At 68.9% G+C, this 903,758-nt stretch carries 858 protein-coding genes, 14 tRNA genes, 3 rRNA genes, 1 other RNA gene, 5 pseudogenes and 1 riboswitch (2 of these 882 cut by a window edge); of the genes and pseudogenes, 526 read left to right on the top strand and 355 right to left on the bottom strand.

Annotated features, from left to right (window positions below; translation table 11 throughout):
• The 4 genes from nrdE to CSX12_RS13450 all read left to right on the top strand — a co-directional run.
• Window positions 1-1,386: the 3' portion of a class 1b ribonucleoside-diphosphate reductase subunit alpha gene (gene nrdE, locus CSX12_RS13465; protein ID WP_124896138.1), read on the top strand. The gene continues 759 nt to the left of window position 1, outside the view; the window shows 1,386 of its 2,145 coding nt (coding positions 760-2,145); its start codon lies beyond the left edge, outside the window; it ends in the stop codon at window positions 1,384-1,386.
• 27 nt (window positions 1,387-1,413) lie between these two features.
• Window positions 1,414-2,394 carry a class 1b ribonucleoside-diphosphate reductase subunit beta gene (nrdF, locus tag CSX12_RS13460; protein WP_017202653.1) on the top strand — a complete coding sequence of 327 codons (981 nt, stop codon included), beginning with the start codon at window positions 1,414-1,416 and terminating at the stop codon, window positions 2,392-2,394.
• A 366-nt stretch (window positions 2,395-2,760) separates the two neighbouring features.
• A complete protein-coding gene (locus CSX12_RS13455) occupies window positions 2,761-4,047 on the top strand; it encodes a site-specific integrase (RefSeq protein ID WP_124896137.1) in 1,287 nt (428 codons plus the stop codon).
• Between the two features lie 19 nt (window positions 4,048-4,066).
• Window positions 4,067-4,321 (top strand): helix-turn-helix domain-containing protein, encoded by a 255-nt coding sequence (locus CSX12_RS13450; RefSeq protein ID WP_241160466.1) that lies wholly within the window; start codon window positions 4,067-4,069, stop codon window positions 4,319-4,321.
• Window positions 4,322-4,386: 65 nt separating this feature from the next.
• On the opposite strand, the gene CSX12_RS13445 is transcribed toward CSX12_RS13450, so the two are convergent.
• The 16 genes from CSX12_RS13445 to CSX12_RS13370 all read right to left on the bottom strand — a co-directional run bounded on the left by CSX12_RS13445 (window position 4,387) and on the right by CSX12_RS13370 (window position 20,652).
• On the bottom strand, window positions 4,387-5,040 hold the full coding sequence (locus CSX12_RS13445; protein ID WP_124896136.1) for a hypothetical protein: 654 nt from the start codon (window positions 5,038-5,040) through the stop codon (window positions 4,387-4,389).
• A 21-nt stretch (window positions 5,041-5,061) separates the two neighbouring features.
• A complete protein-coding gene (locus CSX12_RS13440; protein WP_124896135.1) occupies window positions 5,062-5,571 on the bottom strand; it encodes a single-stranded DNA-binding protein in 510 nt (169 codons plus the stop codon).
• A gap of 111 nt (window positions 5,572-5,682) precedes the next feature.
• Window positions 5,683-7,434, bottom strand: coding sequence for a TraM recognition domain-containing protein (locus tag CSX12_RS13435; RefSeq protein ID WP_124896134.1), 1,752 nt, complete (start codon window positions 7,432-7,434; stop codon window positions 5,683-5,685).
• On the bottom strand, window positions 7,431-7,907 hold the full coding sequence (locus CSX12_RS13430; protein WP_124896133.1) for a hypothetical protein: 477 nt from the start codon (window positions 7,905-7,907) through the stop codon (window positions 7,431-7,433). The genes CSX12_RS13435 and CSX12_RS13430 overlap by 4 nt, the downstream gene beginning before the upstream one ends.
• Window positions 7,908-7,978: 71 nt before the next feature.
• Window positions 7,979-9,469, bottom strand: coding sequence for an ATP-binding protein (locus tag CSX12_RS13425; RefSeq protein WP_124896132.1), 1,491 nt, complete (start codon window positions 9,467-9,469; stop codon window positions 7,979-7,981).
• Window positions 9,470-9,541: 72 nt separating this feature from the next.
• Window positions 9,542-11,011 carry an SCO6880 family protein gene (locus CSX12_RS13420; protein ID WP_124896131.1) on the bottom strand — a complete coding sequence of 490 codons (1,470 nt, stop codon included), beginning with the start codon at window positions 11,009-11,011 and terminating at the stop codon, window positions 9,542-9,544.
• Between the two features lie 3 nt (window positions 11,012-11,014).
• A complete protein-coding gene (locus CSX12_RS13415) occupies window positions 11,015-12,478 on the bottom strand; it encodes a type IV secretion system protein (protein WP_124896130.1) in 1,464 nt (487 codons plus the stop codon).
• A 48-nt stretch (window positions 12,479-12,526) separates the two neighbouring features.
• The gene (locus CSX12_RS13410; protein ID WP_074041176.1) at window positions 12,527-12,799 is read right to left on the bottom strand and encodes a DUF6112 family protein; all 273 of its coding nucleotides are present in this window, start codon (window positions 12,797-12,799) and stop codon (window positions 12,527-12,529) included.
• Between the two features lie 212 nt (window positions 12,800-13,011).
• On the bottom strand, window positions 13,012-13,317 hold the full coding sequence (locus tag CSX12_RS13405) for a DUF6112 family protein (protein ID WP_124896129.1): 306 nt from the start codon (window positions 13,315-13,317) through the stop codon (window positions 13,012-13,014).
• A 6-nt stretch (window positions 13,318-13,323) separates the two neighbouring features.
• Window positions 13,324-14,943, bottom strand: a complete 1,620-nt coding sequence (locus tag CSX12_RS13400; RefSeq protein ID WP_241160465.1) for a M23 family metallopeptidase — start codon at window positions 14,941-14,943, stop codon at window positions 13,324-13,326.
• A gap of 13 nt (window positions 14,944-14,956) precedes the next feature.
• On the bottom strand, window positions 14,957-15,646 hold the full coding sequence (locus tag CSX12_RS13395; RefSeq protein WP_124896128.1) for a hypothetical protein: 690 nt from the start codon (window positions 15,644-15,646) through the stop codon (window positions 14,957-14,959).
• An 84-nt stretch (window positions 15,647-15,730) separates the two neighbouring features.
• Window positions 15,731-16,903: a ParB N-terminal domain-containing protein gene (locus CSX12_RS13390; RefSeq protein ID WP_124896127.1), complete on the bottom strand. Its 1,173-nt coding sequence runs from the start codon at window positions 16,901-16,903 to the stop codon at window positions 15,731-15,733.
• Complete coding sequence (locus tag CSX12_RS13385) at window positions 16,900-17,703, bottom strand: hypothetical protein (protein WP_124896126.1); 804 nt, start codon at window positions 17,701-17,703, stop codon at window positions 16,900-16,902. Before CSX12_RS13385 ends, CSX12_RS13390 begins: the two co-directional genes overlap by 4 nt.
• 587 nt (window positions 17,704-18,290) lie before the next feature.
• Complete coding sequence (locus tag CSX12_RS13380) at window positions 18,291-19,310, bottom strand: AraC family transcriptional regulator (RefSeq protein ID WP_124896125.1); 1,020 nt, start codon at window positions 19,308-19,310, stop codon at window positions 18,291-18,293.
• A 7-nt stretch (window positions 19,311-19,317) separates the two neighbouring features.
• Window positions 19,318-19,569, bottom strand: coding sequence for a serine hydrolase (locus tag CSX12_RS13375; protein WP_124896124.1), 252 nt, complete (start codon window positions 19,567-19,569; stop codon window positions 19,318-19,320).
• Between the two features lie 435 nt (window positions 19,570-20,004).
• A complete protein-coding gene (locus tag CSX12_RS13370) occupies window positions 20,005-20,652 on the bottom strand; it encodes a M23 family metallopeptidase (RefSeq protein ID WP_124896915.1) in 648 nt (215 codons plus the stop codon).
• A 461-nt stretch (window positions 20,653-21,113) separates the two neighbouring features.
• On the opposite strand from CSX12_RS13370, the gene CSX12_RS13365 reads away from it, so the two are divergent.
• From CSX12_RS13365 to CSX12_RS13300, 14 genes are all read left to right on the top strand, one after another.
• Window positions 21,114-21,569 carry a hypothetical protein gene (locus CSX12_RS13365; protein WP_124896123.1) on the top strand — a complete coding sequence of 152 codons (456 nt, stop codon included), beginning with the start codon at window positions 21,114-21,116 and terminating at the stop codon, window positions 21,567-21,569.
• A gap of 93 nt (window positions 21,570-21,662) precedes the next feature.
• Complete coding sequence (locus tag CSX12_RS13360; protein ID WP_206427095.1) at window positions 21,663-22,370, top strand: thioredoxin domain-containing protein; 708 nt, start codon at window positions 21,663-21,665, stop codon at window positions 22,368-22,370.
• Window positions 22,370-23,374, top strand: coding sequence for an NAD(P)/FAD-dependent oxidoreductase (locus CSX12_RS13355; protein ID WP_124896122.1), 1,005 nt, complete (start codon window positions 22,370-22,372; stop codon window positions 23,372-23,374). Before CSX12_RS13360 ends, CSX12_RS13355 begins: the two co-directional genes overlap by 1 nt.
• A 95-nt stretch (window positions 23,375-23,469) precedes the next feature.
• A complete protein-coding gene (locus tag CSX12_RS13350) occupies window positions 23,470-24,111 on the top strand; it encodes a copper resistance CopC family protein (protein ID WP_164479588.1) in 642 nt (213 codons plus the stop codon).
• Window positions 24,101-24,619: a signal peptidase II gene (gene lspA, locus CSX12_RS13345; protein WP_124896120.1), complete on the top strand. Its 519-nt coding sequence runs from the start codon at window positions 24,101-24,103 to the stop codon at window positions 24,617-24,619. The genes CSX12_RS13350 and lspA (CSX12_RS13345) overlap by 11 nt, the downstream gene beginning before the upstream one ends.
• Window positions 24,616-24,951 (top strand): DUF6804 family protein, encoded by a 336-nt coding sequence (locus CSX12_RS13340; protein WP_124896119.1) that lies wholly within the window; start codon window positions 24,616-24,618, stop codon window positions 24,949-24,951. The genes lspA (CSX12_RS13345) and CSX12_RS13340 overlap by 4 nt, the downstream gene beginning before the upstream one ends.
• 8 nt (window positions 24,952-24,959) lie before the next feature.
• Complete coding sequence (locus tag CSX12_RS13335) at window positions 24,960-25,547, top strand: TlpA disulfide reductase family protein (RefSeq protein WP_241160463.1); 588 nt, start codon at window positions 24,960-24,962, stop codon at window positions 25,545-25,547.
• Window positions 25,544-26,308, top strand: coding sequence for a cytochrome c biogenesis protein CcdA (locus CSX12_RS13330; protein WP_124896117.1), 765 nt, complete (start codon window positions 25,544-25,546; stop codon window positions 26,306-26,308). Before CSX12_RS13335 ends, CSX12_RS13330 begins: the two co-directional genes overlap by 4 nt.
• Window positions 26,289-27,995 carry a cytochrome c biogenesis protein ResB gene (locus CSX12_RS13325; protein ID WP_124896116.1) on the top strand — a complete coding sequence of 569 codons (1,707 nt, stop codon included), beginning with the start codon at window positions 26,289-26,291 and terminating at the stop codon, window positions 27,993-27,995. The genes CSX12_RS13330 and CSX12_RS13325 overlap by 20 nt, the downstream gene beginning before the upstream one ends.
• Window positions 27,979-28,218: a zf-TFIIB domain-containing protein gene (locus CSX12_RS13320; RefSeq protein WP_124896115.1), complete on the top strand. Its 240-nt coding sequence runs from the start codon at window positions 27,979-27,981 to the stop codon at window positions 28,216-28,218. The genes CSX12_RS13325 and CSX12_RS13320 overlap by 17 nt, the downstream gene beginning before the upstream one ends.
• A 23-nt stretch (window positions 28,219-28,241) precedes the next feature.
• On the top strand, window positions 28,242-29,180 hold the full coding sequence (locus CSX12_RS13315) for a cytochrome c oxidase assembly protein (protein ID WP_124896114.1): 939 nt from the start codon (window positions 28,242-28,244) through the stop codon (window positions 29,178-29,180).
• 3 nt (window positions 29,181-29,183) lie between these two features.
• On the top strand, window positions 29,184-30,761 hold the full coding sequence (gene lnt / locus CSX12_RS13310) for an apolipoprotein N-acyltransferase (RefSeq protein WP_124896113.1): 1,578 nt from the start codon (window positions 29,184-29,186) through the stop codon (window positions 30,759-30,761).
• 11 nt (window positions 30,762-30,772) lie between these two features.
• Window positions 30,773-31,798 carry a c-type cytochrome biogenesis protein CcsB gene (gene ccsB, locus CSX12_RS13305; RefSeq protein ID WP_124896112.1) on the top strand — a complete coding sequence of 342 codons (1,026 nt, stop codon included), beginning with the start codon at window positions 30,773-30,775 and terminating at the stop codon, window positions 31,796-31,798.
• 75 nt (window positions 31,799-31,873) lie between these two features.
• Window positions 31,874-32,776 carry a cytochrome c oxidase assembly protein gene (locus CSX12_RS13300; RefSeq protein WP_124896111.1) on the top strand — a complete coding sequence of 301 codons (903 nt, stop codon included), beginning with the start codon at window positions 31,874-31,876 and terminating at the stop codon, window positions 32,774-32,776.
• 226 nt (window positions 32,777-33,002) lie between these two features.
• Here the strand turns inward: CSX12_RS13300 and CSX12_RS13295 are convergent, their stop codons facing one another.
• From CSX12_RS13295 to CSX12_RS13285, 3 genes are read right to left on the bottom strand one after another with little or no spacing between them, the layout of a single operon-like run.
• On the bottom strand, window positions 33,003-33,494 hold the full coding sequence (locus tag CSX12_RS13295; RefSeq protein ID WP_124896110.1) for a hypothetical protein: 492 nt from the start codon (window positions 33,492-33,494) through the stop codon (window positions 33,003-33,005).
• On the bottom strand, window positions 33,476-35,167 hold the full coding sequence (locus tag CSX12_RS13290) for a SulP family inorganic anion transporter (RefSeq protein ID WP_124896913.1): 1,692 nt from the start codon (window positions 35,165-35,167) through the stop codon (window positions 33,476-33,478). Before CSX12_RS13290 ends, CSX12_RS13295 begins: the two co-directional genes overlap by 19 nt.
• A gap of 17 nt (window positions 35,168-35,184) precedes the next feature.
• Entirely contained in the window at window positions 35,185-35,559 is a 375-nt protein-coding gene (locus CSX12_RS13285) for a metalloregulator ArsR/SmtB family transcription factor (protein WP_124896109.1), read from the bottom strand.
• Between the two features lie 82 nt (window positions 35,560-35,641).
• Between CSX12_RS13285 and CSX12_RS13280 the strand changes: the two genes are divergently transcribed.
• Window positions 35,642-35,821: a hypothetical protein gene (locus CSX12_RS13280; RefSeq protein WP_124896108.1), complete on the top strand. Its 180-nt coding sequence runs from the start codon at window positions 35,642-35,644 to the stop codon at window positions 35,819-35,821.
• A gap of 621 nt (window positions 35,822-36,442) precedes the next feature.
• Here CSX12_RS13280 and CSX12_RS13275 read toward each other — a convergent pair.
• The 5 genes from CSX12_RS13275 to CSX12_RS13255 all read right to left on the bottom strand — a co-directional run bounded on the left by CSX12_RS13275 (window position 36,443) and on the right by CSX12_RS13255 (window position 42,275).
• On the bottom strand, window positions 36,443-38,719 hold the full coding sequence (locus tag CSX12_RS13275) for a heavy metal translocating P-type ATPase (protein WP_124896107.1): 2,277 nt from the start codon (window positions 38,717-38,719) through the stop codon (window positions 36,443-36,445).
• Window positions 38,716-40,578: a cytochrome c oxidase assembly protein gene (locus tag CSX12_RS13270; protein ID WP_206427094.1), complete on the bottom strand. Its 1,863-nt coding sequence runs from the start codon at window positions 40,576-40,578 to the stop codon at window positions 38,716-38,718. The genes CSX12_RS13275 and CSX12_RS13270 overlap by 4 nt, the downstream gene beginning before the upstream one ends.
• A gap of 199 nt (window positions 40,579-40,777) precedes the next feature.
• Window positions 40,778-41,005, bottom strand: coding sequence for a heavy-metal-associated domain-containing protein (locus tag CSX12_RS13265; protein WP_124896105.1), 228 nt, complete (start codon window positions 41,003-41,005; stop codon window positions 40,778-40,780).
• Between the two features lie 75 nt (window positions 41,006-41,080).
• Window positions 41,081-41,887 (bottom strand): M56 family metallopeptidase, encoded by an 807-nt coding sequence (locus CSX12_RS13260; protein ID WP_124896104.1) that lies wholly within the window; start codon window positions 41,885-41,887, stop codon window positions 41,081-41,083.
• 4 nt (window positions 41,888-41,891) lie between these two features.
• Window positions 41,892-42,275, bottom strand: coding sequence for a BlaI/MecI/CopY family transcriptional regulator (locus tag CSX12_RS13255; protein ID WP_124896103.1), 384 nt, complete (start codon window positions 42,273-42,275; stop codon window positions 41,892-41,894).
• Window positions 42,276-42,504: 229 nt separating this feature from the next.
• Here CSX12_RS13255 and CSX12_RS13250 point away from each other — a divergent pair, with 229 nt between their 5' ends.
• The gene (locus CSX12_RS13250) at window positions 42,505-43,413 is read left to right on the top strand and encodes a PDR/VanB family oxidoreductase (protein WP_124896102.1); all 909 of its coding nucleotides are present in this window, start codon (window positions 42,505-42,507) and stop codon (window positions 43,411-43,413) included.
• Window positions 43,414-43,437: 24 nt separating this feature from the next.
• On the opposite strand, the gene CSX12_RS13245 is transcribed toward CSX12_RS13250, so the two are convergent.
• A complete protein-coding gene (locus CSX12_RS13245) occupies window positions 43,438-44,049 on the bottom strand; it encodes a DUF5134 domain-containing protein (RefSeq protein WP_124896101.1) in 612 nt (203 codons plus the stop codon).
• A gap of 62 nt (window positions 44,050-44,111) precedes the next feature.
• Here CSX12_RS13245 and CSX12_RS13240 point away from each other — a divergent pair, with 62 nt between their 5' ends.
• Entirely contained in the window at window positions 44,112-45,548 is a 1,437-nt protein-coding gene (locus CSX12_RS13240; RefSeq protein ID WP_164479587.1) for a PepSY domain-containing protein, read from the top strand.
• Window positions 45,549-46,077: 529 nt separating this feature from the next.
• Here the strand turns inward: CSX12_RS13240 and CSX12_RS13235 are convergent.
• Complete coding sequence (locus CSX12_RS13235; RefSeq protein WP_206427093.1) at window positions 46,078-48,108, bottom strand: heavy metal translocating P-type ATPase; 2,031 nt, start codon at window positions 48,106-48,108, stop codon at window positions 46,078-46,080.
• 79 nt (window positions 48,109-48,187) lie between these two features.
• Here CSX12_RS13235 and CSX12_RS13230 point away from each other — a divergent pair, with 79 nt between their 5' ends.
• Entirely contained in the window at window positions 48,188-48,517 is a 330-nt protein-coding gene (locus tag CSX12_RS13230) for a metalloregulator ArsR/SmtB family transcription factor (RefSeq protein ID WP_124896099.1), read from the top strand.
• Window positions 48,518-48,615: 98 nt separating this feature from the next.
• Here the strand turns inward: CSX12_RS13230 and CSX12_RS13225 are convergent, their stop codons facing one another.
• From CSX12_RS13225 to CSX12_RS13210, 4 genes are all read right to left on the bottom strand, one after another.
• A complete protein-coding gene (locus CSX12_RS13225; protein WP_164479586.1) occupies window positions 48,616-49,110 on the bottom strand; it encodes a zinc-binding dehydrogenase in 495 nt (164 codons plus the stop codon).
• A gap of 75 nt (window positions 49,111-49,185) precedes the next feature.
• Window positions 49,186-49,620: a hypothetical protein gene (locus tag CSX12_RS13220; protein ID WP_124896097.1), complete on the bottom strand. Its 435-nt coding sequence runs from the start codon at window positions 49,618-49,620 to the stop codon at window positions 49,186-49,188.
• The gene (locus CSX12_RS13215; RefSeq protein ID WP_124896096.1) at window positions 49,617-50,345 is read right to left on the bottom strand and encodes a DUF2637 domain-containing protein; all 729 of its coding nucleotides are present in this window, start codon (window positions 50,343-50,345) and stop codon (window positions 49,617-49,619) included. The genes CSX12_RS13220 and CSX12_RS13215 overlap by 4 nt, the downstream gene beginning before the upstream one ends.
• Window positions 50,346-50,365: 20 nt before the next feature.
• Window positions 50,366-51,454 (bottom strand): ArdC-like ssDNA-binding domain-containing protein, encoded by a 1,089-nt coding sequence (locus CSX12_RS13210; protein WP_124896911.1) that lies wholly within the window; start codon window positions 51,452-51,454, stop codon window positions 50,366-50,368.
• Between the two features lie 566 nt (window positions 51,455-52,020).
• Between CSX12_RS13210 and CSX12_RS13205 the strand changes: the two genes are divergently transcribed.
• On the top strand, window positions 52,021-53,610 hold the full coding sequence (locus CSX12_RS13205) for a ParB N-terminal domain-containing protein (protein WP_124896095.1): 1,590 nt from the start codon (window positions 52,021-52,023) through the stop codon (window positions 53,608-53,610).
• 94 nt (window positions 53,611-53,704) lie between these two features.
• On the top strand, window positions 53,705-54,589 hold the full coding sequence (locus CSX12_RS13200) for a DNA-processing protein DprA (protein ID WP_124896094.1): 885 nt from the start codon (window positions 53,705-53,707) through the stop codon (window positions 54,587-54,589).
• A gap of 305 nt (window positions 54,590-54,894) precedes the next feature.
• Here CSX12_RS13200 and CSX12_RS13195 read toward each other — a convergent pair whose 3' ends face one another.
• Entirely contained in the window at window positions 54,895-55,281 is a 387-nt protein-coding gene (locus CSX12_RS13195) for a hypothetical protein (RefSeq protein WP_206427091.1), read from the bottom strand.
• A gap of 248 nt (window positions 55,282-55,529) precedes the next feature.
• Here CSX12_RS13195 and CSX12_RS18510 point away from each other — a divergent pair, with 248 nt between their 5' ends.
• Window positions 55,530-55,970, top strand: coding sequence for a hypothetical protein (locus CSX12_RS18510; RefSeq protein WP_164479504.1), 441 nt, complete (start codon window positions 55,530-55,532; stop codon window positions 55,968-55,970).
• A gap of 60 nt (window positions 55,971-56,030) precedes the next feature.
• On the opposite strand, the pseudogene CSX12_RS13190 reads toward CSX12_RS18510, so the two are convergent.
• The 5 genes and pseudogenes from CSX12_RS13190 to CSX12_RS13170 all read right to left on the bottom strand — a co-directional run.
• Window positions 56,031-57,252, bottom strand: a pseudogene (locus tag CSX12_RS13190) (IS256 family transposase); the annotation flags it as partial.
• 149 nt (window positions 57,253-57,401) lie between these two features.
• Window positions 57,402-58,244 (bottom strand): carbohydrate ABC transporter permease, encoded by an 843-nt coding sequence (locus CSX12_RS13185; RefSeq protein WP_124896093.1) that lies wholly within the window; start codon window positions 58,242-58,244, stop codon window positions 57,402-57,404.
• Complete coding sequence (locus CSX12_RS13180) at window positions 58,237-59,175, bottom strand: sugar ABC transporter permease (protein WP_206427090.1); 939 nt, start codon at window positions 59,173-59,175, stop codon at window positions 58,237-58,239. Before CSX12_RS13180 ends, CSX12_RS13185 begins: the two co-directional genes overlap by 8 nt.
• Window positions 59,172-60,422, bottom strand: coding sequence for a sugar ABC transporter substrate-binding protein (locus CSX12_RS13175; protein ID WP_124896092.1), 1,251 nt, complete (start codon window positions 60,420-60,422; stop codon window positions 59,172-59,174). Before CSX12_RS13175 ends, CSX12_RS13180 begins: the two co-directional genes overlap by 4 nt.
• Before the next feature lie 65 nt (window positions 60,423-60,487).
• Complete coding sequence (locus CSX12_RS13170) at window positions 60,488-61,687, bottom strand: hypothetical protein (protein WP_124896091.1); 1,200 nt, start codon at window positions 61,685-61,687, stop codon at window positions 60,488-60,490.
• A gap of 124 nt (window positions 61,688-61,811) precedes the next feature.
• On the opposite strand from CSX12_RS13170, the gene CSX12_RS13165 reads away from it, so the two are divergent.
• Window positions 61,812-62,819, top strand: coding sequence for a LacI family DNA-binding transcriptional regulator (locus CSX12_RS13165; RefSeq protein ID WP_124896090.1), 1,008 nt, complete (start codon window positions 61,812-61,814; stop codon window positions 62,817-62,819).
• A gap of 14 nt (window positions 62,820-62,833) precedes the next feature.
• Here the strand turns inward: CSX12_RS13165 and CSX12_RS13160 are convergent, their stop codons facing one another.
• Entirely contained in the window at window positions 62,834-63,850 is a 1,017-nt protein-coding gene (locus CSX12_RS13160) for a LacI family DNA-binding transcriptional regulator (protein WP_124896089.1), read from the bottom strand.
• A gap of 99 nt (window positions 63,851-63,949) precedes the next feature.
• On the opposite strand from CSX12_RS13160, the gene CSX12_RS13155 reads away from it, so the two are divergent.
• From CSX12_RS13155 to CSX12_RS13130, 6 genes are all read left to right on the top strand, one after another.
• Window positions 63,950-65,866: an MBL fold metallo-hydrolase gene (locus tag CSX12_RS13155; RefSeq protein ID WP_124896088.1), complete on the top strand. Its 1,917-nt coding sequence runs from the start codon at window positions 63,950-63,952 to the stop codon at window positions 65,864-65,866.
• Window positions 65,867-65,891: 25 nt separating this feature from the next.
• Window positions 65,892-67,238 carry an extracellular solute-binding protein gene (locus CSX12_RS13150; protein ID WP_124896087.1) on the top strand — a complete coding sequence of 449 codons (1,347 nt, stop codon included), beginning with the start codon at window positions 65,892-65,894 and terminating at the stop codon, window positions 67,236-67,238.
• A gap of 129 nt (window positions 67,239-67,367) precedes the next feature.
• On the top strand, window positions 67,368-68,168 hold the full coding sequence (locus CSX12_RS13145; protein WP_241160462.1) for a sugar ABC transporter permease: 801 nt from the start codon (window positions 67,368-67,370) through the stop codon (window positions 68,166-68,168).
• The gene (locus tag CSX12_RS13140) at window positions 68,165-68,986 is read left to right on the top strand and encodes a carbohydrate ABC transporter permease (RefSeq protein WP_124896085.1); all 822 of its coding nucleotides are present in this window, start codon (window positions 68,165-68,167) and stop codon (window positions 68,984-68,986) included. The genes CSX12_RS13145 and CSX12_RS13140 overlap by 4 nt, the downstream gene beginning before the upstream one ends.
• Window positions 68,983-70,689, top strand: coding sequence for a glycoside hydrolase family 13 protein (locus CSX12_RS13135; protein ID WP_124896084.1), 1,707 nt, complete (start codon window positions 68,983-68,985; stop codon window positions 70,687-70,689). The genes CSX12_RS13140 and CSX12_RS13135 overlap by 4 nt, the downstream gene beginning before the upstream one ends.
• Window positions 70,686-71,684 (top strand): NAD(P)-dependent alcohol dehydrogenase, encoded by a 999-nt coding sequence (locus CSX12_RS13130; protein WP_124896083.1) that lies wholly within the window; start codon window positions 70,686-70,688, stop codon window positions 71,682-71,684. The genes CSX12_RS13135 and CSX12_RS13130 overlap by 4 nt, the downstream gene beginning before the upstream one ends.
• Here CSX12_RS13130 and CSX12_RS13125 read toward each other — a convergent pair.
• A complete protein-coding gene (locus CSX12_RS13125) occupies window positions 71,671-71,970 on the bottom strand; it encodes a substrate-binding domain-containing protein (RefSeq protein WP_124896082.1) in 300 nt (99 codons plus the stop codon). The two genes, CSX12_RS13130 and CSX12_RS13125, sit on opposite strands and share 14 nt — an antisense overlap.
• Complete coding sequence (locus CSX12_RS18730; protein ID WP_124896081.1) at window positions 71,967-72,680, bottom strand: LacI family DNA-binding transcriptional regulator; 714 nt, start codon at window positions 72,678-72,680, stop codon at window positions 71,967-71,969. Before CSX12_RS18730 ends, CSX12_RS13125 begins: the two co-directional genes overlap by 4 nt.
• 196 nt (window positions 72,681-72,876) lie before the next feature.
• On the opposite strand from CSX12_RS18730, the gene CSX12_RS13115 reads away from it, so the two are divergent.
• The 5 genes from CSX12_RS13115 (at window position 72,877) to mobF (CSX12_RS13095) (ending at window position 80,678) form a co-directional block, all read left to right on the top strand.
• Window positions 72,877-74,094: an extracellular solute-binding protein gene (locus CSX12_RS13115; protein WP_206427089.1), complete on the top strand. Its 1,218-nt coding sequence runs from the start codon at window positions 72,877-72,879 to the stop codon at window positions 74,092-74,094.
• 157 nt (window positions 74,095-74,251) lie between these two features.
• The gene (locus tag CSX12_RS13110) at window positions 74,252-75,082 is read left to right on the top strand and encodes a sugar ABC transporter permease (RefSeq protein WP_124896079.1); all 831 of its coding nucleotides are present in this window, start codon (window positions 74,252-74,254) and stop codon (window positions 75,080-75,082) included.
• The gene (locus tag CSX12_RS13105; RefSeq protein ID WP_124896078.1) at window positions 75,079-75,927 is read left to right on the top strand and encodes a carbohydrate ABC transporter permease; all 849 of its coding nucleotides are present in this window, start codon (window positions 75,079-75,081) and stop codon (window positions 75,925-75,927) included. The genes CSX12_RS13110 and CSX12_RS13105 overlap by 4 nt, the downstream gene beginning before the upstream one ends.
• A 53-nt stretch (window positions 75,928-75,980) precedes the next feature.
• Window positions 75,981-76,772, top strand: coding sequence for a carbon-nitrogen hydrolase family protein (locus CSX12_RS13100; RefSeq protein ID WP_164479584.1), 792 nt, complete (start codon window positions 75,981-75,983; stop codon window positions 76,770-76,772).
• A 396-nt stretch (window positions 76,773-77,168) separates the two neighbouring features.
• Window positions 77,169-80,678: a MobF family relaxase gene (gene mobF / locus CSX12_RS13095; protein WP_124896908.1), complete on the top strand. Its 3,510-nt coding sequence runs from the start codon at window positions 77,169-77,171 to the stop codon at window positions 80,676-80,678.
• Between the two features lie 10 nt (window positions 80,679-80,688).
• Here the strand turns inward: mobF (CSX12_RS13095) and CSX12_RS13090 are convergent, their stop codons facing one another.
• The gene (locus CSX12_RS13090) at window positions 80,689-80,874 is read right to left on the bottom strand and encodes a histone-like nucleoid-structuring protein Lsr2 (RefSeq protein WP_277425098.1); all 186 of its coding nucleotides are present in this window, start codon (window positions 80,872-80,874) and stop codon (window positions 80,689-80,691) included.
• A 69-nt stretch (window positions 80,875-80,943) separates the two neighbouring features.
• Complete coding sequence (locus CSX12_RS13085; protein ID WP_124896075.1) at window positions 80,944-81,711, bottom strand: hypothetical protein; 768 nt, start codon at window positions 81,709-81,711, stop codon at window positions 80,944-80,946.
• Between the two features lie 127 nt (window positions 81,712-81,838).
• Here CSX12_RS13085 and CSX12_RS13080 point away from each other — a divergent pair, with 127 nt between their 5' ends.
• From CSX12_RS13080 to CSX12_RS13070, 3 genes are read left to right on the top strand one after another with little or no spacing between them, the layout of a single operon-like run.
• Window positions 81,839-82,072, top strand: coding sequence for an addiction module protein (locus CSX12_RS13080; protein WP_124896074.1), 234 nt, complete (start codon window positions 81,839-81,841; stop codon window positions 82,070-82,072).
• Complete coding sequence (locus tag CSX12_RS13075) at window positions 82,069-82,380, top strand: type II toxin-antitoxin system RelE/ParE family toxin (RefSeq protein ID WP_124896073.1); 312 nt, start codon at window positions 82,069-82,071, stop codon at window positions 82,378-82,380. The genes CSX12_RS13080 and CSX12_RS13075 overlap by 4 nt, the downstream gene beginning before the upstream one ends.
• Window positions 82,381-82,413: 33 nt before the next feature.
• Window positions 82,414-82,911: a hypothetical protein gene (locus CSX12_RS13070; protein WP_124896072.1), complete on the top strand. Its 498-nt coding sequence runs from the start codon at window positions 82,414-82,416 to the stop codon at window positions 82,909-82,911.
• A gap of 286 nt (window positions 82,912-83,197) precedes the next feature.
• Here the strand turns inward: CSX12_RS13070 and CSX12_RS13065 are convergent, their stop codons facing one another.
• The 6 genes from CSX12_RS13065 to CSX12_RS13040 all read right to left on the bottom strand — a co-directional run bounded on the left by CSX12_RS13065 (window position 83,198) and on the right by CSX12_RS13040 (window position 89,372).
• Window positions 83,198-83,560, bottom strand: a complete 363-nt coding sequence (locus CSX12_RS13065) for a hypothetical protein (RefSeq protein ID WP_017202652.1) — start codon at window positions 83,558-83,560, stop codon at window positions 83,198-83,200.
• Window positions 83,561-83,573: 13 nt separating this feature from the next.
• Complete coding sequence (locus tag CSX12_RS13060; RefSeq protein WP_124896071.1) at window positions 83,574-84,125, bottom strand: hypothetical protein; 552 nt, start codon at window positions 84,123-84,125, stop codon at window positions 83,574-83,576.
• Window positions 84,126-84,322: 197 nt separating this feature from the next.
• The gene (locus tag CSX12_RS13055) at window positions 84,323-86,185 is read right to left on the bottom strand and encodes a beta-L-arabinofuranosidase domain-containing protein (RefSeq protein ID WP_241160461.1); all 1,863 of its coding nucleotides are present in this window, start codon (window positions 86,183-86,185) and stop codon (window positions 84,323-84,325) included.
• Window positions 86,186-86,187: 2 nt separating this feature from the next.
• Window positions 86,188-87,078, bottom strand: a complete 891-nt coding sequence (locus CSX12_RS13050; RefSeq protein WP_124896069.1) for a carbohydrate ABC transporter permease — start codon at window positions 87,076-87,078, stop codon at window positions 86,188-86,190.
• Between the two features lie 3 nt (window positions 87,079-87,081).
• Window positions 87,082-87,987 (bottom strand): sugar ABC transporter permease, encoded by a 906-nt coding sequence (locus CSX12_RS13045; RefSeq protein ID WP_124896068.1) that lies wholly within the window; start codon window positions 87,985-87,987, stop codon window positions 87,082-87,084.
• 86 nt (window positions 87,988-88,073) lie between these two features.
• The gene (locus CSX12_RS13040; protein ID WP_124896067.1) at window positions 88,074-89,372 is read right to left on the bottom strand and encodes a sugar ABC transporter substrate-binding protein; all 1,299 of its coding nucleotides are present in this window, start codon (window positions 89,370-89,372) and stop codon (window positions 88,074-88,076) included.
• A 174-nt stretch (window positions 89,373-89,546) separates the two neighbouring features.
• On the opposite strand from CSX12_RS13040, the gene CSX12_RS13035 reads away from it, so the two are divergent.
• From CSX12_RS13035 to CSX12_RS13010, 6 genes are all read left to right on the top strand, one after another.
• Window positions 89,547-90,569 (top strand): LacI family DNA-binding transcriptional regulator, encoded by a 1,023-nt coding sequence (locus CSX12_RS13035; RefSeq protein WP_124896066.1) that lies wholly within the window; start codon window positions 89,547-89,549, stop codon window positions 90,567-90,569.
• A 187-nt stretch (window positions 90,570-90,756) separates the two neighbouring features.
• Window positions 90,757-95,256 carry a discoidin domain-containing protein gene (locus tag CSX12_RS13030; protein WP_164479583.1) on the top strand — a complete coding sequence of 1,500 codons (4,500 nt, stop codon included), beginning with the start codon at window positions 90,757-90,759 and terminating at the stop codon, window positions 95,254-95,256.
• Window positions 95,249-98,341 (top strand): glycoside hydrolase N-terminal domain-containing protein, encoded by a 3,093-nt coding sequence (locus CSX12_RS13025; RefSeq protein ID WP_206427088.1) that lies wholly within the window; start codon window positions 95,249-95,251, stop codon window positions 98,339-98,341. The genes CSX12_RS13030 and CSX12_RS13025 overlap by 8 nt, the downstream gene beginning before the upstream one ends.
• A gap of 27 nt (window positions 98,342-98,368) precedes the next feature.
• Entirely contained in the window at window positions 98,369-99,022 is a 654-nt protein-coding gene (locus CSX12_RS13020; RefSeq protein WP_124896064.1) for a hypothetical protein, read from the top strand.
• Complete coding sequence (locus CSX12_RS13015; RefSeq protein ID WP_206427087.1) at window positions 99,019-100,068, top strand: hypothetical protein; 1,050 nt, start codon at window positions 99,019-99,021, stop codon at window positions 100,066-100,068. The genes CSX12_RS13020 and CSX12_RS13015 overlap by 4 nt, the downstream gene beginning before the upstream one ends.
• Window positions 100,069-100,109: 41 nt before the next feature.
• Window positions 100,110-100,631 (top strand): GNAT family N-acetyltransferase, encoded by a 522-nt coding sequence (locus CSX12_RS13010; RefSeq protein WP_124896063.1) that lies wholly within the window; start codon window positions 100,110-100,112, stop codon window positions 100,629-100,631.
• Here the strand turns inward: CSX12_RS13010 and CSX12_RS13005 are convergent.
• Window positions 100,600-101,214 (bottom strand): NAD(P)H-dependent oxidoreductase, encoded by a 615-nt coding sequence (locus tag CSX12_RS13005; RefSeq protein ID WP_017202645.1) that lies wholly within the window; start codon window positions 101,212-101,214, stop codon window positions 100,600-100,602. The genes CSX12_RS13010 and CSX12_RS13005 overlap by 32 nt on opposite strands.
• 90 nt (window positions 101,215-101,304) lie before the next feature.
• Between CSX12_RS13005 and CSX12_RS13000 the strand changes: the two genes are divergently transcribed.
• Window positions 101,305-101,508, top strand: a complete 204-nt coding sequence (locus tag CSX12_RS13000; RefSeq protein ID WP_017202644.1) for a hypothetical protein — start codon at window positions 101,305-101,307, stop codon at window positions 101,506-101,508.
• Window positions 101,509-101,520: 12 nt separating this feature from the next.
• Here CSX12_RS13000 and CSX12_RS12995 read toward each other — a convergent pair whose 3' ends face one another.
• The 3 genes from CSX12_RS12995 to CSX12_RS12985 are packed head-to-tail and all read right to left on the bottom strand — an operon-like array spanning window position 101,521 to window position 102,960.
• On the bottom strand, window positions 101,521-102,123 hold the full coding sequence (locus tag CSX12_RS12995; protein ID WP_124896062.1) for a GNAT family protein: 603 nt from the start codon (window positions 102,121-102,123) through the stop codon (window positions 101,521-101,523).
• A gap of 18 nt (window positions 102,124-102,141) precedes the next feature.
• Window positions 102,142-102,537, bottom strand: coding sequence for an ImmA/IrrE family metallo-endopeptidase (locus CSX12_RS12990; RefSeq protein ID WP_017202642.1), 396 nt, complete (start codon window positions 102,535-102,537; stop codon window positions 102,142-102,144).
• A gap of 48 nt (window positions 102,538-102,585) precedes the next feature.
• Complete coding sequence (locus CSX12_RS12985; protein ID WP_225855759.1) at window positions 102,586-102,960, bottom strand: helix-turn-helix transcriptional regulator; 375 nt, start codon at window positions 102,958-102,960, stop codon at window positions 102,586-102,588.
• Between the two features lie 94 nt (window positions 102,961-103,054).
• On the opposite strand from CSX12_RS12985, the gene CSX12_RS12980 reads away from it, so the two are divergent.
• The 3 genes from CSX12_RS12980 to CSX12_RS12970 are packed head-to-tail and all read left to right on the top strand — an operon-like array spanning window position 103,055 to window position 104,668.
• Window positions 103,055-103,285 (top strand): helix-turn-helix transcriptional regulator, encoded by a 231-nt coding sequence (locus CSX12_RS12980; protein WP_241160460.1) that lies wholly within the window; start codon window positions 103,055-103,057, stop codon window positions 103,283-103,285.
• 31 nt (window positions 103,286-103,316) lie between these two features.
• Window positions 103,317-104,246, top strand: coding sequence for an aldo/keto reductase (locus CSX12_RS12975; RefSeq protein WP_124896060.1), 930 nt, complete (start codon window positions 103,317-103,319; stop codon window positions 104,244-104,246).
• A gap of 32 nt (window positions 104,247-104,278) precedes the next feature.
• Window positions 104,279-104,668, top strand: coding sequence for a PLD nuclease N-terminal domain-containing protein (locus tag CSX12_RS12970; protein WP_124896059.1), 390 nt, complete (start codon window positions 104,279-104,281; stop codon window positions 104,666-104,668).
• Between the two features lie 3 nt (window positions 104,669-104,671).
• Here CSX12_RS12970 and CSX12_RS12965 read toward each other — a convergent pair whose 3' ends face one another.
• Genes CSX12_RS12965 through CSX12_RS12955 form a run of 3 tightly spaced genes read right to left on the bottom strand, consistent with a single transcriptional unit; the run spans window position 104,672 to window position 106,927 of the window.
• Window positions 104,672-105,640, bottom strand: coding sequence for a DUF1731 domain-containing protein (locus CSX12_RS12965; RefSeq protein ID WP_124896058.1), 969 nt, complete (start codon window positions 105,638-105,640; stop codon window positions 104,672-104,674).
• Window positions 105,637-106,272 carry a DUF4166 domain-containing protein gene (locus CSX12_RS12960; RefSeq protein ID WP_124896057.1) on the bottom strand — a complete coding sequence of 212 codons (636 nt, stop codon included), beginning with the start codon at window positions 106,270-106,272 and terminating at the stop codon, window positions 105,637-105,639. Before CSX12_RS12960 ends, CSX12_RS12965 begins: the two co-directional genes overlap by 4 nt.
• Window positions 106,273-106,309: 37 nt before the next feature.
• The gene (locus CSX12_RS12955; RefSeq protein ID WP_017202635.1) at window positions 106,310-106,927 is read right to left on the bottom strand and encodes a TetR/AcrR family transcriptional regulator; all 618 of its coding nucleotides are present in this window, start codon (window positions 106,925-106,927) and stop codon (window positions 106,310-106,312) included.
• 108 nt (window positions 106,928-107,035) lie between these two features.
• On the opposite strand from CSX12_RS12955, the gene CSX12_RS12950 reads away from it, so the two are divergent.
• Both CSX12_RS12950 and CSX12_RS12945 read left to right on the top strand, forming a co-directional pair.
• Window positions 107,036-107,842 carry a sugar phosphate isomerase/epimerase gene (locus tag CSX12_RS12950; protein ID WP_124896056.1) on the top strand — a complete coding sequence of 269 codons (807 nt, stop codon included), beginning with the start codon at window positions 107,036-107,038 and terminating at the stop codon, window positions 107,840-107,842.
• Entirely contained in the window at window positions 107,842-108,981 is a 1,140-nt protein-coding gene (locus tag CSX12_RS12945) for a Gfo/Idh/MocA family oxidoreductase (protein ID WP_017202633.1), read from the top strand. Before CSX12_RS12950 ends, CSX12_RS12945 begins: the two co-directional genes overlap by 1 nt.
• Before the next feature lie 28 nt (window positions 108,982-109,009).
• Here the strand turns inward: CSX12_RS12945 and CSX12_RS12940 are convergent, their stop codons facing one another.
• Window positions 109,010-110,203: an ROK family protein gene (locus tag CSX12_RS12940; protein WP_124896055.1), complete on the bottom strand. Its 1,194-nt coding sequence runs from the start codon at window positions 110,201-110,203 to the stop codon at window positions 109,010-109,012.
• 114 nt (window positions 110,204-110,317) lie between these two features.
• On the opposite strand from CSX12_RS12940, the gene CSX12_RS12935 reads away from it, so the two are divergent.
• The 7 genes from CSX12_RS12935 to CSX12_RS12905 all read left to right on the top strand — a co-directional run bounded on the left by CSX12_RS12935 (window position 110,318) and on the right by CSX12_RS12905 (window position 118,260).
• Window positions 110,318-111,427: a Gfo/Idh/MocA family oxidoreductase gene (locus tag CSX12_RS12935; RefSeq protein WP_124896054.1), complete on the top strand. Its 1,110-nt coding sequence runs from the start codon at window positions 110,318-110,320 to the stop codon at window positions 111,425-111,427.
• Window positions 111,424-112,947, top strand: a complete 1,524-nt coding sequence (locus CSX12_RS12930; protein WP_124896053.1) for a sugar ABC transporter ATP-binding protein — start codon at window positions 111,424-111,426, stop codon at window positions 112,945-112,947. Before CSX12_RS12935 ends, CSX12_RS12930 begins: the two co-directional genes overlap by 4 nt.
• On the top strand, window positions 112,944-114,038 hold the full coding sequence (locus tag CSX12_RS12925; RefSeq protein ID WP_124896052.1) for an ABC transporter permease: 1,095 nt from the start codon (window positions 112,944-112,946) through the stop codon (window positions 114,036-114,038). The genes CSX12_RS12930 and CSX12_RS12925 overlap by 4 nt, the downstream gene beginning before the upstream one ends.
• Window positions 114,035-115,084: an ABC transporter permease gene (locus tag CSX12_RS12920; protein ID WP_124896051.1), complete on the top strand. Its 1,050-nt coding sequence runs from the start codon at window positions 114,035-114,037 to the stop codon at window positions 115,082-115,084. The genes CSX12_RS12925 and CSX12_RS12920 overlap by 4 nt, the downstream gene beginning before the upstream one ends.
• A gap of 2 nt (window positions 115,085-115,086) precedes the next feature.
• Window positions 115,087-116,295, top strand: a complete 1,209-nt coding sequence (locus tag CSX12_RS12915; RefSeq protein ID WP_124896050.1) for a substrate-binding domain-containing protein — start codon at window positions 115,087-115,089, stop codon at window positions 116,293-116,295.
• 78 nt (window positions 116,296-116,373) lie between these two features.
• Window positions 116,374-117,225: a sugar phosphate isomerase/epimerase family protein gene (locus CSX12_RS12910; protein WP_124896049.1), complete on the top strand. Its 852-nt coding sequence runs from the start codon at window positions 116,374-116,376 to the stop codon at window positions 117,223-117,225.
• 27 nt (window positions 117,226-117,252) lie between these two features.
• Window positions 117,253-118,260 (top strand): sugar phosphate isomerase/epimerase family protein, encoded by a 1,008-nt coding sequence (locus CSX12_RS12905; protein WP_017202624.1) that lies wholly within the window; start codon window positions 117,253-117,255, stop codon window positions 118,258-118,260.
• Window positions 118,261-118,287: 27 nt separating this feature from the next.
• Here CSX12_RS12905 and CSX12_RS12900 read toward each other — a convergent pair whose 3' ends face one another.
• Together CSX12_RS12900 and CSX12_RS12895 are read right to left on the bottom strand one after the other, a co-directional pair.
• Entirely contained in the window at window positions 118,288-119,262 is a 975-nt protein-coding gene (locus CSX12_RS12900) for an NYN domain-containing protein (protein ID WP_017202623.1), read from the bottom strand.
• Window positions 119,263-119,264: 2 nt separating this feature from the next.
• Window positions 119,265-120,251, bottom strand: a complete 987-nt coding sequence (locus tag CSX12_RS12895) for a Gfo/Idh/MocA family oxidoreductase (protein WP_124896048.1) — start codon at window positions 120,249-120,251, stop codon at window positions 119,265-119,267.
• Window positions 120,252-120,355: 104 nt separating this feature from the next.
• Here CSX12_RS12895 and CSX12_RS12890 point away from each other — a divergent pair, with 104 nt between their 5' ends.
• The 8 genes from CSX12_RS12890 (at window position 120,356) to CSX12_RS12855 (ending at window position 129,186) form a co-directional block, all read left to right on the top strand.
• The gene (locus CSX12_RS12890; RefSeq protein WP_124896047.1) at window positions 120,356-121,738 is read left to right on the top strand and encodes an NtaA/DmoA family FMN-dependent monooxygenase; all 1,383 of its coding nucleotides are present in this window, start codon (window positions 120,356-120,358) and stop codon (window positions 121,736-121,738) included.
• Between the two features lie 87 nt (window positions 121,739-121,825).
• Window positions 121,826-123,460, top strand: a complete 1,635-nt coding sequence (locus CSX12_RS12885) for a TIGR04028 family ABC transporter substrate-binding protein (protein WP_017202620.1) — start codon at window positions 121,826-121,828, stop codon at window positions 123,458-123,460.
• A gap of 16 nt (window positions 123,461-123,476) precedes the next feature.
• Entirely contained in the window at window positions 123,477-124,445 is a 969-nt protein-coding gene (locus CSX12_RS12880; RefSeq protein ID WP_124896046.1) for an ABC transporter permease, read from the top strand.
• Window positions 124,442-125,338 carry an ABC transporter permease gene (locus tag CSX12_RS12875; protein WP_124896045.1) on the top strand — a complete coding sequence of 299 codons (897 nt, stop codon included), beginning with the start codon at window positions 124,442-124,444 and terminating at the stop codon, window positions 125,336-125,338. Before CSX12_RS12880 ends, CSX12_RS12875 begins: the two co-directional genes overlap by 4 nt.
• Complete coding sequence (locus CSX12_RS12870; protein WP_124896044.1) at window positions 125,335-126,951, top strand: ABC transporter ATP-binding protein; 1,617 nt, start codon at window positions 125,335-125,337, stop codon at window positions 126,949-126,951. The genes CSX12_RS12875 and CSX12_RS12870 overlap by 4 nt, the downstream gene beginning before the upstream one ends.
• Window positions 126,948-128,006, top strand: coding sequence for a putative FMN-dependent luciferase-like monooxygenase (locus tag CSX12_RS12865; RefSeq protein WP_124896043.1), 1,059 nt, complete (start codon window positions 126,948-126,950; stop codon window positions 128,004-128,006). Before CSX12_RS12870 ends, CSX12_RS12865 begins: the two co-directional genes overlap by 4 nt.
• A complete protein-coding gene (locus tag CSX12_RS12860) occupies window positions 128,003-128,581 on the top strand; it encodes a CMD domain protein (protein ID WP_124896042.1) in 579 nt (192 codons plus the stop codon). Before CSX12_RS12865 ends, CSX12_RS12860 begins: the two co-directional genes overlap by 4 nt.
• Complete coding sequence (locus CSX12_RS12855; protein WP_017202612.1) at window positions 128,578-129,186, top strand: alkylhydroperoxidase domain protein; 609 nt, start codon at window positions 128,578-128,580, stop codon at window positions 129,184-129,186. The genes CSX12_RS12860 and CSX12_RS12855 overlap by 4 nt, the downstream gene beginning before the upstream one ends.
• 16 nt (window positions 129,187-129,202) lie before the next feature.
• On the opposite strand, the gene CSX12_RS12850 is transcribed toward CSX12_RS12855, so the two are convergent.
• Together CSX12_RS12850 and hrpA are read right to left on the bottom strand one after the other, a co-directional pair.
• Window positions 129,203-130,147: an NADP-dependent oxidoreductase gene (locus CSX12_RS12850; protein ID WP_017202611.1), complete on the bottom strand. Its 945-nt coding sequence runs from the start codon at window positions 130,145-130,147 to the stop codon at window positions 129,203-129,205.
• A gap of 38 nt (window positions 130,148-130,185) precedes the next feature.
• Window positions 130,186-134,103: an ATP-dependent RNA helicase HrpA gene (gene hrpA, locus CSX12_RS12845; protein WP_124896041.1), complete on the bottom strand. Its 3,918-nt coding sequence runs from the start codon at window positions 134,101-134,103 to the stop codon at window positions 130,186-130,188.
• A gap of 43 nt (window positions 134,104-134,146) precedes the next feature.
• Between hrpA and CSX12_RS12840 the strand changes: the two genes are divergently transcribed.
• Window positions 134,147-135,310, top strand: coding sequence for a heparan-alpha-glucosaminide N-acetyltransferase domain-containing protein (locus CSX12_RS12840; RefSeq protein WP_124896040.1), 1,164 nt, complete (start codon window positions 134,147-134,149; stop codon window positions 135,308-135,310).
• A 19-nt stretch (window positions 135,311-135,329) separates the two neighbouring features.
• Here the strand turns inward: CSX12_RS12840 and CSX12_RS12835 are convergent, their stop codons facing one another.
• Complete coding sequence (locus CSX12_RS12835; protein WP_124896039.1) at window positions 135,330-136,115, bottom strand: SDR family oxidoreductase; 786 nt, start codon at window positions 136,113-136,115, stop codon at window positions 135,330-135,332.
• 127 nt (window positions 136,116-136,242) lie between these two features.
• On the opposite strand from CSX12_RS12835, the gene CSX12_RS12830 reads away from it, so the two are divergent.
• From CSX12_RS12830 to CSX12_RS12800, 7 genes are all read left to right on the top strand, one after another.
• Window positions 136,243-136,830, top strand: coding sequence for a TetR/AcrR family transcriptional regulator (locus CSX12_RS12830; protein ID WP_017202607.1), 588 nt, complete (start codon window positions 136,243-136,245; stop codon window positions 136,828-136,830).
• Window positions 136,831-136,885: 55 nt separating this feature from the next.
• A complete protein-coding gene (locus CSX12_RS12825) occupies window positions 136,886-137,722 on the top strand; it encodes an aldo/keto reductase (RefSeq protein WP_124896038.1) in 837 nt (278 codons plus the stop codon).
• A gap of 76 nt (window positions 137,723-137,798) precedes the next feature.
• Window positions 137,799-138,368 carry an FMN reductase gene (gene msuE, locus CSX12_RS12820; protein ID WP_124896037.1) on the top strand — a complete coding sequence of 190 codons (570 nt, stop codon included), beginning with the start codon at window positions 137,799-137,801 and terminating at the stop codon, window positions 138,366-138,368.
• A 32-nt stretch (window positions 138,369-138,400) separates the two neighbouring features.
• A complete protein-coding gene (locus CSX12_RS12815; RefSeq protein ID WP_124896036.1) occupies window positions 138,401-140,203 on the top strand; it encodes a DUF255 domain-containing protein in 1,803 nt (600 codons plus the stop codon).
• 173 nt (window positions 140,204-140,376) lie between these two features.
• The gene (gene hisC, locus CSX12_RS12810; protein WP_124896035.1) at window positions 140,377-141,444 is read left to right on the top strand and encodes a histidinol-phosphate transaminase; all 1,068 of its coding nucleotides are present in this window, start codon (window positions 140,377-140,379) and stop codon (window positions 141,442-141,444) included.
• Complete coding sequence (locus tag CSX12_RS12805; protein ID WP_241160459.1) at window positions 141,441-142,859, top strand: amino acid permease; 1,419 nt, start codon at window positions 141,441-141,443, stop codon at window positions 142,857-142,859. The genes hisC and CSX12_RS12805 overlap by 4 nt, the downstream gene beginning before the upstream one ends.
• Before the next feature lie 2 nt (window positions 142,860-142,861).
• Window positions 142,862-143,341 carry an Lrp/AsnC family transcriptional regulator gene (locus tag CSX12_RS12800; protein WP_124896034.1) on the top strand — a complete coding sequence of 160 codons (480 nt, stop codon included), beginning with the start codon at window positions 142,862-142,864 and terminating at the stop codon, window positions 143,339-143,341.
• A gap of 5 nt (window positions 143,342-143,346) precedes the next feature.
• Here CSX12_RS12800 and CSX12_RS12795 read toward each other — a convergent pair whose 3' ends face one another.
• Window positions 143,347-144,900 carry a phospholipid carrier-dependent glycosyltransferase gene (locus CSX12_RS12795; RefSeq protein ID WP_124896033.1) on the bottom strand — a complete coding sequence of 518 codons (1,554 nt, stop codon included), beginning with the start codon at window positions 144,898-144,900 and terminating at the stop codon, window positions 143,347-143,349.
• Between the two features lie 62 nt (window positions 144,901-144,962).
• Here CSX12_RS12795 and rsmI point away from each other — a divergent pair, with 62 nt between their 5' ends.
• From rsmI to CSX12_RS12750, 9 genes are all read left to right on the top strand, one after another.
• Complete coding sequence (gene rsmI, locus CSX12_RS12790) at window positions 144,963-145,790, top strand: 16S rRNA (cytidine(1402)-2'-O)-methyltransferase (protein WP_124896032.1); 828 nt, start codon at window positions 144,963-144,965, stop codon at window positions 145,788-145,790.
• Between the two features lie 2 nt (window positions 145,791-145,792).
• The gene (locus tag CSX12_RS12785; RefSeq protein ID WP_241160458.1) at window positions 145,793-146,890 is read left to right on the top strand and encodes a LacI family DNA-binding transcriptional regulator; all 1,098 of its coding nucleotides are present in this window, start codon (window positions 145,793-145,795) and stop codon (window positions 146,888-146,890) included.
• A gap of 140 nt (window positions 146,891-147,030) precedes the next feature.
• The gene (locus tag CSX12_RS12780; protein ID WP_124896030.1) at window positions 147,031-148,695 is read left to right on the top strand and encodes an ABC transporter substrate-binding protein; all 1,665 of its coding nucleotides are present in this window, start codon (window positions 147,031-147,033) and stop codon (window positions 148,693-148,695) included.
• Window positions 148,692-149,672, top strand: a complete 981-nt coding sequence (locus CSX12_RS12775) for an ABC transporter permease (RefSeq protein ID WP_017202594.1) — start codon at window positions 148,692-148,694, stop codon at window positions 149,670-149,672. The genes CSX12_RS12780 and CSX12_RS12775 overlap by 4 nt, the downstream gene beginning before the upstream one ends.
• Complete coding sequence (locus CSX12_RS12770; RefSeq protein ID WP_124896029.1) at window positions 149,669-150,583, top strand: ABC transporter permease; 915 nt, start codon at window positions 149,669-149,671, stop codon at window positions 150,581-150,583. The genes CSX12_RS12775 and CSX12_RS12770 overlap by 4 nt, the downstream gene beginning before the upstream one ends.
• A complete protein-coding gene (locus CSX12_RS12765; protein WP_100248749.1) occupies window positions 150,580-152,289 on the top strand; it encodes an ABC transporter ATP-binding protein in 1,710 nt (569 codons plus the stop codon). The genes CSX12_RS12770 and CSX12_RS12765 overlap by 4 nt, the downstream gene beginning before the upstream one ends.
• A 20-nt stretch (window positions 152,290-152,309) precedes the next feature.
• Complete coding sequence (locus CSX12_RS12760; RefSeq protein ID WP_124896028.1) at window positions 152,310-153,479, top strand: family 1 glycosylhydrolase; 1,170 nt, start codon at window positions 152,310-152,312, stop codon at window positions 153,477-153,479.
• A 49-nt stretch (window positions 153,480-153,528) separates the two neighbouring features.
• Window positions 153,529-155,106 carry a methionine--tRNA ligase gene (gene metG / locus CSX12_RS12755; RefSeq protein ID WP_124896027.1) on the top strand — a complete coding sequence of 526 codons (1,578 nt, stop codon included), beginning with the start codon at window positions 153,529-153,531 and terminating at the stop codon, window positions 155,104-155,106.
• Between the two features lie 3 nt (window positions 155,107-155,109).
• Window positions 155,110-155,985 (top strand): TatD family hydrolase, encoded by an 876-nt coding sequence (locus CSX12_RS12750; RefSeq protein ID WP_124896026.1) that lies wholly within the window; start codon window positions 155,110-155,112, stop codon window positions 155,983-155,985.
• Here the strand turns inward: CSX12_RS12750 and CSX12_RS12745 are convergent.
• Complete coding sequence (locus tag CSX12_RS12745; protein ID WP_241160457.1) at window positions 155,967-157,235, bottom strand: MFS transporter; 1,269 nt, start codon at window positions 157,233-157,235, stop codon at window positions 155,967-155,969. The genes CSX12_RS12750 and CSX12_RS12745 overlap by 19 nt on opposite strands.
• 63 nt (window positions 157,236-157,298) lie before the next feature.
• Between CSX12_RS12745 and rsmA the strand changes: the two genes are divergently transcribed.
• The 7 genes from rsmA to CSX12_RS12710 all read left to right on the top strand — a co-directional run bounded on the left by rsmA (window position 157,299) and on the right by CSX12_RS12710 (window position 165,547).
• Complete coding sequence (rsmA, locus tag CSX12_RS12740; RefSeq protein WP_017202587.1) at window positions 157,299-158,168, top strand: 16S rRNA (adenine(1518)-N(6)/adenine(1519)-N(6))-dimethyltransferase RsmA; 870 nt, start codon at window positions 157,299-157,301, stop codon at window positions 158,166-158,168.
• A gap of 9 nt (window positions 158,169-158,177) precedes the next feature.
• Window positions 158,178-159,245, top strand: coding sequence for an L-glyceraldehyde 3-phosphate reductase (gene mgrA / locus CSX12_RS12735; protein ID WP_124896025.1), 1,068 nt, complete (start codon window positions 158,178-158,180; stop codon window positions 159,243-159,245).
• A gap of 7 nt (window positions 159,246-159,252) precedes the next feature.
• Window positions 159,253-160,185 carry a 4-(cytidine 5'-diphospho)-2-C-methyl-D-erythritol kinase gene (locus tag CSX12_RS12730; protein WP_017202585.1) on the top strand — a complete coding sequence of 311 codons (933 nt, stop codon included), beginning with the start codon at window positions 159,253-159,255 and terminating at the stop codon, window positions 160,183-160,185.
• Window positions 160,186-160,296: 111 nt separating this feature from the next.
• A complete protein-coding gene (locus tag CSX12_RS12725) occupies window positions 160,297-161,310 on the top strand; it encodes a LacI family DNA-binding transcriptional regulator (protein WP_241160456.1) in 1,014 nt (337 codons plus the stop codon).
• A gap of 175 nt (window positions 161,311-161,485) precedes the next feature.
• The gene (gene mmsA, locus CSX12_RS12720; RefSeq protein ID WP_270366338.1) at window positions 161,486-163,006 is read left to right on the top strand and encodes a multiple monosaccharide ABC transporter ATP-binding protein; all 1,521 of its coding nucleotides are present in this window, start codon (window positions 161,486-161,488) and stop codon (window positions 163,004-163,006) included.
• Window positions 163,003-164,373, top strand: a complete 1,371-nt coding sequence (gene mmsB, locus CSX12_RS12715) for a multiple monosaccharide ABC transporter permease (RefSeq protein WP_017202582.1) — start codon at window positions 163,003-163,005, stop codon at window positions 164,371-164,373. The genes mmsA and mmsB overlap by 4 nt, the downstream gene beginning before the upstream one ends.
• 58 nt (window positions 164,374-164,431) lie before the next feature.
• A complete protein-coding gene (locus CSX12_RS12710; protein WP_124896023.1) occupies window positions 164,432-165,547 on the top strand; it encodes a sugar-binding protein in 1,116 nt (371 codons plus the stop codon).
• 75 nt (window positions 165,548-165,622) lie between these two features.
• On the opposite strand, the gene CSX12_RS12705 is transcribed toward CSX12_RS12710, so the two are convergent.
• Complete coding sequence (locus CSX12_RS12705) at window positions 165,623-166,786, bottom strand: Cmx/CmrA family chloramphenicol efflux MFS transporter (protein WP_124896022.1); 1,164 nt, start codon at window positions 166,784-166,786, stop codon at window positions 165,623-165,625.
• Window positions 166,787-167,014: 228 nt separating this feature from the next.
• Window positions 167,015-168,337, bottom strand: a complete 1,323-nt coding sequence (locus CSX12_RS12700; RefSeq protein ID WP_124896021.1) for an HNH endonuclease signature motif containing protein — start codon at window positions 168,335-168,337, stop codon at window positions 167,015-167,017.
• A gap of 102 nt (window positions 168,338-168,439) precedes the next feature.
• Here CSX12_RS12700 and CSX12_RS12695 point away from each other — a divergent pair, with 102 nt between their 5' ends.
• The 6 genes from CSX12_RS12695 (at window position 168,440) to CSX12_RS12670 (ending at window position 175,731) form a co-directional block, all read left to right on the top strand.
• Window positions 168,440-169,207 carry an alpha/beta fold hydrolase gene (locus CSX12_RS12695; RefSeq protein ID WP_124896020.1) on the top strand — a complete coding sequence of 256 codons (768 nt, stop codon included), beginning with the start codon at window positions 168,440-168,442 and terminating at the stop codon, window positions 169,205-169,207.
• Between the two features lie 45 nt (window positions 169,208-169,252).
• On the top strand, window positions 169,253-171,121 hold the full coding sequence (locus tag CSX12_RS12690; RefSeq protein WP_124896019.1) for an ABC-F family ATP-binding cassette domain-containing protein: 1,869 nt from the start codon (window positions 169,253-169,255) through the stop codon (window positions 171,119-171,121).
• Window positions 171,122-171,161: 40 nt separating this feature from the next.
• Window positions 171,162-172,916: a Na+/H+ antiporter gene (locus CSX12_RS12685; protein ID WP_124896018.1), complete on the top strand. Its 1,755-nt coding sequence runs from the start codon at window positions 171,162-171,164 to the stop codon at window positions 172,914-172,916.
• Between the two features lie 101 nt (window positions 172,917-173,017).
• On the top strand, window positions 173,018-173,923 hold the full coding sequence (locus tag CSX12_RS12680) for a MetQ/NlpA family ABC transporter substrate-binding protein (protein ID WP_017202573.1): 906 nt from the start codon (window positions 173,018-173,020) through the stop codon (window positions 173,921-173,923).
• Between the two features lie 105 nt (window positions 173,924-174,028).
• Window positions 174,029-175,072 carry a methionine ABC transporter ATP-binding protein gene (locus CSX12_RS12675; RefSeq protein WP_124896017.1) on the top strand — a complete coding sequence of 348 codons (1,044 nt, stop codon included), beginning with the start codon at window positions 174,029-174,031 and terminating at the stop codon, window positions 175,070-175,072.
• A complete protein-coding gene (locus tag CSX12_RS12670) occupies window positions 175,072-175,731 on the top strand; it encodes a methionine ABC transporter permease (protein WP_017202571.1) in 660 nt (219 codons plus the stop codon). Before CSX12_RS12675 ends, CSX12_RS12670 begins: the two co-directional genes overlap by 1 nt.
• Here CSX12_RS12670 and CSX12_RS12665 read toward each other — a convergent pair.
• Together CSX12_RS12665 and CSX12_RS12660 are read right to left on the bottom strand one after the other, a co-directional pair.
• Window positions 175,718-176,656, bottom strand: a complete 939-nt coding sequence (locus CSX12_RS12665) for a pseudouridine synthase (RefSeq protein WP_206427165.1) — start codon at window positions 176,654-176,656, stop codon at window positions 175,718-175,720. The genes CSX12_RS12670 and CSX12_RS12665 overlap by 14 nt on opposite strands.
• A gap of 102 nt (window positions 176,657-176,758) precedes the next feature.
• Window positions 176,759-177,508 (bottom strand): NAD(P)H-binding protein, encoded by a 750-nt coding sequence (locus CSX12_RS12660; RefSeq protein ID WP_124896015.1) that lies wholly within the window; start codon window positions 177,506-177,508, stop codon window positions 176,759-176,761.
• 62 nt (window positions 177,509-177,570) lie between these two features.
• On the opposite strand from CSX12_RS12660, the gene CSX12_RS12655 reads away from it, so the two are divergent.
• The gene (locus CSX12_RS12655; RefSeq protein ID WP_124896014.1) at window positions 177,571-178,047 is read left to right on the top strand and encodes an Rrf2 family transcriptional regulator; all 477 of its coding nucleotides are present in this window, start codon (window positions 177,571-177,573) and stop codon (window positions 178,045-178,047) included.
• A gap of 12 nt (window positions 178,048-178,059) precedes the next feature.
• On the opposite strand, the gene CSX12_RS12650 is transcribed toward CSX12_RS12655, so the two are convergent.
• On the bottom strand, window positions 178,060-178,554 hold the full coding sequence (locus tag CSX12_RS12650) for a MarR family transcriptional regulator (protein ID WP_017202567.1): 495 nt from the start codon (window positions 178,552-178,554) through the stop codon (window positions 178,060-178,062).
• A 7-nt stretch (window positions 178,555-178,561) separates the two neighbouring features.
• Complete coding sequence (locus tag CSX12_RS12645; RefSeq protein WP_124896013.1) at window positions 178,562-179,056, bottom strand: GNAT family N-acetyltransferase; 495 nt, start codon at window positions 179,054-179,056, stop codon at window positions 178,562-178,564.
• A 113-nt stretch (window positions 179,057-179,169) separates the two neighbouring features.
• On the opposite strand from CSX12_RS12645, the gene CSX12_RS12640 reads away from it, so the two are divergent.
• The 7 genes from CSX12_RS12640 to CSX12_RS12610 all read left to right on the top strand — a co-directional run bounded on the left by CSX12_RS12640 (window position 179,170) and on the right by CSX12_RS12610 (window position 185,837).
• A tRNA-Gln gene (locus CSX12_RS12640) sits at window positions 179,170-179,241 on the top strand.
• A gap of 1 nt (window position 179,242) precedes the next feature.
• Window positions 179,243-180,673, top strand: a complete 1,431-nt coding sequence (glmU, locus tag CSX12_RS12635; RefSeq protein ID WP_124896012.1) for a bifunctional UDP-N-acetylglucosamine diphosphorylase/glucosamine-1-phosphate N-acetyltransferase GlmU — start codon at window positions 179,243-179,245, stop codon at window positions 180,671-180,673.
• Between the two features lie 7 nt (window positions 180,674-180,680).
• Complete coding sequence (locus CSX12_RS12630) at window positions 180,681-181,715, top strand: ribose-phosphate diphosphokinase (protein ID WP_017202564.1); 1,035 nt, start codon at window positions 180,681-180,683, stop codon at window positions 181,713-181,715.
• 93 nt (window positions 181,716-181,808) lie between these two features.
• Window positions 181,809-182,285 carry an FMN-binding protein gene (locus CSX12_RS12625; protein ID WP_124896011.1) on the top strand — a complete coding sequence of 159 codons (477 nt, stop codon included), beginning with the start codon at window positions 181,809-181,811 and terminating at the stop codon, window positions 182,283-182,285.
• A 14-nt stretch (window positions 182,286-182,299) separates the two neighbouring features.
• Window positions 182,300-183,178 (top strand): FAD:protein FMN transferase, encoded by an 879-nt coding sequence (locus CSX12_RS12620; RefSeq protein ID WP_124896010.1) that lies wholly within the window; start codon window positions 182,300-182,302, stop codon window positions 183,176-183,178.
• Between the two features lie 15 nt (window positions 183,179-183,193).
• Complete coding sequence (locus CSX12_RS12615) at window positions 183,194-184,768, top strand: flavodoxin reductase (RefSeq protein ID WP_124896009.1); 1,575 nt, start codon at window positions 183,194-183,196, stop codon at window positions 184,766-184,768.
• Between the two features lie 235 nt (window positions 184,769-185,003).
• Entirely contained in the window at window positions 185,004-185,837 is an 834-nt protein-coding gene (locus CSX12_RS12610) for a DUF559 domain-containing protein (RefSeq protein ID WP_017202560.1), read from the top strand.
• 375 nt (window positions 185,838-186,212) lie between these two features.
• Here the strand turns inward: CSX12_RS12610 and CSX12_RS12605 are convergent, their stop codons facing one another.
• Both CSX12_RS12605 and CSX12_RS12600 read right to left on the bottom strand, forming a co-directional pair.
• Entirely contained in the window at window positions 186,213-187,703 is a 1,491-nt protein-coding gene (locus CSX12_RS12605; RefSeq protein ID WP_124896008.1) for an ATP-binding protein, read from the bottom strand.
• A 26-nt stretch (window positions 187,704-187,729) separates the two neighbouring features.
• Entirely contained in the window at window positions 187,730-188,458 is a 729-nt protein-coding gene (locus CSX12_RS12600) for a response regulator transcription factor (RefSeq protein ID WP_124896007.1), read from the bottom strand.
• A 162-nt stretch (window positions 188,459-188,620) separates the two neighbouring features.
• Here CSX12_RS12600 and CSX12_RS12595 point away from each other — a divergent pair, with 162 nt between their 5' ends.
• From CSX12_RS12595 to CSX12_RS12585, 3 genes are all read left to right on the top strand, one after another.
• On the top strand, window positions 188,621-190,087 hold the full coding sequence (locus CSX12_RS12595) for an ABC transporter permease (RefSeq protein ID WP_124896006.1): 1,467 nt from the start codon (window positions 188,621-188,623) through the stop codon (window positions 190,085-190,087).
• A 44-nt stretch (window positions 190,088-190,131) separates the two neighbouring features.
• Window positions 190,132-190,857, top strand: a complete 726-nt coding sequence (locus tag CSX12_RS12590; protein ID WP_206427086.1) for an ABC transporter ATP-binding protein — start codon at window positions 190,132-190,134, stop codon at window positions 190,855-190,857.
• Between the two features lie 70 nt (window positions 190,858-190,927).
• Window positions 190,928-192,178 (top strand): FAD-binding protein, encoded by a 1,251-nt coding sequence (locus CSX12_RS12585; protein WP_124896005.1) that lies wholly within the window; start codon window positions 190,928-190,930, stop codon window positions 192,176-192,178.
• A 70-nt stretch (window positions 192,179-192,248) separates the two neighbouring features.
• Here CSX12_RS12585 and gndA read toward each other — a convergent pair whose 3' ends face one another.
• Together gndA and CSX12_RS12575 are read right to left on the bottom strand one after the other, a co-directional pair.
• A complete protein-coding gene (gene gndA, locus CSX12_RS12580) occupies window positions 192,249-193,703 on the bottom strand; it encodes an NADP-dependent phosphogluconate dehydrogenase (RefSeq protein ID WP_124896004.1) in 1,455 nt (484 codons plus the stop codon).
• Between the two features lie 55 nt (window positions 193,704-193,758).
• On the bottom strand, window positions 193,759-194,649 hold the full coding sequence (locus CSX12_RS12575) for an NAD(P)-dependent oxidoreductase (RefSeq protein ID WP_017202552.1): 891 nt from the start codon (window positions 194,647-194,649) through the stop codon (window positions 193,759-193,761).
• 95 nt (window positions 194,650-194,744) lie between these two features.
• Here CSX12_RS12575 and CSX12_RS12570 point away from each other — a divergent pair, with 95 nt between their 5' ends.
• The 5 genes from CSX12_RS12570 (at window position 194,745) to CSX12_RS12550 (ending at window position 199,504) form a co-directional block, all read left to right on the top strand.
• Window positions 194,745-195,803 carry a D-2-hydroxyacid dehydrogenase gene (locus CSX12_RS12570; protein ID WP_124896003.1) on the top strand — a complete coding sequence of 353 codons (1,059 nt, stop codon included), beginning with the start codon at window positions 194,745-194,747 and terminating at the stop codon, window positions 195,801-195,803.
• Between the two features lie 52 nt (window positions 195,804-195,855).
• Window positions 195,856-196,644, top strand: coding sequence for an IclR family transcriptional regulator C-terminal domain-containing protein (locus CSX12_RS12565; RefSeq protein WP_124896002.1), 789 nt, complete (start codon window positions 195,856-195,858; stop codon window positions 196,642-196,644).
• A 139-nt stretch (window positions 196,645-196,783) separates the two neighbouring features.
• Complete coding sequence (locus CSX12_RS12560) at window positions 196,784-198,202, top strand: MFS transporter (RefSeq protein ID WP_017202549.1); 1,419 nt, start codon at window positions 196,784-196,786, stop codon at window positions 198,200-198,202.
• A complete protein-coding gene (locus CSX12_RS12555; RefSeq protein ID WP_124896001.1) occupies window positions 198,199-198,945 on the top strand; it encodes a fumarylacetoacetate hydrolase family protein in 747 nt (248 codons plus the stop codon). Before CSX12_RS12560 ends, CSX12_RS12555 begins: the two co-directional genes overlap by 4 nt.
• Window positions 198,946-199,006: 61 nt before the next feature.
• Window positions 199,007-199,504 (top strand): gluconokinase, encoded by a 498-nt coding sequence (locus CSX12_RS12550; protein ID WP_017202547.1) that lies wholly within the window; start codon window positions 199,007-199,009, stop codon window positions 199,502-199,504.
• Between the two features lie 10 nt (window positions 199,505-199,514).
• Here the strand turns inward: CSX12_RS12550 and CSX12_RS18850 are convergent, their stop codons facing one another.
• Window positions 199,515-199,640, bottom strand: coding sequence for a hypothetical protein (locus CSX12_RS18850; RefSeq protein ID WP_017202546.1), 126 nt, complete (start codon window positions 199,638-199,640; stop codon window positions 199,515-199,517).
• A gap of 224 nt (window positions 199,641-199,864) precedes the next feature.
• Here CSX12_RS18850 and CSX12_RS12545 point away from each other — a divergent pair, with 224 nt between their 5' ends.
• Entirely contained in the window at window positions 199,865-200,488 is a 624-nt protein-coding gene (locus tag CSX12_RS12545; protein ID WP_017202545.1) for a 50S ribosomal protein L25/general stress protein Ctc, read from the top strand.
• A 95-nt stretch (window positions 200,489-200,583) separates the two neighbouring features.
• Window positions 200,584-201,165 carry an aminoacyl-tRNA hydrolase gene (gene pth, locus CSX12_RS12540; RefSeq protein WP_124896000.1) on the top strand — a complete coding sequence of 194 codons (582 nt, stop codon included), beginning with the start codon at window positions 200,584-200,586 and terminating at the stop codon, window positions 201,163-201,165.
• Window positions 201,166-201,169: 4 nt separating this feature from the next.
• On the opposite strand, the gene CSX12_RS12535 is transcribed toward pth, so the two are convergent.
• Window positions 201,170-201,745, bottom strand: coding sequence for a hypothetical protein (locus CSX12_RS12535; protein ID WP_241160455.1), 576 nt, complete (start codon window positions 201,743-201,745; stop codon window positions 201,170-201,172).
• Between the two features lie 13 nt (window positions 201,746-201,758).
• Entirely contained in the window at window positions 201,759-202,763 is a 1,005-nt protein-coding gene (gene trpS / locus CSX12_RS12530; protein ID WP_124895998.1) for a tryptophan--tRNA ligase, read from the bottom strand.
• A gap of 63 nt (window positions 202,764-202,826) precedes the next feature.
• On the opposite strand from trpS, the gene CSX12_RS12525 reads away from it, so the two are divergent.
• Window positions 202,827-203,492: a DUF4166 domain-containing protein gene (locus CSX12_RS12525; protein ID WP_241160454.1), complete on the top strand. Its 666-nt coding sequence runs from the start codon at window positions 202,827-202,829 to the stop codon at window positions 203,490-203,492.
• Here CSX12_RS12525 and CSX12_RS12520 read toward each other — a convergent pair.
• The 6 genes from CSX12_RS12520 to sdhC form a co-directional block, all read right to left on the bottom strand.
• Window positions 203,486-204,325 carry an exodeoxyribonuclease III gene (locus CSX12_RS12520; protein ID WP_124895996.1) on the bottom strand — a complete coding sequence of 280 codons (840 nt, stop codon included), beginning with the start codon at window positions 204,323-204,325 and terminating at the stop codon, window positions 203,486-203,488. The two genes, CSX12_RS12525 and CSX12_RS12520, sit on opposite strands and share 7 nt — an antisense overlap.
• Window positions 204,326-204,335: 10 nt before the next feature.
• Window positions 204,336-205,544 (bottom strand): YihY/virulence factor BrkB family protein, encoded by a 1,209-nt coding sequence (locus CSX12_RS12515; protein ID WP_124895995.1) that lies wholly within the window; start codon window positions 205,542-205,544, stop codon window positions 204,336-204,338.
• 110 nt (window positions 205,545-205,654) lie between these two features.
• A complete protein-coding gene (locus CSX12_RS12510; protein ID WP_017202537.1) occupies window positions 205,655-206,422 on the bottom strand; it encodes a succinate dehydrogenase iron-sulfur subunit in 768 nt (255 codons plus the stop codon).
• 2 nt (window positions 206,423-206,424) lie between these two features.
• Window positions 206,425-208,251 (bottom strand): succinate dehydrogenase flavoprotein subunit, encoded by a 1,827-nt coding sequence (gene sdhA, locus CSX12_RS12505; protein ID WP_017202536.1) that lies wholly within the window; start codon window positions 208,249-208,251, stop codon window positions 206,425-206,427.
• Between the two features lie 18 nt (window positions 208,252-208,269).
• Complete coding sequence (locus CSX12_RS12500) at window positions 208,270-208,719, bottom strand: succinate dehydrogenase hydrophobic membrane anchor subunit (RefSeq protein ID WP_017202535.1); 450 nt, start codon at window positions 208,717-208,719, stop codon at window positions 208,270-208,272.
• Entirely contained in the window at window positions 208,719-209,153 is a 435-nt protein-coding gene (gene sdhC / locus CSX12_RS12495) for a succinate dehydrogenase, cytochrome b556 subunit (protein ID WP_074731658.1), read from the bottom strand. The genes CSX12_RS12500 and sdhC overlap by 1 nt, the downstream gene beginning before the upstream one ends.
• Window positions 209,154-209,304: 151 nt before the next feature.
• Between sdhC and CSX12_RS12490 the strand changes: the two genes are divergently transcribed.
• From CSX12_RS12490 to CSX12_RS12445, 10 genes are all read left to right on the top strand, one after another.
• Window positions 209,305-210,420, top strand: coding sequence for a mannose-1-phosphate guanylyltransferase (locus CSX12_RS12490; protein ID WP_124895994.1), 1,116 nt, complete (start codon window positions 209,305-209,307; stop codon window positions 210,418-210,420).
• Between the two features lie 156 nt (window positions 210,421-210,576).
• Window positions 210,577-211,689, top strand: coding sequence for a BMP family ABC transporter substrate-binding protein (locus CSX12_RS12485; RefSeq protein WP_017202532.1), 1,113 nt, complete (start codon window positions 210,577-210,579; stop codon window positions 211,687-211,689).
• 107 nt (window positions 211,690-211,796) lie between these two features.
• Window positions 211,797-213,311, top strand: a complete 1,515-nt coding sequence (locus tag CSX12_RS12480; RefSeq protein ID WP_124895993.1) for an ABC transporter ATP-binding protein — start codon at window positions 211,797-211,799, stop codon at window positions 213,309-213,311.
• On the top strand, window positions 213,308-214,627 hold the full coding sequence (locus CSX12_RS12475) for an ABC transporter permease (protein ID WP_124895992.1): 1,320 nt from the start codon (window positions 213,308-213,310) through the stop codon (window positions 214,625-214,627). The genes CSX12_RS12480 and CSX12_RS12475 overlap by 4 nt, the downstream gene beginning before the upstream one ends.
• Complete coding sequence (locus CSX12_RS12470; RefSeq protein ID WP_026049771.1) at window positions 214,627-215,910, top strand: ABC transporter permease; 1,284 nt, start codon at window positions 214,627-214,629, stop codon at window positions 215,908-215,910. The genes CSX12_RS12475 and CSX12_RS12470 overlap by 1 nt, the downstream gene beginning before the upstream one ends.
• 27 nt (window positions 215,911-215,937) lie before the next feature.
• Window positions 215,938-216,357 carry a cytidine deaminase gene (locus CSX12_RS12465; RefSeq protein ID WP_017202528.1) on the top strand — a complete coding sequence of 140 codons (420 nt, stop codon included), beginning with the start codon at window positions 215,938-215,940 and terminating at the stop codon, window positions 216,355-216,357.
• A complete protein-coding gene (locus CSX12_RS12460) occupies window positions 216,354-217,649 on the top strand; it encodes a thymidine phosphorylase (protein WP_124895991.1) in 1,296 nt (431 codons plus the stop codon). The genes CSX12_RS12465 and CSX12_RS12460 overlap by 4 nt, the downstream gene beginning before the upstream one ends.
• A 50-nt stretch (window positions 217,650-217,699) precedes the next feature.
• Entirely contained in the window at window positions 217,700-218,815 is a 1,116-nt protein-coding gene (locus CSX12_RS12455) for an adenosine deaminase (protein WP_124895990.1), read from the top strand.
• A gap of 2 nt (window positions 218,816-218,817) precedes the next feature.
• Window positions 218,818-219,927 carry a polysaccharide deacetylase family protein gene (locus CSX12_RS12450; RefSeq protein WP_124895989.1) on the top strand — a complete coding sequence of 370 codons (1,110 nt, stop codon included), beginning with the start codon at window positions 218,818-218,820 and terminating at the stop codon, window positions 219,925-219,927.
• 28 nt (window positions 219,928-219,955) lie between these two features.
• Entirely contained in the window at window positions 219,956-220,822 is an 867-nt protein-coding gene (locus CSX12_RS12445) for a PfkB family carbohydrate kinase (protein ID WP_124895988.1), read from the top strand.
• 20 nt (window positions 220,823-220,842) lie between these two features.
• Here CSX12_RS12445 and CSX12_RS12440 read toward each other — a convergent pair whose 3' ends face one another.
• The 8 genes from CSX12_RS12440 to CSX12_RS12405 form a co-directional block, all read right to left on the bottom strand.
• Window positions 220,843-221,589, bottom strand: a complete 747-nt coding sequence (locus CSX12_RS12440) for an alpha/beta hydrolase (RefSeq protein ID WP_164479581.1) — start codon at window positions 221,587-221,589, stop codon at window positions 220,843-220,845.
• A 9-nt stretch (window positions 221,590-221,598) separates the two neighbouring features.
• On the bottom strand, window positions 221,599-222,882 hold the full coding sequence (locus CSX12_RS12435; protein WP_124895987.1) for an NAD(P)/FAD-dependent oxidoreductase: 1,284 nt from the start codon (window positions 222,880-222,882) through the stop codon (window positions 221,599-221,601).
• An 84-nt stretch (window positions 222,883-222,966) separates the two neighbouring features.
• Entirely contained in the window at window positions 222,967-224,124 is a 1,158-nt protein-coding gene (locus CSX12_RS12430) for a mannitol-1-phosphate 5-dehydrogenase (RefSeq protein WP_124895986.1), read from the bottom strand.
• The gene (locus CSX12_RS12425; protein ID WP_017202520.1) at window positions 224,121-224,555 is read right to left on the bottom strand and encodes a PTS sugar transporter subunit IIA; all 435 of its coding nucleotides are present in this window, start codon (window positions 224,553-224,555) and stop codon (window positions 224,121-224,123) included. The genes CSX12_RS12430 and CSX12_RS12425 overlap by 4 nt, the downstream gene beginning before the upstream one ends.
• The gene (locus CSX12_RS12420; protein WP_124895985.1) at window positions 224,552-226,186 is read right to left on the bottom strand and encodes a PTS mannitol transporter subunit IICB; all 1,635 of its coding nucleotides are present in this window, start codon (window positions 226,184-226,186) and stop codon (window positions 224,552-224,554) included. Before CSX12_RS12420 ends, CSX12_RS12425 begins: the two co-directional genes overlap by 4 nt.
• Window positions 226,183-227,868, bottom strand: a complete 1,686-nt coding sequence (gene ptsP, locus CSX12_RS12415) for a phosphoenolpyruvate--protein phosphotransferase (RefSeq protein WP_124895984.1) — start codon at window positions 227,866-227,868, stop codon at window positions 226,183-226,185. The genes CSX12_RS12420 and ptsP overlap by 4 nt, the downstream gene beginning before the upstream one ends.
• Window positions 227,868-228,146, bottom strand: a complete 279-nt coding sequence (locus tag CSX12_RS12410; protein ID WP_017202517.1) for an HPr family phosphocarrier protein — start codon at window positions 228,144-228,146, stop codon at window positions 227,868-227,870. The genes ptsP and CSX12_RS12410 overlap by 1 nt, the downstream gene beginning before the upstream one ends.
• A complete protein-coding gene (locus tag CSX12_RS12405; protein ID WP_124895983.1) occupies window positions 228,143-228,460 on the bottom strand; it encodes a hypothetical protein in 318 nt (105 codons plus the stop codon). The genes CSX12_RS12410 and CSX12_RS12405 overlap by 4 nt, the downstream gene beginning before the upstream one ends.
• A 168-nt stretch (window positions 228,461-228,628) precedes the next feature.
• Between CSX12_RS12405 and CSX12_RS12400 the strand changes: the two genes are divergently transcribed.
• A complete protein-coding gene (locus tag CSX12_RS12400) occupies window positions 228,629-230,551 on the top strand; it encodes a PRD domain-containing protein (RefSeq protein WP_124895982.1) in 1,923 nt (640 codons plus the stop codon).
• A 9-nt stretch (window positions 230,552-230,560) separates the two neighbouring features.
• On the opposite strand, the gene CSX12_RS12395 is transcribed toward CSX12_RS12400, so the two are convergent.
• From CSX12_RS12395 to CSX12_RS12385, 3 genes are read right to left on the bottom strand one after another with little or no spacing between them, the layout of a single operon-like run.
• Window positions 230,561-230,824 (bottom strand): HPr family phosphocarrier protein, encoded by a 264-nt coding sequence (locus CSX12_RS12395; RefSeq protein WP_026049768.1) that lies wholly within the window; start codon window positions 230,822-230,824, stop codon window positions 230,561-230,563.
• 2 nt (window positions 230,825-230,826) lie between these two features.
• Window positions 230,827-232,497, bottom strand: a complete 1,671-nt coding sequence (locus CSX12_RS12390; protein ID WP_124895981.1) for a phospho-sugar mutase — start codon at window positions 232,495-232,497, stop codon at window positions 230,827-230,829.
• Window positions 232,494-233,327 (bottom strand): purine-nucleoside phosphorylase, encoded by an 834-nt coding sequence (locus tag CSX12_RS12385; protein WP_017202514.1) that lies wholly within the window; start codon window positions 233,325-233,327, stop codon window positions 232,494-232,496. The genes CSX12_RS12390 and CSX12_RS12385 overlap by 4 nt, the downstream gene beginning before the upstream one ends.
• Window positions 233,328-233,375: 48 nt before the next feature.
• Between CSX12_RS12385 and CSX12_RS12380 the strand changes: the two genes are divergently transcribed.
• The gene (locus tag CSX12_RS12380; RefSeq protein WP_192576701.1) at window positions 233,376-234,824 is read left to right on the top strand and encodes an NAD(P)H-quinone dehydrogenase; all 1,449 of its coding nucleotides are present in this window, start codon (window positions 233,376-233,378) and stop codon (window positions 234,822-234,824) included.
• Between the two features lie 84 nt (window positions 234,825-234,908).
• On the opposite strand, the gene CSX12_RS12375 is transcribed toward CSX12_RS12380, so the two are convergent.
• Together CSX12_RS12375 and CSX12_RS12370 are read right to left on the bottom strand one after the other, a co-directional pair.
• On the bottom strand, window positions 234,909-236,675 hold the full coding sequence (locus CSX12_RS12375) for a biotin carboxylase N-terminal domain-containing protein (RefSeq protein ID WP_124895979.1): 1,767 nt from the start codon (window positions 236,673-236,675) through the stop codon (window positions 234,909-234,911).
• 78 nt (window positions 236,676-236,753) lie between these two features.
• A complete protein-coding gene (locus CSX12_RS12370) occupies window positions 236,754-237,392 on the bottom strand; it encodes a Maf family nucleotide pyrophosphatase (RefSeq protein WP_124896899.1) in 639 nt (212 codons plus the stop codon).
• Between the two features lie 23 nt (window positions 237,393-237,415).
• Here CSX12_RS12370 and CSX12_RS12365 point away from each other — a divergent pair, with 23 nt between their 5' ends.
• From CSX12_RS12365 to CSX12_RS12345, 5 genes are all read left to right on the top strand, one after another.
• Window positions 237,416-238,663, top strand: coding sequence for a TRAM domain-containing protein (locus CSX12_RS12365; protein ID WP_124895978.1), 1,248 nt, complete (start codon window positions 237,416-237,418; stop codon window positions 238,661-238,663).
• Between the two features lie 41 nt (window positions 238,664-238,704).
• On the top strand, window positions 238,705-239,364 hold the full coding sequence (locus CSX12_RS12360; RefSeq protein WP_124895977.1) for a response regulator transcription factor: 660 nt from the start codon (window positions 238,705-238,707) through the stop codon (window positions 239,362-239,364).
• Window positions 239,354-240,589 (top strand): ATP-binding protein, encoded by a 1,236-nt coding sequence (locus CSX12_RS12355; RefSeq protein ID WP_124895976.1) that lies wholly within the window; start codon window positions 239,354-239,356, stop codon window positions 240,587-240,589. Before CSX12_RS12360 ends, CSX12_RS12355 begins: the two co-directional genes overlap by 11 nt.
• Window positions 240,586-241,593, top strand: coding sequence for a hypothetical protein (locus tag CSX12_RS12350; protein WP_017202508.1), 1,008 nt, complete (start codon window positions 240,586-240,588; stop codon window positions 241,591-241,593). The genes CSX12_RS12355 and CSX12_RS12350 overlap by 4 nt, the downstream gene beginning before the upstream one ends.
• A gap of 212 nt (window positions 241,594-241,805) precedes the next feature.
• On the top strand, window positions 241,806-243,038 hold the full coding sequence (locus CSX12_RS12345) for an ROK family transcriptional regulator (protein WP_241160453.1): 1,233 nt from the start codon (window positions 241,806-241,808) through the stop codon (window positions 243,036-243,038).
• Between the two features lie 13 nt (window positions 243,039-243,051).
• On the opposite strand, the gene CSX12_RS12340 is transcribed toward CSX12_RS12345, so the two are convergent.
• The 4 genes from CSX12_RS12340 to CSX12_RS12325 form a co-directional block, all read right to left on the bottom strand.
• Window positions 243,052-243,294 carry an acyl-CoA carboxylase subunit epsilon gene (locus CSX12_RS12340; RefSeq protein ID WP_206427085.1) on the bottom strand — a complete coding sequence of 81 codons (243 nt, stop codon included), beginning with the start codon at window positions 243,292-243,294 and terminating at the stop codon, window positions 243,052-243,054.
• Complete coding sequence (locus CSX12_RS12335) at window positions 243,291-244,889, bottom strand: acyl-CoA carboxylase subunit beta (protein WP_017202505.1); 1,599 nt, start codon at window positions 244,887-244,889, stop codon at window positions 243,291-243,293. The genes CSX12_RS12340 and CSX12_RS12335 overlap by 4 nt, the downstream gene beginning before the upstream one ends.
• An 81-nt stretch (window positions 244,890-244,970) precedes the next feature.
• Window positions 244,971-245,966, bottom strand: coding sequence for a hypothetical protein (locus tag CSX12_RS12330; RefSeq protein WP_124895975.1), 996 nt, complete (start codon window positions 245,964-245,966; stop codon window positions 244,971-244,973).
• A 79-nt stretch (window positions 245,967-246,045) separates the two neighbouring features.
• Complete coding sequence (locus CSX12_RS12325; protein ID WP_017202503.1) at window positions 246,046-246,738, bottom strand: NTP transferase domain-containing protein; 693 nt, start codon at window positions 246,736-246,738, stop codon at window positions 246,046-246,048.
• Between the two features lie 248 nt (window positions 246,739-246,986).
• On the opposite strand from CSX12_RS12325, the gene CSX12_RS18915 reads away from it, so the two are divergent.
• The 3 genes from CSX12_RS18915 to CSX12_RS12310 are packed head-to-tail and all read left to right on the top strand — an operon-like array spanning window position 246,987 to window position 250,721.
• Window positions 246,987-248,873, top strand: a complete 1,887-nt coding sequence (locus CSX12_RS18915; protein WP_346773341.1) for an ABC transporter ATP-binding protein — start codon at window positions 246,987-246,989, stop codon at window positions 248,871-248,873.
• On the top strand, window positions 248,849-250,414 hold the full coding sequence (locus CSX12_RS12315; RefSeq protein WP_124895974.1) for a hypothetical protein: 1,566 nt from the start codon (window positions 248,849-248,851) through the stop codon (window positions 250,412-250,414). Before CSX12_RS18915 ends, CSX12_RS12315 begins: the two co-directional genes overlap by 25 nt.
• A gap of 40 nt (window positions 250,415-250,454) precedes the next feature.
• The gene (locus tag CSX12_RS12310) at window positions 250,455-250,721 is read left to right on the top strand and encodes a DUF3039 domain-containing protein (protein WP_026049764.1); all 267 of its coding nucleotides are present in this window, start codon (window positions 250,455-250,457) and stop codon (window positions 250,719-250,721) included.
• A 2-nt stretch (window positions 250,722-250,723) separates the two neighbouring features.
• Here the strand turns inward: CSX12_RS12310 and CSX12_RS12305 are convergent, their stop codons facing one another.
• On the bottom strand, window positions 250,724-252,049 hold the full coding sequence (locus CSX12_RS12305) for a nicotinate phosphoribosyltransferase (RefSeq protein WP_124895973.1): 1,326 nt from the start codon (window positions 252,047-252,049) through the stop codon (window positions 250,724-250,726).
• Between the two features lie 63 nt (window positions 252,050-252,112).
• Between CSX12_RS12305 and murI the strand changes: the two genes are divergently transcribed.
• From murI to CSX12_RS12285, 4 genes are all read left to right on the top strand, one after another.
• Window positions 252,113-252,943: a glutamate racemase gene (murI, locus tag CSX12_RS12300; RefSeq protein WP_026049763.1), complete on the top strand. Its 831-nt coding sequence runs from the start codon at window positions 252,113-252,115 to the stop codon at window positions 252,941-252,943.
• A 52-nt stretch (window positions 252,944-252,995) separates the two neighbouring features.
• A complete protein-coding gene (rph, locus tag CSX12_RS12295) occupies window positions 252,996-253,733 on the top strand; it encodes a ribonuclease PH (protein WP_017202497.1) in 738 nt (245 codons plus the stop codon).
• A gap of 2 nt (window positions 253,734-253,735) precedes the next feature.
• Window positions 253,736-254,329, top strand: a complete 594-nt coding sequence (gene rdgB, locus CSX12_RS12290) for an RdgB/HAM1 family non-canonical purine NTP pyrophosphatase (protein WP_124895972.1) — start codon at window positions 253,736-253,738, stop codon at window positions 254,327-254,329.
• A 102-nt stretch (window positions 254,330-254,431) separates the two neighbouring features.
• Entirely contained in the window at window positions 254,432-255,352 is a 921-nt protein-coding gene (locus CSX12_RS12285) for a cation diffusion facilitator family transporter (RefSeq protein ID WP_017202495.1), read from the top strand.
• Between the two features lie 21 nt (window positions 255,353-255,373).
• Here CSX12_RS12285 and ligD read toward each other — a convergent pair whose 3' ends face one another.
• Entirely contained in the window at window positions 255,374-257,347 is a 1,974-nt protein-coding gene (gene ligD / locus CSX12_RS12280; RefSeq protein WP_124895971.1) for a non-homologous end-joining DNA ligase, read from the bottom strand.
• A gap of 58 nt (window positions 257,348-257,405) precedes the next feature.
• Between ligD and CSX12_RS12275 the strand changes: the two genes are divergently transcribed.
• Entirely contained in the window at window positions 257,406-258,215 is an 810-nt protein-coding gene (locus tag CSX12_RS12275) for a Ku protein (protein ID WP_017202493.1), read from the top strand.
• Window positions 258,216-258,246: 31 nt separating this feature from the next.
• Here the strand turns inward: CSX12_RS12275 and CSX12_RS12270 are convergent, their stop codons facing one another.
• From CSX12_RS12270 to CSX12_RS12260, 3 genes are all read right to left on the bottom strand, one after another.
• Window positions 258,247-259,026 (bottom strand): VTT domain-containing protein, encoded by a 780-nt coding sequence (locus CSX12_RS12270; RefSeq protein ID WP_040568421.1) that lies wholly within the window; start codon window positions 259,024-259,026, stop codon window positions 258,247-258,249.
• A 96-nt stretch (window positions 259,027-259,122) separates the two neighbouring features.
• Window positions 259,123-259,204, bottom strand: a tRNA-Leu gene (locus CSX12_RS12265).
• Window positions 259,205-259,285: 81 nt separating this feature from the next.
• Window positions 259,286-259,477 (bottom strand): hypothetical protein, encoded by a 192-nt coding sequence (locus CSX12_RS12260; protein WP_017202491.1) that lies wholly within the window; start codon window positions 259,475-259,477, stop codon window positions 259,286-259,288.
• Window positions 259,478-259,637: 160 nt separating this feature from the next.
• Here CSX12_RS12260 and CSX12_RS12255 point away from each other — a divergent pair, with 160 nt between their 5' ends.
• Genes CSX12_RS12255 through CSX12_RS12245 form a run of 3 tightly spaced genes read left to right on the top strand, consistent with a single transcriptional unit; the run spans window position 259,638 to window position 262,575 of the window.
• Window positions 259,638-260,831, top strand: a complete 1,194-nt coding sequence (locus CSX12_RS12255) for an ATPase, T2SS/T4P/T4SS family (RefSeq protein WP_241160452.1) — start codon at window positions 259,638-259,640, stop codon at window positions 260,829-260,831.
• Entirely contained in the window at window positions 260,828-261,685 is an 858-nt protein-coding gene (locus tag CSX12_RS12250; RefSeq protein ID WP_124895970.1) for a type II secretion system F family protein, read from the top strand. The genes CSX12_RS12255 and CSX12_RS12250 overlap by 4 nt, the downstream gene beginning before the upstream one ends.
• The gene (locus tag CSX12_RS12245) at window positions 261,682-262,575 is read left to right on the top strand and encodes a type II secretion system F family protein (protein WP_124895969.1); all 894 of its coding nucleotides are present in this window, start codon (window positions 261,682-261,684) and stop codon (window positions 262,573-262,575) included. Before CSX12_RS12250 ends, CSX12_RS12245 begins: the two co-directional genes overlap by 4 nt.
• A 28-nt stretch (window positions 262,576-262,603) precedes the next feature.
• On the opposite strand, the gene CSX12_RS12240 is transcribed toward CSX12_RS12245, so the two are convergent.
• The 3 genes from CSX12_RS12240 to CSX12_RS12230 all read right to left on the bottom strand — a co-directional run bounded on the left by CSX12_RS12240 (window position 262,604) and on the right by CSX12_RS12230 (window position 265,527).
• Window positions 262,604-264,013: a hypothetical protein gene (locus tag CSX12_RS12240; RefSeq protein WP_124895968.1), complete on the bottom strand. Its 1,410-nt coding sequence runs from the start codon at window positions 264,011-264,013 to the stop codon at window positions 262,604-262,606.
• A complete protein-coding gene (locus tag CSX12_RS12235) occupies window positions 264,010-264,582 on the bottom strand; it encodes a hypothetical protein (protein WP_124895967.1) in 573 nt (190 codons plus the stop codon). Before CSX12_RS12235 ends, CSX12_RS12240 begins: the two co-directional genes overlap by 4 nt.
• Window positions 264,583-264,936: 354 nt before the next feature.
• Window positions 264,937-265,527, bottom strand: coding sequence for a hypothetical protein (locus tag CSX12_RS12230; protein WP_124895966.1), 591 nt, complete (start codon window positions 265,525-265,527; stop codon window positions 264,937-264,939).
• 249 nt (window positions 265,528-265,776) lie between these two features.
• On the opposite strand from CSX12_RS12230, the gene CSX12_RS12225 reads away from it, so the two are divergent.
• Window positions 265,777-266,430 carry a hypothetical protein gene (locus CSX12_RS12225; protein ID WP_124895965.1) on the top strand — a complete coding sequence of 218 codons (654 nt, stop codon included), beginning with the start codon at window positions 265,777-265,779 and terminating at the stop codon, window positions 266,428-266,430.
• A 63-nt stretch (window positions 266,431-266,493) separates the two neighbouring features.
• Here CSX12_RS12225 and CSX12_RS12220 read toward each other — a convergent pair whose 3' ends face one another.
• Complete coding sequence (locus CSX12_RS12220; RefSeq protein ID WP_124895964.1) at window positions 266,494-266,859, bottom strand: hypothetical protein; 366 nt, start codon at window positions 266,857-266,859, stop codon at window positions 266,494-266,496.
• Window positions 266,860-267,240: 381 nt separating this feature from the next.
• Between CSX12_RS12220 and CSX12_RS18910 the strand changes: the two genes are divergently transcribed.
• Window positions 267,241-267,453: a helix-turn-helix transcriptional regulator gene (locus tag CSX12_RS18910; RefSeq protein WP_124895963.1), complete on the top strand. Its 213-nt coding sequence runs from the start codon at window positions 267,241-267,243 to the stop codon at window positions 267,451-267,453.
• Window positions 267,454-267,611: 158 nt separating this feature from the next.
• Here CSX12_RS18910 and CSX12_RS12210 read toward each other — a convergent pair whose 3' ends face one another.
• The 12 genes from CSX12_RS12210 to CSX12_RS12150 form a co-directional block, all read right to left on the bottom strand.
• Complete coding sequence (locus tag CSX12_RS12210) at window positions 267,612-268,841, bottom strand: hypothetical protein (protein ID WP_124895962.1); 1,230 nt, start codon at window positions 268,839-268,841, stop codon at window positions 267,612-267,614.
• A gap of 181 nt (window positions 268,842-269,022) precedes the next feature.
• Window positions 269,023-269,556 (bottom strand): hypothetical protein, encoded by a 534-nt coding sequence (locus CSX12_RS12205; protein WP_124895961.1) that lies wholly within the window; start codon window positions 269,554-269,556, stop codon window positions 269,023-269,025.
• Window positions 269,557-269,592: 36 nt separating this feature from the next.
• The gene (locus CSX12_RS12200; RefSeq protein ID WP_204974091.1) at window positions 269,593-270,243 is read right to left on the bottom strand and encodes a recombinase family protein; all 651 of its coding nucleotides are present in this window, start codon (window positions 270,241-270,243) and stop codon (window positions 269,593-269,595) included.
• Window positions 270,244-270,478: 235 nt separating this feature from the next.
• The gene (locus CSX12_RS12195; protein WP_124895960.1) at window positions 270,479-271,051 is read right to left on the bottom strand and encodes a hypothetical protein; all 573 of its coding nucleotides are present in this window, start codon (window positions 271,049-271,051) and stop codon (window positions 270,479-270,481) included.
• A gap of 406 nt (window positions 271,052-271,457) precedes the next feature.
• Window positions 271,458-271,775 (bottom strand): hypothetical protein, encoded by a 318-nt coding sequence (locus CSX12_RS12185; RefSeq protein ID WP_124895958.1) that lies wholly within the window; start codon window positions 271,773-271,775, stop codon window positions 271,458-271,460.
• A gap of 329 nt (window positions 271,776-272,104) precedes the next feature.
• Window positions 272,105-273,322 (bottom strand): AAA family ATPase, encoded by a 1,218-nt coding sequence (locus tag CSX12_RS12180; RefSeq protein ID WP_124895957.1) that lies wholly within the window; start codon window positions 273,320-273,322, stop codon window positions 272,105-272,107.
• Window positions 273,319-274,047 carry a bifunctional DNA primase/polymerase gene (locus CSX12_RS12175; protein WP_124895956.1) on the bottom strand — a complete coding sequence of 243 codons (729 nt, stop codon included), beginning with the start codon at window positions 274,045-274,047 and terminating at the stop codon, window positions 273,319-273,321. Before CSX12_RS12175 ends, CSX12_RS12180 begins: the two co-directional genes overlap by 4 nt.
• A complete protein-coding gene (locus CSX12_RS12170) occupies window positions 274,044-274,340 on the bottom strand; it encodes a hypothetical protein (protein ID WP_124895955.1) in 297 nt (98 codons plus the stop codon). Before CSX12_RS12170 ends, CSX12_RS12175 begins: the two co-directional genes overlap by 4 nt.
• Entirely contained in the window at window positions 274,337-274,756 is a 420-nt protein-coding gene (locus CSX12_RS12165; protein WP_124895954.1) for a hypothetical protein, read from the bottom strand. Before CSX12_RS12165 ends, CSX12_RS12170 begins: the two co-directional genes overlap by 4 nt.
• Window positions 274,753-274,965, bottom strand: coding sequence for a hypothetical protein (locus CSX12_RS12160; RefSeq protein ID WP_124895953.1), 213 nt, complete (start codon window positions 274,963-274,965; stop codon window positions 274,753-274,755). Before CSX12_RS12160 ends, CSX12_RS12165 begins: the two co-directional genes overlap by 4 nt.
• Before the next feature lie 181 nt (window positions 274,966-275,146).
• Window positions 275,147-275,443 carry a hypothetical protein gene (locus CSX12_RS12155; protein ID WP_204974088.1) on the bottom strand — a complete coding sequence of 99 codons (297 nt, stop codon included), beginning with the start codon at window positions 275,441-275,443 and terminating at the stop codon, window positions 275,147-275,149.
• A 211-nt stretch (window positions 275,444-275,654) separates the two neighbouring features.
• Entirely contained in the window at window positions 275,655-277,070 is a 1,416-nt protein-coding gene (locus CSX12_RS12150) for a recombinase family protein (RefSeq protein WP_124895951.1), read from the bottom strand.
• 131 nt (window positions 277,071-277,201) lie between these two features.
• Here CSX12_RS12150 and CSX12_RS12145 point away from each other — a divergent pair, with 131 nt between their 5' ends.
• Genes CSX12_RS12145 through CSX12_RS12130 form a run of 4 tightly spaced genes read left to right on the top strand, consistent with a single transcriptional unit; the run spans window position 277,202 to window position 278,666 of the window.
• Complete coding sequence (locus CSX12_RS12145; protein ID WP_124895950.1) at window positions 277,202-277,411, top strand: hypothetical protein; 210 nt, start codon at window positions 277,202-277,204, stop codon at window positions 277,409-277,411.
• A 1-nt stretch (window position 277,412) separates the two neighbouring features.
• Window positions 277,413-277,814, top strand: a complete 402-nt coding sequence (locus CSX12_RS12140) for a TadE/TadG family type IV pilus assembly protein (RefSeq protein ID WP_017202461.1) — start codon at window positions 277,413-277,415, stop codon at window positions 277,812-277,814.
• The gene (locus CSX12_RS12135; protein ID WP_124895949.1) at window positions 277,783-278,241 is read left to right on the top strand and encodes a TadE family protein; all 459 of its coding nucleotides are present in this window, start codon (window positions 277,783-277,785) and stop codon (window positions 278,239-278,241) included. The genes CSX12_RS12140 and CSX12_RS12135 overlap by 32 nt, the downstream gene beginning before the upstream one ends.
• A gap of 44 nt (window positions 278,242-278,285) precedes the next feature.
• A complete protein-coding gene (locus CSX12_RS12130; RefSeq protein WP_206427164.1) occupies window positions 278,286-278,666 on the top strand; it encodes a hypothetical protein in 381 nt (126 codons plus the stop codon).
• 19 nt (window positions 278,667-278,685) lie between these two features.
• On the opposite strand, the gene CSX12_RS12125 is transcribed toward CSX12_RS12130, so the two are convergent.
• The 6 genes from CSX12_RS12125 to CSX12_RS12100 form a co-directional block, all read right to left on the bottom strand.
• Window positions 278,686-279,060 (bottom strand): hypothetical protein, encoded by a 375-nt coding sequence (locus CSX12_RS12125; RefSeq protein WP_206427084.1) that lies wholly within the window; start codon window positions 279,058-279,060, stop codon window positions 278,686-278,688.
• Window positions 279,060-279,590, bottom strand: a complete 531-nt coding sequence (locus tag CSX12_RS12120; RefSeq protein ID WP_124895946.1) for a hypothetical protein — start codon at window positions 279,588-279,590, stop codon at window positions 279,060-279,062. The genes CSX12_RS12125 and CSX12_RS12120 overlap by 1 nt, the downstream gene beginning before the upstream one ends.
• Window positions 279,591-279,690: 100 nt before the next feature.
• Window positions 279,691-280,269: a hypothetical protein gene (locus CSX12_RS12115; protein WP_124895945.1), complete on the bottom strand. Its 579-nt coding sequence runs from the start codon at window positions 280,267-280,269 to the stop codon at window positions 279,691-279,693.
• A complete protein-coding gene (locus CSX12_RS12110; RefSeq protein WP_206427083.1) occupies window positions 280,266-281,111 on the bottom strand; it encodes an endonuclease/exonuclease/phosphatase family protein in 846 nt (281 codons plus the stop codon). The genes CSX12_RS12115 and CSX12_RS12110 overlap by 4 nt, the downstream gene beginning before the upstream one ends.
• The gene (locus CSX12_RS12105) at window positions 281,108-281,902 is read right to left on the bottom strand and encodes a glycosyltransferase family 2 protein (RefSeq protein WP_124895944.1); all 795 of its coding nucleotides are present in this window, start codon (window positions 281,900-281,902) and stop codon (window positions 281,108-281,110) included. The genes CSX12_RS12110 and CSX12_RS12105 overlap by 4 nt, the downstream gene beginning before the upstream one ends.
• Before the next feature lie 127 nt (window positions 281,903-282,029).
• Entirely contained in the window at window positions 282,030-283,280 is a 1,251-nt protein-coding gene (locus CSX12_RS12100) for an MFS transporter (protein ID WP_124896894.1), read from the bottom strand.
• Between the two features lie 120 nt (window positions 283,281-283,400).
• Here CSX12_RS12100 and prfB point away from each other — a divergent pair, with 120 nt between their 5' ends.
• Window positions 283,401-284,513: a peptide chain release factor 2 gene (gene prfB / locus CSX12_RS12095; RefSeq protein WP_017202446.1), complete on the top strand. Its 1,113-nt coding sequence runs from the start codon at window positions 283,401-283,403 to the stop codon at window positions 284,511-284,513.
• 65 nt (window positions 284,514-284,578) lie between these two features.
• Here prfB and CSX12_RS12090 read toward each other — a convergent pair whose 3' ends face one another.
• Window positions 284,579-285,658, bottom strand: coding sequence for a DUF2510 domain-containing protein (locus CSX12_RS12090; protein ID WP_164479580.1), 1,080 nt, complete (start codon window positions 285,656-285,658; stop codon window positions 284,579-284,581).
• A gap of 58 nt (window positions 285,659-285,716) precedes the next feature.
• Entirely contained in the window at window positions 285,717-286,598 is an 882-nt protein-coding gene (locus CSX12_RS12085) for a DUF2510 domain-containing protein (protein WP_124895942.1), read from the bottom strand.
• A gap of 183 nt (window positions 286,599-286,781) precedes the next feature.
• Between CSX12_RS12085 and ftsE the strand changes: the two genes are divergently transcribed.
• The 3 genes from ftsE to smpB all read left to right on the top strand — a co-directional run bounded on the left by ftsE (window position 286,782) and on the right by smpB (window position 289,373).
• The gene (ftsE, locus tag CSX12_RS12080; protein ID WP_124895941.1) at window positions 286,782-287,921 is read left to right on the top strand and encodes a cell division ATP-binding protein FtsE; all 1,140 of its coding nucleotides are present in this window, start codon (window positions 286,782-286,784) and stop codon (window positions 287,919-287,921) included.
• Window positions 287,918-288,832: a permease-like cell division protein FtsX gene (gene ftsX, locus CSX12_RS12075; RefSeq protein WP_124895940.1), complete on the top strand. Its 915-nt coding sequence runs from the start codon at window positions 287,918-287,920 to the stop codon at window positions 288,830-288,832. The genes ftsE and ftsX overlap by 4 nt, the downstream gene beginning before the upstream one ends.
• Before the next feature lie 64 nt (window positions 288,833-288,896).
• On the top strand, window positions 288,897-289,373 hold the full coding sequence (smpB, locus tag CSX12_RS12070) for an SsrA-binding protein SmpB (RefSeq protein ID WP_017202440.1): 477 nt from the start codon (window positions 288,897-288,899) through the stop codon (window positions 289,371-289,373).
• A gap of 9 nt (window positions 289,374-289,382) precedes the next feature.
• On the opposite strand, the gene CSX12_RS12065 is transcribed toward smpB, so the two are convergent.
• Window positions 289,383-291,248 (bottom strand): prolyl oligopeptidase family serine peptidase, encoded by a 1,866-nt coding sequence (locus CSX12_RS12065; RefSeq protein WP_124895939.1) that lies wholly within the window; start codon window positions 291,246-291,248, stop codon window positions 289,383-289,385.
• 51 nt (window positions 291,249-291,299) lie between these two features.
• Window positions 291,300-291,986, bottom strand: a complete 687-nt coding sequence (gene lexA, locus CSX12_RS12060; protein WP_017202438.1) for a transcriptional repressor LexA — start codon at window positions 291,984-291,986, stop codon at window positions 291,300-291,302.
• A gap of 289 nt (window positions 291,987-292,275) precedes the next feature.
• On the opposite strand from lexA, the gene CSX12_RS12055 reads away from it, so the two are divergent.
• From CSX12_RS12055 to CSX12_RS12030, 6 genes are all read left to right on the top strand, one after another.
• On the top strand, window positions 292,276-292,644 hold the full coding sequence (locus CSX12_RS12055; protein WP_017202437.1) for a LysM peptidoglycan-binding domain-containing protein: 369 nt from the start codon (window positions 292,276-292,278) through the stop codon (window positions 292,642-292,644).
• 63 nt (window positions 292,645-292,707) lie between these two features.
• Window positions 292,708-293,793 carry a histidinol-phosphate transaminase gene (locus CSX12_RS12050; protein WP_124895938.1) on the top strand — a complete coding sequence of 362 codons (1,086 nt, stop codon included), beginning with the start codon at window positions 292,708-292,710 and terminating at the stop codon, window positions 293,791-293,793.
• A complete protein-coding gene (hisB, locus tag CSX12_RS12045) occupies window positions 293,790-294,407 on the top strand; it encodes an imidazoleglycerol-phosphate dehydratase HisB (protein ID WP_017202435.1) in 618 nt (205 codons plus the stop codon). The genes CSX12_RS12050 and hisB overlap by 4 nt, the downstream gene beginning before the upstream one ends.
• A complete protein-coding gene (hisH, locus tag CSX12_RS12040) occupies window positions 294,404-295,039 on the top strand; it encodes an imidazole glycerol phosphate synthase subunit HisH (RefSeq protein ID WP_124895937.1) in 636 nt (211 codons plus the stop codon). Before hisB ends, hisH begins: the two co-directional genes overlap by 4 nt.
• Window positions 295,040-295,140: 101 nt before the next feature.
• Window positions 295,141-295,887: a bifunctional 1-(5-phosphoribosyl)-5-((5-phosphoribosylamino)methylideneamino)imidazole-4-carboxamide isomerase/phosphoribosylanthranilate isomerase PriA gene (gene priA / locus CSX12_RS12035; RefSeq protein ID WP_017202433.1), complete on the top strand. Its 747-nt coding sequence runs from the start codon at window positions 295,141-295,143 to the stop codon at window positions 295,885-295,887.
• Entirely contained in the window at window positions 295,871-296,668 is a 798-nt protein-coding gene (locus CSX12_RS12030; protein ID WP_124895936.1) for an SseB family protein, read from the top strand. Before priA ends, CSX12_RS12030 begins: the two co-directional genes overlap by 17 nt.
• Window positions 296,669-296,804: 136 nt before the next feature.
• On the opposite strand, the gene CSX12_RS12025 is transcribed toward CSX12_RS12030, so the two are convergent.
• The gene (locus CSX12_RS12025) at window positions 296,805-297,203 is read right to left on the bottom strand and encodes a DUF1844 domain-containing protein (protein WP_017202431.1); all 399 of its coding nucleotides are present in this window, start codon (window positions 297,201-297,203) and stop codon (window positions 296,805-296,807) included.
• Between the two features lie 222 nt (window positions 297,204-297,425).
• On the opposite strand from CSX12_RS12025, the gene infC reads away from it, so the two are divergent.
• From infC to argH, 22 genes are all read left to right on the top strand, one after another.
• Entirely contained in the window at window positions 297,426-298,076 is a 651-nt protein-coding gene (gene infC / locus CSX12_RS12020) for a translation initiation factor IF-3 (protein ID WP_017202430.1), read from the top strand.
• A gap of 73 nt (window positions 298,077-298,149) precedes the next feature.
• Entirely contained in the window at window positions 298,150-298,344 is a 195-nt protein-coding gene (gene rpmI, locus CSX12_RS12015) for a 50S ribosomal protein L35 (RefSeq protein WP_017202429.1), read from the top strand.
• A 33-nt stretch (window positions 298,345-298,377) separates the two neighbouring features.
• The gene (rplT, locus tag CSX12_RS12010; RefSeq protein WP_017202428.1) at window positions 298,378-298,764 is read left to right on the top strand and encodes a 50S ribosomal protein L20; all 387 of its coding nucleotides are present in this window, start codon (window positions 298,378-298,380) and stop codon (window positions 298,762-298,764) included.
• A gap of 84 nt (window positions 298,765-298,848) precedes the next feature.
• Entirely contained in the window at window positions 298,849-299,661 is an 813-nt protein-coding gene (locus CSX12_RS12005; RefSeq protein WP_026049755.1) for an RNA methyltransferase, read from the top strand.
• Between the two features lie 52 nt (window positions 299,662-299,713).
• Window positions 299,714-300,385 (top strand): response regulator transcription factor, encoded by a 672-nt coding sequence (locus tag CSX12_RS12000; protein WP_017202426.1) that lies wholly within the window; start codon window positions 299,714-299,716, stop codon window positions 300,383-300,385.
• A gap of 3 nt (window positions 300,386-300,388) precedes the next feature.
• The gene (locus CSX12_RS11995; protein WP_164479579.1) at window positions 300,389-301,765 is read left to right on the top strand and encodes a sensor histidine kinase; all 1,377 of its coding nucleotides are present in this window, start codon (window positions 300,389-300,391) and stop codon (window positions 301,763-301,765) included.
• Entirely contained in the window at window positions 301,762-302,724 is a 963-nt protein-coding gene (locus tag CSX12_RS11990) for a TAXI family TRAP transporter solute-binding subunit (protein WP_124895935.1), read from the top strand. The genes CSX12_RS11995 and CSX12_RS11990 overlap by 4 nt, the downstream gene beginning before the upstream one ends.
• A gap of 258 nt (window positions 302,725-302,982) precedes the next feature.
• Window positions 302,983-303,729 (top strand): amino acid ABC transporter ATP-binding protein, encoded by a 747-nt coding sequence (locus CSX12_RS11985; protein WP_124896892.1) that lies wholly within the window; start codon window positions 302,983-302,985, stop codon window positions 303,727-303,729.
• Between the two features lie 55 nt (window positions 303,730-303,784).
• Window positions 303,785-304,699, top strand: a complete 915-nt coding sequence (locus CSX12_RS11980; RefSeq protein WP_017202422.1) for a glutamate ABC transporter substrate-binding protein — start codon at window positions 303,785-303,787, stop codon at window positions 304,697-304,699.
• A gap of 77 nt (window positions 304,700-304,776) precedes the next feature.
• On the top strand, window positions 304,777-305,424 hold the full coding sequence (locus CSX12_RS11975) for an amino acid ABC transporter permease (protein WP_124895934.1): 648 nt from the start codon (window positions 304,777-304,779) through the stop codon (window positions 305,422-305,424).
• Window positions 305,421-306,323 carry an amino acid ABC transporter permease gene (locus CSX12_RS11970; protein ID WP_017202420.1) on the top strand — a complete coding sequence of 301 codons (903 nt, stop codon included), beginning with the start codon at window positions 305,421-305,423 and terminating at the stop codon, window positions 306,321-306,323. Before CSX12_RS11975 ends, CSX12_RS11970 begins: the two co-directional genes overlap by 4 nt.
• Before the next feature lie 57 nt (window positions 306,324-306,380).
• On the top strand, window positions 306,381-307,421 hold the full coding sequence (gene pheS, locus CSX12_RS11965; RefSeq protein ID WP_017202419.1) for a phenylalanine--tRNA ligase subunit alpha: 1,041 nt from the start codon (window positions 306,381-306,383) through the stop codon (window positions 307,419-307,421).
• Window positions 307,421-310,009 (top strand): phenylalanine--tRNA ligase subunit beta, encoded by a 2,589-nt coding sequence (locus CSX12_RS11960; protein WP_124895933.1) that lies wholly within the window; start codon window positions 307,421-307,423, stop codon window positions 310,007-310,009. The genes pheS and CSX12_RS11960 overlap by 1 nt, the downstream gene beginning before the upstream one ends.
• A 77-nt stretch (window positions 310,010-310,086) precedes the next feature.
• On the top strand, window positions 310,087-311,058 hold the full coding sequence (locus CSX12_RS11955; RefSeq protein WP_124895932.1) for an NAD-dependent epimerase/dehydratase family protein: 972 nt from the start codon (window positions 310,087-310,089) through the stop codon (window positions 311,056-311,058).
• A gap of 7 nt (window positions 311,059-311,065) precedes the next feature.
• Window positions 311,066-311,159: riboswitch (TPP riboswitch) on the top strand.
• The gene (gene thiM / locus CSX12_RS11950) at window positions 311,150-311,998 is read left to right on the top strand and encodes a hydroxyethylthiazole kinase (RefSeq protein WP_124895931.1); all 849 of its coding nucleotides are present in this window, start codon (window positions 311,150-311,152) and stop codon (window positions 311,996-311,998) included. (Overlaps the previous riboswitch by 10 nt.)
• Window positions 311,995-314,142: a bifunctional hydroxymethylpyrimidine kinase/phosphomethylpyrimidine kinase gene (locus CSX12_RS11945; RefSeq protein ID WP_124895930.1), complete on the top strand. Its 2,148-nt coding sequence runs from the start codon at window positions 311,995-311,997 to the stop codon at window positions 314,140-314,142. The genes thiM and CSX12_RS11945 overlap by 4 nt, the downstream gene beginning before the upstream one ends.
• 240 nt (window positions 314,143-314,382) lie before the next feature.
• Entirely contained in the window at window positions 314,383-315,492 is a 1,110-nt protein-coding gene (locus tag CSX12_RS11940; protein WP_124895929.1) for an NAGSA dehydrogenase family protein, read from the top strand.
• Entirely contained in the window at window positions 315,489-316,646 is a 1,158-nt protein-coding gene (gene argJ / locus CSX12_RS11935; protein WP_124895928.1) for a bifunctional glutamate N-acetyltransferase/amino-acid acetyltransferase ArgJ, read from the top strand. Before CSX12_RS11940 ends, argJ begins: the two co-directional genes overlap by 4 nt.
• Window positions 316,643-317,560: an acetylglutamate kinase gene (argB, locus tag CSX12_RS11930; protein ID WP_124895927.1), complete on the top strand. Its 918-nt coding sequence runs from the start codon at window positions 316,643-316,645 to the stop codon at window positions 317,558-317,560. The genes argJ and argB overlap by 4 nt, the downstream gene beginning before the upstream one ends.
• The gene (locus CSX12_RS11925) at window positions 317,557-318,762 is read left to right on the top strand and encodes an acetylornithine transaminase (protein ID WP_017202413.1); all 1,206 of its coding nucleotides are present in this window, start codon (window positions 317,557-317,559) and stop codon (window positions 318,760-318,762) included. The genes argB and CSX12_RS11925 overlap by 4 nt, the downstream gene beginning before the upstream one ends.
• On the top strand, window positions 318,759-319,688 hold the full coding sequence (gene argF / locus CSX12_RS11920) for an ornithine carbamoyltransferase (protein WP_124895926.1): 930 nt from the start codon (window positions 318,759-318,761) through the stop codon (window positions 319,686-319,688). Before CSX12_RS11925 ends, argF begins: the two co-directional genes overlap by 4 nt.
• Window positions 319,688-321,118: an argininosuccinate lyase gene (gene argH, locus CSX12_RS11915; RefSeq protein ID WP_124895925.1), complete on the top strand. Its 1,431-nt coding sequence runs from the start codon at window positions 319,688-319,690 to the stop codon at window positions 321,116-321,118. The genes argF and argH overlap by 1 nt, the downstream gene beginning before the upstream one ends.
• An 89-nt stretch (window positions 321,119-321,207) precedes the next feature.
• Here argH and CSX12_RS11910 read toward each other — a convergent pair whose 3' ends face one another.
• Window positions 321,208-322,047 carry a DUF559 domain-containing protein gene (locus CSX12_RS11910; RefSeq protein ID WP_124895924.1) on the bottom strand — a complete coding sequence of 280 codons (840 nt, stop codon included), beginning with the start codon at window positions 322,045-322,047 and terminating at the stop codon, window positions 321,208-321,210.
• A 208-nt stretch (window positions 322,048-322,255) separates the two neighbouring features.
• Window positions 322,256-322,825 (bottom strand): DUF1349 domain-containing protein, encoded by a 570-nt coding sequence (locus CSX12_RS11905; RefSeq protein WP_241160451.1) that lies wholly within the window; start codon window positions 322,823-322,825, stop codon window positions 322,256-322,258.
• 74 nt (window positions 322,826-322,899) lie between these two features.
• On the opposite strand from CSX12_RS11905, the gene CSX12_RS11900 reads away from it, so the two are divergent.
• Together CSX12_RS11900 and CSX12_RS11895 are read left to right on the top strand one after the other, a co-directional pair.
• Window positions 322,900-323,544 (top strand): SatD family protein, encoded by a 645-nt coding sequence (locus CSX12_RS11900; RefSeq protein WP_124895922.1) that lies wholly within the window; start codon window positions 322,900-322,902, stop codon window positions 323,542-323,544.
• Window positions 323,541-324,344, top strand: coding sequence for a hypothetical protein (locus tag CSX12_RS11895; RefSeq protein WP_124895921.1), 804 nt, complete (start codon window positions 323,541-323,543; stop codon window positions 324,342-324,344). The genes CSX12_RS11900 and CSX12_RS11895 overlap by 4 nt, the downstream gene beginning before the upstream one ends.
• A gap of 1 nt (window position 324,345) precedes the next feature.
• Here CSX12_RS11895 and CSX12_RS11890 read toward each other — a convergent pair whose 3' ends face one another.
• Entirely contained in the window at window positions 324,346-324,705 is a 360-nt protein-coding gene (locus CSX12_RS11890) for a MerR family transcriptional regulator (protein ID WP_017202406.1), read from the bottom strand.
• A gap of 54 nt (window positions 324,706-324,759) precedes the next feature.
• On the opposite strand from CSX12_RS11890, the gene CSX12_RS11885 reads away from it, so the two are divergent.
• From CSX12_RS11885 to CSX12_RS11875, 3 genes are read left to right on the top strand one after another with little or no spacing between them, the layout of a single operon-like run.
• On the top strand, window positions 324,760-325,713 hold the full coding sequence (locus tag CSX12_RS11885) for an aldo/keto reductase (protein WP_124895920.1): 954 nt from the start codon (window positions 324,760-324,762) through the stop codon (window positions 325,711-325,713).
• A gap of 38 nt (window positions 325,714-325,751) precedes the next feature.
• Window positions 325,752-327,053 (top strand): tyrosine--tRNA ligase, encoded by a 1,302-nt coding sequence (gene tyrS, locus CSX12_RS11880; protein WP_017202404.1) that lies wholly within the window; start codon window positions 325,752-325,754, stop codon window positions 327,051-327,053.
• Between the two features lie 10 nt (window positions 327,054-327,063).
• Window positions 327,064-327,858 carry a DUF4184 family protein gene (locus tag CSX12_RS11875; RefSeq protein WP_124895919.1) on the top strand — a complete coding sequence of 265 codons (795 nt, stop codon included), beginning with the start codon at window positions 327,064-327,066 and terminating at the stop codon, window positions 327,856-327,858.
• Here the strand turns inward: CSX12_RS11875 and CSX12_RS11870 are convergent.
• A complete protein-coding gene (locus CSX12_RS11870) occupies window positions 327,843-329,078 on the bottom strand; it encodes a CoA transferase (protein ID WP_241160450.1) in 1,236 nt (411 codons plus the stop codon). The genes CSX12_RS11875 and CSX12_RS11870 overlap by 16 nt on opposite strands.
• Window positions 329,079-329,773: 695 nt before the next feature.
• On the opposite strand from CSX12_RS11870, the gene CSX12_RS11865 reads away from it, so the two are divergent.
• The 25 genes from CSX12_RS11865 to CSX12_RS11745 all read left to right on the top strand — a co-directional run bounded on the left by CSX12_RS11865 (window position 329,774) and on the right by CSX12_RS11745 (window position 356,925).
• A 16S ribosomal RNA gene (locus CSX12_RS11865) occupies window positions 329,774-331,297 on the top strand.
• A gap of 422 nt (window positions 331,298-331,719) precedes the next feature.
• A 23S ribosomal RNA gene (locus CSX12_RS11860) occupies window positions 331,720-334,824 on the top strand.
• Between the two features lie 108 nt (window positions 334,825-334,932).
• A 5S ribosomal RNA gene (rrf, locus tag CSX12_RS11855) occupies window positions 334,933-335,049 on the top strand.
• Together the 16S, 23S and 5S rRNA genes form the textbook arrangement of a ribosomal RNA operon.
• Window positions 335,050-335,258: 209 nt before the next feature.
• On the top strand, window positions 335,259-336,182 hold the full coding sequence (locus CSX12_RS11850) for a hypothetical protein (protein ID WP_124895918.1): 924 nt from the start codon (window positions 335,259-335,261) through the stop codon (window positions 336,180-336,182).
• Between the two features lie 20 nt (window positions 336,183-336,202).
• Complete coding sequence (locus CSX12_RS11845; protein ID WP_241160449.1) at window positions 336,203-336,967, top strand: hypothetical protein; 765 nt, start codon at window positions 336,203-336,205, stop codon at window positions 336,965-336,967.
• A complete protein-coding gene (locus tag CSX12_RS11840) occupies window positions 336,967-338,004 on the top strand; it encodes an HAD-IIA family hydrolase (RefSeq protein ID WP_124895917.1) in 1,038 nt (345 codons plus the stop codon). Before CSX12_RS11845 ends, CSX12_RS11840 begins: the two co-directional genes overlap by 1 nt.
• A gap of 47 nt (window positions 338,005-338,051) precedes the next feature.
• A complete protein-coding gene (locus tag CSX12_RS11835; RefSeq protein WP_017202918.1) occupies window positions 338,052-338,228 on the top strand; it encodes a hypothetical protein in 177 nt (58 codons plus the stop codon).
• A complete protein-coding gene (locus CSX12_RS11830) occupies window positions 338,225-339,022 on the top strand; it encodes a TlyA family RNA methyltransferase (RefSeq protein ID WP_124895916.1) in 798 nt (265 codons plus the stop codon). The genes CSX12_RS11835 and CSX12_RS11830 overlap by 4 nt, the downstream gene beginning before the upstream one ends.
• Window positions 339,019-339,939 (top strand): NAD kinase, encoded by a 921-nt coding sequence (locus tag CSX12_RS11825; protein WP_017202916.1) that lies wholly within the window; start codon window positions 339,019-339,021, stop codon window positions 339,937-339,939. The genes CSX12_RS11830 and CSX12_RS11825 overlap by 4 nt, the downstream gene beginning before the upstream one ends.
• Window positions 339,936-341,627 carry a DNA repair protein RecN gene (recN, locus tag CSX12_RS11820; protein WP_124895915.1) on the top strand — a complete coding sequence of 564 codons (1,692 nt, stop codon included), beginning with the start codon at window positions 339,936-339,938 and terminating at the stop codon, window positions 341,625-341,627. Before CSX12_RS11825 ends, recN begins: the two co-directional genes overlap by 4 nt.
• A gap of 17 nt (window positions 341,628-341,644) precedes the next feature.
• Window positions 341,645-343,339, top strand: coding sequence for a CTP synthase (locus tag CSX12_RS11815; protein WP_124895914.1), 1,695 nt, complete (start codon window positions 341,645-341,647; stop codon window positions 343,337-343,339).
• Window positions 343,332-343,913, top strand: a complete 582-nt coding sequence (locus CSX12_RS11810; RefSeq protein WP_017202913.1) for an NUDIX hydrolase — start codon at window positions 343,332-343,334, stop codon at window positions 343,911-343,913. Before CSX12_RS11815 ends, CSX12_RS11810 begins: the two co-directional genes overlap by 8 nt.
• Window positions 343,914-343,915: 2 nt before the next feature.
• A complete protein-coding gene (gene xerD / locus CSX12_RS11805) occupies window positions 343,916-344,818 on the top strand; it encodes a site-specific tyrosine recombinase XerD (protein WP_124895913.1) in 903 nt (300 codons plus the stop codon).
• A gap of 98 nt (window positions 344,819-344,916) precedes the next feature.
• On the top strand, window positions 344,917-345,957 hold the full coding sequence (locus CSX12_RS11800; RefSeq protein WP_124895912.1) for a hypothetical protein: 1,041 nt from the start codon (window positions 344,917-344,919) through the stop codon (window positions 345,955-345,957).
• A 71-nt stretch (window positions 345,958-346,028) separates the two neighbouring features.
• Complete coding sequence (locus CSX12_RS11795; RefSeq protein ID WP_241160448.1) at window positions 346,029-347,450, top strand: hypothetical protein; 1,422 nt, start codon at window positions 346,029-346,031, stop codon at window positions 347,448-347,450.
• Complete coding sequence (locus CSX12_RS11790; protein WP_124895910.1) at window positions 347,447-348,127, top strand: ABC transporter ATP-binding protein; 681 nt, start codon at window positions 347,447-347,449, stop codon at window positions 348,125-348,127. Before CSX12_RS11795 ends, CSX12_RS11790 begins: the two co-directional genes overlap by 4 nt.
• Complete coding sequence (locus CSX12_RS11785; protein WP_124895909.1) at window positions 348,127-349,410, top strand: ABC transporter permease; 1,284 nt, start codon at window positions 348,127-348,129, stop codon at window positions 349,408-349,410. Before CSX12_RS11790 ends, CSX12_RS11785 begins: the two co-directional genes overlap by 1 nt.
• A gap of 108 nt (window positions 349,411-349,518) precedes the next feature.
• Entirely contained in the window at window positions 349,519-350,352 is an 834-nt protein-coding gene (locus CSX12_RS11780) for a ParA family protein (protein ID WP_192576782.1), read from the top strand.
• Window positions 350,336-351,193: a ScpA family protein gene (locus CSX12_RS11775; protein WP_017202906.1), complete on the top strand. Its 858-nt coding sequence runs from the start codon at window positions 350,336-350,338 to the stop codon at window positions 351,191-351,193. Before CSX12_RS11780 ends, CSX12_RS11775 begins: the two co-directional genes overlap by 17 nt.
• Window positions 351,183-351,791, top strand: coding sequence for an SMC-Scp complex subunit ScpB (scpB, locus tag CSX12_RS11770; protein ID WP_017202905.1), 609 nt, complete (start codon window positions 351,183-351,185; stop codon window positions 351,789-351,791). Before CSX12_RS11775 ends, scpB begins: the two co-directional genes overlap by 11 nt.
• The gene (locus tag CSX12_RS11765) at window positions 351,788-352,594 is read left to right on the top strand and encodes a pseudouridine synthase (protein WP_124895908.1); all 807 of its coding nucleotides are present in this window, start codon (window positions 351,788-351,790) and stop codon (window positions 352,592-352,594) included. The genes scpB and CSX12_RS11765 overlap by 4 nt, the downstream gene beginning before the upstream one ends.
• Window positions 352,591-353,730: a prephenate dehydrogenase gene (locus tag CSX12_RS11760; protein ID WP_124895907.1), complete on the top strand. Its 1,140-nt coding sequence runs from the start codon at window positions 352,591-352,593 to the stop codon at window positions 353,728-353,730. Before CSX12_RS11765 ends, CSX12_RS11760 begins: the two co-directional genes overlap by 4 nt.
• Window positions 353,723-354,445: a (d)CMP kinase gene (gene cmk, locus CSX12_RS11755; protein ID WP_124895906.1), complete on the top strand. Its 723-nt coding sequence runs from the start codon at window positions 353,723-353,725 to the stop codon at window positions 354,443-354,445. Before CSX12_RS11760 ends, cmk begins: the two co-directional genes overlap by 8 nt.
• A 40-nt stretch (window positions 354,446-354,485) precedes the next feature.
• On the top strand, window positions 354,486-355,958 hold the full coding sequence (der, locus tag CSX12_RS11750; protein WP_225855847.1) for a ribosome biogenesis GTPase Der: 1,473 nt from the start codon (window positions 354,486-354,488) through the stop codon (window positions 355,956-355,958).
• A 61-nt stretch (window positions 355,959-356,019) separates the two neighbouring features.
• Complete coding sequence (locus CSX12_RS11745; RefSeq protein WP_124895905.1) at window positions 356,020-356,925, top strand: NUDIX domain-containing protein; 906 nt, start codon at window positions 356,020-356,022, stop codon at window positions 356,923-356,925.
• Between the two features lie 20 nt (window positions 356,926-356,945).
• Here the strand turns inward: CSX12_RS11745 and CSX12_RS11740 are convergent, their stop codons facing one another.
• The 5 genes from CSX12_RS11740 to CSX12_RS11720 form a co-directional block, all read right to left on the bottom strand.
• The gene (locus CSX12_RS11740; RefSeq protein WP_124895904.1) at window positions 356,946-358,358 is read right to left on the bottom strand and encodes an HNH endonuclease signature motif containing protein; all 1,413 of its coding nucleotides are present in this window, start codon (window positions 358,356-358,358) and stop codon (window positions 356,946-356,948) included.
• A 63-nt stretch (window positions 358,359-358,421) separates the two neighbouring features.
• Window positions 358,422-358,793 carry an RNA-binding S4 domain-containing protein gene (locus CSX12_RS11735; RefSeq protein WP_206427081.1) on the bottom strand — a complete coding sequence of 124 codons (372 nt, stop codon included), beginning with the start codon at window positions 358,791-358,793 and terminating at the stop codon, window positions 358,422-358,424.
• A complete protein-coding gene (locus CSX12_RS11730) occupies window positions 358,793-359,386 on the bottom strand; it encodes a lysoplasmalogenase family protein (RefSeq protein ID WP_241160447.1) in 594 nt (197 codons plus the stop codon). The genes CSX12_RS11735 and CSX12_RS11730 overlap by 1 nt, the downstream gene beginning before the upstream one ends.
• A 129-nt stretch (window positions 359,387-359,515) precedes the next feature.
• On the bottom strand, window positions 359,516-359,971 hold the full coding sequence (locus CSX12_RS11725; protein ID WP_124895902.1) for a hypothetical protein: 456 nt from the start codon (window positions 359,969-359,971) through the stop codon (window positions 359,516-359,518).
• A 9-nt stretch (window positions 359,972-359,980) separates the two neighbouring features.
• Window positions 359,981-360,571, bottom strand: coding sequence for a GNAT family N-acetyltransferase (locus CSX12_RS11720; RefSeq protein WP_124895901.1), 591 nt, complete (start codon window positions 360,569-360,571; stop codon window positions 359,981-359,983).
• A 106-nt stretch (window positions 360,572-360,677) separates the two neighbouring features.
• On the opposite strand from CSX12_RS11720, the gene CSX12_RS11715 reads away from it, so the two are divergent.
• Together CSX12_RS11715 and CSX12_RS11710 are read left to right on the top strand one after the other, a co-directional pair.
• Window positions 360,678-360,747 (top strand) — tRNA-Pro (locus CSX12_RS11715).
• Window positions 360,748-360,768: 21 nt separating this feature from the next.
• A tRNA-Pro gene (locus tag CSX12_RS11710) sits at window positions 360,769-360,842 on the top strand.
• Between the two features lie 209 nt (window positions 360,843-361,051).
• Here the strand turns inward: CSX12_RS11710 and CSX12_RS11705 are convergent.
• The 9 genes from CSX12_RS11705 to CSX12_RS11665 all read right to left on the bottom strand — a co-directional run bounded on the left by CSX12_RS11705 (window position 361,052) and on the right by CSX12_RS11665 (window position 367,488).
• The gene (locus CSX12_RS11705; RefSeq protein WP_124895900.1) at window positions 361,052-362,278 is read right to left on the bottom strand and encodes a site-specific integrase; all 1,227 of its coding nucleotides are present in this window, start codon (window positions 362,276-362,278) and stop codon (window positions 361,052-361,054) included.
• Window positions 362,262-362,477, bottom strand: a complete 216-nt coding sequence (locus CSX12_RS11700) for a helix-turn-helix domain-containing protein (RefSeq protein WP_124895899.1) — start codon at window positions 362,475-362,477, stop codon at window positions 362,262-362,264. The genes CSX12_RS11705 and CSX12_RS11700 overlap by 17 nt, the downstream gene beginning before the upstream one ends.
• Window positions 362,474-363,043, bottom strand: coding sequence for a hypothetical protein (locus CSX12_RS11695; RefSeq protein ID WP_124895898.1), 570 nt, complete (start codon window positions 363,041-363,043; stop codon window positions 362,474-362,476). Before CSX12_RS11695 ends, CSX12_RS11700 begins: the two co-directional genes overlap by 4 nt.
• Before the next feature lie 15 nt (window positions 363,044-363,058).
• Entirely contained in the window at window positions 363,059-363,511 is a 453-nt protein-coding gene (locus CSX12_RS11690) for a single-stranded DNA-binding protein (protein WP_124895897.1), read from the bottom strand.
• A 53-nt stretch (window positions 363,512-363,564) separates the two neighbouring features.
• A complete protein-coding gene (locus tag CSX12_RS11685; RefSeq protein WP_124895896.1) occupies window positions 363,565-365,361 on the bottom strand; it encodes a type IV secretory system conjugative DNA transfer family protein in 1,797 nt (598 codons plus the stop codon).
• Window positions 365,358-365,915: a hypothetical protein gene (locus CSX12_RS11680; RefSeq protein ID WP_124895895.1), complete on the bottom strand. Its 558-nt coding sequence runs from the start codon at window positions 365,913-365,915 to the stop codon at window positions 365,358-365,360. Before CSX12_RS11680 ends, CSX12_RS11685 begins: the two co-directional genes overlap by 4 nt.
• A gap of 240 nt (window positions 365,916-366,155) precedes the next feature.
• On the bottom strand, window positions 366,156-366,464 hold the full coding sequence (locus CSX12_RS11675) for a hypothetical protein (protein WP_124895894.1): 309 nt from the start codon (window positions 366,462-366,464) through the stop codon (window positions 366,156-366,158).
• The gene (locus CSX12_RS11670) at window positions 366,461-367,129 is read right to left on the bottom strand and encodes a cation transporter (protein WP_124895893.1); all 669 of its coding nucleotides are present in this window, start codon (window positions 367,127-367,129) and stop codon (window positions 366,461-366,463) included. The genes CSX12_RS11675 and CSX12_RS11670 overlap by 4 nt, the downstream gene beginning before the upstream one ends.
• The gene (locus CSX12_RS11665) at window positions 367,129-367,488 is read right to left on the bottom strand and encodes a metalloregulator ArsR/SmtB family transcription factor (protein ID WP_124895892.1); all 360 of its coding nucleotides are present in this window, start codon (window positions 367,486-367,488) and stop codon (window positions 367,129-367,131) included. Before CSX12_RS11665 ends, CSX12_RS11670 begins: the two co-directional genes overlap by 1 nt.
• A gap of 54 nt (window positions 367,489-367,542) precedes the next feature.
• Here CSX12_RS11665 and CSX12_RS11660 point away from each other — a divergent pair, with 54 nt between their 5' ends.
• Window positions 367,543-368,538 (top strand): bile acid:sodium symporter, encoded by a 996-nt coding sequence (locus CSX12_RS11660; protein WP_124895891.1) that lies wholly within the window; start codon window positions 367,543-367,545, stop codon window positions 368,536-368,538.
• A gap of 28 nt (window positions 368,539-368,566) precedes the next feature.
• Here the strand turns inward: CSX12_RS11660 and CSX12_RS11655 are convergent, their stop codons facing one another.
• From CSX12_RS11655 to CSX12_RS11635, 5 genes are read right to left on the bottom strand one after another with little or no spacing between them, the layout of a single operon-like run.
• On the bottom strand, window positions 368,567-370,084 hold the full coding sequence (locus CSX12_RS11655) for an ATP-binding protein (RefSeq protein ID WP_124895890.1): 1,518 nt from the start codon (window positions 370,082-370,084) through the stop codon (window positions 368,567-368,569).
• On the bottom strand, window positions 370,081-370,917 hold the full coding sequence (locus tag CSX12_RS11650) for a hypothetical protein (RefSeq protein ID WP_241160446.1): 837 nt from the start codon (window positions 370,915-370,917) through the stop codon (window positions 370,081-370,083). Before CSX12_RS11650 ends, CSX12_RS11655 begins: the two co-directional genes overlap by 4 nt.
• A 52-nt stretch (window positions 370,918-370,969) precedes the next feature.
• Window positions 370,970-372,430 (bottom strand): SCO6880 family protein, encoded by a 1,461-nt coding sequence (locus CSX12_RS11645; protein WP_124895889.1) that lies wholly within the window; start codon window positions 372,428-372,430, stop codon window positions 370,970-370,972.
• A gap of 6 nt (window positions 372,431-372,436) precedes the next feature.
• Window positions 372,437-373,918, bottom strand: coding sequence for a type IV secretion system protein (locus tag CSX12_RS18505; RefSeq protein WP_164479577.1), 1,482 nt, complete (start codon window positions 373,916-373,918; stop codon window positions 372,437-372,439).
• 40 nt (window positions 373,919-373,958) lie between these two features.
• On the bottom strand, window positions 373,959-374,228 hold the full coding sequence (locus CSX12_RS11635; protein WP_022883069.1) for a DUF6112 family protein: 270 nt from the start codon (window positions 374,226-374,228) through the stop codon (window positions 373,959-373,961).
• A gap of 169 nt (window positions 374,229-374,397) precedes the next feature.
• Between CSX12_RS11635 and CSX12_RS18500 the strand changes: the two genes are divergently transcribed.
• The 4 genes from CSX12_RS18500 (at window position 374,398) to trxA (ending at window position 376,340) form a co-directional block, all read left to right on the top strand.
• The gene (locus CSX12_RS18500; protein ID WP_164479576.1) at window positions 374,398-374,895 is read left to right on the top strand and encodes an Hsp20/alpha crystallin family protein; all 498 of its coding nucleotides are present in this window, start codon (window positions 374,398-374,400) and stop codon (window positions 374,893-374,895) included.
• 97 nt (window positions 374,896-374,992) lie between these two features.
• A complete protein-coding gene (locus CSX12_RS11625) occupies window positions 374,993-375,616 on the top strand; it encodes a redoxin domain-containing protein (protein WP_206427080.1) in 624 nt (207 codons plus the stop codon).
• Window positions 375,616-375,921, top strand: a complete 306-nt coding sequence (locus tag CSX12_RS11620; protein WP_124895887.1) for a glutaredoxin domain-containing protein — start codon at window positions 375,616-375,618, stop codon at window positions 375,919-375,921. Before CSX12_RS11625 ends, CSX12_RS11620 begins: the two co-directional genes overlap by 1 nt.
• A complete protein-coding gene (trxA, locus tag CSX12_RS11615) occupies window positions 375,918-376,340 on the top strand; it encodes a thioredoxin (protein ID WP_124895886.1) in 423 nt (140 codons plus the stop codon). Before CSX12_RS11620 ends, trxA begins: the two co-directional genes overlap by 4 nt.
• A gap of 45 nt (window positions 376,341-376,385) precedes the next feature.
• Here trxA and CSX12_RS11610 read toward each other — a convergent pair whose 3' ends face one another.
• The 11 genes from CSX12_RS11610 to CSX12_RS11560 all read right to left on the bottom strand — a co-directional run bounded on the left by CSX12_RS11610 (window position 376,386) and on the right by CSX12_RS11560 (window position 386,443).
• Window positions 376,386-376,652: a DUF6112 family protein gene (locus CSX12_RS11610; protein ID WP_124895885.1), complete on the bottom strand. Its 267-nt coding sequence runs from the start codon at window positions 376,650-376,652 to the stop codon at window positions 376,386-376,388.
• Entirely contained in the window at window positions 376,652-377,827 is a 1,176-nt protein-coding gene (locus CSX12_RS11605; protein ID WP_124895884.1) for a M23 family metallopeptidase, read from the bottom strand. The genes CSX12_RS11610 and CSX12_RS11605 overlap by 1 nt, the downstream gene beginning before the upstream one ends.
• Before the next feature lie 15 nt (window positions 377,828-377,842).
• On the bottom strand, window positions 377,843-378,547 hold the full coding sequence (locus CSX12_RS11600; protein ID WP_124895883.1) for a hypothetical protein: 705 nt from the start codon (window positions 378,545-378,547) through the stop codon (window positions 377,843-377,845).
• 76 nt (window positions 378,548-378,623) lie between these two features.
• On the bottom strand, window positions 378,624-379,697 hold the full coding sequence (locus CSX12_RS11595; protein ID WP_124895882.1) for a ParB/RepB/Spo0J family partition protein: 1,074 nt from the start codon (window positions 379,695-379,697) through the stop codon (window positions 378,624-378,626).
• Window positions 379,694-380,548, bottom strand: coding sequence for a hypothetical protein (locus tag CSX12_RS11590; protein ID WP_124895881.1), 855 nt, complete (start codon window positions 380,546-380,548; stop codon window positions 379,694-379,696). Before CSX12_RS11590 ends, CSX12_RS11595 begins: the two co-directional genes overlap by 4 nt.
• 80 nt (window positions 380,549-380,628) lie before the next feature.
• Entirely contained in the window at window positions 380,629-381,060 is a 432-nt protein-coding gene (locus CSX12_RS11585) for a hypothetical protein (protein WP_124895880.1), read from the bottom strand.
• Window positions 381,057-381,713, bottom strand: coding sequence for a DUF2637 domain-containing protein (locus CSX12_RS11580; protein WP_124895879.1), 657 nt, complete (start codon window positions 381,711-381,713; stop codon window positions 381,057-381,059). The genes CSX12_RS11585 and CSX12_RS11580 overlap by 4 nt, the downstream gene beginning before the upstream one ends.
• Window positions 381,710-382,624, bottom strand: coding sequence for a bifunctional DNA primase/polymerase (locus CSX12_RS11575; protein ID WP_124895878.1), 915 nt, complete (start codon window positions 382,622-382,624; stop codon window positions 381,710-381,712). Before CSX12_RS11575 ends, CSX12_RS11580 begins: the two co-directional genes overlap by 4 nt.
• Window positions 382,624-383,712, bottom strand: a complete 1,089-nt coding sequence (locus CSX12_RS11570; RefSeq protein WP_124895877.1) for an ImmA/IrrE family metallo-endopeptidase — start codon at window positions 383,710-383,712, stop codon at window positions 382,624-382,626. Before CSX12_RS11570 ends, CSX12_RS11575 begins: the two co-directional genes overlap by 1 nt.
• Window positions 383,713-383,927: 215 nt before the next feature.
• Window positions 383,928-384,842, bottom strand: coding sequence for a helix-turn-helix transcriptional regulator (locus CSX12_RS11565; RefSeq protein WP_124895876.1), 915 nt, complete (start codon window positions 384,840-384,842; stop codon window positions 383,928-383,930).
• A gap of 140 nt (window positions 384,843-384,982) precedes the next feature.
• A complete protein-coding gene (locus CSX12_RS11560; RefSeq protein ID WP_124895875.1) occupies window positions 384,983-386,443 on the bottom strand; it encodes an MFS transporter in 1,461 nt (486 codons plus the stop codon).
• 101 nt (window positions 386,444-386,544) lie between these two features.
• Here CSX12_RS11560 and CSX12_RS11555 point away from each other — a divergent pair, with 101 nt between their 5' ends.
• Together CSX12_RS11555 and CSX12_RS11545 are read left to right on the top strand one after the other, a co-directional pair.
• Complete coding sequence (locus CSX12_RS11555) at window positions 386,545-387,453, top strand: helix-turn-helix transcriptional regulator (RefSeq protein WP_206427078.1); 909 nt, start codon at window positions 386,545-386,547, stop codon at window positions 387,451-387,453.
• Between the two features lie 505 nt (window positions 387,454-387,958).
• Window positions 387,959-388,393: pseudogene (locus CSX12_RS11545) on the top strand (ATP-binding protein); the annotation flags it as partial.
• A 22-nt stretch (window positions 388,394-388,415) separates the two neighbouring features.
• Here CSX12_RS11545 and CSX12_RS11540 read toward each other — a convergent pair.
• The 3 genes from CSX12_RS11540 to CSX12_RS11530 all read right to left on the bottom strand — a co-directional run bounded on the left by CSX12_RS11540 (window position 388,416) and on the right by CSX12_RS11530 (window position 389,377).
• Window positions 388,416-388,772: a zinc ribbon domain-containing protein YjdM gene (locus tag CSX12_RS11540; RefSeq protein ID WP_124895873.1), complete on the bottom strand. Its 357-nt coding sequence runs from the start codon at window positions 388,770-388,772 to the stop codon at window positions 388,416-388,418.
• A gap of 66 nt (window positions 388,773-388,838) precedes the next feature.
• The gene (locus CSX12_RS11535) at window positions 388,839-389,174 is read right to left on the bottom strand and encodes a hypothetical protein (RefSeq protein ID WP_241160444.1); all 336 of its coding nucleotides are present in this window, start codon (window positions 389,172-389,174) and stop codon (window positions 388,839-388,841) included.
• A 23-nt stretch (window positions 389,175-389,197) separates the two neighbouring features.
• Window positions 389,198-389,377, bottom strand: a complete 180-nt coding sequence (locus CSX12_RS11530) for a hypothetical protein (RefSeq protein ID WP_124895872.1) — start codon at window positions 389,375-389,377, stop codon at window positions 389,198-389,200.
• An 84-nt stretch (window positions 389,378-389,461) separates the two neighbouring features.
• Here CSX12_RS11530 and CSX12_RS11525 point away from each other — a divergent pair, with 84 nt between their 5' ends.
• From CSX12_RS11525 to CSX12_RS11515, 3 genes are read left to right on the top strand one after another with little or no spacing between them, the layout of a single operon-like run.
• Complete coding sequence (locus CSX12_RS11525; protein ID WP_124895871.1) at window positions 389,462-389,836, top strand: metalloregulator ArsR/SmtB family transcription factor; 375 nt, start codon at window positions 389,462-389,464, stop codon at window positions 389,834-389,836.
• Window positions 389,837-389,855: 19 nt separating this feature from the next.
• Window positions 389,856-391,532 (top strand): SulP family inorganic anion transporter, encoded by a 1,677-nt coding sequence (locus tag CSX12_RS11520; RefSeq protein ID WP_124895870.1) that lies wholly within the window; start codon window positions 389,856-389,858, stop codon window positions 391,530-391,532.
• Window positions 391,533-391,543: 11 nt separating this feature from the next.
• Window positions 391,544-392,044, top strand: coding sequence for a hypothetical protein (locus tag CSX12_RS11515; RefSeq protein ID WP_124895869.1), 501 nt, complete (start codon window positions 391,544-391,546; stop codon window positions 392,042-392,044).
• Between the two features lie 56 nt (window positions 392,045-392,100).
• Here CSX12_RS11515 and CSX12_RS18845 read toward each other — a convergent pair whose 3' ends face one another.
• The 4 genes from CSX12_RS18845 to CSX12_RS11495 form a co-directional block, all read right to left on the bottom strand.
• Complete coding sequence (locus CSX12_RS18845; protein WP_124896886.1) at window positions 392,101-392,568, bottom strand: GNAT family N-acetyltransferase; 468 nt, start codon at window positions 392,566-392,568, stop codon at window positions 392,101-392,103.
• 38 nt (window positions 392,569-392,606) lie between these two features.
• On the bottom strand, window positions 392,607-393,389 hold the full coding sequence (locus CSX12_RS18610) for an NAD(P)H-dependent oxidoreductase (RefSeq protein WP_206427076.1): 783 nt from the start codon (window positions 393,387-393,389) through the stop codon (window positions 392,607-392,609).
• A 318-nt stretch (window positions 393,390-393,707) separates the two neighbouring features.
• On the bottom strand, window positions 393,708-395,147 hold the full coding sequence (locus CSX12_RS11500) for an APC family permease (RefSeq protein ID WP_124895868.1): 1,440 nt from the start codon (window positions 395,145-395,147) through the stop codon (window positions 393,708-393,710).
• Window positions 395,144-396,052, bottom strand: coding sequence for a proline iminopeptidase-family hydrolase (locus CSX12_RS11495; RefSeq protein ID WP_124895867.1), 909 nt, complete (start codon window positions 396,050-396,052; stop codon window positions 395,144-395,146). The genes CSX12_RS11500 and CSX12_RS11495 overlap by 4 nt, the downstream gene beginning before the upstream one ends.
• A gap of 497 nt (window positions 396,053-396,549) precedes the next feature.
• On the opposite strand from CSX12_RS11495, the gene CSX12_RS11490 reads away from it, so the two are divergent.
• The 6 genes from CSX12_RS11490 to CSX12_RS11465 are packed head-to-tail and all read left to right on the top strand — an operon-like array spanning window position 396,550 to window position 403,172.
• Entirely contained in the window at window positions 396,550-398,034 is a 1,485-nt protein-coding gene (locus CSX12_RS11490; RefSeq protein WP_124895866.1) for an APC family permease, read from the top strand.
• 28 nt (window positions 398,035-398,062) lie between these two features.
• Entirely contained in the window at window positions 398,063-398,833 is a 771-nt protein-coding gene (locus CSX12_RS11485) for a gamma-glutamyl-gamma-aminobutyrate hydrolase family protein (RefSeq protein ID WP_124895865.1), read from the top strand.
• Between the two features lie 23 nt (window positions 398,834-398,856).
• Complete coding sequence (locus tag CSX12_RS11480) at window positions 398,857-399,621, top strand: glucose 1-dehydrogenase (protein WP_105710490.1); 765 nt, start codon at window positions 398,857-398,859, stop codon at window positions 399,619-399,621.
• Window positions 399,618-400,991, top strand: coding sequence for a glutamine synthetase family protein (locus CSX12_RS11475; protein ID WP_164479574.1), 1,374 nt, complete (start codon window positions 399,618-399,620; stop codon window positions 400,989-400,991). Before CSX12_RS11480 ends, CSX12_RS11475 begins: the two co-directional genes overlap by 4 nt.
• A gap of 1 nt (window position 400,992) precedes the next feature.
• The gene (locus CSX12_RS11470; RefSeq protein ID WP_124895863.1) at window positions 400,993-402,435 is read left to right on the top strand and encodes an aldehyde dehydrogenase family protein; all 1,443 of its coding nucleotides are present in this window, start codon (window positions 400,993-400,995) and stop codon (window positions 402,433-402,435) included.
• 14 nt (window positions 402,436-402,449) lie between these two features.
• On the top strand, window positions 402,450-403,172 hold the full coding sequence (locus CSX12_RS11465; RefSeq protein WP_124895862.1) for an FCD domain-containing protein: 723 nt from the start codon (window positions 402,450-402,452) through the stop codon (window positions 403,170-403,172).
• A gap of 514 nt (window positions 403,173-403,686) precedes the next feature.
• On the opposite strand, the gene CSX12_RS11460 is transcribed toward CSX12_RS11465, so the two are convergent.
• Both CSX12_RS11460 and CSX12_RS11455 read right to left on the bottom strand, forming a co-directional pair.
• Window positions 403,687-404,232, bottom strand: a complete 546-nt coding sequence (locus CSX12_RS11460; RefSeq protein WP_124895861.1) for an LURP-one-related family protein — start codon at window positions 404,230-404,232, stop codon at window positions 403,687-403,689.
• A gap of 108 nt (window positions 404,233-404,340) precedes the next feature.
• Window positions 404,341-404,841: a MarR family transcriptional regulator gene (locus CSX12_RS11455; RefSeq protein WP_164479573.1), complete on the bottom strand. Its 501-nt coding sequence runs from the start codon at window positions 404,839-404,841 to the stop codon at window positions 404,341-404,343.
• A gap of 95 nt (window positions 404,842-404,936) precedes the next feature.
• Between CSX12_RS11455 and CSX12_RS11450 the strand changes: the two genes are divergently transcribed.
• On the top strand, window positions 404,937-405,335 hold the full coding sequence (locus CSX12_RS11450) for a VOC family protein (RefSeq protein ID WP_124895859.1): 399 nt from the start codon (window positions 404,937-404,939) through the stop codon (window positions 405,333-405,335).
• 224 nt (window positions 405,336-405,559) lie between these two features.
• On the opposite strand, the gene CSX12_RS11445 is transcribed toward CSX12_RS11450, so the two are convergent.
• Window positions 405,560-406,285, bottom strand: coding sequence for a MerR family transcriptional regulator (locus CSX12_RS11445; protein ID WP_124895858.1), 726 nt, complete (start codon window positions 406,283-406,285; stop codon window positions 405,560-405,562).
• Window positions 406,286-406,393: 108 nt separating this feature from the next.
• Here CSX12_RS11445 and CSX12_RS11440 point away from each other — a divergent pair, with 108 nt between their 5' ends.
• The gene (locus tag CSX12_RS11440; protein ID WP_124895857.1) at window positions 406,394-407,527 is read left to right on the top strand and encodes a PrsW family intramembrane metalloprotease; all 1,134 of its coding nucleotides are present in this window, start codon (window positions 406,394-406,396) and stop codon (window positions 407,525-407,527) included.
• Window positions 407,528-408,287: 760 nt separating this feature from the next.
• On the opposite strand, the gene CSX12_RS11435 is transcribed toward CSX12_RS11440, so the two are convergent.
• Window positions 408,288-409,085, bottom strand: a complete 798-nt coding sequence (locus tag CSX12_RS11435) for an IclR family transcriptional regulator C-terminal domain-containing protein (RefSeq protein WP_124895856.1) — start codon at window positions 409,083-409,085, stop codon at window positions 408,288-408,290.
• A 213-nt stretch (window positions 409,086-409,298) separates the two neighbouring features.
• On the opposite strand from CSX12_RS11435, the gene CSX12_RS11430 reads away from it, so the two are divergent.
• Genes CSX12_RS11430 through CSX12_RS11405 form a run of 6 tightly spaced genes read left to right on the top strand, consistent with a single transcriptional unit; the run spans window position 409,299 to window position 416,116 of the window.
• Window positions 409,299-410,240: an ABC transporter permease gene (locus tag CSX12_RS11430; RefSeq protein ID WP_124895855.1), complete on the top strand. Its 942-nt coding sequence runs from the start codon at window positions 409,299-409,301 to the stop codon at window positions 410,238-410,240.
• Window positions 410,237-412,024 (top strand): dipeptide/oligopeptide/nickel ABC transporter permease/ATP-binding protein, encoded by a 1,788-nt coding sequence (locus CSX12_RS11425; RefSeq protein WP_124895854.1) that lies wholly within the window; start codon window positions 410,237-410,239, stop codon window positions 412,022-412,024. The genes CSX12_RS11430 and CSX12_RS11425 overlap by 4 nt, the downstream gene beginning before the upstream one ends.
• Window positions 412,021-412,893, top strand: coding sequence for an ATP-binding cassette domain-containing protein (locus tag CSX12_RS11420; protein WP_124895853.1), 873 nt, complete (start codon window positions 412,021-412,023; stop codon window positions 412,891-412,893). Before CSX12_RS11425 ends, CSX12_RS11420 begins: the two co-directional genes overlap by 4 nt.
• A complete protein-coding gene (locus tag CSX12_RS11415; protein WP_124895852.1) occupies window positions 412,890-413,894 on the top strand; it encodes an aldo/keto reductase in 1,005 nt (334 codons plus the stop codon). The genes CSX12_RS11420 and CSX12_RS11415 overlap by 4 nt, the downstream gene beginning before the upstream one ends.
• Window positions 413,884-414,759, top strand: coding sequence for a sugar phosphate isomerase/epimerase (locus CSX12_RS11410; RefSeq protein ID WP_124895851.1), 876 nt, complete (start codon window positions 413,884-413,886; stop codon window positions 414,757-414,759). The genes CSX12_RS11415 and CSX12_RS11410 overlap by 11 nt, the downstream gene beginning before the upstream one ends.
• 22 nt (window positions 414,760-414,781) lie before the next feature.
• Window positions 414,782-416,116 carry a chorismate-binding protein gene (locus tag CSX12_RS11405; RefSeq protein ID WP_164479572.1) on the top strand — a complete coding sequence of 445 codons (1,335 nt, stop codon included), beginning with the start codon at window positions 414,782-414,784 and terminating at the stop codon, window positions 416,114-416,116.
• A gap of 15 nt (window positions 416,117-416,131) precedes the next feature.
• On the opposite strand, the gene CSX12_RS11400 is transcribed toward CSX12_RS11405, so the two are convergent.
• Window positions 416,132-417,310 (bottom strand): serine hydrolase domain-containing protein, encoded by a 1,179-nt coding sequence (locus tag CSX12_RS11400; RefSeq protein ID WP_124895849.1) that lies wholly within the window; start codon window positions 417,308-417,310, stop codon window positions 416,132-416,134.
• Window positions 417,311-417,448: 138 nt separating this feature from the next.
• On the opposite strand from CSX12_RS11400, the gene CSX12_RS11395 reads away from it, so the two are divergent.
• Window positions 417,449-419,023, top strand: a complete 1,575-nt coding sequence (locus tag CSX12_RS11395) for an ABC transporter substrate-binding protein (RefSeq protein WP_164479571.1) — start codon at window positions 417,449-417,451, stop codon at window positions 419,021-419,023.
• 1 nt (window position 419,024) lies between these two features.
• Window positions 419,025-419,738 carry a hypothetical protein gene (locus CSX12_RS11390; RefSeq protein WP_241160443.1) on the top strand — a complete coding sequence of 238 codons (714 nt, stop codon included), beginning with the start codon at window positions 419,025-419,027 and terminating at the stop codon, window positions 419,736-419,738.
• Here the strand turns inward: CSX12_RS11390 and CSX12_RS11385 are convergent.
• On the bottom strand, window positions 419,735-420,643 hold the full coding sequence (locus CSX12_RS11385; protein WP_124895847.1) for a LysR family transcriptional regulator: 909 nt from the start codon (window positions 420,641-420,643) through the stop codon (window positions 419,735-419,737). The two genes, CSX12_RS11390 and CSX12_RS11385, sit on opposite strands and share 4 nt — an antisense overlap.
• 107 nt (window positions 420,644-420,750) lie before the next feature.
• Here CSX12_RS11385 and CSX12_RS11380 point away from each other — a divergent pair, with 107 nt between their 5' ends.
• The 8 genes from CSX12_RS11380 (at window position 420,751) to CSX12_RS18605 (ending at window position 427,703) form a co-directional block, all read left to right on the top strand.
• Complete coding sequence (locus tag CSX12_RS11380) at window positions 420,751-421,782, top strand: amidohydrolase family protein (RefSeq protein ID WP_124895846.1); 1,032 nt, start codon at window positions 420,751-420,753, stop codon at window positions 421,780-421,782.
• Between the two features lie 15 nt (window positions 421,783-421,797).
• Entirely contained in the window at window positions 421,798-422,490 is a 693-nt protein-coding gene (gene ligK, locus CSX12_RS11375) for a 4-carboxy-4-hydroxy-2-oxoadipate aldolase/oxaloacetate decarboxylase (protein ID WP_124895845.1), read from the top strand.
• A 1-nt stretch (window position 422,491) separates the two neighbouring features.
• A complete protein-coding gene (locus CSX12_RS11370; protein WP_124895844.1) occupies window positions 422,492-423,442 on the top strand; it encodes an amidohydrolase family protein in 951 nt (316 codons plus the stop codon).
• A gap of 2 nt (window positions 423,443-423,444) precedes the next feature.
• Complete coding sequence (locus CSX12_RS11365) at window positions 423,445-424,821, top strand: protocatechuate 4,5-dioxygenase subunit alpha/beta (RefSeq protein ID WP_241160442.1); 1,377 nt, start codon at window positions 423,445-423,447, stop codon at window positions 424,819-424,821.
• Between the two features lie 22 nt (window positions 424,822-424,843).
• Window positions 424,844-425,797, top strand: a complete 954-nt coding sequence (locus tag CSX12_RS11360) for a Gfo/Idh/MocA family oxidoreductase (protein WP_124895843.1) — start codon at window positions 424,844-424,846, stop codon at window positions 425,795-425,797.
• Complete coding sequence (locus CSX12_RS11355) at window positions 425,797-426,768, top strand: aldo/keto reductase (RefSeq protein WP_241160612.1); 972 nt, start codon at window positions 425,797-425,799, stop codon at window positions 426,766-426,768. Before CSX12_RS11360 ends, CSX12_RS11355 begins: the two co-directional genes overlap by 1 nt.
• Window positions 426,765-427,466, top strand: coding sequence for a substrate-binding domain-containing protein (locus tag CSX12_RS11350; RefSeq protein ID WP_124895842.1), 702 nt, complete (start codon window positions 426,765-426,767; stop codon window positions 427,464-427,466). The genes CSX12_RS11355 and CSX12_RS11350 overlap by 4 nt, the downstream gene beginning before the upstream one ends.
• 84 nt (window positions 427,467-427,550) lie before the next feature.
• On the top strand, window positions 427,551-427,703 hold the full coding sequence (locus tag CSX12_RS18605) for a hypothetical protein (protein ID WP_206427075.1): 153 nt from the start codon (window positions 427,551-427,553) through the stop codon (window positions 427,701-427,703).
• Window positions 427,704-428,373: 670 nt separating this feature from the next.
• Here the strand turns inward: CSX12_RS18605 and CSX12_RS11345 are convergent.
• Window positions 428,374-428,982, bottom strand: a complete 609-nt coding sequence (locus CSX12_RS11345; RefSeq protein ID WP_124895841.1) for a TetR/AcrR family transcriptional regulator — start codon at window positions 428,980-428,982, stop codon at window positions 428,374-428,376.
• Window positions 428,983-429,055: 73 nt separating this feature from the next.
• On the opposite strand from CSX12_RS11345, the gene CSX12_RS11340 reads away from it, so the two are divergent.
• The 4 genes from CSX12_RS11340 to mobF (CSX12_RS11325) all read left to right on the top strand — a co-directional run bounded on the left by CSX12_RS11340 (window position 429,056) and on the right by mobF (CSX12_RS11325) (window position 436,541).
• The gene (locus CSX12_RS11340) at window positions 429,056-430,801 is read left to right on the top strand and encodes a CocE/NonD family hydrolase (protein WP_206427074.1); all 1,746 of its coding nucleotides are present in this window, start codon (window positions 429,056-429,058) and stop codon (window positions 430,799-430,801) included.
• The gene (locus CSX12_RS11335) at window positions 430,798-431,592 is read left to right on the top strand and encodes a cyclase family protein (protein WP_124895840.1); all 795 of its coding nucleotides are present in this window, start codon (window positions 430,798-430,800) and stop codon (window positions 431,590-431,592) included. The genes CSX12_RS11340 and CSX12_RS11335 overlap by 4 nt, the downstream gene beginning before the upstream one ends.
• Entirely contained in the window at window positions 431,589-432,398 is an 810-nt protein-coding gene (locus CSX12_RS11330; protein WP_124895839.1) for a 3-keto-5-aminohexanoate cleavage protein, read from the top strand. The genes CSX12_RS11335 and CSX12_RS11330 overlap by 4 nt, the downstream gene beginning before the upstream one ends.
• Window positions 432,399-432,998: 600 nt before the next feature.
• Window positions 432,999-436,541, top strand: a complete 3,543-nt coding sequence (gene mobF, locus CSX12_RS11325) for a MobF family relaxase (protein WP_124896882.1) — start codon at window positions 432,999-433,001, stop codon at window positions 436,539-436,541.
• Between the two features lie 8 nt (window positions 436,542-436,549).
• On the opposite strand, the gene CSX12_RS11320 is transcribed toward mobF (CSX12_RS11325), so the two are convergent.
• Both CSX12_RS11320 and CSX12_RS11315 read right to left on the bottom strand, forming a co-directional pair.
• A complete protein-coding gene (locus CSX12_RS11320) occupies window positions 436,550-437,797 on the bottom strand; it encodes an ATP-binding protein (protein WP_164479570.1) in 1,248 nt (415 codons plus the stop codon).
• Window positions 437,798-437,853: 56 nt separating this feature from the next.
• Window positions 437,854-438,849: a DNA-processing protein DprA gene (locus CSX12_RS11315; RefSeq protein ID WP_124895838.1), complete on the bottom strand. Its 996-nt coding sequence runs from the start codon at window positions 438,847-438,849 to the stop codon at window positions 437,854-437,856.
• A gap of 200 nt (window positions 438,850-439,049) precedes the next feature.
• On the opposite strand from CSX12_RS11315, the gene CSX12_RS11310 reads away from it, so the two are divergent.
• The 5 genes from CSX12_RS11310 to CSX12_RS11290 all read left to right on the top strand — a co-directional run bounded on the left by CSX12_RS11310 (window position 439,050) and on the right by CSX12_RS11290 (window position 444,203).
• On the top strand, window positions 439,050-439,499 hold the full coding sequence (locus tag CSX12_RS11310; RefSeq protein WP_346773339.1) for a sulfate permease: 450 nt from the start codon (window positions 439,050-439,052) through the stop codon (window positions 439,497-439,499).
• Window positions 439,500-439,549: 50 nt separating this feature from the next.
• Entirely contained in the window at window positions 439,550-441,304 is a 1,755-nt protein-coding gene (locus CSX12_RS11305; RefSeq protein ID WP_124895837.1) for a P-loop NTPase fold protein, read from the top strand.
• A gap of 430 nt (window positions 441,305-441,734) precedes the next feature.
• Window positions 441,735-442,166, top strand: coding sequence for a hypothetical protein (locus CSX12_RS11300; RefSeq protein ID WP_124895836.1), 432 nt, complete (start codon window positions 441,735-441,737; stop codon window positions 442,164-442,166).
• A 109-nt stretch (window positions 442,167-442,275) separates the two neighbouring features.
• Window positions 442,276-443,451, top strand: coding sequence for a queuosine biosynthesis protein queC (locus CSX12_RS11295; protein ID WP_124895835.1), 1,176 nt, complete (start codon window positions 442,276-442,278; stop codon window positions 443,449-443,451).
• Entirely contained in the window at window positions 443,448-444,203 is a 756-nt protein-coding gene (locus tag CSX12_RS11290; RefSeq protein ID WP_164479569.1) for a TatD family hydrolase, read from the top strand. Before CSX12_RS11295 ends, CSX12_RS11290 begins: the two co-directional genes overlap by 4 nt.
• Before the next feature lie 25 nt (window positions 444,204-444,228).
• On the opposite strand, the gene CSX12_RS18725 is transcribed toward CSX12_RS11290, so the two are convergent.
• Window positions 444,229-445,635 (bottom strand): zinc ribbon domain-containing protein, encoded by a 1,407-nt coding sequence (locus CSX12_RS18725; protein ID WP_241160441.1) that lies wholly within the window; start codon window positions 445,633-445,635, stop codon window positions 444,229-444,231.
• A gap of 123 nt (window positions 445,636-445,758) precedes the next feature.
• Between CSX12_RS18725 and CSX12_RS11275 the strand changes: the two genes are divergently transcribed.
• The 6 genes and pseudogenes from CSX12_RS11275 to CSX12_RS11250 all read left to right on the top strand — a co-directional run bounded on the left by CSX12_RS11275 (window position 445,759) and on the right by CSX12_RS11250 (window position 453,235).
• A complete protein-coding gene (locus tag CSX12_RS11275) occupies window positions 445,759-448,425 on the top strand; it encodes an excinuclease ABC subunit UvrA (protein ID WP_124895833.1) in 2,667 nt (888 codons plus the stop codon).
• A 141-nt stretch (window positions 448,426-448,566) separates the two neighbouring features.
• Window positions 448,567-449,675: pseudogene (locus CSX12_RS11270) on the top strand (ISL3 family transposase).
• A 140-nt stretch (window positions 449,676-449,815) separates the two neighbouring features.
• Window positions 449,816-451,093 carry a glutathione-independent formaldehyde dehydrogenase gene (locus tag CSX12_RS11265; RefSeq protein WP_241160440.1) on the top strand — a complete coding sequence of 426 codons (1,278 nt, stop codon included), beginning with the start codon at window positions 449,816-449,818 and terminating at the stop codon, window positions 451,091-451,093.
• A 1-nt stretch (window position 451,094) separates the two neighbouring features.
• On the top strand, window positions 451,095-451,664 hold the full coding sequence (locus tag CSX12_RS11260; RefSeq protein ID WP_124895832.1) for a type 1 glutamine amidotransferase domain-containing protein: 570 nt from the start codon (window positions 451,095-451,097) through the stop codon (window positions 451,662-451,664).
• The gene (locus CSX12_RS11255; protein WP_124895831.1) at window positions 451,661-451,963 is read left to right on the top strand and encodes an antibiotic biosynthesis monooxygenase; all 303 of its coding nucleotides are present in this window, start codon (window positions 451,661-451,663) and stop codon (window positions 451,961-451,963) included. Before CSX12_RS11260 ends, CSX12_RS11255 begins: the two co-directional genes overlap by 4 nt.
• Window positions 451,964-452,104: 141 nt before the next feature.
• Window positions 452,105-453,235 carry an FAD-dependent oxidoreductase gene (locus CSX12_RS11250; protein ID WP_206427073.1) on the top strand — a complete coding sequence of 377 codons (1,131 nt, stop codon included), beginning with the start codon at window positions 452,105-452,107 and terminating at the stop codon, window positions 453,233-453,235.
• Window positions 453,236-453,358: 123 nt separating this feature from the next.
• On the opposite strand, the pseudogene CSX12_RS11245 reads toward CSX12_RS11250, so the two are convergent.
• Both CSX12_RS11245 and CSX12_RS11240 read right to left on the bottom strand, forming a co-directional pair.
• Window positions 453,359-453,625, bottom strand: a pseudogene (locus CSX12_RS11245) (ISL3 family transposase); the annotation flags it as partial.
• A 392-nt stretch (window positions 453,626-454,017) separates the two neighbouring features.
• Window positions 454,018-455,255, bottom strand: a protein-coding gene (locus tag CSX12_RS11240; RefSeq protein ID WP_124895830.1) for an IS3 family transposase whose coding sequence is annotated in 2 segments (ribosomal slippage) — window positions 454,018-454,970 and window positions 454,970-455,255 — 1,239 coding nt in all. Because the reading frame shifts where the segments join, the coding sequence is not laid out codon by codon here.
• A 134-nt stretch (window positions 455,256-455,389) separates the two neighbouring features.
• Here CSX12_RS11240 and CSX12_RS11235 point away from each other — a divergent pair.
• From CSX12_RS11235 to CSX12_RS18715, 5 genes are all read left to right on the top strand, one after another.
• Complete coding sequence (locus CSX12_RS11235; protein WP_124895829.1) at window positions 455,390-455,644, top strand: hypothetical protein; 255 nt, start codon at window positions 455,390-455,392, stop codon at window positions 455,642-455,644.
• Between the two features lie 791 nt (window positions 455,645-456,435).
• Window positions 456,436-456,975 carry a hypothetical protein gene (locus CSX12_RS11230; protein ID WP_124895828.1) on the top strand — a complete coding sequence of 180 codons (540 nt, stop codon included), beginning with the start codon at window positions 456,436-456,438 and terminating at the stop codon, window positions 456,973-456,975.
• A gap of 33 nt (window positions 456,976-457,008) precedes the next feature.
• The gene (locus tag CSX12_RS11225; protein ID WP_124895827.1) at window positions 457,009-458,109 is read left to right on the top strand and encodes an acyl-CoA desaturase; all 1,101 of its coding nucleotides are present in this window, start codon (window positions 457,009-457,011) and stop codon (window positions 458,107-458,109) included.
• Entirely contained in the window at window positions 458,106-458,756 is a 651-nt protein-coding gene (locus CSX12_RS18720) for a diacylglycerol kinase family protein (protein WP_241160439.1), read from the top strand. The genes CSX12_RS11225 and CSX12_RS18720 overlap by 4 nt, the downstream gene beginning before the upstream one ends.
• A complete protein-coding gene (locus CSX12_RS18715; protein ID WP_241160438.1) occupies window positions 458,747-459,118 on the top strand; it encodes a hypothetical protein in 372 nt (123 codons plus the stop codon). The genes CSX12_RS18720 and CSX12_RS18715 overlap by 10 nt, the downstream gene beginning before the upstream one ends.
• Before the next feature lie 59 nt (window positions 459,119-459,177).
• On the opposite strand, the gene CSX12_RS18495 is transcribed toward CSX12_RS18715, so the two are convergent.
• Complete coding sequence (locus tag CSX12_RS18495) at window positions 459,178-459,342, bottom strand: hypothetical protein (RefSeq protein ID WP_164479568.1); 165 nt, start codon at window positions 459,340-459,342, stop codon at window positions 459,178-459,180.
• A 169-nt stretch (window positions 459,343-459,511) separates the two neighbouring features.
• Between CSX12_RS18495 and CSX12_RS11215 the strand changes: the two genes are divergently transcribed.
• Together CSX12_RS11215 and CSX12_RS11210 are read left to right on the top strand one after the other, a co-directional pair.
• On the top strand, window positions 459,512-459,928 hold the full coding sequence (locus tag CSX12_RS11215; RefSeq protein ID WP_124895826.1) for a hypothetical protein: 417 nt from the start codon (window positions 459,512-459,514) through the stop codon (window positions 459,926-459,928).
• Window positions 459,929-460,269: 341 nt separating this feature from the next.
• Window positions 460,270-460,343 (top strand) — tRNA-Pro (locus CSX12_RS11210).
• Window positions 460,344-460,551: 208 nt separating this feature from the next.
• On the opposite strand, the gene CSX12_RS11205 is transcribed toward CSX12_RS11210, so the two are convergent.
• From CSX12_RS11205 to CSX12_RS11095, 23 genes are all read right to left on the bottom strand, one after another.
• The gene (locus CSX12_RS11205) at window positions 460,552-461,781 is read right to left on the bottom strand and encodes a site-specific integrase (protein WP_124895825.1); all 1,230 of its coding nucleotides are present in this window, start codon (window positions 461,779-461,781) and stop codon (window positions 460,552-460,554) included.
• The gene (locus tag CSX12_RS11200) at window positions 461,765-461,977 is read right to left on the bottom strand and encodes a helix-turn-helix domain-containing protein (protein ID WP_124895824.1); all 213 of its coding nucleotides are present in this window, start codon (window positions 461,975-461,977) and stop codon (window positions 461,765-461,767) included. Before CSX12_RS11200 ends, CSX12_RS11205 begins: the two co-directional genes overlap by 17 nt.
• The gene (locus CSX12_RS11195) at window positions 461,974-462,498 is read right to left on the bottom strand and encodes a hypothetical protein (protein ID WP_241160610.1); all 525 of its coding nucleotides are present in this window, start codon (window positions 462,496-462,498) and stop codon (window positions 461,974-461,976) included. Before CSX12_RS11195 ends, CSX12_RS11200 begins: the two co-directional genes overlap by 4 nt.
• A gap of 142 nt (window positions 462,499-462,640) precedes the next feature.
• Complete coding sequence (locus CSX12_RS11190; RefSeq protein ID WP_124896878.1) at window positions 462,641-464,362, bottom strand: TraM recognition domain-containing protein; 1,722 nt, start codon at window positions 464,360-464,362, stop codon at window positions 462,641-462,643.
• Between the two features lie 53 nt (window positions 464,363-464,415).
• Window positions 464,416-464,928 carry a hypothetical protein gene (locus CSX12_RS11185; protein WP_124895822.1) on the bottom strand — a complete coding sequence of 171 codons (513 nt, stop codon included), beginning with the start codon at window positions 464,926-464,928 and terminating at the stop codon, window positions 464,416-464,418.
• A gap of 53 nt (window positions 464,929-464,981) precedes the next feature.
• On the bottom strand, window positions 464,982-466,484 hold the full coding sequence (locus tag CSX12_RS11180) for an ATP-binding protein (protein WP_124895821.1): 1,503 nt from the start codon (window positions 466,482-466,484) through the stop codon (window positions 464,982-464,984).
• Window positions 466,481-466,948, bottom strand: coding sequence for a hypothetical protein (locus tag CSX12_RS11175; protein ID WP_124895820.1), 468 nt, complete (start codon window positions 466,946-466,948; stop codon window positions 466,481-466,483). Before CSX12_RS11175 ends, CSX12_RS11180 begins: the two co-directional genes overlap by 4 nt.
• A 41-nt stretch (window positions 466,949-466,989) precedes the next feature.
• Entirely contained in the window at window positions 466,990-467,781 is a 792-nt protein-coding gene (locus tag CSX12_RS11170) for a hypothetical protein (RefSeq protein ID WP_124895819.1), read from the bottom strand.
• A gap of 50 nt (window positions 467,782-467,831) precedes the next feature.
• A complete protein-coding gene (locus tag CSX12_RS11165) occupies window positions 467,832-469,298 on the bottom strand; it encodes an SCO6880 family protein (RefSeq protein WP_124895818.1) in 1,467 nt (488 codons plus the stop codon).
• Between the two features lie 6 nt (window positions 469,299-469,304).
• The gene (locus CSX12_RS11160; RefSeq protein WP_124895817.1) at window positions 469,305-470,657 is read right to left on the bottom strand and encodes a conjugal transfer protein TrbL; all 1,353 of its coding nucleotides are present in this window, start codon (window positions 470,655-470,657) and stop codon (window positions 469,305-469,307) included.
• 28 nt (window positions 470,658-470,685) lie between these two features.
• Window positions 470,686-470,955: a DUF6112 family protein gene (locus tag CSX12_RS11155; protein WP_124895816.1), complete on the bottom strand. Its 270-nt coding sequence runs from the start codon at window positions 470,953-470,955 to the stop codon at window positions 470,686-470,688.
• Between the two features lie 127 nt (window positions 470,956-471,082).
• The gene (locus tag CSX12_RS11150) at window positions 471,083-471,349 is read right to left on the bottom strand and encodes a DUF6112 family protein (RefSeq protein WP_124895815.1); all 267 of its coding nucleotides are present in this window, start codon (window positions 471,347-471,349) and stop codon (window positions 471,083-471,085) included.
• A complete protein-coding gene (locus CSX12_RS11145; protein ID WP_124895814.1) occupies window positions 471,349-472,986 on the bottom strand; it encodes a M23 family metallopeptidase in 1,638 nt (545 codons plus the stop codon). The genes CSX12_RS11150 and CSX12_RS11145 overlap by 1 nt, the downstream gene beginning before the upstream one ends.
• Window positions 472,987-472,999: 13 nt before the next feature.
• Window positions 473,000-473,689, bottom strand: coding sequence for a hypothetical protein (locus CSX12_RS11140; RefSeq protein ID WP_124895813.1), 690 nt, complete (start codon window positions 473,687-473,689; stop codon window positions 473,000-473,002).
• Between the two features lie 52 nt (window positions 473,690-473,741).
• Window positions 473,742-474,758, bottom strand: a complete 1,017-nt coding sequence (locus CSX12_RS11135; RefSeq protein WP_124895812.1) for a ParB N-terminal domain-containing protein — start codon at window positions 474,756-474,758, stop codon at window positions 473,742-473,744.
• Window positions 474,755-475,666, bottom strand: a complete 912-nt coding sequence (locus CSX12_RS11130; protein WP_124895811.1) for a hypothetical protein — start codon at window positions 475,664-475,666, stop codon at window positions 474,755-474,757. Before CSX12_RS11130 ends, CSX12_RS11135 begins: the two co-directional genes overlap by 4 nt.
• A 92-nt stretch (window positions 475,667-475,758) precedes the next feature.
• Window positions 475,759-476,160: a hypothetical protein gene (locus CSX12_RS11125; RefSeq protein WP_124895810.1), complete on the bottom strand. Its 402-nt coding sequence runs from the start codon at window positions 476,158-476,160 to the stop codon at window positions 475,759-475,761.
• Window positions 476,157-476,873: a helix-turn-helix domain-containing protein gene (locus CSX12_RS11120; RefSeq protein WP_124895809.1), complete on the bottom strand. Its 717-nt coding sequence runs from the start codon at window positions 476,871-476,873 to the stop codon at window positions 476,157-476,159. The genes CSX12_RS11125 and CSX12_RS11120 overlap by 4 nt, the downstream gene beginning before the upstream one ends.
• Window positions 476,870-477,784, bottom strand: a complete 915-nt coding sequence (locus tag CSX12_RS11115; RefSeq protein WP_124895808.1) for a bifunctional DNA primase/polymerase — start codon at window positions 477,782-477,784, stop codon at window positions 476,870-476,872. Before CSX12_RS11115 ends, CSX12_RS11120 begins: the two co-directional genes overlap by 4 nt.
• Window positions 477,784-478,869, bottom strand: coding sequence for an ImmA/IrrE family metallo-endopeptidase (locus tag CSX12_RS11110; RefSeq protein WP_124895807.1), 1,086 nt, complete (start codon window positions 478,867-478,869; stop codon window positions 477,784-477,786). Before CSX12_RS11110 ends, CSX12_RS11115 begins: the two co-directional genes overlap by 1 nt.
• Before the next feature lie 218 nt (window positions 478,870-479,087).
• Window positions 479,088-479,978, bottom strand: coding sequence for an AraC family transcriptional regulator (locus tag CSX12_RS11105; RefSeq protein WP_124895806.1), 891 nt, complete (start codon window positions 479,976-479,978; stop codon window positions 479,088-479,090).
• A 115-nt stretch (window positions 479,979-480,093) separates the two neighbouring features.
• Window positions 480,094-480,651, bottom strand: coding sequence for an AAA family ATPase (locus CSX12_RS11100; protein WP_124895805.1), 558 nt, complete (start codon window positions 480,649-480,651; stop codon window positions 480,094-480,096).
• 441 nt (window positions 480,652-481,092) lie between these two features.
• Window positions 481,093-482,202, bottom strand: coding sequence for a DNA cytosine methyltransferase (locus tag CSX12_RS11095; protein ID WP_124895804.1), 1,110 nt, complete (start codon window positions 482,200-482,202; stop codon window positions 481,093-481,095).
• Between the two features lie 304 nt (window positions 482,203-482,506).
• Between CSX12_RS11095 and CSX12_RS11090 the strand changes: the two genes are divergently transcribed.
• A complete protein-coding gene (locus CSX12_RS11090) occupies window positions 482,507-483,502 on the top strand; it encodes a PIN domain-containing protein (protein WP_124895803.1) in 996 nt (331 codons plus the stop codon).
• 1 nt (window position 483,503) lies between these two features.
• On the opposite strand, the gene CSX12_RS11085 is transcribed toward CSX12_RS11090, so the two are convergent.
• A complete protein-coding gene (locus tag CSX12_RS11085; RefSeq protein WP_241160437.1) occupies window positions 483,504-484,676 on the bottom strand; it encodes a restriction endonuclease in 1,173 nt (390 codons plus the stop codon).
• A gap of 85 nt (window positions 484,677-484,761) precedes the next feature.
• Between CSX12_RS11085 and mobF (CSX12_RS11080) the strand changes: the two genes are divergently transcribed.
• Entirely contained in the window at window positions 484,762-488,307 is a 3,546-nt protein-coding gene (gene mobF / locus CSX12_RS11080; RefSeq protein WP_241160436.1) for a MobF family relaxase, read from the top strand.
• Window positions 488,308-488,332: 25 nt separating this feature from the next.
• On the opposite strand, the gene dprA is transcribed toward mobF (CSX12_RS11080), so the two are convergent.
• Window positions 488,333-489,337, bottom strand: coding sequence for a DNA-processing protein DprA (dprA, locus tag CSX12_RS11075; protein WP_124895801.1), 1,005 nt, complete (start codon window positions 489,335-489,337; stop codon window positions 488,333-488,335).
• Window positions 489,338-489,547: 210 nt separating this feature from the next.
• On the opposite strand from dprA, the gene CSX12_RS11070 reads away from it, so the two are divergent.
• Both CSX12_RS11070 and CSX12_RS18490 read left to right on the top strand, forming a co-directional pair.
• Complete coding sequence (locus CSX12_RS11070; protein WP_206427071.1) at window positions 489,548-489,937, top strand: sulfate permease; 390 nt, start codon at window positions 489,548-489,550, stop codon at window positions 489,935-489,937.
• Window positions 489,938-489,956: 19 nt separating this feature from the next.
• A complete protein-coding gene (locus CSX12_RS18490; RefSeq protein ID WP_164479567.1) occupies window positions 489,957-490,958 on the top strand; it encodes a nucleotide kinase domain-containing protein in 1,002 nt (333 codons plus the stop codon).
• A gap of 10 nt (window positions 490,959-490,968) precedes the next feature.
• Here CSX12_RS18490 and CSX12_RS11060 read toward each other — a convergent pair whose 3' ends face one another.
• Together CSX12_RS11060 and CSX12_RS11055 are read right to left on the bottom strand one after the other, a co-directional pair.
• Window positions 490,969-491,958: a thymidylate synthase gene (locus CSX12_RS11060; protein WP_124895800.1), complete on the bottom strand. Its 990-nt coding sequence runs from the start codon at window positions 491,956-491,958 to the stop codon at window positions 490,969-490,971.
• Between the two features lie 6 nt (window positions 491,959-491,964).
• A complete protein-coding gene (locus CSX12_RS11055; RefSeq protein ID WP_124895799.1) occupies window positions 491,965-492,588 on the bottom strand; it encodes a hypothetical protein in 624 nt (207 codons plus the stop codon).
• A 68-nt stretch (window positions 492,589-492,656) separates the two neighbouring features.
• Here CSX12_RS11055 and CSX12_RS11050 point away from each other — a divergent pair, with 68 nt between their 5' ends.
• The 7 genes from CSX12_RS11050 to CSX12_RS11020 all read left to right on the top strand — a co-directional run bounded on the left by CSX12_RS11050 (window position 492,657) and on the right by CSX12_RS11020 (window position 499,383).
• Window positions 492,657-493,463: a rubredoxin-like domain-containing protein gene (locus CSX12_RS11050; RefSeq protein ID WP_124895798.1), complete on the top strand. Its 807-nt coding sequence runs from the start codon at window positions 492,657-492,659 to the stop codon at window positions 493,461-493,463.
• Entirely contained in the window at window positions 493,460-493,921 is a 462-nt protein-coding gene (locus CSX12_RS11045; RefSeq protein WP_124895797.1) for a TIR domain-containing protein, read from the top strand. The genes CSX12_RS11050 and CSX12_RS11045 overlap by 4 nt, the downstream gene beginning before the upstream one ends.
• Before the next feature lie 189 nt (window positions 493,922-494,110).
• Window positions 494,111-495,925 (top strand): tetratricopeptide repeat-containing protein, encoded by a 1,815-nt coding sequence (locus CSX12_RS11040; RefSeq protein ID WP_124895796.1) that lies wholly within the window; start codon window positions 494,111-494,113, stop codon window positions 495,923-495,925.
• An 8-nt stretch (window positions 495,926-495,933) separates the two neighbouring features.
• Entirely contained in the window at window positions 495,934-496,569 is a 636-nt protein-coding gene (locus CSX12_RS11035; RefSeq protein WP_108717372.1) for a TIR domain-containing protein, read from the top strand.
• Between the two features lie 288 nt (window positions 496,570-496,857).
• The gene (locus tag CSX12_RS18905) at window positions 496,858-497,331 is read left to right on the top strand and encodes a helix-turn-helix domain-containing protein (RefSeq protein WP_346773338.1); all 474 of its coding nucleotides are present in this window, start codon (window positions 496,858-496,860) and stop codon (window positions 497,329-497,331) included.
• A 199-nt stretch (window positions 497,332-497,530) separates the two neighbouring features.
• Window positions 497,531-498,493, top strand: coding sequence for a hypothetical protein (locus CSX12_RS11025; protein ID WP_124895795.1), 963 nt, complete (start codon window positions 497,531-497,533; stop codon window positions 498,491-498,493).
• A gap of 188 nt (window positions 498,494-498,681) precedes the next feature.
• Window positions 498,682-499,383 (top strand): hypothetical protein, encoded by a 702-nt coding sequence (locus CSX12_RS11020; protein WP_124895794.1) that lies wholly within the window; start codon window positions 498,682-498,684, stop codon window positions 499,381-499,383.
• Window positions 499,384-499,890: 507 nt separating this feature from the next.
• On the opposite strand, the gene CSX12_RS18485 is transcribed toward CSX12_RS11020, so the two are convergent.
• On the bottom strand, window positions 499,891-500,031 hold the full coding sequence (locus CSX12_RS18485) for a hypothetical protein (protein ID WP_164479565.1): 141 nt from the start codon (window positions 500,029-500,031) through the stop codon (window positions 499,891-499,893).
• Between the two features lie 225 nt (window positions 500,032-500,256).
• A complete protein-coding gene (locus CSX12_RS11015; protein ID WP_124895793.1) occupies window positions 500,257-501,312 on the bottom strand; it encodes a hypothetical protein in 1,056 nt (351 codons plus the stop codon).
• Between the two features lie 205 nt (window positions 501,313-501,517).
• On the opposite strand from CSX12_RS11015, the gene CSX12_RS11010 reads away from it, so the two are divergent.
• Window positions 501,518-501,793 carry a hypothetical protein gene (locus CSX12_RS11010; RefSeq protein ID WP_124895792.1) on the top strand — a complete coding sequence of 92 codons (276 nt, stop codon included), beginning with the start codon at window positions 501,518-501,520 and terminating at the stop codon, window positions 501,791-501,793.
• A 398-nt stretch (window positions 501,794-502,191) separates the two neighbouring features.
• Entirely contained in the window at window positions 502,192-502,854 is a 663-nt protein-coding gene (locus tag CSX12_RS11005) for a hypothetical protein (RefSeq protein WP_124895791.1), read from the top strand.
• 67 nt (window positions 502,855-502,921) lie between these two features.
• Here the strand turns inward: CSX12_RS11005 and CSX12_RS11000 are convergent, their stop codons facing one another.
• Window positions 502,922-503,599 carry a hypothetical protein gene (locus CSX12_RS11000; RefSeq protein WP_124895790.1) on the bottom strand — a complete coding sequence of 226 codons (678 nt, stop codon included), beginning with the start codon at window positions 503,597-503,599 and terminating at the stop codon, window positions 502,922-502,924.
• Window positions 503,600-503,979: 380 nt separating this feature from the next.
• On the opposite strand from CSX12_RS11000, the gene CSX12_RS10995 reads away from it, so the two are divergent.
• Genes CSX12_RS10995 through CSX12_RS10985 form a run of 3 tightly spaced genes read left to right on the top strand, consistent with a single transcriptional unit; the run spans window position 503,980 to window position 507,945 of the window.
• Window positions 503,980-504,624 (top strand): hypothetical protein, encoded by a 645-nt coding sequence (locus CSX12_RS10995; protein ID WP_124895789.1) that lies wholly within the window; start codon window positions 503,980-503,982, stop codon window positions 504,622-504,624.
• A complete protein-coding gene (locus CSX12_RS10990) occupies window positions 504,621-507,485 on the top strand; it encodes a hypothetical protein (protein WP_124895788.1) in 2,865 nt (954 codons plus the stop codon). Before CSX12_RS10995 ends, CSX12_RS10990 begins: the two co-directional genes overlap by 4 nt.
• Before the next feature lies 1 nt (window position 507,486).
• Window positions 507,487-507,945, top strand: coding sequence for a hypothetical protein (locus tag CSX12_RS10985; protein ID WP_206427070.1), 459 nt, complete (start codon window positions 507,487-507,489; stop codon window positions 507,943-507,945).
• 24 nt (window positions 507,946-507,969) lie between these two features.
• Here the strand turns inward: CSX12_RS10985 and CSX12_RS10980 are convergent, their stop codons facing one another.
• The 7 genes from CSX12_RS10980 to CSX12_RS10950 form a co-directional block, all read right to left on the bottom strand.
• On the bottom strand, window positions 507,970-508,353 hold the full coding sequence (locus CSX12_RS10980; protein WP_124895786.1) for an MmcQ/YjbR family DNA-binding protein: 384 nt from the start codon (window positions 508,351-508,353) through the stop codon (window positions 507,970-507,972).
• Window positions 508,354-508,406: 53 nt separating this feature from the next.
• A complete protein-coding gene (locus CSX12_RS10975) occupies window positions 508,407-509,324 on the bottom strand; it encodes an oxidoreductase (RefSeq protein WP_124895785.1) in 918 nt (305 codons plus the stop codon).
• A 28-nt stretch (window positions 509,325-509,352) separates the two neighbouring features.
• A complete protein-coding gene (locus CSX12_RS10970; RefSeq protein WP_124895784.1) occupies window positions 509,353-510,306 on the bottom strand; it encodes a sugar kinase in 954 nt (317 codons plus the stop codon).
• A gap of 51 nt (window positions 510,307-510,357) precedes the next feature.
• Window positions 510,358-511,584, bottom strand: a complete 1,227-nt coding sequence (manD, locus tag CSX12_RS10965; protein ID WP_124895783.1) for a D-mannonate dehydratase ManD — start codon at window positions 511,582-511,584, stop codon at window positions 510,358-510,360.
• A 73-nt stretch (window positions 511,585-511,657) separates the two neighbouring features.
• Entirely contained in the window at window positions 511,658-513,058 is a 1,401-nt protein-coding gene (locus CSX12_RS10960) for an MFS transporter (protein WP_017202888.1), read from the bottom strand.
• A 52-nt stretch (window positions 513,059-513,110) separates the two neighbouring features.
• Complete coding sequence (locus CSX12_RS10955; RefSeq protein ID WP_017202887.1) at window positions 513,111-514,115, bottom strand: L-idonate 5-dehydrogenase; 1,005 nt, start codon at window positions 514,113-514,115, stop codon at window positions 513,111-513,113.
• The gene (locus CSX12_RS10950) at window positions 514,112-515,590 is read right to left on the bottom strand and encodes a mannitol dehydrogenase family protein (protein WP_124895782.1); all 1,479 of its coding nucleotides are present in this window, start codon (window positions 515,588-515,590) and stop codon (window positions 514,112-514,114) included. Before CSX12_RS10950 ends, CSX12_RS10955 begins: the two co-directional genes overlap by 4 nt.
• Before the next feature lie 93 nt (window positions 515,591-515,683).
• Here CSX12_RS10950 and CSX12_RS10945 point away from each other — a divergent pair, with 93 nt between their 5' ends.
• A complete protein-coding gene (locus CSX12_RS10945) occupies window positions 515,684-516,646 on the top strand; it encodes a LacI family DNA-binding transcriptional regulator (protein ID WP_124895781.1) in 963 nt (320 codons plus the stop codon).
• 13 nt (window positions 516,647-516,659) lie between these two features.
• Here the strand turns inward: CSX12_RS10945 and CSX12_RS10940 are convergent, their stop codons facing one another.
• Together CSX12_RS10940 and helR are read right to left on the bottom strand one after the other, a co-directional pair.
• Window positions 516,660-518,144 carry a DUF1524 domain-containing protein gene (locus CSX12_RS10940; protein ID WP_241160435.1) on the bottom strand — a complete coding sequence of 495 codons (1,485 nt, stop codon included), beginning with the start codon at window positions 518,142-518,144 and terminating at the stop codon, window positions 516,660-516,662.
• 117 nt (window positions 518,145-518,261) lie between these two features.
• On the bottom strand, window positions 518,262-520,394 hold the full coding sequence (gene helR / locus CSX12_RS10935; protein ID WP_124895780.1) for an RNA polymerase recycling motor ATPase HelR: 2,133 nt from the start codon (window positions 520,392-520,394) through the stop codon (window positions 518,262-518,264).
• A gap of 166 nt (window positions 520,395-520,560) precedes the next feature.
• On the opposite strand from helR, the gene CSX12_RS10930 reads away from it, so the two are divergent.
• Window positions 520,561-521,145 carry an NADPH-dependent FMN reductase gene (locus tag CSX12_RS10930; RefSeq protein ID WP_124895779.1) on the top strand — a complete coding sequence of 195 codons (585 nt, stop codon included), beginning with the start codon at window positions 520,561-520,563 and terminating at the stop codon, window positions 521,143-521,145.
• Between the two features lie 14 nt (window positions 521,146-521,159).
• Here the strand turns inward: CSX12_RS10930 and CSX12_RS10925 are convergent, their stop codons facing one another.
• A complete protein-coding gene (locus CSX12_RS10925) occupies window positions 521,160-522,020 on the bottom strand; it encodes a DUF72 domain-containing protein (protein ID WP_124895778.1) in 861 nt (286 codons plus the stop codon).
• Between the two features lie 409 nt (window positions 522,021-522,429).
• On the opposite strand from CSX12_RS10925, the gene CSX12_RS10920 reads away from it, so the two are divergent.
• The gene (locus CSX12_RS10920) at window positions 522,430-522,813 is read left to right on the top strand and encodes a hypothetical protein (protein ID WP_017202880.1); all 384 of its coding nucleotides are present in this window, start codon (window positions 522,430-522,432) and stop codon (window positions 522,811-522,813) included.
• Between the two features lie 13 nt (window positions 522,814-522,826).
• On the opposite strand, the gene CSX12_RS10915 is transcribed toward CSX12_RS10920, so the two are convergent.
• The 3 genes from CSX12_RS10915 to CSX12_RS10905 are packed head-to-tail and all read right to left on the bottom strand — an operon-like array spanning window position 522,827 to window position 528,581.
• Window positions 522,827-526,279, bottom strand: a complete 3,453-nt coding sequence (locus tag CSX12_RS10915; protein WP_124895777.1) for an error-prone DNA polymerase — start codon at window positions 526,277-526,279, stop codon at window positions 522,827-522,829.
• The gene (locus CSX12_RS10910) at window positions 526,279-527,814 is read right to left on the bottom strand and encodes a DNA polymerase Y family protein (protein WP_017202878.1); all 1,536 of its coding nucleotides are present in this window, start codon (window positions 527,812-527,814) and stop codon (window positions 526,279-526,281) included. Before CSX12_RS10910 ends, CSX12_RS10915 begins: the two co-directional genes overlap by 1 nt.
• Entirely contained in the window at window positions 527,811-528,581 is a 771-nt protein-coding gene (locus tag CSX12_RS10905) for a hypothetical protein (protein ID WP_124895776.1), read from the bottom strand. The genes CSX12_RS10910 and CSX12_RS10905 overlap by 4 nt, the downstream gene beginning before the upstream one ends.
• A 131-nt stretch (window positions 528,582-528,712) precedes the next feature.
• On the opposite strand from CSX12_RS10905, the gene CSX12_RS10900 reads away from it, so the two are divergent.
• From CSX12_RS10900 to CSX12_RS10875, 6 genes are all read left to right on the top strand, one after another.
• A complete protein-coding gene (locus tag CSX12_RS10900; protein ID WP_124895775.1) occupies window positions 528,713-529,183 on the top strand; it encodes an A24 family peptidase in 471 nt (156 codons plus the stop codon).
• A gap of 50 nt (window positions 529,184-529,233) precedes the next feature.
• Complete coding sequence (locus CSX12_RS10895; RefSeq protein WP_017202875.1) at window positions 529,234-529,446, top strand: hypothetical protein; 213 nt, start codon at window positions 529,234-529,236, stop codon at window positions 529,444-529,446.
• The gene (locus CSX12_RS10890; protein WP_017202874.1) at window positions 529,439-530,053 is read left to right on the top strand and encodes a CYTH domain-containing protein; all 615 of its coding nucleotides are present in this window, start codon (window positions 529,439-529,441) and stop codon (window positions 530,051-530,053) included. Before CSX12_RS10895 ends, CSX12_RS10890 begins: the two co-directional genes overlap by 8 nt.
• Window positions 530,054-530,115: 62 nt before the next feature.
• Window positions 530,116-531,273, top strand: coding sequence for a type III polyketide synthase (locus CSX12_RS10885; protein WP_124895774.1), 1,158 nt, complete (start codon window positions 530,116-530,118; stop codon window positions 531,271-531,273).
• Entirely contained in the window at window positions 531,270-531,989 is a 720-nt protein-coding gene (locus tag CSX12_RS10880; protein WP_124895773.1) for a methyltransferase domain-containing protein, read from the top strand. The genes CSX12_RS10885 and CSX12_RS10880 overlap by 4 nt, the downstream gene beginning before the upstream one ends.
• The gene (locus tag CSX12_RS10875) at window positions 531,976-533,097 is read left to right on the top strand and encodes an NAD(P)/FAD-dependent oxidoreductase (protein ID WP_124895772.1); all 1,122 of its coding nucleotides are present in this window, start codon (window positions 531,976-531,978) and stop codon (window positions 533,095-533,097) included. Before CSX12_RS10880 ends, CSX12_RS10875 begins: the two co-directional genes overlap by 14 nt.
• 56 nt (window positions 533,098-533,153) lie before the next feature.
• Here CSX12_RS10875 and lpdA (CSX12_RS10870) read toward each other — a convergent pair whose 3' ends face one another.
• On the bottom strand, window positions 533,154-534,551 hold the full coding sequence (gene lpdA, locus CSX12_RS10870) for a dihydrolipoyl dehydrogenase (RefSeq protein ID WP_124895771.1): 1,398 nt from the start codon (window positions 534,549-534,551) through the stop codon (window positions 533,154-533,156).
• 9 nt (window positions 534,552-534,560) lie between these two features.
• Entirely contained in the window at window positions 534,561-535,217 is a 657-nt protein-coding gene (locus tag CSX12_RS10865; protein ID WP_124895770.1) for a copper resistance CopC family protein, read from the bottom strand.
• 100 nt (window positions 535,218-535,317) lie between these two features.
• On the opposite strand from CSX12_RS10865, the gene CSX12_RS10860 reads away from it, so the two are divergent.
• The 3 genes from CSX12_RS10860 to CSX12_RS10850 all read left to right on the top strand — a co-directional run bounded on the left by CSX12_RS10860 (window position 535,318) and on the right by CSX12_RS10850 (window position 537,132).
• Complete coding sequence (locus CSX12_RS10860) at window positions 535,318-535,803, top strand: FHA domain-containing protein (protein ID WP_017202868.1); 486 nt, start codon at window positions 535,318-535,320, stop codon at window positions 535,801-535,803.
• A complete protein-coding gene (locus CSX12_RS10855; protein ID WP_017202867.1) occupies window positions 535,803-536,486 on the top strand; it encodes a MerR family transcriptional regulator in 684 nt (227 codons plus the stop codon). The genes CSX12_RS10860 and CSX12_RS10855 overlap by 1 nt, the downstream gene beginning before the upstream one ends.
• Window positions 536,487-536,586: 100 nt before the next feature.
• Entirely contained in the window at window positions 536,587-537,132 is a 546-nt protein-coding gene (locus CSX12_RS10850) for a MerR family transcriptional regulator (RefSeq protein WP_017202866.1), read from the top strand.
• Between the two features lie 73 nt (window positions 537,133-537,205).
• On the opposite strand, the gene CSX12_RS10845 is transcribed toward CSX12_RS10850, so the two are convergent.
• Window positions 537,206-538,018: a ParA family protein gene (locus CSX12_RS10845; RefSeq protein WP_026049812.1), complete on the bottom strand. Its 813-nt coding sequence runs from the start codon at window positions 538,016-538,018 to the stop codon at window positions 537,206-537,208.
• Between the two features lie 93 nt (window positions 538,019-538,111).
• Here CSX12_RS10845 and CSX12_RS10840 point away from each other — a divergent pair, with 93 nt between their 5' ends.
• From CSX12_RS10840 to def (CSX12_RS10830), 3 genes are all read left to right on the top strand, one after another.
• Window positions 538,112-541,519, top strand: coding sequence for a pyruvate carboxylase (locus tag CSX12_RS10840; RefSeq protein WP_124895769.1), 3,408 nt, complete (start codon window positions 538,112-538,114; stop codon window positions 541,517-541,519).
• 66 nt (window positions 541,520-541,585) lie between these two features.
• Window positions 541,586-543,265: an AAA family ATPase gene (locus CSX12_RS10835; RefSeq protein WP_124895768.1), complete on the top strand. Its 1,680-nt coding sequence runs from the start codon at window positions 541,586-541,588 to the stop codon at window positions 543,263-543,265.
• The gene (gene def / locus CSX12_RS10830) at window positions 543,265-543,756 is read left to right on the top strand and encodes a peptide deformylase (RefSeq protein WP_017202862.1); all 492 of its coding nucleotides are present in this window, start codon (window positions 543,265-543,267) and stop codon (window positions 543,754-543,756) included. The genes CSX12_RS10835 and def (CSX12_RS10830) overlap by 1 nt, the downstream gene beginning before the upstream one ends.
• Window positions 543,757-543,815: 59 nt before the next feature.
• Here the strand turns inward: def (CSX12_RS10830) and CSX12_RS10825 are convergent, their stop codons facing one another.
• Window positions 543,816-545,645, bottom strand: a complete 1,830-nt coding sequence (locus CSX12_RS10825; protein ID WP_124895767.1) for an AMP-dependent synthetase/ligase — start codon at window positions 545,643-545,645, stop codon at window positions 543,816-543,818.
• A gap of 151 nt (window positions 545,646-545,796) precedes the next feature.
• On the opposite strand from CSX12_RS10825, the gene CSX12_RS10820 reads away from it, so the two are divergent.
• Together CSX12_RS10820 and CSX12_RS10815 are read left to right on the top strand one after the other, a co-directional pair.
• Window positions 545,797-546,486: a lysophospholipid acyltransferase family protein gene (locus tag CSX12_RS10820; protein ID WP_017202860.1), complete on the top strand. Its 690-nt coding sequence runs from the start codon at window positions 545,797-545,799 to the stop codon at window positions 546,484-546,486.
• Between the two features lie 47 nt (window positions 546,487-546,533).
• Window positions 546,534-547,874, top strand: coding sequence for a 3-deoxy-7-phosphoheptulonate synthase class II (locus tag CSX12_RS10815; protein ID WP_124895766.1), 1,341 nt, complete (start codon window positions 546,534-546,536; stop codon window positions 547,872-547,874).
• Window positions 547,875-547,964: 90 nt separating this feature from the next.
• Here CSX12_RS10815 and pknB read toward each other — a convergent pair whose 3' ends face one another.
• Entirely contained in the window at window positions 547,965-549,911 is a 1,947-nt protein-coding gene (gene pknB, locus CSX12_RS10810; RefSeq protein WP_124895765.1) for a Stk1 family PASTA domain-containing Ser/Thr kinase, read from the bottom strand.
• A 76-nt stretch (window positions 549,912-549,987) separates the two neighbouring features.
• Window positions 549,988-551,202, bottom strand: coding sequence for a LysM peptidoglycan-binding domain-containing protein (locus CSX12_RS10805; RefSeq protein WP_241160434.1), 1,215 nt, complete (start codon window positions 551,200-551,202; stop codon window positions 549,988-549,990).
• Between the two features lie 131 nt (window positions 551,203-551,333).
• Here CSX12_RS10805 and CSX12_RS10800 point away from each other — a divergent pair, with 131 nt between their 5' ends.
• Complete coding sequence (locus CSX12_RS10800; RefSeq protein WP_026049811.1) at window positions 551,334-551,690, top strand: Rv2175c family DNA-binding protein; 357 nt, start codon at window positions 551,334-551,336, stop codon at window positions 551,688-551,690.
• Window positions 551,691-551,700: 10 nt separating this feature from the next.
• On the opposite strand, the gene CSX12_RS10795 is transcribed toward CSX12_RS10800, so the two are convergent.
• The gene (locus CSX12_RS10795) at window positions 551,701-552,789 is read right to left on the bottom strand and encodes a polyprenyl synthetase family protein (protein ID WP_206427069.1); all 1,089 of its coding nucleotides are present in this window, start codon (window positions 552,787-552,789) and stop codon (window positions 551,701-551,703) included.
• 97 nt (window positions 552,790-552,886) lie between these two features.
• Here CSX12_RS10795 and CSX12_RS10790 point away from each other — a divergent pair, with 97 nt between their 5' ends.
• The 27 genes from CSX12_RS10790 (at window position 552,887) to CSX12_RS10660 (ending at window position 581,420) form a co-directional block, all read left to right on the top strand.
• Window positions 552,887-553,261: a DUF3040 domain-containing protein gene (locus CSX12_RS10790; RefSeq protein ID WP_124895763.1), complete on the top strand. Its 375-nt coding sequence runs from the start codon at window positions 552,887-552,889 to the stop codon at window positions 553,259-553,261.
• A gap of 271 nt (window positions 553,262-553,532) precedes the next feature.
• The gene (mraZ, locus tag CSX12_RS10785) at window positions 553,533-553,964 is read left to right on the top strand and encodes a division/cell wall cluster transcriptional repressor MraZ (protein WP_017202852.1); all 432 of its coding nucleotides are present in this window, start codon (window positions 553,533-553,535) and stop codon (window positions 553,962-553,964) included.
• Window positions 553,965-554,066: 102 nt separating this feature from the next.
• On the top strand, window positions 554,067-555,005 hold the full coding sequence (rsmH, locus tag CSX12_RS10780) for a 16S rRNA (cytosine(1402)-N(4))-methyltransferase RsmH (protein ID WP_124895762.1): 939 nt from the start codon (window positions 554,067-554,069) through the stop codon (window positions 555,003-555,005).
• Window positions 555,002-555,562, top strand: a complete 561-nt coding sequence (locus CSX12_RS10775; protein WP_124895761.1) for a hypothetical protein — start codon at window positions 555,002-555,004, stop codon at window positions 555,560-555,562. Before rsmH ends, CSX12_RS10775 begins: the two co-directional genes overlap by 4 nt.
• Window positions 555,563-555,588: 26 nt before the next feature.
• Window positions 555,589-557,358 (top strand): penicillin-binding protein 2, encoded by a 1,770-nt coding sequence (locus CSX12_RS10770; protein ID WP_124895760.1) that lies wholly within the window; start codon window positions 555,589-555,591, stop codon window positions 557,356-557,358.
• Between the two features lie 27 nt (window positions 557,359-557,385).
• The gene (murF, locus tag CSX12_RS10765) at window positions 557,386-558,798 is read left to right on the top strand and encodes a UDP-N-acetylmuramoyl-tripeptide--D-alanyl-D-alanine ligase (RefSeq protein WP_124895759.1); all 1,413 of its coding nucleotides are present in this window, start codon (window positions 557,386-557,388) and stop codon (window positions 558,796-558,798) included.
• Window positions 558,795-559,901 carry a phospho-N-acetylmuramoyl-pentapeptide-transferase gene (mraY, locus tag CSX12_RS10760; RefSeq protein WP_124895758.1) on the top strand — a complete coding sequence of 369 codons (1,107 nt, stop codon included), beginning with the start codon at window positions 558,795-558,797 and terminating at the stop codon, window positions 559,899-559,901. The genes murF and mraY overlap by 4 nt, the downstream gene beginning before the upstream one ends.
• Window positions 559,891-561,426: a UDP-N-acetylmuramoyl-L-alanine--D-glutamate ligase gene (gene murD / locus CSX12_RS10755; RefSeq protein ID WP_124895757.1), complete on the top strand. Its 1,536-nt coding sequence runs from the start codon at window positions 559,891-559,893 to the stop codon at window positions 561,424-561,426. The genes mraY and murD overlap by 11 nt, the downstream gene beginning before the upstream one ends.
• Window positions 561,395-562,600 (top strand): putative lipid II flippase FtsW, encoded by a 1,206-nt coding sequence (ftsW, locus tag CSX12_RS10750; protein WP_124895756.1) that lies wholly within the window; start codon window positions 561,395-561,397, stop codon window positions 562,598-562,600. The genes murD and ftsW overlap by 32 nt, the downstream gene beginning before the upstream one ends.
• Window positions 562,597-563,673: a UDP-N-acetylglucosamine--N-acetylmuramyl-(pentapeptide) pyrophosphoryl-undecaprenol N-acetylglucosamine transferase gene (locus tag CSX12_RS10745; protein WP_017202844.1), complete on the top strand. Its 1,077-nt coding sequence runs from the start codon at window positions 562,597-562,599 to the stop codon at window positions 563,671-563,673. The genes ftsW and CSX12_RS10745 overlap by 4 nt, the downstream gene beginning before the upstream one ends.
• A gap of 41 nt (window positions 563,674-563,714) precedes the next feature.
• Entirely contained in the window at window positions 563,715-565,115 is a 1,401-nt protein-coding gene (murC, locus tag CSX12_RS10740) for a UDP-N-acetylmuramate--L-alanine ligase (protein ID WP_124895755.1), read from the top strand.
• A 3-nt stretch (window positions 565,116-565,118) separates the two neighbouring features.
• Entirely contained in the window at window positions 565,119-566,069 is a 951-nt protein-coding gene (locus CSX12_RS10735) for an FtsQ-type POTRA domain-containing protein (RefSeq protein WP_124895754.1), read from the top strand.
• 163 nt (window positions 566,070-566,232) lie between these two features.
• Window positions 566,233-567,384, top strand: coding sequence for a cell division protein FtsZ (gene ftsZ, locus CSX12_RS10730; protein ID WP_017202841.1), 1,152 nt, complete (start codon window positions 566,233-566,235; stop codon window positions 567,382-567,384).
• Entirely contained in the window at window positions 567,381-568,091 is a 711-nt protein-coding gene (locus tag CSX12_RS10725) for a YggS family pyridoxal phosphate-dependent enzyme (RefSeq protein ID WP_124895753.1), read from the top strand. The genes ftsZ and CSX12_RS10725 overlap by 4 nt, the downstream gene beginning before the upstream one ends.
• 43 nt (window positions 568,092-568,134) lie before the next feature.
• Complete coding sequence (sepF, locus tag CSX12_RS10720) at window positions 568,135-568,608, top strand: cell division protein SepF (protein ID WP_017202839.1); 474 nt, start codon at window positions 568,135-568,137, stop codon at window positions 568,606-568,608.
• A 3-nt stretch (window positions 568,609-568,611) separates the two neighbouring features.
• Window positions 568,612-568,911, top strand: a complete 300-nt coding sequence (locus CSX12_RS10715) for a YggT family protein (protein ID WP_017202838.1) — start codon at window positions 568,612-568,614, stop codon at window positions 568,909-568,911.
• A 169-nt stretch (window positions 568,912-569,080) separates the two neighbouring features.
• The gene (locus CSX12_RS10710; RefSeq protein ID WP_124895752.1) at window positions 569,081-569,677 is read left to right on the top strand and encodes a DivIVA domain-containing protein; all 597 of its coding nucleotides are present in this window, start codon (window positions 569,081-569,083) and stop codon (window positions 569,675-569,677) included.
• Window positions 569,678-569,686: 9 nt separating this feature from the next.
• Entirely contained in the window at window positions 569,687-570,364 is a 678-nt protein-coding gene (gene lspA / locus CSX12_RS10705; RefSeq protein WP_241160433.1) for a signal peptidase II, read from the top strand.
• Window positions 570,365-570,366: 2 nt separating this feature from the next.
• On the top strand, window positions 570,367-571,287 hold the full coding sequence (locus tag CSX12_RS10700; RefSeq protein WP_017202835.1) for an RluA family pseudouridine synthase: 921 nt from the start codon (window positions 570,367-570,369) through the stop codon (window positions 571,285-571,287).
• A 48-nt stretch (window positions 571,288-571,335) separates the two neighbouring features.
• Window positions 571,336-571,935 (top strand): GNAT family N-acetyltransferase, encoded by a 600-nt coding sequence (locus CSX12_RS10695; protein ID WP_124895751.1) that lies wholly within the window; start codon window positions 571,336-571,338, stop codon window positions 571,933-571,935.
• A 31-nt stretch (window positions 571,936-571,966) separates the two neighbouring features.
• Window positions 571,967-572,635 carry an RNA polymerase sigma factor gene (locus CSX12_RS10690; RefSeq protein ID WP_124895750.1) on the top strand — a complete coding sequence of 223 codons (669 nt, stop codon included), beginning with the start codon at window positions 571,967-571,969 and terminating at the stop codon, window positions 572,633-572,635.
• Entirely contained in the window at window positions 572,557-573,624 is a 1,068-nt protein-coding gene (locus tag CSX12_RS10685; protein WP_164479563.1) for a hypothetical protein, read from the top strand. The genes CSX12_RS10690 and CSX12_RS10685 overlap by 79 nt, the downstream gene beginning before the upstream one ends.
• 62 nt (window positions 573,625-573,686) lie before the next feature.
• Window positions 573,687-577,205 carry a DNA polymerase III subunit alpha gene (gene dnaE / locus CSX12_RS10680; protein ID WP_017202831.1) on the top strand — a complete coding sequence of 1,173 codons (3,519 nt, stop codon included), beginning with the start codon at window positions 573,687-573,689 and terminating at the stop codon, window positions 577,203-577,205.
• Window positions 577,206-577,277: 72 nt separating this feature from the next.
• Window positions 577,278-578,585: a hypothetical protein gene (locus tag CSX12_RS10675; RefSeq protein ID WP_124895748.1), complete on the top strand. Its 1,308-nt coding sequence runs from the start codon at window positions 577,278-577,280 to the stop codon at window positions 578,583-578,585.
• Window position 578,586: 1 nt separating this feature from the next.
• Complete coding sequence (gene hisD, locus CSX12_RS10670; RefSeq protein ID WP_124895747.1) at window positions 578,587-579,891, top strand: histidinol dehydrogenase; 1,305 nt, start codon at window positions 578,587-578,589, stop codon at window positions 579,889-579,891.
• A 10-nt stretch (window positions 579,892-579,901) separates the two neighbouring features.
• A complete protein-coding gene (gene nrdR / locus CSX12_RS10665) occupies window positions 579,902-580,372 on the top strand; it encodes a transcriptional regulator NrdR (RefSeq protein ID WP_017202828.1) in 471 nt (156 codons plus the stop codon).
• Window positions 580,373-580,382: 10 nt separating this feature from the next.
• Entirely contained in the window at window positions 580,383-581,420 is a 1,038-nt protein-coding gene (locus tag CSX12_RS10660; protein WP_124895746.1) for a quinone-dependent dihydroorotate dehydrogenase, read from the top strand.
• On the opposite strand, the gene CSX12_RS10655 is transcribed toward CSX12_RS10660, so the two are convergent.
• Window positions 581,395-581,967, bottom strand: coding sequence for a DUF3043 domain-containing protein (locus CSX12_RS10655; RefSeq protein ID WP_124895745.1), 573 nt, complete (start codon window positions 581,965-581,967; stop codon window positions 581,395-581,397). The two genes, CSX12_RS10660 and CSX12_RS10655, sit on opposite strands and share 26 nt — an antisense overlap.
• A 46-nt stretch (window positions 581,968-582,013) precedes the next feature.
• Here CSX12_RS10655 and CSX12_RS10650 point away from each other — a divergent pair, with 46 nt between their 5' ends.
• The 5 genes from CSX12_RS10650 to CSX12_RS10630 all read left to right on the top strand — a co-directional run bounded on the left by CSX12_RS10650 (window position 582,014) and on the right by CSX12_RS10630 (window position 587,069).
• A complete protein-coding gene (locus tag CSX12_RS10650; protein ID WP_124895744.1) occupies window positions 582,014-583,417 on the top strand; it encodes a dipeptidase in 1,404 nt (467 codons plus the stop codon).
• A gap of 70 nt (window positions 583,418-583,487) precedes the next feature.
• A complete protein-coding gene (gene erpA, locus CSX12_RS10645; protein WP_017202824.1) occupies window positions 583,488-583,850 on the top strand; it encodes an iron-sulfur cluster insertion protein ErpA in 363 nt (120 codons plus the stop codon).
• Window positions 583,851-583,991: 141 nt separating this feature from the next.
• A complete protein-coding gene (gene coxB, locus CSX12_RS10640) occupies window positions 583,992-584,894 on the top strand; it encodes a cytochrome c oxidase subunit II (protein ID WP_124895743.1) in 903 nt (300 codons plus the stop codon).
• A 3-nt stretch (window positions 584,895-584,897) separates the two neighbouring features.
• A complete protein-coding gene (gene ctaD / locus CSX12_RS10635; protein ID WP_017202822.1) occupies window positions 584,898-586,631 on the top strand; it encodes a cytochrome c oxidase subunit I in 1,734 nt (577 codons plus the stop codon).
• 3 nt (window positions 586,632-586,634) lie between these two features.
• A complete protein-coding gene (locus tag CSX12_RS10630) occupies window positions 586,635-587,069 on the top strand; it encodes a cytochrome c oxidase subunit 4 (protein WP_124895742.1) in 435 nt (144 codons plus the stop codon).
• Window positions 587,070-587,136: 67 nt separating this feature from the next.
• Here the strand turns inward: CSX12_RS10630 and CSX12_RS10625 are convergent, their stop codons facing one another.
• The 7 genes and pseudogenes from CSX12_RS10625 to CSX12_RS10595 all read right to left on the bottom strand — a co-directional run bounded on the left by CSX12_RS10625 (window position 587,137) and on the right by CSX12_RS10595 (window position 592,768).
• A complete protein-coding gene (locus tag CSX12_RS10625; RefSeq protein ID WP_017202820.1) occupies window positions 587,137-587,556 on the bottom strand; it encodes a rhodanese-like domain-containing protein in 420 nt (139 codons plus the stop codon).
• An 82-nt stretch (window positions 587,557-587,638) separates the two neighbouring features.
• Window positions 587,639-588,160 (bottom strand): GNAT family N-acetyltransferase, encoded by a 522-nt coding sequence (locus CSX12_RS10620; RefSeq protein WP_017202819.1) that lies wholly within the window; start codon window positions 588,158-588,160, stop codon window positions 587,639-587,641.
• A pseudogene (locus CSX12_RS10615) lies at window positions 588,157-588,312 on the bottom strand (RidA family protein); the annotation flags it as partial. The pseudogene CSX12_RS10615 and the gene CSX12_RS10620, both read right to left, overlap by 4 nt.
• A gap of 150 nt (window positions 588,313-588,462) precedes the next feature.
• Window positions 588,463-590,280: a cytochrome bc complex cytochrome b subunit gene (locus CSX12_RS10610; RefSeq protein WP_017202817.1), complete on the bottom strand. Its 1,818-nt coding sequence runs from the start codon at window positions 590,278-590,280 to the stop codon at window positions 588,463-588,465.
• Window positions 590,277-591,353, bottom strand: coding sequence for a Rieske (2Fe-2S) protein (locus CSX12_RS10605; RefSeq protein WP_017202816.1), 1,077 nt, complete (start codon window positions 591,351-591,353; stop codon window positions 590,277-590,279). The genes CSX12_RS10610 and CSX12_RS10605 overlap by 4 nt, the downstream gene beginning before the upstream one ends.
• Before the next feature lie 36 nt (window positions 591,354-591,389).
• Window positions 591,390-592,190 (bottom strand): cytochrome c, encoded by an 801-nt coding sequence (locus tag CSX12_RS10600; RefSeq protein WP_026049807.1) that lies wholly within the window; start codon window positions 592,188-592,190, stop codon window positions 591,390-591,392.
• Between the two features lie 20 nt (window positions 592,191-592,210).
• Entirely contained in the window at window positions 592,211-592,768 is a 558-nt protein-coding gene (locus tag CSX12_RS10595) for a heme-copper oxidase subunit III (RefSeq protein ID WP_017202814.1), read from the bottom strand.
• A 288-nt stretch (window positions 592,769-593,056) separates the two neighbouring features.
• On the opposite strand from CSX12_RS10595, the gene trpD reads away from it, so the two are divergent.
• Window positions 593,057-594,127 (top strand): anthranilate phosphoribosyltransferase, encoded by a 1,071-nt coding sequence (trpD, locus tag CSX12_RS10590; RefSeq protein ID WP_017202813.1) that lies wholly within the window; start codon window positions 593,057-593,059, stop codon window positions 594,125-594,127.
• Between the two features lie 2 nt (window positions 594,128-594,129).
• The gene (locus tag CSX12_RS10585; RefSeq protein WP_206427068.1) at window positions 594,130-595,116 is read left to right on the top strand and encodes a PHP domain-containing protein; all 987 of its coding nucleotides are present in this window, start codon (window positions 594,130-594,132) and stop codon (window positions 595,114-595,116) included.
• Between the two features lie 19 nt (window positions 595,117-595,135).
• Here the strand turns inward: CSX12_RS10585 and CSX12_RS10580 are convergent, their stop codons facing one another.
• The 3 genes from CSX12_RS10580 to CSX12_RS10570 form a co-directional block, all read right to left on the bottom strand.
• The gene (locus CSX12_RS10580) at window positions 595,136-596,074 is read right to left on the bottom strand and encodes a 5'-3' exonuclease (RefSeq protein WP_124895740.1); all 939 of its coding nucleotides are present in this window, start codon (window positions 596,072-596,074) and stop codon (window positions 595,136-595,138) included.
• 74 nt (window positions 596,075-596,148) lie between these two features.
• Entirely contained in the window at window positions 596,149-596,670 is a 522-nt protein-coding gene (locus tag CSX12_RS10575; protein WP_241160432.1) for a hypothetical protein, read from the bottom strand.
• 272 nt (window positions 596,671-596,942) lie between these two features.
• Complete coding sequence (locus tag CSX12_RS10570; RefSeq protein ID WP_124895739.1) at window positions 596,943-597,500, bottom strand: hypothetical protein; 558 nt, start codon at window positions 597,498-597,500, stop codon at window positions 596,943-596,945.
• A gap of 239 nt (window positions 597,501-597,739) precedes the next feature.
• Between CSX12_RS10570 and rpsA the strand changes: the two genes are divergently transcribed.
• The 10 genes from rpsA (at window position 597,740) to CSX12_RS10520 (ending at window position 609,065) form a co-directional block, all read left to right on the top strand.
• Window positions 597,740-599,194, top strand: coding sequence for a 30S ribosomal protein S1 (gene rpsA / locus CSX12_RS10565; RefSeq protein WP_017202809.1), 1,455 nt, complete (start codon window positions 597,740-597,742; stop codon window positions 599,192-599,194).
• A 144-nt stretch (window positions 599,195-599,338) separates the two neighbouring features.
• The gene (locus tag CSX12_RS10560) at window positions 599,339-600,181 is read left to right on the top strand and encodes an ABC transporter ATP-binding protein (protein ID WP_124895738.1); all 843 of its coding nucleotides are present in this window, start codon (window positions 599,339-599,341) and stop codon (window positions 600,179-600,181) included.
• On the top strand, window positions 600,178-601,218 hold the full coding sequence (locus CSX12_RS10555; protein WP_017202806.1) for an aliphatic sulfonate ABC transporter substrate-binding protein: 1,041 nt from the start codon (window positions 600,178-600,180) through the stop codon (window positions 601,216-601,218). Before CSX12_RS10560 ends, CSX12_RS10555 begins: the two co-directional genes overlap by 4 nt.
• On the top strand, window positions 601,215-602,072 hold the full coding sequence (locus CSX12_RS10550) for an ABC transporter permease (protein ID WP_017202805.1): 858 nt from the start codon (window positions 601,215-601,217) through the stop codon (window positions 602,070-602,072). Before CSX12_RS10555 ends, CSX12_RS10550 begins: the two co-directional genes overlap by 4 nt.
• On the top strand, window positions 602,063-604,072 hold the full coding sequence (gene acs / locus CSX12_RS10545) for an acetate--CoA ligase (RefSeq protein ID WP_017202804.1): 2,010 nt from the start codon (window positions 602,063-602,065) through the stop codon (window positions 604,070-604,072). Before CSX12_RS10550 ends, acs begins: the two co-directional genes overlap by 10 nt.
• Window positions 604,069-605,373 (top strand): O-acetylhomoserine aminocarboxypropyltransferase/cysteine synthase family protein, encoded by a 1,305-nt coding sequence (locus tag CSX12_RS10540; RefSeq protein WP_017202803.1) that lies wholly within the window; start codon window positions 604,069-604,071, stop codon window positions 605,371-605,373. The genes acs and CSX12_RS10540 overlap by 4 nt, the downstream gene beginning before the upstream one ends.
• Window positions 605,370-605,948 carry a CoA-binding protein gene (locus CSX12_RS10535; protein ID WP_124895737.1) on the top strand — a complete coding sequence of 193 codons (579 nt, stop codon included), beginning with the start codon at window positions 605,370-605,372 and terminating at the stop codon, window positions 605,946-605,948. The genes CSX12_RS10540 and CSX12_RS10535 overlap by 4 nt, the downstream gene beginning before the upstream one ends.
• Before the next feature lie 32 nt (window positions 605,949-605,980).
• Window positions 605,981-606,580 (top strand): dephospho-CoA kinase, encoded by a 600-nt coding sequence (coaE, locus tag CSX12_RS10530; RefSeq protein WP_124895736.1) that lies wholly within the window; start codon window positions 605,981-605,983, stop codon window positions 606,578-606,580.
• Between the two features lie 46 nt (window positions 606,581-606,626).
• On the top strand, window positions 606,627-608,699 hold the full coding sequence (gene uvrB / locus CSX12_RS10525; RefSeq protein ID WP_017202799.1) for an excinuclease ABC subunit UvrB: 2,073 nt from the start codon (window positions 606,627-606,629) through the stop codon (window positions 608,697-608,699).
• 15 nt (window positions 608,700-608,714) lie between these two features.
• The gene (locus tag CSX12_RS10520) at window positions 608,715-609,065 is read left to right on the top strand and encodes a TfoX/Sxy family protein (RefSeq protein WP_225855826.1); all 351 of its coding nucleotides are present in this window, start codon (window positions 608,715-608,717) and stop codon (window positions 609,063-609,065) included.
• A gap of 3 nt (window positions 609,066-609,068) precedes the next feature.
• On the opposite strand, the gene CSX12_RS10515 is transcribed toward CSX12_RS10520, so the two are convergent.
• Window positions 609,069-609,311 (bottom strand): hypothetical protein, encoded by a 243-nt coding sequence (locus CSX12_RS10515; RefSeq protein ID WP_017202797.1) that lies wholly within the window; start codon window positions 609,309-609,311, stop codon window positions 609,069-609,071.
• Window positions 609,312-609,355: 44 nt separating this feature from the next.
• Here CSX12_RS10515 and CSX12_RS10510 point away from each other — a divergent pair, with 44 nt between their 5' ends.
• The 16 genes from CSX12_RS10510 to CSX12_RS10435 all read left to right on the top strand — a co-directional run bounded on the left by CSX12_RS10510 (window position 609,356) and on the right by CSX12_RS10435 (window position 625,358).
• Window positions 609,356-609,799 carry a MarR family transcriptional regulator gene (locus CSX12_RS10510; RefSeq protein ID WP_124895735.1) on the top strand — a complete coding sequence of 148 codons (444 nt, stop codon included), beginning with the start codon at window positions 609,356-609,358 and terminating at the stop codon, window positions 609,797-609,799.
• Window positions 609,800-609,874: 75 nt separating this feature from the next.
• Entirely contained in the window at window positions 609,875-610,630 is a 756-nt protein-coding gene (locus tag CSX12_RS10505) for a DUF4129 domain-containing protein (RefSeq protein WP_124895734.1), read from the top strand.
• Window positions 610,627-611,100, top strand: a complete 474-nt coding sequence (locus CSX12_RS10500; protein WP_225855825.1) for a hypothetical protein — start codon at window positions 610,627-610,629, stop codon at window positions 611,098-611,100. Before CSX12_RS10505 ends, CSX12_RS10500 begins: the two co-directional genes overlap by 4 nt.
• Window positions 611,097-612,071 carry a MoxR family ATPase gene (locus CSX12_RS10495; protein WP_124895733.1) on the top strand — a complete coding sequence of 325 codons (975 nt, stop codon included), beginning with the start codon at window positions 611,097-611,099 and terminating at the stop codon, window positions 612,069-612,071. Before CSX12_RS10500 ends, CSX12_RS10495 begins: the two co-directional genes overlap by 4 nt.
• Window positions 612,068-613,381, top strand: coding sequence for a DUF58 domain-containing protein (locus CSX12_RS10490; protein ID WP_241160431.1), 1,314 nt, complete (start codon window positions 612,068-612,070; stop codon window positions 613,379-613,381). Before CSX12_RS10495 ends, CSX12_RS10490 begins: the two co-directional genes overlap by 4 nt.
• The gene (locus CSX12_RS10485; protein ID WP_124895732.1) at window positions 613,378-613,974 is read left to right on the top strand and encodes a hypothetical protein; all 597 of its coding nucleotides are present in this window, start codon (window positions 613,378-613,380) and stop codon (window positions 613,972-613,974) included. The genes CSX12_RS10490 and CSX12_RS10485 overlap by 4 nt, the downstream gene beginning before the upstream one ends.
• A 9-nt stretch (window positions 613,975-613,983) precedes the next feature.
• Window positions 613,984-616,872: an excinuclease ABC subunit UvrA gene (gene uvrA, locus CSX12_RS10480; protein ID WP_124895731.1), complete on the top strand. Its 2,889-nt coding sequence runs from the start codon at window positions 613,984-613,986 to the stop codon at window positions 616,870-616,872.
• Window positions 616,872-618,776: an excinuclease ABC subunit UvrC gene (uvrC, locus tag CSX12_RS10475; RefSeq protein ID WP_017202790.1), complete on the top strand. Its 1,905-nt coding sequence runs from the start codon at window positions 616,872-616,874 to the stop codon at window positions 618,774-618,776. Before uvrA ends, uvrC begins: the two co-directional genes overlap by 1 nt.
• 35 nt (window positions 618,777-618,811) lie before the next feature.
• A complete protein-coding gene (rapZ, locus tag CSX12_RS10470) occupies window positions 618,812-619,684 on the top strand; it encodes an RNase adapter RapZ (protein WP_017202789.1) in 873 nt (290 codons plus the stop codon).
• 67 nt (window positions 619,685-619,751) lie between these two features.
• A complete protein-coding gene (gene whiA / locus CSX12_RS10465; RefSeq protein WP_017202788.1) occupies window positions 619,752-620,729 on the top strand; it encodes a DNA-binding protein WhiA in 978 nt (325 codons plus the stop codon).
• A 187-nt stretch (window positions 620,730-620,916) separates the two neighbouring features.
• Window positions 620,917-621,543: a superoxide dismutase gene (locus CSX12_RS10460; RefSeq protein ID WP_017202787.1), complete on the top strand. Its 627-nt coding sequence runs from the start codon at window positions 620,917-620,919 to the stop codon at window positions 621,541-621,543.
• 114 nt (window positions 621,544-621,657) lie between these two features.
• Window positions 621,658-622,668 carry a type I glyceraldehyde-3-phosphate dehydrogenase gene (gap, locus tag CSX12_RS10455; protein ID WP_017202786.1) on the top strand — a complete coding sequence of 337 codons (1,011 nt, stop codon included), beginning with the start codon at window positions 621,658-621,660 and terminating at the stop codon, window positions 622,666-622,668.
• A gap of 10 nt (window positions 622,669-622,678) precedes the next feature.
• Window positions 622,679-623,893 carry a phosphoglycerate kinase gene (locus CSX12_RS10450; protein ID WP_124895730.1) on the top strand — a complete coding sequence of 405 codons (1,215 nt, stop codon included), beginning with the start codon at window positions 622,679-622,681 and terminating at the stop codon, window positions 623,891-623,893.
• Complete coding sequence (tpiA, locus tag CSX12_RS10445) at window positions 623,884-624,675, top strand: triose-phosphate isomerase (protein ID WP_017202784.1); 792 nt, start codon at window positions 623,884-623,886, stop codon at window positions 624,673-624,675. The genes CSX12_RS10450 and tpiA overlap by 10 nt, the downstream gene beginning before the upstream one ends.
• Window positions 624,676-624,756: 81 nt before the next feature.
• A complete protein-coding gene (gene secG / locus CSX12_RS10440) occupies window positions 624,757-625,005 on the top strand; it encodes a preprotein translocase subunit SecG (RefSeq protein ID WP_017202783.1) in 249 nt (82 codons plus the stop codon).
• On the top strand, window positions 625,005-625,358 hold the full coding sequence (locus CSX12_RS10435; RefSeq protein WP_017202782.1) for an RNA polymerase-binding protein RbpA: 354 nt from the start codon (window positions 625,005-625,007) through the stop codon (window positions 625,356-625,358). Before secG ends, CSX12_RS10435 begins: the two co-directional genes overlap by 1 nt.
• A 63-nt stretch (window positions 625,359-625,421) precedes the next feature.
• On the opposite strand, the gene CSX12_RS10430 is transcribed toward CSX12_RS10435, so the two are convergent.
• Complete coding sequence (locus CSX12_RS10430) at window positions 625,422-626,645, bottom strand: hypothetical protein (protein ID WP_124895729.1); 1,224 nt, start codon at window positions 626,643-626,645, stop codon at window positions 625,422-625,424.
• A 129-nt stretch (window positions 626,646-626,774) separates the two neighbouring features.
• Window positions 626,775-626,845 (bottom strand) — tRNA-Gly (locus tag CSX12_RS10425).
• Between the two features lie 123 nt (window positions 626,846-626,968).
• Here CSX12_RS10425 and CSX12_RS10420 point away from each other — a divergent pair.
• From CSX12_RS10420 to CSX12_RS10365, 12 genes are all read left to right on the top strand, one after another.
• Window positions 626,969-627,042 (top strand) — tRNA-Pro (locus tag CSX12_RS10420).
• A 63-nt stretch (window positions 627,043-627,105) separates the two neighbouring features.
• Complete coding sequence (gene tig, locus CSX12_RS10415; RefSeq protein WP_124895728.1) at window positions 627,106-628,584, top strand: trigger factor; 1,479 nt, start codon at window positions 627,106-627,108, stop codon at window positions 628,582-628,584.
• Window positions 628,585-628,652: 68 nt separating this feature from the next.
• The gene (locus CSX12_RS10410) at window positions 628,653-629,150 is read left to right on the top strand and encodes a tetratricopeptide repeat protein (protein ID WP_124895727.1); all 498 of its coding nucleotides are present in this window, start codon (window positions 628,653-628,655) and stop codon (window positions 629,148-629,150) included.
• Between the two features lie 81 nt (window positions 629,151-629,231).
• Window positions 629,232-629,828, top strand: coding sequence for an ATP-dependent Clp protease proteolytic subunit (locus tag CSX12_RS10405; protein WP_017830295.1), 597 nt, complete (start codon window positions 629,232-629,234; stop codon window positions 629,826-629,828).
• 20 nt (window positions 629,829-629,848) lie between these two features.
• Entirely contained in the window at window positions 629,849-630,490 is a 642-nt protein-coding gene (locus CSX12_RS10400) for an ATP-dependent Clp protease proteolytic subunit (protein ID WP_124895726.1), read from the top strand.
• 152 nt (window positions 630,491-630,642) lie between these two features.
• Window positions 630,643-631,578, top strand: a complete 936-nt coding sequence (locus CSX12_RS10395) for a sugar-binding domain-containing protein (RefSeq protein WP_124895725.1) — start codon at window positions 630,643-630,645, stop codon at window positions 631,576-631,578.
• On the top strand, window positions 631,575-632,576 hold the full coding sequence (gene deoC, locus CSX12_RS10390; RefSeq protein WP_124895724.1) for a deoxyribose-phosphate aldolase: 1,002 nt from the start codon (window positions 631,575-631,577) through the stop codon (window positions 632,574-632,576). The genes CSX12_RS10395 and deoC overlap by 4 nt, the downstream gene beginning before the upstream one ends.
• Before the next feature lie 34 nt (window positions 632,577-632,610).
• Window positions 632,611-634,053, top strand: a complete 1,443-nt coding sequence (locus CSX12_RS10385; protein ID WP_124895723.1) for an aldehyde dehydrogenase family protein — start codon at window positions 632,611-632,613, stop codon at window positions 634,051-634,053.
• On the top strand, window positions 634,050-634,901 hold the full coding sequence (locus CSX12_RS10380) for an aldehyde dehydrogenase family protein (RefSeq protein WP_124895722.1): 852 nt from the start codon (window positions 634,050-634,052) through the stop codon (window positions 634,899-634,901). Before CSX12_RS10385 ends, CSX12_RS10380 begins: the two co-directional genes overlap by 4 nt.
• A gap of 186 nt (window positions 634,902-635,087) precedes the next feature.
• On the top strand, window positions 635,088-636,356 hold the full coding sequence (clpX, locus tag CSX12_RS10375; protein ID WP_124895721.1) for an ATP-dependent Clp protease ATP-binding subunit ClpX: 1,269 nt from the start codon (window positions 635,088-635,090) through the stop codon (window positions 636,354-636,356).
• Complete coding sequence (locus tag CSX12_RS10370; RefSeq protein WP_124895720.1) at window positions 636,353-636,889, top strand: NUDIX hydrolase; 537 nt, start codon at window positions 636,353-636,355, stop codon at window positions 636,887-636,889. Before clpX ends, CSX12_RS10370 begins: the two co-directional genes overlap by 4 nt.
• Window positions 636,886-637,668: a hypothetical protein gene (locus CSX12_RS10365; protein WP_124895719.1), complete on the top strand. Its 783-nt coding sequence runs from the start codon at window positions 636,886-636,888 to the stop codon at window positions 637,666-637,668. The genes CSX12_RS10370 and CSX12_RS10365 overlap by 4 nt, the downstream gene beginning before the upstream one ends.
• Before the next feature lie 31 nt (window positions 637,669-637,699).
• Here the strand turns inward: CSX12_RS10365 and CSX12_RS10360 are convergent, their stop codons facing one another.
• The 3 genes from CSX12_RS10360 to CSX12_RS10350 are packed head-to-tail and all read right to left on the bottom strand — an operon-like array spanning window position 637,700 to window position 641,217.
• Window positions 637,700-638,197 carry a GyrI-like domain-containing protein gene (locus CSX12_RS10360; RefSeq protein ID WP_124895718.1) on the bottom strand — a complete coding sequence of 166 codons (498 nt, stop codon included), beginning with the start codon at window positions 638,195-638,197 and terminating at the stop codon, window positions 637,700-637,702.
• A gap of 19 nt (window positions 638,198-638,216) precedes the next feature.
• Complete coding sequence (locus CSX12_RS10355) at window positions 638,217-640,268, bottom strand: M3 family metallopeptidase (RefSeq protein WP_124895717.1); 2,052 nt, start codon at window positions 640,266-640,268, stop codon at window positions 638,217-638,219.
• A gap of 31 nt (window positions 640,269-640,299) precedes the next feature.
• The gene (locus CSX12_RS10350; RefSeq protein ID WP_124895716.1) at window positions 640,300-641,217 is read right to left on the bottom strand and encodes a LysR family transcriptional regulator; all 918 of its coding nucleotides are present in this window, start codon (window positions 641,215-641,217) and stop codon (window positions 640,300-640,302) included.
• 82 nt (window positions 641,218-641,299) lie between these two features.
• Between CSX12_RS10350 and tdh the strand changes: the two genes are divergently transcribed.
• The 4 genes from tdh to CSX12_RS10330 are packed head-to-tail and all read left to right on the top strand — an operon-like array spanning window position 641,300 to window position 644,415.
• The gene (gene tdh / locus CSX12_RS10345; RefSeq protein WP_124895715.1) at window positions 641,300-642,343 is read left to right on the top strand and encodes an L-threonine 3-dehydrogenase; all 1,044 of its coding nucleotides are present in this window, start codon (window positions 641,300-641,302) and stop codon (window positions 642,341-642,343) included.
• Window positions 642,343-643,521, top strand: coding sequence for a glycine C-acetyltransferase (locus tag CSX12_RS10340; protein ID WP_124895714.1), 1,179 nt, complete (start codon window positions 642,343-642,345; stop codon window positions 643,519-643,521). Before tdh ends, CSX12_RS10340 begins: the two co-directional genes overlap by 1 nt.
• Before the next feature lie 55 nt (window positions 643,522-643,576).
• Window positions 643,577-644,200 carry a helix-turn-helix domain-containing protein gene (locus CSX12_RS10335; RefSeq protein ID WP_124895713.1) on the top strand — a complete coding sequence of 208 codons (624 nt, stop codon included), beginning with the start codon at window positions 643,577-643,579 and terminating at the stop codon, window positions 644,198-644,200.
• Complete coding sequence (locus tag CSX12_RS10330; protein ID WP_124895712.1) at window positions 644,197-644,415, top strand: hypothetical protein; 219 nt, start codon at window positions 644,197-644,199, stop codon at window positions 644,413-644,415. Before CSX12_RS10335 ends, CSX12_RS10330 begins: the two co-directional genes overlap by 4 nt.
• A gap of 83 nt (window positions 644,416-644,498) precedes the next feature.
• Here CSX12_RS10330 and CSX12_RS10325 read toward each other — a convergent pair whose 3' ends face one another.
• Both CSX12_RS10325 and valS read right to left on the bottom strand, forming a co-directional pair.
• Complete coding sequence (locus CSX12_RS10325) at window positions 644,499-644,711, bottom strand: hypothetical protein (RefSeq protein WP_124895711.1); 213 nt, start codon at window positions 644,709-644,711, stop codon at window positions 644,499-644,501.
• Window positions 644,711-647,326 carry a valine--tRNA ligase gene (valS, locus tag CSX12_RS10320; RefSeq protein ID WP_124895710.1) on the bottom strand — a complete coding sequence of 872 codons (2,616 nt, stop codon included), beginning with the start codon at window positions 647,324-647,326 and terminating at the stop codon, window positions 644,711-644,713. The genes CSX12_RS10325 and valS overlap by 1 nt, the downstream gene beginning before the upstream one ends.
• A gap of 157 nt (window positions 647,327-647,483) precedes the next feature.
• Between valS and CSX12_RS10315 the strand changes: the two genes are divergently transcribed.
• On the top strand, window positions 647,484-648,527 hold the full coding sequence (locus CSX12_RS10315) for a P1 family peptidase (RefSeq protein WP_124895709.1): 1,044 nt from the start codon (window positions 647,484-647,486) through the stop codon (window positions 648,525-648,527).
• 12 nt (window positions 648,528-648,539) lie between these two features.
• Here CSX12_RS10315 and CSX12_RS10310 read toward each other — a convergent pair whose 3' ends face one another.
• The 8 genes from CSX12_RS10310 to CSX12_RS10275 form a co-directional block, all read right to left on the bottom strand.
• Entirely contained in the window at window positions 648,540-649,352 is an 813-nt protein-coding gene (locus CSX12_RS10310; RefSeq protein ID WP_124895708.1) for a serine hydrolase, read from the bottom strand.
• Entirely contained in the window at window positions 649,349-650,182 is an 834-nt protein-coding gene (locus CSX12_RS10305) for a serine hydrolase (protein WP_124895707.1), read from the bottom strand. Before CSX12_RS10305 ends, CSX12_RS10310 begins: the two co-directional genes overlap by 4 nt.
• Window positions 650,179-651,141: an LD-carboxypeptidase gene (locus CSX12_RS10300; protein WP_124895706.1), complete on the bottom strand. Its 963-nt coding sequence runs from the start codon at window positions 651,139-651,141 to the stop codon at window positions 650,179-650,181. Before CSX12_RS10300 ends, CSX12_RS10305 begins: the two co-directional genes overlap by 4 nt.
• Window positions 651,138-652,787, bottom strand: a complete 1,650-nt coding sequence (locus CSX12_RS10295; protein WP_124895705.1) for an ABC transporter ATP-binding protein — start codon at window positions 652,785-652,787, stop codon at window positions 651,138-651,140. The genes CSX12_RS10300 and CSX12_RS10295 overlap by 4 nt, the downstream gene beginning before the upstream one ends.
• A 1-nt stretch (window position 652,788) precedes the next feature.
• Window positions 652,789-653,703 carry an ABC transporter permease gene (locus CSX12_RS10290; protein ID WP_017202397.1) on the bottom strand — a complete coding sequence of 305 codons (915 nt, stop codon included), beginning with the start codon at window positions 653,701-653,703 and terminating at the stop codon, window positions 652,789-652,791.
• Window positions 653,700-654,743, bottom strand: a complete 1,044-nt coding sequence (locus CSX12_RS10285) for an ABC transporter permease (RefSeq protein WP_124895704.1) — start codon at window positions 654,741-654,743, stop codon at window positions 653,700-653,702. The genes CSX12_RS10290 and CSX12_RS10285 overlap by 4 nt, the downstream gene beginning before the upstream one ends.
• Window positions 654,744-654,815: 72 nt before the next feature.
• Window positions 654,816-656,543, bottom strand: coding sequence for an ABC transporter substrate-binding protein (locus CSX12_RS10280; RefSeq protein WP_241160430.1), 1,728 nt, complete (start codon window positions 656,541-656,543; stop codon window positions 654,816-654,818).
• A gap of 395 nt (window positions 656,544-656,938) precedes the next feature.
• Window positions 656,939-658,087, bottom strand: a complete 1,149-nt coding sequence (locus CSX12_RS10275) for a M20/M25/M40 family metallo-hydrolase (protein WP_124895702.1) — start codon at window positions 658,085-658,087, stop codon at window positions 656,939-656,941.
• Window positions 658,088-658,179: 92 nt separating this feature from the next.
• Here CSX12_RS10275 and CSX12_RS10270 point away from each other — a divergent pair, with 92 nt between their 5' ends.
• The 11 genes from CSX12_RS10270 (at window position 658,180) to CSX12_RS10220 (ending at window position 670,052) form a co-directional block, all read left to right on the top strand.
• Window positions 658,180-658,959: a GNAT family N-acetyltransferase gene (locus CSX12_RS10270; protein WP_206427067.1), complete on the top strand. Its 780-nt coding sequence runs from the start codon at window positions 658,180-658,182 to the stop codon at window positions 658,957-658,959.
• Window positions 658,956-659,645: an SIS domain-containing protein gene (locus CSX12_RS10265; RefSeq protein ID WP_017202392.1), complete on the top strand. Its 690-nt coding sequence runs from the start codon at window positions 658,956-658,958 to the stop codon at window positions 659,643-659,645. The genes CSX12_RS10270 and CSX12_RS10265 overlap by 4 nt, the downstream gene beginning before the upstream one ends.
• Window positions 659,642-660,790: an o-succinylbenzoate synthase gene (menC, locus tag CSX12_RS10260; RefSeq protein ID WP_124895701.1), complete on the top strand. Its 1,149-nt coding sequence runs from the start codon at window positions 659,642-659,644 to the stop codon at window positions 660,788-660,790. The genes CSX12_RS10265 and menC overlap by 4 nt, the downstream gene beginning before the upstream one ends.
• Before the next feature lie 25 nt (window positions 660,791-660,815).
• Window positions 660,816-661,706 (top strand): aminotransferase class IV, encoded by an 891-nt coding sequence (locus CSX12_RS10255; RefSeq protein WP_124895700.1) that lies wholly within the window; start codon window positions 660,816-660,818, stop codon window positions 661,704-661,706.
• Window positions 661,690-662,820, top strand: coding sequence for a dipeptidase (locus CSX12_RS10250; RefSeq protein WP_206427066.1), 1,131 nt, complete (start codon window positions 661,690-661,692; stop codon window positions 662,818-662,820). The genes CSX12_RS10255 and CSX12_RS10250 overlap by 17 nt, the downstream gene beginning before the upstream one ends.
• Complete coding sequence (locus CSX12_RS10245) at window positions 662,817-663,530, top strand: type 1 glutamine amidotransferase (RefSeq protein ID WP_124895699.1); 714 nt, start codon at window positions 662,817-662,819, stop codon at window positions 663,528-663,530. The genes CSX12_RS10250 and CSX12_RS10245 overlap by 4 nt, the downstream gene beginning before the upstream one ends.
• Window positions 663,527-665,053, top strand: a complete 1,527-nt coding sequence (locus CSX12_RS10240) for a serine hydrolase domain-containing protein (protein ID WP_124895698.1) — start codon at window positions 663,527-663,529, stop codon at window positions 665,051-665,053. Before CSX12_RS10245 ends, CSX12_RS10240 begins: the two co-directional genes overlap by 4 nt.
• A 92-nt stretch (window positions 665,054-665,145) precedes the next feature.
• A complete protein-coding gene (locus CSX12_RS10235) occupies window positions 665,146-666,765 on the top strand; it encodes an ABC transporter substrate-binding protein (protein WP_124895697.1) in 1,620 nt (539 codons plus the stop codon).
• 25 nt (window positions 666,766-666,790) lie between these two features.
• A complete protein-coding gene (locus CSX12_RS10230) occupies window positions 666,791-667,738 on the top strand; it encodes an ABC transporter permease (protein ID WP_124895696.1) in 948 nt (315 codons plus the stop codon).
• Entirely contained in the window at window positions 667,735-668,547 is an 813-nt protein-coding gene (locus CSX12_RS10225; RefSeq protein WP_164479561.1) for an ABC transporter permease, read from the top strand. Before CSX12_RS10230 ends, CSX12_RS10225 begins: the two co-directional genes overlap by 4 nt.
• Window positions 668,544-670,052: an ABC transporter ATP-binding protein gene (locus CSX12_RS10220; protein WP_124895695.1), complete on the top strand. Its 1,509-nt coding sequence runs from the start codon at window positions 668,544-668,546 to the stop codon at window positions 670,050-670,052. Before CSX12_RS10225 ends, CSX12_RS10220 begins: the two co-directional genes overlap by 4 nt.
• On the opposite strand, the gene CSX12_RS10215 is transcribed toward CSX12_RS10220, so the two are convergent.
• A complete protein-coding gene (locus CSX12_RS10215; RefSeq protein WP_017202381.1) occupies window positions 670,042-670,692 on the bottom strand; it encodes a hypothetical protein in 651 nt (216 codons plus the stop codon). The genes CSX12_RS10220 and CSX12_RS10215 overlap by 11 nt on opposite strands.
• Window positions 670,693-671,115: 423 nt before the next feature.
• Between CSX12_RS10215 and CSX12_RS10210 the strand changes: the two genes are divergently transcribed.
• The 5 genes from CSX12_RS10210 (at window position 671,116) to ndk (ending at window position 677,914) form a co-directional block, all read left to right on the top strand.
• Window positions 671,116-671,961 carry a type IV toxin-antitoxin system AbiEi family antitoxin domain-containing protein gene (locus tag CSX12_RS10210; RefSeq protein WP_124895694.1) on the top strand — a complete coding sequence of 282 codons (846 nt, stop codon included), beginning with the start codon at window positions 671,116-671,118 and terminating at the stop codon, window positions 671,959-671,961.
• Window positions 671,962-672,290: 329 nt separating this feature from the next.
• Window positions 672,291-675,737, top strand: a complete 3,447-nt coding sequence (ileS, locus tag CSX12_RS10200) for an isoleucine--tRNA ligase (RefSeq protein WP_124895693.1) — start codon at window positions 672,291-672,293, stop codon at window positions 675,735-675,737.
• A complete protein-coding gene (locus CSX12_RS10195; protein WP_124895692.1) occupies window positions 675,734-677,086 on the top strand; it encodes a folylpolyglutamate synthase/dihydrofolate synthase family protein in 1,353 nt (450 codons plus the stop codon). Before ileS ends, CSX12_RS10195 begins: the two co-directional genes overlap by 4 nt.
• Window positions 677,083-677,496 carry a DUF4233 domain-containing protein gene (locus tag CSX12_RS10190; protein ID WP_225855822.1) on the top strand — a complete coding sequence of 138 codons (414 nt, stop codon included), beginning with the start codon at window positions 677,083-677,085 and terminating at the stop codon, window positions 677,494-677,496. The genes CSX12_RS10195 and CSX12_RS10190 overlap by 4 nt, the downstream gene beginning before the upstream one ends.
• Before the next feature lies 1 nt (window position 677,497).
• Window positions 677,498-677,914, top strand: coding sequence for a nucleoside-diphosphate kinase (gene ndk, locus CSX12_RS10185; protein ID WP_017202376.1), 417 nt, complete (start codon window positions 677,498-677,500; stop codon window positions 677,912-677,914).
• 68 nt (window positions 677,915-677,982) lie between these two features.
• Here the strand turns inward: ndk and CSX12_RS10180 are convergent, their stop codons facing one another.
• Window positions 677,983-678,600: a vitamin K epoxide reductase family protein gene (locus tag CSX12_RS10180; RefSeq protein ID WP_124895691.1), complete on the bottom strand. Its 618-nt coding sequence runs from the start codon at window positions 678,598-678,600 to the stop codon at window positions 677,983-677,985.
• A 281-nt stretch (window positions 678,601-678,881) separates the two neighbouring features.
• On the opposite strand from CSX12_RS10180, the gene CSX12_RS10175 reads away from it, so the two are divergent.
• Window positions 678,882-681,578, top strand: a complete 2,697-nt coding sequence (locus CSX12_RS10175) for an Rne/Rng family ribonuclease (protein WP_206427065.1) — start codon at window positions 678,882-678,884, stop codon at window positions 681,576-681,578.
• Here the strand turns inward: CSX12_RS10175 and CSX12_RS10170 are convergent.
• Window positions 681,543-681,809 (bottom strand): DUF4031 domain-containing protein, encoded by a 267-nt coding sequence (locus CSX12_RS10170; RefSeq protein ID WP_017202372.1) that lies wholly within the window; start codon window positions 681,807-681,809, stop codon window positions 681,543-681,545. The two genes, CSX12_RS10175 and CSX12_RS10170, sit on opposite strands and share 36 nt — an antisense overlap.
• 236 nt (window positions 681,810-682,045) lie before the next feature.
• Between CSX12_RS10170 and rplU the strand changes: the two genes are divergently transcribed.
• The 11 genes from rplU (at window position 682,046) to CSX12_RS10115 (ending at window position 689,848) form a co-directional block, all read left to right on the top strand.
• Entirely contained in the window at window positions 682,046-682,354 is a 309-nt protein-coding gene (gene rplU, locus CSX12_RS10165; protein WP_164479560.1) for a 50S ribosomal protein L21, read from the top strand.
• Window positions 682,355-682,372: 18 nt separating this feature from the next.
• Window positions 682,373-682,630, top strand: a complete 258-nt coding sequence (gene rpmA, locus CSX12_RS10160) for a 50S ribosomal protein L27 (RefSeq protein WP_017202370.1) — start codon at window positions 682,373-682,375, stop codon at window positions 682,628-682,630.
• A gap of 109 nt (window positions 682,631-682,739) precedes the next feature.
• Window positions 682,740-684,239, top strand: a complete 1,500-nt coding sequence (gene obgE / locus CSX12_RS10155) for a GTPase ObgE (RefSeq protein ID WP_124895690.1) — start codon at window positions 682,740-682,742, stop codon at window positions 684,237-684,239.
• Window positions 684,236-685,021 (top strand): glutamate 5-kinase, encoded by a 786-nt coding sequence (gene proB, locus CSX12_RS10150; RefSeq protein ID WP_017202368.1) that lies wholly within the window; start codon window positions 684,236-684,238, stop codon window positions 685,019-685,021. Before obgE ends, proB begins: the two co-directional genes overlap by 4 nt.
• A gap of 9 nt (window positions 685,022-685,030) precedes the next feature.
• The gene (locus CSX12_RS10145; protein ID WP_124895689.1) at window positions 685,031-686,284 is read left to right on the top strand and encodes a glutamate-5-semialdehyde dehydrogenase; all 1,254 of its coding nucleotides are present in this window, start codon (window positions 685,031-685,033) and stop codon (window positions 686,282-686,284) included.
• Window positions 686,285-686,349: 65 nt separating this feature from the next.
• Window positions 686,350-686,574, top strand: coding sequence for a hypothetical protein (locus tag CSX12_RS10140; protein WP_017202366.1), 225 nt, complete (start codon window positions 686,350-686,352; stop codon window positions 686,572-686,574).
• 6 nt (window positions 686,575-686,580) lie between these two features.
• Entirely contained in the window at window positions 686,581-687,186 is a 606-nt protein-coding gene (gene nadD / locus CSX12_RS10135; protein ID WP_017202365.1) for a nicotinate-nucleotide adenylyltransferase, read from the top strand.
• Window positions 687,183-688,370, top strand: a complete 1,188-nt coding sequence (locus tag CSX12_RS10130; RefSeq protein WP_124895688.1) for a hypothetical protein — start codon at window positions 687,183-687,185, stop codon at window positions 688,368-688,370. Before nadD ends, CSX12_RS10130 begins: the two co-directional genes overlap by 4 nt.
• The gene (rsfS, locus tag CSX12_RS10125; RefSeq protein ID WP_026049748.1) at window positions 688,370-688,762 is read left to right on the top strand and encodes a ribosome silencing factor; all 393 of its coding nucleotides are present in this window, start codon (window positions 688,370-688,372) and stop codon (window positions 688,760-688,762) included. Before CSX12_RS10130 ends, rsfS begins: the two co-directional genes overlap by 1 nt.
• A gap of 1 nt (window position 688,763) precedes the next feature.
• A complete protein-coding gene (locus CSX12_RS10120) occupies window positions 688,764-689,453 on the top strand; it encodes an SDR family oxidoreductase (RefSeq protein ID WP_124895687.1) in 690 nt (229 codons plus the stop codon).
• 110 nt (window positions 689,454-689,563) lie between these two features.
• The gene (locus tag CSX12_RS10115) at window positions 689,564-689,848 is read left to right on the top strand and encodes a hypothetical protein (RefSeq protein WP_026049747.1); all 285 of its coding nucleotides are present in this window, start codon (window positions 689,564-689,566) and stop codon (window positions 689,846-689,848) included.
• A gap of 75 nt (window positions 689,849-689,923) precedes the next feature.
• Here the strand turns inward: CSX12_RS10115 and CSX12_RS10110 are convergent, their stop codons facing one another.
• Entirely contained in the window at window positions 689,924-690,106 is a 183-nt protein-coding gene (locus CSX12_RS10110) for a hypothetical protein (protein WP_124895686.1), read from the bottom strand.
• A gap of 358 nt (window positions 690,107-690,464) precedes the next feature.
• Window positions 690,465-690,537, bottom strand: a tRNA-Ala gene (locus CSX12_RS10105).
• A 134-nt stretch (window positions 690,538-690,671) separates the two neighbouring features.
• Here CSX12_RS10105 and CSX12_RS10100 point away from each other — a divergent pair.
• The gene (locus tag CSX12_RS10100) at window positions 690,672-691,742 is read left to right on the top strand and encodes an NAD(P)-binding domain-containing protein (RefSeq protein WP_017202357.1); all 1,071 of its coding nucleotides are present in this window, start codon (window positions 690,672-690,674) and stop codon (window positions 691,740-691,742) included.
• On the opposite strand, the gene CSX12_RS10095 is transcribed toward CSX12_RS10100, so the two are convergent.
• Entirely contained in the window at window positions 691,729-692,757 is a 1,029-nt protein-coding gene (locus tag CSX12_RS10095; RefSeq protein ID WP_124895685.1) for a DUF2804 domain-containing protein, read from the bottom strand. The two genes, CSX12_RS10100 and CSX12_RS10095, sit on opposite strands and share 14 nt — an antisense overlap.
• A gap of 96 nt (window positions 692,758-692,853) precedes the next feature.
• Here CSX12_RS10095 and CSX12_RS10090 point away from each other — a divergent pair, with 96 nt between their 5' ends.
• From CSX12_RS10090 to CSX12_RS10075, 4 genes are read left to right on the top strand one after another with little or no spacing between them, the layout of a single operon-like run.
• Window positions 692,854-693,645, top strand: coding sequence for a hypothetical protein (locus tag CSX12_RS10090; protein ID WP_124895684.1), 792 nt, complete (start codon window positions 692,854-692,856; stop codon window positions 693,643-693,645).
• On the top strand, window positions 693,642-694,169 hold the full coding sequence (locus CSX12_RS10085; RefSeq protein WP_124895683.1) for a hypothetical protein: 528 nt from the start codon (window positions 693,642-693,644) through the stop codon (window positions 694,167-694,169). The genes CSX12_RS10090 and CSX12_RS10085 overlap by 4 nt, the downstream gene beginning before the upstream one ends.
• A gap of 24 nt (window positions 694,170-694,193) precedes the next feature.
• Window positions 694,194-694,850 carry an SDR family oxidoreductase gene (locus tag CSX12_RS10080; protein WP_124895682.1) on the top strand — a complete coding sequence of 219 codons (657 nt, stop codon included), beginning with the start codon at window positions 694,194-694,196 and terminating at the stop codon, window positions 694,848-694,850.
• A 25-nt stretch (window positions 694,851-694,875) separates the two neighbouring features.
• Window positions 694,876-696,060 (top strand): glycoside hydrolase family 3 N-terminal domain-containing protein, encoded by a 1,185-nt coding sequence (locus CSX12_RS10075; RefSeq protein ID WP_124895681.1) that lies wholly within the window; start codon window positions 694,876-694,878, stop codon window positions 696,058-696,060.
• A 3-nt stretch (window positions 696,061-696,063) separates the two neighbouring features.
• Here the strand turns inward: CSX12_RS10075 and CSX12_RS10070 are convergent, their stop codons facing one another.
• Genes CSX12_RS10070 through CSX12_RS10060 form a run of 3 tightly spaced genes read right to left on the bottom strand, consistent with a single transcriptional unit; the run spans window position 696,064 to window position 698,630 of the window.
• Window positions 696,064-696,927 carry a 3-methyladenine DNA glycosylase gene (locus CSX12_RS10070; RefSeq protein ID WP_124895680.1) on the bottom strand — a complete coding sequence of 288 codons (864 nt, stop codon included), beginning with the start codon at window positions 696,925-696,927 and terminating at the stop codon, window positions 696,064-696,066.
• Between the two features lies 1 nt (window position 696,928).
• A complete protein-coding gene (locus CSX12_RS10065) occupies window positions 696,929-697,954 on the bottom strand; it encodes a phosphatase domain-containing protein (RefSeq protein ID WP_017202350.1) in 1,026 nt (341 codons plus the stop codon).
• Window positions 697,955-697,958: 4 nt separating this feature from the next.
• Window positions 697,959-698,630, bottom strand: coding sequence for a DedA family protein (locus CSX12_RS10060; protein ID WP_017202349.1), 672 nt, complete (start codon window positions 698,628-698,630; stop codon window positions 697,959-697,961).
• 41 nt (window positions 698,631-698,671) lie between these two features.
• Between CSX12_RS10060 and CSX12_RS10055 the strand changes: the two genes are divergently transcribed.
• The 5 genes from CSX12_RS10055 (at window position 698,672) to CSX12_RS10035 (ending at window position 706,911) form a co-directional block, all read left to right on the top strand.
• Window positions 698,672-699,991: an anthranilate synthase component I family protein gene (locus tag CSX12_RS10055; protein ID WP_124895679.1), complete on the top strand. Its 1,320-nt coding sequence runs from the start codon at window positions 698,672-698,674 to the stop codon at window positions 699,989-699,991.
• A gap of 24 nt (window positions 699,992-700,015) precedes the next feature.
• Window positions 700,016-702,601 (top strand): leucine--tRNA ligase, encoded by a 2,586-nt coding sequence (leuS, locus tag CSX12_RS10050; RefSeq protein ID WP_206427064.1) that lies wholly within the window; start codon window positions 700,016-700,018, stop codon window positions 702,599-702,601.
• A gap of 204 nt (window positions 702,602-702,805) precedes the next feature.
• Window positions 702,806-703,414 (top strand): ComEA family DNA-binding protein, encoded by a 609-nt coding sequence (locus CSX12_RS10045; RefSeq protein WP_124895678.1) that lies wholly within the window; start codon window positions 702,806-702,808, stop codon window positions 703,412-703,414.
• A gap of 563 nt (window positions 703,415-703,977) precedes the next feature.
• Window positions 703,978-706,095, top strand: a complete 2,118-nt coding sequence (locus tag CSX12_RS10040) for a ComEC/Rec2 family competence protein (RefSeq protein ID WP_124895677.1) — start codon at window positions 703,978-703,980, stop codon at window positions 706,093-706,095.
• A 99-nt stretch (window positions 706,096-706,194) separates the two neighbouring features.
• Window positions 706,195-706,911: a TetR/AcrR family transcriptional regulator C-terminal domain-containing protein gene (locus CSX12_RS10035; RefSeq protein WP_124895676.1), complete on the top strand. Its 717-nt coding sequence runs from the start codon at window positions 706,195-706,197 to the stop codon at window positions 706,909-706,911.
• 8 nt (window positions 706,912-706,919) lie between these two features.
• Here CSX12_RS10035 and CSX12_RS10030 read toward each other — a convergent pair whose 3' ends face one another.
• The 4 genes from CSX12_RS10030 to CSX12_RS10015 form a co-directional block, all read right to left on the bottom strand.
• Entirely contained in the window at window positions 706,920-707,999 is a 1,080-nt protein-coding gene (locus CSX12_RS10030; RefSeq protein WP_124895675.1) for a YihY/virulence factor BrkB family protein, read from the bottom strand.
• Between the two features lie 63 nt (window positions 708,000-708,062).
• Window positions 708,063-708,626, bottom strand: coding sequence for a DUF3618 domain-containing protein (locus tag CSX12_RS10025; RefSeq protein WP_017202342.1), 564 nt, complete (start codon window positions 708,624-708,626; stop codon window positions 708,063-708,065).
• Entirely contained in the window at window positions 708,623-709,036 is a 414-nt protein-coding gene (locus tag CSX12_RS10020; protein ID WP_017202341.1) for a phage holin family protein, read from the bottom strand. Before CSX12_RS10020 ends, CSX12_RS10025 begins: the two co-directional genes overlap by 4 nt.
• A complete protein-coding gene (locus CSX12_RS10015; RefSeq protein ID WP_017202340.1) occupies window positions 709,014-709,721 on the bottom strand; it encodes a hypothetical protein in 708 nt (235 codons plus the stop codon). The genes CSX12_RS10020 and CSX12_RS10015 overlap by 23 nt, the downstream gene beginning before the upstream one ends.
• Window positions 709,722-709,894: 173 nt before the next feature.
• On the opposite strand from CSX12_RS10015, the gene holA reads away from it, so the two are divergent.
• Window positions 709,895-710,932, top strand: a complete 1,038-nt coding sequence (holA, locus tag CSX12_RS10010) for a DNA polymerase III subunit delta (RefSeq protein ID WP_017202339.1) — start codon at window positions 709,895-709,897, stop codon at window positions 710,930-710,932.
• Window positions 710,933-711,011: 79 nt separating this feature from the next.
• On the opposite strand, the gene rpsT is transcribed toward holA, so the two are convergent.
• On the bottom strand, window positions 711,012-711,272 hold the full coding sequence (gene rpsT / locus CSX12_RS10005; RefSeq protein ID WP_017202338.1) for a 30S ribosomal protein S20: 261 nt from the start codon (window positions 711,270-711,272) through the stop codon (window positions 711,012-711,014).
• A 222-nt stretch (window positions 711,273-711,494) separates the two neighbouring features.
• On the opposite strand from rpsT, the gene CSX12_RS10000 reads away from it, so the two are divergent.
• Window positions 711,495-712,868: a GH1 family beta-glucosidase gene (locus tag CSX12_RS10000; RefSeq protein ID WP_124895674.1), complete on the top strand. Its 1,374-nt coding sequence runs from the start codon at window positions 711,495-711,497 to the stop codon at window positions 712,866-712,868.
• Entirely contained in the window at window positions 712,865-714,100 is a 1,236-nt protein-coding gene (locus CSX12_RS09995; protein WP_124895673.1) for an MFS transporter, read from the top strand. Before CSX12_RS10000 ends, CSX12_RS09995 begins: the two co-directional genes overlap by 4 nt.
• On the opposite strand, the gene CSX12_RS09990 is transcribed toward CSX12_RS09995, so the two are convergent.
• The 5 genes from CSX12_RS09990 to CSX12_RS09970 all read right to left on the bottom strand — a co-directional run bounded on the left by CSX12_RS09990 (window position 714,095) and on the right by CSX12_RS09970 (window position 720,571).
• The gene (locus CSX12_RS09990; protein ID WP_124895672.1) at window positions 714,095-714,826 is read right to left on the bottom strand and encodes an alpha/beta hydrolase; all 732 of its coding nucleotides are present in this window, start codon (window positions 714,824-714,826) and stop codon (window positions 714,095-714,097) included. The genes CSX12_RS09995 and CSX12_RS09990 overlap by 6 nt on opposite strands.
• Before the next feature lie 75 nt (window positions 714,827-714,901).
• Window positions 714,902-716,611, bottom strand: a complete 1,710-nt coding sequence (locus CSX12_RS09985) for an ABC transporter family substrate-binding protein (protein WP_124895671.1) — start codon at window positions 716,609-716,611, stop codon at window positions 714,902-714,904.
• Between the two features lie 117 nt (window positions 716,612-716,728).
• On the bottom strand, window positions 716,729-718,657 hold the full coding sequence (locus CSX12_RS09980; protein ID WP_017202333.1) for an ABC transporter ATP-binding protein: 1,929 nt from the start codon (window positions 718,655-718,657) through the stop codon (window positions 716,729-716,731).
• On the bottom strand, window positions 718,654-719,586 hold the full coding sequence (locus tag CSX12_RS09975) for an ABC transporter permease (RefSeq protein WP_026049745.1): 933 nt from the start codon (window positions 719,584-719,586) through the stop codon (window positions 718,654-718,656). Before CSX12_RS09975 ends, CSX12_RS09980 begins: the two co-directional genes overlap by 4 nt.
• Window position 719,587: 1 nt before the next feature.
• A complete protein-coding gene (locus CSX12_RS09970) occupies window positions 719,588-720,571 on the bottom strand; it encodes an ABC transporter permease (RefSeq protein ID WP_017202331.1) in 984 nt (327 codons plus the stop codon).
• A 242-nt stretch (window positions 720,572-720,813) separates the two neighbouring features.
• Here CSX12_RS09970 and lepA point away from each other — a divergent pair, with 242 nt between their 5' ends.
• Window positions 720,814-722,667 carry a translation elongation factor 4 gene (gene lepA / locus CSX12_RS09965; RefSeq protein WP_017202330.1) on the top strand — a complete coding sequence of 618 codons (1,854 nt, stop codon included), beginning with the start codon at window positions 720,814-720,816 and terminating at the stop codon, window positions 722,665-722,667.
• 3 nt (window positions 722,668-722,670) lie between these two features.
• A complete protein-coding gene (locus CSX12_RS09960) occupies window positions 722,671-723,174 on the top strand; it encodes a DUF1990 family protein (RefSeq protein WP_124895670.1) in 504 nt (167 codons plus the stop codon).
• A 98-nt stretch (window positions 723,175-723,272) separates the two neighbouring features.
• On the opposite strand, the gene CSX12_RS09955 is transcribed toward CSX12_RS09960, so the two are convergent.
• Window positions 723,273-723,650 (bottom strand): GIY-YIG nuclease family protein, encoded by a 378-nt coding sequence (locus CSX12_RS09955; RefSeq protein WP_241160429.1) that lies wholly within the window; start codon window positions 723,648-723,650, stop codon window positions 723,273-723,275.
• Between the two features lie 334 nt (window positions 723,651-723,984).
• Between CSX12_RS09955 and CSX12_RS09950 the strand changes: the two genes are divergently transcribed.
• The 14 genes from CSX12_RS09950 to CSX12_RS09885 all read left to right on the top strand — a co-directional run bounded on the left by CSX12_RS09950 (window position 723,985) and on the right by CSX12_RS09885 (window position 735,979).
• Complete coding sequence (locus tag CSX12_RS09950) at window positions 723,985-724,638, top strand: DUF1990 family protein (protein WP_124895669.1); 654 nt, start codon at window positions 723,985-723,987, stop codon at window positions 724,636-724,638.
• Window positions 724,638-725,855, top strand: a complete 1,218-nt coding sequence (gene hemW / locus CSX12_RS09945; protein ID WP_124895668.1) for a radical SAM family heme chaperone HemW — start codon at window positions 724,638-724,640, stop codon at window positions 725,853-725,855. Before CSX12_RS09950 ends, hemW begins: the two co-directional genes overlap by 1 nt.
• Window positions 725,856-725,924: 69 nt before the next feature.
• Entirely contained in the window at window positions 725,925-726,956 is a 1,032-nt protein-coding gene (gene hrcA / locus CSX12_RS09940; RefSeq protein WP_017202326.1) for a heat-inducible transcriptional repressor HrcA, read from the top strand.
• A gap of 37 nt (window positions 726,957-726,993) precedes the next feature.
• Window positions 726,994-728,109: a molecular chaperone DnaJ gene (gene dnaJ / locus CSX12_RS09935; protein WP_017202325.1), complete on the top strand. Its 1,116-nt coding sequence runs from the start codon at window positions 726,994-726,996 to the stop codon at window positions 728,107-728,109.
• Between the two features lie 2 nt (window positions 728,110-728,111).
• Complete coding sequence (locus tag CSX12_RS09930; RefSeq protein WP_124895667.1) at window positions 728,112-728,840, top strand: 16S rRNA (uracil(1498)-N(3))-methyltransferase; 729 nt, start codon at window positions 728,112-728,114, stop codon at window positions 728,838-728,840.
• A 49-nt stretch (window positions 728,841-728,889) separates the two neighbouring features.
• Window positions 728,890-729,240 carry an HIT domain-containing protein gene (locus CSX12_RS09925; RefSeq protein ID WP_017202323.1) on the top strand — a complete coding sequence of 117 codons (351 nt, stop codon included), beginning with the start codon at window positions 728,890-728,892 and terminating at the stop codon, window positions 729,238-729,240.
• Window positions 729,241-729,319: 79 nt separating this feature from the next.
• Window positions 729,320-730,345 carry a PhoH family protein gene (locus tag CSX12_RS09920; protein ID WP_225855843.1) on the top strand — a complete coding sequence of 342 codons (1,026 nt, stop codon included), beginning with the start codon at window positions 729,320-729,322 and terminating at the stop codon, window positions 730,343-730,345.
• Complete coding sequence (gene ybeY, locus CSX12_RS09915) at window positions 730,342-730,800, top strand: rRNA maturation RNase YbeY (protein ID WP_017202321.1); 459 nt, start codon at window positions 730,342-730,344, stop codon at window positions 730,798-730,800. The genes CSX12_RS09920 and ybeY overlap by 4 nt, the downstream gene beginning before the upstream one ends.
• A complete protein-coding gene (locus CSX12_RS09910) occupies window positions 730,797-732,092 on the top strand; it encodes a hemolysin family protein (protein ID WP_124895666.1) in 1,296 nt (431 codons plus the stop codon). Before ybeY ends, CSX12_RS09910 begins: the two co-directional genes overlap by 4 nt.
• Window positions 732,085-732,981: a GTPase Era gene (gene era, locus CSX12_RS09905; protein ID WP_164479558.1), complete on the top strand. Its 897-nt coding sequence runs from the start codon at window positions 732,085-732,087 to the stop codon at window positions 732,979-732,981. Before CSX12_RS09910 ends, era begins: the two co-directional genes overlap by 8 nt.
• A 54-nt stretch (window positions 732,982-733,035) precedes the next feature.
• Window positions 733,036-733,557, top strand: a complete 522-nt coding sequence (locus CSX12_RS09900; protein WP_017202318.1) for a sigma-70 family RNA polymerase sigma factor — start codon at window positions 733,036-733,038, stop codon at window positions 733,555-733,557.
• Window positions 733,554-734,537, top strand: a complete 984-nt coding sequence (locus CSX12_RS09895; protein ID WP_241160428.1) for a hypothetical protein — start codon at window positions 733,554-733,556, stop codon at window positions 734,535-734,537. Before CSX12_RS09900 ends, CSX12_RS09895 begins: the two co-directional genes overlap by 4 nt.
• A complete protein-coding gene (locus tag CSX12_RS09890) occupies window positions 734,534-735,007 on the top strand; it encodes a hypothetical protein (protein WP_017202316.1) in 474 nt (157 codons plus the stop codon). The genes CSX12_RS09895 and CSX12_RS09890 overlap by 4 nt, the downstream gene beginning before the upstream one ends.
• A 3-nt stretch (window positions 735,008-735,010) precedes the next feature.
• Window positions 735,011-735,979 (top strand): NADP-dependent oxidoreductase, encoded by a 969-nt coding sequence (locus CSX12_RS09885; protein ID WP_124895664.1) that lies wholly within the window; start codon window positions 735,011-735,013, stop codon window positions 735,977-735,979.
• Window positions 735,980-735,981: 2 nt separating this feature from the next.
• Here the strand turns inward: CSX12_RS09885 and CSX12_RS09880 are convergent, their stop codons facing one another.
• Window positions 735,982-736,626, bottom strand: coding sequence for a hypothetical protein (locus tag CSX12_RS09880; protein WP_124895663.1), 645 nt, complete (start codon window positions 736,624-736,626; stop codon window positions 735,982-735,984).
• Window positions 736,627-736,820: 194 nt separating this feature from the next.
• Here CSX12_RS09880 and leuA point away from each other — a divergent pair, with 194 nt between their 5' ends.
• Window positions 736,821-738,575, top strand: coding sequence for a 2-isopropylmalate synthase (leuA, locus tag CSX12_RS09875; RefSeq protein ID WP_124895662.1), 1,755 nt, complete (start codon window positions 736,821-736,823; stop codon window positions 738,573-738,575).
• Between the two features lie 67 nt (window positions 738,576-738,642).
• On the opposite strand, the gene CSX12_RS09870 is transcribed toward leuA, so the two are convergent.
• A complete protein-coding gene (locus CSX12_RS09870) occupies window positions 738,643-739,023 on the bottom strand; it encodes a VOC family protein (RefSeq protein WP_124895661.1) in 381 nt (126 codons plus the stop codon).
• A gap of 66 nt (window positions 739,024-739,089) precedes the next feature.
• On the opposite strand from CSX12_RS09870, the gene CSX12_RS09865 reads away from it, so the two are divergent.
• A complete protein-coding gene (locus tag CSX12_RS09865) occupies window positions 739,090-739,833 on the top strand; it encodes a TetR/AcrR family transcriptional regulator C-terminal domain-containing protein (protein ID WP_124895660.1) in 744 nt (247 codons plus the stop codon).
• A 6-nt stretch (window positions 739,834-739,839) separates the two neighbouring features.
• Here CSX12_RS09865 and CSX12_RS09860 read toward each other — a convergent pair whose 3' ends face one another.
• The gene (locus tag CSX12_RS09860) at window positions 739,840-740,532 is read right to left on the bottom strand and encodes a TRIC cation channel family protein (protein WP_017202310.1); all 693 of its coding nucleotides are present in this window, start codon (window positions 740,530-740,532) and stop codon (window positions 739,840-739,842) included.
• A 34-nt stretch (window positions 740,533-740,566) separates the two neighbouring features.
• Between CSX12_RS09860 and recO the strand changes: the two genes are divergently transcribed.
• A complete protein-coding gene (recO, locus tag CSX12_RS09855) occupies window positions 740,567-741,310 on the top strand; it encodes a DNA repair protein RecO (RefSeq protein WP_017202309.1) in 744 nt (247 codons plus the stop codon).
• A complete protein-coding gene (locus CSX12_RS09850; protein WP_124895659.1) occupies window positions 741,307-742,110 on the top strand; it encodes an isoprenyl transferase in 804 nt (267 codons plus the stop codon). The genes recO and CSX12_RS09850 overlap by 4 nt, the downstream gene beginning before the upstream one ends.
• Here CSX12_RS09850 and CSX12_RS09845 read toward each other — a convergent pair.
• Window positions 742,050-742,661 carry an AAA family ATPase gene (locus CSX12_RS09845; protein ID WP_124895658.1) on the bottom strand — a complete coding sequence of 204 codons (612 nt, stop codon included), beginning with the start codon at window positions 742,659-742,661 and terminating at the stop codon, window positions 742,050-742,052. The genes CSX12_RS09850 and CSX12_RS09845 overlap by 61 nt on opposite strands.
• Window positions 742,662-742,714: 53 nt before the next feature.
• Between CSX12_RS09845 and CSX12_RS09840 the strand changes: the two genes are divergently transcribed.
• Window positions 742,715-743,398, top strand: a complete 684-nt coding sequence (locus tag CSX12_RS09840; protein ID WP_017202306.1) for a DsbA family oxidoreductase — start codon at window positions 742,715-742,717, stop codon at window positions 743,396-743,398.
• A 68-nt stretch (window positions 743,399-743,466) separates the two neighbouring features.
• Here CSX12_RS09840 and CSX12_RS09835 read toward each other — a convergent pair whose 3' ends face one another.
• Entirely contained in the window at window positions 743,467-744,663 is a 1,197-nt protein-coding gene (locus CSX12_RS09835; RefSeq protein WP_164479557.1) for a metallophosphoesterase family protein, read from the bottom strand.
• A gap of 149 nt (window positions 744,664-744,812) precedes the next feature.
• Window positions 744,813-745,307 (bottom strand): glutathione peroxidase, encoded by a 495-nt coding sequence (locus CSX12_RS09830; RefSeq protein ID WP_124895657.1) that lies wholly within the window; start codon window positions 745,305-745,307, stop codon window positions 744,813-744,815.
• A gap of 59 nt (window positions 745,308-745,366) precedes the next feature.
• On the opposite strand from CSX12_RS09830, the gene dusB reads away from it, so the two are divergent.
• The 5 genes from dusB to CSX12_RS09805 all read left to right on the top strand — a co-directional run bounded on the left by dusB (window position 745,367) and on the right by CSX12_RS09805 (window position 750,738).
• Window positions 745,367-746,521: a tRNA dihydrouridine synthase DusB gene (dusB, locus tag CSX12_RS09825; protein ID WP_017202303.1), complete on the top strand. Its 1,155-nt coding sequence runs from the start codon at window positions 745,367-745,369 to the stop codon at window positions 746,519-746,521.
• A complete protein-coding gene (locus tag CSX12_RS09820; RefSeq protein ID WP_017202302.1) occupies window positions 746,511-747,896 on the top strand; it encodes a deoxyguanosinetriphosphate triphosphohydrolase in 1,386 nt (461 codons plus the stop codon). The genes dusB and CSX12_RS09820 overlap by 11 nt, the downstream gene beginning before the upstream one ends.
• Window positions 747,896-749,755 (top strand): DNA primase, encoded by a 1,860-nt coding sequence (gene dnaG, locus CSX12_RS09815; RefSeq protein ID WP_017202301.1) that lies wholly within the window; start codon window positions 747,896-747,898, stop codon window positions 749,753-749,755. The genes CSX12_RS09820 and dnaG overlap by 1 nt, the downstream gene beginning before the upstream one ends.
• 36 nt (window positions 749,756-749,791) lie before the next feature.
• On the top strand, window positions 749,792-750,565 hold the full coding sequence (locus CSX12_RS09810; protein ID WP_124895656.1) for an ATP-binding cassette domain-containing protein: 774 nt from the start codon (window positions 749,792-749,794) through the stop codon (window positions 750,563-750,565).
• 97 nt (window positions 750,566-750,662) lie between these two features.
• Window positions 750,663-750,738: transfer RNA gene (locus tag CSX12_RS09805), tRNA-Asn, on the top strand.
• Window positions 750,739-750,877: 139 nt separating this feature from the next.
• Here CSX12_RS09805 and CSX12_RS09800 read toward each other — a convergent pair.
• Both CSX12_RS09800 and CSX12_RS09795 read right to left on the bottom strand, forming a co-directional pair.
• Entirely contained in the window at window positions 750,878-752,314 is a 1,437-nt protein-coding gene (locus tag CSX12_RS09800; RefSeq protein ID WP_124895655.1) for an APC family permease, read from the bottom strand.
• A gap of 47 nt (window positions 752,315-752,361) precedes the next feature.
• Entirely contained in the window at window positions 752,362-753,459 is a 1,098-nt protein-coding gene (locus tag CSX12_RS09795; RefSeq protein ID WP_017202298.1) for a Zn-dependent alcohol dehydrogenase, read from the bottom strand.
• Window positions 753,460-753,575: 116 nt separating this feature from the next.
• Between CSX12_RS09795 and CSX12_RS09790 the strand changes: the two genes are divergently transcribed.
• On the top strand, window positions 753,576-754,994 hold the full coding sequence (locus tag CSX12_RS09790; protein ID WP_124895654.1) for a PucR family transcriptional regulator: 1,419 nt from the start codon (window positions 753,576-753,578) through the stop codon (window positions 754,992-754,994).
• Between the two features lie 69 nt (window positions 754,995-755,063).
• On the opposite strand, the gene CSX12_RS09785 is transcribed toward CSX12_RS09790, so the two are convergent.
• Window positions 755,064-755,573, bottom strand: coding sequence for a hypothetical protein (locus CSX12_RS09785; RefSeq protein WP_017202296.1), 510 nt, complete (start codon window positions 755,571-755,573; stop codon window positions 755,064-755,066).
• Between the two features lie 129 nt (window positions 755,574-755,702).
• Window positions 755,703-756,269, bottom strand: a complete 567-nt coding sequence (gene def, locus CSX12_RS09780; protein ID WP_124895653.1) for a peptide deformylase — start codon at window positions 756,267-756,269, stop codon at window positions 755,703-755,705.
• Window positions 756,270-756,330: 61 nt separating this feature from the next.
• Between def (CSX12_RS09780) and CSX12_RS09775 the strand changes: the two genes are divergently transcribed.
• A complete protein-coding gene (locus CSX12_RS09775; protein WP_124896861.1) occupies window positions 756,331-757,413 on the top strand; it encodes a DMT family transporter in 1,083 nt (360 codons plus the stop codon).
• A gap of 37 nt (window positions 757,414-757,450) precedes the next feature.
• Here CSX12_RS09775 and pgl read toward each other — a convergent pair whose 3' ends face one another.
• The 6 genes from pgl to tkt are packed head-to-tail and all read right to left on the bottom strand — an operon-like array spanning window position 757,451 to window position 765,549.
• Window positions 757,451-758,230 (bottom strand): 6-phosphogluconolactonase, encoded by a 780-nt coding sequence (gene pgl, locus CSX12_RS09770; protein ID WP_192576758.1) that lies wholly within the window; start codon window positions 758,228-758,230, stop codon window positions 757,451-757,453.
• Between the two features lie 5 nt (window positions 758,231-758,235).
• Window positions 758,236-759,171 carry a glucose-6-phosphate dehydrogenase assembly protein OpcA gene (locus CSX12_RS09765; RefSeq protein ID WP_017202292.1) on the bottom strand — a complete coding sequence of 312 codons (936 nt, stop codon included), beginning with the start codon at window positions 759,169-759,171 and terminating at the stop codon, window positions 758,236-758,238.
• A complete protein-coding gene (zwf, locus tag CSX12_RS09760; RefSeq protein ID WP_017202291.1) occupies window positions 759,168-760,718 on the bottom strand; it encodes a glucose-6-phosphate dehydrogenase in 1,551 nt (516 codons plus the stop codon). Before zwf ends, CSX12_RS09765 begins: the two co-directional genes overlap by 4 nt.
• A gap of 21 nt (window positions 760,719-760,739) precedes the next feature.
• Window positions 760,740-762,347: a glucose-6-phosphate isomerase gene (locus CSX12_RS09755; RefSeq protein ID WP_124895651.1), complete on the bottom strand. Its 1,608-nt coding sequence runs from the start codon at window positions 762,345-762,347 to the stop codon at window positions 760,740-760,742.
• The gene (tal, locus tag CSX12_RS09750) at window positions 762,344-763,456 is read right to left on the bottom strand and encodes a transaldolase (protein WP_124895650.1); all 1,113 of its coding nucleotides are present in this window, start codon (window positions 763,454-763,456) and stop codon (window positions 762,344-762,346) included. Before tal ends, CSX12_RS09755 begins: the two co-directional genes overlap by 4 nt.
• Complete coding sequence (gene tkt, locus CSX12_RS09745) at window positions 763,453-765,549, bottom strand: transketolase (protein WP_124896860.1); 2,097 nt, start codon at window positions 765,547-765,549, stop codon at window positions 763,453-763,455. The genes tal and tkt overlap by 4 nt, the downstream gene beginning before the upstream one ends.
• A 220-nt stretch (window positions 765,550-765,769) precedes the next feature.
• Here tkt and CSX12_RS09740 point away from each other — a divergent pair, with 220 nt between their 5' ends.
• A complete protein-coding gene (locus CSX12_RS09740; RefSeq protein WP_017202287.1) occupies window positions 765,770-766,675 on the top strand; it encodes a heme o synthase in 906 nt (301 codons plus the stop codon).
• Between the two features lie 54 nt (window positions 766,676-766,729).
• Here the strand turns inward: CSX12_RS09740 and CSX12_RS09735 are convergent, their stop codons facing one another.
• Together CSX12_RS09735 and CSX12_RS09730 are read right to left on the bottom strand one after the other, a co-directional pair.
• On the bottom strand, window positions 766,730-767,209 hold the full coding sequence (locus tag CSX12_RS09735; RefSeq protein ID WP_124895649.1) for a hypothetical protein: 480 nt from the start codon (window positions 767,207-767,209) through the stop codon (window positions 766,730-766,732).
• 66 nt (window positions 767,210-767,275) lie between these two features.
• On the bottom strand, window positions 767,276-768,382 hold the full coding sequence (locus CSX12_RS09730) for a COX15/CtaA family protein (protein WP_124895648.1): 1,107 nt from the start codon (window positions 768,380-768,382) through the stop codon (window positions 767,276-767,278).
• A gap of 233 nt (window positions 768,383-768,615) precedes the next feature.
• On the opposite strand from CSX12_RS09730, the gene sufB reads away from it, so the two are divergent.
• From sufB to CSX12_RS09695, 7 genes are all read left to right on the top strand, one after another.
• Window positions 768,616-770,034, top strand: a complete 1,419-nt coding sequence (gene sufB, locus CSX12_RS09725; RefSeq protein ID WP_124895647.1) for a Fe-S cluster assembly protein SufB — start codon at window positions 768,616-768,618, stop codon at window positions 770,032-770,034.
• On the top strand, window positions 770,035-771,240 hold the full coding sequence (gene sufD, locus CSX12_RS09720) for a Fe-S cluster assembly protein SufD (RefSeq protein ID WP_124895646.1): 1,206 nt from the start codon (window positions 770,035-770,037) through the stop codon (window positions 771,238-771,240).
• Window positions 771,237-771,563, top strand: a complete 327-nt coding sequence (locus tag CSX12_RS09715) for a non-heme iron oxygenase ferredoxin subunit (RefSeq protein WP_026049738.1) — start codon at window positions 771,237-771,239, stop codon at window positions 771,561-771,563. Before sufD ends, CSX12_RS09715 begins: the two co-directional genes overlap by 4 nt.
• Window positions 771,564-771,566: 3 nt before the next feature.
• Complete coding sequence (gene sufC / locus CSX12_RS09710; RefSeq protein WP_017202281.1) at window positions 771,567-772,337, top strand: Fe-S cluster assembly ATPase SufC; 771 nt, start codon at window positions 771,567-771,569, stop codon at window positions 772,335-772,337.
• Between the two features lie 9 nt (window positions 772,338-772,346).
• Window positions 772,347-772,676 carry a metal-sulfur cluster assembly factor gene (locus CSX12_RS09705; RefSeq protein ID WP_017202280.1) on the top strand — a complete coding sequence of 110 codons (330 nt, stop codon included), beginning with the start codon at window positions 772,347-772,349 and terminating at the stop codon, window positions 772,674-772,676.
• Between the two features lie 92 nt (window positions 772,677-772,768).
• Window positions 772,769-773,923: an aminotransferase class I/II-fold pyridoxal phosphate-dependent enzyme gene (locus CSX12_RS09700; RefSeq protein ID WP_124895645.1), complete on the top strand. Its 1,155-nt coding sequence runs from the start codon at window positions 772,769-772,771 to the stop codon at window positions 773,921-773,923.
• Window positions 773,920-775,290, top strand: a complete 1,371-nt coding sequence (locus tag CSX12_RS09695) for an MFS transporter (RefSeq protein WP_124895644.1) — start codon at window positions 773,920-773,922, stop codon at window positions 775,288-775,290. The genes CSX12_RS09700 and CSX12_RS09695 overlap by 4 nt, the downstream gene beginning before the upstream one ends.
• Here the strand turns inward: CSX12_RS09695 and CSX12_RS09690 are convergent.
• A complete protein-coding gene (locus tag CSX12_RS09690) occupies window positions 775,253-775,837 on the bottom strand; it encodes a TetR family transcriptional regulator (RefSeq protein WP_124895643.1) in 585 nt (194 codons plus the stop codon). The two genes, CSX12_RS09695 and CSX12_RS09690, sit on opposite strands and share 38 nt — an antisense overlap.
• 64 nt (window positions 775,838-775,901) lie before the next feature.
• Here CSX12_RS09690 and CSX12_RS09685 point away from each other — a divergent pair, with 64 nt between their 5' ends.
• Window positions 775,902-776,600, top strand: a complete 699-nt coding sequence (locus CSX12_RS09685; protein WP_124895642.1) for an ABC transporter ATP-binding protein — start codon at window positions 775,902-775,904, stop codon at window positions 776,598-776,600.
• Window positions 776,597-777,190: a CbiQ family ECF transporter T component gene (locus CSX12_RS09680; RefSeq protein WP_124895641.1), complete on the top strand. Its 594-nt coding sequence runs from the start codon at window positions 776,597-776,599 to the stop codon at window positions 777,188-777,190. Before CSX12_RS09685 ends, CSX12_RS09680 begins: the two co-directional genes overlap by 4 nt.
• Window positions 777,191-777,193: 3 nt before the next feature.
• On the opposite strand, the gene CSX12_RS09675 is transcribed toward CSX12_RS09680, so the two are convergent.
• The 4 genes from CSX12_RS09675 to CSX12_RS09660 all read right to left on the bottom strand — a co-directional run bounded on the left by CSX12_RS09675 (window position 777,194) and on the right by CSX12_RS09660 (window position 781,190).
• On the bottom strand, window positions 777,194-778,501 hold the full coding sequence (locus CSX12_RS09675; protein ID WP_124895640.1) for an acyltransferase: 1,308 nt from the start codon (window positions 778,499-778,501) through the stop codon (window positions 777,194-777,196).
• 96 nt (window positions 778,502-778,597) lie between these two features.
• Complete coding sequence (locus CSX12_RS09670; RefSeq protein ID WP_017202273.1) at window positions 778,598-779,269, bottom strand: response regulator transcription factor; 672 nt, start codon at window positions 779,267-779,269, stop codon at window positions 778,598-778,600.
• A complete protein-coding gene (locus tag CSX12_RS09665; RefSeq protein ID WP_124895639.1) occupies window positions 779,266-780,567 on the bottom strand; it encodes a sensor histidine kinase in 1,302 nt (433 codons plus the stop codon). Before CSX12_RS09665 ends, CSX12_RS09670 begins: the two co-directional genes overlap by 4 nt.
• Before the next feature lie 5 nt (window positions 780,568-780,572).
• Window positions 780,573-781,190 carry a VTT domain-containing protein gene (locus tag CSX12_RS09660; RefSeq protein ID WP_017202271.1) on the bottom strand — a complete coding sequence of 206 codons (618 nt, stop codon included), beginning with the start codon at window positions 781,188-781,190 and terminating at the stop codon, window positions 780,573-780,575.
• Window positions 781,191-781,353: 163 nt separating this feature from the next.
• Between CSX12_RS09660 and abc-f the strand changes: the two genes are divergently transcribed.
• From abc-f to CSX12_RS09645, 3 genes are all read left to right on the top strand, one after another.
• Entirely contained in the window at window positions 781,354-782,952 is a 1,599-nt protein-coding gene (abc-f, locus tag CSX12_RS09655) for a ribosomal protection-like ABC-F family protein (RefSeq protein ID WP_017202270.1), read from the top strand.
• Between the two features lie 46 nt (window positions 782,953-782,998).
• Window positions 782,999-783,604: a pyridoxamine 5'-phosphate oxidase family protein gene (locus CSX12_RS09650; RefSeq protein WP_124895638.1), complete on the top strand. Its 606-nt coding sequence runs from the start codon at window positions 782,999-783,001 to the stop codon at window positions 783,602-783,604.
• Between the two features lie 157 nt (window positions 783,605-783,761).
• On the top strand, window positions 783,762-786,872 hold the full coding sequence (locus CSX12_RS09645) for an InlB B-repeat-containing protein (protein WP_124895637.1): 3,111 nt from the start codon (window positions 783,762-783,764) through the stop codon (window positions 786,870-786,872).
• Window positions 786,873-786,883: 11 nt separating this feature from the next.
• Here CSX12_RS09645 and CSX12_RS09640 read toward each other — a convergent pair whose 3' ends face one another.
• The 4 genes from CSX12_RS09640 to CSX12_RS09625 are packed head-to-tail and all read right to left on the bottom strand — an operon-like array spanning window position 786,884 to window position 788,897.
• Window positions 786,884-787,696, bottom strand: coding sequence for an SURF1 family protein (locus CSX12_RS09640; protein ID WP_124895636.1), 813 nt, complete (start codon window positions 787,694-787,696; stop codon window positions 786,884-786,886).
• Window positions 787,693-787,887: a hypothetical protein gene (locus CSX12_RS09635; RefSeq protein ID WP_124895635.1), complete on the bottom strand. Its 195-nt coding sequence runs from the start codon at window positions 787,885-787,887 to the stop codon at window positions 787,693-787,695. Before CSX12_RS09635 ends, CSX12_RS09640 begins: the two co-directional genes overlap by 4 nt.
• Complete coding sequence (locus CSX12_RS09630) at window positions 787,884-788,231, bottom strand: DUF3099 domain-containing protein (protein ID WP_017202265.1); 348 nt, start codon at window positions 788,229-788,231, stop codon at window positions 787,884-787,886. Before CSX12_RS09630 ends, CSX12_RS09635 begins: the two co-directional genes overlap by 4 nt.
• A gap of 54 nt (window positions 788,232-788,285) precedes the next feature.
• Window positions 788,286-788,897, bottom strand: a complete 612-nt coding sequence (locus CSX12_RS09625; protein ID WP_241160427.1) for a DUF4190 domain-containing protein — start codon at window positions 788,895-788,897, stop codon at window positions 788,286-788,288.
• A gap of 138 nt (window positions 788,898-789,035) precedes the next feature.
• Between CSX12_RS09625 and CSX12_RS09620 the strand changes: the two genes are divergently transcribed.
• A complete protein-coding gene (locus CSX12_RS09620; protein ID WP_017202263.1) occupies window positions 789,036-789,746 on the top strand; it encodes a beta-ketoacyl-ACP reductase in 711 nt (236 codons plus the stop codon).
• 15 nt (window positions 789,747-789,761) lie between these two features.
• Here the strand turns inward: CSX12_RS09620 and CSX12_RS09615 are convergent, their stop codons facing one another.
• The 3 genes from CSX12_RS09615 to CSX12_RS09605 form a co-directional block, all read right to left on the bottom strand.
• Window positions 789,762-790,457, bottom strand: a complete 696-nt coding sequence (locus CSX12_RS09615; protein WP_124895634.1) for an alpha/beta hydrolase — start codon at window positions 790,455-790,457, stop codon at window positions 789,762-789,764.
• A gap of 286 nt (window positions 790,458-790,743) precedes the next feature.
• Window positions 790,744-791,379 carry a phosphoserine phosphatase SerB gene (serB, locus tag CSX12_RS09610; RefSeq protein ID WP_124895633.1) on the bottom strand — a complete coding sequence of 212 codons (636 nt, stop codon included), beginning with the start codon at window positions 791,377-791,379 and terminating at the stop codon, window positions 790,744-790,746.
• A gap of 42 nt (window positions 791,380-791,421) precedes the next feature.
• A complete protein-coding gene (locus CSX12_RS09605) occupies window positions 791,422-792,663 on the bottom strand; it encodes a glucose-1-phosphate adenylyltransferase (RefSeq protein ID WP_017202260.1) in 1,242 nt (413 codons plus the stop codon).
• 46 nt (window positions 792,664-792,709) lie between these two features.
• On the opposite strand from CSX12_RS09605, the gene glgA reads away from it, so the two are divergent.
• The 3 genes from glgA (at window position 792,710) to CSX12_RS09590 (ending at window position 795,086) form a co-directional block, all read left to right on the top strand.
• Window positions 792,710-793,894, top strand: a complete 1,185-nt coding sequence (gene glgA, locus CSX12_RS09600) for a glycogen synthase (RefSeq protein ID WP_124895632.1) — start codon at window positions 792,710-792,712, stop codon at window positions 793,892-793,894.
• A gap of 17 nt (window positions 793,895-793,911) precedes the next feature.
• Complete coding sequence (locus CSX12_RS09595; protein WP_124895631.1) at window positions 793,912-794,697, top strand: ABC transporter ATP-binding protein; 786 nt, start codon at window positions 793,912-793,914, stop codon at window positions 794,695-794,697.
• 131 nt (window positions 794,698-794,828) lie between these two features.
• Window positions 794,829-795,086 carry a type B 50S ribosomal protein L31 gene (locus CSX12_RS09590; RefSeq protein ID WP_017202258.1) on the top strand — a complete coding sequence of 86 codons (258 nt, stop codon included), beginning with the start codon at window positions 794,829-794,831 and terminating at the stop codon, window positions 795,084-795,086.
• A gap of 50 nt (window positions 795,087-795,136) precedes the next feature.
• On the opposite strand, the gene CSX12_RS09585 is transcribed toward CSX12_RS09590, so the two are convergent.
• From CSX12_RS09585 to CSX12_RS09575, 3 genes are read right to left on the bottom strand one after another with little or no spacing between them, the layout of a single operon-like run.
• On the bottom strand, window positions 795,137-795,427 hold the full coding sequence (locus CSX12_RS09585) for a hypothetical protein (protein ID WP_241160426.1): 291 nt from the start codon (window positions 795,425-795,427) through the stop codon (window positions 795,137-795,139).
• 55 nt (window positions 795,428-795,482) lie between these two features.
• Window positions 795,483-796,739: an alpha/beta fold hydrolase gene (locus CSX12_RS09580; RefSeq protein WP_124895629.1), complete on the bottom strand. Its 1,257-nt coding sequence runs from the start codon at window positions 796,737-796,739 to the stop codon at window positions 795,483-795,485.
• Window positions 796,736-798,739 (bottom strand): DUF262 domain-containing protein, encoded by a 2,004-nt coding sequence (locus CSX12_RS09575; protein WP_124895628.1) that lies wholly within the window; start codon window positions 798,737-798,739, stop codon window positions 796,736-796,738. Before CSX12_RS09575 ends, CSX12_RS09580 begins: the two co-directional genes overlap by 4 nt.
• A gap of 176 nt (window positions 798,740-798,915) precedes the next feature.
• Between CSX12_RS09575 and CSX12_RS09570 the strand changes: the two genes are divergently transcribed.
• Window positions 798,916-799,689: a hypothetical protein gene (locus tag CSX12_RS09570; RefSeq protein WP_017202254.1), complete on the top strand. Its 774-nt coding sequence runs from the start codon at window positions 798,916-798,918 to the stop codon at window positions 799,687-799,689.
• A 330-nt stretch (window positions 799,690-800,019) separates the two neighbouring features.
• Window positions 800,020-800,523: a DUF3145 domain-containing protein gene (locus CSX12_RS09565; RefSeq protein ID WP_026049737.1), complete on the top strand. Its 504-nt coding sequence runs from the start codon at window positions 800,020-800,022 to the stop codon at window positions 800,521-800,523.
• 140 nt (window positions 800,524-800,663) lie between these two features.
• Here the strand turns inward: CSX12_RS09565 and CSX12_RS09560 are convergent, their stop codons facing one another.
• Window positions 800,664-802,067, bottom strand: coding sequence for a PLP-dependent aminotransferase family protein (locus CSX12_RS09560; protein WP_124895627.1), 1,404 nt, complete (start codon window positions 802,065-802,067; stop codon window positions 800,664-800,666).
• Between the two features lie 94 nt (window positions 802,068-802,161).
• Here CSX12_RS09560 and CSX12_RS09555 point away from each other — a divergent pair, with 94 nt between their 5' ends.
• Entirely contained in the window at window positions 802,162-802,824 is a 663-nt protein-coding gene (locus CSX12_RS09555; protein ID WP_124895626.1) for a hypothetical protein, read from the top strand.
• 73 nt (window positions 802,825-802,897) lie between these two features.
• Here the strand turns inward: CSX12_RS09555 and CSX12_RS09550 are convergent, their stop codons facing one another.
• From CSX12_RS09550 to aceE, 6 genes are all read right to left on the bottom strand, one after another.
• Window positions 802,898-804,136, bottom strand: a complete 1,239-nt coding sequence (locus tag CSX12_RS09550) for a beta-ketoacyl-[acyl-carrier-protein] synthase family protein (protein WP_124895625.1) — start codon at window positions 804,134-804,136, stop codon at window positions 802,898-802,900.
• A 97-nt stretch (window positions 804,137-804,233) separates the two neighbouring features.
• Window positions 804,234-804,482: an acyl carrier protein gene (locus tag CSX12_RS09545; protein ID WP_017202249.1), complete on the bottom strand. Its 249-nt coding sequence runs from the start codon at window positions 804,480-804,482 to the stop codon at window positions 804,234-804,236.
• 68 nt (window positions 804,483-804,550) lie between these two features.
• A complete protein-coding gene (locus tag CSX12_RS09540; protein ID WP_124895624.1) occupies window positions 804,551-805,552 on the bottom strand; it encodes a beta-ketoacyl-ACP synthase III in 1,002 nt (333 codons plus the stop codon).
• Window positions 805,549-806,469 (bottom strand): ACP S-malonyltransferase, encoded by a 921-nt coding sequence (locus CSX12_RS09535; protein WP_124895623.1) that lies wholly within the window; start codon window positions 806,467-806,469, stop codon window positions 805,549-805,551. The genes CSX12_RS09540 and CSX12_RS09535 overlap by 4 nt, the downstream gene beginning before the upstream one ends.
• Before the next feature lie 94 nt (window positions 806,470-806,563).
• On the bottom strand, window positions 806,564-807,760 hold the full coding sequence (locus CSX12_RS09530) for a PucR family transcriptional regulator (RefSeq protein WP_017202246.1): 1,197 nt from the start codon (window positions 807,758-807,760) through the stop codon (window positions 806,564-806,566).
• A 28-nt stretch (window positions 807,761-807,788) separates the two neighbouring features.
• Entirely contained in the window at window positions 807,789-810,515 is a 2,727-nt protein-coding gene (aceE, locus tag CSX12_RS09525; RefSeq protein WP_124895622.1) for a pyruvate dehydrogenase (acetyl-transferring), homodimeric type, read from the bottom strand.
• 153 nt (window positions 810,516-810,668) lie between these two features.
• Between aceE and CSX12_RS09520 the strand changes: the two genes are divergently transcribed.
• From CSX12_RS09520 to CSX12_RS09510, 3 genes are all read left to right on the top strand, one after another.
• Window positions 810,669-810,741, top strand: a tRNA-Val gene (locus CSX12_RS09520).
• 90 nt (window positions 810,742-810,831) lie between these two features.
• The gene (locus CSX12_RS09515; protein WP_124895621.1) at window positions 810,832-811,719 is read left to right on the top strand and encodes a TIGR01777 family oxidoreductase; all 888 of its coding nucleotides are present in this window, start codon (window positions 810,832-810,834) and stop codon (window positions 811,717-811,719) included.
• A 53-nt stretch (window positions 811,720-811,772) separates the two neighbouring features.
• Entirely contained in the window at window positions 811,773-812,726 is a 954-nt protein-coding gene (locus CSX12_RS09510; protein ID WP_017202243.1) for an L-lactate dehydrogenase, read from the top strand.
• Between the two features lie 32 nt (window positions 812,727-812,758).
• Here CSX12_RS09510 and CSX12_RS09505 read toward each other — a convergent pair whose 3' ends face one another.
• Window positions 812,759-813,523, bottom strand: a complete 765-nt coding sequence (locus tag CSX12_RS09505; RefSeq protein WP_124895620.1) for an SDR family NAD(P)-dependent oxidoreductase — start codon at window positions 813,521-813,523, stop codon at window positions 812,759-812,761.
• Window positions 813,524-813,623: 100 nt separating this feature from the next.
• On the opposite strand from CSX12_RS09505, the gene CSX12_RS09500 reads away from it, so the two are divergent.
• Window positions 813,624-814,460, top strand: a complete 837-nt coding sequence (locus CSX12_RS09500) for a helix-turn-helix transcriptional regulator (protein ID WP_124895619.1) — start codon at window positions 813,624-813,626, stop codon at window positions 814,458-814,460.
• A gap of 7 nt (window positions 814,461-814,467) precedes the next feature.
• On the opposite strand, the gene CSX12_RS09495 is transcribed toward CSX12_RS09500, so the two are convergent.
• The gene (locus CSX12_RS09495; protein WP_206427063.1) at window positions 814,468-815,307 is read right to left on the bottom strand and encodes an aldo/keto reductase; all 840 of its coding nucleotides are present in this window, start codon (window positions 815,305-815,307) and stop codon (window positions 814,468-814,470) included.
• Between the two features lie 91 nt (window positions 815,308-815,398).
• Here CSX12_RS09495 and CSX12_RS09490 point away from each other — a divergent pair, with 91 nt between their 5' ends.
• The 5 genes from CSX12_RS09490 to CSX12_RS09470 all read left to right on the top strand — a co-directional run bounded on the left by CSX12_RS09490 (window position 815,399) and on the right by CSX12_RS09470 (window position 819,345).
• On the top strand, window positions 815,399-815,806 hold the full coding sequence (locus CSX12_RS09490; protein WP_241160425.1) for a YchJ family metal-binding protein: 408 nt from the start codon (window positions 815,399-815,401) through the stop codon (window positions 815,804-815,806).
• A gap of 36 nt (window positions 815,807-815,842) precedes the next feature.
• Window positions 815,843-816,577: a C4-type zinc ribbon domain-containing protein gene (locus tag CSX12_RS09485; RefSeq protein WP_124895616.1), complete on the top strand. Its 735-nt coding sequence runs from the start codon at window positions 815,843-815,845 to the stop codon at window positions 816,575-816,577.
• A gap of 22 nt (window positions 816,578-816,599) precedes the next feature.
• A complete protein-coding gene (locus tag CSX12_RS09480; protein WP_124895615.1) occupies window positions 816,600-818,300 on the top strand; it encodes a bifunctional 3'-5' exonuclease/DNA polymerase in 1,701 nt (566 codons plus the stop codon).
• A gap of 43 nt (window positions 818,301-818,343) precedes the next feature.
• Window positions 818,344-818,700, top strand: an RNA gene (gene rnpB / locus CSX12_RS09475) — RNase P RNA component class A.
• Window positions 818,701-818,784: 84 nt separating this feature from the next.
• Window positions 818,785-819,345: a hypothetical protein gene (locus CSX12_RS09470; RefSeq protein WP_124895614.1), complete on the top strand. Its 561-nt coding sequence runs from the start codon at window positions 818,785-818,787 to the stop codon at window positions 819,343-819,345.
• 158 nt (window positions 819,346-819,503) lie between these two features.
• Here CSX12_RS09470 and ppgK read toward each other — a convergent pair whose 3' ends face one another.
• Window positions 819,504-820,250: a polyphosphate--glucose phosphotransferase gene (gene ppgK / locus CSX12_RS09465; protein WP_017202234.1), complete on the bottom strand. Its 747-nt coding sequence runs from the start codon at window positions 820,248-820,250 to the stop codon at window positions 819,504-819,506.
• Between the two features lie 68 nt (window positions 820,251-820,318).
• On the opposite strand from ppgK, the gene CSX12_RS09460 reads away from it, so the two are divergent.
• From CSX12_RS09460 to CSX12_RS09445, 4 genes are read left to right on the top strand one after another with little or no spacing between them, the layout of a single operon-like run.
• Window positions 820,319-820,543: a hypothetical protein gene (locus CSX12_RS09460; protein WP_017202233.1), complete on the top strand. Its 225-nt coding sequence runs from the start codon at window positions 820,319-820,321 to the stop codon at window positions 820,541-820,543.
• Between the two features lie 2 nt (window positions 820,544-820,545).
• Window positions 820,546-821,883 (top strand): type I glutamate--ammonia ligase, encoded by a 1,338-nt coding sequence (gene glnA, locus CSX12_RS09455; RefSeq protein ID WP_124895613.1) that lies wholly within the window; start codon window positions 820,546-820,548, stop codon window positions 821,881-821,883.
• A 7-nt stretch (window positions 821,884-821,890) separates the two neighbouring features.
• Window positions 821,891-824,866: a bifunctional [glutamine synthetase] adenylyltransferase/[glutamine synthetase]-adenylyl-L-tyrosine phosphorylase gene (locus tag CSX12_RS09450; protein WP_124895612.1), complete on the top strand. Its 2,976-nt coding sequence runs from the start codon at window positions 821,891-821,893 to the stop codon at window positions 824,864-824,866.
• Between the two features lie 50 nt (window positions 824,867-824,916).
• Window positions 824,917-825,837: a diacylglycerol kinase family protein gene (locus CSX12_RS09445; RefSeq protein WP_124895611.1), complete on the top strand. Its 921-nt coding sequence runs from the start codon at window positions 824,917-824,919 to the stop codon at window positions 825,835-825,837.
• Window positions 825,838-825,876: 39 nt separating this feature from the next.
• Here the strand turns inward: CSX12_RS09445 and CSX12_RS09440 are convergent, their stop codons facing one another.
• The 3 genes from CSX12_RS09440 to glnA (CSX12_RS09430) all read right to left on the bottom strand — a co-directional run bounded on the left by CSX12_RS09440 (window position 825,877) and on the right by glnA (CSX12_RS09430) (window position 830,063).
• Window positions 825,877-827,022: an AI-2E family transporter gene (locus CSX12_RS09440; protein WP_017202228.1), complete on the bottom strand. Its 1,146-nt coding sequence runs from the start codon at window positions 827,020-827,022 to the stop codon at window positions 825,877-825,879.
• 110 nt (window positions 827,023-827,132) lie between these two features.
• Window positions 827,133-828,464, bottom strand: coding sequence for a serine/threonine-protein kinase (locus CSX12_RS09435; protein WP_124895610.1), 1,332 nt, complete (start codon window positions 828,462-828,464; stop codon window positions 827,133-827,135).
• Window positions 828,465-828,638: 174 nt separating this feature from the next.
• Window positions 828,639-830,063, bottom strand: coding sequence for a type I glutamate--ammonia ligase (glnA, locus tag CSX12_RS09430; protein ID WP_124895609.1), 1,425 nt, complete (start codon window positions 830,061-830,063; stop codon window positions 828,639-828,641).
• Window positions 830,064-830,209: 146 nt separating this feature from the next.
• Between glnA (CSX12_RS09430) and CSX12_RS09425 the strand changes: the two genes are divergently transcribed.
• A complete protein-coding gene (locus tag CSX12_RS09425; RefSeq protein ID WP_026049732.1) occupies window positions 830,210-830,638 on the top strand; it encodes an RDD family protein in 429 nt (142 codons plus the stop codon).
• 7 nt (window positions 830,639-830,645) lie between these two features.
• Here CSX12_RS09425 and CSX12_RS09420 read toward each other — a convergent pair whose 3' ends face one another.
• Window positions 830,646-831,134, bottom strand: a complete 489-nt coding sequence (locus tag CSX12_RS09420; RefSeq protein ID WP_124895608.1) for an ATP-dependent zinc protease — start codon at window positions 831,132-831,134, stop codon at window positions 830,646-830,648.
• Window positions 831,135-831,151: 17 nt separating this feature from the next.
• On the opposite strand from CSX12_RS09420, the gene CSX12_RS09415 reads away from it, so the two are divergent.
• Window positions 831,152-832,339, top strand: a complete 1,188-nt coding sequence (locus CSX12_RS09415) for a RimK family alpha-L-glutamate ligase (protein ID WP_017202222.1) — start codon at window positions 831,152-831,154, stop codon at window positions 832,337-832,339.
• A 57-nt stretch (window positions 832,340-832,396) separates the two neighbouring features.
• On the opposite strand, the gene CSX12_RS09410 is transcribed toward CSX12_RS09415, so the two are convergent.
• Window positions 832,397-833,107: a DUF4191 family protein gene (locus tag CSX12_RS09410; RefSeq protein WP_017202221.1), complete on the bottom strand. Its 711-nt coding sequence runs from the start codon at window positions 833,105-833,107 to the stop codon at window positions 832,397-832,399.
• 168 nt (window positions 833,108-833,275) lie between these two features.
• Between CSX12_RS09410 and CSX12_RS09405 the strand changes: the two genes are divergently transcribed.
• Window positions 833,276-834,727, top strand: coding sequence for a hypothetical protein (locus CSX12_RS09405; protein WP_124895607.1), 1,452 nt, complete (start codon window positions 833,276-833,278; stop codon window positions 834,725-834,727).
• Between the two features lie 14 nt (window positions 834,728-834,741).
• Here the strand turns inward: CSX12_RS09405 and sucB are convergent, their stop codons facing one another.
• From sucB to CSX12_RS09390, 3 genes are all read right to left on the bottom strand, one after another.
• Window positions 834,742-836,550, bottom strand: a complete 1,809-nt coding sequence (gene sucB, locus CSX12_RS09400; RefSeq protein WP_124895606.1) for a 2-oxoglutarate dehydrogenase, E2 component, dihydrolipoamide succinyltransferase — start codon at window positions 836,548-836,550, stop codon at window positions 834,742-834,744.
• A 66-nt stretch (window positions 836,551-836,616) separates the two neighbouring features.
• Window positions 836,617-837,990, bottom strand: a complete 1,374-nt coding sequence (gene lpdA / locus CSX12_RS09395) for a dihydrolipoyl dehydrogenase (protein ID WP_124895605.1) — start codon at window positions 837,988-837,990, stop codon at window positions 836,617-836,619.
• 3 nt (window positions 837,991-837,993) lie between these two features.
• Window positions 837,994-839,466 (bottom strand): leucyl aminopeptidase, encoded by a 1,473-nt coding sequence (locus CSX12_RS09390; protein WP_124895604.1) that lies wholly within the window; start codon window positions 839,464-839,466, stop codon window positions 837,994-837,996.
• Between the two features lie 113 nt (window positions 839,467-839,579).
• Between CSX12_RS09390 and CSX12_RS09385 the strand changes: the two genes are divergently transcribed.
• From CSX12_RS09385 to CSX12_RS09375, 3 genes are all read left to right on the top strand, one after another.
• The gene (locus CSX12_RS09385) at window positions 839,580-840,521 is read left to right on the top strand and encodes a PAC2 family protein (protein WP_124895603.1); all 942 of its coding nucleotides are present in this window, start codon (window positions 839,580-839,582) and stop codon (window positions 840,519-840,521) included.
• Window positions 840,522-840,688: 167 nt separating this feature from the next.
• Window positions 840,689-841,933 carry an RNA polymerase sigma factor gene (locus CSX12_RS09380; RefSeq protein WP_124895602.1) on the top strand — a complete coding sequence of 415 codons (1,245 nt, stop codon included), beginning with the start codon at window positions 840,689-840,691 and terminating at the stop codon, window positions 841,931-841,933.
• Window positions 841,933-842,625 (top strand): coenzyme F420-0:L-glutamate ligase, encoded by a 693-nt coding sequence (locus CSX12_RS09375; protein ID WP_192576757.1) that lies wholly within the window; start codon window positions 841,933-841,935, stop codon window positions 842,623-842,625. Before CSX12_RS09380 ends, CSX12_RS09375 begins: the two co-directional genes overlap by 1 nt.
• Before the next feature lie 309 nt (window positions 842,626-842,934).
• Here CSX12_RS09375 and CSX12_RS09370 read toward each other — a convergent pair whose 3' ends face one another.
• Window positions 842,935-843,951, bottom strand: a complete 1,017-nt coding sequence (locus tag CSX12_RS09370) for a sugar-transfer associated ATP-grasp domain-containing protein (protein WP_124895600.1) — start codon at window positions 843,949-843,951, stop codon at window positions 842,935-842,937.
• Window positions 843,952-844,031: 80 nt separating this feature from the next.
• Between CSX12_RS09370 and CSX12_RS09365 the strand changes: the two genes are divergently transcribed.
• Window positions 844,032-844,736, top strand: a complete 705-nt coding sequence (locus CSX12_RS09365; protein WP_241160424.1) for an alanine racemase C-terminal domain-containing protein — start codon at window positions 844,032-844,034, stop codon at window positions 844,734-844,736.
• Window positions 844,733-845,773, top strand: coding sequence for an alanine racemase (locus CSX12_RS09360; RefSeq protein ID WP_124895599.1), 1,041 nt, complete (start codon window positions 844,733-844,735; stop codon window positions 845,771-845,773). Before CSX12_RS09365 ends, CSX12_RS09360 begins: the two co-directional genes overlap by 4 nt.
• A 13-nt stretch (window positions 845,774-845,786) precedes the next feature.
• Here CSX12_RS09360 and CSX12_RS09355 read toward each other — a convergent pair whose 3' ends face one another.
• Entirely contained in the window at window positions 845,787-846,005 is a 219-nt protein-coding gene (locus CSX12_RS09355; RefSeq protein ID WP_017202209.1) for a hypothetical protein, read from the bottom strand.
• A gap of 178 nt (window positions 846,006-846,183) precedes the next feature.
• On the opposite strand from CSX12_RS09355, the gene CSX12_RS09350 reads away from it, so the two are divergent.
• Window positions 846,184-848,313 carry a DNA topoisomerase IV subunit B gene (locus tag CSX12_RS09350; RefSeq protein WP_040568352.1) on the top strand — a complete coding sequence of 710 codons (2,130 nt, stop codon included), beginning with the start codon at window positions 846,184-846,186 and terminating at the stop codon, window positions 848,311-848,313.
• Between the two features lie 72 nt (window positions 848,314-848,385).
• Here CSX12_RS09350 and CSX12_RS09345 read toward each other — a convergent pair whose 3' ends face one another.
• On the bottom strand, window positions 848,386-850,827 hold the full coding sequence (locus CSX12_RS09345) for a DNA topoisomerase IV subunit A (RefSeq protein ID WP_124895598.1): 2,442 nt from the start codon (window positions 850,825-850,827) through the stop codon (window positions 848,386-848,388).
• Window positions 850,828-850,871: 44 nt separating this feature from the next.
• Here CSX12_RS09345 and CSX12_RS09340 point away from each other — a divergent pair, with 44 nt between their 5' ends.
• Window positions 850,872-851,993: a nucleotide pyrophosphatase/phosphodiesterase family protein gene (locus CSX12_RS09340; RefSeq protein ID WP_164479555.1), complete on the top strand. Its 1,122-nt coding sequence runs from the start codon at window positions 850,872-850,874 to the stop codon at window positions 851,991-851,993.
• Window positions 851,994-852,023: 30 nt separating this feature from the next.
• On the opposite strand, the gene sepH is transcribed toward CSX12_RS09340, so the two are convergent.
• Window positions 852,024-853,073, bottom strand: coding sequence for a septation protein SepH (gene sepH / locus CSX12_RS09335; protein WP_124895597.1), 1,050 nt, complete (start codon window positions 853,071-853,073; stop codon window positions 852,024-852,026).
• A 198-nt stretch (window positions 853,074-853,271) separates the two neighbouring features.
• Between sepH and CSX12_RS09330 the strand changes: the two genes are divergently transcribed.
• Entirely contained in the window at window positions 853,272-853,565 is a 294-nt protein-coding gene (locus CSX12_RS09330; protein ID WP_026049728.1) for a DUF4193 domain-containing protein, read from the top strand.
• Window positions 853,566-853,644: 79 nt separating this feature from the next.
• Here CSX12_RS09330 and CSX12_RS09325 read toward each other — a convergent pair whose 3' ends face one another.
• Window positions 853,645-854,109, bottom strand: a complete 465-nt coding sequence (locus tag CSX12_RS09325; RefSeq protein WP_017202203.1) for a DUF3093 domain-containing protein — start codon at window positions 854,107-854,109, stop codon at window positions 853,645-853,647.
• A 12-nt stretch (window positions 854,110-854,121) separates the two neighbouring features.
• On the opposite strand from CSX12_RS09325, the gene dut reads away from it, so the two are divergent.
• The 5 genes from dut to dxs all read left to right on the top strand — a co-directional run bounded on the left by dut (window position 854,122) and on the right by dxs (window position 860,991).
• Entirely contained in the window at window positions 854,122-854,595 is a 474-nt protein-coding gene (dut, locus tag CSX12_RS09320; protein WP_026049727.1) for a dUTP diphosphatase, read from the top strand.
• Window positions 854,588-855,175, top strand: coding sequence for a DUF3710 domain-containing protein (locus CSX12_RS09315; RefSeq protein ID WP_124895596.1), 588 nt, complete (start codon window positions 854,588-854,590; stop codon window positions 855,173-855,175). Before dut ends, CSX12_RS09315 begins: the two co-directional genes overlap by 8 nt.
• On the top strand, window positions 855,172-855,906 hold the full coding sequence (locus CSX12_RS09310; RefSeq protein ID WP_017202201.1) for a DUF3159 domain-containing protein: 735 nt from the start codon (window positions 855,172-855,174) through the stop codon (window positions 855,904-855,906). Before CSX12_RS09315 ends, CSX12_RS09310 begins: the two co-directional genes overlap by 4 nt.
• A gap of 108 nt (window positions 855,907-856,014) precedes the next feature.
• Complete coding sequence (locus CSX12_RS09305; RefSeq protein ID WP_206427159.1) at window positions 856,015-858,894, top strand: aconitate hydratase; 2,880 nt, start codon at window positions 856,015-856,017, stop codon at window positions 858,892-858,894.
• Between the two features lie 156 nt (window positions 858,895-859,050).
• A complete protein-coding gene (gene dxs, locus CSX12_RS09300) occupies window positions 859,051-860,991 on the top strand; it encodes a 1-deoxy-D-xylulose-5-phosphate synthase (RefSeq protein ID WP_017202199.1) in 1,941 nt (646 codons plus the stop codon).
• A 31-nt stretch (window positions 860,992-861,022) separates the two neighbouring features.
• Here dxs and CSX12_RS09295 read toward each other — a convergent pair whose 3' ends face one another.
• The 3 genes from CSX12_RS09295 to CSX12_RS09285 all read right to left on the bottom strand — a co-directional run bounded on the left by CSX12_RS09295 (window position 861,023) and on the right by CSX12_RS09285 (window position 863,878).
• A complete protein-coding gene (locus CSX12_RS09295) occupies window positions 861,023-861,718 on the bottom strand; it encodes an SPFH domain-containing protein (RefSeq protein WP_124895594.1) in 696 nt (231 codons plus the stop codon).
• Window positions 861,719-861,854: 136 nt separating this feature from the next.
• Entirely contained in the window at window positions 861,855-863,303 is a 1,449-nt protein-coding gene (locus tag CSX12_RS09290) for a glycerol-3-phosphate dehydrogenase/oxidase (protein ID WP_124895593.1), read from the bottom strand.
• Window positions 863,300-863,878 (bottom strand): TetR/AcrR family transcriptional regulator, encoded by a 579-nt coding sequence (locus CSX12_RS09285; RefSeq protein WP_017202196.1) that lies wholly within the window; start codon window positions 863,876-863,878, stop codon window positions 863,300-863,302. Before CSX12_RS09285 ends, CSX12_RS09290 begins: the two co-directional genes overlap by 4 nt.
• 20 nt (window positions 863,879-863,898) lie before the next feature.
• Between CSX12_RS09285 and CSX12_RS09280 the strand changes: the two genes are divergently transcribed.
• The 3 genes from CSX12_RS09280 to CSX12_RS09270 are packed head-to-tail and all read left to right on the top strand — an operon-like array spanning window position 863,899 to window position 868,053.
• Window positions 863,899-865,521, top strand: a complete 1,623-nt coding sequence (locus tag CSX12_RS09280) for an FAD-binding oxidoreductase (protein WP_241160423.1) — start codon at window positions 863,899-863,901, stop codon at window positions 865,519-865,521.
• Between the two features lies 1 nt (window position 865,522).
• Entirely contained in the window at window positions 865,523-866,425 is a 903-nt protein-coding gene (locus tag CSX12_RS09275; protein ID WP_124895592.1) for a YegS/Rv2252/BmrU family lipid kinase, read from the top strand.
• Window positions 866,422-868,053: a GMC family oxidoreductase gene (locus tag CSX12_RS09270; protein ID WP_124895591.1), complete on the top strand. Its 1,632-nt coding sequence runs from the start codon at window positions 866,422-866,424 to the stop codon at window positions 868,051-868,053. The genes CSX12_RS09275 and CSX12_RS09270 overlap by 4 nt, the downstream gene beginning before the upstream one ends.
• A gap of 112 nt (window positions 868,054-868,165) precedes the next feature.
• Here the strand turns inward: CSX12_RS09270 and CSX12_RS09265 are convergent, their stop codons facing one another.
• From CSX12_RS09265 to CSX12_RS09250, 4 genes are all read right to left on the bottom strand, one after another.
• A complete protein-coding gene (locus CSX12_RS09265) occupies window positions 868,166-870,310 on the bottom strand; it encodes a 3-hydroxyacyl-CoA dehydrogenase NAD-binding domain-containing protein (RefSeq protein WP_124896855.1) in 2,145 nt (714 codons plus the stop codon).
• Between the two features lie 8 nt (window positions 870,311-870,318).
• Window positions 870,319-871,524, bottom strand: a complete 1,206-nt coding sequence (locus CSX12_RS09260; protein ID WP_124895590.1) for a thiolase family protein — start codon at window positions 871,522-871,524, stop codon at window positions 870,319-870,321.
• A gap of 72 nt (window positions 871,525-871,596) precedes the next feature.
• The gene (locus tag CSX12_RS09255; protein ID WP_124895589.1) at window positions 871,597-872,790 is read right to left on the bottom strand and encodes a ribonuclease D; all 1,194 of its coding nucleotides are present in this window, start codon (window positions 872,788-872,790) and stop codon (window positions 871,597-871,599) included.
• A complete protein-coding gene (locus CSX12_RS09250; protein WP_017202189.1) occupies window positions 872,783-873,364 on the bottom strand; it encodes a DUF3000 domain-containing protein in 582 nt (193 codons plus the stop codon). Before CSX12_RS09250 ends, CSX12_RS09255 begins: the two co-directional genes overlap by 8 nt.
• 25 nt (window positions 873,365-873,389) lie before the next feature.
• On the opposite strand from CSX12_RS09250, the gene CSX12_RS09245 reads away from it, so the two are divergent.
• The gene (locus tag CSX12_RS09245) at window positions 873,390-874,544 is read left to right on the top strand and encodes an alpha/beta fold hydrolase (protein WP_017202188.1); all 1,155 of its coding nucleotides are present in this window, start codon (window positions 873,390-873,392) and stop codon (window positions 874,542-874,544) included.
• On the opposite strand, the gene CSX12_RS09240 is transcribed toward CSX12_RS09245, so the two are convergent.
• Window positions 874,528-874,959 (bottom strand): SufE family protein, encoded by a 432-nt coding sequence (locus CSX12_RS09240; protein WP_017202187.1) that lies wholly within the window; start codon window positions 874,957-874,959, stop codon window positions 874,528-874,530. The two genes, CSX12_RS09245 and CSX12_RS09240, sit on opposite strands and share 17 nt — an antisense overlap.
• A gap of 18 nt (window positions 874,960-874,977) precedes the next feature.
• Complete coding sequence (locus CSX12_RS09235; protein ID WP_017202186.1) at window positions 874,978-875,871, bottom strand: sulfurtransferase; 894 nt, start codon at window positions 875,869-875,871, stop codon at window positions 874,978-874,980.
• Window positions 875,872-876,016: 145 nt separating this feature from the next.
• Here CSX12_RS09235 and zapE point away from each other — a divergent pair, with 145 nt between their 5' ends.
• The 4 genes from zapE (at window position 876,017) to CSX12_RS09215 (ending at window position 879,490) form a co-directional block, all read left to right on the top strand.
• Complete coding sequence (gene zapE / locus CSX12_RS09230; RefSeq protein WP_017202185.1) at window positions 876,017-877,054, top strand: cell division protein ZapE; 1,038 nt, start codon at window positions 876,017-876,019, stop codon at window positions 877,052-877,054.
• Window positions 877,055-877,188: 134 nt separating this feature from the next.
• Entirely contained in the window at window positions 877,189-878,427 is a 1,239-nt protein-coding gene (locus tag CSX12_RS09225) for an ammonium transporter (protein ID WP_124895588.1), read from the top strand.
• Between the two features lie 20 nt (window positions 878,428-878,447).
• Window positions 878,448-879,032 carry a type II toxin-antitoxin system PemK/MazF family toxin gene (locus tag CSX12_RS09220; protein WP_017202183.1) on the top strand — a complete coding sequence of 195 codons (585 nt, stop codon included), beginning with the start codon at window positions 878,448-878,450 and terminating at the stop codon, window positions 879,030-879,032.
• Window positions 879,033-879,103: 71 nt separating this feature from the next.
• Window positions 879,104-879,490: an SPW repeat protein gene (locus tag CSX12_RS09215; protein WP_124895587.1), complete on the top strand. Its 387-nt coding sequence runs from the start codon at window positions 879,104-879,106 to the stop codon at window positions 879,488-879,490.
• 58 nt (window positions 879,491-879,548) lie between these two features.
• On the opposite strand, the gene CSX12_RS09210 is transcribed toward CSX12_RS09215, so the two are convergent.
• Together CSX12_RS09210 and CSX12_RS09205 are read right to left on the bottom strand one after the other, a co-directional pair.
• Window positions 879,549-879,731 carry a hypothetical protein gene (locus CSX12_RS09210; RefSeq protein ID WP_124895586.1) on the bottom strand — a complete coding sequence of 61 codons (183 nt, stop codon included), beginning with the start codon at window positions 879,729-879,731 and terminating at the stop codon, window positions 879,549-879,551.
• A 114-nt stretch (window positions 879,732-879,845) separates the two neighbouring features.
• Window positions 879,846-880,271, bottom strand: coding sequence for a GIY-YIG nuclease family protein (locus CSX12_RS09205; RefSeq protein WP_124895585.1), 426 nt, complete (start codon window positions 880,269-880,271; stop codon window positions 879,846-879,848).
• A gap of 130 nt (window positions 880,272-880,401) precedes the next feature.
• Here CSX12_RS09205 and CSX12_RS09200 point away from each other — a divergent pair, with 130 nt between their 5' ends.
• The 3 genes from CSX12_RS09200 to CSX12_RS09190 are packed head-to-tail and all read left to right on the top strand — an operon-like array spanning window position 880,402 to window position 884,202.
• The gene (locus CSX12_RS09200) at window positions 880,402-881,607 is read left to right on the top strand and encodes a PQQ-dependent sugar dehydrogenase (protein WP_124895584.1); all 1,206 of its coding nucleotides are present in this window, start codon (window positions 880,402-880,404) and stop codon (window positions 881,605-881,607) included.
• Window positions 881,576-882,541 (top strand): TIGR03885 family FMN-dependent LLM class oxidoreductase, encoded by a 966-nt coding sequence (locus CSX12_RS09195; RefSeq protein ID WP_124895583.1) that lies wholly within the window; start codon window positions 881,576-881,578, stop codon window positions 882,539-882,541. Before CSX12_RS09200 ends, CSX12_RS09195 begins: the two co-directional genes overlap by 32 nt.
• On the top strand, window positions 882,538-884,202 hold the full coding sequence (locus CSX12_RS09190) for an alpha-amylase family protein (protein WP_124895582.1): 1,665 nt from the start codon (window positions 882,538-882,540) through the stop codon (window positions 884,200-884,202). The genes CSX12_RS09195 and CSX12_RS09190 overlap by 4 nt, the downstream gene beginning before the upstream one ends.
• Before the next feature lie 32 nt (window positions 884,203-884,234).
• On the opposite strand, the gene CSX12_RS09185 is transcribed toward CSX12_RS09190, so the two are convergent.
• Window positions 884,235-884,310 (bottom strand) — tRNA-Val (locus CSX12_RS09185).
• 151 nt (window positions 884,311-884,461) lie between these two features.
• Here CSX12_RS09185 and CSX12_RS09180 point away from each other — a divergent pair.
• From CSX12_RS09180 to CSX12_RS09170, 3 genes are all read left to right on the top strand, one after another.
• Window positions 884,462-884,534 (top strand) — tRNA-Gly (locus tag CSX12_RS09180).
• A 54-nt stretch (window positions 884,535-884,588) separates the two neighbouring features.
• Window positions 884,589-884,659 (top strand) — tRNA-Cys (locus tag CSX12_RS09175).
• 26 nt (window positions 884,660-884,685) lie between these two features.
• Window positions 884,686-884,757, top strand: a tRNA-Val gene (locus tag CSX12_RS09170).
• A gap of 209 nt (window positions 884,758-884,966) precedes the next feature.
• On the opposite strand, the gene CSX12_RS09165 is transcribed toward CSX12_RS09170, so the two are convergent.
• Both CSX12_RS09165 and CSX12_RS09160 read right to left on the bottom strand, forming a co-directional pair.
• The gene (locus CSX12_RS09165; RefSeq protein ID WP_124895581.1) at window positions 884,967-886,322 is read right to left on the bottom strand and encodes a deoxyribodipyrimidine photo-lyase; all 1,356 of its coding nucleotides are present in this window, start codon (window positions 886,320-886,322) and stop codon (window positions 884,967-884,969) included.
• Between the two features lie 85 nt (window positions 886,323-886,407).
• The gene (locus CSX12_RS09160) at window positions 886,408-886,812 is read right to left on the bottom strand and encodes a hypothetical protein (protein ID WP_017202176.1); all 405 of its coding nucleotides are present in this window, start codon (window positions 886,810-886,812) and stop codon (window positions 886,408-886,410) included.
• Between the two features lie 50 nt (window positions 886,813-886,862).
• Between CSX12_RS09160 and CSX12_RS09155 the strand changes: the two genes are divergently transcribed.
• The 3 genes from CSX12_RS09155 (at window position 886,863) to CSX12_RS09145 (ending at window position 889,854) form a co-directional block, all read left to right on the top strand.
• A complete protein-coding gene (locus CSX12_RS09155) occupies window positions 886,863-887,222 on the top strand; it encodes a YnfA family protein (protein WP_026049723.1) in 360 nt (119 codons plus the stop codon).
• Window positions 887,223-887,343: 121 nt separating this feature from the next.
• Entirely contained in the window at window positions 887,344-889,284 is a 1,941-nt protein-coding gene (gene thrS, locus CSX12_RS09150; protein WP_241160607.1) for a threonine--tRNA ligase, read from the top strand.
• A gap of 27 nt (window positions 889,285-889,311) precedes the next feature.
• Complete coding sequence (locus CSX12_RS09145; RefSeq protein WP_124895579.1) at window positions 889,312-889,854, top strand: HIT domain-containing protein; 543 nt, start codon at window positions 889,312-889,314, stop codon at window positions 889,852-889,854.
• Between the two features lie 315 nt (window positions 889,855-890,169).
• Here the strand turns inward: CSX12_RS09145 and pdxY are convergent, their stop codons facing one another.
• On the bottom strand, window positions 890,170-891,021 hold the full coding sequence (pdxY, locus tag CSX12_RS09140) for a pyridoxal kinase PdxY (protein WP_017202172.1): 852 nt from the start codon (window positions 891,019-891,021) through the stop codon (window positions 890,170-890,172).
• Between the two features lie 46 nt (window positions 891,022-891,067).
• Complete coding sequence (locus tag CSX12_RS09135; protein ID WP_164479554.1) at window positions 891,068-892,375, bottom strand: aminotransferase class I/II-fold pyridoxal phosphate-dependent enzyme; 1,308 nt, start codon at window positions 892,373-892,375, stop codon at window positions 891,068-891,070.
• An 89-nt stretch (window positions 892,376-892,464) separates the two neighbouring features.
• On the opposite strand from CSX12_RS09135, the gene pdxS reads away from it, so the two are divergent.
• Both pdxS and pdxT read left to right on the top strand, forming a co-directional pair.
• Window positions 892,465-893,355, top strand: coding sequence for a pyridoxal 5'-phosphate synthase lyase subunit PdxS (gene pdxS, locus CSX12_RS09130; RefSeq protein ID WP_017202170.1), 891 nt, complete (start codon window positions 892,465-892,467; stop codon window positions 893,353-893,355).
• Entirely contained in the window at window positions 893,345-893,956 is a 612-nt protein-coding gene (pdxT, locus tag CSX12_RS09125; protein WP_124895577.1) for a pyridoxal 5'-phosphate synthase glutaminase subunit PdxT, read from the top strand. Before pdxS ends, pdxT begins: the two co-directional genes overlap by 11 nt.
• 74 nt (window positions 893,957-894,030) lie before the next feature.
• On the opposite strand, the gene CSX12_RS09120 is transcribed toward pdxT, so the two are convergent.
• Both CSX12_RS09120 and CSX12_RS09115 read right to left on the bottom strand, forming a co-directional pair.
• Entirely contained in the window at window positions 894,031-894,915 is an 885-nt protein-coding gene (locus CSX12_RS09120) for an aminoglycoside phosphotransferase family protein (RefSeq protein ID WP_124895576.1), read from the bottom strand.
• Window positions 894,916-894,996: 81 nt separating this feature from the next.
• The gene (locus tag CSX12_RS09115) at window positions 894,997-896,361 is read right to left on the bottom strand and encodes an aminotransferase class V-fold PLP-dependent enzyme (RefSeq protein ID WP_124895575.1); all 1,365 of its coding nucleotides are present in this window, start codon (window positions 896,359-896,361) and stop codon (window positions 894,997-894,999) included.
• Between the two features lie 126 nt (window positions 896,362-896,487).
• Here CSX12_RS09115 and CSX12_RS09110 point away from each other — a divergent pair, with 126 nt between their 5' ends.
• The 8 genes from CSX12_RS09110 to CSX12_RS09075 form a co-directional block, all read left to right on the top strand.
• A complete protein-coding gene (locus CSX12_RS09110) occupies window positions 896,488-897,249 on the top strand; it encodes a YebC/PmpR family DNA-binding transcriptional regulator (RefSeq protein WP_017202166.1) in 762 nt (253 codons plus the stop codon).
• 45 nt (window positions 897,250-897,294) lie between these two features.
• Window positions 897,295-897,879 carry a crossover junction endodeoxyribonuclease RuvC gene (ruvC, locus tag CSX12_RS09105; RefSeq protein WP_124895574.1) on the top strand — a complete coding sequence of 195 codons (585 nt, stop codon included), beginning with the start codon at window positions 897,295-897,297 and terminating at the stop codon, window positions 897,877-897,879.
• A gap of 9 nt (window positions 897,880-897,888) precedes the next feature.
• Entirely contained in the window at window positions 897,889-898,509 is a 621-nt protein-coding gene (gene ruvA / locus CSX12_RS09100) for a Holliday junction branch migration protein RuvA (RefSeq protein WP_017202164.1), read from the top strand.
• Window positions 898,502-899,527 carry a Holliday junction branch migration DNA helicase RuvB gene (gene ruvB, locus CSX12_RS09095; RefSeq protein ID WP_017202163.1) on the top strand — a complete coding sequence of 342 codons (1,026 nt, stop codon included), beginning with the start codon at window positions 898,502-898,504 and terminating at the stop codon, window positions 899,525-899,527. Before ruvA ends, ruvB begins: the two co-directional genes overlap by 8 nt.
• Before the next feature lie 71 nt (window positions 899,528-899,598).
• A complete protein-coding gene (locus CSX12_RS09090) occupies window positions 899,599-900,000 on the top strand; it encodes a preprotein translocase subunit YajC (protein WP_241160422.1) in 402 nt (133 codons plus the stop codon).
• A 55-nt stretch (window positions 900,001-900,055) separates the two neighbouring features.
• Window positions 900,056-901,804 carry a protein translocase subunit SecD gene (gene secD / locus CSX12_RS09085; RefSeq protein ID WP_124895573.1) on the top strand — a complete coding sequence of 583 codons (1,749 nt, stop codon included), beginning with the start codon at window positions 900,056-900,058 and terminating at the stop codon, window positions 901,802-901,804.
• On the top strand, window positions 901,804-902,793 hold the full coding sequence (gene secF / locus CSX12_RS09080) for a protein translocase subunit SecF (protein WP_026049721.1): 990 nt from the start codon (window positions 901,804-901,806) through the stop codon (window positions 902,791-902,793). Before secD ends, secF begins: the two co-directional genes overlap by 1 nt.
• A gap of 68 nt (window positions 902,794-902,861) precedes the next feature.
• Window positions 902,862-903,758: the 5' portion of a bifunctional (p)ppGpp synthetase/guanosine-3',5'-bis(diphosphate) 3'-pyrophosphohydrolase gene (locus CSX12_RS09075; protein WP_124895572.1), read on the top strand. Its footprint extends 1,356 nt past the window's final position; only the first 897 of its 2,253 coding nucleotides appear in the window; the start codon lies at window positions 902,862-902,864; the stop codon falls past the right edge of the window.

Below are 903,758 nucleotides of genomic sequence, written 5' to 3'. Positions count from 1 at the left end.
CAGGGCGCTGGTGCGGTGTACCTCAACGCGCACCACCCCGACATCATGCGCTTCCTCGACACCAAGCGTGAGAACGCCGACGAGAAGATCCGCATCAAGACACTGTCGCTCGGCGTCGTCGTCCCGGACATCACTTTCGAGCTCGCCAAGAACGACGAGGACATGTACCTGTTCTCGCCGTACGACGTCGAGAAGGTCTACAGCGTGCCGTTCGGCGACATCTCGGTCACCGAGAAGTACCGCGAGATGGTCGACGACCCGCGCATCAAGAAGACGAAGATCAACGCGCGCGAGTTCTTCCAGACCGTCGCCGAGATCCAGTTCGAGTCCGGCTACCCGTACGTCATGTTCGAGGACACGGTGAACAAGGCCAACCCGATCAAGGGTCGGATCAACATGTCCAACCTCTGCAGCGAGATCCTGCAGGTGAACACGCCGACCACCTACAACGACGACCTGTCGTACAAGGAGATCGGCAAGGACATCTCCTGCAACCTCGGCTCGATGAACATCGCCCTGTCGATGGACGCCGACGACCTCGGCCAGACCGTCGAGACCGCGATCCGCGCGCTCACCGCGGTCAGCGACCAGAGCCACATCGGCTCCGTCCGCTCGATCGAGGACGGCAACGACCGCTCGCACGCGATCGGCCTCGGCCAGATGAACCTGCACGGGTACCTGGCGCGTGAGCACGTGTTCTACGGCTCCGAAGAGGGCATCGACTTCACGAACATCTACTTCTACACGGTGCTGTTCCACGCGCTGCGCGCATCGAACAACCTCGCGATCGAGCGCGGCACGGCGTTCGACGGCTTCGAGGACTCCACCTACGCGTCCGGCGAGTTCTTCGACAAGTACATCGACCGCGCCTGGGTGCCCGAGACCGAGAAGGTCAAGGAGCTGTTCGCGGGCAAGCACATCCCGACGCAGGAGGACTGGGTCCAGCTGAAGGCGTCGATCCAGAAGCACGGCATCTACAACCAGAACCTGCAGGCGGTTCCGCCGACCGGCTCGATCTCTTACATCAACAACTCGACGTCGTCGATCCACCCGATCGCGTCGAAGATCGAGATCCGCAAGGAAGGCAAGCTCGGCCGCGTCTACTACCCGGCGGCGTTCATGACGAACGACAACCTGGAGTACTACCAGGACGCGTACGAGATCGGCTACGAGAAGGTCATCGACACCTACGCCGCGGCCACGCAGCACGTCGACCAGGGCCTGTCGCTGACGCTGTTCTTCAAGGACACCGCCACCACGCGTGACATCAACAAGGCGCAGATCTACGCATGGCGCAAGGGCATCAAGACGATCTACTACATCCGTCTGCGTCAGCTGGCGCTCGAGGGCACCGACATGACCGAGTGCGTCTCGTGCATGCTCTGACCCTTCGACCCAGGAACTAGGACAAGAATGACTCCTCACTCCCCGCTCAAGCTGGTCGACAGCGTGCAGGCGATCAACTGGAACCGCATCCAGGACGACAAGGACCTCGAGGTCTGGAACCGTCTGGTGAACAACTTCTGGCTGCCCGAGAAGGTGCCGCTGTCGAACGACATCCAGTCGTGGAACACGCTCACCCCCGAAGAGCAGACCCTCACGATGCGCGTGTTCACGGGGCTCACGCTCCTCGACACGATCCAGGGCACCGTCGGCGCCGTCTCGCTCATCCCCGATGCGATCACCCCGCACGAGGAGGCCGTCTACACGAACATCGCGTTCATGGAGTCGGTGCACGCCAAGAGCTACTCCTCGATCTTCTCGACGCTGTGCTCGACGAAGGAGATCGACGAGGCGTTCCGCTGGTCGGTCGAGAACCCGAACCTGCAGAAGAAGGCGCAGATCGTCACGGACTACTACCGCGGCGACGACCCCCTCAAGCGCAAGGTCGCCTCGACCCTGCTCGAGAGCTTCCTGTTCTACTCGGGCTTCTACCTGCCGATGCACTGGTCGAGCCGGGCGAAGCTCACCAACACGGCCGACCTCATCCGCCTCATCATCCGTGACGAGGCCGTGCACGGCTACTACATCGGCTACAAGTTCCAGCGCGGACTCGAGACCCTCGACCAGGCGCGCAAGGACGAGCTGAAGGACTACACCTTCTCGCTGCTGTACGAGCTCTACGACAACGAGGTGCAGTACACGCAGGATCTCTACGACGGCGTCGGCCTGACCGAGGACGTCAAGAAGTTCCTGCACTACAACGCCAACAAGGCCCTGATGAACCTGGGCTACGAGGCGATGTTCCCCTCCAGTGTCACCAACGTGAACCCGGCGATCCTGTCGGCGCTCTCGCCGAACGCGGACGAGAACCACGACTTCTTCTCGGGGTCGGGATCCTCGTACGTCATCGGCAAGGCCGAGGCCACGGAAGACGACGACTGGGACTTCTAGAGTCCACGTTCTAGACAGACTCTGACAAGAGTCGACCGGGAGGCCCGGATCTGCAGGTTTCTGCAGATCCGGGCCTCTTTTCGTGCCTCCTTCCGAAGAACACAGGAGGACGGATATGAACGTCAGCAGTCGTTGGGTATGGCACGCGGGCGGCACGCCCGCACCTTCCAGGAGAGAGCGGGGTGGTCCGCCGACCGAAATTCGGTCCCGGCGTGCCACCGATCTCGTGCCACAGCGTGCCATAGGGCGCCTCGCAACCCGCGAGAAAACCCTGATAGGAAGCCACTTTTGGGAGGTCATGACCTCTAGTGGCACGCAGTGGCACGACGGTTCGCGTGAGTCCGCTCGAGACCAGCGGAGGACACGATGAGCGCCACCAAAACCCGGGAACCAGCAGCAGTCAGGCGCGAGAGCTGGGGGAGCCTTCGCAAGCTCCCCTCCGGCCGATGGCAGGCTCGCTACCCCGCGCCCGACGGCGAGATGTACACCGCCCGGACAGAGGACGACAAGCCGCTGACGTTCATGACGAAGACCGACGCCCGCGCGTGGCTCGCCGGCGTTCACACGACGATTGCCCGCCAGCAGTGGGAGCCGCCCTCGGTGATCGCCGCTCGACGCCGTGCCACAGCGGAGGCAGAGAAAGCCCGGTCCATCGGCTTCTCCGAGTACGCGGAACGCTGGGTGGCGTTCATCCGCGCGGAGCCGAACCGCAGTGGCAGGAAGCGTGCCATCGCGACCGTCCGCTCTTACAAGAGCAAGGTCGACGGGTATCTCGTCCCGGAGTTCGAAGACACCCCGATACGTCAGATCGACGAGGCACGCATCCGGCAGATGACCGATCGTCTCGACGCGATTCCCTCGCCGCTGAATCCGAAGTCGAAGTTCAACGGCATCACGCGACCGGTGCTGATCGTCCTCATGATGATCCTCCGCCAGGCAGCCCGAGAAGGAGTTATCCCCGCTGCGCCGAACATCTCGATCCCGAAGCAGGAGCCGGTGCGGCACGACGCCGACCACGACGAGGACGACGACGTCGCGAGCCCCGAACAGGTCGAGGCCTTGTACGAGGCAACACCGGGGCACTGGGCGATCATGGTGCTCTTCGCGGCGTGGTGCCAGCTGCGCCGTGGGGAATGCCTGGGCTTGCAGCGCAGGGACATCGAGTGGCACGACGACGGCACCGCGACCTTGCATGTGCGTCGGCAACTGAACGCGAACACCGGCGACTACTCGGAGAGGCTCAAGAGCGACGCCGGCAGACGGACTCTCAGCATCCCGAAGCTCATGATCGACCGCCTCAAGGATCACCTGCGGGACAACGTCGCGGCCGAGGCCAAGGCGCCGCTGATCCCCACGAACATCCGTGGCAGCGTCCCGCTGTCGAACACCCGATGGGGATACGTGTGGGCAGATGCTCGAGACGGTGTCGCTGACCTCCGGCCGCGATTCCGGTTCCATGACCTGCGTCACACCGGGCTGACGATCTTCGCCCAGGAGGGCGCGACTCTCGCAGAGCTGATGCGCCGTGGCGGCCACGCCGACATCCGTGTCGTCCTCCGCTACCAGCACGCCACGATGGCCCGCGATCGTGAGCTCGCGGACCGTATGAGCGATCGCGTCCAGGAGCGGATCAACGCGGCCAGGAACGTATGAGAGTCGCCGTGGGACAGCCATGGACACCTATCAGGAGAAAGAGCTCATCAACAAGGGAGGCACCACCATGGCCGTTCACGATCGTTCACAGTCCCCAGCGCTCAAGCTGATCTCACTGGCCGTCGCCGCCGACACCTACGGAGTGTCGATCAAGACGCTGCGCCGCCGGATCTCGGATGGCACCGTGCACGGCTACCGGGTCGGCCGGCTGATCCGCGTCGACCCGGACGAACTGCGAGAGAAGCTACTCATCGAGATCCCTTCAGCGAAATAAACGCAAGACCAAGAGTGGGGCGGGCCCGAAGAGGCCCGCCCCACTTGTTGCGGTTCACCGTCAGCTCAGACCGGCAACGGCTCGTCGCGCAGGAATGCAGCTTCCGCTTCCGCGCGGCGGGTGACGTCTTCGACGACGAAGTCCACGAAGTCCTCGTCGCGGTCTGTGATGGGAGTCTCCTCGCCTGCCGGGATGGGGTCTTCGCCGGGCCAGACGGTTTGCCGGGAGGGGCGGTCACGGTCGAGGCGTGTGCCGGCGATCTGCACCCATTCGCGTAGCCGGGTCCGGGCAGCGGCGAAGTCGGTCATGAATGAGATGGGGCCGGCGGCATCTTGTTCGGGGTCGTAGCAGCCCAGCCATCGGGTGTAGAGCGCGGACAACTCCCACACGAGTTCACGGTGGCGGTGCCACATCGGTGGCACGACCTGTGCGGGAAGCGCGAACTCGTGCCGCAGCCAGTTGACCCAGTCGTTGAGATCGAGCCATTCGTGCTCAGCGTCGTCCGAGGACAGGGTGCGCCAGTTGATCGGGCGAGGCACGGGCGGGAGATCATTGCTCCCGCCCGTGCCCGCCCGGCTGCCCTCCCGTCTCTCGCCCTCGTCGAGCTCGTCACCCTCGTCTTCGTCGAGCTCCTCGATGTCTGGTTCGTCAGACTCGGGCTCGAAGTCCACGTCCGGGTCGCCCGGTTCGGGGTTCTGGGTCGGGTCATTATCGGCCACGTCACTGTCCTCCGGCGGGGGTTATCGAGCAACGGCTTCCATCGCGGGCGCTTCAGCCTCCCGCGTCGTCGTGGGGGTGGGCGAGCCGAGCTGGGCTGCTCGGTCAGGCTCCTCACGCTCGGCCTCGCGTGTGACGTCACGGTCGGCTTCGCGCTCGGCCTGGCGTTCGGCAGCAAGCCGGCGGTCGATCGTGAAGTCGGTGATGTTCGGGTCGGGGGCGATGCGCTTGGCGACGAACTGCTCGTCGGTTCGCTCTTCGCCGTTGACGTCGCGCGTGTACTCGCGGGTGTAGCCCTGCGCGACGATGTCATCGCCCTTGACGTAACGGTCCGCGGACATCTCGGCGGACTTCCCGAACTGGATCAGGTCGTGGTAGGTCGGGTCGAGCTTGCGGAAGGACCCGTCCTGCTGGGGCTCGTAGTGGTTGATGCCGACGCGGGCGTAGAAGCGCGCCTGCCCGGATTCGGAGAAGGTGAGACGGGGATCGGCGGAGATGAAGCCGTTGATCGCCTGCGAGGTCTTGATAGTCATGAGAACTGAGGTCCTTCCTGATAACAATGAGCTGTCTGGTGCCCCCGCGGTTGAGCGGACGGCACCAGACAGGTGCGCGGGTCAGACCCCAGACGACGGGCAGAACCGGTTTCAGGACGTGCGCAGGAGCGCCTCGATCTCCTCCCGGTCCGTCTTCAGCTGCGCGGCGTCCTTGCGGGCAGGCCAGGCGCGCAGGTCCGTGATGATGGGGCGGGCGGTGCGGAGCATCACGACCCCGATCCCGAACGGCAGCGTGCGGATCACGTCCGGAGGCATGATCGCCACCCGGCGGATCGAGCGTTGCGCGGAGCGGTGTCCTTGCTCCCCGATGGTGACGGAATCGGTGATCTCGTCCCTTTCCCCGATCAGCGCCGACAGGTCCTGCAAGTCCCGCGAGTTCGATGCACCGCCGAGGATGACTTTCACGATCGATGCGTCCCACAGCGCGTTGGCATTGTTCTCGCCCCACTTCTCCCGCGCCTGCGCGAGGGACTGCAGCACCGGCAGGGTGGTGATCCCCGTGCCACCGCCTTCGGCCATCAGCGTCGGCAGCGACGGCAGCGGGGCGAGGTTGCCGATCTCGTCGAGGGCGAGGAGCATCGGCGGGTCCAGCCGGGTGCCTGGTGAGGTGGCGGCGATCTTCCGGGCAGTCTCCACGAGGTCTTCGATGAACGCGGCCACCAGCGCCGAGGACGCCCCCGCCCCCGCGCCGGTGGCGAGCAGGTAGAGGGTCCCGCGGTCCCGGATGAACGTCTCCGGATCGAACCGGTCCCGCGGCCCCGGCGTCACCGCAGCCAGCACCCGCGGGTCGGCGAACGCACTGAACGCGAGCGAGACACCCTGCCAGATCGAATCGCGCGTCTTGGGGTCCGATTGCAGCATCGCATCTAGAGAGTCCGCCCAGCCGGGCGCCGCGTGCGGGTTGGACTGCAGGACGCGCACCGCATCCGCGGCGGCGGCCGGGTTCAGCGCCCACTGGTACAAGGTGGCGGCGTCCCTCCCGTCCAGCGCTGCGGCGTGGAGGAGCCCTTGGATCGCGGCAGCGGTCTTCCCCTGCCAGAAGTCACCGCCGGACACGGACCCGAAGTTCGTGGCCGTGGCGAGCCCGGTGGCGCGGATCATCGCTGTCAGCGGGTCCTCGCAACCGCGGACCGGTGACCACTTCATGCCCGCGGGGAGTCCTTCAGCGAGATGCTGCGGATCGAACACCGCGACCGGCCCGACACGCTGTCGGGCCTTCAGCGTCGCGGTGAGGTTGTCGGGCCGAGTGGAGGTCGTGATGACGGCACCGGGGGCGTCGAGAATCGCGTTGATCACGACGTGCAACCCTTTGCCCGACCGGGGCGGCCCGATCAGCAACATGGAGTCCTCCACGGTCGCCCACACCTCCTGCCCTTTCGACCGACCGAGGAGATAGCCGACATCCGCGGGGGCCGGGTCCTCCAGCGAGGGCCGGAACGTGCCTGCCCGTTTCGTAAGCGCCTTCGTCCCTGCGGCCTTGGCGACATCGCGCGCAGTGGCGATGCCTTGGAGCAAGCGCGGGTCCTGCGCACGCGTCTCCTTCCCGCGCGCGATAACCCGCCACACCCACCACGCGATAACCCCGAGGATCACGACTGCGATGGCGAGCACCAGCCAGTACACGACCGAGCTCAGGCCCGGCGCGCCGATCGCCTCTCCCGGGGCCGCCGGGGCGAGCAACACACCGAGCCCCGTGGAGGGCCCGCCAGTGGGTTGCGGGAGGCCGGTCAGGAACGCGGCGGCACTTCCGGCGGCGCGGAGTAGCCCGGCCAGGACGGCGAAACCCGCCAGGGCCGCAAGGCCCAGGTTCGCGAGCACCTGGGAGGGCTGATGCGGGTTCATCCCAGGTCCCCGACGACGTGAGCGGTGCCGGAGATACGGCCGAACAGCAGCACCTCGCCGCCCGTTACGAGCTCGCGTTCTTCGATGAGGTGCCGCACATGCCCGTGCCCGTCGGCAGAGGAATGCCGGATGACGACAGCGAGGGCGACGTCCTCCCCGGGCACGTATCCGTCTCCGGTCGCCTCATACAGCACCGGCATCTCGCCCCTACGCGCTGATGCTTCGGTCTCCGGTGCGGCGGCGGGTGCGGCTATCGGTGCGGGCGGGGTGAGGACGTCGGTGTAGGTGGTGCCGTCGTGTTCGATGATCTCCACCCGAAGCGGTACTTTCCTGCGGCGCAGGACCTCTTCGATCAGCCCACCGAGGGCGTGCCTGCCGATCGGTTCCCCGGTGACGCGTGCGCCGTCGAGAGTGACGCTGATCTGATCGTTCGCGTCTACCCGGACGACGAGGTGTGGGAGTACGATCGGCACCACGAGATCCCCACCGGTTTCGCCCGTCGTTGCACGGTTGCGGCGGGCGCGGCGTGAGGGTGCAAGTTCGCTCATTTTTGCCGCCCGATCATCCGCGTGGTCGTATCGAACGTGGACAGCTCGTCCGGGTGCAGCTGGTGCTGCACGACGAAGGATCGTTCCTTGATCCGCCAGAGTCCCTGCCCGGTGCCCAGGCCCGGGAGAAGGGACTGTTCGGTGCCAGTGAGGCCGAGCGTGGTCGCGGTGGTGCCGAGCTGGTCGGCTTCCTGCCGGTAGATGATCCGCGTCTCTGCGTTTGCCAGCAGCGACGAGGCGAGGGCGCGCATTGCGGACCCGCTGTCGCCGACGTTGTCGAGGTCGGTCAGCTTGTGGAAGATCAACATGTTCGCGATTCCGTAATGCCTCGCCAACCTCCACTGCGCGTCCATCCGCTTGAGCAGAGCGGGATGCGACATGAGACGCCACGCTTCGTCGTAAACCACCCACCGCTGCCCGCCTTCGGGGTCCAGAAGTGCCGATTCCATCCACGCCGACGAGCACGTCATCAGTACCGAGATGAGGGTGGAGTTCTCCGCCACCCGGGACAGATCCAGCGAAATCATCGGCAGGGACGGGTCGAACACGACCGTAGAGGGACCGTCGAACAGCCCCTGCAGATCTCCGGCGACCAGGCGCCTCAGTGCGTGACCGACGAGCCGTCCGTCTTCGGCGAGCCGCTGGTCGACGTCACCAGCACGGTCCGGGGCCAGGATGCGGTCGACGACCATCGGGAGGATCGGGACGTCGTTGCTGGCGACGACCGCGGAGAGGGCGACATCGATCGACGTGTGCTCAAGCGGTGACAACGACCGCTCGAGGACGGTCTCGGCCAGCGCCCCGATGAGTTCCCGGCGGCGGGAGGCGACCTGCGTAGTCCATTCGATATCCGTCACACCTGACGGGCGGTGACCTTCGTCGAGCGGGTTCAGCCGGTTTCTCAGACCATGACCGAGGACGATCGCCTTGCCTCCGACGGCTTGGGCGACTGGCGTATGCTCACCTTTCGGGTCTCCGGGGACGTAGACGCGACGCCCAAACGGAATCGACCGCGTGTACAGCGACTTCGCCAGCGACGACTTCCCCGAGCCGACGATGCCGGCCAGAACGATGTTCGGCGCGGTGATGACACCGCGCTTGTACAGCTCCCACGGGTCGTACACGAACGACCCGCCGGAGTACATGTCCTGTCCGACGAAGACACCTTCGGGCCCGAGGCCACCTTCAGCGAGGAACGGGTACGCCCCAGCAAGAGCGGCGCTGGTGTCCTGATGGGACGGCAAGCGCAGCCCCCGATGGGTGCGCAACGCCGCGTGCCCGGGCTCACCCGAGGCAGGCAGATAGGTCGTGGCGCGGCGCTCGGCCTGTTCGGCATCGCGTCGCGCACGGGCTTCGACTTTGCGGGCAGCGATGTCCTTCGCGTGCACTGCGGCGGCGGCCTTGCGCCGGGCTCGGCGCTGCTTGCGGTGCTCGGACTCCGGCCCGATCAGCACCGTCGAGTACACGCGACGTTTCGGGGTGCTCACAGCACGACTCCTTCCTGCGCCCACCCGGGCGGGCGGACGCAGGAAGGAGGTGCGGGACCGGCGCCCCAGGAGTCAGACGGTGCGCGCCAGGGGCAGCGCAGCCGCGGTGAACGCTTGGGCTTGCTGGCCGACGAGCCGCCGCGTTTCGCAGGACGCTTGGATGGCGGCCTGCTCGATCTTCGACACCGCCGCTTCCAGCTCGTCCGGGGTCGGGGCGCTGACGGAGATCAGCCCGGTGTATCGGAGGATGCCGTGCCCGCTGGTGAGGTCGGCTTCCTGCTGCAGCACGTCCTGGTACTCGGCGGTCTGCTGGGCGTCCTCGACCTGCCCGATCTTCTGGCGTTGTGCGGCGTCGGAGATGTACTCGACCTTCTTCTTCCGGATGTCGCGGGCGGCCTGGTCAGACCGGATCGGCGTGCACAGCAGTGAAAACGATCGCCGCACCCCGGAGGCGAGGAGCACCGGGGACAGGAACCCCGGATACACCAACGATCGCGGCCACTCGCTCACCCACAGCACCGCATGGTGCGCGCTGTCCGAGCGCAGCCCCTCCCACGTCTCCTCCACGGCCACGGGACCTGCGGTGGCGAGGTCCTGTCCGAGGTTCCCCGAGCGCTCCAGCGTCGCCGCGATCGCAGGATCGTAGGCGGAGCGCAGGATCACCGCGAGCTGCCCTGGGGTGAGCCAATCCGTAGCCTTCAGGTCCGCGGAATGCAACGCCGCGGTGAGAGTGTTCATCTCCTGCCGCAGCACCGCCGCGGCGCCCTTCATCCCGCCGCCAGCGGTACGGATCGGGCGGGCGGCGGTCTTCATATCCAGAGCGACGGAGATCGTCGTCGCGTGCCGTTCACCGGCCGGGCCTGCGCGATTGATCAGCTCCGCGTAGGTGCGCGACGTCCATGACTCGTCCCCGGGGTTGCCGTGCTCAGCCCACCACTGCGCAAGACCCGTCCCGGAATCCGGGAGGGTGCGTTCGAGGATCTGGAGTCGGGCGATGCGTCCGGAGCGGCAGCAGGTCGCCAGCACGCGACCCCACCCGGAGACCCGGCGTTCCTGCTCGCCCGGGTCCAGCAGCACGAACGCAGGGTGGGTGACCTCGAGCAGCGCGGTCAGTGTCGCCGCGTGGGGATTGTGCACCATGACGGCCCCCGTGACGGGGTCTTCGTATTGACGCAGCGATGCCATGTCGCCTGGGAGGGCGAGGGTGCCGGCTGGACGGGGCTTGACGACCCGCATCCGGTAGATCGTCTGCGTCACGCTGACCCGCCACAGCCAATGCGCCCCGACCGGCAGCCACTCGACCGCCTTCCGGCCCGCGATCGGGACCCAGGTGATCGCCAGGCAGGTCACCCAGATCGGAGCCGTGTAGGCGAGGATCATCCCGCCGCCGGCGTACAGCGACCCGATGAACGCCAGCCCGGCAATCGCGAGCGCGATCACCTGGGACAGCGACAGGCCCAGGATCAGTCCCCGCCTGGTGAGACGGGAGAACTTCACCGGTGTGAGCGGGTAGTCGTCTTTCGTGCTCTGGTGTTTCGTCACGGGTCAGTCCTTCCCCTCGGGCGCCGTATTCGGCGGCGGCGGGTCCTTCGGTGGCGGCGCCGACGACGGACCAGACGATGCGGGCGGCGGGCTCGATGGCGGTGCCTGCGGCGCCGATGGATCCGAGGGCGGTGCCGCGTTCCCGGAAGGCGGCGGGGCGCTGTCCTGGCCAGCGGCAGCTGCCTGGGTCTCTGCGGCACCGCCGATCGCGCCGCCGAGTTTCGGGCCCGCCGTGGCGGCTTCCTTGACGGCCGCCGCCGCGATGACTGCGACCGCCGCGGGTCCGGCCGCTACCGCACCTCCTGCAGCAGCCCCGCCACCTGCAGCAGCACCGCCACCACCGGCGGCACCACCAGCTGCGCCGCCACTAGCCGCAGCACCGCCTCCGGCTCCGCCGGTACCAGCAGCAGTCGCCCCGCTCCCGCCGTCCGTGGGCGGGGGTGGCGTACCACCGCCCCCACCACTGTTGCCGGGCGGTGGCCCGTCGCCTTGACCTTTCCCGTCGAGGACTTTCTGCGGGCCGTCGCCGGCGGGCTTGGACGGAGTGGGCACGGGCCGGTTCATGGACTGCTTGGCCTCTTGCTCAGCGCTCATCGCGTGGTACATGTCGAATCCGATGAAGGAGATGAACTTGTAGACCATGTAGGGCGCGAAGGCGGCGACGAACATGAGCACGATCCCCGCGATGGGGTCGGCGATGGATGCCAGGTCGAAGTCGATCGGCTGGGACACCTGGGTGATCGCGACGAGGAACACGACGACGAGGACGAGCTTGGACAGGATCAGGGCGATCACGAACGACACCCATTTGCCGAACCAGCCGCGGGTGACGTCCCAGCTCGCGCCGCTGATCGCGATCGGCCCGAGCACGATCGCGACGAGCAGCAGTGCCTTGCGGATCAGGAGCGAGAACCACACGATCGCCGCGGCGGTGATCGCGAGCCCGGCGAAGAAGATGGTGATGATCGCGCCGACGCCGGGCGCGGTGAAGTTGATCGCGGTGAGTCCCGCGGCGAGCAGGGCGATCTTGTCGCCCATCGCTTCCATCGAGTTCCCGGTGGCTTGGATGATGCCGATGGTCAGCTGGTCGGTGATCTCCAGCAGCGTCGCGGTGAGCGTGATGATGAGGAATGACCCGAGCACGCTCTTGCCGAGTCCGAGCGCCGCCCGGGAAAGGGCGGTGGGGTCTCGGCGGATGAGGCCGGTGATCAGTTGCAGGCAGAAGAAGACGAGCATGATCAGTACGGCGACGCCGAAGAGGATGTTGTAGACGCCGACGTATTCCGGGGACTGGACGTCGACGAGGGTGGTGGTGTCGAAGACGTACCAGACGCCTTCGAACAGCCAGGCGGCGGCTTGTCCCATTGCTTGGGCGAGCCAGTCGAACGGGGCCGCGACGAGTGTTGCGGCCCCTTCTCCGACGGCGTCGCAGACGTTCGAGATGACCGGGACGTCGCACAGTGCCATGACGGGCCTCCTTCCGGGTCGGGGCGGGGCGGTGGTGGAGGGGGCCGTTCAGACCGCCTGGCCGACATTCCAGAAGAAGTTGATGAGGGTGACGCTCGCGCCGCAAATGATCGCGGCTCCGCAGGAGACGAGGACGCCGATCTTTCCCCGCCCGGCCAGATGCGGGTTGCTGCTGTTCGCGCCGAAGCCCCAGATGATCGCCGAGATGATCAATGCCAGGACGCTGAGGATCAGGCCGATCGTCATCACGGCGCCGACGATGGTGCGCAGCTGGGCGATGCCGGGCAGCCCGGAACTGTTGGGGTCGATGTCGACCTCCATCGGGGCCAGGGCGGCTACGTGGGGCAAGACGGTGGTGGTGAGATCGAGAACGGCGGACACGGGTGCTCCTTCATGAACCAGGCGGATGCCCGACCGGCATCGGCCGGGTATCGCACAGGTGCGCACACCGGACCCCGCACGGCAGAAAGCGGGGCGGTGGAGCCTCGTCTCCTCCACCGCCCCGCCCCTGAGTTATCGCCTCTCGACCCGGGTTAGAGCTGCTCGCCGATCGTGATGAGCCAGTTCATCCACGCCACCCCGGCTCCGGCAAGGGCGGCAGCACCGAGCGCCGTCCACACGCCGATGCGGGCTTTCGTGGCGACCTGGTGGTGGCCGTTCGCGGAGCCAGTCGCCCACATGATCGCGCACACGATCAGCATGAGGACGGCGAGGATCAACACGACGGTCAGCAGCGCACCGATGATGCTCTCGAGCTCGTTCGATCCGCCCACGGCTCCGAAATCGGGGAATACACTCCCGGACAGCAGGAGCTTGGTCGCGACGTGGGGATGCGGCATGAGTGCTCACCCGTCTTTCACGGAGATGTGGATGTGGTCGAAGTGGCCGCCGGTGACGTCGCCGGGGTCGTGCATGCCGCCGCCGGGATAGGGCCGCCACCCCTCATCTGCCTGCGCGGGCGACCAGATCGTGCCTTGCCAGATGAGGTAGGAGATCCCGAGGGACTCGGCGTTGGCTTGAAGCCATTCGGTGACCTGCCACCCGTAGACGACCTGCTCGCTGGCTGGGTAGTGGCCGATCTGATTGCCGACGGTGACATCGCACGCGCGCCCGAGAGGATGATCCGACTGTGCCCCTCGTCGTGGCGAGTAGCACGCCCACCCGGTGTCGGCGAACGCGTTGCGGGTCTGGACGACCATATGCGCGGTGCGGGCGGTGATCTGCCCGCTGGTACCGGTCGGGTCATCGACCATCTGGGCGCCGTCGCCGGTGAACTCTGCCGCCGGCGTAGCAGTGCCGGCGGCTGCGCAGCCGGGGCCGGGGGTGCTGGTGCCGTCCGGTTCGGCGGCGCCGTGGTCCATAAGCCACTGGTCGGCGTCGATCGATTCGGTGCCGGTGGAGCCGGGGCGGATCTCGAAGTGCAGGTGCGCGCCGGTGGAGCGGCCCGAGGAGCCGACGTCGCCGATGTGAGTGCCGGCGGTGACGGTCTGTCCTTCTTGGACGTGGATGCCGTGTTCCCACATATGCGCGTACACGGAGCGGACGGCTTCGCCTTGCACGGTGTGTTCGATGATGATGAGGCCGCCGTAGCCGCCGTTGAACTCGGCCCACACGACCCGCCCGTCGGCGGCCGCGTAGATCGGGGTGCCGTCGGCGGCGGCGTAGTCGGTGCCGGCGTGGTAGGTGGTCTCCCCGGTGAATGGGTCGGACCGATATCCCCAGTCGCTGGTCTTCGTCCACGTCCCCTCGGGCAGCGGGAACATTATGCGGGTGGTCTCCGGCACCGACTCCGTGCCGCCGCCGGTGCCGGAAGGGGCCGGCACGGTGAGGGCATCGAGGATCGCTTCGGCGACGGGCTGGTAGTTCTGATACCGCTCCGGGAACGCGCTGACCTCGACCGCCTGGGCGACCTCGCCCATGTCCATGCTCTGCCAGCCGGGAATGTCGAGCAGCCCCCGTGGCGAGGAGAAGTTCGGCCCGGACGGACCGCCGTAGAACGCTCTGGCCTGGTAGGTGGTGTCCATCAGCTCGGCGACGGTTCCCCACCCGGTCTGCGGGCGCATCTGGAACAAGCCGAGCGAGTCGTGGTCGGACCCGTTGCCGTCGTTGGGGTAGTTCCCCGACTCCGGGTAGGTGCCGGTGTTCGCCAGTTGCCGCAGCGTCGATTCGGTCAGCGCCGCCATGAGGGCGATCGTGGCCCCGCGGGCATCGACGCCGTCGGTCTGCCCGCCGACGGTGATGATCGTGGCGGCGTGAGTGAGTTGCTTCTTGTTCAGCGTGAATGTCTCCCCGTCCCGCGTGGTCACTTCCAGCGCGTCCGGGATCGGCCCCACAGTCATAGACGACCCGGGACCGCAGGTCGCGTTCGCGGCGGGATTCATCAGCACCCCGACCCCGACGAGCGCGGTCGCCGGTCCCACGCACAGGACGAGGACCGCCAGCGCGGCGAGGATCTTCTTCAGCACGACGGCGTCCCGATCAGCGCAGCGGGTTGTCGAGCTCGGACAGGCGCAGCGTGTGGCACGACTCGAACGCGGGCTCGCACGCGAGGAACACGGTGAACGACACCGGGTGTTCACTGGACACTTCCTGCCCGGAGACCGTGCCGGTGCGATACCGGGTGGCGTCGACGGTGACCGCGATCATTCCGTCCACGATCGTGCCCGACCGGTCCTGCGCGACTGCGTCAGCCCAGGCGTCGGGCACGACCGCAGTCTCGACGGTGAGGTGCTGGGTAGTGGCGTGCCCGGTGAGCTGCCGCCAGGCGTCGGACGCCGGGAAGTAGCCGGCGATGTCGGAGGCAAGACCGGGAGTCTCGGTTCCGGTGGGATCGGCGTCGGAGAGCACGACCTGCCCGTAGTCGGCAGGCCCGAGCCCGGATGCCGTGTCCCAGGTGAACAGCGCTACGGCGACGGCGCGTGCGTACCGGATCGGGTCGTTCGTCCGCGGCAGCGGCGTCAGGTCAGATGGTCCGGAGGGCGACGAGGCCGGTGGCCGCTGCTCTGAGGTCGTCGGGGCCAGGGCAGGCGTGTTCTCGTGCGGGCGGGCGATCAGTCCGTATACGCCCAGACCCACCAGGACGAGGAGGATGACCGTTCCGGAGATACCGGCGATCAACAGGGCGCGGCCCCGCTTGCGCGGGGCCGCATCGGCGACATCGGTCGACATAGCAGGGGACGTCCTTTCACAGCAGAACCATCAACGGTGTGTGCCATGCAGGTGCGGGCGTCTGACCCCACCCGGCTGGTCACCTCACGGCGCCAGGCCCGTCCCGGTGGTGGTGCGGCGTGCATCGGCGGCGGTGTCGAGGAACGCGGTCGCCTGGTCACGGTGGCTGGTGATCGCCTCCCACTGCTCGTCGGTGGCGTACTGGCCGATGAGGGCGGCGTCGTTGATCTCCCACCACCCCTCGGCTTTCTCGAAGATGTCGACCAGCCGGCGGGCGTGGTAGCGTCCCCGGACCCCGTCCGCGGACATCCCCTCATCCTCCGTACCCGACTCGCCGTCCTCCACGGTTGCCGCAGTGGAAGTTGGCGTGAGGGCGAGCTTGCGGACACGGGCGATGGCGGCCACGACCGCCCGGGATCGTTCCACCGGCCGGTCGATCTGCCGCACCGCGCGGAGCTCGTCGTCGGCGGCTTCCCGCACGGCGGCGGTCGCGGACTCGTTCACCGCGGTCTTCTCCAGCCAGCACACCCCGCGCAAGGCGAGGACCTCGTGGTAGCGGCTATGGACCTTCGCGTCGCCGTTGATCTCCACGACCGCTTCGGCGGCTGCTCGCCGGACTCGTTCGTCTTCGTCCTCGTTGGTTGCCAGCCGTTCCAGCGCGAGGACCTGCTCGAGCTGTTGGGAGGAGTCCCGGCCGGTCACCGCGGTCGCGGCCTGCACCCGGGACTTCCGTTTCGACGGTGGTTGTGAATCCCAACTGCCGCTGCTGCTGCCCTGATAGGTCGCGACGATCATCGCTTCCCTCTCATCCGGGTCGGTGTCGTCGCTCTCACCGTCATCCGAGCCCGGGAGGGCGGCGCCGAAGCGGGTCGCGGCCTGACGGCGGGCGTTCTCCTCGGTGAGGAGCGTCTTGTACTCCGCGTACAGGGCTGCCTTCTCCGTGGTGGTGAAGTGTTTGTGGAGAAGGTTGTCGTCCTGAATCGCCAACAGCGTACGCAGCTTGTCGGACACCTCAGACGCGATCCACACCGGGACGGTCGTGTGCCCGAGCTGCCGCATCACTTCCAGGCGGCGCCTGCCGGAGATGAGGACCCCGTCGGAGGTAATCACGATCGGGCACAGCAATCCGAGGGTTCGGATCGACGCGGTCAGGTCGGCCAGGTCACCCAGCTCACGCCGGAAGGAACGGCCCAGGACGATGTCGTCGATCGGGAACTGCGCCACCGGCTGCCCATCCGCGGGCACCCTGGCGTTCATGCGGCCCTCCCTCTCGTGAACTTGCGGGAGATGGCGGCGAGCTGGTCATCCGCGAGGAGGTCCTCGGTGCGGTCCCCGAGCAGCAGCCGCGCGAAGATCCCCAGCCGCGCCGGGTCGGCCCCCGTGGCTTCCTTCTTCGACCGCGGCCCGAGCAGCAAACGCAGCAACCCATTCCAGTCGCGGGCGGAGAACCCGAGCCGTTGCCGCATCGCGTCGTCTTTGCGCAACACGTCGATCCCGGACTGGGTGCTCGCGAGAGTCGTAAGACGATGGCAGATGTATTCCACCGCGGTCTCAATGGTGCGAGGATGCCAGCCCGTGGTCACCAGGAACACCGACGCGGACCGCACTACCCGTTCCACGGCGACGGTCGGTGAGGCCGGCGGGGTCCCAGCGGCGAGCACATGGTAGAAGAACGTCTCGTAGTGGCCGGCCCGCATCGGGTACTCGTCGGGGCGCTGATCAGGCCTGCGTGCCTTGTCTGTTGAGGTGAGGAGGCGTTCGGCATGCACCTCGGCTGCGATGCCAAGCTCCACAGCGCGGGTGATCGCCGCCCACGGGTCCGCGGCACGGCGGATCGCTGGCGTCCGCATCGCCATGAACGCCTCATACGCGGCATCGGCGGGGTCACGGTGCCAGGACCGTGCCAGCGGAAGGTACTTCTCCTGCGCATACAGCATCAACGCGCGGGCGGCGGGGTGCGTGCGCCAGAGATGCTCGGCGGTGAGCTGCTCCAGCAGGATGCGGAGTCCTTCGCCGGTGGTGAAGTCGGGAAGTGGTTCAGATGAAGGCTCTCTCATGAGGTCAACTCCTTAGGACGAGGTGACCAATAGGTGTGTGAACGCGACCCCAAACCTTCTTCGCGGCACGGAACCGATCCTTTGCACTCGGGCGATGGGTCTGCCATGAGTGTTGCTCTCCGCTCACGTTCGACCGTCACCGCCTCCGCCAGTGGACATGCCGCAGCGAACTCGCGGCCCCCAGCTTCGGCCGACCGCCGCTGGCGTAAGTTGGTCATGACCTTCGCGAACCCGTGGCAGGTCTTGCGAGCGTCGTCCCGTATCGCCTCTACAGCCATGCGCTACTCCTTCCCAGGGCTCCCGCAAGATGCGGACGGCCTTGCGACCATGAGGTGCGCCGGGGAGATCAGCGGAGCGAGGACGGATGGCGGACGGTGTGCCGACCGTCAGGCTCCACAACGAACCCGACGTGTCTGGTCCGGTCTACTGGCCTGCGGCGCATCCGTCGAGATGCACATGACGAACGTGGGCCAATCGTGGAGAGTCACGGTTCATGCGGCGAGTAGCGGTAGGAGAGGCCGAGGTGCCCCGTCGACAGCATTCTCCGCGAACCTGGTGGGAAAGTTCGTTGGGACAATGACGTCGAGTCACCGAGCTGAGTCGTTGACAGAGATAGCGTGGCTTTGTCGATCTTCAGGAACCGTGTGTGGTGTTCGTCGGTACTGTGTCGGCGTGATGCCGTAGCGGCGGCGGAACCAGTGGGATGCTACGCGCGGGTCACTCCACCCGACTTCGCTCGCGGCACGCATCACGGAAATGTCTGTTTCTTCTATGAGCCGCGCGAATTCGGTCAACCGGAGTTCAGTGAGTAGGCGCATTGGGGCGGCGCCGGCGTGCTGTATGAACATGCGGGTCAGGTGGGTCCGTGAAAGTGAGAGTTCTCGTGAGAGTGCTCCAACGGTCCACGGCTCTGCGATGCGCCCGCGAAGCAACTGGATCGCTCGACCGATATAGCCGATAGATCCGGTGTCGGTCAGTCGTCCATTGATGGGCGTCCACAGTGTTGTGGGGGTGTCCGATCCTTCATCAAGAAAAGTTGGCAGTAGCAGCCGCGTCCATCGTGCGAGAAGCTCGAGAGTGTGAGTCGCGACGACTTCGGGCGAATGGGTCCCGCTACGCAGGACGCTCATCTGTCGCCATAGCGGCTCGACCTGCCGCAGCGCAGCAATACCTGGTGCAAGGACGATCGCGCGGCCGTCCCACTCGAGGGGGTGCACTCCTGCGACCACTCGCTCTGCATCGGGGAGGAACCATGCCATCTGGGTGCGCCAGAACCGTTCGTCGGAGTATACGGCCCAGAAGCGTACTGTGGGCGATGGCCGAACTCGGCACCACTTGCCGGTGCCGAGTGCCAGCGACATGCCTGGGTGCAGGACGTGCCTGCTCTCAGCGGTTTCGAAGACGCAAGAGCCCTCAACGACGTTGATCACCTTCGCATGCCGGAAAACGGTACGGCTTGAGGGGATCGTGCGCACCATTTCGATGGCCGCGATGTCACCTGGTATCTGAATCGCTGGGTAGGAGAGCGTGACCCCGAGGGGCGGAGGGAGCGGCAGGTCGTGCTTGGCCTCGAATAGGTCCTCTCGCGTAGCCGCGAAGCTGCGCACGGCGCCATCAGCGGTCGGCGAGCACGAGCACTGCCAGGGCAGTGACGAGCTTGGTAGTCGGGAAGGCGTCCACGATAGTCTCACGAGTCCAGGGGGTGGCCCGCTCGGGATTGCGGTAGCCGCCCCAGAAACCGATAGCCCGCTGGCCGTCGATATCGAGCGCGATCGACGCGCCCAGCTCTTGGCTGCTGTTGAGCTTGCTCTCGAACAGTTTTCTGATGCCGACGACTGAGTCAGTCGCGGTACCTTCTCTAGTCATGGCGTGCTCACTTTCTATTGGGCGATGAAGAGTTGCCCGTTGGTATGTCCGCTCAGGTGGGGTGTGTTGGGTCAGTTCAGATAGGGGCGCAGCACGGTGAGGCAGTGGTCCCAGACCGTCTTCTCGTTCGCGGGGTCATCCCAGCCGAGAAAACATGAAGGCCACCACCTGAATTGCGGCACCATGGGGTTCCACATTCCCGATAGTGTCTCGCATCCTGCTGGACACTGCTCTGGTTCTGCGAGATGTTGGCTTCGAGCTTGCCGACATAGGCCACGCCGCGAGTGTACGAGATGGGGAGCGGCCCGGTAATGGGCTGCGGCCGCTGACGAGGGACGCCTCGGGCGGATCATCCTTCCTCCCTACGGGCGTCGGCGCGCTGTGCGGCCTCAGTAGGTCGATTGCTCAGTCCGCCTCCGGAGGGCCGAACTGATCTCACTCCAGGTTCTCCCTGAGCCACGGCATGGGATCGATGGGTCGGCCGTTGATGTGCACCTCGAAGTGCAGGCAGGATCCGAAGACGTAGCCGGTGGAGCCGACGTCGCCGAGATACTGGCCGGGAGCGACGCAGTCCCCGACTTCCACCGCGCGGGTCCCATTGTTCAGATGTGAGTAGAGGGTGCTGACCGTCTCTCCGTTGAGCAGGCTCTCGACCTGAATGCTCACGCCGTAGCCGCTGTTGCTCTCGGTTGAGAGCGAAACACAGCCTTCGACAGCCGCATAGATGGGCGTCCCGACCGACGCCGCGAGATCTTGACCCATGTGCGAGCGACCCGGACGCGAGGCGCCGAACCCGTCGCTGATCGAGTAGGTGCCGGATGCCAACGGCATGAGAACCTGTTGAGCTGTTGGCAGGTTCACAGCTGTCGAGAGGGGCCTGCCAGATGCGACGGCGGCTGTGATCGCCTGGGCACGAGACGCGGCGATCTCCTCCTCCGTCGTTGCGGAGAAGTTCCCGCGAGGGAGGACCTCGACACGGATGTCCTCTCCTGCGGTGTAGGACTGTGCGTCAACGGTGACCGCGGCCTCGACCTGCTCCGGTTCCGCGTCGGATGTTCCCGGAAGGGCAGCGCCGGTGATCATCACGCTAACGGCGAGGGCGGCTCCGAGCGCCTTCGCTCGTGCCCACGGGCTCCGGGCGTGTGGGCGGCGGGGAGGTATCGCAGACGCTACTGGTACATGGGCTTCAGGTCCGTGCCGCGGGATGACGGGGGCTTGGCGGGTCGCGGTGGCTTCTTGCGACCTCGGGCGGCCTTGGCGACGGAGATCGCGACGAAGGAGGGGGCGATCGAGGGAGCCAGGGTCCGTCGACGACGTCGACGCCTTTGCGGATGCGTGCTCGGGTAGCCCTGAAATGATGGTAATCCTTCCGGTAGAACAGAATGCTCATCTCGATCGCAGGCCCCGATCGTTACTGATTTGTAACGGTAGATAGTCCGATTCGCTCAGGTCAAATCGGGATGCGTCTTCACAGCATCTGCTTAGAGAGTAGGTTCCGCCGCCGTAGAGGAGACTCAAAAGGTCGGCGCGGTATCCTTGAAGAGATGATGTCCTCGGCTCAAGTGCAACCCTCAAAGGTGCTCAGCGAGCAACTTCTGATAACGAGGATCATTACGGCAGTCGGTTTGGCTCTCCTCCTGCTTCTGGGGGCAGCGGGTGCATCACATTCCGAGAGCGAGGGGGCTTCGTCTTCGCTGCTCATGGCGAGCACACTCCTCGATCCGCACGTTGCTCCGGGAGACTCCGGGACTTCCGTCGACGAGTATCTGACAGGCGCCGCCGATGCCGGCACAGCGGGGGTCCTTGTCGGGGCAGCTCTGTGCGCTCTCGGCGTGCTGTGCGGACTCGTCCTCGTGATCTTCGCCCGGATGCTCTCGCGCCGGCGGGGAGTCGTGTATCTCGCTCCTCGATGGGCGGCCCTCTCGCTCGTCCCGGTACGCATCATCGTTGCCCGGACCGGGGCACTGTCGTTGACACAGCTGGGTCTTTCCCGAACCTGACATTCGGCATGCCGTCTTGTGCGGACGGCACCTCGCACCCGGGTACCCGCCCGGGGCCTGTTCCATGCCGTTTGATCCTGTTTGGAGTACTTGATGAACCCTTCTGGAAAGTCGCGCGCCACTGGTCGCAGCGCGCGTCCGATCCTGATTACTGCAGTGCTCGTTGTCGTCCTCGTGCTGGGAGCGATCATCTATGTGATGATCAACAACCAAGGCTCGACGACTCCGTCACCTGAGGCGCCGGAGGGCAAGACGGCCGAGCTCTCGGCTGTCGTCGACGCGAGTTCGCACGTCCTCGACGACGGTGGGAAAGGTGCGGTCGAGGTCGTGGAGTTCCTCGATTTCGAGTGCGAGGCCTGCGGGATGTTCTACCCGATCGTGGAGGATCTTCGTGAGAAATACGCCGGGAAGATCACCTACGTGGTGCGTTACTTCCCTCTCCCGGGCCACTTCAACTCGACGAACGCGGCTCTCGCCGCGGAGGCCGCCGCCCAGCAGGATCGGCTGGAGGAGATGTACAACCGGCTGTTCGAGACGCAGGTGGAGTGGGGCGAGGCTCAGGAATCCCGCGCTGATCTCTTCCGTGGTTTCGCTGAGGAGATCGGCCTAGACATGGCCGCGTACGACGACGCAATCGCAGATTCGGCCACGCTCGAACGAGTCGAGTTCGACTTCAACGCGGGACAGGAACTCGGCATCAACAGCACGCCGACGTTCTTCCTCGAGGGCGAGCAGCTCCAGCTGCAGCAGCTGGACGATCTCGAGAACGCCATCGAAGCAGCGGTGAACGGTGAAGAGTGATGCGGGCAGGATTGTCGCATAGGCGAGCGATCGTCGTCGGCAGCGGGCAGGCGGGACTCGCGGTTGCTGCTGCTCTGATCGCGAGAGGGCTAAGGCCACAGCAAGACTTCGTTGTCATCGACGGGGCGTCTCCAGGTCTGCGCAGCTGGACTTCTCGGTGGCATTCGATGGTGCTTCTCAGCGACGCCCGTCACAGCGCTCTGCCGAACCTGCCCTTCCTGGGCGACCAACGACGTCGGCCGCGTGTCGACGAGATGATCGAATACCTCAGCTACGTCGAAGGCGATCTCGGCGTGAAGACCATCTGGGGTGTGCGCGCGACAGGCGTGGAGCGGCGCGGGTCCGGCTCGGTCCTGCACCTGTCGACAACGGAAGGCGAGGTGCAGACCCGGAACGTGGTGTGTGCGACCGGCGCATCCGCACATCCGCGCATCCCGACATGGGCAGCGGAACTTCAGGTGCCCGGAGTCGTGTTGCATAGCAGCGAGTACCTGTATCCGCGGCAGGTATCCACGAGCGATGTGCTGATCGTCGGCGGCGGAAACAGCGGTGTTCAGCTGGCCCGCGAACTCGCGCCCTCGCACGCGGTGACCCTGGCTGTCCGCACGCCTCGCCGGCACCAGCCAGCAGCGCGCTACCTGCGCAGGCAGTTCCTTGCTCGAGGTCCGCGACCGGAGCCGGTGTTCGAGGATAGCTACGAGCAGCTGCGGGACGCTGGCGTCACGATCTGCCCTGCAGTGGCAAAGGCCGGGAAGAGCACTGTCACCTTCGTCGACGGAACAGTGACGACGCCGAGCTCCGTGATCCTCGCCACCGGATTCCTTCCCGGAGACGACTGGCTACCGGACAACGCCCGGATCGATCCTCCCCAGCAGACCATGACAGGGCTACCGGGCTTGTTCGTCGCCGGGATCCCCCACTACGGCGGCAGGGGCTCCGACACCATCGCAGGGGTATGGCGGGATGCCACGACCATCGCCCGCCACATCATCGAACGCCCGTGAAGAAAGCAGGACCCATGAAATCCGTCCATCGTAGAAGGCTTTCGACCTCTCGAACGTCGAATCGGCGTGGCCGTGGCCTCGCCGCATCTGCTGGCATGTCTGCTCTGCTGATCATAGGCGGGACCGTTTTCGGCACAGCGACTCCCGCCGCTGCTCACGACGAACTGCTCTCCACCTACCCCGAAGCCTCCGCAACCACACCTGGTGTCCCAGCGGAGATCTCCCTCACTTTCACGGGTGAGTTGCAGGGGCTCGAGGGCGCCACGGTGATCGAGGTCCTCACGGAGGACGGCAGCAACCTCGCCGACGGCGCTCCCGAGGTCCTCGAGGCGACGGTCACACAGGACCTGTCCGACCGGTCGGTCGTCGGTGAGATCACCGTGAGGTGGCGGGTGGTGTCCAGCGACGGGCATCCGATCAGCGACGAGTACACGTTCGTGGTGGAGACGATGGGGACGCCGACGAACAGCCCCACCCCCACGATCAGTACCACGCCGACGAGTAGCCCTTCACCATCAGAGCAGAGCACGAATACCCCGACGCCGAGTGCCGCATCCGGGAACGGCGACATCCACAGCCAACCGAGCGCGGACCTCGCGGCTCTCCCCATCCTGGTCGTCACCGCGGGAGCGGCCCTCCTGGGTAGCGCAGCACTGCTGATGGTCATGGCTGGTCGCAACCGGCGCCGTCGGGATCGGGCGGCACAACAGAAGGAGGAGAACGCCGATGAGTCCTAACCGGGCACGATATCTCGCGGTAACTGCCATTGTGGCGGCGGGTATCGTGGTGATCGATCAGGCCACGAAGGCGGCCGCTCTCGCAACGCTGAGCGAGGAGGCGCGTATCCCGCTCCTGGGCGACCTCTTCGGACTCCAGCTCGCGTTCAACCCGGGTGCGATCTTCTCTCTGGGATCCGGGTTCACCGGCGTGATCACCCTGGTCGGAGCTGGAGCGGTGGTCTGGGTCTTTCTGGTCGCGAGCCGTGCACGCACGGCAGAGCTCGCGGTGGCGTTCGGGTTCATCCTGGGCGGTGCGCTGGGGAACCTGATCGACCGGCTGTTCTCACCACCCGGATTCGGCGTCGGGCACGTCACCGACTTCCTCGCCTACGGAACCCTGTTCATCGGGAACCTCGCCGACATCGCCCTCGGTATTGGTATCGTCCTCCTTCTCGGCGTCACATGGACCCGACGGCGCACCGTCGAGCCAGCTCTCTCGGCACGAGTGGAAAGAGGCGCCGCATGAGCGCGAAACAACGCACGCCGTCCACGTTTCAGCGCAATGCGCTCGCACCTGGGCTGTTGGCTGCGGCCGTGTTGTTCACGGCTCCGCTGTGGACGAACGGTGGCCTGTTCCTGGTGGTGTTGTTCGTCACCGCAATCCTCGCGGCGATCGTGGCCTGGTTCGCAGGGCAGGCCCGGCAATGGTGGTGGATCCCGGTGTTCATTGCGGTGCTCGTGCTGTGGAATCCGGTCATACCCTTCCCGTTCACGGGGCCGGTCTGGGCGGCGGCGCAGCCGGCCGCAGCCATCGTCTTCCTAGTCGCGGGGGCACTGATCAAGGTGCGTCGCACATGATCCGCCGCATGATCGCCACTGTTGCCGCGGTGCTCCTGGGCGTCATCGCCCTGACGGGGTGCTCCGCGAACGACTCCCTGGCGCAGCAGTATCAGGAGGGGAACGAGAAGGGGTACATCTCCGGAGATTTCCGCGTGGTGGAGATCGAGGCGGGGGACCGGGGCGACCCGGTGGTCTTCGAGGGCGTCACCGAGACCGGGGAGACGGTCTCCAGCGACGACTATGGGGGCGAGGTGCTGGTGGTGAACTTCTGGTACGCCGCCTGCGGACCGTGCATCGTCGAGGCGCCGTTGCTCGAGGAGGTGTGGCAGGAATACCAGGATGAGGCCGTGTCGTTCCTCGGGGTGAACACCTATGATCAGCCCGCCACGGCGCTCTCCTTCGCTCGGGACAACAACGTCACCTACCCCAGCGTGATCGACGTCAACGACGGCAAGGTCAAGCTGGCATTCGCGCAGGTCACCCCGATCCAGGCGACTCCAACGACGCTCGTGGTCGACCGAGAGGGGCGGGTCGCCGCGCGCATCATCGGGCAGTTGCAGAGCGCATCCATCCTGTCGACCCTCGTCCGCGACGCTCTCGGAGAATCGTCATGAACCCCGGCGATCTCGTCGCCGGCGGGGCTCTGTGGGTCGCGATCCCGATTGCGATCCTTGCAGGTCTGATCTCCTTCGTCTCTCCGTGCGTGCTGCCGCTGGTGCCCGGATACCTCGGATACCTGGGCGGCGCCTCGGCCGCCACCGCGGTCGAGGGAACCTCGACCCGCACGGCGACGGCGGAGCGCACACGGCTGCTGCTGGGGGTGACGCTGTTCATCGCCGGGTTCACGGTCGTGTTCGTCACCGTGACGATCCTGGGCGGGACATTCGGGCTTCTACTTCTGCAGTATGTGAATGTCCTGACCCGTGTGTTCGGCGTCGTGGTGATCATCCTCGGCCTGGTCTTCATCGGGTTCTTCGGCGTCGCACAGCGCACCTTCCGCCCACGCGTGCAGTCCCGTGCGGGGCTGCTGGGTGCGCCGCTGCTCGGGTTCGCGCTCGGCGTGGGGTGGACACCGTGCATCGGCCCGACGCTCGCGGCGATCCTGTCGGTGTCCTGGAACCTCGGCGACCCGGCCCGTGCGGGCCTGCTGGGCCTGGCCTACTCGCTCGGGCTCGGCCTTCCTTTCCTCGTGCTCGCCCTCGGTTGGGGGTGGGCGTCCCGGTCGGTCGCGTTCCTGCGCCACCACATCCGCAGCCTGAATATCGTCGGCGGGGGAGTGCTCGTGCTCCTCGGCATCCTGATGGTGACCGGTCTGTGGACCGCGCTGATGTCCGCCCTCCAGCAGGTGGTGATCAATGTCCCCCTCCCGCTCTGACATCACCACGGATGCGCCCGTCGACCCCCTGCGGCCCGACGACCACGCCGACGGCGACGGTTCCGCCATCGCCCAGCCGGCGCTGGGGATCGTGGGATGGGCGAGATGGGCGTGGCGTCAGCTGACCAGCATGCGCACCGCTCTGGTGCTCCTGCTCCTGCTGGCAGTCGCCGCCGTACCCGGATCGCTGTTCCCGCAGCGCACCGCCGACCCCAACGGGGTCATCCAGTGGGAGCGGGAGAATCCCGAGGCCTATCCGATCGTGGATGCCGTCGGGCTGTTCGACGTGTACCTGTCGCCGTGGTTCTCGGCGATCTACCTGCTGCTGTTCGCCTCGCTGATCGGATGCGTCACCCCGCGCACGAAACACCACTACAAGGCCCTGCGATCCCAGCCGCCCCGCACGCCGGTGCGACTCTCTCGTCTCGCGGACTACGAGGAGCGCACAGTCCCGGCTGCCGACCCCGCGAGCCGGGCGCGAGAGGCCGTCGACGTCGCCGAGCGGCAGCTGCGCCGCGCCGGCTACCGGGTGCACCGCTACGACGGCCGTGGATGGCTCTCCGTGTCCGCCGAACGCGGATACCTGCGCGAGACCGGGAACCTCGTCTTCCACACGGCGTTGATCGGCGTGCTCGTCTCGGTGGGCCTGGGAGGAGGATTCTCCTACACGGGCCAACGCGTCGTCGTCGAGGGCACTACCTTCGTCAACGCACTCAGCGACTACTCCTCGTTCGACGCCGGACGGTTCATTGACGGGACCGGTCTCGCCCCCTATTCGCTCACCCTCGACGAATTCCAGGTCACCTATCAGCGGCCCGGCACGCCGGGAGCCGGGCAGGCAGGGGACTTCTCTGCCGACGTCACCGTCCGCATCCCCGGTGAGGAGGACCGGACCGAGAGCGTGATCGTGAACTACCCCATTTCCGTCGCCGGCGACCGCATCCACTTGCTCGGCAACGGCTATGCTCCCACGATCACCGTGCGCGATGCGGCCGGTGATCTCGTGTACACCGAGTCGCAGCCGTTCCTCCCGCAGGACTCGAACATGACCTCCCTCGGGATCATCAAGATCCCCGACGGCCTGCCCGAGCAGGTCGGTCTGACGGGATTCTTCTATCCCACCGCGGGCGTGCTGGACTCCGGCGCGTACACCTCCATCTACGGCGATGTCATCAACCCGCTGCTCACGTTCAACGTGTACAGCGGCGACCTCGGTATTGACGACGGCACCCCGCGATCGGTATACACCCTCGAGACCGGCGGCCTCACCCAGCTCACCGGAGGGAAGACCGGAGTGGACTCCATCGAGCTGACGCCGGGGGAGACCGCGGAGCTGCCGAACGGGTGGGGCACGGTCACCTGGGAGATCGCGTCGCCCGAAGATCCGGTCAAGCGATTCGCGTCGCTGCAGATCCAGCGCGACCCGACCGCCGGATGGGTGCTGGCCTTCTCGATCCTCGCGATGCTCGGCCTCTTCGCCGGGCTCTTCGTGCCCCGTCGCCGCGTCTGGGTCAAAGCCCACCCGACCGACGACGGCGTCCGCCTCGAGTACGCGGGATTGGCTCGCGGCGAAGACCCCACCCTCCGAAAAGCCGTCGTCGACATCGCCGACGCCCACACGGAGGCGCTCACCGGCGTCTCCGATCCATCTCCAGAGAAGGAGAGAACCGATGAACTGCCCCGTTGACGGCACGACGCTCCTGGCCGCCGACCGTTCCGGCGTCGAGATCGACTACTGCCCGCAATGCCGCGGCGTGTGGCTGGACCGCGGTGAGCTCGACAAGATCATCGACCGCTCATCCGGTTGCCAGGCCCCGGACTACCGCGAAGACGCGCACCGCCGCACCCGGCACGACCGCGGCGGCAAGAGACGACGCGAGGGCCTCCTCGGCGATCTCTTCGACTTCTGACCCCCGCCGACCGATGACACGTCATGAACGACTGGATTCCCGACACGCCGCCGACGCTGGAGGCGTTCCTTACGCCGATCCTGCCGCCGGTTCCGGTGCTGCCGGTGATCGGTCTGCTCATGGCCGTGCTGTACCTGGCCGGCGCCATCCGACTCTGGCATCAGAGACGGGGGTGGCCGGTCGCCCGCACGGTGTGCTTCCTCCTCGGATGCATCGCCCTGGTCGCCGTGACCGGCCTGGCAGTCGAGGAATACGGGTACCTGCTGTTCTCCGTGTTCATGTTCCAACAGCTCACCCTGATGATGGCCATCCCGCCGCTGCTCGTGCTCGGCTCCCCAGGCACACTGCTGCTGCGCGTCATCCCGCATCGCGGCCTCGGGCGAGTGATCCTCCGCCTCGCTCTAGTCGGGCTGCGCAGCCGCATCGCACGATGGGCACTGAGCCCCTGGATCGCGATGCCGCTGTTCCTGATGTCGTTCTACGGCCTCTACCTCGGAGGTCTCGCCAACCCGATCCTGCAGGCCCCTGGCGGGCATCCGCTGCTCGAGATCGCTTTCCTGGCGGCCGGCGTTCTGTTCACCATCCCGATCCTGTCCAACGACCCGCTCCCGGTGCGGATGACGTACCCGGGCCGGGCGATGGACCTGTTCGCCGAGGCAGCCCTGCACGCGTTCTTCGGCGTGTTCCTGATGATGAGCCCGACGCTGATGATCGATTCCTTCGCCGGCCCCACGATAGCGCTGGGCATCGATCCGCTCGACGATCAATGGCTCGCCGGCGGTCTGGCCTGGTCCTACGGGGAAGGGCCCACCGTGGTGATGCTCGTCTACGTCATGCACCGGTGGTTCCGTGAAGACACCGCCCGTGCCGCCAAAGCCGACAAGTACGCCGACGCCCATGGCGATCCCGAACTCGACGCCTACAACACCTACCTCGATGCCCTCCGCAAGAAGGACACCTGACCGATGCACCCGACCTTGACACCAGCCGCGGCCGTCGCCCTGCCCGCCGGCGGGGCGTCCTCCCCGCCGAGCGGGCTTCCGCTGTGGGCAGCGGTCCCCGCCGCGATCATCGGAGGACTCGCCCTGAGCCTCGCCTCGCCACCGGCCGGATGGTGGCCGCTGGCGCTGCTCAGCGTGACCCTGGCGCTGATCACCCTCGTCGGCCGGAGCATCGGCGGGGCACTGCTGGTCGGCGCCGCCTTCGGGGGAGTGTTCTTCTTCACGCATCTGATCTGGGTGGGGGAGTTCCTCGGCCCCCTCCCGTGGATCGCCCTCGCCGGCCTCGAGACGATCCTGTTCAGCATCGGCGCCGTCCTGATCACGCTCGCCTACCGGTGGACGGCACGCCTCCCGCACCAGGGCGCGGCGCAGCTGGTCGCGGTTCCCCTCCTGGTGGCCGGCCTCTGGGCGAGCCGGGAGCTCATTCTCGCCTCGTGGCCGTACTCGGGGTTCCCCTGGGCGCGAATTGGGATGACGCTCGTCGAGAGCCCGCTGTCCGAGGTCGCATCCTGGACGGGCGTGACGGGACTTTCCTTCCTCTTCGTGGCGATGTGCGCCGGCGTCGTGCAATGGGCGCGCGCCGGCGGGCCGCGGTTCCTGCGTGGAGGGTTCCCCGCCATGGCCGTGCTGGTCCTCCTGCTCCTCGTCCCGCAGTTCCCCACATCGCCCGCGGGCACGCTCGAGGTCGGGTGGGTGCAGGGCAACGGGCCGGCGGCATACTTCGACACCCGAGAACGCGGTGACGTGCTCGCCTCGCAGGCGGAGGCCACTGCTCCGCTGCTCGGTCAGCCGATGGATCTGTTGGCCTGGCCGGAAGGGGGAGTGGACTCCGATCCGCTCGCCGACCCCGCCACGGCCGCCGCGCTCGACGGCATCGTCCGCCAAGCCGACGCCCCGCTTCTGATGAACGCCGCGACAGCGCGGGCAGGAGACGTCTTCAACTCGTCCCTGCTCTGGACCGCGGAGTCCGGCGAGCGCCAGCGGCACGACAAGATCAATCCCGTCCCGTTTGGGGAGTACGTGCCGGATCGCTGGCTGTACGAGATGATCGTCCCCGACCTGGTCGGTCTGATCCAGCGCGAGTACACGCCCGGCACCCTCCCGCCCCTGGTCACTGTTGATGATGTCGGGGTTGGCCTGGCGATCTGCTTCGACGTGATCTACGACCAGGTCATCTGGGACGGCGCCCGCGAGGGCGCGCAGCTGTACGTCTTCCAGACCAACAACGCCGATTTCCGCGGTACCGCCGAGAACCTGCAGCAGCTCGCCTTCGCCCGCATGCGTGCGATCGAGACCGGCCGCGCCGTCGTCAACGTCTCCACGACCGGAACCAGCCAGGTGATCGCCCCCGACGGCTCGACCATCGCCAGCATCCCCGTCGACACCGCCGCTGCGGCTATCACCACCGTCCCGCTGCGCACCGGTCTCACGCCCGCCACGATCCTCGGCCCCTGGATCAGCGCGCTGGTCCCGCTCGGGGCCTTCGGAGCCTTGACGGTGCTCGGGATCCTCCACCGTGTCCGCAACCGCTCGTCCGTATGAAGGAATTCACCATGCCCGGAACAGAAACGCTCTCCCTCGATGGCCTCTCACTGCTGCTGGTGTGGACGGCCATCGCCACCTACGCGCTGGCGTTCGTCGCGTACACCATCGATCTCGCACAGCGTTCCGTGCGCCCCGGCCCGACTCGGGAGCAGCAGCGCGCATCGGTCCTCGTCGGCGCCGTCGACCAGGCGTCTCCGATCGCTCCCGCCTCACGCGACCAGGCGCAGCCGGACGACATCCATGCTCCGCCCTCGCAGCGTCCTCGGCTGCTGTGGGCGAGGATCGGCACCGCGCTCACGCTACTCGCCTTCCTCTTCCAGCTCGGCGGAACCGTCGCCCGCGGCATCGCCGCAGAACGCGTCCCCTGGGCGAACATGTATGAGTTCGCTCTCACGGGGACGGTCCTGATCGTCGGGGTCTATCTTGTCGCCCTCCGCTGGTACGACCTTCGCTTCCTCGGTGCGTTCTTGGTGGGCATGATCGTTCTGCTGCTGGGGGGCGCCACGCTCAGCTTCTATGTCGAGGTCGTCCCGCTGATGGACCCGCTCAAGAGCGTCTGGCTCGTCATCCACGTCTTCGTCGCCTCCCTCGCCACCGCCCTGTTCGCCCTCGCCTGTGGCCTTTCCGTCACTCAGCTGCTGCAATCCCGCCGTGAACGCCGCACCAGCATCTCACCGGATTCCGCAGTGTGCCGCGGCGGGTTCCTGCGTACGCTGCCCTCCGGCGAAGTCCTCGAGACGCTCGCTTACCGGTTCGTGATCGTCGGCTTCATGTTCTGGACGTTCACCCTGATCGCCGGCGCGATCTGGGCCAACGACTCCTGGGGACGCTACTGGGGCTTCGACACCAAGGAGGTCTGGACCTTCGTGATCTGGGTGCTGTACGCCGGCTACATCCACGCCCGCGCCACCCGCGGTTGGCGCGGCAACCGCTCGGCCTGGCTGTGCATCATCGGATTCGCTGCCGTGCTGTTCAACTTCACGGTCGTCAACGTGTACTTCCCTGGCCTGCACTCCTATTCCGGCCTCACCTGACCCCGCGTTCCGGCCGCGTCACCTCCGCGGCCGGAGCCGCCGACGCATGATCGCCTCGATGAAGGGAATTCCGCCATGCCGCCGATCGACCAGTGGGTCGTGTTCGAGCCTCTCACGGGCTCGCCCGTCGCCATCGCCGCACTGCTACTCGCGGCGCTGTACCTGCGAGGAGCGATCTGGATGTGGCGGCACGGCCGCCGCTGGGCAATTGCCCGCACGGCATCGTTTCTGATCGGGTGCGCCCTGATCTTCGCCGTCGCGACCTTCGGAGTGAACCGCCTCGCGATGGAGTCCATCACAGCTCTCGTGTTCCAGCAGATCACCCTGCTCACCGTCGTCCCGCCCCTCCTGATCGCCGGGTCACCAGGGCGGCTGCTCCTGCGCAGCACACCGCACGCCGGCCTCGGACGCCTCGTGCTCCGCGCCGCACACGCCGGACTCCGCTCGCCGTTCTGGAGCGCCGCGCTTCACCCCTTGGTCGCCATCGTAACCGCGATACTGCTGTACCCAGCCCTTTATCTCACCGATGCCATCAGTGTCGTGATGCGCATCCCCTTCGGCCACGACGCCCTGCTCTTCGTCATCCTCGTTCTCGGTGTCGTCTCGGCGACGCCGCTCTGGTCATCCGACCCGCTACCGCGGGTGCCCTCCTTCGCCGCACGATTCGTCGACATCGCCGTCGAGATCCAGATCCACGCCGTGTTCGGCCTGATCCTGCTCCGCACCAGTACTCCGTTGTTCGGCGCATACGCAGCCCCTACCGGTACCCATGACCCCGTCATCGACCAGGCGATCGCCGGGACGCTCGTATGGACCTACGCGGAGCTGCCGATGTTCGTGGTGCTCATCGTCTGCCTCTCCCGCTGGCGTGCCCGGGACGTGCGTACTTCGCGACAACGGCAGAGTGCAGAGGACGCCGAGCTCGACTCCTACAACGAATACCTCGCCAGCCTCTCCCGAAGACGGAATGAGAGCTAGAACGTGTCTCGTTTCCGGGCACCGCTTGTCCGAGCGAGGTGAATATGTAGGGGGCCTGGTCGCAGCGGGACAGAATTCAGGCGCGCGGAACGGGTTGTGGCGGAGAGGCTGGTCTGGGCGTTCCCTGCGGGTGCCCCGACCGGCGGGATGCGGTCCTTGATGTTAGTAGTTCTCGTCGACTTGGTCCGGGGAGCCGCATGCCCGCGGCTCGTGCGGAGCCGGGTCTTCAGGTGTGGGCGGTGATCCATCCGGCGGTGAGCGTGTCGGCGAGGGCGACGTCCGTGAGGGGGCTGATGTTCCAGGTGTGTTCGTTGACGTTGAGGTCCGTTCCGGTGAGGAGGAGGACGCGGCCGGACCTGGCGATGAGGCGGCGGAGGGCGAAGGTGTCTGGGTCGTGGGGGTCTGTAGCGCGGTGGACGTGGATAGTCCGTGTGGCGTCGGCGACGGTCGCGTGGAGCACGGCCCCGTAATCGGTGGTGAGGTCGATCCGCGCGACCATCGCCGGGATCGCGGGGGCGGTGCGTGCAATGTCGGCGATGTTCGTGGTGGTGACGGGGGCGAAGCCGGCTTCGAGCATGGCCGTGTTCCACGGGTTGTGCTGTTCACTAGTCTTGGCGGGGAGGAGGGCGAGTATCGCCGCATGCACAGAGCGGGCGTGCTCGTCGGTGTAGGCGAGGACTCTCCAGGAGTGCAGGTTGCTCATCTGAGCGGGGGCCATGTGTCCGATGCTCCGTTCTGATGCCCGTTCGTCAGGTTCGCGTCTGACGTCGTCGCCCTGTGGATGTGGCTGCGGGCGTGGGCGATCGCGGGGTCCAAGTCGGTGTAGAGGTGGTTGTGGTGGCGGAGGGACGCGATCACGCCGACTCGGGTGGCGAGTTGCAGGTGTTCGGGGGGGATACCTTTGATGAGGACGGTGATGCCGCGGCGTTCGAGGGTATGGACGAGTTCGGTGAGGACTTGCGCGCCGGTGGCGTCGAGGATCTGCAGGCCGGATAGACGCAGGATTACGACGGTCACGTTCTGGATGGTGCCAATGCGGTCGACGATGCGTTCGGCCGCACCGAAGAACAGGGCCCCGTCGAGGCGGAACAGGGCAATACTTTCATCTCCGGGCTCGGCTGGCGGGGGGAGCTCTTCGCGGTGCACACCTGCGGAGTTCGCAAGGCGACGCAGGGCGAAGAATGCGGCGACGAGGATACCGATCCCAACGGCGTAGATGAGGTCCACGCTCACGGTGATCACTGCGGTGACCACGAATACGATCGCGTCGGAGCGAGTGGAGCGGAGGATTGTGCGGACCGTGGTGAGGGAGATCATCCGGGTCGCGGTGACCATCAGCACCCCGGACAACGCAGCCAGCGGGATAGTAGAGACGATAGTGCTCGCGGCGTAGACGACGAGCAGCAGGATCAGAGAGTGGACGATGGCCGCGACGCGGGTGCGGCCACCGGAGCGGATGTTCACCGCCGTGCGCGCGATCGCCCCGGTTGCAGGCATACCCCCGAACAGCCCGGACCCGATAGACGCGAGGCCCTGCCCGACGAGTTCCCGGTCCGCATCGTAGGGACCGGTGTCGGCGATCGATGCGGCGACCCGAGCGGACAGGAGCGATTCGATCGCCGCGAGAGCCGCGATCGTACACGCCGGCCCCACCAGCGCCAGCAATGTCGTAGGGTCCCCGGCCGGGAGGACCGGGGCAGGCAGCGATGCCGGGAGCTTCCCGATCGATGGCACCGGAACCTGGAACACCACGACCAGCGCGGTGACCACGATGATCGCAATGATGGAGCCGGGAAGTGCCCGGTGCAGTTTCGGAGCCAGCAACATGATGGCCGCGACCATACCGGCGACGACGAGCGACCACCACATTGTGGTCAGATCCACCGTGCCCGCGGCTTCGACAGCGGCGACGGCGGCGTTGCTGCTGGGACCTGCGGGGACGCCGAGAGCGGCGGGGACCTGCTGCAAAAAGATGATGACCGCGATCCCCAACGTGAATCCCTCGATGACAGGCCACGGGATGAACGTCACCGCGTTTCCCAGGCGCAATATGCCCGCGAGGAGCACGATAGCCCCGGCCATCACACACACCACAGGCAGGACGGTGAGCCCGTGGGCAGCGATCACTGGGCCGAGGACGACGACCATCGCACCTGTGGGACCGGAGACCTGCACGTTCGATCCACCGAAGACAGCCGCGATCACTCCGGCGATGATCGCTGTCACCAACCCGGAAGCGGCACCGGCGCCCGAGGATACTCCGAACGCCAACGCTAGGGGCAATGCCACGACCCCGACGGTCACCCCGGCGAGTAGGTCCCGCCGCCACGAGCGCGGGACCTCCCGGTAGTCTGCCCGCCGCGGCCACAACCCGGTCAGCCCTCGCGCCATCAGCAGGCCCGGACGTCTCACGCCACACCAGGGCGTGAGATATCGGGAAGGGACGCAGCGGACACGAGCTGCTGTTGCGCCGTGTGCAGCACCTCGGTCAGCAAGGCCCGAGCTGCGCTGAGAAGATCCACGACCTGCGGGTGCGCCACCCGGTAGAACACCAGGCTTCCCCGGCGTTCGGCAGCAACGAGATGGTGTTTGCGGAGCACAGACAGGTGCTGCGACAGGTGCGACGCTTCTAACCCCGTGTCCGCCAGCAACTCCGACACCGATGTCTCCGGCTGTGAGCACAGAACCTCCAGCACGCGCACTCGCACCGGATGTGATAGCCCCTTGAACAGGTTCGCCTTTACCTCATACAACGGACGCTGCGCATCCCACGTGTCTGCCACAACCACACCTCCCGATTGATGAATCCATCATATTATGAATATTCATATCCCTACTTAATCCGCTGCACCGATTGGACCTGCGATGAAGACCGCCTTCACCTTCGCCCTCACCACGGGGTTGCTGCTGTTCGGAATCTGGCTCCTCGGTGCCGCATTCTCCGCACCCACCGGACAAGCGCTCGTCTTCATCGGCGGGCTACTGTGCATCACCCTGGCCTGGATGATCCCCCTGCTCTTCCTACCGTCCCGAGAACGACGCTAACCCCCGCAGCCCTGCACCGAGAGCTCCCGCCCGTGCGCCGCGCCACTCTGACCCGCATATGCCAGACGCCGACAGGAAACCTAACTCCGCCGCGGAGACCACGTCCATGTCGGCTCCGCCCCGGGGTTCGAGTTCGTCACGTCGTAGACCCAGAGTCGGCGTGGAACGTCAGCGATGAACCTGCGGTCGGTGAGGTCCGCAAGCAGTTCCGCGGTCTTGTCGGAGCGTGTCGTGAACCCGCTTGGACCTGCCGACCCCGCGCGCCCCGGCAAGACACATGAGTCGTTCGGTCTTCTGCCGCCCGTAGACGCCGTATTTCTCCGCATGCAGCCTGGACGGTCTCCGGCACTAGCAGCTCGACACGCAGCCGACCTCGCGGTGGCGACGCCATACCCGCAGCAGCTCCGGGCTCATACCGAGCAGGCCAGCGACGTAATGGGTCGCGGTCATGTGGTTCGGATGCTGCGGCTTGGCCTCATCGAGCATTCTCAGCGTCTGCGCACGAACCTCGACAGAGTACTTCCGATCCGTCGTTTTCCGTTCTTACTTGAACAACGGAACGGAAGTCAGGCCGATACACGTTTGGCCCACATCGGTCAGGCCGATCCAGAAACAACGAAATCAGACAGTCCCGACAGACCCAGTCTTTGTGCTGCGGACGCGTTGGATGCGGAGGCTGTTGTAGACGACGAGTACGGAGGACAGTGACATCGCGGCTGCGGCGATGAGGGGGTTGAGAAGGCCGGCTGCGGCGATGGGGATCGCGGCGATGTTGTACCCGAAGGCCCATCCGAGATTCGTGCGGATGGTGCGGAGAGTCTTCCGAGAGATCGTGATCGCGTCGGGGATGACGTGGAGGTCGTCGCGGACGAGGATGATGTCGGCGGCCTTGAGAGCGATGTCGGTGCCCGAGACGAGCGCGAGCCCGAGGTCAGCGGTCGCGAGGGCGACAGCGTCATTGATGCCATCCCCGACCATCGCGACCCTCTCCTCTGCCGCCTGGAGCTCGCGGACGACGTCGGCCTTCTGCGCGGGGGCAACGCCGGCGTGAACGCGCTCGATGCCGAGCGCGGCGGCGATGCGGGCGCCTGCGGCGGGGCTGTCCCCGGTGAGGAGAACGGTGGTGAGGTGCTGCGCGTGGAGAGCACTGATGGCGTCGGCCGCGCCGGGTTTGATGGTGTCGGCCAGGGCGAGCAGCCCGATCAGGTTCCCATCGCGGGCGACGAGAGCGACGGTGTGCCCCTTCTCGTAGGCGTCCGCGAGCGCGGCAGCCGCGGGGGTGAGGTCGATACCGTGCTCGCGCAGGAGGTCGGCGTTGCCGACGAGGAGGGTGCTGCCGGCGATGCGAGCGGTGGCACCGAGACCGGGGAGCGCGGTGAAGTCTTCCAAGGAGTGCAGGTCAGTGATGTGGGCGCGGGCGGCGTCCTGAATGGCGCGCGCGATCGCATGCTCGGAGCCCTGTTCGACGGAGGCGGCGAGGCGCCAGAGCTCGTGCTCGGGGATTCCGAAGGCGGTCGCGGTCTCGACGGTCATGCGGCCGGTGGTGAGGGTGCCGGTCTTGTCGAGGACGACGGTGGTGATGGCGCCGGAGGCTTCGAGGGCGTCGTGGCCTTTGATGAGGATGCCGAGGGTCGCAGCCCTCCCGATGCCGACCATGAGCGCGGTGGGGGTCGCGAGCCCGAGTGCGCAGGGACAGGCGATGATGAGGACGCTGATCCCGATGCCGAATGCCTGCGCGAACGGGGTTCCGGTGAGCGTCCAGACGATGGTGACGATCACGGCGAGGGTGATGACGGCGGGCACGAACCAGGTGACGATGCGGTCGACGAGGTTCTGCACGCGGGCCTTGCGGGCTTGCGCCTGTTCGGTGAGGGCCGCCATCTGCGCCAGTTGCGTGTTCGCGCCGACCGAGGTCGTGGTCACTTCCAGGCGCCCGTCGGTGCTGATCGTGCCCCCGGTCACTGAGACTCCCGGGCTGACGGGGGCGGGGACCGGTTCTCCGGTCATCATGCTCGCGTCGACAGCGGCCGTGCCCGTTCGGACGGTTCCGTCGGCGGGGATGGTCTCCCCGGGGAGAACGACGAAAGTGTCGCCGATCCGCAGTGCCGTGGCGGGCTCGATCGTCTCGACGCCATCGCGCAGGATCCGGACGTGGGTGGCGGCGAGGGCGTTGAGGGCCCCGAGCACGTCGCCGGCTTTACGGCGGGAACGGGTTTCGAAGTAGCGGCCGGCGAGCTGGAAGGTCGTCATACCGGCGGCGACGTCGAGATAGATGGAGTCGGCGCCTGCGGGTGTCACGCCGAAGCCGAGCCAGTAGCCGGCGGCTTCGGTGGTGCCGAACCCGAGCAGTAGGGTCAGGATCGCCCACCCGAACGAGGCGGCGATTCCGAGGGAGACGAGGGTGTCCATGCTGACCGCGCCGTGGCGGAGGTTGCGGAGCGTGGCCCGGTGGAACGGCCACGCCGCCCAGGTCACGATCGGGAGCGCCATCAGCACGCACACCCACTCCCAGCCGGGGAAACGCCACCCGGGGACGAGGGCGAGAACGATGGTGATGTCCATGAGAGGGACCGTGAGAAGTGCGGAGACCGCCAGGCGGCGGCGCAGGGAGGAGATCCGCACCTCGGTGGCGCGCGCAGACCAGGCGTCGTCGCTGCCGTCGCGCAGGTGCGCACCGTATCCTGCGTTCTCGACCTGACGGATCGCCGTGTCCACCTCAGCATCGGAGAGGCCGCTGACGATGGCGCGTTCGGTGGCGTAGTTGACGCTCGCTGTCACCCCGTCGAGCTTGTTCAACGCTCGTTCGACGCGTCCTGCACAGGCGGCGCAGGTCATCCCAGAGATGTCGAGCTCCACCGGGGTGAGAGTTGCCGGTGTGGTGGTGTCCGTGGTCGTCATGAGTGGGTGTCCTCTTGGACGGTAGGTCGGGGGCCGGGGCGGGTCGCGTCGCGGTCGGCGAGGCGTTGGAGCATCTGGTTGTAGGCGTCGTATTCGTCGTCGCGGCCGGTGTCGATGTGCCGGTCCTTGCGCCGCGCATCCCGGGCATCTTGTCTGCTCCATTGGATGCCCAGTGCGACGATGACGATCATCAGCGGGATCTCCCCGCCCGCCCATGCGACGCCGCCGCCGAGGTACTGCTGGGCCTGTAGGTCCGCCCAGGGTAGGGCGAGGCGCAAGTAGAAGTCCTCGGCGATGATGCTGGGGCTGGTCATTAGGATCACCCCGAAGAACGCGTGGAACGGCATCGCCGCCAGCACGTAGCCAAGCTTGCCGATGTGCGGCAGGGGCCGCGGCGGACGATCGACGCCGATGATCAGGCTGTAGTACAGGTAGCCGACGATGAGGAAGTGCACGTTCATCAGCTGATGCGCCCAGTGGAACCGCATATAGTCACCGAAGATGCCGGTCAGGTACAGGCCGTAGTAGGAGCCGATGAAGACAATGAAGACGATCAGCGGGTTGTAGAGGAACTGCAGCACCCGCCAGTGCAGCACCCACGTGATCCAGTCGTGCAGGCCCGCGGGCTTGTTCCGGTCCGAACGGGTCGCGCGCAACAGCAGCGTGACGACGCCGCCGAGGACGAGGAGACCGGGGGCGAGCATGTTCAGCGACATGTGCACGATCATGTGCACCCCGAAATCCGGGGCCGAGTACTTCCCGAACCCGGAACTGGTGGCGACGACCACCACCGTCCACCCGCCGATCCACGCGGCCGTCCGACCGAGAGGCCACCGGTCTCCCCGGCGGTGCAGCGCGCGTACGGCGACCAGGTAGACGGTGATCGCTGCTGCGGCGATGCCGAGGAACAGGAGGTTCGGACGCCACTGCCCGAACAGCACCGTGAGTGTCGGCGCGTCAGGGACCTCGAAGCCCATGAAGACCTGCTCGATGCTCGTCGGTACGAAGTATTGCGGCGGTGGCTGCCGTGTCATCGCCACTCCGACCCCGGTCCATCCCGCTACCGTCACAGCGCCCAGGGAAAGCAGTATGGACAGGTGTCTCGCGCGCAGCCGTCCTCGCTGGGCAAGAACCGCGGCGGCAACGAATGTCACTGCGAGGACGATCAGGCAGGCGAAGCCGGCGAGGATCAGCCACCCGGTCAGCGAGGCGGTGATGGGGCCGCCGGCGAGCTTGAACACCGCGATGATGATGTCTGTGCCCACGATGACGGGGAGTGCGATGGCCCCGATCTGGAACAGTCGCCGTAGGGTTGCGGGTGGGACAAGCCGGCCGGAAAGGACACGCAAGACGGCGACCACGATCGCTCCGAAGAAGGTGTTCACGGCGATGGTTTGGAAGATGGCGGCGTCGCTGCCGAAGTCATGATCGGGCCCGACGAGCACTTGCCCGGTGACGACGGGAGCGAGCACAGCGATCGCAGTTGCCCACAACGGGATGAGGAGCCCGGTCCACCGGTCTGCGAAGAAGGAGGCGAAGAAGACGATCAAAGCCGCCAGGAAACTGATCGTCCAGGCCTTCGGCGCATCGCTCGCTTCCCACAAGAACGGCAATGCCCGAGCGACGGTCAGCCGCACGAGCGGGGTGCCGTTGGCGTCGAGAGCCTCGAAGACGATCAGCGCGCCGGCGCACACAGACCATGCACCGGAGGCGACACGCAACACCGAGATCTCGAATCCTTCTGGGAGATATCGCGCCCTGCGGGCCGGGGCATCGCGCAAGAACAACAGATGCACGAGCGCGCCGCTGGTGATCAGCGTGGCGAGCTGGGCGACGGAGAGCAGGATCGTGGTGATCACAGCCACATCGACGCCGGGATACCCGACGAAGATCCGCTCATACGGTTCCTGCCCGAGAGCGACCGCCACGAGGACCGGGAAGAAGATCAGTACGACGACGGCCGCGCTGATCAGGAGCGCGGCCACCGCGATCAAAGGTCTGCGGGCGCGGGGGTCCGCAGCGGTCGCGGGTGCTGCGGCGGGAGCGGCGGTGTCGGTGTCAGGCATTCGTCGCTTGGGGCCAGGACCGCACCGTGTAGCCGGCGTCCTCGACGGCCGACTCCACCGCATCCAGATCAAGGGTTGTCTCGTGGCCCAGACGGACACGGCCCGAGGCGGCGTCGACCTGGACATCGACGATGCCGGGGAGCGCGGAGAGCTCAGCGGTGACCGCGCGCTCGCAGTGCTCGCAGGTCATCCCGTTCACCCAGAACTCGAACTCGGACATGACCACTCCTCTTGACGCCGGACCACTCCCTTAACTCTACATCGTGTCGTAGATGAGAGCGGCTGGGAGGACGGGTCAGGCGCGCGCGACAGCTGTGCCGCGTCTGCGGCGTGGCGTCTTCCAGCGCCGGAGGGTGAGCCGGTCCGCGCGAAGCTCGAGCCCGGGATCGCCTGTGGTGCGCCCCATCGTCGCCAGGGCGTTCGCGAGATGGACGGCACCGGCGCGACGGGCGGCGGCATCGTCTGCGATGAGCTCGATCAGCAGCAGCGTGGCCCGCTTCAAGGCGCGCCCGGCCGGGAACCGGCGAGGGAGGCAGAGCGCGTTGATCTCAGCGATCCGCACCGCCCACCCGTGATGCTGACGCAGATGGGCGCGCTCGTGTTCGATCACCGCCCGAAGCTGCGGGCCGCTGAGCAGATCCTTGAGGGCAGTGGAGAGGAAGATCTCCGGTTCCCCGGACGGAACGGCACATGCGACCGGCTCCTCGGACTCGAACCACACGAGGGTGACCCCATTCGAGTTCTCGCGGGATACGGCGACCGGCGCGAAGCGTCCGACGGCTTCCCGCCATGAGTCGGCGAGGGGTTCCGCGGTCGCGGAGACGAAGGCGATGACGGCGGCGAGCACTCCCAGGCTCAACCAGCCCGCGATCGTCAAGAGCAGGCCCTCCGCAGGCGCATGTGTCTCTCCGACCTCGACGCAGCACATCAGCGCTGTCGTGGCGGAGGCTACCGCGCACCCGATTCCGGCGAAGAGGGCACTGAACCACAGGGACAGTGCGGTGCGCGGGTAGCGCACCTGCCAGTGTCCGGCGGTCAGCACGAGGGGCGCGAGCAGGAGGATCAGCGCTGCTGCGGTGAGGAAGGAGCCGGTGGCGATCAATGGATCACCTGCGCTTGCGGGAGGGCTTGCCGGTGATCGCGCTGCGAAGCAGGTCGAGGTCGTCCTCGGCGAGGTTGCCGGCGAACTGCAACAGCGCAGCCTGCCGGTCGCCGGCGCCGTCCAGGGCGGTCATCATCGACCGGCCGACATGCTCGTCGCCGCTGCGCGCCGCGTGGAAGCGGACTTTCCGTGGGGAGTCTCCGGAGCGGACGACATCGCCCTTCTTCTGCAGTCGTTCGAGAGCGGTCATCAACGTCGTGTAGGCCGGGACGTGACCGGTGAACACTGTCTGGATATCGCGGGCACTCAACGGCTCGGATGCCTCCCAGAGGATGCGCATGACCTCGCCCTCGAGTTCCCCGCGCTCCCGCGTCCGCTCACCCGCCATCTCGCACCTCCGACGCCCAGTCTACCTGCGAGTAAATCTACATGATGTCGTAGAATCGCGGTGTTCTGTTCCGCATCGACAGTGAGGACCTTTGTGCGTGGCCCTATCTCTCTTCCGGTCTCGTCGCTCCGAGGCAAAGTAGCCCGCCACGTCTTCGCCATCGGTATCCGCGTCGTTGCCGCGGCGCCGTGTCCGAGTGGTAGGGAGGGAGCCCGTCTCCGACCGTGCTGTGCTGCTGGAGTTGCGGGATGCCGAGGGTGCCGTTCTGGAGCTGTTCGAGGCGGGTGCCCATATCGATCTGCACATCGCTCCCGGGCTCATCCGGCAGTATTCGCTCGTCGACGTCGGTCGAAACGATGGTGCCTATATGATCTGCGTGCAGCGGGAGGATGGCGGGCGTGGCGGTTCCATCGCGGTCCATGATCGCGTCCGCGAGGGCGACACCCTGACGATCTCCTCCCCGCGCAACACGTTTCCGCTCAGGCAGCCGGATGGTGGCGTCCTTCTCTTGTCGGCGGGTGTGGGCGTGACTCCGCTGGTGTCGATGGCCGCTCGCCTTCACCGGACTGGCGCCGCTTTCGAGTTCCACGCTTACACGCGCTCCCCGAATGCCCTTCCCCTGCGCGAGCACCTCGAATCCGGGGCCTACCGGGACCGCGTGTTCGTGCACGACAGCAGCCGGGGTGACTCGTTCCGCACCTCTGCTCCCAGGCTCCTCCACCAGCCCGTTGAAGGCGGGGCGGTGTATGCCTGCGGGCCGGAGGCTTTCGTGGCGCTCGCGCGCGAGCGTGCGAGCGATGCGGGCTGGGGGCCGGAGCAGTTTCACAGCGAGCGCTTCGCGCCCATGGCACCACCCGAGCCGGAGGGCTCCGCACCATTCACGGTCATCGCTGCATCTACGGGCCAGGAGATGAGCGTCGCGCCCGATGAGTCGATTGCGGACGTCCTGGAGCGGCACGGGTACGAGACCTATCGCTCGTGCGGACAGGGCTACTGTGGCTCCTGCGTGACCCGTGTCATCTCCGGCATCCCGGACCATCGCGACGATACGCAGAGCCCCGAGGAGCACGCCCGCAACTCCCACATCAACGTGTGCTGCTCCCGGTCACTCAGCGCCGTGCTCGAACTGGACGTGTGACGACGAGGATCATGCGGCGAGGGGTCAGAGGTTCATCAGCCAGAGCATCGCCGCCATGCCGGCCGCCATCAGGGCATGGCACAGGGCGTGCATCCGATGACCCCGCGCCACGGCCGCACGGTACAGCCACCACGCAGCCCCCAGGGCACAGGCGACGATGAATGCCGCGTTGACGACGTCAGCCCAGACGGGCGTCGCCATCAGCCCCATCTCGTCACCGCCGCCGTGGTGCCCCGCGTGCGCGGACCCTCCGTCGCCGCCCGAGGCCGTACCGGCCATCAGAAGCGGCATCGCGGCGAGCATCCAGATCATCGCCGCGTTCAGCACGACATGCCCGACCAGCTCCACCCGATGCGGGAACCCATGGGCGCGGGCGAGCGCGGGCGGGAGCGCGAGGGCGAAGATCGAGAACAAGGCGATCTGCGCCCACGTCACCGCGTCGAGCACCGTCACCCAGGTCATCAGGATCATCGCCGCGCTCATCACCGCATGGTTGATATCGATCAGCTCTTCATCCGCCAAGCCCTCAGCATCCGCGGGACGCCCGATACGCCGCGCGATGAGGTCACCGAGGCAGATGAGGCCGGTGGCGAGGAAGACGACGGTGAGGATGAGGTCCCAGGGCGATGCAATCACACCACCATGTTACTACTACAATATGTAGAGCTAATTCGCTTGCTGTCCCGAGAGGCCTCCCGATGACCGCTGTCCAGACCGACACCGCCGGCACGTCGCCCCATGCTGCGCCGGCACCGCGACGACGCAAGACGAACTGGTACGGCGCGTTCTGGCGCTGGCACTTCTACGGCTCCCTGATCGTCATCCCGGTTCTGTTCGTCCTCGCAGTGACCGGCATGACCTACATGTTCCGCGCCGAAGTCGACGCCTTCACCCACCCAGGCGTCCTCACAGTGACGGCTCCCGAGGGAGCAGAGAGACAGGAGCTGTCCGCGCAGGAAAACGCCGTCCGCGACGCGTTCCCCGACAGGCCCATCCTCTCCGTTATCGACCAGACCGGCGACCGGGCGACGGTGTTCGTTACCCAACGCGCGGACGGGGTCAACGCGAACGTCTACGTCGACCCGTACACGGCGACGGTGACCGGGGAACTCACCGCGGATCAGTTGATCTCCGACTGGGCGGAGCGTATCCACGGCGACCTGTTGATCGGTGAGGAGGGCATCGGCGATCGCATCGTCGAGCTCGGCGGCAGCTGGGCGATCGTGCTCACCATCACGGGCTTCATCATCTTCTTCCTGGGCCGCCGACCTCGCAAAGCCGCGCAGGCGAAAGGTGCCAAGGGTGCGCGGCTGCGCGGATGGCACGCGATCGTCGGACTGCCCGTAGGCCTGGGTATTCTGATGCTCGTCGTCTCCGGCCTGCCCTGGACCGGCGTGTGGGGCTCGGTCGCGCAGCAGGTCGCGTCCGGCAACGGCGTCTCACTCTGGGGAGAAGACCCCGGGGCGGAGTCCACGATCGACGAGCTCATCGAGGACACCAGCGGCACCAACGCCGAAGCGGGCTGGGCCATCGGCAACGGCCCGACCGGCACCAGCACGAGCACCGGCACGACACCGATCTCCATCGACGACGCCGTCGCCGCGGCACAGGCCGAGGGAGCCCCCGAGCCTTACTCGATCATCTACCCCGACGGCGACACCGGCGTGTTCAGCGTCATGTCCAGCCAGTGGAACGACAACGGCAACCCCGCCGAATCCGAGGTCAGCCTCGAACGCACCATCCACATCGACCAGTACAGCGGAGAGATCGTCGGCACCTACGGGTACGACGACTACAGCATCACCGCCCAGGTCGTCTCACAGGGCATCGCCGTCCACGAGGGACGCCGCCTCGGCCTGGTCAACACGATCCTGTCCACCCTGTTCTGCCTCGCCGTGATGTTCATGTGCATCTCCGCACCCATCATGTGGTGGACCCGGCGCGGCACCGCATCCGGCATGGCCGCACCCCGCGCGAAACTGCCCGTCTGGGGAAACTGGCTCCTCGTGATCGTCATGATCGGCCTCGGCATCTTCCTGCCCCTGTTCGGCCTGTCCCTCATCGTCATCCTCGCACTCGACCAGCTGCTCATCCGCCGCGTGCCACGGATGAAGAAGTTCTTCGGCAGCGTCTGAGCCGCGGAGACCCGTCCGCGGATACTTGCGAGACGTCCCCACAGCGCTGAGGTCCCCACAGCGCTGAGATAGATGCGTCGCGCCGGAGTGAGGGCCTCACCGGTGCCCACGATGAGCAGCCCGGGGCAGTTCTCTGCTGCCGCGCAGCGGCGGGGGAGCGAGATTGCGTGATGTCAATACGGACAGTGCGTTTTCCGTTGAGTAGACCTGCTGCGGCGGTGAGAGGGCGAGCGCGTAGCTCTTGACCGGTTGCGAGTAACGCAAGTGGTCTACTTAGAGTTTCCTCGCCAGCGGCTACGCACCCACGCGCCGATCTTTCGAAATCGGTATGTCGCGTCCTCCCATTCCTCGGCGAGAGAAGGTGATTGTTCCTCCTCCGGCCGTTGGGGAGCTCCTATTGCGATGAGAAAGATGATTACCAGGAGAGCAGTGGGCAACGCCAGTGCGCCCATCCACCATCCGATCTCCATGAGCATTCTGTCAGCTACTCGACCCGGCATCGATCACGTCATGACTCGTTCCATGAGGATCAACGCGAGGGGCGGTCTTCGTGATCGATGCCGGCGTGCTCCTTACCACGCTCGAAGCCGAGGAGTCGAAGCGCGTTGGCCACGACGATGAGTGTCGAGCCCTCATGGATGAGCACGACCGCGCCGATGTTCAGCCCGATGAAGGTGGCGATCACCAGGAGAACGACGATCGCGAGACTCGCGATGAGGTTCTGACGGATGATCCGGCTGGTCGCACGGCTCAGACGCACGGCGAACGGGACGCGTCCCAGGTCGTCGCTCATGAGAGCGATGTCACAGGTCTCCAGTGCGACGGTGGACCCGGCAGCTCCCATCGCGATGCCGATGTCTGCGCGGGCCATCGCGGGCGCGTCGTTCACGCCGTCGCCGACCATCGCGATGGGGCGATGTGTTTCGGCGAGGCGCGTGATGTGCGCCACCTTGTCCTCCGGCAGCAGCTCACCGATGGCGGTGTCGACGCCGACCTCGCGGCCGACGGCATCCGCGACGCGCTGGTTGTCGCCGGAGATCATCACGAGCTGGCCGACGTTCGCGCTTCGCAACACGCGGAGTACCTGCGCGGACTCGGCGCGAGAGGTGTCCATCACGCCGACGACCCCCAGGAACCGATCACCGCGCCGGACGATCATCAACGTCTGGCCGGAGTCGCGCGCCTCCGTGTAAGCGCTCTCGACTGACGAGGGAAGGGCGAGGCCCCGCTCGTCGAACATCCGCAGGTTGCCGACCTCGACGATCTCTCCGTCGACCGTGGCGCGTACACCGCGGCCGACGACGGCGTTGAGGTCCGACGCCTCAACACGCTCCGCCTCGGACACCTGATCCGCGAGGTCACGGACGATCGCTGCTGCGAGCGGGTGATCGCTGAGAGACTCCACGGCGACCAGGGTGGGGACGAGGAGGCTCCCGTCCACGCCGTCCACGGGAGTGACCGACGTCACCTGCGGGTTGCCCCAGGTGAGGGTGCCGGTCTTGTCGAAGGCCATCGCCCTGACGCGCCCCAGGGTCTCCAGCGGAGCGCCGCCCTTGACCAGCACGCCGGCGCGCGCCGCTCGGGCGACTCCCGCGAGAACGGCCGCCGGCGTCGCGATGGCCAGGGCGCACGGGCTCGCGGCCACGAGGACGGTCATCGCGAGGTAGAAGGCATCCGTGAACGGCTGCGAGAACACGGACATCGCGACCATCAGGGTGGCGGCCACGCCCAGGATCACCGCGGGCACGTACCACCGCTGGAAGCGGTTGATGAACTGCTGCGTCGGTGACGCAGCCTGGTCGGCCGTGCGGACCAGCTCGACGACCTTGCTCAGCGTCGAGTCCGCGGCCGTCGCCGACACCACGACCTCGAGCACCCCGGAGCCGTTCACCGTGCCGGCGAACACGCGATTCGAGGCCGGAAGGGTATCGACGGTGCGCATCGCCCGCTCGCAATCCGCGACCGGCTCCTTCTCGATGGGCATCGACTCACCGGTGACCGCAGACTGATCGACCGCCGAGATCCCGGCGATCACGAACCCGTCCGACGGGATCCTCGAGTTCGGGCGCACCACCACGACATCACCCACCACGATCTGCTCCACGGGAACCTCGACGGGATCGTCGTCTCCGCGGCGTATCAAGGCAGTCCGTGGCGCGAGCGCAGCCAGCGCTTCGATCGACTTGCTGGCGCGGCTCATCGCGTATTCCTCGAGAGCGTGGCCGAGGCTGAAGAGGAACAGCAGCACCGCGCCCTCCGCCCACTTCCCGATCAGCGCGGCGCCGATTGCGGCGACGATCATGAGGAAGTCGACCTCGAACTTGCCCCGCAGCGTCGACGAGACCGCCGTACGCACGGTGAAGAAACCTCCGAAGAAGTAGGTGGCGATGAACAGGACCAAGGGCAGACCCATGAGCGGCAAGCCGACCGCATACTCTGCGATCATCCCCGCGGCGTAGGTGATGCCCGCCACGATGGCGAACCACAGCTCCCATCGAGCGGAGCCGTGCGCGTGCTCCTCTATGACGGCGGTAGATTTCGGGGCAGACGAGGTAGCCATACCTCGACAATACATCACAAGAACATGATATTGTGATGTATGTGAATGATAATCGTGCTCATGAGAGAGGAACCCACCTATGAGCAGTTCGGTGGAACCAGCGTCCGCTCCGCTGTCAGCGGGCGATGCCGAGCGGCTAGCTGAGATCATGCGGGCGCTGGCATCACCAGTCCGGCTCCGCATCCTGACCGTGCTGCGCATCCACCCCAGCACGGTGACCGACCTCGGCATGCAGCTCGGCATCGGACAGACGACGCTCTCCAACCACCTACGGCTTCTCCGGAATCTCAGCGTGGTCCGCGGCGATCGTGACGGACGGCGCATTCACTATGCGCTGTTCGACGACCATGTCGCAGACCTCCTCGACGAAGCCATCGGACACCTCCGCCACCTTCCCGGCGACCGTTGACCGCTTGACATTAGCCGAACACGGCGCCCGGGCCATTGGGTGGGTGTGACTAATCCTCATTAGTCGGTCGCCATTGCTCGTCTTTTGAGGAATGGATCTCAGCCGAGTCCGCCTGTGATCACCACGCGGGTGACCGCGGGGTCGTGCAGCGCGTCGCAACCGGCGTCGATTTCATCCACAGCGACTTCCTTCGAGATCAGCTCGTCGAGTCGGAAGCGGCCCTGCAGGTACAGGTTTGCGTGAAGCGGGATGTCATGCTTGGGCGTTGTAGAGCCCATGTCGACGTCCCGGAAGCACTTTCCTGCGCCGATGAGGATCGGCACTGTAGCGGTGGGGTCCAGGATGCCGGTACAGCATAGGCCTTCACCCGGGCGAGCTATGTCCACGACCTCCTGGGTGACGGCGGGGATTCCGACGAGATCGAACGCGCCAACCGCACCGCGTCCAGTGATCCGCTGCACCTCGGCGACCGGATCGGTGATGGTCGAATTGATGGTGTGCGTGGCCCAGAATAGCTTGGCCTTCTCGAGCTTGTTGTCGGCCACATCGACGGCGATGAGCGTGGCTGCGCCGGCGACCACGGCTCCATCCATCGCGTTTAAGCGCACACTACCGACCGGCTCTTCGCTACCCAGCGCACAAGACATAGGTCTCCGACGCGGTGCCGCTCAGATGCCCTGACGAGTCACCACAGCTTCGCTCTGCTGCGGTCGCCCGATGACGGGGCGGGGCGCGCCCAGCCCTCGTACCCGCTCGCCGACGGCCTGCGCCACCTTCCTTGTACCGGCCACCGTGGCGTCCCGCACAACCCGGTGCAGTCTCTCCTGCCCGCGACTGAGCGCGTCCGCGACACGTTGGCTGCTGTGTCGCATCAGTTCCGATGCGGGCATCCACGTCAGCCGCGAACGATCCTTCACCTGAGCGGCGATGCGCTCCCGACGCGCCGCCAACGCCGGGTCCGACAAGCGAGCCAGCGCGTCCGAATCCATTTGCGCCGTCTCCACATGCTCCGGCCCCGCCGTTCGTTCCGACGCCACAGTCACTACCGAATCCCTGCCATCCTGCTTCAGCGGGATGTACCGCTCGTCGTCACCCGTGTTCATGATTCCTTCTCTTTCTCCACTGTGGTTTCGGGCCGCTTCGCGACTGATTTCAGCCACCGTCCGACGGTCGTCGGATGGACACCGAGCTCGAGCGCGATCTGTCGGTTCGACAGACCCCGCTTGCTCAATCGGATCGCCTCTTCAAGCCCGCCCGTATCCGCGGGCGCCCGGCTCGGCGTAGATGATGCCGTGTGCGTGTCTTCAGCTGTGACTGCTGTGCTCACTGTTCCGGACGCCAACGCACGAACCGGCGTACGCTCCAACCTCCCTTCCGGCACCAGGGTCGTGGCCGGGACGACATCGGCATCCTCACCGACGGTCGGCACGGCGCGGCGGTAGCGGCCCAGCTCCACGGTCAAGTGCGTTGCCGCAAGCAGTACGATCGGTGGCACCGATGCCACGAGTGCCGCCACTATGCCGGGCACGGTGTCGTCGGCGGCGACCAGCGCGTGCGTGATGTTCGCCGTGATCGACACCAGCGCCGCCCCGGCCAACAGCAGCCATGGATACCGGGTCGCCGCCCGCCCATACGGTGACAAGGCGACCACCGACATCGTCGCGATGACGATTACCCCGTCCACGATCAACGGCCATACCCACGCGAGCCCCACCGCGGTGCCCGCGCGGGACGCGAGGTCCGCGAGCGCGGTGAACGATAGCCAGAACGCGCCGACTCCCAGCAGCACCGTGCCGACGATCGACGCACCGACGACCCAGGCACCCATCCGACGCTGCGGCATACCCGTCACAGCGCCGGCACGGAGACGTCGACCGTCGCCGTCGTGCGCACCGGAGTCGCCGTACCCAACTCCACCGCCCGGGCCCGCGACGTCTCCCGTTCAGCGTCGGGGCCGGTGCGGTCAAGCCCAGGCGGGTACCCATCGCCGATGCCCGCATCCGGCAGCTTGTCGAGGATGTCCAGTGCCACGCGACGCACCCGCTCGCCGGTCTCGCGCACCACGTCTACCGGTTCCTTGTCCGCCACCGACTGCGCCCACGTCGCGACGTAGGGGATCGTGTAGTCGCTGGTGTCCATGCCGTGCGCCGCGCCGATCATCATCGCCACCGACTCCGCTTCCACCTCTCGGATGCCTCGATGATGGGTGACGGCCTCAGCCGGGTCGTGCATGCGGACGTGCCCGAGCTCGTGCGCCAGCGTCTTCACCCGCGCTGCATCGTCCATGTCCGCGCGAACTGCGACAACCTTCGTGTCGTAAATCGTCACGCCATTCGCTCCCCAGATGGAAATCGCATCCACCGCGTCCTGCAACTCGAATCCCTCCGTCGCGACCTGGGCGGCGAGCCCCGCCCACAGCCCGGCCGGCGCCTCTCTCTCCAGCAGCCGCGGCATCGGCCGCTCCGGGATCTCCGACCCGCTGGTCTGCGTCACATCCCACACGTACGCAGGCTTCACGTTGACGATCTTCGAACGCACCACCTCGCCCGAGGCCGGCTTCTCCCGAGCTTGCAGTCTGCGCCACGACATCGGATCGGAGGGATCTTTTGACGCGAATCGCCCCATCACCGGGGCGTAGACCATGTACCCGGACTGGCCCTTGTCCACCGACCGGTCAAGTTGTTTCCACTGGTTGAACCCCGCCACGTACGTCGGCACCGGCGTCGACACTCGCCCCTGCTCGTATGCGTCAGCATGCTGAGCGTAGATCAGCAGCGTGTTCCGAAAACTCCGAGATCTGAACCGAGCAGCGAACTCGATCGCCCTCTTCCAATCCTCACCCGTCGTCAGCCCCGCAACCGCCGTCTCGAGCTTCTCCGCCATCTCGTCGAGCTTGGCTTCACGCGCCGCCTGCACCTCGGCCGGCGAACGTCTCATTCGGGCCACCCAGACCACCGCCTTCACGTCCACACCGACCACGCTTGGATCGGCTATTCGTGAGGACAGGTGCGCGCGTCACACCCCACAAGTCCGTACTGGTGGTGACCTCGGGAACCTGCTACTGTCCCGCGAGCAACCATCCCGGGTGCCCGCCACTCCCGAGCCGCCAGCCCCCTCCTGCTACTCTGCGTCGCTCATCCTGTTCGCCGTCGCGTGTCCAGATTCCTCCCGAGTTGCGGGCTGACGCTGCCGCCGCTTCTGCGCGGAAAGTCAGGCGGTCACCGCTGACGCGGTGGCAGCACTGGTTGGGCAATCCTGCGGATTGCCTTTCGGCTGCTTGATTGTGCGGGACCATTCCCTTCTGCGCAAGGCACGCAAAAATTCTCCCCGATAGTCGATCTCCTTCCCCTGGTGTGGGGGGAGGAGATTTTTTGACTCTTCGGCCTTGCGCATTCATTCCTGGCCCCTTTTCTCGGCATGTGCCGAAAGGCAATGGCAGGGAGGGAACAGCCACACCACCCGGTGTGACGGCCCTCCGGGATTCAGGAAAGGAACCGAAAGCCATGACCATCATCGACACCACCCCGACCCACGCCGCAGACCTCACCCCCGCCGAGGAGGCCATGCAGGGGCCGGAGGTTCGCCGGATCAGCCCGCACACCCTCGTCGTGGAGGACAACATCCGTTCACAGGTCGACCTCGACCGGGCGTTCGTCAACTCGATCAAGCTCCACGGCGTGATCGTGCCCATCCTCGCCCACCCCGACCAGAACGGGAACATCATCGTCCGCGACGGCCAGCGCCGCACCCTCGCCGCCCGCGAAGCCGACGCCGAGGACGTGCCCGTCTACGTCGTGGACGCCTCCGACGAGAAGCGCATCCGCATCATCCAGCAGTACATCACCAATGAACACCGCGCAGGACTCACCGACACCGACCGGGCCGAGGCCTGGCGGCAGTTGGCGCTGGACGGGATGAGCGTCACCGCGATCGCCAAGCAGACCGGCACCAAGCGCACCATCGTCAAGACCGGCCTCGCCGTCGCCGAAAGCGACATCGCCAAGACCGCCGTCACCCAGCACGCCCTCACCCTCGACCAGGCACTCATCCTCACCGAGTTCGAGGACGACCCCGAGACGCTGGCCGAACTCACCAGCATCGCCGCACACGACCCGGAATCGTTCGACCACTACGCCCAGCGACACCTGGACGACAAGGCCACCAAGGAGGAAATCGCGGCCCTGCGCGCCCAGTACGAAGCAGACGGATACACCGTCGTGGACTACCCGGCATGGGGCGACCAGGACGTGGCGTTCTTCCACGACCTCCTCACCGCCGACGGCGAGCGCGTCACCGAGGAAAACTACGCGGGCAAGGACGGGCACGCCGTCGCTATCGGGGAGCGGTGGGGGAGCATCGACATCGCGCACGTCGTCGTCAACTGGCGTGAGCACGGCCTCACCTCCATCCGGCACAACCAGCCCCCCACCCGATCCGGGGCGATGACCGAGGAGGAGAAGGCCGAACGCCGCCGCGTCGTCGCGAACAACAAGGCATGGGTCAGCGCGGAGAAGGTGCGCCGCGCATGGGTGACCAAGCTGCTCGGACGCAAGCGCCTGCCCTCCCAGGCACTCGCATTCGCGGCAACCGTGATCGCAGACAACCGTTACGAGGTGGCCCGCGCCGCAAACGACGGGCACGACATGGCCGCGACCCTCCTCAACCTCGACGGCCAGCGCCGCTACGGACAGCCGCACCCCATCGCCGCGATGACCCAGGCCACCCCGACCAAGGCCGGACACGCACTGCTCGCCGTCGCACTCGGCGCTCTGGAAGCGGCAACCGACAAGAACAGCTGGCGCAACCCCAACGAGTCCACCCGCCAGTACATCGACCAGCTCGCCGCATGGGGATACACCCTCTCCGACGTCGAAACCCTCATCACCGACCCCGACAGCGCCACCCGCGCCGAGGACACCCCCGACGACGAGACCCCCGTCGAGGAAACGGATGCCGAGGAGACGAGCGACGAGGAGCCGGAGGCCGACACCGGCGAGGAGAACGGCACGGACGACGTCGACGCCCCCGAGGCAAGCGACACGGACGAGGACGCCTCGACCGACGCCGGGGCCGAGGTCGCGGACGCGGCCTGACCTGCCGTCAACAACCACAGGGGCCGGTCATCGCATCGCCGGTGACCGGCCCCACCCCCTCTTTCCGTTTCACGACCTCACACGAGCAGACATCATGAGCACCAAGATTCTCGACCGCATCACCGCCGACCCCGACCAGCAGGAACGCTACGCACGCATCGCGCTGGCCTGCCTGACTACCCCCGGCGAACCGAACACGCCCGCCGTTCACCTCACCGGCACCAACGGCCCCGCCGTGGTCCAGCACACCCTCGACACCCTCCCGCCCGCCATCGCTGAGCGGACCGTCATCGACGCCCTCGACAGCGCCGCAGACGGCACACACCGGGTACTCATCCCCACCGACCCGGAATGGCCGGCAGGGCTCGACGACCTCGGCCCGGAACGACCCGTCGCCCTCTGGACATCCGGAGACCTCGACCTCCTCACCGACACCCCCGCTCGTGCCGTGACGATCACCGGAGCCAGAGCCGCCACGAGCTACGGCGACCACATCGCCGCCGAACTCGCCCACGACCTCACCCGAACCGGGCACAGCATCGTCACCGGAGGCGCGTACGGGATCGACGCCGCCGCCACGCGCGCAACCCTCGCCGCATCCGGGCACCCCATCGTCGTCCTCGCATCCGGCATCGACCGCCCCTACCCGGCAGGCAACACCGGCCTGCTACATCAGGTCACCGAGCACGGCCTCGTGCTCACCGAGACCCCGCCGAGTCTTGCACCGACCCGCTCCCGGTTCGTTGCACGCACCCGCATCCTCGCAGCGCTCGCCGCTGCAACCGTGATCGTAGAGGCCGGAGCACGCTCGGGCGCACCCCAGGTCGCGCACACCGCGCACCGCCTCGCGCGCACGGTGGGAGCAGTGCCCGGCCCGATCACGAGCACCACCAGCACAGGATGCCACCTCCTCATCCAAGCGGGCATCGCCCGCCTCATCACCAGCGCCGACGACCTCGCCCCCACCGTGGACGAATAACCGCCAGCACCCCGGACGGTGCCGACCCCCCACCATGAGCTACGGTCGGCACCGCCCGAACCCTTCTCACGCCGCGCTCCCGCCCCCGATCCTCGCCTCCAGCATCATGTCCAGTCCACACGCCCAGCCACCGGCACCTGTTCCGCCGCTTCTCTACCCGAAACCGGCTCCGCGGACCTCCTCCACCACGCCGCGCACCTGTCCTTCTCACAGTCGGATACACGTCTTGCATTTCCACGGCGGATACCCCTCCGGGGTATCCGCACCGGATGCGAGCCGAGGTGGCGGTCGCAGTCGATGGTGTGTCAGACCAGGCCAGCGACCCAGGCCGCCAGATCCTCACCGACGACATCGAAACGACCGGGGTCCAGGTCGCCCAAGTCGCTCGCATACACCGGGGAGTCGGGCGTCGCGGCATGGAGCAGGAACCCGCGCCCACCGGAATCATCACCGAACACCACGAACCCCGGCGCATACTCGGCCACCTCGAACGTCACGTTCCGCTCCACGATGTCCGCCGCCTCGTAGACGGTGATCCCGGCGTCGGTGAGGAAACCGTCGCACGCCTCGTACAACCAGGCGAGCTGCGCGTTCAGCCCGCCCGGCAACGCCGCGTGCGCCTGCAACACCACCTCCGGCCGCGAGGCAGCACGCAACCCCGGCAGCGTGCGCGGGATCGGAAAGCCAGGCATCCCCTGACGCTACCCCCGGTCGCGATGCAACACCTGGACGCAACATCGCCCTCGGACGCGCGGTCGCCGGTAGCGCGGTGCGTGCAACTCCGCACTGGCCGATGTCCCCAGACCCCGGTAGAATGGGAACTACCCGGCGGGCGAACACGCATCAACTTTCAGGAACGCTCCACCCTGGTGGAGCAATCGGGGCCCAGCCACCAACGATCGCCGAGCACATCGCGCTCTCGTCCTGGTGGAGGCCCGACATGTTCCTCATCCTTCTCTTCATGCGCCCCGCAGCCGCGGTGTACGGCTGGTGTCAGCAGTGGCTGCCCAGCAACCGCATCGTCTGGCACCTCCACACCCGCCGCGGGCTCCGCTGGGGCATCCCCACCATCCTCCTCGGCGGCACCTACGCCGTCGCCGGCATCGGCTGCTACGGAGCCGTCCTCCTCGGCCACACCGGATGGTGGTATCTCGGCATGGTCGTCTGCTGGTGGACCGCGCTCAAGCTCATCGGCCACGGCCTCTACGCCACCATCGCCCTGCCCATCGCCCGCGCACACGAGAACCTCGCCGTCCGCCGCGCCATCCGCGACGAGCGCCGCGCCCACGCAACCCAGGACGACACGCCTGCACGGCGCTGGACCGCGCAAGAGCGTAGGCAGATCACCCGAGAGGTGCGTCGCGAGATGCTCGCCGGGTAAGCCGTGGCGACAGACGTGGGTCTGTCCGATGAACGGTGTGTGGGGCCCGGCGGTTTTCAGTGCAAAGGTGATCGCGAACGCGTTTAGCGCGGGCTTCCCCCTCATCACCCAGCGTGCCCTTCCGCCGCCAGTCGGGTCAAGCGACCGCGTGACGAGATACAGGCACTTGATCGCGGCGGCCTCGTTCGGGAAGTGCCCGCGCGCCCGGACGGCCCGCCTGTACCGGGCGTTGATTGACTCGATCGCGTTGGTGGTGCAGATCACGCGGCGGATCTCGACGTCGTATTCGAGGAACGGCACGAACTCCGCCCAGGAGCTGCGCCAGAGATGCACGATCGCCGGGTACCTCTCGCCCCACTCGGCGGCGAACTCCTCGATCCTGTCCTTCGCTGCCTGCTCCGACGGGGCCGTGTAGACGGGCTTGAGGGAACGGACGATCGCGTCGCGGTGTTGCCGCCCGGCGTAGGAAGCTGTTGCGGATCAGGTGGACGATGCACTGCTGGACGACCGTTTGCTCCCAGGTGGTGTTGATCGCCTCCGGGAGACCCTTCAGCCCGTCGCAGACCGCGATGAGCACGTCCTCGACGCCCCGGTTCTTCAGCTCGGTGAACACCTGCAGCCAGAACCTCGCGCCTTCCTGACCGTCACCGGCCCAGATGCCGAGGATATCGCGTTCCCCGTTCACGGTGACGCCCATCACGACATAGAACGGGGTGTTCCTCACCTGCCCGTCACGGACCTTCACGACGATCGCGTCGACGAAGATCACCGGGTAGAGCGGATCCAGCGGCCTGCTCGACCATTCGGTGAGTTCCCCGGTGACCTTCTCGGTGATCCGGCTGATCGTGTCCTTGGAGACCTTCGCCCCATAGACCTCGTCGAAGTGCGCGGCGATCTCACCCGTGGTCAGCCCCCGCGCGGTAAACGAGAGCACGATCTGATCGACCCCGTCCAGCCGGCGCTTCCTCTTCGGGACGATCACCGGTTCGAACGAGCCGTCACGGTCTCTGGTCACCTCGATCTCGACGGGCCCGATCTCGGTGAGCACCGTCTTGACCCGCGTCCCGTTACGCATGTTCTCGCCGATTGGGGTCCCGCCGTGTTCGTGGCCGAGGTGCTCGGTCAACTCGGCATTCAGCGCGGTCTCGAGGACGTTCTTCGTGAGCTGGCTGAGCAGACCGCCGGGCCCCGTCAAGCTCACGCCCTGCTCCTTCGCCTGCGCGAGCAAGCGTTCTGCGAGTTCTTTCTGATCGATGATCTCCCCGGTCACGGGATCAATCATCTCGTCGTCAACAACGACAGTGGTCGTGTCAGCCACGGCCATCTCCTTACGGATCAGGCCGGACCCCTCACACACCATTATTCAGACAGTCCCGGCTGACCTGCTTCATTGTTACTCAGACAGCCCCCCGCGAAGAGCCGGATTGCCTTCTACTTTCCTCCGGTGAAGGCGATGCCGTTGATGAACTGCTTCTGTAGTAGTAGGAAAAGCAGCACCATCGGCACTTGCGCCATCAGGGCTCCTGCCATCAGTACGGGGTAGTTGGTGCTGTACTGCCCGACGAGGAAGGACAGCCCCGCGGAGAGGTTGAGAGTGCTCGGGTCGTTATTGACGATGAGGGGCCACAGGAGCTCGTTCCACGAATAGAGCGCTGTGAAGATCGTCAGCGTGATGAGCCCGGGTTTCGCCAGTGGGAGCATGATCACCCAGAAGGTGCGGAAGTGGCCGGCCCCGTCGATCTTTGCTGCTTCCTCGAGCTCTCGTGGCAGGCTCATGAAGAACTGGCGCATGAGGAAGGTGCCGAAGGCGCTGAAGATTCCGGGGATGATGAGCGCGGGCAGGGAGTTGAGGATGCCCCATGCCGACATGATCTCGTATTGGGGCAGGAGGTAGAGCTGTGATGGCACCATCAGGATCGCCAGGATCGCGAGGAAGAGGATGTTCTTTCCTGGGAACATGAGGCGCGCGAAGGCGTAGCCGGCAAGGGCGCAGAAGAGTGCTTGCCCCACGGAGCGCACTCCCACTGATGCGATGGAGGTCATCAGTTGCGCACCGAATGGGATCGAGGACAGCGCTGTCGTGAAGTTGGTGAGGCTCCACTGGTCGGGTAGGAGGGTCGGGGGCACGCGCAGTGCCTCGGCGGGGGTCTTGAATGCCGTGAGAATCTGCCACGCGAAGGGCGCGATCATGATGGCGGCGCCGGCGCTCAGCAGTAGATAGGTCGCGGCGTCTGCGAGGCGGCGTGGGCTGCCGGGGAGCGTGTGGTTAGGCATAGTGAACCCACTTGCGTTGGAGCCGGAATTGGATGGCGGTCAGCGCCAGGACGACGATCATGAGGGCGCAGGCGATTGTCGCCGCGTAGGCGCGATCATGGACGAGGAAGCCCGCCTTGAAGAAGTAGTAGACGACTGTCTGCGAGGCCGAGATGGCCGGGTTGTCGGCACCGACCATGATGTAGATCAGGTCGAATGCCTGCATCGAGTTGATGAGCGTGATGACGGTCACGAAGAACAGCGTCGGGGTGACGAGGGGAACCGTGATGCTGCGGAACTCCCGGATAGGTCCCGCGCCGTCGAGCCATGCCGCCTCCCGGTACTCGCGAGGGATTCCCTGCAGGCCCGCGAGCAGGATCACGATGTTCTGGCCGAGCGTCGCCCACACTCCCACCAGGGCGACCGCGACGAGCGCCGTGCGACGGTCGGCGAGCCACGGCATCCCCTCGATCCCGATCGTCCTGAGCAACTGGTTGAGCAGTCCGAAGTCGCCGTTGAGCAGAAGCGACCACATCATGCCGACGGCGACGGGCAGAGTCACCACCGGTAGGAAGTAGAGCACCCGGAAAGCACCCTTGAATCTCAGCCCGTTTCGATTGAGCAGCACCGCGATAACGAGGGCCAGGGGGATCCCGATGATGCTGATGGCGGCGTATATGCCGCTGTTGCCCAGTGAGCGCCAGAACTCCTCGTCCGCCCAGAGCCGCTGATACTGGGTGAGACCGGACCAGCTCTCCCCGCGGAACGCCCCGGTCTCCATGAACGACAGGAGCAGGGTGCGCAGGATCGGGTAGAAGTAGAAGATCGTCGTCCCGACCAGGAGGGGAAGAAGCATCAGATAGGCCGCGGTGCTCTCCCGGCGTGCGGCGCGCCGGGAGACCACCGCGCGCTGCCGGGTTCGCTCGCCCGGCCGAGCGGTGTTCGTGCTCATTCGTCGTCGAGGGCCGCTTGCACTGCCTCGTGGAGTGCAAGCGCTCCGTCGTGAACGGTCTCGGACAGTTCCCACACGGGGGTGAGCTCGTTGATTTGTGCGTCCATCCACACCTGGGAGTGCACGGAGCGTGGGAAGGCGATCCCGGTCGCGGCGGCTTCGCTGAACGGTGTGAGATCGAACGCGTCGGCATACGTCGCGATGAGGGCTTCGTTCGCCGTGTCGTCCACGGTGAAGCCGACCCCGTTCTCCGCGTAGACCTCCGCGGCCTCTTGGGATGCGAGGAAGGCGACCAGCTTGTTGGCCGCATCGGCGTGCTCGGTCGTGGCGGAGATGACGTTGCCCAGACCGTGGATGACGGCGGCGTTGCTCTCTGGCCCGTAGGGCAGGGAGGCGACGCCGATCGAGCCGGTTGCCCCGAGCTCCGACTCCGAGAAGCTCAACGAGTTCCACGACCCGCCCCACAGCATGGCGAGCTTGCCCGACGTGAACAGGTCGACGACGTCCGTGTCCGCCATCTGGGCGAGTGTGGGCGAGGAGCCATCCTCCAGCAGGTCGACCCAGAACTGCAGTCCGTTTTCGGTCTCGGGAAGGTCGTAGCCGCTCGTTGTGCCGTCTGCGCCGACGGCGAAGCCGCCTGCTTGGTAGATCGTGTTGTAGAAGGCCGTGTGCTCGCTCAGCTGGGCCGCCGTGCCCCAGATCCCCGCCGCGGTGTTGGTGAGCTCCGCGGCGATCCTGCGGTAGTCCTCCCACGTCCACTCCGGGGTCGGGTAGTCGATGTCGGCGGCGTCGAAGATGGCTTTGTTGTACCACACGGCGATCGTGTCGAAGTTGCTGGGCAGGGTGTAGAGCTCGCTGTCCCATGTGTAGAGCTCGATGAGTCCTTCGGGAGCCGAGGAGTCCGCCGCAGTCTGGTCGGTGAGCGGCTGGATGACCTGCTCGGAGGCATAGAGGGGGAAGTTCGCCCCGTTCATCCAGAAGACGTCCGCGACCTCGCCTCCTGATGCGGCTGTCTGCAGCTTCGTCCAGTAGTTGTCCCACGGCGTGAGCTCGATCTTCACTTCGATGTCCGGGTTCTCCTGCGTGAACAGGTCGAACATCTTCTCGTAGGTTGGTCGTTGGGATTCGTCCCACATCGCAAAGGTGAGCGTCGTGCCGTCACCATCCGCTGGGGATGCCGAGCAGCCTGGGGCGAGAGCGGCAACCACGGCCATGGCCGCGATGCCGAGTACAGACTTCCTGTTCATTGCGCTTTCCTAACTGTGTTTGCTCTGGGTATGGAAACGCCGGAGCGAGTGCTTGCTCGGGTGGGTCAGGCGAGCCTTCCGGCGAGGCTCGCGAACGACCGTCCGGCGTCGGCGTAGGACGGCGGTTGCTCGTCGAGGGCGTGGAGGAGACGATCCTTGATCATGAACGCGTATGTCGTGTTGCCCAACGGCGAGTAGTGGCCGTTGTAGAGACGCCCTACATACTCCCGGGGCGACAGCGCGTAGGCCGCGTAGTCATTCGCATGGAGTTCCAGGGCGTCGATGACGGGGAGCCCCAGTTCCGCGAGGTCTTGCAGAACGGGGGTGTCCGGCCGCCGCCCAGTCCGCAGGAACGCCGCGACCTCCTCTGACGGATAGGTCAGCAAGACCACGAGAGTCTTGTTACTCGCTCGCATCTGCTGGGCGAGGTCGGCGAGGATGGACTTGGTCGCCCGGTACGCCGACCGCGTCCACAGCTGTTCTGCTCGATGGCGCGCGGGCAGGTCGTGATCGATACCCAACGTTTCGGTGAGATCGGCGTAGTCGTCGGCGAATGAGTAGTCGCCGGTGATATCGGCGGCGATCTTGCGTACGATCAGGTCCTCACCGAAGGTCTCCACGAGGAAGTCGAGGTCGGTGAGCTGGTAGAGCGACTCCGGAGTCGGGCAGGCGTTGGGGCGGGTGACCAACTCCGAGGAGGAGGCGTCGATACGCACGTGCTCCCAGGGATTGGCGTGGAACATGCTCGTCTTCAGCCCGCGATCGTACTCGCTGAGCCAGCTACCGACGCGGATGCGGCGGTAAGAGTCAAGGCTGCGGAAGTGGTCGTCGAGGTAGATGTTCAGCAGGACGACGGATGCGCCGTCGTCGGAGAACTCGAGACGCTTGAGGCGTTGGACTGCGTGATACACGCCGAACCCGCCCACGCCGAAGTTCAATATCGGCTCCCCGAAGTGTGCCGCCAGCGCCTCCTGCCAGGTCTCGCCATCACTGACCTGGTGGCACTGTGTGAAACTGTCCCCGTATGTGTGGATGCGCGACGTCGCCTCGGGGTAATTAACGACGCGTCGCTCTCCTCGCCGTCCATACCGGTAATAGCTCAGCGCCCCGTCGATGTTGTCCGGTACGTCGGAGGGATGCGGCAAGTAGCCGAGCTGTGCGTCGAAGCGTGCCCATTTCGGCGCATTCGGATCGAGGAACCGATCGACTTCGACGCGGGTCACCAGCGTCCTCTCCAGCAGGTCTCGTACACCAGCGTCCAACATCGGGCTCCTTCTTGAGTCTGTGTTCCGGCGACGCTATCGACTCTCTCGGATTTACGCAAGCAATTTGCGCATAATCCCGAAAGATCCGCAATGTGACTTGCGGTGTGCCGCGTACAGTTGATGGATGCGTGTGACCTTGGCCGATATCGCCGAAGCAACGGGTGTGAGCGAGTCCACCGTGAGCCGGGTGCTCAACGGCAAGCCGGGGGTATCTGAGGCGACTCGTCGGCGGGTGCGGGAGGCTCTCCGGCGGACGGAGTATCTGGACGAGCGGGAGCTGCCGTCCTCCCAGGTCGTCGGGGTGCTGTTGCCCGAACTGCACAACCCGATCTTCGGTTTGTTCGGCCGGCAGCTCGATATGCAGCTGTCGTTGCAGGGGGTGCGCGCGATCGTGGCTCAGGGGCGGACAGTGGAGGATGAGGACGACTTCGCCGAGTTTCTCTTGCGCAACTCTGCGTTAGGGCTCGTCATCGTGGCGGGCTCTACGAGCAATGGGACCCGCAGGCCGGAGAGTTTGCGATCTCTCGTCGAGCGAGGGCTCCAGGTTGTTTCCATCAACGGTCCCTCCGGTGTGAGCGAGGCGCCGACGCTGTCGACCGACTTCTCCGCCGGTGTGGAGCGGGCGATCCGCCATCTGCGGAATCTGGGGCATGAGCGCATCGGGCTCGCCACCGGCCCGCCTGCGGTGTACTCGGCGCAGTTGCAGATCGCCGGCTTCGCGCGAGAGGCCGGCGCGGCCGAGCGTGGGCTCGTGGTCTCCGGGCTTTACAGCATCGAAGGAGGGGACATGTCCACGACGGAGTTGCTGCAGAAGGGTGCGACGGCAATCGTCTACGGCAGCGACATCATGGCGCTCGGCGGGCTGCGGGCGGCGGCGCGCAACGGACTTTCCGTCCCCGGCGACCTCTCCATCGTGGGTCTGGACGATTCGGCCTTCATGCTCTTCACCGATCCATCGCTGACAACGATCAGGCAACCTATCGAGAGCATCGCGGAGGAGGCCGCGCTTTTCCTCGTCCGCCGGCTTGTGGAGACATCCGGGGCTCCCTCTATGGTTCTCTTCCAGCCGGAGCTCGTGGTGCGTTCGTCCACGGGCGCGGCGACCGCCGTCGAGTCGGGCGTGGACGGGTAGTGCCACGTCCTCGGCTACGAGCCGTGGCTGACGACGTGAGCGGTGTGTCGAACGATGAGCGAGCAGGGTTGGAAGGTGAAGTCGTGTGGGGATGCGGGGCCGGACAGCGTCTCGAGCAGTAGCCGGGTTGCGTGTTCGGCTTGTGTGGCGGGGTCTTGACGGATTGTCGTGAGCTCGAGGAGCTCTGCGATGGGGCTGTCGTCGAAGCCGATGACGGAGAGGTCGTCGGGGACGGAGAGTCCCATTCTCCGCGCGGCTTGGATGGCCCCGGCGGCGAGGAGGTCGGACTCCGCGATCACGGCGGTGGGCGAGTCTGGTCGCGCTAATAGGGCGGCCAGCGCGGATGCGCCGGACTCCGCATCGTCGCCGGCGGCGCGGATGACCAGTGCGGGATCGAAGTGTTCGCCCATGGCTCGGTGGAATCCGTTGCCGCGTTCCTGCGCGACGTAGTTGACGCCGTTCGCGGGCGTGGAGCCCTGGATCAGCCCGATGCGGGTGTGTTGCAGTTCGAGCAGATACCGGACGCCGGTCGCGATCTCCGCCTCGTTGTCGACGGTGACGAACGAGAACCGGTCCAGCACCGTGCCTACTCCGATCGCGGGGATGTCTGACTCGCTGAGGGCCTTCTCCTCGTGGGGGAGGAGGGAGGTGGACACGACCAGGGCGCCGTCCGCCCTGCCTGCGAGCCCCGGGCCGCTGAGCAGACGGGAACGGACATCCTCTGCGCTGATGTTGAAGAGTGCGATGTCGTGGCCCGATGCGTGCAGGATCGCGCTGGCCCGTGCGATCGCCGCGGACTGATACCACTGTTCGGGCGCGGTGACGATGAGCGCCACGGTGTTGGTGCGCCCCTTTGCCAGGCGGGAAGCTGAGGGGGACACCGTGTAGCCGACCTCTCGCGCCAGCTGTGTGACTCGGCGGCGCGTGCGATCGGATACACCCGGCTTTCCGCTCAATGCCCGGGAGACCGTGGATACCGACACGCCGAGCATCTCCGCAAGCTGTGCCATGTCAGGCCGGAGCGACGCCATGAGGAGACTCTAAACAACGCAAGCGCTTGCGTCAATTTCCTCTCCCTGTCGTACCGGAAGCGAATATACTCTGAACGGACCGCTGAGCAATGAGGTGAGGTGGGCAGCGCATCAGCGCAAGCGTTTGCGAAGGAGAGCATCCTGAACACTCCGTGGGAGCGAGTTCGAGACGACGTGATCGTTGTGTACGACACGTGCCGCTGTTATGTCGTGCGCACGGGCCCCCGCACCGCGATCGCGATCGATTTCGGGTCGGGGGCGGTGCTGGACCACCTCGCCGAGGCGGGCCTCGGCGAGCTCACAGATGTCTTCATCACCCATGTCCATCGCGACCAGGTGCAGGGACTTGACCGTCTCTCTGCCGACGTGCGCGTGTGGGTCCCCGCCGGAGAGCACGATGTCATCGCGCATGCCGAGGAACACTGGGCCCGCCAGTCCCCGCTGAACGACTACGTTCTGCGGGAGCAGCGGTTCACCCCACTGCGCTCCACCCCTCACGCCGTGCCCCTCGACGATCACGAGGAGAGGACGATCGGTGATATCCGTCTCGTAGCGCTGCCGACCCCCGGGCACACTGTCGGGTCGGTGTCGTATCTCGTCACGACGCGCACCGGTACGTTGCTCTTCACGGGCGATGCGATCGCGGCGCCGGGCAAGGTCCACTCGCTCGCGGCGCTGCAGTGGAACTATGTTGGGGTCGAGGGGGCCGAGTCAGCGATCCTCAGCGCGCTGGAGCTCGGCCGCCACCATGCCGACGTGCTTCTGCCGTCGCACGGAGAGCCGATCACGGACCCGGGCGAAGCCCTCCGCCTGCTGGCGGACAACCTGCAGGACTACGTGGATCTCCACGAGTACCACCCGAAGCCGCCGGTGAATCGTCGCCCGATCCGGACGTGGGCGGCCGCGCCTTACGTCGAGGTGGCACCACATCTGCTGATGAACGTCGCATCGCACGGCCGCAGTTATGTGCTGCTGTCCGAGGGCGGGCAGGCGTTGCTGTTCGACTTCGGCTACGACCTGACACCCGGGATGCCCGCAGGCACAGAGCGGGCCGCCCGCCGCCCGTCGCTCGGGTCGATTCCGGCGCTGAAGTCGCAGTTCGGCGTGAGCACGATCGAAGTCGTCGCCCCGACCCATTACCACGACGATCATGTCGCGGGGATCAACCTCCTCCGTGCTGTCGAAGGCACCCAGGTCTGGTGTCCCCGGCGATTCTCCGAGATCCTCGCGCATCCGGGGCTGATGGACTTGCCGTGCCAATGGTTCGACCCGATCGTCGCCGACCGCGAGCTCGCCTCGGGGGAGAGCTTCCGCTGGCGCGAGTACGAGATCGTCGTCCACGACCTTCCCGGGCACACGCAGTATGCCGTTGCCTACGAGGTGAGGGTGGATGGACGCACCTATCTCGTCACGGGCGATCAGCAGGATGGTCTAGGCGCCCCCGGTTCTCCCGACGACTTGAACTATCAGTACCGGAACATCTTCCAGCCGGGCGATTACCTCCGAAGCGCCGAGCTGTTCGCGCGCGTACGGCCGGACGTGATGCTGTCGGGGCATTGGAACCCGCGCGAGGTGGACGACGAGTACATCGCGATGATCCGGGCGCAGGGGGAGCAGCTCGTGGAGATCCACGATCGGCTGCTCGTCGACTTCGACGAGCAGAACCCGACGACGGGCTTCCTCGCGCGCATCTCCCCGTACCTGCCGACCTTCGATCCTGACGGTGGCGCGACGGTGCAGGTGCATGTCACGAACACCGCTCCCGGGCCGGTCTCGGCCGAGGTCCGGCTCGTGCTCCCCGAGGCGGCCGTCGCACACCCACAGCACGTGACGGTGACCATCGAGGGTCGCGCGGAGGGCGTCGCGACCTTCCGCGTCCAGTTACTTCGTCCCGTCGCCGTCCAGACGCCGCTCGCCGCGGACATCGTGCTGGACGGCCGGCACATCGGCCAGCACGCCGAGGCGCTCATCATCCCTTCCCGCACAGCACCACCGACGCAATCCCCGCACGACTGACATCACACCGAAAGGAGCACCACCCATGCCTATCGCAACGTCCTATCCCAGGCGCGGTCTCGCCGTCGCGGCCGCTGTCGCCGTCACTGTCGCCGGTCTCACCGCGTGCGCGCCCGGCGCGGCACAGCAGGCCAGCACGTCCACTCCCATCAGTACCGAGGCGCCGACCGAGGACACGACGCTGGATGTCGCGGTTCCCCCGAACGCGACGTTCACGGCACTGTTCGAGGAGTTCGAGCGTCAGTACCCTTCGGTCACGATCAACGCGCAGGAGACCGACTTCAGCACGCTGCAGCAGAATCTGCCCCGTCTCATGGCGAGCGACGACGCGCCCGACCTCGTACGCCTGGCCAGTGTCGGCAACAACGCCAAGAACGGTCTGCTGACCAATCTGGATGCGTACCGTGACGCCTACGGCTGGGACGAGTACCCGGCCGAGATCATGAACATGATGTCCGTCGCTGACGACGGGCTCACCCGAGGCACCGGAAGCCTGTATCTCATGATGGGCGTCGGCTGGAACATTGTCGGCGTCTACTACAACAAGACCGTCGCGGAGAGCCTGGGCATCACGGAGGCGCCGTCGACACTGGACGAGTTCGTCTCCATGCTGGAGACGGCGAAGGCCGCGGGGGTGACACCGATCGGCCAGCCCAGCTCGGCCCTGAACTACGTCTACGACACCCTCACCTTCAACTACGCCGCCGATGCGGGGACGCTCGACGCCGTGAAGGACTGGGAGTACCGCGTCGAAGGGGCGACGTTCGACCAGCCTGCGATGAACCAGGCCGCCCAGACCGTGCAGGACTGGCAGAAGGCCGGGTACTTCCCTGAGGACTACCTCAGCCTCACGGAGGAGGACGCGGCGGTGCGCCTCAAGGACGGCGACTCGCTGTTCTACGTCACGGGCGACTGGAACTCGGGCGCCTTCGACACATCGATGAGCGACAACGCCGGGTTCTTCCTGCTTCCGCCCGTCACGGCGGGCGGCGACTACGGCACCGACGCATCGGCGCAGACATGGGGCGTGCCCAGCAAGGGCGACAACCCCAACCTCGCGGCCTTCTTCCTGAACTGGGTCAACACCGACCCCACCGCTCGTGAGATCACCGTCACCCTCGCGGGGAACGCGCCCGGCGGCGCGGCGGACGGGGAGATCCCGGAGGCGGGACCGGTGACATCGCAGACTCTCGCTGCCGGTGTCGCCGCGACGGAGGATGACGCGCTGGTCGACTTCTTCGCCAACACCACGGCCGGCATCCAGGCCTCCACGTTCGCGCCGCAGCTGGAGCTGCTCGCGTCGGGGCAGATCACCCCCGCCGAGTTCGTCGCGAAGGTCCAGGCGGACTACGAATCCGAACTGGGCCGCTAATCGATGACGGGCCTTGCCTCCACGCCGCGCCGAGGGCCGCGTCGCAACACACCGCGACGCGGCCCCCGGACCGGCCGTGTAACGCCGTGGCTGTTCCTCGTGCCGGCGGTGCTCATCTACGCCATTTTCATGCTGTTCCCGCTGGGCACCGCCGCCCAGTACTCGCTGTATGACTGGGACGGTATCGGTCAGGCCGAGTTCATCGGCCTGTCGAACTATGCCGCCGTCTTCACCGATCCGGAACTGTACGGGAGCATCCTGCACTCGCTGGCGTTGATCGTGTTCTTCACGGTGCTGCCCATCCTGATCGCGGTCGCTGCGGCGAGCGTCGCCCGGCGCGTCTCCGGGCGGTTCGGCGCCGTGGGCCGCGTCGTCCTGTTCATCCCGCAGGTGCTCCCGCTGGCTGCGTCTGCGCTTGCGTGGAACTGGGTGTACTCCTCGAACGGGGTCATCAATCAGATCCTTGAGGCGGTGGGCCTGGGTGCATTGGCGCGTCCGTGGCTCGGCGACTTCGACACGGCCCTGCCCGCGCTCGGGCTCGTCGGCACCTGGGTGGGTGTGGGCTTCTGTCTCGTCCTGCTGCTGACGGGGATGGCCAAGATCGATCCGAGTCTCTTCGAGGCCGCCGCGCTGGACGGTGCCGGTTTCTTCCGTGAGCTGCGTTCCGTGACGATCCCCGGGATCCGACGGGAGATCGGCGTATGCGTCACGGTGACCGTCATCTCCGCGCTGCAGACCTTCGACCTGGTCTACATGACCACGCGCGGCGGCCCCGGCGTGTCGACGATGGTCCCGGGGCTGCAGATCTACCAGCTCGCTTTCACGAAGTTCCAGGTCGGGCAGAGCTCGGCGCTGGGCATCGTGCTGATGGTGATCGTCGTCGCGATCGCCGCGACGCTCCAGGCGATCTTGAGGGAGCGCGACGAATGAGAATCTCCCGATCGGAAGCGTGGATCGGTCGCGGTGTCCTGCTGATCGCCATGATCGTCACGCTCGTGCCGCTGCTGAGCATGTTCACCTCCGCGATCACACCCTCGGGAACCGTCGGGCAGGGCCTGGGCTGGCCCGAGGAGCCCCGCTTCGACAACTTCGTGACCGCGTTCGCCTCGTCCGACATGCTCATGCTGCTCAGCTCCACGGCACAGATCGTGGTCGTGGTGGTGCCTGTCACGCTTCTGGCCGCGTCGCTCGCCGGTTACGGCCTGGCGGTGCTCGCACCCCGGGGGAGCGGGATCGTCCTGATCGTGTTCGTCTTGGGGCTGGCGATACCCGTCGAGTCCCTCATCGTGCCGCTGTACTACCAGTTCAAGGCGATGGGACTTCTCAACACCCGATGGGCGGTGTGCATCGCCATGATCGCGACGCTTCTTCCCTTCGCTGTGTTCTGGATGCGCACGCACTTCGTCAGCGTGCCGCGGGAACTCACCGAGGCGGCGCTCGTGGACGGTGCATCGAGCACACGCTTGTTCTCATCGATCCACCTGCCGCTCGCGGCGAACTCGCTCGCCTCGCTCGCCCTGCTGCTGTCGCTGTGGACGATGAACGGGTTCCTCATCCCGGTCGCTCTCGTGGACGACCCCACACAGCGCACCCTCGCGGGCGCTCTCGGCGCGTTCCAAGGGCAATATCTCACGGACGTGCCGCTTCTGAACGCTGCGGCGTTGCTGATCTCCGTGCCCGCCCTCGTCCTCTTCCTCGTCTTTCAGCGCAAGATCATCGCCGGTCTCATTCAGGGAGCAGTCAAATGACATCGACATCCGGGAACAACCAGAACCCGTCAGCAGAACCTCACCTCCTCCCCGCCGCGGACTGGTGGCGCCGGGCGGTGATCTACCAGATCTATCCGCGTTCCTTCGGAGACGCCAGCGGGGACGGTATCGGAGACCTGCCGGGGATCACCGAACGGCTCGACCACCTGGAACGACTCGGCGTGGACGCCGTCTGGCTGTCGCCCTTCTACCCCTCGCCGCAGAACGATGCCGGCTACGACGTCAGCGACTTCTGCGGGGTCGACCCGCTCTTCGGGACGATCGAGGACTTCCGTGAGCTGCTGGAGCGGGCGCATGCACAGGGGATCAGGGTCATCATCGATCTGGTTCCCAACCACTCCTCCAACGAGCACCCGTGGTTCCGCGCCGCACTGGCCGCCGCCCCGCACAGCCCCGAGCGCAACCGCTACATCTTCCGCACCGGGCGCGGAGCGTCGGGAGATGTGGCACCCAACAACTGGGAGAGTGTCTTCGCCGGCCCGGCATGGACCCGTGTCGGCGACAGTGACCAGTGGTACCTGCACCTCTTCGACTCCAGCCAGCCTGACTTCAACTGGAGCAACGCTGACGTGCGGGACCTGTTCGACGGGGTTCTGCGGTTCTGGCTCGACCTGGGGGTGGACGGTTTCCGCGTCGACGTCGCCCGCGGTCTGGTGAAGGCGGCGGATTTCCCTGACTATCCCGTCGAGTATCAGCACGCGCACGGGTTCGCCCCGGACGGCACGCGGTCGCCGATGTGGGACAACGACGGGGTACACGAGATCTTCCGCCGATGGCGGAGCATCGTCGACGAGTACGACGGCGAACGCATCCTCGTCGCGGAGGCGTACGTCGAGCCGGTCAGCCGTCTGGCGCGCTACGTGCGACCCGACGAGATGCATCAGGCGTTCAACTTCGCCTTTCTCGCGGCAGTAGGTGCGGCGGAGATCCGCGACGTCATCGACGAGTCCCTGCGCGAGTACGGTCACGTCGGAGCACCGAGCACATGGGTGCTCAACAACCACGACAACGTCCGTCACGTTTCCCGACTCGGTTCCGCGAACCCGCGGATCCCGAACGGGGTGGGCATCGGTCCCCGCGACCTGCAGCCTGATCATGAGGTGGGCCTGCGGCGGGCACGCGCCGTGAGCGCTCTCATGCTCGCACTGCCGGGAAGCGTCTACATCTATCAGGGGGAGGAGCTCGGACTTCCCGAGCACACGACGCTCGAGGACCGTCACCGGCAGGACCCCACCTGGTACCGCTCGGCCGGTACGATCGCGGGCCGCGACGGTTCGCGTGTGCCGCTCCCGTGGATCGCCGACGCACCCGCCTTCGGGTTCTCCCCGACGGGAGCATCGTGGCTGCCGCAACCGAGCACATGGCGGGAGATCGCCGCCGACGTGCAGCGGCACGATCCGGACAGCACCCTCAGCCTGTACCAGTCGGCCATCGAGATCCGCCACCGGCAGGAGCTCGGTGACGCCTCGTTGCGCTGGCTCGACTCCGAGGGCGATGTGCTGCGCTTCGCGGTCGGTCCCATCGAGGTCCTCGCCAATCTGGGCGAGGAACCCTGCCCCCTGCCTGCCGGGCATATCGTGCTCGCCAGCGCCGACATCGCAGATGCGCAGATCCCCGCGCAGACCACAGTCTGGCTGCTGCGCGACGCCTCCGCTGTCGAGCGAGAAGAGGAGAAGAAATGAGAAACCCCAGCGCCGTCCTCTACGCGGCTGAGGATCTGCGAATCGAAGATCGGTCTGTCCCCGCCCCCGGTCCGGGCGACGTGCTCGTGCGCGTGCGGGCCGTGGGCGTGTGCGGCTCGGACATCCACTACTACGAGCAGGGCAGGATCGGTGACTACGTCGTGGCATCGCCGATGGTGCTCGGGCACGAGGCGGCGGGGGAGATCGTCGAAGTCGGTGCCGATGTCGACCCGTCGCGGGTCGGCCAAACGGTGGCGTTGGAGCCGGGGGTCCCGTGCCGCACGTGTCAGCAGTGCCGGTCGGGACGTTACAACCTGTGTCCGGACATCGTGTTCTTCGCCACCCCGCCGGTCGACGGGGCGCTGGCGCGATACGTCACGATCGACGCCGCGTTCGCTCACCCCGCCCCGGAAGGCATGACGTTCGAGCACGCGGCGATGGCCGAGCCCGTCTCGGTCGGGGTATGGGCGGCACGCAAAGCCGGCGTGGGGATCGGTGACCGCGTGCTGGTCACCGGTGCCGGGCCCGTGGGCCTCTACGCGGCGCAGGTCGCCCGCGCCGCCGGTGCGGAGCACGTCGCGCTCACCGACCTGAACGAGCGCCGTATCGCAGCCGCCGCCCGGTTGGGCTTCGAGGCACGCCGCCCTGACGAGGAACTCCCCGGCAGATTCGATGTGCTGCTGGAGTGCTCGGGAGCACCGGCCGCCCTGGCCGGCGGGATGGCGCGGCTAGCCCCCGCGGCCCGCGTCGTCCTGGTCGGCATGGGCGCCGACACGGTCTCACTGGAGCTTCCTTCCTTCCAAGGGAGGGAGGTGACGCTGGCCGGTGTCTTCCGATACGCCAACACCTACCCCGCAGCGCTCGCGCTGATCGCGACGGGCCAGGTGGACGTCGACTCCACCATTACGCATCGGTTCCCGCTGGAGCAGACGGTGGACGCGATGACGGTCCTTCGCCGGGATCCGGGTTCGTTGAAGTCCGTCATCCTTCCCTGACACGCGCGACCGCCGTGCTTGCCCGCACGACAAGCTCGCCCTCGTAGCGCAGCTCCGACGCCGACGGGGAACCGGCGGCGAGGGCGAGCAGGGCGGTCACGGCGCCTTGGGCGATCTCGGCGACGGGCTGGCGGATGGTCGTGAGCGCAGGCGCGACGAACGACATCGTGGGGGAGTCGTCGAAACCGATGACCGAGACGTCCCCGGGCACGTCGTACCCGGCATGCCCGAGGCTGCGGATGGCGCCGAGCGCCATCAGGTCGCTCGCGCAGATGATCGCCGTCACGGAACGCTCGACGAAATGCCGCGCGGCGACCGCTCCCCCTCGACGGAGTAAGGGGTGACGAACAGTTCGCCGTGCACTCCTGTGGTGTCGGCGAGGCGGGTGAACGCGCCGATCTGCAGCGCCGACGACGAGGATTCCGCGGGACCTGCGGCAAAGCCGATAGCGGTGTGTCCGAGCGTGCGCAGGTGGCTGAACGCCAGTCCGAGGGCGTGCTCGAAGTCGGTCGTGAGGCTGGGGGCGGGCACGCCGTTGGCGGGGCCGTTGACGAGCACGATACGCAGACCGCGTTGCTGGAGATCGAGAAGATCCGACCGTTCGTGGAGCGCGAAGTTGTTCGTCCCCGCGATGATGATCACTCCCTCCGCGTTCTCCCGCAGCAGCATCTCCGCGAACTCCGTCTCGTCTCCGCTGGTACGGATGCAGCTGAGCACCGCGTTGTAGCCATGCACCGCCAGCTGGGCCTCGATCGCGTCCGCGAACAAGCCGAAGATGGGGTTCGTGAGATCGGGCACGACCACTCCAACCAGCGGCGCCGCGTTCGAGTCGCTGCCGCGGACGTAGCCGTTCTCGGTGAGGATGCTCTGCACGCGGCGTCGCAACGCGGCCGCGACGCCGGGTTTCCCGTTGAGCACACGGCTGACCGTGGCCACGCTCACTCCTGCTTCAGAGGAGATCTCGGCGAGGGTGGGACGTTGCGGGGACCGGGCCACGAGTCCCTCCTTTCGTGCGTGCTCGACAGCCTACCCACCCTCATTGAAAGCCGTTACAGAAAATTTACGTCTTGGACTTGCAGGTCTGATCGCGAAGTCCATAGCATCGGGGAATCACGCAACAACACGAGGAAACGAGGCAACTATGAGAATGCGCAGATCACTGAGGCCGCTGGTTGCCCTGAGCAGCGCGGCAGTGTTGGCGGGAGCGTTGGCGGGGTGCTCATCAGGTGACGACGATTCGACGACGATCACGTTCCTGAACACCAAGTCCGAGGCGACCGACTTCTTCGCGCAGGCCGTCGCCGACTTCGAGGCCGACCACCCCGACATCGATGTCGTGCTCGATCAAGCCGCCGACGCCGACGACGGCTTCACGCGGCTGCGGTCTCTGATCTCCAAAGGCGACGCCCCCGAGCTCGTCGCCGGGCTGGGCAGCACTGATATGGCCGAGTTGAGCCAGCAGGGCGTCTTCGCCGATCTGTCGGGCTTCGACGTCATCGACGACATCGACCCTGCCGCTTTGGAGCTCGTCAACGAACTGGGCCGAAAGGACACCGAGCAGAACACGATTCCGTTCTCGATCTCCACGACGGGCATCCTCTACAACGCCGAGGTGTTCGACAAGTTGGGTGTGGAAGTGCCTCAGACGTGGGATGAGCTCATCGCGGCCGCTGACGTCTTCCAGGCCGCCGGCATCACGCCGGTCGTGGGCACCTTCGCCGACGGGTGGACGCTGCAGTTCGCCTTCAACGCCTTGTCCGGTCAGCTCCAGCCCGAGGACTTCTTCGCAAGCATCGCCGACGGTGTCGCGGCGGATGGCGGGCAGCCCTCCTTCACGGCGGACTACGAGGAGGTCGCCGATAAGTTCGTCCAGCTGTTCTCGTACGCGCAGGGCTCGGCCGTCAACACCGACTACAACTCCGGGAACGCCATGATCGCGAACGGAGAGGCGGCGATGCTGGTGCAGGGGCCGTGGGCTGTCGCACCGATCCGCGAGGTGAACCCGGATGTCGATCTCGGCTCCTTCCCTTTCCCGGGCACGGACGACCCGGATCGGAACGGGCTGGTCGCCAGCTCCGATCTGTCACTCGCGCTCTCCGCGGACGCCGCTGAGAACGCCGCCGCGACAGAGTTCCTGGATTACCTGATGTCGCCCGAGGTCGTCAACGGCTACAACGAGGACGCCGGCTACTACTCCCCGCGCATCGACGCCCCCGTGAGTGAGGACCCCGCCCTGTCGGGACTTCACGAGGCGTATGCGGCGGGCAACTATTTCACACAGACGATCAGCCTGATCCCCTCCGCGATCGAGATCTCGAACTATCTGCAGTCGCTGGCCGTGGACAAGGACACCTCCGCGTTCCTCACCACTCTCGACGAGCAGTGGAACCTGGTGGCGGACCGTTCGTGACCGCCTCGGTGCGGCCACCCGGTGACATCATCGGTGGCCGCACCGACCGGCATCCCGCCCGCAGCCGCTCGATCACGAACTGAGAACGCATATGAGACATACCAAGAGACCGCGCACTTCCCGGCTCCGTGCACGCGTCGAGCCCATCTATTACGTCATGGTCCTGCCGGCGCTCGTGCTCTTCGTCGCCTTCCTCGTCGTCCCGCTCGTCGCGGGAGTCAGCGCGAGCTTCACCGACTACGCCGGTTATGGTGACGCGGACTTCGTCGGCCTGGACAACTACATCGCGTTGTTCAAGGACCCGCAGGTGGCACAGGCCTACCTGTTCACGATCGGGATGGCGCTCGTGTGCACCGTGCTCGTCAACGTCGTCTCGTTGTTCCTGGCGATCCTGCTCAACGTGCACACCCCCGCGCGCGGCTTCTTCCGTGCGTTGTTCTTCGTTCCCAAGGTGCTGCCGATGATCGTCATCGCCTTCGTGTTCAACTTCATCTTCAGCAAGGCTGCGACGGGTCTCCTCGAGCAGGTCACGGGCGAATCCGCTTCTTCGATTCTCAGCGACCCCAATCTCGCATGGATCGCGATCGTCGTCGTCACCATCTGGCAGGCATCCGCATTCACGACCGTCATCTATCTCGCGGGCCTCCAGACAATCCCCGAGGAGATCTACGAGGCCGCTCAGATCGACGGCGCCGGCGCGTGGCGGCGCTTCCGGTCGATGACGTTACCTCTGATCGGGCCGTTCCTCACGATCAACATCGTGCTGAGCATCAAAGACTTCCTTCAGATCTTCGACCAGATCGTCGGCCTCACCGACGGTGGGCCGGGGACCTCGACGCAGTCCGTCGCCATGCTCATCTACCGCGGCGGCATCGGCGGCAGCGAGTACGGGTACCAGATGGCGAACGCCGTCATCTACCTGCTGGTCATTCTCCTCTTCTCCGGCGCGTATTTGCGCTTCTCGTCCAGAAAGGCGGCCACCCTGTGACTTCGCTTGCTGTCAGGGGGCGTCGGCGTCGGTCATCATCGACGCGGAACATCGTCGTGCTCGCCGTGTGCGCACTGACCATCCTGATCCCGCTCTATATCGCCGTCGTCACGGCGCTGAAGTCGCCCGGGGAGATCATCGCGGGCACGGGGATCGAACTGCCCGGGAGCCTCTACTGGCAGAACTTCGCCGACGCCTGGACGTCGACGAACTTCCCCCGAGCCCTGCTGAACACGGCGACCGTTGCCGCGGGCACGGTGCTGCTGGTCCTGGTGGCGACCTCAGCGTTCGCGTACGCGATGGCCAGAAACCTTCACCGCTGGGAGTTCCGTGTCGCCCACGTGTTCGTGCTGGCGGCGCTGTTCGTCCCGTTCCCTATCGTCATGCTGCCGCTGGTGCAGCAGACCGCGGCGTGGGGGATCGACAACCTCTTCGGGCTGATCCTGCTGTACTTCGTCTTCAACCTGCCGCTGAACACTCTCCTGTACACGAGCTTCATCCGCACGCTGCCGATCGAGATCGAGCAAGCCGCGCAACTCGATGGCGCCAGCACCGGACGCGTTTTCTGGCGCATCGTCTTCCCGTTGCTCGCGCCGATGAACGCGACGGTCGGCATCCTGATGTTCCTGCATTCCTGGAACGACTTCCTCCTGCCGCTCGTGTTGCTCACAGACCCCGACCTGCGGACCCTGCCGCTGGCGCAGAGCGTCTTCTCCTCCACGACCAACGTCTCGTACGGGCCCGCGTTCGCCTCGTATCTCATGTCGGTGCTGCCGGTGCTCGTGGTGTACCTCATCAGCCAGCGGTGGGTGCTCTCCGGGGTCATGCGCGGCGCAATCCAATGATGCTTCGCAACGGCGCAGATACTCCCCACGTACTTCACAGGAAAGGTACACAGATGGAAACGATCCGAGTCGCGATGGCGCAGATGCGCGTCGACCCGGGCCAGCCGGAAGCGAACATCACCCGGGCGGTCGAGATGATCGGGCGGGCGGGAGAAGAGGGCGCCGATGCCGTCGTGCTGCCCGAATGCCTGGACCTCGGCTGGACCTCCGCGTCGGCCCGCGAGCTGGCCTTGCCGCTGCCCGGCCGTGCCGGAAGCCTCGCCGACGCCGCGCGAGAGGCCGGCGTGATCGTCGCCGCGGGACTCGTCGAGCGGGCAGGAGAAGCCCTCTACAACGCCGCGGTGCTCATCTCCGAGAACGGCGAGATACTGCAGCGCTACCGCAAGATCAACGAGGTCCCCTTCGCCCGCGAGGTCTACGAGACAGGCGACGAGATCCGTTCCGTTCCGACACGCCTCGGCCGGGTCGGAATGAACATCTGCGCCGACAACAACTACCAGTCGTTGTACCTCGGCCGCTCGATCGCGGCGCTGGGCGCACGCGTGCTCTTCTCGCCCTCCGCATGGGCGGTCTCACCAGAATTCCTCGCAGACGACCGACGCTACGGCGACGAATGGATACTGGCATACAGCGCGATCGCCCGGGAGACCGGCATGCCAGTGATCGGAGTCAGCAACGTCGGCCCCGTGATCGGCGGTGAATGGGACGGCTGGTCCTGCATCGGCGCCTCCCTCGCCGTGGGTCCGGACGGCACGGTGCTCGCGCAACTGCCGTTCGGACCCGACGCCGAACACCTCACGGTCGTGGACGTCCCACTGCGCGAACCGACCGCTACGCGCGGGTAGGCCGCGACGCCCCATCGCGCTGCACCGCACGGGCTCACACGACTCGAGAACGCCGCTGCCGGTCGGAGGCGGCCGGCACGCTCGCGAAACTCCCTTAGCCACGGGTCCATGGACCAGATGCCCTGCCGCAGCGCGATGATCGCCGGAGAGCCCCGTGGTGCGCTCCGCGACGAGGCTTACACTCCCCGAGATGGACAGCGAGATTCCGCACCCAGCGTCGCCGTCCGCTGCATGCTCGCGGCCTCGACAGCCTCCGTGTCGAGGCCGCGAGGTGTCTCCGCGGGTGCCCGCGCATCAGCGGGCAACCAGCATCGCATCGAAACCGATGGTCGTCGACACACAAGCCCCCGCGGCAGAGGGTGTAAGGGTGCGCACCTGTGCTGTGTGACGGTGTCGATGCGAGTGCTCAGCGCGGGAGAGGGCTACAAGTACCTGCTCAAGAGCATCGCGGCCTCGGACGGAGACCGGGACCTCGCTGTGTCTCTGACCCGGTACTACGCGGAGGCGGGCACGCCTCCCGGATTCTGGCTCGGGAGCGGATTGCCGGGACTGGGGGACGGGAGCCTTGAGGCGCAGGCGGTGGTGGCGGAGGAGCAGTTGCGGCGTCTGCTCGGGGCCGGGCAGGACCCGGTCACGGGTGAGCCGTTGGGGCGGTCCTACTTCGCCTTCCGTCCGCTGGCGGAGCGGATCCGGACACGGTTGATGGCGCTCCCGGAGGGGCTTCCGGTCGATGAGCGTAAGGCGCGGGTCGAGGCGATCCGGTTGGAGGAGCGGGCACGGAAGACACCAAGAGTGGTCGCGGGGTTCGATTACACGTTCTCGGTGCCGAAGTCGGTGTCAGTGCTGTGGGCGGTCGCCGACGGCGGCACGCAGGCGCTCATCGCGCAGGCCCATCACGCGGCGATCGGTGAGGTGCTGGAGCTGATCGAGCGTGACGTCGCCGCGACACGGACCGGCACGAATGGTGTCGCGCAGGTCGAGGTGCGCGGGGTGGTGGCGACGGCGTTCGACCACTTCGACTCCCGTGCGGGGGACCCGCAGTTGCATACGCATGTGGTGATCGCGAACCGGGTGCAGGCCGCGGACGGGAAGTGGCGCACCCTGGACGGCCGCCCGATGCACGCTGCGGTCGTCGCCTTGTCGGAGCATTACAACGCGATCCTCGCCGACCGCCTCACCCGCGCCCTGGGCGTCGGCTGGGACGAACGAGACCGGGGGAAGAACCGGAACCCGGCGTGGGAGATCACCGGCGTCACCGAACGCCTGGTGGAGGAGTTCTCGTCCCGGGCGGCGGCGATCGAGGCCGAGAAGGACCGGCTGATTGCTGAGTATGTGGCGAAGTATGGCCGTCAGCCGTCGGATACGATGGTGATCCGGTTGCGGCAGCAGGCCACCTTGAGCACCCGCCCGGGCAAGGAGGTGCGGTCGCTGGCGGACCTGACGGCGCAGTGGCGAGAGCGCGCGTCGCGGACGTTGGGTGAGGACGCGACGACCTGGGCGACCCATCTGATCCGCGCCGGGCACGGTCAGGTGGTGCTGCGCGCCGACGATCTGCCGTTTCAGCAGATCGCGGTGATCGGGCAGGCGGTGGTGGAGCAGGTCGGGGTGAGACGGTCGACGTGGCGGCGGTGGAACCTGCATGCCGAGGCGTCCCGGCAGACGATGGGGCTGCGGTTCGCGTCCACCACCGACCGTGAGGCGGTGATCGGGATGATCGTCGATGCCGCCCAGCACGCCTCCCTCACCCTGACCCCACCCGAGCTCGTCACATCCCCGGCCGAGTTCACCAGGGCCGACGGGTCGAGCGTGTTCCGGCCCAGGCACCACGAGGTGTTCTCCTCGACCCGCATCCTCGACGCAGAAGAGAGGTTGCTCGCCCTGTGCCGGGCGGGCACTGCTCCGGCGGTGCCGTTGCGGGTCGTCGGCGGTGTCGTCGCCCGGCCGGGTCGGCGTGGGGTGCGGTTGTCGGTCGAGCAGCAGACCGCGGTGGAGAAGATCGCCGTCTCCGGCCGCACCGTCGATGTGCTGGTCGGGCCGGCCGGGACCGGGAAGACCACCACACTCGGGGCCCTGCGGCGGGCGTGGGAGAAGACCCACGGACCGGGCAGCGTGATCGGGTTGGCGCCCTCGGCCGCTGCCGCCGAGGTGCTTTCGGAGGATCTCGGGATCGACACGGACAACACCGCGAAGTGGCTGCACGAGCACGACCGCGGCCGGTGGAACCTCACCGCCGGGCAACTGGTCCTCGTCGACGAAGCCTCCCTCGCCGGCACACTCGGCCTCGAACGCCTCGCCACGCACGCTGCCGACGCGGGCGCGAAAGTCGTGCTGGTCGGCGACTGGGCCCAGCTCACCGCCGTGGACGCGGGCGGCGCGTTCGGGCTCCTGGTCCGCGACCGCGGCGACGCCCCCGAGCTGGTGGATGTGCGCCGCTTCCACGCCGACTGGGAGAAAACCGCATCCCTCCGGCTGCGCCTCGGGAACACGGAGGTGATCGACACCTACGACGACCACGACCGCATCATCGGCGGCGACCACGACGACATCCTCGACTCCGCCTACCAAGCCTGGGTCGCGGATGTCGCGGCGGGCAAGAACAGTTTGCTGATCGCCGAGACCACCGAGACCGTCGCCGAGCTGAACACCCGCGCCCGCACCGACCGCGTCCTGGACGGACATGTCACCGCCGACGGGGTGCGGCTGGCCGACGGCACCCTCGCCGGCACCGGAGACGTGATCATCACCCGCAAGAACGACCGCCGGTTGAGCACCCGGGGCGGGTCGTGGGTCAAGAACGGCGACCGCTGGCACATCACCACCCATCACGACGACGGAGCCCTCACCGTGCGCCGCGCGGACTCCCGCAGCCGCGCCACCATCCTCCTGCCCGCCGCATATGTGGCCGAGCATGTCGATCTCGGCTACGCGGTCACCGCCCACCGAGCCCAGGGCGCAACCGTGGACACCGCGCACGCGATCGTGCACTCCTCATCAATGACGCGGGAGAACCTCTATGTCGCGATGACCCGCGGCAGGGCCTCGAACACCGCCTACGTCGCCACTGACCAAGCCCACCTGGAAGAACACCAGCTCCCCGACACCGAGCCCACCGCCCGCTCGATCCTCTACGGAGTGCTGCAGCATGAGGGCGCGGAGAAATCCGCGCACGAGACCATCGAAGCCGAGCAGCAAGCGTGGGCATCGATCGCGCACCTCGCCGATCAGTACGAGACCATCGCGCAAGAAGCGCAGACCGAGCACATCACGGAACTCCTTGTTCGTGCGGGCCTTGACCAGAACCTCGTCGATGAGCTGACGGAGTCGGAGACGTTCGGGTCCATCGTCGCCACCCTGCGTCGCGCGGAGGCTATCGGGCACCAGCCAGACCGGCTGATAGACCGGGCACTCAAAGCCGGACCACTCACCGATGCCGACGATCCTGCGAGCCTGCTGCGCCACCGCGTGCAACAGCTCGTCATGCGCACCAGCCCTGGACGCGGACGAGGAACACGGCGCCGATTCATCGCCGGTTTCATCCCCGAAGCAGTCGGCGCCATGCCCGAGGACATGACCCGCGCGCTGACCGAACTACGAGCACTCATTGAGCAGCGCGCCCAAGCCCTCGCGGACGACGCCCTCACCGAGAAGCCTCCCTGGATCAAGACCCTCGGCCCCCAGCCTCGTCCCGGTTCAGCAGCGAGAGAGCCGTGGGACATGGTGGTGCGCATGGTCGTCGCCTACCGGGACCGCTACGGCATCACCGACCGGATCCCGCTCGGGGCGAAACCAGATGCAACCCAGCAGCGCCTCGATCACGAACGCATCGATGGCTTCCTCACCAGCCTCCGCCAGCCTGGTGCGCCTTCGGCCACTCCCGAGGTCACGCGAGAGGGGATCGGACGGTGAGCGTTCCCGGTCAGGGCGCGGCGTCGTACGTGGCGAGGATCGCCGCCGAGACACGTCCCCGGTCGCTCACCGTGTACCCGTGAGCCTGCGCCCGCTCCCGGATCGTGCTGAGATTGCGGCCCTGGCCGGCAGAAGACACCGGCCGCCCGGCTGGCTGAACCGCCGTTCTGCGTGCCATGCGTTGATCGTGACGCACCAGAGGGGCGCCGCATTTCTGCGACGCCCCCTGGCACCTCAGCCTCAGTATGTCCCTATCCGTACGCGGTCATCTGCTCAGTGGCTCCGCGCGGGCGGCGATGTTGCGACCGGTGACCCCGGTCGCAACAGTCGGCGACGCCGGCCCGAGCTGCCGGACACGCTCCGACGGCGCCGCCGCCTCGGCCGCGTGAGCGATACTGCGGGTCAGGCCCACGTGTCCCAGCGAATGATTCCACGCCAGGTGATACGGGCCGCTGCGGAATTCTCTATCCCATGTCCCGGCCGGCGGCGTGGCGTAGACGTGACCGTTTGCGGCGGCCGCCTGCTCGGTCTCGTCTCCGAAGTCCCACTGCGCCAGATGCGCGATCGCTGCCTCCGGGCCCCGCTCCTCCAGAATCGAGAGCGCGGCGTCCGCGTCTTCGCCCTGCAGGAACACCACCGACGCCCACGGCCCTTCCTCCTCACCGGACCGCCCGGTGAACACCTCCGGTTCTTCGAGCTCGAACGACGCCATCGCCAGCTCGTCCTCGTTCAGATACGCCTGCTCATACACCCACTCCGGGTAGGCGTCATCGGGCGGGCACATTCCCGACCGGTATCTCTCGCCGGCATCAGAGAGGAACCCCGCCAGTACCCCGACCATCCGCGACGCCGGCACATCCATCCCGCCCGCATACAGATCGGCGCCCCGGTAGACCCGGTCGCCGGCTCGCACCTCATATGAGAACTGCATCCGGGCCCCGCTTGCCTCATCGGGTGTCGCGCCTGCCTTCTCGACCCGCAGCGACATGCCGCCGGCCACCGTCGATGCCTTGCGATCCAACTCCGAAGCCATGACCACTCCTCGCATCTATCGATCCAGAGGTACGAGACGACCACCCCAGGCGGCGCCGAGGACTCCTCCCATCCTCATGACCGGGTAGACCTCGCTGATCTGGACGGCGCCACGGTAGAATCGGGGCATGACGGTGACTGAGGTGATCCAGGCTGCGATGGCGCTCACGCCCGAGGAGCGCTCGCGGGTCGCCGACGTGCTCTACGACGTCGATGCCCCCGACCAGGCGGTCATCGATGAAGCTTGGGCAACCGTCGCCACACGAAGGGCCGATGAGCTGGAGAACGGGACGGTCGCGGTGCTATCCCGTGAGGAGGCCAACGCCTACCTCGACGCCCGTGCGGCCGAGAGAAGCGCTTGACGCTTCGTGTCGGGTTCCACCCTGATGCCGTTCGTGAACTGGACGATGCGATCCAGTGGTACGACCAGGGTGGCCTGCACCGCGGCGCGAGGTTCCGCACCGACGTCGACCGGGTCATCGACCGTCTCCTTGAATGGCCGGAGTCGGCCGAGATCATCCCGGCCGCACCGGCCGGCCGTGTCTTCCGTCACGCCAAGGTGCCTCGCTCGCACTACCGCATCGTCTACTACGTCACCGACGAAGCCTTGAAGATTGTCGCGATCGCCCACGAACGGCGCATGCCGCTGTACTGGAGCGGAAGATACTGACACCGCCACGGCGACCGCAACTACCCTGAAGGCATGGCGACGATCTTCCTCAGCGTGCGGGTCGCGCTCGATGACGTGGATGAGATGCTCGATGTTGCGAGCGGCCTCGGATACGAGGCACGTCCGATCGGCGGCAGGCGCGGCAGCACTCTCGTGCTGTTCGAGACGATGACCGTCGACGAAGCAACGGGCGAAGGCGCCGCCGAACAGCAGGTGCGTGAACGTGTCGCTGCGGCGTTGGCAGAACACGACATCGAACACGAGGTGATCGGCAGTGGGGCGGATGCATCGAGCATCACGAAGTCGCTCTTCACGATCAGGCCCATCGGGGCCACCGACGAGACCAACACGCTCGAGATCCGCGCTGACAACCGAGCCGAGTTCGAACAGCGCCTGGCCGCCGTGCGTTCGCTGTTCAGCCGGGAACCGTGGCCGAGCCAGGACCTCGTCGGATACGAGGTCACCGTCGAAGGCCTCGCCGCCGGAGATCCCGACGTGCAGCGCCCGCCCTTCCTCCCGAAGCGGCGATAGATCCACGACAGACTCGTGCAGATGCCAGCTGGGACGAGTACAATTTGTCCTGTGTCACGGCTCGTTTCGGCGGGTGCAACAGCCTTTTCGGTATGAGTGGCACGCAGGTGGCACGGACGGTCTGCGGAGACGCAGAGACCGCAAGATTACGTCCTTCCCGACGAGAACTGGGACTTCTGACAACACGGCCGCGGCCCTAGGCTGCGGCGGCGTCGAACGATTCAAGCCCCCGTCTGCACTCGACATCGAGAGCGCAGGCGGGGGCTTGGTCACATTCTGCCCTCGATCACTCCTCGGACCTCTCCATCGTGATCCACCTCACACCGTCCGTGCCGGGCGAGATCCGGCCCACGGCGTCCGTCTCCAGTTCTTCCATGAGGGGCACGAGGAACGTCCACAGCGCCCAGTGTGCCGGCGTGGTCTCGCCATCCTGCCCTCTCCCGTCGCGCGTGGCGGGTGGAGGAAGCGTCACGCGCGCACCGAACCGCGTTCCGGCGGCGTCGATGATCTCCGCCGTCAGGACGCCCCGATCGGCATCGAGGCGCGACAGCTCGAACCCGGCCGGAACGACGAGCGTCCCGCGCCCTTCGTCCCACGCCTCACGGACCGCCGCTCGGTAGCGCTGCCCATCCGACTTCTGCGTTGTCATGTGCAAACCCCAATCATCCGGCCACATTGACGACCCACTGCGGGCAGACCGTCACGCCCATGCAGTAGGCGGTGATGAGGCCCTTCTGCTTGTTGTCGCTCATCCGGGTGTTCTCGACGACCACTTTTACCGCCATCTTCTGGATCATGTTGAGATTGACGTGGTGCTTGTTCTGAACCTTTGTCAGACCCCACGTCGTCCCGTTGCCCGCCCGAGCGACCGTCGATTTCGCGATGTTGTCCGTCCAGGTTGAAACGATGCGGTATGCCGCGTTCGATGCGGCCCTGATTGAACTGTCCTGGGGCGTGGCATCCGACATCTCGCCGGAGTTGCGGCGTGTGGCCGCAGGCTCGCCTGCGGCCTCATAGGATTCCACCTCCGTTCGTTGCGCCTCGACGTCAGCCAGTTTGGCTGCGCCGGCACTATCGGTAGGGACAAAGCCGAACGTCGTGATCGTGGATGCCTCCGCGGCCTCTGCGGCCTGCGCGGCCGCAGGGGTGAGCGCAACACCCACCAATAAGACCACCGCGCTCAGTGCGAGACGAGTTCGCGTTCTACGGATCATCGAAACTTCTTTGCGTCGATTTCTGGAGCTGTCCGTGCGGATAGGCTCCCTTCGAACATGCGACTGCAAGGTGTATCAAGTGATTACGGCATCCCCTCGGATGTCTGTCTCGTCCTGAGAGCGTCAGTGCACGCACAGCTGTGTTCTTTGGATCCTTCGAGCTCGGCGGAGGGAGACCTTCCCTCGTCGGTTCTGCGCTAGACGGTCGGGATCCACACCCGCATGGTCGAGGGTCCGCGTCGTGCCCAGTCGTGGTACGCCACGAGCGGCGCCTCGACGACCTCACCGGTCGACCGACTGCGGACCGGCAGAACGACCGCGCCGTCCCGGTCGATCGGGTCGCCGGCGGCGACGGCCTCACCGACATCCGCCCCCAGATCGATGGATTCCAGCGCCAGCACCTCGGGTCCGCGCTCGATCGCGACGCTGCCGCGGACGGCATCCACCATCGGATGAGGTGAAGTGACGCGGGGGACGATCGGCAGCGCGAGTTCCACGACGTCCCCGGCTCGGTACCACCGCCGCACGGACACCGCCCCAGGGCGCGCGGGCTCGGAGGATTCCCCGTCGCCCGACAGGACCCGCACCAGCGCACCTTCGGCCCAGCCGGGTACGCGGAGGGTCAGCGTGAACCGCGCATCCTCCTGCACCGTGATCCGCACCCGCCCGTCCGCGGGGTAGCCGGTCGAGACGTCGAGCGCGACGACGGTGCCGTCTGCCAGCCGGGTCCGCACGGACGACGGCGCATATTGGTGCAGCTGCACGCCTTCGTCGTCTGCCGTCGCGACATAGGCGGCGAGGCTCGCGAAGGTTCGTGCCACGTTCGGCGGGCAGCACGACACCTCGAACCACGGCGCGCGCAGCGACGACGACGCGCGCGGCGATGTCGCGTCCGGATCCGCAGGAGTGCCGGGCGTGCGCTGGTGCAGCGTGTTGGCGTAGAAGAACGAGCGGCCGTCGTCGCCCGGCGAGGTGGCCACGACGTTGAACAGGGTCCGCTCGATCAGGTCGGCGTATCGCCCCTCGCCGGTCGCGAGCAGAAGACGCCAGGAGAACATGATCGACCCGATCCCGGCGCAGGTCTCGGAGTAGGCGCGGTCGGGCGGAAGCTCCCAGTCCTCACCGAACGCCTCGTCCTGATGGTGCGAGCCCTGCCCTCCGGTCACGTACGTGCGTCGTTCGACGGTCCGGTCCCACTGTCGACGCAGGGCCTCGAGCAGCGCGGAGTCGTCGAGGTCCGTGGCCACGTCCGCCGCCGCCGCCGACAGATAGTTCGCCCGCACGGCGTGACCGCGCAGCGCCTCGGCGTCGCGGACGGGGACGTCGTCCTGGAAGTACGCGCGGCCCCACTCGATCTCGCCGAGGGATCCGCGGCCGTGCCGCTCGACGAACAGCGCCGCCTGATCGACGTATCGCTGCTCACCCAGCGCACGACCGAGCTCCAGGAGACCCGCCTCGACCTCGGCGTGACCGCAGATCGCGTCGCGCCCGTCCGCGCCGAACTCGTCGCACACGAGGTCGGCGGCGCGGCGCGCGATGTCGATGAGGCCGTCGTCTGCGTCGGGCCGCGTGCGCACGCGGGCGACGGCGGCCTGGAACAAGTGTCCGAGGCAGTAGAGCTCGTGTCCCCACTGCAGCTGCGTCCACCGCGCCTCCTGCCCGGGGCGTCCGAACATCGTGTTCAGGTAGCCATCGGGCTCCTGTGCGGCGGCGACGCGGGCGACCACCGCACGGAACCGTCGCTCGAGTTCGTGGTCCGCCGCCGCGTCCGTGCGTCCGATCTCCCACGCCAGGGCCTCGAGGAACTTGTAGACCTCGGAGTCGGAGAACTCGCGGCCGCGGCGTCCGTCTGGGAGGGCGCCGACGACCGCGAGATCGAAGTTGGGCAGCCAGCCCTCGGATTCGAGGCGCGACTCGATGTGGGCGAGCGTCGCCGAGCCGTTGACGGCTTGACGGTCCGCCCAGAAACCTCCCGTGATGCGCACCTCGTCGAGGCCGAGGGGGCGCAGACGCCCGCGGAGAGGGACCACCGGAGAAGCCGGCGCAGTGGTGTCGTACATGGTCATCCCTTGAAGGCGCCGGACATGAAGCCGCGCACGTAGTGTCGTTGCAGGATCAGGAAGAGCAGGATGCAGGGGAGCGCAAGGACGACGACCCCCGCCTCGGTCGCGCCGTAGTCGACGACGCCCTGCACTTGGCCGCGGAGGTTCGCGACCGCGAGGGGCAGCGTCATGCGGTTGGTGTCGTTGATGAGGATCAGCGGGGCCATGAAGTCGTTCCATGCGGTGAGGAACGCGAACAGCCCGACCGTGACGAGCCCCGGCTTCACGGCGGGCAGCAGCACCCGCCACAGCGCGCCCCAGCTGGAGCATCCGTCCACCATCGCGGCCTCATCCATCTCCTTCGGAATCGACTCGAACGAGATCCGCATCATGAACATCGAGAACGGGAGTTGGAACATCGTGATCACGAGGGCGACGCCGACGAGTGAGTTCTGCAGCCCGACCGCGTTCAGGATCACGTAGAGCGGGATCAGCAGCGTCGCGTAGGGCACCATGAGGATCGCGAGGGTCAGCAGGAACAGGGCGTTCTTGCCGGGGAATGAGAAGCGTGCGAAGGCGTAGCCGCCGAGCAGCGAGATGAACAGGGTGAGCACGACCGTGAGCACCGAGACGAACAGCGAATTCCCGAGGTACACCCAGATGCCCGCCTGATATTCGCCGAGAGCGGCGTAATTGCCGAATCCCCAGCCGTCGGTCTGGCTGGTGCCCGCCATCGGGCTGACGGAGGAGACGCCCGTCCAGATGAGCGGATAGAGGAAGATGACCGCGAGCGCGGTCGTGAACACCCAGTAGGGGACGCCGAGGACGACACGTCTCGCCTTCGAGCGATAGCGCGGAGCGGTGGGCTGATGATTCGGCGCCACGATCGTGCGCGTGAGGGTCTGAGTCATGGTTCAGCTCTCGTCGGTGCGGCGGAACGCGCGCAGTTGGAAGACGTTGATGACGATGAGCGCGAGCAGCACGATCACCGAGAGGGCGCCGGCGATGCCGAGACTGTTCTGACCCTGGAAGGCGACGTTGTAGATGAGCTGCACGACGGTCATGGTGCTGTTGTCCGGCCCGCCCTTGGTGAGGATGTAGAACTGCTCGAAGGCCAGCAGGGAACCCGTCACGCACATCACCGTCGTCAGGGCGAAGGTCGGCTTGAGCAGCGGAACCGTGATCGAGCGGAACGTCTGCCAGCGGCTCGCCCCGTCGATGCGGGCGGCTTCGTAGACATCATCCGGGATGCCCTGCAGGCCGACGAGCATGAGCAGCATGTAGAACCCCGCGAAGCGCCAGACGATCAGGAAGATCGTCGACCACAGGGCGCCCTCGGGGGTGCCGAGGAAGGTGATGCCCCAGGACTTCATGAGTTCGGCGAAGGGGCCGGCGATCGGCGAATACAGCACGTAGAAGAGCAGCGACGCGGAGGCCAGGCCCAGCGCACTCGGGATGAGGAACGCCGTGCGCAGGAAGCCCTTCCAGCGCGTGGACTCCTGAACGAGGAGCGCGAGTCCCAGCCCGAGGCCGATCAGGATCACGGTCGTGATGACGGTGTAGAGCAGAGTGAACCGGATGGAGTCCCAGAAGAGCCGGTGGTTCACGGCATCCGCGTAGTTCTCGGGGAAGTTGATGCCGCGGTTGCCGCTCAGCAACGGCCAGTCGGATGCCGACATCTGGAAGACCAGGACCAGCGGGACGAGGAACAGCAGAGTGACGAAGATCGCCGTCGGGGCGGCGTAGAGCCATCCCTGGAGGGGACCGCCGAAGCCGGTGCGCGGACGCCGGCGGCGCACCGGGGGAGCGGTGGAAGTCATCTCGTCCTCTTTCGATCGTTTCGTGCGGGAGCGCGCGGGCCCGGGCGCGGGAGTCGTCCCGCGCCCGGGTCTCACGAGAGGCGTGGTCACTGCGACAGGACCGCCGTGATCTCATCGTTGTCGGCAGGCACGGAGTCCTCACCGTTCAGCACCGCGTTGCGCACGAGCGTCAGCCACGGGCTTCCGGGCGCGTTGAACGCCTGCTGGAAGTTGAGCGCGACCGGAGTGTCGCCCTGAGCGGCGACCTCGTTGATGGTGACCAGGCGCGGGTCCGCGGCGGCATACTCGTTGTCGGCGAGATCGCCGCGGGAGACCGCGTTTCCGTCTTTCGCGAGCACCTCGACCTGCGCGTCTTCGGACATCATCCAGTTCAGGAAGTTCCATGCCTGGGCGGACTTCTTCGAGTCCTTCGAGATCCCGATGCCGTCGCCGCCGACGAAGGTCGAGGCGCCGCCGTCGACACCGGGGATACCGGCGACACCCGCGTCGAACTCGAGCGACGGCAGCAGCGTCGCGGGGAACGGCATGACCCCGACCTTGCCCTCGCTGAAGGCCGCGGTCCAGGTCGGGCCGGCCTCGTCCGTCGAGCTCGGGAGCACGGCACCCGCCTCTTCCAGGCCGGCCCAGGTGTCGTAGACCGCCTGCGCCGAGTCGCTGTCGAGCAGCGACTCCGTGCCGTCCTCGTTCATGACCTCGTCGCCGGACGCCCAGATCGACGGGAACCATGTGAACACCAGGCATCCGCCGCAGTTGAGGCCGGTCGCCGTGCCGTAGGTGTCCGGCTTGTCCAGGGCCTGCACAGCCATCGCCGCTTCGGCGAACTCCTCGAGCGTCGCGGGGGCCTTCTCGGGATCGAGCCCTGCCTCGGCGAACAGCTCCTTGTTCCAGAACAGCATCGACAGGTCGAGGGCGAAGGGGAGCACATACTCGGCGCCGTCGACCGTCCCGGCGGCGAGGTGGCCGGGGTTGATCTCGTCCTTGAAGTCGAGACCGTCGATCTGTTCGGACATGTCCTGGAAGAGCCCCTGCTCGGCCCAGTTCGGGACGTAGACGATGTCCGCCGCGAACAGGTCGGGAAGACCTCCCGAGCCCGCCGCCGCGCCTACCTTCGCGACGTAGTCGTCGTTGGGGACGACGGTCAGCTCGACCTGGTTCTCGTGGCTGGCGTTGTACGCATCGACGAGCAGCTTGGCCTGGCGCTCGATGGGTGCCCGTGTCCACAGCGTCAGCGTCGTGCCGTCGTCCGTCCCTTCGGCGGGGATCGGCGCGTCGGATTCGCTGTCGCCGGCCGAGGGGGCGCAGGCGGCCAGGCCGCCGACGAGCAGGCCGGCCGCGATCATCGCGGCCCCGGCTCGCCGTGCGCGGCGGATTCGGGTGGTGTTCATGGTGATGGCTCCTCTGGGCTCGACGTCGAGCTTGTGCGATGGCTCTGCAACGGTGCAGGGTGGAGAACGATCCGGCGTTCCGAAATTGTCGAAAAGCCTTTCGGAAAGGTATAGCGTGGCTTCGACGAGGTCGTCAACCCCGGTTCCGATAACCTTTCAGCAACGAGGAGTGCGATGAGCGACACGAGCGGATCACGAGCGGCGACGCTGGGCGATGTCGCCGCGCGCGCAGGCGTGTCGATCTCGACGGCGTCGAAAGCGCTCAACGACCGCGGAGACGTGTCGGCGAAGACCCGGGCGAGGGTGCAGGCGGTCGCCCAGGAGCTCTCGTTCACCCCCAACGCGATGGCCCGCGGCCTGCTCGCCGGTCGGACCGGCACGGTGGGCCTTCTCACGAGCGACCTCGAGGGTCGCTTCATGATCCCGATCCTCATGGGCGCTGAAGATGCGTTCGGCGCCGGCCGCATCAACGTGTTCCTGTGTGACGCGCGCGGCGATGCGATCCGGGAGCAGCATCACCTGCGGGAGCTGCTGAGTCGTCGCGTCGACGGCATCATCGTCGTGGGTCGCCAGACGGACCCGCGTCCCTCGCTGGGACAGGACATCCCGGTGCCCGTCGTCTATGCGTACGCCCCGTCGGACGATGACCGCGATCTCTCTCTCACGCCCGACAACTACGCGGGCGGGCGTCTCGCCATCGAGCATCTGCTCGCGTGCGGCAGGCGTCGGATCGCACACATCTCGGGTGATCCCACGTACGCGGCCGCGCAGGACCGGCTCGCCGGTGCGAGGGCGGCGCTCGGCGAGGCAGGGCTCGAGCTGGTCGGCGAGCCGATGTTCGCGGAGTGGTCGGAGCACTGGGGGAGGGACGCGGCGGCGATGCTGCTGCAGCGGCATCCCGACATCGACGCGATCTTCTGCGGGTCTGATCAGATCGCGCGGGGAGTCCTCGATTCGGCCCGAGACCTGGGGCGCGGCGTGCCCGATGATCTGGCCGTGATCGGCTACGACAACTGGGAGGTCCTGGCCACCAACGCGCGGCCGGAGCTCACCAGCATCGACGCCAATCTGCAACAGCTCGGACGTCAGGCGGCGCTGCGCGTGTTCGATGCGATCGACGGCATCGACGTCGGCGAGGGCGCGCATCACCTTCCGGTGCGGCTCGTCATCCGCGGATCGACGATCCCGCGGCGCTGAGCGCCCTCACGTCTTCGTCCACCAGGATTCGCTCGACGACGACGCCGTCTCGAGGGGCATCCATCGCGTCAGCACGTCGGGTTAATCGCGCGATATTCCAGTGATATCGGCTATTGTCAGCGCAAACATCGCCGTGCTAGCGTGCAGACCTCGGATGTATGACCTCACTGACGGAGGTAGGAAATCGATGTCCCTTCCCGCTGCTCGCACCGAATCCTCACGATCCCGATCCGCCCTTGCGGCCGGCGTGCTCCTCGCCCTGGTGGCCGCGTCGTTCACCGTCGCCGGTCCCGCCGATGCGGCGACCGAAGCACCGTCGGGGACACCCATCGCGAACTCCCACTACGTCCTGCTCGACGTCGACTCGGAATCGCCGCCCTACCCCGCGCCCCCGTCCCTCGACGGCACGGCCGCCGGAGCGTTCGACGGGGACTACGCCACGCAATGGGCGTCGAAGTACAACGGCGGAAGCCCCGATCCGATGCCGCACTTCCTCACGTTCGACGTCGGAGCGACCCACGCTCTGACCGGAGTCGGGTACTCGGTGAAGGTGCAGGGCAACGGTCCTGCGGCGAACGTGAAGGTGTTCACCACGAATGACGCGGACGTGGCGAAGGACGGCACGTCCTCCGCCTGGGCGCCGGCGGGAGCGGCGACCTTCCACCAGCCGACGAGCAACACGGAGGTCCAGTTCGTCACCTTCGACGAGCCGGTCTCCGCCCGCTACGTGCAGTTCCGCGTCGTCGATGCCGTGAACGGTTCGAACAACGCCTCCGCGTCGGAGATCGTCGTCTACACGACCGACGAGGACACGACCCCGCCGGAGCCGGCATCGCCGTTCTCGGTGAAGGTCGATTCGGTCAACACGACGGACTGGAAGTACCCGGACGACACCTCGGCGAGCACGTTCATCGACAGAGACGGCACCTTCCGCTTCCAGCAGGCGCACGCCCTGTACGGCAAGACGTCCTCGCGGGCATGGAGCTTCTTCACCGGCACCCACCTGGACGACGCCGTCCGCGACGCGACGATCAGCGATACCGGCACCAACCCCGACACCACCGCGTTCTGCGACGGAAGCCCGACCGGGGTCGAGGCGACGGTGGCGCAGGGATCGACCTCCTACAGCCAGGCGAACTACTGCGATCTCACCCAGATGTGGGTCGATCCCGACACCGGGGACTGGTACGGCCTCGTGCACAACGAGTTCACCCCCCAGCCGTTCGGCGACGGCCTGCACTACGACTCGATCGACTTCGCCGTCTCGACCGATCAGGGGAAGACCTGGTCCATCCCCGGGCACGCGATCACGTCGCCCTACAGCACGGCGCGCGGTGACACCGCGGCATTCCCGCAGCAGACGTACTACTACGGGGACGGCGATCCCCGACTGTACGTCGACTACGCCTCGGGATACTTCTACGCGTTCTACGGGTCCCGAGTCGTGAACAAGGGCGGCAGCTGGGTCGCGTTCCACCAGCACGTCGCCCGTGCTCCGATCGCGGAGAAGATGGCCACGGGCTCGTGGCAGAAATGGTACGACGGCGCCTGGACGCAGCCGGGCATCGGCGGCAAGGAGAGCAACATGACTCCGGTCACGGACTCCAGTCCGACCGGATACACCGCCCCCGACGACGAGTACGACCCGAACACCCCGGGTACGGCGCAGCAGCAGGTGAGCACCGGGCAGATGCCGCCCACCTCGCCGCTGTTCGTGATGGACGTCACGTACAACGCGCACCTCGGGCTGTACATCGGCGAGCCCCAGCACCCCGATCAGTCCGGCAAGGCGCCGCAGGAGTTCTACGCGACCGACAACCTCGCCACCCAGAAGTGGTTCAAGCTCGGCGACACCGGAGCGGACTACACCTCGGCGTCGTGGTACCGCTGGTTCGTCGACCCGGCGAACAAGTGGAGCTCGGCCATCGTCGGCAAGTCCTTCCGCTCCTACTGTTCGTTCGGGTGCATGGACGGCTCCTCGGCTCAGTACGTCAACGTGACGATCGACGCCGACGAGCCGGCCGCCGTCCTCGACACCTCCAAGACCTACTCCATCGGCAGCGGCGACCAGAGGCTCACCGTCGCGGACGGGGGAGGGATGGCGAGCAGCGCGACCGAGGCGGACGCGGCGTCCGGCGCCTGGACGTTCGCCGCGACCGGGGACGGCGCTTACACGATCGCCAGTCAGGCCGGAACGCTCCTCGGCGTGGACGGTACCCGCACCGCCGACCGCGCCTGGCGCACGCCCCTCACCCTCACCGACCCCGCTGAGGCGGGCGTCGGCCAGCAGTGGTTCGTCATTCCGAGCAGGTCGGCGTCGACCGGAGAGAAGACCGACACGGTGCGTCTCGTGAACAGGTTCAGCGGCCTCGTGCTCGGCCTGGGCGCAGGAAAGGCCGAGACGGTCCCCGCTCGGAGCTGGGATCAGCAAGGCGACACGACGGGCGGTCTCGCCTCGACCAGAGCGCAGACACTGACCCTGGCCGAGTTCACCGACAGCACCGGATCGACTCTGGCTCTCACGCCGCCGATGGGCTGGAACAGATGGAACGTCTTCGGCTGCTCGATCGACGAGAGCATCGTCCGCAGCATCGTCGACGCGATCGCATCGAACGGCATGAAGGCGGCCGGGTACGAGTACATCACCGTGGACGACTGCTGGATGGCCCCCACCCGCGCCGCAGACGGCAGCCTCCAGGCGGACCCCACCCGCTTCCCCAGCGGTATGAAGGCGCTCGGGGACTACGTGCACTCGAAGGGCCTCAAGTTCGGCGTCTACGAATCGCCGACGGAGGGCACATGCCAGAAGCGACCGGGAAGCTACGGGCATGAAGCGCAGGACGCGCAGACTTTCGCGTCGTGGGGCGTCGACTATCTCAAATACGACTGGTGCCAGACGAGCACGACGGAATCTCCGAAGATGTGGGCGGAGAACCCGGGGCTGACGGAGAAGCAGCTCGCGCAGAAGCTCTTCACCCGGATGTCGGAGGCGCTCGAAGCGACCGGCAGGCCGATCGTGTACAGCCTGTCGGCCTGCTGCTCCGCTCTGGACTTCCCCCAGTGGGCCGGTTCCGTCGGCCACCTCTGGCGGACGTCCACCGACATCTCCAACTCCTGGAACAGCGTGCTGTTCAACTACGGGAAGACGGTCGGACACGCGGCGGCCGCAGGCCCAGGGCACTGGAACGATCCCGACATGCTCGAGGTCGGGAACACGTCGGGCACCGGCCTGTCTCCCGACGAGACGAAAGCGCATCTGGGGCTCTGGGCGCTGATGGCCGCACCCCTCGTCGCCGGGAACGACGTGCGCAGCGCGTCGGCCGAGGTGACCGCTCTGCTGACGAACCCGCGCGTGCTCGCCATCGACCAGGACCCGCTCGGATCCGCCGCTGTGCGGGTGCGGGACTCCGCCGGGATCCAGGTGCTGACGAGGCCGCTCGTGGACGGTTCGCGAGCGGTGGGCATCCTGAACACCGGCAGCGCGCCCGCGTCGGTCACGGTTCCCCTGAGCGAGGCGGGCTTCGATGCGGGGACGGTGGATCTGACCGAGGTGTTCAGCGGGGAGGAGTCCCGAGCGGAGTCGGCGATCACGGTGGAGGTGCCGGCGCACGGGCTGGCGCTGTACCGAGGGATGGTCGACAGCCCCGCGGCGCTGGGCATCACCGGGCCCGCGACGGTGGCGGCCGGTGCCACAGCCGAGATGGTCATCACGGCGCACAGGGCCACCGAAGCCACCGACATCGCCGTCACAGCGCCGGACGGCTGGACGGTCACCCCGGCCACCACCAGCATCCCGCGGGGGCAGTCGAAGACGCGGGTGACCGTGCAGGCACCGGCGGGGGCGTTCGGGCCCGCCGAGATCGCCGTGACGGGGAGTGTCGTTGACGCCCTCGGCGGAGACACCCACACGGTGTCGGCGAAGACGACCGTCACTGCGACCTGCGGAGCGCAGCCGCAGGCTCCCACCGCTGTCGTCTCGGTCGACAGCGCCGAGAGCAGGCTGGAGAACACACCGGGGGCGAACGCGATCGACGGGAACCCGTCCACCTTCTGGGGGACGGACTGGTCGCAGACCAACGCTCCGCTCCCGCACGAGATCGTGGTCGATCTGGGTGCCTCCCAGATGGTCTGCTCGCTCTCCTACACCCCGCGTCAGGACAACCAGAACGGTCGGATCAAGGACTACGAGGTGTTCGTGAGCGATTCCCCTGCCGCTCCCGGCGCCGGCGCGACGCCGGTGCTGAAGGGCCAGGCGGCCGCGGGAACCGCGACCCAGACCCTCGCCTTCGCGCACCCGGTGAAGGGTCGGTATCTCACGCTGCGGGCGCTGAGCGAGCAGGCGGGCAACCGGTGGACGGCGGTCGCGGAGCTCGCGGTCGACGTCCGGCCGGCGCCCGCGCTCGACGCCACCGTCAGCGCGGTCGGCAGGTGCGTGGCCGGCAAGGCGTACCTCGCGGTGACGGTCCGGAACGGGGAGGACGTGCCGGTGAAGGTCGAGATGACGACGGACTACGGAGCGAAGTCGTTCGCGGCGGTCCGACCGGGCGCGAGCGCCTTCCACAGCTTCGCCGTCCGCGCGAAGACGCTGCCTGCCGGTACCGCCGGTGCTCGCGTCACAGCCGTGGTCGACGGGCACGAGGTGACCGCCGATCTCCGCACCCCGTTCGAGGAGATGCGCTGTGGCTGAGCCGATCGGCAGCGGACACGGCCACCGGGCCATCACCCGACGCACGGTGCTGCAGCTCGGAGGGATGGCGGCCGTCGTCCCCTTCCTTCCCGGGATGATCGCGCCGTCGCCGGCAGCAGCCGCCGTCATGGGCGCCGGAAGCGAGGCACTCACCGCCGCAGGACCGGGGGATGCGCTTCCCGCCGGATCGCTCCGCTACACGGCGCCGGCCACCGCCTGGGAATCGCAGGCGCTGCCCATCGGCAACGGCCGCCTGGGGGCGATGATGTTCGCCGGAACCACGGAAGAGCTCATCCAGTTCAACGAGAACAGCCTCTGGGGCGGCCTCAACGACTACGACAACGCGCTCGCCGGTCAGCCGGACAGCGCGTACGACACGAGCATCACCGGGTTCGGCTCGTATCGCGATTTCGGTGCGGTGCGGGTCGCCCTCGGAGCGGTCACCAGGGTCACCGCTCCGGGAGGGCCTTATCAGGACTCGAGTTCCGGCGAGACCGTCGCACAGACGTACGACGGCAGGACCACGACCAAGTGGTGCATCATCGGACCGCCATCGCACGTCATCTGGCAGGCGGAACTGGCGACGCCCCAGGCGACCGCGTCGTACAGTCTCACCAGCGCGAACGATGTGCCAGAGCGCGACCCGCAGCAGTGGACGCTGTCGGGATCGAACGACGGCGCGGCGTGGACTCCTCTCGACGCGCGCACGAGTGCGCCGTTCGAGCAGCGGGGCATGACCAAGACGTACACCTTCGCGAACACCACCGCCTACCTCTTCTACCGTCTCGATTTCGTCCCCAAGGCCGGGGTGAGTCACTTCCAGATCGCCGAGATCGCCCTCGCCGGGATCTCGCTCGCCGCGGCCGCGCCGGTCGCGGACTACCGTCGGTCGCTCGATCCCCGGACCGGCGTTCACGAGAGCCGTCACTCCACGACCGGCGGAACCATGACACGCGAGGCGCTGGCCGTCCGTGACCCCGATGTGCTGGCTTTCCGTTACGAGACGGACGATCCGGACGGGTTCACCGCGGTCGTCTCGCTGACCTCGGCGCAGGGGGCGGTGACGACAGCGGATGCCGCGGCCGCTCGCCTCGGATTCGCGGGGGAGATGGCGAACCGGCTCGGCTACGCGGCCACCCTGCGGATCGCCGACACCGACGGCACCGTCACCGCGAGCGGAGCGGCGCTGCGCGTCGCCCGTGCCAGCCGGATGACGCTGCTGCTCGACGCGCGCACGGACTACCGGCTCAGCGCGGCGGACGGCTGGCGCGGCGAGGATCCCCAGCGCGGCATCGACGCGAGCCTGACCGCCGCGGCCGCCGTGCCCTACGCCGACATTCGCGCCGCCCATATCGAGCGATTCGCGGAGGTCATGGACCGCGCCTCGATCACCTGGGGAGAGTCCGAGCCCGCCGTGCTCGAGCTGCCGGTCGACCAGCGTCTCACGCGATACGCCGGCGGGGGCGACGACCCGAGCCTGGAGCAGGCGCTCGTCGGATACGGCCGATACCTGCTGGCCAGCTCCTCGAGGCCCGGAGGCCTCCCGGCCAATCTGCAGGGGCTCTGGAACGACAGCAACACGCCGGCCTGGGCGTCCGACTACCACACGAACATCAACGTCCAGATGAACTACTGGGGCGCCGAGACCATGAACCTCTCCGAGACGCATGAAGCCCTCGCCGAGTTCATCCGGCAGGTCGCCGTCCCCAGCCGCGTGGCGACGCGCAACGCGTTCGGGCAGAACGTCCGAGGATGGACGGCGCGCACGTCGCAGAGCATCTTCGGCGGCAACGCCTGGGAGTGGAACACCGTCTCGAGCGCGTGGTACGCCCAGCACCTCTACGAGCACTGGGCCTTCACGCAGGACCTGTCCTATCTTCGCGATCTCGCGTATCCCCTCATCAAGGAGATCTGCGAGTTCTGGCAGGACCGGCTGAAGGCACTGCCCGATGGGACCCTTGTCTCGCCGCTGGGCTGGTCACCGGAACACGGGCCGCGTGAGGACGGCGTGATGCACGATCAGCAGATCGTGTGGGACCTGTTCCAGAACTACCTCGACTGCGCCGAGGCCCTCGGTGTCGATGCCGACGAGCGTGCCACGGTCGCGGATCTGCAAGCGCGGCTGGCACCGAACAGGATCGGCAGCTGGGGGCAGCTGCAGGAATGGCAGACCGACCGGGATGATCCCGCGGACACCCATCGGCACACCTCGCATCTCTTCGGCGTGTACCCGGGTCGGCAGATCACGTCGGCGACCCCGGAGCTCCAGGCCGCCGCGCTCGTGTCGCTGAAGGCACGCTGCAACGAGCAACCGGGCGTGCCGTTCACCGAGTCGAGCGTCATCGGCGACAGCCGCCGTTCCTGGACCTGGCCGTGGCGGGCTGCGCTGTTCGCGCGGCTCGGCGACGGTGATCGCGCGCGCTCGATGCTCCGCGGCCTGTTGCGGTACAACACCCTGTCCAACCTGTACGCCACGCATCCGCCGTTCCAGATCGACGGCAACCTCGGCATCGTGGGCGCCGTGGCGGAGTTCGTGCTGCAGAGCCACGAGGGATTCATCCACCTGCTGCCGGCGCTGCCGACCGCGTGGCCGGCCGGGGCGTTCGCCGGCCTGCGAGCCCGCGGCGGGTACGAGGTCAGCGCGGAGTGGGCGGACGGGAAGGTCACCTCCTTCCAGGTCGTGGCCGATCGCGCTCCGGATTCCCGGCCGATCCGCGTGCGGGTGAACGGGCAGGACCGCATCGTGCGGCCTGCGCTCGCCGCGTCAGGCACGACGCAGGACCTCGGCGACTGGCAGGCGCCGGCGGTGACGACGTCCGTCGACGTGCGGTGCACCGGTCCGCGTGCGGTGCTCGCCGTCACCGCCACCAACCTGGAGGCCGTGCCGACCGACATCACGATCACCACGGCGTACGGTGCCAGGACCTTCACCGCGGTGAAACCGGGAGGCAACGTCTTCCACGCTTTCACGACGCGCGCGCGGACGATCCCCGCCGGTTCCGTCGCCGTCACGCGCACGGCGACCATCGACGGCGTCGCCACGACGAATCGCAGCGAGGTCGCCTACTCGCAGAGCACCTGCTGACCCGCCCCTGGAAGAAGGAGAACGAAGATGCACACATACTCGTCCCCGCGCCGATCGGCGCCGCTCCGGATCGCGGCGGCGGTGCTGGGCGCCGCCGTGCTCGCCGTCGGTGGCGGAGCGCTCACCGCGACCGCCGCGGAGGAACAGGGAGAAGGCGACGTCTACGTCACCGTCGACATCGCGCCGGTCGAGCAGCCGGGCGTCCTGGCGATGAGCATCGCCGGCACCACGGCGGCGCTCACGGAGTCGGGCTCCACAGCCCTGACCAGACAGTTCGTGGGGAGTCTTCCCCGCGTCACGGTCACGGACACGCGGACGTCGGCCGAGATCCCGGATGGCGCGTACTGGTACGTGCTCGGCACGGCCAGCGACTTCGTCGGCAGCGCCGGGCAGCCCGGCATCACCGCCGGACACCTCGGGTGGCGTCCGTCGCTGGTCGACGGCGGTGCCTCTGGACTGGTCGCGGTCGGAGACGAGGTGATGACCGAGCTCGACGAAGAGACCCTGCCCGGCAATGACGTCGGACTCATCGACGAGGAGCTGCTGGCCATGACAGCCGACTCCGCGGAGGTCGCCACGGAAGGCCGGTGGACGGCCGAAGCGGAACTGTTCCTCAAGACGGATGCCGCGGTGTCTCCGGGAGAGTACACCTCCGTCCTCACTCTCTCGCTGTTCGAGTGATCCTCCGCCGCGCGGCCCTCGCCCTGATCGCCGTCGCGTTCAGCCTGACCACCGTCGACGCCGCCCTCTCCACGCTGCCGGCCCACGCGGAGGGATCGGAGCCGACCGTCTCCTGGGCGGCCGTCCCCGCCGACGAGGAGGGGCCGGACGGCCGGCGGTGGGTCGAGAACGTGCTCGACCCCGGAGCCTCGAAGACGGAGCATCTCGCCGTGACCAACCTCGGCAGCGACCCGGTGACGTTCGCGCTCAAGGCGGCCGACGGCTATTTCACCGACACCGGCCGCTTCACCATGCTGCCGTCCTCATCGACGTCCGTCGACGCCGGCACCTGGATCGCCGTGCAGGACACCGTGGACGTGCAGCCAGGGGAGACCGAGGTCGTGGCCTTCACGATCAGCGTGCCGGAGGGCGCGGCGCCCGGAGACCACCCCGCGGGCATCGCCGCCACCGTCCTGGCGAGGCCCGCCGCGGGAGACCCGCAGGGGGTCGGCGTCGAGGGGAGAGTCGGCTTCCGCGTGCTGACCCGGGTGACGGGCGATCTGACACCGGCGCTGGCCGTCGACGACGTCATCGTGAGGTACGAGTACTCGTGGAACCCGTTCGCGCCGGGGCAGGTGTCGGTGGAGTACACGCTCCGGAACGAGGGCAACGTGGCGCTCGGTGTCAAGGATCGGGTGGTCTCGGTGTCGCCGGGCGGCGACGATCCCGGAGAGACCGGTTCCCCGGAACTCACCGAGATGTTCGCGGGCGACGAGCGCACCATCCGCAGCGAGGTGCAGGACGTCTGGCCGCTCGGCCCGCTCACCGCGCGGGTCGCGGTGCATCCGACGGCGCTGCAGGGCGGGGAGCCGGTGCTCGAGCCGGCCACTGCGGAGGTCACCGCGTGGGTGTTCCCGTGGCCGCAGTCGGCCGTCGTCCTGATCGTCGCGGTCACCGTCGTCCTGGTGCGGCTGGACATGCGCCGCCGCCGCCGGGTGTGGGCGGAGCGCATCGCCGAGGCGAGGGCTCTCGGGCGCGCCGAGTCGGACGCCGGGACAGCGGGGTGAGCAGGGGCGACGGTGTCGGCGGCCCGTGTCATCATGCGAGCATGGACACCCTCCGCCTTCGGCTCTGGTCCGAGAACGACCTCGAGCTGCTTCACGCCGCGAACACTCCGGCGATGACGGCGCATCTCAACGGTCCGGAGAGCGCGGAGGAGATCGTAGAGCGCCATGCGCGCTACCTGCGCCTCCGGGATTCCGGCGAAGCCCGCCCTTTCGTCATCGAGGACGAGGCCGGCGAGTCCGTCGGATCGATCGCCTTCTGGCACATGGACTGGCGAGGAGAGCCGGCCCTGGAGACGGGGTGGTTCGTCCGTCCGGAGGCGCAGGGTCGAGGGGTCGCGTCCTCCGCGCTCGCCCTCCTCGTCCAGGACGCCCGCATGCATCGAGACGGCAGGCGATATCTGACGGCGTTCCCCGCCGTGGACAACGCCGCCTCGAACGGGGTGTGCCGGCACAACGGCTTCGCGCTCGTCGGCAGTCTGACCGAGCGGTTCCGCGGGGCGGAGCTGACCGTCAACGAGTGGGCGCTCGACCTCACGACGGCGTCGGATACACCTGCCCCTTGAGCAGCCGCGCGAGGTGCGCGGCGTTGGCCGTGGAGGTGCGGATGGCTGAGGCCACCTTCTCGGGCGTCTCGTCGAGGTCCTTGTAGTCGGTCGTGTGCATCGCTTCGCCGTTCCAGTACACCGAACCCTGGGCGGGGACCGTGAAGCCGACGTCGTTCAGGGCCTGGAACAGGATCGCCGCGATGTGATGGGCGCCGTCCTCGTTGCCGACGATGCCGGCCACGGCCACCTTGTCGAACAGGGTCGGCCGGCCGCGGGCGTCGGTCTCGCTGAGTTCGGCGTCGAGGCGCTCGAGGACCCGCTGCGCGACGCTCGAGTGCTGCCCCATCCACGTGGGCGTCGCGAACACGAGGATGTCGGCGTCCAGCACGCGGCGCCGGATGCTCGGCCACTGGTCGTCGCCGCCCATGTCCTTCTGCACGCCGGGGCTGAGCTGGAGGTCGACGGCGCGCACGAGGCTGCCGGTGACCCCGTGCCCGGCGAGCGCGTCGAGCATCTGGGTCGCGAGGAGATCGGAGCTGGAGGCCGCGGGCGAGGGCTTGAGGGTGCAGGAGATCGCGACGGCCGTGAGGGGAGCGTTCATGCTCTCAGGACACCAGGCGATCGTCCGGACGCACAGGGGCTTTCCGCAACCGGGCTATCCTGGTAGACGGCACCGACGACAGGAGATCCCGTGATCCTCAGCTTCCTCTTCTTCATGATCCTCTTCCTCGGGGGCTTCTGGCTGTTGGGCATCGCGCACGAGCTGCCGGACTTCCAGGCGCTCACCTTCTGCGGCGGCCTCCTGCTCGTCACGCTCGCCCTCGCTTTCGTGCTGCGCGAGCGCGGCTCGGCCACGCGCCGTTCCAAGAACTGGTCCGGCAACCCCACCGAGTGATCTCGGCCGGCGTCACCGACGACGTGCGAGCCGCGCTTCGAGGTTCGCCCTGACCGCCGGCCACTCCGGCTCGATGATCGAGTATTCGACGCTGTCGCGCAGTGCGCCGTTGCGGTAGCGGCTCATCGCGCGCATCACGCCGTCCTGCTTGGCGCCGAGTCGTTCGATCGCCGCGCGCGACTGGAAGTTCACCCACTGGGTGGTCAGGCCGACCCGGAACACCCCGAGCGTCTCGAAGGCGTGCCGCAGCAGGAGCAGCTTGGACTCCGCGTTGGTGCCGCTGCCGTGCGCGGACGGTCGGTTCCACGTATAGCCGATGTGCAGCCGCGGCACGTCGGCGACCAGGTCGTAGTACGAGGTGAGTCCGAGCACGCGACCGGTGGCATCGAAGGCGGTGAACGGGACCATCTCGCCCTTGTCGACGAGCGAGATTCGGCGGTCGACCTCCGCGGCGACGCCGTCGGGCGCCGGCACCGACGTGTACCACGCCGTCTGCCACAGGTCGCCCTCCTGGACCGCCTCGATCAGCCCGTCGACGTGCGAGCGATCGAGGGGGCGGAGCTCCACGAGCTCTCCGGTGAGGGTGACGGGGGACGGGGCGACGAGGAAGGCCATGACGACATTCTCGTGGACTCACGCGGCAGCGACGGGCACCGCGCCCTGGCGCAGAAGCCGCTGGTAGGCGAGCACCAGTTCGATCGTGACGTCGAGCTCGAACGCCAGGCTCGCCAGGTGCGGGCCCCGGAGCAGCTCGGCCTCGGCGTATGCCCGCGGACTGATGAGCCGTGACGCCGCCCACTCGTCGGCCTGCCTCTCCTGCTGCGCGCGGATCGCCGAGGTCGTCGCGGGACCGTGCCCGAGGTGTGCGTGGCCGAGCTCATGAGCGAGCACGCTGCGCGCGGTCCGCACGCGCATGCCGGGACTGAGGCGGATGGTGCTCGTCGCCGGGTCGAATCCGCCGAGAGTGGGGCCGCTGCGCTCGACCACGCGCAGGCGCTGATCCTCGGCGAGACGGAGCAGGTGCTGCATGGTTCGCCCCCTCGTGCGGTTGCTCTCCGGGGTGCGGCACGCCCCGGTCTATTGGTAGAGGTCGTCCGTGTCGGCGTCGTGTCGGACGCGGGATTCGAAAGCGGCCTCGGGGGTATCTTGTCGCGGGCCTGCGACATCGAGGGGGCGGCGGATCGGCGTGACCCGTCCCGCCGCATCGCCGTCGGCCCGGAGCCGCTCCTCCGCACGGGCGAGCAGCATGTGCGGCTCGAGATGCAGGGTCGCACAGACCGCGTACACGACGGGGACCGGGATCGCGCGCTTGCCCGTCACGTAGTTGTCGAGCGCGCTGCGGGCGATCCCGATGCTGCGCGCCATCGCCGCGATGCTGCTGCGCTCCGCCGCGATCTCCGCACGCATCTGACGACCGACCGCTTCGTTGTATTCCTCGGCAGATGTCTTCACCCGGCTCACCATAGCAGCGCCCCGACGCCAGAATGCCGACATACTGGCTCATTCGAGAGTCATGCGTGTCCGATCGGGGTGTTACTGTCGGCGCATGGGGACACAACTGCGTCGTTTGTTGGCAACCGAGGTCGAGAGGGCGCGGCTGCACGCCGGGGTCTCCTTCTCGCAGCTGTCGGACCGTTCGGGCATCGCTCCCGGTGCCCTCGCCGACCTCCTCGGAGGGCGAGAGGACTTCACGGTCGTGGATCTGGTCCGCATCGCCGGCGTACTCCGGGTGCCGGTCACCGCGCTGCTGCCCGGCGCGGCGGGCGACGGCTCCTGACGCGGTCCGCTCCGGGCTGTAGCGTGGGCGCATGAAGACCGTTCCCTTCGGATCCACCACCGCCCCCGCCGTCGTCGCCGGGATGATGCGCATCGACGACAAGGATGACGCTCATATCCGGTCGCTGTACGAAGCCGCGCGCGCGTCCGGAATCGACTTCTTCGATCACGCCGACATCTACGGCGGGAGCATGCACCACTGCGAGGAGCGCTTTGCGGATGCGCTGCAGCTCAGCGCGTCCGAGCGCGACGAGATCGTGCTGCAGACCAAGTGCGGCATCGTGCCGGCACAGGGCATGTTCGACTTCTCCTACGACCACATCGTCGGTCAGGTCGAAGGCTCGCTGCGCGCCCTCCGCACCGATCGCCTCGATGTGCTGCTGCTGCATCGCCCCGACATCCTCGTCGAGCCGCAGGAGGTGGCCCGCGCCTTCGACGATCTCGAGGCCGCGGGAAAGGTCAGGGCGTTCGGCGTCTCGAACCACACGCCGCGTCAGATCGACCTGCTGCGCACGACCGTGCGGCAGCCGCTCGTCGCCAACCAGCTGCAGCTCTCCCTGACCCACGCGCCGATCCTCGCGCAGCCGGTTGCGGCCAACATGGCCGCCCACGAGCAGAGCGTGGTGCGGGACGGCGGCGGCATCGTGGAGTACTGCCGCATCAACGGGATCACGATCCAGGCCTGGTCTCCCTTCCAGGACGGCTTCTCGCACGGGGTCTTCCTCGGCAACCCGGCCTACGCCGAGCTCAACGAGGTGATCGATCGGCTCGCTGCAGCCCACGACGTCACGCCGCTCGCGATCGCGACCGCCTGGATCACCCGGCACCCCGCCGGAATGCAGGTGGTTCTCGGCACGACGACCCCGCAGCGGGTGCGGGATGCCGCCGCCGGAGCCGACCTCGAGCTCAGCCGTCCCGAATGGTACGAGCTGTTCCGGGTGGCCGGTCACCTGCTGCCGTAGGCGGTCACCGCCGCGTCGTCTACCCTGAACTCATGCCGTTCCTGTTCTCGCTCCTCGTCATCGCGTTGATGATCGGCGCGCTGATCGACATCATCACCCGGGACAACGTGCTGGTGAAGCACCTGCCGAAGATGGTGTGGATCATCATCGTGATCCTGCTGCCGTTGGTCGGCAGCCTGCTGTGGTTCGCGATCGGTCGGGAGTACGGTGAGGCGGGCATCCCGATCCCGCGAATGCGGAGGTCCGAGCGGCCGCCCGCGCGGACCGACGTGCGACCGGCGCCGCCCACGGACACGCGGACGACGGAGCAGCAGATCGCGGACCTCGACCGCGAGATCGAGGAGTGGCGACTGCGCCAGGAGATCGAGAAGCGCCGGCACGACGGCGAGGCGCCGACCGGGTCCGCCGAAGCGGGCGCCTAGCGCCTAGGCGGCCGGGGCGAGATCGAAGGATTCGCGGATCGCGTCCTCGAGCTCCGGGTAGCGGAACGTGAACCCCGCCGCGGTCAGCTTCTCCGGCAGCACCCAGCGGCTCTTGAGGATCAGCTCGGTCTCGGTGCGGATGCCGATCGCGCCGAGCTCCAGCATCCAGCGCGGCAGGGGAGGACCGACCCGCACGCCGAGCACGCGACGGACGGTCGCCATGAACTCCCGGTTGTCGACGGGGTGCGGTGACGCCACGTTCACCGGACCGGTCAACGACGGGGTCTGCTCCAGGAAGTCGATGATGCGGGCGACGTCCTCGATGTGCACCCAGCTGAACTTCTGACGGCCCCGACGGGCTCCGGGGAGATGGCCGGTTCCTGCGGCGCGGCGCGCACGGCTCACCGGCCAGCGGCCGTCGTACTGGGGGCCGCCGAGGCCCAGCCGCGCGAGATTCCGCAGCGGCTCGAGCACACCGCCGTGCCCCAGCACGATGGCGCTGCGCAGGGCGACGCGTCGTGTGCCGGGCAGGTCGCCGGCGAACAGCGCCCGCTCCCACGCCTTCGCGACCTCGACGGAGAACCCGGAGCCGATCTCGCCGGTCGCCTCCGTCATGGGCCGGTCCTCCGCGTGGCGGTAGATGGTGGCCGTCGAGGAGTTCACCCAGAGCTCGGGCGGGGCGGAAGCCCGGGAGATCGCGGTGCTCAGCGAGCTCGTGGTGTCCAGTCGCGATCGGAAGATCTCGGCGCGGTTCTCCGCGGTGTAGCGGCAGTTGACGCTCTTGCCCGCGAGCCCGATCACCAGGGTCGCCCCGTCGACCGCGCGGTCGATCGCGGCCTGGTCGCCCCACCGGATGTCCGCGCCGGAGCGCGAGATCGTCACGACCTCGCGTCCATCCGTCCGGAGTCGGGAGGCGAGGAAGCGCCCCATGAATCCGGTGGCTCCGCCGATGACGACCCGACCTGTGCTCATGGGTGCTGCTCCCTGTCCTCGAGATGCTGGATGCGATAGGTGAAGTCGCCCCGATACTCGTAGACCCGCCCGAGCACGGGTGCGTCGATCGTCAGGTCAACGCGTTGACGGTCGAGAGCGTCGTCGAAGCGCTCGGTGAGCCGGACGACGGGGGCGAACGCCCGGGGGAGGCGCAGACGGAGCCTGCCGAGCCGGAGCCCCACAGCCCTGCTGGTCAGGTGGAGGGCGCCGTCGGCGACGTCGACGTCGAAGCAGGCGGCGACGAGGCCCGGTTCGCCGAGCTCGTCCACGACGCGTCCGTGTCGCGTGAGCGCGACCGCGTCCCGCATGACCCACGGGCCGCGCGCGAAGTGGAAGGTGCGCTCGCCGATGCTCCGGGAGGCGATCGTCCGGTTCTCGATGCCGAACGGCACATCGTGCTCCCACGCGGCGGCGACGACGCCCCGACGCTCCAGGATGCGCAGCACCGGCCAGATCCACCGCCGGGGCGTGCCGACGGACTGGAACACGCCGTCGCCGATGCCGACCGCGCCATCCGGGACGGCCTCGAAATACGCCCGCAGCCGCGGATGCAGGTCGTCGATGCGCTCGCCCAGCGCCCTCGCGTACGGGGACTGCGGCACGGGCGTCACGGTTCGAGCCTAGCCGGGGCGAGAGCCTCGGGACGGCTCAGCTGCCCGGTCGCAGCAGTCGGTCGAGCAGTGCGAGCGCCTCGTGCTGCGGCGCGGTGTCATCCAGCAGCCATTGGGTCTGGAGGCCGTCTGAGGCGGCGACGACCAGGGCGGCGACCGCATCCGGGTCGACATCGCCGCGCATGCGGCCCTGCTCCTGCTGCTGCCGCACGGTGTCGGCGAGGCTGTCCCGCAGGCGCGAGAACCGGTCGGTGGCGAAGGCGCGCGCCGCCGGATGCCCCTCTTCGAGGGCGGACGCGACCAGCGTCGAGTAGAGCTGCACGAGCCCGGGGACCGCGCGGTTGGTGCGAGCGGACTCGATCATCATCTCCACCGGCGTCGCGTCCGGCGCCGGGGGCGCGGACTGTCGTCCCGGAGCGTAGCTCTCCTGGTACACCGCGACGAGGAGCTCCTCGAGCGAGCCGAAGTAGTGCGTGAGAGCGGCGTGGGTGACGCCGACCTCGCGCGCGATGGCCCGCAGGCTGGTGCGATCGGAGCCGCGCTCGGCGAAGACCTCGATGGCGCGGTCGAGGATCTCCTGTCGTCGGGCGATTCCCTTGGCGTAGGCGCCACGCCGCCGCGCGGGATCGGCGTGCTCTGCGGACTCGACGGGCATGGGGGGAGTCTAGCGAATCAAAACTTCCGGTTGGAGGTATTTGGTGATAGCGTCCTTTCCGCAGGGCGCACGCCCTGCCCGTCACCGATGACCGAAGGAGCACGACCGATGACGATCCGGACTTCCCTGCAGCTGTTCACGATCAAGGACGAGCTGGAGGCCGACCTCGAAGGGTCCCTCGCCGCCGTCGCCGCCTGCGGCTTCACGGCCGTCGAGCCCTACGACTTCGTCCGTCGCGCGGAACCGCTCGCCGCCGCGCTCTCCGCCGCCGGTCTCGTCGCGCCGTCCGGGCACGCCTTCCTCGCATCCGAGTCCTTCGTCAACCCGGACGGCAGCGGCACGACGCTTCCGGTGCCGTCGCCGACCGAGGTCTTCGCCGCGGCCAAGGTGCTCGGCATGGACACCGTGATCGACCCGTACACGGAGCCGGCCCGCTGGGAGTCCGTCGCGCAGATCGAGGAGACCGCGCGTCTGCTCAACGAGGCGGCCGCGATCGGCGCGACCGTGGGGGTGCGGGTCGGCTACCACAACCACGCGCACGAGCTGGAGGCGGAGTTCGACGGCGTCACCGGGCTCGAGGTGCTCGCCGGCCTCCTCGACGAGCGCGTCGTCCTGGAGGTCGACCTGTACTGGGTCGCCCGCGGCGGCGTCGACCCGGTCGCCCTGCTGGAGCGTCTCGGCGACCGTGTGATCGCCGTGCATGCCAAGGACGGCACGCTCGACGCGGCGCTCGCCGGCGCCTACCCGCCCGCCGACCAGGTGCCCGCGGGTGAAGGCTCCGTGCCCCTCGTCGAAGCCGTCGCCGCCGCTCCCGCTCTCGAGCTGGCGATCGTCGAGTTCGACCACTACGAGGGAGACCTGTTCGACGCCATCGAGCGCAGTCGGGTCTACCTCGACGAGAAGGTCGCCGGCTGATGGCGATCGGCAGCGGCCCCGTCGGCGTCGGCATCATCGGCGCCGGCAACATCAGCGACCAGTACCTGTCGAACCTCACGACCTTCCCCGACGTCCGCGTCCTCGCGATCGGCGACCTGCTGGAGGAGCGCGCGAAGGCGCAGGCCGAGAAGTACGGCGTCCCGCGGGCAGGTGGAGTCGCCACCGTGCTCGAGGACCCCGAGATCGACGTCGTCGTGAACCTCACGATCCCGGCGGTGCACGTCGAGGTCTCGGAGGCGATCCTCGCGGCGGGCAAGCACGTCTGGACCGAGAAGCCTATCGGCGTGAGTCGCGAGGAATCCCGCCGACTCCTGGGGAAGGCAGAGGAAGCCGGGCTCCGCATCGGGGTGGCACCCGACACCGTCCTCGGACCGGGCGTGCAGACCGCGAAGCGGGCGATCGCGCGGGGCGACATCGGTCGTCCGCTGTTCGCCCAGACCACCTTCCAGTGGTCGGGGCCGGAGATCTTCCACCCGAACCCCGCGTTCCTGTACGCCAAGGGCGGGGGGCCGCTGCTCGACATGGGGCCCTACTACGTGTCGGCGCTCGTGCACGTCTTCGGCCCGGTCGCCTCGGTCGCCGCTCTCGGGCTGCAGGGCACACCCACCCGCCGCGTGCAGGTCGGCGAGCTCGCCGGACAGGAGTTCCCGGTCGAGATCCCCTCCACACTCAGTGTCCTGATGGACTTCGAAGGCGGCGGTCAGGCGCAGAGCCTTTACAGCACGGACTCGCCCATCATCCGCCAGGGGATCGTGGAGATCACCGGCACCGAGGGCACGATCGCGATCCCCGACCCCAACACCTTCGGCGGCGCGATCACCATCACCCGACCCCTCACCCGTCTGTTCGTCCCGCCGGAGCCGATCGAGCAGGAGGTCGTCGACGTCGTGCAGGAGGGCGTGCTCTCCGGCCGCGGCGTGGGCCTGCTGGACATGGTGCGCTCGATCGCCGCCGACCGCCCCCACGTCGCGACGGGGGAGTTCGGCTACCACGTGCTCGACACGCTGCTCTCGATCGAGGAGGCCGCGGAGGCGCGCCGCTTCATCGAGGTGGACAGCACCCTGGATCAGGTGGGTTCGATCGCCGCGGACTTCGATCCGTTCGAGGCCACGCTCTGAGCCCCGCGCGTGACGGCGGGGGCGCGGTTCAGCGCGCCTTCGCCGCCACGTAGCCGTCGACGCTCGCGGGAGAGAGCACCTCGCGGGCGACCATGATGGCCGCACCCAGCACCGCCGCGCGATCGCCCGCCTGGGACTGGACGATCGCGAGGTGCTGGGTGGCGAGCGGGATCGACCGGCGGTACACGACCTCGCGGACCCCGGCGAGGAGATGCTCGCCGGCGCGGGCGATGCTACCTCCCAGCACGATGATCGACGGGTTGAGCAGGTTCACGACGGTGGCGAGCACCTCGCCCACGTCGCGTCCGGCCTGACGCGTCGCCTCGATGGCTGTCGGGTTCCCGGCGCGTACCAGGTCGACGACGTCCGAGGCGCCTCGCACGTCGAGGCCCTCCGCGCGCAGGGCGATGGCGAGGGCGGATCCGCTGGCGAGGGCCTCCAGGTCGCGTTCGTCGCCGGGCGGCCTGGTGGATCCGGCACCGGCGGGGACCTGCACGTGGCCCATGTCGCCCGCCGACCCCTGGGCGCCGCGCTGCAGCTGCCCGCCGGCGATGATCCCGGCGCCGATGCCTGTCGACACCTTCACGAAGATCAGGTCGTCCACCTGCGGCCAGCTCGTCGCCTGCTCGCCGAGCGCCAGGATGTTGACGTCGTTGTCGACGAGCACCGGCACGTCGAAGGTCCGCTGCACGTACGCCGGGATGTCGAACCGATCCCAGCCCGGCATGATCGGCGGGTTGGTCGGACGGCCCGTCGAGTGCTCGACGGGCCCGGGAACCCCGATGCCGACGCCCACCAGTGGCAGCCCGTCGGCGGCCGTCGCGAGCAGCTCCGCGGCATCGGCGAGGATCGTGTCGAGCAGCAGCTCAGGGCCGTCCGCGATGTCGATCGCGCGGGTCCGCGCATCGAGGATCATCCCGGCGAGGTCGGCGACGGCGACGGTCGCATGCGTCGCCCCGAGGTCGACGGCGAGCACCAGCCCGGCGCGGGGGTTGAAGGCGACGCGGGCGGGCGGTCGTCCCCCTGTGGACGCGGCCTCACCGGCGGGGCGGAGGAGGTCGGCGGCGAGCAGCGCGTCCACGCGCAGGGCGACGGTCGAGCGGGCGAGACCGGTGAGGGCGGCGAGTTCGGCCTTGGTTCTGGCGGTGCCGTCGCGGAGGATCTGGAAGATCTCTCCGGCGCCGGGGGAGGGCGCCGGCGTCGGCCTGAGCACATCAACCATTTCGTCAGTAAACCACAGCACTTCGGCGCACCGGCGCTCGACTTCGAATTTGTGTCAGCAGACTTTTGACGAATTGCTAGCAAAAGTCGGAAGGTCTGTGTCAGAATCAGCCGCATGACAACGGATGTCACTGACACCGGTCTCGGAACGATCCGAGCCGGCATCCTCGGCGGAGGATTCATGGCGCGCGTGCACCGCGCAGCGGCGCGGGATGCCGGAGCCGAGCTGCGGGCCGTGGCCACCCGCTCGGCGGCGGGGAGCCGGGACGCCGCACAGGCGCTGGGGGCCGAGCGGGCGGAGGTCGACGCCGCGGCGCTCCTCGACGCCGCGGACATCGACGTCGTGCACATCTGCACCCCGAACACCACGCATGCGGATCTCGCGCTCCGGGCTCTGAACGCCGGCAAGCACGTCATCTGCGAGAAGCCGCTCGCCACGACCGCCGAAGACGCTCGGATGCTCGCCGAGACCGCGGAGGCTCGCGGAAGCGTGGCCGCCGTCCCATTCATCTACCGCTACCACCCGATGGTGCGCGAGGCGAGGGCTCGGATCGCCCAGGGCGAAGCCGGCGAGCTCCTCACCCTCGACTGCTCCTACCTGCAGGACTGGATGCTGCTGCCCAGCGACGACGACTGGCGGGTGCGGTCCGAGTCCGCCGGGGCCTCCCGGGCGTTCGCCGACATCGGCTCGCACCTGTGCGACCTCATCGAGTTCGTGATCGGCGAGCGGATCCGCACGCTGAGCGCGCGCACACGTCGGGTCTTCCCCGAGCGCTCGGGTCGCGTGGTCGATACGGAGGACATCGTCGCAGTGCTCGTCGAGACCGAGTCGGGGGCACTGGGGACACTGCTCATCTCGCAGATGGCCGCCGGTCGCAAGAACGCCCTGACGCTCGAGCTGCACGGTGCGCGGCAGAGCCTCCGGTTCGAGCAGGAGCGCCCGGAGGAGCTCTGGATCGGCATGCGCGAGGAGTCGCGGCTGCTGCTGCGCGACCCCGCGGTCTCCGCCCCGGATGCGGCACGACTGCAGCGGGTGCCTGCGGGGCATGCGATGGGCTACCAGGACGCGTTCAACGGATTCGTATCCGACGTGTACGCCGCGATCGCGGGCGCGCAGCCGGAGGGCCTGCCGACGTTCGCCGACGGATACCGCTCGGCCGTCCTCACCGAAGCCGTGCTCGACTCGGCGGCCGACGGCGGGCGCTGGGTGGAGGTGGCGGCATGAGCGCGACGACGACGCAGCCGGTGCTGCAGGTGTCCGGCATCCGGAAGTCCTTCTTCGGCGTCGAGGTGCTGAAGGGGATCAATTTCGACGTCCGGCCCGGCGAGGTGCACGGTCTCGTCGGCGAGAACGGCGCGGGCAAGTCGACCCTCATGAAGATCATCGCGGGTGTGCAGCCCGCGGACGAGGGGGTGATCGCGTATCGCGGCGACGAGGTGCGGCACACGCAGCCGAGGCAGGCGATGGACGCCGGCATCGTGACGGTCTTCCAGGAGTTCACCCTGCTGCCGGAGCGGACGGTCGCGCAGAACGTGTACCTCGGGCGCGAGCCCCGGCGGGGCGGGTTCGTCGACCAGCGGGCGATGAACAGCAGGACGGCGGAGCTCCTCACCGACCTCGGGGTGTCGTTCATCGAGCCTCAGGCGCGTGTCGGATCGCTCACGGTCGCCGAACAGCAGATCGTCGAGATCGTCAAGGCCCTCTCGTTCGACGCGCAGGTCATCTCGATGGATGAGCCGACGGCCGCGCTGAGCGACCGGGAGGTCGAGCTGCTGTACGCGATCGTCCGGCGTCTCACCTCGCGCGGGGTCGCCATCATCTACGTCTCGCACCGGCTGAAGGAGATCTTCGACCTGTGCGACCGCATCACGATCCTCAAGGACGGCGCGCTGGTGTCCACCGACGACGCCGCCGCTCTCACCACCGATGAGCTCGTGCGGCGGATGGTCGGCCGCTCCATCCAGTCGTACTTCCCCGACGCGCTCGAGGGGACCACGGTGGGCGGACCGCGGCTCGAGCTCGATGGGTGCGGCAACGCCTACGTCGACGGGGTCTCCCTCACACTGCGTGCGGGGGAGATCGTCGGCGTCGCGGGGCTGCAGGGGTCCGGACGCACAGAGCTCGTGGAGGGGGTGTTCGGCATCCAGGCGTTCAACCGCGGCACGATGCGCATCGACGGGACTCCGGTGCGCATCACGAGCGCACGGTCCGCCGTGCGCGCGGGCCTCGCTCTCGTCTCCGAGGATCGCAAGGCGCAGGGTCTCGCGCTCGGGCAGTCGGTCCTCGACAACGCTCTTCTGGTGGTGCGCGGCGTCTTCGCCGGGCGCACCGCCGCCTCGCGACGCGAGGTCCCCGGCGTCCTCTCCGCGCTCGAGGTCAGCTCGCGCGGTGTCGATCAGGAGGTCCGCTTCCTCTCCGGCGGCAACCAGCAGAAAGTGGTGCTCGCCAAGTGGCTGCTCACCCGGCCGCAGATCGTGCTGTTCGACGAGCCCACCCGCGGCATCGACGTCGGCGCCAAGTACGCGGTCTACCAGCTGATGCGCGAGCTCGCCGCACAGGGGAAGGCCGTGCTGATGGTGTCGAGCGAGCTGCCGGAGGTGATCGGCATGAGCGATCGCATCCTCGTCATGCACGATGGTGAGCTGGTCGCCGAGCTCCCGGCCGGCTCGGCAGAGCACGAGATCCTGGGAGCTGCGACCGGCGCGCACACACCGGGGACCACGGCGGCAGGGGGCGCGCGATGAAGCGCCTCCGGATCGATTCCACCCTGATCGTGCTCGCGATCCTCCTGCTCGTGATCGTGGTCGGCGCGATCCTGGTCGGCACGGTCGGACGCAACTTCCTGAGCGCGGGCAACATCCGCGACATCCTCACCGGGATGAGCGTGCTCGGCCTCGTGGCGATCGGCCAGACGCTCGTGGTGCTGGGAGCCTCGCTCGACCTCTCCGTCACCTATGTGATCAGCCTTTCGAGCCTGCTGGCCGCCACGATCATGAACGGCAACGCCGGCAACATCCCGCTCGCGGTGGTCGTCACGCTGCTCGTGTGCGCAGGGATCGGCCTGCTGAACGGGCTCATCGTGACCGTGCTCAAGGTGAACGGCTTCATCGCGACGCTCGGCGTCGGCCTCATCCTGCAGGGCATCCTCAACACGAACTTCGAGGGCGCGGCGGGCAGCGTGCCGTGGGCGTTCCAGCTCATCGGTGCGACCGGCGTCGGGCCGATCCCGGTCTCCACGCTCATCATGATCGTGCTCGCGGTCGTCGTCTGGCTGCTGCTGAACCGCACGCGGACGGGCGCTCACCTGTACGCGGTGGGAGGCGACCCCGAGATCGCCCGGCTGTCCGGCGTCCGCATCCGGATGCCGCTGATCTGGGCGCACGTGCTGTGCTCGGTGTTCGCGGGGCTCGCGGGCCTGCTGCTCGCCAGCCGTCTCGGCGTCGGCAGTCCGACCGTCGGGCAGCAGGGCGGATATGCGCTGCTGTCGATCGCGGCGGTCGTGCTGGGCGGGACGCTGCTGCTGGGCGGCCGCGGATCGATCTGGGGCACGATCGGCGGTGTCGCGATCCTCGCGGTGGTCGACAACGTGATGAGCGTCATGCAGATCAACCCCTTCCTCAAGGACGTCGTCCGCGGGGTGGTGATCGTCGCCGCGGTGGCCGTGTACAGCCGCCGGTCGATCGTCCGCCGCCGGCCGCGCTTCGGCCCCGGGGGAACGCGCACCGGTGGCGACGACGCGGCGAAGGCCGCCGAGCCGGAGATGGCGGCGGCCGCGGCCGAACTGGCCGACGCGACGCCCGATACCACCCCCGCCGCGGAAGGAGGGCGCGCATGAACGCGCTGCGCACGCTCGTGAGCCCGCGGGGAGCGGTGTTCCTGCTCCTCGTGCTCCTGCTGGTCGCCGTGACCGTCCTCAACCCGAGCTTCGCCGAACCAGGGCAGTTCATGCGCTTCCTCCAGCGCGTGGCCCCCATCGCGATCGTCGCGATCGGGCAGTACTTCGTGATCATCGCCGGGGAGTTCGATCTGTCGCAGGGATCGCTCATCACCGCACAGGTCATCATCGCCGGGAACCTGGTCGGGCAGGACGACGCACGCACGGTCCCCGTGCTGCTGCTCATGGTCGTGTTCGCCGTCGCGGTCGGCCTGGTCAACGGTCTGCTCACCACGCTGCTGAAGGTGCCGTCGTTCATCGTCACGCTGGGGATGATGCTCGCGCTGCTCGGCGGGGTGATGTGGTGGACCGGGGGAGCGGCGACCGGGAACCCCGCGGACAGCTTCCGGGAGATCGGCCGCGGCGGCATCCGCGAGGTGCCCCTTCTCGACTTCCTGCCGTGGGCGGTGCTGCTCCTGATCGTCTGGCTCGCCCTCGGCATCTGGATCACCAAGCGCCCCCTGGGCAAGACGCTCATCGCGGTCGGCGACAACCCCCGGGCCGTGGACTACGCCGGGGCGCGTCGTGCGTGGGTCACGACCCGAGCGTTCGTCATCTCCGCCCTGTCGGCGACCCTCTCCGCCGTCCTGCTGGTCGGCTACGCCGGCGTGCACCCCTCGGTGGGTCGCGGCTACGAGTTCACCGCCATCACCGCGGTCGTCCTCGGCGGCGTCGTGCTGGGCGGCGGCCGGGGCTGGATCGTCGGTGCCGTCGCCGGCGCCTTCGCCCTCGAGGCCCTGTTCATGCTCCTGAACATCGCGGGCGTCCCGTCGACCCTGCGCGATGCCGTCCAGGGCGTCATCATCATCGCCGCCGTCGCCTATTCCGCCGTGGCCTTCCGTGCCCGACGTCGACGGGGCCCGCAGTCCTCGGAGACGGTCACGGACGACCCCGTGACCGCTCCCGCACCGACCCGCACCATCCACACAGAAATCAGAGGAGATTAGCAATGCGACGATCGATGAAGATCGCCACCGCAGGGGTGGCTCTCTTCGGCCTCATCGCGCTCGCCGGGTGCACCACCGACCCGTCCGTGGCGCCGGCGGAGTCGGAGAACCCCGAAGAGGCGGCGGAGACGACCGAGTGGTTCGACCAGGAGCTGTTCGACAAGCAGGACGAGGAGCGCGGCGTGGAGCCGCAGGGACCGGCGGACGAGCCGTATCTGCAGCACATCAACGCCGAGATGGTCGACACGGCGGAGTTCGCGAGCGACGGCGCCAAGAAGGCCTGCTTCGCGAACGCCTCGATCTCCAACCCGTGGCGTCAGACGGGCTGGATCACGATGAACGAGCAGTTGAAGGTGCTCCAGGACGCCGGCGCGATCAGCGAGATGGAGACCCGTGACGCGAAGGACTCCGACGACACGCAGATCGCCGACATCGACTACTTCATCGCGGAGGGCGGGTGCGACGTCTTCCTGATCTCGCCCAACAGCACCGCGGCGATGACACCGGCCGTCGAACGCGCCTGCGAGACGGGCAAGCCGGTCGTCGTGTTCGACCGCGGCGTCAACACGGACTGCCCTGTCACGTTCATCCACCCCATCGGCGGCTTCGCGTGGGGCATCGACACGGCCGAGTTCCTGATCGACAACCTCGAGGAAGGCGACAAGGTCGTGGCGCTGCGCATCCTCCCCGGCGTCGACGTGCTGGAGCACCGCTGGGCCGGTGCCGAGAAGCTGTTCGAGGAGGCGGGGATCGAGGCGGTGGACCACTTCACCGGCGCCGATCCCACGGAGATCAAGAGCATCATCAGCGACGAGCTCGCCAAGGGCGACGTCGACGGCATCTGGATGGACGCCGGAGACGGCGCCGTCGCCGCGATCGAGGCGTTCGAGGATGCCGGCGTCGACTACCCCGTCATGACCGGGGAGGACGAGATGAGCTTCCTCCGCAAGTGGAAGGACACCGGCCTCACGGGTCTCGCTCCCGTGTACTCCAACTTCCAGTGGCGGACCCCGCTGCTCGCGGCACAGATGATCTTTGCGGGTGAAGAGGTGCCGAAGGAGTGGGTGCTCCCGCAGAAGCCGATCACCGAGGCGGAGCTCGACGACTACCTCGCCGCCAACGAGGGCATGCCCGACGGCCACTACGCGAAGTTCGGCGGGGAGAACCTCCCCGGCTATCCGACGGTGTGGCAGGAGCGGCAGATCCCGTAACCGATGCGTGCTCCCGCCCTTCCGCTCCGCACCGCGGAGTGGGAGGGTGGGACCGCCGTCACGATCACAAGGACAACGATGCCCCGCACGATCGCCGTCAACACCTGGGTGTGGACGTCTCCGCTCACCGATGAGACCCTCGAGCCGCTCGCCCGCACGGCTGCCCGCCTCGGCTACGACGCCCTGGAGCTGCCCCTGGAGAGCATCGGCGACTGGGACCCGGTCCGGACGCGTTCCGTGCTGGACGGTCTCGGTCTGGGCGCGGTCGTGGTCGGCGCGATGGGTCCCGGCCGCTCGCTGCTGGCGCGCGCCGGTGACGTCGCGGCCACGCAGGACTACCTGCGCGCGTGCCTCGACGCCGCCGAGATCGTGCGCTCGCCCGTCGTCGCCGGCCCCTTCTACGCCCCGACGGGGGTCACCTGGCGCATGGACGACGGGGAGCGGGCTGGCGCGATCGGCGAACTCAGGGAGAACCTCGCTCCGCTCGCGCGGGAGGCCGCCGACCGGGGGCTGATCCTGGCGATCGAGCCCCTGAACCGCTACGAGACGAGCCTGCTCAACACCGTGGAGCAGAGCCTCGACGCGCTGGAGCCGCTGCTGGGCGCCGGGGTCGGGCTCGCCCTCGACACGTATCACCTCAACATCGAGGAGAAGAGGCCCGATGACGCGATCCGCGCGGCGGGCTCGGCGATCGCCCATGTGCAGGTGTGCGGCAGCGACCGCGGCGCGGTGGGCGACGACCACACCGACTGGCCGGGAATCCTCCGCGCTCTCGACGACGCCGGCTACCGAGGAGTGCTGGGGCTGGAGAGCTTCACCGGGGAGAACGCCACGATCGCCGTCGCGGCGTCCGTCTGGCGGCCGCTCGCTCCGAGCCAGGACGACCTCGCCGCCCGCAGCATCGCCCACCTCCGCGCCCTCGGCGCCTGACCCCTCCCGCGATACGAAGGAGTGTCCATGAGCAGTCACCCGGTCACGCTGTTCACCGGCCAGTGGGCCGATCTGCCGTTCGAGGAGGTGGCTCGTCTCGCGGCGGAGTGGGGGTACGACGGACTCGAGATCGCCGCGTCCGGCGATCACCTCGACCTGCGCCGAGCCGACGAGGATGACGCGTATGCCGCCTCCCGCCGCGAGATCCTCGACCGGCACGGCCTGCAGGTGTTCGCGATCTCCAACCACCTCGCCGGGCAGGCGGTGTGCGACGACCCGATCGACTTCCGGCACCAGGGCATCCTGCGCCCGTACGTCTGGGGCGACGGCGAGGCCGAGGGCGTGCGGCAGCGGGCGGCGGAGGACATGAAGCGGGCCGCCCGCGTGGCCGGGAAGCTCGGCGTCGACACCGTCGTGGGCTTCACCGGCTCGTCCATCTGGCCGTACGTGGCGATGTTCCCACCCGTGCCGGAGTCGGTGATCGAGCAGGGCTTCCAGGACTTCGCCGACCGCTGGAACCCGATCCTCGACGTCTTCGACGCCGAGGGAGTCCGCTTCGCCCACGAGGTGCATCCGGGGGAGATCGCCTACGACTACTGGTCGAGTGCGCGCGCCCTCGACGCGATCGACCACCGGGACGCGTTCGGCTTCAACTGGGACCCCTCGCACATGATGTGGCAGAACATCGATCCGGTCGGCTTCATCGTCGACTTCGCGGACCGGATCTATCACGTGGACTGCAAGGACACCCGGATGCGGCCGCGCAACGGAAGGGCCGGCGTTCTCGGCTCGCACCTGCCGTGGGGCGATCCTCGGCGCGGCTGGGACTTCGTCTCCACCGGCCACGGCGACGTGCCGTGGGAGGACGCCTTCCGCGCGCTGGACGCCATCGGCTACGACGGTCCGATCTCGATCGAGTGGGAGGACGCCGGGATGGATCGGCTGCACGGAGCCCCCGAGGCGCTCACCGTCGTGCGCTCGCTGCTGTGGCCGAAGCCGGAGGCCTCCTTCGACGCGGCGTTCCGCAACCAGTGATCACCGGAGACCAGCGCAGGCGCCGGGTCAGGGCTCGCGCAGGCGCACCAGCCGCTCGTGCCCGGTCTCCTCGAGCTCGGCGATGTCGTCTCGGGACTTCAGGAAGTCGGAGAACGAGCGGTACCCGAGTGCCTTCTCGCTGAACGACGGGTCCATGCGGCGCATGTGGGTCTTCACCGCGGAGCTGTGCAGCCACTCGTCGGCGTCGGCCTTGTCGTGGCCCAGGCGCAGGGCGCGCTCGAGCAGCTGCGTCGCGACCTCCTGGTCGTCGACCTTGTCCTCGACCCTGGGCTCCTCGGCCTTGATGACGGGCTTGGCCTTCGCGCGCTTGGGAGCGGTCTTCGGCTTCGTCGCGGTCTCGGCGACGGGGGCAGCCGGCTCGACCGACGGCGCTTCCGCCGGGGCGGCGACGGCAGCGGGTGCCGTCTTCACCGGGCGCACCACGCCGGGCAGCGAGTCGTAGGACTCGAACTCGTCGCACGCCGCGGCGAGCGACTTGGCCGTCGAGCCGGACACCCCGACCCCGATCACGTAGCGGCCGAGACGCTTGCAGCGCTGAGCCAGCGGCACGTAGTCGCTGTCGCCGGCGACGATCACGACGTGGGTGAGGTCGGGCAGGCGGAACATGTCCTCGACGGCGTCGACGGCGAGCCGGATGTCCGCGCCGTTCTTCGCGTAGGCGGCGGCGGGGAACAGCTGCACGAGGTCGACCGCGCGGGCGACGAGCTGCGAGCGGTACTCGGCGTTCACGGGGGAGGACCAGTCGGCGTAGGCCCTGGTGAGCACGAGCGTGCCGAAGGAGGCGGCGTAGTCGATGATGGCGCCGACCTCGATCATCGCGGCCCGCAGCCGATCGGTGACCTCCGGGTCGTTCGGGTTCTCGGAGATGCGCTGCCGGTCCTTGCCGTAGGCGTTGCGGCCATGGACGCGGTCGTACCAGGAGATGACGATGTTGTCGAAGTCCAGGTAGACGGCCACGCGGGCGTCGGGGGTCTCGGCCACGGTCAGACCTCCTCGCGCGGGTAGCGGACGCCGATCTGGGCCCTGATCTCGTCGAGGGTGCCCATGATCGCCACGCTCTCGGCGATCGGGAGGATGTCGCCCTCGAGGATGCCGTCGTGCACCAGGCGCTCGGCGGCCAGGGCCTGGTATTGCATGCCGCGCCCCTCGACCTCGGAGACGTACTCCTCCTGCACCGTGCCGTCCGGGAGGACGAGGCGGAACGTGGTCGGGCTGTACCAGACGGTGTCGATGTCGATGTGCGCCGCGGTGCCGACGATGCTCGCGACGTTGGGGCCCGCCGCGCGGGACGAAGACAGGCTGGTCGAGACCGCGCCCCCCTCGTGCGTCATGACGGTGGCGACCTCCGCGTCGGCGCCCGTCTCGATGAGCCGGCCGACCGCGCGGACGCTGGTCGGGGCGCCGAGGATGTCCCAGATGAAGGAGATCGGGTAGATCCCCAGGTCGAGCAGCGCGCCGCCGCCGAGTTCGAGGGCGTTCAGCCGATGGGCGGGGTCGGAGGGCAGCAGCTGGGTGTGATCGGCGCTCACGGCCCGGATCTCACCGAGAGCGCCGTCGGCGATGAGCTCGCGGATGCGGACCATGTGCGGCAGATACCGCGTCCACATGGCCTCCATGACCAGCAGCCCGCGTTCGGCGGCGAGGGACTGCAGGTCCTCCGCCTCGGCGCGGTTCAGGGTGAAGGCCTTCTCGACCAGCACGTGCTTGCCGTGTTCGAGGGCGAGCCGGGCGTTCTCGTGATGCATCGGGTGCGGGGTCGACACGTAGATGATGTCGACCTCGGGGTCGGACACCAGAGCCTCGTACGACGGGTGCGCTCTGCCGATGTCGAAGCGGGCGGCGAACGCATCGGCCGACTCCTGCGAGCGCGAACCGACGGCGACGAGATCGAGCCCTGCGGTGCGCAGATCGGACGCGAATGCGCCGGCGATGCCGCCGGTCGCGAGGATTCCCCAACGAAGACCTGTCATGGTCTCAGCGTAGGGGGTGCGGCGGGTGTGACCGACTGTTACATCCCGTGACGCCCGGCATCGACGCCGTGGCAGCGCGCCGGACGCGCTCCTAGCGTGACGGCATGACCGAACCCCTCATCATCGGCGCCATGGTGCGCACCCTGGGCGCGTATCCCTCGGGCTGGCGGCACCCCGGTGCGCATCGCGACCCCGCGACGGATGCCGGGATCCTGCGGCGCATCGCGCGGGAGGGGGAGGACGCCGGCCTGGACTATCTGTTCTTCGGCGACTGGCTGGCTACGGGGCCCGATCTGGAGTTCCGCGACCCGTATCTGCTGGCGCGCATCGACCCCGTGAGCGCCGTGCTGTTCCTCGCCGGAGTCACCTCGCGGATCGGTCTGATCGCGACGGTCAACACGACCTACGCCGACCCCTATGCGACGGCACGTTCGCTGGCCTCGCTCGACGTGCTGACGGGAGGTCGGGCCGGGGTCAATCTCGTCACCGGGGCCGAACCGCGCGCCGCGGGCAATCACGGGAGGGACGCGCACGCCGACAACGAGTCGCGCTACGACCGGGCCGAGGAGTTCGTCGAGGCGCTGCGGCGGCTGTGGGAATCGTGGAGCGAGGACGCCTGGATCGCGGATGCCGAGCGCGGCGTGCTGATCGATCCGGAGGGGCTCCGTCCGGCCGCCGTCGAGGGCGCGCACCTCCGGGTGGCCGGACCGCTGAACGTCGCCCGCCCACCGCAGGGGCGGATCCCGATCGTGCACGCGGGCACGTCGCCGCGGTCGCGGGCGCTCGCGGCCACCGAGGCCGACCTCGCGCTGATCGCCGCGCCGACGCTGGTCGAAGCGATCGCGACCCGACGGCTGCTGCGCGACATCGCGGCGGAGGCCGGACGCTCTCCGGACGAGCTCCGGGTCATCGCGCCCGTGCTCCCCGTCGTCGGCGACACCGACGCCGCCGCGAAGCGCATCGTGCAGACCCTCCTCGCCCTGGTGCCGCTCGCCGAGGGGCACCAGGCCGCCAGGGCCGCCTTCCCGCCGAACCGCACGATCGGTGCGCTCGCGGACGCCCTGGACGTCTCGCGGGAGGATCCGCTGCGGGAGGCGACGTTCGACGCCCGCGTCACGACGGCCGAAGCGGAGCGCCTGGGGGAGCGCGGTGCGGCGCTGATCGAACGGCTCGACCGCATCGCCGGTCTCGGTGTCCGCACCGGCGACCCGCTCACCTGGCGGCACCTGGTCGCCGCGCACGCCGTCCCCGCCGCCTTCGTCGTGGGGGACGCAGGCACGATCGCGGATCACTTCGAACTCTGGCGCGACGAGGGGGCCGCCGACGGATTCAACGTGCTGTCGGCCTTCCAGCCCGCGCAGTTCGAGGCTTTCACACGCATCGCGGCGCCGGAGCTGCGCCGTCGCGGACTGCTGCGGAGCGTCGCGGAGAGCCAGGGGTCGACCCTGCGCGACCGTCTGCGCATTTCCTCGTATGTCGACGCGTGACGTGTGGTGTCGACCGAGTCGCACCGTCGCACCCCCGATTCCTACCGTGAAGAAACCTCGTCCCACCCGAAGCCAGGAGACCTCCGCATGAACCGTCGTCTGATCCGCGCCGCCGCCGTGGCGCTCCCGCTCGTGCTCGCGGGGAGCCTCGCGGCCTGCGCGTCCACACCCGCCCCGGCGAACTCTCCCGCGGACGGAGGCGACCCCGTCACCGGAGGAACGCTCACGTACCTGGAGCACCAGGCGTACACGAACCTGTACCCGCCGCAGGCCGGCTTCTACCCCAACGGCGGCATCGTGAACAACATCGCCGCCCGGCTCACCTGGCAGAACCCGGAGACGCTCGAGATCGAGCCGTGGATCGCCTCCGACTGGACCGTGAACGACGACGCGACCGAGTACACGTTCGACCTGAACCCCGATGTCACGTTCTCGGACGGCACGCCGGTGGATGCGGCCGCCGTGGCGAAGAACTTCGACACCTACGGGCTGGGCGACGCGGAGCGGGGCCTCACGGTCTCGGAGGCGATCAACAACTACGCCAGCAGCGAGGTGGTCGACGAGGACACGGTGACGTTCCGCTTCTCGGCTCCGTCTCCCGGGTTCCTGCAGGCGACGTCGACCATCAACTCGGGACTGCTGTCGCCGGAGACGCTCGACGGCACGATCGAGGACTTCGGCGCAGGCAACGCCGAGGAGATCATCGGTTCCGGTCCGTTCACGGTCACGGGCGAGAAGCTCGGCACGGAGTACACGCTCACCGCCCGCGACGACTACGCCTGGGGACCCGACAGCGTCGACAACGACGGCCGCCCGTACCTCGACGCGGTGCACGTGCTGATCACGCCCGAGGACTCGGTGCGCATCGGCTCGCTGCTCGCGGGACAGGCCGACTACGTCCGCTATGTGCAGGCGTTCGACGAGGACCGCGTGGAGGGCGCCGGCTTCACGCTCTATGCCCCGCAGACGCGCGGCGTGAACAACTCGATCGCCCTGCGACCCGAGAACCCGCTGCTCGCCGACATCCGCGTACGTCAGGCACTCATCGCCGCGGTGAACGCGCAGGAGGTCGTGGACACCCTCTTCACCGAGAACTACCCGGTGGCGACGTCGGTGCTCTCCTCCCAAGCCCTCGGCTATAAGGACGAGTCGGAGCACTACGCCTACGACCCGAAGAAGGCCGAGAAGCTGCTCGACGAGGCCGGATGGGAGCCCGGTGCCGACGGCATCCGCGAGAAGGACGGGGAGCGCCTCTCGATCACGGTGTACGAGGCGAAGCCGCAGCCGCTGTCGAAGCAGACCCTCGAGCTCGTGGCGCAGCAGCTGGCGAAGGTCGGGGTCGAGCTCTCGGTCAAGCCCGGCGACGCCGGCAGCTACGCCGAGGACACGCGCGACCCGCTCAAGACCGGCTTCTACCACTCGATGGTCGGACGCGCGGATCTGGACGTCATCAAGAGCCAGTACTTCACGAAGAACCGCGACGTGCTGATATCCAAGGACGCGAAGCTCGACGAGCTGCTGCTCGCCGTGGCGTCCGAGCCGGACGCCGACAAGCGTGTCGCCGCATCGCAGGCCGTGCAGGACTACATCGCCGAACAGGCCTACGTGATCCCGCTGTTCGAGGAGCCGCAGGTGTACGGCACCGCGACCTACGTGCACGGCGTCGCGTTCGAGTCGGTGGGGCGTCCGACGTTCTCCGGCGTCTGGCTGGCCGAGCACTGATCGGGATGGTCCTCCGATGAGTTTCGTCCTCCGACGAGCCGGGCAGGCCGCGATCGTTCTGGTCGCGGCCTTCACGGCGACCTTCTTCCTGCTGCAGCTGCTGCCGGGCGACGCGATCCTGATCAAGTTCTCCGACCCCAGCCTCGGGCTGTCGCCGGATCAGCTCGACAGCATCCGCGCCACCTACGGCACGGACCTGCCCTGGTGGGAGCAGTACGTGCACGCGGGGCTCGGCTTCCTCGCCGGGGACTTCGGCTACTCCACGCAGTTCGGCACACCCGTGCTGACGATGCTCGCCGAGGCGCTCCCCGCGACGCTGCTGCTCGCATCCCTCGGGCTGGTCGTCGCTCTGGTCCTGGCCGTGCTCATCGCCGGACTCTCCTCGCTCGCCCCGTTCGCCTGGCTGCGCGACGGGCTTCGCCAGGTGCCCGGCCTCTTCGTGGCGGTGCCGGTCTTCTGGCTGGGCATCCTGCTCATCCAGGTGTTCTCGTTCGGGCTCGGCTGGGTGCCGATCGTCGGGGCCGACCCCGTCAGCGGACTCATCCTGCCCGTGCTGACGCTCGCCGTGCCGATCTCGGCGCCGCTGGCGCAGGTGCTGGTCCGCGCGATCGATCAGGTGCAGGCGCAGCCGTTCGTCACGGTGGTCCGGGCGAAGGGTGCCCCGCCGCTGTGGGTGCTCACGCGCTCCGTCGCCCGCAACGCCGCCGTGCCGACCCTGACGATCGCCGGCGTGCTGTTCGGGGAACTCGTCGGGGGAGCGGTCGTCACCGAGACGGTGTTCGGCCGCACCGGCATCGGCCGCCTCACCGAGCAGGCCGTCGCGAACCAGGACATCCCGGTGCTGCAGGGTGTCGTGCTGCTGTCGGCGCTCGGCTTCGTCGTCATCAGCTTCGCCGTCGACCTCGTCACACCGCTCATCGACCCCCGTCAGCGCACCGTCGCCCGGGCATCCACACGGCGCACACTCCAGGAGGTCACCGCATGACCGCTCCCGTGATCGCCGCGACGAGTGTCGAGCCGGGTCCCGGTCCGAGCCCGACGGCCACCGAGCCCCCGCAGGAGCGGAACCGCCGCGGTCGCCGGCACGGCCGCGCCTGGGGTCTGTACCTCGCGTTCGCCGTGGTCGCCGTCGCCGTGCTGTGGGCCGTGATCCCCGGCGTGTTCGCGCCCGGCGACCCGCTCACCGGCGTGCCTGCCGACAAGCTGCTGCCGCCGAGTGCTGCGCATTGGTTCGGCACCGACACCCTCGGCCGTGATCTGTTCGGCCGTGTCGTCCATGGAGCCGTGCACTCGCTCTCGGGCGCGCTGATCGCCGTCACGGTGGGACTCGCCCTCGGCACGGTGCTCGGCGCGATCGCCGGAGCCGTGGGCGGGGTGGTGGACGACGTGCTGATGCGCATCGTCGACGTGCTGCTCGCGATCCCCGGGTTGCTGCTGTCGCTGTCGGTGATCATCCTGCTCGGCTTCGGCACGGTCAACGCCGCCATAGCGGTGGGCCTCGGCAGCGTCGCCGCCTTCGCGCGTCTGATGCGCGCCGAGGTCGCCCGCGTGCGCCGCACCGAGTATGTCGAGGCTGCTTTCGGCAGCGGTGCCACGTTCTTCGCGGTGCTGCGTCGGCACGTGCTGCCCAACTCGCTCACCCCGATCGTCGCGCTCGCCGCCCTGCAGTTCGGCACGGCGATCCTCGCGATCTCGACGCTCGGGTTCCTCGGCTACGGCGCTCCGCCGCCCACTCCCGAGTGGGGACTGCTGATCGCCGAGGGCCGCAACTACGTCGGCACCGCCTGGTGGCTCACGGCACTGCCGGGTCTCATCGTCGTCGCGGTGGTGCTCAGCGCCAACCGCATCAGCCACCGCATCGGAAGGGGGACGCGATGAGCGTTCTGGCAGCGACCGATCTGCGCATCTCCTACGGCGACCGGGAAGTCGTGCACGGGGTCTCGTTCGAGATCGACGAGGGGGAGACCCTCGCGCTCGTCGGCGAATCGGGCTCGGGCAAGTCGACCACCGCGCACGCGCTCCTGGGTCTGCTCCCCGCTGGGGGCAGGGTCGACGGCGGGACGGTCGTCCTGGGCGACCTCGACATCTCCGGGTGGTCCGATCGCGCGCTGCGCGGCATCCGCGGTGCGGAGATCGGCCTCGTGCCGCAGGACCCCACGACCTCGCTCGACCCGGTGCGTCCGGTCGGCGCGCAGGTCGAGGAGATCCTGCGCCTGCACGGTCATCGGGATCGGCGCTCCCGTCGTGCACGGGCCATCGAGCTGCTCGATCGTGTCGGCATCGACGACCCCGACCTGCGGGCGCGCCAGTATCCGCACGAGCTCTCCGGCGGCATGCGGCAGCGCGTGCTGATCGCCACCGCGATCGCCCTGCGACCGCGCCTGCTGATCGCCGACGAGCCGACCAGCGCCCTCGATGCCACGGTGCAGCGCAAGGTGCTCGATCTGCTCGACGAGCTGCAGCGCGAGGAGGGCACCAGCATCCTGCTCGTGACGCACGACCTGGGCGTCGCCGCCGATCGCGCCGCACGTCTCGTCGTGCTCAAGGACGGCCGGATCGTGGAGCAGGGGCGGAGCGAGGAGGTGCTCGCTGCGCCGACGGACCCGTACACGCGGCAGCTGCTCGCCGATGCTCCCGCGTTCACGACCGGCTTCCGGCGCCCGGATGTCCCGCCGTTCCTGCGGGATGCCGCAGCCGTCTCGGCGGAGAATCCGTACGCGATCGTCGCCGACGGGCTCGTGAAGGAGTTCCGGGTCGCCGGGCGCGAGCGCTTCCGCGCGGTCGACGATGTCTCGTTCCGCGTGCGTCGCGGCACCACCCATGCGCTCGTGGGGGAGTCGGGGTCCGGCAAGACGACCACGGCACGGCTCGTCACCCGCTTCCACCAGCCCGACGCCGGGACCATCGACGTCGCCGGAGAGGATGTGACCCACGCGAAGCGCGAGCAGTTGCGGGAACTGCGTCGCCGGGTGCAGCTCGTCTACCAGAACCCGTTCGCCTCGCTGGATCCCCGCCAGCAGATCGCAGACATCGTGGCGGAACCGCTGCAGAACTTCCGCGTCGGCTCGCGTGCCGAGCGCCGGGAGCGCGCGATCGCTCTCCTCGACCGGGTCTCGCTCCCCGCCGACGTCGCGCGGCGCACCCCGCGCGAGCTCTCGGGCGGACAGCGGCAGCGCGTCGCGATCGCCAGAGCTCTCGCGATCGACCCCGAGGTGGTGGTGCTCGACGAGGCGGTGTCGGCGCTGGACGTGACCGTGCAGGCGCGCATCCTCGAGCTGCTCACCTCGCTGCAGGCCGAGCTCGGACTCACGTACCTGTTCATCTCGCACGACCTCGCCGTCGTGCGCAGGATCAGCCACACGGTCTCGGTGATGCGCCGCGGCCGGATCGTGGAGGAGGGGCAGACGGAAGACCTGTTCCGCGACCCGCAGCACGAGTACACCGGGGAGCTGCTCGCCGCGGTCCCCGGACGAACGGAGATCGTCGTATGACCACCGCACCCGCCACCTCGACCGGGCCCACCGTCGCCTTCTTCACACGTCTGCTCGACGACGCCTCGCCCGCCGAGAGGTATGCGCTCGCCACGGCGCAGATCCAGCAGGCGGAGCGCCACGGGATCGGGAGGACCTGGGTCGCACAGCATCACTTCCACGCGGCCGAAGGTGGGCTGCCGTCTCCGCTGGTGTTCCTCGCGCACGCGGCGGCCGTGACGCGGGACATCCGACTGGGGACCGGCGTGATCACCCTGCCGCTGGAGGACCCGGTCCGGGTGGCCGAGGATGCCGTGGTCGCCGATCTGCTCTCCGGGGGGCGAGTGGATCTGGGCCTCGGCAGCGGCGGCACCCCGTCGTCGTTCGTGCCGTTCGGGGAGGACGTGCGTGACAAGGCGGTGACCTACGACCGCAAGCTGCGCACGCTCCTCGACGGCCTGGCCGGTCGCGACGTCGGTGCGGGCAATACGCTCTACCCGGACGCGGGAGACCTCGCCGACCGTGTGTGGCAGGCCACGTTCTCCGCGCCCGGCGGTCACCGCGCCGGCATCCACGGGCACGGGCTCCTGCTCTCGCGCACCCAGCCGCGCCGCATCGATCGCCTGCACGCGCCGCTGTCGGAGTTGCAGGACCCGATCATCGACGCGTACCTCGAGGCGCTGCCGGCCGGGGTGGCTCCGCGGATCACCGCCTCGCGCACCGTGTTCGTGGCGGACGACCGCGCCGACGCGCTGCGGTTCGCCGAGGTCGGGCTGCGCCGGGCGGCCGAGGGCTTCCGTCGGCAGGGCCAGACCATCCCCGGAGACAGCATCGAGGAGCTGATCGCCGCTCTCGACACCCATCTGGGCACACCGGAGGAGGTGGCGGAGTCACTCGCGGCCGACACCACCCTCGCCCGCGCGACCGAGGTGGCCTTCCAGGTGCACTCGGTCGACGCCCCGCACGAGCACGTGCTGCGCTCGATCGCCCTCTTCGCCGACGAGGTCGCGCCCGCTCTCGGGTACGCCCTCACCCAGACCCCCGACCGGAACCCCACCCTCAAGGAGAACGCATGACCGACGACATCGTGGACCGTATCGCGGAGGTGACGCCGACGCTGGATGCGCTTCGTCGTCGCCGTCCGGTCACCAGGGATCAGCTGCAGGCGAGCTTCGACGCCCTCTTCCAGCCGGTGAGCCTCGAGCACGTCTCCCAGGCGGAGCGCGAGCTCGTCGCAGCCTTCGCGACCGGACTGGCGGGTGCGGACGACCCGACAGCGGTCTTCTACGCCGCACGCGCACGCGAGGCGGACCCGGAGCGGGCGGGCGTGGTGCTCGCCGAGGCGGAGACGGCATCGACCAGCGGTCCGTTCGGTGCCTACACCGAGCTCGGCCTGCAGCCCGAGAACACCGACGGCGTGCGGTACGTGCCGGCGGATGCCGTCACCGCCGTCCTCGGCGAGCGTCTCGCCGCAGCCCTCGTGCACACGCACCTGCTGGTGTTCCGCCCTCGCGAAGCCACGGGCGACGACCTCGGACGCCTGCTCGATGCCGGGTGGTCGACGGATGGGATCGTGACGCTGTCGCAGCTGGTGTCGTTCCTCGCCTTCCAGCAGCGGGTCGTCACCGGACTCCGGGTGCTCGCGGCATGACCGCCGTGCAGACCGTGCTCCGCCACGACGACGCCCCGCACCCGCACGCCTTCACCCGCGGGGAGGTGGGCTGGGTGCCGCATCTGGAGCCCCTCGCGGAGGACGAGCTGACCGAGCGCCACTACGACGGACTCGTCGACGCCGCGCGCGCGAAGAACGACTACTTCCGGCTGCTGGCCCGTGACCCCGAAGTGCTCAAGGCACGGACGCTCGTGGACAAGGACATCTTCTACAACGTCGCGGAGGGGCTGCCGCGCGCGGACCGGGAGCTCGCGGCGACCGCGGCGTCGCGGCGCAACGGCTGCGTGTTCTGCGCGTCGGTGCACTCCCGCTTCGCCGCGCACCACAGCAAGCGGGTCGACGATGTCGACCTGCTGCTCGATGAGGGGGTCGACGCCGATCTCGGCGAGCGCTGGAACGCGATCGTGGCCGCATCGGTCGCCCTCACCGACACTCCGAACGCGTTCGGCGAGCGCGAGATCGCAGGACTGCGCGCGGCGGGGCTCGACGACCTGGAGATCGCGGACGTCATCCACGGCGCCGCGTTCTTCAACTGGGCGAACAGACTGATGCTGTCGATCGGTCGGCCGGTCGCCCCGGCCTGAGCCGCACTGCCCGGTGCTACGGCACCAGGATGATCTTGCCCGAAGCGGCGCCGGATTCCATGAGCTCATGGGCCTGCGCCGCTTCGGTGAGCGGCAGCTGCGGTCCGAGCTCGATCGTGAAGTCGCCCGTGTCGAGGAGCTCGATCGTCTTCGGCAGCGCCTCGGCACGCCACGCGAGCTCCTGCTCCGTCAGCGGGACGGGGGAGCCGCCGGAGAAGGCGCGGATCCCGAAGGACGCGGCGTCCGGCCCGCGCACGATCGTCGCGATCCGGTTCCGGTCGGCGACGAGCGTGAGGGAGGTCTCGATGGCCTCGTCCGTGCCGGCGCCGTCGAGCACCACGGTGACGGGGGAGGGGGCGGCCTCCCGCACGCGCTCCAGCAGGCCGTCGCCATACGCCACGGGGATCGCGCCGAGCTCACGGAGCTGGTCGTGGCGCGCCGGGCTCGCGGTGGCGATGACGGTCGCCCCCCACGCGACAGCGAACTGCACCGCCGCCTGGCCGACGGATCCGGATCCGGCGTGCACCAGCAGCACGTCGCCGGCGGTCACGCCCAGCGAACGCAGCGCCTGGTACGCGGTGCCGGCGGGGATGCCGATCGCCGCTCCCTCGGCCATCGTGACGGAATCGGGGAGCTTGGCGAGCTTCTCGGCAGAGATCGCGATGGCGGATGCGTAGGTTCCGACTCCGTCGCGGATGGCCACCCGGTCGCCGACGGCGAGGTCGTCGACCCCTTCGCCGAGCAACTCGACGACACCGGCGCCGTCGAACCCGACAGGACGCGGCTCGGTGATGGGCGGAGAGGGGCGCTTGCCGCTGCGCAGCTTCGCATCGATCGGGTTGGCGCCTGCCGCCTCGATGCGCACGACGACCTCACCGCGTGCTGCGACGGGGTCGGGGATCTCCATCAGGTGCAGCACAGCGGGGGAGCCGATTTCGGTGTAGACGATCGCACGAGCCATGCGTTCAGGCTACCCGTGCCGAGGGCGGAGGCGACGGCTCAGCGCCCGGTGAGCGCCTTCATGATCCGCTGCGGCGACACCGGCTGCGCCGTGCCGAGCCGTTGGGCGAACACGCTGACGCGGTACTCCTCCAGCAGCCAGCGCACCTCGACGAGGGTGCGCGGCGCGTCGGGTGCGAGGGGGATGGTTCCCCCGGCATCCTCGAACGCCTTCGCCATCCGCTCGTACTCCGTCATGCGGGCGCGGTCCTTGCCCGGCTCGCTGGCGAGCGTCTTCAGCCGGTCCAGCATTCCCTCGAGATAGCGAGGGAAATGCGCGAGCCGATCCACGCCGGCCGCGGAGACGAAGCCCGGATGCAGCAGACCGCTCAGCTGGGTGCGGATGTCGTTGAGCGGGCCGAGCAGGGCGAGCGAGTTCTGCGATTTGATGCCGCGTTCCACGTCGCGGGACTTCGTCAGGATGCGGGCGACCAGCGAGACGCAGGCGAAGAGCCGGTCGACGAGCACGGTCGACACCGCGTCGCGCACACGCGTGAACTCCGCCTCGCTGCGGACGATCCCGGTCGGCGCTATGTCCTCGATCACGGCGCGCGCGACGGCCCTGCGACAGTCCTCGATCAGCGCGGCGGCGGACGCGTAGGGGGAGGCCGCGAGAGCGAGCTTCTCCTGGCTCGTGAGATGCTCCTGCACGTACGACGAGGGCGAGGGCACGCCCAGCAGCACGAGCCGCAGCACGCCGTCGCGGGTGGCGGCTGCGGCGGCATCGGGGGTGGATTCGACCCGTACCGAGACGCTCTTGCCCTGGTCGACGATGGCCGGATAGCCGCGCACGACGCCCCCGGCGACGCGGGTGTCGAGGACTTCGGGCAACTCCCCGAACGTCCAGCTCGTCAGACCGGTCTGCTCGACCGGCGCGGCGGCGACACGTTCCGCGCCCTGCTTCGTCCCCGGGGTGGCGGCGCGCGGAGGGGCGGCGATCGAGCGGGCGACACTGCTGCGGGCGCGGTCGGAGAGCTGCGTCTGGAGCGCGCGCAGGTCGCGTCCGGAGCCGACGATCCTGCCGCGCTCGTCCACGGCACGGAAGTTCGTGCGCAGGTGCGCCGGCACCCGCTCGTCGTCGAAGTCGGCGGCCGAGACCAGCTGATTGGCGAGCGGCTGGATACGACGGGCGAGGGCTTCCTTGAGCGTGCGCGGCGGCAGCCCACCGTGCGATTCCGGTCCCTCCTCGGCGAGCTCGGCCCCGAACTTCTCGGCCCAGTCGGCGGCGGGCACCACATGACGACGGATCGCCTTGGGGAGCGCACGCAGCAGTCCGGTGACCAGCTCGGCGCGGAGACCGGGAACCTGCCAGTCGAAGCCGCGGTCCTCGAGCTGGGCGAGCAGCGGCAGCGGCACGACCACGCTGACGCCGTCGTCCGCGGCTCCGGGCTCGAACCGGTAGGCGAGGCCGAGCACCTGGTCGCCCTGCGTCCACCGTGTCGGGAACTCGCGCTGATCCGCGCGCTCCTCGTCGTCGATCAGGTCGCTCTCGCGCATCACGAGCAGCTTCGGCGTCGCGGCCATGGCCTCGCGCCACCAGGCCTCGAACGAGCGCACGTCGAAGACCTCGGCGGGGATGCGCTCGTCGTAGAAGCGGAACACGGCTTCGTCGCCCGCGAGGATGTCGCGACGGCGTTCGCGCTCCTCCAGCTTCTCCAGGCGTCTGCGCAGCTCGGCGTTGCTGCGCCAGAACGAGCTCACCCGCTTGTCGATCCGCGTCGGATCCCACTCGCCCTCGACGAGCGCGTGCCGCACGAAGAGCTCACGCGAGGCCGCCCTGTCGATACGGGCGAACTGCACGCGCCGACGCGGGATGATCTCCAGACCGAACAGCGTCACCTTCTCGAACGCGACAGCGGCCCCGGCGTCCTTCGACCAGTGCGGCTCGGTCACCTGGCGCTTGGCCAGGTCTCCGGCGAGGGGTTCGGCCCAGGCCGGATCGATCGCAGCCACCGTGCGGGCGAACGTGCGGGAGGTCTCGACGATCTCGGCGGCGATCACCGCACGGGGGCTCTTCTTGCGCAGCCCGGAGCCCGGGAAGATCGAGAAGCGGATGCCGCGCGCTCCGCGGTACTCGGCGATGTGCCGCGTCTTGCCGGCGGCGGCGGTGCGCTCGTCGAGGATGCCGATCTGCGAGAGCAGGCCGGAGAGCAGGGCGCGGTGGATCGCATCGGGGTCGCTGGCGCCCCCGCCATCCCCGCCACGGTCGCTCGTCTTCACGAGCGTGCGCAGCTGACGGTGCACGTCGAACCACTCGCGCACCCGCACGTAGTTCAGATGCTCGGAGCGGCACAGTCGACGGAACGCGCTCGAACCGAGCTCGCGCTGCTGCTCGCGCAGGTGGTTCCACAGGTTCAGCAGGGTCAGGAAGTCGCTGGTCGGGTCGACGAACCGCGCGTGCAGGCGATCCGCCTCCTCCCGGCGCTCCTCCGGTCGCTCCCGCACATCCTGGATGGTCATCCCTGACACGATCGCGAGCACGTCGCGTGTCACCGACGAGTGGGTCCCTGAGCCTGTCGAAGGGCGTCCCGCCTCGATCAGCATGCGCGCGAACCGCGGATCGATCGGCATGCGCGAGATCTCGCGGCCGATGCGGGTCAGGTGTGGGGAACCCTGACCTGGTCCCTGAGCCGGCCGAAGGGTGACGGCACCCAGCTCGGTGAGCAGATCGAACGCGGCCTTCACTCCCCGGGAGTCGGGCGGGGTGAGGAACGGGAACGCGGTGATGTCGCCGAAGCCGAGCGACAGCATCTGCAGGATGACCGAGGCCAGCGACGTGCGCAGGATCTCCGGCTCGGTGAACTCGGGCCGCGCCGCGTAGTCCTCCTCCGAGTAGAGGCGGATCGCGATGCCGTCGCTCGTGCGGCCCGCGCGACCGGAACGCTGGTTCGCGGACGCCTGCGAGATCGGCTCGATGGGGAGCCGCTGCACCTTGGAGCGGTTGCTGTACCGCGAGATGCGGGCGGTGCCGGTGTCGATCACGTACTTGATGCCGGGGACCGTGAGGCTCGTCTCGGCGACGTTGGTGGCGAGGATCACCCGACGGCGCACGCCGGCGACGCGGCTACGTTCGAACACGCGGTGCTGGTCCGCGGCGGAGAGGCGGCCGAACAGCGGCAGCACCTCCGTGGGGGAGCGGTCCTTCGCATAGGCGCCGCGCACGGCATCGGCCGCATCCCGGATCTCGGCCTCGCCGGGCAGGAAGACGAGCACGTCGCCGGGCGGCTCGCGGTCGAGCTCGCGCAGGGCGGAGACGATGGCGGAGACCTCGTCCTCCGGCTCGCCGCCGGACGCCGCGTCGTCGTCGGCGTCGTCGACCGGCCCGCGGTAGCGGATCTCCACCGGATAGGTGCGCCCGGAGACCTCGATGATCGGCGCCGGGGTGCCGTCCTGCGCGGCGAAGTGCTTCGCGAAGCTCTCCGGATCGATCGTCGCCGAGGTGATGATCACCTTCAGGTCGGGGCGCTCCGGGAGGATGCGGGCGAGGTAGCCGAGCAGGAAGTCGACGTTGAGGGAGCGCTCGTGCGCCTCGTCGATGATGATCGTGTCGTAGCGGGTGAGCAGCCGGTCGCGGTGGATCTCGTTCAGGAGGATGCCGTCGGTCATCAGGGCGATGCGGGTGGCGTCTGACACCTTGTCGGTGAAGCGCACCTTGTAGCCGACGAGCGTGCCGAGCTCGACCTGGAGCTCCTCGGCGACGCGCTCCGCGATCGTGCGGGCGGCGAGACGTCGGGGCTGCGTGTGCGCGATGCGCTCGCGTCCGAGTTCGAGCGCGATCTTGGGCAGCTGCGTGGTCTTGCCCGATCCGGTGGCGCCGGCGACGATCACGACCTGGTGGTCGCGGATGGCGTCGGCGATCTCGGCCCTGGCGGCACTGACCGGCAGCTCCGGGGGATAGGAGATCACGGGGGAAGACATAGCCCTCCATCGTATGCCGGGATCGAGCACATACGATCGTCGGATGACGAGAGCGCTGCGCTGGTTCCACGAGTTCGGGCGGCCGCCGCGCATCCTCGGCCTCGACGTCGCCAGAGGGCTCGCGATCCTCGGCATGGCGGGGGCGCACATCGGCGAGACCGAGCCGTTCGAGTGGCTCGACCCGTCGACGTGGACGGATCTGGTGCATGGGCGCTCCTCGATCCTGTTCGCGGTGCTCGCCGGGGTCTCGATCGCGCTCATGACCGGTCGCAGTGCGCTCCCGGAGCGGGAACGCATCCCCGGGATCCGGCTGAACCTGATCGGCCGCGGAGCCGTGATCTTCGTGATCGGTCTGGGGCTGGAGATGCTGAACACCCCGATCGCCGTGATCCTCACGCTGTACGGGCTGCTGTACGTGGCGGTGATCCCGGTGCTGCGCTGGCGACCGTGGCAGCTGCTGACCGGCGCCGCCGTGCTCGCGGTGGTCGGTCCCGCCCTGCTCGCCCTCCTGAGCGCCGTCGCGCTGAACCCCTACGGTTCGGGGATCGGATTCGTCCTGTACGGCTCCTATCCGCTGACCGTGTGGATGGCGTTCGTGCTGGGCGGCATGGCGCTCGGTCGACTCCGGGTCGATCAGGTGCGGACGGCGGTCGTCGCGCTCGCCGTGGGCGTCGTGCTCGCCGTCGTCGGGTACGGTCTGGGCGGCATCGGACAGGCGGCCGGGGTCGGCGGAGGGAGCGGGAGCAGCTCGATCATCGACGGCGACATCGAGGGCGACCTGATCTCGCCCTCGGGCTGGGAGGACTACCCGCAGGCGCTCGCCGCCGTCGATCCCCTCGGCGCGGTGCTGCGCGCCGTGTTCGCGGTGGAACCGCACAGCGGGGGCACGGCCGAGATCTTGGGCTCGGGAGGTTTCGCGCTGGCCGTGGTCGCGCTGTGTCTCCTGCTGAGCAGGCCGCTGCGGTGGCCGCTGCTGCCGCTCGGCGCCCTCGGGTCCATGCCGCTCACGGCATACAGCGCGCATGTCCTCTCGGTGGCGCTGGTGGGCGGTCCGGGCGGCTTCTTCTCGAACAACGGCTTCTGGGCGGCGACCGCGGTGGGGCTGCTGATCGCGACGACGCTGTGGTCGATGTTCTTCGGCCGCGGACCGCTGGAGCGCCTGGTCGGTCGGGGAGCGGCGGCGATGGCGGCGGTGCCGCGACGCTGACCGCCCCTCCCCGGCCCTTTCAGAAGTGGGTGCCGCCGTCGATGCGCACCTCGGTGCCGGTGATGAAGGCGCCGTCTTCGCTCGCGAGCATCGCCACCACGCCGGCGACCGATTCCGGTCCGGCGAAGCCCTGGCCGATGGCGGGGGAGAGCTTCATAAACAGGCTCATGTCGGCATCGGACGGCAGGCCGGGACCGTTGCTCTGACCGCTCCGGCCCGTGCCGTCGGTCATCCCGGAGGAGATCGAACCGGGCTGCACCGCGGTGAAGCGGATCCCGCTCTTGGCGTACTCGGCGGCGAGGGTATGGGTCATCGACTGCACGCCGCCCTTGCTGGCCGCGTAGGCCGCCATGTAGGGATGGGCGAATCCGGCGGAGGTCGAGCTGAAGTTGACCACGGCGGAGGACGTGCCCTCGAGCAGGGCGGGGATCGCCTCGCGGATCACGAGGAACGTGCCGATCAGGTTGATCCGGATGACCTGCTCGAACTGCTCGAGAGTCGTCTCCCGGGTGTGCGAAGAGCGCAGGATCCCTGCGGCGTTCACCAGCACGTCCAGCCCGCCGAGGATCGCGACGGCTTCGGCGACGCCCGCGGTGACGGAGGCCTCGTCCGCGATGTTCATCGTGACGGTCGTGAGGCGCTCGGCCAGCGGCCCCGCCTTGGCGACCGTGTCCTCGAGGCCTGTGGTGCTGACATCGGCGGCGACGACGGTGCCGCCCTCGCGCAGCATCCGCAGCACCGTGGCCTGGCCGATGCCCGATCCTCCTCCGGTCACGAGCGCCCTGCGTCCTTCGTAGCGGTTCATGGACTTCCCTTTCTCTGGTGATGTCGCGATATCGGCGACCCTGATGGGCAGACTATGCCTATATGGCAGATCGTGCCACCTGGGCTCAACCTGTCATCAACGTCGGGTATTCCCTTACGCTGAGTCCGTGGAGACCTCGAATCTGACCGAGCGCCGGAAGGCGGTGACCGAGCGCGAGATCGCCGCCGCGGCTGCGGGACTGTTCGCCGAGGTGGGTGTCGCCGGTGTCACCGCAGAGCAGATCGCCGCGCGCGCAGGAGTCTCGGTGCGCACGTTCTATCGCTACTTCGCACGCAAGGAGGATGCGATCGCCCCGATCCTCCGCGTCGGAGCCCGGAGATGGCAGGAGGCGTTCGCGGAGGTCGGCGAGCAGTCGCTGCGCGCGCAGATCCCCGCGGTGATCCGGTCGCAGCTCTCGGGAGGCGAGGGACAGGAGCTGGAGACGATGCGCGGAGTGCTCCGCGGACTCGACGACGACACGGCCATGCGCGACGTCTGGCTCCGCGTCAACGACGACTCCGAACGCCAGCTCCGGGAGATCCTCCAACAGCGTGGGCTCGGCGCGTGGCACGCACGCCTCCTCGCCGCCGTCGCGACGGACGCCATCCGCGTCGGCTTCGAGCAGTGGGCGGCCGACACGGCAGGACCTCGCCCGGCGGAGCGGGCGGTCGATGCCTTCCAGGCGATGTCGCGGGGGCTCGACGGTCTCGATTGACGTCTTTCGTCAAGGGGCTTGGCTGGCCTGTCATCACAGGTCATAGGCTGGGGCCATGACCATTCCTGCACTCGAATTGAACGACGGCCACTCCATCCCCCAGCTCGGCTACGGCGTCTTCAAGGTGCCGCCGGCAGAGACCGAGCGCGCCGTGAGCGAGGCCCTCGAGATCGGCTACCGCCACATCGACACCGCCGCGATCTACGGCAACGAGGAGGGCGTGGGCGCGGCCATCGCATCCTCGGGCATCCCGCGGGACGAGCTGTTCGTCACGACGAAGCTCTGGAACGACCGCCACCACGGCGAGGAGCCCCGCGCCGCGATCGGCGAGAGCCTCGACAAGCTCGGCCTCGAGCACGTCGACCTGTACCTCGTGCACTGGCCCACCCCGGCCAAGGACGACTACGTCCACGCGTTCGCGAAGCTGGTCGAGCTGCGCGAGGCCGGTCTGACGCGCAGCATCGGCGTCTCCAACTTCCTCGTCCCGCACCTGGAGCGCACCGTGAAGGAGACCGGCGTCGTGCCCGCCGTCAACCAGATCGAGCTGCACCCCGCGTACCAGCGCCGTGAGGAGGTCGCCTGGGCGGACGCGAACGACGTGCGCATCGAGGCGTGGGGCCCGCTCGGACAGGGCAAGTACGACCTGTTCGGCATCCCGGCCGTCGCGGATGCCGCTGCAGCTCACGGTGTCACCCCGGCGCAGGCGGTGCTCCGCTGGCACCTGCAGAAGGGCATCATCGTCTTCCCGAAGTCGGTGCGCCCCGAGCGTCTGCGCGAGAACCTCGACGTGTTCGGGTTCGAGCTGACCGATGCTGAAGTGGCCGCGATCGATGCACTCGACCCGCTCGACGGCTCCGGTCGCGTGGGGTCGCACCCGGACGAGGTCAACTGACCTCCGCTCTCCGCTCACATGACGCCCCGTGTCGCCGCGCGCGACACGGGGCGTCGTCGTGAGTACCGTCGAGGCCATGACAGCTCCGTTCCGCGTCGTCGCCGTGTCGGGATCCCTGCACGAGCCGAGCAAGACCACCGCCCTCGTCCGTGCGATCACGGCCGCGATCGGCGAGCGTGCCGAGGTCGACGCGCAGCTCATCGAACTGACGCAGATCGGTCCCGGCCTGGCCGGTGCGCTGCAGCGCGACCAGCTGGCCCCCGAGGTCGAGGCGCAGCTGCAGGCGATCGAGTCGGCCGATCTGCTCATCGTCGGCAGCCCGGTCTATCGTGCCTCGTTCACGGGGCTGTTCAAGCACCTGTTCGACTTCGTCGGCCAGTACGACCTGGTGGGCAAGCCGGTGCTGCTCGCGGCGACGGGCGGCGGCGAGAAGCACGCCCTGATCATCGAGCACCAGCTCCGCCCGCTGTTCGCCTTCTTCCAGGCGCTCACCCTCCCGGTCGGGGTGTACGCGAGCAACACCGACTTCGACGGCTACGAGATCGCGTCCGAGGTGCTGCGGGCCCGCATCGCCCTCGCCGCCGAGCGTGCCCTGCCGCTGGTCGGCTATGCGGCGTCGCGTCCGGTCGAGCTCCTGGTGGGCTGACTCCCCACCCCACGCGGCGTAGCGTTGGCCACATGACCAACCGGCTCGCCGAGACCCTCAGCCCGTACCTGCGCGCGCACGCCGACAATCCCGTCGACTGGTACCCGTGGGGAGAGGAGGCGTTCGCCGAGGCGCAGCGGCGCGACGTGCCCCTGCTGATCTCGATCGGCTACTCCACCTGCCACTGGTGCCACGTGATGGCGCGGGAGTCGTTCGCCGACCCGGCGACGGCGGCCCTGATCAACGACGGTTTCGTGGCCGTGAAGGTCGACCGCGAGGAGCACCCTCAGGTCGACGGCGCCTACATGGCTGCGGCCTCGGCGTTCACGCAGAACCTCGGTTGGCCGCTCACCGTGTTCACCACTCCCCGGGGGCGCACCTTCTACGCCGGCACCTACTGGCCGCCCGAGGCGCGTGCGCCGATGCCTGCGTTCCGCGACGTGCTCGCTGCGGTGCGCGAGGCGTGGACGCAGCGCCGCGCGCAGGCGGAGGAGTCCGCGGATGCCGTGACCGAGGCCCTCGCCCGCGCCGCGGAGACCTCGCCTTCCGACCTCCCCGACCCCGCGGCGATCGCGGCGGCGGCGACGGCGATCGCCCAGCGGGAGGATCGGCAGTTCGGGGGTTTCGGGGCCGCACCGAAGTTCCCGGTCGCGACGACGCTGCGGTTCCTGCAGCACCCGCTGGTGCGCGAGGGCGCGCCGGATGCGGCGGCAGCGGCCGGGCGTGCGCTCGCCGCGATGGCGGACTCGGATCTGCGCGATGCCGACGGCGGGTTCTTCCGGTACGCCACCCAGCGTGACTGGACGGTGCCGCACTACGAGCGGATGCTGACCGACAATGCACAGCTTCTCGATGTCGCCCGCGATGCCGGCGACGAGCAGGTCGTGCGGGGCATCGCCGCGTTCCTGGTCGGGGTGCTCCGACGCGAGGACGGCGGATTCGGAGCCGCCCAGGATTCCGAGTCGGTCATCGACGGGGCGCGCAGTGAGGGCGGCTACTACCTCCGTCCTGTGCCCGAGCGGGCGGAGCTGGAGCCGCCGGCCGTGGACGGCAAGGTCATCACCGGCTGGAACGGCCTCGCGATCGGAGCACTCGCCCGCGCCGGTGCGGCCTTCGACGAGAGCGCCTGGATCGACGCGGCCGTCGCCGCGGCGGATGCCGTGCTGCGGGCGAACCGCGACTCCGACGGTGTGCTGGTGCGGGCGTCCCTCGACGGGCGGGCCTCCGCTGCCGTCGCGACGGTCGCCGACCTGGCCCTGCTCGCGGATGGGCTGTTCGCGCTGGCGCTCGCCACCGGAGAGCTGCAGTGGGCGACGACCGCACGGGGCATCCTCGACCATGCGATCGCAGGCGGCGGCGGACGCGACCCGCTGCTGTCGGCGCAGGGCATCGCGTCGTCCCCCGACCACACCGACGGCGACCTCCCCTCCGACGCGGCCGCCGTCGCCGGGGCCGCGCTGACCGCGTGGTGGCTCGGCGCAGGGGAGGGGTACCGGGAGGAGGCGACCGGGATCGTGCGCACTCTGGCTGCGCGGTCGCTCGAGCAGCCGTTCGCGCACGGTACCCTCCTGCGGGTCGCGGCTGGGTTGGCCCTGCCGCCCCGACAGCTCGTCGTGGTCACCGCCGCTCGCGACGGCGCCCTCGCCGATGCCGCCAGGGGCGCGGAGGCCGAGGTCGTCGCCGTGGTCGCCCCTGATCAGGCGCGACGGTTCGCGGATGCCGGCTTCGCCCTGTTCGAGGGGAAGGACACGACGGCGGAGCGGGCCTACGACTGCCGAGCGTTCGTGTGCCGGCTGCCGGTGAGCGACCCGGCCGAGGTGAGTGCGACCCGCTGAGCACGGACGGCGGCCCCGTCCGCTCGACCTGGACAATCTGCCCAGGCTTCCCCCCACCCGGCGGTGCCGGTTGCGCGGGATGCGCAGCGTGCGGTGCGCCGTTTGCCCAGTCGACGTCATCCGTTCTACTGTTGCGCGACACCTCACCCGATCACAGCAAGGACGCTCTGACGATGCCCCTTCCCACCCGTCCAGGACTCGACGCCGTCCCCGCCTACCGGCAGGGGCGCTCGGCGCCCGCCGGTGCCTCGAAGCTCTCCTCCAACGAGTCCCCGCACCCGCCGCTGCCGTCCGTCGTCGACGCGGTCACCGCGCGCCTGGCCACGCTGCACCGCTACCCGGACATGAGCGCCGCCGCGCTCCGCGAGCGCCTCGCCGCCCGCTACGACGTCGACCTGTCCGAGGTGACCGTGGGCGCCGGGTCGGTCGAGATCGCCGCCCAGCTCATCCACGCGGTCGCCGGTGACGGCGACGAGGTCGTCTTCGCCTGGCGGTCGTTCGAGGCGTATCCCTCGCTCGTGCGCATCGCCGGGGCCACGCCCGTCCCCGTGCCGCTCGACGCGCACCACGCGCACGACCTGGACGCGATGCTCGCGGCGATCACCCCGCGCACGCGGCTGATCTTCGTGTGCAACCCGAACAACCCGACCGGCACGGTCGTCGACGCCGATGAGCTGGAGCGCTTCGTCGCTGCGGTGCCGCACGACGTGCTGGTCGTGATCGACGAGGCCTATGTGCATTTCGACCGCACCGAGAGCAGAGGAGCCGGCATCGAGCTGTTCCGCCGGCACCCCCACGTCGCCGTGCTGCACACCTTCTCGAAGGCCTACGGGCTCGCCGGGCTCCGGATCGGCTACGCGATCGCGCCCGCCGCCGTCGCCGAGAACCAGCGCAAGGTGGCGGTGCCGTTCGGCGTGACCGACCTCGCCCAGACCGCTGCCCTCGCGTCCCTCGACGCCGAGGACGAGCTCGCGACGCGTATCGACGAGGTGGTCGCCCAGCGCGACCGCCTGTACGACGTGCTCACCGCCGCCGGATGGCCCGCCGTCCGCTCGCAGGCCAACTTCGTCTGGGTGCCCGCCGGGGACCGCACAGCGGAGCTCGAACGACTGCTCCAGGAGGGCGGTGTGGTCGCGCGCGCCTTCCCCGGCGAGGGCGTCCGCATCTCCTCGGGCTCCGCGGAGGACATCGACCGGGTGGAAGCCGCCCTCGAGACCGAGCTCGCCGAGGTGAACGCATGACCGATGGGCGCATGACCAACGATCCCGTGACCGAGGTGCCCACCACCACGACGACCACCAAGGGTCTGCACCCGGGACTGACCCGTCGTCAGATCTCGATGATGGGACTCGGCGGCGCGATCGGCGCCGGCCTGTTCGTCGGCTCGGGCCAGGCGATCAGCATCGCGGGGCCCGCCGTCCTCGTCTCGTATCTCGTGGCGGGCGTCATCGTGGTGCTCGTGATGGCGATGCTGGCCGAGATGGTCGCGGCGCGCCCCAGCTCCGGCGCCTTCAGCTCCTACGCCCAGAAGGCCATGGGGCGCAGCGCCGGCAGCGCGGTGGGCTGGCTGTACTGGATCCAGCTGGTCGTGGTGATCGCGGCCGAGGCCACCGGCGCCGGTGCGATCGTGGCGAACTGGACCCCCGGCATCCCGGCCTGGGTGTGGGTGCTCATCTTCGTCGTCGCGCTGACCGCGGTGAACCTGTTCGGCGTGCGCAACTACGGCCGCTTCGAGTTCTGGTTCGCGGCGATCAAGGTCGCGGCCATCATCGCCTTCCTCGTGGTCGGCGTGTGCGCGATCGTGGGACTCATCCCCGATGTGCCGGCGACCGGCATCTCGAACCTCGTCGACAACGGCGGCTTCGCCCCGAACGGCATCGCGGGCATCGCGGGCGCCCTGCTGATCGTGGTGTTCGCGTTCGGCGGCACCGAGGTCGTCGCGATCGCCGCCGCGGAGTCGAACGATCCCGCGCACAACATCCGTCGGATCGTGCGCGAGGTGCTCGTGCGCATCCTGGTGTTCTACGTCGGATCGATCTTCGTGATCGTGGCCGTGCTCCCGTGGAACGACCCGGCGGTGAAGGCCGGCCCGTTCTCGGCCGTGCTCGAGACGCTGAACGTGCCGGGCGTCGGTCTCGTGATGGACCTCATCGTGATCATCGCGCTGCTGTCGGCCATGAACGCCAACATCTACGGCGCCTCCCGCATGGCGTACTCGCTGGGGGAGCGGGGCCTCGCTCCTCTGGCTGCGACCCGGACGAGCCTCAAGGGCGTGCCGTTCGTCGCGGTGCTGGCCTCGGTCGCCTTCGGGTTCGTCACGGTGGGGCTGAACTGGGCGTTCCCCGACGTGGTGCTGCCGGCCCTGCTCAACGTGGTCGGCTCGACGCTGCTCGTCATCTGGACCGCGACCGCGGTGGCGCAGATCATCCTCCGCCGTCGTGCGGATCGCGCAGGCGACGAGATGCCGATGCGGATGTGGGGCTTCCCCTGGCTGTCGTGGCTGTGTCTGCTGCTGCTCACCGCGGTGATCGCGCTGGCGATGATCGATGAGGCCGCGCGCATCCAGCTGCTGCTGACCCTCGGACTCACGGCCGTGCTCCTCCTCGTCGCCCGCGCGACCAGGGGCGTGGCGAGGCCCGGCGTCCCGCGGGAGTGACGATGCGCATCGATCGCCTCGACGCGCAGCTGATCCGGCTGCTCACGGAGTCGCCGCAGCTGCCGATCCTGGAGTGCGCACGGCGGCTGGGCATCGCGCGCGGCACCGCGACCAGCCGCCTCGCCCGCCTGCACGAAAGCGGTGTGATCGAGGCGATCGTGCCGCGCATCGACCCGGCCGGGTTCGGCTACGGCGTGGTCGCGTTCTGCCTCGTCGAGATCGACCAGAAGATCGGGCACGACGAGGTGGCGACGGCGCTCGCGGACGCCGTCCCCGAGATCGTCGACATGCACACGGTGACGGGCGCGAGCGACATGCAGCTGCGGCTCGTGGCGCGCGACGCCACGCGGCTGCAGGAGGTGCTCGACCGGGTCGCTCTGGTCCCGGGCGTCGCACGCACCGCCTCGTCCATCGCGATGCGCACGCACCTCTCCGGTCGCGTGCTCCCGCTCGTGGATCACGTGGCGGCGGACGGGTCCTAGCGGGGTCAGATCCAGCCGGGCAGCCAGTTGTGCAGCAGCCAGAACGGATACGGCACGCTCATCCCCGTCCACAGCGGCAGGAAGAACGCCGACACCAGCACCACGAACCCGAGAAAGATCAGGACGGTGCGCTCGCCCGACTGCCGTCGGTGCAGCGGGTCCTCGCGCGCGCCGGCGATGACCCGCAGCGTCATCGCGAGCGCCAGCACGAGGAACGGCATCATCACGACCGTGTAGAACTGGAAGATCGTCCGCTCGGGGAACATGAGCCACGGCAGGTATGTGACGGCGAGCCCGACCAGCGGGACGCTGAACTCGGGACCCACCGGCTGCCGGCGGATCCAGCCGCGCACCAGGCGGTACAGCAGGTAGACGGCGGCCGCGACGCCGCCGTACCAGATGAGCGGGTTCGGGATCGCGGAGATCACCGCGATGCAGTGGTCCGTGCCGCAGGCGCCCGGATCGTCGCCGACCCAGACCGCCGTCGGGCGCAGCAGGAACGGCCATTCCCAGGCGGGGCTGGCGTACGGATGCCCCCGGGTCAGACCGACGTGGAAGCCGAGCATCGACTGGTGGTAGTTCCACAGGGCGATCAGCGGGTTCGGGTCGCTCTGGCGGTCGTAGCCGCCCGAGGTCACGAGCCACCCCGTCCAACTCGCGAGGTACACCGCGAGGGCGGGGAAGACGAGCAGGACGAACGACACGGGGCCCTGCCGGAACGCCGCAGCCGTCGGCCAGAGCACCACGCCGGCGCGTCGGCGGGCGAGGGCGTCCGTGACGACGACGTAGAGTCCGAAGCCCGCCAGCACGTACAGCCCCGACCATTTCACCGCGGACGCGGCGCCGAGGGCGAGGCCGGCGGCGACCAGCCACGGCCGACGCCACAGCACGGGACCCCAGAACGGGTCCGGCGCGTCCGGGTCCCGTTTCTCGAGCTGCGGGATCGTGCGCCGTCGATCGAGCAGCAGGAACAGGACCCCGAGCAGGACGAAGAACGTCAGGATGCCGTCGAGAAGGGCGATCCGGCTCATCACGATGCTGACGCCGTCGATCGCGAGCAGGGTGCCGGCGACGGTGGCGACGACCACGGATCCGCTGAGGTGCCGGGCGATCAGGTACACCAGCAGGACGGAACCGGTGCCGAGGAGTGCCGTGGCCAGCCGCCATCCCGCGCTGTTGTCCGGACCGCCGATGGCCATGCCGAGGGCGATCAGCCATTTGCCGAGCGGGGGATGCACGATGAACGCCCCCTGCTCGGACAGCGGCAGATCCTGTCGCGCGAGGAACGCGTCGTCCGCCCCTTCGCCCCAGGTGCCCTCGTAGCCGAGCGTCCACAGCGACCATGCGTCCTTGACGTAGTAGGTCTCGTCGAACGCGAGCTGGGCCGGGTGCGCGAGATTCGCCAGGCGCAGCACCGCGGCGAGGGCCGTCACCACGAGAGGTGCCAGCCACCGGATCGCGCGCGCCCAGTCCGGGTTCCGCAGCAGGCGGTCGCGCAGTCGCCCGTACCGCGTCAGCCGCTCCTCGGGAGCGGGAAGAAGAGGCACGGGCGCGGTCACCGGTCCAGCCTAGACAACGAGCCTTCTCCGGCGGCTGCGCCCCGCGCGCATAAGCTGGGCGGGTGATCATCCTCGCCGCCACTCCGATCGGAAACCTCGGCGACGCGTCGCGACGCCTGGTGGAGGTGCTGGAGAACGCCGAGGTGCTCGTCGCCGAGGACACCCGCACCACGCAGCGCCTTCTGCAGGCCCTGCAGATCGCCAACCGTCCGCGTCTGATCGCCCTGCACGACCACAACGAGAAGCAGAAGGCCGCCGAGCTGGCCGCCCTGGCCGCCGAGACCGACATCGTCGTGATGAGCGACGCCGGCATGCCGACCGTGAGCGATCCCGGCTACGGGCTGGTCGCCGAGGCGGTGGCGCAGGGCGTCACGGTGACCGCCATCCCGGGCCCCAGTGCGGTGCTGATGGCCCTCGCGATCTCCGGCCTGCCCACCGACCGCTTCACATTCGAGGGCTTCCTGCCCCGCAAGCCGGGGGATCGTCGCGCGACGCTGCGCGCGCTCGCCGCCGAACCGCGCACGATGGTGTTCTTCGAGTCGCCGTCCCGTCTCGCGAGCGCTCTGGCGGACATCGGCGCGGCGTTTGGGGAGGACCGCCGGATCGCGGTGTGCCGTGAGCTGACCAAGCTCTACGAGGAGGTGCGCCGAGGGACAGCGGCCGAGCTCGTCGCCTGGGCCGAGAACGGCGTCAAGGGCGAGATCGTCGTGGTCGTCGAAGGAGCAGCGCGTCGCGAGACCTCGGCGGAGGACGCCCTGGCCCAGGTGCAGCGGCTCGTCGCCGACGGCACGCGCCTGAAGGACGCCGCCGGAGAGGTCGCCGCCCTCACGGGCCTGTCCTCCCGCGACCTCTACCAGGCCGCTCTCGCCGCCCGCTCCGGAGGAGCGTGACCGTGAGCAGGGCCGCGACCGTGTACGACGTCGCCGACCGGGCGGGGGTCTCGATCGCGACCGTCTCCCGCGTGCTGCGCTCGCCGGAGGCGGTGCGTCCGGTCACACGGGAGCGCGTGCTCGACGCCGTCGCCGCTCTCGGGTACGTGCCCAGCGGCAGCGCGCGGGGTCTGGCCGAGCGCCGCACGGGGGTGCTGGGGCTGTACTTCCCCGGGTTCGATGCGGCCGACGATGCTCCCGCGCTCGACGTGCTCTCCGCCGGGGGACGGGCGGCGCCGCCGTTCACGGTGGTCGCGGACGGCACGGATGCGGATGCGCACACCTCGATGCTCTTCCTCGACGAGGTGCTCCGGGGCGCCGAGCTGGAGGCGTGGAAGCAGGGCTTCGTGCTGATGGTGGGCGTCGGCCGGGATGATCCGGATCGCTCGACCGTGCGCGACATGGCCGGCCGGGTGGACGGACTGATGGTGCTCGCACGGAGCGTCCCGGACGACGTGCTGGCGAACCTCGCGCGCCGCATCCCGGTGGTGGTCCTGTCCGGACCCCCACGCGGCGACCACTACGACCACGTCACGGTCAGCAACGCCGAGGCGATGGGGGAGCTGACGCGGCACGTGCTGTCGCAGGTCGGAGACGGCGATGTGGTCTTCCTCGCCGGCCCCGCGGATTCCCCGGACGGCGAGCAGCGGCGGGAGGGCGTGACGGCGGCGGTCGCCGCGGCCGGACGCGCTCCCGTCGACGTCATCCGCGGTGACTTCACGCGCGCCTCGGGGCGACGCGCGGCCGAGGAGCTGCTGCGGACGGGGGTGCCCTCCGCGCTGATCGCGGCGAACGACCAGATGGCGCTGGGCGCGCTGGACGTGTTCCGCGCGGCCGGTGTCCTGGTGCCGCAGGATGTGCTCGTCACCGGGTTCGACGGCATCGAGGCGACGGCGCTCTCCGTGCCGCCCCTGACCACGATCCGCCAGCCCATGATCGAGCTGGGACGCGCGGCGGTGCAGGTGCTCGCCCGCCGGCTGGAGCAGCGCGACGCCCCTCCGCTGACCGCGAGACTGCCGCTGCGGATCCTCCTGCGGGAGAGCTCGCGCCGGGCGGACTGAGCTCCCGCCGTCCTCGTCGGCGCTCTGTCAAGGGGTTGCGATCCCAAAATGTATGCGCTTACAATCGCTGAGGCGGCTTCGGCCGTGCGGGCGCTCCGACGGGGAACGCCCTTCATGACAGAGACGACATGAGGATTCCAGTGGCAGAGACGCACACGTTCCGACGGTGGCGCAGAGCGGCCGTCGCGGGTCTGGCGGCAGCGGCGATCGCGCTCACCGGCTGCAGCATCCAGATCACCTCGCAACCCGATCCCTCCATCGGCGACGACACGATGCTGATCAACGCCGACAAGGGCAACCCGTTCTTCACGAGGAACTTCAACCCGTACCTCACCAACACCCGCACGGCCTCGCGGTGGATCTACGAACCGCTGATCCTCATCAACCCGCTCGACGGCGAGCAGAAGCCCTGGCTGGCCTCCGAGTGGGAGCAGCCGGATGCGCGCACGATCGAGATGACGATCCGCGACGGCGTGCAGTGGAGCGACGGCGAAGACCTGACGCCGGAGGATGTGGCCTTCACCTTCCAGCTGCTCAAGGACAACCCCTCTCTCGACATCAAGGGCGCATGGCAGCACCTCGACAGCGTCGAGACCGTGGGCGACGACGTGATCCTCCACCTCAAGACCGAGGACGCCCCCTCGCTGTCGATCCTCGGGCAGACCATGATCGTGCCGGAGCACCTCTGGGCCGACGTGAAGGACCCCGGCACGTACCGCAACGAGAAGCCGGTCGGCACCGGGCCCTTCGTGCTCGGCAACTACAACGACCAGCAGTACTCGATGGACAAGAACCCCGACTACTGGCAGGCCGACTCGATCGAGATCGAGCACATCATCCTCCCGGCCACCAACTCGCAGCTGGACACCGTCACGCGCGGCTACGACTGGGCCTACTCGTTCATCTCCGACGTCGAGGGCACCTGGGGAGCGGCCAGTCCGCACAACACCTGGTGGTTCCCGCCGGGAGGCGTGATCGCGCTGATGCCGAACCTCGAGGTCGCTCCCTTCGACGACGTGAACGTGCGCCGCGGCATCGCCCTCGCGCTCGACCGCGACGAGATCGCGGAGACCGCGTCCGAGGGGTACATGAAGCCGGCCGGCCAGACCGGACTCATCCTGCCCAACCAGGAACAGTACCTCGACCCCAGCATCCCCGATCAGGGCCTGATCACGCAGGACGAGGATGCGGCGCTCGCCGCCTTCGCCGAAGCCGGGTACACGCTCGACGGCGACCGACTCGTCGACGCGAACGGCGAGCAGCTCGAGTTCGCCCTCACCACCGCCAACGGCTACTCCGACTGGACCAGGGCGGCGCAGACCGTCCGCAGCCAGCTCGCCGAGGTCGGCGTGAAGGTCACGCTCAAGCTGCCCCAGCCGGCCGGATACCAGAGCGCGATCAGCAACGGCGACTTCGAGATGGCGATCGGCGGCATGGGCAACGGCGACGTCTACCAGGCGTACAACAACCTGCTCTCCAGCGAGTTCTACGTGCCGTCGGGGGAGGCGACAGCCAACAACTTCGAGCGCTACCGCTCGGACGAGGCCGATGCGCTGCTGGCGGAGTACCGCGAGACCGTCGACACCGACCGCCAGGGCGAGATCGTGAAGGAGCTGCAGCGCCTCGTCTACGACGAGATGCCCGTGATCGGCCTGTACTACGGCGGCATCTGGGGCCTGTTCAGCGACGCCAAGTTCACCGGCTGGCCCAGTGAGGAAGACCCGTACATGATCCCGCAGAACTACGACTCCGCGCCGCTGGGCATCTTCACGCGGCTCGAGCGCGTGAAGGAGGACGACAAGTGAAGTACGTGCTCCAGAAGCTCGGCCTGTTCGTGCTCACCCTGTGGGCGGCGGTCACCCTGAACTTCTTCCTCCCGCGGATGATGCCGGGTTCCCCGGCGGATGCCGCGATCGCGAAGCTGTCCCAGAACGGGCCGGTGTCGGACGCCACGCGTGCCGCCATCGAAGCCCAGCTCGGTGTGCCGACCGGCTCGCTGTGGGATCAGTACATCGCCTATCTCGGACAGGTGGTCCGGCTCGACTTCGGCGTCTCGTACACCTTCTATCCGCAGTCGGTGTCGAGCATGGTGTCGACCGCGCTCCCGTACACGATCGGGCTCGTCGGCATCGTCACGATCCTCGCGTTCGTGATCGGCACCCTGATCGGCGTCGCGGCCGCCTGGCGCCGCGGCACGTGGCTCGACACGCTGCCGACGCTGACCGGGTCGTTCCTCAGCACGTTCCCCTACTTCTGGACGGCGCTGCTGCTGCTGTTCTTCTTCGGCTACGTGCTGCACTGGTTCCCGACCACCGGCGCCTACTCCGCCACGACGACCCCCGGGTTCACCTGGGACTTCCTCGGCGATCTGCTGAGCCACGCGTTCCTGCCGGCGCTGACGATCCTGCTCACCTCCCTCGGCGGCTGGATCATCGGCATGCGCAACGCCATGATCAACACGCTCGGCGAGGACTACATCACCTTCGGCGAGGCGAACGGTCTGCACGGCCGCACGATCGCCCTCCGCTACGCCGCGCGCAACGCGATCCTGCCGAACCTCACCGGATTCGGACTCACCCTCGGCGGCGTGGTCGGCGGATCGATCCTCGTGGAGCAGGTGTTCGGCTATCCGGGCATCGGCTATCTGCTCTTCAACGCCGTGATCGGGCAGGACTACCCGCTCATGCAGGCGCTCTTCCTGATGATCACCGTCAGCGTGCTCATCGCCAACTTCCTCGTGGACATCCTGTATGGGGTGCTGGACCCAAGGACACGCCGATGACCTCCACCATGAACGTCAAGATCCCCGCCGACCGCATCGCGGCGCCCAGTCCCTGGCGCGCCTTCGGGCGGATGGTCGGCACCCTGTGGTCGAACGGCAAGGCCAGACTCGGCCTCTGCATCCTCGGCTTCTTCGTGCTGGTGGCCGTGTTCGCGCCGCTGCTGGCGCCGTACGACCCCAAGGAGAACACCTTCGAGCGCAACGCCGACGCCTCCTGGGCACACTGGCTCGGGACGACGGCCGCAGGGGAGGACGTGCTCAGCCAGCTCATCTTCGGCGCGCAGGTCAGCCTCCTGGTCGGCTTCGCCGCCGGCATCCTCTCCACGATCGTGGCTGTCCTGATCGGCCTCAGCTGGGGGTACATGCGCGGCTTCGCTGGCGAGGTCATCGGGTTCATCGTGAACCTCTTCCTCGTGATCCCCGGCCTGCCGCTCATGATCGTGATCGCCGCCTACCTGCAGAACGGCGGAATCCTGATGATCATCGCGGTGATCGTCGTGACGGGCTGGGCGTGGGGCGCGCGCGTGCTCCGCAGCCAGACGCAGTCGCTGCGCGGCAACGACTTCGTCACCTCGGCGCAGTTCTCCGGCGACAGTCGAGCACGGATCGTGTTCCGCGAGATCCTGCCGAACATGACGTCGATCATCGCCGGCACGCTGTTCGGCGCGGCGACCGCCGCGATCCTCGCCGAGGCGGGGCTCGAGTTCCTGGGCCTCGGCGACTCCAGCATCGTCAGCTGGGGCACGATGCTCTACTGGGCGCAGAACTCCAACTCCCTGCTCACCGGGCAGTGGCTGCTGCTGTTCGCACCCGGTCTCTGCATCGCCCTGCTGGCGCTGAGTCTGACACTGATCAACTTCGGCGTGGACGGCATCTCCAATCCGCGCCTGCGCGAGGGGAAGGGCCGATGAGCGCCATGGAGCACAACGACATCCTGCTCGACGTCCAGGGCCTGTCCATCGAGTACGCCTCGCCAGGGCAGCAGCCGGTCCAGGCCGTGCACGACGTGTCCTTCACACTGCGCCGTGGCGAGTTCGTCGGGCTGGTCGGCGAGTCCGGTTCCGGCAAGTCCACGCTCGGCTTCGCGCTGACCCGGCTGCAGAAGCCGCCGGCGCGCATCAGCGGGGGTCGCATCCTGTTCGACGGCCGCGACATCCGCGAGCTCGACGCCGAGGAGCTGCGCCGTCAGCGTCAGGGCGGGTTCGCCATGGTGCTGCAGTCCGGCATGAACGCCCTCAACCCCGTCCGCACGGTCGGCAACCACTTCCGCGACATCTTCGCCGCACACGGTCACGTCCCGAAGGAGGACCGCGAAGCCAGGGCGCGCGAGCTCGTCGGCAAGGTGGGCCTGAAGCCCGAGGTGCTGGACCGCTTCCCGGGGGAGCTCTCCGGCGGGATGCGTCAGCGCGCCTCGATCGCGCTCGCCCTGTCGCTCGAACCGCAGCTCATGGTGTTCGACGAGCCGACCACCGCGCTCGACGTGCTCGTGCAGCACGCGGTCATGGACACGATCCAGGAGCTGCAGCGCTCCGAGCACTTCACCGCGATCCTCATCAGCCATGATCTCGGCATCGTCCTCGAGGCGACCGACCGGGTGATGGTCATGCACGAGGGACGCATCGTCGAGGATGCCCCGAGCCGGGACATCCTGCATCGTCCGCAGGACGAGTACACGCGGATGCTGTTGAGCCACTACGCCGATCCGCGGGCCGAGAAGATCGAGATCCCGGGGTTCATCGACCTCGGCACCCGGCGCCGGGAGGGACGCAGCAGGACGGATGTGACCGAGACGCTGCCGACGGTGTCGCAGCGGGACGCCCGCCGTGCCGACGCCGCGATCGTGGTGGAGGGCGTCTCGAAGCGCTATCCGGCGCCGCGCCGCGGGCAGGAACCGGTCGTGGCGGTCGACGACGTGTCGTTCCGCCTGGAGCCGGGGGAGGCGCTCGCCCTCGTGGGCGCATCGGGCTCGGGCAAGTCGACCATCGCCAAGATGCTCACCGGCGTCGAGAAGCCCACCTCGGGCACCATCCGCTTCGGGGACACCGACGTGGCGACGCTCAAGCGCCGCGGCCTGCGCGACCTGCGCAAGGACGTCCAGATGGTGTTCCAGGATCCGTACGCGGCCCTGAACCCGCTGCACACCGTGGAGTACGCCCTCACCCGTCCCGTGGTGAACTACACGCGGCTGCGCGGGGCGGAGGCGCGGGCGCGCGTGCTCGAACTGCTGGAGACGGTGGGCCTCACCCCGGTCGAGCAGTTCGCGGCCAAGCTGCCGCACCAGCTCTCCGGCGGGCAGCGGCAGCGCGTCGTGATCGCCCGTGCGCTCGCGAGCGACCCGCAGGTGCTCATCGCGGACGAGCCGGTGTCGATGCTCGACGTCTCGCTCCGCGCCGGCGTGCTCGCGCTGCTGGAGGACCTGCGCGAGCGCTGGGGCATCAGCATGCTCTACATCACGCACGACCTGCTGAGCGCGCGCCTCGTCACGGAGAACATCCTCGTGCTCAACCGCGGCCGCGTCGTCGAGCGCGGCGAGACCTCGCAGGTCCTGCAGCACCCCGAGGACCCGTACACGGTCGAGCTGCTCGACGCCGTCCCCAACCCATCACGTATCCGATAGACAACGAGAGGAGCGCATCCGTGCTCGCATTCCCCGACGGTTTCCTCTGGGGCGCCGCGACCGCCGCCCACCAGGTGGAGGGCAACAACACCACCAGCAACTGGTGGGCGATGGAACACGCGCCGGACTCGACCATGGTCGAGCCCTCCGGAGACGCCGCCGATCACCTCCACCGCTACCCGGAGGACATGCGGCTGCTCGCCGAGGCCGGGCTGAACTCCTACCGGTTCTCGGTCGAGTGGGCGCGGATCGAGCCGGAGCGCGGGTTCGTCTCGCGGGCGATGCTCGACCACTACCGCCGGATGATCGACACTGCCAGGGAGAACGGGCTCGACCCGACGGTCACGCTCATGCACTTCACGGTGCCGCAGTGGTTCCAGAAGGACGGCTTCTGGCGTGCCGACGACGCGGTGGACCTGTTCTCCCGCTACGTGGAGACCGTGCTGCCGATCCTCGACGGCGTGCGCTACGTGTGCACGATCAACGAGCCGAACATCGCGGCGATGCTGGCCGGGGGAGAGGACGCGGCGAACCTCGTCGCCTTCGGCCTGCCCAACCCGGATCTGGGAGTGGCAGACACGCTGCTGAAGGCGCACCGCAGGGCGTCGGAGATCCTGCACACGGTGCCGGGCGTGCAGGCCGGCTGGACCATCGCGACCCAGGCCTTCCACTCCACGGGCGAGCCGGGCGCCGACGAGATGCTCGCGCAGTACGGTGACCCGCGCGACCACTGGTACCTGGAGCAGTCCGCCGGCGACGACTTCGTGGGCGTGCAGGCCTACACCCGCACGTTCATCGGTCCGGAGGGGCCGCTGCCGGTGTCGCCCGACGTGGAGACGACTCTCACGGGCTGGGAGTTCTTCCCCGAGGCCCTCGAGCTGGGCGTGCGCAGCGCGTGGGAGCGCAGCGGCGGCGTCCCCGTGCTCGTCACGGAGAACGGCATCGCGACGGCCGACGACACCCGCCGCATCGCCTACACGCAGGGCGCACTGGAGGGCCTGCACCGCGCCATCAGCGACGGCATCGAGGTGCGCGCGTACCAGCACTGGAGCGCGCTGGACAACTACGAGTGGGCGAGCGGGTTCCGGCCGACCTTCGGTCTCATCGGCTTCGACCACGAGACCTTCGAGCGGTTCCCGAAGCCGTCTCTCGCCTGGCTCGGCGAGGTCGCCCGCCGCAATGGGCTCTGAGGAACACGACGGCGTAACCACGGGCATGGGGGCACCTAGAATTGTCCCCATGCCCGCTGGCGACTCCTTCTACATCACCACGCCCATCTACTACCCCTCCGATGTGCCGCACATCGGCCACGGGTACACGACGGTGGCGGTCGACACGCTCGCCCGCTGGCACCGCCAGGGCGGGGACGACACGTGGATGCTCACGGGCACCGACGAGCACGGGCAGAAGATGCTGCGCGCCGCGGCGGCGAACGGCGTGACGCCGCAGGAGTGGGTCGACAAGCTCGTCAGCGAGAGCTGGTTCCCGCTGCTGAAGACGCTCGACGTCGCGAACGACGACTTCATCCGCACGACACAGGAGCGCCACGAGACGAACGTGCAGACGTTCTTCCAGCGGCTCTACGACCGCGGCTACATCTACGCCGGCGAGTACGAGGCGCTCTACTGCGTGGGCTGCGAGGAGTTCAAGCCCGAGTCCGAGATCGTCGACGGCACGGGACCCTTCGAGGGGCTGAAGGTCTGCGCGATCCACTCGAAGCCGCTGGAACTGCTGCAGGAGAAGAACTACTTCTTCAAGCTCAGCGAGTTCCAGGAGCCGCTGCTCGAGCTGTACAGGACCCAGCCCGACTTCGTGCGCCCCGACTCGGCGCGCAACGAGGTCGTGTCGTTCGTGAGCCAGGGCCTCAAGGACCTGTCGATCTCGCGGTCGACGTTCGACTGGGGCATCCCGCTGCCCTGGGACGAGTCGCACGTCATCTACGTGTGGGTCGACGCCCTGCTCAACTACGCCACGGCTGTCGGCTACGGGTCCGACGAGGAGACCTTCGCGCGGCGCTGGCCCGCCTACCACGTGGTCGGCAAGGACATCCTGCGCTTCCACGCCGTGATCTGGCCCGCCCTGCTGATGGCGGCGGGGCTCGACGTGCCGAAGGGCGTCTTCGCGCACGGCTGGCTGCTCGTCGGCGGCGAGAAGATGTCGAAGTCGAAGCTCACCGGCATCGCTCCGACCGAGATCACCGACGTCTTCGGCTCGGATGCCTACCGCTTCTACTTCCTGTCGGCGATCGCGTTCGGCCAGGACGGCTCGTTCTCCTGGGAGGACCTGTCCGCCCGCTATCAGGCGGAGCTCGCGAACGGCTTCGGCAACCTCGCCTCGCGCACGACCGCGATGATCGAGAAGTACTTCGAGGGCATCGTCCCTCCCGCGGCGGACTACACCGAGAAGGACCTCGGGATCCAGAAGATCGTGGCGGACGCGGCGAAGAACGCGGATGCCGCGATCGAGCAGTTCCGCATCGACGAAGCCATCTCGGCGATCTGGACCATCGTGGACGCGCTCAACGGGTACATCACGGAGAACGAGCCGTGGGCCCTGGCCCGCGACGAGGACCAGCGCGAGCGTCTGGGCACGGTGCTGTACACCTGTGCCGAGGGTCTGCGCGCGCTCGCCGTGCTGCTGTCGCCGGTCATGCCGGAGTCGACCGAGAAGCTGTGGATCGCGCTCGGCGCCGCGGAGACGCTCGGCCGTCTGCAGGACCAGCCCATCCGCGAGGCCGGTTCCTGGGGCGTGCTGAAGCCCGGGACCAGCGTCAACGGCCTCGCGCCGCTGTTCCCCCGGGTGGAGTCCGCGGCCTGAGCGATGTCGGGTACGTATGTGCAGCGCCGCGACGGTGACGGCCGCAAGGACCTGAGGTATCCCGCCGCCCCCGAGCCGCTGACCGTCCCGGTGTACGACAACCACGCGCATCTGGAGATCATCGACGGCGAAGAGCCGCTGAGCCTCACCGAGCAGCTCGACCGCGCGGAGGCCGTCGGGATCGCCGGCGTGGTACAGGCGTCCGGCGACATCGAGTCGTCCCGCTGGGCGGTCGAGGCCGCCGCATCCGATCCGCGCGTGCTCGCCGCCGTCGCCATCCACCCGAACGACGCTCCGACCTACGCGGAGGAGGGCCGGCTCGACGAGGCCATCGCGGTCATCGACGAGCTCGCCGCGCACCCGCGCACGCGGGCGATCGGCGAGACGGGACTCGACTTCTTCCGCACCGAGCCGGAGCGCCGGGCACCGCAGTTCGCCTCGTTTGAGGCTCACATCGCGCTCGCCAAGAAGCACGGCATCGCGATGCAGATCCACGACCGCGATGCGCACGAGGCGGTGCTGGAGACGCTCGCCCGCGTCGGCGCCCCGGAGCGCACGGTGTTCCACTGCTTCTCGGGCGACGACGCGATGGCCCGCATCTGCGCCGATGCCGGTTACCACCTCTCCTTCGCGGGGAACGTGACGTTCAAGAACGCGCAGAACCTGCGCGATGCGCTCAAGGTCACCCCGCTGGACCGCATCCTCGTCGAGACGGACGCGCCGTTCCTCACCCCTGTCCCGCTGCGGGGCCGCCCGAACGCGCCGTACCTCGTCCCGATCGCGGTGCGCTTCATGGCGGCCGAGCTCGGCATCGAGGTCGACGAGCTGTCCGCCCAGCTCGCCGCGAACACCCTCCGGGTCTACGGCTCGTTCCGCTGAACCTCCGCGTCGGGCTCCGCCACGGGCCTCGCGCTGACGATCTGCGAGATCGGCTTCCACACCAGCAGCAGCGTGATCGCGGCGCCGCCGAACGCGAACCACCACGGCGCGGTGAGGCCCCACAGCTGCGCGATCACGCCGCCGAGCGCCTGCCCGATCACCATTCCGCCGAACACGCCCACCATGTTGACGGAGGCGACGCGACCCTGCAGCTCCGCGGGGACGAGACGCTGTCGGACGGTCGTGGAGATCGTGCCCCACACGAACGCGTAGGCGCCGAAGAAGAACATGATGATCAGCGCGACCCAGCCCGCCGTGGTGAGGGCGAAGGCGAGGTGCATGAGCACCTCCAGCGAGAGCACGATGCGCATGAGCGTCGCGAAGGAGACGTGCCGCTCCAACCAGCCGAAGCTGAGCGTCGCGAGGATGCCGCCCGCCGCCGAGGCCGTCGTGAGCGCTCCGTAGCCGACGGCTCCCATGTGCAGGTGCTCGGTGGCGTACAGCACGAGCACGCCCCAGGGGGCCGCCCACGTGACGTTGAACACGAGGATGATGATCACGAGCATCCGCACCGGCGGGTTGCGCCACAGCCACCGCAGCCCCTCGGCGATGTCCGTGTGCACCGGCGGGTGCGTCGCGGTGTCGCGCGGCGGGACCGGCGTGCGCGCCATGCGGGAGATCAGCACGACCGCGAGCGTCACGCACAGCACCTCGACGAGGAACGGCCACGCGCTCCCGGCGGCGAAGAGGAACGCACCCAGCGGCGGACCTGCGAACTGGTTCGCCACGAGATAGCCGGCCTGCAGACGCGCGTTCCCGATGCCGAGATCGGCCGGCTTCACGAGCATGGGCAGCAGCGTGCTCCCCGCGGTGTCGACGAACACCTCCGCGGTTCCGTACAGGAAAGCGACGGCCAGCACGATCCAGATGTTGGCCGTGCCGGTCACGAGGAAGACGCAGAGCGCGGCGAGCACGACGGCGCGCGCGGCGTTCGCGACCATGACGAGGCGGCGCCGGTCGAAGCGATCCGCGATCGCCCCCGCGTGCAGGCCGAACAGCAGCCAGGGCAGGAACTGGAGGATGGCGCCGGAGGCGACGAGGATCGGCGACGACGTCATCGACGCGATGAGCAGGGGAGCGGCGGCGAGCGCCACACCGTCGCCGACGTTGCTCGTCCACGATGACGCGAGCAGCCAGCGGAAGTCGCGGCCCATGCGGCGGGGCGCGACGAGTTCACCGAGGGAGGGCACCAGAGAAGACTACTGAGAACGGCCGACGCGGGGGACCGGTCCGGAGTAGGCGAGAATGGACGGATGACCGTCACCCTGCTCGGCGCCACCGAGATCCGCCGCCTCGCCGCCGAGCTCGACGTCACCCCGACGAAGAAGCTCGGCCAGAACTTCGTCACCGACGCGAACACCGTCCGCAAGATCGTGCAGGCCGCGCGCGTGCAGCCCGGTGAGCGCGTCGTCGAGGTCGGTCCGGGACTCGGCTCGCTCACCTTGGCGATCCTGGAGACCGGTGCCGCGGTCACGGCGGTCGAGATCGACCACCGGCTGGCCGCACGTCTGCCGCAGACCGCCGCGGAGCACGGGGTCGAGGCCGACCGCCTGACGGTCGTCGACGCGGACGCGCTGCGCATCACGGAGCTGCCGGGGGAACCGACGGTCCTCGTCGCCAACCTGCCGTACAACGTCTCGGTGCCGGTGCTGCTGCACTTCCTCGAGAACTTCGCCTACCTGAAGCGCGGCGTGGTCATGGTCCAGGCCGAGGTCGCGGAGCGGCTCGCCGCGAAGCCGGGGTCGAAGATCTACGGCTCGCCGAGCGTGAAGGCCGCCTGGTACGGGGAGTGGAAGCTCTCCGGCACGGTGTCCCGCCAGGTGTTCTGGCCGGTCCCCAACGTCGACAGCCTGCTCGTCGGCTTCGACCGCTCCGAGGGCGAGCGGGGGTCGGAGCAGGAGAGGCGTCGCACGTTCCAGATCGTCGATGCCGCCTTCAACCAGCGCCGCAAGATGCTTCGTCAGGCGCTGTCCGGGATCTTCGGCAGCTCCGCCGCGGCGACCGAGGTGCTGACCGCCGCAGGGGTGGCACCCACTGCGCGCGGGGAGGACCTCACGGTCGACGACTACCAGCGGATCGCCCGGCACGCAACGGCGATCGAGGGTTCCGGCGTCAGCGGCTAATCTGGCACCGTGACCGACTCCCCGCGCTTCCGCCCCGATGTCCCCGAGCTGCACCGTCCGTACGCCGCCGACGAAGGCCGCTACAGCGAGTTCGCCTACCGCCAGGTCGGCACCTCCGGCCTGTACCTGCCCCCGATCTCGCTCGGGCTGTGGTGGAACTTCGGCGACAACATCCCGCTCGACAACCAGCGCGCACTGCTGCGCCACGCGTTCGATCGCGGCATCACGCACTTCGACCTCGCGAACAACTACGGCCCGCCCTACGGCTCGGCCGAGAAGAACTTCGGACGCATCTTCGCGGAGGACCTGCGGCCCTATCGTGACGAGCTGATCATCTCGTCGAAGGCCGGCTGGGACATGTGGCCCGGCCCGTACGGCGACTTCGCGAGCCGCAAGTACATCCTCGCCAGCGCCGAGCAGTCGCTGACGCGCATGGGCCTCGACTACGTCGACATCTTCTACTCCCACCGCGTCGATCCGGTGACCCCGATCGCGGAGACCGTCGGCGCTCTCGACACGCTTGTGCGTCAGGGCAAGGCCCTCTACGTCGGCATCTCCTCGTACAGCGCGGAGCGCACCGCGGAGGCCGTGGCCGTCGCGAAGGACCTCGGCACGCCGCTCGTGATCCACCAGCCGGCGTACTCGATCCTGAATCGCTGGATCGAGGACGGTCTGACCGACACCCTCGAGCAGTCGGGCCTCGGCGCCATCGCCTTCACCCCGCTCGCCCAGGGCCTCCTCACGGACAAGTATCTCGGCGACGGCACGGCGGAGCGGGCGCAGAAGCGCGGCTCCCTCCCGGACGGCAAGCTCACCGACGAGGCCGTGCAGACCCTGCGCGGGCTCAACGAGGTCGCGCAGGGGCGCGGTCAGTCTCTGGCGCAGCTCGCCCTGCAGTGGACGCTGCGCAGCCCGGTCGTCGCCTCGGCGCTGATCGGCGCGTCGCGTCCGGAACAGCTCGACGAGAACATCGCGGCCGTGAACGGACCCGCCTTCACGGCGGAGGAGCTCGCCAGGATCGACGAGCTGTCCGGCGGCATCGACGTGAACCTGTGGGCGAAGTCCTCGGAGCTGTGACCCGCTCATGAGCCTCGCCGCCTCGACCGGATCCGTGCATGTGCGCGCACCAGGGAAGATCAACGTCTACCTGGGCGTGGGCGGTCGGCACGAGGACGGCTATCACTCGCTGGCGACCGTCTTCCAGGCGGTGTCGCTGTACGAGGACGTGATCGCGCGCCCCGCCGACGACTTCTCGGTGACCGTCTCCGGGGTGGAGGACAACGGCGAGGTCCCGCTCGACGACCGCAACCTCGCGATGCGCGCCGCCAAGCTGCTGGCGACCGCCGTGGAGCATCGGGGCGGTGTGGCGCTCGAGATCCGCAAGAGCGTCCCGGTCGCCGGCGGCATGGGCGGGGGATCGGCGGATGCCGCGGCCGCGCTGGTCGCGTGCGATGCGCTGTGGGGCACGGGTCTGTCGCCCGCCCGGCTGCACGATCTCGCCGCCCGGCTCGGAGCGGACGTGCCGTTCGCCCTGCACGGCGGTACGGCGGTCGGCACGGGGCGCGGGGATCAGCTCAACCCGGCGCTCGCGCGCGGTCGCTTCGACTGGATCCTGGTGCCCAACGAGCGGGGACTGTCCACGCCCGTGGTGTACGAGCGCCTCGATCTGCTCCGCGAGGAGCAGGGGGCGCTCGCCGACGACCCGCCGCTGTCGCTCGACGTGCCGATCCCGGTGCTGCAGGCGCTGCGGTCGGGGGACCCGATGCAGCTCGCCGACGCGTTGGAGAACGATCTGCAGGTCGCGGCCCTCCATGAGCGGCCCGACCTCGCCGAGACGATCCGGCAGGGAGTCGCGGCGGGAGCGCTGCAGGGCATCGTGTCGGGCTCCGGCCCCACGGTCGCGCTGCTCTGCGCGGACCCGGAGACGGCGCAGGACGTCCAGTCCGCACTGCGCGAGACCGGCCTGGACCCGCTGCATGTGCACGGCCCCGTGCCCGGCGCCCGCATCATCGCCTGAGGCCCTTTCCCGTCATCCGGAGTGCAGCGCGCACTCCCGGAGGTGCATGCGCGCGCGGCGGCCGACATAATGAAGTGAGGATGTGACCGTGCACACGCGAGGAGGATGACGATGTCCACCGCCTCCGAACGCGCCCGTCTGCCGAGCATCCGCGACGTCGCCCGCCTGGCCGGGGTGTCGCACCAGACCGTCTCGCGTGTGCTGAACGACCACCCGAGCATCCGGCCGGAGACCAAGGCGAAGGTGCTCGACGCGATCGCGGTGCTCGACTACCGCCCCAACCTCGCGGCCCGCGCGCTGGTCACCAGCAAGTCGAACATGCTGGGCATCCTGTCCGCCACGATCGGCGAGTTCGGTCCCACGTCGTCCATCGCCGGCATCGAGGACGCCGCCCGCGAGGAGGGCTATTCCGTCTCGACGCTGAACCTGGCCGCCACGACCCCCGAGGCGATCGGCAACGCCGTGCGGCAGCTCTCCCGTGAGCAGGTGGACGGCATCGTCGTGCTCGCGCCGCAGGTCCGGGTCTTCCATGTCCTGCGCGGCATGTCGGTGGACATGCCCTTCGTGACGCTGCAGACCGCGTCCGGATCCGACGGCGTCAGCCTCTCCGCCGACCAGGTCGCCGGAGCCAAGGCGGCAACGGAGCACCTCATCTCCCTCGGCCACAGCGACATCCTGCACCTGGCGGGACCGCAGGACTGGATCGAGGCGGAGTCGCGCATGCGCGGCTACCTCGACGGTCTGCGCGAGGCCGACCTGCCGACCTTCCCGCCCATCCGTGGGGACTGGACGGCCGACTTCGGCTACTTCGCCGGCAAGGAGCTCGCCCTCCGCCGCGACTTCACCGCCGTGTTCGCCGCGAACGATCTGATGGCCATCGGACTCATGCACGGCTTCCGGGACTCCGGGCTGCGGGTGCCGCATGACGTGAGCGTGATCGGCTTCGACGACATCCCCGTCGCCGCGCATGTGGCGCCGACCCTCAGCACGGTCCATCAGGACTTCCCCGAGCTGGGGCGTCGCGCCGTGCGCATCCTGCTCGCGCAGATCCGCGGGGAGCGGGTGCCGGAGTTCGGTCCGCTGCAGACGATCCTGCGTGCGCGCGAGTCGGCCGCCGCGCGCTAGCGGCGCCGTCTCATCACGGTCGCGACACGAAAAGATCCCGCGGACTTGACAGAGTCCGTCGGGAAGACGACGATATATCGATGTGAACGGTCACATCGAAGGTGACCGCACGTCGCGAGGAAGATCCGTGAGCACCACAGCAACGTTGCCTACCGTGTCTGGCCCGATCCTGGAGATGCGTCGCATCACCAAGGAGTTCCCGGGTGTCAAGGCGCTCGCCGACGTCTCCATCACCGTCCGCGCCGGCGAGATCCATGCGATCTGCGGCGAGAACGGTGCGGGGAAATCGACGCTGATGAAGGTCCTGTCCGGGGTGTACCCCTACGGGACGTATGACGGAGAGATCCTGCTGTACGGCGAGGAGCAGCGCTTCAAGGACATCGTCGCCAGCGAGCAGGCGGGGATCGCGATCATCCACCAGGAGCTCGCGCTGATCCCGGAGCTCTCGATCACCGAGAACATCTTCCTCGGCAACGAGATCCAGCACCTGGGGCGCATCGACTGGCAGGCGCAGAAGGAGCGGACGATCGAGCTGCTCGCCCGTGTGGGCCTCAGCGAGGACCCGGACGTGCAGATCAAGACCCTCGGCGTCGGAAAGCAGCAGCTGATCGAGATCGCGAAGGCGCTCAACAAAGACGTCCGGCTCCTCATCCTCGATGAGCCGACCGCGGCCCTCAACGAGAACGACTCGCAGCACCTGCTCGACCTGATCCTCGGACTCAAGGCCAAGGGCATCGCGTCGATCATGATCAGCCACAAGCTCAACGAGATCGAGCAGATCGCCGACGAGATCACGATCATCCGCGACGGCCGCACGGTCGAGACGCTCGACATCTCGCGCGGTGAGATCAACGAGGACCGCATCATCCGCGGCATGGTCGGTCGCTCGCTCGAGAGCCGCTACCCGGATCGCACGCCCGAGATCGGCGAGGTGTTCTTCGAGGTCAAGGACTGGTGGGTGCAGCATCCGACCGTGCCCGAGCGCATGGTCGTCAAGGGATCGAGCATCAACGTCCGCCGCGGCGAGGTCGTCGGCATCGCCGGTCTCATGGGGGCCGGGCGCACCGAGTTCGCGATGAGCATCTTCGGTCGGTCGTACGGCACGTTCCTCTCCGGCACCATGATCAAGGACGGCCAGGAGGTCGCCCTGCACGATGTCTCCGCGGCGATCAAGCACGGTCTCGCCTACGTGAGCGAGGACCGCAAGGTGCTGGGGCTCAACCTGCTCGACACGATCAAGCGCTCGATCGTGGCGGCGAAGCTGTCGAAGATCGCCAAGCGCGGCGTGGTCGACTCCCGCGAGGAGTTCGCGGTCGCCGAGGCCTACCGCAAGACGCTGCGCATCAAGACCCCGTCGGTCGAGGAGGGCGTCGGCAAGCTGTCCGGCGGCAACCAGCAGAAGGTCGTGCTGGCGAAGTGGATGTTCACCGACCCCGACCTGCTGATCCTCGACGAGCCGACCCGCGGCATCGACGTGGGCGCCAAGTACGAGATCTACGCGATCATCAACGAGCTCGCCGCGCAGGGCAAGGGCGTCATCGTCATCTCCAGCGAACTGCCCGAGCTGCTCGGCATCTCCGACCGCATCTACACCGTCTTCGAAGGTCGGGTCACCGACTGCATCCCGGCCGACCAGGCGACACCCGAGGACCTCATGCGCAGCATGACCTCCGCGACCCAGAAAGCATCCGCATGACCACCGACACCACGACCGCGAAGCGCGGCTTCCACTTCAAGGACATCACGAAGATGTTCGGGGGAGGGCAGTCGACCCTCCGTCAGTTCGGCATCCTCGGCAGCCTCGTCGTGATCCTGGTCGTGTTCCAGGTGCTGACCTGGATCGTCAAGGGCACCGGCCTGACGCTCTCCTCGGGCAACCTGATCAACGTCGTCAACCAGTACTCCTACATCCTGATCCTCGCGATCGGCATGGTGATGGTCATCATCATGGGACACATCGACCTCTCGGTCGGCTCGGTCGCCGCGTTCACCGGCATCGTGGTCGCGAAGGCCATGGCCGACTGGAACCTCCCCTGGCCGCTCGGAGTGCTGCTCGGCCTGGGCGTCGGCGTGCTCGTGGGCGCCTGGCAGGGGTTCTGGGTCGCCTACGTCGGGGTGCCCGCGTTCATCGTGACCCTCGCGGGCATGCTGTTCTTCCGCGGGGCGAACCAGTGGGTCGGCGACTCGCAGTCCGTCCCCGTGCCCGAGGGCTTCAAGGTGATCGGCGCCGGTTACCTGCCGGAGATCGCCCTGCCGCTGCCGTTCAACATCCCGACCATGCTGCTGGCGCTCGCCGGTGCCGCGTGGATCGTGTTCTGGGAGATCCGCACCCGCCGCATCCAGCGCCGCATGGGCGCCGACATGGCGCCGCTGTGGGTGAGCGTGACGAAGGTCGTGCTGATCTCGGCCGTCATCCTCGTCGCCGGATGGCTCTTCGCCACGGGACGCGAGGGGACGAGCTTCCCGATCTCGGGCGTCATCCTCCTCGCCCTCGTCATCCTGTACTCGTTCATCACGAACAACACCGTCTTCGGCCGCCACATCTACGCGGTCGGCGGCAACCGCCAGGCGGCGCGCCTGTCGGGTGTGAAGGACCGCTGGGTCGACTTCTTCGTGATGATGAACATGTCCGTGCTCGCCTCGCTCGCCGGCATGATCTACGTCGCCCGAGCCACGGCATCCGGACCGCAGGACGGCAACGGCTGGGAGCTCGACGCGATCGCCTCCGTATTCATCGGTGGCGCCGCCGTCTCCGGCGGCATCGGCACGGTGATCGGATCGATCATCGGTGGTCTCGTGATGGCGTTCCTGAACAACGGTCTCGCGCTGCTCGGCGCCGGAGCCGACGTGGTGTCGATGATCAAGGGTCTCGTGCTGCTGTTCGCTGTCGGTGTCGACGTCTGGAACAAGCAGCAGGGCCGCCCCTCGATCATCGGATTCCTCACCCGCCGCCTCGGTCGCAAGCAGGATCCGGCGACCGACACGTTCGACCCGACCAAGGCGAACTATCCCACCAGTCAGAAGTACGAAGCCCCCGCCGTCGAAGAGACGCGCGGAAAGTAGGGGTCGAGTCGCGCACCGCACACGCGTCGAGACTTCACACACCAGAGAAAGAGATCACATGAAGAAGATCCTTCTGTCGGCGACAGCGCTTGTCGTCGCGGGCGCCTTCGCCCTCACCGGCTGCTCCTCGGAGCGCGGCGGTGACACCGGCTCGGGATCGGGGGACGAGGCCAAGGGCTTCGCCGCCGACGCGACGATCGGTGTCGCCCTCCCGGACAAGACCTCGGAGAACTGGGTCCTGGCCGGTCAGCTGTTCACCGACGGTCTCGAGGAGGCCGGCTTCAAGGCGGACGTGCAGTACGCCCCGGCCAGCAACACCGTCGCCGAGCAGCAGAACCAGATCCAGGCCATGGTCACCGGTGGCGCCAAGGTCATCATCATCGGTGCCAAGGACGGCAAGCAGCTGACCACACAGGTCGAGGCCGCCCGTGACGCCGGCGTCGCGGTCATCGCGTACGACCGCCTGATCGAGAACACCGACGCCGTGGACTACTACGTCGCCTTCGACAACTTCGAGGTCGGCAAGCTCCAGGGCCAGGCGCTGCTCGACGGTCTCGCCGAGCGCGCAGGCCACGAGGCGCCGTACAACGTCGAGCTGTTCTCGGGCTCGCCCGACGACGCCAACTCGGCCGTGTTCTTCAACGGGGCGATGGAGGTGCTGCAGCCGAAGATCGACGACGGCACGCTGAAGGTCGTCTCCGGCCAGACCGAGATCTCCCAGACGGCGACCGAGGGCTGGAAGCCGGAGAACGCCCAGCGTCGCATGGACTCGATCCTCACGTCCAGCTACGGCTCGGAGACGCTCGACGGCGTCCTGTCCCCGAACGACACGCTCGCTCGCGCCATCATCACGTCGGCGCAGCAGGCCGGAAAGCCCGTGCCGGTCGTCACCGGTCAGGACTCCGAGGTCGAGTCCGTGAAGTCGATCATGGAGGGCGTCCAGTACTCCACGATCAACAAGGACACCGCGCTGCTCGTGGAGCAGGCCATCAAGATGGTCGGCCAGCTCCAGAAGGGCGAGGAGGTCGACGTCAACGACGAGGACCAGTACGACAACGGCAAGAAGGTCGTCCCGGCCTACCTGCTGCCCCCGGTCATCGTGACCAAGGAGAACGCGGCCGAGGCCTACGCCAACGTCCCGAGCCTTCTCGAGATCGTGAAGTCGTACCAGTAACAGTCGCAGCATCGCGCGGCACAGCGCCGCTCTGACGGACGAGCCGTCCGGACCCTCGGGTCCGGACGGCTCGTCTCATGCTGTCGGCGCGAGCGTGCGTCGGAACACCAGCAGCAGGAGCGCGCTCGCCGTGAGCGCGGCGGCGACGCTGAACGGCGCGAGGGGCCCCGCCCCGTCGGCGAGCGCGAGAGCTCCGAGCACCGGACCGAGGGCGGCGCCGGTGTTCAGTGCCGCCGTCGCGTAGGAGCCGCCCATCGTCGGGGCACCGGAGGCGGCGTACAGCACGCGTGCGATGACGGTGCTGCCGACGCCGAAGGACAGGACGCCCTGCACGAAGACCGACGCCAGCAGCGCGACGGGGTGCGCCGCGACGGTGCTCGCTACGATCCAGCTCGCGAGCAGCAGCGGGCCGCCGACCGCGAGCACCGCCCCCGGCCGACGGTCGGAGAGGCGGCCGGCGACCGTGACGCCGAGGAAGGATCCGGCGCCGAACAGGACCAGCGCCCCTGAGATCCACGCCTCGCCGAGCCCGGCGACCCCGGTCACGACCGGGGCGAGGAAGGTGAAGGCGGCGAACGTTCCTCCGTTGATGAGCGCCCCGACCACCATCGTGAGGAGGAGGCGCGGCGTCGCCAGGATCCGCAACTCCGCCCCGAGCGGCGGGGACGCGGTGCCCGTGTGGCCGGCGTCGCTGCGGTCGTGCGAGATGCCCCGCGCGAGGCCGAGAAGCGCGAGGACGCCCAGAGCGGCGATCGCCCAGAACGTCGCCCGCCAGCCCATCGCCGTGCCGAGCAGCGCTCCGGCCGGAACCCCGGCGACGGTCGCGACGGTCGTTCCGGAGAGCAGGATCGACAGGGCGCGTCCCTTCCGGTCGGACGGCACCAGCGCCGTGGCTGTGGTCAGGGCGACCGCGAGGAAGCCGGCGTTCGCCACGGCGCTGACCACCCGTGTGAGGAGGAGCACATCGAAGGACGGCGTGATCGCGCCGATCACGTGCGCCACCGCGAACACGAGCAGGCAGAGGATCAGGGCCAGCCGCGGCGGCCAACGGCGTGCGAACGCCGCCATGGCGGGTGCGCCGACGATCATGCCGACGGCGAAGGCAGAGGTGAGCAGCCCGGCGGCGCCGAGCGTGACGTCGAGCTCGGTCGAGATGGCGGGGAGGAGTCCCGCGAGCATGAATTCCGAGGTGCCCATGACGAAGACCGCGAGGGCGAGCAGATAGAGGGTGTGAGGCATCGAGTACTCCGAGGTGAAGGATCAAGAAGGGGTCTTCTCGTCACCACGGCCAGTGCCCGGATTCGCCGAGCAGGCTCCCGCGCGGACGGCGGGAGGCGCGACTAGTGGTTCAGGGGGCTGGCGGTGGGACCGGCAACCCCTGCTCTGTCTGACTCGGGACTCGACATGACGCCACTCTATCGGGGACCGCGCGGGGCGTCGGTAGCTGGCGCGGGGCGTCGGCGGGGCTCAGAACGGAGAGGGCTCGGAATCAGTGAAGACGACCGTGTTCGGGGGCGGCGGGTGGTCGATGTACACGCGTCCGGTCGGACTCGTCCACTCCAGCACTCCGCCCTTCCACTGCGTGACGTGCCAGGGGGAGTGGTGCTTGAGCATGTGGTGCCTGCGACAGAACGTGGACAGATTCGTGTGGACGGTCGGGCCGCCGGTCGCCGCGTCGTGGTTGTGATCGAGGTCGCACTTCCGCGCCGCGATCCCGCACCCGGGGAAGCGGCAGTGTTGATCTCGGGCTCGGAGGTGCCGACGCAGTTCTTCGCTGGGGCGGTAGCGATCGACCGCGAGCACCGCTCCGCTGATCGGATGCGTGAGCAGCCGGTTCCATCCGGACGCGGCGCCGGCGAAGCGGCGTGCCGTCTCGGCGTCCATCGGTGCCACTCCGTCGAGTTCAGCGGGCGTTTCCGTACCGGCCGCACCGTCGTCGGTCATGAGGGCGAACGCGGGAACCGTGATCTCGATCCGCGCCTGGATCGCTCCGAGCAGGCCGTCTGCCGTGTCGTGCCCGCTGGGCGATCCGGTGAGCACCAGGTCGGCCAGCAGGTCAGCCCGCAGCTGATCGATCGTCCGCTCATCGCGCGGCGCGGCATCGGCGCCGCCGTCGCGTGCGGCAGCCTTCGCGCGCTGCGTGTTCTCCTTCTGCACTGCGTGGGCCATCTGCGACAGGCGATCGTACATGCCGTGCACCAGAGCCGCCGGACCGCGCATACGGAGATCGGCCATCCCGTCGTCGAGTTCCGTGATCCAGACGCGGCGCTGTCGGCGGGCGGTTCGATGGCGTTCGGTGATCGTCCGCTCCTGGAACCGTTCCGCGAGGCGACGGACGAGCCGCCGGAGTCGATGGGGTGACTCGCTCTCGGCCAGGGCGATCGCTTCGGCGGCGAAACGCTCGCGGTCGGCCTTGTCGTCCAGGTGCGCGCCGGCGTCGACGATCAGGCGCGAGTGGGCGGCGCTGATGCGCCCCTGACCCTGCGCCGCCCACACGGCGGGGAAGCGATCGACCAGCCAGGAAGCATCGGACATCCGCCGCTCGATCGTCCGGTCGCTGACCCGTTGCGCGGCCCCGATCTCGGCGGCCACCGAGCGGATCGCCATGTCGCCCCCATCGGGGTCACGCGCGTCGCGGGCGATCTCGACGGCCAGCCGCCCGGCCATCGCGAGGAGGCCGTCGCGCGCCGCCTGCATGCTGCTCAGAGTCTTCTCGGCAGCTTCGAGCCCGGCGACCAGATCGGCGAGCATCGCCATCTGGGAGTCGGTCGCGTCGAGCAGTGCTGTCATGACCACAGTCCATCACCGACCACCGACATTCGAACAAAGATTCGAGAGAGTCTGGCCGAAAGTCCGATCACGAAACGATAACGGCCATGGTTGACTGGCCCGGTGCTCCTGAACGTCATCGAAGCCGGGGAGGGCGACCGCGTCGCCGTGCTGCTGCACGGGATGATGGGATCCGCCGAGAGCTGGCACCGTGTGGTCCCGTTGCTCGTCGAACGCGGATTCCGCGTCCTCGCGCTCGATCTGCCGGGGCATGGGCTGTCGGCCCGCGATCCGGGGCTCACGATCGAGACGGCGGCGGACGCTGTCGTCGAGACGCTGGCACAGGCGCTGCCGTCGGCACTCCCTCCCGCGAGCACGACCTCCCTCGACGGCTGCAACCGCCTGGCCGTCGCCCTCGGCCACTCCTTCGGCGCGACCGTGCTCGCCGCCGCGGCGCCGCGCCTCGATCCCGGTCTCGCGGTCTACGTCGATGCGGCGCTCACCCTGCAGGGCGGCCACGACCGTGCGGACCTCATCGCCCAGTACGAGCACGATCGCCGCGCCCGGATGTCGCCGACCGAGCTCCGACGGCTGCGGCCCTTCTACTCGGTCCAGGACGCCGCCGTGGAGGCCAGGGCCGCCGAGCGCTTCGACCCTGCGACCGCCGCCTCCGTGTCGTGCGGTGCGGACGGCCACTGGACGGCCGCGCCGGGCTCGATCGTGGTGCGCGCCGAGCCCAGCGCCTGGGTCGCCGACGAGGACGCCCGCCGGTTCGAGCACGACGGAGTGACGGTGCGCAGCATCCCCGGCGCGGCCCACACCGTCTGGTACAGCCACTTCGAGGTCTTCACCGCGGCGCTGCCCGAGCTGTTCGCCCCGTCGCTCGTCTGAGCTCGCGCCGCCGGCCTGACCCGGCGCGACTACCCTGGGAGGGATATGGCACATCTTCTCGGGGCCGAGGCCCTCCATCTCGAGTATCCGACCAGGGTCGTCTTCGATTCCGTGACCCTCGGCATCGAAGAGGGGGACCGCATCGGCATCGTCGGCCGCAACGGCGACGGCAAGTCGAGCCTCCTCGGCATGCTGGCCGGGACGAAGCAGCCGGACTCCGGACGGGTCACCGTCCGCGGCGGCACCCGCATCGGCGTGCTCGACCAGGCCGACAACCTCCCCGACGACCTCACCATCGGCGCCGCCGTGGTCGGGGACACGCCCGAATACGAGTGGGCCGGCGACGCGCGCGTCCGCGACGTCATCGACGGTCTGCTCGCCGATCTGCCCTGGGATGCGGAGATCGGCTCGCTCAGCGGCGGTCAGCGTCGCCGGGTCTCGCTCGCGAAGCTCCTCACCGGCGATTGGGACGTCATCGCCCTCGACGAGCCCACCAACCACCTGGACGTCGAGGCCGTCACCTGGCTGGCCGGACACCTCAAGAAGCGCTGGTCGCCGAACGCGGGAGCTCTCCTGGTCGTGACACACGACCGCTGGTTCCTCGACGAGATCTGCACCGAGACCTGGGAGGTGCACGACCGCATCGTCGAGCCTTTCGAGGGCGGCTACGCGGCATACATCCTGCAGCGCGTCGAGCGCGACCGGATGGCCGCGGCGACCGAGGCGAAGCGGCAGAACCTCGCCAAGAAGGAACTCGCCTGGCTCCGCCGCGGCGCCCCGGCCCGCACCGCCAAGCCCAAGTTCCGCATCGACGCCGCCAACGAGCTCATCGCCGACGTGCCCGAGATCCGTGACAAGGTCTCGCTGCAGTCGCTCGCGGTCTCGCGCCTCGGCAAGGACGTCGTCGATCTGCTGGACGTCAGCGTGACGTACCCTTCGACAAGCTCAGGGACCCAGGGAGGCTCAGGGACCGGGGGAGGCGGGCGCGGCGAGAAGACCGTGCTGAAGGACGTCGAATGGCGCATCGCCCCCGGGGAGCGCACGGGCATCCTCGGCGTCAACGGCGCCGGCAAGTCCACCCTCCTCGGCCTCATCGCGGGCACCGTCGAACCCACCGCCGGGCGCGTCAAGCGGGGGAAGACCGTGCAGGTGCGGACCCTCACCCAGCGCCTCGACGAGCTCGAGCAGCACTGGAACGACCCGGTGCGCGTGGTCATCTCGGGACTGCGCACCTCGTACACGCTCGGCGCGGGTTCCAAGGCGCAGGATCTGACCCCCGGCCAGCTGCTGGAACGACTCGGCTTCTCGTCCGCACAGCTCTCCACGCCCGTCAAAGATCTCTCCGGTGGTCAGCAGCGACGCCTGCAGCTGCTGCTCGTGCTGCTCGACCAGCCGAACGTGCTCATCCTCGACGAGCCGACCAACGACATGGACACCGACATGCTCGCAGCGATCGAGGATCTCCTCGACGACTGGTCGGGCACCCTGCTGGTCGTGAGTCACGACCGCTACTTCCTGGAGCGCGTCACCGACCAGCAGTTCGCCATCCTCGACGGTCACCTGCGGCATCTGCCCGGCGGCATCGACGAGTACCTGCGACTCCGTCATCTCCAGGAGACCTCGACCACCAAGCAGAGCGCGACGGCCGCCGCCACCGCGAACAACGCCGCCGCGGCGACCGCGAAGGGGCTCGACGGTGCGGCGCTGCGCACGGCGCAGAAAGAGGCGGCGGCGCTCGAGCGGCGTATCCAGAAACTGAGCCAGCAGGTGGATCAGGCCAAGCGGGCCCTCGCCGATCACGACCAGGCCGACTACGCCGGTCTCGGCGAGAAGATGAAGGCGATCGCCGCGCAGGAGTCGGAGATCGAGGAGCTGGAGCTGCGCTGGTTCGAACTCACCGAGGAGATCGGCTGACGGAGGAATATCCTTCTCCTACCGCTGTTGGGAGGTAGAGATGGAAGGCCTCGAAGTAACAGTCCTGCTCGGACTCACGATCCTCGTCGGAACCCTGATCGCCCCGCGCGTGCGTCTCGCGCTGCCCCTCGTCCTCGTCATCTTCGGGCTGCTCCTCGGCTTCGTGCCGCAGCTGCGCGAGGTCCAGCTGCCCCCGGAGACGGTCCTGCTGCTGTTCCTCCCCGTGATGCTCTTCTGGGAGAGCCTGACCACATCGCTGCGGTCGATCCGCCGTGACTTCCGATACATCCTCCCGATGAGCACGGTGCTGGTGGTCGCCTCCGCGTTCGCGGTCGCCGGCATCGGAGTGCTCTTCGGCATGCCATGGGAGATCGCGCTCATCCTCGGCGCGGCGGTCGCCCCGCCGGACGCCACGGCCGTCGCCGCACTGGGTCGTCTGCTGCCGCGGCGCATGTTCATGAAGCTCAAGGCCGAGAGCCTGACCAACGACGGCACGGCGCTCGTCCTGTACGCCATCGCGGTGTCGCTCGCGCTCGGCGGCCAGATCACCCCGCTGTCGGTGACGGTCGACGTGCTGATCTCGTATGTCGGCGGGGTCGCCGCCGGCGTCGTCGTCGCGGCGCTCGGATACCTCCTCCTGCGTCGGGTCTCGTCGACGATCGTGATCAACGTGACCCTGCTGCTGATCCCGTTCACGGCCTTCCTGCTCGCCGAGATCGTGCACGCGTCCGGCGTGCTGGCCGTGGTCGTGGCCGGTCTCATCGTCGCGTGGTTCGCCCCGCGCGTGACCACGGCCTCCTCCCGCAGGCAGGCCGATGCCGCCTGGCCGTTCGGGGTGTTCCTGCTCAACGGGGCCCTGTTCGTGCTCATCGGCCTCGAGGTGCAGTACGTCGTCCACGAGATCTCGGCCGCGGCGATCGGTCGTCTCGTGCTGATCACGCTCGCCGTGTGGGCGACGCTGCTCGTCGTCCGGTATGTGTTCCAGCTCATGAACACGCCGTTCCAGCGTCGACCCGAGGTGCGGCCGGCGCCCGGTGCGCGAGCCAGGGCGCGGGCGGTCTCCACGATCGCCGGGATGAGGGGAGCCGTCTCCCTCGCGATCGCCCTGTCCGTGCCCGCCTCCCTGTCGGAGGGCGGCGGAGTCGGCGGACGCGACGAGATCGTCTTCGTGACGGCGGGCGTCATCCTGCTCAGCCTGCTCGTTCAGGCCCCCTTCCTCCCTGCGCTCGTACGGTGGGCACGCTTCCCCGCCGACCACGCCGAAGCCGAGGAGTACGAGCTCGCCGAGCGGGCGATCTCCGGTGCGGCGCTGGCCGCCCTCGACGACCTCGCAGCCGAGCACGGCATCGGACAGGAGGTCCGCGACCGGGTGCGCGCCGAGGGCTATCAGAACCTGGAATTCGCGAACGCCCGCACTCTCGCTCGCGAGCAGGCTCTCGTGGACGCCGAGGCCGACGCGCTCGACGAGATGCTCGGCCAGCCGGACCCCATCGGGATCGGCGGCGGAGACGGCGGCGATGCGGACGGCGGTGTCTCCGTGTCGACGGACGATTCCGCAGACGGCACCGTGCTGCAGATGATCGCGACCTCGGAGGACGTGGACCTCGCACAGCGTTCGCCTCTCATCCGGCACGAGGAGCACACGCGGCTCAAGCTCGCGCTCATCGACCGCAAGCGCGAAGTGCTGCTCGGCTTGCGAGGCTCGGGGACCGTCGACGACATCGTGGTCCGGAGGATCTCCGCCCGGCTCGATCTCGAGCAGGTGCGCCTGCAGGGCATCGAGGACTACGACTAGCAGGAATCGGACGGCTGTGACGCCGTGTGACGACGCGATTCCGCGCGGACGGTCGAGCCTGCCTAACGTATTCGAGTCCCCCAAGAGAGGAACTCCTACACATGTCACGCCGCACCACCTCCGTTCTCGCCGCGCTCGCCGCGGTCCCGCTTTTCGTCGCCCTCGCCGGGTGCGCCACCTCGACCGACGCCGGCTCCGGCGACGGCGGTTCCGGGAACGAGACCGTCAAGATCGGTGTCGTCGGGAAGGGCGACGCGCAGTGGGCGCCCTTCGTCGAGGCGGCCGCGGAGGAGGGCATCACGGTCGAGCTCGTCGACTTCGGCTCCTATGAGCAGCCGAACCCGGCGCTGACCGAGGGCGAGATCGACCTCAACCAGTTCCAGCACATCGTCTACCTCGCGGAGTACAACAACGCCTCGGGTTCCGACCTCACGCCCATCGGATCGACCGCCATCTACCCGCTCGGCCTGTACTCGACGAAGTACGACGACGTCGACGACATCAAGAAGGGCGACACGGTCGCCGTGCCGGACGACGCCTCGAACCAGGCGCGCGCGCTCAACGTCCTGCAGCAGGCGGGCCTCCTCGAGCTCAAGAGCGGCGGCACGCCGTACTCCGATCTCGCCGACATCGATGCGGACAAGTCGAAGGTGAAGGTGACCGCACTCGAGGGCGCTCTCATCCCGACCTCGCTCCCGGATGTCGCGGCCGCGATCATCAACAACGATTTCGTCGAGGATGCAGGGCTGACCTTCGACGACGCGATCGCGCAGGACGACCCGGAAGACCCGAACGCCCTCCCGTACGTGAACATCTTCGCTGCGCGCGCCGAGGATGCCGACAACGAGACGTACCTCAAGCTGGTCGAGATCTTCCAGACGAACGAAGACGTGCAGGCCGGTCTGCTGGAGTCGTCGGGCGACACGGCCGTGCCGCTGCAGACCCCGGTGGAGGACCTCGTCGCCTCGCTGGAGAAGGTCCAGAAGGACGCCGACGCCGAGAAGTAGACGACAGAGGGGTGAAACCCACCCCCTGTCCGATGAGGGAGAATCGGGTGGCGCATCCCGCGCCGCCCGATTCTCCGTTTCCCGAGAGCCAGACCGGAGCAGCACATGCCGATCGTCACCCTGACGAACGTCTCCAAGACCTATCCCGCCCGCGCCCACGGCGATCGTGAGATCGTCGCCGTCGATGACGTCACCCTCTCGATCGACAAGGGCGACGTCTTCGGCATCATCGGCTATTCCGGCGCCGGGAAGTCGACCCTCGTGCGTCTCATCAACGCGCTCGAGCCCGCGACGCACGGCACCATCACTGTCGACGGCGTCGACATCACGGCGCTGAAGGAGAGCGAACTGCGTCCGGTTCGCGGCGGGATCGGGATGATCTTCCAGCAGTTCAACCTGTTCTCCTCGCGCAGCGTCAAGGCCAACATCGCCTATCCGCTCAAGCTCGCAGGGTGGTCGAAGCCGGACATCGAGGCCCGCGTGACGGAGCTGCTCTCCTTCGTCGGGCTCTCGGACAAGGCGAAGGCGTATCCGGAGCAGCTGTCCGGCGGGCAGAAGCAGCGTGTGGGCATCGCCCGTGCGCTCGCGACCAAGCCGGCGATCCTCCTCGCCGACGAAGCCACCAGCGCGCTCGACCCGCAGACCACGCATGAGGTGCTCGACCTGCTCAAGCGCGTGAACGAGGAGCAGGGCGTCACGATCGTGGTGATCACGCATGAGATGGACGTGATTCAGACCATCGCGACGCGGGTCGCCGTGATGGAGAACGGCCGCGTCATCGAGCAGGGCGACGTGTTCGACGTCTTCTCCGCTCCGCAGAACCCGGCGTCGCAGCGGTTCGTCGGAACGGTGGTGAAGGGGGTCCCGTCCCCGTCGGAGCTCGCCGTGCTGCGCGACCGGCACACGGGCCGTCTGGTCACGCTGTCGTTCCGCGACGGGGACTCGTCCCAGGCTCAGGTCTTCCTCGATCTCGCGTCGGCCGGCCTCGACTTCGAGCTCGTCTACGGCGGGATCAACGGCATCCGTGGCCGGGCCTTCGGGCACCTGACGCTCGCCATCCGGGGTGACCGCGCGGCGATCGACCAGGCACTCGCGCGCATCGCTGAGCGGGTCGAAGTCACCGTCATCGCCGGAGAGGAGGTCCGCTGATGGATCGGCTGAACGAACTGTGGCCCGAGTTCTGGCAGGCCGCGCTCGAGACCCTGTACATGACGTCGTTCGCGCTCGTCCTCGGCGGTATCCTCGGGCTGGCAGTGGGCGTGCTGCTGTATGTGACCCGTCCCGGCGGTCTGATGCCGAACCGCTTCGTCTCGGGCCTCATCAATTTCGCGGTGAACTTCTTCCGTCCGATCCCCTTCGTCATCTTCATGGCTGTGGCCCAGCCGTTCGCGCGGCTCGTCGTGGGCAGCGGCATCGGGACCACCGCCGGGGCGTTCATCATCGGCCTGGCTGCGGCGTTCGCGATCGGGCGCATCGTGGAGCAGCACCTGGTGTCCGTTTCCCCCGGAGTCATCGAGGCGGCCAGAGCCATGGGGGCGGGGCCCTGGCGGATCCTGTTCACGGTCGCGATCCCCGAGTCCCTGGGACCGCTCATCCTGGGCTACACGTTCATCGTGGTGGCCCTGATCGACATGACGGCGATGGCGGGACTCATCGGCGGCGGCGGGCTCGGCGCCTTCGCGCAGATCTACGGGTTCCGGCAGTTCGAGCCGCTCGTCATGTGGGCGGCCATCATCCTCATCGTGGTCTTCGTCCATCTCGTGCAGCTCCTCGGCACGCGGCTGGCCCGCAAGGTCATGCGCCGCTGACGGGCGTCCCTCCGGCCGGGGCCTCCTGGAGGCTCCGCCGCGTGCGGAACACGCGCTCCTCGCCGCTGAGCGGGTCGGTGAAGCGCAGCTCGCGGGCGAGCAGCTGGAGCGGATGGTCGAAGTCGTCCGGCTGCTCCGGGTGCAGCACGGGGTAGAAGGGGTCGTTCAGGATCCCCAGTCCGAGAGCGGCGAGGTGCACGCGCAGCTGGTGCATCTTGCCGCTGTGCGGGCGGAGCAGCGTGTGCACGACCCGGTCGTCGGCGGAGATGAGCTCCACCCTGGTCTCCGCGTTCGGCTCGCGCTCGGTGTCGACCTGGACGCGCACCTGAGCGCGCAGCTTCTCGATGTGATTCCGGTACACCAGCGGCAGTGCCGACGGGTCCCAGTTCTGGGGCCGGGCGGAGACGGCCTCGTAGACCTTCCGCACCTGGCGATTCTCGAACAGGAGCTGGTAGGCGCCTCTGGTCGCCGGCCGCGTGGAGAACATGAGCAGGCCGGCTGTGGCCCGATCCAGGCGGTGCATCGGGGCCAGCTCCGGGTTGTCGAGCAGGTTGCGCAGCCGCACCAGCGCCGAGTTCTGCAAGTACCGGCCGCCCGGGGTGGTGGGGAGGAAGTGCGGTTTGTCGACGACGAGGAGGTGGTCGTCCTGATGCAGGACGTCGATCTCGAACGGGATGCGCTGCTCGGCGGGAGGCTCGCGGTAGTACCAGATGAACTCGACGCTCCCGATCGGGGCGTCGAGCGCCACCGCGGAGCCGTCCGCTGCCACGATCTCGCCCCGGTCGAAGCGGGCCCGCAGGCGATCGGGATCGAGGTGGAAGAACCGGTCGATCATGTAGTCGGCCACGGTGGGCCACTCGCCCGTGAGCGGCACGTGCAGGCGCGTGGCGCCGACGCCGTCGCGCACCGGGAGCGGGGAGGGCATACCCATCGATCGGCCTCCGGGGGACAGGGTCGCTGGTCGCGACAGGAACCCTCCCACCCTAGGCGACGTGTGCCGGCCGACCCGCCGCTCCGTGGCCTTCGGTCAGCGCGCTCCGGCGGCGAGCCACTCGTCGAACGAGGTGGGCGCGAGGCGCGTGCCCGGCGCGGGGATCAGGACCTCGCCGGCGAATTCGACGCCGAGGGCGGCACCCTGCCAGGAGGCACGCAGCGGAAGGTCCGTGCCTCGCGCGGTGAAGGTGCGCCGCGCCATGTCGACCGCGTCCTCGGTCCGCGGGCCGGCGATGTCGAACGATGCGGAGAGCGGCGCGTCGAGGGCGGTTTCCACGAGTGCGGCGGCGACGTCCGCCGGGGCGATGGGCTGCACCAGCAACGGCGGGACGATCGCCTCGCCGTCGACGACGGTCCATTCGGCGATCATCGCGGGGAAGTCGTGGAACTGCGTCGCCCGCACGATCGTGAAGGGAACGGACCCCGCGGCGACCTCGCGCTCCTGCGCTCGTTTGCCGTAGTAGTGGGGGTTGCCGGCGACGGCGTCGAGCGCGGCGATCGACAGGGCGACATGGTGGCGCACGCCCGTCTCCGTTTCCGCAGTGAGGAGGTTGCGGGTGATCGTCGCGAAGGCGTGCTCGGCCTCGGCGATGTCGGCGACGGGGGGATTGGTCGCGTCGATCACCGCGTCCACTCCTTCGAGGCGCTGGCGGAGCCCGACCCCGGTGAGGAGGTCGATGCCGGCGCCGCGGCTCAGCGACACCGCCTCGTGTCCGCGGCGCGCCAGCTCCGTCACGACCAGCCCGCCGATCCGTCCTGTTCCGCCAGCCACTGCGATGCGCATGTCCACTCCTTAATCATGGATATTAGATGTCCACAATAAGGCTCCGAGGATAGGCTGGGCAAATGAAACTTCCGGAGACCTCCGAGTGGGTGCTGCACACCGTCACGGTGATCGCGCAGCTCCCCGCCGGTACCACCGTCTCCGGCGCGCAGCTGGCCGAGCACTTCGGCGTCCCGGGTCCCTACCTGTCGAAGCAGCTGGCCAAGCTCGTGCGCGCGGGAGTGCTCACCGGCAGCACCGGACCGCGCGGCGGATTCCGGCTGGCGAGAGAGCCGGAGCGGATCAGCATCCTCGACCTCGTCGTGGCCGTCGACGGCGCCGCCGATCCCTACGTCTGCCGGGAGATCCGCCAGCAGGGGCGAGGAGCCGCCCGGCCGGAGGACTGCACGCGACCATGCGCGCTCGCCGCGGTCATGCGGCGGGCTCACGAAGCCTGGCGCGCGTCTCTGGCCGGAGTCACCGTCGCGGAGATCGTCGCCGGTCTTCCGGCCGGGGTGCCGGAGAAGAACCGGCGGCTGCTGTTGGCGCCGGCCGGCTGAGCACCGTCGGGCTCAGGCGTCGAAGCTCAGACTGAGCTTGCGCAGCAGCCCGGCGAGGCGATCGCGGTCGGCACGCGAGAGAGCCTGGAGCAGATCGGCCTCGACGTCGACCAGGCGGGTGATGGCGGCGTCCACGCGCATCCGGCCGTCGTCGGTGAGGGTCACCAGCACGCTGCGCCCGTCTCCGGGATCGGCTTCCCGGCGCACGAAGCGGCGTCCGACGAGACGATCGATCCGGTTGGTCATGGTGCCGCTCGAGACCAGGGTCTGCTGCAGCAGCTGCTTGGGCGAGAGCTGGAAGGGCGCGCCCGCTCGGCGCAGCGCGGACAGCACGTCCCACTCCCAATGCTCGAGATCGCTGCGGCGGAACACCTCGCGACGGGCCCGGTCGAGGTGGCGGGAGAGCCGGTCCATCCGCGACAGCACCTCCAAGGGGGAGAAGTCGAGGTCAGGGCGCTGCGTGTTCCACGCACCGACGATCCGGTCGACCTCATCCACCTCGCTCATCCGATCATTATCCCGCGTGCGGCGTCTCCGGCACCGACGCGGGCAGCGTCAGCGTCATGAACGTGCTGTGCGGATCGGCGCGATAGCGGCCGAAGGGGCCGGACTCCCGGAAACCCGCCGAGGCGTACAGGGATCGCGCGGGGACGAAGAACTCCGCGCTGCCCGTCTCCAGCGACAGTCGGCGGATGCCCCGCGTCTGCGCATCAGCGAGCAGATGGGCCAGCATCGATCGGCCCAGCCCCCGTCCGCGCAGCGCGGGGTCGATCCGCATCGACTTCAGCTCCTCGTGCCCGTCCTCCACCGCGGCGAGAGCGCCGGTGGCGACGGGGGCGCCCTCGACGGACCCGACGAACAGGCGCACCCCCGGCGCGAGCAGGCGCTCGATGTCCAGGGCATGACGACTCTCCGCGGGGGCCGTGGGCTCCAGTTCCGCATGATGGGCGACCAGGAACGCCGCGAGTGCGGGCGTGGCGGCGTCGACGCGTTCGATCACGATGCTCATGGCATCAGCATTCCAGAGGGGGTGTTTCCGACGCATGACGCGTCGCGGCGTCAGCAGAACCCCGGCCGTGACATGGCAGACTTGTCCCCGCGACGTCCTCGCGGGGGTCGCGGTCCGCCGTGGTGTAATGGCAGCACGACAGCCTTTGGAGCTGTGAGGTCTAGGTTCGAGTCCTGGCGGCGGAGCATGACTGGGAACAATCTCGCCATCGTCGTCCTCGCCGCCGGCCAGGGAACGCGCATGAAGTCGCGCCTGCCCAAGGTGCTGCACCCGATCGGCGGGCGTCCGCTCGTCGGACACGTGCTCACCACCGCGGCACGGCTGCAGGCGGCGCACATCGAGGTGGTCGTGCGACACGAGCGCGACCAGGTGGTCGCCGCCCTCGCGAAGGACTATCCGGATGCGGTGTTCGTCGATCAGGACGACATCCCCGGCACGGGTCGAGCGGTCCAGGTGGCCGTGGAGGCTCTCCCCGCCGACTTCGACGGTGATGTGCTCGTCCTCTCCGGCGACTGCCCGCTGGCCGACGCCGACACGCTCTCGGCCTTCCTCGCCGAGCACCGGGAATCCGGCGCCCCCGCGACGCTGATGACGGCCCTGGTCGACGACCCCACCGGCTACGGGAGGGTCATCCGCGATGCCGACGGCGGCGTGGACCGCGTCGTGGAGCAGAAGGATGCCAGCGCCGAGGAGGCAGCGGTCCGCGAGATCAACGCCGGCATGTACGCCTTCCGCGCCGAGACGCTGCGCACCTACCTGCCGCAGGTGGGCGTCGACAACGCGCAGGGGGAGATGTACCTGACCGATGTGCCGGGGATGCTCCGGCGCGACGGCGACCGCGTGGCCGCCTCCGTCGTCTCCGATGTCACCGTCACCTACGGCGTCAACGACCGCGCGCAGCTGGCCGAGGTCGGCCGTCTGCTCAACCAGCGCATCGTGCGCCGGTGGCAGCTCGAAGGCGTCACCGTGATCGACCCGGCCACCACCTGGATCGATGACGACGCGAAGCTCTCGCCCGACGTGACGATCCTCCCGAACACGCAGATCCTGCGGGCCACCGTCGTCGCTCCCGGAGCGATCATCGGCCCCGACACGACGCTCGTGGACTGCGAGGTCGGGGAGGACGCGGTCGTGCGCCGCACCGACGCGACGCTCGCGGTGATCGGCGCGGAGGCCACGGTGGGCCCGTTCTCGTTCCTCCGGCCGGGCACGGTCCTGGGGGCGAAGGGCAAGATCGGCGCCTACGTCGAGACGAAGAACGCCGAGATCGGCGAGGGCAGCAAGGTGCCGCACCTGTCGTACGTCGGCGACGCGACGATCGGACGCGGCGTCAACCTCGGCGCGAGCACCATCACCGCCAACTACGACGACGTGCACAAGCACCGCACCGAGATCGGCGACGAGGTGCACACCGGGTCGCACACGGTGCTCGTGGCGCCCGTTAGGCTTGGTGCAGGCGCGAAGACCGGCGCCGGCGCGGTGGTCCGCAAGGACGTCCCGGCCGGAGCCCTGGCCATGACCGTCGCACCCCAGCGCAATGTCGAGGGCTGGGTCGAGAAGAACAGAGCAGGAACGGGCGCGGCGGACGCTGCAGCCCGGGAGAATTCGGCGGAATAGGCGGAGCATGGCCCGGAAGAAGAAGACGGTCGATCTGGATCGTGACAACGGGGTCGCCCCCGGAATCATCGCGAAGACCAAGAAGCGACTCGTCGTCGCCGGCGGGCGCTCGCACCCCGAGCTGACCGCGGCCGTGGCCGAGGCCCTCGGCACCGAGATCGCCCCTGTCGAGCACCGCACCTTCGCATCCGGCGAGATCTACGCCCGGTTCGAGGTGTCGATCCGCGGCGTCGACCTCTTCCTCGTGCAGACCTTCGGCGAGCCGGTCAACGAGTGGCTCATGGAGACGCTCATCATGATCGATGCGGCCAAGCGGGCCTCCGCCAAGCGCATCACCGTGGTCGCGCCCTACTATCCGTATTCGCGCCAGGACAAGAAGGGCCGCGGCCGCGAGCCGATCAGTGCCCGCCTCGTCGCGGATCTGCTCAAGACCGCCGGAGCCGACCGCGTGATGAGCGTCGACCTGCACGCCGCGCAGATCCAGGGCTTCTTCGACGGACCCGTCGACCACCTCTTCGCCAAGCCGGTGCTGCTCGACTACTTCGAGCGCACGCTCTCGCCGGCCGACCGGGAGATCCTCACCGTCGTCTCGCCCGACATGGGTCGTGTGCGCGTGGCGGACACCTGGTCGGACAGCCTCGGCGCACCGCTCGCGATCATCCACAAGCGTCGCGACCCGAAGGTGGCCAACCAGGTCTCCGTGCACGAGATCGTCGGCGCCGTCGAGGGACGCACCTGCCTCCTGGTCGACGACATGATCGACACCGGTGGGACCATCGTCAAGGCCGCGCAGGCCCTCAAGGCCAACGGCGCGCACCGTGTCATCGTGGCGGCGACGCACGCGATCTTCAGCGACCCGGCCTCTGAGCGGCTGCAGGACGCGTCGATCGACGAGGTCGTCATCACCGACACGATCCCGCTCACCGAGTCGCGTCGCTGGGACAAGCTGACGATCCTGCCGATCGCTCCGCTGCTCGCGCGCGCCATCCACGAGGTGTTCGAGGACGGCTCCGTGACGAGCATGTTCGGCGGAGACGCCTGATCCATCGTCACGGCACAGCCCGCGCATAGCAGCGGTGCTTACGGTCGAGGAGTCGACGAGCCCGTCGAACGACACCGAGCCGGGAGGACCAGCATGATCCGCACGACCGTACCGACCTCTATCCGCAAGGGATCCGCGCTGCTGGGCATCGCGGGTCTGTTCGTCCTCGCCGGATGCTCCGGCACCGCCGACGCGGGTGACGCCGACACCGTCGGCGGCAGCACGCCCGACGCCGGCACCTCTTCCGAGTCGTCCGGCGGCGACGCGACCGCGACGTACGCCGACGGCACCTACACGGCCGACGGCTCGTACCAGACGCCGGAGACGGTGGAGCAGATCTCCGTGACGCTCACCCTGGCGGACGGCGTCGTGACCGATGTCGAGGTGACCGGCGACCCGCAGGCCCCGGAGACCGAGCGCTATCAGGGCGAGTTCATCGACGGGATCGCCGATGAGGTGGTGGGCAAGCCGATCGATGAGCTGAACGTGAGTCGTGTGGCCGGCTCGTCGCTCACCAGCGGCGGGTTCAACGACGCCGTCGACGCGATCAAGGAGCAGGCGGCCTCCTAGGCGCCTGAGGCCGCATGGCGAGCTGGCGCTTCGAGGCGATCGGAACGCACTGGGAGATCGAGACCGTCGACCCGCTGGGCGAGGAGGCGCGGGGACGCGTCGCCGCCGAGATCGACCGCTTCGATCGCGAGTGGTCGCGGTTCCGCGCCGACTCCCTGGTGCGCGCACTGGGCCGTGACGGTGGACGCATCGTCTCCCGCGACGCCGGGCCGATGCTCGACGCGTACCGGGAGCTCTCCGGGGCGACCGCTGGCGCGGTCAATCCCCTCGTCGCCGACAGCCTGGCGGCGCTCGGGTACGACGCCGCGTACTCGCTCGTCCCGGGGGCGCCCGTGGCAGCCCCGGATGCCTGGGAGGAGCGGGTCTCCTGGACGAGCGGCGAGGTCACGGCATCCGTGCCGGCGCTCCTCGACGTCGGAGCACTCGGGAAAGGACGCCTCGTCGACCTCGTCGCAGGGGTGCTGACCGACGTCCCCGGCGACCTCGTGGTGGACGCCGGCGGTGACATCCGCGTGCGCGGAGCCGGGGTGCGCATCGCCCTCGAGCATCCCTACGACCCGCAGAAGGCGATCGGCGTCGTCGAGGTGCAGGATCGGGCGCTGTGTGCATCTGCGACCAATCGTCGCGCGTGGGGGAACGGCCTGCATCACGTGCTGGATGCGCGCACGGGTGAGCCGGTCCGCACCTGGGCGGCCACCTGGGCGCTGGCACCCGAGGCGATGACGGCCGATGCCGCCGCGACGGCGCTCTTCTTCGACGGCGGGCCGGCACTGGCCGCGGCGTGGGGCGTCGAATGGGTCAGGATGAGCACGGACGGCCGTGTGCAGCGCTCACCGGGGTGCTCCGCCGAGCTCTTCCTCGCGGAACGCGCTCCGACATCCACGGGCAACTAAGGAAGAGTGGACACCGTGAAAAGCTCCTTCGCCGCCGCACGTCAGCGGGTCCTCGCCGTCCTCGGATCGCTGTCGATGTACCGCCTCGTGCTCTTCGCCCTGATCGCCCTGGCCGTCATCGCGCTGGTGCTCTCGCTCCTCGGCGTGATCGTCTCGCCGACGCCGCTCGAACTCCTCGCGTCCTTCGTCGTGCTCGCGGCGGTGATCTCGGCGGTCGACGCGGCCGCGCAGCGCATCCTCCGGCTTCCGTGGCGCATCGAGTCCTCGCTCGTGACGGCGTTGATCCTGTTGTTCGTGCTGCGCCCCGGGGTCGAGCCGGCGGCACTGCTCGGACTCGCGATCGCCGGTGCTGTCGCGAGCGTCTCGAAGTACCTGATCGCCTGGCGCGGTCGCCACATCTTCAACCCGGCCGCGTTCGGCGCCGCCGTGGTGTCGATCCTGGGCGCGTTCGGGGCCTTCGACTGGCTGGGAACGTCATCGTCGTGGTGGGTGGGCACCCCGGTGCTGACGATCCCGGTCGTGATCCTCGGCCTGGCCGTGCTGTGGCGCACCGAGAAGGTGCGGGTGGTGGCCGTGTTCCTGCTGGTCGCGGTCGCGACGTCGGTCGTCCGGCAGGCGGTGCAGGCCGCGCAGTTCGACATCGCGTTCGACGTGTGGACGGCGCTCCCGTTCGCCGTGCTCCAGTCTCCGTTCCTGTTCCTCGGGGCGTTCATGCTCTCCGAGCCGCTCACGCTTCCCCCGCGCCGTCGACAGCAGATCGTGGTCGCCGTCGTGGTCGGGCTGCTCGCCGGATGGCCGATCTCCATCGCCGGTCTGTTCACGCTGGGGCAGGAGCGCGCCCTGCTGATCGGAAACCTCGTCGCGTTCGCCTTCGCGCTGCGCGGATCCGTGCGGCTCGTGCTGGAGCGGCGGCGGTTCGTCACTCCGACGGCGCAGGAGCTCACCTTCCGGGCGAAGGGGCGCGTGCGCTTCCTCCCCGGGCAGTACCTCGAGCTGGACGTCCCGCATCGTCGGCCCGACGCCCGCGGCACGCGCCGCGAGTTCAGCATCGTGTCGGCTCCGGCTGACCTGCCGACGCTGCGCATCGCCTACAAGAACGGTGACCAGAAGCACCCGTCGAGCTACAAGCGCGCCCTCGCCGCCGCGGAGCCGGGAGCGACGTTCGCGGTCACCGGGACCTGGGGCGACTTCATCCTCCCGCGCGGTGAGCAGCCGGTGCTGATGGTCGCGGCGGGCATCGGCGTGACGCCCTTCGTGTCGCAGCTGCGGCAGCTGCAGGCGACGGGACAGCAGCGCGACGTGGTGCTCGTGTACGTCGCCTCCGACGCGTCGGAGCTCGCCTTCCGCGACGAGCTCGCTGCGACAGGAGTGCGCACGGTGGTGTTCACGCGCGACGATCCGGCCGAGCTCCCGGCGCACTGGACCTGGGGACAGGGGGCGCGCCTCGACGCCGAGACCCTCGAGCGGTCCGTGCCCGACCTCGCCGACCGCCACGCGTTCATCTCGGGCCCGCCGCGCCTGATCGCCGACCTCGCCCCGGCCCTGCAGAAGGCCCGCACCCTCACGACCGACGCCTTCGCCGGCTACTGACTCCGTCCCCGTCCCCGTCCCCGTCCCTGTCTCGCTCCCCGTCCCGGTCCGGCGGGACGGATGTCGGGCGAGCGGACGGATGTCGGACCGAACAGCCCTTCCGGGGCCGACATCCGCGCATCCGTCCGACAGGTGTCCCGTCCACCGCTCCTGCACCGCGGACCGTACTCGCGCTCTCCATCCACAACCGGCCTCTTCCGCTGAGCGGAAGGGGCGGACCGGGCAGCATCGAGGGATGCTCAGCGCCGCCAGTGTGACCGCCCACCACGGTGGGGTCGTGCGGGGAACCCTGCTCGGGAGGTATGGCATCACGCGGCGGATGAGAGCGGATGAGGTCGACCGGGGTGCGCTCGTGCGCATCAGGCCAGGCGTCTTCGCCGTGCCGACGGCCGACCCGCAGGTCGTCGAGGCCGCGGCGCACGGCGGTGCCCTCACGTGTGCGCACGCGCTGCGCCTCTACGGGATCTGGACCCTCATCCCTGCCGATGCCGTACACGTGTGGCTCGGGGCGCGAGGCCGCGCTCACCATCACGGTTGCGGTTGTGTCGTCCACCGGGATGCCGGTGTCGCCGGCGTCGGCCTGGCGCCCCTGGAGGAGGTCCTGGTCCACGTCCATCGGTGCGGCGGAGAGGAGGCGTTCTTCGCCGCCCTCGAGTCGGCGCTCGCGCAGCGCAAGATCACCTCCGCAGCGCGGCGACGCATCCGGGCCCGCCTCCCGGCGCGTGCGCGCTGGCTCGTCGACTTCGCGCGTTCCGATGCCGACAGCGGACTGGAGTCTCTGCTGCGACTGCGTCTTCACCTGCGAGGCATCCGCCTGGACTGCCAGGTGCGGATCCGGGGCGTCGGTCGCGTCGATTTCGTGCTCGAAGGCCGGCTCATCCTCGAGGCCGACGGCAAAGGCAACCATGACTCACCGGAGAAACGGCACCGCGATCTGATGCGCGATGCTCTGGCTTCAGCGCTCGGCTACGAGACGCTGCGGTTCGACTACGCGCAGATCGTCCATTCGTGGCCTGTGGTGGAGGCTGCGGTCCTCGCGGCGATCGCGCGGCTCCGCGAACGCGACTGATAGCGGCCACTCCGGCAGCTGCCGCCGTACGGATGTCGGGCCGAACGGCTGCCGACCTGTACGGATGTCGGGCCGAACGGCTGCCGCCCCGTACGGACGTCGGGCGTTGGCGCGGATGTCGGGCACACCGAGACGGAATGGCCCGACATCCGGGCATCCGTCCGACAGGTGTCCGGGCCGACGGGTGTCCGGGCCGACGGGTGTCCCGCCCGACAGGTGTCCCGCCCGACGGGTGTCCGGGCCGACGGGTGTCCGGGCCGACGGGTGTCCGGGCCGACGGGTGTCCGGGCCGACGGGTGTCCGGGCCGACGGGTGTCCGGGCCGACAGGTGTCCGGGGCGGCGAGTGTGCCGTGTGGCGGCGTGCCGGGACGGGGTCAGGCGCGAGCGGGGGCGGGTGGGGGTTCGACGGGGATGCGCACGGTGAAGGTGGTGTCGCCGGGCACGCTCTCGACCGTGATGGAGCCGTGGTGCCCTTCGACGATGGCCTTCACGATCGCGAGGCCGAGTCCGGTGCCGCCGGTCTGCCGCGCCCGAGAGCTGTCTCCGCGCGCGAACCGGGCGAACAGCTCGTCGCGGATCGCGGGGTCGATCCCTGGACCGTCGTCGTGCACCCGCAGCACGGCATCATCGCCCTCCCGAGCGACGCTCAGGGTGACGGTCGTGCCGGCCGGGGTGTGGGTGCGGGCGTTCGCCAGGAGATTCGCGACCACCTGGTGCATCCTCCCCGCGTCGCCGACGATCGTGACGGGCTCGTCGGGGACATCGATCTTCCAGTGGTGGTCGGCAGCGGTCGGCCGCGCATCCGAGAGCCCTTCGAGAGCGAGCTGTGTCAGGTCGATCGTGCCGTACACGAGCTCCCGCCCCTCATCGAGCCGGGCGAGGAGCAGCAGGTCCTCGACGAGCCGGGTCATCCGCAGCGACTGCGCCTGGATGCGCTCCAGCGACGATGTGGTGCTCTCGATCACCTCGCCGCTCTGCGCGGAGTCCGGGGCCTGCCGCAGTGCGCGCAGCGACAACTCGGAGTAGCCGCGGATGGAGGCGAGCGGTGTGCGCAGCTCGTGGCTCGCGTCCGCCACGAACCGCCGCATCTGCTCCTCGTTCTTCTGACGCGCCGCGAGCGAGCTGTCCACGTGATCGAGCAGCTTGTTGAGTGACGCCCCCACGAGACCGGTCTCGGTGCGGGGATCGGCTTCGGACGCCGGCACCCGCTCCGTGATGCTGACCTCGCCGCGGGCGAGCTGCTGGTTCGCGACCCTCGTCGCCGTCGCCGCCACCGCGCGGAGGGGACGCAGACCGACTCGGATCGTGATGGCGGTCGTGAGCGCGAGCAGGATCAGGCCGCCGACCGTGGCCAATGCGATCACCGTGAGCAGTTGCGTGAGCTGATTCTGGATCTCATCCCGAGGGAGCCCGGTCACGACGACGACGCCGTTCGCTGCAGGCAGGGCCATGATCCGGTAGGAACCGAGCCCGGTGAGCGAGACGGTGGCGACGGAGGTGCCGTCGAGCGCCGTGAGGATCTGCTGGGACTGAGTCCGGTCGAGTGATTCGAGGCTTCCGGTGAGCTCGTCGCCCGAGGGGTTGGTGACGGTGACGCCGCTGAACCCCGTGATCGGCCCGACGACGGCGAAGAGCAGCCCGGAAGTGGGAACGGAGCGTCCGTTCAGGATGTTCTGCGCAGTGGCGTCGGACGGCGAGAAGGTCTCGGCTCGCTGTGTCCACTGGTGCGCGTAGGTGTTGAGCTTCTGGTCCAGCTGGCGCTCCATCGTGCTGCCCAGGGTGGCGCTGGTGATGACGGCGACGATGATGAGGATCAGCGACACGAACCCGATCACGGCGGTCATCAGCCGCGTCTGCAGGCTCATCGGCCGTCTCGTCATCGTCGCTGGGGTCACTGGGGAGCCTTGATCATGTAACCCACCCCGCGGACGGTGTGCAGCAGGGGAGTGCGACCGGCGTCGATCTTCTTGCGCAGGTAGGAGATGTAGAGCTCGACGACCGAGGATTTGCCGCCGAAGTCGTAACTCCACACGCGGTCGAGGATCTGGGCTTTGGACAGCACCCGGCGCTCGTTGCGCATGAGGTAGCGGAGCAGCTCGAACTCGGTGGCCGTCAGCTCGATCTCGGTGCCGTCGCGGACGACCTCGTGGCTGTCCTCGTTGAGGGTGAGGTCCGCGACCCGCAGGATCGACTGGCCGTCGTCGGCGGTGGCGTGGCCGGTGCGGCGGATGATCGCGCGGAGTCGGGCGATCACCTCCTCCAGGCTGAACGGCTTGGTGACGTAGTCGTCGCCACCGGCGGTGAGCCCGGCCACCCGGTCTCCGACGGCGTCTTTCGCGGTGAGGAAGAGCACGGAGACGAGGTTGCCGCCTTCGCGGAGGCGCTTGAGCACCGACATCCCGTCGAGGTCGGGCATCATGATGTCGAGCACGAGCGCGTCGGGCTCGAACTCGCGCGCCACCTGGAGTGCTTCCATCCCGGACGATGCCGTGCGCACCTCCCAGCCCTCCATCCGCAGGGCCATGGCGAGCAGGTCGGTCAGCATCTGCTCGTCGTCGACGGCGAGGATGCGCAGGGGAGAGCCATCGGGGCGGCGAAGTTCGGGCAGGTCGCTGGTCATGTCCCTATTCTGCGGAATCTCCTATGCAATTTCTATGGAGAGCGCTATGCATTCTCTGAGAGCGTCGTTCCATAGGGTGTTCATCATCCTCCCCTCGAATCCGCATAACGGGCGTTCCTAGCGTCGATCCCACGCCGTGACGACCGCGGCAGGAGGAGAGACATGTACGGAAGATATCTGCGGCGCGAACTCGCCGGCCGCAAGAAGCAGACGATGATCGTGGCGATCGGGCTCGCCATCGCGATCGGGCTGGTGATCGTGGTCAACGCCCTGACGGCCGGTGTGCGGGACGCCCAGGCGCAGGCTCTGGAGTCCGTGTACGGCGTCGGGACCGACCTCACCGTCACCGGGGCGGCGGCGGAACCCGGAGAAGGCGGTGGTCCGCGGTTCGAGTTCGACGCCGACGCGGGCGAGACCGACGGCGACACGACGACGCTCGCACAGTCGATGCTGCGGACGGACTTCCTGCGCGGCACGCTCGACGCATCGGTCCTGGACACGGTGGCGGAGACCGACGGCGTCTCGGCCGCGACCGGGGCTCTGAGCCTGACCAACTCCACCTTCTCCGGGGAGGTGCCGAGCGGCGGCTTCGGCGGTCAGGACGGCGACAGCGGGAGTGCGCCGGACGCGGGGCAGGCTCCGCCCGAGGGCGGGGGAGCGGGCGGCGGAGCGTTCGGGATCGACTCCTTCACCGTGCTCGGCATCGACCCCGGCGCTGCCGCGATCGGCCCGCTCGCCTCCGCCGAGATCGAGGGCGGCCGCGGCTTCGAGGCCGACGACAGTGGCCAGCCGGTCGCGCTCGTGGACAGCACCTACGCGACCTCCGAGGAGATCGCCGTCGGCGACACGATCGACGTCGCGGGGTCGGACGTGGAGGTCGTCGGCATCCTCGCCTCCACCTCCGGCACGGCGGACACCGCCGCCGATGTGTACCTCCCGCTCGACACCGCGCAGGAGCTCGCCGGCGTCGAGGACGTCGTCTCCACCGTCTACGTCCAGGCGGACTCGGCTTCGTCCATCGACGACGTGCAGGCCGCCCTGGCGGAGGCGCTGCCCGACGCGACCGTCTCCTCGCAGTCCGACCTCGCCGCCACGGTCTCCGGGTCGCTGTCGAACGCAACGTCTCTGATCACGAATCTCGGCTCCTGGCTGTCGATCATCGTGCTCGCCGTGGCTGTGCTGCTGTCGGTGCTCCTGACGCTCTCGGGTGTCGGCAGGCGCACTCGGGAGTTCGGGACTCTCAAGGCGATCGGCTGGTCGAACGGACGCGTCGTGCGCCAGGTCGCCGGCGAGTCGATGGTGCAGGGTCTCATCGGCGGGGCCGCTGGGCTCGTCCTCGGTCTCGCCGGCATCCTGCTCATCAACGTGCTGCGGCCGACTGTGGCCGCCGGTGCATCCGCAGCAGGCCAGGGCGCACCGGGTGGAATGGGTGCGGGCCCCACGGGCGGCGGAGGCCCGATGCTCCAGGCCACGCAGGCCGCGGACATCGTGCTGCAGGCCCCGCTCACCCCCTGGGTGCTGGTGGCCGCTGCCGGGTTGGCCGTCCTCGGCGGACTCGTCGCCGGCGCGTTCGGCGGATGGCGCGCCGCGCGCCTGAGTCCGGCCGAAGCGCTCCGTTCCGTCGCATGAGCGGCACCGCGGCCCATCCCTACACATCGCAGAAGGAGAACGACATGACCATGGCAGACCTCGCCCCCGCAGGGCCCGATTCCGCCCAGCCCGACCCGCTGTACCGCGCGAGCGGCGTCACACGCACCTACACGCAGAAGGGACGCATCGTGAAGGCCCTCACGGGCGTCGATCTGGAGATCCTCCCCGGCGAGTTCGTCACCATCCAGGGACCGACCGGAGGAGGCAAGTCGACGCTCCTGCAGCTGCTCGGTGCTCTCGACACCCCCACCGACGGCAGCCTGATGCTGGACGGCAGGGACCTGTCGTCGGCGTCGCCGGCGGAGCTGGGCCGGATCAGGGCGCAGGAGATCGGGTTCGTCTTCCAGGGGTTCAACCTGATCCCGACTCTGACGGCGTCGGAGAACGTCGACATGGCGTTGGAACCGCTCGGACTCGGTGTGGCGGAGCGGCGGAGCCGTGTCGCCGCCGCCCTCGTGCACGTCGGGCTCGAGGACCGCGGCGATCACCGTCCTGCCGAGCTGTCGGGCGGGCAGCAGCAGCGGGTGGCGATCGCGCGGGCGATCGTGAAGCGGCCGCGGGTGCTGCTCGCCGACGAGCCGACGGGCAATCTCGACGAGGGCATGCGCGACGGGATCCTCGATCTGCTCGAGGAGCTGTGCGCGGAGGGGATCACGATGATCGTCGTCACGCACGACTCGGCGGTCGCCCGGCGCGCGACCAGACGGTTGCGTCTGACCAAGGGCGTCGTGCAGGACATCACGCGGTGAGCGCGAGCGACAGAGGGGCGGCGCACCGCCCCTCTGTCGCGATGTCCGATGCCGGGTCTACGGTGTCGTCATGGTCGACAACGTCGAATCCCCTCAGCCCGCCATCCACCGTCCCTCCACCATCTCCGAGGTCGCCGCGCTCGTGCGCCGCGCCTCGCAGGAAGCCGTGCCCCTCACCGTCGTCTCGGGCGGGCACGGCCCCTGGTCGCACGGCGCAGAGCCGGGTATCCGCCTCGAGCTCGGAGAGCTCGCGTCGATCGAGGTCGACGGCACAGCGGTCCGCGTCGGCGGCGGCGCCGTCTGGGGCGCTGTCGCCGCGACGCTCGCCGCGCACGGGCTCGCCCTCAGCTCGGGCGACACCGCGAGCGTCGGGGTCGGGGGTCTCACCCTCGGCGGCGGCGTCGGGTGGATGGTGCGGGCCTGGGGTCTCGCCGCGGATCAGCTCGTCGGTGCGCAGGTCGTCACAGCGAGCGGGGAGGTCGTCGAGACCTCGACCGCCGAGCATCCCGACCTCTTCTGGGCGCTGCGGGGCGGCGGAGGCAACTTCGGCGTCGTCACCCGGTTCGACTTCCAGGCCCATCGGCTCCCCGGCATCGCCCTCTCGGAGAGCGTCGTCGAGGCGGATGCGGCAGCCGTGCTCCGCGCCGCCCGCGACGTGCTGCGCGACGCCCCGCGCGAGCTCACCGTCACCTACATGGACGTGCCCCCCATGGACCCGAGCGCTCCGGCCGGTGCGCGCTTGACCGCGGTCTGGGCCGCGCCGGACGCGGAGGCGCTGCGGGCGATCCTCGAGCCCATCTCCTCGCTCGACGGCGTCCGCACCGAGGTGACCGAGCCGGCGTACCGCGACATCCTGATGGAGATGCCCCAGCCCGAGGGCGACGATGCTCCGGCTCCTCCGGGGTTCATCGGCGGCAACGGTCTCTTCGCCGATCTCGACGACGACCTCATCGAACGGCTCGTCGTCTTCCGCCGCGACTACCCTGCATCCGTGGTGTTCCTCCGCTCGCTGGGCGGAGCGTTCGGCGATGTGCCCCAGGAGCAGACGGCCTTCCCCGCACGCTCCGCGACGTGGTTCGTGATGGCCGGCGCGTTCGACATCCCCGGGATGCTGGACGACGCCGCTCGCGCGACGGTGACGGCTGACACGGAGCGGATCGTCGCGGGGCGCCTCGCGGAGTACGGCAACTTCGCCGACACCGAGCGGCCCGACGCCGTGCCCGGCATGTTCGCGCCGGAGGCGTTCCAGCGGCTGCGCGAGGTCAAGGCGCTCTGGGATCCGCAGAACGTGTTCCGCCGCAACCACAACATCGTCGTCTGAGGAACATCGTGCCCGGAGACGGGAAAGGGCCGGACACCTCGCGGTGCCCGGCCCTTTCGACGAAGCGACGTCAGTGCGTGTCTTCGGCTTCGATCTCGGTGCGGTCGCCCGACCACAGCGTGTGGAAGGTGCCCTCCTTGTCGATGCGCTTGTAGGTGTGCGCACCGAAGAAGTCGCGCTGGCCCTGCACGAGCGCGGCGGGAAGCCGGTCGGCGCGGATGCCGTCGTAGTACGACAGCGACGAGGAGAAGGCCGGGGCCGGGATCCCGGCCTGGGCGGCGGTCACCACGACGCGGCGCCAGGCGGACTGCCCGCGGGTGAGCGCCTCGGCGAAGTACGGCGCCGTCATCAGCACCGGCAGGTCGGGGGTCTCGGCGTACGCGTCCGCGATGCGGTTGAGGAACTGCGCGCGGATGATGCAGCCGCCGCGCCAGATCTTGCTGATCGCACCGAGGTCGATGTTCCAGCCGTACTCGGCGGCACCGGCGCGGATCTCGTCGAAGCCCTGCGAGTAGGCGACGATCTTCGAAGCGTACAGGGCGAGGCGCACGTCCTCGATGAAGGCGTCGACCTCGTCGGCGGGAACCGTGAACTCCTCGTCCGGCCCGGGAAGCGACGCCGCCACGGCGCGCTGCTCGGGGTGGGACGAGAGCGAACGGGCGAAGGTGGCCTCGGCGATGCCGGAGACCGGGACGCCCAGCGAGAGCGCGGTCTGCACGGTCCATGCGCCGGTGCCCTTGGCTCCGGCCTGGTCGAGGATCACGTCGACCAGCGGCTTGCCGGTCTCCACGTCGACCTGGCGCAGCACCTCGGCGGTGATCTCGATCAGGTACGACTCGAGCTCGCCCTTGTTCCACTCGGCGAAGATGTCGGCGATCTCGGCGGGCGCCTTGCCCGTGCCGCGCCGGATGAGGTCGTAGGCCTCGGCGATGAGCTGCATGTCGGCGTATTCGATGCCGTTGTGCACCATCTTCACGAAATGGCCGGCGCCGTCGTGACCCACGTGCGTGACGCAGGGCTCGCCCTCGGCGATCGCGGCGATGGACTTCAGGATCGGGCCGAGCGTGACCCACGACTCGTCCGAACCGCCGGGCATGATGGAGGGACCGGTGAGCGCGCCCTCCTCGCCGCCGGAGATGCCGGCGCCGACGAAGTTGATGCCGGTCTCGCGGACGGCCTTCTCGCGGCGGATCGTGTCGGGGAAGTAGGCGTTGCCGCCGTCGACGATGATGTCACCCGGCTCGAAGACGTCGACGAGCGCGTCGATCACGGCGTCGGTCGGACCGCCGGCCTTGACCATGATGATGGCGGTGCGCGGCTTCTGCAGCGAGTCGGCGAACTCCTGGTACGTGTGCGCCGGGACGAATCCGGCCTCGGGGTGCTCGTCGAGGAGCGTCTGGGTCTTCTCGTAGCTGCGGTTGAAGATCGCCACCGTGTTCCCCTCGCGGCTGGCGAGGTTGCGGGCGAGGTTCGACCCCATGACGGCGAGTCCGACGACTCCGATGTTCGCTGATGCTTCGGGCACAGAAGGCTCCTCGATCGTGAAGAAGGGTGGTTTCAGCGTATCGCTGTACGGGAGGTCAGTGCTCACCTGTGTCACGCGACGCGATGAAGCGTCGTGTGACGGCGATGTCCCGCTCGCCCAAACCCGCGTCCACGAGCTCGTCGAAGGCCGCGCGCAGGGCGGGCAGCAGAACGGGGGAGGTTCCGGTCGCCGCGGCGATGTCGGCGGCGAATCGGAGATCCTTCACCATGTACTGCGCGGCGCCGCTCGGCGAGTCGTCTCCGCTCACGAGCCTGTCGCGGCGGCTGTCGAGCAGGTTCGATCCGGCGTATCCGCGGGAGAGCAGCGACCACAGTGCGTCGAGGTCGAGGCCGGAGCGCTCGGCCAGCACTGTCGCCTCGCCCAGCGCCAAGATCGTGGCGGAGACGACGAGCTGATTGCACGCCTTGGCGACCTCGCCCGCGCCCAGCGGACCCAGCAGAACGGGCGTGCCGCACGGCGCGAGGACCTCGGCGGCGATGGCGGCGTCGTCCGGGGCGCCCCCGAGCATGATCGAGAGAGTGCCGGAGACCGCGCCGTCCTCGCCGCCGGACACGGGGCAGTCCACGAGCCGCACGCGCCCCTCGGTCCGCGCACTCAGGCGCTCGGCCAGCGCGCGGACGGCGGGCGCTGAGGACGTGGAGCCGACGAGGATCAGGAGGTCCCCGGCATCGGCGAGCAGGCCGTCCGGCCCGTCGAGGAGCTCTTCGAGCTGCGGAAGGTCGGGCAGCATGGACAGCAGCACGTCCACCCTGGAGGCGAGCTCGCGTGGTGTCTCCGCCCAGGAGGCCCCGGCGGCGATCAGCTCGGGTTGCGGGCGGCGGGCGTGGATGATGAGACTGTCGTGCGCGGCGAGGAGGCGCTGCGCCATGGGGCGGCCCATGGCGCCCAGGCCCACGGCCCCGACGGCGACGGACGAAGTGGTCATGCGGCCACGGTAGCAACAATCCAGCAGGCAGAACAGTGTCCAGCAGGATGTATCTGAGCTAGGGTGAGGGTTCGACACCCGAGGAAGGGATCAGCATGACCGGGACCGACAACAGGCTGCGCGTCGTCGCGGCGGTGCCGCTGCGGGAAGACCTGTGCCGGATGATCGAGGAGCTCGAGCCTCGGGTCGAGATGATCCGCGACCCTGCACTCCTGCCCCCGATGCGTGGGCCGGCGGACTGGGCGGGTGACCCCGACTACGCGCGCACGCCGAGCGCGCAGCAGGCCTTCGACGAGCTGGTCGACTCCGCCGACGCGCTGTTCGGCATCCCCGACGTCGATCCGGAGGCGCTCGCGCGCACGGTCGCGGCGAATCCGCGTCTGCGCTGGGTCATGACGACCGCGGCCGGCGGAGGCGCCACGGTCAAGGCGGCCGGCCTCGACCGGGCGGACCTCGATCGGATCGTGTTCACCACGAGCGCGGGAGTGCACGGTGGTCCGCTCGCCGAGTTCGCCGTGTTCGGAGTGATCGCCGGCGCGAAGAACCTTCCTCGCCTGCTCGCCGACCAGCGCGATCGCACCTGGCCTGACCGGTGGGAGATGCGCCAGCTCGACGAGATGACGGTGCTCGTCGTCGGTCTCGGGGGCATCGGCGCGGAGTGCGCCCGCCGCTTCCACGCGCTGGGCGCGCGCGTGTGGGGTACGACGCGGTCCGGTGAGCCCGTCGCCGGCGTGGATCGTCTGGTTCCGCTCGACGAGCTCGTCGACGCCGTCGCGCAGGTCGACGCGATCGTGGTCACGCTTCCCGGCACCGCGCAGACCCACCATCTCATCGGTCGAGACGTGCTCGCGGCGGTGCGGCGGGGCGCGATCCTCGCGAGCGTCGGTCGCGGCAGTGTGATCGACGAGGCGGAGCTGATCGGCGCGCTCGACGACGGTCGCATCGGCTTCGCCGCTCTGGACGTCTTCGAGCAGGAGCCCCTCAGCGACGATTCGCCGCTGTGGGGGCATCCGAGCGTGCTCGTGAGCCCGCACACGGCTGCGCTCAGCTCCAAGGAGGAGGAGCGGATCGCGCGCCGGTTCGCGGAGAACGCGGCGCGCCTGCTCGATGGCGAGCCGCTCACGGCGGTCGTCGATACGGTCGAGTTCTACTGATCCGCCGCGGCTGCCCGGCCGCGGCGACACCCGACGGGCGGAAGGCACGGCCATGGACGACGACACGCGCGAGGGGCGCGATCCCGCGCCGGCGGTCAGCCGCAGCATCCGCCTGCTCGGCCTGCTCGCCGATGCCGGTGGTCCGCGCACGCTGACCGAGCTCGCCGGTGACCTGGGGCTCGCGAAGTCGTCCACGGCGAACCTGTGCCTGGCGCTCGAGGCCGGCGGCATGATCGAGCGCACGGTGCAGGGGTACCGACTCGGCCTGCGCACAGCGGAGCTGGGGGGTGCGTTCGCCGCGCAGTTCAATCAGGTCCGCGAGTTCTACAGCGTGTGCGAGGCGTCGCCGCAGCTGTCGTCGGAGCTCGTGCAGGTGGCGATGCTGGACGGCACCGACGCGCTGTATCTGGCCAGACACGAGGGGTCGCGGTCGCTTCGGCTCGGCACCCCGCTCGGCTCCCGGCTCCCCGCCCCGCTCTCGGCGACCGGTCGCGCGCTCCTCGCTGCGATGAGCGACGAAGAGGTGGTCGCTCTCCTCGGCGAGGGCGCCGTGTTCCCGCAGCTCACGGAGCGCAGCACCACCACCCTGGCCGGACTGCTGGATGCGCTGGCGGCCGCGCGCCGTCGCGGCTGGGCGCTCGACGCCGAGGAGTCGTTCCGCGGCATCGTCGGGGTCGCGGTGCCGCTCGACGGCTGGGCGCCCTCCGACCCGCCGCTCGCGCTCGGGGTGGCGATCCGTGCTGCCGAGGCCGACTACGAGCGGATCGAGCGTGTGGGCGAGGCCCTGCGCGCGGCGGCTGCCGCGCTGACGAACCCGTTCAGCGCCGCCGCCCGGCGCTGAACGCCGGCGCGCCGTCGCCCTCCGCTCCCGACGCATGGTCTCTTCCTTCGCGCATGCTGGGCGTTCAAAGGGTTGAACAGCATTCAACGGGCTGGTACAGTCGGCACCACGCCACAGGCGAAGAAGCCGATCGAAGGAGATGGCCGTGACCGAATCCCGCCCCTCAGCCCGTGCTGCGACCGATGACCCGGAATACGCCGCCAACCTGCGACGGGCCACGCTCGCGTCGAGCATCGGCAGCGCGCTGGAGTACTTCGACTTCGCGCTCTACGGCCTGTCCACGGCGCTGATCTTCAACGTGCTGTTCTTCCCGCAGGACGACCCGGCCATGGCGACGGTCGCCGCCTTCGCGACCTTCGGCGTCGGGTTCCTCGCCCGGCCCTTCGGCGGGCTGTTCTTCGGAGTCCTGGGCGACAAGCTCGGCCGCAAGTGGGTGCTCGTGGCGACCATCGTGCTCATGGGCGGCGCGTCCACCGCGATCGGGCTGCTCCCCACGTACGCCGCGATCGGCGTATGGGCGCCGATCCTCCTCGTGCTGATGCGTCTCCTGCAGGGCTTCGGAGCCGGAGCGGAGCAGGCCGGCGCGACGGTGCTGATGGCGGAGTACGCTCCGGTCAGACGGCGCGGATTCTTCTCCGCCCTGCCGTTCGTCGGCATCCAGGCTGGCACCCTGCTCGCCGCCGTGGTGTTCGGGCTGATCACCCTGCTCCCGGAGGAGCAGCTGCTGAGCTGGGGCTGGCGCGTGCCGTTCCTGGCCTCGTTCGCGCTCATCCTGCTCGCGCTCTTCATCCGGATGCGACTGCGCGAGACGCCGACCTTCGTGGAGCTGGAGAAGCACGAGCAGATCGCCGACCGTCCGATCCGCGAGATCTTCACGCACGGGCTCCCCGGCGTCATCGTCGGCGTCGGACTGCGGATGGCCGAGAACGGCGGCTCCTACATGTTCCAGACGCTGGGGCTGGCGTTCTTCGTCACGGTCGCGGGCGACAGCGCGGACAAGAGCCTGCTCACCTGGGGCGTCACCCTCGGCTCGCTGATCGGCGTGTTCTCGGTGCCGTTCACCGGACACCTCTCCGACCGGTTCGGGCGGCGGACGATCTACCGCTTCGGCGCGGTGTTCATGCTCGTCTACACATTCCCGGCCTGGTGGATGCTGTCGCTGGGCAACCACGCGCTGGCGATCGGGGTGATCGCGATCGGCATCGGCGTGGCCGTCAACAGCATGCTGGGGCCGCAGTGCGCGATGCTCCCCGAGCTGTTCGGCAACCGCCACCGTTACCTCGGCGTGGCGATGGCCCGGGAGATCTCCGCCGTCCTGGCCGGTGGTCTGGCCGGGGTCCTCGGTGCTTATCTCATCGCCGTGAGCGGCGGAAACTGGGTGCTGCTCGCGATCTACATGGCCGTCCTCGCCCTCATCACGACGGCCTCGACCTTCCTCGCCCCCGAGACCCTGCGTCGGGACCTCACTCGGGTGGACGACGCCATCAAGGTCTCGCGCGCGGAGGGCGGCGACGACGTGTTCGCGACCACCGTGTCGATCACGGCGGTCGGTCGATGACGGGCGGTCCGCGACTGCTCGGCCGCATCGCCACGGCGGAGGGCCCTCGCTGGGTCCGCCCGCACGGCGACCGCCTCATCCCCGTCGCCGACCCGTTCGCCGCCTTCGCAGCGGGGCACCGTCCGGCCGACGTGGGGGAGGCCGTCGACGCTCCGCTGATCGCTCCCGTCGACCCGACCGTGCTCGTCGGGATCGCGCAGAACGGACCGGAGCACGTCTCGCCCGTCCAGGCCTGGCTGAAGAGCCCGCGGACCGTGGTGGTGGGCGGGGCGGAGGTCACGCTGCGCCGCGATGCCGGAGCCGCCGTGGCCGAGGGCGAGATCGCCGTGGTGATCGGCCGCGCCACCGCGGGGCTCACGGCGGGCAACGCCCAGGAGTTCGTGCTCGGCGTCACCGCCGTGAACGACCTCTCCAGCCCGGAGCGGGTCGAGTTCGATCCCCGCAACTTCGAGTCGAAGTCGGGGGAGGGGTACACGCCGCTCGGGCCGTGGATCGACACGGAGGTCGGGATCGACGACGTGGAGCTCTCCGTGGCGGTGGACGGCCGCCTCGTCGCCGAGACGGGGAGCCGGAGTCTGCCCGTCCCGATCCGGGAGTGCCTCGCCTACGTGGCGCGGTGGACGCCGCTGGGGCCGGGAGACGTCGTGATGACGGGCGCGCCGCGTTCGCAAGCGCTCGTCCGCCCGGGGCAGACCGTCACGATCACGGTCGCGGGGATCGACCTGGTCACCCCGTTCGCATGACCGCGCGGACCGCCAGGGACGGCGGCCGCGTCGACGTCCGCGATATCATCGGGCCGGAGGTATGAGTGTGCGCATCGTCGTGATGGGACCGAGCGGGTCCGGCAAGTCCACGGTGGGCGCCGCTCTCGCCGAGCGGCTCGGAGCGCGCTTCGTCGACGGCGACGACCTGCACCCGCTCACCAACGTCGAGAAGATGGCCGCCGGCATCCCGCTGGACGACGACGACAGGATGCCGTGGCTGCGCGTGGTCGGCGCGACCCTTCGTGGCGAGGATCGCATCGTCGTCGCCTGCTCCGCGCTGCGCCGACGCTACCGAGACGCGATCCGCGAGGAGGCGGACGACGCGTTCTTCGCGGAGCTGGTCGTCGATCGGGACACACTCGCGAGCCGTCTCGACGCGCGTGCCGACCACTTCATGCCGGCGTCGCTGATGGACTCGCAGCTCGAGGCGCTGGAGTCCTTGGCGGACGATGAGATCGGAGTCCGGATCGAGGCGTCGCTGCCCCTGACGCAGGAGATCGACGCGATCCGCGACGCCCTCGCCGCGACCGCGCGCTGACGCGGCTCGGTCAGTCCTTGCGGTAGCCCGAGCGGCCCATCGAGAACAGGGCGCCCAGGCTGCCGACGATGGCGCACACGGTCATGGCGCCGATCAGCCAGAGGAGTACGTGCGAGAGGAAGGCGCCATCGAGCATGGGGGTCTCCGTGTTCTGCAGAAAAGGACGGGTGTCCTCAGCCTATCGGGTCATCCGGTACCATTGAGGCTGTACCTCGGCGAGGGATGCTTCTGCGCGTGCGCGAACATCCGTTATCGACGCGGCGAAGCAAGCCCGGTGGCTTTCCTCACGCGTGAGCTCGAGTCCGAAAAATCCAAGACCACCGCGCGGCGCCTTCGCTGCGTGCCCCGAAGGAGAACCCCATGTCTGAAGACACCAAGGTCCACGCCGAGCTCCGCGAGAGCTTCGGCAAGGGCTTCGCCCGCCGTCTGCGCGCTGCCGGCAAGATCCCGGCCGTGATCTACGGCCACGGCACCGAGCCCGTGCACGTCGCCCTGCCCGGCCACCAGGTCTCGCTCATCATCCGTCGCGCCAACGCGCTGCTGGAGCTCGACATCGAGGGCACCTCGCAGCTGACCCTGGTCAAGGACGTCCAGAAGGACCCGGTGCACCAGATCATCGAGCACATCGACCTGCTCGTCGTGAAGAAGGGCGAGAAGGTCGCGATCGACGTCCCGATCGTCGTCACCGGCGAGTCGGCTCCCGGCACGATCGCGAACCTCGACGCGACCACGCTGTCGATCGAGGCCGAGGCCACGCACATCCCGCAGAACCTCGAGATCTCGGTCGAGGGCCTCGAGGAGGGCGCGCACATCACCGCCGCCGACGTGACCCTGCCCAAGGGCTCGACGCTGCTCGCCGACCCCGAGACGCTGATCGTCGCGATCTCCGTTCCCGCGGCCCCCGTCGAGGACGAGGCCGAGGGCGAGGGCGAAGCCGAGGGCGAGGCTGCGGCCGAGACCGCCGAAGAGGCAGCCGCGGAGTGATCTCCGTCTGAATCCTCACAGAGGGGGCGCGATCCGATCGCGTCCCCTCTGTCGTATCCTGACCCGGGGTCCGCCCCGCACTGAGAGGACGAGACATGCCGTCGACCTGGCTCGTGGTGGGACTGGGCAACCCCGGCCCTCGATACGAGGCGACCCGGCACAACGTCGGCCAGATGGTGCTCGACGAACTGGCCGCCCGTCGCCGCGAGTCGTTCCGCGAGCACAAGGCGGGAGCCCGCGTCGTCGAGACCTGGCTGCTGCCCTGCGCCGACAAGCTGGTGCTGGTCAAGCCGAACTCGTTCATGAACGTCTCCGGCACTCCCGTGGCCGCGCTGGCACGTTTCTACTCGGTACCCGCCGAGCAGGTCGTCGTCGTGCACGACGAGCTCGACATCCCGTTCGACACGCTGAAGCTGAAGACCGGGGGAGGCCACGGCGGACACAACGGCGTGCGCGATGTGGCGCGGGCGCTGGGGACGGCCGACTTCCCGCGGGTGCGCGTGGGCATCGGACGCCCTCCGGGTCGCCAGGATCCCGCGGACTGGGTGCTGGCTCCCTTCGGCAAGGACGAACGGCCGAACCTGCCGATCCTCGTCGCCGAAGCCGCCGACGCGGTCGAGCTCCTCGTCGGCGAGGGGCTCCTCGCGGCGCAGCAGAAGCACCACGCGCCGCGCTGACGCGTCAGGCGGTGAAGGCGGCGAAGCCGGCCGCGCTCCCGGTCGCGAACGCGATCACCAGCACGACGACGAACAGCAGAGCGGCGACAGCCGCGACCACGATGGCGGCGATGCCGGCCCCACGACCCTGTCGGCGGCGGATCGCGAGGATGCCGATCACGATCGCGGCGATGCCGAGCACCGTGCCCGTCCAGAACGACAGCTCCGTCCACAGCACCTGGTCCCGTGCGGGGGAGAGGGCGCTCAGGTCACCGCTTCCCGCGGAGAGGCCCTGCGGCACGAGTCGCCCGATCTCGAAGGCGTTGATCCCCGCGATGATCGGCGTGATGAGGGCTGCCACGAGAGCGAGGCTCAGCGCGAGCATCCCGAGGAAGCCCGACGGCCGTGCCGAGGTCTCCGGGACGCCGTAGGAGCCCGCCGGAGCCGTGTACCCGCCGACGGGCACCTGATAGGCGCCGGGAGGCGGTGCCGGCACGTTCGGCGCAGGAGCAGCCGGATACGCCGTCGGGGCCGGGAACACCGGGGGAGGTGGGGCGACGCCGGACGGGGGAGGCAGCTGCGGATCGGTCACGACCCCCATCCTAGGGCGGCGCTCAGACGCGACGGAGCAGACCCACCCGGTCGTACACGTCGGACAGGGTGGCGTCGGCGACGGCATCCGCGCGCGCCGCGTTGGCCGCGAGGATGCGGTCCAGCTCGGCCGGATCGTCGAGCAGTTCCAGGGCGCGCGAACGCACCGGACCGAACTCCTCCACGACGACCTCGGCGAGACCCTTCTTGAAGTCGCCGTAACCGCGGCCGGCGTACTCGTCCTCGATCGCCGCGACCTGCCGCCCGGTGAGGGCCGCGTAGATCGTGAGGAGGTTGGAGACGCCCGGCTTGTTCTCCCGGTCGAAGCGCACCGATCCCTCGTTGTCGGTCACCGCCCGCATGATCTTCTTCGCGGACTTCGTCGGCTCATCGAGCATCCACAGCACACCGGCATCGCTCTCCGCGGACTTCGACATCTTCGACGTCGGGTTCTGCAGGTCGTAGATCCGTGCGGTCTCCTTCTGGATGACCGGCATCGGGACCGTGAAGGTCTCCCCGAAGCGCGAGTTGAAGCGCTCGGCGAGATCGCGGGTGAGTTCCACGTGCTGCTTCTGGTCGTCGCCGACCGGGACGACATCCGTCTGGTAGAGCAGGATGTCCGCCGCCATCAGCACCGGGTAGGTGAACAGTCCGACGCTCGTGGCGTCGGCGCCGTAGCGAGCCGACTTGTCCTTGAACTGCGTCATCCGGCCGGCCTCGCCGAACCCGGTGATGGTGCTGAGGATCCAGGCCAGCTCGGCGTGCGCGCGGACGTGCGACTGCACGTAGAGTGTCGACAGCGAGGGCTCGATGCCCGCGGCGATGTACTGGGCAGCGGTGCGGCGGGTCTTCTCGCGCAGCTCCGCCGGATCCTGCGCGACCGTGAGGGCGTGCAGGTCGACCACCGAGAAGTACGCGTCGTACGAGGTCTGCAGGTCCCGCCACTGGAGCAGCGCACCGATGTAGTTGCCGATCTGGAGGGAGTCGGCTGAGGGCTGCATTCCGGAGTAAAGGCGAGGTTTCGTCACGGGATCAATCCTATGCGCCCGCGCCGGGAGGGCTCGCGCGCTCCGGTCCCCTACGCTGACGGCATGACGGACAGCACGGCCCCGATGCGGGGACAGGTCTTCCTCGACGCTCTGGGCGCCGAGGCCGAGCGTCTGCACCCGGAGATCCTCGCGCAGTATCGCGCTCCCGTCGCGGCCGGGCATGCCGAGGGGGTCTTCGCCGTCGCCGGGAGTCGCTTCGGCTCCTGGACGGCTCTCGCGCGTCCGATCGTGGGGCCGGGCCTGCTGGTGCCGACGCGGGGCTCAGACGTTCCGTTCGTGCTCCGCACCACCTCGGGACGGTCGACGACGGGACGCGCGACGCTCGACTCCACGCGCGAGTTCCTCTTCCCCGGTCACACGGTGAGGATCGTGGACCGACTCACGGTCAGCGTGCGACCGGGACTCGTCCGGAACCTCCTCGGAGCGCGCGGGCGCGTCGAACTGATCGAGGAGTGCAGCGTCACGGACGAGGGGTTCCTGCGGATGCGCACGGTCCGCGTCGCCCTGCGGCTGTTCGGACGCCGGTTCGCGCTGCGGGGTCTGCTCGGCGTGCGCGTGGACCTCGTGGACGGGTGGGATGCGGAGCACCGCCGACGCACGATCGACATGCGCGCGGTGAACCCGGTGCTCGGCACCGTGCTCGAGTACCGCGGGTGGTACCGGGAATCGGAGCCCGCGACCGCAGAGGGGCGTGAGCCGGGTCAGTAGCGGTAGTCGACCACGACCGGTGCGTGATCGCTCCACCGCTGGTCGTAGGCCGCGGCACGGGCGACGTGATACGTCTCAACCCGCTCGGCGAGAGCGGGCGTCGCGAGGTGGTAGTCGATGCGCCAGCCGGAGTCGTTGTCGAACGCCTTCCCGCGCATGGACCACCACGTGTACGGCCCGTCGACCTCGCCGTGGAAGCGGCGTCCCACGTCCACCCAGCCCAGACCGGGGCCGACCGATCCGTCGACGCCGGTGACCGTGGCCCCCGCCTCGCCGAGGAAGCGATCGAAATAAGCGCGCTCGCGCGGGAGGAACCCGGCCTTCGTGCGGTTGCCCCGCCAGTTCTTGATGTCGAGCTCGCGGTGTCCCACGTTGAGGTCGCCGGTGACGAGGGCGAGCGCCCCCTCGGTGTTCAGGCTCGCCAGCCGTGCTTCGAACGCGTCGAGGAACTTCCACTTCTCGTCCTGCTTCGGCGTGTCGGCCTCGCCGGAGTGCACGTAGGCGCTCACGACGGTGAGCGGACGGTCGCCGATGAGGAAGTCGGCCTCGATCCACCGCCCCTTGGAGTCGAAGTCCTCCGGGCCGAAGTCGGCACGGGCGGCGAGTGCGGGCGTGCGGCTCGCGATCGCGACACCCGCTCGGCCCTTCGCCGTGGCCTCGTCGTGGACGAAGGTCCAGCCGGGGAGCGCGGCCTCGATGTGCTCGTCCTGCCCGCGGACCTCCTGCAGGGTGAGGATGTCGATGTCGGCGGCATCCAGCCAGGAGCTCATCCCGTTGCGGGCCGCCGCCCTGATCCCGTTGACATTGACCGTGGCGATACGCAGGTGAGGCATGCTCACAAGCCTAACGAGCGCCACCGACATCCCGAGCCGAGCGGTGGTTGAGCTCCGCGAGGAGACGCTCGGCCAGGGGTGCGGGTTCGATCGGCGGGGGAGCGGAGGCCTCAAGATCGGCCAGCTCGTCCTCCGCCGCGCGCACGGCCCTGGCCGCCGCCCATGCGCGGTACCACGGGGCGCGTTCACGGGCGGCGTGCGCGTCCCGCACCCGGATGCGCGCGGCCGTCACCAGGGCGCGGTGCTCGGCCACCCGTCGCTCCGCCTCCGTCTGCGCGAGCAGCGGCAGATCCCGGTCCTGTGCGGCGACGGCGATCCACGACGCGGCGACGAGCATCACCACGCCGTTGACCCGGAACCACAGCAGCAGTCCGATGAAGATCGCGAACGTCGCCAGCAGCGGGTTGGAGGGCGTGTAGCTGAGCAGGAAGCCGGCACCGTACTGCAGGACCGTCATGGCGCCGCCGCCGAGCAGCGCGCCCGGCCAGATCGTGCCCCAGTGCAGCGACGTGCCGGTGAGGAAGCGGACCATCGACGCCAGCGCCGAGGACATCAGGGCGAACGAGACGAGCACGGTGCCGATCCGGATGCTGACGTTCACGCTGTCGGAACCGGAGTCCCAGCCGAGCTGGGTGAGGATCCAGCTCAGCACCGTGGCGCTCGCCGACGTGAGGACGGAGCCGACCACGAGGGCGATCCCGAAGATCAGGGCGGCGAGCAGATCACGCGCCTTCAGGAGCACGTAGCTGCGCCGGTCGGGGGGAAGGCCGAAGATGTCCCGCACCGCGCGGCGGGAGAAAGTCACCCACCCGATGGCGGTCCAGATCACGGTGCCGAGGGCGATCAGACCCGTGATGCTGAGCACGCCGGTGGTGTTGGAGGCGATCTCCTGCACCTGTTCCGGGGTGACCACGCCGCCCTCCGGCAGGATCAGGTTGGGGATGTAGCTGTTGATGATCGCGATCAGCCCGTTGACGGCATCCTCGCTGCCTCCAAGCCAGAGTCCGGCGATGGCGAACGCGAGGTAGATGGCCGCGAAGATGGCGAAGAGCGCCTGGTAGCTCACGCCGGCGGCGAGGAGGAAGCCGTTGTGCTGCAGGAAGTGCCGCCAGACCCGGACGGGGAACAGGCCGAGGGTGCGCCGGGTGAGGGCGGTGGCGCGCTCGACCGCGGCATCGAGGCGGCGGGCCTCGCTCGCAGCGCCATCGGGATCGGACACCACCCCACCCTATCCAAGGGTCCGCGGCGCGCGAGAGCAGGCGTTAACGCGAGAACAGGCGGTTCCGCAGGGGAACCGCCTGTTCTTGCGTGATTGCCTGATACGGCGCGTCAGGGACGGCCGCGGAGGACCGCCTGCTTGACCTCGGCGATGGCCTTGGTGACCTCGATGCCGCGGGGGCACGCCTCGGAGCAGTTGAAGGTCGTGCGGCAGCGCCACACGCCCTCCTTGTCGTTGAGGATGTCCAGACGCACGGCGGCGTTGTCGTCGCGCGAGTCGAAGATGAAGCGGTGCGCGTTGACGATCGCGGCCGGGCCGAAGTACTGCCCGTCGGTCCAGAACACCGGGCACGACGAGGTGCACGCGGCGCAGAGGATGCACTTGGTGGTGTCGTCGAAGATCTCGCGGTCGGCGATGGACTGCGTGCGCTCCTTGCCCTTCTCCGGCACGGAGTTCGCGACGAGGAACGGCTGCACCTCGCGGTAGGACGCGAAGAACGGCTCCATGTCGACGACGAGGTCCTTCTCCAGCGGCAGGCCCTTGATGGCCTCGACGTAGATCGGCTTCGAGATGTCGAGGTCCTTGATCAGCGTCTTGCACGCCAGGCGGTTGCGGCCGTTGATGCGCATGGCGTCGGAGCCGCAGATGCCGTGGGCGCAGGAGCGCCGGAAGGTGAGCGAGCCGTCGACCTCCCACTTGATCTTGTGCAGGGCGTCGAGCACGCGGTCGGTGGAGTAGAGCTCCACGTCGTAGTCGACCCAGTGCGGCTCGGCGTCGACCTCGGGGTCGAACCGACGGATGTTGAAGGTGACGATGAAGGACTGGATCCCGGTCTCTTCCGTGGTGTCAGCCGGGGCCTCGGCGAGGGCGTTGGACATGCTCAGTACTTCCTCTCCATCGGCGGGTAGTTGAACTCGCCCTTGTCGTTCTTGGTGAAGACGACGGGCTTCCAGTCGAGCTTGATGTGGTCGCTCGGGTCGGAGGAGTGCGGGTCGCCCGTGAGGTACGCCATGGTGTGCTTCATGTAGTTCTCGTCGTCGCGCTTCGGGAAGTCATCGCGCATGTGGCCGCCCCGGCTCTCCTCGCGGTTCTGCGCGGCGTAGACGACGACCTCGGCGATGTCGAGCAGGAAGCCCAGCTCGACGGCCTCGAGCAGGTCGGTGTTGAACCGGTGGCCCTTGTCGTCGACGTGCACGTTCTTGTAGCGCTCGCGGAGCTCGGCGATCACGCCGAGGACGTGCTGGAGGGACTCGTGCGTGCGGAACACCTGCGCGCCTTTGTCCATCTCGTCCTGCAGCGTCTTGCGCAGCACGGCGATGCGCTCGGTGCCCTGGTTGTTGCGCAGGCCCTCGAGCATGTCGGAGACGAACGCGGCCGGGTTCTCCGGCAGCGGGACGAACTCGGCCGTCTTGACGTACTCCACCGCGTTGCGACCCGACCGCTTGCCGAACACGTTGATGTCGAGCAGCGAGTTCGTGCCGAGGCGGTTGGCGCCGTGCACCGAGACGCAGGCGCACTCGCCGGCGGCGTAGAGACCGGGGACGACGGTGTCGTTGTCCGCGAGCACCTCGCCGTTGTTGTTCGTGGGGATGCCGCCCATGGCGTAGTGCGCGGTCGGCATCACGGGGACGGGCTCGACGACCGGGTCGACGCCCAGGTACGTGCGGGCGAACTCGGTGATGTCGGGGAGCTTGGTCTCGAGGACCTCGGCGCCCAGGTGCGTGCAGTCCAGCAGCACGTAGTCCTTATGGGGACCGGCGCCGCGGCCCTCAGCGACCTCCTGGACCATGCAGCGCGCGACGATGTCACGCGGGGCGAGGTCCTTGATCGTGGGGGCGTAGCGCTCCATGAACCGCTCACCGGAGGCGTTGCGGAGGATCGCGCCCTCACCGCGCGCACCCTCGGTGAGGAGGATGCCGAGGCCGGCGAGACCGGTCGGATGGAACTGGAAGAACTCCAGGTCCTCGAGGGGGAGGCCCTTGCGCCACACGATGCCGACGCCGTCGCCCGTGAGGGTGTGCGCGTTCGAGGTGGTCTTGAAGATCTTGCCGAAGCCGCCGGTCGCGAAGATCACGGCCTTGGACTGGAAGACGTGCAGCTCACCCGTGGCGAGGTCGTAGGCCACGACGCCGGCGACCTGGGTCTTGCCCGCCTCGTCCTTCACGGTGAGCAGGTCGAGCACGTAGAACTCGTTGAAGAAGTTGATGCCGAGCTTGACGCAGTTCTGGAACAGCGTCTGCAGGATCATGTGGCCGGTGCGGTCGGCCGCGTAGCACGCGCGGCGCACCGGGGTCTTGCCGTGCTCGGCCGTGTGCCCGCCGAAACGGCGCTGGTCGATCTTGCCCTCGGGGGTGCGGTTGAAGGGGAGACCCATGTTCTCGAGGTCGATGACCGCGTCGATGGCCTCCTTCGCGAGGATCTCGGCCGCGTCCTGGTCGACGAGGTAGTCGCCGCCCTTGACGGTGTCGAAGGTGTGCCACTCCCAGGAGTCCTCCTCGACGTTCGCGAGGGCCGCCGCCATGCCGCCCTGCGCCGCACCGGTGTGCGAGCGCGTGGGGTACAGCTTGGAGATCACGGCCGTCTTCGCGCCGGGACCTGCTTCGATGGCGGCACGCATGCCCGCTCCACCCGCCCCCACGATCACGATGTCGAACTGGTGGTAGTGCACGCCGTCACGGACGACGGAATCCTGCGTCTCGGTAGTCACTTCTTCTTAGCCTTCTTCTCAGTTCCCGACCAGCGCGGCGCATTCGGACCACAGGACGCTGTCCTCGGTCACACCCAGGCACGGGTCGAACGTGAAGACCACGAGCGTGCCGAGGATGATGAGCAGGCCGGCGGCCAGCCCGAGCGCCCAGACGAGCGCCTTGCGCGCCGTGCGGTGGGTCACGTAGTCGTTCACGATCGTGCGCATGCCGTTGGCGCCGTGGATCAGCGCGAGCCACAGCATCAGCACGTCCCACCACTGCCAGAACGGCGTGGCGAACTTGCCGGCGATGAACGCGAAGTCCAGGGCGTGGATGCCCTCGCCGACCATGAGGTTGACGAAGAGGTGGCCGAAGATCAGCACGACGAGCACGACGCCCGAGACGCGCATGAAGATCCAGCCCCACTTCTCGAGGTTCACTCCGCGGCGGCGGCGGACCGGGGCGACGGCGACGGTCTGAGCAGACATCAGTGTCCTCCTCCGAATCCGGCGAACGCGAGCATCAGGTGGCGGGGCACGAAGCCGGCCATGATGATGCCCCACACCAGCAGGACGCCCCAGAACAGCTGACGCTGGTACTTGGCGCCCTTCGACCAGAAGTCGACGGCGATGATGCGCAGACCGTTCATGGCGTGGAAGACGATGCCGGCCACGAGCACGACCTCGCCGAGCGCCATGACCGGGTTCTTGTATGTGCCGATCACGGCGTTGTACGCCTCCGGCGACACCCTGATCAGCGCCGTGTCGAGCACGTGCACCAACAGGAAGAAGAAGATGGCGACTCCGGTGATGCGGTGAAGCACCCACGACCACATGCCTTCGCGACCCCGATAGAGGGTGCCGCGGGGGGTCTTGGACGTGGTTTCCGAAATCGACGGTGTCAAGCGGGCGCTTGTGGACACGGTCGTCCTCCCTGGATCGATGTGAATCGGTCGCATGCGCTCAGGCACGCCCGATCGGTGACCATCCTATTCCTGTCAGATAGCCGGGAGCGACGAAGGGGAGCCTAAGTGTCTCGATATCGAGATGTCTCCTCCGGCTACCCTGGGCAGCATGAGCCAACCCATCCCGGACTTCTACGCCGTGATCCCCGCCGGCGGCATCGGCAGCCGGCTGTGGCCGCTCTCACGGGCGGATGCGCCGAAGTTCCTGCACGACCTGACCGGCTCGGGGCACTCGCTGCTGCGCGACACCTGGGACCGCCTCGTGCCGCTGGCCGGCGCCGATCGGATCGCGGTCGTCACCGGACGCGCCCACCGCGCGGCCGTGGAGGCGGAGCTGCCGGGGATCGCCGACCTCAACGTCTTCCTCGAGTCCGAGCCGCGCGAGTCCGCCGCCGCGATCGGGCTCGCGGCAGCGATCCTGCACCGCCGCGATCCGGACGTGATCATCGGCTCGTTCAGCGCGGATCACGTGATCCGCAGCACCCGGGTGTTCGAATTCGCGGTGCGCGACGCGGTGGAGGTGGCCCGCGAGGGGTACATCTGCACGATCGGCATCACGCCGACCGAGCCCGCCGTCGGCTTCGGCTACATCAAGATGGGCCCCGAGCTCGTGGTGGACGGCGCCCGCGAGGCCGCGCTCGTCGCGAGCTTCGTCGAGAAGCCCGACCTCGAGACCGCCAAGGAGTACCTCGCCGACCGCGGCTACCTCTGGAACGCGGGCATGTTCATCGCCAAGGCCGGCGTGCTCCTGGAGGAGATCGCCGCGAACGAGCCGGAACTGCACGCCGGGCTGCTCGAGCTGGCCGAGGCGTGGGACGACCGCGACCGGCGCGGACCGGCGGTGGATCGGATCTGGCCGCGGCTGAAGAAGATCGCCATCGACTACGCGGTCGCCGAGCCCGCCGCCCGGCGGGGGAAGCTCGCGGTCGTGCCCGGCCACTTCGACTGGGACGACGTGGGCGACTTCGCCTCGCTGACCAAGCTCATCAACAACGGCAGGAAGAACGATCTGGCCGTCCTCGGGCCGCACGCCAGGGTGCTCACCGACGGCGCCAGCGGGATCCTCGTGAGTCAGACCACGCGCGTCATCAGCCTCGTCGGCGTGCAGGACATCGTCGTCGTCGACACCCCCGACGCGCTCCTGGTCACCACGGTCCAGCATGCGCAGCGGGTCAAGGGCGTGGTCGAGTCGCTCAAGCTCACCGGACGCGGCGACGTGCTCTGACGCGCAGGTGAGCGCGCGACGCTGCTCACGTGTGGGCTTGATTTCAGCTTTGTAACCATTCGTCGGCAGTCCAGGGCGCGACGTGCACAAACGTCGAAACACTAGGTAACTTTGATCGATCCGCGATGGCCGCGGTTTCGTTGAGGGAGGCATCAGTTGACCATCTCCACCACCAAGAAGCTGCTCGGCGCGACGGTCGCCGCCGGTGTCGTCTTCGCTCTCGCCGGCTGCGGCCAGGCACCGACGGACAAGCCTGCCGGCTCGGGCGAGCCGGTCGACTCCGACTTCCTCCCGTGCCTCGTCTCCGACGCCGGCGGATGGAACGACAAGTCGTTCAACCAGTCCGCCAAGGAGGGCATGGACAGTGCCGCCGATGAGCTGGGCATCAAGCCCCTCGAGTTCGAGTCGGCCAACGACAACGACTACGCGCCCAACCTGGAGACCGCCGTCTCCGAGGGCTGCTCGCTGATCGTCTCGGTCGGCTTCAAGCTGTCGGCCGCCACAGTCGAGTCCGCGCTCGCGAACCCCGAGATCGACTACGCGATCATCGACGACTGGGCCGACAACGACTTCGACGGCAACGTCGACGCTCCGAACATCAAGCCGCTGGTCTTCGACACGGCTCAGGCCGCGTACCTCGGCGGCTACGCCGCCGCCGCGTGGTCCGCGCAGAGCGGTGTCAACAAGGTCGGTACCTTCGGCGGCATGCAGATCCCGTCCGTCGCCGTGTTCATGGACGGCTACCAGCTCGGCGTCGAGAAGTACAACGAGGACAAGTCGGCCTCGGTGCAGGTCTTCGGCTGGGACGAGGCGACCCAGAAGGGCTCCTTCACCGGTGGCTTCGACGCGAACGACACCGCGAAGCAGACCGCGCAGGGCGTGCTCGACCAGGGCGTCGACGTCATCCTCCCGGTCGGCGGTCCCGTCTACCAGAGCGCGGCTGCGGCGATCGCCGACAGCGGCAAGGACACGCTGATGCTCGGCGTCGACAGCGACCTCGCCGTCGCCGACCCCAGCGTCGCCGACATCACGCTGGTCTCGATCATGAAGGCGATCGACGTCGCCGTGAAGGATGCGACCGTCGCCGCCGCCAAGGGCGAGTTCGACCCGGAGCCCTACGTGGGCACGCTCGAGAACGAGGGCGTCAAGCTCTCCGGCTTCGGCGACTTCGAGTCGCAGCTGCCCGAGGGTCTCATGGACGAGCTCAAGACGCTGCAGGAGCAGATCGTCTCGGGTGACATCAAGGTGGAGTCCCCGAACTCCCCGTAAGTCGTTTCCAGTCCAGCACGGGGCGAGTGGTGAGCAGGCTGCCACTCGCCCCGTGCCGTGGACGGACGACGATTCTCCTCGATGACTCTTCTGGATAAGGTGCAGATATGAAGCTCGAACTTCGCGGCATCACCAAACGATTCGGCACCCTCGTTGCCAACGACCACATCGATCTGGTGGTCGAACCCGGTGAGATCCACGCGCTGCTCGGCGAGAACGGCGCGGGCAAATCCACCCTCATGAACGTCCTCTACGGCCTCTACCAGGCCGATGAGGGAGAGATCCTCCTCGACGACGAGGTGCAGCGCTTCCGCGGTCCCGGTGACGCGATGGCTGCGGGGATCGGCATGGTCCACCAGCACTTCATGCTCGTCCCGGTGTTCACCGTGGCGGAGAACGTGATGCTCGGACATGAGCAGACCAAGGCCCTCGGCCGGCTCGACATCGCGAAGGCGCGAGAGCACGTGCGGGCGGTCGCCGCCCGGTTCGGCTTCGACATCGACCCTGACGCCCTGGTCGGCGACCTGCCGGTGGGCGTGCAGCAGCGCGTCGAGATCATCAAGGCGCTCTCGCGCGATGCCAAGGTGCTCGTGTTCGACGAGCCGACGGCGGTGCTGACACCGCAGGAGACCGACGAGCTGATGGCCATCATGCGCCAGCTGCGCGACGAGGGCACGGCCATCGTGTTCATCACGCACAAGCTGCGCGAGGTCCGCGAGGTGGCGGACAAGATCACCATCGTGCGTCTCGGCCGCGTGGTCGGCGAGGCGTCGCCCACCGCGAGCAACGGCGAACTGGCGTCGCTCATGGTCGGCCGCGCCGTCGAGCTGACGGTGCACAAGGACCCGCCGCGCCTGGGCGACGGCGGTTTCGAGGTCACGGGGCTGCGCGTCCTCACGCCCACCGGCGCGATCGTCGTCGACGGGGTCGACTTCGCCGTGCGGCCGGGGGAGGTGCTCGCGATCGCGGGTGTCCAGGGGAACGGGCAGACCGAACTGGTCGAGGCCATCGTCGGCCTCGCCGCCCGTGTCGAGGGCAGCATCCGACTCGACGGCACCGAGCTGGTCGGCAAGAGCGTGCGTGCCATCCTCGACGCCGGAGTCGGCTTCGTCCCGGAGGACCGCACGGAGGACGGCCTGGTCGCCGGCTTCTCGGTCGCCGAGAACCTGATCCTCGACCGCTCGGACGACCCCGCGTTCAGCCGCGCCGGCACGCTGCGGCGTGCGGCGCTGGACGAGTTCGCCCGCGCCCGCATCGCGGAGTACGACATCCGCACCCAGGGCCCTGAGACTCCGGCCGGCACGCTGTCCGGCGGAAATCAGCAGAAGGTCGTGATCGCTCGCGAGATGAGCCGCGATCTGCGCCTGCTCGTCGCCGCGCAGCCCACCAGAGGCGTGGACGTGGGCTCGATCGAGTTCATCCACAAGCGGATCATCGAGACGCGCGACGCGGGGGTTCCCGTGATCGTCGTCTCCACGGAGCTCGACGAGGTCGCGGCTCTCGCCGACCGGATCGCGGTCATGTATCGCGGAACGATCGTCGGCATCGTCCCCGGCGACACGCCCCGGGAGACGCTCGGACTCATGATGGCCGGAGCGGCCGAAGGTGAGGTGGCCGCGTGAGCGGAGCGACGCCCGGCGCGGGTGATGTGACCAAGGGGATTCCGCCGCAGGAGCTCGCCACGAGCACCGGCACGGTACCCCGCGACCCCGCCGATGTGCCTCCGCCCCCGCGCGGCAACGTCATCCTCAAGGAGATCCTCCGCGGCAGCGCCGTGACCACGATCCTCGCGATCGTCCTCGCGCTCGTCGTCGGCGGCATCCTGATCGCGTTGACGAATGAAGACGTGCAGGCGGCATCGGTCTACTTCTTCGCCCAGCCCGGTGACACGTTCGTCGCCGCCTGGAACGCCGTCTACAACGGCTACGAGGCGCTGTTCCGCGGCGCGATCTTCAACGCCCGCGGTGCCGACTTCGCCGCGCAGATCCGTCCGCTCACGAACACGCTCGGCTTCGCGGCCCCGCTCATCGCGGCCGGCCTCGGCGTCGCGCTGGCGTTCCGCGTCGGCCTGTTCAACATCGGTGCGCGCGGCCAGATGCTCATCGGTGTGGCCGTCGCCGCTCTGCTGACGTTCTCGCTCGACCTGCCGATCTGGCTGCACATCCCCGTCACGCTCATCGCCGGCATCGCCGGTGGCGCGCTCTGGGGCGCGATCGCGGGACTCATCAAGGCGCGCACCGGTGCGCACGAGGTGATCCTGACGATCATGCTCAACTACATCGCCTACTACCTGCTGCTCTGGATGATCCGCACCCCGGGCCTGCTGCAGAAGCCGGGCACGAACCAGGCCCTGGGCTCCGCGACGCCGGAGAGCGCCCAGTTCCCGACGCTGCTCGGACCGCAGTTCCCGCTGCTCGACCTCGGCTTCGTGATCGTGATCGTGGCGACGCTGTTCGTCTGGTGGCTCATCGAGCGCTCGGCGCTCGGCATGCGCATGCGGGCCGTCGGGGAGAACCCGCACGCCGCCAGAGCAGCCGGCATCAGCGTGCAGCGCGTCTACGTCTACGCGATGCTGTTCGCCGGAGGCCTCGCCGGTCTGGCCGGGATGAACCAGATCCAGGGTGCGGTCACCACGGGTGTCACCGAGACCATCGACGCCGGCATCGGCTTCGACGCGATCACCGTCGCCCTGCTCGGACGCAGCCGCGCCTGGGGCACTTTCGCCGCGGGCATCCTGTTCGGCGCCCTCAAGGCGGGCTCCTTCTCGATGCAGGCGCAGGACATCCCGGTCGACATCGTGCTGGTCGTGCAGTCGCTCGTGGTGCTGTTCATCGCCGCGCCGCCGCTGCTGCGGTCGGTGTTCTTCCTCCCGAAGACCGATGCGGAGAAGGCCGCCAAGGCGAGAGCCAAGGCCGCGAAGAAGGCGGTGACGGCATGATGTCGCTCGTGCAGACCCAGGCTGCGGACGGCACGGTGCAGCTCGCGACCGTGAAGGAGCGCCACCTCAAGGCGCCGATCGTCCTCGCCGGAGCCACCGTGCTCCTGGCGCTGCTGTTCCTGCTCGTGCCGCGCGACGGCATCAGCAGCTTCCGCCTGTCCGACCAGTCGTCCGCGCTCTCGCTGCCGGACGTCGCCCTCCCCACGGTCGCGACCTTCTGGGTCGTGCTCGCGATCCTCGTCGTCCTGACGGTCGGTGCGTTCCTGCGGGCCTGGACTTACCGCACGCCGTCGCTGTGGCTGGTCATCGCCTACGGCGTGCTCGCCGTGTTCGCGTTCCTCGTGTGGGCGTCCGCCGGTGGCCTCGTCCCCGTCACGAGCCTGCTGTTCGGCGCGGTCTCGCTGTCCGTCCCGCTCGTGTTCGGAGCGCTCGGCGGCGTCATCGGCGAGCGCGCCGGTGTCGTGAACGTCGCGATCGAGGGACAGCTGCTGCTCGGGGCGTTCTCGGCCGCCCTGCTCTCCAGCATCACCGGGAACCCCTTCGTCGGACTCTTCGGCGCGATGATCGGCGGCGTGCTGGTGGCCAGCGTGCTGGCGGCGTTCGCGATCAAGTACCTCGTCGAGCAGGTCATCGTCGGCGTCGTGCTCAACGTCCTCGTCACGGGCCTGACCGGCTTCCTCTACGGTGCGCTGCTGGCGCCCAACGAGGAGACCCTGAACAACCCGGTGCGCTTCCCGCGCGTCGAGATCCCCGTCCTGAGCGACATCCCGATCATCGGCCCCGTGCTGTTCAACCAGACCTTCATCGGGTATCTGATGTTCATCACGGTCGCCGTGGTCGCGTGGGGTCTGTACCGCACCCGCTGGGGTCTGCGCCTGCGCGCGGTCGGAGAGCACCCGCAGGCGGCGGACACGGTCGGCATCAAGGTCAACCCGACCCGGTTCTGGAACGTGCTCCTCGCCGGTGCGATCGCGGGCCTCGGCGGCGCGTACTTCACCCTCGTCTCGGTCCCGCAGTTCGGCAAGGACATGACGGCCGGACTCGGCTTCATCGCCCTCGCAGCCGTCATCTTCGGACGCTGGGACCCGATCAGGGCGACCCTCGCGGCCCTGCTGTTCGGCTTCGCCACGAACCTGCAGAACCTGCTGTCGATCCTGAAGACGCCGATCCCCGGCGAGTTCATGCTGATGCTCCCGTACGTGGTGACGCTGCTCGCGGTCGCCGGCTTCGCGGGTCAGATCAAAGCACCGGCCGCCGACGGCAAGCCCTACATCAAGTCCTAGGACAGGCAGGAAGAGAGAAGCACCGCAATGACGGACATCGACTGGGACGAGCTGCGCCAGGTCGCCACGGATGCCATGACCAAGGCGTACGCGCCGTACTCGCGCTACCGCGTGGGCGCGGCGGCGCTCGTCACCGACGGCAGGATCGTCGCGGGGTGCAATGTCGAGAACGCCTCCTACGGCGTGACGCTCTGCGCCGAGTGCGCCCTGGTCGGCGATCTGCACATGTCGGGAGGCGGCAAGCTCGTGGCGTTCGTCTGCGTCAACAACGACGGCGAGACGATCATGCCGTGCGGCCGCTGTCGGCAGCTGCTCTCCGAGCACGCGATGCCGGAGATGCTGCTGGAGACGGTGTCCGGCATCCGCACGATCGACGAGGTGCTGCCCGACGCGTTCGGGCCGCGCGCCCTTCGACAGGCCCAGGGGCCGGAGGGAGAAGGACGATGACCGTGGAGCAGTTCGACGCGATCGACGTGATCCGCGCCAAGCGGGACGGCGGGGCGGTGCCGGAGCCGGCGCTGCGGTGGATGGTCGACGCCTACACGCGCGGCTACGTCTCCGACGCGCAGATGGCCTCGTTCGCCATGGCGATCTTCCAGCGGGGCATGGAGCGCGACGAGATCCGAGTGCTGACCGACGCGATGATCGCCTCGGGGGAGCGCATGAGCTTCGCGAGCCTCGGCAAGAAGACCGTCGACAAGCACTCCACCGGTGGTGTCGGCGACAAGATCACGCTGCCGCTCGCGCCGCTGGTCGCCTCCTTTGGCGTGGCCGTCCCGCAGCTGAGCGGGCGCGGCCTCGGCCACACGGGCGGCACGCTCGACAAGCTCGAGTCGATCCCCGGCTGGCGCGCGGCGCTCAGCAACGAGGAGATGTTCTCGCAGATGCAGAGCGACGTCGGCGCGGTCATCTGCGCCGCCGGTTCCGGGCTGGCCCCCGCAGACAAGAAGCTCTACGCGCTGCGTGACGTCACGGGAACCGTGGAGGCGATCCCGCTGATCGCCTCCAGCATCATGTCGAAGAAGATCGCCGAGGGCACCGACGCGCTCGTGCTCGACGTCAAGTTCGGCTCCGGCGCCTTCATGCAGGACATCGACCGCGCACGCGAGCTGGCCCGCACGATGGTCGCCCTCGGCACCGACTCCGGCGTCGCGACCACCGCGCTGCTGACCGACATGAACGTGCCGCTCGGCCTCGCGATCGGCAACGCCAACGAGGTGCGCGAGTCCGTGGAGATCCTCGCCGGCGGAGGTCCCGCGGATGTGCGGGAGCTGACGCTCGCCCTCGCCCGCGAGATGCTCGCGCTGGCCGGTCAGCCCGACGCCGACGTCGAGGCCGCCCTCGACGACGGTCGGGCGATGGACACCTGGAAGGCCATGATCCGCGCGCAGGACGGCGACCCCGACGCCCCGCTGCCGACCGCGCGGGAAACGCACCAGGTGCTCGCCCCGGCGGACGGCGTCGTGACGAGGACGGATGCGCTGCCGTTCGGTATCGCCGCCTGGCGCCTCGGCGCCGGTCGGGCGCGCGCCGAGGACCCGGTGGTCTTCGAGGCGGGCATCGATCTGCACGCCAAGCCGGGCGACCGCGTGGTCGCCGGTCAGCCGCTGTTCACGCTGTCGGCCGCGGACGAGGCGCGTTTCCCGCGTGCGCTCGACGCGCTCGAGGGCTCGTGGGAGATCGGCGATGCGGCGCAGATCCAGCGGCAGCCGATCGTGCGCGAGCGCATCACGGCGTGAGCCGCGACCGCTAGCCTGAACTGAGCACATCCGCGACCGAGAGGATCACCATGTCGATCGATGCGAACGGCGACGTCACGCTGCAGGGGGTCTCTCTCCGGAGCCTGCCCAAGGTGTCGCTGCACGACCACCTCGACGGCGCGCTGCGGCCCGCCACGATCATCGAGCTCGCGGATGTGATCGGCCTCGACATCCCGGAATCCGACCCGCGCGCGCTCGGGCGGTGGTTCGCGAAGCAGAGCGACTCCGGTTCGCTGGTCGAGTACCTGAAGACCTTCGATCTGACCACCGCCGTGATGCAGACGAAGGAGGGGCTCACGCGGGTCGCGCGCGAGTTCGTGCAGGATCTGGCCGCCGACGGCGTGATCTACGGTGAGGTGCGCTGGGCGCCGGAGCAGCACCTGGCCCGCGGCCTCACGCTGGAGCAGACGGTGGAGGCCGTGCAGCAGGGCATCGAGGAGGGCGAGGACGCCGCCGACCGCGACGGTCGCAGCATCCGCGTCGGCCAGCTGATCACGGCGATGCGGCACACCGACCGCGCGCTGGAGATCGCCGAGCTCGCCGTCGACTTCCGCGGACGCGGTGCCGTCGGCTTCGACATCGCCGGTCCCGAGGACGGCTTCCCGCCCTCGAACCACCGCGCCGCCTTCGACTACCTCGCCGAGAACTTCTTCCCCGTCACCGTGCACGCGGGAGAGGCGGCGGGGCCCGCCTCGATCCGCTCCGCACTCCTCGACGGTCGTGCTCTGCGTCTCGGCCACGGCGTGCGCATCGCCGAGGACCTCCAGGTCATCACGCAGGAGGGCGATGAGGTGCAGGTGCAGTTCGGCGATCTCGCGCGCTGGGTGCGCGACCGGGAGATCCCGCTGGAGCTCTCGCCGTCGTCGAACCTGCAGACCGGCGCCATCGCCGCGTGGGGCAACACCATGGTCGACCACCCCTTCGACCTGCTGTACCAGCTGGGCTTCGCGGTCACCGTGAACGTCGACAACCGCACCATGAGCGCGACGTCGCTGACGCGCGAGCTGGCGCTGCTGGTCGAGGCCTTCGAGTACGACCTGGACGATCTCGAGACCTTCCAGTTCAATGCCGCGGCCGCCGCCTTCCTCCCCGTCGAAGAGCGCGAGGAGCTGGTCGAGATGATCGCTGAGGGATTCGACGCCTGATCGTGGCTTCCGGGGGGAAGAGGCGGCGCACACGCACCGCAGCCGTCATCGGCACCGTCGTCGGCCTCGTGGTCGTCGGGGGAGGCGTCGCCGCCTTCGCATGGGCGAACCGCACGCCGGAGGACACGGTCGCGAAGGCGCAGACCACGCCGCTCCCACATCCGCTGACGCCGGCGCAGCAGCTCGTGGCCGACGCGGATGATCCTCGCGCCTGCGCGGTGACCTTCCACGGCGAGGGCGCTCCTGCCGAGCCGGTGCTCCAGTTCCAGGAAGGCCTGTACCAGGGGCTGCCGATCCCGCAGCTCGACGGTCGGGTGTTCGCCGGCTGGTACGCCAGCGCCGACGACGCCGCCGCCTTCGCGGTCGAGGCTCGGGTGAACGGCGCCGATCCGGTCGTGTGTGCGCAGCAGCAGGTCGACCTGTTCGCAGCATGGAAGACACCACAGGAGAACGCGGCCGAGGACGTACGCGTCCCCATCCTGATGTACCACCAGTTCACCGCGGATCCCGACGGCGAGAAGGGGTGGCTGCGCGGCAACTACGCCTACATCGGCGACTTCGATGCGCACATGGACCACATCGCGACGACCGGCTTCTATCTGCCGACCTGGGACGAGCTCAGCGCCTTCATCGACGGGCGGCTCTCGCTCCCCGCCCGCAGCGTGATCATCACCGATGACGACGCCGATCAGTCCTGGTTCGACCTCGCGGTCCCGGTCGTCGACAAGTACCGGCTGCTCAGCACCTCCTTCATGATCACCGCCTATCGGCAGGATCCGGCGCCGTCGGTCTACGTCCAGCGCCGCTCGCACACCCACGACATGCACCAGGCCGGGGAGAACGGCAGAGGACGGATGGTCAACTGGACCGCCGACCAGATCGCCGCCGATCTCGTCAGGTCCGGGGATGTCCTCGGCGTCCGGGAGGTGGTGGCCTATCCGTTCGGGCACTACGACGACACCACGAAGCAGGGCGTCGCGCAGGCCGGCTACGAGCTCGGGCGGACGATCGAGCCCGGCTTCGTGCAGATCGGGACGGACCGGTACGCGCTGCCCGTCGTCCGCATCGACTACGGGATGGGCTTGGACGCCCTGGTGTCGCGCATCGGCTGACCCCCGGCGGCACGGCAGGATGGGGAGCATGTCCTCGTCCGTCTTCATCGCCGGCCCCGCCGCATGGAACACGATCGTCGTGCTCGACCGCCTTCCCGAGCCGGTGCCGCACATGCAGTTCGCCGAGGCGACGTGGGAGACCGTGGGCGGGACCAGCGCGGGCAAGGCGCTGAGCCTGACGGGTTTGGGACGCCCGACGCAGCTGTACGCGCTCGCGGGGGACGACGCCGCGGGGACGCGCGTGCGGGAGGCGCTCGACGGCGCCGGTGTGGCCGTGCGCTGGGGCGCGGGCGTCACCGAACGGCATCTGAACCTCATGACCCGCGACGGGGAGCGCGTGTCGCTCTACCTGGCCGCGCCGGAGGAGACGTCGGGGGAGGAGGACGCCTGGGTGCGCGAGCAGCTCTCCGCGGCGGACGCGGTCGTGCTCGACCTCGCCGCCGAACCCCGGCGGCTGCTGCCCCTGGCTCGCGAGAGCGGCACGCCGATCTGGGTCGATGTGCACGACTACGACGGGGTGGCGGAGTTCCACCGTCCGTTCCTGGCGGCTGCCCACGCGGTGTTCTGCAACGCGGACCGGCTCGAGGACCCGGTCGCCTTCCTCCATGCCCGGATCGCCGCCGGGGCGCACCTGGCCGTGTGCACACGGGGTGCGGACGGCGCTGTGGCCGTCGACGAGCACGGCATCGAGCATCGGGTCCGCGCACTGCCGGTGGAGGTCGCCGACACCAACGGGGCCGGTGATGCGTTCCTCGCGGGTGTGCTCGACGCCCGTCTCGACGGTGCACCGGTCGCGGCGGCGCTCGAGGCCGGGGCCCGCGCGGCCGCGACCGTGCTGCGTTCGCGGCACCTGCATCCGCTTCTGGACCCGATCCTCCATCTCCCGGAGGAGTGACCGACGGGGACGAGCCGTTCTCAGGGGAGGATCGACGCGAAGAACGAGTCGCCCAGACGGGTGACCTCCGCGTGCATCTCCGTCGTCGAGATCGTGGGGGTGCCGTCGCCGGACTGCGGGCCGTAGTCGCCGAAGGAGGCGTGCGAGGCCCCGGCGATCTCCACCAGCTCGGCGTCGGAGGGCAGGAGGTCTCTGGCGTCGGCGATCTTCTCGGGGGTCGAGAGGCCGTCCTCGCTCCCGGCGAGGCTGAGGACAGGGAGTCGGCTGTCCGACAGGTCGTTCGCGCAGTAGCTGGCGAACAGGACGAGCGCGTCCGCCTCCGGCGCGAGCTGGCAGGCGCGCACGCCTCCCAGCGAATGCCCGCCGACGGCCCAGACGTCGACCTCGGGGGCCGCGGAGGTGAACGCATCCAGCCCGCGCGGATCGAAGAAGGCGAGGTTCAGCCAGGGGCGCGTGATGACGACCGTCACGCCGTCTTCCGCGAACCCCTGCAGGATGGCCGCGTAGGCCCACGGATCGACCTTCGCGCCGGGGATGAAGACGAGGCCGACCTCCGATCCGCCGTCGGCGGGCGCGAGCACGATGCCCTCCTCGGCATCGGTGACGGTGAGGGCGGTGTTCTCGCGCACGGTCTCCAGCGGCTCGGGCTCAGCGGACATGACTCCGATCTGGGTCCAGGCGAGAGTGCCGACGACGACGAGGACCAGCACGACGGCGAGGCTCCACAGGACGCGTCTCAGGACCCGCCGGCCACGCTTCTTCTGCACGGGAGAACGCTACCGCAGCTCCTTCTGCTCCCGCCGCACCGCGCTCCGGTAGGCGTCCTTGTTCACGTAATACGCCATCCGATCCAGACCGAGGTAGTGGTACCCGCCCGTGACGTCCGGCCAAGGGCTGCCGGTCACCCGGTCCCGGAAGCGTGCGGCGCGCGGCGGGTCCTGCTCGACGGCGTCGAGGTATCCCGCGAGGAGCTCCGCCTGCTCGTAGCGGCCCTGCCAGCCGATGCCGGAGGCCTCGATCATGCCCATCACGAACAGCCCGTTGAACGACGCAGGGAAGATGTTCAGGAACAGCCGCGGGGCTGCGCCGCGCCAGTGCAGATGCTCCCGGGCGACGAACGGGTAGTCGAGCGTGTAGCCGGTGGCGAGGAGCACGAGGTCGTAGTCGTCGGCACTGCCGTCGCGGAACCGCACGGCGGCGCCGTCGAAGCGCTCGACGTCGGGGCGGATGCGCAGATCGCCCTGTCCGAGGTGGTGCAGGACGAGGGTGTTCACGATCGGGTGCGACTCGTAGATGCGGTGGTCGGGCTTCGGGAACCCGAAGCGCACCGGGTCGCCCGTGAACGCGCGCAGCACGCGGCTGTCGACGGCCTGCTTGAGCCGCGGCGGCAGCGGACGACCCTGGTTGAGCGTGTCGCTCGGCCTGCCGAAGAGGTAGCGCGGCACGAAGTGGTAACCCCGGCGCACGCTCATGTCGACGGACGCGGCGTGGTGCACGGCATCCACGGCGATATCGCACCCCGAGTTCCCCGCGCCGATCAGCAGGACGCGTCGTCCGCGGAGCTGCTCGGGAGACGTGTAGCCGCTCGTGTGCAGCAGCTCGCCGGAGAACTCGCCGTGGAACACGGGCGTGTTCGGCTTCGCGAGCGTCCCGTTCGCCAGGACGACACCGGCGTACCAGCGGACCTCCTCGCCCCCGGGACCGACGCTGGTGAGATCCCAGCCGTCGTCGCGCGGTTCGAGCCGCACCACCGCGGTGTCGAACCGGAACAGCGCTGTCAGGCCGAAGTGCTCGGCGTAGTCCTGGAAGTAGTGCTTCAGCGCGCGATGGCCGGGGTAGTCGACCCGCGTGCGCATCGGGAACTCGGCGAACTCGGTGGTCGTGCGCGAGGAGATCAGGTGCGCGGACTCGTACATCGTGCTGCGCGGGTTGGTGATGTCCCAGAGGCCGCCGACGCCGTGCGACGCCTCATAGCCGTCGACGGCGATCCCGCGCTTCTGCAGGGCGCGTGCGGCGGCGAGCCCCGATGGCCCCGCGCCGATCACGGCATATCTGCTCATCCTGCTCCCCGCACGTCGCTGTGCTCGAAAACGCCCCCGCCTCCCGATCGTATCGGGTGGCGGGGGCGTCGAAGGGCGGCGGTGTCAGTCAGCCGTGAGCTGGTCCTGGCGCGCGGCGACCGCGTCGCGGATCACGGGGAACAGCGGATGCTCGGGGTCGAGCTCCGTCACCTGCGCCGTGAAAGCTGCGGCGTCCTCTGTGCGCAGCAGCCGCTGCAGTTCGACCGACTGCTCGTCGGCCGGGTCGTCGAACTCGAGGGCCGCCGACACGGCGGCGACCAGTGCCTCGGCGGACAGACCGCGTTCCGCTGCCATCGCTGCGGGCCCGACGAACCGCTCGTGCCGCGAGATCTTGCGCAGCGGCTGACGCCCGACACGCTGCACCGTGTCGATGAGCGCGGGATTGCGGAACCGATCGAGGATCGTGGCGCGGTAGGCCGCGAGCTCCGCCGGATCCAGACCATGCTCCGCGACCAGCACGGCGGAGGTCTCCTCGAGCGCGGCGGCGACGTTCGCCGCGATGGCGGGATCGGCCAGCGCGTCGGCGATGCGCTCGATCCCGGCGCGCGCTCCGAAGTAGGCGGTGGCGGCATGACCGGTGTTCACGGTGAAGAGCTTGCGCTCGATGTACGGGGCGAGGTCGTCCACGAAGTGCGCCCCGGGGATGCTCGGAAGGGCGCCGCCGAACGGTCCGGCCTCGATCGCCCATTCGAAGTACGGCTCGACGGTCACGTCGACGCCGCCACCGGCCGGCTGCGCCGGGACGATCCGGTCGACGGCGGTGTTCGCGAACACCGCGCGGGTGAGCAGGATCTCGGCATCGTCCCCGGCGGCTGCGGCGATCTCCCGACGCAGCAGGTCCGTCGCCCCGATCGCGTTCTCGCACGCCATGACCTGCAGGGGAGCGGCCTCCGGGGAGCGCAGGGCGAGTCCGGCGACGATGGTCGGCGCCACGAACCGCAGCACGGTCGGGCCGACGGCCGTGGTCACGACGTCAGCGCTCGCGACCTCCTCCGCCGCGGTCGCCGGGTCCGTGCGGCTGTTGACCGCACGGAACCCGGTGACGACATGATCGGTCCCTCCGGGGCCGGCCTCGTGCACGGTGTACTCGTCGGCGGCGTTGATCGCGTCGACGAGGGCATCCGCGACGTCGGAGAAGACGACGTCGTACCCGCCCTCGTGCAGCAGCAGACCGACGAAGCCCCGCCCGATGTTGCCCGCCCCGAAGTGGACCGCCTTCATCCCTCGTTCACCTCCGACAGCAGCGCGTACAGCTCCTCGGGGGTCTGCGCGGCCGCGAGCCGGGCGACGTCGTCCTCCTCGGAGAACAGCAGGGCGATGCGCGACAGGATCTCCAGGTGCTCGTCGCCGACGCCGGCGATCCCGATCACGAAGTTCGCCGGCTCGCCTGCCCAGTCGACGCCTCCGTCGTAGCGGACCACGGAGAGCGCGGAGGCGAGGATCGCGTCCTTCGCGTCGTTGGTGCCGTGGGGGATGGCGAGACCGTTGCCCATGTAGGTGGACACCGTCTCCTCGCGCTGCCGCATGGCATCGACGTACGCCGGGGTCACGGCGCCCGCGGCGACGAGGATGTCCGTCGCCTCCTGCAGCGCCTCGTCGCGCGTGGCCGTGCCCGCGTGGATCCTGACCCGGTCCGGGGTGAGAACGCTCATTCTGTGTCCTTTCGCTGTGCGCGCACCATCTCCACGACCTCCTCGTACTTCGGGGAGTTCATGAAGTTGTCGACCGACACGTGCACCGAGTTCGGCGACTTGGCGGTGGCGCGCTCGGTGAGCTGCTGCTGGGTGATGACGACGTCCGCGCTCCCGTCGAGGTTCGCGATCGCCTGGTTGGTGACGGTGATGTCCTCGATGCCCGCCTTCTTGAGCTTGTTGCGCAGCACGCTGGCGCCCATGGCGGAGGATCCCATCCCGGCGTCGCACGCGAACACGATGGTCTCGATCGGCGCTGCCGCGATCGTCGTCGTGGTCGGAGCGGCGGCGGCCTCGGAGGCCGAGGCGCCGGTCGAGGTGCGGAGGGCGTCCATCGCGGCGGACGACTTGCCCTTGTTCGCCTCGGTCTGCGCGATCGCGGCGCCGAACGCGTCGCCCTCGGCAGCCAGGTCGCGCTTGCGGGAGGCGCGCAGGATCACGCCGGTGATGAGGAACGTGACGGTCGCGGCGATGATCACGGAGAGGTACACGACCAGCAGGTTGGCGACGCCGGGCCCGACGGCCGCTGCGGTCACCGCGATGATGCTGCCGGGGGCGGCCGGGAAGGCCAGACCGCCGCCGAGGACCATGTTCGTGGTGACGCCGGCCGCTCCACCCGCGATGAGCGCGAGGATCGTGGTCGGCTTGCTCAGCGCGTACGGGAAGTAGATCTCGTGGATGCCGCCGAAGAACTGGATGATGGCCGCACCGGGGGCCGAGGCCTTCGCCGCGCCCACGCCGAAGAACGTGAAGGCGAGCAGCAGTCCGAGGCCCGGCCCGGGGTTCGCCTCGATGAGGAACAGGATCGACTTGCCGGTCTCAGCGGCCTGCTCGATGCCGAGCGGGGTGAACACGCCGTGGTTGATGGCGTTGTTCAGGAACAGGACCTTCGCCGGTTCGACGATGATCGACACGAGCGGCAGCAGGTTGAGCGAGACGAGCCAGTCGACGGCCGCTCCGAGCGCCGCGCTGATGCCGAGCATGACCGGACCGAAGGCGAAGAAGCCCACGATGGCGAGGATCATGCCGAGGATGCCGGCGGAGAAGTTGTTGACCAGCATCTCGAAGCCGGGCCGGATCTTCCCGTCCCACAGGCGGTCCATCTGCTTGGTGATCCATGCGGCGATCGGGCCCATGATCATCGCGCCCAGGAACATCGGGATGTTGGTGCCGACGATGACGCCGACGGTGGCGATCGTGGCGACCACGCCACCGCGCTCCCCGTAGACCATGCGGCCGGCGGTGTTGGCGATGAGCAGCGGCAGCAGGTACGTCACCATCGGGCCGACGAGGCCGACGTAGGCGAGGATGTTCCCGTCTGCGCCCTCGGCCACGGCGGTCATGGCGCCCTGCCAGCCGATCACGGCGGAGTCGCCGCCACCGCCGATGATCTCGGCGACGCCGGCCCAGTGCCAGCCGAACGGGCTGTCCGCGCCGAAGAACCCGGCCGGGATGAAGAGCATCGTGATGAAGCCCCAGGCGATGAAGGCCGCGATGTTGGGCATGATCATGCCCGAGAGGAAGGTGCCGAAGCGCTGCACGCCTACGCGGAGGCCGCCGGGCCTGGTGGCGGCAGGTGACGTCGTCGTCATGATGTCGTCTCTTTCTGGTGGTGGGGGAGTTCCGCGGCGAGAGACGCCGCGGCGGTTCGGGCGGATGCCGCGCCGTCTGCGGCGAGGGCGACCTCGGCGAGACGTCGGGCATCGTCCAGGGTGTGTGCGGACAGGGTCTGTCTGACATCGGCCAGTGCCGACGGGGCCATGGAGAGGCTCGTGGCGCCGAGCCCGACCAGGACCACGGCGAGCAGTGGATCGGCCGCGGCCTCGCCGCAGATGCCGACCGGCTTGCCCAGACGCGCACCCGCGTCTCCGACCTCGCGCACGAGGCGGAGGACGGCGGGATGCCAGGGGTCCTGGAACCCGGCAACGGAGCCGAGCATGCGGTCGGCCGCCAGCGTGTACTGCGTGAGGTCGTTGGTGCCGATCGAGGCGAAGTCGGCGTGTGCGAGCACGCGGTCGGCGAGCAGCGCGCTCGCCGGGATCTCCACCATGACTCCGGCGGTGCGCAGTCCGTATTCGCGGGCGAGCCCGGTGAAGTACACGGTCTCCTCGACGGTCGCGACCATGGGAGCCATCACCCACAGGTCGGCCTCGGTCTGCGCGTCCGCCTCGGCGAGCGCCGTGAGCTGCTCGCGCAGGATGTCCTCGCTCGCCCGCAGCGCCCGCAGCCCGCGCAGTCCGAGCGCGGGGTTCTCCTCGTGGGCGTCGTTGAGGAACGCCAGCGGCTTGTCGGCCCCGGCATCCAGCATCCGGACGACGACCTTCTTGCCGGGGAACGCCGACAGCAGCTCGCGGTAGGACTCGCGCTGCTGGGCGATGGTGGGAGCCTGCGCGGAGGAGAGGAACAGGAACTCGGTGCGGAACAGCCCGACGCCCTCGGCGCCCCTGGCGACCGCGTCGGCGGCGTCCGCCGGCTTGCCGAGGTTGGCGAGCAGCGCGATCGGTGTTCCATCGGCGAGTGCACCGGGTGTGAGCGGGGCCGCGTCCGCCGAGAGTCGGGCCGCCGCGCGTTCCGCGGCTCGGGCGAGCTCGTCGGCGGACGGCTCGCTCGTGACCACGCCGCCGGCCGCATCCACGATCACGGTGTCGCCGGTGGCGAGTGCTGTCGCGTCGCCGACGCCGACGATCGCGACGATGCCCTTCTCCCTGGCCAGGATCGCGGTGTGCGAGGTCGGTCCGCCGTCCGTCGTGATGAGGGCGAGGACCTGGTCGAGGTCGAGGAGTGCGGTGTCCGCCGGCGCGAGGTCGCGGGCGACCAGCACGAAGGGATGACCGGGGTCGGGGACGCCGGGTGCCTCGACGCCGCGAAGGTGCGCGAGCACCCGCTGGGCGATGTCGTCGAGATCGGCGGCCCGCTCGCCCAGATAGCCGCCCACCGCCTCGAGGGTGGCGCGGAACCCCGCGAAGGCGTCGTGGACGGCCCATTCCGCCGTGGCGCCCGCGTCGATCCTGGCGTCCACCTCGTCCTGGAGCGTCGGATCCTCGGCGATCATCGCCTGTGCCTCGAGCACCTCCTGCGCCGCACCGCCCGCTGCCTCGCCGCGTTCGTTCAGCTCGCGGGCGACGGTCGAGACGGCCTCGCGCACCCGAGCGCGCTCGGCATCGGCTCCCGCGGTGCTCGGGGTGTTCTCCGGAGCGGGCATCGCCTCGGCCATGCGGACGACCGGCCCCTGGGCCACGCCCAGACCGATGCCCACCCCGCGCAGCTCGCTCATCAGGCGGAGTCCTGATCGTGGTCGGTGGTGAGCAGCTCGGTCAGCGTGTCGAGCACGCCCTCCGCGCCCTCGCCCTCCGCGGTCAGGGTGACGTAGTCACCGTGCTCGATGGCGAGGGCGATGACGCCGAGGATGCTGGCCGCGTTGACGGGCTTGCCGGAGTCCTTGGCGATCGTGACGGCGACGCCCGAATCCTTCGCCGCCTGTGCGAAGAGCTTGGCGGGGCGGGCGTGCAGGCCGTGGGAGGAGCCGATCCGGACGGTGCGGGTGGCGGTCATGGTGTTCCTTTCGGGGTGTCGGCGGCGTCGGCGAGGATCGAACGGGCCAGGGCGAGCGTGCGCGAGCCGTCCCTGTCGGCGAAGACGTCGTCCGGCAGCACGGCGACGGCGGCGCGGGTGCTGTCGCTGATGGCATCGCGGCGGTCGCTCAGATGGGGGCCGATCAGGATCAGGTCGTGATCCGACCCGACGGCGCTGCTCTCCATGCCGGCCGCGGCATCCCAGTCGAGACCGGCGGCCGCCGCGGCGGACCGGAGTCGTTGCGCGACGAACGTGCTCGACGCCCCTGCGCCGCACACCACGAGGATCCTCATCGATGCCGCCTTTCCTGAGAACAGTCTGGGAACGATGACGGGTCGTCCGCCAACACGTTCCTTTCCGCCCCTCCGGAACGGCGCTTCCGGCCCGCACGATCGGACGACCTGACATCATGGAGAGCACGTCGAGACAGTGCGGTCAGCACGCGGGAAGTCGGAGGGATCATGTCGCGCCAGCGCCAGGACCAGCTCCTCGCCGCGCTGCTGCGCCAGGAGGGATGGGCGACGGCCGGAAGCCTCGCCGATCTGCTCGGAGTCACTCCGCGCAGCATCCGCTCGTACGTCGCCGCGCTGAACGCCCGCGCGCCCGGAGCGGCGGTGGTCGAATCCGGGCCGGCCGGCTACCGCGCGGGGTCGGCAGCCCGCGGCGTGCTGCGGATGCGCCCCTCCGGGGATTCGGCGCCTCGGGATCGGCTGCACGCCCTCGTGCGGCTCCTCCTGGATGAGAGCGCGGGCATCGACGTGTTCGACACGGCCGAGGAGCTGCACGTCAGCGAGGCGACGCTCGAGGCGGACCTCGTGCGCGTGCGCGGGCTTCTGGACGGCACCGATCTGGTGCTCGAGCGCGACAGGGAGAACGTGCGCCTGCGCGGCAACGAGGCGGCGCAGCGGCGCCTGCTCAGCCGGCTCGCCCACGACGAGATGGACGACGCGTCCTTCCACCCCGAGACCTTCCGCAGGGCGCTGACGGGTGCTGCCGTGCCCGCCGCCGCCGTCGGCCCCTTCAAATCGGAGCTCGTCCGCGAACTCGGGGAGCTCGGCTACTACGTGAACGAGCTCGCCATCGCCGACGTGCTCCTGCACATCGCGATCGCCGCCGAGCGCGTCGCCGCCGGCCACACGCTCGAGTCCTCGCCGGCCGGTACGAGGGAGGAGATCCCGAGAGTCGGAGCGGTGATCGCCCGACTCGCCGCGCAGCACTTCTCCGTCGTGCTCGGCGAGGGCGACAGCGGCCACCTCGCCTCGCTCGTGCTCACCCGGATCGTCGCGCCGGGGGAGGCGACCACCAGGGAGGTCGCCCGCAGCGGGGTGGACCCGCAGGTCGAGGCGGCGGTCCGCGCCGAGATCGCCCGGGCCGCCGAGGACTTCCAGGTGGACCTCGTCGACGAGACGTTCGTGCTCCGTCTCGCCCTGCACGTGCAGAATCTGCTGCGCCGGGCGGAGGAGAGCGCCCTGACGCGCAATCCGCTGACGCGCTCCCTCAAGACGAGCTATCCGATGATCTTCGAGGTCGCGGTGTCGATCGCGAGCGGACTGCACGACCGGGTGGGGACGCCGATCCACGACGACGAGATCGCCTACATCGCGATGCACGTAGGCGGACGCCTGGAACGCAGCCGGAAGGCGGAGTCGATCCTCACCGCGACGATCGTCTGCCCGGGATACTACGAACTGCACGAGCTCCTGCGATCCAGCGTCGACCGCTCCCTCGGATCCGCGATCGAGGTGACGAGCGTGGTCACGAACGTCGACCCGGACTGGACGTCTTTCGACACCGACCTCGTGCTCAGCACGATCGAGCCCGGCTCATCGGGAGACCGTTTCGTGCGCATCCAGCCGTTCCTGACCGATGCCGACGTCGACCGCATCCAGCAGGCCGCTGCCCGCGTGCGTCGAGGACGACGGCTCACCCGGCTGCGCGGAGAGCTCGCCCGCTACTTCCACGCCGACGCCTACGTCTTCCCGCTGCCCGACGAGGGGGAGGAGGCCATCATCCGCCGCCTCGGCGGGCTTCTCGTGCAGGCGGGCCTGATCGGCGAGGACTACATCGAGAACACGATCGTCCGGGAGCGGATGTCGTCCACGGCGTTCACGGATGCGCTCGCGGTGCCGCATGCGCTGCAGATGACGGCCGCACGCACGGCGATCGCGATCGGCGTCGCCGACGGCTCGGCCGCGTGGGGCGGAGGGCGCGTGCAGGTCGTCGCGCTCGCCGCCTTCAGCGAGGGGGATCGCGCGGCCTTCCAGACCGTGTTAGAGCAGCTCGTCGAGGTGTTCAGCGAGCGCGAGAGCGTGCAGCGCATCGTCCGCCGTGGTACGAGCTTCGAGGCGTTCCTCGACGAGCTCGTGGCCGTGATCGACGGCTGAGCCGCGGCGTCACTCCTTCGGCGCGAGCACCTCGACGAGCTCATCGAGGAGGGCCTCCGAGGTGTCCGATGCGGCGGTCTCGAGGACCACCGCATCGCCGGACTCGATCCCGAGATCCATCACCGCCAGCACGCTGCGGAGGTCGACGGTCGTGTCGTCGGAGGTGCGCAGCGTCACCGGCGCGCCATGGGACTGGGCGAGGCGCACGAGCTCGGCCACCGGGCGGGCATGCACACCGTTGTGCGCGCTGACGATGACGCGGCGGGTCGGCATGGTCAGGAGCGCTCGTCGAGCAGGGTCCGGACGCCGGCCTCGAGCTCGGCCACGGCATCGCGCGCTCCCTGCGCGGACTCCGCTCGGGCGTCGATGTAGACCTTCAGCTTCGGCTCGGTGCCGCTCGGACGCACGATCACGCGGGAGCCGTCCGTGAGCCGGTAGCGCAGGACGTCTCCGGACGGCTGCCCCTGCGGTGCCTGCAGCAGGTCCTCCGCCGACGCGATGGACCGCCCAGCGATCTGCGTCGGGGGCAGCGAGCGCAGCGCGAGCATGACGTCGCCGATGATCGAGAGGTCGTCCACACGCACCGACACCTGACCGCTGGCGAAGTGCCCGTACGTCTCGCCGAGCTCGTCCAGCAGGTCCGTGAGCGTCGCCCCGCGGTCACGGGCCTCCGCCGCGAGTCCCAGGATCGCGACGGCTGCGGACACGCCGTCCTTGTCGCGGACCGTCTCGGGGTTGACCAGGTAGCCGAGCGCCTCCTCGAATCCGAAGACGATGCCGGGGGCGCGCGAGATCCACTTGAATCCGGTGAGCGTCTCGTGGAAGTCGAGACCGTGGTGCGCCGCGACGGCGCCGAGCCCGGGGGAGGAGACGAGCGAGCAGGCGAGCGACGCACCGGGAGTGCCGGCCGCCGCCTTCGCTGCTCTGGCGCCGAGGAGCAGGCCGACCTCGTTGCCGGTCAGGCGGCGCCAGCCCTGCGGCGACTCCTCGTCGGGGACGGCGACGGCGAGGCGGTCCGCGTCCGGGTCGTTCGCCAGGATGAAGTCGGCCTTGACGCGACGGGCCCTGGCGAACGCGAGGTCCATCGCCCCCGGCTCCTCCGGGTTGGGGAACGAGACGGTGCGGAAGGTGGCGTCCGGGGTGAGCTGCTCGTCGACCACGAACGGCTGCGGGTACCCGGCGTCCTTGACGATGCGGGAGAGCGTCTCCCACCCGACACCGTGCATCGCGGTGTACACCCAGCGCATGCCCGTGGTGCCGGCGGGGGCCGGGGCGACGGCGGCGGTCGCGGCGATGTAGGCCTCGACCACGTCCTCGCCCGCGGTCTCGTAGTCCGTCGCGCGCGGCAGTGCCGTGACGGGACCGGCGTCGGCGACCCGCTGGATGTGCGCGGCGATCTCGGCGTCCGCCGGGGCCACGATCTGCGAGCCCTGGTCGGCGCCGCCGAGGTACACCTTGTAGCCGTTGTCGTTCGGCGGGTTGTGCGAGGCGGTGACCATGACGCCCGCATCCGCGCCGAGGTGGCGCACGGCGAACGCGAGGACCGGCGTGGGCAGCAGCCGGGGCAGCAGGATCGCGCGCAGGCCGGCGCCGGCGAACAGCTCGGCGGAGTCGGTCGCGAACACTCGGGAGTTGCGGCGACCGTCGTAGCCGATCACGACCGTCGGCGTGCCGCCGTTCGCCTTCTCGCGCAGGTAGGCCGCGAATCCGGCCGCGGCCTGGGCGACGAGGACCCGGTTCATCCGGTTGCTCCCGGCGCCGAGCTCTCCGCGGAGTCCTGCGGTGCCGAACGCCAGGCGGGTGCGGAACCGGTCGTCGAGCTCGGCGACGGCCGCCTCGTCCGCTGCGGCCGCACGGGTGATCAGACCCGCCAGCTCATCGCGCGTCGCGGGGTCGGGGTCCTGTCGCAGCCAGGCGCGCGCCTGGGCGAGCCGCTCCTCGCTCACAGGGCCTCGACCACCCTGGCCAGCAGGGCGGAGATCACCGGCTCGGCCTCGCGTCCGGCCTCGATGACCTCGGCGTGGCTGAGCGGGGTCTGCTGGATGCCGGCCGCCAGGTTCGTGATGAGCGAGAACCCGAGGATCTCCATGCCGGCCTCGCGCGCGGCGATGGCCTCGAGCGCGGTGGACATGCCGACGATGTGGCCGCCGATGTGCTTGGCCATCTGCACCTCGGCCGGCGTCTCGTAGTGCGGTCCGCGGAACTGCGTGTAGACGCCCTCGTCGAGGCTTGGGTCGATGCTGCGTGCGATGTCGCGCAGGCGCTTCGCGTACAGGTCGGTCAGGTCGATGAAGGTCGCGCCCTCGAGCGGGGAGTCCGCGGTGAGGTTGATGTGGTCGCTGATCAGCACGGGCTGGCCCGGCTTCCAGGTCTCGCGGATGCCGCCGGCGCCGTTCGTGAGCACCATGATCTTCGCGCCCGTGGCTGCGGCGGTGCGGACGCTGTGCACGACCCGGCGGACGCCGTGGTCTTCGTAGTAGTGCGTGCGGGCCCCGATGACGAGGACGTTCTTCCCACCGGGCGTCCGGATGCTGCGCAGCGTGCCGACGTGGCCCTCGAGCGCCGGCTTGGAGAACCCGGTGACCTCGGTCGCGGGGACCGTCGCGACGGTCTCGCCGATGATGTCGGCGGCCTTGCCCCAGCCGCTGCCGAGGGTGAGGGCGATGTCGTGCTTCTCGACGCCGGTCAGACGCGCGATGTCGGCCGCGGCTTCGGCGGCGACCTCGAACGGGTTCGCAGAGGGGTCGTCGAGGGGGTTGCTGTGGGTTTCAGGCATGGATCCACTCTAGGAAGTGGCAGGCTCCGGTGCCAGGATTGCGGAAGAATGGAGAGCATGTCTTCCACCACTTTCGAGCGCACTCAGCGCGTCGCCGTCCTCGGCGGCGGTCCCGGCGGTTACGAGGCGGCCCTCGCGGCAGCCCAGCTCGGGGCCGAGGTCACCCTGGTCGAGCGGGTGGGCGTCGGCGGATCCGCCGTGCTCACCGACGTCGTGCCCTCGAAGAGCCTGATCGCCACCGCCGATGCGGCCGTCGCCATCTCCGAGGCCAGCGACCTCGGGGTGAACTTCTACGCGAAGGGCGAGAACGGCAAGCCGCTCAAGCCCGAGATCGCCATCAACCTCGCGGCGGTGAACAAGCGCCTCATCGCCCTCGCCGGACAGCAGTCCGAGGACATGCGCGCCACGCTCCTCGACGCCGGAGTGCGCATCCTCTCCGGTCACGGCCGGCTCGAGGGCCCGAACGCCATCGTCGTCTCCACGGGCGAGCGCGGCACCGACTTCGACCGCGTCGAGGCCGACACGATCGTGGTGGCCGTCGGCGCGTCTCCCCGCGAGCTCGACTCGGCCAAGCCCGACGGCAAGCGCATCCTCACCTGGACGCAGCTGTACGACATGAAGTCGCTTCCGGAGCACCTGATCGTGGTCGGATCCGGAGTCACGGGCGCGGAGTTCGCCTCCGCCTACATGAACCTCGGAGCGAAGGTCACGCTCGTCTCCAGCCGGGATCAGGTCCTCCCCGGCGAGGACAAGGACGCGGCGAGCGTGCTGGAGAAGGTGTTCAAGCGCGGGGGCATGCAGGTGCTCTCCAAGTCGCGCGCCGACAAGGTCGAGGTCACGAAGGACGGCGTGACCGTGACCCTCTCCGACGGCCGCACGGTCGACGGCAGCCACTGCCTCATGGCGGTCGGGTCCATCCCGAACACCGCGGGCATCGGCCTCGAGGAGGCCGGGGTCGAGCTCGACGACTCGGGTCACGTGCGGGTGAACAAGGTCGCGCGCACCTCCGTACCCAACGTGTACGCCGTCGGCGACTGCACGAACTTCTTCCCCTTGGCGTCCGTCGCGTCGATGCAGGGGCGCACCGCGGTGTTCCACGCGCTCGGCGACATCGTGATCCCGCTCGAGCTGATCAAGATCACCTCGAACATCTTCACCGCACCGGAGATCGCGACGGTCGGCTACGGCGTGAAGGACGTCGAGGACGGCGTCGCGGACGGCATGGTCTACAAGCTCCCGCTCGCGGCGAATCCGCGCGCGAAGATGATGGGCATCAAGGACGGCTTCGTCAAGCTCATCGCACGGAAGGGCTCCGGCACGGTGATCGGCGGTGTGATCGTCGCTCCGAAGGCCTCGGAGCTGATCTACCCGATCGCGGTCGCCGTCGAGCGACGGCTCACGGTCGATCAGGTCTCTCGGGTCTTCGCCGCGTACCCCTCGCTCTCGAGCAGCATCACCGACGCGAGCCGCGCGATGCACCTCGTGAACATCTCCTGATCCGAGACCCCGCGCAATCGCCGAGACCCCGGGCTGCAGACGTCTGCAGCCCGGGGTCTCGGCGTGAAAGCGGGGTCTCGCGTGTCAGCTGATCGTGAGCAGCTGGTGCCCGGCGGAGACCGTGGCGCCCGCGTCGGCGTTGATGTTGCTCACGACGCCGTCCTTGTGCGCCTGCAGCGGCTGCTCCATCTTCATGGCCTCGAGCACCACGACGAGGTCGCCCTTGACGACCTGCTGCCCGTCCTCGACGGCGATCTTGACGACGGTCGCCTGCATCGGCGAGGTGACCGCGTCGCCGGATGCTCCCGCGTTCGCGGTGGTGGCGTGGCTGCGGCGCGACGGCGGAACCGCGACCGGGCGGCCGGCCGTGCCTGGAGCCACGGCGACGCGATCGGGAAGGCTGACCTCGAGCCGCTTGCCGGAGACCTCGACGACGACGGTGTGCCGCGCTTCGGCCGGGGCCTGCGTCTCCAGCTCGCCGTCCCACGCCGGGATGTCGTTGACGAACTCCGTCTCGATCCAGCGGGTGAAGACGCCGAACTCGCCGTCCTCGGCGGTGAAGGCGGGGTCGCGGACGACCTTGCGGTGGAACGGGATGACGGTGGGGAGTCCCGCGACCTCGAACTCGTCCAGCGCGCGACGGGAGCGCTCGAGGGCCTCCGCCCTGTCCTTGCCGGTGACGATGATCTTCGCCAGCAGCGAGTCGAAGGCGCCGGAGACCGCGTCTCCTGCCGTGACGCCGGAGTCGAGGCGGATGCCTGGGCCTCCGAAGGTCTTGAACACGTGGATGGGCCCGGGCTGGGGGAGGAAGCCGCGTCCGGGGTCCTCACCGTTGATGCGGAACTCGAACGAGTGCCCCTGCGGCTTCGGGTCGTCGTAGTCGATCGTGCCGCCGGCGGCGATGCGGAACTGCTCGCGGACCAGGTCGATGCCGGTGACCTCCTCGGAGACCGGGTGCTCGACCTGCAGGCGGGTGTTCACCTCAAGGAACGACACCGTGCCGTCCGCGCCGATCAGGAACTCGCATGTGCCGGCACCGACGTAGCCGACCTCCTTGAGGATGGCCTTCGACGCGGAGTACAGCTGGGCGGTCTGGTCTTCCGTGAGGAACGGAGCAGGGGCCTCTTCGACGAGCTTCTGGTGGCGGCGCTGCAGCGAGCAGTCGCGCGTCGAGATGACGACGACGTTGCCCTCCGCATCGGCCAGGCACTGGGTCTCGACGTGGCGCGGCTTGTCGAGGTACTTCTCGACGAAGCACTCGCCGCGCCCGAACGCGGCGACGGCCTCGCGGGTGGCGGACTCGAACAGCTCCGCGACCTCGTCGAGCTCACGGGCGACCTTGAGGCCGCGCCCGCCGCCGCCGTACGCCGCCTTGATCGCGATCGGCAGACCGTATTCCTTCGCGAAGGCGACCACCTCGTCGGCGCCGGAGACGGGACCGGGCGTGCCGGGGGCGAGGGGAGCGCCGACCTTCTCGGCGACGTGGCGCGCGGTGACCTTGTCGCCGAGAGCCTCGATGGCCTCCGGCGATGGGCCGATCCAGGTCATCCCCGCATCGATGATGGCGCGGGCGAACTCGGCGTTCTCAGCGAGGAACCCGTAGCCGGGGTGCACGGCGTCGGCGCCGGCGCGGCGGGCGATCGAGAGGATCTTCTCGATCTGGAGGTATGTCTCGGCGCTGGTCGAACCGCCGAGCGCGTACGCCTCGTCGGCGAGACGCGTGTGCAGGGCATCCCGGTCCTGGTCGGCGTAGACCGCGACCGAGGCGATCCCGGAGTCTCGGGCGGCGCGGATGATGCGGACGGCGATCTCGCCGCGGTTGGCGATGAGCACCTTGGCGATAGCAGGCATGATTGCCAGCCTAGCGAGAAGCCTCGCGATCCTTTTGACGACTCCCCACAAGAAAGACGCAGAAACGTGGAGGGGAGTCTACGACCACAGGTCCGTCCACCGGACGCCGAGCTCTCCGGCGAGGCGGCGCACGGTCGACAGCGACATGCCCACGACCGTGGACGGGTCACCGTCGACCCGGGTGATGAAGGCCCCGCCCAGGCTGTCGACCGTGAAGGCGCCCGCGACGTGGAGCGGCTCGCCGGATGCGACGTACGCGGCGATCTCGGCATCCTCGATGTCGGCGGCGAACGTCACGGCGGCCTCGGCGACGGCGGTGGCCTCCACGGGTGACGCGCCGGGGGAGACCCGGAACACGGAGTGCCCGGAGTGCAGGATCCCGGTCGCGCCGCGCATCTCGCGCCAGCGTCTGGTCGCCTCCTCCGCGGTGTAGGGCTTGCCGTAGACGCGCCCGCCGAGCTCGAACATCGAGTCGCCGCCGATCACGAGACCGTCGAACACACCCTCTTCGGCCAGCGCCCCCGCCACGGCGGCCGCTTTCGCCCGCGCGAGCAGCAGCACCAGCTCGGCCGGCGCCAGCGCGGCTCCGCGCTCCTGCTCGGCGGCCGCGGCGACGGCGTCCTCGTCGACGTCCGGTGACACCGTGAGGGGCTCGATCCCCGCCTGGCGAAGCAGCATGAGACGGGCGGGCGAAGTGGAGGCGAGGCAGACGCGCATGTGCACCACCGTATCCTCGAAGGATGACTTCCTCCCCAGCCGACGTGCTCGAGCTCGACATCACCGGCATCGCCCACGGGGGCACCTTCGTCGCCCGTCACGAAGGACGCGTGGTGTTCGTCTCCGACACGATCCCCGGGGAACGCGTCCGCGCCCGCGTGATCCCTCCGCAGGAGGGGACGGATGCCGCCACGCGCAGCTTCTGGCGGGCCGAGACCGTCGAGGTGCTGGAGGCCTCGGAGCATCGCCGTCCGCACATCTGGGCGGAGGCGGACGTCACCCGGGACCCGGCCGATCGCCCCGGCGGCGCCGACCTCGGCCACATCGACCTCGATCACCAGCGCGTCCTCAAGCGCCGCGTGCTCTCGGAGGCTCTCGACCGCTTCGCCGGGACCGGGCTGGTCGCCCCCGAGATCGAACCGGTCGAGTCCGGCGACGGCCTCGGCTGGCGCACGCGCGTCACACTGCACGTGGACGACGAGGGCACGGTCGGTCCGTTCGCCGCCCGCAGCCACCGCGTCGTCCCGGTGAGCTCGTATCCGCTGGCCCGCCCCGCCATCGCCGAAGCGGCGCTCGCACTCCAGGGCGAGGCGCCAGGACGCATCGAACTCGTCGAGCCCGCCGACGGCCGGGTGCGGGTGATCCGCCGCGAGGAGACCGAGCGTCCGGCGAAGGTGGCGCGCGGGTTCCGGCGCAAGCCGACGCCCGAGGTGATCCACGAGACCGTCAACGACCGTCGTTTCGAGGTCGATGCCACCGGGTTCTGGCAGGTCCACCCGCGCGCGGCGTCCGTGCTCGACGCCGCGGTGTACGGGATCCTCGACGGCCACGTCGACGACGCCAAGACCCACTACGACCTGTACGGCGGGGTCGGCCTCTTCGCCGCCACGCTCGCCGACCTCGGCGGGACCGACATCGTGACGGTCGAGTCCAGTGCGCGGGCCACCCAGCACGCGGCGGCCAATCTCGCCCCGCTGGAGGTGACCGCGGTGACGGCGCGCGTCGACCGCTTCCTCGCCACCCGGACAGGGGGAGCGCGGACGGGGGCCGTCGTGCTCGACCCGCCCCGCGCCGGAGCCGGGCGGCAGGTCGTCGAGGGGGTGCACGCGCTCACCCCCGACGCCATCGCCTACGTCGCCTGCGACCCGGTCGCGCTCGCCCGCGATCTCGGCACCTTCCGCACGCTCGGATGGAACGTCGACCGCCTCCGCGGCTTCGATCTGTTCCCGCACTCGCACCACTTCGAGGTCGTCGCGCTGCTCACCCGGTGAGGCCGCGCTGCAGCCGCCGACCGACTCAGTAGGCTGGGCGGATGAGCACGGTCGCACTCATCGACGATCACGAGTCCGTTCGCCTCGGGCTCGAGGCCGCCTGCGCGCGTGATGCGCAGACCGTGGTGTTCTCCGGGAGCACGGTCGTGTCCTATCTCGAGTGGCGCGCGACGTCGGGGTCCGCCCCGGCCGATGTCGTCGTGCTCGACCTCACCCTCGGGGACGGGACCACCGTCACCGAGAACGTGACCTCGCTCGTCGCCGACGGCGCGAGCGTGGTGATCCACAGCGTCGCCGATCGTCCGGCCGCGGTGCGCGAGGCGCTCGCGGCGGGAGCCGCCGGGGTGGTCAGCAAGTCCTCCGCGCTCGACGACGTGCTCGACGCGATCCGCACCGTCGCCCACGGCGAAGCCCTCAACAACGTGGAATGGGCCAGCGCCGTCGACGGCGACCGCGCCTTCGCCGACGCGCAGCTCTCCACCCGCGAGCGCGAGGTGCTCCGGCTCTACGCGGCAGGACTGCCGCTCAAGGCCGTGGCGGAGCGGCTGGGCGTCGCGTACTCGACCGCCAAGGAGAACATCACCCGGATCCGCGTGAAGTACGTCGAGGTCGGACGACCCGCACCGACCAAGGTCGACCTGCTGCGCCGGGCGATGGAGGACGGCATCGTCGGGGCGGACGGGGCGCCGAGTGCCCGCTGAACCGCTGAGCATCCGCGACGCCTGGAGCAAGATCCCCTCTCCGGGCAGCACGGAGACGGCGTTCGAGCGCTTCACCGGCACCCGCATGGAGCGGATCCTCGCGATCGTCGTGGCGATCGGCTCGACCGCGCTCGCCGCTCAGGCCTTGATCGCCGCCGTGCACGGGCTGTCGCACGCCGACGCGGCGCACATCGTCATGCTGGTCGTGGTCTTCGCGCCGCTCGCGGCGATGCTCGTGGCCTGTCTGGTCGGTCGCGGCGTGCGCGCGTTCTCCGGCCTGTTCGCGGTGGCGTACGTGCTCGCGCTCGCCGCCTGGCCGACGGTCGTCGATCAGGCGGACAAGAGCGCAGGCGACCAGCCGTGGATCTTCTTCCTCGTCAACGTGGGGGTCGTCGCAGCGATGCTCGCGTTCCCGCTGCGCCTGCAGTTCGTGTGGGCCGTCGGCGTGCCGTTCGTCTACGGCTACGTGCGTCTCGTGCAGGGCGGGTTCTCGCGCGAGTTCTGGGTCACCACCGCGTTCGACGTGTCGTTCACCCTCATCCTGGGCGTGGTCATCATCTCCCTCGGCTGGATGTTCCGATCGGTCGCCGCAGGGGTGGACGAGGCGAGAGGGCAGGCCGTCGCGTCGTACTCCACGGCGGCGGCGACGGCGGCAGCGGAGGAGGAGCGGGTGGCGATGTCGGCGCTGATGCACGACAGCGTGCTGGCGGCCTTGATCGCTGCCGAGCGCGCGGACAACGAGCGCGCGAAGGAGCTCGCCGTGGCGATGGCGCGGGAGGCGCTCACCCGCCTCGCGAACACGGAGGCCGCGGTCGCGCAGGAGGGCAGCGACGAACCGGTCGGCGCGGCGCAGATCGTCGTCGAGCTGCGGCGGGCCCTGTCGGAGCTCGGCGCCGACGCGATCGTCGAGGAGCGCGGCGGCGTCGGCCTCATCCCGGGACGCGCCGCGCGCGCGTTGGTCCTCGCGGCACGCCAGGCGATCGGCAACGCCGTCACGCACGCCAACGGGCGCGGTCTGCACATCATCGTCGAGGGGCACGGCGACGAGGGGATCGGCGTGACGATCTCGGACACCGGCCCCGGATTCGACGTGGGAGCGATCGGTGCGGATCGCCTCGGCATCCGCGCGTCGATCTTCGCGCGCATGGCCGGGGTGGCCGGCACCGCCGACATCCGCTCCGATGAGCACGGCACCACCGTCACCCTGGTCTGGGAGCGCTCGTGAACCGCACCGTCCGCAGCGTGGCCACCTCCCTGGCCGTCGGGTTCGCGCTCTACTTCGTCGCACGAGCGGTCTGGTGGATCGAGCAGCCCACGGTGCCCCTGCTCATGGTCCTCGCGATCGCCGTGTACCTCGTGGTGGTGAACGTCGCGATCCTCGGCGACAGCTCCTCGGTGCGCATGCCGCTGTGGACGGCCGTCCTGGCGGTGGTCTCCACCGCCCTCATCCCCGCCCTCGTGACGCTGTCCCTGGATCCCGCCGACCGCACGGCGCCGTTCGCCACCTGGTACATCGGTGCGCTGGGCCTGCTCGCGGTGGTGTGCGTCGTGCGGCGTCGATCGGTGGTCGGCTGGCTGACCCTCGGCATCCTCATCGTCTCGGCATCCGCCTACCTGGGCGTCGGCGTCGCCCTCAGCCTCGGCCTGGTCGGTTCGATCATGTGGGTGGCCGTGGCGCGTCTGCTGGTGATGTTCTGGGATCGAGCGGTCCGCGACACGGAGCGGCTCGCGGAGATCCAGCAGGCGGTGTCGGCCTGGCACGCCACGCAGCGGGTGCGGCAGCGGGAGCGTCGGCTGCGCACGCAGTTCGCTCTCGCCGTGGCCGGGCCCGTCCTGAGCCGCGTCGTCGCGGCGCGCGGCGACCTCACGGACCAGGAGCGGTTCGACGCGAGACTCGCGGAGGGCCGGCTGCGCGATGAGCTGCGCGGGGCTGACCTGCTCAACGACGCCGTGCGCAACGCGATCGAGGCCGCCCGCCGACGCGGTTCCGTCGTCACCGTCTTCGACGAGGGCGGCTTCGACGAGATCGATGAGGAGCGGCGCCGGGAGATCCGCGACGAGCTCGCCGTGGTGCTCGAGCGCGCCCACACGGGGCGGCTGATCATCCGCTCGGCGCGGGATCCGCGTGTCGCGGTGACGGTCGTCGGTCGTGCGGGTTCGCGTTCCTCGGGAGATGACGACGCCGTCGACCTCTGGCACGAGATCCCGCGGAGGGGATCCGGAAGCTGAGAGTGGGCGAGGGGCGGCGAATCCGCCTGCCCCTCGCCGTGCGGACAGTTACCCGAAAACCGTCCGCTGGTGGCCGATCAGCGTCTGTCTACCCTGGGACAGAGAGACCAGCCGAACGCGAAGCGTCCCCCTCAGTCTGATGGTTCTTCAAGTCGTTGTCTGTAGGTATTTTGGGGGACAAGATTCTCAGCCCGATAAGGGATCATAGGACGATGGGAACTCGCCGGGGCACGAACCTTCCGCGGATGGGCGACTTCAATCAGTCGGTCATCCTCGAAGCCATCCGGCAGGCGGACGACGGTCTGAGCAGGACCGAGCTGGTCGCGGCGACCGGACTGTCGGCGCAGACGGTGACGAACATCACCCGGCGGCTGCTCGGCGACGGCTTCATCCGTGAGGCGGAGCGCCGCATCAACGGCCCCGGCAAGCCGCGGGTGACGCTCCGTCTGATCGCGGACAGCCGCTTCTCGGTGGGCGTGCACCTCGACCCGGCGGTGATGACGTTCGTGCTGCTGGATCTCTCCGGGGCGGTGGTGCGACGGATGAGCGTGCGCACGCCTGCGAAGGAGCCGCGCCTGATCATCGAGAGCATGGCGGCCACGATCGAGGCTCTCATCGCGGGCTCCGGTGTGGATCGCACGCTGATCGCCGGGGTGGGCGTCGCGGCACCCGGCCCGCTCGACACCCAGAAGGGGACCGTGATCGATCCGCCGAAGCTGCTCGGCTGGCACCGGGTCCCGCTGCGTGCGGTGCTCGCGGAGGCGACGGGCCTCCGGGTCGTCCTCGAGAAGGACACCACCTCGGCCGCGGTCGGCGAGCTCTGGAAGCGACGCGGCTCCGCCGACGACTCGTTCGTCTTCGTGTATCTGGGCACGGGCATCGGTGCGGCTCTGGCCAGGGACGGGGAGGCGGTGCGCGGGAGCACGCACAACATCGGCGAGATCGGACACATCATCGTGGATCCGCAGGGACCGTCGTGCACCTGCGGGCTGCGCGGCTGCGTCGAGGTCGTGTGCACGCCCGAGGCGATCGTGGAGCGGGCCGAGCGCGCCGGAGTGTTCCAGGACGATCGCGAGGGAAGCGACGCCGCTGCCGTGGACGTGCGGTTCAGCGAGCTGTGCGACAGAGCGGCGGCGGGGGAGGAGCAGGCTCGAGAGGTGCTGCGGCAGGCCGCGGAGCATCTCGCGGTCCTGACGGCGGCGCTGACGAACATGCTCGACGTCGACCGTGTCGTGTTCGGCGGCCCGTTCTGGGCGCGCTTCTCCGAGATCGCCCTCGACGTGATCCCCGGGTCGCTGGAGCGGGCCAGCGCGACCAGGGCGCTGCGTTCGCTGCCGGTCGCCGGCACCGTGGTGGGCGACGACGTCGGAGCCGTGGGGGCCGGGTGCGTCGTGCTCGACTCGCTCCTCAGCCCACGCGCGTCCGATCTGCTGCTGGACGACTGAAGAAGCCCTCGGCTCAGCCCGAGAAGCGGCCCCAGGGGATGTCGCGGCGCAACGGCGTGCGCAGCGGGCGCTGTGTGCGCGTCCAGGCCGACACCGCAGGCTCGTCCGCCACCGCGTCCGCCGCTTCCGAGGCGTAGGCCTCGCTGATCACGGCGATCAGGGCGGCGAGCTCCTCCTCGGTGGCCTCGCCGCGCGTGATGTCGAGCATCGTCGCGACCTCGTCCGGCGCGGCGTCAGGCTCCTGCTGCGCGGTCACAGCGGGATGTTCCCGTGCTTCTTGGGCGGCAGCTCCGCGCGCTTGCCGCGCAGCGCCCGCAGCGCCTTCGCGATCGACACGCGGGTGTTGGCCGGCTCGATGATGCCGTCGAGCTCTCCGCGCTCCGCCGCCAGGAACGGCGACGCGACGTTGTAGGTGTACTCGTTCGCGAGGCGGGTGCGCACGGCCGCGACGTCTTCGCCGGCCTCCTCGGCCTTCTTGATCTCGCCGCGGTACAGGATGTTGACCGCGCCCTGACCGCCCATGACCGCGATCTCGGCCGTCGGCCACGCGAGGTTGACGTCCGCGCCCAGCTGCTTCGAGCCCATCACGATGTACGCACCCCCGTAGGCCTTGCGCAGGATCACCGTCACCAGTGGCACGGTGGCCTCGGCGTAGGCGTAGAGCAGCTTCGCGCCGCGGCGGATGACCCCTGTCCACTCCTGGTCGGTGCCGGGGAGGTAGCCGGGCACGTCGACGAGCGTGACGATCGGGATGGAGAACGCGTCGCAGAAGCGCACGAAGCGGCTGGCCTTCTCGCCCGCCTCGATGTTCAGCGTGCCGGCCATCTGGGACGGCTGATTGGCGATGATGCCGACCGAGCGTCCCTCGACGCGGCCGAAGCCGATCACGATGTTGGGTGCGAACAGCGGCTGCACCTCGAGGAAGTCGCCCTCGTCGACGACGTGCTCGATGACGGTGTGGATGTCGTACGGCTGGTTCGTGGAGTCGGGGACGATCGTGTTCAGCACGCGGTCCGCGTCGGTGGTCTCGAACTCGAACGTGCTCTCGTACGACGGCAACTCGGCCATGTTGTTGTCCGGCAGGAAGCTGAGGAGCGTGCGCGCGTAGTCGATCGCGTCGTCCTCGTCCTCGGCGAGGTAGTGCGCGACACCCGACCGGGTGTTGTGCGTGTAGGCGCCGCCGAGCTCCTCCATGCCCACGTCCTCGCCGGTGACCGTCTTGATGACGTCCGGTCCGGTGACGAACATCTGGCTGGTCTTGTCGACCATGATGACGAAGTCCGTCAGCGCGGGGGAGTACACCGCACCCCCGGCGGCCGGGCCCATGATGATGGAGATCTGCGGGATGACGCCGGAGGCGCGGGTGTTCAGGCGGAAGATCTCGCCGTACTTGCCGAGCGCGACCACCCCTTCCTGGATGCGCGCTCCGCCGGAGTCGAGGATGCCGATGCAGGGCATCCCACCGGCGAGGGCGAACTCCATGATCTTCACGATCTTCTCGCCGGCGACCTCGCCGAGCGAACCGCCGAAGGTGGAGAAGTCCTGCGAGTACACCGCGACCGTGCGTCCGTTGATCGTGCCGACGCCGGTGACGACGGAATCGCCGTAGGGGCGCGAGCGATCCATGCCGAAGGCCGTGGTGCGGTGGCGCACGTACTCGTCGAACTCGACGAAGCTCCCGGGGTCGACCAGCAGCTCGATGCGCTCCCGGGCGGTCATCTTGCCCTTCGCGTGCTGCTTCTCCTTCGCTTTCGCCTCGGCGTCGACGACGGCCTCGGTGTAGCGAGCGCGCAGATCCGCGATCTTGCCGGCGGTGGTAAAGAGGTCGGGCTTGTCCGTCACGGATTCCACCCTATCGTCGGCTCGGCCCGTGCCGTTGGATGCTCGCCACAACGGGTCGGCTGATCCTTTGGCGACCTGCTCTCTCTGCGATCAGCGCTCGGCGGCGTCCGCGCCGGGGTGCGACGGGAGGTCGTGATCGCCGTGGTCGGTGTCACTCGCCCCCGCCTCGAGCTCCTCGACGGCACGCCCGCGGCGGGTGGCGAGGTCGCCGACGCGGTGCCCGACCCACCCGGCACCGCGGACGACGGTCCCGGCGGCGCCGGCCACCGCGCCGCCCGCGTAACGCGCACCCCGCAGCATCCTGAGTTCGAGCTTCTGTGCACCCGGCACGGGCTCCAACTCGAGAGGCAGATCGAGGGGCGCCGCCCCGAACGCTCGATGCGAGGTCGTGAGCACGCGGCGTCCGAGGATGTGGTTGCCCGCGCCGCCGACGGCGGCGCCGATGCCGAACGGGAGCGCCTTGCCGATGACCGAGGCGCCGCCCTTCGCGGCGAACTGCTTCACGAACATGCCCTTGAGCTGATCGACGAGCGGGCCGACGGCAGCGCGGGGGAGCGACTTGGTGACCAGCTCGCCCCAGTAGGACGATCTGCTCGCGCCCCGACCGGCGACCTGCCCGGCGAGCTGCGCGACCAGGTCGACGCCCTCCTTGCCGAGCATCAGCGTCATCACGAGGGCCCTGGCGCGGTCGGGGTTCGCGACCGCGATGCCGTGCACCTCGGCGACCGACTGGGCGAACAGCGCGGTCGACTCCACGAAGCCCACGGTCTCCACGCCGGAGAGGGCGAGCGTGATCCCGGTGCCTATGCCGGGCACGACGGCGGTCGCGCCGACGGCTGCTCCACCGGTGGTCACCGCTGCGAGGTAGCGACGTTCCAGGATGCGGATGATCTCCGCAGGGGAGGCGTGCGGGTTGCGGAGGCGGATGCTGCGGATGTGCGCCAGGACGAGCGGGCGCTGGATCGACAGCACGCGATCCAGTCCGCGCACCATCAGGGGGTGCTCTGTCGAGCCGACCGGCGGTACGCCCTTGTCCCAGGGGGCGTCGTCCGGGAGCGAATGGATCTTGTGCACCTTGGGGGCCATGCAGCGATCCTAGGGAGCCAGTCCGCGAAAACGCCGAAAGCCCGGCACCGCGCGGGGTGCCGGGCTTTCCGAGCAGGGATCAGACGAAGAGGTTCGCCCGCTCCAGGTCTTCTGCGAAGTCGACCTCGACCGCGTACAGGTCGGAGACGTCCATCGGCTCGAGGAGCAGGCCGTCCTCGGCGATGGCGAGCTCGAGGCCGCGCTCGAAGTAGTCCTGGTCCTCGACGCGCTGCAACTGGCGCATGAACGCCTTCTTGTGCGTCGAGGAGATGTAGTTGATGCCGACGGCTTCGCCGAGGCCGCCCTTGACGGTCTTGGAGAGCTCGTTGATGTAGCCCTCGGCCGTGACGGTGTACTTGACCTCTTCGTCGCTGACCTTCGAGGTGTTCACGGTGACGAAGGACTGGTCGCGCTCGATGTACTCGAGGGCGCGGCCCAGGATCATCGGGTCGAACACGACATCGCCGTTCATCCACAGCACGCCGCCGCGACCGGTGGCGCCGAGCGCGCGGAGCAGGCTCTTCGACGTGTTGGTCTCGTCGTAGCGCTCGTTGTGGACGTAGTTGACGTGCGGGAAGGCGTCGATGATCGTCTCGGCGCGGTAGCCCACCACCGTGGTGATGCGGGCGCTCGAGCCGAAGGCGGCGCGGATGTTGTCGTGCTGCTGGCCCATGATCGTGCGGCCGTCGCTGAGCTCGGTCAGCGGCTTCGGCAGCGCACGGCCGAGGCGCGAGCCCATGCCGGCGGCGAGGATGACGGTCTGAAGAGTCACGAGTGCTCCTAAAGGAAGTTGTGTTCACGGTCGGTTCACCGACCAGACACTTCGTCGTGCCGCGTTCATGCTAGCGATACAGCCTGGGAACCCCGGGGCCAGGGAGGCCCCGTTGTCATTTCGTGACCGAGTACACACCGGACGCACAGGCTGGACAACCCCCTTGCGCATCGGAGGATCTTCGCTCTCGGATCGCCGATTGTCGCGTGGGGCCTTGGCTCGACGCGACCCGTTGATACCGTAGTACGGTGACTGCCTCCCCTGACGACCGCACCGCCCAGGTGGACGAGACCGAGACCGCGAAGAACAAGACATCGGCGAAGCGCGCGCCCGCGAGGAAGCAGAGTTCCGGGGCGGCGACGCCCGAGGAGACGACGACGGGCGGGTCCGCCGCGAAGAAGACGGCGCCGCGCACCGCGGCGAAGCCCGCGACGGCGAAGAAGACCGCCGCGGCACGGAAGCCCACCGCGAAGCAGGCCTCCGGTGCGAGCCGAGCGGCTTCCGGTACGGCCACCGCGGCGAAAGCGGCCGCAGAGAAGGCGGCACCCGCCACAGACGTGGTCGTGGAGCCCCTGAACCGCGCCCTGGCGGAGAACTCCGGCGCGAAGACGAGCGCGTCATCGGCCGCACTGCGGTCCGCGGCTGCTGCGCGTACCGCCGCAGCAAAGAACTCCGCCGCGCGGTCGACCGCGCCGAAGTCGGCATCCACCGCGAGGTCGACGGCCAAGCCTGCCGCGAAGAGCACGGCGGCGAAGACCACGGCAGCCAAGACCACCGCGGCCAGGACCACTCCGCCCAGGACCACGGCCAGCAGCGCCGCGGCGAAGACGGCCGCAGCGAAGTCCGCGGCCGCCAAGGCCGCTGCGACCAAGGCCGCGGCGGCGAAGTCGGCGGCACGATCGACCACCGCGAAGACGACGGCCGCGAAGGCGGCAGCAGCGAAGGCGGCGGCGACGAAGGCGGCCAAGGCCGCGGCAGCCAAGGAAGCCAAGGAAGCCAAGGAAGCCAAGGCGAAGGCCGCCGCGGCCGAGCCGGTCGAGCCGGAAGCGGTCGCGGTGGAGGCCGGACCCGCCTCCGTCGAGACGGCTCCGGAGACGCCCGTCATCGAGTCCACGTCGCAGATCGAGACGCAGTCGGCGACCGAGATCGAGCCCGCTGTCGAGTCTGCGACCGTGGTCGAGCCTGCGGCCGCGGCGGAGAGCGAGCCGGCAGCCGAAGCGGAGCCCGACTCCGCGGCGCCTGTCCTCGTCGAGCCGCCGTCGGAAGTCGAGACGGCGCCCGAGGTCGAGCTCGAGGTCGTGGAGGTCGTCGAGGCCGTCGTGGACTCGGACGATGCGGCCTCCGGCACGATCCGCCCGGACGACGGGGCGTCCGCCGGCGAGGCGATCCGCATCCGCGGGCTGGTGAAGCACTTCGGCGACAACCGCGCGGTCGACGGCATCGACCTCACGGTTCCCGCCGGCTCGTTCTACGGTGTGGTCGGCCCCAACGGCGCGGGCAAGACGACCACCCTCTCCATCGTCGCCGGACTCCTGCGCGCGGACGCCGGAAGCGTCGTGATCTGCGGGATCGACCAGGCCAGCGACCCGCAGGCGGCGAAGCGGGTGATGGGCGTGCTGCCGGATCGGCTCCGCACCTTCGATCGGCTCACCGGCCGTCAGCTCCTCTATTACTACGGACTCCTCCGAGGCCTCACCGCCGACGTGATCGAGAAGCGCGCCGCCGACCTGGCGCGCGCGTTCGACCTCGGCGACGCGCTGAGCCGCGTCGTCTCCGACTACTCGGCCGGCATGACGAAGAAGATCATGCTGGCCGGCGCGATGATCCATTCGCCGCGGGTGCTGGTGCTCGACGAGCCCTTCGAATCCGTCGATCCGGTGTCGTCCGCGGTGATCCTCGACATCCTCCGCGCCTACGTCTCGCACGGCGGGACCGTGATCCTCTCCAGCCACGGCATGGACCTGGTGGAGCGGGTGTGCTCCCGCGTGGCGATCATCGTCGGCGGTGAGGTCCTCGCCGAGGGCACGATCGACGAGGTGCGCGCGGGGCAGACCCTCGAAGCGCGCTTCGTCGAGCTGGCCGGTTCGAGCGGAGAGGTGGAGGGGCTCGAGTGGCTGCACACGTTCTCCGACTGAGGTTCGCCCTCCTCCTGGGCGCGGTGCGGGGCGAACGTCAGATCCGGACGCTCGTGGCGTTCGCGGCCATCGTCGCGATCACGGTCGCCGTGTGTCTGGCCGTGCTCAGCCTGGACAGCGCCCCCGTGCCGGTCGCCCGCGCGGTCACGGTGCTCGGCGGCGCCGCCCTGCTGGTCGGCTTCCTCGTCGGCCCGGTCCTGGTGGGCGCTGTCGACCAGCTCGACCCGCGACGGTTCGCGGTGTTCGGCGTCGACGAGCGGCAGATGCCCTGGGTCCTCGCTCTCGCCTCGCTCGTGAGCGTCCCCAGCCTCGCCCTGCTCGCCGTCTACATCAGCGTGTGCGTCGTCGCGATCAGCGCCGGGGCACCCTGGGCGCTCGCGGTGCTGCTCACGATCGTCAGCGTGCTCACCACCGCTCTCACGTCGCGGATCGGGATGGCGATCAACGCGCTGCTGCTCCCGGAGCGCCGATCTCGCGAGCTCACCGCCCTGTTCGCCCTCGCGCTGATCGTGATCGCCTTCCCCGTCGCGGTGTTCTTCGGATCGCTGCGCTGGGACGGGCTCGTTCCCGACTCCCTGGCCGTCCTGACGACCGCGATCGGCTACAGCCCGTTCGGCGCCGCCCCGGCGTTCCTGTTCTCGGTCGCGGCCGGCGAGGCGGGGGCCGCGTGGGTCAGCGGCATCGTCGCCTTCCTCACCCTCGCCCTGCTCTGGCTCGCGTGGACCTGGGTGGTCCGCCGACTGCTGACGACCACGGAGCGTCCGGTCGCCGCACGGGAGCGCACCGGGCTGGGCTGGTTCGGACTGCTGCCGTCGAACGCCTTCGGCGCGATCGCCGCGCGCAGCCTGGTCTACTGGCTGCGCGACCGCCGCTACATCATGAACATCATCGTGGTGCCGGTCGCCGGCGTGCTCACGGTGCTGCCGCTCATCGTCGCGGGAGTGCCCATCGAGATCGCGGCGCTCGTCCCCGTGCCGGTGATGGCGCTGTTCTTCGGTTGGCTGCCGCACAACGACGTCGCGTACGACTCCACGGCGCTGTGGACGCACGTGGCGAGCGGCGTGCGTGGGCTGCCTGACCGTCTCGGGCGCCTCGTCCCGGTGCTGCTGGTCGCGGTGCCGGTGCTCGCCATCGCGGTGCCCCTGTCCCTCCTGCTGATCGGTGACTGGAGTCTGCTGCTGCCGCTCGGCGGTCTGGCGGCGAGCCTGCTGTTCTCCGCGCTGGGCGTCTCGAGCGTCCTGTCCGTGGTCGCCCCGTATGCGGTCTCGCGACCGGGCGACAGTCCGTTCCAGCAGCCGCAGCGGCCCACCTCGCGGGGCACCTATGGCCCGGCCGCGGCGTTCCTCGGGGCGATCGTGTTCAGCGCACCGACCATCTGGCTGTTCGCCGCCACCATCATCGAGGGCTCGGCGTACGCCCCTGCGACGTTCTGGGTGGGGATCCTCGTGGGGCTGCTGGTGCTGGTGGTCGGCGCCGTCGTCGGCGGACGCATCTTTGAGCGCAGCGGCGAACGCCTCATGGAGTTCGTCGAGACCGCGTGATGCCTGCCCGCAGTGCGCGCGACGCCGGTAGACTCACGGGATGAGTACTCCGCTGGACAGCCCCGATCAGGGCGGCGTGGCAACGCTTGATCGCGAACTGGAAGAGCTTCTCCGCGAAGAGAACCTCGAGCCGGGCGACCATGAGCGCTTCTCGCATTACGTGAAGAAGGACAAGATCCTCGAGTCCGCGATCACCGGCAAGCCGGTGCGCGCACTGTGCGGCAAGAAGTGGACCCCGGGCCGCGACCCGGAGAAGTTCCCGATCTGCCCCACGTGCAAGGAGATCTACGAGTCGATGATCGGCTGACCTCAGTCGGCTTCGACGAAGAGCGTCGGGATCGCCGGGTCGGACTTGCTGAGCGCCAGAGCGCGCACCGGAAGCTCCTCCCGCACCCGCAGGTGGTGCGCCCGCGCCGATGCGGTGCCCGCAGCGCCTTCATGGGCCGTGTCGATCTCGCCCGCTTCGACGAACGTCACCTGCAGCGCGCGGCCGTCCGGGTGCTCCGCCGGGGTGTCCAGCGCCTCGAAGCCGTCGGAGACCACCACCGTCTCGGCGGTCGCGACGCCGTCCTCCAGGGTGCGGAACGCCGCCTTGCGCCCGCCGTGCGATGCCTTGTCGGCCGACGCCTTCGCGACGCCGATCCAGGAGCCGGCGCCGTCCTGTCTCGCCACGAGCTTGTAGACCATGCTCGCGGTCGGGTAGCCGGATCCGGTGACCACCGAGGTGCCGACCCCGTAGGCGTCCACAGGCGAGGCGGCGAGGGCGGCGATGGCGTACTCGTCGAGGTCGCTCGTCACGGTGATCCGGGTGCCCGTCGCGCCGAGTTCGTCCAGCTGCGCACGGACCTCGGCGGCCACGATGGGAAGGTCTCCGGAGTCCAGGCGCACGCCGCCCAGGCCGGTGCCGGCGACGCGGATCGCGGTCTCCACCCCGGTGCGGATGTCGTAGGTGTCAACGAGCAGCGTCGTGTCGAGGCCCATGCTCTCGACCTGTGCGCGGAACGCCTCCTCCTCGGTGTCGTGCAGCAGCGTCCAGGAGTGCGCGGCCGTGCCCATCGTGGGGATGCCCCAGGTGCGACCGGCTTCGAGGTTGCTCGTGGCCCCGAATCCGGCGATGTAGGCGGCGCGGGCTGCGGTGACGGCTGAGCGCTCGGCGGCTCGTCGGGAGCCCATCTCCGCCAGCGGACGCTCCCCGGCGGCGATGCTCATGCGGGACGCGGCGGTGGCGACGGCGGAGTCGTGGTTGAGGACGCTCAGGGCGAGCGTCTCCAGGACGACGGCGTCGGCGAACGTTCCCTCGACCGTCAGGATCGGCGAGCCGGGGAAATAGAGCTCGCCCTCGCGATACCCGCGGATCGAGCCCGTGAACCGGTAGTTCTCCAGATAGGTGAGGGAATCCGCGTCGACGACATTCTCATCCCGGAGGAAGCGCAGCTCGTCGTCCCCGAAGCGGAAGTCCCGCAGCAGCCCGAGCAGGCGCCCGGTGCCGGCGACGACGCCGAAACGGCGGCCCCCGGACAATCGACGGGAGAACAGCTCGAAGACGCTCGGACGGGATGCGGTCCCGTCGCGGAGAGAGGCGGCGAGCATCGTCAGCTCGTAGCGGTCGGTGAGCAGCGCCGTCGACGAGGTCATGCGCTCAGCTTAGTGAGCATGCCGATGCGCGAGGCGGCGCGCACGCGGGTAGGCTGGGGAGTCATGAACGACGCGCCCATCGGGATCTTCGACTCCGGTGTCGGCGGGCTCACGGTGGCGCGGGCCATCCGCGCCCAGCTGCCCCGGGAGTCGTTCGTCTACATCGGCGACACGGCGCACTCGCCGTACGGCCCCAAACCAATTGCCGACGTCCGCCGGTACTCGCTCGAGGTGCTCGACACGCTCGTCGACCAGGGCGTGAAGATGCTCGTGATCGCGTGCAACACCGCCTCTGCGGCGATGCTCCGCGATGCGCGGGAGCGCTACGACATCCCGGTCGTGGAGGTTATCGGCCCCGCGGTGCGGCGTGCCGTCTCCACGACCCGCAACGGCCGCGTCGGCGTGATCGGCACCGTCGGCACGATCGGCTCGCGGGCGTACCAGGACATGCTCGAGGTCAACGAGCGCCTGCAGGTCTTCACGGCGGCGTGCCCGCGATTCGTCGAGTTCGTCGAGGCCGGGGTCACCGGCACGCCCGAGGTGCTCGCGGTCGCGGAGGAGTACCTCGCGCCGCTGCGGGAGGCGGACGTCGACACGCTCGTCCTCGGCTGCACCCACTATCCGTTCCTCCGCGGCGCCATCAGCTATGTCATGGGGGAGGGCGTCACGCTCGTCTCCAGCGACGACGAGACCGCCGGCGACGTGTACCGTCAGCTGGTCCGCGGTGATCTGCTCGCGTCGCCGGACGCCGTGGCCACCTACGTCTACGAGGCCACCGGCGCCTCGACCGATGATTTCACCGCCCTGGCGAACCGGCTGATGGGTCGCGAGGTCCGCGACGTCCAGCTGGTCCAGACGGGCGTGATCGCTCTTCCCGAATCCGCCTTCGAGTAATCGGCGACGCGTCGACCCGACCGACCCGCCCCCTCCGACCCGAGAGAAGCCCATGACCGAAATCGTCCGCGTCGACGGCCGTTCCACCGACCAGCTCCGCGAGATCACCATCGAGCGCGGCTGGAGCAGCCAGGCCGAAGGGTCCGCCCTGATCAGCTTCGGCGGCACCAAGGTGCTCTGCACCGCCTCGTTCACGAACGGCGTGCCGCGCTGGCTCACCGGGAAGGGCAAGGGGTGGGTGACCGCGGAGTACGCGATGCTCCCGCGCGCCACCAACAGCCGCAACGACCGCGAGAGCGTGAAGGGTCGCATCGGCGGCCGGACGCACGAGATCTCGCGTCTGATCGGTCGCGCGCTGCGTGCCGTCGTCGACACCAAGGCGCTCGGCGAGAACACCATCGTGATCGACTGCGACGTGCTGCAGGCCGACGGGGGAACCCGGACCGCGGCCATCACCGGCGCCTACGTCGCGCTGGCCGACGCGATCGAGTGGGGCCGCGACAAGAAGTTCATCGGTCGGAACTCCACCCCGCTGCTCGACTCGGTCGCCGCCGTGTCCGTCGGCATCGTCGACGGCGAGCCCATGCTCGATCTGGCATACACCGAGGATGTGCGCGCGGAGACCGACATGAACGTCGTCGTGACGGGTCGCGGCCTGTTCGTCGAGGTGCAGGGCACGGCCGAGGGCGCCCCCTTCGACAAGCGCGAGCTGGATGCGCTGCTCGAGCTCGGCGTCGCCGGATGCGCCGATCTGAAGGGCCTGCAGCTCGCCGCGCTGGCGGGGGAGTGACGATGCAGGTCGTCCTCGCCACGCACAACCCGCACAAGGTCGCGGAGTTCCAGCAGATCATCGCCCGGACGCGTCCGGATCTCGAGGTCATCGGCTACGACGGCCCCGAGCCGGTCGAGGACGGCGTGACCTTCGCCGAGAACGCGCTGCTCAAGGCGAGGGCGGCCGCGGCGCACACAGGGCTCGCGGCACTCGCCGACGACTCGGGCATCTGCGTCGACGTCCTCGGCGGCTCTCCCGGGGTCTTCTCGGCGTACTGGGCGGGGCAGAAGAAGGACGCCACGGCGAACCTGGAGCTGCTGCTGGACCAGCTGCGCGACATCGCAGACCCGCACCGGACGGCGCACTTCACCTCGACCATCGCCCTCGTCTTCCCGGACGGGCGCGAGGAGGTCGTGGAGGGGCTGTGGCCGGGGCGCCTGGCGCACGCGGCCTCCGGATCCGGGGGGTTCGGCTACGACCCGATCTTCCTCCCCGACGGGCAGCCGGAGGGCGAAGAGCGCTCGGTCGGAGAGTTCACCGCGGAGGAGAAGCAGGCCCAGTCGCACCGCGCCCGGGCGTTCGCCGCGCTGATCCCGCTGCTCGCGGAGCTCTGACCGAGCGGGCCGTCACCGGGGCTCGTGATGATGGTTCTCGTTACCCTTCCCGACTAGCGGAAACAGGCCTCTGACCGGGTCTTCCCGAGCTAGCCTTGAGGCATGCACGATCACGCACCCGCGCCAGGCGGCATCCGCTCGGCAAGCAGCCGGCGCCTCCTGGCGATCTCCCTGTCGCTGACCGCGACCGTCATGATCGTGCAGGTCGTGGGGGCGCTCCTCACCGGGTCGCTTGCGCTCCTCGCCGACGCCGCGCACATGTTCACGGACGCCTCGGCGCTCGTGATCGCCCTCATCGCGGCGACCGTCGCGGCGCGCCCCGCGGATGACCGACGGACGTTCGGCTACCAGCGCGCGGAGGTCTTCGGTGCGCTCATCAACGCGGTCATCCTGATCGCGCTCGCCACCTGGGTCGCGGTCGAGGGCATCGGCCGTCTCGTGAACCCGGGCGAGATCGAGGTGGCCGGCGGACTCATGCTGGTCGTCGCGGTGGTCGGCCTGCTCGCCAACGCGGTGTCGATGTGGCTGCTGAGCCGGGCGCAGCGCACGAGCATCAACGTGCGCGGGGCCTATCTCGAGGTCATGGGCGACCTGATCGGGTCGGCGGCGGTCATCGTCGCTGCGGTCGTGATCCTGGTCACCGGATGGATGCCCGCCGATGCCATCGCCTCGCTGTTCATCGCGGCGATGATCGTCCCGCGCGCGATCGCCCTGCTGCGCGAGGTGTTCTCCGTGCTCGCGGAGTCCGCACCCAAGGGCACAGCGGTGAGTGAGATCAGGACGCATCTGCTCGGCTACGAGGGGGTCGTCGGGGTCCACGACGTGCACGTCTGGCAGCTGACCCGCGGGGCCCCGGTGTTCACGGCACATGTGAGCGTCGAGCCGCAGCTGTTCGCGGACGGCCGCTCGACCCAGCTGCTCACCGACATGCAGGCCTGCCTGGCGGACCACTTCGACGTCGAGCACTCGACGTTCCAGATCGAGCCGGCGGAGCAGTCGGACTGCGAACCGCATCACGCCTGACGGTCGCTCGGCCGGGGCGGGTCAGGAATCGACGACGATCTCCTCCGGCGTCTTGTCGGGACGCAGCCCGCGCCAGCGGGCATGACGCAGCACCCCGTCGGGCGTCCAGTTCGCGAACTCGACCTCACCGACGAGCTCGGGACGCACCCAGAGCGCGTCCGACGCATCGGGAGCGGGAACCCCGTCGAGCGGGGCCTTCGGAACCCGGAGCGGTTCCAGCCGGTCGAGCAGGTCACGCAGGATGCGGTCGGTGAACCCGGTGCCGACGCGCCCCACATAGCGCAGCGCCCTCCGTCCGGCGCTCTCTTCCGGCACTGCGAGCAGCAGCGAACCGAGGGTGCTCTCGCGCCCGCCCTTGCCGGGACGGATGCCGACGATCACGGCCTCCTGCATCCGGGTGTGCTTGAGCTTGAGCCAGGACGGGGAACGCTGCCCCGGACGGTAGCGCGACGAAGGATCCTTGGCCACGACACCTTCCAGACCGAACTCCCGGCTGGCCGCGAGGGCGGCGTCGACATCGTCGAACACCGGCGGCACCTGTACGGGCGCGTCCAGACCGGCGACCACGTCTTCCAGGAGCGTGCGGCGCTCGCGCAGCGGCAGGCCGGTGAGGTCGTGCCCGTCGAGGCGCAGCAGGTCGAACAGCATGTACACGATCGGGGTGCGCACGACCTCGCGTTCGATCTCCCGCGGGCGGGTGAGGTGCATGCGGTTCTGCAGCAGAGAGAAGCTCGGGCGGCTCTGCGCGTCGAACGCGACGATCTCGCCGTCGACCACCGCGTCGGAGACGGGGAGGAACGGCGCTCCGTCGGCCGTGAGCTCGGGGTAGCGGGCCGTGATGTCGGTCCCGCGGCGGGCGTGCAGCAGCATCCGTCCATCCGCCCACGTGCCGATCGCGCGGATGCCGTCCCACTTCACCTCGACCCACGACGGATCGCTCAACGTGCGCGCGATCGCGGGCGTGCCGTTCTCCGCGAGCATGGGGGCGAGCGTCGCCGCGGTCGTCGGTCCCGCCGAGGCCACGGGGGTGCTCAGGGGGCGCCGCGCGGACCGCCGGGAAGGAGTCGCGGTCGCCGCCGCTGGGGGCGCGAGAGGAGCGGCGTCTGCCATCGGGCGCAGCGCGGCGAGCGGGTCCTGTCCCGCCGCGGCCCGTGCGAGCACCTGGTCGAGGTCGAGCTGGGCGAGCTGCGGGTCGTCGAGCTCCTCCCAGGTGCGGGGGGCCGCGACCCAGGGCTGTGCCCGGCCGCGCAGGGAGTACGGCGAGATGGTGGTCTTCTTGCCGTTGTTCTGGCTCCAGTCGAGGAACACCTTGCCGCCGCGCTCCGCCTTCGCCATGACGCTCGTGGCGAGGTCGGGGTGGTCGTTCTCGATCAGTCGCGCGAGCTCCTTCACGACGGCGGAGATCTCGGCGCTGGTCTGCTCCCCGGGAAGAGCCGCGTACAGGTGGATGCCCTTGCTGCCGCTCGTGACCGGGAACGGGTCGAGGCCCATGCCGGTGAGGATCCTGCGCGCGATGCGGGCGACCTCGGCGCACTGCGCGAGTCCGACACCCGGTCCCGGGTCGAGGTCGAGCACGAGCCGGTCGGGACGGCCGGGCAGCCCGTCCGGAGCGAAGCGCCACTGCGGCACGTGCAGCTCGATCGCAGCCACCTGCGCAAGCCAGACGAGGGTCGGGACGTCCTCGACGAGGGGGTACTCCTTCGGTCCGTCCGAGTGCTCGATCGCCTGCCGCGGGATCCACTCCGGTGCGCCCGGCTCCAGCTGCTTCGTGAAGAAGGCGTCGCCCGGCGCATCCGTCGTTCCGACGCCCTCCACCCAGCGCTTGCGGGTGACGGGACGCCCGTCGAGCAGGGGGAGCAGCAGCGGTGCGATGGCCGTGTAGTAGGCGATGATCTCGCCCTTGGTGGTGCCGGTGGACGGATACACGATCTTGTCGAGGTTGGTCACCCGCAGCCGGCGTCCGTCGATCTGCACGACCTGCCCTTGTCCGACCATGGAGCCAGCGTAGTCAAGGGTCTGGCCGCGGCACGTCCGACTGGTGTTCACTGGGCTCATGAGAACGATCTGGAAGGGCGCACTGACGTTCGGGCTCGTGAACGTGCCGGTGAAGGTGTACTCCGCGACCGAGGACCACGACGTGCCGCTGCATCAGGTGCACGACAAGGACGGCGGTCGCATCCGCTACCAGCGCACGTGCGAGGTGTGCGGCGAGACCGTCGCCTACGCCGACATCGATCGCGCCTACGTCGACGAGGGCCAGACCGTCGTGCTGACGAAGGACGATCTCGCCTCGCTCCCCGCGGAGAAGAGCCGCGAGATCGACGTCGTGGAGTTCGTGCCCTCCGATCAGGTCGACCTGCTCACGCTCGACAAGCCGTACTACCTGGAGCCGGACTCGAAGTCGCCGAAGGCGTACGTGCTGCTGCGCAAGACGCTGGAGCAGACGGATCGGACCGCGATCGTGCGGTTCACCCTGCGCCAGAAGACCCGTCTCGCCGCGCTCAGGGTGCGGGGCAAGGTGCTCGTGCTGCAGACGCTCCTGTGGGCGGACGAGGTCCGCGACGCGGCTTTCCCCGCCCTCGACGAGGACGTGCGGATATCGAAGAAGGAACTCGAGCTCTCGGCCTCGCTCGTCGACAGCTACTCCGCCGACTTCGATCCCGAGGAGTTCGTGGACGAGTATCAGAAGGAGCTGCGCACGCTCATCGACGCGAAGATCGAGGCGGGCGACACGTTCGACGTGGCCGAGACGTTCGGCGAAGCCGAGAAGGCGGCCGAGGGCGGCGAGGTCATCGACCTCATGGAGGCGCTGCGCGCGAGCGTCGCCCGTTCCAAGGAGGAGCGGGCGAAGAACGCGGGCTGACGGATACCGGGCGGCCGCGGCCGCCCGAGAGTCAGTGCTTGCCGTCGCCGTCCAGGTCGGGAGCGCGGTCGAACACCTCGGTGTCGAGGACGAGCTCCTCCGCCTCTTCGTGGTCGGTCACGACGTCCTCGCCCGCCGCGGCGGCCTTCTTCGCCTTGTGCCGCTCGGAGAGGTAGTGCCACAGCGTGACGAGCGCCGTGCCGCCGACGGCGGCAAGCAGGATCAGGTCGATGTAGTCCTCGACGAACTTCGCGACCGGAGGGATGAACCCGATCACATAGCCGAACATCGTGAGGCCGAAGCCCCACAGGACGGCGCCGATCAGGTTGTAGAGCGTGTATCGACGCCAGGGCATGTGCCCGACGCCCGCGGCCACGGGGGCGAAGGTGCGCACGATCGGCACGAAACGGGCAAGGATCACGGTGATGCCGCCGAAGCGCTCGAAGAACGCGTTGGTGCGCTCGACGTTCTTCTTGCTGAAGAGGCCGGATTCCTTGCGCTCGAAGACCGCTGGGCCGCCCTTGTGGCCGATCACGTAGCCGACCTCACCGCCGACGAAGGCGGCGAGACCGATGAGGAGTGCGACGAACCACACGTTGATGCCGAACACGCCATGATCCGATCCGGCGATGGGGTGCGAGAGAAGGCCCGCGATGACGAGCAGGGTGTCGCCCGGGAGGAGGAACCCGACGAGCAGACCGGTCTCGGCGAAGATGATGAAGCACACCACCAGGAGGGCCCACGGTCCGGCGGTCCCGATGATCGTCGCGGGGTCGAGCCAGGGGATGAGGGCGGTCGGTGCGTGCAGCATGGATTCGAGCACTGGCGGGATTCCCGTCGGTCGTGATGGTCGGCGGCAGAGCGGAGCGACATCCGGGCGGCCTCACGACGGCACCATCGTCTCTCGTGCGGAAGGTGGGACTTGAACCCACACGCCCTGGGGCACAGGAACCTAAATCCTGCGTGTCTGCCAATTCCACCACTCCCGCGCGGTGGGATCAGTCTACTGACCTGGGAAACCGCATATCTGGGGATCAGCCCGCAGTTCGCGGACCGCGGTGGTCCGCCTCTCAGCCGAGAGCGCTCATGCCGGGCAGGCCGGGTTCCTCGGGGTTCGGGGCGAGCGGTTCCGCCGGGTTCGGGGCGAGGGGCTCCTCGGGGTTCGGCGCGAGAGGCTCCTCCGGGTTCGGGGCGAGCGGCTCGTCGGGGATGTGCGGAGAGGGCTCGTCGGGGGTGGAGGGAGGCGGGAAGGTGTCGGTCATGACCGTTCCTTTCGTGTGGGGGTGGCTGGTACGAGCCACTTCAGCAGCGTCGACGCGTGACGTCTGCACCCTTGCGTTTCGACGGAGGATGTGGGCGATTCGCGGGCGCGGCTGTGGATAACGTCGGCAGCGATATCGCGATCCTTGCGAGGATGCCGGGGTGAATCACCTCTCCGCCCAGGTCGCCGAACGCGTGCGCTCCCGGTTGCGCGCCGAGGGGGTCGATCCGTCCGTCGACCCGGATGCGGCCTGGCGGATCACGCGGTCGGAGGTGCGTCGCCACGACGACCTCGCGCTGGCACGGGGGGACGCCTTGATCGAGGACGAGGCCGCATGCATGCGGGAGGTGCTGGCTTCGCTGAGCGGTTTCGGTGCCCTGCAGCCGCTGCTCGACGATCCGGAGATCGAGGAGATCTGGCTCAACGGCGACGGACGGGTGCATGTCGCCATTGGTGGTGCGGCGCGACAGACGGGTCTCCAGCTCGAGGAGGCGGCGGTCCGGGATCTGGTCGAGCGGATGCTCCAGTCCACGGGGCGTCGCGTCGATATCAGCCAGCCTTTCGTCGACGCCTCGCTCCCGGACGGCTCGCGCCTGCACGTGGCCATCGCCGACGTCGTGCGGGGCTCCTGGGTCGTCAACATCCGCAAGTTCCTGCCGAACTACCGCTCTCTCGACGCTCTCGCGCAACAGGGCATGCTGGGCTCCGGTGCGGCGCGGCGGCTGAGCGACGCGATGAACGCGGGGCGCACGGTGATCGTGTCGGGTGCGACGCACGCGGGCAAGACCACGATGCTCGGAGCCTTGCTCGCCTCGTGTGCGCAGTCGCAGCGGATCATCACGGTGGAGGAGACGTTCGAGCTCGCCGTCGAGGGGCCGGACCTGGTGGCTCTGCAGGGGCGGCAGGCGGGTCTCGAGGGCACGGGCGAGATCACGCTGCGCCGACTGGTGAAGGAGGCGCTGCGCATGCGACCGGATCGCCTGGTCGTCGGCGAGGTGCGCGATGCGGAGGCGCTCGACCTCGTGCTCGCGCTCAACACCGGCGTGCCGGGCGCGTGCACGGTGCACGCGAACTCCGCGACGGAAGCGCTCGAGAAGCTCAGCATCCTTCCCCTGCTCGCCGGCCGGAACATCGATCGCGCGTTCGTCGCGCCCGCGCTCGCCGCGTCGATCGACCTGGTGGTTCACTGCGTGCGCGACCGCACGGGGCATCGCCGCGTGCAGGAGATCATCGCCCCGACGGGCGAGGTCGAGGGCGGGCGCATCCTCGTCCGGAGCATCGAACCGGCTGTGTCGCCACCGGACGAGGTCGGAGAGAACGGCGGGACGCGCTTTCCTGTCGGGGTGTCAGCGTGACGGTCTTCGTCGGTGCGCTGCTCGCAGCGGGGATTCTGCTCTGCCTGTCGCCGTGGATGTGGCCGCCCCAGGAGGACACGACGGTCGCAGCTTCCCACGGTCGGCTGGTCCGGCTCGCGGAGGAGGCGGGTCTGGAGGCCCTGTCGCAGCGGACGCTGACCGCGGTGATGATCACCGTCGGCGGGGTGGCCGCGTCCGTCGTCTGGCTGCTGACCGGACTCGCTGTGCTCGGGGTGCTCGCCGGGGTCGCCGCAGCGGCGGCGCCGATCGTCTTCCTCCGGGGGCGTCGTTCGCGTCTCCGCCGGATGCGGCGACAGCTCTGGCCCGACGTCTGCGACCTGCTCATCGCGTCGATCCGGGTCGGACTCTCGCTTCCGGACGCGGTGGCGAGCCTCGCGGAGTCCGCGCCGGCGATGCTCCGGCCCGCGTTCGTCGTGTTCGCGCGAGACCTGCGAGCGAGCGGTCGATTCGAGACGAGCCTCGATCGGCTGAAGTCCACCCTGGCTGATCCGCTGGGCGATCGGATCGTGGAGACGTTGCGCATGGCACGTCAGGTCGGCGGCACTGAGCTGGTCAGTGTGCTCCGAGCCCTGTCCACCTCGGTCCGAGCGGATGCGGCCCTGCGCGGAGAGGTCGAGGCGCGGCAATCCTGGATCCGCGGTGCGGCGGTCCTCGGTTCGATCGCTCCGTGGGTGATCCTCGGGCTGCTCGTCCTCCGACCGGAGGGCGCCGAAGCGTATGGCACACCGGAGGGCGTGCTCGTCATCTGCGCCGGGGCGGTGACGTCGTTCCTCGCGTTCCGGATCATGGTCCGCATCGGTCGCCTTCCGGAACCGCGGCGGTGGTTCGGATGAGCGGGCTCTCGGTCCTCGCCACTGCCGCGCTCATCGGCGGCGGATTCGCGGCGGGAGTCCTGAGCATGCTCGCGGCGCTACCGCGATGGCGGGCGCCCTCCCTCGCGCTTCGCATCGGACCGTATGTGCGCGATGTCGTGCCGGACGAACGACTGCCTCGAGCGGTTCTGCCCGCGGTCGGCGTTCTGCCCGCCGGCGGGCGAGCCCTGTGGGAGGCTCTCCGGCGCCGGTTCGAGCGTCTACTCGGCGGCGGCGAGACCCTGCGGCTGCGACTCACACAGGCCGGTCTGCAGAGGGACCCGGCGTCTTTCCGAGGCCGCCAACTGGGATGGGCGCTCGGCGGGATCGCTGCGGGTGCCGTCGTCGTGACGGCGCTCGCCGTGACCGGGCGGTTGTCCGTGCCGACGACCGTCTTGCCGCTGCTCTGCGGTGCGGGAGCTGCCGCCGCATACGATGCGCAGCTCTCCGCACGAGCCAAGGCCCGACGAGCGCGGCTCTCCGACGAGCTTCCGACCACGCTGGAATTCCTGGCGCTGTGCCTCTCTGCGGGGGAGGGCTTCCTGGACGCGCTGCGTCGGGTGACCGCGGTCGGCTCAGGGGAGCTTACCGGGGAGCTCCGCCGGGTGGTGCTCGCGGTGGGTACGGGATCGCCGCTCGCCGACGCCCTCGGAGAGATGCAGCGACGCCTCGATCTGCCGGCGCTGTCCCGCGCGATCGACCAGGTGATCGCCGCGCTCGAGCGCGGCGCACCGCTCGCGGCGGTGCTGCAGGCGCAGGCCGGGGACGCCAGGGAGGAAGCGAAACGCACGCTCATCGAGCAGGCCGGGCGCAAGGAGATCCTGATGCTCCTGCCCGGCACAAATGGGAAAAGGTACCTTGCCGGTAGGTGAGATAGCTGATTCCCAGCCGGAGGCGTCGTCAGCCGTTGTTGCTCTCGTCCGCCGGAGCGGTCTCATCGAACAACCCGCCGACCACTTCGTCGGTCACTGGCGTGCGGTAGTTCAGCACTTGGAGCGACACACGAGCCAGATCAGCGATTGATGCTCCGGATGCCGCTATCACGAGCGCGTTATCGAACTTCACCTCTATCTCGGTGGTGCCGTCTTCCTGAGGCGCTTTCGTCCGCAGCACAACCTCGTTGACCGTGTATGAATCATCCAAACTGTCTGTGACCTTCTGGATGTCGCTCCGGATATCTGGACTTCGCTCGGCGTTCAGAATCACTGAGCGGGTAATCCCGCGCAGATCGATACGTGCCAGACGGTCTGACGCAACCGCGTCCTTGATTCGCTCCCACGTCGCACTCGAGGTGCCGTCTCTGCCCTTGCTCGCTAGTTGCCCGTTATGGGCGAGGGAGAGTCGTTGTTCTTCGACATCGATCCCCAGTGCTCCGCCATTCCGGAATGACCAGTAGTCGGAGCGGAGGGAGTAGGTCTCATCTCCTTCAACCGGGGTTGCAACACCCACGTAGGCCCACTTCGCACTCCAGCGACCTGCGTTCGCCTTAACGAGTGGGGTCAGATCCATGTCGGCCAGATCCGCGCGAATGTTCTCTAGCTCGGCGAACGTGACGTAGTCGCCAAGGTGACGCCAGAACTGAGTATTCTCTATCGCCGCGTCTTGTCTAAGAAGCCAAGGGACCAGGTGGCGGAGCTCTGCGATCGAGAGCTTCCCGCCGACGAGAGGGCTTTCCTCTCCATCGAGAAGTGAGAAATCTGGGTCGAGGGCGAGCGCTATTAGCTGAGAGGTCCGTGTGATTCGTGCGGCAGCATCCTCGCTGAAACTCTCCGAGATGAGCAGTTCGCGTGCAGTCGGCTCAGCCGCTTGGGTTGATTCCACTAGTGATGTGGCGCGGCCTTCATCGATGAGGCCACGTCCGCCCCTGATGAAGTTCGCCCGCACAAGATCGGCGAGGGGGCTCCCGGATGACTCTTCGCCGCGGATTACGTCCACCGCGGTGGGATCAGTTACCAAGGTTCGAACACTGCTTGCCGTCTCCCGAAGGACAGTCTCGGCCCGACTGTCTTCCCGCTCGCGGGTATCCAGCGACATGAACACCGGGTGTCTCTCGGCCAAGTAATCGACGTCATCGGCGTCAACAACTGACTGGTAGCTGTGGCGAAGGAAGATTGCTCGGGTGGCCCTCTCGCGCGGCCAGGTGAGGACTAAATCAGGAATAGCCGAGTGGTTGAAATAGGAGGTGTCCTCGATCACTGCAGACGAATCGAGGGACTCCAGCTCCGCGGACACCGCTGACTTAACCCGAGAGATGTAGTCATCAGCAACGCGGGTGTCCTTCGCGGCTTTGAGCGTCTCGACAAACGTCACAGCGTCGGTACCTTTCGTTTCAGTGGCCCCATAACAAGCTGGACCTCCTCGTGGGTGAGGCTGATGTCAAGCTGACGGTGATTCATCACCAGCACCCAGATCCGGGAGGCTACGGTCCGGAGCAGCTCGTCGTCTACCGTTGTGGCTCCGAGCACTCCGGGATACTTGCCAAGTGCGGTTTTTACTTCATCAGGCGTTGCGAGCTTTCCCCATCCGGCCTGATTAAACGGGTGAGTGCTCACCCACATGAACTCGGCCTTCTGGTCCTTCGCGACCTGGATCCGCCGCGCGGTCGCACTATAAGCGTTGGCGAGGAACTCTTGATACGCCGAGTACAGTCTGGACACATTCGTGTCGTCCTTGTTTTCAACGTAGACGGGTCGGCGGTTCGGGCCGAGCATGGAGCCGTACATGTCGAACACCTTTGTTCCCGAAAGTAGTTCTAGCTCGCACATGCCTTCATCTTCGTAGGCATTGAACTGGAGCTCGACAAAAGTTGTCGCCTCCAACCACCGCTTGGTGTGCGCGACTCCCCGTCGCCCCTTTTCCTGAGTCGCCTCTGCTGACATGGCCCAACCATAGCGGCTCCAAAGTTGCGTTCTACGGAACCGCGTACTGGAGAGTCGGATATCAGCCCCGCTGACCATCCCCTCGTGGTTGAGGCTTGCGGTCGTTCTCGGTCACCCGCTTGAACACCTTCTCGACGTCGGGCCGTGCGGGCGGCGGGGGCGGCGGGGGAGGGGTGTCATCGCTCACGGTTGGCTCTTCGGCTTGCCGTGCTCGGTGGCCATGACTTCCTTGAAGACGACCTCCACGTCTGGTCGTGTTGAGGCGGGGGCGGAGGACGGCTTCTGGTCGTCGCTCATCGCGTCTCCATGGGCGTGTCGTCGCTGTGGGTCAGCGTCTGCATCACCATCGACACGTCAGGGCGTGGCCGGGGCTTGGGTGCTGACTGGGGCTTGGGCGGGTTCGGCTTCGTCATGTTCACTCCAGATTGGGCTAACTGCATTGAGGGTTACTACAACAAGAGTCGTCACGAGACCGGCGAGCACGAGGCCGAAACCCCAGTTCGTCAGCTTCGCTCGTTCCTCGTTCTGCGCGTCGCGGTTGGTGACCTCACGTGCCTTGACCTCAAGCACATTGTCTTCCAGCTCGTCAGCGGGCATGTCGGCATCCACCCACGCATCGACAACATCGCGAGCGGACGGTAAGTCAATCTTTCGTGGCCACAGGGCGGCCGTCGCCACAGCTACGGCGGCAACGGTGAGTCCGAACGGTACGAGCCCAACGAGCCAGGTATCAGTGGTTACTAGCGAGAGTCCGGTAACCGACGCCAGCACACCCGCGACCACCACGATGAATGACGCTTTCGTGTCGATGGTCCGCGACCGGTCGGCGGATGCGCCCCGGAGAACGTCGAGTTCGGCGTTAAGTACGCGGATCCGTTTCGCGCGCTCCTGGGAAGAGCGACGGGTCTTCCGCCAGCTCTTCATCCATGGTGGTGGAGCAGCCATGTGCTCAGCATAGATGCGATGTCCGACATCGAGAGATGTTCGCCGGTGTGGCTACGCCGACCGCGTCGCGCCGCACTCCGGGCACTGCCAGATAGGCTCGCCGTCCACCTCGGCGGGTTCCATGCGTTGCACGCACCGGAGGCAGTTTGGAGTGCTCAGCACCTCATCGCGGAGCCGTCGCAACTCTCGCTGACGGTCGAGATCGTCCATGTCACTAGGCTACGCAAGCGTCCTGGCTAGAGTTCCAGCATGGACTTCTGGAATACCTTCTGGGCGACGATGTGGGGCGCGCTCGGCGGCGCGATCGTGGGTGCTCTGGCGGCATGGCTCTTCTCGCTTGATTTACGCCGTCGCGCGCGGGAGGACCGAGCGCAGGAGCGCGAACAGGATCGACTCGATCGAGAGGCCGAACGCGCTCTAGACCGCGAAGCTCGCAGCGCAGAGCGAGAGGAACAAAGGGACTGGGAGTACGACGAGCGCATTCGCCGTGAGTGGCCCCGTGTCATAGAGGCCACGCGCCACTTCGCTAACGCTAGTCGAGCCGTATACGACGCGATGCGTACGAACCAGTCGGTCGGGAACGGGTTCGAGCAGTACCGTATCGCGATGGTGTCGCTCACACAGCGGCTGTTCGAGGCTGCGACCATCGCGAAGGACGCGGAGCATCGCGTAGTCAACGCGATTGGGGGTCTCACGGCAACCACCCCCGCTTACTCGAACGTGCAAATTCGATCGATGGATCAAGTGGTTGATGCGCTAGCCGCCTACACGACTGCTTCGCCCGCCCGCAGGGCCTCAGCGATTCTCACGTTGGAGTCGACGCTCAGGGAACTGGTGGCTACTGCGCAACGAGAGACCGCGGAGTTCTTGGCAGGAGAAGGCCTCGGGGCGTTAGATCGCTGATGTTGGCGGCAAGAAGTGCTCCGTGGGTAGCCGCCCATCCGGGCAGATTCATACGGTGCCGCGCTAGCCAGCAGGGGTCTTCCCGCACTCCATACCTAGGGGTCTCACCTCTACGCAGTCGTGCACAGCCGGGTCGTAGAAGACGACGCCTTCGGGTAGGACCGGGCCGGGCTCGCCGAAGTGCCAGCGGTAGTCGTTGGGGCACCCCTCGGTGCCGTAGCACTCGAAACCGTCCGGGTAGATGATCCACGGTGTGGTGTTTGCCGCCCACTGGGGTAGCTCGGTCAGGTAGTCCGGGGTCGGTGTGGGGCTGACGGTCGGCGTAGAGTCAGCCGACTGCGGCGTGGTCGAGGCGGCGCATCCGGCAAGAGCGGTCACGGCTAGCGCGAGTGCGGCGACGGTCGTTGCAAACTTGGCTCTGCGAGGCATGTTGCTCCTTGGTTGATGTGACTTATAGTCGACAGGTTGGCCGTTATCTTAGCTAGCCTCACTCAGTTGGCGACAGCTGCAGGCGCCTGTGCCGCTCGACGCAGATCCGGCCCGTAGTGCTTGTTCCACCAGGTGTTATGAGAGCAGTACTGGCACTTCTTGAAGAACGGCAGGTAGAGAAGGCCGACTCCGGCCGTGCAGACCCCAATCGTCCACAGGGTTGCCATTCGCCCAACGTGCGCTCCGCCCTTCTCGCATGACTTGCAATCAACGCAGCCCTTCTGGCTGAAGACGTTCAGATGGTTCGACACTCTCTGCACCTTTCGTAAATGTGACTCATAGTCCGTGGACTCATTGTCAGCTTAGCGCGAGCGTTGGAAGATGCCCGTTCCACCTCACAGAGCCGCGTTCGGTGCGCGCGTGCGCGAACTCAGGACCGGGCGCGGTTGGTCACAGGAAGACTTCGCGCACCGTGCGAACCTCGACCGCACATACGTCTCCGGCATCGAGCGCGGTACTCGTAACCCAACCCTGGACATCATCCAAAAGCTGGCCCAGGCTCTCGACGTGCCAGCGGCTGACCTCCTCGCCTAGAACTGCGAGAGTCCCATGGCCAGTCGACTCGGGGTCTCTTGTGAGGGTCGTATGCGGTCACGGCTTTGACAGCTGGAGGAGGCGGTCGGCAGGTGCGGCACACGTCGTAGTCGTACGTTTCCGCCTGACCTGACCTGAACTGCGGCTGCCCGCCAGTGCTATGAACCCTCGACCTCGGACACCGTACGAACGCCGTCACGGTCGAGTGCTTCGACAAGGTCAGGCAGGGTGGTGTAGATGTTCGGCTTCACTTTGCGTCGAGTCAACAGTTGCGCCATCTGGCGACCAGTTGACCGCTCGGCTGCGACGTAGTCGCAGTAAGCGGCAGCGCAAGTCAGGAACATGATGTCGTTGAGATCGTTGGGTAGCCATCGACGGTTCGGATCGCGATGCCGCTCGCCCATGATCGCGGTGTACAGGCCTCCGAAGCGAGTATCGGTCACCGCGTCAGCCAGGTCCGTCGGATTGAGGCGACCCACCAGCGTGGAGGGGTCACCAATGAGAGAAAGAGCGGACGACATCAAGCCTTCGTTGTCCTGGATAGCCGCCCACGTGGCCGCCGATGCCCGTTGTTCACGCGACATCGAAGCCATCCACTTAGCAATGTCGCCGTTGCTTTCGGCCCACCGCGTGGGAGGTGCACCGGCGATTGGGGCAGGGTCGATCAGCATGGAGACAAGCACCGAAGGCCAGGTGAGAGCGTCCATAAACTGGCGCATGCTGTCGCTCAGATCGGCCCCTGCTGCGGACCCGACGCGGTCACCAAATATGCTTCTGGGTGCGAGCGTGACCGCGTCAGCCGCCGGAACGGGCGCATCCAGAGAGAGCCGCTCGGCAAACCACGCGGCGAACTCCCGGCGTCGGAGCTCGAGGGGGTCGCGGAGTTGCCAACCGCCGCTGAGAGATGCAATAGCGATGCCGACCTCGTAGCGCCTGTCCCCGAACAACGCGGCTGTCTCTTGCATCGTCGCTGAGGAGAGGGGGAGCCGGATGCCACCATCATGGCCAAGCTTCATGATCCGCTGAGCGGCGGTGAGGTCCGCTTCGGACAGAGCCTCGGGCTTGACCAGTGCCTTTGCGATCGTGCTCCAGTGGAGCTGGTCAAGGTATACCGATGGCCGACCCTTCACGGGGTCACCGACCGGACTCCATACCTCGCAGAAGACGAGGTGACCTTTCTCGGTCTCGGTGGTCAGCCACCAACGGTCCCAATCAAAGAATGATCGCGCGATCTGGTTGCTAGGGCGTCGCTCGTCCGCGTCCATAGGAGCAACGTGCTCTTCGCCCGATTGCATGACGATGCGGATCTGCTTCGCCCGCCAGTCAAGGACCCACATGCTGTAGTCGTCTGCTGACAGCGTGAACTTGTGCCCTTCGCGCTCGGTCATCTCAACATGATCTCAGTGCGCGCCGACATTCGAAGCCGGCGACGGGCTGCCCTTGCATGTCTCTGCGCGCGTCTCTCAGCGTCCCGCTGGGTCGCCAGCAGCGCTTGGCCTAGGTGCCAGGTAGCCTCAGGCCCGCAAGAGACCCCCAGGAGCGTTTCCCAGAGGACTCGGTGCGGGGTGATCAGTCGGAGAGAGGCGCGCCGTCGATGCGTGCGTATGCCGACTGCATCTCGGCGGTAACGTCGGTGCCCAGCGCGCGTACCTGAGTCAGGCTCGGTTGGCGTCCAGCTACATGAGGGACGAACCGCACGTGCTCCTCGATCAGATCAGCCTCGACCTCGTATGCCTCCGCGATCTCGAACTCCAGGTTGAACAGCAGGAACACCGCCGTGTGGTAGCCCGCGCTCCGGAACGGGCTGAACTTCGCCCCGGCTCCAGCCGCGCGGTTTGCCATCGCCTTGACCTGGATGCGGTGCCCGGACTCGGTCGTGATGTCGTGTGACTTGGTCGAGTTGGGTTCGAGCACTCCGCCGCGTGCCAGCCACACGACGTACTCCGCGATGTCTCCCAGTGGCTTGTTGTTGGTCCGCACCAGATCGCGACGCCGAAGCTCCTTCACGACGCTGGCCTCCAGCAGCAGCAGATGCTTCACCGACAGTCGAGTGACGTCGGGCAGGCCGACCCGTTCGGTGCCGCTGTCGTTCAGATTGCTCATGTTGGTGCTCCTCTGTCGATCAGTCTGCCGGAAGGGTCAGACGGTGACGGTCGCCGTGGCTGAGGCGTATGCGCGGCGCACTGTGGACTCATGCCAGCGCGGTAGGCCGGTAGGCGACAGCACACCCTCAGCCGTGAGGGCATCTGCGATACGGCAGAAGCTAAGGCGGTGCTCCTCCCGGCTGGTGACGATGCGCCGGAGCACGCCAGCCGGGATAGCGGTGCGTCGTCCGTTGTGCTCGCCCCGTGCCTTGCGTGCGGCCAGCGCCTCACGGGTGCGAGTAGCGATCAGGTCACGCTCCAGCTCGGCGAAGGTGGCGAGCATGTTGGCCATGGCCCGTCCGCCCGGCGTGGTTAGGTCGAGCGCGTTGTCCAGCACTACAAGCGCCCAGCCCTGCGTGACTGCCGAGTCGATGATGGCGGATGCATGCCGCACGCTACGGGCGAGGCGGTCGAGCTTGGCAACCATCAACCCGTCGAACTGCCCCGCGGACAGCATGTCGAGGCCACGGCGCAACTCAGGGTTGACATGCTTACCTGAGCATCCCAGGTCGCGGAAGAACTCGAAGGTCCAGCCCCGGCGCTCGCACGCCTCCTTGATAGAGGCCTCTTGTGCTTCGACTCCCAGCCCGGACCGCTCCTGCTCCTCGGTGCTGACGCGGACGTATCCGATCATGTGCTTGCTCATCGCGTGGTCTCCTTCGGGTCCGGCAGAAATGTCCGACATCGCCTTGTGCCTGAAACTTTTGCTGACGCCTGATGAGCACCGCAAATTACTGAATCCATGCGGCCATGGACGTGCATGCTGACGACATGCAAGAGACCCCCGGATCGTGACCAGGGGTCTCTTGGTGCTGGGATACCCCGTCCCAGCGGGGTGAGGAGGGAAAAGGAGGAAACCCTCTCACCCAGTCATAGGCAGATCAGTGGAGCGGCGCCGAGTAGGTGATCTGGTTGGACAGGTTGTAGGCGGCTCCGCTGGTGTTCGCCTCGACGTAGGCGAGAGCAGCCGCCGAGTCAGCCGTGGCAGGGTACGCGGCCTGGTATGCCTCGGCCACGTCGAGCCAAGCGGCGTTCCGTGCACGGGTGCCGATCGCGTGGGCCATCGACTCGTCAGAGTTGGCCAGAGCGTCCTGCAGGATGTCCATCGCCTCCTGCTTGTCGGTGATCTTGCGGACACGGTCGGCGGCGTCGCGACGGAGCAGCACGCTGTTCGCGTCGGCGGGCTGGTTCCCGCGCAACTCACGCTCGATGGTGTCGCGCAGACCCTTCTCGTAGGTGACCTGCTCGTCCTTGATCGCGTCGAGCTTGGCCCTGGTGTCCTTGTCGAGGGCTTCGAGCTTGTCCTTCTTCGCGAGGTCGGACGTCATCGGGTCGGCCTTAATCGCCTGCTTGGTGGAGTCGTGTGCGGCCTTGACGGCGCTCGCCCGCTCCTTGTAGCCGCTCTGCGCCTTGGGGAGGCTCGTCTCGACGGATGCTGCGGTGTGCTTAGCCATGATGTGTTCCTTCTGCTTCTACTGGGTTCCGGGAATCCGTCCCGGTGCGGTGTCTGTGGGGTGGTGCGGGTGTCTCGGTGGGTATCGCTGAGCGTCCCGCTGGGTCGTTGGGGTGGTGTGGCCTAGGTGCTGGCCTGCCGGGGTGGCCCCGGGAGCGTCCTGGGACCGGCAGGCTGTTTGCCCTTCTGCGTGTGTCGATGCCCTCCCCAGAACCCCATCCGGACGTCTGCCGTGGTGGCGTAGGTGTCGCACAGGTCGAGCACCTTGCACCCGGCGCAGAGCGACTCGCAGAAGGCATGATCTTCGGGGCTGAGCCGGTCAGTCGTGGTGAACATGGGGTCATCCCGACAAGGGGGCTCGTATTCCTGCAAGGCCTCATCGAGTGCATCCCACGCGTCCTCGGGAGTCACTGGCTCGGCGCCCTGTACGCACGAACAGTGCGGACCATGAACAGGTCGGGAGAGACCTCGACCTGACGCCGGACCTCGACCATGCGAACCTTCCGGCGCTTCCGTCCGTAGTAGAGCAGCGCTCTCACGGTCGCCCGAGTAAAGCCGGTGGTGTCCACGAGGTCATCGACCGTGTGCGTGCCGTCGTTGAGCAGCGCGCGAATCTCCGCCCACACGGCGCTCAGTTCAGGCGCGCGCTCGTCGCCGCCGTTCAGGACTACCTCGACGTAGGGGTTATCGATCTCGGCTGTCTCGGTGCGGATGGTGTCAGTCATGATTTAGATGTCCTTCTTCGGTAGATGAGGCGGAACGCGGCTGAAGTCGTAGTCGGCCGATTCCGCCTGAGCGTGATGCTCGGTTGCCCCTTGGCCAAGAGACCGGCAGATTGCGCGTACAGAGAGGCGTCGCGTGCGTTTCGTGCGTGGGGGGTGTGTCTTCCGGTGCGGTGGAGTACTCGGCCACACAGCCGGTGAGGTGTAAACCACCCCCCAGACCCACCCCCAGAGATTGGGGTTGAGCCGCCCCCCGCTTAGCCACCTACCCCACCCCCTCCTCTCTTTTAAGAGAGGGGGGCGGTGGTGGTGGTTGTGCTGGGTAGTGGTGGTCAGGAGGTAGGCAGTGAGTACCATTTCGACTTCCCGTTTCCTTCGTCACGCAGAACCACGCGCTCGGCCTTGGTCGCTTTCTTGAGCTCCTCGGCTGCCGTGTGTTTGGTGATGCCCTTGATGCCCGCGTTGATGATCTGAGACGACCTGCGTTCGCCGGGTTCGTTGCCGTCGATTTCCTCGCCCTTGGCGACTGCCTCCATGTCCAGTTCCTTCTGCTTTTTGAGCCACTCGACCAGCCGGTCGTAGAGGACCGTCTTGCTCTCCTCGGGTACGTCCGTCTTGAACTCCAGGCGCTTGAAGTCGTCCATCAGGACCACACCTCGGGGGATGTTCACGTCACGGCCGTACGCCTGGAAGTAGTGGATCGATGTGGGGTCGTTGACCTCCTGCAGGGTTCCGTTCCAGATGGCATCGGGCCACCCCAACAGGCGGCTATCACCGGAGGCGCGCTGAGCACCATGGCCGTAGTGGTGCACGATCAGCCCCTCGCTGATGCCCGCCTCGACCTTGAGCGCTGCGAACGCCTGGAGGAACTCACCCAGCTCGTTCGATTCCTTGAGTCCGATCGCGTCGATGATTGGTCGCAGCGGGTCCAAGATGAGTACCTCGGCACCGGCGTCCTCGATGATGCGCGCCCACAGCGCCCGTGTGGCGTCGTCGGTGATCCGGAAAGCACCAGCCCTGCCCCGCATGGGTACGAGCGCCATGTTGCGCCTGTTGCGGATGCTCTGCTCCCGCATCCAGTCCTGGAGCATGTGCTCCGACATCTCGAAGTCGAGCAGCGCTACCGTCCGTGTCTCGACCACTTCGAAGTGATCCATGAACGGGTCGCCGTCAACGAGCGAGCGGGCAAGGTTGCCGACGATGGTCGTCTTGCCACCCTTGCTCTGTGCTGCGAGTAGGACGTTGCCGTCCGCCTGCCACAGGCCGTCGATCAGGTACTTCTGCGGAGGCATCTTGCGGCGCAGGAACCGATCCAGCGTCTCCAGCTTCGGAATCTCCAGCGCGCCCGCCTTCTCCTCGGCCAGGCGACGCTTAGCCTCCTCCCCGATCTGGATCGAGCGCACCCGTTCCTCGACGGCCTCCTCGTAGTCCTTCTGCGCGATCAGCGCCTTCTCTTCTGGCGTGAGGGTGCCATCTCCCGAGGCAGGTTTCGGCTTCCGGACAGGACGCTTCCTGGGAGCGCCACTGCGGCTAGACGGTGCGGAGGTCATGCTGATGCCTTTCTCACGGACTCGACGATGCGGCGAGCCTCCTGCGGCGTGAAGCCGAGATCCTCTGCGGCCTCGATGAGCCGGTTCATCTGACGCTCGGGTGCCCCCTGCTCCACAGCCCTGCGAACTGCCCAGTGATAGGCGTCGTGCCGCTGGCCCTTCTCCTGCCGACGCACGTAGGCGATCAGCGCACTGACGTCCCGACCGTTCCCGGCTCCGCGAGTGATGTGCACCTTCGGTCGGATGAGGCGGACAACCTCAAGGGGGAGTCGTGCCACGGGTACGTCGTCACCCCAGCGGTAGCGCTTGCCGGTGTCGGGGTGCACGCTCGGCGGCATGACCACCTGTGCGCGCGTGAGCACGTCGATGCCAGCGGGCATGCGCACCTTGGTCGTCTTCGGGAACGGGCGGAGGTAGTGAAGATGCACCGAGCCGTCTCCCCGGCCGGACAGGATCGAAAGCGTAGGTGGCATCTTGACCCCGGCCAGGTCTTCCAGAGCTTCGAGAGAGCCACCGTTGTGCGGGTCGATGTCGATCACGACGTGGTTGAGCGGGATGACCGCGCCGACGTTGAAGTCCTGCTCGGCCCACCAGCCCTTGATCGTGTCGCGGTCGGTGGTGGCCTCTTCCATCCAGCCGGGGAGGAAGGGCTTCTTGCCGTTGAGTGGGACCACGCGCCAGCCCGCACGGGCCAGTCGCAGAGCAGCGCCTACCGGGACCGTCATCGTTCGGCCCTGCCATCAAACACGTAGTCGATGACGACGTTGAGCCAGTACTGACCCAGCAGCGCATCGAGCGCTACGGACTCCTCCCACACGATGCCGGGGCGTGCCACCAGCTCGTCGTGGATGGCGCTGAGGACGCGGGTGACCGCCATGCGCACGCGGGCATCGGTGACCGGCGACCAGCTATCGCGAGTGCCGACGCCTGCCACCTTGACCTTCAGCCGGCGAGCGGCCTCAGCTTCGATGGTCCCGTCTCCCAGAATCGCCTTGATGCTCTGGTCTGCGGCGATCACTGGTCGGCCCCGCCGTCATCGCTGGGGTCATCCTCATCGTCGTCCTGCTCGATCACGAGGTACAGCCGGAGTGGCTCATCCGGGGCGAAGTAGACGACGCCCTGGCAGTCCTGGCACTTCGGGAAGGTGCGGTCGGTGGTGGTGAAGCCGCGTCCTGTGTGGTCTCGCCAGAGGTCTTCCAGACCCAGCGCGAGACCCTCCTTCGTCGGCCACGAGGCGAAGTCGTAGTTGAACGAGCCGTGGCTGCTGTAGACGTGGGTATACCCGTATGCATGCGTGGTGACGTCGGAGATGTTGATGGCACGCTCGGCCCACGGCTCGAACCATGCCAGGTCAGGCCCGAACTGAAGCGCGTTGTTCGCTTCGGTCTCAGTGAGGGAGTGCTTGCTCGGGTAGTCGGCGGGGAACTTCTTCATCGCTGACCCCCTGCCTTGAGGAGAGTCGTCAGCGTCCTGATCTGGCCGGGGTTCAGGGGTGGCGCGGTTGTGAGTGCGCGGTCGATGGCATCGGCGATCTGCGCCTCTGCCAGGTTGCGGCGTGCAACGGTCTCCCGCTCGGGGTCCTTGAGTCGGACAGCGACAGCGACGTGCGCCGACGCAGTGAGCGTGCGAGTGATAGTAGCCATGGGAGCTTTCCTTCAGCGAAGTACTGACTCCCGCTGAGGAGCTCGACCAGGGGCTCTGATCTAGGCACCGGGGCTATGTCCGTCCCGCGTACGGCTCCCACCGGCTTGTAAGCCATGAAATGTGACCGTGCCTTGTATCCCGCCGATCACCAGCGGTATTCAGTTGTAAAGTCTGCCGGTGCTAGACCGTCAGGTGCTTGCCTTCGTCTGCGGCGAGCTGGAGCTTCTGCTGAAGCTCGTCGTGAGTGTACACCGGACGGTTGCCGCACTGGCACTCAAACACGGGGCGTGGTCGTATCTCGATCTTGCCTTCGTCGTTCATTCCTCCGGCCCAGTCCTTGCCAGAGTCGGCGTGGTCGATCCGATCCCAGAAAGTACCCGACTCGGACCACTCGTAGCGGGCGATCTCACGACGAGAGTGTGCATGCCGGGACGTGCCCCTGCAGAGCACCTTGATCGTGTATCGCTGGTTTGCCATGCCATAAGCCTTGCCGACCGGGGCCATCTCCGCTCGTCAGGAAATGCCGCAAAATGACGCCGTGCATAGCGGCCGTAGGGAAAGACTCGCTGCAAACTTGTGGCGTGCCTCGGCGTGTCGCAGGCCAGCAACGGCTCTCTGCGACCGCCTGCGTCGTTCGGTGGTCGCGGGTACGGCGTAACGCGCAGACGCCCGTTTGTGCCCGGAGGGCTCAGCTACGCCAGACCACCTGCACGGTGTCGGGGTCGAACGCCTTCCCGCTCCCACTCGGCAGGATCGTCACCGTCACGAGGGTGTCCATCACCGCGCGCTTGACATCCATGCTGAGGCCATGCCACACCTCGCCCGCGTTGGCTCCGATCAGATCGGCAGGTATAGCCGGGGGGAGTGCGGCGTCCAGTGCGGTGGCGGCTTGTGCGCGGTCAGCTCTCAGGCGTTCGGTGATGCGCGTGAGCTGTGCCGCGTCGATCGTGCCTGCCGCAAACATGTCGGCCGCGTTGGTCAGGCGCGCGTCGATAGCCTCGATAGAGTCGCGAGCCTCTTGCAGAGCTACCGGGTCGCCCGTCGCGAAAAGCTGTGCGGCGTCGGGCATTTCCAGTCGCCCAACCACGATGCCCTCGACCATCTTGTCCACCAGATCCTGAATGCGGCGCACGCGGTAGCACGCACTGCACACGTAGCTCGGAGGCTGACGCTTGGTCCCGCCGGACTTGGTGGTCGTCTTACGGCCTACGGCGCGCACCATCACACCGCCGCACAACACTGGCTCGCCCTTGTCGTCCAAAGTGCCGGTCGGGCGTCCGCAACGGGCGATGCCTCCCAGCAGGTACTTGGGTGCTCTGCCCACGGGGGCGGTCCGTCTAACAGGGTCTGTCAACGCGGCCTTCAATCGTTCGTGCGTGTCCTCGTCAATCACACGAGGGGAATCGTCTGGCGTGCGGCCCACGACCTGGCCTCGGTGGACCGTCAACCCTGCCAACGAGGGGCGAAGTAGTAGTTGCTTGAGGGTGGTGCTGTTCCACTTTGCACCACGGCCAGGGGTCGGGATGCCCTGTGCATCGAGGTCCTTGCAGATCGCTCGTAGCGATTCGCCATGGAGTACGCGCCTCACTGCCGACCGGATCGTCGCAGCCTCAGCGTCGTCCAGGACCACGGTGGTACCCGCACGCCGGTATCCGTATCCGACGCGTCCAGTGCGGACCCCATTAGCGGCGCGTTGCACGTTTGCGGCGACCTGGCGCGTGGCCTTCTGCTCGCCCTCGTACTGGCTCCATGCGGCAACGGTTCGCGCTACTGCACGGCCAGCCGGTGTCGTCAGGTCCAGGGTGCCTGCCGTGACGGTGTAGACCGGCACGTTCAGTGTGATCACCCGCTCGAGGTCCCGGGTCAGACGCAACAAGCGGTCTTGATGCCAAGCGATGATGGCCGTGGGCTTGGTCTTCAGCATGGCCTCGAAGCCGGGACGAGCCTTGCCGCTGGTGGCGCTGATGTCGTTGTCCGAGTGCACCGCCATCACCTTGAGTCCGAGACGGTCGGCCAGCGCGCGGCACTCCTGCTCCTGGCGAGTCACGGCCAGCGCCTCACCAGTGCGGTCGATGCTGACGCGGGTGTATATGACGCAATCCATAAAGGTACTTTAATACCATGCTCTAGCCCCTGGTCTTCCTCATCCTCCCGCTCTCGGTGCTCTTCGCCGTCTACCCCGGCCTGTTCATCCTCCGGCTCGGCATCGGCTGATCCGCTCACGAAAGGAACACCATGACGACACGATCAGAGACCTCCCCGCGGCCAAGACGAGAACGCGGGAGATGGCTCCGCGAATTCGCGCGCGACGAGTCCGGCGACGTCCCCGGGTGGGTCCTTGTGACGCTGATGACGGCGGGTCTCGTGGTGCTCATCTGGGCCGTCGCTGGTCCGGCGTTGACCTCGCTCTTCGAGCAGGCGATCCAACGCGTGTCGGGGCTGTGAGATGCGCGTCGGGGTTCCGTTGGCGGACGACCGGGGCTCCAGCGCGGTGGAGTTCCTCCTGGTCGGGACGCTGCTCACCGCGCTGACCCTCGCCGTGCTTCAGCTCGCGCTCGCGGTGTATGTCCGCAACGTCGTGCACGACGCCGCGGTGGAGGGGGCGTATCACGCCGCTCTCGCCGACACCGGGCCGGTAGACGGGGTTGCACGGGCGCGGGCAGTGATCACGCGTGCGGTGGGCGCGGAGTACGCCGAAGACATCACGGTCGTGACGTCCGGCGTGCCGCCGCACGAGACGATCGACGTGCAGGTGCGCACGACCTTCCCGCTGATCGGGCTGATCGGCGTGCCGTTCGGGATGGAGGTGGCGGCGCATGCGCCCGCTGAGACGTTCGGCGCTCCATGACGACGCCGGTTCCGCGGCCCTCGAATTCGTCACGGTCGGTGTGATCCTCCTGGTGCCGCTGGTGTACCTGGTGATCGCACTCGGCGCGATCCAGGAGCAGACTCTCGGTGCGGAGGCGGCGGCACGTCACATCGCGCGCACGATCGCCCAGGCCCCCGACGCCGAGAGCGCTGCCGCGCGCAGCGATGCCGTGCTCGCGGGCGTCGTCGATGAATACGGTCTCGACGAGGGCGCCGTCCGGGTGTCGATCGCGTGCACGAACCCTGCCGTGGCATGTCCGTCACCCGGAGCGACGCTGGTGGTCACCGTCGCGACACGCACGCGCCTGCCCCTCGTGCCCGACCTGCTCGGGCTGGACCGGTCCACGGCGGTGCCGGTGCAGGCGGACGCGGTGCAGAAGATCTCGCGGATGTGGGGGACCGGATGAGGTTCCGGACCGGCGGCCGGAGGAGCCCGGAGGAGGGGAGTGTGATGTTGCTCACTCTCGGGTACGTTCTGCTTGCGCTGGCGCTGCTGTTCGTGTGCGTCTGCGCCACGGACCTCTACATCGCGCAGAAGCGCCTCGATGCCCTCGCGGACTCCGCGGCGCTCGCCGGAGCCGATGGTTTCACGCTGGAGGTGCGCGACGGCGCCTTCCGTGCGGAGCTGACCGACGCGGGCGTGCGCGATCAGGCGACCGCAGTGGCGACGGCGCTTCCCGGGGAGGCGTCGATCGTCGCGGCGGGGACGCCCGATGGAGTGTCCGCCCGCGTCACGGTGACGACGGACTGGCACCCGCCGTTGCTGTCGCCCTTCGTCCCGGACGGCGTGCGGCTCGAATCGACCGCGACCAGCCGCACCGCACTGCGGTAGTTGAGCGGACTCACCGACGTCAGCGGAACGACAGCCCGTCACAGCTGACCGCGTCGGCGAAGTCGTCGTCCGCGATCTCGCTCCTGACCTCTGCCGTGTAAGCGCGCTTCGGAATCACTGCGACTTCCGCCATGGTGGCACTGTCCACGACCGCGTCGTCTGCGCAGCTCGCCACGACGATCCATGCGGTGTCGTCGCCGCCTTGCTGGTACGTCGCCTCGAGGCCTACGCGGGGCGAGACATCCTGGGTGAGCAGCGTCGTCGTATCTCCCACGTGTTCTGAAACCTCCTCAAGAGACTTCCCGACCGTCTCGTCGATCGGCAAAGAGGACGTGGCGCAGCCCGTGAACGCCGCCGCCAATGCGACCCCGGACGCACATGTGGCAACACGCATCAGAGCCCGCACGAGATTCCGTTCGCGGAGGGGTCGTAGGCCTGAAGCTGGGAACTCGTCCCTACGGTCTTCCACCGTGTCGGCCCGACGCGCGGCTTGTAAGCCTGCTGCTTCTGGACTTTATAGGTAAACCGTGTTCCCAGAGCGCGCGCATGCCAGATTTGACCCGCCCTGAGTTTGGGAGAGTCGCAGCCCACCGTGGTCGTTTCCGAGTCCGCCGAGCTGATGCTGAGACCGACCGCTACGTCCGCGCGAGTTGCGCCGAGGCTCGTTCCGAGCGTGCGAGTAACGCTCTTGCCTTTGGAGATGCCGCAGCTGCCACCGGCTGAGGTGATCTTGCAACTGGCAAATATCGTTCCTGTGACGTGGAGCGTGGCGCTCTTGCTGATGACGTTGTAGCGATAGACGGTGGCGCTGGCGGGTTGAGCCACCCCGAGGGTAAAGGCAGCGACGCAGACGAACGCGATGACGGTCGCCGTGGTGCTGCGGCGTGCCAGGCGGCGGCCCTGAACAGTTGATGTTGAGATCATGGCTCGAAGTGTACTCATGTGAGTACGGAAAGTCGACGCGCGACGATGAAATGCGTCATTTTGAGAGCGCCGCCGTGTGCTGATCCAAGACGTCCCAGCCCTATGTACGCGATCCCGCCAACCGCACGAAGGCGACGAGGACTCCGGCGGCGAGGGCGCCGAGGCCGCCGAGGGCCATGTCGCCGATGGTGTCCTCGTAGGTGACGAAGATCTCGTCGGTGACGAACGTGCGACCGGCCCACTCGATCATCTCCCAGACGGCGCTGACGGCGAGCCCGAGGATCGTGCAGAGGACGACGGGGATGCGGCGGCGGAACTCCGGCGAGTCCTGGGCGGGGACGATGCGGAGCCGCGCGAGCACCAGGTAGCCCGTCGCGGCGATCGCTCCTGTGCACACGAAGTGCACCACGAGGTCCCACCCGGGCACCGACCGGTAGAGGTCGAACACGTTGCTCGCCGCCGCGACGAGCACGGTCACGCCGATGGCGAGGTCCACCCCGCCACGCATCCCGAGCGCGCGCGGGAGCATGAGCGCGGGCGTGGCGAGAGCGAGGATGCCGGCATCGGTCGGGGTGGACCAGATGGCGGCCACCAGCACGCTGAGCACGCCGATCGCACGGATGGCGTCGGCGCCGTACTCCGCGACGGTGCGCGGACGACGGAGGAACTCCTCTTTCACGGTGCCTCCTCTGGGCGGTCGGGGGTGGCGGTGTCAAGGTCGAACAGGACCTGCACGGGGAGATGGTCCGACGGCCAGCCGCCCTCATACCGCCGCGCGTTGATGCCCGCACGACGCACCCGGAGCTCGGGCGAGGCGAGGATCCCGTCGATGCGCCGTCCAGGCCGCGGGGGACGGTAGCGCGCGAACGTCCCCCAGGCGGGGGTCCGCCGGGATTCGGCCCCGGTCCACGCGTCGGCGAGCAAGCCGCCGGACTGGAGGGCGCGCCATGGTGCGGAGCCGGCTCGTGCGTTGAAGTCGCCGAGGACGATGACCGGTGCGGCCGCCGCTTCGGCCCGGCGGTGGATCGCCTGCGCCTGTCGGAGCCGTGCCCAGGGCGAGAACGCATCGAGATGCGTGTTGAAGACGGTGACCTCGCGCCCCGTCAGCCGATCACGGAAGAGCGCGGCCACCACGACGCGCGGGAGGCTGAGCCACGACGAGGAACCCGGCCGTTCCGGATGGCGCGACAGGGCGTACTGACTCCCCGCGCGCAGCTCCAGCCGCTCGGCGTCGTAGAACAGCGGGCAGCCTTCGCCCCGGGGTCCGGGAAGCCGGCCGTGGCCGAGCATCCGGTACGACGGGCCGAGCGCATCGCGGACGACGGCCGCCTGTGCGGGCAGCGCCTCCTGCACGCCGAGCACGTGCGGTCGCTCCGCGCGCAGCAGCGCCGCGACGCGCGGTCGCCTCCTGGGCCACCGGTCTTCGGGTGGCCAGGCCAGGGCGCCGAGCTCGCGCCGCACGTTGAGGGTCATCACATGGAGGTCGGTGTCGGCGGCGGCTCCGAGGAGAGGCTCGGTCATCGCCGCGCTCCCGGAGCCGGGACGCCGAGGCGGTGGAACAGACGTCGCAGGCCGAGGCGCACCCAGCGCACCGGAGGGAAGTCCTCCGGCCAGTGCACGAGCACGGTCCGGAAACCGGCGGCGATACGACGGAGGAAGGCGCGTCCGCTGCCGAAGGGTCGCATCGAGATGCCCATCCCCGTTCCACCGATCCAGCGGATGCGGTGACGTTCGCCCACGTGGAAGGCGAGGTCCAGGTCGTCGTGCAGGCCAGGGTCTCGATGCACGCGGTCGCGGACGTCGAGCCAGGTCGACCGGCGCAGGGCGAGGTTCGACCCGAACAGCGGGGCGTGACCCAGCGCCGTGCCGCACACCAGCCCGTACGCGAGGAGATACACCGCGGCCAGAGGGCGGCGCAACGCCGGCGGCCCGTCCACGAAGTGCGCGCCGCCCGTCCACGCTCCGACGCGAGGGTCTCGTCTGCACGCCCCCACCATCCGCTCGACCCATCGCGGATCGGGGACGCCGTCGGCGTCCAGGCGCAGCATCACCTCGCCGGTCGCCGCGTCGTAGCCGGCCGCGCTCGCCGCGGGGATGCCGGGAGCGTCGCACCGGACGACGCGCGCCCCCTGTCGCGTGGCGACCTCGGGGGAGGAGTCGGTGGAGCCGTTGTCGACGACGACGATCTCGTCCGCCGGCAGCGTCTGCACGGCGAGAGCCCTGAGGCAGCGCTGCAGAGCTGCCGCGTCGTCCTTGACCGGGATGACCACGCTGACCGTGGGTTCGGGGGCGGCTGGTGTGGCGCGGTGCACGTCGTCTCCTCGCGGGTATCGCCTCAGCCTAGGGAGCGTCAGCGACCCTCACGAGCTGGTTGACACGCGGGAGGCTGCTGAGTACGGCGCTGCCGGGGTGCGCGCGAGTTCTTCCGGTCCCGACCCCTCAGGCGGGGTCCTCGGGCGGGGAGGCGTCCGGGGGAGTGCGCGGGACGAAGCGCGGGATCCAGCGCAGGAAGCCGAGTGCGCCGACGAGCCCGATCACGCCCATCGCTCCCGCGGCGAACGGCAGGGCTGCGACCGCGGTGATGCCGGACACGAGCAGCGGGGCGATCGCTCCTCCCGCGTCGGTGAGCGTCCGCCACGAGCCGAGGAACGCCGCCGGCTCGCGTTTCGGGGCGACGTCGGCGCCGAGGGTCAGCAGGATCCCGCTGGAGAGTCCGTTGCCGACGCCGAGCACGGCGGCGAACATGCCGAACCAGAGCACCGCGGCATCCAGGTCATGCGTGAACGACAGCGCGAGGAACCCCGCGCCCATCAGCACCATCGCGGGCATCGCTGCCCACAGCCGTCCGAAGCGATCCATGACCTGACCGCTCGCGTAGAACAGGGCGAAGTCGATGGCGCCGGAGACGCCGACCACGAGCGCGATCGTCGAGGCGTCCAGTCCGAGGGAAAGGCCCCACAGCGGCAGGACGACCTGACGCGCGGAACGGACCGCTGACAGGGACGCCGCCGCGAGCCCGAGGCGACCGAGCACCGCGCGCTGCCGCCACATGGTCTGGAAGATGCCGGCGCGCTCCACGGTCGGGATCGATCCGCTGACGGCCTCGCCTGAGTCCTCCAGGTAGCGCTCGCGGGTCGTCGAGGGCACCGGCGGGACGGTCTTCTCAGGGTCGGGGCCGAACAGCACGAGCAGCACCATGACGACGAGGCAGCCGAGGAAGAACCAGATGGCGGCGCTCTCGGTGCCGAACAGCTGCAGGAGTCCGGCGGCGACGAACGGGCCGATGAAGATGCCGAGCCGGAAGCTCCCGCCGAGCAGCGACAGCGACCGTGCCCGGAAGGGGACGGGCACGCGCGTGGTCATGAAGGCGTGCCGGGCGAGGCCGAACGCCGCCGCGCACAGACCGAGCACGAACACGGAGGCGGCGAACACCGCGAGGCTCGGCGCGAACAGCATGCCGAGAGCGGACAGGATGGCGATCACGCCGGCGATCACCATCGTGAACCGCTCGCCGATCTTCCCGACCGCCCACCCGGCAGGCAGGTTCCCGCACAGCTGGCCGACCACCAGAGCCGAGGCGACGAGGGCCGCGAAGGCGACATCCGCGCCCATCGAGACCGCCAGCACCGGGATCAGCGGGATCACCGCACCCTCGCCGAGCGAGAACAGGATCGTCGGCAGATACACCATGGGCCCGAACTGGCGGAGGACCGTCGATGCACTGCTCACGCCCTCACGCTACTCCTCGTCTGGCGTACCCCTCGTCGACACGTCCCCGCGCGAGCGGGCGGCACGTTAGGCTGAGGTGTCATGCTCGAACTAGATCTCTCCGCCGAAATCCAGGCGCTCAGGCACACCTTCGGCGACATCAGCGAGGTCGTCGATGTCTCCCGTCTCCGCGACGACATCGCGCGTCTCAGCGAGGAGGCCGGCGCTCCCGACCTCTGGGACGACACCGAGAACGCGCAGAAGGTGACCAGTGCGCTCAGCCACCGGCAGTCCGAGCTCGCGCGCATCACGGGCATCGCCCAGCGCCTCGACGACCTCGAGGTGCTCGTCGGACTGGCGAACGAGATGGGGGACGAGGACTCCGCCCAGGAGGCGCGCACCGAGCTCGCGGCCCTGACCGACCTGATCAACCAGCTCGAGGTGCAGACCCTCCTCGACGGCGAATACGACGAACGAGCCGCGATCGTCACGATCCGCTCCGGCGCGGGCGGCGACGACGCTACCGACTTCGCCGAGATGCTCATGCGCATGTACCTGCGCTGGGCGGAGCGGCACAAGTACCCCGTCAAGGTCATGGACACGTCTTACGCGGAAGGCGCCGGCATCAAGTCGGCGACCTTCGAGATCGACGCTCCCTACGCCTTCGGCACCATCTCGGTCGAGGCGGGAACGCACCGCCTCGCCCGCATCAGCCCCTTCGGCTCCGCGGACAAGCGGCAGACGTCGTTCGCCGCGGTCGAGGTCATCCCGCTCATGGAGGAGGCGACCGAGGTCGACATCCCCGAGAGCGACATCCGCGTCGACGTGTTCCGCTCCTCCGGCCCCGGCGGCCAGTCCGTCAACACGACCGACTCCGCCGTGCGCCTGACGCACCTTCCGACCGGCATCGTCGTGTCGATGCAGAACGAGAAGTCGCAGATCCAGAACCGCGCCGCCGCGATGCGCGTGCTGCAGACCCGACTCCTGCTGCTGCAGAAGGAGCAGGAAGCGGCGAAGAAGAAGGAGCTCGCGGGCAACATCACCGCGAGCTGGGGCGACCAGATGCGCTCGTACTTCCTCTACGGACAGCAGCTCGTGAAGGATCTCCGCACCGGCCAGGAGTCCGGCAACCCTGCAGCGGTCTTCGACGGCGACCTCGACGACTTCATCTCGGCGGGCATCCGCTGGCGCAAGCGCAAGGACGACGACGACTGAGTCCTGACTGACTCCATGACGAAGGGCCCCGGAGGATTCCGGGGCCCTTCGTCATGCAGCGGACGTCAGTACCCGGCGCCGCGGAGCGTGCCTGTGACGTCTTCGTAGCTGAAGACGATGCAGTGGACCGTGCGGTCGTCCGCGCGGGCCCAGGAGCTGCGGGTCGGCTGATACGAGTAGACGTCGAGCACCGACGACTCGTAGGGGACGCCGACGAACGCCTCGAACTGCGCGATGCACCCGTCCCAGGCGATCTCGTAGAGCGGGTCGTCACCGGGGAACTCGCCCTCGCCCTCGACCTGGAAGATGTAGTAGATCTCATCCGTGTGGGGCTGCTCGCACGGCACCACCGGGAGGTCGTAGATCTGGTCCTCGGCGTCGTACTCGACCAGCGGCAGGCAGTCGCCGACCTGGAGCTCCGCGAACGGCACCATCTCCGCGCCCTCGATCGCGGAGGGGCCGTCGCCCGGCGCCGGTGTCGCCCCTTCGGCCGGCGGGCGGGCGCTCGGCGTGGCGAACGGCTCCGGGGCGCGGTCGGCGATCGACGTCGCGGTGAACGTGATGAGCGAGACGGCGACGGCCAGCACGGCGCCCACGACGGCGACGACGAGGCCGGTGATCCCCGGCCACTTCCGACCGCGGACGAAGAGCGAGACCAGCGACAGCACGGCTCCCACGGCGAGCAGCCCCCATCCCGCCAGCGCGATGGGCGGGAGGCACGCGACGATGACGCCGACGACAACGACGATGAGTCCGATGACCCCCAGGACGGGGAACCGCGACGGTGCCGACGGGCCGGGCTGCCCGACGCCGGGAGCTCCGGGGACCGTGCCGTACGGCGGGTACGCCGCGGCGGGCGCGGGCTCGGTGCGTGCGAACCCGGTGTCGGGGGAGGACGGTGCGGTGTACGGCGGCGCGAACGGCGCAGGCTCAGCGGTCGCGGACGCATCCTCCGAGGGAGTCGCCTCCGCTGCGGCTGCGACTGTCTCCCGCGCCGACGCATCGGCATCGGCTGCAGCGTCGGAGGGATCCGGCGCCGCGGGGGCGGGCTGGGGTGCTGTGACGACGTGCTGCGTCCACTGCGTCCCATCCCACCACCGCCGGTTGCCCGAGCCGTCGTCGTACCACCCGGCAGGTGTCGTCATCGCCGTTCCCCGTGTGTTCTTCTCGATCGTTGCGTGGAGCCTTCGCCCGGGCTCGCTGTCAGGCCGCGAAGCAGGCCGCGAGGGCCTCGGTGTCGCCGAGCACTTCGGCGAAGCCGTACGCCGCATCCACGTCGGTGAGCGTTCCGTCGCTCTCCGCGATGGTGCGCAGCGTGGCGTTGTCGAGGTCGGAGGCCACGAACATGTCGGCGATGCAGGCGATCTGCGCCTCGGTGTAGCCCTCGGCGCCGGTCGTCGCGAAGATCGCCGTCAGACCCTGCGCGACCTCGGCCGCCGTCGGACGCACGCCCTGGTCGACGTCATCCGGTCCCGTGGTCTCGGCCGGTGCGCTCGCCTCGATCGACGGCGAGGAGCTCGGGAGCCGGTCGATCTCCTCGCTCACTCCCTGCGCGAACGCGAACAGGTAGATGAACGACATCACCACGCCGATGATGGTGCCGACGACGGACAGGACGAGGCCTGCGATGCCCGGCCACTTCCGGCCCTTGAGGAAGAGCGAGATGATCGAGACCACGAAGGCCGCCGCGAGCAGGATGAAGCCCACGAAGCCGACGACGGGGATGAAGACCAGGATCGTGCCGAGCACGGCGAGCCCGAGACCCACGAGGCCGAGCACCGAGAGCTTCTTCGGGTCCTCCGGCGCCGGCTGTCCGTAAGGGGCGCCGGCCAGGTCGGACGGGGCGGCGGAGTACGCACCGGGGTAGCCGGGCGTCGAGCCCGGGTACGCGGGAGCGGAGTACGCGGGAGCCGAGGCGGAGTCGCCAGGGGCCGGGTAGCTCGTGGTCACGGCCGTGTCGTCCGCCGGTGTCGCCTCGGCGGAGGGAGCCTCGGCCTCGGGAGCGTACTGCTCGGTCCACTGCTGGCCGTCCCACCAGCGCTGTCGGCCCGATCCGTCGTCGTACCAGCCTGCAGGCGTTGACATGCGTCCCCCTCGAAGATTCATTCCGCCGCGGTGTGCCCGCGACGCATATCTCTGTATATCAGTGGGAGGTGACTCAGCGGGGCGGCGATGCGGAGAGGGATGTCGCCCGTGCCCCGGTCGCCCTGCGGCGTGCGGGGTGTCGCTCGCGGCCAGGAGAGAGGGCGCGCTTAGGCTCGAAGCGCCATGATTCGGTTCGAGAACGTCACGAAACGCTACCGCGGGACGTCGAAGCCCGCCCTCTCCGGTGTCGACTTCGAGGTGCAGCGCGGGGAGTTCGTCTTCCTCGTCGGGGCCTCGGGCTCCGGCAAATCCTCCTGTCTGCGGCTCATCCTGCGCGAGGACGTCCCCACGTCGGGCCGCATCGCCGTGCTGGGCCGTGACCTGCGTTCGCTCGCGAACCGCAAGGTGCCCTACTTCCGTCGCCACATCGGCTCGGTGTTCCAGGACTTCCGGCTGCTGCCGTCGAAGACCGTCTACCAGAACGTAGCCTTCACGCTTCAGGTGACGGGATCCTCGCGCGGCTTCATCCAGCAGGCCGTGCCGGAGGCGCTCGCGCTCGTGGGCCTCGACGGCAAGCAGAAGCGCATGCCGCATGAGCTCTCCGGCGGTGAGCAGCAGCGCGTCGCTATCGCGCGTGCGCTCGTCAACCGTCCGCAGGTGCTGCTCGCCGACGAGCCGACCGGAAACCTCGACCCCGCGACGTCGGTCGACATCATGCAGCTGCTCGCCCGCATCAACGCCGGCGGGACCACGGTGCTGATGGCGACGCACGAAGCGGGATTCGTCGACCAGATGCAGCGCCGCGTGATCGAGCTCCGCGACGGCGAGATGGTGCGCGACGAGGTCCACGGCGGATACGGAGACACCTCCAACATCCCCCGCCTCGTGCCGGAGGAGGTGCGCGGTGCCGCCGCGGCCGCAGCGCTCACAGCCGTGCAGGAGGTGCAGCGCCAGACCGCCGACCTCTCCGTGGTCCGAGCCGCCCTCGCCGAGGAGCTCCACGCGCAGCGGGTCGCAGCCGCCTCCGCCGACGATGCTCCGGTCGAGACGACGGCCTCCGCGACGACGGTCGAGCCGCCGGAGACCACCCGTCCGCAGGAGCCCGGCACCGCGAGCATCGTCGAGCCGCCCGCCGTCGTCGAGCCGCCCGCCGTGGTGGAGCCGCCTGCCGCGGAGCCGCCCGCCGTGGTCGAGCCCCCCGGAGTGGTCCGCCCCCGCACGCACCCGATCACGCTTCCGACGGTCGACGTCGCCGAGCTCGGGGTCGCCGACCGGCTCGGCCTCTCCGACGAGGACGACGAGGAAGTGGGCCCGACCTCATGAGAATCGGACTCATCCTGACCGAGGCCCTGGGGGGCCTCCGGCGCAACATCTCGATGGTCATCTCCGTCGTGCTCGTCACGTTCGTGTCGCTGACGTTCGTCGGTGCCGCCATCCTCATGCAGAACCAGGTCGGCGTGATGCGCGGATACTGGGCCGAACGCGCCCAGGTCGCGGTGTACATGTGCTCGGCGGTCTCCGAGTCGGACACCTGCATCGATGGGGCCGCGAGCGAGGAGCAGGTCGACGCCGTGCGTGCACAGCTGGAGGGGGAGGCGCTCAAGCCCCTCATCAGCTCGATGACGTTCGACACCAAGGAGGAGACCTACGCCAAGCTCGTCGCCCAGCTCGGCGAGGACCAGGCGAGCGTGCTCACCCCCGACCAGGCCTTCGAGGTGTTCTTCGTCACCATGAAGGACCCGGGGCAGTCGCAGGTGCTCGCCGAGGCCTTCAGCGGGCAGGCGGGCGTGGAGCAGGTCAAGGACCAGCTGCAGTACCTCGAACCGCTGTTCTCCGCGCTGACGGTCGCGACGTACATCGCCGTCGGCATCGCGGTCCTCATGCTCATCGCGGCGACGCTGCTCATCGGCACCACCATCCGCCTCTCCGCCTATGCCAGACGCAAGGAGATCGGGATCATGCGCCTGGTGGGCGCGTCGAACCGATTCATCCAGACCCCGTTCGTGCTGGAGGGCGTGTTCGCGGCCTTCCTCGGGTCGGCGCTCGCGAGTGCGGCGGTCGTGGCGGGCGTGCACTTCGGCGTGAACGGCTACCTGCGCGGCCGCGTGCCCTTCATCACCACCTGGGTGACGATGCAGGACGCGGCGCTGGTCGTGCCCATCCTGATCGCGATCGGCGTCGTGCTCGCCGCCTTGTCCGCCGGATTCGCGATCCGACGCTGGCTTCGCACCTGATAGCCTGAAAGGCTGCTCGGACGGAACGATCGATCGAGCTCATCACGGCACACAGGAGAGCACCATGCCCAGGGAACGCGGAGAGAAGGTCGTCGCGACCAATCGTCGCGCACGTCACGACTACAACATCGAGAAGTCGTACGAGGCGGGGATGGTGCTCACCGGCACCGAAGTGAAGTCGCTCCGTCAGGGGCGCGCCAACCTCAGCGACGGCTACGCGTTCGTGAAGGGCAACGAGGTCTTCCTCGATTCGGTGCACATCCCGGAGTACTCCCAGGGCCACTGGACCAACCACTCCGCGAAGCGCATCCGCAAGCTGCTGCTGCACCGGGAGGAGATCGCGAAGATCGCGCACGCGGTCTCCGCGGGCGGGTACACCCTCATCCCGCTGAAGCTCTACTTCTCGGACGGGCGAGCCAAGGTCGAGATCGCGCTCGCGAAGGGCAAGCGCGAGTACGACAAGCGCCAGACCCTGCGCGAGCGCCAGGACACTCGGGAAGCCGAGCGCGCGATGCGCCTGCGCAACCGCGTGGGGGAGTGACCTTCAGCGTCACATCCGCGGCGTGAAGCCGAAGACGCGCCCGAGGAATCGCAGCTCGCGTTCGAGGGCGTCGACGATCGTGTCCGCGCTGCGGAAGCCGTGGCCCTCGCTCGGGTACAGCACGTACTCGTGGTCGACGCCGCGCGCGGCGAGGGCGTCGCGGATGGCCTCGGACTGCGAGGGCGGGACGACGCGGTCCTCGCCGCCCTGCAGGAGCAGCACCGGCACGTCGATGCGGTCGGTGTGCGTGAGCGGCGACCGCTCGATGTACACGTCTTCGCTCTCCGGGAGCGGCCCGACCAGGCCGTCGAGGTAGGACGCCTCGAAGTCGTGGGTCTCGGCGGCCAGCATCCGCAGGTCGGCGACGCCGTAGCGGCTGATGCCCGCCGCGAACGCACCCCCGCGCACGAGCGCCGAGAGCACCGTCCACCCGCCGGCGGAGCCTCCGCGGATCGCGATCCGCTCGGGGTCGGCGAGGCCGGCGTCGGCGAGACCCCTGGCCGCGGCGATCACATCGTCGACGTCGACCACGCCCCACTGTCCGTCCAGGCGCTCCCGGTAGGCGCGGCCGTAGCCGGTGGAGCCGCCGTAGTTGACGTCGAGCACGCCGATGCCCCGGCTGGTGAAGAACGCGACCGCTGCCGAGGACGCCCCGGTCACGTGGGCCGTCGGACCGCCGTGGACCAGGACGACGTACGGCGGCAGCTCGTCGTCGGGAGCGGAGGCCTCGGGATGCGTCGGAGGGTACGCGAAGGCATGCACGGCGCCGTGGGGCCCGTCGACCTCGATCGATCGCGCCGGCGGCATCCAGCGCGCATCGACGGGCTCGCCGCCCCGCACGGCGACGATCTCGCCGGAGTCGACATCGACGCACCACAGGCCCGGGTCGACACGCGAGCCGTTCCCGGACAGCAGCACGCTCGTGCCCCTGGCGTCATCGATGCTGACGTGGCCGTCGGCGGGCGTGTCGATCGGCCGCACCTCGCCCTGCGCATCGATCAGCACGATCTGGTCGCGGCCGTTGGTGCGGACGGCGACGATCCTGCCGTCGTCGAGCGGCCGGTACCAGCGGTTGCCGAGCACCCACAGTCCGTAGCCGGTGTCGGCATCGGCCGGAGCCACCGGCAGCGGGGCTCCGGCCGGCACGACGCCGTCGAGCGCGACGCGGTGGAGCCCCCACCGGCCGTCCGGGTCATCCGCGAAGACCAGTTCGGCGTCGCCGATCCACTCCGGCTGCAGCGCAGCGCGGGAGCGGATGCTCTGCGGGCGGCCTCCGTCGAGCTCCGCGACCTGTACGCCGGCGCCCTCCCACGGCATGCGGCCGCGGTCCCAGGCGACCCAGGCGAGCCGGGTGCCGTCGGGCGAGAGCGCCGGGTGGGCGAAGAACCCGTCTCCCTGCACGATCACCCGGACGGCCGAGGCGTCCTCTGCCGCGGAGCCGTCGGTCGGGATCTCCACGATCCCGCGAGTGTGCGGGGTGGTCGACAGATCCTCACGCACGGCGAACAGGCGGCCCTGCCGGAGGTGCAGCCCGCCGTGTGAGGGGCCGGCCGGGGTGAGCGGCAGCGGATCGGCCGCCGGACCCTGCCGGTACACGCGCTGATCGCCCGCGTCGACGAAGTACAGCGTTCCGTCGTCGTCCGCGGTCCACGCGCCGCCTCCGTACTCGTGCACGCGCGAGCGTGCGCTCCACGGGGCGCGAAGCACCTCGGCTCCGGAGGAGCGTCGTACCGTGACGCGCCCCTTCTCCGCCGGGACGGACTCACCCCACCAGACCTCAGCGCCCACGAACCGGGCGCCGTCGATGCGCGGCGACGATGCCGCCACGGACGCGGCGGAGAAGGGCGAGGGCCAGCTACCGAAGGGAGACGACATGCCTCGAGCCTATGGGCCGGCGGCAGACGACGTCACACGCGTGCTCTCGCGTCAGACCGCGCGGAGGACCGCCACGACCTTGCCGAGCACCACGGCCTCGTCGCCGAGGATCGGCTCGAAGGAGGAGTTGCGCGGCAGCAGCCACGTGTGACCGTCCCGGCGCCGCAGCACCTTGACCGTCGCCTCGCCGTCGAGCATCGCCGCCACGATCTCGCCATTCTCGGCGTTGTTCTGGGAGCGGACGACGACCCAGTCGCCGTCGCAGATCGCGGCGTCGATCATCGACTCGCCCGAGACCTTGAGCATGAAGAGATCGCCCTTGCCGACCAGCTGCCGGGGGAGCGGGAAGATCTCCTCGACCTGCTGCTCGGCGGTGATCGGCACTCCGGCGGCGATGCGTCCGACCAGGGGGACGAGGGCGGCGTCGCCCACCGGTGTCGCGACATCGGCCGGGTTCTCGCCGCTGGCGCCGGGGAGGTCGATCAGCACCTCCATGGCGCGGGTCTTGCCCGGATCGCGCCGCAGGTACCCGCTCAGCTCGAGCTGACCGAGCTGGTGCGTGACGCTGGAGAGCGACTTGAGTCCGACGGCGTCGCCGATCTCGCGCATGCTCGGCGGGTAGCCGTGATGCGCGATCGAGTTCTGGATGACCTCGAGGATCGCCATCTGCTTGGGGCTGAGGCTCTTGCGACGACGCGTGCGCGGAGCCTCCGATTCGGGGGCGGAGTTCTCGCTCATGGTGCTCCTTCAGTGCGTGATCCCGACGTCCCTCTTCGAATGTCGGAGGCCCGTGGTGGGGTGTTCTCATCGAAACCGTATCCGAGAATCGCGCCGATCTGGAAGATCTGTTCGAGCGTGTCGGCCGATTCTCGGATCTGTTTTCGAAGAATACTTGACAGATGTTCGAACTCGAAGATAACTTCGGAACGTAGCTTCGCATTCACGGCTCCCGGCCGAGTCGCGAATGCGAACGCTACGCCAACTTCCCCGGCAGCCCACGGCTCCGGGTCAGGCTAAGGAGCACCACATGAGCAGCATCAGCTTCAGCACCGCAGCGGTCATCCCGACGTCGGCTCGTCCGACGACGCGACTCCGCCTGACGGCACGCGGTCGCGCCGTGATGCTCGGGCTGGCCTCCGTCCCGCTGGCGATCGGCATCGCGTTCGCGGCGCTCAGCGGCGGCTCCGCCGTGGCCTCCGGCGCGGATGCTCCTGCTGTCAGCGTCGAGACCGTCACGGTCATGCCGGGGGACACGCTCTGGTCGATCGCGAGCACGGTCGCCCCCGAGGTCGACCCGCGCGACGTGATCGGCGAGATCAGCCGCATGAACCTCCTCCACGGCGGAGAGCTGCAGATCGGCCAGGAGCTGGCGATCCCGGCGCAGTATACGAACTGAGAGCTGACGTCGTACGCCGCAACGTTGCCTCTCCTGTGCTGAGCGCCGCCTAGCATGGGAAGGGTGACCCTCTCCCTCAACGATCTTCCGCTGCGCGACGATCTGCGCGGACTCACTCCGTACGGTGCGCCGCAGGCTCCGCTCCCCATCGCGTTGAACGTGAACGAGAACACGCATCAGATCCCGGACGCGGTGGCGAGCGACATCCTCGACGACATCGCCGTGGCGATCCGCGACGTGAACCGCTACCCGGACCGGGAGTTCACCGCTCTGCGCGAGGCATTCGCCGAGTACCTCGGGCACGGCCTCGCACCGGAGCAGATCTGGGCGGGCAACGGCTCCAACGAGGTGCTCCAGCACATCCTCCAGGCCTTCGGCGGCCCCGGCCGCACCGCGTTCGGGTTCGCGCCCACGTATTCGATGTACCCGCTGATCGCGCAGGGGACCGGGGCGCGCTGGATCGCCGGCACCCGTCAGCCCGACTACACGATCACCCCGGAGGAGGCTGCGGAGCAGGTGCGCGCCGTCGACCCCGACGTCGTCATCCTCTGCTCGCCGAACAATCCGACGGGCACGCCGCTCGGACTGGATGTCGTCGAAGCCGTCTACGAGGCGGCGCGGGGAATCGTGATCGTCGACGAGGCGTATCAGGAGTTCGCTCCCCGCGACGCCGTGTCGGCACTGACGCTGCTCGATGGTCGCCCGCGGCTCGCGATCTCGCGGACCATGAGCAAGGCGTTCGCGTTCGCCGGCGCCCGCGTCGGCTATCTGGCCGCCGACCCCGCGTTCATCGATGCGCTGCGAATAGTGCGGCTGCCGTACCACCTGAGCGCCCTGACCCAGGCGGCAGCGGTCGCCGCCCTGCGCAACGCCGATGTGATGCTCGGCATGGTCGAGGACATCGTCGAGCAGCGCGACCGCATCACCGCGACGCTCGAAGCGCTCGGCTACACGCCGCACGAGTCCTGGTCGAACTTCGTCCTGTTCGGCGGCGTCGCCGATCCGCGCGCGACGTGGCAGCAGCTGTACGACCGCGGGGTGCTGGTCCGCGACGTCGGGATCCCCGGCCACCTCCGGGTGAGCGCGGGCACCGAGGCCGAGACCACCGCGTTCCTGGACGCTCTCGCCTCGATAGGATCGGCATCATGAGCACCTCCGCACCGACCCCGCGCACCGCGAGCCGCGTCCGCAGCACGTCGGAGTCCACCGTCGAGCTCGAACTCAATCTCGACGGCACCGGCGCGAGCCGCATCGACACCTCGGTGCCCTTCTTCGACCACATGCTCACGGCCTTCGCGAAGCACTCGCTCACCGACCTCACCGTGCGCGCCTCCGGTGACACGCACATCGACGCGCACCACACCGTGGAAGACGTCTCGATCGTCCTCGGTCAGGCCATCCTCGAGGCGCTGGGCGACAAGTCGGGCATCGCACGGTACGGCGACGCCCTGGTGCCTCTCGACGAGGCGTTGGCGCAGGCGGTCGTCGACATCTCCGGACGGCCGTACCTCGTCCACACGGGCGAGCCCGCCGGGTTCGAGCACCACCTCATCGGCGGGCACTTCACCGGCTCCCTCGTGCGCCACGCCTTCGAGGCGATCGCGTTCAACGCCGCGCTGACCGTGCACGTACGCGTCCTCGGCGGGCGCGACCCGCACCACATCGCCGAGGCCGAGTTCAAGGCGTTCGCGCGCGCGTTCCGTCAGGCGAAGGCCCTCGACCCGCTCGTCGACGGCATCCCCTCCACCAAGGGAGCGCTGTGAGCACGGCACCCCGCGTCGCCGTCTTCGACTACGAGTCGGGCAATGTCCACTCCGCCGTCAAGGCGCTGGCGGCCGCGGGAGCAGACGCTGTGCTGACGCGGGACCGCACCGCCGCGCTCGAAGCCGACGGCCTCGTCGTCCCCGGCGTCGGCGCATTCCAGGCCGTCCGCGACGCGCTCTCCGCGCACGGCGGCGACGAGATCATCGGCCGCCGGCTTGCGGGCGGTCGTCCCGTCCTCGGCATCTGTGTCGGCATGCAGGTGCTGTTCGAGCACGGCGTCGAGCGCGGTCACGACACGGCGGGCCTCGGCGAGTGGCCGGGCGCCGTCACCGAGCTCAACGCGCCTGTCCTGCCGCACATGGGATGGAACACCGTGGAGCCCGGCGCCGACAGCGTGCTCTTCCGCGGGATCGAGCAGGAGCGGTTCTACTTCGTGCACTCCTACGCGGCCCAGTCCTGGGAGCTCGATGTCATCCCGCCGTTCCCGCAGCCCGTGCTGACGTGGGCGACCTACGGCGACCCGTTCCTCGCCGCGGTGGAGAACGGTCCGCTCTCGGCGACGCAGTTCCACCCGGAGAAGTCGGGCGAAGCGGGGATCCAGCTGCTGCGGAACTGGGTCGGAAGCCTCTGACCCGGGCGGTGACGTCCTCGTTTTGTGCCCCGCCGCCCGGCGGACTACCCTCGGTTCTCGTGCCCGCCCCGGGCCGGAGACCCCCCCGATCCAAGGACCCCATGAACGACTTCGCACAGTCCCCTTCGCTCACGCTCCTTCCCGCGGTCGACGTCGCAGGGGGCAAGGCCGTCCGCCTGACCCAGGGCGAGGCCGGGACCGAGACGAACTACGGCGACCCGCTCGACGCCGCGGGGGAGTGGGTCTCGCAGGGGGCGTCCTGGATCCACCTGGTCGACCTGGATGCGGCTTTCGGCCGCGGCAGCAACGCCTCGATCCTGCGCAAGGTCATCAAGCAGTTCAAGAACGTCAACGTCGAGCTCTCCGGGGGCATCCGCGACGACGCGAGCCTCGAGGCGGCTCTGGAGAGCGGCGCCGCGCGCATCAACCTCGGCACCGCGGCGCTGGAGAACCCGGAGTGGGCGGCCGACGTGATCAGCCGGTACGGCGAGGCGATCGCCGTGGGCCTCGACGTCCGTGGCACCACCCTCGCGGCGCGCGGCTGGACGAAGGAGGGCGGCGACCTCTGGGAGGTGCTGGAGCGCCTGGAGGACGCCGGCTGCAGCCGCTATGTCGTGACCGACGTGACGAAGGACGGCACGCTCCGCGGCCCGAACCTCGAGCTGCTGCGCGAGGTGACCTCGCGCACGCCGAAGCCCGTCGTGGCGTCCGGCGGCATCTCCAACCTCGACGACATCGCTGCGCTCCGCGAGCTCGTGCCGCTGGGCGTCGAGGGTGCGATCGTCGGCAAGGCCCTCTACGCGGGAGCGTTCACACTCGCTGAGGCACTGGATGTCGCAGGAGACTGACCCGCACTCCTGCGGCCCCGAGCCGCACAACCGCGGCGACTCCGCCGGGGTTCCGTGGGAGGGCCGCAGCTTCGAGTCGAATCCGCATGCGGCGGACGACGGATCCGCCGACCCGGCGCTGCTGGCCGCTCTGCTGCGCTTCCGCGCAGGGGAGGGCAGCCAGTCCGAGGTCGTCGACGCCTTCCGTGCCGCCCGTGTGCTGGTGCCTCTCATCGCGGAGAAGGGGGAGGACGGGATCGCCCCCAACGGTCTCGCCGTCGACAAGACGCAGGAGCTCTCCATCGTCACGGTCGCGGCTCCGGATGGTCGGCGCGTCCAGCCGGTGTTCTCGTCGGTCCAGGCGATGCAGGCGTGGGACCCGTCGGCGCGACCCATCCCCGTCGAGGCGGTCCGCGCGGCGTTGGCCGCCTCGTCGGAGGACACCGACCTGATCGTGCTCGACCCGACGTCCGAGACGGAGTTCGTCATCCGGCGTCCCGCCGTCTGGGCGATCGCTCAGGAACAGCGCTGGGAGCCGAGCTTCCTGTCGACCGAGGTGTTCACAGCGCTGCAGGAGAGCGTGGCCCACGAACTGGCCGTGATCGATGTGGCGGTGGCTTCCGGAGACCCCGACGCGCGTCTGCGCGGTCCCGAGCTCATCGTGGTCCTGGAGCTGGTCGACGGACTCGAACGTGAGGTGCTCGACGCCGTGCTCTCGCGTCTCGCGTCTCGCTGGGCATCGGATGACCGCATCGCCGTGCTCGTCGACTCCCTCACCGTGAAGCTCCGCCGCAGCGCCTGAACCGCTTCGCTACGCTCGGGGACATGCCCCGGACTCTGGTGCGAGCCCTCGCGGCCGTCGTGCTGCTCGGAGGCGCCGTCGCCGGCACTTCCGGCTGCGTGATCAACGCGTGCCCGGCGATCGCCTACACCAGCAGCTAGTTGACGGGACCGGTCCACTTCTCGCCCGGGCCCTTGCCGATCGGGTCGGGGATCGTGGACGCCTCGCGGAACGCGAGCTGCAGCGAACGGAGGCCGTCGCGCAGGGAGCGGGCGTGCATGTCGCTGATCTCGGGGGCGCCGGCGGTGATCAGCCCTGCGAGAGCGTTGATGAGCTTGCGCGCCTCGTCCAGGTCGAGCTGGGCGGCGGCGTCCGGATCGTCGGCCAGGCCGAGCTTCACGGCCGCGGCGCTCATGAGGTGCACGGCCGCGGTGGTGATCACCTCGACGGCGGGGACGTCGGCGATGTCCCGAGTGGCCGATGAGGCGGCCTCCTCCTGACGTGCCCAGCGCTCTTCGCGCTCCTGTGCCGCCTCGTCCGATGCCTGGTTCGTCACTTCGCCTTGCTTTCTGTTAGACTTTGGCGGGCTCCGGAGCGTCATGCTCCGGATCGAAAGAGGATTCACTTCCCACCCGCGCTTGCCGTTCCAGGCTACCGGGTCTTGCACTCCACCGGCTCCGTTCGCAGAACGGCTCCGGCAGACTGGGTGCGGAGCCGGCGTCTGAATGCCGGTGGGTGGGACGATTCCGATTTCGCCCGTGAGGCAGACAGCGTCACGGTGGCCGAATCCCCATCGTCTAAGGAGCTCCGCATCAGCGATCCCCGTACCAATGAGCGCATCCGCGTCCCCGAGGTCCGCCTCGTCGGCCCCGCGGGTGAGCAGATCGGCGTCGTCCGTATCGAGGCCGCACTGCGCCTCGCGCAGGAAGCCGATCTCGACCTCGTCGAGGTCGCCCCGAACTCGAAGCCGCCTGTGGTCAAGATCATGGACTACGGCAAGTTCAAGTACGAGGCCGCACAGAAGGAAAAGGAAGCTCGCCGCAACCAGGCGAACACGATCCTCAAGGAAGTCCGCTTCCGACTGAAGATCGAGGCGCACGACTACACGACCAAGCTCAAGCGCGCCGAGGGGTTCCTCAAGGCCGGCGACAAGGTCAAGGCCATGATCCTCTTCCGCGGTCGCGAGCAGTCGCGCCCGGAGCAGGGTGTCCGCCTGCTGCGCAAGTTCGCAGAGGACGTCGCCGAGTTCGGAACGGTCGAGTCCAACCCGACCATCGACGGCCGCAACATGGTCATGGTCGTGGCTCCGCTCAAGAGCAAGTCCGAGGCCAAGCAGGAGCAGAACGCCGTCCGCGACGCGCAGCGCGCCGACAAGAAGCAGGCCGCGCGCGAGGCGAAGAGCGAGTCCGCAGCCACTCCCGCGGAGTAACTCCCGCCCCCAGAACTCCCGCACCGCGGGTTGACACCGTCGCCTGAGAAGGCGCCATACGAAGGAAGAGAAGATGCCGAAGCAGAAGACCCACTCGGGTGCTAAGAAGCGCTTCAAGATCACCGGCAGCGGAAAGCTGAAGAAGCAGCAGGCGAACATGCGCCACAACCTCGAGCACAAGTCGAGCCGTCGCACCCGCCGCCTCAACCAGGACCAGGTGCTCTCGAAGGCTGACACCAAGGTCGCGAAGAAGCTTCTCGGTCGCTGACGCGCCCGAACGCACGAATAGGAACACAGGAAAATGGCAAGAGTCAAGCGGGCGGTAAACGCCCACAAGAAGCGTCGCGTCATCCTCGAGCGCGCCTCCGGTTACCGCGGCCAGCGTTCGCGCCTCTACCGGAAGGCCAAGGAGCAGGTCATCCACTCCCTGGTCTACTCGTACCGGGACCGTCGCAAGCGCAAGGGCGACTTCCGTCGTCTCTGGATCCAGCGCATCAACGCCGCTGCTCGCCAGAACGGCATGACCTACAACCGCTTCATCCAGGGCCTCGGCCTCGCGGGTGTCACGGTCGACCGTCGCATGCTCGCCGACCTCGCGGTCAACGACGCTGCCACGTTCACGACCCTGGTCGAGACGGCGAAGAAGGCTCTGCCCTCCGACGTCAACGCACCGAAGTCGGCTGCGTAAGCACCTCTTCACGAACGGGCGTCTTCCTCCGGGAAGGCGCCCGTTTCGCGTTCTCCAGGACGGCGGTGACCCTAGACTGTGATCGTGCTGGAGAACCCCCGCTCGCCCCGAGTCCGTGCCGTCGCGAAGCTGACCAAGCGCAGTGCGCGCACCGAGACCGGACTGTTCCTCCTGGAGGGACCGCAATCGGTCCGCGAGGCGCTGACCTATCGTCCCGATGCGATCGTCGAGCTGTTCGCGACGCCCACCGGCTGGGAGAAGCACCCGGACATCCGGGCCAAGGCCGCCGAGGCAGACATCGACGTCGAATACGTCACCGAGTACGTGCTGAACGCGATGGCCGACACCGTCACCCCGCAGGGGCTGGTCGCGGTCGTGCAGCAGACGCCGACGTCGGTGCGCGACATCTTCGACGCCTCGCCCCGTCTCGTCGCGATCTGCGAGGAGGTGCGCGACCCGGGCAACCTCGGCACGATCATCCGCGCGGCCGATGCCGCCGGCGCTGATGCCGTCGTCCTGACCGGGCGCACGGTCGACCCGTACAACCCGAAGGTGGTGCGCGCCACGACCGGCTCGCTGTTCCACCTGCCGGTCTCGGTCGGCGGAGACCTCGACGAGGTCGTCCGACGCGCCCACGATGCCGGTCTGCGCATCCTCGCGGCCGACGTGAAGGGCGAGGACCTGCTGCAGGCACGCGCCGAGGGCGTGCTGGCGGAGCCGACCGGATGGCTCTTCGGCAACGAGGCGCGAGGGCTCGAGGATGAGGCGCTCGCGTTGGCCGACCAGGTGCTGCGGCTGCCGATCTTCGGGCGCGCGGAGTCCTTGAACCTCGCGACCGCCGCGAGCGTGTGCCTCTACGAGAGCGCGTTCGCGCAGCGTGCGACGCCCCGCGACTGAACGCGGTTTCGGACGCTGATGGGGAAGCGGGGCTGATGGGGAAGCGGGGCCGATGAGGATTCTGATCGTCGAGGACGACGAACGGGTCGCGGCCGCCCTCGAGGCGTTCCTCGCTCGGTCCGGCTATGCGACCGTGCGTGCGGCGGACGGCGCGGCCGCCCTGGATCTGCTGGGTGCGGACACCGAGGTGGTGCTGCTGGATCTCGGGCTGCCCGACGTCGACGGCATCGACCTCTGCCGACGCATCCGCGGGCGCTCCGACGTCCCGATCGTGATCGTGACCGCGCGCAACCAGGTGGCGGAGCGGATCAAGGGCCTGCGAGCGGGCGCGGACGACTTCGTCGTGAAGCCCTACGACGTGCACGAGCTGCTCGCCCGGATCGAGGCGGTGACGCGGCGCTCGCGTCCGATCATCCCGGAGTCGGACGCCGAGGTGCTGCTGCGCGACGGGGGCCTGCGCATCGACCTGGTGTCGCGTCAGGTGCTCGTGGACGGTGCGCCGGTGGAGCTCACGCGCAAGGAGTTCGACATCGTCGCGGTGCTCGCGCGCTACCCCGGCGTCGCGGTGCCGAAGGAGCGCCTGATCCGCGAGGTCTGGAACACGGATTGGCGCGGCTTCTCGCACTCGCTCGAGGTCCACGTCGGCGCGATCCGCAGGAAGACCGGGGACCGACGGCTGATCGAGACCGTCCGCGGGGTCGGCTATCGGCTTGCGGGAGCGTGAGTCGTGCGCAGGCGCTTGATCGTGGTGTTCCTCGTGCCGCTGGTGGCGATCCTGGTGGCGCTCGGCGGTGCGGCGGGGTGGAGTGCCGCGAGGAGCGTGCAGCAGGCGTTCTACACGCAGCAGCTCGGTGACCTGGGCTACTTCGCGACGAGCGCGCGTCAGGCCCTGCGCTCGGGAAGCCCGGCCGTCATCGATGCCGAGGTCAGACGGTTCCAGGAGGTGTACGGGATCGAGGTGACGGTGTTCGACCTCGGCGGCTCCGTCTGGGCGGCCGGGGACCACGACGGCGCCGTGCTCGGGGATGAGGACGCCGAACGGGTGAAGCTCGCCCTCTCCGGGCGTCGCGCCGAGCAGCCGACCACGGACGTGCCGTGGGGTGTCGCGGATGCGGCCCTGGCGGAACCGGTCTTCGATGACGGGGACGTGATCGGCGCGGTGCTCGTCTCCGCCGACGCGGAAGCGCCGCGCACCGCGATCCTGCAGCAGCTCCTGCTCTTCGCGGCGATCGTGCTCGTCCTGACCGCTCTCGGTGTTCTCCTGGTGTTCCGGCTGGCGCGGTGGGTGCTGTCACCGGTCGGACGTCTGGATGAGGCGATGGTGGCCATCGAACGCGGCGAGATGGATGCGCGCGTCGCGGAGGACGCGGGGCCGCCCGAGCTGCGGCGCATGGCTCAGGTGTTCAACGGGATGGCCGATCAGATCGAGCGGGTCATGACGCGGCAGCAGGAGTTCGCGCTGAACGCCTCGCACGAGCTGCGCAACCCGCTCAACGCCCTGCTGCTGCGCGTCGAGCACCTCGCCACCGGGCTGGGACCCGAGTGGCGGGATGACATCGACGAGACGCGGGAGGAGGGCCGACGGATGACGCGCATCCTGGAGACGCTGCTGGGTCTGGCGCGGGGCGGACGCGGCGATTCGACGATCTCGGCCGTCGATCTCGCTGCCCTCGCCGCGCGTCGTCTGGACGCCTGGCGAGACGTCGCCGCCGGGCGGGGCATCGAGCTGCGATCGACCGGCGACGCCTCGGTGATGAGCAGTACGGATCGCACGATCGTGGAGAGTGCGCTGGACGCGGTGATCGACAACGCGGTCAAGTACTCCCCGGACGGCGGCTGGATCGAGATCGGTGCGCGGCGCGACGGCGGGACGTGCCGGCTCACGGTCCGGGATCGCGGACCGGGGCTGACCGACGAGCAGGCCGCCGCCGCCACCGACCGGTTCTGGCGCAGCGCCGACACCGGAGACATCCCCGGATCGGGTCTCGGGCTCGCGATCGCCACGGATCTGCTGGCCACGGTCGGCGGCGAGCTCGCGGTCGCCGCCGCTGATGGGGGCGGCCTCGTCGTCGAGCTCGTCCTCCGGGACAGGACCCCGCGATGAGGGCGGTCGCACGGCGCCTGGCCGCCGGGGTCATGGCGCTCGCCGTGCTCGCCGCGCTCTCGGCCTGCAGCGCGCGGGCGACGGAATGGGGCGACGGGGAGTACGAGGTCGCCGGCGGTGGATCGACGGGCGTCTATTACGACTACGGCCGTCACCTGGCCGATGAGCTGTCCGACTCCCTGGGAGTCGCCCTCTCGGTCCGGGAGACCGCGGGCTCCGTCGACAACCTGCTCCGGGTGGCGTCGGGGGAGGCGCTCCTCGGCTTCGCCCAGGGGGACGCCGCGGCGGACGCGGTAGCGGGGAAGGGCGCGTTCGACCAGCCTCTTCCGGTGCGGGCGCTCGCGCGGCTGTATGACGAGTACGTGCAGGTGGTGGTGCGAGACGACTCCGCCATCGACGACATCGGCGACCTCGCAGGACGCACGATCTCCCTCGGCGCCGAGAACTCCGGGGTCAACGTGATCGCGGCGCGGATCCTGGCCGCGGCGGATGTGGACACCGCGTCCGTCCACGACGCGAGACTCGATCTGGCCGCGTCGATCGCCGCGATGGAGAGCGGTGAGATCGACGGCTTCTTCTGGGTGGGCGGACTGCCCACTCCGGGCATCTCCGCTCTGGCCGGGACGACACCGGTGCGACTGCTGCCGGTCGATCAGGAGTGGGTCAACCACGTCAACGAGCAGTACTCGCACGCCTACCGACCGGCGGACGTGCCGGCGGGCACCTACGGGATCTCGACCTCGGCGCCGACGATGGCGGTGCCGAACTACCTGATCACCTCGTCGAGCACCCCGGACGATGTGGCACGCGACGTGCTGACCGGCCTGTTCGACGCGCGGCTGCGGATCGCGGGCGAGGTGCCCACGGCGGCCCTGCTGGACCGTCGATCGGCGATCTTCACCGGGCCGGTCCCGCTGCATCCGGGCGCGATCGCCTTCTACCGGGCGCTGCGCGGCTGAGGTCTGCTCAAGAAATCCTCAAGAATTCTGATATCCCCGCATCGCTCTGCCAGTGTGAGGTCGATCGCACACGATCGGAGGCCTGCTGCTCTGCTGTCGCTGGGAGCGCAGCAGCAGGACGATCCCGCGGCCCGAGGGGGCGGGTCGTGGGGTGTCGATGCAGGGCTGCATCGGCGCCGCGATCAGGTGATTACGAACGTGTAAATCTCACCGATGTGCCTGGAGCACCGGGTACGACGTGGCTAGTTTGGAGAAATGATGACCTCTGATACACCCCTCGTCGTGGTCGAGAACGTCCAGAAGCACTATGGCGACTTCCAGGCGCTCACCGACATCGATCTGAGCGTCAACTCGGGCGAGGTCGTCGTCGTGATCGGCCCCTCCGGTTCGGGCAAGTCGACGCTGTGCCGCACGATCAACCGGCTCGAGACGATCACCAGTGGGAGCATCCGCATCGACGGCAAAGAGCTCCCGGCCGAGGGCAAGGGCCTCGCGAACCTGCGGGCCGACGTCGGCATGGTGTTCCAGTCGTTCAACCTGTTCGCGCACCTGACGATCCTCGAGAACGTCACCCTCGGTCCCATCAAGGTCCGCGGGCTCAAGAAGGCGGACGCCGAGGCCGAGGCCATGACGCTGCTCAACCGCGTCGGCGTGGCGCAGCAGGCGAACAAGCTCCCAGCGCAGCTCTCCGGCGGACAGCAGCAGCGCGTCGCGATCGCGCGCGCCCTCGCCATGCAGCCCAAGGTGATGCTGTTCGACGAGCCGACCAGCGCGCTGGACCCCGAGATGATCAACGAGGTGCTCGACGTCATGGTCGAGCTCGCCCAGGACGGCATGACCATGATCGTGGTCACGCACGAGATGGGCTTCGCGCGGAAGGCCGCCGACCGTGTCGTCTTCATGGCGGACGGGCGGATCGTGGAGGAGGCGACTCCCGAGGAGTTCTTCACGAACCCGAAGAGCGACCGTGCCAAGGACTTCCTGTCGAAGCTCCTCACGCACTGACGCGCACCATCGCACCACACAGACCCTGCACACACAGCACACGAAGGAGACGCACATGCGACGCACACGGACACTCGCTGGCATCGGAATCGCAGCGACGGCGCTGCTGGCGCTGACGGCCTGCAACAGCGGAACCCCGTCCAGCACGGGAGCGCCCGAGGGCGGCGACGAGGAGACCTCGAACAGCGCCCCCTGGACCGTGGAGACCGACGTCACCATCGACGGCAGCCCCACGTTCGACCGGATCTCGTCGTCCGGCACCGTCAAGGTCGGTGTCAAGGAGGACCAGCCGGGCCTCGGATACCTCGACCCCGTGACCGGGGACCGCACCGGCTTCGACGTCGACATCGCCCGCTGGATGGCCGCCTCCCTCGGCGTCGACCCGGAGAAGATCGAGTTCCAGGCGATTGCCTCCGCCAACCGCGAGCAGGCCATCGTGAACGGCGACATCGACTACTACGTCGGGACGTACTCGATCACCGACAAGCGCAAGGAGCAGATCTCCTTCGCCGGCCCGTACTTCGTCACCGGTCAGGGCCTCCTCGTCGCCGCGGACAGCGACATCGCGAGCGTGGACGACCTCGACTCGTCGACCGTGGTCTGCTCGGCGACTGGATCCACGCCGATCCAGAACATCAAGGAGAACTACCCCGAGGTGAAGACGAAGGAGTACGACACGTACTCCAAGTGCGTCGAGGACCTCAAGAACGGGCAGGTCGACGCCGTCACGACCGACGAGGCCATCCTCATCGGCTACGCGGCGCAGGACCCCGACAACCTCAAGGTCGTCGGCGAGCCGTTCAGCGAGGAGCGCTACGGCATCGGCGTCGCCAAGGGCGATGACGCGCTGGTGGAGTACTTCAACACGCAGCTGACCGATGGCGGCGACATCTGGCAGCAGATCTTCGACAACAACCTCGGCGCCTCGGGCGTCAAGGCGACCCAGCCCGAGGTCGACCCCGTCGGTTGACCTGAGCGGGGCGGCCGGCTGAGCCGGCCGCCCCTTCACCGACGAGAACGCCGAGACCGGAACCGACAGGAGCAGCAGTGGGAGTCATCACCGACCACCTCGACCTCTGGGGAGATGCGCTGTGGGGAACCATCGTGCTGTTCCTCGGAGGCGGCATCATCGCGCTGGTCCTCGGCCTGATCGTCGGCGCGGCCCGCGTCTCGCCGGTTCCGATCGCCCGCGCCGTCGGCGGCGTGTACGTCAACTGGATCCGCAACACCCCGCTGACGCTGGTGATGTTCTTCTTCGCGTTCTGCCTCCCGATCCTGCTCGGCGAGCGGGTGAACTCCGTTCTGCTCGCTGTCATCGCGCTCGGCATCTACACCGCGACCTACGTCGCCGAGGCCCTGCGCGCCGGCATCAACACCGTGCCGGTCGGGCAGGCGGAAGCGGCACGCGCGATCGGACTGAACTTCGGTCAGGTCATGCGCTACGTGGTGCTGCCGCAGGCGACGCGCTCGGTCGTGCCGCCGATGATGAGCGTCCTGATCGCGCTCATGAAGAACACGACGGTCGCCGCGGGCTTCTCCGTCGTGAACCTCGGCACGATCCGCGCGGCGCTCAGCGAGCGGGGCGAGAACGCCCTGGTCGTGCTGCTGTGGGTCATGGTCATCTTCGTGGTGCTGGTGCTGCTGCTCAGCTGGGTGCAGCGCGTTCTCGAGAACAAGTGGAGGATCGCGCGATGAGTTCCGTCCTTTTCGACGTCCCCGGCCCCCGTGCCGTCGTCCGCAACCGGCTCATCGGCGCCCTCACGGTCCTGGTCGTGCTGGCCGTCCTCGGCTGGGTCGTCTGGCGTCTCTACGCCACCGGCCAGTTCACGGCCGAGAAGTGGAACATCTTCACCTTCTCCGCGGTCTGGGTGCGGTTCGGCGAGGGACTGCTGAGCACCCTGTCCGCGTTCGCGGCCGCAGGAGTCGGGTCGATCGTCCTCGGCTTCGTCCTCGGGATCGGCCGTCTCTCCGAGCACGCCTGGGTGCGGGAACCGGTCCGGTGGATCATCGAGATCATGCGGGCTGTCCCCGTCCTCGTCCTCATGATGCTGCTGTACTACGGCCTCCCGGTGCTCGGCATCAAGATGCCGCCGTACTTCGCGGTCGTCATCGCGCTGATCGTCTACAACGGCTCGGTGCTCGCCGAGGTGCTGCGCGCCGGGATCGAGTCCCTGCCGCGCGGGCAGAAGGAGGCCGGGTACGCGATCGGCCTGCGCAAGACGGGGGTCATGTACTTCATCCTCATCCCGCAGGCGGTCCGCGCCATGATGCCGGTGATCATCGCCCAGCTCGTCGTCGCGCTCAAGGACACCGCGCTCGGCTTCATCATCACGTACCAGGAGCTGCTGTACGTGATCAACCAGATCGGCAACCAGGCGCCCTACGGCTCCCCGCTGATCCCGGCGGCGATCGTCGGCGGCTCGATGTACGTCGCCGTCTGCCTCCTGCTGTCGTACATCGCGTACCGGCTGCAACGCCGTGCGAAGCGCTCGGCGAAGGCGGGACCGGCGGAGCCGGACCCGCGTCAGCACGCAGGCGAGACGAACACGTCTCTCATCGTGCTGCAGGGCGACGGCTCCGACCTGCCGCGCTGATGCCGACCGGGACGCCGCGGCGGGGAGCGTCGCCCCGCGCCGGTAGACTCGATTCTCGTGTCAGAGTCTCCTGAAATCACCCCGGAAGCGGTCGAGGCCGCTGTCGCCGACGCCCTCGCGGCGATCGCTGCCGCAGCCGACACCGCGGAGCTGAAGTCCGCCCGCGCCGCGCACGTCGCGGAGGGGTCGCCGCTCGCAGTCCTGAACGCCTCGATGCGCCAGGTCGCCCCCGAGAACAAGGCCGCGTTCGGCAAGCTCGTGGGTCAGGGCCGAGGACAGGTCACACAGGCACTCGCCGCCAAGGAGGCCGAACTGGCCGCTGCGGAGGTCGCCGCCCGTCTGGAGGCGGAGCGCGTCGACATCACCGCCCTTCCCTCGCGCACGCACGTCGGGGCGCGGCACCCCCTCACGCTCCTCCAGGACCAGGTCTGCGACATCTTCGTCGGCATGGGATGGGAGATCGCGGAGGGGCCGGAACTCGAGCACGAGTGGTTCAACTTCGACGCCCTGAACTTCGACGTCGACCACCCGGCCCGCCAGGAGCAGGACACCTTCTATGTCGACCCGACCTCGCGCCACCTCGTGATGCGCACGCACACGAGCCCGGTGCAGGTGCGCTCGATGCTCGACCGCGAGGTCCCGATCTACGTGCTGTGCCCCGGCCGTGTCTACCGCACCGACGAGTTCGACGCCACGCACCTCCCGGTCTTCACGCAGTTCGAGGGCCTCGTGATCGACAAGGGCATCACGATGGCGCACCTCAAGGGCACTCTCGACCACTTCGCGCGGCAGCTGTTCGGCCCTGAGGCCAAGATGCGCTTCCGCACCAACTACTTCCCCTTCACCGAGCCGTCCGCCGAGCTCGACCTGTGGCACCCGACCTTCAAGGGCGGCGCGCGCTGGATCGAGTGGGGCGGCTGCGGAATGGTCAACCCCAACGTGCTGCGCGCGGCCGGGATCGACCCGGAGGAATACAGCGGCTTCGCGTTCGGCATGGGCATCGAACGCGGTCTGATGTTCCGCAGCGATGTGCAGGACATGCGGGACATGGCCGAGGGCGACGTCCGATTCAGCGAGCAGTACGGGATGGTGGTGTGATGCGCGTCCCGCTTTCGTGGTTGCGTGAGTACGTCGAACTGGCAGCGGACGCCACGCCCGAGGATGTCCTCGCCGCGCTGGTGACCGTCGGCTTCGAAGAAGAGGACGTGCACCGTTTCGAGATCTCCGGCCCCGTGGTCGTCGGCCAGGTCCTCTCGATCGAGCCGGAGCCGCAGTCGAACGGCAAGACCATCAACTGGTGCCAGGTGGACGTCGGCTCCGAGCACGGTGGCGTCCGCGGCATCGTCTGCGGTGCGCACAACTTCATCGTCGGCGACAAGGTGATCGTGACGCTCCCGGGCGCCGTGCTGCCCGGTCCGTTCCCGATCGCCGCCCGCAAGACCTACGGTCACGTCTCCGACGGCATGATCGCCTCGGCGCGGGAGCTGGGCCTGGGCGACGAGCACAACGGCATCCTCGTGCTGTCCGACCTCGGCATCGACGCGCCCGTCGGCGCCGATGCGATCGCGCTGCTCGGCCTCGACGACGTGGCGGTGGAGATCAACGTCACGCCCGACCGCGGCTACGCGTTCTCCCTCCGCGGAGTCGCCCGCGAGTACGCACACGCCACCGGCGCGGCGTTCCGCGACCCGGCGGAGCGCGACTTCGCCGAGCTGCAGCCCGGCTCCGGGCACACGGCCGCCGTCGACGACCAGGCGCCCGTCCGCGGCAACGTCGGTGCGAGCGAGTTCGTCACCCGGGTCGTGCGCGATGTCGATCCGTCGCGGCCCACACCGCCCTGGATGATCGCGCGGCTGAGTCTCGCGGGCATGCGCTCGCTGGGTGTGCTCATCGACATCACGAACTACGTGATGCTCGAACTCGGCCAGCCGCTGCACGGCTACGACCTCGACAAGCTCACGGGCGGCATCACCGTCCGCCGTGCGACGCCGGGGGAGAAGATGACCACGCTCGACGGCGTGGAGCGTGACCTGCACGTCGAAGACCTGCTCATCACCGATGAATCGGGTCCGATCGGTCTCGCCGGCGTCATGGGCGGCGGCACCACTGAGATGGGCGACACGACGAAGAACGTCCTCATCGAGGCGGCGATCTTCGACCCGACGACCATCGCCCGCACCGCGCGTCGGCACAAGCTGCCCAGCGAGGCGTCCAAGCGCTTCGAGCGCGGCGTGGATCCGCTGATCCCGTTCGTCGCCGCTCGCCGCGCGGCCGACCTCATGGTCGAGCTCGCCGGCGGCACGCTCACGGAGGAGGGCGGGGCTCTCTTCGCCGAGATCTTCGTCGCGGAGATCGAGCTCCCGCGCGGTTTCGTGCAGGGGCTCATCGGCGTCGACTACACCGACGACGAGATCACCGGGGCGTTGACGACCATCGGCGCGGAGGTCAGCCCTTCGACAGGCTCAGGGACCCAGGGGGAGAGCTCAGGGACCCAGGGGGAGAGCTCAGGGAGCCAGGGGGAGAGCTCAGGGACCCAGGGGGAGAGCGGGTGGACGGTCATCCCGCCCACCTGGCGCCCTGACCTTACCGACAAGTGGACGCTCGCCGAGGAGGTCGCCCGCATCCACGGGCTCGACCGCATCCCGTCGGTGCTGCCGACCCCGCCCTCCGGGCGCGGTCTCACCGCGCACCAGCAGGGGCGCCGCCGAGTGGCGAACGCTCTCGCGGCCGCAGGCTTCGTCGAGACCCCCGCCTTCCCATTCACGGCCGAGGCGCAGAACGACCTGCACGGCTCGGCGTCCGGCGAGCACCTGCCGAGCATCCGCCTGGCCAACCCGCTCGACGGACAGATGCCGTTCCTGCGGCGCTCGCTCATCCCCGGGCTGCTGCAGACCGCGCACCGCAACATCTCGCGCGGCCTCACCGACCTCGCGATCTTCGAGACCGGTGTCGTGTTCCTCCCTGAGCCCGGTGTCGAGTACGGCACCGACGAGGTCCCGCCGCTGGGCGCGCGCCCGTCGGATGAGACGCTCGCCGAGCTCGACGCGTCCATCCCGCCGCAGCACCGCCACGTCGCGGGGCTGCTGACCGGGAACATCACCCCGCGCCAGCCGGGTCGTCCCGCGGAGCCGGCGGGGCTCGTCGAGGCGTTGGACGCGGTGCGCGTGATCGCCGCGGCGGCTGGTGTGGACATCGATGTGGTCCAGACGGAGCGCGCTGCACTGCATCCCGGGCGCACAGGTTCGCTCCTGGTGGCGGGCGAGGCGGTCGGCTACGTCGGCGAGCTGCACCCCGCCGTGACGGAGGACGCGGACCTGCCAGGACGGGCGATCGTGTTCGAACTCGACCTCGACCGGATCCTGACGCTCGCGGGCGGACGGGTCGTCGCGGCCTCGCTGTCGACGTTCCCCGCAGCGACGCAGGATGTCTCGCTCACGCTGTCGGCCGATGTCCCCGCGGCGGATGTCCGTGCGGCGCTGGCAGAGGGCGCCGGGGCGCTGCTCGAATCGGTGCGTCTGGTCGACGACTATCGCGGCGAGGGGGTGGCGGAGGGTTCAAAGAGCCTGACGTTCGCCCTGCGTTTCCGCGCTGACGACCGTACGCTCACCGCGGCGGAAGCCTCCGAGGCCAAGCTCGCGGGTGTCGCGGTGGCCGCCGAGCGCTTCGGCGCGGCCATCCGGGAGTGACCGATCATCGCCTGACGAGCTCTCCGCTCTGAGCGGATGCTCTTCCCCGCGGCCGTCCTTCCTGATGGCATGGGCACATGACGGATGTGCTGATCCTCGGAGGGACCGGATGGCTGTCGGGGCGCATCGCGGCGCACACGCTGGGTGCGGGGGCGACCGTGACGTGCCTGGCCCGCGGCGGTCGCCCGGCGCCGCCCGGGGCGAGCCTCGTCCTCGCCGACCGCGACGAGGACGACGCCTACGACGTCGTCTCCGGGACGGACTGGGATCACGTCATCGACATCTCCTCCCGCGCGGATCACGTCTCCGCGGCGGTCCGTGCGCTCGGTGATCGCGCCGCCCGATGGACGTTCGTGTCCTCGATGTCCGTGTATCGCGATGACGAGACCGTCGGAACGGACGAATCGGCCCCGCGGCACCCTGCGGCGCAGGAGGGCGAGGAGTACGACTACGGTCCGCAGAAGGTCGCGGCGGAGGACGCGGTGCAGGATGCTCTCGGCGACAGGGCGCTCCTCCTGCGTCCCGGCCTCATCGTGGGAGACGGCGACCCGAGCGATCGCTTCGGGTATTGGGCAGCGGCGTTCCTCCGTGCCCTCGACGAGCCGGTGCTCGTCCCTCCGCTCCACGGCCGGAAGGCGCAGATCATCGACGTGGACGACGTCGCCGCGTTCGTCGTGGCCGCGACCGTCACCGGCGCCGTGAACGCGATCGGGGACGTGCGCGATCTGGAGGATGTGCTCCGGACCGTGCGCGCGGCGACGGGACACATCGGACAGGTGATCGTCGGCGATGAGGAGCGTCTCGTCGCGGAGGGGGTCGAGTACTGGGCCGGACCGCGCTCCCTGCCGCTGTGGCTGCCGCCGGAGATGGCCGGGTTCATGACCCGCTCGAACGCACGGTACAGGGAGAGCGGCGGCACTCTCTCGCCCCTCTCCGACACGGTGGAGCGCGTCGTGGCCGATGAACGCGAGCGCGGTGTCGACAGGGAGCGCCGGGCCGGACTCACGCGGGACGAGGAGCGCGAACTGCTCGACGTCTTCGCTCGCTAGACTGCGAGGCAGTGACACGGGGTGCCGCATCCGCGGCTGAGATCACACCCGTCGAACCTGATCTAGTTCGTACTAGCGAAGGGATGTCGCGATGAGCGATCTTCTGCGTCCTGATTCCGCCCTCGACCTCGCAGGCAGTGCTGCGGACCTCCTGGAGGTGCTCCGCGAGACGCCTCCGTTGACCCACTGCATCACCAACGCCGTCGTCACGGGCTTCACCGCCAACGTGCTGCTGGCCCTCGGCGCCGCACCGGCGATGGTCGACATCGTCGACGAGGCCGGTCTGTTCGCCCGCGTCGCCTCCGGTGTGCTGATCAACCTGGGAACCCCCACCCCGGAGCAGCGTGCCGCCGGTGCTGAGGCGGTCGCGGGTGCCGCGGCGTCCGGCACCCCGTGGGTGCTCGACCCCGTCGCGATCGGTGTGCTGCCGGTGCGCACCGCTCTGGCGCACGAGCTCCTCGCGCACAGGCCGACCGCGATCCGCGGCAACGCCTCCGAGATCCTCGCCCTCGCCGGCCTCAGCGCCGGCGGACGGGGTGTGGATGCCACCGACAGCACGGATGCCGCCTTCGAGGCAGCGGTCCTCCTCGCCCGGCGCACGAGCGGCGTCGTCGCGGTCTCCGGCCCGATCGACCTCGTCACGGACGGAGACCGCGTGCTGCGCCTGGCGAACGGCCACGAGCTCCTGACGCGCGTCACGGGCGGAGGATGCGCCCTCGGAGCCGTGATGGCCGCGTTCCTCGGCACGGCGACGGCGACCGATCATGATGAGCTCACCGCCGTGGCCGCCGCGATTCTCGTCTACACGATCGCCGCCGAGCGTGCCGCCGCGGAAGCCGGTGGGCCCGGGAGCTTCGCCGTCGCCCTGCTGGATGCGCTCGCCGCCGTCGGCGCCGACGACGTCAGGGCGGCCGCGCGCATCGAGGCAGGCGTCCTGTGATCGCCGACCTCTCGCTCTACCTCGTCACCGACCCCGAGCTGTGCGGCGACCGCGGAGTCGTCGAGACGGTTCGCCGGGCCGTCGACGGCGGCGTGCGTCTCGTTCAGCTCCGGGACAAGAACGCGACGGATGCGGAGACCGTGCAGCAGCTGCTCGCCCTGTCGGAGGTCATCGACGGACGCGCGCTCCTGGTGGTGAACGACCGGCTCGATGCCGCGGTCGCCGCCCGCGCGCACGGTGCGAGGGTCGACGGGGTGCACCTCGGGCAGGGCGATGCATCGGTGCTGCGGGCGCGTCGGGTCCTGGGACCGGACGCGCTGATCGGCCTCACCGCGAACACTCCGGCGCACCTCGACGCGGTGCACGCCCTCCCGGTCGGGACCGTCGACTACCTCGGCGTCGGCGTCATCCGCCCTACCCCCACCAAGGCGGATCACCCGGCCCCGCTCGGGGTCGAGGGTTTCCGCGACCTCGCCGCCAGAACCCCGCTGCCATGCGTGGCGATCGGGGGCGTCGGCATCGACGACACCGAGGATCTGCGCGACGCCGGCGCCGCGGGTCTCGCCGTCGTCTCGGCGTTGTGCGCCGTCGCCGACCCGGCAGCGACCGCCGCCGCGTTCCGGCGCCGGTGGTCGGCCGGTTCCGTGCCCCGGATCCTCAGCATCGCGGGCAGCGACCCCTCGGGCGGCGCCGGCATCCAGGCGGACCTCAAGTCGATCGCGGCGAACGGCGGATACGGGATGGCGGTCCTGACAGCGCTCACCGCGCAGAACACCCGCGGTGTGCGCGGAGTGCACGTGCCGCCGGCGGAGTTCCTGCGTGCGCAGCTCGACGCGGTGTCGGACGACATCGTGATCGACGCGGTGAAGATCGGGATGCTGGCCGACGCCTCGGTCATCCGGACCGTCTCCGCCTGGCTCGATGACGTGCGCCCGCCGATCGTCGTGCTCGACCCCGTCATGGTGGCGACCTCGGGCGATCGGCTCCTGGATCCGGCCGCCGAACGGGAGCTGCGCGACCTGCTGGGTCGGGCCACGCTCATCACCCCGAACCTCGCCGAGCTCGCGGTGCTGTCGGGGCGAGCGCTCGCCGACTGGGAAGACGCGCAGTCCGCGGCGGAGGAGCTGTCGCGCGACGTCGGGGCCGCCGTCCTCGTCAAGGGCGGACACCTCGACGCGGATGACGCTCCGGATGCGCTGCGGGACGCTCGCCGCGGGCTGCGGCAGGAGTTCCCGGGGGAGCGCATCCCGAGTCGGAACACCCACGGCACCGGATGCTCGCTGTCCTCCGCCCTCGCGACCCGGCTGGCCAGGGGAGACGATCCGGTGGCAGCCGTCCGCGCGGCCCGCGCCTGGCTCCGCGAGTCCCTCCGCGCGGGGGAGTCGCTGCGGGTGGGCGGCGGCGCGGGGCCGATCCATCACTTCGCCGGACTGTGGCGACGGGGCGGGACGGAGAGCGCGACGGAGGCCACGGACATCGCCGCCGACTGGTGGGAGAGGATCGCGCAGACCAGGGCCGCGATCGACGAGCTGCCCTTCATCCGCGCGCTCGCCGACGGAACGTTGGAGCGCGAACCGTTCGTCTGGTACCTCGCGCAGGACGCGCTCTACCTCCGCGAGTACGCCCGCGTGCTCGCCGAGGCCGCCCGACTCGCCCCCACCTCTCAGGAGCAGGCGTTCTGGGCGGAGTCCTCCCGCGGATCCATCGCCGGCGAGCTCGACCTCCATGCCTCCTGGCTGACGCCGGCGCAGGGCGTGAGTGCGGCGACCTTCGCCGCCGAACCGGCGCCGGCAACCGTCGCGTACCTCGACCACCTGCGCTCCGTGGCGTTCGGCGGCGACTACGCGGAGATCGTCGCCGCCGTCCTCCCGTGCTTCTGGCTCTACACCGACCTCGGGCGGCTGCATGCCGGGGAGTTCGGCGAGCATGCGCAGAACCCGGAGCACCCGTACGCCTCGTGGCTGGCGACCTATGCCGACCCCGCCTTCGAGGAGGCGACCCGCGCGGCGGTCGTCCATGCCACCGTGGCGGCCTCCGCGGCCCCGCCCGAGCGGAGAGCGCGCCTCCGGCGCGCCTTCGAGGCGTCGAGCGCGCACGAGCTCGCGTTCTTCGCCGCGCCGCTGGAGTCGTATCCCGTCGGATGACGGACCGGATTTGCGGTGGCGGCCGGGGCCGCGCTACTGTCGCGACATGCCTTCGGCCGCCACCGCTCCTTCGACGCTCGCTCCGAGCGTCATCGCTGTGCGCCGACGCCGCGGCCGCCGACTCTAGGCGACCCCGCCCTTCTGCCTGCGCACACGCAGCGGTCGAGTGCCGGTGTCGCCGCCTCCGGCCCCGCCCTCGGTCCTCCCTTCGCGGAAGGACCCGACCGTTAAGGTAGAAGCATGACGTATTCCGTCGCCGTCTCCGGCGCATCCGGCTATGCAGGAGGCGAGATCCTCCGTCTCCTGGCCGATCACCCCGACATCGAGATCCGCACGGTGACGGCGCACTCGAACGCCGGGCAGCCGCTCATCGACCACCAGCCGCACCTGCGCTCGCTCGCCCACCTCACGCTGCAGGACACCACGCCCGAGATCCTGGCCGGTCACGACATCGTGTTCCTGGCGCTTCCGCACGGCCAGTCCGGGCAGTACACCGATGCGCTGGGCGACACCCCGCTCGTGATCGACGCGGGCGCCGACCACCGGCTCACCTCCGCGGACGCCTGGGATGCGTTCTACGGCGGGACGTTCCATGAGCCGTGGACCTATGGGGTCCCGGAGCTTCCGGTTGCCGGCGCGAAGCAGCGGGAGCACCTGCGCGGAGCCACCCGCATCGCCGCCCCCGGGTGCAACGCCTCGACCGTGAGCCTGAGCCTCGCTCCCGGCGTCGCCGCCGGCGTGATCGACCCCGGCGACATCGTCTCGGTGCTGGCGGTCGGTCCCTCCGGCGCGGGCAAGAGCCTCAAGCCCAACCTGCTCGCGAGCGAGATCCTCGGCTCGGCGAACCCCTATGCGGTCGGCGGAACGCATCGGCACATCCCCGAGATCCGCCAGGCGCTCGCCGCAGCTTCCCCTTCGACAGGCTCAGGGACCCAGACGGGTACAGGCTCAGGGACCCAGACGAGTTCAGGCTCAGGGACCCAGCGGATCGGCATCTCGTTCACGCCGGTGCTCGTCCCCATGTCGCGGGGGATCCTCGCGACCTCGAGCGCTCCGATCGTGGAGGGCGCGACCGATGCCCAGATCCGCGCCGCCTGGCAGGACGCCTACGCCGACGAGACCTTCGTGCACGTGCTGCCGGAAGGGCGCTTCCCCCGCACGGCCGACGTGATCGGTGCGAACACCGCGCTGATCGGCCTCGCGGTCGACAGGGCCGCGAACCGCGTGACGGTGGTCGCCGCCGTCGACAACCTCGTCAAGGGCACCGCCGGCGCTGCCATCCAATCCATGAACATCGCGCTGGGTCTTCCCGAGACCCGTGCTCTCTCAGTGAACGGAGTCGCGCCGTGAGCGTCACCGCCCCCGCAGGGTTCGAGGCGGCCGGAGTCGCCGCAGGACTCAAGTCCACCGGCAAGCCCGACGTCGCCGTGGTCGTCAACCGCGGCCCGCGCAAGGTCGGCGCCGCCGTGTTCACCAGCAACCGCGCCAAGGCGAACCCGATCATCTGGTCGCAGCAGGCCGTCGCCGACCGTGTCGTCGAGGCCGTGGTGCTCAACTCCGGTGGCGCGAACTGCTTCACCGGCAGCTTCGGCTTCCAGACCACGCATCAGACCGCCGAGAAGGCCGGGGAGCTCCTCGGGATCAGCGCCGGCGATGTGCTGGTGTGCTCCACCGGGCTCATCGGCACCGGAGACGAGACCTTCCGCGCCCGCGTGCTCGCCGGCACGGAGCAGGCGATCGCTGAGCTCAGCGCCGACGGCGGAGAGGCCGCCGCGCACGCCATCATGACCACGGACACGGTCGCGAAGACAGCCGTCGTGAGCCGAGGCGGCTGGACGATCGGCGGCATGGCGAAGGGCGCGGGCATGCTCGCTCCCGGTCTCGCCACGATGCTCGTCGTCATCACGACGGATGCCGTGCTGGAGCCGCTCCAGGCCGACGCGGCGCTGCGCCGCGCGACGGGCAGGACCTTCGATCGCCTCGACTCCGACGGCTGCATGTCGACCAACGATCAGGTCACACTGCTCGCCAACGGCGCATCCGAGGTCGTGCCCGATCTGGACGACTTCGCCGCCGCGCTCACCGAGCTGTGCCAGGATCTGGCCGTGCAGCTGCAGGGCGACGCCGAAGGCGCCAGCCACGACATCACGATCGAGGTGCAGCAGGCGGTGTCGGAGCAGGAGGCCGTGGAGGTGGGGCGGTCCGTCGCGCGGAACAACCTGTTCAAAGCCGCGATCTTCGGCAACGACCCGAACTGGGGGCGCGTGCTCGCCGCGATCGGCACCACCAGCGCGCAGTTCGACCCCTACGACGTGGACGTCTGGATGAACGGCGTGCGCGTCTGCACCGCGGGGGGCCCCGACCGTCCCCGTGAGGAGGTCGACCTGACCCCGCGCGCCACGCACCTCGTGATCGATCTGAAGGCGGGCGACGCCACAGCGACGGTGCTCACCAACGACCTCACCCACGACTACGTGCACGAGAACAGCGCCTACGCCTCATGACCGACATCCAGGACACCACCCCGGACATCGCCGCGCAGAAGGCGACGACGCTCATCGAGTCGCTGCCGTGGCTGAAGAAGTTCCGTGACCAGATCGTGGTCGTCAAGTACGGCGGCAACGCCATGGTCTCGGACGAGCTGCAGGAGGCGTTCGCGCAGGACATCGCCTACCTCCGCTACGTCGGCGTGCAGCCGGTCGTGGTGCACGGTGGCGGTCCGCAGATCTCGAAGATGCTCGAGCGCCTCGAGATCCCCAGCGAGTTCAAGGGCGGTTACCGCGTCACCAACACCGAGGCGATCAGCGTCGTGCGCATGGTGCTCACCGGTCAGGTGAACCCGCAGCTCGTGTCGAAGATCAACTCGCACGGCCCGATCGCCACCGGACTCAGCGGTGAGGATGCCGGACTCTTCGGCGGGCGCCGCCGCGGAGTCGTGATCGACGGCGAAGAGGTCGACCTCGGCCGGGTCGGCGACGTCGTCGAGGTAGACCCCACGCCCGTGCTCGACCACCTCGCGGCGGGGCGCATCCCCGTGGTGTCGAGCATCGCGCCGGACCTCGACCACCCCGGTCAGTCACTGAACGTCAACGCGGATGCCGCCGCCGCAGCGCTCGCGGTCGCACTGGACGCCCGCAAGCTCGTGATCCTCACGGACGTGCCGGGGCTCTACGCCGATTGGCCCAACCGCGACTCGCTCGTGTCGCACCTCACCTCGGAAGCGCTCATCGAGATGCTGCCGACACTCGAGTCGGGGATGATCCCGAAGATGCGGGCATGCCTCGACGCGGTCGAGGGCGGCGTCGACGCGGCCGCCATCATCGACGGACGAGTGCCGCATTCGGTGCTCGTCGAACTTTTCACCAGCAAGGGAATCGGGACCGAAGTGGTCCTGGGAGCGAAGGGAGCGACGGCATGACCGTCTGGCAGGACGACGCGGCACGCGATCTCGTGCTCAATGCGGGAGAGCGGCTCGCGCTGCTGACCCGTGGTGAAGGCTCGTACCTGTGGGACGCCGACGGCCGACGCTACCTCGACTTCCTGGCGGGCATCGCGGTCACCTCGCTCGGCCACGCCCACCCCGCGTTCGTCGAGGCGGTCTCGACCCAGGCGGCCACTCTCGCGCACGTGTCGAACTACTTCGCCACGCCCCCGCAGCTCGCGCTCGCCGCGCGGCTCAAGCGCCTCGCGGGGGCCGGGATCGACGGACGGGTGTTCTTCTCCAACTCGGGCGCCGAGGCGAACGAGGCCGCGTTCAAGCTCGCCCGTCTCCACGGCGGTGCCGAGCGCCCGCGCATCATCGCCCTCGAGAACGGCTTCCACGGGCGCACGATGGGCTCGCTCGCGCTCACCGCGAAGGAGTCGATGCGTGCCCCGTTCGCGCCGATGCCGGGCGGAGTCGAGCACATCCCCGCGACCGTCGAAGCGCTCGAGACCGCGATCGATGACCGTGTCGCCGCGGTCATCGTAGAGCCCATCCAGGGTGAGGCCGGTGTCGTCGAGCTGCCGGACGGCTACCTCGCCGCCGCGCGGTCGCTGACCCTCGCGCACGGCGCCCTGCTGATCGTGGACGAGATCCAGACCGGCGCCGGCCGCACCGGCCAGTGGTTCGGCTTCAGCCACGAGGGCATCACGCCCGATGCGATCACCCTCGCCAAGGGCATCGGCGGAGGCTTCCCGATCGGCGCCCTCGTCACGTACGGTGCGGCGAGCGAGCTGTTCACCCCGGGATCGCACGGTTCCACGTTCGGCGGCAACCCGCTGGCGACCGCCGTCGCGGACGCCGTGCTCGCCGAGATCGAGAGCGCCGGACTCGTCGAGAACGCCGCCCGCCGTGGTGCCGAGCTGCGCGAGATCCTCGACGGCATCGACTCTCCGCTGATCGACGGTGTGCGCGGGCGCGGCCTGCTCGTGGGCGTCGCCCTCAGCCAGCCGGTCGCGAGTGCGGTCGTCGCCGCCGCGCAGGAGCGCGGCCTCATCGTCAACGCCGCCAACCCGGAGACCGTGCGCATCGCGCCGGCTCTCACCATCGGCGACGCGGAGCTCGCCGAGTTCCGCGAGCTGTTCACCGCCGCCCTCGCCGATGTCCAGGCCTCTGTCGCCGGAAAGGTATCCGCATGACCCGCCACCTCCTTCGGGACGACGACCTGACCCCCGCCGAGCAGGCGGAGATCCTCGACCTCGCCCTCGAGCTGAAGAAGGACCGGTGGGCCGACAAGAGCCTCGCCGGTCCGCAGACGGTAGCGGTCATCTTCGACAAGTCCTCCACGCGCACCCGCGTCTCGTTCGCGGTGGGCATCGCGGACCTCGGCGGTTCGCCGCTGATCATCTCGACAGCGAGCAGCCAGCTCGGCGGCAAGGAGACCCCGTCGGACACGGCCAGGGTGCTGGAGCGCCAGGTCGCGGCCATCGTGTGGCGCACGTACGCGCAGTCGGGGCTCGAGGAGATGGCCGCGGGCACCCGTGTTCCCGTCATCAACGCACTGTCCGATGACTTCCACCCGTGCCAGCTGCTCGCCGATCTGCTGACGATCCGCGAGCACAAGGGCGACCTGAAGGGGCTCACCCTGACCTTCTTCGGAGACGGGCAGAGCAACATGGCGCATTCCTACGCGCTTGCCGGCGTGACCTCGGGTATGCACGTGCGCATCGCCTCCCCGGAGGACTACGCGCCCCGCGCCGACGTCATCGAGGCGGCCGACCGCCGCGCCGCCGAGACCGGCGGATCGATCGCGCTGTACACCGATCCGGTCGAGGCCGCAGCCGGCGCCGACGTCGTCGTCACCGACACCTGGGTGTCGATGGGCAAGGAGGAGGAGAAGATCGCGCGCATCCGCGACCTCGGCGGCTACAAGGTCACTCCGGAGACGATGACCCTGGCCGATCCTGAAGCCATCTTCATCCACTGCCTCCCGGCCGACCGCGGCTACGAGGTCGATTCCAGCGTGATCGACGGCCCGCAGAGCGTGGTCTGGGACGAGGCCGAGAACCGGCTGCATGCCCAGAAGGCGCTGCTGGTCTGGCTCCTCGGCAAGAAGGAGGCGTGATGACCGACGCCACGCACGAAGGCACCAACGAGGGCGCGCTCTGGGGCGCGCGCTTCGCCACGGGACCGTCGCCGGAGCTGGTCGAGCTGAGCCGCTCCACGCACTTCGACTGGATCCTGGCGCCGTACGACATCGCCGGCTCGCACGCGCACGCGACTGCTCTCGAGGCCGCCGGGTATCTCGAACCCGACGAGGCGCGGCGGATGCACGAGGGCCTGGACGCGGTGGCTCGCAAGGTCGCCGACGGGACGCTGCGCCCCGTGCCGACGGATGAGGACGTGCACGGCGCCCTGGAGCAGGCGCTGATCGCGGAACTGGGGCCGGAACTGGGTGGGCGTCTCCGCGCCGGACGCAGCAGGAACGACCAGATCGCCACCCTCGTGCGGATGTACCTGATCGATCACGCCCGGGTGATCGCGCGCGACCTGCTGCGGGTGATCGACGCCCTCGTCGCTCAGGCGGAGGCGCACCCCGAGGCCATCCTGCCGGGGCGGACGCATCTGCAGCACGCGCAGCCCGTGCTGCTGGCCCATCATCTGCAGGCGCACGCCTGGCCTCTCGTCCGGGAACTCGAACGTCTCGTCGACTGGCGCCGTCGCGCAGGCGTCTCGCCGTACGGCGGGGGAGCGCTGGCCGGCTCGACGCTCGGACTCGACCCGGCACTCGTGGCGAGGGAGCTCGGACTCGACCGTCCGGCGGAGAACTCGCTCGACGGCACCGCCGCCCGTGACGTGGTCGCCGAATTCGCGTTCATCACGGCCATGACCGGTGTCGACCTGTCGCGCCTGTCGGAGGAGATCATCCTCTGGAACACCCGCGAGTTCGGCTTCGTGACCCTCGACGACGGGTACTCCACGGGGTCGAGCATCATGCCGCAGAAGAAGAACCCGGACATCGCCGAGCTCACGCGTGGCAAGTCCGGTCGACTCATCGGCAACCTGTCCGGCCTGCTCGCGACGCTCAAGGGCCTCCCGCTCGCGTACAACCGCGACCTGCAGGAGGACAAGGAGCCCGTCTTCGACTCGGTGCAGACCCTCGAGGTCGTGCTCCCCGCGTTCGCCGGGATGATCGCGACGCTGCGCTTCCACACGGAGCGCATGGCCGAGTTCGCGCCCCAGGGGTTCTCGCTCGCGACCGACGTCGCCGAGTGGCTGGTCAAGCGGCGGGTGCCGTTCCGCGACGCGCACGAGATCTCCGGTGCGCTGGTGCGCGCGTGCGAGGAGCAGGGGATCGGGCTGGAGGACGCCTCCGACGAGCTGCTGCTGTCCGTGTCCCCGCACCTCGTGCCGGAGGTGCGCGAAGTCCTCACGATCGAGGGTTCGGTCGCCTCCCGGACGGGTGTCGGCGGCACCGCGCCGGTCCGCGTCGCCGAGCAGCGCGCGGAGCTCGTCGCCCGTGCCCAGGCGGCCGCACACGCCCTGGGTCTCTGACCCGGTTTCGACGATCCGCCGACGTCCGGACGATCCCCCGAGGAATCCCCACCGATTCCTCGGGGGATCGTCGTCGGGTCGGGGGAGTGTCATGCCACCGGCCGCGAGAGTCTGTGCAGGGCACCCAGCACAGCAGTCTGCACTGTCGGCCAGTCGTGCACGATCTGCGCGTAGTCGAACCGCAGGGTCTCGTATCCGAGGCGTGAGGCCGCCGCGTCACGGATGCGGTCGATGTGCCTGCGCGTCGACGATCCGTGGTTCTCGTCGCCGTCCGCCTCGAGGATCAGGCGGTCGCCGAGGACGAAGTCGACCCTCCCGACGCCGTCGATCCTCACTTGGCACCGGAGGTGGATGCCCAGGACATGGAGCCGCAGGCGGAGAAGCGATTCGAGGCCGCTGTCTGCGTCCGCTCTGGCCAGCTCCACCAACCACCGCGCGCTGCGTGGCAGTGCCTTCCTGATGCGCGCCCGCGCTGCGGCGGAGAGCTTCTGCAGTCGCCAGGCCGATTCGTACGCGGCGAAGAAGGCTTCATCGCCGCAGCACCGGCGGAGGTGGAGGAGGGCCGTCTCGATCGTCGCGGAGCCGAGCGGCGGACGGCCGCGGTAATAGTGCGAACGGCAGGTGCACCCGGGGTGCGGGAGGGCGTGGTTGTCGGGTCCGACCCAGACATGCGGACCGTCGTCTGCCGGAAGCACCCAGATCCCTGCGGATCGCAGCACGCTCGCGCAGGTGAGCGCGCCGCCGTGCGCCGTCGCTGCGCGCACCTGCTCGTCGAGAGGGCCGGCCGCGAAGACCCCGTGCCGGACGCGTTCGATCTCTCCCCGTCGTACCATTCCAGCCAGAGCCTGCCGGGTGAATCCGAGAGATCGCAGGTGCGTGCCTCGGGCGAGTCCGCCGAGGCTCCTGATGGTGTCCGTTGCCGAGAGCATCCGTCCACCGTGCCAGCCAGCCGATGCCGCCCTCGACCTCTCACCCGGTGCATGTGCACAGGCTCACGGTCGCCCAACCCTGTGCACGAACAGTCGTCGGCGACGATTCCCCGACCACGCGACGATTCCCCGACGAATCTCCACGGATTCCTCGGGGAACCGTCGTCCTGTCGGGGAACCGTCGTCCGGTCGGGGGATCGTCGCCGGATCAGTGGAGGTCGGTGTCTGCGGCGGACCGTTCCCACCGTGTGAAGCGAACCGTCAGGCCGGCGCGGGTGGGGGCGGCCAGGAACGGTCCGGCGAACGCGGAGGAGTCGCCGTCGAACGGGGCGACCCGGACCAGCCGCCAGTCGCCGTCGTCCGCGCGGGCCCGGACGATCAGCGCGTCCGCCCAGCGGCTCACCCGCACGGTGATCTCGCTGTCGCGCCAGTCGTCGACATGGCCCACCGACCAGTCGGAGCTGCCGGCGGTGACGACGGCGCCGAGCCCGAGGTGGTCGTCGGCGTACTCCACGCCCGTCTTCACCCAGTGCTCGTCGTCGATGCGGACGAAGACGCCCGCCTGGTCGAACTGTCCGTCCCAGGGCGCGCGGAACGACACCTGCATCGCCTCGCCCACCGCGAGCGGGGCGAGGAGCGCATGCTCGGAGTCGTGGATGAACCCGTAGGCGGTGCGACGCCAGGCGTCACTTCCCTCGACAGCCGTGGCATCGAGATGCTCGGCGACGACGACGGACTCGGGAGCGTGGGTCCAGGTCCCGTCATTCCAGGCGATCATGCGTGATTCAGGCATATTTCCGTTCCATAACCAGATAATGCATAACTTAGGGATATTCGTGATAAGGTTATCGCATGGTCATCGCCGTCATCGCCGACATCGTCGGGTCCCGCGAACTGAGCGATCGCGGAGCGGCCCAGCGGACTCTCGACGAGACCATCGCGCAGGTGGAGCGCGACCTGCCCCTCGCGGTGCAACCCCTCACCCCCACGGTAGGAGACGAGCAGCAAGCCGTCTACCGCGGCCTCGTCGATGCGCTGACCTCGCTCCTGATGATCCAACTGCGGCTGCCCGACGGCATCGCCTTCCGGTTCGGTCTCGGCATCGGTCGGGTCACCGCCGTGGAGTCCGTCCACGGCGAGCTCGCAGACGGCCCGGGCTGGTACGCCGCGCGCGCCGCGATCGAGACCGTCCATGCCAGGGAGCAGCGCGCCGTGCCGCGGACCCGGACCTGGATTGTCGGTGCTCCGGGGCAGGATGAGGTCATGGAGACCACGATCGCCGCGTCCAACGCCTATCTGCTCGTCCGCGACGAGCTGGTCGGGGCGATGAGCGCGCGCGAGCGCCGTCTCACCTACGGTCGTGCCGTCGGACGATCCCAGCAGGACCTCGCCGCGCAGGAGGGCATCTCCCAGCCGAGCGTCTCGAAGTCGCTCCGCAGTGCCGGAGCCGCCGCGCTCCTCGAAGGGCTGGGCGCGCTGAGGGGAGAACCCGCATGATCCTGGCCGGTTTCATCCTGCTCGCTGTCGGAGCCGCCGACCTCGTACGACAGTTCGCTCCCCGTCGGTGGATCGGCTACGTGGCCGCGGCAGCGTTCATCGTCCTCCTCGGCATCGGCGGTGACGCGCTGCTGCCGGCCATCCTCGGTCTCGCGGTCGGTGTGCTCTGGATCTGGAGCATGCCCGACGAAGGGCCGTCGCGCGCCGGATTCTGGCCCGCCGTCGCGCTCGCCGCGGTCAGCGTCGGAGCCGTGCTGTGGCTCGGGGCCCGACCGGCAGCCGGTCTCGTCGGCGAGTTGTGGCACCTGCGGTCGCCGTTCGGCGTGGTCGAGTTCGATCTCGCCGTGCTCGCACTCGGTGCCGGTGTGTTCCTTCTCGAATCATCGAACCTCGTGGTGCGTGCCGCCCTCGACGGCGAGCACACCTGGCGCCCCGCCGACCCCGCACCCGCGGTCCCCGAAGCGGCGGCCCCCGCGTCCGCCGATCCCGCGCCCCTCCTCGCAGATACGACTCCCGCCGAGACCGCCACCGCCGCACCGCGCGTCGACCCGCGCAACGGCTTCAAGGGAGGACGGCTCATCGGACCGCTGGAGCGTGTGCTGGTCATGCTCCTCACGCTCGCCGCGGCCTATCCGGTGCTGGCCGCGATGCTCGCGGCGAAGGGCATCGTGCGCTTCCCGGAGATCTCCCGCGATGGCGAGACCGGGGCCAGGGCCGAGTACTTCCTGGTGGGCAGCCTCGTCAGCTGGGTGATCGGGCTCGGGGCCGCGTTCCTCGTGTGGTGGGCGGCGCACAGCTGACTCAGTCGAGCTGCTCCCGGTACCAGGTCAGCTTCTCCGCGAGGCGCCGTTGCTGCGCGAGCACCTCCGCCAGCTGACGTTCGACGGTCTCCGCGTGCTCCTCCAGCAGGGCGATCCGCTCCGGGATGGTGTCGTCGCTCCGGCAGAGCTGACCGTAGCGGCGCAGTCGTTCCACCGGCATCCCCGTCTCCCGGAGGCACTTGAGGAACTCCAGCAGTCCGAGCTCGGCGTCGCTGTAGGCGCGGTGCCCACCGGCGGTGCGCGGGACCGTCGGGAGGATGCCCTCTCGCTCGTAGTAGCGCAGCGTGTCGATGCTGAATCCGGAGAGTGCAGCGGTCTCCGCCGGTGTGTACGTGCTCATGGCCCTGATCATAGATCTTGACCTGGAGTGCGCTCCAGGTTGCACGCTGATCACATGACCCTTCAGAACACCCCTGCTTCCCCCCTCGTCCTCGGAGCGATGTCCTTCGGGACGCTGGTCGACGACGACGTCTCGTTCGCGCTGCTGGATCGCTTCGTCGAACGAGGCGGCGTCTGGATCGACACCGCGGACTGCTACAGCTTCTGGGCGAGCGACACCGGGCACGGCGGCGCCTCCGAGAGCGTGATCGGTCGGTGGCTCGGCGAGCGTCCCGGCGTCCGCACGCGGGTCCGCCTGTCCACCAAGGTGGGTGCCGAGCCGCTCTGGCCCGGATCGTGGCCGGAGCATCGGACGGGGCTCTCGCCGCGCGCGATCCACCAGGCGGTCGAGGGAAGCCTGGAGCGGCTCGGCGTCGACATGGTCGATCTCCTGTGGCTGCACCAGGAGGACCGGGCCGTCCCGATCGAGCAGACCGTCGACGGACTCGCTTCGCTGACCTCTCGGGGAACCGTCGCACGCGTCGGCGCCTCCAACCACCCCGCGTGGCGCATCGAGCGGGCACGGGCGCACGCCGCCTCGATCGGCAGCGTCCCGATCGACGCCTTCCAGCTCAACAGCACGTATCTGCGGACCCGCCCCGGCACACTGCCGCCGGGTGTCATCCATCCCTTCGGCGTCCTGAGTGACGAGCAACGCGACTTCGCCGTCGCGAACGGGCTGGAGACCTGGGCGTACACGCCGTTGCTCTCCGGCGCCTACGACAACCCGGCCAAGTCGATTCCCGAGGTGTACGAGCACCCCGGGACGGAGCGCCGCCTCGCCGTCCTCGGCCGGATAGCCGATGCACACGGCGTCGAGCGTGGTCAGGTCGTGCTGGCGTGGCTGCTCGCGCACGGCATCCGTCCGATCCTCGGCGGCAGCAAGCTCGACCAGCTGGATCTCGCGATGGATGCGGCGGGCATCGCGCTCGCGGCGGAGGAGATCGCCGACCTCGATGCTCCCGTGTGAGGCGGGCGGGGTGCCCGCGCGCTGATAGCCTGGAGCGCGTGTCAACTCCCGCTCTGACGACCGCACCCCAGGCGATCGACCCCACGTTCGAGAACGTGTGGGACGAGCTCGTCTGGCGTGGCCTCGTCCACGTGTCCACCGACCAGGAGGCGCTGCGCGCCCTGCTCGCGGGAGACCCCATCACGTATTACTGCGGGTTCGACCCGACGGCGGCGAGCCTGCACCTGGGCAACCTCGTGCAGCTGCTGACGCTGCGCCGCATCCAGCTCGCCGGTCACAAGCCGCTCGGACTCGTCGGCGGCTCCACCGGACTCATCGGCGACCCCCGGCCCACGGCGGAGAGGACGCTGAACACCCGCGAGACGGTCGCCGAGTGGGTGGACAGGCTGCGCGGTCAGGTCGAGCGCTACCTCAGCTTCGAGGGCGACAACGCGGCCCGCATCGTGAACAACCTCGACTGGACCGCCCCGCTCAGCGCGATCGACTTCCTGCGCGACATCGGCAAGTACTTCCGCGTCGGCACGATGCTCAAGAAGGATGCGGTCGCGGCGCGGCTGAACTCCGATGAGGGCATCAGCTACACCGAGTTCAGCTACCAGATCCTGCAGGGGATGGACTACCTCGAGCTGTACCGCCAGTACGACTGCGTGCTGCAGACCGGCGGCTCGGACCAGTGGGGCAACCTCACCAGCGGCACGGATCTGATCCGCCGCGCGGAGGGCGTCTCGGTGCATGCGATCGGCACGCCGCTGATCACGAACAGCGACGGCACGAAGTTCGGCAAGAGCGAGGGCAACGCGATCTGGCTCGACGCCGAGATGTGCAGCCCCTACCGGATGTACCAGTTCTGGCTCAGTACGGCCGACAGCGATGTGATCGAGCGCCTCAAGGTGTTCACGTTCCTGAGCCGCGCCGAGATCGAGGAGTACGCACAGCTCGTCGACACCGAGCCGTTCCGGCGTGCGGCCCAGAAGCGCCTCGCGCTGGAGGTGGTCGCGACCGTGCACGGCATCGAGGCGACCGCGGCCGTTATTGCGGCGTCCGAGGCGCTGTTCGGTCAGGGCGACCTCACGACCCTGGATGCGGGAACGCTCCGCACCGCGCTGGAGGAGCTGCCGAACGCGACCGTCGGTGCCGACACACCCGTCGTGGAGGCGCTGGTCGCGACCGGTCTCGTGGCGAGTCTGTCCGAGGCCAGGCGAGCGATCTCGCAGGGCGGCGTGACGCTCGACGGTGCACGCGTCGAAGACGATTCCGCCACGGTGCGGGGAACGCTGCCGGGCGGGGTCTCGGTGCTGCGACGCGGCAAGAAGACGCTCGCGGGCGTCTTCCTCGCCTGATTCCGAACGCATGCCGTTCACTCCGAGCCATGCGGTCGTGGCACTGCCGTTCGTCCGCACGCCGCTGGTGCCTGCGGCGATCGCGATCGGAGCGATGACGCCGGACCTGCCGTTGTTCGTGCGGGGCGTGGGTCTGAACTACTCGTTCACCCACGGCTTCGGCAACGTCGTGTGGACCGGCCTGCTCGCGTTCGGGCTGTTCCTCCTCTGGCGTGTGGTCCTGCGTCCTGCCGTGCCCGAGCTGTCGCCGGCATGGCTCGCGCGTCGGCTTCCCCCGGAGTGGGAGGACCGGGGGACCGTCGCTGCCCGGAAGGCCGTCGGCGCCGGGGAGAAGCGTTCGTACCCCGTGCTCCTCGCGCTGTCGCTGCTGCTCGGGGTGCTCTCGCACATCCTCTGGGATCTCTTCACCCACGAAGGACGCTGGGGTGTGCAGCTGGTGCCGGGCCTCGATGAGATGTGGGGTCCGCTGGCCGGATTCAAGTGGCTCCAGCACGGGTCGAGTGTGATCGGGCTGGCGGTGATCGGCGTCTGGGCTCTGCTCTGGCTGCGCCGTCGGCGTGTGCGTCCCGATGTCGAGCAGTGGCTTCCCGCAGGCGTGCGCATCGCCTGGTGGGTGTCGCTGCCGATCGTCCTCCTCGGAGCGTGGGGCTGGGGACTCATCGCCCTGGGCCCGATCGATGCGGACTTCACGGTCCAGCATCTCGCCTATCGCGTGCTACCCCCGGCGTGCGCGCTCTGGGGAGCGGTCACTCTGGTGCTGTGCGTCGTGGTGTCCGTGCGCGGCCGTCGTCACCAGACGGGCTGATCCCGACCCCACCGGCGCGGCGGCGCGAAGTCCGTCCCGGCCAACGCCGGTCTCGCCGTGACGACGTCTCGCCCTCCGACCGTGAAGTGCGTGAGGTGCGGACTCGGGTCGAAGGCCTCCTCGGGCGCGGGGTCATCCGCCCGCGGCATCCCCAGCAGTTCCGCAGCGACCCGCCGGAGCGAGGTGCGGACCCGCCAGGTGCCGCCTTCGCGGGTGCGGCGCTGCAGCAGCGTCGTCACGGCGGCGGCGAGGAGATACCCGGCGCTGTGGTCCAGAGCCTGCGCGGGAAGGACGCCGGGGGTGTGCCCGTCGGGCGACTCGACGAGAGCGATGCCCGATTCCGCCTGGACGAGACTGTCGAACCCGGCGCGCTCGGGCTGATCCGTACCCCACGCGCTGAGCTGGGCGACCACCAGGCCCGGGTATCGGTGCGCGAGTTCGTCGGGGCCCAATCCGAGCCGGTCGAGTGCGGCCGGCCGGTACCCCAGCACCACGGCGTCGGCGGTCTCGAGCAGGTCACGGAACTGCGAGGACCGGGCGTCCAGCACGGCTGATCGCTTTCCATGGCCGGTATCGAAGTGCTGCCATTCGGGCTCAGGGAGGTCGGGCGGATCGATGCGCAGCACGTCTGCTCCGAACAGCGCGAGCGTTCGGGTGCACACGGGGCCGGCGATCACCCTGGTGAGGTCGAGCACCCGGAAGCCGCGTAGCGGTTGCTCGGCGGTGGCGGACGTCCGGCGTTCCACGGAATGCGCGGGGGAGAGCCGGGCGATGTCGAGGAGCGGCGTCGCGCGCAGGGCGCGATCGTCCTCGGGCCGTTCCCGGAGCACGGGAACCGCCAGTCCACCGGAGGCGGTGATCGCGGCGACCCCCTCGCCCGAGGCCAGGCTCGCGAGCGCCGTCCGAACGTGATCGGCGTCGGCATCCGGTTGCAGTCCGAGACCTGACAGCAGGGCGCGGGCGTGATGCGGGTAGTTGCCGTGGGTGCGAATCCAGCCGTCGCGGGTGCGCCAGAATCCCGAGAACGGCGACCACACCGGGGGAGCGGCGCCGTCGATCGTCAGGAACCGGTCGCCGCGATATGAGACGGCCACCCGGTGCGCGTCGACCAGGTCGGGCGAGCGTCCGGCGGCGACGTGCGCGGCGGCGACGCTCGCCCACGCGAGGTCACCGGCGGCCAGACGAGATGGCAGGGGCACCGTGGGGGCGACCGCGCCCATCCCGTCAGGGGAAAGAAGGTCGATCTCGCTCAGGACCCGAGCGAGCAGGGCAGCTCCCGATCGCTGATCGCGAGGGGGCTTAGCCGCGGAGGAGGACATGGCCGCGATCGTACTCCCGCGGCTGCTGCCGGTCGAAACGCGCGCTGATCAGGGGACTCCGGCGAAGCGAGCGCGGCGACACGCCCGGGAGGTGGGGCTCGATTTGCCAGAACCCCGGAACCCACGTAACTTATTACTTGTTCGCCCCACAGGGAAGCGGAGGAGCCGAGAGGTTCACCCCCCTCAAGCGGAGAACCACTCCCACACATCCTTCTCTCTTGAGAGATCAGACGCTTGCGTCTAGGATGGGAGATCCACCCCTTCTGTGGCTGTCATCAGCTGCGCAGCGGATCGCTGATTCGCCGGGCGCGTCGATTTGACAAGCACGACAGGGTGGGTAAGATAGAGAAGTTGCCCTGCGGGCCTGGTTGTGATGACTGGGTCGTGGGAGCATCCGATCCTTGAGAACTCAACAGCGTGCACTTGTCAAATGCCAAATTATCCTCGTCTAGCTTCGGCTAGTTGAGAATTCCTTTGGATCAAAGACCAGCCCTTCCGGGGGCTGGCAATGGATGAAGTCAGCAATGAATTTATCTCTTTGGTCAGCATCAAACTCGCTGCCCCATCGTTTTCCCGGTGTGGGTATGCATTTCTTTTTTACGGAGAGTTTGATCCTGGCTCAGGATGAACGCTGGCGGCGTGCTTAACACATGCAAGTCGAACGGTGAACACGGAGCTTGCTCTGTGGGATCAGTGGCGAACGGGTGAGTAACACGTGAGCAACCTGCCCCTGACTCTGGGATAAGCGCTGGAAACGGCGTCTAATACTGGATATGTGACGTGATCGCATGGTCTGCGTCTGGAAAGAATTTCGGTTGGGGATGGGCTCGCGGCCTATCAGCTTGTTGGTGAGGTAATGGCTCACCAAGGCGTCGACGGGTAGCCGGCCTGAGAGGGTGACCGGCCACACTGGGACTGAGACACGGCCCAGACTCCTACGGGAGGCAGCAGTGGGGAATATTGCACAATGGGCGCAAGCCTGATGCAGCAACGCCGCGTGAGGGATGACGGCCTTCGGGTTGTAAACCTCTTTTAGCAGGGAAGAAGCGAAAGTGACGGTACCTGCAGAAAAAGCGCCGGCTAACTACGTGCCAGCAGCCGCGGTAATACGTAGGGCGCAAGCGTTATCCGGAATTATTGGGCGTAAAGAGCTCGTAGGCGGTTTGTCGCGTCTGCTGTGAAATCCGGAGGCTCAACCTCCGGCCTGCAGTGGGTACGGGCAGACTAGAGTGCGGTAGGGGAGATTGGAATTCCTGGTGTAGCGGTGGAATGCGCAGATATCAGGAGGAACACCGATGGCGAAGGCAGATCTCTGGGCCGTAACTGACGCTGAGGAGCGAAAGGGTGGGGAGCAAACAGGCTTAGATACCCTGGTAGTCCACCCCGTAAACGTTGGGAACTAGTTGTGGGGTCCATTCCACGGATTCCGTGACGCAGCTAACGCATTAAGTTCCCCGCCTGGGGAGTACGGCCGCAAGGCTAAAACTCAAAGGAATTGACGGGGACCCGCACAAGCGGCGGAGCATGCGGATTAATTCGATGCAACGCGAAGAACCTTACCAAGGCTTGACATATACGAGAACGGGCCAGAAATGGTCAACTCTTTGGACACTCGTAAACAGGTGGTGCATGGTTGTCGTCAGCTCGTGTCGTGAGATGTTGGGTTAAGTCCCGCAACGAGCGCAACCCTCGTTCTATGTTGCCAGCACGTAATGGTGGGAACTCATGGGATACTGCCGGGGTCAACTCGGAGGAAGGTGGGGATGACGTCAAATCATCATGCCCCTTATGTCTTGGGCTTCACGCATGCTACAATGGCCGGTACAAAGGGCTGCAATACCGCGAGGTGGAGCGAATCCCAAAAAGCCGGTCCCAGTTCGGATTGAGGTCTGCAACTCGACCTCATGAAGTCGGAGTCGCTAGTAATCGCAGATCAGCAACGCTGCGGTGAATACGTTCCCGGGTCTTGTACACACCGCCCGTCAAGTCATGAAAGTCGGTAACACCTGAAGCCGGTGGCCTAACCCTTGTGGAGGGAGCCGTCGAAGGTGGGATCGGTAATTAGGACTAAGTCGTAACAAGGTAGCCGTACCGGAAGGTGCGGCTGGATCACCTCCTTTCTAAGGAGCATCTGACACCTCCGGGTGTCCAGAACCCAGATCGAAGGCATACGTTCTTCGCTGGGAGCTCATGGGTGGAACATTTGACATGGCATCGAGATCTGATCTCGGAACTAGTACGCCGCTTCGGTGGTTGGAAGGTTCTGGGTGAGGGGACCGGTGCCTGCACGCTGTTGGGTCCTGAGGGACCGGATGCGCACTGGCCTTCGGGTCGAGTGCACAGTCGGTTACTCTGGGCCTCTTTCTGTTTCCCCGGTTGGGGTTGCGGATGGAGGGACCGCCCGTACTTTGAGAACTACACAGTGGACGCGAGCATCTTGCAGCAGCCTTCGGGTTGTTGCACAAGATGATCTTAAAGATCATTAGTCAATTTCTGATTCCATCTTCGGATGGGGTCGAGTTTTTGATTCAAACTCATGTGATTTCAAGTCTTTAAGAGCAAACGGTGGATGCCTTGGCATCTGGAGCCGAAGAAGGACGTAGCAATCTGCGATAAGCCTCGGGGAACTGATAAGCAAGTTTTGATCCGAGGGTGTCCGAATGGGGAAACCCCGCTGGGCGGCGTGCCGACCTAGTGACTCCCGCCTGAATATATAGGGCGGGTAGAGGGAACGTGGGGAAGTGAAACATCTCAGTACCCACAGGAAGAGAAAGCAACCGCGATTCCGTTAGTAGTGGCGAGCGAAACCGGAACAGGCTAAACCGAGCGTGTGTGATAGCCGGCAGGCGTTGCACGTTGGGGGTTGTGGGACTTTTCAGTCATCTCTGCCGAGGTGGCGGCGTTACAAGAAGGTATAGACGAACGGTCTTGAAAGGCCGGTCATAGAGGGTGCCAACCCCGTAGTCGAAATGCCTCTCTTGGCGCGAAGAGTATCCCAAGTAGCACGGGGCCCGTGAAATCCCGTGTGAATCTGTCAGGACCACCTGATAAGCCTAAATACTCCCAGATGACCGATAGCGGACAAGTACCGTGAGGGAAAGGTGAAAAGTACCCCGGGAGGGGAGTGAAATAGTACCTGAAACCGTTTGCTTACAAACCGTTGGAGCCTCCTTAGTAGGGGTGACAGCGTGCCTTTTGAAGAATGAGCCTGCGAGTTAGCGATATGTGGCGAGGTTAACCCGTGTGGGGTAGCCGTAGCGAAAGCGAGTCTGAATAGGGCGATTCAGTCGCATGTCCTAGACCCGAAGCGAAGTGATCTATCCATGGCCAGGTTGAAGCGACGGTAAGACGTCGTGGAGGACCGAACCCACTTAGGTTGAAAACTGAGGGGATGAGCTGTGGATAGGGGTGAAAGGCCAATCAAACTTCGTGATAGCTGGTTCTCTCCGAAATGCATTTAGGTGCAGCGTTGCGTGTTTCTTGCCGGAGGTAGAGCTACTGGATGGCCGATGGGCCCTACAAGGTTACTGACGTCAGCCAAACTCCGAATGCCGGTAAGTGAGAGCGCAGCAGTGAGACTGTGGGGGATAAGCTTCATAGTCGAGAGGGAAACAACCCAGACCACCAACTAAGGTCCCAAAGCGCGTGCTAAGTGGGAAAGGATGTGGAGTTGCTCTGACAACCAGGAGGTTGGCTTAGAAGCAGCCACCCTTGAAAGAGTGCGTAATAGCTCACTGGTCAAGTGATTCCGCGCCGACAATGTAACGGGGCTCAAGCACGCCACCGAAGTTGTGGCATTGACATTATTGGTAGGCCTTCGTGGTCCAGCCGTGTTGATGGGTAGGAGAGCGTCGTGTGGCCAGCGAAGCGGCGGTGGAAACCAGCCGTGGAGGCTACACGAGTGAGAATGCAGGCATGAGTAGCGAATGACGTGTGAGAAACACGTCCTCCGAAAGACCAAGGGTTCCAGGGTCAAGCTAATCTTCCCTGGGTAAGTCGGGACCTAAGGCGAGGCCGACAGGCGTAGTCGATGGACAACGGGTTGATATTCCCGTACCGGCGAAGAACCGCCCAAGCTAATCCAGTAGTGCTAAGTGTCTGAATCCCAGTGACTGATCCCTTCGGGGTGACGCTCTGGGCCTAGCGCACGACCCCATGCTGGTGCGGTTAGCGTATTAACAGGTGTGACGCAGGAAGGTAGCCCAAGCCAGGCGATGGTTGTCCTGGTGCAAGTGCGTAGGCCGAGTCGTAGGCAAATCCGCGACTCATACAGGCTGAGACACGATGCGGATAAAAAGTGGGTGATCCTATGCTGCCGAGAAAAGCATCGACGCGAGGTTCTAGCCGCCCGTACCCCAAACCGACTCAGGTGGTCAGGTAGAGAATACCAAGGAGATCGAGAGAATCGTGGTTAAGGAACTCGGCAAAATGCCCCCGTAACTTCGGGAGAAGGGGGGCCATCCGCTTATACCCACTTGCTGGGAAAAGGGCGTGGTGGCCGCAGAGACTAGTGGGTAGCGACTGTTTACTAAAAACACAGGTCCGTGCCAAGTCGCAAGACGATGTATACGGACTGACGCCTGCCCGGTGCTGGAAGGTTAAGAGGACCGGTTAGCCGCAAGGCGAAGCTGAGAATTTAAGCCCCAGTAAACGGCGGTGGTAACTATAACCATCCTAAGGTAGCGAAATTCCTTGTCGGGTAAGTTCCGACCTGCACGAATGGCGTAACGACTTCCCAACTGTCTCAACCGCGAACTCGGCGAAATTGCATTACGAGTAAAGATGCTCGTTACGCGCAGCAGGACGGAAAGACCCCGTGACCTTTACTACAGCTTGGTATTGGTGTTCGGTGTGGCTTGTGTAGGATAGGTGGGAGACTTTGAAGCATGGACGCCAGTTCGTGTGGAGTCATTGTTGAAATACCACTCTGGTCACTCTGGATATCTAACTTCGAACCGTAATCCGGTTCAGGGACAGTGCCTGGTGGGTAGTTTAACTGGGGCGGTTGCCTCCCAAAAAGTAACGGAGGCGCCCAAAGGTTCCCTCAACCTGGTTGGCAATCAGGTGTCGAGTGTAAGTGCACAAGGGAGCTTGACTGTGAGACTGACAGGTCGAGCAGGGACGAAAGTCGGGACTAGTGATCCGGCAGTGGCTTGTGGAAGCGCTGTCGCTCAACGGATAAAAGGTACCTCGGGGATAACAGGCTGATCTTGCCCAAGAGTCCATATCGACGGCATGGTTTGGCACCTCGATGTCGGCTCGTCGCATCCTGGGGCTGGAGTAGGTCCCAAGGGTTGGGCTGTTCGCCCATTAAAGCGGTACGCGAGCTGGGTTTAGAACGTCGTGAGACAGTTCGGTCCCTATCCGCTGCGCGCGTAGGAAGTTTGAGAGGATCTGACCCTAGTACGAGAGGACCGGGTTGGACGAACCTCTGGTGTGTCAGTTGTTCCGCCAGGAGCACCGCTGATTAGCTACGTTCGGGATGGATAACCGCTGAAAGCATCTAAGCGGGAAGCCGGCCTCAAGATGAGACTTCCATACCTTCGGGTGAGAGGCTCCCAGCCAGACTACTGGGTTGATAGGCCAGATGTGGAAGTGCAGCAATGCATGCAGCTGACTGGTACTAATAAGCCGATGACTTGATAACACACCGTTTGTTGGTGCTACGCGTCCACTGAGTGGTTCTCGATGTACGGTCGAGAACCGCATAACAACAATGACTTTGTTATGTGTTTGATTGAAACATCAATAGTGTTTCGGCGGCCATAGCGTGAGGGAAACGCCCGGTTACATTCCGAACCCGGAAGCTAAGCCTCACAGCGCCGATGGTACTGCAGGGGGGACCCTGTGGGAGAGTAGGACACCGCCGGACTCCTTTTAAACAAAATGGCCACCCATCGTTGGGTGGCCATTTTGCGTTTGAGACGAAGAGAACAGGGAGCATCATGCCGGAAGAGGAACAGCGCCGTCCGCGTCGCAACGACGACAAGGGATCGCGCGGAGAACGCTCTTCCGGAGCACGCTCCGATCGCAGCCGCGACAACGACCGCCCGCGCCGTGACGGCGCCAGCGGCTACAGCCGTGATGGTGGCGCGCCGCGTCGCGAGGGTGGGTACAGCCGTGACGGTGGCGCCCCGCGTCGCGAAGGTGGGTACAACCGCGACGGTGGTGCTCCGCGCCGCGAGGGCGGTTACAACCGCGACGGTGGCGCTCCTCGCCGTGATGGCGGCGGCCCGCGTCGCGAAGGCGGCGGGTACAACCGTGAGGGTGGTGCTCCGCGTCGCGAAGGCGGCGGGTACAGCCGTGATGGTGGCGGCCCGCGTCGTGAGGGTGGGTACAACCGTGACGGTGGCGGCCCGCGTCGTGAGGGTGGGTACAGCCGTGATGGTGGCGGCCCGCGTCGTGAGGGTGGGTACAACCGTGACGGTGGCGGCCCGCGTCGTGAGGGTGGGTACAGCCGTGACGGTGGCGGCCCGCGTCGTGAGGGTGGGTACAGCCGTGACGGTGGCGGCCCGCGTCGTGAGGGTGGGTACAACCGTGACGGTGGCGGCCCGCGTCGTGAGGGTGGGTACAGCCGTGACGGTGGCGGCCCGCGTCGTGAGGGTGGGTACAACCGTGATGGCGGCGCTCCTCGCCGTGATGGCGGCGCTCCTCGCCGTGATGGCGGCGCTCCTCGCCGTGATGGTGGCGCCCCTCGCCGTGATGGTGGCGCTCCTCGTCGCGAGGGTGGATACAGCCGTGACGGTGGCGCTCCTCGTCGCGAGGGTGGGTACAGCCGTGACGGTGGTGCTCCTCGCCGTGAGGGCGGGTACAACCGTGATGGTAATGCCCCGCGTCGCGAAGCCGGCGATCGCGGCCGTTCGTTCCCGCAGCGCGGGGGAGCGGGTCGTGAGCGTCCGGCGCAGGCGGCCAACGAGCGTCCCCGGTTCGATGAGCCGCACATCCCCGATGACGTCACGGCGCGCGACCTCAACGGCGCCGCCCGCAACGAGCTCAAGACGCTGAGCAAGGAGAACGCGGAGCACGTGGCCCGTCACCTGGCCATGGCGTCGCGGCTCATCGATGAGGATCCCGCACTCGCGCACGAGCATGCGCTGGCGGCTTCTCGACGGGCCGGCCGCATCGCCATCGTCCGCGAGACTCTCGGGATCACTGCCTACGCGACGGGCGACTTCGCTCTCGCGCTCCGAGAGCTCCGCACCTACCGTCGCATCTCGGGCAAGGACGACCAGATCGCGCTGATGGTCGACAGCGAGCGCGGGATCGGTCGTCCCGATCGTGCGCTCGAGACGGGCCGTGCCGTGGATCGCTCCGCGCTCGAGACGCCGGTCCGCGTCGCCCTCGCGATCGCCATGTCCGGCGCGCGACTGGACCAGGGTGATCTCGAGCTCGCGCTCGGTGAACTCGAGATCCCGGAGCTCGATCCCGATCGCGCGTTCGAGTGGAGCCCCGCCCTGTTCGCAGCGCGTGCGGCCGTGCTCGAGGATCTCGGACGCGACGACGAGGCGGAGTTCTGGTCGCACCGTGCCGAGGTCGCGGCCCAGGCTCTGGGCGTCGATGAGGCCGGCGACGAGGAGATCTTCATCGAGGACAGCCTCATCGAGGGCGAGGACGACTTCGCGGACGAGACCGAACCCGCGGACGAGACCGATCCCGCGGACGAGTCCGCGCCAGCGGTCGAGACCACCGAGGCTGAACCCGAATCCACCGTGACGGAGCCGACTGTCGAGGATGAGGTGCGCGAGCTCCTCGGTGAGGACGAGTCCGACGAGGCGGAGCCGGAGGCGTAGTGGCACTCTTCTCGCGGAAGCGTCCGCTGCGCACGCCCCTGGACGGGGTGGACACCGTCCTCGCCGACCTCGACGGCGTGGTCTATGCCGGTCCGGGCGCACTGCCGTTCGCCGTGGACAGCCTCAATCAGGCGGCGGAGTCCGTGCGCCTCGGCTACATCACGAACAACGCCTCGCGCACCGATGCCTCGGTCGCCGAGCACCTGAGCAGCCTGGGCCTGCGCGTCGGGCCCTCGGATGTGGTCACCAGCCCGCAGGCGGCCATGCGGCTGATGGCGGAGATCATCCCGGCGCCCGCGACGATCCTCGTGATCGGCGGCGACGGGCTCGTCGACGAGGTGCAGAAGGCCGGGTACACCGTGACCCGCAGTGCTGACGACGCACCGAGCGCAGTCGTGCAGGGTTTCGCTCCCGAGGTGGCCTGGACGGACCTGGCAGAAGCGGCCTTCGCGCTCAAGCTGCCCGAGGAAGAGGGTGGCATCCCCTGGATCGCCACGAACACCGATTGGACGATTCCTCGGGAACGCGGCGTCGCCCCGGGCAACGGCACTCTCGTGTCGGCCGTGCACACCGCGGTCGGCCGGCTGGCGACCGTCGCAGGAAAACCGGAAAAGCCGATCTTCGAAGAGGCGCTGGCCCGCTTCGGCGCACGGAAGGCCCTCTTCATCGGCGACCGTCTCGACACCGACATCATGGGTGCGAATCGGGTCGGTATCGACTCCGTGCTCGTGCTCACCGGCATCGATCGCCCCAAGCATGTCCTCGCGGCGCCCGAGGGGTCGCGTCCGACGTTCATCCTCGGGGATCTCCGCGAGCTGCACGCGCCCTACCCCGAGGTCGTGGAGCAGGACGGCGTCTTCCACGTCAACGGCGCCGCGGTGCGGGTCTCGGGTGCGGACGTGGAGATCGTGTCCGACTCGGGTGCGCAGATCGACCTCCTGCGCGCGGGCGCCGCGGCCATCTGGGCCTCCGGCACTCCGGTGTTCGTGCTGCGCGTCCCCGAGCGCCTCTACGACGATCCCTTCCACCGTCCCTGAGGCGCGTGGCTCCGCCTCCCGTCGGAGGGTCCGCGTACAGTAGAGACGTGAGCGAAGAGACGACCAGTGCGCCGACCGACGGCTTGTGGAGTCGTCTGCGTCTGATCGAGGGGCAGCCTCTGACGGCACGCGCCGAGGCGTATTCCGCCTTGCACGACGAGCTCTCCCGCCGCCTCGAGAGCGGCGCGAAGCTCGACCAGCGGGAGACTCCGGGATCCCGATGACGCGACTCGACGCTGCCCTCGCCGCCCGAGGACTCGCCCGTTCGCGCACGCATGCGGCCACCCTGATCTCTGAAGGGCTCGTGAGCGTCGACGGCCGCCCCGTGGTCAAGGCATCGACGTCCGTGGACGATGCTGCCGACATCACCATCGCCGGCGCCGACCACTACGTCGGTCGCGCTGCGCACAAGCTCATCGCGGGTCTCGACGGGTTCGGCGTCGCGGTCGAGGGCAGGCTCGCCCTGGACATGGGCGCGTCGACGGGCGGTTTCACGCAGGTTCTGCGCGAGCGCGGCGCGCGGAAGGTCCTCGCCGTCGACGTCGGCCACGGCCAGCTCGCTCCCGTGATCGCCGCGGATCCCGGAGTCATCGCAGTCGAGGGCTACAACGTCCGCCACATGACCCCCGAGAACCTCGCCGCGGCCACGGGCGAGGCCGCAGCGCCCGATGTCGTCGTCGGCGATCTCTCCTTCATCTCCCTCGAGCTCGTGCTGCCGGCCGTCGCGGGTGTGTGCGCGCCGGAATCCGATGTGATCCTGCTCGTGAAGCCGCAGTTCGAGGTCGGCCGAACGGCCGTGCGCGGCGGTCTCGTCACCGACCCCGCCACACGCGCCGACGCGGTCGCCCGCAGCGTGTGGAGCGCGTGGGACGCCGGGCTCGGGATGCTGGGGATCCTTCCCTCCCCGATCCTCGGCACGCACGGCAACGCGGAGTATCTGGTGCACCTCGCGCCTGGGCGCGGGAGCAATCCGACAGAATGGCTGGACAGCATCAATCGACTGGCAGGAGGACGATGAACGAGCGCAGTATCCTGGTCGTCGCCCACGCCGGGCGCGTGGACACGGTGGAGGCCGCCCGACGGGTGATCGACGCCCTGCGCGGTGCCGGTGCACGGCCCGTCCTGGCCGCGGAGGACCATCAGGCACTCGTGGCCGTCGACCCGTTCTTCGCCGACGCCGACGTGCTCGACGTCTCCGCCGATCCCGCCGATCTCGAACTGGCGATCGTGCTGGGCGGGGACGGCACCATCCTGCGCGCAGCCGAGCTGGTCCGCGACGGCGGGGCACCCGTGCTCGGCATCAACATGGGGCATGTCGGATTCCTCGCGGAGATCGATCGCGACGACATGGATGACGCCGTCCGCCGCGTGATCGCCCGGGACTACGAGGTCGAGGAGCGACTCGCGCTCTCCGTGCGCGTGAAGGACGCCGCCGGCGCGGTCGTCTTCGAGACCTGGGCGCTGAACGAGGCGACGGTCGAGAAGGCGAGCCGCGAACGCATGATCGAGGTCGTCCTCGAGATCGACGGCCGCCCGCTGTCCAGCTTCGGCTGCGACGGGATGGTCATCTCGACGCCGACCGGCTCCACGGCCTACAACTTCTCCGCCGGGGGACCGGTGATCTGGCCGAGCGTGGAAGCGATCGCGGTGGTGCCGCTGTCGGCGCACGCCCTGTTCGCCAAGCCGCTCGTCGTCAGCCCCGACGCCGCGGTCGCGATCGAGATGCTCGAGCGCACCGACGGCTCCGGCATCCTCTGGTGCGACGGTCGCCGCTCGCACGACCTGCCGCCCGGTGCGCGGGTCGTGGTGCGCCGCTCCTCGCGACCGGTGCGCCTCGCGCGGCTGCACCCGACCGCCTTCACGAACCGCCTCGTGCGCAAGTTCCAGCTCCCGGTCGAGGGCTGGCGCGGGCAGGAACCGGGGAAGTCGTCATGATCGAGGAGATGCGGATGCAGGGCCTCGGCGTCATCGCCGACGCCGTCCTGCCCCTCGGCCCCGGGTTCACCGCGATCACCGGTGAGACGGGCGCGGGCAAGACCATGGTCGTCACCGGGCTCGGGCTGCTGCTCGGTCAGCGTGCGGACTCCGGCGCCGTGCGCGCGGGCGCCGCTCAGGCCTCGGTCGCCGGGGTGTGGATCGTCCCCGATAGCGGCGATGTCGCGGAGATCGTCGCGGACGCGGGTGGCGAGCTGGAGCCCGCCGGTGCCGGCAGCGCCGAACTCTACGTGTCGCGCACGCTGAGCGCGGAAGGGCGCAGTCGTGCGAGCGTCGGCGGACGTGCGGCGCCTGCGGGTGTGCTGTCCGCCCTCGCGGAAGAACTCGTCGTGGTCCACGGCCAGTCCGAGCAGCTGCGGCTGCGCTCGGCCGCCGCGCAACGCGACGCGCTCGACCGGTTCGGCGGCGAGCCGATCGCCGCGGCCCTGCAGAAGTACGCCGGATCCTTCGCGCGGTGGCGCGCTCTCGACGCGGAGATCGCCGAGATCACCGAGAACCGCGACCGTCGCGCCGAGGAGGCCGCCCGGCTGCGGGAGGACCTGGCACTGATCGAGGCGACGGCGCCGGAACCGGGTGAAGACGAGGAGCTGACGGCGCGAGCCGAGCGCCTCGCGAACGCGGAGGAGCTGCGCCTCGCGGCCTCCCTCGCCCACGGTGCGCTCTCGAACGAGGAAGGCGATCCCGACGCCTCCGCCCTCATCGCGGAGGCGCGGCGCGTGCTGGAGCGGGCGTCCGACGCGAAGCTCACCGAGATCGGCGAGAGCCTCGCCGACATCGGCTATCGGATCGCAGACATCGCCGGTCAGCTCTCGGCCTACCTCGCCGACCTGGACGAGTCGGGTCCGCATGAGCTGGCCGCCGTCGAGGAGCGCCGCGCCGCGCTGAGTATCCTCATCCGTGCGCACGGCTCGCTGGAGGAGGCGCTCACGCTGTGGCAGACGGGTTCGACGCGCCTCGCCGAGCTCGACGACGACGGCGACCGCATCGAGCGGCTGATCGCCGAGCGCGATGCCGCGCGGGCCGAGGTGGACGCGGACGCCGCCGCCCTGACGGCCGCGCGCACGGACGCCGCTGCACGCCTGGGCGCGGCGGTCACCGAGGAGCTGCATGCCCTCGCGATGCCCGATGCGCGACTCGAGGTCTCGGTCTCCGAGGGCGTCGAGAGCGCGCACGGCCGCGACGACGTGGCCATCCTGCTCGCTCCGCATCCGGGTGCGGAACCCCGCTCCGTCGCGAAGGGCGCCTCCGGCGGCGAACTGTCCCGGGTGATGCTGGCGATCGAGGTCGTGATCGCCGCGACCGACCCGGTTCCCACGTTCGTCTTCGACGAGGTCGACGCCGGCATCGGCGGTGCGGCGGCCATCGAGGTGGGGCGGCGACTCGCCCGACTCGCCGAGAAGTCTCAAGTCATCGCGGTGACCCATCTCGCCCAGGTCGCCGCGTTCGCCGGAAACCACCTCTCCGTCGTGAAGTCCAATGACGGCGCGGTCACCGCGTCCAGTGTGCGCCGTCTGGAGGGGGAGGAGCGGGAGGCCGAGATGGCGCGCCTGCTGTCCGGACTCGCCGATTCGGATGCCGCGCTGACCCATGCGCGTGAACTTCTCAGCCTCCGTGTCCCCTCCGCCTGATAGGATCGAAGCCCGTGATGAACTCTTCTTCTGCGGGACCCAAGAACGACACGACCAAGCACATCTTCGTGACTGGTGGTGTCGTTTCGTCTTTGGGTAAGGGCCTCACGGCTGCCAGCCTCGGCAACCTCCTCACCGCCCGCGGCCTGCGGGTCGTGATGCAGAAGCTCGACCCTTATCTGAACGTCGACCCCGGCACGATGAACCCGTTCCAGCACGGTGAGGTCTTCGTCACGGATGACGGTGCCGAGACCGACCTGGACATCGGACACTACGAGCGCTTCCTCGACATCAACCTGTCCGAGGCGGCCAACGTCACCACCGGTCAGATCTACTCGCAGGTGATCGCGCGCGAGCGCCGCGGGGAGTACCTCGGCGACACCGTGCAGGTCATCCCGCACATCACCGACGAGATCAAGCGCCGTATGCGCCTCCAGGCGACCGAGGACCCGCGTCCCGACGTCATCATCACCGAGGTCGGCGGCACCGTCGGCGACATCGAGTCGCAGCCGTTCCTCGAGTCCGCCCGTCAGCTGCGGCACGAGCTCGGCCGCGACAGCGTGTTCTTCGTGCACGTCTCGCTCGTGCCGTTCATGGGGGCTTCGGGGGAGCAGAAGACCAAGCCCACGCAGCACTCCGTGGCCGCGCTGCGCCAGGTCGGCATCCAGCCGGACGCCCTGGTGCTGCGCAGCGACCGCCCGGTGAGCGCGAGCAACCGCAACAAGATCGCGCTGATGTGCGACGTCGACGTCGAGGGCGTCATCAACACGGTCGACCTGCCGAGCATCTACGACATCCCGTCGACGCTCAACGAGCAGGGCCTGGACTCCTACATCGTGCGTCGCCTCGGACTCGACCAGAAGGCCGCCGACGTCGACTGGACCCGCTGGAACAAGGTGCTGCACGCCGTGCACAACCCCAAGCACGAGGTGACCATCGGCCTGGTCGGCAAGTACATCGACCTGCCGGACGCCTACCTGTCGGTCACCGAGGCCCTGAAGGCCGGCGGCTTCGCGCAGGAGACCAAGGTCAACATCCGCTGGATCCCGTCCGACCTGTGCGAGACCCCGGAGGGGGCACGGGAGAACCTGGCGGAGCTCGACGGGATCTGCGTCCCCGGCGGGTTCGGCATCCGCGGCATCGAGGGCAAGCTGGGCGCGCTGAAGTTCGCCCGCGAGCAGGGCATCCCCACGCTCGGCCTGTGCCTGGGACTGCAGTGCATGGTCATCGAGTACGCGCGCGATGTCGCGGGTATCGAGGGCGCCTCGTCCAGCGAGTTCGACCCGGCCACCCCGGAGCCCGTGATCGCGACGATGGCCGAGCAGGTCGACATCCTCGACGGCGGCGACCTCGGCGGCACGATGCGCCTCGGCCTGTACCAGGCGGCCCTCGCGGAAGGATCGCTGGCACGCGAGCTCTACGGCACCCCCGAGGCCTTCGAGCGTCACCGCCACCGCTACGAGGTCAACAACGCCTACCGCGACCGTCTGTCGGAGGCCGGCCTGGTGTTCTCCGGCCTCAACCCCGAGCTGGACCTCGTCGAGTACGTGGAGCTGCCGCGCGACGTGCACCCGTACTACATCGCCACGCAGGCGCACCCCGAGCTGCGCTCGCGTCCGACCGACCCGCACCCGCTGTTCCGCGGGCTCGTCGGCGCGGCGATCGAGCGGCACCGGGCGAGCGAGCTGTTCGACGTCAGCGCCGATGACTGAGTCGGTCGAGGATCTCCGGGACGAGCCGTTCGAGCCGGAGGTCCTGCAGAGCGACCTCGTCTACAAGGGGTACGTCTGGGACGTGCGCTCCGACCGGGTGCGCTACGGCGACGGCGAGATCGTCCGCGAATACGTCGCGCACACCGGCGCGGTCGCGATCGTCGCCCTCGACGACCAGGAGCGGGTGCTGCTCATCCAGCAGTACCGGCACCCCATCCGCCACCGCGATTGGGAGCTGCCCGCCGGCCTGCTCGACATCGAGGGCGAAGAGCCCCTGGTCGCCGCACAGCGGGAGCTCGCGGAGGAGGCCGACCTGGTCGCCGCGCACTGGGAGCCGCTGGTCGCTTCCTGGACCACCCCGGGCGGGAACGACGAGCTGATCCGGATCTTCCTCGCCACGGGCGTGGAACCGGCCACCGCCGCGCATCACCGCGAGGACGAGGAAGCCGACATCCGCGTGGAGTGGGTGCCGTTGGCGGATGCGGTCGCGGCGGTGCTCGACGGTCGGATGCAGAACGGCGTGCTCTCCATCGGCGTCCTGGCGACGGCGCAGAGGCTCCGCGACCGGAGCTGACGATGCAGCTCGAGCGTGCCCTCGACGCGTACCTGCGTCACGTCACGGTCGAGCGCGGTCTGAGCGCGCACACCATCGCGGCGTACCGGCGCGATCTCGAGGGCTACCGGGCGTGGCTCGACGCCGAGGGGATCACGGACACCGCCGAGGTGACCCCCGCGGTGATCGACCGCTTCGTCGCCGAGCGAGCCTCCGCCGAGCCCCCTCCCGCTTCGACGAGCCTGGCGCGACTGCAGTCGTCCGTGCGCGGCTGGCACCGCTTCCTCGCACGGGAGGGGATCGAGGCCGACGACCCGAGCGGACGGCTCCGTCCCCCCAAGGCGCCACGACGGCTGCCGAAGGCGCTCACCATCGACCAGGTCGAGCGGCTGCTCGCGGCCCCGTCCGCGGAGGAGCCGCTCGGCATCCGGGACCGCGCGCTGCTGGAGCTGCTCTACGCGACCGGTGCCCGCGTCTCGGAGGCCATCGGCCTCGACGTCGACGACCTCTCGCACGGGGACGTGCTGCGACTGCGGGGGAAGGGCTCGAAGGAGCGGATCGTGCCCGTCGGCTCGTATGCGCGTGCGGCGGTCGACGCGTACCTCACCCGGGTCCGTCCGGAACTCGCGGCGAAGGGACGGGCATCGGCACGGCTGTTCCTCGGTGCCCGCGGGGCCCCGCTCTCCCGGCAGAGCGCCTGGCTCGTGATCCGCGAGGCTGCGGAGCGCGCGCAGATCACGGCGGCCGTGTCGCCGCACACCCTCCGTCATTCGTTCGCGACCCACCTGCTGCAGGGTGGCGCGGACGTCCGTGTGGTGCAGGAGCTGCTGGGCCACTCCTCAGTCGCGACGACCCAGATCTACACGCACGTCTCGGTCGACGCTCTGCGCGACATCTACGCGACATCGCACCCCCGCGCACGGTAGTTCACCGGAACATCATCCGCTCGGAGGATGGCGGAAGTGGCATGTGACATTTTACTCTGGATGCGCGCGGGTCATCGTCAGCCATCAAGGAGTCCTCCATGCGTTCCCCCGTCCCTTTCGCGGCCCTCGCCGCCTCCGCCACGATCCTCGCCCTCGCCGGGTGCGCCGGGGCATCATCCGGTGGCGAGCTCACCCCAGAGGACTCGCCACTGAGCGAGTACCTGTCCGCAGCATGGGGCGGTGATCTTTCGCCGGAGGAGCAGCAGAAGAAGTTCGCCGAACAGCAGGCGAAGTCCGAAGCCCTCATGGCGGAGTGCATGGCAGAGGAGGGGTTCGAATACGCGCCGGCGCAAGATGTCAGTCTCGACATCTCTACCGGTGACGAGTGGGAACCGGACAAGCGGGAGTGGGTCGAGAAGTACGGCTACGGCTATGTCACCAGCCCGGGTGCGGAAGCGCCCGTGGAGGAACCGGCCGAGGAGACCGTCGATCCGAATGCGGCATACGTCTCGAGCCTCTCCGCATCCGAGCAGACCGCGTACTACGAGACGCTCTACGGCGTCTCTCCCACGGACGAGGAACTCGAGGACGGCGCGTACGAGTACCGCTGGGAGGATGCGGGATGTCAGGGCTGGGCTCAGCACGAGGTCTCGGGCGACGACCCTGCGCAGAGCGAGGAGTTCACCGCGCTCTGGGAGAAGCTGCAGAAGCTGTCGACCGAGGCGCAGGAAGGACCCGAGCTCGCCGACCTGAACGCCGAGTGGGCGACGTGCATGGCCGACCACGGCGAACCGGGGTTCGCAGCCCAAGGGGACGCGGGGCAGTCGATCATCGCTGCGCAGGAGAAGATCTACGAGGCGGCGTCCGGTGGCGACGGCGAGTCGGGCGACGGCGAGTCGGGTGACGGCGAGTCGGGTGACGGCCCGGCCGCGGACATCCAGGACCCCAACGACAGCCCGGAGATGAAGGCTCTGGGGGAGCGGGAGATCGAACTGGCGCTGGTGGATCTCGAGTGCCGGGAGAAGACGTCCTTCGCCACGAGGTCGCTGCGGATCCAGTTCGCTCTCGAGGAGAAGTTCATCGCCGAGAACAAGGCCGAGCTCGACGCATTCAAGGCCGCCGCCGAGCAGAGCAAGTGATGGGCGGGGTAGATGCGTCCGGTGTCGGGGGATGGCGACGAGTCCTCCGTCGGAATCGCACGCTCTGGATCGTGGCGCTCGTCGCCGTGGCGAGCCTCGTCGCTGGTCTGCTCGTCGGCCGGCTGCTGCTGACGCCGGACGCCTCGAGCGCCGATGCCCCGGAACCGGGACTCGTTACCGCCCCGGTCGAGTTCGGTCCGCTCAGCAACGACGTGACGTTGCGCGCGGACGTCGGATACGCGGATGCCGTCGAAGTGAAGCTCGACACCTCGGCGATCTCCGGCGCCGCGGTGGTGACCGGTCAGGTCCCCGAGGTCGGAGCGACGCTCACCCCGCTCTCGATCGCGCTGGAAGTCGTCGGACGTCCGGTCATCGTGCTGCCCGGCGGCCCTCCGTCCTACCGCACGCTCCGCTACGGGGTCTCGGGACCCGACGTGCTCCAGCTCAAGCAGGCCCTCACGAGCGTGGGGATCGGCGTGGGCGACGTGAAGTCGAATGTGTTCGACGGGGCGACGGCGGCCGCGGTCGGCGAGCTGTACGCGCAGGCGGGGTACCCGGTTCCCCCTCCCGAGGACGGTGCGGTCGAGGGCGTGCGCTCAGCGGAGGAGGGCGTCCGCGCGGCGCAGGCCGGTGTTGCGGAGGCACAGCAGGCGTTGAACGAGGCGGGAGCCGGTCCCAGTGCCGTGGAGACGTGGCAGGCGGACGTCAAGGTGGCGGCAGCACAGCAGGCGGTGGCGAACGCGCAGGCTGCCGGCGAGGATGTGCAGCAGGCGCAGTGGGACCTGCAGACCGCGCAGTTGGAACGCGAGCAGCTTCATGCCGCGAAGGACACGGGCGCGCAGCGGGCGGCGCTCGAGTCCGCACGGGCGCAGGTGGCCTCGGCCGATCAGGCACTCGAGGAGGCGCGTCAGAAGGCGCTTCCGTATCTGCCCGCGAGCGAGGTGCTCTACCTGACGGAGCTCCCGCGTCGCGTGGATGCGGTCGACGTCGAGCGCGGATCGGTGCTGTCCGGAGCGGCCATGACGGTGTCCGGGGCGACCGTGCGTCTGACCGGGGCCGCAGCCGAGGCGGACGCCGCTCTGCTGAAGGTCGGAGCGGAGGGGACGTTCGCGCTGCCGGACGGAGAACCGCATCGCGCGGTGATCTCGAAGCTCGAGGCCGGAAAGGACAGCGCGTCCCGGTGGGAGGTGCTTCTCGATCCGGATCCGCTGACACCCGAGCAGATCTCGCAGCTGCAGGGCGAGAACGTCCGCGTCACGCTCGCGGTCGGCGCTACGGACGGCGAGGTCCTCTCCGTCCCGCTCGCTGCGCTCACCGCGGGGCCGGGCGGGGAGTCGCGGGTGGAGGTGGTCGAGTCCGATCCGCGCGAGGGCGACGAGGCGAAGACGCGCCTCGTGGTCGTCGAGCCGGGACTCGCCGCGAAGGGCGCTGTCGAGGTGACACCCGTCGAGGGGAAGCTCGCAGAGGATGATCTGGTGGTGGTGGGGCGGTGACGCTCTCGGCACCCCTCGTCGAACTCCGCGATGTCACGCGGTCGTTCCCCGGACCGCCGGAGGTGCAGGCGCTCAAGTCGGCGACGCTGAGCGTGCGGGCGGGGGACTACCTCTCGATCGTCGGGCCCAGCGGCTCCGGGAAGTCGACCATGCTCAACCTCCTGGGGCTGCTCGACCGCCCGAGCGTGGGGGAGTACCGGCTCGCCGGAGTGCTCACCGGTGACCTCTCCGAGGACGAGCGGGCGGCGGTCAGGGCGCGGTTCATCGGATTCGTCTTCCAGTCCTTCCACCTGCTGCCCCGGCGCAGCGTGCTCGACAACGTCCTGCTGCCCATGCTGTACAGCGGTGTCCCGCGGCAGGAGCGCGAGCGGCGAGCCAGGGATGCGCTGATGCGCGTCGGTCTCGGCCACCGCATCGACTTCTCCCCGAACGCGCTCTCGGGCGGTGAGCGGCAGCGGGTCGCCGTCGCGCGCGCGGTCGTCAGCGGTCCGCAGCTGCTGCTCGCGGACGAGCCGACCGGCAACCTCGATCAGCGCACCTCCGGAGAGGTCATGGACCTGTTCGAAGCCCTCAACGCCGACGGCCTCACGCTCGTCGTCATCACGCACGACGACGGTGTGGCGCGGCGAGCCGGGCGGTCCATCCGCATCGCCGACGGCCGGTTGACGGAGCTGTGATGCGTCAGCGCACCGCGGAGACCGAGAACTCGGTGTCGACGCTGACGCCCGCAGTGAAGCACGCCGACCGATTCACGGCCCAGGACCTCGTCGCCGAGGCGACGGCGGACATCGGCGCCCGCCCCGCCCGACTCGTCATGACGATCCTCGGGACGGTCCTCGGCATCGCGTCGCTCGTCGCGACGCTCGGCTTCGCGCAGACCGCCGCCGGCCAGATCGCGCGGCAGTTCGACGGCGTCGCGGCGACGCAGGTCCAGGTCACCCCGGCCGAGGCGAAGTCCGGCAAGGCGAGCACCACGGTCGCGACCGGGCGCCTGCCATGGGATTCCCCTGATCGCGTGCGGCTGCTGGCCGGCGTGGAGAGTGCCGCTCTCCTCGGCGAGGTCGAACTGGCGGACGGGGAGACGATCACGGCGGTGCCGGTGAACGATCCTTCGGCGCCGCTCGTGGCACCGCCGAAGCTGTTCGCGACCACCCCGGAGCTTCCGGAGGCCGTCGAAGGCGAGGTCGTGACCGGCCGCTTCTTCGACCAGGGGCACGACGAGCGCGGCGACAGGGTGGCGGTGCTCGGGCGGCGAGCCGCCGAGCGGATGGGGATCAATCGCGTCGACTCGCAGCCGTCGATCTTCATCGCGGGAGTGCCGTACTCGGTGATCGGCATCGTCGAGGGCATGGGGCGTCGCTCGGAGCTCGTGGACGGGGTCATCATCCCCCTCGGTGCCGCCCGATCCGACTTCCGCCTCGCTGCGCCGAGCGAGCTGGCGATCCGCATCGCCCTCGGCGCGGGACCGCAGGTCGCCGAGCAGGCGGTGATCGCCCTCCAACCCGACGACCCGGACTCCCTGGAGGCCCGGTCGCCCGCGTCCTCCTCCGACCTCAGCCGAGACGTGCAGGCGGACGTGAACGTGGTGGTCCTCATCCTGGGAGTGATCGCCCTGCTCGCCGGGGGTCTCGGCATCGCGAACGTGACACTGCTGTCGGTGATGGAGCGCATCGGGGAGATCGGCCTTCGACGCGCGCTCGGGGCCACGCGACGCCAGATCGCAGCGCAGTTCATGGTGGAGTCCGTCGTCATCGGCTTCATCGGGGGGATCATCGGATCGGCACTCGGCGTCGCGGCCGTCATCGTCGTGGCGGCGCTCCAGGGCTGGTCGCCCGTGACGGACCCGCTGGTGGCGATCGCCGGCGTCCTCCTGGGGGCACTGGTCGGGTGGGCATCCGGCTGGTATCCCGCACGCCGGGCGGCTCGCATCGAGCCCGTCGCCGCGTTGCGCGGCAGCTGAGCCGGGACCCGGCCGCTACAATCGAGCAAGCACGACGGAGCGGGAGAACGGGTGGCTGAGAAAGTGGCGAAGTCCAGGGCGAAGGCGCAGAAGGCCGACGAGACCCCCATGGGACCCACCGGCCGTCCGTACCACGGGTTCCCGATTCCGGAACCGCTGAAGTCCCACGGGCCTGCCCGCATCATCGCGCTGTGCAACCAGAAGGGCGGCGTCGGCAAGACCACCACGTCCATCAACCTGGCCGCTGCACTGGCGGAGTACGGCCGGAAGGTGCTCGCCGTCGACTTCGACCCGCAGGGGGCGCTGTCGGCCGGCCTGGGCATCCCCACGCACGACGTTCCGACGATCTACGACCTGCTGCTGGACACCAAGCGCGACGCCCACGACGCCATCGTGCACTCCAGCGTCGACGGCCTCGATGTCATCCCCGCGAACATCGACCTGTCGGCTGCGGAGGTGCACCTGGTCAACGAGGTCGCCCGCGAGACGATCCTGGCCCGCGTGCTGCGCCAGGTGGCGGGGGAGTACGACGTCATCCTCGTCGACTGCCAGCCGTCGCTGGGCATCCTCACCGTCAACGCGCTCACCGCCGCGCACGGCGTCATCATCCCGCTCGAGTGCGAGTTCTTCGCCCTGCGCGGTGTCGCCCTGCTCATCGAGACCATCGACAAGGTCCGCGACCGTCTCAACCCCTCGATCACGATGGACGGGCTGCTGGCGACCATGTACGACCCGCGCACGCTGCACTCGCGCGAGGTGCTGGAACGCGTCGTCGAGGCCTTCGGGGATGACGTGCTGGAGACCGTGATCGGGCGCACCGTGAAGTTCCCGGACGCCTCCGTGTCGGGCGTGCCGATCACCGAGTTCGCCCCCGAGCACGCCGCCGCTCAGGCGTACCTGCGGCTGGCGCGGGAGCTGGTCGCCCGTGGCGCCGTCGCCTGACGAAAGCCCTGTCGACGCAGCGCTCGAGGAGAGCGCGGACGATGCGGCCACCCCGGACGACGCCGGGTTCCGGGTCTCGCTGTCGAACTTCGACGGCCCGTTCGACCTGCTGCTGAATCTGATCTCGAAGCACGAGATGGACATCACCGAGGTGTCGCTGAGCGCGGTGACCAACGAGTTCATCGCGTACCTCGGGGAGCTCGACGACGATGAGGACCTCGACCAGGCGTCGGAGTTCCTCGTCGTCGCGGCGACGCTGCTCGACATGAAGGTCGCCGGGCTCCTGCCGCAGGGCGAGCTGGTCGACGCGGAGGCGGTGGCCCTGCTCGAGGCGCGCGATCTGCTGTTCGCACGACTGCTGCAGTACCGCGCGTTCAAGGAGGTCTCCGCCTGGTTCGCCCGCTGCCTGCAGCGCGAGGACCGGCGGCACGTGCGCGCCGTCCGCCTGGAGGAGAAGCACCGCCGCCAGACGCCGGAGCTGGTGTGGTCGCTGACCGCCGACGACTTCGCGGCGATCGCGATGCTGGCCTTCGCCCCGAAGGAGATCCCGCACGTCGGGCTGGACCACCTGCATGCCCCGCTCGTGAGCATCAGGGAGCAGGCGGCGATCGTGGTGACCCTCTTGCGTGCGACGGAGTCGGTGAGCTTCCGCGAGCTCGTGGCGGGCGTGAGCGAGCCGGGGATCGTGGTGGCGCGGTTCATCTCGGTGCTGGAGCTGTACCGGCATGCGGCCCTGTCTTTCGAACAACTGGAACCGCTCGGCGAGCTGACGCTCCGCTGGGCAGCCGACTCCTGGTCGGACGAGACGCTGGCGACCCTGGGGGCCGACTATGACCGATGACGTGACCGACGAGACCACCGCCGACCTGGCCGGCGCCGAGGAGATCCCTCTCGCCGAACGCATCGAAGCGATCCTGTTCATCGTGGACGAGCCGATCGGCCTGGTCGCTCTGGCGGCCGCCGTCGGCTCCCCGGTCCCCGCCGTGCGCCAGACCCTGGAAATGCTCGTCGAGGACTACGACGGCGAAGGCAAGGGTCCGCGCCGCGGATTCGAGCTGCGCGAGGTCGGCGGCGGCTGGCGGCTGTACGTGCGCGAAGACCTCGACGACGTCGTCGCCGCGTTCATCGGCGGTCAGGCCCCTGCGCGTCTGTCGCAGGCCGCGCTCGAGACCCTGGCCGTGATCGCCTACAAGCAGCCGGTCACGCGCAGCCAGGTCGCCTCCATCCGTGCGGTCAACGTGGACTCCGTCGTGCGCACGCTCCTCGCGCGCGGGCTCATCACCGAGCTGTTCGCCGACTCCGAGACCGGCGCCATCAACTACGGCACGACCGATGCGCTGCTGCAGCACCTCGGGATCAACTCGCTGGACGAGCTGCCGCCGATCTCCCCGCTGCTCGATGACGGGGCAGACGGATTCGACGAAGGGACCATCCGATGACCGGCTTCGACGCCTCGACAGACTCCGGAGCCGCACCCGAGGGTGTGCGCCTGCAGAAGGTGCTCGCCGCCGCAGGCGTGGCCTCTCGCCGCGTCGTCGAGCAGTACATCGTCGAGGGTCGCATCCGTGTCAACGGCATCGTCGTCTCCGAGCTCGGCAGGCGGATCGATCCGGAGAACGACCTCGTCGACGTCGACGGCACCGCGATCCAGCTGGATGTCTCCAAGCGCTACGTCATGCTCAACAAGCCCACCGGCGTGGTCAGCAGCATGAAGGACGAGAACGGGCGCCCCGACCTGCGGCGCTTCACCGCCGACTACGAGGAGCGGCTGTACAACGTCGGACGCCTGGACGCCGAGACCAGCGGCCTGCTGATCCTGACCAACGACGGCGCGCTCGCGCATGTGCTGGCCCACCCCTCGTTCGGGGTCACCAAGGTGTACATCGCGAAGGTCGAGGGCACCGTGCTGCCCCAGACGATCACGAAGCTCACGAAGGGCATCGAGCTGGAAGACGGCCCCATCGCGGCGGACAAGGCACGGCTGCTGGACACGTCGCGCGGGTCGAGCCTCGTCGAGCTGACGCTGCACTCGGGACGCAACCGCATCGTGCGGCGGATGATGGCTGCGGTCGGCCACCCGGTCACCGAACTCGTCCGCCGCCAGTTCGGCCCGCTCCACCTGGGAACCCTCCCGGCCGGGAAGGCGCGGGAACTGAGTAAAATCGAACTCGGCGCGCTTCTGACCCTGTCGCGCCGTGATTCCGGTGTCGCCGAGGCGCCAGGCGAGCAGGAGAACGAATGACCGATACGACGAGTGCGCCCGCGGGGCCTCGGCGAGCGGGCTTCGTCGCGCCCCGGCTCTCCGGCACCGTCCGCATCGTGGGCGCCGGCCTCCTGGGAGCCAGCGTCGGTCACGCGCTGCGGGCGAAGGGGATCGACGTCGTCCTGACCGACGCGTCGCCTGCGCAGCTGCGCCTCGCGGTCGACTACGGCGCCGGCCGTGTCCCCGCGGATGACGACCACCCGTCCTTGATCGTCGTGGCGGTGCCGCCGGATGTCACGGCGGACGTGATCCAGGCCGAACTCGAGCGCTTCCCCGAGGCCGTCGTGACCGACGTCGCCAGCGTCAAGCTCGAGCCGTTCCGCACGCTGCGGGCCCGCGGTGTGGATCTCACCCGCTACATCGGGTCGCATCCTCTCGCCGGGAGGGAGCGTGGTGGAGCCATCTCGGCGCGCGCCGACCTGTTCATCGGCCGACCCTGGGTCGTGTGCCGCGACGAGGAGACCAAGGCGTCCGACCTCGCCCTGGTCGAGGCGCTCGCTCTGGACGTGGGCGCCATGCCGCTCGAGATGACCCCCGAGGAGCACGACCGTTCGGTCGCGCTGACCTCGCACGTGCCGCAGGTCGTGGCCAGTCTGCTGGCGGCCCGTCTCGCCGGCGCCGAGGAGGGCGCGCTGCGCCTGGCCGGTCAGGGCGTTCGCGACACGACCCGCATCGCCGCGTCCGCCCCGGAACTCTGGGTGCAGATCCTCGGGGCCAACGCCGGGCCCGTCGTCGAGATCCTCGACGCCCTCGCCGCCGACCTCGGCGAGATCTCCGACGCCCTGCGGCAGCCAGCGGCCCCCGGTGCGCGACGCATCGTCGCCGAGGCGATCCGTCAGGGCAACGACGGCGTGGAACGACTGCCCGGCAAGCATGGGCAGAACCGCCGCTTCGAGACACTCGTGGTCATGGTCGACGACACCGCCGGCCAGCTCGGACGCCTGTTCGGCGAGCTCGGCGAGCTCGGCGTGAACGTCGAGGACCTGCGGCTCGAGCACTCGCCCGGTGCGCAGTTCGGCCTCGCCGAGATCAGCGTCGACCCCGCCGCGCTGCACGGCGCGATCACGGGACTCCAGGAGCGCGGCTGGCGGATCGCGGGGAACACCAATGACTGACCTCTCCTCTTCACCGACCAGCGAGGCATCCGTGACCGACGCCGCCAAGTTCATCGCGATCGACGGGCCGGCGGGTTCCGGCAAGTCCAGCGTGTCCAAGGCCGTCGCCCGCACCCTCGGATACGGCTATCTCGACACGGGTTCCGCCTACCGCGCGCTCGCGTGGCACGTCCTCGACCGCGGCGCCGACACCGACGACGCGGAGGCCGTACGCGCCGCGGCCTCGGACTTCCCGGTCCGGCTCGGACTCGACCCCGACGACCGCACCGTGCGGGTGGGGGAGGCGGAGGTCACCGACGCCATCCGCGACCCGCGTGTCTCCGGTGCCGTCAGCGGTGTCGCCCGCGTGCCCGAGGTGCGGGCGCAGGTGAACGAGCTGTTCCGCCGACTGGTGTCGGAAGCCCCGTACCCGGCCGTGGTGGTCGAAGGTCGCGACATCACCACCGTGGTCGCCCCCGACGCTCCCGTCCGCATCCTGCTCACCGCGGCCCCCGAAGTCCGGGCCGCACGACGTGCCGGCGAACTCGCCGGCGAGAACGCGGCTGCTGTCGCCGCGGCGCTGCACAAGCGCGACGCCTCAGACAGTGCCGTCGTCGACTTCCTGAACGCCGCAGAAGGCGTCGAGGTCGTCGATTCGACGGAACTCGATTTCCCCCAGACCATCGACGCCGTGCTCACGGTGATCGAACGACTCCGAGGAGCACACCGTGGCTGACGACGAATACGAAGGCGGCCCCGACCAGCTCGCCGAGAAGATGGACCAGCTCGACGAGCAGCTGGCCGAGCAGCGCGCGGAGACTCTGCGCGCCGGCCTCGCCGATTACGAGCTGGACGATGAGGACGCGGAGCTCCTCGCGGGCATCACGCTCGGCGAGGACGGCATCCAGTACAGCCCCGCGCTGCCCGTGGTGGCGATCGTCGGGCGCCCGAACGTGGGCAAGTCCGCGCTCGTGAACCGCATCCTCGGCCGCCGCGAGGCCGTCGTGGAGGACACCCCGGGTGTGACGCGCGACCGCGTGACCTACAAGGCCGAGTGGGCGGACCGCCGGTTCTCGCTCGTCGACACCGGCGGGTGGGAGCCCGACGCCCGCGGCATCGACCGCTCGGTGGCCGCGCAGGCCGAGGTCGCGATCGACCTCGCCGACATGGTGCTGTTCGTCGTCGACGCGATGGTGGGCGCCACCTCGACCGACGAGCACGTCGTCAAGCTGCTGCGCAAGAGCGGCAAGCCCGTGTTCCTCGTCGCGAACAAGATCGACGACGCCCGTCAGGAGCCCGAAGCGGCAGCACTGTGGAACCTCGGTCTCGGGGAGCCGCACCCGGTGTCGGCGATCCACGGTCGCGGTGTCGCTGACCTGCTCGATGAGGTGCTGAAGAAGCTTCCCGAGGTCTCGGCCGTCGCGAAGCAGGAGATCGGCGGCCCGCGTCGCGTCGCGATCCTCGGCCGTCCGAACGTGGGCAAGTCGTCGCTGCTGAACAAGGCGGCCGGCGAGGAGCGCGTGGTCGTGAACGATCTGGCCGGCACCACCCGCGACCCGGTCGACGAGGTGGTCGAGCTCGGCGGGAAGATGTGGCGCCTGGTCGACACGGCCGGCATCCGTCGCCGCGTGCACATGGCGCAGGGCGCGGACTTCTACGCCTCGCTGCGCACCTCCGCCGCCCTGGAGAAGGCAGAGGTCGCGGTCGTCGTGCTCGATGTCTCCGAGTCGATCAGCGAGCAGGACGTGCGCATCATCGACCTCGTGCTGGAGTCGGGCCGTGCGCTGGTGCTGGCGTTCAACAAGTGGGACCGTCTGAACGACGACGACCTCGAGAACGCGGACCGTCGTCGCTACCTGGAGCGCGAGATCGAGCAGGACCTGGCGCACGTCGCCTGGGCTCCGCGCGTGAACATCTCGGCGAAGACGGGTCGTCACCTCGACAAGCTGGTGCCCGCGCTGGAGACCGCGCTGGAGAACTGGGACCGTCGCATCCCGACGGGCAAGTTCAACGCCTTCCTCGCCGAACTGGTGGCCGAGCACCCGCACCCGCTGCGCGGCGGCAAGCAGCCGCGCATCCTGTTCGGCACGCAGGCGTCGACGCGTCCGCCGACGTTCGTGCTGTTCACGACCGGATTCCTCGACCCGGGGTACCGTCGCTTCATCCAGCGACGCCTGCGGGAGCTGTACTCGTTCGAGGGCACGCCGATCGTGATCAACATGCGCGTGCGCGAGAAGCGTCAGCGCTGACCTGTTCCCGTGCGTGACACGCGGTGGTGCCCGGGGCCGGATGCTGTGAAAGGCTGGGGGCGTGACTGTCGTTCCTCCCGCCGCCGGTGAACCGCGTCGCCCCGAGGGGCCGCGCGATCCGGGCGATGCCTGGGTCGTGGCGGACACGGGGGAGCGGTACTGGGGGCGCTTCGGCGCCGCCGGGCTTCTCGCCTATGACGCCGCCCGCGGCATCCTGCTGCAGCATCGCGTGTCGTGGAGCCACTTCGGTGGCACCTGGGGCCTGCCTGGCGGGGCGCTGCACGAGGACGAGACCGCGATCGGCGGTGCCATCCGTGAGGCGCAGGAAGAGGCGGGGGTGCCGGACGGTGCCGTGCGTCCGCTGTTCACGAGCGTCCTTGACCTGGGTATCTGGTCGTACACGACCGTCGTCGCCGACGTGGTCGATCCCTTCGATCCGGTGATCAGCGACCCGGAGAGCGTCGCCCTGGAGTGGGTTCCGCTGGACGCGGTCGACGGTCGTCCGTTGCACCCCGGTTTCGCGGCGGCGTGGCCGGTGCTGCGGCAGCAGCTCGCTGAGCGGCCGGTTCTCGTGGTGGACGCGGCGAACGTCGTGGGCTCTGTGCCCGATGGATGGTGGAAGGACCGCGCCGGCGCGGCCTCGCGTCTGCGGTCCCGGCTCGAGGGTCTGGCTGTGCCCGCCGGTGCGCTCGACCTCGGCGGTGACGTGTGGTTCCCCGCGGTGTCGCTCGTGGTGGAGGGTCAGGCCCGCGGCATCGAAGCCGGGTCTGGTGGCGTGTCTGTCGTCGAAGCCGAGGGCGCGGGCGATGACGCCATCGTCGCGGAGGTCGAGCGCCGCATCGCCGACGGCCGGACCGTCGTCGCGGTGACCAGCGATCGGGAGCTGCAGGAGCGTGTCGCGCGTGCGGGTGCGGCCAGGGTGCGTTCGGCCGGGTGGCTTCGAGGCCTGCTCGAGAACCGCGACTGAATCCAGGGGTTGGGTCCCGGTCAGACGAACATCACGCGCCGAGGCGGCGGGTCGGAGTAGTCGCGCCCGAGCGGACTGTGCCAGGTGATGCTGCCGTCTCGCTCCTGATGGGCGGTCCAGCGGTGCGCGTCCGGGATATCGGGGTGCTTGAGCGTGTGATGCGCTCGACAGAAGTGCCCGAGGTTGTCCAACCGGGTTCGTCCGCCGAGGGCGCGGTCGTGGTTGTGATCGATGTCGCACCGGTGCACCGGCATGCGGCACCCGGGGAAGCGGCAGTGCTGATCCCGCGCGCGGAGGAAGCGGCGCATGCTCTCGGTGGGCGTGTAGGTGTCGGTCTCGACGACCATCCCCTGCGCGTCCAGGAACAGGCGGCTCCACCCTGTGTTGCGTCCGGCGAGCTCTCGCGCGACGTCGGGGTGGAGCGGACCGTGCCCGTCGAGCTGTGCGGGGCGGTCGTCTGCGCCGGTGAGTGTGGAAGCGGCGACGGTCACTTGGACCCGGGCGTGGATGCCATCGAGTGCTGTTCCGTGCGCCGCGCTGGGGTCCGCGGTCAGGAGGAGGTCGCTGAACAGGTCGGCCTGGATCTGCGCCCACGTCCTGTCGTCGGTGGGGAAGTGCTCGACCTCGGGGTCGGTCGCGAACGTGTCGCCACTGGCGATCACGGCCTCCTCGAAGCCGTCGAATGCCGGGTCGTCGAGGTCGATGTCGCGCGGGCTGATGGTGTCGGACTCCTCTGACCAGGACGGGGAGGGGCGGAACTCCCGCGTATTCCTGGCGCGGACGACCTCGCGCGTCAGGCGGCTCAGCCTGTCAGCGATCGCGTTCGCGACCCACTCCGGGAGCACGGCGGTGAGCAGAGCGAGGCCGTCGTCGAGGGGCTTCACCGTCACTGACCGCTCGGAGGCCGCTCGCCGATGCCGGTCAAGCAGAGTCTCACCGGTGAGGGCGGCGGCGACCTGGCGCGCGTGCGCGCGAGTCCGCGCAGCAGTGTCGCGCTCCGCGACGACGAGGACCGCGGCTTCGAACAGAGCCATCACCGCGGGGTCGGCTTTCCTATTGCGGATCGCTTCGTCGACGAGCGCGCTCGCCCTGGCGATCTCGCGGACATGGGCGGCGCTGAGCGATCCTGCGGCGAAGGCGGAGCGGACTTCAGGGAGGTGGGTGAGCAGGGCCCGGGCATCAGCGAAGGCGAACTCGATCGACCCCTTCGAGACGTGCCCGGCGGCGGAGAACTCGGCGACCATCGAGCGGTAGATCGCGTCGCGGTGGAACGGAGTCGCGGACACCTCCGAGTCGTGGAGTGCGATCTGCTCGATGAGCAGTTCAGCGGCCTCGGCCTCGAGTCGAGCGATCTCACGTTTCTTGCTGACCCAGGCGTCCAGCACGCGACGTCGTTCCTCGAGGTCGAGGTCGATATCGGTGGGGCGGCTCATGCTCCCATCTTAGAACAAAGCTTCGAATCAAGCGAGGTCCGCGCAGCGGTGTATGCGGGCATATCAGTACGGTGGTAGCTCGTCCCTGCCGCGCAGCTTGTCGATGTCACGCCGCTCCCGTTTGGTCGGACGCCCGGCGCCGCGATCGCGCACGCCGAGGGCGGCCTGCGGTTCGCGCTCGGGAGTCCGGTCCTCGTAGGCAAGGGCAGCGAGCGGTGCACCCACACGCTTGACGAGCAGTTGGCGGACGATGAGGATCCGATCGAAACCGGCGATGCGGATGCGCAATTCGTCGCCGATACGAACCTGCTGCGCTGCCTTGACCTTGTCGCCGTTCACCCGAACATGCCCGGCGCGGCATGCGGTCGTCGCGGCCGAGCGGGTCTTGTAGACGCGGATCGCCCACAGCCAGCTGTCGACGCGTACGGCGTCCATCAGGCGGCCGCCTTCCGCAGGCTCAACAGCGCGCCCGCGACGATCAGGCCCTGGCCGGTCGTGTAGGTCAGCATCACGGCCGGGCTGGACCACGACGGCAGCGCGTCGGGCAGGAAGAGCCGGAAAGCGAGGATCGTGTCGCTCGTCAGAAAGAACGCTCCACCGAGCGCGACGAGAGGATGGCACCGAGCCGAAAAGGCGGCCGTGCCTCCCAAGACGAGTCCGTACACGGCCACCGCGATCAGCAGAACGCCGGTGTGCGGGCCCAGGATCGCGATCATCGCGACCCACCAGGCGACGTAGATCAGGGCCCACCAGGGCATCCGGCGCATCGCCAAGTGGCGGGCGAACAGCAGGATGTATGCCACATGCGCGATGCCGAAGAACAGCAGCATGAGCGGCAGCTCCGGCGCCGTGGGGAAGAACGCCCCGGCCCCGTCGCCGAGCCACGAGAACAACAGGGCCGCCAGCAGCATGAGCAGGGCGCTGCGCGGGACGAGCTTTCGCGCGGACAGCACGACGGGAACCGCGAGCAGCGGCATCAGCAGAAGCTTGGTCGGTCCTGCGAGGGGACTCTCGACTGCGAGCAACACGACGTGAAGGATCGATACGGCTATGAACGGGGCGAACGCCCACAAGAGGCCGGTCGATGCGGCGCCGCGCGGGGAGCCGTCGTCGGCTGCTCTTCCGGCGAGAGGTGAGGAAGGACTCGACGCGGTCATTCAGGACTCCACGGTGACCTTTTCGACAGCGCCGTCGGCGCCGAAGTGGACCGCCGGCCAGTACTCCTCGGGGAAGTGCTCGCCGCAACTGTCGGTGAGATGAAGGACGATGCCCCCGTCTGATGACGCCTCGATGGTCTCGAGCACCAGGTCGGTGGCGGCATCGTCGAGTTCGCTCGGCTCCGGTTCCCCCGTGCTGAAGTTCGTGACCACGGCGTCGGTCGCGACGCGACGAAGCTCATCGAGTCGTGCGACGGTATCCCGCAGACGGGGGAGCAGCGGCAGCACCTCGTCGGGGGTGGTGCCCTCCACCATGAGCTCGAGCTCGGCGCCGTCGACCGTGACCGTGCCGACGAACCAGTCGTGTGTGAGGACGGTGCCATCCGTGAGCTCGGACCTCGCGCGGACGAGGGTGCCGAGTGCCGGGTCGTCGATGGTCGGGTTCTCGTCGCTCATGCCCTCACGCTAGCGGGTCGTCGCGAGGTCGAGAGCGACCAGGGTGCGCCCTGGCTTGAGTTCTGCCTGTTCTCGGAAGCCCGCGGCGAGGAAGGTTCCGAGGGTTCCGTGGAACAGATCGTTGCTCGGCTGCCGTTCGCCGCGTGTGTCGACCGGATACCCCTCGATCACGCGCGCGCCCGACTCGCGAGCATAGGAGACGGCCGCGCGGAGCAGGTCGAGGTTGAGCCCCGAGCCGCGGTGCTCCCTGCGCACGACGAAACACGTCACCGCCCACACGCTGTCGTCGTCGAAGGGCTCCTCCGTCGCGGCGGCGATGATGCGGGTGTGCTGCACGCGCGCTTGAGTGGTCCGCGGTCCGATCCGGATCCACCCCGCCGCCTCGCCGTCGACATATGCGACGAGCCCGGGCGGCGGACCCGCGTCGATCTCCGCCCGGAACATCTCAGCGCGCTGCGGGGTCGTCGTCGCGTTCCAGTCCTTGTTCCGGAGCATCGGCCAGATGCACTGGCAGCTGGCCCCGTCGCCGCCTCCCGTGAGAGCGTGCTGCACATCATCCCAGCGCGGCGGCGTCGCCAGCTCGGTCGTGATCGTCACCATGCCGCGACGCTACGCCGAGCATCCGACACCCGCAACGCGCCGGTTCGCGGAGGCGCCCGACATGCGGCTAAGATAGGGGAGTTGCCTGCGCGAGAGTGCAGAACAACGGGCTGTGGCGCAGCTTGGTAGCGCACTTGACTGGGGGTCAAGGGGTTCACCCCCTCCGGTCGGCCCGAAATAACTGAAAATCGATGCCACGGGATGTGGCGCAGCTTGGTAGCGCACCTGACTGGGGGTCAGGGGGTCGCAGGTTCAAATCCTGTCATCCCGACAGAAAAGCCCTGATGAGAAGCCATTTTCATCAGGGCTTTGTCATGTCTTCCGACGGGTTTTTGTTGGTCCCCCTCTGGTCCCCTCGCCGAGGCATGGATGCCTGCTCACAGACGTCGGAGGGCATATCTGGCTCTCGGGAGGTCGTTGCCTGTGGATAAGGGGACCAAAAGGGGACCAGAGCCTCCGATCGTGGCTCCCGGCTCCCCGTCACAGTGACCTCGAGGCCTCACGCCGGCTCGGTCGGCTGGCTTTGGCGGATCGGGCAAGGAAGGCGTTGGCCTGCTCCGCAGCGGAGGCGAGGTGGCGGTCGTCCGGGTGCAGGTATCCGCGGGTGGTCTCGACGGAGGCGTGGCCGAGGATGTCCTGTAGGACGTGCAGCGGGATGCCGGCGTCCGCCATCCAGGTCGCGCCGGTGTGCCGGAGGCCGTGTCGGGTGAGGTCGGGCAGGCCGAGATCGCTTACGATCTGGTCCCAGTTCGTCGCGTCCCGCACGGTCGCGGTCGTGAGAGCGCCGCCCTTCGGGCCGACCAGGAGCCGGTCCTCGGGCTCTTTCCCCTCCGTGAGCCGCTCAAGGACCGGTCGGAGCGGGTTGAGGATCGGGACGCGGCGTTCTCTGCGGCCTTTGGTCTGTTTCGTGATGAGCCCACCTTTGCCGGGGTAGGTCTGCCGCGCGATGACCACGATGTTCTTGTCGAACCGGACGTCACCGGCCTGAAGGCCTGAGACCTCGGATGAGCGCGCGGCGAGGAGGGCGGCGAGCATGACGAAGTCGGAGTACGACTGGTGAATGTTCCCGCAGTCTTCAGCGAGCTTCGTCAGCGTTGCCATGTCGGGGATCGCATGGGCACGTGGGGAAGTATCCTCCGCAGGCTGGAGACGGAAGGCATTGCGGTTCAGGCTGCGCTTGGCACGGTTTTTCGCGGGGTTGATCGGGATGAGCCCGTCGCGCACTGCTTCGTCGAGGACCCGCGCGAGCGGGGCGATGGAGTTCTTGATCGTCGAGGCCCCGTGCCGTTTCTCCCAGGCGTCGATGGTGCGGTCGATGATCCCGGCGGTGATCTGCGTGACGGGCAGGTGCCCGAGGGCAGGTAGCACCCGGAGCTTGAGCCCGTACCCGTAGGTCTCCCCGGTGGAGGTGGGGTCGAGGCCGCGCGCCCATCGGTCGCCGATCGTGGTGACGAACTCGGTGAGTGTCATGGACACGTCCATGCCCTTGGCCGATGACTGCCGCAGCGAGTCGAAGAACTCGTGCGCTGCCGCTTCGTCGGCGACGATCTCGGAACGGATGATGCGGCGTTTGCTGATCGGGTCCGTCCAGCGGGCCCGGGCGCGGATGCCGTAGGAGCGACGTTCCAGGTCGGTGGAGATCCTCACGCCGACCGGAGGCACCGGCTTCGGCTGCGCGTGCGGGAGCGGCTCAGCCTTCCTGGGCATGGCTGTGCTCCAGGCCTGCCAGCCAGGCGTCGACCGCGTCGATGCGGTACCGGGCGATCCCGCCCAGCCGCAGGAACGGCGGTCCCTGGCCGGCGGAACGCCACCTCGACAAGGTCGACTCGGACACCTTGAGATAGGCGGCGATCTCGCGACTGTCCATGAGAGGCGAGACCATGATCGTGCCGCCGGTATCGCTCATGCGACTTCTCCAGTGTTCGGGTCGAGCCCGGCATAGAAGTCGTCCTCGGCCTGGCGGCGCGCGGCGACATCGTCGAGGACGAACTGCACGAAGTCCTGATCCCGGTAAGCGATGATCGTGTCCTCGACTGGGCATGCCGGGTCCTCGCCGGGCCAGGTGGTCTGCCGGGTCGGGCGGTCTCGGTCGAGACGGGTTCCGGAAGCAGCGACCCAGTCATGGAGCCGCTGGCGGGCGTCGGCGAAGTCGCGATGCCAGCCCAGCGGGGCGGACCCGTTCTGTTCCGGGTCGTAGGCGGACAGCCAATGCAGGTGCAGAGCGCTCAGCTCCCACAGCAACTCCGGGTGGCGGTGCCAGAACGGCGGGACTACCGAAGCAGGCAGCCCGTAGGTCGCGCGGAGCCAGTCGACCCAGCGGTTCAGTTCCAGCCACTCGGCCTCCGCTTCCTCGCTGGTGAGGAGGTTCCAGTTGATCGGGTGCGGAGGCTCCGGGATCAGCGGCCCGTCGAACTCATCAGCCTCGTCCAGGTCGGGCTCGTCGGTCTCGGGGGCGGTGTCGTTCTCGTTCATCGCGGTCACCGCCGTTCAGAGCCCGAGCGCCGGGACGGCGCCCGAGCTCTCGCGACGAGCTGCGCCGGCCGCCTGTCCCACAGGCTCCTGCGTCGTGGCGGGCTGGCGGCGGGTGCGGTCGACCTCGTAGCTCGTGCGGGCGAGGTCGTGGCCGAGCTTCTTCGCGACGAACTCCTCGGCCTTGACCACCTCGCCTTCCGGCGTGGCGCGGTCGTACTCGCGGGTGTAGCCCTCGGCGACGAACTTGTCTCCCTTGGCGAGCCGGTCGTGAGCGCGCTCGGCGGTTTTCTTGAACGCCACGAGGTCGTGGAAGGTCGTCTCGGTCTGCGTGAACGACCCGTCCGGCTCCTTGCGATAGTGCTCCTGCCCGATCTTGGCGTAGAACCGAGCATCGCCACGTTCCGTGTAGGTGAGCTGCGGGTCGGAGGCGATGAACCCCGAGACGGATTCCTGCGTGTGGAGAGCCATCGGACTGCCCCTCTTTCTGACATGGGTGGCGACCCCACGATGGGGCCGCTCTGTCAGGCAGGTGCGCCCGGCGGCTCCGCCGCGCGGTGCTGCAACGTCGCCTCGATGTCGGCCCGGCCCGCGCGCAGCTCTTTCGCGTCGGGCCGGTCGGTCCAGGTCCGCATCCTCGTGACGATGGGCGGCGCGGAGCGCAACAGCACCAGTGCAGTCCCGAACGGGAGGGTGCGGATCGTGTCGGGAGGCATGATCGGCACGCGCCGGATGGAGCGTTGTGCGGAGCGGGAGCCGTGGTCTCCGATCGTGGTGGAGTCGGTCACTTCGTCGCGTTCCCCGATGAGGGTGGTGAGGTCGTGCAGGTCCTTGGAGTTGGACGCTCCGCCGAGGACGATCTTGACGATGCTCGCGTCCCAGATCGCGCCGGCCGCGTTTTCCGACCACTTCTCCCGCGCCTGCGCGAGGCTCTGGAGGACGGGCATCGTCGTGATCCCGGTGCCGCCTCCTTCGGCCATGAGCGTCGGCAGAGACGGCAGCGGGGCGAGGTTGCCGACCTCGTCGAGCGCGAGCAGCAGTGGCGGGTCGAGCCTTGCGCCGGGGCTGGTCGCGGCGATGCGTCGAGCGGCTTCCACGACGTCTTCCACGAACGCCGCCACCAACGCAGCGGAGTTGTTGGCGCCGGCTCCGGTGGCCAGCAGGTAGAGGGTTCCTCGGTCGCGGAGGAACGCTTCGGGGTCGAAGTCCTCGTCCTCGCGCGGTGATACGGCGTCGAGCACGCGCGGGTCTGCCAGCGCGGCGAGGGAGAGGGAGACGCCTTGCCAGATGGAGTCGCGGGTGCGGGGGTCGGAGTCGGTCATCGCCTGCAACGAGTCCGCCCACCCGGTCGCCGCTCGCGGGTTCGCGGTGAGGATCGCCACCGCGTCCGCGGCGGCGGAGGGGTCGAGGGTCCACCGGAATAGCTCCGAGGGCGGCCGGTGATCGAGGGCGGCGGCATGGAGCAGCGCTTGGAGCGCGGTCCTCGTCTTGCCCTCCCAGAACCCGCCGCCCTCGACCCCGCCGGCCGAGAGACCGGTGCCGGCGGCAAGGCCGGTCGCGCGAATCATCGCCGTCAAAGGGTCCTCACACCCGCGGATGGGTGACCACCTGAGCCCGGCGGGCAGGCCTTCGGCGAGGTGCTGGGGGTCGAAGACCGCGACAGGGCCGTTTTTCTGCCGGGCGTGGAGGGTCGCGGTCAGGTTGTCCGGCCGCGTCGATGTGGTGACGACCGCGCCAGGCGCGTCCAAGATGGCGTTGATGACGATGTGGGCGCCCTTGCCGGAGCGGGGCGGGCCGATCAGCAGGATGGAGTCCTCCACGCTCGCCCACACGGTCTTCCCGCGTGAAGCGCCGATCCGGTAGCCGATGTCCTGCGGGCGGGGCTTGTCGAGCGAGGGCCGCAGGTGCCCGGCCCGGCGCAGCAGTGCCGTCTCGGACGCGGCTTTGGCGACTTCGGATCGGGTGGCGATCCCGGCGATGCGGTACGGGTCGGTCTTCACGTGGCGGCCGTGCTCGCGGAAGAACCGCCACGCCCACCAGCCGACCACCCCGGCCCCGAGGATGAGCACGATCGCGGTGATCCAGTACGCCACGGCGCTCAGTCCCGGTGCGCCGAGCGCGGTCGCTGGGTCACCGGGGTTCAGCAGCACGCCCAGTCCGGCTTCGACCCCGCCAGTGGGCTGGTCGACGCCGGTGATCCAGGCGGTGACGGACCCGGCGCCGCGGAGGATGGCGGCGAGGACCGCGGTGCCGATGAGGATGCCGATGCCGAGGTTGCTCAGCTCGTCTCCGAGCGACGCTGCGGGCCGGGGCGTGCTCATTCGGGGTGTCCGATCGTGAGGGTGCCGGAGACGCGGCCGAGCAGGATGACCTCGCGGGTCGGGCTCCCGGCGAGCTGGCGGGATTCGACGAGGCCGCGCATGGTGCCGTCCGGGGCGGCATCCCCGTGGGCGATGACGACGGCGACGGCGACGTCCTCACCCGGCACGAACCCCTCCCCGTGCAGCACGACGAGATCCGTCGCTGGCCGGCGGCCTGGGGCCTCTGATGCCGGTTCTGGATCGGGTTCGGTGCGGCGCCGTCGGCTCGGGGTGATGATGTCGGTGAACATGGTTCCGTCCGCTTCGCGCACCTCGACCCGCATCGGCGAGCGGCGCAGGTCGGTGAGCTGGTCGAGGACCCGGGCGAAGTCCTCCCGCCGCCACGGCGGCGCGAACGGCTCCGGCTCGAACGGCGCCCCGTCGACAGTGACGGTCATGCGGCCGTCGTCGGCGATGGTGATGGCGGCGAGTGGGAGCACGACCGGCACGGGCTCGGCACTCCCGTTTCGGGATGCGGGTTCGCCCCAGGATCGCTTGTAGCGGAGCCGGGGCATCAGGAATCCTGCCGATCGTTCGGGATTCCTGAAGGCACGTCGAGATTCCTGAACTCGTGCACATCTGTCCCAACTGCCGTGAGTTCGTTCGCGGTGTAAGTCGGTCGCAGTCTCATATCCAGCAGGTACGCGGGCGAGAACGGCCAGTGCTCCGCGGCTGACGAACGTTCAGGATTAGTGCGAGGAGTTCACGATTCGTGAAGGAATCGCAGGATTGGTGAACCCCCGGCTCGGGCTGGACTATCCGACGTTGAGGGCGGCGAGTTGCTGCGCGGAGCCGGTCACCACGAGCCGCAGGTCCGAGTGCTGCTCCTCGATGCGCCAGTCGACGAAGGAGCAGCAGGTGCTCTCGGCGGCGACGAGCTCGCGAAGGCGGGTGATGGAGTCCTCGACCTTGGCGTAGCGGATGGTCAGCCGCGTGTCGGTGCGTTCGGTTTCGAGTGCGTAGTCCTCGTCGAATGCCCGCCACTTCCCGATCTGCGCCTTGCCGGCGGTGCGGGTCAGGGTGCAGGCGATGGGCAGGCCGTTGAGCGGGCCGATGTTGGTCACGGCGTGATCTCCTCGTGGTCGTCGTGGTCGAGGTCTTCGAGCACCTCGAAGGGGGATTCGATGTCGCCGCGCCAGGCTTCGATGCCTTCCCGGATCGCCAGGCCCGCCACCACGAGCGCGGCGATGGAGTCGGCCCACGCCCAGCCGAGCAGGCTGTTGAGGACAAGGCCGATGAGGACGGTGCCGGAGAGGTAGATGCACAGCAGGAGCTGCTTCGCATCGGCTTGGACGCTCTTGGAGCGCAGCTCCCGGCCGGTGCGGAACTCGAACCAGGCCAGGGCGGGCATGACGATCAGGCTGGCGATCGCGATCCCGATACCGACCGGACTGTGATCCGGGTCGCGGATGCCGGTGAGGGCGAGGATCGCGTCGACGGCGACGTAGGCGGCCAGGGCGAAGAACGCGACCCCGATCACCCGGACGGTCGCCTTCTCCCACCGTTCGGGGTCTTTGCGGGTGAACTGCCAGGCAATCGCGGCGGCGGAGGCGACCTCGATCACCGAATCGAGCCCGAACCCGATCAGCGCCGCAGACGACGCGACCGTGCCGGCCGAGAGGGCGATGGCAGCCTCGATGACATTCCAGGTGATCGTGAAGAAGACGATGAACCGCACCCGCCGGTGCAGATGGGCGCGGCGTTCGTCGGTCAGGGTCGGCGCGCTCATCAGGCGGTCGCCTCGGTGTCGCAGCAGCCGGGCACGCTGCAGGCCGGGTCGAGGCACGGCGCGCTCTCGTCTACGGCGAGCGTCACATCCACCAGCGCGACGAGCGCCGCCGTCAGGTGTGGGTCGGCGATCTCGTACCGAGTCTGCCGACCCTCGGGCTCGGCGACCACGATCCCGCAACCACGCAGACACGACAGGTGGTTCGACACGTTCGTGCGGGTCAGGTCCAGGTCGCGGGCGAGCTTCGCCGGATACCCCGGCTGCTCCAGCAGCGTGAGCAGGATGCGGGACCGGGTCGGGTCGGCCATCGCCCGGCCGAGCCGGTTCATCACGTCTACCCGAGAAGCAAGAGTCAGCACACGCTGACTATACAGCGATTAGTGACCTATTGGAAGGCTGAGAGGATAAGACCCATGCGCACGGCAGTGGAATGGATGGAGCGGTGGCAAGTGCCGCTCTACCTCGCCGCCCTCGTCGTTGGCGCGGGCATCGGGCTGCTGATCCCCGCGATCGCGCACTCAGCGGAGCTTGCGATCAACCCCGTGCTCGGGCTGTTGCTCTACGTCACGTTCCTCGGGGTGCCGTTCGTCAAGATCGGGCAGTCGTTCCGCGACTGGCGCTTCCTCGTCACGGTCCTGGTGGTGAACTTCGTCGCCGTGCCGATTGTTGTGTTCCTGCTGTCCCGGATCGTCGCCCACGATCAGGTGCTCCTGGTCGGGGTGCTGTTCGTCCTCCTGACGCCATGCGTGGACTATGTGATCGTGTTCACCGGCATCGCCGGCGGTGCGAAGGACCGGCTGATCGCGGCCGCGCCACTGCTGATGCTCGCGCAGATGCTCCTGCTGCCGCTCTACCTCGGGCTGTTCGTCGGAGCCGAGTTCGTCGCCACGGTCGACCTCGCCCCGTTCATCGAGGCGTTCCTGCTGCTCATCGCGCTACCCCTCGTCGCCGCGGGGCTCACCCAGCTCGCCGCCGCCCGCACCCGCTGGGGCGTAGCGATCCAGGGCACCGTGCTGGGGGCGATGGTGCCGCTGATGATGCTCACCCTCTCCGTCGTGGTGGCCTCCCAGATCGCCGGCGTCGGACGACAGCTCGGCGTGCTCGTGCTCGCCATCCCCGTCTACGTCCTGTTCGCCGCGGTCATGGTCCCGATCGGCGCCGTCGCCGGGAAGGTTGCCCGGATCGACGTCCCCGGTCGCCGCGCGATCGTGTTCAGCGGCGTGACCCGCAACTCCCTCGTCGTCCTCCCGCTCGTCCTCGCCCTACCCGCCGCGTTCGACCTTGCTCCGCTCGTCGTTGTCACACAGACCCTCGTCGAGCTCATCGTCATGGTCGTGTTCGTGCGGCTCATCCCGCGACTGCTCCCCGACGACATCGACACCGCGAACTCACGACTTCAGATGCCCTGAAATGGCCCCCGGCCCGTGGGTTCCCGCCTCAACTGCCTTCAGGATTGGTGAACTTACGGGGTTCGCTGGTCATGCGGCCGGTGGTGTCGAACGCGGCGAGCTCGGCGGGGTGGAGCTGGTGCTGGACGACGAAGGATCGGTCCTTGATCCGCCAGAGTCCTTGCCCGGTTCCGAGCCCTGGGAGTAGCTTCTGCTCGGTGCCGGTGAGCCCGAGCGCGAGGGCGGTGGAGCCGAGCTGGTCGGGCTCCTGCCGGTACACGATCCGGGTCTCGGCGTTCGCCAGCAGCGACGAGGCGAGGGCGCGCATCGCGGTTCCGGCATCGCCGACGTTGTCGAGGTCGGAGAGCTTGTGGAAGATGAGCATGTTCGCGATTCCGAAGTGGCGCGCAAGCCTCCACTGGGCGTCCATGCGGCGAAGCAGCGCCGGGTACTGCATGAGCCGCCACGCTTCGTCGTAGATCACCCATCGCTGTCCGCCTGCCGGGTCGGACAGGGCGGACTCCATCCATGCGGATGAGCAGGTCATCAGCACCGAGATCAGCGTGCTGTTCTCCGCGACCCGCGACAGGTCGAGCGACACCATCGGCAGCGACGGGTCGAACCGCACGGTGCTTGGCCCGTCGAACAGGCCTTGGAGGTCTCCGGCGACGAGCCGACGGAGCGCGTGGCCGACGAGACGGCCGTCTTCCGCGACCCGCCCGTCCTCGTCGTCGGCGCGGCTGGGGGTGAGGATGCGGTCGACGACCATCGGCAGAATAGGCACCTCGGCGCTGCGGACGGCGTCTCGGAGGGCGAGGTCGATGGCGGTGTGCTCCAACGGCGACAAAGGACGGTCCAGCACGGTCTCTGCGAGGGCGCCGATGAGGTCGCGGCGGCGGGAGGCGACCTGCATCGCCCACTCCGCATCCGACACGGCAGACGGCCGGTGGCCCTCATCCAGCGGGTTCAGACGATTGCGCAGGCCGTGGCCGAGGATGATTGCCCGCCCGCCGACCGCCTCCGCGACACGCGTATGCTCCCCTTTCGGGTCGCCGGGGACGTAGACCCTGCGTCCGAACGGCAGGCTACGCGTGTAGAGCGACTTCGACAGGGACGACTTGCCGGAGCCGACGATCCCGGCGAGCACGACGTTCGGTGCGGTGATGAGGCCTCGCTGATAGAGCACCCAGGGGTCGTAGACGAACGATCCGCCGCTGTAGAGGTCTTGGCCGACGAAGACGCCCTGGCTGCCGAGGCCGGCCTCGGCCAGGAAGGGGTACTGGCCGGCGAGCGTCGCGGAGGTGTCTTGGTGCTTGGGGAGCCGGAGCCGGCCCGGCGTCCGCAACGCCGCAGGCCCCGCCTCGCCGGAGGCGGGCAGGTAGCTGGTGTTGCGGCGTTCAGCCTGCTCCGCCTCCCACTTCGCCCGAGCTTGTGCCTTGCGATGCTGGCGGGCATCGGTCTCGACCTTCGCCGCCACCTGCCTGCGGGCCTTGCGTGCCCGGCGTCGTTCGCCTTCGGGCCCGACGAGCACGGCGGTGTGCAGGCGGCTGTCGTCCTGCCCGGTCACAGCGCCAGCCCCCGGCCCTGCGCGGAGGCGGCGCCGGGGCGACGGGTGAACCAGTCGGCCCCGTCTCGTCTCCGGTTGCCAGCGGGGCCGACTGCATGCGTGGACTTGTGTGCGGCGCGTTCCGCTTCCCGCCCCGACTCCGATGCGGGTGCGGAGGCCGGGGTGTCGATGCCGAGGAGTGCCGGGTCGGGCACGGTGTCGTGCTCGCGCAGGAGCGAGACGTGCCCTAGGAAGGGGTTGTAGGTGAGCGTGTAGACGTCGTGGGTCGCCACCTTGTCGAGCACACCTGTCGGGGGTTCGTCGTAGACGTATCCGTTCTCGAGCGCGGCCTGGGTGATCTCCGCTCCGTAGTCGTGCCCGGCCAGGTGCTCGATCGCGGCGTCCGTCCCGTCGCGGTCGATCAGCTCCAGCACCTCGTCGGCCTCGGAGCCTTCCAGGAACACGACGCTGACCCACCGCCTCGCCGGGCCGTCCTCGACGGCAGGTGCGCGGTGCCAGGCGATGCGGCCGGAGTGCTGGGAGGCGGCGTCCAGCCGCCACTCCACGGTGTCCAGCAGGGTGCCTGCCTGGTGCAGTTCGTCGGCAGCCGCGAGAGCCGAGGTTGCGCCGGCGGCCTGGTTCCCGGCGTCGTCGTGCGCCCTGACGCGGGCGTTGATGTGGGCGGCGGCGAGCTGGTCGAGCACTTGCCGCAGCGACCTGACGCCGGCGAGCAGCTCTCCGATCACCGGGTAGGTGTCGGCGGGGCTCTCGAACGTGCGGGTCGCGTGGGCCAGGCCCCGCAGCGTCGCGGACGCCTCAGCGGCGTCCGCGAGCGGGGCATCGAAGGTCGGCATGATCGGGGCTCCTCACAGGAAGGCGTGACGGTTGGTGATCAGGTGCGCCGGGTCAGACCGGCCGGCACAACGGCAGCGCGGCAGCGGTGAATGCCTGCGCCTGCTGACCGACGAGCCGCCTGGTCTCGCAGGACGCTTGGATCGCCGCCTGCTCGACCGCGGCCACCGCCGCGTCGAGCTCGTCCACAGTCGGCGCAGAGACGGAGACGAGGCCGGAGACGCGCAGGACGCCGTGCCCGGCAGTCAGGTCCGCCTCCTGCTGGAGCACATCGTCCAGCTCGGCGCTGCTCGCCGCGTCTTCGATCTGCCCGATCTTGCGCCGCTGGGCGGCATCGGAGATAAGCTCGGTCTTCTTCTTCCGCAGGTCCCGCGCGGCCTGGTCGGCACGGACCGGGATGTAGTGCAGGGCGAGGGTGCGCAGGATGCCGTTGGACAGCACGAGCGGCGCGAGGAAGCCGGGATACACCTGCGAGCGAGGCCACTCGGTGATCCACAGCACCGCATGGTGCGCGGAGTCCGACCGCAGTCGATCCCAGCTCTCGGTGACCGCGACCGGGCCTGCGGTCGCCAGGTCGCGGCCGAGGTCGCCGTGGCGCTCCAGCGCCGGGGCGGCGGCGGGGTCGTAGGCCGAGCGCAGGATGACGGCGACCTCGCCGGGCGTGAGCCACCCGGTCGAGGTGAGCTCGGCGGCGCGCAGCGCCGTGGTGAGCGTGCTCATCTCCTGCCGCAGCACCGCGGCCGCACCGCGTATCCCGCCACCGCTCGTTCTGATCTGGCGGGCGGCGGCCTTCATGTCGAGCGCGAGCGAGATGGTCGTCGCGTGGCGTTCTCCGGCCGGGCCGGCGCGGTCGATGAGCTCGGCGTAGGTGGTCGCGGCCCAGGAGTCGTCATCGGTGCCGTGCGTGCGCCACCACTCCGCCAGGCCCGTGCCCGAGTCCGGCAGGGTCCGCTCGGACACCTGGATGCGGGCGATCCGCCCGGACCTGCACGCGGCGGCCAGCACGCGGCCCCAGCCGGAGACGCGACGCTGCTGCTCGCCCGGGTCGAGGAGCACGAAGGCGGGGTGGGAGACGCTGAGGATCGCGGTGAGCGTCTGCGCGTGCGGGTCGTGGACCATCGCCGCGCCGGTCTCGGGGTCCTCCCACTCCCGCAGGCTCGCCGCATCCCCGGGGAGCGCGAGCGTTCCGGCGGGGCGGGGCTTGATGACGCGGCGCCGGTAGACGAGCTGCCCGAGGTAGGTCCGGGCGGCCCAGCGGGCGAGGATCGGCACCCACTCGATGACCTTCCGCCCGCCCGCGGGGATCACCGCGAGCAGGGCGCAGGTGCCCCAGATGGGTGTAGTCCAGGCGAAGCCCATCCCGCCGGCGGTGTAGAGGGCGAAGACGACCGTGAGCACCGCGATGCCGAGGACGATGAGCTGCGGCAGGGACAGGCCGAGTATGATGCCGCGCTTGGCGAGCCGGGAGAACTGCACCGGCGCCAGCGGGTAGTCGCTGTTCGAGTTCGTGACCATCAGGGGTTACTCCTTCCCAGCCGGGGTGGACGATGGCGGAGGCGGCGGGTCCTGCCGGCGCCGAGGCGCGGGCGAGGACTCTGCAGGGCCGGGAGAGGACGGCGTGGCCGGAGGCGGAGTTGACGATGCGGGACGCGGTGGGGTGCCCTGCGACGGCGGCGGGGATGTCTGTTCGGCCGCCGCGCTGGCCTGACTGTCCGCCGCGCCGCCTACCGCTTTGCCTGCCTTCGGGCCAGCGGTCGCTGCGCCCTTGACCACGGCGGCTCCGACGACCACCGCGGCACCGACCGGCCCCGCGGCCGCACCGGCACCAGCCGCACCAGCGCCGGCAGCTCCGGCGCCCGCTCCAGCCCCTGCCCCTGCTCCGGCTCCGGCTGATGCGGCGGCGCCGGTGCCCGCCGTGCCCGCTCCCGCGCTGGCAGGAGCCACGGCCGACGCACCCGGAGGGGGTGGGGGCGGTGCTGAGCCTCCGCCCGCACCCCCTCCACCGCTCGGGGGCTCGCTGCCGGGGTCGGTGCCGCTGTCGAGGACCTTCTTGGCCGTGTCGGCCTGCGGGGCGGACGGCACCGGCACGGGCCGGTTCAGCGCGGACTTCGCCTCCTGCTCGGACGACATCGCGTGGTACATGTCGAACCCGACGAAGCTCAGGAATTTGTACGTGATGTACGGGGCGAACGCGGCGATGAACATCAGCACCACCCCGGCTATCGGGTCGGAGATGGATGCCAGGTCCGCCTCGATCGGTGCGGACACCTGCCCGATCGCGACGAGAAAGATCACGACGAGGACGAGCTTGGAGAAGATCAGCGCGATGACGAAGGCCGCCCACTTGGCGAACCAGCCCTTGGTCGCATCCCACGTCGCCCCCGCCATTGCGACCGGCCCGAACACGATGGCGACCAGCAGCAGCGCCTTGCGGATCAGCAGCGAGAACCACACGATCGCCGCCGCACTGATCGCCAGTCCCGCGAGGAAGATCGTCAGGATCGCGCCGACCCCGGGAGCGGCGATGTTGACGGTCGCGAGCCCGGCGGCGAGGAGCCCGATCTGGGTCCCCATCCCTTCCATCGTGTTGCCGGTGGCCTGCACGATCCCCACCGCGAGCTGGTCGGTCACCTCCAGCAACAGAGCCGTCAGCGTGATGATCAAGAAGCTGCCGAGCACGGATTTGGCAAGGCCGAGCGCCGCACGGGATAGAGCGGTCGGGTCGCGGTGGATGAGGCCGGTGATGAGCTGCAAGCAGAAGAACACGAGCATGATGAACACGGCGACGCCAAACAGGACGTTGTAGACGCCGACGTACTCGGCGCTAGTGACGTCCACGAGGGTCGTGGTGTCGAATACCCACCAGACTGCTTCGAACAGCCACGCGGCAGCTCCGGCCATCGCCTGAGCGAGCCAGTCGAACGGGGCAGCGATCAGGGAGGCGGTGCCTTCACCAACGGCGTCGCAGACGGAGGAGATGACTGGAACGTCACAGATGCTCACCGCAGCCACCCCCGAGGCCGGGAGTCATGTCGGGTGGCCATCAGACGGCCTGCCCGACGCCCCAGAAGAAGTTGATGAGCGTCACCGCGGCACCGCAGATGATCGCCGCCCCGCAGGAGACGAGCACGCCGACCTTCCCGCGGCTGGCGAGGTGCGGGTTGGAACTGTTGGCACCGAAGCCCCACACGATCGCGGAGATGATGAGGGCGAGGACGGAGAGAATGAGGCCGACGGTCATGACTGCGCCGACGATGATGCGCAGTTGCTCGATGCCGGGAAGGCCCGAGCTGTTGGGGTCGATGTCGATCACGGTGGGTGCTCCTGACTGGTCGAGAGGGGTTCTCGGCTGTCAGGTGCGCTCCGCGACACATGGTGTGCGGATCGGAAATCTTTCTCTGAAGGTGGGAATAAAACGGTGCGCATGTGTGTCACCGAAAGTGAACTTGAGTCGAGGTGACTCAATGAGTGAGAGGAGAGTGATGATGCTGTTCGATACGTTCAAGGAGCTGGACCGGATCAGCTCGGCGTTCTTCTCCGGGTTCCCGGAGCCCGCGCTGAGCTCTGCACCGGTGAACCTCTACCGGGAGGATGGTCGCTATGTGGTGGAGGCTGATCTTCCGGGGTTCGATCCGTCGTCGATCGATGTGTCGGCCGAGGCGGGCCTGCTGACCATCCGGGCTGATCGTGACACCTCGCGTGAGGACCGTGGTGAGCGCTGGCTGGTCCGTGAGCGCAGTTCGGCGCGTGTGGTGCGGCAGCTTGCGCTGGGCGACGAGGTGGATCTGGACGCGATCGCGGCGGACTACCGGGACGGCGTGCTGAAGGTCACGCTGCCGGTGAGGGCCGATGCGCTCCCGCGCAAGGTCGCGGTCGCTGTGGGCGCGTCCGCGCCGGCACAACAGGCGATCGAGTCGGCTGGCACGGCGGAGGAGGTCGCGGACCCAAAAGCCGTACCCGCGCATTCGGTCGCTTCCTGACCCGGTGGCTGCCCGGGACCCGGCGGGGCCCCGGGCGCCGGATGCGCGGGAACGTCCCGGTCCACGTGGTCCGCTCGCGACGGGTGGGGGTGGCGTGATGGATGCCTTCGACCTGCTGGACTCGGCGGGAACCATTGAGACCGCGCTCGTGCCGGAGGCCGCGGATGATCTGGCCGCTGTTCGAGATCTCTACCGCAGCGCACCGCCGATGGACGGGCCTCGGGTGACGACGGGCCTGGAGCCGGGGACGCCGGCACCGGATTTCGCCCTCCCGGCCGCGGACGGCACGATCGTGCGGCTCTCGGAACTGCGCGGCTCGCCCGTGGCGCTGGTGTTCTACCCGCTGGACTGGAGTCCGGGATGTAGCGTGCAGCTGGAGTTGTATGAGCAGGAGCATGACGAGTTCGCCTCACGCGGCATCCAGCTGCTGGGCATCTCGGTCGACTCGATCTACAGTCACGGCGCATGGGCGGCGGTACGTGGCATCCGCTACCCGCTGCTGAGCGACTTCCAGCCTCGGGGTGAGACGGCCCGCGCGTACAACGTGTGGCGTAATGCCGACGGGCACAGTGAACGCGCCCTCTACCTGATCGATGCCGAGGGCGTCATCCGCTGGGCTCATGTGTCCGAGCGGCTGAAGGAACTGCCCGACTTCGACGAGCTCGTGTCCGCTCTCGATCTCGTCGCGGACGGACGGCACGACGATAAGGAGGTGCAGTGATGACCATCTGGGATGTCACTCCCACCCGTCCGCGCACCGTGCCCCGTCTACGCACGGTGCCGGTGGCGATTTATGGCAATAGGTGGTGCGGGATAACTCAGCTCATCCGGCGGGCACTGGACCGGGCGGGTATTGGCTATGACTACGTCGACCTCGACGAGCACCCCTCCGTGCATTCCCGTCTGGAGGCGCTGACCCGGGGACGGCTGCGTACCCCGATCGTGCACATCGACGGGGAGTGGCTCATGGAGCCCAGCCTCCGCCAGGTGCAGGCCGTCCTCGCCCGGCACGGGGTCCGGCTGTGAGCGTGGTGACGTGCCCGGGGTGCGCGGCGAAGAACCGCGTACCCCCGGCACGTCCGGGCAAAGTGCGCTGCGCCAAGTGCCACACCGACCTGCCCTGGCTCGTGGACGCCGATGATGACTCGTTCGACGCCGTCGTGGCCAAGGCGACCCTGCCCGTGCTCGTGGACGTGTGGGCGCCCTGGTGTGGGCCATGCCGGCAGATCGCGCCCGTCGTGGACCAGCTCTCCCGCGACCTCGTCGGGCGCCTCAAAGTCGCCAAGGTCAACGCCGACACCGCGCCGCGGATCTCCCAACGCCACGGAGTGTCCTCGATTCCCACCCTCCTGCTCTACCGCGACGGGAAGGAGGCGGACCGCATGATCGGCGCTGTCCCCGCCCCGCAACTGCGCGCCTGGGTCGAACGCGCACTCACCACCTGAGGCTGATGCAGCGCCGATCGAGCGCCGCGGGACGGAGCGCATGGCTCAGAGCTGGGTGCCGACGCCCAGGAGGAAATTGAGCCACGCGACGCCGGCCCCGGCGAGAGCGGCGGCTCCGACCGCGACGAACAGGCCGATCCTGGCCTTGGTCGCAGCCTGGTAATTGCCGCTGGAGGATGCGATCGCCCAGATGATGGCGCAGACGACGAGCATGAGCACGCCGGTGACAAGGACGAACATGAGCAGCGCGCCGACAACCTCGCGGAGATCTGCCGCGCCGCTGACGCCCCCGAAGTCGGGGAACACGTCCATCACGCACCCCCGGCAGTACAAAGGGCAGGTGTCGCCTCGCCGCCGGTGATGCCCTCGGCGCCGTGATCGGTGAGCCAGGCATCGGCGTCGACCGCGTCGGCGCTAGCGCCGCCGGGGTGGATCTGGAGGTGGAGGTGCGGGCCTGTGGAGTGCCCAGAGGAGCCGACGTCTCCGATGTGCTGGCCCGCTGTCACGATGTCGCCCTCGGCGATGTGGATGCCGTGCGCCCACATGTGGATGTACATCGAGGCGACCCGCTGCCCGCCGACGGTGTGCTCGATGACGATGACCCCGCCGCCAGCGTCGGTGTAATTCGCGCGCACTACGACGCCGTCCGCGACGGCGTAGATCGGGGTGTCGTCGGCGGCGGCGAAGTCCGAGCCTGCGTGGAAGCGGCGTTCGCCGGTGATCGGGTCGTTACGCCACCCGAAGGGACTCGTCCGTACCCAAGTTCCCTCGGGAAGCGGGAACACGATCCTGGTCGTCTCGGGCACGACCGGTGCCTCATCCCCGCCACCGGTACCAGAGGGCACGGGGCGGGTGAGCGCGGCGAGGATCGCCTCAGCGACCGGCTGATAGTTCTGATACCTGTCCGGATAAGCGCTGACCTCGACGGCCTGGGCGGCCTCGCCGGGGTCGAGCTCCTGCCAGCCGGGGATGTCGAGCAGCCCCCTCGGGGACGGGTAGTTCGGGCCGGCCTCGCCGCCGTAGAAGGCTCGAGCCTGGTAGTCCGGGTCCATGAGTTCCGCGACCGTGCCCCAGCCGCTGGCGGGGCGCATCTGGAACAGGCCGAGCGAGTCATGATCAGACCCGTCGCCGTCGTTCGGATAGTCCGCCGACTCCGGGTAGGCGCTGGTGTTGGCGAGCATCCGCAGAGTGGATTCGGTGAGCGCGGCCATGAGCGCGATGAGCACACCGTCGCGTCCGACGCCGGCGGTCTGCCCGCCGACCGTGATAATCGTGGCCGCGTGCGTGAGTTGTTGCCGGTTCAGCGTGACCGTCTCGCCGTTGCGGGTCGTCGCGGTCAGCGAGTCCGGGATCGGGCCGACCGCGAGTGAGCCGGGCGCGCAGACGGCGGCGGTCGCGGAGGTGCCGCTGAGCGTGGCGACACCCAGCAGGGCGGTGGAGGGCCCGATGAGCAGCAGGGTGAGGGCGAGGACGGCGAGCTTCTTCATCGCAACGCTCCCGGTTCAGCGCAGCGGGTTATCGAGCTCGGACAGCCGCAGCACCTCGCACGAACCCGATGCCGCGCCGCGGCCGGGCGTGGGCGGGGTGCAGACGAGGAACACGGTGAACGCGACCGGTCGGGACGCCTCCACCGGCGTCGTGCCCCAGGTGCCGTCGCGGTGCCGGGTGCCCTCGATCGTGTAGGCGATCGCCCCGGCCGGGATCTGGCCGGGGGCGGCCTGGTCGACGGCGGTCTCCCACCCCTCCGGGACAAACATCTCGTCGATGGTGAGAAACTGGCGCGTCGCATACTGGCGCAACTGCGCCCACGTCTCCGTCGTCGGGAGATAGGCGCGCACATCGCCCACGAACGCATCCGCCTCGGAACCGTGAGCGGCATCCGCGAGCACCTGCGCATAGTCCGAAGGCGTGTGCCCGGCCGTGGTGTCCCAGGTGAACAGCGCGGTCGCGACCGCGCGGGCGAACGCTTCCGGGCCGAGGTTCTGCCGCAGCGGCTCCAGCTCATTGCCCGGCGTCGAGTCGGGCGTCACAGGCGGCGCTGTGGTGGAGGGTCGCTCGCTCGGCGGCCGCGGGTCGGTCGGGGCAGCGGGGCCGCGGACGAGTCCGTAGATACCGACGCCGACGAGGATCAGCAGGGCGAGGCCTGCGGCGGTGGCGGCGATCAGCACGCGACGACGGCGACGGTCGTCGGGAGCGGCGGGGTCCATGAACAGGTGTCCTTCCCGGACGGCAACAGGGATGAGTGGTTGCCAGGAAGGTGCGCCACCGCACCCGGCCCCGGGTTCAGGCAGTCTGCTCAGCCCGGCCCTCCCGGGCGGCACGGGCGGCATCGGCGAACGCGACGGTGCCGGCGATCGTCTCCTCGAACCGTGCCCATTGCTCGGTGGTGAGCGCCGGGCCGACCTCGGTGGGGTCGTAGTGCTCCCACCACGAGGCCATGTCGTCCCACGTCGCGGTGAACACGCTCAGGGGGAACGGCACCGGGAGGCCCGGCTCCACCGCCGTCAGTGCGGGTCGTTTCGCGGCCCTGCTGGTCTTGGCTGCCTTGACGCGGGCGAGCGCGGCCTGCGCCAACTGCTCCAGCTCTGCGGCCTTCGCCTCCCGTTCCGCGGCTCGCACCAAATCCGCTTCGGTGCGGGCCTGGTCGCGCAGCTCGGCGGGCTGGTCCGGGTCGGCGGCGAGTTGGTCGAGCTCCGCCAGCGACAGCTCCGCGTTCACGCGCAGATGCGAGGGGTAGACGCTGCCGCCGGTCTTGATCCGCTCGACCTCTTGCGCGGCGCGCGCCCGCACCGCCTCGGGCTGGGATTCGTCCGCGGCGAGGTCTTCCAGCCGGCCGATGCGCTCCAACGTCGTGTATGAGGCGCGGCCAGTGACCATCCGAGCGGCCTGCGCGCGGGTCTTGCCCTGCTCGATCTGCGGTGGTGCCAAATTGGCACCACCGCCTTCTGCGTCGTCGGCGGACGCTTGGAACCGGGTGGCCTCCTGGCGGCGGACGGCGTCCTCGGCCAGCAGGGTCTTCAGTTCGCGGTAGAGGGCGGCGGCTTCGAGCTGGGTGAGGGGCTTGTGAAGCTGGTTGTCGTCCTGCTCCGCGAGGAGCTGTCCGAGCCGGTTGGAGACGCCGGAGCGCACCCAGACGTTGACGGTCTTGATGCCGAGCATCTTGATCGCTGCGAGCCGTCGGGCGCCGCAGATCAGGTGCCCGTCGAGGGTGACCGTGATCGGCTGGAGCAGTCCGTGGCGGCGGATCGATTCGACCAGCGGGGTCAGGTCGCCGTGGTCGCGCCGATGCCGCGCGCCGACGATGATCGAATCGACAGCACGCTCCAGTTCGATTCGGCCTTCCAGCGGCGCGCTCATGACCCGTCGTTCCCAATGCGCGGGGCAGCGAGCCCGGCCGTAATCACGAGGTCGTCGTCCGTCAGCAAAGCCCGCAGCGGCTGGCCGATCAGAAGCCGTACGAGCATGCCGCGGCCCGCGTTCGTGTGCGCGAGGGCTGGGTCGGGAACCCCGAGCACGACCCGCAGCAGCGCCGTCCAGGAGGTGCCGGGGAGGTCGAGGAGGGCGCGGGCCTGCCGGTCGCGGCGCAACACCTCGAACGCCGACGCCCGCGAGGACGCCTCCGTGAGCCGGGCAGTGACGTACTCGACCGCGGCCCTCGCGGTCTCTGGCTCCCACCCGACCCGGGTGAGGAACGCGATCGTATCCTCGATGGCGGTGGCGACGTTCATCGCCCGCTCCGGCACCGCATTCTCAGGGTCGGGCTCGTCGTCGGTGAAAGGGTCGAACCGGAACGTGGGGTGGTAGTCGGGCAGCGGGTTCTCCCGGTCGCTGAACCGCTCCGCATCGTGGAACACCGAGTAGCGGGGCCGGCGGGCCTGGTGGACAGAGCACAGCAGCCCGTTGCCGCGCTCCTCCGCGGTGCACGTCACCTGCACCGCCCGCGTGATCACCGCCCACGGGTCCTCCGCCCGACGGGTCGCGGCACCGCGCATCGCCTCGAATGCCGCTGACGCGGCCTCCCACGGGTCCAGCCCGTGCTTGCGGGCCAGCGCCGCGTACTTGCTCGCCGCATGCTCCATGAGCGCAGCGGCCTCCGGGTCATGGCGCCACGCTCCGCGCCCGGCCTCGTGGAGGCGAGTGAGCAGGGCACGCAGCGCCTCCGAATCCTCGAATCGTTCCCGCCGTTTGCGGGCCGTGGCAGTCTCCATAACGGCACCTCCTGATAGGCAGGTGCGCACACGGCCCCCAGCGGCCTGGCTTCGCGCCGTCGCGCCGGGGGCGAACATGGTTACCCGAGCCCGATCCCGGAGCGCGACACCCAGGCGTAGTGTTCCCCGGACCCGCGGCCGAACGCCGTCACGGGCGGCAGCTTCCGGGCACGCTCGCTCACGAACCGGACACCAGTGCGCGCCCCGGTACGCGTCGCCCGGTACGCCTGGCCGGGAACCCGGCGGGAGCGGCGGGCGAGCTCAGCGTGGAAGTCGATACCCCGCCCCGCGATCCGGGCAGAGCGGGAGACCATCAGGTCGGTCGGGCGCACCCACTCCACACCCGGCCGTTGCTTCTTCGCTACCTCCATGGCGTCTTGAGTCAGCGACGGGTCGCGGTGCCGGGCGAGCACCGAGGCATCCCCTTCCCACGGCGTCTCGTCGCGCTTCCGCCGGTCCGGCTCGCGCTCGACCAGCTCGTGGAGAGCGGTCGTGTGCTGGTCTTCGTTCATGGCGTCTCCTTCTCCTCAGCCGTCGTCAGTGCGGGCGGGACGAACCAGCGGCCCACCGTGGATGGGTGCACGCCCAGATGGCGGGCGATGGCCTTGTTCGACCAGCCCTGCTCCCGCAGGCGCGCCGCGAGCTCCCGGCCCGCTCGGCGCATCGGCACGACTGCCAGCGGCGCCGGTGGAGCATCAGGCATGTCCTCATCAGGCGCAGACTCCTCGGCGGGCTCGATGCTCACGGGAAGGGGGCGAGTGAGAATCACCGTGAGGTGCGTGATCGCCAGCAGCACCAGCGGCGGCACCGCCGCCACACACGCGGCGAGCACGCCCGGCACGTCGGCGTCGGCCGCGACGACGGCGTGGATCGCGTTCGCCGTCACCGACACCAGCGCACCGGCCGCGAGCAGCCCCCACGGGTACCAAGCCGACCGCTGGCCAGCGAGCGCAACGACAGCGACCGTCGCGACGACGATGATCCCGTCGACGATGAGCGGCCACGCCCACGCCTGCCCGGCATCCACGCCCGAGCGGCGAGCGAGGTCCGCGAGGGCGGTGAACGAGAGCCAGAACGCGTCGGCCGCGATGAACACCGTCCCGGCCACGGCCGTCACGACCGCGACCCGCCCGCCCCGCGTCCGCACGGTCGTTGGCGGATTCATGAGAGCACCTGCCCCGTGAGCCGCACCGGCCGTTGCGGCGCATCGCCCCGCACGGCGACAGATGCGGGCTGGGCGTGCGCGGCGCGGTACGCAGAGCGGATCGTGGTCTCGATCTCTCGCGGTGCAAGGCCCACTCGTTCACCCGCCGGGGCGAGCGCATCGACCAACTCCGACAGCGACAGACCTGCCTCCGCGAGACGGCACGACGCCCAGAACAGGCCACGGTTGCGCTCACCCTCGGCGCGCAACCCGACCCACGCGGCCAGCCGCGCCGCATCCTCCGAGCAGATCGGGCCGCGCATCCGATGCGGGGCAGGGTCCGGGCGCGGGTCGAGGAAGTACCGCAGCCGAGCCGCATCGACTGGGGCGGGCGCACGGTCGGCACCGGCGACGAACTCGTAGGCACCGGAGCCGGTCACGGCCGAGGGCGGGACGATGATGTAGCCGCGGTCGCCACGGAAGTCCACATGCGCCTTCGCCGCCTGCCACGACCGCTGCGGCCGGTCCGGATCGGCCGGGAAATAGAAGTGCGCCCCACCCGACGCCGACCTGACCACGGCCAGCCACCCCGGCACCAGCCCGGCACGGCGGGCACGCTCGAATGCGGCGAACCCGTCACCGCCGGGCTTGCGGTCCACATCGACGACCACGACCCCGGAGACAGCGCCGGTCGGGACGCCGATGTTCGCCGACGGCCACCGCCGCCACCACGCCGCCACCTGACGGGCATCGGTGGTTGCCGCGTGGAACCCGCCGAGCTGCGTTTCCGGGTTCTCCTCGTCCGGCTTCAACAGCGGGTTCTTCGCGCCCGGCACGCACGGGAACACCGGCACCCCAGCGGAAGCGAGCAGCACAGCGGCCTGCGGCAGCGGAAGATCCGACACCGAGGAGATAACGCTGGCGACGCTCATCACAGGCTCCTCACCGCGACGTCCGCAGGACGCGACGAACGCGCTGACTCGACGAGCATCTGGGGTGCGATCCGCTCCGAGCCAGCCCTATGCGAGGTTTCCGCGGGATCACGGGTCAGACCGGGCGGGTCCCCGGTGCCGACCTGCGCGGTATCGAGGGCGCCGAGAATCGTGACGGCGGTCTTACGGACTCGCTCGCCGGTGGCCTGCACGACCTCGGCCGGGTCCTTGTCCTTGATCGTGCCCGCCCAGCCCGAGACATACGGGATCGTGTAGGCGGTGGTGTCCATGCCATGCGCGGCGCCGATCATCAGCGCCACGGACTCGGCCTCGACCTCGCCGATGCCTCGATGTCCGGTCGCATCCGGGTTGCCGGGGCCGTGCAGCATCACATGCGCGAGCTCGTGCGCAAGAGTCTTCACCTGCGCGGCCCCGTCCATGTTCGTGCGCACCGCGACCGTGCGCGCCTGGAAGTCCGTCAGGCCGTTCGCGCCGTGGATCATCCCCCCGTGCTCGACCCGCAGCACCGAGAAGCCCTCTGCCACCACCAGCGCCGAAAGCTCTTCCCACAAGCCGTCCGGCGCCTCGCCTTCAAGCAGCGTCGGTGCCGGGCGTTCAGGGATCGGCGGACCGTCGGTCATCGAGACATCCCAGACTCGCACCGGGATCGCGCGTACCATCTTCGACCGGACCGTTTCGCCGGGCTTCGGCTTCTCGTGCTTGTCCAGCCGACGCCATGACTCGGGGGCCTGCGGCGTTGACGACGCGAACCGCGCCATCAGCGGCGCGAAGATCTGCATCGATCCGCCCGCCAGCGGAGAGCGACGCAGCGCCTTCCACTGCTTGTAGCCGGCTACGAACGTCGGCTCCGGCGCGCTCGTGCGCCCTGCCTCGTAAAGGTCGAGATGCTGCGCCCAGATCAGCAGCGTGTTGTTGAACGACTTCGCCCGGAACCGCGCAGCGAACTCCAGAGCACGCTTCCAGTCCTCACCCGAGACGAGCTGATCGACCGCAGCCGTCAATCGCTCATGGAGCTGTTCGAGCTTCGCGTCCCGCGCAGCCCGCGCCTCCTCGCCCGTCGCCATCATCGACCTCCTCCCGGCGAGGCCAACGACACAAGCCGCTGACCCTTGCGACCATGAGGTGCGCCGGGATGATCAGAAAGACGAGACGGACAACGGGCAGATGGCGTGACCGTCAGGCTCCGTGATAGCCCCGACGTGTCCGATCCGATCTACCTGCCTGAATCACCCGCGGGGTCACATTCCCGTCGAACGTGTCCGTTTGGGCTGCAATCACGTCCCTATCTCGGCCAGCGAAGTGCGGTGGTGCGGGCCTGACATCGGTACTGGTGAGGCGTCATTCCGGTGTAATTTCGGAATGCCTCCGCCGCACGGCTACGGCTGGACCAGCCGACCGCCTTGCCAGCTGCAGCCACGCTAATCGCTTCGTTACGCAGCAGGTACGCCATGCGCTCAACTCTTAGCATCGTCAGGTAGGTGATTGGTGTCTTGCCAAAAGCGTCGACGAAGACTCGTGAAAGCTGCTTCGGCGAGAGATGTACCTGCTCCGCAAGCGCCACGAGTGTCCAGGATTCAGATAGCGCCCCCTGTAGCAGGTCGCGTGCCTGCCTCGCTTCCGCGCGAAGTGGGATGAAACGTCGGACTTGAGGCACAGAGGGGATGCTCCGTGCATGCGGGCTGGCCAATGGCCGTGTGGGGGTCGTCTTGACGAAGGGTGCCAGCACATCGAGCACCGAGGACAGCAGCGCTTGCCTTCGGAAGAAGTGCGTGGCGTCCGGACTGACATTGCTCAATGTAACGAGTTCATCCAACCAAGGCGTCAATAGTGCGATGCGTGTTTCGCCCAGACTGATAATCTGAGCCGGGTCGGCATAGATTGTCTTGACAAACTGCCGGGCATGGAGGCGATCGGCCAGTAGGGGCGTGTGCTGCCAGAAGATTTGGTCGACAAGGTAGTCCGTGTCGAGGCAAATCGTCGTGATCGTAATCGACCTTTCTGGCACGCAGCCGTACAGCGAGCTCGCGCCCAAAACCACAGCATCTCCGAGTCGGATGGGCTGCTGCTCGAACTCGCTCGAGAGGAACGCTGAACCTTCACGGACGACGAGCAGCATCACGCAGTCGTGAGCAGACGGAGGGATAGGACGGCGCAGCACCGTCGTCCTTGCGAGGAAAGGCTGGTACAGGTGCTTCATGCGGCGCTGTCGTAGTTGCTGATGTCGCGGCACGTTACGCGGCTTGCTGCAGCCGGTTTGGGCCGGGCCGGGAGCATTGCGCTCTAGCCGCCGAACCGTCGGGAAAATGCATTGCCATAGCTCCCGGCCCTTGCCCTTCGCTACCGCCGGGGGAGGGCGAGGGCGCAGAGCGCGAAGGTGATCGCGAATGCGGCTTGGACGAGCATGCAGATGGCGAGCGCGCTGGTGTAGGTGTCGGCGATGGGGATTGTGGCGCCGTTGACTGCGGTGGAGAGGAGTCCGCCTGCGATTGCGACTCCCATGCCCATGGATGCTTGCTGCACGGTCTGCAGGACGCCGGATGCGGCTCCGGCGATGGTCGGGGGGACGTCGGCGACCATGGCTCCGACGAGGGGGCCGAACATGAGCGCTTGTCCGATTCCGACACCGATCAGTAGTGCCGCGAAGGTCCACGAGTTCAGTTCGGGGCGCTGGAGAAGGATGGATGCGGCGGTGACTGCCAGCAGAACGGCCTGGATGATGCCGCCGATGATGAGGAGTCGACGGAAGCCGAATTTGGTTGCCAGTTTGCCGGACCAGACCGAGACGCTGAAGAAGCAGAGCGCGAAGGGCAGCAGCACGAGCGCGGTGTGCATTGGCGTCCAGCCGAGGCCGGTCTGTGCAGTGAGAGCGTAGACGAAGGTGAATGCGCCGTAGGTGGATTGGAGCATCAGCGCCATGAGGATACCGACGCGGTAGGACCGCAGGCGGAACAGCGGGGGCGGGACCAGCGGGGCTCTTTCACTTCGGTGAACGCGGTGCTGCCATACCCAGAAGACGGCGAAGAGTACGGGAGCCATGATCAGTAGTGCCCAGCACCAGGCTGGCCAGCCGAGACCGGCGCCTTGTGAGAGCGGAACGAGTAGGAAGAGGAGCGCTGCGCCCAGCATCACGGTGCCGATCAGGTCCAGCGAGCGGTGGCCGGGCGCACTGGTGGAGGGTACCCAGCGCAGCGCGGCGAGGAAGGACAGGGCCCCCAATACGACGCTCGCAGCGAACACGGTGCGCCACCCGGCGCCGAACAGGGGGAGCGAGAGGAGGATGCCGCCGAGCACCTGCCCGACCGCTGTCGCGCCGCCCGCTGTCGCCCCGAACCAGGCGACCGCTCGGGCACGCTCACGTCCCTGTGTGGAGGCGGTGATCGTCGCGAGCACCTGCGGGACCATCGCGGCCGCCGAGATTCCCATCAGCGCGCGCGCGGTGATCAGGACGAACATGGTTGGCGCGAATGTGGCCAGGAGCGAGAACAAGGTGAATCCGGCCATGCCGATCAGGAACAGGCGTCGGCGGCCGTAGAGGTCTCCGAGTCGCCCGCCGAGCACGAGAGGGACGGCGAAGCCTAGCGCGTAGATCGCGACGACGAGGGACTGCTCGGCCGCGGTTGCCTGGAGTGAGGCTCCGATGTCGGGCACAGCGATACCCGCTGCGGCGAAACTCACAACCGAGAGGAACAGGGCAGACAGTGTCGCGAACAGGCCAGCCCGCCCCAACCCGCTTGGCGGTGAGGAAGCCGAGGGGGCAGGGACGGAACCGGTGCGTGGCGATGAAGATGCAGTACTCACCCGTTGATCGTCCTCAACTTCTGATCCGGGTACCAGAAGCCTGGTTATGAGGGTACTGACTGAACCTGGATAAGTCCGACACTATGCCTCAGCATGGAACAGTGACCGATACCAGTTCCGTGATCGCGCGCCGAGAGCTCGGAGATTTCCTGCGCAGTCGGCGAGAGCGACTGTCTCCCGCGCAGGTGGGGTTGCCGTCTACCGGTCGTCGCCGCACTCCCGGGCTTCGTCGCGAGGAAGCCGCCGTCCTCGCGGGTGTCGGGGTGACGTGGTACACCTGGCTCGAGCAAGGCCGCACGATCAACGTCAGCATGCAGGTGCTTACGGCCATCAGCCGTGCTCTCCGCCTGAACGATGAGGAGTCACAGCATCTCCTGCGACTCGCAGGAATGCAACCATCAGAGCCTCAGCCTGTCGCCTGCGATCCCGCCCTGCTCGCTGCCTTCCAGCCGGTGCTCGACAAGCTCGATCCCTATCCCGCGTGCCTACAAACGCCGTTGTTCAGCGTCGTCGCCTACAACCAGACGTATCGGCACCTGTTCACGGACATGGATGACATCCCGGCCGCAGATCGAAATTGCGCCGTGAAGTTCTTCACCGACCCATCCTGGCGCGACCGCTATGTCGACGCCGACCTGGTGGCATCCAGGATGGTGGCAAGGATGCGCGCCGCTGCAAGCACAGCAGCGAACGGCCCGGAGACCGCCTTCGTGATCGACCGGCTCCTCGACCAATCCGAAGAGTTCGCACGGCTCTGGAAGCGACACGATGTGCTCCTCCAACACTATGACGTGAAGCGCATCGACAGTCCTTTGGTCGGCGAGCTCAGCTTGAGCTTCGTCTCAACTCAAATCGCGGAAACGGGACACCGACTGACGATAATGACCCCTGAGAGCGACCAGACGCGTCGTCAGCTGGAACAGCTCTCGGCCTTCGCGAACGGTTCGCATCTCCAAGTCCATGAGATTGACGAGGTGACCCGCGACGGGGCTGCCGCAGCCGGCCAGTAGATCCGTTGCTACAGGACATCCGCTCGGTCCAGCGCGTTGAGCATGGCTACGCGGCAACGTCGGTGACGCATGCTGTGAGCGCGGTCACTGCGTTCGCTGCATGTGCGCTCGAGCTTTCAGATGGTCAGCTTTCGTGGTTCTCGGCACCCTTCCCGGAGACAGGAACCCGATAGCGATGTCGCGCGCCTGGCGAAGGCCAGTATCACGCCGGGATGCGTTGTGATCACCTTCGACGTCGTAGATGAGGTGGCCCTGGACATCGTCAATGCCGCAGTAGGCGAACACTCCGACGTCGATCTGGGTGATTTTGTCGATGAGTTCCGACAGCGATTATCGGTGAATTTCGACAGCACTCGACCACGAGGGTCTTTGGATGTTGATGAGTCTCGACAGCACCCGGCGTGGGGAGGATGATGGGGGGGTCCCGCGACGATGCGGGGAGCTTCTGGTGAAGGATTCTCGGGTTGGCCTGTTCGCGGCTATCCGGCGTGACGCGCGGGACGGTCTCGGCGACTCCGGCACCGGGAAGTCGCACTTGCTGATCGCGCTCGGCACCGAGGCCGTGATGGCCGGGTACCGGGTCAAGTACACCCTCGCTACGAAGCTCGCGAACGAACTCGTCGAAGCAGCCGATGAACTCGTGCTGTCCAAGACGATCGCCCGCTACGGGCGCGTCGACCTGCTCTGCATCGATGAACTCGGCTACATGCAACTCGACCGCCGCGGTGCAGAGCTCCTCTTCCAGGTCCTCACCGAACGCGAAGACAAGAACAGCGTCGCCATCGCCTCCAACGAATCCTTCGCCGGCCGGACCAAAACCTTCACCGACCCCAGGCTCTGCGCCGCGATCGTCGACCGGCTCACCTTCGGAGCCGCGATCATCGAAACCGGCACCGACTCCTACTGCCTCGCCCATGCCCGTCAAGCCCTGGGGTGTTAGCGCCAAGGCGACGACAGACGGGTCAGGCTCTTTTCACGAGGCTTGATTTCAGCAGCATGGCGCCGAATCCGTCGACTTTGCAGTCGATGTCGTGTCCATTCACCGGATCGATGAGGCGGATATTACGGACCTTCGTTCCGGCTTTGATGCCGCGTGGGGAGCCTTTGACCTTGATGGAGGTCGTGACCACGACGGTGTCGCCGTCAGTGAGCACGTTGCCGACCGCGTCTTTCACAACGGGGCCGGCCGGGTCGGTCGCGTCGTTCGATGGTGCGGACGCTGCCCATTCGAATCCGCACAGCGGGCACACGTAGAGCGTGCTCATTTCGTAGGCGTGCTCCCCCGCGCAGGCGGGGCAGTGAGGGAGGACAGCGACCATGCTCCCACGATACAACGGTGTGATGAACCCATCACACCAGGGGCACACCAGAATACGGTGGCGGGATCAGTCGAGGATGTCGCGGGGGAGCCAGCCTTCGCGTCCGTCTGGTGTGCGGCACCAGGATTGGCCGACGTGCGGATCGTCGACGATGACAGTGACGCGGTCCCCGATGGTGGCGTCGAGTTCGGTGGTGTCGTAGGCGAAGCGGGTGACGGCAGTGGGACGGTCGGTCGTGAGGTGACGGGTGGGGACCCAGCCGTGCCCGTCCGCGGTGAGGACGAATTCGAACCCGGGGCGTGGGTGATCGGCGGAGCCGACGTGGACGTGGTCCCCGCGGCGGAGCTGGATGGGGCATCCTGTCGGCGACTGGTAGGTGCGGGTCAGGGTGGCGCGGCGCACGGGCGGGTTCTCTCGGTGCAGGGTTAGCGTCGTTCGCGGGAGGGGAGGATGAGCAGCGGGATCATCCAGGCGAGGGCGATGCACAGCAGGCCGCCGATGAAGACGAACGCTTGCCCAGTCACTGCGGAGAATGCGGCACCGAGGAGCCAGATCCCGAACAGCAGCAACCCCATGGTGAGGGTGAAGGTGAAGGCGGTCTTCATCGCAGGTCCAATCGGTGCAGCGGGGCGAGTAGCGGATGTGAGTATCCATCATATGATGGATTCATCAATTGGGAGGTGTTGGTGGTGGCAGACACGTGGGATGCGCAGCGTCCGTTGTATGAGGTGAAGGCGAACCTGTTCAAGGGGCTCTCGCACCCGGTCCGGGTGCGGGTACTGGAGGTGTTGTGCTCGCAGCCGGAGACGTCGGTGTCGGAGCTGCTGGCGGACACGGGCCTCGAGGCGTCGCATCTGTCGCAGCATCTGTCCGTCCTCCGCAAGCACCATCTTGTTGCGGCCGAACGCCGGGGAAGCCTGGTGTTCTACCGGGTGGCGCACCCGCAGGTCGTGGATCTTCTCAGCGCGGCCCGCGCGCTTCTGACCGAGGTGCTGCACACAACGCAGCAGCAGTTGGTGTCCGCGGTGTCCCTCCCCGACATTTCACGTCCCGGCGCGGCATGAGAAGTCCGGGGGCCCGCTGATGGCACGAGGGTTGGCCGGGTTGTGGCCGCGGCGGGCGGACTACCGGGAGGTCCCGCGGTCGTGGCGGCGTGATGTGCTCGCCGGGGTGACGGTGGGGGTCGTGGCGTTGCCCCTGGCATTGGCGTTCGGGGTGTCCTCGGGTGCCGGTGCCGCGTCCGGGTTGGTGACGGCGATCATCGCCGGGGTCATCGCGGCTGTCTTCGGTGGATCGAACGTGCAGGTCTCCGGCCCGACGGGTGCGATGGTCGTCGTCCTCGGACCGGTGATCGCCGCTCACGGGCCCACTGTCCTGCCCGTGGTGTGCGTGATGGCTGGGGGTATTGTGCTCCTCGCGGGCCTGCTGCGCCTGGGGAACGCGGTGACGTTCATCCCATGGCCGGTCATCGAGGGCTTCACGTTCGGGATCGCGGTCATCATCTTCCTGCAGCAGATCCCCGCCGCTCTCGGCGTGCCCGCAGGTCCCAGCAGCAACGCCGCCGTCGCCGCCATAGAAGCCGCCGGCACGGTGGATCTGACCACGATGTGGTGGTCACTCGCCATCGCCGGTACGGCCGCGGTGATCATGGTGCTGGCCCCGAAACTGCACCGGGCGCTTCCCGGCTCGATTATCGCGATCATCGTGGTCACCGTGCTGGTTGTGGTGTTCCAGGTTCCGGTGCCGTCGATCGGGGAGCTCCCGGCATCGCTGCCCGCCCCACTCCTTCCGGTCGCAGACCCCGCAACGGTACTCGCGCTGGTGGGGCCGGCGTGCACGATCGCCGCTCTCGCGGCGATCGAATCGCTGCTGTCCGCCCGGGTCGCCGCCTCGATCTCCGACACCGGCCCCTACGATGCGGACCGGGAACTCGTCGGGCAAGGCCTCGCCTCCCTCGGTTCCGGACTGTTCGGAGGCATGCCCGCAACTGGGGCGATCGCCCGCACCGCGGTGAACATTCGCTCGGGGGCACGCACGCGGGTCGCCGCTGTCGTCCACTCCCTGATCCTGCTGCTCGTCGTCTACGCGGCAAGCACGGTCGTCTCCACGATCCCGCTGGCTGCGCTGTCGGGGGTGTTGATGGTGACCGCGACCCGGATGATCTCCCTCACCACGGTCCGCACGATCCTCCGCTCCACCCGCTCCGACGCGATCGTATTCGTGACCACCGCAGCCATCACCGTGAGCGTGGATCTCATCTACGCCGTCGGGATCGGTGTCCTCGCCGCCGCGTTCTTCACCCTGCGCCGCCTCGCAAACACTGCCGGCGTCCACCGAGAAGAACTTCCCCCGCCCGCGGAGCCCGGGGACGAACGCATCGCCCTGTTCCGCCTCGACGGGGCCCTGTTCTTCGGTGCGGCCGAACGCATCGTCGCCCGCATCGGCACTATCCAGAATGTGACGGTCGTGATCCTGCGGCTGTCCGGGCTGCAGGTCCTCGACGCCACCGGCGCGCAGGTTCTCACCGAACTCGTCCACACCCTCGAACGCCGGGGCATCACCGTCCTCATCAAAGGCATCCCCCCCGAACACCTGCAACTCGCCACCCGGGTCGGAGTGATCGCGTCCCTCCGCCACCACAACCACCTCTACACCGACCTGGACCCCGCGATCGCCCACGCCCGCAGCCACATCCGCAGGGCGCCGACGCCGGACGCGACCCTGCGGGGCGGGCATCAGAACGGAGCGTCGAACGAATGATCCCCGCCCACATGAGCAACCTCTACAGTTGGAGAGCTCTCGCCTACACCGACGAGCACGCACGCCCGGTCCATGCGGCGATGCTCGCCCTCGAGTACGAAGAATGGCCGGCCCTCGTCACCAAGACCGGTGAACAGCAGAACCTGTGGATCGCGGCCATGCTCGACGCCGGCTTCGCCCTTGTCGCCACCACGAACATCGCCGACATCGCGCGCACAGCCCCCACGGTCCCGGCGGTGGCAGTGCGAATTGATCTCACTACCGATCACGGGGCCGTCCTCCACGGGACCTTCCCCGACACCATCTGGACCGTCCGTGTCCACCGCGCCACGAACCCCCACGACCCCGACACCTTCGCCCTCCGCCGCCTCATCGCCAACACCGGACGCGTCCTCCTCCTCGCCGGAACAGGCCTCGGCATCAACGAACACACCTGGGACATCAGCACCCTCACGGAAGCATCCCTCGCCGGCACACTCACCGCAGGATGGATCACCGCCCACACCCGATGACCCGGACCCGCACCGACTTCGGGCACGCTGTCCCGGATTACTTAGACGGGAAGCCATTACAAGATCTTCCGCATCTTCACCGATACAGCCGAATACCCCAAAGACTCGTACAGAACCCGGGAACTGGTGTGATCCCCGAACACCTGCGCTCCGATGCTCGTCGCGCCCCGCTCGCGGGCATACTCCTCCGCAAGGTGCATCGCCGCGCGTCCGAAGCCACGACCATACTTATCGTCATCGATGACGACGGACCACACCCGCCACGCTCCGGAATCATCAGTCGCATCAGGCCCGATCCACACATAACCGACCGTGCGCCCATCGGTATCGACCACATCGAACACCGCATGCCCTCCGGTCGGAACGCCCGCAGGGAACGCCCACGCCAGCCTCTCCGATACAACCCTTTCCGCATCAACTGAGCTATGCCCTGCTGCAGCCAAGCCCGCCACGTACTCACCTCCCGCTCGGACCAGCCACGCCGGGAAACGAGACACATCCACAACACGAAGAACGACAGGCATAAAACTAGAACCCCAGGCGCCGTGACCGCTGCTGAAACTCACCAACAATTCCGACGACCGCGCCACCGCGGCGCTGTCGAAACACACCGACAAACGCTGTCAGAACTCACCGACAACGCCAATCTGGGTGCGCATCGCGGCGTCGTATCCATATTTCTCATATGTGCGCTCCTTCGACCCCCCCCGATGCCGATGAGAGCGGTGGGGATGCTGGGTAGCAGTGCGTTCGTGGGCTGCTTTCCGCGGTCGTCGACTCCCGTACCGTATTGGTAGGCCCACCCGCCGGTGAAGACGAGTTCGATCCAGCCTTTCATCATTGCCGGCATGCCCCACCAGTAGACCGGATAGATGAATGCCAGACGGTCTGCAGCCTCGACTCGGTGGTGCATCTCGGCGACGTCCTCGGGAACGGGACCTCCCCAGAAGTGGGCGTGATCGGCGCCGGTGAAACGTGGATCAAAGCCCTCCTGGTGAAGGTCGAGGGTCTCGACGGCGTGTCCTTCCTCTCGGAACGGCTCATGGAACGCGTTCATGACCGCGGCGGGATAGCGGTCGGGAAGAGGGTGGGAGAAAACAGTCAGCAGCAGCAGCATGCAGCTCAGCTTCGTTCGGTCGCAGGTTGGCGGTGTGCGGAGATCATGTCCACAGCAACGGGGCACCGATTGACGATAAATACCCCTGGGTACGATCAGACGCGGCGTCGCCTGGAACAGCTCTCGGTTTTCGAGATAGGTTCGCGTGTCGAGGTCGAGATGATTGACGAGTTCACCAACGACTGGGTTGCTGTTACGGGGCGCATTTGCCGTCACCGCAGCAGGCATTCGGGTCCGCGCATCGGCATCACAGCTCGGCGACAACGCCGACGTCTCCCGTCTCGTGGGGTGGCGTGGGGTGGAATTGCCATCGCTCGCACGAGCTCGTGAAGCTCCGCGTCATGGTCGCCCGCCACAGGATCAGCGGATGCAATATCGGATTGAAGCCATGCCCCACTTTACCGATGCGGCTTTCAGTCCGATTCCTGGATAGAAGGAGTCTTCTCGCGAGGGCGACCGCAGCGAAGTTGCATCCGATGGACCGATTTCCCGTGGCCAGCCGTCCGCGCCCTGTCCATCCATGTGGGCTGTTGGGTGGGCGTACGATCAGCGGTCCATGTGTTCCCGGAGCGATGAGGCGGCACCCGGTTCGTCGGAGGGATTGGGGGGCAGGACGACCGTGGTGGGCGCTGCGGCAGCGGGGTTACGTCGGCTTCTTCTTGTGTTGATCAAGAAGATGACTACCCCGACGAGGATCCAGCAGGCTCCGCTGATCTTCGCGATGAGATCCATGTTGATGAGTACGTAGCCGATGATGAGGAATCCGATGCTCGGAAACAGGATGTGCTGGATCCAGCGCCGGGATCGATCGCGGACCGCGAATGCCCAGACGACGCTGAGGTGGAGTAGGAGGAAGCCGGTCAGCGCGCCGAAGTTGACCATCGACACGATCAGGTCGATTTGTCCGACGAAGAACAGCACGAGCACGGCGCTGACGCCCGTCACCAGCAGGATCGCGTTGCGTGGCACCTGTCGGCTGTTCATCGTCCGTAGGAAGGGCGGGAGTGTCCCTTCTCGACTCATGGAGAACAGCAGTCTCGAGGTCGCCGCCTGCGCCGCCATTGCGTTCGCGAGGCCGGCGCCCACGACGACGCAGGCGAGGAATGCGATCGACCAGCCCGGATTGGATGCCGCCGCGACGATGTCGTAGAACGCCGTGCCGACCTGGTCATCGGGGAAGACGATCGTGCCGTTTACGAGCATGCTCGCAAGCCAGGTCTGGCCGATGAACAGGGTCGCGACGACGAAGAGTGCGGTAATCATCGCGCGGCCCGCTGATCGTCGCCCGCCGGTGGACTCTTCTGCCATCGTCGCGATGCCGTCGAAGCCGAGGAAGCTCAGCACCGCGATGCTCAGCGCCGATGCGATAAGCGGCCCGGTGACCCGCTCTGGATTCCAGACGGGTGTCCACGACCACTCCGCGCCCGGCATGGTGCCGCCGGTGAGAGTGGTGACCGCGATCACCACGAAGACTCCGACGAAGAAGAGCTCGATCACTAGGAAGACCCGGTTCATGCGTTTGAGGGAGTCGACCCCGGCGATGTTGATGATCGAGTTCACCGCGACGAACGCGAGAGCCCAGGCCCAGCGTGGCGTGCTAGGGAAGATTCCGCTCATCGCCTCTGCCGCGAACACATACAGCATCGTGGGCGCCAACAGATAGTCGAGCAACATGACCCAGCCTGCGAAGAACCCGAGATTCGGGTGGATCCCCACGCCCACGTAGGAGAACACTGAGCCTGCTAGTGGTACCCGGCGGGACATCTGCGCGTAGGAGAGGGCGGTGAAGATCATCGCGACGAGTCCGATGATGTAGACCAGCGGGACCATGCCCTGCGACTCGTTGTATACGCTTCCGAAGATCGCCCAGGGCGCGATCGGCACCATGAAGACGAGCCCGTAGACGATCAGATCGCCGGTCGAGACGGAGCGCTTGAGCTCCTGCTGGTGCCCGAATGACTCCAGTGAGTCGGATGACATGCTCATGCGACGTTCACCTCGTGCCCGGAGATGAACTCCTCGACGATCCGGAACACGGTCTCAGGTTGCTCGAGGTGAGAACTGTGACTGGCATCGGCGACGATTACGCCTCTTACATCGGGGATTTCTTCGAGGAACGGTTGCCAGGTCTCTGGTGTAGCTTCGTCGTGTTCGCCGGCCAGAACTAGTGTGGGACGATCGATTTGGCTGAGTCGACCGATGATCGACCAGTCTCTAAGCGTGCCGATCACATGGAACTCGTTGGGCCCGTTCATCGTGTGGTAGACCGTGGGGTCGGTGTTCAGCTGCGCGAAGGAGTCGGCCAGGTCCTTCGGAAGGGGAGCCAAGCGACACACGTGACGCCGGTAAAAGAGGTCGACGAGCCGTAGGTACTCGGGATCATCCGTGTTGCTCTCCCGCTCGTACCGCCGCATGCGCTCGTCCGCATCGCCAGGCAGGGCAGCGCGAAGACGCGCCGCAGCCTTCATCCAGAGGTCCATGGAAGCTGGTGAGTTGAGGATGGTCACCGACTGAAGGCCTGCAGGATGCCGCACCGCTATCTCGGCGGCGAGCGTTCCGCCCCACGATTGACCTGCGATGTGAAATGTGTCGAGTTCGAGCGCCGTCGTGAGGTTGTCGAACTCAGCGATAAAGAGTTGGGGCGTCCAGAACGATGGACTAGCGCCGGGCAGGTGTGTGCTGTTGCCGCAGCCGAGCTGATCATAGAAGATCACCTCGCGGCCGGAGCGCGTCAGCTCCCGGAAGGGTAGTAGATAGTTGTGTGCGGCCCCAGGGCCTCCGTGCAGCATGATCACGGGCGATTTAGTCGGGTCCGGCGCCATAGGGACACACCGCCGCACCCAGGTCTCGTGCTCTCCGAACGGAATCCACAGGTCTTCTTCTACGTACATAGGGGCTTCGTTCCTCGAGATAGGGTCGGACCGTCTCTGTCTGGAGGCATTTGCTCTCCTTTGAGCGGTTCTGGCGAGAGGGATTGAAATGGATAGGTTGGCAGCAGGGGTGAATCAGGTGTCTATTCGGCACCACGGCGGGCGCTCGATCAGACGTTCTCTTTAGCAGCCGCCAGGCCGTCGATTGACGGTGGCCATACCGGCTGAAAACGGAGCGTTCTCGGCGGCACTACCTCTCGGCGTTGCCCGCCCCGTTCTCACTAGACACTGTGCCGTCACGGCATACTCAAGGGGAAAGATCGCAATCAACCGGGTGGCGCACCATCAAGTCCCTCTCTCACGCTCGAGATACTCCGCTCCCTGGCACCCGCTTCGAAGCGTCGAAGGGTTTCCGTGGGGCGGTCCAGAGCTATCGATCTGGGTTGCCCCTTGCGAGAAGGGACGGCAATGGGCTAGAAAGTAGACCATTAGTCCAATCGGCAAAAGGATGCTTCGACATGGATGCTTCGACAACGACGTCGCGCAGCACGGCAGCACCCCAGGAGCGCAATCTCCGCGGGAACCTCGGGGCGGTGTCAGTCACCTTCATGGTGATCGCGGCCGCAGCCCCCCTCACAGTCGTCGGCGGACTCGTGCCCATCGGCTTCCTCGTGGGCAACGGCATCGGCTTCCCGGTCATGTTCCTCGTTGCCACCGTGATCCTGCTGCTCTTCTCGGTGGGCCTCACGGCGATGAGCCGCTTCCTGCCCAAGGCAGGATCGTTCTTCGTGTTCGCGACCCACGGGCTCGGTCGCACGCCCGGGCTCGCCACCGCCTACCTCGCGCTCGTCTGCTACACGACCGTGCAGATCGCGGTGTTCTCCTACCTGGGCGCGACGATCAGCTCGAGCATCGTCCTCCTCGGCGGACCCGAGATCCCGTGGTGGCTGCTCACCCTCGCCTCCGTGGCCCTCGTCGGCGCGCTCGGCTACCGGCAGATCGAACTCAGCTCGCGCGTCCTCGTGGTCGTGCTGCTCGCCGAGATCGGCATCGTGGTGCTGCTGGGGGTCGTCATCCTCGTCACCGGCGGCGCGGAGGGAGTGACCTTCGGGTCGTTCCTGCTGCAGAACGTCCTCTCCGGTGCCCCCGCCCTCGGCCTCATGTTCGCGATCGCGAGCTTCATCGGCTTCGAGTCGACCGTCGTCTACCGCGACGAGGTGCGCACGCCCGAGCGCACGATCCCGCGCGCCACCTACGCGTCCGCGATCGTGATCGGCGTCTTCTACGCCTTCGCCGCCTGGGCCATCGTGGTCGGCGTCGGCGAGGGCGCGATCATCGAGGAGGCCGCCGCCGACCCCACCACGCTGATCACCCGCGTCACGGAGCAGTACCTCGGCCCGGTCGGCTCGATCGCGGTCGCGGTGCTGTTCCTCGGGAGCATGTTCGCCGCCGTGCTGTCGCTGCACAACGTGCTGACCCGTTACCACCACGCCATGGCCAACGCGCGGGTGCTGCCCGACCGCGTCGGCACCGTCCACGCGCAGCACGGCTCGCCGCACGTCGCATCGATCGTGCAGGTGGCGACCTCGGGCATCGCGATCATCGTGCTCGCGCTGATCGGCTTCGCGCCGGAGAACATCTTCTCCTGGTTCGCCGGCATCGGGACGCTCGCGATCGTGATCCTGATGGCGGTCACGTGCCTCTCCGTCGTGGTCTACTTCGCCCGCACCCGGGTGCTGCGCAGCCCCTGGCACACCGTCATCGCACCGATCCTCGGCTTCCTCGGCCTCGCCGTGTCCGCCGTGCTCATCGCAGCGAACTTCCCGCTGCTCGTGAGCGACGTCGATGCCGAGGGGAATCCCGCCTGGGGCCCGATCAGCATCACCCTGGTCGGGGTCGTGGTCATCGCCCCCGTGATCGGCCTCGTGCAGGCCGCGGTCATGCGGGCGAAGGCACCGGAGGCGTACGCCCAGATCGTGCGCCGATTCGACGAGAACGCCTGACCCTCGCCACCCGCCCCGCACAAGAAGGATGGACATCATCAGCACCCCCGCCCTGCCCCGACCCCTGATCGGCATCTCCGGACGACGCCTGCGCGGCGCCGCGATCGGCGCACCGCACGGCTTCGCCGACGCGCCGCTCGAGGCCTACCTCAGCGAGTACTCGACCTCCGTGCTCCGTGCCGGCGGACTGCCGGTGCACCTGCCGATGGATGCCGTTCCGGCCGAGCTGGCCGAGCGCCTCGACGGTGTCGTGATCGTGGGCGGCGACGACGTCGACCCGCGCCTCTACGGGCAGACACCGGGACCGTTCACCCCTCTGATCGACCCGCAGCGCGACGCGTTCGAGGCCGGCCTGATCGAGGCCGCGATCACCGGCGGCATCCCGCTGCTCGGAGTCTGCCGCGGCGCACAGCTCCTCAACGTCGTCCGCGGCGGCACGCTCCACTCGCACCTGCCGCCCGGCGAGGGGGAGTCGCACGGCTCCTACGCCTATCCGCGCGCTCACCGCGTGCATGAGGTGCGCACGGCGCCGGGCAGCGTCGCCCAGACGCTCTATGGCGAGACGACCCGTGTCAACTCTTTCCATCACCAGGCGGTCGACGTGCCCGGCCGCGGGATCGTCGTGACCGGGTGGGCGCCGGACGGCGTCGTCGAGGCCATCGAGCTCGAGGGCCTTCCGGCGATCGGGGTGCAGTGGCATCCCGAGACCTTCGGAGCCGACCCGGTCTTCGGCTGGCTGGTCGCACAGGCCGCCGCCCGTGCGACGCTCGCCGCGTCCGCCACACAGAACATCGCCTAGGCGTCACCGAACAAGGAGAAGAAATGCGACACGCAGACAAGAACGCCCTCATCACGGGCGCAGGCTCCGGCATCGGGCGGGAGACGGCCCTCCGGCTCGCCGGTGAGGGAGCGCGCGTCCTCGTGACCGACGTGTCCGCCGATGGTGCGGCCGAGACGGTCCGCCTCATCGAGGAGGCAGGCGGCACCGCCCTTGCGTCCGTGGTGGACGTGCGCTCGCGGGAGCAGATCCGCGCGGCGGTAGACCTCGCGCGTGCGGCCTGGGGGTCGCTGCACCTCCTGGTGAACAACGCCGGAGTCGTCACCGAGCACTCGTTCGAGACCCTCACCGAGGAGGCATGGGACTTCGTCTTCGACATCAACCTCAAGGGACAGTTCCTCGTCGCGCAGGAGGTCGCCCCGCTCATCGCCGAGTCCGGCGGCGGGGCGATCGTGAACCTGTCGACCGTCGAGGCCCTCGTCGTCGTGACGAGCACCGGCACCGCGCAACCGCACTACAACGCGAGCAAGGGCGGCGTGCCGATGCTCACGAAGGCGCTCGCGGTCGAGCTCGCAGCGAAGAACATCCGCGTCAACTGCGTCGCCCCCGGCCCGATCGCGACGGACTTCTTCGACTACGAGAGCGTCACGAGCCCTGAGGCTCTGGAGTTCATGAAGCAACGCCTCCTGGTGCCGCGGGTGGGCGTGCCCGCCGACATCGCCTCCGCGGTCTCCTGGCTGCTCAGCGACGAGGCGTCCTGGATCGACGGCATCCAGCTCCCCGTCGACGGAGGGTGGCTGACGCGATGATCGACGACGTGCGCCTGGCTCCGGACGAGCTGGAGGCTGCCGGCATCCGCACCGTGATCGTCGCGACGCCCGACCTGCAGGGTCGACTCGTCGGCCGCCGCATCCCGGTCGAGGGCTTCGGCCGCGTCGTGGAGAACGGTGTCGACATCTGCACCTGTGCCTGGGCGTGGGACATCGACCAGGGCCTCGAACTGATCGATGCGAACAAGTTCGCGCTGTGCGGGATGCACAACGGCGTCCCAGACGTGACGCTGATCCCCGACCTCGAGACCCTCCGCCCCGCGGCCTGGCTCGAGGGGGTGGCCATCTGCCTCGCCGACCCGGTCGACGTGCACACGCACGAGCCGATGCCGCTCTCACCCCGCGTGCTGCTGAAGCAGGAGCTCGCCCGCATCCGGGAGCTCGGGCTCACCCCGCTCGCGGGGACGGAACTGGAGTTCTACCTGTTCCGCAACGACCCCAGGGAGCTGCGCCGCTCCGGATTCCGTGACCTCGACCCGACCACCCTCACGCCGTCGGACTTCATGATCCACGAGGGCAATCTCTACGAGCCCTTCTTCCAGAAGCTGCGCGCCGACCTCCGTGCCAGCGGCATCCTCGTCGAAGCCGCGCAGAGCGAATGGGGACTCGGGCAGTGGGAGATGACCTTCGAGTACGGCGACCCGCTGGAGATGGCCGATCGGCATGCGCTGTACAAGCTGGCGGTGCGCGACACCGCCGCTCGCGCGGGCATGTCGGCGACGTTCATGGCGCGGCCGCTCAACGACCAGCCCGGATCCTCCTGCCACGTGCACGTCTCGTTCGTCGACGACGAGAGCACGGCGGTGTTCTGGGACGAGTCGGCTCCGGATCGCCTCAGCGGGCGGATGCGGTCGGCGATCGCCGGCGCGCTCGAACACGCACCCGCGCTGATGGCCTGGTACGCGCCGACCGTCAACTCCTACCGCCGCAGCAACTCGTCCGACGTGGCGGGGAGCGGTCAGACCTGGGGCTTCGACAACCGCACCACGACGGTGCGGGTGGTGGGGCACTCGCCGCAGGCGCTGCGCTTCGAGTTCCGCCTGCCCGGCGCCGACACGAACCCGTACTTCACCCTCACCGGGGTCCTGGCGTCGGCGCGCGACGGCATGGAGAAGGCGACCGTGCTGGGTGACGCCGTGGTCGGAAGCGCCTACGACCTTCCCGCCGACGGGGCCATGCCCGCGGATCCTCGTCAGGCGAGCATCCTGTTCGGCGAGAGCCCGCTCGTGCAGGAGCTGCTCACTCCCGAGCTGATCTCGCATCAGCAGGTGCTGCTCGACCACGAGTGGACGACGTTCATGGCCCGCGTCACCGACTGGGACCTGCACCGCTACTTCGATCGGATCTGACATGACGTACCCCGCCCTGCGCACCTGGATCGCCGGCGTCGCCGAGGACAGCCCCGAGAGCGACGGCACCTGGCTGCATGACCCGAACACGGGGGAGGCCCTGGTCGCCTCCGCGTCGAGCTCACTCGACCAGGTCGGCCGTGCCGTGACCGCGGCGCAGCAGGCGCACGACGACGGGCGCTGGCGCGGCCTTGCCCCCGAGCGCCGCGCGGAGAAGCTGGACGCGCTCGCCGACTGGCTGGACGAGCGGGCCGAGGAGGTCGCGCATCTCGACGCACTCAACAGCGGCGTGCCGATCTCCGTCACGCGGCTGTTCGGCGGGGCGAACGGCGCGACCCTGCGGGATGCCGCCCGGCGCGCGGTCGCGGTCGGCGACTCGCGGGCGCTCGCCGCCGAGCACGGGCCCGTGCGTCTGCACCGTGTGCCCTGGGGGCCGACCGCGCTGATCCTGCCGTGGAACGCCCCGTCGGCCATGGCGGTGAAGAAGACGGCGTTCGCGCTCGCGGCCGGTGCGACGGTCGTGCTCAAGCCGTCCTCGTTCTCGCCGTGGAGCGCCCAGCTGCTGCTGGAGGGTGTGCACGCGGTCGGCATCCCCGACGCGGTGGTGGGTCTCGTGCAGGGCAGCGGCGGCGTCGGACGCAGCCTCGTCGCCGACGAGCGCATCGCCGCGATCTCGATGACCGGCTCGACGCCGACCGGGCGCGCGATCGCCGCGACGGCCGCTCCGCGCTTCGCGAGACTGCAGCTGGAGCTGGGCTCGAACAACGCCGCGATCGTCCGCACCGACGCCGACCTGGAGCAGACGGCGAAGGCGCTGGCCGATGGTGTGCTGAAGCTGTCGGGCCAGTGGTGCGAGGCACCCCGCCGGGTGCTCGTCGACCGTGCGCGCCGGGACGAGCTGGCAGGTCTCCTGATCGCCGAGTTCGGCCGCCGGGCGATCGGGTCGAGCCTGGACGATGCGACCGAGGTGGGCCCGGTCGCGTTCGCCGGGCGCCGCGACGAGCTCGTCGAGCAGCGGGAGCGGCTGGCGCAGGCCGGTGCCGAGCTGCTGCGCGTCACGCAGGTGCCCGCACAGGGATGGTTCTTCGAGCCGACGGTGGCGGTGCTCGACGGTCCGGGCCTCGCGGACGAGGTCTTCGGACCCCTGCTGCTCGTGGGCGGCTATGCCGACGAGGACGAGGCGGTGGCGCTCGCGAACACCGGGCAGGTCGGACTCGCCGGCTACGTGTTCGGCGCCGACGAGCACGCCGCGGCCGCACTCGGCACACGGCTCGTCGCCGGTGAGGTCAAGGTCAACGGCGCGAGCGTGCTCGACATGTCGCCGGAGTCGTCGCAGAGCTTCTTCGGCGCGAGCGGACTGGGAGGGCACGGAGACGCCGATGTGCTTGACTTCTTCGTGGGGAAGCAGATCGTGGGCTCCGACCGCCCGGGTCTGCCCCTCTGATCGGAGGAGCACGGATGAGCGAGCGTGACGACGCGCCGCACGACTTCTCCCGTGCCGTCCTGCAGCCGGTCTCCGGTTATCAGGCGGTCGCCGGGTTCCTGCGGCGCGAGATGGCGCTCGGCCGCATCCGCCCCGGCGATCGGCTTCCGCCGGAGCGCCGGCTCGCCGAACAGCTCGGCGTCTCGCGCGAGACCCTGCGGCAGGCGCTGCGCATCCTCGAGGGGAGCGGGCAGATCGTGATCTCGCGCGGTGCGTCCGGTGGGGCGATCGTGCAGGATGCCGCCCTCGACCCGCGGCTCATCCGCGAGGAGGTGCGCACGCGCTCGGCCGAGATCGGCGAGCTCACCGAGTTCCGCTCGATCGTCGAGTCCGGTGGGGCGGCGCTGGCCGCGACCCGTCGCAGCGACGTCGACCTGGAGGCGATGACGCTGGCGCAGCGCGACCTCGCCGCCGCCGTCACGAAGGCCGAGTCGCGCATCGCCGACACCGATTTCCACATCGCGCTCGCCGAGGCCTCCGGCAACTCGTTCGTCCGCGACGCCGTCGAAGAGGCGAGGGTGCGCATGTTCGAGCCCGTCGACCTGATGAGCTTCGACTTCGTGAAGGAGTCGAGCTGGCACGCGCACGAGCAGATCCTCGATGCGGTGCGTCGGGGCGACGCCGAGGCCGCAGATGCCGCGATGCGCGCGCACCTGCGCACCACGCGCGAGGAATTCACGCGCGTCATCGAACCCTGAGTTGTGAACCGGAGCACCGTCTGCGCAGACGACCACTCGAGACTGAGGTGATGTAAGACCCATTCCAGAAGTGACACGTAATCCAGAGGCCACCGGACCGTCAGAAAGGCCTCATCAGAGAGGAACCCCTCTGGGGTTTTGACGGCGGGTGAAGCGAGATGAGGCGGTCGGTTGCCGCAGGTCGTCGCTGCCGAATTCCAAGCGCGTCAGGAATCGCGAACCGTCTCCTGACTTCAATGCGGTTCTAGCCGCGGGGAGGTGCCGGACTGCGCGCGCTTCCCGGACGCGATCGTCCTCGTTTATGGCGAGGCGAGTGCGGAGTCGGTGCGGGTCTCAGAGTAGGTCTCGCGCTCCCATCCCCCCGCATTCTTAGGACCAGCGGGAGGAGACCGGGATTTGTACGGCGGGGGCGGAGGTCTCTAGTCCAATCATCGCCGCGCTAAGCGGGTCTAGGGTCGCTTAGCTGATCTCGTTGTTCCCGACCTGGGTGTCTGCTGCTCAGACGAATCGCCGGCTAGGATTTCTGCTTCTCTCGGATGAGGTCGAGGGCGAGGACGGAGCCGATGAAGGTCTGGCGCTGAGACGCGCTTAGAGCGGGGCTGAACTCGACTGAGTAGGTCGACTTGCCGAGCAGCGCCTTGCCGGCGCCTGACCATGCCCGGGAGACTGTCGCCAGCACACCGAGCGGGCCGATGAACTGGAAATCGAAGCCGATGATATTGCCTTGCAGGTCGATCTGCTCGCCCTGCATGTCAATCGTGATGCGCGTCTTGAACAGCGTGACCCGTTTTACCAGGCTTGCGAGCGGGGTGCCAGTGCCGTCCAGGATCTCCATCCGGTCGCGTCCGAAAGTGACGGTGTCCTTCACCTGGACGATCGGGTTCCCCGGGCCATCGAGCACCGTCAGCTCACGTGCGCCCATGAACGCGCGCCCAAGCGCGCTCCCTGCCGTCTCCACCTGGGCGATCTGCTGCCCATTGGGATCCATGATCGCGAAGTCGTTCTTCGAGAAGTTCTTCGTCTGCTGGAAGATGAGTTGATTGTGCGTGAGGACAGACATGTGGTGATCATGTCACTGCCGCTACGTCATGGTTCCTGTCCGTCTGTAGAACGCGGTCGGTGCGGCTCGGGACGACGCGCCTGGTATGAAATCCGGGACCATGGCGCGTCATGGCCCGTCCAGAACCGGCTTCTTCACTGCTACATCCCGGCTGGCGGGGGCATCCGGGCTGGGGAGGTAGAGCCCGAGGGATCGCATCATGTGGGTCAGTAGCACCCGCAGGTCCTCCTGCTGCATATGGTTCAGGCCCGCCTCATACCGGCCGTTCTCCCGGGTGGCCCGTTGTACCTGGGCGAGCAGTTCGGTGCCGGCCGGTGTGATTCGGCATTCGAGGACCCGGCCGTGTTGCGGGTGCGGCGTGCGCGTGACGAGGCCGCGGCGAAGGAGTCCGGCGATCGCGGTGGACATGGATTGCGGCGTCACCCCCGAGCGTGTGCTGAGGGTCGCGCCAGATAGCGCGGCGGGATGCTCCGTGTCCAGTTGTGCGAGGGCGGAGAGCTGGGACTGGGTCAGGCTGAACTCGTGTAGGTCCTCGTCCAGGCGTTGGGACAGGGCCTGGTTAACTCTGCGGAGCAGGTAAGGCAGTCTCTGCCCGAAGTCTTCGGCCATCTCGCTCCTTCCGCGTTGACCACTGATAGTATCAGTTGCCTTACATTTTTCGCTGACCGCTCCCGGCGGCAGTCGATCCGACGACAGGAGCCTCCATGAAATTTGCATCTGTACGCCTCATCACCAGCCGACTCGACGAAATGGTGGACTTCTACGAGCTCGTCACTGGGGGGACGTTCGAGCGACCCAATCCGGTGTTCGCCGAATTGTTGACGTCGGGCGGGACGCTCGCCGTCGGGAGCGACGCCACCCTTCCGTTGTTCCCGGGAACCGGTCTTGCCGCCGCGTCAAACACGAGCGCCATCATCGAGTTCCAGGTTGATGACGTCGATGAGGAGCGGAGGCGGCTCGGTGACCGGGTCCAGGTGCTGCAGGAGCCGGTCACCCTCCCGTGGGGAAATCGCGCGATGATGCTGGCCGATCCTGACGGCAATCGCGTCAATGTCTATGCCCCGCACACCGCAGAGGCGAAAGCGCGGTTCGCCGACCGCTGACGTACTGCGGTCCCGGTACGGCGTCTCCTTCGCTGGGCGCGCCCGCTCACTCTTGTGTGCAGTGACCTAAGCGCAGGAGGCTCGCCTTGTTGATCGCGATCCCCATATCGCGATCGACTTGGATACTGCGAGCGCACCGACGGCCTGGCGGCGCATCGCTCGCAGCGTCGGATCCGCAGCACGCCACACTCTCGTTAGTCCCCGTTGATGGGTTCTCGGTTGTGTCATACGATGCCGATCGCGCGCCAGATGCGTGCGATGACGTCGAGTTGGGCGGGGTTATAGAGGTCCATCATGGCCTCGATGACGGCGCGAGCGAATGTTGACTGTTCTCGGATGCTGCGGGGGCGGGCGTCGGCGGGGAGCGGATGCTTCGCGAGCAGATCGGCGGTGTGAGGTGCCATCTGTTCCGCGAGGCGGCTCCGGGTTTCCTCATCCGCGTCTGCAGGGAGGGCGTCGAACTCCTCCGCGGCGGGTGTGCGAGGAACTCCTTTGAGAAGGGCGCTCCAGTGGTCGTGGCCCTGGTCGCCGGCGACTTGCGTGATGACCGCATACAGCGATCGGTCCGCGTCGGAGAGCTCGGCGTTCTTCGCCGCGACGGAGATATCGAACGGCAAGTCCGTGTCGGTCGGGGTTCGACGGAGTTGTGCGATCTCTTCCTGCGCGAGCTGGAGCTGCGCGATGGTTTCGGCGAGATCGGCCTGCACCCCATCCAGTGTCTCCTCTAGGTCGGCGGAGTCCTGCAGCACCGCAGCGATGGCCGACAGCGATAGTCCGAGGCGGGTAAGGCGCCGGATCTCCAGGAGCCGCACGAGGTGCGCTGTTCGGTAGGACTTGTACCCGTTCGGCAGTCGTTCAGGCTCCTCGAGCAGCCCGATGTCGTGATAGTGCCGCACCGTGCGCAGCGTGGTGCCGGCAAGCTTTGCGACTTCGCGCGTGGACCATCCCATTCCAGCCCCTTTCTGTCCGTCCCCTTGAGTATGCCGTAGGGGCACGGTGTCCACTGTGATGAGTCGCCGACGGTTGGACGGCGCGACGAGCTATGGAGACACGCACATATGGAAAACGAGAAACGAGCAGACCGCCCACGGCGGTGGATCATCTGGCCGATCGTTGCGGCAGCGACCATGATCGGGTCGGTCATCTGGGTGTCGAGCCAGATCGGCATCGGCTGGGTCGGAGCGGGACTGTCTCTGTCGGCGGTCGTCGTGACGCCGGTGATCCTCGCGTTCCTGTGGTTGAACCGGTGGCACCGCGGACGCCCGGGCCTGCTCGTGTCCGCGTTCGTCTGGGGCGCAAGCGTGGCGGCCTTCTGCTCGATCTGGACACAGGCCTGGCTTCACGACCTGGTCAACGCCATCTGGGGAGCAGACGTCGGGGAGTGGGTGCGCCCGCTGATGATCACACCCGTGACGGAGGAGGTTCTCAAGGGGCTCTTCCTGCTCTGGCTGCTGATCTACCGGCGCCGCGAGATCACGGGCGTGCTCGACGCGATCGTCTACGCCGGGCTCGCAGGTATCGGGTTCTCCTTCATCGAGAACAGTCTGTACTTCGGACGCCCGATGATGGAGGTTATCCAGTCCGGTGGGGCGGACGCTGGGGCGGTCGCAGCGCTGGGCGTGACCCTGTTCATGCGCATCGCAATGGTGCCGTTCTTCCACTCCCTCATGGTCGCCATAACAGCAATCGGCGTCGGCATCGCGGCGAACCGTCGCGGAACCGCAGCCAGGGTCCTGCCTGTGATCCTCGGGCTGCTCGCCGCAATCGTGCTCCACGGGATCTGGGACTGGGCGGGCCTTGCCAGCAGCGACCAGTACCTGATCTTCAAGGTATACGGCGCCGTCATGGTCCCGGTCTTCCTCGCGATGTTCGTCGTCGCGCTTGTCCTCCGCCGCAGGCAAGGAAGGATGATTGCCGAAGGAGCAGCGATCCTCGTTCGAAGCGGGGACATTACATCCGAGGAAGCGACGCCCCTGGGCAGCCTGCGAGCACGCCGACGCTGGCGCGCCGATATCCGACGCCGCTCGGGACGACCCGCGGCGCGAGCCGTGGCGAGATACCAGTCCGAGGCGAGTGCCCTCGCCATCCGCCTGACACGCGGGACCTCCGCCGATCGGGACTGGCTCCCCGAACAGCGTCGCGTCGTCGCATCGGCCCGCTCGGACACGCCGGTAGAGCGATTGGTCGGCTGACCTCGGCGATTCGGGTTACGACGGTGATTCGGTGCAGTCCCGATGACGCGGCGCGACAGGGGATCCTTCTCACGCGGGCTCCCCTGTCTGTCCCTATGACGGCTCCGACGCACGTCGCTGGTTCTAGGTGTCGAGGGCATGTGGCGGCTGTATCGCGTCGGAGCGCCCGAGTCTCCCGCCGCGTGTAGCGTCGTACTGCGGTCTAGGACCACCGCGAAAGACGTTTCCGTCTTTGAAACGCGGCGCCCGCGCGTTATCCCTTTCGCTTTCCCTGCTCCTGTGGGCGGCGGCGCTGAGGCACGGAAGCGCGGATCCCTCAGGCCGCGAGTTGACGAGTTTCGTGCGCGCGAGATCACCTGGTCGCCCGGACTGCGCTGGCATGATTCGTGAAGATCGAGAACGTTCACCGCAGAGGCTACTCACGAGGCGGCAAGCGTCGGGGCATCACGGGGATGACTGGGCGAACCGTGATTCCCGACGGATCGATCCTCGCATACATGGCGCCGGCGGCGTATAAGAGCGTATTGCCGGGTGGATGGGTGAGGCTGATGGCGCGGCTACCGTCGGCGTGATAGTTCTGGAGAGTGACGCGGTCGGCGTTTCGGCGCCGGCAGCGATGGCAGTATTCATTGCGGCTTCCCAGACTACGCGTTTCAGGGTGCCAATCGAGGACGCCCTCCTGCTGTGTGAACTCCCGCGCTGGTGGAGCGTACCCGCTGCGGCGATCCTCATCTTCTAGTCATAGCTCCTTGACTGCGGGCTATTGCTGACCTTCATGCAGGGACATCATGTCGCTCGCGATCTGCTCGGCTGCCGCCCGCATCATGGGGACTCCCTTCGCGGTGGCCGTGTCATCCTCGAGGGCGGAGTGCAGCGACATCGACATCGCGAACTCGACGGTGCCGCTCGCTCCGAGGACGCCGATGGCGACAGCCTTCAGGCTGTAGTCCAGTTCGCGGTCGACGAGGGCATAGCCGTCGTCGCGCGCCTTCTGCAACGCCGCCTCGAGTTCCACTCGCGACGAGATGGTCCGGCTGGTGAACGGGGTGGGCTCCCACCGGTCGAGGTAGTCCGCGAGCCACGCCTCTGGGGAGTGCGCGAGCAATACCCTTCCCATGCTCGTAGCGTAGGCGGGAAAGCGCGTGCCCACGTGGATCCGGATCGCCATGGGGCGCGGCGCCGTGACTTGAGAGATGTAGATAATCTCGTCGCCGTCGAGAGTGGACAGGGAGAAAGACTCCCCGGTCTGCTCGGAGAGTTCGCGCAGTCGCGGGGTCACGATGTCGCTGATAGTCATGCTGGACAGATACGCCTGCCCGAGGGTAAGCACGCGGGGGCGTAGGGAGAACTGGTTGCCCTCCGCGCGCATGTATCCCAGGTCTACGAGGGTGAGCAGAAACCGCCGAGCCGCGGCGCGCGTTAGCCCGGTGCGCTGGGCCACCTCGGCAAGAGTCATGCGTGGGTTCTGCTCATCGAAGGCCTCGATAACGGCGAGGCCGCGTTCAAGCGATTGCACAAAGTCCCGCGACGCGAGCGTCGATCCATCACGATCTTTCATTGGCATTCTCCTGACGGTCGTTGATTCCATCGTACGCAGATCGCACACATGTTCGGAATTGACAACATATGTCGAGTTGCTTAGTGTTGTGCGAAGAGCGCATTGAAGTGCGATGTGCGCACAACTCGACGAGGAGATTGCTGTGACGGAGTTGCCCAAAGTTCACCCGAGAGCGCACGGCGCGGGGGCTGCGTTTGCAAGGATCACGGACCGATGCTGAGGCTCATCGCCCGCCGTCTTGCCGGAGGGCTGTCGGCCCTCTTCGCCGTCGCTACCCTGACGTTCGTCCTTCTGAACTTCTCGGCGAGCAATGTCGCGCGCGGTGTGCTCGGGGAGTCGGCCACCCCCGCCCAGGTCGCCGCCAAGGAGGCAGAGCTCGGACTGGACCGGCCTCTCGCGGAGCGGTACCTCGCCTGGCTCGGCGGTGCCATCCGCGGAGACTTCGGCGTGTCGTGGTTCACAGGACAGCCGGTGACGACCAGCATCGTCGGGCGCCTTCCCACGACCCTGTCGGTCGTCGTGTGCACCATCCTGGTCGCCGCCGTGCTCGCCGTCGCCGTCGGCGTCACCGCCGCCGCCCGTCGGGGCTGGGTGGACCGCCTCCTCCAGATCGTCGCCGTCGGCGGAGCCGCAGTCCCGCAGTTCCTCGTGGCGGTGCTTCTCGTGTCGCTCCTGGCGGTGCAGGCGAGGATCTTTCCCGCCACCGGGTATCACCCGATCACGGATGGCGTGGGCGCCTGGGCGTTGTCGATCACCTTGCCTGTTGCCGCTCTCGCCTTCGGGGCCATGGCCTCCACCGCACAGCAGGTCCGAGGGGCGACGATCGACGAGCTCTCCCGCGACTATGTGCGCACCCTCCGCAGCCGAGGGCTCGGCTCGACCGAGATCCTGTTGCGGCACGCACTGCGCAGCGCGGCGCCGAGCGCGCTCACGGTCCTCTCCCTGCAGTTCATCGCCATGCTCGGCGGAGCCGTGATCATCGAGCAGATCTTCGCCCTTCCCGGTATCGGATTCCTCGCCCTAAGCTCCACCACTCAGGGAGACATGCCGGTCCTGATGGGCGTCGTCGTCTACGTCGTCATCATGGTCGTCATCGTCAACCTGCTCGTCGACGTCGCCGTCGGCTGGCTCAACCCGAAAGCGCGGGCCTCATGACCGTTCCGCTGACACCGGTCCCCGGTGCACCCCCTCAGAACCTCCTCCGGCGAGTGCTCGCCAACCCCCTCGGCCTGGGCGCGCTCATCGTGCTCGGCGTGCTCGTGATCGTCGCGGTCGTGGGTCCGTGGGTCGCGCCGTGGGATCCGAACTACTCGCAGCTGAGCAACGCGCTGCAGCCCCCCGGCGCCCCCGGGCACCTGCTCGGCACCGACAGCGCCGGCCGCGATGTGTTCAGCCGTCTGCTCATCGGCACCCGCACGACCCTGATCGCGGCGGCCATCGCGGCGTCCGTCGCCGCCCTGCTGGGCGTGCCCAGCGGACTCGTCGCGGGATACGCCGGCGGCAAGTTCGACGCCGTGGCCTCGTGGCTTGCGAACGTGATCCTCGCGCTGCCGTCGATCATCGCGCTGCTCGCCGCGACCGCCGCCCTCGGCTCCAGTGTCCTCGTGTCCATGACCGTGTTCGGCATCATGATGTCGCCGACGTTCTTCCGCCTGACGCGCACGGCGGTGCGGTCCGTGCGCGGCGAGCTGTACGTCGATGCCGCGCGCGTGTCCGGCCTGGGGCCGGCGCGAATCGTGGGCAGGCACATCTTCTTCGTCGTGCGCGCACCGCTGGTCGTGCAGCTGGCGGTGGTCGCAGGCATCTCCATCTCCATCCAGTCGGGTCTGGAGTTCCTCGGCCTCGGTGATCCGCTCACGCCGTCGTGGGGCGTGATGCTGAACGAGGCCTTCGTGAACATCTACGCCGACCCCGTGCTGCTCGTGTGGCCCTCCGTCATGATCGTGCTGGCCATCGGATCGTTCATCGTCCTCTCCAACGCGGTCCGCGACGCGCTCGAATACGCCTCGCCGGTCGCACCGAGACGACGCCCGCAGCCGCTCAGGGCGGTGTCGGAGCTGCCGACCGCATCGGCGGCTCGCCACGACGGCCATCTGCTCGAGGTGACGGGCCTCGCTGTCGGATACCCGCAGCCGGGCGGTGACACCCGCACCGTCGTGCAAGACGTGTCGTTCCACGTCGACCGCGGCGAGGTCGTCGGCCTGGTGGGGGAGTCCGGGTCCGGCAAGTCCCAGACCGCCTTCGCCGTGCTGGGCCTTCTCCCCTCCGAGGCTCACGTGCTCGCCGGGGCCATCGTCTTCGACGGGGAGGACCTGCGCGCCGATCGCGGCCGACGCGGCGGGGCCCGCCATCTGCTGGGCAGGCGCATCGCCTACGTGCCGCAGGAGCCGATGAGCAACCTCGACCCGAACTACACCATCGGCCGTCAGCTCACCCGTCCACTTCGGGTCGCGATGGGCCTCTCTCGCGGCGACGCGCGCGCACGTGCGCTCGAGCTGCTCGCCGCGGTGGGCATGCGGGACCCGGAGCGCACCTTCCGTTCCTACCCCCACGAGATCTCGGGCGGCATGGCGCAGCGCGTCCTGATCGCCGGCGCCATCAGCTGCCGGCCCGACCTCCTCATCGCCGACGAGCCGACGACAGCTCTCGACGTCACGGTCCAGGCCGAGATCCTCGACCTGCTCCGTCGCCTGCAGCACGACCTCGGGATGGGGATGCTGATGGTGACCCACAACTTCGGCGTGGTCGCCGACATCTGCGATCGAGTGCTGGTGATGGACAGGGGAACCCTGGCGGAGTCCGGGCCCGTCCGCAGTGTCCTGCGCTCTCCGCAGAGCTCGGCGAGCCGCGCGCTCCTCCTGTCGTCGCTCGCCGGCCGCGAACCACTCACCCCCCTGTCCGAACGGGGCGCTGCTCTGCAGAAGGAAAGGGCATCATGACCGGCTCGACCGAAACGCTGCTGGACGTCGTCGATCTCGACGTCGTCTATCCGGGAAAGGGCCGCCGCCAGCCGCCGCACCGCGTCCTGCGCCAGGTCTCGCTGGAGCTGGGAACGGGGCGTACGCTGGGCCTCGTCGGCGAGTCCGGCTCCGGCAAGACGACACTGGGCCGGGCCGTGCTCGGCCTCGCCCCGGTGTCCGGCGGGGACATCGTGTTCCAGGGCCGCTCGATCGCTCGGCTCGACCGTCGTCAGCGGCGGGTGCTGAGCCGCGAGCTGCAGGTCGTGTTCCAGGATCCATTCACCTCGCTCAACCCATCGATGCAGATCGGTGCGATCCTCGCCGAGCCGCTGCGCGCGCAGGGATGGACGACCGAGGCCGCACGGGCACGAGTGCGCGAGCTGCTCGACCTCGTGGCCCTGCCCTCGGATGCGATCCAGCGCCGTCCGCGGGAGTTCAGCGGCGGTCAGCGTCAGCGCGTCGCCATCGCGCGGGCGTTGGCACTCGCCCCCGCGCTGATCGTGTGCGACGAGCCAGTGAGCGCTCTGGACCTGTCCACGCAGGCTCGCGTGCTCGACCTCTTCCTCTCGATCCAGCGAGAGACGAACGTGTCGTACCTCTTCGTCTCCCACGATCTCGACGTCGTCCGCCACGTCAGTCACGACGTGGCCGTGATGTACGGCGGGGAGATCGTCGAGCGGGGATCCGGCCGACAGGTGACTGAAAGACCGCAGCATCCGTACACCCAGAGACTCCTGTTGTCGTCGCCGGTGCTCGACCCCGATGCGCAGGCCGAGCGCCGCCGCGCACGACAGGAGCTGTCCCCAGACGCACGACAGGAACGCGACGAGAAGGAGATCCCCGCGTGACGATCGCCCACCCCACAGCCCGCCGACCGTTCGGCCGATCAGACGTCCGATTGTCCGCCTTCGGCGTCGGAGCCGGAACCCTCTCCAACCGCGACGGCTCGGCGGCGTTCTCCGAGATGCTCCTGGCCGCGTGGGAGGCCGGGCTCCGCAGCTTCGACAGCGCGCCCCTCTATCTCGACGGCGGCAGCGAACGCCGTCTCGGCGAGTTCCTCTCCCCCCGATCCCGCGAGGAGTTCGTGGTCTCCACGAAGGTGGGCAGGCTCGCCAACGCCTCCCCGACGGAGGCCATCGACGACGGCCGCCGGTTCGACTACTCCGCATCCGCGGTGGCGAGGTCGGTGGAGGCCAGCCGCTCCCGGCTCGGTGTGGAGGTCATCGACGTCGTCTACGTCCACGACGTGGACCGGCGCATGCACGGCGACGACTTCGAGCGCGTGGTGGCGACCGTCATCGACGAGACCTTGCCGGCTCTGCGGGATCTCGTCGACCAGGGCGTCGTCCGCGCCGTCGGGGTGTCGTCGAGACAGCCGGACGTGTGCCGCGACATCGCCGAGCGCGCGCCCGTCGACGGCTTCATGATGGCGGGCGCCTACACCCTGCTCAACCACGATCCCCTCGACGACCTGTTCCCGTTCTGTCTCGACCACGGGCTGTCCGTCGTCGTGGCGTCGCCGTTCAACACCGGCATCCTGGCCACAGGCTCCGCCGACTCGAGCTACGACTACGGCCCTCCGCCCGCGGAGGTGTCGCAGCGCGTGCGTTCCCTCGTCGCGGCGTGCGCGGATCACGGGGTGCCCCTGCCCGGTGCGGCGCTCGCCTTCCCGCTGCGGCATCCCGCCGTGGCTGGAATCGTGGTGGGCAACCGCTCCGCCGCGGAGCTGCGCTCCAACCTCGACGCGCTCTCCGCCGAGATCCCGGACGAGTTCTGGCGGCGCCTTGTCGACGAGGGACTGATCCCGGCCGGATCGGTGTCGCAGGACGGCGCGCCGCATGAGGTATAGCTATGCGACGGTGTCCCTGCCCACGCTGACGCCCGCGGAGGCGGTCGTGGAGCTGCGCGAGTCAGGTTTCGAGGGGGTGGAGTGGAAGGTCGGCGATGCTCCGCACGCGGCCGGCTCCAACGCCGCAGACTTCCTCCTCGGCAACCGCTGCACGCTCGCGCCCACTCTGGAGGCCGCAGAGGAGGCGGCCAGGCTCTGCGCGCAGCAGGGCCTGGCGGTCGTCGGTCTCACCCCGTACGTGTCGGTGGGAGACGTCGAGGGCATGAGGCTGGTGCTCGACATGGCCGACCGCGCCGGCGCCCCGCAGGTGAGGCTGCAGGCGCAGCGCGTGCGCGACGGCGAGTCGTACCGCGTCATGCGCGACGACCTCGTGCGCTTCCTCGACGCGTGCCTTCCGGACGCCCACGATCGCGGGGTGCGGATCCTCATCGAGATCCACCACCGCACCATCGTGCCCAGTGTCGGACTGGCCATGCCGATCCTCGACCACTTCGACGACGCCGACCTCGGCGTCATCTACGACGTCGGCAACATGGTCTACGAGGGTTACGAGGACTACCGCATCGGGTTGGAGCTGCTCGGCTCCCGCCTTCGGCATGTGCACCTGAAGAACGTGGGGGCCGTCCGCACCGGGGACGGATCATGGCGTTACGAGTGGACGCGTCTCGACGACGGGCTCGTGGACGCGTCGCACGTGCTCGCGCTCCTCGACGAGGCCGGGTACTCCGGATGGGTGTCGATAGAGGATCTCGCGACCTATGCGGACTCCCGCGACGGCATCCGCTACAACGCCGAGGTGCTCGGTCGCGTCGCCGCTCCCGGATGGCGAGGCGGTCGCGCTGCGCCGGAGCCGTCCCGTCCTTAGCCCCCGCAGAACAGGAGACACCATGATCGATTCCGCGCAGACCCCCCGGTCCACCGAGCTGACCTTCTCCCTTCCTCCCGGAGGGGTGGATGCGATCGTCGCGACTCTCGCCGCCGAGGACCCCGCCGCCCCGGCGTTCGTATACGAGCGCATCGATCCGTTCAGCCGCGAACCGCTGACCACGTGGATCGGCCTGACCGTGCGGCGGCGGCGCCCTCGCTCCGCGGAGAGCGCATACGATGCGCTCCGCGACGAGCTGCGGGAGGCCAGGGCTGACGGCGCCGCCGGCGGTGTCTTCGCCTTCGTCGCCTATCCGGACGCTCCGGACCGCAGACCGACGCCGGCGGGCGGGCTTCTCACGCCCGACGAGGTGCTCCTGGGCCTGATCGACTACATCCGCATCGACCACCGCGAGGGCACGGCTCGGGTGATCCACGTCGGCGAGGGAGGAGAGCAGCAGGTGCGCGCATGGGCGGAGCTCTGCGCCCGAGCCGTCTCCTCCCCTCTGGACACGAGTGATCGCGGCTCGGACTTCGGGTGGACCCCCGCCGTCTCGGAGCAGGTCTTCGCGGATGCCGTGACCTCGTTCCAGAGCAGGTCGGAGTCCTCCGGGGTGGGCGGTGTGGTCCTCTCCGTGCCGGTCACGAGCACGCTTCCCTCCGAACCCGTCTCCAGCTATCGCACGCTGCGCTCCATCAACCCCTCGACCTGCATGTTCCTGGTGCAGACGCCGGGATTCGGGCTGTGGGGTGCGACGTCGCTGTCGCTGGCCGAGGTGCGCGATCGCTACGTCGTCGCCGAGACGGACGGAGCCACGCACCCGATTCCCGAACTGCCCGATGGTGAGGAGTACGAGTGGGTCCCGTCCGCCAAGGAGATCTCCGAGTACGACGTGGTGGCTGACGCGCTGTGGGAGGACCTGGCCCCGATCTCGGCGCCGGGCACGGAGAGGTTCACCCGGGAGCGGGAGAAGCGGGTGTTCTTCCGGCTGGGTCACCTCTTCGCCGAGGTGCAGGCCGACATCGCCGACGGCTTCGACGAGGTCTCTGTCGTGCAGGCGCTCTCGCCGCACGGAGCCGCCGTGGGTCACCCCCGCCCCGCGGCGATGGCGATGATCGCGGAGCTGGAGACGGTGCCGCGCGGGCCGTTCGCGGGCATGATCGGCGTCTTCGAGACGGACGGCGCCACGGATGCCGCGGCCGTGACCCGGTCAATGTGGAGCACCCCGGAGGGGAGCGTCGTCCACGCCGGGGCGAAGGTGGTGCCTGCGTCGGTCCCCCGGGAGGAGTATGAGGAGTCCGTGCTGAAGACCCTCGCACTGCGCCAGTCCGCACGTCCGCTCGTCCAGGGCGACTGAACGGTCGAGGGCGGTCTACTCCGCGCCCCCGGAGTAGACCGCCCTCTCGAACGAGAGATACTCGGTCAGCGAGGTCGGGTCGCCGAACGGCAGCACCTGGGTCGCCCAGACAGCCGCGAGGGCGGATTCCGGGTCGATCCAGAAGTACACGTTCGCAAGGCCCGCCCAGGACACGGCTCCTCGACGCCTCCCGGTGGGAGCGTCGTCGAGCACGACCATGCCCAGGGGCGACCATGACGTGCGCAGGCCGGGAAACAGCGTGACGTCGAGCGACGCCGAGCGCCGCGTGCTCCTCAGCGACCCCGCGGGCATGCCTCCGATCCGGGTGGTCAGCGCGAGCCTCACGGTGTTCGCGGACAGCACGCGTCCGGCCGGCCCCTTTCCGCCGTTCAGCCACATCCGAAGGAACCGGGCGTAGTCGTCGACCGTGGAGTAGAGGCCGTGTCCGCCCATGTCGATCTCGGCCGCCTCTGGGATGGCGAACTCGGTCGGGCGCAGTTCTCCTGTCGTCTCGTCGCGGCGATGGACCGTCGCTCGACGCCGCATCCGTGCGTCGTCGAGCGTGAACGCCGTGTCGGGCATCTCGAGGGGATCGAGGATGCGCTCCCGTATCACCTCTGACAGCCGGGCGCCCCGCACGGCCTCGACGAGCTGACCGATCCAGTCGGAGCTGAGGCCGTACTCCCAGCGCTCGCCGGGGTCGAAGAGGAGGGGGGCGCTCAAGGAGGCGCGGGTCGCCGTGCTCTGGGTGACGATGTGCCCTTCCCGCAGGAGCTCGGCATAGACCGGATTGAAGTTGTCGTAGGCGAATCCCGAGGTGTGCAGGAGCAGCGTGCGGGGTGTAATCGGGCGCCGCGGAGGGCGCAGGAGGGGCGTGCCGTCGGATGCTCTGCCGGTGAGCACTCCGATGCGTCCGAGCTCGGGGAGGTAGGTCGTCGCCGGTTCGTCCCACTCCACCGCACCCTCGTCGATGAGCTGGAGGAGGGCGGTCGCGGTGACGGCCTTCGTCGCCGAGGCGAGCATGATCACGCTGTCGGGAGCGAACGGACGATCCTCGCCCAGGCGGAGCCGACCGCCGGAGCCGCGGTACAGCACGCCCTGCGGGCCGGTCACGACCGCGGCGACGCCGGGCAAGGCGGTGGTGTCGATTAGTTGGTCGAGGGCGCGGACGGCGGACGCGGACAAGTCGGGCATGGCGGTGTTCCTTCGGTGACGCGGCGGCGGCCTTCGTCGTGTCGCCGCCGGTGATTGACACGATCGTAGCCGCAAAGTATCGTTATGTGCGAACAGCGCATAAGCGTGCGCAGTACGCACAACTCAAAGGAGAGCACTGTGAACTCACGGTGGAGCGAGCGTTTCGGGCGCTCGGGCACGACACGATGGTCACGCCGCATGGTGGGCGTGCTCGCCGCCCTCTCGGTCACAGCGGGGCTTCTGGCCGCCTGTGCCCCGCAGGCACAGGGCGGTGACGAGCACACGAGCCGGACCCTCACGGTCGCGACGAAGATCGACCTCGCCACCTTCGACCCCGGGCTGGCGAACTCCGCACATCAGCCGGTCTACCTCCAGCCCGTCTACGACTCGCTCGTGCGCCGGCTTCCCGACAACACCCTCGAGCCCATGCTGGCCACCGCGTGGGAGTGGGACGAGTCGAAGACCATCCTGACCTTCACTCTGCGGCACGGTGTGACCTTCTCCGACGGCACCCCGATGAACGCGGACGCGGTGAAGATCAACCTCCTGCGCTTCCGGGACAGCAACGGGCCGACCGCCGCGCGCTTCGCGGGCGTGACAGCGGTGGAGGCCCCCTCCGACGACACCGTGGTGGTGACTCTGAACGCCCCCGACCCGGCTATCCTCGACTACTTGGGCAACCAGGCGAGCTTCATCGGCAGCCCGGCCGCCATCGACGCCGGCACTATCGGAACCGAGCCGGTCGGCAGCGGGCCCTACGTTCTCGACGCGGACAAGACGGTCCCGGGCTCGCAGTACACGTACGTCAAGCGCGAGGGGTACTGGGACCCGGAGCTGCAGGTGTACGACACCATCGTCCTCAAGCCGATCCCCGACATGACCGCGCGGCTCAGCGCCATCATCTCGGGCCAGGTCGATGCGGGCACCATCGAACCGATCCAGCTCGATCAGGCCAAGGGCGCGGGGCTGTCCGTCTACGAGAACGACGTCAACTGGGCGGGCCTGATCATCTTCGACCGGGACGGGACGATGGTCCCTGCTCTCGCCGACGTGCGGGTCCGGCAGGCGATCAACTACGCCCTCGACCGGGATGCCCTCATCGAACAGATCCACAAGGGACTCGCGAAGCCCACGAGCCAGATCTTCGCCGAGGAGTCGTCGGCGTTCGACCCCTCGCTCGACGACGCGTACGGGCTGGACGTGGAGAAGGCCAAGAAGCTCATGGCGGACGCCGGATACGCCGACGGGTTCAGCGTGACGATGCCCGATCCGTCTGCGACCTTCAACCCCGCCCTGACCGCGGTCATCGGCCAGCAGCTCGCCGACATCGGCATCGCGGTCAACTGGGACTCGGGCACGACCGCCGATTACATCCCCAACGTGATCTCCGGCAAGTACCCGATGGCGTACTTCACCCTGAACCAGTCCGGCATCCCCTGGCAGGACATCACGGTCGCACTCGCTCCCGACGCGACGTTCAACCCGCTGGGGACCACGACGCCCGAGGTCGCCGAGCTCTCGAAGACCATCCAGACCGAGCCCGACGAGGCGGACGAGGCCGCGCGCACGCTGAACCGGTACGTCACCGAACAGGCCTGGTTCGCTCCGTACGCCCGCATCTCGACGCTGTTCGTCAGCAGGCCGGACACCACCCTGGAGGTACAGAGATTCCAGGTCGTGCCGTCGATCTACTACTACAGGCCTGCATCCTGACGTGATCGATCCCCCCATCGGCGACCCGTCCCGCGCCCCCTTGGCGCGGGACGGGTCGCCGAGCTCGGTCCCGTCGAGCGCGGAGGGGCGCTGGCGGCTGCTCGACGCCCACGCGGTGTCGCAGCTGCTCGCCGATGCGGGCGCAGGCTGGTGGCTCTCCGGCGGCGTCGCCCTCGATCACTGGATCGGGGCGCCGATCCGTACCCGCCTCCATGCCGATGCGAGCACGACGGCGAGCGCACTGCCGTTGCTGATCGGGGCCCTGCCCGCAGGTCTCAGCGCGTGGATGGAGGATGCGGAGGGCGGACCGCTGGTTCGGTGGCGAGACCGCGACGGGCGAGCCGGGGCCGGCCAGGTGCGGATCCGCGACGACGCCACGGGGGAGTGGGTGCTCCGGATCCACGTCGAGGACGGCACCGATGGGACGTGGATGTACCGGAGAGACCCGAGGCTTCAGCTGCCGTGGGACCGCGCGGTGCAGTCGATCGCAGGGGTGCCGACAGGGGCGCCCGAGGTGCAGCTCGTCTGGAAGGCCCTGCGTCCGAGGCCCGAGGACGACCTCGACAGGGACGCCGTGCTGCACCGTCTGTCCGCGGACGCACGGAGCTGGTTCGAGCGCGCCATCCTCTCCGTGCACCCGCATTCGAGCTGGTCGATCCATGTGCGCACCCCGTTCACGGCCGCCAAGGCGAGCTGGAACCGTCCGCGACGCTAGGCCGGTCGGAACTCGCTGTCGGCGACGGCGTCGAGCACGACGGAACGGAACCAGCGCTGGGCCGGCGAGAGGCTCGACTCGCGCCGCGTGTACAGGGCGACGGGTGTGCTGCGTGCCGGCCACGGCAGCTCGGCGATGCGCAGATCCGGGAACCACCCGCAGAACACCTGGGCGACGTGCCGGGGGAGGAGCGCCACAAGGTCCGTCGCCTCCAGCACGGGCGGCACCGTGGCGTACTCTTCGACGGTCAGGGCGACCTGGGGCATGAGTCCCTGTTCGATCATGGTCTGTACCGGGTAGACGTGGCCGCCCCGCGACGAGACCCGTACGAAACGGCGGCCATGGAACATCTCGGCCCCGGGTGCGGGGAGCGGGTGCGCGGACGAGCTCAACGCCACGTACTCGACAGCGCGCACGGGCGTCCGCCACAGCCGGGGCGGACCCAGCAGGGACACCGTCAGGGCGAGATCGATGGTTCCGCGCACCAGTCCGTCCTCGACCTGGTCGGCGTCCAGCCGCGCGACCGTCAGTCGCAGCCCCGGCGCCTCCCGGGCCAGCGCAGGCATGAGCGGCGGGAGGAAGGTCTGCTCGCCGATCGAGGTCAGGGCGAGGGCGAGCTCCCCGTCGAATTCCGATGGCTCGAACGCGTCCGTCGCGTCGAGGGTCGCATCGATCTGCGCGAGCGCCTCGTGGAGCGGGCCGAACAGCTGCGTCGCGCGGGCGGTGGGCCGCATGACGTGCCCGTCGCGGCGGAACAGGTCGTCGCCGAAGCGCTGCCGAAGGCGTCGGAGCGTGTAGCTCACGGTGGGCTGGGTCACGTGCAGCCGCTCGGCCGTGGCGGTGAGGCTGCGCAGTTCGTACAGCACCACGAACGTGCGCAGCTGGTTGAGATCCGCGAGAGACATATATAGATGGTATCTATTCCAGCAGGCAAATCTATCTATTGGAACACTATGCGCGAACGGTCCTAGAGTCGGGACAACCGGCATCCGAGTGACAAGGACGACACACGTTGATCATCGACATTCACGGTCACTACACGACCGCTCCCGCTCAGCTGGGGGCGTGGCGTGACCTGCAGATCGCCTTCGCAGGCGGCACGGGCGAGGCACCGGACCCCGCATCGCTCACCATCAGCGACGACGACATCCGCGAGACCATCGAGGTCAACCAGCTGCGGCTCATGGACGACCGCGGCATCGACGTGACCGTGTTCAGTCCGCGGGCCTCGTTCATAGCCCACCACATCGGGGACCTCGCCGTGAGCACGACATGGGCCCGCATCTGCAACGACCTCGTCGCCCGCGTCGGCCGGCTCTTCCCCGACCGCTTCCTCCCGGGGGCCATGCTCCCGCAGTCACCGGGCGAAGACCCGAAGACGACGATCCACGAGCTCACCCGTGCCGTCGAGGAGCTCGGCGCGGTCGCCGTCAACCTCAACCCCGACCCGTCCGGCGGCCGGTGGAGCGCCCCGCCGCTCACCGACCGCTCGTGGTATCCGATCTACGAGAAGCTCGTCGAATACGAGATCCCGGCCATGGTGCACGTGAGCACCACCTGCCGTCCCGACGTGTTCCATACGACCGGCGACCACTACCTCGGTGCCGACACGACGGCCGTCATGCAGCTAATCACGGGCGACCTGTTCCGCGACTTCCCCGATCTCGCGCTCGTCATCCCGCACGGCGGCGGCGCGGTCCCCTACCACTGGGGGCGGTTCCGCGGGCTCGCGATGGCCCTCGGCAAGCCCGAGCTCGACGAGCACCTGCTGCAGAACGTCTTCTTCGACACCTGCGTCTACCACCAGCCGGGCATCGACCTGCTCACCGAGGTCATCCCGACCGAGAACATCCTGTTCGCGAGCGAGATGATCGGCGCCGTCCGCGACGTCGACCCGCGCACGGGCCATTACTTCGACGACACCAAGCGCTACGTCAACGCGACCCCGAACCTCACCGACGCCGAGCGCGCACAGGTCTTCGAAGCGAACGCCCGTCGCGTCTACCCGCGCCTCGACCGCGCACTCGCCGCCCGCGGCCTCTGAGAACGGAGAAGCCCCATGCGATTGAACGACCTCGGCATCGTCCGCACCCGCATCCCTCGTCCCGATCCCGACGACGTCGCGCGCATGTCGCAGTTCGGAGTCGCGACCATCCACGAGGCCATGGGCCGTGTCGGCCTGATGCGTCCTTACCTCCGGCCGGTGTACCCGGGGGCGAAGCTGTGCGGACCCGCCGTCACCGTGCTGCTCCAGCCTGGCGACAACTGGATGTTCCACGTCGCGGCCGAGCAGGTGCAGGAGGGCGACGTGCTCGTCGCGGGCTGCACCACCGAGAGCGAGGACGGCTTCTTCGGCGAGCTGCTGGCGACCTCGCTCACCGCCCGAGGTTGTAAGGGGCTCGTGATCGACGGCGGCGTACGCGACGTCGCCGACCTCGAGCGCATGGACTTCCCGGTCTTCTCGCGGGCGATCAACGCCAAGGGCACGGTCAAGGCCACGCTCGGCTCGGTGAACGTGCCCGTCGTCGTCGCGAACGCTCTCGTGAACCCGGGTGACGTGGTCGTCGCGGACGTCGACGGTGTGGTGGTGGTGCCCCGTGAGCTCGTGGGCGCGGTGGCGGATGCCAGCCGAAAGCGCGAGGACAACGAGGAGTCCAAGCGGCAGCAGTTCCGCGACGGTGTGCTCGGCCTCGACCTGTACAAGATGCGCGAGCCGCTGGCCGCCGCCGGCCTCGAGTACGTGGAGGACTGACATGGCGCACGGAGACACCACGGGCGGCTTCACCAAGACCGAGGGCTGGCTGGACTGGTACGACGGACCCAGCACCCCGGCGTTCCGGATGCCGGAGGGCGCTGTCGACGCGCACTGCCACGTCTTCGGCCCCGGCGCCGAGTTCCCCTATGCGCCGGAGCGCAAGTACACTCCGTGCGACGCCTCGGCCGACCAGCTGTTCGCGCTGCGCGACCACCTCGGCGTCGACCGCAACGTGATCGTGCAGGCGACCTGCCACGGCGCCGACAACCGCGCGCTCGTCGACGCGCTGCGCCGCAGCGAGGGCCGGGCGCGCGGCGTCGCGACCGTGCGCCGTGACGTCACGGCCGAGCAGCTGGCCGACCTGCACGAGGCCGGTGTGCGCGGTGTGCGCTTCAACTTCGTCAAGCGTCTTGTCGACCGGGTGCCGACCGACTCGCTCGCCGGGATCGTCGAGAAGATCGCGCCGCTGGGCTGGCACGTGGTCATCTACTTCGAGGCCGAGGACCTCCCCGAGCTGTATGACTTCTTCTCGAGCATCCCGACCGATGTCGTGGTCGATCACATGGGCCGGCCCGACGTCACGAAGGCTCCGGACGGAGAGGAGTTCGGGCTCTTCCTGCGCTTCATGCGTGAGAACCCCAACGTGTGGACCAAGGTGTCGTGCCCCGAGCGGCTCAGCGTCCGCGGCCCCCGCGCTCTCGTTGGCGAACGGCACGCGTACACCGACGTCGTGCCGTTCGCCCGTCGCGTGGTCGAGGAGTTCCCCGACCGCGTGCTGTGGGGCACCGACTGGCCCCACCCCAACCTCACTGACCACATGCCCGACGACGGGCTGCTGGTCGACTACATCCCGCAGGTCGCGACGACGGCCGACCTGCAGCGCAAGCTGCTGGTCGACAACCCCCATCGCCTGTACTGGGCGGACTCCGACACCACCGAAGGAGCATGATCATGGCACTCGACAAGCCGTACAAGAACATCCCCGGCACGACCATCTACGACGCCGAGCAGGCGCGCAAGGGCTACCACCTCAACCAGTTCGCGATGTCGCTGATGAAGCCCGAGAACCGCGAGCGCTTCCTCGCCGACCAGGCCGCCTACCTCGACGAGTGGCCGTTGAACCCGGTGCAGCGCCAGGCCGTGCTCGACATGGACCTCAACACGATGATCGCCGAGGGCGGCAACATCTACTTCCTCAGCAAGATCGGCGCGACGCACGGCCTGAGCTTCCAGCAGATGGCGGGCTCCATGACGGGCATGTCCGAGGGGGCGTACCGCGACATGATGATCGGCGGCGGACGGCGTCCCGAGGGCAACCGGCTCAAGGACCTCGACGGCTGGACCCCTCCCGCGCCCGGCGAGAAGGCCGAGACCATGCGCCCCGACGCACCCGCGTCGTACACCTCGGCGCTGTTCACCTCGCACGTGCCGGCGATCGGCGCGGCCATGGACCTCGGCAAGACCGAGGAGCCGTACTGGAAGAAGGTGTTCGACGGCTACCAGTGGACCCGCAGGTGGGCGAAGGAGAACACCCCCGACGTCGTCATCCTCGTCTACAACGACCACGCGACGGCCTTCGACGCCTCGATCATCCCCACCTTCGTGCTCGGCACGGGGGCGGCGTACCCCGTGGCCGACGAGGGCTACGGCCCGCGTCCTGTGCCCGATGTGAAGGGGTACCCCGAGTTCGCTGCGCACCTCGCGCAGTCGATCATCCAGGACGACTTCGACCTCACGCTCGTGAACGAGATGGTCGTCGACCACGGTCTGACCGTGCCGCTGTCGCTCGTCTACGGCGAGCTCGGTCCGGATGAGGAGTGGCCGGTGCGCGTCATCCCGCTCGCGGTCAACGTCGTGCAGTACCCGGTGCCTTCCGGCCGCCGCTGCTACGAGCTCGGCAAGGCGCTGCGCCGTGCGATCGACAAGTGGGACGGCCCCGCGCTCAACGTGCAGATCTGGGGCACCGGCGGCATGAGCCACCAGCTGCAGGGGCCGCGCGCCGGCCTCATCAACAAGGAGTGGGACAACGCGTTCCTCGACCACCTCATCGCCGACCCGCTGGGACTGACCGAGTGGCCGCACATGGAGTACGTCGACGAGGCGGGCTCCGAGGGGATCGAACTGGTCGACTGGCTCATCGCGCGCGGTGCCATGGACGACCAGTTCGGCGGAAGCGCGCCCGAGGTGGACCACCGGTTCTACCACGTGCCGGCATCCAACACGGCCGTCGGCCACCTGGTGCTGTCGAATCCGGTGCGCGTGAACGAGGCGGCCGCGGCCGAGGCCCCCGCCGAGGAGCCCGTGCGCGAGCCCGTCGCCCGCGTCTGAGCAGAGACACCGAGGAGAACCAATGAGCGACAAGGTCCGCATCGCGGTCGTAGGCGCGAACGGCGCCTTCGGCATGAAGCACCTCGACGGGCTGGCGAACATCGACGACGCCGAGGTGACCGTCGTCGCCGCGACCTCGCAGGAGAAGGCGGATGCTGTGGCGCAGCAGTACGGCGTGGCGAACGCCGTCGTCGGCCTCGACGCCGTGCTCGAGCGCGTCGACGTCGACGCCGTGATCCTCGCGACGCCGACCGGCCTGCACGCGAGCCAGATGCAGGCGGTGCTCGCGTCAGGCAAGCACGTGCAGGTCGAGATCCCGCTCGCCGACTCGCTGGGCGATGCCGAGGCGACTCTCGCGGCCGCCGAGGCGTCCGACCGCGTGGCGATGGTGGGGCACACGCGCCGGTTCAACCCCTCGCACCAGCTGGTGCACGACCGCATCGCCGCCGGAGGGTTCCATGTGCAGCAGATGGACGTGCAGACGTACTTCTTCCGCCGCACCAACACGAACGCCAAGGGCGAGCCGCGGTCGTGGACCGACCACCTGCTGTGGCACCACGCGGCCCACACGGTCGACCTGTTCGCCTACCAGGCGGGCAGGGTCGTGCAGGCGAACGCCATCCAGGGCCCCCTTCATCCCGAGCTCGGCATCGCGATGGACATGTCGATCCAGCTCAAGAGCGAGTCCGGTGCGATCTGCACGCTGTCGCTGTCGTTCAACAACGAGGGGCCGTTCGGCACATTCTTCCGCTACATCGGCGACACGGCGACGTACATCGCGCGGTACGACGACCTGTATGACGGTGCAGACAACCAGATCGACGTGTCGAACGTGGCCGTGAGCATGAACGGCATCGAGTTGCAGGATCGTGAGTTCGTCGCGGCGATCCGCGAGGGCAGGGAGCCCAACTCGTCGATCCGTCAGGTGATCGACTGCTACCGGGTGCTCGGGATGCTGGAGGAGCAGCTGGCGTGATGCTTCCGCGCATGGGACTCGGGTGCATGAACCTGAGCCACGCCTACGGCGTCCCGCCGACCGTCGACGAGGGCCTCGCGGTGATCCGCGGGGCCCTCGAGGCAGGCGTGACGCACCTCGACACGGCCACGCTGTACGGCGGCGGGCGCAACGAGGAGCTCGTCGGGCGGGCGCTCAAGGGGCGACGCGACGAGGTCGTGCTGGCCAGCAAGGGCGGCATGGCGATCGTCGACGGGGTGCGGGTGATCGACGGCCGCCCCGAGACGCTGCGCGCGCAGGTCGACGCCTCGCTCGGGCGGCTCGGCGTCGAGCACATTGATCTGTACTACCTGCACCGGTGGGACAAGCGGGTTCCGATCGCCGACAGCGTCGGCGCACTGGCGGAGGCGGTGGACGCCGGCAAGATCGGCGCCATCGGGCTCTCGGAGGTGTCGGTGGAGCGTCTGCGCGAGGCCCGAGCGGTCGCCCCCATCGCCGCCGTGCAGAACGAGTACTCGCTGTGGACGAGGAATCCCGAGATCGCGATGCTTGAAGAGACCCGTGCGACGGGCGTCGCGCTCGTCGCGTTCTCGCCCGTAGCGCGTGGCTTCCTCTCAGACAGCGTTCGCGATCCGGCGGAGCTCGCCGAGGAGGACATCCGCCGGCCGATGCCGCGCTTCAGCCCCGAGCACTGGCCTGCCAACGCCGCGCTACTGCCGGGGTGGCGGGCGCTCGCCGCCGAAGCCGGGTGCACGCCCGCGCAGCTCGCGCTGGCGTGGCTGCTCTCGCGAGGCGAGCACGTCGTGCCGATCCCCGGTACCACCAGCCTGCGCCACGCCCGTGAGAACTACGCGGCCCTGGCGCTATCGGTTCCCGCGGAGCTGCTGGACCGTGCGGGCCGTCTCATCGGGCGGCACAGCGTGTCGGGCCCGCGCTACGCGGACCAGGCGACCGCGGAGGTCGATGCCGAGACCTTCGAGGACGTCGCATGAGGGCAATCTCGTCGATGGCGACCCGCCACGTGCTCGCCGATCTGGTCGCTGCGGCGGCGGCGGTCGGACTGCCCGCGATCGAGGTGGAATCCGTCGGAGGGATCGACGCCGCCGAGCTGGTCGCCGCAGGAGAACCGCTGGACCTCGTCCTCCTCGCCGCGGGCGCGCTGGAGCGACTCGCCAGGGAAGGGCATGTCGATGCGGCGACCGTGACGCCGATTGTGTTGTCGCAGGTGGCCGTCGCTGTGACGGCTGGGCGCGATGAGCGTGGGGCGCGCCCCGAGGGTGCCGCCTTCGCCGACGCCGCGGCGCTGCGCGACGCCCTGTGCGCGGTAGAGCGGATCGGCTACTCGACCGGCCCCAGCGGCGTCGCGCTCGTGCGCATGATCGAGCAGTGGGGGCTGGCCGCCGAGCTGGGCGATCGGCTCGTGCAGGCGCGCCCTGGCGTCCCGGTAGCGCGCTCGCTGGCCGATGGCGACGTCGACCTCGGCTTCCAGCAGCTAAGCGAGCTCGTCGGGCAGCCGGGGGTGCGCGTTCTCGGGGTCATGCCCGACGACTGCGCGATCGACACGGTGTTCGCGGGGGCGGTGGCGACCGTATCCGCCGATCCCGGCCGGGCCGCTGACGTGCTGTCGTTCTTCGCCTCCGACGCCGTCGCCGCGATCAAGACGGACCACGCCTTCGGCGTTCCCGCCTGAGCATCCGCCGTCTCGATCTCGGTGCGACCGTGATGGTCGATCCCGTCTCGACGTCAGCGCTAGGGCACGCGACGGCCGCGCGCCATGAAGCTGTCGGGCGACCGCGTGATCGACACCGTGTTTGCAGGTGCGGTCGCGACCGCGAGCACCCATGACGGCGAGGTGCTCCGCTTCCTCGCTTCCAAGGACGTCGCCTCGATGAAATCCAACCTTTATCTGCCTGCACCACCAGCGTGACGAGGCGGGACACGGCCCGCGCGCCGCGGTCACCGCCCCTTCACGTGACAGGCGCGTCACTGTTCGAGGACGACGTATTGTAATGCGGCGACGACGGCCCGAGACCCTACTGGTCGCAACCCGAGCTGCTGCACGCGATCTCGCTCCCCTCGATCGACAGGACTGTGGGTAGCGGCGCTGGCAGGCGGCGGTCTCTGGAGTCATCGGGGCCGGCACGGCGCGCAACACCACCAGCACCGCCACGGTGCTATCTCCGGACTCTCCTCTCGATCGACGGCCGATTCTCATTTGCCACGGTCCATGCCGTCCGTTGTTTCCGTTTATGTGTCAGCGGTAGCCACGGCTGTCGCTCACGCAATAGTTCGGACATGGCAGCAGCGGGATGTGCCGCACGAGATGATCCTGTCTATCTGCTTATCCCGCGAGTGGGTATGCGCGGTGAAGACCCTGGTGCTCGTCAGAACTGGCTTATGGGTCGATTACAGGCCTTCGATCTCGGCGGCGATCTCATCGCTCTGCTGGCGGAGCGTCATAGGTGGTTCCGCGTACCGTTGTAAAACGACCGCGACGGCGCCGGTGCCGACGATCACGCAGGCCGCTCGTCAGAGAGTCGTGATCTCCAGCTAGATGCGACCTTGAGCAACCCTCAGAACACACTTCTCTCGCAAGCTTAGGCGTGCTGGAGCGCGCCTAAGCTGCTGCGTGCGATGTGTCCGGCGATGTCCCGACCCTGGTGGGGGAGTGCCTGGTCCCCGTTGACGAGGGCGACCCAGACTGCATTCTGGCAGGCGCCCGCGATGGCCAGTGCCTCGGCTTCGAGGTCGAGTGCTGTATTGATGGTCCCGTGTTCCGCTGCGGTGCGAAGGTAGCTGTGGATTAGTTCCCAGATCTGCCGGGGGCCGGTGTCGCGGGCGTTGTGCGCGTCCCGGTAACGCTGGAATATCGTGGCGTCGGTGAGCGCGCTGGCGGCGATGGGGTAGCTGGCTCGGTAAAAGTCGAGCGCGGCCGTGCACAGGTCGGTGAGATCGACGATGAGATCGCCGGGCGGCTTGCGGCTGGCGACCTGCGCAAGGTGATCGATCTCCGGCAGCCCGAAGGAGAGGACAGCCGCGATGAGGCCGCCCTTGTCACCGAAATGGCGAAAGATCGTGCCCTCAGCGCAGCCAGCTTCGGCGGCGACGCGTTTGGTGGTCAAAGCGGCAACGCCGTCGCGCCGGATGAGGTTCGCTGTCGCCGTCAGGATCAGCTCCCGGCGCGTCTCTACTGACCCCTTGACCATGGCACTACTATAACGCAATACTGAATATAGAAGTGAGTGCTCACATCTATTTTGACACGAGGGAGTGTGCGGGATGGAACGATCAGAGGTCGCCGATGGGATGAGGATCGACTGGAACGTGCCGATCAGGATGGACGACGGAATCGTCCTGCGCGCGGACGTCTTCCGACCGATAAGAGAAGGTCGATACCCGGTTCTGATGACCTATGGCCCATATGCCAAAGGCCTCTCGTTCGCCGATGGATACCCTGCCCAGTGGACGAAGCTGATCGCCGATCATCCGGACGTCGCCCAGGAGACCTCCACCCGCTATGCGAACTGGGAGACGGCCGATCCCGAGCGCTGGGTCCCGGACGACTACGTCGTGATCCGCGTCGACTCGCGCGGCGCGGGAACGTCACCCGGCTTCATCGACCCGTTCTCGGCGCGGGAGACCCGTGACTACTACGCGTGCATCGAGTGGGCCGGGGAGCAGCGCTGGAGCTCGGGCAAGGTGGGGCTCCTGGGAGTGTCCTACTATGCGATGAACCAATGGCAGGTCGCGGCACTGCGGCCCCCTCACCTGGCGGCGATCTGTCCTTTCGAGGGCGCATCCGACCTCTACAGGGACGGCACCCGGCACGGCGGCATAATGTGCACGTTCTGGACTCGCTGGTACCCGCTCCAGGTCACCAATGCCCAGTACGGCTTGGGCCGCAACGGGCGTGCCAGCGCCGTCACCGGTGAACCGATCGGTGGCGACGTCGAGTTGAGCCCCGAGGAGATGTCCCGCAACCGCGTCGACATCAACCGCGACGAACTCGACCATCCTCTGCTCGACGAGTACTGGGCCGAACGCCTACCTAACCTGGCACAGATCGAGGTGCCCGTGCTGTCGTGCGGCAACTGGGGCGGTCAGGGGCTGCACCTGCGCGGGAACGTCGAAGGCTACCTCGGTGCGGGCTCCCCTCAGAAATGGCTCGAGATGCATGGCCTCGAGCACTGGACGGAGTTCTACACCACCTACGGCATCGACATCCAGAAGCGCTTCTTCGGCCATTTCCTGCATGGTCGCGACACCGGGTGGGACGACCAGCCTGCGATCTCGATGCGAGTGCGCACGCCAGACGGATTCGTCGACCGGACGGCCGACTCCTGGCCGCTGCCCGACACGGCATGGACCCCTTTCCACCTCGACCTCGCCGCCGGGCGCCTGGCCGCCGAACCGGCGGAGACAGAGACGACGGTCGAGTTCGACGCGCTGACCGAGCAGATCGACCTCACCACCGAGCCATTCCCCGCTGAGACGACGATCGTAGGCCCGATCACAGCGCGCATCGCCGCATCATCATCGACGGAGGACCTCGACCTCTTCCTCACAGTGCGACTATTCCGCGAGGACGACAGCGAGGTGCTCTTTGTGGGAGCCGTCGAGCCCAACGCACCCGTGACACAGGGATGGCTGCGCGCCTCACACCGCAAGCTCGATCCGGCGCGCAGCGAGCCCTGGCGACCGGTCTACACGCACAATGAGCTGCTGCCGGTCGTGCCAGGTGACGTGTACGAACTCGACGTGGAGATCTGGCCGACGTCGATCGTCATCCCCGCCCACTATCGTCTCGGCCTGACGATCTCCGGCCACGACTTCGACAACGGCCTACCCGGCCCGCTTCCAAAACTGTACGGAGTCGAACAGCGCGGATCATCCGTGTACCTGCACGACGACCCCGAGGACCGCCCGGCCGACCTGTTCGGCGGACGCACCACGATCCACACAGGCGGAGGACACGATGCGGTTCTCGTGCTGCCAATCGTGCCGAACGGCAACGAGTCCCGATGAAGATCATCGACCTGTCGATCCCCATAGACAACACCACCCCCGCTGATCCACTTTTCCAGCGAGTCCGTATCGACTACACCGGACATGAGGAGGGCGCTCACCAGCTCACAGCGCAGTTTCCCGGCCTCCACGTAGAGGATCTCCCCGAGGGCCTCGGATGGGCGGTGGAGACAGTGACACTATCGACCCACAACGGCACCCATGTGGATGCTCCCTGGCACTACCACCCGACCATGGACGGTGGCCGGCCCGCCGCCACCGTCGACGAACTGCCGCTCGACTGGTTCTTTCGGCCCGGCGTCAGACTCGACTTCCGCGACCGGCCCGACGGACACATCGTGACAGCCGCCGAGATCCAAGAGAAGCTCGACCGTATCGGACACAGATTGCGACCCTACGAGATCGTACTGATGAACACCGCCGCAGGCGCGGCCTTCGGTCAGGATGACTACATCCATCGTGGCTGCGGATTCGGACGCGATGCCACGCTCTTCCTCACCGGTCAAGGCATCCGGGTAGTAGGGACGGACGCGTGGAGTTGGGACGCGCCGTTCAGGTCTACCCTGCGGCGCTACACAGAGACCGGAGACGCCTCGATCGTCTGGGAGGGCCACAAGGCTGGCATCGAGGCAGGCTACTGCCAGATCGAGAAGCTTCACGGCCTTGAACAGCTACCCGACACGGGCTTCACGGTCGCGTGCTTCCCCGCCCGAATATCCCGCGCATCCGCCGGATGGACCCGCGCAGTCGCCATCATCGACGACAACCACAAGATCGGAGACTCCGCATGAGCACAGTCGTTCTCACCATCGCCCCCACTGGCCCGATCGCCACCAAACGAGACAATCCGCACCTACCGACCCAGCCGAATGAGATCGCCAATGCCGTGGCAGAGGCGTACGAGCGCGGCGCGGCCGTCGCGCACATCCACCTTCGAGACCAGCACGATCGACCCACAGCCGACCTCACGATCGCCCGACACACCATCGACCTGATACGGGACCGGTGCCCAATCCTCATCCAGCTATCCACGGGCGTCGGCTTGTCGGTTCCCTTTGAGGAACGAGCCGCACTGGTCGAACTGCGCCCCCAGATGGCGACGCTCAACCCGTGCAGCATGTCATTCGGGGCCGACGAGTTCCGCAACCCGCCCGAAAAGGTCGCCCGCCTCGCCGCCCGCATGCAGGACCTCGGCATCAAACCCGAACTCGAGATATACGACACAGGACACCTCGAAGAGTGCCTGCGCCTGCGCGACAAAGGCCTCATCGCGGGCACACCCCAGTTCAGCATCGTGCTCGGCGTCCGAGGCGGAATGGCCGCGACACCACAGAACCTCATCACGATGGTTGACCGCCTGCCCGACGACGCCATATGGCAGGTCATCGCGATCGGCCGTCACAACCTTGAACTCACCGCTATCGGACTCGCGCTCGGCGGCAACGCCAGAACGGGCCTGGAGGACACTCTCCACCTCGGCAAAGGTCAACTCGCGCCCGGCAACAACCCGCTTGTCGAGCGCACAGCCCGCCTTGCTCGCGACATAGGGCGCCGCTTGGCATCCGCCGCGGAGGCGCAACTGTTACTGGAAGTCTGATTATTCGCCTCGCCGACGCCCTCTCCCCGAGCAGACACTCACCATGCTCAACGAACCGCTGAGTTGCATGCAGCCGCCGTCGCTGACCACGCCAGCAAAGACGTTCCGAACATTGAGGTCAATCGCCGCGGCCACGAACAAGGAGCCTGCGCGAACGTTGGGCTAAGGCGAACGTCGACGCTAGTGACCCGCCACAACGTCCGAGCTGTACGGGATGGCGGTGATCTCGGGCTGCCCGATGAACGGGGTGCAGAGTCCTGCGACTTTCACCAGTAAGTGATCCTCTCGAACCTTCCGGAGAAGGTGATCGCGAACGCATGGAGTGCTGACTTCTAGTTGATTTCCATCAAGACACGAATGAATGGAGATTCTCGATCGCCGTCCACTATTGAAGTGAGCGCCGGGTTGCCCCCGAACCACATGCTCGCGCAGCCCCCACGTCCGGCCTCGCGTCAGTCGTCTGGCCCACGGGTGAGCAGCCTTTCGGAAGCTCGTACTAGAGCCTTCACGCCTCTTGCAGATCGAGGTTGATCCCGCCGTCAGCGGGCCGCTGCTCACCTTGTGAGCAGACGGAGAAGGGCGGCCGGGGTGACGGTTTCGATGCGCGTGATGTCGGCGGGTGACGGGTACAAGTACCTGCTGCGCACCGTCGCGGCCGGCGACGGCGACAGGTCGCTGTCCACCCCGCTGACGCGTTACTACAACGCCGACGGCAGCCCGCCGGGCCGATGGCTCGGCGCCGGGCTCGCCACGCTCGGCAGTGGGCGGATCAGGACAGGCGATCACGTCTCCGAAGCCCAACTCCAACTCCTGATCGGTATGGGCCGTGACCCGATCACCGGGGAACCGCTTGGCCGTGCGTACCCCGAGTACCGAAGCGTGGCCGAGCGGATTGGGGCGCGCAGCGAGGCGCTTGATCCATCCCTCGGGCCGGCGTCACGTGCGGAGGCAGTCATGGCGATCGAGGGGGAGGAGGCCGAGCGTGGGACGCGACGGGCGGTTGCGGGGTTCGACTTCACGTTCTCGATCCCGAAGTCCGCGAGTGTGCTGTGGGCTGTTGCGGATGCCGGGACGCAGACGTTGATCGCGGACGCGCATCATGCGGCGGTTGCGGAGGTGGTTGCGTTCATGGAGCGGGAGGTTGCAGCCACGCGCGCGGGCGCAACCGGACGCGACGGCGCGGTTGCACAGGTCGACGTCGCAGGTCTGATCGCCACGGCGTTCGATCACTACGACAGCAGGGCGGGCGACCCCCATCTGCACACGCACGTCGTCATCGGCAACAAGGTCCAGGCCGTCCTTGACGGGAAATGGCGGAGCCTGGACGGGCGGCCGCTGCACGCCGCAGTGGTCGCGCTCTCCGAACTGCACGAGGCGGTCTTCGCTGACCACCTCACCCGGATGCTCGGCGTCTCGTGGGAGGCGCGGGATAGAGGCCGCGACCGGAACCCCGCATGGGCGATCATCGCGGTGCCGGAGGTACTGGTTAAGGAGTTCTCCACTCGTGCCCGGCACATCGACGCCGAGACCGATCGCCTCATCGGCCAGTACGTCGAGACGCATGGGCGGCGGCCGTCGCCGGCGACGATCATGAAGCTCCGCGCCCAGGCCACGCTCTCCACCAGGCCGGAGAAGGAGGTGCGGTCGCTGGCCGACCTCACCTCCTCGTGGCGGGAACGGGCAGGGCGGGTGCTCGGGTCGGATGCGACCTCGTGGGCGCGAACAGTGACGGCGAACGAGGAGCCGCTGCTGCTGCGCGCCGACGACGTGCCGTTGGACCTGATCGCCTCGCTCGGGGCAGACGTTGTGGCTGCGGTCGGTGAGAAGCGCTCGACCTGGCATCGCTGGAACCTCACCGCCGAGGCGGCGCGGCAGACGATGGGCTACAGGTTCGCGTCGACCGAGGATCGAGAAGCCGTCGTCGGCCTGGTCGTGGATGCCGCCGAAGCCGCGTCGCTACGCCTGACCCCGACGGAGCTCGCATCCAGCCCGGCCGCGTTCCGCAGGCCGGACGGCACGAGCGTGTTCCGTCCGAAGCACTCCGCGCTGTTCTCCTCCGAGGTGCTGCTGGCGGCCGAGGATCGCCTACTCGAGCGCGCCCGCACCACCACAGCCCCCACTGTGCCGCTGACCACCGTCGAACGAATCACGAAGCGGCCCGACAGCAAGGGCCGGATGCTCGGTGACGACCAGGCAGCCGCGCTGACGAAGATCGCGCTCTCAGGCCGGATGGTCGATGTACTGGTCGGCCCGGCCGGTGCGGGGAAGACGACGGCGATGTCGGCATTGCGACGGGCATGGGAGCACGAGCACGGGCACGGCAGCGTGGTCGGGCTCGCGCCGTCCGCAGTCGCCGCCCAGGTCCTGGCCGATGACCTCGGCATCCAGACCGAGAACTCGGCCAAGTGGCTCGACACCCACGACCGCACCGGCGAGACGTTCCGCAAGGGACAGCTCGTCATCGTCGACGAGGCGTCGTTGGCGGGCACGCTTTCCCTCGACCGCATCACCACATTGGCGGCGGAGGCCGGGGTGAAGGTGCTGCTGGTCGGGGATCACGCCCAGCTTCAGTCCGTCACCGCCGGGGGCGCGTTCTCCCTCCTCGTCCGCGACCGCGACGACGCTCCGGAGCTGGTCGACGTGCACCGATTCGTCAACGTGTGGGAGAAGACCGCATCCCTCGCTCTGCGGTACGGCCGCACCGACGTCATTGACACCTACGCCGAGCACGGCCGCGTGATCGGCGGGGAGACCGAGGAGATGATCGACGCCGCCTACACCGCCTGGCGCTCCGACACTCTCGCCGGGCGGGCCAGCGTCCTCGTTACCGACTCCAACGAGTCCGTCCAGGCGCTCAACAACAGGGCGCGAGCTGATCTGATCCTCGATGGCACCGTGAACGCTCGCCGCGAGGTCGAGTTGCACGACGGCACACGTGCCGCGGCCGGGGATACCGTCATCACCCGCCGCAACGACCGCCGCCTCCACGCCGCCCGGTCCTGGGTCCGCAACGGCGACAGGTGGACGGTCACCGAGGTCCGCGACGACGGCGCCCTCACCCTCCGCCGCGCAGGGCGCAAGTGGGGCGCCTCGGTCGTGGTCCCGGCCGAGTACGCGGCCGAACATCTCGACCTCGGCTACGCCGTCACGTCCTACCGGGCGCAGGGCATCACGGTCGATTCCTCGCACGTCCTAGCGGATGCGTCGATGATCAGGGAGACGTTTTACGTCGCCATGACAAGGGGGCGCGAGCGGAACATCGCTTACGTCGCAGTCGACAAGCCCGACCCCGCCCACGACGGCCTGCACCCCGGCGACAACGAGGATGCGTCCGCCCGGTCGGTGCTGTTCGGGGTGCTGCAGCACGTCGGCGCCGAACTCTCCGCGCACGAGACGATCACCGCCGAGCAGAACACCTGGGGCTCAATCGCGCAGCTCGCTGCCGAGTACGAGACCCTGGCCGCTGCCGCACAACACGACCGCTGGGCCGCGCTCATCCGATCGTCGGGGCTCAGCGACGACGCAGACGACGTGATCGCCTCACCCGCATTCGGAGCGCTGACCGCCGAGCTGCGGCGAGCCGAGGCGAACCAGCACGACGTCGAGGCCCTGCTGCCGCGCCTCGTGGGAGCACGCGGGTTCGGGGACGCCGATGACATCGCGGCCGTCCTGCACTACCGCGTCGTTAAGGCGACCGCCCGCCCTGGAGGGTCCGATCGCGCGCGGAAGGCACCACGTTTGATCGCTGGCCTCATCCCCGAAGCCATCGGCGTCATGCCATCGGAGATGCGGCAGGCGCTGGCGGAGCGGCGCGACCTCATCGAGACCCGGACCGATGCGCTCCTCGACACCGCGCTCACCGACAAACACGAGTGGATCATAAGACTCGGCGTCCAGCCGAAACAGGCACGAGCAGCCCAAGTATGGCGGAACGCCGCTCTCACAATCGCCGCTTACCGCGACCGCTACGGTATCACCGGGCCTGCACCCCTCGGCGCACCCGCCGAGGTCGAGACGCAGAAGATCGACGCCGCCCGCGCCCGTGCCGCGCTCGACCGGGCACAGAACCTCGCCCAGGCCGAGCAGCCAGAGCAGGAACGCGCTCGGCGCACCGGGCAGCAGCGCGTCAGGCCGTCGTTGTAGTGGCTCGGCTAATCGGTTCGATCTGGTGGTCGGACCATTCGTACGTTCGAGACGCCGCCCTGGTTCACGCAGTCCTGAGCGAGGTCGTGAACGCCCCAGTAGAAGTCAAGGTCGGCAGCCGTAGCGTTCACGGTGCTCTCGACGGGTATGTAGCGGTGCAACGGTGTGGAGACACCGCCGTAGGAGTGACCGAAGTTGTCCACAGTCAGGATCGTTAGGGGTTCTGAACCGGTCCACTCGATCCCGACACGCACGTCGTACTCGTCGTTGCCGGTCGCGTCGGCGGTCGCGCGGATGAGGGCCATCAGGTCTGCAACGCCGCACTCGACCGCGCCTGACTGGACTTGCGATCCCTCGAAGTACCCGTCGCTACTCATGCGGTGGCCGCCGATTGCTGCTGCGAGCGTGACTGATCCGTCGTGGTGGAGACTCGCCCATGCTTCCTTCCACAGTGATCGGTCGCCCGTTGCGGTGTTGACGGCAACCCAGCGGCGCAACCCCGGTCGTGGGTTGTGCCGGTCAACGTTTTCCAGGGGGTGCACACCGCCACGTCCGGCGTAGAACAGGGCGAGGCCTTCAGCTTTGGTCAGCACATCGCGCGCGCCGTCGCGCGTCAGGCGGTTGTGGAGTCGAGGGACGCGCGGGTGGGCGACAGCGATCAGCCAGGCGCGTTCGCTCGTGGCGCGGCCGTCCGCGGTCTCGGCATACAGGTTGTCGAGCGCTTCGCTGGCGTGGCGGCGTTCATCGAAGCGGGCTCGGTACATCGCCTCGATCTGGCGTTCCTTCATCCATACGGTGTCGGAGTCGTTGCGCACCGGGGCGCCGAAGTAGTCGTTGCGGTAGATCAGGTGCGGCCCGTCCACACTGGCCGGCACTTCCACAACGACGGCGCGAGCGCCCTCAGTTCCGAGACGGTGCACGTTGAGTCCGAAGACGGGCGGGGAGATAGCGGTGATCACTGCGGAGCGCAGGGATCGCTCGTACGCTTCATCGAACTCTCCGACGTCGACCCGCTCTGTGGCGGCCTTCTGTGACTCGCGTACTCCGAACACGATGACGCCGCCGCCGCTGTTCGCCATCGCTGCGACGTCCTTGGGGAAGTCCGTTTGCGGTAGTCCCTTCGCCGGTGGCAGCTCTGACTTCCAGTCCAGATCGTTCGTCTCCACGACCCCGCTGCTCACCGCCGCATCCAGTAGCTCGTCCGTCAGCGGTCCAGGAGCGACCCCGAGGGCTCGATGCAGAGCGGTGAAAGTCATGACCCCAGCGTAGGGATCACCTGCGACAACTGGCGGTGACGTCGACCGGAGGCCGCCTACAGCGCGCGCCCCTTCCGATGAGCGGACGGGGTGATGGCCGACTCACGTGCGAATGCCTGCCCGCTCACGCCTGCGGGCGGGTCGAGGAGCGCCGTGACGTCTGTGGCATCGGTGATGAGTGACGCGATGCCTTCGCGCAGGAGCCGGTGCGTGCCGGAGCTGGCCGCACTGGTCACCGGGCCGGGCACGGCACCAACCGGGCGGCCGAGCTGCGCGGCGCGAGCGGCGACCTTGAGGGAGCTGGAACGGTAGCCGGCCTCCACGATGACGGTCGCACCGGAGAGGGCACCGAGGATGCGATTGCGGGCGAGGAACCGCCACCTGGTAGGCACCGCACCGGGAGCCATCTCGCTGGCGAGCAACCCAACGTCTCCGACTCGTTCCAGCAACTCGCGGTTGCCGGACGGGTAGAGGCGATCCAGACCGCCCACCATGACGGCGAGGGTCTGCCCGCCTGTGGCGAGCGCGGCTCGGTGTGCGGCGGCGTCGATGCCGTAGGCGCCGCCGGCCACGATGATCCGCTCGGCATGGGTCAGATCGGAGGCGAGCTCGCCCGTGACGTGCTCGCCGTAGCCGGTGGCGGCACGGGCTCCGGTGATCGTGACGCGATCGTTCAGCGGCCCGGTGAGTAAGGAGACAGCGCCTTGCAGCCATAGGGCGGTAGGGGCACGATCGCCCAGATCGTTGAGGGCGGTCGGCCACTCATCGTCGCCGGGGATGAGGATACGCAGCCCGAGGCGGTCAGCCTCCGCGAGCGCCTGCGTGACCGTGCGGGCATCCATTCGCGGGGCGACCTTGTTGCGCCACAGCCGAGCCTCGACCGAATCGACCTTCTTCGGGAACGCGCCGGCACCGGCCGCCAGGCGCACAGTCTCGACCGCGCCAACCGCTGCGAGGAGCCTACCCGTCACGGCGTCGTCGGGGTCCAAGGTGGCAGCCAGAGCGACCCGCGCGGAGCGTTCGTCCTTGGCGAGAGAAGTGATCGTGACCATGCCCGGCTCCCATCCGTGTGCCAGACAGGTGCGCGAGCGCCGCCCGAACGCAGGGGCACACCTCTTACGAAGGTCGGCCGAGAGTCATACTCTGGAAGGGAGGCAGATTCCTCCTTGATATGGCGTCCCTCGCGGACAGGCCCTTGGGCCGCTCTCTACGCACTGTCTCGTCACCTGACCGTGCCACGAGAGGAAAAGCCATGATCCGACTGCTCTGGGCGCTCAGCGCCCACGCCCGCTACTACCTGCGGCGCTACATGCCCACCAACATCGCGCTCGACGCGATCCGCACCCGCCGCGGCCTGAAGTGGGGCATCCCCGGGATGCTCCTCGCGATCCCGTACTTCCTCGCCGCGAACTACTGCATCACGCTGATCGAGGAAGGCCGCCCCGGCTGGCTGAACCTCCTCGTGCTCCTGTTCTGCTGGAACGCGCTCAAGTTCCTCATCATGGGCCCGGTCAGCGTGGTCCTGCTTGTCCGCGCCCGCGTTCAGGAGGCCGTCGCCCGGCACCGCACCAGCGGGCTACCGAAGACGACATCGCCTACTTCCGTGGCGGTCAGTCGGGTGCTCGTAGCACGCGACCAGTGCGTGTCCTTCCTCGATCCGGGCGTCCTCCCTGGGATAATGGTGAGCGACATGGATCACTAGTAGTGGGCGAGTAGGCACAGCCGAACCATCGCCAGAGAGCGAGGTTGGCAATGACGACTACCCCTCCGCAGATCCGGCTCTGGGACGACAACCCCAGCTCGTTGGACCTCCTCGGGTTCGACGCGGTGGTCGAGCCGATCGTCGCTGCAGTCCGCGAACGCAACATCCACCCGCTAACGTTGTCCGTGCAGAGCCCGTGGGGCGGCGGGAAGTCCACGATCCTGAAGCTCATCGAGGCCGAGTTCAAGGACGACGACACCTGCTTCGTTGTCACAACAAACCCCTGGGCGTACGACGACCAGGGGGATGTCAAGGGCACGCTGATCTCAGAAATCCTGCATGGTATCGAGAGTCAAATCCCCGATCCCGGGCTTAAGACGAAGGTCGCTGAAAAGGCGAAGGAGCTGCTAGGGCGAATCAGTTGGAGCCGCGCCGCAGTTGCCATCGCCAAGGGAGCACTGACCTTCCAAGTAGACCCGAAGGACATTGCTGACATTTTCCAGCCCAAGGACCCGGGCGGCCCTGAATCGATGGCGAGCTTCAACGACGCCTATAAGGAAATGCTCGCCCTGATCCCGAACGTGGAGCGCGTGGTCGTACTAGTCGACGATCTCGATCGGTGTCTTCCGGACGCAGTGACAGCCACACTGGAGGCGATCAAGCTCTTCCTATCCACCGAGAAGATGGTCTTCGTCCTGGCCGCCGATCAGGACATGGTCCGAGACGCCATCTCAGTTAGTCTCGATGGTGCCCGGCGTGGCGAGATATTCGCCAAGCGATACCTAGAAAAGATTGTCCAGCTTCCGATTGCGCTGCCGCGCCTGTCCGCCGCCGACGCGGAAGCCTACATCGGTCTGCTCATCGCTGGCCGTTCCATGGAAAAGGCAGATCTGCACGCTCTCGCGGCCCACGTTCGCGCCCGACGCAATGCCCACCAAGCCCCATTGCTCCACGGCTTTGACGACCTCGCCGTTAAGCCTGCCGAAGAGGATCTCGCACTTGCGATTCAGCTTGCCGAAGGTCTGAATGCGGATCGGCGCTCGAACCCACGTCAGATCAAGCGCTTCCTCAACGCGTTCGGCGTCCGGGAGTCCACCGCCCGCGCTCGTGGCGTCACCATCCCGCCTGCTGTGATGATCAAGATGCTGCTGCTGGAAGAACTTCACCGTACGTCCTTCAATACGCTGGCCGGAGCGCCTGTACAGGAGCGCAAGTCCATCGTGGCCAGGTGGGAGGCGTGGGCGAACCCGTCCGGTGAGGAGGGCGAGGATGCGAATCTTCCAGAGGGCATCGACGAAGGGACGAAGGAATGGGCTGCTGCCCCTCCATCACTGCGTGACGAGAACCTTGATCCTTATCTCACCCTCGCTGCGAGTCTGATCAACGTCAGCATGGGCGCCCAGGTATCCGACGAGGCACTCGCGCTCATCAATGATCTGCTGGGCGAGAGCGAAGCTGCGCGGAACGTGGCAGCCGACGCCCTGAGCGAGCGTGGAGAAGACGAACAGCTGGCAGCTCTCGACGTTCTCTTCGCCACGACCAAGCGCCTTGACGACGGCGAAACAGTGGTCCGCGCCGCAGTGCTCTGGGTCGGCAAGACACCCGCACTTGAACCGGCAGTGGCAGCCGGGGTCGAAACCCACTGCTGGGGATCACGACTGACACCGGGTGCGGTTGTCGAACTCGCAACTAGCGGACGCCCTACGCTCATGCAGCTTGTGCGGCGTGCCGCTCAGGACGCCACATTGCACCCATCGACGCAGGCCGCCGCGCGCGAAGAGCTGGAGCAAGTCAATGGGAACTAGCGGTGCGTACGGTGGCAGCAACTCCGCCGAATGGAACGACTTCCGAGACGCATGGTCCGACCTCGGCTCAGGGAACACAGGGACCGGTCCGGACACAGGAGAGCCAGACGCATCCCAGTTCTCCGACCAACTCTCTGAACCGACGCAGCCAGCGTCCGACCTCGACCGGGTCGGGCAAGCACTCATCGATGCCCTCTGGCGAGACGATCCGGCCACCAGAGGCAACGCCGTGCCGACCATTCCTCGCCCGCGTGTGCCCGCTCGACGCGGCGCAGGTGCAGGCGGAGCGGGTGGAGCGGGTGCCGGAGGAGGCTCCGCAGGGGCCGGACGATCTGGGAGCCGCTCCACTCGGCAGGTCATCGGAGGAGCCTCACGCGGTGGCGCGACGATCGGTGCAGCCTACGCTCTGCGGGATCGCGACGCCCAGCGGTTGGCCGACTACGGCCTGTCGCTTGCGGAGTTCGACTCCCTAAGCCCGCGTGCTCGGATCAGCAGGCTCGTTACCCTCATGATCGGAGATGACGGGCACCCCGACGACCGAGCTATCCGCCAAGCAGCCACGGAACAGGTCAAAAAGATCGTCAGGGCTGAAGGCGAGCCTCCGACCGCCACCGAGGCAATCAAAGGCTTCGTCAGTGCGTACATCTTCCAGCTCGGGCTTGTCGAACTCCAGGACCAGATCACCAACGGAACCCTCGACGGTAACGAGGCAGTTGTGCGAGAGCGCATGTTACGCGGCTGGATAGACGCGAAGGTTCGTGCCCTCGACATCGATGCAAGCCCGGCGCTTTCAGCGAACGCCCTTCATCAGGCCGCTGCTGACCTTGCCCAACGAGCCGTTCACGTCCTGAGGGCGAGGTAACCACATGCCACTCACACACTTTTACGTCTCCGGCGAGGAGTCGGCCAACGAGAGTCCGCCGGATCATCACCGACTACGGTGGCCCACCACCCCCGGTGAGACCGACACCATGAAAAGCGCCATCGGCTGGTGGCTGCCCTCCCTGGGCTCAGTCCCGACGCAGGTGATCGATCTGGCACGCATCGCGGGCGGCGCCTACCTCGCTGACAGGCTCTCCAGCAGGCCCAGCGCCTTCACTCGGCGACTTCACCTCGTTGTCGAGGTGGCCGATCCCGAGCCGTGGGAGGGCGATGCGATCGACCAATTCGCTCAGCTACTTTTCTGGCTCACAGGCGACACCTGGGAACTCCAACTCGTCCAGGACCCAACCACCCCGAATGACCCGTTAGCAGAAGCCTCGGATGCGGTGGATTCTGTCGCGCTCCTTAGCGGAGGCCTCGATTCCTATCTTGGAGCGTTGCACCTGATCTCTACTCAGAGTGAGTCGCCACTATTCGTGGGCCACTATGACAGCGCCACCGCTGTACGCCGGGCCCAGAACACCGTCCGCAGCTGGTTACAGGAGACCCGGACTCCACCGCCTTCCTACACGCAGATCGAGTTCACCCAAGTAGCAGCCAAGAAGGAAAGCTCCAGCCGCAGCCGCTCCTTGCTCTTCGTCGCGCTCGGGACTGCCGTCGCCGCCAGTCGTGGAGCCTCGCAACTCTTCGTGCCGGAGAACGGGTTCACCAGCCTCAACCTCCCACTACATCCCAATCGCGCTGGTGCGCTCTCGACTCGTTCGACTCACCCCGAAACCTTCTATCGGGTTAATACGCTTCTCCAGAGCCTTGGCTTGTCCCTAGTCGTGACCAACCCGTTCGCCGCCTACACCAAAGGCGAGGAAATGCGGCTCGTCGCTGACAGTCACCCAGCGAACGACTGGGAACGCATCGCTGGACTCACGGTCTCCTGCAGCAAACTTGACGGCGCCAGGATCAAGGGCGGAAACTCCACCCTCAACTGTGGTCTCTGCTACGCATGCGTCACTCGCCGCGGTGCATTCATCGCGGCCGGCGTCAAAGACTCGACAATCTACCTGTCCAATGAACTCAATGGAGACGCGCGAGTCAAACTACTTGAACGGCGCTACAGCGACCGCGCCGCCATCTCATACGCGACAACTCGCGGCATCGATGACGACGCCATCGACGCAGGCACCTGGCCTCCGGGCGCCGACTTGGACGAAATCAGCGAACTCGCGCGCCGAGGCCTTGCCGAACTCGGACAAGTGGATCTGACGTGATCAACTCTGCTCTCCCTGCCTTGGACGCGCACGCCCACATTGCTCCGGACGTCACGCCGACACAGATCGCGGCTCTCGGACAGTCAGTGGTGTTCGCGATGACCCGGAGCCTACAAGAAGCTCGACAAGTCAGGAATCGGCGAGCCCCAGGGCTCGTCTGGGGAGTTGGCGTACACCCTGGCGTCGCCGCGGCACGCGCATCTTGGGACTCGAAGGAGTTCACCGACCTTCTTGGCTCTTTCGCATTGGTCGGCGAGATCGGCCTGGACCGCCGCGGCGGCGACCTCTCGCGACAGCGCTCGATTCTCCATGACCTGCTGACCATCGTCCGGAATGAACCGGTTCTCGTCTCCATCCACAGCACCGGCGCCACAACCGAGATCGTCGAACATCTTCACGACGCAAGCGTTCCCGGCGCGATCTTGCATTGGTTCAACGGCGATGCCGCCGACATCGCTAACGCCGTCGAAGCCGACGCCTACTTCTCCGTAAATGCGGCAATGTCGGAAGACCGGATTCGACTATTGCCGCGGGATCGAGTGCTGTGCGAGACAGATTTCCCCGCCAGGAAGGCCCGTTCTCGGAAGCCTGGAGACATCAGAGCGATCGAGGATCTACTTAGTCGTATTTGGGGCGAGAGTGTTGAAGACGTGCGTGCCAAGACGTGGTGGAACCTTCGCACGCTGAGCGAGCGTTCAGGTGCCATTGAACGTCTCCCTGAGCCAATCGCCGACACGCTTCTCTACCTGTAGGGCGAGCAACTCCCCGCATCCGCCCTCAGGCGCGCTCGCTGGCTCTGAGGTATCCCGCGGGCTGGATACCTCGTCCCGTGTCAGCGACTTGGCGTCCCCGAGGGCGGATGATCGCACCTGCTGCGGCCACCGCCCTCTTCGCTGCCCCCTGACTCACTCCGAAGTGCAGACCGACCTCCATCAAGGTCATCCCGCCCTCGTAGAGCCGCACAGCCTCGGACGTATGCTCCTCAGCCAGCCCTCGCACGCGCATCGGCACGGAACGATGGACGAGGTGCGCGGCCACCGTGCGGTGGTAAACGCCGAACCGCTCATCGAGCTGCACGAGCGCCATGCCCTGCTCGTACAGAGCCACCAGCTCATCGACCTCGGCGGCGCTCAGAAAGGTTTGAGTCTTCCCAACTGACCGCACCACACGACCGCGAGAGTCGGTCACCGAGGGCTCGGACGGCCGTTCGCTACGCTTGTAAGCGCCCCGAGACATGCGAGAAGCCACGGTTCTCAGGGTCGGGCCAGGGTTCTCAAACTCTCTACGGAGGTGCACCCGGGGTGCTCTATGCGAAGCGCTGCGGCACATGCAGAAGGTCAAGGGTTCGAATCCCGTTAGGTCCACCCCACGCACAAGGCTCGAACCCTTGCCAACGGAAACGCTGGCCGAGGTTCGGGCCTTGTTGGCGTCTGCGGCCCAGGTCAGGGCATTCGCGTTGACTTGCGGATCAAGGAGCATCTCGAAGGGCCGGTTGCGCTCGACCCGCAGCTCGTTGTCCTCGTCGATGAAGACCTTCGTGAAGAATGCCTGGTTGCACAGCCGCCGGTTGGTGTCGTCGCAGCGGGTGTAGATGTCGGCGCAGTTGGCGAGCAGGCCGAGGGCGTCGTCGAGGTGGGCGCGGGCCTCGGCGTAGTCGCCGAAGTGGGCGTCGATGCGGCGGGTCACCGGGTCGAGTTCGGCGACGATGCGGTCTTGTTCGCGCTTGAGCACGGAGAGCGGGATCGCGTCGGCGTAGTGCGCCTGCATGAGCCGGTCCTGCTCGCTTTCGAGCCGGTCGCGGTTGGTGGTGAGGCGTTCCAGTTCCTCGGTCTCGGCAGCCATGAGCCGATCGAACTCATGATGGAGCATCCCTGCGAGGGCATCCTGCTGGGCCGGCGTGATCTGGACGCGGGTGTAGTACTCCTCGACGAGCTTCTCGAGGTCTTCGATGAGTATCGCCTGGCGCGTGCAGTCGGTGCGCTTGGAGTGCCGACCGGAGCACACGAAGTAGCAGTACACGTTCCCATGGCGGTTCTTCGCGTTGGAGACGATGAGTCGGGAACCGCACTGCCCGCGATGGATGGTGCCCTGGAGGTAGTGGCCGTGAACTCGGGTCGCCTCGACGGCACACTGATCCGCGGTCAGCACTAGCAACACCAATCTCAGCAGGGCCACGAGCCCCATCACGTCACCGCGACGAAGCGCCCTTCACCACGAACCTTGAAGAGCCGGTAGACAGCCGCATCATCTTGCCTCCCACGGTCGATGAACCTGCTTACCACGAGACCCGCTTGGTACAGTTCCAAAATGGATGACTTCGCCTCAGCGTCCGCGCACGTCCAGCCTGATGTCCGGGTGCGTGGTGCCCGGGAACACAACCTCAAGGACGTCGATCTCACCGTCCCGCGCGATGCGATGGTTGTGTTCACGGGCGTGTCCGGTTCGGGGAAATCCTCGTTGGCTTTCGGTACGTTGTACGCGGAGTCGCAGCGGCGCTACTTGGAGTCAGTTGCCCCGTACGCGCGGCGTCTGATCGACCAGGCGGGCGTCCCCGACGTCGACTCCATCACTGGGATGCCGCCCGCCGTCGCGCTGCAGCAGCAGCGCGGCGGGCGTAGCGCGCGCTCCTCTGTGGGCAGCATCACCACGTTGTCGAGTGTGGTGCGGATGCTGTACTCGCGAGCCGGTGAGTACCCAGATGGTCAGCCGATGCTCTACGCCGAGGACTTCTCCGCGAACACCGTGCAGGGCGCCTGCCCCGAGTGCCACGGCATCGGACGAGTCTACGAGGTGACCGAGGCGCGGATGGTCCCCGATCCTTCACTCACCATCCGGGAACGCGCCATCGCATCGTGGCCGAGCGCCTGGCACGGACACCAGCTGCGCGATGTGCTGGTCGCGCTCGGCTATGACGTGGATGTGCCGTGGAAAGATCTGCCAAAGAAGGATCGGGACTGGATCCTCTACACCGACGAGACTCCGTTCGTCCCGGTTCACTCGCGACTCACGCTCGCTGAGGCTCGACGGGCGATCCAAGCGGGGATCGAACCGAGCTACTCAGGCACGTTCGTCGGCGCGCGACGATACGTGCTCGACACGTTCGCGAACACGAAGAGCGCGTCGATGAAGCGCCGCGTCGCCCAGTTCATGAGCGCAGCGGTGTGCCCGGTGTGCCAGGGGAAGAAGCTCAAGCCCGAAGCGCTGACGGTCACGTTCGAAGGCCTGGACATCGCCGACTTCTCGGCTTTGCCGCTGCGTGAGTTGGCAGAACTCCTCGTGCCCGTCGTCGCTGAATCCGACCTCGAGGACGAGACCTCCGGCGCAACGATAGACGTCGAGACCAGGCGCGAGGCCGTCGCACAACGCGTCGCTGCAGGCGGGTCTGCGCACTCCGCTGCACCCGATGTCCGTCGCACGCCGAATCGGTCCGCCGAGAAGCGCGCCGCGGCAGCGCGCCTCGGTGCCGAGCTGCTGGACCGACTGCGCCCCATCATAGACCTCGGACTCGGCTACCTCTCGCTGAGCCGTACGACGCCGACGCTGTCCGGCGGGGAACTGCAACGACTTCGACTCGCCACGCAACTCACGTCGGAGTTGTTCGGTGTCGTCTACGTCCTCGACGAGCCGTCAGCCGGTCTCCATCCGCACGATGTCACCGCGTTGCTGGGTATCCTCGACGGCCTCAAGCAGCGCGGCAACAGCCTCTTCGTCGTGGAACACTCCGTCGATGTCATGCGGCACGCGGACTGGCTCGTCGACATCGGTCCGGGTGCGGGTGAACGTGGCGGGCGCGTGATCTACAGCGGCCCCACGGACGGGCTCGCGGACGTCGACGATTCTGTGACACGCGGGTACATCTTCGGGGGCAGCGGCCTCCCACCGCACGAGCCCCGTGCCGCCCACGATTGGCTGCAGTTGGAGCACGTCACACGCAACAACCTGCGGGACGTATCTGTGGCTCTGCCGCTCGGGACGCTCACGGCGGTCACCGGCGTGTCCGGGTCGGGGAAGTCCAGCCTTGTCAGTCAGGTCCTGCCAGCCCTCATCGGTGCCAGGCACGGAGACACCCGTCGCATCGAGGAGGACAACGCAGAGGCCGACGATCTGCTTCTCGCTGACGAGTCCGATGAACTGGGTGGGTCGGTCGAGGGCGACCTCACGACGGTCCGACGTGTCGTGAGCATAGATCAGAAGCCCATCGGCCGCACCCCCCGCTCCAATGTCGCCACCTACACGGGGCTCTTCGATCACGTGCGCCGCCGGTTCGCAGAGACTCCCGAAGCTCGGGCGCGCGGGTACAAGCCCGGTCGGTTCTCCTTCAACGTCGCAGGCGGCCGCTGCCCGACGTGCGAAGGCGAAGGCTCCGTGATGGTCGAGCTGCTGTTCCTGCCTTCGGTCTACACCGTGTGCCCCGACTGTCACGGCACCCGCTATCAGTCGAGCACCCTGGAGATCACCTGGCGAGGCCGCAACATCGCGGAGATCCTCGCGATGAGCGTCGAAGAGGCCCACGACTTCTTCGCCGGCGAGTACGATGTGATGCGCTCGCTCACCTCGCTGGTCGATGTCGGGCTCGGGTACCTGCGCTTGGGGCAGCCCGCTACGGAGTTGTCGGGTGGAGAAGCACAACGCGTGAAGCTCGCCACCGAGCTGCAACGGGCGCAGCGCGGTGACGCTCTTTACGTGCTCGATGAGCCCACCTCCGGTTTGCACTGCGCTGATGCGGACCGGCTCGTCACGCACCTCCAGACTCTCGTGGATGCCGGCAACACGGTCGTGATGGTGGAACTCGACATGCGAGTGGTCGGCGCCGCCGACTTTGTGATCGATCTCGGGCCGGGAGCCGGTGACAACGGAGGCACAGTGGTCGCGTCCGGAACGCCAGCAGAGGTCGCCGCGTCGAGAAACAGCGCTTCAGCACCGTATCTCGCCGCCGCCCTCGCCGAGGCCGCGACGCTGACGTCAGGGGCATAACCGGCTCTTCGCCGTTGAGTGTGGGTATCGGGTGACGCGCCGGTAGCCGGGGCTGCTCGGGAGATGGGTCGAGGTCCCGAGGATCAGAGGACTTCTACCTCATCTGATCGCGAGGACCTCGACGATGACCGAGCCTACGACCTGCTGGTCGGTCTCGACGGGCTAAGAGCGATCGCGGTCGAGCGCCGCGGGCGCGACGCGCTGACCGTGACGGTCGAGTCGCCGCCGGGCCCGATCGGCTGCCCGGGCTGCGGCGTGCTCGCGATCGGTCACGGCCGCGCGCCGGTGCCGCTGGTGGATGCGCCGGGGATGGGTCGACCGGTCCGGCTGCTCTGGCGCAAGCGCCGCTGGCGCTGCCACGAACCGGCCTGCGTGGTCGTGACCTTCCTGGAACAGGATGAGACGGTCGCAGCGCCGCGGTCGAAGCTGACGCGGCGGGCGGCATGGTGGGCGATCGAGCAGATCCGCCGGGAGCACGCCTCTGTCAACGGCATCCGGCGGCAGCTGGGCACGGGCCGACGGACCGTCTGAGACATGATCCGGCCGCTGCTGGAAGCTGCCGAGGCCGACCCGGCAAGGTTCGATGACGTGACCGTGCTGGGCGTGGACGAGCACATCTGGCACCACGTCTCCACGAGGCCGATCGGCTCCGGCGGGCGCGGGGCGAAGGACCTCACCGGCATGGTCGACCTCACCCGCGCCGTCCACGGCCGCACGCGGGCGAGGCTGCTCGATCTCGTCCCTGGCCGGTCCGGCGAGGCGTACCGGTCGTGGCTGCACGATCGCGGCCCGGCGTTCCGCGACCGGGTGGAGATCGCGACGCTCGACCCGTTCCGCGGCTTCAAGAACACCATCGATGACCAGCTCGAAGACGCCCGCGCGGTCCTCGACGCGTTCCACATCGTGAAGCTTGGCACCAAGGTCGTCGACGACGTGCGACGCCGCGTGCAGCAGCAGATGCACGGGCACCGCGGCCGCAAGGGCGACCCGCTCTACGGGATCCGCAACATGCTGCGCGCAGGCGAGGAACACCTCACCGATCGGCAGCGCGCCAGGCTCAAGCGAGCATGGGTAGCCGAATCTGGCAGCGCGAGTTCCTCGGCTACTTCGACACTGGCGGCGCGAACAACGGCGGTACCGAAGCCATCAACGGCCTCATCGAGCTCCACCGCCGCATCGCCCGCGGCTTCCGCAACCGCGACAACTACCGCCTGCGCATGCTGCTCATCGGCGGCGGGCTATTCGCATGACCCACGCTCGACGGCGAAGAGCCCGAATGGCGCGACCCCCGCAAGCGTGTACAGAGCGTATGCCCTGGGACCGAGCAGCGGACCCGGGCACTATCCCGGCACGATCGCTACACATCAACGCAAGGCGAGCCCCTCGACACGTGGTTCCTGAGGGTGTCCGCTATCTCGCGAAGGGCTTCGTTGTCAAGGCCCTGCCAGCAGGCTATCAAGGCCAGAAGGCTACCGAGCAACACCATCAGATCGGAGTGGACATGAAAGCAGTGGTGTATGAGGGGCCCCGTCAGGTCAGCACGAAGGAGGTCCCGGACGCGAAGATCGAGCGACCCACCGACGTCCTGGTCAGGGTGACGACGACGAACATCTGCGGCTCGGACCTCCACATGTACGAGGGGCGGACTTCCTTCGAAGTAGGCCGGACGTTCGGTCACGAGAACATGGGGGAGGTCATCGAAGTCGGTAGTGGCGTGGAGAAGGTCAGGGTCGGAGACCGGGTTGTGCTCCCGTTCAACATCTCGTGCGGATTCTGTAAGAACTGCGAACGCGGCCTGACCAACTATTGTCTCACCACCCAGCCCGAACCATCATTCGCGGGTGCGGCCTATGGGTTCGCCGACATGGGGCCCTATGGCGGTGGCCAAGCGGAGCTTCTCCGCGTGCCTTTCGGTGACCACAACGCGCTGCGCCTGGGCGAGGATGCGGAGGAGAAGGAGAACGACTACGTCATGCTCTCTGACGTCTTCCCCACCGGCTACCACGCCACCGAGATGGCCGGCGTGATCCCCGGCGACAGCGTGGTGATTGCGGGGGCGGGTCCGGTCGGATTGATGGCCGCCCTGTCCGCGATGATCAAGGGCGCAGCAAAGGTGATGGTGGTCGATCGCCACCCTGACCGGCTCGCGTTGGCCGAGCAGATCGGTGCGATTGCCATCGACGATTCCAAGGTCGACCCCGTGCAAGCTGTTCTCGACGAGACGATGGGGCTCGGAGCTGACCGTGGCTGCGAATGCGTGGGCTACCAGGCCCACGATCCCCAGGGCAACGAGGACACCGCCGCCACCCTGAACATGCTCATCAACTCGGTCCGCTTCACCGGAGGAATCGGCACCGTTGGCGTGTTCCTCCCCCAGGACCCTGGAGGCAAGGATGATCTCGCGAGGCAGGGAAAGGCGGCCATCGATTTCGGCACACATTGGTTCAAGGGGCAGACCATGGGAAGCGGACAGGCCCCCATCAAGCGGTACAACCGCCAGCTACGAGACTTGATCGCGGCCGGCAAGGCGACCCCTTCCTGGATCGTCTCCCACGAGATCTCGCTGGACCAGGCTGCCGATGCCTACAAGAACTTCGACGCCAGGTCCAAGGGTTGGACCAAGGTCCTCATCAAGCCCGGCATGTCGACCGAGAAGAAGGCGAGCTGATATGACCGAGACGCTACAGGGCAGGAGAGTCGCCATCCTCGCCGCCGACGGGGTCGAGCGAGTCGAGCTCGAGAAGCCCCGCGAGGCACTGGAGCAGGCTGGTGCACAGACCGAGGTCCTGTCGATCCATGACGGTGAGATTCAGGCGCGTGAGAACGATCTGGATGCAGCAGGCACGTTCACCGTTGATGGGTTGGTCGCGGACGCCTCTGTCACCGACTATGACGCTTTGCTTCTCCCGGGCGGTACGGTGAACCCCGACCAACTCCGGGTTGACCCCGACGCCGTCTCCTTCGTCCGCGAGTTCGTCCAAAGCGGCAAGCCTGTTGCGGCGATCTGTCACGGTCCGTGGACGCTGATCGAGGCCGGTGTGGTCGAAGGTCGCACCTTGACGTCCTTCCCGAGCATCCGCACGGACCTGCGCAATGCCGGTGCGCACGTCGTCGACCAGGACGTCGTGGTGGACGGGAACCTGATCACCAGCCGCTCGCCCGACGACCTGCCTGCGTTCTCCGAAGCGATAGTGTCCCAACTCGCGGGCACCACGACAAAGAAAGAGGAGAAGTCATGAGTGTGACCAAGGGATTGCTGGTCAGGTTCGAGGCGTTGCCCGGGAAGGAGGACGACGTGAAGGAGTTCCTTGACAGCGGCCGTGCGCTTGTTGAGGACGAGCAGGCGACCACCGCGTGGTTCGCGATCCGTCTCGGCCCGTCCTCATTCGGGATCTTCGATGTGTTCCGCGATGACGCCGGCCGCGACGCGCACCTGTCCGGCGCAGTTGCGACCGCTCTCGGCGAGCAGACCGGCACGTTGTTCTCCGAACCGACGATCGAGAAGCTCGACGTCCTGGGCTCCAAACTCCCCGCCTGACACCACAGACCGGGAATACTGGCCCAGAAAGGAGGGGTCGCTGCGCGCGGTGACTTCGGGCTTACACAGCCCGCTGACGTCGTGGCAGCGGCCCCTTCCCTTGCGTCCTACCGCTAATCACCAACAGATCGAGGAACCGCGATGACAGGAACTGACGACGGCGTTTCCACGACGCGTTCACCCGAGATAGCAGTGATCGGGGGCGGGATCGTCGGTCTGTCGACGGCGTACGCGCTGCGGGAGCAGGGCGTGCCGGTGCGCTTGTACGAGGCTGGTCTGCCCGGGACGGGTCAGTCCGCAGGCGAGTCGCGGATCTTCCGGCATGCCCACGACGACCCGCGACTCGTCGCTTTCGCGCGCGAAAGCCGCGGCGTATGGGATGAGTGGGCCGAACACTTCGACGTCGAGCTGGTCTCATCAGACGGTGTCCTGGCGATCGGAGACAGCGCCCTGGCGCGGCTGCGGGTGCTCGACCAGGTCGGCGGCGTGGAAGCGCACGAGATCGACGCGGCCGAGGTCGCCCAGCGGATGCCGCTGCTCGCTGGGTACTCGGGGCCAGCGGTGCTCGACGAGTCGGGCGGCGCGATCCGCACCCGCGCCGCGATCACGGCACTCACGGGTGCCCTCGCAGATGCGGTCACCACCGGTGAGGTCATCTCCATCGATCCCCGCGCCGACGGGACGGTCGAGGTGCGTAGCGTCACCGACCGGGCTGTCTACTCCAAGGTGGTCGTGTGCGCCGGCCGCGAAACCGCCCGTCTGGCACGCAGCGTCGGCCTCTCGCTGCCGGTTCGCCTTGCCGCACACGTCCGGCTGACCTTCGACGTGAAAGCCGCCGCCCCGGCACGAGTCGCGTGCCTGCAGGACAGCAGCGGCGTCTTCGGCGAAGTCGGCGTCTACGCGACGCCGCTACCGGGCAACAGCAGCTATTCGGTCGGACTCAGCGACACCGTGGGCGTCCGCGACGACGGAACTTTCATCGACCCGGCGGCGATTCGATCGCTGGACGAACGCGCACGCGAATACGTGACACGGGCGCTGCCTGGTCTCCACCCAGAGCCGCGCGACTTCCTTCACTGCTGGGTGACCGACCTCCCGTGGAGTGAGGACGGCGTGGCCGTGTGGGAGGCAGGCTCTGTCCTTTTTGTGGCCGGTCACAATTTGTTCAAGCAGGCACCTGCGCTGGGTCGCGCTCTTGCCCGGGCTGCGACCGGCGGCGGTCTCCGCGCCGAGCTCACGCACGAAGCGCGCCTCGGCGAGGCCCAGAGCTAGGGCGTGTCTCCCAATCGCGGGGGTGACCCGCAACTCTGGACTCGTCGCGATGGGGTCACGTTGGTGGCTGCGTGTAGTGCGGCGGTGAGGTAGCCCGCGGAAGCACCGACACCTTTGTCCGCGACGACGCACCGCGACCTCAAGGACGGTGGGTCGCCACCCCAGCGGCTCGTGCGCGAGTCGACGGATGACCGTGTCCCGAGCAGCGCCCTCGGCGCCGCAGCGTCGGCACCACTCATCAGGGGTCAGGACCCGGCAGGCGAGCACCGCTCGCGCGGGCTTGAGGCGTTGACCGGTCACGACGAGGTCGAGCTCATCGAGGCGGCAGAACGTGGTCAGGTCAGGGCGGGCGAACGCGCCAGAGCGCTCGCCGGCGGTAGCGTCAGACAAGTCGAGGTCTCTCGGATGCAGCGTGTAGGAACCTTCATCCTCGGGAGACCTCGACGTCTACCCCGGGACCGCCACGCCAACGCCAACTACACCCTCATCTGGGATGAGCCTGATTAGGTCGTCGGTTCGATTCCGACAGGCGGCTCCGGCGAACAGCCCCTGACCTGCGGAAACGCAGGGCAGGGGCTGTTCGGTTCTGGTGGTCGCGCGATGCGCTGGGCTCACGGCTCTGCCCGACACCGACGTCGCTCTCCTCTGCGACGGACCCCTCGCCGGCTGAGCGCTCGCGGCCGGCATCCTGTCCGTGTGCCGGTAGGCCTCGCTCCGCTTGGCAACGCGGCGGGGCGTTGTGTCGCGACCTGGACGTGCGTGAATCGGCCTGACTTTCGTTGCTATCGGGAGCCTTGTCCGGCAGGTGCCGGTTGGGCTGATTCCAGGTCAGCGTAGTACGCGTCCTCGACCTCGATCGGGGTGCGCATGTCGAGCTCGCCGTGGAGGCGCTGGTTGTTCCACCACCAGACGTACTCGAGGGTCGCCAGCTCGACCTGCTCGACGGTCCGCCAGGGTCCGCGCTGGCGGATCAGCTCGGTCTTGTAGAGGTTGTTGACCGCCTCGGCCATGGCGTTGTCGAAGCTGTCGCCGACGGTTCCGGTCGAGGGCACGGCTCCGAGCTCGACGACGCGGTCGGTGTAGACCATCGCCATATAGTTCGAGCCGTGGTCCGAGTGGTGGGTCAGCCCGGTGAGGTCGCCGCCGGCTCCCCAGGCGGCCATGTCCAGCGCCTGCAGCGGCAGAATCTCGGCCTTCAAGGTGGCGGCTACATTCCAGCCCACGATCCGTCGCGAGTAGACGTCGGTGACGAAGGCGACGTACGCGAACCCTGACCAGGTCGCGACGTAGGTCACGTCGCACACCCAGAGCCGGCGAGGGCCGTCGGCGGTGAACCTCCGGTTAGCGAGATCCTGCGGCAGCGACAGCATCCGGTCGCTCTTAGTCGTGAACACACGCTTGGACTTCTTGACGCCGCGCACCCCGGCCAGCCGCATCAGCCGTTCGGTCTGGTCCCGGCCGATCTCCGACCCCTGCCTGCGCATCAGCGCATGCATCTTCCGGCGCCCGTAGACGCCGTAGTTCTCCACATGCAGCCGGGCGATTTCCGGCACCAGCAGGTCGTCGCGCAACCGGCGGGCGGACGGCGCACGGCCGACAGCGGCGCGATAGCCGCGGGAGGTGAGGAAGCCCTGGACTGCCGGGCGCAACACCCGGCAGATGAGCTCGACCCCGAAACGATCCCGGTGTTCGTTGATGAACTGGATCATCTCGGTCAGGGGCGGTCGAGCTCCTTCGCGAAAAACACGCTCGCAGCCTTGAGGATCTCGTTCGCCTTCCGCAGCTCCGAGACCTCCTTCTGCAGGCGTTTGATCTCCGCAGCCGCTTCGGTCGTGACGCCGGGCTTCACCCCGGCGTCGACCTCGTAGCGGCGTTGCCACAGCCGCAGCGTCTCCGGGCTCATGCCCAGAAGGCCCGCGACGTGACGCACAGCGCTCATCATCGTCGGATGCGACGGCCGCGTCTCTGCGAGCATCCGCAACGCCCGCTCACGCATCTCCGGCGAATACTTCCTGTTCATCGTGTTCCATCCTTGCTTGAAGAACGGAACGAAAGTCAGGCCGATTCAGCCTGGAGTTCCTAGGGATTCGGTGGGGTGACTATATCTACAGCCAGATTGGGCTCGCCAAAGCGATCGCGAGCAACTATAACTCGGTGAAGCACGCCGATCGTGGCTCGTTTCCTGATCACGCGGAAACCTTTCTCATCGGTGACGTGAACGAACTCGTGGTTCGGCTCCTTGCTGTCAGCCTCACCGGACAGGCGGATGAACTGCTAGGTCGATATCGAGAAGGCTCTGAGCTCTGGGACATCAAACAACGCTTCGATGCGTACCGCGTCCGCATCGTTGACGACCGAGGGACGTGGCAAGCCATCCCCGCCGAAGAAGGAGCGGCGGCGGAGATCTGAGGGTGCGTGAGGGGGTCGCGCGGTGTGGACGCAACGGGTGCTGTTCTGAGCCGACAGATGCTTACCAGCGAACCGCGCCGGGTAACTCGTCGCGAGATGGGGACAAAAAGGGGACCAGAATCATGCAAACCATGCATGTCGTGACGTGTTCCGCACGCTCAGGTCCCTGGAAACACGCGGGTTCTAGCCCAGCGAGGCCATCTGGACGCCTGGGGGACGGGTGGTCGCGCCCTGATGGTTGTGCGAGGTAGATCCTTCTCTTTTCTCTGATCAAAAGATGAATTGACCGCCTTCTGGAATCTTCTGTTCGACGCGTCAGGGGGCGTGGAGGGGGCCAGAAGGGGACCACAGCGTCTTCGGGCCCACCTGACCGCGAGTTGTGAACTGTGGCGACAGCGATGTTGAACAAGATTCGCGAGGCGAAGCCTTGAATCTCATGATCGGTACATCGAGGCATTCAACGCGCTGATCGACCGCTACGTCGTCGCCCGGGGGCGTGCGATCTGAGTGAGATCGTGTAGACGCCGGGCACCCGGCGCCCGAGAAAGGCCCCCGTCGGGGCGGTGGAACTGCATCGGCGGGGGCCTTCCCCGTACCTCGGGTGCCGGAGACCACCTTGCCCACAGCATCGACGATGTCAGCTTCTCGGTCGGAGAGAGTCGGATCACCGGCTTCCCCGGACTCGATGGGCTCTGGCTGTGCTGTCCGGGGACGTTGTAGGGGTTTTCCGCGCCGCGCGCGGGTTTGGTTGAACCTGTGAGGCGTACATGTTGGGGGCGTAACGTCGGGCTATGGAGACACAGACACGAACGAGCGGTGCAGATACCGCGACGCTGGGCCTGGGATCGGTGCTGGTGGGTTCGCTGCCTGCGGCGCTGATGACTGATGAGGCCCCGGATCGTTACACGGTGGAGGCGGTGTTCACGCGCCGCCCCGAACGGGACGAGATCACGGAGATCCTGGGGAGCGAGACGCGGGAACGTCTTGCGAAGGCGGGGTACTCGACCGTAGAGGTGGCGATCTCGGATCGTCGCTTGGAGATCGCGAACACGAATCTCGAGGAGTTGCGCGACGGTCTCGGTGGGGTGCTCGCCGACCGGCTCGCGGAGATCAGCGAGGGTGTCCGGGCCAGGCAGGATGCGGCGGCGCTCCGGTTCCGCGAGGCGGCCGCGGGCGAGCATGACAGAGCGGCCTCTGTCGCGGCTCTCGCGGAATCAGTAACGTTCCGCACCTCCGGGACACGAGTGTCTGAGCGGGATCGGCGTGCCGCGGCGACCGACGATCGTGCCCGCATCGATGACTGGACTGACGAGGGTGGTCACGGGCGTTGATGACGTCCGTGACCCTAGGATGCGAGGCGCATCATGGATGGGATCCGTTCGACCACACCGCGCTCTGCAGATCGACACGGCGGTCGGGCCGGTAGCGAGTTCACGGCCCTGGCGAAGACGATCCGGGATCAGGGGTTGCTGCGTCGCAGGTATGGGTATTACTGGTCGAAGCTGATCGGTCTGCCGCTTGTGCTCGCCGGTGGTCTGCTGGTGTTCGTGTGGATCGGTGACACCTGGTGGCAGCTGTTCACGGCGGTGTTCCTGGCGGTGGTGTTCACGCAGATCGCCTTTCTCGGGCATGATTCGGCGCACCGGCAGATCTTCGTCTCGGGTAAATGGAATGACTGGGTGAGCCTCGTCCTCGGCGACCTGCTGGTGGGGATGAGCTACGGATGGTGGCAGCACAAGCACACCCGCCATCATGCGAATCCGAACAAGCTGGGGTCCGATCCGGACATTGAGTTGCCGGTGATCGTTGTGGCCCCGGAGCGTGCCGTGCCGAGAGGGCGGGTCCTGTCGTGGTTGCGCTCGCATCAGGGGATCTTCTTCTTCCCGATCCTGCTCCTGGAGGGTGTCTCGCTGCATGCGTCCGGGGTGCGCCGGGTGGTCACGCGCGGGCCGTTGAGCAGGCGCGGGGTCGAGATCGGGTTCCTCCTGATCCGGCTGGTCGGGTTCCCCGTGCTCGTCTTCCTCGTCCTGTCGCCGGGCATCGCATTCGTGTTTCTCGCTGTGCAACTCGGGCTCTTCGGGTTCTACATGGGCGTCTCGTTCGCCCCGAATCATAAGGGGATGCCGATCGTGCCTCGTGATGCGAGCTTCGACTTCCTGCGCCGCCAGGTGATGATGAGCCGGAACGTCCGCGGCGGTCGTCTGCTCGACACCGCGATGGGCGGGCTGAACTATCAGATCGAGCATCATCTGTTCCCATCAATGCCGCGTCCTCACCTGCGCAAGGCGGCGCCCATCATCGCCGCCTACTGCCGGAGCCATGATGTGCCGTATGCGCAGACCGGGTTGCTGGCGTCCTATGCGATCATCGTGCGGTACATCAACCGCGTCGGCCTGGGGGAGCGTGACGTGTTCACCTGCCCCCTGGTCGAGCAGCGCCGCTACATCACCGCAGTCCCGCAGTGAGCACGCGCGACCACCCCGCAGCAGGACGACGGCACGCCGCCGTCGTCTACAACCCCGCGAAAACCCCGCTGGAGCGGCTTCACCCCGTGGTCGCGGAGTGTGAGGCCGAGCACGGGTGGGCGCAGACGCGCTGGTACGAGACCCGCAGCGACGACGCCGGCCGGGCCGCCGCGGAGCACGCTCTCGCTGCTGCTCCGGCGGTGGTGATGGCCGCTGGCGGCGACGGCACGGTCCGCGTCGTCGCGGAGGTGATGCAAGGGACGGACATCCCGGTCGCGCTGGTTCCCCTGGGCACCGGCAATCTTCTTGCTCGCGATGTCGGTGCGCCGCTCAACGACATCGCCGCCTGCGTTTCCGCTGCGTTCGCAGGTGAGGACCGACCCGTGGATGTCGGGGTGGCTGAGCTCGAGGACGAGAGCGGCGCCCGGCGTTCGCATACGTTCATGGTCATGGCGGGTATCGGACTGGATGCGGAGATGGCGGAGAGCACGAGCACCATTGCGAAGAAGCATCTCGGCTGGTTCGCGTACGTCACACCGATCGCCCGCTCGGTCATCGCGAACAAGCTCTTCCATCTCGACTACCGAATCGGGCGCACACGGTCATCGTCGGCAACTGCGGAACACTCACCGGGAACATGCTCCTGATCCCCGCTGCGATCATCGATGATGGGCTGTTGGACGTCGTGATGATGCGGCCGACAGGACGCTTCGGGTGGGCGCGGATCGGAACCCGCCTCACCCTGCAAGGCCTCGCCCGCCGCTCCCCGCTCAGCCGCAGGCTCATCCAGCAGACGCCCGACCTCCACGCACTCGCATACGTTCAAGGAACCCGGTTCGAAGCCCGGTTCGACGCCCCTCACCTCATCGAACTCGACGGCGACAGCTTCGGCCACATCACCCGTGTCCGCGTCAGCGTCCGCCCAGGCGCCCTGCACGTACGCGTGCCGGCCCAAACGATCGTGGTGGAGAAGAGCACCACGGCCCGGCAGCGGCCGTCACGCCCGTAGAAACCCAGGCGCAACGGCAAGGAATGTGGACCGCGCTCCGTGCGTCCCGCGCGGGGCGACTACGCCTTGGCGCGCTTGGCGCGCTGCCGGAGTATCCCGAAGATCAGGGTGCCGACGAAGAGCACGATTCCGATGATGGCCAACCAGAGCAGGCCCTCGAACACGAATCCCACGATCGACAGCACCACCCAGGCCACAAGCAAGATGAGAAGAACTGTCCACATGCTCCTCACGCTACGCTCAATCGCCCGAGAAAACCGGTGATCAACGATATTGCCTCTGCGCGATCTGTTCGGGCCTGCGGCTGGCCGGAGGATTCACAGCACGGGCTGACATAGTGGGAGAGTGCTCCGCCTCGGTGATGGCATACCGATCCGAGGAGAAGGGGCGCTCATGCCCGCATGGTGGGAACAACTTCTGCACATCACAACCGGTCGCATCAGCCGCCACCACGAACTCCCCGATCTCCGGCACCTTCCGACACGGCCTGTCGTGCTGGAGCGAACCCACTACCTTGTGAACGATCGCGAACGCGACAGTCAAGCGCCCCGCACCTACATCCTCCGCACCCAGCCCCGCACGCGACGATCCCCCGCCGGGGTCGCCGTCACCTCCAACGGACGCGGCGTTGGACATCTGCCCGCCGATGCAGCAGACGCCATGGGCCCGCTTCTCGACCAACTCGGCGGAGCGGCAATCGTCAACGGCACCGGACCGCAGGCGGGAAGCATCCGACTCCGAATCGACCTGCCAGCCCCTGATGCGGTCGGCAAGTTCATCCATGCACTCGGCAACGCGAGCTCAGGATGACGCTCAGAGTTTCTTGATTAGCATGACGCGGAAGGCAGCTCTGCATGTTGCATCCGCCGCGCCAATCGACTCCCAGCGGGAACGCCCTCGGGGGACCAGAAGGGGACCAAAACCATGCAGATCATGCATCCCATGACATGATCTGCATGATGAGAGGCCCGCAATCATGCGGGTCGCGAGTCCGAAGTCGCCATCTGGACGCCTGGGGGTCAAGTGCGGTAGCGGCTGTTTCAGCCTGAAAAGTGAACAACGGGATGTGGCGCAGCTTGGTAGCGCACCTGACTGGGGGTTAAGGGGTTTACCCCTCCCGGACGGCCCAGAACAACTGAAAATCCATGCCACGGGCTGTGGCGCAGCTTGGTAGCGCACCTGACTGGGGGTCAGGGGGTCGCAGGTTCAAATCCTGTCAGCCCGACGTAAAAGCCCAGGTGAGAGTAGGTTTCTCACCTGGGCTTCTTCATGTTCAGGGGTCGTTTTCCGTGGTCCCCCTCTGGTCCCCCCGGCGCTCTCGCCGGCGGTCACCTGTGGCCGAACGGGGCGCCTTGAACCCGCTTCCTGTGGATAAGGGGACCAAAAGGGGACCAGTACGCTTCCGGGAGCACTCCCGCGGGCGTCGGAGCGCATCACAGGCCCCTGGTCGCGGGGCTGCTGCGCCGGGCGTGCTTGCGTTGTCCGGCGGCGGAGAGGAAGGCGTTGGCCTGCTCGGCGGCGGAGGCGAGGTGACGGTCGTCTGGGTGGAGGTAGCCGCGGGTGGTCTCCATCGAGGCGTGCCCGAGGATGTCTTGGAGCACGTGCAGCGGGATACCGGCATCGGCCATCCAGGTCGCTCCGGTGTGCCGCAGCCCGTGCCGGGTGAGGTCGGGCAGTCCGAGCTTCGCGACGATGCGGTCCCAGTTGGTGGCGTCACGGACGGTCGCGGTGGTGAGGTAGCCGCCCTTCGGACCGACCAGCAACGAGTCCTCCGGCTGCTTGCCATCGGTGAGGCGTTCCAGCACAGGACGGAGCGGTTCGAGGATCGGCACGCGGCGTTCTTTGCGGCTCTTGGTCGGCTTGGTGACCAGGCCGCCTTTGCCGGGGAACACCTGTCGGCGGATCACGACGAGGTTCTTGCCGAAGTCCACGTCCCCGACCTGCAACCCGGACACCTCCGAGGACCGTGCGGCGAGCAGCGCGGCGAGCATCACGAAGTCGCTGTAGGACTGGTGCACCTTCCCGCACGCCCTGGCGAGGCGGTTGAGGGTCTTCATGTCCGGGATCGCGTGCGCCCGCGGGGAGGCGTGTTCGGCGGACTGTCCCCGGAAGGCGTTGCGGTTCAGGCTCCGCTTGGCGCGGTTCTTCGCGGGGTTGATCTGGATCAGCCCGTCCCGCACGGCCTCATCGAGCACCCGCACGAGCGGGGCGATGGTGTTCTTGATGGTCGAGGCGCCGTGACGCTGCTCCCACTCATCGATGGTGCGGTCGATGATGCCCGCGGTGATCTGGGTGACCGGCAGGTGCCCGAGCGCGGGCAGCACCCGCAGCTTCAGCCCGTACCCGTAGGTCTCCCCGGTGGAGGTCGGGTCCAGGCCGCGTGCCCACCTGTCCCCGATGGAGGTGACGAACTCCAACAGCGTCATGGATACGTCCATGCCCTTGGTTGATGAGTTGCGGAGCTGGTCGAAGAAGGCGTGCGCTGCCGCCTCGTCGCGCACGATCTCCGACCGGATCACACGCCGCTTGGTCGTCGGGTCCGTCCACCGGGCGCGGGCACGAATGCCGTAGGAGCGGCGCTCCATGTCCGTGGAGACCTTCACCCCGATCGGCGGCACCGGCTTGGGCGCAGCGGTCGGCTGCGGCTCAGCCCTCCGAGGCATGGTCGTGTTCCAGCTCGCCCAGCCAGCGATCCACGGCATCGAGCCGGTACCGGGCGATTCCGCCAAGCCGCAGGAACGGCGGCCCGGTCCCCGCGGACCGCCACCGCGACAGGGTCGACTCCGACACCTTCAAGTACGCCGCGACCTCCCGGCTATCCAGCAACGGCGACACCACGAGGGTTCCGTCGTCGCTCATGACAGTTCTCCGGTGTCCGGGTCGAGGTCGCGGTAGAAGGCTTCCTCGGCCTCGCGGCGGGCCTGGACGTCGGACATGACGAACTCCACGAACTCGGCGTCGCGGTCGATGATCGGGATGTCCTCGATCGGGTCGCCGGGTTCCTCGCCGGGCCAGACGGTCTGCCGGGTGGGGCGGTCGTGGTCGAGCCGGGTGCCGCAGGCGGCGACCCATTCGCGGAGCCGTTGCCGCGCGTCGGCGAAGTCGCGGTGCCAGCCGAGCGGTGCGCTGCCGTTCTGGTCGGGGTCGTAGGCGCAGAGCCAGTGCAGGTGCAGCGCGCTCAGCTCCCACATCAGCTCGGGGTGCAGGTGCCAGGCGGGCGGGACCACGGAGGCGGGGAGCCCGTAGGTGTGGCGCAGCCAGTCCACCCAGCGGTTGAGCTCCAACCACTCGGCCTCGGCGTCCTCGGCACTCAGCAGATTCCAGTTGATCGGGTGCGGCGGCTCGGCGATCAGCGGCTCGTCGTAGCCGTCGTCGTCCATCTCGTCCACATCCGAGTCGGGAACGTCGTTCGTCGTGGCGTCGCCGCGGGGTTCGTCGGACATGCTGTGCTCCTGTCTGCTCTCCGGCCCCGGTGGCACCGGGCCGTTGTGGCGGGCAGGTGCTCCTTGCCGCGACCGGCGTTCAGGTGTCGGAGCGGCGCAGCAAGGCTTCTATCTCGGTGCGGTCGGCGACGAGCTGGCCGGCGTCGGGGCGCTTGGGCCACGGGTGCAGGTCGGTGACGATCGGTGGTGCGGAACGCAGCAGCACGATCCCGGTACCGAACGGGAGCCGGCGGATGCGGTCGGGCGGGAAGATCGGCACCCGGCGGACGGACCTCTGGTTGGAGCGGGTGCCGTGGTCGCCCAGCGTCACGGAGTCGGTGTATTCGTCGCGTTCTCCGACCAAGGCGCTGAGGTCTTGCAGGTCTCGGCTGTTGGATGCGCCGCCGAGGATGACCTTGACGATGGAGGCGTCCCAGATCGCGTTTGCCTGGTGCTCGTTCCACTTGTCTCGCGCCTGTGCGAGCGATTGGAGCACTGGCATGGTGGTGATCCCCGATCCGCCGCCTTCGGCCATCAGCGTCGGCAGGGAGGGCAATGGCGAGAGGTTGGCTATCTCGTCCAGCGCCAGCAGCATCGGCGGATCGAGCCGGGCACCGGCGGATCGTGCGGCCAGGCGGCGGGCGGTCTCGATGAGGTCTTCCACGAGTGCGGCGACCAGTGCGGCGCTGGCTCCCGCACCGGAGCCGGTTGCCAGCAGGAACAGCGTGCCGCGGTTGCGGATGAACGCTTCGGGGTCGAAGCCCTCGCCGGGGCCGGGTGATACGGCGTCGAGCACGCGCGGGTCGGCCAGCGAGCCGAGAGCCAGGGAGACGCCTTGCCAGATCGAGTCGCGGGTGCGGGGGTCGGAGTCGATCATCGCTTCCAGGGACTCGGCCCATCCGGTTGCCGCCTGGGTGGAGCCGGTCAGGATCGCCACCGCGTCAGCGGCAGCGGTCGGATCGAGAGTCCATCGGAACAGCTTGGCGGGCGGCCGGTTGTCGATCGCTGCCGCGTGCAGCAGGGCTTGCAGCGCAGCCCTCGTCTTGCCCTCCCAGAAGCCTCCGCCATCGACCCCGCCCGCGGACAGGCCAGTGCCGGCGGCGAGCCCGGTGGCGCGGATCATCGCCGTCTGCGGTGACTCACAGCCCCGGATCGGTGACCAGCGCAGACCGGCGGGCAGACCCTCGGCCAAGTGCTGCGGGTCGAAGATCGCCACGGGGCCGATCCTGCGGCGGGCGCGCATGGTCGCGGTGAGGTTGTCCGGCCTGGTCGACGTGACCACGACGGCACCGGGGGCATCGAGGATCGCCGGGATCACCAGATGCAGGCCCTTCCCGGAGCGAGGCGGCCCTATGACCATGATCGAGTCCTCCACGCTCGCCCACACGCTCGTGCCTTTCGAGGTGCCGAGCCGGTAGCCCACGTCCTGCGGCCGTGGGTCGCTCAGACCGGGGCGCAGGTTTCCCGCGCGGCGCAGCAGCGCCTTGTCGGACGCCGCGGCGGCGACCTCGTGCCGGGTGGCGATCCCGGCCATGCGGCGCGGATCGGCTTCGATCCGGTGGGTGTGGCGGCGCAGCCGCAGCCACGCCCATAGCCCGCCGGTGACGAGGCCGGTGAGCAGCAGCCCGGCGACGATCCAGTAGACGACCGGGTTCAGGCCGTCCGCGTCGAGCGCCGAGCCGGGATCGCCGGGGCGGAACAGCACTCCGACCCCGGAGGCGGGATCGCCCGCCGGCTGCGGTGTGCCGGTCAGGAACGCGGCCACCGATCCAGCGGCGCGCAGGATCAGCGCGACGCCGAACAGGACGACCAGCCCGATCATGGCGGCGTTGGTCAGCTCGTCCCCGAACGAGCCGGTCTGCCGGCCCTGCTCGTTCACGGCAGCCGCCGGATGATCGTGGTGCCGGAGACGCGGCCGAACAGGATGACCTCGATGACCCCGCCGGCCCGGTCGACGCCGACTCCGGCCGGGTCGATGGCGGCGCGCGCGGTGCCGGTGTGGGCGGCGTCGGTGTGCCCGGTGACGACGGCGACCGCCACGTCCTCGCCGGGAACGAACCCCGCGCCCTCGACGGTGTGGAACACCGGCCCGGTTGATGACTTCGGTTCCGGTTCGGGCTCGGGGCGGGATCGCCGGCGACGCGCGGCGATGATGTCGGTGAAGGTCGTGCCGTCCGCTTCGCGGACCTCGACCCTGGCCGGTGTCGTCCGGTCGTTCGTGGCGCGGTCGATGATCTGCCCGAACGAGGATCGTCGCCACGGCGGCGCGAAAGGGTCGGGGTCCAGCCGTTTCCCGTCGACGGTGACGGTCACGGTGCCGTCCTCGTGCACGTCGAGCACGACGAGCGGGATGGAGACCGGGACGGGCTCAGGCTCGGGTTTCCTCATGCCGCGAGGTGAGCCCGAGCCCGACCACGCGCCTGGGCCGCGTGTGGTTCCGGTCAGGATTCGTGAACTTGCGGGTTTCCGCCGGTCATGCGGGCGGTGGTGTCGAACGCAGCCAGCTCGGCGGGGTGGAGCTGGTGCTGCACCACGAACGCCCGCTCCTTGATCCGCCAGAGCCCTTGCCCGGTGCCGAGTCCGGGCAGCAGTCGGCGTTCGGTGCCGGTCAGCCCGAGCGCGACGGCAGTAGGGCCGAGCTGATCGGTCTCCTGCCGGTAGACGATCCTGGTCTCGGCGTTCGCCAGCAGGCTGTTCGCCAGCGCCCGGTTCGCCGAGCCCAGGTCGCCGACGTTCTCCAAGTCGGTCAGCTTGTGGAACACGAGAAGATTCGCCAGCCCGTAGTGCCTCGCCAGCCGCCAGTGCGCGTCCATCCTTCGCAGCAGCGCCGGGTGGGACATCAGCCTCCATGCCTCGTCGTAGACGACCCATCTGCGGCCGCCGTTGGGGTCGAGCAGGGCGGCTTCCATCCATGCTGACGAGCAGGTCATCAGCACCGAAATCAGGGTGCTGTTCTCCGTGACTCGCGATAGATCGAGGCTGACCATCGGCAACGACGGGTCGAACCTGACGGTGCTTGGCCCGTCGAACAGACCGGCCAAGTCCCCGGCCACCAACCGGCGCAGCGCGTGGCCGACCTGGCGGCCATCCTCGGTGAGCCGGCCGTCCGGGTCGTCGGCCGGGTCGGGGCGCAGTAGCCGGTCGACCACCATCGGCAGGATCGGCACGTCCGCATCGCGCACCGCCCCGGCAAGGGCGGTGTCGATCGCGGTGTGCTCCAACGGCGCCAACCGCCGATCCAGCACCGTCTCCGTCAAGGCTCCGAGCAGATCGCGGCGCCGCGCCGTGAGGGTGGTGGCCCACTCCTGGTCGGACAGGCCACCGGGCCGGTAGCCCTCATCCAATGGGTTGAGCCTGTTGCCCATCCCGTGCCCGAGGATGATCGCTTTCCCGCCGACTGCTTCCGCGACGCCGGAGTGCTCGCCCTTGGGATCGCCGGGCACGTAGACGCGGTATCCGAAGGGCAGGCTACGGGTGTAGAGGCTCTTGGCGAGCGAGGACTTCCCGGAGCCGACGATCCCGGCCAAGATCAGATTCGGCGCGGTGATGACGCCCTGCCGGTACAACTCCCATGGGTCGTACACGAACGACGAGCCGCTGTAGAGGTCTTGGCCGATGAAGATTCCGGAGGCTCCGAGCCCGGCTTCGGCCAGGAACGGGTATTGCCCGGCGAGCACGGCGCTGGTGTCCTGATGCCGGGGCACTCGGAACCGGCCTGGCGTCCTCAGCGCCGCCCGGCCGGTTTCGCCGGCGGCGGGCAGGTAGACCGTGGCGCGGCGTTCGGCCCGCTCGGCGGCGGCCTTGGCCTGGGCCGCTTCCTTCTCGGCGTGACGCTGCTCGGCGACGAGTCGGGCGGCGGCTTGCCGCCGCTGCTTGCGCAGCCGGCGCCGCTCCGAGGCGGGGGCGACGAGGACAGCGGTATGCAGCTTCTCGCCCCGGCTCACAACGACCGCCCCCGCGTCTCGGAGACCCAACCGCCGGCGGGACGGTCGAACCACGACGAGTCCGGCGCCGGGCGAGGCCGCTGTGGCATGTCCGGCTTGGGCTGCGGCGAGTCCTCGATGCCGAGCAGGGCCAGCGCGTCCGCGTTCTGACGGGCGGCCTCAGCTACCCATCCGGGGAACAGGCCCTCGTGCTCGGGGCTGCTGCCGGGGTTGTCGATGGCGTACTGGCGGGCTTCGCCGGCCGCGGTCAGGTAGCAGGCGAGGTCGCGCATCGCGCGGTCCGGGGCGACCGGCGCTCCGGCTCCGGTGAACAGGTCCCGGCCGTCGAGCGTCTGCCCGGTCGCGGCGTCCTCGATGCGGTAGGCGTATCGCTGGTGCTCGCCCAGCGGCGAGTCCGGCCAGACGGTCAAGGTGAGCGTCCCGACTTGCCGGGACATCGAAGGGGTGGGGTCTGCGCTGCTCATGGCGGGCAGGTGCACGCCGGCGCGTCTCTGTGGTGGCTATGTCAGAGCGACAGCCCGCGGGCGTGCTTGACCGCGGCGACGCCGGGATGCTCGAACCAGCCCCCGTCTCGGACGGCGCTGCGTCGAGCTGCCGTCTCGCGGCCGGCGGTGTCGCGGGTCGGCGGGACGTGCGCGGCGGTGGGCGGGTCGATGGCGTCTTCGGCGGGGATCAGGTGCCGCCGGTAGAGCGCGACGTGCCCGGCCTGTGGGTTGTAGGTCATGGCGTAGTCGCCGGTCTCGGCCTGCCGGTCTCCGGGGTAGACGGGGGCGGTGTCGTGGACGTCCCCGTTCTCGAAGGCGGCGTTGGTGGTCTCCTCGCCGTAGTCCCACATGGACAGATGCTCGATGCCCGCCTCGTCGCCGCCTCGGTCGATGAGGTCGAGGGTCTGGTCGGCCTCATCGCCTTGGAGGAACACGACGCCGATCCACCGCTCGACACGTCGGTCCTGCGGGTTCCAGACGATCCGGCCTGACTGGTTGAACGCGGCGCTGAGGCGGTCGTCGGCCTGGTCGATGAGCGTGCCGGCCTGGTGCAGCTCGTCGGCGGCCGCAAGCGCCGCGGCCGCTCCGGCGGCGTGGTCGCGGGCGTCGTCGGTGACATGGTGCTGACGGGTCAGATGGGCGTTGGCGAGCTGGTCGAGCACCTGCCGCAGCGATCGCAGCCCGCCCAGCAGGTCTCCGATCACGGCGTAGGTGTCGGCCGGGTTCTCGAAGGTGCGGGTGGCGTGCGCGAGCCCGCGCAACGCCTCGTAGGCTTCGCCGGCGTCGCGGGCCGGATCGGTGAACGTGGGCATCACGGGCCTCCTTCAACGAGGGTGGGATGCCTGCCAGGTGAGCGCGACGGTCACACCGTGCGGCACAGCGGCAGCGCGGCCGCCGTGAACGCGACCGCTTGCTGGCCGACGAGCCTTCGGGTCTCGCAGGAGGCTTGGATCGCGGCTTGTTCGATCGCGGCGACTGCGGCTTCCAGCTCGTCGACGCTGGGGGCGGAGACGGAGATGAGGCCGGAGACGCGCAGCACGCCGTGGCCGGCGGTCAGGTCGGCTTCCTGTTGCAGCACGTCTTGGTACTCGGCGGTCTGGGCGGCGTCCTCGATCTGGCCGATCCGGGCGCGCTGGGCCGCATCCGAGATGTGTTCGACCTTCTTCTTGCGGATGTCGCGGGCCGCCTGGTCCGAGCGCATCGGGGTGTAGATCAGCGACACCGACCGTTGGATGCCGGTCGAGAGCAGTACCGGGGCGAGGAACCCCGGATAGACGAGGCTGCGGGGCCATTCGGAGACCCACAGCACGGTGTGCCACGCGGAGTCGGTGCGCAGGTTGCCCCAGGTCTCGGTGACCGCGACCGGGCCGGCGGCGGCAAGTTCCTGCCCGAGCCGCCCGTGCCGTTCCAGCGTCGCAGCGACGGCCGGGTCATACGCCGAGCGGAGGATGACCGCGACCTGACCGGGACCGAGCCACCCCGAAGGGGTCAAGTCCGCAGACCGTAGCGCGGCGACGAGCGTCGCCATCTCCTGCCGGAGCACGGCGGCGGCACCGCGGATGCCGCCGCCGGCGGTCCTGATCTGCCGAGCGGCGACCCTCATGTCCAGCGAGAGGCTGACCGTCGTGGCGTGCCGTTCCCCGGCGGGGCCGGCCCGCTCGATCAGCTCGCGGTAGGTGGTCGCGGCCCAGGAACCGTCGTCGGTTCCGTGCTCGGCCCACCACTCCGCCAGCCCGCTACCGGAGTCCGGCAGGGTCCGTTCCAGCACTTGCAGGGTCGCGATCCGCCCCGACCGGCAGACCGTGGCGAGCACCCGCCCCCACGAGGTGACCCGTCGCTCCTGCTCGCCGGGGTCCAGCAAGATGAAAGCCGGATGCGTCACTTCCGTCACGACCGTCAAGGTCGCCTGGCGGGGGTCGTGGATCATGCACGCGCCGGTCTCGGGGTCCAGGTGCTCCCGCAGCCGGGCCATGTCGCCGGGCAGCGCGAGGTTCCCGGCCGGGCGGGGCTTGACGATCCGCCGCCGGTAGAGCAGTTGCCCGCCGGTGGAGCGCCACAGCCACCAGAGCGCGACCGGGAGCCACTCGACCATCGGCCTCCCGGCGACCGGCACCCAGGTCAGCACTACGGCGAGCACCCAGACCGGGGCGGTGTAGGCCAGCAGCATCCCGGCACCGCCGTAGAATGCGGCCAATAGGCTCAGCCCGCCGATGCCGAGGGTGACGAGCTGAGAGACCGAGAGGCCGAGCAGCACCCCGCGGCGGGTGAGCCTGCTGAACTTCATCGGCGTCAGCTCGCTACCGGGTGTCTTCTGTTCCGTGGCGGGCATGGCCGGTCACTCCTTGCCCGATGGCGATGCCGTGGGGTTGGACGGCTCGGTGGGAGTCCGCGGCTGCGGCGTGGACGGCGGCGGTGTCTGCGACGGCGGCGGGGTGCCGCCGTTCTGCCCGCCTGCGGCGTCCGCGGCGGTCTCGGCCTGGCCGGCCAGCGCGTGCCCGGCCTTCGGCCCGGCCTCGGCGGCGTCCTTGGCGACCTTCGCTCCGATCACGACGGCTGCCGCCGGTCCTGCGGCGGCCCCCGCTCCTGCTCCGGCACCTGCCCCGCCTCCGGCGCCCGCGCCCGCTGCGCTGGCTCCGCCCCCTCCCGCAGCCGGCGCGGGAGCCTTGGGCGGTGGCGTTCCGCCCGATCCGCCACCGGACCCACCACCGTCCTTCGGGTCTTCGAGAACCTTCTTGGGCTCGCCGCCGCCTTGGGGCTTGGAGGGGATCGGGACGGGACGGTTGAGTGCGTTCTTGGCTTCCTGCTCGGTGCCCATCTGCTGGTAGAGGTCGAAGCCGACGAAGGAGACGAAGCGGTAGACCATGTAGGGCGCGAACGCGGCGATGCCCATGAGCACGATGCCGGTGATCGGTTCGGTGACGGCGGCGATGTCCAGCTCGATCGGGGTGGCGATCTGCGTGATCGCCAGCAAGAAGATGACGACGAGCACGAGCTTGCTGATGATGAGGGCGATCACGAACGCTGCCCATTTCCCGATCCACCCTTTGGTGGCGTCCCAGGACGCGCCGGCGAACGCGATCGGTGCCAGCACCACGCCGACCAGCAGCAGCGCCTTGCGGATCAGCAGGCTGAACCAGACGATCGCGACGGCGGCGATCATCAGCCCGGCCAGGAAGATCGTCACGATCGCGCCGACGCCGGGCGCGGCGATGTTGATGCCGCTGAGCCCGGCGGCGAGCAGGATGATCTTGTCGCCCATCGTCCCGGTGGTCTCGCCGGACGCCTGGATGATGCCGATGCAGAGCTGGTCCACGATTTCCAGCGCGAGCGCGGTCAGCGTGACGACCACGAACGCGCCGAGCACCGACTTGGCCGCGCCGAGCGCTGCGCGGGACAGGGCGGTCGGGTCGCGGCGTATCAGCCCGGTGATGAGTTGCAGGCAGAAGAAGATGAGGACGAGAAAGACGCCGATGCCGAAGATCAGGTTGTAGACGCTGGTGAACCCGTCCGTTTGGACATCGACCAGCGTGGTTGTGTCGAACACCGACCACATGGCCTCGATCAGCCAGCCGGCCGCGCCGCCCATCGCCTGGGCGAGCCAGTCGAACGGGGCGGCCACGACCGTCGCGGCGGCCTCGCCGGCCACGTCGCAGACGGTCGAAATCACGGGAACGTCGCAGACACCCATCACGAATCTCCTGCTGTGACCGGCGGCCCTATACGGCCTGGCCGACGTTCCAGAAGAAGTTCACGAGCGTCACCGCCGCGCCGCAGATCACCGCGGCACCGCAGGAGATGAGGACGCCCAGCTTGCCCCTGCCCGAGAGGTGCGGGTTCGAGCTGTTGGCGCCGTAGGCCCACACGATCGCGCTCACGATCAGGGCCAAGACGGACAGGATCAGGCCGACCGTCATCACGGCGCCGACGATGGTGCGGAGCTGTTCGATGCCCGGCAGTCCTGAGCTGTTGGGGTCAATGTCGATCACGGCGGTTACTCCCTCGCTGAGCGGATGGCTTGTGGCGGCGAGGTAGGCCGGAGAGCGACTGGACGCTGGCGAGGGCGTGCGGGCATGAGAAAGGCCCGCCCGCAGGCGGGCCTTCGCTCGGTGCGGGTCAGAGCTGGTTGCCGAGGGCGATGAGCCAGTTCACCCACGCGACCCCGGCGCCGGCGAGCGCGGCGGCGCCGATCCCGACGAGCACGCCGACCCGGCCTTTGGAGGCGAGAGCGGGGTTGCCGTGCGAGGCGCCGAACGCCCAGCAGATCGCGGAGACGATGACCGTGAGCACCGCGACGATCAGCACGATCGTCAGCAGGGCGCCGATGACCTGTTTCAGATCGCCGATGCCGCCCAAGCCGTCGAAGTCGGGGAACACTCCCATTACGCACCGCCGGCTTGGACGGTGATGTGCAGGTGGTCGAAGTGCCCGCCGGTCACGTTGCCGGGGTCGTGCATCCCGCCGCCGTTGTACGGGCGCCAGCCTTCGGCGTCGCGGGCCAGAGACCATATCTTGCCTTGCCAGATCAGGTACTCGACGCCCATGACCTCGGCGTGGTCTTTCAGCCAGTTCGTGAGCGTCCATCCGGCTTCGAGCTGCGCGGGCGTCGGGTACTGGCCGATGGCGTTGCCGAACGTCACGTCACAGGCGCGGCCCAGCGGGTGTTCGGAGACGGTGCCCGGACGGGGCGAGTAGCACGCCCATGAGGTGTCGGGGAAGGCGGCGCGGGCCTGGGCCATGACGTGCGCCATGCGCGCGGTGATCTGCCCGCTGCTGGTGGGGTCATCGACCATCCGGTCGGGGTCGCCGTCCAGCGGGGCCAGCGCGCCCGCGGTACCGCCGCTGGCGTCGCATCCTGCGGGGCTGCCGACGCTGGCTTCGGGCAGGTCGGCAGCGTTGTGGTCGTTGAGCCACTTGGCCGCGTCGACGGCCTCACTGTTGGTGCCGCCGGGGCGGACCTCGAAGTGCAGGTGCGGTCCCGTGCTGTTGCCGGAGCTGCCGACATTGCCGATGTGCTGGCCGGCGGTCACCCGGTCACCCGCCGAGACGTGGATGCCGGACTGCCACATATGCGCGTAGGCGGTCGCCACCGTCGCGCCGTCGATCTGGTGCTCGATGACGATGAGCCCGCCGTAGCCGCCGGAGAACTCGGCCACGGTCACGGTGCCGTCTGCGGCGGCGAGGATCGGCGTGCCGTCCGGGGCGGCGAAGTCGGTGCCGGTGTGGAACGACGGCTTCCCGGTGATCGGGTGGATGCGCGGCCCGAACGGTGAAGTCAGCACCCAGGTTCCCTCGGGGAGCGGGAACACGACCCGCGAGGACTCCGCGACCGGACCCGCCGCCAACGGGGCGGCGGCCGGGCCGGCCGCACCCGTCGCGCCGGTGAGGGCGTCGAGGATGCGTTCGGCGACGGGCTCGTAGTTGCGGTAACGGTCGGGGTAGGCCGACACCTCGACGGCCTGCGCGGCCTCGCCGGGGTCCATCTGCGCCCAGCCGGGGATGTCCAGCAAGCCGCGCGGGCTCGGGTAGTTCGGGCCATCGGGTCCGCCGTAGAACGCGCGGGCCTGATAGGTCGTGTCCATCAGCTCGGCCACGGTTCCCCAGCCGGATTGCGGGCGCATCTGGAACAGGCCGAGGGAGTCGTGGTCGCCGCCGTTGCCGTCGTTGGGGTAGTTCGCGGACTCGGGGTAGGCGCTCGTGTTGGCGAGCTGGCGCAAGGTGCTCTCGGTGAGTGCAGCCATCAGCGCGATCTTGATGCCGGGTCGGCCCACGCCCTCGATGTCGCCTCCGACCGTGATGATCGTCGCCGCGTGCGTGAGCTGGGTCTTGTTCAGCGTGAACGTGGTGCCATCTTGCGTGGTGACGGTCAACGAGTCAGGAACGTTGCCCACGGTGACGCTGCCGCCGGGGACGGCGCAGTTCGCGGCGGCGGGGTTCATCAGCACGCCGATCGACAGCAGGACGCAGGCAGGGCCGAACAGGACGAAGGCGAGTCCGAGGATGAGGAGCTTTTTGACCACGACGTGCCCTCTGTCATCGCAGCGGGTTGTCGAGCTGCGACAGGCGCAGCACATGACACAGGCCGGTGCGGAACTCCGGTGCCGGGGGCGGGCACGCCAGGAACACGGTGAACGACACCGGGTGCTCGCTCGTGACCGCTTCGCCGTTCCAGACGCCCTCGCGGTGCCGGGTTCCCTCGATCGTGACCGCGGTCGCACCACGCGGGAGCTGGCCGGGCTGAGCCTGCTCGACCGCAGTGTCCCATGCTTCGGGCACGAATGAGGACTCGATGGTGAGGTGCTGAATGGTCGCGTACTTGCGCAGCTCGATCCACGCCTCCCGCGACGGGAGATAGGAGGCGAGGTCGGCGGCGAGGCCGGCCTGCTCGGTGCCGGATGGATCGCCCACCGCGAGGATCACGCTGGTGTAGTCCAAGGGCATCAGCCCCGAGCCGGTGTCCCACGCGAACAGGGCCTCGGCGACGTTGCGGGCGAACTCGTCGGGATCGCTGGACGGCGTGACCTGCGGCAGCCGTGGCGTGCTCGGCCCGGTCTCGCCCGGCGTGGTGACGGTGGGCTCTGATCCGGGATCGGATGCGGTGGATCGTTGCGGGCCGGCGATCAGCCCGTAGACGCCGATGCCGACCAGGATCAGCAGGACGAGGCCGGCGGCGATCACGGCGATCAGGCGGCCACGGGACCAGGAGGCGGGATTCGTCTTCATATCGCCAGGTGTTCGCCGCCCGGAACGAGAGCGACGGCAACGGCGACTCCGGTCAGAGGGCGCGCAGCAGCGGCCGACCGGCCTGCTCGGCGACGGTGGTGCGGGCGGTGCGGAGCCGCTCGGCGAATTCTGTGGTGCCCTCGACGGTGGTGAAGAACGCCTCGGCCTGCTCGTCCGTCAGTTCGACGGCCAGCTCGTCCACGTCGTAGTGGGTCCACCACGCTTCCAGGTCGCTCCAGGTCAGCACGAACGCCCGCACCGGGTATCGCGCCGGCCCCTCGTCCTCCACGACCGGGCGACGCTTCGGCGTGGCCGGCTTCGTGGCTTTGCTGGTCTTGGCGGCGTGGACGCGGGCCAGGGCTTCGTCGGCCAGCTCGTGCAACCGCCGGTCCCGCTCGCTGTCGGCCTCGGCTTGGGTGTCGCGCAGGCGCTGGAAGATCGGGTTGACCGGCGCGCCGGCTTCGATCTGCGCCAGCCCGTCCCGCGCCTGGGCACGCACCGCCTCGGAGACAGTCGGGTCGTCGGCCAGGTGTTGCAGGTAGCCGATCTGTTCCAGCCGGCTGTAGGACGCCGAGCCGGTCACCATCCGCGCCGCCTGTGTCCGCGCGTCCCCGAGCTGGTGCTGCTCCGATGGTCCCGCTGAATCGGCGGGACCATGCTGTCCCGGTTCGTGGCCCTCGTGGAACTGGGTCTTGGCCTTGCGGCGGGCGGCGTCCTCGGCCATGAGTTCCTTGATCTCCCGGTACAAGGCGGCGGCCTCGATCGGGGTGAGCGGCTTGTGGAGCTGGTTGTCGTCCTGCTCGGCCAGCAGATGCCCCAGCCGGTCCGAGATGCCGGAGCGCACCCACACGCTGACGCGGCGCCAGCCGAGCTTCTTGATCGCCGCCAGCCGGCGCGCCCCGCACACCAGCACCCCGTCCGGGGTGATCGTCGGGGGCTGCAACAGGCCGTCCCGGTCGATCGACGCCGCGAGTGCGTCGAGGTCGCCCAGGTCCGTGCGGTGCCGGTTGCCGATCGTGATGGAGTCCACCGCCCGTTCCATCTCTATGTGCCCGGCCGGTGCGCTCATCCCGCACCCCGCGCCTTCCTCGTGCCCCGCGTGCCGCCGCGCGACGTGGTGACGCCCGGTGCGGCCAGCGAGAGGGTGAGCACGAGGTCGTCATCGCGCAGCAGCACCGGCAGCGTCTCGCCGATCAGCAGCCGCAACAGCACGCCGCGTCCTGCGCTGGTCGCCGCGAGCGCCGGGTCCGGGGTCCCGAGCAGGGCGCGCAGCAGCACCGCCCAGGAGCGGCCCGGAAGGTCGATCAGGGCTCGGGCGTGCTTGTCGCGTCGCAGCGTCTCGTAGGCGGTGTGCCGGTTCCCGACGCGGGTCAGCGCCACGCAGACGTGCTCCACCGCCGAGCGTGCCGTGCCCTCGGGCCAGTCCAGCAGCATCAGCAGCGTGATCGCGTCCTCGACCGCCGACGCCGCGGTGGTCGCTGCCGGCTCGGCCGGTGCCTGCTCCGGGGTGTCGTCGCGGTCGTGGGCGTCCTTGATCTGGAACGCGGGATGGTAGTCGCTCAGGACGTTCTCGCGGTCGGAGAGCCGTTCGGGGTCGTGGAAGATCGAGTAGCGGGGCCGGCGTGCCTGGTGGGTCGAGCACAGCAGCCCTTGGCCGCGTTCCTCGGCGATGCAGGTGATCCGCACCGCGTGGGTGATGACCGCCCATGGGTCATCGGCGGTGCGGGCGGCCTTGGTGCGCATCACGTCGAACGCCGCCGACGCGGCCTCCCACGGATCGAGCCGGTGCTTGTGCGCCAGCGCCGCGTACTTCTCGGCCGCGAAGGCCATCAGCTCTGCCGCTACCGGGTCGTGCTCCCAGGCGCCGTGACCGGCGGCGTGAAGCCGTTTCAGCAGGGCACGCAGGCCCTCGCTGGTGCGGTAGTCCTCAGCCGGCCGGCCGCTGGTCTCGCTCATGGTGCTGGTGTCGTTGGTCATGGTCTGGGCACCTCCCGGCGGCGAGGTGCACCCGCAGACGACTGCGGGTCTCGCTATGACGGAATGGGCGCCCATGACTCATCACCACCCGGCTACCTCATCCCGACCCCGGAGCGGCGCGGTCCCTGCTCGGTGCCGCCGCGATGGCCGAAGGCGCTCAGAGGCGGCAGACGCTTGGCTCGCTCGGCGACCCAGCGCGCGCCCTTCTCGATCGGGGCGCGGACGTGCCGGTCCATCTCGGCGGTATGGTCGATGCCCCGGCGGGACAGCGCGCCGCCGCCTTGGGCGATCAGGTCGGTCGGGCGCACCCAATCCACGCCCCGGCCCCGTACCCGCGCCAGCCTCTCCTTCGCGGCCTTGCGGGACTCGGCGTCCTTGACCGCATCCGGCGTCCCCGCTGCGTCGGTCGCCTCGGCCCGGTCCGGGTCGTTCCGCGCAGGCGGCGGCTCGGGCTCGGAGTGATGCTGCTCCCGCATCCGGTCCTCGTCGTTCATGGCAGGACTCCTTCCATCTCGGGCTGCGACCCGGAGGGGTCCGCCTCATCGGACTGGTGAGCACGAGGCAGCCAGCGGCCCACCGTCGAGGGATGCACGCCCAGGTGCCGGGCGATGGCCTTGTTCGACCAGTCCTGCTCGCGCAGCTCCGCCGCCAGCGCCCGGCGATCCGGCCCACCGTCCGCGTCCGCAGCGGCGACGCCTGACGCCGTAGCTGGCGGGTTGGGGTGTTCGAGTTCCGTCTCGCTCCGTGGCGGGGCGCTGATCGGCTCGACCGCCGGCGGCACCGCGAGCGCAGCAGCGGGACGTGCGGTGGCGCGGGTCAGCACGACCGTCAGATGGGTGATCGCCAGCAACACGACCGGCGGCACGGCAGCGACCGCGGCCGCGAGCGGTCCGGGCACGTCGGCGTCGGCCGCGACCACCGCGTGCAACGAGTTCGCCGTCACCGACACCGCGGCACCGCCGACCAGCAGCGCCCACGGGTACCACGCCGCCCGCTCACCGGCGAGGGCGACGACGGCGACCGTGGAGACCACGATCACGCCATCGACGATCAGCGGCCACGCCCACGCCTGCCCGGCCCCGATCCCGGAGCGGCGGGCAAGGTCGGTCAGGGACGTGAAGGACAGCCAGAATGCGCCGGCGGCGATGAACACCGTGCCGGCGACCGAGGTGATGACCGCCCACCGGCGGCCGCGTAGCTCCTTCATGGCAGCCCCCGCGTGGCGGGCACCCGCTGCTGCACGTTCCCGCGAGCGAACTCGCCCGAAACCGATGCGGCGCGACGGTCCGGCCTGGCTCCGGCGCCCACGCTGCGATAGGCGCTGAAGACGGTGCGAGTGATTTCCCGCTCCCCGAAGTCCGACTGCGCAGCCGTCACCATCGCGTCCAGGGCATCCCCGAGCGGCACCCCGCCCTCGGCCAACCGGCACGAGGCCCAGAAGAGTTTGAGATTGCGGTCGGTGGCCTGCCGGCCCAGCCACGTCGCCAGCCGCTCCGCGTCCTCCCGCCGCACCGGCCGTCCGGTGCGCGGCCCGGGCGCGGGCCGAGGATCGAGGAAGTCCCGCAGCCGGCCCACGTCTATCGGCCGGGCCGCGCCGGCCGCGATCTGCTCGATCCGGTACGGGGTGCGCACGCCGTCGAGCCGCAGGACCGAGGGCGGGGCGATGATGTAGCCGCCGTCCCCGCGGCAGTCGATGCCGACCTTCCCGGCCTGCCAGGACCGTTGCCCCTGGTTCGGGTCGGCTGGGAAGTAGGCGTGCTGGCCGCCGGTGGGTGTGCGCACGACCGCCAACGGCTCGGGGATCAGCCCGGCCCGCGCCGCCCGCGCATAGGCGGCATACCCGTTGACGCCGTGCACATCCACGTCGATCACGACCAGCCCCGAGACGGCGCCGGTCGGGATACCGATGTTCGCGGTCGGCCACGACCGCCACCACCCCTCAACCCGGTCCAGGTCGATGCTGGCCTCGTGGAACCCGCGCTCCGGGATCGGCCGTTTCCCGCCCGCCGCGCAGGGGAACACCGGCACCCCGGCTCGGGCCAGCTCACGCGCCGCGACCGGCAGCGGCGCCCCGTCGAGCTGGCCGAACATGGCGGCGGCCGTAGCGGGGGTGACCATCACAGCCCCCGTCCCGAGCCGACCGGAGCCGCCGGCGTCTCCCGTTCCGGCAGCGGCTCGACCCGGCGCGGCGCCCGCTCCGGCGCCTCCTGAGCCTGCGGCTCGTGCGCCGGGCCGTCCACGCGCAGGGACAGCGGGTTGCCGTTCCCGAGCTGGGCCGTGTCGAGCTTGTCGAGGATGTCGAATGCGGTGCTGCGCACCTGCTCGCCCGTGGCGCGGACGACCGCTACGGGGTCTTTCCCGTCCACGTTGGCCGCCCATCCGGCGACATACGGGATCGTGTAGTCGCTGGTGTCCATGCCGTGCGCGGCGGCGATCATCAGCGCCACGGACTCGGCCCGTACCTCGCTGATCCCGCGATGCTCGCGGGCGTCGTCCTGCTGGTTCGGGCCATCCAACCGGACGTGCGCCAGCTCGTGCGCGAGGGTCTTGACCTGCGCGGCCGGGTCCATGTCCGCGCAGACCATCACCTGACGGGTCTCGAAATCTGTGCAGCCGTTAGCGCCCCGCTCGATGCGGTCGCGCGGCATCCGCAGCACCTCGAACCCCAGCGACTCCGCCTGCTCGGCCAGGCCCTCCCATAGGCCGGCGGGGGCTTCGCCTTCCAGCAGCCTCGGACGTGGCAGCGCAGGGAGCGGGTCTCCGTGCGTCCGAGACACGTCCCACACATAGGCCGGGACGACACTGACGATCCGGCGACGCACGACCTCGCCCGGCCGCGGCTTCTCCCACGATCCCAGCCGCCGCCACGACGCCGGATCACGCGGGGTCGCGGATGCGAATCTCGCCTTGACCGGACCGCGAATCCGATAGCCCCCGTCCTTCTCCGGCCAGCGGCCCATCTTCCGCCAGTCCCTGAACCCCGCCACCCAGGTCGGCGTCGGCGTCGGAGCCCGGCCCTGCTCGTAGGCTTCAAGATGCTGCGCCCAGATCAACAGCGTGTTGTTGAACGAGCGAGTACGGAACCTCGCCGCGAACTCGATCGCACGACGCCAGTCATCACCCGACACCAGCTCCTCGACCGAGCGCACAATGCGTTCTTCCAGCGCATCGAGCGTCGCCTGCTTGTCCTCGTTCGCAGCCATCGCCTGACCTCCCTCCGCCAAGGCCACTCCGCGTGGGAGCGACCGTGCGACCACGAGGTACGCCGGGAAGGTCAGGAGAACGAGACGGACAAGGAACGGTGTTGGCCGTCAGGCTCCACGACGAACCCGACGAGTCCTTACCGGACTACCGGACGGAACCGGACTCTGGAGCCAGGAGGCGCCGAACCCGCGCTCATCACCCGGCCAAGTTGCGCGTATCACCCGGACGCGCTGGCGGAACGCTCCCTGCTCATCACGCGGTATCTGCTCGGCGTGACGCCGACGCTACGGCGGAACTGACGAGCGGCAAAGTCAGGATCACCCCAACCCACCTCTCGGGCGATCACCGCGATCGGCGTGTCCGTGGTGCGCAGAAGACCCGCCATCCGCTCGGTGCGCAGCATCGTCAGATAGGCGATCGGCGACTTCCCAAACGCCTCCACGAACACGCGACCGACCTGCGACTTGGACAGGTGCACCTCGTCGGCCAACTCGGTCACTGTCCAGCGGCGCACTGGATTCGCACACAGCAGCTCCGCTGCCATACGCGCTTCGCGGCGCAATGGGCCGAACCGGCGATGCCGAGGCGATGTCGGACAGTTCCGCGCACGTTGAGTCGCTGACGTGCGGATCGGCGAGGTCTTGATGGATGGTGCGATGACATGCGCGATCGAGAACCAGAGCGCCTGCATCCGGTAGAAGTTCGCCACTGGCTGGGCCTCGACGCTCAACTCGACCAGCTCGTCCAGCCACGGGATCAGTATCCCCGCGTGATCCTCGCCGAGGCTGAGTATTTGTGCGGGCTCGGTGTAGACCGTCGCTGCGAAGTCCTGCGCGTGCAGTCGGTCTTGCAAGAACTCGACGTGTTGCCAGAAGACCTGGTCGATCACATAGTCGGTGTCTGCATAGATCGTGGTTACTGTGACATGACCCTCCGGCTCAGCGCCGCACAGCACATTCGCAGCCAGTAGAATCGCGTCACCTGGCTTGATCGGCTGCTCACCGAACTCGCTGAACAGAATGGCCGAACCTGCCCGAACAAAGTTCAGCATCACGAAGTCATGCGCTACCGGGGCGATTGGCTCGCAATGCTTGGTCGTCAACGCCATGATCGGACCAAACGCTCGATTGTCATCCCTGCGCACCGACCGAAAAGCTCCACGATCTACAGATGCCGACACCGCTTGCCCTTTTCATAGGCTCGTCGGGCGGCATCGAAGGCGCCTAGGCATCTTGGTGTGCCGACGGGAGGCGCATTCGGTTGCGTAGGAGTTCCTGATACACGACCTCGGTGGTTTCGTCAGCGTCGAAGTGCGTAGTGTCTATGGCGTGGTGGCTAAGTTCGCCGAGCCCCTCGAACTGTTGCCACAGATCGAGGATCGGCGCTGCATCGATAAGCGCGCCCGGCTCCGTCCGCTGCTGAGCTCGTGCCAGCGCAGTCTCGCGCTCCGGTCGTAAGACAACGTAGTGCAGATCAACGTTCGGGTGCTGATCGGCCGAATTCTGGTAATGATTGAGCATCCAAGGTCCCACTACGCCATCAACGATGGTCGTATATCCGCCAGCCGCGTATCCGAACGCTGCGGATGCGATGACGCCAACCACTGTTTGGTTCTGCTGCTCGGACTCAGGCATAAACGGCGGGATTGCACCCTGGACGATGAAATGCCAGAAGTCATCGGTGTGGAGGTGGACGCAGCGTGGGTATCGCTGAGCAAGGAGCCGCGCGACGGTTGTTTTTCCCGACCCAGGTGATCCGCTGACAATGATGAGGTCGCTCATGAATATTCCTTTCGGCTACCGCGACAACAAAACGGTTGCCCGATGGCGCCAGTGCGCACAGTTCGCTACGAGGACTGCCAAAGGGCGAAACTGATCGAGCGCAGCCGTTAGGAGTGTTGTGTAGGTGACGGGTCCAGGCCCGAGTTGACACGCACGAAAGGTTGAGGAAGCGATCCTCTGAATACTCGTTCAGGCAGATCCGACGACGAGAACGTCGAAGGCCGCATTGACGCAGAAGCTCAGCATTGCAAACTCAGCCAGGATGCGATGCGCTCGCCACAACCAACCCCTCCGGCGCGACAGATCGCGATCAGCAGAAGGGCATCTCCTGTAGGGCTGCTTAGCGGCTGGAACTCATAGGCCGATCATATCATCCTTGGCGTCCTCGCCTGCGTCGCGATCACGACCTCGGGAGTTGAGCTGGCGGAAGATGCGGAGGTTTCAACGATCCTGGAAGCTGAGTCGCGTGGTCATGCCGACAGCCGCCTGTAACGGTAAGACGCCGTTCCCCAGGGCAGTGAGCTGCTGGTTGGCCGTGAGGCCGTGTGTCGGGTCGGTGACCCACCGTCGAGGAAGGCCCATCAGCCACTCCACGAACTCCGGCGCCGGTCTTGGCTCCTTGGTGTCGTTCAGGAGGGCGGGGGCCGGGGCGGGCCTTCCGGTAATGCGCTCCCATCGGGCGATGGCGTGGGCGTAGCGTCCCCAGCGGTGAAGATGTCCTCGAGCAGGGACCACAGCGTCTCCGATTCGCTGTGCTTGCCTTGCGAGCCAGCCGGCCCGTTGAGGGCGAGGTCGATGATCTGATGTGAGAGGGCGATCGTCCCTCGCCGTGCCCTCACCTGTTCCAGTGACTCTCCGCCGCGGATCGAGTCCGTGGCGAGTGGGGTTCTGAACAAGGTCTTGGCGATGAGCAGCGATGAAGATGCGGAGCCTGGGGTGAGGAGCGCCGACAAGGGACGCTGGTAGGCCGATCCATTGCGCATCCATCCCGAGGTCGGCCAGACCGCCGAGTACGGCGCCGGCTGCCCGGAGAGGTCGAGCTGCGAGGTCTCTCAGACCCCACGGGTCGGGTTCCAGATCGCGAAGGGTTGCATCGTCGGGGGTTGCGTGGTCGGGGTTGTGTTGCGCATCTTCGTCTCTTTTCAGGGGTGCGCGGACGGCGGGTGAGGACAGCAGGCCGCGCACGTTCTCGATGACGACGAGCTGGGGGCGCAGGGCGTCGATCGCTTCGGCCATGTACGACCAGAGCCCGGAGCGGGTGCCGGGCGCGAGGCCGGCCCGCTTGCCCACGGTCGATACGTCCTGGCAGGGGAAGCCTCCACAGAGAACATCGACCGGCTCGACGGTGCGCCAGTCGATGGTGGTGATGTCGCCCAGGTTGGGGGCGTCGGGCCAGTGGTGGGCGAAGATGCGCGAGACGTGTTCGTTGTTCTCGGAGAACCAGATCGTTTCGGCGTCCAAGGCGTGTTCGACGGCGAGGTCAAGCCCGCCGTAGCCGGAGAACAGCGATCCGACTCTGAGCGGGCGAGTCCTGTCGAGAGAGTCGTGCATGAGGGCTCCGGCTGACGGGTGATCCCCGGTCGGACTTCGCTCACGAGGTCACCGCCGGGCTGGTCAGCGGCCAGGTGCACGACCACCCGAACCATCGCCGCCATCCCCGCGTCGCCGACGCCATGACCTGTACTCGGCACACCATCCCTGCGCACTTCGGAGTCCGTGACTCAGGCGGCGCCCGCCGGTCCTCAGCGACCGGCTTCCCGAGCCATCACACGTCTTTCAGACGAGGCAGAAAGGGCCGCTGAGCGCCCGGCAACGTTTAGGCCTGGGATGCCTGTAGGCCGATACCGTGGGAGACGTGCTGCACCTACTCGTTGACACGTCGACGTGGCTCGACCTGTCCAAGCGACGTGACGGGCAGCGCTGGATCGTCGCGCTCCGCCTCTTGGTACATCAGCGGGACGTGGAACTTCTTGTTCCCGAACTGGTGATCGAGGAGTTCGAGCGAAACCGGGAACGGATCGAGGCGTCGATGACGGCCAGCGTCGCTCAGCGGTTCAAGCTCATCAAGCAGGACCTCGAAGACTACGGCGGCGCGGATATGGAGCACGCCGTTGAGGTGATTGCCGACCTGGCACGCGATGTTCCGTTGATCGGTGCGATGACGACGCGCAACTTCGATGAGGTCCTCGAACTCTTGCGCACGGGGCACCGGGTCGAACCAACCGATGCCGAGCGCCGTGGGGTGGTCGACCGCGGGGTGGGCAAACGCGCGCCGTTGCATCGGTCACGCAACAGTGTCGCAGATGCGTTGCTCATCGAGCTCTATGCAACCGCCGCGCGTGGATCAGACCTGTCGCGCAACCCGCACGCATTCGTCACGTCAAACAGCGCTGACTTCTCGACGGAGGACGGCGACAAGCGGCAACCCCACCCCGATGTCTCCGCAACCTTCGCACCGGAAGGGTCCACGTACGCGCTCGGGGTCGACGGTCTCAATGATGTTCTGCTCTCTCACTTCGGCAGCGAGATTAGGGAACTGTTCGCAGAGACCGACTTCATTGAGGAGCCGCGGCGACTTGGCGAAATCGTAGACGCTGAGAAGGTGTTGTTCGACCGCGTTTGGCACCACCGCTCCCTTCAACATGAGTACCGGCTGCGCGCGGCCGGCGACGAGCGGGAGTTGGAGCGGTTGGAGGCGATAGCTGGCCCAGCGCGCAAGCGTGTCGAGGACACGTACACCCAGCCTGGGGAACTCGGGCCGTACACGGACTTCGAGCTCGGAATGCTCAACGGCAAGCTCTCTGCGTTGCGTTGGGTACTTGGCAGCGAATGGGATTTCTTGGATACGTAGCTCACGGCCGAAGCCCGTGGCTCGCTATCAGGTCGGGGCGCTGGGATAGCAGCGTCTCGAGTCGGCTGTCTGGCCAGAGTTCGATGAAGGGCAGCTTTCCATCGGCGTTGTGCTTTTCCGCTACGGCCACCGCGTCCGTCGTGAATCGTCCACTCGTCGCAATGACGAGCGCACGAACAGGCGGCGGTTCCCATAGCGAGAGCGCCGCGAGCGTGCCCGTGATGTCGGCGGGGCCGACAGACTTGGTGGTCCAGTGCTTGGCCTGGATTATGACTCGTTCGGTTCGAGTTGTTCCGCCGTCGTCTTGGATGACGCGCTCCGCTGAGAGGTCGCGTCCTCGATCTGGCGCGCGGGTCTTCATCAGCCACTCGACGTTCTGATAGCGCGGGAACGCCCGTAAGAGATCGAATAGCAGTCGCTCGAATCCGTCGTCATCGAGAGCGGACCACGACAAGCCGGTACTGGCCGCTCCGGCTGGTCTTGCAGAGGCGGCCACACCGACGTCAATGGCGGGGACCGGGAGCGGGTCCGACTCCGCCAGACTCGCTGCCTCGATGTCCGCACGAACCGAAGGCCAATCCATCTCAACGATGTCATGCCAGTCGTGACCCTGCCCGAAGTGCATGTGACGGTGAAGGTCGGTCCACCGTCCGCCGCGCTCGGTGGTGTCTCCGAGCAGTCGTTCGATCTCGCTGATCGCGTCCTCGATTGTCGCCGTCGTAGGGCCGTCAAGTCGATCGGTTGAATCGCGCGGGACCGATTCCACTATCCGTGGAAGGGTCTCGTTGATGGTCGAGGTGAGGTCGTCCAGCCGCTCGTGAATCGCTCGACGCCGGGCCCGCGCCAGCCGGAATCGGTACTCATCAAGCTGGTTGCCTGGTTCCTCCAACTGGTTCATGAGCGCAAAGGGCGGTTCCCCGATGTCGGCGTAGTCGATGAACGCCTGACCGGCAGCATCCGCGTCGGGGAGTTCTTCGGTCACCGTCCATCCGTCGATTGGCGGCAGCCCGGACAGCAACGCGCTCCATGCTCTCCGTAGGTCCTCATACTCTCGGCTTGATCCACGACTTGGGCCGGAGGGAAGCATCGGCTGGGCTCGCTCCCAGACCGCTTCGAGCTTGGCGAGGTTGGCTGCAGCGCGATCCATCACCTGGAGCAACTCGTCAAGATTCACCGCTCAAGTCTCCCATCCATCTCCCGCAGGGTCCTTCTAGTGCGCCATCGCCTACCTCGCTGTCGTGACGGTTTCGATGCGGGTGATGAGCGCGGGCGACGGGTACAAGTACCTGTTGAAGTCCGTTGCCGCCGGCGACGGCGACCGGAGCCTGAGCACGCCGCTGACCCGCTACTACGCGGAGGCGGGGACGCCGCCGGGCTTCTGGATGGGCTCGGGGCTGGGTCGTCTCGGGCATGGCGAGCTGGTCGAGGGGGCGCAGGTATCGGAAGCTCAGCTCGCGCTGTTGATCGGGATGGGCCATGACCCGATCACGGGCGATCCGCTGGGCCGTGCCTATCAGCAGTTCGCATCGACCGCTGAGCGTGTCAAGCAGCGCGTGGACGCCCTCGACCCCGAGCTTGGGCCGGCCGCTCGGGCGCGCGAGGTGGCCGCGATCGAGGCGGAGGAAGCCGAGCGCGGCACCCGCCGCGCGGTCGCGGGCTATGACTTCACGTTCAGTGTGCCGAAGTCGGTCTCCACGATCTGGGCGGTTGCGGACGCCGGCACTCAAGCTCTGATCGCGGACGCCCATCACGCGGCCGTTGCAAAGCTGGTTGCGTTCCTCGAACGCGAGGTTGCAACTACTCGTGTCGGTGCAACCGGCCCGGACGGCGCGGTTGCGCACGTCGATGTCGCCGGAGTTGTGGCGGCGGCGTTCGATCACTACGACAGCCGCTCCGGCGATCCGCAGTTGCACACGCACGTCGTCATCAGCAACAAGGTCTTGACCGTGCAGGACGGCCGCTGGCGCACCCTCGCCGGCCGGCCCATGCACGCGGTGGTCGTCGCCGTCTCCGAGCTCTACAACGCCGCTCTGGCCGACCAGCTCACCCGCGTCCTTGGCGTGGAGTGGGAGGCGCGCGAGCGAGGCCGCGACCGGAACCCGGCATGGGAAATCGAGGGCGTGCCCGACGATTTGGTGACCGAGTTCTCCACCCGCTCCCGGCACATCGAGGCCGAGAAAGACCGCCTCATCGCGGAGTACGTCGCCAAGCACGGCAGGCAGCCTTCGGCGCGGACGGTGCTGAAACTCCGGGCGCAGGCGACGCTCGCCACGAGGCCGGAGAAGCAGGTCCGGGCGCTGGCCGACCTCACCCGCGAGTGGCGGCAGCGCGCCAGCCGGGTGCTACGCCGGGATGCTAACGGCTGGGCGCGCACGCTCACCACGACCAGCGCGCAGGTGCCGCGGCGGGTGCTGCGCGCCGATGATGTGCCGCTGGATGTGGCGCGCGAGGTCGGGCAGACTGTGATGGAGACGGTCGGTGAGAAGCGTTCGACCTGGACCCGCTGGAACCTGCATGCCGAAGCATCCCGGCAGTTGATGGGGTGGCGGTTCGCCAGTATCCAGGACCGGGAGGCGATCACCGGGCTCGTGGTCGATGCCGCCGAGCATGCTTCGCTGCGGCTGACGCCGCCGGAGCTGGCGTCCAGCCCGTTGCAGTTCCGCCGCGTGGACGGCACCTCCCGGTTCCGCCCGCACGCCTCGACCCTGTTCTCATCCGAAGTCCTGCTTGCCGCCGAAGACCGGCTCCTGGCCCGCGCCGCCACAACGACCGGGCCGGTGGTGCCGTTGGAGACGGTCGAGCAGATCGCCCGCAAGCCCGACGCCCGCGGCCGGGTGCTCGGCGAGGATCAGGCCACCGCTCTTGCCGCGGTCGCGGTCTCCGGGCGGGTCGTGGACGTGCTGGTCGGCCCGGCCGGGGCCGGGAAGACGACGGCGATGAACGGGCTCCGGCGGGCATGGGAGAAGGAGCACGGCACCGGCTCGGTGGTCGGGCTGGCTCCCTCGGCGGTCGCCGCGCAGGTCCTCGCCGATGACCTCGGCATCGCCACGGAGAACACGGCGAAGTGGTGGCAGAACCATCTCATGTACGGGGCCACGTTCACGGCCGGGCAGCTCGTCATCATCGACGAGGCGAGCCTGGCCGGCACGATGTCGCTGGATCGGCTCACCCGTGAAGCCGAGAAGGCCGGCGCGAAAGTCCTCCTGGTCGGCGACTGGGGCCAGCTCCAATCACCTGGCGCCGGCGGCAGTTTCGCCATGCTCGTGCACGCCCGCGACGACGCTCCCGAGCTGACCGATCTGCACCGCTTCACCAACGAGTGGGAGAAGACCACCTCGCTCCAGCTCCGCCACGGCCGCGCCGAAGCGATCGACACCCTGATCGAGCACGGCCGGATCACCGGGGGCGATGAGGAAGCGATGATCGACGCCGCCTACACCGCGTGGCGGGCCGATCTTGCCGCCGGGCGCGCGTCGATCCTGGTCACCGAGACCCACGCGACCGTCACCGAGCTGAACACCAGAGCGCGGGCGGATCGGATCATCGACGGCACCGTGAACCCCACCCGCGAACTCGCCCTGCGCGACGGCACCGCGGTCTCGGAGGGCGATCTGGTCATCACCCGCGAGAACGACCGGCGGCTCCGCAATGGTCGAACGTGGGTCCGCAACGGCTCCCGCTGGACCGTCACCGGGGTTCGCGAGGATGGGTCGGTCAGCATTCGCCCGGCCGGGCGCAGGTTCGGCGGCGGGATCGTCCTGCCGGCCGACTACGTGGCCGAGCACCTGGAGCTCGGCTACGCGATCACCGCCCACCGCGCTCAGGGGGTGACTACCGACACCGCGCACGCGGTCGTCACCGCCACCACCACACGGGAGAACTGCTACGTCTCCATGACCCGCGGCGCCCACAGCAACCATGCCTATGTCGCCGTCGACCGGGAAGATGCCGAACACGGGGTGCCGCATCCCGGCGACAACCCGAACGTCACCGCCCGCTCGATCCTCTACGGTGTGCTGCAGCACACCGGCGCCGAGTTGTCCGCGCACGAGACGATCGCCGCCGAGCAAGACCGCTGGGGCTCGATCGCCCAACTCGCGGCCGAGTACGACACCATCACGCAAGCAGCCCAGCACGACCGCTGGGTCACCCTCCTGCAAGCCTCCGGGCTCACCGCCGAACAGACCGAAGACGTGCTCGGCTCCGACGCCTACGGCGCGCTGTCGGCCGAGCTGCGTCACGCCGAAGCCAACCACCACGACCTCGACGTGCTGCTCCCGCGTCTGATCGCCGCGCGGCGCCTGGACGATGCCGACGACATCGCCTCCGTCCTGCATGCCCGCGTCGCGCGCGCCACCGCCCACCCCGCCGGCTCAGGCCGCACCCGTAAGTCCCCGCGGTTGATCGTCGGACTGATCCCGCACGCCGGCGGGCAGATGGCCGAGGACATGCGGCACGCCCTGGACGAGCGCCGCGAGCTGATCGAGGCTCGCGCCCACGCTATCCTCCGTACCGCGCTCACCGTGAAGGAGCCATGGACGGCAAGCCTCGGACGGGCGCCGACGGACAAGAAGCAGAAGGCGGCGTGGTGGCGCGCTGCCCGCACGATCGCCGCCTACCGCGACCGCTACGGCATCACCGACGACCGGACCCCGCTCGGCCCGACGCCGGAGAGCACCAGCCAGAAGATGGACGCCATCCGCGCCCGCGCCGCCCTCAACCGCGCCCAAGCCGCCACCATCGAGCCCACGACGACCGAGCCCGCGCGGCAGAGCGCCGCGGCTCGCCCCGCTCCGAGCTTGTGAACGACGGCCGCCGCGAGACTGGCAGTCAGAGAGAGCGTCCGGGCGTCCCCTGTGATGGGTGTCGGTGCCCGAACTCGCGTCCGGCCTCGGGCCGCGTCACAGTCCGGTCCGGGGTTCTGTCGGCGTCGAGCAGCTCGATCACGTCACTGGGCTGGGTGACGGTGGAGGCGAAGCCTTGCTTGATGAGTTCGTTCGGTCCCGCGCTCGTGACGCTGGTCACCGGGCCGGGCACCGCGCCGACGCCCCGGCCGAGTTCGCGTGCGGCGATGACAGTGGTCATCGACCCGGACCGAGGACTGGCCTCGGGGATCACGGTCGCGCCCGAGAGCGCCGCCAGCAGACGGTTGCGAGCAAGGAACCTATGCCTGGTCGGTGCGGCTCCCGGCGGCAGCTCGCTCACCAACAGACCGACATCCCCAATGCGACTCAGCAGCTCGCTGTGCCCGGCCGGGTAGGGGCGGTCCAACCCGCCGGCCAGGACGGCGATCGTCTGACCGCTCGCGGCGAGCACGCTCCTATGCGCGGCACCTTCGATCCCGTAGGCGCCGCCGGAGACGACGACCCGTTCCTCATCGGCCAGACCCGTCGCCAGCTCGCCCGCGACCTGCTCGCCATAGGAGGTTGCGGCGCGAGCGCCCGTGATCGTGGCTCGATCGCTCAGCGCAGTTGTGAGGAACGAGGCCGCGCCGTGCGTCCACAGCAGGTAGGGGGCACGCTCGCCCAGGTCGTTCAGGCTGGCGGGCCATTCCTTGTCGGCCGGGATGAGCGTGCCGAACCCGTGACGCTCCGCCTGCGCTACCTGATCCAGCAGGCCGGGCATGACACGCGCCGTCAGTCGTTCGCGCCACATCAGTACGTCGGCGCGCGCCAGGCCGGGCACCTCGTCGTCGGACTCGATCAGCCGCAGCGTCTCGACCCCGCTGTGACGGGCGAGGGCGTACCCGGTGGTCGGGTCGTTCGGTTCGGCGATCATCGACAACGCGATCCGCGCCATCCGCTCGCCCGGCACCTGCTCCGCCAACGTCGCCATGATCGGTGTCCTCTCGCTCCAAGGTCACCGACGAGGTACACGCCCATCTGCCGCTGGGGTTCCCTCTGTCCCGAGTCAGTCGTAGACTCGGGAGCGAGGCAGGTTCAGCAAACTACGCGGGTCCTTCGGGACGGCCCCTCGCGGGCACTCGGTTCATAGCCGCCTTCACGACGGACATCCGTCGCGCTATGACGAGGAAGGAGGCCCGTAATGCTCCGCACATCCGTGGCACTCAGCGCACGAGGCTATGGCGTACTCCGCTACGCACCCACCAACCTGCTGCTCAACGCCATCCGTACCCGCCGCGGCCTGAAGTGGGGCATCCCCGCGATGCTGCTGGCCGGGGTCTACTTCTACGCAGCCGCGATCTGCACCACGATCATCAACGACGGCGGCCCCGGCTGGCTGTACCTGCTGGTCCTGCTGTTCGTCTGGAACGCCTTCAAGTTCCTCTGGATCGGACCCGTTAGCCTCCTACTCATGGCGTCGAACCACTCACGCGCGAAGAACGCATGCCTGAACCACGAGCGACGCTGGCGCGTCTCCGGGCATGACCGGCCTCCTCGTGACAACCTAGACACAGGTGGGAGCTGGAGGTAAGCACCGACAGGAGGACCTGATGCGGCGCGCGAGAGTTGGTCGACGTGATGTCGGCGTTTCAGAGGTGCTTTCGTCCTACTGGCACTTCGCGGCTGAACGGCAGCACGTGTATCACGCGAGGTTACGTGGCGAACCTGGTCCGTGGACCGATGACGCAGTCCTCTCGAAGTATCGCTTCACTAACGCCTACCGCGCCGCCGACCGCGTGTCACAAGATCTGATACGTATCGCCTATGAGGGTCCTCAGGACCCCGAAAACCTCGTCTTGCGCGTTCTGCTATTTCGCTTCTTCAACAAGCCATCGACATGGGACGCGCTGGAATCTAGATTCGGCCAGATCACAACATCGACATTTGATGTCAATGCCTACAGCAAGGTTCTAGACGCAAAGATTGCTAGCGGCGAAAGAGTTTACTCTGCGGCGTACATCGTTCCACCACCGCCGTTCGGCGCGGTTCGGAAGCACCGCAACCATCTGTTGTTAACCGAGCACATGATGGGTTCCGGGGTAGCCGCGCAAATCGAGCATGCTAAGTCTCTTCGCGAGGTCTTTGAGACAATCTCGGCTTTTCCTTCACTCGGTCCCTTCCTCTCTTATCAGCTGGCGATCGACCTCAACTACACCTCGGTGATCGACTTTGATGAGAACGACTATGTCGTGCCTGGGCCGGGCGCACGCAGTGGAATCGCGAAGTGCTTTCCGCAGCTCAATGGCGTTTCTCCGGAAGACATCATCCGCTGGATGGTCGACACGCAAGAGGCACAGTTCGAAGAGCAAGGCATTGAGTTTGACGACCTGTTCGGCAGGGCTTTGACACTCATCGACTGCCAGAATCTGTTTTGCGAAACCGACAAGTACGCGCGAGTGATGCACCCCAATGTGCGCGGAGTCGGAAGCCGTAACAGAATCAAGCAGCAGTTCGCACCTCAAGGCCCTCCGGCAACGCCATTCTTTCCGCCAAAGTGGGGCATCAACCAGCGGGTGTCGGGCCGTTCGAGCACGCTCGCGTCAGTAATTTAGGCCGTCGGGCTCAGTGCTGCAACTGTTGAGGCCGTTCAAGATACTCGCGCGCGGCGGCAGCAAGTCTGCCGTCCCCAAGTGCGGCTAGCTTCTCGTCTCGGACCCCGGATTCGACTCCCCTTTGCGCGGACCAATATAGATCAATCATTCGAATGTAGGCGAGCAGGAGCGGGTCGGTGAGGTTGCAGTCGAGCGTCGAGAGGTCTTGGCCAGAGCGGATGCCGACCTCCAGACGCATCCACTCGTCCCACACGGCGGGCGCGTCCTCCCAGTCTGTATCAAACCGCGGCTGCTCCGCCTCGCCGGACGTCGCCCGGTTCGGTTGACTGGCTAAGAGACGCGAAGCCCTGTCGAAGTGGCGCTCGTAGAGATGTAGGGAAGAGCTAAAGAAAACCAGTCGCCCAGGCGCGCATCGGAGCCACCGCGCCATCACTTCAAGCAGTAATGTCCACTCGAAGGCGTTGATGCCGGAGAATCCCCACCATATGTCGGTGCTGCGGGCGGCAACGTGGAGGTTGAGACGCCCATCCCTCATGAGGAAGTGAAGCCAGTTGTTGCAAGGGATATCTCGACTCTCGACGAAGTCGCGATCCGGATCGTAGATGCTGGCGACGGCACGGCGTGAGAGTGGTTCTTCCCGGAGAATCTTCACGATCTCCGCAAGTTGATCCACGCCGTTCCAATTTCGGAGCCGCGGACCGTACCCAGCGCGCCATGTAAGGCCGTCGTCCGAGAAGTCGACCGCGCGCTCTAGATAAGCGCTGAGGAAGCTCAAGTCGTTTCGGCCCGCGATCACCCACATACTCTCCGCTATCGAGGCAAAAACGTTGTTGTTTCGGTGGGGGAGCACAACGTAGCGAGACCGAATATCAGACACCTCGATAAGTCGCGCCCGCAACTCCCGGGTCCGCTCTCCGCGGACCTCAACAGGGTCTCCAAAGTCAACAACGGCATGCAACTCGGCTAAGAACGCCTGCTCCACATTTCGATAGACAGCCACCGTGGCTCATCGATTCTCGACTCGGGCAGCAAGTCCGCGATCCAGAAGCGTCTCAGTCACGAACGAGTGTGTCTCTTCTTCGTTCGCTATCGGGACAACAACCGCGGACTCGGCATGTTCCTTCAAGAGCGCTCGATAGCCGTCCTGCACACCCGGAGCGTTGTTTGGGTCGAGGTGGTGGGGTTCGAGGAAAACGAACACGATAGACGGCGTGATTGGCGACCAGATTGTGTCGATGAGTTCCTTGAAGCTCGACTCAGGGAATCCTGACTGCTTCACTGATCCGCCGTACCAGCCGTAAGCGAGGGTGGACCACCACCAACGATCCAGAATCAGAGATCGCGTCTCCGCAGCTCGCTTGAGATCAGGCACCGACTCCGCGTGGCACGCGAGGTGCGCTAGTTGCTGGGCGAGGCCCGACTTGGGCTTCTCGTCAGGGACCTCGCCCTCCAGTGCTCTGTACACCCGTTCGGTGAACTTAGTGAAGCCGGTTGGCATGTGAGCGAACACTGTGGACTCCGCGTCGACCGAGCCTCGGAGGCGGTTCAACTGTGTCGACTTGCCGGTCTGGTCGAGGCCCTCGAACACGATGACCGCACCGCGGCGGATGGTGAGATCAGTCTTGGCCATCACCAGCTCCTTCGCTCCACCCAGCGTGGCTCCCGGGATGTGTCAGAGGTCACCCCTAGCATTAAGCTATGCGACAGAACCGGGATCACGAGGGAGGCGCAGCGGCGCGTCGCCTTGGCGACCCGTGGCGCGAGCTCCCCGATGCTGGCCGCGGCTACCTGTCCGTCTACTTCTCCGAGCCCCTCGCGCGATGGCCAGTCCGCGAGATCACCCGGCCTGCGGACAACAAGAGCGACCCAAACATCGAGACCGGAACATACGGCCTGTTCTCCACCTGCGAGCCGTCCATGCGAAACCGGATCGTTCTCGATGGCGCGGCCACCATTTTCTTCCTCACGACACGCAAACCGCACCAGGGGAGGGTGATCTCCGGGTACTACCACGTTGGCTGGTACACGGAAGGTACCCAGGGAGCGGTGAACCGTGACTATGCCCTCGCTGCCGACAAGATGCACTTCATCGACCCCATCCTTGCGAGCGATCTGGATGAGCCACTCGCAGCCATCTGTTCCACGCAGTTCCGCACGATGAAGCCGATCGACGTTGAGACGGTGGCAGCGCTTCGCAGCATCTGCGACGACCGCCCCGACCGCACGGCCGATTACCTCGGCGAAGTCGCGCGCGTCGAGACGTTCGCACGTGCTCGATCGGGCTACGCATATCCCTCGTGGGGGCGGGAGGACGGATTTAGCTGGGCGGACGCTCCCGACTACTACCAGACGGACGCTGAGCTTTCGAAGGTGCCCAACAGCTCCAAGAACCGCAAGTGGCGATGCCGAGAGTGCGGATATGTCATTAAGAGCGGCGCGCTGCTGAAGAAGTGTCCGTTGTGCAAGCAGATGGCAACGCTCGCTCCGGCCGAGGAGGGCTCATGACACGTCGAGTCTTTATCAGTTACCAGCATGCCGATCAGATGAAAGCCCGTGGCTTGAACCTGATGACATACAACAAAAACGTCAACGTTGACTTCACGGGGCGGCACCTGCTCGATCCCGTGAAGAGCCAGGACGCAGACTACATCAGTCGAAAGATCAAGGAACGGATCAAAGGGTCATCGGCGACGATCGTGCTCATCGGGAAGGAGACCTCTCAAAGTGACTGGGTCGAGAAAGAGATCCAGTGGAGCAAGGAACAGGGAAAGGGCATCATTGGTATCCGCATCGATCCCGACGCCCCAGTCCCCGAAGGATTGACGGAGTACGGCGCGGAGATTCTCGACTGGAACAAGCCAGCCGATGTCAATCAGTTTGACGATGCCATCGAGCGAGCGATCGCCGCCACCTCCCGCGGCACGAGAATGCCCATGAATACGCCCACCACCTGTGGGCGATGAAATCGAATCGATGGCTCCTGGACTGCGCATAGCTAAGCGCTCACTATTCGAGGTGGTTAAGTGATCATCCTGTACGCCGGAGTGCAAGCCGATGAAGCCGGGCGAGCATCACCTCGGTTGCCGGAGACCTCCGAGAACGACCTCCTGATTCGACTCAAAGGACTCCTACAATCACTTCAGCCAAGTCGCATGGTTGGAGCACTCGCGTCCGGCTCGGATATTCTCTTTGCCCGTGCCGCGCTCTCGGAAGGTATTCCGCTGCGGATCGTCCTACCCTTCGCGAAAGAAGACTTTAGGAGAACCAGCGTCGAACCAAGAGGTGAACGCTGGCTCACACATTTCGACCGAGTAGTCAGTAACACGGCTGTCGACCTAGTTGAAGGAGATCGCCCCGTCGAAGAGACCGTGGAGGCGTTCAATGAACACAACCTCACGATGCTCGACGACGCGCGCGCACTGGTCGAAGGAACGGACGAACGCGTCTGGGTCATCACCATCCGTCCGGCGCCCGACCCGGGGGTCCCAACAGTCACCGACAATCTGGTCCTCCAGGCCGAGGAGAGGGGTCACTTTTCACTCGACCTAGCCCCTATTCATGATCAGGTCTCGGCGTTCATCGTCATGCCTTACGGAGTGAAAAAGGATGTTCGAACCGGTAAGAAGGTGGACTGCGATCCAGCCTTCCACAAGATCTATCGTCCATTACTTGAAGACGCTGATATTAGCTGGAACAGGGCAGACCTGGAGACAGACAGCGGCATCATACACTCGGGAATGCTGGCGGCCTTAGCTAACTCCGATCTCGCTTTAGTCGACCTCACGACAACGAACTTTAATGTTGCATACGAACTCGGTGTCAGACACATATTCGCAGACCGAGCCACAGTTCTTATTAATCCGCACATTGAGGGGCATGCGCGCCACGCGCCACCCTTCGATATCAACATGATTCGGATTCATTCGTTCACCCGGGGCCAGGCAGTCTCGGATACGCAAGCCGAGGAAGCGATACGAGCGTTGCGGCCTGTCGTCGAACGAGTAACGAGTGAGGTTGAAGTCGATAGCCCGGCGCATAGCTGGTTTGACTTGGCTACAGTGAAGAGGCCCTACTCCCAGTTGTCAGAGGTCACCGACGCGCTTACCGCTGAGAACGAGGCGCGCAACCGGGTCAGTGTGGCGGTCAAGTCATCTGACGCCGACGAGATGAACGCCGCTGCCCGCTGGGTAGGCTCTACGGCCGACGTTCACGAACCGCTGCGACGTAGCCTTCGGATTGAACTCGCTATCGGCCTGCACGCGGAGGAAGCCTACGAGGATGCGCGAGCACTTCTAGAAGTCGCTCAACCAAACCTTGATGATCCGCTGCATCGGATCTGGCTTCAAGAGAGCGTTATGGTCTATCGGCGTCTAGGGGAGGATGCGCAGGACCCTATTGTCCGGCAGGACCTCTGGCGGACGGCTCGTCAGTACCTTGAAGATGCCGAGAGCGCAGGCTACGCGGACTCCGAAACATACGGCAGCTGGGGAGGGCTGATCAAACGAGAGCTGGAGAATCGGCTCGACAGCGGAGATCCAGCCGTCGCGGCCAACCTTTTCCGTGAGATGGCAGAGAAGTATCGTGCAGGATTCGAAAGCGATCCCAGTTACTACACCGGAGTCAACTTGCTTATGGCACTCCGCCTCAGCGGACGGGAAAGGGACGACCCCTTCCGTGAGGAGTTCAACGAGGTCCTGACCGTTTCCCGTTTCCTCAACAGGCTTGCGATCGCGGACGAGCCCACCAACTATTGGGCGCTCGCAACACGTGCTGAACTCACGCTGCATGAGTGTCTTGAGAACAGTGATCCGGTTGATGAGGCTGCGGAGCAGTACGCAGAGGCGGCTCGGCATGGCAACGCCGATCAGGTCCGATCCACGAAGTACCAGCTGGGCTTCTTAGCTAGGTATGGCGACCCACAGGACGTGATCGAACGACTCAGAGCAGTGATAGAACAGGCGCGTTAGGAGAAACTATGGTCACGTACAGCTCGCGCACTCAGAGCGCCCTGCGGGAACTGGCTGCAATAACACGGCAGTACCAGAGTGTTGCGGAGGGAGATCGGAAAACCGCCTCGTCTCCTGGTCGCCACAAAGTGTTTGTCAGCTACCACGCGGTAGACGCGGTGGAGGTCCTTCAGTTTATTGAGGAGAATACGGATGTCTTCATACCGCGCGCTATCGGCATGGAAGAAGATGGCTCCGACATCATAGATTCGACGAACGTCGCGTACATTCGTCAGACGATTAAGACCAAATACCTGCGAGACTCGACCGTGACGCTCGTAGCGATTGGTGAATGCACCTGGGCCCGAAAGTTTGTGGACTGGGAAATATACACGAGCCTCCGCTCCGACCCTACTCCGAACGGCCTGCTAGCAGTTCAGCTGCCGTCCGTCGCCGGGTCCAGCCCCAGCCTCCCCGCGCGACTGTCCGCCAACCTTGCGCCGAAGAACGAGACGGGGTACGCCAACTATTACGTCCCACCCGCGAGCCAGAGTTCCCTTCGGACCTGGATTCAGCACGCCTTCGATGGGCGGACCTCTCGTTCGTCCCTGCTCAATGTCGGTGGCAAATTACGCGAGCGGAACTCGTCATGCGAACCGCAGTGAAGGTCGAGGCGCGCCCGAGCGTAGGTGTCTCCTGGCAGAGACTGTGTGCTGACTCCAAGGCGGAGCTGTCCGGAGCCCTCATTCAAGGGGACCAGAAGGGGACCAGAATCATGCAAACCATGCATCTCATGACGTGATGTGCATGATCTGACGCCCGGAATCATGCGCAAATCGGTCTCGCGGGAGCCGTCTGGACGCCTGGGGGTCAAGGGGTCGCAGGTTCAAATCCTGTCAGCCCGACCGAGAGAAGTCCCGGAAACTCAAGGGTTTCCGGGACTTTTTCTGTAGGTGGATGTGATCCGGTCATCGAAAACCCATCACTTTGACGCCCTCCCGGCCCTCTCAGGTCGCCGCGCTCTGGCAGGGGAGCGACCGTGCCGGTTGCTCGCGGTTCGCGGGCGGAAGCACGACGCACCTGTTCGATATGGACACCGAACACAGCCCAGCAGGCAACCCTGGGGCCTCGAACCGCTGCTCGACATCGGCGAGCTCGCCGCCTACCTGGGCGTGCCCGTCTCCACCGTCTACGACTGCCGCACCCGCGGCCTCGGTCCGCGCGCGTACTGCTTCGGCAAGCATCTGAAGTTCGCGCTCTCCGACGTTCGGATCTGGGTCGAGCACTCACGGAGCCCCAACAGCGGTGCTCGCCTATGTCTATCGGGGGAGCGTGCGTGGATCCGCACCAGGTCACCTGGCGAGAATCACGATCGGCGGGGGCGCAGTGCTCGACCAGAAAGCGCCTCGCCACCGGTCGCAGCTTAGCTGGCTATGCTGCGACCTCAATCAGCCCGTTGGAGGATCTCTTTGCGGGCATTGCCCAGTGCAGGAAGCTCGGCGGGCGGCCGATGCGGATCCGTTGCGAGCAGTGCACCATGGGCGGGCCACCATCCCGGTCTTACGAGTCCCCAGGCGGAGAAAAGTCGGGGCCTGAGGTGTCGTGGGCCCGCGCTATTGTCGGTGTGTGAGCCGCCACGACGAGGTACTGGAGTTAGCCGAGGAACTGATTACGGACATCGAGCTGTCCAGCACTTCGACATCCAAGCACGTGTTGAAGGCGGCTCGCCTGGCTCGCCTCACGCGAAACTCGGACGCGCAAGAATGGCTTTCCTTCGAGCTCAGCGGTGTTCCAAGCACCGTCGATGGTCGTGCATGGATGGTTAAGACCCGCCGATACTCGGACAAGGAAAACGGGAAGGGCTACTGGGGTTCCTCAGCAAGCATTGAGTCGACGCGGGACGCTTTCAAGAGTGCGCTCGCTGGTCACGCGGCAACTGTGAGCCTGTCGGGTGACGGCGTTCTTGGGGCCATGAATGGACGCGCCCGACAGATCAATGAGTTGAGCGGCTACATCGCACAACTCGACAAAGTGCTTAGCGCGGTCGATGCGATCACCTATCAGTTCGCCGCTGAGACCTACGACGAGGTCAAGTTCAGCGCGGCGCAGGCGACCGTGTTCGACCGCGCACGGGAACTGGTTGATGGTCGACTAGCGACGACCGCAGGTCAGAGTCTACGGATGGTCGACAGTGTGACCGAGCGCCTCGGAAGCGATGACCCAGCCGCGGTCAGCCAAGCAATGACTACATGTCGACAATTGATCGACTCGGTCGCGAACCACCTGTTTCCGCCACGCGCCGACCCGTATGACGTCGGTGGTCGCGAGCTACTGGTCACCGCCGACAAGGTGAAGAACCGCCTGAACGCATACATCCATTCGCGCGGCGTCACTGGAGGGCGAGCCGCTCGCCTCGGCAACGGACTCAATCACCTCTATGATCGTGTATCTGCTGGCGTGCACGACGCAGAATCGATCGACGGTCGCGAGGCCGAGTTCCTGTTCCTGAACACCTACATGCTGCTCGGTGAGATCCTGACGCTTGACTCGCCACGACCTGACGATCCGTCGCCCGCAGCGCTCCGCTGAGTTGGGCGAAGCCGGAGCCAACGCTTCCGGACTTTCAGAGGTCGAGAGTTACGATCTTGACGATCCCTAACCGGGCACTGCCCGTCCGAGGCCCTTGCACGGGCGTGATGAAGTTAGACCGTCGACCGTGCGGAGAGCGCCTAGCGGGGCGTTCTCGGACTGGCTGCTTCGTGCGCCAAGATGGTGGCGTGACGATGGGCCGGGAAGATGCGTACGCTGCGGTTGACGCGCTTGCGGAGTGGTCGGAGTGGCAGCCGTTCGCGGTCGCCGCGCCACGCGCGCCGCTCGTTCCCGGTGCTTATCAGATGCGTTTGCGGGAGGGGACCATCGTCTACATCGATATGGCCGGTGAGCGGCGGGGCCAGGGGATCAGAGGTCGACTTTCGATGTACCGTCGCGGCAAGGGTGCAGTCAGTGGCTTTGGTGAGGCTGCGCTTGACCGCGCGCTTGCGAACGCTTCGTTCATCGAGGACGACCTCGACAGCGTCTGTGCTGGCACACCCGCTCGGGCGTCGGTGCGGGCGCAGGATGCAATCCGGTGGCTTGACGTTGAGATTAGGTGGGCTGAGTGCGATACCCGTGAAGCTGCACTGACGCTCGAGACCGCCGCGTTGGATCTGCTGATGACGCACGTGATCTGGAATCGCGTTGCTTCACGGGGAGCAGATGGCTCCCGGCTCCGTGAGTCGCCCGCCGATTCGGTGCCGGTTAGCGCGGTCGATGGCGTGATGACGGTTGCGCTCTTGACAGCCGAGCTCGGACGCGTCGATGGCGGCAAGGCAGTCCGTCGGGCGCTGCTTGAAGGTCTCCCGGAACATGATCGTGGAAGCTCGTGGGATCCGCTCACCGCAGTCCAGGTAGCTTACGTGCGCTCACGTCTCGCTCGATAGCGCGGCGTGATCCGCGAGCCGAGAGCCCGATCCGCGGCGCCGACAATATGCTGGCGCGACGGCTACGATCGGTGCCACTAGATCGCTCGCACGAGGCCAGCGGGAAACCGGCCAGAGTCGCGAGATCACGACTTGGGGCACGTGATGCCGTGTGCTCGATAGATGCCACGACAAAGTACCGCTGTTACCCGCGGTTGTTCCTGTTTTTATGACATGGAGCCGCGGTTTCCACCTGCGCAAAGACCCCTCCGTCCCTCAATTCAGCCGGGCGTGCGCTGCTTGCGGTGCGCGTCAGGATGCTCGACCAGCACCGAGATCGGACTGTCGTTGGCGTCCATCCCTGCGCGCGTTGCGGCGCATTCCACCTGACTCCGAATCCCAGGTTGGCTAAGTCAGCATGGACGGTTCGAGCTCTCGCTCTTGCGTGCCAGTAGATCCGTCCTGGCTGGCGATCCTCGATCCCTCTGCGGTCAGTGCGCGGTGGTGGTCGTTGTCGTGCGAGTCGTTCTATCCAGGTTCAGTGGTGCGGATAACGCCGCAGCTCAGGCAAGACCAGGCGACGAGGAACTTCTCGTCATCGAGGACGTCGAATACCAACATGTCGCCGCAGGTCGGGCAGACCATCGGGCCGGCTTGCGAGTCACGCATGCCGCCAGCCTAAGACGGTGGGGCGTCGATCCTCATGCGGGCGGTGCACGAAAGCCGCGCGCTCGTGCACGGGAGTGAACGCGTGCGCCGCGTGCCCCGCACCTCGCCGTGCATCGCCGCGAGCGGCTCGCTACCTTCCGCCAAACAGCCGCTGCAGCAAGGGCTAACGCGACCTAGTGGGCGGGCGATCGTAAGTTCGCGATCCCATGCGGGTATTGAGCTCGATCAGCGCGGTGGCACGAGCGCGTTGAGCCGCCGCGCGCGTCTCGGCCCGAAGCTGAATCCGGGGATCCTCGTGTCGATCTCCATCTTGACCACCCGCTCCCACGATTCAGCGAGGACTCCGGGCGCAGTCCAGTCGGGGCGGTCGGGGAGCGAGGCCATCTGGGTTGCCCAGCTTGAGACCTCGCCTCGGCTCTGGAGCACCGCGCCCTGGTGGACATTGTCGAATCGGTCGGTCACGTCGTCGAAGTTCGCGGCGAGGTTGCCTTCGAGATATGGATAGCCGAGTCCGATGTCAAAGTTCGCCTGTTCGACGGTCTCGATGAAAGGTGCGAAGGTCAGGCGTCCGACGAACGTATGACCATACACGTATGGCACCTCGCCGACGGTCATCTGGCCGCAGACAACTCGGCAGTCGCCGCCAGGGCGGCGACCATCCATCCACGCCCTTGCGTGAGCCTGGTCCTCGGGCTCTTCGGGGTGGATTGGGGAGTTGACGCCTGGCTGGCTAAGAAGGGGAAATCCCGTCCACTCACCGTGCGCGTCTCGGTGAATGACTTGGGGCACGGCCTCGGCGAAGAAGCGAAGGACCGCGATCATCGTGGCGGTGACCTCCTTGCCCTCGAGCTCGGTCTGGTAGTGCGGCTCGAGCGCTTGAGTGCCCCGGCGGAGCCGAGCGACCACATTCGCTGGGACCGTGTCCCACACGGCGTAGACGCGGAATCCCAGCGTGCCGCCGATCAGCGTCATATCGTCGCTCGGCCGCACGATATGAAGGACGTGCTGCTGAATGTTCCGAGCGAACTTGACGGCCTCGATAAGTCCTGCAGCCGGGTGGCGATTGGTCGTGAACAGGCTCTGGTATGCCGGCGCCTGCACGATCTGGTTCGCGAGGAGGTCGTTCAAAGTCTGCGTCGCGGTCAGAAACGCGCGGACTCGCCGACCAAGATCACCCGCACCCGCCGTGTCGGCGTAGTACTCAGCGACAGACATCTGAAGGTCGCGCATCGCCTCCGTGAGCAGGGCGATCTCACTGCCTGAGAGTGATACGGCTGGCATCGGTCCAGATACTGAAGTCACAAGACGAAGCTATCCTTCGCTACGCGTCAGCCCGATGCACGTTGAAGCGTGTCCACGGCTGGTCGCAAGGATCCGTGAACGGGCGGTGCGCGATAGCGGGGCGAAGTGGGCAGAGAGTTGCCGCTGGATCTGCGAAGCTAGTGGGGTGCAACACGCCAAGCTCGGTTCGCGAGTGCCTCGGTCGATGACCCGCGAGCAACTCGGCGTGCATCTCCGCGAGATCCTGGTTGAAGCGCGACGAGGCCGGCGCCGTGACGGATCTTGGCAACGGGCACTGACTTGGAAGCCACCGCATGTGGCGGTCGATATGGCGGCAGCGGATGCCGTCGTCACGGTGGCGGAGCTGCGACGCGAGCCCACCAATGAAGTCGATCCGAACGCCGTTGAGGTATGGATCGATGGCCGACCGGTGGGTTACGTCGAGGCCTCGGAAGCCGCGCACCTTCAGACCGGCGTTTGAAATCTCGCCGGATGCGGTGATTGTGCCTGTGCGCCGGGCGAGGCGCAATCGCTCTCCGTTGTTCGACGTCTTCCTCCCAGACAGCCATCCCACCGCCCCGGTCGGCTGCGATGTCTGCAAGACGATGAACGCCAGGTCCCGCGACGAGCGCTATGGCGGGCTTGAGCGCGCGGGAAACAAGTCAGCCGTTATCTGGACACGCAACGGGTGGCAGCCGATCTAGTTCCGTGACCGCCTGGGGATTGACCAGCTCGTGCTCTCGGATCCCCTTCCGTGCGGAGCACGAAGGGCGGCCCCTTCCGCGCCAATCGAAACGTCAACCCATCTGTTGAAGTTCCACCCGCAGCTGAAGATGAGTGCGTACCCTACGAACATGACCAGCAAGTCGAACGTCTTCAATGGCTAAGGTCGACACGGGCGGCACGTTTCCCGATCTCCCGCAGATGCCACCGCTGCCACACCTTCGCCCACAGAATGCGACCGCATCGCAGATACTGGCGGAGTGCAAATCGATCGTGCGCGCGGTGCGAAGATCCATTCATGATGTTGAGCACAGCGCTCGGCCCGGCCCCCAGCTCGCGAGCATCCGCGCAGCGGTGGTCGACATCAGAAGAGTCACGTTCGTGCTGCAGACGCTGAGTAGTCGGGTGGAAGGATTCGGTGACTGGTACGCCCCGATCCAGGACTCTCTCAGAGCAGACCCGTTGATGCGGTACTTCGTCGACCTAAGAAACGAGACCGAGAAGCGTGGCTTGCCCGGAGCCATTGCCGAGCTATACAACTTGGAGACGGGTGCGGCGGTCGCCGACGTCGCCTGCTTTGAGGATCAGTACGGACTTGCCGTCAGTGGCGCGCTTCGACCAGACGTCGATCTTCCGGATGGCGAGCTCTCGGGGTCTTACAACCTGCGGAGCTTTCGGCTCCCGGATCCGCCTCGGAGTCATCGGGGTATCGAGCTAACGGACCTGCGCTTCGCGACTCTGGCTGAGTTGGCAGTGAGCTCTCTCGAAACGCAGGTTGTGGGCCCGGCCGTGGCGCGCTTTGGCACCTCAACCGAATGAGTTTCATTCGTACGGGGTGACCCTAAGAGCCGGGAGTGGCAGATCCTCCACCTCGTCGCGAGTGCGCTTATTCCCACGATCGTCTGCGAAGCTCGCGGCGGGTCAGTGGACGAGGATTCTCGGTCACAGCACCAACTGGGTCACCACTCGACACGGTGTTCGCTGACTCCGGCGACTGGCGATTCCACAAGTGAAGAACTGTCTCCACGACAGCGGGAGAAAGTGCAACGACTCCGACCAAAGCCGCGGCGCCTGCGCCGATGCCCAAGTAGGTGAGCCACGGCTCCGAAAAGTCGACATGCCCGCGCGTGGCTGCGAAGACCGCGACAGCACCAGCGCACGCCGCAAGGGTGAAATGAAGGGCGGGGACGACGCTTCGTTTGCGAAGTAGCGTGACGACCGCGACAGCGGCGATCACCAGCGTTGCTAACACCTCGTAACCGTTGGTTGATATCGATCCCCAGAGGTCGTCGGAGATCGAGTGAGCAATCTCGTTCAAGATCGGGATCTCTATCGACCGAGCTGGGAAGACCGGCAACACGCAGATGCCGCCAATGAAGGCACCGATCAGGACCATCCCCGCCGTGCGGCGGAACGTGTTCTGCCAATCTCCTGTCGCACGGGCGCCAGCGGATCGTGGTCGACACCTATCGCTGGTCCGCATGAGGAGGACGGCACCGAGGAGTGCCGCCAACATGACAACGTTCGCCACCCAACCGCTGAAGAGGTTGGTGAACAGATTCACCGCGACGGGCAAGAGAACAGCCGTTGCGATCACTCCTCGCGGCCAAGATCTACCTTCGCTCAATTGCTCCTCCCGGTCAGAGCGTACCGGCGACGCCAACTCATGTCCGTTCTCAACCCCGTCCCATACGGGCGATACTCGCTTAGACGACGGTGGCGTGCGATCCCTCCCCTTTGGGCATTGCTCGCACGCGGCACGACGGAGTGCGATTGCGTCAGGTCCTTGTTGACCGGGGACCCGAGGTCTGTCCCTGCGAGGCCGGACGTGGCCCGACGACTCCAAAGCAAGAAGAACGCTAGGTTGGCAGTCGTGATCAATTCAAGGCGGGGGCCAGCTGACCGCGCCACCCTTGAACCAGTAACCCTCCTGAGGTTGCGCGCGTGATGGAACCGATTCAGCAGAGGATCTTTGACGCGTTGGCCGAGCGTCGACCCGACCTCGCTGACATGTATCGCGCCGCCATTGATCAACTCCGCGTTTCGCGTGGTGAGGTCGGTGCTCGCACTCGCATTTCGTACATCTGTCACTCAATGCGTGAAGTGATGAACCGAATCATCACCGCAATGGGGCGCCCAATCGCTCCCGCCGTCAAACCTTCCACGAGCGAGCGAGTGCAACAGCTTCCAGACCTGCTGTCGCGGTTTCCCGACTTGCAGTTCGACGTCGGCCAGGAGATTGTTCCGATTCCGCGAGATGTGGCCGTCGCGATGGAGTCCCTCTTCAAGGCAGCCGTGCAGGAGAAGCGACGCAGCCGTGACGATGTCGCGGCCCTGCTTACCGATGACGGCAATACGGCGCACGCGGCTGTGTCGAAGTGGATCGAATCGAGAGGGTTCTTCGTCAAATGGGCTCACATCCATGATCGGGTTGTACCGAGCGCGGAGCTACCCAGCGACGACGAGATCAAGGCACACATTGCAACCTTTGAAACGCTCTTCGATGGCGTGATCACCCAGTTCTTCACCGCGCGGCAATCGATCGAAGATCTTCTCGCCGAGATCAATGACAAAGGAGACGCCGCGTGAGCGACCAGCGAATCCCGAACCAATCGCAGGTCGAAGCGGCGCTGCTCAGGATCCCGACATATCAGCTTCGTCGCGTCTTCTACGGAGGCCTGACCAACCCGCACTGGGTACTTCCACTCATGGAGGCCGGCGCCTTCTCAAGTCCACCTGAGCCGACGGTGACCGACGATGGGTACATCCAAGACACCTATTGGCCGGAGTTGGACTACCTGACGTGCGTCGCGCCGGAGGCTCCCGAAGCGGTCGTAGACGTCTTACTCGCCCTCGAGTCCAGCACGAACGCCTGGGTCAGGCGGGCGACCTTCGAGATCGGTGCCGCGATACCGGCTGCTGAAGGGACACGCCTCATCCCGCTGCTCAGGGCCTGGCACCCTACTGGCTTCGGCTGGCGCACCGACCCGCGAACGATGGTCTCCTTCGCTGCTCGTCTGCTCAATAGCAACGCGCGAAAGGAAGGCCGGTGGCTGGCGAACGCACTCTTCAAGCCGACTCCACTTGCGGACGACCCGAATCGGCTTCGCTCCCCAAGGTTCGGGCTTGAGGATTACTGGTTCGAAGAGGAACTGCCGAAGATCGTCCCCGCGCTCGGCGAAGACGCCCTGAAGGCACTGTCCGGCTGGCTTACTGACTATCTCCGCGCAGTTGGATTGTTCAGCGATGAACACGACATCAGCGGCATGACGCGGCCATCAATTCGGGACCGCGGCGACTCCCACAGGGATCCCGAGAACGCCCTTGTCGAGGCGATCCGGGATCTCGCCGCGCGCGCCGTGTGGGTGGATGCCGACGACACGGTTCAGATCCTCTTGCGACACCGATCCGTACTCCACCGGAAGATTGCGATGTTCGCGATTGCGGAAGCGGTCCGGGTCTCAGCGGGCAGCGGCGTCAATCCGAACCAACTGCTCCCCGCGGCGATCCATCTCCTCTCCGATCCAGAATCGGATGACGAGCACCTCAGGATTGAGTATGCGGAGCTAGCGCAGGCCATGTCCCAAGTCAATCCTGACGCTGTCTCCGTGATCGGTCCGTTCCTCGATCGCGCGTATGAGGTCGACCTGGAGCGGATGCGCGAGGCTGCCCGTGATGGTCGGCTCGTGGGAGAACACGAGGAAGACTTTCGCGACCGCGCCGACTCCTACCGCCACAGCTGGCTCGCCGCGATCGGCACGTCTGCGCTTCCGCCGACTCTCCAAGTCGAGTTGGAAGAGCTTGACACCCGTCGCGGTCAGATCGACAACCCGCTCGTGCCATTGGGAATTGTCACTACGTGGACAGGCCCGAACTCGCATACTTCGCAGGAGGAGATGGGCCGCATGACGCCAGCGCAGCTGGTGGCTCACCTGGCCAGTTGGCACGACGACGGCGACATCTGGGGGCCGCGTCCCTCTCACGAAGGGCAGGGACGAGAACTCGCGGGGCTTCTCACCGCCGCGCCAATGGCGTTGACCGGGGTGCCAGACCTCGTAGACAAGCTCCGGCCAACCTACCTGCGAGCAATCCTTGAGGGATTGGAGGCAGCAGTCAAGGCCGATCTCGAACTTGACTGGGAACAGGCCACCAGCTTGATCGATGATGTGCTGATCCATCCGATGGAGTCGCCATACAACATAGAAGGGTCCGATTTCGATGACGACCGAGACTTCCGCGCCACCAAGAAGGCGGCAATCGGCCTCCTTGAGGAACTCATCAAGCACCGCGACTTGGACCCCGTACCGCTCGGGTTCCGAAGAAGGTTCGCGCAACTTCTCATCAACGCCCCGAGCGACGACGCCTGGAACAGCTACGACAGCTTTGAGCCGCAGGGCGATTGGGACCCGCTTACGCTCTCCCTCAACTATGAGTGGCCGAAGCGAATCCGCGCCCTGATCTTCGCGGCGACGGCGGAACCGGACCCCTCCTGGAAGGGCGATGCCCTCAAGGCCCTCGCATACGAACTCACGCGAGACGACCGCCATGGCGCCGGAGACGCCGCTCTTGGGGAGGGCTTCGGTCGACTTCTCGCGCGGGCAGGATTCTGGCTTGATCTCCGCATCGAGGCGATGATCGGCTCGCACCACGGCCTTACCCGCCGTCAGCAGATCACGCTCACTACTATCCTTTCCACACACCGATACCACCCCGAACTATTCGATGCCCTCCAATCCGCCGTGCTCGGCGCGATCAGCGTCGGGGAAGCGCTCGTCGCTGGCTGGGACGGAGACTCGAAGCCACTACCGAGGCTCGGGGAATGGCTGATCGACGCCGTTATCCTAGGCCACAAGTCATTCGACGATCCCGAAGTGAAGAAGTTCTTCGCCGAGACGCCAGCGCGCGTGCGTGGCGATGCATTGGGCAAAGTCGCATGGCGGTTTCTCCACGCGACAAGCGTCGACGACACGATCCGCGACCGATTCGGCGGCATCTGGGACAACCGCCTCGCCCACGTGCATGCTCATCCCGAGGACTCCGCCGAACTGAGCGGTATATTCTGGCTCGCAAAAGCAGCCGCGTTCCCTCCGGAGTGGTGGCTACCGCGACTTCGCGCCGCATTAGCCCTTGCACCCGAGATAGCAAACGAACGCTACATGCTGGGCAAGGAGCTCGCAGCCGCGTCCGCCGAAAATCCACGCGAAGCGCTCGAGGTTCTCAAAGTCTTGCTCGACGAGCGACACGGCTCGGGGCTGACGACATTCGATCTGAGCATGCGGGCAGTCCCCAGCGTCATAGCAAACGCACTCAGGTCGGGCGACGACACGCTCATGCGCGACGCCGAGACCTACATGAACGAGCTTGGCGCACGAGGAAGCCTCGACCTCGACAAGGAGGTCAGGTCTCTGCTGGATGGTACTGCAGCGACCGGCGAGTTCGAAGACGAATAGGGTGCGCCTCCGCTCGAGAATGAGGGGGATCCGAGATTGGTTTGATTCGAGATCGCGCTCGTCCGCCATGTACTGCCGTCTGGCGACCGCGGCCCGAGATGATCTCGTCACCGCCGCGGTGATCAGGACCGTTGTAACGCCGTGGTCCCTGGCGAGAGGAATCACATACGCACTGCTCGGAGCGGCGAGCACCCTGGCGCTCGTCGCCGTGGTGCCCCTGGTGCACGGGCTCATCGCGACGGCGAACCAGACGCCGGATCAGACCGCGACCCTGCTGACGCTGATGCTCGGCGGTAGCTCAGCCCTGCTGCTATTCATCGCACTCATCCCTGCCACCTCCTCCGACCGACAGCTCAGGGAGCTGAGGACACGCTTCCGCGCGAAGTGGGGCCTCCCGGATGAACTGCAGATGAGGAGGTTCACGGACGACATACCCGCCCCGCGTGACGGGTCGGACTGACCACCTGCCCGCGCGGCGCCGTCCTCACGCCTGCCCGAAGGTGGCGGGGTCGACGGGCCACTGCGACTTGGGGACGCTGTGCTCCAGCACCTGCAGGTACGACTCGGTGACGAGCTCGTCGACCACCTCGGGCTCGAGCGTGCCACCCGGGTGCAGGCTGATCCAGTGCTTCTTGTTCATGTGGTAGCCGGGGGTGATGTCGGCGTACTGGCTGCGCAGCGCGTGGCTCTCCTCGGGGTCGGACTTGAGCGTGACGATGGCCTCGCCGGTGACGCCGGTCTGCAGCATGAACACCTTCCCGCGCACCTTGAACACGTCCCACTCCGGTCCGAACGGATGGGTCAGCTCCGCTCCGGGCAACTCCTCCGCGCGAGCCGCCGCGCGCTCGTGCAACGTCTTCCCGTCCATCGGGCCTCCTTCGCTCCTGTGAACCCTGGTCGAAACGCTCGGATCTCCGCGGCTCACCCCGGCCCGTCGCTGGTTGCCGCGAGCAGCGTCGCGATGACGTCGGCGATCGGGGTCGGGATGCCGTGGGCGCGACCGAGGCGGGAGATGACGCCGTTGCGGACATCCCATTCGAGGGGGCGTCCTGCGTCGCGGTCCGTGAGGATCGAGGTGCTCAGGTCGGCCGGGAACGCCCGGAACTTCGCCAGGATCTCGTCGGGAGCGTCGTCAGCGAGTCGTGCTCCCTCGGCGCGCGCGACGAGCAGGCCCTCCTGCAGATAGGCGCGGGTCAGGTCGGCGATGTCGTCCCGGGCGAACATGCCGGACCGGCGCCCGGTGAGAGCCATGAGGCCTGCGGCGGCGTTCTGGAGCAGCTTGCGCCACGCCACGGTCGAGAAGTCCGCGACCACCTCGATCTCGCAGCGGGTGCCCCGCAGCACCTCGACGATGCGATCGCTGCCTCGCGTCTCCGGCAGGGACAGCCTCGCCTCCCCACGCAGGCGCACCGACCCGTCCTCCTGCGCCTGGGCGGGGAACCAGACCACGGACGGGAGGATCGCCGTTCCCGGGGGCAGGTGCGGGGAGACCATCGAGACCTGTTCCACCCCGTTCTGCAGGATGCACACCACAGTGTCCGGACCGCACAGGACGGCGAGCCAGGGCGCGGCGCCGGCGATCTGGGTGGCCTTGACCGCCAGGAACACGACGTCGGCGGGATGGGACACCTCCGCCGGATCGGCCCGCACCGGGCCCGGCACGGGGAGGCGCTCTTCTGCCGCGACGAGTTCGAGCCCCGGGCGCGGCGTGCGGCCGTACAGCGCCGGCGTGCGCCCTGCCTCGTGGAGGGCGGCCGCGATCGTCGTGCCGATCGCGCCCGGTCCGATCACCGCCACCCTCGTCGCGCGAGCGGCGGGGGTCGTCTCACGTTCGGTCACGGCAACACGGTACCGTCTGCGCCCGCGGTCAGCGCTGCACGGGGTCGGCGTCGCCGTCGAGGAAACGCTCCAGTTCGCGCAGGGTCGGTGCCGACTCCCAGTCGCCAGGGGCGAGACACGCGACCGCGCCGCAGGCATTGGCGCGGCGCAGCGTCTCCTCCGCGGAGAGGTGTTCGAGCATCGCGCTGAGGTACCCCGCCACGAACGCATCGCCTGCGCCCACGGTGTCGACCACGTCGACGCGGAACCCGGCGCCCACGGCCGTGCCTGTCTCGTCGAAGACCGTCGCCCCCGCCGCACCCTGCTTGAGCACGGTCGTGCGGCACCCGTCCTCCCGCAGGAGCGCGGCCGCGCTCTCGGGGGAGCGCCCGGGGAACAGGATCGACAGCTCCTCGGCCCCGCCGAAGACGATGTCCGCACGGGCGGCGATGTCGCGCAGGAGCGGACCCGCCGTCGTCCGGCTCGCCAGCGCCGACCGGTAGTTGACGTCGAAGCTGACCACGACGCCGGCTGCCTTCGCGCGCTCGACGGCCGAGACGAGAGCGGCGTGCGCGGAATCGGACAGCAGGGCGGTGATCCCCGTGACGTGCAGGAGCGCCGCCTCCTCGACCCATCCGGCCGGCAGGTCTGCGCTGCTGAGTCGGGACCCCGCCGAACCGGACCGGTAGTAGTGCACGGCGGTCGACGACGCGGTCGGACGCTCCTTGAGCATCAGCCCGGTCGGGGCGTCGGCGTCCGCGATCGCCCGCACGTCGATGCCCTCCGCGCGCAGCTCTCGGATCACCCGCGCGCCGAGGGAGTCGTCGCCGATGCGCCCCAGCCAGGACGCGTCGACCCCGAGTCGGCTCAGACCGACCGCGACGTTGCTCTCCGCTCCGCCGATGCCGAGCGACATGTCGCGCACGTGGCGGAGCGACCCTGTCTCGTCGGCGCGCACCAGCGCCATGGTCTCGCCGAGGGTGACGACGCGTCCGCCGGTCATGGTCGGCCGCAGCGAGCGCGGTCGCGCAGCGGGCAGCGGTCCACGCCGCGGTCACCAGTCATGGATCGTCCCGTCCAGCAGCCGGTTCACCGGGAGGTACGCCTTGGTGTACTCGTGCGCCGCCGCAGCGTCCTCGTCGAGTTCGACGCCGAGCCCCGGCTGCTCGCTCGGGTGCAGGAAGCCCTGGTCGAACGTGAACGACGTCTGGAAGACCTCGAGCGTCTGGGCGTTGTGCGGCATGTACTCCTGGATGCCGAAGTTGTGGATCGCGAGGTCGAGGTGCAGCGCCGCGGCCATGCCGACGGGGGAGATGTCGGTGGGTCCGTGGATGCCCGACTTGATCCCGTAGATCGCCGCGAAGTCGAGGAGCTTCTTCATCGCCGTGATGCCGCCGGTGTGGGTGACGGCGGAGCGGACGTAGTCGATGAGCCGCTCGGTGATGAGCGTCTGATAGTCGAACACCGAGTTGAAGACCTCGCCGATCGCGAGCGGTGTGGTCGAGTGCTGGCGGACCAGACGCAGCGCCGTCTGATCCTCACCGGGCGTGCAGTCCTCGAGCCAGAACAGGTCGTAGGGCTCGATCTCCTTCGCGAAGCGGGCGGCCTCGATGGGAGACATCCGGTGGTGGCCGTCATGCAGGATCCGCAGATCCGTGCCGAAGTCCTCACGGATCCGCGCGAACACCCCCGGCATGTGCGAGAGGTAGTTGCGGGTGTCCCAGGTCTCCTCGCTGGGGCGATCGCCGGAACGCTTGGCGGGCTCGTAGTCGTAGCGGACGCCCGGGCCGGAGGAGGAGACGCCGTAGATCTGACCGAGCCCCGGCACGCCGGTCTGCACGCGCACCGCCGTGTAGCCGAGCTCCTGGTAGCCGGTGATCGCGTTCTGCAGGGCGGCGTAGTCGGTGCCGGAGGCATGCGCGTACACGCGGACACCCTCCCTGCTCGCCCCGCCCAGCAGCTGGTACAGGGGCATCCCGGCCTTCTTGGCCTTGATGTCCCACAGGGCCATGTCGACCGCGGCGATGGCCGCCATCGTGACCGGGCCGCGGCGCCAGTACGGTCCGCGGTAGAGGTACTGCCAGGTGTCCTCGATCCGGTCCTCGTCCCTGCCGATGAGCATCGACGCGACGTGCTCGGAGAGATAGGCGGCGACGGCGAGCTCGCGGCCGTTGAGCGTCGCGTCTCCCCAGCCGACGATCCCGTCGGAGGTCGTGATCTTGAGCGTGACGAAGTTGCGTCCTGGGCTGGTGATGGAGACGTCGACGAGATCGATGGTCATGGCGTGTGTTCCTCAGATGTGCGGGGTGCGGCCGCTCGGGTCGGCCGCACCCCTGGTCGTGATGGTCGGTGCGTCACATGGCGGAGCGCGGATCGGTGAGATCGCGCCCCGTCCACTCGGGTGCCCAGATCGCGGCCACCAGGGCGGACGCGGTGAACACACCCATCAGCACCATGACCGGGATGATGCTGCCGGTGGTCGCCGAGACCCAGGCCGCGACGATGATCGGTCCGATGCCGGTGGCGATGATGGCGGCGATCTCGCGCACCATGGCAGTGAGCGTGTAGCGGTTGCGGGCGCCGAAGATCTCCGGGATCGAGATGTTCTCCATCGACGCGAGCCCGAGCACCGAGACGTTGTGGATGATCGCGTAGCCCACGAACACCCATCCGAGCTCGGCGGTGTTGATCATCAGCAGCGTCGGCACGATCAGGACGAGCGACAGCGAGGTCATGATGATGTACATCCGGCGACGGCCGAAGCGGTCGCCCAGGAAGCCCACGAGGGGGATCGTCAGGAAGCCGATCAGCGAGGAGACGATGACCACTTCGGGACCGACCTCCTTCGACATCGCGAGGGTGATCGTGATGAACGAGATGAGGTACGTCTGCACGAGACCGGAGTTGCCCGCCTGGCCGAAGCGCAGGAAGAAGGAGACGATGATCGCCTTGATCGGCTTGCGGTGCAGCGACTCGAGCGTGCGGATGTCGTTGGTCTCGGTGGCGAGCTTGACGACCTCGTCGCGCGAGAGGGCCTTGCCGTCGACCACGTCGGAGCGCTCCTCGAAGACCGGGCTCTCCTTCAGGCTGAACCGCACCCACAGGGCGAACAGCATGATCACGGCGCTGCCGATGAAGGGGATGCGCCAGCCCCACTCGATCACGTCGCTCTCGAGCATCACCGCGAGCAGGATCGCCCAGATCGCCGAGGCGAACAGCGTGCCGCAGTTGGTGCCGAGGGCGACCAGCGAGGCGATGATGCCGCGGCGGTTGTCCGGCGCGTACTCCGACAGCATCACGCCGGCTCCGGAGATCTCCGCACCGGCGCCGAAGCCCTGGGCGAGGCGGAGGATGACGAGGAGGATCGGGGCCAGGATGCCGACCTGCTGGTAGGTCGGCAGGAAGCCGATGAGCGTGGTCGCCGCGCCCATCAGGAGGATCGTGTAGAAGAGCACCTTGCGCCGGCCGATCTTATCGCCGATGCGGGCGAACACGAAGGCGCCGATCGGGCGGGCGACATATCCCACGCCGTAGGTGGCCATGGCGAGCACCACGGCCATGCCGGGGCCCTCATCGGCGAAGAACAGCTGGCTGAACACCAGCGCCGCCGCGAGCGAGTACAGCTGGAAGTCCATGAACTCCAGGGCGGTGCCGAGCCAGCCCGAGACAGCCGCGCGGACGAGGTCGCCCATCGAGCGCTTGGCGACCGGAGGCGTTGCGGGGGCGTCCACGCCGGGGACGGGGGAACTGCTCATCGGAATACTCCTTTGTAGTGATGTGCGCAGGGGCGCGGGGCAGCGGGTGACGCTAGAGGGCCAGCAGGACCTTGGCCGAGGCGGACGAGTCGCGAGCGAGTTCGAACGCCGCGACGGCATCGGCGGCGGGAAGGACGTGGGAGATCACGGAGTCGAGCGCGTCGGAGGAGGCGAGCATGCGAACCGCGTCGTCGATCTCGGTGGAGAACCGGAACGCGCCCCGGATCGTCAGCTCCTTGGCGAGCATCGGGGCGAGGTTCACGCCGATGTCGGCGTTCGGGAGCATCCCGACCTGCACGACGGTGCCCGCGCGACGGGCCGCGCGAACCGCCTGGGTCAGCGCGACCGCGACGCCCGAGCATTCGAACACGACATCGAAGGACTCGTCGTCGATCGCATCACGGCCGACGAGGGCGGTCTCGGTCGCGCCCAGAGCCTTCGCGCGTTCGAGGGGCTCTTCGCGCACGTCGCTCGCCCCGATCACGGCGGCCCCGGCCTGCTTCGCCGCAGCGACGACCAGGAGGCCGATGGGGCCGGCGCCGATCACCAGGACGCGCTTGCCGGCCACGCCCTCGGCGAGGTTCACGGCGTGGATCGCGACGGCCAGTGGTTCGGCCAGTGCTGCGCGCTCGAGCGGCAGGCTCTCGGGCAGCACGCGGATCATCGGCTCCTCGACGAGGAGGAACTCCGACGCCCCTCCCTGACGGTGCGGGTCCGCCGCGGCGCTGCCGAAGTAGTCGCCTCCCGGTCGCAGATGGGGGCGGTCCTCGAGCCCGGGCACCTCGGGGCCGTAGCGCGCGGGGTGCACCGTGACCGGCGTGCCGGGAGCCAGACGGCCGGACGGGTCGAGGTCGACGACGCCGGAGAGCTCGTGCCCGGGGGAGAGCGGCTCGCGGATCGTGTACTCGCCGTTCGCGCCGTGGAAGTAGTAGTGCAGGTCGGAGCCGCAGATGCCCACGTAGTTCACGCGGAGCCGGACCTCGCCCGCGCCGGGAACGGGGACCTCGCGGTCCTCCCAACGGATGTCTTCCTTGCCGTGGATGGCGAGAGCCTTCATGGCTGCATCTCCTTCGTGAGGGTCTGGGACGCGTCGAGTGCATCCATGATCGCCGCGTCCACACCGCGACGCCGGATGACGTCGACCAGGTCGCCGACGCGGGCGATGAAGGCGTCCTGACCGGCCAGTTCCGTGCCGAACAGCTGCATGTCGGCGATCACGCGCCGAGCGAGGTCGTGGCCGTCCCGCGCGCTCGCCGCGGCGGCGCGCAGGCGCTCGCGAGCGGGGTCCGTCATGGCGGCGGCGTCCGCGCCCGGATCGAAGCCCGCCAGCGGGGCGAGGCACGACAGGTATCCGGCCACGGTGAGAGCGATCAGGTGCGGCATCTCGCCGCGGCCGAGAGCGAGGAGCGCAGGCTCGGGGATGCGCTGACCGAGCTTGACCGAACCGTCGGTGCCGACCTGGCTGGTGCGGTGGCCGAGGGCGGAGTTGCCCCAGCGCTCGAACAGCTGACTCTCGTACTCGCGGATGTCGACGTCCGACGGCATCCGGATCGACGGCTCGTACTCGCCGCGGAGCACCGCGAGCGCCGCCTGGGCGATCGGGTCGGTCCCGATCGCCTCAGGGATCGTATGCGCGCCGCGCAAGGCACCCAGGTAGGCGATGAGGGAGTGCGTACCGTTGAGCAGGCGCACCTTCATCTGCTCGTATCGGCCGACCTCCGTGGTGAACACGGCTCCCGCGGCGTCCCATGCCGGACGGCCGCCCGCGAACCGGTCCTCGATCGCCCACATCGAGAAGGGCTCGGCCGGGACGGGGATCGCGTCGTCGGCGCCGAGCAGGGCACGCACCCGCGTGCGCAGCTCCGGTGTGGTGGCGGGGACGATCCGGTCGACCATGCTGGAGGGGAAGGTCACCGCGCGGTCGAGGAATGCGAGGGCATCGGCCCCCTCGGCGTCCGGCAGCTCATGCAGGAACTCACGGACCAGCTTCTCGGTGTGCTTGCCGTTCGCGGCCAGGTTGTCGCAGCTCAGGATCGACAGGGGAGCCCCGCCGGTGGCGGCGCGCGCCTGCACGCCGCGCGCGAGCTGCCCGATCGTCGTGCGAGGAGCCTCACCGCGCAGATCGGCGCGGATGCCGTCGTCGTCGAGGTCGAGGTGCTGGGTCGCGGGGGAGTAGCCGTAGCCGTTCTCGGTGACCGTGAGGGTGATGATGCGGATGTCGGCGTCCGCGATGTGAGCGACGACGCGCGCCGGCTCGTCCGCGCCGACGAAGGCATCCGTGTGGACGCCCGGGACGCTGAGCGAGATGCTGTCCGGGGCGATGGTCGCGACGGAGTAGCGCAGGTCCTGCGCGTGCAGGGCATCGACGACCGTGTGCGAGCGCGATGCGACGCCGATGATGCCCCACGGGCCGTCGGCGGCCTGAAGCGCACCGCGCGTGTACACGGCCTGGTGCGCACGGTGGAAGCTGCCGAGCCCGAGGTGCAGGATGCCGGCACCGGAGGGTCTGCCCTGATCGGCGATGATCGTCATGTAAACGAGTGTGTAGCACTTGTACAAACTTGTCAACACGTTTCATCCCGGTGATGCATGATCATAGAGGGACAGCACGATCGGAAGGCGACAGTGACTTCGACATTGACGGATGTGGCCAAGCGCGCCGGCGTGTCCATCGCGACGGCATCCCGCGCGTTCGGCGAACCCGACAGGCTCGCCAACGGCACCCTCGAGCGCGTGCTCCAAGCCGCGAGCGATCTCGGCTACTCCACGCCGCAGGCCGCCACCGCCACCCGCACGTTCGGCGTCGTGGTGCCCGATGTCGCGAACCCCGTCTACGCGACGCTGCTCAAAGCGATCCAGGGACAGGCGTGGCACGGGCACCACCGCATCGTGCTGTTCGACGCGGATGAGGATCTGCGCCGTGAGCGCGAGCAGATCCAGCAGGCGCGCAAGCTCGACGGCATGCTGCTGTGCTCGCCGCGTCTCCCCGACGCGGATGTGCTCGAACTCGTCGGATCGACGCCGTGCGTCATCGTCAACCGGCAGATCGACGGGGCGCCCTGCGTGCTCATGGACACCGAGCACGGCCCCTCGCAGGCGGTCGAGCACCTCGCCGCGCTCGGACACCGGCACGTCGCCTATGCGTCCGGACCCCGCGGGTCGTGGGCCGACGCGCGTCGCTTCGACACCATCTCGCGCGCGTGCGAGAACCACGGCATCCGCCTCACGCGCCTGAGCCATCATGCCGCCTCGATCCAGGGCGGGAGGGCGGCCGCCGCCCCTGCCGTGGCGAGCGGGGCGACGGCCGTCGTGGCCTACAACGACCTCGTCGCGCTCGGACTGGAGGCGGGGATGCTCGAACTCGGGCGGCGATGCCCCTCCGACGTGAGCATCGTCGGGATCGACGACATCGACCTCGCCGGAGCCGTCACGCCGGGCCTGACCACCGTGCGGATGCCGATCGGCCGGAGCGGAGAGCTCGCGGTCGACCTGCTCCTCCAGGCGATCTCCGGTGTCGCGATCGGCGAGGTCGCGACGCTCGGCTCGCAGCTCATCGTGCGCGCATCCACCGCGGCCCCCGCCGTCTGATCGAGGGACGTCCTCAGCGGAAGTGCGACTCGCAGGCGATGCCGTCGTTGTCGCTGTCCAGCCGGAAGACGTCGCCGTACCAGGGGAAGTAGCGATTGAAGTCAGCTTGCGCTGCCGCCTGGGAGCGGTAGTCCCCGCAGTCCATGTCGCGGGCCGGGCGGGGAGGGGCGGCGGGAGCGCCGCGCACCTCGGGGCGAGGCGAACCCATGGCGCGCCATTCGGCGGGCGTCAGCGCCTTGGTGACGGTGGGGCCGGAGTAGTAGATGGTCCCGCTGCCGTAGTTCTGCCACACGACGTCGTTGGGCAGTCGGGTGCGGACGACCGGCGTCGGATTCCCCTCGGCCGTCCACCGAGCCCCGTCGATCGGCGAGCCGATGCCCGACGCGTAGTCGACGAGGAACGCGATGCTCGGATGCCACGACAGTTTGACGAAGCCCTGATTCGGGCGCTTCTCGAAGGGCTGGTATCCCGATGCGGCCCACTCGGCTGCGGTGAGCGCGTGCTTCTTCCCGCCGACGTCCTGCACGAAGATCTGCCGGGATTCCGCCCACTGGTAGTACGTGGATCCTTCGATCCAGCCCGCTGTGCGCGGCTTGGGGTTCCCGGCGCGCTTCCACTCCGCGGCGTTCACGTGCTTCCAGACCCACCGGGACTTGTCCGTTCCGAACATCGTCACGGCGCTGATGGTCGGGGACCACGCGTACTTCACGTACTCCGTGGGCGCTGGGAGCGGCTTGGGGGCGCCGGCGGCCTGCCATTGCGCGAAGGTGAGCGCGCGGACGCTGGTCGCGGTGACGGCCCAGATGGTGCCGTCGTACTTCGCGATGTAGTAGCGGGTGTCCGCCGGGGGGATCCCCGGCCGGTCCGCAGGCAGGGGTGGGGCGACGAGAGTCTGCTGGACGCATCCGGCCAGGACCTTCTGGATCGCCGCCTTCTCGGCGTGATCGACCGCCAGATTCCAGCGCCACTTCACCGCCACCCACTCCGAGACATACGTGCACCGGGCGGACGGGAACGGAGAAGGCGGCAGCCAGGCCGCCGGATCCTTGTCGGCCTTCGCGGCGCTCGTCGCCACCGTCAGCATGGTGAGGGTGCGCGGGTCGCCGACGTCGTTCGCGAACGCCTCGCGCTGCGCTGCGGTCCAGGCCCAGGCGCCCGACAGCCAGGCCTCCTTCAGGGCGACGAGGTGGTTCAGCTCCACCGCTGCCGGATCGATGTGGACGATGTTGTCGTAGTACGACTGCCACTGACCGCTCGCGACCGCACAGCCGTCGACCATGGTCGGGGGGACGTCGGATTCCTCGACCAGCACCTCCTGGGTGGTGATGCAGCCGTCTCCGTCGAGATCGCGCTCCTCTCGGAACAGGGTCCGGTCGAACGTCGCCGGTGAGGGGGCTTCCACGCGCAGCTGGTTCAGCACATCCGAGACGAGGATGTGCTCGCCAGGGACGGGAGCCGCGGCGGCCGCCGCCGGCGCCGCCGCCGAGCCGATGAGCATGAGCGCGACGATAGTCGCCGTAAACCGAACGCGATCGCGCATGATTCTCCCCGCCGTGGGACTCCACCGTGGAGCCTCGCGCTCAGGATACACACAGGAAGGCGTTCGTCCCCCGACTCAGCTCAGCACGACGAGCTCCCGCGTCGTCCTGGTCATGGCCACGTAGCGGTCCACGGCCCCGGTCACGCCATCCCCGAACCGCTCCGGGCGCACCAGGACGACCAGGTCGAACTCCAACCCCTTCGCGGTGGCGGGGGAGAGGGAGAGGACGCGCGGCGTCGACGGCAGGTCAGGGTTCCCGATCACGCACGCGATCCCCTCGGGATGCGAGGTCAGCCAGTCGTCGAGCAGGGCGGGCAGGTCCGTCGCCTCACCGAAGCGGACAGGGACCCCGCTCTCCCGCGCGGAGGTCGGGACGTTCGCGTCGGGGATCGCCGCGAGCACCACGGGCGCCGCCACCTCCATCACCTCCGCCGGAGTGCGGTAGTTCACGCTCAGATGCGCGACCCTGACGTCACGGAGGCCGATCCTGCCCAGCCGCGCCTCCCAGGTCTCGGTGAACCCGTGACGCGCCTGGGCGCGGTCGCCGACGATGGTGAAGCTGCGTGCGGGGCACCGCGCGATCAGCATCCGCCACTCCGCGTCCGACAGCTCCTGCGCCTCGTCGACGACGATGTGCCCGAACGGTCCTGCCAGCTCGTCCGGGCGCAGCACCGGCGGCGCGTCGACGCCGACGAGGACGTTGCGCGCGTCCTGTCCGCGGAGCATCGACATCACCTTCATCTCGCTGTCGTCGTCTTCGATGAGGTGATCGACCACGTGCGACATCTGCTCCTGTGCCGAGGCGATCACGGCCTGACGTCGGTGCTCCGCGCGCACCGACTCCGGGTCTCCGATCCGGCGGTGCGCGGCGTCGAGCAGGGGCAGATCGGCGTCCGTCCAGGCCTCGGGATCCGACCGCTGCAGCAGCGCGATCTCCGCGTCGGAGAGGTCGGGGGCGCAGCGGCGGAGGAACTCCGGCGACCGCCACAGCCGCGCGACCACGGAGGCGGGGGAGAGCAGCGGCCACGCTCGCACGAAGGTGCCCGTGAGCTCGTCGTCCTGACGGAGCCACCGCCGCACGGCGAACGGGGGCACATCGTCGTCGTCCACCTGGTCGGTGAGCAGCTCGAGCAGCTCCTCCCACACCTCGTCCCTGGCCTCGTTGTGCGCGGCGGCCGGGTCCGCTCCCGAGAAGACCTCCGCCCACTCCTCGCGGCTCAGCCACAGGTCGGCCCAGGGCGATTCGATGCGCATGGCGTGACGGGGCGGCTGCTCGAACGCCTTCGCGGCCGCGTCGAGCACGGCGTCGGGATCGAGCGACGCCTTGAGGGCTGCGGCGCGGGGATCCGACTCCTCGACCGCCAGAGCGCCCTCGGGGACGAGGTCGCGCAGGGTGCACAGGCGCACCGTGTCCTCCCCGAGACTCGGCAGGACGTCGTCGACGTACGCGAGGTAGCGCGCGTTCGGTCCGACCAGGAGCATGCCGCCCGCGCTCCGGGTCAGCCGCGGCTCGGCATAGAGGAGGTGCGCGGCACGATGCAGCGCCACGACAGTCTTGCCCGTGCCCGGACCGCCGTAGACGACGAGCGCTCCGGGGGAGGCGGCGCGGATGATCGCATCCTGATCCGCCTGGATCGTCGCGAGCACATCCCGCATCTTCGACGTGCGGTGCGTGCCGAGGCTGGCGATGAACGCCGACTGGTCGTCCAGGGAGGCGGCACCGTCGAACGCCTCCGGGGTGAGCGCCTCATCCCAGTAGTCGCTGACGCGGCCTCCGCTCCAGCGGTAGCGGCGACGCGAGGTGATCCCGCGCGGATCCTCCATCGTCGCGCCGAAGTACGGCTCGGCGGCCGGGGTGCGCCAGTCGATCAGGAGGCGCGTGCCGTCCTCGGCGGCGAGCCCGGTGCGGCCGATGTATACGTGCTCGCCGGTGGTGCGCGTCATCCGTCCCAGGCACACGTCCATGCCGAAGCGCTCGAGCACGCGAAGCCGTCCGGTGAGCCGCCGGACCTCCAGGTCGCGGTCGACGGCGCTGTCGCCGAAACCGGCAGGACGCCGACGCACCTCGCTCAGACGGTCGGCGACCTCTGCGCGCTGGGTCTCCACCGTCTCGGCGATCCGCAGCAGGTGGCGCCGGTCCGCATCGAGGAGGCCGGGTGCTGCCTTCGCGCGCAGATCATCGGAGAGGTGGAAGGGGTCGATGGGCATGGATCTCCTTCTCGGCCGTGCGCAGATCGCACGAGCGAGGGTCGATTCTGCCCCATGCCCGGGGCCTTGCGGCAAGCCCCCACCCCGGCGATATCCTGGAAATGGAAGGACGCAGGGATCACACCGCGGCAGTCCGCCCGGTCGGCGCCTCCCCGCGCAAGGGACCATGACCCACCGCATCGGATACATCGTCGGAAGCCTCGCGAAGGACTCGATCAACCGGGTCCTGTCGAAATCCCTCGTGCGACTGGCCCCGCCGAGTCTCGAGCTCGTCGAGATCCCGATCCGCGACCTCCCGCTGTACAACCGTGACGACGAACTCGATCCGGTGGCGGCCGTGACCACGTTCAAGCACGACGTCGAACGCGCCGAGGGTCTGCTGCTCGTCTCCCCCGAATACAACCGCTCCATCCCCGGCGCGCTGAAGAACGCCATCGACTGGGGATCGCGGCCCTGGGGGCACAACTCCTTCGCCCGCAAACCCACCGGGATCATCGGCGCGTCGACCGGCGCGATCGGCACCGCCGTCATGCAGTCGTCGATGCGCAGCGTGCTGAGCTTCCTCAATGCGCCGCAGTTGAACGCGCCCGAGGCCTACATCACCTTCAAGCCGGAGCTCTTCGGCGAGGACGGCGAGGTGACCGACCCCGCCACCGAGGAGTTCCTCCGCCACTACATGAGCGAATACGCGGCCTTCGTCGAGCGCGTGGTCTCGCTCACGGCACCGGGCCACGTCGGCGACCAGGGCTAGGCACCGGCCGGGCGTCACGCGCCTTCGTCGACGAGCGCGGCCAGAGCCTGCGCATCGTGGGGCGCGTGGCCTCTGGCATCGTTGTCGAAGTAGACGTACACGTCGCGGGGCCTGCCGTCGGCCGCGCCGGTGCCGTCCCGCCAGGACCGGATCAGCTCCGCCCACTCCCGCAGCTCCTCCGGGGTGTAGGCGCTGTGGTAGAGCATCTTGGCGCCGTGCAGACGGACATAGGCGAAGTCCGTGGTGAGGCAGTCGAAGCGCGGCCACCGGCCCGCCGTGTCCGCGGCGACCAGCGCGACGCCGTGATCCCGCAGCAGCCGCAGGCTGTCCTCGGCGGCGAAGGTCGCGGACCTCGGTTCCAGCGCGTACTGCAAGGGCACATCCTCCTCGATCTCGAGCCAGGCACGGTCGCTGAGCCGCTCGTCGCGGCGGGTCGCGAGCGCGAGAGCCTCGCCGGTGGTCCGCGGGAGGGTCGTCAGGAAGGCGTCGATCACCTCGGGGTCGAAGCGCTGCCGCTCGGGAAGCTGCCAAAGGATCGGGCCGAGCTGCGATCCCAGGGCGAGCACGCCGGACGCGAAGAAGTTCGCGAGCGCCTGTTCCACGTCGCGGAGTCGGAGCATGTGACTGATGTAGCGGGAGCCCTTGACGGCGAACACGAAGTCCGCCGGCACGCTCGCTCTCCATGTCCGGTAGCTCTCCGGTCGCTGCAGCGAGTAGAACGAGCCGTTCACCTCGACCGTGTCGAACCGCGTGCCGATGTGTTCGAGCTCCTTCCGCTGCGGCAGACCCTTCGGGTAGAAGTCCCCGCGCCAGCGCGCATACCGCCAGCCGGAGACGCCGATGCGGATGCGGCCGGGGGCTCTCCGTGCGCTCATGTCGTCCTCCTGGTCGCGGCGCGGCGTGACCGAGGGATCTCCTGTCCGGTGCCGCCGTGTCGCCGACGATAGGAGCATTGCGGAGAGGAGGGGCCGGGGTTGACGGTTCCGGAGGCGCCCGCTAGCGGCGCGGAAGACGGTCTTGCGCGGGAGGGTATGCCCTCTCGACCACTCGCCCCAGACGGTGCTGCCGAGAGGGCTCACCGTCCTTCCCGGACGGTTGGGGAGGCGGCGAAGATCTCGCTGCTCTCATCGGCTGGTCTCCCCAGATCCAGCCGTATAGCCCCCGCTATGAGTGCAGGGTACCCCTTAATCGTCGTGTCCGCCATTTGGGGGACAAAGAAATTTTCGAACCTGTGCTTCCCGCCTCTCCCTGTCATCTCCCGGCGGGCGTGCCTAGGGTGGATCCATGGACAGACTCCTCGTGATCGCCGCTCACGTCGCCATCGCCCACGGCCACCGGGTCGAGGTGACCGAGCAGGTCGATCCGCTCGGCGAGGAGCCCGTGCTGCTCTCGGTCACCGACCTCGACACGGGGATCCGCTATCGCCGCCCCGAGGAGCCGAGCGGCGACATCTCCCGCTGGATCGGGCGCGTGCTGGAGTGCACCGTGACGATCGGCGGGATCGGTGCCCGCACGACCCTGCTGGTCGACCCGATCGGTCCCGGCGCGACCGGTGCGAAGATCGCCCTGCGCGGAGCGGATGCCGCAGCGGATGCGGCGAAGGCCGAAGCCGACAGGTGGGGAGGCGCCGACCGGCCGCCGGCGGAGGAGCCCGAGCGCTTCTGGTGAGGACGCGCCTGCGTCAGCGGAAATCCCTGGAGCGATGCGCGAGCCCCGTGCGCAGATCCTCGAAGCCGTCGGCGAGCACATTCACCACACCCTCCGCCGACCTCTCCAGGATGCCGCGGATGATGAGCGCCGGCGATTCACGGGCCACCCGACGGTAACGGTTCCAGACCCCCGTCGAGCACACCACGTTCACCAGGCCGCTCTCGTCCTCGAGGTTCACGAACGTGACCCCGGCGGCGGTCGCGGGCCGCTGACGATGCGTGACGAGCCCGGCGACCTCGATACGACGACCGACCTCGTGCTCCTGCAGATCGGTCGCGGTCAGCACGCCGCGGGCCCGCAGGGCCTCCCGGAAATGCGCCATCGGATGATCATCGGTCGACACACCCGTTGCCCAGAGGTCGGCGGAGAGCCGCTCGTAACTGGTCTGATCCGCGAACAGCGGCGGCTGCACCGCGACGGTCGTCCCCGGGAGGAAACGGGAGCGGTCCTCGGCGGCGGCCCCGGCGAGCCAGATGGCCTCGCGCCGCTCCAAGCCCAGACAGGCGAAAGCGCCGGCGGTGGCGAGCGCCTCGACCTGCGCGGCGGTGGCATCCGTCCGCCGCACCAGGTCGTGCAGGTCTCGATACCGGCCGTTCGCCTCTCGCTCTGCGACGATCCGCTCCGCCAGCGGCACCCCGATCCCGCGGATGCCGCTGAGTCCGAGGCGCACCGCGAACCCGCCGTCCCTGCGATGGGCGGCCGACTCATCCGGCGCCTCCCTGTCGAAGCGCAGCGGGGGCGGCTGAGGGACGGCGAGGCACGAGTCCCGCCCCGTCGGCCCCGCCGCCGTGGTCTCGTCGAGCGGCTCCAGGGTCTCGGTCGCCCCGGAGAGGTGCAGGTCGGGGCGGCGGACGTCCACGCCGTGCCGTCGCGCATCCGCGGTGAGGGTCGCCGCCGAGTAGAAGCCCATCGGCTGCGAGCGCAGCAGACCGGCGAGGAACGCCGCGGGGTAGTGCAGCTTCAGCCAGGAGCTGGCATAGACGAGCAGGGCGAACGACAGCGAGTGCGACTCCGCGAAGCCGAAGTTGGAGAACGCCTGGATCTGCGCGTAGATGCGATCAGACGCCTCGGCATCGAGCCCGCGCCTGGCCATCCCCGCGTACAGCTTGTCCTTGACCTTCTCGATCTTCTCCAGGCCCCGCTTCGACCCCATGGCCCGTCGCAGCAGGTCGGCCTCGTCCGCCGTGCAGTCGCCGATGGCGGTGGCCATCTGGATGAGCTGCTCCTGGAAGATCGGGATGCCCAGGGTGCGCTTCAGGATGGGCTCCAGGTCGCTGTGCGGGTAGGGGATGGGGAACTCCACCGGCTCCTCGCCCCGCTTCGCACGCTCCCGGTTCTCCTCGTCGACGCGGTCCTTCGCCATCTTGCGCCGCACGAACGGGTGCACCGCTCCACCCTGGATGGGACCTGGGCGGATGAGGGCGATCTGGATGGCGAGGTCGTAGAAGCTGCGCGGCTGCAGCCGGGGGAGCAGGCCGATCTGGGCCCGGGACTCCACCTGGAACACCCCGATGGAGTCCGCACGGCAGAGCATGTCGTAGACGGCCGCCTCCTCCTTGGGGATCGTCTCGAGCCGCCACAGTTCGCCCGTGTTCTCCCGGATGAGGTCGAAGCAGTGCTGGAGGGCCGCGAGCATCCCGAGTCCCAGCAGGTCGAACTTCACCAGGCCCATGAACGCGGAGTCGTCCTTGTCCCACTGGATGACGGTTCGATCCTCCATGCGGGCATGCTCCACCGGGACGACCTCGCCCACCGGACGGGCGGTGAGGACCATGCCGCCGGAGTGGATCCCGAGATGACGCGGCGCCTTCAGCAGCTCGCCGGCGTATGAGAGCACGTTCTCGGGGATGTCATGTCCTTCGACGGGCTCCAGGCCCGTGCTCCAGCCGTCGACCTGACGCGACCAGGCATCCTGTTGACCGGGGGAGTGGCCGAGCGCCCTGGCCATGTCCCGCACCGCGTTCTTCGGACGGTACTGGATGACGTTGGCGACCTGGGCCGCCCGCTCCCTGCCGTACTCCCGATAAACCCACTGGATGATCTCCTCCCGCCGGTCGGAGTCGAAGTCCACGTCGATGTCCGGCTCCTCCTGCCGGGTCGTGGCGAGGAACCGCTCGAAGGGGAGACGGTAGAGGATCGGGTCGACCGCGGTGATCCCCAGGAGGTAGCAGACCGCGCTCGCCGCAGCCGAGCCCCGTCCCTGGCAGAGGATGCCCCGACGGCGTGCCTCGGCGACGATGCCGTGCACGATCAGGAAGTACCCGGGGAAGTCCTTCTCCTCGATCACGTCCAGCTCCCGTGCGATCCGGTGGCGACCCTCGTCATCCAGTCGCGGGTACTTCGACGGCACCGCCTCCCAGACCAGGTGCCGCAACCAGCTCATCGGCGTGTGCCCGTCGGGCACCTTCTGCTGCGGCAGCGCAGGACGAGCGAGCCGCAGCGGGAACGCGGACGCCGCCGCGAGTTCGAGTCCGTACGAGATCGCCCCCGGGTAGCGCTGGAAGCGCGCCGACATCTCCGCTCCGCTGCGCAGGTGCGCTCCGCCGTTGGCGGGCAGCCAGCCGTCGAGCTCGTCCATGCTGCGCACGGCGCGGACGGCGGCCACGGCCTCCGCGAGCGGCGCCTGGGCTGGTGTGGCGTAGTGGACGTTGTTGGTCGCGACCACCGGCAGCCGCATCCGCCTGGCGCGTTCGGCCAGGGCGTCGTTGCGGCGGGTGTCCTGCGGATCCCCGTGGTCGACGAGCTCGACGGCCACGTTGTCGTGGCCGAACAGGTCGACGAGGTGCTGCAGCGGAGTGGCGGCGTCGCCGAGCTCCAGCCCCCGCCGGACGGCGCCCTTGCGGCACCCGGTCAGGATCGTCCAGTGCCCCTCGGCGCGGGCGGCGAGGTCTTCCAGGTCGTACACCGGGCGGCCCTTCTCTCCTCCGCGCAGCTGCGCCGCCGTGATCGCCCCGGAGAGACGGTGGTATCCCTCCATGCCGCGTGCGAGGACGAGCAGGTGCTCGCCCGCCGGGTCCGGCATGCCGCGCTGCGGTGCGGGGAGGTCGAGAGACAGCTCCGCCCCGAACACCGTCTGCAGCCGGACCTCCATGAGCTCGGCGACTTCGGCGAAGCGCGCGGCCCCGTAGAAGCCGTCGTGGTCGGTCAGGGCGAGAGCGCTCAGACCGAGGCGCTCGGCCTCCGCGATGAGCTCCTCGGGGGAGGAGGCCCCGTCCAGGAACGAGTACGAGGAGTGGGCGTGCAGCTCGGCATAGGGCACCGCGTCCTCGGGTCGGACCACGGCGGGAGGGGTGCGCTTGCGGCGGCGGCTCACGGGTCCCGGATCGGTGCGCTGACCGCGCGGCTCCGCCGTCGGCGAGGCCTCCTCGCCGCTGAGCGTGCGCTCCAGCTGGTTCCAGGACAGCGGCGGGTTGTGCCAGCCCATCAGCGATACCGCCCCTCGGCCCACCAGCGCTCGCCGGTGTGGAAGACCAGCCAGGCGCGATCCCGGTCGTCGACGATCTGGAGCCGATGCCCTCGTTTGCCGCCGCCCGTCGTCCAGCGGCGCTCGTGGACGGGCCAGGGGCCGGCCCACGCCTGCACGGCGGCTCCGTCGATCTGGGCGGGCGGCTGCGAGAGGGTCCCGCGCTCGTCGATGCTGATCGCGTCCTCGTCCGCACCGAGCACTCCGATGGGGCGCGGGGGGAGGAACACCTCCGCGGGGAGCGGATCCGGCAGGCTGCCCGGCCACGGAGAAGCCGGGTCGCGCGGGGGAACGGTGCGCTCTCCCCACGGGGTGAGCACCTGCCGGTCGGCGAGCCACCGCCCTCCGGAGACGGCGGCCGTGACCACCCCCTGATGGCCGAGCATGGTCTGCACGCGCGAGACCGCATGGTGCAGGCGCTCGTCCGTGCCGGAGCCGAAGAGTCCCGGCTGGTGGTGGGCGGCATCGTCCACCGCGGCGGGGAGGATGCGCACCGCCACGATGCCGCCGAACGCCCGTGCCTCATCGACCGGCTCCTTCGCGGACTCCGCGGCCAGGGCCTCCAGCTGCCAGCGCACCCGGTCGACCAGGTCGGAGGCGTCGAAGCAGGTCGGATGCAGCCACGAGCGCGAGAAGACGCCCCCGTCGTCGTCGGTCAGGTCGATCCGCACCTCCGTGCAGACGAGCGAGGCGTCTCCCAGAGCGAGCATCACGGCATCCGCGGTCTGCCGCACGGCGAAGGCCACCTGATCGGTCCCGCCCAGCGGCGACTCGAACTCGATGCTCCGCGCCAGCTCGGGGTCGGGTGGCCGTGGCGTGAGCGGGCGGGAGTCGGCGCCGCCGGCGAGCGCATGCAACCGGGCGCCGTGCTCGCCGAAGCGGTCGCGCACGTCGAGCGGGGTGAGCGCGGCGAATTCGCCGAGCGTGCGGACGCCGAGCCGGACGAGGAGGCCGGTGATCTGCTCGTCGCGGAGCACCTGCACGGGGTACGGGCTCAGGAACTCCCGCGCACCGCCGGGCGGCACGACGGTGCAGGGGGCGAGACCGCGTGCGGCGATCTCGGCGGTGAACGGGCCGTCGGCCACGCCGATGCGCACCTCGGGGAAGCCCGCGGTCGCGAGGATGTCGGCGAGGGCCTCCGCGGCCTCCGCCTCGCCGCCGTGATAGCGGGCGATGCCCCGGGCGCGGAGCACCGCCAGCCCTGGTCGCAGCAGGGTGACGCCCGGGGCATGCTGCTCGATGAGGTTGAGCACGGGCAGGAAGGCGCGTTCGTCGCGGTCGGCGTCGTGCGGGAGCACGCGGAGGGAGGCGAGATGCCCCTGTGCGATCCGTCGGCGCTGACCGGTGCGCACGCCGTGCTCTCGGGCGGAGGCGGTGCAGGCGACGACCGTGTTCGCCTGGATCAGGGCGGTGGGCGGATGCGGCGGTGCGCCCAGAGCGGCGCGCAGGGGCCAGTCCGGGAACCACAGCACGAGGACGCGGAGCGGGCTGTTCATCCGGCTTCCGCCCAACGCAGGAGTTCCGGGGGAGCGGCATCGGGGACGGCGGCGAGGGGCGGCAGGGCGGTGAGCTCGGTCGCGACGGCCTCGACGGCGCCGTGACCTCCCGGCAGCTGCACCCGCACGCTCGACGGGCGAGGGCTGTGCCTGGTCTGCGCGGTGATCGTCACCGTGCAGTCTGAGAGCAGCCCCCAGCCTGCGCCGAGTCCGTGCCAGTGCGGATCGTGCAGCCGGATCGTCCCCTCGCTCTGCGGCCAGCGCGCTGCGCCGGGGGTCTCGGCGACCAGGAGGGTGCATCCGCGATCGCGCAGGCGTGCGCTCAGGCGGGAGACGTCGGCATCGCGGGCCCTGGTGCCCGGCGCCACGACGATCAGGGGGACGACCTCGGCGAGGGCGGAGGTCGCGGCGAGCCAGCGCTCTCCCGGATCGGGGACCAGGATCAGCCGGGCGAGGTCGATGCCGAAGGCGGCGGCGGCTTCGACGCCGAGGGTGGGCATGCCGACCACCGCGCACCAGTGCCCTTTCCTGGAGGCGGTGCTGAGGAGGGCGAGCACGAGGCTCGGCGAGGGCGAGACGGTGTACGAGGTGCCGGTCTGCAGCCCCTCTTCCGGGAGGAGCGAGGCGAAGGCGGGGTCGAGGGGGATCAGCGCGTGTTCGCTGCGCCGTCGCTGCATCCTGCTGATCTCGCGCCGCAGTCGCAGCACTTCTCCCGCGCGGGAGTCGCTCGCCGGGGCGAGCGAGGCCACCGCATCGAGACCGATCACCGGACATCCTTTCTCGAATATATATTCTAATATAACAACCCGTAGAGCCGACGATAGTTCGTACAGCGGACATCGGCTCCGTTGTCCACAGGGCGTCTCCGCGAGCGTCGCCGATCTCCTACCCTGCGGGGATGGACCTCCGGCTCGCGCTCCTCGCGCTCGTGCACGCCGCGCTCCTCGGCGTCGGAGCCTGGCTGACCGTGATCGACGTCCGCACCCACCGCCTCCCCAACCGGATCGTGCTGCCGACGCTCGCCGGTCTGCTCGCGCTCGCCGTGGTCGATGCCCTCGTCGCCGGCCGCAGCGCGTCGCTCGTCCGGGCTCTGCTCGGCATGGTCATCCTCGGCGGCCTCTACGCCGGCCTCCGCGCGATCAGCCCTGCGGGGATGGGTGGGGGAGACGTGAAGCTGGCCGCGGTCATCGGGCTCGTGCTGGGCTGGCACGGCTGGCAGGCGCTGCTCGTCGGCGCGGCCTCGGCCTTCGTGCTCGGTGCCCTCCACGCGCTCCTGCTGCTCGCGCTGCGGAAGGCGGACCGCTCGACGCGGATCGCCTTCGGCCCGTGGATGATCGCGGGGGCGGTCCTCGGCGTCGTCCTCGGATGAATCCGCCTGTCTGACGCCGATACCGCGAAGACGGGTCTACCCTGAAGCACATGGCACTCGCACGACTTCACGGCGGCCCGCTGGACGGGCAGATCATCCCCCTCGAGGACGCGGACGACAAGCTGATCGTCCCCTACAGCGAGACGCAGGTGGTCTACAACCGCCGTGGCGAGCCGCAGAACACCGGCGAGGGCGACGGACCGACGGAGGTCGACTACTGGTTCGAGGAGAACCTCGAGGACCTCACGCTCGAGGATGACTGAGCCGTCCCGCTCCGTCGAGGTCGAGCGGAAGTTCGACGTCGACGACAGCACCCCGCTGCCGGACTGGGCCGGGATCCCCGGCGTCGACACGGTCACCGCCGGTGAGGTGCGCATCCTGGACGCGCGGTACTTCGACACCGCGGACGGCGAGCTCGCCCGCGCGGGCGTGGCCCTGCGTCGGCGCTCCGGCGGACCCGACGAGGGTTGGCACGTGAAGGGGCCGCGACAGGGAGACGGCCGGCTCGAACTCGGCTGGCCGCTCGGGGAGGGCGAGGAGATCCCGGCGTCCGTCGTGGCCGCCGTCTCCGAATGGTCCACCGGCGTGCTCACTCCGCTCGCCCGGATCCGGAACGACCGCACCGCCTACCTGCTCCTGAGCGGGTCGGACGTCGTGGCGGAGTTCGTCGACGACCGGGTGCGGGCCACGGACCTCCGCCACGACGTGCAGCGCGAGTGGCGGGAGTGGGAGGTGGAGCTCGGTCCTGCGGCCCCGCGCGAGGACGCGGCACGGGCGGCGTTCTTCGAGGCCGTGGAGCGGGCCGTCCTCGCCGCAGGCGGACGACCGGCGGGGTCCGACTCCAAGCTCGCCCGCGCGCTCGGCTTCTAGGCCGCGGGCGGTTCCGGCGCAACCCCTTTCCCCCGGTCGACGTCGCGTGCTTGAGTGACACCATGAGCCGACCGCCTGTGCTTCGATCGCTGCAGACGATCGTCCCCGAGACCGTCCTCGTGCAGGAGCAGGTGCGCGACGTCTTCGCCGCTCAGCCCGACCTCGGACGCCTGGCGCAGCGCATCGTGGCGACCTCGTTCAACGTCTCCGGCATCGACACCCGTCACACCGTGATCGAGGAGCTGTCGCTGGACGCGGAGCCGACCGAGCCCGTGTTCTACGACCGGGCGTCCGGCCGTCTGCTCTCGCCCGGCACGAAGGCCCGCAACGACTTCTACACGCGGGAGGCGTCCCAGCTGTTCGTCGAGGCGGCGCGTCGTGCCCTCGACGCCGACCCGGATCTGACCCCGGCGGATGTGACGCACGTCATCACGGTGTCGTGCACCGGTTTCCACGCGCCCGGTCCGGAGTATGAGATCGTCCGGGCCCTCGGACTGTCGGATGCGGTCCAGCGCTACCACCTGGGTTTCATGGGCTGCTACGCCTCCATGCCCGCCTTGCGTGCCGCCGGCCAGTTCTGCACGGCCGATGAGGACGCCGTCGTCCTGGTCGTGAGCGTCGAGCTGTGCACCCTGCACCTGCGCTCCAGCGAGGACCCGGACACGATCGTCGCCTCCTCGCTCTTCGCCGACGGCGCGGCCGCGGGCATCGTCACCGCCAGAGACCTGCCGACGCCCGTCCCCGCACTCCGGCTCGACGGCTTCCACACGGCTATCGTGCCGGAGGGCGTCGACGACATGGCCTGGACGATCGGCGACTCCGGATTCGAGATGATCCTCTCGACCGCCGTGCCGCAGATCATCGGGGAATCGATCATCGGGGCGCTCGCGCCGCTCTACGGCCGCGAGGACGGTCTCGCCGAGGCCTTCGCCGCCGGGCGCGTGGGCGACCGGGTGCGTCACTGGGCCATCCACCCCGGCGGGCGCAGCATCCTCGACCGCGTGCAGGAGCGGATGGCGCTGAGCGACGCGCAGCTGCGCCCCGCGCGGGAGACGCTCCGGGAGTACGGGAACATGTCCAGCGCGACCGTGCTGTTCGTGCTGAAGCGCATCCTCGAGCAGGAGGGCGCGGAGGCGGGCGACCGCGTGGCGGCGATGGCCTTCGGACCAGGGCTCACCGCCGAGAGCGCGCTGCTGACCGTGGTCGCGCCCGCACCGTGAGCGTCGACCTCTCGGCGCGCGCCGACGTCGTCGAGCTCATGGACGACCCGGACGCGGACGCGGACGCTCTCGGTCGCACGTATCAGCGCTTCGGCGCGGTCAACGCGATCGTCTCCCGCCCAGGGCGGCTCTATCGGCAGGACATCCGACCGCGGGCAGCCCGGCGGCGGCTGCGGATCCTCGACATCGGGGCCGGCGGCGGAGATCTGTGCCGCTACCTGGCACGCCGACTGCGCCGGGACGGGCTGGGCGCCGACATCACCGCCCTCGACGCCGACGAGCGCGCGATCCGCTGGGCCTCGGCGCACGACGACGGCGCGGGCATCCGCTACCGCCACGCGTTCTCCGGAGACCTCGTGGCGGAGGGAGACACCTACGACGTGGTGCTCTCCAACCATGTCCTGCATCACCTCGAGCCGGCGGAGCTGCGCACGGTCCTCGACGACTCCCGGACGCTCGTCGGGTCCCGCGGACTCGTGTCGCACCACGACATCGCCCGGAGCCGACTGGCCTACACGGCCTTCGCCGCAGGAACGTGGCCGCTCGCGCGGAACCTCCTCGCCGGTTCCTTCATCCGGGTCGACGGTCTCCTGAGCATCCGGCGCTCGTACACACCGCGCGAGCTCGCCGCGGTCGCCCCGTCTGGCTGGGAGGTGCGGTCGCACCTGCCGGCACGGCTCGAGCTGCGCTGGGAGGGCGCGGATGGTCGACCATGACGTGATCGTGGTCGGCGGCGGGCCGGTCGGGCTGCTCCTCGCCTGCGTGCTGGGGCGCGACGGCCACCGGGTCCGGGTGTACGAGCGCCGAACGGAGCAGGGCGCCGGGACGCGGGCGATCGGCATCCACCGCCCGGGTCTCGACGCGCTCGATGCGGCCGGAGTGGGAGCCGACGTGCGCGCGGAGGCGCTCGCTCTGTCCGGCGGGGAGGTCCGCAGCCGGGGTCGACGGCTCGCGTCACTGACGTTCACCGCGGACCGGCCGATCCTGACGCTGCCCCAGCCGCGTACGGAGGAGCTGCTGCGGGCGCGCCTCGCGGCGCTTCAGCCCGACGCGCTGCACCTCGGGTGCACGGTCCGGTCGGTGCGCGATACGGGCCCGTTCGTGCGGGTCGGCGTCGACGCGCCGGAGGGGCCTCGAGAGGACACCGCGTCGACGGTCGTGGTCGCCGACGGTGTGCGCAGTCCCTGGCGGGACGCGTTCGGCGCGGGGTGGGCGCGACGGCCGGGCAGCGCTCTCTACGCGATGGTCGACGTCGACGCGCCGTCGGAGGACGACCGCGCCGTGCTGTTCTTCGAGCCGGGCGGTCTCGTGGAGTCCTTCCCGCTTCCCGGCGGTCGACGGCGCTGGGTGATCCGAGAGGACGGCGGCGGGTACGTCGCGTCGGCCGTCGAGCTCGCCGGCGTCGTCGCGCAGCGGACGGGGGAGCGGCTCGCCGTCGACCCCGCCGCACCGGTGTCCTCGTTCCTGGCCGCCCAGCACGCGGCCAGGCGGCTGCACCGCGGGCGCGTCGTCCTGCTCGGGGATGCCGCCCACGAGGTGAGCCCGATCGGCGGACAGGGCATGAACCTCGGCTGGGCGGATGCGCTGCGGCTCGCGGCCGCCCTGCGACGGACGGATCCCGGCGCCGTCCCGATGCTCGACGGCTTCGCCCGCGAGGTCCGGCGCACCACGCGGCGGGCGCAGCGCCGCTCCGCCTTCTTCATGGCGATGGGGGCTCCGGCGTCTGCTCCGGTCGTGGCCGCACGCGAGGGGCTGGTGCGCGCGCTCGGCTCCCCGCCGGCGTGCGGGTGGACGGCCGGTCTCATCACGATGCGCGGCCTGTGACGCGCGAAGGCCCGGTCCGCGATGCGCGGACCGGGCCTTCGTCGATGCCGGACGGATCAGAAGTTGATCATGTGGCCGGCGAGGCCGTGGAAGCCCTCCTGCAGCGCCTCCGACAGCGTCGGGTGCGTGTGGACGTTGCGGGCGAGCTCGAGAGCCGTGAGGTCCCACTTCTGCGCGAGGGTCAGCTCGGGCAGCAGCTCGGACACGTCGGGGCCGATCATGTGCGCGCCGATGAGCTCCAGGTGCTCGGCGTCTGCGATCAGCTTGACGAAGCCGACCGGCTCGCCGAGGCCGTGCGCCTTGCCGTTGGCCATGAACGGGAAGGTCGCGACCTTGATCTCGCGTCCCTCGTCCTTGGCCTGCTGCTCGGTGAGACCGAACGACGCGACCTGCGGGGAGCAGAACGTCGCCCGCGGCATCATCCGGTAGTCGCCCAGCGTCATGGTCTCCGCGCCGCCGATGGTCTCGGCCGCAACGACACCCTGCGCCTCGGCCACGTGGGCGAGCTGCAGCTTGGCGGTCACGTCGCCGATGGCGTAGATGCCCTCGACGTTGGTGCGCATGTGGTCGTCGATGTCGATCGCGCCGCGCTCGGTGAGCTTGACGCCGGTGTTCTCCAGCCCGAAGCCCTCGACGTTCGGGGCGAACCCGACGGACATGAGCACCTTGTCGGCCTCGATGGACGCCTGCTGGCCGTCCTTGCCGGTGTAGGAGACGGTCACCGAGGAGCCGTTGTCGACGACTGACTCGACCTTGGTGGAGGTGAGGATGTCGACGCCGTAGTTCTTGTACTGCTTCGTGATCTCCTTCGACACGTCGGCGTCCTCGTTGGGGAGCGCACGGTCGAGGAACTCGATGATCGTGACCTTCACGCCGTAGTTCGTCATCACGTAGGCGAACTCCATGCCGATGGCGCCGGCGCCGACGATGACGATCGACTTCGGCAGTTCGCGGGAGAGGATCTGCTCCTCGTAGGTCACCACGTTGTCGCTGAGCTGCACGCCGGGGAGCAGGCGGACCTTGGAGCCCGTCGCGATGATGGCGTTGTCGAACGTGACCTCTTCGGTCGAGCCGTCGGACTTCGCGACCGAGATCGCCTTCGGGCCGGTGAAGGTGCCGCGGCCGTCGTACTCGGTCACCTTGTTCTTCTTCATCAGGAAGTGGATGCCCTTGACGCGACCGTCGGCCACCACACGGCTGCGGTCGAACGCCTTGCCGTAGTCGATCGTGAACTCTCCGGAGATCCCGAAGAAGTCGGCCTTGTGGTTCAGGGTGTGCGCGAGCTCCGCGTTCTTCAGGAGCGCCTTGGAGGGGATGCAGCCGACGTTGAGGCAGACACCACCCCAGTACTTCTCCTCGATGATGGCGGTGGAGAGACCGAGCTGCGCGCTGCGAACCGCAGCGACGTATCCGCCAGGACCTGCACCAAGGATGACGACGTCGTAGTGTGGCATGCCTTAAGCCTATCGCTCCGAGGGGGCGTCGGAATCGGATGCGGATCCGCTGCCGCGACCGCGCAGAGCGAGCCAGGTCGCCACTCCCGCCGCCACCAGGATGCCGAGGATCGACAGGATCCAGATCCACGCCGAGCCGCCGTCCGCGTCCTCGGAGTCGGGCGCCGTCGTTGCGGTCGGCGCGGTGCTCGGCTCGGTGGTCGCGGACTGCTCCGGGGTCGGTGCCGCGCTGGTCGGCGCGGCCGTCGGGGAGGCCGTGCCGCTGTCGCCGACCGTGACGGTGAAGGAGTACTCGCCGGACGTCGGGTGGCCGTCGCTCGAGACGACCTTCCAGATCACGTGGTACTCGCCGGCCGGGCCTGTCCCGCGCAGCGGCTGCGTGACGATCGCGCCGTCGACCGTGGCGGCGCCGTCGGTGACCGCGTCGCCGGACGGATCGGTGACGACGACCTCGGTCGCTCCCTCGCCGTCGATCAGCTTCGCGCTGAACGTGAGGGTCAGCTCTGTCGGTACGGTCTCGACGGATCCGTCGGCCTCAGGGGACGACGACACGAGTGCGTCGTGCGCGGAGGCGGACAGCGGGGAGAACAGGACCAGGAACGCGGCGAGCAGCGTCGCGGCGAGGGCGATCGGGACGGATGAGCGGCGCAGAACGGTGATCTTCACGACTCCACCCTATGAATACCCGGTATGCGGCGCCTGAGTGTGAATGCGGCCTCCCGCGACCGGCTCGGCATCCGTTAGTCTGGACAACCAGGAGGGCACAGTGACAGACAGCGACAGCCGACCGGCCGGAGAAGCCGCAATCCACCGCTCCGGCGAGCAGCGCCACGACGTGACGCAGACGTTCGGGCACGATTCCGACCTGTCTTTCGTGCCGTTCGGCGTGGAACTGACCGACGTCGAGCAGAGCGCGATCGCGGCTCTGCCCGCGGGATCCGCGCTCCTGCTCGTGCGTTCGGGGGCCCTCGCCGGCGCCCGCTACCTCCTCGACACCGACGTGACGACGGTCGGCCGGCACCCCGAGGCCGACATCTTCTTCGACGACGTGACCGTCTCGCGACGCCACGCGGAGATCACCCGCACCGGATCGACGTTCGAGATCATCGACCAGCGTTCGCTCAACGGCACGTACGTCAACGGCGAGCGGGTCGATCGGAGCGTCCTCGCCGACGGCGCCGAGCTGCGCGTCGGCAAGTTCCGCCTGAACTTCTTCGCCTCTCCCCGCGATCGCGCGGCGGCGAACGACTGATGGCGGCTTCCCCCGCCCGCGAACGTTCCGCGTCCGCGGGCTTGCTGAGTATCGGCCAGGTGCTTGCTCGGCTCACGCCCGAGTTCCCCGACCTCACCTCCAGCAAGCTCCGTTTCCTCGAGGTGCAGGGGATCGTCACCCCGTCCCGCACGGAGTCGGGCTACCGCAAGTTCTCCGCCGCGGACATCGAACGACTGCGCCTGGGGCTCACGCTGCAGCGCGACCACTACCTGCCGCTGAGCGTCATCCGCGAGCAGCTGGACGAGGCCGAGGCCGGCGGGGAGGCGACGGCGCTCGTGCCGCCGTCGATCACCCCTGCTCCGCGCCGCTACCGCCGCGATGAGCTGCTCGCCGCCGCGGGTGCCGGACCGCAGCTGCTCAACGACGCCATCAGCACCGGTGTCATCACCGCGCAGGAGACGTATCCGGAGGCGACCGTCAAGCTGCTGCGCGGCCTGGTCGCCCTGGACAGACACGGCATCGAGCCGCGGCACCTGCGCTCGCTGCGTCAGGGTGCCGAGCGCGAGGTCGCGCTGATCGAATCCGCCATGTCCGCTCTGCTGCGTCGCCCTGATGCCGCCTCACGCGCCAAGGCGAGCGAACTCGGCCCTGAGCTCGCCTCGCGGATCGACGAGGTGCGCTCGCTCTTCGTCAAGGACGCGCTCTCGCGCGTGCTTTCGTAACGAACTGATTGCGACACACCTTCGCCGTCGCACGGATGTCATTGCCGGTGCCCAGGCACTGCTCTACCGTGGAAGATAACCGTTCCAGGGAGGATTTCAGATGAATGCGGATGAGCTCGCAGGCGACCCGCGGTTCGTGCCCGAACTCCTCTTCACGGACGGTCTTCCGGCCATGGACGACGAGGTCGGCTACCGCGGTGCGGTGGCCGCACGCGCGGCAGGCATCACCTACCGCCAGCTCGACTACTGGGCACGCACCGAGCTCGTCGAGCCGACCGTGCGCGGCGCCAACGGCTCCGGGTCGCAGCGTCTCTACGGCTTCCGCGACATCCTCGTCCTGAAGCTCGTGAAGAGCCTGCTCGACACCGGCATCTCCCTGCAGCAGATCCGCACCGCCGTCGACGAACTGCGCCGCGCGGGCATCCGCGACCTCGCGGGGACCACCCTCATGAGCGACGGGGCCTCCGTCTACCTCTGCACCTCGAACGACGAGGTCATCGACCTCGTCAGCCGCGGTCAGGGCGTCTTCGGCATCGCGGTCGGCAAGGTCCTGCGCGAGGTGGAGTCGACGCTCGTCGCCTTCGACGCCTCCGCTCCCGACCCCGTCGACGAGCTCTCCGCCCGTCGCGCCAAGCGCTCCGCCTGACCGGATCCCCGACACACGAGAACGGCCGCCCTCGATGAGGACGGCCGATTCGCTTCTCGTGCGACGCTGCGGGTCAGCTCTGCGGACCCGACTCCGGAACCGGGATGCGTCCGGTGCGGATGATGCGGTCGAGCAGCGAGTCGAAGTCGGCGGCGAGCTCCTGAGCGGAATCGCCGGGCCAGATGTGCAGCGGCTTCGCGGCGCCCTGTGCCTGCTGCAGCGAGGTGCGCTCGGGAAGCTGCGGTGACAGCACGAGCGGGCCGAACATGTCGCGGAGCTCCTTGATGCGGAACTGGTGCTCGATGGACTGCGGACGCACGCGGTTCACCACGATGCCGAGCGGCTGCAGTCGGGGGGAGAGGCCGCGGCGGATCTCCTCGATCGCGCGGAGGGCGCGGTCGGCGGCGGCGACGGAGAACAGTCCGGGCTCGGTGACGACCATGACGCGGTCGCTGGCCGCCCACGCGGTGCGGGTGAGCGCGTTCAGCGACGGTGCGCAGTCGACCAGCACGAGGTCGTAGTCGGCCTCGACGGAGGCGAGTGCCTCTTCGAGCTTCCACACGTCGCGGACGCTCGGGTGCGGTCCGTCGAAGTTGATGGCGGACGGGCTGCCGATGAGCACGTCGATCGTGCCGGGGTGCACCTTCGCCCAGCCGCTGGAGGTGATCGCCTGGCGGACGACCTTCTCCTTCGGGTTCGCCAGGACATCGGCGATGTTGAGTCGTCCGGCCACCTGGATGTCCATCCCGGTGGAGACGTCGGACTGCGGGTCGAGGTCGACGACGAGCGTCCGGACGCCCCGGGCGAAGGCCGCGGAGGCCAACCCGAGTGTCACGGTCGTCTTGCCGACGCCTCCCTTGAGAGAGCTGACGCTGAGTACGTGCACGGACACCACGTTACCTTCCCCTAGGCTGGGGGAACACTCAGCCCCGCCCCATGCGCATCGAAAACGCTGCGCATCGAGCTCACAGAGGTGTGCATGTTCCAGAAGATCCTTGTGGCGAACCGTGGTGAGATCGCGATCCGCGCATTCCGTGCGGCTGTCGAGGTGGGAGCGCGCACCGTCGCGGTCTTCCCCCATGAAGACCGCGGCTCGGTGCATCGGCTGAAGGCCGATGAGGCGTACGAGATCGGGGAGCGCGGTCATCCTGTCCGCGCCTACCTGAACGTCGACGAGATCATCCGCGTCGCCCTCGAATCCGGCGCGGACGCCATCTACCCCGGCTACGGGTTCCTCTCCGAGAACCCCGAGCTCGCGGCGAAGGCGGCGGCGAACGGCATCGTCTTCATCGGGCCGCCCTCGTCGGTGCTCGAGATGGCGGGCAACAAGGTCGAGGCGAAGCGGCACGCGGTCGAGGCCGGAGTGCCCGTCCTGCGCTCCACCGAGGCGTCCGACGACGTCGATGCGCTCGTCGCGCAGGCGCAGGAGATCGGCTTCCCGCTGTTCGCCAAGGCCGTCGCCGGTGGCGGCGGCCGCGGGATGCGGCGGGTGGAGACCTTCGGCGAACTCGCCCCCGCACTGGCCGAGGCGATGCGCGAGGCCGAGAGCGCCTTCGGCGACCCGCGGATGTTCCTGGAGCAGGCGGTGGTGCGCCCCCGGCACATCGAGGTGCAGATCCTCGCCGACAAGACCGGCGAGACCGTGCACCTGTTCGAGCGCGACTGCTCGGTGCAGCGGCGTCACCAGAAGGTCGTCGAGATCGCTCCCGCGCCGAACCTGGACGACGACATCCGCACCGCGCTGCACGGCTACGCGGTCGCGTTCGCCCGCTCGATCGGGTACGAGAACGCCGGAACCGTCGAGTTCCTGCTGGAGACGGCGGGGGAGCGCGCCGGCGAGGTCGTCTTCATCGAGATGAACCCGCGGATCCAGGTCGAGCACACGGTCACCGAGGAGGTCACCGACGTCGACCTGGTGCAGAGCCAGATGCGCATCGCCGCCGGGCAGACCCTCGCCGAGCTGGGGCTGCAGCAGGAGAACCTGCACCTGCGCGGAGCCGCGCTGCAGTGCCGGATCACGACCGAGGACCCGACGCAGGGATTCCGTCCCGACACGGGGAAGATCACCACGTACCGCTCTCCGGGTGGCGCCGGCATCCGCCTCGACGGCGGCACGGTGCACCAGGGCGCGCAGATCAGCCCGCACTTCGACTCCATGCTCGCGAAGCTGACCTGCCGCGGGAGGGACTTCCCGGCCGCCGTCGCGCGGGCGCGCCGTGCCCTCGCGGAGTTCCGCATCCGCGGCGTCTCGACCAACATCCCCTTCCTGCAGGCGCTCCTCGAGGACGACGCCTTCATCGCGGGGGACGTCAGCACCTCGTTCATCGACGAGCGCCCGGAGCTGCTGCGCGGGCGCGTGTCGAAGGACCGCGGCACGAAGCTGCTGAACTGGCTGGTCGACGTCACCGTCAACAAGCCGCACGGCGCCCACCCCGGCGTCGTCGACCCGGTGACCAAGCTGCCGGAGATCGACCTGACCGCCGAGCCGGCGCCCGGTTCCCGGCAGCGTCTGCTCGAGCTCGGACCCGAGGGCTTCGCCCGCAGCCTGCGCGAGCAGACCGCGCTGGCCATCACCGACACGACCTTCCGCGACGCGCACCAGTCGCTGCTGGCGACCCGCGTGCGGACGAAGGATCTGGTCGCCGCTGCGCCCTACCTCGCCCGGCTGACCCCTGGACTGCTCTCGGTCGAGGCCTGGGGAGGGGCGACCTACGACGTCGCGCTGCGGTTCCTCGGCGAGGACCCCTGGGAGCGGCTGGACAAGCTGCGCGCGGCCTTGCCGAACATCGCGATCCAGATGCTGCTGCGCGGACGCAACACGGTCGGCTACACGCCCTACCCCACCGCGGTCACCGAGGCCTTCGTCGCGGAGGCGGCGGCCAGCGGCGTCGACATCTTCCGGATCTTCGACGCGCTCAACGACGTCGAGCAGATGCGCCCGGCGATCGAGGCCGTGCGGAACACCGGCACGGCCGTCGCCGAGGTCGCCCTCTGCTACACCGGCGACCTCCTCGACCCGGCGGAGGATCTCTACACGCTCGACTACTACCTCGGCCTCGCGGACCAGATCGTCGCCGCGGGCGCGCACATCATCGCGATCAAGGACATGGCGGGTCTGCTGCGTCCCGCGGCCGCGGCGAAGCTCGTGTCGGCGCTGCGGGAGCGGTTCGACCTCCCCGTCCACCTGCACACGCATGACACCCCCGGCGGCCAGCTCGCGACCCTCCTCGCGGCCAGCGCCGCCGGCGTCGACGCGGTCGACGCCGCCTCGGCTCCACTTTCCGGCACCACCAGTCAGCCGTCGCTGTCGTCCCTCGTGGCCGCGCTCGCGCACACGGATCGCGACAGCGGCATCTCGCTGGCCGGCGTCTCGGACCTCGAGCCGTACTGGGAGGCGGTGCGCCGTCAGTACGCGCCGTTCGAGTCCGGGCTTCCCGGCCCCACAGGCCGCGTCTACCACCACGAGATCCCTGGCGGGCAGCTGTCGAACCTGCGCCAGCAGGCGAAGGCGCTCGGACTGGCGGACGACTTCGAGCTCATCGAGGACATGTACGCCGCCGCCGATCGCATCCTCGGACGCGTGCCGAAGGTGACGCCGTCGTCGAAGGTCGTCGGCGACCTGGCGCTCCACCTCGCCGCGGTCAAGGCGGATCCCGCCGACTTCGAGGCCAACCCCGAGAAGTACGACGTGCCGGATTCGGTCGTCGGGTTCATGGCGGGAGAGCTGGGCGACCTGCCAGGGGGGTGGCCGGAGCCCTTCCGCACCAAGGTACTCGCCGGTCGCTCGGTGCGCACAGGACTCACCGCGATCTCGGCCGATGACGAGAAGGCCCTCGGCGGGACGAGCGCGGAACGGCGCTCGCGACTGAACACGCTGCTCTTCCCCGCACCCACCGCGGAGTTCGCCGAGCGACGGGAGCTGTTCGGCGACCTGTCGGTGCTCGACACGAGCGACTACCTGTACGGGCTCGTGCAGGGGCAGGAGCACCAGGTCGAGATCGATCGCGGCGTGCGTCTCTACGTGGGTCTGGAAGCGATCGGCGACGCGGACGACAAGGGCATGCGTACGGTCATGACGACGCTGAACGGACAGCTGCGTCCGGTCTTCGTGCGCGACCGCTCGGTCTCCGTCGATGCGCACGAGGTGGAGAAGGCGGACACCTCCGTGCCCGGTCAGGTCGCGGCGCCCTTCTCCGGCGTGGTCACTCTCAAGGCCGAGGTCGGCTCCGCCGTCCGGGCCGGGGAGCCGGTCGCGTCGATCGAGGCGATGAAGATGGAGGCGGCGATCACGGCGCCCGTCGACGGCATCATCGAGCGCCACGCGATCGCCGAGACGCAGCAGGTCGACGCGGGAGATCTTTTGGTCGTCATCCGTCCGGCGCACTAATCTTGTGCGGGCGAGGGCCGCGCACCAGGTGCGCACCCGAGGCTCGCGCAGGCTGGGAGTGACATCGTGACACCGAAGAACACCGCTGACCCCGAGGACAACCCGCTGGGGGTGCTGGACGAAGCCGCGTCGCTCGACACGGCAGGCATCGGCATCCTCGGCAGGACCGCTCAGGTGAGCGTGACGCTGCCGAAGGACGAGGATGACGACCTCGCCGACGACGGGATCGTCGAGGGCGAGGTCATCGGCGACCTCGTGATCGATCCTCCGCGTGAGGCGGACCGGAAGCCGAAGACCGCGACGGCTTCGATGCCGCCGGCGGAGCGCGCGAAACCGGAGATCGCCGAGTCCACCTCCGCGAGCACCGCGAAGGTGGAGGAGGACTCGTCGGTGACCGGTGAGATCGAGCAGCCCTCCGTCGCCGAGCCCATCGTGATCGACGTCTCAGCCCTCTCGACGACGACGGAGGACGTCGTCGACGCCGATGTCGTCGAGGACCCGAACCCCGACGCCGAGCGGCGGGAGTCGACCGCGGCGTCGGACCCGGACGTGGAGGAGCGCGACACGGACGACCTTGCGGACGAGCGGGCGGCGGCCGCCCGGTTCCTCGCCAAGGCTCGCACCGAGAACGGAGCCGATCGCCCTGCGACGTCGTCGCCCGTGCAGGCATCCGCCGAGAAGGAGACCCCGACCGTGTCCAGCCCCGAAGACCGCTCCGTCGTGCCGCAGCCCGTGAGGACCACGCCGCGCACGGACGTCACGCTCACCTCCAAGCGCCTCGACGACCTGGGGGAGTCCTCCCGGGAGTCGGCCGACCTCCTCACCGCGGATCGGCTGCTCGACCCGCATCGGGTGGCGAAGCCCGAGCCGGAGGGTGCGTGGAGTCACTTCCTGTACGCGGTCTCCGGACGGCGCATCAACATCGGCGACGGACGGCGCGCGCGTGAGCGCAAGGCGCTGTCGGCGCGGATCGCTGCTCCGCTGGCCGGCGGCGCGCGGTTCGTCCCCGTGCTGTCGCGCAAGGGCGGCGTGGGCAAGACGACCATCACGGCGCTCCTCGGCATGGCGTTGGCCGATGCCAGGGAGGACCGTGTGATCGCCGTCGACGCGAATCCCGACCGGGGCACTCTGGCCGAGCGGATCGTGCGGCCCCACCACAGCAAGTCCGTGCGGGATCTGGTGCGGATCCACGACGACGTCAAGGGCTACCACGACATCTCGGCGATCGTGGCCAGGGACGCGACGCGGCTGGACGTGCTCGCCTCCGACGCCGATCCGCGCATCGCCGAGGCGTTCAGCGACAGCGACTACCGCGACGTCGCCGATGTCGCGGCGCACTACTACTCGCTGGTCCTGACCGACACGGGCACCGGGATCGTCCACTCCGTGATGTCGGCGACGCTGGACCTCGCGGACCAGATCGTCATCGTCTCCGGGCTCAGCGTCGACGAGGCCCGTCTGGCGTCCGAGACGCTCACGTGGCTGGAGACCAACGGCTACGCGGAGCAGGCGCGCGAGGCGATCGTCGTGCTCAACCAGTCCACGCCCGGCACCCCGCTGGTGCGCCTGAACGAGCTCCAGGCGCACTTCGCGACCCGCGCACGCAGCGTCGTCCGCGTCCCGTACGACCCGCAGATCGCGGGAGGCGGCACGATCGTCTTCGCGAACCTGCTGCCCGAGACGCGGGTCGCCGCGCGTGAGCTCGCGGCGCTGCTCGTCGAGGGCCTGCGGGCCAGGGCCGCCTGATGGCGGTCCGTGAGATCCGCATCTTCGGCGACCCCGTCCTGCGGACGGTGTGCGCGCCGATCGAGGAGATCGACGACGGCGTGCGGGCCCTCGTCGCCGACCTCGTGGAGACCGTCGAGCTTCCCGGCAGGGCCGGTGTCGCCGCCCCGCAGATCGGTGTCGCGCTTCGTGCCTTCAGCTACAACATCGACGGCGATATCGGGTACGTCCTGAACCCGGTGCTGACCGAGGTGCGCGGCGAGCCGGTGCCGACAGGGGAGGGATGCCTCTCCGTGCCCGGACTGTGGCACGACGCGCTGCGCCACCCCTGGGCCCGCGTCGAAGGCATCGACCTCGACGGCGAGGCCGTGGTGCTGGAGGGCGAAGGGCTGCTCGCCCAGGCGCTGCAGCATGAGACCGACCACCTCGACGGCAAGCTGTTCCTGTCGCGGCTCGACCCCGAGACGCGCAAGATCGCGATGCGCGAGGTCCGCGAGAGCTCCTGGTTCTGAACCCCGGCGACACGAAGAAGGGCCCCGCTCAGGCGGGGCCCTTCTTCGTGTAGCCGACGTCAGCCGATCGGGACGTTCGTGGTCGCCACGGGCTCGTCGTAGATCGCCGCGATCTCGTCCGCGAAGTCGTTCATGATGATGTTCCGCTTGATCGAGAGCTTGGGGGTGAGGTGCCCCGAGGCCTCGGTCCACTCCGACTCGAGGATCGTGAACTTGCGGATGGACTCCGCACGGGAGACCCGGCCGTTCGCGGCATCCACCGCGCGCTGCACCTCGGCACGGACGGCCGGGTTCTTCGCGGCGTCCGCGAGCGACATACCCGCCTCCAGGCCGTTGTTCGCGAGCCAGGTGGGGAGCATCTCCGGGTCGAGGGTGATCAGCGCCGAGATGAAGGGGCGCTGGTCGCCGACCACGACGACCTGGCCGATGATCGGATTCGCGCGGATCGGGTCCTCGAGGGCGGCGGGCGCGACGTTCTTGCCGCCGGCCGTGACGATGATCTCCTTCTTGCGCCCCGTGATCGTGAGGAACCCCTCGGAGTCGAAGCTGCCGATGTCGCCCGTGTGGAACCAGCCGCCGTCGCTGAACGCCTCGGCCGTCGCCTCCGGGTTGTTCCAGTACTCCTTGAACACGTTGATGCCGCGCACCTCGACCTCGCCGTCGTCGGCGAGACGGACGCCGACACCGGGGAGGGCGGGGCCGACCGTGCCGATCTTGGACTTGTCGGCGAGGTTCACCGTCGCCGGAGCCGTCGTCTCGGTGAGGCCGTAGCCCTCGAGGATGACGACGCCGAGGCTGTGGAAGAAGTGCCCCAGGCGCGAGCCGAGGGGAGCGGAGCCCGAGACGGCGTACACGACTTTGCCGCCCATGGCCTCGCGGAGCTTGCTGTAGACGAGCTTGTTGAACAGGGCGAACTTGAGCTTCATCCCGAACGGGATCTTCTTGCCTTCTTCGAGCAGCTTCGAGTGCTCGATCGCGACGTCGGCCGCGGCGCGGAAGATCTTGCCCTTGCCCCCGGCTTCCGCCTTCTGCTCGGCCGAGTTGTACACCTTCTCGAAGACGCGAGGGACGGCGAGCAGGAAGGTGGGCTTGAACGAGCCGAGAGCGGGGAGGAGCTGGCGGGTGTCCGGCTGGTGTCCGGTCCGCACACCGGCGTGCACATCGAGGATCGAGATGAACCGGGCGAACACGTGCGCGGTCGTGATGAAGAGCAGCGTCGAGGCCCCGGGCGTCTGGACGACCTCGTCGAGCGCCTTGGCGGAGTTGCGGGCGAGCTCGACGAAGTTGCTGTGCGTGAGCACGCAGCCCTTCGGCCGGCCGGTCGACCCCGAGGTGTAGATGAGGGTGGCGATGTCGGATCCGACCGCGAGGGAGCGGCGCCGCGCGATCTCCTCGTCCGCCACGGAGACGTCCTGGGCGGTGAGGGTGTCGATGGCTCCCAGGTGCAGCTGCCACACCTCGCGGATGAGGGGGAGGTCGCCGCGCACCTCGTCGACACGGGCGAAGTGCTCCGGCGACTCGACGATCAGGGCGGTGGCTCCGGAGTCCTCCAGGATCCACTGGATCTGGGACGGGGAGCTCGTCTCGTAGATCGGCACCATCACCGCGCCGGCGTAGAACAGGGCGAAGTCGACGAGGGTCCACTCGTACGTCGTGCGCGCGAGGAAGCCGACCTTCTCGCCGGGCTGGATGCCGGCGGAGACGAGGCCCTTCGCCAGCGCGATCACGGCGGTCTGGAAATCGGCGGCGGAGATGTCGCGCCAGCCGTCGCCTTCCGGCACCGAGAACAGGGCGCGATCGGGAGTGGCTTCGACGCGCTTCACCAGGAGGTCGGCGACGTTCGCATCGGGGTCGGCGGGGACGATCGCGGGGACTTCAAACTGGACCACGGCAGCTCCTTCGGTACCGGTCGGGCACGGGTGTCGTTCGAGTCTAGGGCATGACACCCGGTCGCGGATGAGGTGGAACTGGGTCGCGCGGCGGCGGGCTCGGCGAACCGGACACCGGCGGATCGCGGACGCGGCGCTAGACTTCACCTCGATGTTCTACTGGCTGATGAAGTACGTCGTGATCGGCCCCGTGGTCAAGGCGGTGTTCCGCCCCTGGATCGTGGGTCGGAAGAACGTGCCCGCGAACGGCGCCGCGATCCTCGCCAGCAACCATCTCTCCTTCGCCGACTCGATCTTCCTGCCGCTCGTGATCGACCGGCCGATGTCGTTCCTCGCCAAGAGCGACTACTTCACTGGTCGCGGCCTCAAGGGGTGGGCGACGAAGTTCTTCATGAAGGCCACCGGCCAGATCCCCATCGATCGATCGGGTGGCAAGGCGTCGGAGGCGTCCTTGAACACCGGGCTGCAGGTGCTCGGCGGCGGCGACCTGCTCGGGATCTATCCCGAGGGCACGCGGAGCCCCGACGGCAAGCTCTACCGCGGCCGCACCGGCATCGCCCGGATGGCGCTGGAGGCCAAGGTCCCCGTGGTCCCGGTGATCATGGTCGACACCGACACCGCGATGCCGATCGGCCGACGGCTGCCCCGCGTCGTGCGCGTCGGCATCGTCATCGGGGAGCCGCTCGACTTCTCCCGATACGCGGGCATGGAGAACGACCGCTACATCCTGCGTTCGGTCACCGACGAGATCATGGTGGCCCTGCAGCGACTGGGCGAGCAGCAGTACGAGGACGTCTACGCCTCGACGGTGAAGGACCGTCTTCCCGCCCGCGTCACATAGCCTCGGCGCGGAGCTCGGCATCGCGCGCGACCACTAGGCTGGAACGCATGCTCTCGCACCACATCGAAGCCCTTGATGCATGGCGCTCGCTTCCCATCAAGCAGCAGCCGCAGTGGCCGGACGCGGACCGCGTCGCCGACGTCTCCCAGCAGATCGCGACGCTCCCGCCGCTGGTCTTCGCCGGTGAGGTCGACAACCTGCGTGACCGTCTCGCTCGTGCGGCATCCGGACAGGCCTTCCTCCTCCAGGGCGGCGACTGCGCCGAGACGTTCGCCGGCGCGACGGCGGAGCAGATCCGCAACCGGATCAAGACGGTGCTGCAGATGGCCGTCGTCCTGACCTACGGCGCCTCCATGCCGATCGTCAAGATGGGTCGCATGGCGGGACAGTTCGCCAAGCCCCGCTCGAGCGACACCGAGACGCGCGGCGAGGTCACCCTCCCGGCGTACCGCGGCGACATCGTCAACGGCTACGACTTCACCGAGGGCTCGCGCACGGCCGACCCCGGTCGCCTGCTCCAGGGCTACCACACCGCCGCCTCGACGCTGAATCTGATCCGCGCGTTCACCCAGGGCGGCTTCGCGGACCTGCGCGAGGTGCACTCGTGGAACAAGGGCTTCGCGCAGAACCCGGCGAACCAGCGCTACGAGCGCATGGCCGCCGAGATCGATCGTGCGATCAAGTTCATGGAGGCCGCCGGCGCCGACTTCGACGAGCTCAAGCGCGTCGAGTTCTTCACCGGTCACGAGGGTCTGCTCATGGACTACGAGCGCCCGATGACGCGGATCGACTCGCGGACGGACACCCCGTACAACACCTCGGCGCACTTCCTGTGGATCGGGGAGCGCACGCGCGAGCTCGACGGCGCCCACGTCGACTACTTCTCCAAGATCCGCAACCCGATCGGGGTCAAGCTCGGCCCGACGACCTCGCCGGAGACCGCGCTCGCCCTGATCGACAAGCTGGATCCGGATCGCGAGCCCGGTCGACTGACGTTCATCACCCGCATGGGTGCGGGCAAGATCCGCGACGCGCTGCCGCCGCTGCTGGAGGCCGTCCGGGAATCCGGGGCGCAGCCGCTGTGGGTCACCGACCCGATGCACGGCAACGGGATCACCACGCCGACCGGCTACAAGACCCGTCGCTTCGACGACGTGGTCGACGAGGTGCGCGGCTTCTTCGAAGCGCACCGCGCGGTCGGGACGTTCCCGGGCGGCATCCACGTCGAGCTCACCGGAGACGACGTCACCGAGTGCCTCGGCGGATCCGAGCAGATCGACGAAGCGGCGCTCGCGACCCGCTACGAGAGCCTGTGCGACCCGCGCCTGAACCACATGCAGTCGCTCGAGCTGGCCTTCCTCGTGGCCGAGGAGCTCGAGAAGCGCTGACGCCGAGCCCTGCACGCGAAAGCGCCCTCCCGATCCGTCGGGAGGGCGCTTTCACGTGAGCGTGGTCGATGCGGCCGGTCGGCGCGCACCTCATCCGGTGAGCTGGATGGAAAGGTTCACGGTGCCGCTGCGGGGGAGCGACTTGTCGGAGCCGGGGTCCTGTCCCGTCACGGTCGCCATCTCGGCGAATCCGGGCAGGTCGCCCCAGGCGGCGTAGGTCGCCTTGAAGCCGGCGTCGGAGAGGATCCGCTTCGCCTCGTTCAGGGTCTTGCCCGAGACGTCGGGGACCGGGAACAGCTCCGGGCCCTTCGACACGATGAGCTGGACGTTGTCCCCGGGGCGCCAGTTGCCTTCCTCGGCGCGGTCGGCGACGCCGATCACGATGTCGCGGTCGGTGTTGTCGCTGAACACGTACTGGGGGTCGTCGCCGACCACGAGGCCCTTGTCGGTGAGCGTCGATCGCGCCTCGTCGACGGACATTCCGGACACGTCGGGGAACGCGCCAGCCGAGACGTAGAGCTCGACCGAGTCGTCTTCGAACACCTCGCAGCCTTCGCCGCAGGCGTAGGCGTCGCCGCCCGCGCGCGGCGTGACGTAGGCGTTGATCACGATGCCGGCATCGGCATCGGAGAAGAGCACGAGCGACTTCTCCGCGACGTTGACGTTGAGGCTGGCCAGGTAGTCGCGGGCGTCCTGCTCGGCGCGGCCGTTGAGGGCGTCGAGGGTGTGGTTCGCCGGGCCCGCAGACACGATGACGGTGACCGGGTCGCCCTTGTCCAACCGGGTCCCCTCCGCGGGATCGGTCTCGATCACGGTTCCCTTGTCGATGTCGATCGAGAACTGGTCCTTCTGGCTCGGGACGAAGCCCGCTTCGGTCAGGGCGGCCGCTGCCTCGTCGTAGGTCCCGCCGGCGACACCCGGCACGGCGACCAGCGATCCGGGTCCGGAGCCGAACCACCAGCCGACCCCTCCGGCGAGCACCGCCAGCAGCAGGACCAGCGTGAGCAGGAACGCGCCGCGCGCGCGACGCTTCGAGGCCCGCCGACGCAGCAGTGTCGCGTTGTCCACCGTGACGGGTGCCGGAGCGGTGGGATCCGCGATCACCATCGTCCCCGGCATGACCTTGGTGAGGTCGCCGGAGTCGCTCTGGCTTTGCTGCGGAGCCGTGGCCCGAGCGGTCGCCGGGGCGATGCCGAGCTCGCGCTCGATCGCCCGCAGCCGCTCGAGCATCTGCTGCGCGTCGTCCGGCCGCTCGTCCGGCGACTTCTCGGTCGCCCACAGCACGAGCTCGTCGAGCTGCTCCGGTACCGCCGGATTGCGCACGCTCGGACGCGGCACCGACTCCGTGGCGTGCTGGAACGCGATCTGCATGGGCTGCTCGCCCTTGTAGGGCTGCTCGCCGACGAGCATCTCGTACAGCATGATGCCGAGGGCGTAGATGTCGCTGCGGGCATCCGCGGTGCCCCGCGTGACGAGTTCGGGGGCGAGATAGGCGATGGTGCCGAGCAGCTGCTGCCCGGTCGCCGTGTTCGCCGTGGTCGCTCGAGCCAGGCCGAAGTCCCCGATCTTGATGCGGCCGTCCTCGGCGAGGAGCACGTTCTCGGGTTTGACGTCGCGGTGCACGATGCCGGCGCGATGCGCGGCGGAGAGCCCCGCGAGGATCGCGTCCATGATCGTGATCGTCTGCGGCACCGTCAGCCGCTTCTGCTCGCGGAGCAGCTCGCGGAGCGTGATCCCGGGCAGGTACTCCATGACCAGGTAGGCGAGCTCGCCGTCCTGGCCCTGGTCGAACACGTTCACGACATGGGGGTCGGCCAGCCGGGCTGCCGCACGGGCCTCCTGGATGAACCTGCTCTGGAAGGCGGAGTCGTCGCTGAGGTGCGCGTGCATCACCTTCAGGGCGATGCGCCGTTCGAGGCGGAGATCGGTCGCCACGTAGACCGTGGCCATCCCACCGCGGGCGATCCGGGCGCGAACGCGATACCGGCCGTCGACAAGCCGCCCGATGAGGGGGTCGGCCTGCTGATTGGTCGTCACGTCAGAATTCTATGGAGAACTGCCTGAAAGGCAGGGGAGCGGCTCACCCCTGGGGGCTTCGGGTTTTCGGCGGAGGTCAGCCGTAGAGGGCGAGCCAGGCGAAGGCCTGGGTCTCCCATTGCCCGTATTTGTGGGGATATGCGGAGATCTGCACCGCTTGGGCCGCGTCCGTGAAGGCCATCTTCTCCCACCCGGGGATGTCGAGGAGGCCGCGCGTCACGGTGCCGTTCGGATCCTTCGCGCCGCCGTAGAACACCCGCGTGCTGCGGTCGGCGTCCATGATCTGGGCCGGCGCTCCCCACCCCGTGCTCGGCCGCTGCTGGAAGATGCCGAGCGAGTCACGGTCGCCCCAGTCGAGGTTGCGCAGATCGGACTCGACCATCCCGGTCGCGAGGGCGATCGCGATCCCGCGGTCCGAGACGCCGAGCTCCCGGCCGATGCGGATGATGAGCGCGGCGTTGGCGGCCTGTTCCGGTGTGAGAGCCGCGGTCCGCTGTCCGCCGCCCGACGCAGCCGTCGGCGCCGGTGCCGCCGCGGGCGCGGCCCCGCGCACGGTCAGCTTCTGGCCGGGGTAGATGATCGAACTCGGGCCCAGGCCGTTCAGCGCGAACAGCGTCTGTGTCGTGGTGCCGTACTTCTTCGCGATGGCGAACACCGTGTCCCCCGCGACGACGACATGCGACGCGTCCGCGGCCGCTGCCGCCGGGGCGGGCGCCGGAGCGGGTGCGGCGGCAGCCGGTGCGGCGGCCGGTGCCGCGGCGCCCGAGACCCGGAGAGTCTGGCCGGGGTAGATCACGGATGCGCGATCGAGACCGTTCGCCGCCAGCACCGCATCCACCGTCGTGCCGTACTTCCGGGCGATCGCGTAGACCGTGTCCCCGGCGACGACCTGGTGCGTCTTCGCCTCGGCGGCCGGAGCGGGAGCCGCTGTCGGGGTCGGGGTCGCGGGTGCGGGTGCGGGTGATGACTGGAGCTTCAGTGTCTGGCCCGGGTAGATCACGGAGCGCCAGGACAAGTTGTTCCACGCCAGCACGTCCGTCGTGCGCAGACCGAAGCGGCCGGCGATCGACGAGATCGTGTCTCCCGGAGCCACGACGTAGTTCGACGGTGCGGCCTGAGCCGGGAGCACGCGGGTCGGGGCGACGCGCAGGCGCTCGAGCGGGGTGCTGTCCTGCGGTGAGGCGGCGTGCGCCGGTGCGGCGGTGAACGACGCGGCGAGGGCGCCGAGCACAGCGGCGGGCACTCCCATGTGCAGGTGACGCGATCGGCGGGCGGCGGTCTTCAGGGTCACGGCGTGCCTCCTTTTTCCAGCCCTTCACGCTGACACGGGTGTAAACAGAAGTCAACAGAAGTGACAGAAGTGACGGATGTGACGAACGCGTCGACATGCGGCGTCCCGGCGGAGGTGAGATAGTGGGCAACGTGTCTGAGAACGTTGCAGGAACCCCCGCCGCTGCCATCGAGTGGCTCACGATGCCCGACCTCGTCGAGGCGCTGGATGTGCCCCTCGGCCGTGTCCGCCGTCTGATCGACGAGCACTACCTGGTCGGATCGCGTCGCACCGGCGTCTTCGCCGTGCCGGCGATCTTCATCGTCGACGGGCACCCGCTCAGCTCGCTGCGCGGCACCGTGATCGCGCTGCAGGACGCCGGCTTCTCCGACGACGAGCTGATCGACTGGCTCCTCGAGGAAGAGGAGACGCTCGGACGCTCTCCCATCGAGGCGCTCCTCGCCGGGCACAAGAGCGAGGTCCGGCGCATCGCGCGCACCCTCGCCTGATCCTCGGCCGTCAGGCGGAGCGCACCGTCGCTGCGCGCGCGAGCTCGCGCAGCTCTCCGACCGCGGCGTTGTCGAGACGGGCGCCCGTCAGGGCGCGGTCGGCCTCCCGTGCGTACTCGGCGATCAGGGACTCCACGCGATCGAGGGCGCCGGAGTCGGTGATGGTGGCCTGAAGGAACGACACCTGCTGCGGCGTGAGGTCCGGATCTCCGAGCATCTCGTCCAGGAGGTTGCGCGCCGAGGGGTCGAGGCTCTGCCTGGTGAGGGCGATCAGGACCGTGCGCTTGCCCTCGCGGAGGTCGTCACCCGCGGGCTTGCCGGTCACCGCCGCGTCGCCGAACACGCCGAGCACGTCATCCCGGAGCTGGAACGCCATGCCGATCGGATGCCCGAAGCGCCGCAGCGCCGACAGCTGATCGTCGTCCGCGCCGCTCAGCGAGCCGCCCAGGATCAGCGGCTGCTCGATGCTGTACCGCGCGGATTTGAGGGAGGCGACGCGCAGCGCCCGCTCGGCGTGGGACTGCCCGTCGTTGACGCTCCACGCGGATTCCTCGGCGATGTCGAGGAACTGGCCCGTCGTGACGTCCCGGCGCATCCGCGCGTATTCTGACCGCACGACCCGGGCGTGCGGGTGTCCGTCGAGCGCGGACTCCAGCAGGTCGTCGCTCCAGGCGACGAGCAGGTCGCCGAGGAGGACGGCCGCCGCGCGTCCGAAGGCCTCGGGGTCTCCGGACCAGCCGGCGGAGCGGTGGGATCCCTCCAGCGCCCGGTGCGCGGCGGGGCGACCGCGACGCGTGTCGGAGTTGTCGATCAGATCGTCGTGCACGAGGGCGGCGGACTGGAAGATCTCCAACGCGGTGCAGACGTCCCACAGCGCGTCGGTCTCGGTGGCCGTGCGATCCCGGAATCGGGCGACAGCGCGCCAGCCGGCATGGCAGAACCGGGCCCGGAGCCGCTTGCCTCCGTCGAGCGTGCCGGCCGCGGCCTCGAGGAAGGCGGCGGCATCCGCGCCGTACTCCTGGGATTCCTCGCGCATCCGTCCGAGGAAGCGGGTGAGGCGCGCCGCGACGGCGTCGGGGACGGGGGAGGAGGGCGACACGACTCCCAGCATACGTAAAGCAAGGGGACGCCGAACCGCTAGCCCCGAGCGCCCCTGCGCGCGTAGAATGGAAGGCACGATACCCGAGGGGGACGAAATGCCACTCTCCGAACAGGAGCAGCGTCTGCTCGACGAGATGGAACGCCATCTCCTTCACAATGATGCCGACGTCGTCAGCGCGCCGTCCGGTGATCGCGCATTGAGCTACCGAAACCTCGTCTACGGGGCGCTCCTGCTGCTCGCCGGCGTCGGCGGCCTCGTGGCGGGGGTCATCCTCGGTGGCGTGTGGGGCATCGTCGTCGGTGTCATCGGCTTCGCCGCGATGCTCGCCGGGGTGATGGTCGCCGTCACCCCCGTGCGTCGGTCCAAGCCCGCCGCACCCCGCGAGCGCTCCGCGGCGAAGAAGCACGAGTCCGCATCCTTCATGGATCGCATGAACGACCGATGGGACCGCCGCCAGGACGGGCACTGACCCGCCACACGCTTTCACGACCGAAGCCCGGATGCTGAGCATCCGGGCTTCTTTCCGTTAACCCCGTTCCGCCGCGCTCGTCGTGCCCCACGGGCCTCCACCTGCCCTCCACTGGCCCTCCACCTTCCTCCACCGCGGAATTCCGCGGGTCAATGCGGCTTGATCCGGTGAAGAGAGCCAGATCCGTCAGATTCGTCGTAGGAATGTGGAGGAAAGTGGAGTAAAGTGGGGCGCACCTCGAGTTGGCCGGACGCAGAGGGGGTGGTGGCCGATGTTGCTGGGTACGCACTCACCGAAGCTGGACGACAAAGGACGGGTCATCCTTCCTGCGAAGTTCCGCGAGGACCTCGGCGGCGGCATCGTCGTCACCCGAGGTCAGGAGCGCTGCCTCTACGTCTTCAGCACGGCCGAGTTCGAGGCGATGCACGAGCGGATCCGTCAGGCTCCGCTCGCGAACAAGCAGGCGCGTGACTTCATGCGTCTGTTCCTCTCCGGTGCGAGTGCGGAGATGCCCGACAGTCAGAACCGCATCACCATCCCCGCTCACCTGCGTCAGTACGCCGGTCTGCAGAAGGAGCTCATCGTCACCGGAGTCGGCGCCCATGCCGAGATCTGGGATGCCGAGAGCTGGAACGCCTACCTCGCCGCCGGCGAGGAGACCTACTCCGAGCTCGAGCAGGAGGTGATTCCGGGACTCTTCTGACCGTGGCTGTGATGCCCCGCCGCTCCCGCCCCGACACACTTCCCCGGTGCCGGGTCGCGAAGCGGAGGGGGATCAGAGCCCACGGTCACCCCGAGAAAGATCATGAACCTCCGCGACATCCACACCCCCGTCCTGCTCGACCGCTGCGTCGAGCTGCTCGCTCCCGCCCTGCAGGCGGACGGAGCCGTGCTCGTCGATGCCACCCTCGGCATGGGAGGCCACTCGGAGGCCCTTCTCGAGCGCTTTCCGAACATCCGGCTGATCGGCCTCGACCGTGACACCGACGCGCTGCGCATCGCGGGGGAGCGGCTCGCCCGCTTCCGCGATCGCATCACCCTCGTCCACGCCGTGTACGACGAGATCGGCCTGCACGCGCAGGGCGCGGCCGGCATCCTCTTCGACCTCGGCGTCTCGTCTCTCCAGCTCGACGAGGCGGACCGAGGATTCGCTTACTCCAAGGACGCTCCGCTCGACATGCGGATGGACCAGACGAAGGGCATCACCGCCGCCGACGTGGTCGCCACGTACAGCGAGGGCAACCTGCGACGCATCTTCGAGCGCTACGGCGAGGAGAAGCTCGCCGGCCGCTACGCGCGCTTCATCATCGAGGCGCGGCAGAAGCAGCCGATCACCCGCTCCGGCGAGCTGGTCGAGATCCTCATCGCCGCGACGCCCGCTGCCGCCCAGCGCGCCGGCCACCCCGCCAAGCGCGTGTTCCAGGCGCTGCGCATCGAGGTGAACGCCGAACTCAACGTTCTCGCCGATGCCATCCCCTCGGCGATGGACGCGCTCGGCGTCGGCGGTCGCATCGTCGTGATGTCGTACCAGTCGCTGGAGGACCGTCTGGTCAAGCAGGCGTTCGCCGCCGCTGCGGCCTCCACTGCTCCGGCCGGCCTCCCGGTCGAGCTCCCCGAACACGCCCCGCGGTTCCGCATCCTCACCAAGGGAGCGGAACTGGCCGATGACGACGAACGCGCACGGAACCCCCGTGCGATCCCGGTGCGACTGCGCGCCGCCGAGAAACTGCGGGAGAGCGCATGAGCCTGAATGCCGTCGTCCGCAAGCCGGCGCAGCCGGTCGCCCCCGCGCGCGAGCCCGAGCGGAGGCTGCGACCCGTCGAGCGTCCGTCGACACGGCGCAAGCCGAAGCTCGCCTACGCCCTGGTGGCGCTCGGCGGAGCGCTGGCCATCGGGGCCGCGCAGGTCGCCCTGTCGCTCGCCATCACGCAGGACTCGTTCACGCTCGCGGGGCTCTCCTCGCAGCAGCGTGACCTGAGCCTGCACACGCATGCGCTCCAGGAGGAGCTGACCGGCGTCAGCTCCCCGCAGGTGCTCGCGAGCAGCGCGGCGGGACTGGGCATGGTGGTCGCAGGCGCCCCGTCCTACCTGCGCCTCAGCGACGGCGCGGTGTTCGGCACCGGGGCCGGGGCCGACTGGACGTCGACGGTGAACCCCGACGGCGCCGGTGCGGTCAGCAACGCCCTGATCGTCGATCCGCCGCCGCCCGCCGACACCACCGATGACGGCACGACGCCGCCCCCGACGCAGGAGCTCCCGCCGGCCATCACCGACGGACTCCCGAGCCCGACCACGCACTGACCGCTTACCACCGACGGAGAGATCCCATGACGACACGAGCCACCCGCGGACCGCGGCGACGCACCGTCGTCGCCCTCGCCGTCATCCTGTCCGTGCTGGTGGCCTTCGTGGTCCGCCTGGTGGACATCCAGGTCGTCAGCGCCGACGAGCACGTCTCGCAATCGCTCACGAAGATCGGAGCCGGAGACACGATCCCGGGACAGCGGGGAGCGATCGTCGACGCCGGTGGCTCGGTCCTCGCCTCCAGCGTGATGGTCTACGACGCGCAGCTGAGCCCGCTCGTGATCACCCAGCTCGAGGAGAAGGATCCGAAGCTGCCCTGGGCGGAGGCCTCCGACAAGATCGCGGCGATCACCGGGCAGACCGGCGAAGAGGTGCGCACCATGGTGGCCGACGCCCTCGCGGTCGACGCCAAGAGCCAGTACGTGCTGCTGAAGCGGTCGCTCAGCACGGATCAGTACATCGCGCTCAAGGAGCTGAAGCTCGCCTACCTGCACTTCGACTCCCGCGAGACCCGCGTGTACCCCAACGGCGCCGTCGCCGGCAACATCCTCGGCTTCCTGGACAGCTCCGGCTCGGCGCAGGCCGGCATCGAGCAGATGGGGCAGGAGTGCCTCGCGCCGACCGACGGCGAGGAGTCGTACCGCACCGGTGCCAACGGCGTCGTCATCCCCGGCAGTGAACGGACCGTCCCGGCCGTCAACGGCGGCTCCGTGCAGCTCACGATCAACAGCGACCTCAACTGGTACCTGCAGCAGATGATCGCCGAGGAGGCGCAGGCGCAGGGCGCGAAGGCCGGCACCGTCACCGTGGTCGAGGTGAAGACGGGGAAGATCCGCGCCGCCGCCGAGTGGCCCGCGCTCGACCCCAACGACCTCGATGCCTCGACGCCGGAGACCAGGGCCAGCCAGATCTTCCACCGCGACTTCGAGCCCGGCTCGACGTTCAAGGCCATCACCGCCGCCGCCGCGATCGAAGGGGCCGGGCTGACGCCGCTGAGCACCGTCAGCGCCGCCTCGCGCGAGACCTTCCCGAACGGCGCCGTCATCAACGACGCCTTCACCCACCCCGCGTACAACTACACCCTCGCCGGCGGCCTCATCGACTCGTCCAACGTCGCGCTGTCGAAGTTCGGCACGATGGTGAGCCCCGACGTCCGCTACGACTACCTGGAGCGCTTCGGCGTGGGGCAGAAGGTCCTGGACTTCCCGTCCGAGGTGAGCGGCATCCTGCACCCGGTCAAGGACTGGGACGCGCAGTCGCTCTACACGACGACCTTCGGCCAGTACTACACCGTCACCGCCGCGCAGCTCGCCGGCGCCTACCAGGCGATCGCGAACGGCGGCGAGAAGATCGACCTCTCCCTCGTCGAGTCGTGCACGGCCGCGGACGGCACCGTCGTCGACTCGGCCGCCCCGAAGCACGAGCGGATCATCAAGGAGCAGACCGCCGCCGAGCTCACACGCATGCTCGAGAACGTCGCGGTGCAGGGCGGCAACGCCGATCGGATCCAGGTCCCGGGCTACCGCGTGACCAGCAAGACCGGAACCGCTCAGGTGGCCGACGAGGTCAACGGCGGCTACAAGGCCGGCGTGTACTACACCAGCATGGTGGGCTTCGCTCCGGTCGACGATCCGCAGTACGTCGTCGTGGTCACCCTCGACGAGCCGACTAAGGTTGTATCGTCCGCGGCCACCGCACCCGCCTTCCAGAAGGCGATGACGCAGGTGATGAAAACGTATCGCGTGATGCCGTCCACTGTCCCGATGGACGAGCTCCTTCCCAAGTTCGGATAGACGGCGCGAGCCGCGCCTGGAGATGACATGATCGCCCTGACGCTCGCCCAGATCGCCGCCGCCGTCGGCGGTGATCTGCGTGTGGCCGGAGAAGACACGGCCGAGACCGTGGTCGACGGGATCGTCGACACCGACTCCCGCACCATGACCCCCGGCTCGATCTTCGTGGCGAAGCCCGGCGCCGAGACGGACGGCCACCGTTTCGTCGGCGCGGCCGTCGCGGCCGGCGCTGCCCTCGCGATCGTCGAGCACCCCGTGGACGTCGCCGTCAGCCAGATCGTCGTCCCCGACGCCGTCGCGGCTCTCGGCGCCCTCGCCAAGGAGGTCGTCGCCCGCGTGCGCGCCGGTGGCGAGCTGCGGATCGTGGGCATCACCGGGTCGAACGGCAAGACCACGACCAAGAACTTCCTCGCGCGCATCCTCGAAGGCGAGGGCGAGACCGTGGCTCCGATCAAGTCCTTCAACAACGAGGTCGGAGCACCCGTCACGATGCTCCGCGTGACCGAGCGCACCCGGTTCCTGGTGAGCGAGTTCGGCGCGGCCGCGCCGGGCAGCATCGCGCACCTCGCCGGTCTCGTCGAGCCGGACATCGCCGTTGTGCTGATGGTCGGCATGGCCCACGCCGGAGGCTTCGGCGGGATCGAGGCGACCGCGAAGGCGAAGGCCGAGCTCGTCGCGGCGGCGCGGGTTCCCGGCACCGCCGTGCTCAACGTCGACGACGCCCGGGTCGCCGCCATGCGGGAGCTGGCCGAGCAGCGCGGTCTGCGCGTGGTCGGCTTCGGCCAGGGCCCCAGCGCCGACGTGCGCGCGCACGACATCCAGGTCTCCGCGTCCGGCACCTCCTGCGTGATCGAGGTGGCGGGTGAGCGGCTGCCGCTGCGCCTGCGCGTCCTCGGCGCACACCACGTCTCGAACGCCCTGGCGGCGATCGCCTCGGCCTTCGTGCTCGGTGTCGCTCCCGCGGACGCGATCGCCCTGCTCGAGACGGTCGAGATCGCGGAGCGGTGGCGCATGCAGCCGTTGGGCAACGACCGGGTCCGGATCATCAACGACGCCTACAACGCCAGCCCCGACTCGATGGCGGCCGCTCTGCGCACGCTCGCGCAGATCACCGGGCCGGACGAGCGTACCGTCGCCGTCCTCGGCGCCATGAACGAGCTCGGCGAGAGCGCGGGCGAGGAGCACGACCGGATCGGCCTGCTCGCCGTCCGACTGAACATCCAGCGCATCGTGGTGGTCGGCCCCGAGGCGCGGCGGCTCTACCTGGCTGCGGTCGGGGAAGGCTCCTGGAACAGCGAGGCCGTGCATCTGCCGGACCAGGACGCGGCCTTCGAGTACCTGCGCACCGAGCTCCGCGACGGCGACCGCGTGCTCGTGAAGTCATCCAACTCCGTGGGCCTGCGGCATCTCGGCGATCGTCTGGGAGAATTGTTCTCGTGAGGTCACTCATCATGGCGGCGGCCATCTCGCTCGCCTTCACTCTCTTCCTGACCCCCGTCTTCCTCCGGCTCTTCCGGAAGTGGGGCTGGGGGCAGGTCATCCGCACCCCGGAGTCCGTCCACAACCCGAGCCATGAGGCGAAGCGCGGCACCCCGACCATGGGCGGCGTGATCTTCATCGTCGGCTCGATCGTCGGCTACTTCACCGGCGTCTTCGTCAGCGGTCAGGTGCCGGCGCTCTCGGCGATCCTCGTGATCTGGCTCATGGTCGGCTTCGGCGCCGTCGGCTTCATCGACGACTACATGAAGGTGCGCAGCCAGCGCAGCCTCGGACTGTCCGGCTGGCGCAAGATCATCGGCCAGCTGATCGTGGTGATCCCGTTCGGGATCGTCGCGCTGAACTTCCCGAACAAGTGGGGGCAGACGCCCGCGAGCGCCTCGATCTCGCTGTTCCGGGACATCACCTGGCTCAACCTCTTCGCGTTCGGCGTGATCCTCGGCTGGATCCTGTACCTGGCGTGGATCTCGATCATCGGCGTCGCGACGTCGAACAGCGTGAACCTCACCGACGGCCTGGACGGACTCGCCGCCGGCGCAGGCGTCCTCGTCGTCGGCGCCTACAGCCTCATCGCGTTCTGGCAGTTCAAGCAGCCGTGCATCGGCGGAGACACCGACAGCATCGGCGGCTGCTACGAGGTCCGCGACCCGTTCAACCTCGCGATCATCGCTGCCTCCTTCGCCGCCAGCCTCATCGGCTTCCTCTGGTGGAACGCGCCCAAGGCGAAGGTCTTCATGGGCGACGTGGGCTCGATGGCGATCGGCGGTGTGATCACGGCGATGGCGATCCTCACCCGCACCGAGCTCCTGCTTCTCGTCATCGCTGGTGTCTTCGTGCTGTCCTCCGGCTCCGTCATCCTGCAGCGCGCCTACTTCAAGATCACACGCGGCAAGCGTCTGTTCCTGATGAGCCCGTTCCACCACCACCTCGAGATGCGCGGCTGGTCCGAGGTCACGATCGTCGTGCGCATGTGGATCATCGCCGGCCTCCTCGCGGTGTCCGCCGTCGGACTCTTCTACGTGGAATGGCTGACCCGTGTCGGCTGAGCGCCTCGCCGGACTGACGAGCTGGAACGCGGACTGGCGCGGCCTGCGCGTCGCCGTGCTCGGGCTGTCGATGACCGGGTTCTCGGTGGCCGACACGCTGACCGAGCTCGGAGCCGACGTCCTCGTGCTGAGCGAATCGGCCGAGCAGGAGTACGAGCGGCTGCTGCCGGTGATCGGCGCACGACTCGAGCTCGGGTCCCTCGCCGAGGTGCCGGCTGTCCTGCAGGAGTTCGACCCCGAGGTGGTGATCGCGTCTCCGGGGTTCTCGCCCTCGCACCCGATCATCCGCTGGACGCAGGACTCCGGGATCGCGCTGTGGGGCGACGTGGAACTCGCCTGGCGCGTCCGCGACAAGGTCGTGCGGGCTGACGGGACACCGGCGGACTGGGTGCTCATCACCGGGACGAACGGCAAGACGACGACGACCCAGCTGACCGCCACCCTCCTCGTCGAGGGAGGACTGCGTGCAGCCCCGTGCGGCAACATCGGCGTCCCGGTGCTCGATGCCGTGCGCGACCCTGAGGGCTTCGACGTGCTCGTCGTCGAGCTGTCCAGCCATCAGCTCTGGTATCTCGGTCTGTCGCAGCCGGAAGGCGAGCTCTCCCCGTACTCGGCCGTGTGCCTGAACCTGGCCGACGACCACCTCGTCTGGCATGGGAGCGCGCAGGCGTACCGCGACGCGAAGGCACTGGTCTACCGGAACACCCGTGTCGCGTGCGTCTACAACAAGTCCGATGAGGCGACCAGGCGGATGGTCGAGGAGGCGGAGGTCGTCGAAGGCGCGCGCGCGATCGGCTTCGACCTCGGCATCCCCGGCCCGAGCGACATCGGCGTCGTCGAGGGACTGATCGTGGACCGCGCGTTCCTGGACGACCGCGCGCGGAGCGCTCTCGAGCTCACGACCGTCGCCGACCTCGACGCCGCGGGCCTCGCCGCCCCGCACATCGTGCAGAACATCCTCGCCGCCAGTGCCCTCGCCCGCTCGCTCGGCGTCGAGCCGGAGGCGATCCACACCGCGCTGCAGTCCTTCCACCTGGACGCGCACCGCATCGAGATCGTGGCCAGGCATGCCGGCATCACCTGGGTGGACGACTCCAAGGCCACGAACCCGCACGCCGCGGCCTCGTCGCTGCGCGCCTACCCCGGTGCGGTGTGGGTGGTCGGCGGCGACCTGAAGGGCGTCGACATCGCCGAGCTGGTCGCGGATGCCGGACGCACCGCGCGCGCCGCCGTCGTGATCGGCGTCGAACGCGCCGCCGTCGTGACGGCATTCCGGCGACACGCGCCCGCGGTGCCGGTGTTCGAGGTCGATGCTGGCGACACTGGACAGGTCATGAACCGTGTCGTGGAGATCGCGGCGGGGATCGTCGACGACGAGGGAACAGTTCTGCTGGCCCCGGCGGCGGCATCCTTCGATCAGTTCTCCAGCTACGCGGATCGGGGTCATCGCTTCGCCGAGGCGGTGCGGAACTGGATAGACCGGGGGAGCGCCGATGACGCAGGTGTCCCGCCCTCCGCGCTCTGAGTCCCGGGGCCTCGCGGCTCGGGTCTCGCTCGGGCGCCGGTTCACACCGGTGTCGACCGAGTTCCTGCTGATCGCGTCGACCGCCCTGCTGCTCACACTCTTCGGGCTCGTCATGGTGCTCTCCGCCACGAGCGCCACCGCCGTCGCCCGCGGCGAGAACCCCATGGACGGTGCGCTGCGCCAGGGCGTGTTCGCCCTGCTCGGCATCCCGCTGATGTTCCTGATCAGCCGCATGCCGGTCGCCTTCCTCAAGAAGATGGCCTGGCCCGCCCTGTTCGGAGCCGTCGCGCTGCAGCTGCTCGTGTTCACCCCGCTCGGCATCGAGGACGGCGGCAACCGGAACTGGATCAAGGTCGCCGGCTTCACCCTCCAGCCCTCCGAGTTCCTCAAGCTCGCCCTCGCCCTGTGGATCGCCGCTGTGCTGCTGCGCAAGCAGGCCATGCTCGGCACCTGGCACCACGTCTTCATCCCCGTCGTGCCGGTCGGCGCGCTCGCGATCGGCACCGTCCTCGCCGGAAAGGACCTCGGCACCGCGATGGTGCTGGTGCTCATCCTGCTCGGCTGCCTCTTCTTCTCCGGCGTCAAGCTGCGGCTGTTCATCCTGCCGCTCATCCTCGGCGTCATCGCGGTGCTGGGCTACGCGCTGTCCAGCGAGGACCGGATGCGACGCATCACCGCGACGTGCGACAACATGGCGCTGTACGACACCGACTGCTATCAGTCGATCCACGGCATCTGGGGCATGGCTTCCGGCGGAATCTTCGGGCTCGGGCTCGGGAACTCGCAGGAGAAGTACGGGTGGCTCCCCGCAGCGGGCAACGACTTCATCTTCGCGATCGTCGGCGAAGAGCTCGGTCTGATCGGGTGCATCGTGGTGCTCGCCCTCTTCACCTTCTTCACGGTCGGAGCGTTCCACGTCATCCGGAAGACCCCGGACCCCTTCATCCGCGTCGCCGCCGGCGGCATCACCGTGTGGATCGTCGGCCAAGCGGTCATGAACATCGGTGTCGTCATCGGCGTCTTCCCGGTGATGGGTGTTCCGCTCCCGTTCATGTCCCAGGGGGGGACGGCACTGCTCGCCGTGCTCATCGCGTGCGGCGTCCTCCTGGCGTTCGCACGGACGATCCCCGTCACCGAGAAGCAGTCAGCCGAGCGGGGTAGGGTCGCCAGGTGACCTCGTACCTCCTCGCCGGCGGTGGCACCGCCGGCCATGTGAACCCCCTGCTCGCCGTCGCGGATGCTCTTCGCGAACGCGACGCCGACGCGACCCTCCTCGTGCTCGGCACCGCGGAGGGGCTCGAGTCCCGTCTCGTCCCCGAGCGCGGCTACGAGCTGCTGATCGTCGACAAGGTGCCGTTCCCGCGACGGCCGAACCGCCAGGCCCTCGCCTTCCCCGCGCGATTCCGCCGCGCCGTCGCCCAGGTGCGAGAGCACATCCGGCGGCACGGGGTCGACGTGGTCGTCGGCTTCGGGGGCTATGCCTCGGCTCCCGCCTATGTGGCGGCACGTCGCGAGGGTGTGCCCTTCGTGGTGCACGAGGCCAATGCGAAGCCGGGACTGGCGAACGTGCTGGGCGCTCGGCGGGCGTCGGCCGTCGGCGTGGCATTCGCCGGCACCCCGCTCCGGTCCGGCGAGGTGGTCGGCATGCCGCTGCGTCGCGAGGTGATCGCGCTCGACCGTGCCGCATCGCGCGCCGAGGCCGCGGCGCACTTCGGTCTCGACGCCGAGCGTCCCGTGCTGCTCGTGTTCGGCGGCTCGCTGGGTGCTCAGCGACTCAACGACGCCTTCCGCGACTCCTGGCAGGACGTGCTCGCGGCCGGCTGGCAGCTCCTGCACGTGACGGGGGAGCGGAGCGATCTCGCCGACCCTGGCGTCGAGGGGTACACGATGCGCCGCTACGTCGACCGCATGGACCTGGCGTTCGCCCTCGCGAACCTGATCGTCTCGCGCTCCGGGGCCGCGACCGTGAGCGAGATCAGCGCTCTCGGCATCCCCGCCCTGTACGTGCCCTACTCCGTCGGCAACGGCGAGCAGCGTCTGAACGCCAGCTCGGCCGTCGCCGCCGGGGCGGCCGAACTGCTCGACGACGCGACCTTCGACGGCGACGCGGTGCGCCGCATCGTGGTCCCGCTCCTGGGCGACGACGAGCGGATCGCGCGGATGGCGGCGGCCGCGGAGAACGCCGGCACCCGCACCGGAACCGAGAACGTGATCGCGCTCATCGACCGCGCGCTCGTCACGGCCTGACGCGGTCGATCGAGACCGAAGAAAAGTAGACTGAAGCGGACATGATCAGACCCGACCTCTCCCTCCCCATCCCCGAGACGATCACCTCCGCGCACTTCATCGGCATCGGCGGTTCCGGCATGAGCGGACTCGCGAAGATGTTCCTCGACGCGGGGATCCGCGTCTCGGGCAGCGATCGCGCAGACAGCGACAACCTGCGTGCGCTGGCCGCCGCCGGAGCCACCGTGCACGTGGGACACGACGCCGCCCACCTCGGCGACGCCGACACCGTCGTGCACACGGGCGCGATCTGGCCGGAGAACCCGGAGTTCGTGACCGCGAAGGCCCGAGGCCTGCACGTGATCCACCGCTCCCAGGCACTGCACTGGCTGATCGGCTCGCGCCGTCTCGTCTCGGTCGCCGGTGCGCACGGAAAGACCACCTCGACGGGGATGATCGTCACGGCCCTGCGCGAGCTCGGCGCCGACCCGCACTTCGTCAACGGCGGTGTCATCGAACAGCTCGGCACGTCCAGCGGGACCGGCACGGGAGATCTCTTCGTCGTCGAGGCCGACGAGTCGGACGGCACGTTCCTGCTGTACGACACGGCAGTCGCGCTGATCACGAACGTCGACCCCGACCACCTCGACCACTACGGCTCGGACGAGGCGTTCCACGACGCGTTCGTGCGGTTCGCCGACGCCGCGACCGAGGCGGTGGTCATCTCCAGCGATGACGCCGGAGCGCTCCGCGTCGGCGCCGGGCTCTCGCACCCGAACGTGATCACGTTCGGTCAGGCCGAGGGTGCTGACCTGCGCGTCACCGACATCGTCACGACCGGACCGGTCGCCGCGACCCTCACCCACGGCGGGGAGCAGGTGCGCATGCAGCTCGCTGTGCCGGGCGTGCACAACGCGATCAACGCCGCAGGGGCCGTCGCCGTGCTGCGGGCGCTCGGCTACCCGCTGGTCGACGCCGTTCGGGCCGTCGAGGGCTTCGCCGGTACGGTCCGACGCCTCGAGCAGCACGGGATCGCACGCGGCGTGACGGTGTACGACGACTACTCGCACCACCCCACCGAGGTCCGCGCCGCGCTCGAGGCGATGCGCAGCATCGCCGGGACCGGACGGGTCATCGCGATCCAGCAGCCGCACACCTATTCGCGCACGCAGCACATGTACCAGGAGTTCGCCGACGTGCTCGAGGAGTTCGCGGACCACACCGTGATGCTCGATGTCTACGGCGCCAGGGAGGACCCGGTGCCCGGAGTCACGGGTGAGCTGGTGAGCGGCGCCTTCCGCGACCCCTCCCACGTGCACTACGTGCCGGACTGGCAGCAGGCGGCCGACTACACCGCAGAAGTCGCCAGAGACGGCGACTTCGTCGTGACCCTGGGCTGCGGCAACGTGTATCAGATCATCCCGCAGGTCCTCGAGTCGCTGCGTCGGACAGACGGGGCGTAGCCGATGCGCCGGCCCGCACCGCTTCCGTCGTCCCCGGAGGGCAGGGGGAAGCAGGATGCCGCGCAGGACACGAGGGCGCGCAGGGTGCGCGGCGACGTCGGGGATGCCGATGACGCCCCGCGGTCCGTCGCTTCACTCGCTGCGGATCCGTCGCTCGAGGGCACAGCCGCCGACGACGCCACCGACCAGGAGCCGCAGCCGACCTCCACGCGTGACGTCTGGCGTGCAGCGCGAGCGCGGCGCAAGGCGCTGCGTGCCGAGATCCGGCGCTTCACGCAGCGATCCCGTCGCCGGCGCATCATCTGGTCGAGCGCCATCGGCGCCATCGTCCTGCTGATCGGCGGCAGTGTCGCCGCGGCCTACAGCCCTCTCTTCGCGGTGCAGAAGATCACGGTGGCCGGAGCCAGCACGCTCGACCCGACCGCGATCGAGGCCGCCCTCGGGGACCAGCTCGGCACGCCGCTGGCCCTCGTCGACACCAGCAAGGTGAAGGCCGCACTGCTGGCGTTCCCCCTCATCGAGACCTACGCGCTCGAGGCGCGCCCGCCGCACGACCTCACGGTGCGCATCGTGGAGCGGACGCCGGTCGGGGTGATCCGCTCCGAGGCCGGGTACACGCTGGTCGATGCCGCCGGTGTCGCGCTCTCGACGACGGCCGACCAGCCGGCGGGACAGCCTCTCATCGATGTGCCGGGCGGGGTCGACTCCACCGCGTTCCGCACGGCTGGGCTGGTGGTGCGGTCGCTGCCCGCCGATGTCCGCGGAGCGCTGACGGGCGTCCGGGCGACCACGGCGGACGACGTCACTCTGACTCTCAACACGGGGATGACGGTGGTCTGGGGGAGCGCCGAGGAATCGGCGCTCAAGGCGGTGACCCTCTCCGCGACGATGATCGCGCACCCCGATGCGGGGTCGATCGACGTGACCTCCCCCGACGTTGCCGTCGTCGGCTGACGGCTTTCGCGGGGAATGGCGCGACACGCCCAGATGGTTGCGCGTCCGCGGGCGGGCGGCGCTTACCTTCGATCAAGAGAACGCAATACCGGGAAATACTTTACACCTCTAGTTGAGGTTTAAGGTTCACCCCCTTCCAGGCTCGAATAATCGGAGGCCGGCCATGAGCCAGAACCAGAACTACCTCGCCGTGATCAAGGTCGTCGGCGTCGGCGGTGGCGGCGTCAACGCCGTCAACCGCATGATCGATCTCGGTCTCCGTGGAGTCGAGTTCATCGCTGTCAACACCGACGCCCAGGCGCTGCTCATGAGCGACGCCGACGTCAAGCTCGACGTGGGCCGCGAGCTCACGCGCGGACTCGGAGCGGGGGCCGACCCCGAGGTGGGCCGTCGCGCTGCGGAGGACCACGCCGAGGAGATCGAGCAGGCCCTCACCGGCGCCGACATGGTCTTCGTGACCGCGGGCGAAGGCGGCGGAACGGGTACCGGTGGCGCACCCGTGGTCGCCCGCATCGCGAAGTCGATCGGCGCGCTCACGATCGGTGTCGTCACGAAGCCGTTCTCGTTCGAGGGACGTCGCCGCCAGAGCCAGGCCGAGGCGGGCGTCGCGAAGCTCAAAGAAGAGGTCGACACCCTCATCGTGGTGCCGAACGACCGTCTCCTCGAGATCAGCGACCGCGGCATCTCGATGATCGAGGCGTTCGCGACCGCCGACCAGGTGCTCCTCGCCGGTGTGCAGGGCATCACCGACCTCATCACCACGCCCGGTCTGATCAACCTCGACTTCGCGGACGTGAAGTCCGTCATGCAGGGGGCGGGCTCCGCGCTCATGGGCATCGGATCGGCGCGCGGCGCCGACCGTGCGATCAAGGCCGCCGAGCTGGCGGTCGAGTCGCCGCTGCTGGAAGCGTCGATCGAGGGCGCGCACGGCGTGCTGCTGTCGATCCAGGGTGGGTCGAACCTCGGCATCTTCGAGATCCACGACGCGGCCGACCTCGTCAAGGAGGCTGCGCACCCCGAGGCGAACATCATCTTCGGTACCGTCATCGACGACACGCTCGGCGATGAGGTGCGCGTCACGGTGATCGCGGCCGGCTTCGACGGCGGGGAGCCCTCCCTGCGCCTCGACCCGATGGTGGTCTCCCGTCCGTCCACCGCGAGCCTTCCCGAGGTCGCCCTCCCCGAGGAGTCCGAGCCCGCCGCGAAGAGCGCGCCGGCCGAGCCCGCGCAGCCCCAGCAGCAGCGTGTTCCGGCCACGAGCATCGAGCCGGCGTTCGCGGACGACGACATCGACATCCCCGAATTCCTGAAGTGACCTCACCGGTCGGCGTCCCGGCGCCATCGGACCTGGCCGCGCGGCTGTCGGCGATCGACGAACGGATCGCCGAAGCCGCGCGGGCCGCCGGTCGTTCACCGGCTGAGATCACGCGCATCGTCGTGACGAAGTTCCACCCGGCCTCCCTCGTGCGTGATCTCCATGCGCTCGGTGTGCGGGAGGTGGGGGAGAACCGTCAGCAGGAGCTCTCCGCCAAGGTCGACGAGCTCCGGGAACTCGACCTCCGCTGGCACTTCATCGGCCAGGGGCAGACCAACAAGGCCGGTGCGATCCGTCGCAGCGCCGACGTCGTGCACTCGGTAGACAGGGAGCGCTTCGCCGACGCGTTGCATCGTGCGGGTGCCGACGGCGACGACGTGCTGGACGTCCTGGTGCAGGTCAACCTCACCGAAGACCCCGCTCGTGGTGGCGTCGCCCCGTCCGAGGCCGCCGCCCTCGCCGAGCACGTGCTCGCCCTGCCCTCCCTGAGACTGCGCGGTGTCATGGCGGTCGCTCCTCTGGAGGAGGAGCCGGCCGCAGCCTTCGCGCGGCTCCGCGTCGTCTCGGAGAGCGTCCGCTCCCTCGAGCCGGATGCGACCTGGATCTCCGCCGGCATGACCGGCGACTTCGTCGAGGCGATCGCCATCGGCGCGACACACCTGCGGATCGGCTCCGCAATCACCGGCCCCCGGCCAGACCGGGGTTAACCTGTGAAAAGACCAGCCCGAAACGTTCGAACCGGAGGACACGATGGGTAACCCGCTGAAGAAGACCATGGTGTATCTCGGCCTCGCCGATGAGGAAGAGGTCTACGAGGAGGAGACGCAGGCACCCGCCCGCGCCCACCGCGAACGCGACCGTGAGCGCGAAGAGCCCGCACCGGCTCCCGTCACGCCGCTGCGTCGCCCCGTCGCCGTCCGCCAGCCGTCAGCAGGAGCCGTGAACGAGATCCTCACCGTCCACCCCAAGCAGTACCGCGACGCACAGCTGATCGCGGAGAGCTTCCGCGAGGGCGTCCCGGTCATCATCAACCTCTCCCAGATGAGCGATGCCGATGCGCGCCGCCTCATCGATTTCGCCAGCGGTCTCTCGCTCGGCCTGTACGGCCGCATCGAGCGTGTGACCTCGAAGGTCTTCCTGCTCTCGCCGGAGAACATCGCGGTGTCGGGTCACGGGGGAATCGCGCACGCAGACGTCGAGTCTGCGGGCTTCGACCACTCGTAGCCCGTGCAGCTGGTCGCGGTCCTCGCCAGCATCGTCCATCTGGTGCTGCTGCTGTACATCTTCGTGCTCTTCGCGCGTCTCATCCTGGACTACATCCCGATGTTCAACCGGGAATGGCGTCCGAAGGGCTTCGGTCTGGTCGCCGCCGAGGCGGTCTACACGGTGACCGATCCGCCCATCCGGTTCTTCCGGCGGCTCATCCCGCCGTTGCGCATCGGCTCGCTGTCGCTCGATTTCGGGTTCACGCTCACCCTGCTGGTGGTGCTGATCCTGATGAACATCGTCGGGCTCTTCGCGCGCTGAACCCCGCGCGGATCTCCGGGGAGTTCCCGCAGTCTGGGTGTCGTGACATCGCGGCTCCGAGGCGCGGGGGCTATGCTGGCACCCAGGTGCGCGCCCCGGGTTCGCGCCACATCACGACCACGCCATACATCGATACTGGCAATCGAACTCATCGAAAGAGGAGCCACCCATGGCACTTACCCCGGATGACGTCGTCACCAAGCAGTTCCAGCACGTCCGCTTCAAGGACGGCTTCGACCCGGACGAGGTGGACGACTTCCTCGACGAGATCGTCATCGAGTGGCGCAAGGCTCTCGAGGAGAACGCCGAGCTGAAGGCCAAGCTGGCCGCCTACGAGTCCGGTGCCGCTCCCGAGGCCGCGACGGCCGCGCCTGCGCCCGTCGCCGAGGCTCCGGCTCCTGTCGCCGAGGCTCCTGCCGAGCCTGCGCCGACCGGTTCCGCGACCGCGACCGCCGGCATCATCGAGCTGGCCCAGCGTCTGCACGACGAGCACGTCGCCGAGGGTGAGGCGAAGCGCAACCAGCTCATCACCGAGGCTGAGGCCGAGGTCGCGCGCATCCGCACCGAGGCAGAGGCCAAGCAGCGCGAAGAGACCGCTCGTCTCGAGCGCGAGCGCAACACGCTCGAAGCCCGCATCACCGAGCTGCGCAACTTCGAGCGCGACTACCGCTCGCAGCTGCGCGGCTACATCGAGGGTCAGCTCCGCGACCTCGACGAGAAGTCGGCTTCCACGGACTCGACGCCCGTCTCCGCGATCGGTCTGTAAGGCGCCCTCTTGTCAGGACGCCCACCCCTTCGTCGGTCGGCGGCCGGTGCGATCGTTGCGATTCTCGCAGCGCTCGTGCTGGCCGCCGATCAGTTTGTGAAGTACCTCACGATCGAGAACCTCCCCCTGGAGAAGGTGGTGCCGGTTCTCGGAGAGTTCTTCCAGCTCTACTTCGTGCGCAACCCCGGCGCCGCGTTCTCCCTCGGATCCGAGGTCACCTGGATCTTCACGATCGCTCTGGCCATCGTCGCCGGCGTGATCGTGTGGAAGGCGTTCGGCCTCCGGTCCCGCCTCTGGGCCGTGGTGCTCGGCTGCCTCCTCGGCGGCGTGCTGGGCAACCTCAGCGATCGCCTGTTCCGGGAGCCGGGCTTCCCCGTCGGCCACGTGGTCGACATGATCTCGATGCCCTGGATGATGCCGGCGATCTTCAACGTCGCAGACATCTTCATCGTGACGGGCATGATCTCGGTCGCGCTGCTGGTGGTCTTCGGCCTCCGCTTCGACGGCACGCGGGAGCGCGATCACCCCGTCGTCGAGACCGACGAGGAGGCGGAGGCGGCTGCGGCCGCCGCCGTCGAGGCGACCGAGACGGACGACGAGGCTGTGAGCGCGGAGGATTCGGCGGACGCTGCCGCCTCCGACGGCGCCGCGTCGTCCGGTGCGGCGCCCGCCCCCGAGGGACGCTGACGGTGGAATCACGGTCTCTGCCCGTCCCGGACGGCCTCGACGGCCAGCGTGTCGACGCGGCGCTGGCGAAGCTGATGGGGTTCTCCCGCACCTTCGCCGCGGACGTGGCGGCCGGGGGAGGCGTACGTCTGGACGGGGTGACCCTCGACAAGTCCGACCGTCTGCGCGGCGGAGGATGGCTCGACGTGGAGTGGCAGCCGCGTGAGGCGCCGCAGATCGTCCCGATCGCGGTCCCCGAGCTCGGCATCGTCTACGACGACGACGACATCATCGTGGTCGACAAACCCACCGGCGTCGCGGCGCATCCGTCCGTGGGCTGGGACGGACCCACCGTGGTCGGCGCTCTGGCCGCAGCGGGCTTCCGCGTCGCCACGAGCGGAGCGCCGGAACGGCAGGGCGTCGTCCACCGGCTCGACGTCGGCACCAGCGGTCTGATGGTGGTCGCGAAGTCGGAGCACGCCTATACCGTGCTCAAGCAGGCTTTCAAGGACCGCACCGTCGAGAAGGTCTACCACGCCGTCGTCCAAGGGCATCCGGACCCGCTGTCCGGCACGATCGACGCGCCGATCGGTCGGCACCCCAACCATTCCTGGAAGTTCGCGGTCGTGCCGGACGGGAAACCGTCGGTCACGCACTACGAGACGCTGGAGGCGTTCCCCGGGGCGTCCCTGCTGGAGATCCATCTGGAGACGGGCCGCACGCACCAGATCCGCGTGCACATGGCGGCGCACCGACACCCCTGCGTCGGCGATCCGCTGTACGGCGCGGACCCGACCCTGTCGGCGCGGCTCGGGCTCACGCGGCAGTGGCTGCACGCGCACCGGCTGGGCTTCGCGCACCCGACGACGGGGGACTGGGTGCAGTTCGAATCGCCCTATCCCGAGGACTTCCGCCACGCTCTGGACGTGCTGCGCGGGGACTGATCCGCGCTTCTCCCGCAGGATGTCCGACGTCTGCGCCACACTGAGCGCATGACCATCGAGGTTCGCCCCGCGACCGAGTTCGACGACGTCGCGACGCTCGTCGGGCCGATGAAGCCGACGTCGAACGTCTGCTTCTGCCTGAGCTACCGCATCGGCAACAAGGAGAACGTCGCGCTGCGAGGGCAGGCTCGCGCCGACCGCGTGCGCGAGCTGTGCCACCAGGATCCGCCACCCGGTGTGATCGCCTACCTCGACGACGAGCCGGTGGGGTGGGCCGCCCTGCACCCGCGGCGCGACACCAGCTTCGCCCGCAACCGGCTGATCCCGCACGTCGACGACCTCGACGTGTGGTCCCTGTGGTGCTTCCGTGTCCGCCCCGGTTTCCGCAAGCAGGGCATATCGCACGCGCTGATCGAGGGGGCCGTTGCGTATGCGCGCGAGCGGGGCGCGCCGGCGATCGAGGGCTATCCGGTGGACAACGGCGGGGAGAAGGTGAACCTGACGATGGCGTACGTCGGCACGCGAGCCCTGTTCGAGAGCGCGGGTTTCGTGAAGGCGGCCGTCACGGGGTCGGTGCTCGACGGGTTTCCCCGCGTGCTGATGCGGCTCGATCTGGAGTCATCGCGCGAGCCGTCGAAGAAACCGTGAACCGTTCCGCGGCTTCCGACCAATACTGAGTGTGAGCACTGACAGCGAGATCATCGAGCGGTCGCTGGACGAACCCGGAGCGTTCTCCGAGATCTTCGAGCGGCACGCTCGGCCGGTGGGCGGGTACATCCGGCGACGTATCGGCGCGGACGCGGTCGATGACGTGCTCAGCGAGACGTTCCTGGTCGCCTTCCGCAGACGAGACGTCTTCGACCGCAGGTGGGACTCCGCCCGCCCTTGGCTTCTCGGCATCGCGACCACGGTCGTGAAGAGCCATCGTGCCGCTGAGGCGCGGCAGTGGCGCGCGTTCGAAGCGTCGGCATCGGCAGGTGCCGTCGACGCGGAAATGCCCCACGCGGCGGCCGATGCGCGGATCGATGCCGGTGCCGCCCTGGGCGCTCTCATACCGAGGGTCGCCGCACTCGCTCCCAAAGACAGGGACACCCTGCTGCTGCACGCGTGGGGTGATCTGACCTACGAGCAGATCGCGCTCGCACTAGGGGTGCCGATCGGGACGGTTCGCTCACGGTTGAACCGCGTGCGGCGCAAGCTCGCCCCGCCGGGGCTCCCGGGCGGCGACCCGACTGACGTGGATGGCGAAGGAGGAGAACGATGCAGCTTATGGAACGAGTGCGTGAGATCGGGCGCGAGGATTCCCGCGTCGATGATCGCGCCGTCGCCACGGCGCGGAGCGCGCTGACACGCGAGATGGTGCGAGACACGCGATCGGCGGACACCCGTTCGCGGCGCCGCACCTGGGCTGGCATCAGTGTCGGTGGGCTCGTCGCGGGGGTCGCCGCCGCCGCCATCGTCGTCGGCTCGATCCTCGCGCCCCCGACGGCGCCGAACGCAGCGGCGGCCGAGGTGCTGGAACGCGCCTCCGCTGTCACGTTCCACGCTCAAGACACGACCCTCACCCCCGGACAGTATCTGCGGATCGAGACCGTCGGCGAGCATCTTCAGTTCTGGAGAGCCGAGTGGGCCGATGACGATGACGACGACACCCTCCCCTTCAACGCCTCGCGTGAGGTCGGCGACGCCGCCGTCCAGATCCGCGACACTCGCGTGCTCTACGTTCCGGCCGATCGCTCCGACGACTGGTTCTACGACTGGGGGCACGCGCGCGTCGTGGCCTCCTTCGGGGCGCGCGGCGACGAGGCATCGAGAGAGTGGTCCTCCTGGCCGGGCGCGCAGGCGGTGGAGGAGGGGCGGATCGAGGCGCTGCCGGCCGGGGAGTACCTGACGGAGGGCGGCGACGAGCCTCCGACTCCCTATCTGGCGGACCGCTACCGACCGCATTACGCCGAGATGCCGAGAGAACCCCAGCGCCTCCTGGACTGGCTTCGCGCTCAGTCGGGACTGGAGGGTCAGGAGGCGGACCGGTGGCTCGTGGCGAGCCTCTCTGATCCGTCGGCGATCAACCTGATGCCCGTCGATCTCCGCTCGGCCTTCTTCCTCGCCATCGCGCGGATGCCGGGTTTCGAGGTCCTCACGGACGACGGCTCCTCGGCGACGCTGCAGTTTGTCGTGCCGGGGCATCGGACCACCATGATAACTATCGACACCGTTCAGGGGCTCGTGACCTCCATCGGAGAGGGCTACGGCGAAGGGGGCCCGGCGGGGGACGTGGTCGACTCCGTCACGACGGTGCGCACCTCGATCGTGAACTCCGCGCCAGCGCCCCGCTGACGGACCTCGCGGGGACCCGGCGCCGACCTCCGGTGTCGGGGCCCCGCCGTAGACTCGAAGGCATGGCATCCGACTCCTTCGTCCACCTGCACGTGCACAGCGAGTACTCCATGCTGGACGGTGCTGCGAAGATCAACGCGATGACTCAGGCGGCAGCCGATTACGACATGCCGGCCATCGCCGTGACCGACCACGGCAACACCTTCGCGGCGTTCGAGTTCTACAAAGCGGCCAACGCGGCGGGCATCAAACCGATCATCGGGCTCGAAGCGTACGTCACCCCCGGCACGCACCGCAGCGACAAGTCGCGTGTGCAGTGGGGCTCGCCCGACCAGAAGAGCGATGACGTCTCCGGCTCCGGCGCGTACACCCACATGACCATGTGGAGCGAGAGCACCGAGGGCATGCACAACCTGTTCCGGCTCAGCTCCCTGTCGAGCATGGAGGGGTACTACTTCAAGCCGCGCATGGACCGCGAGCTGCTGCAGACGTACGGGAAGGGGCTCATCGCGACCACCGGCTGCCCCTCCGGAGAGATCCAGACGCGTCTGCGCCTGGGGCAATACGACGCGGCTCGGGCGGCCGCGGCGGAGTTCCAGGACCTGTTCGGCAAGGAGAACTACTTCGCCGAGATCATGGATCACGGCCTCTCGATCGAGCGGCGCGTGATGACGGATCTGCTGCGCCTCGCGAAAGACCTGAGCATTCCGCTGGTCGCCACGAACGACTCCCACTACACCCACCAGCACGAGGCCGACGCGCACGAGGCGCTGCTGTGCGTGCAGTCGGGGTCGACGATGGACGATCCGAACCGCTTCAAGTTCGACGGCGACGGGTACTACATCAAGACCGCAGCCGAGATGCGGCAGCTCTTCCGCGACCACCCGGAGGCGTGCGACAACACGCTGCTGATCGCCGAGCGCTGCGAGGTCGAGTTCAACACCTCGGCGAACTACATGCCCCGGTTCCCGGTCCCCGAGGGTGAGACCGAGGACAGCTGGCTGATCAAGGAGGTCGAGGCAGGGCTGCACTACCGGTACCCGGGCGGAATCCCGGACAAGGTGCGCAAGCAGGCCGAGTACGAGACCGGGATCATCCTGCAGATGGGCTTCCCCGGATACTTCCTCGTCGTCGCGGACTTCATCAACTGGGCCAAGGACAACGGCATCCGCGTCGGACCCGGTCGCGGTTCCGGTGCCGGTTCGATGGTCGCGTACGCCATGCGCATCACCGACCTCGACCCGCTCGAGCACGGTCTGATCTTCGAGCGGTTCCTCAACCCCGACCGCGTCTCGATGCCCGACTTCGACGTCGACTTCGACGACCGTCGCCGCGGCGAGGTCATCGACTACGTCACCGAGAAGTACGGCTCCGAGCGCGTCGCCCAGATCGTCACCTACGGCACGATCAAGTCCAAGCAGGCCCTCAAGGACGCCGGACGCGTCCTCGGCTTCCCGTTCAGCATGGGAGAGCGGCTGACCAAGGCGATGCCGCCGCCCGTGATGGGCAAGGACATGCCGCTCGACGGCATGTTCGACTCGGCGCACCCCCGCTACAAGGAGGCGAGCGAGTTCCGGGCGCTGATCGAGACGGACCCCGAGGCCAAGACGGTCTTCGACCGCGCTCTCGGGCTCGAGGGACTGAAGCGCCAATGGGGTGTGCACGCCGCCGGTGTGATCATGTCGTCCGAGCCGCTGCTCGACATCATCCCGATCATGAAGCGCGAGCAGGACGGGCAGATCGTCACGCAGTTCGACTACCCGTCGTGCGAGTCGCTCGGACTGATCAAGATGGACTTCCTGGGGCTGCGGAACCTCACCATCATCTCCGACGCCCTCGACAACATCCGGACCAACCGGGGCGAGGAGCTCGATCTCGAGCACCTGCCACTCGACGACCGCGGCGCCTACGACCTGCTCGCCCGAGGCGACTCGCTGGGCGTGTTCCAGCTCGACGGCGGACCCATGCGTTCGCTCATGCGCCTCATGAAGCCCGACAACTTCGGCGACATCTCGGCGCTCATCGCGTTGTACCGACCAGGCCCCATGGGTGCCAACTCGCACACGAACTACGCGCTGCGCAAGAACGGCCAGCAGCCGATCACCCCGATCCACCCGGAGTTCACCGAATCCCTCGCCGACATCCTCGAGGAGTCGTACGGTCTGATCATCTACCAGGAGCAGGTGATGGCCATCGCGCAGCGCGTCGCCGGCTTCTCGCTCGGCCAGGCAGACATCCTCCGACGCGCGATGGGCAAGAAGAAGAAGTCCGAGCTGGACAAGCAGTTCGAAGGCTTCCAGGCCGGCATGCACGCGAACGGCTACTCCGACGGTGCCGTGAACGCCCTGTGGGAGATCCTGCTGCCGTTCTCCGACTACGCCTTCAACAAAGCGCACTCCGCCGCGTACGGCGTGGTCTCGTACTGGACCGCCTACCTCAAGGCGCACTACCCGGCCGAGTACATGGCGGCGCTGCTGACCAGTGTCGGGGACTCGAAGGACAAGATGGCGCTGTACCTGAACGAGTGCCGCCGCATGGGCATCAAGGTCCTCCCGCCCGACGTCTCCGAGTCCATCAACTACTTCGCGGCCGTCGGCGACGACATCCGCTTCGGTCTGGGCGCCGTGCGCAACGTCGGCAGCAACGTCGTCGACGGCATCATCAAGTCCCGCGAGAAGGAGCGCTTCACGTCGTTCCACCACTTCCTCGACAAGGTGCCGCTGCACGTGGCCAACAAGCGCACGGTCGAGTCGCTCATCAAAGCCGGTGCCTTCGACTCGATGGGAGATTCCCGACGAGCCCTCATGGAGGTGCACGAAGACGCCGTCGAAGCGGCGGTCGACCGGAAGCGCAACGAAGCTCAGGGTGCGATCGGGTTCGACTTCGACAGCCTGTACGACGGCACCGAGGAGGTCGCGCCGGCCAAGGTGCCCGCACGCCCCGAATGGACGAAGAAGGACAAGCTCGCCTTCGAGCGGGAGATGCTCGGTCTGTACGTCTCGGATCACCCGCTCGCGGGTCTCGAGGTCCCGCTGGCGAAGCACGCCTCGATCTCGATCCACGACCTCATCAACTCCGAGGACATGCAGGACGGCGACCAGGTGACGGTGGCCGGACTGGTGACGAGCGTGCAGCACCGCGTGGCCAAGGCCAGCGGCAATCCGTACGGCATGATCACGGTCGAGGACTTCAACGGCGAGGTCACCGTGATGTTCATGGGGAAGACGTACACCGAGTTCCAGCACACCCTGCAGCAGGACGCGATCCTCGCGGTGCGCGGGCGGGTCTCGCGGCGCGACGACGGCCTCAATCTGCACGCGCAGTCGGCGTTCTCACCCGACGTGGGATCGTTCGACGCGGCCGGTCCGCTGTCGCTCGTGCTCGCGGAGCAGCGGGCGACCGAGCGCGTCATGACGGAGCTGGCGGAGGTGCTGCGTCGCCACAACGGCGACACCGAGGTGCTGCTCCGCGTGCATCGGGGCGGGACGGCGAAGGTCTTCGAGGTGCCCATGCCGGTCAAGGTCTCGGCCGACCTGTTCGGTGACCTCAAGTCGCTGCTCGGACCCGCCTGTCTCGGGTGAGCGGGGTAGGATCGTGACCCGTCGGCAGCACGACGAATCCCCCCGTCGAGCACTGTGACGAAAGGACCCTCCATGAGCACGGATCTTCCCGAAACCGACCCCGAGGACCAGGTATTCAGCGACGACGACGGCGTCCTCTACGACGAAGAGGTGACACCCGAGTACGGGATCCTCGGGTTCACGCTGCGGGAGCTGCTCATCGTCGCGGTGTGGCTGGTGTCGTTCGTCGTGTCGTTCTTCCCCTTCGCCGGCGACGTCTCGCTGTGGGGCGTCGGCATCCAGTGGATCCTTCCGATCGGACTCCCGACGGTCGCGGTCTTCCTTCTCGTGCTGCGTCGCTTCTCGCCCGACGGGATCCGTCGCGTCGGCTCCCTGGGCATCGATCAGTTCGCCTCCGTGGCCTTCTCGGTCGCCGCCGTGGTGTGGGCCGGGAACCTGTGGCTGGCGATCTCCGGCATGATCTCCGGAGGCTTCTGGGCCCTCCCGTGGAACGGCGTGGTGATGAGCATCGCCTCGTTCGCCCTGGTCGTGCTCACCGTGTTCGCCCCGATCATCCCCGGGCTCAAGGAGGACTTCCAGGGACGCCTGGTGACCCTCGCGCACCGCAACGCGAACCCCGTCCGCCCGGTGATCGCCCGGCCTCGCCCGGAGTCCGCGTCCGCGTCCGCATCGGCTGCGGTGCCATCCGAGGAGTCCGAGGTCGAGATCACCTCGGACGAGCGACTGCACACCGACGAGGTGCACCGCCTCGATCTGGCAGAGCAGGTGCCTCTCTCCGCTCACGCCTCGGGCGGGGGAACGGGCACCGAGCAGACCACCGCCGACGAGGAGTACAGGCCCACGTACGCACGTCGTTCCCGAGCGGCGGAGCCCGAGATCGTCTCCGACACCGGGAGCATCGAATCGCTGCTGCAGACGGCCGCGCGCGTCGAGACCGGTGACGTCTACGCCGCGGAGAACACGCCGGTATCGGCGGCACCCGCCAGCGACACCCCTGACGCGGTCGACCGCGACGGAGCCGACTCGGACACCGCCGGATTCGACGCTCCGGAATACGACGCGCCGGCACCCGAGACGCGCGCCTTCGACACGACGGTCCTCGACGATGCGACCCCGAGCGGCGACCGTTCGAGTGCCGTCGACGACGGTGCGGACGTCGAAGCGACGAACCCGCGGGAAGCCGCGCCGGCCGCCCAGCCGTTCTGGATCCTGGCTCCGACCGAGCGCGACGTGCATGACGAGCGCGGCGAGCCGATCTTCCGGGTCGGTCCGACGGCGTGGGCTCTCGTGATCGAGGACCGTGGCGGAGCGTACGTCGTCCGACATGACGACGGCCGTATCGGCTACCTCCACGAGATCTCCGACATCACGAAGGGCTGACATGCGCACGATCGACCTGCGAGGGCGCGAGCTCTCGCCCGCTGACATGCTCGCCGCCGTCCCCCGGGCCACGCAGGCGCGCGCCGAGGCGCTCGACACCGCGGCTCGGATCGTGGACGACGTGCGCGAACGCGGTGAGGATGCCCTGCGCGAGCAGGCGGAGCGGTTCGACGGTGTCACGGGCCACGACGTGCGCGTCCCCGAAAACCACATCGCCGAGGCTCTCGCGGAACTCGCCCCCGACGTGCGCCAGGCGCTCGAAGAGGCGATCCGTCGCGTGCGCCTCGCGTCGGCCGCTCAGGTCCCCGCCCCGCAGACGACGCGGATAGGGGAGGGGGCGGTCATCACGCAGCGATGGCAGCCCGTCCACCGCGTGGGCGTGTACATCCCGGGAGGCAAGGCGGTCTACCCGTCGAGCGTCATCATGAACGTCGTCCCGGCACAGGTCGCCGGCGTCACGCAGATCGCGCTGGCCTCGCCGCCCCAGGCCGACCAGGGCGGGCGCATCCACCCCACGATCCTCGCGGCCGCCGCACTCCTGGGCGTCTCCGAGGTGTACGCGATGGGCGGGGCGGGGGCCATCGGCGCCTTCGCGCACGGGGTGCCCTCGCTCGGACTCGACCCGGTCGACGTGGTCTCCGGCCCCGGCAACAACTACGTCGCCTCCGCCAAGCGCGCCGTCGCCGGCGTGGTCGGCACCGACTCCGAAGCCGGAGCGACCGAGATCCTGGTGGTCGCCGATGCGGACGCGGATCCCCGCCTGATCGCCGCCGATCTCGTCAGCCAGGCGGAGCACGACGAGCAGGCCTCGGCCGTGCTGGTCACCGATGCTCCAGCGGTCGCCGAGCAGGTGGCGATCGAGGTCGAACGGCTCGCCGCGCGCACCCGGCACAGCGAGCGCGTCGGCGCCGCGCTGTCCGGGCCGCAGTCCGCGATCGTGCTCGTCGACGACCGGGCGATGGCGACCGCCTTCAGCAACGCATACGCACCGGAGCACCTCGAGCTGCACCTGAGCGACGCCGAGGACGCGGCTGCCGCGTTCACGAGCGCAGGAGCCGTCTTCGTCGGAGACCAGACGCCGGTCAGTCTCGGCGACTACATGGCCGGCAGCAACCACGTGCTCCCGACGGGCGGGCAGGCGCGATACGCACCGGGCCTCGGTTCGTACACGTTCCTCCGTCCGCAGCAGGTCATCTCCTACGACAGGGCCGCGCTGGCAGCCGTGCGCTCGGGGGTGGTCGCCCTCGCCGAGAGCGAGGTGCTCCCCGCGCACGGTGAAGCGATCGAGGCCCGCTTCACCGCGTAGGATCGGTCAGATGCACTGCCCCTTCTGCCGCCATCCGGACTCCCGCGTCATCGATTCGCGCACCAGCGACGACGGCCTCTCGATCAGGCGCCGACGTCAGTGCCCCGAGTGCGGAGGGCGATTCACGACCACCGAGACCGCGAGCCTCAACGTCATCAAGCGCTCCGGCGTGATGGAGCCCTTCAGCAGGGAGAAGGTCATCACCGGCGTGCGGAAGGCGTGTCAGGGGCGTCCCGTCACGGAGGGCGACCTCGCCGTCCTCGCGCAGCGCGTGGAGGAGGCGGTGCGGCAGACGGGCGTCTCGCAGCTCGACACGAACGAGATCGGCCTCGCGATCCTCGGTCCGCTGCGTGAACTCGACGAGGTCGCCTTCCTGCGATTCGCGAGCGTCTACCAGGCGTTCGATTCGCTCGAGGATTTCGAGGCCGCGATCACGGACCTCCGCGCCGACCACACGGAGCGGGAGTCCGCGGACCGGTAATCTGGCAGGGATGTATCCGCTGCTTTTCCGCGCTGTCCTCTCGCGCTTCGACCCCGAATTCGCACATCACGCCGGCATGGCGGTGATCAGGGTGCTCGGAGTGCCGCCCTTCTCCTGGGCGACACGGGCGCTCACCCGCCCCGACCCGACCCTCCGCGTCGAGGCGCTGGGCCTGACGTTCCCCTCGCCCTTCGGCGTGGCGGCAGGGTTCGACAAGAACGCCGTCGGCGTGCGCGGTCTCGCCGCACTCGGGTTCGGTCACGTCGAGGTCGGCACCGTGACCGCGATCCCTCAGGACGGCAACCCGAAGCCGCGACTGTTCCGGCTCGTCGCCGACCGGGCAGTCATCAACCGGATGGGCTTCAACAACGCAGGGGCGGATGCGGCGGCTCGACGGCTCGCCCGCCTGCGCCGCGGCGCCCCCGACACGGTGATCGGCGTCAACATCGGCAAGAGCCGTGTCGTCGAGGTCGAGGACGCCACGGCGGACTACGTCGCGTCAGCCACGCGCCTCGCGCCCCTCGCCGACTATCTCGCCGTGAACGTGTCGTCTCCGAACACCCCGGGGCTGCGCGGCCTGCAGGCGGTCGAGACGCTCGCCCCGCTGCTCCGCGCCGTGCGCGAGGCCGCAGGCTCGACTCCGCTTCTCGTCAAGATCGCCCCCGACCTCCCGGACGAGGAGATCGCGGCGATCGCGCGCATGGCCGTCGAGGAGGGCCTTGCCGGCATCATCGCGCACAACACGACGATCAGCCGCGACGGCCTGCTCACCGATCCCGCGACCGTCGAGGCCGCGGGGGCGGGCGGACTATCCGGAGCGCCCCTGAAGCAGCGTTCCCTCGACGTGCTGCGGGTGGTGCGCGACGCCGTGCCCGAGGACTTCTGCGTGATCGCCGTCGGCGGCGTCGAGACGCCGGAAGACGTCCAGGAGCGCCTGGACGCAGGTGCGACCCTCGTGCAGGGCTACACGGCGTTCCTGTACCGCGGCCCGTTCTGGGGCCGCGAGATCAACAGGGGACTGGTCAGGCGGGGTACTGGCCGCGCTTGACCTGCGGCTTCGGCAGGCGCATGAACCGCATCTGCAGGGAGCGCATCGCGGCGTACCAGCCAAGACCCCGCTCGAGGCGGTCCTTGCCGAACTTCGCCGCAGCCTTGCGCTTGACGCGCATGCCGAGCAGAATCATGCCGCCGATCGCGATGACGAGGTAGCCCATCATCACGATGTAGGCGTAGAACGAGATCATCATGTTGGTCGGCAGGAGCGAGGCGAGGATGACGAGCACCATCACGCCCATCACGAACTCGGCCGGGTGCCAGCCCGCGTCGACGTAGTCGCGCACCCAGCGGCGCTGCGGGCCCTTGTCGCGCGCGGGGAGGTACTTCTCCTCACCGGCGGCCATGCCGGCCTGCGCGCGGGCGCGACGCTCGTTGAGCTCGGCCTTGGCGGCCGCCTTCGCCTCCTTGGTGTTCGCGACCAGGGGACGGCGACGCGCCGCCTCCTGCTCCGCGCGGGTCGGCGTCGCGCGTCCCTTTCCGACGGCTGGCGTCTCGGGGGCGTCGTCGTTCGTCGAAGGGGAGGCAGGGGTAGTGGCCACGGAGTTCCTCGGGTCGCTGGCGGGGGATCACCTTAAGATTACTCGCATGACCTCTCCTGTTCTCCCCAGTGAGTCCGACGCCGCCGTCCTCGAGGCCGTGGCGACCGGCATCCCCGCTGCTCTCTCGGATCTCGGCCACCTCGTGCGCATTCCCGGCATGGCCTGGCCCGCGTTCGATCAGACGCAGCTGGAGCGCAGCGCCGAGGCGGTGGCCGCGCTGGCGAAGGACACCGGCGTCTTCGACGACGTCCGTGTGCTCCGTGCGGCGATCCCCGGGACCGACGAGCAGGGACAGCCCGCCGTGCTGGCCACGCGCGCCGCACGCAACGGCAAGCCGACGATCCTGCTGTACGCGCATCACGACGTCCAGCCCCCCGGAGACGACGCGCTCTGGGAGACCCCGCCCTTCGAGCCGACCGTGCGCGACGGCCGTCTGTACGGACGCGGCGCCGCCGACGACAAGGCGGGGATCATGGCGCACATCGGCTCGATCCGTGCCGTGCGCGAGGTGCTCGGCGACGACCTCGACCTGGGGATCGCGCTGTTCATCGAGGGGGAGGAGGAGTACGGCTCCCGCTCCTTCGCCACGTTCCTCAGCGACAACAAGGATGCGCTGCGCGCCGACGCGATCGTGGTCGCCGATTCCGGCAACTGGGACTCGGTCACCCCCGGCCTCACGGTCTCCCTGCGCGGCAACGCCCGCTTCACGATGCGCGTGCGCACCCTGGACCATGCCTCCCATTCGGGGATGTTCGGCGGTGCGGTGCCGGACGCGATGATGGCGACCGTCACGCTGCTGTCCACCCTGTGGAACGCCGACGGGTCGGTCGCGGTGGCGGGGATGACGGCGCGCGACGCGGCCACGCCCGAGTACACGGAGGAGACGCTGCGCGACGAGGCGGGGCTGTTGCCAGGGACGACCCCGATCGGGGACGGCACGATCCTCAGCCGCATCTGGAACAAGCCAGCGGTCACCGTGATCGGCATCGACGCCACGAGCGTCTCCGCGGCGTCGAACACCCTGCTTCCGGAGGTCACCGTCGTCATCAGCGCCCGAGTCGCCCCCGGTCAGACCGGCCGCGAGGCGTACGAGGCGCTCGAGGCGCATCTCCGCGCGCACGCGCCGTTCGGAGCCGAGCTGTCGTTCTCGGACGTCGACCTCGGCGACGGCTTCCTGGTCGACACGAGCGGCTGGGCCGTGTCCCTCACCCGTGATGCGATGCGCGACGGCTACGGGGTGCCTCCGGTGGATCTCGGCGTGGGCGGATCCATCCCGTTCATCGCCGATCTCGTCCGCGAGTTCCCCGAGGCGCAGATCCTCGTGACCGGCGTCGAGGACCCGCATTCGCGGGCGCACAGCCCGAACGAATCCCTGCACCTGGACACCTTCCGCCACGCCGTGGCGACCGAGGCGCTCATGCTCGCGCGGATGAACGGCATGAACCTCTGAGCCCTGCGGTGTCAGCGGCGGTAGAATCGACCGAGAAGCCGTGTACCTGCGGCCCGTCACAAGGAGCGACATGAGCGACACAACCCTCTCCGTAGAGACCACCCGCGCACACGGCGTCACCCTGACCGACGCCGCAGCCACCAAGGTCAAGAACCTCCTCGAGCAGGAGGGCCGCGACGACCTGCGACTGCGCGTCGCCGTGCAGCCCGGAGGATGCTCCGGCCTCATCTACCAGCTCTACTTCGACGAGCGCTTCCTCGAGGGCGACGAGACGGTCGACTTCGACGGCGTCGAGGTCATCGTCGACAACATGAGCGTTCCGTACCTCGACGGTGCGGCGATCGACTTCAAGGACACGATCTCCGAGCAGGGGTTCACGATCGACAACCCCAATGCCGCAGGCAGCTGCGCGTGTGGAGACAGCTTCCACTGAGTCGCAGCCTGCTGTCACGGCCGTCGTCACCCCGGGGTGGCGGCGGCCGTTCCGCGTTCGGAACCTGCGTGGTTGGCATGAATCAGGTGTGAGGTTGCTCTAGACTTGGGTGTGCTCTGTTCGCGATCTGAAAGGTGCATCGTGCCCTCGAAACGCAGCCTTCGTTGGGCCGCCCTCCCTGTGGGAGTTGCGGCAGCCTTCGCCCTGGCGGGATGTACTCCCACGGAGCTGAACGGCTTCCTCCCGGGCTTCGTGGACGGTGCCCCTGCGGCCACCAACCAGACCGAGCGCGTCTCGTCGCTCTGGGTCAACTCCTGGATCGTGCTGCTCGCCGTCGGCGTCATCACCTGGGGCCTCATGGCCTGGGCCGCGATCGCCTACCGCCGCCGCAAGGGTCAGACCGGCCTGCCGGTGCAGATGCGCTACAACATGCCGATCGAGATCTTCTACACGATCGTGCCGCTCATCCTCGTGCTGGGCATGTTCTTCTTCACGGCTCGGGATCAGACCGAGATCGAGGCGAAGTGGGACGACCCCGACGTCGAGATCACGGCCATCGCCAAGCAGTGGGCGTGGGACTTCCAGTACGACGGCGAAGAGGAGGACAACTCCGACGCCGTGTGGACGATGGGTATCCAGGCTCAGCCCGACGCCGACGGCAACATCGACCAGGCGGAGCTCCCGACCCTGGTGCTGCCGGTCGACAAGAAGGTCACGATCGACCTCCAGTCGCGCGATGTCATCCACTCCTTCTGGATCATCGACTTCCTCTACAAGAAGGACATGTTCATCGGGAAGGACAACTCCTGGTCCTTCATCCCGACCCGCGAGGGCGAGTACGCCGGCAAGTGCGCCGAGCTGTGCGGTGAATACCACTCGATGATGCTGTTCAACGTGAAGGTCGTCTCGCAGGACGAGTACGACGCCTACCTCGAGTCCCTCGAGGAGAAGGGCAACACGGGCGACATCACCGACGCCTACGACCGTCTCTCCAACCTGCCCGGCATCTCCGGTCAGACCGAAACCGAGGAAGGAGAGGAGTAAGTCATGTCGACCACCGAAGCTCCTCGCACGGACGAGACACCCCGCTCCCGTCCCACCACTCTGCCGGCACGCCAGGCCGCTCTCATGAGCTCCTCGCGCGTCGAGCAGAAGGGCAACATCGTCGTCAAGTGGATCACCTCCACCGACCACAAGACCATCGGGTACATGTACCTGATCGCCTCCGTGCTGTTCTTCCTCCTCGGCGGTGTGATGGCTCTCGTCATCCGCGCCGAGCTGTTCGCGCCGGGCATGCAGATCATCCCGACGAAGGAGCAGTACAACCAGCTGTTCACGATGCACGGCACGATCATGCTGCTGATGTTCGCGACGCCGCTGTTCGCCGGCTTCGCCAACGCCATCCTGCCGCTGCAGATCGGTGCCCCCGACGTCGCGTTCCCGCGTCTGAACGCCTTCGCCTTCTGGCTCTTCCTGTTCGGCTCGACCATCGCGGTCGCCGGCTTCCTCACCCCGCAGGGTGCCGCCTCGTTCGGATGGTTCGCGTATCAGCCTCTGGCCGGTGCGTCGTTCTCGCCGGGTGCCGGTGGAAACCTCTGGATGGTGGGTCTCGGCATCTCCGGTTTCGGTACCATCCTCGGTGCCGTCAACTTCATCACGACGATCATCACGATGCGCGCCCCGGGTATGACGATGTGGCGCATGCCGATCTTCTCGTGGAACACGCTGATCACCAGCCTGCTCATCCTGATGGCGTTCCCGGTCCTCGCGGCAGCGATCTTCGCCGCCGCGGCCGACCGCATCCTCGGAGCCCACATCTACGACCCGGCCAACGGCGGCGTCCTGCTCTGGCAGCACCTGTTCTGGTTCTTCGGTCACCCCGAGGTGTACATCATCGCCCTGCCGTTCTTCGGCATCGTGTCGGAGATCTTCCCGGTCTTCAGCCGCAAGCCGATCTTCGGATACAAGACCCTGGTCTACGCGACGATCGCGATCGCCGCCCTGTCCGTGGCCGTGTGGGCCCACCACATGTATGTCACCGGCTCGGTGCTGCTGCCGTTCTTCGCCCTGATGACGATGCTCATCGCGGTGCCGACGGGTGTGAAGATCTTCAACTGGATCGGCACGCTCTGGCGAGGGTCCGTGACGTTCGAGACGCCGATGGTCTTCGCTCTCGGCTTCCTGGTCTCGTTCGTCTTCGGTGGTCTGACCGGTGTCATCCTCGCGGCTCCGCCGCTGGACTTCCACCTCAGCGACTCGTACTTCGTGGTGGCGCACTTCCACTACGTCGTCTTCGGCACCGTCGTGTTCGCGATGTTCGCCGGCTTCTACTTCTGGTGGCCGAAGTGGACGGGCCGCATGCTCAACGAGCGCCTCGGCTACGTGCACTTCTGGATGCTGTTCATCGGCTTCCACATGACGTTCCTCATCCAGCACTGGCTGGGCGTCGACGGCATGGTGCGTCGTTACGCGGACTACTCCGCTGCAGACGGCTGGACGTGGCAGAACCAGGTCTCCACGATCGGAGCGATCATCCTCGGCGCGTCGATGCTGCCGTTCTTCCTGAACGTCTGGATCACGGCGCGCAAGGCTCCGAAGGTCACGGTCAACGACCCGTGGGGCTACGGCGCTTCGCTCGAGTGGGCGACGTCCTGCCCGCCGCCCCGTCACAACTTCACGTCGATCCCGCGTATCCGCAGCGAGCGTCCCGCGTTCGACCTGAACCACCCGGAGGCGGCGGAGTTCGCAACGACCGCGCCCGGCGAGCGAGAGGCCCAGTAAGTCATGCGCGACAACGTCATCCTCTGGTGGATCCTGACCGCGTTCTTCGCCTTCATCGGCGTCGTGTACACGGGCTGGCACATCATCGCCACTCCCGACCCCGACTTCGCTTCGCGTGTCGAGTGGGTCGGCACCGTCGCGCTCTTCTTCGGGGCGTTCATGAGCGCCATGGTCGCGTTCTACCTCGACCGGACTCACAAGGCGCAGAACGGCGAGCTGCCCGAGGACATCCTGACCTCGGACATCGACGACGGCGACCCTGAGCTCGGCGAGTTCAGCCCGTGGTCCTGGTGGCCGATCGTCCTCGCGGCCTCCGCCGGCGTCTTCGTCGTCGGGCTCGCCGTCGGACACTTCCTCCTCCCGATCGGTCTCGGCATCTTCGTCGTGGCGATCGTGGGCTGGGTCTACGAGTACTACCGCGGGAACTTCGCCCGCTGAGTCCACCGCATTCAAGAAGGCCCCCGGATCATTCCGGGGGCCTTCTTCGTGCGCAGGGGGATCCGCGTCAGGCGCGGGTGCGGACCCGTGCGATGCCGGTCAGCGGATCGACGGGCCTCCGGTGCACGCCGTCCGCATCCTCGACGGGATAGCCTTCGCGCACCCAGTACTCGAATCCGCCGATCATCTCCCGCACGCGGTAGCCGAGCTTCGCGAACTCCAGGGCACCCTTCGCGCCCGCATTGCATCCGGGACTCCAGCAGTAGACGACGACATCGGCATCGGCGGGGATCTCGGCGGGCGCCCGGACGGCGATCTCGCTGTAGTGCATGTGCACGGCGCCGGAGACGCGTCCCTGTGCCCATGCCTCGTCGGAGCGCACATCGATGACGAAGAGCTCCTCGCCGGCCTTGAGCGCCGCATGGACGTCGCTGGCGTCGGTTTCGTAGGTGAGCTTGGCGGCGTAGAAGTCGGTGCGATCGATCATGCTCTCAGACTAGGTCCGGCGCACCCCGCGTCCGCAGCGGATTCCGGTCTCGTTGCGTCCGAATGCGGTCAGCGTCGCTTCGTCACAGCAGGGCGGTCATCTGCACGCGTGCGCCGTGACGGAAGAGCCCGAGCTCCGTCTCGACACGCACCAGGTCGGCCAGGAACGGAGAGTCGGGCGACGTCTCGACGAAGCCGCAGGAGGCGTAGAAGGGCGCGTTCCAGGGCACGTCCCGGTAGGTGCGCAGCGTGATCTGCGTGTGGCCGCGGGTTCGCGCCGTGCGGAGGGCCTCGGCGACCAGGCGGCGGCCGATTCCTCGCCGCCCGGACTCCGGCAGCACCGAGAGCTGTTCGAGGTGTGCGTGACCGTCGATCTCCAGGACGTGCACGAACCCGATCACGGCGGGCGAACCGGCCGCGTGGTCCGGCTGCTCCGCCACGAGGATGAACCCGGGGAGAGCAGACCGCTCCGCCGCCGAGGCCGGGGGAGGCCAGTCCGTCGCGCCGAAGCGGTCGATGAGCAGCGCGTCAGCGGCGGCCTCGATCTCCACGAGGGTCGCCGCATCCGTGGGGCGCGCCTGGCGCACCTCGACGGGCGTCGTCATTCGGCGGCGACGGCCGCGACCGCCTCGATCTCGACGAGCTGGTCGTCGTATCCGAGCACGGTCACGCCCAGGAGCGTGCTCGGGACGTCGTGTGTCCCGAACGCCGCGTGCACCACGTCCCAGGCCGCTACGAGGTCCGCCTGGCGCGTGGAGGGGGCGTCGGCGAGCGTGCTGGAGCGGATCAGCTGGACGACGGAACTCATGGTTCGATCCTCTCATCCGTGGACGACGAATCTCCTCCGTGAACGACGAAGAAGGCCTCGTCCACGGGGGACGAGGCCTTCTTGTCAGGGGAGGGGCGGTTACTCGCCGTCCTCTTCAGACTTCTTGCGACGAGGCTTCTTCACCGGCTCGGTGGAGATCACCGTGCTGGGGGTGTTCGGCGTCTCGTCGACGTGGGTCTCATCGACGGTGAGGGGAGCGTCAGGGAACCCGGCGCGCTCGTGAGCGCCCTGGATCTCTGCCGCCTCGGTCTCGTCGTTGTGAGCCGTGACGTGGTGCTGGTGCGCATCCGCTGCCTCGACCTCGGCCTGCGTGAGCGGGGCCAGACGGTCCTCGAAGAACCAGCGGGAGATCGCGGAGCGGAGGTTCTCCGTCCACGGGATGCGTCCCTTGGAGTTCGGGCGGACGACGAGCGGCTCGTAGGTGTCGACGTCGATGAGCTTCCAGCGGTCGTACTTGTCGACCGGCTGGTGCACCTCGATGAACTCGCCACCGGGGAGGCGGACGATGCGCCCGGACTCGAAGCCGTGCAGCACGATCTCGCGGTCCTTCTTCTGCAGCGCGATGCAGATGCGCTTGGTGACGAAGTAGGCGAGGATCGGGCCCAGGAAGAGCAGAGCCTGCAGCGTGTGGATGACGCCTTCCATCGTGAGCATGAAGTGCGTCGCGATGAGGTCGGACGATGCTGCAGCCCACAGGACCGCGTAGAACACGACGCCGGCGACGCCGATCGCGGTGCGGGTGGCAGCGTTGCGCGGGCGCTGGGCGATGTGGTGCTCGCGCTTGTCGCCCGTGACCCAGGCCTCGAGGAACGGGTAGATCGCGACGATGACGATGAACAGTCCGAGGACCAGGACCGGCGCGATGATTCCGAACGACCAGGTGTGGTCGAGGAAGACGATGTCCCAGTTCGACGGCGCCAGACGCAGCGCACCGTCCGCGAATCCGATGTACCAGTCAGGCTGGGTACCGGCGGACACGGGGGAGGGGTCGTAGGGGCCGTAGTTCCAGATCGGGTTGATCTGGAAGAACGTCGCGATCAGCACGATGGCACCGAAGACGATGAACAGGTAGCCGCCCATCTTCGACATGTACACGGGCATCATCGGGTAGCCGACGACGTTGTCGTTCGTGCGGCCGGGGCCGGCGAACTGCGTGTGCTTGTTGACGATCATGAGCATGAGGTGCACGACGATCAGCGCGATGACGAGCATCGGCAGCAGCAGGATGTGCAGCGTGTACAGGCGCCCCACGATGTCGGTGCCGGGGAACTCGCCGCCGAACAGGAGGAACGAGGTCCACGTGCCGATCAGCGGGAGACCCTTGATCATGCCGTCGATGATGCGAAGGCCGTTGCCCGAGAGCAGGTCGTCGGGGAGCGAGTAGCCCGTGAAGCCCTCGGCCATCGCGAGGATGAAGAGGACGAAGCCGATCACCCAGTTGAGCTCGCGCGGCTTGCGGAACGCACCCGTGAAGAAGACGCGGAGCATGTGCACGCCGATGCCGGCGATGAACACGAGCGCAGCCCAGTGGTGGATCTGACGGACGAGCAGTCCGCCGCGGAGGTCGAACGAGATGTGCAGCGACGACTCGAGTGCCGCCGACATCTCGATGCCGCGCATCGGGGCGTACGCACCCGTGTAGTGCGTCTCGACCATGGACGCCTGGAAGAAGAACGTCAGGAAGGTTCCGGAGAGGAACACCACCACGAAGCTCCACAGGGCGATCTCGCCGAGCATGAACGACCAGTGGTCGGGGAAGATCTTGCGTCCGAGTTCCTTGACGAACCCGGAGAGGCTGGTGCGCTCATCGATGTAGTTCGACGCGGCACCGACGAAGCGGCCGCCGAGGGGCGCCTTGGTGTCCTTCTCGTCCTTGGACAGCGTTGCGGTGCTCAATGGCGCTCCCAGAAGCTCGGGCCGACGGGTTCGGTGAAGTCGCTGCGAGCGATCAGGTAACCCTCGTCATCGACGGTGATGGGCAGCTGCGGCAGCGGGCGGGCCGCCGGGCCGAAGATGACCTTTGCGTGGTCCGTGACGTCGAACTGCGACTGGTGGCACGGGCACAGCAGGTGGTGCGTCTGCTGCTCGTACAGCGCCACGGGGCAGCCGACGTGCGTGCAGACCTTGGAGTAGGCGACGATGCCGTCGTAGGACCAGTCCTTGCGGTCCTCGGCCTCGATCAGCTGCTCGGGGCGCAGGCGCATCATCAGCACGATGGCCTTCGCCTTCTCCTCGAGGTAACCGTCGTGGTGGCTCAGCGTCGCGAGCTCCTCCGGGATCACGTGGAACGCGGAGCCCAGCGTGACGTCCGCAGCGCGGATCGGGGTGCCGTCGGGGTCGCGGACGAGGCGCGCGCCCTTCTCCCACATGGTGTGCTTGAGCAGCGCGACCGGGTCGCCCTTGGTGGGGTCATCCGGAGTCGAGTGCGGCGCGAGACCGCGGAAGAGCGTGACGCCGGGGATGATCGACGCGACGATGGCCGCGAACAGGGAGTTGCGGATCATCGTGCGGCGTCCGAATCCGGACTCCTCGTTGGCGTCGGCGAAGGCCTTGATGGCGGCCTCACGCGTCGAGTCCTTGCCCCGGGTGGGGTGACGGTGCTCGATGAACTCCTTGTCCGACATCAGCGCCTTGGACCAGTGGATCGCGCCGATGCCGAGGGCCAGCAGCGCGAGCGCGATGCCGAGACCGATGAAGAGGTTGTTCTGTCGGATGTCGATGAGCGCGCCGCTCTCGATCGGGAACAGCATGTAGGCGGCGACCGCCCAGATGCTCCCGGCCAGCGAGAGGTAGAACAGCGTGTAGACGGTGCGGACAGCGGCCTTCTCAGCGCGCGGATCCTTGTCGGTCATCCGCTCGCGGTGCGGCGGAAGCCCCGGGTTCTGCACGGGATCGCTGACTGCGACACCCAGCCCCGGAGAGGGCTGGTAGGCCCTGTCAAGAGCCTGCGAGTCGTCGTCGTGTGCCATGGTGCTCCTCGTACGTTCCTCTTCGATGAATAAGCGTCAGTTGGACTTCGCCGTGATCCACACGGTCACGGCGACGAGCGCGCCGATACCGAAGATCCACACGAACAGGCCCTCGGAGACCGGTCCGAGCGATCCGAGCGAGAATCCGCCGATCTGCACGGACTGCTGCTGGAAGAGCAGAGCCGAGATGATGTCGCGCTTGTCCTCGTCGGACAGGTTCATGTCGCCGAAGACCGGCATGTTCTGCGGGCCGGTGACCATCGCGGCGTAGATGTGCAGCGCGCTGGTCTCGGTCAGAGCGGGGGCGTACTTGCCCTCGGTGAGCGCACCACCGGCAGCGGCCACGTTGTGGCACATGGCGCAGTTCACGCGGAACAGCTCGGCGCCGTGCGCGACGTCGCCCTCACCGTCGAGCAGGCGCTCTTCGGGGAAGGTCGGGCCGGGGGCCTCGGACTGCACGTACGACGAGATCGCGAGGATCTGGTCCTCCGTGAACTGCGGAGCCTTCTGCGGTGCCTGCGGGCCCTGCATCTGCAGCGGCATGCGGCCGGTCGACAGCTGGAACTCGGTCGCCAGCTCGCCGACGCCGTAGAGGCTCGGGCCGTTGGCGGTTCCCTGCAGGTCGAGACCGTGGCAGGTGGCGCAGTTGGCCTGGAACAGCTTCTCGCCGTCCTCGACCGTCAGCTGCGTGGACGCGGACTGCGTGTCCGATGCGGCGAAAGCCGCGGATGCGCCGGCGTACACGGCTCCGGTGATCAGGAGGCCTGCGCCGATGAGGGCGGCCGCCGCCAAAGGGCTGCGACGACCGCGGGAACGGTGCTTCTTCTCTCGTGCCATCTCAGGGATCAGCTCCGCTCTTATTTCAGGAAGTAGATAACGAGGAACAGCACGATCCAGACGACGTCGACGAAGTGCCAGTAGTAGGACACCACGATCGAGGAGGTCGCCTCCTTGTGCCGGAAGTTCTTGACGGCGTATGCGCGGCCGATGACGAGCAGGAACGCGACGAGTCCACCGGTGACGTGCAGGGCGTGGAAGCCGGTCGTCAGGTAGAACGCGGAAGCGTAGGAGTCGGCGTTGATCGGCATGCCTTCAGCGACGAGCTGCGCGTACTCCCACACCTGGCCGGACACGAAGATCGCGCCGAGGGCGAAGGTGAGGAAGAACCACTCGACCATTCCCCAGCCGAAGAGGCGACGGCGGCCTGCACCGTTCTTCAGGCCCTTGCCGAGCTTGTAGGGCTGCAGGTCCTCTGCCGCGAACACGCCCATCTGGCACGTGAAGGAGGAGAGCACGAGGATCGCCGTGTTGACGGCTGCGAACGGAACGTTCAGGAGCTCGGTCCGGTCGGCCCACAGCTCCGGGGAGGTGCTGCGAAGGGTGAAGTAGATCGCGAAGAGTCCCGCGAAGAACATCACCTCACTGCCGAGCCACACAATGGTGCCGACAGCTACCGGGTTGGGCCGCTTAATGGTTCTCGCCGCCGGGGCATACGTCGCTGAGGTCGTCACCCCTCCATTATGGCCGATCCCCGGGCGTGATTCTTGCACTGACGCCCCTCGATTCGCCTCTCGGGGACTTAGGGGACCCTAAGAAAACACTGCGAATACCCGGTGAATCCGCGGGAAACAGGGGGTGGTCGCGGGGCGGGCGGCGTCGCGGAAGCATCTGCACGTTTTCTCCGCGCCGATAGGATCGCACACATGGCTGATTCGCTGACCTGGTCCGACGTGCTCACCTCGCTCCTGGAGCGTCGCGATCTCAGCGTCTGGGAGTCGACCTGGGCGATGCGCAGGATCATGCAGGGTGGCGTGAGCGAGGCCCAGCTCGCAGGGTTCCTCGTCGCGCTCCGCGCCAAGGGGGAGACGATCGACGAGATCGTCGGATTCCGCGATGCGATCCTCGAAGCCGCGGTGCCTCTTCCCGTCTCGCCCGACGTGCTCGACATCGTCGGCACCGGCGGAGATCGCGTCGGCACCGTGAACGTCTCGACGACCGCCGCGATCATCATCGGCGCGACCGGGGTCCCCGTCGTCAAGCACGGCAACCGCGCCGCCAGCTCGGCCTCCGGCTCCTCGGACGTGCTCGGTGCCCTCGGCCTCGAGCTCTCGCTCGACCCCGCCTCCGTCGCCTCGATCCTGGACCGGACCGGCATCACCTTCGCCTGGGCCGGCGCATTCCACCCCGGTTTCAAGCACGCGGGTCCCGTGCGGGCGGAGCTCGGCGTGCCGACGGTGTTCAACATGCTCGGCCCGCTGTGCAACCCGGCCCGAGCGGAGGCGAACGCGGTCGGCGTCGCGCAGATCGAGCGCGTGCCGCTGATCACCGGGGTGTTCCGCACGCGCGGTGCGACCGCCCTGGTCTTCCGCGGGGACGACGGCCTGGACGAGCTGACGACGACGGGGCACAGCCGGATCTGGGAGGTCACGCGCGGAGACATCCACGAGCACGACCTCGACCCGCGGGACCTCGGCATCCCGATCGCCGACCTCTCCGACCTCATCGGCGGATCGCCGCAGCACAACGCGGAGGTCCTCCGTCGCACGCTCGAGGGCGAGACGGGAGCTGTGCGTGACATCGTGCTCCTGAACGCCGCGGCCGGCATCGTCGCCTTCGAGCTGTCGCAGGACGCGGGTCAGGTGCAGCGGCCGATCCTCGAGCGCCTCCGGGAAGGGTATGAGAAGGCGTCGGCCGCCGTTGACGACGGCCGTGCGCTGGCGAAGCTCGACCAGTGGATCAGCGTGAGCCGCGAGCTGGCGGCTCCGAAGGTGTGACCGTGGATCCCGTCGACGCACTGCTCGAGATCGCCTCCCTGCTCGAGAGGGAGCGCGCGTCTCGGTATCGGGCGAAGGCGTTCCGCCAGGCCGCTGCCACGCTCCAGGATCTGCCGGATGACGTACGGGCCGACCCGACGAGACTGCGTGCGACCAAGGGCATCGGCGAGTCCACTTTCGCCGTGATCCGGCAGGCGCAGGCCGGTCAGGTGCCCGACTACCTGGTCGAGCTCCGCGGCGACGTGGAGCCGGAGCGTGTGTCGGAGCTCCGCTCCAAGCTCCGCGGGGACCTGCATGCGCACACCGACTGGTCGGATGGGACGACGCCCATCTCCGTCATGGCGGCGGCCGCACGTGCCCAAGGTCATGAGTATCAGGCGATCACCGACCACTCGCCGCGACTCCGCGTCGCTCGGGGCCTGTCGGCGGAGCGGCTCCGCGAGCAGATCCCGCTCGTGCGCGCCGAATCGGGCGACGGCTTCACGATGCTCGCCGGGATCGAGGTCGACATCCTCGAAGACGGATCGCTCGATCAGGAAGACGCGCTGCTCGGCGAGCTCGACATCGTCGTGGCGTCGGTGCATTCCAAGCTCCGCATGGATGCCCGTCCGATGACCGCGCGGATGCTCGCCGCCGTCGCGCACCCTCGGGTGAACGTGCTCGGTCATTGCACGGGCCGCCTCGTGCAGGGGGACCGGGGAACCCGTCCGCCGTCGCAGTTCGATGCGAAGGCCGTCTTCGCCGCGTGCGCCGAGAACGGGGTCGCCGTCGAGATCAACTCTCGACCGGAGCGACAGGATCCGCCTGACGAGCTCATCGCCATCGCCCTCGAGGCGGGCTGCCTCTTCTCGATCGACTCGGATGCGCACGCCCCCGGTCAGCTCTCCCTCCTCGACCACGGCGCCGAGCGGGCCGAGCGCGCCGGAGTCCCGGCCTCCCGGATCGTCACGACCTGGGGCCTTTCGCGACTGCTCTCCTGGGCGGAATGATCGGCCCCTGTCGAGGCGGTCAACCGGCGGGGCTGGCCGCCTTCGAGACGGCCGCCAGCGCACGCGTCATCGAGCCGCCGAGATTCCATTTCTCGGCGAGTGCTGTGGCCGCGTCCACCTCGGCGGGATCGAGGATGCGGAGCGGGACGTCGGGCGCGGTGATCGGCAGAGCCGTGGCGACGGCGACGACGGTCGGGGCGACGTCGAGGTAGGCGGAGGCCGCGAGGATCTTCGCCCGCACCCCGGCGCTCATGCCCTCTCCGGCTTCTGCCGCGGCGCGGATCCCCGCAAGGTCGGCGTGGGCCTGCAGCAGGGTCGCCGCCGTCTTCTCTCCGACGCCGGCGACGCCGGGGAGTCCGTCCGAGGCGTCGCCGCGCATGGTCGCGAAGTCCGCGTACTGGGAGGGGAGGACCCCGTACTTGGCGACCACGGTCGCGTCGGTGACGATCTCGAGGTTGCTCATCCCGCGTGCCGTGTAGATGACCCTGACGTCTCGGGAGTCGTCGACGAGCTGGAAGAGATCGCGATCACCGGTGACGATGTCGACGGGGATGTCGGCGTGGGTCGCGAGCGTGCCGATGACGTCATCCGCCTCATGCTCGGCGACCCCCACGATCGGGATGCCGAGAGCGGTGAGCGTCTCGCGGATGAGGGGGATCTGCGCCTCGAGCGGGTCGGGCACCTCTTCGATGTCGGGTCCGCTCGCGACCATCTCGACCACGCGGTGCGTCTTGTAGCTCGGGATGAGGTCGACCCGCCACTGCGGACGCCAGTCGTCATCCCAGCAGGCGATGACGTGCGTGGGCTCGTACATCGTGACGAGCTTCGCGATGATGTCGAGCAGACCACGGGCGGCGTTGATGGGCGAGCCGTCGGGGGCCGTCACCTTGTCCGGCACGCCATAGAAGGCACGGAAGTAGAGGCTGGCGGTATCGAGCAGCATGAGACGGTCGGTCACGGCGACAGTTTGTCACGGACTCCCGACAGCGGATCGACGGGCGCGCCGCGCCCCGCACCCGCGTCGCGCGGGGATCAGCATCCGGGTGCACCGGGATTCTCGGCGCACGTGAAAGCGACGAGCGCCGTATGCGCTTCGAAGATGCGGATCTCGCTGTCCGGACCGTCGACCGTGAGGTCGCCAGGGACCGCGGACCACCCTGCGCCGAGATCGACCTCCGCTGCGTATCTCACGGAGACGTGGGCCAGGTATGTGCCGCGGTCTTCATAGACGTGGCTCGTCGCGGTCGGAGTGAAGGAGAGCTGACCGAGCGCGGACCAGGTCCGACCGCCGTCGGCCGTCGTCGCCGTGCTGCCGTCTCCATGGACGAACGAATAGCTCGTGGGCGTGAAGCGCACGGCGATGGGAGCGCCGAAGAGCGTCAAGGTACGCGTGTGCGTCGTCGCCGTCGCGACGAAGTTCATCGGCATGCCGGCGATACCGAGGTTGCCCGGCTCGCCCGTCACGGCGATCTTCTCCGGGGCGAACTGCGCCAGATCGGTCATCGTGATGGGCCGGGCGGAGGGGGATGCCTGACCGGGCTCCGAGCGCTTCACCTCCTCCGGCTCGGTGGCACGGAAGCACCCTCGCGAGCTGTTCCAGTCGTCGAGGCAGGAGTCGAAGTCGAATTCGTGCGGTGGATACCACGGCGCCTCGAGCGCCCGAGGTGAGCCGGCGCGAGGGCCGCGCTTCCCCTCGGGGGAGTGTGTCGTCTGCGTCCCCGAGACCGTGACGCTCGCGTTGCCAACAGCTACATCTGCACCGCCAACGCCACTCCCGTCACCCGCGGCTGACTGGAAAATCAGGAGTAGGGAGAGGAGAGCTGACGCTACGTCGCGCATTTCGCTTCAGGCTCTCGATCCGCGTGGTCCACGACGAAACCTTGCTCAAGGTGTCGAAAAGTCACCCTAAGAGGATTCACATCCGGCCTGTCAGGCTCAGTGACCGATTGTCCGGAGCCGTCCACAACGTCGGACGCGCTGACATCAATGCACACAATGGCGAGAACCTCTTTGAAGGGAGGTTCGGTGCGAAGGCCTTCAAAATAGACAACGCTCATTCGGCCGACGAACGCGTAGCCTGCGGCGTGCAGTTCCGAGAGCGTCTTTCGATCGGCGGCTTCGAAGTCGCCGCTCGAGATACGAAACACAGCTTCGAATGTGGTCGGGTCGCTCAGGTCCACCGCATTGAGTGCGTCGGTGTACGCGCGGTAGGTCTCTTCCGCCGCGGCGAAGGCCTCCTCCTCTGAGGCGAAGGCGGCTTTCGGGGTGGGGGTCGGAACCGGGGCGGGGCCGCAGGCGGCGAGCGGGGCGGCGGCCACGAGGGTGGCGAGGATGCGGAGCAGGACGGACCGGCGCGGGGCGCGGGGCGGAGTCGGCGGAATCACCCCGTCACGGTAACTCGGTCCCGGGAGCGCCCGGATGAGTTATCCACAGGCCGGCCGCTGCGAAATCCGACTCGCTCGGGCGGTCCATCTTCTGATAGCCTGAACTGTCACTCGTGGCGTGCATGCGCGTGCCCTCGTGGCGAGAAAACCAAAATCCAACCGCTGTGAAGCATGCTGTCGGCCGTGCGCGGCCTTTGCCTCCCAGCCCGAGTCTCCATTCAACAAGGACAACCCACTACATGACTACCGCAACGACCGCCCCGGCCACCAAGCAGGTCGCCATCAACGACATCGGATCTGCTGAGGACTTCCTGGCCGCGGTCGAGAAGACCCTGAAGTTCTTCAACGACGGCGACATCATCGAAGGCACGATCGTCAAGATCGACCGCGATGAGGTCCTCCTCGATGTCGGATACAAGACCGAGGGTGTCATCCCCTCGCGCGAGCTCTCGATCAAGCACGACGTCGACCCCAACGAGGTCGTCGCCGTCGGTGACCAGGTCGAGGCCCTCGTTCTCCAGAAGGAGGACAAGGAAGGCCGTCTGATCCTCTCCAAGAAGCGTGCGCAGTACGAGCGCGCCTGGGGTGACGTCGAGAAGATCAAGGAGAACGACGGCGTCGTCACCGGTACGGTCATCGAGGTCGTCAAGGGTGGACTCATCGTCGACATCGGACTCCGTGGCTTCCTGCCCGCGTCGCTCATCGAGCTGCGCCGCGTCCGCGACCTCACGCCGTACCTCGGCCAGGAGATCGAGGCGAAGATCCTCGAGCTCGACAAGAACCGCAACAACGTCGTCCTGAGCCGCCGTGCGCTGCTCGAGCAGACGCAGTCGGAGTCGCGCACCACGTTCCTGAACAACCTGCACAAGGGTCAGGTCCGCAAGGGTGTCGTCTCGTCGATCGTCAACTTCGGTGCGTTCGTCGACCTGGGTGGCGTGGACGGTCTCGTGCACGTCTCCGAGCTGTCCTGGAAGCACATCGAGCACGCCTCCGAGGTCGTCGAGGTGGGCCAGGAGGTCACCGTCGAGATCCTCGAGGTCGACCTCGACCGCGAGCGCGTCTCCCTGTCGCTGAAGGCGACGCAGGAGGACCCGTGGCAGGTCTTCGCCCGCACCCACGCGATCGGTCAGGTCACGCCGGGTAAGGTCACCAAGCTCGTTCCGTTCGGTGCGTTCGTGCGCGTCGCAGACGGCATCGAGGGCCTGGTCCACATCTCCGAGCTCTCCAGCAAGCACGTCGAGCTGGCCGAGCAGGTCGTTTCCGTCGGCGAAGAGGTCTTCGTCAAGGTCATCGACATCGACCTCGAGCGTCGTCGCATCTCGCTGTCGCTGAAGCAGGCCAACGAGTCGGTCGACCCCAACGGCACCGAGTTCGACCCGGCCCTGTACGGCATGCTCGCCGAGTACGACGAGAACGGCGAGTACAAGTACCCGGAGGGCTTCGACGCCGAGACCGGTGCGTGGAAGGAAGGCTTCGACGCTCAGCGCGAGGCATGGGAGCAGGAGTACGCTGCAGCCCAGGCTCGCTGGGAGGCGCACAAGGCTCAGGTCGTCAAGGCGGCCGAGGCCGAGGCTGCGGCCGGAGACGACTTCGGCGGCCAGTCCTTCACCAGCGAGGCCGCCGGCGCCGGCACCCTCGCGGACGACGAGGCTCTCGCCGCTCTGCGCGAGAAGCTCTCGGGTGGCAACGCCTAAGTAACACTCGGACAAGGGCCGTCACCCCGCCTCACGGCGGGCGTGGCGGCCCTTTTCGCATGCCTGCACGCGGACACGGATCCTGCGTGACGGAACATTACGGCCGCATTCGTAACATTCCATCCGCCCCGCCAGCATGGAGAAATGACCGCTCTGCTCCCTGCGCCGCGCACCGCCGTGACGTCCTCGTCCGCGGGGGCGGCTCAGGCCGTGCGGCTCGACGGCATCGAGCGGTCGTTCCCGATCGCGCAGGGCCGCCGCGATGTGCTGCGCGGGGTGGACCTCGACATCGCAGCGGGGGAGATCGTGGCCGTCGTCGGCCCCTCCGGCTGCGGGAAGTCCACGCTCCTCCGCCTCGTCGGTGGTCTCGATGCCCCCACCGGCGGACGCATCCGCCTCGACGGCACGGCTGTCGCCGACGTCGACGAGCGCACCGCGATCGCCTTCCAGGAGCCGCGGCTGCTCCCGTGGCGCACGCTCGCCCAGAACGTCGAACTCGGCCTGCCCCGCTCGACGGCACGCCGAGCGGGACGCGAGCGGGTTCGCGAGCTCCTGCAGCTGGTGGGCCTCGAGCACGCCGCCGACCAGCGGCCCCGTGAGGTCTCCGGCGGCATGGCGCAGCGCGCATCTCTCGCCAGAGCGCTCGCCCGCAACCCCGGTGTGCTGCTGCTGGACGAGCCGTTCGGTGCACTCGACGCGCTGACACGGCTGCGGATGCACGATCTGCTGTTGGAGATCCACGCCGCCGAGCCGACGACCGTCCTGCTCGTGACGCACGACGTCGAGGAAGCCCTCTACCTCGCCGACCGCGTGCTGCTGCTGCGCACGCTCGGCGGCGACGACGAGCCCTCGATCGCCCGCACGGTCGCCGTGCCGGGCGCTCGCCCGCGGGACCGCGCCGATCGCGGCCTCGCCGACCTGCGCGCCGACCTCCTGGAAGGTCTCGGCGTCGACACCCACCACCGCACCACCGAGGAGTCCCGATGAGCACCATCACCCGCCGCATCATCCCTGCGATCGCGATCGCCGGGACGATGATGCTCGTCGCGACCGGCTGCGTGGCCGGCGAGAACGCCAAGGCCGACGACGACAACGACGCCGCGGCGAGCGGGGAGTGGTCGTCCGACACGCTGTCCATCGACTTCGCCACCTACAACCCGCTGAGCCTCGTGATCCGCGATCAGGGGATCCTCGAGGAGATCCTCGGCGACGACGTCGAGGTCGAGTGGATCCAGTCCGCCGGCTCCAACAAGGCCAACGAGCTGCTGCGATCCGGATCTGTCGACGTCGGGTCGACCGCCGGCTCCGCCGCTCTCCTGGCACGGGCCAACGGCTCGCCCATCCAGGTCATCGACATCTACTCGCAGCCTGAATGGTCGGCCATCGTCGTCGGTCCGGACAGCGACATCACCTCGCTGGAAGACCTCAAGGGCGCCTCCGTCGCCGCCACGAAGGGCACCGACCCCTACTTCTTCCTCCTGCAGGCACTCGAAGAGGGCGGGCTCTCGCTCGCCGACGTCGAGGTGCAGAATCTCCAGCACGCCGACGGACGGGCTGCGCTCGACGGCGGCTCCGTCGACGCGTGGGCGGGCCTCGACCCCATCATGGCCGCCGCCGAGGTGGAGTCGGGCGACAAGCTCATCTACCGGAACGTCGACTTCAACACCTACGGCTTCCTCAACGCGACCGAGGACTTCGTCACGAACCACCCCGACCTCGCGCAGGCCGTCGTCGACGCGTACGAGCAGGCACGCGAGTGGGCGCTCGAGAACCCCGAGGAGACGGCGGCGCTGCTGGCCGAGGTCGCCGGGATCGACCCGGCCGTCGCCACCACGGTCATCCAGGAGCGCTCGAACCTCGACGTGAGCGGCATCCCGGGGGAGGATCAGGTCGCCGTGCTGGAGAAGATCGCCCCCGTGCTCGTCGAGTCCGGGGATGTCCAGGGCGGCCAGGAATCCGTCGACAAGGCGCTCTCCACCATCGTGAACGACACCTTCGCGAAGAAGGCGGTCGGGGACGAGTGACCGACCTCGACCAGCGGGTGATCGTCCCGGCGGACTCGCGCGACGCGCTCGAGTCCGCGGCGGGACGTCGCCGCCCTGCCACCGGAGTCCGACGCTGGGGGGACCGGCCGCTCGTCCGCATCCTCGGCGGGCTGCTGCTGCCCGCTGCGATCCTGCTCACCTGGCAGATCGTCACCGCATCGGGTCTCGTCGAGCCGTACCGGCTGCCCGCACCCGCCGCCGTCTTCGAGGCCGGAGTGGAACTGGCGGAGAGCGGACAGCTGTGGACGCACATCGCGATCTCGGTGCAGCGCGTGCTGCTCGGCTTCGCCATCGGCTCGGTGATCGGCCTCGCCGTCGCGGGACTCGTCGGGCTGTCCCGGCTGGGTGACATGCTGCTCAGCCCCACGCTCGCGGCGGTCCGGGCCGTGCCCTCGCTCGCCTGGGTGCCTCTGCTGATCCTGTGGATGCAGATCGGCGAGGAGTCCAAAGTGACCCTGATCGCCATCGGAGCCTTCTTCCCGGTCTACACGACCGTGGCCTCGGCGCTGCGACACGTCGACCCGCAGCTGGTCGAGGCGGGACGCTCGTTCAGCCTCCGCGGCTGGTCGCTGTTCCGCACCGTGCAACTGCCCGCGGTCGTCCCCTCGGTGGTGGCCGGTCTGCGGCTCGCGCTCGCGCAGGCCTGGCTGTTCCTCGTCGCGGCGGAGCTGATCGCGTCGTCGATGGGACTCGGGTTCCTGCTGACCGACTCGCAGAGCACGGGCCGTGTCGACCGCATCCTGCTCTCCATCGTGCTGCTCGCGCTGCTCGGCACGATCACCAACGGTGTTCTCGCACTGCTGGAGAAGTTCCTGCTGCGCCGATGGACGTGACCGACACCGAAGCGCGGCTGCAGGAGACCCGCGTCTACGAGCCGTCGAACGCGTTCCCGGATGCGAACGTCACTGGGGAGGTCTACGCGCGGGCGGCGGCCGATCCGGTGGCGTTCTGGGAGGAAGCGGCCCGCCGTCTGGAATGGGCGGAGCCGTGGCGCACCGCGCACGAGTGGGAGCCGCCGACCGACGGGGCGATCCCCGCGGCGCGGTGGTTCGTCGGCGGGAGACTCAACGTGGCCGTGAACTGCGTCGACCGCCACGTCGAAGCCGGGAAGGGCGAGAAGGTCGCCCTGCACTTCGAGGGCGAGCCCGGCGACCGTGTCTCCGTGACCTACACCGACCTCCAGCAGCGGGTCTCGCAGGCGGCGAACGCGCTCACCGAACTCGGCATCGAGCCGGGGGACCGGGTCGTGATCTATCTCCCCGTTCTCGTCGAGACGGTCGTGATCACACTCGCCTGCGCGCGGATCGGCGCCGTGCACTCGCTGGTGTTCGGGGGCTTCTCCGCGGAGGCGGTCCGCTTCCGCCTCGAGGACACGGCCGCGAAGCTGCTCGTGACCAGCGACGGGCAGTTCCGGCGCGGGACCGCCACCGAGGTCAAGTCGACCGCCGACCTCGCTGCGGCCGGGCTCCCCGACCTCGAGCATGTGCTCGTGCTGCGTCGAACCGGGCAGGAGGTGCCGTGGACCGCGGGGCGTGACGTGTGGTGGCACGACATCGTCGACACCGCCTCGCCTCGCCACGAGGCGCAGGCGTTCGACGCCGAACATCCGCTGTTCATCATCTACACCTCAGGGACCACTGGGAAGCCGAAGGGGCTCGTGCACACCTCGGGCGGGTACCTGACGCAGGCGAGTTGGGCGCACTGGGCGCATTTCGACGCCCGGCCCGACGACGTGCACTGGTGCACGGCCGACCTCGCTTGGGTCACGGCGCACACGTACGAGATCTACGGACCGCTGTCGAACGGCCTCACGCAGGTCATCTACGAGGGGACGCCGGACGCACCGCACCGCGAGCGTCACCTCGAGATCATCGAGCGCTACGGGGTGACGGTCTACTACACGGCTCCCACGCTGATCCGCACGTTCATGACCTGGTTCGGCTCCGCCCTCCCGGGCGGGCACGACCTCTCCACCCTGCGGCTGCTCGGCACCGTGGGCGAGGCGATCAACCCTGAGGCCTGGGTATGGTTCCGCCGGAACTTCGGTCGTGACGAACTGCCCGTCATCGACACCTGGTGGCAGTCCGAGACCGGCGCCGCGATGATCGCGCCGCTGCCGGGTGTGACGAGCCTCAAACCCGGCTCGGCGTCCGTACCACTGCCGGGGATCGACGTCGCCGTCGTGGACGAGGACGGCGCGGAGGTGCCTCCCGGCCGGTCCGGCACGCTGGTCGTGCGTCGACCGTGGCCGGGCATGGCCCGCACCGTCTGGGGGAACCCGACGCGGTACCGCGACGCGTACTGGGCGGCCTATGCCGGCAAGGGAGAGCACGGCGGGTTCTACGTCGCCGGTGACGGGGCGACGAGGGATGCCGACGGCTACATCTGGATCCTGGGCCGCCTCGACGACGTGGTCAACGTCTCGGGCCACCGTCTGTCCACGATCGAGATCGAGTCCGCCCTCGTCGCGCACGACACCGTGGGCGAGGCCGGCTCGGCCGGGGTGTCCGATCCGGTCACGGGACAGGCCGTGGTGGCCTTCGTCACCCCGTCCGGTCGCGCGGAGGTCGCTCCGTCCGCGCTGCGTGCCCAGGTCGCCGCGGCGATCGGTCCCGTCGCGAAGCCCAAGCACATCGTGGTCGTGCCCGATCTGCCCAAGACCCGCTCCGGGAAGATCATGCGGCGACTCCTGGCGCAGCTGTGGGAGGCCGAGCAGGACCGCCGGATCGGCAGAGAGCCCCCGCCGCTCGGCGACACGACATCGCTGCAGAACCCCTGGGCCGTCGACGACATCGCCGACGTGCTCGCCGCCGCTGAACTGAGGACATCATGACGGAAGAACACCGCTTCGGGTTCCGGACCAGAGCCCTGCACGCCGGAGGAACCCCGGACGCCTCGACCGGCGCGAGGGCGGTCCCGATCTACCAGACCACGTCGTTCGTGTTCGACGATGCCGCCGATGCGGGGAACCTGTTCGCGCTGCAGAAGTACGGCAACATCTACTCCCGGATCGGCAACCCCACCGTCGCCGCGCTCGAAGAGCGTCTGGCCTCGCTCGAAGGCGGCATCGGTGCGGTCGCGACCGCCTCCGGCATGAGCGCGGAGTTCATCACGTTCGCCGCTCTCGTGGGCGCGGGCGATCACGTCGTCGCCGCCGCGCAGCTCTACGGCGGCACGGTGACGCAGCTGGACGTGACGCTGCGCCGCTTCGGTGTGGAGACCACCTTCGTCGCCTCGACGGATCCCGCGGACTTCGCGGACGCGATCCGGCCGGAGACGAAGGTCGTCTACGTCGAGATGATCGGCAACCCCTCCGGCGAGATCGCCGACATCGAGGGACTGGCCGCCGTCGCCCACGCTGCCGGTGTGCCGCTCGTCGTGGACGCGACCCTCGCCACCCCCTACCTCGCGCGTCCGCTCGAGCACGGCGCCGACATCGTCATCCACTCGGTCACGAAGTTCCTCGGCGGCCACGGCACCACCCTGGGCGGTGTCGTGATCGAGAAGGGGACGTTCGACTGGGGCAACGGCAAGTTCCCGCAGATGACCGAGCCGGTCGAGTCGTACGGCGGCATCAAGTGGTGGGACAACTTCGGCGAGTACGGCTTCCTCACCAAGCTCCGCTCCGAGCAGCTGCGCGACATCGGCCCCGCACTCAGTCCGCAGTCGGCGTTCAACCTCCTCCAGGGCATCGAGACGCTGCCGCAGCGCATCGATGCGCACCTGGCCAACGCGCGCATCGTGGCGGACTGGCTGGCCTCCGACCCGCGCGTCTCCTACGTGACCTGGGCGGGACTCGAAGGGCATCCGCACCACGAGCGCGCGGCGAAGTATCTGCCGCTGGGCCCTGGCTCCGTCTTCGCGTTCGGCGTCGCCGCCGACGACGGCCGGGCCGCGGGGGAGCGGCTCATCGAGAACCTGCAGCTGGCCTCGCACCTGGCGAACATCGGCGATGCCCGCACCCTGGTCATCCATCCCGCGTCGACCACGCACCGTCAGCTCACCGACGAGCAGCTCGTCGCGGCGGGCGTGCGCTCCGACCTGATCCGCATCTCCGTGGGATTGGAAGACGCCGACGACATCATCTGGGATCTGGACCAGGCCCTCACCACGGCGACAGGAGCGAACCGATGAGCGGGACGACCGCGGGCGATGCGTGCGAACTGCCTCCCGTGACGGATGCGGCGGCCTGCGCCCTCCCCGGGGCGGCGCCGACCGTGCCGGGGCGGACCTGGGTCGGGCCCTCCCAGCAGGAGCGGTTCGGTCTGCTCCGCCGCGCGAAGTCCGTCGCGATCGTCGGAGCATCCAACAACCCCGCGCGGGCGTCGTACTTCGTCGCGACGTATCTGCTGTCGAGCACGGCCTACGACGTGTACCTGGTGAACCCGCGAGAGACGGAGATCCTCGGCCGGCCCGTGTACGCCTCGCTGGGCGACCTGCCCGTGCGGCCGGACATCGTCGACGTGTTCCGTCGCCACGACGACCTTCCCGGCGTCGCGCAGGAGGCGATCGAGGCCGGAGCCCGGACGCTGTGGCTGCAGCTCGGCTCGTGGAACGAGGATGCCGCGGCGATCGCCGAGGGAGCGGGGCTTTCGGTGGTGATGGACCGCTGCATCAAGATCGAGCATGCGCGGTTCCACGGCGGCCTGCACCTCGCCGGGTTCGACACGGGAGTGATCAGCTCCCGGCGGCAGCTGCTGGCGAGGTGAGGGGCGTCGGCCGCCGAGCCTAGACTGGCGGCATGCCCCTCATCGCGCTCACCGGAGGCATCGCGTCCGGCAAGTCGACCATCGCGCGGCGCCTGGCCGAGCACGGCGCCGTCGTCGTGGACGCCGACCAGATCGTGCGCGACGTGCAGTCCCCGGGCTCGCCCGTGCTCGCACGGATCGCCGACACGTTCGGCAGCGCGGTGGTCGCCGCGGACGGCTCGCTCGACCGGGCCGCGCTGGGGGCGACCGTGTTCGGCGACCCCGACCAGCTCGCGCAGCTGAACGCGATCGTGCACCCCGCGGTGCGGGAGGAGTCGCAGCGCCGATTCGACGCGGCTCTGGCCGCCGACCCCGACGCCGTGGTCGTGTACGACGTTCCGCTTCTGGTGGAAGCGCGCGTCGACGATCCGTGGGACGTCATCGTCGTCGCTCACGCGCCGGCAGCGATCCGCCATCGCCGTCTCGTGGAGCTGCGGGGCATGGACGAGCGGGCCGCACAGGAGCGGATCGACGCCCAGGTCTCGGACGACAGTCGACTCGCGATCGCCGACGTCGTGATCGACACCTCGGATACCATCGAGCGGACGCGCGAGCAGACCGACGCGCTCTGGGAACGGCTCAACGCACGCTGAGGGCGGACACGGCCTCGATGTCGGAGGGGCGGCATACGCTGGAGGTATGCAACCCACGCGCAGTGTCCGTCCCTTCGAGGTCATCAGCGAGTACGCGCCGGCCGGAGACCAGCCGCAGGCGATCGCCGAGCTCGCAGCGCGCATCAACGCCGGAGAGACCGATGTGGTGCTGCTCGGCGCCACCGGTACCGGAAAGTCCGCGACCACTGCCTGGCTCGTCGAGCAGGTGCAGCGCCCGACACTCGTGCTCGCGCACAACAAGACCCTCGCCGCACAGCTCGCCAACGAGTTCCGCGAACTGATGCCGAACAACGCCGTCGAGTACTTCGTCTCGTACTACGACTACTACCAGCCAGAGGCCTACGTGCCCCAGACGGACACCTTCATCGAGAAGGACTCGTCGATCAACTCCGAGGTCGAACGGCTGCGGCACTCGACCACCAACTCGCTGCTCAGCCGCCGCGATGTCGTCGTCGTCTCGACCGTCTCCTGCATCTACGGTCTCGGCGCCCCGGAGGAGTACCTCCGGGCGATGGTCGCGCTGCAGGTGGGGGAGCGTTATGACCGCGATGCGCTGATCCGCCAGTTCATCGCCATGCAGTACAACCGCAACGACGTCGACTTCTCGCGGGGGAACTTCCGGGTGCGCGGCGACACCATCGAGATCATCCCCGTCTACGAGGAGCACGCGATCCGCATCGAGCTCTTCGGCGACGAGATCGAGGCGCTGTACTCACTGCACCCGCTCACGGGCGAGGTCATCGAGAAGCTCGACGCCGTGCCGATCTTCCCCGCCTCCCACTACGTGGCAGGCACCGATGTCATCCAGCGCTCCATCGGGACGATCGAGCACGAGCTCGAGGAGCGGCTGAAGGAGTTCGAGCGTCAGGGCAAGCTGCTCGAGGCCCAGCGTCTGCGCATGCGCACGACGTTCGACCTCGAGATGCTCCAGCAGCTCGGCTTCTGCTCGGGCATCGAGAACTACTCGCGGCACATGGACGGCCGCATGCCGGGCGAGCCGCCGCACACGCTGCTCGACTTCTTCCCGGACGACTTCCTGCTGGTGATCGACGAGTCGCACGTGACCGTGCCGCAGATCGGCGCGATGTACGAGGGCGACGCGTCCCGCAAGCGCACCCTCGTCGACCACGGCTTCCGGTTGCCGAGCGCGATGGACAACCGGCCGCTGCGGTGGGATGAGTTCAAGAACCGCGTCGGCCAGACCGTCTACCTCTCGGCGACGCCGGGCAAGTACGAGATGGGCATCGCCGACGGCGTGGTGGAGCAGATCATCCGCCCGACCGGCCTCGTCGACCCGGAGATCGTCGTGAAGCCGTCGAAGGGGCAGATCGACGACCTCCTCGAGGAGATCCGGGTGCGCGTCGAGCGCGACGAACGCGTGCTGGTGACGACCCTCACCAAGAAGATGGCGGAGGAGCTCACGGACTTCCTCGGCGAGCACGGCGTCCGGGTGCGCTACCTGCACTCCGACGTCGACACGCTCCGCCGCGTCGAGCTGCTCAGCGAACTGCGTGCCGGCGTGTACGACGTCCTCGTCGGCATCAACCTGCTGCGTGAGGGTCTCGACCTGCCGGAGGTCTCGCTCGTCGCGATCCTCGACGCCGACAAGGAGGGCTTCCTGCGCTCCGGCACGTCACTGATCCAGACGATCGGTCGCGCGGCCCGCAACGTCTCCGGCGAGGTGCACATGTACGCCGACAAGATGACGGACTCGATGGCCAAGGCGATCGAGGAGACCGATCGTCGTCGCGAGAAGCAGGTCGCCTACAACAAGGAGCACGGCATCGATCCGCAGCCGCTCCGCAAGCGCATCGCCGACATCACCGAGGTGCTGGCGCGCGAGGGCGCGGATACGGCCGAGATGATGTCGGGTCGGGGGCGCGCGACGGGCAAGGGCAAATCCCCGACACCGAACCTGCGCCGTACGGGCATCGCCGCCGAGGGCGCGCAGCAGCTCGAGGCCACGATCCAGGATCTGTCCGATCAGATGCTGGCGGCCGCAGCGGAACTGAAGTTCGAGCTCGCCGGCCGTCTGCGCGACGAGGTGCAGGATCTCAAGAAGGAACTCCGCGCGATGGAGCGGGCCGGGCACGCCTAGGCAGGAGTCGATCGGATGGATGCGGCTGGGAACGAGCTCGCGGACCGGGTGAGGGCGCTCCTGAGCGCGGACGCCGCGATCGAGGAGCGGCGCATGTTCGGGACCAGGGCGTTCCTGGACGACGGCCGGATCCTCGTCGGGGCGCGGCCCGGCGGCGTCCTCCTGGTTCGCGTCGATGACGAGAACGGTGCCGCGCTGCTCACGCAGCCGGGGGTATCGCGCGCGGTGATGGGAGCGCGCACGATGAGCGCGGGCTGGTTGGACGTGGTCCCGGAGGTGTTGGGCGACGACACGGCTCTGATGTTCTGGCTCGACGTCGCGCGCGAGTCGACGGGATCGGCCGTCGCCGACTCGGAATCGGAGTGACCGCTACGGGCAGTGCACCAGGGGCTTCGGGCCGGAGCGGTCGATCTCATGCTGCGTCATCGGAGCGCCGCACAGGGGGCAGGCGCGTTCGGCACGCTCCGCCGCGCTGGGCGGCGGGGTCTTCTCGTACGGTCCGACCGAGGCGGGTCCCGCGAACCGGATGAGGTTCGAGTTGACCCAGGAGTACAGCCCTCCGGCTTCACGGATGCGGGTGCGGAGCGGCGGGCGGTCGGCGTCGTGAGACATGTTCATTAGTGTACTAATGATTAGTGCCGATGTATAGTCGCCTTGTGATCGCATCCGATGACCTGCTCCGTCTGGAGAACCAGCTCTGCTTCGCCCTGGTGACGGCCGCACGCAACGTCGTCGCGCTCTATCGGCCGATCCTCGAGCCGATGGGCCTGACGCACCCGCAGTACCTCGTCATGCTGGCGCTCTGGGAGCGATCGCCGCGCACGCTCAACGATCTCGCCGCCGACCTCGCGCTGGAGCCGGCCACCGCGTCACCCCTGGTGAAACGGCTGGAGGCGGACGGACTGGTCGCCCGCCAGCGCAGCGCCGAGGACGAACGGCGACTGGAGATCACGCTCACGGACGCGGGGATGACGCTACGGGACCGGGCCGTCGACGTGCCGCGTCAGGTGATGGCGGCTGTCGGCATGGATATCGGCGAGATCGCTGCGCTCCGGGACGGACTCGCGCCCTTCGCGGGCCGCCGCCCCGATCTCGGCTGAGACACAGGGGGGTCATCCCCTCACGGTGTCCGCGACCGCGACCGCGCTCGCGCCGGTGACCTCTAGGGTGGAGGCATGCTGCGCGTCGAGGCCTCCGAGACGGAGCCGGTGCGCGCGGGGAAGCGTCGACCGGGAGCGCTTCTGCTCTCGTTCGTCGCGATCACGGCGCTTTTCGCCATCGTCATGTTCGCCGCGGCCGCGCAGGGCCGTCCTCAGTTCGGGGCATGGCCGCTGGACGGTCCCGTCCAGGAACCGCGGGAGGAGGCTGCTTCGCCGCTGCCGATGGACACCTCTCCGCCGATCGAACCGCCGGCGGACTCTCCGCTCGCGACGATCGTCGGCGCGGTGCTCGCGACCCTGATCATCGCCGTCGTCTTGACCGTGGCCTTCCTCGGCCTCCGTCAGCTGATCCGATTCCTCCGACGGCTCTGGCGCGACCGTCCGCTGGCACGGCGGAACGCCGCGCTGACCGACACTCTCCCCGTTGGCGGCGCGAAGACGGACGCCGACCCAGATGCGGCGACCATCCGCCGCGGCATCGACGGGGCGCTCCGCACGATCGATGCTCGCCCGACGCCCGCGGACGGCATCGTGGCGGCCTGGGTGGGGCTGGAGGAATCCGCCTCCGACGCCGGCACCCCCCGGGCGTCGAACGAGACGCCGTCCGAGTTCACGGCGCGGATCATCGGCGGGCGCGCCGGGGTCGCCTCCGACGTGCGCACGCTGCTCGCCCTCTACGAAGCGGTCCGCTTCGGCGGACACGACGCCGACGAGCAGGACCGACAGACCGCCGCGGCCTGCCTGCGCGGAGTCCAGGCGGCGTGGCGATGACGGCCCGTGTGCTGCTGCTCGGGGGCGGTGCGGTCGTGGCCGTCGTCGTGGTCTTCGTGCTCGGCTGGCTCGGCTTTCCCGTTCCGTTCGTCGTCGCCTGGATGATCGTGCTGCTGGCGATCGGCGTGGTCGGCCGCCAGGTCTTCTTCGACGAGGGCGCCGCATGGCCGCCGGCGAAGCCGACCCGCCCTTCGCGCGGCTCCGAGGTCTCGCGGATGGCCTGGGCGATCAACACCCGCACCGGAGTCGCCGGACACCTCGTGGTGCGGCGCGTCCAGGGCGTGCTGCGGCGACGCCTCGCGCACCACGGCCTCGACCTCGACGATCCGGAGCAGCACGCCCGCATCGACGCGATCCTCGGCGACGGCGTGCGCGACGCCCTGCGCCGCCGGGAAGTCCGGCGCACCGACATCGAGCTCGTGCTCGACGCCCTCGACCGCATCCCGAACGACCTGGAGGAGAACCGATGACCGACAGCGTGGAGACGACCCGGATCGCAGAGATCGGTCGCAGAGTGCTCGACAGCGTGCGAGGGGGAGTCGTCGGCATGGATGAGCCGCTCACGGTCGCTCTCGCCGCGATCCTGGCGGGCGGGCATGTGCTCTTCGAGGACGTCCCCGGTCTCGGCAAGACGCTCGCGGCGCGGAGTCTGGCCTCCGCGCTCGGCCTCGACTTCCGTCGGCTGCAGTGCACGCCCGACATGCTCCCCGGAGATGTCACGGGCTCGTACGTGTACGCGCCGTCGACGGGCGACTTCGTGTTCCGGCCCGGTCCGATCTTCACCGGGCTGCTTCTGGCCGACGAAGTGAACCGCACGACGCCCAAGACCCAATCGGCGATGCTCGAGGCGATGGCGGAGGGCCAGGTCACCGTCGAGGGCAACAGCTTCCCGCTCCCGCGTCCGTTCCATGTCATCGCGACGTCGAATCCCATCGAATACGAGGGCACCTACGCCCTCCCCGAGGCGCAGCTGGACCGCTTCATGGTGCGCCTCGCCGTCGGCTATCCCTCGCCCGACGAGGAGTCGCGGATCATCCTCGACCGGGTGCGGAGGCAGAACCCGGACGTGCGCGTGGAACAGGTCATCGACACCGCCGAACTGGTCGCCCTCCAGGCGGCGGTCGAGCGGATCCACGTCGACGGCGACATCGCGCGGTACAGCGTCGACCTCGCCCGGGGCACACGGGATGCCGCGAACGTCGCCGTCGGCGCCTCGCCGCGCGGATCTCAGGCGCTGGTGCTGCTCGGACGCGCCCTGGCCGCCCTCGACGGGCGGGACTACGTGCGCCCCGACGACCTCAAGCGCATCGCGGAGCCCGTGCTCGCCCACCGTCTCACCTTGACGCCGCAGGCCTGGGCGCAGGGAACGGACCCGCGTTCCGTCGTCGCGACCGTGGTCGCGACGACGCCGGTGCCGCCCACCGTGGCTGTGCGCCCGTGACCGAGCCGATCCGCGTCCGCGCCCGCGCGCCCGTGACCTGGCGGCGCACGCCCGTCATCGCGATCGGCATCGCGGGAGCGACGCTGCTCGCAGCCGTGGGACTCGCCCTGTCGCGCCCGGATGTCATCGCCATCGGCCTGCCGCTCGCGCTCGGCACGGCATGGGCGCTGTGGCGCCGACCCCCGGATGACGTGGTCGCGATCGAGCTCCGCGCACGGCCAGGGGGCTCGGATGCCACGCCCGAGGTGCACGTGGAGGCGGACGTCGAGTCGAACGCGGAGTGGATCCAGGTCGCCGTGGATCAGCAGCAGCGCCGCACCGGGCTCGCCGACGTGCGGCCAGGCAGGGCGGTCCTCCGCGCGCGCAGCCTGCTGCAGCACTCCGGACCTTCGGAGGCTCTCGCCCTGACTCTCCGAGGCGCCTGCCTCGACGGCGCATGGATCTCGGAGTCGGCGTCCCGTGTCGCTGTGGTGTGGAACGCGCCGCCCCGCGCGATCCGGATCGGACGCCTCCCCGTCGCGCCTCGCCTGACCGGTCTGCATGGCGCGCACCCGGGCGTCCGCCCCGGTCACGGCGGCGACTTCCGTGACATCCACGCCTTCGTCCCCGGCGATGAGCTGCGCCGGGTCGACTGGCGGGCCACGGCCCGGGCTGCGCGTCGCCCCGGCGACCTGCTGGTGCGGCGCACGGAAGCGCTCAGCGACTCCTCCGTGGTCATCGCGGTGGACACGGCGGAGGACCTCGGGGCCGTGGTGGCGGCGTGGGGAGTGGACGATCCCGACACCTCAGGTGTCACCTCTCTCGACCTGGCGCGCGAGGCCGCGCTGTCCATCGCGACAGCCGCGGTCGGCGTCGGCGATCGCGTCGCGTACCACGCGCTCACCCCGGGTGGCCGGAGCCTGCCGTCCGGTGGAGGCTCCCGGCATCTCGCGCGGCTGCGCGATGTCATCGGCGCGACCGACGCGGCGGACGGCGACAGCCGATACCTCCGAGCGCCCATCGTGCCGCCGGGATCGATCATCTTCGTCCTGTCGACGTTCGTGGAGGGGGTGGCCGCGCGGTTGGCCACCCGCTGGCGGGCATCAGGTCATGCGGTCGTCGCGGTCGACGTCCTGCCCCACCCCGACACGGCCAGACTCAGTCGGGAGCAGCGGATCGCGCTGCGCACCCTGCTCGCGGAGCGTTCCGACATCCTCCTCGACCTGCGACATGCGGGGGTGGAGGTCGTCTCGTGGGCGGATCCGGATGTCGACATCGCGATGCGGCTGGCCGCCCTCCGGCAGCAGCGTGCACGGGCGGTGCGGCGATGACGAAGAGGCTGCGCTCGTTCCGGTCGGGGGTCGTCGTGCCCGGCGTCGCCGTGAGGCTGCTGAACGTGGTCGTGGTCGCGGTCGGCGTCGTCCTGCTCAACCCCTTCCCGTTGTGGCAGGGCGTCGCGGTGATGTCGGCCCTCGTCGCCGTCGTCTTCCCGCGTTCCCTCGCCGCCTGGATCGCGGCGGCATGCGTGGTGTTCGGCGTCGTGCTGACGGACCCGTCTCCGGAGCGGACCGCACTCGCCGTCCTGGTGGTCCCGGCGATCCACCTGCTCGGGTCGCTGAGCCTCACGATCCCGGCGGCGTCGCGCCTCGCGCCCGCCGTGCTGCTGCCGGGTCTGCGGCGATTCGTCATCGCACAGCTCGTGGCGCAGCCGCTCGCGTTCGGCGTGTGGCTGCTGGCTCCGGGACCCGTGGATCGCGGAGCGGCGTGGCTCGCGCCGCTCGCGGCCGTCGTCCTCCTGCTGGGCGTGCTGTTCGCGCTGCGCGCCGCACGCGCGGCGGATTCCGCGCGCGGAAGGGTACACGGAGAGGGGAGCGGCGGGGAAGCGATCGCCGCTCGCGGAGCCGATGTCCGTGGCCCCTCGTAGACTTGTTCGGTGCCCATCGTCCCCGTTGCCTCCACCGGAAAACTCAGTGTTCGCGGTGCCCGCGTCCACAACCTCAAGAACGTCGACATCGACATCCCCCGCGACTCCCTCGTCGTGTTCACCGGCCTGTCCGGGTCGGGGAAGTCGAGCCTCGCGTTCGACACGATCTTCGCCGAGGGGCAGCGTCGCTATGTCGAATCGCTGAGCGCGTACGCGCGCCAGTTCCTCGGCCAGGTCGATCGGCCGGACGTCGAATTCATCGAGGGCCTGAGCCCTGCGGTCTCGATCGACCAGAAGTCGACGAACCGCAACCCGCGATCGACCGTCGGCACGATCACCGAGATCTACGACTACATGCGCCTGCTCTGGGCGCGCATCGGCATCCCGCACTGTCCTGAGTGCGGGGAGCGGATCCAGCGCCAGACGGTGCAGCAGATCGCCGACCAGCTCATGGAGCTGCCCGAGCGCACCCGCTACCAGGTGGTCGCCCCGATCGTCTCGCAGAAGAAGGGCGAGTTCGTCGACCTGTTCCGCGAACTCGGTGCCAAGGGCTATTCGCGGGCGATCGTCGACGGCGAGCTCATCCAGCTCGCCGAGCCGCCGAAGCTCAAGAAGAGCTACAAGCACGACATCGCCGTGGTCGTCGACCGCCTCGTGGCGTCGGACGACATCCTCGGGCGCATCACCGACTCCGTCGAGACCGCCCTCGGACTGGCGGGCGGCGTGGTGCAGATCAACTACGTCGACGGCGAGGGCGACGACGCGTGGCAGACGTTCTCCGAGAAGCTGGCCTGCCCGAACGGGCACGCGCTCACGCTCACCGAGATCGAACCGCGCACCTTCTCCTTCAACGCGCCCTTCGGCGCCTGCCCGGCCTGCTCCGGCCTCGGCACCCGCATGTCCGTCGACGTCGACCTGATGCTGGGCGACGAAGACCTCTCGATCCGCGAGGGTGTCATCATCCCGTGGACTACGCAGGGCAAGGGCCTCTTCCAGTACTACGAGCGTCTGCTCGAAGGCCTCTCCCGCGACCTCGACTTCTCGCTGGACACACCGTGGCGCGAGCTGCACTCCGACGTGCAGGACGCGGTCCTCCGCGGCGAGAACTACAAGGTCACGGTCAAGTGGAAGAACCGTTACGGCCGCGAGATGCGCTACGCCTCCGGGTTCGAGGGCGTCGTGCCCTACATCGAGCGTCAGTACCTCCAGGCCGAGTCCGACACGCAGCGCAGCCGGTGGGGCGAGTACCTCCGCGAGGTGCCGTGCCCCGTGTGCGACGGCAACCGCCTCAAGCCCGAGGTCCTGGCCGTGCAGGTGCACGGTCACTCCATCGCCGAGGTCTCGCACCTCAGCCTCGCCGATGCCCGTGCCTTCATGGAGACGCTCACCCTGTCCGAGCGTGAGGCGAAGATCGCGGCGCAGGTGCTCCGCGAGATCCGTCTGCGCCTCGACTTCCTGCTCCAGGTCGGCCTGTCGTACCTGAACCTCAGCCGTTCCGCCGGGTCTCTCTCCGGCGGCGAGGCACAGCGCATCCGTCTGGCGACGCAGATCGGCTCCGGCCTGACCGGGGTGCTGTACGTGCTCGACGAGCCGTCCATCGGACTGCACCAGCGCGACAACCGGCGCCTCATCGAGACCCTGCTCACCCTCCGCGACCTCGGCAACACGCTGATCGTGGTCGAGCACGACGAAGAGACCATCGAAGCCGCCGACTGGGTCGTCGACATCGGACCGGGAGCCGGCGTCAACGGCGGCGAGGTCGTGCACTCGGGGCCGTACTCGGCTCTGCTCGCCGACAGCGACTCGATGACGGGCGAGTACCTCTCCGGCCGGCGCGAGATCCCGATGCCGACCAAGCGCCGCAAGATCGACAAGAAGCGGATGCTGAGCGTCGTCGGAGCACGCGCCAACAACCTCCGCAACGTCACGGCCGACTTCCCGCTGGGCGTGCTCACCGCGGTCACCGGCGTCAGCGGCTCCGGCAAGTCCTCGCTGGTGAACGACATCCTCTACCAGGTGCTCGCGTCGCGTCTCAACGGCGCACGGACGGTACCGGGCAAGCACACGCGGGTCACCGGCCTCGACAACCTCGACAAGGTCGTGCACGTCGACCAGGCGCCGATCGGCCGCACCCCGCGCTCGAACCCCGCCACCTACACCGGTGTGTTCGACCGCATCCGCTCCCTGTTCAGCGAGACGCCCGAGGCGAAGGTCCGCGGCTATCAGCCCGGGCGGTTCAGCTTCAACGTCAAGGGCGGACGCTGCGAGGCGTGCTCCGGCGACGGCACGATCAAGATCGAGATGAACTTCCTCCCCGACGTGTACGTCGACTGCGAGGTCTGCCACGGCAAGCGCTACAACCGCGACACGCTCGCGGTGCACTACAAGGGCAAGAACATCGCCGAGGTGCTCGAGATGCCGATCGAGGAGGCCGCGGAGTTCTTCGAGCCGATCCAGGCCATCCACCGCTACATGAAGACGCTCGTCGACGTCGGACTCGGCTACGTCCGCCTCGGGCAATCGGCGACGACGCTCTCCGGCGGCGAGGCGCAGCGCGTCAAGCTCGCCACCGAGCTCCAGCGCCGCAGCAACGGACGCAGCATCTACGTGCTCGACGAGCCCACCACGGGTCTGCACTTCGAGGACGTGCGCAAGCTGCTCGAGGTGCTCAACGGGCTGGTCGACAAGGGCAACACCGTGATCGTCATCGAGCACAACCTCGACGTCATCAAGTCGGCGGACTGGGTGATCGACCTCGGTCCCGAGGGCGGCTCGGGCGGCGGCCAGATCATCGCCACGGGCACCCCGGAGCAGATCGCCCGCGTCGAGGAGAGCCACACCGGCCTCTTCCTCGCCGAGATCCTGGGTGAGGGGCGCTCCGCGCGGAAGGCCAGCTGATGGCCGACGCGCTGTCGTACAAGCCGCGACCGGGGGAGATCCCCACCGATCCCGGTGTGTACCGCTTCCGCGACGCCGCCGGTCGCGTGCTGTACGTCGGCAAGGCGAAGAACCTCCGCCAGCGTCTGTCGAACTACTTCGCACCGCTGCGGACGCTTCATGAGCGCACCCGACGCATGGTGACGACGGCGGCGTCGGTGGAGTGGACGGTCGTCCCGACGGATGTGGACTCGCTCCAACTCGAGTACATGTGGATCAAGGAGTTCGATCCGCCGTTCAACGTCAAGTACCGGGACGACAAGTCGTATCCGTTCATGGCGGTGACCCTCGGCGACGAGGCGCCGCGCGTGATCGTGACCCGCAATCGGAAGATCCCCGGTGCCCGCTACTTCGGCCCGTACCCCAAGGTGTGGGCCGTGCACGAGACCATCGACCTGATGATCAAGGCGTTCCCGATCCGCACCTGCAGCGACTCCAGCTACAAGCGCGCGATGCAGACCGGGCGACCGTGCTTCCCCGGTCAGATCGGCAAGTGCGGCGGCCCCTGCTCCATGACGGTCACGATCGAGGAGCACCGCGCCATGGTCGACGATTTCGTCGCGTTCATGGCGGGCGGCGACGAGCGGTTCACGCGCGAGCTCACGAAGCGGATGATGGCCGCCTCCGCGGCGATGGACTACGAGGCGGCAGCCCGGTACCGCGACAAGCTGACCGCGATCGAGGCCGTGCTCGGCAAGAGCGCCCTCGTGCTCCCCAGCGACGAGGACGCGGACCTCTTCGGCATCGCCGAGGACGAGCTCGCCGCGGCCGTGCAGCACTTCGTCATCCGCGGTGGTCGAGTGCGCGGTGTGCGGGCGCTGACGATCGAGAAGGAGATCGACATCTCCAGCGGTGAGCTCGTCGAACAGGTCCTCCAGCAGGCGTACGGCGAAGCGCAGGACGTGCCGCGTCGCATCCTCGTCCCCACCCTTCCCGACGACGCCGCGGAGCTGGAACTGTGGTTGCGCGAGCGCCGAGGCAAGAAGGTCGAGATCGCGGTGGCGCACCGCGGTCAGCGCGCCGACCTGATGCGCACGGCCAGCCTCAACGCGCAGCAGGCGCTGATCCGGCACAAGACCAGGCGGACGACCGACTACGTCGCCCGCACTCAGGCGCTGACCGACCTGCAGGAAGCTCTCGGGATGGACGAGGCGCCGCTGCGGATCGAGTGCTTCGACATCTCGCACCTCGGCGGCACGAACGTCGTCGCGTCGATGGTGGTGTTCGAGGACGGGCTGCCGCGCAAGGACCAGTACCGATCGTTCAACATCCCCGAGACGACGGACGACACCGATTCGATGTACCAGGTGCTCCGGCGCCGGCTCGCCTACCTCGACCGTCCGGAGGAGATCGAGGTCATCGACCCCACCACGGACGAGGTCGTCGGAGAGGACGTCGGCGAGGCGACCGTGCGACGCAAGCCTCGCTTCGCGTATCCGCCGCAGCTCCTCCTGGTCGACGGCGGCAAGCCCCAGGTCGAGGCCGCGGCCAGGGCGCTCCGAGACGCCGGGCACACCGAGATCGCCGTGTGCGGCATCGCCAAGCGGCTCGAGGAGGTGTGGCTGCCGGGGGAGGACTTCCCCGTGATCCTGCCGCGCACGAGCGAGGCGCTGTACCTGCTTCAGCGTCTGCGCGACGAGGCGCACCGCTTCGCGATCACCCACCAGCGCAAGAAGCGGCGGAACGACATCGGCTCGATCCTGTCCGAGGTGCCGGGATTGGGCGCTTCGCGGATCAAGGTGCTGCTCAAGCACTTCGGCTCGGTGACGGCCCTCCGCGCCGCCGACCCCGCCCAGATCCAGGAGGTCCAGGGGATCGGTCCGGTGCTCGCCCAGAACATCCACACGCACCTCTCCACTCGCTAGGCTGGGAAGCCGAGGGGGAGAGGGAGCACTGAGCGATGACTGACGGGGAGAAGGGCGAGTTCCTCATCGTCACAGGGATGTCCGGCGCGGGCCGGACGACGGTGGCGAACGCACTGGAGGACCTCGGCTGGTACGTCGTCGACAACCTGCCCCCGCAGATCCTCCGCCCCCTGCTCGAACTCACCGACATGGGCGGAGACGCCCTGCCGAAGGTCGCCGCGGTGGTGGACATCCGCGGACGCAACCTGTTCGACGACTTCCCCGGCGTGGCCCGCGCACTGCGGTCGCGGGGTTCGCTCCGTGTGCTGTTCCTCGATGCCTCCGACGACGTGCTCGTGCGCCGCTTCGAGTCGGTACGACGGCCGCATCCGCTTCAGGACGACGGCACCCTGCTGGACGGCATCCGCAGCGAACGCGCGCGCCTCGCCCCGATCCGCGAGGCCGCGGACATGGTGATCGACACCTCGTCGCTGAACATCCACCAGCTGGCCACCCAGGTCTCCGACATCTTCTCGGAGGAGGGACAGGCGCGGCATCGCGTCACGCTGCTCAGCTTCGGGTTCAAGTACGGGCTGCCGACGGACGTCGACCTCGTGGCGGACATGCGGTTCCTCCCGAACCCGTTCTGGAACGAGGAGCTGCGCGGCCTGACCGGGCAGGACGAGACGGTCCGCGAGTACGTCCTCTCCCGCGAGGGGGCGAAGGAGTTCCTCGACGCCTACTCCGCGGCCCTGGTGCCGGTGCTGGAGGGGTATCAGCGCGAGAACAAGAGCCATTCCACCATCGCCGTCGGCTGCACGGGCGGCAAACACCGCTCGGTGGCGATGTCGGAGGAGCTGGCACGCAGGATCGCGGCGATCCCCGGGGTCGCCGTCAACGTCCGTCACCGGGACCTCGGCCGAGAGTAGCGGGTCGCCCGGCCGAGTAAGCTGGACGTTTGCGTCGCGATCCGGCGCGTGAACGTGAAGGAGTGTCGTGGCACTAACCACCGACGTCAAGGCCGAGCTGGTCAGCATCCGCAATGCACCCCCCACGGTGCGCGTCGCGGAGGTGACCGCCATCCTCCGCTTCGCCGGTGGACTGCATTCGATCGCCGGTCGCGTGGCCGTGGAGGCCGAGGTGGATGCCGAGACCCTCGCGCGTCGCGTCGCGCGTGACCTCGCCGAGATCTACGGGGTCCGCCCCGAGATCGCCCAGGTGCAGTCCAGCACCGCGAACGACGGCGCCCGGTGGGCGGTGCGCGTGATCGCCCAGGGGGAGACCCTGGCCCGCCAGACCGGCCTGCTCGACCAGCGCCGTCGCCCCGTGCGGGGCCTGCCCAACCGTCTCACGACCGGCTCACGGGCCGAGGTCGCCGGCCTGTGGCGCGGCGCCTTCCTCGCCGCGGGCACCCTCAGCGAGCCGGGACGCTCGGCGATGCTCGAGGTCGTCTGCCCCTCGTCCGAGGCCGCGATGGCCCTCGTCGGCGCCGCGCATCGGCTCGGTGTCGCGGCGAAGGCCCGCGAGGTGCGCGGCATGCCGCGCGTCGTCGTCCGCGAAGGCGAGGCGATCCGCACGATCCTCAACGAGATGGGCGCGCAGAAGACGGCGATCGCGTGGGAGGAACTCCGGCAGCGTCGTGAGGTCCGCGCCGGCGTCAACCGCCTCGTCAACTTCGACGACGCCAATCTGCGTCGCTCCGCGCAGGCGGCGGTGGCGGCGTGCGCCCGTGTCGAGCGCGCACTCGAGATCCTGGCCGACGAGGTTCCCGATCATCTGAAGGTCGCCGGCGAGCTGCGGCTCGCGCACCGCGATGCGAGCCTCGACGAGCTCGGTCACCACGCCGACCCGCCCCTGACCAAGGATGCCGTCGCCGGTCGCATCCGGCGTCTCCTCGCCATGGCCGACAAGCGCGCCCAGCAGGAGGGCATCCCCGGCACCGAGGCTGCTGTGCCCGTCGGCCTCGACGTCTGACGTCTCTCGCGTGACGAAGACCCGCTCCCCGAAGAATCGGGTGGCGGGTCTTCGTCATCTGGCGGAAGGTTCAGGGGCGCGGCCGCGTTGTCGTCAGTAGGATGAGAGACGTCCGCTCTACGCCGCACATCGGCGGCGCGGAGGATCGGCAAGCGCCGCGGCGCGGCGCGGATTGGATGAAAGCGATATGGCGACCTACACGCTCCCCGACCTTCCCTACGACTTCGCAGCCCTGGAGCCGCACATCAGCGGCAAGATCATGGAGCTGCACCACGACAAGCACCACGCGACCTACGTCGCCGGCGCGAACACCGCCCTCGAGCAGCTCGCCGAGGCCCGTGAGAGCGGCAACCTCGCGAACGTCAACAAGCTCGAGAAGGACCTCGCGTTCAACCTCGGCGGCCACGTCAACCACTCGATCTTCTGGACCAACCTGTCGCCGAACGGCGGAGGCCAGCCGGAGGGCGAGCTGAAGGCCGCGATCGACGAGTACTTCGGCTCGTTCGAGAAGTTCCAGGCCCACTTCACCGCCGCGGCGACCGGCATCCAGGGCTCCGGCTGGGCGGTCCTCAGCTGGGACTCGATCGGCTCGCGCCTCATCATCCAGCAGCTGTTCGACCAGCAGTCGAACACGGCGCAGGGCACGATCCCGCTGTTCCAGCTCGACATGTGGGAGCACGCCTTCTACCTCGACTACCTCAACGTGAAGGCCGACTACGTCAAGGCCGCGTGGAACATCGCGAACTGGGAGAACGTCGCCCAGCGCCTCGAGGTCGCCCGCAAGCAGACGAACGGCCTGCTGGTACTGTCGTAATCGGGTCGCGTCCCGACGGGCCACGGCTCGTCGGGACGCCCTCTCAGCCAAAAAATCCGCGTATGACGTCCGCTGGAAGGCGGCGCACAGCGCACGAGAAACAGGGAGACCTGAGTGTCTGTCAAGATCGGTATCAACGGCTTCGGCCGCATCGGACGCAACTACTTCCGCGCAGCTCTTGCGCAGGGAGCAGACCTTGAGATCGTCGCGGTCAACGACCTCACCGACAACAAGACCCTGGCGCACCTTCTGAAGTACGACTCGGTCGGCGGCGTCCTCGACGCCGAGATCAGCTACGACGACGAGAGCATCACCGTCAACGGCAAGGCGATCAAGGCCTTCGCCGAGCGCGACCCCGCCAACCTCCCGTGGGGCGAGCTGGGCGTCGACATCGTCATCGAGTCGACCGGCTTCTTCACCAAGGCCGAGCTCGCCAAGAAGCACATCGAGGCCGGCGCGAAGAAGGTCCTCATCTCGGCTCCCGGCACGGGCGTCGACGGCACGTTCGTCATGGGTGTGAACGAGGACACGTACAACCCGGAGACCGACCACATCATCTCCAACGCGTCGTGCACCACCAACTGCCTCGCGCCGCTGGCTCAGGTCTTCAACGACGCGTTCGGCATCGACCGCGGCTTCATGATGACGGCGCACGCGTACACCGCTGACCAGAACCTGCAGGACGGTCCGCACAGCGACCTCCGTCGTGCACGTGCTGCCGCGATCAACATCACCCCGGCCTCGACCGGTGCGGCCAAGGCCATCGGCGAGGTGCTCCCGGAGCTCCAGGGCAAGCTGAGCGGCTCGTCGTACCGCGTCCCGGTTCCCACCGGCTCGATCGTCGACCTCACCCTCATCACCGACCGCGAGAACCTGACGGTCGACGAGGTCAACGAGGCCTACAAGAAGGCCGCTGCCGAGGGCCGCCTGGCCGGCTACCTGCAGTACAACGAGGACCCGATCGTCTCGAGCGACATCGTGCACAACCCGCACTCGTCGATCTTCGACTCGACGCTGACCAACGTCAGCGGCAACCTCATCAAGGTGTCCAGCTGGTACGACAACGAGTGGGGCTACTCCAACCGTCTCGTCGACCTGACCGAGTACGTGGCCGAGCGCCTCTAAGCTCAGACACATGACTCTGCGCACCCTGGACACCCTGGGGTCGCTCGAGGGCAAGCGCGTCATCGTCCGTTGTGATCTCAACGTCCCCCTGCGGGACGGGATCATCACGGACGATGGCCGTGTCCGCGCCTCGTTGCCGACCCTCAACGCACTCATCAACGCGGGCGCCCGTGTTGTCGTGTGCTCGCACCTCGGCCGACCCGACGGTGCGCCCGACCCGCAGTACAGCCTGGAGCCGGTGGCTCAGCGGCTGTCCGAACTCCTCGGCGCCCCGGTCGCGTTCGCGCGCGACACGGTCGGCGAGTCGGCGACGGAGGCCGTGGCCTCGCTCGAGGACGGCGGAGTCGTCGTGATCGAGAATCTCCGGTTCAACCCGGGGGAGACGTCGAAGGACGCCGCCGAGCGCGGCGCCTTCGCCGCGGAGCTCGCGAAGCTCGGCGACGTGCTCGTCTCCGACGGGTTCGGCGTGGTGCACCGCAAGCAGGCGAGCGTGTACGAACTCGCCGAGCTGCTCCCGTCGGCTGCCGGTCTGCTGATCGCGACCGAGCTCGACGTGCTCGACCGCCTCACCGAGAACCCGGAGCGCCCCTACGCGGTGGTGCTCGGCGGATCCAAGGTGAGCGACAAGCTGGGCGTGATCTCGCACCTGCTGCCGCGGGTCGACCGGATCCTCGTCGGCGGCGGAATGCTGTTCACGTTCCTGAAGGCGCAGGGTCACGCGGTCGCGTCGAGCCTTCTCGAAGAGGATCAGCTCGACACCGTCCGCGGGTACATCGCCGAAGCGGCTGAGCGCGGCGTGGAGCTCGTCCTCCCCACCGACGTGGTCGTCGCGGCATCCTTCTCGGCGGACGCGGACCATGAGGTCGCGGCCGCCGACGCGATCGAGCAGACGGCCTTCGGGGCGTCCGGCATCGGCCTCGACATCGGTCCGGAGACGGCTGCTCGCTTCGCCGAGGTCATCCGCGGGTCGAAGACGGTGTTCTGGAACGGCCCGATGGGCGTGTTCGAGTTCCCGGCGTTCGCGGCGGGCACCAAGACCGTGGCGAAGGCGCTCACCGAGGTCGACGGCCTCAGTGTCGTCGGCGGTGGCGACTCCGCTGCGGCCGTGCGTCAACTCGGATTCTCCGACGATCAGTTCGGTCACATCTCGACCGGCGGCGGCGCGAGCCTCGAATTCCTCGAGGGCAAGAAACTACCTGGGCTGGAGGTCCTCGGATGGGCGTGAGCTCTCGTACCCCGCTGATCGCGGGAAACTGGAAGATGAATCTCGATCACCTGCAGGCGGTCGCGTTCGTGCAGAAGCTGCACTGGACGCTGAAGGACGCGAAGCACGAGGACGGATCCGTCGAGGTGGCGGTCTTCCCGCCGTTCACCGACATCCGCAGCGTGCAGACGCTCATCGACGCGGACAAGATCCCGTTCGCCCTCGGCGCGCAGGACCTGTCGGCACACGACTCCGGTGCGTACACCGGTGAGGTGTCGGGAGCATTCCTGGCCAAGCTCGACGCGAAGTACGTCATCATCGGCCACTCGGAGCGTCGGGAGTACCACGCCGAGGGCGACGACGTCGTGGCGGCCAAGGTGCAGGCGGCGCTCAAGCACAGCCTCGTGCCGGTGATCTGCGTCGGCGAGACGGCCGGTGACCTGGAGAAGTTCGGCGCCAGCGCGGTGCCCGTGTCTCAGCTCGAGGCGGCGCTCCAGGGCGTCTCGCCGAAGGCGGACATCGTCGTCGCATACGAGCCCGTGTGGGCGATCGGCTCCGGCCAGGCGGCGACACCGCAGCAGGCGCAGGATGTCTGCGCCGCGCTGCGGGCCGTGATCGCGAAGGTCCTCGGCGACGAGGCGGCCGCGCGCACGCGCATCCTCTACGGCGGCTCGGTGAAGGCGGCGAACATCGCCAGCTTCATGCGCGAGCCCGATGTGGACGGTGCGCTGGTCGGCGGAGCGAGCCTCGTCGTGGACGAGTTCGCCGCGATCATCCGCTTCGAGAAGCACGTCGGCGTGTGAGTGCAGCGGGGCTGCGGCCCCGCTGCACCGTATACTTGACCGTTACGGGGGCGCTCCGGCCCCAGCGAAAGGCTCTTTCTCGTGGCAATTCTCGAGTTCGTCCTGCAGGTCGTGCTGGGCATCACCAGCGTCCTGCTGACCCTCCTCATCCTTCTGCACAAGGGCCGCGGTGGCGGTCTGTCCGACATGTTCGGCGGCGGCATGACGTCCGCTGTGGGCTCGTCCGGCCTTGCGGAGCGGAACCTGAACCGCTTCACCGTCGTCCTGGCTCTGACGTGGTTCGTCTCCATCGTCGCGCTGGGCCTCATCACGAAATTCGAGGTCATCTGATGGCTACCGGTGGAAACGCGATCCGCGGCACCCGCGTGGGCTCCGGCCCGATGGGGGAGCAGGACCACGGCTATCACGCCGACCGCATCGCGGTCTCTTACTGGGATGGGCTCGGCAACGAGACGGTGCGCTACTTCGCCGCCGGCCTGCCCGAGGAGGAGATCCCGGAGATCATCGACCACCCGCAGAGCGGTCTCCCCGCCGGGCGCGACAAGGAGAACCCTCCGGCGCTGGCGAAGGCGGAGCCGTACAAGACGCACCTGGCCTACGTGAAGGAGCGCCGCACCGACGAGGAAGCCGTCCAGCTCCTCGAGGACGCGCTCACGCAGCTGCGCGAGCGTCGGGGGCAGTGACCTCGGTCTGACATCGAAGAAGCCGCCACGAGAGATCGTGGCGGCTTCTTCCGTTCTCTGCGGTCAGCGGCAGCCGGCGGCCGCGTCGATGTAGTCCTGGGGTGGGTAGCCGTACGCCCAGACGCCGTTCGCGTCGTCGGTGAAGCCCATGCTGATCGCCCAGGCGGTCGCCCACTTCTCGATGCTGTCCTGTGTGGACGCGTCGTACATGCCCTGGCACTTCACGCTGATGGCGTGGCCGACCTCGTGCGCGACGAGCGCCTTGCTCCGCTCGGCGGGCCACTGCTCCGCGACGGAGTTCGAAAGCTCGATCGTGGCTCGACCAGGGTCATCCCACCACCAGGTGGTGTATCCGCCCATGCTGCCGTCGAATCCGGCGCCGTTCACCTGGGGCGACCAGTCGAATTCGAGCAGGACCCCGGGGGCGAGCGATCGCGCGAACGCCTCGATCTCGATCCTCGCGGCGCGGAGCGGTCCCTCCTTCTCGGCGAGCTCCTCCGCCTCGGTCGCGACGACCTGTCCGGCGGCGGTCTGCAGGGCTGCGTACGCCGTCGCGGCGGAGTCGTCGACGGAGACGACCGCCGCCGCATCGGCAGCGGCTCGGCGCAACGCGATCACAGCGTCGTTGCGCGCCGAGATGTGCGCGGCTTCGAACGGAGCCGCGGCGGCCGCTGCCGCTTTCAGCACGGCAGTACCGGTTTCGTCGACCCGTCGTGCGGTGTCCTGCGCATTCTGGGTCTGATCGTCGAGGTCGGCGACCAGACGATCGAGATCCTGCTGCTGGGCGCCCAGTTCCGCCGTCGCGCCGTAGAGCTCCCAGAACCACGTCGGCTTGTCCCCGGACGGCGGCAGCTCGGTGGCGACGACATCCTCGGCCGCGGCGCCGGCTCCCTCGCCGTCGTCGACGGCGGAGGCGAGAGCGGCCACAGCATCGTCGGGGACGACGATCGCGGGACTGCCGGTGTCGAGGATCACGTGCCCGGCGTCGGTCTTCTCGATCAGAGCCGCTGTCGCGTGCTCCGTCTGCGTCTGGTGCGCGCGCGCCGTCCGCAGCGCGTCGTCGAACCCCTCTGCGGCTTCGTCGTAGCCGACGTTGGCGGTCAGCTGCGCGATGGACAGCGTCGCGATGACCGCGACGCCGCCGAGCACACCGAACACGACACCACGGGGCACGTGACGGCGACGCGACGGCGGCGGTTCTGCGGAGAACGTCGCCGGGAGATCGTGCCCTCCGCTCGCGAAGAGAGCCTGCCGCGGGGCGGTGCGGGGCCGGGAGGGTTCGGTCACGACGTGCTCATTCGGTCAGGCTTTCCGGTCGGAGACTGCGCGGCAGTGCTGCCAGCGTATTCGACGAGGAGGGCGACACGCGGTCATGGATATCCGAATGAGGATGACCGACGGCGGGAGAAGAAGGAGAGGGGCTGACGAGAATCGAACTCGCGTCATCTGTTTGGAAGACAGAGGCTTTACCATTAAGCTACAGCCCCGAATCCCGCGGATTCCGGGGGATCGGTTCGGAGTGGGAACTCCGGCGTGATCGATCATACCGGACAGTCGGGTGTGCTCCTGTCCGTTAGACTCTGTGGGGCTGAATCTGCGCGCGGATTCCCCGGGGCGTAGCTCAGCTTGGTAGAGCGCCCGCTTTGGGAGCGGGAGGTCGCAGGTTCAACTCCTGTCGCCCCGACACGGCCCCCACGGACCTTACAGCCGCGATTCAGCGCGGAAATCACAAGGAGAACACACCAGCATGGCGAACAGCACCGTCGAGAAGCTGACCCCGACCCGGGTCAAGCTCACCATCACGGTCACCCCGGACGACCTCAAGCCCAGCATCGCTCACGCCTACGAGCACATCGCTCAGGACGTCCAGATCCCCGGCTTCCGCAAGGGCAAGGTCCCTGCTCCCATCATCGACCAGCGCATCGGACGCGGCGCCGTCATCGAGCACGCGGTGAACGAGGGCCTGGACAAGTTCTTCCGCGAAGCCACGACCGAGCACAAGCTCCGTGTCGTCGGACGCCCGTCGGCCGACATCACGCAGTGGCCGAGCGAGAAGGACTTCTCCGGCGACCTGCTCGTCGACGTCGAGGTGGACGTCCGCCCCGACATCGAGCTGCCCGACTACGAGGGCATCACCCTCACGGTCGACGCCGTCGAAGCCGACGAGGCCGCACTCGACGCCGAGCTGGAGAACATGCGCGCCCGCTTCGGCACGCTGATCCCGGTCGACCGTCCCGCTGCGAAGGGCGACTTCGTGGAGCTCGACCTCGTCGCCACCATCGACGGCGCCGAGATCGACCGCGCGGAGGGCGTCTCCTACGAGATCGGCTCCGGCGAGCTGCTCGAGGGCATCGACGACGCGATCGAGTCGCTCACCGCCGGTGAGGACACCACGTTCCGCTCGGCTCTCGTCGGCGGCGACCACGCCGGCAAGGAGGCCGAGGTCTCCGTGACCGTCAAGGCCGTGAAGGAGCGCGAGCTCCCCGAGGCCGACGACGACTTCGCGCAGATCGCGAGCGAGTTCGACACGATCGCCGAGCTGCGCGCGAGCCTCGCGGAGCGCGTCGCCCAGCAGGGTGTCTTCACGCAGGGCTCCGCCGCCCGCGACAAGCTCGTCGAGACCCTGCTCGACCAGATCGAGATCCCGGTTCCGCCGCAGCTCATCGAGGACGAGGTGCACAACCACCTCGAGGGCGAAGGCCGCCTCGAGGACGACGTGCACCGCGCCGAGGTCACCGAGGCGAGCGAGAAGCAGTTCCGCACGCAGGTGCTGCTCGACACGATCGCCGAGCAGGCCGACGTGCAGGTCTCGCAGGAGGAGCTCAGCCAGTACCTCATCCAGTCGGCTGCGCAGTACGGCATGGCTCCGCAGGAGTTCGTCGAGGCGCTGCAGTCCTCGAACCAGCTCCCCGCGCTCGTCGGCGAGGTCGCTCGCAACAAGGCCCTCGCGATCGCTCTCGGCAAGGTGAAGGTCGTCGACAGCAACGGCAAGCCCGTCGATCTGTCCGACTTCGTCGTCACGGACGACGAAGCGGACGAGGCCGCCGAGACCGAGGTCGAGGCTGACGAGAAGCCCGCGAAGAAGGCTCCTGCCAAGAAGCCCGCTGCCAAGAAGGCCCCGGCCAAGAAGGCGGACGCCGACGAGGCGGCTGCTGAGAAGGCGCCTGCCAAGAAGCCGGCCGCCAAGAAGGCGCCGGCCAAGAAGGCTGCCGACAAGGCCGAGTGATCGACACGATCCAGTGAAGAGGGCGGATGCTGCGGCATCCGCCCTCTTTTCCTCTCGAGGGGATGATGATGACCAAGACCTGGGACGAGCGCGTCGAAGACGTCTGGGCCGAGGCCTCCGGCGAGGAGGTCGGCGACGAGACGATCGCGCGGATCGACGCCCTGGCAGCGGAGCGCGGACCGGACGACGCCCGCGCCGAGTTCGAGCGCGCCGGTGCGCGCGACTCCGCGGGGAGGCCGGCAGAGGCCGTCGAGCTGTATCGACGTGCTCTGGACCTCGGCCTCGACGAGGAACACCGTCCGCAGTGCGTGATCCAGCTGGCGAGCTCGCTGCGGAACCTGGGGGAGTACGACGAGGCGCTCGCGGTGATCCGTGCGGAGGAGGAGCTGTCGGCCGACGGGCCGTACCGGGACGCGGTCGCGACGGTGCACGCGCTCATCCTCGCCAGTGCCGGCCGGCCCGCACAGGGACTCTCCGTCGCGCTGCTGGCGCTGGTCCCGCATCTTCCGCGGTACCACCGCTCGATGACCGCGTACGCGCACGAGATCGCGCGCGCCGACACCTGATATGCCGACGGCGAACACGGCCTGGGCGCTGCGTTGACGCCGGTAGATTCGAATCACTGAAACACGGAATCAGGAGCTGACATGGCTGCAGAACCCCTCCTCGCAACGAGCGTCTTCGACAGGTTGCTGAAGGACCGCATCATCTGGCTCGGCTCGGAGGTGCGAGACGAGAACGCGAACGAGATCTGCGCGAAGATCCTTCTTCTCGCCGCAGAGGACTCCGAGCGAGACATCTACCTCTACGTGAACTCGCCTGGCGGATCGATCACGGCGGGTATGGCGATCTACGACACGATGCAGTTCGTGCCGAACGACATCGTCACCGTCGGCATCGGAATGGCCGCCTCGATGGGCCAGCTGCTGCTGACCGCCGGCACCAAGGGCAAGCGGTACATCACGCCCAACGCGCGCGTGCTGCTCCACCAGCCGCACGGTGGCTTCGGCGGAACGTCGAGCGACATCCAGACCCAGGCGCAGCTCATCATGTCGATGAAGAACCGCCTCGCGGAGATCACGGCCGCACAGACCGGCAAGTCGGTCGAGCAGATCAACGCCGACGGTGACCGCGACCGCTGGTTCACCGCCGAGGAAGCGCTCGAGTACGGCTTCGTCGACCACATCCGCGAATCGGCCTCCGACGTCATCGGCGGCGGCGGCACCGATCAGGACACCGAGTAACGGAAAGCGAAAGGACGCTCATGTACACACCCACCTTCCGCTCCGCCGGTGACCTGCCCTCCAGCCGCTACGTGCTCCCGCAGTTCGAGGAGCGCACCGCTTACGGCTTCAAGCGTCAGGACCCGTACAACAAGCTGTTCGAAGACCGCGTGATCTTCCTCGGCGTGCAGGTCGACGACGCGTCGGCCGACGACGTGATGGCGCAGCTCCTCGTTCTGGAGAGCCAGGACTCCGAGCGCGACATCACGATGTACATCAACTCGCCCGGCGGCTCGTTCACCGCGATGACGGCCATCTACGACACGATGCAGTACGTCGCGCCGCAGATCCAGACCGTGGTGCTCGGCCAGGCGGCGTCCGCTGCCGCCGTGCTGCTCGCAGCAGGTGCCCCCGGCAAGCGCCTCGCGCTTCCGAACGCGCGCGTGCTGATCCACCAGCCCGCCATGGGGGAGGCCGGCCACGGTCAGGCCTCCGACATCGAGATCCAGGCCGCGGAGATCCTCCGCATGCGGACCTGGCTCGAGGAGACGCTGGCGGCACACACCAACCGCACCCCGGAGCAGGTGAACCGCGACATCGATCGCGACAACATCCTCTCCGCGGAGCAGGCCCTGGAGTACGGCATCGTCGACCAGGTGCTCACCACGCGCAAGCGCGTCTGAGCTGTTCGACACGAACGGGCGCCCGTCGGCATGACGGGCGCCCGTTCTGCGTCTCCGCGGATGTGCGGACCGACGAGCGTCCTCTGCGCGTATGAGCATTCAGGTGCGCGAACGCGGATTCCGGCCTACCCTGGAGGAGGAAGGAGGAACCCGTGGAAGAAGACCTGCTCATGGTGCGTGTCGCCGAGCTGTACTACGACGAGGACAAGACGCAGGACGAGATCGGCGGGCTCCTCAAGATCTCCCGCTGGAAGGTCGGTCGGCTGCTGACGCAAGCGCGCGAGCGCGGCATCGTCCGCATCGAGATCGTGCACCCGCGCGCCCGCCGGCTCGGTCTCGAGCGCGAGCTGGTCGAGCGCTTCGGTCTCACGGACGCCGTGGTGGTCCCGGCGCCGGAAGGCGATGACGGGACTCTTGAACGAGTCGCCCAGGCCGCCGCGGACTTCCTGACCGCTCTGCGGCCCGTGCCCCGGACGCTCGGCGTCAGCTGGGGACGAACGCTGCGCGCGGTCGCAGAGGCCCTGCCCGACGGCTGGGCCAGCGGCGTCACGGTCGTGCAGCTCAACGGCGGCGTCAGCCTGAACCGCCGCTCCGGCGGGGCGGCCGGCCTCGCCGTGACGATCGCCCAGCGTGCCTCGGGGCAGGTCTCGCTGCTGCCGAGTCCGGCGATCCTGGAGCGCGTCGAGACGAAGCAGGCCATCGAGGCCGACCGCACCGTCGCGGCCGTCCTGGAAGAGGCGGCGGAGGCGCAGGCCTTCCTCTTCACCGCGGGGCCCTGCGATGCCTCGTCCGCCCACGTGGAGAACGGCTACCTCCGTGTGGAGGAGGTGGAGGAGCTCGCGCGTCGTGGAGCGGTGGGCGACGTGCTCGGCCGCTATGTCGACGCCGAGGGCAACATCGTCGACTCGCAGCTCGACGCCCGGACGGTCGGCGTCTCGCTCGACCGCCTGCGCGGAGCGAAGCGGGCGATCTTCGTGACCGCCGGACCCGCCAAGCATGACATCGCCCGCACGGTCGTGACCAGCGGTCTGTGCGGCGTCCTGGTGACAGATGAGACCACAGCACGAGCATTGTTGGAGGAACAGTGACGACGAAAGAACTCAGCCGCAGGACGGCGGTGGACGTCCTCGGCGGTGAGCCGGACGACGCGACCCTCCGTCGCTTCCTGCACGGCCTCCCCGGCGTGGACGCCGTGGGCCTGGAGCAGCGCGCCGCCGGGCTCGGCACCCGCTCCATCAAGACGACGTCGAAGGCCTGGGCCCTCGACAAGATCATCGAGCTGATCGACCTGACGACCCTGGAAGGCGCCGACACGCCCGGAAAGGTGCGGTCCCTGGTCGCCAAGGCCAAGACCCCGGACGCCTCCGATCCGTCGACGCCGCGCGTCGCCGCCGTCTGCGTGTACGGCGACATGGTGGGGGACGCGGTCGCGGCCCTCGGTGGTCTGCACGGCGACCCGGACGACGGTCTGATCTCGGTCGCGGCCGTCGCCACGGCCTTCCCGAGCGGACGGGCGTCACTCGGGATCAAGCTCGCCGACACGGCCGAGGCGGTCGCCGCCGGGGCCGACGAGATCGACATGGTGATCGACCGCGGTGCATTCCTGTCCGGTCGCTACGGTCTCGTCTTCGATCAGATCGCTCAGGTCAAGGAGGCGTGCCGCCGTGAGGACGGCTCGTACGCCTCGCTCAAGGTGATCCTCGAGACGGGCGAGCTCAACACCTACGACAACATCAAGCGGGCGTCGTGGCTCGGTATCCTCGCCGGCGGCGACTTCATCAAGACGTCGACCGGAAAGGTCCAGCCCGCGGCGACCCTGCCGACCACTCTTCTCATGCTCGAGACGGTCCGCGACTGGTACCGGGGGACGGGCGAACGCATCGGCGTCAAGCCTGCCGGTGGCATCCGCTCCTCGAAGGACGCGGTGAAGTACCTCGTGACGGTCGCCGAGACCGTCGGAGAGGAGTGGCTTCAGCCGCACCTGTTCCGCTTCGGCGCTTCCAGCCTGCTCAACGACGTGCTCCTGCAGCGTCAGAAGCTCAGCTCCGGCCACTACTCGGGCCCCGACTACGTCACGATCGACTGATGCTTCGACAAGCTCAGCAACCCAAGGGATTGAAATGAACTTCCTGGAATACGCGCCGGCACCGGAATCCACCGCGGTCCTGAACCTCAAGGACAGCTATGGGCTGTTCATCAATGGCGAGTTCGTCGACGGCTCAGGCACCCCGTTCACCACCATCTCGCCGGCGACGGAGAAGCACATCGCCGAGATCGCCTCGGCCAGCGATGACGACGTCGACCGGGCGGTGGCCGCCGCGCGCCGCGCGTACGACAAGACCTGGTCGAAGATGAGCGGTCGCGACCGCGGCAAGTACCTGTTCCGCATCGCCCGTCTCGTGCAGGAGCGCGCCCGCGAGCTCGCCGTCGCGGAGAGCCTCGACAACGGCAAGCCCATCAAGGAGAGTCGCGACGTCGACGTCCCGCTCGTCGCCTCCTGGTTCTTCTACTACGCCGGCTGGGCGGACAAGCTCGACCACGCGGGCCTCGGCGCGAACCCTCGCGCGCTCGGCGTCGCCGGGCAGATCATCCCGTGGAACTTCCCGCTGCTGATGCTCGCGTGGAAGATCGCGCCCGCCCTCGCCGCGGGCAACACGGTCGTGCTCAAGCCGGCGGAGACCACCCCGCTGACGGCGCTGATCTTCGCCGAGATCCTGCAGCAGGCCGACCTGCCGGCGGGTGTCGTCAACATCATCACGGGTGCCGGAGCCACGGGGTCGACGCTCGTGCGCCACCCCGACGTCGACAAGGTCGCCTTCACCGGGTCGACCGGCGTGGGGCGCGACATCGCTCGCGCCGTCGCCGGCACGAAGAAGAAGCTCACGCTCGAGCTGGGCGGCAAGGCCGCGAACATCGTGTTCGACGACGCGCCGATCGACCAGGCCGTGGAGGGCATCGTCAACGGCATCTTCTTCAACCAGGGCCACGTGTGCTGCGCCGGAAGCCGTCTGCTCGTGCAGGAGTCGATCCACGACGAGGTCGTCGACCGGCTCAAGACGCGCCTGTCGACGCTGCGACTGGGTGACCCGCTCGACAAGAACACCGACATCGGGGCCATCAACTCCGCCGCGCAGCTGGCCCGGATCCGCGAGCTCAGCGACATCGGCGAAGCCGAGGGTGCCGAGCGCTGGACCGCGGACTGCGCGATCCCGGAGCAGGGTTTCTGGTTCGCTCCGACGATCTTCACCGGGGTCGAGGCCTCGCACCGGATCGCGCGGGACGAGGTCTTCGGGCCCGTGCTGTCCGTGCTCACGTTCCGCACGCCCGCCGAGGCGATCGCGAAGGCGAACAACACGCCGTACGGCCTCTCCGCAGGTATCTGGTCCGACAAGGGGTCCCGCATCCTCGCGGTCGCCGATCGTCTGCGCGCGGGCGTGGTGTGGGCGAACACCTTCAACCGTTTCGATCCGTCGAGCCCGTTCGGCGGCTACAAGGAGTCCGGATACGGCCGCGAGGGCGGACGTCAGGGTCTCACCGCCTACCTCAAGGGAGCCGCAGCATGAGCAAGCGACTGACCGTTCCGAAGACCTACAAGCTCGCGATCGGCGGGGCCTTCCCGCGAAGCGAGTCCGGGCGCACGTACGAGGTCGTGACACGGAAGGGCGCCTTCCTCGCCAATGCCGCCAAGGCCTCCCGAAAGGATGCCCGCGACGCCGTCGTGGCCGCCCGTGCCGCCGTCAAGGGGTGGTCGGGGGCGACCGCCTACAACCGCGGGCAGGTGCTGTACCGCGTCGCCGAGGTGCTGGAAGGGCGCCGCGCGCAGTTCATCGATGAGATCGCGGAGCAGGAGGGGGTGTCCGCCTCCGCCGCGGCCGCGCAGGTCGACGAGGCCATCGACCTCTGGGTCTGGTACGCGGGCTGGTGCGACAAGTACGCCCAGGTCGCCGGCAACGCCAACCCGGTCTCGGGTCCGTACTTCAACATCTCTGTTCCGGAGCCGACCGGTGTGGTCGCAATCGTCGCCCCCCAGGATTCCGCGCTGCTCGGCCTGGTGTCCGTAATCGCTCCCGCCCTGGTCGCGGGGAACACGGTGGTCGTGATCGCGAGCGAGCAGCACCCGCTCTCTGCCATCAGCCTCGCCGAGGTGCTCGCCACGAGCGACGTGCCCGGCGGCGTCGTGAACGTCCTGACGGGCTCGCCCGCGGAGATCGCTCCGTGGCTGGCTTCGCACCAGGACGTGAATGCCCTCGACCTGGCCGGCGCCGGCGACCTGGACTGGGTCGACATGCAGATCGCTGCGGCGGAGACGCTCAAGCGCGTGCTCACCCCGGGGGAGGTCGTCGCCTCTCCGGAGAGGATCGGCGCCTTCACCGAGGTGAAGACCGTCTGGCACACGAAGAGCATGGTCTGACCGACCTGTCGGAAAGACGGAGGGCCCTGCCGCGCATCGCGCTGCCGGGCCCTTCCCGTTCCTGCTCGGCGCAGTTGCGACCGAGCTCGCCGGTCTCCGGAACGCGATGTGTTCCAATGCGGCCCGGTGTCGCATGCAGAGGTTAGGCTCGAAGGACGATCTCTGATCCCCCATAGGAGGACGCGCATGGCCCGCATCGGTGAAAGCGCTGACCTGTTCAAATGCTCTTTCTGCGGAAAGAGTCAGAAGCAGGTCCAGCAGCTCATCGCCGGCCCCGGCGTATACATCTGCGATGAGTGCGTCGAGCTGTGCAACGAGATCATCGAGGAGCGGATGGCGGAGTCGTCCGCCGAAGGCGTCGCCGAGTTCGAGCTTCCGAAGCCGCGTGAGATCTTCTCCTTCCTCGAGGAGTACGTCGTCGGTCAGGAGCCCGCGAAGCGAGCGCTCTCGGTCGCCGTGTACAACCACTACAAGCGGATCCGCGCCCGCGGCACGCTGCAGCCGGCCGAGCAGAAGGCCGAAGAGGTCGAGATCGCCAAGAGCAACATCCTGCTCATCGGCCCCACCGGCTGCGGCAAGACGTATCTCGCGCAGACTCTGGCCAAGCGACTGAACGTGCCGTTCGCGGTCGCCGATGCCACGGCGCTCACCGAGGCGGGCTACGTCGGCGAAGACGTCGAGAACATCCTCCTGAAGCTCATCCAGGCCGCCGACTACGACGTCAAGCGCGCCGAGCAGGGCATCATCTACATCGACGAGGTCGACAAGATCGCCCGCAAAGCCGAGAACCCGTCCATCACGCGCGACGTGTCGGGCGAGGGCGTCCAGCAGGCCCTCCTGAAGATCATCGAGGGCACGGTGGCCTCAGTGCCGCCGCAGGGCGGCCGCAAGCACCCGCATCAGGAATTCCTGCAGATCGACACCTCGAACGTCCTCTTCATCGTCGCCGGTGCGTTCGCCGGCCTCGAGGACATCGTCTCCGCCCGCGTCGGCAAGCACGGCATCGGCTTCGGCGCCCCGCTGCACGACAAGGGCAAGGATCTCGATCTGTTCAGCGAGGTCCTGCCGGAGGACCTGCACAAGTTCGGCCTGATCCCGGAGTTCATCGGTCGCCTCCCCGTCGTGACGAACGTCTCGCCGCTCGATCAGGAGGCGCTCATCGACATCCTGACCGGCCCGCGAAACGCCCTGGTGAAGCAGTACCAGCGGATGTTCGAGATCGACGGCGTGCAGCTCGAGTTCGAAGACGAGGCGCTGCGTTCCATCGCCGACCTCGCCGTCGAGCGCAAGACCGGCGCCCGCGGACTGCGAGCGATCCTCGAAGACGTGCTCGGACCGATCATGTTCGAGATCCCCTCCGTGGAGGATGTGGCCAAGGTCATCGTGACCCGCGCCGCAGTCGACGAAGGCGCACCGCCCACCATCGTGATGGAGCGCAAGCGCAAGAGCGCGTGAGCGACGCGCCCGCTCCCTGGACGACCGTCGCTCGCACGACGGTCGTCGCCGACCGCTGGATTCGTCTGCACGCGGACGACTGCGCAGACGGGAGCGGCAGGCGGATAGCCCCGTACTACGTCCTCGAGTACGGCGACTGGGTCTCGGTCCTCGCCGTCGACCACGAGGGGGCGGCGATCGTGGTCGAGGAGTATCGCCACGGAGCGGGTATCGTCGCACTCGGCACCATCGGCGGGGGAGTGGAACAGGGCGAGGTCCCGCAGGACGCCGCCGCGCGTGAGCTTCTCGAGGAGACGGGATCCGTCGCCGACGAGCTGGTCTCCCTCGGTTCGACCTGGGCGAACTTCGGCAACCACACCAACCGCGTGCACCACTTCCTCGCTCTCGGCTGCTCCCGAGTCGCGGACCAGTCCCTCGATGACAACGAGGACATCCTCGTTCGCACGCGGCCACTGGAGACGCTCGGCGAGCACCTCAGCCAGAGCTATCATCAGCTCACCTGGTACAAGGCGATGGAGAGGATCGGGCGATGACAGGATCGGGGCGCTGGCGCGTGGTCGCCACCGTGCTCGCGATCCCCGCCGCTCTGATCGTCCTGGCCGGAGTGGCCATCATCGTCATCTTCTTCGTGTCCACGCAGGACAAGAACGGCGATGATGTGGCCAGGGGCACCGTCGAGCATGTCGCCGGGGCGTTGGAAGCCGACCTCCGCGGGGCTTACGACCTCACGGATGCGGAGACGGTCGCCGCGGAGATGTTCCGATCGCGCACGGCGACGGTCGAGCCGCTGACCTGGAGTGGCGCCTTCGGCTCGGCGGAGCCGATCACGATCCAGGCACGCATCAGCGCGACGGTGGAGGCGAGCGGTTCCGGTGCCCTCTTCTCGTCGTACACGTCTGCGGGCTCGGCCGAGAAGTGCTATCGGTACACGGTGCCCGGCATTCGGGAGGCCACGTCCGAGGAGGTCTCCTGCGAGGGCATCCCCGAGCCCCTCGATCCGCCGCGGTCCTCCCGTCCCGAGCTTCCGTCGGATGCGGCCGAGCGCGTGGAGAGCGTCCTCGTCGCCGCGGCCGGGTCCGATCCGACGGACGCGCTGCGGGCGGAGTTCCCCGGTTCGGCGATGACCGTCGAGGTCGAGGAGACCTCGGCGGGCGAGGTGGTCGCCGCGGTGGGGGTGACGCCGGGCACCGACTGCGTGCTTCGCGTGCTGAGCCCGACGGGCGAGGTCACCGCGCCGTCCTTCGACCCGATCTGGCTCGAACCCGGCGAGACCGGCTGTTCCACCCGGCTCTACACCGCCCCGCCTCTGTGATCCGTCCCGTGTGCGTGTGTGCGCGTCCGCATCACTCCACCGGCATCAGCAGGTCGGTACGCAATTCGCTCGGCACCGTATCCGGATCGGAGACGTACACCTCGATCCAGATGCCGCGCGGACGCAGGGCGGCTTCGGCGGCGCGCTCCACGAGCCCGGCCCATCCGGCGCCGAGTCCTTCGTAGGAGCCGAACACGGTGGTCGCCACGGCCGCGCCGTCCGGAAGCGTCGACGCCACGATGCGTGCGCCGTCCGGTGCGGCGATCGCTGCGGAGGGCGCCGCCTGCACAGGGAAGCCGAGTTCGAGGTCGAAGACTCCCATCGGATCGCCGTGGTAAATCGCCAGCGCGGGTCCGGTCGGGATCAGCGTGCCGTCGGCGAAGAGCGCGCCGATCGCACCGTACCCCCGGTCGAACGCGTCCTGCAGGTCGGCGATGCGGATGCCGTCGTGGCGGATGACGGCGAGCGGGACGGTTTCGAGCTCCAGGCTGTCCGCTGGGCCGAACGGTGCTTCGGGAAAAGCGTTCATGCGCTCAGGGTCTCACGGCTCAGGCGTCCAGTCCACGGCGTCTCAGCAGCGGTTCGATCGTGGCGTCGCGTCCACGGAAATCGCGGTACGCCTCCAGCGGGTCCTTCGAGCCGCCGACGCCCAGCAGCCGCTCGCGGAACCGGTCGCCGTTGGCTCTCGTGAGGCCGCCGTTCTCGCGGAACCAGTCGACCGTGTCGGCGTCGAGGACCTCGCTCCAGATGTACGAGTAGTAGCCGGCGCTGTAGCCGCCGGAGAAGACGTGCGCGAAGTACGTGGAGGAGTAGCGCGTCGGCACCGCAGGGTCGTCGAGCCCGATGTCGGCGAGGGCGGCCGCCTCGAACGCGGCGACGTCGTCGACATCCGCGCCGACGGGGAGGCGGTGCCAAGCCTGATCCAGCCAGGAGGCGGCGAGGTACTCGCTCGTCGCATGGCCCTGATCGAAGGTCTCGGTCGCGCGGAGGCGCTCGACGATCGCGGGATCGAGCGCCTCTCCGGTCTCGTGGTGCCGCGCGTAGTCGTCGAGGACCTCGGGCCAGAGGATCCACATCTCGTTCACCTGGCTGGGGAACTCCACGAAGTCGCGGAACACATTGGTCCCGGCGAAGTGCGGGTAGGTGACGGTCGCGAAGAGGCCGTGCAGCGCATGGCCGAACTCGTGGAACAGCGTCGTGACCTCGTCGAGCGTGAGCAGCGTCGGCTGCCCGTCGCCCGGCTGCGGCACGTTGAGGTTGTTGACGACGACGGGCGCGCTCCCGCGCAGGCGGGACTGGCTCACGATCGCGTTCATCCAGGCACCGCCGCGCTTGGAGTCGCGCGTGTAGAGATCCAGGACGTAGAGGCCGAGGGCGGAGCCGTCTTCGTTGCGCACCTCGAACACGCGAGCGCCCGGGTGGTAGGCACTGAGGTCGTCGCGCTCGGCGAAGGTCACGCCGTAGAGGCGGGTCGCCGCGGAGAAGACCCCGTCCTGCAGCACACGCTCGGCCTCGAACCAGGGACGCAGCGCGCTCGTGTCGATGTCGTAGCGCGCCGTGCGCACGCGCTCGGTGTAGAACGCCCAGTCATGCGCTTCGACGGGGAACGGCTCCGGCTCCGTCTCGTCCACGATCGCCTGTAGCGCGGAACGCTCGGCGCGTGCGTTCCGGGCGGACGGGCCCGCCAGGCGGCGCAGCATCCGCTCGACCGCCTCGGGGGTTCCTGCCGTTTCGTCGGCCGTGACGTACGCGGCGTGCGACTCGTAGCCGAGGAGCTTCGCGCGCTCGGCCCGCAGACGGACGATCTCGAGCAGTACCGGACGGTTGTCGTTGGCGTTGTCGCGCGACCCCCGGGAGAGCGACGCCGCCATGATGCGGCGACGGGACTCCCGGACCCGCAGCTGGGCCAGAGCGGGATGCCCCGTGAAGAGCGGCAGGGTGAGGAGGTATCGGCCATCGAGCCCGCGATCCTGCGCTGCACGCGCTGCGGCCGAGAGCTCGCCCTGACTCAACCCGTCGAGCTCGGCAGGGGAGTCGAACACGACGGCGAGGTCGTTGGTGTCGTTCAGCAGGTTGCGCTCGAACGTGTTCGTGAGCACCGACAGCTTCTGGTTCAGGGCGGTCAGCGCCGCCTTGGCGTCGTCGTCGAGGCCGGCACCCGCATGGGTCATCTCCCGGTGATAGCGCTCGACGAGATAGCGCTGCTCCGGGTCGAGACCCATGGCGTCGCGCTGCTCGTACACGCGCTCGACGCGCCAGTACAGCGCGCTGTCGAGCGTGATCGCGTCCTGATGGGCGGCCATGAGCGGCGCGAGGTGCTCGTCGATCTCCTGGATCTCGGGCGTCGCATCCGCGGAGCTCACCGTGTAGAACGTGTGAGCCACGCGGTCGAGAAGCTCGCCCGAGCGCTCGAGCGCCTCGACGGTGTTCTCGAAGGTCGGCATGGACCGCACCATCGTGATGCGGGCGATCTCCGCGAGCTGTTCGGCGAACCCCGCCTCGAACGCCGGCAGGTAGTGCTCGGCGCGGATGGCTCGGTAATCGGGGAGCCCGAACGGGAGCGTCGACGGCTGCAGCAGCGGATTCGTGGCGTCGGTCATCCTTCGAGCCTAGCCATCGCCGTCGCCGGCCTCAGGAGCTCTCGTCGCTCAGGCGCGTCATGACCCGCCGGAGCGCCTCGACCACGACACGGACCGAACGGCGGCGCAGATTCTCCGGACGCGCGAGCACGTCGATCATGCGGTGCGTGCTGACTCCTTCCAGCGGAATGCGCACGATGTCGCGGTCGTCGGTGCTGCGGGAGGTGAACCGTGGGAGCATGCCCAGCACGCCGCCGGCGGCGACGACGGCGGAGACCGCGCCGTAGTCGTTGATGCGGTGGAGGACATCGATCGGACGGTTCGCGACAGCGGAGACGGCGCGCAGCACGTCGTCGGGGGAGTAGCCGACGCGGCTCGTCACCCATTTCTCGCCTGCGACGTCGTCGGGTGTGAGACGGGCGCGCGTGGCGAGCGGGTGCGCCGTGGACACCGCCACGTCCAAGGGCTCGCGAACGAGCGTGAGGCTGCGGATCCCCTGCGTGGGCCAGGGCTCGGAATGCTCCATCCGGTGCGCCAGCACGAGGTCGTGGCTGGCGGTGAGCGCGGGGAACTGGCTCTGGGCGACGTCCTCATCGGTCAGCCGCACGGTCGGCGCGTCGCGCTGCGCGGTGAGGTCGCGCAGCAGGAGGCCGAACAGTGCCTGCCCGGCGCTGTGGAAGCCGCTGAGCCCGACGACGCCGCTCGGAGCATCCTCGAAGTCGTCCAGCGCGTGTCTGGCCGCCGCCATCGCGTCGATCGCCTCGGCGCCGGCTGCTGCCAGGACTTCGCCGGCGCTCGTGAGCGCCAGTGTCCTGCCCGTGCGACGTGTGAGGGGAGCGGGAAAGGAGCGCTGCAATGCGGCGAGCTGCTGCGAGACCGCCGAGGGGGTGACCCGCAGGGCCTCGGCGACGGCGGTCACGCTGCCCAGCGCACCCAGCTCGCGGAGGATCTGCAGCTGATGGAGTTCCACGCGCATAGTTTAGTTCCGTCTACAGCAACTCTGCAGAAGATGCCGATTGCTCTACACGGTCATGTGGGGTGGGATCGAAGCCATGAAGGCACTGTTCAAAGACGCACCGGGTGCCGGCCTGGAACTCGTGGACCGACCGGAACCGAGCGCGGGTGCAGACGAGGTCGTCGTCCGCGTGCTCCGCACCGGGATCTGCGGTACCGACCTGCACATCCTCCGATGGGACGAGTGGGCCGCCTCCTCCATCGCGGCCCCGCTGGTCCCCGGCCACGAGTTCTACGGCGAGGTCGTCGAGGTCGGCCCCGGCGTCCATGACATCGCGGTCGGCGACCGCGTCTCCGGAGAAGGCCACATCGTCTGCGGGACCTGCCGCAACTGCCGGGCGGGACGGCGGCAGATGTGCATCCGCACCATCGGACTCGGGCTGCAGCGCGACGGCGCCTTCGCGGAGTACCTGTCGCTGCCCGCCGCGAACGTGTGGGTGCACCACGCCGAGGTCACCCCGGAACTCGGAGCGATCTTCGATCCCCTCGGCAACGCCGTCCACACCGCGCTCACCTTTCCCCTCGTGGGAGAGGACGTGCTCGTGACCGGCTGCGGGCCGATCGGTCTCATGGCGATCGCCGTCGCTCGGCATGCCGGTGCGCGGTTCATCACCGCGACGGATGTGAGCGCGCCCCGGTTGGAGATGGCGCTGCGCATGGGGGCCGACCAGGTCGTGGACGTCTCCGTCCGTGACATCCGCGAGGCGCAGCAGGCGCTCGGCATGCGCGAGGGCTTCGACATCGGTTTCGAGATGAGCGGCGCCGCATCCGCCCTCCCCGCCATGATCGACAACATGAACCACGGCGGTCGCATCGCGATGCTGGGCCTGCCGAGCGCAGGGTTCGGGATCGACTGGGGCAAGCTCGTCACGCACATGCTCACGATCAAGGGCATCTACGGCCGGGAGATGTTCGAGACGTGGAATGCGATGGGCGCGATGCTGCAGACCAGCGCCACTCTCCGCGATGCCATCGGCCGCGTGATCGCTGACGTCATCCCGGCGCGCGACTGGCGACGTGGATTCGACGCGGCGGAATCGGCGGGCACGGGCAAGATCATCCTCGACTGGACGGAGCTGTGATGTACGGGACCTTCAAGAACCATGTGGCCGACGAGCTGGCGGGGATCGAGGAGGCGGGGCTCACCAAGCACGAGCGCGGCATCCGCGGCCCGCAGCGGGCCGAGATCACCGCCGACGGCGCCGAGGTGCTGAACTTCTGCGCCAACAACTACCTCGGTCTCGCGGACGATCCGCGCATCCTGGATGCCGCCAGGGCGGCGCTGGACGAGTGGGGCTACGGCCTCGCGAGCGTGCGCTTCATCTGCGGTACGCAGGAGCAGCACCTCGAACTCGAACGTCGGCTCGCGGACTTCCTCGGCACCGACGACGCCATCCTCTACTCGTCCTGCTTCGACGCGAACGGCGGCGTCTTCGAGACGCTGTTCTCCGCAGAGGACGCGATCATCTCGGATGAGCTGAACCACGCATCGATCATCGACGGCATCCGGCTGTCCAAGGCGCGCCGGCTGCGGTACCGCAACCGCGACATGGTGGATCTCGAGGAGCAGCTGCAGGCGGCTGCCGACGCCCGCTTCCGGGTGATCGTGACGGACGGCGTGTTCTCGATGGACGGCTACATCGCCCCGCTCGCTGAGATCTGCGACCTCGCCGAGCGGTACGACGCCCTCGTCTTCGTGGACGACTCGCACGCGGTCGGCTTCGTCGGCGAGAACGGGCGCGGCACGCCGGAGCTGTGCGGCGTGGCGGACCGCGTCGACATCTACACCGGGACCTTCGGCAAGGCCCTGGGCGGAGCCTCCGGCGGCTACGTCGCCTCGCACGCCGAGATCGTCCGTCTCCTGCGGCAGCGGTCGCGGCCCTATCTGTTCTCGAACACGCTCGCCCCCGCCATCGTCGCCGGCACCCTGACGGCGCTCGACCTCGTGGAGGGGTCGGCCGAGCTGCGTGCTCGGCTGCGTGAGAACGCGGCGCTCTTCCGGGAGCGGATGACCGCCGAGGGGTTCGAGCTGCTCCCGGGGGAGCACCCCATCGTGCCGGTGATGTTCGGGGATGCTGCGAAGACCGCGCGGATCGCGACGGAGATGCAGGTGCGGGGCGTCTATGTGACGGCGTTCAGCTTCCCCGTCGTCCCTCGGGGGCTCGCTCGCATCCGGGTGCAGCTCTCTGCGGCGCACACGACCGAGCAGGTGGAGCGGTGCGTCGCGGCGTTCGTCGCGGCGCGCGCTGCGGTGGAATGAGCGCGTTGCAAAGAAATGCTTGCAAAGAGATCTTTGCAAGCGTATCTTTGCATTCATGACGAACGAGACGCAGGTCCGCACCCTCGATGCCGGGGCGCTCAAGGCGCTGGCTCATCCGCTCCGAGTGAAGATCTTCGACCTGCTCGCCGCTCGCGGTCCGCAGACGGCCAGTTCGCTTGCCGCGCTCGTGGGCGAGACATCGGGATCGACCAGCTACCACCTGCGTGCCCTGGCCGCCCACGACCTCATCCGCGAGGTCGAGGGGCGCGGCACCGCACGCGAGCGCTGGTGGGAGCGGCCCAAGGGGCGCATCGATGTGCCCGGTCCGGATGACATGACATCGCCGGCGAACCGCGCCGCGGCGCAGATCGTCACGTCCGAGTTCTTCCGGCTCCGCCACGAGACCCTCATGAGCTACCTGAACCGACCGCAGGCCGAAGTCCCGGAGGATTGGCGAGACGTGGGGATCACCATCACCACCCACCTCGACATGACACCGGAGCAGGCGATGTCGCTTCGGGAGGAGCTCGAAGCCATCGTCGAGAGCGCCATCCAGCGGTACCGAGGCCAGGAAGGACCGGATGTGCGGCGGGTGTCGCTCCGGGCCGAGCTGTTCGATCTGCCGACCCCGCCCCGTGCGACCCCCGCGTCGGCCGCCCACTCCGAGGAGGAATCATGACCGCCGCCACGCTCCACCTGGCCGTCCCGACCCACACCGAGCGGGGACTCCTGCGCCTCGCGGACCGCCTCACCGCTTACGTCGAGCACCGTGTCGAGCGTCGGGCACAGCGCAGGACCCTGGCCCTCGACCTGCTGCGCGAACAGCAGGCGCGCCGCCACGACCCCCGGGCTGTCGACCACCTCCTCGCCCAGGTCGGGGTGCCGCGTCGTTGACGCCGAAACCCCGGGCTCGCGACGAGACCCCCTGATATCCGTGCGGGTATCAGGGGGTCTCGTCGCGAAGGCGGGGTCTCGGCTCAGGTGAAGGGGCGCGAGACGACCTCACCGGAGGGGGACTGAAGAACCTCCCAGCCGGCGTCGAGCTCGGCGATCGCGCGGCCCTCGAGCCAGGTGAGGGTCCAGTGGCCGGTGAGGCCCTGGGACTCGACCTCGGCGATCGCGGGACGCAGCGCCTCAGGGACCGACGCGGGCGGCTGTGCCCCCGTGGCCCAGCGCGTACCGAGCTGCATCAGGAGGCCTCGACCGGGGCGAGCTCGATCGCGGTGACCGCGAACTCCTCCGCCTCGGTGATCTCGAGCTCGGCGATGCGGCCGACCGCGCGGAGGTCGTCCGCCGCGGCGCGCAGGGCCTCGACCTTCGCGGCGGGAGCGGCGATGGCGGCACGGGAGACCGGGGTCTTCTGCGATGCCTTCGCCTCGGTCTTCGCGCGCCGGATGCCGATGAGCGCCTCGCTCGCGGCGGCCAGCACGGCCGGGTCGCCCTCGATGCCGAGCTTCTCGGGCCACGCGGCGGTGTGCACGGAGCCCTCCTCGAACCACGACCAGGCCTCCTCCGTGGCGAAGGAGAGCACCGGGGCGAGCAGGCGGAGCAGCGTGGACAGCGCCAGACGCAGCGCGAGGGCGGCCGAGGCCTGACCCACGTCGTTCTGGTTGTAGGCGCGCTCCTTCACGAGCTCCAGGTAGTCGTCGCAGAACGTCCAGAAGAACGCCTCGGTCAACTCGAGCGCCCTGGCGGCGTCATACCGGTCGAAGGCCGCGGTCGCCTCGGCCACGACGCCATCGAGTGCCGTGAGCATCGAGGCGTCGAGCGCGTGGGTCACCTGCGCGCCCGCGGGCACCGGGAACGACAGCACGAACTTCGCGGCGTTGAGCACCTTGATGGCGAGACGCCGACCGATCTTCACCTGGGTCGGGTTCTGTGGGTCGAAGGCCGCGTCCATGCCGAGCCGGCTCGAGGCTGCCCAGTACCGCACTGCGTCCGAACCGTGGGCGTCGAGCACGTCGGCCGGGGTGACCACGTTGCCCTTCGACTTCGACATCTTCTTGCGGTCGGGGTCGACGATGAAGCCGGAGATGGCGGCGTTCTTCCACGGGGCGCGGCCGTCTTCGAGCGTGGAGCGCAGCATGGTCGAGAAGAGCCAGGTGCGGATGATGTCCTGTCCCTGCGGCCGCAGGTCGAACGGAGCGGTGAGCTGCCACAGCTCCTCGTCGCGCTGCCAGCCGCCCGCGAGCTGCGGGGTCAGCGACGAGGTCGCCCAGGTGTCGAGGATGTCGGCCTCGGCGTCGAACCCGCCCGGCACGCCGCGCTGGTCCTCGGTGTAGCCCGCCGGCACATCCGTGGTGGGGTCGATGGGCAGCGCGGCCGCATCGGGGGTGAGCACGCGATCGTAGTCGCGCTCGCCGTTCTCGTCCAGCGCGTACCAGAGCGGGATCGGCACGCCGAAGAACCGCTGCCGGGACACGAGCCAGTCGCCCGTGAGGCCGCCGACCCAGTTCTCGTAGCGGACCCGCATGAAGTCGGGGTGCCACGCCAGCTCGGTACCGTGCGCGAGGAGCTGATCGCGCAGCTCGCCGTCGCGGGCGCCATTGCGGATATACCACTGCCGGGTCGAGACGATCTCGAGCGGGCGGTCGCCCTTCTCGAAGAACTTCACGGCGTGCTGGAAGGGCTTGCCGACGGCGGTCATGTCGCCGGTCTCCTGCAGCTTCTCCACGATCGCCTTGCGGGCGCTGAAGACGGTCTTCCCTGCCACGTTCTCCGCGTACCAGGCGCGCGCGTCGGCGTCGGCCACGATCGACGGGGCCTCGGCGAGGAAGCGGCCGTCGAGCCCGATCGTCGTCATGTTCGGCAGGGACTCGCCGGCGGTGGTGCGCAGCTCGCGCCACCAGATGATGTCGGTCACATCGCCGAAGGTGCAGACCATCGCGGCGCCCGTGCCCTTGTCGGGCTGGGCGAGGTGGTGGCCGTGGATCTCGATCTCGGCGCCGAAGTAGGGCGTGCGGACCTTGGTGCCGATGAGGTGCTTGTGCGGCCCCTCGGGGTGGGTCACGATCGCGATGCACGCGGGGAGGAGTTCCGGGCGCGTGGTGTCGATCGCGATGGAGCCGGAGCCGTCCGCGAAGGGGAACTCGATCGTGTGGTACGCGGCCTGCTGGTCGCGGTCCTCGAGCTCGGCCTGCGCGATCGCGGAGCGGAAGTCGATGTCCCACAGCGTCGGCGCGAGGGCCTGGTACGCCTCGCCGCGCTCGATGTTGCGGAGGAAGGCGAGCTGGCTCTGCCGGATCGTGTCGTCGGAGATGGTGCGGTAGGTCTGGGTCCAGTCCACGCTCAGCCCGAGCTGACGGAACAGCGCCTCGAACTGCTTCTCGTCCTCGATCGTGAGGCGCTCGCACAGCTCGATGAAGTTGCGGCGGCTGATCGGCTGCTGGTCGGCAGCCCGGCTCGACTTGTTGTCGCCGCCCTCGAACGGCGGGGTGAAGTCGGCGTCGTAGGGGAGCGACGGGTCGCAGCGCACACCGTAGTAGTTCTGCACGCGGCGCTCGGTGGGCAGGCCGTTGTCGTCCCAGCCCATCGGGTAGAACACGGTCTTGCCGCGCATGCGCTCGTACCGCGCCTTGACGTCGGTGTGCGTGTAGGAGAACACGTGACCGATGTGGAGGCTGCCGGAGGCGGTGGGCGGCGGGGTGTCGATCGAGTAGACGCCCTCACGACCGAGCTCGGCGGCGCGCAGACGGTCGAACAGGTATGTGCCCTGCTCCGCCCAGGCGGCGTCCCACTTCGCTTCGAGACCTTCGAGTGCGGGCTTGTCGGGAATCGGGTTCTGCGCCGTTTCAGAAGCAGGCATGGAGGTCTCCTCGAGCGATGTATACGGCACTGTGTGAGCGTGCCTGAGTGTGGGTGGTGCCGCCCAGTCTACCGAGCGCACGGGCGGGGCGCTCGACCCGGGGGAGCGCTCGGCGCGGCGCTGCGGCCGGCCCCTCCGACGCTGGGAGGATCGGTGCATGACACGGCCGTCGTCCTCGACCTCCCGTCCCCGTCTCGCCGACCTCGGCGTCCCATCCGGAGCCTTCGCGCGCGGTCCGGAGAACGCGATCACCGACGTCCGCGGCGTGCGTGTCGGCCACGCCACGCTGCACGGCGACGGTCTGCACACGGGCGTGACGGCGATCGTCCCCGATGCCCTCGCCGCAGAGCGCCGGAGCCTTCCCGCGAACCTGTCGGTCGGCAACGGCTACGGCAAGCTCGTGGGTGCCACGCAGCTCCGGGAGCTCGGGGCGCTGGAGACGCCGATCCTGCTGACCTCGACGCTGTCCGTGTTCCGCGTCGCGGATGCGCTGCTCGGGCATCTGCTGGCGACGCCGGCGCACGCACGGACGACCACGTTGAACCCGGTGGTGGGCGAGACGAACGACGGATTCCTCTCCGACATCCGTCGCCGAGCCGTGGGGGAGGAGCAGGTGGCGGCGGCCCTGGCCGCGGCGGCACCGGGTCCGGTCGCGGAAGGAGCGGTCGGCGCCGGTGCAGGCACGGTCGCCCTCGGCTACAAGGGCGGAATCGGCACGGCATCCCGTCTGGTCGAGGTCGCGGGGCGGGCGTGCACGGTCGGCGTCCTCGTGCAGACGAACTTCAGCGGCACCCTGCGGATCGCGGGGGTCCCGCTGCCCGCGGAGGAGCTGCTCGCGGACGAGCCGGCACAGCCCGTCGGCAACTCGTGCATGATCGTCGTGGCGACGGATGCGCCGGTCGACGGCCGTCAGCTCGGCCGGGTGGCCAACAGGGCCGTGTTCGCGATGCGCGGCGTCGGCGCCGACTACGCGCAGGGCAGCGGCGACTACGCGATCGCGTTCTCCGTGCACGAGCAGCACGGCCCGGCGGCGGATGACGACCTCTCGCCGCTCTTCGCCGCGACGATGGACGCGGTCGAGGAGGCGCTGATCAACTCGGTGCTCGCCGCCGAGACCACGGTGGGCCCCGAGGGGCGGACGGCGCACGGGGTGCCGATCGATCGGGTGCGGGAACGCCTGGCTCGCGCCGGGGCCATCTGAGCTGCGGCGGTCTCAGTCGGCGAGCGCGGCGTGGACGCCCTCGCCGATGCGACGCATCGCCGCCAGCACCGGACCGCGTCCGTCGGCTCCTCTGTCCCAGTTCGCCAGCACGGCGTACGCGATCCGGCGGGTGGGCGACATGACGATCCCGGTGTCGGCGCGGACGCGGGAGATCGTCCCGGTCTTGTTCAGCAGCCAGACGCCGCGGTCGAAGCCCCAGTGCGCGAGCGGGTCGAGGTCGAACGCCGAGGCGACCATCGACAGGTCCATGCCCGCCCCCAGCCAGCGGCGCAGTGTGTCGGCGGAGGCGGGGGAGAGATCGGTGCCGTCGGCGAGCCGTGACATGAAGCGCACGAGCTCCGCGGCGTTCGCGTGCGACAGCGTCTTCGGGGCACCGGGCGGGATCGGCCACCGCACGATGTCGTCGAGGGCGGAGGCGGTGTAGCCGAGCGCGCGGGTGTGCTCCTGCACGGTCGGGATGCCGATGACGCGGCCCAGCGTGTTGGTCGCGGCGTTGTCGCTCACCGCACCGATGAGCGCGGCCGCGTCGTACAGCGACAGCTCGGACGCCTGCAGCAGATACCAGAGACCGGAGTCCTCGATGGCCTCGACCGGCCGTCGGGTCACACGCTCTTCGAGAGTCCGCGTGCCGGCGTCGACCTCGGCGAGGAGGCGGTGCAGGAGGAAGATCTTGCCGACGCTCGCCGTGTCCTGCACCGTCTCCGGGTCATGGCGCAGCAGCACCTCTCCCGAGTCGATGTCCTGGACGAGGATCGACCACACCGTGCCGTTCTCGTCGGGGAGCTCCACGTCGATCGCGCTCATGCGTCCTCCTCGTCTCGTGCGCGTCCGGTGACGTGCGCGCGGATGAGCTCGCCGACGGCGCGCATGCCGTCGAGCACGGGGGCGCGGAGATCGGCCGCTGAGTGCTTCCAGTTCGCCGCCACCGCATACGCGACGGCGGCCTCCGGGCCCCGCAGCAGTCCGACGTCGACGCGGGCGAAGCTCACGCTGCCGGTCTTGTGACGCAGCACCATGCCCTGATACTCGGCCTCGACGTGGGCGAGGGGATCGAGGAGGAAGGCGTCGGCGGTCATCGACGTGTCGGTGTCGGCGGCGAGCCAGTCCAGCACCCGTGCGCTCACCGCGGGGGAGAACGCCTCGCCGGCCCCGAGTCGGCGCATCACGTCGGACAGCTCGGCCGCCGTGCCGAACGACGGTGTCCAGGGCAGGTCGGGGGTGCGCTCGTTGCGGATGTAGTCGTGCAGGGCGGTGTCGCGGTACCCGAATGCCGGGGCGACGGCCCGCACCTCCTCCAGGCCGCAGAGATGGATCAGCGCGTTCGTGGCGAGGTTGTCGCTCACCGCGCCGACGAGGAGTGCCGCGTCGTGCACCGTGACGCGCTGATCGTGCATGCGGTACAGGAGGCCGGAGTCCTCGACGCGGTGCTCGTCGGGGATGTCGATCCGGTCGTCAGCCGCGAGCGTGCCTTCCTCCAGGCGCCGAGCGACCTCGAGGAGCAGGAAGATCTTGCCGATACTGGCGGTCTCGCACTGCGTGTGCGGTTCGTGCTCGGCCAGGGTCGCCCCCGTGCCGGCGTCGACGAGACGGATCGACCAGGTGACGCGGGGGTCGAGGTGTGGGAGAGCGATCATGGTCGTCCCACCGTGAGGCGCGGCTCGTCGCCCGTCGCGTCCAGGACACCGTCCACACCGAGCGGGATGGTCAGGGCGTGCGGGTCGTGACCGAACCCCTGCTCCCACAGCACGGGGACCCCGGCGCCCTGGAACTCGTCCCGCATGAGCGCGTGGACGAGGTCAAGGTCGCCGCACTCGTGCCAGGAGCCGAGCACGACGCCCGTCGCCTGGGCGAGACGGCCCGCGCGCCGGAGCTGCGTGACGAAGCTGTCGAGGCGGTACGGCTCCTCGGTGATGTCCTCCAGGAACAGGATGCCGGGGGAGGGGACGTCCGCCTCCGGGGCGCCGAGTCCGGCGGCGAGCAGGCTGAGGTTGCCGCCCGTGAAGCGCCCTTCGGCGCGACCAGGCGTCATGATCTCGGTCTTCGGGCCGATGAGCTCCCGCCCGCGCCAGGGCTCGAAGAGCCAGCGCTGCACGTCGTCGCGCACCTGCTCCGAATCGCGGAAGACGTTGTTCCCCGCCATCGGGCAGAAGAGCGTCGCGACGTCGAGATGGGCGCGCCAGGTCTCGTGCAGCGCCGTCACGTCGGAGGAGCCTGTGAGCAGCTTCGGTCGTCCGTCCTTGCGCAGCGCGCCTCGGCGCATGTCGGCCCAGTCGATGCCGTCCAGTAGGCGCAGGGCACCGTAGCCGCCGCGGGCCGTGACGACGGCGTCCACCTCGGGATCGAGCCAGGCGTCGACGAGGTCGGCGCGGCGGAGGTCGTCGGGCCCCGCGAGGTAGGACGCGCGCGGGTGGGGCGTGAGGACGTGCTCTCCCACCCGGACCTTGAGTCCCCAAGACTCGTAGTAGCCGACGGCGCGCTGGGTGTTCTCCTCGTTGCCGGGACCGGACGGCGACACGATCGCCACCGTATCGCCGGGCTGCAGCGGAGCCGTGTCGAGATAGGGCGAGACCGCGGCGAGGGCCGTGGTGCTCATACGGTCTTCTCCTCGATGCGCGGCGCCGCGGACAGCAGATGCCTCGTGTACTCGTGCTGCGGGTTCAGCAGCACCTCCTCGGTGGGTCCGTGCTCGACGATCTGCCCGTGGTACATCACCGCGACGCTGTGCGCGATGTTCCAGGCGAGGCCGAGGTCGTGCGTGATGACCAGCGCGGAGAGGCCCAGTCGACGCCGCAGGTCGAGCAGCAGTCCGAGGATCTCGCCGCGCACGGACGCGTCGAGCGAGGCGACCGGCTCGTCCGCGATGAGCATCTGCGGCTGCACGGCGAGCGCGCCCGCGATGACGACGCGCTGACGCTGACCGCCGCTGAGCTCCTGGGGGATGGCGCCGAAGTAGTGCTCGGGCGGGGTCAGCTCCGCGTCGGCGAGACTCTGCGCCACACGCTCGCGCTCGTCACCGCCGAAGTGCTGGATGCGCAGCCCCTCCGCGACCGACTCGTACACGCTGTGCTTGGGGTTCAGCGCCGCCCACGGGTCCTGCAGCACGAGCTGCACCTGGGAGCGGAATCGCGCGAGGTCGCGTCCTTTGGACGGAAGGGGTGCGCCGTCGAAGCGGATCTGCGACCCGGGGTCCGCGGGCTGCAACCCCATCAGCGCGCGGGCGAGGGTCGACTTGCCCGAGCCGGACTGACCGACGAGCGCCACGATCTCGCCCTTGCGCACGGAGAGGTCGACGTCGCGGACCGCATGCACGGGACGTCCGCCGGAGCGGTAGGTGACGTTGACGCCGCGGGCCTCCAGCAGCACCTCGTCGCCGTGCGTGATCTCCGGCACCTCGTCCGCGCCACGACCGTGCCGGGTCACCGGGGCCATCCGCGAGGCCGGGTCGCCGATCGTGGGGAAGGCGTCGGCGAGCTGGCGGGTGTACGCCTGCTCCGGTGTCGTGCACACGGCGTAGCTCTCGCCGACCTCGACCAGCTCCCCGTCGCGCATGATGGCGATCCGGTCGCAGGCCGTGGCGAGCACCGACAGGTCGTGGCTGATCATGAGCATCGAGATGCCGCGCTCGGCCACGAGCCGGGAGATCATGTCGAGGATCTGCTTCTGCACGATCACGTCGAGCGCGGTGGTCGGCTCGTCCGCGATGATGACCTCGGGATCGCAGGCGAGGGCCATAGCGATCATCACGCGCTGCTTCTGGCCGCCGGAGAGCTCATGCGGGTACGACTCGCTCTTCTGCTGCGGCAGGTCGACGATGTCGAGCAGTTCGCGCACGCGTTCTCTGCGTGCCTTCTCGCCCTTCCAACGCTCCGAGGCGTGCAGCTCGAGCGCCTCCAGGAGCTGCCAGCCGACGGTGCGCACCGGGTTGAGCGAGTGCATCGCGCCCTGGAACACGATGGACGTCTGCGCCCAGCGCACGGCGCGCAGCTGCCCGAAGGACAACGAGGCGACATCCTCGTCGCCCAGCAGCACACGGCCGCTGAGACGTGCGTTGCGCGGCAGGAGCCGGAGCACGCTCATGGCGAGCGTGGACTTCCCGGACCCGGACTCGCCGGCGATGCCGAGGGTCTCTCCCGCGGGGAGGGTGAGCGAGACGTTGCGCACCGCGGCGACCTCGTCTCGGCCGGAGCGGCCGGAGGTGCGGTACGTGACGGAGACGTCGTCGAAGATCAGGTCGGGCATCTCAGCGGCTCCTCAGCGTCGGGTTGGTGATGTTCTCGACGGCGCGGCCCATCAGGGTGAACGACAGCACGACGAGGACGATGGCGATGCCGGGCACGAGCACGTACCACCAGTAGCCGCTGGTCGCCGCGGAGACGTCCATGGCGTTCTTCAGGATCGAGCCCCACGACTGCAGCGTGGTGTCGCCGAGACCGAGGAACGCCAGGGTGGACTCGGAGATGATCGCCGATCCCACGGTGAGGGTCGTGTTGGCGAGCACGAGCGGCAGGACTCCGGGCAGCAGGTGCTTCATGATGATGTGCCAGTGCCCGGCCCCGAGAGCGCGGGAGCGCTCGATGTAGTCCCGCGACTCGACCGAGAGGGTCTGCGCGCGCACGACCCGGGCGGTTCCCGCCCACGAGGTGAGGCCGATCGCGATGATGATCGTCCAGACGCCGCGACTCAGCACCGACGACAGCACGATGGCGAGGATCAGCGACGGCAGCACGAGGAAGAAGTCGATGATGCGCATCATGAGCCCGCCGAAGAACCCGGTGAAGTGCCCGGCGGCGATGCCGACGAGGGTGCCGATGATCATCGACATCGCGGTGGCGGCGAGGCCGACGAGGAGGGACACCCTGGCGCCCCACACCATGCGGACCCAGAGCTCCCTGCCCTGGTGGTCGGTGCCCAGCGGATGCTCCCAGGACGGCGGGGCGAAGCGCTGCACGTCGACGAGCTTCGTGACGTCGAGCATGCTGGCGGGGGCGATCACGGGCGCGAAGATCGCGACGAGCGCCACGATGACGAGGAACACCAGGCCCACCATGCCCGCGCGGTGCTGGGCGAACTCGCGGCAGAAGTCGACGAAGGCGGTGCCGCGGCGATGCCACGCCAGGGCGCGGGGCGAACGGATGGTCGGGGATGCCGTGGTCATGCGCGCCTCACCCTCGGGTCGAGCTGACGGTAGATGAGGTCCGCGACGAGGTTCATCGCGATGATGATCGTGGAGAACACCACGAAGGTGCCCTGCAGCAGGGGCAGGTCGGGTCCGGAGATGGCCTCGAAGGTGAGCTTGCCGAGCCCGGGCCAGGAGAACACCGTCTCGACCGTGACGGCACCGGCGATGAGCCCGCCGATGTGCATGAACACGAGGGTCACGGTCGGCAGCAGCGCGTTCGGGACCGCGTGCCGGCGGCGGACGAGGTCTTCGCGCAGCCCCTTCGCGCGCGCGGTCGTGAGGTAGTCGGCGCCCATCTCCTCCAGGAGCGAGCTGCGCATCACCATGAGGTACTGCGCGTAGACGACCGCGACCATCGTGATCACCGGGAGCACCATGTGCGAGATGACGTCGAGCACCGCGCCGACCGGATCGGTGGGCGGGTTGGGGGAGACCATGCCTCCGGTCGGGAACCAGTGCAGCGTGCCGCCGAAGATCATCAGGAGCAGCAGCGCCAGCCAGAAGGTCGGCACCGACCAGAACACGAGCGAGGTGCCCGAGACGATGCGGTCGAACGTGGAGCCGTGCTTCCACGCCGCCTTCTGGCCGAGCCACAGTCCCAGCGCGATCGCGATGACCGCCGCGGTGCCGGTGAGGAGGATCGTGTTCCAGAAGTACTCTCCGATGAGCTCGGACACGGACGTGCGGTAGACGTAGCTCGTGCCGAAGTTCAGGGTGAAGACGTTCCCGAGATAGTCGAAGAACTGCTGCCACAGCGGCTTGTTCAGACCCAGCTGCTCACGGAGCTGATCGGCCTGCTCCGCGCTCATGCCGCGCTCGCGGGCGATCGAGGCGACCGGGTCGCCGGGCAGGATCTTGAAGGCGAAGAATCCGAGGAGGATCACCATCGCCAGGCTGATCGCCGCGCCGCCGAGCTTGACGAGGACGTAGCGCAGCGCGCCGACGCCCTTCGGCTGCTCCTCGGCCGCGGCGCTCGTGGCGATGGCGGAGGTGGACGGGGGAACCGCGTTGGACATGGGGGTCTCCTTACAGCGGACCGGGAGACGCCGCGGGGGCGGTCGCCCGCCACCCGCGGCGTCTCGCTGGGCTCATTCGACGTCGGCGATGTTGCGGCGTCGGATCAGGAAGAAGACCAGTCCTCCGATGAGGACCACTCCCACCACGATGCCTCCGATGATGAGACCGGTGTTCGTGCCGGTGCCACCGGCGGTCGCGCCCTCGACGGGCTCGACGGTGAGGTAGCCCCAGTATCCGGCCTGGTTGGCGATGATGCCGCCGTCCTTGGGCTGGAGGGTGAACCCCGTGAAGCGGTCGGAGCGGTAGGCCTCGAGCGAGTTCGCGTACCAGGTGGCGACCTGGGCGGTGTCGGTGTAGTTCAGCGCGAGCATGTCGTGCACGATCTCCTGGCGCTTCTCCTCATCGGTCTCGGAGCGCTGCTGGGCGTACATCTCGTCGAACTCCGGATTGCAGTACCCGTCCTGCGTGGTGCCGCCGGTGCCGTCGGTCGCGGTCGGCAGGTTCATGCAGGTGTTGATGCCGAGCTGGTAATCCGGGTCCGGGTTGACCGACCAGCCGCTGAAGTACAGGTCGTAGTCACCGGAGGTGGCCTTCGCGCTGATCGTGTCGGAGTCCGTGGACTCGACCGTGATCTCGATGCCGATCTCCTTCATCCACGGCACGAAGAAGTCCGCGATGGACTGCTCGTTCGAGTCGTCGGCGTCGATGAGCAGCCGCAGGGCGAGCCGCTGTCCCGCCTTCTCGCGGATGCCGTCGGCACCGGGGACCCAGCCGGCGTCGTCGAGCGTGGTCTGCGCCGCCTCGGGGTCGAAGCCGACGATGACCGCGTCGTCGTCGGGCAGGTGCCACTTGGGGAACGACGCGGGGATGAAGCTGGTCGCGAGCACGCCTTCGCCGGTGAGGACCTTGTCGAGCAGCGTCTCGGTGTCGGTGCCGAGGCGGATGGCCTGACGCACCTCGAGCTCCTTCAGCGCCGCGTTACCGGTGCCGTAGGGGACGTTGTCGCGGGTCTGCTGGCCGACGTTGATGCTGATCGAGTGGTAGCGGCGTCCTTCGCCGGAGTGCGTCGTGATGCCCTCGACACCCTCGAGCGCCTCGAACTGCGTCGGTGTGAGGCCGGTCACGAGGTCGACGTCTCCCGCCTTGAGGGCCTGCACCTGGGCGTCGGAGTTCGTGTAGTACACGTACTGGATCGCGTCGATCTTGGGAGCGCCGCGCCAGAAGTTCTCGTTCGCCTTGAGGACGATGGACTGGTTGGCCGAGTAGCTGTCGAGCACGAACGGGCCGGAGCCGACGACGTCGGAGTCGTTCGTGAAGGTCGTGGGGTCGTCCACGTCCTCCCAGATGTGCTTCGGGACGATCGGGATCTCCGAGCCGGGGTTCGGAGCCTGCGGCGTCTTCAGAGTGATGACCACGGTCTTGTCGTCTGGCGTCTCGACCGTGTCGAAGTTGGAGACCAGGTTGCCGTTGGCGGTGCCGAGGGCGGGGACGGTCATCATCTGGTCGTACGTGTACTTCACATCGGCCGAGGTGATGGGCTCGCCGTCCGACCACACCAGGTCGTCCTGGAGGGTGAAGGTCCAGGTCTGGCCGCCGTCGGTGGGCTCCCAGGAGTCCGCCAGCCCCTTCGTGGGGGAGCCGTCCTCCGCGTCGTTCTGCACGAGCGACTCGTAGACGTACCGGATGATGTTCGTCGGCGTCAGGTAGATCGAGATGAACGGGTTGAACGTGTCCACGAATCCGGAGGTCGCGATCCGCAGCGTGGTCTCGGATGCGGGGGACTCGGTGGCGGCGCTCACGGACTGAGCCTGAGCGGCACCGACCGGAGCGGCGATGAGAAGCGCGGAGGCGATCGCGGCGGCGGTCAGACTTCGCGCTGTTCTGGAGCGGGGGGCAAGACGCATGGAAGAAGTCCCTTCGGGCGCCGCCCGGATCCACAATGAAGCCGGGTCGGTGCAGACCATGCAAGCGGAAGACGGCCTCCGGGTCAAGGGATCTGATGCGTATCGCGGAAGAAAAATCTCCGGATCGCAGAACGACGCGCTCCGTCGAAGGCGCGTAACAGACCGGAAACACGGGGATGGCAGGATGCGCGCCAGAAAGTCATGCACTGAATCGCCGTGCTGACGACGCTGGCATCCGGAACGTATCTCCGGTCGACCTCCTCGACAGCACGCGAAGGGGGATCGTATCGTCACCCCGCCGGGATCGTCAGCACGGCACGCAGGAGCGCGACCCGTTCGCGCAGGGAGGAGCGGAGGAAGTGCTCGTCGACCGCATGCGCTCCGCCGCCTCGAGGGCCGAAGCCGTCGACCGTCGGCACTCCCAGCGCTCCCAGCAGATTGGTGTCGCCCGCGCCCGCGGCAGGGCGCCCGGAGATGGACTGGCCGAGGGGATGACCTGCAGCGGCGATGCCCTCCAGGAGGGCATCGTCCTGCGCGGAGGCCTGCCAGGCGGGCCTCGCGCTGAGCACCTCCGCGGACACGACGGCTCCGTCGCGATGGGGGGTCAGGGCGCGCAGAGCGCGGAGCACGGTCTCCTCGGTGACCGGGTCAGCGAACCGCAGCCCGATCTCCGCCTGCGCCTGCGCGGGCACCACGTTCGTGCGCGCCCCGCCGCTGATGATCCCGACGTTGCACAGCACGGGTCCCGGCAGATCGGGCGCCGAGACGATCTCCCGAACGCGCACCAGCTGATCCACCAGCTCGTCCACGGCCGAGACCCCGCGCTCGGGGTCGAGCGCGGCGTGGGCCGCGCGTCCCGTCACGCCGAGCCGCACACGGGCGCTGCCGCGGCGGCCGACCTTGAGAGCGCCGTCGGGGTGCGGCGACTCGAATCCGATGGCCGCCGCGACCCCCTGCGCGCGCTCGGCGAGCAGCGGCCCGGACACCGGGGAGCCGACCTCCTCGTCGGACACGAGGATCACGCGGACGGCTCGGCGGCGGGGCAGGGGCAGCGGCTGCAGGCTGCGCAGTGCCTCGAGCATCACGACGATGCCCGCCTTCATGTCGTAGGCGCCGGGACCGCGGACGACATCGCCCTCCGTCGACCAGGGCACATCGGCCTCGAGCGTGCCGACGGGCCACACGGTGTCGGTGTGCCCGATCAGCAGGATGGGGTCGCCGCTGCCGGGGACATCGATCACGAGATCCGTCCCGGCGGCGGTGTCGACCCGCTGGACGGTGCCGCCCACCTCGGCGAACCGGCGGCTGAGGATGTCGGCGATCCGCGCGCTCGCCACCGTGTCGCGGCTCGGAGTCTCCACGAGCACGAGTTCCCGCACGAGTGCGATGATGTCGTCAGAAGAGTCGTCCGCTTCGCGATCCGCCGGAAAAGTCGTCACGGTTACGAACCGTATCTGCCTCTTGATCCCGCCGCAACCCGCCGATAACATCGCTCACAGCAACAGATTCCTTCGATCTTAGGAAACGTATCGTGCCTCATCCCTCGGTGGCCGCAGACGCGGGCGTCGGCTTCGGCTGCCGCGAGCTCACCCAGTACACCGAGTTCCGCGAGGCGTCGGCGCTGTATGCGCGGGTCTTCGCCTACACCGAGAGCGAATACGCCCTCAACGCCAATCTGCTCACCGCGCTGGCCCGCAACGGAGGCTCCGCCGTCGGCGCCTTCGCGGAGGACGGGACCCTCATCGGGTTCGCATACGGTTTCGCCGGATGGGAGGGGCGCGGGGAGGTGTTCCACTACTCGCAGGCCGCCGCGGTCGATGCGTCGTATCAAGGACGCGGGGTCGGGCGGGCCCTCAAGCAGGCGCAGCGCAGCGTGGCGTTGCGCTGGGGGCAGCGGAGCATGCGCTGGACCTTCGACCCGCTCCTCGTCCGCAACGCGCACTTCAACCTGAACGCCCTCGGGGCCGTCGGGATCGCGTTCGAGCGCGACTACTACGTCCGCCCGGACACCGACCGTCTCGTGGTCGCCTGGGATCTCATCGACGACCGACCGGTGCACCGCCCCGGACCCACCGCGCCGGCACTCGGACGCGAGGACTGGGGACGCGCCGTCGATGTCGAGGGGGAGGCGTGGATCGCCGTCCCGACGCGGCCGGACGGACTCGGCTCCGGAGAACGCGCCGTGCTGCGACAGCGGCTGGACGGGACTCTGACGGATGTGTTCCGTCGCGGCGGCGTCCTGACCGGCGCGGCGCGGATCGACGACCAGACCGCGGCCTACCGAGCCACACCAGGGGAGAGCACGAGATGACCGACCAGGACCACGAGGACCGTGACCTCGTCTCGCCACGGGATCGCTTCGGCGAGCGCATCCGCACCAACCTCTCCGCCGAGAGCATCCAGGCGCGCATCATCGAGACGGAGCAGCGCACGCTCGCCCAGACCTTCGAGGAGCTGAGCAGGTCCGCCCAGGTGCCCCAGGCGGCCGCGCTGCTGCTCGGTGCCCGACGTCGGTACATCGCCGGCGAAGGAAAGGCCGCCGCCTACGCCCAGCTGCTGAACGCGGATCTCTCGGCGACCCTCTCCAACGTCTTCCTGGTGGACGGCCACGCCCTGCAGCCCCTGACCGTCCTCACCGACGTGCGCGCCTCCGACGTGCTCATCGTGTTCTCGCTGCGCCGCTACCGGGAAGAGACGGTGCGCCTCGGCCGGCTGTTCCACGAGGCCGGCGGTCAGCTCGTCGTCATCACCGACAGTGAGGACGCGCCGCTCGCGGCGATCGCGACCTCCCTGATCCGAGTGCGCACCGGATCGGCGTCCTACGCGGACTCGCCGACCCCGGTCGCCGCCGTGTGCCACCTCCTCAGCGCGCTGACCACGGCGAGCGCCAAGGGTGCCCGGCGACGGCTGGCCGAGCGGGACCGCCTGGTCGCCCGGCTCGGGCTGTACGGACCGGAGCAGCCGCGTGCGCGAGCGGAAGCGGAGACCGAGGAATGAAGATCGCACGGATCCGGCTGTTCCTGCTGCGGCAGCCGCTGCGGCACAGCTTCGAGACCAGTTCGCACCGCAAGTCGGGCATCGAGCACATCCTCGTCGAGCTCACCGACGCGGACGGGCGCACCGGCTGGGGGGAGATCGCCGCACCGAGCGACCCCTACTTCGGGGCCGAGACCACGATCACGGCCTGGGAGATCGCCACGCGGTACCTCGTGCCGGCGCTGCTGGACGCCGAGGGGGACGACCCCGGCGACCTGGAGACCGTGTGGGGCAGGATCCGCGGCCACGAGTTCGCGAAAGCCGGATTCTCGGGCGCCGTGTGGGACCTGTTCTCCCGCACCGAGGGCATCGCGCTCGCCGCGGCGCTGGGCGGCACCCGCAGCGAGGTCGTGGCGGGGGTGTCGCTGGGGATCGAGCCCTCGATCGACGAGCTGCTGACGCAGGTCGAGTTGCAGCGCACCGCCGGCTATCCGCGGGTGAAGCTCAAGATCGCTCCCGGGTGGGACGTCGAGCCGGTGCGCGCCGTCCGGGCCGCCCATCCCGACCTCGATCTGCACGTGGATGCCAACGGCGCGTATCCCGACGACGCGGATTCCGCGGCGGTGTTCGCCCGGCTGGACGACGAAGGCCTCACGATGATCGAGCAGCCCTTCGCACCGCGAGAGCTCGTGGCCCACGCTGCGCTGCAGGCGCGCATCGGCACCGATGTCTGCCTCGACGAGTCCGTCGTCGCCCTCGGCGATCTGCGCACCATGATCCGCCTCGGAGCGGCGCGCGTGCTCAACATCAAGGTCTCGCGGATGGGCGGGCTGAGCGTGGCGCGCGCGGCGCACGACATCGCCGTCGACGCGGGCATCCCCGTCTGGTGCGGGGGAATGCACGAGTTCGGGGTGGGCAGGGCCGCGAACGTCGCGATCTCTTCGCTGCCCGGCTTCCTGCTGCCTTCCGACGTCTCCGGGTCGGACAAGTACTACACCGCCGACATCGTGGACCCGCCGGTGCGCGCGGAGGCGGGCCGCGTCGCGGTGCCGAGCGGTCCCGGCATCGGCCACGAGGTGCTCGTCGAGCGCATCGAGCGCGAGGCCTCCCGCTCCTTCGACACCGCGGCGGCGGACGTCCGCGACGCCGCGCTCGCCCGCGGCTGACCCGTCGCCTCCGGATCGGACCCCCATGCGTGCACTGCTGCTGTACCGGCTCGACCTCTCGGGCTCGGCCTCCGTCGACGAGAGCATCCACCCGGTCGACCCACGCACGCCGATCGTGCGTGCGACCGACCTGGGGGTGAACCGCGGCGACGGCGTCTTCGAGACGGCGGTCGTCCGACGCGGCAGGCCCCAGGCGCTGGATTCCCACCTGACCAGGCTCTCGCGCTCCGCCGCTCTGCTGGAGCTGCCGGCACCGCGGCGGGAACTGTGGCGCACCGCCGTGCGTCGGGCGGCGACGGCGGTATCGGTCCCTGGCGTGCTGCACGCGGGCGAGCTGGCCTCGATCAAGTTCGTGATGACGCGGGGCGACGAGATCGATCGCGGGGCGCCGACCGGGTGGGTGCTCGGCTTCGCCGGGACGGATCCGACGGCGGTCCGTGCGGCCGGGACCCGCGTCGTGGTCCTCGACCGTGGATACCGGCACGATGTGATGCAGACATCGCCGTGGCTGCTGCAGGGCGCGAAGACCCTCGCCTATGCGGTGAACGAGGCCGCGCTGCGCGAGGCCACCCGTCGCGGGGCCGACGATGTGATCTTCGTGAGCGGCGACGGCTTCGTCCTGGAAGGGCCGCGGTCGACGCTGATCGCGCGTCTCGACGGAGAGCTCGTGACGCCGCCATCCGAGTTCGGGGTGCTCCCCGGCACCACGCAGGCGGACGTCTTCGACGGCCTCGCCGACCTCTCCGTGGGGACAGCGGCGCTCGCGCGCGAGGACCTGGACCGGGCGGATGCGCTGTGGCTGTGCTCCAGCACCCGCGGGGCGGTGCCCGTGCGGGAGCTCGACGGCGGGGAGCGGACGATGGACCACGCGCTGACGACGCGGATGAATGCGCTGCTCGATGCGCGCGAGGACTGACCGGAAGGGTGCGCAGCAGATGATCGACGGTGTGATCGACGGACACAACGACCTGGCGTGGGCGAGCAGGACGCTCCTCGGCTACCGCGTGGCCGAACTGGGGGGAGACGTGAGCCGGACGCAGACCGATCTGCCACGGCTCACCCGTGGCGGCGTGGCCGGCCAGTTCTGGTCGGTGTGGGTCGACCCGGTGCTGGAAGGGGCGGAGCAGGTGGTGGCGACGCTCGAGCAGATCGATTTCGTGCACCGTCTGGTCGACGCGCATCCCGAGCGCCTCGCGTTCACCCGGACCGCGGCGGAGGTGCGTGCGGCGATGGCACAGGGCCGGATCGCCTCGCTCATCGGCATCGAGGGCGGGGATCAGCTCGGCGGCTCGCTCGCGGTGCTGCGGCAGTTCGCCCGGCTCGGTGCCCGCTACATGACGCTCACATGGTCGAGGACCATCGCGTGGGCGGACTCCGCCACGGACGAGGCGCGTCACGGCGGGCTCACGGACTTCGGGCGCGAGGTGGTGCGGGAGATGAACCGCATCGGGATGCTGGTCGACCTCTCCCACGTCGCCCCGACCACCATGCGGCATGCGCTCGAGGAGACACGTCGCCCCGTGATCGTCAGCCACTCCGGGGCGCTGGCCCTGTGCGACCACCCCCGGAACGTCCCCGATGACGTGCTGACCGCGATCGGCGCGCAGGGTGGGGTCGTCATGGTCCCGTTCGTCCCGACGTTCCTCTCCCAGGCGCGCCGGGACTGGTGGGAGGCCGGGGGTGAGGGCGACGCTCCGCGCGTCGGGGTGCGCGATGTCGCCGATCACGTCGATCACATCCGCCGGGTCGCCGGGCTCCGTGCCGTGGGCATCGGCGCCGACTACGACGGCTCCGACGCGATGCCAGAGGGCCTCGAGGACGTCTCCGGCTACCCTGCGCTGTTCGCGGAGCTGCGCGGGCGCGGCTGGACGGACGACGACCTCGCCGCGCTCGCGCACGAGAACGTGCTGCGCGTGCTGGAGGCGTCCGACCAGGACCACGCGGCCTTCCTCGCGGGACGGGCGGGGGAGCCCTCGGCCGCAGCGCTCGCCCCCGCGGTGGACACGTCGGCACGGGAGGGAGCGCTGTGAGCGCGCGGGTGCTGGTCGTCATCAACTCCGCGGCCTCCGGTCCGCGCCGGCTGGGAGTCTGGCTCGCCGACAGAGGAGTCGAGGTCGAGGCGATCGTCGCCGCGGACCGGGAGCTTCCGTCGACCCTCGACGGGTATGCGGGGCTGGTGCTTCTCGGCGGCGGGCTCATGCCGGACGACGATCACCGCGCGCCGTGGCTCGCGTCGGAGCGGGCGCTGGCGGCCGAGGCGGTCCGTCGCGACCTCCCCACCCTCGGCATCTGCCTGGGCGGGCAGCTGCTGGCGCACGTGGCAGGCGGAGAGGTCGCAGCGAACACCGGACCCGTCGAGCGGGGTGCGACACCCATCCACCCGACGGCGGCGGGACGGGACGACCCGGTCATCGCGACGATCGGCGACGGTGCGCCGATGATCGAGAACCATCAGGACATGATCACGCGCCTGCCCGCGGAGGCCGTGCTCCTCGCCTCCAGCGACGCCGTCGCCCATCAGGCGTTCCGATTGGGAGCGCACGTGCGGGGCGTGCAGTTCCACCCCGAGGCGTCCGCCGGGGACCTCGCCCGCTGGGACGACGCCGCCCTGCGCGGAGAGGGGCGCTCGCTGCCGGACCTGATCGCCGCCGCCGAGCACGTCGACGCGCACAACACGGCCGCGAGCCGCCGCCTCGTCGACGCCTTCGCCGACGAGGTGCTCGCCGGAGTGACCGCATGACCGCGGCTGGCCGGAAGAACCTGTCCGCGGTCGCAGCAGCGGACGGCGTGCTCGACCGCGCGCTGGACGACCGTGCGCGTCGGGTCGCGCCGGCATCGATCGCCGCCGTGTGCGAACGCGGACAGGTGGAGGGCGTGCGCACGTTCGGGCATCCGCGCGGCGATGCGGCCGTCACGACGCGGGACACCGTGTTCCGGATCGCCTCGATGTCGAAGAGCTTCCTCGCCGCGACCGTGCTGGCCCTGCGCGATCGCGGCGCGCTCGACCTGCACGCGCCGATCACGGAGTACGTTCCGCAGGTCATCGCCCGGCACCGGGGCCGGGCTGCCGTGCTGACCGGCGACCTGCTGCTGTCCAACAGGTCGGGGCTCGGAGAGGACAACGCCTGGGTCGACCGTCACCTCGGAGCGAGCCGGGAGGAGATCGCGGTGCTGTTTGCCGGGGAAGTGCTCCTCGCCGCCGCGCCCGGCACCGTCTATCAGTACTCGAACCTCGGCCAGTCGCTGCTCGGGCGGGCGGTGGAAGCCGTCACCGGCCGGCCCGTGGAGGACGTGATCCGCGAGACGCTCCTCGAACCGCTGGGACTTCGGCGCACGGCGCACGGCGCACGGCGTTACGCGGTGGACGAGCTCGCCAGCGGGTTCCGCACGTTCGACGACGGAGCGAGCTTCGCCTCCGAGCCGTTCGTCGGCTCCGGGGCGCTCGGCTGCATCGGCAGCATGTTCAGCACGGTCGACGACATCGCGACGTGGATGTGGTTCCTCGGCTCCGCGTTCACCGACGAGCCGCTGGCCCCGGACGTGCTCGCCCCGGCCTCGCGGATCGAGATGCAGCAGCCGCGGACGCCCATCCCGGTGCCGTCCGGCATGTTCGACGGTCGCGACGTCGCGGCCGCCGGGTACGGCTACGGCCTCTTCGTGGAGGAGGACCGCCGCTTCGGCCGCGTCGTGCAGCACTCGGGAGGCCTTCCCGGCTTCTCGGCGCACATGCGCTGGCACGCCGCGACCGGCATCGGGGTCGTCGCGTTCGGCAACTCCGACGAGTTCGGGGCTCGTCGAGTGGCCGGGACAGCGCTCCACGACGTGCTCGAGCGCATCGACGCGCCGTCCGCCGAGGTGCACCCGTGGCCGGAGACGGTGGCGGCGGCGCAGGCCATCGACACGGCCGTCCGCCGCAGCGTCTCCGCGGCCGAGTACCCGTTCCTCGCCGAGCACGTGCTCGAGGATGTGCCCGCGGCGGTCCGCGACGCGCGTCTGTCCGCACAGCTGCAGGAGATCGGGGGACTGCGGGACGAGCAGCCGCCGTTCGCCCAGCGCATCGTCGCGGCGGCGACCGAAGCCGAGGTGCGGTGGCGGCTCGCCGGCGAGCGTGCTGATCTCCGGATCGAGGTGCGTCTGGTGGGGACCGCCGAGCCGCTGGTGCAGAGCGTGAGCACCGCCGTCGTCGCGTCCGGGGAGAGCCGCACTGCGGAGGAGCCGCCGTCCGCGGCCGACCACCACCGCGTGGTGCTTCCGCGGCCGTGACCGGGCCTGCGGGGAGCGTCGTCGCTTTTCGACCCCGTCCAAGAAATCGCCCTAGACTGGAGGTATCCCGACCGCTTTTCTGAGGAATCGTCATGCCCGCAACCCCCGTGCGTCGTCTCCTGCCCTTCGCCGCGCTCGCCGCCGCCAGCGCCCTGGTGCTCAGCGCCTGCGCTGCGCCCTCCTCGAACGGCGACGGTGACGGAGGCGGCGAGCTCGTGTGGTCGATCGAGGGCGCCAACCTCGCCGCCGGGCACATGGACCCGCAGGTCAGCCAGCTCGACGTCTCGGGCATGGTGCAGCGGGCCGTGCTCGACTCGCTCGTGTTCCAGGAGGCGGACGGCACCTTCTCGCCCTGGCTCGCGACGGACTGGGACGTCTCTCCGGACAGCACGGAGTACACCTTCACGCTGCGTGATGACGTGACCTTCACCGACGGGGAGAAGTTCGATGCCGCTGCGGTCAAGGCGAACTTCGATCGCATCGTCGATCCGGCGACCGCCTCGAAGCAGGCGGCCAGCATGCTCGGCGGCGATTTCTACGAGGGCACCGAGGTCGTCGACGACCACACGGTGAAGGTGACCTTCAGCCAGCCGTACGCCCCGTTCCTGCAGGCCGCGAGCACGCCCCAGCTCGGCTTCTACTCTCCGGCCGTGCTCGAGGAGTCGGCGGACCAGCTGAAGGCGGGCGGTCCCGGCATCACGGTGGGCACCGGTCCCTTCGAGCTGACCGAGTACACGCCCGACCAGGAGATCGTCTACACGCGCAACGACGACTACGCCTGGGGGCCGCACGACGAGAAGGCGCCGGCGATCGAGACCCTGCGCGTCGAGATCCAGCCCGAGGCGTCCGTGCGCACGGGCGTGGTGCAGAGCGGCGAGGCCGACCTCGCCAGCAACATCCCGCCGAACCTCGGCAAGGACCTCGGCGACGGGATCACGGTCGATTCCATCGAGTACCCCGGACTGCCGTACTCGCTGTACCTGAACGAGAAGTACGGGGTGTTCGCCGACGAGAAGGTGCGCCAGGCGTTCGCGCGAGGCATCGACATCGACGCAGCCGTGGAGGAGATCTACTTCGGACAGTTCCCGCGCGCGTGGAGCATCCTCGGATCGACGACCCCCGGGTACGACGCCTCCCTCGAGGACAGCTGGCCGTTCGATCAGGACGCTGCCAATGCGCTCCTCGATGAGGCCGGCTGGACCGAGCGCGACGCCGACGGGATCCGGATGAAGGACGGCGAGCGCCTCTCGGTGCGCTGGATCGCCTGGACGCCCGTCCCCGACGACCGTGCGGCACTCGCGAACGCCATCCAGTCGGACCTCAAGGGGATCGGCTTCGAGGTGAAGCGCGAGGTCCTCGAACCCGGGGCGTACAACGAGCAGTACGAGCCGAAGACGTTCGACCTCACGGACTGGGGCTTCTCCGGGGTGGACGCGGACTTCCTGCGCAACCACCTGCACACCGACGGCTTCCAGAACGCCTCGCAGGTGAGCGACCCGACCATCGACGCGCTCCTGGAGCAGGCCGTCGCGAGCAGCGACCAGGAGGAGCGCAACGCGCTCTACACGCAGCTGCAGGAGTGGAACGCGACCTACACGGCGATCGTGCCGCTCTACACGCCGTCGGCGATCACCGCGGTCGGCGAGCGCGTCGAAGGACTCGAGTACGACCTGTACGGTCGACCCCTGTTCTACGATGTGACCGTCGGCTGATCCGTCGGCTGAGCGGAGGGCACGAGTGGTGAAGGCTGCTCTCGTCCGCGTCGCCGGCCTCGTCGCCTCGGTCGTGATCGTCCTGTGGGGTGCGGCGACGGTCGCATTCCTCGCCTTCCGGGTCATTCCGGGCGATCCGGTGTCGGTGATGCTGGGACCGCTGGCTCAGGTGAGCGACGCCGTGAAGGACGGTATCAGAGCCGATCTGGGTCTGGACCGACCACCGCTGGAGCAGTACGCGGTGTTCATCGGACAGCTCGCCCGCGGCGATCTCGGCGAGTCGTATCAGCTGCGGATGCCGGTGGCCGAGGTGATCGGCAGACAGCTCGGGGCCACCGTGCAGCTCTCCCTCCTGGCCCTGCTGATCGCGGTCGTGCTCGCGCTCGCCGTCGCGGTGTTCGTCCGAGGACGCACGGGACGGGCGGTCGCCGCCGGTGTGGAGCTCGTCGTACTGTCCTCGCCCGTGTTCTGGATCGGACTGGTCCTGCTGAGCGTGTTCGCCTTCGGCCTCGGCTGGTTCCCGGTGTCGGGGGCCCGGAATCCCGCGACGCTGGTGCTGCCGGCGATCACCCTCGCGCTTCCGGTCGCCGCGCTGCTCAGCCAGGTGCTGCGCGATGGACTCACGCAGGCGGAGCGGATGCCGTTCGCCGAGACGGTGCGTGCGCGTGGAGCGAGCCCGTCGTGGTTCACGCTGCGGCACGGGCTGCGCCACGGCGCGGCGTCGGCCGTGACGCTCGCCGCATACCTGACCGGCTCCGTGCTCGGAGGAGCGGTGCTCGTGGAGACGGTCTTCGCCCGTCCCGGCCTCGGCAGGGTGACGCTCGCCGCGATCAGCGACCGCGACCTGCCCGTGATCACGGGGATCATCCTGTTCAGCGCGCTCGTGTTCGTCGCGGTGAACCTCGTCGTCGAGCTCGTGCATCCGCTGATCGACCCGCGGGTGCGCCTCGCCCGCGGCGGCGGTGTCCGATGAGAGCCGCACAGCGCGTGCTGATGGGCGCGGCCATCGCGGTCCTCGCCGTGATCGCCGTCGCCGCCGTGTGGCCCGGTCTGCTGGCTGCGGCGGATCCGCTCCAGACCGACGTGCGCTCGGCACTGCTCCCGCCGAGCCCCGAGCACCTGTTCGGCACCGATCAGAGCGGAAGAGACGTGTACTCCCGCGTCGTGCACGGCGCAGGAAGATCGGTCGGCATCGGACTGCTCGCCACCGGGATCGCCCTCGCTGTCGGCCTCGTCGTCGGCGCTCTCGCCGGCAGCGCACCACGGGGCGTCGACACCGCGGTGATGCGGGTCAACGACGTGCTGATGGCCTTCCCGGAGTTCCTCGTCGCGCTCGTGGTCATCGCGGTCCTCGGACCGGGACCGGTGAACATCGCGATCGCGGTGACCCTCGCCGCCGTGCCCGTGTACATCCGCCTCGCGAGGGTTCAGACGCAGACGCTGCGGGTCGCGGAGCACGTCGAAGCGGCGCGGATCCTCGGGGTGCCGCGCGTGCGCGCGTTCATGCGGCACGTCGTCCCCGGTGTGCTCGGTGCGCTCAGCGTGCTCGCGACGATCGGCATCGGCTCGAGCATCCTCGCCGCGGCGGGACTCAGCTTCCTCGGGCTCGGTCCCTCCGAGCCGACCCCCGAGTGGGGTCTGATGCTGGCCGGCGGTCGCAACGTGCTCGGGCAGGCGTGGTGGATCTCGGTGTTCCCCGGCGTCGCGATCACCCTCACGGTGGTGTCGGCGACCGTGGTCGGACGGATCCTGCGCGCCCGCGCCGACGGGAGCACGACATGAGCGCCGCCCTGGAGGTGCGAGGGCTGCGGATCGCGTTCGGCGGGGTCCCGGTCGTGGACGGCGTGTCGTTCGCCGTCGAGCGTGGCGAGTGCGTCGCGATCGTCGGGGAGTCCGGAGCGGGCAAGTCGCTCACGGCCAGGGCGCTGCTCGGGCTGACACCGGCGGACGCCGGCGTCGCCGTCGAGCGGCTCGTCATCGACGGGAGGGATGCGGTGGCGCTGTCCGAGCGTGCCTGGCGCGGACTCCGCGGAGCGCGGATCGGACTCGTGTCCCAGGACGCCCTGGTCTCTCTCGATCCGCTGCGTCGGATCGGCGCCGAGGTCGCGGAGCCGCTGCAGCTGCACGGGATCGCCCGGGGGAGGGCGGCTCGAGGCGCACGCGTCCGTGAGCTCCTGGAGCGGGTGTGGATGCCCGACCCGTCTCGTCGCGCGCGGCAGCATCCGCACGAGCTCTCCGGCGGCCTGCGCCAGCGGGCGCTGATCGCGTCCGCGCTCGCCGCCGACCCCGCCGTGCTCGTGGCGGATGAGCCCACGACCGCACTCGATGCGACCGTGCAGGCGCGGATCCTGGGACTGCTGCGCGAGATCACGGATGCGGGCACCGCGCTGGTGTTCATCAGTCACGACTTCGCCGCCGTGCGCCGGCTCGCCGATCGCGTCCTGGTGATGCGTGCGGGTGTCGTGGTGGAGTCGGGACCCGTCTCCGAGGTGCTGGAGAACCCGCGGCACGAATACACCAGGCAGCTCATCGCCGCGACCAGCCACGAGCCCCGCGCCGCAGCACCGGTCGAGTCGGCCGCCGTGCTGGAGGCGGACAGGGTCTCCCGGAGCTTCGACGCCGTGCCCGCCGTGGTCGACGCCTCGTTCACGGTCAAGGACGGGCAGACGCTCGGGATCGTGGGGGAGTCCGGTTCGGGCAAGACCACGCTCGCCCGCATGATCGTGGGGATCGACGCCCCCGACACCGGGACCCTCCGCTGGACCGGCGCCCGGCGGGTGCAGCTCGTGCACCAGAACCCGCTCGGCGCGTTCGACCCGCGATGGACCATCGGCCGCTCGCTGCGGGAGGGCCTCGAGGCGGGCGGCGTGCCCCGCGCACGGCGGGCGGCACGGGTGACGGAGCTGCTGGCCGAGGTCGGCCTCGCTCCGGAGCTGGCGGACCGTCGGCCGCGCGCCCTGTCCGGCGGGCAGCGTCAGCGGGCGGCGATCGCCAGGGCGCTGGCTGCGGACCCCGAGGTGCTCGTGCTCGACGAGCCCGTCTCCGCACTCGACCCCTCGGTCAGGGAGCGTGTGCTGCGCCTGCTCGCCCGGCTGCAGGAAGAGCGTCGGCTGACGATGATCCTCGTCTCCCACGACCTCGACGTGGTCGGCGCCGTCGCCGACGAGGTGCTCGTGATGCAGGACGGCCGGATCGTCGAACAGGGGACGACGGCCGCGGTGTTCGCGTCTCCCCGGCACCCGTTCACGCGCGAGCTCCTGGCGGCGAGCGGCCCCGTCAGTCCTTGACCTGGATGCCGATGCCGGCGGCGATGACCGGAGCCAGCTGCTGCACCTGGAACGAGGTGAGCGTGGCCCCGCGCAGGCTGTTGGCGTCGAGGTAGCTCAGTGCGTCCAGGCCGCGGAGGTCGAGGTCCTTCGCCCGCATGCCGCGCGTGTCGATCTCGTCGCTCGAGGTGTCGGCGAACCGTACCCGCGTGAGCTCCGCCTGAGGCAGGTCGATCGTGCGGATCGTGCAGCCGATGACCTCCAGGTCCGTGACCTTCGCCGCCCCCAGGTTGAGGTAGTCGATCCGCACCTCACGCAGTTCGAGTTCTGCGACGCTCGCCTGGCTGAGGTCGAGTGTGCCGATCCGGCCCCCGCGGATCCGCACTCGGCGCACTCCGGCATCCCGCATCCGGAGCGAGGCGATGCGCACGCCGGACAGGTCGACGTCGACGACGGTCCCGCCGGTCAGGTCGACGGCATCCGCGTCGGCGGCGACGACGCACTGCTCGAGCGTCGAGTAGCCCAGGTCGACCGTGCCGGCGAGGTCGAGCCGTGCCGCGAACACGTCGGAGCGCCGGCCCGGTGCCGCGGGCTCCAGCACGGGCGGCAGATCCGGAGCGGAGACGCGGGGAGCGGCGGGCGATTCGGGAGTGCGCGGCATCCCTCGAGACTATGCCGTCCCCCCGACACCCCCGGCCCCGTGCGTCCCGCACGAGGCCGCAGTTCCGCACGAGTTCGCAGATCCGCACGAGGTCGCGGTCCTGGCGTGCGGTCGCAGTTTCGCGAGGAGGTCGTGTGGATTTCCGGGATTCCGTGCGACGTGGTGCCGATTCTGCGACGCGGCGCAGGGCTTCGCACGAGGTCGCAGTTCTGGCGTGCGGTCGCAGTTTCGCGGGGAGGTCGCGTGGTTTCGCGGATTCCGTGCGACGTGGTGCCGAATCTGCGACGCGGCGCGGGGCCGCGCCGGACCGTGGATGGGTGGGGGACTGGGGCTGCACAGGGCGGGCTGATTGCGAGCTGTGCACAGCGACTGGTGCCCGGACACGGCAACGGAGGGGAGCGCTGTCAGCATCGGGGGATGCGGATGATGAGACGGGATCGACTGGTGCGGGCTGTGCGGGAGGTCGGCGGCGTCGCGCGTGTGGAGCGTCTGCGGGACCGGGGAGTCAGCCGGTACGACATCGAGATGGCCGTGCGCGAGGGATGGCTGCGGCGGGTGCGGGTCGGATGGGTCGCCCTTCCGGACGCGGATCCGCTGCGGATCCTCGCCGCGCGGCACGGTGTCGTGCTGACGTGCCTGACGCAGGCGCGTCGCCTCGGACTGTGGGTGCACGACGAGAAGCCCGCCCTGCATCTCGGAGCGGCTCCCGGAAGTCGAGGGGGCAAGCCGGATGACGCCCGCGTGCACTGGGCGCATCCGCTCGTGCCGCGGCATCCCGACAGCCTGGAGGATCCGATCGAGAACGTGTTGAGCATGGTGGCGACATGCGAGCCCCACGAGCAGGCGCTGGCGACCTGGGAGTCGGCGTTCAACCACGGTCTGGTGGACCGCCAAAGGCTGACCGGGCTGCCGTGGGGGCCGGCCGCGCGGCGGCTGCTGGCCGAGGCGCTGCCGTTCGCGGATGCGGGACTGGAGACGTATCTGCGGACGAGACTGCGCTGGCTTCGGCTGCCGTTGTACTTCCAGATCTGGATCGCCGGTCACCGCGTGGATGCGCAGATCGGGGAGCGGCTGGTGCTGCAGATCGATGGCGCGACGCACGTCGGAGCGCAGCGCGCGGAGGACATCCGCCACGATGCGGAACTGAAGCTGCGGGGCTACCACGTCATCCGCGTCGGCTACCACCAGGTCATGAACGAGTGGCACGTCGTGCAGGACCAGATCATGCACGCGGTGGCGCAGGGACTGCATCGGGCCCGGCCGGCGTGACGTCGCAGATCCCCTTGCGGTCGCAGCAATCTCCGCCGAGCGTGCGACGTCGAAGGGAATCTGCGACGGGCGGAGGGGAGCAGGCCCCGACAGCGCGCGTACAATGGCCGTACGAGCATCGATCCGGCCATCACCGGGGAGCTCTCGGAAGAACGGTCCGGAGACGGGCTCAGTAGAACCGAGCGGGGCAGGCCCGTCACAGCCGCAGTGAGAGTGGTCCGTGGGTCCCCGAGCTTGTCGAAGGGGCGCAGGGGCACGCGAGGTGGTACCGCGGTCCGCGAGGATCGTCCTCGCAGCAGCATCCGCCACGACGACCACTGCGAGAGACCATGACCTACCCGCGCTCCTCCTTCGGCCCCGCCGCCGACCCTTCGACCAGCTCAGGGACCCAGGGGTCCGTGGCGCCGAGCCCCCGCTTCCCGCAGATCGAGGAGGAGGTGCTCGACTTCTGGAAGACCGACGACACGTTCCGCGCCTCCATCGAGCAGCGCGAGGGCGCACCCGAGTGGGTGTTCTACGACGGCCCTCCGTTCGCGAACGGCCTGCCGCACTACGGCCACCTGCTCACCGGTTACGCGAAGGACGTGTTCCCGCGCTTCCAGACCATGATCGGGCACAAGGTCGACCGCGTCTTCGGATGGGACACCCACGGGCTGCCCGCCGAGCTCGAGGCGATGAAGCAGCTCGGGATCACCGAGAAGAGCGAGATCGAGGAGATGGGGATCGACGTCTTCAACGAGAAGGCGCGCTCCTCGGTCCTGAAGTACACGCACGAGTGGGAGGACTACGTCACCCGCCAGGCCCGCTGGGTCGACTTCGAGCGCGGCTACAAGACGCTCGACCTCGGGTACATGGAGAGCGTGCTCTGGGCGTTCAAGACCCTGTACGACAAGGGCCTCGCCTACGAGGGCTACCGCGTCCTGCCGTACTGCTGGCGCGACGAGACGCCCCTGTCCGCGCACGAGCTGCGCATGGACGACGACGTGTACCAGATGCGACAGGACCCGTCGGTCACGGTGACCTTCCCGCTCACCGGCGCCAAGGCCGAAGCTCTCGGCCTCACCGGGGTGCGTGCTCTCGCCTGGACGACCACGCCCTGGACCCTGCCGACCAACCTCGCGCTCGCCGTGGGCCCGGAGATCGAATACGTCGTGCTGCCGGCCGGTCCCGCCGGGGCCTCGGATGTGCACCAGGGCCGCGCCGCTCCGTCGGCCGATCAGATCGCCGTCGAGGCCTCCGCCCACCGCTACCTGCTGGCGAAGGACCTGCTCGGCGGATACGCCAAGGACCTCGGCTACGAGCGCCCGGAGGATGCGCTCGCCGCGGTCGACGCCACGCTCCGCGGCGCGGAGCTGGCCGACGTGACCTACGATCGCCTGTTCGACTACTACGCGGATGAGGAGACCTACGGCACCGGGAACGCCTGGCGCATCCTCGTCGACGACTACGTCACCACCACCGACGGCACCGGCATCGTCCACCAGGCACCCGCCTACGGTGAGGACGACCAGCGGGTCGCCGGCGCGGCCGGCATCCCGACGATCCTGTCCCTCGACGACGGCGGCCGCTTCCTCCTGAACGTCACGGACGTCGCTGGCGAGCTGTGGATGGATGCGAACACCCCGCTCGTGCGGATCATCCGCGACAACGGCCGACTGGTGCGGCTGCAGAGCTACGAGCACTCGTACCCGCACTGCTGGCGGTGCCGGAACCCCCTGATCTACAAGGCCGTGTCGAGCTGGTTCATCCGCGTGACGGACATCAAGGACGACATGCTCGCGAACAACGAGCAGATCACCTGGGTGCCGGAGAACGTCAAGCACGGACAGTTCGGCAAGTGGCTCGAAGGCGCGCGCGACTGGTCGATCAGCCGCAACCGCTACTGGGGATCGCCGATCCCCGTCTGGAAGAGCGACGACCCCGAGTACCCGCGCGTCGACACCTACGGCTCGCTGGAGGAGCTGGAGCGCGACTTCGGCACGCTCCCGCGCAACCCCGAGGGCGAGGTCGACCTGCACCGCCCGTACATCGACGATCTCACCCGGCCGAACCCCGACGACCCCACGGGCAAGAGCACCATGCGCCGGATCGAGGACGTCTTCGACGTGTGGTTCGACTCGGGCTCGATGCCGTACGCCCAGGTGCATTACCCGTTCGAGAACCAGGAGTGGTTCGACTCGCACTCGCCCGCGGACTTCATCGTCGAGTACATCGGCCAGACCCGTGGCTGGTTCTACGTCATGCACGTGCTGTCGACCGCGCTGTTCGATCGCCCGGCGTTCACGGGTGTCAGCTGCCACGGCATCGTCCTCGGCAGCGACGGCTACAAGATGTCGAAGTCGCTGCGCAACTACCCGGATGTCTCGGAGGTGCTCGATCGCGACGGCTCCGATGCGATGCGCTGGTTCCTCATGTCGAGCGCGGTTCTCCGCGGCGGCAACCTCATCGTCACCGAGGAGGGCATCCGATCGGGCGTGCGCGAGTTCCTGCTGCCGCTGTGGAGCTCGTGGTACTTCTTCGCGACGTACGCGAATGCTTCGACAGGCTCAGCAACCCAGGGAGGAGCAGGCTCAGCAACCCAGGGAGGCGGGTACGAGGCCTCGTGGCGCACCGACTCCACCGACGTGCTCGATCGGTACATCCTGGCGCGGCTCGGCGACCTCGTCCGCGAGGTGCGCGCCGACCTCGAGGGACTGGACTCGACCACGGCGTCCGCGCGGCTTCGCGACTTCGTCGAGGTGCTGACGAACTGGTACATCCGTCGGTCCCGCGATCGGTTCTGGGTGGGAGTCACGGACGACCCGAAGAGCCGTGAGGCCTTCGACACGCTCTACACGGTGCTCGAGACGCTCACGCGCGTCGCCGCACCGCTGGTGCCGCTCATCAGCGAGCGTGTCTGGCAGGGGCTCACGGGCGGCCGCAGTGTGCACCTGCAGGACTGGCCGGACGCGGAGCGGTTCCCCGCAGCGGACGACATCCGCGATGCGATGGACGCCGTGCGCGAGCTGTCGAGCGTGGGCAACGCGCTGCGCAAGAAGGAGAAGCTGCGGGTGCGGCTTCCGCTCGCCCGCCTCACGGTGGTCTCGCCGCTGGCTGCGGGGCTCGGTCAGTTCGAGGACATCCTCCGCGAGGAGCTGAACGTGAAGTCCGTGGAGCTCGTCGCGCTGAGCGAGAAGGCGGCGGGGGAGTACGGCATCAGCCATCGCCTCAGCGTCAACGCCCGCGCTGCGGGACCGCGTCTCGGCAAGGAGGTGCAGAAGGCCATCCAGGCCGCGCGCTCCGGAGACTGGTCGGAGGTCGACGGCGTGGTGACGGCAGGGGGCATCGCTCTGGAGCCCGCCGAGTACGAACTCGTGCTGGAGACCACCGGTCGCCCGGCGGGAGAGGCGCTCGCGATCGTGCCGTCCGGCGGCTTCGTCCTGTTGGACACCGACACGACGCCGGAGCTGGAGGCCGAGGGCGTCGCGCGTGATGCGATCCGCGTGGTGCAGGAAGCACGAAAGAACGCCGGGCTCGAGGTGAGCGACCGGATCGTCCTGGCGCTCAACGCGTCCCCGGAGGAGGCGGAGGCGCTGGAGGCGCATGCCGCCCTCATCGCGGCCGAGACGCTCGCGGTGGCGTTCGCTGTGCAGCCGACCGACGAGCTGGATCGTCTCGTCGACGAGGTCACGAGCCCTGGTGACGGCGTGCACCGCAGCGGGGCCAGGGCTCTCGGCGCGGCCAAGGCGCCGATCGTCGTCACGATCGACACGAACCTGGAGAGGGTGGGCGCATGAGCGCGAGAGATCAGGCGGACGCCGTCTACGAGACGCTCCTGAGCCGCGCAGGGGAGCGGTGGGTCCAGCCGCGTAAGGAGCGCACCGCGCGGATCCTGGAGTACCTCGACGACCCGCAGCGCACCTACCGCGTGATCCACATCACGGGCACCAACGGGAAGACCTCGACGGCGCGCATGATCGAGAGCCTGCTGCGCGCGCACGATCTGCGCACCGGCCTGTTCACGAGCCCGCACCTTGAGCGCTTCACCGAACGCATCATGATCGACGGGGAGCCCATCGCGGATGACGCCGTCGCCGACGCCTGGGACGAGATCGAGCCGTTCGTGGGTCTCGTGGACGCCGAGCTGGAGGCAGCGGGCGAGGCACCGCTGACGTTCTTCGAGCTGCTGACCGTGCTCGCGTTCGTGGCGGTCGCCGATGCGCCCGTGGATGTGCTCGTCCTCGAGGTCGGCATGGGCGGCGAGTGGGACTCGACGAACACCGCCGACGGCGACGTGGCCGTGTTCGCCCCGATCGACATCGACCACGCGGATCGTCTGGGCGACACCATCGCGGAGATCGCGCAGGTCAAGGCCGGCATCATCAAGGAGGGCGCTGCGGTCGTCTCTGCCCAGCAGCCCGCCGAGGCGGCGGAGGTGCTGCGCCGTGTCGCGGCGGAGCGGCACGCGACCATCGCGTTCGAGGGCGAGGAGTTCGGCCTGACCGAGCAGAAGCTCGCGGTCGGCGGTCAGCTGCTCACCGTCCGTGGTCTGGCGGGGGAGTACTCGGAGGAGTACCTCCCGCTCTACGGCGCTCATCAGGGGCACAACGCCGCTCTGGCGGTGGCCGCGGTGGAGTCGCTCATCGGCGGTGCCACGCAGCAGATCGCCGCCGACATCGTGACGGCGGGTCTGCAGGAGAGCACCTCGCCGGGACGGCTGCAGTTGATCGGCATCGCTCCGACCGTGATCGTCGACGCGGCGCACAACCCGCACGGCGCGAAGGCGCTCGCCCAGGCCCTCGACGACAGCTTCGACTTCGACGAGTGGGGTCTGGTGCTCGGCGTGCTCGCCGACAAGGACGCCGCCGGCATCGTCGCGGAACTCGCTCCTGCGGCGGCGCACGTGTTCGCCACGGCGCCCGACTCGGACAGGGCGAGCGACGCCGACGCGATCGCCGACCTCGTCGAGCAGTCCGGACAGCGGGCGACCGTCCACCCCTCTCTGGCCGAGGCCGCCGATGCCGCCCGCGAATGGGCCGCCGCGTCCGACCGTCGCGCCGTCGTCATCGCGGGGTCCGTGGTCCTCGCCGGGGAGGCGATCGCCCTGTCGGAGGAAGAGGACTGGAAGTCGGGGTGGCGCGCATGACCGCTCCCGCAGCGTCCGGACGTCGGCCGAGGCCGCCGCGCACCCTGGTGCAGAAGCTGGCGCCGGTCGTCCTCGGCTTCGAGGCGATCGTGGTCTTCCTGGTCGGGCTGACCATCTTCGGCCTCCGGCAGCTTCCCGCCGGGATCGAGCAGTGGTGGGCGATCGTGGGGGGTGCCGTGCTGGCGCTCGCGTGCATCGCCATCGCCGGCATGATCACGAAGCCCTGGGCCATCACCGCCGGATGGGTCGTCCAGGCCGCCGTCGCGCTGTCGGCGTTCTTCGTTCCGGCGATCCTGCTCGTCGTCCTGATTTTCGGCGGCATGTGGGCGTATGCGACCATCGGAGGGGCCCGATTGGACGCACGACGCCCGGTCGAGCCCACGACCACGACTCAGACAGAGAGCGAATGACATGGCCACCGAAGAAACCCTCGTCCTCGTCAAGCCCGACGGCGTCGCCCGCGGCCTCACCGGCACGATCCTCGCCCGCATCGAGGCGAAGGGGTACGCGCTCGTCGACATCCGCCTCGTCGAGCCCGACCGCGACCTGCTCGCCGCCCACTACGCCGAGCACGAGGGCAAGCCGTTCTACGAGCCGCTGATCGAGTTCATGCTCTCCGGCCCGTCCGTCGCCATCCGCCTGGCGGGCAACCGCGTCATCGAGGGTTTCCGCTCTCTCGCCGGTACGACCGATCCCACGACCGCCGCGCCGGGCACGATCCGCGGCGACTTCGGCAGGGACTGGGGGCTCAAGGTGCAGCAGAACCTGGTGCACGGCTCGGACAGCCCCGAGTCGGCCGCGCGCGAACTGGGCATCTGGTTCGACTGAGAACCCGTCCACATGCGCAGAACCCGTCCGCCGAATCTCGGTGGACGGGCTCTTTCCGTGCTGCGGCCTCAGAAGATCATGCCGATGACCTCGCCGAGGAGGTCGAGGCCGCGCAGCTGAGCGAGGAGGATCACGACGGCGTACGCGAGGATCGTGGCGAGCGGGACCCAGGCCATCAGCCGATTCGCGCGCTCCTGCACCTTCTCGTTGCTGGTGAAACTGCCGTTTCGAGTCAGGTGCAGCATGGTGGCGAAGAAGGTCGGGATGGTTACGGACCAGGTGAGCATGCACCACGGGCAGAGCACGCCGAGGTTGGGGGCGTAGATGCTCTGCCAGATCAGCCAGCAGACGAGGCCGAACGCGAAGGTCACGCCGGCGCCGAAGGTCAGCCAGAACCACCGGGGGAACCGTGATCCGGCGAGCAGTGCGACGCCGACGAAGAGGGGCGCCATCCATCCGGCGATACCGAGGATCGGGTTCGGGAAGCCGAAGACCTCTCCCTGCCACGAGTCGAGGTTCTTCCCGCACTGGATCATCACGCTGACATTGCAGCTCAGGACGGCGTCGGGATTGGCCGCGAGCACGAACTTCTCGACCGTGAGCTGGAAGGCGGCGAACCACCCGATCACGCTGGCGATGATCAGCCAGACGGCGTAGACGACGGGGCGGGTGCGCTGCTCGCTCATACCGTGGATTATCCCAGCGACTGCTATGGATGGGGCGAGAACCGGCCGGAGAAAACGCTGTCGCGTGACGGGATGCCGCGATCGGCCGCACTTGGTGCGATAATGGCCTGTGATGCGATGAACGGCGTTGCCGCGACACGCTTCGAGCAGACTTCGGGGTCCTATGCCCCACGCGATCAGAGCCATGAGCCGGTCGCAGACCGAGTGAGTTCGCGGAACCCGCGGGTACCGCATGAGATTTCACGGGACACCGAGTGTCCCGTGCAGGGAGTAAGCCAGAGATGGCCGATGAGAACAATGACAACAACGCCCCTACCCTCGACTTCCCGGCTGACGCCGCGGGAGAGCTGACGGAGCCCACCGCTCCCGACGCGGACGACCGCACCGCGTCGTCGACCGAGGAGGACGCGGCCGACGTCGCCGCGGATGCCGCCGCCGACGAACTCGCCGCGGGATACGCGGCCGCCGATGACGCGGCTGCGGCCGCCGACGACGCGACCGCCGCCGCCGTGGATGCGGCTGAGGCTGCGGCGGATGACAGCGCCGCCGCGAACGAGACGGCCTCCGAGGCTGACGCCGCCGACGCCGCCGAGGCTGTCGCCGCGGAGGGGGAGCCCGAGGCCGCCGACGGTTCCGACGCGGATATCGAGGCCGTCGCGGAAGCGATCGTCGAGTCGACCGCGGCCGCTGGGACGTCGCCCGTCGAGAACGCCGCGAGTGACGAGGCCTCCGCCGAGCAGGACTCCGCCGAGGAGACCCCCGCCGAGGAGAGCCCGGCCGAGGACGCCGCGAGCGACGAGGTCCCTGCCGAGCAGGACTCCGCCGAGGAGACGCCGGAGGAGCCGGTCGCCCCGGGGACTCCGGCTGCCGTGACCGCCGTGTCGCTCGGCCTGCTGCCCGAGGTGTTCGTCTCCCAGGTCTCCACGCAGCTGCACTTCTACGCGCCCGAGATCGTGCCGCTTCCGGCCCGACCCGGCCGTGAGCGCGTCTTCGACCGGATCGCCGAGCGCGACCAGCCCCAGGAGGAGACCGGCTCCGGACGTCGTGGACGCCGCCGTCGCGGCGGATCCGACGGGGATGACCAGCGCGATGAGCCGCGCCAGCGTCAGCGTGTCGTCGAGTACATCACCGAGCCGAAGGCGATCAAGGGGTCGACGCGGCTCGAGGCCAAGAAGCAGCGCCGCCGCGACGGTCGCGATGCCGGCCGCCGTCGCCCGGTCGTGACCGAGGCCGAGTTCCTCGCGCGCCGCGAGTCCGTCGACCGGAAGATGGTCGTGCGCTCGAAGAACGGCCGCACGCAGATCGGCGTCCTCGAGGACGGCGTGCTCGTCGAGCACTACGTCGCCCGCAACCAGGACGCATCGCTCATCGGCAACGTCTACCTCGGCCGCGTGCAGAACGTCCTGCCGAGCATGGAGGCCGCGTTCGTCGACATCGGCCGCGGCCGCAACGCCGTGCTGTACTCCGGCGAGGTCGACTGGGACGGCGTCGAGACCGGCAACCAGCCGCGTCGCATCGAGCTGGCCCTCAAGCCGGGCGACCGCGTGCTCGTGCAGGTCACCAAGGACCCGGTCGGACACAAGGGCGCCCGCCTCACCAGCCAGATCTCGCTCCCCGGCCGCTACCTGGTGTACGTGCCGGGCGGCTCGATGAACGGCATCAGCCGGAAGCTCCCCGACAACGAGCGGGCCCGCCTGAAGCGCATCCTCAAGGAGGTGCTGCCGGAATCGTCCGGCGTGATCGTCCGCACTGCCGCCGAGGGGGCGACCGAGGACCAGCTGACCCGCGACGTGCAGCGCCTCACCTCGCAGTGGGAGCACATCCAGAAGCAGGTCGAGAACCAGCAGGCGCCGGCTCTCCTGCACGCGGAGCCCGACCTGCTCGTCAAGATCGTCCGTGACGTCTTCAACGAGGACTTCACGAAGATGCTGATCCAGGGCGAGGACGCGCAGCAGACCATCCGCGCCTACCTGGAGAGCGTCGCGCCCGACCTGCTCGAGCGCGTCGAGGCCTACGAGGACGAGACCGATCCCTTCGACGCGTTCCGCATCACGGAGCAGATCGAGAAGGCTCTCGACCGCAAGGTGTGGCTGCCCTCCGGCGGCTCGCTCGTGATCGACCGCACCGAGGCCATGACGGTCGTCGACGTCAACACCGGCAAGTTCGTCGGCTCGGGCGGAAACCTCGAGGAGACCGTCACCAAGAACAACCTCGAGGCGGCGGAGGAGATCGTCCGCCAGCTGCGGCTGCGCGACATCGGCGGCATCATCGTGGTCGACTTCATCGACATGGTCCTCGAGTCGAACCGCGATCTCGTGCTGCGGCGCCTGATCGAGTGCCTGAGCCGCGACCGCACGAAGCACCAGGTCGCCGAGGTCACCTCGCTCGGCCTCGTGCAGATGACGCGGAAGAAGCTCGGACTCGGCCTGCTGGAGACCTTCAGCGAGGCGTGCGAGGTCTGCGCCGGCCGTGGCGTCATCGTGCACCACGACCCGGTCGTGAAGCACCGCGCCAACGGCAGTGGAAACGGCGGAGGCAACGGCCAGAGCGGTCGCCGTCAGCGCGGCAACGGCGGAGGCGGCTCCAACGGCCAGAGCCAGAGCGCTCCGGCCGCACCCCACGTCACCCACAGCATCACGGAGGGGGCGAAGTCCGCGCTCGCGCAGATCGCCGCCTCGACGATCGCTCCCAGCGCCGATGGGACCACGGAGGCCGAGACCCTCGACGCCCCGGCGGCGGAGGCACCCGCGGCGGAGCGGCCCAAGAAGGCACGCAAGAAGCGCGGCGGCGACCGGAAGGGCCCGAAGACTCCGGCGGAGCAGCTGCTCGATTCGGTGCTGGATGCCCTTCCCGAGCCGAAGGCGCCCGGTCAGGGCAGAGGGCGTCGTCGCGTGACGACGGCCGCGCTCACCGGGACGCCCGTCGCGGTCAACAACGACGCGTCAGCGCCGGTCGCGACCGCGGACCCGGAGTCCTGAGGCGATCAGTCGGCGGACGAGCTCCTTGCCGCCGACATGCTGAGCGCCGCCGGCGATGAGCCGGGGGATGAGTTCCTCCGGCACGTCGTAGTGGTCTCGGTCGAAAGCCCGAGCCGGCACCTCGTTGGCCCGCGCGAACGCGTGCAGCTCGTCCAGGCTCGCGTCGCTGACGAGGTGCGCCCACAGGCGTCCGTGGGCGGGCCAGAGGGGGTCGTCGACGAGTACGGTCACCTCGTCAGCCTACGTCCGCTCCGATACGGCGGGCCGCGCGGGGCTCGGGCGTGGCGCGCTTTGCGACACCGGGCCTCATCCGGTAAAGTAGTCCCTTGGTGCGTATGCCGCGTCGTCCTCGCCGGTCGATGCGGAGAGCCTTGCGTTCGTGCCCGTCGTCCTGCGACGCATGCAAGCAACAGTCTTCCCGTGAGATTCTCGGAGCCGACGTGCTCCCCAACGAAACAAGGTATGAAGTGGTTTACGCAGTAGTGCGCGCCGGTGGGCGGCAGGAGAAGGTCGAGGTCGGCACGATCGTTCAGCTCGACCGTGTGCAGGCTGCCCAGGGCGAGAAGATCGAGCTTGCCGCTGTGCTGCTCGTCGACGGCGCCACGGTGACCACCGACGCCGACAGCCTGGCGAAGGTCAAGGTCACGGCTGAGGTCATCGGAAACCTCCGCGGCCCGAAGATCATCATCCAGAAGTACAAGAACAAGACCGGTTACAAGAAGCGCCAGGGCCACCGTCAGGAGCTCACGCGCGTCAAGATCACCGGCATCAAGTAAGACCGAGGAGACCAGGACATGGCACACAAAAAGGGCGCAAGCTCCACCCGTAACGGTCGTGACTCCAACGCACAGCGCCTCGGCGTGAAGCGCTTCGGCGGCCAGCAGGTCCTCGCCGGCGAGATCATCGTCCGCCAGCGCGGCACGCACTTCCACCCCGGCGTCAACGTCGGCCGTGGCGGCGACGACACGCTGTTCGCTCTGGCCGCGGGTGCGGTCGAGTTCGGCGCGAAGGGCGGCCGCAAGGTCGTCAACATCGTCGCTGCTGCTGAGTGATCTCAGCACGACACCAGACATCCGGTTCGGGGCGGGCTTCGGCCCGCCCCGTCCGTGTATCTGCCCTCCGTTGAGACGGGCAGACCAGAACCACTGAGGAGACCGAGACATGGTCACGTTCGTCGACACCGTCACGTTGCACCTGCGTGCGGGCAAGGGCGGCAACGGCTGTGTCTCCGTGCACCGCGAGAAGTTCAAGCCGCTGGGCGGCCCGGACGGCGGCAACGGCGGCGACGGGGGCGACATCGTGCTGGTCGCCGACCCGCAGACGGGCACGCTGCTGTCGTACCACCACTCGCCGCATCGGTCCTCCGGCAACGGCGGTCCCGGCATGGGTGACCACCGGTCCGGGTTCCTCGGCGAGACGCTGGAGCTTCCCGTGCCGGTCGGCACCGTGGTGAAGAACACCGCCGGCGAGGTGCTGGTCGACATGATCGTCCCCGGGGAGCGGTACGTCGTCGCTGCCGGCGGTCAGGGCGGTCTCGGCAACGCGGCGCTCGCGACCCCGAAGCGCAAGGCGCCCGGGTTCGCCCTGCTCGGAACGCCCGGCTACGAGGGCGACGTCGTCCTCGAGCTGAAGACCGTCGCCGACATCGCGCTCGTCGGCTACCCCTCCGCGGGCAAGTCGAGCCTGATCGGTGCGATCTCCGCCGCACGCCCCAAGATCGCGGACTACCCGTTCACGACGCTGCACCCGAACCTGGGTGTGGTCCAGGTGGGGGACTTCCGGTACACCGTCGCCGACGTGCCCGGCCTCATCGAGGGCGCCAGCGAGGGACGCGGTCTCGGACTCGAGTTCCTCCGCCATGTGGAGCGCTGCTCCGCCCTGCTGCACGTTCTCGACTGCGCCACGCTCGAGCCGGGCCGCGACCCGATCTCCGACCTTGACGTCATCCTCGCCGAGCTGGGCGCCTACGAGGTCCCCGAGGGGCAGACGCCGCTGCTGGAGCGCCCGCAGCTCGTCGCGCTGAACAAGGTCGACGTCCCGGAGGCCCGTGATCTCGCCGAGCTCGTCCGGCCCGAACTGGAGGCCCGCGGCTTCCGCGTGTTCGAGATCTCCACGGTCTCGCACGAGGGGCTGCGGCCGCTCACGTTCGCGCTCGGAGAGCTGGTCGAGAAGCACCGTGCCGAGGCTGCCGTCGAGACGCCGCCGGAGCGGGTCGTCATCCGCCCGCGCGGCTCCAAGAAGGAGTTCACCATCCGGGTGGAGGGTGGAACCTACGGCAACGTCTACCGAATCCTCGGTGACAAGCCGGTGCGCTGGGTGCAGCAGACGGACTTCCAGAACGAGGAGGCCGTCGGGTACCTCGCGGATCGTCTCGAGAAGCTCGGTGTCGAGGACGAGCTCTTCCGTCTCGGCGCGGTCCAGGGATCGACGGTCGTGATCGGCGAGGGCGACAGCATCGTCTTCGACTGGGAGCCCACGATGACATCGGCCGCCGAGCTGATGAGCGCGCCCCGCGGCACCGACCCGCGGCTCGCTCCGAACGCCCGCCGGACGACGTCCGAGCGCCGCGAGCAGTACTACGAGCGGATGGACGCCAAGGCCCAGGCGCGCGCAGAGGTCGAGGAGCAGCGTCTGGCCGCCTACCGCGAGGACGGCGAGTGACCGCACGGACCCGAGCCGACCTCGCGACCGCATCCCGCATCGTCGTGAAGGTGGGCTCGTCGTCGATCAGCGGGGAGTCGTCGTGGCGGATCCCGCTCATCGTCGAAGCGCTGGCGGCCGCGCATGCCCGAGGTGCGGAGGTCGTGCTCGTGTCGTCGGGAGCGATCGCCTCCGGCATCCCGTTCCTCCGCCTCGATGCGCGTCCGACCGACCTGGCGACGCAGCAGGCAGCCGCCGCCGTCGGGCAGAACATCCTGATGTACCGCTACCAGGAATCGCTGCGGCCGTTCGACATCGTCGCGGGACAGGTGCTGCTGACGACGGGCGACCTGGAGAATCCGACGTCGCGCTCGAACGCCCGCCGGGCGATGGAGCGTCTGCTCGGCCTGCGCACCCTCCCCATCGTCAACGAGAACGATACGGTCGCGACGCAGGAGATCCGCTTCGGTGACAACGACCGTCTCGGCGCGCTCGTCGCGCAGCTCATCGAAGCGGATGCACTGGTGCTGCTGAGCGACATCGAGTCGCTGTACACGAAGCCGCCCACGGACCCGGGAGCCGAGCCGATCGACATCGTGGCCCCGGATGCCGACCTCAGCGGCCTGGAGTTCGGCGCGACGGTCGTCAACAGCGTCGGCACCGGGGGTGCGGCCACCAAGGTGTCCGCTGCGCGGCTCGCGGCGGCCTCGGGAATCGGCGTCCTGGTCACGAGCGCCGACCTGGTCGATCGGGCGCTCTCGGGCGCCGACATCGGAACCTGGTTCGCGCCGGCGACCTCCTAAACTGGGCGGATGACCGACCAGACCCCGCAGGTGCGCCTCGAGCGCGCCAAAGAGGCCTCCCGCGCCACGGCGTCCCTCACCAGCGACGACAAGGTCCGCGCGCTCGAAGCCGTCGCGGTCGCTCTGCTGCGCGATGCGCCCCGCATCATCGACGCGAACGCGCGCGACATCGAACGCGGACGTGAAGAGGGGATCGGCGACTCGCTGATCGACCGTCTGCGACTCGACGACAAGCGGGTCGCCGCCCTCGCCGCGGCCGTCCGTGAGATCGCCGCGCTGCCCGATCCGGTCGGCCGGGTGGTCGGCGGACATCGGATGCCCAACGGCGTGGCGCTCGAGCAGGTGCGCGTTCCATTCGGCGTGGTTGGCGCCATCTACGAGGCCCGCCCCAACGTCACCGTCGACATCGCCGCACTGGCCCTGCGCTCGGGCAACGCGGTCGTCCTGCGCGGCGGAAGCGCAGCCCGCGACTCGAACACGGTGCTGGTCGAGATCATGCGCGACGCCCTCTCCGTTGCCGGCGTCACGCCGGAAGCGATCCAGACGGTCGACGATTTCGGACGTGAGGGGGCCAGAGCGCTCATGCACGGCCGAGGACTGGTCGACGTGCTGGTGCCGCGGGGGAGCGCGAGCCTGATCGAGACGGTCGTCACCGAATCGACGGTTCCGGTGATCGAGACCGGTGCGGGCAACGTGCACATCTTCCTCGATGAGACCGCACCGGACGACTGGGCGTGCGACATCGTCGTCAACGCGAAGGTCCAGCGCCCCAGCGTCTGCAACGCCGTGGAGACGGTGCTCGTGCACCGTCAGGCCGCCCCGCGCCTCATCCCGCTGGTGGCCAGCGCGCTCATGAGCGAGGGCGTGGCGATCCACGGAGACGACATCGTCGCCGGTCTCGTGACCACGGTGATCCCCGCCACCGAGGAGGACTGGGAGACCGAGTACCTGAGCCTCGATGTCGCGATGAAAGTGGTCGACTCGCTCGACGACGCGCTCGAGCACATCCGTCGCTACAGCACCGGGCACACCGAGTCGATCATCACGACCGATGCGCGCAACGCGGAACGCTTCCTCGCCGAGGTCGACTCGGCCGTGGTGATGGCCAACGCCTCGACGCGATTCACCGACGGCGGCGAGTTCGGCTTCGGTGCCGAGGTCGGGATCTCCACCCAGAAGCTGCATGCTCGAGGACCGATGGGGCTCTCCGAGCTGACCAGCACCAAATGGCTCGCGCGTGGGGCAGGGCAGACGCGCGACTGAGGGCTAGACTGGGGGACGCTGTACCCCACAGGATCCCGAACAGCACGCCACGAAACGGAGTCAGGATGAACCTCGTCGCACAGATCGCGATGGCCGCTGCCGAAACGGAGCACCACGGCAACGTCGCGCTCGAAACGGTGATCTTCGGAGCCATCGCCGCGGTGGTGTTCGCCTTCCTCGGGCTGGTGACCTTCTCGTACAAGAACGTCGCCAACCGTCACTCGGCCAAGGCCGAGGCGTGGGCTGCAAGGCACGGCAAGGACGGCCACGAGGCAGGACACGGCCACTAGGCCCCCATGAACGACGCTGCGACCACGCGCCCCCCGCGCATCGGCGTGATGGGCGGGACATTCGACCCCATCCATCACGGCCACCTGGTCGCCGCCAGCGAGGTCGCCCACTCCTTCGGCCTCGACGAGGTCGTCTTCGTCCCGACCGGACGACCGTGGCAGAAGTCCGAGGTGTCGCCCAGCGAGCACCGCTACCTGATGACGGTGATCGCGACCGCGTCGAATCCCCAGTTCACCGTGAGCCGGGTGGACATCGATCGTGAGGGGCCCACCTACACGATCGACACGCTGCGGGACCTGAAGCGGGATCGACCGGACGCGGAGCTCTTCTTCATCACGGGAGCGGACGCCGTAGCGCAAATTCTCAGTTGGAGGGACCATGATGAGTTGTGGCAGCTGGCCCACTTCGTCGCGGTCTCACGTCCTGGACATGTCCTGAGCACAGACGGCCTCCCGAGCGACGACGTCAGCCAGCTGGAAGTGCCGGCGCTGTCGATCTCGTCGACGGACTGCCGTGAACGCGTTCGCGACGATCAGCCGGTCTGGTATCTGGTCCCTGACGGGGTCGTTCAGTACATCGCGAAGCATCATCTGTATCGGAGCAAGGCATGAGTACATCGGATCAGCAGGGTCCGCTGACACGCAAGCAGCTGCGGGAGATCCGGCTGACGGGATCGACCCCGGTGATCTCCAGCGAGGAAGCCGCTGCCGCGGCGGAAGCGGCACCGCCGGCCCCGCCCGCGCCGCCGCTGCCGCGCCCCGCGGAGCCGGCCGTGATCCCGCCTGCTCCGACCCCCGCTGACGACGCCGAGCACCGCGACGCCCCGTTGACACGCCGTCGGGCGCGCGAGCTCGAGAAGGTCCGCACCGCCTCCGTCCCCGTGATCGGTGCGGAGGAGGCGGACGAGTCCTCGGAGGCGGCGCAGGAAGCCGACTCGACCGACGAAGCCTCGACCGACCGCGAAGAGCCGGTCGGCTCCGCTCCCGTCGAGGTGGACGACCGAGCCAGCGAGATCGTCTCCGGAATTCCGGCATTCGGTTCCGACTCGGAGGACGACGACTCCGACCTCGGTGAGGAGGCCGCCGGCGAGCCCGTGCGGGCATCCTCCGTCGCCGATACGGTCGGCGAGGTCCCGCTCGAGTCCTCCGAAGAACCCGCGGCGGAAGCGCGTCCCGACGAGACCGAGGCTGCCCTCGGTCTGACGGACGAGCCGGACGCCACGGCAGCAGGCGATGATGTCCTCGCGGACGTCGACGACGCCGACGAGGAGGAGATCCCCGCGGGTGCACGGCCGACGGTCAGCTCGTCCTTCGGCGAGGGCGTGCTCTCCGACGCTCCCGAGCCGCAGAAGCCGTTCCGCCCGTCCTTCGATGAGCTCCTCTCGGTGAGCGATTCGACCGGCTCGCAGCACTCCGCTCCGAACGCCCTCATCTTCACGCCCTCTCCGGGCGAGGGCTCGCTGTCCGGCCCTGTCGCCTCCACCGGTGAGATCCTGATCACCGGCTCCTACGAACTTCCGCAGGGCATGGGCTCCCAGGGGCACGCGCTCGGAACGACCGACGGCAAGGAGGTCGACTCCGTTCTCATCGACGGCGAGCTGCCTCCCGCGTCGTCTCCCACGCCGATCGCCGCCAGCTCGGCGGTCAGCACCATCAAGCCCGCGGGCGAGGTCATCCGGCCTCCTGCTCCCGAGAAGGGCAACCGCCTGATGGTGACGCTCGCCATCGTCGCCGGCGGGCTCGCCCTCGCGATCGGCGTCGTCCTCGTCATCGCCTTCACCACGAAACTGATTTGATGCAATCACCTGAAACCGCCGAAGAGATGCTCCGCATCGCCGCCGAAGCCGCCGTCGCCAAGGGTGGAGAGGATCTGCTGGCGCTGAACGTCTCCGAGCCGCTTCCGCTCGTCGACATCTTCCTCCTCGTCACCGGGAACAGCGAGCGCAACGTCGCCGCGATCGCCGATGAGATCGAGGACAAGCTGATCGAGTCCGGCCACAAGCGCGTCCGCCGCGAGGGACGCGCGGAGGCCCGCTGGGTCCTGTTGGACTTCGGCGACCTGATCGTCCACGTCTTCCACCAGGAGGAGCGCGTGTACTACGGCCTCGAGCGCCTGTGGAAGGACTGCCCGATCGTGCCCATCGACATCGCGGAGCCCGCCGCCGAGACGGCCGCAGACCCTCGCTGACATGACGACGCACCTCGTCACCGGTGCCGGATCCGGCATCGGCGCTGTCCTCTCTCGTCGACTGCTCGCCCGCGGTGACGACGTGGTCGCGCTCGCCCGTGATGCCGGTCGCGCCCGGACCATCGCCGAGGAACTCCCTGGAGCGACGGTCCTCGTCGGCGACCTGGCTCAGCCGGGTCGGCTCTCCTGGGCGCTCTCCAAGCAGCAGCTCCCGCAGCGCATCGATTCGCTGGTGCACGTCGCCGGCGTCGTCGATCTCGGCGACGTCGGAGACCTTCCGCCGGCGATCTGGGAGCAGCAGCTGGCGGTGAATCTGATCGCCCCCGCCGAGCTGACCCGGCTGCTGCTGCCTGTGCTGCGCGTCTCGCAGGGGCATGTCGTGTTCGTCAACTCGGGTGCGGGCCTGCGTGCGAGCCCCGGCTGGTCGGCCTATGCCGCCTCCAAGCACGGTCTCCGCGCCCTGGCGGATGCGCTGCGTGCCGAAGAGGCGCAGCACGGCGTGCGGGTGACCTCGGTCTTCCCCGGCCGCACGGCCACGCCCATGCAGCAGCGGGTGCGCCAGCAGGAGGGTCAGGACTACGACGCGGGGGAGTTCATCACCCCGGACGCGGTCGCGACCACCATCCTCACCGCACTCGACCTGCCGCGTGACGCTCACCTGACCGAACTGACGATCCGTCCTGGGCGCTGACCCCGGGCGTGACGGCACGGCGTAGCCGGTCTTCCTCAGGTGTCAAGGGCCTTCCCCTCCGCCGGACGGCGGGGCACTCTCGTTGAGAGAGAGTCCTGGAGGGCCCGCACATGTCTGATATTCCTGATCCGCGTTTCGTGCTTCACCGCATCACGTCGTCGGAGTGGGTGATCAACGACCTGCGCTACCCCGAGAACGACCCTCGCCATGTCGTGGCCTGCGTGTACGAACTCGCCGAGACGGAGGTCGAGGTGACCTGGCTGCGCGAGCTGCCCCTGGCTCTGCGCTATGGCTCTGCGTTCGAGGTCCTCGAAGAGGTCGAGCGGATGCAGCACACCGGCAGGGCGACGCGCCCGATCTCCATCCCTCACCGTCCGCCCCTGCTCGCGACCTGATCGCGACCAGCGCGCGTCGAAAGAAGCGCACCGTCTCCGTGGAGACGGTGCGCTCTTGTTTTCCGCGGTGCGGGTTCAGCGCAGGTCGTCTGTGTCGTCGGCGTCTTCCGTGGACGCGGCACGGTCGGCCTCCGCGCTGTCGACGAGGGCGTCGTCGATGTCGGTGTCGAGGGTCTCGTCGCCGTCGACCTCCCGGGTGGGCACGTCGCCGTGATCGTCGTCGGGCAGCGGGACGAGGGGAGGGGTGGGATTGGACATGGGGCATCCTTTCGTCGAGGGATGCGCTCACGGTACGACCGCCGCACGCGCCGTGACGAATGCCTTGACGCCGGAGGGGCGGCGCGCTATCGCGAGGAACAGGGGCGTATCAGGATCCCCACCACCGTTCGGGCGATGGTGGGGATCCTGATCTGCCGACGAAGCGGCGCCCCGACGACTGCGGGTGCAGGGCGTGCGGCCCCGACTCAGTAAACGGCATGCCTAGACGTTTGTCCAGGGTCAGTTGCCTGAAAGTCCAGTCAGCACAGCGTGTCAGCTCGCCGTCCGGACGGGAAAGGAGCGATCAGTGCCGGCGTGAGAACGCGAAAAGCCCCTGGCGAACCAGGGGCTTTCTCGGTGGACCTGAGGGGACTCGAACCCCTGACCCCCTGCATGCCATGCAGGTGCGCTACCAGCTGCGCCACAGGCCCAAACGCTCTCCGGACCGGCCGGAGCAACGTGAAAAGCCTACTACAGGATTCGCCGCGAGCACGAATCGAGCCAGGGCGCCCGGGCGCGTCCCGTCCGGTGGAACAACCGGAGCGGGCCGGGCGTTCTGATCAGCGTGAGCATCCTCGACAGTCTCGTGATCGGCGCAGGGCAGGCCGGGCTCTCGGCGTCCTTCCATCTCGGGCGACTCGGCATCCCGCACGTGGTGCTGGATGCGGATGACAAGCCCGGCGGCGCCTGGCAGCACCGCTGGGACGCGCTCACGATGCGCGACGTGCACGGGGTGGCGGAGCTGCCCTCCGACGACCCTCCTCCGCGCGACGACGCGCGCGCCAACGTGGCTGTCCCCGCGTATTTCGCCGCGTACGAACAGCGGCACGCTCTTCCGGTGATCCGCCCGGTGCACGTCGAGCGCGTCGAGGACCACGACGGCCTGCTGGTCGTGCGCGCCCCGGAGGGCGAGTGGACGACCAGGACGCTCGTCAACGCCACCGGGACCTGGACGCACCCGTTCCTGCCGCACTTCCCCGGCATGGAGACGTTCCTCGGGGAGCAGCTGCACACCGTGGACTACCCGGGCCCGGAGCACTTCCGCGGCAAGCGCGTCCTGGTGGTGGGCGGGGGAGCATCAGCGGTGCAGTTCCTCGGCGCGCTGGCGCCCCTCACCGACACGCTCTGGGTCACGCGTCGGCCTCCGGTCTGGCGGACCGACGACTTCACGCCGGAGGCCGGAGCGGCCGCCGTGGCGCTGGTCGAGCAGCGGGTCGCCGCCGGGCTCCCTCCGGAGAGCGTGGTCAGCGTCACGGGCCTGATGCTGCGGCCGCAGGAGCGCGAGGCGGAGCAGCTCGGCGCCTACGCGGACCGCCGGCCGCTGTTCTCGCGGATCGAACCCGACGGGGTGCGCTGGGCGGACGGATCCTTCGAGCGCGTCGACGTGATCCTCTGGGCGACCGGCTTCCGGCCCGCCATCACGCACCTGGCCCCGCTGCACCTGCGCAGTGCGGCCGGAGGCATTCAGCTCGACCGCGGCGGTCGCGGCACGACGGCGGTCGCGGACCCGCGCGTGCAGCTCGTCGGCTACGGTCCCTCCGCGAGCACCATCGGGGCCAATCGGGCGGGGCGGGCGGCCGCGAAGGGTGTCCAGCGGGCGCTTCAGCGTGCTGCCGCGCCCGTCACCAGCGGTTGAGCACGTCTTCCGCGAACCCCTCGATCCCGTCGACGCGCACACGGGCGCCCTCGACGTCGCGCACCCAGCCCGACCAGACGCCGAACAGCTGATCCGTCCTGCTCGCGATCACCAGGGCGTTGGTCTGCGAGTGCTTGTCGTAGAAGGGCGTGAACGTCAGATCCGCGGTCTCCCCGTGGATGTGCCACGGCTGCATGAACCGCTCGGGGTCGTAGTCCCAGACGTAGTCCTCGCCGAGCTTGGAGAGCCGGCCGTCGACGACGAGGGCGTTCTCAGTCGTTCCGGAGCCGTCGGTCCACTTCGAGCCGAGCTGCAGCCCGATCACGCGGCCCTCTACGATCCCGCTGCCGGCCGCCCAGTTCCAGTGCACGCGGTACGGCCAGCGTCCGCGCCCGTGGTCGAGCACCGCCCAGCTGCCGGCAGGCAGGTCATGCGCGACGCCGTTCACGCTCAGGTACCCGGTGGCGGGACGGGCGACGTCCTTCACGGTGTACTGGAAGCGCGTCGGGTCTCCTTCCTCCCGGAGCCAGGGCACGACCACACCGAGCGAGTCGTGATCGCGAGGGCGGGCGGCCATGATATCGAAGGAGACTCCGGGTGCGCGTCCGCGCAGGCGGGTTCCGTCGAGCGACTCGTCGACGTCGATCGTCAGGCGCCGGGTGCGGGCACGCGCCGGTCCCTCGCCGAGCGAGGCCGGAAGTTCGGCGCTGCGGCTCCCGGGTGAGATCACGGTCGACCCCGCGCTCTCTCCCGTGGCCCGGTCGAGCACCCAGATCTCGTGGAGGGACATGTAATCGACGCTGGAGACGGTGAGTGAGACGAGGTGCGCCGGACTCATCACATTCCAGTACTCCCAGCGCTTGTTGCGTCCCCACGAGCGCCGGTCCGGGATGCCGGAGGTGTCGTGCAACGGAGTGCGCGACCACCCCAGCGCCTCCGGGTTCAGTCCGCCGTCCGCACGGGTCAGCGATATGCGCGCGAGGATCTCGCGCTCGGTCGAGGGGGTGGGCGTCATCGTCCTGCCATCCGAAGGGACACCGCTGCGGGTCGGCGTCGTAGCCCGATTGTAGGGGTGCGGGACGATCGACGTGTTCTCGATACGCTGGGGAGCATGCTGCGCATCGTCTTCACCGTCGTCTGGCTGCTGCTGTCGGCTTGGCTGCTCATCTGGGTCGGAGAAGGACTGTTCGGGGTGGATCAGCGCGAATCGGTGCTGCCGTTCGCGGGAGACGACACGCTCGGCGCTCCGATCCTCATCGGCGTCGCCTGGGGGCTGCTGCTGACCTTCGGCGGGATGACGTCGGGTCTCGGCCGCCGGAAGCGCGTCCGCGGGGAAGCTCAGATCGGGGTGGGAACCATCGTCGAGCTCTCCCGAACCGGCCTGACGGTCAACGACGTCCCGCAGTACGACCTGTACATCCGGGTGAGTCCCACCGGCGCCGACGAGTTCATCGGTCAGCTGCGGATGCTCGTGGACGCCTCGGACCTGGCGAGCCTGCAGGTCGGGGTTCCCGTTCCCGTGCGGTACAGCCTCAGCGATCGGGACACCGTGGAGCTGGCTGACCTCAGCGATCCGTCGGTCCGGGAGGCGATGCTGCAATGGCGGATCGACCACGGTCTGATCCCCCCGGGCCAGGTGCGGGCGCGCACCTCCGGCACGCAGGTGCCCGCATCCGTGCTCGAGGTGCGGCCGACCGGTCGGCGTCGTGAGGGACAGAGCGAGCTGCAGCTGCGCGTGCTGATGGCACCGGACGGGGCGCCGACCTGGGAGGCCGAGACCACGGTGTTCGTGTACCCGCAGGCCGTGCCGCACCTCCAGGTCGGTGCGCCGGTGTGGGCGTTCTATCGGCGGGAGGACCCGCAGACGGTCGCCGTGACCATCGAGAAGGAGGAGGGGCGATGAACGCGCTGGACACGCTCATGTGGCTGGTGAACTTCCCCGCGGCGCACGGTTACGCCATGGTCTTCATCGCGGGGTTCTCCATCCTCGGGTTGTTCGCCGCATCGGCCAAGACCGCCGCGCCCGGCGGTGCGCTGCGCAGCATCCGCGAACGCGAAGGGCTGCTCTCCGGCGAGGGACGACCGCGGGGACAGGTGGGTAGCGCGGTCGTGCGCATCGTGTTCCGCATCCTGGCGTTCGCGATGCTGGGCTCGCTCGTGATCGGCATCCTCAGCCTGACCGGGGTTCCCGTCACGCGCGCGTACATCTACGACAACGGTCGCCCGACGACGGCGACGGTCGACGGCGACTGGGTGACCTTCACGACCGCCGAGGGGGTCGAGTACACCCTCGAGAGCAACTTCTTCACACCCGCCGTCTACCCCGATCGGGATGCCTACTTCCCGGGCGGGGAGCCCGTCGTGGTCCGCTACCTGCCCTCGCACCCGCAGGCGTTCGTGATCGACAGCGAGCAGACCCCGCGCTGACGGGCCGGAGCGTAGGGTGAAGGTATGTCCCGTATCCTCGTCTTCGGCGGCCACGGCCGCATCGCCCTGCTCCTCGCCCCTCTCCTCGCCGCCCGCGGAGACGAGGTGACCGGTGTCATCCGCAATCCGGAGCACATCGCCGACGTCGAGGCCACGGGTGCTCGCGCGCTGGTCGCCGATGTCGAGGGTCTCGACGTCGACGAGCTGGCGGAGCTCATCCGCGGTCACGACGCCGTGGTCTGGTCGGCCGGCGCCGGAGGAGGCTCGCCGGAGCGCACCTATGCGGTCGATCGCGACGCCGCCCAGCGTTCCATGGATGCGTCGGAGCGCGCCGGCGTCCGCCGATACGTGATGGTGTCCTGGCTCGGCTCCACTGCGGATCACGGCGTGCCGGAGGACGACTCCTTCTTCCCGTATGCGGACGCGAAGTGGGCTGCGGACGAGCACCTGCGCGGCTCGGGTCTCGAAGGCACGATCCTCGCTCCCGGCACCCTCACCTTCGACGAGCCGACAGGTCGCATCCGGATCGACCCTGAGGGCAGCGGCGCCGTCTCCCGCGCCGACGTGGCCGCCGTGATCGCCGCTTCTCTTCAGGAGCCGTGCACGATCGGGCGGACCATCCGCTTCGGCAACGGCGACGCGGAGTCGGCGGTGCCGATCGAGCAGGCTCTCGCCTGCTGACGATGCATCGCGTCAGGGGAGCGGCATGAGGTATCCGTGGGCTGCGGGTGCGCTGGTCGCTCTCCTCTGCGGTCTCTGCGCGGTGCCAGGGGCCACGGCGGCGGTCCGTGAGCCGGTGCCCGCGAGTGCCGCCGCCGAGAGCGCTCCGCCGCATGCCCTCGCCGACCGCGCGGCGTCTCTCGTCCGAGAGATGAGCGTGGCGGAGCGGGCCTCGACCATCGTGATGGGTCATGTCGCGAGCACCGATCCCGCGCTCCTCCGGTCGTACATGCAGTCGGGCATCGGCGGGTTCATCCTGATGGGGCCCAACATCCCCGCGACGGAGCCCGAGCTGCAGGCTCTCACGGCTGCGCTCACCGTCGACCCCGCGCTCCCGCCCCTGATCGCGGCGGACCAGGAGGGCGGGATCGTGTCGCGGTTGGCGGGCGACGACTACCCGGCGTCCACCTCGCTGAAGGAGCGGCCGGTCGCCGACACCAGCGCAGCGTTCGCGGCACGCGGGTCGCTGGTGGCCCGCGCGGGCATCACGGTGAACTTCGGCACCGTCGCGGACGTGACCGACGATCCCGCCTCCTTCATCCACGGCCGCGCGCTGGGCACCGATCCTGCCGCCGCCGCCGAGCGCGTCGCGGCAGCCACTGAGGCCCAGGAGCCGTTCGTCGCCTCGACGCTGAAGCACTTCCCCGGCCACGGTGCTGCTGCGGGAGACTCGCATCACGCGATCCCGAGCAGCCCTCTGGCGCTCGACGACTGGCGACGTTCGGACGCTGTGCCGTTCGCGGCGGGAATCGACGCCGGGGCCTCTCTGCTGATGTACGGCCATCTGGCGTATACGGCGGTCGATCCGCTCCCGGCTTCCCTGTCGCCCGAATGGCATCGGATCGCCAGGGAGGAACTGGGCTTCGAGGGCGTCGCCGTCACGGACGACCTCGGGATGCTGCTGTCATCGGGCGATCCCGCGTACGCCGATCCGGTCGCCAACGGCATCGCCGCGGTGGCCGCAGGAAACGACCTGGTGCTGATGGTCGCGGGATCCGATGCCGGGACGGCTTCGCGGATGGCGGCGGGGATCGCCGCCGCGGTCGAAGCAGGCACGCTTCCCGCGGACCGTCTGGAGGAGGCGGCGGTCCGCGTCGTCACGCTGCGGCTGCAGCTGAGCGCTGCGGCCGCGCGCTGGTCGGTCTGCGCCGACTGCGATCCGGCGCACTGATCCTCAGGCCGCGCTTCTGGCGCTCTCGCCCAGCCAGGCGCTGAGCAGTGCCGTCCGCAGCGCCGCGCCGCGGTCCGCGAATCCGCGCTGACGTCGGACGTACTCCGCCTTGCCCTCGGCGGTCTCGATGGGCACGGGCGTGATCTCCCACGCCGACAGGTCGTACGGCGCCGCCTGCATGTCGAGCAGCCGGATGTCGCGAGCCAGCTCGAACGTGTCGAGCAGCAGCTCGCCGGGGATCAGGGGGCCGAGCTTCGTCGCCCACTTGTACAGATCCATGCCCGCGTGCAGGCAGCCGGGCTGTTCGACCAGCGGCTGCTCCTCCCGCGTGAGCATCGTGCGATTGCGCGGGACCGCGTCGGGGGTGAAGAAGCGGAAGGCGTCGAAGTGCGTGCAGCGCAGATCGTGGCTCTCGACCACCGCGTCCGTGCCGGCGCGTCCCAGCCGGAGGGGGACGGCATGCCGATGCTCCTCCGCGCGGTAGACCATCGCCCATTCGTGCAGCCCGAAGCAGCCGAACTGGCCGGGGCGGGAGGCGGTGCGCCGCAGCATCCGCTCGACGAGAGCGGCCAGCTCGGGCTTGTCGGCGGCGAACGCTGCCGCGTCGGGGACCGCGCCGTCGTCGCTGCGACCGGGGGAGTACCAGCGCCAGTCCAGGCGCTCGACGGCGTCCGCGAGTTCGATCCCTGCTCCCGGGTGCCAGCGTCGGAGCTGCGCCGGTTTGTAGGAGTAGTACGTGAACAGGAAGTCCCACACCGGGTGCTTCTCGGAACGGGACGCTCGATCCCGATGGTCGGCCGTGAGCGCATCGGCGCGCTCCTGATGCGCCTTCTCGCGGGCGATCCAGTCCGGACGGGTTATGCGCATGTCAGTGCAGGATGCCGACGTCGCCGAGCTGGTCGCGGAGTCCTGCGCCGTCCTCGGCGCTGACCCAGGGGGCGGCGTCGTCGGCGTGCGGCTCGTGCTCGGCACGACCACCGGCGAGGACCGCTTCGGCGGGAAGCAGGCGACGGATCGCCACTCCGGCCACGGAATCCGGGTACTCCTCGAGGAACTGGCTGTAGATCGCCTCGTCGTGCTGACCGTCGTCGCCGATGAGGAGCCACTTCACGTCGGGGAACTCGGTCGCCAGGCGGCGGAGGTTGGTCAGCTTGTGCTCACGGCCGCTGCGGAACCAGCGCTCATGAGTGGGCCCCCAGTCGGTCAGGAGCATGGAGCCTGCGGGGAAGAGGTGACGGCCGAGGAAGCGCCACAGCGTGGGCGCGACGTTCCATGCCCCGGTCGACAGGTAGACCATCGGGGCGCCGGGGTGCTGACGCAGCAGCTGGTCGAGCAGCACAGCCATGCCGGGGACCGGGATGCGCGCATGCTCGTCGAGGACGAAGGAGTTCCAGAACGCGATGAACGGACGCGGAAGAGCCGTCACCATCACAGTGTCGTCGACGTCGGACACGACCCCGAAACGGGTCTCCGCCGCGACGATGAACGCCCGGGCCTCCACCGGTTCCTGTCCCTCGACGGAGATCTGGAACGTCTGCCAGCCCGGTTCGAGGTCGACCTTGATCATCGCGTCCACGACGCCGCCGCGGTCGGCGACGACCTGATGCGTCGTGTCCCCCATGTGCACCGTGACCGATGCGAACCCGACCGGGATCCCGACGAAGCTGCGCCATCCGCGGACACTCGCCGGTTCGCCGTCTCGCGTGCGACGCTGCGGAGGCACGATGAGGACGCGTCCGACGACGCGCACCCAGCCGGGTCCGCCGTAGCCGGGGAACGGGAGGATGGTGGCGACACGGCCGCGACGGCGCGCTCGACCCTCACGCCAGACATGGAGGCGATGTTCGAGTCGGGCGAACCAGTGGATCCGGGGGGCCGGGGGAGCGGATGCCATTGGCTCAGTCTTTCACGTCGGCGTCCGCCTCCGCCTCCGGTGCTTCCAGGTGCCGCGCCTCGAGACGCTGCAGCAGCTTCTTGCCGAGGTAGGCCAGCAGCAGGAACAGGGCGATCACGCCGACGAAGATGTACCCGGCGAAGTGCACGCGGTCGACCAGGTCGCGGAAGCTCCCCGCCGCGAGCGAGGTCACGCTCACATAAGCGGTGGCCCAGATGATGCAGGCCGGAGCGGTCCAGGCCAGGAAGCGCCGGTACGGGTATTCGCTCATCCCCACGGTGAGCGGGACCAGCGAATGCAGCACGGGGAGGAAGCGCGAGAGGAAGATCGCGATGCCTCCGCGGCGGGCGAGGTAGTTCTCGGCGCGGACCCAGTTGTGCTCGCCGATCCGGCGTCCGAGCCACGATGCCCGGATGTGCGGACCCAGCCAGCGGCCGAGCCAGAAGCCGATGCTCTCGCCGATCAGGGCGCCGACGACGACCGCGACGCCCATCGCGATGCCCTCCCACGGGGTGGCCACGCCCATCGACGCGATGATGACGATGGTGTCGCCCGGCACGATGAGGCCGATGAGGATGCTGGTCTCCAGCAGCACGGCGAGACCAGCGACCAGGGTGCGGGTGATCGGGTCGATCGACTGCACCGCGTCGAGGAGCCAGAGCAGGAGGTCATCCACCCCATGAGGATACGGGAGCACGCCGGTCGTAGGCTGGCAAGGTGCCCGAACGTCTGACCGCCCGTCCGCTGCGCTCGCGGGTGCGGCCAGCCGAGGTGTTCCGGACGCTCGAACAGCGCGCCGCGGACGTCTTCTGGCTCGACGCCGGCGCGGATGCGACCGAGGGCTGGAGCTTCGTCGGAACGGGGGTCCCTTCCGCGCTGCCGGAGGACGTCGACCTCGCCGCCGCTGATGACGACTCCGCGCTGCCGCCGTTCCGGGGCGGCTGGGTCGGGTGGCGGGACTACGAGAGCGGCGCCGCCGCTGCCGGCGCCCCGACGAGGAGCGACGACCCGGCGTCGGCGCTGTCGTGGCTGCGCGTCACGTCCGCCGTCGCGTTCGACCACGCAACCGGTCGCGCATGGGCGCTGAACGGCACCGACGACGAAGGGACGTGGACCGCGGACGTCGAGGAGTGGAGCCGGCAGCCGCAGCCCGAAGACGCCGAGCGCCCGACGTCCGCTCGGCTGCCCGCGGAGGCCAGGCACGACCCGGGAGAGTACGCCGTGCTCATCGAGCGCTGCCGCGATCTCATCAGGGCCGGCATCGCCTATCAGCTCTGCCTGACGACCCGGTTCACCGTCGCCGGTTCGCACGATGCCGCGCAGGTGTACCGCCGCCTCCGATCCGCGACCCCCTCGCACCACGGCGGATTCGTGCGGATCGGCGGACGCTCGCTGCTGAGCGCGAGCCCCGAGCAGTTCCTCCACGTCCGGGGCGGCGTCATCCGCACCCGCCCGATCAAGGGCACGCGCCCCCGCAGCACCGACCCCGTGCAGGATGCCGAGCTCGCCGCAGAGCTCGCCGCCGACCGCAAGGAGCGCGCGGAGAACGTCATGATCGTCGACCTGATGCGCAACGACCTCTCCCGCGTGTGCGTGCCGGGGAGCATCCGGGTGGACGGCCTCTGGACGGTCGAGAGCTATCCCGCCGTGCACCAGCTCGTGAGCACGGTGAGCGGCGCTGCTGCTCCGGGCACGACGGTCGGGGCGCTGCTGGCGGCCACGTTCCCCGCCGGAAGCATGACCGGCGCCCCGAAGCTCTCCGCGATGACGCGGCTGCACGAACTCGAAGGCGGTCCGCGCGGCGTCTATGCGGGGTGCTTCGGCTACATCGGCGTGGACGGGGCGGTCGATCTCGCGATGGTGATCCGCAGCATCCTGATCGACGAGGCGGGCGCCGCGGTCGGAGCCGGCGGCGGCATCACGTGGGGCTCGGTCGCGGCGGCGGAGGTGGCGGAGGTCGCCACCAAGGCGAAGGCCCCGCTGGCCGCGCTCGGCGCCGAACTGCCGGTGCCCTGGGGTTCCGATATCCTGAACTGATCCCGCTTTTTCCACAGATTGGTCGTGCGTTCGTTGTCTGAGAACCTGTCCACCGCTCCCTCCGACGAGGAGACCCCGTCGGCGCACGCCATCCAGAAGAAGTGGCAGAAGTACTGGGCGGACAACGGCACGTTCCTCACCGGAGGCGACGAAGACACGCGGCCGCGCCGCTACGTGCTGGCGATGTTCCCGTATCCGTCGGGTGATCTGCACATGGGGCACGCGGAGAACTACCTGTACTCCGACATCGTGGCGCGGTTCTGGCGTCATCGCGGGCACAACGTGCTGAACCCGATCGGCTGGGACTCGTTCGGTCTGCCGGCCGAGAACGCGGCGATCCGTCAGGGCGCCGACCCCCGCGAGTGGACGTATCAGAACATCGCGCAGCAGAAGGTCGGCTTCGAGGCGTACGGCGTCTCGTTCGACTGGAGCCGGGTGCTGCACACGTCCGACCCCGAGTACTACCGCTGGAACCAGTGGCTGTTCCTGAAGATGTACGAGCGTGGCCTGGCCTACCGCAAGAAGAGCCCCGTCAACTGGTGCCCGAACGACCAGACCGTGCTGGCGAACGAGCAGGTCGTCGACGGGCGCTGCGAGCGCTGCGGCTACGAGGTCGTGAAGAAGAAGCTGACCCAGTGGTACTTCCGCATCACCGACTACGCGGACCGTCTGCTGGACGACCTGAACCAGCTGGAGGGCTTCTGGCCGCACAAGGTGCTGCAGATGCAGCGCAACTGGATCGGCCGTTCGATCGGCGCCGATGTGGACTTCCGCATCGAGGGTCGCGACGAGCCGGTGACCGTGTTCTCCACGCGTCCCGACACGCTGCACGGAGCGACGTTCTTCGTCGTGGCGCCGGACTCCGATCTGGCCGCCGAGCTGGCGGCTGAGGCGCCGGCCGAGGTGCGCCAGCGCTTCCAGGACTACCTGGAGCAGGTGCAGAAGGAGTCGGACATCGACCGGCAGTCCACGGACCGCCCGAAGACCGGTGTCTTCCTGGAGCGCTACGCCATCAATCCGGTCAACGGCGAGAAGCTGCCGGTGTGGGCTGCGGACTACGTGCTGGCCGACTACGGGCACGGCGCCGTCATGGCCGTCCCGGCACACGACCAGCGCGACCTGGACTTCGCCCGCGCGTTCGACCTGCCGGTCAAGGTCGTCGTCGACACGACCGCCCCCGTCACGGGCGCGATGCCGGTGATCGAGGTCGACGAAGAAGGCGTGCCGATCGACACCGGCGCCGCACTCGACGAGCAGAACCCGGCGTCCACGGGCGTCGCCCTCACGGGTGAGGGGCGCATGATCAACTCCGGCGCGCTGAACGGGCTGTCCAAGCGCAACGCGATCGCTCGCGCGATCGAGCAGCTGGAGGCTTCCGGAACGGGTCGCGCCGCGAAGAACTACCGTCTGCGCGACTGGCTGATCTCGCGTCAGCGCTTCTGGGGCACTCCGATCCCGATGTTGCACGCGGAGGACGGGCGGATCATCCCCGTCCCGGAGGACAAGCTGCCGGTGAAGCTGCCGAGCGTCGAGGGGCTCGACCTCAAGCCCAAGGGCACGTCGCCGCTGGGTGGAGCGGAGAGCTGGGTGCGCACGGTCGACCCCGAGACCGGTGATCCCGTGCTGCGCGATCCCGACACGATGGACACGTTCGTGGACAGTTCCTGGTACTTCCTGCGGTTCCTGTCGCCGAACAGCGACACCGTGGCGTTCGACCCGGCGCAGGCCGATCGCTGGGCCCCGGTGGACTCGTACATCGGCGGCGTCGAGCACGCGATCCTGCACCTGTTGTACGCACGGTTCATCACCAAGGTCCTGTTCGACATGGGGCTGATCGACTTCACGGAGCCGTTCTCGAACCTGATCAACCAGGGCATGGTGCTGCTCGACGGGCAGAAGATGTCCAAGAGCAAGGGCAACCTGGTGCTCTTCCAGGAGGAGCTCGACGCGCACGGTGCCGACGCGCTGCGTGTCGGCCTGGCGTTCGCCGGTCCCGTGGAGGATGACAAGGACTGGGCCGACGTGTCGACCACGGGTGCGCAGAAGTTCCTCTCGCGCGCGCTGCGGATCGCCCATGAGGTCTCCAGCCCCATCGACGTGGCGTTCGACGGCGGCGATGCGGCGCTGCGGCGTGCGACCCACAAGCTGCTGGCCGAGGCGCCGGCGCTGGTCGAGCAGACGAAGTTCAACGTGCTGGTCGCCCGCCTGATGGAGCTCGTGAACATCACGCGCAAGACGATCGACGGCCCTCGCGGAGCGGGCGACCCCGCGGTGCGCGAAGCCGCGGAGACGATCGCCGTGATGCTCGACCTGATCGCCCCGCACACCGCGGAGGAGATGTGGGAGCTTCTCGGTCATGAGCCCTCCGTCGGCCTGGTGACCTGGCGCTCCGCGGATCCGGCGCTGCTGGTCGAGGACACGGTCACGGCTGTCGTGCAGGTGGGCGGCAAGGTCCGCGCGCAGCTGGAGGTCCCCGCGCGGATCGGGGAGTCGGAGCTCGAGGCGCTGGCGCGCGCGGACGAGCGCGTGATCCGGTCCATCGGCGACCGGGAGATCGTCAAGGTCGTCGTGCGCGCGCCCAAGATCGTCAGCATCGTCGTCAAGGGCTGAATCCCGTCTGTCGCGGCGGACTGCTGCGACAGACGGGCTCACATCCGCGGGCCGGTGGACCGCGCCTGCCGCAGTGCACGCCTCGCTGCGCCAGCGATGACCAGGAGCAGTCGGGTTTCTCCACATGCGCGGATCGCGCGGAGTTGTGCACGGGCATCGAGTCGCGAGAGGAGTGCGCCCTCGCAGCGCCGCTAGCGTGGCCCGATGACTTCCCCGCCGCCACCGCCCCCGCCGCGGCGTCGTCTGCGTCTCGGCATCGGCGCGGCCGTGGTGCTGGCCCTGGTCGTCCTGTCCGCGGCGGTCGGGATCGGGATCCTACGAGGTCGGGAAGAACCGGTCGACACCATTGCGGTGACGGATGCCGACGGGAGCACCGTCGCGCCCTCCGGAGAGCTGTACGTGCATGTACTCGGAGCGGTCGCACGACCCGGGCTCTACGTGCTCCATAGGGATGCGCGTCTCGTCGATGCCGTCGCGGCCGCGGGCGGGACGACGGAGGAGGCTGATCTGGGAGCCGTGAACCTCGCCCGCCTACTGGAAGACGGGGAGCAGATCGTCGTGCCCGCGATCGGGGCGGCTCCGGAGGCGTCGGGTGCTCCAGGGGGTGCGGCGTCCGGCGACGAGCGGATCGATCTGAACACGGCTGACCAGGCCGCCCTCGAGTCGCTGCCCCGCATCGGACCAGCGCTGGCGGAGCGGATCATCGCATGGCGCGAGGAGAATGGCCGTTTCCGCTCGGTGGACGATCTGCTCGCCGTCCCCGGTATCGGTGAGAAGCTGCTCGCCGGGCTGCGCGACGGGGTCCGGATATGAGGTGTTCTCACGGCGGCGCGGAACGCCTCCTCCGTGCCGGGGTCCTCCTGGTCCAATGACCTGATCGCTTTCCGGACCACGTGTTCGGTCCGGGCATCGGCGAGCGGAGTGCCGTCGTAGGGCGTGCCTGGGGACGATCCTCCGCTCCGCGGTGTTCCGCGCGGATGCAGGACGGCGAACCTGCTGACCGTTCATCGTGGACATGCCGCTCGTCCCGGCTTGTGGCGGTGATGTCGGGATCTGGTCTCAACTGCTCCTTCTGCACCACAGGTGAGTGGCGTCGGTTGTCCGCCGACAGCGTTCCGGTGGGCGGCGACGGGGTGCGGCGGACCCTACGGTTTCTGGCATGCACCGTGCCGGGAGACCTCGCGACCTCCGTCTGGTGCTGCCCGCTCTCGGGGGATGGGCTGCGGCGCTCGTCGGGGTGTTCTGGCCGAGCGCCTCGTGGCCCCTGGTGGGGGGGAGGTCTCGCCGGTACGGTCATCATCGCGCTGTTCGGTCGAGCTCGTCACTCGCGGGGATGCCGGGGGCGGCACGACCTCGCGGTGGTCGTCTGCGTGGTGATGGCCGGTGTCGCACTGTCGGTGGCGTCGGCGACGCCATCTCGAGAACGGGCCGCCGCGGGGGACGGGCGGGTCGTGGAGCTGCAGGCGGAGGTGACGTCGTCGGCGTCGCCGGGACGCGACGGGCGGCTGTGGGTGGAGGCGCAGACGATCGGCCTGGGAGCGCCTGGAGAGGTTTCGGCGGTGTCGGTCCCGGTGCGGATCGGCGTGCCAGAGTCCGACGGGGTCGATCCCGGCGCCCGGCTGCGGGTGATCGGTGAAGCCGAGGCGACGGATCCAGGGGAGCGGGCCGTACTCGTGGTGTACGCGACCGAGGCCCAGGTCAGGCGCGGGACAGAGGGAGTATTCGCCATCGCCGCGGGCTTGCGGCATTCCTTCGTGCAGCGGGTACAGCGCCTTCCTGAGCCGGGTGCCGGCCTCCTTCCGGGGCTCGCCGTGGGAGACACGCGGGCGGTGTCGGACGCACTGAACGACGACATGCGGTCGAGCGGGCTGAGCCACCTCACCGCGGTGTCCGGCGCGAACTGTGCGATCGTCGTGGGGGCGATCTTCTGGCTGACGGCGCTGTGCGGCGGCGGTCGGGCGGCGCGCGTGGTCCTCGCTCTCCTCGGTCTCGCAGGATTCGTGGTGCTGGTCACGCCGGAGCCGAGCGTGATCCGTGCCGCCGTCATGGCGGCGGTGGGCATGCTCACGGTGCTGTTGGGGCGACCGAGCGCGGGGGCGGGGCTGCTGGCCCTGTGCGCCGTCGGAATCCTCCTGGCGGATCCGTGGCTGGCCGCGACACCCGGGTTCGCGCTCTCCGTCGCCGCCTCCGGGGCCCTCATCCTGCTCGCTCCTCTGCTGGCCGCCGGTCTCGGCAGGTTCCTGCCGCAGCCCGTCGCGCTGGCCGTGGCGGTCCCGCTCGCCGCACAGCTGGCCTGCGGACCGATCATCGCCCTGTTCGCGGAGCAGCAGTCCCTGGTCGGAGTCGCCGCGAACCTGGTCGCGGCTCCTGCCGCTCCGATCGCCACCGTGATCGGCTTGATCGCCTGTCTTGCCGCGCCCGTACCCGGAGTTGCAGACCTCCTCTCGGCGTCGGCCTGGCTTCCCGCCGCCTGGATCGCGACGACCGCCACCACCGCGGCCGACCTGCCTCACGGTCAGCTGCTCCTCCCGGCGGGCATGACGAGCGCTGTGCTCGTCGCGGCGGTGAGCGGCGCGATCGTGCTCGTGCTCATCCGTCCCGCCGCGTTACCGGGACGGCGCTCGGCCGTTCGCGTTCTCGCGCTCCTCCGCGGCGGCGCGGCGACCGTCCTCGTGCTCGCGTTGTCGCTCGGAGGGGCTCGGATCCTCCTCGACGGCCCGCTGGCCACGCTGGCGGCGCCGGAAGGCTGGTCGATCGCGGCGTGCGACGTGGGGCAGGGTGACGCCGTGCTCGTCCGGTCCGGGGACTCTGTGGCGTTGATCGACACGGGTCCCGCGCCGGAGCCGCTCTCCGCGTGCCTGCGCTCGCTCGGCGTCGCCCATGTCGATCTGCTCGTGTTGACCCATTTCGACCTGGACCATGTCGGCGGCACGGCAGCCGTGCGCGGACGGGTGGGCGCCGTCCTCCACGGCCCCACTGCGGAAGAGACGGAGCGTCGACTCCTCCGCGACCTCGCCGACGGAGGAGCGCGGGTGGATGAGGCGTCGACGGGCAAGACCGGAGTCCTGGGGCAGGCAAGATGGCGGGTGCTGTGGCCGCGTCGGCCGTCGGCGGCGTTCCCCAGCGGCAACGACGCGAGTGTGGTCATGGAGTTCGACGGCGGAGGCGTGCCGCGGTCGATCTACCTCGGCGACCTCTCCGCGGCGCCCCAGCGAGTCCTCCTGCGCGCCGCGAGGCTCGGACGATACGACGTGGTGAAGGTGGCGCATCACGGCAGCGCGGATCAGGATCCCGATCTGTATAAGGCGCTCGCGACGCGAGCCGCTCTCTTCAGCGTCGGGGCCGACAACGACTACGGGCACCCGCGCACCGAGACGCTGGAGCTGCTGGCCGCGAGCGGCGCGAGGGTATTGCGTACCGACGAGCGCGGGCGCATCCTGCTCGGTCTCCGCGATGGCGAGTTGCGTGTCTGGACGGAGAAGGTCGGCCCGTGAAACGGGCAAGTCCGCGCTCTCCGCTGAGTAACCTGGTTCCATCCACCGCCGGCGCGAGCGATCGACGCCGGACGCACGCGGAGACAGGAGCCGGGAGAGATGGCGGAAGCATCGCAGAGCAAGGCGGGCGCGCGTGCAGGGCGCGGGCTCAGCCGGGAGCTCATCGTCGAGACGGCTCTCGCGAGGATCGACAGGGTCGGCACGCAGGGTCTGTCGATGCGTTCGCTGGCGCAGGAGCTCGATGTCGAGGCGATGTCGCTGTACCGCTACGTCCACGGACGGGAGGATCTTCTCGAGGCGGTCGTGGCTCTCCTGATGGGAGACCTGACGGCACGTCTCGACGATGAGGTCGCCGAGCATTGGCAGGGGTTCCTGCAGAGCGTGGCCCACCACGTCCGGCGCATCGCCATCGAGCATCCACGGGCGTTCCCGCTGGTCGCCACCCGACACCCGTCAGCCCCGTGGCTGCGTCCGCCGCTTCGCAGCGTCGAGGTGGTCGACACCTTCCTGAGCGCCCTGCTCGAACGGGGGTTCAGCGACGAGCAGGCCGTCGGCGCCTACCGCTCGTTCAGCAGCTTCCTCCTCGGACAGCTCCTTCTCGAATCGGCGACGCGGGGCGCGGAGACGGCTCCGGCTTCGGAGCCCCTCGACGAAGGCGGGGCGGACATCCCGGAGCATGACGGCCGCGAGGGGCTCGAGGACGCCCCGCAGGTGGCGCGTCTGCGTGCGCTGCTCAGCGAGGACCGCAGCGACGAGGAGTTCGAAGCCTCCCTCGAAGCGCTCCTCGACCGCCTCGATGGCGAACTCACCCAGTGATGGGCCGGTCAGTGCCTGGCATCCTTCTCCGCAGAGTCGTCGTCAGCCGCTGACTGCTGGCGGAGGCGGCGTCCCTCCTCGATGTCCTTCTGCTCCTTCTGCGCGACCTTGTCGCTCTTGCGGGTGTCGCGCGGAGGCAGCTGGATGTCCTCCTCGGCGGCGATGCCCGCCTGGAGCTGGCGCCCCCGCTCGAGCTCGGCATCGAACTCGGCGCCGAACAGCAGCGCGAGGTTGGCGATCCAGAGCCAGAGCAGGAAGATGATGATCCCGGCCAGAGAGCCGTAGGTGCGGTCGTAGTTCGAGAAGTTCGCGACGTAGAACCCGAACGCCAGCGTGGCGAGGCCGAGCACGACGATGGCCAGCAGGGCGCCGATGCTGATCCATCGGAACTTCGGCTGCTTCGCATTCGGAGTCGCGTAGTACAAGATCGCCACGATCAGCACGACGATGAAGGCGAGCAGCGGCCACTTGGCGATCGACCAGATGGTCTGCGGCACGTCGCCGATTCCCAGCGCGTCGCCCAGAGCCTCGGTCACGGGTCCCGAGACGATCAGGATGATGGCGGCGACGACGAGAAGCACGATGGTGATGACCGTGACGAGCAGCTGTGCCGGCTTCAGCTTCCAGAACGGACGGCCCTCGTCGATCTCGTAGATGCGGTTCATCGCGCGGCTGAAAGCCCCGACGTAGCCGGACGCGGACCAGATCGCCAGCAGGATGCCGAAGACCAGAGCGAACCCCGCGGCCGGAGATGTGGACATCTGCTCGATGGGTCCGCGGATCGTGTCTGCGGTGTCTCCCGGGGCGACCTGCTCGACGATGTCGAGGACGGCATCGCTCGCGGTTTTGCCCTGCCCGAAGACGCCCAGGAGCGAGAAGATCGCGACCAGGCCGGGGAAGATCGACAGCACGGCGTAGTAGGTCAGCGCCGCAGCGATGTCGGTGCACTGGTCGGACGAGAACTCGCGGATCGTCTTCTGCAGGACGTACTTCCACGAGCGTCTGTGCAGATCGTCGGGGGAGTCGGGCTTGCGTCCCTCTTCCGGGTCCGGGGCGCGGCGATCGGTGGACGGGGCGCTCTTGCTCATGGCAGGTCCTTCGTGTGGGAGAGGAGGACCCGCCGCGAGGCGGGTCCTCCCTGTCCGGCGGGGTCAGGCCCCGGAGATGTTCTCGCGGGCATCCTGCGCTTGGCCGCGGACCTCTGCCGCGGCCGTCTGCGCCTCGTCCGAGACGGCGGCGACGGAATCCTGGGCGGACTCCTTCACGGCTGCGAAGGAGTCCTGCACGGGCTGCTTGAGGTGCTCGCCCACCTCCTTCGCCGCATCGGTGACCTCGTCGACGAGCGGCTGCGCCTGGTCCTTCACGGTGGCCGCCAGATCCTTCTCCTTGGAGGAGGCGGGGATCAACGATGCCACGAGGAGTCCGGCGCCGAACGCGATCAGGCCGACGGCGAGGGGATTGCCCTCCGCCTTGGCGACGACCCGGTCCTTGACGTCTCCGACGTGGGATCCGGCGTCCGAGAGGGCGGAGCCGGTGTCGTCGGCGGTGCCCATCACACGCTCGCGGACGGAGTGGAACGCTCCACGCACCTTGCCCATCTGCCGGTCGACCATCTTCGACGGGGAGACCTTGTCGGCCAGGGCGTCGACGTCCAGGCCGAGGTCCGCCCTGGTCCGCTCGATGTCGGCTCTGATCTCATCGGGTGAATCGCTCATCGGTTCTCCTCATTCCTTTTCAGCGTTTCGGGTATCTCTTTGAGTGTGTCGACGGTCTGCGGCGCACCCTCGACCTGCGCGAACTGGCCGCGTCCGACGACGAACAGGATCGCGGCGATGATCGCCCACAGGACCGCGACGATCACCGCCGCCCATCCGCCGCCGATCAGGGTGCCGAGCCACCACCACAGCGCCACCGACAGGAAGAAGACGGCCATCAGCGCGCCGTATCCTGCGGCGCCCATCAGGCCCGCTCCCTTCGCGGACTTCGTTGCGGATTCCTTCAGCTCCGCCTTGGCGAGCGTGACCTCCTGGCGCATCAGGGTCGAGATGTCTCTCGACACCTCCCCGAGAAGGTCGCCGAGCGACGTCGAGGCCGCCTTCTGCTCAGACGGTGTGGGGTCGGTCATAGCCGTCCTCCCCGCCGATGTCCGGTCGTGTCGACGCGGTCTGGTCGTACAGCGGTGTGCCGGCACCGACGTCCGTGGTCGTACCGACGGGGACCGGTACCGCGGGGTCGGGCTGCACCTGCACGGGCGGCGGCACCGGGGCCGGCGTGGCGTCCTTGTCGTCCGACGCGTTCGATGCGAGTGCCCGCGTGAGCCGGCCGACGGCGACGCCGACGACGGCTGCGGCCAGGATGAAGGTTCCCGGCTTGCGACGGGCGTAGCGCTTGACCTCGGTCAGCACCGAACCCGGGTCGCGGTCTCCGAGCCAGCTGGCGGCGGAGGACAGGCGACCGGAGACCTGCTGCACCAGATCGCCGGCGATGCCGCTCCCGGAGGAGTTCGCTGCCATCGATCCGAGTTCGTCGCTGAGGGAGCGCAGGCCGCCGGCGACGCGCTGCTGCTGCGTGTTCGCCTGCTCCTTCAGCTCCCGCTGCGTCTGCGCGTAGAGATCTTTGGCCTGGGTCTTCGCTTCGCCGACGACGGTGGCGGCCTCGTCCTTGGCTGTGCCGAGGACATCCTTCGCCTGCGTCGCCGCCGTGTCCTTCAGGTCAGCGGCTTCGTGCTTCACTGCATCGACCTTGCCTGGGGAATCGGGGGAGTGCACGTCCGAGCCGTTCAGGCTGGTCGTCTCTTTGTTTTCCGACATCGGGGCTCCTTTTCGCGGACCGATCGGTGGGATCGGTTTCCCCTGTCTAGACCTCGGGTGGGCGTCAGCCATCTCCCTTGCGCCGGATGGACTTACGGTGTAAACGCACATCACGACGGCGTGCACCGGATCGGAGCAGACACCGTGTCGGGCGCCGCGGGTAGGCTGGATCCATGGCAGCCTCGCGACCCCCTTCCCGCGGCGGTGCGAAGCCCACCAAGATCCCTCAGGTGTCCTGGCGCGAGCCGCACCCTGCGCCGATCGTCCTCGTCTCCGGTCCGGAGGAGGTCTGCGCGGAGCGCGCCATCGCGGGCGTTCGCGATTACCTGCGAGCCGAAGACCCGGCGCTGGAGGTCAGCGACGTGCGCGCCGACGACTACGCGCCCGGCACGCTGCTCTCGCTCACTTCGCCCTCGCTGTTCGGCGAACCGCGGCTCGTGCGCGTGTCCGGGGTGGAGAAGTGCTCCGATGCCTTCATCCAGGAGGCCGTGTCGTACCTCGACAACCCGCAGGAGGGCGCGACGGTCATCCTCCGCCACACCGGCGCGAGCGTCCGCGGCAAGAAGCTCCTCGACGCGGTCCGAGCCGGCAGCGGCGGTGGCATCGAGATCGCGTGCCCCGCGGTCAAGCGCGACGGCGACCGGGTCGACTTCGCCGCCGGAGAGTTCCGCGCCGCTCAGAAGCGCATCGCTCCCGCGGCGCTGCGCGCGCTCGTCTCCGCTTTCGCCGACGACCTGACCGAGCTGGCTGCGGCCTGCCAGCAGCTCATCGGCGACGTCGAGGGCGACATCACCGAAGAGGTCGTCACGAAGTACTACGGCGGCCGGGTGGAGGTCTCGGCCTTCGTGGTGGCAGACACCGCGATCGCCGGCCGCTACGGCGAGGCGTTGATCGCCCTCCGTCACGCCCTGTCCTCCGGTGCGGACCCGGTGCCCATGGTCGCCGCGTTCGCGATGAAGCTCCGCACGATGGCGCGTGTCGCGGGTAACCGCGAACCGAGTCGACAGCTCGCGCAGCGTCTTGGCATGAAGGACTGGCAGGTCGATCGTGCCCGCCGCGACCTCGCCGGGTGGAACGAGCGCTCGCTCGGCCTGGCGATCCAGGCGACCGCGCGAGCCGATGGCGAGGTCAAGGGCGCCGCACGCGACCCGATCTTCGCTCTGGAGCGCATGGTCACGGTGATCGCCACCCGTCAGCCGTTCGGCGAGTAGCTCGACCCCCGATCTGCCGACCGACACACGAAGAAGGCCCGCCCCGCGAACGGGACGGGCCTTTCTCCGAAGTTCACACTCAGAGAGCGGAGACCTGCTTGGCGAGAGCCGACTTGCGGTTCGAAGCCTGGTTCTTGTGCAGGACGCCCTTGCTGACGGCCTTGTCGAGCTTGACGGCAGCCTTCTTCAGGCCGGCCTCGGCGGCGGACTTGTCACCGGCGGCGACAGCGGTGCGCGTCGTGCGGATGAGGGTCTTGAGCTCGCTCTTGACCGCCTTGTTGCGCTCGCGAGCCTTCTCGTTGGTCTTGTTGCGCTTGATCTGCGACTTGATGTTTGCCACGTGTGGACGCTTTCTGTACAGGATTGTTCGGAATGCCGGCAGCAGAAGAGGGCTGCTGCACAGCGGTCGTGAGGGAAGAACCCACACGCAAGCCAAGAGTCGAGTCTACCAGCAGACCGGGCGATCACGCGAAACGGCGGGAACGATGCGAAACCCGGTCGCGCGTTCGATGGTACCGGGTGCAGAATCGTCCTTAGCCCGACAACGACGTCAAGGAGCCCGATGACCCCCGACCCCCGCCGTCCTTCCGTGCCCGTGGGGCTCCACTGGGCTGCAGCGACCTCCGCCTTCCAGATCGAGGGTTCTCGCCCGACCGGCGCCTCTGGACGATCGATCTGGGACGACTTCCTGGAGCGCCCGGGAGCGATCGTCGACGGCACGACCGCCGATCCCGCGTGCGACAGCTTCCGCCGACCCGAGGCGGACGTGGAGCTCGCGGCGGGCCTGGGTATCGATCGCTATCGGTTCTCCATCCCGTGGGCGCGCGTGCAGCCGGACGGCATCGGACCGGGCGATCGCATGGCGCTCGATCATTACTCGCGCCTGGTCGACCTGCTGCTCGACGCCGGCGTCGCGCCGTTCCCGACGCTCTTCCACTGGGAGATGCCGAGCATGGTGGAAGCGAACGGCGGCTGGCTGGAGCGTGACACCGCCGAGCGGTTCGCCGACTACGCCGCTATCGTCGCGGACCGCCTCGCCGATCGGGTGACGGACTGGTACACCCTGAACGAGCCGGCGATGACGACGCTGCAGGGGTATGCCGTCGGCTCGCTCGCTCCGGGGCGGCAGCTGCTCTTCGACGCCCTGCCGACCGTGCACCACCAGCTGCTCGCGCACGCTCGCGCGGCGTCGGTCCTGCGGGCTCACGGAGCCGCCCGCGTCGGACTGACCAACAACCACACCCGCGTCCTCCCGCTGCATGACACCGCGGAGGACCGGCAGGCCGCCGGGCTCTACGACCTGCTCCACAACCGGGTCTTCAGCGAACCGCTGCTCGCCGGTGCGTACCCCGAGCTCGAGGCGCTCGGGCTCCCTGCCATGCCCGTGCACGACGGCGATCTGGAGGTCATCGGAGGCTCGATCGACTTCTACGGCATCAACTTCTACAACCCGACGACGGTGACCGCCGCTCCGGAAGCAGGTCCGATCCCGTTCGATCTCGTGCCGACGCCGGGCGTTCCCGTCACCGGCTTCGGACCGGAATGGCCGATCCTGCCCGAAGCGCTGCGCGACCTCCTGATCGATCTGCACCGGAGGCATCCGGATCTGCCTCCGGTGGTCATCGGCGAGAACGGGGCCTCGTTCCCCGAGCCGTCGCGCGCTGCGCGCGTCGAGGACACGGAGCGGATCGCCTACCTGGCCGGGCACATCGCCGCGCTGTCCGAGGCGATGGACGCGGGCGTCCCCGTGGAGGAGTACACCGTGTGGTCGCTGCTCGACAACTGGGAGTGGGCCGACGGCTACACGCAGCGGTTCGGTCTCGTCCACGTCGACTTCGAGACGGGGGAGCGGACCCCGAAGGCGTCCTACCACTGGTATCGCGATCTCATCGCGAGCACGCGTGCCGAGACCACCGCGACGGCGGCCGGGCGATGACCGAGATCTCACCCGCGCGGACGAGGAGGGCGGGTCTCCGATGGATGTCGCTGTTCACCCTGGCATGGCTTGCGATCTGGACGGTGCAGCTCACACCGGTCCAGCTGCTCCTCCCGCTGCAGCTGGACACGCCGGAGGACGACTGGATCGGCGGGGTCGTCTCGTCCGGACTCGTTCTCGGGATCGGCGGTCTCGCGGGAATCCTGGCGGGACCGGCCGCCGGCGCGCTGTCCGATCGGGGTGCGGCGGGACGCCATCGACGCCGCCCCTGGGCGCTGGGCGGAGTGCTGCTCACGGCCGTCTGTCTGGTGCTCACCGGGTTCGCGGAGGGTCCGTGGGGCGTCGGCGCCGGCTGGGTGGGCGTCTCGATCGGGGTGGCCGTCTCGTCCGCCGCGTTCACGGCGCTGATCGCGGATCAGCTGCCGACCACGCAGCGCGGCGCCGCCTCGGCCGCCGTGGGGTCCAGCCAGGCCGTGGGCATCGTCCTCGGCGTGGGCCTGGTGGTGCTGCTCGGTCTGGGAATCCGTGAGGGGTACCTGCTGCTGGCGGGAGTCATCGCGGTCGTCGGGTCGGCGGCGGCGCTGCTGCTGCCCGACCCGCCGTCGACGGAGGAGATGCGTCCGACCCGGATCGGGCGTCATCCGCTCGCCTCTCTCCGCGACCGCGACTTCGCGTGGATGCTCTCCGGCCGCCTGGTGACGAACATCGGCAACGCGCTCGGGACGGCGCTGTTCCTCTTCTTCCTGCTGCACGGTCTGGGTCAGCCGACCGCGGTAGCCCAGGACAACCTGCTGCTGCTCATCCTCGTGTACACCGTGTTCGTCGTCATCGCATCGGTGATCACGGGCGTGGTCTCGGACCGCACCGGCAACCGCCGGACGCTCGCGGTCTCTGCCACGGTGGTCCAGGCGGCCTCCGGGGTCGCGATCGCTCTCGTACCGACATTCGAGATGACGACGGTGGCCGCGGCGCTCATGGGATTGGGATACGGCGCGTTCTCCACCGTGGGGCTCGCGTTCGCGGCGGATCTGCTGCCCGACGAACAGGATCACGCGAGGGATCTGGGGATCGTGAACGTCACGGCAGCACTGGGGCAGCTCATCGGACCGGTGCTGGGTGCGGGGCTGGTCGCCCTGGTCGGCGGGTTCTGGCTGGTCTTCGTCGCGGCGGCTGTGCTCTCCCTGGTCGGCGGGCTCCTCACGGCCTTCGCGCGACAACCGAGCCGGTCATGAGGAGGCGGCCCGCTGCTCGACCGTGGCGATCGCGACTCCCAGCACGGCGTTGAAGACCTGCGGTCGCATCGTCGTCACGAGGTGCGTCGTCCGCGGCACGACGATGAGCTCCGCATGCGGTGCCAGGCGACGGAAGGCGGGCTCGTTCAGTCGCAGCTGGTCGTACTGCCCGTTCACGAACCACAGCGGCACGTCGATGCGCGCAACCGCGGACGCGACGTCGAGAGCCGCCAGACTCCGCAGAGCCGAATCCTGGGTGTCCAGCGCGTAGCCGCCGGCCGCGAAGTCCCCACGGTGCTCCTCCGGGATCGTCGCCGCGAGCATCCGCTGGGTGAGCCACATGCCGCGGTCCGGCAGCGCATCGACGGCCCGGGCGAACAGGCGGTACGCCGCGAGGCCCGCCCCCTGCGGGAACGAGGTGCAGGCGGCGGCCACGAGACCGGCGACAGGCGGCTTCTCCGCGCCTCCCGTGTACGCCAGCGACAGCAGCCCGCCCATCGAGTGCCCGACGAGCAGGACGGGCCCGTCCTCGGCGCCGGCGCGAACGGCGAGGTCGATCGTGTGCAGCGCCTCGTGGAGAGAGAAATCCTCATCCATGCGGCTGCCGTGACCAGGCAGATCGACCGCTGTCGCCCGGCGCCCCCGGGACTCGAGGTAGGCGAGCTGCGCGCGCCACATCGTGGCCGACGTGCGGATGCCGTGCACGAAGACGATCTGAGCGGTCACGGCTTCAGCATAAGGAAAGCGGGGCCGGTGGATGAACCACCGGCCCCGCTTCGACACGGAACGTGTCAGAGAGGATTACTTCTCCCAGCCCACGTTCTCCACCGGCTGGATGCCGAAGAGGTCGAGACCCACGTAGGGCTCGGGGGTCAGGTTCGCCAGACCCTCCTGCACCGTGTAGATCTGCGGGCCGTTGTAGAGCGGGATCAGGCCCCAGCGCTTGTAGATCTCGGGCTCGAGCTCCATCGCGGCAGCGGTCTGCGCCTCGGGGTCGCTCTGCGACTCGACCTTGTCCTTGATCTCGGCGTCGAGCTCGGCGTCACCGACACCCGACAGGTTGAGACCGGAGTCCGAGCAGTACAGCTGGCAGAACCAGGCGGCACCGAACGGGTCGGACGAGGTGAAGCGGAGTCCGGAGACGTCCCAGTTCTTCGAGGTGTAGTCGTCGGAGAACTGGCTGGCGGGACGGACCTCGACCTTGACGTCGATGCCGACCTCCTTCTCCTGCGCCTGCAGCGACTGGGCGAGCGCCTTCTGCGTGGCGGTGTCGCTCCAGATCGGGTAGACCACGGAGAGCTTGACGCCGTCCTTCTCGCGGATGCCGTCGGAGCCCTCGGTCCAGCCGGCCTCGTCGAGGAGCTTCTTGGCGCCCTCGACATCGAACTCCCAGCCGGCGGCCTTCATGGAGTCCTTGTAGCCGGGCTGGAAGGAGAACAGGGTCAGCGAGCCGGCCGGGTCCTCTTCGTAGCCGAGGCCGTTCCAGGCGATCTGCTTCTGCTGGTCGATGTTGATGGCCTTGAAGAACGCCTCGCGGACCTTGACGTCCTCGAACTGCGGCTTGGTCGAGTCGACCTGCAGGATGGTGTTAGCGGTCTGCTGCGCGCGGTACACCTTCGCGCCGTCGACGTCCTTGACCTGGTCGATGAGCTCCTGGGAGCCCGTCTCGACCATGTCGACTTCGCCGTTCTTGAAGGCGTTGACGCCGGCCTGGCCGTCCATGCCGGTCATCGTGACCTTGTCGAGCAGGGGAGCGTCGCCCCACCACTCGGGGTTCGGCTTGAAGGAGATGTAGCCCTTGTTGGCGTCGAACTCGTCGACGGTGTACGGGCCGGCACCCCACTCGGGGTGCGGGTTCTCGACCATGGCCTCGTTGAACGTGGTCGGGTCGGCGAGGGCCGGGTGGATGACGCCGCCGTTGAAGGGCATCTGCGGCCAGGCGAACTCGCTCTTGAAGGTCACGATCGCCGTCTTGGGCGTGTCGCCCTGCTCGACGGACTCGATGTCCTTGTAGCCGTCGGTCGCGTTCGGGTTGAAGCCCTCGTCGTAGGAGCGGTTGGCCTTCCACGTGGCGTCGATGGCGGTCCAGTCCATGTCCGTGCCGTCGTTCCAGTGGGCCTCGTCCGTGAACGTGAAGGTCAGAACGGTCTTGCCGTCCTTGACCTCGTTCTTCCACTCGGACAGGTAGTTGTCGTTCTTGTACTGCGTGCCGTCCGGCTTCATCAGGATGAGCTGCGGCGTGTACCACGCGGCGATGCGCGCGGTGTCGGCGCTGCCGTCGCTGTTGAACGCGTTCAGCTGCGGCGGGACCTCGCGGATCGCGAAGTTGACCTCGCCACCCTCCTTGAGGTTCTCGCGGGGCTGGGGGTTGTAGTTCGCCATCTCGACCTCGGCGGCCTCGCCGTTGTCGCTGTTGTCGCCACTGCCGCTGTTACCGGCAGCGCACCCGCTGAGCGCGAGTGCGAAAGCGCCGGTGAGTGCCAGCGCTCCCATCAGCTTGTACTGCTTCATGGTGCTCCTTTCGCCTTGCGGCGTGTCATAAGGGGAGAATAGTTCGCCGGGTGCATGAATGCCCCTGCGGCAAGTGAATCTGACTTAACCGTTATCGGACCGTCATGCGCTGTGGGCTCAGGAGGCGACGGGCTGGTCGGTGACCGACGCGGGATCGAAGACGATCCGCTGCCGCGTGCGCTCGATGTCCGGATCCGGAACAGGGATCGCCGACAGCAGAGCGCGCGTGTACGGGTGCTTCGGGTTGTCGAAGACCTCGTCCACATCCCCGTGCTCGACGAAGTCGCCGAGGTACATCACGGCGACCCGGTCGGCGATGTGACGGACCACGGAGAGGTCGTGTGCGACGAACAGGTAGGACAGGCCGAGCTTGACCTTGAGGTCGTCGAGCAGGTTGATCACGCCGGCCTGGATCGAGACGTCCAGCGCCGAGACGGGCTCATCGAGAACGACGATCTTCGGGTTGGTCGACAGGGCCCTGGCGATGCCGATGCGCTGACGCTGTCCGCCGGAGAACGCCTGCGGGAAGCGGTCACGGTGCGCGGGGTTGAGACCGACGAGGTCCATCAGCTCGCCGACGCGTCGCTGGATCTCCGCCTTCGGCGTGCCGATCGCCGACAGCGGCTCGGAGATGATGTCCGCGACCGTCATGCGCGGGTCGAGCGCGCCCATCGGGTCCTGGAACACGATCTGGATGTCGCGACGGAGCGCACGCTCCACCTTGCGGCTGCGGATGTCGTTCACGCTCGTGCCGGCGATGACGATGTCGCCCTCGGTCTGCTTGATCATGTCCATGATCTGGAGCAGCGTCGTCGTCTTGCCACTGCCGGACTCACCGACGATGGCCATGGTCTCGCCCTCGCGCACGTCGAAGCTGATGCCCTTGACGGCGTGGACCTCGCCCACCTTGCGCTTGAGGAACGCGCCCTTGAGGAGGGGGAACGTCTTCGTGAGGTTCTTGACCTCGAGGGTGATCGGTCGCTCCTCCCGCGGGAGACGCGTCAGGGCGCTCTCGGGAGCCTCGCGCACGGGGTAGACCGGGAGTCCGCCGAGCATGCCGCCGTCCTCGATCTCGTGCGAGCGGATGCAGGCGGCCCGGTGCTCGGCGCCGCCGGCCGTGGCGACAGGAAGGAGCTCCGGCTCGCGCGTGCGGCACGCGTCCATCACGATCGGGCAGCGATCCGCGAACGGGCAGGCGTCCGGGAGGTTGATCAGCAGCGGAGGGTTGCCCTTGATCGGGGTGAGCGGCTCCTTCTCGGCCTTGTCGACGCGCGGGATCGCACCGAGGAGACCGATGGAGTACGGCATGCGGGTCTGGTGGAAGAGCTCGCGCACGGGAGCCTGCTCCACAGGCTTGCCGGCGTACATGACCATGACGTCGTCCGCGGTGCGGGCGACCACACCCATGTCGTGCGTGATCATCATGACCGCGGCGCCGGTCTCCGCCTGCGCCTTCTCGATCAGGTCGAGGATCTGGGCCTGGATCGTGACGTCCAGAGCGGTCGTCGGCTCGTCGGCGATGATCAGCTTGGGGTCGTTCGCCATCGCGATCGCGATCACGACGCGCTGTCGCATGCCGCCGGAGAACTCGTGCGGGAAGGCCTTCATCCGCTTCTCCGGCTCGGGGATGCCCACGAGCTTGAGGAGATCGATCGCGCGAGCGTTCGCCTCCTTGGCGCTGAGGTTGCGGTGCACCGTGAGAGCCTCGATCAGCTGCGCGCCGACGGTGTAGACCGGGGTGAGCGAGGTCAGCGGGTCCTGGAAGATCATCGAGATGCCGTTGCCGCGGATGGCGGACAGCTGCGAGTCGGTCTTCCCGAGCAGCTCCTGACCGTCGAACATGATCGAGCCGGTGACCTTGGCGTTCTCGTCGAGCAGGCCCATGACGGCGAGCGAGGTGACGGACTTGCCCGACCCGGACTCGCCGACGATGCCGAGCGTCTTGCCGGCTTCCAGATCGAACGAGACGCCGCGGACGGCATCGACGCGTCCCGCCTCGGAGGCGAAGCTGACCCTGAGGTCGCGGACGGACAGTACGGGGCTCATGCGCGGCCTCCTGCAGCCGAGGTGGGGTCGAGGGCGTCACGCAGGCCGTCGGCGATCAACGCCATGGAGACGGTCAGCAGCGTGAGGGCCAGGGCCGGGAAGTAGAACAGCCACGGGGAGCTGGTGATGGACGTGCTGCCCTCGCCGATCAGCGAGCCGAGCGATACATCGGGGATCTTCACGCCGAACCCGATGAACGACAGTCCGGTCTCGGTGGTGACGGCGGCGACGATGCCCATGGTGAAGTTGATCACCAGCAGCGACCCGATGTTGGGGACGAGGTGCCGCAGGACGATGCGTGTGCCGGGGACGCCCATGTACCGTGCCGCCTGGACGTACTCGCGCTCCCGGAGGGAGAGGGTCATGGTCCAGATGATGCGCGCGGGGAAGAACCACCCGATGAAGATCATGACGAGCGCGATGACCCACCAGACGCCACCGGAGTCGTTCGAGATCACCGAGAGCATGAGGAAGGTCGGGACGACCATCATGAAGTGGATGACCAGCAGGGCGATCCGCTCGAACCAGCCGCCGAAGTAGGCGGCGGCCGTGCCGACCAGGGCGGAGAGGATCGTCGTGCCTACCGACACCGTGATCGCGATCATGAGGGAGCGCTGCAGACCGATAGCGGTCTGGGTGTAGGTGTCGTTGCCGGCGCCGTTGGTGCCGAACCAGTGCTCGGCGGAGGGTCCCTTGCCGAGCGACAGGAAGTCCATGTCGTTGACGGCATACGGCGAGAGGAGCGGGCCGAGCGTCGCGAACAGGACCAGGACGATCAGGATGATCACGCCGGCGACGGCCGGCTTGTTGCGCATGAAGCGGCGGCTGTAGAGGGTCCACTTCGAGAGGGACTTCTCGGCGGCGGCTTCCGCAGGCTGTGCCGGGCCGACGGGCGGCTCGACCAGCGGATCGATCATATCGGTGGTCATTTCAGCTCACCCTCACTCGCGGGTCGAGGACGACGACGACGATGTCGGCGAGCACGGCGCCGATCGCGGTCAGCACGGCGCCGAAGGCGGCGACAGCCACCACGCCGTTGATGTCGTTCTGGTTGATGGTGTCGAGGAAGTAGCGCCCCATTCCCTGCCAGGCGAAGATCGACTCGGTCAGGATCGCGCCGGTGAAGATCGTCGGGATCGTGAAGGCGACCTGCGTCGCGACGGGGATGAGCGAGGTCCGCAGGGCGTGCTTGCGCACCGCCTGGGCCTTGGTCAGACCCTTCGCGCGTGCCGTGCGGACGTAGTCGGCGTTGATGTTGTCCAGCAGCAGCGAGCGCTGCAGGAAGTGGTACTGCGCGTATCCGACGAGCACGAGGGCGATCGTCGGGAGCGTCACGTGCTGGAGTGCATCGACGATCGTGGGGAAGAAGCCGGTGACGCCAGGGCTGGAGGAGCCGGTGACGTAGAAGATGCGGACGCCGGTCGCCTCGTTGAGTGCGATGGCGAGGAGCACGACGGCGAGAGCGGCGACGATGATGTTGATGTTCATCGTGATGATCGAGGTCGCCTGGCCGATGCGGTCCGCGAGCTTGTACTGACGGGAGGCGGTGTAGACGCCGAGCCAGATGCCGAGGACGGCGGCGATGATCGTGGCGCCGAGGACGAGCTCGGCGCTGACCCACATGCGGTAGGCGACCTGCTCGTTCACCGACTGCCCGGTCGGGCTGACGCCCCAGTCCCAGCGCAGGACGATGCTCGTGAACCAGTTCCACCACCGTTCGATCAGCGGAACGGTGTCGCTCAGGTTCCGGGGGATCAGGACGTTGTCGATCTGCTCCGGAGTGAGCGGCGGGCGCCGTCCGACGTAGTTGCTGCGCGGATCGAGGAATCCCCACGCGAGGAAGAACGTGAGATTCGTGGCGACCACGATCATGAGCAGCCAGCCGAGTGCGCGGCGCACGAGGTACTTGATCAAGGGGGGTCAGTCTTTCTCTTCTACAGACGCGCTCGGGATCCGCCGACGCAACGCTGAGTCGGGTAGATATTCAACCACCATCTACCGTACTGCGCGACGCGACGGCCACCACGGGGTCTGTGACGGAGTCTTATCGCTTACGGGATCTGGTGTCATGCATTTGTCCCGGGCAACTTCGGGAGACTATCACCGCTGTGGCCGAATCGGGGATTAGCCGTCCCTCACCGTACAATCGAGTGGACATGTCCCCACGCGCTCTCACCCCGCTTCAGCCTGCCGCGACGCCGGCTGCGCAGATCCGCAATTTCTGCATCATCGCCCACATCGACCACGGCAAGTCGACCCTCGCCGACCGCATGCTCCAGATCACCGGAGTCGTGTCGGACCGCGACATGCGGGCGCAGTACCTCGACCGGATGGACATCGAGCGCGAGCGCGGCATCACGATCAAGAGCCAGGCGGTCAGGATGCCGTGGGAGCTCGACGGGCAGACCGTCGCGCTGAACATGATCGACACCCCCGGGCACGTCGACTTCACATATGAGGTGTCGCGTTCCCTCGCCGCCTGCGAGGGCGCGATCCTGCTCGTCGACGCCGCGCAGGGCATCGAAGCGCAGACTCTCGCCAACCTCTACCTCGCGCTCGAGAACGATCTCCACATCATCCCGGTGCTGAACAAGATCGACCTGCCGGCGGCCGACCCGGAGAAGTATGCCAAGGAGCTGGCATCGCTCATCGGCGGGAAGCCGGAAGACGTGCTGCGTGTCTCGGGCAAGACCGGGGCCGGCGTCGAGGACCTTCTCGACCGACTGGTCCAGGAGATCCCGGCACCGACCGGCGACGCGGACGCTCCTGCCCGCGCGATGATCTTCGACTCGGTGTACGACGCCTACCGCGGCGTCGTCACCTACGTGCGCATGGTCGACGGCAGCCTGTCGCCCCGCGAGCGCATCCAGATGATGTCGACCGGCGCGAACCACGAGGCCCTCGAGGTCGGTGTGTCGAGCCCCGAGCCGACCCCGACCAAGGGACTCGGTGTCGGCGAGGTGGGCTACCTCATCACCGGCGTGAAGGATGTGCGCCAGTCGAAGGTCGGCGACACGATCACGAACGCCCGCAAGCCCGCGGCGGAGGCTCTTCCCGGCTACACGGACCCGAAGCCCATGGTCTTCTCGGGCATCTACCCGATCGACGGCAGCGACTACGCGGAGCTGCGTGAGGCGCTCGACAAGCTCAAGCTCTCCGATGCCTCCCTGCAGTACGAGCCGGAGACTTCCGTGGCCCTCGGTTTCGGCTTCCGCTGCGGCTTCCTCGGCCTGCTGCACCTGGAGATCGTGACCGAGCGCCTCGCGCGCGAGTTCGGCCTCGACCTCATCACCACGGCCCCGAGCGTGATCTATGAAGTCGTGACCTCGGACACCGGCGAGACGGTGACCGTGACGAACCCGAGCGAATACCCCGACGGGCGCATCGGCTCGGTGTCGGAGCCGATGGTCAAGGCCGCGATCCTGCTGCCCAAGGACTACGTCGGCACCGTCATGGAGCTGTGCCAGTCCCGTCGAGGGACGCTGCTCGGCATGGAGTACTTCTCGGAGGAGCGCGTCGAGCTGCGCTACAACATGCCGCTCGGCGAGATCGTGTTCGACTTCTTCGATCAGCTGAAGTCCAAGACGCAGGGCTACGCGTCGCTCGACTACGAGCCCTCCGGGCAGCAGGAGGCCGACCTGGTCAAGGTCGACATCCTCCTCCAGGGCGAGAAGGTCGACGCATTCAGCTCGATCGTGCACCGCGACAAGGCGTACGCGTACGGCACGATGATGGCGGAGCGGCTGCGCAAGCTCATCCCTCGCCAGCAGTTCGAGGTGCCGATCCAGGCCGCGATCGGTGCGCGCATCATCGCCCGTGAGACGATCCGCGCAATCCGCAAGGACGTGCTGGCGAAGTGCTACGGCGGTGACATCACCCGCAAGCGCAAGCTCCTCGAGAAGCAGAAGGAGGGCAAGAAGCGCATGAAGATGGTGGGTCGCGTCGAGGTCCCCCAGGAGGCGTTCATCGCCGCGCTCTCCGGCGACGTCGAGGGCAAGGACAAGAAGTAGCAGATGCCCGTTCCGGCGTTCGAGCGCGGGATGACACGTCATCCGATCGCGACGGTGCCGGAGGGGCTGCGGCTCTCCGAGCGGTCTACGACGGTGGCACCCGAAGCGCACGCAGCGGTCTCGGCGCTGGTGAGCTCGTGGGAGTTCAAGCGTCGCGCCGGCTTCGCTGTGCCCACTGAGGCTCCGGCCGCGGGGGATGAAGGTGTCTTGGTGAAGTGGATCCTCGGTGTCCGCTTCGTCGAACCGGTGCGTGTCGTCTGGGCTGACGAGAGCGGTTTCGGGTACGAGACCCGGCCGGGGCATCCGATCTACGGCGAAGAGTCGTTCCGGCTCGATGAGGCCGGAGTGTTTACCGCGCGGTCCGTTTCCCGTCCCTCGACCTGGTTCTGGCGACTGCTCGCTCCCGCCTTGCTCGTGCTCCAGCGGGTCACTCACGCGCGCTACGTACGGATCGTGCGGGATGCCGCTGCGCCGTTCACCTCGGCACCACCCCCTCCGGGTCCCTGAGCCCCGGATTTGCGCCGAGCCCGAGCCTGGGTCGCGGAGTCCCTTCGGCGAGCTCAGGGACCCATTGGAGCCTGGGTCGCGGAGTCCCTTCGGCGAGCTCAGGGACCCATTGGAGCCTGGGTCGCTGAGTCCCTTCGGCGAGCTCCGGGGCCCACCCGAGCCTGGGTCGCTGAGCTTGTCGAAGCGTCCCCCTGGGACGGCTTCGACAAGTCAGGAAGGTCCTCGGACCGGTCCTCGATCAGCGCGAGCTTCTTCCGCCTGCTCCATCCCTGAATCTGCTTCTCCCGGAAGAACGCCGCATCGACGGTCTCGAAGTGCTCCGCGTGAACGAGGACGACCGGTCGGCGGCGGCGGGTGAAGTTCGCCGCGAACTGGTCGTCATGGTTGTGCTCCCAGACGCGGGCCTCCAGATCGCCGTTCGTGCTCCCGGTGTAGAAGCTGCCGTCGTTGCATCTCAGGATGTACGTCCAAGCCATCGACCCATGGTCCCGGAGAGTCGCGCCGACAGGAGAGGTTGTGGACAACTTCCCTTCGGCGGGCTCGGGGACCCAGGGGGTTGGGCCCTTCGACAAGCTCAGGGACCCAAAGGATGGGCGGGCTCGGTGACCCAGGGGGTTGAGCCCTTCGACAGGCTCAGGGACCCAGGGGGTTGGGCCCTTCGACAAGCTCAGGGACCCAAAGGATGGGCGGGCTCGGGGACCCAGGTGGACGGGGTCAGGGATCCAGGTGGACGGGGTCAGGGACCTTGGGATGTGACGGCGTGCGGCGCGGGGGGTGTTCGCTCAGGGAACCCGAAGTAGGCTGGAACTCATGCGGCGCGGGACTTTCCGAGACGACACGGTGGACTATGCGGCCGTGGGTGCGACCCACGCGCCCGATCTGATGCAGTACCCGCCGGAGCGCAGCATCCCGGCGGAGGAATCCTGGCGGATCGGCAGCGGTGTCGAACGCTTCCAGACAGCGGGGGAGGCGCTCCTCTCGTGGACGGCGCAGCGCGCGGCCGGCCTCTCGGTCGAAGATGTGCGCCCCGCACCCGGACCCGCCTACGCCGGTGTGAGCTTCGACGCCGAGGGCAACCCGATCGCGCCGAGCAAGCGCGACGTCGAACCGCGCTACGACGCCGAGGGCATGCCGTTCGTCGGCGCGGGGATGACCCTGCACCTGCGCGGCCGCGTGGCCGGCATGCGCGCCGACTCGGAACTCCGCGTGATCTCGGTCACCGAGGAGACGCGGCGCATCGGCTTCGTGCTGGGCACCATCGGCGGCTCCGTCGTGAGCGGCGAGGAGTCCTTCGACGTGGACTGGCGCGAGGACAACGACGAGGTCTGGTTCACGGTGCGTGCCTTCGATCGGCCGAACGCGCTGACCTACCGCATGATCCCCGCGCTCGTGAAGCGCCGTCGCCGGGAGCTCTTCGCGCGCTACCTCCGGGCGATCTCCCCGCTGTACGCGACCCCGCTCTGATGGCGGGACCGCTTCCCCTGGGTGACCCCGCGCCGTCGGACGGCCGGCTGCCGGCCGATCTCCCCGTCGATACGCGCGTGCCGTTCTCCGCCTACCTGCACATCCCGTTCTGCACCGTGCGCTGCGGCTACTGCGACTTCAACACCTACACGTCGACCGAGCTGCGCGGTGCCAAGCAGGAGGACTACGCGAGCACCCTGATCTCCGAGATCGCGCTCGCGCACCGGGTGCTCGGCGAGGCGGGAGCCCTGCGCCCGATGGACACGGTGTTCTTCGGCGGCGGCACCCCGACCCTCCTCCCGGCAGGCGACCTGGCACGCATGCTCGAGGCGGCGACCACCGCGTTCGGGCTCGCCGAGGGCGCCGAAGTGACCGTCGAGGCGAACCCCGACACCGTGACGCCCGCCGTGGCGCGCACGCTCGCGGACGCCGGGGTGACGCGGATGTCCGTCGGCATGCAGTCCGCCGTTCCGCACGTGCTCGCGGCACTGGACCGCACCCACCGGCCCGAGAACGTGCGCACCGCCGTCGCCGCGGCGAAGGACGCGGGGCTCGCGGTGAGCGTCGACCTGATCTACGGTGCGCCGGGGGAGTCGCTCGCCGACTGGGAGGCCTCGCTCGAGGCGGCGCTCGCCCTCGAGCCCGATCACATCTCGGCCTACGCGCTCATCATCGAGGACGGGACAAAGCTCGCCCGGCAGATCCGCCGCGGCGAGGTTCCGACACCCGACGACGACCTTCAGGCAGACATGTACGAGGTGGCCGATGCCCGACTCGCCGCCGGCGGGTTCGACTGGTACGAGGTCAGCAACTGGGCCCGAACGCCCGCGCAACGATCCCGACACAACCTCGCCTACTGGCGCGGGAGCGACTGGTGGGGATTCGGTCCCGGCGCGCACAGCCACATGGCCGGACTGCGCTGGTGGAACGTGAAGCATCCGGCCGCCTACGCCCAGCGCCTCGCAGCGTCGGAATCTCCCGCCGCCGGAACCGAGCGTCCCGATGCCGAGTCCCGCACCCTCGAGCGCATCCTGCTACTGAGCCGCATCCGCGAGGGCATCGCCATCGACGAGGTGCCGCTGGAGAACCGGAAGCGCGTCGCCGGGCTCATCGCCGACGGACTCGTCGATCCCGCCTCGGCGATCCAGGGACGGATCCAGCTGACCCTGCGCGGGCGGCTGCTCGCCGACGCGGTGGTGCGGGAGCTCACGGATTGAGCCGAAGCGCGGCCGGTCCGCGGTAAGATTGGCACTCTGAACGTCCGAGTGCCAGCGGAAGGGAAGGCGATGGTCACAGAGCGAGGACTCCAGGTTCTCCGCGCGATCGTGCAGGACTACGTCGAGACCCACGAACCCGTCGGCAGCCGATCCATCGTGGACCGGCATTCGTTCGGCGTCTCTGCGGCGACCATCCGCAACGACATGGCGCTGCTCGAGGACGAGGAGCTGATCACGGCTCCCCACACGTCGTCCGGTCGGGTGCCGACAGACAAGGGCTACCGGGTCTTCGTCAACCACCTCGCTCAGCTGCGGCCGCTCTCGTCCGCGCAACGCTCGGCCATCGAATCGTTCCTCGGCGAGCCGGCCGACCTCGACGACCTGATGGTGCGCACCGTCCGCGTGCTGACGCAGCTGACGGGACAGGTGGCGCTCGCGCAGTACCCGTCTTTCGCGCGCGCCCATGTGACGCACCTCGAGCTGGTGGCCCTGGCTCCCAATCGGCTGCTGATCGTGCTCGTGACAGACGCCGGCGGTGTGTCGCAGCGCATGGCCGTGCTCCCGGAGACGATCGACGAACCCGACCTGGCCGTGCTGCGGGCACGACTCTCCGCGCTCATCACGGGTCAGGGCATCGGCGAGGCGTCCGACCGCCTGCAGGCGGTGCTCGACGGCGAGGAGACCCCGCAGGACCGGATCCTGCGGACGATCGCCGCCGTCGTGATCGACGAGCTCGGCGGCTTCCGACAGGAACGTCTGGTGATGGCGGGAGCGGCGACGCTCGCGCGGCGGGAGCAGGACTTCCGCGGCAGCATCCACCCCCTCCTGGAGGCGATCGAGGAGCAGGTCACGCTGCTGCGGCTGATGAGCGAGATGGTGGCCGACGAGCACGGACTCGCGGCGAGCATCGGCACCGAGAACGCGCCGTTCGGCCTCGGCGAGGCCTCGATCGTGGCGAGCAACTACGCCGCACCGAGCGGCACGGCGCGCGTCGGCGTGATGGGCCCGACCCGCATGGACTACCCGAGCAACCTCGCCGCAGCGCGGGCCGTGGCCCGCTACCTGTCGCGGATGCTCGACGACGACGAGGCCGGCCGCTGACGCGGCCGCCTCAGAAGACACACGCAGAAAGGCGATTGTGGCGGACCACTATGAGGTTCTCGGGGTGTCCCGGGACGCTTCCACCGATGAGATCAAGAAGGCGTACCGACGCCTTGCGCGTCAGCTTCACCCGGATGTGAATCCCGGCGACGACGCGGCGGAGAAGTTCAAGCTCGTCACCCACGCGTACGACGTGCTCAGCGACGAGGACTCCCGCCGTCGCTACGACATGGGCGGCGGCGACGGAGCGGCGGGAGACTTCGGCGGCTTCGGCGGCTTCGGGGACATCTTCGAGACCTTCTTCGGCGCGGCGCAGGGCGGCGGACGCGGAGCCCGCCCCCGGTCACGCCGGGAGCGGGGGCAGGACGCGCTCGTGCGGGTGACCCTGGACCTGGGCGACGTCGTGTTCGGCGCGCACCGCGACATCGAGGTCGACACCGCGGTGCTCTGCGAGACCTGTCAGGGCTCGTGCTGCCAGGAGGGCACCTCACCCGTGACATGCGACATCTGCGGTGGCTCGGGGCACGTCCAGCGACAGGTGCGCAGCCTGCTCGGCAACGTCGTCACGTCCCAGCCCTGCGGCACCTGCGAGGGATACGGCACCACGATCCCGTACCCGTGCGGCACGTGCGGCGGCCAGGGTCGCGTGCGCTCCCGTCGCACGGTCTCCCTCGACATCCCGGCCGGCGTCGAGACCGGACTGCGTCTGCAGCTGCCCGGCTCGGGCGAGGTCGGCAAGGCGGGCGGCCCGAACGGCGATCTGTACGTCGAGGTGACGGTCACCCCGCACCCGGCCTTCAGCCGCGAGGGCGACGACCTGCTCGCGACGCTCGAGGTGTCGATGACGGATGCGATCCTCGGCACTGAGACCTCTATCCAAGGGCTGGACGGCGAGGTGGACCTCGAGATCCGCCCCGGTGTGCAGTCCGGCGACGTGCTCACCATCAAGGGGCGCGGCATCACCCCGCTGCGCGGCACCCAGCGCGGCGACCTGCGCGTCGGCGTGCAGGTGCTCACCCCGACCAAGCTCGACTCCGCTCAGCGCGCGTTGATCGAGGACTTCGCGAAGAAGGCGAAGTCGCCGGAGCCGCAGCTCGCACAGTTCCAGCAGGGTCTCTTCTCGAAGCTCCGCGACCGCTTCCGCAGCCACTGATCATGGCCCTGCACTTCCTGGTCGAATCGTCGACGGACACCCGCGTCGGCGACCTCGTGTCGCTGACCGGAGCGGAGGCGAAGCATGCGGCGGTGGTCCGGAGACTGCGCGTCGGCGAGGCGGTCACGGTCGGTGACGGAGCCGGCGTCTGGCTCGAGGGCACCGCCGAGGAGGTGTCGCCGACGCGTGTGGACGTCCGCGTGTCGGAGCGCACGGAGCAGGCGGCACTGCGGCCCCGGGTCGTCCTGGTCCAGGCCCTCGCGAAGGGCGATCGCGACGAGCTCGCCGTCCAGGCGGCGTGCGAGCTGGGCGTCGATGAGATCGTGCCGTGGCAGGCCGCCCGCAGCGTCTCCCGCTGGGAGGGTCCGAAGGCCGTGAAAGGCAGGGAGCGGTGGGCGACGATCGTGCGCGAGGCCGCGAAGCAGGCGCATCGGGCCTGGTTGCCCGAGGTCGCAGCGCCCGTGACGACGAAGCAGCTGGCACGGCGGGCGGCTTCGGACCGCGTGCTGCTGCTCGACCCCACGGCTCCGGCGAAGCTGTCGGAGATCGTGCCGGACGGCCGCGACCTCGTGCTCGTGGTGGGGCCGGAGGGCGGGATCTCAGACGAGGAGCTCCGTCTGCTGACGGACGCCGGCGCTGAGCGCGTGCTCCTCGGAGACACGGTGCTGCGCACATCGACCGCCGGCCCCGCGGCGATCGCGGTGCTGTCGGTCGCGCTCGGCCGATGGTGACGCCCCAGGCACGGGCTGGGTTCGCGCACTGGTCAGTAGACTTGGCCTCATGACGGAACCCTCGATCTTCACGCGCATCCTCGACGGGGAGATCCCTGCCGAGATCCTCGCTGAGACGGACCGCCTCTTCGCTCTGCGCGACATCGCGCCCCAGGCGCCGGTGCATCTCCTCGTCATCCCCAAGACGGCCGAGTACCGTACCGTCGCCGAGCTCGCGGCCGGAGACCCGGCTCTGCTGGCCGAGATGATCGCCTTCGCGGCGGAGCTGGCAGCGGCGCACACCGACGACGGCGACTTCCGCCTCGTCTTCAACAGCGGCCCGAACGCCGGGCAGACCGTGTTCCACGTCCATGCCCACGTGCTGGCCGGAGGACTGACCGAGAAGAGTGTCGGTGCCTGACAACCAAGAACCGCAGGAGCGCAGACTGAACGCCCCGCCGCCCGAGTCGGTCGAGAAGATCTACGCCGACGGCGTCGCGATGGTGCAGCTGCTCGGTCCGCAGGATCGTCTGCTGCGGATGCTCGAGAAGGAACACCCGGACGTCCAGGTGCTGGTGCGCGGGAACGAGATCACGCTCAGCGGTGACACCGCCGCGGTCGCGAGGGCGAAGGTCCTCGTGGACGAGCTGCTCGCGATGACCAGAGCGGGCCAGGATCTCGCGCCGAGCGACGTCGCGAGCTCCGCGCGCATGCTGCGGCAGGAGGGCGGACCGCGACCGAGCGAGGTGCTCGGCGAGGCGATCCTCACCACGCGCGGCAAGGTCATCCGTCCGAAGACCCTCGGGCAGAAGGAGTACGTCGACGCGATCGACGAGAACACGATCGTGTTCGGCATCGGTCCCGCCGGTACGGGCAAGACCTATCTCGCGATGGCCAAGGCGGTGCAGGCGCTCCAGCGCAAGGAGGTCACGCGCATCATCCTGACCCGCCCTGCCGTCGAGGCAGGGGAGCGGCTCGGCTTCCTCCCCGGGACGCTGACCGACAAGATCGATCCGTACCTGCGCCCGCTGTACGACGCGCTGAACGAGATGATGGATCCCGAGATCGTCCCGCGCCTGATGGCGACCGGCACGATCGAGGTCGCGCCGCTGGCCTACATGCGCGGGCGCACGCTCAACGACTCGTTCGTGGTGCTCGACGAAGCGCAGAACACGACGCCCGAGCAGATGAAGATGTTCCTCACGCGTCTCGGCTTCGGCACGCGCATGGTCGTCACCGGTGACATCACCCAGGTGGATCTCCCGCAGGGCGCCTCGGGGCTCCGCCTGGTGACGCGGGTGCTCGACGGCATCGACGACATCCACTTCGCGCGGCTCACCAGCGACGACGTCGTCCGGCATTCGCTCGTCGGCCGCATCGTGGACGCGTACAGCGAGTACGACGAGAAGCGCACAGCACAGCGATTCGAACGCGAGCAGGCGGCAGAGTTCGCCAACCGTGCCGATCGCAGGGGAGCACAACGACCAGGACCCCGCGACCGCATGCCGAAACGAGGACTCTCATGATCGAGATCAACAACGAGTCGGCCATCGACGTCGACGAGACGGTGCTGCAGCGCCTCACGGACTTCAACCTCGCGCAGCTGCACGTCAGCCCGGACGCCGAGGTCGCGATCGTCCTCGTCGACGAGGGCGCCATGGAGGCGCTGCACGTGCAGTGGATGGACGAGCCCGGTCCGACCGACGTGCTGAGCTTCCCGATGGACGAGCTGCGCCCCGGCACCGAGGACCGGCCGACGGCCCCCGGGCTGCTCGGCGACATCGTGCTGTGCCCCCAGGTCGCCGAGACGCAGGCTCAGGCCGCCGGCCACACCCTGATGGATGAGCTGATCCTGCTCACCACCCACGGGCTGCTGCACCTGCTCGGCTTCGATCACGCCGAGCCGGACGAGGAGCGTGAGATGTTCGGGCTGCAGAAGGAGCTGATCCAGGGCTTCGCCGCGGCCGAACGCCGCCGATGACAGCCACGCTCCTGCTCATCGCCGCCGTGCTGCTGGTGGCGTTCGGCGGTCTGATGGCCGCGATCGACGCCGCATACGGCGTGACCTCGCGTGCCAGACTCGCCGACATGGCGACGGAAGGCCGCAGGGCGAAGGCTCTGGGACGCATCGCCGTCGACCTGGATGCGCACGTCAACGCTGTGGCCTTCATCCGCGTGCTGGCGGAGGTGACCGCCGCCGTGCTCGTCACGGTCGCCTTCACGATCCTCATCGAGAACAACTGGTGGGCGATGCTCGCCGCCGCGCTCCTGATGACCGCCATCACCTTCGTGCTCGTGGGCGCCAGCCCGCGTTCGTTCGGCCGCCAGCATGCGGAGAGCATGATCCGCGGGACGGCGTCGATCGTCCGCGGCCTCCGCATCATCCTCGGCCCGCTCGCCCAGGGCCTCGTGGTGCTCGGCAACAGGGTCACACCGGGGACGGGCCGCAGCTCGTTCACGAGCGAGGACCAGCTGCTCAGCATGGTCGACGAAGCGGCATCGAACGACCTCATCGAGGAGGACGATCGCGACCTCATCCACTCGGTGTTCGACTTCACCGACCAGTTCGTGCGCGCCGTGATGGTGCCGCGCACCGAGATGGTCACCGTGGACGCGACCGCCACCACCGACGAGGCGATGTCCCTGTTCCTCAACCGCGGGGTGTCTCGGATGCCGGTCGTGGACGATGAGGCCGACGATGTCGTCGGCGTGCTGTATCTGAAGGATCTCGTGCAGTTCGCCTACCGAGACGACAGCGCGTGGCGCGCGGCCTCCATCCGGCCCATCGCCCGACCCGCGACCTTCGTCCCCGAGTCGATGCGTGCGGAGACCCTTCTGCAGCAGATGAAGCGCGACGCGGTGCACGTGTGCCTGGTGATCGACGAGCACGGCGGGATCTCCGGTCTCGTCACCCTGGAGGATCTGATCGAGGAGCTCGTCGGCGAGATCTCCGACGAGTACGACCTGGTGTCCGCGGAGTTCGTCGATCTCGGCGACGGTCGCTACCGTGTCAGCGCCCGACTCTCGCTGGAGGACGTGGGCGACCTGTTCGGTGTGGAGCTCGAGGACGAGGACGTCGATTCGATCGGCGGCCTCCTCGGCAAGGCGCTCGGGCAGGTGCCGCAGCCGGGTGCAACGGCGACCGTGGAAGGCTTGGTGCTCACGGGCGGCGCCTCGCGCGGTCGCGGTCGAGGAATCGCGACGGTGTTCGTGGAACGTGCGGCAGGAGAGCCTGACGCTTCGCAGGATGAAGGAGATCGAGACGATGACTGACGATACGCGAAGCGGGTTCGTGACCTTCGTCGGGCGCCCCAACGTCGGCAAGTCCACGCTGACGAACGCCCTCGTGGGCGAGAAGATCGCGATCACCAGCGAGAAGCCGCAGACCACGCGTCGAGCCATCAGGGGGATCGTGAATCGTCCGGACGGCCAGCTCGTCATCGTCGACACCCCCGGCATCCACAAGCCCCGCACGCTGCTCGGCGAGCGGCTGAACGACCTCGTCGAGCAGGTGCTGGGTGACGTGGACGTCATCGGCTTCTGCGTTCCCGCGAACGAGAAGGTCGGGCCGGGAGACCGCCGCATCGCCGCCTCGCTCGACGGCTACCCGCGTGCCAAGAAGATCGCGATCGTGACGAAGACGGACGCTGCCGGACGGGACGACATCACCGAGCGGCTGATGGAGGTCGACGCGCTGCGGGAGGACTGGGATGTCGTGATCCCGCTCTCCGCGCTCACCCGCGACCAGCTCGACGTGCTCTCGGACGAGATCCTGGCGCTGATGCCGAAGGGCCCGGCGCTGTATCCCGAGGGCATCACGACCGATGAGTCGCAGGAGGACCGGATCGCGGAGATGATCCGCGAAGCGGCGCTCGACGGCGTCCGCGATGAGCTTCCGCACTCGATCGCGGTCGTGATCGACGACATCGCGCCGCGCGAAGGCACCGACCTGACCGACGTGCACGCGTCCATCGTCGTCGAGCGCGACAGCCAGAAGGCGATCATCATCGGCCACAAGGGCAAGCGGCTCAGCGACGTCGGAGCGCGGGCCCGGGCCGGCATCGAGAAGCTGCTCGGCACCCGGGTGTTCCTCGGACTGCATGTGAAGGTCGCGAAGGAGTGGCAGCGCGACCCGAAGCAGCTCGGCAGACTCGGATTCTGACATGAGCTCCGGTCACACGTCGATGGCGGCGGGAAGGCCGCCGACCCCCGCGACATGAGGGGTCGCAGCGAAGACCCGAACCCGCTGCGAAACGAGGTCTTCACCCGAGTGTTCGACGAGCACTGGGCGGCTGTGCGGCACCACGTCGAGGGTGTCGTCGGTGCGGAGGAGGAGGTCACCGAGATCGTCTCGGAGGTCTTCCTGTTCGCGTGGTCGCGATTGCGGCCGGCGCGTCCGCCGAGCCGGGTCTGGCTGCTCCGCGCCGCGGATCGCCGGCTGCGCGCGCGTTCGGGTCCGTCCGCTCTGCCGCACACGGCGCTGGACGCGGTGCACGTGGGCGTCTCGGGGCAGGAATGCGCGCCCGGTCACGTCGGCCGGGTGGAGGTGCTTCGAGCTTTGGGTGTCCTCACCCCGCTCCAGCGGCGTATCATCATGCTCACGTACTGGGATGGACTCGCGGTGGGGGAGATCGCGGAGCTGTTGCGCGCTTCTGAGTTCCGGGTTCGGAAGACGCTGGGTCGTGCGCAGGATCGCCTGCGCGCGGAGCTCGGTCTGGAGGGGGCTGATTGCGGGTGAGGACAGACGACGCCGTGCTCGAGCGGATGCTGAGCGACGCGGATCCGGCGCGCACGCCGCGGGACGCGCCGCCCGATGCGCGAGCGCTCGCGATGCGTGATCGCATCCTGCATGCGCCCCCGGCGCCGAGGCGGCGGCGCGCGCGGATGTTCGGGTGGGCCTCCGGGCTCGTCGCGGTCGCCGCGTCGACGGCGATCGCCTTCGCGGTCTTCTCGCCGCAGGGCGCTGCGGTCGCCGGTACGCCGTCGCCCCTCGACTTCGAGGGCTCAGCGACGGTCGGGCAGATCGTGGACGATGCCCAAGTCGCCCTCGCCGAGAGCGGCGGCCCGACGGCGCCGGCGCGAGTCGTCACGGCGGCTTCCTGGGGATTCGACGTCGAGGTCGACACGAAGACGACCGAGGTCGTGCCCCAGCTGTCGCGACTCATCTGGGAGCCGGACGGCTCCGGCCGCATGACGATCATCGCCGGAGTGCCGTACGACCCGGCGGATGCGGTCGCCAGCAACTCGGCGGAGGTCACCAGCAGCGGTGAGGTGGTCACGGATCTCGTGATGGAGCCGGGACAGTTCACCACCGCCTGGAACACGGTGCCGGGCGACACGCGCGACGACATGGTCGCGATGCTCCGTGCCTTCGGGATGCCGGCGGATCCGACGGGCCTGGACGTCGAGTCGGCGTTCACCACCGCGCTCGATCAATGGACCCTGACCGATGCCCAGCACCGGGAGCTCCTGCTGCTGATGGAGGACGCCGGCGGCGGCGACGCGCTCGGCGACACCACGGATCGGCTCGGCCGGCCGGTCTCCGGCATCCGCTTCACGGCGCCGGACGGCGCGTTCAGCGACGTCGTGCTGGTCTCGCTCGACACCGGACGGATCGTCGGCGTCGAGCGCACGGTTCTCGAGGCGGATGACGTGTATCCCGCCGGCGCGGTCATCTCGTATCGGATGTGGGATGTGAGTGAGGAGACGCTGCGATGAAGCGGATGACAGTTCTCGCCTCGTGTCTGCTGGGTGTCGTGATCGCCCTGGGCGCGGCACCGGCGTATGCGGCCGGGACAGATGACGGGGAGGTCCACCCCGAGGTGGCGGCGATGCTCGCCGAGGTGCCCGGCGGTGTCGCCGTCGACTCCACCCATGCGGTGTGGCCCCGTCTCGGCATGGAGCTCGCCGTGAGGGATACCGCGGGGCTGGCCGCGAGATCCGTCGGAAGCTGCGCCACCAACCGGATCTGCGCCTTCAACGGCTCGTCGCTCGGCGGAAGCATGCTGAGCTTCAGCACGTGCACCGTCAGCGCGATCCCCGGCAGCTTCACGACCAGATCCGTGGCCGACGCGCGGGGCTCCGGGTACGTCCAGGCGCGCAACGCGGCCACCGTCCTCGCGACCGTGAACGCCGGCGCCTGGGCGAACGTCTCCGGAACCGTGACCAACCTCCGCTGCGTGCTCTGAACGATGTCATCCGAGACGACGGTGGGGACTCGCGCGCGCACGCGGCGCTGGATCGCGACCAGCTGGGGCGGACCGGAGCGGTGGGAGTTCGTCGAGCACGACGTGCCTGCTCCGACAGCGGGCGAGGTGACCATCCGGGTGCGCGCCGCGGGCGTGAACCCCGCTGATGCGAAGCACGTCGCATCAGCACGACCGGGTGTCGTACTTCCCGTCCCGATCGGCTACGAGGTGTCCGGCGAACTCACCGCGATCGGACCGTCGACGCGGATCGGCTCCGGGAAGGCCGAGGTCGGCGACGAGGTCGTCGCATTCCGCGTCAGCGGAGGCTATGCGGGCGAGCTCACCGTCCCCGCCGAGAAGGTGTTCGCGAAGCCATCGAGGCTGACGCACCCGGAGGCGGCGAACCTGCTGCTCGTCGGCACGACGGCGGCGGAGATGCTGGCCGTGACGGGCGCGGCCCCGGGGGAGACCGTCCTGCTCCATGGCGCATCGGGCGCGGTCGGAGTCAGCGTGCTGCAGCAGGCGAGGCTGCGAGATGTCCACGTGATCGGCACGGCGAGCCCCGAGCGGTTCGACGAGGTGCGGCGCTTCGGCGGGATCCCCGTGCGATACGGGCCCGGAATGATGGACCGCATCCGGGAGCTGGCCGACGCTCCGATCGTCGCGGCGCTGGATGCGGTCGGAACCGAGGAGGCGGTGGATGCGTCTCTCGCTCTCGTGGCGGACCGACAGCGCATCGTGACGATCGCTGCGCCGGGGCGCGCGGCCACCGAGGGCTTCCTCGCCATCGCCGGTTCGCAGCCCGAAAGCGCTCGCTTCCGCGACGAGGTGCGCGGGGAGCTCATCGCCCTGGCTCAGAGCGGCGACCTCGTCGTGCCCCTGGCCCGGACGTTCCCGCTGGACGAGGCCCCGGACGCGCACCGCCTCCTCGCGACAGGACATCCCGGCGGCAAGATCGCTCTGCTGCCCTGAGGTCAGCCGATCTCCCGCAGCGCCGACTGCACCACCACCACGTCGTCGCCGTACTCCGCGTCGACGGCTTCCTGGAGCGACCCGTCGTCCCAGACCACCTGCAGCCAGACATAGCCGCGATCCGACCAGGCGGTCAGGGCGTCATCGAGCCGAGCGAAGACGTCCTCCTGCACCCGCACGAGCTCCTCGTCGGGGGTGGTGCCCGCGACACCGCCGGTCGGATCCTCGGGCACGAGCGGGTCGTACAGGGCGAGCAGCATCGGCGGCTCCGTGCTCTCCAGCCGCTCTCCGTCGAACGTCGCGGATACGGCGTACGCACCCCATGTGGTCTGACCGCTGGACTCGCTGCCCTCCAGGTCGTCCCAGCTCCAGCCGTCGAGCGGCACACCGCTGCACTGCGGGGGATAGGACTCCGCGACGGCGCCCAGGCACAGCTGCACGTCGCCCCCGACGTCCATGACGGTGCCCATCCCGATGACGGTCTTCTCCGGAGGCCGCGGATGCGCTTCTTCGAGGCGCTGGTCGGACGGCGCGGTCGTGCTGGTCGGGGCGGCGGAGCCCGCGGAACCGGCCGTGCATGCGCTCAACAGCAGCAGGCCGGCGACGGGCGCCGCGGCGAGCGTGCTGCGACGGTGCGATGTGCTCATACCGGGAAGCGTCCCCCGCGTGCCGATCGTCTCATTCCCGTCTGAAACGCATGGCGCTTCCCTGCTAGCATGACGACATGCCTTTCGGCGGTCTGCTTCTTCTTAGCTGCCGCGACGAGTCCTGAAGCTAGGGCCTTCCTCGTCGCGGCGCTTGTGTTGGCCCGTCCCTATCGACGAAGAGAAGAAGCCCCATCATGCAGAACACTCAGCGCCCGTCCGCGATGCCGATCCACAAGTACCGGCCGTTCCACGAGCAGATCACCGTCCACCTGCCTGATCGCACGTGGCCCGCCGCCCGCATCACCGAGGCTCCTCGCTGGTGCGCGGTCGACCTCCGCGACGGCAACCAGGCCCTCATCGACCCGATGTCGCCCGAGCGCAAGCGCGTCATGTTCGAGCTGCTCGTCAGCATGGGCTACAAGGAGATCGAGGTCGGCTTTCCCTCGGCCAGCCAGACGGACTTCGATTTCGTCCGCCAGCTCATCGAGGAGAACCTCATCCCCGACGACGTCACGATCCAGGTCCTGACCCAGGCGCGCGAGCACCTGATCGCCCGCACCTACGAGGCGATCGCCGGAGCGAAGCAGGCCATCGTGCACCTGTACAACTCGACGAGCGTGCTGCAGCGCGAGGTGGTCTTCCGCACCGACAAGCAGGGCATCATCGACATCGCGCTCGAGGGCGCCCGGCTGTGCCGCCAGTTCGAGAAGACGATCCCCGACACGCAGGTGTACTACGAGTACTCGCCGGAGAGCTACACGGGCACGGAGCTCGAGTTCGCGGTCGACGTCTGCAATCAGGTGATCGAGATCTTCGAGCCCACCCCGGACCGCAAGGTCATCATCAACCTGCCGGCGACGGTGGAGATGGCGACCCCGAACATCTACGCCGATTCGATCGAGTGGATGAGCCGTCACCTCGCCCACCGCGAGAACGTGATCCTGTCGCTGCACCCCCACAACGACCGCGGCACCGCGATCGCTGCAGCCGAACTGGGCTACATGGCCGGGGCTGACCGCATCGAGGGGTGCCTGTTCGGCAACGGAGAGCGCACGGGCAACGTCGACCTCGTCGCGCTGGGCATCAACATGTTCACGCAGGGCATCGACCCCCAGATCGACTTCAGCGACATCGACCAGGTCAAGCGCACGGTCGAGTACTGCAACCAGCTGCCCGTGCCGGAGCGCAGCCCGTGGGCGGGCGACCTCGTCTTCACCGCGTTCAGCGGCTCGCATCAGGACGCGATCAAGAAGGGCTTCGAGGCCATGGCCGCCCAGGCAGAGGCTCGGGGCGTGACGGTCGACGACATCGAGTGGGCCGTGCCGTACCTGCCGGTCGACCCGAAGGACCTCGGCCGCTCGTACGAGGCGGTCATCCGCGTCAACTCGCAGTCGGGCAAGGGAGGGGTCGCTTACCTGCTGAAGTCCGACCACGCGATCGACCTGCCGCGCAAGCTCCAGATCGAGTTCTCCGGTGTCGTGCAGGCGAAGACCGACGCCGAGGGTGGCGAGGTCACGAGCGAGCAGATCTGGTCGATCTTCAACGACGAGTACCTGCCGGCGACGGACACCGCCGCGAAGTGGGGCCGTTTCGAGCTGCTCGCCACCCAGACCAGGAGCGACATGTCCGGCGACGTCGTGCTCGACGTCGTGCTGCGTGACGACGACCAGGAGGTCTCGGTGTCGGGCAACGGCAACGGCCCTGTCGCCGCCTTCGTCGAGGTGCTGCGTGGCCAGGGATTCGACATCACCGTCTACGACTACGTCGAGCACGCTCTCAGTGCCGGCGGCGACGCGCAGGCCGCGGCCTACGTCGAGCTGCAGGTCGGGGACCAGCGGCTGTGGGGTGTCGGGATCGACGGAGACATCTCGACGGCGTCGCTCAAGGCGATCGTGTCCGGCGTCAACCGCTCGATCCGCTCGCGACAGCGGGAACTCACCGCGGTCTGACGGCTGCGGACGGGTGTGGCCGGGGTCGCTGCGACTCCGGCCACACCTTTCGTCTGTCGTCAGCGGGTCAGGACACCCACTGCACGAGCTGCCAGACGAGTCCGTTGGGATCGGCGAACTGGCAGTAGCGCTCACCCCACGGCTCGGTCTCCGGCGGCGTGACCACCCGAGCCCCCGCTCCGGAGATGCGCGCGAACTCGCCGTCGATATCGTCGACGACGAAGACGAGGAGCGTGCCCTGTCCTGCGGAACCGGCGATCTCCTGAGGGCGGAACGTCGCGAGACCGGTCTCGAGGAAGATCACGTTCGGGGCGGAGCCCGGATGCTGCAGGGAAACGAAGCCCTCGGCGGACATCGCCTCCTCGAAGCCGAAGTGCGTCATGGCGAAGGCGGCGGACGCCTGGACGTCGGGCACGTTGAGAGAGATGGCGGTCTGGGTGATGTTCATGGTTCTCCGTTCCTTAACTATGTACAACGTACAGAGTTAAGGAATGCGCCGTCTAGGATATTCCCGATGGCCAAGAACATCGTCGATCTGCTCTGGCGGCACAGCCCCGCTGCTCCGCCGACGGCTCGGCGCGGCCCGAAGTCGCGTCATTCGACGGACGACGTCGTGGACCGCGCCGTCGCGCTGGCCGACACGGAGGGTCTGCCCGCGGTCACCATCCGCAGCCTGGCCCAGGCGCTCGACCTGTCCACGATGTCGATCTACACGCACGTCAACAGCCGGGCCGACCTGCTCGTGCTCATGGCCGATGCCATGCACGTCCGGATGCCGTCGCCCCCGGTCGACGGGTCGAACTGGAGCGAACGCGTCCGGGGCGTCGCCGAAGGCAACCTCCGTCTGCTCCGCGCGCACGCGTGGCTCATCGACATCCAGGACCCCCGCGTCGCGCTCGGCCCCGGCACCATCGCCAAGTACGACCGCGAGCTGCACGCGTTCGACGGAACGGGCCTCAGCGCCGTGGATCGTGACGCGGCGCTGACCTTCGTGCTGGATTTCAGCCGATCGTCCGCCGCCCGCATGCACACGGACGAGAGAGCGGCGGCGTTCGCGGACGCATGGACCGACGCCGCCCCGCGTCTGGCGACCTATCTCGGTGACGAGATGCCCCTCGCACGATCCGTCGGGCAGGCGGCGGGCGAGGCCATGGGGGCGCCGTACGACGCCGGTGCGGCCTGGGAATTCGGTCTCACCCGGGTGATGGATGCGCTGTCGGCCCTGGTCGGCGGCGACGCTCGCCTCGGCGGCCGGTGAGGGCGGTCAGTCCTGCGGCTTGACGATCGCGATCGCCCCGGTCTCCGCGGCGACCTTGCGGCGGTAGATCCGGCGCTGCTCCGGCAGGGAGACGTCGAAGGTGACGGCGAGGATGCGGATCACCGTGGTCACGGCGATGCCGACGACCGCGGCGATCGTGATCGGCATTCCGACGGCCACGGCGATCACGATGAACGTGCAGCCGGCGCCGGCGGCGACCGCGTAGAGCGACCCGACGTGCATGATCGCGGTGGGCAGGCCCATCAGCATGTCGCGCAGGACGCTGCCGCCGACCGCCGCGCAGACGCCGATGAAGACCGCGGGCACCTCGGGGATGCCGAAGGCCAGGGCCTTGCTCGTCCCGAAGGCGCCGAACATGCCGATCACGACCGCATCGAGCACCACGATCGCGGTGTTGAGGCGGGTGAAGAGCCCCGAGAGGAGCATGCCGAGCAGGGCCGCTCCTGCTGCGGTGACCAGGTACCACTGGTTCTGCAGCGTCGCCGGGGTCTGGCCCAGCAGGATGTCGCGGATCAGACCGCCGCCCATCCCGATCATGATCCCGATGATCGCCACCCCGAGCCAATCGAGGCGCCGCTGCCCCTGGAAGCCCGACGCGAACATCGCGCCCTGGACGCCGCCGAGGCCGACGCCGAGCAGATCCGCCCAGAGCGGAATGGTGAAGAGCGGTTCGGTCACCCGTTCATTCTCGCGCACAGAGGATAATCGAAGGGTGCCCACCTACCGAGACGAAGCGGTGATCCTGCGCACTCACAAGCTCGGTGAGGCGGATCGCATCGTCACGATGCTGTCGCGACGGCACGGCAAGGTGCGCGCGGTCGCGAAGGGTGTGCGGCGGACGTCGTCGAAGTTCGGCGCCCGGCTCGAGCCGTTCATGGTCGCCGACGTCCAGCTGTATCAGGGGCGCTCGCTCGATATCGTGCAGCAGGCCGAGTCGCTCGGCTCCTACGGCACCGACATCGCCTCGCACTACGACCGCTTCACGGCCGCGAACGCGATGGTCGAGACGGCCGACCGTCTGAGCGATGCCGAGGCCACCGGTGATCAGTACCTGCTCCTCGTCGGCGGACTGCGTGCCCTGTCGCGCGGCGAGCACGCCCCGCGCAGCATCCTCGACTCCTACCTGCTCCGCGTCATGTCTCTCTCGGGCTGGGCTCCCTCGCTCGACGAGTGCGCACGGTGCGGCACGCCCGGCCCGCACGCGAGGTTCGTCGCGCAGCTCGGCGGTCTGGTCTGCTCGAACTGCGCCCCCGCGGGAAGTCCGCGTGTCGACGAACGCACCCTCACGCTGCTCCGCGCGCTGATCGCGGGGGAGTGGGACGTGATCGACGGATCCTCGCCCGCCGACACCGCGGCCGCATCTGGTCTCGTCTCGGCGTACGCGCAGTGGCATCTGGAGCGCGGGATCCGCTCTCTCGCCCATGTGTCGGACATCCCCTCGGAAGGAGCACGGTGACCCCCAAGCCGTACACGCACAAGGACGCCGTGGCGTATCGCCCGCTCGACTGGACCGGGGTGCATCCGCCCGCGTTCCGTGCCGTGCCCGAGCACGTCGCGATCGTGATGGACGGCAACGGCCGCTGGGCGAACCGCCGAGGACTCAACCGCGTCGAAGGCCACAAGGCGGGGGAGGAGGTGCTGCTCGACGTGGTCGCCGGCGCGATCCAGGCGGGCGTGAAGCACCTCTCCGTCTATGCGTTCTCGACCGAGAACTGGGCCCGGTCTCCCGAGGAGGTGCGCTTCCTCATGGGATACAACCGCGACGTGCTGCACCGCCGCCGTGATCAGCTCAACGAGTGGGGTGTGCGGGTGAGGTGGGCGGGACGCAAACCCCGTCTGTGGGGGAGCGTCATCAAGGAGCTGCAGTACGCCGAGCAGCTCACCCGCGGCAACGATGTGCTGACCCTGACCATGTGCGTCAACTACGGCGGACGGGTCGAGCTGGTCGACGCCATGCGGGCGATCGCCGCTGACGTCGCCGCCGGAAGGGTGAAGCCGAATGCGATCAGCGAGAAGATGATCCGGCGTCACCTCTACGTGCCCGACATGCCGGACGTCGATCTGTTCCTGCGCAGCTCGGGCGAGCAGCGCACCTCGAACTTCCTGCTGTGGGAGTCGGCCTACGCCGAGATGGTGTTCCTCGACACGCTCTGGCCGGACTTCTCCCGGGAGGAGCTGTGGCGCGCGATCGGGATCTACCTCTCCCGCGACCGGCGCTTCGGCGGGGCGATCGACACGCCGGATGCGCCTGCCTGACGCCGCAGCCAGCGCTCCGTCTCGCGAGGATGCCGCAGTCTCACGATCGTGAGGTGCGGGAAATCGGCCTCGATCGCAGGGAAGCGCTCGGCCCATTTGTGCAACGTGGCCGTCTGCCACGCCAGGATGTTCCGCTCGGGGGCCCGGCGGAGCATGTTCCACGGACCCTTCTCGCGATTGCCGTTCCACAGCTTCTGTCGCAGGACCCCCCGGGCGAGGGTGCGGCGGATGAGGCGCGAGCGGACGATCGCGGACGGATAGTCGAGCCAGACCGCGAGCTGTGCGCGCGGCGGGAGGACCTCGTCCGTGCCCTTGCTCGTGTACTGCCACTCCGTGACCCAGCGCTCCTCCGCCGCGAAGGTGCGCACGTCGTCGAGGAACTCGGGCCGAGGCGTCCAGTTCGGCCCGTGGAAGAGCGCATCGATCTCGATGTGCCGCAGCTGCCACACCTCGGCGATGCGGCCGGAAAGGGTGGTCTTGCCCGAGCCGGAGACTCCGGCGACGAGGACGCGCTCGGGACGGAACGGAAGCGGATCGTCGGCGGCGAGCATCCGAGGATTCTAGCGACGGAATACGTCGGCGGCACGCGCGGTTGGATGGAAGTGTGACTGAACCCATCTCCATCGACATCTGGTCCGACATCGCCTGCCCCTGGTGCTACATCGGCAAGCGCAACCTCGAGAAGGGTCTCGAAGCGGTCGCCGCCGATGACGACGCACCGCAGGTCAACATCACCTTCCACTCCTTCGAGCTCTCGCCCGACACCCCCGTCGACTTCGACGGCGACGAGATCGACTTCCTCGCCGGCCACAAGGGGATGCCGCGGGAGCAGGTCGAGCAGATGCTCGCCAACGTCACGAACGTGGCCGCGAACGCGGGACTGCAGTACCGCTTCGACCTGCTGAAGCACACCAACACCGTCAAGGCGCACGAGCTGCTGCACTTCGCGAAGGCCGAGGGGCTGCAGCACGAGATGGAGGAGCGGCTCATGTCCGCCTACTTCACCGAGGGCAAGCACGTCGGCCGGATCGACGACCTCGTCGAACTCGCCGCGGAGGTCGGCCTCGACGCGGATCGTGCCCGCGCAGCGCTCGAGAGCGAGCAGTACCTCCCGGCGGTTCGGCAGGATCAGGCCCAGGCCCGCGCGTACGGCATCCAGGGTGTGCCGTTCTTCGTCGTGGACGGCCAGTACGGGATCAGCGGGGCGCAGCCCCCGGCCGCGTTCGAGAACGTGCTCCGCGATCTGTGGGCGAAGCGGAACGAGCCGGTCGAGTCCGTCGAGGCCTGAGTCGACCTGACCGGACGCACGGAGACGGCGGGAACCCGATCGGGTTCCCGCCGTCTCCGTGCATCCGGTCAGACCCGCTGCTGTCGCGGGCCGAGCGGCAGCGGCTCCATGGGCTGGTCGTTCGCGGTCAGATCGATCCCCAGGTCGCGCGCATAGACCACGCGTGTCGCCATCGCCACCTCGTCGCCGGCTTCCGTCAGCTCGAAGACGCGGCCGCCGCGCATGCGGTTGCGCTCCGCACCGGCGAGGCCGTACGCGCCGAAGCCGGTCCCGGGGGCGTAGCCGAGCTGGACGCCGTAGTAGTCGCCGACGTAGTCGTTGATGTGGTCGTGTCCGACGAACACGCCCTTCACATCGCCGCGCTCGAGGATCGCGTTGAACATCCCCGAGTTGAACGGACCGGGGCATTCGTTCTCGTTGCGCTCTCCGACGATCCCGTGACGGGCGCGGCCGCGCGCCGCGTCGGCCTCGGTGCGCGTGTCCACGCCGCCCCACCACATGAAGCGGTGCTCCCACAGTGCGATGTGCAGGAACATCAAGCCCGGGACCTTGCGGCCGCGGCGCTGCTCCAGACGCTGCGACTGCTCGCGGTACCAGGCGACCTGGTCCATCCGCAGCCAATCCCAGGCCGGGTAGCCCGAGAAGTCCTGGCCGGCGATCGCGTCAGGCGCGTAGCGACCGGAATCCATCAGCCACAGCGCGAACGCCTCGCGGTTCTTCTTCGCCGACGACCCGATCGTGACGATCGTGTTGCTCGTGCCCGTCACGCCGCGCGTGTTCTCGGCGTTCACGTTGTACTCGTATGAGCGGTAGATCTTCAGCATCCCCGCCTCGTCCACGCCCGACTGCGGCAGCGAGTCCTCATCGTGGTTTCCGTACGTGACCGCCCACGGGATGCGGCGGGACTCCATCGGCATGACGACGTTGTTGATCGCCTGCTTCACGGCCAGGCGGGTCTCGCAGCCGCCCGTGATCACATCGCCGTTGATGACCACGAAGTCCGGCTTCTCCTGGTCGAGCACCTTCTCCATCAGCTCCACGGTGCGGCGGTCGGTGAGCTCGTCATCCTGCGTGTCGTTGAACTGCACCACCTTGAAGGTGCCGTCGGCTCGGAACCGCAGGCCGCGCGCGGCGCCGGCGGCCGAGGGCGACGCCGGGACATCCGCGGAGGCGGAGGCGGCGCCGAGGGGAAGAGCGGTGCCGAGAGCGCCCAGGGCTCCCGCGGTCAGGACGGTGCGGCGGCTGATCGGCAGTCGGTCGGGCATGCGTGGTCTCCTTCGTCTTCGGGCGATGTTCGCCGCGGCGAGACTAGGGGCGCGCGATGACGGGGGAGCGACCGGCAGGTGAACGAGATCCCGGTCCGCCGGGCGATCAGCGGAGGGCGAGGATGACGCGGAGGTGAACGGGCGGGGACCTAGCGGGTCAGCGCCGCCTCGATCGCGCTGACGATCTCGGGGGCGTCCGGCTTCTGCTTCGGACGGAAGCGCAGCACGTCGCCGTGGGGCAGGATCAGGAACTTCTCGAAGTTCCACTCCACACGACCGGCCTTGCCCGCCGCATCCGGTGTCTCCTTCAGCGCCTTGTACAGCTCAGCGGCGTTCTTCCCGTTGACCTTGACCTTGTCGTTCACCGGGAACGAGACGCCGTACGTCGTGGAGCAGAACTCGAGGATCTCGTCGACGGAGCCCGGCTCCTGGCCGAAGAACTGGTTGCACGGGAACCCGACGACCGTGAAGCCGCGGTCGCCGTACATCCGCTGCAGCTCCTCGAGCTGCTCGTACTGCGGCGTGAGTCCGCACTTCGAAGCGACGTTCACGACCAGCACGACATCGGCACCGAGATCCTCGAGGGTCTTCTCCTGGCCCTGAGCGTCGGTGAAGGGGATCGAACGGAGCGTGGAATCGGTCATATGCACAGCTTAGGTCGCAGCATGCCTCCCGGCTCCGGGTCTGGGAGAATGGAAGCGACATGACTCTCGCCACCGCTCCCACCCGCCCGCTTCGCATCGGACCGATCGACCTCGACGTGCCGGTCGTCCTCGCGCCCATGGCCGGCATCACCAACACCGCATTCCGGCGTCTCTGCCGCGAGTACGGTGCCGGGCTGTACGTCAGCGAGATGATCACCTCGCGTGCGCTGGTCGAGCGCAACGAGACGACGATGCGGCTCATCCGGCACCACGAGTCCGAGACCCCGCGCTCGATCCAGCTCTACGGCGTGGACCCGAAGACGATCGCCGAGGCCGTGCGCATCATCGTCGCGGAAGACCACGCCGACCACATCGACCTGAACTTCGGGTGCCCCGTGCCCAAGGTGACCCGCAAGGGCGGGGGCGCAGCGCTTCCCTGGAAGTCGAAGCTGTTCGCCGATATCGTCGACCAGGCGGTCAAGGCCGCCGGCGACATCCCGCTCACGGTCAAGATGCGCAAGGGCATCGACCGCGACCACCTGACCTTCCTCGACGCGGGCCGCGCGGCGGAGGACGCCGGTGCGGCAGCGGTCGCCCTGCACGCCAGGACGGCGGGTGAGTTCTACTCCGGTCACGCGGACTGGGACGCGATCGGCGAGCTGAAGCAGGCGGTCACCAGCATCCCCGTGCTGGGCAACGGCGACATCTGGTCGGCAGAGGACGCTGTGCGGATGATGGAGCAGACCGACTGCGACGGCGTCGTGGTCGGCCGCGGATGCCTCGGGCGTCCCTGGCTGTTCGGTCAGCTCGCGCTCGCCTTCGGCGGCGAGGGCAAGACCGTCGACGCGACCCTCGGCTTCGTCGCCGACGCGTTCCGTCGCCACGCCGAGCTCCTGGTCGAGTTCTTCGAAGATGAGGACCGCGGGTGTCGCGACATCCGCAAGCACGTGTCGTGGTACTTCAAGGGCTACCCGGTCGGAGGCGACATCCGCACGGGTCTCGCCACTGCGTCGAGCCTGGCCGAGATCGACGATCTGCTCGGGCGCCTCGACCGCTCGGCCCCGTACCCCGGCGCCGACGCCGAGGGGCAGCGCGGTCGCGCCGGTCACCCGAAGAAGACGGCCCTTCCGGAGAAGTGGCTGGAGTCGCGTGAGCTCGCCTCGTCGGCTTCCGAGATGATGCGTGGAGCGGAGATCGAGAACAGTGGCGGTTGACCCTCAGGCCCGTCTGCGCGCGGACGGCTACGACGCGCGCGACGCGGAGCGCTTCTTCGCGGAGACCCATCGTTCCGAGCGCGACGACTTCGCCCGCGACCGCGCCAGGGTCCTGCACTCGGCGGCACTGCGACGCCTCGCCGCGAAGACGCAGGTCCTGAGCCCGGCCAGCACCGCCGACTTCGCGAGGAACCGCCTGACGCACTCGCTCGAGGTCGCGCAGGTCGGTCGAGAGCTCGCCGTCGCCCTCGGCGTGTCCGCCGATGTCGTCGACACCGCCTGCCTCAGCCACGACCTCGGCCACCCTCCGTTCGGCCACAACGGCGAGCGGGCCCTCAACGAGTGGGCCGAGCACATCGGCGGGTTCGAGGGCAACGCCCAATCTCTCCGCATCCTCACGCGGCTCGAAGCCAAGGTGCTGGACGACGACGACCGCTCGGTCGGGCTCAACCTGACCCGCGCGAGCCTGGACGCGACGTGCAAGTACCCGTGGACGGTCGACAGCCCCGTCCCCGACCCGGGTGGCCGCCTCAAGTTCGGCGTCTATCCCGAGGACGAGGACGTGTTCCGGTGGATGCGTGAGGGCGCCCCAGGGCGTCTGCGCTGCATCGAGGCCGAGATCATGGACCTCTCCGACGACATCGCCTACTCCGTGCACGACTTCGAGGATGCGATCGTGAACGGCTACGTCGACGTGGCCCAGCTCGCCGATCCGCTCGCGCACGATGCGCTGCTCGGTCGCATCCAGCAGTGGGTCGGCTACGACTTCACCCGCGACGAGCTCGCGGACGCGCTGTACCGCCTCGCGTCGCAGCAGATGTGGCTCGCGTCGTTCGACCGCTCCCGTCAGGACCTCGCTCGGCTGAAGAACCTCACCAGCGACCTCATCGGCCGCTTCGCCCGTGCTGCGGTGTCGGCCACCCGCGAGGCGTACGGGACGAGCGCTCTGGTCCGCTACAACGCCCATGTCATCGTTCCGCGGGTCGTCGAGGTCGAGATCGCGGTGCTCAAGGGCATCATGGGGCAGGCCATCGTCACGATCGAGGCACGCAAGGGCGTCTACAAGGAGCAGCGGCGGGTGCTCAAGCGCCTCGCGGACGCGCTGTGGTCGACCGATGCCCTGTGGTCGGCAGGATCGGATGTGCTCGAACCGGCGTTCGCAGCCGACTTCGTCGCGGCCCAGGACGACGCCGAGCGGGCGCGCGTCGTGGTCGATCAGATCGCGAGCCTGACCGATCAGAGCGCGATCGACTGGCACAACCGACTCGTGGGCGAGATCGATCCGGCCGAGGTCGGGATCTGGACCCCCCGGCACGCTCGGCCCGGTGCCCGCGCCCACGCGGAGAGGCGGCCCGTCGCCGAAGGTGCCCGCTGATGCCCCGGATCCGGCAGGCCGATGTCGACGAGGTCAAGGCGCGGACCAACATCGCGGACATCATCGGGGAGCGCGTCGCTCTCAAGCCCGCGGGTGTGGGATCCCTCAAGGGGCTGTGCCCATTCCATGACGAGAAGAGCCCGAGCTTCCACGTCCGTCAGCAGGTGGGCTACTACCACTGCTTCGGATGCGGTGAGTCCGGTGACGTGTACTCGTTCCTGCGGGAGATGGACCACGTCAGCTTCACCGAGGCGGTCGAGCGTCTCGCCGGCCGCATCGGCTACACGCTGCACTACGAGGACGGGGGAGCCGCCCCCGAGACGAGCGGACGTAGCCGCCTGTACGCGGCGAACACCGCCGCGGCCGAGTTCTTCCGCGCACAGCTGCTGTCGCCGGAGGCCGAAGCGGGGCGTCGCTTTCTCGGGGAGCGCGGCTTCGACGCGGGAGCGGCCGCCCACTTCGGGGTCGGATTCGCTCCGCGCGGCTGGGACGGCATGCTCAAGGCGCTCACAGCGCAGGGCTTCACCCGCGAGGAGCTGAGCACCGCCGGACTCGTCTCGACCGGACAGCGCGGTGTGTACGACCGCTTCCGCGGTCGGCTCGTGTGGCCGATCCGCGACGTCTCCGGCCAGACCATCGGCTTCGGAGCGCGCAAGCTCTTCGACGACGACCAGGGGCCGAAGTACCTCAACACCCCGGAGACGCCGATCTACAAGAAGGCGCAGGTGCTCTACGGACTCGACCTCGCCAAACGCGACATCGCGCGAGGAGACCCGCGGCGCGTGGTCGTGGTGGAGGGGTACACCGACGTGATGGCCTGCCACCTCGCCGGTCTGACCACGGCGATCGCGACCTGCGGCACCGCGTTCGGCACCGAGCACATCAAGGTGCTGCGCCGCGTGATGGGCGACGACAACGCCTCGGGCGAGGTCGTCTTCACGTTCGACGGCGATGAGGCGGGACAGAAGGCCGCGCTGCGCGCCTTCACCGAGGACGATCGCTTCAACGCGCAGACCTTCGTCGCCGTGGCTCCCGACGGCCTCGACCCGTGCGACCTGCGTCTGCAACGAGGAGACGCCGCCGTCCGCGGGCTCATGGACACCAAGCAGCCGATGTTCGAGTTCGCGATCGACCGCAAGCTCGGCGGCTTCGACCTCTCGACCGTCGAAGGGCGTGTCGGCGCGCTCCGGGCCGCAGCGCCGATCGTCGCCGAGATCCGCGACCAGCTGCTGCGCCCCGGCTACGAGCGCGTCCTTGCCCGTCGGCTCGGCATGGATCCGACCGAGGTCCGCAGCGAGGTCGAGCGTGCCGCACGCGGCGGGGGCGCCCCGCAGCAGTCCCGGCGGGAGGAACCACGTGTGGACCCCGCCACCGGCGCGGCTCTCGTCGCCCCGGTGACGCTGGCGAGCCTGCCCCGCAGCCCCGACGTCGCGGTCGAGCGCGACGCGCTGATGGGGGCGCTGCAGTACGGTCACCAGGTCGACCAGGCGCTCCTGAACCGCGCGCTGGCCTCGCCGTTCCGCACACCGGGCCTGGATGCGGTGCGCGAGGCCGTGGCCGCCGCTCCGGACCGCACCAGGGCCGGGTGGGTCACGGACGCCGTGAACAGCGTGCGCGAGCCCTACCGCTCCCTCGGCGGAGAGCTGCTGATGACGCCGTTCCCCGCCCGTGACGAGGAGCGTGCCGTCGCCACCGTGACCGACCTCGCCCGCCGCCTCATCCTGCGTCAGCTCGAGCACGAGAAGCAGGAGCTCCTCGGGGCGGTGCAGCGCGTGCCGGCCGACTCCGACGGAGGGCGGGCCCTGCGAGTGCGGCTGCGCGACATCGACGCCGAGCGTCAGCGGCTGGCCGAGTCGTAACGTCGTCCCGGGGCGCGCAGAAGGCAGGATGGACGTATGTCCCGCAAGCCAGAGTCCTCGAACGCGATCGACTGTTCGGATCTGGTCATCGACCGGATCGGGCACGGGATGCCGACGCGGGCCGTCGACGGCGTCACCTTCTCGCTCGCGCCCGGTGGGCTGATCTGCGTGGCCGGCCCCACCGGATCCGGGAAGTCGACCCTCGTGGCGGCATTGGCGGGGTCCACGGATCCGTCGGTGAAGGTCGTCGGCGGCCGCGCGCAGGTGTGCGGCGTCGATGTGCGGCGACCGGGCCGCAAACACCGGATCCTGACGTACCGCACCGGCTTCGTGCCGCAGGGCGCCGGTGCCGATCTGCCCCCGCGGCTCACCGTGAACGAGGTGATCGCGGAGCCGATCCTCATCCGCGAGCGCCGGGTCAACACGAAGGCCCTCTCGATCCGCGTGGCGACCCTGCTGGACGAGCTGCACCTCCCGCTCGGCACGGCATCGAAGTTCCCGTACGAGCTCAGCGCCGGCATGCGCCAGCGTGTCGCGATCGCGCGCTCGTTCGTGCTGGAGCCGAAGGTACTCATCGCCGACGAGGTGCTCGCGAACCTGGACCTCGAGGTACGGCCGGTCGTCTTCGACGCGATCACCCGGCGGCGGAAGGAGCAGTCGATGGCGGCGCTCCTCGTGACCAACGATGCCGATTTCATCCGCGAGCTGAACGCCGAGACGCTCATGCTCCGCGGAGGCCATGTGGTCGCCCGCGGGGTGGGCAAGGACCTGCTCTGGGTGCCGAACGCCGAGTCGGATTCGCGGCGCTGAGCACGACACGCCCGGCATCCGGGAAGCGGCCCCCGGTGTCACGAACACCGCGCGGAGTTTGCTAAGCTTGTCGAGTTGCCCGCTCAGCGGAGCACATTCCTCGGTAGCTCAATTGGCAGAGCAGCCGGCTGTTAACCGGCAGGTTCTTGGTTCGAGTCCAAGCCGGGGAGCCAACGGAAAAGCCCCCTCCACGGAGGGGGCTTTTCTCGTGCGCCGTGCGATCTCCGCGAGTGCACGGCTTCACGCCGAATGCACGGGCCCCCCACGCGGGGAACCCGTGCATTCGGCGTGAAGCCGTGCAGTCGGCGAAGGTCAGCCGACGCCCTCCATCGCGCTCGTCTCGGTGTTGCCGATGCGGGCGATCACGTCGGGACGACGGCGGGCGAGGTAGGCGTACCGGGTGAGGGCCAGGGCGACGGTCACCAGGAACACGTAGGGGATCACGTTGTACGGGAAGGCCGGAACCGGCCACACGTTCGCGAAGAAGACGTACGCCATCGTCACGACGGCGACCGTCGCGCAGACCTTCACGAGACCGTTCCGCATCTTCGCCCGCTGCGTGTACACCACACAGGCGATCGCGACGAGGGCGTAGGCGACCATGTATCCGTAGGTTCCCCAGGTGTTGACCCAGACCAGGATGTCTCCGGTGGCCGCGCCCGAGAGCAGGAGCACGATGTCGACCGCGACGGCCGCTGCACCCGCGATGATCAGCACGCGGTGCGGAGTCAGGTGCTGCTCGTGCGTCCGGCCGAACCGCTCCGCGACGACGCCCTCCTTGCCCATCACGTAGACGATGCGTCCGATCACGTTGAGCGGGGCGACCACGACCGCGAAGAACGACGCCGAGACGCCGAACGTGAGCACGGCCGCGAACCAGCCGGGCATCCCGATCAGAGCCGACATGCTCTCCAGCGGGCTCGCCGACGTCGCGAGGTCGTCGCCGAGCACCGCGATCTGCGTGTAGGCCGCGAACACGTACAGCACGCCGACGCCGAGGGCACTCCACATGATCGCGCGGGGGATCGCCTTGTACGGCTCCTTCGCCTCACGCCCGAGCGCGTCGGCCGAGGAGAAGCCGACGAAGCCCAGGATGCCGAGGACCATCCCGGACGCGATGCCCTGGAAGGAGGATCCGGTTGCGAGGACCTGCGCGGGATCCCAGGCGGCGGGACCGGCCCAGGCGAGTGCGGCGATCAGCAGGATGAGGATGATGCCGACCGAGAGGAGCTCGAGCACGAGGGACACCCGCGCCGAGAGCCGGATGCCCCGGATGGTGAACAGGGTGGCGAGCCCGCCGAGCACGATGGCCAGGCCGATGTCCCAGCCCAGGCCCTGCGCCGGAAGACCGAGCATGCTCAGGAACTGCGCCATGTAGCTGACGGAACCGCTGAGCGAGGCCGCCGCGATGCCGAAGCAGCCGATCAGCAGCGTCACGCCGGCGAGGAAGGCGCCGAACGGTCCGAGGCCCTTGGACACGTAGGTGTAGAGCGAACCCGCTGACGCGTGCTTGCGGGCGAAGACGACGACGCAGTAGCCGACGCACAGGATCACGATCGTGGCGAGGGCGAAGGCGTAGATGGTGCCGTTGCCGGCGCCGAGGAAGATGGCCGCTGCTGTGAAGGCGATGACGGCGCTGGGGGCGATGTTGGCGATGGCCTGGGCGGCGAGCTCGGGACCGCTCATGACGCCGGTGCGCAGACCGGCATCCTGAGGGGCGCCAGGCGGGGCGACGACGGTGTCTGACATGGTTCTCCTGGATTCGGGTTTCAGGGGGTGGTGACAGCGGGAGGCGGTCAGGGGATGAGGAGGGTGCGGAGGGCGGACCCGGCCTCGAGGTCGTCGAGGGCCGCGGCGGCCTCGGACAGCGGACGGCGTCCCGAGATGAGCGGGTCGATCTTCAGCTGACCGTCCATGTAGCGGTCCACGAGGGCCGGCACATCGATCGAGGGCCGCACCGAGCCGTAGTTCGAGCCGAGGATGCGCTGGTCGGCCTCGGCGAGCACGAGCGGCTCGAACGACGCGCGCGCTCCCGTCGGCGGGAGTCCGACGATGACGGCCGCGCCGCCCAGTCCCAGCATCTGGATGGACTGCTCGGTGGTGGTCGTGCGCCCGATCGCGTCGAACGCGTAGTCCACACCGTCGGGGATGAGTTCGCGCAGCTGCGCCACGGCGTCGCCCTGCGACGCGTCGATGCGATCGGTCGCCCCGAACTGCAGGGCCATCTGGGTCTTCTCGGGGCGCACGTCGATCGCGACGATGCGCTCGGCGCCGGCGAGGCGTGCTCCCTGGACGACGTTGAGGCCCACGCCGCCGCAGCCGATCACCGCGACGGTGGAACCCGGCTCGACGGCGGCGGTGTTCAGCACGGCGCCGACACCGGTGGCCACGGCGCAGCCGACGACGGCGATGACGTCGAGCGGCGCGTCGTCTCGGACCTTGACCGCTCCGGAGGCGGGGACCACGACCTCCTCGGCGAAGGACGAGACGCCGAGGTAATGATGCAGCTGCTCGCCGTCGCGGCTCAGGCGCGAGGTGCCGTCGAAGAGCACGCCGAGCGGAGCGACCACCGTCGCCACCTTCTGGCACCGCGCCTCGTGCCCGGCGCGGCAGTAGCGGCACTCTCCGCACGGGGGAACCCAGCTCAGCACCACGTGGTCGCCCACGGCCAGGGTCGTGACCCCTTCGCCCAACTCGGTGACGACGCCGGAGCCCTCGTGGCCCATGACCAGGGGAGCCGCGGCATCCCATTCCCCGCGCTTGACGTGCAGGTCCGAGTGGCACACGCCCGCGGCGGCGATCCGCACGCGCACCTCTCCGGCGCGGGGCGGAGCGAGGTCGACGTCGACGAACTCGATGGGCGACTGCGGATCGCGGAAGACAACAGCTTTCATGACATCCTTCGGGTGGAGAGGGGATGCGCACGATGCTAGGAGAGACGGAGAACCCACGGCATCCGACAAAACGGTGAAGCAGCGGCACCGGATTGGACGAATTGTATGATCGAGGGATGGCTCGTGATGTCGCCTCCGTGGCTCGATACCTGCACGGCGAGCTTCTCCCCGGCGCGGTCCCGGGCGCTCGAGCGGTGAACGCGGTCGTCGACATGGGGTCCTTCGGCGCTCCGACCGATCGCCTCTTCGCGACCCTCGTGGTGGCTGACGACGAGCAGCTCCGTGCCCTCGGCGACGATCCCGATCGGCTCGCGCTCCTGCGCGATGCCGTGGTGGTCACGGATGCCGATGGTCCCGCCGTCCGCGAAGTCCTGCTCGGGGCGGAGATCACGGCGACGGTGGGGGCTGCGACGACGCAGGAGCTCCTGGCGCCGACCCTGACCTCCCTTCTCGCGGTGGATCAGGCTGCTGAGGCGAGGGCGATCACCTCGGCGATGCGTGTTCTCACGCTCGCCGCCCGGCGCAGCGGCATCACGGGGGTCATCGCCGAGCTCGCGCACCGCATCGACGGCTGGGCCGTGCTGCTCGATCGACACGGCGAGGTGATCACCACCGCCGGCGCGGGGAGCCTGCACATCGACGATGCGATCGCCGTCGCCGTCGGGAGACCGGTGCGCGTGCGTCATCGCGCCCTGCAGGTGCACCCGGTGGGGCCGGGGGAGGACATCACCGCGCAGCTGGTCACCGCGCCCCGCAACGATAGCTCCGGCCGCGGTCGGGAGCTGAGCTCGCAGACGGCCGCCCTGTTGGACCTCCTGATGCGGACGCGCGACAGCAGCCATCTGGAGCGCCTCGGGAGATCGATGATGTTCGAGACGGTGCTGCAGGGCGGGGAGGACGCCGCACGTCTGCTCCGACGCTGGGGCGTGCACGAGCGCACGCTCGTGGGTTTCGCCCTGGCATCGCGCACGAGCGGGGTGGACGTGGAACACCTTCTGGCGCTCTGGCTCGACGAGCTGGGGGCCGAGCACGTGTTCACCTCGCAGCGGGGGCTGATCCTCGGTGCGGTGCGCGACGATCACGCGCAGCAGATCGCGCACCGGGCCCGCACCTATGCCTCGACGCTGTATCTCGGGCTCGGGAGGCCTGCGGACATCGACGCCCTCGAGCGGTCGGTCGACGAGGCGCGGCACGCCTGCGAAGCCGCGCGCACCGGGGGCGAGCGGGTCGTCCGATACGAGGCGATCCCCACCGTCGCCTTCGTCCTCGGACAGCTCGATCGAGATCAGACTCAGCGCATCGCGCGTCTGCTCGACCCCCTGCGCGCGGCGGATCGCCCCGACGAGCTCATCCAGACGCTCCGTGTCTTCCTGTCCGCCAACGGGGCATGGGGGGAGAGCGCGGCACGACTGCGCATCCATCGCCAGACTCTCACGGCGCGCATCCGCCGGATCGAGGATCTGACGGGACTCTCGCTCGCCGATCCGGATGATCGGGTCGCCGCCTGGCTCGCCCTGCGGGCGACCGACGGCTGACTCCGCTCGAGCCCGCAGACCACGAAGGGCCCCGCCGGTCGGCGGGGCCCTTCGTCGGAAAGCAGCGGATCAGCGCCCGGCGCCGGCCAGCGAACCCTCGGTCTGACCAGCGGGGTCGAAGATGATGCACTGGATGACGCGGTCGTTGGCCTGCTCCCACGATTCCTTGGTGGGCGTCAGCGTCGTCACGTCGAGCGCGGAGTCCTGATAGGCGACGCCCACGAACGAGGTGTAGGCGTCTCCGATGCACTCCTCGGAGGCGGCGTTGATGTTGTCCTCGGCGTAGTCGCCGTCATCCATCGTGATCTCGTAGTACACCTCCTGGTCGTGCGGCTCGTCGCACGGGAGGATGTTGGCGTCGGTGAGAACGCCGGTTCCCGTGTCCATCATGCAGTCGCCGAGCTTGACGGCGAACACGCCGACGTTGGAGCTCTCGGTGACCTGACCGGTCTCCTCATCGCGATCGGCATCGCCGTTGCCCAGGATGCCGTTGATCGCGCTGCAGCCGGTGAGCGCGACCGTGAGCGCGACGGCGGATCCAGCGAGCATCAGAGCACGTCGCGTGCGCATCGTCGTCATGTTTTTCCCTCCAGGGTGTGTGATCTGAGGGCATGCGAAAAGCCCCCGCCGCGGGACACGCTATCCGGCCCGGAGTCTATGACGCAACTTGAAGAAGGCTTTGCTCCAGCTGGGAGTGCGCGTGCGCGCTCAGCCCTCGAGATCGTCGACGCCGGGCATCCAGCTGGCGCCGGGGCGCCCCCATCCGCGCTTGCGGGCGATCTTCTGCACGGTCTTCCAGTCGCCGTCGGAGAGGCGATCGACGTAGAGGATGCCGTCGAGGTGATCGAACTCGTGCTGCATGATGCGTGCGCGCCACCCGTCGACGTCGATCGAGACGGGTCGGCCCTCCAGATCGGTCGCGGTCACGCGGACGCGCTCGGAGCGGCGCAGAGGGAACCGCTCACCGGGGAACGACAGGCACCCCTCGGACTCGAGGTCGGGGTCGGGCTCTCCCGGCTCGAGCGGAACCATCCAGAGCTCCGGATTGATGAGGACGCCGCGCCAGGGCTGATCGTCGTCATCGACGTAGGCGTACGTGTAGATGCGCAGCGGGACGCCCACTTGCGGGGCGGCGAGGCCGACGCCGGGCGCGGTGTCCATCGTCTCGAACATGTCCGCGACGAGCGTGCGGATCTCGTCGGTGATCTCGTCGACGGGGGAGGCGGGGGAGTGCAGGACGGGGTCGCCCATGATGCGAATCGGAAGTACAGCCACGTCACAACCCTAGTCGGCGCCGGTCGGCGGGTAGGGTCGTACTGTGACTGCTGGGGTGTGGATGAACGCGGTGGAGGATGTCGGCGATCAGCTCGTCGGCGCCTTCCAGAATCCGGGCCTGCTGCTGGGCATCCCGCTCGCCCTCGCCGGTGCGGTGTTCATGTCCCTCGGGGCGCAGTATCAGCACCGCGGTGTGGAGAAGGTCGAGCGTCTCAGCGGTGCGGACGGCGCCTCCGGTCTGACCCTGAACCAGATCAAGCGGCTGCTCACACGGCCCTCCTGGCTCGTCGGCACCCTCATGCTGGGTCTCGCCGTCATCTGCCAGCTGGCCGCCCTCGTGCAGGCGCCCCTGATCGTCGTGCAGCCGCTGGGTGCCATCGCGCTCGTCATCACCACGCTGTTGAACGCCCGCATCTCCGGACACTCGCCGACCAGGCAGTCGCTGACCGCGATCGTGTGCTGTGTCGGCGGCATCTTCCTCTTCGTCTTCTTCGCCGCGATCTACGCCACGGAGCAGGAGGTGACCGACCGCGAGCTCTTCGTGATCCTCGCCCTGCTGCTCGTGGTCATCATCGTCCTCGGTGCGTGCTGGCTGATCCTGCGGCACCGCATGCGCGCACTCTTCTACGTGATCGGCGCCGGCGTGCTCTACGGCTTCGTCGCGACGCTCGCGAAGGTCGTGATCAAGCGGATCGAGGCCGGTCAGTTCGAGTGGATCACCGCGATCTGCGTGCTCGCGCTGGTCTCGGCCGCCGCCGTCGGCGCGTACTTCGTGCAGACCGCCTACAGTTCGGGCCCGCCCGACCTCGTCATCGCCGGACTCACGGTCGTCGATCCGCTCGTGGCCGTGCTGATCGGCATGGTGGTGCTGGGGGAAGCGGCCGCAGCCCCGTGGTGGGTGCTCGTCATCTTCGCCGTCGCCGGCGCGATCGCGGTGTGGGGCGTCGTCGGACTCGCCCGCTACCACCCGCAGGTGCTCAGCGACAGCCAGGAGCTCGGCATCGTGCGCGGTAGCACGCCTTCAGCGGAGGCGGCGCCGGGGGAAGAGGCGACCGCTTCTCCGCAGCGCACCGACGCTCCGCCGCAGACCCCGGACGCTCAGCGTCGCGACGCGGACGGCCCCACACGCCCGGACGCCTCGTAGGCGGCCACGGCCACGGAGTCGACGAGGCGTCGAGCGGTCAGTAGGCCTGGTCGATGAGATCGGGGGAGACCTCGGACGCGGCGGCCTCGTCCACGAAGAACACCGTGCGCTTGCGTCCCTTGGCCCCCGCGGCGGGAACGCTGGAGTAGCTCGCGCCGGCGAGAGCCAGCCCGAGCGCGGAGGCCTTGTCGGCGCCGGTGAGCACGAGCCATACCCGCTTCGAGGAGTTCAGCACCGGACGGGTGAGCGTCACACGCTCCGGGGGAGGCTTGGGAGAGTCCCGCACGGCGAGGACTGCCGCATCCGTCACGGTGACCTCGTCACGGTCCGGGAAGAGCGAGGCGATGTGGCCGTCCGGACCCACCCCGAGGAAGCAGACCGCGAACGACGGCCAGGGGTGCTCCGCGGTGCTGAAACGTGCGAGCTCGGCGGCATAGGCGGACGCCGACTCGTCGAGGGTCAGGCCGGTCTCCGGTCCGGAGACCTCATGCACGTTCTCCGCGGGCACCGGAATGCGATCCAGCAGCGCGTGGCGTGACTGCAGCGAGTTCCGGTCGGGGTCGTCCCGCGGCACGAAGCGCTCGTCGCCCCACCAGAAGTGCACGAGCGACCAGTCGATCTCAGCGCTGCGCGGATCCTCGGCGGTCGCCGCCAGCACGGCGCCGCCCATCGAACCTCCGGTCAGCGCGATGTGCGCGAGCCGACCGTTGCGGGTGCGGGCGCGCACGCGCGTCAGGAAGCGATCGGCCACCCGGGCGGCGAGGACGGTGGGAGTGGCTTCCACCACGACCCGCTTCTCTGCGGACGATACCGGCATCGACGTCACTCTCCTGTCTCGGGCGGACCCAGCTTCTCCCAGCCCTCGGTGATCACTCGACCGTACAGGACGTCGGGATCGAGGCGTCGCAGCTCCTCCGCGAGGCACTCGCGGAGCGTGCGCCGGGGGAGGTGGAGATCGTGCTTCGGCTGATTGGGCTGCGTCAGGATCGCGACGCCGGGAGACGGCCGCTCGAGCAGGATGTCGCCGGAGGGTCGGGTCAGCCGGACCGACTTGATGCCCTCCTGCCAGTGCTCCGGGTCCTCGTACGACCAGCGCACCGGGACATCGAGCGCCATCTGCAGCCACGCGGCGAGCAGGGCGGTCGACGGGGACGCGGATGCGCCGCGCACCTCGACACCCGTGATCGTCTCGTACGGCGGCTGGTCGAGCACGGCGGCGAGCTGCTCGCGCCAGTGGGTCAGTCGCGTCCAGGCGAGATCGGTGTCGCCGGGCGCGTGCGTCCTGCCGAGCAGGGCGAGACGATCGCGGACGTCGGGCGAGGTCGCGGCGTCGGTGATGCGGCGCTGCGCGATACGGCCGAGCGGCGACGTCGCCGGCGAGGTCGGCGCCTCCTCCGGCCACCACGCCACGACGGGAGCGTCGGGAAGCAGCAGACCGGTGATCAGGCTCTCCGCGTTGCTCGCGGCATCGCCGTAGGCGCGGAGGACCACGACCTCGCTCGCTCCGGCGTCGCCTCCGACGCGGATCTGCGCGTCCAGGCGCGATTCGCCGTCACCGGTGGTGAGCACGATGACCCGCATGGGGTGCTCGCGGGAGGCGTCGTTCGCGGCGTCGATCGCGGCCTCGGCCACGCCGTTGCGCGCGGAGATCACGAGGGTGAGGACGCGGCCGAGGGCGACGGCGCCGCCCTCCTCGCGCACCTTGACGAGCTGCTTGGCGACCTGGCTGACGGTCGTGTCGGGAAGGTCGATGATCACGGGCGTCTCCAGACTCGTCCGTCGCGGGCCAGCAGGTCGTCGGCGGAAGCCGGACCCCACGACCCCGGCGCGTACTGCTCGACGGGGCCGCCGACGGCAGCCCAGTACTTCTCCACGGGGTCGAGGATCTTCCAGGAGAGCTCGACCTCCTCGTGCCGCGGGAACAGCGGCGGGTCGCCCAGGAGCACATCCAGGATGAGACGCTCGTAGGCTTCGGGGCTGGCCTCGGTGAAGGCGTGGCCGTAGCCGAAGTCCATCGTCACGTCGCGGACGTTCGTGCCGCTGCCCGGCACCTTGGAGCCGAAGCGGATGGTGACGCCCTCATCCGGCTGCACGCGGATCACCAGGGCGTTCTGACCGAGTTCGGAGGCGTTTCCGCGTCCGAACAGATGCTGCGGGGCGCGCTTGAACACGACCGCGATCTCCGTCACGCGCCGTCCCAGGCGCTTCCCGGTGCGCAGGTAGAACGGCACGTCCGCCCAGCGGCGCGTGTCGATCTCGAGCTTGATGGCGGCGTAGGTCTCGGTCGTCGACTCGGGGTTCATGCCCTCCTCGTCGAGGAAGCCGGTGACCTTCTCCCCGCCTTGCCAGCCGCCCGCGTACTGCCCGCGGGCCGTCGCGACCGACAGGTCGTCCGGAACGTGGACCGCGGCGAGGACCTTCTCCTTCTCGGCACGCAGGTGCTCGGCGGACAGGCTGATCGGCTCCTCCATCGCGGTGAGCGCGAGCAGCTGCAGCAGGTGGTTCTGGATGACGTCGCGCGCGGCGCCGATGCCGTCGTAGTATCCGGCACGGCCCCCCACGCCGATGTCCTCGGCCATCGTGATCTGCACGTGGTCGACGTAGTTGCGGTTCCAGATCGGCTCGTACAGCTCGTTGGCGAACCGCAGAGCCAGGATGTTCTGGACCGTCTCCTTGCCGAGGTAGTGGTCGATGCGGAAGATCGAATCGGCGGGGAAGGCCACCTCGAGCGCGGCGTTCAGCGCGCGAGCCGATTCGAGGTCGTGCCCGAACGGCTTCTCGATCACGACGCGCCGCCACCGCTCGTCGTCGTCGCTGTCCTCGCCGACGAGACCGGAGTCCTTCAGCTGCTTGGCGACCAGAGGGAAGTCCTTCGGCGGGATCGACAGGTAGAACGCGTGGTTGCCCATCGTGCCGCGTTCGACGTCGAGCTTCTCGATCGTGTCGCGCAGCTTCTGGAAGGACTCCGGATTGTCGAACTCGCCCGAGACGAACCGGATGCCCTGCAGCAGCTGGGTCCAGGTCTCCTCGCGGAACGGCGTGCGCGCGTGCTGCTTGACCGCGTCGTAGACGACCTCCGCGAAGTCCTGGTCCTCCCAGTCGCGTCGGGCGAACCCGACAAGGGCGAATCCCGGCGGCAGCAGTCCTCGGTTGGCGAGGTCGTAGACCGCGGGCATCAGCTTCTTGCGCGACAGGTCCCCGGTGACGCCGAAGATCACCAGGGCGCTGGGCCCGGCGATCCTGTTGAGACGGCGGTCATCGGGGTCGCGCAGCGGGTTGTGCCCGCGCGAGATGGGAACAGACATCGGTGGGGGGTTCTCCTGCTGTTACTTCTGTGCGGCTTCGAAGAGGGCGAGCACGTCGTCCGAGGACTCGGTGATCGTCAGCGAGACGACGGGACGACCGTGCTCCGCGAGCACGGCGGCGTCACCGGCGGCCTGGGCCTGGATGAGCTGCCCGAAGGTGAAGGGACGCTCGGGGATCTCGAGGTCGACGTCGGTGCGCTCGAGGATCTGCAGGAACACGCCCTGCGCCGGCCCGCCCTTGTGGTACTGGCCCGTGGAGTGCAGGAAACGCGGTCCCCAGCCGAATGTGGTCGGACGTCCGGCGTCCGCGGCGACGAGCTCGCGCAGGCCCTGGAGCTGCGGGACCTCGAGGCGGTTCACATACGCCTGGATCGACACGTAGCCGTCGGCGGGAAGCTGCGCCCAGAGCGCGTCGAGCACGCCCTCCACGGTGCCCGTCGCGGCGAGAGCCGGGTCCGAGACGCGCACTTCGACGCCGTTCTCGACGAAGGCCGGGGCGGTGGGCTCCGGGCGGGCGTCGAGCAGACCGCGGGCGGCGACCTTCGCCGACTCGACGTCGGGCTGGTCGAAGGGGTTGATCCGGAGCAGGTGCCCGGCGATCGCCGTGGCGTACTCCCACACGATGAACTGGGCGCCGAGCGTGCCGCTGACGAGGATCTCGCCCTCGTGCCGCTCGTGCAGGTGGAACTCGTTCGCGTCGTCGACGAGGCGCACCACCTGGAGGTCGGCGGGTACCGGATCGAGTTCGGGGGAGACGGGCAGCAGGACGACCGGGAGGATGCCGGTGCCGTCTTTGCCGGTGGACTCCGCGATGAGCTGCTCGATCCAGTCCGGCAGACCGTTGATGTGGGTGCCGTCGGTGATGAGCCCGAGCTTGTCACGACGCGGGTTGGTCGCCGCGATCGCCGCTCCCAGTCGCAGAGCGGGGTTCTCGGCGGAGTCGACCGCGACCTCGAGCAGCGAGGCCTCGGCCTCGTTCAGCAGCTCATCGATGTCGACGCCGGCGAGCCCCGAGGGGACCAGTCCGAAGGCCGTGAGCGCCGAGTAGCGTCCGCCCACGTTCGGGTCGGCGTTGAAGACGCGGTATCCCGCCTCACGCGCCGACGCATCCAGGGGAGACCCCGGGTCGGTGACCACGACGATGCGCTCGGTGGGGTCGATGCCGAGGTCGCGGAACGCGGCCTCGAACGTGCGTCGCTGCGAATCCGTCTCCACGGTGGAGCCCGACTTCGACGAGACGACGAGGACGGTGTCGGCGAGGCCCTCGTCGAGAGCCGCCAGCACCTGACCGGGAGCGGTCGAGTCGAGGATCGTCAGCGGGACGCCAGCGGTCTGCGCGATCACCTCGGGAGCGAGGGACGAGCCGCCCATGCCGGCGAGGACGACGCGGGTGACGCCCTTGGCGTTGAGGTCGGCGCGCAGGGCGACGATCTCGTCGACGAGGGGACGCGAGACCGAGACGGCCTCGACCCAGCCGAGGCGCACGGCCGCTTCGGATTCCGCTGCCGGCCCCCACAGAGTGGCGTCGCCACTGGTGATGCGCGAGGCGACGAGGTCGTGGACCAGGGCGGGGACGGTCTCGTCGATGGCCGCGCGCGCGGCACCGGAGGTGTGGATGGCGAAGGTCATCGCTGCGCCTCCAGCGCCTCGGCGACCTGAGCCAGGAGGTCGTGCCACGAGTCGATGAACTTGGCGACGCCCTCTTCCTCGAGCACCTGGGTGACGTCGTCGAAGTCGATGCCGAGCTCCTTGAGACCGGCGAACACCTCGCGGGCCTCGTCATAGCCGCCCGTGATCGTGTCTCCGGTGACCACGCCGTGGTCGAACGTCGCCTCGAGCGTCTTCTCGGGCATCGTGTTGACAACGCCCTGAGCGACCAGCTCGGTCACGTACAGGGTGTCGGGAAGCGCCGGGTCCTTGACGCCGGTCGAGGCCCACAGTGGACGCTGGAGGTTCGCGCCGAGGGCGATGAGGTCCTGCGCGCGCTTCTCCGCGAACTTCTGCTCGAAGAGCTCGTACGCCAGACGCGCGTTGGCGAGGCCGGCCTTGCTCTTGAGCGCGTCCGCCTCCGGGGTGCCGATGGCCGACAGCCGCTTGTCGGTCTCGGTGTCGACGCGGGAGACGAAGAACGAGGCGACCGAGTGGATGCTGGACAGATCGAAGTCGCCGCTGTGCGCGCGCTCGAGGCCGGTCAGGTAGGCGTCGATCACGTCGGCGTAGCGCTCCAGGCTGAAGATCAGCGTGACGTTCACGCTGATGCCGTTCGCGATGGCCTCCGTGATCGCCGGCAGGCCCGCCTTGGTGGCCGGGATCTTGACGAGGAGGTTGGGGCGGTCGATCGTGCTCCACAGCTCCTTCGCCTGTGCGACCGTGCCGGCGGTGTCGTGGGCGAGGTCGGGGGAGACCTCGATCGAGACGCGGCCGTCGACGTGACCGGACTCCTCCCAGACGGGGCGGAACACGTCGAGAGCGGCGCGCACGTCCTGCGTCGTCGCTGCGAAGACGGCCTCCTCGGCCGACGCGCCGGACGCGGCGAGCTCGGACACCTGCGCGTCGTACGAGGTGTTGTTCTTGTCCGTGATGGCGTTCGCGAAGATCGTCGGGTTCGTGGTGACGCCCACCACGTTGCGCGACGAGATCAGCTCCGCGAGGTTGCCCGAGGAGATGCGGGTGCGCGAGAGGTCGTCGAGCCAGATGCTGACGCCGGCGGCGGCGAGCTGTGCGGTGGGGGTGCTCATGCGTTCTCCTTGATGGTCTCGCGGGCGGCCGCGATGACGGCCTCGGTGGTGATGCCGAACTTCTGGAACAGGGTCTTGTAGTCGGCGGAGGCGCCGAAGTGGTCGATGCCGACCGAGCGGCCGCGGTCGCCCACGATGCCGCGCCAGGTGAGCACCGAGCCCGCCTCGACGGACACACGGGCGGTGACGGACGCCGGGAGCACGCTCTCGCGGTACTCGTCGTCCTGCTCGGCGAACCACTCCAGCGACGGGGCGGAGACGACGCGGACGTTCACGCCCTCCGTCGCGAGGGCCTCGCGGGCATTCACCGCGAGCTGCACCTCGGAGCCCGTCGCCACGATGATGACGTCGGGTGCGCCGTTCGGGGCCTCGGCGAGCACGTACGCGCCCTTGGCCGCGTTGTCCGCCGATGCGAAGGTGTCGCCGGAGGCCGCGCCCTCGCCGCGCTCGAACACCGGGATGTTCTGGCGGGTCAGCGCGATGCCGGCCGGACCCTCGTGGCGACGCAGGATCTCGAGCCAGACCGCGGAGGTCTCGTTCGCATCTGCGGGGCGGACGAGCGTGAAGTTCGGGATCGCGCGAAGAGTGGCGAGCTGCTCGATGGGCTGGTGCGTCGGGCCGTCCTCGCCGAGGGCGACGGAGTCGTGCGTCCAGACGAAGATGCTCGGCACGTTCATCAGCGCAGCGAGTCGCACGGCGGGCCGCATGTAGTCGCTGAAGATGAGGAACGTGCCGCCGAACGCCCGCGTCGGGCCGTGCAGCACGATGCCGTTCACGATCGCGCCCATCGCGTGCTCGCGGATGCCGAAGTGCAGCACCCGGCCGTAGGGGTTGCCCGACCACTCATGGGTGGACCACTCCGCCGGGATGAACGACGGCGCGTCCTTGATCGTGGTGAGGTTCGATTCGGCGAGGTCCGCGGATCCGCCCCACAGCTCGGGGAGCTCGGCGGCGAGGGCGTTGATGACCTGCCCGGATGCGGCGCGGGTCGAGACCTCCTTGCCGGCTTCGAACACGGGCAGCGCGCTCGTGATGTCGGAGGGGAGCTCCTGCGCCTCGAGCCGGTCGAGCAGCGCCTTCTTCTCGGGGTTCGCCGCAGCCCAGGCGTCGAACGACTTCTGCCACTCGGCGCGCGTCTCGGCGGCGCGGTCGGCGAGGCCGCGGGTGTGGGCGATCACGTCGTCCGCCACCGTGAAGGTCTGCTCCGGGTCGAAGCCCAGGACCTTCTTCGTCGCGGCGAGCTCGTCGGCGCCCAGGGCGGAACCGTGGATCTTGCCGGAGTTCTGCTTGCCGGGCGACGGCCAGCCGATGATCGTCCGGAGGATGATGAGCGAGGGCTTGTCGGTCTCGCCCTTGGCTGCCTCGATCGCCGCATGCAGTTCGGCGACGTCTTCGACGTACTCGCCGGTCTTCTTCCAGTCCACGACCTGGACCTGCCAGCCGTACGCCTCGTAGCGCTTCGCGACGTCCTCGGTGAAGGCGACGTTCGTGTCGTCCTCGATGGAGATCTGGTTCGAGTCGTAGATCGCGATGAGGTTGCCGAGCTGCTGGTGGCCGGCCAGAGAGGAGGCCTCGCTGGTCACGCCCTCCTGCAGGTCGCCGTCTCCGGCGATGACGTAGACGAAGTGATCGAACGGGCTCGTGCCGGGAGCCGCCTCGGGGTCGAACAGGCCGCGCTCGTAGCGGGCCGCGTAGGCGAAGCCGACAGCCGACGCGAGTCCCTGACCGAGAGGTCCGGTGGTGATCTCGACGCCCTTGGTGTGGCCGTACTCCGGGTGCCCCGGCGTCTTGGAACCCCAGGTGCGCAGGGCCTTGAGGTCGTCGAGCTCGAGCCCGAAGCCGCCGAGGTAGAGCTGCACGTACTGCGTCAGCGACGAGTGGCCGACCGAGAGGATGAACCGGTCGCGACCCAGCCAGTCGGTGTCGGTCGGGTCGTGGCGCAGCACCCGCTGGTACAGGAGGTATGCGGCAGGGGCGAGGCTCATCGCCGTGCCGGGGTGACCGTTTCCGACCTTCTCCACGGCATCGGCCGCCAGGACTCGGGCGGTGTCCACCGCGCGTCGATCGATCTCATCCCACTGCAATTCCGACACGTTCATGCCCTTTCCGACAGTTTCGAGGGCGCCCGTATTCCCTGGCAGGTCCGCAGCATCACGGTGAGGTGTGCACATCGCCGGGCGCGCGAGTGTTTTCAGCATAGCGGTGACCGGTGTTGCGCTACGCGGGCCCGCGAGCCGGATGACGTCATCCGGTGTCATACACTGGAGAGGTTGTCCGGTCACACGTGCGGAGGAGGCGATCGAGATCTCGACGATGTCTGATCAGACCGTGAGGAAGTCGTCCATCGGTCGCACGGTGAAGGCCTACGTGACGCTCACCAAGCCGCGTGTCCTCGAGCTGCTGCTCGTGTCGACGGTGCCGGTGATGTTCCTGGCCCAGGGCGGTCTGCCGAACCTGTGGCTGGTGCTGGCGACGGTGATCGGCGGCTCGTTGAGCGCCGGTTCCGCTGCGGCGTTCAACATGTACCTCGATCGCGACATCGACGCCCACATGCACCGCACCGAGAACCGGCCGCTGGTGACGGGTGAGGTGAGTCCGCGCGGCGCGCTGATCTTCTCCTGGACGCTCGCGATCGTCTCGACGGTCTGGCTGCTGGCGACCACCAACTGGCTGACGGCGACGCTTTCCGCCTCGGCCATCTTCTTCTACGTCGTGATCTACACGATGATCCTGAAGCGCCGCACCGAGCAGAACATCATCTGGGGCGGGATCGCCGGCTGCTTCCCCGTGCTGATCGGCTGGTCCGCCGTCACCGGCTCGCTCGACTGGCCGGCCTTCATCCTCTTCCTGCTCGTGTTCCTGTGGACGCCGCCGCACTACTGGCCGCTGTCCATGAAGTACAAGGACGACTACGAGGACGTCGACGTCCCGATGCTCGGCGTCACCCGCAACGCCTCGCAGGTGGGTCTCCAGGTCATCCTCTACGCGTGGGCCACGGTCGCCTGCTCGCTGCTTCTCGTCCCGATCGCGGGCATGGGGCTGGTCTACACGGTGTCCGCCGCCGTCTTCGGCGGTTGGTTCATCTACGAGTCGCACCGGCTCTACAACCGCGCGGTCCACGGCACGGAGCCGCGTCCGATGCGCGTGTTCCACGCGTCGATCACGTACCTCACACTGATCTTCGTGGCCGTCGCGGTCGACCCGCTGCTGCCCTTCTGAGACGACGAAGCGGCGCCGATTCCTCGGCGCCGCTTCGCTTCTCGTGCTCCGTGATCAGCGAGTGATCGGGGGAGTGGTCTCGCCGTCGTCCGTGCCGTTCGACGGCGCCGTGGGAGCGGCGGTCTCGGACGTCGTGTCGGGCGTCGTCTCGTCGGTCGTCGCGAATGCCTCAGCGGCCGCAGGCGCTTCCTTGACCTCGACCGGGGCGGAAGCGGATGCCGGGGCGTCGGGGGTCTGCGCGCTCCAGTCGATGGGCTCGACGACAGCGGGTGCGGCGACGGGGACGAGCGAGCGAGCCGCGACGAGAGCGAGCGTCAACAGGATCCCCACGATGCCCGCGGCCAGCACGCCGGCGCCCACGACCACCAGCGACTGTCCGACGTACACCTCGATACCCGTGGCGGTGCCGTCCAGCAGCGTCGTCGTCATCGTGCCGATCTGGCCGGCGATGAGCCATCCGCCGATCGCGGTCGCGATGAGCGACACGACGAGGAGCAGCCAGAATCCGATGCTTCGTGAGAGTGACTTGTTCATGCGCTCCACCCTTGCGCATGCGCTGATGAGTCGGCGATGCGCAAGCTGTGGATCGTCTGTGGGGTTTCAGGGTGCGACGGGGATCGATCGCTTGAGGTGGAGCACCACGACGGTGTAGGTGGCGGCGGAGAGCGACGCCAGGACCATGTGGATGCCCACGAGCACCGGCGGCAGTCCTTCGCGGGCCTGCCAGACGCCGACGCCGACCTGCACCAGGATCGCGATCACGAGCACGAGCAGCCAGCGGCGCGGCTCCAGTCGCAGCACCCACGCTGCGACGGTCAGGAACAGCACGAGCGCGGCGAGGATGTAGCCCGGCCAGGAGTGCACGTGCGCGAGGACCGTGGCGTCGAAGCCGTGCCGGAGGACGTCCGCGTCGCCGGAGTGGGGGCCGGAGCCCGTGGTGAGCACGCCGAACACGATGGTCACCGCGAGGGCGAGGCCCGTCACATGGGTGACGGCGGCGAACCAGGCGGGAACGGCGCGTTCCCGGGGGCCGGGTGCCGTCTTCAGGCGCACCAGGAAGGCGGCGGTGATGCAGACCAGCAGCAGGGATGACGTGTAGTGGAAGCCCACGATGAACGGGTTGAGGCCCGTCAGCACCGTGATCCCGCCGACGAGCGCCTGGGCCACGACGCCGATCAGGGTGAGCCACGACAGGAGTACGAGGTCGCGTCGAGCCGGTGTGGTCCGCACGGCGTGCACCGCGGCGGCGATGACCGCCAGGAGAAGCACTGCGGAAGCGACGGGGAACGCCGGGATGTGGAACGGCGAGGCGATCACGTAGGCGACCGCTGCGGCCGCGATGCCGCCCACGGCGTACCAGAGAGTGGTGATGAGGGCTCGGCGTCCGCTGAACAGGCGCAGGACCAGGAGCACGACCACCAGCGCGATGATGCCCACCACGCCCGTCATCAGCCGGTTGCCGAACTCGATCATGCCGTGGATGCCCTGCACCTCGACGATGGGCACCAGCGACTCGGGGGTGCACAGGGGCCACTCGGTGCAGCCGAGTCCCGATCCGGTGAGGCGCACCGCGCCGCCCGTGCCGATGATGATGGTCTCGCTGAGGAAGGACAGCCACGCGAAGACCGTCAGAGCGCGACCCCACAGAGCGGACGGAGGCGGAGTCGACCGCGTCGTCGGAGTGGCGGGGATCGTCGTCTCGGGCATAAGTCCTCCGGACCGCATGAGACGAGGGCATGATGGCCCGTCCGTCAGGCGGAACCTGTAGAATCGGATTGTTGCGATGGGCGCTGACAGCGCTGAAGCATCGTCAACAGTTTAGGCGCGATGGAAGCGCCCGTGATGAGGGCCCACCAACGGCACCCGCTCCCGCAGACTCGACGGGGATCAGGTGTGTCGGGGCGGATGACACCGTTTGGGACCTGTGAGGAGAGTGTTGGATGTCGGATGTGCTGATCGACCGCCCGGAGCTTGACGGTCTGGGGGTGTACGAGTTCGGCTGGCACGACGAGGACGCTGCGGGTGCCGTCGCCAAGCGAGGGATCTCCGAGGAGGTCGTCCGCGGGATCTCCGCCCTCAAGAACGAACCCGAGTGGATGCTGAAGACCCGTCTCAAGGGCTATCAGCTCTTCGGGCGCAAGCCGATGCCGACGTGGGGTGCCGACCTCAGCGACATCGACTTCGACAACATCAAGTACTTCGTCCGCTCCACCGAGAAGCAGGCGCAGAGCTGGGAGGATCTCCCCGCCGAGATCCGCGAGACGTACGAACGCCTCGGCATCCCCGAGGCCGAGCGCCAGCGTCTCGTCGCCGGCGTGGCCGCGCAGTACGAGTCCGAGGTCGTCTACCACCAGATCCGTGAGGACCTCGAGGCCCAGGGCGTCATCTTCATGGACACCGACACCGCACTGCGCGAGCACCCCGAGTTCTTCGAGGAGTACTTCGGCACGGTGATCCCCGCCGGCGACAACAAGTTCGCCGCGCTGAACACCGCCGTCTGGTCGGGCGGCTCGTTCGTCTACGTCCCCAAGGGCGTGCACGTGGAGATCCCGCTGCAGGCCTACTTCCGGATCAACACCGAGAACATGGGCCAGTTCGAGCGGACCCTGATCATCGCCGACGAGGACAGCTACGTCCACTACATCGAGGGCTGCACGGCCCCGATCTACAAGTCGGACTCCCTGCACTCGGCCGTCGTCGAGATCATCGTGAAGAAGAACGCCCGCGTGCGCTACACGACGATCCAGAACTGGTCGAACAACGTCTACAACCTGGTCACCAAGCGCGCCGTGGCGCACGAGGGCGCGACCATGGAGTGGGTCGACGGCAACATCGGCTCCAAGGTGACGATGAAGTACCCGTCGATCTACCTGATGGGCGAGCACGCCAAGGGCGAGACCCTCTCGGTCGCCTTCGCCGGTCCCGGTCAGCACCAGGACGCCGGAGCGAAGATGATCCACATGGCTCCGTACACGCAGTCGTCGATCGTCTCGAAGTCGATCGCGCGGGGCGGCGGCCGCGCCGGCTACCGCGGCGAGGTCCGCGTGGACGCGAACGCGCACCACTCCGCGAACACCGTCCGGTGCGACGCGCTGCTGGTGGACACGAAGTCCCGCTCCGACACCTACCCCGCGATCGACATCCGCGTCGACGACGTGCAGCTCGGCCATGAGGCCACGGTCTCCAAGGTCAGCGAGGAGCAGCTCTTCTACCTGCAGTCCCGCGGCATGCCCGAGGACGAGGCGATGGCGATGATCGTGCGCGGCTTCATCGAGCCGATCGCGCGCGAGCTGCCGATGGAGTACGCGATGGAACTGAACAAGCTCATCGAGATGGGCATGGAAGGATCGGTCGGCTAAATGGCGGCCTCGACGACAGCGCCCAGCGAGGCGCAGCACACGAACGCGCACATCGACCCGGCAGCCCAGGTCGCCGACGCCGGGTTCGTCCCGGTGCAGACCCGCTCCGAGCGTCCGCACTCCTTCGAGCCGACGGACTTCGGTGCCCCCACCGGCCGTGAGGTCAACTGGAAGCACACCCCCGTCGGTCAGCTCTCCCCGCTGTTCACGACTGCGACGTCGAACGACGGCGTGGACGTGACCTTCGTCTCCGGTGGAGAGTACGTCGCGGCGGGCCTCGCTGCCGGCGACGCCCCGCGCGGAGAGGTCTTCCTCGCGGAGGACGTGACCGCGGCGGTGGCGTGGCAGGGCAGCACAGAGGCCCTGCACGTGCGCATCCCTCGCGAGGAGGAGGTCGCCGAGCCGATCCTCGTCGCCCTCACCGGCCGCGGCGCTGACCGTCGTGCCGATGCCCACATCGTGATCGAGGCGCTCGAGCACAGCGCGGCGACGGTCGTGCTGCAGCACAAGGGCTCCGCCCAGTACGCGCAGAACGTCGAGATCATCGTCCGCGACGGGGCCAAGCTCACCGTCGTGACGGTCCAGCAGTGGGACGACGACGCCGTGCACGCTGCGGCGCACCAGGCGCGAGTCGGTGCGGATGCCACGCTCAAGCACTTCGTCGTGAGCTTCGGCGGCGGGGTCGTACGCGTGAACCCGAGCGTGGAGCTCGCCGGCTCCGGCTCCGAGGGCTACCTCTACGGCCTGTCGTACGCCGACGCCGGTCAGCACCTGGAGAGCCAGGTCTACCTGCACCACAAGGGCCCGCACACCAAGGGCGACGTGCTCTACAAGGGTGCGCTTCAGGGGGAGAGCGCCCACAGCGTCTGGATCGGCGATGTGCTGATCGGGGCTGACGCCACGGGTACCGACTCCTACGAGGCGAACCGCAACCTCGTCCTCACGGAGGGCGCGCGCGCCGACTCGATCCCGAACCTCGAGATCGAGACCGGCGACATCCTCGGCGCCGGCCACGCGAGCGCGACCGGTCGCTTCGACGACGAGCAGCTGTTCTACCTGCAGGCACGCGGCATCCCGGAGGAGGAGGCCCGCCGACTGGTGGTCCTCGGCTTCCTGACGGACATCGTGCTGCGCCTGGGCATCCCCGACCTGGAGGCCGAGCTGCTGGCCGCGATCGAGGCCGAACTCGCCGAGGTCGACGCGTGACGGCCCAGCGCGTCTGTGGCGTGTCCGAGCTCGAACAGGACACCCCGCTGCGCGTCGAGCCGAACGGTGTGCCGATCACCGTCATCAAGGACGGCGATGGTGTCATCCACGCGATCGGCGACACCTGCACCCACGGCGACATCTCGCTGTCCGAGGGCTTCGTGGAAGGCGACACGGTGGAGTGCTGGGCTCACGGCTCGGCCTTCTCCCTGATCACCGGCAAGCCCCAGAATCTCCCCGCATATGAGCCCGTTCCGGTCTACGTCGTCGAGATCGACGGCGACGACGTGCTCATCGATCCGACTGTGACGAAGGAAGTCTGAAGAATGTCTGTTCTCGAGATCCGCGACCTGCATGTGACGGTCGAGACCGAGGCGGGGACCACCCCGATCCTCAACGGAATCAACCTCACCATGAACACGGGTGAGACCCACGCCATCATGGGCCCCAACGGCTCCGGCAAGTCGACTCTGGCGTACACGATCGCCGGTCACCCCAAGTACACCGTCACGTCCGGTTCCATCACGTTCGACGGCCAGGACGTCCTGGAGATGAGCGTCGACGAGCGCGCCCGCGCCGGCCTGTTCCTCGCGATGCAGTACCCGGTGGAGATCCCCGGCGTCACGGTGACCAACTTCCTGCGTACGGCGAAGACCGCTCTGGACGGCGAAGCGCCCTCGATCCGCGGCTGGACGAAGGACGTCAAGGCGGCCATGGCGAACCTGCGCATGGACCCGAAGTTCGCCCAGCGCAACGTCAACGAGGGCTTCTCGGGTGGCGAGAAGAAGCGTCACGAGATCCTCCAGCTCGAGGTGCTCAAGCCGAAGTTCGCGGTCCTCGACGAGACGGACTCCGGTCTGGACGTCGACGCGCTGAAGATCGTCTCGGAGGGCGTCAACCGCGCCAAGGAGGCCACCGGCCTCGGCGTGCTGCTGATCACCCACTACACGCGCATCCTCCGCTACATCCGCCCCGACTTCGTGCACGTGGTCGTCGCCGGCAAGATCGTCGAAGAAGGCGGGCCCGAGCTCGCCGACCGGCTCGAGAACGAGGGATACGACCGCTTCCTCGACCCCGCAGCCCCCATCGAGGCGTAGGCTGATCGCATGACAGCGACGCTGACGGACGAGAAGTACGACGCGGTCACGGAGGCCCTCAAAGACGTCATGGATCCCGAACTCGGGATCAACGTCGTGGATCTCGGTCTCATCTACGACCTCGCGTGGGATGACGAGAACGACGCTCTCGTCATCCACATGACGCTGACCAGCGCCGGCTGCCCGCTCACCGACGTGCTCGAGGACCAGACCGCTCAGGCGCTGGACAACGTCGTCGACCGCTTCCGGATCAACTGGGTCTGGATGCCGCCGTGGGGTCCGGAGCGGATCACCGACGACGGTCGCGACATGATGCGGGCACTCGGCTTCGCCATCTGACCGCACACCACTTGCTGCAGGCCGAAGCGGGCGCGACCACGCGCCCGCTTCGCTGACTCCGCACCGATGCGGGGCGAGACTCGGGAGAACGAATGCTTCAGGTGAAAGCCCTGTCCTTGGCGGAACTCCGCGAGCGCACCAGCGAGAAGTGGCGGGAGTATCCGGCGGATGTGCTTCCGCTGTTCGTCGCCGAGACGGACTTCCCCCTCGCGCCCGCCATCACCGAGGCGCTGCAGCGCGCGGTGGAGATCGGCGACACCGGCTACATGGCATCGAAGACCCCCCTCGCCGCGGCCTTCGCCGGCTTCGCCTCCCGACGTTACGGGTGGGAGCCTGACCCGGCGCGGATCCGCAGCACGGCGGATGTGAGCATGGGCATCGTGGAGATCCTGCGTCGGGTGACGCAGCCGGGCGAGCGGGTGGTCGTGACGCCGCCCGTCTACCCGCCGTTCTACGACCTCGTGGAAGAGGCCGGTGCCGAGATCGAGCGGGTGCCGCTGCGCGACACCGGGACCCGCTGGGAACTGGATCTCGACGGCATCCGCGCCGCCTTCGACGATGGCGCGACCGCGATCCTGCTGTGCAACCCGCACAACCCGACCGGGACCGTGCACGACCGCGACAGCCTGGCCGCTCTCGCGGAGCTGGCCGAGGAGTTCGGCGCTGCGGTGGTGTCGGATGAGATCCACGCGCCGCTCGCGCAGCCCGGCGCGGGCTTCACGCCGTTCCTGGCGGTGAGCGATGCCGCTCAGCGTGTGGGCTACGCGGTGGTGAGCGCCAGCAAGGCGTTCAATCTGGCTGGGCTCAAGTGCGCGCTCATGGTCACCGCGGACGACGAGACGAGCGCGGTGGTGCGCGGGCTTCCCGTCGAGGTGGAGTGGCGCACCGGGCAGTTCGGGCTCCTCGCCGCCGTCGCCGCGTTCTCCGAGGAGAGCGATCCGTGGCTCGACGGGCTGCTCCGCACACTCGACGAGAACCGCGTCCTCCTGGAAGACCTCCTCGCGGCGCACCTGCCGGGCGCGCGCTATCGGATTCCGGACGCCGGATACCTGGCGTGGATCGACCTGTCCGCGCTGGGCTGGGGAGACAACCCGGCGCGACGCATCCTGAGAGACGCCAAGGTGGCCCTCCACTTCGGGCCGGCCTTCGGTGATGAGGGCGCCGGCCACGTGCGGCTGAACTTCGGCACGAGCCCCGAGATCCTCACCGAGGCCATCGAGCGCATCGCGGCGCTCGTCGGTCGATGAGTGCTCGGGCCACGACCGCGACGATCTGGGACCATCAACGCCTCTGGGTGACACTGGGTGCGGTGGCGCTGATCTTCCTCGCGGCGATCGAGGCCCTCGCCGTCACGACGGTCATGCCGATCGTCAGCGAAGCCCTCGATGGGGAGGCGCTCTTCGCCGTCGCGTTCGCTGGAACCCTCGCGACGAGCGTCATCGGCATGGTCGCCACGGGAGCGTGGTCGGACGCGAAGGGGCCCCGCGGGGCGCTGTACGCCGCCGTGGCCCTGTTCATCGCCGGCCTGCTGATCTCCGGTCTCGCCCTCACGATGCATCAGTTCCTGATCGGCCGTCTGGTGCAGGGGCTCGGGGCCGGCGGGCAGACCGTCGCCCTGTATGTGCTGGTCGCGCGCCTGTACCCGCCGAATCTGCACGGGCGGATCTTCGCGGCGTTCGCGGCGGCGTGGGTCGTGCCCTCCATGATCGGCCCGTTCTTGGCGGGCGCGGTGGCGGAGTATCTCGACTGGCGCTGGGCCTTCCTCGGCGTCGCCGTGCTCACGTCCGCGGCGTTCGTCCTGGTCGCGGTGCGACTGCGCGGCGTCGATCTCGGTGGCGGGGAGCCGCAGGACCGTCGCGCCCTGGTCGTCCGGCTGCTGCTCGCCGTGGTCGTGGCCGTGCTCGCCGTGGCGATCGGCTTCTCGGCCGAGCTCTCCCCGGCGGTCGGATGGCCGGTCGCGCTCGGCGCCATGATCCTGATCGGGTGTGCCGTGCTGCCGCTGCTGCCGCGGCGCACTCTCCGGGCCGGGGTGGGGCTGCCCAGCGTCGTGCTCATGCGGGGCATCGCGGCCGGTGCGTTCTTCGCGGCGGAGGCGTACATCCCGTACCTGCTCATGCGGAAGTATGACTTCTCGGCCACGTGGGCGGGGATCGCGCTGATGCTCGCCGCCCTGGCCTGGGCCGGCGCCTCCGCACTGCAGGGGCGCTTCGGCGAACGGCTGGGGAATCACCGGATCACGGTGATCGCTCTCAGCGCGCTGCTGATCGCCATGCTCTGCGTGCTCGCCGCCGCGCTGTTCGACGTGTCGGCCGCTCTCGTCGTCGTGGGGTGGGGGTTCGCGGGTGGCGGGATGGGGCTGCTCTACCCGCGTCTGACCGTCCTGACGCTCGCGTACTCGGATGAGACGAACCAGGGGTTCAACTCCTCGGCGCTGTCGATCTCGGACGCGACGGGGTCGGCCGTGGCGATCGCCTTCGCCGGGCTCGGCGTGGCCTCCCTCGGAGGGGGCGCCGACGCCTTCGCGGTGGTGTTCGCCTTCGGCGCCGTTCTCATCGCCCTCGCGATCGTCCCCGGCCTCAGACTCGGACACGCGGCGGAGACGCCGGCGCGCTGAGGTCTCCGGCGATCGCGACGACGCCGAGGTCGAAGACGCGGTCGAGACCCGCCGTCACGTCGATCTCGCCGTCGCCGCCGAGCGCACCGTGACTGTCCGCGTGCATGCGCTGCTGCACGAGCGTGGCGTGACCGAGGACGAAGTGCAGGATCGCCGCGCCGCGATCCTCGGCTGCTGCGGCGCCTTGCGACCGCAGCGCCTCGGTCAGGGCCGCCTGCGCGTGTGACGATCCGAGTTGCAGCGCATACGTGCTGAGGACGAGCTCCGCGCCGTCGCGGTAGGCGAACAGCGCGTCGCGGATGCCGCGTGCGGTCGCGAGCACGTCGGTGCTGCCCCGAGGAATCGACCCCGTGATCCGGTCGGCGAGGTCGGCGAGGAGCTCCTGCTTGCTCGCGAAGTGCCAGTACAGAGCGCTGGGCTGCACATCGAGACGGGCGGCGATGCGTCGCATGGACAGGTCCGCGAGTCCCACCTCGTCGAGCAGGGCGAGAGCGTGACGCGCCACGCTCTCGCGGTCGTGGCGTGCGGGATTGGGCTCGGGGGACATCCTCCGATTATAGTGAACGACGTTCAGGTGAACAGTGTTCAGGTCATGCGACGGGAGGAGTGCGGTGTCTGGATCCCCGGGAGGCCCTTCGGCGCCGATCGCGGTCGACGGGGTGTCGGTGCGGTTCGACGACAGGCCCGTGCTGCGCGATGTCACCCTGCATCTGAGCGCGCCGACCGTCGCGGTGATCGGGGCGAACGGCTCGGGGAAGTCGACCTTCGCGCGGCTGCTGAATGGTCTGGTCGCTCCCACCAGCGGACGCGTCTGCGTGCACGGTCGCGACACCGTGCACGATCGGGCAGCCGTCCGCAGGGAGGTGGGTTTCGTCTTCACCAACCCCGACGCGCAGATCCTGATGCCGACTCCCGCGGAGGACCTGGCCCTCTCGCTCCGCGGGCGCCCCAGAGCGGAGATCGCGCAGCGCGTACGGGACACCCTGGACGCGCACGGTCTCGGAGGTCACGCCGACGTGCCGGCCTCGAGCCTGTCCGGAGGACAGAAGCAGATGCTCGCTCTCGCCTCCGTGCTCATCGCCTCGCCGCGACTGGTCGTGGCTGACGAGCCGACGACTCTCCTCGACCTGCGCAACGCCCGCAGGGTCGGCGATCTGCTGCTCGAGCAGCAGGCGCAGGTCGTCGTCGTGACACACGATCTGGAGCTCGCCGGGCGCTGCGCGGCGGCGGTGCTGTTCGAGGATGGGCGGGTGGCCGCCTCCGGGGAGCCTTCCTCCGTGATCGCGGCGTACCGCCGACGCTGCGCATGATCCCGCTGTATCACCCCGGCGCGGGCCTGCTCCACCGCACCTCGGCGGGGTTCAAGCTCGCGGCGCTGGCGTCGGGCGCCCTCGTGCTCTCCCTCTTCCCTCACGACGTCGTGAGCATCGGCGTGTCGCTCCTCCTCGTCCTCGGGCTGTCCGTGCTCGGCGGGCTCCCGCTCCGACTGCCCCTCCGGGAGCTCTGGCGACTGCGCTGGATCCTCGCGGTCCTCGCCGTCGCCCTGGCCGTCTTCGTCTCACCCGCCGCGGCATGGATCAACACGGGCCGGGTGGCGGCAGTGCTGCTGCTGGCGAGTCTGCTGACGTCGACGACGCGGATGTCCGAGCTCATGGCGGTGCTGGATCGCCTGCTGCGCCCCCTGCGGCGATTCGGGCTCGAGCCGGACGCGGCCGCGCTCACCATCTCGCTCACCCTCACCACGGTGCCGGTCATCGCGGGTTTCGCGGCGCGAGTGCGCGGGGCGGAGCAGGCGCGGGGCGTCCGGCTGGGTGCACGCTCCGCCGTCCCGCTGCTCGTGCTGTCGCTCCGTCATGCGGACGACGTCGGCGAGGCGCTCGCGGCTCGCGGGTTGGGCTGACCCTCAGAGCAGCCCGAGCGTCCCGCCGCGGACAGGCACGTGCGCGCTCAGCGAGGCCAGGCGCAGAGCGCCGGCGATCAGCGCGATGGCGATCACGGCGGTCGCGACCGAGGTCCCGAGCACGAGGAGCAGGACGATCCCGATCAGGCCGCTCAACGTGCCGAGCACGAGGCGGTGCGTCGGGGCGGTGGCTACGGGCGGCGACTGCGTCTCGAACCGCGAGAACGCCAGGGCGGCGAGCGCGGTGAGGGCCAGGGCGACGGCGAGCCAGAGCGGCCGTCCCGCCCACCACTCCGCGCTGTCCAGTGCGGGCAGGGAGATTCCGGCGGTGAGGGAGAACACCGCGGTGGTGCCCGCCATGAGCAGCAGCATCGGCATGTGCCAGAGGTAGATCGTCATGGCGCGCCTGGTCACGAATCCGGTGAAGCCCGCGACGAGGGGACGGCGGCTGAACCGCTCGATCCGAGCGCGGTGCAACGAGAGCAGGCTGGTGTGCGCGACCCCGACGAGCAGCAGTGCCGTCGTCGGCGGGTTGATGTTCGCGATGAGGTCGGGGGAGTAGACGCCGGTGAGGAACGTCACCGCGAGCACCAGCAGGGCGCCGAGTCCGGCCGTGACCCTGACCTTCCGGCTGAGTGCATCGATCGAGCCGTCCGCGAGGAAGAATCCGAGCTGCTGCAGTGTCAGCCAGACGAAGCCGAGGTTCAGGAAGCCGAGCCCTTCGATGCCGGTCGCGGCGCGCACGACGTCGACGACCACGGCGGCGAGCGCCAGAGCGCCGATGGTGCGCAGCGGAGCCCTCCGGTGGGCGGAGACGAGCCAGGGCAGCAGCGCCTGGCAGAGCAGGAAGACGCCGAGGAACCACAGGGGCTGCCCGTAGCGGAAGCCCGCCGTGGCGATCAGCTCCGCCGGGACCCCGGCGACGGTGAGAGCCGCGAGGGCGAGGGCGACGGCAGCGACGACGTACATCGCGGGGCGCAGGAGACGGTGCACGCGTCCGGCGACGAAGTCCACGGCGGACCCACCGCGCTCGTGCAGCCGGCGATAGGCCATGGAGCCCGAGAAGCCGCCGATCACGAAGAAGAGCGGCATGACCTGCAGGAGCCAGCTGAGAGGGGCGATCCAGGCGGTGCCGTCGCTCGCGTTCTCGAAGAGGGGTCCGCCCTCCGAGACCGTGACACCGACCATGATCGCGTGCAGGAGCACGACGCCGAGCACGCAGAGCGCCCGGACGAAGTCGATCGCGGTGTCGCGGGATGCGGGGCGGGGGTGCGCCGGAGCGGCGGCGGGCGGCGCCTGGACGATGGCCATGAGTCCTCCTCGGGGTGGTGTCCTCGGAGACTATGGACGCGGTGTCGCGGGGAGCATCACCCTCTGGTGCCGTCCGCACCCCTACCGCGGGGTGACTCAGGCGGTGGGCTCGACCAGCCCGGTGTCGTAGGCGAGGATCACCGCGTGCACGCGATCGCGCAGGTGCAGCTTCGCGAGAACCTTGCCGACATGCGTCTTGACCGTCTGCTCGGCGATGAAGAGGTCGGCGGCGATCTCGCTGTTGGATCGCCCGCGCCCGATCAGCACGAGCACTTCGCGCTCCCGGTCCGTTAGCTCGGCCAGTGCGGTGGCGGACCGCGGTGCGCGGGGCCGCCGGCCCGCGAACTGCTCGATCATCCGTCGAGTGACGCTCGGCGCCAGGAGCGCATCCCCGCCGGCGACGACGCGCACGGCGTGCACGAGCTCCTCGGGGAGCGCGTCCTTGAGGAGAAAGCCGCTTGCTCCCGCTTCGAGAGCGTCGTACACGTAGTCGTCGATGTCGAAGGTGGTGAGCATGAGGATGCGGGGGACGTGGGCGGCAGGATAGCCCGGTCCGAGGATCCGCCTGGTCGCCTCGATGCCGTCGAGCTCCGGCATCCGCACGTCCATCAGGATCACGTCGGGGTCCAGGCGCGCGGCCAGAGTCACCGCCTCGGCGCCGGTCGCCGCCTGGCCGGCCACACGGATGCCCTCGTGCGCGTCGAGGAGGGCGGCGAATCCTGCGCGGACCATGGCCTGGTCGTCGGCGATGAGCACGCTGATCGTCACGGAGTCTCCTTGTCGGGTGCGGGTGCGGGTGCGGGTGCGGGTGCGGGTGCGGGTGCGGGCGCGGTGACCGTCGTGGTCGGCTCGGGGTCGAGAGGCAGCACGGCTTCGACGACCCATCCGCCCTCGGGCGAGGGGCCGGCGGTGAGGCTTCCGCCGAGGATCTCCGAACGCTCGCGCATGCCGCGGAGTCCGTAGCCCCCGCCATGGTGCTCCGCGCTGCGTGGCGGGTTCTGGTTGAGCACGCGGATGCGGATGCTCCGGTCCTCCGCCCGCAGCCGCACAGCGATCCGGGCACCCGGCGCATGGCGCACGGCGTTGCTCAGAGCCTCTTGGACGATGCGGAAGGCCGCGATCTGCACGGCGGGGCCGGCGGTCTCGGCGAGGTCGCCGCCCTCGATCACGAGGCCGACCTCGACGCCGGCGCGGCGGATGCTGTCGACGAGGGCCGGGATGTCGGAGACGCCCTGCTGCGGGGCCAGCTCCGCGCTCTGGTCCTCCGTGCGGAGCACGCCCAGCATGCGCCGCATCTCGGTGAGGGAGCTCCGGGCGGTGGCGGCGATGTCGTCGAACTCCGCCGTCGCCGCCTCGCCGAGGTCCGGGATCCGGTAGCGCGCCGTCGAAGCCTGCACCTGGATCACGGACATGCTGTGGGCGACCACATCGTGCAGCTCCCTGGCGATCCTGGTGCGCTCTTCGACGAGCGCGCGCCGGGCCTCCTCCAGGGCGCTGTGCTCCTTCTCACGCGTCAGCTCGGCGGCGACCCTGACCCGGGCGGCGACCAGGGCGGCGATCAGGAACATCGCGGAGGCGACGGAGGTCGTCACGATCAGATCGGCTGTGGCGCTGGCCGACGACTCCGGGAGGGCGACCACGTCGGGCCGCAGCAGCGGTGCCAGGAGCGACGCGATCGCGCCGAGGATGAGAGTGAACGCGCCGAGCCTCGCCCCATGCAGGAAGGTCACCACGCCGACGAACAGGACGAAGACGAGGAGGGCGGGGACCGACCACGGCCACGGCGACTGCACGGCCTGCTCCGGCACGACGATGAGCGGCAGCAGAAGAGCGCCGGCGGTGAACAGCGCGATGGCCCGCCGCGGACGGGAGACGGCGAGCAGCGGCGCGGCGCAGAGGGCGGCGCCGAGGATGAACGAGAGCGGAAGGGGCGTTCCGTAGAGGACGGTCTGCAGAGGCACGAGGACCGCGTACAGGGTGAGGACCGCCGCACCCAGCGCCCCGAGGGCGAAGGTGCGGCGGCTCATCCGTGCGCGGCGCGGTGTGCGCTCTCGGCGACGTGCCATGACTGTCATCCTGCCAGTTGCGGGGCGGGCTCACGGCGACGGCGGGCCGCCGCGATCCGGTCGATCACGACGCCGATCACCAGTGCGACGACGATGCCGAGCCCGGCGCTGAGCAGCGGCTGGTCCTTGATCCACGCTCCGGCCAGCAGTCCGATCACCAGGCTGAACGCGCTCCAGCTGAGTCCGGCGACCAGGCTCAGCGGGAGGAAGCGTCGCCAGGGGAAGCCGAGTCCGCCGGCGGTCATGTTGACCGCGACACGCCCCACCGGGATGTACCGGGCGCCGAGGATGAGCGTGGCACTGCGCCGATCGAGCGCGCGCTGGGCGTGCGCGAAGGCCGCCGCCACCCGGGGCCGACGCATCCACGCGAAGCGCTCCGTCCCGATGCGCCGGCCGATCCAGAACGCGATGTTGTCTCCGATGGCCGCGCCGACGGCGGCGACCACCCCGAGCAGCAGAAGGTTCCCCTCTCCGGTCGATGTCGCCACCGCTGCGGCGGCGACGAGCACCGTCTCGCTGGGCACGGGTGGGAAGAAGCCGTCGATGATGGTGACGGCCAGCAGCACCAGATAGAGCCACGGGGAGGCGATGGCCTGCATGATCAACTCGTTGAGGATGTCCACTCCGGCACGCTATGCGCCTGGTCCCGCCCTGGTCATCCCTCCGCGGTATCGCCCTCGTCACCCTCCGGAGTGATCTTGCTGGGCGGAACCCTCGGCTGCGCCGCTTATACTGGGAGGCTGGCCGATTGGTCGAACACCCTCCCCGAAAGAACGGACGTCCGCTGTGCTTGCCGTGCACGACCTCGAGATCCGCGTTGGCGCGCGCCTGCTGATGGAGAACGTCTCGTTCCGCGTCGCCGACGGAGACAAGATCGGACTCGTCGGCCGCAACGGGGCCGGCAAGACGACGCTCACCAAGGTGCTCGCCGGAGACGTGCTGCCATCCGGCGGAAGCGTGACCCGCTCCGGCGAACTGGGCTACCTTCCGCAGGACCCGCGTTCGGGCAACCCCGAAGACCTCGCGCGCACACGCATCCTCGACGCCCGTGGGCTCGGTCAGCTCAACCTCGGCATGACGGAGGCGGCCCTCGCGATGGGGTCGGACGACCCCGCGGTGGCAGACAAGGCCATGAAGCGCTACGCCCGGCTCACCGAGCAGTTCGAGGCCCAGGGCGGCTATGCGGCGGAGGCGGAGGCGGCGTCCATCGCCAACAACCTGTCGCTTCCCGACCGCATCCTCGACCAGCCGCTGTCGACCCTCTCCGGTGGACAGCGTCGCCGCATCGAGCTCGCGCGGATCCTCTTCTCCGACGCGCAGACGATGATCCTCGACGAGCCGACGAACCACCTCGACGCCGACAGTGTCGTGTGGCTGCGCGAGTTCCTCAAGGGCTACAAGGGCGGGCTGATCGTGATCAGCCACGACGTGGAGCTCGTCGGGGAGACGGTCAACCGCGTGTTCTACCTCGACGCGAACCGTCAGGTCATCGACACGTACAACATGAACTGGAAGAACTACCTGCGTCAGCGGGTGGCCGATGAGGAGCGCCGCAAGAAGGAGCGCGCGAACGCCGAGAAGAAGGCGACGACCCTGCAGCTGCAGGCCGCGCGCTTCGGGGCGAAGGCCTCGAAGGCGGCTGCCGCGCACCAGATGATCGCGCGTGCCGAGAAGCTGCTCGCGGGGCTCGACGAGGTGCGCCAGGAAGATCGGGTCGCCAAGCTGCGCTTCCCGAAGCCGGCACCCTGCGGGAAGACCCCGATGATGGCATCCGGGCTCTCGAAGTCGTATGGGTCGCTCGAGATCTTCACCGATGTCGACCTCGCGATCGATCGCGGCTCCAAGGTGGTCGTGCTCGGGCTCAACGGCGCGGGCAAGACCACGCTGCTGCGCATGCTCGCCGGCGTCGACCAGCCCGACACCGGGCAGCTCGAGCCGGGACACGGCCTCAAGGTCGGCTACTACGCCCAGGAGCACGAGAACCTCGACGTGAACCGCTCGGTGCTGGAGAACATGGTCTCCGCAGCACCGCACATCACCGAGACCGAGGCCCGCAAGGTGCTCGGATCGTTCCTGTTCACGGGCGACGATGTGCTGAAGCCTGCGGGAGTCCTGTCGGGTGGAGAGAAGACGCGGCTCTCGCTCGCGACGCTCGTGGTCTCCTCGGCGAACCTGCTGCTCCTCGATGAGCCGACGAACAACCTCGATCCCGCGTCACGCGAGGAGATCCTCGGTGCGCTCGCGCACTACGAGGGCGCCGTCGTCCTCGTGTCGCACGACCCCGGTGCCGTGCAGTCGCTCAACCCCGAGCGCGTGCTGATCCTGCCCGACGGCGTCGAGGACATCTGGAGCCAGGAGTACCAGGACCTCATCGAGCTCGCCTGACCTGTCGCGGGATCGGTCCGCCCGATCCCGTGGCATAGTCGGACGCATGTCCGCAGAGCACAGCGCTTCTCCGTCCGAGACCGCCTCCTGGCTGCGTGCGCAGCCTGCTCTGACGGGCAGCGCTCCTCCGCTCGATGCCGCGACGCTTCCCCCGGAGCCGGTGACGCTGTTCCGAGACTGGATCGCGACGGCCTCCTCCGCCGGCGTCCCGGAACCGCACTCGGCGACACTGGCGACGGTCGACGGCGACGGCATCCCGGACGCCCGCACGCTGATCCTCAAGGACGTCGACGCCCGCGGCTGGGCCTTCGCCGGGCCGAGGTCCTCGCGCAAGGCGAGGCAGCTGGCCGCACGACCCGCTGCCGCGCTGAACTTCTGGTGGCAGCCCCTCGTTCGAGCCGTGCGCGTGCGCGGAGCCGTGCAGGAGGCATCGGCCGCCGAGAGCGCCGCGGATCTGGCCGCTCGCTCCGCGGCCGCGCGGGACGGCATCGCCGACGGGGCGTGGGTGCTCTGGCGGATCGTGCCGGACCGCGTCGAGTTCTGGCAGGGATCGACGGACCGCAATCACACCCGCATCGTGTACGAGCGCGCTGAGCACGGCTGGATCCTCAACGCGTCGGGAAGCCCGTCCGAGGCGGGAAGGAGAGCCTGATGTCGCGTGCTCCGCGTCGACGGCGGAGCACGAAGAGGGTCTGGCCCTCCGACCGCGCCGGTGCCACACTGTAACGATCTGATCGCACGGTGACGTCGGGGGAGGTGACGGCATCAGGTTCTCGAAGGCTCGTCAGGTCACGGCCGCCGCCGCTCTCGTGCTCGCGCTCCTCGCGCCGGCCGTCGTCACCCAGCCCGCGTTCGCGGCAGCGCCGGCCGGAGGTCCGACCACACCGGGCATCTGGAACTATCACACCGTCACGTTCCGCTCCCTCGACGTCCCGATCGCCACCGTCCAGGTCGCCGACGGCGGGCTCGCCCCTCGGCAGCCTGCACCTCCCGCCGAGGACGGAGTCTTCGACGGCTGGGTGACGGAGTCCGGCGGGCAGGAGGTGCCCTTCGACTTCGCGCGGACCGTGATCACCGGGGACCTCGTCGTCGACGCCCGCTTCACCGACATGAGGGTCGTCCAGTTCCTGGCGGGGCCGAGCGGCGCGGACGCGCGTCGGATCATCGACTCCGACGAGGTGGAGAACGGCCAGACGCTCGGTGAGATCGCTCCGGATGTGACGCAGGTCCCGGAGGGAATGGTCTTCACGGGAGAGTGGTACAGGCAGGGGGACCCCACCCGCGCCCCGTACGACTTCTCCTCTCCCGTCACGGAGAACCTGCACCTCATCCCGATCTTCGCCGCGGGTTTCGCCGTCTCGTTCGTGACCGACGGCACCGCCGTGAACCCTGTGTTCGTGATCGAGCCCGACACCGCGTTCACCGCGAGCGACCTCGCGGCGGTGCCGCCGCCGACCAGGACCGGGTACTCGTTCACGAACTGGTGGGCCGATGCCGCACGCACGCAACCCGTCACGCTTCCGATCACGGAGCCCACGACGCTGTACGCGGGGTGGGTCGGCGAGAGCGTCGAATACCACGTGAGCTACTGGCTCGAGAAGTCCAATGTCGTCGCGGATTCCTACCCGTCGCCGGTGTTCACGCCCGCGGGAGGGAGCATTCCGGCATGGGGTCCGTCGGACGGCGCCCTGAGCGCAGCCCAGATCGCGGATCCGGCGACGTACACCTTCCTCGACGACGTGGCGTCGACCGCGACCGCCGGCACGGCCGTGGGCGGCCCCACCACGAAGGAGGCGCTTCCTCCCGCGATCCAGGATCTGGTCCAGGCGCAGCTCGACCCCGCACTCGTGCAGTCCGATCCGCTCGCCTTCGCCGATCTCGCGGTCAGCCAGCAGGACGTCACGGTGCGCGGTGACGGATCCACCGTGGTGAACGTGTACCTGACCCGGGCACTGTGGCGGATCGACTTCGTCCTCATAGCTCCCGGCAGCTCCGCGAACGTCCCGGCGCGCTGCAACGCCGCCGGCACCTACGACGTGACGATGGACGTCGGCGGCACGACCTACTACCAGGGCACGGTCCCGGGCGACGGGCAGCTCCTCGGCACGTTCTCGGTGCGGGAGAAGATCGGCTTCAACATGCAGGCGGCGGGTGTGGCTCCGGTACCGCTCTCGCAAAACGATGGCTCAGGGATGATCACCGCGTACGACGCCGGCACCGTGGACCAGAACTGCGTCCTGCGAGGCTGGGGGCCGCTGCAGATCACACCGGAGACGTTCACGGCGAACTACACGGGCGCGGGGGCGGACGTCGGCTCCGTGAACCTGGCGGCGCGCACCGCCTCCATGACCGGAAAGATGGCGGCAGCCAGCACGCAGGTCCTGACTCAGCGTTACGACTTCGTGGAGCTGCTCGATCAGTCGCAGGGCGCGCCGGACGACGTCCTCGGACCTGATGGCGTGCCCAACGACCCCCTGCACGTCTCGACGCTCTACAACAACGACAAGACCGCGGTCAGGGCAGAAGTGGCCCCGGGACATCAGGTCTTCAGCGCATACCGGACACCGTGGTACTGGGCGTCGGTCGGAGATCGTCAGGTCGCGAGCGTGATCGACGGGTTCTCCTCCTACGTGGGCTACGGCACCGGTGCCAACACGCAGGGCAACTACTTCCAGCTCGACGCGGCATCCGGCCGGCTCTATCAGCTCAACAACAGCAGGAACACCAACGACCGCTACCGCTACCAGTTCTACAGCCGCAACACGTATGCGCTCACCTTCGTCACGGGCGGCGGCACCGTGATCCCGCCCGTGCAGGCGATCCCGTATCAGGGTGACCTCCAGACGAGAGCTCCCGCCGACCCGAGCCGCGGACGCGACGTCTTCCTCGGCTGGTTCACGGATTCCGAGTTCAACGTGCCGTTCCGCTTCGAGGGGGCGACCATGCCCGCGAGCAACCTCGTCCTGTACGCGAAGTGGCTCACGGATCCGCACACCGTGGAGTTCTACGATCATCCCTCCTCGCCGGATCCGATCGGGAATCTGACGCAGACCGTGGAGGACCAGGCCGCCGCGACCTCCCCGGGCCCGCTGCCGCCGCAGCCCGACGGGCAGACGTTCGTCGGCTGGTATCAGCGCACCGACGACGGGTACTTCGTGCCGTACGACTTCGACACCCCGGTCGGCTCCGACCTGCGGCTGTACGCGCGGTGGCAGCAGCCGGTCGGCGCACCCTTCACGCTGACCTATGACGGGGACGGCAACACCGGCGGCACGGTGCCGGCCGATCCGCTCGGCTACGACACCGGTGCGAGCGCGATCGTCGCCGACGGCTCGTCCCTCACGCGCGGCGAGGAGGTCTTCGTCGGCTGGCGGCGACCGACGATGGCCGTCGCACGCATCATCACGAGTCCGGTGTCCCTCGACGGGCTGTATCAGGCCGGTCGTACCGTGCGCTTCTCCGGGGCGGACGTGACCCTGCTCGCCGTGTACGCCGACCCGGACCCCCGGTTCTCGGTCACCTTCCACGAGAACGGGGGGAGTGACGGCACGGTCGTCTGGGACGGCCCTCCGGGGGCGTCCGTGACGTATCCGGATGCGTCCGATCTGGGACTCAGCGGTCCCGGCACCACCTTCCTCGGCTGGGCGACCAGCCCGGACGCCGAGACCGCGGACGCCGCCTTCGACCGTCTCTCCCTCTCGACCTTGACCGCCGACGTCGTCCTGTATGCGGTCTGGGCCGCAGCGCCGCCGACGCCTCCCGTGCCTCCGACACCATCGCCCTCTCCGTCGGGAGAGGCATCGGGAAGCCTCCCGAGCACGGGAGGAGACCCCTGGGGGACTCTGCTGCTCGGGGCAGCGCTTCTGGCCGTCGGGGCCGCGGGTGTCCTCATCCGTCGCCGTCGGCAGGGCTCCGCCTGAGCCCGCAACCCTCAGCGGGCGTCGAGCAGTTCGTCCTCGACGTTCGCATCGTGGTCCCTGCGGGGCCGCTTCGCGACCGGGGCGGGAACGCCCTCGACCTCTTCCCGGTGCTTCACGATCTCCGTGCGGATGATGTATCCGATGAAGATGAAGCCCATCAGGGCGAACAGGATCCACTGGATCGCATAGGACAGGTGCGGGCCGGGGTCGTCCGTCGGAGAATCGAACCCGCCCAGTGCGCTGGCGCCGGCCGGATCCTCGCTGACCATCCGCCCGTACGCTCCGGTGATGACGTCACCGTCGACACGCTCGGCGATGGACGGCAGGTGGATCGTGGGGACCTGCCCCTCGGGGGCGCCACGGCCGGACGCAGGCAGCTGCTCGCCCGGGCGAAGCCGCACGATCACGTCGACCTCGCCAGACGGCGGCGCCGGGACGGCATCCGGGGAATCGCCGTCGCCCGGGGGCACCCATCCGCGGTCCACGATGAACACGCGTCCGTCGACGTCGCGGAAGGGAACCAGCACCTCGAATGCGCTCGTGCCCCCGTGCGGGCGGTTGCGCACCAGCACCTGCTCGTCGGCCAGATACTCGCCGCGCAGAAGGACCGGATGCCATTCGTCCGCGGGGTCGAGCGTGCCGTCGGCGCCGATGAAGTCCGCGAGGGGAGCGGGGTCGGCGTCGTAGTTCTGCTCGACGAGCTCGATCTGCGCGGCGCGGGACTCATTGCGTTCGAACTGCCAGTTCGACAGGAAGACGCAGGCGACGGCGAAGCCGATCGCGATGAGGACGTACACCGTCCATCGGATGAAGCGCGCACTCATGCCGGCACCCCGTCGCGGACGGTGACGGGGAAGTCACGGGCGGCGAGATAGTCGCGCAGGAATCCGACGTGCTCGTCGCAGGCGAGCCAGACCTTCTCCCGGTCGGCGGCATGGATGCGCGGGTTCCGCCACACGACGTGCTTGGTGGCCGCGCTCCGGCAGCCGGCGCGCGAGCAGACGAGATCTGTCATCGGTCTCTGTGGCCTTCGTGGATCGTGATCACCTGCGGGGGAGCGGTCGGCCCATCGAGGGGCGCGGGTGCCGGTGCGTCCAGCTCGCGCCGCGGTGACTCCGCAGCCGTCTCGGTGCTGTCGCTTCCGGCGTTGGCGAAGACCACGGCGATGTACGGGAGCACTGCGGCCGAGATGCCGAAGACCCAGGTGTACCAGCCGTAGGGCTGCACGAGAACCATCAGCCCGAAGCAGACGATGCGGATCGACATCGTCAGCGCGTAGCGGCGCACGCGGTGGTCGCTCTCGTCCCGCGGCGACTGCGGGAGAGAGGTGACAGCGGGGACTTCGCGCGCGTTCTTCACGATGCTTCCAGCCTACGCCGATGCGGCTGCTGCGGCGTGCCGTCGTGCGGACGCTCAGCTCGTGAACAGGAAGGGCAGGCTGAACGCTCCGACGAACAGGAAGCTGATGATCGTGCTGATCAGAGTGAACGCGGCGATCCCGAGGACGATGTAACCGAGGATGAGGCCGGCGATCGCCATGCCGCGCCCGCCGAGAGCCGGATTGCGCTTGGTCTGCCCGAGCGCCATGTGCCCGGTGATGACCGCTGCGATCGAGGCCAGGACGGGGATGATCGCCCAGAACAGGACCACCCCGGCGAGGCCGCACACGAGAGAGGTGATCGCGAGGGGACTGGTGGGGCGCGGGGTGGCGATCGGATACGGCTGGGCGTAGGGGGCGTAACCGGGCTGCCCCGGCGCCGTGCCGTAGGTCGGCTGGGCAGGCGGCGGCGCATACCCCTGCGGCGCCCGGGGTGAGGGTGCGACCCCATACGGCGGCTGCACCGGCGGCGCATAGCTCGGCGCTGCGCCCGGGTACTGCTGCGTCTGCGAGGGCTGGGGAGGCACGGGAGGCGGGACCGCGGAAGCCGGGAGAGGCGGCGTAGGGGCTGAACCGGTCGGCGCGGGCGGCGGGGGCGGGGTGAACGGCGGCTCGCCACCGGGGGAGGGGATGCGGTCATCGCTCACGAGGAACCCTTTCGTCACGATCAGGGTTCCAGGACCGTGGTCGCGTGTCAAACACCGACGCGGTCGGAACGGGCGCGGTCGGTAGGATCGTTGACGGTCCGGGATCCCGGATCCTCGGTACAGATCAGGAGTTCCCCCATGAGTGCTCAGCGCGTCGTCCTCGTCACCGGTGGCAATCGGGGGATCGGTCGTGCGATCGCCGAGCGCTTCGTCACGGAGGGCTATCGCGTCGCCGTGACGGCCCGCAGCGGTGAGGGACCCGAGGGAACGCTCACCGTGCGTGCGGATGTGACGGATGCCGCGGCACTCGACGCGGCATTCACCGAGGTCGAGCAGCAGCTCGGTCCCGTCGAGATCGTCGTCGCGAACGCCGGCATCACCAAGGACACGCTGCTCCTGCGCATGAGCGAGGACGACTTCGACAGCGTGGTCGCGACCAACCTCGGTGGCACTTTCCGCGTCGTCAAGCGGGCATCGAAGGGCATGCTCCGTGCGCGCTTCGGCCGCGTCATCCTGATCTCGAGCGTCGTCGGTCTCTACGGCTCGGCAGGGCAGGTCAACTACTCCGCGTCCAAGAGCGCGCTCGTCGGGTTCGCCCGGTCGCTCACCCGCGAACTCGGAGGCCGCGGCATCACCGCGAACGTCGTCGCCCCCGGATTCATCGAGACCGATATGACCGCGGAACTCCCCGAGGAGACCCAGAAGCAGTACAAGGCCAACATCCCTGCCGGTCGGTTCGCCACCCCGGACGAGGTCGCGGGCGTGGTGACCTGGCTGGCCGGCGACGACGCGGGCTACATCTCCGGCGCCGTCATCCCGGTCGACGGCGGTCTCGGGATGGGTCACTGACCTCGAAGCCCGACCTCAGCGATCCACGGCAGCGACGAGGAGCTCGCTGAGACGCTCCGGCACGGAGAACTGCGGCCAGTGTCCGGAGCCGATCCGGATGACTTCGGCGTCCTGGATGGCCCGGTACTCCTCGGCGTAGGGCCCCCACTGCTCGATCATGCCCTCGAAGGTCGGCTGATCGAGTCCGCCCATCAGCAGCGTCACCGGCACGTGGTATCGGTCCGGGTTCTCCAGCGTGATGCCATCGGTCGGCACGCGGGCCGGGACGCTCCGTGTGAGAGGTGCCGTGCGGGCGCGGGTGGGCTCATCGAGATCGTGCACGTCCTCCTCGGGGAAGAAGTCCCAGCCGGGGAACGGCACGACGCCGTCCACGATCGTGAACTCGCTGATACCCGTCCCGGCGGGCGGAGGTACGGTGTCCACGAAGACGACCCGCCGCACCCGATCCGGACGAGCGTCCGCCACGCCCCATGCGACGTTGCCTCCGCCGCTGTGCCCGACGACGACCACCTCGCCCGGGGCGGCGTCGACAGCGGCGACGGCAGCCGCGATCCAGTCCGCGATACCGATGCCCGCCGAGGCAGAGGCCGGTTCACCCAGTCCAGGGAGGGACAACGGGTGCGTCCGATGGCCAGCCCGCTCGAGGGCCGGCGTCACGTCTTCCCAGCTGGAGGCATCGAGCCAGAGTCCGGGGATGAGGATGATGTCCATGCGCAGACGCTAGCGCCCACCCCCGACATCCGCACCCCGTCCCCAGTTCCGCGCCCGCGCGGCGTCGCAGTTTCGCCCGGCGTCGCAGTTTCCGCGCGGCGTCGCAGTCCCCGCGCGGCGTCGCAGTTTCCGCCCGGCGTCGCACGGCTTCGGGTGAATTGCTGCGACGGCGCCGAGATTCTGCGACGTGCCGGCGGAGTTGCAGGTTCCGCGCGGGGTCGTGGTTTCCGCACGGGGTCGCGGGGATCGGGGCTCGGGGTGCGACGGGGTGCGGATCTGCGACGGGCTAGGGGAGCAGCGGGATGACCGCGGCCAGATCCTGCGGGCCGATCACGAGGCTCGCGGCCTCACGGACGGCGGGCTTCGCGTTGAAGGCGAGGCCCAGTCCGGCCACGGCCATCATGGGCAGGTCGTTGGCGCCGTCGCCGATCGCGATCGTCGCGTGAGCGGGCACGCCGAGCTCGGATGCCCATTCCTGCAGCGAGGATGCCTTCGCAGCGCCGTCCACGATCTCGCCGTCGACGCGCCCGGACAAGGCGCCGTCCGCGAGTTCGAGGCGATTGGCGCGCCAGCGATCCACCCCGAGTCGGGGCGCGATGTCGTCGAGGATCTCGTGGAAGCCGCCCGACACCACACCTACGACACCGCCCCGCTCGTGCACGGCCGCCGTGAGGTCACGCACTCCCGGCGTCGGCTCGATGCGACCGCGGACCCGCTCGAACGCCGAGACGGGCACGCCTTCCAGCGCCGCCACGCGGGAGCGCAGGCTCGCCGCGAAATCGACCTCGCCGCGCATGGCCGCTTCCGTCGCCGCCTGGACCTCGTCGCGTCGTCCGGCCTCATCGGCGAGCAGCTCGATCACCTCGTTCCGGATGAGGGTGGAATCGGCATCGAGGACGACGAGGAAGCGCGCAGCGGTCACCCGTCGAGCCTAGCGATCCCGCGGCGGCCGTCGCGCCGCTGCTCAGCGTTCGATGAAGACGCCCTTGCCGACGACGGTGATCCCCGACTCCGTCACGGTGAATCCGCGGGACAGGTCCCGCTCGCGGTCGACGCCGACCGTCGCACCGTCCGCCAGCACGACGTTCTTGTCCAGGATCGCCCTGTGCACGCGGGCCCCCTGTCCGACCTGCACGTGATCGAAGACGACAGAGTCCGTGATGGTGGATCCGCCGCCCGCGAGAGTCCAGGGCCCCACGACGCTCCTCTCGAGATGCGTGCCGGAGAGCACCGACCCGAGGGAGACGATCGAGTCGATCGCGTTGCCGATGCGGCCCACCGAGTCGCGGACGAACTTCGCGGGCGGGGAGTTGACCGCCTGCGAGTGGATCGGCCATTCCATGTTGTAGAGGTTGAAGATCGGCAGCGTCGAGATCAGGTCGCGGTGCGCATCGAAGAAGGAATCGATCGTCCCCACGTCGCGCCAGTACGAGCGGTCGCGCGGCGAGGAGCCCGGCACCTCGTTCTGCTTCATGTCGTAGTAGCCGGCCTCGCCGCGCTCCACGAAGTAGGGGACGATGTCGCCGCCCATGTCGTGACCGGACACGGGGGATTCGCCGTCGGCTTCGACCGCGGCGATCAGCGCGTCGGCGTCGAAGATGTAATTGCCCATCGAGGCGAGCACCTCGTGCGGCGAGTCGTCCAGACCCGTGGCATCCGTCGGCTTCTCGAGGAACTGCTTGATCCGGCCGGACTCCGCGTCGGCATCGATCACGCCGAACTGCGAGGCCAGCGCGATCGGCTGACGGATGCCGGCAACGGTCGCTTTGGCGCCCGAGGCGATGTGCGCTTCGAGCATCTGCCGGAAGTCCATGCGGTACACGTGGTCGGCGCCGATCACCACGACGATGTCGGGCTTCTCGTCGTTGATCAGGTTCATGCTCTGCAGAATGGCGTCGGCCGATCCGGAGAACCATCGCTTGCCGAGGCGCTGCTGCGCGGGCACCGATGCGACATACGAGTCGAGCAGGGCCGACATCCGCCAGGTCTGCGAGATGTGCCGGTCGAGGCTGTGCGACTTGTACTGCGTCAGCACGACGATCTGACGCAGACCGGAGTTGATGAGGTTCGAGATCGCGAAATCGATCAGGCGGTACTGCCCGCCGAAGGGCACGGCGGGCTTCGCGCGATCCGCGGTGAGGGGCATGAGGCGCTTGCCCTCGCCGCCGGCGAGGATGATCCCGAAGACCTTCTTTGGAGCGGACATGGGTCAACCATAGATGGCTTCCTCGTCGCTGTACTAGCGTTCAGACATGCGAGTTGAGATGATCACCAAGGAGTATCCGCCCGCGGTGTACGGCGGTGCCGGCGTGCACGTGGCCGAGCTCGTCGCAGCCCTCAGGCAGGACATCGAGGTGCGCGTCCGCGCGTTCGGCGATCCGCGGGACGAGCATGACACCTTCGCCTACCGGACTCCCCTCGAGCTCGCCGGCGCGAACGCCGCGCTGCAGACGCTGGGGACGGATCTCGAGATCGTGTCGGCCATCGCAGACGCCGACGTGGTGCACTCGCACACCTGGTACGCGAACTTCGCCGGACACCTCGCCGCACAGCTGCACGGCATCCCGCACGTGCTCACCGCCCACAGCCTGGAGCCGCTGCGCCCCTGGAAGGCGGAACAGCTCGGCGGCGGTTACGCGATCTCCAGCGGCATCGAACGTCTCGCCTACGAGAACGCGGCGGCGGTGATCGCGGTCAGCGCCGGAATGCGCGCCGACATCCTCCGCAGCTACCCCCAGGTCGACCCGGCCAAGGTGCGCGTGATCCACAACGGCATCGACGTGCAGAGGTGGCACCCGGTGGAGGACGAGGCGTTCCTGCGGTCGATCGGTCTCGACCCGAGCCGTCCGTCCGTCGTCTTCGTCGGGCGCATCACCCGGCAGAAGGGACTGCCCTACCTCCTGCGGGCGGCTCGGCTGCTGCCCCCGGAGGTGCAGCTCGTGCTCTGCGCCGGGGCTCCCGACACGCCGGAGATCATGGCCGAGGTCCAGGAGGGCGTGCGCGGGTTGCAGGAGACCCGGGACGGGGTGATCTGGATCGAGCGGATGCTGCCGCGGGAGGAGCTGTCGGCGATCCTCACCGCCGCCACGACCTTCGTCTGCCCGTCGATCTACGAGCCGCTCGGGATCGTGAACCTCGAGGCGATGGCCTGTGGGGCTGCGGTCGTCGGCACCGCCACGGGCGGCATCCCAGAGGTGGTCGCGGACGGTGTCACGGGAAGACTGGTCCCGATCGAGCAGCTGCAGGACGGCACAGGGACCCCCGTGGATCCGGATCGCTACGTCGCCGACCTCGCCGCCGTGCTGACCGAGGTCGCGATGGATCCGGAGCGGGCGCGCGCGTACGGCGAGGCGGGGCGCGAGCGTGCGCGAGCCGACTTTAGCTGGGCCGCCATCGCCGAGACGACGCGCGCGCTCTACGCGGAGCTGACCGCCTGAGCCGATAGGCTGGGACCATGCCGAGCGCTCTGGAATTCACCGACGTCGTCGTGCGCCGAGAGGGGCGCAACATCATCGATCACGTGACCTGGGAGGTCGCGGACGATCAGCGGTGGGTGATCCTCGGACCGAACGGCGCGGGCAAGACGACGCTGCTTCAGCTGGCCGACACGCTCATGCACCCGACATCCGGAACGGTGACCGTCCTGGGGGAGACCCTGGGACGCACGGACGTCTTCGAGCTGCGTCCGCGTATCGGCTTCGCGTCGTCCGCGATGGCCAAGCGCATCCCCCGCGACGAGACCGTCCTGAACACGGTCCTCACCGCCGCCTACTCCGTCCTCGGTCGCTGGAACGAGGACTACGAAACCATCGACGAGCGTCGCGCGCTGCGTGTGCTGGGCGACTGGCGTCTGGAGCACCTGGCCGATCGCACCTTCGGCACGCTCAGCGATGGCGAGCAGAAGCGCGTGCAGATCGCGCGAGCGGTCATGACCGACCCTGAGCTGCTGCTCCTCGACGAGCCCACGGCCTCCCTCGATCTCGGCTCCCGCGAGGAGCTGCTGGCGTTGCTCAGCGGATACGCCTCCGCGCCGACCACCCCGGCCATGCTCATGGTCACGCATCACGTCGAGGAGATCCCCGTCGGGTTCACGCACGTGATGCTGATCCGCGACGGCTCGGTCGTCGCGGCCGGCCCCCTGGCGGAGACGCTCACCGCCGAGGCGCTCGGCGAGACCTTCGGCATGCCGATCACCCTCACCAGCGAAGACGGTCGGTACGCGGCTCGCGCCGCCTCCTGACCCCGGCGCCGACCTCATCCGCCTGGGTTACTGAGCTGGTCGAAGTACTGATAGAATCGACCCTTGGTGCTCTCTGCACCGCAGACTTCCCTCGTCCCTGGCACAATCCAGGGCAGCAACTAAGGAATCCCATGAAGACTGACATTCACCCCGACTACAAGGCTGTCGTGTTCCGCGACCTCGGCTCGGGCGAGACGTTCCTCACCCGTTCGACCGTGACCAGCGACAAGACCATCGAGCTGGACGGCGTGGAGTACCCGGTGATCGACGTCGAGATCTCCTCGGCCTCGCACCCCTTCTACACGGGCAAGCAGCGCATCATGGACTCGGCCGGCCGCGTCGAGAAGTTCAACCAGCGCTTCAAGGGCTTCGGCGGATCGTCCAAGTAACGACCGCTTCCGCGAAGGCCCCTCGATTCCCCGGAATCGAGGGGCCTTCGTCATTCGCGGACGTTGATGACGATCCGGCCGTCCTCGAGCGCGCCGGGCGGATCGCCGGGGGCGGGTGCCGGTGCTGTGCGCCTGGTCTGCCGGTCACGCTCCTGGCCGGCCTCGTGCGCGCTCGGCGACCACACGGCGTCGAAGACCCCGACCAGACCTCCGCCCGCGACGTGCTCGTACTTCTGCTCGATCGGTTTGCGGGAGAAGGTGTGCATCATCCCCATGATGAGGAGCGCGGGCCCCGTGACGAGCACGAAGGCCAGCGTCGCCCACGCCATGACATCCTTCATGGACCCCACCATAAGCCGGGGTCTGGACGCTCGGCATCCTCCTCGAGGAGGACCCTCAGCGGACGCGACGCCCGTGTGCGAGGTCGATGAGCCGAGACAGGACAGGACCGGTGCGCAGGCCGTTGTGCTCGTGCTCGCTCGTCACCCACAGCTTCACCCCCGGCAGCAGCCGGGCGGTCTCGAGCGAGAAGTCGACGGGAACGTAGACGTCGTCGACGTAGACCGCGGCCGCTCCGGTCGCATCCGACGCGGCGATCGCGTCCGCGTCGTAGATCCGCGGCCATGCGAACTCCGCCAGTGCGAGGGTCACCTCGCGCCAGGGGCGGAAGGCCGGGACGGTCTCGGTCCACTCCCGCCGGATGTGCTCGCCCGTGAAGAGCGTCGGATCGTCGCGGAAGTCGTCCGGCTCGGTGCGCTCCGCCGACCACCGGGTGGCGTGCCCGTCCGCGTAGCTGGACTCGTGGAACGCGAAGTAGAGCGGATTGCGACCGTCGAAGGGCATCGCGTGCAGGAGATCGTAGCGGAACGCGTTCGACGAGGGGTCGCGCTCGAGCAGGGACCACACCGTCTGCCAGCCGTCATCCGTGCCGAGCGCGGAGCCGACCGAGCGCAGGCGCGACCGGGAGACCACCTCGCCGTCCGGCAGCACGATCTTCCCGTCGTCGGCGAGGTCGACGAGCCGGCGCATGGCCTCGCGATGCTCGGGGAAACGTCGGTAGTACCGTTCGCTCGCCGTGCGCATCTTGTCGTAGCAGAGCGCGTAGACGTCGTCGGGGCGTCGGCCGATGGCGCTGAGGCCGCCGGTGACGAAGACGTCCTGCAGGGAGGATGCGTGCGTGGAGAGGTACGCCAGGGTCGTGAACCCGCCGAAGGACTGGCCGAGCACGCTCCAGCGGTCGGCGCCGAGATGCGCCCGCAGTGCCTCGCAGTCCCGCACGATCGCGTCGGCGCGGAGGTGGGTGAGATGCTCGGCGACGGCATCGGCTCCGCGCGTCAGGTCGTCGTCCCCCACGGGGGTGGATCGTCCTGTCCCTCGCTGATCGAGAAGCACGACGCGGTAGTGGGCGAGTGCCTGGTCGAGCCACGCCGGGGCGGTCGGGGAGTGGAACGGTCGGGGAGCTTCGTGTCCAGGGCCGCCCTGGAGGAACACCAGGTAGGGCAGCGACTCCCCGCCCTCGCGGGAGACGACGGCGGCGAACACGTCGATCGTGCGCGCGTCCGCGGGATCGTCCCAGACGAGCGGGACGGTCAGGGTGTGCTCCTCGACGGAGAGATCCAGCAGCTGGCGGCGGATGACGGTGGCCATGGTCACATCACGTTTCCGATGTAGGAGTACTTCACGAAGACCTCCGAGGCGATGCCCGACTCCTCGAGCACGCCCTGAACCGCGGTCATCATGTAATTGGAGTCCCAGCCCATGTAGAGGAAGTGCGTGTCGTCGAGCTCATCCCACTGGCCCTTCCAGGCCCTCTCATCGTAGATGGGACCGCCGTGGGCCGCGCAGTATGCGAGCGCCGCGGCCGTGGTGTCCGTCCAGGCGCGACGGAACACCCGGTTGAAGAGGTGCTTGACGTCGTACACCTCCCAGCGCTCACCGCGGTACTCGACGTAGTCGAACTCGCGCTCCCAGCCGGCGGGCCACCCGCGGCGGCGCACGGCGTCGAGGATGGGTGTCAGTCCGTCGTCGTCGATCTCCGGCAGCGCAGGGCGGGCCCAGATCCGCACGAGATCGGCCGTGAGCGCGACGGTCCGCTGTGTGATGGCTGCCGTTCCCCAGGACCCCGCGTCCGCGAGCTCCCTGGTCGCGGCGACGGCGCTGCGGGCGTAGGCCTCGTCGCGCTTGACCGGGAACGAGGCGCCGAACACCCGCTCGGTCAGCCCCTGCTCGAGCAGGGTGAGGTTCCCGAGGGTCGGAGCCAGCGCACGGTGGCTGTTCTGCTCGTCCTCGGAGTATTCGCTCCACGGGCGGACGCCGTCTCCCGACCAGGCATCGCCCGGCACAGCGGGCACGATGTGCTCGACGTCGTAGTCATCGGCATCGGCGACCCCCTCGAGGCGTCCGAGCACATACGCGGGATAGGGGAGTTCGCTGTACTTGAGCACGGCGCTGACCCGCTCGTCGGAGGGGGTGATGCGCGCGAACGCCCGGGCCAGGGACTCCCTGCCCTCTTCGCGGGCTCGGCAGAGGCGGGCGATGAGTCGCTCGGCTGGCAGGTTCACCAGGGCGCGGCGCAGGTACAGCGCCTGGAGCCACTCGAGGGTCTGGATCAGCTCGGCCCGGTCGATGACGCCGCGGGCGTGGTCGCTGTAGGCGCTCATCACGAGCGGGGCGGATGAACGTCCGAACGTGCCGACGTACCGCAGGTGGCGGGCGATCTCCTCGTCCGGTTCGAGCGAGGGCTCCAGGAGGATGCCGTAGATCTCGGCGAAGTGCCGCCAGGTCTCCGCGTCGGACTGCAGATGGGTGACGTCGACGCGCGGGAACGACTGCCGGAACGCGCTGTACACGCCGTGCTCGCCGTTCGCCGCGAGCTCCCGCCCGGTGACCATGACGAGATAGTGGCGCCAGAACGCGCCGATCGCCTCGCCGGTGTGGCGCTCGATCGGAAGCCAGAACCGCTCCTCGACGTCGCGCTGCTCGGCGTGACTCAGTCCCATCAGGATGTAGTTGTGGATGAGCTCGTGATCGCGCAGCGGCTCGCCGGTGGAGTTCAGACTCTCGAAGATCTGCTGCGCGTTCGCCCTGGTGCCGAGCGTGATCGACACGTGCTCCAGCTTCTGCAGCCCCTGCCAGATGCGCGGCGCCTCCTCGACGTGGATCTGGCTGCGGAAGAACGCGTAGTTGTCGTCGAAGCGGGACTCGCGCTCCGTGTCGTCCCTGCGGTCCAGCACCACGGACTCGTAGAGCTCGGCCCACGCGTCGTGCGGGCGCAGCTTGGTCCGGCCGGTCCCGTCCGGGCGCACGAGCACACGCGACAGCTCCGCGGCCAGACCGGGGTCGCTCTCGCGTACGGCGTGGTGCAGCGCAGCGACCAGCAGCATCAGGGTCGTGATGCGCTGCTGGCCGTCGATGAGGATGAGGTCGCTGTCTGCGGAGGAGCCGTCCTGCGCCGAGAGGATCGAGCCGATGAAGTGGCGGTGGTCGGCGTCCTCCGCGGAGACGGCGCGGATGTCGGAGAGCAGCCGTTCGCAGCCGCCGATGTCCCACCGGTACTGCCGCTGATAGACGGGGACCACGATGCCCGTCGTGCCTGCCGCGAGCCACTCGATCGTGTTGACTGCTGTCGCCTCGACGTTGGTCGCGGTGCTCATACTGGTGTCTCGTCCTCTCGTGGCGACGGACGCCGAGGACCGGCCGGGCGCCCCGATCAGTCTATTCCGTTATCCACGGCGCACCTCCGAGGGGCGCACGGGTGCCGCTGTTAGGCTTGCCTTATCAGGGCCTGTTAAAACGTGCTGGCCCCCGATGAAAGGAACATGACTCGATCATGGGTTACATCAAGTCTGCTGCGCTCGAGGAAAAGGGCTTCGTCGTCCTCGACAGCTACAACCAGGAACTCGACCCCAAGGAGTGGCTCGACCTCGAGTACAACGACTGGAAGTCGTCCGGCGACACCCGCTTCGCGCCCCTCGCCAGCGCCTTCGGCGAGATCGAGTGCAACGGTTTCTGGAACCACAAGCCGCCGCGCACCGACAAGGACGGCGTCTGGATCGACTCGCAGGTCGCGAAGGCCCCGAACCTGACGCGCCGCGCGCAGGAGCCCGGCGCCAACGTCGGCCGCTGCCGCGTCATCGAGCTGCAGCCGACCCCTTACGGCGACTGCCTCTACAACCTTCACCAGGACGACAACAACCGTCTGAACCCCGACGGCACGGGCTGGGTCGTCCGCGGCTTCTTCAACCTGACCGACGACAAGGACAGCTACTTCGTCCTGCGGGAGAACCGCACCGACCCGAGCATCGAGTACCGCATCGCCCTTCCGGCCGGCGCTCAGCTGATCGTCGACACCCAGCGTCTGTGGCACGCGGCCACGCACAACGGCACGGAGCCGCGCTACTGCCTCATCACGTCGTGGACCTCGGGTCCCGAGCTCGACGCGTACATCGAGAAGTACCACGGCACCGACGACGTGCCCAACTACGAGGTCGACCAGGAGACGCTGGAGTTCGGCTACGCCGAGCAGGCGCGCAAGGATGCCGCGCGCGCGGCCTACTACGCCGCCAAGGGCCAGCAGGTCAAGCAGGCCATGAGCGAGGCCTGACCCTCCTCACGATGGGTCGCTGAGCGTCCTCACGATGGGTCGCTGAGCGTCCTCACGATGGGTCGCCGAGCGTCCTCACGATGGGTCGCTGAGCGTCCTCACGATGGGTCGCTGAGCGTCCTCACGATGGGTCGCTGAGCGTCCTCACGATGGGTCGCTGAGCTCGTCGAAGCGAACGAAGGCCCCGGTCCGGTGACCGGGGCCTTCGTCGTCGAATCACATGCTTGTGATTTGCGGAGAACTCCGCGAGAATGAGGGCACAACCGCATATTCTCGCCACTTCGTGGTTCAGGTCGTAGGGGAAGACGCACCTGATGAAACGGAGAGATCATGGCGACGGCTTACGCGCGCGGAGTGGTGTTCATCCACTCTGCGCCACGCGCGCTCTGCCCGCACCTGGAATGGGCGGTGGGTCGCGCTATCGGGCGTGCGGTGAACTTCGACTGGACCGAGCAACCGGTGCTCGAGGGCTCGCGACGCGCGGAGTTCTACTGGGACGGCCCCGTCGGCACGGGTGCCGCTCTCGCGACGGCGATCCGCGGCTGGGAGCACCTCCGTTTCGAGGTCACCGAGGATCCGACGCCCCGCAGCGACGGCGGACGGTGGCTGCATACGCCCGACCTCGGCATCCACTACGCCCAGACCGATGCGGCCGGGAACATCGTCATCGGCGAGGACCGCATCCGCTACGCGATGGAGATCGCGGCAGGCAGCGCCGTCGAGCTGCAGCGCGAACTCGACATCGCCCTGGGTTCGGCCTGGGACGAGGAACTCGAGCCCTTCCGCCACGCCAGCGACGATGCGCGCGTCGTGTGGCTGCACAAGGTCGGTTGACCCGACCACACGGACCGGGAGCGGGGGAGGCGTGAGTATCGGATGCCGGTGACTCATCCCGGACGCTGAGAAGACGTCCCCCCGCTCCGCACGACGAGGACCCCGCCCGGGCACGAGGCGGGGTCCTCGTCGTTGCCGCCTCAGATCACCGCGGCGTGGCGCAGCTCCTCCGCTGGGGAGGCGGTCCCGCCGCGGACGTCCTGCCAGGCCTGTGACAGGCGCCCCATCGCCTCAGCGGTCCGTTCCGGCGGCAGCGTGATGGGGATGCGCAGTCGACGTTCGAGCACGCCCCCGGTCGTGAAACGCGGGCCGGGCGGCAGGATCAGGCCTCGCTCGCGGGCGGCGAGCGACAGCGCCGTGGAGGACGGCGACCCGATGTCGACCCAGGCCGAGAGGCCCCCCGGCGTCCGCGGGACCACGAAGCCGGGAATCGCGGTCACCCCGGCTTCGACGGCTGCCCGCCCCTCCCTGAGGCGGTCGCGGACGTGCGCGGTCAGAGCGGACATGTCCGACAGCAGCTCGACGGCGATGCACTGCTCGAGAAGCGCGGTGCCGAGCTCGAACGACGGGCGCACGGCAAGCAGTCGCGCGATGAGGGGCCGCTCTGCGCGGATCCAGCCGATGCGCATGCCGCCCCACGCGATCTTCGACATCGATCCGACCGTGATGACGTTCGGTCCGCTCGCCGCCATGGGGGCGGGCGCCCACCCGCGGTCGATGTCGAGCTCCGTCGTCGTCTCGTCGACGATGAGGTGGGTGCCCACGTTGCGGGCCGTCGCCGTGACGCGTGCCCGGTCCTCGTCGCCGAGGGTGGCTCCGGTCGGGTTGTGGAAGTCGGGGATGAGATAGGCCATGTGCGGCCGTGTGCTGAGCAGCGTCTCGGTCAGGTGCCGCGTGTCCCAGCCGTCGACATCGACCGGCGTGGGCACCGGACGGTAGCCGTGGCGGTGCAGGGCTTCGAGCGCATGCGGGAACGTCGGCTGTTCGACCAGGGCGCGCTCTCCGCGGCGTCCGATCGCCGCGAGGATCAGGTTCACGGCGTTGAGTGCGCCCGAGGTGATGATGATCTCGTCAGCGGAGGTCGGCGCGCCGCGCTCGGTGAAGCGCTGTGCGACGGCGTCGCGCAGTTCGGGGAGCCCTCGCAGCGAGTAGCCGCTCGTTCCGCGGAGCGCCGCGAGGCGGGGGAGCGAGCGCACCGTGGCGTCGTAGAGGCCGGGGGTCGAGTCCATCGACGCGATGGAGAGGTCGATCGCACCGTCCTCGGCGTCGGTCCCCGGAGCTGCGTGAGCGTGGGGCAGCGTGACGCGGGTGCTTCCGCCGTGCACGCGCGAGACGTACCCGTCGGCCTCCAGCAGCCCATAGGCGCGCGTGATGGTCGAGCGCGATCGTCGCAGTTCGAGCGCGAGCGATCGTTCGCTGGGCAGACGCTCGCCGACCGTGAGCCGCCCGTCGAGGATCAGCGCGCGGATCTGGTCAGCCAGGGCGGTCGCTGTCGCGCCGGCGACATGGTGCGCTCCGAGCTGTTCGACGAGTCGTGATCCCATTCCCCCAGCATGCCGCAAAGTGGCCTGAGAAATGCAGGCCACTTTCCGGCACTGGCCTCCCTGTCCCGATACGTCCACGCGTCAGAGTGGGATCATGCTCCTCCGTGCCGTGCTCCTCCCCGTCGCCGCCACGAGTCGGCGGGACCTCGTCGAACGCCTCGTCCAGCTTCTCGTCGGCCTGTTCCTCTACGGCGTCGCCCTCGGCTTCATGGTGCGCGGCAGCATCGGCGTCTCGCCCTGGGACGTGCTGGCGCTCGGCCTGGCGGGACAGACGGGTATCGGCTACGGCATCATGACCGTCCTGATCTCGATCGTCGTCCTCGTGCTGTGGATCCCGCTGCGTCAGCGTCTCGGACTGGGAACCGTCCTGAACGCTCTGCTCGTCGGCCCCAGCGCCGATCTCGCTCTCGCCGTGATCCCGCAGCCGGACTCCGTCTGGATCGGCGCTCCGATGTTCGTGTTCGGCATGCTGCTGCTCGCCTTCGCGACCGGCCTGTACATCGCCGCCGACTTCGGCCCGGGTCCGCGTGATGGGCTGATGACCGGACTCGTCGGCCGGACAGGATGGCCCGTGTGGCTCGTGCGCACTCTGATCGAAGGCGGAGTCCTGCTGATCGGCTTCCTGCTCGGCGGCCCGGTCGGCGTGGGCACCGTGCTGTTCGCCTTCGGCATCGGCCCGCTCATCGGGTGGTTCCTGCCGCGCATCACGCGCAGACGCGCGGCGCGCTCACGCCGACTCGCCGTCACGCGCTCCTAGCGCACGACGCCCTCCTCGCACGCAGAGAGGCCCTCGGATCGTCCGAGGGCCTCTCTGCGTGATCGGGCCGAGGTCAGTCGGTGCCGGCGACGACCAGCACGGCGTTGTGGCCGCCGAAGCCGAAGGAGTTGCTGATCGCGTACTGCGGACCGTCACCCAGCGGCGTCGGCTCTCCGGACAGACGGAACGGGACAGCGGGGTCGGGCTCGGTCATGTTGATGGTCGGCGGCGCCACGCGGTCGCGCAGTGCGAGGAGCGAGAAGATCGCCTCCAGCGCTCCCGTGCCACCGAGGAGGTGTCCGGTGGACGCCTTCGTGGCGGACACCGGGATCTCGTCGATGCGGTCTCCGAAGACCTTCTTCAACGCGACGTACTCGTTGGGGTCGCCGACCGGGGTCGACGTCGCGTGCGCGTTGATGTGCGTGACCTGGTCGGCGGTGATGCCCGCCTCCGCGAGCGCCTGCGTCACGGCTCGTGCCGCCCCCTTGCCCTCGGGATCGTTGCCCGTGATGTGGTAGGCGTCGGCGGTGACGCCGCCTCCCAGCACGTAGCCGTAGATCTTGGCGCCGCGTGCCTGCGCGTGCTCCTCGGTCTCGAGGATGAGCGCGGCGGCGCCCTCGCCCATGACGAAGCCGTCGCGGTCGATCGCGCCGGGACGCGAGGCGTGCGCCGGGTCGTCGTTGCGGCGCGACAGCGCCTGCGCGGAAGCGAACGAGGCCATCGTGATCGGGTGGATCGCGGACTCGGTGCCGCCGGCGATCACGACGTCTGCGAGGCCCTCCTGGAGGTGGTGGAAGGCGTGGATGATGGATTCCGTGCTGGACGCGCAGGCGCTGACGACGGTCTGCGCGTAGGCGCGCGCCTCGAACTGCAGCGACAGGTTCCCGGCCGCCGCGTTCGGCATGAGCATCGGGACCGTGAGCGGCATGACGCGGCGCGGTCCCTTCTCGCGCAGGGTGTCCCAGGCGTCGAGGAGTGTCCACAGGCCGCCGATGCCCGTCGCGAAGTCGACACCGAGACGCTCGGGCGCGACCTCGGGGGAGCCGGCATCCGCCCATGCCTCGCGTGCAGCGATCAGCGCGAACTGCGAGGACGGGTCGAGACGCTTCGCCTCGTGGCGCGGGAGGACCTTTTCCGGGCGGACGACCGCCTCGGCCGCGAACGTGACGGGGAGCTCGAACTGCTCCACCCAGTCGTGCTCGAGGGTGCGGGTACCGGACACGCCGGCCAGCAGGTTCGTCCAGTTCTCGGGTGCGGTCCCGCCGATGGCGGAGGTGGCGCCGATGCCGGTGACGACGATGCGCTTGGTCATGGGGGTGGTTCCTTGTCGAAACGAAGTCGAACGGGGGGAGGAGGGCAGGACGGAGGATGCCACACCCCGCCGGGGCGGGGGTGGCATCCTGCCGGGATTACTCCTGGCCCGCGACGATGAAGTTAACGGCGTCGCCGACGGTCTTGAGGTTCTTGACCTCGTCGTCGGGGATGGTGACGCCGAACTTCTCCTCGGCGTTGACGACGATCGTCATCATCGAGATGGAGTCGATGTCGAGGTCGTCGGTGAACGACTTCTCCAGGGCGACCTCCGAGGCGTTGATGCCGGTCTCGTCGGTGATCAGCTCTGCGAGGCCGGCGAGGACCTCATCGTTGGTGAAAGCCATGTGGTCTTCCTCTTTCTTGCGGGTTGTTTTCGGAACCGTGGAACAGTCTAGGGAAGGTCAGCGCATTCTCAGGGAAGGACGACGACCTGGGCGGCGAAGACGAGACCGGCGCCGAAGCCGATCTGGAGCGCGAGGCCACCGGAGAGCTCCGGGTGCTCGGCCATCAGCCGGTGGCTGGCCAGCGGGATCGACGCGGCGGACGTGTTGCCGGTCGTCTCGATGTCGCGGGCGATCACGGTGGTCTCCGGCAGCTTGAGCTGCTTGGCGAACTCGTCGATGATGCGCATGTTGGCCTGGTGCGGGATGAACGCGGCGATGTCGGACGGCTCGACGCCTGCCCTGTCCAGCGCTTCGCGCGCGACCTTCGCCATCTCCCACACTGCCCAGCGGAAGACCGTCGGCCCCTCCTGCCGCAGAGTGGGCCAGGGCACCTCGCCGTCGCGGAACTCGGTGAGAGTGGCGTTCATGCCCACCGCGTCCGCCTTGGAACCGTCCGAACCCCAGACGGCGGGCGAGATGCCGGGGGTGTCGCTGGGACCGATCAGCGCGGCGCCGGCACCGTCCCCGAGGAGGAACGAGATGCTGCGATCGGCCGGGTCGACGATGTCGGAGAGCTTCTCGGTGCCGATCACGAGCGCGTAGCGCGCCGTACCCGCCTTGATCAGCGCGTCGGCCTGGGCGATGGCGTAGGCGTATCCGGCGCAGGCCGCGTTGATGTCGTAGGCGGCGGCAGGGTTGGCTCCGACGCGGTCGGCGACGATGGCCGAGACCGAGGGAGTCTGCTTCGGATTGCTGACCGTGGCCACGATCACCAGGTCGACCTGGTCGGCGGGCACCCCTGCCTTCTCGATCGCCTCCGCCGCCGCGGTCGTCGCGAGGTCGATCGCGTCCGTGTCCTTGTCGGCGCGGACGCGCGTGATGATTCCGGTGCGCTGCCGGATCCACTCGTCGCTGGAGTCGATCGGTCCGATCAGGTCGTCGTTCGGCACCGCGTTCTCTCCGCGGGCCGCGCCGTAGGAGTAGATGCGCGTGTAGGCAGGGCCGGTGGCCTGGGCGAGCGTGGCGCTCATGCGGCTTCTCCGTTCAGCAGCGCGACGGCCGCATCGAGGTCTTCGGGGGTCTTCACGGCGACGGTCGGCACGCCGCGGAGTCCGCGCTTGGCGAGCCCGACCAGCGCTCCGGCCGGCGCGAGCTCGATCACTCCGGTGACGCCCGCCTCGGCGAAGGACTGCATGCACAGGTCCCAGCGCACGGGCGACGAGACCTGGTCCACGAGATACTCGAGCGCCTGCGCGCCGTCCGCGACCGCGGATCCGTCGCGGTTCGACCAGAGGGTGATGTCCGGATCCTTCGGTGCGACGTCGGAGACCGCGTCGCGTAGTGCGGCGACGGCGGAGGTCATGTAGCGCGTGTGGAAGGCGCCGGCGACCTGCAGAGGCACGACACGGGTGCCCTTGAGGGGCTCCTCGGCGAGAGCTGCCAGAGCGGGAAGGGCGCCGGCGACGACGATCTGTCCGCCGCCGTTGTAGTTGGCCGGCGAGAGGTCGAGTTCGGCGAGGCGGGCGAGGAGGGCCTCCTCGTCGCCGCCGAGGACCGCGCTCATGCCCGTGGGGGTCTGCGCGGCGGCGTCGGCCATCGCGCGGCCGCGGATGCCGACCAGGCGCATGCCGGTCTCGGCGTCGATGACGTCGCTGCCGACGAGGGCGGCGATCTCGCCCACCGAGTGCCCGGCGATGCCGTCGGCGCGACGGCCCGCCCTCTGCACCAGGGCGTCTCCGGCGATCAGCGAAGCGGCCACGATGAGCGGCTGCGCGATGCGCGTATCGCGGATCGTGTCGGCGTCCGACACGGTGCCGTGTTCACGCAGATCGACCTCGGCGGCGTCGGAGTACGCGGCGAGGCGCTCGGTCACTCCGTCGAGTTCGAGCCAGGGGGCGAGGAATCCAGGGGTCTGCGAGCCCTGTCCAGGGCATACGACGACAATCACCCACCCAGTCTGCCAACGATTGTGGCCGAGCGGTGGATGATCCATCACAAGATTCCGAAAAACCCTTGTGTGTGGCGTACAGATCCGCCCGGTGTCAGCGCGGAGGGCGTCGCAGCGGGGTGCGCCGACGCCCCTGATCCGCCGCGCCGATGGAACCCAGGATCAGCGCCGTCTGCAGGATGAGCGCTTCGCGAGGCCCGGTGGCATCCCAGCCGATGACCTCACTCACGCGCTTGAGGCGGTAGCGCACGGTGTTCGGGTGCACGAACAGCTCGCGGGCCGTCGCCTCCAGCGAGCGCCCGTTGTCCAGATAGCTCCAGAGCGTGGTCACGAGATCCGTCGAGTGCGCCTGGAGCGGTCGGAAGATGCGCTCGATCAACGTCTGCTTCGCCAGAGGGTCCCCGGCGAGGGCGCGCTCGGGGAGCAGGTCGTCGGCTTCCACCGGACGGGGCGCACCGCGCCACGCGCGGGCGACCGCGAATCCCGCGAGTGCCGCGCGCGCGCTCTGGCTCGCATCCACGAGTGCCGCGACCTCGGGGCCGAGCACCACGTACCCGGGGCCGAACGACGGTTCGAGGCGGGTCGCGATCTCCAGGAAGCCGAGCTCCTCCTCCTCGCCCTCCTGACCTTCGACACGCGCGCGGCCGAGCACCAGGACGAGTCGCGAGCCTTGCACGCCGATGAGCACGTCGACGGCGAGCTTGCGCGCCGTGCGGCGCACCAGATCGACGTCGAACTGCGGGGGAGTCGTGCCGACGAGCACGGCGACCTCGCCATGACCGTGCCAGCCGAGCGCAGCGATCCGGCTCGGGAGCTCCTCGTCCGCCTCGCCTGTGAGGATCGAGTCGACGACGAGTGCTTCCAGTCGCGCATCCCAGAGTCCGCGGGCCTCGGCGGCCCTGGCGTACACGTCGGCGGCCGCGAAGGCGACGTCGCGCGAATAGAGCAGGATGGCCTCGCGGAGGTCGTCTCCTCGTCCCGCGACGCGCTCCTCCGTGACCTCCACGGTCACGCGGATCAGCTGGAGCGTCTGCTGAAGGCTGACGCTGCGCAGCAGCTCTCGGGGTGCCGCGGCGAAGATGTCCGCCGCGATCCACGGTGTGGAGGTCGGATCCTCGTACCACTGGATGAACGACGTGATTCCCGCCTGGGCCACCAGCCCGACCGCGGAACGGCGGGCTGGTGGCATGTCGGCGTACCACGGGAGGGTGTCCTCCAGGCGCTTGATCGTCACCGAGGCGATGTCACCGGAGATCCGGCGCAGCCAGGTGAGCGTCGCGGCCTTGTCCATGCCGGAAGGGGATCCTGTCACCGAGGGCTCAGCTTTCGCCGCCCGCGTTGCCGCTGGTCCCGGCGGTTACGTCGTGCAGGCGGTACTTCTCGATGGCCTGCGCAGCCAGGGAGCGGTCGACCTTGCCGTCTTCGGCGAGCGACTGCAGCGTGCGGACGACGATCGACGGTCCGTCGATCTTGAAGAAGCGACGCGCCGCGGCACGGGTGTCCGAGAAGCCGAAGCCGTCGGCGCCGAGCGTGGCGAACCGGTTGGGCACCCACGGGCGGATCTGGTCCTGCACGGCGTGCATGAAGTCGCTCACCGCGACGACCGGACCCTCGGCGCCCTGGAGCTTCTGCGTCAGGTACGCCGTGCGCGGCTCCTGGTCGGGGTGCAGGAAGTTGTGCTCATCGGCGGCGAGGCCGTCGCGGCGCAGCTCGGTCCACGAGGTGACCGACCACACGTCGGCGACGACGCCCCAGTCGTTCTTGAGCAGCTCCTGTGCCTCGAGGGCCCAGGGGAGTCCGACACCCGAGGCGAACAGCTGGGCGCGAGGGCCGTCGCCTTCGCCGACGGAGACGCGGTGGATGCCGCGGACGATGCCGTCCACATCGACGTCCTCCGGCTCCTTCGGCTGCACGAGAGGCTCGTTGTACACGGTGAGGTAGTACATCACGTTCGGGTCCTCGTGCTGGCCGCCGTACATGCGCTCCAGACCGGACCGCATGATGTGCGCGATCTCGTATCCGTAGGCGGGGTCGTACGACACCGTCGCCGGGTTGGTCGCCGCGAGCAGGTGCGAGTGTCCGTCCGCGTGCTGCAGGCCCTCGCCGGTCAGAGTGGTGCGACCGGCCGTGGCGCCGATGATGAAACCGCGGGCCATCTGGTCGCCGGCCGCCCACTGGGCGTCGCCGGTGCGCTGGAAGCCGAACATCGAGTAGAAGATGTAGATCGGGATGAGCGGCTGACCGTGCGTGGCGTACGAGGTGCCCGCCGCGGTGAACGCCGCGACGGCGCCGGCCTCGTTGATGCCGACGTGCACGATCTGGCCCTGCGGGCTCTCCTTGTAGGCCAGGAGCAGCTCGCGGTCGACCGAGGTGTAGTGCTGGCCGTTCGGGTTGTAGATCTTCGCCGTCGGGAAGTACGCGTCCATGCCGAACGTGCGCGCCTCGTCGGGGATGATCGGGACGATGCGGTGACCGAACTCCTTGGAGCGCAGCAGGTCCTTGAGCAGGCGGACGAACGCCATGGTCGTGGCGATCTCCTGCGTGCCGGAGCCCTTCTTGGGCAGGGCGTACGCGGTGTCGTCCGGAAGCGAGAGTCCGACGTGCGTGGACCTGCGCTCCGGGAGGAAGCCGCCGAGAGCCCGACGACGCTCGAGCATGTACTGGATCGTCTCGTCCTGGGGTCCCGGGTTGTAGTACGGGGGCAGGTACGGGTTCTCCTCGAGCTGCGCATCCGTGATCGGGATGTGCATCGCGTCGCGGAACGTCTTGAGGTTGTCCAGCGTCATCTTCTTCATCTGGTGGGTCGCGTTGCGGCCCTCGAACTGCGGACCGAGGCCGTACCCCTTGACGGTCTTGGCGAGGATGACGGTGGGCTTGCCCTTGTGCTCGGTCGCGGCCTTGAACGCGGCGTACACCTTGCGGTAGTCGTGGCCACCGCGCTTGAGGTTCCAGATGTCGTCGTCGGAGTAGTCCTTGACGAGGGCGGCGGTGCGCTCGTCACGTCCGAAGAAGTGCTCGCGGATGTAGGCGCCGGACTCGGCCTTGTACGTCTGGTAGTCGCCGTCGGGCGTGACGTTCATGAGGTTGAGCAGCGCGCCCTCGGTGTCGCGGGCGAGCAGATCGTCCCACTCGCGGCCCCAGACGACCTTGATGACGTTCCAGCCGGCACCGCGGAAGAACGACTCGAGTTCCTGCACGATCTTGCCGTTGCCGCGCACGGGGCCGTCGAGGCGCTGCAGGTTGCAGTTGACGACGAACGTGAGGTTGTCGAGACCCTCGTTCGCGGCGACCTGGAGCTGACCGCGGCTCTCGACCTCGTCCATCTCGCCGTCACCGAGGAAGGCCCAGACGTGCGACTGGGACGTGTCCTTGATACCGCGGTTCTCGAGGTACTTGTTCGACATCGCCTGGTAGATGGCGTTGATCGGGCCGAGACCCATCGACACGGTCGGGAACTGCCAGTACTCCGGCATCAGACGCGGGTGCGGGTAGGAGGGGATGCCGTTCGGCGCGTGCGACTTCTCCTGGCGGAAGCCGTCGAGCTGGTCCTCGGTCAGGCGTCCCTCGAGGAAGGAACGGGCATAGGTGCCGGGGGAGGCGTGACCCTGGATGAAGATCTGGTCGGCGCCACCGGGGTGGTCCGCGCCCTTGAAGAAGTGGTTGAAGCCCACCTCGTACAGAGCGGCAGAGGACGCGTAGGTCGAGATGTGACCGCCGACGCCGATGCCGGGACGCTGCGCACGGTGCACCGTGATCGCGGCGTTCCACCGGATCCAGGCGCGGTAGCGGCGCTCGACCTCCTCGTCGCCGGGGAACTCGGGCTCGTTCTCCGGGGCGATGGTGTTGATGTAGTCCGTCGTCGGGACCATCGGCACGCCCAGGTGCAGCTCCTTCGAGCGCTTGAGCAGGCTGAGCATGATCTCGCGGCCGCGGCCGTGGCCCTTGGCATCGACCAGCTCATCGAGGGACTGCTGCCACTCGCCGGTCTCCTCCGGATCGCTGTCGAGGGGGCCCTGGGAGTACGGATCCTGGTCGTGCACGGTCACGGGGGAACCTTTCGTCAAGCTGGCAGGTCATGCCAAGGAAACGGGAAGCGACACGGGCAGCCTTGTCAGCTGTGCACAACGCGCGCCGGATTCAGCCTATCCCTCTTCCACGACACGGGTGCGCATCGGGTGCCGGATAGACTGAGCGCACCAGGGCCTTTAGCTCAGCTGGTAGAGCGCCACGTTTACACCGTGGATGTCGTCGGTTCGATCCCGGCAGGGCCCACACCTGACAACACCTGGCTCCGGGCTCGAAATCCATCGCACAGGGCGTAGCGTGGACCGCACCGTTCGACTCGAGCATCGGAGAGCCACCATGGCGCGACGGATCGTCATCAGCGGGGCCTCCGGCCTGATCGGCTCCGCGCTGGCCGCGGCTCTGCGCGCCGATGGCGTGGATGTCGGGACGCTCGTCCGCCGAGAACCGCGCAGAGAGGACGAGACGCAGTGGGCGCCGGGGGAGAGCGCCCTCGACCCGGAGGTGCTCGCCGGTGCGGATGCGGTCGTCGCCCTCGGGGGCGCGAGCGTCGGTCGTCTGCCGTGGACCCGGCGTTACCGCCGTGAGCTGATCGATTCGAGGATTCAGCCGACGCGCACTCTCACCACCGCGCTGCGCGCACTGCGCTCCGACGCTCCGACCCTGGTGTCGGCATCCGCGGTCGGCTACTACGGCTCTGCGCCGGGCGAGGTGCTCACTGAGGACTCCGCCGCGGGAGCGACTTTCCTCGCCGACCTCGCCGTGCGCTGGGAGGGCGAGGCGCGACGAGCCGAGGACCAGACCAGGGTGGCGCTGCTGCGCACCGCGCCCGTGATCCACCGCCGAGGCGTCCTGAAACCGCTCATCCAGCTCACGCGCTTCGGCGTCTCGGGTCCCCTCGGCGGCGGGTCGCAGATCTGGCCCTGGATCTCGCTCGACGACGAGGTCCGAGCGATCCGCCACGTCATCGACGCGCGGATCGCGGGTCCGGTGAACCTCACCGGTCCTGTTCCTGCGACGGCGAACGACATCGGTCGAGCACTCGCCGCACGCATGCACCGGCCGTTCTGGCTGCCGGCACCGGCATGGGCGCTCCGTCTCGCCCTCGGCGAAGCGGCGGACTCGTTGCTCCTCGGCGACGCGGACGTTCGCCCGGAGGTCCTCGAGCGCTCGGGCTTCCGATTCCGACACGCCACCGCGGCGGAGGCTGTCGCCGCGGCGATCTGAATCTCCGGTCCCGACCCCTGCCGAATCGCCCGCGCCGCTGCGAGACTGAGCGCATGGAGATCATCGAGAACTCGAAGCTCACGGTCGTCGGTGCGGGAAGTGTGGGATCGAGCGTCGCCTATGCCGCGCTCATCCGCGGGTCCGCGCGGCACGTCGCCCTCTACGACATCGCGACCGAGAAGGTCGAGGCGGAGGTGCTCGACCTCGCCCACGGCACGCAGTTCACCGGTTCCAGCGACATCATCGGGGGCAGCGACATCTCCGTCGCCGCGGGTTCGCACGTGGTCGTGATCACCGCGGGTGCCAAGCAGAACCCCGGTCAGACACGCATCGAACTCGCAGAGGTCAACGCCGGGATCATCCGTCGCATGATGCCGGAGCTGCTCGCGGTCGCGCCGAACGCCGTGTACGTCATCGTCACGAACCCGTGCGATGTGCTCACCGTCATCGCTCAGGAGGAGACCGGTCTTCCGCCCGAGCGGATCTTCGCCTCCGGCACCGTGCTCGACACCTCACGGCTCCGGTGGAAGCTGGGTCAGCGTGCCGGCGTGTCGACCGCGAGCGTGCATGCGCACATCATCGGCGAGCACGGGGACACCGAGTTCCCGTTGTGGTCGCGCGCCACGATCGGCACGGTCCCGATCCTCGAGTGGGAGACGGCCGACCATCCGCGATTCACGCTCGATGAGCTGGAGGAGATCGCGGTCGACGTGCGCGACGCCGCGTACAAGGTCATCCAGGGCAAGGGGGCGACGAACTACGCGATCGGGCTGTCCAGTGCGCGCATCGTCGAGGCGATCCTGAGCGATGAGCACGCCGTGATGCCGGTGAGCACGGTCCTGCGCGACTTCCACGGACTCGACGGCGTCGCGCTCTCGGTGCCTTCGATCGTGAGTGCTGCCGGCGCCGTGCCCATCCGGAACACGTCCTTCTCGGAGCACGAGCTGGGGCTGCTGCGCCAGTCGGCCGACGCGCTCACCGCGGCCGCCGCCTCGCTGCGCCCCTGAGGGACGCCGGGGGCACCGACGTCCCTCGGACCTCAGCGCGTGTGCGGATCGGTCCGATTCAGGGTGGCGACGACGGTGTCGTAGTCACCGCGTGCCTCGCCGTACCGCAGGAACTTCACCCGTTCGACCTGGATCTCGGTCGCGTCCGGCTGGTTCTCGAGCAGAGAGGTGACCTCGTCGACGAACTCGTCGAGCGGCATGGCGGACTCGTTCTCCTCGTGTCCCGGCATGAGCGCGGTGCGCACGGCGGGCGGCTCGAGCTCCAGCACCGAGACGCTCGTTCCGGCGAACTGGAGCCGCAGCGACTCGCTCAGCATGTGGATCGCCGCCTTGCTCGCGTTGTACGTCGGTGTGACGCGCAACGGAGCGAACGCGAGCCCCGACGACACGGTCATGATCGTGGCGTCCGGCTGCGCCCGCAGGTGCTCGATGAAAGCGCCGATGAGGCGGATCGGACCGAGGATGTTGGTCACGACGGTCTCCTCGGCCGTCGCGAGGAACCCCTCCCGCGTGGTCCAGTCCTCGGCACGCATGATGCCGGCCATCGCGATGACCACGTTCAGGTCGGGGTGCGCGGAGAGCACGGTCCGTGCGGCGGTGTCGATGCTCTCCGCGTCCGCCGTGTCGATGCGGACGGTGCTGATGCCGGGGTGCTCCGCGGCGATGGCCGCGAGGCGATCCTCCCGACGACCGCCGACGATCACGGTGTTGCCGCGATCGTGCAGGCGCAGGGCGAGCGCGAGACCGATGCCGCTGGTCGCGCCGGGGATGAAGATGGTGTTTCCGCTGATGTTCATGTCTCCAGCGTCGGCCGAGCGTGCGGCGGTCTCCAGGGAGGGGTCATCCAGGGATCCCCGGTCCCTGGATGACCGGTCCTGAGCGGGGGATACTTCAGAGGTGGATCGTGACGCATTGGCCGAGTTCCTCCTGCGCAGACGGGAGGCCCTGACGCCGGCGGACGTCGGTCTCTCCACGGGAGCGCGCCGCAGGACGGCAGGTCTGCGTCGGGAGGAGGTCGCGCAGCTGGCCACGATGTCGACGGACTACTACACGCGCCTCGAGCAGCGTCGCGGCCCGCAGCCGAGCGTGCAGATCCTCGCTGCGCTGGCGAGGGCGCTGCGCCTGACCGAGGACGAGCGCGACTACCTGTTCCGTCTCTGCGGGTACAGCGCCCCGGACCGTGCCCATGCCACGGAATACGTGCGACCGGGGATACTGCGCGTGCTCGATCGCCTGCACGACACACCCGCATTCGTCGTGTCCCTGCTCGACGAGGTGCTGGTGCAGAACGACGCATCCCGCGCGCTCATCGGCGACGCGAGCGGCCTCGAGGGTTTCCAGCGCAGCGGCATCTACCGCTGGTTCGCCGATCCCGAGCAGGAGCGGAAACGGTATCGCGCGGTCGATCATGCCCGGCAGTCGCGTGCCCTGGTGGGGGCGCTCCGCGCGGCGTACGGCGTCATGGGAGGGCGGTCGCGGGCGGGGGAGATCGTGGCGGAACTGTCGTCGCGCAGTCCGGAGTTCGTGCGGCTGTGGGAGGCGCACGAGGTCGGTCGCCGGTTCGAACAGCACAAGGTGATGGTGCACCCGGAGCTGGGGGAGATCGAGGTGGACTGCCAGGCCCTCTTCACGGAGGACGAGTCGCAGGCGCTGATCGTGCTCACCGCCGCGCCGGGCAGCGAGGCGGCGAGCAAGCTCGAGTTCCTGCGGGTGCTCGGCACGCAGACGGTCTGATCCCCGGTCAGGACTCCTCGTGCGTCCGCGGGTCGCCGTCGAACAGCCGCCCGTCCGGCCGGCCGAGAGCGGTGATCGCGGCGACTTCGGCGTCGTCGAGCACGATCTCGGCTGCGGCGAGATTCGCCGCCTGATGCTCCAGCGACGACGCCTTGGGGATGGCCACGGTGCCCCGGGCGACGTGCCAGGCGAGCACCGCCTGCGCGGCCGTGATGCCGTGCGCCGCCGCGACCTCGCCGACGACGGCTTCCTCGAGGAGGTCTTCGCCGCGTCCGATCGGGCTCCACGCCTCGGTGAGGATGCCCTGCTCGCGGTGGTAGGCGAGCTGCTCCTCCTGCGGGAAGTACGGGTGCACCTCGATCTGGTTGACCACCGGACGGACTCCGGTCTCGCGTTCGATGCGCTCCAGATGCTCCGGCAGGAAGTTCGAGACCCCGATCTGTCGTACGACGCCGCGGGATTGCGCGTCGACGAGCGCCGCCCACGCCTGCACGTACTCATCCTGGCTGGGGTTGGGCCAGTGGATGAGGTGCAGATCGGTGGCGTCGACTCCGAGACGCGACCGGCTCTCCTCGATGCTGGTGCGCGCCTTCGCCGTGGGGTGGTGCCGTCCCGGCAGCTTGGTCGTGACGATGATCTCGCCGCGTGGTGTGCCCGAGGCGGCGACGCCGCGGCCGACGGAGCCCTCGTTCTCGTAGTTGAACGCCGTGTCGACGAGCCGGTACCCGGCTCCGATGCCGGCCGCGACCGCGTCGGCGCCCGCGTCGCCGTCGAGGCGATACGTGCCCAGGCCGATCGCCGGAAGAGCGAAACCGTTGTGGGCGGTGAAGAGGGGGACAGTGGTCATCATGGCTCCTTCGTCGGCGTGCTTTCAGCGTAGGCCGTGACCGCCGCCACGGCATTGCACGATGACGGCGGATTGCGCGATGCTGGCGATCATGCCCTCTCCTCGTGCGACCATGACCGTCGCCGCCTCGCGCTGCCCCTGTCACTCGGGTGACACCTTCGACGCCTGCTGCGCTCCGCTGATCGCGGGCGCCCCTGCACCGACCGCCGAACGTCTGATGCGCTCCCGGTACACGGCGTTCGTGCTCCAGGACGCCGAGCACCTGCTGCGTACCTGGCATCCTTCGACGCGCCCGCACACCCTCGAACTGGAGCCCCACCTGGAGTGGCGGCGGCTGGTGATCCTCGACAAGGCGGGCGGCGGCCCCTTCGATCGAGACGGCATCGTCGAGTTCGAGGCGTTCTGGCGACAGCACGGCGAACGCGGCTCCCTGCGGGAGCGCAGCCGCTTCGTCCGCGAGGACCGGACCTGGTTCTACGTCGACGGCGAGGTCCGCTGATGGGCGGATGTCGTCGCAGCGGCTAGATTTGAGAGCGTGAACGCCAGCCCCGAGAACCAGCGCACCCTGCTCGACATCGCCGACCTCGATCGGCGCATCGCGCAGGCCGAGCGTGCCCGCACGAAGCCGAGCCAGGCGGGGCGGATCACCGAGCTCGTCGCCATCCGCCAGGAGCAGCTGCGCGAGCTGACGACGCTCACCGGCACCCGCGACGACGTGCGCACCGAGCTGAAGCGCCTGGAGTCCGACGTCGCGGTGGTCGAGCAGCGCCGGAATCGCGACGCCGAGCGTCTCGCCACGGCGACGAATCCCAAGGACGCGCAGGCGCTCGAGCACGAGCTGGCGAGTCTGGCCAGGCGACAGAGCGACCTCGAGGACGCGGAGCTCGACGTCATGGGTCGTCTGGAGGAGGCCGAAGCCGCGGTCGCGGCGCAGCAGGCGCTTCTCGACGCCACGACAGCGGAGGGTTCGTCCCTCACCGCGCAGGCCAAGTCCGATGTCGCCGCGGCCACCGACCTCGGAGCACAGCTGGCCCGCGATCGTGCAGCGGTCGCCGAGGGCGTGTCCCCGGAGCTTCTGGCGGAGTACACGCGTCGCGCGGCGAACAGTGCCGGCGCAGCACTTCTGACCCGCGGCACGTGTGAGGGCTGCCGCATCCTCCTTCCCAGCACCGACCTCAACGAGATCCGCCGCGCACCCGAAGACCTCGTGGTCTCGTGCCCCGAGTGCGGCTGCATCCTCGTGCGCACGGAGGAATCCGGGCTCGCATGAGCCTCGTCCACGTGCACCGGCGATGACGGCACCCGCCCCGGGCTCGGAACGACGCATCGCCCTGATCGCAGTGGGCCCGCGGGAGTACACGGCGGTGGAGCTCGACGGCGAGGATCGCGAGGTGGAACGCACTCCGCTCGCCGCGGAGCAGGTCGCCGCCTGGGTTTCCTCCGTCGAGGCGGCCGATGGCCCGCGATGGATCATCCGCAGCGCGGGGGAGATCTACGCCACGCTGCTTCGAGACGGCGTTCGGCTGGGGCGCAGCCACGACCTCGTGCTGTGCCATGCGATCCTGCGGGACACCGCATCCGTGGCCTCGCCGCTCGCGCCGTCCGCGGCGTGGGAACGGCGGGAGCCGACGACGGCGGCACCGTCGCTGTTCGACGTGTTCGACGACGAGAGCGGCGACGACGCCGTCGACGGAGCCCTGGAGCAGTATCGCGCGCAACGCCGGGTGCTGTCGGCTTCTGCGGACGGGCGGCTCACGCTACTCTGCGCGGCGGAGTCGGCGGGTGGACTGATCGCCGAGGAGATGCGTATCGCCGGTCTGCCCTGGGATGAGGGTGTGCATGATGCGATCCTCACGGCGACGCTGGGGACCAGGCCGGTCGCCGGGGGACTGCCGAGTCACATGGTCGAGCTGGGGGATCGGGTCCGGGCGCTCCTCGACGACCAGACGCTCCACCTCGACAGCCAGCCGAAACTGCTGCGCGCGCTGCACCGGGTGGGAGTGAACGCGGAGTCGACGAGCCGGTGGGAGCTCTCGGAGCACGACCACCCCGTGATCGAGCCCCTCCTCGCGTACAAGAAGCTCTCTCGGCTGCTCAGCGCGAACGGCTGGACGTGGTTGTCCGAATGGGTGCGCGACGGCCGCTTCCGTCCCGTGTACATCCCCGGCGGCGTGGTCACCGGCCGCTGGGCGTCCGCGGGAGGAGGCGCTCTGCAACTGCCGCGAAGCCTGCGACCTGCCGTGCGCGCCGATCCGGGATGGACACTCGTGGTGGCGGATGTCGCCCAGCTCGAGCCGCGGATGCTCGCCGCGATGTCCTCCGACGAGGCTATGGCCCGGGCGGCACGGGGGAGCGACCTCTATGCCGGTGTGGTCGACTCCGGGGCTGTCACGACGCGCGAGGAGGCGAAGTACGCGGTGCTCGGAGCGATGTACGGCGCCACCACCGGCGACAGCGGCCGTCTGGTGCCGCGGCTGCGCCAGGTGTACCCGCGAGCCATGGCCCTCGTCGATGCCGCGGCCCGGACGGGGGAGGACGGCGGCATCGTGTCGACGTGGCTCGGCCGGTCGTCGCCGCGGCCGTCGGCGGAGTGGATACGTCTGCAGTCGGAGGCCACGGACGCCGACGCCGACCCTGCCGTCGTCGCCCTCGCGCGGCGCCGAGCGCGCGACTGGGGCCGGTTCACCCGCAACTTCGTCGTGCAGGGGACGGCTGCCGAATGGTCCTTGATCTGGCTCGCCGAGATCCGCCACCGTCTGCAGCAGATCCCGGAGGTCTTCACCGCTGCCGAGGCCTCCGGCCCGTTCGCTCGGGTTCCGCATCTGGCGTTCTTCCTGCATGACGAGGTGATCCTGCACGTTCCGCAGGAGCACGCGGAAGCCGCTGCCGCGGCCGTGCGCGACGCAGCGGCGGTGGCGACGACACGGCTGTTCGGGTCGTTTCCGATCGACGTGCCCCTCGACCTGCGCATCGCGGAGTCCGCGGCGAAGTAGCCGCCGGAAGCGCCCGCCGGAGAACGTAGACTGGGGGTGCGAATGGGTCGACTGGACGGTCGCGTGGCGGGAGACCGCACCGAGGAACGTCCGGGCTCCTCAGGGCAGGACGGTGGGTAACGCCCACCCGGAGTGATCCGCGAGAAAGTGCCACAGAGAGTAGACCGCCCCGCAAGGGGTAAGGGTGAAAGGGTGGTGTAAGAGACCACCGGGGGCCATGGTGACATGGCCCGCCAGGTAAACCTCGTCCGGAGCAAGGTCAGACAGAGGATGATGACGCGGCCCGCCGAGTCCTCGGGTAGACCGCTAGAGTGCCACGGCAACGTGTCGCCGAGAGAGATGGCCGTCGAAGGGGCGAAGAACCCCGGAACAGAACCCGGCGTACAGGTCGGCCCATTCGCATGAGAGGCGCTGATCAGGTATTTCCTGGTCAGCGCCTCGCCCGTCTCTGGCGTCCGGCGATGGTCCCCGCTAGCGTTCGTTCATGCCGAACCGCTTTGTCGTCGTCACCACAACACTCTTCGCCGCTCTGCTCGCCGCCGCGCTCACCGGGTGCACGGCTCTGGACTCGGAGTCGGCCGAGACGTCGGCTGCCGAGCGGCCCGTGGCGACGCCGAGCAGCGAGCCGACGGCCGCAGCGGGGCCGGTGTGCAGGCGGCCCGGCGGAGACGGCACCATCTCCACCGGAGAGCCGCTGAACGTGGAGCTGTACTCGGAGATGCATGACTACGGCCCGCGCGAGGGCGCGAACGGGACCGTGGCCTACGCGCCCGACGGCACCCTCGCGTCATACGTGGTCGCGCCCGGTGACCACGACGAGGCGATCCTCGAACGGCTCTGCGTGGGGCCGTACTCCCTGGATGCCTTGAACGCCGTGCGTCGCGGCAGTGTCCACTCCGTCGACCCGACCTCCCAGGCGTACCTCACCCCGCTCTACGCGGGCGACACCTTGAATCTCAACCCGTACACCATCACCAGCGTCGGCGATGTGAACGGCGAGGTGCGCTCCTACGAGGCTTCGTTCATCCTGCCCCCGCAGCGCTGAGGCAGGATGAACGCGTTCACAGCGGGTCAGCCCCCGGTGTCGTGGCCGGATCCCTGAGCTCGTCGCTGGGTCCCTGAGCTCATCGGTCTGGGTCCCTGAGCCTGTCGAAGGGCGGTCCCTGAGCCTGTCGAAGGGCGGTCCCTGAGCCTGTCGAAGGGTCAGTCCCCGGCGAGCGAGGCCGCGCCGATGATGCCCGAGTTGTTGCGGTGGATCGCCGGGACGATCGGGGTCTTGAGGTCGAGCAGCGGCAGGAAGTCCCCGGCGTTCTTGGACACGCCGCCGCCGACCACGAAGAGGTCGGGGCTGAACAGGAACTCGATGTGCGAGTAGAACGCCTGCAGGCGCTCGGCCCACTCCGCCCAGCTGAGGCCTTCCCGCTCGCGCGCCGAGGTCGCCGCGTAGGTCTCGACGGACTCGTACTCCCGGAAGTTCAGGTGTCCCAGCTCGGTGTTCGGCAGCAGCACGCCGTCGTACAGGAACGCGGAGCCGATACCGGTGCCGAGCGTGGTCAGCAGCGTGAAGCCGAGCACGTCGCGGGCCGCACCGTGGCGGGCCTCGGCGACGCCGGCGGCGTCGGCGTCGTTCACGAACACGATGTTGCGCCCGAGACCGTCGCGGAAGAAGCGCTCCGCGTCGAAGTCGATCCATTCCTTCGAGACGTTCGCGGCCGACAGCGTCTTGCCGCGCTTCACAATCGCGGGGAACGCCACGCCGAGCGGCAGGGTCGACTCGTGCACGTCGAGGGTCTTGAGCACCGTCTGCACGGCGACGAGCACGTCTTCGGGAGCGGCGCCCTCCGGCGTCGGGACGCGCACCCGATCAGAGGCCATGGTGCCGTGTTCGAGGTCGACGATTCCTGCTTTGATTCCCGTGCCGCCGATGTCGACGCCGATCGCTTTTGCCATGGCCGATAGCTTAGCGACCGCGGTGGACGCCAGTAGGATCGATGACATCACGAGACGAAGGGGCAGACATGTCTGACGGTGACCACAAGTACTGGTACAACTCCGAAACCGGCGAGGTCGAGTTCGGCATGATCTCGCCCTCGATCGACCGCATCGGTCCCTTCGACACGGAGGCCGAGGCCCGCCGCGCACCCGAGGTCGTGAAGGAGCGTTCGCGCGCCTGGGCCGAAGAAGAGGCCGCGGAGCAGGGCTGGGACGTCACGGGCGACGCAAAGGGCCGGGGCGCAGAGTAGACATGGACAAGCAGAGGGACTTCGTCCTCCGGACGATCGAGGAGCGCGGCGTCAAGTTCGTGCGGCTCTGGTTCACCGATGTCATCGGAACACTCAAGTCCGTGGCGATCGCGCCGGCCGAGGTGGAGGGCGCCTTCGCGGAGGGCATCGGGTTCGACGGGTCGGCCATCGAGGGCCTGACCCGCACCTACGAGTCCGATCTGCTCGCGCAGCCCGATCCGACGACGTTCCAGACGCTGCCGTGGCGTGGGGAGATCGACCCGACCGCGCGCATGTTCTGCGACCTGACGACTCCGGACGGGCAGCCGGCCGTGGCAGACCCGCGGCACGTGCTCAAGCGGACGCTCGCGAAGGCAGCGGACGCGGGGTTCACGTTCTACACGCATCCGGAGATCGAGTTCTATCTGCTGAAGTCGTCGTCGTTCGGACCCGAGGGGCCTGTTCCGGTCGACTCGGCCGGCTACTTCGACAACGTGCCGGGCGGCACGGCCCACGACTTCCGCCGCCGCTCCGTGCGCATGCTGGAGGACCTGGGGATCTCGGTGGAGTTCAGCCACCACGAGGGCGGACCCGGGCAGAACGAGATCGACCTCCGCTACGCGGATGCTCTGACGACGGCGGACAACGTCATGACGTTCCGCACCGTCATCAAAGAGGTGGCGATCGAGCAGGGCGTCTACGCCACGTTCATGCCGAAGCCGCTCAGCGGCCACCCCGGCAGCGGCATGCACACCCACATGTCGTTGTTCGAGGGCGACCAGAACGCCTTCTACGAGGAGGGCGCGAAGTACCAGCTGTCGAAGACCGGCCGCCACTTCATCGCGGGACTCCTCCGGCACGCGAACGAGATCTCCGCCGTGACGAACCAGTTCGTCAACTCGTACAAGCGTCTGTGGGGCGGCGACGAGGCCCCGAGCTTCATCACCTGGGGTCACAACAACCGCTCCGCGCTCGTCCGTGTGCCGATGTACAAGCCGAACAAGGGGCAGTCCTCCCGGGTGGAGTACCGCGCTCTGGACTCCGCGGCCAACCCGTACCTGGCGTATGCGCTCATGCTGGCCGCCGGACTCAAGGGCATCGAGGAAGGCTACGAGCTTCCGCCCGAGGCCGAGGACAACGTGTGGGCGCTCAGCGATGCGGAGCGCCGTGCGCTGGGCTACTCGGCGCTGCCCGCGAGCCTCGACCACGCGCTGGAGTACATGGAGGAGTCGGAGCTCGTCGCCGAGACCCTCGGTGAGCAGGTGTTCAACTACGTGCTGCTCAACAAGCGCAAGGAGTGGGAGGCCTACCGCGGGCAGGTCACGCCGCTGGAGCTGAAGAACAACCTCGAGCTCCTCTGAGCGCGGCATGGCCCGTCCCGACGATTCGGTCTCGCTCTCGGCGCTGGCGAGACTCGGCTTCGCGGAGCTGAGCGAGGCAGCGGCGGCTCTGACCGAGCTGTCGAGCATCCTCGACCGGCCCCGCAGCGTGCTGCTGGAGGCGTCCGACGCCGCCGACCCGGACGCCGCCGTGCGCGGACTCCTCCGCGTCGCTCGTCGCGACGAAACGCCGCTGCGGCGGCTTCTCGACGACGAGGCGACTCGGCGGCGGGTGTGGCGGGTCTTCGGCGCCTCCGAGGGGCTGGCGGAGTTCTTCCTCCGGCACCCGGACCAGCTGTCGATCCTCGACGGTGCGCTGGATGCTCTCCCTGCCGCGCAGGACCTGGAGGAGCGACTGCTCGCGTCCGTCGGAGCACGAGACGGATTCGCCGGGGCGGGGGACGACGACGCCATCACAGCGGTCCGTGTCGCCTACCGTCGCGAGCTGGCCGCCATCGCCGCCTACGATCTGACGAGCCGGGACCCGCAGACTGAAGTGGCCGCGGTCTCGGCCGCCCTGGCCGACCTCGCCGGTGCCGCACTGGAGGCCTCTCTGGCGGTGGCCAGAGCCCGCTTGCAGGAGTCGCTCGGACACGCGGAGGTGGCCGCGACGCGTCTGGCCGTCATCGGCATGGGGAAGGCGGGCGCCCGGGAGCTGAACTACGTCAGTGACGTGGACGTGATCTTCGTCGGCGGCACGCGGGACGAAGAGGTCGTGAGCGAGGCCCGATCGATCGACATCGCCACCCGTCTCGCGCGCGAGACCATGCGCAACCTCAGTGCGATCGAGATCGAGCCGCCGCTCTGGGAGGTGGACGCCGCGCTGCGGCCGGAGGGCAAGCAGGGCGCACTGGTCCGCTCGCTCGGCTCGCATCTGGCGTACTACGACCGCTGGGCGAAGAGCTGGGAGTTCCAGGCACTGCTGAAGGCGCGTCCCCTCGCCGGGGACCCCGAGCTCGGCGCGGAGTACATCGCCGCGGTGCAGCCGAAGATCTGGTCCAGCGCGGCGAGAGACGACTTCGTCGAGAGCGTCCAGCGGATGCGCGAGCGCGTGATGGAGCACATCGACCCCGAGGACGCGCCGTATCAGCTGAAGCTCGGAGCCGGGGGACTGCGCGACATCGAGTTCACGGTGCAGCTGCTGCAGCTGGTCCACGGACTCACGGATGAGTCCCTGCGCACGCGGGGGACGCTCGAGAGCCTCGACGCCCTGGTGGAGGGCGGGTACATCGGACGCGTGGACGCGGCGGCCTTCGCCGATGATTACCGTCTGCTCCGCCTGATGGAGCATCGTCTGCAGCTTCGCGAGCTCAGTCGCACGCACCTGATGCCGCGGACGCCGGCGGGCCTGCGGATCCTGGCACGGAGCAGCGGACTGGCGGAGAGCGGCGAGGGCGTGTGGTCGCGGTGGGAGACCGTGCGCCGCGAGGTGCGCGAGATCCATACCCGGCTGTTCTACCGGCCGCTGCTTTCCGCCGTCGCCGGGCTGCCGGAAGAGGAACGCACCCTGTCGGCCGCCCAGGCCCACGATCGGCTCGCGGCGATCGGGTTCCGAGACCCCACGGGTGCTCTGCGGCACATCGGCGCCCTCACGAGCGGGCTCAGCCGCAAGGCGACCATCCAGAGACATCTGATGCCCGTCATGGTGCGATGGTTCGCCGACGGCAGCGATCCCGACTACGCGCTGCTGGCCTTCCGCCGCATCAGCGAGCGGCTCGGGGACACGCCGTGGTTCCTCCGGATGCTGCGCGACTCCTCGGGCGCGGCCGAGAGCCTGACCCGCCTGCTGTCGTCATCCCGCTACATCGGCGAGCTGCTGGAGTGGATCCCCGAGTCGGTGGCGTGGCTCGACAACGCCGGACGCCTGCGACCTCGTGGCGCGGCGGCGCTGGACGAGGAGGCACGCGCGATCCAGACCCGGCACGAGACGATCGGCGATGCGCTGCGGGCGGTCAGAGCGCTACGCCGCCGGGAGCTGCTGCGGACGGCGATGGGGGCCGTGCTGGACGTGCTCACGATCGAGGAGGTCGCCACCGCGCTCACGGAGATCACGGAGGCGACCATCCAGGCCGCGTTGCGCGCGGTCATGCGCGATGTCGTCCCTCCGGAGGACGAGGCGCTCGACTTCGCGGTGATCGCGATGGGCCGATTCGGGGGAGCCGAGCTCGGCTTCGGATCGGACGCCGACATCCTGTACGTCTACGACGCGAACGGCGTCGATCCGCAACAGGCGCAGCGACTCGCCACCCGGATCGTGGCAGGGTTGCGCGAGCAGCTCACCGACCACCGTCTGCCGCTGGACCTCGACGCCGGGCTGCGGCCGGAAGGGCGCAACGGGCCGCTCGTACGGTCCTTCGACGCCTACACCGAGTACTACCGCCGCTGGTCCCTCTCGTGGGAGGCCCAGGCGCTGCTGCGCGCCCGCGGTGTCGCGGGAAGCGCGAAGCTCATCGCGCGCTTCACGTCGCTGGCCGACGCCATCCGCTATCCCGAGTCGGTGGATCTGCAGGGCATCCGCGAGATCAAGCGCATCAAGGCGAGGGTCGAGGGGGAGCGTCTTCCTCAGGGCGCCGACCCCCGGCGTCACCTCAAGCTCGGTCCTGGCACGCTCAGCGACGTGGAGTGGCTCGTGCAGCTGCTCCAGCTCCAGCACGCGCATGCTGTGCCGGGCCTGCGCACCACTTCGACGCTCGGAGCGCTGGATGCCGCAGTCGCCGCGGATCTCGTCTCGGAGGATGACGCCGCACGGCTTCGGGAGGCCTGGCTGCTGTCGAGCCGACTGCGCTCGGCGATCACCCTGCTCACCGGTCAGACCAGCGACGTGCTGCCCGCAGACCGGCGTCAGCTCGACGCGATCGGACGGCTGCTGGGGTACCCGGATCGTTCCGCGACGGAGCTGGAAGAGGACTATCTGGGCGTGACGCGACGCGCGAGGAAGACCTTCGAGCAGCTGTTCTACGGTTAGCCGGAGGCCGCGAGTTTGCGGTATCGAACCGGCTGTCGCAAGCTGGCGATATGACCTACTCGCGCATCGGCATCGTCTGGAACCCCTCGAAGGTCGAGAAGGAGGTTCTGCAGACCGCCGCAAGCGACGTGTTCGGTGCGGAGCAGGACATCCGGTGGTGGGAGACCACGCCCGAGGACCCGGGTCGCGGCATGGCTCGTGAGGCTCAGGAGGACGGCCGCGAGCTCGTCATCGCGGTGGGCGGGGACGGGACCGTGCGGGCCGTCGCTGAATCACTCGCGGGCTCGGATACCGCGCTCGGCATCGTGCCGCAGGGCACGGGAAATCTGCTGGCGCGCAACCTGGAGATCCCGCTGAACAACGTGGCCGCGGCGTTCGAGCGGATCCGCGACTCCGAGCCGCGTCGGATCGACCTCGGCTGGGTGTCGTACGACGGGGCCGAGTACGCCTTCGCCGTCATGGTCGGCTTCGGCATCGATGCGCAGATGCTGGTGGAGACGGATGACGACCTCAAGTCGAAGGCCGGCTGGCTGGCTTACGTGGAGGCGATGGGCCGGGCTCTCGCCGGGACCGAGATGACCGACATCACGATCGCGATCGACGGCGACAAAGCGGTCGCCGTGCGCGGTCACACCATGCTCATCGGGAACTGCGGAATGGTCCAGGGCGGGATCCGGCTGCTGCCGGACGCGGTCCTCGACGACGGCAAGCTCGACGTGCTGATGATCAGCGCCGACGGGGCCCTTCAGTGGCTGGACACGCTGCGCACCTTCGTCTGGGACAACGGCATCCGCCGCATCTTCGGGGCAGCCGACGAGGCCGTCAGCACCGACTCCGCGCGTCACCTCCCCGTCGAGACGGTCTCGGTGGAGCTGAAGACGCCTCTCGTCTTCGAGATCGACGGCGAGGAGATGGGCGAGGTCTCCGCCTTCGACGTTCGCGTGCAGCCGGGAGCCCTGCTCGTCCACTGAGGCGCACCCGCCTCAGCCAGCCTCGTCCCGTCGCTCAGGTCACGGGGCGGTGATCACGGGCGGGGCCTTCTTGCGGTCCTGGGCGGGGAAGATCACCTTCTGCACGATGATGATGATGCTCGCGGCGACCGGGATGGCGACGAGAGCACCGAGGATGCCACCGAGTGCGCCGCCGGCCACGGCGGCGATGACCACGAGAGCCCCGGGGACGGCGACGGCGCGGCTCATGATGCGCGGCGAGAGCACGTATGCCTCGATCTGCATGTAGACGAGGTAGTAGCCGAAGGCGATGAGCGCCGTCACAGGCGAGACGAACAGGCAGATCAGCGAGTTGATGATGGAGGCCGTCAACGTTCCGACGAGCGGGATCATCGATCCGATGAAGGCGATGAGCGCGAGCAGGGCCGGTACCGGAGCGCCGATGATCGACAGCACGATGAGGCTGAGGACGCCGTTGATGAGCGCCAGGCTGGCCTGGCCCATGACGTAGCGTCCGACCGCACCGGAGACGTCCTCCAGCAGCTCGCTGAACGTGTCGCGCTGGTAGGACGGGACGAAGCGCGCGGCGGTGCGCTTCATGCTGCGCAGCGACGCCATGAAGTAGAGCGTGAGGATCAGCACGATCGTGACGCCGGTGAGGCCGCCGGCGATACCGGCACCGACCGCGAAGACGCCGCCGCCGATGTCGAGGAAGTTGTCGGGGTTCTGGACGAAGTCGAGGACACCCTGTGCCGCATCCTGGATGGTCGTGCCGAACTGGCCGCTCACATCCTTGAACCACTGGCTCTCCATGAAGTCCTCGACCATCTTCGGGCCGTCCTTGATGAGGTTGCTGATCTGTTCGACCAGCACCGGGACGATCGCGAGGATGATGCCCGCGAAGGCGAGGATGACGACCGCGACCACGATGGTCACGGCCGCGGGGCGGGGGAGCTTCTTCTCGATGAACGTGACGATCGGGTCGAGGCCGAGGGCCAGGAAGAGCGCGACGCCGATATACACGAGCACGGTCGCGAGCTGGTCCACGATTCCGCCGATGGCGAGGGCGACCAGCACGCCGAGCGCACCGAGGAGCCCGAACATGAACGGGTTGGCGCGTGCGGCCGCGGCGACCGTCGTGGTCGACCGGCGCTGCGCCGCCACCGTCTGCGGCTCATTGGGCGCGATCACTCTCTTGCGGCGCATGAGGCCCCTCCCTCTTTCCGAACTCAGTCGATCTTCCTCCACGCGACGCGCGCGCACGGTCAGCGACACCCTACGGGGCGCGCCGACGGCAGCCGAGGAGGATCGTCAGCTCACTTGTCGTCGCCCTTGCCGGGCTTGTCCCTCTTGTCCGGCCCTTTGCCGTTGTTGCTTCTGGGCCCCTGATCCTTCTCGGCCTTCGGGCCCTTCTCCGCCTTCTGCCCGCCGTCGTCCTCGCTCGTCGACGCGGGGACGACGGTCGTGGTCTCCTCGGCGGGCGGCGCAGACTGCTCCACGGGAGCTGCGGAAGGCGCGGTCCGCGGGGGAGCGGTCACCGCCGAACGGGAGAGCTCCGGCTCCGTGCTGCCGCTCATCCACGCCGCGGACGTCGCCGACCCGACGACGATCGCCGCGACGGCTGCTCCGACGAGGACGAGACGGCGGGAACGCCGGCGCGCATCTCGTCTGTGGCGAAGCCGCCGCGTCGGCGCCGTGACCGGTGCGCTCTCCGCGGCGGGCAGCAGCAGTGTGGCCGCGGGAACGGCGGGAACGGCGGTAATGGCGGGCGGCAGCGGTGCTGCGGCGTTCGCGACGGGAGCCGCTGGCGACGTGGCGATCTCCCTGATCGTCCTGGCGGCCTCGAGGGCACGCGGCCGCTCGTCCGGATCGAGTGCCGTCATCCTCGTGAGGAGGTCGACCCATCTCGGCCCGAGCGAAGCCGGGATCTCCGGCGGGATGTGCAGCCGCGACAGCGCGGACTGCACGCCGAGTCCGGTGGGGAATCCGGGTTGCCCGGTCAGTGCCTCGAGCAGCACAAGTCCGAGAGCGTAGATGTCGAGCGCGGGGTGGACGTCGGCGTTGCGCAGCTGTTCCGGGGCCATGTACGCCACCGTGCCGAGCACGAAGCCGGGGGATGTCACCCGTGAGGCGTCCAGCGTGCAGGCGATGCCGAAGTCCGCGAGTTTCGCCCGCCAGCGGTCGCCGTCCGTGGACGGAGGGACGAGGAGGACGTTCGACGGCTTGACGTCCCGGTGCACGATTCCCGCCGCATGCACGACATGCAGGGCCTCGGCGATGTCTGCTCCGATATGCGCGACCTCCTGCGGAGGGATGGCCGACCGCGCCATCCGTGTGCTGAGCGTCGGCCCGGCGACGAACTCCATGACGAGGTACTGCTCGCGCCCCGGGTCGAGCCGGGCGTCGAGCAGGGTGACGAGGGACGGGTGGTTCAGCGAGGCGAGCAGGGCCTTCTCGGTGTGCGCCCTGTCGGCGGATCCGACGACGGCCCGAGGCTCGCGTCGAATGACCTTCACGGCGACCGTGCGGCCGAGAAGGATGTCCTCCGCGCGGTACACGGTGGCCATGCCGCCTTCGCCGACCATCTCCGCGAGTCGATAGCGCGCGTCGAGCAGCGCCTCCGTCGGCGGTGCATCCTGGGTCCACATCGCTGCCTCCTGGTCGCCCGGATCGGGTCATCCCGACGACGCTCATGACTCTATGGGCGCCGACGACGCTTGACATCGGGCTTGACTCGCACGCGATGACCTGCAAGGTGCCCGCGGACGCGCAGAGAGCCCGCCCCCGCGAAGCGGGAACGGGCTCTCGAGCGGAGGTGCGGCTCAGACTCCGAAATACAGCTCGTACTCGAACGGGTGCGGACGCTGCGCGATCGGCAGGATCTCGTTCTCGTACTTGTAGGAGATCCAGGTCTCGATGAGCTCCTCGGTGAACACGCCGCCCTCGAGGAGGAACTGGTGGTCGGTGCGGAGCGCCTCGAGCGAGTCCAGCAGCGAGTTCGGCACCTGCGGGATGTTCTTGGCCTCCTCGGGCGGCAGCTCGTACAGGTCCTTGTCGACCGGCTCGTGCGGCTCGATGCGGTTCTTGATGCCGTCGAGGCCGGCCATGAGCTGCGCGGCGAAGGCGAGGTACGGGTTGCCCGAGGCGTCGGGGGCGCGGAACTCGATGCGCTTGGCCTTCGGGTTCGACCCCGTGATCGGGATGCGGATCGCGGCGGACCGGTTGCCGGCCGAGTAGACGAGGTTGACCGGAGCCTCGAAGCCCTTGACCAGACGGTGGTAGCTGTTCAGCGTCGGGTTGGTGAACGCGAGCAGCGCCGGCGCGTGGGCCAGGATGCCGCCGATGTACCAGCGCGCGATGTCGCTGAGCTGGCCGTAGCCGGCCTCGTCATAGAACAGCGGCTTGCCGTCGTTCCACAGCGACTGGTGCGTGTGCATGCCGGAGCCGTTGTCGCCGTAGAGCGGCTTCGGCATGAAGGTCGCGACCTTGCCCCACTCGTTGGCGGTGTTCTTGACGATGTACTTGAACTTCAGGATGTCGTCGGCCGCGTGCACCATGGTGTCGAAGCGGTAGTTGATCTCCTGCTGGCCCGCGGTGCCGACCTCGTGGTGCGAGCGCTCGAGGATGAACCCGGCCTCGATGAGCTTGAGGGTGATGTCGTCGCGCAGGTCAGCGGTCTTGTCGACCGGGCTCACGGGGAAGTAGCCGCCCTTGTACGGGGTCTTGTTGGCGAGGTTTCCGCCCTCCTCCTCGCGGCCGGTGTTCCAGGCGGCTTCCTCGGAGTCGACCTTGTAGAAGCTCTCGCCGGCGGTCACGGAGTAGCGCACGTCGTCGAAGATGTAGAACTCCGCCTCGGGGGCGAAGAACGCGGTGTCGGCGATGCCGGTCGAGGCCAGGTACTTCTCGGCCTTCTTGGCGACCTGGCGCGGGTCCTTCGAGTAGATCTCGCCGGTGCGCGGGTTGTAGATGTCGAACAGCATCACGAGGGTGCTGGCCTCGCGGAAGGGGTCGATGTAGGCCGTGGTCACGTCCGGGATGAGCTGCATGTCGGACTCGTGGATGCTCGCGAAGCCCCGGATAGAGGAGCCGTCGAACAGCTGACCGTCCGTGAAGAACGCCTCGTCGACCGTCGCCGCAGGGATGTTGAAGTGCTGCTGCACACCAGGGAGGTCGGTGAAACGGATGTCAAGGAACTTGACGTCGTTCTCCTGGATGTAGGACAGTACCTCGGACGAATCTTTGAACATGTACGACTCCTGTAATGCGGATCGATGGCTTCACGGCCACTCTGCAGAGTACGGACGGGGGATTTCTCTACGGTATCCGCTTTGTTTCGGGCGTGTTACAGGAGCGGGGCGCCTGACCGGTATTCCGCGCTCGGTAGGCTGGGGGAGTGACGGATGCTGTGAACTCGTACCCCGGCGAACGCCTCGGACTCCCTGAATCCGGCAGCGGGAGCATCGCGCGTCCCGGCCGCCGCATCGGGGCACTCCTGATCGACTACGCCGCCGCCACGATCATCGCCACCGGGTTCCTCGGCTTCAACCAGTTCGCGCTGCCCACCGAGGCCGGTCTGACCCAGTTCGCGCCGATGCTGGTGTTCGCCGTGCTGCAGATCCTCTTCATCCCGACCGCTGGCGGCAGCCCGGGGCACCGCATCCTCGGCATGCGTGTCGTTCGCCTCGACGGCGCATGGGTCGGGCTGTGGCGTCCGATCGTGCGCACTCTGCTTCTCGTCGTGGTCGTGCCGGCCGTTATCTGGGACGCCGATCAGCGCGGGCTGCACGACAAGGTCGTCGGCACCGTCCTGGTCCGCACCTGACCCGCGCTCAGTCGCGACCGCGGTTGCGGCGACGAGCCTCGCGGGGCGCACGCCCGCCGAGGAAGGACCGCGCGGGGTCGACGATGTATCCGCGGCGCAGCGCCTCCCGGCCGATCAGCATCCGGAAGCCCATCTCGTCGCGGTTGCTGAGCGTGATCTCGGCGAGCACTTCGCGGTCGACGAGGCGGATGCGCAGCTGCACGACGAGCCGCTCCTGGGCATGACCGGAGGAGCTGCGCACCGCGCGGCGATCGTGCACGGGGCACTCGACCACGACCGCATCCTCCTGGCTGTCCTGCCACGGCTTCACCCGGAAGCGGACCCACGCCTCGCCCTCGCGGTCGAACTCGCGGATGTCGAACGCGTGCAGTGAGGAGGTGCGGGCACCGGTGTCGATCTTGGCTTTGATCCAGTCGACATCGAGATCGGGCAGGCTGACCCACTCTCGCCACCCCGTAAGGGTGTTTGAATGGGTAGACCTACTCACCTGATACATCCTGGCAGGAATTCCCCGTGAAGATCGCAGTGCTCTCCCGCGCGCCGCAGGCGTACTCCACCCAGCGACTGCGCGCAGCCGCGCTTCAGCGAGGGCACAACGTCAAAGTGCTCAATACGCTGCGCTTCGCGATCGATCTCACGTCCGACGAACCGGACCTGCACTACCGGGGACGCCAGCTGAGCGACTACGACGCGATCCTGCCCCGGATCGGCAACTCGATCACATACTTCGGCACCGCCGTGGTGCGGCAGTTCGAGCAGATGGACGTGTACACGCCGAACACGGCGAACGGCATCTCCAGCGCGCGCGACAAGCTCCGCGCGAACCAGATCCTCTCGCGGCACAACATCGCGATGCCTCCGACGGCGTTCGTGCGCAATCGCGCCGACGTGCGTCCCGCGATCGAGCGTGTCGGCGGTGCGCCGGTCGTCATCAAGCTGCTCGAGGGCACGCAGGGGATCGGCGTCATCCTCGCGCCACAGGTGAAGGTGGCGGAGGCGATCATCGAGACGCTGCACTCCACCAAGCAGAACGTGCTGATCCAGAAGTTCATCTCCGAGAGCCGCGGACGCGACATCCGCGCCCTGGTGGTGGGGGACCGGGTCGTGGCCGCCATGCGCCGCTCGGCCGCCGGCGATGAGTTCCGGTCGAACGTACACCGCGGCGGATCAGTCGAGGCGATCGAGCTCGACCCCGTCTACGAGCGCGCGGCCGTGCGGTCGGCGCAGATCATGGGTCTGCGTGTGGCGGGTGTCGACATGCTGGAGGGCGACGACGGCCCCCTCGTCATGGAGGTCAACTCCTCCCCGGGGCTCCAGGGGATCGAGACGGCGACCAAGCTCGATGTGGCGGGCGCCATCATCGACTACATCGCCGGTCAGGTGGCTTTCCCCGAGATCGATGTGCGGCAGCGCCTCACGGTGTCGACCGGCTACGGCGTCGCCGAGCTCATGGTGCACGGCGCCGTGGATCTGGTGGGCAAGACGCTGGGGGAGGCGGGGCTCTGGGAGCGCGACATCACGGTGCTCACCCTCCACCGCGGGGTCAGCGTGATCCCGAACCCGCGCAAGCACGTGGTGCTCGAGGCGGACGACCGGCTCTTCTGCTTCGGCAAGCTCGACGAGATGCGCTCGATGGTCCCGGAGCGGCGTCGCCGGAGGGCGAAGGTGCGTCGCCTGCCCCGCCAGCCGCTCTCCGAATGAACGAGAGCGCGGCCGCCCCGTGAGGGACGGGCGCGCTCCGGCAACGCGGACAGCGGGTCAACGAGGTCGCTGAGAGCGGACCTTCGTGGGGTCGATCCCCTTCGGGATGGGCAGCGACGACAGCGACTGGGATACCGAGTCGATGCGACGGATCACCGCGGCCATCGTGGCCTTGTCGATCGCCTTCGGAAGCTTCTTGATGGTCTTGGCGAGATCCGCGATCGCAACTTCGTCCTCACCGTGGCCGACGTAGAGGACCGTCACGGGAACGCCGTGGGCGACGCGCTGCGCCTTGCTGCGCTCCTCGTTCACGAGACGGGTGAGCCTGCCGCGCGCGCCTTCGCCGACTACGACGATGCCGCCGCGTCCGACCGTGCGGTACACCGCTTCCTGCGTCTTCGGGTTGATCCCGACCGGAGTCTCGGACGCCTGCCAGCTGCGCCCGAGGCTCGTGCTGAGGACGTGGCCGGTGGCTCCGGGCATGCCGTCGATCTTCGTGTACATCGCGGAGGTCGACAGACGGGTCATCAGGAACAGGGCGCCGAGGATGCCCAACATGAGCCCGGTGATGCCCCACAGGATGACGGTCCACACCTGGACGGGCGGGATCAGGTATCCGGCGACGAGGCCGAGGAGCACTCCGCCGACCAGGATCGCGGCCTGCGCCCAGGGGAGCCACGGGTAGGCCTCACGCGTGAACCGGAAGAGGGACTTGATCTGGGAGAAGAACCCAGGACGCTTTTCGGGTTCAGGAGCACGCTTTGCCATGAGGACCAGCCTACCGATTCCGTGGCCCTCCTGATGCCCGCGTTCGCGCGAAGCGGAGCGGCGCTGCTTTGGTCTGAGTCCTCCTGCACAGTCGTCGGCGCGGAGCGAAAGCGTCCACATCGGGCCCGAACCGGCCGCCGCGTCACCTCGGTGCGCTCTGATGGACGCATGGCAGACGTCGAGACGGCACACGACCGGGGCAGCGCGCTGGTTCCGGGGGCGCACCGTGTGATCCGTACCCTCGATGCGCGGGAGGGGCCGTTCGCCGGCACGCTCGTCACCCGGGGGGACGGGGTGGCGGTGCGGGTGGATGAATCATCGCTCGGTGGGTGGGCCGGGTGGCGGTTCTGCGGCGCGGAGCATGTGGCCGCGCCGCTCGACGTCATCCGACGCCGCGTCGGGCATGACGTGCTGTTGCCGTGGTGCTCCGATCGGTTGCGGGGCCTCGTCGACCGTCGGGCGGCTGTGGGAGCCGTCCTGACGCCGGGCGAGTGCACCACGCTCGCGATCAGTCTCCTGCGGGGTCTCGACGAGATGGAGGAGGGCGTCGAGGCTCCGCGGAGCGGCACATGGTGGCTCACGGATCGCGGCCGACCGGTGTGCGTGCTCGGGGAAGGACCCGATGTGCGGACGGGGGTCCTGGAGATCGTCCGAGCACTGGGGGAGCAGAGCGCGGACAGACTGCTCAGGCGGTCGCTCGCGACGATCGAGGAGGGGATCCGGCGAGTCGGCGCGCAGCCTCGGCTGCCTCGGCGGCTCCTCGCCTCGTGGGAGCAGGAGCTCCTGTCGATCGCCGCACCGCAGCCGCTGGAGCGCCGCAGTTCGACACCCGAGCGCGCGCGAGAGGTCGCTCGGACGGTGGCGTCCCGTGAGCCCAGCGCGGCGTCACAGGGCCAGCGGCTGCGCGCGCACCGTTCCCGCACCGGCGCGAGGCGGCGAGACGACGCTCGGTCGCGGAGGGTCTCCGATGCGGCGGAGGCCGCCGTGCACGCCGGGGAGGCGGCCATCGCCCGTGTCCGGGGCACTCTTCCCGTTCGGCGGGCTGCACCGCGGAAGGAGAAGACCGCTGCGCCGGTGAGACGGCGTCGCGTCGTGGTCATCGCGGGGACCGCTGCCGCGGCTGTGCTCGCGGCGGGGCTGCTCTGGCCGGAAGGGGAGGCCACGGGCACTGCTGAGAGGGCAAGCCTCGCGTCGCCGTCCCCCGCGGTCCCCGCGCCTCCCACCCGGCCGGCGCCGGTTCCGACTCTCGACGGGGCAGGCGAGGTGGCCGAGACGGCCCCGTCGGCCACGGCTCCGAGCGCCGCGGCCGGTGATGCGGTCGGTGCCGTAGCCGAATTGCTCGCCACGATCGGGGGCTGCCGATCGGCGGGCGACGACTCCTGTTCCGGCGCGGTGGCGACGGGCTCCACGGGCGTCGTCGATGCTCTCGCCGGCGTCGACACGGCGAGCTCGACCGCAGAGCTCGTGGACGAGTACGGCGACGTGGCGGTCGTCCGCCTCCGCGTCGAGAGTCTGGGGAATGACGAAGCGGTCTCCTCCGCGGAGAAGATGGTGGTGCTCATCCGCGCGGAACAGAAATGGCTGGTCCGCGACGCCTACGACGTCGCGGACCAGCCATGATCGGTTCTCCGGAGTCAGGCTCCGAGCTGCGAGGCGAACTGCGCGGCCTCGAGGCGAGCCTTGACGGCTCCGAGGAAGCGTGCCGCGTCGGCACCGTCGATGATCCGGTGGTCGTACGAGAGCGCGAGGTACACGTACGAGCGGATGGCGATCGCGTCCGCGCCGCCGACCTTCACAAGGCCGGGACGCTTGACGACCGTGCCGGTGCCGAGGATCGCCGACTGCGGAAGGAAGACGACAGGAGTGTCGAACAGCGCGCCACGCGAACCCGTGTTGGTCAGCGTGAAGGTTCCGCCGGCGAGCTCGTCGGGCTTCAGCTTGTTGTCGCGGGTGCGAGCGGCGAGATCCGCGATCTCGTGGGCGATCTGCGCGATGTTCTTCGACGCCGCGTCGCGCAGCACCGGCGTGAGCAGGCCGCGCTCGGTGTCGACCGCGATCGACACGTTCTCGCTGGCCGGGTACACGATGTTCTCCCCGTCGACCGTCGCGTTCACGATCGGGAACGCCTGCAGCGCCTCGGCCGTGGCGAGCGCGAAGAACGGCAGGAACGACAGCTTGTCGCCTGTCTTCTCCAGGAAGGAGGCCTTCACGCTGTCGCGGTATTCGGCGAGGGCCGTCACGTCGACCTCGACGACGGTCGTGAGCTGAGCCGTCTGCTGCATCGACTCGACCGCACGCTTGGCGAGCACCTTGCGCAGACGCGACATCGGCTGCGTCGTGCCGCGCAGCGGAGACACCTCGAGCGGAGCGGGGGCGGGAGCAGACGCCGCGGCAGCGGGAGCCGACGAAGCGGTCTCCGCAGCCTTCAGCACGTCTTCCTTGCGGATGCGTCCGCCGACACCGGTTCCGGTGACGGTGGCGAGATCCACACCCTGCTGTGCGGCGAGGCGCCGGACGAGCGGCGTCACGTAGAGGTTGTCGTTCTCCGTGGGCAGCGCGAGCTTCGGAGCTGCGGCGGGTGCCGGGGCGGCGGCGGGTGCCGGTGCTGCGGCGGGTGCCGGTGCTGCGGCGGGTGCCGGGGCTGCGGCGGGTGCCGGGGCTGCGGCCGGTGCCGGTGCAGCGGCAGGAGCCGGCTGAGCGGCGGGTGCCGGGGCAGCGGGGGCGGGTGCCGGCTCGGCGGCGGGAGCCGGAGCAGCCGGCGCGGACTCGGCAGCCGGAGCTTCAGCGGCGGGGGCCGCCTGCGCCGGGGCCCCGGAGCCTACGCGAGCGAGCACCGCACCGACCTCGACCGTCTCGTCCTCCGCAGCGACGATCTCCTGGAGAACGCCGGCCACGGGCGAGGGGATCTCGGTGTCGACCTTGTCGGTGGAGATCTCGAGCAGCGCCTCGTCGACCGCGATGCTGTCGCCGACCTGCTTCAGCCAGCGCGTGACGGTGCCCTCGGTCACGCTCTCGCCGAGTTCGGGGAGCACGATGTCGGTGGCGTCGCCGGAAGGAGCGGCGGCGGGCGCGGCCTCAGCGGCCGGTGCAGCCTCGGGCTCCGCGGCGGGCGCGGGTGCTTCGGGCTCCGGCGCGGGCTCAGCCGACGCCTGCTCTGCGGCGGGCTCGGCGGCGGCGGGGGCGTCCGCGGCGGGGGCGGGGCTGCTGCCGTCGCCGATCCGCGCCAGCAGGGCGCCGACCTCGACGGTCTCATCCTCGGCCACGAGGATCTCCTCGATCACGCCGCTGACGGGGGAGGGGATCTCGGTGTCCACCTTGTCGGTCGAGATCTCGAGCAGGCCTTCATCCGCCTGCACGGTGTCTCCCACCTGCTTGAGCCAGCGGGTGACCGTACCCTCTGTGACGCTCTCACCGAGAGCGGGGAGGACCACGGATGTGCTCATGACTGAGTCTCCTTCAGAAGTTGTATGACGCTTGTCTAGCTTAGTGACTCGGGCACCGGTTGGTGCTCAGAGGGCGTGCAGGGGCTTTCCGGCCAGTGCGAGGAAGGCTTCGCCGAGTGCCTCGCTCTGGGTCGGGTGGGCATGGATCAGGGGAGCGATGTCCTCGGGGTGCGCCTCCCAGGCGACCGCGAGCTGCCCCTCGGTGATGAGCTCCCCGACTCGATCGCCGAGCAGGTGCACACCCACGACAGGGCCTTCCTTGATCCGAACGACCTTCACGAGGCCGCTGGTACCGATGATCTCGCTCTTGCCGTTGCCGGCGAGGTTGTACTCGTACGCGACGACCGCGTCCGCCCCGTGCTCCGCGATCGCCGCCTCCTCGGTGACGCCGACCGAGGCGACCTCCGGGCTGGAGTAGGTGACCTTCGGGATCTGGGAGTCCGGGATGTTCGTGGGGGACAGGCCCGCGATGCGCTCGGCGACGGCGATTCCCTGCTGGAAACCACGGTGCGCGAGCTGGAGACCGGGAACGATGTCACCCACCGCCCACAGGCCGGGGACGCCGGTGCGCAGCTCCTCGTCGACCGTGACGAAACCGCGCTCCAGGGTCACGCCGGCCTCTTCGAATCCGAGGTCGGCGGTCACGGGGCCGCGCCCGACCGCCACCAGCAGATAATCGGCGGTGAACTCCTTGCCGTCCTCGAGCGTGACGGTCACGGACGAATCGTCCTGGGTCGCGGTCTGGAAGCGGACGCCGAGCGAGTACTGGATGCCGCGGCGGCGGAAGGCGCGCTCCAGGCCCTTGCTCAGGGCGATGTCCTCGTTCGGCACGAGGTGCGGCAGCGCCTCGACGATCGTGACCTCGGCGCCGAAGGACCGCCATACGCTGGCGAACTCGACGCCGATCACGCCGCCGCCGAGGATGAGCACGCGCTCGGGGATGACATCCAGAGCCAGGGCCTGCTCACTCGTGAGGATCCGCCCGCCGATCTCGAGCCCCGGCAGCGAGCGACTGTAGGAGCCGGTCGCGAGCACGACATCCGTGCCGGCGTAGACGTCGTCGCCGACGCTGACCGTCCGATCGGCGTTCAGCCGGCCGAGACCCGCGACCGTGGTGATGCCGCGCGCCTTGACCAGGCCCTCGAGCCCCTTGTACTTCTTGGCGACGATGCCTTCGCGGTAGGCGCGGACGCCGGCGGGATCGATGCCCTCCAGCGTCGCCGACACACCGACGGCGGCGGCATCGCGCACGTGCTCCGCCACCTCGGCCGCGTGCAGCAGCGCCTTGGTGGGGATGCAGCCGCGGTGCAGGCAGGTCCCGCCGACCTTGTCCTTCTCGATCAACGCGACCGACTTGCCGAGCTCACTCGCGCGCAATGCCGCGGCGTATCCGCCACTGCCGCCGCCCAGGACGACGATGTCGAAGGTGTGGGTTGTCATGTGTCATGCCTCCGGGTGGGATGCTTCGGCGAAGGCGACGATCGATCGGACCATCGCCCCCGTTGGGCCCTTCTCAGTGAAGCCGTACGGTGCTCCGGCGTGTTCCCCGGAGCCCGCGATGTCGAGGTGCACCCACGGGATGCGGGGCGCGTCGTCCGCGTCGGTGGTGCGTCCGACGAAGCGTCGGAGGAAGAGGCCGGCGAACGAGGCGCCGCCCATCCGATCGCCCATGTTCGCATTCTGCAGGTCGGCGATGGGGGACTCCAGCGACTCCTCCATGTACTCCGGCAGCGGCATGTGCCAGGCGGGCTCGTCGACCCGCTCCGCAGCGGCGAGGAACTCCGCCACCGTGTCGTCGTCTCCGAACACGCCGGTGTGGCGGTGTCCGAGGGCGGCGACGATCGCTCCGGTGAGCGTGGCGACGTCGATGATGACGTCCGGCTGCTCGCGACTCGCGGCGACCAGGCCGTCCGCGAGGACCAGCCGACCCTCGGCGTCGGTGTTCTGCACCTCGACGGTCGTGCCGTCGAGGATGCGGATGACGTCGCCGGGGCGCAGTGCGCGACCGGAGGGCATGTTGTCGGTGATGCAGAGCCAGGCGCTGACGTGGACGGGGAGGCCCAGCGTGGCGATGGCGCGCAGCGCTGCGAGCGAGGTCGCGGCACCCGCCATGTCGAACTTCATCCCGACCATCGATGCGGCCGGCTTCAGGGAGAGGCCTCCGGTGTCGAAGGTGATGCCCTTGCCGACCAGGGCGATGTGCCTGGTCGCGCCGGCGGGAGAGTAGTCGAGGCGCACGAGGCGGGGCGGGCGGTCCGAGCCCTGCCCCACACCGAGGATGCCGCCGAAGCCCTGCTCCGCGAGAGCGGTCTCGTCCAGGATCTGCACCGTGACGTCGAGGTCGGCGACGCTGTCGGCGGCACTCTGCGCCAGCTGCGCGGGACTCTGCCACTCGGCCGGGACGTTCACGAGATCCTTGACGAGGGCCACGGCGTCTCCGACCGCCTGAGCGCGGGCGACGGCAGCGTCGTCCAGGCTCGCGTGGAGGGTGACGGCGGTCGCGCGCGTCTTCCCCTTCTCGGTGCGGTAGCCGTCGAAGCGGTGCCCGCCCAGGATCGCGCCTTCCGCCGCGGCCTCGGCGAAGGACTCGAGTCCGTCTGCGAGGCCGAGCGCCACGTGGTCGAAGCCCGTGAGACTGCGCAGCGCGACGCCGGCTGCGGCACGCACGGCGGCGGCATCGGGATCGGCGCCCGCACCCACGACGGCGAACGGCAGCGCCGTCACATCCGGTGCGTACACGCGAGTGAAGGATCCGGCTGCGCCCGTGAACCCGATGCCGGCGAGGGCGTCGGCGAGGCCGGGGTGGTCGGCCAGGGATGCGGCGGACTCGGGGAGAGCCGAGACGACGAGCACTGCGGCATCTGCAGCGCTTCCGGGGAACTGATCGGTGGTGTGCGAGAGCACGGGAAGCGTCATGCCTCCATCCTAGGATCTCCCTCGCGGCGCCGTCGCGCGCCGACCGTGCGCGTGTTCGCTCTCAGCATGACGTGCCGCGCCCCGGGGTCCGGGGCTGCTCGTAGCATGGAGACATGCCCTTCTCCGGTGATATCTACGAACGCGTCGCGGATGCGCCCGCAGTGCCGCACGGCCTGCCCCTGGTGCTGCTTCTGACAGGTTTCACCGATGCCGGCAGCGCCGTCTCGGGACTCATCGATCACCTGCGCGAGACGGCTTCTCCCGAGCCGATCGCCGTGTTCGACAACGACGTCCTGCTGGACTACCGCGCTCGTCGCCCCGTGATCTCCTTCGACCAGGACCACCTGACCGAGTTCCGGCCGCCGCGGCTCGAACTGTCGCTCGCGACCGACGCTCTCGGCCGCCCGTTCCTGCTGCTGGCGGGATACGAGCCCGACTTCGCCTGGAACGCCTTCGCGAGCACCGTGCTCGATCTGGCCGCTGAATTCGAGGTCTCCGGTCTGCACTGGGTGCACTCGATCGCCATGCCCGTGCCGCATACGCGCCCGATCGGCACGACGGTCAGCGGCAACCGGCGCGATCTGGCCGTCGCGCACTCGGTGTGGCGTCCGCGCACGAAGGTGCCGGCGACGGCCGGTCATCTCCTGGAGTTCCGTTTCGCGGAGCGAGGGGAGCGTGTGGTCGGATTCGTCCTGCTCGTGCCGCACTACCTCGCCGAGACCGAGAACCCGGATGCGGTGATCGCGGCTGCGGAGCGGCTGATGGCCTCGACGGGCCTGGTGCTGATGCTGGATGCGGTCCAGGAGCGCCGTGAGGACTACGTCGCCCGGGTCGATGAGCAGGTCCTCGGCAACGATGAGCTCCAGCAGATGGTGCACAACCTCGAGCGCCGCTACGACGCCTACATGGCAGGGCGGAATCCCGACGACGACTCCTACGACGAGGGCGGATTCAGCGAGCGCGACCTCCCGAGCGCCGACGAATTGGCCGCGGAGCTGGAGCGCTATCTGGCGACGCGACCGTCCGGCGACGAGGACAAGCCCGGCCGCGGTTGAGACGGATCCGCAAAAGTTGGACGGAATGCGTCCGCATCGCCACACGTGTGCGATACTAGGACTCTGACCCGTTGTCAATCAGTGTTTTCGAGCGCTGGACTTGACAAGGGTCTTACTAGTGTCCGAAATGTCCCGGAGCTACACAGCAGCTCCGTGAAAGGCGAAACGTGACTCCTGCCACGACGAAGAACACCCGGACGAAGAAGGCTGCCGAAGAGACGACCGCCGACGCTTCGGCCGAGACTGAGGCGACCGAGAAGCCCGCGCCGCTGAGTGCGGCCAAGCGCGCCGCTGCCAAGCGCGCCCCCGTGAAGAAGAAGAAGTCCGAGGACGTCGTCGAAGAGGACGAGGCTCCCGCCGCAGGCGCTGCGGAGGAGAGCGAGGACGAGGACGAGGACGCGAAGCCGGCCTTCACCGAGCCGCTTCCGACCGGCGCCATCGTCATCTCGTCGAACGACGACGAGGACGTCCCGGTCTACTCGACGCAGATCACCGGAGCCACGGCCGACCCGGTCAAGGACTACCTGAAGCAGATCGGAAAGGTCGCGCTGCTGAACGCGGCCGAAGAGGTCGAACTCGCGATGCGCATCGAGGCGGGTCTGTTCGCCGAGGAGAAGCTCTCCGCGATGTCGCCCGCCGAGAAGACGAGCCAGCTCGGACTCGACCTGCAGTGGGTCGCCCGTGACGGTCAGCGTGCGAAGAGCCACCTGCTCGGCGCGAACCTCCGTCTGGTGGTCTCGCTCGCCAAGCGCTACACCGGGCGCGGCATGCAGTTCCTGGATCTGATCCAGGAGGGCAACCTCGGCCTCATCCGCGCCGTCGAGAAGTTCGACTACACCAAGGGCTTCAAGTTCTCGACCTACGCCACCTGGTGGATCCGTCAGGCGATCACCCGCGCGATGGCCGACCAGGCCCGCACGATCCGCATCCCGGTGCACATGGTCGAGGTCATCAACAAGCTCGCCCGCGTGCAGCGGCAGATGCTGCAGGACCTCGGTCGCGAACCCACTCCGGAAGAGCTCAGCCGTGAGCTCGACATGACCCCGGAGAAGGTGGTCGAGGTGCAGAAGTACGGCCGTGAGCCGATCTCCCTGCACACCCCGCTCGGTGAAGACGGAGACAGCGAGTTCGGTGACCTCATCGAGGACACCGAGGCTGTCGTCCCCGCCGACGCGGTGGGCTTCACGATGCTGCAGCGTCAGCTCGAGCAGCTCCTCGACTCGCTCTCCGAGCGCGAGGCCGGCGTGATCCGCATGCGCTTCGGCCTGGGCGACGGTCAGCCGAAGACGCTCGACCAGATCGGCGACACGTTCGGCGTGACGCGTGAGCGCATCCGTCAGATCGAGTCCAAGACGATGGCCAAGCTGCGCCACCCGAGCCGCTCGCAGTCGCTGCGGGACTACCTCGAGTGATGCAGGCGAACGAGGGCAAGGCGCTCGAGACCAGCGTCGACGGCAAGAGCTACGCACGCATCCCGCTGCGCACGCGCGTCGTGATGCCGGATGACGACCTCGACGCCGTCATCACGGAGTACGCGAAGGGCGCCGTGCAGCCCGGGGACCTGCTGTTCGTGACCGAGAAGATCGTGGCGATCACGCAGGGACGGTCGTACCGTCTCGACGAGATCAAGCCGCGGAAGCTCGCGCTGTTCCTCTCCAAGTACGTCACCCGCACGCCGTACGGCATCGGATTGGGCATGCCGGAGACGATGGAGATGGCGCTCCGGGAGTGCGGCACGCCGCGCATCCTGTTCGCCTCCGCTGTCGCCGCCGTCACCAAGGCGTTCGGTCGCCGCGGCGACTTCTACCGCATCGCGGGGGACAAGGCGCGCGCGATCGACGGACCGACCAAGCACACGATCCCGCCGTACAACGAGGCGGTCGTGCTCGGACCCAAGGATCCGGATGGCGTCGCCGCGCATCTGAAGACGCTGATCGGCGGACACGCCGAGGTGGCCGTCGTCGACATCAACGACCTCGGAGGGAACATCCTCGGGTCCACTCTGGACAAGGCGGGGGAGCAGCGCCTGGTGAAGATCCTCGGAGACAACCCGCTCGGCCAGGGCCTCGAGTCCACGCCGCTGGGCATCGTCCGCGAGCTCTGAGTCCACGACCCGTTCTTCCACGGCCGAACCGGCCCCTTGCGCGCGAAAGCAGGGGGCCGGTTCGTCTGTCCTGGGCCGGCCGCTTCGACAGGCTCAGCGACCCACCGGGGCTCTCTGATCCGCCGAGGGTCCTGAGCTCGTCGCGCCCCGGGGCCCTGATCCGCCCTGGGTCCCCGAGCTCGTCGTGCCCTGGTCCCCGAGCTCGTCGTGCTCTGGGTCCCCGAGCTCGTCGTGCTCTGGGTCCCCGAGCTCGTCGTGCTCTGGGTCCCTGAGCTCGTCGTGCCCTGGGTCCCTGAGCTCGTCGAAGGGTCAGAAACCGATGACCTCGCGGTAACGCGGCTTGTGTCCGGTGCGGATGCCGGTGACGCTGGGCTTGTTCTCGTACACACCCGCGCCCCAGTTGCCCTCGACGAGCACCGGGCCGTCGGGCGACACCACGATGTCCCAGCCGACGTACTGCACCTGCGGAACGACCCGGGCGACCTCGTCGATGAACGCGCGCACCTCGTCCATGTACGGAAGCTGGAAGTCGGCGATGCGGAACCCCGAGTCGGGGTGCGTCTCGTGCACGTGGCCGTGCGAGTCGTAACCGGCGCCGACGGCGTGGCCGTTCTCGTCGAGCATCGTGTAGAACCCGCCGAACGTCATCTGGTCGCTCACCGCGCCGCGGCCGAACTTCTGCGCCATCGCCAGGATGTGCGCCTTCTCGCCGTCGAAGAACGCCGTGATGCGGGTGGTGTTCACGGTGCCGGGGCAGACCGCCGCGAGCGCGTCGTGCTGTCGGATGACCTCCTCGATCAGCAGTTCACCGCGCTGGAGGAGTCCGCGGTGGAACTCGTCCCAGTTCTCGATGTCGGCCGCGTGGTAGCGGTGCACTCCGGTGCCCGCCTGGCCGACGGGCTCCTTGGTGACGATCGTGCCGAGACGCTGGGTGAACTCCCGCACGGCCTCGGTGTTGCCCTCCTCGACGACCATCCACTCGCGTCGCAGGAACCGGGAGAACTGCTTGTCGAACTCGACCTTGTCTTGGAAGATCCAGCGGTAGTCCGGGTGGTCGTACCGCTGCGAGAGCTGGTTGGACACCGGGTGGGTCATGTACGTCTCGCGCTCCGCCTTGTTCAGCATGGCGAAGTCGTAGTCGATGTAGTCCTGGAAGCCGACGTTGTGCCGTGCGGCGGACCAGAGCATGTCGACGACGATGGCAGGCACCGGCTTGTGGTGCTGCTCCGAGGCCTCCTTGGCGCGCTCCACCACCGATCCGACGTCGATGCGGCGAGCACGTCCCAGCAGATAGCGGATGCGGGGCGCGAGGGAAAGACGAGACATGAGGCTCCAGGGTCGGGGTCACCACCAGTCTACGGGGGCTCTGACGGCCGACCTGGGAGGCGGAAGCTAGGCTGGAACACGTGTGTGAGACGACTTCCAGCGCCCTGCCACGGGCCATCATCTCCCGCTCGGCGCTTGCTGCGGGGGCCGCGGCCGCCGTTCTCGCCGGCGGGCGCATGGCCGATCTCCGCCGGGATGCGTGGGGTCACGGACTCCTCGCCGTCGCGCAGGCTGTGACGGCTGCGGGCGCGGAGCGGGTGCGCGTCGACGCGCCGGGCGAGGTCGAAGCCCTCCGGCTCGAGGGCATCACCGCCGTCACCACCGGTGAGCCCGACATCGCCGCCGACCTGCTGTACGGTCTCCCGGATGCCCGTGGCGCGGTCGCGACGCGCCCCGTCATGCGGCTGAGCGGTCAGGTGCTCTCGACCAAGCGACTGCGCCCGGGCGACGCCGTCTCATACGGCTACACCTACCGGGCCGCCACCGACACCACGGTGGCGCTCGTCACCGGCGGCTACGCGCAAGGCATCGTCCGGGCGCTCGGCAACAACGCCGACGTCGAGGTGAGCGGTGTCGCCCGACGCATCGTCGGGCGCGTCGCCATGGATGTGTGCGTCGTGGAACTCGACGGGGCCGAGGTCGAGACGGGCGCCGAGGTGACGTTCTTCGGCGGGCAGGGTCCGGTCGCCGCCGGCATCGTCGCGTGGGCCGAGGTCACGGGCATGAATGCAGCGGAGCTCGTCACGGTCGTCGGCGCACACGCGGTGCGGGGGTGGGAGGCATGAGCCGTCCGGAGCTGCGGCTGAGCAGCGGCATCTTCCGCGCCAACATCGAGGCGGTGCGGACGCGGCTGGGACCGTCGGCCCTGATGCTCGTGCTCAAGGACGACGCCTACGGACACGGGCTCTCCTGGGCGGTGGAGACCGCTCAGCACGCAGGCGTGGAGTGGTTCGGCAGCTACGACATCGCGAGCGGCGTCGCCATCCGACGGCTCGCCGGGGGAGCAGCCAGGATCTTCGCCTGGGTCACCTCGCCGGACGCCGAGATCGACGATGCCCTGCTGCAGGAGATCGACCTCGGAGTGGGGACGGTCGACTACCTCCGGCGGGTCATCGCCCGGGCGGAAGCACTCGGAACGCCGGCGCGCGTGCACCTGAAGATCGACACCGGCCTGCACCGCAACGGCATCCTCCCCGAGGACTGGGAGGCAGCCGTCGCCGAGGCCCGGCGAGCCGAGCGCGCCGGGTCGATCGAACTCGTCGGTGTGTGGAGCCACATCGCCGAGGCGAGCGATGCCGAGGACGATGAGGCTCAGGAGGTGTTCGTCGATGCCGTGCGCGCCGTCGCGGCGACGGGAGCCACTCCCGCCTTCCTCCACCTCACCGCCTCAGCGGCCTCCTGGTGGCGCCCCGAGCTGCGGGGGACGCTCTCGCGTATCGGCGCTTTCTGCTACGGAATCCGCTCCGCCGAAGGCCCGGAGCTCGAGGGGATCCGTCCGGCCGCCAGCCTGGTCGCGCCCGTCACGGACGTCTCGGACGACGGCGTGACGATCGGCATCGGCAGCTTCGACGGGTTGCCCTCGACGCTCGTCGGATCGGTCGTCGGCACACCGGTCGGTGGCCGCATCCTGGAAGCGATCGGACACACGTCGTGTCTCGTTCAGGGCTGGGAAGGGGCTCAGGTCGGGGACGAGGTGGCTCTGTTCGGAACCGGCGATCGGGGCGAGACATCGGCGACCACCCTCGCCGAGCGCATCGACACCGTCGGCGAGGAGATCCTCACCCGGCTGACGCCGCGCGTGCGGAGGGTCGTCGTCGACTGACCGGAGAGGCCGGTCAGACCGTCTCGACGAGTCGAGCGGTCTCGTCGTGCCAGCTGGTGGCGATGGCGCGGAGCTTCTCTTCGTACTTGCGGCCGTGGTGGGCGCAGAACAGAAGCTCGGATCCGTTGACCTCAGCGGCGATGTAGGCCTGAGCGCCGCACGAATCACAGCGATCCATGGCGGTCAGGCGGAACTCGACAGTGGAGGTCTCACGTTCGGTCGTTGCGTTCATCTCGGTGCCTCCTCGGGTGTCGGCTTCGCTGGGTGATCTGCTCAATACAACCACGCCCCACCTGTGGGCATGCCCGGTTGACGGCGTGTTTCGCTCAGCGCGTACGGCGCGGCCCGTCGTGTGGCGTGGGCGGGGAGTGTCTGCGGGGTGGGCGGGGTGCGCGAGATTAGACTCGGAGATTGTGAATGCCGAGTACTCCGCCCATCATCTCCAGGTGCTTGAAGGCCTCGAGGCCGTCCGCAAGCGCCCAGGCATGTACATCGGCTCGAACGGTTCGCCCGGGCTCATGCACTGCCTCTGGGAGATCATCGACAACTCGGTGGACGAGGCTGTCGCCGGCAATGGGACGCGGATCGACATCATCCTGCACGCGGACGGCAGCGTCGAGGTGCACGACCGGGGTCGCGGCATCCCGGTCGACGTGGAGCCGCGCACCGGCCTCACCGGCGTCGAGGTCGTCTACACGAAGCTCCACGCCGGTGGAAAGTTCGGCGGTGGCTCCTACGCAGCCTCCGGTGGTCTGCACGGTGTCGGCGCCTCGGTCGTGAACGCGCTGTCCGAGCGTCTCGACGTCGAGGTGGATCGCGGCGGCAAGACCTACGCGATGTCGTTCCACCGAGGTGAGCCGGGCATCTTCCAGGACTCCGGGGAGAAGCGCCCCGATGCGCCGTTCACTCCTTTCGAGGAGAACAGCGAGCTCCGGGTGATCGGGAAGGCGCCGCGCGGGGTCACCGGCACGCGCGTCCGCTACTGGGCGGACCGGCAGATCTTCACCAAGGACGCCGCATTCCAGCTGGGCGACCTCGAGACCCGAGCGCGCCAGACGGCGTTCCTCGTGCCTGGACTCGAGATCGTCGTGCGCGACGAGCGGACGGATCGCACGGCCGACGTCGCCGGCGATGCGGAGGACACGACCGGGCAGACCGGCGTCATCGAGACCTCGTACCTCTACGAAGGCGGGATCTCGGAGTTCGTGGACTACCTGGCGATCGACCCTCCGGTCACCGACACCTGGCGCATCCAGGGCGAAGGCACCTTCAAGGAGACCGTTCCGGTGCTGCAGGCGGACGGCCACATGGTCGCCACCGAGGTGGAGCGCGTGTGCGCCGTAGACATCGCCCTGAGGTGGGGGACCGGCTACGACACGAAGGTCCGCTCGTTCGTGAACATCATCGCGACGCCCAAGGGAGGAACGCACCAGCAGGGCTTCGAGCAGGAGCTCCTCAAGGTCCTTCGCGCCCAGGTGGAGCAGAACGCGCGTCGACTCAAGGTCGGCAACGACAAGCTCGAGAAGGACGACGTGCTCGCCGGGCTCACGGCGGTCCTGACGGTGAACGTGCCGGAGCCGCAGTTCGAGGGCCAGACGAAAGAGGTGCTCGGCACCCCGGCCGTGCGGCAGATCGTCGCACAGGTGATCCGCAAGGACCTGGCACAGCGTTTCAGCTCGACCAAGCGCGACGACAAGAACCAGGCATCGCAGCTCCTCGACAAGATCGTCTCGGAGATGAAGGCCCGCGTCTCGGCGCGGGCGCACAAGGAGACGCAGCGGCGCAAGAACGCCCTCGAGTCGTCGACGCTGCCGACCAAGCTCGTCGACTGCCGCACGAACGACGTGGAGCGCAGCGAGCTGTTCATCGTCGAGGGCGATTCGGCGCTCGGCACGGCCAAGAACGCGCGCAACAGCGAGTTCCAGGCGCTGCTGCCGATCCGGGGCAAGATCCTCAACGTGCAGAAGGCGTCGGTCGGCGACATGCTCTCCAACGCGGAGTGCGCCTCGATCATCCAGGTGATCGGCGCCGGGTCGGGGCGGACCTTCGACATCGAGGCGGCCCGCTACGGCAAGATCATCCTGATGAGCGATGCCGACGTCGACGGTGCGCACATCCGCACGCTCCTGCTGACGCTGTTCTTCCGGTACATGCGACCGCTGATCGAGCACGGCCGGGTCTTCGCCGCCGTCCCGCCGCTGCACCGGATCATCGTGATCAACCCGGGTTCGAAGCCGAACGAGACGATCTACACCTACAGCGAGCAGGAGATGCACGCCCTGCTCGCGAAGCTCCGCAAGGCCGGCAAGCGCTGGCACGAGCCGATCCAGCGCTACAAGGGACTCGGCGAGATGGATGCCGAGCAGCTGGCCAACACCACCATGGATCGCTCAGGGCGTCTGCTCCGACGGGTGCGCATGGAGGATGCCGAGGCGGCTGGTCGCGTGTTCGAACTGCTCATGGGCAACGAGGTGGCCCCCCGCCGCGAGTTCATCGTCGACTCCTCCGACCGGTTGTCACGCGAGTCCATCGACGCCTGACGCATCACCGCGCGGAGAAGGGGAGGGACCCGGGCGACCGGTTCCCTCCCCTTCTCCGTCTGCGGCGGGCGATCAGACGATGGTGCGGCCGATGCTGCCGATCACGCCGTCGATCGGCTGCCCGGAGGCGTCGCGGCGGGCTCCCGTCTCGGGGAGCTTGCGCACCGCGCCGGTCGGGTCGACGGCCTGCGGCGGATTCGGGCCGACCCACGCGACCGTGAGACGATCCTCGCCCTTCAGGAACGCGTGGGCGCGGACACCGCCTGTGGCTCGTCCCTTGCCCGGGTACTCGGTGAAGGACGACACCTTCGCGCGCCCGGGGTCGGTGCCGGGGAGGATGCTCTCCGCGCCGGAGACCGTCGCGACGACGGCGTCCGATGCCGGGTCGACGGCACCGAAGAAGAGAACGGACGCGCCGGACCCGAGCTTCATGCCGGCCATCCCTCCGGCGGGCGCACCCTGCGGACGCACGGCGGATGCCGGGAAGTGCAGCAGCTGCGCATCGGTGGTGACGAACACGAGCTCGACATCGTCCGGAGCCTCCGCCGCGCCGACGACCGTGTCCCCGGCCTTCAGGCCGATGACCTCGAGGTCGGGCCGCACGGGCAGAGTCGACGGGACGATGCGTTTGACGGTCCCCTGCGCGGTTCCCATCGCGACCGGGACGTCGCTGTCGAACCGCACGAAGCCGAGGATCCGCTCGCCCTTGGTCGTGAAGCCCAGGTAGTCGCGCAGCGGTGTGCCCGCGGCGAGCTGGACGGACGTGGCCGGCACGGACGGAAGGTCGACGGGGGAGAACCGCACCACGCGCCCGAGGCTGGTCAGCGCACCGATCTCGGCGCGGACGGTGGTCTCGACCGTCGCCAGGATCGCGTCGTGCTTGCTGCGGCGCGCCGGAACGGCCAGCTCCTGGCCTTCCGCGAGATCCACACGGACCGCCCGCCCTGTCGTCGACAGGGCGAGGACGGTCGGGGCGTCGGCGATCTGCAGGTCCGCCGCGCCCTTGGTCGCCCGCGGCTTCGGCGGCGCCGCGTTCATCAGCAGGGTGCGTCGCGGGGTGCCGTAGGCGTCGGCAGCCGCGTCGAGCTCCCTCGCGACGGCGGCACGCAGCAGCACCGGGCTGCCGAGGAGCTCGCGGAGGGAGGCGATCTCCGCCAGGAGCGCATCCCTTTCGCTCTCCAGCTCGATCCGGGAGAACTTGGTGAGCCGACGCAGCCGCAGCTCCAGGATGTACTCCGCCTGGAGCTCGCTGAGGTCGAACACCGAGCGCAGCCTCGTGCGCGCCTGCTCCGAGTCGTCGGAGGACCGGATGACCTGGATGACCTCGTCGATGTCGAGGATCGCGATGAGCAGACCCTCGACGAGGTGCAGGCGCTCCTCCCGACGGGCGAGGCGATAGCGGCTGCGTCTGGTGATGACCTCGAGGCGGTGCCCCACGTAGACGCTCAGCAGCTCCTTGAGGCCGAGCGTGCGCGGCTGGCCGTCGACCAGCGCGACGTTGTTGATGCTGAAGGAGTCCTCCAGCGGGGTCAGCCGGTACAGCTGCTCGAGCACGGCGTTCGGGTCGAAGCCCGTCTTGACTCCGATGGCGACGCGCAGCCCGTGGTTGCGGTCGGTGAGATCGGTGACATCGCTGATGCCCTGCAGCTTCTTCGACTGCACGGCGTCGCGGATCTTCTCGATCAGGCGCTCGGGGCCCACCATGTAGGGAAGCTCCGACACGATGATGCCCGTGCGCCGCGGGCCGAGCGGCTCGATCGAGGTCTTGCCGCGGACCTTGAGCGCCCCGCGACCCGTCGTGTAGGCATCCTTGACGCCGTCGAGGCCCATCAGGATGCCGCCGGAGGGGAAGTCCGGTCCGGGGACGAACTCCATCAGGTCCTCGGTGGTCGCATCCGGGTTCTCGAGCAGGTGCGTGGCCGCCGCGACGACCTCGATGAGGTTGTGCGGCGCCATGTTGGTCGCCATGCCGACCGCGATGCCGCTCGCGCCGTTGACCAGCAGGTTCGGGAAGGCGGCGGGAAGCACGGCCGGCTGCTGGAACTGGCCGTCGTAGTTGGGGATGAAGTCGACGACGTCCTCATCGAGGTTCTCGGTGAGGGCGAGGGCGGCGGCGGCGAGGCGCGCCTCGGTGTACCGCGCGGCCGCGGGACCGTCGTCGAGGGAGCCGAAATTTCCGTGTCCGTCGACCAGGGGGACGCGCAGCGCCCATTCCTGGGCGAGTCGGACGAGCGCATCGTAGATCGCCGAGTCGCCGTGCGGGTGCAGCTTTCCCATCACCTCGCCGACGACGCGCGCGCTCTTGACGTGACCGCGGTCGGGCCGGAGGCCCATCTCGGACATCTGGTAGAGGATGCGGCGCTGGACCGGCTTCAGACCATCGCGTGCGTCCGGGAGGGCTCGCGAGTAGATCACGGAGTAGGCGTACTCGAGGAACGAACCCTGCATCTCCGTGGAGAGGTCGATGTCCTGGATGCGCTCCTCGACAGGCTCGGGCGGCGGGGTTTTCGGCATGGACTTCCTGAGGGCGTACGGGAGCCTGTGTCAGACTGGCTCGGATGTCCCTCATGCTACCGTCCGAGCCGCCCAGCACCCGGAGCGTCGTCGGGGTGGCGGACGACCTGCTCGCCGCGCTCCGCGGCGAATCCGTGCTGCTGCCGAGGGCCGAGTCGGCGGTGCTCGTCGTGATCGACGGCCTCGGTGCGATCAGCCTCCGCGGTCACGCCGGACACGCCCGCGCGCTGACGGCGGGTATGGCGAAGAAGGATGTCGCCCAGTCGGTGTTCCCCTCCACGACCGCGGCCGCGCTCACGAGCATCGTGACCGGCGTCTGGCCGGGGGAGCACGGGCTCGTCGGCTACCGCGTGCTCGACCGATCGCGCGACCTGCTGGTGAACCAGCTCAGCGGGTGGGAGAGCGACGGCATCGACCCGCTCACATGGCAGGCCGCGCCGACCGTCTTCGAGCGTGCGGAGCGCGCTGGACATGAGAGCTTCGCCGTCGGCTTCGCCGGTTACGCCCACAGCGGTTTCACGAAGGCGACGCTCCGCGGGGCGGAGTTCGTCCCGGCGACGACCGCGGCGGCGCGCATCGAAGCCGCCTACGATCTCGCGCGTGCCCACCCCGGCTCGCTCGTCTACTGCTATCTGCCCGAGGTCGACAAGGCCGGTCACAAGCACGGCGTCGCCTCCGCGGAGTGGGTTGCGGCCCTGGAGGATGTCGACGCCGCCCTGTCGGCGCGCGTGCCACCCGGTGTGGGGGTGCTCGTCACATCCGATCACGGCATGGTCGATGTGCCGGGGAGCCGTCAGGCCGTGCTCGACGAGGAGCATCTCGACGGCATCCGTCACATCGGCGGCGAGCCGCGGATGCTGCACGCCTATCTCGAACCGGATGCGGATGCTGCAGCGGTCGTGGCGCGTTGGCGCTCGGATCTGGACGGCATCGCGGATGTCGTGACGCGGGACGAGGCCGTGCGTGCCGGGCTGTTCGGCCCCACGGTCACGGCGGCGGCGGAGTCGCGGATCGGTGACGTGCTGGCCGTCGCCCGCGGCGCATGGGCCGTGTACGACGGCACCGCGGCGGATCAGCGCGGACGCGGCATGATCGGTCAGCACGGAGCCATGACGCCCGAGGAGCGACAGGTCCCGCTCGTCCGGCTCGGATCCTTCGCGCGCTGAGCCTGGTCTGAGAGGTCAGCGCCGCGCGACTCACTCGTCGGTGCGTGCGCCGAAGACGATCTCGTCCCACGACGGCATGGCGTTGCGACGACGCTTGCGCCCGCCCGACTCCCCGGATTCGGCGGCGGTGGGCTGCTGCGGGGCCGGCTGAGGGGGCTCCGGCTCCTCCGGCTGCTCGAGCGCGTCGAACAGCGCGATGGGGCTCTGCTCGGCGCGCTCCTCGTCGTCCATCTCGTCGAGGATCGGTGCCGTCTCCCGCTGCCCGCGACGGCGGCGGAGAGCTTCGAGGAGGTCGGCCGTCTCGGGGCTGGTCGTCTGGGCCGCGGGTGCGCGCTTGATCGCGGCATCCTGCGCTGCCACATCCGAGCGCGCCGGCAGCGAGGGGTCCTCGTGCTCCGCATCCGGCGTGGGCAGCAGGCGAGGGCCGAAGGCTCCGGAGTCGAATCGGCTGTCGTCCTTGTACGGAGAAGCGACACGCTCGGCCTCGACCGCGCGGAGGCGGGGGATCAGGCCTTCGGGGAGGGAGCCCTGTCGCGACAGCTGCGTGGCGTCGGCGTTGAGCGGGGAGAGCGCGCTGCGCCGCGGGTCGAAGCTCCACCGCGCATCGTGCTCGACGTCGTTGGCGGTGAACTCGAGCTTGATCGTCCAGGTCGAGTCCTCCTTCCAGCTCGCCCACCGCTCGGAGGTCGCGGCGACCTCGGCGAGCTTGGCGCGGACGGCGTCGCCGAAGGTGGGCTGCGCGTCGGGCTCGACCTCGTTGCCGATCAGCACGGGCACCGCGAGCGCCTGGCCGATCACGTGCTCGCGCTCGGCCAGGACCGGTCCCTCGAAGCGGGCGACGTCCTCGACGCTGATGCCTAGCAGTTCGGCGACCTCGGCGGCGGTGAGTCCGGCGCGGATCTGCGCCTGGATGTCACGCGGGCTCGCGGCGAGCTTCTGCGCAGACGGCTCTGCCTGCCGGGTCGCGCGGCGGATCTCGCGGTGAAGCATGTCGTCGATGGGCAGCGCGAACCGCTCGCCCGACTCTGTCGCGAGTACGAGGACTCCTGCTTCTGTGCCGACGATGGTGACGTTTTCCATGCGAATGCCCCTCTGATGGGTGTGCGTTCATGGTGTCACGCGTGCGGCGCCCCGACCGGGAATAGCTTGGGCGTGCCGTGAGTTTGGTCTGTCGCACGGACGAGCATTTGCGTTATGTTCCCCGGTCGTGCAAACTATGGCCGCCGAATACCCGACGGCGCACCACCCACTCGCACCATGAAAGTGGAGATCTACCGCATGGCAACCGATTACGACGCCCCCCGAAAGAGCGAAGACGACTCCGAGTCGATCGAAGCCCTGAAGGAGCGTGTGCCGGACAAGCTCTCCGGCTCAAGCGGGGACGAAGACTCCGACAACCCGTCGAGCTTCGACCTCCCGGGTGCCGACCTTTCCGATCTCGAGCTCGACGTCGTCGTGCTGCCCCCGCAGCAGGACGAGTTCACCTGCATGAGCTGCTTCCTCGTGAAGCACCGCTCGCAGCTCGACCACGAGGGCGCATCCGGGCCCATCTGCAAGGAGTGCGCTGCGTAAGCAGTCCTCCGAGCGACGTCTCACGCGCCCCCGACCTCCGCGGTCCGGGGCGCGCTGTCGTCTGCGGGGCGGGGCGCGTTCAGCCCTGTGCGGCGCGGATGGCCGCGGCCAGGCGATCCGGGGTGCGGCTGGAGATCGTCCAGGTGTCGACCGGGTCGTCCTGATCGATGTCCGGCACCACGACCACGCCGTCGATGCCGCCGCGGATGAGGTGCCACCCCCGAGCGGGAAGAGCAGGGCCGCGCGCCTGCCTGGCCTCCTCGCCGGTGAGCGCCACCGGTTCTCCGAGGAACCGGACGTCGATGTGCGCGCGGCCGGCGCGCAGCACGGTGCCCTCGACCGAGACCACCGGCGTCGCCGCGATGAACCCCAGCACGAGCAGTGCCGACACGGCCGCTCCGAGCACGAGGGCGACCGTCGAGCCGATCGGCACGAAGACGAGCGAGACCATGGGCCCGGCCACGGCGACGGTGACCAGCAGCCAGAGGCTGGGGGCGAGTCGTTCGCGGTAGCGGGGACGTGCGTCTGTGGCGGGGTTCTGCATTAGCCTCATGGGGTGACCGATTCCGTTGATGTCCCCATTATCGCCGCAGTGGTGCCCGGGTACGCGCATCCGGGTGACGCCGGCGCCGATCTGGTCGCCGCGGAGGCGGTGCACCTCGAGCCGGGGGAGCGGGCGCTCGTCGCGACCGGCGTGCGGATCGCACTCCCCGACGGATATGCGGCCTTCGTCGTCCCGCGCAGCGGGCTCGCCGCCAAGCACGGCATCTCGATCGTGAACTCGCCGGGCACCGTCGACGCGGGCTACCGCGGCGAGATCAAGGTGAGCCTGATCAACACCGACAACAACAGCGCGTACGATGTGGCGGTCGGCGATCGCATCGCGCAGCTGATCATCATGCCGGTGACGCGTGCGACGTTCATCCCGGTCGACGAGCTGCCGGAGAGCGTCCGCGGTGCCGGCGGATTCGGCTCCACCGGATACCAGGCAGGGAACATCCCGAACGAAGCAGGGCAGGCCAATGACTGACAACAACGAGACGCCGTCGAAGTCCGCGCCGGCGAACCGGGCCGTCGAAGGGCCCTTCGACGACTCCGAGGCGAACCCCGTCCGCCCGTACATCGACCTCGGCGGGATCAAGATCCTCCCGCGTGAGGGGCTGAACCTGCGCCTGGAGGTCGAGGAGCAGTCCAAGCGCATCGTCGCCGTCGGGCTCGACTACGCCGACTCCTCGCTGCAGGTGCAGCCCTTCGCCGCCCCGCGCACGGGTGGGCTCTGGGACGAGACCCGCGTCCAGCTGCGCGACCAGGTCAAGGCGCAGGGCGGCCGTGTGGAGGAACGCGAAGGCCCCCTCGGCAAGGAGCTCCTCGCCGAGGTCCCCGCGACCGCCGCCGAGGGCTCGGGGCTGCGGCTCGCGCGTTTCATCGGCATCGACGGGCCGCGCTGGTTCCTGCGCGGCGTGATCGGCGGCGCCGGTGCGTCCGACCCCGAGGCCGCCGCGAAGGTCGAAGACCTGTTCCGCTCGATCGTGGTCGTCCGCGGCGGCGCCCCGATGCCGCCGCGCGATCTCATCCCCCTCAAGATGCCGGCGACGCCGGGCTCCGCGTGAGCACCCCCGAGTCCGACGCCGAGCGGGAGAGGCGCGCCTCCGACATCCTCGGCGAGGCGCTCGGCACCGCAGCCCGCCGGGCCGGCCTCGACCCGGCGGAGAGCGCGAGCACCCACAAGGTCGTGTGGTCCGCGATGGGCGGCTGGCGCGGCATCCTCGAATCCGTGCTGCCGAGCCTCGCGTTCGTCGTCCTGTTCACGATCGCGCCGAAGCCGCTCATCCTCTCCCTGGGTGTCTCGGTCGGCCTGGCCGCCGTCTTCACGATCATCCGACTCCTGCAGAAATCCCCGCCGTCCGCCGCTCTCGGCGGGCTCATCGCCGCTGTGGCCGCGGCCGCCCTCGCGCTGTGGACCGGTCGCGGGGCCGACAACTTCGTCCCCGGTCTCATCACCAACGCCGCGTACGGGACGGTCATCCTCGTCTCCGCCCTGATCGGCTGGTCGCTCATCGGCCTTGCCGTCGGCTTCCTGATGGGGGAGGGCACGACCTGGCGTCAGGATCGACGCAAGCGCCGCGCGTACTTCTGGCTCGGGATCGCCTGGGCAGCGCTGTTCTTCGCTCGTCTCGCTGTGCAGCTGCCGCTGTACCTGTCCGGCGACGTGACGGCGCTCGGAACGCTCAAGCTCATCATGGGCCTGCCGCTGTTCGCGCCCCTGATCGCCGTCACGTGGCTCGTCGTACGGGCACTCCACCCCCGCGTGCCGGAGGACGAGAAGCGCGCGGAGGCGTGATAGATTTATCTTGACATCAAGATAAATCGCAGGCTTTCGCCCGCGGGCTGTGCGGAGCAGACTGGTTAGGTGCGCCTTGCTAGCCGCAGGAGCTCGCTGGCGAGCAAGATGGAGGCGCCTGTCGCTCCCATCCGAATAGAAGGAGACGGATTCGTGTCCACGGTGAACAGCTTCGGTGCCAAGAGCACCCTGACAGTCGGCAGCACCGACTACGAGATCTTCCGCATCGACACGGTGCCCGGTTTCGAGAAGCTCCCCTTCAGTCTCAAGGTCCTCCTGGAGAACCTGCTCCGCACCGAGGACGGCGCGAACGTGACGAAGGCGCAGATCGAGGCGCTCGGGTCCTGGGATGCCGCGGCAGAGCCCAACACCGAGATCCAGTTCACGCCGGCGCGCGTGGTCATGCAGGACTTCACGGGTGTCCCGTGCATCGTCGACCTCGCCACCATGCGCGAGGCCGTGACGGCGCTCGGTGGCGATGCCAACAAGATCAACCCGCTCTCGCCCGCCGAGATGGTGATCGACCACTCCGTGATCGCCGATCTGTTCGGCTCCGAGAACGCTCTCGAGCGCAACGTCGAGATCGAGTACGAGCGCAACGGCGAGCGCTACCAGTTCCTGCGCTGGGGTCAGACCGCGTTCCAGGACTTCAAGGTCGTGCCGCCCGGAACCGGCATCGTCCACCAGGTCAACATCGAGCACCTGGCGAAGGTGATCTACGACCGCACCAACGGCGGCGTCCTCCAGGCGTACCCCGACACCTGCGTCGGCACCGACTCGCACACCACGATGGTCAACGGCCTCGGCGTGCTGGGCTGGGGCGTCGGCGGCATCGAGGCCGAGGCGGCCATGCTCGGCCAGCCCGTCTCCATGCTGATCCCGCGCGTGGTCGGCTTCAAGCTGTCGGGCGACATCCCCGCCGGCGTCACCGCGACCGACGTCGTGCTCACCATCACCGACATGCTGCGCAAGCACGGCGTCGTCGGCAAGTTCGTCGAGTTCTACGGTGAGGGCGTCGCCTCCGTGCCGCTCGCGAACCGCGCCACGATCGGCAACATGTCGCCGGAGTTCGGCTCGACCGCCGCGATCTTCCCGATCGACGACGTCACCCTCGAGTACCTGCGCCTCACCGGCCGCAGCGAAGAGGCCGTCGCGCTCGTCGAGGCGTACGCCAAGGAGCAGAAGCTCTGGCACGATGCGTCGCACGAGCCCGTGTTCAGCGAGTACCTCGAACTCGACCTCGGCACGGTCGTGCCGTCGATCGCCGGCCCGAAGCGTCCGCAGGACCGCATCCTCCTCTCCGAGGCCAAGACGCAGTTCGAGCAGGACATCCTGAACTACGCCACCCCCTCGACGAGCGAGGACATCGTCGACCTCGAGTCGAAGCACTCGTTCCCGGCGTCCGACCCCGGTCAGGTCCCCGGCGAGGAGGAGCCGACCACGCGTCCCGTCCACATCAGCAGCGGCGCGCCGAGCAACGTCTCCAACCCGGTTCCGGTCACGACTCCCGAGGGTGAGAAGTACACCCTCGACAACGGTGCGGTCACCCTCGCCGCGATCACCTCGTGCACCAACACGTCGAACCCGTCGGTGATGATCGCCGCCGGTCTCGTGGCTCGGAAGGCGCTCCAGAAGGGCCTGAAGCAGAAGCCGTGGGTGAAGACCACGCTCGGCCCCGGCTCGAAGGTCGTCACCGACTACTACGAGAAGTCCGGCCTCGACAAGGACCTCGAGGGCCTCGGCTTCTACACGGTCGGCTACGGCTGCACCATCTGCATCGGAAACTCCGGTCCGCTGATCGAAGAGGTCTCCGAGGCGATCAACTCGCACGACCTCGCCGTGACGGCCGTCCTCTCGGGCAACCGCAACTTCGAGGGCCGCATCAGCCCCGACGTCAAGATGAACTACCTGGCGAGCCCGCCGCTGGTCATCGCCTACGCGCTGGCCGGGTCGATGCACTTCGACTTCGAGACCGACGCCCTGGGCAAGGACGCGGACGGGAACGACGTCTTCCTCAAGGACATCTGGCCGTCGCCGGAAGAGGTGCAGGAGATCGTCGACTCGTCGATCTCGCGCGACCAGTTCATCAAGCAGTACGCCACCGTCTTCGACGGCGACGAGCGCTGGCGCAACCTGCCGACGCCGGATGACGACACGTTCCAGTGGGACGAGAACTCGACCTACGTCCGCAAGGCGCCGTACTTCGACGGCATGACCATGGAGCTCACTCCGGTCAAGGACATCGAGGGTGCGCGCGTGATGGCGACGCTCGGCGACTCGGTCACCACCGACCACATCTCGCCGGCCGGAAACATCAAGCCCGGCACGCCCGCGGCCCAGTACCTCACCGAGCACGGCGTCGACCGCAAGGACTTCAACTCCTTCGGCTCGCGCCGTGGCAACCACGAGGTGATGATCCGCGGCACGTTCGCGAACATCCGCCTGAAGAACCTCATGGTCTCCGCCGTCAACGACGGCCAGGTCGTCGAGGGTGGCTACACCCGCGACTTCACCCAGCCGGACGGCCCGCAGTCGTACATCTACGACGCGTGCATGAACTACGCCGAGCAGGGCACCCCGCTCGTCGTCTTCGGCGGCAAGGAGTACGGCTCCGGCTCTTCCCGCGACTGGGCGGCCAAGGGCACGAGCCTCCTGGGCGTCAAGGCCGTGATCACGGAGAGCTTTGAGCGCATCCACCGCTCGAACCTCATCGGCATGGGCGTCGTCCCCCTGCAGTTCCCCGCCGGGGAGAGCTGGGAGTCGCTGGGCCTCGACGGCACCGAGATCGTCTCGATCACGGGGCTCGAGGAGCTCAACAACGGCGTCACCCCGAAGACCGTCAAGGTCACCGCCACCCCGAGCGAGCACTCGCCCGAGGGCAAGCAGCCGATCGAGTTCGACGCGGTCGTCCGCATCGACACCCCCGGTGAGGCGGACTACTACCGCAACGGCGGCATCCTGCAGTACGTGCTGCGCTCGCTGGTCTGAGCGCGCAGACGGAGGGGCCCGGGTCTTCGGACACGGGCCCCTCCGTCGTGTCAAGGGGGTGTCCGCTCACCGGGGTCACCGAGGGTCGCGGGGTAGGATCGTGAGGTGCCCGCACCGTCGTCGGGCGCTTCCGGCGGAGCCTGTGAGGAGGCGCAGATGCCCATTCTTCCGAGCATCTCAGGACCCCGAGATCTGGACGGGCTGTCGACCGAGCAGCTCGAGGAGCTCGCCACGGAGATCCGTGCGTTCCTCGTCGAGAACGTGTCGCGCACCGGCGGCCACCTCGGACCGAATCTGGGCGTCGTCGAGCTGACGATCGCGCTGCACCGCGTGTTCTCCTCGCCGGAGGACCCCTTCATCTTCGACACCGGGCACCAGTCCTACGTGCACAAGCTGCTCACCGGCCGTCAGGACTTCTCCGGACTGCGGGTGCGCGGCGGTCTGGCCGGCTACCCCCAGCGCGCGGAGAGCCCGCACGACGTCGTGGAGTCCTCGCATGCGTCGAGCTCTCTCAGCTGGGCGGACGGCGTCTCACGCGCCCTCACCGCGACCGGACGCGCGGACCGCCACGTGGTCGCCGTCGTGGGCGATGGCGCACTCACCGGCGGCATGACCTGGGAGGCGCTGAACAACATCTCCGACGACAACGATCGCAACCTCGTGATCGTCGTCAACGACAACGGCCGCTCCTACGCCCCGACGATCGGCGGCATGTCGCGGTACCTCAACCGCGTCAGGACGGCAGCCGCCTACAAGGACCTGCACAACAGGTCCGACCGTCTCTTCCGTGCCTTCGGTCCCGTCGGGCGGGCCGTGTTCCGAGGTGTCCGCGGGGGCACGCACGGCTTCCTGTCGCGTTTCACGAACAACGAGGCGCTGTACTCCAACCTCGACATCAAGTACCTCGGCCCCGTCGACGGACACGACCTCCCCGCGCTGCTGGAGACCCTCGAGCTGGCGAAGTCGTACGGTGCGCCGGTCATCGTGCACGCCATCACGGAGAAGGGGCGGGGTTACCAGCCCGCGCGCGACGACGACGCCGATCAGTTCCACGCGGTCGGACGCATCGACCCGACGACGGGGGAGACGCTGTCTTCGGGGGGACGCGGCTGGACGGACGTGTTCTCCGAGGCGCTGGTCTCGGTGGGCGAGCAGCGGGAGGACGTGATCGCGATGACCGCGGCGATGCTCCGCCCCACGGGGCTCGCACCGTTCGCCGAGCGCTTCCCCGACCGGGTGTACGACGTCGGCATCGCCGAGCAGCACGCCGTGGCCTCCGCGGCCGGACTCGCGTTCGGCGGGCTCCACCCCGTCGTGGCCCTGTACGCCACGTTCATGGGCCGCGCCTTCGACCAGGTGCTGATGGACGTCGCCCTGCACCGCGCCGGTGTGACCTTCGTCCTGGACCGCGCCGGCGTGACCGGACCGGATGGACCCAGCCACCACGGGATGTGGGATCTGGCGATGCTGCAGATCGTGCCGCACATCCGCATCGCCGCTCCGCGTGACGGTGCGCGGTTGACCGAGGCGCTCGACGAGGCCGTCGCGGTGTCGGATGCGCCGACCGTGATCCGGTTCCCGAAGGGCGAGGTCGCCGCGGATCTCCCGGCCATCGAGCGTCTGGAGGACGGCGTGGACGTGCTCGCCCGCGGCGAGTCCGAGGACGTGCTCATCGTCGCGATCGGCCCGTTCGCCGAGCTGGCGCTGGACGTCGCCGACCGCCTGCGGGCGCAGGGGATCGGGGCGACCGTCATCGACCCGCGCTGGGCGATCCCGGTGCAGCCGTCGATCGTCGAACTCGCCCGCCACCACCGTCTCGTCATCACCCTCGAGGACGGCATCCGCGTCGGCGGCATCGGCACGCGCGTGCGTCAGGTGCTCCGTGAGGCGGGGATCGACACCGCGGTGGACGAGCTGGGTCTGCCGGATGAGTTCATCGACCACGCCTCGCGCGACCAGATCCTGGCCGACGCCGGGCTCACGGCGCCCAAGATCGCCCAGGACATCGTGTCGCAGGTGCTCGGCACCCGCATCCCCAAGGCGCGCCACGCCGGGGAGACGGGCACGATCGACCTTCCCCTGCACGAGCGCCGCTGAGCGGTTCCCGGGGTCCACGGCCCTCGGGCGTTCAGTTCAGCGCGTGCAGGGCCGCGACGGCCTGCGCCCCGTGATCGGTGTCGCGCAGCGCCGTGGAGAGCAGGTAGCCATCGGTGAGCGCGTCGCCCGTGACCATGACGCGGACGAGCTCCACGCCGCAGGCGCGCCGCACCTCGTCCGCGCTGGCGGCGATCACGCGCGTGTTGATCTCGTCGTTGTGCGGCAGTTCGGGGCCGTCGAGACCACGGACCACGTCGCGCAGCGCTGCACCGACGATGTTGGAGGCCCGCTCGGTCACGTTCACCACGTCGAGCTCGAACACCCTCAGGTCTCGCCCCGTGGGTATCGGACGCCACTCGAAAGAGGCATGGACGCGGTGCTGGTGCCCGGTCGCTCCGGCCAGCTCACGCACAGGGAGATCGGTGGCACGGCAGCGCACGTCGATGAGGCGGTACCAGAAGAACAGCGGGAAGGCCCCGTGCGATCCGGGGTCGAGCACGACCACCTCGCCGACGGCCCCGCCGCGGTTGCTCGGGCGGCGCTGCGGACGGTTGCGGATGATGGGTTTGCCGTTGCGGGTGCGGATCGCGGCCCATCCTTCGTCGACCGTGACGACGAAGAGCTTCAGGAGGGCCGGCAGCACCAGGAGCATCGTGAGGATCGCCGTGCCGGTCTTCAGCAGCCCCGACATCCCCTTGCCGCCCAGCATGGTGAAGAGCATGTCCATGTCACCACTGTGCCGGGTCGGCGCCGGTCCTGACGTCGCGCGGGAGCCCGGAGCAGCGGAGTTCATCCGCTGTTCGCTCCGTGTTCGCCGCTGTGCCGCGCCCCGGATACGGACGGCCGCGGATCCGCGGGGCGGGTCAGCCGAGGCCGGCGAGGGTGCGGGCGACGAGTGCTTCGACGACGGGAAGGCATCGCTCGCGGTCCGTGTCCACGAGTCCGATGCGCGTGCGCCGATCGAGCACGTCGTCCGCGGTCATCGCCCCTTCGCTGCGCACCGCGAACTCGACGTCGGCCGCGGTCAGCCCTGTCGCCTCGTCGAGCGGAGCGTCCGCGGGCACGGCACGGTCGACCAGCCGCAGCGAGGCGGTCCGGCTCGGAGCGGCGCGGAGTCGTCGCGTCTGCGCCACCAGGTCGACCGCGTCCTCCGCCATCCGCCGGTAGGTGGTGAGCTTGCCCCCGAGAACCGTGACGAACCCTGTCTCGGAGACGGCGACCAGGTGTCGCCGCGAGATGTCCGCTGTGGCCGCGGTGTCGTTGTCGACGAGCGGTCGCAGCCCCGCGAACGCTCCTCGCACCCGGTCGCGCCCGATCGGCTCTCGCAGCACCCGGTTGAGCGTGCGCAGCAGGAAGTCGATCTCGGCTTCGGTGGGCTGGGCGATGCGGGGGACCGGTCCGGGGGCGTTCTCGTCGGTGAGGCCCACGAGAACGCGCCCGTGGGCCTGGGGCAGCACGAAGACGTACCGGCTGATCGATCCCTCGTGCGGGATCGTCAGCGCGGTCATCGGCTGTCCGAGATCGGCCGCGTCGAGCACGAGGTGGGTGCCACGGCTCGGGCGCACCCGGATGGACCCGTCGAGGGCGCCGGCCCAGACGCCGGTCGCGTTGACGACGGCGCGGGCCCTGACCTCGAACCTCTCGCCGCTCATCGTGTCCTGCACCGTGGCGCCGTCTCCGCGGAGGGTGATCGCGCGGACGCGGGTGAGGATACGGGCGCCGCGAGCGGCCGCGGTGCGAGCCACCGTGGCGACCAGCCGGGCATCGTCGACCAGCTGTCCGTCGTAGGAGAGCATCCCGCCCCTCAGGCCGCGCGGGTCGAGCGCCGGGGCGAGCCGCATCGCCGTCCTGGTGGAGACGAGGTGCGGGCGGGGGAGCACGGTCCGTGGCGTCCGTGCCTTCACCCGCAGCAAGTCGCCCAGGGCCATCCCGACCGCTCCGGCTCCGCGCTGGCGCATCGTGACGTCCCCGCTGAAGGGCAGCAGCTGTCCGAGGGGGCGGATCAGGTGCGGTGCGATCGCCGTCATCAGGAGATGGCGTTCCGCCGCGCTCTCCCTCGCGGTGGCGACGTCGCCGGTGGCGAGGTAACGGAGACCGCCGTGGACGAGCTTGGAACTGAACCGGCTGGTTCCGAACGCGAGGTCCTCCGCTTCGATCAGCGTCACGCGCAGTCCTCGTGACGCCGCATCGAGGGCGACCCCCGCCCCGGTGATCCCGCCGCCGACCACGAGCACGTCGGCGGTCTCCTCGGACGCGAGCACCAGGTCGGTCCGACGTCGGGCGGCGTTGAGGGCGGAGGAGTGGGCGGTCATGGTCGGAGCAGGCCGTCGAGAGCGGCCCGAAGCTCCCGCTCCCACGCGGTCTCGGGAATGAGGTCGGACACGGTTCCGTGCGAGAGGACGGCGGACTGCGCGATCAGCAGGAGCATCACGGCGATCTCGTCCGGCACGCCCTTCCGTACGGATCCGTCGTCCTGGGCCGCACCGATCGCCGCGGCGAGCCAGGTCAGGATGAGCCGCTGGCTCGATCCGACGCGCTCCAGCGTGTAACGGGTGAAGGCTTCGGGTTCGTCGGCGAGCAGATGCGCGTAGAGCGGATCCTCGCGGAAGAGCGAGATGAACCGCAGGACGTCGTCGACCAGTTCGGACCGACTCCCCGGCGACGCGGGGAACGTGGCGAGGATGCGGGCGACGCGGCGCAGCAGTGAGGCGCGGACGACATCGTCGGCGTCGCTCCAGCTGCGATAGATCGTCGGCCGGCTGAGCTCGGCTCGGCGGGCGAGCTCGGCGATCGTCACACCGCGGACGCCTCGCCGGGCGATCAGCGCATCCGCGGCATCGAGGATCCGCTCCTGCGTGGCATCCCATTGTGGTTGACGTTCTTCCATGATGTGTCACACTGTAACCCATGAGCCGAGTGGATGGCAGGATCGATGCGGATCCGACGATGAGGTGGAACGGCTGGGGCGATCCCTCCCGAGCGAAGGGCTTGCCGCTGGCGGTCCGGACATTGCTGCCGTTGCTCCTCGGGCGCATCCGTCGACCCGAGCCGCCGGTCGCGCTGGACGCGGTGCAGCTGGCCCCGTCTGCTCTGACCGCGGACGACCTCGCGGCCTTCCGCGCAGCGGTCGGCCCGCAGCACGTCGACGACTCCGCCGAGTCGCGCATCCGCCACGCCGGCGGCCGCTCGACGCCCGATCTCCTGCGCCGACGACAGGTCGAGCAGGCGGCGCCGGACGCCGTCGTGCGTCCGAGCACCCACGACGAGGTCCGGGCGTGCCTGGACGTCGCGGTCGACCGCGGCATCGCGCTGATCCCGTTCGGGGGTGGGACCAGCGTCGTGGGTGCGCTGGACCCCGAGCGGGGCGGCCACCGTGCGGTCGTGAGCCTCGACCTGCGACGCCTCGACGGACTGCTCAGCCTCGATGAGATCAGCGGCGAAGCGGTGCTGGCCGCCGGCACGAGCGGGCCGGAGGCGGAGGCGCTGCTCGCCGCGCACGGTCTCGAACTCGGGCACTTCCCGCAGAGCTTCCGCTATGCCACGATCGGCGGATTCGCGGCGGCGCGGTCCTCGGGTCAGAACTCGGCAGGCAACGGCCGCTTCGACGCGATGGTGACCGGAATCCGGGTCGCGACGCCGACCGGCGACATCGAGGTGGGACGCGCACCGGGTTCGGCGGCCGGCCCCGACCTGGTCAGGATCTTCTTGGGCTCGGAGGGGATCTTCGGCATCATCACCGAGGTGCGGGTGCGGGTGCATCCGATCCCGCGCGGCCGGGTGTTCGAATCCTGGACCTTCCCGGACTTCTCCGCCGGGGTCGAGGGCCTGCGTCGGGTGGCGCAGCACGGCGACGGTCCGACCGTCATCCGACTCTCCGACGAAGCGGAGACCGCGGTGAGTCTGGCGCAGATCGGTCGGATCGGGAAAGCTCTCGCAAAGGGGGCGAGCGTGGTGACCGTGTACGAGGGGGAGCGGATCGCCGAGCGGCGGGCGCGTGTGAGCGCCCACCTCGCGTCAGCGGGAGGATCGTCGGCCGGGGAGGGGGCCGCTGAGGACTGGCTCGAAGGCCGCTTCGACGGGCCGTACCTGCGGGACTCGCTGCTCGACGCAGGGGTCTTCTGCGAGACGCTGGAGACGGCGACGACCTGGTCGAATCTGCCCGCTCTGCGGTCGGCCGTGGCGGATGCGCTGACCCGGGGCTTCGCGGAGGCCGGCGCGAAGTCGTACGTCATGTGCCACGTCTCCCACGTCTATCCGACCGGCGCCTCGCTGTACTTCACCGTGCTCGCCGGCATCCGCTCCGATCCGCTCACCGTCTGGGGAGCGGTGAAGGCGCGGGCGAACGACGCGATCCTGGCGGCCGGGGGGACGATCAGCCACCACCACGCGGTCGGCCGGGACCACGCGCCCTGGCTGGCCGAGGAGATCGGCGACACCGGAGTGCGGATCCTCGCCGCGATCAAGCGCGAACTCGACCCGGCCGGCATCCTCAACCCGGGTGCCGTGATCCCTCTCGAGCGGACGCGCTGAGATGGCGGAGCACATCGCGGTGCTCGCGAACCCGTTCGCCGGGAAGGGGCGGGGAGCCCGCTCGGCCGAGGTGGCCATCGGGCACCTCCGCGCGCGCGGCGCCGAGGTGCAGGTGTTCATCGGACGGTCGGCGGCGGACACCGCGCGACTCGCCGTCGCGGCCTTGGCGGACGGGCCACGGGCGCTCGTCGTGGTCGGCGGGGACGGAACCCTGGCCGGCATCCTCGACACGGTGTGCGAAGGCTCCGTCCCCGTGGTCCTCGTCGCCGCCGGCACCGGCAACGACCTCGCTCGCGCGCTGGGTCTGCCGCGCGGCGATTCCGCGGCGGCGGCGGAGCTGGCGGTCACCGGCGTACCTCGCTCGATCGACGTCGGCATGATCCGCACAGCGGACGGAACGCGCAGGTTCCTCACGGTCGCGGCTCTCGGATTCGATGCGAAGGTCAGCGATCGCACGAACCGGCTCCGATGGCCGCACGGCGCGCTGCGCTACTACCTCGCCCTGCTCGTCGAACTCGCACGCCTGCGTCCCATGGACTTCACCCTCGCGATCGATGGCGACGCTCCGGGCCGACAGCCGGGAACGCTGATCGCCGTGGGGAGCACGGCGAGCTACGGCGGCGGCATGCCGATCTGCGTGGGCGCCGTGCCCGACGACGGGCTGCTCGACATCGTGCATGTCGCCCCGCTGGGCCGCCTGCGTCTGCTGCGCCTGTTCCCGCTGCTGCTGCGCGGTACGCACCTGGTTCGGCGGGAGGTCACGCATCGGCGCGCGCGAAGTGTGACGGTCTCCGCCCCCGGGCTGGTCGTCTATGCCGATGGGGAGCGGATCGGCGAACACGAGTGCACCCTGTCGGTGCTTCCCGGGGCGCTCACCCTGATGGTCCCGGGAAGCGAAGCATGACTGATTTCGACGAGGACGTCGTGGTCGTCGGATCGGGTTTCGGCGGTTCCGTCGCCGCGCTGCGGCTCGCGGAGAAGGGCTACCGCGTGCAGGTGTACGAGGCCGGCCGTCGCTTCGAGGACGAGGACTTCGCGCGAACGAGTTGGAATCTCCGCCGCTACCTGTGGGCGCCGATGCTCGGGTGCTTCGGGGTGCAGCGGATCCATCGCCTGCCGCATGTGATGATCCTGGCGGGCGCGGGAGTCGGCGGCGGGTCGCTCAACTACGCCAACACGCTGTATCAGCCCGGCAGTGCGTTCTTCCAAGACCCGCAGTGGCGGGGTATCGCGGAGTGGGAGCCCGAACTGGCGCCGCACTACGCCACCGCCAAGAGGATGCTCGGTGTCGTGGAGCGCTATCCGCACACCGGGCCGGTGGAGCGGATCATGGCCGCTGCGGCGGACGACCTCGGCGTCGGCTCGACGTTCCGGCACGCACCGGTCGGAGTCTGGTTCGGCAAGCCGGGGGAGCGCACACCGGACCCGTTCTTCGGTGGTGACGGGCCCGATCGCACCGGGTGCACGCTGTGCGGCAACTGCATGGTCGGCTGCCGCGTCGGCGCGAAGAACACGCTGATGAAGAACTACCTCGCCCTCGCCGAACGTCGAGGCGTGGTCGTCTCTCCGCTGCGCACCGCGACCGAGGTGCGGGCGCTTGCGGACGGCGGCTTCGCCGTGACGACGCAGCGCAGCGGCGCCTGGTTCCGGCACGCGCGGAAGACCGTGACCGCGCGGCAGGTCGTGCTCGCCGCCGGCACCTGGGGAACTCAGCAACTGCTGCACCGGATGAAGGCGTCCGGCGCGCTGCCCCGGGTCTCCGACGCCGTCGGCCGCCTCACGCGCACGAACTCGGAGGCCCTCGACGGCGCAGTGGCCGTGTCCGTCCCGGAACCGCTGCAGCTCGCGCACGGCATCGCCATCACCACGTCGTTCCACGTCGACGACCGTACGCACGTCGAGAACGTCCGCTACGGGCCGGGGTCGAACCTGATGGGGGCGCTGGCGACGGTACTCGTCCCGGGCGATCGTCGGCTCGGTGCGCGACTGCGCAGCCTCGGGACCCAGATCCTCCGCTCCCCGGTGCGGCAGTTCCGTCTCGGGAACCTCCGCCGCTGGAGCGAGCGGGGGATCATCGCGCTGGTCATGCAGACCGCGGACAATTCGCTCACGCTCTCGCTGCGTCGCCGCTTCGGCCGGCTGGTGATGACGAGCGCGCAGGGACACGGGGAGCCGAACCCCAGCTATCTACCCCAGGCCCACACGGCGGCGGCGGCGATCGCGGCGCGGGTCGAGGCGGACGGCGGGGTGCCTGCCGCCGCACGCGGATCCTGGCCGGAGGTGTTCGGCATCCCTCTCACCGCGCACTTCCTCGGCGGTGCCGTGATCTCGGCGTCACCCTCGGACGGTGTCATCGACGCGTATCACCGCGTCTGGGGGCACCCCGGCCTGCACGTCGTCGACGGTGCGGCCGTGCCCGCCAATCCCGGTGTGAATCCGTCTCTCACGATCACGGCACTGGCGGAACGGGCGCTGTCGTACTGGCCTCATCGCGGCGAAGAGGACGAGCGCCCGGTTCAGCCGGCGAGCTGAGCCTCGGCGACAGGGCTCGCGACGCCTTCCCGTTCCAGCCGTGGGCGATGCGCAGCGCCCCACCGGAATCTTCGGAATCCGGTGGGGCGCTGAGCGTGATGGCGTCCGGGGATCAGCGGCTCTCGACGCCGCGGATCTGCGGAGTGTGGAAGGAGCCGCCGAAGGCCCGCTCCGATGCGCCCTCACGGTCGAGGTACGGCGAGGCGCCCCCGTCGATGAACGGCCATCCGGCGCCGAGGATCAGGCAGAGGTCGATGTCCTCGACCTCCGGGACGACGCCCTCGTCCAGCATGAGCTTGATCTCCTGCGCCAGGCCGTCCTGCACGCGCTGGAGGATCGTCGCGGCCGAGGCCGGAGTCTTTCCCACCGCCGGCTTCAGGACCTTCTCGGCCTGCTTGCTCCAGCCGACGACGCGTCCGCCCTTGTCCTTCTCCACGACCGTGTCGAGCTCCGCGAGCGCGTGGAAGTTCTCGTTGGCGTAGAACCGGTCGGGGAAGGCGCGCACCATCGTGTCCTGCACGTGGGCGGCCACCTTCCAGCCCACCAGGTCGATCAGCTGGAACGGACCCATCGGCAGGCCGAGCGGACCGAAGGCCTTCTCGACGTCCGCGATCGGCGTGCCCTCGTAGACCGCGCGGGCCGCTTCGCCCATGACCTTCGCGAGCAGGCGGTTCACGACGAAGCCGGGGGCGTCGGCGGTGAGCACCGCGTTCTTGCCCAGGTTCTTCGCCACCACGAATGCTGTGGAGAGCGCGGCGTCCGCCGTCGTCGGAGTCTTCACGATCTCGATCAGCGGCATGACCGCCACCGGGTTGAAGAAGTGGAAGCCGACCAGACGCTCGGGGTGTGCGAGCTTCGCACCGATCCCCTCGACCGACAGCGACGAGGTGTTGGTCGCGAGGATCGCGTCCTCGGCGATGATCTTCTCGATCTCGCCGAACACCTGCTGCTTGACGCCGACCTCTTCGAAGACCGCCTCGATCACGAAGTCGCAGTCCGCATAGAGGCTCTTGTCGGTCGTGCCGGTGACGAGACCGCGCAGCTTGTTCGCGGTGTCCGCGTCCACGCGGCCCTTGGCCTCGAGCTTCCCGATCTCCTCATGGATGTAGGCGACGCCCTTGTCGACGCGCGCCTGGTCCAGGTCGGTGATGAGCACGGGCACCTGGAGCTTGCGCACGAACAGCAGGGCGAACTGGCTCGCCATGAGACCGGCGCCGATGATGCCGACCTTGGTGACCTTCTTCGCGAGCTGCTTGTCGGGCGCGCCGACCGGACGCTTCGCGCGCTTCTGCACCAGGTCGAACGCGTACATCGACGCCGCGAACTGGTCCCCGGTCACGAGTTCCGCCAGCGCCTCGTCCTCACGGGCGAAGCCCTCCGCCTTGGTGCCGCTCTTCGCCTTGTCGAGCAGCTCGAGGGCTGCGTAGGGCGACTTCGGCATGGTGCCGATCTTCGATTCCAGCATGCCGCGCGCCATCTTGATCGCGATCGGCCACTTGGTCAGACGCTCGATCTTGCCCGGCTCGTTCTTCCGTTCGACCTTCTTGCCGCCGAGGACGGCGTCCGCCCACGACAGCGAGTTCTCGAGATAGTTCGCCGCCGGGAAGATCGCATCGAAGATACCGAGATCGAACGCCTGCTGCGGCTTCAGCATCCGGTTCTGCTTGAGCGGGTTCGAGATGACGACCTCGAGGGCGTTCTCGATGCCGATCAGGTTCGGCAGCAGGAAGGCGCCGCCCCAGCCGGGGATGATGCCGAGGAAGACCTCGGGCAGCGCCACCGCCGCAGCGGACGCGTCGACCGTGCGGTACGTGGAGTTCAGCGCGATCTCCAGTCCGCCGCCGAGAGCGAGACCGTTCACGAACGCGAAGGACGGCACGCCGAGCTCGCTCAGCTTGCCGAGCACCTTGTGACCGAGCTGGGCGATCAGGCGCGCGTTGTCCCGTGAGCCGACCTTGCTGATGTCGGACAGGTCGGCGCCGGCGGCCATGATGTACTGCTTGCCGGTGATGCCGACCGCCTGGATCTCGCCCGCCGCGGCTCGGGCCTTGAGACCGTCGAGGGTCTCACCCAGCTGGGTGAGCGTCGCGGGGCCGAGTGTGTTCGGGCGGGTGTGATCGCGACCGTTGTCGAGCGTGATCAGGGCGAGCACCTTGCCGGAGGCGAGACGGATGTCGCGCACCGGTGAGTGCGTGATGACCTCGCCCTCCGTGAGAGCCTGGATGGGGGAGAAGTCGATGTCGTCGTAGTTCGTCACAGGGGCGCTCACTTCTTCTTCTTGCCGTCGTAGTGCGGGTTCTCCCAGATGACCGAACCGCCCTGTCCGAGACCGACGCACATGGCGGTCAGGCCGTAACGGACGTCGGGACGCTCGGCGAACTGCGCCGCGAGCTGGATCATGAGCCGCACGCCAGACGCGGCGAGCGGGTGGCCGACCGCGATCGCCCCGCCCCACTGGTTGACGCGGGGGTCGTCGTCGGCGATGCCGAAGTGGTCGAGGAGCGAGATCACCTGGATGGCGAAGGCCTCGTTGAGCTCGAACAGGCCGATGTCGTCGATCGTGAGGCCGGCCTTCTTCAGCGCCTTCTCGGTCGACGGGATCGGGCCGATGCCCATGATCTCCGGCTGCACGCCGGCGAACGCGAACGAGACCATCCGCATCTTCGGGGCGAGGCCGAGCTCCTTGACCGCACCGCCACCGGCCAGCAGCGACATCGTCGCGCCGTCGGTCAGCGGCGATGAGGTGCCTGCGGTGACGCGACCGTGCGGGCGGAACGGCGTCTTGAGAGCGGCCAGGTCCTCCATCGTCGTCTGCGGACGACGCCCTTCGTCCTCGGTGGCCAGGCCCCAGGCGCCGTCGGCGCCCTTGATGGCCACGGGCACGAGGTCGGGCTGGATCTTGCCGGCGTCGTATGCCGCCTGCACCTTGTGCTGGCTCAGCATGCCGAAACGGTCGGAGCGCTCCTTCGTCAGGTGCGGGAAGCGATCGAAGATGCGCTCGGCGGTCACCCCCATGTTGAGGGCGCCGGGGTCGACCATCTTCTCGGCGACGAAACGGGGGTTCGGGTCGGCGTTCCCGCCGATCGGGTGGCGGCCCATGTGTTCGACGCCGCCGGCGAGTGCCAGATCGTACATGCCGACGCCGATCGAGGCGCCCATGGTCGTGACGCTGGTCATCGCACCGGCGCACATGCGCTCCACCGCGAGTCCCGGCACGGTCTGCGGGAGTCCGGCGAGGATCGCCACCGAACGGCCGAGGGTCAGTCCCTGGTCGCCGGTCTGGCTGGTCGCGGCGATGGCGACATCGTCGATGCGGTCAGCCGGGACGGCGGTGTTGCGCTCCATCAGGCCGATGGTCGCCTTCACGGCGAGGTCATCCGCGCGGGTGTTCCAGTACATGCCTTTTTCGCCGGCGCGCCCGAAGGGGGTGCGTACTCCATCGACGAAGAAGACGTCCGAGATCTCGGCCACTCTGCCTCCAAGTTAGTGCGTGACCTCAGTCTAGGAAGCCGCGGAAACGGGGAGGAATCGGTTGGATCCAACCTACGAAACGGGTGCGGACGTGGTGTCCGGCGCTTGCGCCGCCTCTACAAAGGCCGCCGCGATCTTCTGTGCGGTCTGTTCAATCTGCCACGGCCGTGCGCCGAGCGCTGTCAGCGCGTCGGCGATCTCCTCGGCCGTCTCACCCGGCAGATCCCAGGCGATGCGGCGCAGGTACTCGGGCGTGAGCAGATTCTCCGTCGGCATACCCAGCTCTTCCGCGACGGCCTCCACCACGGGCCGTGCGGCCTTCAGCCGGGCATCGGCCTCCGGATTGCGGTCCGCCCAGGCGCGCGGCGGGGGGAGGGTGTCGCTCGGGACGCGTTCGCGAGGCAGGTTCTCCGCCGCGCGGCCATCGACGATGGCCTGCCACCAGCGGTCGAGCTGCGTGCGGCTCGCGCGCCCCTGGAACTCCTTGACGCCGGCCAGTGCCTGCTTGGATGTCGGGTTGGCCATGACCGCCGCGACGAGCGAGCGGTCGGGCACGAGCCGGCCGGGGGACACGTCCTGCTGCTGCGCATACATCTCCCGCGCCTCCCACAGCGCGCGGGCGACCGCGAGGTTACGGGCTCCGCGCACCTGGTGCAGTCCGCTCAGCCGACGCCAGGGGTCCTCCCTGGGCGGCTTCGGGGCGCGCGCGAGTGTGGCGGCGAACTCCTGTGCGGCGAACTCGGTCTTGTCCTGTTCGACGAGCTCGGCGACGAGGGCGTCGCGGACGTCGATGAGGTGCAGCACGTCGAGCGCGGCGTACTCGAGCCAGGAGTCGGGCAGCGGACGCGTCGACCAGTCCGCGGCGGAGTGCTCCTTCTTGAGCGTGATGCCCAGGGTGTCCTCGACGACCGCGGCCAGGCCCACCCGATCGTGCCCGAGCAGCCGGGAGGCGAGCTCGGTGTCGAAGATCTCGTTCGGCTCGAGGTGCAGTTCGCGCAGCGAGGGCAGATCCTGGCTCGCGGCGTGCAGAACCCACTCCACATCGCCGATCGCCGCCTGCAGCGGGGCGAAGTCGCCGATCGCCGGCGGGTCGAAGAGGAAGACCCCGGCGTCGCGCCGGAACACCTGCACGAGGTAAGCCCGCTGCGAATAGCGGAAACCGGACGCGCGCTCGACGTCCACGGCGACGGGCCCTGTGCCGGCGGCGAGCACGGCGCAGGCAGCGCGGAACTCCTCGGCATCCGAGATCACGGAGTATTCAGTCACGTACAGCCTTTCGCGCGCCGATCACGGCGATGCCCTCGGAGCCGGGCGGAAGTCCCGCCAGCATTCCGACCAGCTCGGCCCATGCTTCGACGTGCGGTCGGAACGGGCCCTCCGGTGTCCAGGACGCACGCAATTCTATCTGCGCTCCGTCGCCTTCGACGGCGAGACCACCGAATCCCTTCGACAGCGTCTTCGTCGAGGTCCCCGAAGCGGAGTGGTAGACCGCGTCACGGGAGTCGAGCGCGTCCACGAGCCAGGACCAGGTCACGTCGGCGAGGAGGGGATCCGTCCCGATCTCGGTCTCCAGCGGGGCCTGCGCGAACAGCACGATCCTCCACGCGCCGCCCCACGCGCCCGGCTCGTCGGGGTCATGCAGGAGCACGAACCGGCCGGTGCCGTACGCGGACTCGCCGTCGCCGTCCGGCCGCACATCGGCGGCGAGCGCGATGGCGAAGGGCGCGAGGCCCTGCGGCGTGGCGATCTCGCGGACCGAGATGTCATCGCGGAACTCGGTCTCGCGCAGTTCGGCCACGGCGCTGTCGAAGAGCGTCCCGGCTTCGGGGTGTGCGGTCACGGCAACAGGCTAGAGTCAGGAAGCGATGAAGAGTCTCAGGCACGCCGTTACGCTCCTTGTCCCCGCCCTGCTCGCTCTCGGAACGGGGCTGGCGCTGCTCGTGCTCGCCGTCGCACGGCGCGTCGTCACGCCCATGCGTCGCGTCACCGACACCGAGATCCTCTCCGTCGACACCGGCGCGCAGACCATCGAGCTGGGGCGCACTCTCGACACGGAGCTCCCCGGCCGGTACGGACTCTTCACCACCGGCACCTACGGCTACGTCAAGCTGGGCGCGGTGCTGACCGCGGATGCCCACACCGTGCGACGCAAGCTGCTGACCCAGATCGAGCCGGGAGCGCGCGTCGACAGAGCCGCCTCGTTCAGCGGCTACTACTACTCGTCGCCGAGCGAGCTCCACCTGCGCTGGGAGAGCGTGCTGATCGGCTCGCCTGCGGGACCGTGCCCGGCCTGGTACTTCCCGGCTTCATCCACGACCTGGGTGATCCAGGTGCACGGCCGAGGGGCGACACGGGCGGAATGCCTGCGCGCGGTCCCCGTCCTGCACGCGGCCGGCCTGCCGAACCTCGTGGTCTCCTACCGCAACGACGGCGAAGCACCGCGGACCAGGGCGGGCGCCTACGCGCTGGGAGCCTCGGAATGGCGTGATGTGGACGCGGCGATCGCCTACGCCCTCCGCCACGGCGCGGAACGGGTACTCCTGATGGGGTGGTCGATGGGCGGCGCGATCTCCCTGCAGGCCGCCGTCAACTCCGGTCTCCGCGACCGCATCGCGGGGATCATCCTCGAATCGCCGGTCGTCGACTGGCGCACCGTGCTGCGGTTCCAGGCGCGGATGGTCGGCGTCAGGGCACCGCTGCCCGAGTTGGCGATGGGCGCTCTCCAGCGTCCGCTCACCGCGCGCCTCAGCGGGGCGGACGAACCGATCGCGTTCGACCGCCTGGACATGGTCGCCCGAGCGGACGAACTCGTCGCACCGATCCTCATCCTGCACAGCGACGACGACGGATTCGTGCCCGCCGACTCCTCCCATGCCCTGCAGGAGGCGCGCCCGGATCTCGTGACGATGCCGCGCTTCACGGTCGCGCGGCACACCAAGCTGTGGAACTACGACCAGACGGGGTGGACGTCCGCCATCACCGACTGGCTGGCGGCACAGGGGTTCAGCTCTTCTTCCTGACCTGGTTCTTCGCGCGCATGAGCATCCCCGTCATGCCGCCGATCCGCAGGGGCGATACCGCCTTGGTGAGCCCGATCGACTGCGGGTAGTCCTCCGGGATCGCGAGGACCTCGTCGACCGTGAGACCCGTGATGCCCTGCACCAGGATGCTCGCGAAGCCCCTCGTCGTCGGCGCCTCCGGAGGCGCGGTCGCGTGCATCGTGACGATGCCGTCGTCCACCTCGACATGGATGTACACGGGAGACTGACACTCGGCGACACGCTCGTACATCTCGGGATGGCTCGCGACGTCGTCGGACACCGGGGGCAGCTCATCCGAGAACTCGAGCAGCAGCAGGAGTCGATCGGCCTCCGGGGTCTCCAGGAAGCTGTCGCGGATCTCCGCCAGGGTCTCAGGAACGTCGCTCGTGCTCATCCCTGTCATTGTCACACGTCAGACGGAGCCGGGCTCTGTCCCCGTCACGATGGGCACGCGCACCGCGCTGCCCCACTCGGTCCAGGAGCCGTCGTAGTTGCGCACGTTCTCGAACCCCAGGAGGTGCTTGAGCACGAACCAGGTGTGGCTCGAGCGCTCACCGATCCGGCAGTACGCCACCACGTCGTCGCCGTCCCGGAGTCCGGCGCCGTCGCGGTAGATGGCATCGAGCTCGGCGCGGGTCTTGAAGCCGCCGTCCTCGGCGACGGCCTTCGCCCACGGCACGCTCTGCGCGGTGGGGATGTGTCCGGCGCGCAGCGTGCCCTCCTCGGGGTACGCAGGAGCGGTGGTGCGCTCTCCGCTGTACTCCTCGGGGGAGCGCACGTCGATCAGAGGGCTGCCGATGTGCGCGAGCACATCCTCCTTGTAGGCGCGGATGGCCGCATCGTCGCGTTCGACGACCGGGTACTCGGTCGCGGGTCGGTTCGCGGGTTCGCGGGTCAGCTCGCGGCCTTCGGCGATCCAGCGGTCGCGGCCGCCGTCCAGGAGACGGACGTCTTCGTGACCGAAGAGGGAGAAGACCCACAGCGCGTATGCGGCCCACCAGTTGTTCTTGTCGCCGTAGATCACCACGGTGTCGTCGCGGGCGATGCCCTTCCGGCTGAGCAGCGCGGCGAAGCCTTCGCCGTCGACGTAGTCGCGCACCACGGGGTCGTTGAGCTCGGTGTGCCAGTCCACCTTGACCGCGCCAGGGATGTGCCCGGTCTCGTACAGCAGCACGTCCTCGTCGGATTCCACGACCACCAGCCCCGGCGTGCCCAGTCGTTCGGCGAGCCACTCCGTCGTGACGAGCCGGCCGGGCTCGGCGTACTCGGCGAACTTCGGGGAGGAGGAATCGAACTCGACGGCCATGGGATCTCCAAGCATTGCGCGGGCGAAGGGGCGGGTGCGGACGGCGTAGTGTTGATCCGTCCCCTTCGACGATAGATCCCCGCTGAGCCCCCTGCGCCCGATTCGTAAGACTTCGACACAGGCCGGCACCCGATCCAGGACCGTGATGACCGACCCGACCAGCCGCACCGGAATCGTGCACCTCACCGAGCGCCAGCCGACCGTCAGCGGACCCGAGATGCTGGCGAGCCTGGTGCCGCCGCCGCAGTTCGACTCCGCGACCTTCGAGAGCTATCGGGTCGACCCCGCGTACCCGTCCCAGGAGGATGCGAAGCAGACGCTCATGCGCTTCGCCGGGCGCGGCACTCCCGCCAAGCGCGGCGGTCTGTTCAGCCGGGCCAAGAAGGAGCCGGAGCTCAAGCCGGGCGTCTACCTCGACGGCGGATTCGGCGTCGGCAAGACCCACCTGCTCGCCTCGATCTACCACGCCATGCCCGCACGCCGGAAGTACTTCGGGTCGTTCATCGAGTACACGGCTCTCGTGGGTGCACTCGGGTACAAGAACACGGTCGACCTCCTGAAGGGGGCCGATCTGCTCTGCATCGACGAGTTCGAGCTCGACGACCCGGGTGACACCATGGTGATGACACGACTCCTCGGCGAACTCGTCCCCACCGGCACGCGCCTGGCCGCGACCTCGAACACACCGCCGAACGCCCTCGGCGAGGGGCGCTTCGCCGCCCAAGACTTCCTCCGCGAGATCCACGCCATGTCCGACAGCTTCCAGACGCTCCGCATCGACGGCGTCGACTTCCGCCAGCGCGCCATCGACGGTCACGCGGTGACGCTCGACGATGAGGCGTATGCGACCGGGATCGCGGAGGCCTCCGCAGAGGGGGCGGTGTCGGACGACCGGTTCGACGACCTCATCCGTCACCTCGCGCAGGTGCACCCTTCCCGGTACATCCGTCTCATCGACGGCATCCACCGCGTCGGTCTGCGCGATGTCCGTCAACTGACCGATCAGTCCGAGGCGCTGCGCTTCGTGGCGTTCGTCGACCGGGTCTACGACGCGCAGCTGCCGATCCTGGCGACCGGGCTCGGTCTCGACGGCGTGTTCTCCGAGGAGATGCTCGCCGGCGGATACCGCAAGAAGTACCTTCGCGCCATCTCCCGGCTCAACGCCCTCACGCATTCTGCGTAAGCCCGCAGTCCCGCGTAACGCGATGTTCACACCCGGAGCCCCGCTGTAACGCCGGGGAAACAAACCTCACGCATCCGTGAAACGGCGCGTCGTCACACTGAAGCTCTCAATTACTTCGGATGTGAGGTTTTCCTATGGATGCTCCCGGCAACATCTCGTGGGCGATCACCGCGACAGCGCTGGTGCTGCTCATGACGCCCGGCGTCGCCTTCTTCTACGGCGGACTCGTCAAGGCGAAGAGCGTCGTCAGCATGATGATGATGAGCTTCGGCTCGATCGGCCTCGTCGCTGTGCTGTGGATTCTCTTCGGCTTCTCGATGAGCGCGGTCGACAGCCCCACCGCCTTCGCGGGGAACCCGTTCGCCGACTTCGGCCTGTCGAACCTGGCCGCCGGTGAGGGCTCGAACGTCGCTCTGCTCGGCGTCGCCTACGGCGCCACCTTCGCGATCATCACCGTCGCCCTGATCTCCGGCGCCATCGCCGACCGCGCGAAGTTCGGCAGCTGGCTGATCTTCGCCGGCATCTTCGCGACCATCGGCTACTTCCCTGTGGCCGCGTGGGTGTGGGGCGGAGGGTGGATCATGAACCTCGGCACCACGTTGTTCGGCGAGGACAGCGGCATCGGCGTGATCGACTACGCCGGCGGTACCGCGGTGCACATCAACGCCGGAGCCGCAGCCCTGGCCCTCGCGCTGGTCCTCGGCAAGCGCATCGGCTTCCAGAAGGGCATCCTCAAGCCCCACAACGTCCCGCTGACCCTGCTGGGCGCAGCGCTGCTGTGGTTCGGCTGGTTCGGCTTCAACGCCGGAGCGGAGTGGCTCGCGGAGGACATGGGCGGCGTCGGACTCATCGGACTCAACACGCTCGGCGCCACGGCCGCCGCGATCCTCGGTTGGATCCTCATCGAGCGGATCAAGGACGGCAAGGCGACCTCGGTCGGTGCCGCCTCGGGTGCGGTCGCCGGTCTGGTCGCCATCACCCCGGCATGCGCCAACCTCACCCCGGGCTGGTCGCTGCTGCTCGGTGCGGTCGCCGGCATCGTCTGCGCCCTGGCCGTCGAGCTGAAGTTCCGGTTCGGCTTCGACGACTCGCTCGACGTCGTCGGCATCCACCTCGTCGGTGGTCTCATCGGAACCCTGTACCTCGGCTTCTTCGCCACGGGGACCGGACTGTTCGTCGGTGGGGACGCCCGCCAGCTCGCGGTGCAGCTCATCGCCGCGCTGGGTGTGCTGATCTACTCCTTCGTCGTGGCCTTCATCATCGGCTTCGCCATCCAGAAGACGATCGGCTTCCGCATCACGAACGAGGACGAGATCGCGGGTGTCGACCAGGTCGTGCATGGCGAGGAGGGCTACGCACTCGCAGACGCGTGATCTGCGCATAGGGTGACCGTGTGAGCAAGACCAACGGCATCCTGACAGCACTCGCGGACCTCCTGCTCAAGGCGGTGGGATCCGGCCGGGCGTCTCGGACATCAGCTCCGAGGCGCCCGGACGCGCGTCTGCGGCCGTCTGCGGAGAGAACCGCACCCGCCGGCGGGGGAGCCGATCGCGGACGCGCGAGGGGCACGGAGACGCTCCGCATCGATCCGGATCGGATCGGCGACCTCGCCGTCGCGTACGCACCGCAGCGAGACGGCGCTCCCGACGCCGGTGAGATCGTATGGACCTGGGTCCCCTACGAGGAGGACGACGGACGCGGCAAGGACCGACCGGTCCTGGTGATCGGGCGGCAGTCCGCCGACCGCGTGTACGCGGTGCGCATGACCAGCAAGCCGCACGACGGAGAGCGGGACTACCTCTCGATCGGTACCGGCGGGTGGGACTCGCAGGGCCGCGAGTCGTGGGTCGACATCGAGCAGCTGTACAGCGTGCACGAGCGGGGCCTGCGTCGGGAGGCCGCGGTGCTGGATCGGCGCCGCTACGACCGGGTCAGCGCGGCTCTCGGACGGCGCTACGGATGGACTGTCGCGCGCTGAGGCAATCCGATCGGGGGAGGGCTGCGAACGAGTGGTGAGTCGCGTTCCGCGGCGCCACACAAGGAGGAATCATGCGCTTCATCCCCACCAAGGTCCACGGAGTCCTCGACTACATCGTGGGCATCGCCCTGATCGCTGCACCCTGGCTGTTCGGCTTCGCGAGCGTCGGCGGCGCCGCCGTCGTCATCCCGATCGTGCTCGGTGTCGGGCTGATCGTCTACAGCCTGTTCACGAAGTACGAATGGGGCCCCTTCGGCTTCATCCCGATGCCCGTCCACCTGGTGTTCGACATCGTCGCCAGCCTGTTCCTCGCGCTGTCCCCGTGGATGTTCGGGTTCGCGGGCGAAGCCCTCAACGTGTGGCTGCCCCACGTCGTGGTCGGAGCCACGGTGATCGTCGTCGTGCTCTTCTCGCAGCCGCAGCCGGCGCGCACGCGTCCGGTCGCGGCGACCGCCTGACGGCTCGGACGACGAAGGGCGGCCATCCTCGGATGGCCGCCCTTCGCGTGTGCTCCGGCTACTCCTCGGCGTAGGGACCCTCGCTCGCCTCGCCGTCGGACTGCTCGGGGTCGACCTGAGCGGGAGGAAGATCCTGCAGGAACTCCCGATCCTTGTTCGGGTCGCCGCTGCCGTCTCCCTGCAGCGCGTCCTCGCCACTGATGCCGTCAGGCGCCTGGGGGATGTCATCGCGTCCGGACATGTCGTCTCCTCTCGTCTCGACGCTGTGCGCGTCCGTGACGGCCATCCTCCGATCCGCCGGCCGGGTTCTGCACCCCCTGGCCTGCGTGCGGCGGTCGTGCTAGCTCGGCGGACGTCAGCTCCGCAACGCGGTGCTCAGCCACCGCGCGTAGAGCTGCCACGGATCGCCTGCCCCCTGGAGCACGGCGATGTGCGCCCGGACGTCGTCGCTGAGAGTGAACCACTCGCCGCCCTCCCGCACCGCCGCGAACTCGCGATGCCGCTGCTGCTCGAGCGACCGGCCACCCTGTTCGAAAGCCAGCAGTTCCTGATGGCGGATGCTGGCGAGACGCCGTCGCGGTTGGCGGCTCGTACCGATCTTCACGCGCTGGTCGAAGCGGATGTAGTAGACGACGTCGACGCGGGGGAGAGGCAGGTCGGAGTCCGGGGCGTCTCCGTAGCGCCATCCGCACAGTGCGCAGTGCCAGGCGCCGTCCGTGCGCCGGCCGGCGGTGCTTCCGCACAGCGGGCAGGGGCCCGGAAGGCGGCGTTCGGTCGGCACGCGTCGAGGCTACGGGGGGCCTCGGACATCGACGGAGGGCGTCCGCCACTGTGAGCCTTCTCTGAGAGGTGCCCCGCGCCTAGGGTCGAGAGGGAAGGGGCGAGCGGAGCGGAGAAGGCGAGGGAGTCGGATGAGGATCACGGGCACACGGGCGTTCGGCGGCCTCACCGCGCTCCTCCTGGCGTTCCTCGCGGTCTCGTGCGCTCCGGCACCGTCACCGAGCACCTCGGCGCGCCCGTCGACGGAGGTCAGTCCGTCTCCCGCCGGTGAGATCGTCACGATCGCGGAGGATCTGGTCACACCGTGGTCGCTCGCCTTCCACGACGGCGTCGCGCTGATCAGCGAACGCGACACCGCACGGATCCTCGAGGTGACGGACGCCGGATCGCGCGAGGTCGCCCGGATCAGCGACGTGGAGGCACGGGGGGAGGGCGGCTTGCTGGGCATCGCCGTGCACGACGACCTGCTCTACGCCTACTCCACGGGAGACGACGGCAACAGCGTGCGGCGCTTCCCGCTCTCCGGTGAGCCAGGCGCGCTCGAACTCGGTGCAGGCCAGACGATCCTCTCCGGTATCCCCGCCGGGACGAACCACAACGGCGGACGCATCGCCTTCGGACCCGACGGGATGCTCTACGTCGCGACCGGGGACGCCGGTGATCGGGAGAGCGCGCAGGATCTGACGTCGCTCGGTGGCAAGATCCTCCGGCTCACGCCCCGCGGCGCGATTCCGGCGGACAACCCCTTCGAGGCTTCTGCCGTCTTCAGCTACGGTCACCGCAATCCGCAGGGCCTCGCGTGGGATGACAAAGGGACGATGTATGCGAGCGAGTTCGGGCAGGACACCTGGGACGAGCTGAACCGGATCGAACCCGGAGCGAACTACGGCTGGCCCCAGGTGGAGGGCAGCGCGAACAGGGCGGGGTTCGTCGACCCCGTGCAGCAGTGGGCGCCCTCCGCGGCCAGTCCGAGCGGAATCGCGATCCTTGGAGGCAATCTCTTCCTCGCGAACCTCCGAGGCGAGCGGCTGCGAGAGGTGCCGCTGGATGACCTCGCCTCGTCCGTCGAGCATCTCAGCGGCACCTACGGCCGGCTGCGGGACGTCGTCGCCGCACCCGATGGCACGCTGTGGGTGCTCACCGGCAACACGGACGGTCGGGGGACCCCTCGGCCGGCGGACGACCGCGTGCTCCGCCTCTCCCTCGGTGCGACCGCGGACGGGGAGGACGGAAGCGCGTCTGCCATCCCGGCGGCGCTCGTGTCAACCACTGCCGCAGCGGCAGCGCGGTTGGCAGACTCGGCGCATGGTGTTCATCGGATTCCACGCCTCACATGAGCAGATCCCGCCGAGCGCACTGCTGGAGGCCGTCACGGCGGCGGAGCAGGCCGGCTTCGACGGGGCGATGTGCTCGGACCATCTCGCGCCCTGGCTCCCGGAGCAGGGGGAGTCGGGCTTCGCCCTGAGCTGGATCGCCGCGGCGCTCGCGCGCACGACGTTCTCGATCGGAATGGTCAACGCCCCTGGGCAGCGCTACCACCCCGTCGTGGTCGCGCAGGCCTTCGCCACGCTCGAGGAGATGTTCCCCGGACGGTTCTGGGCGGCGCTGGGCAGCGGGGAGGCCATGAACGAGCATGTGACGGGCGACGGATGGCCGGCCAAGGCCGTGCGCAACGAGCGTCTGGCGGAGAGCGTCGACGTCATCCGCCGTCTGCTCGCCGGCGAGGAGGTCAGCCATGACGGACTGGTCCGCGCGCACCGTGCCAGGATCTGGAGTCTTCCCGCATCCCCGCTACCGTTGTTCGCGACGGCGGTGAGCGCGGAGACCGCAGCCTGGTCCGCAGAATGGGCCGACGGTCTCGTCACGGTGGCCCAGCCGCCGTCGGTGCTGCGGCGCGTCATCGACGAGTACCGCTCGGCCGGGGGCACAGGGCCCTGCAGCCTCCAGGTTCACCTGAGCTGGGCGGCGACCGACGCCGAGGCCCTCGCCCTCGCCCGTCAGCAGTGGCGCAACGGCGTCCTGGCTCCGCCGCTCACCTGGAACATCGAGCAGCCGGAGGAGTTCGACGCCGCGATCGGCGCGCCGGACGATGCTGCTCTCCGCGCCGCGGTGCTGATCGACCACGATGCGGCGTCCCTCGCCGACCGCATCGCCGAGCTGGTGACGATCGGATTCGACCGGGTCTATCTGCATCATGTCGGCAGAGAACAGGCCGGCTTCCTCCGGGCCGCAGGATCCGAGCTCATCCCCGCACTGAAGGAGCGACTGTGAAGATCACCGACACGAGCGACCTGTGGTGGAAGACCGCGGTCGTCTACTGCCTCGATGTGGAGACGTTCCTCGACACGAACGGCGACGGCGTGGGCGACCTCCGCGGCCTCGCCCAGCGGATCGACTATCTCGCGCAACTCGGGGTGACGTGCCTCTGGCTGATGCCGTTCTATCCCACGCCGGACCGCGACGACGGTTACGACGTGAGCGACTTCTACGGAATCGACCCCCGGCTCGGCGACCACGGCGACTTCGTGGAGGTGATCCGCACCGCCAGGGACCGCGGGATCCGTGTGATCGTCGACCTCGTGATCAATCACACCTCGGATCGGCATCCCTGGTTCCTCGCGGCGAAGCGCAGCGTGTCCTCTCCGTACCGCGACTACTACGTGTGGCGGGACGACGCCCCGCCGAAGGGGCAGCAGAACGCGGTGTTCCCCGGACAGGCCGACGGCATCTGGACGAAGGACGAGGCGTCGGGGCAGTGGTACCAGCACAGCTTCTACGAGCACCAGCCCGACCTCAACATCGCCAACCCCGCGGTGCGGGACGAGATCGCGAAGGTCATCGGATTCTGGCTGCAGCTGGGCGTCTCGGGATTCCGGGTGGACGCGGTGCCGTTCCTCCTCGAGGTGCCCCGCGGAGCGGAGATCCCCGATCCCCACGAGCTCCTGCGCGACATCCGGCGGTTCCTCCAGCGGCGATCCAGCGAAGCGATCCTGCTGGGGGAGGTGAACCTCCCGTACGCCGAGCAGGTCGACTATTTCGGGGGCACGGACGGCGACGAGCTGACCATGCAGTTCGACTTCGTGGCGATGCAGGCGCTGTATCTGTCGCTGGTGCGGCGAGAACCCGGCCCGCTCGTGGAGGCGCTGACTGCGCGCCCCGTGCTCGGTCCGGAGGTGCAGTGGGCGAACTTCCTCCGCAACCACGACGAGCTGACCCTGGACAAGCTGGACGACGCGGAGCGGCAGGAGGTCTTCGACGCCCTCGCTCCCGACGAGCGGCAGCGCGTGTTCGGTCGCGGGATCACCCGTCGCCTCCCGCCCATGCTCGACGGAGACCCGCGGCGCATCAGGATGGCCTACAGCCTCCTGTTCACGCTTCCCGGGACGCCCGTGCTCTTCTACGGGGAGGAGATCGGCATGGGGGAGAACGCCGAGATCGAAGCGAGGGAGGCGGTGCGGACCCCGATGCAGTGGTCGTCCGGACGCAACGGCGGCTTCTCGGACGCCGCTCCGTCCCGGCTTCCCGCCCGCCCGCCCGCGGACGGCTACGCGCCGGAGCATGTCAACGTCGCCGATCAGCTCGACGACCGGGGCTCGATGCTGCACTTCATCCGCGAGCTCGCCTCCCGCTACCGTGTCTCACCCGAGCTCGGCTGGGGCGAGTTCGCCGTGATCGTGCAGCCGGTCGATGCCGTGCTCGTGCACTCGCTCACGGCGGATGTCGGTCGGCTGGTCGCGGTGCACAACTTCGCGGAGGTGCCGGCGACCGTGACCTTCCGGCTCGCGGAGGAACCGGAGGGAACCGACCTCGTCGGACTGCTGGAGTCCGAGCGGCTGACGCTGGGAGCGAAGGGCGAGGTCGTGCTGGAGGTGCCGGCGTACGGATACCGGTGGCTCCGGGTCGCACGCCCCGGGGACGGACGCATCGCCTGAACCAGGCCGAGGAGGCCTCGGAGGGGGAGTGATGGTGGGCGATACCGGACTCGAACCGATGACCTCTTCCGTGTGAAGGAAGCGCGCTACCAACTGCGCCAATCGCCCATACCCGTGGGGTACGTCACCCGATACTACCGGACGCTCGGAGGCCGTGTTGACCACTCTGGGAGACACGCGCGAGATTCGCCACCGGTTTGGCGAAGGCGGGATCATCGGCTAATGTTTCATGAGTGCCCGGGACAACCGGGAACGAAATGCGGATGTAGCGCAGTTGGTAGCGCACAACCTTGCCAAGGTTGGGGTCGCGAGTTCGAGTCTCGTCATCCGCTCGAGTGCAGAGGGTCTTCTTCGGAAGGCCTTCAGCACGTGGGGTCAATCCACACGGTGGCGTGGCCGAGCGGCTAGGCACCGGCCTGCAAAGCCGTTTACACGGGTTCGAATCCCGTCGCCACCTCGCGGAAAACTGAATAGCCCCAACGGGCGCGATTGGCGCAGCGGTAGCGCGCTTCCCTGACACGGAAGAGGTCACTGGTTCGATCCCAGTATCGCGCACAGACAAACCCCCGGTTCTCCGGGGGTTTTTTCGTTCCCGGATCCCGTCGCGCACGGGTCTGCCGCAGGACGTCTGTCGGGCGCCCGGACGGCTGTCGGGCCGAAGAGCCCGGTTTCGCACGGCATCCGTTCCGTCCTCCGACATCCGTACGACGGGAAGGGCCGGACAGCCGAGGGACGGGAGGGCCGGAGGGGTCGGGATGCGGGCGTCAGCCGCGGGCGGGCGGGCGGGGAGCGCGCTTGACCTCGTCGTAGGCGGCGAGAGCGGCCTTGCGCGTCGCGGCCAGGTCGACGACGGGCTCGGTCGGCGCGTCGCCGGCCCAGCGCGAGACGTAGAGGTTCTGCGGATCGAACTTCTTCGCCTGCAGCTCAGGGTTGAAGACGCGGAAATAAGGCGCCGCATCCGCCCCCGACCCGGCCACCCACTGCCAGTTGAAGGGGTTGTTCGCCTCATCGGCGTCGACGAGCGTGTCCCAGAACCACTCCTCTCCGAGTCTCCAGTCGATGAGCAGGTTCTTGATGAGGAAGGACGCGGTGACCATCCGGACCCGGTTGTGCATGTAACCGGTGTGCCAGAGCTCGCGCATGCCGGCGTCGACGAGCGGCACCCCCGTCTCGCCGTGCTGCCAGGCGTCGAGGTGCGCGGGGTCGAGCGGCGGCCAGGGGAAGGCGTCGAACTCCGGGCGGAGGTTCTTCGTGGCCAGGTCGGGGGAGTGGAAGAGCGTGTGCCAGGCGAACTCCCGCCAACCGAGCTCGGAGAGGAACCCGCCCGCGCCGTCGACGCCGACGGCTTCGTGCCAGACCGTGAAAGGACTCAGCTCCCCCCAGCGCAGCCGCGGGGAGAGCAGCGAGGTCGCCCCCGCTGCCGGTTCGTCCCGTGCGCGGTCGTAGGAGGGGAGATCCTCCGCAAGGAACTCCTGGAGACGCCGTCGCGCGGCGGGCTCGCCGGGCTCCCAGGTCTCGCGGAGCCCGCCTGCCCAGTCGGGTGCGGTCGGAAGGAGTGCCCAATCGTCCAGAGCATCGGATGCCGGGACAGCCGTCGTCCCGGCGAGCGTGCGGGGCTCGGAAAGCGGCGACCGCGGCGCGGGAAGGGAAAGGCAGGCGCGCCAGAACGGCGTGAACACGGAGTAGTGGGTGCCGCTGCCCGTCGTGACGGTCCACGGCTCGTGGAGCAGTGAGGCCGAGAACGAGGACACCTCCATGCCGGCCGCACGCAGTGACGACTTGAGTCCCGCGTCCACCGCGCGCGCCGGAGCGCCGTAGCGACGGTTCCAGTACACGGCGCCCGCACCGACCTCGTGCGCGAGCTCCTCGATCACCCGACCGGCTGGGCCTCGTCGCAGCACCAGGGCGACGCCACGCTCTCGCAGTCCCTCGCGGAGGGAGTGCAGCGAATGATGCAGCCACCAGCGTGCGGCTCCGCCGAGACGACGCATCCCTTCCGATTCCTCGTCCAGCACGAACACGGCGACGAGCGGCTCGTCCCGCTCGGCAGCCGCGTGCAGGGCCGGGTTGTCGGCGAGGCGGAGGTCATCGCGGAACCAGACGAGCGAGGGAGAGGCCATGGACTCAGTCTGCGGGACCCAAGATCGGAGCACGCGGGGGTTGTCGCGGTGCACCGCCGACGAGTAGGGGCGTGGGAACGCGTCGTCAGCGTCGGCGGCGAGGTCGGGATGGAGCGTTCGTCGCCCACAGCGCCCATGCGACCAGGAGCGGTTGGAGGAAGAGGCGACCGAGTCGACGCGCGTCGGTATCGAGTCCGGGCGTGGATCGCTGGGTCCGCCACTGGTGCACATTGCCGGGGAACACGGCGACGAAGAACGCGGCAGTCGCCCAGCCGATGCGGCGTCGCTCCCTCGGCAGAGTGAGCAGTCCCGCGGCGAGGGAGACCTCGGCGGCCCCGGATGCGATGACGATGGCGTCTTTGTCCATCCGGGTGATCCGCGATGCCCAATCGGGCACGACCACCCGGAAGCCGCGGGTCTGGATGAAGTGCAGCACCCCGATCGCGCCGAGGGCGAGAGCGAGGAGCCAGCGGCCGATCGTCCGTGTCATGCGCCCACGCTACCGTCGTCGTCGGAGATCGCGGCTGACACACTGTGGTCATGACCGTGTTGCGCATCATCGTGCTCTTCCTCCTGGCCGCCGTCGCCGAGATCGGCGGGGCCTGGCTCATCTGGCAGGCGGTGAAGGAGGACCGCGGCTGGCTGTTCGCGGTCCTGGGCGTCATGGCACTCGGGGCCTACGGGTTCGTTGCGGCTCTGCAGCCGGATGCGAACTTCGGTCGCGTGCTGGCCGCGTACGGCGGGATCTTCATCGCCGGGTCGCTCGCCTGGGGCGTCATCGTCGACGGGTTCCGCCCCACGACCTGGGACGTGATCGGCTCCGCCGTGGCACTGGCCGGAGCGGCCATCATCATCTTCGCGCCGACCGCCGGATCCTCCGGGACCGAGACCGCCGGGTGACGGTCAGCAGCCCCCGAGCGGGCGAGTAGCCTAGATCCAGACCCAGATGGAGTGATCAGTGCCTGAAAACGCCCAGCCGACCGACGGCTTCGCCCTGTTCTCTGACCGAAACGTCGTCGCCATGCGCGTCGGCGGCGTCCTCAAGGACCTCGCCACGACGGTCACCGAGACCGACGAGGTCGAGCCCGTCACGATCGACAGCCCCGACGGCCTGAACATCCTGCGCCACTCGGCCGCGCACGTGCTCGCGCAGGCGGTGCAGCGCATCAACCCGCAGGCGAACCTCGGCATCGGTCCGCCCATCACCGACGGCTTCTACTACGACTTCGGCGTCGAGACCCCTTTCACGCCGGAGGATCTCAAGGCGATCACGAAGGAGATGCAGCGCATCGTCCGCGAGGGACAGCGCTTCGTCCGCCGTGTCGTGACGGACGAGGAGGCGCGCGCGGAGCTCGCTGACGAGCCGTTCAAGCTGGAGCTCATCGGACTCAAGGGCCCTTCGGCCGGTGCCGAAGGGGAGATCGCCGAGGGCGCGTCCGTCGAAGTCGGCGAGGGCGAGCTGACGATCTACGACAACACCACCCGCGACGGCGAGGTCGTCTGGAAGGACCTCTGCCGCGGCCCGCACCTGCCCAACACGCGCATGGTCGGCAACGGCTGGGACCTCACCCGCATCGCCGCCGCCTACTGGCGGGGGAGCGAGAAGAACCCGCAGCTGCAGCGCATCTACGGCACCGCCTGGCCGACCAAGGACGAGCTGCGCGCCTACCAGGAGCGCATCGCCGAGGCCGAGCGCCGTGATCACCGCAAGCTCGGCGCCGAGATGGACCTGTTCTCGTTCCCGGACGAGATCGGCTCGGGACTGGCCGTGTTCCATCCCAAGGGCGGGATCATCCGCTACGAGATCGAGGAGAACCTGCGCAAGCACCTGCTGCGCAACGGCTACGACCTCGTCAACAGCCCGCACATCACGAAGAAGGATCTCTTCATGACGTCGGGGCACCTGCAGACCTACGCGGATGGCATGTTCCCGCCGATGCACCTCGACGAGATCGTCGACGACGAGGGCAACATCACCCGCCAGGGCCAGGACTACTACCTGAAGCCGATGAACTGCCCGTTCCACAACCTCATCTTCCGTTCGCGCGGGCGCTCCTACCGGGAGCTGCCGCTGCGGTTGGCGGAGTTCGGGACGGTCTACCGCTACGAGAAGTCCGGCACGCTCTCCGGGCTGACCCGCGTGCGCGGCCTGACCCAGGACGACGCGCACATCTACGTCGCCCAGGACCAGGTCAAGGAGGAGCTCACCACCAACCTGAACCTCGTGCTCGACCTGCTCCGCGACTACGGGCTCAACGACTTCTACCTCGAGCTCTCGACGAACGAGGAGGGCAACCCGAAGTTCCTCGGCGAGCCCGAGCAGTGGTCGACGGCGATCGACACCCTGCGCGAGGTCGCCATCGAGTCCGGACTCGAGCTCGTCGCCGACCCGGGCGGCGCGGCCTTCTACGGTCCGAAGATCTCGGTGCAGGCCCGCGACGCGATCGGCCGCACCTGGCAGATGTCGACCATCCAGCTGGACTTCAACCAGCCCGACCGCTTCGAGCTGGAGTACACCGGTCCCGACGGACAGAAGCACCGGCCCGTGATGATCCACCGGGCGCTCCTCGGCTCCGTCGAGCGCTTCTTCGCGATCCTCCTCGAGCACTACGCCGGCGACTTCCCGCTGTGGCTCGCGCCGAGCCAGGTCGTGGGCGTGCCCGTGGCGGAGCAGTACGGCGACTACCTCGACGACGTCATCGCGCAGCTGCGCGCGGCGGGCGTGCGAGCGGATGTCGATCACTCCGACGACCGGATGCAGAAGAAGATCCGCAACCACACCACCGCGAAGGTGCCGCTGATCCTCATCGTCGGCGAGCAGGATCGTGCCGCGGGGACCGTGTCGTTCCGCTTCCGCGACGGCACGCAGGAGAACGGCGTGCCGGTCGCAGATGCCGTGCGACGGATCGGAGCGGCGATCGCCTCGCACGCTCTCGTGCTGAAAGCGGGGGACCTGGCGTGACCCCCCGGCAAGCGCAGGGGTCCCGCCGTGGCTGACCTGGAGGACGCTGCGCACCTCGCCGGAGTGCCGGACGAGTTCCAGCGGCTGTGGACCCCGCATCGGATGGCGTACATCCAGGCGGGGCCCGAGCCGCTGCGCGAGGAGTGCCCCTTCTGCGAGGCGCCGAAGTTCCCCGATGCGGAGCGGCTGATCGTGGCGCGCGGCGAGACGGCGTACGTGCTGCTCAACCTGTTCCCGTACAACTCCGGGCACCTGCTGGTCTGCCCCTACCGTCACATCGCGACGTACGATCAGGCCACTCCGGAGGAAGTCGCCGAGATCGGCGCGCTCACGCAGACCGCGATGCGGGTGCTGAGCGATGTGTCGCACTGCGACGGCTTCAACCTCGGGATGAACCAGGGAGCGGTCGCCGGCGCGGGCGTCGACGCGCACCTGCACCAGCATGTGGTGCCGCGGTGGCGCTCGGACGCGAACTTCTTCCCGATCATCGCGAAGACGAAGGCTCTCCCGCAGCTCCTCGGCGAGGTGCGCGAGGCCGTCTCTGCGGCCTGGCCCGCTTCCGACCGCTGACGCCCCGCTCGGCTGGCCGCTGAGCTGCTTCCTTGCCGCACCCCATTGGGTCGCTGAGCTGCTTCCTTGCCGTACCCCGGTTGGGTCGCTGAGCTGCTTCCTTGCCGTACCCCATTGGGTCGCTGAGCTTGTCGAAGCGTCCCGTGCAGGGCCCTTCGACAAGCTCAGGGACCCAGGGTCTCCGGGACTCCGGGTGGGCCCTTCGACAAGCTCAGGGACCCAGGGTCTCAGGGGCTCCGGGTGGGCCCTTCGACAAGCTCAGGGACCCAGGGTGGGCGGGACCCAGGGTCTCAGGGACCGGGGTGGGCGGGGTGGTCAGCGCACCTGACGCGCCGTGAACTGCATCCGCGGGTGGGCGTAGAACTCCTGCGCCTCGACGAGCTGCAGTTCGCGCTCTCCGGACTCGAGGGTCGCCTTGAGCAGGTCGTACACGCTGGATGCCGTGCGCTCGAGCGCGACCTTCGCACTGCCGGTCTCGACGTAGTGCGCCGTGAACAGGGCTGCCGTCACGTCGCCTGATCCGTTCGCCTTCATTGGCAGGTGCGGGGTCTGCACGAGCCACGCCCCCTGCTCGTCCGCGGCGAGCATCTCGATCGTGCCCTCTTCGCGGTCAGGGCGCTCGACGCTGGTCACGAGCACGGTGCGCGGGCCCATCGCGTGGGCGAGATCGACCGAGGCGAGTGTGGACTCGAGCGTGTCCGGCTCGGTGTCGGTGAGGAAGCCGAGTTCGAACTGGTTCGGGGTGATGATGTCGGCGACAGGCACGACGCGCTCCCGCAGCAGCACCGGGATGGCCGGAGCCACGAAGCAGCCGGACTTGGCGTTTCCCATCACGGGGTCGCAGGCGTAGACGGCGTCCGGGTTCGCGGCCTTCACACGGGCGACGGCGTCGATGATCACGTCGCCGATGCCCTCCCCGCCCTGGTAGCCGCTGAGGATCGCGTCGATCTGCCCGAACACGCCGCGCTCCTCGATGCCGGTGATGACCTCGCGCACGTCGTCCGGCGCGATCAGCGGCCCGCGCCAGGCGCCGTAGCCGGTGTGGTTGGAGAAGTTCACCGTGTACACCGGAAGCACTTCGACGCCGATGCGCTGCAGCGGGAACACGGCGGCGGAGTTGCCCACATGGCCGTAGGCGACGGCGGACTGGATGGAGAGGATCTTCATTCTCCGACTCTTTCGTTCGGGGCGGGCCGGTGCCCGCGACGGGTGGTCACCGCGCGGCCGCGACGAGGTCTGCGACCAGGGTCGCGGCGTCGTCGTCGGACAGGTCGTGCACGGTGAGGCGCAGGTGATGGGAGGGCTCAGCGCGCTCGTCGAGGGCGAAGTCGTCGCCCGTCCTGGCGAGCCAGCCGCGCCGCATCAGGCGCTCCGCGATCGCGCGGGCCGGCAGCGGGAACTCGACCCACAGACTGAGACCGTCCGATGCGGTGGCGGCGATGCCGCTGTCGCGCAGCAGTTCCGCGAAGGCGGTGTTCCTCTCCGCGTAGTGCGAGGCGGCGTCGGCGACCTCGGCCATGACGGACGCGTCGGTCAGCTGGGTGAGGGCCAGGCGCTGCAGCAGGTGGCTGACCCAGGTCGTGCCGGGGCTCAGACGCATACCGAGGCGATCGGCGGTCTCCGCATCCGTCGCCGCGATCGCGAGGCACATGTCCGGCCCGAGGAACTTCGACACCGAGCGCACGAGGGCGAAGCGACGGTGCTCCGGGCCGATGAGCGATTCGTAGGGGCGCTGCGAGAGCATCGAGAAGTGATCGTCCTCGATGATGAGCACGTACGGGTGCTCCGCGAGCACCGCCCGCAGTTCTGCTGCGCGAGCGGCCGTGAGGCTCGCTCCCGTGGGGTTCTGCGCCCGTGGAGTGCAGATCACGGCGCGGACGCCCGCCTCCAGCGCCGCCTTCAGCCCGTCCACGGTCATGCCCTGGGAGTCGACCGGCACGGCGACGGCGCGGTATCCGCCCAGTCGCACGGTGTGGATGCTGGCGAGGAAGCACGGGTCCTCGAGCGCGACCGCGTCATCGCGCATGAGCGCCTGAGCGAGCAGGCGCTCGACCGCATCGACGGCACCGCTGGTCACGGTGATGCGGAAGTCGACGTCGGTCAGATCGCCGGACATCCAGTCCCGCGCCCATTCCTCGAGCCCGCGATCGATCACCGGCTCGCCATAGAGCACCGGGCGGGAGGCGATCGTCATGAGGGCAGGAGCGGGATCCGGGATGAGGCGCGGATCCGGGTTGCCGGTGCCGATGTCTCGGAGCACGGTGTCCGGTGCGTACCCCTCCTGCGCCACGGTCTCCAGACCGGCGACCACGGTTCCGGCGCGCCCGCGGGAGACCACGAGGCCGGCCTGTGCGAGCTGCCGATACGCAGCGACCGCCGTGTTGCGGTTCACGCCGAGTGTGGCCGCGAGTTCTCGGACCGGGGGAAGGACGCTTCCCGGGCGGAGGACTCCGCGCTCGCGCAGGGCGCGCACGCTGTCGGCGATGTCCGACGCGGTGGTCCCTGTGATCTGGTCGCTCATGATCCTCCTCGACGATTCTAGGTCGGATCCGACAGTGCTAAGTTTGATCTAGATCAAACACGCCTTCGGATCATCCACAGGAGCACACCATGACCGAGACCACCACCGGATCCTCGCGCGTCAAGCGCGGCCTCGCCGAGATGCTCAAGGGCGGCGTCATCATGGACGTCGTCACCGCCGAGCAGGCGAAGATCGCCGAGGACGCGGGCGCCGTCGCCGTCATGGCGCTCGAGCGCGTGCCGGCCGACATCCGGGCACAGGGGGGCGTGTCGCGCATGAGCGACCCGGACATGATCGACAGCATCATCGATGCGGTGTCCATCCCGGTGATGGCCAAGGCGCGCATCGGCCACTTCGTCGAGGCGCAGGTGCTTCAGGAGCTGGGCGTCGACTACATCGACGAGTCGGAGGTGCTCTCGCCTGCGGACTACGTCAACCACATCGACAAGTACGACTTCACCGTGCCGTTCGTGTGCGGTGCCACCAACCTCGGTGAGGCACTCCGCCGCATCAACGAGGGCGCGGCGATGATCCGCTCCAAGGGCGAGGCCGGCACGGGTGACGTCTCCGAGGCGATGAAGCACATCCGCAAGATCCGCGGTGAGATCGCCGCCCTGGCCGCGCTGCCCAAGGACGAGCTCTACGTCGCGGCCAAGGAGCTGCAGGCGCCGTACGAGCTCGTGGCCGAGATCGCCGAGACCGGCAAGCTGCCCGTCGTGCTGTTCGTCGCGGGAGGCGTCGCCACTCCGGCGGATGCCGCGATGATGATGCAGCTGGGTGCGGACGGCGTGTTCGTCGGGTCCGGGATCTTCAAGTCGGGCAACCCCGCCGAGCGCGCGAAGGCGATCGTCAAGGCGACGACGTTCTTCGACGACGCCAAGGTGATCGCCGAGGTCTCGCGCGGGCTCGGTGAGGCGATGGTCGGCATCAACGTGAGCGATCTGCCCGCACCTCACCGGCTCGCCGAGCGTGGCTGGTAGGACACGGGTCGGCGTTCTCGCGCTGCAGGGCGACGTGCGCGAGCATGCCGCCCTGCTGTCCGGGCTCGGCGCCGACGTCGTGCCGGTGCGTCGACCCGGCGAGCTGTCCTCTGTCGACGGACTGGTGATCCCCGGCGGGGAGTCGAGCGTGATCGACAAGCTGTCCCGGACGTTCGGGATGCAGCAGCCGATCCGCGACGCGATCGAAGCGGGTCTGCCGGTGTACGGCACGTGCGCTGGGCTGATCCTCCTCGCCGACACGGTGCTGGACGGCATCGAGCGACAGGAGTCCTTCGGCGGGATGGACATCGACGTCCGGCGCAACGCCTTCGGGCGTCAGACCGAGTCGTTCGAGACCGAGCTCAGCGTGCCGGCGCTCGGACAGGCGCCGGTGCGCGCCACCTTCATCCGGGCGCCGATCGTCGAGCGCGTGGGCGCGGACGTCGAGGTGCTCGCGTCGCTCGCGGACGGCACGGTCGTCGCCGTGGAGCAGGGGAGTCTGCTCGGCACGAGCTTCCATCCGGAAGTCGACGGTGAGACGCGCTTCCATGAGCGATTCCTCGCGAAGGCCCGTGCGGTGGCGGACGCCGGGATGCGGTAGCACGGCATCGGGCGGCGTCGCCGCGCCATGGCTCAGGGCAGCAACCCGCCGAGCCAGCGCAGTGCAGGGAGCGCCTATGTCCGCTGGAAGGCGCGGAGTCCCGGCAGCTGCGGGATCTCCGGCAGAGCCTGCTGGTACCACAGGAACGACGCGAAACCGGAGATGACGGGCAGCATCGCGGTCTGCGACGGCGCACCGTGCTCCTCGAAGGTGCGCCATGCGTCTTCGCACCTCGGGCCTCCCGCGGCCTCGATGCTCGGCAGCAGACAGGGCAGATCCGTCCAGGCGGCGCCCCTGCGCGCGTGCGGCCAGTCCAGCAGGTGCGCGCGCCCGTCGCTGATGAGGATGTTGTCGGCCCGCACATCGTCATGCACGATGGTTTCTCCGTGCACGGCCTGGGCGAAGCCGTCCTCGATCCGGAGCAGCTCGGGGAGGGCGCCGCGAAGACGGTCAGGAAGGCCGGCGCGGAGCCGGGAGTCGACAGCGATCTCTCTCCAGCGGGTGAAGCCGGGCACCATGTCGTCCTCCGCGCGCGGCAGCTCGACCGGTGCCCGCGTGCCCGACACGGCGCGCAGCGTCTGGGCGACGGCCGTCAGATCCTCGGGCGTCCACGGGTCCCCTGGATGGTGTCCGTCGATCGCATCGATGATGAGCGCGGCCCCCGTCGCATCGTCGATGCCGGCGTGCAGCGGCGGGGCGATCCCCTCCGGCAGGTGGGAGAGCGTGTGCAGCTCGGCGCGGAGGAAGCGCAGCGAGTCCGCGTGCCCGTCGGCGGCGCACGCCTTGACGAACGCTCGAGCGGTGGTCGTCGTCAGGACCCCGGCGTAGGAGGCGCTGAACCCGCCGTGAGCGGGCTCGTCCCGGACGAACTCCCCACCGACCGCACGGAGGATCCGCGTGCGGAGCACGGCGGGAAGGCTCGTCCACGCGGGCCGGAGGCGGTCTGCTCCTGCCTTCATCGTGCCCTCCGCGTCATGACGTCCCCCTGTGCAGAGGTGCCTCGACGTTAGCAGGGCGGGTGTGCGAGGCCGGCCGCAGTGTCAGGGGTCGATCAGACTACGGATCGCCTGTACGGTGCGGTCCACGTCGGCGGACGTGGTCGCCCACGAGGACATCGAGCAGCGCAACGCGGCGTGCCCCCGCCATTCGGCGCCGGTCACCACCGCCGTGCCTTCGGCGAGGATCGCCGCCCCCAGGGCTCGCGTGTCGTCGTCCGACCCGACGCGGAACATCACCTGGGTGTAGTCGACGACGTTGAGGATCTGCACGCCGGCGATCGATCCGAGCCCGGTGGCCATCGCCACCGCGTTCGCATGCAGTCGATCGATCAGGTCGGCGACGCCGGACCTGCCGAGACTGCGCAGTGCTGCCCATGCGGGCACACCCCGCGCACGTCGGGACAGCTCGGGGGTCACGTCCCACGGATCGAGGCCGGAGTAGATGAGGTAGTCGCCGCCGGTGCGGAAGGCGGCGATCGAGTCCGCGGGGTCGCGCACGATCGCCATGCCGCAGTCGTAGGGCACATTCAACGTCTTGTGCGCATCCGTCGCCCAGGAGTCCGCATCCTCCATGCCCGCCGTCAGGTGACGCAGGGCGGGGGACGCGGCGGCCCAGAGGCCGAAAGCGCCGTCCACGTGCACCCAGGCGTCGTGTCGCCGGGCGACCTCGATCAGGCGGCCGAAGTCGTCGAAGGCGCCGGTGTGCACCTCGCCGGCCTGAAGGCACACGATGAGCGGACCTGACCCATCCGCGAGAGTGCGCTCGAGCGCATCCGCTCGCATCCGGCCCTGGTCGTCGGAGTCGACGACGATCAGTTCGCCGCGCCCGATCCCGAGGAATCGCGCGGCGCGATCGATGGATCCGTGCCGGTCTGCGCCGACAACGAAGCGGATCGGCGGTGCGGCGCGAAGGCCCTGCTCCGCGACGTCCCACCCGATGCGCGCCAGCACCGCGTGGCGTGCGGTCGCGAGGCAGGTGAAGTTCGCGAGCTGTCCGCCCGTGACGAAGCCCACGCTCGCGGTCTCCGGCAGGGAGAAGAGGTCGAGCATCCATCGGCCGGCTATCCGCTCGACGGCGACGGTGGCGGGTGTCAGCACCGAGGATCCCGAGTTCTGATCCCAGGCGGACACGAGCCAGTCCGCCGCGAGCGCCGCGGGTAGTGTGCCGCCGATCACGAACCCGAAGAAGCGGCCGCCGGGGATCGCGACGAGTCCGGGATCGGCTTTCGCGGCGAGCTCGTCGACGACGTCCGCGGCATCCGCCCCGTGTGCAGGCAGCGGTCCGTCGAACGCCGACAGCATGTCGTCCAGGCTCGCGCGCGGCCAGACCGGTCGATCGGCGAGAGTCCCGAGGAACTCCGTCGCACGGCGGTGGGCGGCGTCGAGAGCGCGCTCTCGATCGTTCATGCGCGTCAGTCTCCCACCGGGGATCGAGGGGGACAAGGCGGTTCCCGTTCGGGCCGCTCCTGAGTTTCTATAGAATGGACGACGCCCTGGACACGGCTCCGGGGCGGATACGACGAGCGGAGACTTATGTCCGGGCATTCCAAGTGGGCGACCACGAAGCACAAGAAGGCCATCATCGACTCCAGGCGCGCGAAGTCCTGGGCCAAGCTCATCAAGAACATCGAGGTCGCCGCCAAGCTCGGCGGCCCCGACCTCGCAGGCAACCCGACGCTCTTCGACGCGGTGCAGAAGGCCAAGAAGACCTCGGTCCCGAAGGACAACATCGACCGCGCGGTGAAGCGCGGTGCGGGCATCGGCGGCGAGGCCGTCGAGTACACCTCGATCATGTACGAAGGCTACGGACCCAACGGCGTGGCCCTCATGATCGAGTGTCTGACCGACAACAAGAACCGCGCGGCCGCCGAGGTCCGCACGGCGCTCAGCCGCAACGGCGGCACGCTGGCCGACCCCGGCAGTGTCGCGTACAACTTCAGCCGCAAGGGCGTTATCGTCGTCGGCTCCGAGGGGACGACTGAAGACGACGTGATGATGGCGGCGCTCGAGGCGGGTGCCGAGGAGATCGAGCCCCACGCCGAGGGCTTCGAGATCATCACGGAGGCGACCGACCTCGTGGCGGTGCGCAGCGCGCTGCAGGAGGCCGGCATCGACTACGAGTCGGCCGACGTGGAGTTCGTCCCGAACCTCAAGGTCGAGATCGACGCCGACACGGCCCGCAAGATCTTCCGCCTCATCGATGCGCTCGAGGACAGCGAGGACGTGCAGAACGTGTTCACGAACTTCGACCTGACTCCCGAGGTGCAGGCGGAGCTGGAGAACGACGACGCCTAGGCGCGCCGGAGCCGTGCTGTCGCAACCGCGGCCTAGCCTGGGGGAGTGACCTCCTCTCTGCGTGTGCTCGGCATCGATCCGGGCCTCACCCGGTGCGGAGTCGGCATCGTCGATGTCGATCGCTCCCGCCGTGGCACCCTCGTGCACGTCGGCGTGATCCGTTCGGCGCCCGATGCCGAGATCGGCGACCGGCTCGCGATCGTCGCGGCGGGCATCCGTTCCGTGATCGCCGAGCACCGTCCGGATGCCGTCGCCGTGGAGCGCGTCTTCGCGCAGCAGAACACCCACACGGTCATGGGCACGGCGCAGGCCAGCGGCGTTGCACTGCTGATCGCGTCCGAGCACGGCCTCCCCGCCGCCACCCACACGCCGAGCGAGGTCAAGGCGGCCGTCACCGGCTACGGCTCGGCCGACAAGCGACAGGTCCAGGCCATGATCGCGCGGATCCTGCGGCTCGACGCGCCCCCGCAGCCGGCGGACGCCGCGGACGCCCTGGCGATCGCCCTGTGCCACGCCTGGCGACGTGGCGGGGCCGCACCCTCCGGCGCGAACGCGCTCACCCCGGCGCAGCGCGCCTGGGCGGAAGCGGAGAAGCGTGTCGGTCGAACATATCTACGAGCGACGCCGTAGGCTGGTCGAATGATCTCTTCTCTGCACGGTGTCGTCCTGCACACGACCTCGGACCAGGTCGTCATCGATGTGGGCGGTGTCGGGTTCTCGGTGGCCGTCCCCGCCGACGTCGCGCACACGGCCACCGTGGGGGAGAGGATGCTCCTGCACACGAGCCTGATCGTGCGGGAGGACGCCCTGTCGCTCTTCGGGTTCGCGGACCGCGCTGAGCTGGAGATCTTCGGTCTGCTGATCAGCGTCACCGGCGTCGGCCCCAAGTCGGCCCTGGGCGTGCTCTCGCACCTGACGGCCGACCAGATCGCGGAAGCGGTCACCTCCGAAGACGATGCGCCCTTTCGCCGGGTGTCCGGCATCGGGCCCAAGACGGCGAAGCTGATCGTCGTCCAGCTCGCCGGCAAGGTCCAGGCACTGGCGGCTCCGTCGAAGCCGGCGGCCGCCGGGGCAGGAGATGTCGTGTCCCAGGTCGCCGCAGCCCTCGTGGGTCTCGGCTGGTCCGAGAAGGTCGCCGCCGATGCGGCCGCGCAGACCGCCGCGGACGCGACCGAGGCGGAAGGCGCGTCGGTGGCCCTGCTCCTGCGCCGCACCCTCGCCCTGCTCGGCCCGGCGCAGGGAGGCCAGGCGCGTGTCTGATCCGCTCGACGCCTCCGAGCCCTCCGACGAGACCGAACTCGCGATCGAGGGAGCGCTCCGCCCGACGAGCCTCGGCGAGTTCGTCGGTCAGCAGAAGGTCCGCGGGCAGCTGCAGCTGCTGCTCGAAGCCGCACGCCTCCAGGGACGCCCCGCAGACCACATCCTCCTCGCGGGCCCTCCGGGCCTCGGCAAGACCACGCTCGCGATGATCGTCGCGCATGAGAGCGATCGGCCGCTCCGGCTGTCCAGCGGCCCGGCGATCCAGCACGCCGGGGATCTCGCCGCCCTGCTGTCGAGCCTGGTCCCCGGCGAGGTCCTCTTCATCGACGAGATCCACCGCATGGCCCGCTCCGCGGAGGAGATGCTGTACCTCGCGATGGAGGACTACCGGATCGACATCATGGTCGGCAAGGGCGCCGGGGCGACGAGCATCCCGCTCGAGCTCTCGCCCTTCACGCTGGTGGGTGCCACGACGCGCTCCGGCCTGCTGCCCAACCCGCTCCGCGACCGGTTCGGATTCACCGGTCACCTCGAGTTCTACGAGGAGTCCGAGTTGGAGCAGGTGATCGCGCGCTCGGCCGCGGTGCTGGGCGTCGACCTGCCGACCGACTCGCTCTCGGAGATCGCCCGGCGATCCAGGGGCACCCCCCGGATCGCCAACCGGCTCCTGCGTCGTGTGCGCGACTACGCCCTGGTGCACGGCGGCGGTGCGGCGACCATCCGCGACGTGCGGGCTGCCCTCGAGCTGTACGACGTCGACCCGATCGGACTCGACCGGCTGGACAGGGCCGTCCTCGACGCGCTCGTCCGCCGCTTCCGCGGAGGACCGGTCGGACTCAGCACGCTCGCCGTCGCCGTGGGCGAGGAAGCGGAGACGGTCGAGAGCGTGGTGGAGCCGTATCTCGTGCGCATCGGCTTCCTCGGCCGGACGCCGCGCGGGCGCGTGGCGATGCCCGAGGCCTACACGCACCTCGGCGTCGCGCATCCGGACGGGATGCTTAAGTTGGATGACCTATAATCACTGAAGACTTCCCGGATACCTTCGCGCGCCCAAAGGCTGGAGCGTGCACCTGAGAAAGGCGCTACCCCATGCCCATGGAATTCCTCCTCTTCGGACTTCTCGCCGTCCTGCTCGTCTTCATGATCTTCAACACGCGCAAGCGCACGAAGCAGATGAAGGCCGAGCAGGAGGAGAAGGCGACCAAGACCGTCCCCGGCGCCAAGGTGCTCCTGCAGGGCGGCATCTACGGAACGATCGTCTCGTACGACCCCGAGGACCTCGACACCCCGGCCCTGGTGGAGATCGCCCCCGGCACCATCATCGACGTCCACAGCCAGGCCATCCTGCGCGTCGTCGAGCCCAAGGACGCCGTCGTCGACGCACCGGTCGTCGAGACCGAAGAGCCCGCTGCGGATGACGCGATCGCTCCGGCCGTCGAGACTCCGGAGGAGACCCGCGCCCGCCTCGAGCGCGACGCCGACGACAAGTAACCCCGCGGCCGCCGCGGCCTCTCGGATCTCCGTCCTCCCAGAAAGCTGAACACACGTGGCTTCATCCTCTCCCGTCCGCCACGCCTGGCGGGTCCTCCTCGGCCTGCTCCTCGTGACGGGCGTGCTCTTCGGAATCAACTCGCTGGGCGTGTACGTCTTCAAGGACAGCAACGGCGAGGCCGCGAGCTCCTGGACACCGGAGCTCGCGCTCGATCTCCAGGGCGGCACCCAGATCGTCCTCAGCGCGGAGACGGAGGACGGGGCAGCGCCCTCGCAGGAGCAGCTGGACCAGGCGGCGGCCATCATCCGTCAGCGCGTCGACGCGTCCGGTGTCGCCGAGGCGGACATCACGACCGAGGGCGGACAGAACATCGTCGTCCAGATCCCCGGCGAGGCGGACGCGCAGACCCGGGAGCGGATCCAGTCCAGCGCGCAGCTGGAGTTCCGTCCGGTGCTGTTCACCGACGCGGCGAGCACCGAGTTCGTCGGGGAGGACGGCAACTCGACGCCGTTCCCAACCCCCGACCCCTCGCTGAACGCGACGCCGACGGCGACGCCGACGGACGCGAGCGACCTGTCGTGGGTGACCGAGAAGCTGGCCGCGGAGTTCCAGGCCTACGACTGCGCGAACCCGGACAACGACCCCGCGCGTGCGCCGAAGGATCAGCCGGTCATCGCGTGCTCGCCGGACGACACGCAGAAGTTCATCCTCGGCCCGGCCGAGCTCGACGGCACGGCCATCACGGACGCGACCGCGGGTCGCGACCCGAAGTCGGGCGCCTGGATCGTGCAGCTGACCATGAACGGCGAGGGCGCCGACGCCTTCGGCAAGGTGAGCACGCGTCTGAACCAGAACCGCATCGACGGGCTCTCGCCCCGCGACCAGTTCGCGTTCGTGCTCGACGGCGACGTGATCAGTGCGCCCCGCATGAACGGGCAGATCCTCGACGGCCGTCCCAGCATCTCGGGCAGCTTCACGCAGGAGACCGCGACCACGCTCGCCGACCAGCTCAAGTTCGGCGCCCTGCCGCTCAGCTTCACGGTGCAGAGCTCCGACACGATCTCCGCGACCCTGGGAACGCAGCAGCTGCAGATCGGCCTGATCGCGGGGCTCATCGGTCTCGCGCTCGTAGCGATCTACTCCCTGATCGTCTACCGCGCGCTCGGTTCGGTGATCATCGCCTCCATCGCGGTGATGGCGATCCTGACCTACATCATCATCTGCATCCTGGCCTGGCGCATCGGGTTCCGTCTGTCGCTCGCGGGCGTCGCCGGTCTGATCGTCTCGATCGGATTCACCGCCGACTCGTTCATCGTGTACTTCGAGCGAATACGAGACGAGCTGCGCGACGGCAAGTCCATCACCGCCGCGGTGGAGGACGGCTGGGGCCGCGCGAAGCGGACGATCTACATCTCCAAGTCGATCAACATCCTCGCGGCCGTCGTGCTCTACATCCTCGCGGACGCGACCGTGAAGGGCTTCGCCTTCACCCTCGGACTCACCACCCTCATCGACGTGTTCATCTTCGTGATCTTCACGCACCCGGTGATGCAGCTGCTCGCCAGGACCCGCTTCTTCGGCGGCGGGCACAAGCTCTCGGGTCTGGATCCGGAGGCGCTGGGCGCGGTGTACCGCAGCCGGTCGCAGTACCGCGAGGTGGCCACCACCTCCGCCGGTCGCGGAGCGCGGAACGCGCGCTCCCGTGGCGAGGCGGACCGCAGACAGACCATCGCCGAACGCAAGCGGGCGGAAGCCCTCGCGGGCGAGAGACAGAACAACGCCGGAAGTGAGGGAGACGCCTGATGCCTTCCATGAATGAGTTCGGCAACAACCTGTACTCGGGGAAGACCTCCTTCCCGTTCGTCGGCAAGCGCCGCCTGTGGTTCATCATCGCGATCGTCCTGGTCGTCGGCTCGGCCCTGGTCCCGCTCTTCCGTCCCGTCCAGTTCTCCATCGAGTTCACGGGCGGTTCGCAGTTCACGGTGCAGGCTCCCGACACCGTCGAGCAGGACACCGCGACGACCGCCGTGCAGTCCGTCGTCCCTGGGGCGGCCACCAAGGTCGTCGTCGTGAACGACCGGGACATCCGCGTCCAGACCGACCAGATGAGCGCCGAGGAGACCCAGCAGGTGGCTGAGGCCCTCGCCGACGCGTACGGCGTCGAGGCGTCGGCCGTGACCTCGTCGTTCATCGGCCCGGCCTGGGGCGAGAACGTCACCAAGCAGTCCCTCTGGGGACTCGCGATCTTCCTGGCGCTGACGTTCCTGATCCTGGCGATCTACTTCCGCACCTGGAAGATGTCGGCTGCGGCCATCATCGGCCTGCTCGACGTGCTCGTCATCACGGTGGGCGTGTACGCGCTGGCCGGCTTCGAGATCTCTCCGGCGGCGGTGATCGGCTTCCTGACGATCCTCGCGTACTCGCTGTACGACACGACGGTGGTGTTCGACAAGATCCGGGAGAACACGACGGAGGACGGGGAGAAGTCCGCGCGGCTGTTCGGCGAATCGGTGAACCTCGCTGTCAACCAGACCCTCGTGCGATCGATCAACACCTCGGTCGTCGCTGCCCTCCCGGTCGGCGCGGTGCTCTTCATCGGCGCCTTCTGGCTGGGTGCGGAGTCGCTCACCGACATCTCGCTGTCGATCTTCGTCGGCATCCTCGTGGCGACGTATTCGACGCTCTTCGTGGCGGCGCCGTTGTACTCGCTCTTCCGCGAGAACGAACCGCAGCTCAAGGCACGCGACGCCCGCATCCGCGAGGCTCGCAGCCGGGCCTCGGTCGAGGCCTGATCGAGCTCCTGAGCGGGAGCTCGTCCCGCTCAGGACGCGTAGGATGAACTGATCGGGAGGTTGGGTTGATGGCGGAACCGCAGACATCGACGCAGGGTTCGAGTCTGCGACGGCTGGTTCCCCGCATCTTCTCCCGCGCGTCCAGGATCAACGATCTGGACAACCTGATCCGCACCGTGCGTGCGAACCACCCCAAGGGTGACTTCTCCGTCATCTCGCGCGCCTACGCGGTCGCGAAGGAGAAGCACGAGGGCCAGAAGCGCCAGAGCGGCGAGCCGTACATCACGCACCCGCTCGCGGTCGCCCAGATCCTGGCGGAACTCGGACTCGGACCACGGGCCATCGCCGCTGCGCTGCTGCACGACACCGTCGAGGACACCGGCTACGCGCTGACCGACCTGACCGCCGAGTTCGGCGACGAGGTGGCGATGCTCGTCGACGGCGTCACGAAGCTCGACAAGGTCAAGTACGGCGAGAGCGCGCAGGCGGAGACGGTCCGCAAGATGATCGTGGCGATGTCGAAGGACATCCGCGTGCTGCTCATCAAGCTGGCCGACCGCCTGCACAACGCCCGCACCTGGGGTTTCGTCCCGCCCGAGAAGGCCTCGAAGAAGGCCAAGGAGACGCTGGAGATCTACGCGCCCCTGGCCAACCGGCTCGGTATCCAGGCGATCAAGTCCGAGCTGGAGGACCTGTCGTTCGCGGTGCTGCACCCCAAGATCTACAACGAGATCCACAGCCTCATCGCGCAGCGCACCCCGCAGCGCGAGAAGTACCTGAACCAGGTCGTCGAGGAGATCGACGAGGACCTGCGCGATCTCCGCATCCGCGGCAAGGTCGTCGGTCGCCCCAAGCAGCTCTACTCGGTGTATCAGAAGATGGTCATCCGTGGGCGTGAGTTCGACGACATCTACGACCTGATCGGGATCCGTGTGATCGTCGGGTCGGTCCGCGACTGCTACGCC

The organism is Microbacterium sp. Y-01 (genome assembly GCF_003856715.1).
Lineage (GTDB): Bacteria > Actinomycetota > Actinomycetes > Actinomycetales > Microbacteriaceae > Microbacterium > Microbacterium algeriense.
The sequence above is the reverse complement of the archived record's forward strand: the minus strand, read 5'-3'. Positions and strand labels throughout refer to the sequence as shown.

Excerpts from the sequence above, each read along its gene's own strand:
- nrdF (WP_017202653.1), top strand. The coding sequence starts at position 1,414 with ATGACTCCTCACTCCCCGCTCAAGCTGGTCGACAGCGTGCAGGCGATC.
- CSX12_RS13455 (WP_124896137.1), top strand. The coding sequence starts at position 2,761 with ATGAGCGCCACCAAAACCCGGGAACCAGCAGCAGTCAGGCGCGAGAGC.
- CSX12_RS13450 (WP_241160466.1), top strand. The coding sequence starts at position 4,067 with ATGGACACCTATCAGGAGAAAGAGCTCATCAACAAGGGAGGCACCACC.
- CSX12_RS13440 (WP_124896135.1), bottom strand. The coding sequence starts at position 5,571 with ATGACTATCAAGACCTCGCAGGCGATCAACGGCTTCATCTCCGCCGAT.
- CSX12_RS13435 (WP_124896134.1), bottom strand. The coding sequence starts at position 7,434 with ATGAACCCGCATCAGCCCTCCCAGGTGCTCGCGAACCTGGGCCTTGCG.
- CSX12_RS13415 (WP_124896130.1), bottom strand. The coding sequence starts at position 12,478 with ATGGCACTGTGCGACGTCCCGGTCATCTCGAACGTCTGCGACGCCGTC.
- CSX12_RS13410 (WP_074041176.1), bottom strand. The coding sequence starts at position 12,799 with ATGGAGGTCGACATCGACCCCAACAGTTCCGGGCTGCCCGGCATCGCC.
- CSX12_RS13405 (WP_124896129.1), bottom strand. The coding sequence starts at position 13,317 with ATGCCGCATCCCCACGTCGCGACCAAGCTCCTGCTGTCCGGGAGTGTA.
- CSX12_RS13395 (WP_124896128.1), bottom strand. The coding sequence starts at position 15,646 with ATGTCGACCGATGTCGCCGATGCGGCCCCGCGCAAGCGGGGCCGCGCC.
- CSX12_RS13390 (WP_124896127.1), bottom strand. The coding sequence starts at position 16,903 with ATGAACGCCAGGGTGCCCGCGGATGGGCAGCCGGTGGCGCAGTTCCCG.
- CSX12_RS13385 (WP_124896126.1), bottom strand. The coding sequence starts at position 17,703 with ATGAGAGAGCCTTCATCTGAACCACTTCCCGACTTCACCACCGGCGAA.
- CSX12_RS13375 (WP_124896124.1), bottom strand. The coding sequence starts at position 19,569 with ATGACTAGAGAAGGTACCGCGACTGACTCAGTCGTCGGCATCAGAAAA.
- CSX12_RS13370 (WP_124896915.1), bottom strand. The coding sequence starts at position 20,652 with ATGATCACCGGCGCTGCCCTTCCGGGAACATCCGACGCGGAACCGGAG.
- CSX12_RS13365 (WP_124896123.1), top strand. The coding sequence starts at position 21,114 with ATGATGTCCTCGGCTCAAGTGCAACCCTCAAAGGTGCTCAGCGAGCAA.
- CSX12_RS13360 (WP_206427095.1), top strand. The coding sequence starts at position 21,663 with ATGAACCCTTCTGGAAAGTCGCGCGCCACTGGTCGCAGCGCGCGTCCG.
- CSX12_RS13355 (WP_124896122.1), top strand. The coding sequence starts at position 22,370 with ATGCGGGCAGGATTGTCGCATAGGCGAGCGATCGTCGTCGGCAGCGGG.
- CSX12_RS13350 (WP_164479588.1), top strand. The coding sequence starts at position 23,470 with ATGTCTGCTCTGCTGATCATAGGCGGGACCGTTTTCGGCACAGCGACT.
- lspA (WP_124896120.1), top strand. The coding sequence starts at position 24,101 with ATGAGTCCTAACCGGGCACGATATCTCGCGGTAACTGCCATTGTGGCG.
- CSX12_RS13340 (WP_124896119.1), top strand. The coding sequence starts at position 24,616 with ATGAGCGCGAAACAACGCACGCCGTCCACGTTTCAGCGCAATGCGCTC.
- CSX12_RS13335 (WP_241160463.1), top strand. The coding sequence starts at position 24,960 with ATGATCGCCACTGTTGCCGCGGTGCTCCTGGGCGTCATCGCCCTGACG.
- CSX12_RS13330 (WP_124896117.1), top strand. The coding sequence starts at position 25,544 with ATGAACCCCGGCGATCTCGTCGCCGGCGGGGCTCTGTGGGTCGCGATC.
- CSX12_RS13325 (WP_124896116.1), top strand. The coding sequence starts at position 26,289 with ATGTCCCCCTCCCGCTCTGACATCACCACGGATGCGCCCGTCGACCCC.
- CSX12_RS13320 (WP_124896115.1), top strand. The coding sequence starts at position 27,979 with ATGAACTGCCCCGTTGACGGCACGACGCTCCTGGCCGCCGACCGTTCC.
- CSX12_RS13315 (WP_124896114.1), top strand. The coding sequence starts at position 28,242 with ATGAACGACTGGATTCCCGACACGCCGCCGACGCTGGAGGCGTTCCTT.
- lnt (WP_124896113.1), top strand. The coding sequence starts at position 29,184 with ATGCACCCGACCTTGACACCAGCCGCGGCCGTCGCCCTGCCCGCCGGC.
- ccsB (WP_124896112.1), top strand. The coding sequence starts at position 30,773 with ATGCCCGGAACAGAAACGCTCTCCCTCGATGGCCTCTCACTGCTGCTG.
- CSX12_RS13300 (WP_124896111.1), top strand. The coding sequence starts at position 31,874 with ATGCCGCCGATCGACCAGTGGGTCGTGTTCGAGCCTCTCACGGGCTCG.
- CSX12_RS13295 (WP_124896110.1), bottom strand. The coding sequence starts at position 33,494 with ATGGCCCCCGCTCAGATGAGCAACCTGCACTCCTGGAGAGTCCTCGCC.
- CSX12_RS13290 (WP_124896913.1), bottom strand. The coding sequence starts at position 35,167 with ATGGCGCGAGGGCTGACCGGGTTGTGGCCGCGGCGGGCAGACTACCGG.
- CSX12_RS13280 (WP_124896108.1), top strand. The coding sequence starts at position 35,642 with ATGAAGACCGCCTTCACCTTCGCCCTCACCACGGGGTTGCTGCTGTTC.
- CSX12_RS13275 (WP_124896107.1), bottom strand. The coding sequence starts at position 38,719 with ATGACGACCACGGACACCACCACACCGGCAACTCTCACCCCGGTGGAG.
- CSX12_RS13265 (WP_124896105.1), bottom strand. The coding sequence starts at position 41,005 with ATGTCCGAGTTCGAGTTCTGGGTGAACGGGATGACCTGCGAGCACTGC.
- CSX12_RS13255 (WP_124896103.1), bottom strand. The coding sequence starts at position 42,275 with ATGGCGGGTGAGCGGACGCGGGAGCGCGGGGAACTCGAGGGCGAGGTC.
- CSX12_RS13240 (WP_164479587.1), top strand. The coding sequence starts at position 44,112 with ATGACCGCTGTCCAGACCGACACCGCCGGCACGTCGCCCCATGCTGCG.
- CSX12_RS13235 (WP_206427093.1), bottom strand. The coding sequence starts at position 48,108 with ATGGCTACCTCGTCTGCCCCGAAATCTACCGCCGTCATAGAGGAGCAC.
- CSX12_RS13230 (WP_124896099.1), top strand. The coding sequence starts at position 48,188 with ATGAGCAGTTCGGTGGAACCAGCGTCCGCTCCGCTGTCAGCGGGCGAT.
- CSX12_RS13225 (WP_164479586.1), bottom strand. The coding sequence starts at position 49,110 with ATGGATGGAGCCGTGGTCGCCGGCGCAGCCACGCTCATCGCCGTCGAT.
- CSX12_RS13220 (WP_124896097.1), bottom strand. The coding sequence starts at position 49,620 with ATGAACACGGGTGACGACGAGCGGTACATCCCGCTGAAGCAGGATGGC.
- CSX12_RS13215 (WP_124896096.1), bottom strand. The coding sequence starts at position 50,345 with ATGGGTGCCTGGGTCGTCGGTGCGTCGATCGTCGGCACGGTGCTGCTG.
- CSX12_RS13210 (WP_124896911.1), bottom strand. The coding sequence starts at position 51,454 with ATGAGACGTTCGCCGGCCGAGGTGCAGGCGGCGCGTGAAGCCAAGCTC.
- CSX12_RS13205 (WP_124896095.1), top strand. The coding sequence starts at position 52,021 with ATGACCATCATCGACACCACCCCGACCCACGCCGCAGACCTCACCCCC.
- CSX12_RS13200 (WP_124896094.1), top strand. The coding sequence starts at position 53,705 with ATGAGCACCAAGATTCTCGACCGCATCACCGCCGACCCCGACCAGCAG.
- CSX12_RS13195 (WP_206427091.1), bottom strand. The coding sequence starts at position 55,281 with ATGCCTGGCTTTCCGATCCCGCGCACGCTGCCGGGGTTGCGTGCTGCC.
- CSX12_RS18510 (WP_164479504.1), top strand. The coding sequence starts at position 55,530 with ATGTTCCTCATCCTTCTCTTCATGCGCCCCGCAGCCGCGGTGTACGGC.
- CSX12_RS13185 (WP_124896093.1), bottom strand. The coding sequence starts at position 58,244 with ATGCCTAACCACACGCTCCCCGGCAGCCCACGCCGCCTCGCAGACGCC.
- CSX12_RS13180 (WP_206427090.1), bottom strand. The coding sequence starts at position 59,175 with ATGAGCACGAACACCGCTCGGCCGGGCGAGCGAACCCGGCAGCGCGCG.
- CSX12_RS13175 (WP_124896092.1), bottom strand. The coding sequence starts at position 60,422 with ATGAACAGGAAGTCTGTACTCGGCATCGCGGCCATGGCCGTGGTTGCC.
- CSX12_RS13170 (WP_124896091.1), bottom strand. The coding sequence starts at position 61,687 with ATGTTGGACGCTGGTGTACGAGACCTGCTGGAGAGGACGCTGGTGACC.
- CSX12_RS13165 (WP_124896090.1), top strand. The coding sequence starts at position 61,812 with ATGCGTGTGACCTTGGCCGATATCGCCGAAGCAACGGGTGTGAGCGAG.
- CSX12_RS13160 (WP_124896089.1), bottom strand. The coding sequence starts at position 63,850 with ATGGCGTCGCTCCGGCCTGACATGGCACAGCTTGCGGAGATGCTCGGC.
- CSX12_RS13150 (WP_124896087.1), top strand. The coding sequence starts at position 65,892 with ATGCCTATCGCAACGTCCTATCCCAGGCGCGGTCTCGCCGTCGCGGCC.
- CSX12_RS13145 (WP_241160462.1), top strand. The coding sequence starts at position 67,368 with ATGCTGTTCCCGCTGGGCACCGCCGCCCAGTACTCGCTGTATGACTGG.
- CSX12_RS13140 (WP_124896085.1), top strand. The coding sequence starts at position 68,165 with ATGAGAATCTCCCGATCGGAAGCGTGGATCGGTCGCGGTGTCCTGCTG.
- CSX12_RS13135 (WP_124896084.1), top strand. The coding sequence starts at position 68,983 with ATGACATCGACATCCGGGAACAACCAGAACCCGTCAGCAGAACCTCAC.
- CSX12_RS13130 (WP_124896083.1), top strand. The coding sequence starts at position 70,686 with ATGAGAAACCCCAGCGCCGTCCTCTACGCGGCTGAGGATCTGCGAATC.
- CSX12_RS13110 (WP_124896079.1), top strand. The coding sequence starts at position 74,252 with ATGGTCCTGCCGGCGCTCGTGCTCTTCGTCGCCTTCCTCGTCGTCCCG.
- CSX12_RS13100 (WP_164479584.1), top strand. The coding sequence starts at position 75,981 with ATGGAAACGATCCGAGTCGCGATGGCGCAGATGCGCGTCGACCCGGGC.
- mobF (WP_124896908.1), top strand. The coding sequence starts at position 77,169 with ATGCGAGTGCTCAGCGCGGGAGAGGGCTACAAGTACCTGCTCAAGAGC.
- CSX12_RS13085 (WP_124896075.1), bottom strand. The coding sequence starts at position 81,711 with ATGGCTTCGGAGTTGGATCGCAAGGCATCGACGGTGGCCGGCGGCATG.
- CSX12_RS13080 (WP_124896074.1), top strand. The coding sequence starts at position 81,839 with ATGACGGTGACTGAGGTGATCCAGGCTGCGATGGCGCTCACGCCCGAG.
- CSX12_RS13070 (WP_124896072.1), top strand. The coding sequence starts at position 82,414 with ATGGCGACGATCTTCCTCAGCGTGCGGGTCGCGCTCGATGACGTGGAT.
- CSX12_RS13065 (WP_017202652.1), bottom strand. The coding sequence starts at position 83,560 with ATGACAACGCAGAAGTCGGATGGGCAGCGCTACCGAGCGGCGGTCCGT.
- CSX12_RS13060 (WP_124896071.1), bottom strand. The coding sequence starts at position 84,125 with ATGATCCGTAGAACGCGAACTCGTCTCGCACTGAGCGCGGTGGTCTTA.
- CSX12_RS13055 (WP_241160461.1), bottom strand. The coding sequence starts at position 86,185 with ATGTACGACACCACTGCGCCGGCTTCTCCGGTGGTCCCTCTCCGCGGG.
- CSX12_RS13050 (WP_124896069.1), bottom strand. The coding sequence starts at position 87,078 with ATGACTCAGACCCTCACGCGCACGATCGTGGCGCCGAATCATCAGCCC.
- CSX12_RS13045 (WP_124896068.1), bottom strand. The coding sequence starts at position 87,987 with ATGACTTCCACCGCTCCCCCGGTGCGCCGCCGGCGTCCGCGCACCGGC.
- CSX12_RS13040 (WP_124896067.1), bottom strand. The coding sequence starts at position 89,372 with ATGAACACCACCCGAATCCGCCGCGCACGGCGAGCCGGGGCCGCGATG.
- CSX12_RS13035 (WP_124896066.1), top strand. The coding sequence starts at position 89,547 with ATGAGCGACACGAGCGGATCACGAGCGGCGACGCTGGGCGATGTCGCC.
- CSX12_RS13030 (WP_164479583.1), top strand. The coding sequence starts at position 90,757 with ATGTCCCTTCCCGCTGCTCGCACCGAATCCTCACGATCCCGATCCGCC.
- CSX12_RS13020 (WP_124896064.1), top strand. The coding sequence starts at position 98,369 with ATGCACACATACTCGTCCCCGCGCCGATCGGCGCCGCTCCGGATCGCG.
- CSX12_RS13010 (WP_124896063.1), top strand. The coding sequence starts at position 100,110 with ATGGACACCCTCCGCCTTCGGCTCTGGTCCGAGAACGACCTCGAGCTG.
- CSX12_RS13005 (WP_017202645.1), bottom strand. The coding sequence starts at position 101,214 with ATGAACGCTCCCCTCACGGCCGTCGCGATCTCCTGCACCCTCAAGCCC.
- CSX12_RS12995 (WP_124896062.1), bottom strand. The coding sequence starts at position 102,123 with ATGGCCTTCCTCGTCGCCCCGTCCCCCGTCACCCTCACCGGAGAGCTC.
- CSX12_RS12990 (WP_017202642.1), bottom strand. The coding sequence starts at position 102,537 with ATGCAGCACCTGCTCCGTCTCGCCGAGGATCAGCGCCTGCGCGTGGTC.
- CSX12_RS12980 (WP_241160460.1), top strand. The coding sequence starts at position 103,055 with ATGGGGACACAACTGCGTCGTTTGTTGGCAACCGAGGTCGAGAGGGCG.
- CSX12_RS12975 (WP_124896060.1), top strand. The coding sequence starts at position 103,317 with ATGAAGACCGTTCCCTTCGGATCCACCACCGCCCCCGCCGTCGTCGCC.
- CSX12_RS12970 (WP_124896059.1), top strand. The coding sequence starts at position 104,279 with ATGCCGTTCCTGTTCTCGCTCCTCGTCATCGCGTTGATGATCGGCGCG.
- CSX12_RS12965 (WP_124896058.1), bottom strand. The coding sequence starts at position 105,640 with ATGAGCACAGGTCGGGTCGTCATCGGCGGAGCCACCGGATTCATGGGG.
- CSX12_RS12955 (WP_017202635.1), bottom strand. The coding sequence starts at position 106,927 with ATGCCCGTCGAGTCCGCAGAGCACGCCGATCCCGCGCGGCGGCGTGGC.
- CSX12_RS12950 (WP_124896056.1), top strand. The coding sequence starts at position 107,036 with ATGACGATCCGGACTTCCCTGCAGCTGTTCACGATCAAGGACGAGCTG.
- CSX12_RS12945 (WP_017202633.1), top strand. The coding sequence starts at position 107,842 with ATGGCGATCGGCAGCGGCCCCGTCGGCGTCGGCATCATCGGCGCCGGC.
- CSX12_RS12940 (WP_124896055.1), bottom strand. The coding sequence starts at position 110,203 with ATGGTTGATGTGCTCAGGCCGACGCCGGCGCCCTCCCCCGGCGCCGGA.
- CSX12_RS12935 (WP_124896054.1), top strand. The coding sequence starts at position 110,318 with ATGACAACGGATGTCACTGACACCGGTCTCGGAACGATCCGAGCCGGC.
- CSX12_RS12930 (WP_124896053.1), top strand. The coding sequence starts at position 111,424 with ATGAGCGCGACGACGACGCAGCCGGTGCTGCAGGTGTCCGGCATCCGG.
- CSX12_RS12925 (WP_124896052.1), top strand. The coding sequence starts at position 112,944 with ATGAAGCGCCTCCGGATCGATTCCACCCTGATCGTGCTCGCGATCCTC.
- CSX12_RS12920 (WP_124896051.1), top strand. The coding sequence starts at position 114,035 with ATGAACGCGCTGCGCACGCTCGTGAGCCCGCGGGGAGCGGTGTTCCTG.
- CSX12_RS12915 (WP_124896050.1), top strand. The coding sequence starts at position 115,087 with ATGCGACGATCGATGAAGATCGCCACCGCAGGGGTGGCTCTCTTCGGC.
- CSX12_RS12910 (WP_124896049.1), top strand. The coding sequence starts at position 116,374 with ATGCCCCGCACGATCGCCGTCAACACCTGGGTGTGGACGTCTCCGCTC.
- CSX12_RS12905 (WP_017202624.1), top strand. The coding sequence starts at position 117,253 with ATGAGCAGTCACCCGGTCACGCTGTTCACCGGCCAGTGGGCCGATCTG.
- CSX12_RS12895 (WP_124896048.1), bottom strand. The coding sequence starts at position 120,251 with ATGACAGGTCTTCGTTGGGGAATCCTCGCGACCGGCGGCATCGCCGGC.
- CSX12_RS12890 (WP_124896047.1), top strand. The coding sequence starts at position 120,356 with ATGACCGAACCCCTCATCATCGGCGCCATGGTGCGCACCCTGGGCGCG.
- CSX12_RS12885 (WP_017202620.1), top strand. The coding sequence starts at position 121,826 with ATGAACCGTCGTCTGATCCGCGCCGCCGCCGTGGCGCTCCCGCTCGTG.
- CSX12_RS12880 (WP_124896046.1), top strand. The coding sequence starts at position 123,477 with ATGAGTTTCGTCCTCCGACGAGCCGGGCAGGCCGCGATCGTTCTGGTC.
- CSX12_RS12875 (WP_124896045.1), top strand. The coding sequence starts at position 124,442 with ATGACCGCTCCCGTGATCGCCGCGACGAGTGTCGAGCCGGGTCCCGGT.
- CSX12_RS12870 (WP_124896044.1), top strand. The coding sequence starts at position 125,335 with ATGAGCGTTCTGGCAGCGACCGATCTGCGCATCTCCTACGGCGACCGG.
- CSX12_RS12865 (WP_124896043.1), top strand. The coding sequence starts at position 126,948 with ATGACCACCGCACCCGCCACCTCGACCGGGCCCACCGTCGCCTTCTTC.
- CSX12_RS12860 (WP_124896042.1), top strand. The coding sequence starts at position 128,003 with ATGACCGACGACATCGTGGACCGTATCGCGGAGGTGACGCCGACGCTG.
- CSX12_RS12855 (WP_017202612.1), top strand. The coding sequence starts at position 128,578 with ATGACCGCCGTGCAGACCGTGCTCCGCCACGACGACGCCCCGCACCCG.
- CSX12_RS12850 (WP_017202611.1), bottom strand. The coding sequence starts at position 130,147 with ATGGCTCGTGCGATCGTCTACACCGAAATCGGCTCCCCCGCTGTGCTG.
- hrpA (WP_124896041.1), bottom strand. The coding sequence starts at position 134,103 with ATGTCTTCCCCCGTGATCTCCTATCCCCCGGAGCTGCCGGTCAGTGCC.
- CSX12_RS12840 (WP_124896040.1), top strand. The coding sequence starts at position 134,147 with ATGACGAGAGCGCTGCGCTGGTTCCACGAGTTCGGGCGGCCGCCGCGC.
- CSX12_RS12835 (WP_124896039.1), bottom strand. The coding sequence starts at position 136,115 with ATGAACCGCTACGAAGGACGCAGGGCGCTCGTGACCGGAGGAGGATCG.
- CSX12_RS12825 (WP_124896038.1), top strand. The coding sequence starts at position 136,886 with ATGACCATTCCTGCACTCGAATTGAACGACGGCCACTCCATCCCCCAG.
- msuE (WP_124896037.1), top strand. The coding sequence starts at position 137,799 with ATGACAGCTCCGTTCCGCGTCGTCGCCGTGTCGGGATCCCTGCACGAG.
- CSX12_RS12815 (WP_124896036.1), top strand. The coding sequence starts at position 138,401 with ATGACCAACCGGCTCGCCGAGACCCTCAGCCCGTACCTGCGCGCGCAC.
- hisC (WP_124896035.1), top strand. The coding sequence starts at position 140,377 with ATGCCCCTTCCCACCCGTCCAGGACTCGACGCCGTCCCCGCCTACCGG.
- CSX12_RS12805 (WP_241160459.1), top strand. The coding sequence starts at position 141,441 with ATGACCGATGGGCGCATGACCAACGATCCCGTGACCGAGGTGCCCACC.
- CSX12_RS12800 (WP_124896034.1), top strand. The coding sequence starts at position 142,862 with ATGCGCATCGATCGCCTCGACGCGCAGCTGATCCGGCTGCTCACGGAG.
- CSX12_RS12770 (WP_124896029.1), top strand. The coding sequence starts at position 149,669 with ATGACCTCCACCATGAACGTCAAGATCCCCGCCGACCGCATCGCGGCG.
- CSX12_RS12765 (WP_100248749.1), top strand. The coding sequence starts at position 150,580 with ATGAGCGCCATGGAGCACAACGACATCCTGCTCGACGTCCAGGGCCTG.
- metG (WP_124896027.1), top strand. The coding sequence starts at position 153,529 with ATGCCCGCTGGCGACTCCTTCTACATCACCACGCCCATCTACTACCCC.
- CSX12_RS12750 (WP_124896026.1), top strand. The coding sequence starts at position 155,110 with ATGTCGGGTACGTATGTGCAGCGCCGCGACGGTGACGGCCGCAAGGAC.
- rsmA (WP_017202587.1), top strand. The coding sequence starts at position 157,299 with ATGACCGTCACCCTGCTCGGCGCCACCGAGATCCGCCGCCTCGCCGCC.
- CSX12_RS12730 (WP_017202585.1), top strand. The coding sequence starts at position 159,253 with ATGAGCCTCGCCGCCTCGACCGGATCCGTGCATGTGCGCGCACCAGGG.
- CSX12_RS12725 (WP_241160456.1), top strand. The coding sequence starts at position 160,297 with ATGTCCACCGCCTCCGAACGCGCCCGTCTGCCGAGCATCCGCGACGTC.
- mmsA (WP_270366338.1), top strand. The coding sequence starts at position 161,486 with ATGCGTCGCATCACCAAGGAGTTCCCGGGTGTCAAGGCGCTCGCCGAC.
- mmsB (WP_017202582.1), top strand. The coding sequence starts at position 163,003 with ATGACCACCGACACCACGACCGCGAAGCGCGGCTTCCACTTCAAGGAC.
- CSX12_RS12710 (WP_124896023.1), top strand. The coding sequence starts at position 164,432 with ATGAAGAAGATCCTTCTGTCGGCGACAGCGCTTGTCGTCGCGGGCGCC.
- CSX12_RS12705 (WP_124896022.1), bottom strand. The coding sequence starts at position 166,786 with ATGCCTCACACCCTCTATCTGCTCGCCCTCGCGGTCTTCGTCATGGGC.
- CSX12_RS12700 (WP_124896021.1), bottom strand. The coding sequence starts at position 168,337 with ATGACAGCACTGCTCGACGCGACCGACTCCCAGATGGCGATGCTCGCC.
- CSX12_RS12690 (WP_124896019.1), top strand. The coding sequence starts at position 169,253 with ATGGCACATCTTCTCGGGGCCGAGGCCCTCCATCTCGAGTATCCGACC.
- CSX12_RS12685 (WP_124896018.1), top strand. The coding sequence starts at position 171,162 with ATGGAAGGCCTCGAAGTAACAGTCCTGCTCGGACTCACGATCCTCGTC.
- CSX12_RS12680 (WP_017202573.1), top strand. The coding sequence starts at position 173,018 with ATGTCACGCCGCACCACCTCCGTTCTCGCCGCGCTCGCCGCGGTCCCG.
- CSX12_RS12675 (WP_124896017.1), top strand. The coding sequence starts at position 174,029 with ATGCCGATCGTCACCCTGACGAACGTCTCCAAGACCTATCCCGCCCGC.
- CSX12_RS12670 (WP_017202571.1), top strand. The coding sequence starts at position 175,072 with ATGGATCGGCTGAACGAACTGTGGCCCGAGTTCTGGCAGGCCGCGCTC.
- CSX12_RS12665 (WP_206427165.1), bottom strand. The coding sequence starts at position 176,656 with ATGCCCTCCCCGCTCCCGGTGCGCGACGGCGTCGGCGCCACGCGCCTG.
- CSX12_RS12660 (WP_124896015.1), bottom strand. The coding sequence starts at position 177,508 with ATGCGCATCGCAGTGGCTGGCGGAACAGGACGGATCGGCGGGCTGGTC.
- CSX12_RS12655 (WP_124896014.1), top strand. The coding sequence starts at position 177,571 with ATGAAACTTCCGGAGACCTCCGAGTGGGTGCTGCACACCGTCACGGTG.
- CSX12_RS12650 (WP_017202567.1), bottom strand. The coding sequence starts at position 178,554 with ATGAGCGAGGTGGATGAGGTCGACCGGATCGTCGGTGCGTGGAACACG.
- CSX12_RS12645 (WP_124896013.1), bottom strand. The coding sequence starts at position 179,056 with ATGAGCATCGTGATCGAACGCGTCGACGCCGCCACGCCCGCACTCGCG.
- glmU (WP_124896012.1), top strand. The coding sequence starts at position 179,243 with ATGACTGGGAACAATCTCGCCATCGTCGTCCTCGCCGCCGGCCAGGGA.
- CSX12_RS12630 (WP_017202564.1), top strand. The coding sequence starts at position 180,681 with ATGGCCCGGAAGAAGAAGACGGTCGATCTGGATCGTGACAACGGGGTC.
- CSX12_RS12625 (WP_124896011.1), top strand. The coding sequence starts at position 181,809 with ATGATCCGCACGACCGTACCGACCTCTATCCGCAAGGGATCCGCGCTG.
- CSX12_RS12620 (WP_124896010.1), top strand. The coding sequence starts at position 182,300 with ATGGCGAGCTGGCGCTTCGAGGCGATCGGAACGCACTGGGAGATCGAG.
- CSX12_RS12610 (WP_017202560.1), top strand. The coding sequence starts at position 185,004 with ATGCTCAGCGCCGCCAGTGTGACCGCCCACCACGGTGGGGTCGTGCGG.
- CSX12_RS12605 (WP_124896008.1), bottom strand. The coding sequence starts at position 187,703 with ATGAGCCTGCAGACGCGGCTGATGACCGCCGTGATCGGGTTCGTGTCG.
- CSX12_RS12600 (WP_124896007.1), bottom strand. The coding sequence starts at position 188,458 with ATGACCAGCGACCTGCCCGAACTTCGCCGCCCCGATGGCTCTCCCCTG.
- CSX12_RS12595 (WP_124896006.1), top strand. The coding sequence starts at position 188,621 with ATGTACGGAAGATATCTGCGGCGCGAACTCGCCGGCCGCAAGAAGCAG.
- CSX12_RS12590 (WP_206427086.1), top strand. The coding sequence starts at position 190,132 with ATGACCATGGCAGACCTCGCCCCCGCAGGGCCCGATTCCGCCCAGCCC.
- CSX12_RS12585 (WP_124896005.1), top strand. The coding sequence starts at position 190,928 with ATGGTCGACAACGTCGAATCCCCTCAGCCCGCCATCCACCGTCCCTCC.
- CSX12_RS12575 (WP_017202552.1), bottom strand. The coding sequence starts at position 194,649 with ATGACCACTTCGTCCGTCGCCGTCGGGGCCGTGGGCCTGGGCGCCATG.
- CSX12_RS12570 (WP_124896003.1), top strand. The coding sequence starts at position 194,745 with ATGACCGGGACCGACAACAGGCTGCGCGTCGTCGCGGCGGTGCCGCTG.
- CSX12_RS12565 (WP_124896002.1), top strand. The coding sequence starts at position 195,856 with ATGGACGACGACACGCGCGAGGGGCGCGATCCCGCGCCGGCGGTCAGC.
- CSX12_RS12560 (WP_017202549.1), top strand. The coding sequence starts at position 196,784 with ATGGCCGTGACCGAATCCCGCCCCTCAGCCCGTGCTGCGACCGATGAC.
- CSX12_RS12555 (WP_124896001.1), top strand. The coding sequence starts at position 198,199 with ATGACGGGCGGTCCGCGACTGCTCGGCCGCATCGCCACGGCGGAGGGC.
- CSX12_RS12550 (WP_017202547.1), top strand. The coding sequence starts at position 199,007 with ATGAGTGTGCGCATCGTCGTGATGGGACCGAGCGGGTCCGGCAAGTCC.
- CSX12_RS18850 (WP_017202546.1), bottom strand. The coding sequence starts at position 199,640 with ATGCTCGATGGCGCCTTCCTCTCGCACGTACTCCTCTGGCTGATCGGC.
- CSX12_RS12545 (WP_017202545.1), top strand. The coding sequence starts at position 199,865 with ATGTCTGAAGACACCAAGGTCCACGCCGAGCTCCGCGAGAGCTTCGGC.
- pth (WP_124896000.1), top strand. The coding sequence starts at position 200,584 with ATGCCGTCGACCTGGCTCGTGGTGGGACTGGGCAACCCCGGCCCTCGA.
- CSX12_RS12535 (WP_241160455.1), bottom strand. The coding sequence starts at position 201,745 with ATGGGGGTCGTGACCGATCCGCAGCTGCCTCCCCCGTCCGGCGTCGCC.
- CSX12_RS12525 (WP_241160454.1), top strand. The coding sequence starts at position 202,827 with ATGACGGACAGCACGGCCCCGATGCGGGGACAGGTCTTCCTCGACGCT.
- CSX12_RS12520 (WP_124895996.1), bottom strand. The coding sequence starts at position 204,325 with ATGCCTCACCTGCGTATCGCCACGGTCAATGTCAACGGGATCAGGGCG.
- CSX12_RS12510 (WP_017202537.1), bottom strand. The coding sequence starts at position 206,422 with ATGTCCAACGCCCTCGCCGAGGCCCCGGCTGACACCACGGAAGAGACC.
- CSX12_RS12500 (WP_017202535.1), bottom strand. The coding sequence starts at position 208,719 with ATGTCTGCTCAGACCGTCGCCGTCGCCCCGGTCCGCCGCCGCCGCGGA.
- CSX12_RS12490 (WP_124895994.1), top strand. The coding sequence starts at position 209,305 with ATGAGCCAACCCATCCCGGACTTCTACGCCGTGATCCCCGCCGGCGGC.
- CSX12_RS12480 (WP_124895993.1), top strand. The coding sequence starts at position 211,797 with ATGAAGCTCGAACTTCGCGGCATCACCAAACGATTCGGCACCCTCGTT.
- CSX12_RS12470 (WP_026049771.1), top strand. The coding sequence starts at position 214,627 with ATGTCGCTCGTGCAGACCCAGGCTGCGGACGGCACGGTGCAGCTCGCG.
- CSX12_RS12465 (WP_017202528.1), top strand. The coding sequence starts at position 215,938 with ATGACGGACATCGACTGGGACGAGCTGCGCCAGGTCGCCACGGATGCC.
- CSX12_RS12460 (WP_124895991.1), top strand. The coding sequence starts at position 216,354 with ATGACCGTGGAGCAGTTCGACGCGATCGACGTGATCCGCGCCAAGCGG.
- CSX12_RS12455 (WP_124895990.1), top strand. The coding sequence starts at position 217,700 with ATGTCGATCGATGCGAACGGCGACGTCACGCTGCAGGGGGTCTCTCTC.
- CSX12_RS12445 (WP_124895988.1), top strand. The coding sequence starts at position 219,956 with ATGTCCTCGTCCGTCTTCATCGCCGGCCCCGCCGCATGGAACACGATC.
- CSX12_RS12435 (WP_124895987.1), bottom strand. The coding sequence starts at position 222,882 with ATGAGCAGATATGCCGTGATCGGCGCGGGGCCATCGGGGCTCGCCGCC.
- CSX12_RS12430 (WP_124895986.1), bottom strand. The coding sequence starts at position 224,124 with ATGAAGGCGGTCCACTTCGGGGCGGGCAACATCGGGCGGGGCTTCGTC.
- CSX12_RS12425 (WP_017202520.1), bottom strand. The coding sequence starts at position 224,555 with ATGAGCGTTCTCACCCCGGACCGGGTCAGGATCCACGCGGGCACGGCC.
- CSX12_RS12420 (WP_124895985.1), bottom strand. The coding sequence starts at position 226,186 with ATGACGACGACGTCACCTGCCGCCACCAGGCCCGGCGGCCTCCGCGTA.
- ptsP (WP_124895984.1), bottom strand. The coding sequence starts at position 227,868 with ATGAGCGAGCTGCGCGGGGTGGGCATCGGTCTGGGCGTGGCCCAGGGG.
- CSX12_RS12410 (WP_017202517.1), bottom strand. The coding sequence starts at position 228,146 with ATGACCGCCACCCGCACCGTCCGGATCGGCTCCTCCCACGGCCTGCAC.
- CSX12_RS12405 (WP_124895983.1), bottom strand. The coding sequence starts at position 228,460 with ATGAGGATCCTCGTGGTGTGCGGCGCAGGGGCGTCGAGCACGTTCGTC.
- CSX12_RS12400 (WP_124895982.1), top strand. The coding sequence starts at position 228,629 with ATGTCGCGCCAGCGCCAGGACCAGCTCCTCGCCGCGCTGCTGCGCCAG.
- CSX12_RS12395 (WP_026049768.1), bottom strand. The coding sequence starts at position 230,824 with ATGCCGACCCGCCGCGTCATCGTCAGCGCGCACAACGGTGTGCATGCC.
- CSX12_RS12385 (WP_017202514.1), bottom strand. The coding sequence starts at position 233,327 with ATGCCTGAAACCCACAGCAACCCCCTCGACGACCCCTCTGCGAACCCG.
- CSX12_RS12380 (WP_192576701.1), top strand. The coding sequence starts at position 233,376 with ATGGAGAGCATGTCTTCCACCACTTTCGAGCGCACTCAGCGCGTCGCC.
- CSX12_RS12375 (WP_124895979.1), bottom strand. The coding sequence starts at position 236,675 with ATGCCTGCTATCGCCAAGGTGCTCATCGCCAACCGCGGCGAGATCGCC.
- CSX12_RS12370 (WP_124896899.1), bottom strand. The coding sequence starts at position 237,392 with ATGCGCGTCTGCCTCGCCTCCACTTCGCCCGCCCGTCTCATGCTGCTT.
- CSX12_RS12365 (WP_124895978.1), top strand. The coding sequence starts at position 237,416 with ATGACTTCCTCCCCAGCCGACGTGCTCGAGCTCGACATCACCGGCATC.
- CSX12_RS12360 (WP_124895977.1), top strand. The coding sequence starts at position 238,705 with ATGAGCACGGTCGCACTCATCGACGATCACGAGTCCGTTCGCCTCGGG.
- CSX12_RS12345 (WP_241160453.1), top strand. The coding sequence starts at position 241,806 with ATGGGAACTCGCCGGGGCACGAACCTTCCGCGGATGGGCGACTTCAAT.
- CSX12_RS12330 (WP_124895975.1), bottom strand. The coding sequence starts at position 245,966 with ATGGCCCCCAAGGTGCACAAGATCCATTCGCTCCCGGACGACGCCCCC.
- CSX12_RS12310 (WP_026049764.1), top strand. The coding sequence starts at position 250,455 with ATGAGTACTCCGCTGGACAGCCCCGATCAGGGCGGCGTGGCAACGCTT.
- CSX12_RS12305 (WP_124895973.1), bottom strand. The coding sequence starts at position 252,049 with ATGACCTCGTCGACGGCGCTGCTCACCGACCGCTACGAGCTGACGATG.
- murI (WP_026049763.1), top strand. The coding sequence starts at position 252,113 with ATGAACGACGCGCCCATCGGGATCTTCGACTCCGGTGTCGGCGGGCTC.
- rph (WP_017202497.1), top strand. The coding sequence starts at position 252,996 with ATGACCGAAATCGTCCGCGTCGACGGCCGTTCCACCGACCAGCTCCGC.
- rdgB (WP_124895972.1), top strand. The coding sequence starts at position 253,736 with ATGCAGGTCGTCCTCGCCACGCACAACCCGCACAAGGTCGCGGAGTTC.
- CSX12_RS12285 (WP_017202495.1), top strand. The coding sequence starts at position 254,432 with ATGCACGATCACGCACCCGCGCCAGGCGGCATCCGCTCGGCAAGCAGC.
- ligD (WP_124895971.1), bottom strand. The coding sequence starts at position 257,347 with ATGGTCGGACAAGGGCAGGTCGTGCAGATCGACGGACGCCGGCTGCGG.
- CSX12_RS12275 (WP_017202493.1), top strand. The coding sequence starts at position 257,406 with ATGAGAACGATCTGGAAGGGCGCACTGACGTTCGGGCTCGTGAACGTG.
- CSX12_RS12270 (WP_040568421.1), bottom strand. The coding sequence starts at position 259,026 with ATGCTGCACGCACCGACCGCCCTCATCCCCTGGCTCGACCCCGCGACG.
- CSX12_RS12260 (WP_017202491.1), bottom strand. The coding sequence starts at position 259,477 with ATGACCGACACCTTCCCGCCTCCCTCCACCCCCGACGAGCCCTCTCCG.
- CSX12_RS12245 (WP_124895969.1), top strand. The coding sequence starts at position 261,682 with ATGAGCGGGCTCTCGGTCCTCGCCACTGCCGCGCTCATCGGCGGCGGA.
- CSX12_RS12235 (WP_124895967.1), bottom strand. The coding sequence starts at position 264,582 with ATGTCAGCAGAGGCGACTCAGGAAAAGGGGCGACGGGGAGTCGCGCAC.
- CSX12_RS12230 (WP_124895966.1), bottom strand. The coding sequence starts at position 265,527 with ATGGCTGCTCCACCACCATGGATGAAGAGCTGGCGGAAGACCCGTCGC.
- CSX12_RS12225 (WP_124895965.1), top strand. The coding sequence starts at position 265,777 with ATGGACTTCTGGAATACCTTCTGGGCGACGATGTGGGGCGCGCTCGGC.
- CSX12_RS12220 (WP_124895964.1), bottom strand. The coding sequence starts at position 266,859 with ATGCCTCGCAGAGCCAAGTTTGCAACGACCGTCGCCGCACTCGCGCTA.
- CSX12_RS18910 (WP_124895963.1), top strand. The coding sequence starts at position 267,241 with ATGCCCGTTCCACCTCACAGAGCCGCGTTCGGTGCGCGCGTGCGCGAA.
- CSX12_RS12210 (WP_124895962.1), bottom strand. The coding sequence starts at position 268,841 with ATGACCGAGCGCGAAGGGCACAAGTTCACGCTGTCAGCAGACGACTAC.
- CSX12_RS12205 (WP_124895961.1), bottom strand. The coding sequence starts at position 269,556 with ATGAGCAATCTGAACGACAGCGGCACCGAACGGGTCGGCCTGCCCGAC.
- CSX12_RS12200 (WP_204974091.1), bottom strand. The coding sequence starts at position 270,243 with ATGAGCAAGCACATGATCGGATACGTCCGCGTCAGCACCGAGGAGCAG.
- CSX12_RS12195 (WP_124895960.1), bottom strand. The coding sequence starts at position 271,051 with ATGGCTAAGCACACCGCAGCATCCGTCGAGACGAGCCTCCCCAAGGCG.
- CSX12_RS12185 (WP_124895958.1), bottom strand. The coding sequence starts at position 271,775 with ATGACTGACACCATCCGCACCGAGACAGCCGAGATCGATAACCCCTAC.
- CSX12_RS12180 (WP_124895957.1), bottom strand. The coding sequence starts at position 273,322 with ATGACCTCCGCACCGTCTAGCCGCAGTGGCGCTCCCAGGAAGCGTCCT.
- CSX12_RS12175 (WP_124895956.1), bottom strand. The coding sequence starts at position 274,047 with ATGACGGTCCCGGTAGGCGCTGCTCTGCGACTGGCCCGTGCGGGCTGG.
- CSX12_RS12165 (WP_124895954.1), bottom strand. The coding sequence starts at position 274,756 with ATGAAGAAGTTCCCCGCCGACTACCCGAGCAAGCACTCCCTCACTGAG.
- CSX12_RS12160 (WP_124895953.1), bottom strand. The coding sequence starts at position 274,965 with ATGGCTACTATCACTCGCACGCTCACTGCGTCGGCGCACGTCGCTGTC.
- CSX12_RS12155 (WP_204974088.1), bottom strand. The coding sequence starts at position 275,443 with ATGGCAAACCAGCGATACACGATCAAGGTGCTCTGCAGGGGCACGTCC.
- CSX12_RS12150 (WP_124895951.1), bottom strand. The coding sequence starts at position 277,070 with ATGGATTGCGTCATATACACCCGCGTCAGCATCGACCGCACTGGTGAG.
- CSX12_RS12145 (WP_124895950.1), top strand. The coding sequence starts at position 277,202 with ATGACGACACGATCAGAGACCTCCCCGCGGCCAAGACGAGAACGCGGG.
- CSX12_RS12140 (WP_017202461.1), top strand. The coding sequence starts at position 277,413 with ATGCGCGTCGGGGTTCCGTTGGCGGACGACCGGGGCTCCAGCGCGGTG.
- CSX12_RS12135 (WP_124895949.1), top strand. The coding sequence starts at position 277,783 with ATGCGCCCGCTGAGACGTTCGGCGCTCCATGACGACGCCGGTTCCGCG.
- CSX12_RS12130 (WP_206427164.1), top strand. The coding sequence starts at position 278,286 with ATGTTGCTCACTCTCGGGTACGTTCTGCTTGCGCTGGCGCTGCTGTTC.
- CSX12_RS12125 (WP_206427084.1), bottom strand. The coding sequence starts at position 279,060 with ATGCGTGTTGCCACATGTGCGTCCGGGGTCGCATTGGCGGCGGCGTTC.
- CSX12_RS12120 (WP_124895946.1), bottom strand. The coding sequence starts at position 279,590 with ATGATCTCAACATCAACTGTTCAGGGCCGCCGCCTGGCACGCCGCAGC.
- CSX12_RS12110 (WP_206427083.1), bottom strand. The coding sequence starts at position 281,111 with ATGACCGAGCCTCTCCTCGGAGCCGCCGCCGACACCGACCTCCATGTG.
- CSX12_RS12100 (WP_124896894.1), bottom strand. The coding sequence starts at position 283,280 with ATGGTGTATCTGCCGACGATCCTGTTCTCGCTCGGCGAGGGTGCGGTG.
- prfB (WP_017202446.1), top strand. The coding sequence starts at position 283,401 with ATGCTCGAACTAGATCTCTCCGCCGAAATCCAGGCGCTCAGGCACACC.
- CSX12_RS12090 (WP_164479580.1), bottom strand. The coding sequence starts at position 285,658 with ATGACGACACCTGCCGGGTGGTACGACGACGGCTCGGGCAACCGGCGG.
- CSX12_RS12085 (WP_124895942.1), bottom strand. The coding sequence starts at position 286,598 with ATGTCAACGCCTGCAGGCTGGTACGACGACGGATCGGGCCGACAGCGC.
- ftsE (WP_124895941.1), top strand. The coding sequence starts at position 286,782 with ATGATTCGGTTCGAGAACGTCACGAAACGCTACCGCGGGACGTCGAAG.
- ftsX (WP_124895940.1), top strand. The coding sequence starts at position 287,918 with ATGAGAATCGGACTCATCCTGACCGAGGCCCTGGGGGGCCTCCGGCGC.
- smpB (WP_017202440.1), top strand. The coding sequence starts at position 288,897 with ATGCCCAGGGAACGCGGAGAGAAGGTCGTCGCGACCAATCGTCGCGCA.
- CSX12_RS12065 (WP_124895939.1), bottom strand. The coding sequence starts at position 291,248 with ATGTCGTCTCCCTTCGGTAGCTGGCCCTCGCCCTTCTCCGCCGCGTCC.
- lexA (WP_017202438.1), bottom strand. The coding sequence starts at position 291,986 with ATGAGCGAGAACTCCGCCCCCGAATCGGAGGCTCCGCGCACGCGTCGT.
- CSX12_RS12055 (WP_017202437.1), top strand. The coding sequence starts at position 292,276 with ATGAGCAGCATCAGCTTCAGCACCGCAGCGGTCATCCCGACGTCGGCT.
- hisB (WP_017202435.1), top strand. The coding sequence starts at position 293,790 with ATGAGCACCTCCGCACCGACCCCGCGCACCGCGAGCCGCGTCCGCAGC.
- priA (WP_017202433.1), top strand. The coding sequence starts at position 295,141 with ATGAACGACTTCGCACAGTCCCCTTCGCTCACGCTCCTTCCCGCGGTC.
- CSX12_RS12030 (WP_124895936.1), top strand. The coding sequence starts at position 295,871 with ATGTCGCAGGAGACTGACCCGCACTCCTGCGGCCCCGAGCCGCACAAC.
- rpmI (WP_017202429.1), top strand. The coding sequence starts at position 298,150 with ATGCCGAAGCAGAAGACCCACTCGGGTGCTAAGAAGCGCTTCAAGATC.
- rplT (WP_017202428.1), top strand. The coding sequence starts at position 298,378 with ATGGCAAGAGTCAAGCGGGCGGTAAACGCCCACAAGAAGCGTCGCGTC.
- CSX12_RS12000 (WP_017202426.1), top strand. The coding sequence starts at position 299,714 with ATGAGGATTCTGATCGTCGAGGACGACGAACGGGTCGCGGCCGCCCTC.
- CSX12_RS11990 (WP_124895935.1), top strand. The coding sequence starts at position 301,762 with ATGAGGGCGGTCGCACGGCGCCTGGCCGCCGGGGTCATGGCGCTCGCC.
- CSX12_RS11985 (WP_124896892.1), top strand. The coding sequence starts at position 302,983 with ATGACCTCTGATACACCCCTCGTCGTGGTCGAGAACGTCCAGAAGCAC.
- CSX12_RS11980 (WP_017202422.1), top strand. The coding sequence starts at position 303,785 with ATGCGACGCACACGGACACTCGCTGGCATCGGAATCGCAGCGACGGCG.
- CSX12_RS11970 (WP_017202420.1), top strand. The coding sequence starts at position 305,421 with ATGAGTTCCGTCCTTTTCGACGTCCCCGGCCCCCGTGCCGTCGTCCGC.
- CSX12_RS11960 (WP_124895933.1), top strand. The coding sequence starts at position 307,421 with ATGCGCGTCCCGCTTTCGTGGTTGCGTGAGTACGTCGAACTGGCAGCG.
- CSX12_RS11955 (WP_124895932.1), top strand. The coding sequence starts at position 310,087 with ATGACGGATGTGCTGATCCTCGGAGGGACCGGATGGCTGTCGGGGCGC.
- thiM (WP_124895931.1), top strand. The coding sequence starts at position 311,150 with ATGAGCGATCTTCTGCGTCCTGATTCCGCCCTCGACCTCGCAGGCAGT.
- CSX12_RS11940 (WP_124895929.1), top strand. The coding sequence starts at position 314,383 with ATGACGTATTCCGTCGCCGTCTCCGGCGCATCCGGCTATGCAGGAGGC.
- argB (WP_124895927.1), top strand. The coding sequence starts at position 316,643 with ATGACCGACATCCAGGACACCACCCCGGACATCGCCGCGCAGAAGGCG.
- CSX12_RS11925 (WP_017202413.1), top strand. The coding sequence starts at position 317,557 with ATGACCGTCTGGCAGGACGACGCGGCACGCGATCTCGTGCTCAATGCG.
- argF (WP_124895926.1), top strand. The coding sequence starts at position 318,759 with ATGACCCGCCACCTCCTTCGGGACGACGACCTGACCCCCGCCGAGCAG.
- argH (WP_124895925.1), top strand. The coding sequence starts at position 319,688 with ATGACCGACGCCACGCACGAAGGCACCAACGAGGGCGCGCTCTGGGGC.
- CSX12_RS11910 (WP_124895924.1), bottom strand. The coding sequence starts at position 322,047 with ATGCTCTCGGCAACGGACACCATCAGGAGCCTCGGCGGACTCGCCCGA.
- CSX12_RS11905 (WP_241160451.1), bottom strand. The coding sequence starts at position 322,825 with ATGATCGCCTGGAATGACGGGACCTGGACCCACGCTCCCGAGTCCGTC.
- CSX12_RS11900 (WP_124895922.1), top strand. The coding sequence starts at position 322,900 with ATGGTCATCGCCGTCATCGCCGACATCGTCGGGTCCCGCGAACTGAGC.
- CSX12_RS11895 (WP_124895921.1), top strand. The coding sequence starts at position 323,541 with ATGATCCTGGCCGGTTTCATCCTGCTCGCTGTCGGAGCCGCCGACCTC.
- CSX12_RS11890 (WP_017202406.1), bottom strand. The coding sequence starts at position 324,705 with ATGAGCACGTACACACCGGCGGAGACCGCTGCACTCTCCGGATTCAGC.
- CSX12_RS11885 (WP_124895920.1), top strand. The coding sequence starts at position 324,760 with ATGACCCTTCAGAACACCCCTGCTTCCCCCCTCGTCCTCGGAGCGATG.
- CSX12_RS11875 (WP_124895919.1), top strand. The coding sequence starts at position 327,064 with ATGCCGTTCACTCCGAGCCATGCGGTCGTGGCACTGCCGTTCGTCCGC.
- CSX12_RS11870 (WP_241160450.1), bottom strand. The coding sequence starts at position 329,078 with ATGGGCGCGGTCGCCCCCACGGTGCCCCTGCCATCTCGTCTGGCCGCC.
- CSX12_RS11830 (WP_124895916.1), top strand. The coding sequence starts at position 338,225 with ATGACGCGACTCGACGCTGCCCTCGCCGCCCGAGGACTCGCCCGTTCG.
- CSX12_RS11825 (WP_017202916.1), top strand. The coding sequence starts at position 339,019 with ATGAACGAGCGCAGTATCCTGGTCGTCGCCCACGCCGGGCGCGTGGAC.
- recN (WP_124895915.1), top strand. The coding sequence starts at position 339,936 with ATGATCGAGGAGATGCGGATGCAGGGCCTCGGCGTCATCGCCGACGCC.
- CSX12_RS11815 (WP_124895914.1), top strand. The coding sequence starts at position 341,645 with ATGAACTCTTCTTCTGCGGGACCCAAGAACGACACGACCAAGCACATC.
- CSX12_RS11810 (WP_017202913.1), top strand. The coding sequence starts at position 343,332 with ATGACTGAGTCGGTCGAGGATCTCCGGGACGAGCCGTTCGAGCCGGAG.
- xerD (WP_124895913.1), top strand. The coding sequence starts at position 343,916 with ATGCAGCTCGAGCGTGCCCTCGACGCGTACCTGCGTCACGTCACGGTC.
- CSX12_RS11800 (WP_124895912.1), top strand. The coding sequence starts at position 344,917 with ATGCGTTCCCCCGTCCCTTTCGCGGCCCTCGCCGCCTCCGCCACGATC.
- CSX12_RS11785 (WP_124895909.1), top strand. The coding sequence starts at position 348,127 with ATGCGTCAGCGCACCGCGGAGACCGAGAACTCGGTGTCGACGCTGACG.
- CSX12_RS11780 (WP_192576782.1), top strand. The coding sequence starts at position 349,519 with ATGGGACCCACCGGCCGTCCGTACCACGGGTTCCCGATTCCGGAACCG.
- scpB (WP_017202905.1), top strand. The coding sequence starts at position 351,183 with ATGACCGATGACGTGACCGACGAGACCACCGCCGACCTGGCCGGCGCC.
- CSX12_RS11765 (WP_124895908.1), top strand. The coding sequence starts at position 351,788 with ATGACCGGCTTCGACGCCTCGACAGACTCCGGAGCCGCACCCGAGGGT.
- CSX12_RS11760 (WP_124895907.1), top strand. The coding sequence starts at position 352,591 with ATGACCGATACGACGAGTGCGCCCGCGGGGCCTCGGCGAGCGGGCTTC.
- cmk (WP_124895906.1), top strand. The coding sequence starts at position 353,723 with ATGACTGACCTCTCCTCTTCACCGACCAGCGAGGCATCCGTGACCGAC.
- der (WP_225855847.1), top strand. The coding sequence starts at position 354,486 with ATGGACCAGCTCGACGAGCAGCTGGCCGAGCAGCGCGCGGAGACTCTG.
- CSX12_RS11740 (WP_124895904.1), bottom strand. The coding sequence starts at position 358,358 with ATGAGCCGCCCCACCGATATCGACCTCGACCTCGAGGAACGACGTCGC.
- CSX12_RS11735 (WP_206427081.1), bottom strand. The coding sequence starts at position 358,793 with ATGGACGCCGTACGCGTCGACAGCTGGCTGTGGGCGATCCGCGTCTAC.
- CSX12_RS11725 (WP_124895902.1), bottom strand. The coding sequence starts at position 359,971 with ATGAGCGACGAGAACCCGACCATCGACGACCCGGCACTCGGCACCCTC.
- CSX12_RS11720 (WP_124895901.1), bottom strand. The coding sequence starts at position 360,571 with ATGGTGACGATCACGACCGAGCTGGCGACGCCGCCGCGCTGGGATGAT.
- CSX12_RS11705 (WP_124895900.1), bottom strand. The coding sequence starts at position 362,278 with ATGCCCAGGAAGGCTGAGCCGCTCCCGCACGCGCAGCCGAAGCCGGTG.
- CSX12_RS11700 (WP_124895899.1), bottom strand. The coding sequence starts at position 362,477 with ATGAGCGATACCGGCGGCACGATCATGGTCTCGCCTCTCATGGACAGT.
- CSX12_RS11695 (WP_124895898.1), bottom strand. The coding sequence starts at position 363,043 with ATGAACGAGAACGACACCGCCCCCGAGACCGACGAGCCCGACCTGGAC.
- CSX12_RS11690 (WP_124895897.1), bottom strand. The coding sequence starts at position 363,511 with ATGGCTCTCCACACGCAGGAATCCGTCTCGGGGTTCATCGCCTCCGAC.
- CSX12_RS11685 (WP_124895896.1), bottom strand. The coding sequence starts at position 365,361 with ATGAGCACGCCCCGGCCCGCAGCGTCGCTCGGAGACGAGCTGAGCAAC.
- CSX12_RS11680 (WP_124895895.1), bottom strand. The coding sequence starts at position 365,915 with ATGCCCCGGCTCCGCTACAAGCGATCCTGGGGCGAACCCGCATCCCGA.
- CSX12_RS11670 (WP_124895893.1), bottom strand. The coding sequence starts at position 367,129 with ATGAGCGCGCCGACCCTGACCGACGAACGCCGCGCCCATCTGCACCGG.
- CSX12_RS11660 (WP_124895891.1), top strand. The coding sequence starts at position 367,543 with ATGCGCACGGCAGTGGAATGGATGGAGCGGTGGCAAGTGCCGCTCTAC.
- CSX12_RS11650 (WP_241160446.1), bottom strand. The coding sequence starts at position 370,917 with ATGCCGACCTTCGATGCCCCGCTCGCGGACGCCGCTGAGGCGTCCGCG.
- CSX12_RS11645 (WP_124895889.1), bottom strand. The coding sequence starts at position 372,430 with ATGGTCACGAACTCGAACAGCGACTACCCGCTGGCGCCGGTGCAGTTC.
- CSX12_RS18500 (WP_164479576.1), top strand. The coding sequence starts at position 374,398 with ATGATGCTGTTCGATACGTTCAAGGAGCTGGACCGGATCAGCTCGGCG.
- CSX12_RS11625 (WP_206427080.1), top strand. The coding sequence starts at position 374,993 with ATGGATGCCTTCGACCTGCTGGACTCGGCGGGAACCATTGAGACCGCG.
- CSX12_RS11620 (WP_124895887.1), top strand. The coding sequence starts at position 375,616 with ATGACCATCTGGGATGTCACTCCCACCCGTCCGCGCACCGTGCCCCGT.
- CSX12_RS11610 (WP_124895885.1), bottom strand. The coding sequence starts at position 376,652 with ATGGACGTGTTCCCCGACTTCGGGGGCGTCAGCGGCGCGGCAGATCTC.
- CSX12_RS11605 (WP_124895884.1), bottom strand. The coding sequence starts at position 377,827 with ATGAAGAAGCTCGCCGTCCTCGCCCTCACCCTGCTGCTCATCGGGCCC.
- CSX12_RS11600 (WP_124895883.1), bottom strand. The coding sequence starts at position 378,547 with ATGGACCCCGCCGCTCCCGACGACCGTCGCCGTCGTCGCGTGCTGATC.
- CSX12_RS11595 (WP_124895882.1), bottom strand. The coding sequence starts at position 379,697 with ATGAGCGCGCCGCTGGAAGGCCGAATCGAACTGGAGCGTGCTGTCGAT.
- CSX12_RS11590 (WP_124895881.1), bottom strand. The coding sequence starts at position 380,548 with ATGGAGACTGCCACGGCCCGCAAACGGCGGGAACGATTCGAGGATTCG.
- CSX12_RS11585 (WP_124895880.1), bottom strand. The coding sequence starts at position 381,060 with ATGAACGAAGACCAGCACACGACCGCTCTCCACGAGCTGGTCGAGCGC.
- CSX12_RS11580 (WP_124895879.1), bottom strand. The coding sequence starts at position 381,713 with ATGAATCCGCCAACGACCGTGCGGACGCGGGGCGGGCGGGTCGCGGTC.
- CSX12_RS11575 (WP_124895878.1), bottom strand. The coding sequence starts at position 382,624 with ATGAGCGTCGCCAGCGTTATCTCCTCGGTGTCGGATCTTCCGCTGCCG.
- CSX12_RS11570 (WP_124895877.1), bottom strand. The coding sequence starts at position 383,712 with ATGATGGCGACGGGCGAGGAGGCGCGGGCTGCGCGGGACGCGAAGCTC.
- CSX12_RS11565 (WP_124895876.1), bottom strand. The coding sequence starts at position 384,842 with ATGAAGCACCTGTACCAGCCTTTCCTCGCAAGGACGACGGTGCTGCGC.
- CSX12_RS11540 (WP_124895873.1), bottom strand. The coding sequence starts at position 388,772 with ATGGTCGCTGTCCTCCCTCACTGCCCCGCCTGCGCGGGGGAGCACGCC.
- CSX12_RS11530 (WP_124895872.1), bottom strand. The coding sequence starts at position 389,377 with ATGAAGACCGCCTTCACCTTCACCCTCACCATGGGGTTGCTGCTGTTC.
- CSX12_RS11520 (WP_124895870.1), top strand. The coding sequence starts at position 389,856 with ATGGCACGAGGGTTGGCCGGGTTGTGGCCGCGGCGGGCGGACTACCGG.
- CSX12_RS11515 (WP_124895869.1), top strand. The coding sequence starts at position 391,544 with ATGAGCAACCTCTACAGTTGGAGAGCTCTCGCCTACACCGACGAGCAC.
- CSX12_RS18845 (WP_124896886.1), bottom strand. The coding sequence starts at position 392,568 with ATGCCTGTCGTTCTTCGTGTTGTGGATGTGTCTCGTTTCCCGGCGTGG.
- CSX12_RS18610 (WP_206427076.1), bottom strand. The coding sequence starts at position 393,389 with ATGCCTGCTGCGGTGACGGCAAATGCGCCCCGTAACAGCAACCCAGTC.
- CSX12_RS11500 (WP_124895868.1), bottom strand. The coding sequence starts at position 395,147 with ATGAGCATGTCATCCGACTCACTGGAGTCATTCGGGCACCAGCAGGAG.
- CSX12_RS11495 (WP_124895867.1), bottom strand. The coding sequence starts at position 396,052 with ATGTACGTAGAAGAAGACCTGTGGATTCCGTTCGGAGAGCACGAGACC.
- CSX12_RS11490 (WP_124895866.1), top strand. The coding sequence starts at position 396,550 with ATGGATGCTTCGACAACGACGTCGCGCAGCACGGCAGCACCCCAGGAG.
- CSX12_RS11485 (WP_124895865.1), top strand. The coding sequence starts at position 398,063 with ATGGACATCATCAGCACCCCCGCCCTGCCCCGACCCCTGATCGGCATC.
- CSX12_RS11480 (WP_105710490.1), top strand. The coding sequence starts at position 398,857 with ATGCGACACGCAGACAAGAACGCCCTCATCACGGGCGCAGGCTCCGGC.
- CSX12_RS11475 (WP_164479574.1), top strand. The coding sequence starts at position 399,618 with ATGATCGACGACGTGCGCCTGGCTCCGGACGAGCTGGAGGCTGCCGGC.
- CSX12_RS11470 (WP_124895863.1), top strand. The coding sequence starts at position 400,993 with ATGACGTACCCCGCCCTGCGCACCTGGATCGCCGGCGTCGCCGAGGAC.
- CSX12_RS11465 (WP_124895862.1), top strand. The coding sequence starts at position 402,450 with ATGAGCGAGCGTGACGACGCGCCGCACGACTTCTCCCGTGCCGTCCTG.
- CSX12_RS11460 (WP_124895861.1), bottom strand. The coding sequence starts at position 404,232 with ATGTCTGTCCTCACGCACAATCAACTCATCTTCCAGCAGACGAAGAAC.
- CSX12_RS11455 (WP_164479573.1), bottom strand. The coding sequence starts at position 404,841 with ATGGCCGAAGACTTCGGGCAGAGACTGCCTTACCTGCTCCGCAGAGTT.
- CSX12_RS11450 (WP_124895859.1), top strand. The coding sequence starts at position 404,937 with ATGAAATTTGCATCTGTACGCCTCATCACCAGCCGACTCGACGAAATG.
- CSX12_RS11445 (WP_124895858.1), bottom strand. The coding sequence starts at position 406,285 with ATGGGATGGTCCACGCGCGAAGTCGCAAAGCTTGCCGGCACCACGCTG.
- CSX12_RS11440 (WP_124895857.1), top strand. The coding sequence starts at position 406,394 with ATGGAAAACGAGAAACGAGCAGACCGCCCACGGCGGTGGATCATCTGG.
- CSX12_RS11435 (WP_124895856.1), bottom strand. The coding sequence starts at position 409,085 with ATGAAAGATCGTGATGGATCGACGCTCGCGTCGCGGGACTTTGTGCAA.
- CSX12_RS11430 (WP_124895855.1), top strand. The coding sequence starts at position 409,299 with ATGCTGAGGCTCATCGCCCGCCGTCTTGCCGGAGGGCTGTCGGCCCTC.
- CSX12_RS11425 (WP_124895854.1), top strand. The coding sequence starts at position 410,237 with ATGACCGTTCCGCTGACACCGGTCCCCGGTGCACCCCCTCAGAACCTC.
- CSX12_RS11420 (WP_124895853.1), top strand. The coding sequence starts at position 412,021 with ATGACCGGCTCGACCGAAACGCTGCTGGACGTCGTCGATCTCGACGTC.
- CSX12_RS11410 (WP_124895851.1), top strand. The coding sequence starts at position 413,884 with ATGAGGTATAGCTATGCGACGGTGTCCCTGCCCACGCTGACGCCCGCG.
- CSX12_RS11405 (WP_164479572.1), top strand. The coding sequence starts at position 414,782 with ATGATCGATTCCGCGCAGACCCCCCGGTCCACCGAGCTGACCTTCTCC.
- CSX12_RS11400 (WP_124895849.1), bottom strand. The coding sequence starts at position 417,310 with ATGCCCGACTTGTCCGCGTCCGCCGTCCGCGCCCTCGACCAACTAATC.
- CSX12_RS11385 (WP_124895847.1), bottom strand. The coding sequence starts at position 420,643 with ATGTCTCTCGCGGATCTCAACCAGCTGCGCACGTTCGTGGTGCTGTAC.
- ligK (WP_124895845.1), top strand. The coding sequence starts at position 421,798 with ATGCGATTGAACGACCTCGGCATCGTCCGCACCCGCATCCCTCGTCCC.
- CSX12_RS11370 (WP_124895844.1), top strand. The coding sequence starts at position 422,492 with ATGGCGCACGGAGACACCACGGGCGGCTTCACCAAGACCGAGGGCTGG.
- CSX12_RS11365 (WP_241160442.1), top strand. The coding sequence starts at position 423,445 with ATGGCACTCGACAAGCCGTACAAGAACATCCCCGGCACGACCATCTAC.
- CSX12_RS11360 (WP_124895843.1), top strand. The coding sequence starts at position 424,844 with ATGAGCGACAAGGTCCGCATCGCGGTCGTAGGCGCGAACGGCGCCTTC.
- CSX12_RS11355 (WP_241160612.1), top strand. The coding sequence starts at position 425,797 with ATGCTTCCGCGCATGGGACTCGGGTGCATGAACCTGAGCCACGCCTAC.
- CSX12_RS11350 (WP_124895842.1), top strand. The coding sequence starts at position 426,765 with ATGAGGGCAATCTCGTCGATGGCGACCCGCCACGTGCTCGCCGATCTG.
- CSX12_RS18605 (WP_206427075.1), top strand. The coding sequence starts at position 427,551 with ATGAAGCTGTCGGGCGACCGCGTGATCGACACCGTGTTTGCAGGTGCG.
- CSX12_RS11345 (WP_124895841.1), bottom strand. The coding sequence starts at position 428,982 with ATGGTCAAGGGGTCAGTAGAGACGCGCCGGGAGCTGATCCTGACGGCG.
- CSX12_RS11340 (WP_206427074.1), top strand. The coding sequence starts at position 429,056 with ATGGAACGATCAGAGGTCGCCGATGGGATGAGGATCGACTGGAACGTG.
- CSX12_RS11335 (WP_124895840.1), top strand. The coding sequence starts at position 430,798 with ATGAAGATCATCGACCTGTCGATCCCCATAGACAACACCACCCCCGCT.
- CSX12_RS11330 (WP_124895839.1), top strand. The coding sequence starts at position 431,589 with ATGAGCACAGTCGTTCTCACCATCGCCCCCACTGGCCCGATCGCCACC.
- mobF (WP_124896882.1), top strand. The coding sequence starts at position 432,999 with ATGCGCGTGATGTCGGCGGGTGACGGGTACAAGTACCTGCTGCGCACC.
- CSX12_RS11320 (WP_164479570.1), bottom strand. The coding sequence starts at position 437,797 with ATGACTTTCACCGCTCTGCATCGAGCCCTCGGGGTCGCTCCTGGACCG.
- CSX12_RS11315 (WP_124895838.1), bottom strand. The coding sequence starts at position 438,849 with ATGGTCACGATCACTTCTCTCGCCAAGGACGAACGCTCCGCGCGGGTC.
- CSX12_RS11310 (WP_346773339.1), top strand. The coding sequence starts at position 439,050 with ATGATCCGACTGCTCTGGGCGCTCAGCGCCCACGCCCGCTACTACCTG.
- CSX12_RS11305 (WP_124895837.1), top strand. The coding sequence starts at position 439,550 with ATGACGACTACCCCTCCGCAGATCCGGCTCTGGGACGACAACCCCAGC.
- CSX12_RS11295 (WP_124895835.1), top strand. The coding sequence starts at position 442,276 with ATGAAAAGCGCCATCGGCTGGTGGCTGCCCTCCCTGGGCTCAGTCCCG.
- CSX12_RS18725 (WP_241160441.1), bottom strand. The coding sequence starts at position 445,635 with ATGGGGCTCGTGGCCCTGCTGAGATTGGTGTTGCTAGTGCTGACCGCG.
- CSX12_RS11275 (WP_124895833.1), top strand. The coding sequence starts at position 445,759 with ATGGATGACTTCGCCTCAGCGTCCGCGCACGTCCAGCCTGATGTCCGG.
- CSX12_RS11260 (WP_124895832.1), top strand. The coding sequence starts at position 451,095 with ATGACCGAGACGCTACAGGGCAGGAGAGTCGCCATCCTCGCCGCCGAC.
- CSX12_RS11255 (WP_124895831.1), top strand. The coding sequence starts at position 451,661 with ATGAGTGTGACCAAGGGATTGCTGGTCAGGTTCGAGGCGTTGCCCGGG.
- CSX12_RS11250 (WP_206427073.1), top strand. The coding sequence starts at position 452,105 with ATGACAGGAACTGACGACGGCGTTTCCACGACGCGTTCACCCGAGATA.
- CSX12_RS11230 (WP_124895828.1), top strand. The coding sequence starts at position 456,436 with ATGGAGACACAGACACGAACGAGCGGTGCAGATACCGCGACGCTGGGC.
- CSX12_RS11225 (WP_124895827.1), top strand. The coding sequence starts at position 457,009 with ATGGATGGGATCCGTTCGACCACACCGCGCTCTGCAGATCGACACGGC.
- CSX12_RS18715 (WP_241160438.1), top strand. The coding sequence starts at position 458,747 with ATGCTCCTGATCCCCGCTGCGATCATCGATGATGGGCTGTTGGACGTC.
- CSX12_RS18495 (WP_164479568.1), bottom strand. The coding sequence starts at position 459,342 with ATGTGGACAGTTCTTCTCATCTTGCTTGTGGCCTGGGTGGTGCTGTCG.
- CSX12_RS11215 (WP_124895826.1), top strand. The coding sequence starts at position 459,512 with ATGCCCGCATGGTGGGAACAACTTCTGCACATCACAACCGGTCGCATC.
- CSX12_RS11205 (WP_124895825.1), bottom strand. The coding sequence starts at position 461,781 with ATGCCTCGGAGGGCTGAGCCGCAGCCGACCGCTGCGCCCAAGCCGGTG.
- CSX12_RS11200 (WP_124895824.1), bottom strand. The coding sequence starts at position 461,977 with ATGAGCGACGACGGAACCCTCGTGGTGTCGCCGTTGCTGGATAGCCGG.
- CSX12_RS11195 (WP_241160610.1), bottom strand. The coding sequence starts at position 462,498 with ATGGACGACGACGGCTACGACGAGCCGCTGATCGCCGAGCCGCCGCAC.
- CSX12_RS11190 (WP_124896878.1), bottom strand. The coding sequence starts at position 464,362 with ATGATCGGGCTGGTCGTCCTGTTCGGCGTCGCGCTGATCCTGCGCGCC.
- CSX12_RS11185 (WP_124895822.1), bottom strand. The coding sequence starts at position 464,928 with ATGAGGAAACCCGAGCCTGAGCCCGTCCCGGTCTCCATCCCGCTCGTC.
- CSX12_RS11175 (WP_124895820.1), bottom strand. The coding sequence starts at position 466,948 with ATGAGCAGCGCAGACCCCACCCCTTCGATGTCCCGGCAAGTCGGGACG.
- CSX12_RS11170 (WP_124895819.1), bottom strand. The coding sequence starts at position 467,781 with ATGCCCACGTTCACCGATCCGGCCCGCGACGCCGGCGAAGCCTACGAG.
- CSX12_RS11165 (WP_124895818.1), bottom strand. The coding sequence starts at position 469,298 with ATGCCCGCCACGGAACAGAAGACACCCGGTAGCGAGCTGACGCCGATG.
- CSX12_RS11160 (WP_124895817.1), bottom strand. The coding sequence starts at position 470,657 with ATGGGTGTCTGCGACGTTCCCGTGATTTCGACCGTCTGCGACGTGGCC.
- CSX12_RS11150 (WP_124895815.1), bottom strand. The coding sequence starts at position 471,349 with ATGGGAGTGTTCCCCGACTTCGACGGCTTGGGCGGCATCGGCGATCTG.
- CSX12_RS11140 (WP_124895813.1), bottom strand. The coding sequence starts at position 473,689 with ATGAAGACGAATCCCGCCTCCTGGTCCCGTGGCCGCCTGATCGCCGTG.
- CSX12_RS11135 (WP_124895812.1), bottom strand. The coding sequence starts at position 474,758 with ATGAGCGCACCGGCCGGGCACATAGAGATGGAACGGGCGGTGGACTCC.
- CSX12_RS11130 (WP_124895811.1), bottom strand. The coding sequence starts at position 475,666 with ATGACCAACGACACCAGCACCATGAGCGAGACCAGCGGCCGGCCGGCT.
- CSX12_RS11125 (WP_124895810.1), bottom strand. The coding sequence starts at position 476,160 with ATGAACGACGAGGACCGGATGCGGGAGCAGCATCACTCCGAGCCCGAG.
- CSX12_RS11120 (WP_124895809.1), bottom strand. The coding sequence starts at position 476,873 with ATGAAGGAGCTACGCGGCCGCCGGTGGGCGGTCATCACCTCGGTCGCC.
- CSX12_RS11115 (WP_124895808.1), bottom strand. The coding sequence starts at position 477,784 with ATGGTCACCCCCGCTACGGCCGCCGCCATGTTCGGCCAGCTCGACGGG.
- CSX12_RS11110 (WP_124895807.1), bottom strand. The coding sequence starts at position 478,869 with ATGGCTGCGAACGAGGACAAGCAGGCGACGCTCGATGCGCTGGAAGAA.
- CSX12_RS11105 (WP_124895806.1), bottom strand. The coding sequence starts at position 479,978 with ATGGCGTTGACGACCAAGCATTGCGAGCCAATCGCCCCGGTAGCGCAT.
- CSX12_RS11100 (WP_124895805.1), bottom strand. The coding sequence starts at position 480,651 with ATGAGCGACCTCATCATTGTCAGCGGATCACCTGGGTCGGGAAAAACA.
- CSX12_RS11095 (WP_124895804.1), bottom strand. The coding sequence starts at position 482,202 with ATGCACGACTCTCTCGACAGGACTCGCCCGCTCAGAGTCGGATCGCTG.
- mobF (WP_241160436.1), top strand. The coding sequence starts at position 484,762 with ATGAGCGCGGGCGACGGGTACAAGTACCTGTTGAAGTCCGTTGCCGCC.
- dprA (WP_124895801.1), bottom strand. The coding sequence starts at position 489,337 with ATGGCGACGTTGGCGGAGCAGGTGCCGGGCGAGCGGATGGCGCGGATC.
- CSX12_RS11070 (WP_206427071.1), top strand. The coding sequence starts at position 489,548 with ATGCTCCGCACATCCGTGGCACTCAGCGCACGAGGCTATGGCGTACTC.
- CSX12_RS18490 (WP_164479567.1), top strand. The coding sequence starts at position 489,957 with ATGCGGCGCGCGAGAGTTGGTCGACGTGATGTCGGCGTTTCAGAGGTG.
- CSX12_RS11055 (WP_124895799.1), bottom strand. The coding sequence starts at position 492,588 with ATGGCCAAGACTGATCTCACCATCCGCCGCGGTGCGGTCATCGTGTTC.
- CSX12_RS11050 (WP_124895798.1), top strand. The coding sequence starts at position 492,657 with ATGCGACAGAACCGGGATCACGAGGGAGGCGCAGCGGCGCGTCGCCTT.
- CSX12_RS11045 (WP_124895797.1), top strand. The coding sequence starts at position 493,460 with ATGACACGTCGAGTCTTTATCAGTTACCAGCATGCCGATCAGATGAAA.
- CSX12_RS11040 (WP_124895796.1), top strand. The coding sequence starts at position 494,111 with ATGGTTGGAGCACTCGCGTCCGGCTCGGATATTCTCTTTGCCCGTGCC.
- CSX12_RS11035 (WP_108717372.1), top strand. The coding sequence starts at position 495,934 with ATGGTCACGTACAGCTCGCGCACTCAGAGCGCCCTGCGGGAACTGGCT.
- CSX12_RS18485 (WP_164479565.1), bottom strand. The coding sequence starts at position 500,031 with ATGCGTGACTCGCAAGCCGGCCCGATGGTCTGCCCGACCTGCGGCGAC.
- CSX12_RS11015 (WP_124895793.1), bottom strand. The coding sequence starts at position 501,312 with ATGCCAGCCGTATCACTCTCAGGCAGTGAGATCGCCCTGCTCACGGAG.
- CSX12_RS11010 (WP_124895792.1), top strand. The coding sequence starts at position 501,518 with ATGACCCGCGAGCAACTCGGCGTGCATCTCCGCGAGATCCTGGTTGAA.
- CSX12_RS11005 (WP_124895791.1), top strand. The coding sequence starts at position 502,192 with ATGGCTAAGGTCGACACGGGCGGCACGTTTCCCGATCTCCCGCAGATG.
- CSX12_RS10980 (WP_124895786.1), bottom strand. The coding sequence starts at position 508,353 with ATGGACGGGAAGACGTTGCACGAGCGCGCGGCGGCTCGCGCGGAGGAG.
- CSX12_RS10970 (WP_124895784.1), bottom strand. The coding sequence starts at position 510,306 with ATGACCGGCGGACGCGTCGTCACCCTCGGCGAGACCATGGCGCTGGTG.
- manD (WP_124895783.1), bottom strand. The coding sequence starts at position 511,584 with ATGACCATCGATCTCGTCGACGTCTCCATCACCAGCCCAGGACGCAAC.
- CSX12_RS10960 (WP_017202888.1), bottom strand. The coding sequence starts at position 513,058 with ATGAGCAGTTCCCCCGTCCCCGGCGTGGACGCCCCCGCAACGCCTCCG.
- CSX12_RS10955 (WP_017202887.1), bottom strand. The coding sequence starts at position 514,115 with ATGAAGGCTCTCGCCATCCACGGCAAGGAAGACATCCGTTGGGAGGAC.
- CSX12_RS10950 (WP_124895782.1), bottom strand. The coding sequence starts at position 515,590 with ATGACGATCATCGCCGATCAGGGCAGACCCTCCGGTGCCGGCATCCTG.
- CSX12_RS10940 (WP_241160435.1), bottom strand. The coding sequence starts at position 518,144 with ATGCTCATCGGCTCGGCGGCGGCGCCGGCGGCGGCCGCCGCGGCTCCC.
- helR (WP_124895780.1), bottom strand. The coding sequence starts at position 520,394 with ATGCCCATCGACCCCTTCCACCTCTCCGATGATCTGCGCGCGAAGGCA.
- CSX12_RS10930 (WP_124895779.1), top strand. The coding sequence starts at position 520,561 with ATGACCCACCGCATCGGATACATCGTCGGAAGCCTCGCGAAGGACTCG.
- CSX12_RS10925 (WP_124895778.1), bottom strand. The coding sequence starts at position 522,020 with ATGAGCGCACGGAGAGCCCCCGGCCGCATCCGCATCGGCGTCTCCGGC.
- CSX12_RS10920 (WP_017202880.1), top strand. The coding sequence starts at position 522,430 with ATGGACAGACTCCTCGTGATCGCCGCTCACGTCGCCATCGCCCACGGC.
- CSX12_RS10915 (WP_124895777.1), bottom strand. The coding sequence starts at position 526,279 with ATGGGCTGGCACAACCCGCCGCTGTCCTGGAACCAGCTGGAGCGCACG.
- CSX12_RS10910 (WP_017202878.1), bottom strand. The coding sequence starts at position 527,814 with ATGAACAGCCCGCTCCGCGTCCTCGTGCTGTGGTTCCCGGACTGGCCC.
- CSX12_RS10900 (WP_124895775.1), top strand. The coding sequence starts at position 528,713 with ATGGACCTCCGGCTCGCGCTCCTCGCGCTCGTGCACGCCGCGCTCCTC.
- CSX12_RS10895 (WP_017202875.1), top strand. The coding sequence starts at position 529,234 with ATGGCACTCGCACGACTTCACGGCGGCCCGCTGGACGGGCAGATCATC.
- CSX12_RS10890 (WP_017202874.1), top strand. The coding sequence starts at position 529,439 with ATGACTGAGCCGTCCCGCTCCGTCGAGGTCGAGCGGAAGTTCGACGTC.
- CSX12_RS10885 (WP_124895774.1), top strand. The coding sequence starts at position 530,116 with ATGAGCCGACCGCCTGTGCTTCGATCGCTGCAGACGATCGTCCCCGAG.
- CSX12_RS10875 (WP_124895772.1), top strand. The coding sequence starts at position 531,976 with ATGGTCGACCATGACGTGATCGTGGTCGGCGGCGGGCCGGTCGGGCTG.
- lpdA (WP_124895771.1), bottom strand. The coding sequence starts at position 534,551 with ATGCCACACTACGACGTCGTCATCCTTGGTGCAGGTCCTGGCGGATAC.
- CSX12_RS10855 (WP_017202867.1), top strand. The coding sequence starts at position 535,803 with ATGGCGGCTTCCCCCGCCCGCGAACGTTCCGCGTCCGCGGGCTTGCTG.
- CSX12_RS10850 (WP_017202866.1), top strand. The coding sequence starts at position 536,587 with ATGAATGCGGATGAGCTCGCAGGCGACCCGCGGTTCGTGCCCGAACTC.
- CSX12_RS10840 (WP_124895769.1), top strand. The coding sequence starts at position 538,112 with ATGTTCCAGAAGATCCTTGTGGCGAACCGTGGTGAGATCGCGATCCGC.
- def (WP_017202862.1), top strand. The coding sequence starts at position 543,265 with ATGGCGGTCCGTGAGATCCGCATCTTCGGCGACCCCGTCCTGCGGACG.
- CSX12_RS10820 (WP_017202860.1), top strand. The coding sequence starts at position 545,797 with ATGTTCTACTGGCTGATGAAGTACGTCGTGATCGGCCCCGTGGTCAAG.
- CSX12_RS10815 (WP_124895766.1), top strand. The coding sequence starts at position 546,534 with ATGCTCTCGCACCACATCGAAGCCCTTGATGCATGGCGCTCGCTTCCC.
- CSX12_RS10790 (WP_124895763.1), top strand. The coding sequence starts at position 552,887 with ATGCCACTCTCCGAACAGGAGCAGCGTCTGCTCGACGAGATGGAACGC.
- mraZ (WP_017202852.1), top strand. The coding sequence starts at position 553,533 with ATGTTGCTGGGTACGCACTCACCGAAGCTGGACGACAAAGGACGGGTC.
- rsmH (WP_124895762.1), top strand. The coding sequence starts at position 554,067 with ATGAACCTCCGCGACATCCACACCCCCGTCCTGCTCGACCGCTGCGTC.
- CSX12_RS10775 (WP_124895761.1), top strand. The coding sequence starts at position 555,002 with ATGAGCCTGAATGCCGTCGTCCGCAAGCCGGCGCAGCCGGTCGCCCCC.
- CSX12_RS10770 (WP_124895760.1), top strand. The coding sequence starts at position 555,589 with ATGACGACACGAGCCACCCGCGGACCGCGGCGACGCACCGTCGTCGCC.
- murF (WP_124895759.1), top strand. The coding sequence starts at position 557,386 with ATGATCGCCCTGACGCTCGCCCAGATCGCCGCCGCCGTCGGCGGTGAT.
- ftsW (WP_124895756.1), top strand. The coding sequence starts at position 561,395 with ATGACGCAGGTGTCCCGCCCTCCGCGCTCTGAGTCCCGGGGCCTCGCG.
- murC (WP_124895755.1), top strand. The coding sequence starts at position 563,715 with ATGATCAGACCCGACCTCTCCCTCCCCATCCCCGAGACGATCACCTCC.
- CSX12_RS10735 (WP_124895754.1), top strand. The coding sequence starts at position 565,119 with ATGCGCCGGCCCGCACCGCTTCCGTCGTCCCCGGAGGGCAGGGGGAAG.
- ftsZ (WP_017202841.1), top strand. The coding sequence starts at position 566,233 with ATGAGCCAGAACCAGAACTACCTCGCCGTGATCAAGGTCGTCGGCGTC.
- sepF (WP_017202839.1), top strand. The coding sequence starts at position 568,135 with ATGGGTAACCCGCTGAAGAAGACCATGGTGTATCTCGGCCTCGCCGAT.
- CSX12_RS10710 (WP_124895752.1), top strand. The coding sequence starts at position 569,081 with ATGGCACTTACCCCGGATGACGTCGTCACCAAGCAGTTCCAGCACGTC.
- CSX12_RS10695 (WP_124895751.1), top strand. The coding sequence starts at position 571,336 with ATGACCATCGAGGTTCGCCCCGCGACCGAGTTCGACGACGTCGCGACG.
- CSX12_RS10685 (WP_164479563.1), top strand. The coding sequence starts at position 572,557 with ATGGAACGAGTGCGTGAGATCGGGCGCGAGGATTCCCGCGTCGATGAT.
- dnaE (WP_017202831.1), top strand. The coding sequence starts at position 573,687 with ATGGCATCCGACTCCTTCGTCCACCTGCACGTGCACAGCGAGTACTCC.
- CSX12_RS10675 (WP_124895748.1), top strand. The coding sequence starts at position 577,278 with ATGAGCACGGATCTTCCCGAAACCGACCCCGAGGACCAGGTATTCAGC.
- hisD (WP_124895747.1), top strand. The coding sequence starts at position 578,587 with ATGCGCACGATCGACCTGCGAGGGCGCGAGCTCTCGCCCGCTGACATG.
- nrdR (WP_017202828.1), top strand. The coding sequence starts at position 579,902 with ATGCACTGCCCCTTCTGCCGCCATCCGGACTCCCGCGTCATCGATTCG.
- CSX12_RS10660 (WP_124895746.1), top strand. The coding sequence starts at position 580,383 with ATGTATCCGCTGCTTTTCCGCGCTGTCCTCTCGCGCTTCGACCCCGAA.
- CSX12_RS10650 (WP_124895744.1), top strand. The coding sequence starts at position 582,014 with ATGACCTCTCCTGTTCTCCCCAGTGAGTCCGACGCCGCCGTCCTCGAG.
- erpA (WP_017202824.1), top strand. The coding sequence starts at position 583,488 with ATGAGCGACACAACCCTCTCCGTAGAGACCACCCGCGCACACGGCGTC.
- ctaD (WP_017202822.1), top strand. The coding sequence starts at position 584,898 with ATGTCGACCACCGAAGCTCCTCGCACGGACGAGACACCCCGCTCCCGT.
- CSX12_RS10630 (WP_124895742.1), top strand. The coding sequence starts at position 586,635 with ATGCGCGACAACGTCATCCTCTGGTGGATCCTGACCGCGTTCTTCGCC.
- CSX12_RS10625 (WP_017202820.1), bottom strand. The coding sequence starts at position 587,556 with ATGATCGATCGCACCGACTTCTACGCCGCCAAGCTCACCTACGAAACC.
- CSX12_RS10620 (WP_017202819.1), bottom strand. The coding sequence starts at position 588,160 with ATGACGACGCCCGTCGAGGTGCGCCAGGCGCGCCCCACGGATGCGGCG.
- CSX12_RS10605 (WP_017202816.1), bottom strand. The coding sequence starts at position 591,353 with ATGGCACACGACGACGACTCGCAGGCTCTTGACAGGGCCTACCAGCCC.
- CSX12_RS10600 (WP_026049807.1), bottom strand. The coding sequence starts at position 592,190 with ATGGCACGAGAGAAGAAGCACCGTTCCCGCGGTCGTCGCAGCCCTTTG.
- CSX12_RS10595 (WP_017202814.1), bottom strand. The coding sequence starts at position 592,768 with ATGTTCTTCGCGGGACTCTTCGCGATCTACTTCACCCTTCGCAGCACC.
- trpD (WP_017202813.1), top strand. The coding sequence starts at position 593,057 with ATGGCTGATTCGCTGACCTGGTCCGACGTGCTCACCTCGCTCCTGGAG.
- rpsA (WP_017202809.1), top strand. The coding sequence starts at position 597,740 with ATGACTACCGCAACGACCGCCCCGGCCACCAAGCAGGTCGCCATCAAC.
- CSX12_RS10560 (WP_124895738.1), top strand. The coding sequence starts at position 599,339 with ATGACCGCTCTGCTCCCTGCGCCGCGCACCGCCGTGACGTCCTCGTCC.
- CSX12_RS10555 (WP_017202806.1), top strand. The coding sequence starts at position 600,178 with ATGAGCACCATCACCCGCCGCATCATCCCTGCGATCGCGATCGCCGGG.
- acs (WP_017202804.1), top strand. The coding sequence starts at position 602,063 with ATGGACGTGACCGACACCGAAGCGCGGCTGCAGGAGACCCGCGTCTAC.
- CSX12_RS10540 (WP_017202803.1), top strand. The coding sequence starts at position 604,069 with ATGACGGAAGAACACCGCTTCGGGTTCCGGACCAGAGCCCTGCACGCC.
- CSX12_RS10535 (WP_124895737.1), top strand. The coding sequence starts at position 605,370 with ATGAGCGGGACGACCGCGGGCGATGCGTGCGAACTGCCTCCCGTGACG.
- coaE (WP_124895736.1), top strand. The coding sequence starts at position 605,981 with ATGCCCCTCATCGCGCTCACCGGAGGCATCGCGTCCGGCAAGTCGACC.
- uvrB (WP_017202799.1), top strand. The coding sequence starts at position 606,627 with ATGCAACCCACGCGCAGTGTCCGTCCCTTCGAGGTCATCAGCGAGTAC.
- CSX12_RS10520 (WP_225855826.1), top strand. The coding sequence starts at position 608,715 with ATGGATGCGGCTGGGAACGAGCTCGCGGACCGGGTGAGGGCGCTCCTG.
- CSX12_RS10515 (WP_017202797.1), bottom strand. The coding sequence starts at position 609,311 with ATGTCTCACGACGCCGACCGCCCGCCGCTCCGCACCCGCATCCGTGAA.
- CSX12_RS10505 (WP_124895734.1), top strand. The coding sequence starts at position 609,875 with ATGCTGCGCGTCGAGGCCTCCGAGACGGAGCCGGTGCGCGCGGGGAAG.
- CSX12_RS10500 (WP_225855825.1), top strand. The coding sequence starts at position 610,627 with ATGACGGCCCGTGTGCTGCTGCTCGGGGGCGGTGCGGTCGTGGCCGTC.
- CSX12_RS10495 (WP_124895733.1), top strand. The coding sequence starts at position 611,097 with ATGACCGACAGCGTGGAGACGACCCGGATCGCAGAGATCGGTCGCAGA.
- CSX12_RS10485 (WP_124895732.1), top strand. The coding sequence starts at position 613,378 with ATGACGAAGAGGCTGCGCTCGTTCCGGTCGGGGGTCGTCGTGCCCGGC.
- uvrC (WP_017202790.1), top strand. The coding sequence starts at position 616,872 with ATGGCCGACGCGCTGTCGTACAAGCCGCGACCGGGGGAGATCCCCACC.
- rapZ (WP_017202789.1), top strand. The coding sequence starts at position 618,812 with ATGACTGACGGGGAGAAGGGCGAGTTCCTCATCGTCACAGGGATGTCC.
- CSX12_RS10460 (WP_017202787.1), top strand. The coding sequence starts at position 620,917 with ATGGCGACCTACACGCTCCCCGACCTTCCCTACGACTTCGCAGCCCTG.
- CSX12_RS10450 (WP_124895730.1), top strand. The coding sequence starts at position 622,679 with ATGACTCTGCGCACCCTGGACACCCTGGGGTCGCTCGAGGGCAAGCGC.
- tpiA (WP_017202784.1), top strand. The coding sequence starts at position 623,884 with ATGGGCGTGAGCTCTCGTACCCCGCTGATCGCGGGAAACTGGAAGATG.
- CSX12_RS10435 (WP_017202782.1), top strand. The coding sequence starts at position 625,005 with ATGGCTACCGGTGGAAACGCGATCCGCGGCACCCGCGTGGGCTCCGGC.
- tig (WP_124895728.1), top strand. The coding sequence starts at position 627,106 with ATGGCGAACAGCACCGTCGAGAAGCTGACCCCGACCCGGGTCAAGCTC.
- CSX12_RS10410 (WP_124895727.1), top strand. The coding sequence starts at position 628,653 with ATGACCAAGACCTGGGACGAGCGCGTCGAAGACGTCTGGGCCGAGGCC.
- CSX12_RS10405 (WP_017830295.1), top strand. The coding sequence starts at position 629,232 with ATGGCTGCAGAACCCCTCCTCGCAACGAGCGTCTTCGACAGGTTGCTG.
- CSX12_RS10400 (WP_124895726.1), top strand. The coding sequence starts at position 629,849 with ATGTACACACCCACCTTCCGCTCCGCCGGTGACCTGCCCTCCAGCCGC.
- CSX12_RS10385 (WP_124895723.1), top strand. The coding sequence starts at position 632,611 with ATGAACTTCCTGGAATACGCGCCGGCACCGGAATCCACCGCGGTCCTG.
- CSX12_RS10380 (WP_124895722.1), top strand. The coding sequence starts at position 634,050 with ATGAGCAAGCGACTGACCGTTCCGAAGACCTACAAGCTCGCGATCGGC.
- clpX (WP_124895721.1), top strand. The coding sequence starts at position 635,088 with ATGGCCCGCATCGGTGAAAGCGCTGACCTGTTCAAATGCTCTTTCTGC.
- CSX12_RS10365 (WP_124895719.1), top strand. The coding sequence starts at position 636,886 with ATGACAGGATCGGGGCGCTGGCGCGTGGTCGCCACCGTGCTCGCGATC.
- CSX12_RS10360 (WP_124895718.1), bottom strand. The coding sequence starts at position 638,197 with ATGAACGCTTTTCCCGAAGCACCGTTCGGCCCAGCGGACAGCCTGGAG.
- CSX12_RS10355 (WP_124895717.1), bottom strand. The coding sequence starts at position 640,268 with ATGACCGACGCCACGAATCCGCTGCTGCAGCCGTCGACGCTCCCGTTC.
- tdh (WP_124895715.1), top strand. The coding sequence starts at position 641,300 with ATGAAGGCACTGTTCAAAGACGCACCGGGTGCCGGCCTGGAACTCGTG.
- CSX12_RS10340 (WP_124895714.1), top strand. The coding sequence starts at position 642,343 with ATGTACGGGACCTTCAAGAACCATGTGGCCGACGAGCTGGCGGGGATC.
- CSX12_RS10335 (WP_124895713.1), top strand. The coding sequence starts at position 643,577 with ATGACGAACGAGACGCAGGTCCGCACCCTCGATGCCGGGGCGCTCAAG.
- CSX12_RS10330 (WP_124895712.1), top strand. The coding sequence starts at position 644,197 with ATGACCGCCGCCACGCTCCACCTGGCCGTCCCGACCCACACCGAGCGG.
- CSX12_RS10325 (WP_124895711.1), bottom strand. The coding sequence starts at position 644,711 with ATGCAGCTCGGTACGCGCTGGGCCACGGGGGCACAGCCGCCCGCGTCG.
- valS (WP_124895710.1), bottom strand. The coding sequence starts at position 647,326 with ATGCCTGCTTCTGAAACGGCGCAGAACCCGATTCCCGACAAGCCCGCA.
- CSX12_RS10315 (WP_124895709.1), top strand. The coding sequence starts at position 647,484 with ATGACACGGCCGTCGTCCTCGACCTCCCGTCCCCGTCTCGCCGACCTC.
- CSX12_RS10310 (WP_124895708.1), bottom strand. The coding sequence starts at position 649,352 with ATGAGCGCGATCGACGTGGAGCTCCCCGACGAGAACGGCACGGTGTGG.
- CSX12_RS10305 (WP_124895707.1), bottom strand. The coding sequence starts at position 650,182 with ATGATCGCTCTCCCACACCTCGACCCCCGCGTCACCTGGTCGATCCGT.
- CSX12_RS10300 (WP_124895706.1), bottom strand. The coding sequence starts at position 651,141 with ATGAGCACCACGGCCCTCGCCGCGGTCTCGCCCTATCTCGACACGGCT.
- CSX12_RS10295 (WP_124895705.1), bottom strand. The coding sequence starts at position 652,787 with ATGCCCGACCTGATCTTCGACGACGTCTCCGTCACGTACCGCACCTCC.
- CSX12_RS10290 (WP_017202397.1), bottom strand. The coding sequence starts at position 653,703 with ATGACCACGGCATCCCCGACCATCCGTTCGCCCCGCGCCCTGGCGTGG.
- CSX12_RS10285 (WP_124895704.1), bottom strand. The coding sequence starts at position 654,743 with ATGTCCAACGCGGTTCCCCCGTCCACCTCCGCCATCGCCACGAGCGCC.
- CSX12_RS10265 (WP_017202392.1), top strand. The coding sequence starts at position 658,956 with ATGACCGACCAGGACCACGAGGACCGTGACCTCGTCTCGCCACGGGAT.
- menC (WP_124895701.1), top strand. The coding sequence starts at position 659,642 with ATGAAGATCGCACGGATCCGGCTGTTCCTGCTGCGGCAGCCGCTGCGG.
- CSX12_RS10255 (WP_124895700.1), top strand. The coding sequence starts at position 660,816 with ATGCGTGCACTGCTGCTGTACCGGCTCGACCTCTCGGGCTCGGCCTCC.
- CSX12_RS10250 (WP_206427066.1), top strand. The coding sequence starts at position 661,690 with ATGCGCGCGAGGACTGACCGGAAGGGTGCGCAGCAGATGATCGACGGT.
- CSX12_RS10240 (WP_124895698.1), top strand. The coding sequence starts at position 663,527 with ATGACCGCGGCTGGCCGGAAGAACCTGTCCGCGGTCGCAGCAGCGGAC.
- CSX12_RS10235 (WP_124895697.1), top strand. The coding sequence starts at position 665,146 with ATGCCCGCAACCCCCGTGCGTCGTCTCCTGCCCTTCGCCGCGCTCGCC.
- CSX12_RS10225 (WP_164479561.1), top strand. The coding sequence starts at position 667,735 with ATGAGAGCCGCACAGCGCGTGCTGATGGGCGCGGCCATCGCGGTCCTC.
- CSX12_RS10220 (WP_124895695.1), top strand. The coding sequence starts at position 668,544 with ATGAGCGCCGCCCTGGAGGTGCGAGGGCTGCGGATCGCGTTCGGCGGG.
- CSX12_RS10215 (WP_017202381.1), bottom strand. The coding sequence starts at position 670,692 with ATGCCGCGCACTCCCGAATCGCCCGCCGCTCCCCGCGTCTCCGCTCCG.
- CSX12_RS10210 (WP_124895694.1), top strand. The coding sequence starts at position 671,116 with ATGATGAGACGGGATCGACTGGTGCGGGCTGTGCGGGAGGTCGGCGGC.
- ileS (WP_124895693.1), top strand. The coding sequence starts at position 672,291 with ATGACCTACCCGCGCTCCTCCTTCGGCCCCGCCGCCGACCCTTCGACC.
- CSX12_RS10195 (WP_124895692.1), top strand. The coding sequence starts at position 675,734 with ATGAGCGCGAGAGATCAGGCGGACGCCGTCTACGAGACGCTCCTGAGC.
- CSX12_RS10190 (WP_225855822.1), top strand. The coding sequence starts at position 677,083 with ATGACCGCTCCCGCAGCGTCCGGACGTCGGCCGAGGCCGCCGCGCACC.
- ndk (WP_017202376.1), top strand. The coding sequence starts at position 677,498 with ATGGCCACCGAAGAAACCCTCGTCCTCGTCAAGCCCGACGGCGTCGCC.
- CSX12_RS10180 (WP_124895691.1), bottom strand. The coding sequence starts at position 678,600 with ATGAGCGAGCAGCGCACCCGCCCCGTCGTCTACGCCGTCTGGCTGATC.
- CSX12_RS10175 (WP_206427065.1), top strand. The coding sequence starts at position 678,882 with ATGGCCGATGAGAACAATGACAACAACGCCCCTACCCTCGACTTCCCG.
- rpmA (WP_017202370.1), top strand. The coding sequence starts at position 682,373 with ATGGCACACAAAAAGGGCGCAAGCTCCACCCGTAACGGTCGTGACTCC.
- obgE (WP_124895690.1), top strand. The coding sequence starts at position 682,740 with ATGGTCACGTTCGTCGACACCGTCACGTTGCACCTGCGTGCGGGCAAG.
- CSX12_RS10145 (WP_124895689.1), top strand. The coding sequence starts at position 685,031 with ATGACCGACCAGACCCCGCAGGTGCGCCTCGAGCGCGCCAAAGAGGCC.
- CSX12_RS10140 (WP_017202366.1), top strand. The coding sequence starts at position 686,350 with ATGAACCTCGTCGCACAGATCGCGATGGCCGCTGCCGAAACGGAGCAC.
- nadD (WP_017202365.1), top strand. The coding sequence starts at position 686,581 with ATGAACGACGCTGCGACCACGCGCCCCCCGCGCATCGGCGTGATGGGC.
- CSX12_RS10130 (WP_124895688.1), top strand. The coding sequence starts at position 687,183 with ATGAGTACATCGGATCAGCAGGGTCCGCTGACACGCAAGCAGCTGCGG.
- rsfS (WP_026049748.1), top strand. The coding sequence starts at position 688,370 with ATGCAATCACCTGAAACCGCCGAAGAGATGCTCCGCATCGCCGCCGAA.
- CSX12_RS10120 (WP_124895687.1), top strand. The coding sequence starts at position 688,764 with ATGACGACGCACCTCGTCACCGGTGCCGGATCCGGCATCGGCGCTGTC.
- CSX12_RS10115 (WP_026049747.1), top strand. The coding sequence starts at position 689,564 with ATGTCTGATATTCCTGATCCGCGTTTCGTGCTTCACCGCATCACGTCG.
- CSX12_RS10110 (WP_124895686.1), bottom strand. The coding sequence starts at position 690,106 with ATGTCCAATCCCACCCCTCCCCTCGTCCCGCTGCCCGACGACGATCAC.
- CSX12_RS10095 (WP_124895685.1), bottom strand. The coding sequence starts at position 692,757 with ATGACGCCCACCCCCTCGACCGAGCGCGAGATCCTCGCGCGCATATCG.
- CSX12_RS10090 (WP_124895684.1), top strand. The coding sequence starts at position 692,854 with ATGCTGCGCATCGTCTTCACCGTCGTCTGGCTGCTGCTGTCGGCTTGG.
- CSX12_RS10085 (WP_124895683.1), top strand. The coding sequence starts at position 693,642 with ATGAACGCGCTGGACACGCTCATGTGGCTGGTGAACTTCCCCGCGGCG.
- CSX12_RS10080 (WP_124895682.1), top strand. The coding sequence starts at position 694,194 with ATGTCCCGTATCCTCGTCTTCGGCGGCCACGGCCGCATCGCCCTGCTC.
- CSX12_RS10075 (WP_124895681.1), top strand. The coding sequence starts at position 694,876 with ATGAGGTATCCGTGGGCTGCGGGTGCGCTGGTCGCTCTCCTCTGCGGT.
- CSX12_RS10070 (WP_124895680.1), bottom strand. The coding sequence starts at position 696,927 with ATGCGCATAACCCGTCCGGACTGGATCGCCCGCGAGAAGGCGCATCAG.
- CSX12_RS10065 (WP_017202350.1), bottom strand. The coding sequence starts at position 697,954 with ATGGCATCCGCTCCCCCGGCCCCCCGGATCCACTGGTTCGCCCGACTC.
- CSX12_RS10045 (WP_124895678.1), top strand. The coding sequence starts at position 702,806 with ATGACTTCCCCGCCGCCACCGCCCCCGCCGCGGCGTCGTCTGCGTCTC.
- CSX12_RS10040 (WP_124895677.1), top strand. The coding sequence starts at position 703,978 with ATGGCCGGTGTCGCACTGTCGGTGGCGTCGGCGACGCCATCTCGAGAA.
- CSX12_RS10035 (WP_124895676.1), top strand. The coding sequence starts at position 706,195 with ATGGCGGAAGCATCGCAGAGCAAGGCGGGCGCGCGTGCAGGGCGCGGG.
- CSX12_RS10030 (WP_124895675.1), bottom strand. The coding sequence starts at position 707,999 with ATGAGCAAGAGCGCCCCGTCCACCGATCGCCGCGCCCCGGACCCGGAA.
- CSX12_RS10025 (WP_017202342.1), bottom strand. The coding sequence starts at position 708,626 with ATGAGCGATTCACCCGATGAGATCAGAGCCGACATCGAGCGGACCAGG.
- CSX12_RS10020 (WP_017202341.1), bottom strand. The coding sequence starts at position 709,036 with ATGACCGACCCCACACCGTCTGAGCAGAAGGCGGCCTCGACGTCGCTC.
- CSX12_RS10015 (WP_017202340.1), bottom strand. The coding sequence starts at position 709,721 with ATGTCGGAAAACAAAGAGACGACCAGCCTGAACGGCTCGGACGTGCAC.
- holA (WP_017202339.1), top strand. The coding sequence starts at position 709,895 with ATGGCAGCCTCGCGACCCCCTTCCCGCGGCGGTGCGAAGCCCACCAAG.
- CSX12_RS10000 (WP_124895674.1), top strand. The coding sequence starts at position 711,495 with ATGACCCCCGACCCCCGCCGTCCTTCCGTGCCCGTGGGGCTCCACTGG.
- CSX12_RS09995 (WP_124895673.1), top strand. The coding sequence starts at position 712,865 with ATGACCGAGATCTCACCCGCGCGGACGAGGAGGGCGGGTCTCCGATGG.
- CSX12_RS09985 (WP_124895671.1), bottom strand. The coding sequence starts at position 716,611 with ATGAAGCAGTACAAGCTGATGGGAGCGCTGGCACTCACCGGCGCTTTC.
- CSX12_RS09980 (WP_017202333.1), bottom strand. The coding sequence starts at position 718,657 with ATGAGCCCCGTACTGTCCGTCCGCGACCTCAGGGTCAGCTTCGCCTCC.
- CSX12_RS09975 (WP_026049745.1), bottom strand. The coding sequence starts at position 719,586 with ATGACCACCGATATGATCGATCCGCTGGTCGAGCCGCCCGTCGGCCCG.
- lepA (WP_017202330.1), top strand. The coding sequence starts at position 720,814 with ATGTCCCCACGCGCTCTCACCCCGCTTCAGCCTGCCGCGACGCCGGCT.
- CSX12_RS09960 (WP_124895670.1), top strand. The coding sequence starts at position 722,671 with ATGCCCGTTCCGGCGTTCGAGCGCGGGATGACACGTCATCCGATCGCG.
- CSX12_RS09955 (WP_241160429.1), bottom strand. The coding sequence starts at position 723,650 with ATGGCTTGGACGTACATCCTGAGATGCAACGACGGCAGCTTCTACACC.
- CSX12_RS09950 (WP_124895669.1), top strand. The coding sequence starts at position 723,985 with ATGCGGCGCGGGACTTTCCGAGACGACACGGTGGACTATGCGGCCGTG.
- hemW (WP_124895668.1), top strand. The coding sequence starts at position 724,638 with ATGGCGGGACCGCTTCCCCTGGGTGACCCCGCGCCGTCGGACGGCCGG.
- hrcA (WP_017202326.1), top strand. The coding sequence starts at position 725,925 with ATGGTCACAGAGCGAGGACTCCAGGTTCTCCGCGCGATCGTGCAGGAC.
- CSX12_RS09930 (WP_124895667.1), top strand. The coding sequence starts at position 728,112 with ATGGCCCTGCACTTCCTGGTCGAATCGTCGACGGACACCCGCGTCGGC.
- CSX12_RS09925 (WP_017202323.1), top strand. The coding sequence starts at position 728,890 with ATGACGGAACCCTCGATCTTCACGCGCATCCTCGACGGGGAGATCCCT.
- CSX12_RS09920 (WP_225855843.1), top strand. The coding sequence starts at position 729,320 with ATGGTGCAGCTGCTCGGTCCGCAGGATCGTCTGCTGCGGATGCTCGAG.
- ybeY (WP_017202321.1), top strand. The coding sequence starts at position 730,342 with ATGATCGAGATCAACAACGAGTCGGCCATCGACGTCGACGAGACGGTG.
- CSX12_RS09910 (WP_124895666.1), top strand. The coding sequence starts at position 730,797 with ATGACAGCCACGCTCCTGCTCATCGCCGCCGTGCTGCTGGTGGCGTTC.
- era (WP_164479558.1), top strand. The coding sequence starts at position 732,085 with ATGACTGACGATACGCGAAGCGGGTTCGTGACCTTCGTCGGGCGCCCC.
- CSX12_RS09900 (WP_017202318.1), top strand. The coding sequence starts at position 733,036 with ATGAGGGGTCGCAGCGAAGACCCGAACCCGCTGCGAAACGAGGTCTTC.
- CSX12_RS09890 (WP_017202316.1), top strand. The coding sequence starts at position 734,534 with ATGAAGCGGATGACAGTTCTCGCCTCGTGTCTGCTGGGTGTCGTGATC.
- CSX12_RS09885 (WP_124895664.1), top strand. The coding sequence starts at position 735,011 with ATGTCATCCGAGACGACGGTGGGGACTCGCGCGCGCACGCGGCGCTGG.
- CSX12_RS09880 (WP_124895663.1), bottom strand. The coding sequence starts at position 736,626 with ATGAGCACATCGCACCGTCGCAGCACGCTCGCCGCGGCGCCCGTCGCC.
- leuA (WP_124895662.1), top strand. The coding sequence starts at position 736,821 with ATGCAGAACACTCAGCGCCCGTCCGCGATGCCGATCCACAAGTACCGG.
- CSX12_RS09870 (WP_124895661.1), bottom strand. The coding sequence starts at position 739,023 with ATGAACATCACCCAGACCGCCATCTCTCTCAACGTGCCCGACGTCCAG.
- CSX12_RS09865 (WP_124895660.1), top strand. The coding sequence starts at position 739,090 with ATGGCCAAGAACATCGTCGATCTGCTCTGGCGGCACAGCCCCGCTGCT.
- CSX12_RS09845 (WP_124895658.1), bottom strand. The coding sequence starts at position 742,661 with ATGCTCGCCGCCGACGATCCGCTTCCGTTCCGTCCCGAGCGCGTCCTC.
- CSX12_RS09835 (WP_164479557.1), bottom strand. The coding sequence starts at position 744,663 with ATGCCCGACCGACTGCCGATCAGCCGCCGCACCGTCCTGACCGCGGGA.
- CSX12_RS09830 (WP_124895657.1), bottom strand. The coding sequence starts at position 745,307 with ATGACCGATTCCACGCTCCGTTCGATCCCCTTCACCGACGCTCAGGGC.
- dusB (WP_017202303.1), top strand. The coding sequence starts at position 745,367 with ATGACTCTCGCCACCGCTCCCACCCGCCCGCTTCGCATCGGACCGATC.
- dnaG (WP_017202301.1), top strand. The coding sequence starts at position 747,896 with ATGCCCCGGATCCGGCAGGCCGATGTCGACGAGGTCAAGGCGCGGACC.
- CSX12_RS09810 (WP_124895656.1), top strand. The coding sequence starts at position 749,792 with ATGTCCCGCAAGCCAGAGTCCTCGAACGCGATCGACTGTTCGGATCTG.
- CSX12_RS09800 (WP_124895655.1), bottom strand. The coding sequence starts at position 752,314 with ATGTCAGACACCGTCGTCGCCCCGCCTGGCGCCCCTCAGGATGCCGGT.
- CSX12_RS09795 (WP_017202298.1), bottom strand. The coding sequence starts at position 753,459 with ATGAAAGCTGTTGTCTTCCGCGATCCGCAGTCGCCCATCGAGTTCGTC.
- CSX12_RS09790 (WP_124895654.1), top strand. The coding sequence starts at position 753,576 with ATGGCTCGTGATGTCGCCTCCGTGGCTCGATACCTGCACGGCGAGCTT.
- CSX12_RS09785 (WP_017202296.1), bottom strand. The coding sequence starts at position 755,573 with ATGACGACGATGCGCACGCGACGTGCTCTGATGCTCGCTGGATCCGCC.
- CSX12_RS09775 (WP_124896861.1), top strand. The coding sequence starts at position 756,331 with ATGAACGCGGTGGAGGATGTCGGCGATCAGCTCGTCGGCGCCTTCCAG.
- pgl (WP_192576758.1), bottom strand. The coding sequence starts at position 758,230 with ATGCCGGTATCGTCCGCAGAGAAGCGGGTCGTGGTGGAAGCCACTCCC.
- zwf (WP_017202291.1), bottom strand. The coding sequence starts at position 760,718 with ATGTCTGTTCCCATCTCGCGCGGGCACAACCCGCTGCGCGACCCCGAT.
- CSX12_RS09755 (WP_124895651.1), bottom strand. The coding sequence starts at position 762,347 with ATGACCTTCGCCATCCACACCTCCGGTGCCGCGCGCGCGGCCATCGAC.
- tal (WP_124895650.1), bottom strand. The coding sequence starts at position 763,456 with ATGAGCACCCCCACCGCACAGCTCGCCGCCGCCGGCGTCAGCATCTGG.
- CSX12_RS09740 (WP_017202287.1), top strand. The coding sequence starts at position 765,770 with ATGTCTGATCAGACCGTGAGGAAGTCGTCCATCGGTCGCACGGTGAAG.
- CSX12_RS09735 (WP_124895649.1), bottom strand. The coding sequence starts at position 767,209 with ATGAACAAGTCACTCTCACGAAGCATCGGATTCTGGCTGCTCCTCGTC.
- CSX12_RS09730 (WP_124895648.1), bottom strand. The coding sequence starts at position 768,382 with ATGCCCGAGACGACGATCCCCGCCACTCCGACGACGCGGTCGACTCCG.
- sufB (WP_124895647.1), top strand. The coding sequence starts at position 768,616 with ATGTCGGATGTGCTGATCGACCGCCCGGAGCTTGACGGTCTGGGGGTG.
- sufD (WP_124895646.1), top strand. The coding sequence starts at position 770,035 with ATGGCGGCCTCGACGACAGCGCCCAGCGAGGCGCAGCACACGAACGCG.
- sufC (WP_017202281.1), top strand. The coding sequence starts at position 771,567 with ATGTCTGTTCTCGAGATCCGCGACCTGCATGTGACGGTCGAGACCGAG.
- CSX12_RS09705 (WP_017202280.1), top strand. The coding sequence starts at position 772,347 with ATGACAGCGACGCTGACGGACGAGAAGTACGACGCGGTCACGGAGGCC.
- CSX12_RS09700 (WP_124895645.1), top strand. The coding sequence starts at position 772,769 with ATGCTTCAGGTGAAAGCCCTGTCCTTGGCGGAACTCCGCGAGCGCACC.
- CSX12_RS09695 (WP_124895644.1), top strand. The coding sequence starts at position 773,920 with ATGAGTGCTCGGGCCACGACCGCGACGATCTGGGACCATCAACGCCTC.
- CSX12_RS09690 (WP_124895643.1), bottom strand. The coding sequence starts at position 775,837 with ATGTCCCCCGAGCCCAATCCCGCACGCCACGACCGCGAGAGCGTGGCG.
- CSX12_RS09680 (WP_124895641.1), top strand. The coding sequence starts at position 776,597 with ATGATCCCGCTGTATCACCCCGGCGCGGGCCTGCTCCACCGCACCTCG.
- CSX12_RS09675 (WP_124895640.1), bottom strand. The coding sequence starts at position 778,501 with ATGGCCATCGTCCAGGCGCCGCCCGCCGCCGCTCCGGCGCACCCCCGC.
- CSX12_RS09665 (WP_124895639.1), bottom strand. The coding sequence starts at position 780,567 with ATGGCACGTCGCCGAGAGCGCACACCGCGCCGCGCACGGATGAGCCGC.
- CSX12_RS09650 (WP_124895638.1), top strand. The coding sequence starts at position 782,999 with ATGTCCGCAGAGCACAGCGCTTCTCCGTCCGAGACCGCCTCCTGGCTG.
- CSX12_RS09640 (WP_124895636.1), bottom strand. The coding sequence starts at position 787,696 with ATGAGTGCGCGCTTCATCCGATGGACGGTGTACGTCCTCATCGCGATC.
- CSX12_RS09635 (WP_124895635.1), bottom strand. The coding sequence starts at position 787,887 with ATGACAGATCTCGTCTGCTCGCGCGCCGGCTGCCGGAGCGCGGCCACC.
- CSX12_RS09620 (WP_017202263.1), top strand. The coding sequence starts at position 789,036 with ATGAGTGCTCAGCGCGTCGTCCTCGTCACCGGTGGCAATCGGGGGATC.
- CSX12_RS09615 (WP_124895634.1), bottom strand. The coding sequence starts at position 790,457 with ATGGACATCATCCTCATCCCCGGACTCTGGCTCGATGCCTCCAGCTGG.
- CSX12_RS09605 (WP_017202260.1), bottom strand. The coding sequence starts at position 792,663 with ATGTCCGCTCCAAAGAAGGTCTTCGGGATCATCCTCGCCGGCGGCGAG.
- glgA (WP_124895632.1), top strand. The coding sequence starts at position 792,710 with ATGCGAGTTGAGATGATCACCAAGGAGTATCCGCCCGCGGTGTACGGC.
- CSX12_RS09595 (WP_124895631.1), top strand. The coding sequence starts at position 793,912 with ATGCCGAGCGCTCTGGAATTCACCGACGTCGTCGTGCGCCGAGAGGGG.
- CSX12_RS09590 (WP_017202258.1), top strand. The coding sequence starts at position 794,829 with ATGAAGACTGACATTCACCCCGACTACAAGGCTGTCGTGTTCCGCGAC.
- CSX12_RS09585 (WP_241160426.1), bottom strand. The coding sequence starts at position 795,427 with ATGAAGGATGTCATGGCGTGGGCGACGCTGGCCTTCGTGCTCGTCACG.
- CSX12_RS09575 (WP_124895628.1), bottom strand. The coding sequence starts at position 798,739 with ATGAGCACCGCGACCAACGTCGAGGCGACAGCAGTCAACACGATCGAG.
- CSX12_RS09570 (WP_017202254.1), top strand. The coding sequence starts at position 798,916 with ATGGGTTACATCAAGTCTGCTGCGCTCGAGGAAAAGGGCTTCGTCGTC.
- CSX12_RS09565 (WP_026049737.1), top strand. The coding sequence starts at position 800,020 with ATGGCGACGGCTTACGCGCGCGGAGTGGTGTTCATCCACTCTGCGCCA.
- CSX12_RS09560 (WP_124895627.1), bottom strand. The coding sequence starts at position 802,067 with ATGGGATCACGACTCGTCGAACAGCTCGGAGCGCACCATGTCGCCGGC.
- CSX12_RS09555 (WP_124895626.1), top strand. The coding sequence starts at position 802,162 with ATGCTCCTCCGTGCCGTGCTCCTCCCCGTCGCCGCCACGAGTCGGCGG.
- CSX12_RS09550 (WP_124895625.1), bottom strand. The coding sequence starts at position 804,136 with ATGACCAAGCGCATCGTCGTCACCGGCATCGGCGCCACCTCCGCCATC.
- CSX12_RS09545 (WP_017202249.1), bottom strand. The coding sequence starts at position 804,482 with ATGGCTTTCACCAACGATGAGGTCCTCGCCGGCCTCGCAGAGCTGATC.
- CSX12_RS09540 (WP_124895624.1), bottom strand. The coding sequence starts at position 805,552 with ATGAGCGCCACGCTCGCCCAGGCCACCGGCCCTGCCTACACGCGCATC.
- CSX12_RS09530 (WP_017202246.1), bottom strand. The coding sequence starts at position 807,760 with ATGGACAAGGCCGCGACGCTCACCTGGCTGCGCCGGATCTCCGGTGAC.
- CSX12_RS09515 (WP_124895621.1), top strand. The coding sequence starts at position 810,832 with ATGGCGCGACGGATCGTCATCAGCGGGGCCTCCGGCCTGATCGGCTCC.
- CSX12_RS09510 (WP_017202243.1), top strand. The coding sequence starts at position 811,773 with ATGGAGATCATCGAGAACTCGAAGCTCACGGTCGTCGGTGCGGGAAGT.
- CSX12_RS09505 (WP_124895620.1), bottom strand. The coding sequence starts at position 813,523 with ATGAACATCAGCGGAAACACCATCTTCATCCCCGGCGCGACCAGCGGC.
- CSX12_RS09495 (WP_206427063.1), bottom strand. The coding sequence starts at position 815,307 with ATGACCACTGTCCCCCTCTTCACCGCCCACAACGGTTTCGCTCTTCCG.
- CSX12_RS09490 (WP_241160425.1), top strand. The coding sequence starts at position 815,399 with ATGCCCTCTCCTCGTGCGACCATGACCGTCGCCGCCTCGCGCTGCCCC.
- CSX12_RS09480 (WP_124895615.1), top strand. The coding sequence starts at position 816,600 with ATGACGGCACCCGCCCCGGGCTCGGAACGACGCATCGCCCTGATCGCA.
- CSX12_RS09470 (WP_124895614.1), top strand. The coding sequence starts at position 818,785 with ATGCCGAACCGCTTTGTCGTCGTCACCACAACACTCTTCGCCGCTCTG.
- ppgK (WP_017202234.1), bottom strand. The coding sequence starts at position 820,250 with ATGGCAAAAGCGATCGGCGTCGACATCGGCGGCACGGGAATCAAAGCA.
- CSX12_RS09460 (WP_017202233.1), top strand. The coding sequence starts at position 820,319 with ATGTCTGACGGTGACCACAAGTACTGGTACAACTCCGAAACCGGCGAG.
- glnA (WP_124895613.1), top strand. The coding sequence starts at position 820,546 with ATGGACAAGCAGAGGGACTTCGTCCTCCGGACGATCGAGGAGCGCGGC.
- CSX12_RS09450 (WP_124895612.1), top strand. The coding sequence starts at position 821,891 with ATGGCCCGTCCCGACGATTCGGTCTCGCTCTCGGCGCTGGCGAGACTC.
- CSX12_RS09445 (WP_124895611.1), top strand. The coding sequence starts at position 824,917 with ATGACCTACTCGCGCATCGGCATCGTCTGGAACCCCTCGAAGGTCGAG.
- CSX12_RS09440 (WP_017202228.1), bottom strand. The coding sequence starts at position 827,022 with ATGCGCCGCAAGAGAGTGATCGCGCCCAATGAGCCGCAGACGGTGGCG.
- CSX12_RS09435 (WP_124895610.1), bottom strand. The coding sequence starts at position 828,464 with ATGTGGACCCAGGATGCACCGCCGACGGAGGCGCTGCTCGACGCGCGC.
- glnA (WP_124895609.1), bottom strand. The coding sequence starts at position 830,063 with ATGTTCAAAGATTCGTCCGAGGTACTGTCCTACATCCAGGAGAACGAC.
- CSX12_RS09420 (WP_124895608.1), bottom strand. The coding sequence starts at position 831,134 with ATGTATCAGGTGAGTAGGTCTACCCATTCAAACACCCTTACGGGGTGG.
- CSX12_RS09410 (WP_017202221.1), bottom strand. The coding sequence starts at position 833,107 with ATGGCAAAGCGTGCTCCTGAACCCGAAAAGCGTCCTGGGTTCTTCTCC.
- CSX12_RS09405 (WP_124895607.1), top strand. The coding sequence starts at position 833,276 with ATGGCAGACGTCGAGACGGCACACGACCGGGGCAGCGCGCTGGTTCCG.
- sucB (WP_124895606.1), bottom strand. The coding sequence starts at position 836,550 with ATGAGCACATCCGTGGTCCTCCCCGCTCTCGGTGAGAGCGTCACAGAG.
- lpdA (WP_124895605.1), bottom strand. The coding sequence starts at position 837,990 with ATGACAACCCACACCTTCGACATCGTCGTCCTGGGCGGCGGCAGTGGC.
- CSX12_RS09390 (WP_124895604.1), bottom strand. The coding sequence starts at position 839,466 with ATGACGCTTCCCGTGCTCTCGCACACCACCGATCAGTTCCCCGGAAGC.
- CSX12_RS09385 (WP_124895603.1), top strand. The coding sequence starts at position 839,580 with ATGCCCTTCTCCGGTGATATCTACGAACGCGTCGCGGATGCGCCCGCA.
- CSX12_RS09375 (WP_192576757.1), top strand. The coding sequence starts at position 841,933 with ATGCAGGCGAACGAGGGCAAGGCGCTCGAGACCAGCGTCGACGGCAAG.
- CSX12_RS09370 (WP_124895600.1), bottom strand. The coding sequence starts at position 843,951 with ATGTCTCGTCTTTCCCTCGCGCCCCGCATCCGCTATCTGCTGGGACGT.
- CSX12_RS09360 (WP_124895599.1), top strand. The coding sequence starts at position 844,733 with ATGAGCCGTCCGGAGCTGCGGCTGAGCAGCGGCATCTTCCGCGCCAAC.
- CSX12_RS09355 (WP_017202209.1), bottom strand. The coding sequence starts at position 846,005 with ATGAACGCAACGACCGAACGTGAGACCTCCACTGTCGAGTTCCGCCTG.
- CSX12_RS09345 (WP_124895598.1), bottom strand. The coding sequence starts at position 850,827 with ATGCCGAAAACCCCGCCGCCCGAGCCTGTCGAGGAGCGCATCCAGGAC.
- CSX12_RS09340 (WP_164479555.1), top strand. The coding sequence starts at position 850,872 with ATGTCCCTCATGCTACCGTCCGAGCCGCCCAGCACCCGGAGCGTCGTC.
- sepH (WP_124895597.1), bottom strand. The coding sequence starts at position 853,073 with ATGGAAAACGTCACCATCGTCGGCACAGAAGCAGGAGTCCTCGTACTC.
- CSX12_RS09330 (WP_026049728.1), top strand. The coding sequence starts at position 853,272 with ATGGCAACCGATTACGACGCCCCCCGAAAGAGCGAAGACGACTCCGAG.
- CSX12_RS09325 (WP_017202203.1), bottom strand. The coding sequence starts at position 854,109 with ATGCAGAACCCCGCCACAGACGCACGTCCCCGCTACCGCGAACGACTC.
- CSX12_RS09315 (WP_124895596.1), top strand. The coding sequence starts at position 854,588 with ATGACTGACAACAACGAGACGCCGTCGAAGTCCGCGCCGGCGAACCGG.
- CSX12_RS09305 (WP_206427159.1), top strand. The coding sequence starts at position 856,015 with ATGGAGGCGCCTGTCGCTCCCATCCGAATAGAAGGAGACGGATTCGTG.
- dxs (WP_017202199.1), top strand. The coding sequence starts at position 859,051 with ATGCCCATTCTTCCGAGCATCTCAGGACCCCGAGATCTGGACGGGCTG.
- CSX12_RS09295 (WP_124895594.1), bottom strand. The coding sequence starts at position 861,718 with ATGGACATGCTCTTCACCATGCTGGGCGGCAAGGGGATGTCGGGGCTG.
- CSX12_RS09290 (WP_124895593.1), bottom strand. The coding sequence starts at position 863,303 with ATGACCGCCCACTCCTCCGCCCTCAACGCCGCCCGACGTCGGACCGAC.
- CSX12_RS09285 (WP_017202196.1), bottom strand. The coding sequence starts at position 863,878 with ATGGAAGAACGTCAACCACAATGGGATGCCACGCAGGAGCGGATCCTC.
- CSX12_RS09280 (WP_241160423.1), top strand. The coding sequence starts at position 863,899 with ATGAGCCGAGTGGATGGCAGGATCGATGCGGATCCGACGATGAGGTGG.
- CSX12_RS09275 (WP_124895592.1), top strand. The coding sequence starts at position 865,523 with ATGGCGGAGCACATCGCGGTGCTCGCGAACCCGTTCGCCGGGAAGGGG.
- CSX12_RS09270 (WP_124895591.1), top strand. The coding sequence starts at position 866,422 with ATGACTGATTTCGACGAGGACGTCGTGGTCGTCGGATCGGGTTTCGGC.
- CSX12_RS09245 (WP_017202188.1), top strand. The coding sequence starts at position 873,390 with ATGAAGAGTCTCAGGCACGCCGTTACGCTCCTTGTCCCCGCCCTGCTC.
- CSX12_RS09240 (WP_017202187.1), bottom strand. The coding sequence starts at position 874,959 with ATGAGCACGAGCGACGTTCCTGAGACCCTGGCGGAGATCCGCGACAGC.
- CSX12_RS09235 (WP_017202186.1), bottom strand. The coding sequence starts at position 875,871 with ATGGCCGTCGAGTTCGATTCCTCCTCCCCGAAGTTCGCCGAGTACGCC.
- zapE (WP_017202185.1), top strand. The coding sequence starts at position 876,017 with ATGACCGACCCGACCAGCCGCACCGGAATCGTGCACCTCACCGAGCGC.
- CSX12_RS09225 (WP_124895588.1), top strand. The coding sequence starts at position 877,189 with ATGGATGCTCCCGGCAACATCTCGTGGGCGATCACCGCGACAGCGCTG.
- CSX12_RS09215 (WP_124895587.1), top strand. The coding sequence starts at position 879,104 with ATGCGCTTCATCCCCACCAAGGTCCACGGAGTCCTCGACTACATCGTG.
- CSX12_RS09210 (WP_124895586.1), bottom strand. The coding sequence starts at position 879,731 with ATGTCCGGACGCGATGACATCCCCCAGGCGCCTGACGGCATCAGTGGC.
- CSX12_RS09200 (WP_124895584.1), top strand. The coding sequence starts at position 880,402 with ATGAGGATCACGGGCACACGGGCGTTCGGCGGCCTCACCGCGCTCCTC.
- CSX12_RS09195 (WP_124895583.1), top strand. The coding sequence starts at position 881,576 with ATGGTGTTCATCGGATTCCACGCCTCACATGAGCAGATCCCGCCGAGC.
- CSX12_RS09165 (WP_124895581.1), bottom strand. The coding sequence starts at position 886,322 with ATGGCCTCTCCCTCGCTCGTCTGGTTCCGCGATGACCTCCGCCTCGCC.
- CSX12_RS09160 (WP_017202176.1), bottom strand. The coding sequence starts at position 886,812 with ATGACACGGACGATCGGCCGCTGGCTCCTCGCTCTCGCCCTCGGCGCG.
- CSX12_RS09155 (WP_026049723.1), top strand. The coding sequence starts at position 886,863 with ATGACCGTGTTGCGCATCATCGTGCTCTTCCTCCTGGCCGCCGTCGCC.
- thrS (WP_241160607.1), top strand. The coding sequence starts at position 887,344 with ATGCGCGTCGGCGGCGTCCTCAAGGACCTCGCCACGACGGTCACCGAG.
- pdxY (WP_017202172.1), bottom strand. The coding sequence starts at position 891,021 with ATGAAGATCCTCTCCATCCAGTCCGCCGTCGCCTACGGCCATGTGGGC.
- CSX12_RS09135 (WP_164479554.1), bottom strand. The coding sequence starts at position 892,375 with ATGAGCGACCAGATCACAGGGACCACCGCGTCGGACATCGCCGACAGC.
- pdxS (WP_017202170.1), top strand. The coding sequence starts at position 892,465 with ATGACCGAGACCACCACCGGATCCTCGCGCGTCAAGCGCGGCCTCGCC.
- CSX12_RS09120 (WP_124895576.1), bottom strand. The coding sequence starts at position 894,915 with ATGAAGGCAGGAGCAGACCGCCTCCGGCCCGCGTGGACGAGCCTTCCC.
- CSX12_RS09115 (WP_124895575.1), bottom strand. The coding sequence starts at position 896,361 with ATGAACGATCGAGAGCGCGCTCTCGACGCCGCCCACCGCCGTGCGACG.
- CSX12_RS09110 (WP_017202166.1), top strand. The coding sequence starts at position 896,488 with ATGTCCGGGCATTCCAAGTGGGCGACCACGAAGCACAAGAAGGCCATC.
- ruvA (WP_017202164.1), top strand. The coding sequence starts at position 897,889 with ATGATCTCTTCTCTGCACGGTGTCGTCCTGCACACGACCTCGGACCAG.
- CSX12_RS09090 (WP_241160422.1), top strand. The coding sequence starts at position 899,599 with ATGCCCATGGAATTCCTCCTCTTCGGACTTCTCGCCGTCCTGCTCGTC.
- secF (WP_026049721.1), top strand. The coding sequence starts at position 901,804 with ATGCCTTCCATGAATGAGTTCGGCAACAACCTGTACTCGGGGAAGACC.